We start from the raw sequence: 917,966 nt of genomic DNA on the forward strand, positions 1-917,966 counted from the left end.
CGGCGCGGCCTTTCACCTGCCAGGCATCGATGCTTTCCAGGCTGTAGACGCTGGCCGCCCAGGTCATGTCGCCCCGGTTGGCCTGCCACGATGCACCCAGCCGGTACAGCGGTGCCAGCGTGGTGCCGGCATTGCCGCGTTCCAGGAAGCTGCCGTAATTGGAACCGGTGCGGTCATCCAGCGAGTAGTACTGCTTGAACTGGCCCACGGTCAGGCGCCCGGCATCGCCGAAGCTGCGGCTGATGTAGACGTCCTTGGCCTCGGGGTGGTCGCCGGAAAAATCGGCTTCCAGTTTGTAATCGACCGCGAAGAATTTGCCCGACACATCCAGCCAGGCGCGGCGGATCTCGGTGTCGTCCTTGTTGGGCTTGCCACGGCCGTCGTTGTCGAAGCTGGCGAAATCCAGATGCAGGCGGCCGCCGATGGTGGCGGTGACGGGGCCTTCGTCGTCAGCGGCCAGTACCGGTGCGCTCAGGCACAGCAAGACGGTGGCAGCCATGCTGCGTCGTTGGAAAACGCTCAATTCCACAAACCCTCCCAGGTGCGCGACGGGCGCGCGGAAAACGTGGGCACCGGCTGGTGCGTGGGCGCAGTCTGGAGGGGACTAGCTGTCATCCGCCTGTCAGTGATTTGTGCGCCGCAATAACTTGGGCTGGCACTGCGTCCTGGCGGCATCCGCGTTAGCATTCGCGCCTTCCCGCCACATTCCCCCGCGATGCGCCTGCTGTTGGTTGAAGACAATGCGGACCTGGCCGACGCCATCATTCGTCGCATGCGCCGCAACGGCCATGCGGTGGACTGGCAGGCCGACGGCATGGGCGCGGCCAGCGTGCTGCGTTACCAGAGCTTTGATCTGGTGGTGCTGGACATTGGTCTGCCCAAGCTCGATGGCCTGCGCGTATTGGCCGGCATGCGCGAGCGCGGTGACAGCACGCCGGTGCTTATGCTGACCGCGCGCGATGGCATCGAAGACCGCGTGCAGGCGCTGGATGTCGGTGCGGACGACTATCTCGGCAAGCCCTTCGATTTCCGCGAGTTCGAGGCGCGCTGCCGGGTGCTGTTGCGGCGGGGGCGTGGCCAGGCCAGCGAAGTGATGCAGATCGGCGGCTTCCAGTTCGACAACGCCGCGCACCGTGTCAGCCTGGATGGCGAGGTGATCGAGCTGCCGAATCGCGAATTCCGGCTGCTGGAAATCCTGGTGGGCCGGTTGGGCCAGGTGGTCGGCAAGGATGAGATCGGCAAAGGCTTGTTTGGCTTCGACGACGAAGCCGGCCCCAACGCCATCGAGCTGTACATCGGGCGCCTGCGCAGGAAGCTTGCGGCGGCACCGTTGCGCATCACCACCGTGCGAGGCGTGGGCTACATGCTGGAGGCCTGCGAGGGCGGCACCGATGGCGACGGCTGAGGTCCGCACCTCCGGTTCGTTGCGGCGCACGCTGATGCTGTACCTGGGCACCTTGCTGGCCGTGTTCGCGGTGGCCCTGCTGTTTGCCGCGCGTGATTACGGGCAACGTGCAGCCAACCGTTCCTATGACCATCTACTGGTGTCGTCGGCCTTGTCCATCGCCGATTCGGTGGCCTTGGTTGATGGCCAATGGCAGGTGGACCTGCCGTACGCCGCGCTGGACCTGCTGTCGATGGCGGAGGAGGACCGGGTGTTCTACCGCGTGGCCGACAGCCGTGGCAGCACCATCACCGGCTATGACGACCTGCCGCCCGCGCCACGCAGGCAAGGCCGTTCGCCGCAGTTGTTCGATGCCACCTACAGCGGCGAGACGGTCCGCTTCGTGGCGGTGCGCCGCAGTTTTGCCGCCGCCTCGGCGCAGGGCGAAGTGCAGGTGCAGGTAGGCCAGACCCGCCGCGCCCGCGCCGCCCTGGCGCAGGAAATGGTCAACCGTGCCCTGATCGCCATTGGAGTGCTGTCGGCGCTGTTGCTGGCCTTGGTGGCATTCGGCGTGCACCGCGCATTCCGTCCTCTGGTGCGGCTGGAGCGTGAGTTGTCGCGGCGCGAGCCCTCGGATCTGAAGCCACTGGACTCGCGCGTGCCGCGCGAGATGAACCAGATGGTCGCTGCCTTGAATCGTTTCATGGAGCGCCTGTCCAGCAGCAATGAAACTCTGCGCGCCTTCATGGCCGAAGCAGCGCACCAGATGCGCACGCCACTGGCTGCGCTGCGCGCGCAGGCGCAGCTGGCACTGGATGAAGAAGAACCCGAGGACATGCAGCGCAGCCTGCGCGCGATCGAGCGCAATGCCACGCATATGAGCCGCTTGTTGAACCAGTTGCTCAGCGACGCCAGCATCATCCATCGTTCCAACCTGCAGCGCTTCGCCCCGCTGGACCTGGCCGAAACCGTGCACCAGGCCCTGCACGACGCACTGCCGCAGGCCGGCCCCGCGCCGCGCGTGCAGCTGGCAATCACCACCGGCGTGGTGCAGGTCAATGGCGATGCGCTGCTGCTGCGCGAGGCGATCAAGAACCTGATCGACAACGCCCTGAAGTACGGCGGCGATGGCCCGCTGCAGATCGCCCTGACCGTGCAGGACGCACAGGTCGTGTTGACCATCGCCGACCATGGCCCCGGCATCAGCGCCGCCGACGCGGAGCGCGTGTTCGAACGCTTTGGCCGTGGCGAAAACGCACCGGCCGGCGGTGCCGGGCTGGGCCTGGCCATCGTCAAGCGGGTGGTCGAAAGCCATGGCGGCAGCATCGACCTGAGCAACCGTCCGCAGGGCGGCCTGGTCGCCACCATCCACCTGCCGAGGCACGCCGCATGAGCCGTTTGATGATTCTGTTGTGCGGCGTGCTGCTGGCGTTGCCGGCATTCGCCGCCCCGGGCGATGTACAGCGCTTCCCGGCCAAGGGAGCAGCGAGCGCACAGCTGCGCATCCACGGCACCACCGATATCGAAGTGTTCGCGGTGGTGATCGCCGATTACCAGCGGCTGCATCCGGGCACCGAAGTCGTCTACGAAGACATCATCACCCAGGACCTGTACGCACGTTTCCTGCGCGAGCGCAGCACCGCCGCTGCGCCGGACCTGCTGATTTCCAGTGGCATGGACCTGCAGACCAAACTGGTCAACGACGGCTACGCCTTGCCGCATCGGTCGCCGCAGACCGAGGCGGTGCCGGCCTGGGCGAAGTGGCGCAATGAAGCATTTGGCATCAGCTACGAGCCGGTGGCGATGGTCTACAACACCCGTGCCCTGGCGCCCGGCAAGGTGCCGCACACGCGCCGCCAGTTGCTGGATCTGCTGCGCGCCGGCGATGCGCCACTGCACGGCAGGGTAGGCACCTATGACATCGAGCGCAGCAGCGTGGGCTATCTGCTGGCCACGCAGGACGCGCAGCGCGGCAGCATCGCCGGTGCCTTGCTAGGCGCACTCGGTGACAACGGCGTGGTGCGCGAAGAACGTACCGGTGTGTTGTTGGACCAGGTCAGCAGCGGCAGGTTGTCGCTGGTCTACAACGTGTTGGGGTCGTATGCACAGGCGCGCATCGATGCAGGCGCGCCCTTGGGCATCGTCGAGCCGGAGGATTACACCCTGGTGGTGCTGCGCACGGCGGTGATCCCGCGTAGCAGCCCGCATCCGACGGAAGCCAAGCGCTTCCTCGATTACCTGCTCTCCGCGCGCGGCCAGCAGGTGTTGTCGCGCGAGGCACGGCTGATGCCGATCATCCGCAGCGGCGGCGGTGACGATCCGGGACGGAACCGTCGCCCCATCCAGCTTGGCCCGGGGTTGCTGGTGTATCTGGATGCGCTCAAGCGCCGCCAGTTCCTTGATGCCTGGCGCAGCAGCGTCGAGGCCAAGCCGCGCTGAACAGGCTTCAACGCGCCGGCGCGGCGTTGTCGGTCATCGGCTGGCGCAGGGGATTGGACGTGCCGGCGGCCGCGCACTTGCCCTGCACGCAGCTGCAGCCCTGGATTTCGGGGAAGCCGCAGACGCTCATCATGCCCTTGGCATGGCAGCTGGCCTGCACGCCGGCCGGATCGGTGGCGCTGTTGACGTTGACGCAGGCCGGGTAATAACCGCAGCAGTTACCGACGTTCTTTACTGTGCAATCGGCGTCGACCTTGCAGCTGCTGTCGACCACGACGGGCGTGGCAGCAGGTTTGGCAGGCGTTGTCTGCTCGGCGACCGGGCTGGGCGCTGCAGGTTGCGAAGTTACCGGCGCAGTGGCGGCGGGAGCCGTACAGGCGGTGAGGGCGAGCAGCAGGCTGAGCAGCAGTGACAGACGGAGCATGGGTCAATCCTGATCTGGGCACGCGGCCATGGTAGCCGCGTTGCCCGTGAGCAGGAGGTTATCGGGCTGTCAGCCGATAACCCCGCCCGTCCTGATCAGGCCGACCAGGTATCGCGCAGCGTCACGCTGCGGTTGAACACCGGCTTGGCCGGGGTGTGGTCGCGGCGGTCGGCGACGAAGTAGCCGGTGCGCTCGAACTGGTAGCTCTGTTCCGGTGCGGCAGCAGCGGCAGCCGGTTCGACATAGCCGGTGACGACCTTGCGCGATTCCGGGTTCAGGTAATCGCGGTAGGTCTTGCCTTCGGATTCGTCGTCCGGGTCGGCCACCGAGAACAGGCGGTCGTACAGGCGCACTTCGGCTTCCACCGCGTGCTGGGCGCTGACCCAATGGATGGTGCCCTTGATCTTGCGGTTGGCGCCTTCCATGCCCGGGCGCGATTCCGGGTCCAGCCAGCCACGCAGCTCAACCACTTCGCCGGCATCGTTCTTGATCACTTCATCGACGCGGGCAATGCCAGCACCGCGCAGGCGCACTTCGCCGCCCGGCACCAGGCGCTTCCAGCCCTTGGGCGGTACTTCGGCAAAGTCGTCGCGCTCGATCCACAGCTCACGTGCGAACGGCACTTCGCGGGTGCCGAAGCTCTCGTCCTTCGGGTGGTTGCTGAAGGTGAGGGTTTCTTCGTGGCCTTCGGGCAGGTTGCTCAGCACCAGCTTGATCGGGTCGATCACCGCCATGCGGCGGGCAGCGGCGCTGTCCAGGTCTTCGCGCAGCGCGCCTTCCAGTACGCTGAAATCGATCTGCGAGTTCTGCTTGGAAATACCCACGCGCTCGGCGAACAGGCGCATGGCAGCCGGCGTGTAGCCACGGCGGCGCAGGCCCTGCAGGGTCGGCATGCGCGGGTCTTCCCAGCCATCGACCAGGTTCTCGGTGACCAGCGCCATCAACTTGCGCTTGCTCATCACCGTGTAGTTGATGTTCAAGCGCGAGAACTCGATCTGGCGCGGCTTGGCGGCTTCACGCGGCAGGCCCTTGTCGACCAGCGGCTGGGTCAGCGCGTTGTCGTGGGCGAAATCGACGTTGTCCACGCACCAGTCGTACAGCGGGCGGTGGTCTTCGAATTCCAGCGTGCACAACGAATGGGTGATGCCTTCCAGCGAATCGCCCAGCGCATGCGCAAAGTCGTACATCGGGTAGATCGGCCAGGCGTTGCCGGTGTTCTGGTGCTCGACGTGCTTGATGCGGTACAGCGCCGGATCGCGCAGGTTGATGTTGCCGCTGGCCATGTCGATCTTGGCGCGCACGGTGCGGGCGCCGTCGGCGAATTCGCCGGCGCGCATGCGTGCGAACAGGTCCAGGTTCTCCTCGACGCTGCGCTCGCGGTACGGCGACGGGCGGCCCGGCTCGGTCAGGCTGCCGCGGTAGGCGCGCACTTCCTCGGCCGACAGGTCGCAGACATAGGCCTTGCCGTCGCGGATCAGCTTCTGTGCGGCCAGGTAATAGGCATCAAAGTAGTCCGAGGCGTGGCGCAGCTCGTTCCACTCGAAGCCCAGCCAGCGCACGTCGTCCTGGATGGCGTTGACGTACTCGGGGTCTTCCTTGGCCGGGTTGGTGTCGTCGAAGCGCAGGTTGCAGACACCGCCGAACTCGCCGGCGATGCCGAAGTTCAGGCAGATCGACTTGGCGTGGCCGATATGCAGGTAGCCGTTGGGCTCGGGCGGGAAGCGGGTCTTGATGGCCGTGTGCTTGCCGCTGGCCAGGTCCTCACGGACGATCTGACGGATGAAGTCGCGCTTCTCAGGGGCGTTTTCCGGCGTGGCAGCGGCGGCAGGCGTGTTCTCGGACATGGGGGACGCAGCGTATTGAAGTAAACCGCAAGTTTAGCCGAGCCGGGCCGAGGTTGCCGGGGCGGCGCTATGCTGGAGGTCTTCCGCCCCGTGGATCGTGCCGATGGACCGCCCCGTTCTGGTGATAGGCAACAAGAATTACTCCTCCTGGTCGCTGCGCCCATGGCTGCTGCTGCGCCATTTCGGGGTGGCGTTCGACGAAGTGCGGCTGGCCCTGGACACGCCGGACTTTGCCAGCCAGGTGCGTCAGCATTCGCCCACCGGCAAGGTCCCGGCCCTGCGCGACGGGGCCTTGCAGCTGTGGGATTCGCTGGCCATCTGCGAATACGCCAACGAGCGCTGGCTGGGCGGGCGCGGTTGGCCGGCTGATCTGGGCCAGCGGGCGCTGGCCCGGGCCGCGGCGGCGGAGATGCATTCAGGTTTCACCGCGCTGCGCACTCAGCTGCCGATGAACAGCCGTCGCCAGCCCGATGGCTACCGCTGGGATGTAGCGGCCGACGCCGATATCGCGCGGATCGCTGTCTTGTGGAGCACGCTGCGCAGCGACCATGGCACCGGCGGGGACTTCCTGTTCGGGCAGTTCGGCATCGTTGATGCGATGTTTGCGCCGGTAGCGATACGTTTTGATGGCTACGGCGTGGCGGTGGAAGGCGAAGCCGCGCGCTATATGCAGGCGTTGTTGGCGCTGCCCGCTGTGCGGGAGTGGCGCCAGGCCGGAGCGGAGGAAAGCGAGCAGCTTGCCGCCACCGATGCGCTGCGCAAGCCGCTGTGAATGGAGAACCTTGATGCAGCTGATCTACCAGACCAACAACCTGTTCGACGCGCACCTGGTCAAGCATGCGCTGGAGGCCGCCGACATACCGGCCTTCGTGTTCGGCGAATCCCTGCTGGGTGCGGGCGGCGAACTGCCGCTGTTCGGCCTGCTGCGGGTCTGCGTGCCGGATTCGGCCAAGGCAGAGGCCGAAGACATCGTGGCTGCGTTGGGCTTGGACGATGGCGGCGACGCCCCCATCTTGGATGACGATGAAGCGCCGGGATTCCTCCCGGCCTGAGGAACTGACCATGTTGGGAATCGGCCAAGGTATTTTGGGTATCGGTGCATTCAAGCAGCGCCTGCCGCGCCCGGAAGAAGCACTGCCGGGGCGGGACACGCCGCTGCCGCTGCACAACGTGCATTTCGTCAACGGCCAGCCCTTGCAGGGCGACTTCGCCGGCCTGCAGGTGCTGGACGTGGGCCTGGGCTGTTTCTGGGGCGCCGAGCGCAAGTTCTGGCAGCTGCCGGGCGTGGTGACCACGGCGGTCGGCTACCAGGGCGGCGTCACCCCGAACCCGACCTACGAAGAGGCCTGTTCCGGGCTGACCGGCCATGCCGAAGTGGTGCGGGTGGTGTTTGATCCGGCACAGGTGACGCTGGACACCGTGCTGCGCACCTTCTGGGAAAACCACGACCCCACCCAGGGCATGCGCCAGGGCAACGACACCGGCACCCAGTACCGCTCCGCGCTCTATTGCCATACGCAGGAACAGTACGACGCGGCCATCGCCAGTCGTGCTGCTTACCAGCAGCAGCTGTCAGCGGCGGGCTATGGCGAGATCACCACCGAGATCGTTTTCCCGGCGCCGCCGTTCTATTACGCCGAGGATTACCACCAGCAATACCTGGCCAAGAATCCGAATGGCTATTGCGGCATCGGCGGTACCGGCGTGAGCTGCCCGATCGGCCTGGATGTCTGAGCGATGAGTGCCGCACCGCGCCGTCTGCTGGTGGTGTGGCACAGCTTTACCGGCGCCACTGAGGCGATGGTGGGCGCCTTGCTGCAGGGCGCGCATGCGGCAGCCGGTGATGCGGTGCAGGTAAGCGCAGTGCGCGCTGCCGATGCAGTTGCCGACGATGTGTTGATGGCCGATGCGGTGGTGTTTGCCACGCCGGAAACCCTGGCCTCGATGAGCGGGGCGATGAAGGATTTCTTCGATCGCAGTTATTACCCCTTGCTGGGGCGCTGCGAGGGCAAGCCGTATGCGCTGCTGGTGTGTGCGGGCTCGGATGGTCAGCCGACCATCGCGCAGCTGCGGCGGGTGGCCTTGGGCCTGCGCTTGAAAGAGGTGGCCGAGCCGGTGCTGGTGTGTACGCAGGCGCAGACGGCGGAGGCGATTCTGGCGGCGAAAGCAGTGCCGGAGGCTGAGCTGGCAAGAGGCCGGGAGCTGGGTGCGCTGCTGGCAGCAGGGTTGGAGCTGGGCGTGTTCTAGCGCTTGCGTTTGCTTCAGCTTAAGCCCCTCTCCCGCATGCGGGAGAGGGGTTGGGGTGAGGGCGCTCTGAAAGCACGTGGAGCAAAAGCTTTAAAAGCCTCCCCTCATCCGCCCCTTCGGGGCACCTTCTCCCGCGCGCGGGAGAAGGGAGGTGACATACGCTATGCAGTCGGTTGGTACAGCCTCAGCCGCCCAACTCATCCGCAATCCGCTGACGCAGGGTCTGCAGATCCTTGGCAAACGCTTCAATACCGGTAGCCAGCTTTTCCGTAGCCATCGGATCGACCGCCATATCGGCATCAAACTTCGCTTCATCAATCGCCGCCACGTTCACTGCTTCGGCAGCACCGGCCACCAGCTTGCGTGGCAGCTCGCCGAAATCAGCGTCCAGCTTCTCCAGCAGGTCCGGCGAAATCGTCAGACGGTCACAGCCGGCCAGCGCTTCAATCTGCGCGGTGGAACGGAACGAGGCGCCCATCACCACCGTGCTGGAACCACGACGCTTGAACTCGGCAAACACACCGCGCACGAACTGCACGCCCGGGTCTTCGTCGATGCTTGCCGGGGTCTGGCCGTTGGCGACGTACCAGTCCAGGATCCGGCCGACGAACGGCGAAATCAGGAAGGCACCGGCTTCCGAGCAGGCCAGGGCCTGGGTCGGGTTGAAGATCAGGGTCAGGTTGCAGTCGATGCCCTCGGCCTGCAGCACGCGGGCGGCTTCCACGCCGGCCCAGGTGGCGGCAATCTTGATCAGCACCTTGTCGCGCGGCACGCCGGCCGCTTCGTACATGGCGATGAACTCGCGTGCCTTGGCGATCGTCGCCTCGGTGTTGTGGGCCTGGTCGGCGTCCACTTCGGTGGAGACGCGGCCCGGCACCAGTTCGGCCAGCATCGTGCCGACGCCGACAGTCAGGCGATCAACAACGGCGTTGGCAACAGCCTGCTTGTCACCGGACTGAGCCCGGCCCCACTGCAGCTCGCGCTCGATCAGGCCGGCGTAGACCGGCAGGTCGAGGGCTTTCTTCACCAACGTCGGGTTGGTGGTGCAGTCGACCGGGCGCAGGCGTTTGATGGCGTCGTAATCACCGGTGTCGGCGACGACGACGGACAGTTCACGCAACTGGGCGAGCTTGGAGTGGGCCTGGGTCATTACGGTTTCCTGTTGCAGTGGCAGCGCGATGCGCTCAGCGGTGGAAATCACCAGCCGCTTCAGGCTGGTAGTGGACGGCGGTGACGCGCAGGCGCAGCTGGCGGCCGCCGGGTGCGGTCCAATCGATGGTCTGGCCAACCGACAAGCCCAACAGGGCACTGCCAACCGGCGCCAGGATCGACACGCGGCCCTTGTCGAAATCCGCTTCGTGCGGATAGACCAGGGTCAGGGAATGTTTTTCGTTGTGCAGTTCGTCTTCGCAGTCCACACGGGAGTGCATGGTGACGATGCCTTCGGGAATTTCTTCCGGCGGCAGCACCTGCGCGCGCTCAAGTTCCTGCGCAAGGGCAACGGCGGCCGGGTGCCGGCTCAGCGCCGGGGAGTCAAGCAGGGCTTCAAGACGGGCCATGTCACGGGTGGAAACAACGATGGATGGCGGCAGACCGCTGTGGCTGGTCATGGGAATTCCTTATCTGTATGAAGAGCAAGCAAAAGGCGACGCTTGGTCGGCGCCGCCCGGGTTTCTATTGTGCTGGTGAAGCGGGCCGCAGGCGACCCTGTGAAGATCATGGGGCCGCTCAGGCCCGGATGCAATGTAGGGCAGGGGCATGTTCAGCTTTTGGGGTGCAAACAGTTGCGCCTCCCCTGCGCTGCGGCGCCAGGGCCATTGCCCCCTCCCTTGCGCCGCAGGCGCAGGGGAGGGCTGGGGAGGGGTAGAGACTTTAGCCCTGAACCCGCGTCGGCTCCACCGGCACCGGCGCCTCCAACAAGCCCGCCGGTAACTGTTTGAACAATTGGGCGAACTGTTCCAGGAACGCGCCCATCGCCGAGCTGCGGCGCCAGATCATGCCAATGCGCCGGTTCGGCTGTGGGTTGCCCGAAAACGGGATCAATCTGACGTTCTCCGAGCGCGCCACCGGCGGCTTCACCGCCAGCATCGGCAGCAGGGTGACGCCAACATTGGCCGCCACCATCTGCCGCAGGGTCTCCAGGCTGGTGGCCTGGAATTCGGACTTCTCCAGCGCACCGGCCATATGGCAGACATCCAGCGCCTGGTCGCGCAGGCAGTGACCGTCCTGCAACAGCAGCAGGCGCTGGTCGGACAGGTCGTCCAGAGTCAAGGAGGCGTGCCTGGTCAGTGGGTGACCTTCCGGCGCTGCCAGCACGAAGGGCTCTTCGAACAGGAACTCGGTGTGCAACTGTTCGTCGGCCACCGGCAACGCCAGCAGTGCGGCGTCGAGCTGGCCATTGCGCAGTTGCGCCAGCAGCACGTCGCTTTTCTCCTCGACCAGCAGCATTTCAAGTTGCGGGAAGCGCTGGCGGATTGCCGGCACCACATGTGGCAGCAGATACGGGCCCAGTGTTGGGAAAATGCCCAGGCGCACGGTACCGGCTTCCGGATCGCGCGCGCGGCGCGCGGCCTCCTTCATCTGTTCCACTTCGGCCACGATGCTGCGCGCACGCGCTGCGGCTTCGCGGCCGGCCGGGGTCAGCATCACCTTGCGTGGCGCGCGTTCGACCAGCGGCACGCCCAGCTCTTCTTCCAGCTTCTTGATCTGGGTGGACAGCGTGGGCTGGCTGACAAAGCTGGCTGCCGCCGCACGGCCGAAGTGCTTGTGCTCGGCCAGCGCCACCAGGTATTTCAGATCGCGAAGATTCATGTTTGGCCTTTGAAGCTGGGAACGTAGAGCTCAGGAACCAGAAACGCAGAGCTGAGTTGGCCAACATCCGCGTTGGCCCTTACTGGTTTCTGGTTCCTCACCACTGTTGCTACGGCGGTAAGTGCGGTCAAATCAAAGCCCCGCAATGCGGGGCTTTGAGGGCTTCAGGCGGTTTCTTCCACTGCCGTCGCAGGCTGCAGCACCGGTGTACGGATCAGATGATCGAAGGCACTGAGTGCGGCGGTAGAACCGGCGCCCATGGCGATGACGATCTGCTTGTACGGCACCGTGGTGCAGTCACCGGCGGCAAACACGCCCGGCACATTGGTCTGGCCGCGGTCATCGATGATGATCTCACCGCGATCGCTGAGCTCCACCGTGCCACGCAGCCACTCGGTGTTCGGCAGCAGGCCGATCTGCACGAAGATGCCTTCCAGCTCGACGCGGTGCGAATCGCCACCGACGCGGTCGGTATAGACCAGGCCATTGACCCTCTGGCCGTCGCCCAGCACTTCGGTGGTCTGTGCGTTGAGCACCACCTTCACGTTGGGCAGGCTGTTGAGCTTGGCCTGCAGCACCTGGTCGGCACGCAGCTTGCTGTCGAACTCGAACACGGTGACGTGGCTGACAATGCCGGCCAGGTCGATGGCCGCTTCGACGCCGGAGTTGCCGCCGCCGATCACCGCCACGCGCTTGCCCTTGAACAGCGGGCCGTCGCAGTGCGGGCAGTAGGCCACGCCCTTGTTGCGGTACTCGTTCTCGCCCGGCACGTTCATCTGCCGCCAGCGTGCGCCGGTGGACAGGATCACCGTCTTGGACTTCAGCGAGGCACCGTTTTCCAGCTGCACTTCGACCAGGCCATCGGCACCGGCCGGCACCAGCTTGGTGGCGCGCTGCAGGTTCATGATGTCCACCTCGTACTCGCGTACGTGGGCTTCCAGCGCGGCGGCCAGCTTCGGGCCTTCGGTGTGCTGCACCGAGATGAAGTTCTCGATCCCCATGGTGTCCAGCACCTGGCCACCGAAACGCTCGGCAGCAACACCGGTGCGGATGCCCTTGCGCGCGGCATAGATCGCCGCCGCGGCACCGGCTGGGCCACCGCCCACCACCAGCACGTCGAAAGCATCCTTGGCCTTGATCTTTTCGGCATCACGCGCGGCGGCACCGGTATCCAGCTTGGCGACGATCTGCTCCAGGCTCATGCGGCCCTGGTCGAACACTTCGCCGTTGAGATAGACGGTCGGCACCGACATCACCTGGCGCTGCTCGACCTCGTCCTGGAACAGGGCGCCGTCGATGGCGACATGGGTGATGTTGGGGTTCAGCGCTGCGGCCAGGTTCAGCGCCTGCACCACGTCCGGGCAGTTCTGGCAGGACAGCGAGAAATAGGTTTCAAAGCGGTACTCGCCCTTCAGGTCGCGGATCTGCTCCAGCAGCTCGGCCGATTCCTTGGACGGATGGCCGCCGACCTGCAGCAGGGCCAGCACGAAGGAGGTGAATTCGTGGCCCATCGGCAGGCCGGCGAAGGTCAGGCCGATGTTCTGGCCCGGGCTGTCGAGGTCGAACGAAGGCACGCGGCCCTGGCCGTCACGGCGCACGTCCAGCGTGATCTTGTCCGACAGGGTGACCAGCGTGTTGAGCAGCTCCATCATCTCCTGCGACTTTTCGCCGTCATCGGCGTGCGCGGTGATGTGGATCGGGCGGGTAACCCGTTCCAGGTAGGTCTTGAGCTGGGTCTGCAGGTTGGCATCCAACATGGACAATCTCCTATCGAGGCAAAACGTCGAGGCAATACTGGGGAGTGACGTCACTGCGTGGGGGCAGGCCGCCTTGAAAAGTAGGGGTGAACCGCAGCCTGCTTGCTCGGCTGGCTGGCGCCGTGCTGGCTGGCGTCAAACAGTCTGCGGTTCACCCCCACACCCGCCGCGAAGCGGGGTGGGGAATGAAGCCAATCACCAACAACCAGTCCCTATAAACCAGCACGTGAATACTGGTTCCAGGTTCCTGACTGGTGGTTCCTGGCAGTTAGATCTTGCCGACCAGGTCCAGCGACGGGGTCAGGGTCTTTTCGCCTTCCTTCCACTTGGCCGGGCACACTTCGTTCGGGTGTGCGGCGGTGAACTGGGCAGCCTTCAGCTTGCGCAGGGTCTCGGACACGTCACGGGCGATCTCGTTGGAATGCACTTCCATGGTCTTGATCACGCCTTCCGGGTTGATCACGAAGGTGCCGCGCAGGGCCAGGCCTTCTTCCGGAATGTGCACGCCGAAGGCGTTGGTCAGCTGGTGGGTCGGGTCGCCGACCAGCGGGAACTTGGCCTTGCCCACGGCCGGCGAGGTTTCGTGCCACACCTTGTGCGAGAAGTGGGTATCGGTGGTCACGATGTAGACCTCGGCACCGGCCTTCTGGAACTCGGCATAGTTTTCAGCGGCGTCTTCAATCTCGGTCGGACAGTTAAAGGTGAAGGCTGCCGGCATGAAGATCAGGACCGACCACTTGCCCTTCAGCGACTCTTCGGTGACTTCAATGAACTTGCCGTTGTGGAAAGCATTGACCTTGAACGGCTGGACCTGGGTATTGATAAGGGACATGGAGATTCCTCTTGGGTGGTAGGGCGGGGTGAATCGATGGAGCAAGACTAATAGGCAGAAACTAATAAAACAAATGAATTGGATGCATCGTATCAATAGGCAATGGCTATCAATCGACGCCATAAGCCTGCCTCAAAGCCTGATATCGGGTGCTTTGGCGGCTTTCCAAGCGCTCAGAAGCCTGGCTGAACGGCCCGACATAGACACGATTAATCTCTCGGCAAGCATGCTGGCGGGTAGGCAGGGGCGGGCGCGCTGACTATCCTCGCCGTCCTGAAACTTGCAGTGAAGAGGTAGCGAAGTGTCCACCCTGAAGGTTGCCGAGCTGTTGCGCGAGGCCGCTGCGCGCCTGCCGGGCGCAGATGCCCGCCACGAGGCCGAGCAGCTGCTGATCCACGTACTGGGCGTGGAAAGGGCGTGGTTGTTCGCCCATGCCAGCGACGAGGTGGATGCGGACACCCGCGGGCGCTTCGAGGTACTGCTGGCGCGGCGTGCCGAAGGCCACCCGCTGGCTTATCTGACCGGCCGTCGCGGTTTCTGGACCCTGGATCTGCAGGTCAATACCGCCACCCTGATCCCGCGCCCGGAGACCGAGCTGCTGGTCGAGCAGGTACTGGCCCGGCTGCCGGCCGACGAGATGTTGCGGGTGGCCGACATGGGTACCGGCAGCGGCGCGGTTGCCCTGTCCATCGCCAGCGAGCGGCCATTGGCCACGGTGATGGCCACCGACGTACTGGGCCCGGCGCTGGCGGTGGCGGTGAAGAACGCACAGGCGCATGGACTGGAAAATGTCTGGTTCCGGCGCGGGCACTGGTATGCGGCGCTGGGAGCGGACCGCTTCGACATGATCGTCAGCAACCCGCCGTACATCGCTGCAGGTGACCCGCACCTGGTGCAGGGCGACCTGCGCTTCGAGCCGCCACCGGCACTGGCCTCCGGTGCGGATGGGCTGGATGCGATCCGCGAGATTGTCGCCGGCGCGCACGATCATCTGGTGCCGGGCGGTTGGTTGTTGCTGGAGCACGGCTGGGACCAGGGGCCGGCGATCCGCGCCTTGCTTGAGCAGGCAGGTTTCGTGGAAGCACAGACCGTGCAGGATCTGGAGCAGCGTGACCGGGTGACCTTGGGGCGCTGGCCTGGTTGAGGTTGGCACGCCCGTTGCTGTGGAATGTCTGCCGCTGGTTCGTGGATATTCCGCGTTGGCGGGAAGGTCCGGCGTGATGGCCCGTGCCACCGCAGGACGAAGGTCAAGATGAAAGCCAGGACAGAGCCAGAAGCCCGCATTGCAGGCGGTTGGCGCGGACATATTCTGTCCGTAGCAGGCAGCGCAGAACCTCCCGTAGCATCGCCGTTTTGATGCCGGGGAAGACGATGAGCCGCAGCGCGTTCACTGCCGTATTGCTGTTCACGTCGCTGGCGTGCCTGCCGGCATCGGCGTCCAGCAGGCAAGCTCCGCTCCATCCGCTGCGGGAGAGTGCGCCGATACAGGACGACTATGCCGATCTGGCACCGTTGGGTGAGGCAATCGGCGACAAGCGCATCGTCATGCTCGACGAGCTGACCCACGGCGAGGGCAACATCTACGAAAGCAAGGTGCGCACCGTGCGTTACCTGCACGAGCGCAAGGGCTTCGACCTGCTGGTGCTGGAAAGCGGCTTGTTCGATGTCACCCGCCTGTGGCAGTCGCGCTTGCCGCTGCGTGCCAACGCGCCAGGCACCATCTTCTACATGTACGCCAACAGCGCCGAATTGTGGCCGCTGTACGACTACCTGGACGCACAGCGGGATACGCCGGCGGCGATGCAGCTGGCCGGCTTCGACGGCCGCCTGAGCGGCAGCCTGTCACGCACGCAGCTGGTACCACAGCTGCGTGAGCGGTTGTCGAAACAGGCACTGGATGCTTCACAGCAGCAACGCGCGCAGCGCTATCTGCTGCAGGTACAGCGGCTGTTGGATGGCCAGCTGGCGGCGGCCGATGCAGGCGAACGCGAGCAGTTCCTGGCGGACGGCCAATGGCTGCCGCAGCTGTTGCCGGCGGCAGACGATGAGCACGGTGATGATGTTTTCGACAGCGATGGCTTCTGGCGGCGCATCAATGCCAGCGTGCAGCGCATGGCCGAGGTGGTTTGGCAGCTGCGGCCATTCGATGAACACGACCCGATCATGGCTGGCAATCTGGAGTGGCTGCTGGCGCAGGCCTATCCCGGGCGCAAGGCTGTCGTCTGGGGGCACTACGCGCATCTGAACCGGCTCGGCGGCTACCGTGACGGCCACCCGCGCGGGTTTCCGCCGGTCGACAACGTGACCCGCGCGCTGCCGGCCGCGTTGCAGGTGCAGACCTATGTGCTGCACTACGCCGGTGCGCAGGGTCGTTACCGCGACTACATCGACCAGCAGCTGCGGGTGGTAGCGGCGGGGCCGCATCAGCTGGAATCACGGCTTACCGCAAAGGGCGCGGTGTTCGTGGACCTGCACGCGGGTAGCCTGCCCGGCGAGCAGGATGCGCGCGGCCGGTTATGGAGCATGGATTACGCCGATGGCCTGGGCCTGCCCGAGGCGCGGCAGCGCTTCGACGGGATGTGGCTGCAGCCGTCGATAACGCCGTCCGATTTCCGCTCGCGCTGATGCGCCGGGCCGCAGCGACAAGACCGAAACATCGCTGCGTTAAACTGTGCATCCAGTTCACAACGAGGCTGCCATGCGCACGCTCTATCCCGCCATCGAGCCCTACGATACCGGCACGCTCAAGGTCGACGATCGCCACACGCTGTACTTCGAACAATGCGGCAACCCCAACGGCAAGCCGGTGGTGATGCTGCACGGCGGCCCCGGTGGCGGCTGCAGCGACAAGATGCGCCAGTTCCACGACCCGGCCAAGTACCGCATCATCCTGTTCGATCAGCGTGGCTCGGGACGTTCTACCCCGCATGCCGATCTGGTGGACAACACCACCTGGGACCTGGTCGCCGACATCGAAAAGCTGCGTGAGAAGCTCGGCGTCGACAAGTGGCAGGTGTTCGGCGGCAGCTGGGGTTCCACGCTGGCGCTGGCCTATGCCGAAACCCACCCGCAGCGCGTCACCGAACTGGTGCTGCGCGGCATCTTCATGCTGCGCCGTTGGGAGCTGGAGTGGTTCTACCAGGAAGGCGCCAACCGCCTGTTTCCCGATGCCTGGGAGCACTACCTCAAGCCGATCCCGCAGGTTGAACGCCACGATCTGATTTCGGCCTTCCATCGCCGCCTGACCAGTGACGACGAAGCCACCCGTCTGGCCGCCGCCAAGGCCTGGAGCGTATGGGAAGGCGCAACCAGCTTCCTGCACGTGGACGACGACTTCATCAACAGCCACGAAGACCCGCAGTTCGCGCTGGCATTCGCCCGCATCGAGAACCATTACTTCGTCAACGGCGGCTTCTTCGAAGAAGAAAACCAGCTGCTGCGCGACGCGCACAAGATCGCTGATATCCCCGGCGTAATCGTGCACGGCCGTTACGACGTGGTGTGCCCGCTGGCCAATGCCTGGGAGCTTCACAAGGCCTGGCCGAAGGCACAGCTGCAGATCAGCCCGGCCTCGGGCCACTCGGCGTTCGAAGCCGAGAACGTGGACGCACTGGTACGCGCCACCGACAGCTTCGCCGGTTGATAAGTCAGCCCCTGTAGAGCGGAGCGATGCTCCGCTGGGACGTTGCTGATAAACCGCTCCTGTAGGAGCGGCGTAAGCCGCGAAGCCGGTAGATGATCAGACCGCAGCAATGCGTGTCTGTTCGTTGGAGCCAGCTTTATGGCTGGTGAGCCAAGGCCACCCAGCGTCGTTACCGTAGTTGTTGGTTTGCTGGTGAAGCCCTTGCCGAGCATGGCTCGGCACTACATGGGCTTTGCTTGATCAAAAAATGACCAGTGGCTGTAAAGGCCCGTCGCACAAAGGGTGCGCAACCTTATCCACAGCTTGTGTAGCCATCAGGGCACAGCCTGTGTGGACAACGCAATGCCTGCGGTAGTGCCGAGCCATGCTCGGCAGGGGCTTCATAAGCGCTACATCGGATGGCGCACAAGCTTCGCGGCTCCCACAAAAAGAATCGGCCACTGTAGTGCCGAGCCATGCTCGGCAGGGGCTTCACAAGCGCTACATCGGATGGCACACCAGCTTCGCGGCTGACGCCGCTCCTACAAGCGTCTTGCCTACACGCCGCTTCGCGCTTGCTGCATGGCAAGCAGTTCCGGCTGCAAACCGCGGAAAATCCGCTCCAGGCGTTCTGCCCAGGCTTGTTGGCCTGCGGCATCGGCAATCAGGTCCTGGCGGATTTCCAGCTCCACGTGCACCAGCCCACGGCCTTCGCCGTGCACTGGTACCGCGTAGTCGCTACTGCTGTTGACCGAATACGGCTGGTTGTCGCCCACTTCCAGGTCGCCTTCCGCACGCAATGCCTGCAGTAGTGCATGCGCGAAGCGGGTGTCCTGGTGGTAGAGCACGCCGGCGTGCCACGGCCGCTGCACACCGTTCATGGCTGGGGTGAAGCTGTGCATCATCACCAGCAGGGTCGGCACGCCGGCGTCGCGGCGGCGGTCCAGCTCGCTATCGATACGGGCGTGGTACGGCGCATGGATGGCGTCGATGCGCTGCTGCCGTTGCTGCGGGCCCAGGCCGAGATTGGCCGGCACCGGCGTGCCATCGCTGGTTTCCGGAATCAGTGTTGGCGACACCAGCGGCCGGTTGCAGTCGATCAGCAGGCGTGAATAGGTCTGCTCGATGGCCCAGGCGTCCAAGCGCTGCGAAAGCGCGCGGGTGGTGCCGGCAATGCCGATGTCCCAGCCGATATGGCGGTCCAGTTCTGCCTGCGGCAGGCCCAGCATGTCCAGCGATTGCGGCACACGCTGGCCAGCATGGTCGGCCAGCAGCAGGAACGGCGAGCGGCCCTGCGGGTTGTGGATGGTGAACACCGCTGGATCATCCGCGCCAAGCAGCGGCGGCAATTGTTGAATGCCTGAATCAGCCACGTGGGCGCCCATCCAGATGGTGTTCGATCATCCACAAGCCGGCCCACAACTTTGCGTCCAGCTCGTAGCCTTCGCCCATCTTCTCTACCAGCCAGGCAGCGGCGCGCGCACGCGGAATGCTGTGCACGGTGATGTCCTCGCTGGCATCGCCGCCGCCGGCGCCGACCTTGCGCAGGCCGGTGGCGCGGACGAAGGCGATCTTCTCGTTGCTGGCGCCGGATGAGGTGGGGCCGATCATCAACACTTCGGCGTGATCGGCGGTCCAGCCGGTTTCTTCTTCCAGCTCGCGGATGGCCGAAACCTCGATGGATTCGCCGGCATCGACGTCGCCGACCAGCCCGGCCGGCATTTCAATGGTGCGGGCCTGCAGTGGCACGCGGAACTGCTCGACGAACAGCACCTCGTCGTCCGGGGTGACTGCGATGATGATCGCGGCCAGGCCACCGGCGTGGGTACGCTCGCTGTATTCCCAGGTGCCGCGCACCAGCATGCGCTGGTATTTGCCTTCGTAGACGACGCGCGGTTCAGCGGTGTTGTTGCTCATGCGAACTCGTTGGCAGGAGTGGAAGGGGATTGCAGCCCGGCAGCGGTCATCAGCCGGCGCCGGGTCATCGGGCCGAAGCGCAGCGCCTCGCACAGCCCGCCGAGCATGTCGCCGTCGCCGCTGTTGCGCAGGAAGCCGCCGGCGGCATTGTGCAGTGGCGCGTTCAAGGCCACGGTGGTGAGCTGGCGGAATAGCAACGCCTGTTCGCGCTGCTCGCGCAGCCGCACCGCAAGGGTGGCTGCGCCGCGCAGGCGCAGGAAGGGCACCTCGTCGATGCGTTCGAGCAGGGCGTCCATCGTGCCGAAATGCGCCAGCAGCACCGCCGCCGACTTGGCGCCAATGCCGGAAACGCCGGGAATGTTGTCCACCGCATCGCCGCTCAAGGCCAGATAGTCGGCCACCTGATGGGCGTGCACACCTTGCCGCGCTTTGACGCCGTCGGCACCCCAGCGCTGGTTGCGCGCGTAGTCCCACTGCTCGTCATGTTCCAGCAGCAGTTGCGACAGATCCTTGTCGGCCGAGACGATGACGCCGCGCAGGCGGCCGCGGCTGGCATGCAGGGCACTGCCGATCAGGTCGTCGGCTTCATAGTCGCGGTCGGCCAGCACTTCCAGGCCCAGGGCGGCGCATAGCGCCTTGCAGTGGGCGAACTGGCGGCGCAGTGCCTCCGGGGCCGGATCGCGGTTGGCCTTGTAGGCCGGGTAAATCGCGTGCCGGAAGCAGCTGTCCAGCGCCTCGTCGAAGGCCACGGCGATGTGCTGGGGACGTTCGCGTTCAAGCAGGTCCAGCAGGAAGCGGGCAAAACCGTGAACTGCGTTTACCGGCCACCCCTGCGCATCCTGGAATTCATCCGGAATCGAGTGCCAGGCGCGGAACACGTACAGACTGGCATCGATCAGATACAGCGGCTGCAACGGGGCGCTGCCGGCACTCACGGCTGCCAGTCCTGCAGCAGGCTGGCCGGGTCGGGCCGGTCGCGGTCGGGGACGGCAATCTTGGGCGTGCCGATATGGATGAAGCCGACGATCCGTTCGTTGTCCGCCAGGCCCAGGTGACGGGCGACTTCCGGGTCGGTGGCCATCCATGCGGTCAGCCATTGCGCACCAAAACCACAGCCCTGGGCGGCCTGCAGCAGTGCGAAACAGACGCAGCCGGCGGTGAACAGCTGTTCCTGGGCCGGCACTTTGGGGTTGTCCTGCAGCCGCGCGATCACGGTGATGATCAGCGGCGCATTGGAAAAGCGCTGGCGGTCCTTCTCTACCGCCGCTTCGGACGCATTGGGGTCGCGCTGGCGGCTGCGCTGGGCCAGAAACTCGCCCAGCGCGTGACGCGCCTGGCCCTGCAGGCGTAGAAAGCGGAACGGCACCAGCTTGCCGTGATCGGGCACGCGCACGGCCGATTGCAGCATGCGCAGCTGGGTGGCGGGGTCCGGTGCGGGCTCGCCCAATTGCAGGGAGGGCACCGAATGGCGCTGGTCCAGCGCTTGCAGGAAGCAGTTGTCGGACATGGTTCACAGGGAGCTGAGGCGGCCACTGATTATAGACGCCGCCCATGTACCGGCCGTTTAGCGCGGGCCCGGGTCAGTTTTGTGCGCTGTGTTGGCTGCCATCCACGAGGTATGGGTCGCTAATAATCGCCGACACGCTTAGCATTGCTGGAATTGCGGGAAGAAATCATGAGGTAGGAAGTGCGGACTGCATCACTGACCCTGTTCATCTTCTCCGCCTACCATGCGCGTGCGGTTTCGGGGGCCGTGTCTGCATTTCCTAATTCGTTTATCAGAAGATCAGCGCCTGTAAGGGTGTGGAGCCTTTGCGCATGATGTCCAATCCGCATCCCGCCGGTCAGCCCGGTCGTAACCAGAATCTGCTCGGCATGGCCCGCGAGGCCTCCTTGCCGGTGCTTTCGCAGGCCTTTGCCAAGGTGCTGGCGGGGTTTGATGATGTGCTGTTCGACCGGGCGGAAACCGCCGGTTCCTCCCAATTGGCCTTCCTTGACGGCATGCGTGAGCTGCGCCGTCGCCGCGATGAGATCTCGCGCCGGTTTGACGCTCACCTGCAGCAGGCCTGGGCCGCGCTGGACGCGGGCACCCCGCAGTCGGCTGAAGCGGTGCTGGCCGGGCAGAACGAGGGCGGCCTGAGCCTGGTGCCCGAACACATTCTGGAATCGCGGCTGGCGGTGCGCAATTTTGCGACCGTGCTGCTGCGTGACTGGAAGCAGGTGCTGCTGCGCATCGATCACCGCTTGGCCTGGGTGGCCGGGGTGGCGGCACTGGATGCCGATACCAACCCGATCGGCCCAGAGCACATCGGTGTGGCCGTGCACGAGGCGTTCTATACCTGTGACCTGACCGCTGAAGTGCGGCTGGTGCTGTTCAAACTTTGCGAGCGCGAGTTCGCCGCCGGCGTGGGCAAGCTGTACGAAGCGGTGGACGCACGCCTGGCCCAGGCCGGCGCCGCGCCCGAGATCGCCACGCCGCGCCGGCCCACGCCGCAGCGCGCACCTGCCGAGCAGATGGCCCAGGCCGCGCAGGAAGAAGAAGGTTTCGATGCGGGCCATGCGCCGATGTGGGCGCGGCGCTTCTCCGAGCGTTGGACGCAGCAACGCGGCAGCATCGCCGGCCACGAGGCCGCACAGGCCGCCGCCGGGTTCGAAGCCGAACAGGCCTATGGCAATCCACAGAACATGGTGCTCGAGGCGCTGCACGAGCTGCTGGCGCAAAGCCGGCAGACCCGCGAAGGGGCGTCCGCGCCGGATGCGGCGCAGACCGGCGCAGGCCTGCACCGTTCCTTGAACCAGCGCGAGATGATGTCGGTGCTGTCGCTGCTGCAGGCTACGCCCAGCGCAACCCTGCGCGCGGCGGTGGGCGAGGATGGCGAATCGCTGGCGCAGCGCCTGAAGAGTGAAGTGTTGTCCGGTGCCACGCGGCTTGGGGTTGACCCCGAGCAGGCGCGCCTGGACCCGCAGGACGAAGACGCGATCGACCTGGTCGGCATGCTGTTTGACGTGATGCTCGACGAGCGCGATCTGGAAGGCCGTTCGCGCGAGCTGATCGGCCGCCTGGTGGTGCCCTTCGTCAAGGTCGCCATGCTCGACCGCCGCATGTTCGTGCAGAAGACCCACCCGGCGCGCAAGCTGCTCAACTCGCTGGCCGAGGCCTGCGAAGGCAATGCCGGTGAAAGCCAGGCCGAGCGCGCGCTGATGGGCAAGGTCGAGGAAATCATTGAAAGGTTGACCGCCGAGTTCAACGAGAACCTGGCGATCTTCCTCACCCTGGAGGAAGAGTTCCGCGACTTCCTGGCCCAGCACCGCCGCCGCATCGAAATCACCGAGCGCCGTGCGGCCGAAACCCAGCGTGGCCAGGAAAAGCTGGAAGTCGCCCGCAACCGCGCCAGCGCCGAGCTGGACAAGCGCGTTGCCGGTGTGGCCCTGCCCAAGGCCATCGAAGACTTCCTGCGCCAGCCCTGGAACCACCACCTCACGCTCACCCTGCTGCGCGAAGGCGATGACGGAGAAGGTGTGACCGAGGCCCTGAAGCTGGCCGACGACGTGCTGGAAGAAGTAGCCGAGGCGCGCCGCCATATCGTCGGCAAGCTGTGGTTGCAGTCCAGCCAGCCGGGCCTGCGCAAGGTGTTTGCCAGCGTTGGCCTGCATGGCGAAGGCGGCACCACTGCCATTGACGCGCTGCACGACACCCTGCAGTCCATCGCCGAGCTGCGTCCCGAGCTTGAGCGTGCATTGCCCGAGTTGCCGCAGATTGCCCTGCCCACACCGCCCGCACCGGAAACCCCCGCCATCGAATTCGGCAGTGCGACCAAGGCCGAAGATTTCGATGACGGTGATGCCGAGCGCTTCCGCAGGATGGAAATTGGCACCTGGCTGGACTTCATCGACAAGGACGGCAAGATGCAGGCCGGCAAGCTGTCCTGGGTGAGCCCGATTTCCTCGCGCCTGCTGTTCGTCAACCGACGCGGCATCCGTTTCTGCGTGGCCTCGCCGGAGGAACTGGCAGTGATGGTGCGGCTGGAACGCCTGCGTCCGCACGTGGACGACGGCGCCTTCGACAGCGCCATGCAGGGCGTGATCGACCGCCTCGAGCCGCAGGGCGTTGCCCACTGATTGCCGCCAGGCAGGCAAGGGCCTGCCGCAGCGGCCACCGGCTTTGCTACGATCCGACGGTTCATCCGTTGCGCATCGAGGACTGGAATGGCCGTTGATGTCTGGGTATTGAAGGAAACTGCCGAGGGCGAGCGGCGCGTTGCCGCCACGCCGGAAACAGTCAAGAAACTGGTGTCGGCCGGCGCGCAGGTACACCTGCAGGCTGGCGCAGGGACGGCCGCTGGCTTCCCCGATCAGGCCTATGTGGATGCAGGGGCACAGCTGGGTGATGCGCTGGAAAGCGCGGACCTGCTGCTGTGCGTGCAGGCGCCATCGTTACCGACCATCGGCCGGCTCAAGGCCGGCGCGGTACTGGTCGGCGGCGTGCAGCCCGAAGCCGATCCCGCGCGCGCGGCGGGCTTGCAGGCGCGGCAGCTGCAGACATTCCCGTTGGAACGATTGCCGCGCACCACCCGCGCGCAGGCGATGGACGTGCTCAGTTCACAGGCTGGCATGGCCGGCTACAAGGCGACCTTGATCGCCGCCCAGCTGGCCCCGCGCTTCTTTCCAATGCTGACCACCGCTGCCGGCACCATCCGCCCGTCGAAGGTGTTGATTGTCGGTGCCGGCGTTGCCGGCCTTCAGGCGGTGGCCACCGCCAAGCGCCTGGGCGCAGCGGTGGAAGGCTTCGATGTGCGTCCGGAAACCCGCGAACAGATCGAATCGCTGGGCGGCAAGTTCCTGGACCTGGGCGTCAGCGCAGCCGGCGAAGGCGGCTATGCCCGGCAGCTGACCGAGGAAGAGCGTGCCGAGCAGCAGCGACGTCTGGCCGAGCATCTGAAGGGTGTGGATGTCGTCATCTGCACCGCAGCTGTGCCGGGACGGCCGGCACCGAAGATCGTTACCGCGGCGATGGTGGCGGGCATGCGCCCGGGCAGCGTGATCGTCGACCTGGCCGCCGAAACCGGCGGCAACTGCGAAGCCACCCAGCCGGGGCAGACCATCGAGGTAGGCGGCGTGACGGTTGCCGGCCCACTGAATCTGGCCAGCATGGGCGCGGTACACGCCAGTGAGATGTTCGCGCGTAATGTGTACAACTTCGTTGCGTTGTTCCTGAAGGACGGCAGGCTGACGTTTGACTGGAATGACGAACTGCTGGCCAAGACCGTGTGGCCGCAACGCCCTGCGGGCGGTGAGATTCCGCCGGTGTGAGCGGTCAAGCTGGAGCGGGGCCGTGCTCCGCTGAAGCTTTCCTGCTGGACCTTGTGGGAGCGGCGTAAGCCGCGAAGCGGATGGCCCATCGGGATGCGGCCATGTCCGCAACTTCATTGAGCTCAGCTTCGCGGCTTATGCCGCTCCCACAAAGATGTTGGCATTGCTGGGCAAGCCGTTGTCGAGCATGGCTTGGCACTACATGCGCGGCACCACGCTCCCTCCCTTTGGCCGTAGGCCAAGGGGAGGGTTTGGGGAGGGGTTGGTTTTTAGGCCGTTCAATTGTCGCCAGCTTCGCGGCTGACGCCGCTCCTACAACGGCGCTGGCGTTGCTGGGCAAGCCTCTGCCGAGCATGGCTCGGCACTACATTCGCTATTCGCCTGCGCGGCGCATCGCCCCTCCCTTTGGCCGAAGGCCAAGGGGAGGGTTGGGTTGTCAGTGCGGGGAGCGTGGCGCCGGTGGGTTGGCTTCCACCCATTGCCGGCGCTGTTCCGGGCTCATCTTGTTCCACTGCTCGCGCAGCTGCTGGCGCTGGTCCTTGTCCATGCCGCGCATCTTGTCGAACAAGGCCTGCGCGTCGCGGCGCTGGCCGGGCGACATGTTTTCGAAACGGTGCATGCCGCGACGCGCCTGTTCGCGTTGTTCCGGGGTCATCTGCTGCCAGCTGCGGGCGTGGTCATAGCTGCGCTGTCGGCGCTCGGGCGATGCATTCCAGCGATCGCGCAGCGGCGCGATCAGGGTTTCGCGCTGGGCCGGGGTGAGCTGGTCCCATTCGGGCAGCTGTTGCTGGGCGGCGGCCGGGGCACTGGCGCAGATCAACAACAGCGGCAGCAACAGGCCAGAGAGTGTGGTCTTCATCAGCTTCATTCCATCGCCAGATTGTCGGAGCCCAGCCACAGGTAAAGCTCGGGGCTTTCCTCCAGCAGCAGGGTGTCATCGCCTTCAACGCCGTTTTGGCTGGCAATCACGGGCGCAGCCGGTGGCGTGTGGGTGTTGAACTGCAGTGCCACGGGTACGGCAAGCAGCACCGAGCACGCGGTGGCCAGCCACCAGCGATGACGGCGCCACAGCGAAGGCGTCGCTGCCGTGCCGGCCTGCTGGCGTGCCTGCCGCAGCCGCGCCAACGTGGCGGGCGACAGCGCTGCGTTGGCGTGCTCCTGCAGCTGCCGGGCGCTGTGATCGAAATCTTGGTGGGTATCGGGCATGCGGTTCACCGCGTGGCCTCCAGTTGTTTCTGCAATGCGTCGCGCGCGCGCGACAGGTGGGTTTTTACCGAGCCTTCCGAACAGCCCATGGCCTTGGCGGTGGTGGCCACATCCAACTCCTGCAGCACGCGCAGGCTGAATGCCTCGCGCTGGCGGGCAGGCAACTGGCGCAGTGCCCTTACCAGCTGGGCATAATCATGCTGCTGTTCATGGGTCTGTGCCGGGCCCGGGGTTTCGTCGGCCCAGTCGATGGCACTGTCCTGGTCATGATCTTCCTGGGGGGCCCAGAACTTCAGCCGGAAGCTGCGGCGCCGCTGCAGGTCGATGATGCGCCGGCGCAGGATGCTCCAGAACAGCGGCGTCCATTCCTCCGCGGGCCGCTCGCGGTAGCCCAGCATCCGCTCCATGGCGTCCTGGACCGCGTCCAGGGCGTCATCGCGCTGGCGCAGGCCGGCCTCGGCGAAACGAAACGCACGCGGGCCGATGCCGGCCAGAAAGGCGTCCAGCGAGGCAGGTACAGCAGCAGGCGGCATCAGGGGTGGGCTGGTCACCAGCACAGGGTAGCGTCCCGGTCGTAGCGTGTCTGGGAGTGATAACGCACGGGCGCCGGATCGGTTGACAACGCAACGGTCGCGCCGGCTTCTGCCACATGGTTATGATGCCGGACAGGCGCATCCAGCCTCGGAGAGACCAAGCAATGAGCGACGGGTTCGTAGCGTTGTACATCTTCATGCTGGCAGCGATTGCCGGCCATGTGATCATTTCGCGGGTGCCGGTGATCCTGCACACGCCCTTGATGTCCGGTTCCAACTTCATTCACGGCATCGTGCTGATCGGCGCGATGGTGGTACTCGGCCACGCCGACACCACGCTGGAGAAGATCATCGGCTTCATCGCGGTGGCACTGGGCGCCGGCAATGCGGCCGGTGGTTACGTGGTGACCGAGCGCATGCTGGACATGTTCAAAAGCTCGAAGAAGCCTGAAGGGAAGGGCAAGTGAGTGCTTCCCCGGCGGCTGCAGGCGGCGCCTCGACAGATGCCCGGCAGTTCTTCCAGTGGCTCAGCTATCTGCAGTACCCGGCCTTGCTGGTGGCCTTCGCCTATGCGGCGCGGCCCTTGTTCACCGGCATGGAGGGCATGCTCGACGCCTACAACAATGCCTTGCTGTACGCCGGCGTGGGCGTGGGCATGTCCTCGCTGCAGGATCCGGCCAAAACCCAGAACAAGATGTCGAAGAAGGTTTGGCAGGACCCGCGTAAGGGCCGGTTGCTGCTGTGGCTGATCAGCGCGCAGGCGCTGCTGCCGATCGTGCTGGGGCTGGTAGGCGCGGCGTTGGCAACGAATACCGCGCTGTCGCAGTTGGCATTGGGTCTGGTGGCATTTGGCCTGGGCATGATCGGTCTGTTGAAAACCGCCATCGAAATGCGCGAACACCATCGTCTCGACAAGCAGTCTCCTCGCCCCATCGACACGGCTCTGGAGGCCGGTGCATGAGCATATCGATCCTGGTCAATACGAGTTATCTGGTTGCCGCGACGCTGTTCCTGCTGGGCCTGCAGCGCATGGCCTCGCCCAAGACCGCACGCAGCGGTATCCAATGGGCCGGCGCGGGTATGTTGATCGCTACCGCGGCCACGTTCCTGCTGCCGGGCTTGCACAACCTCGCGCTGATCGCGGTGGCGCTGGTGCTGGGCACCGGCCTGGCCTGGGTGTCGGCCAAGAAGGTGGCCATCACCGACATGCCGCAGATGGTGGCGCTGTACAACGGCATGGGCGGCGGCTCGGCGGCGGCGATTGGCGCGGTGGAACTGCTGCGTTTCTCCGAGCTGGCCAACCGCGACACCAGCCATTGGAGCGCGCAGGCCATTGCCGACCTGTCGGCACGCTTGCCCTCGACTACCGTGCTGGCTTTGGCGGTGATTGGCTCGGCGATTGGTGTGGTGTCCTTGTCCGGTTCGATCATCGCCTGGGCCAAGCTCGATGGGCGCCTGGACAAGCGCGTCACTTTCCCTGGGCAGCAGGTGTTCAATCTGCTGGTCGCCGTCGCTATGGTGGTGCTCGGTGTGTGGGCTGCCGTCAGCCTGCAGCCACTGGCGATCATCAGCTTCTTCGTGGTGGCGCTGGCTTTGGGCGTGTTGATGACGCTGCCGATCGGTGGCGCCGACATGCCGGTGGTGATTTCGCTTTACAACGCATTCACTGGCTTGGCAGTGGCGTTTGAAGGCTATGTGCTCGGCAACGAGGCCTTGATCATCGCCGGCATGATGGTCGGCGCTGCCGGCATCCTGCTGACGCGCCTGATGGCCAAGGCGATGAACCGGCCGATCAGTGGCGTGCTGTTCTCCAACTTCGGCGGTGGCGGGCAGGGTGCTGAAATCAGCGGCACGCAGAAGCCGATCGAAGCGGCCGATGTCGCGGCGATGATGGCCTTCGCCGAGCGCGTGGTGATCGTGCCCGGCTACGGCATGGCGGTCGCCCAGGCCCAGCACAAGATCTGGGAACTGGCGCAGCGTCTGATCGAGCGCGGGGTCAAGGTTAAATTCGCGATCCACCCGGTGGCCGGGCGCATGCCCGGGCATATGAACGTGCTGCTGGCCGAAGCCGGCGTGCCGTACGACCTGATCGCCGACATGGACGACATAAACCCGGAGTTCGCCACTACCGATGTGTCACTGGTGATCGGCGCCAATGACGTGGTCAACCCGGTTGCCAAGACCGACCCGACCAGCCCGATCTACGGCATGCCGATTCTGGATGTGGTCAATTCGAAGAACACCATCGTCATCAAGCGCGGCAAGGGCACCGGTTTTGCGGGCATCGAGAATGCGCTGTTCTACGCTGACAACACGCGCATGCTGTACGGCGATGGGGCCGAGGCGGCCAGCGCCCTGGTCAGTGAACTCAAGGCGCTGGACGGCGGGCACTGAGGGCGGTGCGGGGCGGTCAGGAAGCTACCGCCCATTCCATCGCAGATGCGGCAATAAGCCGGGTGCTGCTGGCTGGCGCAGGGCCGGGGGCAAGCAACGCGCTGTGCTGTACCTGTTGGCCACGCCGTGCAGCGGTGGTGGTACAGCCGAAGGCGTGCTTGAACGCGCGGCAGAACGCGCTTTCGCTTTCAAAGCCCAGTGACTCGGCGATCTCGCAGACCGACAGCTCGGTGTTGCAGACCATGTCCAATGCGCGCTTGTTGCGCAGCCGCACCGCGTACTCGCTCGGGGTTTCACCAAAGACATCGCGATAGATGCGGATGAGATGGGTGGGCGAGTAATTGGCCACCGCAGCCAGACTGACCAGATCCAGCCGGGTGTCGATGGTGCAGCGGATCAGGTGCTGCACGCGCAGCAGCCGCAGCAGGGTCTGATGGCGGCGCAGCACGGTGCGGCCGCTGCAGCGTTCAAGCTGCAGTTGCTGGGCCTGCTGGCGTTCGATCAGGGCGTCACGCAACAGCCCCAACTTATAGGTGGGGTCGGGTGAATCGATGCCCTGCTGGAACCAGCGGGGCCGGCAGAGGTGCACCAGTGCGCGCGCCAGTTTGCTGTCGCAACCCTGCTCACGTGGGATCAGGCAGTTGATGATGGAGGCGGTGCTCTTCGGTGGCTTCTGCCAAAGCGCGGCAGGGGCGGCGATGCACAGCCACCATGCCTGCTCGCGGCAGTTCAGGCGCACGCTGCCATCTACCCAGAGCTGCAGTTGGCGGGTACCGAGCATCCACGGCAGATCGCCACTGCTCAACTCCAGGCTGCCCTCCAGCACCAGGGTGGTGCTGATCCAGCCGGCGGGAATAAACAGGCGGCCACCTTTGCCGCGGCCACTGATGGCATGGATGCAGTCCGGCCGTTGCATGGAAAGCTCCAGCGATTGCGAACCTTGGATCGAATGATGTCTGATGCCCACTGCGTGTTCCCCCGATTGCCTGCGTGAACGGGCGACGGGCGCCAAGCCGCACTGGTCGGCTGTACGCGCTGTAGCCGGAACCTCTTCCGGCCGTCGTGAGAGCTTTTTTTGTGAAGCTCTACTCAGTTCAGACGCAGGCGGCGGCCAAATACCTCACCTGTACGCATGGGTAGGGTGCTCAGGTGGGCTGCAAGCTTGCTGAATTGGGGATACGAAAATGGCTGTTGATGTACATCCTCGGTCTGGCGTGGGCCAACACCCCGCGCGCGCCAGCAGCACCCGGCTGGGTTGAACCGGTCGCTATCTGCCCTTCGGCTTGCGCTGCGGCGGGTTGGGCAGTGGACGGCAGGGCCTCGGCTGGGACCATTGCCCAATCACGCGGCTGCCGGTGTTGGCGCCCTCCGGGATATCGTTCGAGAAGGAGCGGCGCGAAGATCAGGTCGCGTCGAGGCAGGACCTGCAGGCGCGGCGTTGTAGCAAGCAGGTGGCCCAGGCACCGGGTTCCTTCAGTTGTGGCGACTCACGTCGGCACACGTCCCTGCATCGCGCGCCCGCTGGCGCTCGAGCACCATTTCATTGGGTCGCAAGTTCAGCCTGCAGGTCGTGCATTGGCGCTGACCGTGATACCCCGGTCGCTGTGGTGTTGGTTGCACGGCTTCGACGCGCTTGGCTTGCGGTACAGGCGAAGGATTGCTTGAAGGAGCGGCAGAACGCGCTTTCTGTTTCGAAACCCAACGCGCCGGCGATTTCGCAGATGGAAAGATCGGTGGTGCACACCAGTTCCCACGCGCGCTGCAGGCGCAGGCGGTGGGCATATTCGAACGGTGTTTCGTCGAAGACTTCGCGATAGATGCGGATGAGGTGCGGGGGCGAGTAGTTCGCAATGGCAGCCAGGCGGTTGAGGTCCAGCCGCCCGTCACTGTTGCACCGGATCAGGTGTTGCACGCGCAGCAGCCGCAGCAGGGTCTGGTGGCGCCGCAGCGCGGTGCGGCCGCTGCAGCGGCTGAGCTGGCCATGCAAGGCCTGCTGCCGCTCCACCAGGGTGTCCCGCAGTACCTGCATCCCGTCCTGGACTGCGGTCGTATCGCTGCTGTTGTTGAAACAACGCTTGCGCGCCAGGTGCAGCACGGCACTTGCGAGCTCGCGGTCGCAGCGCAGTTCGCGTGGGATCAGATGGTTGTTGAGCGACGTGCTGCAGGGCAGCCGCTCCCACAGCGCCGCCGGTGCGGCGATGCACAGCCACCAGGCATGACCGCGGCTGATAAGGCGCAGTTCGCCCTCCAGCCATAACTGCAGGTGATGTGCGGCCAATTGCCAGGGCGCATCGCCGCCGCTGATCTCAAGCAATCCGGTCAGCACCAAGGTGACGCTGATCCAGCCGGCAGGGATCAGCACGCGGGTACCGCGCCCGTGGCAGGCGGTGGCGTGCACGGTTGCCGCAGGCTGCCGGGACAGATCCAGCGCCTGGGAACCGTGTATGCAGTGGTGCAGGATCTTCACTTCGTCTTCACTGCCCGATCAGTCGATGAAAGGAAGTCGAAAATGTTGCGGACAAGGCTGTACCCGCAGCTATGAAAAACATCGCATGGCCATGGGCCTCTGGCAACGAGAATGAAAATTTCAGAATGGTCGCAAGGCGTCTGATCCCCGCCAAAAAAGAACCCGGCATGTGCCGGGTAGGTTCGGGGCCGACCATCGTGCCCATTGCAGTTGGGCTGAGTAGGATCTGGCTTGTGCAGAGAGAAGAGTGACTTACCAAGCCCCCGAACACGTCCTATGCTGCGTGCTGCCGTACTGCCGGTACATGCGCGCATTCGCGCTTGGATTACCCGAAATGAAGATTTCAGCGTGGGCGTGATGGATTCTCTTGTAACCATCGGGGGCGTGGATGCAGGTTGAGCTCGAAAAGGCAGTGGCGGATCTGCACCAGGGCAGGCCGGATGTGGCTGAAGACGCCATGCGCCGATTGCTTGAGCAGGCACCCGGTTCCGCGCCGGCAATGGAAGTGCTGGGCATGGCCTTGGCCGGGCAGGCGAGAGTGCAGGAGGCACGTGATTGGTTCTCCCGGGCGGCCGCGCTGCAGCCCGATTCACTGAGCACCTGGATGAACCTCGGCAATGCTTGCCTTGAAAGCGCAGATGCCAGCGCCGCCGGTGTCGCCTTTGAACGCGCCCGTGCGTTGGGGGCCGACGATGTCGCCTGGTTGCTGGGCTATGGTTTGGCGCTGCTGGGGCAGGCGCGGTTTGCAGATGCCAACCGGTACCTGGGCGCCGCGCTGTCGCGTGAGCCCGACGCGATCGATGTGCGCCTCGCCTACGCCCAAAGCCTTGCAGAACTGGAGCGGTTTGAGGAACTCGCGCTCTGTCTTGAGGCTGTGCATGCCGATTCGTTGCACCTTGACGAACGCCAGGCTCTGGCCTGGTTGTTGGCGCAGGCGGGCAGCGATGATGCCGCGCAGCAGCTCTACCGGCAGGTGATTGCCGGGGCGCCGGAGTCCGGCGAGTCGCGGGTTCAATTCGCGCTGTTGCTGGAGCGGCTGAACCGGGTGGCGGAAGCGGATCAGCAACTGCGCGCCGTGCCTGCCGAGTACGCGCGTAGCAGCGGCGGAATGTTCGAATTGGCGGCTGCGCGGGTATTGCGTAGGCAGCAAGAGCAGCCGCAGGCAGTCCTGCGGCTGGCCGATGGATTGCAACGGGACCTTGCGCCGGCGATGCAGGCGCAGCTGCAGTTCGAATTGGCCCGCAACCATGATCAGCTGGGCCAGGCCGACCCGGCGATGCAGGCATTGGCAGCCGCCCACGACGCAGCAGGCAGGGCGTTCCAACAACGCGTGTCCGGAGCCGCCGCGCCGCCGGTGCTGGAGTGGTTGCAGCAGCGGCTGCTGCGGCCTGCGTCGCAGACCTGGGCGCAGGTGCAGGCCGATCCTGCGCTGCCGCGCGATCCGATCTTCCTGGTTGGCTTTCCGCGCTCCGGAACGACGTTGCTGGAGCGGATCCTGGACGCGCACGTGGATCTGGATGTCCTGGATGAGCGGCCTGCACTTGAAGTGGCGATAGCGCAGCTGCGGGCTTTGCCGGGGTGGCAGGACGACGATCTGGATGTGGCGCTCGATGCACTCACGCCGGGCGCCTTGGCTGCGGCGAAGCAGCGCTATTGGGATGAGGTTCGTCGTTACCTGCTGCCGCACGGGCGCCTGGTCGACAAATATCCCCTGACGATGACGCGCTTGCCTTATGTGGCGCGCCTGTTCCCGCAGGCGCAGTGGTTGCTGCTGCTACGGCATCCCTGCGACTGCGTGCTCAGCTGCCATATGCAGGCATTCGGCAGCAATGGTGGGGCGATGGCTTTCACTTCGCTGGAGTCCAGCGCACGTACCTACGTGGCCATCATGGAATGGTGGGAGCAGCAGCGCAGGTTGGTGCCGGCACATGTGCATGTGTTGCGCTACGAGGACATGGTTGCCGATCTGCCCGGGCAGCTGTCCGCACTGATGGCGTTCCTGGCGCAGCCGATGCAGCCGCAGCAGCTTGCCTTCGCCGAGCACGCCAGCAGCCGAAGCCGTCGCATCAACACCCCCAGTTACTCGCAGGTCGTGCAGCCATTGAACGCCGGTGCGGTGGGCAGGTGGCGCAATTACCGCGCGCATTTCAGCGCGCAGACGCTGGCGCTCCTTGCGCCGTGGGTGCAGCGTTATGGCTATGCGCTGGATTGACGCTGGGGGAATCTGAGGTAGGTGGAGAGGATGTACTTGTCCTGCTCCGGGGAGGGCTTTCCCTGGTGCGCATACATCCAGTACGGCGGAAACATGAGCAGCCTTCCGGTGCGCGGCGTTACCCCTGTCTGCAGGCCGGGGAACCAGGTTTCACCGCCGGTCTGCACGTCATTGAGGTACCACAGGAACACCAGGTAGCGGTCGCAGACTTCGTTGATCGAATCGAAGTGGGTCTGGAACTTTTCATCGCTGCCGGCACGGTAGCGCTTCAGGATCAGCGGGCTGAGCAGCGGGCTATCGGGGATGGCCACCGGCACGCCGACATCGGCGTTGTAGCGCTGCAGCGCGGTGCTCACCAGCTGCCGGAAGAATGCGATGAACCCGGCATCGGAAAGCCGGCTTATGTCCATCTCGGTCCATGCACTGTCGTCCAGCCCCGGGCGTACACCGCGGCCGTTGGCTTGCTGGAAACGTGAGAGCGCGTTGAATGACTCGATCAGCTTGCCGCACATTTCTGGCGGCAAACTGTGGTCATAGCTGCGAATGTAGTGGCGCAGATCATTGCCATGAAGCTCCGCCGCGGCACTGGCCGCGGCGGAGTCCAAGCGTGCTGCCGGCTCAGAAGCGGGCAGTCCAGCGCATCCAGTAGAAACGGCCGATTGCATCGTAGGTCCGCATGTCCGTCGAGGCGTTGAAGCCAGAATAGATCAACGGCGGCTGGCGGTCAGTAAGGTTGCGCACGCCGATCTGGATGGAGCTGTTCTTCAGGTCTTCGAAGCGGTAACCGATCTGCAGGTCGGTCTGGGTGTAGGACGGCACCCGCCGCTTGGCGACGTAGCCTGGATCCTTGACGTCGGCCACGTCCGGCGCTTCGTAGACATGATGCACGTAGCGCGTGGTCAGGCTGGCGCTGAGGTTGCCGCGTGACCAGGTCAGGTCGTTCAGGGCGCGCCAGCGGGCCATGTTGCCGAAGCCCGAGGACGCGTTGTCGACGAAGGTGCCGGCCAGGCCGGTGCTGCCCGGGATACCCGGAAACGCGCCGACATCACTGGTCGGGTCGCCTGCCACCAGCTGCACGTCGTACTGCGCCAGGTAGGTGGTATCCAGGTTCCACACCAGCTTGCCCCACGCACCTTCCGGTACCTGATAGCGGAAGCCGATGTCCATGCCGGAGGTCTTCATGGAGCCGTAGTTGCCGATCAGGTTGGTCATCTGTGCAACGTCGCCATCGGCGTCGCGGATGAAGGTGTCGCAGAAGCGGCCGAAGTTGAAGCACTGGTTGAGCAGCATGTTTTCCGGCAGGTTGACGATGAAGTCGTTCAACTTCACCCGCCAGTAGTCGGCGGTGACACTGAAGCCCTCAAGCCAGCTCGGGCTATAGACGAAACCGTAGGTCAACACGTCGCCCTGTTCCGGCTGCAGGTTCGGGTCCGAGACCTGGAACGAGGTCACCTGGTTGCCGCTCTGCTGGAAGGAGCCGTCGGTCGGTACGCCGGCGCAGGCCGCTGGGTTGCCGCCTCCTTCATAGCCATTGCAGGGATCGGCATAGGTGTTGGCGCTGGGGAACGTGGGCGAATAAAGGTCGCCGATGGTCGGCGCGCGGAACACATCGGCATAGGTGGCACGGATCAGCAGGTCGGAGAACGGCTTCCACTCCACGCCGATCTTGGAATTGGTGGTGCCGCCAAAGTTGGAGTAATCCGAATAGCGGGTGCCCAGCGACACGTTGAGCTTCTCAGCGAACGGCATGTCAGACAACAGCGGGATCAGGGCTTCGGCATAGATTTCGTTGACATCGAACTTGCCGTCGATGTCGCCGCCGGTACAGGCTTCCTGGGTGATGCGGCACACCGTCTTGCCTGGCGGGATGATGGTCAGGAAATCGGCGCTGGAGCTGGCCGACTCGACGCGGCGCTCCACGCCGACGGCCAGCGAGACCGCACCTGCAGGCAGGGTGAACAGGTCGCCGGTGACGTTGGCATTGAAGACCTTCAGGTCGTTTTCGCTGGTGCTGTGGATGGTCGGATTGATCAGCTCCAATGCGGCCAGCTGTGCTTGGCCCGTGGGGGTGTTCGGATCCGGCGCCGGGCCCATGAAATTGACCGGGATGCAATCGTTGATGGCGGTGGCCGCATTGCCGGGCGTGCGCACGCAGATCGGGTTGCCGGTGGCCGGGTCGATCATCGACGGGCCCAGTGCATCGGTAAGGCCCTGGCCGATCAGATAGCCGCGCACGGTGGAAGACTGCGGTGTACGCCCGTAACCAAAGGACGTATCCCAGCTCCAGGTGCTGTCACCGAACACGCCGCGCAGGCCGCCGGTGATCTGGTAGGTCTCGGTTTCGAAACGGGTGGTGCGGGTGGGGATGAAATCACGCAGGCGCAGGCGCGCATCGGTGATGTCCACGCCGAACGGGTTGTAGATGCTGTCCTTGCTGATCGGCACGTCATCCACGTCGGCACGGCCGTCGAACGGCAGCGGTGCGATGAAGAACGACGACTCGGTGCGCAGCCACGAGCCGAGCATGAAAGCCTCGATGTGGTCGGTGAGCTGGTAGTTACCACTCATGAACAACGAGGTGCGTTCCTGCGGGGTCAGGTTGAGATTGCCATCCGACTGGAAGTTGTACGTGTCGGTATTGCCGTTGAAGCAGCGGAAGTCCGATCCGGAAGTACCCGGTCGCCCGTCGATGCGGGTAAGCACGACTCGGGGGTTTGGATTGCTCGCGCTGGGTTGGGCGCAGTTCGCATCCAGCGCAGTGCCGCGTGCAATGGCGACGTCGCGTGGCAACACATAGCGGCCGGTCAGGATGCGGCTGGTGCCGCCAATCCCCTTTTCACCGGCATACAGCTGGTAGGGCTGGCTGGAATAGGTGCGATCGGCAGCGCTGACCGAGTCTTCCTTGTCATAGCTGGCGCCCAGCATCAGGTGGCCCTTTTCGCCAGTCAGGCCAAAGGTGGCATCGAACCGCTGGGTTGCGGCGTCACCGCGCGAGGAGATGCCGTAGAAGGCGCTGGCTTCCACGCCTTCGAAATCCTTGCGCAGGATGAAGTTGACCACGCCACCGATGGCATCGGAGCCATAGATGGCCGAGGCGCCGTCCTTCAGCACCTCCACGCGCTCGATCAGCCCCATCGGGATCGAGTTCACGTCCACCGCGCCATTGGCGTTGGAGATGGTGCCGATCCAGCGCTTGCCGTCCACCAGCACCAGCGAGCGGTTCACGCCCAGTCCGCGCAGGTCGACCGTTGCCGCGCCCGCGCCGCCACCGTTGTTGACCTGGGGATTGGTTGCGGCACCGGCGATCGCCGGAGTGCGCTGCAGGAATTCGCCCACCGTGGCTGCGCCGGAGCTTTCGATGCTCTGGCGGTCGATGGTGAAGACCGGGCTGGAGGTTTCAAGGTCGGCGCGCTTGATGCGTGAGCCGGTGACCTCGATGCGGTCCAGGTTGGTGGCGTCCGACTTGGGAGCGGCGTCCTGGGCGAGGGCGCTGCCCGCTGCTCCCAGAGCAAGGGCAGCCGTTGAAATGGGTAGCAGTGCGAGGCGAACAGCTTGGCTCAGTGGCTGAATACTCACGTATGACTCTCCGCAGAGTGGTGCGAGGGAGTCACGAAATTACAAATTTTTAACCGGCGGCATTGTGCGGATCAGGTAGCAGACAATGTCCAAAAACAGACACTTTGGTTTCACATGCCAACAAAACTCTCGGCAATCCTGTGAGCAACCGGGATTCAGCGCGCCGAACGCCAGCCCACCACCAGTGCGATGCCCAACCAGATCAGCTCGCCCAGGCCGTTGGCCAGCGACAGCAGTGTCCAGGCGAAATGGGGGCCCATGCGCAGCGCGGATTCCCATGGAGTCAGGCCCATCGGGGCGCCTACATAGGCCGCGGCGATGCCCCAGTTGGCGGCCACGGCGATCAGCACGGTGGTCAGCAGGGTCAGGGCAATGCGCGCCGGGCCCGGGCGGAAGGTGCCCAGGCGCAGCATCCAGGCGGCTTCCAGCGCGGCGAAGATCGCCATCCAGCCGGCCTGGGTGCCGGTGCTCAAGGCGACCAGCAGCCAGGCGATGGTGAGGGTGAGGCTTCCCAGCAACAACAAAATGGGCCAGAGCCAGTGGCGGCTACGGCTGGCCGAGGTGGAAACAGGCGACATGGGCATTCCCGAACAGATTCCGCAGCATAGCGTTTCATCGCCGAGTGCGCCCAGTCGGATAAAATGGCGGTCTTGCGGGTAGCCACCGCGTCCCCATATCGATCTACATGTATTCCCGTAGCAGCGAACCAGTCCATTTTGAGCGTGATTGCCCGGCCGTGATGGTGCCGCAGGGTGACAGCGTGACCTTGCCGGCCGGCAGTTATGGCTATATCACCCAGGCACTGGGTGGCAGCTATACGGTGTTTGTCGAAGGCAATCTCTTCCGTATCGCCGGCAAGGACGGCGATGCCATCGGCAAGGAGCCGCCGCCGGGGCTGGAACTGCCCGACGATGCCGGCGACGAGGATGTGGAAAAGCTGGTCTGGCAACAGCTCCGCACCTGCTTCGACCCGGAAATCCCATTCAATATCGTCGATCTTGGGCTTATCTACGAAGTGGATATCAAGCACCTGGACGGCGGCCAGCGCGAGGTGGACGTCAAGATGACCTTGACCGCGCCGGGCTGCGGCATGGGCGAGATACTGGTCGATGACGTGCGCAGCAAGCTGGAAATGATTCCGACCGTGGCCCAGGCCGACGTCGATCTGGTGTTCGATCCGCCGTGGGGGCGTCACATGATGTCCGAGGCGGCGCGCCTGGAAACTGGCATGCTGTGAGCCCGTGCCGGCACTGCCGGTGACGGTTTGTGCTGCACCCCCGGCGCCGCAGTGGTGCCGGGGCTGTCCCATCCCGCAATCTGGAAGGAATTATCCGGTGTCCCAGTCTTCGTTGAGCTTCGATGTCACCCGTTCGGATCATCCGCGTAGCGCCGAGGAGCGCGCCAAAATCCTGGAAAAGCCGGGGTTCGGCCTGCACTTCACCGACCACATGGTGGCCGTACGCTGGGACAAGGATGCGGGTTGGCACGATGCGGCGGTAACGCCGTATGGCCCGATTTCGCTGGATCCTGCCGCCGCCGTGCTGCACTACGGCCAGGAAATCTTCGAAGGCATCAAGGCCTACCGTCACGCCGACGGTTCGGTGTGGACCTTCCGTCCGCAGGCCAATGCGGCTCGCCTGCAGCGTTCGGCACGCCGTCTGGTGCTGCCTGAACTGCCGGCTGACATCTTCGTCGAGTCGCTCAAGCAGCTGGTGGCGCTGGACAAGGACTGGGTTTCCGATGCCGACGAAGCCAGCCTGTATTTCCGCCCGTTCATGATTGGCGATGAAGCCTTCCTCGGCGTGCGCGGCGCGCACAAGGCCACCTATTACGTGATCGCCAGCCCGGCCGGCCCGTACTTCGCAAAGGGTGTGGCGCCGGTGGCGATCTGGTTGTCCACCGATTACGCACGCGCTGCCAAGGGCGGCACCGGTGCGGCCAAGTGCGGCGGCAACTACGCCGCTTCGCTGCTGCCGCAGCAGCAGGCGCAGGCGCAGGGGTGTTCGCAGGTGCTGTTCCTCGACCCGGTCGAGGGCAAGTACCTGGAAGAACTGGGCGGCATGAACGTGTTCCTGGTCTACGGCAAGGAAAACAAGCTGGTTACCCCGGCGCTGTCGGGCAGCATCCTGGAAGGCATCACCCGCGAGTCGCTGCTGCAGCTGGCCCGCGACCGTGGCATGAACGTGGAAGAGCGCCAGGTCACCATCGATGAGTGGAAGCAGGGCGTGACCTCGGGCGAAATCACCGAGGTGTTTGCCTGCGGCACTGCGGCGGTGATCACGCCGATCGGCCAGCTCAAGGGCGAGGATTTCTCGGTGGGCGACATCAATGCGCCGGCCGGTGAAATCACCATGTCGCTGCGCAAGGAACTGACCGACATCCAGTACGGCCGTCAGCCTGACCGCCACGGCTGGTTGGTGCGCCTGGACGCCTGAGCGCCCGGTTCGCATCGCTGAGTAACCCGCTGTGGCGTTCGCCGCAGCGGGTTTTTCTTTGTCCGGACACCTGGTGCTGCAGCCCTGCAGTACCAAGGGAATCGCAAATATTCTTTACGAATCAGTCACGTGCGTAAACGTGATGGAAAGACGGTTTCTGTTGTAACCCTCTTGTCACTGGTTCAGCCGCCATTTACTGTCCGCCCACGGATCGGTAACAGGGGACTGGTTCGGGTAGTTCTACCCGGGCAGCAACAACCGCCATTGGAATCGCCACAGGCCCGGGTAGGACGACGCCGCATTTGCGGCATCCTCCAATGCAGAAGGGCTCAACAATGTCATCCAGATCACACCGTGCGTTTGCTCGTGGGTTGGTAGTCGTTGGCACTGCTTCGCTGTCTTCCCTGCTTCTGTGTGCGCCGGCCTGGGCCGGTGAGGTGCACCTGGCCGGACTGGATTCGGCGCCGACGCACCAGCGCTTCATCGTCAAATACCGTCAGGACAGCCGCCAGGCAGCCGGCGACGCCGCCCTGCAGAAAACCCTGGCCTCGGCCGCCCGCGCGCTGCCGGCACGCGCCGGCAAGACCATCGGCGTGCAGCATATGCGCCGGCTTGCGGTGGGCGCGGATGTAGTGCGTGCCGATGCCAAGCTTGACCGTGCCGATGCTGAAACGCTGATGCGCAAACTGGCGGCCGATCCCAACGTCGAGTACGTCGAAGTCGATCGCCTCAACACCATCAGCCTCACCCCCAACGACACCCGCTACAGCGAACAATGGGGCTATTCGGGCACCTACGGCATCAAGGCCAACCAAGCCTGGGATGTGACCAACGGCGCCGGTTCGGTGGTGGCGGTGCTGGATACCGGCATCACCAGCCACAGCGACCTGGCCGCCAACCTGCTGCCCGGCTATGACTTCATCAACGACACCACCGTCTCCAATGATGGCAATGGCCGCGACAACGACCCCAGCGACCCGGGTGACTGGATCACCGCCAATCAATGCGGCGGCATCCATGCCGCGCAGAACTCCAGCTGGCATGGCACGCATGTAGCCGGCACCATCGCCGCGGTCACCAACAACGCCAAGGGTGTTGCTGGCGTGGCTTATGGCGCCAAGATCGTGCCGGTGCGCGTGCTCGGCACCTGCGGTGGTTACGACTCGGATATCGCCGATGCCATTGTCTGGGCCTCCGGCGGCAGCGTGTCCGGCGTGCCGGCCAATGCCAATCCGGCCGAGGTGATCAATCTCAGTCTCGGTGGCTCAGGTGCCTGCGGCAGCACCACGCAGACGGCGATCAACGGCGCGGTCAGCCGTGGCACCACCCTGGTGATCGCGGCCGGCAACGACAACACCAATGTCTCCAACGCCTCGCCGGCCAACTGCAACAACGTGATCGCGGTGGCCTCGATCACCAGCACCGGCGCACGTTCGAGCTTCTCCAACTACGGTGCGTTGATCGATATCGCCGCGCCGGGTTCCAACATCCTGTCCACCCTCAACAGCGGCACCACCACGCCGGGCGCGGAGAGCTACGCCGCCTACAACGGCACCTCGATGGCGACGCCGCACGTGGCTGGCGTTGTCGCATTGCTGCAGGCGGTGTCAACCACACCGAAGACGCCGGCGCAGGTGGAGGCCTTGATCAAGGCCAATGTCACGCCGTTCCCGTCAACGCCGTCGCAGAGCATCGGCCCGGGCATTCTCAATGCCAAGGCGGTGGTGGATGCGGCCAACGGCGGCGGCAACCCGAACCCGGGCGGCACGGTGCTGAACAACGGCGTGGCGATCACCGGGCTTGCCGGCGCGGCCGGCAGCAGCCAGTACTTCACCGTGCAGGTACCGGCCGGCGCCACCAACCTGGTGATTGCCAGCTCCGGCGGCAGTGGCGACGCGGACATGTATGTGCGCGCAGGCAGCCAGCCGACCACCGCCACCTACGATTGCCGCCCCTACAAGACCGGCAACGCCGAGAGCTGCAGCTTCGCCACGCCGGTGGCGGGGACCTACCACGTGATGCTGTCCGCGTACTCGGCGTTCTCGGGCGTGAGCCTGCAGGCCAGCTGGGGCAGCGGTGGCACGGGCGGCGCGCAGACCTACAGCAATGCAAGCGCAGTCACCATCGTCGACAACGCCACGGTTGAAAGCGCGATTGCGGTATCCGGCCGCACGGGCAATGCACCGGCGTCCACACCGGTGGCGGTGGATATCAGCCACACCTGGAAGGGCGACCTCAAGGTGGATCTGGTGGCGCCCGATGGCAGCGTCTATGTGCTGAGCAATTATGCCGGTGGCAGCGCGGATGACATCAAGCAGACCTTCAACGTGAACCTGTCCAGCGAAGCCCTCAACGGCAGCTGGAAGCTGCGCGTCAACGACAAGGCCAGTGGCGATACCGGCCGCGTCAACAGCTGGTCGATCACGTTCTGATCGACCAGGCAGTGCTGCGCTGAAGCCAGCGCACCGCTGCCACCTGATGTGCGGTGCACGAGCAGGGCCCCGGTGACTCCACCGGGGCCCTTTCCTTGTCATCCATTGTCAGCCGCAGCTTGAGCCAACCTCAGCCGCGACGCAGTGCCTCAAGTGCGGCTGGAAGGTGCTGATCGATGGAGGGTCGAACTTCAGATGCCCGCCGTAACAGTGCGTCGCGGGTTGCCGCGAGGCGCCCGCAAGACGCGCTGCGAATTCTGGACGTTTTCCTACCGCGCTGACAGGGGCTTCCAACGTTGGTGCGTACAGCGGTTTCAGTAGTCCTCCGATGGGAGCGGCCACGATGCATGCCTAGTGTCTGCATACGGGCCGACAACAGGGGATGGCCCGGGCAGTTTCCTCCGGGCGGACGTTGCGTTGCACACCGCAACGACTGTTTGGCATCGGTGCCGCCCGGCGGCATCCTCCTCTGCAGAAGGGCCGAACCATGTCTTCGATATCGCACCGCATGCTTGGTCGAGGGTCAGTCGCGGTTGGCAGCGTCTTGCTGTCCTGTATGTGGCTGCAGCCGTCGGCGCTTGCCGCAGACGTACAACTGGCGGGCTTGGATGCAGCGCCGGTGCATCAGCAACTCATCGTCAAACTTCGCCAGGACAGCCGCCGTTCTGCCGACCCAGACGCGCTGCGGAAGGTTCTCGGCGATGCATCCACCGTGTTGCCGCTGCTGCGCGATGGGAGGCCCGTTGGGCTGCAGCAGCTGCGCCGCCTGGCTACCGGCGCGCAGGTAGTACGGGCCGAGGCGCCATTGGATCGCATCCAGACCGAAGCGCTGGTGCGTCGGCTGGCGTTGGATCGCAACGTCGAGTACATCGAGATCGACCGCCGCTTCAGTATCACTGCATCGCCGGATGATCCGCGTTTCGGTGAGCAGTGGGGGTTGGCCGATGGCTATGGCATCAACGCGGTGCCGGCATGGCAGAGCGCGACCGGCGCGGGCGTGGTGGTGGCGGTATTGGATACCGGCATCGCTGATCACAGTGACCTGATTGCCAATGTACTGCCCGGCTACGATTTCATCAGCGATCCGGCGATGGCCAACGACGGTGATGGCCGTGATGCGGATGCGCATGACCCCGGTGACTGGGTGGAAGCCAATCAATGTGGCGGCAACCACGGTGCCTGGAATTCCAGTTGGCACGGCACCCATGTGGCCGGCACGATTGCGGCGGTTACCCATAATGGCAAGGGCGTAGCGGGTGTCGCAGCGGACGCCCGCATCCTCCCGGTACGCGTGCTGGGCAGCTGCGGCGGTTATACGTCCGATATCGCCGATGCGATTGTGTGGGCTTCGGGCGGGGAGGTGACCGGTGTGCCAAGCAATGCAAACCCGGCCGAGGTGATAAACCTGAGCCTGGGTGGCGGCGGCGCGTGCGGCACCACGTTCCAGACAGCCATCAATACCGCGGTGGCCAACGGCGCAACCCTGGTCATCGCCGCGGGCAACGACAACACCAATGCCAGCAATTCGGCACCGGCCAATTGCGCCAATGTCATCGCAGTAGGTGCCAGCGACAGTGACGGCAAACGCTCGATCTGGAGCAGTACGCTGCAATCCAATTTCGGCCCACTGGTGGATGTGGCCGCGCCAGGCAGCGGCATTGTTTCCACGTTCAACAGCGGCAGCAGAACGCCCTCGCTTGAAAGCTACGGTTACAGCGGCGGCACGTCGATGGCGGCACCGCATGTGGCCGGGGTGGTGGCCCTGGTGCAACAGGTATCGGACCCCGCCAGGACCCCGGCGCAACTTGAAGCCCTTATCAAGGCCAGCGCCACGCCGTTCCCGCGAACCCCGGACAGGGAGATCGGCACCGGCATCGTCAATGCGCAGGCGGCGGTGGCAGCGGCATTGAGCGGCACCTTGCCGCCTGGGCCCGAACCTGAGCCTGGCATCGCGCTGGACAATGGAATCGCGGTGACCGGTTTGAGCGGCAGCAAGGGCAGCAACCGCTATTTCACGGTGGAGCTGCCTGCGGCGGCTTCCAATCTGCTGATCAGCATTGGCGGCGGTGCGGGCGATGCCGATCTTTATGTAAAGGCCGGCAGCAGGCCGAACAGCTCGGTGTTCGATTGCCGCCCGTTTCGCGGCGGGAACGGCGAGAGCTGCAGTTTCCCCAACCCCGTTGCCGGCATCCATCACGTGATGGTGACTGGCTACCGCACTTACTCGGACGTCAGCCTGAAGGCGAGTTGGGGCCTGGTTCCTTCCCAGACCTATCGCAGTGACCAGGCCGTGGATATCCTGGACAACCACACAGTGGAGAGTGGCATCAGCGTTGCCGGGCGCAGTGCCAATGCACCGGCTGCCACGCCGGTGCAGGTGGATATCAGCCACAGCTGGCGGGGCGATCTGAAAGTGGAGCTGATCGCGCCCGACGGTAGCGCCTATCTGCTCAGCAACTATGAAGGGGGCAGCGCCGATGACATCAAGCAGACTTTCGAGGTCGATCTTTCAACGGAGGCATTGAACGGCACGTGGGCGCTGCGCGTGAATGACAAGGCAAGCGGTGATACAGGGCGCTTGAATGGCTGGTCGATCACGTTCTAGCTGCAAGCCGACGCCGACGCCGACGCCGGTCAGGGCATTACCGTGATGTCGTCGCCACGACCAGTAGCGGGGCGAGCGCTCAGTCTTCGCAGATATCCGCGTAGTCGGCCTGCAGGGCACGCAAGGCATCGGCTGGCGCGATATCCAGCAAGAGGCCGCGCTGGCCGGCATTGATGTACAGCATCTGATACTGCTGCGCGCTGGCGGCAAACACCACCTTGGCCGGCCGCTGCTGGGCAAAGGGGCTGATGCCACCAACCTTGTAACCACTGCGCTTTTCGGCCTCGGGTACTTCCATCATCTGCGCGTGCTTGCCGCCACAATGGGCGGCAAGCTTTTTCAATGACAGGCGCTGGTCGGAGGGAATCACCGCGATCAGCGGCTGCTTGTCCACCCACGCCATCAAGGTCTTGAACATCCGCGCCGGGGCGATGCCCAGCGCCTGCGCCGCCGCCAGGCCTTTGCTGTCGACATCGGCCGAGTAGTCATAGGCATGCACGCCATGGGCGATGCCGGCCTTTTCCAACGCGGCGGTGGCGCGGGTGCTCTTGGCCACTTACAACGATTCGAAGCGGTTGGCGTCCACGTTCTTGCGGACCTGCTCCGGGTTCCAGATGCGGCCGTTCATCGCAATGTAGACACCTTCCGGCAGCGATTGCACTGCGCCGATCGCGCAGCCGATATTGAACTCGGCATCCGAACCGCGGAAGCGCGCCGGGCTCAGTGCGCCGGTCATTACGATGGTCTTGCCGGGGATGGTGGCCAGTACCTTGCCGGTGGCGACCATCGAGTCGGTGCCGTGGGTGACAAGCACGTGGCGGGTTGGTTGCGCGGCGATGGTGGCGCGGATCAGTTCGCGGTCGTCGTCGCTGATGTGCAGCGAATCCTTGCGCAGGATCGGGATGACGTTGAAACGGAAGGTGACGCCCAATTCGCGCAGGATCATGCCGATCTGCGGGTCACCGATCTGGTAATCGGACTTGTCGTCGAAGTAGATCTTGTCGATCGTGCCACCGGTGGTGACGATCAGGAGTTCTTCCATCATTGCGGTAAATCCTTGCGGTGACTGCCAGCGGCACGGGCCGCGATGCTGCGCATGATAATGCCGCAGGCTGCGCCGGGCCATGTCACCGCGTAGCGACACGCTGCGGCGTCATTGGTCATTGGTAGAGCCGAACCATGCTCGGCGGGGGCCTTACCGCAGTGAGGCCTTGCCACAGAGCCACCTGTAGGAGCGGCATAAGCCGCGAAGCCGGTATTGCAGAAACCGAAGGCCGGCCCGGAACCTGCAGGATCAGGGGTTTCGTGGCTGATGCTGTTGCCACAGAGGCTAGTGACACATCACCGGGCAAGCCCCCGCCGAGCATGGCTCGGCTCTACAGGGGAGGGTTGCCGGGAAGGCCTCAGCCGAGCATGGCTCGGCTCTACAGGGGCATGGCCGGGAAAGCTTCGGCCGAGCATGGCTCGGCTCTACATGGGGTTTAGCCGGCCTTCTTGGCGGCAAAGCGGGCGCGCATGCCGGGGACGCTGACCAGGCCTACGATCAGCAGCGCCAGGGCGATTTCGATCCAGGCGTAGAGGGCGGTGTCGCGGTGGCTCCAGGCGCTCATCACGCCGTGGCTGAACCAGAACAAGGCCAATACGCCCGCCCAGAAGCGGGCTGCCGCGCGCTGCGCCAGAACGCCCAGCAGCAACAGTACCGGCGGCGCTACGAACACCAGTGCCACCGCCAGCAGATGGCGGTCTGCGCGGAACCACCACGCATACAGCCCAGCCAGCAGTGCCAGCGAGGCGGCCAGGACCAGATCGCGCGTGCGGCCGTTCATCGGGCCAGACGCCGGGCGATATCGGCCACCCGATGTCCCAGCGCCCGCGCCAGCTGGGCCTCGTCATCGGTGAGCTGGGCGTCGGCCTGGGTGCCGGCCACGTGGCTGGCGCCATAGGGGGTGCCGCCGCTGGTGGTGTGGCTCAACGCCGGCTCGGTGAACGGGATGCCGACGATCAGGCAGCCGTGGTGCAGCAGGGGCAGGTGCATCGACAGCAGGGTTGATTCCTGGCCGCCATGCATCGAGGCGGTGGAGGTGAACACCGCCGCCGGCTTGCCAGCCAGGGTGCCATTGACCCATTCCGCGCCCAGTCCATCGAGGAAATGCTTGACCGGCGCTGCCATGTTGCCGAAGCGGGTAGGGCTGCCCAGCACGATGCCATCGCATTCGGCCAAGTCGGCTATTTCCACATACGGCGCACCGTCTTCAGGTACGGGCGGGGCACTGGTCTGGGTGACTGCGGCCACCGGCGGCACCGTACGCAGGCGGGCGCTCATGCCCGGCACCTCGCCGATACCACGGGCGATCTGCCGCGCCAGCCGCGCCACCGAGCCGCCACGGCTGTAGTAAAGCACCAGAATTTCCGCCATCGCACCGTTCACTCACTCTTGCAGGAGCCGGCAGTATCAACGATGCGGGCCGCGCTTTGCATCGGGTACCCTTGCCGGATGGAACCTCTGGATTCACTCAATCTCTGGATGGAGCGCCTGCGTGACCGCGCGCGCAACGTCAGCTTCGGTCATTTCCTGTGGAAGCGCTTCATCGATGACCGCCTGTTCCAGGCCGCCGGCTCGCTGGCCTACACCACGGTATTCGCGCTGGTGCCGCTGGCGATCGTGGTATTCGGTGTGCTGTCGGCGTTCCCGATGTTCGACCGCTGGAGCGAGGCGCTCAGCGATTACGTGTTCTCCAACTTCGTGCCATCGGCGGCGCGGGCGGCCGAGGGGTATCTGCGGCAGTTCTCGGCCAGTGCCGGGCAGTTGACCGCCGCCGGCTTCCTGGCCCTGGTGGTGTCGCTGCTGATCACCCTCAACAGCGTCGAGCAGACCTTCAACCGGATCTGGCGCGTGGCCTCGGCGCGGCCGCAGCTGACCCGCTTCCTGGTTTATTGGACGGTGCTGACGTTGGGCGCGCTGCTGGCTGCCGCGTCCCTGGCGGTATCGGCCAAGGTGCTGTCGCTGCCCTTGTTCGGCACCACCGAAGGCCGCTGGCTGGCCGATCTTGGCCTGCGCCTGGCGCCGGTGCTGATCGAATTCGTCTGCGTGGTGCTGATCTACCGGGTGGTGCCGCACCACACCGTGAAATGGCGGCACGCCATTCCCGGCGCGCTGCTGGCGGTGTTGATGCTGGAGCTGGTGAAGTGGGGCATGGGCCTGTATCTGGGCAGTTTCCAGTCCTACCAGAAGCTCTATGGCACGGTGGCGTTCGTGCCGATCCTGTTGTTGTGGATCTACCTGAGCTGGGTGTCGGTGTTGCTCGGTGCCTCGCTGGCCTCGTCGGTGGCGGCCTTCCGCTACCAACCGGCAGCATTGCGGCTACCGCAGGGCTGCGAGCTGTACGGCCTGCTGCGTCTGCTGGGGCGTTTCCGCGAGGCGCGGCAGCAAGGGCAGGGGTTGGACGAAGACCGGATTCTGCTGCTGGAGCCGATGTTCACCGACTCGCTGCTGCAGCAGCTGCTGGAGCAGATGGAGCGCATTGGTGTGCTGCGCCGTGACGAGCAGGGCGAGTGGCTGCTGGCGCGCGACCTGGACAGCATCAGCCTGCACGACCTGTATGAAAGTTCGCAGCTGCGTATTCCGGTTGCCGAGGAATATCTGCCGATGCGCGAGGACAGCCTCGGGCAGGCGGCCTGCAGTGCCCTGGATCAATTACGTCTGCCGCTGCGCGATCTGCTCAAGCGCCGTGTGGACGACATCTATGTAGAGCATGGAGATAACCGATGACCTTCAAATACCTTCCGTGCGCGCTGCTGGTGCTGGCGTTGAGCGCCTGCAAGCCGGACCCGACGCCAGTTGCCGCAGCGCCGTCGCCCGCACCTGCGGCCCCCGCTGCGCCGGCACCGGCGCCCGGTGTGGTCCAGCAGACCGCTGAAATACCGCAGCTGCAGGTGCCAACGGTGGATGGCAAAACCTATGATCTGGCCAGTCACCGTGGGCAATGGGTGGTGGTCAATTTCTGGGCCACCTGGTGTGCGCCGTGCCTGCAGGAAATGCCGGAGTTGTCGGCTTTGCACGCGATGCGCAGCAACGTCGAAGTGGTGGGGCTGGCGTATGAGGACATCGAGCTGGACGAGATGCAGGCCTTCCTGAAGGAGCATCCGGTGGCCTATCCGATCGCCATCATCGATACCTTCAGCCCGCCGAAGGATTTCGCCACCCCGCGCGGCTTGCCGATGACGTATCTGATCGGACCGGATGGCAAGGTCGCCAGGCAGTTCCTGGGGCCGGTGAACGCGCGCGAGGTGGAAGAGGCCATCACTGCTGCGGGTGGCAAGGCGGTTTGAGCCAGCGTTGAAGCAGGGTGGCGTTGGAGCAGACGCGGAAGCATCCCTCCCCAACCCTCCCCTTCGCTACGCGAAAGGGAGGGGGCAAAAGCGGCGTCGCTGCCATCTGACAGTTCGTAGAGAACAGCCCCCTCCCTTTCGCGCAGCGAAGGGGAGGGTTGGGGAGGGGTAAGTTTTGGATCTTCCCGCGCTGCCAGTTTCGCGGCTTACGCCGCTCCTACAGCGGCCGCAGGATGGTCGGTAATGCTCCTGCCGAGCATGGCTCGGCACTACGCTGTCATTTGACCGTAGGCAGAGAACAGCCCCCTCCCTTTCGCGTAGCGAAGGGGAGGGTTGGGGAGGGGTAAGCCTTGGGTCTTCCCGTGTTGCCAGTTTCGCGGCTTACGCCGCTCCTACAGCGGCTGCAGGATGGGTGGTAATGCTCCTGCCGAGCATGGCTCGGCACTACCGGTCCTGCAGGGGTGGTCGGTAATGCGCCTGCCGCGCATGGCTCGGCACTACCGGCGCCTACAAAGAATTCGCGGTGCGCTTTGGCTTGGCTACGTCCTCATCCAGCACGAATGCCGGGATCGGCTTCACTACGCCGTACTTCTCTTTTTTTGGCTTGCCTGGCAAGGGCGGCAGCTCGATCAGTGGCTCGTCGATGTGGGTGTCGGGCAGGTGGTCGAGCAGGTCGCGTATCAGGGTCAGGCGGCCGCGCTTCTGGTCATTGAAATCCACCAGCGTCCACGGTGCATGGCCGCTGTGGGTGGCTTCCAGCATGGCTTCGCGGGCTTGGGTGTAGGCGGCGTATTCCTGACGTGATTTCAGATCGATCGGCGACAGCTTCCAGCCCTTGAGCGGGTCGTCGCGGCGTTCGGCAAAGCGCTTTTCCTGCTGCTCCTGGTCCACGCACAGCCAGTACTTGAACAGCAGGATGCCGTCGTCCACCAGCAGTTTTTCAAATGCGGGGGTCTGCTTGAGGAAGGCTTTGTACTGCGCATCGGTGCAGTACCCCATCACTTTTTCAACACCGGCGCGGTTGTACCAGCTGCGGTCCATCAACACGATTTCGCCGGCGGCGGGCAGGTGCGCGATGTGGCGCTGGAAATACCATTGGCTGTCTTCGCGCTCGCTGGGCTTGGGCAGTGCCACCACCCGGCATTGGCGCGGATTCACATGCTTGGCGATGTCCTGGATGACGCCGCCCTTGCCGGCGGTATCGCGGCCTTCGAACAGCACCAGGACGCGCTGCCCGCAGTGCTGGGCCCAGCGCGCCATGTTGGCCAGCTCCAGTTGCATCGGTTCCAGCAACGCTTCGTACTCTTTGCGCTTGAGCTTGCCCATGGTCACTCCTTGTGGATGTGCCGAGCCTACCCCAATCGCATGTCAGCCAATGTCGGCACCGCGCCAGCCATGCGCGGTGGCCAGCTGTTGCAGCAACTGGGCCAGGTCAGCGGCAAAGCCGGCCATGTCGAACAGGCTGCTGCGCTCGCGGGCCGCGGCCAGCTGTTGCCGCGACGCCTGCAGGGCATTGGCATCGTTGCCCAACGCAACCGCCTTCGCGACGAAGGCTGCGTCATCGGCGACGTTCATGTCGTCCAGGCCCAAGTGATGGTTGAGGCTGCCGGCCACCCGTGCGGCGAAGGTGCTGCCGGGCGCGGTCAATACCGGGCAACCGGCCCACAAGGCATCGGAGGCCGTGGTGTGCGCGTTGTAGGGATGTGTATCCAGGAACAGGTCGGCGTGCTGGTAGCGGGCCAGATAATGCATATGCGGTTGTTTGGCCATGAAGATCAGCCGTGCCGGATCCACGCCGCGCTGCTGTGCGACATCGCGCAGGCGCTGGTCGGCCTTGCCCGGCCCTGACAACAGCCACAGCACGCTGCCGGGAACGCCAAGCAGTACCTGTAACAGCCGCTCGACGCTGCGTGGATTGAGTTTGTAGCTGTTGTTGAAGCAGCAGAACACCACGCCGTTTTCCGGCAGGCCACAGTCGCTGCGCGAAGGGGCCGCCTGCAGCGTGCGGGTGTTGTCCGAGGGCTGGAAGGCGCGTGGCAGGCGCAGCACTTTTTCACTGAAAGCCGGCTCCAGCGCGGGCGGCAGCACGAATGCGTCCGCCACGATGTAATCGATCCACGGCGCGCCGGAGGTGCCGGGGTAGGCCAGCCAGTTCAGCTGCAGCGGGGCAGGGCGCATGGCCAGTACTTCCGGAGTGCCGCCGCCGCCCCAGCCGCGCAGATCGAACAGCACATCGATGCCGGCGTTGCGGATGCGCTGGGCAATCGCAGCGTGGGGCTGGTCGCTGACATCGTGCAGTTGCCCTGCAGCGGCCTGCAGGCGCCGACGGATGGCGCTGCCGTCATCGCTGTTGAGGGCAAACAGATGGATCTGCAGTTGCGGGTATGCGCGCAATTGCTCGAACAGTGCCACCGTCAACAGGCCGGTCGGGTGCGCACCGAAACCATTGGAAAGAAAACCGACGTGCAGCGCACCGTGGGTACGCAGCTGGGCGGCCGGCAGCCGCGGAATCGACTGGGCCAGGACGCCGGCGCGCTGCCGTGCACAGGCCAGCTGTTCGGCGGCGCTGCCGTCTTCGCTGAGAAAGGCGAACGGCTCCACCGCCGGATTGCCCTGCGCGACGGCGCGGCGCACCTGCTGCGAGAGGGCGTCCAGATCGCGCCAGTCACACAGCCGGCGCTGCCAGTTCAGGCGCTGCGCGGCCATATAGGCTTCGTCCGGCGCCAGCGCGTGGGCGCGACGATACGCCTCGGCAGCGGCTTCGGGTTGGTTGGCGTCTTCCAGCACGTGGCCCAGCCACAGCGCCATGCCCGGGTGTTGTGGGGCCAGTTGGCAGGCGCGCTGCAGCAGGGCGGCGGCGGCGTCGTGCCGGCTCTGCATCCAGCGGGCGCGGCCGAGGCGGGCGAGGGCCTCCGGGTGTTCCGGTCGCAGCCTCAATGCTGTTGAGGCGGCGGCTTCGCCTGCAGCCACATCGCCCGCGCCGAGCTCGGCGTCGGCCAGCATCACCCATGCGATGAAGTCCCCGGGTTGGCGGCTGACGGCATGGCGGAGCTGGTCGCGTTCGTTGGTCATTGGGCTGGCTTTGCTTTGTTGCTCTGCTCCCTCCCTTGCGCGGCAGCGTAGGAGAGGGCTGGGGAGGGTTGCCGTTGATTTTGCTCTGCGCAGGAGGCAACAGCCAAATTCAAGGCCAGGTCCAGAGCTACCCCTCCCCAACCCGCCCCTGCGCTGCGCTGCGCGCGGGAGGGAGCTGAAGCTGCGTTGCGCATAGGGGTCGGAGGAGGGGGCTTACGTCCCTTCAGCCAACCGCGCCAGCTCATCCACCTGGTGCTCGTGCTGCAGGCGCGCGATCAGATCGTCCAGGCCGCCTTCGATGATGTTCGGCAGGTCATACAGGGTCAGGCCCTCGACACGATGGTCGGTGATGCGGCCCTGCGGGAAGCTGTAGGTGCGGATGCGCTGGCTGCGGTCGCCACTGCCAACCTGCAGGCGGCGCGACTCGGCTTGGGCTGCGGCCTGCTTGCTGCGCTCGGCATCCAGCAGCTGTGCCTTCAGGCGCTTCATCGCCTTGTCGCGGTTGGCATGCTGGCTGCGCTCGGTCTGGCATTCCACCACCACGCCGCTGGGGATATGGGTGATGCGGATCGCCGATTCGGTCTTGTTGACGTGCTGGCCTCCGGCGCCGGAGGAGCGATAGGTGTCCACCCGCAGGTCGGCCGGGTTGATCACCACGTCTTCAACATCATCGGCTTCGGGAATGATTGCCACCGTCGCCGCCGAGGTGTGGATGCGGCCCTGTGATTCGGTGGCCGGCACGCGCTGCACGCGATGCGTGCCCGATTCGAACTTCAGCTTGGAATAGGCGCCACGGCCAACCACGCGCGCCACGATTTCCTTGTAGCCACCGTGTTCACCGGGATTGTCGGATTCGACCTCGACCTTCCAGCCTTGGCGCTCGGCGTAGCGGGCGTACATGCGGAACAGGTCGCCGGCAAAGATTGCCGCCTCGTCGCCACCGGTGCCGGCGCGCACTTCCAGGAACAGGTTGCCTTCATCGCGCGGGTCGCGTGGCACCAGCAGCAGTGCCAGCTCCTCGTCCAGGGCCTGCAACCGTGCCTGTGCGGCGCTGATTTCTTCCTCGGCCAGCTCGCGCAGCTCCGGGTCGTTGCGCATGGCCTCGGCCGAGGCCAGATCTTCCAGCGCACGGGTTTCGTTCGCCAATGCGGTGGCGATGGGTTCCAGTTGCGAGAACTCGCGGGAAAAATTGCGGAAGCGCTCGTTGTCGGCGACCACATCCGGGTCGGAAAGCAGGCGTTCCAGTTCTTCACGGCGCTCGGCCAGTGCCAGCAGCTTACGGCGCAGGGTCGGCGTCATCATTCCTCGCTACGGGGTGTTGATACCCGGGCGTCGCCGGGAACAGGCGCTCGGCGGCGCGGGTGAGATCGGTATCGCCATCCAGCGCGGCTTGGCGCAGGGCAGCGGTAGGCGGGTGCAGCAGGCGGTTGGTCAGGCCGTGCGCCAGCTGTTCGAGTACTTCGTCCGGCAGTTTGCCATGGGCCAGTTGCTGCCGGGCCTTGGCCAGCAGCTCGGCGCGGGTGGTCTCGCCGAATGCCCGCAGCTGCCGGATCGGCGCCTGCAGGCGGGTGGCGCGCAGGTTTTCCAGGTAGCGGGTGACCTGCAGGTCGATGATGGATTCGGCCTCGGCGGCGGCCTCACGGCGGCCCCGGCGGTTTTCTTCCACCGCCCGTTCCATGTCGTCCACGGTGTACAGGTAGGCGTCGGCCAGCGTGCCGACCTCGGCCTCGATATCGCGCGGCACCGCCAGGTCGAACAGCAGCATCGGCTTGTGCCGGCGCGAACGCAGCGCGGTGGCGATCTGCCGGTGCAGGATCACCGGCTCGCGGGCGGCGGTGGCCGAGAACACCACATCGGCCTCGCCCATATGCCGTTCCAGTTCGCTCAGCGGCAACGCCACGCCGCCGTGGCGGCTGGCCAGGTCCTGGGCATTGGCCAGCGTGCGGTTGGCGATCAGCAGGCGTTTCACCTTCGCATCGCTCAGGTGCTTGGCGACCAGCTCCATGGTTTCACCGGCGCCGACCAGCAGCACCGTGGATTCATCCATGCGCGCGAACGAGTCCTGCGCCAGCCGCACCGCTGTGGACGCCACCGAAATTGGATTTGCGCCGACGCGGGTGTCGGTACGGGCGCGCTTGGCCACCGAGAAGGTCTGCTGGAACAACCGGTCCAATTGTTGCCCGATGGCGCCGCTGTCGTGGGCCAGCGCCCAGGCATCCTTGACCTGTCCCAGAATCTGCGGCTCGCCCAGCACCATCGAATCCAGCCCGGTGGCGACCCGGAACAGGTGGCGCACGGCGTCGCCGTCACTGTGCTGGTACAGATAGCCCTGCAGGCTGCCGGCGTGGTGCTCCAGCCAATGGCTCAGCGCCTTGCTGTCGTCGGCAACCGCGTACAGCTCGGTGCGGTTGCAGGTGGACAGCAGCACGGCCTCGGCCAGCTGCGGCGTCTGCCGCAATGAATCCATCGCGCGCGGCAGGGCGTCTCCGCCAAAGGCAGCGCGTTCGCGCAGTTCTACCGGCGCAGTCTGGTGGTTCAGTCCGAGCACCCACAGGGTCATCTGTTCAGTTGCTTGCGATAAGCTGCTGGCTGTTGAAGGCCGCCATTTTACGGCCCGGTTGCGTCAGATGCCCGTATTCAATCGCATATGCACCGTTCTGTTGCTTTCCCTGCCGGTTTTCCCGGTGCTGGCGGCCCCTGCCGCGCGTGTCCAGGTGCCGGTGGCGGCTGACGCCCTGCCGCTGACCCCGGTGCTGGCTGGCGAATTCTCGCTGCAGGCCGGCAAGCTCCCCGACGCTGCGCGCTGGTACCTGCAGGCCGCCCAGGAAGCCAAGGGCGACGTGGGCCTGGCCGAGCGCGCTACCCGCATTGCCATGCTGGCCGATGATGCCGACCGAGCCGAGCAGGCGTTGGCCCTGTGGGCCCAGCGTGACCCCGGTTCGGTCGCGGTGCGCGGTACACGCGGGGCGCTGGCCATGCGCAATGGCGATGCCAAGCTGGCCCGCAAGGAATTGCTGGCGGTGTTGCGCTCCCCCGAGCCGCGCGCTTGGCGCTACGCCCTGCTGGCGTTGGCCACCGGCGGCCGTGACCCGGCGGTACCGGCCGACGTGCTAGGCCAGCTGGTCGATGCCAATGCGATACCCGATGACCTGGAGGCCTGGCAGGAGTTTGGCCGGCTGGCGCTGCGGATGGAGCGGCCGGAGCTGTCGCGGCGCATGGTGGCCGAAGTGGTCAAGCGCTTCCCCGACGAGCCGCGCGTGACCCTGCTGCACGCTTCGCAGCTCAATCAGGCCGGCAAGAAGGATGAGGCGCTGGTCCTGCTCAAGGGCATCGAGCCGAAGGCGGAAAAGGATGACGAACTGCGCGCAGCGCTGGCCATCGCCTATGACATGCTGGGCGACACCGCCGCTGCCGAGCATGTGCTGTCGGTAGGCGAGCAGAACCTGCAGAGCTGGGGCATGCGTGCCTCGCTGTTGGCCAAGCAGAAGGACGACGCGGCCCTGCTGGCGCTGTACCAGGACATTTCGGCCAAGGCCAGCAAGCCGGATCCGGACCAGCGCCTGCTGCTGGGCAAGATCGCCGAATACCTGAAGCGTTATCAGGAAGCGGTGGACTGGTACCACGGCGTGCCCGGTGGCGAGCACCGCGGCGAAGCGCAGCTGCGCGCCGTCAATGCGTTGTATCTGCTGGGCGACAAGGCCGAGGCCGCCAAGGAAGTGCAGTCGGTGCAGACCGATGCGTCCCTGGACGACGACGTGCGCCGCGACGCCTACCTGCTCCAATCCGAGTTGCAGCTGCGTGACGGCAACGCCCAGGCCGAGCTTGATGTGCTGGGCCGTGGCCTGGCGGCCTTCCCGGACGACAGTGCGCTGCTGTATGCCCGCGCGCTGGCATGGGAGCGCAGTGATGACGTGCCGCGTGCCGAAGCCGACCTGCGCAAGGTGCTGGTTGCCGAGCCGGAGAATGTCGCCGCGCTCAACGCCCTGGGCTACACCCTGGCCGACCGCACCCATCGCTACCAGGAGGCCTTGGAGCTGATCGACCGCGCGCGCGTAGCCGAGCCGGACAATGCGGCTATCGTCGACAGCTATGGCTGGGTGCTGTACCGACTGGGCCGCAACGAGGAAGCGCTGGTGCACCTGCGTCGCGCCTGGACCTTGAACAAGGACCCGGAAATCGCCGCCCACGTTGCCGAAGTGCTGTGGGTGCTGGGGCAGAAAGAAGAAGCACGGCGCTTTTTCGAGGAAGCCCGCAAGCTGGATCCGGACAACCGCGCGCTGCAGCGTGCGATCGAAAAGTTGGGTGTATGAACGTGATGATGTGGCGGGCGCCGTTGGCGCTTGTGATGGTGGGGGCGCTTGCGGCCTGTGGCTCGGTGCCCAAGCGGCAAGCCGCGCCGGTGGCGGCCGAGGTGGCGCAGATTTCGGCAGCAGCACAGGCGGCAGAACAGGCGCGGCAGGCCGCATTGATGGCGCAGCCGGACTGGTCCTTCCAGGGCCGGGTGGCGATCAGCAAGGGCCGTAACGGCGGCAATGGCCGGATTGACTGGCTGCAGCAGGGTCCGGTGTACCAAGTAAGCCTTGCGGCGCCGGTCACCCGCCAGAGCTGGCAGCTCAGCGGCGGCGAACCCGGCCAGCCGGTGCGTCTGGACGGCCTGGAGGGCGGCCCGCGCAGCGCCGATGACGCCGCGCAGCTGTTGTTGCAAGCCACCGGCTGGGAAATCCCGGTCGCGCAGCTGGCGCAATGGGTACGCGGCCTGCCGACCTCTGCCGGCATGGCACCGGAGCATCTAGGCTTCGATGCCGACGGACGGCCACGAGTGCTGCGCCAGCAGGGCTGGCAGGTCGACTATCTGGACTGGTACCCGGCCGAGGCCGGGCGCCCTTCGCTGCCGCGGCGGATCGAGGCGGTCAATGGCGATGCCAAGGTCCGTCTGATCGTGGATGAATGGGGCGCGGGCGCACCATGACCGTGCAGGCTGACGCCGCGAGCTGGTCGTACTGGCCGGCCCCGGCCAAATTGAATCTGTTCCTGCAGATCACCGGCCGTCGCGACGATGGTTACCACCTGCTGCAGACCGTTTTCCGCCTGCTGGATTGGGGTGACCGCATCGGGCTGCGCCTGCGTGAGGACGGGCAGATACGCCGTCACGGGCCTTCGGTGGCAGGTGTCGCCGAGGCCGATGATCTGGTGGTTCGTGCGGCTATCGCGCTGAGAAATGCCTCAAAATGCACTAAAGGTGTCGATATCCGGGTTGAAAAGCGGATTCCGGCCGGTGGCGGTTTCGGCGGCGGGTCCTCCGATGCGGCCACCGTGCTGGTGGCGCTCAATGCGCTGTGGGGCACTGGTCTGGATGAAGACGCCTTGGCCGCCCTTGGCCTGCACCTGGGCGCCGATGTGCCCGTATTTGTGCGCGGCCGCAGTGCCTGGGCTGAAGGCGTGGGTGAAATACTGACGCCGATCGAACTGCCGGAAGCATGGTATTTGCTGGTTGATCCTGGCGTTCATGTGCCCACGGCTGAACTTTTTCGTTCGCAGCATTTGACGCGGGATGCCAAGCCCGTGAAAATAGCGGACTTCGCTTCCGGGACCGTCCTCGGAAATGCGTTCGAGCCGGTACTACGGCGTCGGGAACCTGCCATCGAGGCAACGTTCCAGGCCCTGTCAGGTAGTGGTCGGGCACGGCTCACGGGGTCGGGAAGCGGTTGTTTCGTCGAATTTGCCACGCGCGATGCTGCAGAGCAGGCGTTGGCGGAGTTGCCGGAGCAACTGCGGGCATGGGTGGCTGCGGGCGTTGATCGCTCGCCACTGCTTGATGCGCTGGAGACGACGGGAATTGTTTGATGCAGGGGCGTCGCCAAGAGGCCCAAGGCACCAGGTTTTGATCCTGGCATTCGTAGGTTCGAATCCTACCGCCCCTGCCACACGTTCCCTCCGGCTGTAAGCGCTACGGATGTGCGCGCCAACCCAATACGCGCCATCTCTGCAGCACTCCTGTTCCTTTGCTACTCGCCCCCGCCCGAGAGAGCTGTCATGCAAGAATCCCCGAATCTGCTGGTTTTTTCCGGCAATGCCAACAAACACCTTGCGCAGAGCATCTGCAAGGAACTCGGGGTAAGACCGGGTAAGGCGCTGGTTTCCAAGTTCTCCGACGGCGAAGTGCAGGTCGAGATCCAGGAAAACGTGCGTAAGCAGGATGTATTCGTGGTCCAGTCCACCGGCGCCCCGAGTGCGGAAAACCTGATGGAGCTGCTGGTGATCATCGACGCGCTCAAGCGCGCGAGCGCCGCCTCCGTCACCGCGGTGGTGCCGTACTTCGGCTACGCCCGCCAGGATCGCCGCATGCGCTCCTCGCGCGTGCCGATCACCGCCAAGGTTGCTGCAAAGATGTTTTCGGCCGTGCACACCGACCAGATCCTCACGGTCGACCTGCACGCCGACCAGATCCAGGGTTTCTTCGACATGCCGGTCGACAATGTCTATGCCTCGCCGCTGTTGCTGGCAGACATCTGGCGCGTCTATGGCACCGACAACCTGATCGTGGTCAGCCCGGACGTAGGCGGCGTGGTACGCGCCCGCGCCGTGGCAAAGCGCCTGGATGATGCCGACCTGGCCATCATCGACAAGCGCCGCCCGCGTGCCAACGTCGCCACCGTGATGAACATCATCGGTGACGTTGAAGGCAAGACCTGCGTGATGGTCGACGACATCGTCGACACCGCCGGCACCCTGTGTGCTGCCGCTGCTGCCCTCAAGGCGCGCGGTGCACTGAAGGTTGCCGCGTACTGCACCCACGCCGTGCTCTCGGGCCCGGCGGTGGATAACCTGAATAATTCCCAGCTCGACGAGCTGGTGGTGACCGACACGATCCCGCTTTCCGAAGTGGCCCGCGTCTGTCCCAAGATCCGCCAGATCAGCGTGGCCGAAATGCTGGCCGAGACGATGCGCCGCATCGCCTTCGGTGAGTCGGTCAGCTCGATGTACGTGGATTGATGGATCCGGTCCCCGGCGTGTCCGGGGATCACAACAGACTCTTCTGGTCGCGGAAGAGTCTTTACGCAGCGCCGCGAGGCGGTGCAACAACCTAGAGTAGTCAACATGGCAAAGTCCCACGAAATCAAAGTCGCCCGTCGTGACGTGCAAGGTCAGGGTGCGAGCCGCCGCCTGCGTCATGCCGGTGTGGTCCCGGGTATCGTTTACGGCGGTAACAAGGAGCCGGTGAAGGTCGAGTTCAACCACAACGAGATCTGGCTGGCCCAGTTCAACGATTGGTTCTACTCCTCGATCATCGACCTGAACCTCGACGGCACCCTCCACAAGGTGCTGCTGCGTGACATGCAGCGTCACCCGTACAAGCAGCTGGTCATGCACCTGGATTTCCAGCGCGTGAACGAAAACGAAGTGCTGCACGCTTCGGTGCCGCTGACCTTCATCAACGAAGACACCTCGCCGGCTGGCAAGGCTGCCGACGTGCTGGTCACCCACGAACTGAAGGAAGTGGCGATTGCCTGCTTGCCGAAGGACCTGCCGGAGTCGATCGAAGTCGACCTGGGCGAGCTGAAGGCTGGCGACATCATCTACCTGTCGGGCCTGAAGCTGCCGGCTGGCGTGGAAATCCCGGCGCTGAAGCTGGGCAAGAACCACGACGACGCCGTGGTCATCGCCAAGACCGCCGCTGCAGAAGAAGCAGCAGCCGAGTAATCGGCACTGTTGCGCCCGCTCTTCGGAGCGGGCGCAGCAGATGCATCTGACAGATGACTGGCTTGCGATTGATTGTTGGTCTCGGCAACCCCGGACCCGAACACGCCCGAACCCGGCATAACGCTGGGTTTCATTTCGTTGAGGCCCTGGCAGAGCGGCAGGGTGCGCGCTGGGCGCTGGAAAGCAAATTGTTTGGCGAAGTCGCCAAGGTCGAAATTGCCGGGCAACCGGTATGGCTGTTGAAGCCGGCCACCTACATGAACCTGTCTGGCAAATCGGTCACCGCCGCGCAGCGGTTCTGGAAGATCGAGCCGGAAGAAACCCTGCTTGCACACGACGAACTGGACATGCCGCCCGGCGTGGCCCGGCTCAAGTTCGACGGTGGTCATGGTGGCCAGAACGGCCTGCGTGACACCATCCGCCTGCTCGGTCATGGCAAGTTCCACCGTCTGCGTCTCGGCATCGGCCATCCCGGTCACAAGGACCGCGTGGTGAGCTGGGTGTTGGGGCGTCCGTCACCGGATGACTCGGTGCTGATGGCACAGGCCATCGATGCGGCCATCGACGTGTTGCCGTTGGCGGTTGCCGGGGATTACAACGAAGCCATGAAGCGGCTGCACACCACCAAGTGAGCAGGAAATGGGGAATGGGGAATGGAACGGCAGCAGCCCTTCCACTCCCCATTCCCGATTTTCCATTCACGGGAGTTCAAGCATGGGTATCAAATGCGGCATCGTCGGTCTGCCCAATGTCGGCAAGTCGACCCTGTTCAATGCGCTGACCAAGGCGGGTATCGCTGCGGCCAACTTCCCGTTCTGCACGATCGAGCCGAACACCGGCGTCGTGCCGGTGCCGGACCCGCGCCTTGATGCGCTGGCGGCAATCGTCAAGCCGGAGCGGGTGATCCCGACCACGATGGAGTTCGTCGACATCGCCGGCCTGGTTGCCGGTGCGTCCAAGGGTGAAGGCCTGGGCAACAAGTTCCTGGCCCACATCCGCGAGACCGATGCCATCGCCCACGTCGTGCGCTGCTTCGAAGACAGCAACGTCATCCACGTTTCCAACAAGGTCGACCCCATCGCCGATATCGAGACCATCGATACCGAGCTGGCGCTGGCCGACCTGGAATCGGTGTTGAAGGCACTGGACCGCGCTACCCGTGCGGCCAAGGCCAACGACAAGGAAGCACTGGCCCGCAAGCCGGTGCTGGAGAAGCTGGCTTCGGCGCTGGACCAGGGCAAGTCGGCGCGCTCGGCTGGCCTCGATGCTGACGAGAAGGCGTTGATCCGTGACATGTTCCTGATCACGCTCAAGCCGCTGATGTACATCGCCAACGTGGCCGAAGACGGTTTCGAGAACAATCCGCTGCTGGACGTCGTGCGCGCGCGCGCCGAAGCCGAGGGTGCCGAAGTGGTGCCGGTGTGTGCGGCGATCGAAGAAGAAATGGCGCAGCTGGACGACGCTGACCGTGACGAGTTCCTCAAGGATCTTGGCCTGGAAGAGCCCGGCCTGAACCGCGTGATCCGCGCCGGCTACAAGCTGCTGGGCCTGCAGACCTACTTCACCGCTGGTGTGAAGGAAGTCCGCGCATGGCAGCTGCGCGCCGGCTCCACCGCGCCGCAGGCTGCCGGTGTGATCCATACCGATTTCGAGCGCGGCTTCATCCGCGCCGAAACCATCAGCTACGAGGACTTCATCAACCTCAAGGGCGAGCAGGGCGCCAAGGAAGCCGGCCGCCTGCGTCTGGAAGGCAAGGATTACATCGTCAAGGAAGGCGACGTGCTGCATTTCCGCTTCAACGTCTGATCCAACGCACGTTGCAGTACCGACAAGGCCCCGCACTGCGGGGCCTTGTCGTATCCGCAACTCGTGGTGTGGTCAAAAAATCATCACGATTTCGAAACCCTTGCAGCGCAAGGGCTGCGCGCGCTTGTCCACAGCCTTCTCCAGTCATTGCACACAGCCGCTGTGGAGAAACGGGTGCGCCATGTAATCCGCAGACGCATGCCGTCTTGCTTGTGGGAGCGGCGTCAGCCGCGAAGCTGGCGATGCTGAAGCACCCGGCAGCTGTGTCATCTGATAATGCATTTGCTTGGCGGCTGACGCCGCTCCCACAAGGTGGTTCAGCACTCAGGCTTGTAGGAGCGGCGTCAGCCGCGAAGCTGACCATGCCGAAACACCAGGCAGCTGTGCCATCCGAAGATGTATCTGCTTCGCGGCTGACGCCGCTCCCACAAATTGGCTCAGCACCCAGGCTTGTAGGAGCGGCGTAAGCCGCGAAGCCGACCATGCCGAAGCACCAGGCAGCTATGCCATCTGATGACGCATCTGCTTCGCGGCTCACGCCGCTCCCACAAGATGGCTCAGCACTCAGGCTTGTGGGAGCGGCGTAAGCCGCGAAGCTGACCATGCCGAAACACCAGGCAGCTATGCCATCTGTTGGTCCATCTGCTTCGCGGCTTACGCCGCTCCTACAGAAGCGCCGCTTTGCATCGCGACAGGCTGGTGAAATATTCACCGCAGTTTCGAAAGCATTGCAGCACAGGGCCTGCGCACAGTTGTCCACAGCCTTCTCCATCCATTGCACACAACCGCTGTGGAGAAACAGGGGCGCCATGTAATCCGCAGACGCATGCCGTATAGCTTGTGGGAGCGGCATAAGCCGCGAAGCTGGCGATGCCCGAGCACCAGGCATCTTTGCCATCTGATGGTGCATCTGCTTCGCGGCTGACGGCGCTCCCACAAGGTGGTGGCAGGCAGGCTTGTAGGAGCGGCGTAAGCCGCGAAGCCGGTGATGCCGAAGCACGAGGCAGCTATGCCATCTGATGATGTATCTGCTTCGCGGCTTACACCGCTCCTACAAAAACGCCGACTGGCGGCGAGATAGGCTGGTTAAATATTGGCCATCGTTTCGAAAGCATTGCAGCGCAAGGCCTGCCGACACTTGTCCACAAGCTTCTCCAGCCATTGCACACAGCAGTTGTGGAGAAGCTCGATCGCCACAGTTTGCACCCATCGGTGGCCGCTGTAGCCCGGGTAAGCGCAGCGCACCCGGGGCCGGTTTGCGCCAAGAGCGTACGGGCTAGCCGCAGCACGCCGATGCACCGCGCTTGCCCGGGCTGCGCGCACTGCAGTCGCCACATCGCACAGACAACAAGGCCCGCCAATGGCGGGCCCTGTTGTTGATGCGCACGGCTGGGCGGGATTACAGCGCGGCGCCGCCGAACTTGTGCGTGTACTGCAGGTTGATCTGACGGCCGACGCTGTCGAACCAGGAGATGTCGTAATACGGATACGACGTATAGGTCGGATCCTTCGGCGGCATCTTGTTGAACAGGTTCACCACCGACAAGGTCAGGCGCGAGTGGTCATCGAATCGATACTGCAGCGTAGCGTTGTAGCGATAGGTAGCACGGATGTACGGACCCGGATCACCGTCTTCCCACACCTGGTCATAAGACCAGCCATTGGGTAGCTTCCCCAGGCGCTGGCCATAGATGGTGGCGGCCCAGGCATCCTTCTCCCAGCTGATGCTGGCACTGGTCTTGGTGCGCGGGATGTCGAAGCCGCTGTTGACCGCGAACTGATCCTTGGTCACATCACCGGCGTATTGCTGGAAGTCGTGCTTCTTCACCCAGGTATGGGCGCCGCTGAAGGTGAATTGACCGATGCCGGTCTGCAGGCGGTAGCGCACGCCGACATCGACGCCTTCGGTGGACTCCTTGGCAACGTTGATCGGATTGACGTAGATGCCGTAGAGCGAGCCGTTGGAATTGCGGGTCACGCGCGAGACGGCGTCCATGCAGGTGGGCGAGCTCATGTCCTTGTCGCCGAGCCGGCAGGCCGCCTCGTCACGCAGGATCTGGTCCACGCTCATGTCCTGGACCTGGTCGCGCATGTCGATGTTGAACCAGTCCGCCGAGATATCCAGGCCATTGATGGGCGACCAGACAAAGCCGGCAGTCCACGAGGTGCTGGTCTCCGGATCGAGGTTGCGATTGCCCTCGCGGGTGCGGATCAGGCCTTCGCTGTAGTCCTCCGGGTCATCGCCATTGTCCAGCGCATAGTTGTACCAATCGACGCCGCTGGTCTCGTCGTTGCCGATGCCGGCATAGACATAGTGCAGATCCGGCGCGCGGAAGGCGGTGCCGTAGGAGCCACGAACCAGCAATGAGTCGATCGGACGCCATTCCAGACCGGTGCTCCAGGTTGCCTTGCCGATGCTGTTGCCGGAATAACGGTATTGGTCGTAACGACCGGCCACGCTCCAGTTCAGGGTTTCGTGCAGTGGCATGCGCAGCTCGGCGGCACCCGCCCAGCGATTGCGGCTGCCCTTGCCGTCGGAGTCCTTCCAGCTGTAGTAGTAGTACTGGGTAGCCAGCGGATCGGGGTTCAACGAGTACGACTGGCGGCCGAGCTCCACGGTGCCTGCGAAGCCGGCGTCACCGCCGGGCAGGGTGAACAGGTCACCCTTGCTGACCGTCAACGACAAGGTGCCGGTTTCGGACTTCGGCGTGTACACCGAACGTGCGGCGATGGAGTCGTACTCACTGCGGGTGAGCGGGCGGTACAGGCGTTCCGGGTCGGCGTTGTAGATCGGGAAGCCATCGTCGTCCTCGCCCAGCTGCGGGCCAAGGAACAGTTCGTTGGCCTTGGCCGCCACGATCTGCGGCCAGCTGATCTTGGCGCGGTACTGCGAATAGCTCAGTGCTGCTTCGTAGTCCCAGCTGTCGGCCCAGGTGCCCTTGAAGCCGGTGGTCACGCCAAAGGTTTTTTGCGTGGTCTCGATCATGTTGCGGCTGAGCCCGCCGATTTCTTCCGGCGTGAACTGGCGCTGCCAGAATTCCACCTGGTCGCTGGCCTGGTTGTAGAAATAACCTTCCTCGTTGCCGTCGGCGGCCATGTGGCTCCACGCGGTCACGTCGCGGAACATCGATACATCGTGGTAGCCCATCTGCACGTCGGCAAACCATTGGCTGCCATTGTCGAAGGCATAGCTCATCGACGCATACGCGTTCACGCCGCGACGCTTGCTGATGATGGTGCCGTAGCCGATGGCCTCATCGCTGCCGCAGTAGTAGCCGTATTTGGGGCGATAGCCGTAGTACGTGGTGCCGCCATTCTGGCCGGACAATGCATCGCAGGTTGCCTGGCCCGGGTCGATGTAGTCGTCATTCCAATCGGTGCGCAGGAAGCCGCGGCGCGGCGCCTGTGCGGCGGCAGTGGGGCCATCCTTTGTGGAGTCCTGGATGTCACGTTCATACGCCCATAGTGGCGTCTGCGATTGCAGCTCCACGCTGTAGATGCCGCTGAAGCGGCCCTTCTCGAAGCCGCTGACGAGGCTGATGTCGAATGACTCGCCGCCGCCTTCGCTGGTGATGCCCATGCGCGCATCGACGGTGGTGCCGTCAGCGTGCTTCTTGAGGATGAAGTTGACCACGCCCGAGATCGCATCGGAGCCATAAATGGCCGATGCACTGCCGGTCAGCACTTCTATCCGCTCGATCATGCCGAGCGGGATGTTTGAGATGTCGGTGAAGTTGCTACGGCCCTTGAACGGCATCGGGAAGTCGGCGATGCGGCGGCCGTTGACTAGCACCAATGTGTGGTTCGGGCCCAGCCCGCGCAGGTCGACCTGCTGTGCGCCGGGCGAGAAATCCGCGCCGCTGGAGGACTGCTGGCTCTGCGTCTCGCCGCCGTTCTGGGTCATGGCGCGCAGTACATCCGGCACGCTGGTGAAGCCGGCGGATTTGATCTCTTCGGCGGTCACCACCGTGACCGGTGCCGGCCCCTCCACCTGCGCACGCGGAATGCGTGAGCCGGTCACCTGCACCGTATCCAGTTGTTGGGGTTGGTCCTGGGCGGTCTGCGCCAGGGCGGGGGCGGCCATCGACAACAGGGCCAGTTGGATTGAACACACCATTGCGTGTTTACGCATGAATCAGCTCTCTGATGAAAAGTGTTCTGGAGTTGTCCTTCCGGCATGTGGGGAAATGCCGGCCGCCCCTGTCTGAAATGTGCAGAGGGTCACCGCATCTAACACCTTTTTTACACGGTTGACCACTGTGGGAAAGTCTGGCATTACGGCGATGAGCCTTCGACTGGAGTGGGCATTAACGTGCTGAAACGTAAGAGTTCCTGGCGGCAACGACTGGTGCTTGCCGTAGTGGCGCTGGTGGTTGCAGGTGTTACCAATGCGGCTTCCGCAGCAACCGTCGGCGAGACGGGCTACAAGTACTACGAAATAGGCGATCTCAAGGCGCCTCGTCCCGGGGCCACCCAGGCGGCGATGCTGTTGATGGGCGGCGGTGACTGGGTGCCCGAGGCCTTTCACTGGTGGGTGGAACGTGCAGGGCATGGCCGCGTGCTGATCCTGCGGGCCTCCGGCGACGACAACATGCAGAAGGAGCTCTACAACGACATCGGTGGAGTCACCGCAGTGCAGACGCTGGTGTTCCATGACCGCAAAGCGGCCGACGATCCGCAGGTGCTGCAGATGGTGCGCGATGCGGATGCGATCTTCCTTGCGGGCGGTGACCAGGCGCGATACGTGCGCTTCTGGAAGGGTACCCAGCTCAACGCGCTGTTGGACGATCACGTGCGCGCGGGCAAGCCGATTGGTGGAACCAGTGCCGGCTTGGCCGTGCTCGGCCACCATGCTTATGGCGCACTGGATGGGGGCAGCGTTGATTCCGCCACCGCGCTTGCGGATCCGATGGGCAGTGCCGTCACCATGGATCATGGCTTCCTTGCCATGCCGTTTCTGTCCAACGTTGTCACCGACACGCACTTTGCCAGGCGCAATCGGCTGGGGCGGCTGATCGTGTTCGTGGCGCGTGCGGCGCAGACCGCAGGCAGCAACAACATCATTGGCCTGGGCGTGGATGAAGATGCGGCCCTGTGCGTGGAAGCAGACGGGAGAGGGCGGGTCTACGCGTTGGGCGACGGCTATGCCTGGCTGGTGCAGCCACGTCATTCCCCGCAGCGTCTGGCCGCCGGCCAGGCACTGGATTTCAAGGGCGTACCGGTAACGGCAGCGGGCAAGAACAGCGTGCTGCACCTGGATACCTTCAAGGTGGACAACCCTGCATTCACCGCTGTCGCCAATGTGGTTGATGGCCGTCTGCAACTGCTGCCAAGGTAAGGTCTTGCGCAGGAAGGGCTGTGGCTTTTCCTCCGCGCTATCGTCAGGTACGGCAGCTGTGCTGGTCAGTCGGCCGGGGCGGTGCCTAGAATCAAGAATCCATTCCGGAGTAAAGAAACATGAAGCTGACTTCCGCGGTACTGCTTGGCCTGGCGTCGCTGTCCTCGGGAGCTGCCGCTGCAGCCGAGGTTTCTCCCTTGCTGGTGATCCACGGCGGGGCCGGCGTCGAGCGCAAGGACTTCAGTGCTGCAGAGGAACGTGCGGCGCGCGCGGCATTGACCGAAGCGCTGCGCCAGGGGCACCAGGCGCTGGCCGCCGGCAAGCCCGCGCTGGATGCGGTGACCGCCGCGATCACCGTGCTGGAAAACGACCCGACCTTCAATGCCGGGCGCGGCGCGGTATTCACCCATGATGGCAAGAACGAGCTGGATTCCTCGTTGATGGATGGCGCCACGCTGCGCGCCGGTGCGGTGGCTGGCGTGCATACGGTGAAGAACCCGATCCTGCTCGCACGCGCGGTGATGGAGCACTCCCCGCACGTGATGATGGTGGGGCAGGGTGCGGAGATGTTCGCCGCCGAGCAGAAGATCGAACTGGTCGATCCGTCCTACTTCCGTACCGAGAAGCGCTGGGAGCAGTTGCAGCGTGCATTGAAGGAAGAGGCTGCCGGCCAGGCCCATGTGGATCTGGAAACGGCCAAGCACTTCGGCACGGTAGGCGCGGTTGCACTCGACAGCCAAGGCAAATTGGCCGCAGGCACCTCCACCGGCGGCATGACCAACAAGCGCTACGGGCGTGTCGGTGATTCGCCGATCATCGGCGCAGGTACCTATGCCACCGGCAATTGCGCGGTATCCGGCACCGGCTGGGGTGAGTTCTACATCCGCCTGGCGGCGGCGCATGAAATATGCGCGCGCATGCAGTACCTGAAGGAAACGCCTGCACAGGCTGGCGAGGAGGTCATCGTCAAGCGCCTGCCGGCCCTGGGTGGCGATGGCGGTGCGATCGTATTGGCGGCTGACGGCACGGCGGCAACGCCGTTCAATACCGAAGGCATGTACCGCGGTTGGATTGGTGCCGATGGGGTCCCGCACGTGGCGATTTTTGCCGACGAAAAGCTTAAAATGCCCGGCGAGTAACACGCTGTTGAGGGTGACGGCGGCGCTGCAAAAAAATTTTCACCGAATGTGAAGATTTCTGTTGACAGCATCGGCGCTCATAACCAAAATAGCGAGCTCACCCACCCCTGACCGGCAAGGCCGCCGGTCCTAGACAAGGGAGTGGAATGGAGGGATACCCAAGCGGCCAACGGGGGCAGACTGTAAATCTGCTGGCTTACGCCTTCGGTGGTTCGAATCCACCTCCCTCCACCAGTTTTATGTTGTGACGTGTTTTCCCGGTGCGGGAGTAGTTCAACGGTAGAACCTTAGCCTTCCAAGCTAATGGTGCGGGTTCGATTCCCGTCTCCCGCTCCATTGAACGAAACGAAAAAACACGGCATAATAGACAACTCGCTCACGTAGCTCAGTCGGTAGAGCACCTCCTTGGTAAGGAGGAGGTCGAAGGTTCGATTCCTTTCGTGAGCACCATCTTGCCGATAGTGCATAACCAACCTGTTACCGAGAAGAAGCAGCCATGTCCAAGGGTAAGTTCGAGCGTACCAAGCCGCACGTCAACGTCGGCACCATCGGCCACGTCGATCATGGCAAGACCACGCTGACCGCCGCACTGACCAAGATCGGTGCAGAGCGCTTCGGTGGCGAGTTCAAGGATTACTCCTCGATCGACGCCGCGCCGGAAGAAAAGGCACGTGGTATCACCATCTCGACCGCGCACGTTGAGTACGAATCGGCCAGCCGTCACTACGCCCACGTGGATTGCCCGGGCCATGCTGACTACGTCAAGAACATGATCACCGGTGCTGCCCAGATGGACGGCGCGATCCTGGTCTGTTCGGCTGCTGACGGCCCGATGCCGCAGACCCGCGAGCACATCCTGCTGTCGCGTCAGGTCGGCGTGCCGTACATCGTCGTGTTCCTGAACAAGGCCGACATGGTTGACGACGCCGAGCTGCTCGAGCTGGTCGAAATGGAAGTTCGTGAGCTGCTGAGCAAGTACGACTTCCCGGGCGACGACACCCCGATCGTTCACGGTTCGGCCCGTATGGCGCTGGAAGGTGACCAGAGCGAAATCGGCGTGCCGGCCATCCTGAAGCTGGTCGATGCACTGGACAGCTGGATCCCGACCCCGGAGCGTGACGTCGACAAGCCGTTCCTGATGCCGGTGGAAGACGTGTTCTCGATCTCGGGCCGCGGCACCGTGGTGACCGGTCGTATCGAGCGCGGCGTGATCAAGGTCGGCGAAGAAATCGAAATCGTCGGTATCCGTCCGGTCCAGAAGACCACCGTCACCGGTGTGGAAATGTTCCGCAAGCTGCTCGACCAGGGTCAGGCAGGCGACAACGCCGGTCTGCTGCTGCGCGGCACCAAGCGTGACGACGTGGAGCGCGGCCAGGTTCTGGCCAAGCCGGGTTCGATCAAGCCGCACACCCAGTTCGAAGCTGAGGTGTACGTGCTGTCGAAGGACGAAGGCGGCCGTCACACGCCGTTCTTCAAGGGCTACCGTCCGCAGTTCTACTTCCGTACCACCGACATCACTGGCGCTTGCGAGCTGCCGGAAGGCGTCGAAATGGTGATGCCGGGTGACAACGTCAAGATGACCGTCACCCTGATCAACCCGGTGGCAATGGACGAAGGCCTGCGCTTCGCAATCCGCGAGGGTGGCCGTACCGTCGGCGCCGGCGTGGTCGCAAAGATCATCGCGTAATAGCCTGTAGCGCCAGCAGTAAACGCTGTTGGTGGCGCGGATGGCGGGCCGGGTAACTCGGTCCGCCTTCGCCGTCTAAGGTGATGTGTAACAGTCAAGTCATACGCCAGTAGCTCAATTGGCAGAGCAGCGGTCTCCAAAACCGCAGGTTGGGGGTTCGAGTCCCTCCTGGCGTGCCACTTGCAACTCTCTATCCAGTGACCTTGGTCGCACCAGCAACAAGAGTCGGATGAACAGCAAGATCGAACATTCCAAGTCCGCCGCCTCCGGTGGCGATATCGTCAAGTACGTCGGCGCTGCGCTGTTGGTGCTGGCGGGTCTGTTTGTCTGGTTCTGGTTCGCCGATCAGCCGCGCACTGCCCAGTTGGGCGCGTGGGCAGGTCAGTGGCGGGCGCTGGCAGTGGTTGTGGGTCTGGTGGCCGGTGGTGCAGTATTCATGCTCACTGCCAAGGGTCGTCAGACAATCGAATTCCTTTCTGAATCCCGTTTCGAGCTGCGCAAGGTTGTGTGGCCGACCCGCCAGGAAGCCATCCGCATGACGTGGGTGGTGGTTGTGGTGGTGATCGTGTTGAGCCTGCTGTTGGGTGGCTTCGATTTCGTGATCCAGAAGCTGACCCAGTGGTTCTTGGGTCGTTAAGGAGATATCTGTGAAGCGTTGGTACGTCGTTCACGCCTATTCAGGTTTTGAGAAGTCGGTTGCGCAGGCGTTGCGTGATCGCATCGTGCGTGACGAGATGCAGGAGCTTTTTGGTGATGTGCTGGTCCCCACGGAAGAAGTGGTGGAAATGCGCGCAGGCCAGAAGCGCCGCTCCGAGCGCAAGTTCTTCCCGGGTTACGTGCTGGTACAGATCGAAACCCATGAAGAAGCAGGCATCCCGCGTATCGACAACGAAAGCTGGCACTTGGTCAAGGAAACCCCGAAGGTCATGGGTTTCATTGGCGGCACGGCTGATCGCCCGCTGCCGATCCAGGACAGCGAAGCTGCTGCCATCCTGAACCGCGTTCAGGAAGGTGTTGAGAAGCCGCGTCCGAAGGTGCTGTTCGAGCCGGGCCAGATGGTCCGCGTCACCGATGGCCCATTCAATGACTTCAACGGCGTGGTCGAAGAAGTCAATTATGAAAAGAGCCGCGTGCGCGTTTCGGTGTTGATCTTTGGTCGCGCCACCCCGGTCGAGCTCGAGTTTGGCCAGGTAGAAAAGGCCATCTGACGCCGTTTGCGTCACCTGTTCAGGTGGCGTCAAAAAAAGCTGTTACAATTTTTGGCTCCCCAACGAGGGAGCAAATCAAGGGCTGCCGCAAGGTGGCCTTTGGTGCGATTTCACAACGCGATGCCGGGACGCGTGATTCCCGGTCCGATGGGGAGCCTGTTGTCGCAAGGCGCTAGCACCCGGAGAGCACTCTAATGGCAAAGAAAGTTGTCGGTTATATCAAGCTGCAGGTGAAGGCTGGTCAGGCCAACCCCTCGCCGCCGGTCGGTCCTGCGCTGGGTCAGCGCGGTCTGAACATCATGGAATTCTGCAAGGCGTTCAACGCTGCCACGCAGAAGCTGGAACCGGGTCTGCCGGTGCCGGTGATCATCACGGCCTATTCGGACCGTACGTTCACCTTCATCACCAAGAGCACACCGGCGACCACGCTGCTGAAGAAGGCCGCTGGCATTTCTTCGGGCTCGAAGAAGCCGAACACCGACAAGGTGGGCAAGGTGACGCGCGCGCAGCTGGAAGAAATCTGCAAGGCAAAGGAGCCGGATCTGACGGCCGCCAGCCTTGACGCCGCCGTGCGTACGATCGCGGGCTCCGCCCGTTCCATGGGCCTGGTGGTAGAGGGTTAATCTGATGGCACAGACCAAGCGTGAGAAGGCCATCGCGGCCGCCGTTGTCCCGGGTAAGGCATATGCCTTCGAGGACGCAATCAACATCCTGAAGACCGCTGCCAAGGCCAAGTTCGTCGAGTCGATCGACGTTGCTGTGCGCCTGGGCGTGGACGCCAAGAAGTCCGACCAGCAGGTGCGCGGTTCCACCGTGCTGCCGGCCGGTACCGGCAAGTCGGTCCGCGTGGCCGTGTTTGCTCCGGCTGGTGCCAAGGCTGACGAAGCCCTGGCCGCTGGCGCCGAAGCTGTCGGCATGGACGACCTGGCCGAGAAGATGCAGGCCGGCGATCTGAACTATGACGTCGTCATCGCTACCCCGGACGCCATGCGCGTTGTCGGTAAGCTGGGTACGCTGCTGGGCCCGCGCGGCCTGATGCCGAACCCGAAGGTCGGCACCGTTTCGGCCAACCCGGGCGAAGCCGTCAAGAATGCCAAGTCGGGTCAGGTGCGTTACCGCACCGACAAGGCCGGCATCATCCACTGCACCATCGGCAAGGCCAGCTTCGAAAACGGCGCGCTGCAGTCGAACCTGCAGGCACTGCTGCTGGACCTGATCAAGGCCAAGCCGGCTACCTCGAAGGGCCTGTACCTGCAGAAGGTATCGGTCAGTTCGACGATGGGCCCGGGCGTGACGGTTGATCAGTCCTCGCTGACCCTGAAGTAATTGTTTCAAGCGGCTTCGGTACCTTTGGTGCCGGAGCCGTCATTTTGAAGGCGTCGCGCAGGTTTGCCTGCGTGGAGCCGTCAAAGACCGCAGGCGCGGTCAGCGCATACCGGCGACGGGCATGGAAGCTCGATTTGGCAAGGAGTCGCCGCCGGCACAGCGAGAGCGCTTAATCGATCCGTTCTCGGATCACCCTGCGTAGATGGTGCCGCCTTTCTGGATTTTTCTGGTTCACGTACGTCTGGGTTTGCCCAGGTTTGCACTCCAGCTCTAGAACGGCCACCACCGGAACATCACCCGATGTTCCCGGCGTCCAGGAGGGATGCCGCCCAGGACCGCACACGGCTAGGAGCCGTAAGCGGAATATGTTTGAAGCAGGGTTTTGTGGTTCGGCCCGGGAAGCTTGCAGCAGCGGCAACGCCGCTCTTGCCAATCCGGTTTCCCGATCCCCGTTCCCCGCTTAAACGGAGGAGTGCAATGGCTCTCAATCTGTCCCAGAAGCAAGAAGTAGTCGCCGAGCTGGCAGACATCGCCGCCAAGGCCCACTCCTTGATCGCAGCCGAATACGCTGGCACCACGGTCGCTCAGATGACCGCGATGCGTAAGCAGGCCCGCGAAACCGGTGTTTTCTTGAAAGTTGTCAAGAACACGCTGGCCTCGCGCGCCGTTGAAGGCACCGATTTCGCAGTTGCAAAAGACCAGATGGTTGGTCCGCTGCTGTATGCGTTTTCGCTTGAGGAGCCCGGCGCAGCCGGTCGCCTGATCAAGGATGCAGCCAAGGGTAACGACAAGCTGAAGGCGAAGGTCGTGGCAATCGGCGGGGAAATCTTCCCGGCCAGCCACGTCGACGTGCTGGCATCGTTGCCGACCCGTGATCAGGCACTGGCCATGTTGGCCCGCGTCCTGACCGAGCCGGTCACCATGTTCGCCCGCGCCGTCAAGGCTATCGGTGAAAAGCAGGAAGGTGGCGCAGCGGAAGCTGCAGCGCCGGCCGCTGAAGCCGAAGCTGTCTAAGTTCGACGTCCACGTGGTTCCGCACGGAACCTCAATCCAGAATATTTTCAAAAGGTAATCAAAATGTCCCTTACCAACGATCAGATCGTCGACGCGATCGCCGAAAAGTCCCTGATGGAAGTGATGGAGCTGGTCAAGGCCATCGAAGAGAAGTTCGGCGTTTCGGCTGCTGCCCCGGTTGCAGTTGCTGCTGCTGGCCCGGCTGCTGTTGTTGAAGAGCAGACCGAATTCAACGTCATCCTGAAGGATGCCGGCGCGAAGAAGGTCGAAGTGATTAAGGCTGTCCGCGCCATCACCGGCCTGGGCCTGAAGGAAGCGAAGGACCTGGCAGAAGCCGGCGGCGTCGTGAAGGAAGGCGCGTCGAAGGACGAGGCCGAGAAGTTCAAGAAGGACCTGGAAGCCGCCGGCGCGACCGTCGAGCTGAAGTAATCAGTTCCTTGCATCGTCATCGATTCGCGGCGATGCAGCTGAGGCTGGGGGCGTAAAGCCCCCGGCCTTTGGTCGTTTCAAACCGTTGTTACGTTGAGCAAGCCCGGTCTGGTACCGAGCCATGCTCGGCAGGCTTCAACTGGCGGGCCAGAAGCCCGGCAGGCAGTAGAAAGACCAACGTGGCAAGTGTCAGGCGCTGCGCTCCAGACGATGGAGTGACCCGCAGCCGATACAAGCGAGTTGGCAGTTGGAAGTAGCGGGAGAAGGCGTGCTGGTGCCGGCAATACCAGCGACTTCCAACTGACAATTTCAAGTTTCCTTACGGGTTGTGGACGCACGGCCCGCACAACAAGGTGGAAGACCTCATGACGTCCTATTCGTACACCGAAAAAAAGCGCATCCGCAAAGATTTCGGCAAGCAGCGCTCGATCCTCGAGGTGCCGTTCCTGCTCGCGATCCAGGTTGATTCGTACCGCGAATTTCTGCAGGAAAACATCGACCCGGCCAAGCGCTCCGACCACGGCCTGCATGCTGCGCTGAAGTCGGTGTTCCCGATTTCCAGCTACAGCGGCAACGCTGCCCTGGAATACGTCGGTTACAAGCTGGGCGACCCGGTGTTTGACGAGCGCGAGTGCCGCCAGCGTGGCATGAGCTACGGCGCGCCGCTGCGCGTCACCGTGCGTCTGGTCATCTACGACCGCGAATCGTCCACCAAGGCGATCAAGTACGTGAAGGAGCAGGAGGTCTATCTGGGCGAAATCCCGTTGATGACCGACAACGGCACCTTCATCGTCAACGGTACCGAGCGCGTCATCGTGTCGCAGCTGCACCGTTCGCCGGGCGTGTTCTTCGACCACGACCGTGGCAAGACCCACAGCTCGGGCAAGCTGCTGTACAGCGCCCGCATCATCCCGTACCGCGGCTCCTGGCTGGACTTCGAGTTCGACCCGAAGGACGCGCTGTTCACCCGTATCGATCGCCGCCGCAAGCTGCCGGTGTCGGTGCTGCTGCGTGCGCTGGGCTACAACAACGAAGAGATGCTGGCCGAGTTCTTCGAGGTCAACACCTTCCACATCAACCCGGACGAAGGCGTGCAGCTGGAGCTGGTGCCGGAGCGTCTGCGTGGTGAAACGCTGAACTTCGACCTGGCCGACGGCGACAAGGTCATCGTGGAAGCCGGCAAGCGCATCACCGCGCGCCACATCAAGCAGCTGCAGGCGTCGGGCATTGCCGCCCTGGCCGTGCCGGACGATTACATCGTCGGCCGCATCCTGTCGCACGACGTGGTGGACGCCAATACCGGTGAACTGCTGGCCCAGGCCAACGACGAAATCAGCGACGATCAGCTGCAGGCATTCCGCAAGGCCGGTGTCGATGCGGTTGGCACGCTGTGGGTGAACGATCTGGATCGTGGTCCGTACCTGTCCAACACCCTGCGCATCGATGGCACCAAGACCCAGCTCGAAGCGCTGGTCGAAATCTATCGCATGATGCGTCCGGGCGAGCCGCCGACCAAGGACGCCGCGCAGAACCTGTTCCACAACCTGTTCTTCACCTTCGAGCGCTACGACCTGTCCACGGTTGGCCGCATGAAGTTCAACCGTCGTGTCGGCCGCAAGGAAGTCACCGGTGAGTCGGTGCTGTACGACCGCAAGTACTTCGGCGAGCGCAACGACGAGGAATCCAAGCGCCTGGTCGCCGCGCACGGCGAAGGTTCGGACATCCTTGACGTGATCAAGGTGCTGACCGAGATCCGCAACGGTCGCGGCGTGGTCGATGACATCGATCACCTGGGCAACCGTCGCGTGCGTTCGGTCGGTGAAATGGCCGAGAACGTGTTCCGCGTGGGCCTGGTCCGCGTCGAGCGCGCGGTCAAGGAGCGCCTGTCGATGGCCGAGTCGGAAGGCTTGACCCCGCAGGAGCTGATCAACGCCAAGCCGGTGGCTGCGGCGATCAAGGAATTCTTCGGCTCCTCGCAGCTGTCGCAGTTCATGGATCAGAACAACCCGCTGTCGGAAGTGACGCACAAGCGTCGCGTCTCGGCGCTGGGCCCGGGCGGCCTGACCCGCGAACGCGCCGGCTTCGAAGTGCGCGACGTGCACCCGACCCATTACGGCCGCGTCTGCACCATCGAAACGCCGGAAGGCCCGAACATCGGCCTGATCAACTCGCTGGCCGTGTTCGCACGCACCAACAAGTACGGCTTCCTGGAAACCCCGTACCGCAAGGTGCATGACGGCAAGGTCTCCGACGAGATCGAGTTCCTGTCGGCCATCGAAGAAAACGAGTACGTCATCGCCCAGGCAAACGCCCTGACCGATGCCAAGAACATGCTCACCGAGCAGTTCGTACCGTGCCGCTTCCAGGGTGAGTCGCTGCTCAAGCCGCCGGCAGAAGTCCACTTCATGGACGTCTCGCCGATGCAGACCGTGTCGGTTGCTGCGGCACTGGTTCCGTTCCTGGAGCACGATGACGCAAACCGCGCACTGATGGGCGCCAACATGCAGCGTCAGGCCGTGCCGACCCTGCGTGCGCAGAAGCCGCTGGTGGGCACCGGTATCGAACGCGCCGTGGCCCGTGACTCCGGTGTGACCGTGAACGCCCTGCGTGGCGGCGAGATCGTGCAGATCGACGCCGGCCGCATCGTGGTCAAGGCCAACGAGAACGAGATCACCGATCCGGCCGATGCCGGCGTCGATATCTACAACCTGATCAAGTACACCCGTTCGAACCAGAACACCTGCATCAACCAGCGTCCGCTGGTGAACGTGGGTGACGTGATCGCGCGCGGCGACGTGCTGGCCGATGGCCCGTCCACCGATATCGGTGAACTGGCGCTGGGTCAGAACATGCTGATCGCCTTCATGCCGTGGAACGGCTACAACTTCGAAGACTCCATCCTGCTGTCCGAGCGTGTGGTCGAAGAGGATCGTTACACCACGATCCACATCGAAGAACTGACCTGCGTTGCACGTGACACCAAGTTGGGGCCGGAGGAAATTTCCGCCGACATCCCGAACGTGTCCGAGCAGGCGCTGAACCGTCTGGACGAATCCGGCGTGGTGTACATCGGTGCGGAAGTGCGCGCCGGCGACATCATGGTTGGCAAGGTGACGCCGAAGGGCGAGAGCCAGCTGACCCCGGAAGAGAAGCTGCTGCGCGCGATCTTCGGCGAGAAGGCTTCGGACGTTAAGGACAGCTCGCTGCGCGTTCCGCCGGGCATGGACGGCACCGTCATCGACGTGCAGGTCTTCACCCGCGACGGCATCGAGAAGGACAAGCGCGCACGCCAGATCGAAGAAAACGAGATCAAGCGCGTCAAGAAGGACTTCGACGACCAGTTCCGCATCCTCGAAGGCGCCATCTACGCACGTCTGCGCTCGCAGATCGTGGGTAAGGTTGCCAACGGCGGCGCCAACCTGAAGAAGGGTGACGTGGTCTCCGATGCGCTGCTGGACGGCCTGAAGAAGTCCGACTGGTTCACCCTGCGCATGAAGGACGATGACGCGTCCGAAGCCATCGAACGTGCCCAGATGCAGATCCAGGCACACGAGAAGGAATTCGAGCGCCGCTTTGCCGACAAGCGCGGCAAGATCACTCAGGGCGACGATCTGGCACCGGGCGTGCTGAAGATGGTCAAGGTGTTCCTGGCCGTGAAGCGTCGCATCCAGCCGGGTGACAAGATGGCAGGCCGTCACGGCAACAAGGGTGTGGTCTCCAACGTGGTGCCGGTCGAAGACATGCCGTACATGGCTGACGGCAACACCGTGGACATCTGCTTGAACCCGCTGGGCGTGCCGTCGCGTATGAACATCGGCCAGATTCTGGAAGTGCACTTGGGCTGGGCCGCAAAGGGCCTGGGCAAGCGCATCCAGGGCATGCTGGAACAGCAGCGTGCGGTCAGTGAACTGCGTGAGTTCCTGGGCAAGATCTACAACCATGATTCGGCCGTGTCCGAACAGCGCGTTGATCTGTCCCAGTTCAGCGACGACGAGCTGATCAACCTGGCCAAGAACCTGACCGACGGCGTGCCGATGGCAACCCCGGTGTTCGACGGCGCGGCCGAAGACGAGATCCGCGAAATGCTGAATCTCGCCTACCCGGACGGTGCCCCGGAAACCGAGCGTCTGGGCTTCAACACCAGCAAGACGCAGATGCAGCTGTATGACGGCCGCACCGGCGAAGCCTTCGACCGCAAGACCACGGTCGGCTACATGCATTACCTGAAGTTGAACCACTTGGTCGACGACAAGATGCATGCCCGTTCGACCGGTCCGTACTCGCTCGTTACCCAGCAGCCGCTGGGCGGCAAGGCGCAGTTCGGTGGTCAGCGCTTCGGTGAAATGGAAGTCTGGGCACTGGAAGCCTACGGCGCGGCCTACACCCTGCAGGAAATGCTGACGGTGAAGTCCGATGACGTACAGGGCCGTAACCAGATGTACAAGAACATCGTCGACGGTGAGCACGAGATGGTTGCGGGCATGCCGGAATCCTTCAACGTTTTGGTGAAGGAAATCCGCTCGCTGGCCATCAACATGGAACTGGAAGGCGGTTGATTGCGCAGGCGCTGCTGCAGTGATGCAGCAGCGCCGCCAGCACTGACTGACAGCCCATCGACAAAGATTTCCTCCTTTCGGAGAACACCATGAAAGACCTGCTCAACCTCTTCAACCAGCAGCGCCAGACGCTGGACTTCGACGCGATCAAGATCGCGCTGGCCTCGCCGGACCTGATCCGTTCGTGGTCCTTCGGCGAAGTGAAGAAGCCGGAAACCATCAACTACCGTACCTTCAAGCCGGAACGTGACGGCCTGTTCTGCGCCGCCATCTTCGGACCGGTCAAGGACTACGAGTGCCTGTGCGGCAAGTACAAGCGCATGAAGCACCGCGGCGTCGTCTGCGAAAAGTGCGGCACCGAAGTAACCTTGGCCAAGGTGCGTCGCGAGCGCATGGGCCACATCGACCTGGCATCGCCGGTCGCGCACATCTGGTTCCTCAAGTCGCTGCCGTCGCGCATCGGCCTGATGCTGGACATGACCCTGCGTGACATCGAGCGCGTGCTGTACTTCGAAGCCTACGTGGTGACCGAGCCGGGCCTGACCGCCCTGGAGCGCCGCCAGCTGCTGACCGAAGAACAGTACCTGCAGGCACGCCAGGAACATGGCGATGACTTCGACGCCGCAATGGGCGCCGAGGCTGTCTACGAACTGCTGCGCACCATCGACCTGCAGGCCGAAATGGTCCGCCTGCGCGAGGAAATCGCCTCGACCGGTTCGGAAACCAAGCTCAAGCGTCTGACCAAGCGCATCAAGCTGGTCGAAGCCTTCCTCGAGTCGGGCAACCGCCCGGAGTGGATGGTGATGACCGTGCTGCCGGTGCTGCCGCCGGACCTGCGTCCGCTGGTTCCGCTGGACGGTGGCCGCTTCGCGACCTCGGATCTGAACGATCTGTACCGCCGCGTCATCAACCGCAACAACCGTCTGCGCCGCCTGCTGGAGCTCAACGCTCCGGACATCATCGTGCGCAACGAAAAGCGCATGCTGCAGGAATCGGTTGACGCCCTGTTGGACAACGGCCGTCGCGGCCGCGCCATCACCGGCACCAACAAGCGCCCGCTCAAGTCGCTGGCCGACATGATCAAGGGTAAGCAGGGTCGCTTCCGTCAGAACCTGCTGGGCAAGCGCGTCGATTACTCGGGCCGTTCGGTGATCACCGTGGGTCCGTACCTGAAGCTGCACCAGTGCGGCCTGCCGAAGAAGATGGCGCTTGAGCTGTTCAAGCCGTTCGTGTTCGCCAAGCTGCAGCGTCGTGGCCTGGCCACCACCATCAAGGCCGCCAAGAAGCTGGTTGAGCGCGAAGAAGGCGAAGTCTGGGACGTCCTGGAAGAAGTCATCCGCGAACATCCGGTGCTGCTGAACCGTGCGCCGACCCTGCACCGTCTGGGCATCCAGGCGTTCGAACCGCTGTTGATCGAAGGCAAGGCCATCCAGCTGCATCCGCTGGTCTGTACCGCATTCAACGCCGACTTCGACGGTGACCAGATGGCCGTCCACGTGCCGCTCTCGCTGGAAGCCCAGCTGGAAGCGCGTGCGCTGATGATGTCCACCAACAACATCCTGTCGCCGGCCAACGGCGAGCCGATCATCGTGCCGTCGCAGGACGTGGTGTTGGGCCTGTACTACATGGCCCGTTCGCTGGTGAACAAGAAGGGCGAGGGCATGGTCTTCGCCAACACCGACGAAGTGAAGCGTGCCTACGACAACCGCCTGGTTGAACTGCATGCGCGCGTCAAGGTACGCATCGTGCAGGTCGAGCGTGATGAAGACGGCAACAAGGTCAAGAAGACCTCGATCGTCGACACCACCATCGGCCGTGCGCTGCTGAGCGAGATCATGCCGGAAGGCCTGCCGTTCGAGCTGTGCAACACCGAGATGACCAAGAAGAACATCTCGCGCCTGATCAACCAGAGCTACCGTCTGCTGGGTCTGAAGGACACTGTGGTGTTCGCCGACAAGCTGATGTACACCGGCTATGCCTACGCAACCCGCGCTGGCGTGTCGATCGGCATCGACGACATGCTGATCCCGGATGAGAAGAAGGGCATCCTGGGCGAAGCCGAGCAGGAAGTGCTGGAAATCCAGGAGCAGTACCAGTCGGGTCTGGTCACCGCCGGCGAGCGCTACAACAAGGTGGTCGACATCTGGTCGCGCACCAATGAGCGCATCGCCAAGGCGATGATGGAAACCATTGGTACCGAGAAGGTCATCGGCAGCGATGGCGAGCTGGTCGACCAGAAGTCGATGAACTCGCTGTACATCATGGCCGACTCCGGTGCCCGTGGTAGCCAGGCGCAGATCCGTCAGCTGGCCGGTATGCGCGGCCTGATGGCGCGTCCGGATGGCTCGATCATCGAGACGCCCATCAAGGCGAACTTCCGTGAAGGCCTGAACGTGCAGGAGTACTTCAACTCCACCCACGGTGCCCGTAAGGGTCTGGCTGATACCGCGTTGAAGACGGCGAACTCGGGTTACCTGACCCGTCGTCTGGTCGACGTGGCACAGGACGTGGTGATCACCGAGGTGGATTGCGGTACCTCCGAAGGCCTGACCATGACCCCGATCGTGGAAGGCGGCGACGTGGTTGAGCCGTTGAAGGATCGCGTGCTGGGCCGCGTTGTGGCCGAGGACGTGTTCCTGCCGGGCAATGACGAAGATCCGATCGTGACCCGCAACACGCTGCTCGACGAGCAGTGGGTGAACAAGCTGGAAGAAGCCGGCGTGCAGACCATCAAGGTCCGCTCGACGATCACCTGTGAGTCCTCGTTCGGCGTCTGCGGTCGCTGCTACGGCCGCGATCTGGCCCGTGGCCACATCGTCAACATCGGTGAAGCGGTTGGCGTCATCGCCGCACAGTCGATCGGTGAGCCGGGTACCCAGCTGACCATGCGTACGTTCCACATCGGTGGTGCGGCATCGCGTGCGGCTGCGGTCGACAACATCACCGTCAAGACCACCGGTTCGGTGAAGTTCTCCAACCTGAAGCACGTCGAACAGGCCAGCGGTTCGCTGGTTGCCGTCTCGCGTTCGGGTGAAATCTCCGTGCTCGATCCGCATGGCCGTGAGCGTGAGCGCTACAAGCTGCCGTACGGTGCCAGCATCGGCGTCAAGGACGGTGCGGAAATCAAGGCTGGCCAGACCGTGGCCAACTGGGATCCGCATAACCACCCGATCGTCTCGGAAGTGGCTGGTTTCGTGCGCTTCATCGATTTCATCGATGGCGTGACCGTGATCGAGAAGACCGACGAACTGACCGGCCTGGCCTCGCGCGAGATCACCGATCCGAAGCGTCGTGGCTCGCAGGCAAAGGATCTGCGTCCGCTGGTCCGCATCATCGATGGCAAGGGCAATGACCTGACCATCCCGGGTACCGACCTGCCGGCACAGTACCTGCTGCCGCCGCGCTCGATCGTCAACCTGCAGGATGGCGCGCCGGTAGGCGTGGGCGACGTGGTTGCCAAGATCCCGCAGGAAGCCTCGAAGACCCGCGACATCACCGGTGGTCTGCCGCGCGTTGCCGACTTGTTCGAAGCCCGCAAGCCGAAGGATCCGGCGATCCTGGCCGAGCGTTCGGGCATCATCAGCTTCGGCAAGGACACCAAGGGCAAGCAGCGCCTGATCATCAAGGACACCGATGGTTCGGAGCACGAAGAGCTGATTCCGAAGTACCGCCAGATCATCGTGTTCGAAGGTGAACACGTGACCCGCGGTGAAACCGTGGTGGACGGCGAGCCGAGCCCGCAGGACATCCTGCGCCTGAAGGGCGTGGAAGAGCTGGCCCGCTACCTGGTCAAGGAAATCCAGGACGTGTACCGCCTGCAGGGCGTGAAGATCAACGACAAGCACATTGAAGTGATCTCGCGTCAGATGCTGCGCAAGGTGGAAATCGTCGACCAGGGCAGCAGCAAGTTCCTCAATGGCGAGCAGGCCGAGCGCCAGCGCGTGATCGAAGAGAACGTGAAGCTGGCCGCCCGCAACGAGCTGCCGGCCCGTTTCGAGCCGGTGCTGCTGGGTATCACCAAGGCATCGCTGGCAACCGAATCGTTCATTTCGGCTGCCTCGTTCCAGGAAACCACCCGCGTGCTGACCGAGGCTGCCGTGCGCGGTACTTCCGACGGCCTGCGTGGCCTGAAGGAAAACGTGATCGTCGGCCGCCTGATTCCGGCCGGTACCGGTCTTGCGTATCATGCCCAGCGCCGCCGCAATGCGTCGGGCCTGACCGATTCGGAAATCGCAACCCTGGCCGCTCCGGTCGCGGTCGCGGAACCCGAAGTTGCAGCACCGGAAGCTGAACAGGCTGCTGGTGAAGAGTAAGTAGTTAGATCGGCCGGGCCGCTCGCGGTCCGGCCGTTCGACCTGAACGGGGAATAGGGAGATACCCCTGTAACAGCTCTGGATCAGGGCTGGCTTGGCATGGGCTCGTTTGACTGGGCTCTTGACAAGTTGCTACAATCGTCTGTCTCAGCAGGCCAAAATTTTGGCCTGCTTTACAATTTCCGCATCCTGGCCGTTTTTACGGCCCCAATCAGAAGAACCTACTGATGGCGACGATCAACCAGCTGGTACGCAAGCCGCGCCAAGCTACCACCTACAAGAGTGCCTCGCCGGCACTCGACAAGTGCCCGCAGCGCCGTGGCGTCTGCACGCGCGTGTACACCACCACTCCGAAGAAGCCGAACTCGGCTCTGCGTAAGGTTGCAAAGGTTCGCCTGACCAACCAGGAAGAAGTCATTTCCTACATCGGTGGTGAAGGCCATAACCTGCAGGAGCACTCCGTGGTCCTGATCCGCGGCGGCCGTGTAAAGGATCTGCCGGGTGTGCGTTACCACACCGTCCGTGGCTCACTCGACGCCGCCGGCGTTGCCAAGCGTCGCCAGGCGCGTTCCAAGTACGGCGCCAAGCGTCCGAAGGCCTGAGGAGTAAGACATGTCACGTAAAGGTAATACCCCCCAGCGTTCGGTCCTGCCGGATCCGAAGCACAAGAGCGAAACCATTGCCCGCTTCATCAACATGGTCATGTTGAGCGGCAAGAAGTCCGTTGCTGAAAAGATCGTCTATGGCGCCATGGACGTGATCAGCGAAAAGAACCCGAACGCAATCGAGCTGGTGCAGAAGGCACTGGACAACGTTGCTCCGGGCGTTGAAGTGAAGTCGCGTCGCGTCGGTGGTGCCACCTATCAGGTGCCGGTCGAAGTGCGTGCTTCGCGCAAGATGGCCCTGGCCATGCGTTGGCTGATCGACTCCGCGCGTAAGCGTGGCGAGAACACCATGCCGCGCAAGCTGGCTGCTGAACTGCTGGACGCTTCGGAAAACCGCGGCGGCGCCATCAAGAAGCGTGAAGAAACCCACCGTATGGCGGAAGCGAACAAGGCCTTCGCTCACTACCGCTGGTGAGTTGAAGGGGCCTTGGAAACAGGGCCCCTGGCACCCATATGGTGCTGCTTGTAGCGCTCTTAGCGCTGCTTCAATCCGAAGGCCGCCGCAAGGCGGCGTTCGGCCATCCGAATTCCAAGAAATTGAGAGGCTCCCGTGGCCCGCACCACTCCTATCGAGCGTTACCGTAACTTCGGCATCATGGCTCACATCGATGCCGGCAAGACCACCACGTCCGAGCGCATCCTGTTCTACACCGGTAAGAGCCACAAGCTCGGTGAAGTGCATGACGGCGCCGCCACCATGGACTGGATGGAGCAGGAGCAGGAGCGTGGCATCACGATCCAGTCCGCTGCTACCACCGCGTTCTGGAAGGGCATGGACAAGTCCCTGCCGGAGCACCGCTTCAACATCATCGATACCCCCGGGCACGTTGACTTCACCATCGAAGTCGAACGCTCCCTGCGCGTGCTCGACGGTGCGGTGTTCGTGCTGTGTGCCGTTGGTGGCGTGCAGCCGCAGTCCGAGACCGTGTGGCGTCAGGCCAACCGTTACCAGGTGCCGCGCATCGCGTTCGTCAACAAGATGGACCGTACCGGTGCCAACTTCCTGAAGGTCCGTGACCAGCTGAAGGCCAAGCTCGGCGCCGTTGCCGTGCCGATGCAGCTGCCGATCGGCGCTGAAGAAGGCTTCAAGGGCGTGGTCGATCTGCTCAAGATGAAGGCCATCCATTGGGATGACGCTTCGCAGGGCATGAAGTTCGAGTACGGCGAAATCCCGGCCGACATGCAGGCAGCGGCTGAAGAAGCCCGCACCTTCATGATCGAAACCGCGGCGGAAGCCAACGAAGAGCTGATGGAAAAGTACCTGGGCGGCGAAGAGCTGGACGAGGCCGAGATCATCCAGGCCCTGCGTACCCGTACGCTGGCCGTTGAGATCGTGCCGATGTTCTGCGGTTCGGCGTTCAAGAACAAGGGCGTGCAGGCCATGCTTGACGGCGTGATCCAGCTGCTGCCGTCGCCGATCGACGTGCCGGACGTGAAGGGCACCGACGTTGACGACGACACCATCGAGATGACCCGCAAGTCGGACGACAAGGCTCCGTTCTCGTCGCTGGCGTTCAAGATCATCACCGATCCGTTCGTTGGCGCGCTGACCTTCTTCCGTGTCTACTCGGGTACCCTGAACGGTGGCGACACCGTGCTGAACTCTGTGAAGAACAAGAAGGAGCGCATCGGCCGCATCCTGCAGATGCACTCGAACAACCGCGAGGAAATCAAGGAAGTTCTGGCTGGTGACATCGCTGCTGCCGTGGGCCTGAAGGACACCACCACCGGTGACACGCTGTGCTCGCTCGAAGCGCCGATCGTGCTCGAGCGCATGGTGTTCCCGGAGCCGGTGATCTCGATGGCTGTCGAGCCGAAGACCAAGTCGGACCAGGAAAAGATGGGTCTGGCACTGGGCCGTCTGGCACAGGAAGATCCGTCGTTCCGCGTCAAGACCGACGAAGAATCCGGCCAGACCATCATCTCCGGCATGGGCGAGCTGCACCTGGACATCATCGTTGACCGCATGAAGCGCGAGTTCAACGTTGAAGCCAACGTCGGCAAGCCGCAGGTGGCCTACCGCGAAACCATCCAGCTGGCTGACGTCAAGTCGGATTACAAGCACGCCAAGCAGTCCGGTGGTAAGGGTCAGTACGGTCACGTCGTGATCGAACTGTCGCCGATCACCGAAGCAGATCGTGCCGATCCGAAGCTGGCCAGCGCCATCAAGGATGATTTCCTGTTCATCAACGACATCACCGGCGGCGTGATCCCGAAGGAATTCATTCCTTCCGTGGAAAAGGGCCTGCGCGAAACCATCACCAGCGGTCCGCTGGCTGGCTTCCCGGTGGTGGATGTCAAGGTCAAGCTGGTGTTCGGCTCGTACCATGACGTTGACTCCTCGGAAATGGCGTTCAAGCTCGCCTCGTCGATGGCCTTCAAGCAGGGCTTCGCCAAGGCAAAGCCGGTTCTGCTGGAGCCGATCATGAAGGTCGAGATCGTGACCCCGGAGGAATACCAGGGTGACGTGATGGGCGACGTCAGCCGTCGTCGTGGCGTTCTGCAGGGTTCGGGCACCACCGGTGACGGCTCGGCCAGCATCATCAATGCGATGATCCCGCTGGGCGAAATGTTCGGTTACGCCACCGCGCTGCGTTCGCAGACCCAGGGTCGCGCAACCTTCACGATGGAATTCGACCATTACGAGCCGGCGCCGAACAACATCGCCGAAACCGTCATCAAGAAGGGCTGAGTCTCAGACTCAGCCTCTCCCTCCAAGTTTTAGCTAATCAAGGAATTACATATGTCCAAGGGTAAGTTCGAACGTACCAAGCCGCACGTCAACGTCGGCACCATCGGCCACGTCGATCATGGCAAGACCACGCTGACCGCTGCACTGACCAAGATCGGTGCAGAGCGCTTCGGTGGCGAGTTCAAGGATTACTCCTCGATCGACGCCGCGCCGGAAGAAAAGGCACGTGGTATCACGATCTCGACCGCACACGTTGAGTACGAATCCGCAACCCGTCACTACGCCCACGTCGATTGCCCGGGCCATGCTGACTACGTCAAGAACATGATCACCGGTGCTGCCCAGATGGACGGCGCGATCCTGGTCTGTTCGGCTGCTGACGGCCCGATGCCGCAGACCCGCGAGCACATCCTGCTGTCGCGTCAGGTTGGCGTGCCGTACATCGTCGTGTTCCTGAACAAGGCCGACATGGTTGACGACGCCGAGCTGCTCGAGCTGGTCGAAATGGAAGTCCGTGAGCTGCTGAGCAAGTACGACTTCCCGGGCGACGACACCCCGATCGTTCACGGTTCGGCCCGTATGGCGCTGGAAGGTGACCAGAGCGAAATCGGCGTGCCGGCCATCCTGAAGCTGGTCGATGCACTGGACAGCTGGATCCCGACCCCGGAGCGTGACGTCGACAAGCCGTTCCTGATGCCGGTGGAAGACGTGTTCTCGATCTCGGGCCGCGGCACCGTGGTGACCGGTCGTATCGAGCGCGGCGTGATCAAGGTCGGCGAAGAAATCGAAATCGTCGGTATCCGTCCGGTCCAGAAGACCACCGTCACCGGTGTGGAAATGTTCCGCAAGCTGCTCGACCAGGGTCAGGCAGGCGACAACGCCGGTCTGCTGCTGCGCGGCACCAAGCGTGACGACGTGGAGCGCGGCCAGGTTCTGGCCAAGCCGGGTTCGATCAAGCCGCACACCCAGTTCGAAGCTGAGGTGTACGTGCTGTCGAAGGACGAAGGTGGCCGTCACACGCCGTTCTTCAAGGGCTACCGTCCGCAGTTTTACTTCCGTACCACCGACATCACCGGCGCTTGCGAGCTGCCGGAAGGCGTCGAAATGGTGATGCCGGGTGACAACGTCAAGATGACCGTCACCCTGATCAACCCGGTGGCAATGGACGAAGGTCTGCGCTTCGCAATCCGCGAAGGTGGCCGTACCGTCGGCGCCGGCGTGGTCGCAAAGATCGTTGCCTAATAGCGCTGCGCTTCCTCGCGAAGCAAGGTGTTGAAGAAGGGCGGCCTCCGGGCCGCCCTTTTTTTGTCTGTTTTTTGCCGGGGCGGGGGGCGATGGCTGTGAGGGCTGGGGTTTGTTCTGTGGTCTGGGTTATGGAGGTTGGGCGTTTGTGGGGCTGGGGCTTCCGGGCTACCTGGGGATGAGGTGGATGTTGCCAGTCCAAGGCTTTGGTATCCGCTGGTTCGGGAAGTCTTGGGTTTCGACGGTCGCGTGCTGAAAAGGCCGAAGGCTCAACGGCCAGGAGCTTGCCCTCACCCCAACCCCTCTCCCGCATGCGGGAGAGGGGCTAGTGCGCTGCAATCTGCGGGTATTCGGGCAAGTGGCAGGCATCGGGGCAAGCTGCGGGTATCCGAGCAAGCAGCGGGTATGCGAGCAGGCAGAACAGGTATCCGAGCAAGCAGCAGGGGGCTGAGCAAGCTGCAGGGGCTGGGCATGGCAAGGATCCGGGCAGTCAGCAGAGATCCGGGCGATCCACAGGGATGCGGGCCGCTGGTGCAGGGATCCGGGCAGGTTGCAGGGATCCGAGCCCCTCTCCCGCCTGCGGGGGGAGAGGGGCAGCTTGCGAACCACTGGTTCGCTGCCCATCGACCGACCTTGCGCTGGCGCAAGGGCCGGGGCGCGGAGCGGGGGGTTGGGGTGAGGGCAGCTCTTCGCAACAAGGCTGAACAGGGCCGATTTGTGCGACAGCCCAGGTCGCATGGATAATGCGCCTCTCATTGCATGCGCCCGGCTTGTTGCTGGATGCGCCCGCTGTTTCACCCGTCTCGCCGCTCGATTTCAGGGCAGGGCAGGGCGGCGGAGGGATGTTGATCGGCGGTTTTTCGCAGCCCGCGCCGGTTTTGCCGAAACGGGGTATTGGGCTGGCGCCTGCGCAATGGATCGCAGTTTGCGCAAATGCGCCACCCGGATGCCCGGGCTGGAAACAGGCCATCTGCGCCAAAACCCCATAAATCCTGCTGTTGGCTGAAGCACCCCATACCTCGGCAGAGGGGTGAGTTGCAATAGGCAAAAAATACTGACAGAATGCACGACCACTCGCGGAAGGCTCGTTTACGAGGTTTCCGCAACCAGCGAAAGGAGGGGCAGGACGCACCTCGTATTCGCCAGACAAGGACAGGTCGCGTGGCTCACTCCGGTTAACCGGGGTGATACCGCGCGTTTGAACATGTCTGGGGCGGCCGGGAAACCGGGCCGCCCTGCTGTTTTGAAAGGATTCGCGCGACGGGCAGTGCTTCGGCGCTAAACGTCGTTTTCATGGGGTTCGGCACACTCAGGGGCCGAACCTGTCGCTCTTTAGACCTATAGGAACACCGTCATGGCGGACCAAAAGATCCGAATTCGGTTGAAGGCGTTTGATCATCGTTTGATCGACCGTTCGGCCAGCGAGATCGTTGAAACGGCAAAGCGGACCGGCGCGCAAGTGCGTGGCCCGATCCCTCTGCCCACCAAGATCGAGCGTTACACCATCCTCGTCTCCCCGCACGTCGACAAAGACGCGCGTGACCAGTACGAGACCCGCACGCACAAGCGCGTGCTCGATATCGTCGACCCCAACGACAAGACCGTGGACGCGCTGATGAAGCTCGAACTGGCTGCCGGCGTCGACGTTCAGATCAAGCTGACCTGAGGACTACGACCATGACGAAGAAATATTCGTTGGGCTTCGTGGGCCGCAAGGCTGGCATGAGCCGCGTTTTCACCGAAGATGGCCAGTCCATCCCGGTGACCCTGATTGAAGCCACCCCGAACCGCATCGCGCAGATCAAGACCGTTGAAGTTGACGGCTACAGCGCAGTGCAGGTGACTGTCGGCGCGCGTCGCGCTGCACTGGTCAACAAGCCGGAAGCCGGTCACTTCGCCAAGGCGAAGGTTGAAGCCGGTCGCGGCCTGTGGGAATTCCGCGTTGAAGACGCCCAGATCGGCGATTTCGCCGTCGGTGGCGAAATCAAGGCTGACATCTTTGAAGTCGGCCAGACGGTTGACGTCCAGGGCGTCACCAAGGGTAAGGGCTTCCAGGGCACCATCAAGCGCTACAACTTCCGTATGGGCGATGCAACCCACGGTAACTCGCTGTCGCATCGCGCGCCGGGTTCCTTGGGCCAGCGCCAGACCCCGGGTCGCGTTTTCCCGGGCAAGAAGATGTCCGGCCACATGGGTTCGGTGCAGCAGAGCACGCAGAACCTGGAAGTGGTCAAGGTCGATGTCGAGCGTGGTCTGATTGCCATCCGCGGCGCCGTGCCTGGCGCAGCCGGTGGTGACGTGATCGTGCGTCCGGCTAGCAAGGCATAAGGAGAGATGACGATGGAACTCGTTATCACGGGTAGCAACAACAAGGTCTCGGTCTCCGACGCCGTGTTCGGTCGCGATTTCAGCGAAGATCTGGTTCACCAGGTCGTCGTTGCTTACCGCAACGCCGCACGTTCGGGCACCAAGGCACAGAAGACGCGTTCTGAAGTGGCTGGTACCACCAAGAAGTCGAAGAAGCAGAAGGGTGGTGGCGCTCGTCACGGTGCCCTGACCGCTCCGATCTTCGTCGGCGGTGGTGTCACCTTCGCGGCCAAGCCGCGTAGCTTCGAACAGAAGGTCAATCGTAAGCAGTATCGCGCCGCCATGTGCGCCATCCTGTCCGAGCTGAACCGCCAGGGCCGCCTGACCATCGTTGAGTCGTTCGATGTCGACGCGACCAGCACCAAGGCTCTGATCACCAAGCTGGCTGGCCTGGAAGTGGGCAAGCGCCCGCTGATCGTCACCGAAGAAGCCACCGAGCACCTGTACCTGTCCGCTCGCAATCTGCCGTATGTGCAGGTGCGTGACGTGCAGGGCCTGGACCCGGTTGCGCTGGTCGGTGCCGACACGGTCGTCATCACCGCTGACGCGGTCAAGAAGGTCGAGGAGTGGCTGGCATGAGCGCCAACGAAAAAATCTTCAGCGTGCTGCGTGCACCGCGAGTCTCTGAAAAGACCGCGCGCCTGCAGGAAATCTCCAATCAATACGTCTTCGAAGTTTCGAACGAAGCCACCAAGGCCGATGTAAAGGCCGCGGTTGAGCAGCTGTTCGACGTCAAGGTCGAGTCGGTCAATGTGCTGAACGTGAAGGGCAAGAACAAGTCCTTCCGTAACCGTGCAGGCCGCCGCGGCGATTGGCGCAAGGCGTATGTGCGTCTCGCCGATGGCCAGTCCATCGATGTAACGGCCAAGGCCTGAGGTACATCCCATGCCATTGATGAAATTCAAACCCACTTCTCCCGGCCGTCGTTCGGCCGTGCGCGTGGTCACTCCTGATCTGCACAAAGGCGCGCCGCATGCTGCGTTGCTGGAGCCGCAGAGCAAGTCCGGCGGTCGTAACCACCACGGCCGCATCACCACCCGTCATGTGGGTGGTGGTCACAAGCAGCACTACCGTCTGATTGACTTCAAGCGCAACAAGGAAGGCATCCCGGCACGCGTGGAACGTATCGAATACGATCCGAACCGCACTGCCCATATCGCCCTGCTGTGCTATGTCGACGGTGAGCGTCGCTACATCATCGCCCCGAAGGGCCTGAAGGCTGGTGACCAGGTCATCTCGGGTGCTCACGCCCCGATCAAGACCGGCAACACCCTGCCGCTGCGCAACATCCCGGTCGGTACCACCGTCCACGGGATCGAGCTGAAGCCGGGCAAGGGCGCTCAGATCGCTCGTGCTGCTGGTGCAGGCGTGCAGCTGGTCGCTCGTGAAGGCATCTACGCCACCCTGCGCCTGCGCTCGGGTGAAATGCGTAAGGTGCCGGTCGAATGCCGCGCCACCATCGGTGAAGTCGGTAACGATGAGCACAACCTGGAAAAGCTGGGCAAAGCTGGTGCCAAGCGCTGGCGCGGCGTCAAGCCGACCGTCCGCGGTGCGGCCATGAACCCGGTGGATCACCCGCACGGTGGTGGTGAAGCCAAGGCCGGCCAGGGTAATCCGCATCCGGTCACCCCGTGGGGTGTCCCGACCAAGGGTTACAAGACGCGCCATAACAAGCGCACTCAGCAGTTCATCGTCCGCGATCGTAGGGGCTAATCGACCATGGCACGTTCACTCAAGAAGGGCCCGTTCGTCGATCACCACCTCGTCAAGAAGGTGGAGGCCGCTGCGGGCAGCAAGAAGCCGATCAAAACCTGGTCGCGCCGTTCCATGATCCTGCCGGAAATGGTAGGGGTCACCATCGCCGTTCATAACGGTAAGAACCACGTTCCAGTGCTCGTCAACGAGAACATGGTCGGCCACAAGCTCGGCGAATTTGCCGTCACCCGGACCTTCAAGGGTCACGGTGGCGACAAGAAGTCGGGCAAGTAAGGAGAGATGACAATGGAAGCGAAAGCAATCCTGCGCTCCGCGCGCATCTCTGCGCAGAAAGCCCGTCTGGTCGCTGACCAGGTGCGCGGTCTGCCGGCCGAGCGTGCGGTCAACCTGCTGAAGTTTTCGGATAAGAAGGCTGCTCACCTGATCAAGAAGGTGGTGGAGTCGGCTATCGCAAATGCCGAAAACAACCAGGGCGCTGACGTCGACGAGCTGAAGGTCAAGACCATCATGGTAGATGAAGGTCCGACCCTGAAGCGTTTCATGGCGCGGGCGAAAGGCCGCGGTACCCGCATCCTCAAGCGCACCAGCCACATCACTGTGGTTGTGGGCGCCGGCAAGTAAGCGGAAAGGATAAAGACCATGGGTCATAAAGTTCATCCGGTTGGTATCCGCCTCGGTATTTCCAAGGACTGGAATTCCAAGTGGTACGCCAACAAGGCCGAGTTTGCTGGTTACCTGGCAGCCGACCTGAAAGTACGTGAGATGCTGCGCAAGAAGCTTGCTCAGGCTGGCATCTCCAAGATCCTCATCGAGCGTCCGGCAAAGACGGCTCGCGTGACGATTCACACCGCCCGTCCGGGCGTGGTGATCGGCAAGCGCGGTGAGGACATCGAAAAGCTGCGTAAGGAAGTGAGCGAAATGATGGGCGTCCCGGCGCACATCAACGTCACCGAAGTGCGCAAGCCGGAGTTGGACGCACAGCTGGTTGCCGAGTCGATCGCGCAGCAGCTGGAGCGCCGCATCATGTTCCGCCGTGCAATGAAGCGCTCGGTCGGCAACGCGATGCGCCTGGGTGCCCTGGGCATCAAGGTCAACGTCGGCGGCCGCTTGAACGGCGCTGAAATCGCTCGTTCGGAGTGGTACCGCGAAGGCCGCGTGCCGTTGCACACCCTGCGTGCGGATATCGACTACGGTTTCGCTGAAGCCAGCACCACCTACGGCATCATCGGCATCAAGGTTTGGATCTACAAGGGTGAAGTCTTTGATTTCTCCCAGGTTGGCCAGGAAAAGCAGGACGACAGCCCGCGCAACGATCGTAACGATCGCGGCGACCGCGGTGACCGTCCGTCGCGCCCGGCTCGTGAAGCGAGGTAACGGCAATGTTGCAACCCAAGCGAACCAAATACCGCAAGATGTTCAAGGGCCGCAATGACGGCCTGAGCTGGAGCGCAAATGCTGTCAGCTTCGGCGAGTACGGTCTGAAGGCTACTGCCCACGGTCAGCTGACCGCGCGTCAGATCGAAGCGGCTCGCCGCTCGATCAGCCGCTACGTCAAGCGCGGTGGCAAGATGTGGATCCGCGTGTTCCCCGACAAGCCCATCACCAAGAAGCCCATCGAAGTCCGAATGGGTGCTGGTAAGGGTGGCGTGGAATACTGGGTCGCTCAGATCCAGCCGGGCCGCATGATTTATGAAGTCGAGGGCGTGACTGAGGAAGTGGCACGCGAGGCATTCCGCCTGGCCGCTGCCAAGCTCTCGGTGACCACCACTTTCGTAACCCGGACGGTGCGCTGATGGACATCAAACAACTCCGCGAGAAGTCGGCTGACGATCTCAAGGCCCACCTGACCGACCTGCGTAAGGAGCAGTTCTCGCTCCGTATGCAGCAGGTCACCGGCCAGCTGCCGAAGACCCACGAAACCCGCCGGGTGCGCCGCGAGATTGCTCGCGTCAAGCACCTGATCGGCAGCACGAAGTAAGGATGGCTGCTATGAGCGAAAATACTGAAAGCAAGACGCTGCGCACGGTCGAAGGCCGTGTCGTCAGCAACAAGATGGACAAGACGGTCACCGTGTTGGTGGAGCGCCAGGTCAAGCACCCGTTGTACGGCAAGTACATCAAGCGCTCGTCCAAGCTGCACGCACACGACGCCGACAACACCTGTAAAGAAGGTGATGTCGTTCGTGTGACCGAGATTGCTCCGATGTCCAAGACCAAGAACTGGCGCGTGGTGGAAGTCATCACGCGTGCGGCTGAATAAGGAGATCTGACTCATGATTCAGATGCAGAGCTACCTTGATGCTGCGGACAACTCCGGTGCCAAGGAACTGATGTGCATCAAGGTGCTTGGTGGTTCCAAGCGCCGTTATGCCCACATCGGCGACATCATCAAGGTCACCGTGAAGGACGCAATTCCGCGCGGCAAAGTCAAGAAGGGTGAAGTGTATGACGCCGTCGTGGTGCGTACCCGCAAGGGTGTGCGTCGCGCCGATGGCTCGCTGATCCGTTTCGACGGCAACGCTGCGGTCCTGCTCAACAACAAGCAAGAGCCGATCGGCACCCGCATCTTCGGACCGGTGACCCGTGAACTTCGTTCCGAGAAGTTCATGAAGATCGTCTCGCTCGCTCCCGAAGTTCTGTGAGCGCCAGGAGATAATCATGGCTAACCGTATCAAGAAGGGCGACCAGGTCGTCGTCAACACCGGCAAGGACAAGGGCAAGCAGGGCGAAGTCGTCCGCGTCGACGGCGATCGTGTGATCGTCGCCAACGTGAACATCGTCAAGCGCCACACCAAGCCGAACCCGCAGGCAGGCGTTGCCGGCGGCGTGGTCGAGCGTGAAGCGTCGATCCATATCTCCAACGTGAATGTGCTGAACCCGGCTTCGGGCAAGGGCGAGCGCGTTGGCTTCAAGGTGCTGGAGGATGGACGCAAACTGCGTGTGTTCCGCTCCAGCGGTGAGGCGCTCGACGCCTAAGGACTGACCGATGAATTCACGTCTCGAAAAGTTTTACAAGGAAGAAGTGGTGCCGGCGCTGACCAAGCAGTTCGGCTACACCAATCCGATGGAAGTGCCGCGCCTGGTCAAGGTCACCCTGAACATGGGTGTGGGCGAAGCTGCGACCAACAAGAAGGTTCTTGAAAACGCCGTTGCCGACATGACCAAGATCACCGGTCAGAAGCCGGTGGTCACCAAGTCGCGCGTCTCGGTGGCTTCGTTCAAGATCCGTGACGGTTGGCCGATCGGCTGCAAGGTCACGCTGCGTCGTGACACCATGTTTGAGTTCCTGGATCGCCTGATCAACATCTCGCTGCCGCGCGTGCGTGACTTCCGCGGCGTGTCGGGTCGTTCGTTCGACGGTCGTGGCAACTACAACATGGGTGTGAAGGAACAGATCATCTTCCCGGAAATCGACTTCGACGCCGTCGACGCGATCCGCGGTATGGATATCGCCATCACCACCACTGCCAAGACCGATGCGGAAGCAAAGGCGCTGCTCGCAGCGTTCAAGTTCCCGTTCCGTAACTGATTCGTCGAGGATACCGAAATGGCAAAGACCTCAATGGTCAACCGCGACATCAAGCGGAAGAAGCTGGCCCTGAAGTACGCCGACAAGCGTGCGGCTCTGAAGAAGATCGTGTCCTCGGTGGACGCGAGCTACGAAGAGAAGGCCGAAGCCGTGATCAAGTTGTCGAAGCTGCCGCGCGATTCGTCGCCGAGCCGCCATCGCAACCGTTGCGAGCTGTCGGGCCGCCCGCGTGGCGTGTACAGCAAGTTCGGCCTCGGCCGTAACAAGCTGCGCGAAGCCACCATGCGTGGTGACGTGCCGGGCCTGCGCAAGGCAAGCTGGTAAGCAACAACCCGGCCGGGCCGCAAGGCCCGGTCAGGTCGCCGGCAGGGCAACCTGAAGGTAAAGCAAAAAGTCCGACGCAAGTCGGGCTTTTTGTCGTATAATCCCGCTCCTTGCCTGCCCGAAACAGGCGGCAGGTGCGTCAAGGGCCCTGGCCCATCCCAGGAAAACACGAGATTTTCGCGAAAGCGGATATCGGTGCACTCAAAGGTATCTACATGAGCATGACTGATCCCATCGCCGACCTGCTGGTACGCATTCGAAATGCGGCCGCGGTTGGCAAGCAGACGGTGAAAGCCCCGTCGTCCAAGGTCAAGGTGGCAATTGCCCAGGTCCTGAAGGACGAGGGTTACATCACTGACCTGCGCGTCAACAACATCGAAAACAACAAGGCCGAGATCGAAATCGTCCTGAAGTATTTCGAAGGCAAGCCGGTCATCGCGACCCTGAAGCGCTTCTCGCGTTCGGGTCTGCGCCAGTACCGTGGCAAGTCCGATCTGCCGAAGGTCATGAACGGCCTGGGTATCGCCATTATTTCCACCTCCAAGGGCATCATGACTGATGCGCAGGCGCGCCAGTTGGGCGTCGGCGGCGAAGTCCTGTGCTTCGTGGCCTAAGGGAAGGAGTCCACTATGTCCCGCGTAGCCAAGAAGCCGATCAACCTGCCCAAGGGCGTTGAACTGACCATCCAGCCGGAAGTTGTGAGCGTGAAGGGCCCGAAGGGCACCCTTTCGCTGAACAAGGCCGCTGGCGTTGAAATCACTCTCGACAATGGCGTTGCCACGCTGAGCCCGAAGGACATCACCTTCGACGCACTGGCCGGCACCGTTCGTTCGATCCTGGCCAACATGGTGCAGGGCGTGTCCGAAGGCTTCGAGCGCAAGCTTGAGCTGGTTGGCGTGGGTTACCGCGCTGCCATGCAGGGCAAGGACCTGAACCTGTCGCTGGGCTTCTCCCACCCTGTCGTGTTCGTGGCGCCGGAAGGCATCACCCTGTCGACCCCGACGCAGACGGAAATCGTCGTGCAGGGCGTGGACAAGCAGGTTGTCGGTGAAGTCGCCGCCAAGATCCGCGGTTACCGTCCGCCGGAGCCCTACAAGGGCAAGGGTGTGAAGTACGCCGGTGAAGTCATCATTCGCAAGGAAGCCAAGAAGGCCTAATTCTTAGGTTTTCAGCTTTCGAGGATAAAGAACATGAACAAGAACATCGCCCGTCTGCGTCGCGCCAAGTCGACCCGTTCGCACATCCGTACTTTGGGCGTGGCTCGTCTGTCGGTGCTGCGCACCGGCCAGCACCTGTACGCGCAGGTCTTCACCGCCGACGGCTCCAAGGTGCTGGCTGCTGCCAACACCGCCCAGGCTGAAGTGAAGGAAGGCCTGAAGAGCGGCAAGAACATCGACGCTGCCACCAAGGTCGGCAAGCTGATTGCAGAGCGCGCCAAGGCTGCCGGTATCGAGAAGGTCGCTTTCGACCGCTCGGGCTACCGCTACCACGGTCGCATCAAGGCTCTGGCTGACGCTGCCCGCGAAGGCGGCCTGCAGTTCTAAGCAATAAAGGGAAGGGGCCTATGGCCCCTTTCCGCCTACCTGCCGGTACGGGTTGGTACCGGGCGCCTTTCGTTCTTATGCAGCGATTGGCGAGTCATTGCTTCACTACACAACCATAAGCGGCCCCGAGCCGTACATACCCAATCAATCAAGGAATCGAAATGGCAGAAGAGCGTCAGCAGCGGGGTCGCGATCGCGACCGCAACCGCGAAGAAAAAGTCGATGACGGCATGATCGAAAAGCTGGTCGCGGTCAACCGCGTCAGCAAGACCGTCAAGGGTGGCCGTCAGTTCACCTTCACCGCCCTGACCGTGGTCGGCGATGGCGAAGGCAAGGTTGGCTTTGGTTATGGCAAGGCACGCGAAGTGCCGGTCGCCATCCAGAAGTCGATGGAACAGGCCCGCAAGAACATGATCAGCGTTGACCTGAACAACGGTACGTTGTGGCACACCGTCAAGGACGGCCACGGCGCAGCTCGCGTGTTCATGCAGCCGGCTTCGGAAGGTACTGGCGTCATCGCCGGTGGTGCCATGCGCGCCGTGCTGGAAGCCGTTGGCGTGAAGAACGTGCTGGCCAAGGCTGTGGGTTCGCGTAACCCGATCAACCTGGTCCGTGCCACCCTGAAGGGTCTGGCCGGTGCGCAGTCCCCGGCCCGTATTGCTGCCAAGCGCGGCAAGAAGGTGGAGGATCTGAACCATGGCTAATGAAACCGTCAAGACCGTGAAGGTGCGCCTGGTGCGTGGCCTGCGTGGCACCCAGTCGCGTCACCGCCTGTCGGTGCGTGCTCTGGGCCTGAACAAGCTCAATGATGTGCGTGAACTGAAGGACAGCCCGCAGGTTCGCGGCCTGATCAACAAGGTTCAGTACCTCGTCCAGGTTGAGGAGTAATCGACCATGACTATGCGTCTCAATGAACTGAGCCCGGCACCGGGCGCCCGCACCGAGCGTACCCGCGTCGGTCGTGGTATCGGCTCCGGCCTGGGCAAGACCTGCGGCCGCGGCCACAAGGGTTCGTTCGCTCGCAAGGGCGGCGGCAAGATCAAGGCTGGCTTCGAAGGCGGCCAGACCCCGATGCAGCGTCGTCTGCCGAAGATCGGCTTCTTCTCGCACAAGGCCAAGGACACTGCAGAAGTGCTGTCCTACCACCTTGATCGCCTGGAAGCCGGTGAGATCGACGTGGCCGCACTGCGTGCAGCCAAGCTGATCCCGTCGACCGCAAAGAAGGCCAAGATCGTCCTCAAGGGCGAGCTGAGCAAGGCGTTCACCCTGAAGGGTGTTGCTGCCACTGCCGGCGCCAAGGCCGCGATTGAAGCTGCCGGTGGCAGCGTACAGGAGTAACTGGAACATGGCGCAAGCTGGCATCGGTAACCTCGCGGCAGGGGCAGGCAAGTTCACGGAACTTCGCCAGCGCCTCCTGTTCGTACTTGGGGCATTGCTCGTCTATCGCATCGGCTGTTATGTGCCGGTGCCGGGCGTCAATCCCGATGCCATGCTTGCGCTGATGCAGGCGCAGGGCGGCGGTATCGTGGACATGTTCAACATGTTCTCGGGCGGCGCCCTGCACCGTTTCAGCATCTTCGCGTTGAACGTGATGCCGTACATCTCGGCATCCATCGTGATGCAGCTGGCGGTCCACATCTTCCCGGCTCTGAAGGCCATGCAGAAGGAAGGTGAGTCGGGTCGTCGCAAGATCACCCAGTATTCGCGCATCGGCGCGGTGCTCCTGGCAGTAGTGCAGGGCGGCAGTATCGCGCTGGCACTGCAGAACCAGGTGTCGCCGGGCGGTGCTCCGGTGGTTTACGCCCCGGGCATGGGCTTCGTGTTGACCGCCATCGTGGCGTTGACCGCAGGCACCATCTTCCTGATGTGGGTCGGTGAGCAGGTGACGGAGCGGGGCATCGGCAACGGTGTATCGCTGATCATCTTCGCCGGCATCGTCGCCGGCCTGCCGGCCGCGGTCATCCACACCGTGGAAGCCTACCGTGACGGCAACATGAGCTTCATTTCGCTGCTCATCATCGTCCTCGTCGTGCTGGCTTTCACCTATTTCGTGGTGTTCGTCGAGCGTGGCCAGCGCCGTATCACGGTCAATTACGCCCGCCGTCAGGGTGGCCGTAATGCCTACATGAACCAGACCTCGTTCCTGCCGCTGAAGCTGAACATGGCGGGCGTGATCCCGGCCATCTTCGCCTCCAGCATCCTGGCCTTCCCGGCAACGCTGGCGATGTGGTCCGGCCAGGCCAGCTCGGCCACGTGGCTGCAGAAGGTGGCCAACGCGCTGGGTCCGGGCGAGCCGCTGCACATGATCGTGTTCGCGGGTCTGATCACCGGTTTTGCGTTCTTCTACACTGCACTGGTGTTCAATTCGCAGGAGACCGCTGACAACCTGAAGAAGTCGGGCGCGCTGATTCCGGGCATCCGTCCGGGCAAGGCCACCGCGGACTACATCGATGCCGTGCTGACCCGTCTGACGGCTGCCGGTTCGCTGTACCTGGTGATCGTCTGCCTGCTGCCGGAAATCATGCGCACCCAGCTCAACGCCTCCTTCTACTTCGGTGGCACTTCGCTGCTGATCGTGGTGGTGGTGGTGATGGACTTCATCGCGCAGGTTCAGGCACATCTGATGTCGCACCAGTACGAAAGCCTGTTGAAGAAGGCCAACCTGAAGGGCGGCAACCGCGGCGGTTTTGCACGCGGCTGATTCACCGGTTATACTTGCGGCTTAATTACGCGAAACCCGCCCTGGTCAACCGGGCGGCTTTCCAAACAGAAGGGCGGCCCCTGCAGCGGTTTCGGGTGGGGGTGTGATGTGGTTGTTCCGCGCGGGAGTAGCGCGGGCGGCTCGGAGATGACTCTCCTTGCCAGGCACATCCGGCGCCGGAGCATGGGCACACTCCCCACGCCGGGTCTGTGGAACGTTACGTTCCACGGCTTCCAAGCAAACCGAAGCCTTGTTAGTATCGCTAGTTCACTTTTTTGATCCATCCTGCCGGATTGGCGCGCCTTGTGGTGCGCAGTCGGCCATCACTCAGCTGGAGAACCGCGTCATGGCGCGTATTGCAGGCGTCAACCTGCCAGCCCAGAAGCACGTCTGGGTCGGGTTGCAAAGCATTTACGGCATCGGCCGTACCCGTTCGAAGAAGGTCTGCGAAGTCGCAGGCGTTGCTTCGACCACCAAGATCCGCGATCTGTCGGAACCGGAAATCGATCGTCTGCGCCTGGAAGTGGGCAAGTACATCGTTGAAGGCGACCTGCGTCGCGAAATCGGCATTGCCATCAAGCGCCTGATGGACCTGGGCTGCTATCGCGGCCTGCGTCACCGTCGTGGTCTCCCGCTGCGTGGTCAGCGCACCAAGACCAATGCACGTACCCGTAAGGGTCCGCGCAAGGCTCTGAAGAAGTAAGGGACCTAGATAATGGCTAAGCCCGCAGCAGCAAAAACCAAGAAGAAGATCAAGCGCGTCATCACTGATGGCGTTGCCCACGTCCACGCTTCTTTCAACAACACCATCGTGACCATCACCGACCGTCAGGGCAATGCACTGTCCTGGGCGACCTCCGGTGGCGCTGGCTTCCGTGGTTCGCGTAAGTCGACTCCGTTCGCCGCTCAGGTTGCCGCCGAAAAGGCTGGCAAGGCTGCGCTGGATTACGGCCTGAAGTCGCTGGAAGTCCGCATCAAGGGTCCGGGTCCGGGCCGTGAGTCGGCCGTACGTTCGTTGAACAACGTCGGCTACAAGATCACCAACATCATCGACGTGACGCCAATCCCGCACAACGGGTGCCGTCCGCCGAAGAAGCGTCGCGTCTAAAGGAGCGATAAGAAATGGCTCGTTATATCGGTCCTACCTGTAAGCTCGCCCGCCGCGAAGGCGCCGACCTCTCTCTGAAGAGCCCGGCCCGCGCGTTGGATTCCAAGTGCAAGCTGGAGCAAAAGCCCGGCCAGCACGGCGCCACTGCCCGTAAGGGCAAGCTGTCCGACTATGCCACCCAGCTGCGTGAAAAGCAGAAGGTCAAGCGTATTTACGGTCTGCTGGAGCGTCAGTTCCGCAACTACTACAAGAAGGCCTCGACCAAGAAGGGCAACACCGGCGAGAACCTGCTGCAGTTGTTGGAAACCCGTCTGGACAACGTCGTCTACCGCATGGGCTTCGCAGTGACCCGTCCGGCTGCTCGTCAGCTGGTCTCGCACCGCGGTGTCACGGTCAATGGCAAGTCGGTCAACCTGGCTTCGTACCAGATCAAGGCCGGCGACGCGATTGCGCTGTCCGAGAAGGCTGCCAAGCAGCTGCGCGTCCAGGAAGCCCTGGTCGTTGCCGAGCAGCACGACCTCAGCCCGTCGTGGGTCGAAGTCGATTCGAAGAAGTTCAGCGGCGTCTTCAAGGCCGTTCCGGATCGTGCGGACCTGCCTGCGGATATCAACGAAGCGCTGATCGTCGAGTTGTATTCGAAGTAATTCACAATGGAGAACCTCCGGGTTGCACCGGAGGTTCGCAGGAGAACCCGCAACATGACGGTTACCGCAAACCAGGTTCTGCGTCCTCGCGGTCCGCAGATCGAACGCCTTACCGAGACCCGCGCCAAGGTCGTGATCGAACCCTTGGAGCGTGGTTACGGGCATACGCTGGGCAACGCCCTGCGTCGCGTGCTGCTGTCGTCCATCCCGGGCTTCGCCATTACCGAAGTCGAGATCGACGGCGTGCTGCACGAGTACACCACCCTTGAAGGCCTGCAGGAAGACGTGCTTGACGTCCTGCTCAACCTGAAAGACGTGGCTATCCGTATGCACACCGGCGACAGCGCCACCGTTTCCCTGTCCAAGCAGGGTCCGGGCGTTGTCACCGCTGCCGACATCAAGGTTGACCACAACGTCGAAGTGATCAACGGCGACCATGTGATCTGCAACCTGACCAAGGACACTGCGATCAACATGCGTCTGAAGGTCGAGCGCGGCTTCGGCTACCAGCCGGCCGCTGCGCGTCGTCGTCCGGACGAAGAATCGCGTGCGATTGGTCGTCTGGTGCTGGATGCCTCGTTCTCGCCGGTCCGCCGCGTCGCTTATGCGGTGGAAGCCGCTCGCGTCGAGCAGCGTACCGACCTGGACAAGCTGGTCATCGATATCGAAACCAACGGCACGATCGATGCCGAGGAAGCTGTCCGCACTGCGGCCGACATCCTCAGCGATCAGCTGTCGGTGTTCGGCGATTTCACCCACCGCGACCGCGGTGCGGCCAAGCCGGCCAACAACGGCGTGGATCCGGTGCTGCTGCGCCCGATCGACGACCTGGAACTGACCGTGCGTTCGGCCAACTGCCTGAAGGCCGAGAGCATCTACTACATCGGTGATCTGATCCAGAAGACCGAAGTGGAACTGCTCAAGACCCCGAACCTCGGCAAGAAGTCGTTGACCGAGATCAAGGAAGTGCTGGCCCAGCGTGGCCTGTCGCTTGGCATGAAGCTGGAGAACTGGCCGCCGGCCGGTGTCGCCGCTCACGGCATGCTTGGTTGATAGCAATACCTGTTCCCCCGCATGGGCGACCATGCGGGGGAATATTGTTTCAGCAGTACCCCGCATTGACGGTTGAACAACGCCGCGATGCAGGTCGTCCAGGACGGGCGACCAGGACCATCCGCAGTCCACTTACAACGCCAGGATGGCGACAACGAAGTCCAACGTTCCATCATTAATCAAGGAATACACCCATGCGTCATATGAAGTCGGGCCGCAAGTTCAACCGCACCAGCGCCCACCGCGAAGCAATGTTCAAGAACATGGCTGCGTCGCTGTTCAAGCACCAGCTGATCAAGACCACCCTGCCGAAGGCCAAGGAACTGCGCCGCGTTGCCGAGCCGCTGATCACCCTGGCCAAGGTTGATTCGGTTGCCAACCGTCGTCTGGCGTTCGCCCGCCTGCGTGACCAGGAAGCCGTCGGCGTCCTGTTCACCATCCTAGGCCCGCGCTACGCCAACCGTCCGGGCGGCTACCTGCGTCTGCTGAAGTGCGGCTTCCGCGCTGGCGACAACGCACCGATGGCCTATGTCGAACTGGTTGACCGTCCGGTCGCCGTGGCGGAAGAAGTCGGCGAGTAATCGCGCACTTCCATCCATCGACGGATGCAACAGAAGCCCGGCCAATGCCGGGCTTTCTGTTTGATGAAGTTGCAGCTGGCATTACTGCTGATCGCACGCGGATGGCCTGCTACTCTTGCCGCATTGTCTACTCCGGAATGATGCGATGAACCCCTTGCGTTGGAGCTTCCGTGCGCAGTGCCTGCTGGGCTTTGCCGCCTGTGCCGGGCTGCTGGCATTTGCGATCTACATGCAGATCCAGATGGGGCTGGAGCCGTGCCCGCTGTGCATCTACCAGCGCATCGCCTTCGCCGCTGTAGGCATCCTGTTCCTGTTCGGTGCGTTGCACGGCCCCTCCAGCCGCGGCGGCCGCGCCGGCTATGGCGTGCTGACGGCGCTGGCCGCGCTGGTGGGCATCGGCATTGCCGGGCGCCACGTCTACGTGCAGCTGTTGCCGAAGGACTTGGGTAGCAGCTGCGGCCCGCCGCTGAGCTTCCTGGCTGAGACCATGGGTCCGTTCGAGGTGTTCCGCACGGTGCTGACCGGTACCGGTGACTGCGGCAACATCGACTGGACCTTCCTCGGACTGAGCATGCCGATGTGGAGCCTGGTGTGGTTCGTGCTGCTCGCCGGCTGGGCGCTGTACACCGGTCTGTGTGCCCGCAAAAAACGTCTGTTCTGATTCTTCCACTTCTTCCATTGGTATCTGCATGAACGCTTCCCTGTCCCCCTCATCCGTCGCCAACGCCAGCAGCTGGGCGCCGGATAGCTGGCGTGGCAAGCCTGCGCTGCAGATGCCCACCTATCCCGATGCGCAGGCGCTGGACGCCGCGCTGGCCGAGCTGCGGCAGCTGCCGCCGTTGGTGACCTCGTGGGAGATCTTCGCGCTCAAGCAGCAGCTGGCCGAGGCCCAGGAGGGCAAGCGCTTCCTGTTGCAGGGCGGTGATTGCGCGGAGAACTTCGCCGACTGCGAATCGGGCACGATTTCCAACCGGCTCAAGGTGCTGCTGCAGATGAGCCTGGTGCTGGTGCACGGCCTGCGCACGCCGGTGATCCGGGTCGGTCGCTTTGCCGGCCAGTACGCCAAGCCGCGCTCGGCCGATACCGAAACCCGTGACGGCGTGACTCTGCCAAGCTACCGCGGTGACGTGATCAACGCGCCGGCGTTCACCGAGGCCGCGCGCGTGCCGGACCCGCAGCGGATGATCACCGCGCATTCGCGCTCGGCGCTGACGATGAATTTCGTGCGGGCGCTGATCGATGGCGGCTTTGCCGACCTGCATCACCCCGAATACTGGAACCTGGCCTGGATGCGCTGCTCGCCGCTGGCCGAGGAGTACCAGAAGATGGTGGCCTCGATCGGCGACTCCGTGCATTTCATGGAGACGCTGTCCGGTTCGCAGGTGCACAACCTCAACCGGGTGGATTTCTACACCTCACATGAAGCGCTGTTGCTGCCCTACGAACAGGCGTTGACTAGGCAAGTGCCGCGCCAGAACGGCTGGTTCAACCTGAGCACGCATTACCCGTGGATCGGCATGCGCACCGCCGCGCTGGATGGCGCGCACGTGGAATACCTGCGTGGTGTGCGCAACCCGATCGCGATCAAGGTGGGGCCATCGGTGCAGCCGGATCAACTGCTGCGGCTGATGGATGTGCTGAACCCGGACGACGAGCCGGGCCGCCTGAGCTTCATCCACCGCATGGGTGCGGCACAGATTGCCGACAAGCTGCCGCCGCTGCTGGATGCGATCAAGCGCGACGGCCGCCGCGTGCTGTGGGTCTGCGACGCGATGCATGGCAATACCGAAAGCACCAGCAACGGCTACAAGACACGCCGCTTCGACAATATCCGCAGCGAAGTGGAGCTGTCCTTCGACCTGCACGCAGCGGCCGGTACGCGCCTGGGAGGCGTGCACCTGGAGCTGACTGGCGAGGATGTCACCGAATGCACCGGCGGCGCGCGTGAGCTCACCGAGCGCGATCTGGAGCGGGCCTACCGTTCCAGCGTCGACCCGCGGCTGAATTACGAGCAGTCGCTGGAAATCGCCATGGCCATCGTCCGCAAGCAAGGCTGAAGGTAGCGCCGGGCTAAGCTCGGCAGGGCCTTACCGGGGTAATGCCGCACCTGTAGTGCCGAGCCATGCTCGGCAGAAGCGTTACCAGTAATGCCGCATCCGTAGTGCCGAGCCACGCTCGGCAGGGGCGTTACCGGTAATGCCACATCTGTAGTGCCGAGCCATGCTCGGCATTGGGCGTTACCGGTAATGCCACATCTGTAGTGCCGAGCCATGCTCGGCAGGGGTGTTACCGGTAAAGCCCAATGCCGAGCATGGCTCGGCACTACAGGGGCAGCCTTGAATGCCTGACGGACCTTTTAGATCGCCGGCCTCAGGCTGCAGCGATGTCCAGTCCAAAACTGCGCCTCGGACGCGTATCGCTGCCCAATCACATCTATTCAATCACCACGGTGACCGCTGGGCGGATACCGCTGTTTGCTACACCGGAAAACGCGGAACAGGTGATCGAAGCTCTCAGGGATTGCGAGCTATCGGGCATCAGTCACAGCGTTGCCTGGGTGGTGATGCCAGACCATCTACATTGGCTGCTGCAGCTTCAGTCCGGTTCGCTGGGCGCGTGCTTGCAACGGTTGAAGTCACGCTCAGCAAGGTCCATTGGTGACGCGGGTTCGATCTGGCAGGCCGGCTATCACGATCATGCAATCAGGCACGATGAATCATTGCGGGGCGTAGCCAACTACCTGCTGCACAATCCAGTCAGGGCAGGGCTGTGCGAACAGCCGCAGGACTACCGCTATGCCTGGTGCAGATGGGGCTGCCAGCTTTGATGTAGTGCCGAGCCATGCTCGGCAGGGGCATTACAGGTAAAGCCCAATGCCGAGCATGGCTCGGCACTACAGGTGGGCTTTTTGCATTGTGGGGAAAGCCCAATGCCGAGCACGGCTCGGCACTACAGTTTGGCCTTAGCGCTTGTGGCGCTTGCCCAGGTCGCGGGCCAGTACCCAGACGACCAACAGGTTGACCGCCAGCAGCAGCCAGGAGGCCCAGCCGGGGTGCTTGACGATGGCGTAGAAGTCCAGTGGCAGGTACAACGCGGCCGAGATGCAGCCCAGCCAGGAGGCCCATGCCTTGGCACGCCACAGGCCCCAGGCCTCGAGCGCACGCAGCAGCCCGTAGCCGACCAGTACGGCCGCGCCCAGGTGAACAGTGTCGGGGGTGATCATGCCCAGCAGCGACGAGAACGCGCCGTTCTCGGGGTCACCACCTACACGGTGGATCAGGGCGTTGATGATGTTGCGAAGCGGAGCTGGCCCGGAAATCTCCAGGCCAGCCGCAGCGAGAAAGGCCAGTACGGCCTTTCCCGCTTCGAGCAGCGCGATGGCTGCCAATCCCGGATGCGCATGCGGATCCGGGTTGTAGGGCTTGTTGTCAGTCAAGACAATCAGCCGCCGCGCGATGCCTTCTTGCGATCGCTTTCGGTCAGCGCCTTCTTGCGCAGGCGGATTTCCTTCGGGGTGACTTCAACCAGCTCGTCGTCCTCGATGAAGTCCAGTGCCTGCTCCAGCGAGTACTTGATGGCCGGGGTCAGCTTGATCGCGTCATCCTTGCCCGAAGCGCGCATGTTGGTCAGCGGCTTGGTCTTGATGGCGTTGACGGTCAGATCGTTGTCCTTGGAGTGGATACCGATCAGCTGGCCTTCGTACACGTTGTCGCCTTCGGCAGCGAACAGCTTGCCGCGCTCTTCCAACGGGCCCAGTGCATAGGCCGGGGTGGCACCCGGAGCATTGGCGATCATCACGCCGTTCTGGCGCTTGGCGATGGCGCCCTGTTCCTTCGGGCCGTAATGGTCGAACACGTGGAACAGCAGGCCAGAACCCTGGGTCAGGGTCTTGAACTCGTTCTGGAAGCCGATCAGGCCACGCGCCGGAATCATGTAGTCAAGGCGCACGCGGCCCTTGCCATCGGATTCCATGTTCTTCAGCAGACCCTTGCGGATGCCCAGCTTTTCCATCACGCCGCCCTGGTGCTGCTCTTCGATGTCGACGACCAACTGCTCGATTGGCTCCATCATCTGACCATCGATTTCCTTGATGATCACTTCCGGGCGCGATACGGCCAGCTCGTAGCCTTCACGACGCATGGTTTCGATCAGCACCGACAGGTGCAGCTCGCCACGGCCGGAGACCAGGAACTTGTCGGCGTCTTCCAACTGCTCGACCTTCAGTGCCACGTTGTGCACGGTCTCGCGGTCCAGGCGTTCCTTCAGCTGGCGGCTGGTCAGGAACTTGCCGCCGGACAGGTCCTTGTTGCCTGCGAACGGCGAGTTGTTGACCTGGAAGGTCATCGAGATGGTCGGCTCGTCGACGGTCAGGGCCGGCAGGGCTTCCGGTGCATCCGGGTGGCAGATGGTGTCGGAGATGGTCAGTTCCTGGATGCCGGAGATGGCGACGATGTCGCCGGCTTCGGCTTCGTCCACTTCCACGCGCTCCAGGCCCATGAAGCCGAGCACCTGCAGCACCTTGCCGTTGCGCTTCTTGCCTTCACGGTCGATCACGGTGACCTGCATGTTCTTCTTCAACTTGCCGCGCTGGATGCGGCCGATGCCGATCACGCCCACGAAGTTGTTGTAGTCCAGCTGGCTGATGCGCATCTGGAACGGACCTTCCGGGTCCACTTCCGGTGCCGGCACGTGCTTCATGATCGCTTCGTACAGCGGGGTCATGTCGCCGTCACGGACGGTGTCTTCCAGGCCGGCGTAGCCATTCAGGCCCGAGGCGTAGACGATCGGGAAGTCCAGCTGCTCGTTGGTGGCGCCGAGCTTGTCGAACAGGTCGAACACCTGGTCGATCACCCAATCCGGGCGCGCGCTCGGACGGTCAACCTTGTTGACCACGACGATCGGCTTGAAGCCCATCGCGAAGGCCTTCTGGGTGACGAAGCGGGTCTGCGGCATCGGGCCGTCCATGGCATCAACCAGGATCAGCACTGAGTCAACCATCGACAGCACGCGCTCCACTTCGCCGCCGAAGTCGGCGTGTCCGGGGGTGTCGACGATGTTGATGCGGTTGCCATTCCAGGTAATGGCCGTGTTCTTGGCCAGAATGGTGATGCCGCGCTCTTTTTCCTGGTCGTTGCTGTCCATGACGCGCTCGGCAAGCACCGTGCGCTCGGACAGGGTGCCGGACTGCTTGAGCAGCTGGTCGACGAGGGTGGTTTTGCCATGGTCGACGTGGGCGACGATGGCGATGTTGCGAAGATTTTCGATGGACATGCGAAAGACGGCCAGCCGGTGCCGTGAATGGGGAAAATGAGTTCGCCATTATACCGGTATGTGGCCCTTGTGCGAAAACTACTGTTCAGACTCGTCTGATGGCCTATTCAGCTTGCCTCGTCCAGGCTGTGGCCAGAGGGCAGCAGCACGGGCGGAGCCGGGTGTAAACTATCCGGCTATTGAGAGACGTCTTCTTTACTAAGGATTTCCATGTCCCTGATCGCCAATTTCGACACTTCCCGCGGCCCGATCAAGGTCGAGCTGTATGCCGACAAGGCACCGCTGACCGTGGCCAACTTCGTCAACCTGGTCAAGCATGGCTTCTATGACGGCCTGGCGTTCCACCGCGTGATCGCCGACTTCATGGTCCAGGGCGGCTGCCCGGAAGGCTCCGGCCGTGGTGGCCCGGGCTACCGTTTTGAAGATGAAACCAAGAATGGCGTGCGCCACGAGCGCGGCGTGCTGTCCATGGCCAATGCCGGCCCGAACACCAACGGCAGCCAGTTCTTCATCACCCACATCAAGACCGATTGGCTCGATGGCAAGCACACCGTGTTTGGCAAGGTGCTCGAAGGCCTGGACGTGGTTGATGCCATCCAGCAGGGCGATGCGATCAACAAGATCACCCTGGAAGGCGATACCGACGCCGTGCTGGCCGCCAAGGCCGACCGCGTCGCCGAGTGGAACAAGATCCTCGCCGCCTGATTGACGCCGACGGCCACCTGCTCAGGTGGCCGTTTCTGATTGCGGCCTTGCCGATGCGCCCGCGTCTGCTTGGCCTTACCCCCACAAACGCTTCTTAGCAGAGGAAACCCCCATGAAAGCACCCGTTCGTGTTGCCGTAACCGGCGCTGCCGGCAATATCGGTTATGCACTGCTGTTCCGCATTGCTTCCGGTGAAATGCTGGGCAAGGACCAGCCGGTCATCCTGCAGCTGCTCGAAATCGACAACGAAAAGGCCCAGGCCGCCCTGCAGGGTGTGGTCATGGAACTGGAAGACTGCGCCTTCCCGCTGCTGGCCGGCGTGGTGACCACCGCTGACCCGCTGGTGGCCTTCAAGGACGTCGACGTGGCCCTGCTGGTTGGCGCGCGTCCGCGCGGCCCGGGCATGGAGCGCAAGGACCTGCTGCTGGAAAACGCCAAGATCTTCACCGTGCAGGGCAAGGCCCTGAACGCCGTCGCCAAGCGTGACGTGAAGGTGCTGGTGGTCGGCAACCCGGCCAACACCAATGCCTACATCGCGATGAAGTCGGCGCCGGACCTGAACCCGAAGAACTTCACCGCCATGCTGCGCCTGGACCACAACCGCGCCCTGAGCCAGCTGGCTGCCAAGACCGGCAAGACGGTCGAGAGCTTCGAGCACTTCACCGTGTGGGGCAACCACAGCCCAACCATGTACCCGGACTACCGCTTCGCCACCACCGGCGGCGCCAAGGTCGGCGACCTGATCAACGATCAGGAATGGAATGCCAACACCTTCATCCCGACCGTCGGCAAGCGTGGTGCGGCCATCATCGCCGCCCGTGGCCTGTCCTCGGCCGCGTCGGCTGCCAATGCCGCCATCGACCACGTGCATGACTGGGTGCTGGGCAGCAACGGCAAGTGGGTGACCATGGGCGTGCCGTCCGACGGTTCCTACGGCATTCCGGAAGGCGTTGTGTTCGGCTTCCCGGTCACCACCGAGAATGGCCAGTACACCATCGTCAAGGATCTGCCGATCGACGACTTCTCCAAGAAGTACATCGACATCACCCTGGGCGAGCTGGAAGAAGAGCGCGCTGGCGTGGCCGACCTGCTGTAACAGCGGGCAGTTGACGTAGTGCAAGCAACGGGGAAGCTTCGGCTTCCCCGTTTTTGTTTGTTGTTCGTTGTTCGTTGTTCGTTGATTGTCGTAGAGCGCAGCCATGCTGCGCTGAGGCGTTACCGTTAAATCTCCTTGTAGTGCCGAGCCATGCTCAGCAGAGGCTCTACTGGTGAAGCCCCTGCCGAGCATGGCTCGGCACTACACCGACGCTTTATCGGCAAGGCCCCTGCCGAGCATGGCTCGGCACTACGCTCCCTCCCTTTCGCGAAGCGAAGGGGAGGGTTGGGGAGGGGGAGCTCCTCGCTGGCTGAAACACGCATGATCGGAAGCGGTGAGTGCCGCTTCCACATGCGTGGCAAGACCCCTGCCGAGCATGGCTCGGCACTACATTCTGCTTTTGGACATGACTGACAAGATCGCGCTGCATTACATAGACGAGGCATTGCTGGTGGCGGAAAAGCCGGCCGGTCTGTTGTCCGTGCCCGGGCGGCTGGCGGAAAACCAGGACTGCGTTGTCTCGCGTCTGCAGCTGGACCATCCGGACGCATTGACCGTGCATCGGCTGGACCAGGTGACCTCAGGCTTGATGCTGTACGCGCGTGGCAAGCCGATGCAGATCGCCTTGTCCAAGCAGTTTGAACAGCGCCAGGTCAGCAAGCGCTATGAAGCGCTGGTGCAAGGCCTGATCGAGGGCGAATCCGGGCAGATCGATCTGCCACTGATCTGCGACTGGCCGAACCGGCCCAAGCAGATGGTGAGCTTTGAATTGGGCAAGCCTTCGTTGACACGTTGGCGGGTGCTGGCGCGCGACGTGTTGGCGCAGACCACGCGGCTTGAGCTGGAGCCGGTGACCGGGCGCAGTCATCAACTGCGCTTGCACCTGGCCAGCATCGGGCATCCGATCGTGGGCGACGTGATGTACGACGCGCAGCCTGCGGCGCGGGTATGCCTGCATGCGCGACGTTTGGAGTTTGTGCATCCGCTGAGTGGGGAGGCGTTGGCGTTTGTTTCGGAGTGTCCTTTCTGAAAGCAAAAGCTTGCCCTCACCCCAACCCCCGCTTCGCGCCCCGGCCCTTGCGCTGGCGCAAGGTCGTTCAATGAGCAGCGAACCGGTGGTTCGCAAGCTGCTCCTTTCACCCCGCGCGCGGGAGAGGGGATGGGGTGAGGGCAGGCTCCTGGCTCGTAGTCCGAGGCCCGTTAGCCCCGGACTTGGCCTCCGAGCCTTTGGTCTTAAGACCATCGTCGCAGGGAGCCCAGGCCACTGTCCGGACTATGCTCGGCACACAACAGGCAGGTGTCGGAGGAAGTCGTGCAGTACGATCAGGTCTACCGCCGTTCCATTGAAGAGCCCGAGGCGTTCTGGGCCGAAGAAGCCAAGGCCATCCATTGGCACCGCCCGCCGCAGCAGATCCTGGACTACAGCAATCCACCATTCCGCCGCTGGTTCGTGGGTGGTGAAACCAACCTCTGCTACAACGCAGTGGACCGGCATCTTGCCGAACGCGGCGACCAGCTTGCGCTGGTTGCCATCTCCACCGAAACCAATGTCACCCGCGAACTGACCTATCGCGATCTGTATCGCGAAGTGAATGCCTTCGCCGCGGTGCTGCTCAAGCTCGACGTTGGCCGCGGTGATCGCGTTGTCATCTACATGCCGAACATGGCCGAAGCGGTATTCGCGATGCTGGCCTGCGCGCGTATCGGTGCAGTGCACTCGGTGGTGTTCGGCGGTTTTGCCGCGCACAACCTGGCACTGCGCATCGACGATGCCGCGCCGAAGCTGCTGATTGCCGCCGATGCCGGCATGCGCGGGGGCAAGATCATTCCGTACAAGGCGATGGTGGATGCGGCCTGTGCAGAAGCGCGCACGCCGCCGCCGAAAGTACTTATCGTTTCGCGCGGGCTGGATGCGGCCGAGCCGCGTATCGCCGGCCGCGACGAAGACTATGCCGCGCTGCGCGCACAGGCCGGTGATGTCGAGGTGCCGGTGCAATGGCTGGAGTCCAACGAGCCGAGCTATCTGCTGTATACCTCCGGCACCACCGGCAAGCCCAAGGGTGTGCAGCGTGATGTCGGCGGTTATGCGGTGGCGATGGCGCAGTCGATGCGTACCGTGTTTGATTGCGGGCCGGGCCAGGTGATGTTTTCCACCTCCGATGTCGGCTGGGCAGTGGGCCATTCCTACAATGTCTATGGCCCGCTGATCGGCGGCTGCACGTCCTTGTTGTACGAAGGCCTGCCGATCAATCCGGATGCGGGCATCTGGTGGGCGCTGTGCGAGCAGTACGGCGTGCGCACGATGTTTTCCTCGCCAACTGCCATCCGCGTGCTGAAAAAACATGATGTGGACTTCATCAACCGGCATGACCTGTCGGAGCTGAAATACCTGTTCCTGGCCGGCGAGCCGCTGGATGAGCCCACCGCGCAGTGGATCAGCGGCGCCTTGCGCAAGCCGGTGATCGACAACTACTGGCAGACCGAGACCGGCTGGCCGGCCTTGACCTTGTTGCCGGGGCTGGAGATGAAGCCGGTGAAGTTTGGCTCGCCGGGTTTCCCCAATCTTGGCTACAAGATGAAGGTGATCGACGAGCAGAGTGGCGCCGAAGTCGCGCCCGGGCAGAAGGGCGTGCTGGTGATCCAGCCGCCGTTGCCGCCGGGCTGCATGAGCACGGTGTGGAACGACGACGAGCGCTTCCTCAAAAGCTATTTCAGCCACTTCAAGGAACTGCTGTACAGCTCGCTTGACTGGGCCATCCGCGACGAGGAGGGCTATACCTTCATCCTCGGCCGCACCGATGACGTGATCAACGTGGCCGGGCACCGGCTGGGCACGCGTGAGATCGAGGAGGCCATCTCTGCCCATCCGCGCGTGGCCGAGGCCGCGGTGATCGGCGTGCATGACGAGCTGAAGGGGCAGGTGCCGCTGGTGTTCGTCACCTTGAAGCAGACCCGGCCGGATGACGATCCCGGTCAGCTGGCGGCGGAAATGGTGCAGCAGGTCATCGGTTCGTTGGGTGCGGTGGCGCGCCCGGCCCATGTCCATATCGTCAATGCACTTCCCAAGACCCGTTCGGGTAAGCTGCTGAGGCGTTCACTGCAGGCATTGGCCGAACAGCGCGACCCCGGTGATCTGTCGACACTCGACGACCCGGGCGCACTGGAAGAAATCCGTCGCGCGCTGGGGAAATAGCGCGTCGCCAGGCCTTCGGGCCACGGTGCGGCGGTGATCGCAAGGGGGCGGTAGGTGTGCAGCTGCAATGCAGATTCCGGGGCGGGGGCTCCGGGAGCATGCGCACGGACCGTATTGCGACGCACAAAAGTGGGAGGGGGAATGGCATTCATCTATGCCAAGACGGCCGCTGGCCGCCTGGAAATTGAGAACCGTGGCTTGAAGCTGGCACCGGCGTTGCGCTCGGTGCTGTTGCTGGTGGACGGGCAGCGTGATGAGCGCGAACTGCAGCAGATGGCGCAGGGCCTGCGCGCGCCGGATGACGTATTGCAGCAATTGGCTGCCTTGCAGCTGATCGACGCGGTGGCCGGCAGTGCCGAGAAAGCACCGGTATTGCTGGTGACCACGCAGTGGGGCGACGACCCGCTGCGTTACCAGCAGCTACGCGACTGGATGGCCGAGTCGGTGCGCAAGCACCTGGGCCTGAAGGGCTATCTGATCCAGTTGAAGATCGAGCGCAGCAAGACCGCTGTCAGCCTGGAACAGCTGTGGCCGGAGCTGTCCACCGCGCTGGGCAAGGCCAAGAGCCCGGCGTTCGCAAGCCGTTGGTTGGAAGAAACGCACGCACTGGTCGTGGGCTGATGCTGATGGGACCACCGCCCGCAAGGGCGGTGGTCAACGTCGCGCGCAAGCTGCCGCACTGCATGGGCACTATCATATGGGCTTGTCCCTCATTGGAGTGCCTGCATGGCGCAGCAAGACAGCGGTCAGATCAGCACCGCAGGCTGGGATGCGATCAACGCGGCCATGGCGGCGCTGTATCCGGGGCAGACGCCCCGGCATTTCGGCACCGTGCTGTCGCATACCCTGGGTGGCAACGATCCCCTTGATGGCGTCAGCGTGTACTGGAGCGATGCACCCCGTCCGCACTGGCATTACGTCAGCTACGGCTTTTCCGAGCTGTACGACAAGCAGAGCGAGGATCCGCAGGAGAGCGGCTTCGGTTTTGAATTGACCTTCCGGCTGGCCGCTGCGCCTGGTGAAAACCAGCACGGCGAGCCGCCGGTCTGGCCGATGAACCTGCTGCAGAATCTTGCGCGCTATGTGTTCAGCAGCGGCAACGTGTTCGAAGCAGGGCATCATCTCGATGCCAATGGCCCGATCGCGCTGGATACCGACACCCAGCTGCGGCATCTGGCATTCGTCGCCGATCCGCAGCTGCCGGCAATCGACACCGCCAACGGGCGTCTGAATTTCCTGCAGCTGGTGGGGCTGAGTGATGACGAGATGGCGGCGATCAAGCGCTGGTCCACGCTCGGTGTGTTGACGGTGATGGCACCGGCAATGCCGTTGTGGATCACCGAGCTGGGCCGCGATTCACTGCTGCGTGATCCGGCGCTGGCTGCGCAGCTTGAGGCGGGCAGTCAGCGGGAAGGCTCCAGCACCGGCATGTTGCTGGTGGAAACCTTGGACTGGCGCGTTGATGGCGGCATCACCACGCTGGTGCTGGGCGCCGGTCAGGTGGACAGCGTGCTGGAGCTGTTGCCACTGCGCCTGCATCACGACCGACCGTTGGTGGTGCTTGGCCAGCAGCGCCAGTGGCGGTTCGAGCCCGGGCTGATGGACGACGTGCAGAGTGATGGCGACAGTGCACGCTGCGTGCTGTCGGACAGCAGCCTGCGGGCGATGTTGGACAGCGTGCGTGCCGAACGCGGCGTCTATCCATTGCCCGGTGGCAAGTTGCAGGTCGAAGTGCGGCCGACGCTGCTGCGCGATGGACAGGGCAGTGTCATCCGCGAAATAGGCTGATCCACAGGCGCCGCACGGCAGCGGCTACGCGCGCTGCCGTACCAGCGGCAATGAGAACTCGAACACCGCACCTTCGTCGCTTTCCAGCAGGCGGATCTGGCAGTGGTGCAGCTGCAGGATGCGGTGCACGATCAACAACCCGAGGCCGCCGCTGTCAGGGCGTTGGCTGCCCAGTGCGGGCGGCGTGTTGAACAGCTGGTCGCGCCGTTCCACTGGAATGCCAGGGCCGGTATCGGCAACGCGGACCATCACCTCGTCATCCAGCGCCCGCAGCGACACGCGGATGCGGCCACCTGCCGGGGTGTGGCGGATCGCGTTGTCCAGCAGGTTGGTCAGCACCCGCTCGATCAGTCCAAGGTCGGCCTCCACCGGCGGCAGCCCTGCGGGAATCTCCGCGTCCAGATGTTGCTGCCGCGACTGCGCGGCCAGTTCGAATTTCTGCAGCACGTCCTGCACCAGGTCCGGCAGCGAGAATGCCTGCAGTTCCAGCACCACGCCGCCATGCTCCAGCCGCGCCAGTTCGAACAAGGCCTGTGCAAGCCGGCCAACCTTGTGGCTCTGCGACAGGGCGATGGCGAGATAGCGCTGGCGTTCGTCGGCGCTGAGGCTGGCATCCTTCAGCGCCAGTGTTTCCAGATAGCCGTGCAGCGAGGACAGCGGCGTGCGCAGGTCATGCGACAGGTTGGCGACCAGCTCGCGGCGTTGCAGATCCTGCTGCCGCAGCTGCTGCCATTGTTCGCTGATGCGCTGGCCCAGGTGCGCGAAGCTGTGCTGCAGGATGCTCAGTTCATCGCGCTCACCGGCACGCAGCGGCGCCGGTGGCAGCGGCGGACGCGGGTCGCCGCTGTCCACGTCGAAGGACTGGATGCGACGGGTCAGCTGGCGCAGTGGCCGCGTCACCCAGCGGAACGCGATCACCGCCGCCAGCAAGCCGAACACGGCCACGATCGCCAGCGACCACAGCGTGGTGCGCAGCGTGGCATTGGCGGCGATATCGGCGGCCAACGCCTCGCGTTGCTCACCCACCAGCACCACGTAGATGTAGCCGACCTGGCGGCCCTGCACGCACAGCGGCGCTGCGTTGAATACCTTGCGACCGCTGCTGCTGCGTGGGTCGTCACCGAAGATCGGCAGCGGCTCGCCGGCCAGCAGGGCGCGCACCGGCGCCAGGTCGACGCGGTCACGCTTGAGGTGACCTTCCGGCGCGTCGTGGCCGAGGATGCGGCCGGCATCGTCGAGCAGATAGACCTCGACGCTGGGGTTGACCGACATCAGCTTGCCGAACAGCGCGCGTACCTCGCCATCACGGATGCCACGCGCATCCATAAGTTCACCGCTGCGCGCGATATGTTCGGCCAGCCCGCGTGACAGGCGCTGCACGGTTTCCTGCTCGTGCATGCGGCTGCTGCGCATCTGCATCCACGCCAGCGCGCCGCAGCAGATCAGCAGCAATGCGCAGAACACCAGCGACAGGCGCTGTGAGAGGGTGAGCCGGATCATGCCGGGCTCCCGCCATCGGTGGCCAGCTTGTAGCCGCGGCCCCACACGGTAAGGATGCGTGTGGGCGCTGCCGGATCCTGCTCGATCTTGTTGCGCAGGCGGTTGATGTGGGTGTTGACGGTGTGTTCGTAGCCATCGTGTTGATGGCCCCAGACCTGATCCAGCAGCTGCATGCGCGAATACACCTGGTCGGGGTGGCGGGCGAAGAAGTACAGCAGGTCGAATTCGCGCGGGGTGAGTTCGAGCGGACGTGCATCAACCTGCGCGGTGCGCGCGACCGGATCGATGCGCAGGCCGGCCACGTCTATCGTGCCGGCATCGATGCGCGCGTTCTGCGCCATCGCCTCCACGCGCCGCAGCAGCGCTTTTACCCGCGCCACCAGTTCCAGCATCGAGAACGGCTTGGCCAGGTAGTCGTCGGCGCCCAGTTCCAGGCCCAGGATGCGGTGCAGCTCACTGGCACGCGCGCTGGTGATGATGATTGGCGTATAGCGGGTCATCGCGCGTGCGCGCCGGCAGATTTCCAGCCCATCCACGCCGGGCAGCATCAGGTCCAGCACCAACGCATCCCAGTGCCCGGCTTCGAGCAGGCGCACGCCTTCGTCGCCGCTGGCGGCATGGCTGACCTCGTAGCCTTCATCCCGCAGGTGCATGCGCAGCAGGTTGGCGATATGCACATCGTCTTCGACGATCAGGATGCGTTTTGTGCTGCTCATCGATGCCTGCGGCCGGCTCGGGTGGATGGCTGGCATTGTCCTTGGAAGCGCGCGTGGATGTGTCACGAAGAATTTAACTCTGCGTGAGGATTCGTTGACCCGGGCAGGCGCAGCATGGCCGCATCGTCCCTGGCTGGAGACCGCTCATGAGCCTCACCCGTCGCAGGTTGCTTGGCATTGGTGGCATGGCTGCCGCAGCCGGAGTGCTGGGCCTGACTGCCTGCAATGGCCCGGCCCCGGCCGCACCGGCACGTTCGCCGGTGTTCGAAGTGATGCGCAGCGACGCACAGTGGCGGCAGCAGCTCAGCCCGGCGCAGTACGCGGTGCTGCGCCAGCAGGGCACCGAGCGGGCCTTCAGCAGCCCGCTCAATGCCGAACACCGGCGCGGCACCTTCCACTGTGCAGGCTGCGCGCTGCCGCTGTTCTCCTCGGCGACCAAGTTCGACAGCGGTACCGGCTGGCCCAGCTTCTGGGCGCCGCTGCACGACGCAGTGGGCGAGGACCGCGACAGCAGCCTGGGAATGGTGCGGGTGGCGGTGCACTGCCGGCGCTGTGGTGGCCATCTGGGCCATGTATTCGAAGACGGCCCACGCCCGACCGGACTGCGTTACTGCATGAACGGCGTCGCCCTGCAGTTCGTCGCGGCCTGACCTGCGTTTCATTCTTTCCTGAAGGATTCCTCCATGTTCCTGTTGGTATTGGCCTACCTCGGCGGCGTACTCACCCTGCTCAGCCCCTGCATCCTGCCGGTGCTGCCGTTCGTGTTCGCGCGCGCCGACCGACCGTTCCTGCGCAGCGGGCTGCCTTTGCTGGTCGGCATGGCGTTTATGTTCGCGGTGGTCGCCAGCCTGGCGGCGGTGGGCAGCCAGTGGGTTGCGCAGGCCAACCAGATCGGGCGCTGGATCGCGCTGGTGGTGATGGCGCTGTTCGCGTTGGCACTGCTGTGGCCGGCCTTGGCCGATCGCCTGCTGGCGCCGCTGCAGCGCGCGGGTGCGCGGCTGGGCGCCGCGGCCGACGCGGGGCAGGGCGGCGTGCTGAGTTCGCTGCTGATCGGCGTAGCCACCGGCCTGCTGTGGGCGCCGTGCGCGGGGCCGATCCTGGGCCTGATCCTGACTGGCGCTGCCCTGCAGGGCGCCAATGTGGGCACCACCGGTTTGCTGCTGGCTTATGCGCTGGGTGCGGCGACCTCGCTGGCGCTGGCGGTGTGGATAGGCGGGCGCGTGTTCACCGCCTTGAAGCAGCGGCTGGGGGTGGGCGAGTGGATCCGGCGCGGCCTGGGTATCGCGGCCTTGTTGGCGGTGGTGGCCATTGCGATGGGTTGGGATACCGGCCTGCTGACGCGGCTGTCGACGGTCAGCACGGCAAGGCTGGAACAGCGGTTGCTGGACGTGCTGCCCACGCAGCAGCCGGCGGCAGGCGCGGCGATGATGATGTCCGCCGGCGATGCCGGTAGCGGAGCGCTGCCGGTAGAAGGGCAGATGCCCTCGCTGGCCGGCGCCACCGGCTGGCTCAACAGTCCGCCGCTGGATGCGGGGCAACTGCGCGGCAAGGTGGTGCTGGTCGATTTCTGGACCTACTCCTGCATCAACTGCCTGCGCGCCATGCCCTATGTGCGCGACTGGGCCGAACGCTACAAGGATCATGGGCTGGTGGTGATCGGCGTGCATGCGCCGGAATTCGCCTTCGAGCGCGGCCTTGGCAATGTGCAGCGCGCGGTCGCTGATCTGAAGGTCACTTATCCGGTCGCCATCGACAATGATTTTGCGATCTGGCGCGGCTTCAACAACCAGTATTGGCCGGCGCATTACTTCATCGATGCGCAGGGCCGCATCCGCGCCCATCACTTCGGCGAAGGCAACTACGCGCAGTCCGAACAGATCATCCGCCAGTTGCTGCGCGAGGCCGGCAACAGTCTGCCGGGTGACGCGGCACCGGCAACGCGCATGGCCGACAGGGGCGTTGAGCGCCAGGCCGACATGGACAGCCTGAAATCACCGGAAACCTATATCGGCCATGCCCGCGCCGAGCACTTCACTTCGCCCGGCGGCATCCAGCCGGGGCGCACCGCCGAGTACAGCCTGCCGAGCCGGTTGCAGCTGAACCAATGGGCGCTGGCCGGGCATTGGACGGTGGGGGCCGAGGATGCGCAGCTGGAGCAGGGCGGTGGCCGCATTGCCTTCCGCTTTCATGCCCGTGACCTGCACCTGGTACTGGCGCCGCAGGATCCGGCGCGGCCGGTGCGCTTCCGCGTGCGCATCGATGGCCAGCCACCGCAGGCCGCAGCGGGCAGTGATGTGTCGGCGCAGGGCGAAGGCGTGGTGGATCAGAACCGCCTGTACCAGTTGATCCGTCAGGACGGCGAGGTGCGCGAACGGACGTTCGAGATCGAGTTCCTCGATCCGGGTGTGCGCGCCTATGCCTTCACGTTTGGTTGAACACAGGAGAGCCGAGATGAAGATCGCCATGGACAAACTTGTTGCCGGCAGCATCGCGGTGCTGATTGCCGGGGCGCTGCTGGTCGCCGGATTCGGCATGGACCGTAGCGCGCAGGCGGCACCGGTGGCGCTGCACGTGCCGGCCCCGACCGGTGCGGCCGATCTGCAGCAGGCCGGCGTCAAACAGGCGCGGGTGGTGTTTGCCGGCGGCTGCTTCTGGGGTGTGCAGGGCGTGTTCCAGCACATCAAGGGCGTGGACAACGCGGTGTCCGGCTATATCGGTGGCAGTGCAGCCGATGCCAGCTATGCGCGCGTCAGTGGCGGCGGTACCGGCCATGCCGAGGCGGTGCAGGTGTCCTACGATCCCTCGCAGGTCAGTTACGGGCAGTTGCTGCAGGTGTTCTTCTCGGTGGTGCATGACCCCACCCAGCTCAACCGCCAGGGCCCGGACCATGGCAGCCAATACCGTTCGGCCATCTATGCCGATGACGCTGCGCAGCGCGATGCCGCCCGCGCCTATATCGCCCAGCTGCAGCGCAGTGCGGTGTTCGCGGCGCCGCTGGTCACCCGGGTTGACGGCGGCAAGGCCTTCCATGCGGCCGAGGGTTACCACCAGAACTACCTGACGCTGCACCCCGAGTCGGCCTATATCCGGATCAATGACCTGCCCAAGGTGGCTGCCTTGAAGCAGCAGTACCCGGCCTTGTACCGCGAGCAGCCGCGTCTGGTCATGACCTTGTCGGCGCGCTAGTTGCGGTGCCGCCAAAACGCAACGGGCCGCCGGTCATGCAACCGGCGGCCCGTTCGTTTCAGGCGTAAAGCAGGGGGATCAGCTCAGCCCTTCGGCCTTCATGGCCGCCTGCACGGCCGGGTCGGCCTGCATGCGCTGCTCGAAGCGGTCCAGTGCGTCCATGTCGGCAAGATCGAGCTTCAGGCCGCGCGCCCAGCGCAGGGTCACGAAGGTGTAGGCATCGGCAATGGAAGCGCGCGGGGTGCCGCCCAGCCAGTCCACCAGGGCCAGGCGATCGTTGATGCGCTGGTACAGCGTCTTCAGCTTCTGGCGCGAGTGTTCCTGGGTACGGGCGATGACCGCTTCGTCTTCCAGGTACTTGGTCGCGCCGAAGATCGGGAAGTAGGTGGGGTGCAGGTCGGCGTTGACGAAGGACAACCAGCGGTTGACCTCGGCGCGGGTGCGCGGGTCGCTGCCGCCGTCCAGCCCGGAGGCCGGTGCCTTGTCGCAGATGTAATGCAGGATGGCGGCGTTCTGGGTCAGCACCCAGCCATCGTCTTCCAGCACAGGTACGGCGCCGGCCGGGTTCATCTTCAGGTACTCGGGCGACTTCATCGTGGCGTGGTCCACGATCTGCACATCGAACTTCAGGCCCGACCAGATCAGGGCGATATGGTCGGCCAGCGAACAGGCGCCGGGCTTGCTGTAGAGCTTCATCGGAGGGCCCCCTCGGGGTGTTGAGACCCCGACATTATCGCCACAAGCGTGTTGCTCAGTGTGCAGGCAGGTAGCAGACAGCTGGCGTGCCGCTGCGGCAGGCCTTCAGCCGGCTCAGGAAGCGCGCGGCTTCAGCGACTGCACCTTATAGAAGGTATGCCCGCCGATTGTGGCCACCTGGTAGGCATTGCGCCAGCTCGGGCTGGCGATGGCGTGGGCGGCGAAGTGGCTGGCGCCGGGCACGATCTCCTTGCGCTGGCCATTGGGCAGGGCCCAGTTGCGCTCGGCGGCAAAGGCTACGTCGACGGCTTCGGCCCAGGCATCGTTGTTGCGCAGCTGGGTGCCGGGGGCGACCAGGGTCGGGGCGAACTGCTTGCGGGCGGTGACCACCTGACACATCGAGTCGCCCCACAGGCCACTGTCCAGCCGCCGCAGGGCGACTTCGGCCACGGCCTGCTGGCCGCGCAGGGTCTGGTCGCGGGCTTCCAGGTATACGGTCGTGCTCAGGCACAACGAATCGGCTGCAGGTTGCGGCAACATCTGCGACAACCAAAGAATCCAAGCCAGTTTCATAAATCTCCTTGCTCCGTGTGGGCCGCAGCCGCCCTGCCTCCCTCAAGGGAGCCGGACAACACTGCGACTTGGCGTTATGGGGAGGCGGCCGTGGCATCGGGGCCGCCCCGTGGGCAGCCCCAATAGATTGTGGGAGGGCTGCGCCTTGCTCACCAGAACTGGTGGGTGAGCGGAAGTTGGCGCAAGGTAGGGGGCGAACCCAAAACTCATCCTGAACAGTGATTGTTGACATTCAGGTTTGTTGCCCGGGTCTTTTTTGGCTCGGGTACGCGCATTCAGGTTTTTGAGGGCACACCGTCGAGCCGATTCGAGGCCGCGTTGATCACGTCCTGATGGCTGGAATAGTGGGATCTGCATCCCGTTTTTTTGCGAATTGCATCCGCGTCGAGCGCATTGAAGCCGGCCGCATCACGTTTCATTTCCTCGGCCGCCATGCCGGCAAAGTTTTGCCGAGCACCGGTAGCCCGGGTAAGCGCAGCGCACCCGGGATTGCATGCTGGTCTTTCAGTCGGACACGTTGGCCGATCATCCCGGGTGCGCTGCGCTTACCCGCTTCTGCTGCCTTGTTTAAAGAGCTGCAGCGACCCGGCTGCCCTGATCGATCGCGCGCTTGGCATCCAGCTCGGCGGCGACATCCGCGCCGCCGATGATGTGCACGCTGCGGCCGGCGGCCTGCAATGCATCGGCCAGTTCACGGCGCGGAGTCTGGCCGGCGCACACCACCACTGTGCCGACATCCAGCAACTGCTCCTGGCCGTCGACACGGATGCGCAGGCCGGCGTCATCCACACCCAGGTATTCCACGCCGCCGAGCATCTTCACGCCCTTGGCCTTGAGCGTGGCGCGGTGGATCCAGCCGGTGGTCTTGCCCAGCTTGGCGCCCGGTTTGCCAGGGCTGCGTTGCAGCAGCCAGACCTTGCGGGCAGGCGCTTCGGGCTGCGGCTTGGCCAGCGCGCCACGGCTTTCAAAGCTGGCATCCACGCCCCATTCGGCCATCCAGCGGGCGGGATCCAGCGCAGGCGAGGGGCCTTCATGCACCAGAAACTCGCCGACATCGAAGCCAATGCCACCGGCGCCGATGATGGCCACCTTGTCGGCGGCCTGTACCCGTCCCAGCAACACGTCGAGGTAGCTGACCACCATCGGATGGTCTGCACCGGCGAAGCTGACCTTGCGCGGGCTGATGCCGGTGGCCACCACGACCTCGTCGAAATCGGCCAGCGCGTTCACATCCGCTGGCGTGTCCAGCCGCACGCTGACCCCGGTTTCGGCCAGCTTGTGGCGGAAATAGCGCAGGGTTTCGTGGAACTCCTCCTTGCCGGGGATGCGCTTGGCCACGTTGAACTGGCCGCCGATTTCCGCAGCCGCATCAAACAGGGTGACCTGGTGGCCGCGTTCGGCCGCCACCGTGGCGCAGGCCAGGCCGGCTGGGCCGGCACCCACCACGGCCACGCGCTTGGCGGCGGTGGTCGGCAAATAGACCAGCTCGGTCTCGTGTGCGGCGCGTGGGTTGACCAGGCAGCTGGCGCGCTTCTGCTGGAACACATGGTCCAGGCAAGCCTGGTTGCAGGCGATGCAGGTATTGATCGCCTCGGGCTTGCCGGCCTTGGCCTTGGCCGGCCACTGCGGGTCGGCCAGCAGCGGGCGGGCCAGCGACACCATGTCGGCGCCGCCGCCGGCGAGGATGCCTTCGGCCACGTCCGGCATGTTGATGCGGTTGGTGGCGATCAGTGGAATGCCGACATGCGGCTTGAGCTTGGCGGTGACGCCGGCAAAGGCGGCGCGCGGCACCGAGGTGGCGATGGTGGGGATGCGCGCCTCGTGCCAGCCGATACCGGAGTTGATCAGGGTTGCGCCGGCCGCTTCGATGGCCTGCGCCTGCTGCACGATCTCCTGCCAGTTGCTGCCGTCCTCGACCAGGTCCACCAGCGACAGCCGGTAGATGATGATGAAGTCCGGGCCGCAGGCCTCGCGGATGCGGCGTACGATCTCCACCGCGAAGCGCATGCGCTTGGCCGCGTCGCCGCCCCAGGCATCGCTGCGGCCATTGGTGCGCGGGGCGATGAATTCGTTGATCAGATAGCCTTCCGAGCCCATCACCTCGACGCCGTCGTAGCCGGCATCACGCGCGTATTTCGCTGCGCGGGCGTAATCGGCAATATGCCGCTCGACGCCGCCGGCCGACAACGCGCGCGGGGTGAAGGGGTTGATCGGTGCCTTGCGCTTGGACGGGGCCACCTGCAGCGGGTGGTAGCCGTAGCGGCCGGCATGCAGCAGCTGCAGGCAGATCTTGGCGCCGTGCGAATGCACGGCAGCGGTCACCTGGCGGTGGCGGCTGACTTCCCAGGGCCAGGACAGTTTGCTGCCGAACGGGGTCAGCCAACCCACCACGTTGGGCGCGAAGCCGCCGGTGACCAGCAGGGCCGCGCCACCGGCCGCACGCTCACCGAAGTAGGCGGCCAGCTTGGGGAAGTCGCGGGCGTGGTCTTCCAGCCCGGTGTGCATCGAGCCCATCAGGATGCGGTTGCGCAGCTGGGTGTAGCCCAGATCCAGCGGGGCGAACAGGTGCGGGTAGGCGGTGTCGGTGGCTGGCGTCATGCTGGATACGCTTGCGTATGGAATGGCCCATTCTGACTGGCAATCGCGTTGGCCTCAATGCTTGCCCTCGCACTGACGTGTCCGTGATGAGGCAAATGGATTGCAGCGTCATTACAATGCGCCACCGCCGCCTGGCAACGGACTGTCTGTCGTGGAATTCCCATGTCTGTAACAACCTCGCATGTTCTTCGCGCCACCGGCGCAGACCGCGCAACGCGCCTGTTGCCCCAGTTGTGGTTGCTGGTGGCGGGCATGGTCGTGCTCGGCGGACTGGCCCGCATCTTCCTGTGGTGGGATTACGCCGGCAGCGACCGCGGTCTGGAGCTGTTGTGGCCGGCGCTGGCGCGCGGGCTGCGTTATGACCTGGTAGCCGGGGCTATCGCCGCCAGCCTGGTCGGTTTGTCGATGATGCCGGTCTGGCTCAGCGGCCGGCGTGAAACGGCGGTGCGGCTGGCGCAATGGCTGTCGCTGGCGCTGCTGATGGTGTTCGCCGTGCTTTCGGTGTGCGAACACTTCTATTACGGGTTCTACAAGACGCGGTTCGATCCCATCGTGTTCGGCATGTTCGAGGACGACACCGGCGCGATCCTGGAGACAGTGTGGGATGACTACCCGGTGGTCTGGGGCGTGCTCGGCCTGTTGCTGGTCACCGCGCTGCTGCGCTGGGCCCTGCCGCGCGCCGGTGGCTGGCTGGCGCTGCGTTGGCCGCGTGGTTCGGGCACCTGGGGGAGGGTGTTGTTGCTGCTGCTGCAATGCGTGCTGCTGCTTCTGCTGGCGCGTGGCAGTGTCGGCAGCTTCCCGCTGATACGGCGTGACGTCACGGTCTCGGCCGACCCGTTCGTCAATGCGCTGGTACTCAACGCGCCGCTGACGCTGTACCGCGCGGCGCGCACCCGCGCCAATGAAACCGAGATTGGCGATGACCCGCTGGTCGGCCTGAAGCAGCTCGGGTTCAAGGATCTCGCCGAAGCTGCCAGCGCGGCCGGCCTGGGCGCTGCCGGTCCGCAACAGGTAGAGGCGGCGTTGTTCGCGCAGGCACCGGGGCAGCCGCGCGCGCTGGCCCAGTCGCCGCACGTGGTGCTGGGCCTGATGGAGTCGTTCGGGCAGGACCTGCTGTACACCGACGGCCCCGAAAACGACATGCTCGGCCGTCTGCGTGGCGAGCTGCCCACCGGGCAGCGTTTCGAAAACTTCATCGCCGGCCAGAACGGCACGCATCCGACCCTGGAAAACCTGCTGCTGGGCACCCCGATCACGCCGCTCACGCGTGGTCGCAACGCACGGCTGGCGTTCGATACCGCCGCGGCCTTGCCGTTCCAGCGGGCCGGCTACCGCACCGTCTTCATCTACGGAGGCGGCAGCGACTGGCGTGATATCGGCACCGCACTTAGCCACCAGGGGTTTGACCGGGTCTATGACGCGCGCGACATCAAACAGCGGTTTGGCCAGGCCCGTGGCACCGAGTGGGGGTTGTACGACGGCTGGCTGTTCCGCTTTGCCGAACAACTGCTGAGCGAGGCTGACGCCCGTGGTGAACGCCTGTTCCTGGTGATGCTGACCACCAGCAACCACCCGCCACACACGCTGGATACGCCACGCCAGACGTACCCGTTGGATCCCGCCGCGCTGGGGCCGCGCGCGGAGACCGACCAGGTGCAGCTGCGGCGCATGTTGGCCACCTATCAATACCAGGCCGATGAGCTGGGCGGTTTCCTGCAGCAGCTGCGCCAGCAGCCGCTGGGCGAACGCACCATCGTGGCTGTGTCCGGCGACCACAACCTGCGCTCGCATTACCGCTACGACCTGCCGGCCGAGCAGGTGGACGTGGACCGCGTGTTCGCGTGGATGCGGGTGCCAGCGGCCTATGTGCCCAGCGCCAGCGCTCCGGATGCCACGGCCTTCGCCGGTCATGCGGATCTGGTGCCGACACTGGTGGAGCTGGCCCTGCCGGGACAGCGTTATTTCAGAACCGGGCGCAACCTGTGGCAGGCCGCGCCCGATGGCGGCCAGGCCCTGGCCCAGTACGAACGCATGTATACGCGCGCTGGCTTGCTGGTTCCCCTGCACAAACCGCAACTGCACCGCTGGCGCGACTCCCGCCATCTGGAGGTGCAGGGTGTTGCGCCGGATGCGGCCAGCGCGGCGCAGGCGCGGCAGGCCGCAGCGTGGGTTGCATTGCGTGACTGGCATATCCGCCAGCAGGTACTGCGCAGCCGCCGCTGACGGCGTCTGGGCCGCCGCCCGGCCAGCTCAACGGCCAGAGGCGGCCATCACCGGCCGGCGCTGGCGATCAAACAAGGGCAGGGTGATGCCGCACAGCGGCCCGATCAGCAGGGCGAAGGCCAGCGTGCCCCAGCCGACATTGCCGCCCAGGGCCCAGCCCACTGCCAGCGCGCAGGCTTCGATCAGGCTGCGTACCTTCCAGATCGCCCAGCCGGTGCGGGCGTGCAGGCCGGTCATCAGCCCGTCGCGCGGGCCGGGGCCAAAGCGCGCGCCGATGTAGAGCCCGGTGGCGACGGCCAGCAACCCCAGGCCGGCCGCGAACAGCAGCAGTTGTGAAGGCAGCCCATGCGCGGCTGGCAGCAGATTCAGCCCCAGCTGGGCGCTGGGGCCGATCAGCAGCACGTTGAGTACCGTACCCACGCCGGGTTTCTGCCGCAGCGGCAGCCACATCAGCAGCACGCAGACACCCACGATGTTGGTGACCAGGCCGAAGCTCCAGCCGCTGCGCAGGGCCACGCCTTGGCTCAGCACATCCCAGGGCGCGATGCCGATGCCGGCGCGGATCATCAGCGACGCGGCAATGCCATACAGGAACAGGCCCAGCAGCAGCTGCAGCAGGCGTGAGACGAGATTCAAGGACGGCATGTTGGTCTGATCGAAGCGGCGGGGCATGGCAACCGGAAACTGCGCCGTGGCCACAAGGCGCGACGGCGCAGGCAGGGCGGGTGTGGCCTCAGTCCCAGCCTTCCAGGGCCAGTTTGCCGATGCTGCGCCCGGCTTCCAGCTGGCGATGGGCCTGGCGCAGATTGGCGGCATTGATGGTGCCCAGGCGCTGGCTCAGGGTGGTGCGCAGTTCGCCGGCGTCGATCAGGCTGGCCGCGCGGGTCAGGATGCGGTGCTGCTCGATCATGTCGGCGGTACGGAAGCGGGCACGGGTGAACATGAATTCCCAATGGATGCCGATGCATTTGGCCTTGTAAGGGTCACCGATGTGCAGCGGGGCGGCGGGCTCCACGATCAGGCCGACATGGCCCTGCGGTGCCAGCAGTTCGCCCAGCTGTTGCCAGTACAGGTCGGTATTGGCCAGGTTGAGCGCCGCATCCACGGCATGGATGTCCAGCGCCTGCAGCTGGGGCGCCAGCGGCTGGCGGTGATCGATGACGTGGCTGGCGCCCATCTGCAGGCACCACTGCGCGCTCTCCGGGCGCGAGGCGGTGGCCACCACGGTGAAGCCGGCATGTTGCCCAAGCTGGATGGCCATCGAGCCGACGCCGCCGGCGCCGCCAATCACGAGCAGGGTTTTGCCTACATTGCGGCGGCCATCCAACTGATACGGCATGCGCTGGAACAGCAGTTCCCATGCGGTGAGCGTGGTCAGCGGCAATGCGGCGGCTTCGGCAAAATCCAGTGTGGCCGGCTTGCGCCCGACCAGCCGTTCGTCCACCAGCTGCAGCTGCGCGTTGCAGCCCGGGCGGGTGACATCGCCGGCGTAATACACCTCATCGCCGATTTCGAAAGCGGTGACCTGCGGGCCGACCGCAACCACGGTGCCGGCGGCATCAAACCCCAGTACCCGCGGCGGATTCTCTTCGCCGGGTTTCGGGCCGCGCAGTTTGGTGTCCACCGGGTTGATGGAAACAGCGTGCACCTGAACAAGCAGATCCTGTGCTTGCGGCGGCGCCGGCGCGGGCATTTCCAGATCCAGCAGCGCGTCGCTGTCGTCAATGGGAAGGTAGCGGGTCAGGCCGATTGCTTTCATGCGGAAAAGTTCCGTAGCGGGGGAGCAAAATCATCATACCCAGCAAACGGTTCAGCTGGCGGTAACCGGCGGTGCAAGCCCCCATTTATTAAGGGTTTGTCATATTAAAACCAACCGCGCTGCAGCAAATCCCCGGAAGCCTTGCCATAGCTGGCTCTTGCGTCATTTGATCAAGCTGTATACGTTGCGCCGAGCCGGACACGTAGAGGTCTGGTGGTCGCTTCATTTGTTAGAAGGCTGTTAACATCGTCTTCACGGCCGAGCGCATAATGTGCACCGCGATGGCGTGAGGAAACGGCCGTCTTTGAACGCGACGAAGATAATCGCTGTGCTGGACCATGCCTCTACCGGTTTCATACCCCCGAAACAAGGAGCTGTATTTCATGAACAAGAAGATCCTCACTGCCGCGCTGCTCGGTGGTCTGGCTTTCGCCCAGGCCGCTTCGGCTCAGGAATTTGACGACCGCTGGTACCTGACCGGTTCGGCCGGCTTCAACTTCCAGGACGGCGACCGTGGCACCAACGATGCTCCGTTCGCCACGCTGGGTCTGGGCAAGTTCATCAGCCCGAACTGGTCGCTGGACGGTGAACTGAACTATCAGAACCCGAACTTCGACGACAACCAGGACCAGAACTGGTCGCAGTACGGCGTTTCGCTGGACCTGCGTCGCCATTTCATCCAGGAAGGCCGTGGCTGGAACCCGTACCTGCTCGCAGGCCTGGGCTACCAGAAGTCGGAAGAGGAATACCACCTGACCAACGGTCAGCTGGCTGACCGCAAGGACGGCAACCTGGCCGCCAAGGTCGGCGTCGGTCTGCAGACCACGTTCGAAAAGCGCGTCGCCGTGCGTGCCGAACTGGCCTACCGCGCTGATTTCGACGACCAGTCGATCCGTGAGTACAGCAACGACTCCAAGAACCAGGATTGGTTCGGCGACGTGCTGGCTTCGGTCGGTGTCGTGATTCCGCTGGGCCCGGCTCCGATGGCTGCTGTTGCTCCGGCACCGGCTCCGGTTGCTCCGAGCTGCGCAGACCTGGATGACGACGGCGACGGCGTCAACAACTGCGACGACAAGTGCCCGACCTCGCAGCCTGGCCAGACCATTGGTCCGGACGGTTGCCCGGTTCCGGTCTCGATCGATCTGAAGGGTGTCAACTTCGATTTCGACAAGGCTACCCTGCGTCCGGATGCTGTCTCGATCCTGAGCGAAGCCACCGAGATCCTGAAGCGTTACCCGGATCTGCGCGTTGAAGTTGCCGGTCACACCGACTCGAAGGGTACCGACGCTTACAACCAGAAGCTGTCCGAGCGCCGCGCCAAGGCTGTGTACGACTACCTGACCACCAATGGTGTGTCGGCGTCGCGCCTGCAGGGCCCGATCGGCTACGGCGAGAGCCGTCCGATTGCTCCGAACACCAACCCGGACGGTTCGGACAACCCGGAAGGTCGTGCAAAGAACCGTCGTACCGAGCTGAACGTCCAGAACTAATCTGACGTTTCGGTTTCAGTACTTCGCTTCATGACAAGGCCCGGCATCTGCCGGGCCTTGTTTTTTTTGTGCCTGGCGCTTTTCCAGTGCCGGATTTATGTGACGTCGGCGCGCAATCGCAGCTTGCGCGCATATAACGGTTGAAAGCATTGCGGGCGCTGCCTACACTCGCCGCGTTATCTTGCCGAATGGAAATCCAATGCTGCGTATCGCTCTGGCTGGTCTTGTCGCCCTGGCATCTGTGCCCGCCGCCCATGCAGCCGTGGATTGTTCGGCCAGCGCCGTGACGCCTGCACCGCTGACGACCTCACTGATCGCCCCGGTGGCCTCGGAGCTGTATGTGCGTCCGGGCCAGCTGGGCATGCCGTCCGGTGTGTTGAGCTCGGCCGGCACCGATGAGCAGTCGCTGGACCGCGTGCTGATGCGCCTGCGCGTGGAAAGCTGCAACAACGTGGCCAATGCCATGCCAGCGCGCCCGGCAGTCAATGCCAACGACCCGGCCGCCTACAAGCCGCAGACCGAATTCGACAACACGCCGTGGCGCTTTGACATGAGCCAGAACGGCAAGCGCATGACCGCCGAGGAATTCGATGCCTGGATGAAGGCGCGTGGCGTGCGCGTGGTCAAGGCGCGTCCGGTGGCGGCCGATCCGGCTGCCGCACCGGCCGCCGCGCAGCCGGCGACCGAGGTCAAGTAAGGCGGCACTGGCCGCTCTGAATCGCAATGGCGTCGTCCAAGCCTCCGCGTCACCCGCACGCCCGCCGCGCAACGCCCGGCGGGCGTTTGCTTTCGCGTGCGCCCACCACCGCTGCGCGCGCTGCCAAGCCGGCCCCGGCCGCAGCCCGGCACGGGTTGGCGCGGGTACTGTCCAAGGCAGGGGTGTGTTCGCGCACCGAGGCCGCGCGGCGCGTACTTGATGGTCGCGTCAGTGTGGATGGCAAGGTGGTGCGCGACCCGGAATTTCCGGTGGTTGCCGGTCGCCAGCAGGTGTTGCTGGACGGCTTGCCACTGGCGCCGCCGCAGCGCCTGTACCTGGCTTTGAACAAGCCGCGCGGCCTGGTGACCACGGTGCAGGACGAGCAGGGCCGTGACACCGTCTACCAGTGTTTTGAAGGCGCCGGGCTGCCGTGGATGGCACCGGTAGGGCGGCTGGACAAGGCCAGCGAAGGCCTGCTGTTTTTCAGCAATGACCCGGAATGGGCGGCACGGCTCACCGAGCCCAGTACCGGCCCATTGAAGACCTACCGGGTGCAGGTGGACGCGGTGCCGGATGCGGCGCTGCTGGAACGCATGCATGCCGGCATTGAGGATGAAGGCGAGCACCTGGCCGCGCACGCGGTGCAGCTGCTGCGCCACGGCGAGCGCACCGCCTGGTTGGAAGTGGTGCTGGACGAAGGCCGCAACCGCCATATCCGGCGCCTGCTCAAGGCCTTGGGCCTGGATGTGCTGCGGCTGATGCGGGTGGCGATTGGGCCGGTGGCGCTGGGCGAACTGGGCAAGGGCCAGTGGCGCGAATTGAGCGCGGCCGAGCTGAATGCGCTGCAGGTTGCCAGCAAAAATCCGCAGGCTACTTAACGTGACTAATTTCAATTAATTCAGGCAAATAGCTGGACTTGCTGAGGTCATGGATTAGACTGCGACTCTAATTCCTTGAGGTCATTGCCATGCAAGCTCTTTCCCGCGTCTCTGGCATCGTTCTTGTGGCGGCATCGGTTGCGGTATTGGCGGGCTGCGCTTCCTCGGGCAAAAAGACGGCGAGCAACGATGACAAGCCGATCGAAGTACGGGTGGAAACGCCGGTTGCCGACAAGGATGCGCTGGGCAATTACCGTTTCATGATGCAGCAGGGCGATCAGAAGATGAGCGCCGATCAGTTCGATGCCTGGATGAAGGCCAACGGCATCCGCGTCGCCAAGGGCGCCGCCGCGCCGGCGCCGGCCAAGAAGAACTGAGAACAGCGCGTTGTTGTAGGAGCGGCGTAAGCCGCGAAGCAAACGAACGATCCGATTGCAGGCATACCCGTCATTTCGAGATTTCGAGATTTCGAGATTGCCAGCTTCGCGGCTTACGCCGCTCCTACACGATGCGATCTACCGGCAATGCACCGGTCGGTCGTACAAAATAAAACAGGCGCCTTTCGGCGCCTGTTTTCATTTCAATCCAGGGCCAACCCTCAGCCCTTGATCACGCCCAGCTCAAGACCAATGCGGGTGAAGGCATCGATTGCACGGTCCAGGTGGGCGCGGCTGTGGGCGGCGCTGATCTGGGTGCGGATGCGGGCCTGGCCCTTGGGTACCACCGGGAAGAAGAAGCCGATCGCGTAGATGCCTTCTTCCAGCAGGCGCTGGGCGAACTTCTGCGCCAGCGGTGCGTCATACAGCATCACCGGGCTGATCGGATGCACGCCCGGCTTCACGTCGAAACCGGCGGCAGTCATCTTCTCGCGGAAATAGGCGGTGTTCTCGCGCAGCGTTTCACGCAGGTCATCGGCCGCAGCCAGCATCTCGAACGCCTTGATGCCGGCAGCCACCACGTGCGGTGGCAGCGAGTTGGAGAACAGGTAGGGGCGCGAGCGCTGGCGCAGCAGTTCCACCACCTCGGCGCTGGCGCAGGTGAAGCCGCCCAGGGCGCCGCCCATGGCCTTGCCCAGGGTGCCGGTGATGATGTCGATCCTGTCCAGCACGCCCTTCACTTCGGCCGAGCCGCGACCGGTCGCGCCGAGGAAGCCGGTGGCATGGCATTCGTCGATATGCACCAGCGCGCCGTACTTCCTGGCCAGCGCGGTGATTTCATCGAGCGGGGCGATGAAGCCGTCCATCGAGAACACGCCGTCGGTGGTGATCAGCTTGGTCTTGCAGCCGGCGGCATCGGCCGCCTGCAGCTGTGCTTCCAGATCGGCCATGTCGCAGTTGGCGTAGCGGAAGCGCTTGGCCTTGCACAGGCGGACGCCATCGATGATGGAGGCATGGTTCAGCGCATCGGAAATGATGGCGTCGTTCTCGCCCAGCAGCGGCTCGAACAGGCCGCCGTTGGCATCGAAGCAGGCCGCATACAGAATGGTGTCGTCCTTGCCGAAGAAGTCGGCAATCTGCTTTTCCAGCTGCTTGTGCAGGTCCTGGGTGCCGCAGATGAAGCGTACCGAGGCCATGCCGAAGCCATGGCTGTCCAGCGCGTCCTTGGCTGCCTGGATCAGGTCCGGGTGGTCGGCCAAGCCCAGGTAGTTGTTGGCGCAGAAGTTCAGCACCGTGCGGCCGTCGTCCAGGGTGATCTCGGCCGACTGCGGGCTGGTGATGATGCGTTCGGATTTGAACAACCCCTGCGCGCGGATGGCGTCCAGTTCCTCGGCGTAGTGCCGGGTCAGCGGGGAAGTGTTCGCGGTATCGGTCATGGCAGGGTCTTGCGGTGAAGAGGAATGCCGATTTTAGCCTTCCGCGTGTCCTGGCGCTGGCGTCATGCGCAAAGGCTATAAGGGCGGCGGCCTAAGTCATTTCTCGGTAATGGGTGTGCACCCGCAGCATCGACTGCACACCCACCCGCCAGGAGACGCTGATGACCCTTACACGCCCCCCATTCACCCTGCCGACCAGGAAGCTGTTGTCCCTCAGCCTGGCCCTGGCAGCGTGCGGGGCCGGGTCATCGGCGCAGGCGCAGCAGCTCACTGTTGAACAGCTGCAGCAACGCCTGCAGCGGCTGGAACGGCTTGCCGGCGTCAGCGATGGCGCAACCGACGGCGTTGGCCTGGCCGATCTGGACCAGCGCCTGCGCATCCTCGAACGCCGTCTGGAGCTGCAGGAAGACGAACGCGTGGCTGCGGCCAAGACGGCACCCAAGATCACCGTTGACCAGAAGGGCGCTTCGTTCAAATCCGGCGATGGCAACTACGAGCTGAAGCTGCGCGGCCTGCTGCAGGGCGATGCACGTGTGTTCATCGGTGGCGATGCCAACCAGAACGACACCTTCCTGCTGCGTACTGCACGGCCGACCCTGGAAGGCTCGCTGGGCAAGCTGGTGGCGTACCGCTTCACCCCGGAATTTGCCGGGGACAGTGCCAGCATCGTCGATGCCTACGCCGATCTGCGCTTCGATCCGGCCTATACGGTGCGGGTGGGCAAGTTCACCTCGCCGGTCGGTCTGGAACGCCTGCAGTCGTCATCGGCCTTGGTTGATGTGGAGCGCGCGCTGGTCAGCGAACTGGCGCCCAACCGCGACCTCGGCGTTCAGCTGCAGGGCGACGTGGCCAAGGGCAAGTTCAGTTATGCACTGGGCGTGTTCAACGGCACCGTCGATGGCCGTGATGCGGTGACCAGCAACCCGGACGATGATTTCGAATATGCAGGCCGCGTGTTCTTCGAGCCGCTCAAGGGCAGCGACAGTGCGTGGGCAGGGCTGGGCTTCGGCCTGGGCGCCAGCACCGGCGAAAAACATGGTAGCGGCAACAATTTCCTGCCGCGTTACCGCACCCCGGGCCAGGCCACCTTCTTCGCTTATAGAAGTACGGTGGCAGCCGATGGCGAACATCGCCGCTGGTCACCGCAGGGCTGGTTCTACCGCAATGGCCTGGGCCTGCAGGCCGAGTACATCGCCTCGCAGCAGGAAGTGGCACGCAATGGTGTCCGCAAGCAGCTGGACAACCGTGCCTGGCAGGCCACCGCCAGCTACGTGCTGACCGGTGAGGACGCGAGCTACCGCGGTGTCACGCCGTCGCATCCGTTCGGACTCAACGGCGGGCACGGCGCGGTGGAACTGACCGCGCGTTACGGCGAACTGGAGATCGACGATGCCGCGTTCCCGTTCTATGCCGATCCCACGGTGTCGGCGTCCAGAGCGCGCTCCTGGACGCTGGGTGCCAACTGGTACCTGACCGCCAACCTGAAGCTGGCGACCAACTACCTGCAAACCCGTTTTGATGCGGCCTCCGCTGGCGCGAAGTTGCCCGATGAAAAAGCTGTTTTCTCGCGCCTGCAAGTTTCCTTCTGACGGAGAGCCTTCATGAAGCAATCACTTATTTCCCGTATCGCCATCGCCGCACTGGCCTTTGGCCTGACCGTCACCGCCGGCGCCGCGTTCGCCCGCGACGTGCAGCTGCTCAATGTGTCCTACGATCCTACGCGTGAGCTGTACCGCGATTTCAACGCCGCGTTCGCCAAACACTGGAAGGAGACCAAGGGCGACAACGTCAGCATCGAGACCTCGCACGGCGGCTCCGGCAAGCAGGCCCGCGCGGTGATCGATGGCATCGAGGCCGACGTGGCGACGCTGGCCCTGGCCTATGACGTGGACGCCATCGCCGAGAAAGCCAAGCTGCTGCCGGCCAACTGGGAAAGCCGTCTGCCCGACAACAGTGCGCCGTATACCTCGACCATCGTGTTCCTGGTGCGCAAGGGCAACCCCAAGGGCATCCGCGACTGGCCGGACCTGCTGCGCAGCGGTGTATCGGTGGTGACCCCGAACCCGAAAACCTCGGGTGGCGCGCGCTGGAACTATCTGGCCGCCTGGGCGTACGCAGATCACATCTTCAAGGGTGACCGCGACAAGATCCTGAATTACATGCGCGCGCTGTTCCGCAATGTGCCGGTGCTCGATACCGGTGCCCGCGGCGCCACCACCACCTTCGTCCAGCGTGGCATCGGCGATGTGCTGTTGGCCTGGGAAAACGAGGCCTTCCTCGCCCAGGAAGAACTGGGCCCGGACAAGTTCGAGATCGTGGTGCCGAAGCTGTCGATCCTGGCCGAACCGTCGGTGGCGCTGCTGGACCGCAACGTCGACCGCCACGGCACCCGCGATGTCGCTCAGGCCTATCTGCAGTACCTGTACTCGCCGGAAGGCCAGCGCATTGCCGCGCGCCATTACTACCGCCCGCGTTCCCCGCAATACGCCGCGCCGGCCGACGTGGCGCGCTTCCCGCAGGTTGAGCTGGTCACCATTCGCAGTGCCTTTGGCTCGTGGGCACGCGCGCAGTCCGAGCATTTCGCTGACGGCGGTGTCTTCGATCAGATCCAGGCGAGCAAGTAGGCCGTGTCAGCAAGCGCACAAACACTGCAACCGCGTGTGCGGGGCCAACGCCGGGTACTCCCCGGCTTTGGCCTTGGCATGGGCATCACCTTGTTCTGGCTGGGGCTGATCGTGCTGATCCCGCTGGCCGGCGTATTCCTGAAAGCGGCCGGTCTTGGCCTGGGCGGCATCTGGCAGATATGGACCGAACCGCGGGTGCTGGCCGCATTGCGCCTGAGCTTCGGCACCGCGTTGGCGGCGGCTGCGTTCAACACGGTGATGGGCACCTGGGTGGCGTGGGTGTTCGTGCGCTACAGCTTTCCCGGGCGGCGTGTATTCGACGCGATGATCGACCTGCCGTTTGCCTTGCCCACCGCGGTGGCCGGCATCGCCTTGACCGCGTTGTACGGCGGCCAGGGCTGGGTTGGCCAATGGCTGGAACCGCTGGGCATCAAGGTGGCCTATACGCCGCTGGGTATCGTGGTGGCGCTGGTGTTTGTCGGCCTGCCGTTCGTGGTGCGGATCGTGCAGCCGGTGCTGGCCGAGGCCGAGCGCGAGTTCGAAGAAGCCTCGGCCACGCTCGGTGCGACGCGCCTGCAGACCATCGTGCGGGTGGTGATGCCGACGCTGTGGCCGGCGATGCTGACCGGCTTTGCCTTGGCCTTCGCGCGTGGGGTGGGTGAGTACGGCTCGGTGATCTTCATTGCCGGCAACATGCCCAGCGTCACCGAGATCGCACCCTTGCTGATCACCATCCGCCTGGAGGAATTCGACTACGCCGGTGCCACCGCCATTGCCGGGGCAATGCTGTTGTTGTCGTTCGGCGTGCTGCTGCTGGTCAACAGCCTGCAGGCGTGGCTGCAACGCAGGGGAACACGATGAGCGAGCTGTTGTCGGAGTTGCCGGTGGCCATTGATCGCAATGAACGCGCTGCCCGCCTGCAGCAGGTGACCAGCGAGCCGCGCTGGGTGCAGGTGTTGTTGATCCTCGGCGCCTTGGGTTTTCTGCTGGCGTTCCTGTTGTTGCCGTTGCTGCTGGTGTTCGCCGAAGCCCTGCGCGGCGGCGTGCATGCGTTCTGGGTGGCGATCAGCGACCCGGATGCCCTGTCCGCGATCCGCCTGACCCTGCTGGTGACGGCGGTGGTTGTTCCGTTGAATCTGATCTTCGGCGTGGCCGCCGCCTGGGTGGTCAGCAAGCACAGCTTCCCCGGCAAGCGTTGGCTGGTGACGCTGATCGACCTGCCGTTCTCGGTATCGCCGGTGGTGGCCGGCCTGGTCTTCATTCTGTTGTTCGGTCGCGATGGCTGGTTCTGGCCGTTGATCGAAGACGGGCTGCGCCTGCACCTGCCGGTGCTGGGCGAAACCCTGTTGCAGCTGCCACGCATCGTGTTCGCCATTCCGGGCATCGTGTTGGCCACGGTGTTCGTGACGTTCCCGTTCATCGCGCGTGAGCTGATGCCGCTGATGGAGCAGCAGGGCAGTGATGAAGAACTCGCCGCGCTGACCCTGGGCGCGAATGCGTGGCAGATGTTCTGGAAGGTGACCCTGCCCAATATCCGCTGGGGCCTGTTGTACGGCGTGCTGTTGTGCAGCGCGCGCGCGATGGGCGAGTTCGGCGCGGTGTCGGTGGTGTCCGGGCATATCCGCGGGCGCACCAATACGCTGCCGCTGCACGTTGAGATTCTCTACAACGAATATGCCTATAGCGCCGCGTTTGCCTGCGCCTCGCTGCTGGCGCTCACCGCCTTGCTGACGCTGGTGGTGAAATCTTTCCTGGAGTGGCGCCACGGTCAGTCGCTGGCCGCCGCGCATCGCCATTGAGGTCGAAATGAACATCCGCATACACAACCTGGGTAAACAGTACGGCGCCTTCCCGGCATTGGATGGCGTCAGCCTGGATGTGCGCAGTGGCGAGCTGCTTGCGCTGCTGGGCCCGTCGGGGTCTGGCAAGACCACCTTGCTGCGCGCCATCGCCGGCCTGGAGCATCCCGAGCGTGGGCAGATCCTGTTCGATGGCGAGGATGCCACCGGCTTGAGCGTGCAGGCACGCCGCGCAGGTTTCGTGTTCCAGCATTACGCGCTGTTCAAGCACCTGGACGTTCGCCGCAATATCGCCTTTGGGCTGGAAGTGCGGCGCGGTGCCGAACGCTGGCCGCGCGCGCGCATCGATGCCAAGGTCGATGAGCTGCTGGCGCTGGTGCAACTCGATGGGTTGGGCGAGCGCTACCCTGCGCAGCTGTCCGGCGGCCAGCGGCAGCGGGTGGCGCTTGCGCGCGCACTCGCCATCGAGCCTCGCGTGCTGCTGCTGGACGAGCCGTTCGGTGCGCTGGATGCGCAGGTGCGGCGCGACCTGCGCCGTTGGCTGCGCGAGCTGCACGACAGGACCGGCCTGACCACGGTGTTCGTCACCCACGATCAGGAAGAAGCGCTGGAGCTGGCCGACCGGGTGGCCATTCTCAATCGTGGCCGCATCGAGCAGGTGGGCACCCCGGGCGAGGTCTATGACCAGCCCGCCTCGCCGTTCGTGTACGGCTTCGTCGGCGAGGCCAACCGGCTGCCGGCGCGGGCACAGGGACAGGTGCTGGAGGTGGCCGGGGCACAGTGGCCGCGCGCCGCATCGGTGCCGGAAGGCCAGGCCCTGGAAGTCTTCGTGCGGCCGGAGGATCTGGTGGTCGAGGCCGAAGGCGATTGGCAGGCCACGGTTGGGCTTGTACAGCGCAGTGGGCCACGCCAGCGGCTGCGCGCCAGGCTCGCCGGCGCAGCCAGCGACCTGGAAGTGGAATTGCCCGCAGGGGCACCGGCCTATTCGCCGGGCCAGTCGATACGGCTCGGCGCCCGCCGTTACGGGGTGTTTCCGGCTGCGGCGGGGTAAGGGGGCAGGGCAGCGGGTGGCGATGATTGTTGCATCGCAATATCATTCCAGTTAAGAATTTGTTATCGGCCCCCCACACAGGTGTCGGTCACCCCCCACTATCTGGAGAGATCTGCATGATGCACACCAAGCGTCTTGTCGCCGTGGCCTGCGCCGCCCTGTTGTCCGTTTCCTTCACCGCCAATGCCCAGGACAGTGAGGAATCCACCTCGCCGTTCAGCGCCAGCTACGGCGCGACCACCGATTACGTGTTCCGCGGCGTCTCGCAGACCGACGGTGGTCCGGCATTCCAGGCCGGTGCCAGCTACACCGCGCCGTTCGGCCTGTACGTCGGCGTGTGGGGTTCCAATGTCGATTTCGGCGACGGCGGCCCGAACTTCGAAGTCGATTACAACATCGGCTGGAGCAAGGACCTGACCGACAGCTGGAACCTGGACCTGGGTGTGAACCGTTACACCTACGAAGGTGCTTCCAGCGGTTACGGCGACATCGACTACAACGAATACCTGGCCAAGGTGACCTGGACCGGCCCGCTGACCGTCAGCGGCCTGCTGGGTTATGCCGACGACTACAGCAACACCGGTGCCAAGCAGACCTACAGCGCGCTGGAAGCCAGCTACGACATCGGCGATACCGGTTTCTCGATCGGTGCATCGGCCGGTTACACCACCATCAAGGAAAAGGCCAACGAATGGCCGCGCCGCGCGGACTATTACGACGGCTCGGTGTCGGTGTCCAAGGCCTTCGGCCCGGCAACAGCCACCCTGGGCTACTACGACACCTTCGGTTCGGATGCAGCGGACCTGCGCCGCGAGTCGGACAACTACAAGCCGGGCGTGGTGTTCACCGTGTCGGTGGACGTGCCCTGATCCAAGCGTGATGGATGAAGGAAAAGGCGCCTTTCGGCGCCTTTTCTTTGCCGGTGACTTTGTGGGAGCGGCGTAAGCCGCGAAGCTGATGGTCTGCCAGATGGTCAGCATCACCGCCACTTCATTGCAGCCAGCTTCGCGGCTTACGCCGCTCCCACAAGATCTAAAGCGCTATCGCTTCCAGATACACGAAAGGCGCCTTATGGCGCCTTTCGTTTGTCACCCGACGGTGATCAGTTCCAGCTCAGCACGACCTTGCCGGCCTTGCCCTGTTCCATCAGGTCGAAACCTTCCTGGAAGCGATCCACCGGCAGCTGGTGGGTCATCACCTTGCCCAGCGGGAAACCGCCCAGCACCAGCTGGGTCATCTTGTACCAGGTCTCGTACATCTTGCGGCCGTAGATGCCCTGCACGGTCAGGCCCTTGAAGATGATCTTGTCCCAGTCGCAGCCAGCGCCGCGCGGCATGATGCCGAGCATGGCGATCTTGCCGCCGTGGTACATGCAGTCGAGCATGTCGTTGAAGGCGCGCGGGTTGCCGCTCATCTCCAGGCCCACGTCGAAGCCCTCCATGTGCAGCTCGGCCATCACGTCCTTCAGCGACTGGTTGGCGACGTTGACCACGCGGGTGGCGCCCATGTCGGCGGCCAGCTTCAGGCGGAAATCATTGACGTCGGTGACCACCACGTTGCGTGCACCGATGTGCTTGCAGATGCCGGCGGCAATGATGCCGATCGGGCCGGCGCCGGTGATCAGCACGTCCTCGCCGATCACGTCGAACTCCAGCGCGCAATGCGCGGCGTTGCCGTACGGGTCGAAGAACGCGGCCAGCTCGGACGGTATCTGGTCCGGGATCGGCCACAGGTTGGTGGCCGGCATCACCATGTATTCGGCGAAGGCACCGTTGACGTTGACGCCGATGCCGACGGTGTTCGGGCACAGGTGCGGACGGCCGCCACGGCAGTTGCGGCAATGACCGCAGACGATGTGGCCTTCGGCCGATACGCGCTGGCCGATTTCATAACCGGTCACGCCCGGGCCGATCTCGGCGATGCGGCCGACAAACTCGTGGCCGATGGTCAGGCCCGGCTTGATGGTGCGCTGGCTCCATTCGTCCCACAGGTAGATGTGCAGGTCGGTGCCACAGATGGCGGTCTTTTCCAGCTTGATCAGCACTTGGTTCGGGCCGGGCGTCGGTACCGGCACCTCTTCCATCCAGATGCCCTTGGTCGCTTCGCGCTTCACCAGCGCCTTCATCGTCTGTGCCATTGCAGGGGACCGCAGTGTGAGGAAAGCGCTGATTATAAGCTTTCAGCCGTAACCGCCCGGTACTGACCGATGACAGGGGCGGGAGACAGTTACAGTCGCTACAATCGGCCGTTCCAAACTTTCGGAATTGCCTGATGCGCTTGAATTTACTTGCGTTTTCCATCGTTGCCGGTTTGGGCCTGGCGCAGACCGCGCAGGCCGCCGAGGGCATGTGGGTGCCGCAGCAGCTGCCCGAGATTGCCGGCCCGCTGAAGCAGGCCGGCCTGAAGCTGGACCCGCAACAGTTGGCCAACCTGACCGGCGACCCGATGGGCGCGGTGGTGGCGCTGGGCGGTTGCACCGCCAGCTTCGTGTCGCCGCAGGGCCTGGTGGTGACCAACCACCACTGCGCCTACGGCTCGATCCAGCTCAATTCCACCGCCGAGAAGAACCTGATCAAGGACGGCTTCAACGCGCCGACCCTGAAAGACGAGCTGAGCGCCGGCCCGAACGCCCGCATCTACGTGCTGGACGACATCACCGACGTCACCGCCCAGGCCAAGGCGGCAATTGCCGGTGCCGGCAACGACCCGCTCAAGCGCACCCAGGCGCTGGAAGCCTTCGAGAAGCAGGCCATTGCCGCCTGCGAAGCCGATGACGCCTATAGCTGCACCCTGTACAGCTTCTCCGGCGGCAACACCTACCGCCTGTTCAAGAACATGGAAATCAAGGACGTGCGCCTGGCCTATGCGCCGCCGGGCAGCGTCGGCAAGTTCGGCGGCGACGTCGACAACTGGATGTGGCCGCGCCACACCGGCGATTTCTCGTTCTACCGCGCCTACGTCGGCAAGGACGGCAAGCCGGCCGCCTTCGCCGCCGACAACGTGCCGTACCAGCCCAAGCATTGGCTGAAGCTGGCCAACCAGCCGCTGGGCGAGGGTGATTTCGTGATGGTGGCCGGTTACCCGGGCCGCACCGACCGCTACGCGCTGGTCAGCGAGTTCGAGAACACCGCTACCTGGACCTACCCGTCCATCGCCAAGGCCTACAAGGACCAGATCGCGATGGTGGAAGCGGCCAGCAAGACCAACCCGGACATCGCGGTGAAGTACGCGTCCAACATGGCCAGCTGGAACAACACCAGCAAGAACTACGACGGCCAGCTGGACGGCTTCAGGCGCAACAACGTGCTGGGCCACAAGCAGGCTGAAGAAACCGCGGTGCTGGAATGGTTGCGTGGCCAGGGCGATGCCGGCAAGCCGGCGCTGGATGCATTTGCTCAGCTGCAGACGCTGGGCCAGCAGTCGCGCATGAACCAGGCGCGTGACCTGAACCTGGCGATGCTCAACCGCACCGGCACCCTGGGTACCGCCGTGCGCCTCTACCGCCTGGCCATTGAAAAGGCCAAGCCGGACGCGCAGCGCGAAGAGGGTTACCAGGAACGCGATCTGCCGACCATCGAAGGCGGCCTGAAACAGATGGACCGCCGTTACGTGCCGGCGATGGACCGTCAGTTCCAGCAGTACTGGCTGCAGCAGTACGTGCAGCTGTCGGCTGGCCAGCACCTGTCGGCGTTCGACAAGTGGATCGGCGGCGTCGATGCCAAGGCAGTTGATGCGACCGTCGCACGTCTGGACGGCTCCAAGCTGGGCAACCTGGATGAGCGCCTGAAGTGGTTCGGTGCCGACAAGGCCGCGTTCGAAGCCAGCAATGACCCGGCCATCCAGTACGCGGTGGCGGTGATGCCGGCACTGCTGGAGCTGGAGCACCAGCGCAAGATCCGCACCGGCGAGGAGCTGGTGGCGCGCCCGCTGTTCCTGCAGGCCATTGCTGACTACAAGAAGACCAAGGGTGAGTTCGTCTACCCGGACGCCAACCTGTCGCTGCGCATCACCTTCGGCAACGTGAAGGGTTACACCGGCCTGGACGGCAAGGTGCAGCCGGCCTTCACCGACCTGGAAGGCATCGTCGCCAAGGAAACCGGCAAGGACCCGTTCGACTCGCCGCAGGCGCTGATTGATGCGGTCAAGGCCACGCGTTACGGCGGCTTCGAAGACAAGCGTATCGGCAGCGTGCCGGTGAACTTCCTGTCCGACCTGGACATCACCGGCGGCAACTCCGGCTCGCCGGTGCTGGACGCACACGGTCGCCTGGTCGGCCTGGCGTTTGACGGCATCTGGGAATCGGTCGCCAGCAACTGGGTGTTCGATCCGGTGATGACCCGCATGATCTCGGTCGACGAGCGTTACATGCGCTGGATCATGCAGGAAGTGGCGCCGGCGCCGCAGCTGCTGAAGGAAATGGACGCCGCCTCGAAGTAAGTTCGGACTGCGTTGTTTGAATGAAAGCCCGGGCAGGAAACTGCCCGGGCTTTTTTTGTCGTGCAACCCGCAGATTTGTAGGAGCGGCGTCAGCCGCGAAGCCGGCAGTGTTGAAAGCACTGCATGCCCGCAATCGGATGGATCAGTGGCTTCGCGGCTGACGCCGCTCCCACGTTCGTGGCCTGGCAACTTTAATGCCGAGCCATGCTCGGCTGAGGCCATGCCGGGAAGGCCACTGCCGAGCATGGCTCGGCACTACCGCTTTGGCCCCTCCCTTTCGCATAGCGAAGGGGAGGGTTGGGGAGGGGTAAGCCCTTCGCTGGTCGATGCAGCCGTGGCTTCGCAGCGAGCGCCGCGCCGTTGTAGTGCCGAGCCATGCTCGGCTGAAGCCTTACCGGTGAATCCCCATGCCGAGCATGGCTCGGCACTACACCTTTGCCGCAGGCTCGGGAGGGGCAAGTTTCCGCCTCAGCGGTACGGCCCGGGCCCGCGCCACAGCAGTTCGCCGTAACGGTAGACGTACATCACGATGACGAACTGGCGCGCGTCGCCGATGTCCTGCAATTCCGGTGAACCAGCCTGCAGCATGCGGCACTTGCTGGAACCGCGGCGCAGGGCGACTTCGGCCGGGCAGACCATCAGGTAGGTGGTGCCGGGCAGTGGGATCGACAGTTCCTTCTTGCCATCGACTTCCTTGGCGCCGTCCATCCAAGCGCGCAGTTTTTCTTCGCTCAGCAGGTCATAGATGATCTGGTAGCCGCCCACTTCCATGGCCGGCTCACCCGCGCTGCGGTCGATGCGACGGCCGCTGTCCTCGCCTTGTCCGGCCGAACGCCCGTTGTTGTCCTGCGCGGTGGTCCTGTCGAGGGAACCCGGCGGGCGGCCGGTCCAGGTCTGCGGACGGCGCGGCACGGTTTCCGATGGGCTGGCTGCCGCCGGTGGTGTGGGCGGGGCCTGCTCCTGCGCCTGGGTGGGCGTCTGTTCCTGCTCCGGTTCGCTGGGCGGCTCGATGTAGCGCGCCTCCGGTACCGGCTTGCGCATCTCGCTGCGCCGCTGCGTGGTGGGTTTGGGCTGCGCGCGGCTGGGCTTGTTGGGCTTGTCCTGTGGCGGCTGCTTGCTCGGCTGCTTGGACGGCGGCGCCTCGCCGAGGAAATCGACCTTGACCCGGCCGCCGCCCGAGGATCCCTGCGGCGAGGAAACCACCGGCGGGTTGGAGTGCAGCAGGAGCAGCAGCATCAACAAATGCAGCAGCACGGTGATCAGCGCCGCGGCCCAGCGGTCGCGACGTTCATGCCAGAGCTTGAGAGTGAACCGCGTCGGGGAAGTGGAGGTGCTGGTCATGCCGCGTCTGGGGACTGGAAGTTGCTGCCCTCGTGCGGACGTCACGCCGAACCACCGGTAGGGAACCGGCATGGTAACGCCTGCGCCGGGCACACAACCGTGCCATCGGTGCTGCGGCCGATGGCCCGCTGCGGTTGAATGGGTCGGCCAATGGTGACAAACCGTGGGCACAGTTCTGCCATCGGGCTGCGACATCTGTATCGAAGGTAACCGTGGGCGGCGCCGGCCTGCCGCCGGGCTATGATGCGCCTCCCGTCGGATTCATCAGGCGGGCCCCACACAACAATGGAAACAGCTGCATGCGCATCCTGCTTGCCCGCCACGGCGAAACGCCGTGGAACGCCGAAGGCCGCTACCAGGGCCAGATCGACATTCCCCTCTCGCCGGTAGGCGAGGCCCAGGCCAAGGCCTTGGGTGAGCGGCTGGCCGATGTGCAGATCACCCGTGCCGTGGCCTCGCCGCTGAGCCGCGCGCAGGCCACTGCGAAGGCGGCGCTGGGCAGTGCCCGCGAGGGCATGCTGCTGACCGAGCCTGACCTTCAGGAAATCGCCCACGGCGAATGGGAAGGCTTGCTTGCGAGCGAGATCGACGAAAAAGACCCGGCGCGGCTGCGCGCCTGGCGCGAGGAACCCGATACCGTGCTGATGCCCGGCGGCGAATCGCTGCGGCAGGTGCTGGACCGCAGCTGGCGTGGCCTGACCGCCGCTGCCGAAGGGCTGGGCGAGGATGACACCCTGCTGGTGGTCGCGCATGACGCGGTCAACCGGGTGATCCTGTGCAGGGTGCTTGGCCTGCCGATCTCCAAGCTGTGGAGCTTCCGCCAGGCCCCGACCACGCTGAACCTGCTCGAAGGCCCGGACGTCGAGCATCTGGAAGTAGTGCGACTGAACGATTGCGCCCACCACACCCCGTTCTTCGGCGAAGCCAAGCACCGCGCGCTGTAAAGCAGGGCACGTAGACCTGTAGAGCCGAGCCACGCTCGGCTGGAGCATTACCGGTAAAGCCTCTGCCGAGCATGGCTCGGCACTACCGCTTCGCTCCCTCCCTTTGGCGAGGCCAAGGGGAGGGGGGCGCCCTTGGCAGCTTGATGCAGGTTCCCCACCTGTAGAGCCGAGCCACGCTCGGCTGGAGCATTACCAGCAAAGCCTCTGCCGAGCATGGCTCGGCACTACGCATATCCCGGCATGACATGCCGGCAAGCTTGGCGGCCGCACGCAGTGGCCGCTGTATCATGGGCACCCCGCGCGCAACGCGCAGTCGGCCCTCAGCGCCGGCCCATGATCCAGAGAGTCTTCACGCATGTCTTCCGCCCGTCCCGCCACGCTTGAACAGTGGCTTGCCCATATCGAACAGCAGCACCCGCAATCCATCGCGATGGGGCTGGAGCGCGTGCGCGAAGTCGCCGAGCGCATGCAGCTGGGGCAGCCGGCCGCGCACTGCATCGTGGTCGGCGGAACCAATGGCAAGGGCTCGACCGTGGCCTTCATCGAAGCCATCGCCCGTGCCGCGGAGTGGAAGGTGGGTGCGTACACCTCGCCGCATCTGCTGCGCTACAACGAACGCGTGCGCATCGATGGCCAGGACGTGGACGATGCCAGCCTGGTCGCCGGCTTCAACGCAGTCGAAGACGCACGTGGCGATACCCCGCTGACCTATTTCGAGTACGGCACGCTGTGCGCGCTGTGGCTGTTCCAGCAGGCCGGTTTGGATCTGGCGGTGCTGGAAGTCGGCCTCGGTGGCCGCCTGGACGCGGTCAACATCATCGATGCCGATGTGGCGGTGATCACCACCGTCGATATCGACCACGCCGATTGGCTGGGCAATGACCGCGAGGCCATCGGTGAGGAGAAGGCCGGCATCATCCGTGGCTGGAAGCCGGTGATCCTGGGCGAGATCGATCCCCCCTCCAGCGTACTGCGGCGCGCCTACGTGCTCGGTGCCAATGCGATCCGCTTCGGCAGCGATTTCTTTGCCGAGGACATCGATTCGGAACTGTGGCGCTGGCGCGATGTTTCCTTCCGTCTGGAGCTGCCGCAGCCGGCCTTGTGGGCGCCGATCCAGCGCAACAACGCCGCCACCGCGGTGGCCGCCTTGCGCGCGCTGGACAAGCCGGTGCCGCGCGCGGCGTGGGCACAGGGCGTCGCCGACGCGCGAGTGGTCGGGCGGCTGCAGCGTTTCCAGCGCAACGGCGTTGACGTATTGCTGGATGTAGGCCACAACCCGCAAGCTGCCGCTGCGCTGGCTGCGGCACTCAAGGCCGAGCCGGCGGCTGGCCGCACCCTGGCGGTTTATGCCGCGCTGGCCGACAAGGACGCGGCCGGGGTGGTCGATGCGCTGCAGGGCCAGGTTGATGGCTGGTTCCTGGCCGGGCTGGAAGGCGCCCGCGGGCAGACCGCCGCGCAGCTGCGCGAACGCCTGGCAGGGACTGGCGCCAGTACTGCAGATTTGTCTGCAAGTGTCGCCCAGGCGCTGCAAGCCGCACTGGGTCAGGCCCGGCAGGGCGACCGGGTGCTGCTGTTCGGCTCCTTCCATACGGTGGCCGAAGCACTGCCACTTCTCCGTTCAGCTGACTAAGACGCTGCCGCGCGTGCCCCGCATATAATCACCGGGGCACTCCGCCGCGCCGCGCATACGCCAATTGTGGATACTCCTCTGAAACAGCGACTGATTGGTGCCATCGTTCTGGTGGCTCTTGCCGTGATCTTCCTGCCGATGCTGGTCAAAGGCCCCGCGCCCGATAGTGGCGTACAGGACGTGCCACTGAGTGCGCCTGCGGCCCCTGGTGAGGCCCAGTTCGAAACCCGTGAACTTCCTCTGGTCGCACCCGGCGCACCCGCAGGTGGTGCCTTGGGCATGCCTGCAGCGCAGCCGGAAACCGGCGTCGCCGCAGCAGCACCGGATCCGTCGGCCAGCGCCTTGCCGCCGTCGGCGGCTGCCGGCAACTACGCGGTCAACTTTGGTGCCTATGCCAGCGAGGCCGATGCCGACGCGGTGATCGCGCATCTGAAGAAATCCAATCTGCCCGGTTTCCGCCAGGCCGACACCATCAACGGCCGCCAGGCTTGGCGTGTGCGCATCGGCCCGTATGCCGATCGTGCCCAGGCCGAGTTGGTGCGGCTGGAGGCCGGCAAGGTCCGCAACGATGTGAATGCGCAGGTGGTGGTGCTCAATGCCGCTGCCGAAACTGCGGCTCCGGCAGCAGCTCCAGCAGCGACGCCTGCTGCCGCACCGGCCAGCACCGCCACCGCTGCGGCCGCCACCGCCCCGGTGCGTACCGAGGCCTTGCCGCCGGAGCCGGCCAAGCCGGTCGCGGCAGCGCCCAAGCCCGAACCCAAGCCTGCTGCCAAACCGGAAGCGCCGAAGCCCGAGCCGGCACGTCCGGTCGCGGCAACGCCGGCGCCGGCGCCGGCCAAGCCGGCGGTCGCCACCCCGGCCGCGCCGGCCGCCAGCAATGTCGGTTTTGCCGTGCAGCTGGGTGCGTTTGGCCAGGCCGCCGACGCCAACGCGCTGCGTGACCGCGCGCGTGCGGCGGGCTTCAGCGCCTTTGTCGAACAGGTGCGCACCGACAACGGCGTGCTCAACCGCGTCCGTATCGGCCCGGTCGCCAGCCGCGAGCAGGCTGAACAGCTCAAGGCACAGGTCGCGGCCAAGGTCGGCATTGCCGGCATGGTCCGCCCGCATCCTTGATGGGTTGTCCGCCGCTGGCCGAGCACGCGAGCGCGCGCTGCCTGCACGGGGCACGCGGTGATTGATCTGGCGCTGTTGGCGCTGATCGGCGTATCGGCCCTGTTCGGGCTGATGCGCGGCCTCTTGGCTACCGTACTGGGTGTGCTGAACTGGCTGTTGGCAGGCGCGGCAGCCTTCTACTACGGCGAGCGCGCGGCCTTGCTGCTGGCCGGCCAGGCCCAGCCCAGTGCCGGCGATTATGCCGGCGGTTACCTGCTGGTGTTCATCGGTGTGCTGCTGGCGGCCAGCCTGGTGGGGCGCCTGCTGCGCGGGGTGGTGGATGCCACGGTGCTGCTGAAATGGCCGGATCGCCTGCTGGGGCTGGCCCTGGGCCTGCTGCGTGGGGTCTTGTTCGCGGTGCTGGCGGTATTGCTGTTGGGCTTCACCTCGATGCGCGAGGAGGCCGGTTGGCGCCAGTCCAGCGTGCTGCCCTGGCTGCAGCCGATGGCCGACAAGCTGCGCGAGAAACTGCCGCAGCCACCTGAATCGCCGGCAATGGCGCTGATGGACTTGGGGAAGTCGGTGTTGGCAGGCGATAATGGCGGACCGAACGAAGCAGATGCGGGCAGTGGCTTGCTACCGGCGCCGTTGGAGGGGACAGCTTTTGATCCCCACCAGCGCAGCGGACAGCACGACCGAGCTGACCCGGCGGGGGCGTTGCCCTCCAACATCGATCCGGCGCAGGTGCGTCCGGGTCAACTCAAGCCGATACGGGTTGAGCCTCAGGGCCAGGCACGGCCACCTTCACGTTAACGGGCATCGCCCAGCGGAGATCGCGCAACATGTGTGGCATCGTCGGAATCGTCGGCAACCAGAACGTCGCCGGGCAGCTTTATGACGGCCTGACCGTCCTCCAACACCGTGGCCAGGATGCGGCGGGCATCGCCACCGCCGACGGCACCCGCCTGCGCGTGGAAAAGGCCAATGGCCTGGTCCGCGATGTGTTCGACGAGCGGCGCATGGCGCTGCTGCAGGGCCGCATCGGCATCGCCCACGTGCGCTACCCTACCGCCGGTTCGGAAGGCACCGATGAGGCGCAGCCGTTCTACGTCAACTCGCCTTACGGCATCGCGCTGGCGCACAACGGCAACCTGATCAATACCGAGGCGCTGCGTCGCCAGGTGTTCGAGGCCGACCGCCGCAACATCAATACCGATTCGGACAGCGAAGTGCTGCTGAACGTGTTCGCCTACGAGCTGGACGCGCAGCGCATGCTGACCCCGGAAGCGGCCATCCGTGCCGTGGCCGGCGTGCACCGCCGCTGCAAGGGCGGCTATGCAGTGGTCAGCGTTGTGCTGGGCCTGGGCCTGGTGGCCTTCCGCGACCCGCATGGCATCCGCCCGCTGGTACTGGGCAAGCGCGAGCATGCCGAAGGCATCGAGTACGCCGTGGCCTCCGAATCGGTGGCGCTGGATGTGCTCGGCTTCGAGCGCATGCGTGATGTCGCGCCGGGCGAAGCGGTGGTCATCACCGAGCGCGGCGAGCTGTTCACCGAAATCTGCGCCACCAACACCCAGCAGACACCGTGCATCTTCGAGTACGTGTACTTCGCACGTCCGGACTCGATGATGGACAACGTGTCGGTGCACAAAGCGCGCATGCGCATGGGCCAGAAACTGGGCGAGAAGATCCTGCGCCTGCGTCCGGACCACGACATCGACACCATCATCCCGATCCCGGACACCTCGCGCGATGCCGCGCTGGAGATGTCCAACGTGCTCGGCGTGAAGTACCGCGAAGGCTTCGTCAAGAACCGCTACGTCGGCCGTACCTTCATCATGCCGGGCCAGGGCGAACGCGTTAAGTCGGTGCGGCGCAAGCTCAACCCGATCCACCTGGAGTTCCGCAACCGCGTGGTGCTGCTGGTGGACGATTCCATCGTGCGCGGCACTACCAGCCAGCAGATCGTGCAGATGGCGCGCGATGCCGGCGCACGCAAGGTCTACCTGGCCAGCGCCGCGCCGCCGGTGCGTTACCCGAACATCTACGGCATCGACATGCCGGCCGCCGAGGAATTGGTAGCCCACAACCGCAGCGTCGAGGAAATCGAAAAGCACCTGGGCTGCGATTGGCTGGTCTACCAGGACCTGGAAGACCTGGAAGTCGCCGTACGCGAAGGCAACCCGGAGCTGAAGGAATTCGATTCTTCCTGCTTCAACGGCGAATACGTCACCGGTATCGAACCCGGTTACTTCGAGCGCATCCAGCAGCTGCGTTCGGACGAAGCCAAGACCCAGCGCCGCGCATAAGAAGCTGGAGGGCTCAAAGCCCTTCTGCCGCACGCAGCGCTCAAAGCCCCTCTACCGCCTGCGGGAGAGGGGTTGGGGTGAGGGCAGAACGAAGCGGCAACCCGTGAGCAGCCATGAACCCGCAACAAGCACAGCCTGTGACCGCTGCATTCGTAGCACCCGCCGAAGCAGCAGACTTCTCCCTGCTGGATGCCGCCTGCATCTGCATGGCCGCCGCCGACCCGCTTGAGAAAGTCGCGCTCACCCAGCATTACGCCGCTCGTTACCGCGCTGGCATATTGAAGCTGCCAGCAGAAGCGCCAGACCCGGATCCGATCCGCGCGCCGGGCCGCCCTCCGCAACTGGTGCTTGTGCACCCGCGCGATCTGCCGCGGCGTGGCCTGGGTTCGGTCGATGGCCGTGCCGCCTTCATTCATGCCATCGCCCACATCGAACTCAATGCCATCGACCTGGCCTGGGACGCGGTGTATCGCTTCCGCGGCTTGCCGGCCAGTTTCTACGCCGATTGGGTCAGCTGCGCGGACGACGAATCACGCCATTTCGTGCTGCTGCGTGAGCGCTTGCTGGCGCATGGCCATGACTACGCCGATTTCCCCGCCCACAATGGCCTGTGGGAAATGTGCGAGAAGACCGCGCATGACGGTCTGGCGCGCATGGCGCTGGTGCCGCGCGTGCTGGAAGCGCGCGGGCTGGATGTGACCCCGGCGATGATCGGCAAGCTGCGCTCGCTCGGCGATGCAACTACCGCCGATGTGCTGGAAGTGATCCTGCGCGAGGAGGTTGCCCACGTGGCTGCCGGCACGCGCTGGTATCACTGGTATTGCGCACGCGCTGGCGTCGAGCCGAAGGCACGCTTCAAGGCGTTGCTCGGCGAATACGCCGGCGGCTACCTGCGCGGCCCGTTCAATCTCGAAGCCCGCCTGCTGGCCGGGTTCGACGAGGATGAGCTGGCCCATCTGGTCGAACAGGCCGGCTGATTGCGGCGGGGGGCATCGAACAGATGCCGTGCCCGCTTTGTTGCCTGATGTTGATCGCGTCTGCCGTTGCTAGTTGCGGCAACGATGAACGCCGCCCCGAACTCGGGCCGTGTCTGATTGACTGCCAGCGTGCCAGACATCCACCATCAGTCATGGTGGATGTCTGGCTGCTGTATGCCGTCTCTATCACGAGGTGATGCAACGGCATGCACCATCATCCGATCGTGGCGCACCTCAGCGTGGCCGCGGCCGGCAATGACGCAATCAAGGAGAACGTAATGAAGCAGATGTTGATCGCAGGTGCGGTGTTGTTGGCATTGGCTGCGTGTACCGGGCAGAAGCCTGCCAGCACCGATGCCGGCACTGCGGCGCCAGCACCGGCTCCGGGCGCAAGCGCTGAAGCGGGCGCCAAGGACGCGTTCCCGGTGATCCTGCAGGCCGCGGGCAATGAGCCGTTCTGGGCGGTGCGCGTGGACGGCGCCAAGCTGGACTACAGCACCCCGGAAACCCAGGCCAGCCCACGCCATTTTGAAGGCGCACGTGCCGTGCAGGACGGTCTGCTGGTGGTGCAGGGTGGCGAAGGTGCCGATGGTTTCCGGCTGACGCTGCAACGCGCCGAGTGCTCGGACGGCATGTCCGACCTGAAGCATCCGTTCACCGCCGAATTCGTGCTGGGCAAGGACACCTTCAAGGGCTGCGCCCGCGACCCGTCGGTGCCGGTGGAAGCCCCCTGAGCAAGCTGCGGGTAGGAGCGGCGTAAGCCGCGAAACCAGCAAAGCAAAGCCCGTCAGACAGGTCTGCAATTGCAGCCACTCTGGCGGGCTTTCTTGTATCAGCTTCGCGGCTTATGCCGCTCCTACAAAATCAGGGGCAGCGGCGTGAACTGTAGGAGCGGCGTAAGCCGCGAAGCCACAAATGCAAAGCCCGCCGGAAGGTCTGCAATTGCAGCCACTCTGACGGGCTTTCTTGTATCAGCTTCGCGGCTGATGCCGCTCCCACAAAACCGGGGCAGCACCGTGAACTGTAGGAGCGGCGTGAGCCGCGAAACCAATAATGCAAAACCCGCCAGGCAGTTCTGCAATTGCAGCCACCTCTGACGGGCTCTTTTGCACCAGCTTCGCGGCTTACGCCGCTCCTACAACAAGCACGATCAGGGTCAGCTCAGCGCTTCCAGGCGGAAGCCGTCGGCGTCAACGCGCAGTACCGAGCCCTGTTCGTACCAGTCGCCCAGCACGATGCGGGTGCAGCTGCCGTCGCCGGCAGTCACGCTGTGGATGGCAGGGCGATGGGTATGGCCGTGGATCATGGTGTCCACGCCGTAACGCTGGAACGTAGCCAGCACTTCGGCCGGGGCCACGTCGGTGACGGTTTCAAACGTGGCGTTGTCGTCCTGCTTCATTTCCGACTGGCGCGCCTGGCTGGCCGCACGTGCCTTCTGCGCGAAGGCGATGCGCGCTTCCAGCGGCTGTGCCAGGAACTGCGCGATGAAGGCCGGGTCGCGGCTCTGCGTGCGGAAGGCTTGGTAGGCGACATCGTCGGTGCACAGCAGATCGCCGTGCTGCAGCAGCACCGGCCGGCCGTACAGCGTGATCACTGATGGGTCCGGCAGGATGCGCATGCCGGCGCGTGCGGCATAGTCGTTGCCAACCAGGAAGTCACGGTTGCCACGGATGAAGTACACCGGTACGCCGGCATCGCTGACCTCGTGCAGGGCCAGCGCGACCGCGTCGGCGGCAGTGGACGGCGTGTCATCGCCGATCCACGCTTCAAACAGGTCGCCAAGGATGTACAGCGCCTCGGCCTGCCGCGCTTCGCCGCGCAGGAAGTCGAGGAACAGCTCGGTGATGGCTGGACGGCTGGGGTCCAGATGCAGGTCGGAGATGAACAGCGTTGTCATGCCCGCATTGTAGGGCCTGATCAGCCGGCGAGCAGCGGCAAAAGCTGCAACGAGCCGGCCCCCAGCAGTACGCCGATGACGGTGGCGGCCAGCACATCGCTGGGGTAATGCAGTCCCAGCACCACCCGCGACAGGGCCACGCCGAGCGTGAAGGGCAGCAGCAGCGGCGCCAGCCACGGGTAATAGGCCAGTGCCACCACGGTGAAGGACACTGCATGCAGGGTGTGGCCGGATGGGAAGCTGTATTCATCCAGCGGTGCGACCCAGGCGCGGATGCGCATATCGGCGGCGAACGGACGCGGGCGGCGGGTCCAGCGTTTGAGCAGCTTGTACAGGGTCAGCGCCAGCACGCCGGTGGCTGCCATGTGTGCGGAGGCCTGCAGGCCGTCCAGGCCATCGGCCAGTACCAAGGCGCCCATCAGCATGTACCAGAACACGCCGTCACCGAGGCGGCTGAGCACCGAGAACAGACGGCGGATTCCACGGCGACGGCCATAGCGGTTTGCTCGGCGGCACCAGCGTGCCTCGCGTGCGGCGATGCCTTCAGGCGGCAGCAATGGCATGGCAACGTCTCCGGCTGGCCAGTTCGCTGAGCAGGGCTTCGAACTCGGCTACCACGTGCTCTGGATGCAGGCGTTGCATCGCGCGGCTGGCGTTGGCGCCGAGCAGGCTGCGCATCTCGTCATCGCCGGCCAGCTGCACGGCGGCGGCGATGAAGTTCTCATCGCTGTCCACGGCAACCCCGCTATAGCCGTTCTGCAGGTGCTCGCGGGCGGCGCCATAGTTGAAGGCGACGGTGGCCACGCCGCTGGCCATGGCTTCCAGGGTGACATTGCCGAAGGTTTCGCTGCGGCTGGCGAACAGGAACAGGTCGCCGCTGGCGAAGTGCCGGGCGAGCGCCTCGCCACGCTGCACGCCGCAGAAAATGAAGTCCGGATTCTGCTCGGCCAGCTTCTCGCGCATCGGTCCATCGCCCACCCAGACGAAGCGGGCTTTCGGGCGCTGCTGCTGGATGCGGCGGAAGGCCTTGATCGTCAGTGCGAGGTTTTTTTCGGCGGCAATGCGGCCGACGTAGATCACCGCAAAGCCTTCGCCCTCGATGCCCCATTCGGCACGCAGCGCGTCGTCGCGTTTATTGGGATCGAACTGGCTGCCGTCCACCGCGCGTGCCAGCAAGCGTGCACGTGAAAAACCGTTGTCCAGAAGGAATTGCTGCAGTTCGCGGGTGGGGACCAAGGTGGCTTCTGCCTGGTTGTGGAAACGCCGCATCCAACGCAATGCGGTGGCCTGCAACCAGGCGGCGCCGTAGTCGGGCAGGTATTCATCAAAACGGGTGTGCAGCCCCGAGGCAACCGGGATGCCCAGCCGGCGCGCGGTGCGCATTGCCGACCAGCCTAGCGGGCCTTCCGTGGCCACGTAAATCGCGTCCGGGCGTTGTTGTTGCCATTGCCGGGCCAGCCGCAAGGGGGCGGGCAGGCCAAAACGCAGGCCGGGGTAGCGCGGCAGGCCGGCACCGCGAACCAGCACTTCATGGGCGGCGCCGGTGCTGTCCTGTTGCTGCCGCGGCCGCACCACATCAACGTCGTGGCCGCGGTTGCGTAGCCCGTGTTCCAGGCCCTGCACGGTCAGGGCAACGCCATTGACCTCCGGTGGATAGGTCTCGGTGACGATCGCAAAGCGCATGGCTGGCTCCCGGTTTTCCGCGAGGATGCGCGTAGCCGATGAAGCACCTGTTACTGTGATCTGACCGCTTTATGACGGCCATGAATGCAGAAAACCACGGCCCTCGGGCCGTGGTTTCGGTGTGCGCGTTTGCAGCAGAACGCCGCCGTCAAGGCTGCAGTTGTTGCCGCGTAGATACGCTGGCTCAGGCCACGAAGGGCCTGAAGCTGATCCCCAGCCCGGTCATGCCTTCTGCCTCGCCGACCAGATCGGCACGCAGCAGCGGGCGTGCGTCGATGAAATCCTTGGCAAGGATCAGCGACAAGGTGTTGCCGTCTACCGACAGTTCCAGCGTCGGGATCGGGTCGGGCTCGTGCGCGCGGTGCAGCAGCACCGCAAGGCGCAGCAGCGCTGCCGTGCGCTTGGCCGGCAGCAGCAGGCGCTCGGGCAGGGCGTCGAAGGCGGTCTTGGGAATGCCGCGGCGATGGGTGCGGATCAGCGCCGCCAGCATCTGCTGCTCCTGGCGCGAAAAGCCGGCGATATCCGAATGCTCCAGCACGTAGCTGCCGTGGATGTGGTAACCGCTGTGCGCGATCATCAACCCCAACTCGTGCAGGCGCGCGGCCCAGCCCAGCATGCGCGCATCATCCACGTCGAGCTTCCAGGCCTCGGCCACCTGCTCGAACAGCCGCTGCGCGGTGGCTTCCACGCGCCGTGCCTGGGTTTCATCGATGGCGTAACGCAGGGTCAGCGCGGCCACCGATTCGTCGCGCGGATCGTTGTCATTGGCGCGGCCCATGATGTCGTAGAGGATGCCTTCGCGCATCGCCGCCTTGCTGACCAGCAGCTTCTGCAGGCCCAGGGCCTGGAAGGCCGCCTCCAGCACCAGCACGCCGCCGGCGATGATCGGCCGGCGCTCGTTCGACAGCGTTGGCAGCTGGATTTCATTGATGTTCTTGGCGCGCAGCAGCTCTTCGCGCAACTGCGGCAGCGCTTCGGCGGTGATCGCGCCCTTGCTCAGCTTCATCGCCGCGCAGATCTCGCTGATCGCCTTGTGCGTGCCGGAAGAACCCAAGGCCTCCTGCCAGCCCAACGCCTTGTACTTGTTGGCGAAGGGCTGGAATTCGGCGCCGATCTCGGTGAGCGCGTCCTTCCAGCGTTTCTTGCTAAGCTTGCCGCCGGGGAAAAAGCGCCTTGTGCTGGCGATGCAGCCGGCCTGCAGGCTTTCGCGTTCCAGCGTCTGCATGCCCTGGCCGATGATGAACTCGGTGGAGCCGCCGCCGATGTCGATGACCAGGCGGTGCTGGTCGGGTTTGGGCGGCTGCGCATGGGCAACCCCGAGGTAGATCAGACGCGCTTCCTCGCGGCCGCTGACCACTTCGATGGCGTGGCCCAGCGCGGTCTCGGCCGGCATCAGGAACGACAGCGGCGAGCGCAGCTGGCGCACGGTGTTGGTGGCCAGGGCGCGCACGCGGTAGGGCGGAATGTTGCGGATGCGCTGGCCGAAACGCGCCAGGCATTCCAGCGCGCGCTGGCGGGCTTCGGGGGACAGGCCGCCCTTGCCATCCAGGCCATCGGCCATGCGCACGGTTTCGCGCAGGCGGTCCACCACCCGCAGCTGCCCGAGCAGGTAGCGCGCGATGACCATATGGAAACTGTTGGAACCCAGGTCGATGGCGGCAAGCAGGTCGCCGTCCTGCAGGGGCGGTGGGGTCATTGAGGACTGGGGCATGGCGGAATGGTAGCGGATGAAAGAGCCAGGAACGTAGTGGACAGGAAACAGGAACCAGAGTTGGTGTCGGACAGGGTGTTGGCTCTGACGCTAACGGGCCAAAACGTAGGAACCAGTGAAAGCCGGCAGCTTGCCGTAATCCCCACTGGTTCCTGTTTCCTATCCTCTAGTTTCTGCCTCAAAGCCCTTCCATCAGCGCCTGCTGCGCCGAATGCGGTGGCTGGCCCGGGGCCGGCACGCATTTGCTGTAGCGGCCGTCTTCCTGCAGCTCCCAGGCGTTGAGGTTGTCGTCCAGGTAGTTCTGCAGCACCTCGCGGTAGATACGCCGGGCCAGCCCACTGTCCAGGATCGGGAAGCAGGTTTCCACGCGGCGCAGCAGGTTGCGTTCCAGCCAATCGGCGCTGGCGCAATACAGCTCGGGCGCGCCATTGTTGCCGAACCAGTACACGCGGCTGTGTTCAAGGAAGCGCCCGACGATAGAGCGGACGCGGATGTTCTCCGATACGCCCTCCACACCCGGGCGCAGGGTGCAGGCGCCACGCACGATCAGGTCGATCTGCACGCCGGCCTGCGAGGCCGCGTACAGGGCGCGGATCACCTGCGCCTCGTTGAGGGCGTTCATCTTGGCGATGATGCGTGCCGGCTTGCCTTCCAGGGCAAGCGCGGTCTCGCGCTCGATGCGCTTGATCAGCCCGGCATGCAGGGTGAACGGCGATTGCAGCAGGCACTTGAGCTTCATTTTCGGGGCAAGCCCGGACAGCTGCTGGAACAGCAGGTGCACATCGTTGCCGATATCCGGATCGGCGGTGATCAGGCTCAGGTCGGTGTAGGCACGGGCGGTGCCGCTGTGGTAATTGCCGGTGCCCAGGTGCACGTAGCGGCGCAGTTTGCGGCCTTCGCGGCGCACGACCAGCAGCATCTTGGCGTGGGTCTTGAAACCGACCACGCCGTACACCACCTGCACGCCGGCATCCTGCAGGCGATCGGCCAGGCCGAGGTTGGCTTCCTCGTCGAAGCGCGCACGCAGCTCGACCACCACGGTCACGTCCTTGCCGTTGCGCGCGGCCAGGATCAGCGCTTCAACAATGCCCGAGTCCTTGCCGGTGCGGTACAGGGTCTGCTTGATCGCCAGCACGTTGGGGTCGATGGCCGCTTCGCGGATCATCTCCAGCACGGTGCTGAAGGAATCAAACGGGTGGTGCAGCAGCACATCGCCCTGCGCCGCCGTCACGAAAATACCCTCGGGCGACTTGAACACGCGCGGGGTCATCGGCGGGTACTTCAGGTCCGCGCGCTGCAGCAGGTCATAGACCTGGATCACGCGGTTGAGGTTGACCGGGCCATCGATGCGGTAGGCGGCGTTTTCGGACAGGCCGAAATTCTGCAGCAGGGTCTGCATGATCGGCTTGGGGCAGTCGTGCGCGATCTCCAGTCGCACTGCCGGCCGGTAGCCGCGGTCGACCAGTTCATCGCGCAGTGCCAGCGCCAGGTTCTCCACTTCTTCCTCGTCCACCACCAGCTCGGAATTGCGGGTGACGCGGAACTGGTAGGCGCCCTGCACATCCATGCCCGGGAACAGTTCATCAACGAACGCCGACAACACTGCCGACAGCAGCACGAAGTTCTGTGGGCCGCCCAGCGATTCGGGCAGCTGGATGATGCGTGGCAACGAGCGCGGTGCGCGCACCAGCGCAAGGTGACCGGCCCGGCCGAAGGCGTCGGTGCCCTTGAGCACAACGACGATGTTCAAGGATTTGTTGAGGATCTTCGGGAACGGATGCGAGGGATCCAGGCCCAGTGGCGACAGCACCGGCATGATCTCGTTGCGGAAGTAGGCGCGCAGCCAGCGGCGCTGGCGCGCGGTCCAGCTCTTGTGCGCGAGGATGCCGACCCCGGCTTCACCCAAGGCCGGCCGCAGCACCTGGTTCCAGCAGCGGTACTGCTGGTCCACCAGCTCGGCGGCGCGGTCGTGGATGGCGTTGAGGATGGCCTGCGGGCTCATCCCGTCCGGCGCCGGTGGCAGCCCGAACTCCTGCGCATGCCGCACCGCCGCCGCCCGGATCTCGAAGAACTCGTCCAGGTTGGTGCAGGAGATGCACAGGAAGCGCAGTCGCTCCAGCAGCGGCACCTGCTCGTCCATCGCCTGTGCCAACACGCGGAAATTGAAATCCAGCTGTGACAGTTCCCGGTTGATGTACAGCGAGGGATCGCGCAGGGGATCGCTGCTGACGGCGGACGGGGCGAGGGGCGGGGGAGGAGGGGTCATGCCGGAAAGTCTTCCATGGACAAAGGCGAGGGGGAGGCATTGCGCGGGCGCACGTGCTCGGCGTCGAAGTGGCAGGCGAAGGTGCTGCCCTGGCCTACTTCACTGCGGATTTCCAGGCGTGCCTGGTGCAGGCCAAGAATGTGTTTGACGATGGACAGGCCCAGCCCGGTGCCGCCGCTTTCGCGCGAACGGCTGCTGGAAACGCGATAGAAGCGCTCGGTCAGGCGCGGCAGGTGATTGGCCGGGATGCCGTAGCCGGTGTCGGTGACGGCCAGCACCGCGCCGTTGCCTTCGCGGCTGAAGGTCAGGGTGATGCGGCCGCCGGCCGGCGTATAGCGCACGGCATTGGTCAGCAGGTTGGAGAACGCGCTGTGCAGTTCCTTGTTGGAGCCGGCCAGGTCCACCCCGGCCAGGTCCTCGACCGTGATCGTGTGCCGGCCCTGGCTGTGCGCCTCGGCTTCGCGCCGCAGCGAGGCCAGCATCGAGGTCATGTTCACAGTTTCCAGTTCGGCATGTTGCTGCGATTCCAGCCGCGACAGGGTCAGCAGGTCTTCGACCAGCTGCGCCATGCGCTGTGACTGCTTGCGCATCTCCGACAGCATCGGCCCGGTATCGGGGAAGTCTTCCGGGTCCATCATGTCCAGGTAGCCGTGCACCACGGTCAGCGGTGTACGCAGCTCATGCGAGACATTGGCGACGAAATCACGCCGCACCTGTTCCAGGTGCAGCAGCTTGGTGACATCGCGCGCCACCAGCAGCCAGTGATGGTCCGAATAGGGGATCAGGCGCAGGTGCAGGCGGATTGCCGGGTCCACCGGCGAATTGGCATCCAGTATGGGTTCGGCGTTGCGGCCGCCTGCCAGCCAATGGGCCAGCGGCAGCGGCTGCAGGCGCGGCACCAGCGCCGCTTCCATGTCGGCCGGGTGCTGCAGGCCGAGCAAGGTGGTGGCCGCTTCGTTGAACCACTGCACGCGCTGGGTATTGCGATCCACCACCACCACCGCGTCGGGCAGGGCGGCGGCCGCGGCGCGGTAGCTGCGCAGCATTTCGATCAGACGGCGCTTGCGCGCACGCATTTCCTGCTGGTTGCGTGACAGCAGCCGGTCCAGCTCGTTCCACACGCCCACGCCTTGCGGCGAATCCCAGCGCTGCCGTGCGGTCAGCCGCAGCAACAGCTGGCGCAGGCGCCAGTAATGCCAGGTCAGCATCGCCAATGCGGTGATCGCCACGGTCAGCGCGGGGTGGCCCAGCAACGCACCCAGCCCCCATGCCAGCAACAACAGCGCGGCCACGGTGGCCAGCGTCTTCAACCAGGCAGATCGGAATTGGCGGGGCATTGCACTCTCGGTGGTACTGGTGGATCCGTCGGCGTTACCGCGGTTATAGCACCGCTTGCGGCCGGCTGGCCGCAAGGGTTCAGGTGGCAGCGGAAAAACGGTAGCCGGCACCGCGCACGGTCTGCACCATGTTCTCGGCGCCGAACGGCTCCAGCGTCTTGCGCAGGCGGCGGATATGCACGTCGATGGTGCGCTCTTCCACATACACGCTGCCGCCCCAGACATGGTCCAGCAGCTGCGAGCGGGTGTAGACGCGCTCGGGGTGGGTCATGAAGAAGTGCAGCAGGCGGTATTCGGTGGGGCCGATCGGCACCGGCGTGTCGTCGGCGAAGACACGGTGGGCGGCGCCGTCGATACGGATGTTGCCAACGCTGACGCTGCCGTCTTCGTCATCATCGCGGGTGCGGCGCATCACCGCACGGATGCGCGCCAACAGTTCGCGTGCCGAGAACGGCTTGACCACGTAGTCGTCGACGCCGGCTTCCAGGCCGCCAACACGGTCATTCTCTTCGCCGCGCGCGGTGAGCATGATGATCGGTACGTCGCGGGTGAGTACTTCCTTGCGCCAGCGCCGGGCCAGTTCCAGGCCACTGGTGCCGGGCAGCATCCAGTCCAGCAGGATCATGTCCGGTACCCGGTCGGCAATGGCGGTCTGCGCTTCGAGTGCATCGCCGGCATGGACCGGGTCGTACTCGCCCTTGCGCAGGGCAAAAGCGACCATGTCACGGATCGCGGGTTCGTCATCGACAATCAGAATGCGTTTCTGCACGTGGCGCCTACCGGAATGCCCGTCAAGAGGGGGTGTGCCCAGTAGACTACGGTTTGATGACGGGTTTGTGACACCGCTCCCGGGGTGAATCGTCGATCCACGCCGGGCGGGTTCAGTTCCGTGACATTTCCGGGTCGTGGACACCCAGCCGGCGCATTTCCAGCACGGTCGGCATGATCGATTCGATGCGCGCATCCACCCGCGCGCGGCTCACGTAATCCAGCCCGGGTTGCTTGAGCAGGGCCTGGAACTGGATGAGCGCCTGTTCCGGCCGTCCATTCAGATAAGCCGCTTCGGCATAGGCTTCGCTGGCACGGCGGCTGTCGCCGGCCAACTCGCTGGCGCGGGCAAAGGTTCCCTGGAACACCGGATCGTCGCCGGCGCGTGCCAACAACGGCCGCAGCATGGCCTGGGCGCGCTGGCCGGCGGCCTCGCCGCCCTGCTCATTGAGGATGCGCGCATAGGTCAAGGCAACCGGCCGGCTCTGCGGCAAGCGCTTGAGCAGGGCATCGAAGCGCTTGTTGGCGTCGTCGTGGCGACCGCTGCGCGACTCCGCCTCGCCGACAGCCAGGTTGACCCACAGGTTGTCCGGGTACTGCTGCAGCAGCTGCTGCAGCTCGGGCAGGGCCTGTGCAACGCCGCCGGCGCCGCCGTCGCGCAGGCGGGCGATGGCCACGCCATAGCGTTGCGGGTCGGTCAGGCCGTTCTTCTGGCTGCGCTTGAGGTTCTCGTATTCGAGGACCAGCTCCGATGGGGTGGGGGCACTGAGCACGCGCAGGCGCTCGCGCGCCCATTCGAACTGGCCGGTGGGGCCGCGCGGCAGGCTGTTGCCGGGCAGCGACAGCTGCAGGCCGGCGGGCAGCAGCGGGTTGCCGCCGTTCAACGGATCACGGCTGACATCGGGGGTGGACGGATCGACGCGCTCCTGCAGTACCCCGGTAGGGGTCTGCGTGGTCAGCAGCACCGTGTCCTTCTTCATCTGCTCGGCGCGGGCCTTGGCCTCGCTGATGCGGGTGATGTTGACCGGGTGGGTGCGAAGGAAATCCGGCGTCGAATAGCCGCCTTCGTTGCCGCGCATGGCCGCCGACATGCGTTCGAAGAAACCGGCCATCGCGTCCACGTCATAGCCGCTGCGCGCCAGCGTGCGGATGCCGAGACGGTCGGCTTCGGATTCGTTGGAACGGGTGAAGTTGATCTGGCGCTGCTGCATCAGCCCCATGCCGGAGGTGATCGCGGCCATGGTCGCATCGCCGGACGAGTTGCCGCCGGCCTGCTGGGCGGCGATCACCGCCGCCAGCATGCCCAGCAGGATAGGGATCTGGTCGCGCTGGGCACGTTCCACCCCGCGCAGCACATGCTGCTGGGTGACGTGCGAGATTTCATGCGACAGCACCGCCGCCACCTCATCCTCGCGCTCGGCGGTGAGGACCAGGCCGGCGTTCATGCCGATATAGCCGCCCAGCGTGGCAAATGCGTTGATCTGGCGGTCCTTCATCATGAAGAACGTGTACTTCTGCTGCGGCTGGGCGCTGTTGGAGCCCAGTCGTGTACCCATGGTGCCGAGCCAGTCATCCACCAGCGGGTCGTCCAGCAGGTAGCCGTAGTTGCGCAGCTCGCGCAGCATCATGCCGCCGTACTCCGCCTGGCGTGCCGGGGTCAGCAGCTCGCCCGCCGACGAACCGATGTCGGGCAGCTTGCTGTCGTCGGCATGGGACAGCGGGGTGGCCAGGGCCAGGGTGACGGCGGTGGCAAGCAGCAGGTTGCGCAAGCGGTGACTCCGGGTAGGGGCAGGGCGGAGGATGACGGGGAAGCGGGGCGCCGGTGTGAAGCGCAGGTTAACCCGCTGTGTTCTGCCGGTGGCGTCGAAAAACCACGCGGCCGGTACCATATACAGACAATGTTTCCACTCAGGAGTTTCGTTGTGACAACTTCAACCAGCGCCGGCGTGCCGGAGATCACCATCTACTCCACCGCCGTCTGCCCGTACTGCGTAGCAGCCAAGAATTTCCTGAAGAGCAAGAACCAGTCGTGGACCGAGGTCCGGATCGACCTGGACCCGGCCGCGCGCGAAAAGATGATGGCGCTGACCAAGCGCACCAGCGTGCCGCAGATCTTCGTCGGGGAGGTACATGTGGGCGGCTACGACGACATGATCGCGTTGCACCGCGCCGGCAAGCTGGAGCCGCTGCTGGCCGGGCAGGGCGCATGAGCGCGGACAGCGAAAAGGACCGTCTGGCCGAATTCACCGAATTCCGCCAGCGCATGAACCAGCGCATCCTGGCCGAGCCCAACCAGGTGGTGCGGCGCTTTTTCGCGCTGGACACCCAGACCTACCAGGCCGGCGCGCTGGACGTGAAGACCAAGGAGCTGCTGGGCCTGGTGGCCTCGATGGTGCTGCGCTGCGATGACTGCATCAGCTACCACGTGGCCCAGTGCAAGGACGCCGGGGTCAGCCGGGAGGAGTTCTTCGAGACCTTCTCGGTGGGCCTGGTGGTGGGCGGCTCCATCGTCATTCCGCACCTGCGGCGGGCGGTGGATTTCCTCGACCAGCTGGAAAACGGGGCGGCCACCGCGCCGGCCGGGCACGAGCACAGCTGAACCCCAGACCATCGTCCAGTTGGGGCTGGCGCGGCTGATCAGGCATAATTGACAGTTGAAACCTTTTCAATCGCGCCGGGTTCCGGGCAGCCGGATGGCGCATTTCCTCCTCCCTGTTCGGAATACCTAGAAATGACGCAGACAATCACCGTCATCCGCGGCGATGGCATCGGCCCGGAAATCATGGACGCCACCCTGTTCGTACTGGACAAGCTGGGTGCTGGCCTGACCTATGAATTTGCCGATGCTGGCCTGGTCGCGCTGGAAAAGCACGGTGAGCTGATCCCGGCTTCCACGCTGGAATCGATCAAGAAGAACAAGGTCGCCCTGAAGAGCCCGCTGACCACCCCGGTCGGTGGCGGTTTCAGCTCGATCAACGTCGCCCTGCGTCGCCAGTTCGACCTGTACGCCAACGTGCGTCCGGCCATCTCGTTCCCGAACACCAAGTCGCGCTACGAGAACATCAACATGATCACGGTGCGTGAGAACACCGAAGGCGCCTACCTGGCCGAAGGCCAGGAAGTGTCGGCCGACGGCGAGACCGCGTTCTCCGGCACCCGCATCACCCGCAAGGGCTCCGAGCGCATTGTGCGTTACGCCTTCGAGCTGGCCAAGAGCACCGGCCGCAAGAAGGTCACCGCCGTGCACAAGGCCAACATCATCAAGTCGACCTCGGGCCTGTTCCTGGACGTGGCGCGCGAAGTCGCCGCCAAGTACCCGGAAATCGAGTTCCAGGAAATGATCGTGGACAACGCCTGCATGCAGCTGGTGATGCGTCCGGAGCAGTTCGACATCCTGGTCACCACCAACCTGTTCGGCGACATCATCTCCGACCTGTGTGCCGGTCTGGTCGGCGGCCTGGGCCTGGCCCCGGGCGCCAACATCGGCGCTGACGCGGCCATCTTCGAAGCCGTGCATGGCACCGCACCGGACATCGCCGGTCAGGGCAAGGCCAATCCGGTCGCGCTGCTGCTGGGTGCTGCGCAGATGCTGGACCACGTCGGCCAGCCGGAAAACGCCGAGCGCCTGCGCAAGGCCATCGTTGCCACGATGGAAGCCAAGGATTCGCTGACCGGCGACCTGGGCGGCAACGGCACCACCATGGGCTTTGCCCAGGCCATCGCCAGCCGCATCTGATTGCAGCTGCGGTAGTTGCTGGAAAAAAAACGGAGCGCGAAAGCGCTCCGTTTTTGTTGACGTAGTGCCGAGCCATGCTCGGCAGAAGCCTTCCAGGACCAGATGTAGTGCCGAGCCATGCTCGGCAGAAGCCTTCCAGGACCAGATGTAGTGCCGAGCCATGCTCGGCAGAAGCCTTCCCAAGACCAGCTGTAGTGCCGAGTCGGCTCGGCAGGGGGCCTTATCGGTAAAGCCACAGCCGAGCATGGCTCGGCACTACAAAACAAAGGGCGCCTAACGGCGCCCTTCGCAAACAAGCTGCAGCAATCTCAGTTACGCGACTGCAGCTTCGACAGCAGGCGCAGGAACTCGATGTACAGCCACACCAGGGTCACCATCAGCCCGAACGCGCCGTACCACTCCATGTACTTCGGTGCGCCGGCTTCGACGCCGCTTTCGATGAAGTCGAAATCCAGCACCAGGTTCAGTGCCGCCACCACCACCACGAACAGGCTGAAACCGATACCGATCAGGCCCGAGCCGTGGATGTAGGGGATCTGGATGTTAAACAGGCCCAGTACGATGGTGGCCAGGTACACCAGCGCGATGCCGCCGGTGGCCGCGACCACGCCCAGCTTGAAGTTCTCGGTGGCCTTGATCAGGCCGCTGCGGTAGGCAAACAGCAGTGCGAACAGGGTGCCGAAGGTGAGCAGCACCGCCTGGAACACGATGCCGTTGAAGCGTGCTTCGAAGATTGCCGAAATCGAGCCCAGGAACAGGCCTTCCGCCAATGCATACAGCGGCGCGCTGACCGGTGCCCAGGTCTTCTTGAAGATGGTCACCAGCGACAGGATGAAGCCGACGATCATGCCGCCCCACAGGTAGAACTTGGCTGCCGGCAGCAGCTCGCCGCTGTCGCTGAGCGTGCCGTTCCATGCAAACGCCGCGGTCAGTACCGCAAGCAGCAACAGGAAGCCGGTCTTGTTGACGGTGCCGTTGATGGTCATCGCATCGGCGCCGCGTGAGACCACGCTGCCGGTGCCAAGGTCGAGGAAGGTGGAATCGGAAAGGGCAGGGTTGCCGCTGCGCATGCAAAGCTCCGTTGCTGTGAAGTGTGCGGAAAGGCGTCCAGCATACCCGCATCAAATAAAGTGAAATTTACCGTTGACAGATACCGCGTTAATTACCACAATAGCCGACCTTTCCGGGGCATCGGAAGGATTCACCGCCGGGGTATAGCGCAGTCTGGTAGCGCGCCTGCTTTGGGAGCAGGATGTCGGGGGTTCGAATCCCTCTACCCCGACCATCCAATGCACCAAGCGCGTGTTGGAGTGCGACAATCCGGTCAGAGCGCCCGTAGCTCAACTGGATAGAGCACCGGCCTTCTAAGCCGGCGGTTACAGGTTCGATTCCTGTCGGGCGCACCATCAGGTGCAAGCGGTAGGTTAAGTAAGGTTTCAGTGGTGGCTGTAGCTCAGTTGGTTAGAGTACCGGATTGTGATTCCGGTGGTCGGGGGTTCGAATCCCCTCAGCCACCCCACTGTTTCAAGGCTTCGGAGTAAAATCCGGGCTTGCAAAAAAGGTCAGGTTGGTGCAATATATGCCTCCTGATTTTCGGGGCTGTTAGCTCAGTTGGTAGAGCAGTTGACTCTTAATCAATAGGTCCAAGGTTCGAATCCTTGACAGCCCACCAAATCAAGAAAGCCGTTGGAGCAATCCAGCGGCTTTCTCTTTTTATGTAAGCCCGGTGTTTTGGGCGGGTGCGAAATACACGCTTGTAGTGTAGGATTCACCTCGAAGTTTCAGGGCTGTTAGCTCAGTTGGTAGAGCAGTTGACTCTTAATCAATAGGTCCAAGGTTCGAATCCTTGACAGCCCACCAAATCAAGAAGCCGCTGGAGAAATCTGGCGGCTTTTTTCTTAGCCGAAGCGGCATGTCCGCCGGTCTTTGTTGAAGATGCGCGCAGGCGGGGCTGGCTTCCGCTTTGCTGGCGCTCCTGCAACAATGGCGTGCTGAGTCAGTATTGCGAAAGTGGCGGAATTGGTAGACGCCCTGGATTTAGGTTCCAGTGCCGCAAGGCGTGGGGGTTCGAGTCCCCCCTTTCGCACCAGTCAGTGGTGTTTTTGCCCGCTCTGGCGTATTTCAATGAACCTGTATGGGTCCGCCCGCTGGCGGCCACGGGCGATATCGGCCAAACTAAAGGGCTGCGGTGCATAACCGCGCCCTACAACCGTTTCATCCATCACATCGAACCGGGGCGGTTGCCGCCGGTGGCAGGAGTCAACATGCAAGCTTCGATCGAATCCACCGGCAATCTGGAACGCCGCCTGAGCTTCTCGCTGCCGGAAGAACGCCTGCAGGGGCACATCAGCGGCCGTCTGGGCGAAATCGCGCGCACCGCGCGCATCAAGGGTTTCCGCCCGGGCAAGGTGCCGGCCAAGGTGATCGAGCAGCGTTTTGGCCCGCAGGTGCGTGCCGAGGCGATGGACGGCCTGCTGCGTGAAACCTTCGATGCCGCGCTGCGCCAGCACGAGCTGCGCATTGCCGGCAACCCGCGCATCGACAAGGCCGGCGAAGGCGAATTCGACTTCGTCGCCACCGTCGAGCTGATCCCGGACTTCGGCGATGTCGACGTCACCAAGCTGAACATCGTGCGCCACACTGCCGAGATCAGCGATGCCGACATCGACCAGATGATCGAAAACCTGCGCGTCCAGCGCCGCACTTGGAAGCCGGTTGCACGCGGTGCCCAGGAAGGCGACCTGGTTGGCCTGGAAACCTGGTCGCAGGCCGGCGATGAGCGTCTGCCGGCGGAAGGCGTCGAGAAGGGCACCATCATCATCGGCCAGGGCATGATGTTCGAGCAGATCGAAAAGGGTCTGGTCGGGCTGGCCAAGGGCGAGGAAAAGACCCTGGACGTCGAGTTCCCGGCTGACTGGCGCGTGCCGGCACTGGCGGGCAAGACCGTGCAGGTCACCGTCAAGATCACCGAAGTGTCCGAGCAGGACATGCCGGAAGTGGACACCGCCTTCATCAAGAGCTTCGGCGTGAAGAACGGCGACGTGGAACAGTTCCGCGCCGACATCCGTTCCAACCTGGAGCGCGAGCTCAAGGGCGCGCTGATGAACCGTCTGCGCCGCGAAGTGGGCGAGCAGCTGATTGCCGCCTATTCCTCGGTCGAACTGCCGCCGCGCCTGGTCGAGGGCGAAGCCCGTTCGATGCTGGCCCAGCAGGTGGACGCCATCCGCCGCCAGGGCGGCAACCCGGGCGAAGTGCCGGCTGATGCCCATGAAGGCTTCAAGGACGCCGCCTCCAAGCGCGTGCTGGTCGGCCTGCTGGTCGGCGAAGTGGCCCGCAAGAACGAGCTGCGCCTGGACCCGAAGCGCCTGAACGAAACCATGCGCCTGATCGCTTCGACCTACGAAGAGCCGGAGCAGGTCATTGAGATGTACCGCAATGATCCCCAGCTTATGGCTGGCCTGCAGAACCGTGTGATGGAAGAGCAGGTCATCGACTGGATCGCCGAGCGTGCCCAGCACACCGAGCAGGCCTTGACGTTCCAGGAAGCCATCCGCCAGTAATCTGGTGGTGTTCCATCCCCGCGCCATGGCGCGGGGAGTTCCCTCCCAAAATAGGTGCCTCACGTAATGGACAACCGAACCAAAGCTCTGAACATGGTTCCGATGGTGGTCGAACAGACCAGCCGCGGCGAGCGCGCCTACGATATCTACTCGCGCCTGCTCAAAGAGCGCCTGATTTTCCTGGTCGGTCCGATCGACGACCACATGGCGAACGTTGTGGTGGCGCAGCTGCTGTTCCTTGAATCGGAAAACCCGGAGAAGGAAATCAGCATCTACATCAACTCGCCCGGCGGCGTGGTCACTGCTGGCATGGCGATCTACGACACCATGCAGTACATCAAGCCGGACGTGAGCACCACCTGCATCGGCCAGGCCGCCTCGATGGGCGCCCTGCTGCTGGCTGCCGGTGCCGCGGGCAAGCGTTTCGCGCTGCCGAATTCGCGCGTCATGATCCACCAGCCGCTCGGCGGCTATCAGGGTCAGGCCTCGGACATCGACATCCACGCACGTGAAATCCTCACCCTGCGTTCGCGCCTGAACGAGGTGCTGGCCAAGCACACCGGCCAGGATCTGGAGACCATCGCGCGCGATACCGAGCGTGACAACTTCAAGAGCGCGGCCGAAGCTGCGGCCTACGGGCTGGTGGACCAGGTGCTGGAGCGCCGTCCGGAAGAGAGCATCCAGGCCTCCTGATGCGTTGAACGGCCAGTAAAAGCGGCCTATTTTGCAGGGTCGGAACCGGACTGATGTCCCTCCGGCCCTGTGCTATTCTCGAATTTGAACCCCCTGTTCAGAGGGGGACGCAACTGGGTAAGCGAAGCATGAGCGAAGACCGGCAAGGTCGTACCGGGGACAGCAGTGGCAAGATTCTGTACTGCTCGTTCTGCGGCAAGAGTCAGCACGAAGTTCGTAAGCTGATCGCGGGCCCGAGCGTGTTCATCTGTGATGAATGCGTGGAGCTGTGCAACGACATCATCCGCGAGGAGCTTGAGGAAAAGGCGCAGTCGGCGCGCAGTTCGCTGCCCAAGCCGCGCGAGATCCTCGAGGTGCTCGACCAGTACGTGATTGGCCAGAACCGCGCCAAGCGCACGCTGGCGGTGGCGGTGTACAACCACTACAAGCGTATCGAAAGCCGTCAGAAGAGCGACGACGTCGAGCTGTCCAAGTCCAACATCCTGCTGGTCGGCCCGACCGGTTCGGGCAAGACGCTGCTGGCCGAAACGCTGGCGCGCCTGCTCAACGTGCCGTTCACCATGGCTGACGCGACCACCCTGACCGAGGCCGGTTACGTGGGCGAGGATGTGGAAAACATCATCCAGAAGCTGCTGCAGAAGTGCGACTACGACGTCGAGAAAGCGCAGCAGGGCATCGTCTATATCGATGAAATCGACAAGATCTCGCGCAAGAGCGAGAACCCGTCGATCACCCGTGACGTGTCCGGCGAAGGCGTGCAGCAGGCACTGCTGAAGCTGATCGAAGGCACGGTTGCCAGCGTTCCGCCGCAGGGCGGCCGCAAGCACCCGCAGCAGGAATTCCTGCAGGTCGACACCAAGAACATCCTGTTCATCTGCGGCGGCGCGTTTGCCGGCCTGGACAAGGTGATCCAGCAGCGTTCCTCCGATACCAGCAGCATTGGTTTCGGCGCCAAGGTCAAGAGTGCCGAGCGCAAGCAGGAAGTGGGCAAGGTGCTGGCCGAAGTGGAGCCGGAAGACCTGATCAAGTTCGGCCTGATTCCGGAATTCGTTGGCCGCCTGCCGGTGGTCGCGACCCTGGAAGAACTGGACGAGCCGGCCCTGATCCAGATCCTGACCGAGCCCAAGAACGCCATCACCAAGCAGTTCAAGAAGCTGTTCGAGATGGAAGGCGTGGAGCTGGAGTTCCGCCCCGACGCGCTGTCGGCCATCGCCAAGAAGGCGCTCAAGCGCAAGACCGGCGCCCGTGGCCTGCGCACCATCGTCGAGTCGGTGCTGCTGGACACCATGTACGAACTTCCCTCGCAGGAAAACGTCAGCAAGGTGGTGGTGGACGAGTCGGTCATCGAGAACAAGTCCGAGCCGTACATCGTGTACCAGACGCCGCCGGAACCGGCCAAGGCTGCCTCCGGCGACTGAACCCGGGCAAAGCGACGTGAATAGGCGCTTTGCCATTCACGTTCAGCTTTCAGAAGCTCTTGCAACACCTCGCCGATGGCCCCATAACGGGGCCATCGGCTTTTTTTATTTAGCCTCCACCGAATCTCGGAGCCCCCATGGCCCAGTCCCAACTCGAAGTTCTCGACCTGCCGGTCCTGCCGCTGCGCGACGTGGTGGTGTTCCCGCACATGGTCATCCCCCTGTTCGTGGGCCGCGACAAGTCCATGCAGGCGCTGGAGCGCGCGATGGAGGCCGACAAGCGCATCCTGCTGCTGGCCCAGAAGTCCGCTGAAACCGACGACCCGGCGGCCGCCGACCTGTACACGGTCGGCACCCTGGCGCAGGTGCTGCAACTGCTGAAACTGCCCGACGGCACCATCAAGGTCCTGGTCGAAGGCCTGTCACGCGTTGCCGTGGACAAGGTCTACGAGCAGGACGGCTCGCTGCAGGGTCACGGCGTTGAAATTGAATCGGACGAATCGCGCGAGCCGCGTGAGATCGAGGCGATCGCCCGTTCGCTGATGTCCCTGTTCGAGCAGTACGTAAAGACCAACCGCAAGCTGCCGCCGGAGCTGTTGCAGACCCTGGCTGGCATCGAGGAACCCACGCGCCTGGCCGATACCATCGCCGCGCACATCGGCGTGCGCCTGGCCGACAAGCAGAAGCTGCTGGAAACGCTGCAGGTCGGTGACCGGCTGGAAATGCTGGTCGGCCTGGTCGATGGCGAGATCGACGTGCAGCAACTGGAAAAGCGCATCCGCGGCCGGGTCAAGTCGCAGATGGAGAAGAGCCAGCGCGAGTACTACCTCAACGAGCAGATGAAGGCCATCCAGAAAGAACTGGGTGACCTGGATGAAGCGCCCGGTGAGATGGAAGAACTGGCGCGCAAGATCGCCGAGGCCGGCATGCCCAAGGCGGTCGAGGCCAAGGCCAAGAACGAACTCAACAAGCTCAAGCAGATGTCGCCGATGTCGGCGGAAGCCGCGGTGGTGCGCAACTACCTGGAATGGCTGCTGGGCGTGCCGTGGAAGAAGCGCACCAAGGTCCGCAAGGACCTGAAGGTCGCCCAGGACACGCTGGACGCCGACCATTACGGCCTGGACAAGGTCAAGGATCGCATCCTTGAATACCTTGCCGTGCAGTCGCGGGTGAAGCAGATGAAGGGCCCGATCCTGTGCCTGGTTGGTCCGCCGGGCGTGGGCAAGACCTCCCTGGGTCAGTCCATCGCCAAGGCCACCAACCGCAAGTTCGTGCGCATGTCGCTTGGCGGCGTGCGCGACGAGGCCGAGATCCGTGGCCATCGCCGTACCTATGTCGGTTCCATGCCGGGCCGCATCGTGCAGAACCTCAACAAGGTCGGCAGCAAGAACCCGCTGTTCGTGCTGGATGAAATCGACAAGATGTCGATGGATTTCCGTGGCGATCCGTCCTCGGCGCTGCTCGAGGTGCTGGACCCGGAGCAGAACAACGCCTTCAACGATCACTACCTCGAGGTCGATCTGGACCTGAGCGAAGTGATGTTCGTGGCCACCTCCAATTCGCTGAACATCCCGGGTCCGTTGCTGGACCGCATGGAAGTGATCCGCATCCCGGGTTACACCGAGGATGAGAAGCTCAACATCGCCATGCGTTATCTGTTGAGCAAGCAGCTAAAGGCCAATGGCTTGAAGCCCGAAGAGCTGGCGATCGAGGAAGATGCCATCCGCGGCATCGTGCGTTATTACACGCGCGAATCCGGCGTGCGTAACCTCGAGCGCGAAATCGCCAAGATCTGCCGCAAGGTGGTGAAGGAAATCGCCCTGGCCGGCCCGCAGCCGGCGAAGAAGGCGGCTGCCAAGAAATCTGCCAGGAAGCCGAAGGCGCTGGTGGTGGTGGATTCGAAGAACCTGGACAAGTACCTGGGTGTGCAGCGCTTCGACTTCGGCCGCGCCGAGGAAGAAAACGAGATCGGTCTGGTCACCGGCCTGGCCTGGACGGAAGTCGGCGGCGAACTGCTGCAGGTCGAGTCGACGCTGATTCCGGGCAAGGGTGCCGTCACCCTGACCGGCCAGCTCGGCAACGTGATGAAGGAGTCTGCGACGGCCGCGTTGTCGGTGGTGCGTGCACGCGCCGAAACCCTGGGCATCGATGTCGACTTCCTGCAGAAGCACGACGTGCATCTGCACGTACCCGATGGCGCCACCCCGAAGGACGGCCCCAGTGCCGGTATCGCTATGGTGACGTCGCTGGTGTCGACCTTGACCAAGGTGCCGGTGAAGGCCGAAGTGGCGATGACCGGCGAAATCACCCTGCGTGGTCGCGTTACCGCCATTGGTGGCCTGAAGGAGAAGCTGCTGGCCGCGCTGCGCGGCGGCATCCGTACCGTGGTCATTCCCGAAGAGAACCGCAAGGACCTGGTGGATATCCCGGCCAACGTCACCCGCGACCTGACCATCGTGCCGGTGAAGTGGATCGACGAAGTGCTGGATATCGCACTGGCGACGCCGCTGGCACCGAAGAAAGCAGGTAAAAATGCGCAGCGTGTCGCAGTTCGCGGCAAGTCGAAGGCAGCTCCAACCGCCCGCGTCAAGCACTGAAGTGTGAACGTAAAACCCCCTGAAACCCGCGTCATTAAAGGCTTTTCAGCTTGCGCGGGTAGGGGGGCGCTGGTATAAAAGTGCGACTCACGCAGCAGCAGGTTTTTGCTGGCGTGTTTGCAGGTTCTTCGGCAGTCGTGCGTCTTGGGGACGTACGGGTGCCACTCAATAATTCCGCGGATTACCGCAAAGGGAGTTTTACAGAATGAACAAGACCGAATTGATTGATGGCGTTGCCGGTGCTGCTGACCTGTCCAAGGCTGAAGCTGGCCGTGCGGTTGATGCCGTCATCGCCGAGATCACCAAGGCCCTGAAGAAGGGTGAGGCCGTGACTCTGGTGGGCTTCGGTACGTTCCAGGTTCGCGAGCGCGCTGCACGCACCGGTCGCAACCCGAAGACCGGCGAAGAGATCAAAATCGCTGCTGCAAAAAATCCTGCCTTCAAGGCTGGTAAAGCTCTGAAAGACGCTGTAAACTAAGCGGCTCAGCTGGGGTGCTTAGCTCAGCGGTAGAGCGTCTCCCTTACACGGAGAGGGTCGGGGGTTCGAAACCCTCAGCACCCACCAAGTTAAGCATCGCGGTAACAGTTTGAAAGTGTGGAGCGGTAGTTCAGTTGGTTAGAATGCTGGCCTGTCACGCCGGAGGTCGCGGGTTCGAGTCCCGTCCGCTCCGCCAGTTTCAAATTGGCCCCTGAGCAATCGGGGGCCTTGTTTTCTCAAACTCCTCAAGAGGGAGAGGAAACTAAAAAATTAAATGTGGAGCGGTAGTTCAGTTGGTTAGAATGCTGGCCTGTCACGCCGGAGGTCGCGGGTTCGAGTCCCGTCCGCTCCGCCATTTAATCAAGTCGCTTTTCGGAGCGCGCGCCCCGGGTAACCGGTGGTGGTCGAGTCAAATGTGGAGCGGTAGTTCAGTTGGTTAGAATGCTGGCCTGTCACGCCGGAGGTCGCGGGTTCGAGTCCCGTCCGCTCCGCCAGTTGTCTCAAAGCCCTCGGCGCAAGCCGGGGGCTTTTTTTTGGTTCATTGTTGGCAGCGGCTGAGTTGGGCGCGGGGCAGGAAGCGGGTTAAACTGCCCGGCTCGCCACTCAGGCCTCGATTTTCCCATGCTGCAGAAACTTCGCGACAAGACCTCAGGCTGGATCGTTACGGTGATCATGGGCCTGTTGATGATCCCGTTCCTGTTTGTGATCGACAACAGCTACCTCGGTGGCGTCGGCGCACAGAACGTTGCCAAGGTGTCGGCACCGCCGTCGTGGTGGACCTCGGCACCGTCGTGGTGGCCGATGTCCTTCCTGTGGAAGCACCACGAGGTCAGCGTCGAGGACTTCCGTGCGCGCTTCGAGCAGGCACGCCTGCAAGCGCGCGAGCAGCAGGGCGACAACTTCGACCCGCGCGAATTTGAAACCGCCGAGAACAAGCGCGCCGTGCTCGATCAGCTGATCGACGAGCAGGTTGTGCGCCTGGCTGCGGAAGACGCGCATATCGTCATCGGCGACAAGGCCGTGCGCGATTACATCGCCGCGATCCCGGCATTCCAGAAGGATGGCAAGTTCGATCCGGACCAGTACCGCCTGGCGCTGGCGCAGAGCATGCCGCCGCGCACGCCGGCCATGTTCGAGCAGCTGGTGCGCAGCAGCCTGCAGCAGTCGATCATTCCGTCCGCACTGGCCGAGTCGGGCTTCGTGACCAAGGGTGAAAGCGAGCGTCTGCTGAAGCTGCTGGGCGAAACCCGCGACGTTGAATTCGCGCTGTTGCCGGCGGTTGCCGCCGACACCGCAGCGGTCAGCGATGCCGAGATCGACCAGTGGTACAAGGCGCACCCGAAGGATTTCCGCCAGCCGGAAAGCGCCACAATTGAATACGTCGAAATCAACGCCGCCAACATGCCGGCGGTGGCTGCGGCCGACGAGGCCACCCTGCGCCAGCGCTACGAAGACGAGAAGATGCGTTTTGTCAGCGCCGACCAACGCCTGGCCTCGCACATTTTGATTCCCACCGGCAGCGACGAAAAAGCCGCCGAGGCCAAGGCCAACAAGCTGGCGGCCGAAGCCAAGCAGCCGGGCGCGGATTTCGCCGCATTGGCCAAGGCCAACTCGGAAGATCCCGGTTCCAAGGATGCCGGTGGCGACCTGGGTTGGGTTGAGCGCGGCGTGATGGTCAAGCCGTTCGAAGATGCGCTGTTCGCGATGAAGGCAGGTGAGGTGGTTGGCCCGGTCAAGACCGAGTTCGGCTACCACGTGCTGAAGCTGCGCGAGATCAAGGGTGGCGAAGGCCGTCCGTTCGAGGAAGTACGTGACCAGCTGGCCGCCGAGCAGTTGCAGGCCGACAGCGAAAAAGCGTTCAACGAGCTGAGCGGCCGTCTGGTTGACCTGGTCTACAAGAACCCGACCGAGCTGGGTTCGGCCGCCAAGGAAGTGGGCCTGCCGGTGCAGACCCTGGGTCCGTTCAACCGTGGCACTGCCAGCGGTATCGCGGCCAACCCGGCGGTGCTGAAGGCCGTGTTCTCCGATGCACTGAAGGAAGACGGCACGGTCAGCGACCCGATCGAGCTGGGCACGAACCACAACGTGATGATCCGCGTCACCGAGCACACTCCGGAGCAGGCGATCCCGCTGGCACAGGCGCGTGAGCAGGTGATTGCCGCGGTGCGCGCACACCGTACCGAAGAGGCCTCGAAGAAGGCCGCCGATGCGTTGCTGGCCAAGCTGGCCGCTGGCCAGACGCTGCGGGCCCTGGCTGCGTCCGAGCAGCTGCAGTTGCTGCCGATGCCGGGCCTGCCGCGCAACGCACCGATGCCGACCGCTGAAGCGAACCGTGTGGTGTTCACCGCGGCCGCCCCGGCAGGCGACAAGCCCAGCTATGGCAAGGTCGAGATGGAGCCGGGCCGTTATGCGGTGTTCGCGGTGACCAAGGTGACCCCGGGCAACCCGGCTGAAGTACCGGAGCAGCAGCAGACCATGCTGAAGCAGCAGCTGAGCCAGATTGACGGTGCAGCGGCTGCCAAGGCCTACGTCGATGGCATGCGCAAGCGCTACAAGGTGCAGGTCGAAGAATCGCAGCTCTGATCAACGCGCTGCAGTAAACGCAAAAAGCCCGGCATCGCCGGGCTTTTTGTTTGTTGTAGTGCCGAGCCATGCTCGGCAGGGGCGTTCCCGGCGCGCTCGACCGATAGCTGTGGGAGCGCCGTGAGCCGCGAAGCTCAAGATCCACCCGATTGCGGGCATGCAGGCAATTTCACTACTCCCAGCTTCGCGGCTCACACCGCTCCCACAAACGCAGCCCTGTAGTGCCGAGCCATGCTCGGCAGGGGCATTCCCGGTGCGCTCGACCGATAGCTGTGGGAGCGGCGTGAGCCGCGAGGCTCAAGATCCACCCTATTGCGGACATGCCAGCAATTTCATTACTCCCAGCTTCGCGGCTGACGCCACTCCTACAAGCACAGCCTGTAGTGCCGAGCCATGCTCGGCAGGGGCATTCCCGGTGCGCTCGACCGATAGGTGTGGGAGCGGCGTGAGCCGCGAAGCTAACGATCCATCCGACTGCGGGCATTCCGCCAGTTTCATTGCCGCCAGCTTCGCGGCTTACGCCGCTCCTACAAACGCGTGCCGGGCCATGGCTCGGCAGGGGCCGTACCGGTGCACCCAACCGATAGCTGTGGGAGCGGCGTAAGCCGCGAAGCTCAAGTTCCACCCGATAGCGGACATGCCAGCAATTTCATTACTCCCAGCTTCGCGGCTGATACCGCTCCCACAAACGCGTGTCGGGCCATGCTCGGCACTACATGACAGGCTCGGCACTACATGAAACGCAGAAGCCCGGCCAATGGCCGGGCTTCTGGTTTGCATGCGGTAACGGTATTGGCTGGGAAATCATCCATCTGATTGCGCAGATTGCGGCAATTCGATTGCCCCCAGCTTCGCGGCTTACGCCGCTCCTACAGTCGCTTCCGGGCTCAGCGCACTTCCTCGTAACGCAGCACCATGCCGGGCTTCAGCACGGCGCTGGCATCGAGGTTGTTGGATGACAGCAGGGTCTTGACCGAAATGCCGTAGCGGCGGGCGATGGTCCAGGCCGATTCGCCGCTGCGCACGGTATGGCGGCGGCCATTGCTGCTGGCCGATGCCACGCTGCGTGCAGCCGCTGTCGGGCGACTGCTGGCCGAGGCCACTGTGGCTGCCGGAGCCGCTGCAGGCGCGGCGTCGCGGGTGGCCACCAGCACGCTGTCGCGGTTGTCTGTCTCAACGCTGCCAATGGCGGCGGCCGGTGCCAGTACGCGGGTGCCGGAGCGCGAACTGGTCAGGGCCGGATTGAGCCGGGCGATGCGAGCCGGGTCCAAGGCGTTCTGTGCCGACCAGGCGGCCAGCGTGGTGTTGGCCGGCAGCGTATGGCCCTTCAGGATCGGCACCTGCCGGTCCAGCGAGGCCATCAGGTCAGGCTCGTGCTCGGCCTGCTCAAGCACGCAGGCCAGTGCATGCAGCTTCTCGACATAGGCGTAGGTGATCGGCGACAGCCCCGGCAGCTCGGCAGCGTTGGCGTTCTGGGCATTCATGCCACCACGACGCAGTGACTGCAGGATGCGGTACTCACCGGCGTTGTAAGCCATCACCGCCAGTTGCCAGTCGCCGGCAAACATGCCGTGCAGGGTTTTCAGGTAGCGCACTGCCGCGCGGGTGGAATCCACCGCCGACAGGCGGCCGTCATAGCCCTTTTCCATCGGTACGCGGTGGTTGCGCGCGGTGGTGGCGATGAACTGCCACAGCCCGGCCGGGCCGCTGGCGTTGCGGGCGCCGGGGCGGTAGCCGCTTTCGACGAACGGGATCAGCGCGAATTCGGTTGGCAGGTTGGCCGCGCGCAGTTCATCGACCACATAGCCGAACAGCGGCAGCGCATCATCCTCGACATTGCCCAGCCGTGACGGGGCGTGCGAGAACTGCTTGCGCCAGCGTGCGCTGGTGGCTTCGGCGTCGCACTGTGGTGCAGCCAGGCCCTCACGGAAGTTGGCGAAGATCTCGCGTCCGTTACGGGTGGTCGGGGCCGGCAGCAATGCCGGGTCCAGCGGTAGTGCGGTGAGCGCGGCGACGTTCTGGGTCATGCCGGCGCTGACCGGGAGGGCTTGGGCGGTGGTGTTTCCGACCGCGCTCAGCAACATCCCCAGCGCCAACGGCAGACAGAGCCGCCTCATGCGGTAAAACCGTCTTTCCACCGCCGCAATTCGGCGAAAACTTCCACTTCATCAGTGGGCGCGCGACCAAGCCGCGCCGCGATCGCTGCGATGATGGCGGTATCGGTGGTACGCAGAAAGGGATTGCATTGGAGTTCACCGGCCAATACGGCGGGAACGGTAGGACGAGAACTGCTGCGCATGTCCGAGGCTTCCTGTTGGCGGCGTTGCAATGCCGCGTTGGTGGGGTCGACATGCCGCGCAAACACGGCATTGGCCAGCGTGTATTCGTGCCCGCAGCAGACCAGTGTCTGTGGGGGCAGGGCGGCCATTCGCCGTAGCGAGGCCAACATCTGGGCCGGCGTACCTTCAAACATGCGTCCACAGCCCAAGCTGAACAACATGTCGCCACAGAACAAATGGTCGTGGCCGTAGTAGGCAATGTGGCTTCGGGTGTGACCGGGGACTTCCATCACGGTGAAACCGAAGCCGGACAATTCTACCCTGTCGCCCTCGCTGACTCGTTCACAATCCAAGGCGATGCGTTCATCTTTCGGCGCGATCACCCGCAGCCGCGGCCAGCGCTGGCGCAGCTCCGCCACCCCGCCGATATGGTCGTCGTGGTGGTGGGTGAGCAGGACGGCAGCGGGCTGCATGCCTTGCGCGGCGGCTTCCAATACCGGCCCGGCCTGGCCTGGGTCGACGAAAATCGTGCGCTCATCGGGCGTTTGCAACGCCCAGATGTAGTTGTCCTGGAATGCGGGCAGGGCGATCAGTCGCATAGAATTGGAAAATGCCTGCCGCCCCGCCCCCCCGTCAAGCTGCAGTCTCGCCCTGGTTTGAGAAAGCCGGGGCGCAGGCGATGCGGGAATGGGAGCAACGGCTGCTGTCTGAACAGATGCGCGGATTTCCCGCGCCGCCGTGGCTGTGGCTGGCCCCCAGCGTTGCCTGGCTGCCGGAGCAGTTGCCGCAGGGGCGTGGCCTGCGCCTGCACCGCAACCCGCAGGCACCCGGCTGGGCAGGGGATATGCGCTGTGCCTTGCCGTTGCCGCTGCCCAGCGAGTCGGTCAAGGCCATCGTCATTGAACATGCCGCAGCTGAGGAACTGGAGCCCTTGTTGTCCGAATGCGCGCGGGTGTTGATGCCCGGCGGGCGGATCTGGATGACCGTACTCAACCGCTGCAGTCCGTACCGCGCGCATTGGCAATGGCAGGGCGCGCGGCCACCAGCGGTGGGGCGATGCAGGGCACTTTTGCAGCGGCAAGGCATACGATGTCGCTCGCTGCGGCACTATGGCCCGCTGTGGACGCAGTCGGGCAACACTCCGGGCACGGCTCTGCCGGCCCTGCGCGCGTTGTGCGTGCTGGAAGCTGAAAAACGCACCGAGGCTTTCATCGGCCCGATCAAGGCCAGTCGCGTCAGTTGGCGCGGCCCGGTGGCGACCTGAATTCAACGGAACACTATGAAGTCAATTGAAGTACATACCGATGGCGCCTGCCTCGGCAATCCCGGGCCTGGCGGCTGGGGCGCCTTGCTGCGCTACAAAGGCCATGAGCGCGAACTGTCCGGCGGCGAAGGCCATACCACCAACAACCGGATGGAGTTGATGGCCGCGATCATGGGCCTGGAAACGCTGAGCGAGCCCTGCAACATCATCCTGTTCACCGATTCGCAGTACGTGCGCCAGGGCATCACCGAGTGGATGCCGGGCTGGGTGCGGCGCAACTGGAAAACCGCCGGCGGCGACCCGGTCAAGAACCGCGACCTGTGGGAGCGCCTGCACGAGGCCACCCAGCGGCACCAGATCGACTGGCGCTGGGTCAAGGGCCACTCCGGTGACCCGGACAACGAACGCGTGGACCAGCTGGCCCGCGATGCTGCAATCCGCGTGCGCGCTGGCGCCGCGAGCAACTGAGGTAAGCGATGCGCCAGATTGTCCTTGATACCGAAACCACCGGCCTGGAATGGAAGAAGGGTAACCGCGTGGTCGAAATCGGCTGCGTGGAGCTGCTTGAGCGGCGCCCCAGCGGCAACAACTTCCACCGTTACCTGAAGCCGGATTGCGACTTTGAATCCGGCGCGGCGGAAGTCACCGGCTTGTCGCTGGATTTCCTTGCCGACAAGCCGCGCTTCGAGGAAGTGGTGGATGAGTTCCTGGCCTATGTGGATGGTGCGGAGCTGATCATCCACAACGCCTCGTTCGACATGGGCTTCCTCGAAAACGAGATGAGCCTGGCCGGCAAGGGCCGCCTGGCCAGCCGGGTGACGGTGACCGATACCCTGGCCATGGCGCGCGAGCGTTACCCGGGGCAGCGCAATTCGCTGGATGCGCTGTGCCGGCGCCTGGGCGTGGACAACGCCCACCGCACCCTGCATGGCGGCCTGCTCGATGCGCAGATCCTGGCCGACGTCTACATCGCGCTGACCTCGGGCCAGGAAGAGATCGGCTTTGGTCAGCCGGAAGCCGAGTCGGGCAATGCAGGCGGCGTCGCCCAGGCATTCGATGCCTCGGTGCTGCTGCCACGGCCGCGCGTGCTGGTTACCGCGTCCGAGCATGAAGCACATGAGGCGCGCCTGGCCCGGCTGCGCAAGAAGGCCGGCCACGCCTGGTGGGATGGCGAGCCGGTACCGGCAGCCAGCGAAACGGCTTGAATCACGCCGGTCTACGCGGGCCTGCCTGAAAGCCGGGCCGGCCCGTCGCCTTAGTGGCAGCGGACCAGGATGGCGGTGACGTTGTCCGAGCCGCCGCCATCCAGCGCGGCGGCGATCAGTGCGTCCACGCATTCCTGCGCGCTGCAGTCGCCGTGGGCCAACGCCTGGCTGAGGCCGGCATCGTCCACTTCCTCGGTGAGGCCGTCACTGCAGATCAGCAGCTGCATGCCCGGGCGCAGTTCGCCGGTCATGGTGGCGACGTTGAGGTGGGCCGGGTCGGTCACGCCCAGCGCCTGGGTCACCACATTGCGGTGCGGGTGGGCGCGGGCCTGCTCGGCGGTTAGCGTGCCCTGCGCGATCAGCTCCTGCACATAGCTGTGGTCCTGGCTGAGCTGGGCCAGCTTGCCGTCGCGCCACAGATAGGCACGGCTGTCGCCCACCCAAGCCACTTCAAAACGGTTGCCCTGCACGCGCGCGGCCACCACGGTGGTGCCCATGGGCAGGCTGTCAATGCGACGGCGCGAGGTGCGGATGATTTCTTCGTCGGCAGTGCGGATGGCTTGAACCAGGGCAGCACCGCTGCGGACTTCGCGGACGATGGTTTCGCGCGCCAACGCGCTGGCAACCTCGCCGCAGGCGTGGCCGCCCATGCCATCGGCTATCAGCCACAGCCCCAGCTCGCCGTCACCGTAGTAGGTGTCTTCATTGAGCTGGCGGCGCAGGCCGACATGGCTGAGGTGTCCAAATTCGATCATGAGTGCCCGAGCGGGCTATGTTTCAACGATGAAGGTCGCTGCATCATCGCGTTCATGGAGGTGTACGGCAAGCGCTCGCGGACGCCGGTTTATCGTGCCGAATGCAGCGGGTGGATGGCGCGCGGTGATTTTTTGTTAAAAACCGCTTGTCCGCGCAGCCGATGCCCTTTATTATTCGCAGCCCGGTTCGCCGGGGACCATCTGGAGAGGTGGCAGAGCGGTTGAATGTACCTGACTCGAAATCAGGCAGGCGTTAATAGCGCCTCGGGGGTTCGAATCCCCCCCTCTCCGCCAGATAATTGAACTAAGCCCTTGAATTTCAAGGGCTTTTTTCATTTTCGGCTTGGCTGGTATGCCATCTGGTATGCCACGGAAGATTGGCTGCTGCTGGACCATTCTGGACATCGTGGCGCCTGCAAGTGGCGCGCATCGGCTTTGCTGGTCGGGCTGCAGGCAGGGGCTGCTATGTGTTCCCGTCGATACGGAGTGGCCGTGATCCGATGAGCGAGAACACGGTGAACGCCGCGCTTCGGCGCCTTGGCTATGGCACGGACGATATGACCGGTCATGGCTTCCGAAGTATGGCTTCCACCCTGCTGCATGAGATGGGCTGGACCTCTGATGCCATCGAGCGGCAGTTGGCACACTCCGAGAGGAATCCCATCAAAGCGGCATACAACCGTGCAGAGCACCTGCCAGAGCGTCGGAAGATGATGCAGGCATGGGCTGATTACCTGGACCGCTTGCGTGAAAAACAGCCCAGAGCTACCCAGCTCTGCGCTAAGCGCGCCTGACCCCCTCCTGCCGCTACTCACTTGAGTAGCGGCAGGAGGGGGTGGGGGTGATCGCATCAATCGAGTTGATGCAAAAAAGCTTGCATTGGCGTTGATGTCGTGCGAGAGTTTGCATCATGAACATTGATGCAGAAAATTTCATGGTTGGAGAGTTGGTCTCCATTCAAGCGGGCTACCCCTTTCGCGGCTCCATTGAGGAGTCGGCCGATGGTGAAGTTCTGGCGGTGCAGATGAGGGATGTTGACCTTGACCATGGGGTCAAATGGTCTGACGTCACGCGCACCACGCTTGCAGGCCGCAAACCACCTGACTGGCTCAAGGCTGGGGACATACTGTTCGTCGCTAAAGGTGCTCGGTTCTATGCCGTATGCATTGATGAGCCGCCGAGCCCTGCTGTGTGCAGCCCTCACTTCTTTCTGCTCCGAGTGGCCTCCCAAGGTCTATTGCTGCCTGCTTTCCTGGCGTGGCAAATAAACCAACCGCCATTTCAGCGTCAGCTTCAGCAAGCCGCTGAAGGCAGCAGCCAGTTGAGTATCCGCCGCCCCGTACTGGAATCGCTCACGCTGTGCGTGCCCTCGCTGGCGGACCAGCAACGCATCGTTGCCCTGGCTGACCTTGCCCGTCAGGAGCGCCACACGCTCAATCAACTCATTCAAAACCGCGAGCAGCAACTTCAAGCGCTCGCAGAGAGTCTTGCGCATGCTGCGCAGGCCGGTCACTGAACAACGCAGGAGCTCAAACATCATGAACAGTACAAACACCAAAATCGTCTCTGTAAGCCAGGACGAGATCAACGCCGCCGTCTGGGCCGCCTGCGACACCTTCCGCGGCACCGTGGACCCGAGCATCTACAAGGACTTCGTCCTGACCATGCTGTTCCTCAAGTACGTGTCGGATGTCTGGCAGGACCACTACGACGCCTACAAGAAGCAGTACGGTGATCATCCTGAGCTGATTAAGGAAATGCTCAAAAACGAGCGTTTCGTGCTGCCCGCCAGTGCCAGCTTCTATGCCTTGCACGCCCTACGGCACAGCCCCGGCAACGGCGAGCGCATCGACAAGGCGCTGCACGCCATCGAAGAGGCCAACATCACCAAGCTGCGCGATGTGTTCCAGGACATCAGCTTCAACTCAAACAAGCTGGGCGACGAGCAGCAGAAGAACGACATCCTGCGCCACCTGCTGGAAGACTTCGCCAAGCCCGAGCTGGACTTGCGCCCCAGCCGTGTCGGCCAGCTCGATGTGATCGGCAATGCCTACGAATTCCTCATCAAGAACTTTGCCTCCACCAGCGGCAAAAAGGCGGGCGAGTTCTATACCCCGCCCGAAGTCTCCGCTCTCATGGCTCGCCTGATGGCGCCGCAAGAGGGAGACGAAATCTGTGACCCCACCTGCGGTTCCGGGTCGCTGTTGATGAAGTGCGGCCGCCTGATTCGTGAGAACACCGGCTCTCGCAAGTACGCGCTCTATGGGCAGGAAGCCATCGGCAGCACCTGGGCGCTGGCCAAGATGAACATGTTCCTGCATGGCGAGGACAACCACCGCATCGAATGGGGTGACACCATCCGCAACCCCAAGCTGCTGGATGGAGACGCTGCCCTCAAACACTTCGACATCGTGGTGGCCAACCCGCCGTTCAGCCTTGAAAAGTGGGGGCATGAGGGTGCCGATGCCGACAAGTTCAGCCGCTTCCGGCGGGGCGTGCCGCCACGTACTAAGGGTGATTACGCCTTCATCCTGCACATGATCGAGACCATGAAGCCAGGCACCGGCCGGATGGCGGTGGTTGTTCCGCATGGCGTGCTGTTCCGTGGCGCTGCCGAGGGGCGCATTCGCCAGAAGTTGATCGAAGAGAACCTGCTCGACGTGGTGATTGGCCTGCCCGAAAAACTGTTCTACGGCACCGGCATCCCCGCCGCGGTGCTGGTGTTCCGCAAGAACAAGGCCGACGACAAGGTGTTGTTCATCGACGCTAGCCGTGACTTCGAGGCCGGCAAGAACCAGAACCTGCTGCGCGAAGCTGACCTGCAGCGCATCCTGGATACCGTCGCCACACGGCAAAGCGTGGACAAGTACGCCTACCTCGCCACGCCTGCCGAGATTGCCGAGAACGACTTCAACCTCAACATCCCGCGCTATGTGGACACCTTTGAGGAAGAAGCCGAAATCGACCTGGTGGCCGTGCGCAAGGAGCGCGAGCAGCTCAAGGCCGAGCTGGCCAGCCTGGAAGCTCAGATGGCCGTCTACCTGAAGGAGCTGGGCTATGAGTAAAACACCAAAACCCAGCAAGCCGACCAAGGCGATGGCTGCATCGGTGGAGTTGCAGGCATCAGCCAGCGCCGAAAGCCAGGGCGAATTCGTTCTCTACACCACTGACGACGGCCTCACCCGTGTTGAAATGCGGGCCGATGGCGGCTCGCTTTGGCTCAGCCAGGCAGAAATTGCCACGCTGTTCCAGACCACGCCACAGAACGTCACCCAGCATGTGAAAGCCATTTACGCCGAGGGGGAGGCAGACCCCGAGGCAACTTGTAAGTCCAGCTTACAAGTTCGCCAGGAGGGTGGCCGGCTCGTCCGCCGCAATGTGCGCTTCTATAGCCTGGAGGTCATCTTGGCCGTGGGCTACCGGGCGCGCTCGGCACGCGGCACTCAGTTCCGCCAATGGGCCACGGCCAACTTGAGCGAATACCTCCTCAAGGGCTTCGTGCTCGACGACGTGCGCCTGAAGAACCCGCCTGTGGGTGACTCTGTACTACCAGACCGCTTCGGCGAGTTGTTGGAGCGCATCCGCGACATCCGCGCCAGCGAGCGTCGCATGTACCTGAGGGTGCGCGAAATCTTCGCCCTGGCGGCTGATTACGCACCCACGCTGCCCGAGACCACCGCCTTTTTCCGCATCATCCAGAACAAGCTGCACTACGCCGTATCGGGCCAGACCGCCGCCGAGATCATCCGCACCCGCGCCGACCACACCCAGCCCAACATGGGCCTGACCACCACCCGCAAGGCCCACGTGCAGAAGGCCGACGTGGGAGTGGCCAAGAACTACCTGAACGAGCAGGAAATCACCGAGCTGAACCGCATCGTCACCATGTGGCTGGACTTTGCTGAAGACCAAGCCACGCGCCGCAAAGAGGTGTTCCTGAAAGATTGGGCCGAAAAGCTCGATGCCTTCCTCAGCTTCAATGACCGCCAGGTGCTGGTGGGTGCCGGCAAGGTGTCGCACAAGCAGGCGGTGGCTCATGCGCAGAGTGAGTACGAGCAGTTTGCAGAGCAGCGACGTGTGGCGCTGGAGGCTGAGGGGGAAACATTTGCTGTTCGCATGCTGGGTGCGGCATCGGCAGATGATGGCGCCTTGGAGGAGTTGGGCAAGGTCGCAAAGCGGCTGACAAAAAAGAAGGGAAGCCGTGATGCTGCCTAAGTCATGGCGCCGTTCAACGCTGGGCGAAATTGCCCGTGTCACTTCGGGCGGAACCCCTGATCGAAGCCGACCTGACTACTGGGGCGGCGATGTGCCCTGGGTCACGACCGGCGAGATTCAATTCAACACAATCACTGACACCGTCGAAAAGATCACCGCAGCGGGTTTGCAGAATTCCTCAGCCAAGCTCTTTCCACCGGGCACGCTGTTGATGGCCATGTATGGGCAGGGTAAGACGCGGGGGCAGGTTGCGAAACTGAGCATTGACGCCGCGACTAATCAAGCTTGTGCAGCGATCCAACTACGGGACAAGCACGACGTTGACTTCTACTTTCAGTACCTGACCTCTCAATACGAGGAGCTGCGCGAACTGGGCAATGCCGGGACACAAAAAAACCTGAACGGAGGAATCATCAAGGGTTTGGGTGTTCCAGTGCCCCCTTACTGCGAGCAGCGCCGCATCGCCGAAATCCTTTCGACCTGGGATCAAGCCATCGCCACTGCGGAGCGGCTGCTGGCGAACAGCCAGCGGTGCACCCGTGACCTGATGGTGTCGATGTTGTCAGGCCGCCGCCGTTTTCCTGGGTTCACGGGTAAGTGGCGTTACGTGGATTTCGATGCCGTCTTTGAAAGGGTTACGCGCAAAAACAACACGCAGAACACCAATGTGTTGACGATCTCGGCGGAGCATGGGCTCATCAGTCAACGCGACTACTTCAACAAGTCCGTCGCCAGTGCCAACCTCAGTGGCTACACGCTGCTGTATCGGTATGACTTCGCTTACAACAAGAGCTATTCGACAGGCTACCCGATGGGGGCCATCAAGCCACTTCTGGACTATGACGCGGGTGTTGTGTCGAGCCTGTACCTCTGCTTCAAATTGCGCGACGACGTGGACGCCGACTTCGACTTCTTCCGTCATTACTTTGAAGCGGGCCTGCTGAATCAGGAGATTGAAGGCGTCGCACAAGAAGGTGCGCGAAACCACGGCCTGCTGAACGTGAGCGTGACAGACTTCTTCAAACTGCAGCTCCACATTCCCAACGCGCCAGAGCAGCGGCGCATTGCCGAGGTCATCAATGTCGCCAGGGCTGAGGAGGCGCGGCTGCAGGCTCAAGTGCAGGCCTTGCGACAAGAAAAATCCGCCCTGATGTCCCAGCTCCTGACTGGCAAACGCCGCGTCAAGCTGCCCGAAGCCGAAACCGAGGCGCAGGCATGAACACCACGCCCAACTCCCGAGAGCAGTACAGCGCCCACCTGCCCGCGCTGCACCTGCTGTGCAACCTGGGCTGGAACTTTCTGACCACGGCGCAGGCGCTGACTCTGCGCGGCAGCACGCGCGAGGTGCTGTTCAAGCCCCGGCTGATCGAGGTGCTGCAAACCCGGCGCTACGAATACAAGGGCCAGTGGTACCCGTTGTCGCCCAGCGGCATCGACCAGATCGTGCGGGAGTTGTCGGCGCTCAGTCTGGCTGAAGGGCTGATGCCCGCCAATGAGCGGCTGTATGGCAAGCTGGCGCTGGGCATCACGGTGACGGAGTTCATGCCCGATGGCAAAAAGCACCAGCCGACCATAGCGGTCATCGATTGGACTGACGCCACGGCCAACCTTTGGGATGTGACCGAAGAGCTGGAGGTGCTGGCCGCGCAGGGCACGCACCACCGAACGCCCGATGTGGTGGCGTACGTGAACGGCATCCCGCTGGTCGTCATTGAGGCCAAGCGGCCGGAGTCGGGCGGCGGCAGCCACCCCGCCAAGGCGATGGTGACGGAGGGCATCAGCCAGCACCTGCGCAACCAGCGGCCTGATGAGATTCCCAACCTATTTGCCTATGCACAGCTGCTGCTGTCCATCAGCCAGACCGAGGGGCGCTACGGCACCACCCACACGGCGGCCAAGTTCTGGGCCAAGTGGCGTGAAGAGGAGTTTGACGAGGCCCACCTGCAGGCGCTCAAAAACCAGGCGTTGAAGCCGGATGTGCGCACTGCGCTGTTCGACGGCAAGCCTGCCGAGCTGGCCGCGTACTTCGACACGCTGTGGAGCGCCGCCATGCAGGCTACCGAGCAGGACCGCTTGCTGGTGAGCTTGTTGAACCCGGCACGGCTGCTCGAATTCCTGCGCGGCTATGTCCTGTTCGACCGCAAGGTGGGCAAGATCGTGGCCCGCTACCAGCAGTTCTTTGGCATCCGTGCGCTGCTGGCACGCATCAGCCAGAAGAAGCCCGAATCACAAGGCGGTGGCCGCGAGGGTGGCGTGGTGTGGCACACCACGGGGTCGGGCAAAAGCTTCACTATGGTGTTCCTGACCAAGGCGCTACTGCTGGTGGATGCCTTGAAGGAATGCCGCATAGTGGTGGTGACCGACCGCATTGACCTGGAAACCCAGCTTGCCCGTAACTTCATGACCGGTGGCGCCTTTGGCTCCAGTATCGCCACGCAAAAAGAGGGTGAAAAAAGCCGCATTCTTTCTGGGCGCGACTTGGCTAAGCGTATTGGTACTGGCACGGAGCGCATCACCTTCACGCTGGTACACAAGTTCAATTCGGCATCCAAACTGCCGGAGTGCCGCAACGACTCGGCCGACATGATTGTGCTGGTGGACGAAGGCCACCGCAGCCATGGCGGTGAAACGCATGAGCGCATGAAGAAGGCGCTGCCCAAGGCGGCCTACATCGCCTTCACCGGCACCCCGTTGCTCAAGGACGAAAAGACGGCCAACAAGTTCGGCCCCATCGTGCATGCCTACACCATGCAGCGCGCGGTGGAGGACGAAACCGTGGCCCCGCTGCTGTACGAAGAGCGTGTACCCGAGTTGGACATCAACGAAGAGGCGGTGAACCGCTGGTTCGAGAAGATCACCAGCAACCTCAGCGATGCCCAGCGCACCGACCTGAAAAAGAAGTTCGCCAAGAAGGGCGCCATCTACGGTGCAGCCAACCGCATTGAGTTGATTGCCTGGGACATCGCCACCCACTTCAACGAGAACATCAAAAAGCTGGGTCTTGGCCTGAAGGGACAGGTTGCCACCGACAGCAAGCTCGACGCCATTCGCTACAAGAAGGCGCTGGACGACACCGGCTTGGTGACCAGTGCGGTGGTGATCTCGGCCCCGGACACGCGTGAAGGCAATTCCGATGTGGACGAGGACACGCTGCCCGAGGTGCAAAAGTGGTGGAAGCAAGCCATGGCCACCTGCGGCAACGATGCCGAGACCTATGAGAAGCAGGTGGTCAGTGACTTTGGTACGGACGGTGCCCCTGACTTGCTGATCGTTGTAGACAAGCTGCTGACGGGCTTTGATGAGCCCCGCAACACGGTGCTGTACATCGACAAGCCCCTGAAAGGACACAATCTGATTCAGGCCGTGGCACGCGTCAACCGCCTGCATGACGCCAAGCGTTACGGCGTACTGGTGGACTATCGAGGGATCTTGAAGGAACTCGACACTGCCATCCGCTCCTACCAGGACTTGGAAGCTCGCACGCAAGGCGGCTTTGACATCAGCGACCTGGAGGGCCTGTGCCGACAGTTCAACACGGAGTACAAGCGCCTGCCTGCTTTGCACGATGCACTGTGGTCGTTCTTCAAGTCGGTAACCAACAAGCTCGACAGCGAGCAGTACCGGCAGGTACTGGCACCGAAATTTGTGAAGGGTAGCGATGGCGAGGAGTATGACGAGCGGCAGAAGCTGCGAGACGACTTCTACGAGGCACTGACAGCATTTGGCCTGTGCTTGCAGACAGCGCTTTCATCCCGCAGCTTCTTCGAGGACAAGAGCTTTTCTGAAGCGCAGATCGCCCGGTACAAGGCTGATCTCCGCTTCTTCACCGAGCTGCGCCAGACCGCTCGTCGTGATGCGATGGAGACGGTGGATTACAGCGTCTTTGAAGAGCAAATCCGAAAGCTGGTGGACAAACAGGTCATCGGAACGGAAGTGCGAGACCCTGATGGCGTCTATCTGGTGCACCAATTGGGGCAGGCGGAAGACCCGAAGGACTGGTCGGAAGAGAAAACGCGCAACGAGACGGACATGATCCGTACCCGGCTGCGCAAAACCATCGAGCAGGAGCTGGCGGCCGACCCCTATGCACAGAAAGTGTTTGGCGAGCTGCTGCGTCAGGCCATCGCTGAAGCGGAGGCCATGTTCGACCATCCATTGAAGCAGTACGCCCTGTTCAAGTCCTTTGAAGAAAAGCTGGACGCCCGTTCCGCCCCGGATCTGCCGGATGCTTTGGCAGACAAGCCAAATGCCAAGGTCTACTTTGGCGCAATGCGTCTCGTGCTGGGGGACGAGACCTTTGCAGGGTTGAATGGGGATTTGAAGGACAAGCTGGTGCAACAAGCGATTGCCATGGACACCGTGGTGCGCGACGCAGTGGCAGAGAACTCACTTAACCCACAGAACATTGAGGCTGCCATTCGCAAGGGTCTGTTGCCCCTGTTGTTTGGCACGCTGGGCTTGGACAACGCCAAGTTGGTGGTCGAGCAAGTGATCCAGATCACGCGTATCGGTTTGATCAGGTCTTGAGCATGCCGATGTGTGAACAACTATCCCAGCACCGCATCGCTTATGGCGATGAAGTCATTGCGTTTCATCTGCGCCGTCAGCCATCACGGTCAGTGACGCGTGTCGCCATTCATGTGGAGCCGGACGCACGCGTGCTGGTGGATGCCTCCGATACGGCACCATTGGCAGAGGTTTTGGCTGCGGTGAAAAAACGTGCGCGTTGGATCAGTCAGCATGTCAGTGCTGCCAAGGTGCGATTGGCCCATGTGCTGCCTAGAGAGTACGTGAGTGGTGAATCATTGCACTACCTGGGCCGGCGTTATCGCCTGAAGGTTGTTATCGACGCAGGATCAAAGGCCCAAGCTAGGATGCGGGGTGCTTTCATCGTCGTGACGACACCAGAGCAAGCGCCAGCCAAGATCAAAAAAGCGTTGGATGTCTGGTATCGCCAGCGAGCGCGGGAGGTGTTTGCTGACCGGCTTGCGGTAGTTTCAGTTCCCCTCCGGTGGATCAAGCAGCTTCCATCAACACGCCTGCAGTTCATGACTGTGCAATGGGGAAGTTGCTCACCCTTGGGCCGCATCACACTGAACCCGTTGCTGGTGAAGGCCCCACGTGAGTGCATCGACTACGTGCTGCTTCATGAGTTGTGTCACCTTCTTCACCACAATCACAGTCCAAAGTTCTATCGGACACTTGATCGACACATGCCTAACTGGAGAGCTGTCAAGGAGAAGCTCGACAATATGGCTGAGGAAGTATTTCGAATCTAGTGTGATGGTAGCTGGGGTTTCAGTTATTCAAAATAATTTCAAACACATATTACCTAGTTGATGCCGGTGGTTGCTGGCTTCGCGTGTCGATGCTCCGCAATGAAGCATCTTCCTTGGGTATGGCTGTATGAAAGAAAGATCCGATTGTCTGTACTGTGTTTTGGTTGTCGCAGCCTCCATCATCGCTGCGGTTGCTCGGTGTGCTCTGTCTTCGGGCAGTGAAGACATCGAACCCTTTAATTGATACTGCATTGGCATACGCACAAGGCCCGGCATCGTCCGGGCCTTGTGCGTTTGTGCCATAAGAAGCGAGGAAAATACGATGCATCTGGTTGAAACGATGGCTTATGCGGGTGCTAAGCCGTGGCATGGTCTGGGCAATAAGCTTGAACAGCACCAGCCCATTGAGGTCTGGAAGCGTCAGGCAGGCATGGATTGGCAGATCGAGGACTCCGAGGTCCGCTTCATCACCGGTAGCAATGCCATCGGTGCCATCCACTCCTTCCCGGAGCAGAAGGTGCTCTATCGCTCCGATACCAGGGAGCCGCTGGCTGTCGTCTCCAAGCGGTTCAAGGTTGTCCAGCCGGGAGAGATCCTGGAGTTCTACCGTGACCTGACGCATCACAGTGGCTTTGAACTGGAGACGGCGGGGGTGCTCAAGGGTGGCAAGAAGTTCTGGGCCATGGCTCGGACGGGCCAGAGCACTTCGCTGAAGGGGCGTGACCGGGTGGATGGCTATCTTTTGCTTGCTACTGCCTGTGACGGTACGTTGGCCACGACGGCGCAGTTCACCTCGGTGCGCGTGGTGTGCAACAACACCCTGCAGATCGCTCTGGGAGACAGCAGCGGAGCCATCAAGGTCCCGCATCGTAGTCAATTCGATCCGGATGCTGTGAAGCGCCAGTTGGGGATCACCGTCTCGACCTGGGACAACTTCGTGTCTCGCATGAAAGCCCTCTGTGACCGTCCAGTTGACCCCGATACGGTCGATGGTCTGTTGCGACGGGTGCTTACCTACCAAGGCCAGGGCACCACCGCTGAAGTCGTCAACGAACAGGCGCTGGCCAGTGTCCGTGCCCTGTTTGAGGGCGGCGGTCGTGGCGCGTTGTTGCCTTCCAGCCGTGCAACGGCCTGGGGCGTACTCAACAGCGTCACGGAGTACGTTGACCACCACCGACGAGCTCGTAGCGATGATCACCGCCGTGATGCGGCATGGTTCGGTGCTGGAGCTCAGCTCAAGCAGCGCGCGTGGGATGAAGTGATGAAGTTGGTGGCCTGATGGAAGCGCAGGCCTATCACATGACCACATTAGGGGCCGGATCCAATGAGGAGGAGAGCAGGATCCGGGTACGTGAGGACAGGACGATTGCGAGGGCGCTGCAGATCCTGCAGAAACGGGCATCGTTGCCAGGGGAGGTGCTGGGAGGAGCAACCCAGGGTGCATTGTTCTTCCGGCTACGTCTGGGAGGCGAAGACCGCGAGCATTTCGAGGTTGCCTTTCTCAACACGCAGTTCCAGCTCATCGCAGTTGAGCGGTTTTTCTCAGGGACGATTGATGCAGCCGAGGTCCATCCTCGGATCGTGGTTCAGAGGGCACTTGCCCACAATGCATCGGCGGTACTCATGGCTCACAACCATCCAAGCGGTAGCCTGCAGCCCTCTGCGTCAGATCGGGCAGTCACGGCGCGGCTGAAGGCTGCCTTGGACACCGTGGACGTGAGGTTGTTGGACCATTTCGTTGTCACCAGCCATGAGGTGGTTTCGATGGCCTCTCAAGGCATGGTCTGACAGACCTGCAGCGAGCAGTGCTGTCGGTTTGCCCATCCATCTTGCTCACATCGATAGCTTGAAATGAAAGACCTGACCAAGGCCGCCCATCAAGGCGGCCTTTTCTATTCCGGAGATTGCCAATGAGCAAGCACACCGCGTTGCGTTTGGTTGATACGCGTTCACTGGATCGCCAGCAGTGGCTGGAGGTCCGCAATGGCGGCATCGGTAGTTCGGATGCCGCCACCGCCGTCGGGTTGAACCCCTACAAGAGCCAGCTGGAGCTGTGGCAGGAGAAGACGGGGCGCAAGCCGATGGAAGAGATCCCCCCTGGACAAGACGATCCCCGCTACTGGGGAACCCTGCTCGAACCCATGGTGGCCACGGCTTACCAGGAGCGCACGGGCAACCGGGTACGCCGGGTCAATGCCGTTCTGCAGCACCCGACCTTCCCGCACATGCTGGCCAATCTCGATCGTGAGGTGGTCGGTTCGCCAGAGGTCCAGATTCTCGAGTGTAAGACGGCAGGGGAATTCGGCTCCCGGCTCTGGAAGGACGGGGTGCCTGAGTACGTACAACTGCAGGTACAGCACCAGTTGGCAGTGACGGGGAAGCAGGCAGCAGATGTGGCGGTGCTGTTGTGCGGTCAGGCTCTGCAGATCCACCGCATTGAACGAGACGAAGAGGTCATCAGTCGCTTGGTGGTACTGGAAGCCCGGTTCTGGGATCACGTTATCAACGACATCGAGCCACCAGCTGATGGTTCGGAGTCGGCGGCCAGAGCGCTTCGGAGCCTGTATCCGGGCAAAGACACGGTTGTCGACTTCAGCCAGGACGAGGTGCTGGTCGAGACGTTCTCTAACCTGGTGTCTCTCAACGAGGCAGTAGCAGAGCAAGAACAGCAGGCAGAGCTGCTGAAACAAACGCTGCAGCAAGCCATGGGCGATGCATCCGTTGCCAGGTTTGGCTCGTTGGGAGAGGTGATCTACCGCCGTAGCAAGGATGGCACGTCACTGGATACCAAGCGGCTCGCAGCCGAGCACCCGGAGATCGCCGCGGCCTACACGGTAGTCCGTCCGGGGTCGCGGCGATTCCGAATCAACACCACGATCAAAGAGGTCACATCATGCTGAAGGGACTGGCCATAACGCCGCCCGTGATTGGGCGTATTTCAATCGGCCGGGTAGTAGAGCGCAATGGCAAGCGGCTGCCAGAAAAGGACGATCAGTTCACCCTCACTAGCCAGGTACAGAACCGTGAGGGCTGGGTGCTGCACCCGCTGGATGAAGAGCTGCGTAAGGCATCGGAGGGTAACAAGCTGCGATCCATCCCGGTGCGCCTGCTCTTCGACGATCCAACCCTGAACCTCCGGGCTGACTACTCGCTGTTCAATCGCGAGAACGGAAGACCGCTGTGTGTAGGCAATGGAGACACCTGCCGGCGAGCTGGCCCTGAAGGCATGGTGAATCGCCCAGGATTTCGTAGACACCTCGCAGCCATAAACTATGGCTTAGGCGGAGGTGGTTATGAGCACGAAGCGTTACACGGATGAGTTCAAGATCGAGGCGGTTCGACAGATTGTCGAGTACGGCCGACCGGTAGCTGAGGTGGCTGAGCGACTAGGTGTGTCGGTCCATAGCTTGTATGGGTGGAGACGTCAGCACGGCCAGGGAGAGGTGGGGCGTCGCGTTGAGCAGGACCAGAACGCTGAGGTTCGTCGACTTAAGGCTGAGTTGCGTCGCGTCACTGAAGAGCGAGACATCCTAAAAAAAGCCGCCGCGTACTTTGCCAAGGGGTAAGAGCAAAGTACGCCTTCATGAAGTGCCATGTGGATCAGTTCGGGTTGGCAGCCATGTGCCGGGTACTGAGTGTCCATCGCAGCGGTTACTACGCCTGGCTTCGAGGCCCGATAAGCCCCCGCGAACGGGATGACCAACGACTGCTTGGACTGATCAAGCACAGCTGGCTTGAGAGTGGCTCGGTCTACGGACATCGCAAGATCACTTCGGATCTTCGCGAGCTAGGGGAGACGTGTAGCAGGCATCGCGTAGCGCGATTGATGAAGAACGAAGGGCTTCGGGCGATGGTTGGCTATGGCCGTAGACCGCGCCCATTGAGTGGGCCCGTGGGCTCAGTGGCAAAGAACGTCTTGGCGCGCGGTTTCAAAGTAAGTGAACCGAATCGCGCATGGGTAACGGACATCACCTACATCCGAACCTACGACGGCTTCATGTACTTAGCCGTTGTGCTCGATCTGTTCTCACGCCAGGTGGTGGGTTGGGCGACGCGCCCCACGCAGCACACCGACTTGGTTCTGCAAGCGCTGCTCGCTGCGGTTTGGAGGCGCAAACCCGCTCCAGGTTTGCTTCTGCACTCTGACCAAGGAACGCAGTTCACCAGCGAAGACTGGCAGTGCTTCCTGCGTAAGCACGACATCGTATGCAGCATGAGCCGACGAGGAAATTGCCACGACAACGCAGCAATGGAGAGCTTCTTCCAGCTGTTGAAACGCGAACGGATTAAGCGGCGGATCTACAGCAATCACGACGAGGCACGCGCCGATGTCTTCCAGTACATCGAGATGTTTTACAACCCGACACGGCGACACGGTTCCAATGGCGGCCTGTCCCCGATAGAGTTTGAACGGCAGTACGCACTAAACGGCTGAAGAGTGTCTACAAAAGCCTGGGCGATTCAGTTGGTACTACGGCCGCTTCGCAGGCGCGCTGTACCAGCGCATCTATTGCCTCCTCATCTGCTTGCTCACAGCAAGCAAATGCTCGGGCTGCAGCTTGACGTACGGCCTCGAGTTTGCTGACGCGGTCGCCAGTCGAGAGGTCTTGCACTTCATTTTCCATGGAGTGGACGAGCTCTTCCAGGAGCTGGAAATGAGGGGAGGAGGCCATCGGCGGTACAGGTATGAAAGACGGTATTTGAAACCTCCGGCCGCCGTCCCGCAAGAGGGGCATGCGACCGGGCGGCTGGCCATGCTTGGCAGAGGGGAGGCGAAAGGCATTTTGCCCCTACTAGAATCGGGGGTCGCTCTTCGACCAGGTGCGGAAGGTGGCCCGCATTTCATTGAGCACGATCTGGCAGCTGCAACGCCGCCGAGTAGCAGCCTGTTCCATAACGTCCTCAAAGGCCATCCAGAACCCATCGCCCGAACCGTAGCGCTCGAGGGCTTGGCGCAGCGCGGTCAGCTCATCGTCCGATAGGCATCCGTCGTTGGAACGGTCTGGCAGGCGCTGATCAGGGGGACGGAACGGCCGGCGCTTCTGGCCGATCAGAGGAACTGAGGGTCCTCCCTAGCCCACTTCCGGAAAGCGTTCCGCATTTCTTCGTTCACGATATTTCGGTCGCACCCAAGCCTGTTGGTGGCTGCATCAAGGATGTCGGTATAAGCGAGCCAGAACCCATCCCCGGTCCCGTAGCGCTCAAACGCGAGCCGCAGCTGGGCAAGCTCGGACAGAGTTAAGCACTGAGTTGAAGTGTGCTCGTTCATGAAAGGTGCCAGGCGGTCGGACCGGAAAATCCTATCACCGGGTCTGGCGCTGTTGCCAGAGGTGAGCGGGCAGCTGAGGCGAAGGTGTCGAGGTAAGTTCTAGACTACCCGCCCCCGCTCTTTGGGCAAAGAATTCCAGCGTAGTCGGGTTGAGATCGATGGTAGGAAAAACCCATGACTGTTTGGACGATGGGGTACTCAACGGGCACGTGGGGCGCTTTTATCGATGTTCTGCAAGCCAACCAAATCGACTCAGTTCCGGGTGTCAGACGGTTTCCTGGCTTCCGAAAGTTTCCTTGGTTCGGCAGCGACGCGATGAGTGCGCAATTGCCTCGGGAAGGCATTGGCTATCATTGGGTTCCCGGCTAGGGGGCGGCGAACAGTGCAGTCAAGGTCGGCGAACGGCGGGTGGAGGAACTCATCGTTTCAGGGCTACGCAGACCACATGGCCAGCGCAGGGTTTGCTGATGGGCTTGAACAAGCCTTGGCTGCTGCCGCGAGAAGTCGGACGGCATTGATGTGTGCAGAGCTACTGTGGTGGCGCTGCCATCGGCGGTTGATTTCGGACCTTCTAGTGCACCGGGGTCACCAAGTGCTGCATATCCAGACCGAACGAGCACCGGACCCGCACAGACTCAATCCCATGGCGCAGCGGGCGGGTGAGGGCCTTATATATCCCCCATTTGCAGCTCGGCTTGCTTTAAGAGCAACCCAGCCGAGCTCCTGGCCGAGGGCGCAGAAATGGTTGACTGAACTGAGGGCGGGGGCCATGATCCGAGGCATCTACTGGGGAGTAGCACCGTGAGCCCGGTACGCCGGGCTCTTTTTCTCTACTGTTATTCAAAAAGCTTCATCGAACGCGCTGTCTGTTCGAGCCAACTCTTTAAACGCACTCTTGACCATGTCTGTCACTTCCTTCCCGGAACAATCGCTTCGTTGAGTAACCGCTTCTGTGATGATATTGAAAGTAATCCAGAAACCGTCACTTGCCCCATAGAGCTTGTAGGCACTCTGGATCATTTCCAACTCGGTTTCTGTGAGGCACGGTTTCATCGTTCTTGGCTTGCTTCGATAACACACTGATAGGCAGGGAGCCATGAAGGATTGTGGTCGAGTGGGGAAGTTGCGTGTGTGAATACCTCACGCTTCACCCTCTGCATTACTCGTTGAATGCTTATGAGGATGGCCGCTTCTTCCCGATGACCTTGGACTCCGTCTGCAATTTTCGCTGCTAAATCAGCCAAGCCCTCGAGCAACGCCTGACGCTCGTTAGACGCCAATGCTGTGCAGGTGGCGACGAGATGGTGGGCTGAACGATCAAAGTCTGATCGAAGAGCAAAGTAGTTAAAAGAACGCGTAACCATGATTTGGCCCCACAAGCGCTCCCCCCCAGCATGGACCAGCGAGGGCGGGGATGCAACTTTGGGTGCTGTAATTTCGCGTAGGGGCTCCCGCAAGACCAGTACCACGTGCCAAAGTTCCAACCCTGCTGGTCACAGGCCGAGGCCTTCATCGGCCAGAAGGGCAGCGCGCTCGCGACGCTGGAACGCGAGGTCTACAGCTTCCTCAAGGAGCGACTCCCCAATCTGAAGCACAAGGGTGCGATCGCCTTCGAGAATGTCCCCGTCGTCCTCAGCAAAGGCTACGTAAAGGCCTTCGGTTCATCGCCTTCCGTCGGCGCCTATGCGCTGGACTTCTGACGCACGGAGACGGGCCTCGATGCTGGTGCTGCCGGTGCAATTTTCTACGTGCTGGTGGCCGACCTCGATGGCGAGGCCGATGCGCGGGAAACCGTAGAGCGGGCCATCGAACACACGAAACGACCCGAGGACAGGCCCACGCTGGAACAGATCGCTCGGGTCGAACCCTTCCTCGCGGACTGCGCCTTCCCGCCAACGCTGGCGGGCGTGCTCGCCTGGGTACGCTTGGTCGAAGGGCGCTCGCTGGCGAGCATCGGGCTGACCGGTCCGGTACGGCTGAAAACCGTCCTGCGCGGACTTGCCGTTGGATTCGGCACAGTCGCGCTGGTCGTAGTCACGATCTGGATGGCAGGCGGCATGCAGGCCGCAGGCTTGGGGCAAGCATGGCGCTCGCCCGTGAGTCTGCTGCTAGTAAGTTTCATGTTCCAAGCGACCGTGGAGGAAGTCATCTTCCGCGGTTGGATGCTGTCGGTGGTGCCGCGCAAGACTAATGTCGCCGTGACAGTGCTGCTTGTGTCGCTCGTTTTCTGCTTCCTGCATTTCAGTCCGCACCAGCCGCCCCTGATCATCCTCAGCACGTCCCTGTTCTCGCTGTTCGCCTGCGCCTGGGCACTGTGGACTGGCAGTATCTGGGGCGTGATGGGCTGGCACGCGGGGTGGAACTGGTTGCTCGCAACCGGCTTCGAACTGCCCGTCGCCGGTATGCATGCGCATTTGCCGGCACTCCTGGTGGCGCTGCGCCCGCAAGGCCTCGACACCTTCACCGGTGGCGCACAAGGGCCGGAAGGCAGTTACCTGTGCAGCGTTTTCTTCGTCGCCGCGATCGCGTGGATCCAGTGGCGAAGGACGCGTGGAGCTCACAATTTCTCGCCGACCAGCAGGTAACGCCACTACTGGGGCGGCATCTCCCCGTCCCGGCTCTTGCCGATCGGATGCTGGTTCGCGCCGTACCGGCGACGACCAAGCGATTGAGCGTCTGCTAGCGGTCGTCGGGCCGATCTCATGGGGCTTGAGCAAACCTCCGGGTTTTCGGCAGCGCGCAGGACATAAGTGCAGGCTCATCCGGAAGCAGCGGGTGCTCGCTCTGCAATCTGCTGCTTGTACGGATTCCGCTCGAGGTATTTAGCGATCTAGAGGCAGCTTAGGTTCGTGATGCCAGTCCCAGTACCGACTGGAACCGAGACTGCCTTTGCTGAAGTGTCAACGGAGAGTGATGTGGCTTCCTCGATAGAGTTCGACCAGGCCACCTTCGGTTTACGTCTCGCAACGAGTGCATCGGGCCGCAGGGCGTGCGACCCGAAGCGGACAGCGACAACTTAGGCAATCCCTGCGAGCACGCAGGTCACAAGTCCCGGAGCCACGCCCTGTGGAATCGCGTTGGGCGAAGTCCCGCTCCACAGGACGCTGGAATCGTCGAGGCCTCTGGCGTCGGCCTTGGCCCTCGGCGAAGCCAACGATTGAGAGGCTAGGGAAATGCAGGAGGCATCGTAGACATCGGACGCGGGTCGCGCATAAGTCGATACACAAGCCCGTGTGCGGTGCGACCGTCTAAGAGACCAGTGATTTCCGAGGCACGGCTTGGTTGCTGCAGAGCCGTGGGATGGATTTCGAACGTAGGGACGGGGAGGGCATGGCAATGACTTGGTTGGGCAAACAACGAAGCCGCCCGAAGGCGTCTCCGAGTGGCGGCTTGCCCCACTTGCCTAGCTGGGTAGCTTTGCCGCGAGCACGTCGACTTTCTCGATGGTCGGCGGCTCGGAGAACATTTCCCCGGCCTTGGCCATCAAGGCCGCTGCAACCTTGCCGGCGAGATGGGCCTCCCGGCCCGCATCGTCGGGAAAGGCATCGAAAATGCCGAAGGTTGTTGGCCCGAGGCGAATTCCGAACCAGACGGTCGTGGCGGGCTCGTCCATAACTAGTGGCAGACCACTCAGGAGAAAGCTTTCAACTTCTTTCTCCTTGCCGATTTTCGCTTCGAAGCGAACGAATAGCGCAACCTTGACCATGAGCTGTCTCCTGTTGGTCTGACGGAGTAACGACGTCCCCTCCCTTACTTGGAAGCCTAGGACTTGTTTGAGCCAAGAAATCAACGGATCGGCGCGCCTAGCCAGTTGGACGCTATTGCCTGACAAACTAGTCGCTTCCGTGGAGCGATGTGTTGCGACGGTGTGAGGATGGCTCGACGCCCCCTTCACGCGGACGGCGAGCGCAGATTTACCATAGTCACGAATCTGCAGGAGTGCGAACCCATGCCACACCAGTCCCCGTCGCCGGTCGGGTTCGACGCCTTCGTGCACGTGCGAGGCGCGCGTGAGCACAACCTCAAGGATGTCGATGTCGACCTCCCGAGGGATGCAATCGTCGTGTTCTCCGGCATCTCGGGATCGGGCAAATCTTCGCTGGCGTTTGGCACGCTCTATGCCGAGGCGCAGCGGCGCTACCTGGAATCGCTGTCGCCCTATGCGCGGCGCCTGATCGACCAGGTTGGCGTCCCCGACATTGACGCCATCGACGGTATGCCGCCGGCAGTCGCGCTGCAGCAGCAGCGCGGTACGCCGAACGTCCGCTCCACTGTGGGCAGCATCACCACGCTGTCGAGCCTGCTACGCATTCTGTATTCGCGCGCCGGCGCCTATCCGCCCCGGCAACCCATGCTGTATGCGGAAGATTTCTCGCCCAACACGCCGCAGGGTGCTTGCCCTACCTGCCACGGGCTGGGCTACGTTTACACAGTCAAGGACGAGGCCATGGTTCCCGACCCGTCGCTGTCGATCCGCGACCGGGCGATCGCAGCGTGGCCACCGGCGTGGCATGGGCAAAACCTGCGCGACATCCTGGTGACGTTGGGGTATGACATCGACAAACCCTGGCGCGAGCTCCCGAAGAAGGACCGCGACTGGATCCTGCACACCGACGAGCAGCCAGTGGTTCCGGTGTACGCGGGTTTCACACCTGCTGAAACGCGCGCGGCGCTGCGCCGCAAAACCGAGCCCAGCTACATGGGCACCTTTACCGGCGCGCGCCGCTACGTGCTAGACACCTTCGCCAACACGCAGAGCGCGCTGATGAAGAAGCGTGTCGCGCGCTTCATGTCCGGTACCACGTGCGCGACGTGCGACGGTCGCCGCCTCAAGCGCGAAGCGCTGTCGGTCACATTCGCCGGGTTGGATATCGGCACCTTGTCGCGTTTGCCGCTCGCTGATATCGCCGAACTCCTGGCGCCCGCGGCGAAGCACCGGTTCGACACACCAGTTGCCACCGCCACGCGCAGCCGCGCCGCTGGACGCAAGGACATCGCCCGTCGCGTGGCCGCCGGCGGATCGCCGCATACCGGCGGCACGGACGTGCGGCGCACCGCGAACCTGTCCGAGGAGAAGCGGATCGCAGCACAACGCATCACTCGCGACCTGATCGAGCGGATTGAGGCGTTGCAGGGGCTGGGTCTCGGTTACCTCGCGCTGGACCGTTCTACGCCCACGCTCTCCTCGGGCGAGCTACAGCGGCTGCGCCTGGCGACGCAGGCGCGCTCCAATTTGTTCGGCGTGGTCTACGTGCTGGACGAGCCGTCGGCAGGGCTGCATCCCGCCGATGCGGAAGCCCTGCACGCGGTGCTGGGCCAGCTCAAGGCGGCCGGCAACACCCTGTTCGTCGTCGAGCACGACCTGGATACGCTGCGCCGCGCCGACTGGCTTGTCGATGTCGGGCCGGATGCAGGCCAGCATGGTGGCCGCGTGCTCTACAGCGGGCCGCCGTTGGGGTTGCGCGACATCGAGGCGTCGCACACGCGGCGCTATCTGTTCGACTCCGTGCCCACGCGTCGGCGCACGCCTCGGCGCCCGTCAGGCTGGCTCGAGCTCCTCGGCATCCAACGCAACAACCTGCATGGTCTCGATGTGCGGATCCCACTGGGGGTCTTCACTGCGGTCACTGGCGTGTCCGGTTCGGGCAAGTCTAGCCTGGTCAGCCAGGCGCTGGTGGAACTCGTGAGCGAGCACCTCGGCCACGAGCCGGCGGTGGAGGAAAGCAGCGACGACATGCCGCTGCCCGACGCAATAACGCGTACTGCGGGCCGGCTGGGTGCGGGCGTGGGTGCCATCCGCCGCCTGGTCAACGTCGACCAGAAGCCCATCGGCCGCACGCCGCGGTCCAACCTGGCGACCTACACCGGCCTGTTCGACCATGTGCGCAAGCTGTTCGCAGCCACGCGCGCTGCGAAGGCGCGCCGCTATGGCGTGGGTCGCTTCTCCTTCAACGTGGCGCAGGGACGTTGCCCCACTTGCGAGGGCGAAGGCTTCGTCAGCATCGAACTGCTCTTCATGCCGAGCGTCTACGCGCCATGCCCTACCTGCCACGGCAAGCGTTACAACGAAAAGACCCTCGAAATCGAGTGGAACGGGCGCAACATCGCCCAAGTGCTGGGGATGACGGTGGACGAGGCGCTGTCGTTCTTTGCCGACGAAGTGCCCGTGCACCGTGCACTGGCATTGCTCCACGGCATTGGCTTGGGTTACCTGCGGCTCGGGCAGCCTGCGACGGAACTGTCCGGCGGCGAGGCCCAGCGCATCAAGCTGGCCACCGAGCTGCAGCGCAGTCAGCATGGCGACTCGCTATACGTGCTCGACGAGCCGACCACTGGACTGCACCCTTTCGACGTGGACAAGCTGATGGTGCAATTGCACGAACTGGTTGACGCAGGCAACACCGTGGTCGTCGTCGAACATGACATGCGGGTCGTCGCCGACAGCGACTGGATGATCGACGTAGGCCCGGGCGCCGGGGAGAAGGGGGGTCGTATCGTCGCCGAGGGCGTGCCGCAGGACGTAGCGAGCCGGGGCGTCGGAGCCACAGCGCCTTACCTGCAGCGCGCGCTGTACTCACGCTGACCGAGGCGCTGCTCGATTTCCCTCTGGCAAACGCGTTTTCCCAGCCTTACGTCCGCTCTTGGCCGAGGCTGTGTAAAAACCCTTTGCGGATGATCTTTCGGGGAGAGCGCATACGACTCACGCAGTTTGGTCAAAACAATCATCCGGAGTTCTCAAGCCGCGATCGCTCTCAGCATGCCTTGCATTCCGAGATCAGCCTGGCGGTTCTGGCTTACAACATGCTTTATCGCTCTGATACCAAGCGACCGTTGGCCGTGGTGTCCAAGCGCTATCAAGTAGTCCAGCCGCGGGAGACCGAACGGGCACGGTTGCAGATCGAGCAGCGCGAGTCCTGACGGTTCTGCACTACAAATGGATCGGCCGCCTAAGCAACGCTGCGCTGGCGGGACACAAGCTCGCAGCCTGCCGCGTCGCCAGCACAGAAGTCGGTGCGCTTGTGCGTTCCACCGGCTTGAAGCCCCCGCGCTCGAAGAACGGCGCCGCCGTCGTGGTCAGTAGCCAGGCGTCACGTCCGCCTTGATCGAAGGCGCGTCGCAGTAGTAACGCCAGCATGGCGCCGCCAATGCCGCGCTGGCGCGCGTGCGGCAGCACCACCAGGGAGCGCACCAGCACATCCCGGCCCATATGCTCGAAGCCACCGTAGCCCACGCGCTCGTCTGTCACCGTGGCATAGGCGAAGAAGCTGCGCCCCGGTTCGGTCAGATCATCCGTGGGAAGTCCGGCCTCCTGCAAAGCCGTGGTGAGGCCCGTGTCGCTTTCCGCGATCGGCGTGTCCACCAGCAGCGGTGTGCCGTCTTCCTTGCGAATCTCGCCCGCCGGTCGCTGCGGCAGCAGCTCAATCACCGTGTCCGAGGGGCGGCACAGGCGCACGCCCAGGGACGAAACCACGATGGGCCGATTGATGAGGATCGGGTGCGCCAGCATTTGGTCGATCAATTCGTCATCGCTCCAATGGGCGGCATCCAGCCCGAGTTCCTTGTACGGCGTGCCCCTGACGCGCAGCACGTCCCGCACGCACATGCCCATCTGTGCGATCAGCGCCTGCAAGGTTTCGCGGTCAGGTGGCGTCTTCAGGTACTCGATGACCGTGGGCGCGATGCCGCTGGCGCGGATCAGCGCCAGCGTGTTGCGCGACGTGCCGCAGTCCGGGTTGTGGTAGATCGTGACAAGGCTCATGCCGGATGCCTTCCTGCGTTGCGCGGAGCCTGTTCGTACCAGCCACGCGAGCGGTTGACCACGCGCACGACCAGCAGCATCACCGGTACCTCGATCAGCACGCCGACCACGGTGGCCAGCGCGGCGCCGGAGTGGAAGCCGAACAGGCTGATGGCTGCCGCCACGGCCAGCTCGAAGAAGTTGCTCGCGCCGATCAGCGCCGAGGGGCCGGCGATGCTGTGCTTCTCGCCTACCTTGCGGTTGAGCCAGTAGGCCAAGCCGGAATTGAAGAACACCTGGATCAAGATCGGCACCGCCAGCATGGCGATCACCAGCGGCTGGCGGATGATGGCCTGGCCCTGGAAGGCGAACAGCAGCACCAGCGTCAGCAGCAGCGCGGCGATCGACAGCGGGCCGATGCGCGCCAGCGCGCGGTCAAACGTCGCCTGGCCCTGGCGCAGCAGCCCGCGGCGCCACACCTGCGCGATGATGACCGGGATGACGATGTAGAGCACCACCGAGGTCAGCAGCGTGTCCCACGGTACGGTGATGGCCGACAACCCGAGCAGCAGGCCGACGAGGGGCGCGAAGGCGAACACCATGATGGTGTCGTTCAAGGCCACTTGCGACAGCGTGAACACCGGATCGCCGCCCGTCAGCCGGCTCCAGACGAACACCATCGCCGTGCAGGGCGCGGCGGCCAGCAGGATCAGGCCGGCCACGTAGCTGTCGAGTTGGTCGGCCGGCAGCCACTCGGCGAAGACCTGGCGAATGAAGATCCACGCCAGCAGCGCCATCGAGAACGGCTTGACCGCCCAATTGACGAACAGCGTGACGCCGATGCCGCGCCAATGCTGTCTGATCTGGCCGAGCGCACCGAAGTCCACCTTGAGCAGCATGGGGATCACCATGATCCAGATCAGCAGGCCCACTGGCAGATTGACCTGGGCCACTTCCATGCGGCCGATGGCCTGGAACACGCCGGGCGCAAGCTGGCCCAAGGCGATGCCCGCGACGATGCACAGCAGCACCCACACGGTCAGGTAACGCTCGAAGAAGCTCATGGCGGGCGCCGCCGGCGCGCGGCCGGCGGTATCGGCTCCTGCGGTCATCGCGCTGGCCTCACTGGCGGCCAATGTCGCGCAGCTCGCGCTGCAAGGACATGGTATCGAGACTTTTCAGGGGCAGCGACAGGAACAGCTCGATGCGCCGGCGCAGCGTGATCGCGGCGTCCGTGAACGCTTTGCGCTGCTGTTCCTCCGTGCCTTCGACGGCCGCTGGGTCGGGCACGCCCCAATGGGCCGATACCGGCTTGCCCGGCCACAGCGGGCACGCCTCACCGGCGGCGTTGTCGCAGACGGTGAAGATGAAATCGAACACCGGCGCATCCGGCGCCACGAACTCGTCCCAGCTCTTGCTGCGGTAGCCGGTCGCCGGCAGATGCAGGCGCTCCAGCGTGGCGAGCGCCAGCGGATGGACTTCGCCCTTGGGATGGCTGCCCGCCGACCAGGCGTGAAACCGGCCCTTGCCCAGCTCGTTGAGGATGCCTTCGGCGAGGATCGAACGCGCCGAATTGCCCGTGCAGATGAACAGCGCGTTGTAGGTGACTTCAGTCGTCATGCGTGCCTCGCGTCAGCAGCAAGATGCAGCGGGCTTCGCGGCGCGGCCATCGCTTGGCGCACAGCACGCCGCAGCGGCGCCGCTTGCGGGCTGGGATGCTTCGTTGAAGACGGGGATGTTGCCCAGCGTGTGGAAATGCTCCCAGGCCACACCTTGCGGGTCGGTGATCCAGTGCTTCTCGCTGCGCGCGTAGCAGCAGGTCGTGGTGCCTTCGTCGAGCAGTGCCATGTCGGCGGCCTGCGCGCGGGCCTTCAGGCCAGCCAGTTCCTCGGCATCGTCGGTCTGGATGCCCAGGTGGTCGATACCCGGCTTGCTGCCGCGCGTCGAGATGGCGAAGTTGACCGGCGGGTCTTCGAGCATCCACTTCGCGTAGTCGCTCTCGGTGCGCGCGGGCTGCGCGGCGAACAGTTGGGAATAGAAGCCGATGCTGCGGTTCAGATCATCGACGTGCAGGTGGACGTGGAAGCGTTTCATGAGAAGTCCTTTCAGCAGGTGGTGCAGATGGCGGAAGACGGGCTGACCTCGCACACGCCGCCCTGGCAGCAGTGCTCGGTCAGGTAGCCGATCAGGCCGTTCATGTGGCTGTACTCGGCGCGGTAGATCAGGTTGCGGCCCTGCTGCTCGATGGTGACGAGGCCGGCGTGCGCCAGCTCCTTCAGATGGAAGGACAGGGTGTTGCGGGCCACGTCGAGCTGGTCGGCCAGGATGCTGGGCGTCAAACCCTCGGGGCCAGCGACGACCAGGGCGCGGAACACGCGCAGGCGCTGGGCATGGGCCAAGGCACTCAGCGCGGAAACAGCTTGGGTCTCGTTCATGATTCGATAATACAACATTTATTGAATCATTGTGCAAGTCATCAGCAGGCAGAACTGCATGGCGTCCCGGCGTCCCGGCGTACCGCCGTCGGGCTCGCGGGCTGCGCCCCGCGCTTCGTGCCGAATCGCGGCCATCCGGCTTTGATCCCTGACGCCTCCGGCCCTTGAGGGCCTGCGCGCTCCGCTTGCCAAAAGCCGACTGTGTGCAGTGGGCGGGGTGTGGGCGGTCTTGCTGTTCCCTTCACCGTACCACGGCGTTCTCGCCGTCAAGGGCGGCGCGCGCCATGCGCGCTTGCGTCCTGGCGGCCGTCTGCGCCCTGCGCACCTACACGCGGCACCTCATGGGCCGCATGGAAGCCGACCTGGGCACAGGCCTCGATTGGGTGGCCGTCAACCACTGGAACACCGACAACCCGCACACGCACATCGTCGTGCGCGGGCGCGACGACACCGGCAAAGACCTCATCATCGCGGGCGACTACATCGCCGATGGCTTCCGCCATCGGGCCGCCGAACTGGCGACCGAATGGCTGGGGCTGCACACCGAACTGGAGATCCAGCAGACCTTGCAGCGCGAGGTGGAACAAGAACGGTGGATGAGCCTCGACCGCACCCTCCAACGCGAGGCCGACGAGGATGGCCGGGTACAGATCGAACGCTTCAACGAACCCCGGCTGCAACGCCAGCGCCTGCTGCTGATGGGTCGCCTGCAAGCCTTGCAGCGCCTGGGCCTGACCGACGAGGTGCAGCCCGGCACCTGGGCCGCCCATGCCGACGCGGAAAAGACGCTGCGTGCCCTGGGCGAGCGTGGCGACATCATCCGAACGATGCAGCGGGCCATGCGCGGCCAGCCGCGCGAGCTGGCGGTGTTCGAGCCGGGCGACGACGGCCGCACCATCGTCGGCCGCGCGTCTGCCAAGGGGCTGGCCGACGAACTGCATGACCGCGGCTATCTGGTCAACGACGGCGTGGACGGCAAGGCCCACTACGTCGCGTTGAACGCCCGCGACAAGCTGGCGAACTATCCCACTGGCGCGGTGGTGGAGGTGCGCGGTTCCGCCGAGGTGCGGGCGGCCGACAAGAACATCGCCGCGCTGGCGAGCGATGGCCTGTACCGCACCGATCATCACCTGGTGATCGAGCAGGGCCGGGCCAAGCCCGGCCGCGACCCGCAGGAAGTCGTCGCGGCCCACGTCCGCCGGCTGGAAGCCCTGCGCCGTGCCGGCATCGTGGAGCGCGTGGCCGAAGGGCTATGGAAGGTGCCGGACGGCCTGCCCGAGCAGGGCCGCCGCTACGACGCGCAGCGCCTGAGCGGTGTGGCCGTGGAGCTGAAATCGCACCTGCCCATCGAGCGGCAGGCCCGCGTCATCGGTGCCACCTGGCTGGACCAGCAGTTGATCGGCGGCGGCTCGGGCCTGGGCGACCTATGCTTTGGTGCTGAGGTCAAACAGGCGATGCAGCAGCGCGCCGACTTTCTGGCCGAACAGGGGCTGGCCGAGCGGCGCGGCCAGCGCGTGATCCTGGCGCGCAATCTATTGGGCACGCTACGCAACCGGGAGCTGGCGCAGGCTACGAAGGACATTGCGGCGAAAACCGGACTGGAGCATCGCCCGGTGGCCGATGGGCAGCGCGTGGCCGGCATCTACCGGCGCTCCGTCATGCTGGCCAGCGGGCGCTACGCGATGCTCGATGACGGCATGGGGTTCAGCCTGGTGCCGTGGAAACCGGTGATCGAGCAGCGAATGGGGCAGCAGCTTGCCGCGACGGTGCGCGGCGGCGCGGTGTCATGGGAGATTGGGCGGCGTCGGGGGTCAACCATTTCTTGAGTCAAGGTAATGCCACAAGCCGGTGGGAAAAATTAGATCCTATTATTGATGGTTGATCAATCCAAAGCATTACCAAAGGTTGGGATGCCAGAATTAAAATTTTCTGTAATTTCGGATACATGGTCACATTCAAAGGCACGCTATCGCGTTTCTGGATTGATGGTTTCAGACCAGCACCGCATGCGCCTTCCGCAGAATGTGGGGAAAATCCACGATGAAGAGAATAATTTGGACGTTCTGGTTTTTTGCGCTGGCATTGAGCGCTCTATGGCTTTTTACCGATACGCTCTGGCCTGCGCAGTCCAACTACTTCGCCCTGCGAACGGTATGGATTCAATACAGCGGCGTACTGGCCATCGGCGCGATGTCCGTGGCGATGGTGCTGGCCACGCGCCCTGCGTGGTTGGAGCCCAGCTTGAACGGACTGGACAAGATGTACCGCCTGCATAAGTGGCTCGGCATCGCCGCTCTGGCCGCTGCGACAGTACACTGGCTGTGGGCGCAGGGTACCAAGTGGGCCGTAGGCTGGGGCTGGCTGACGCGCCCGGCGCGCAAGCCCCGCGCAGCGGCTGATTCAATGGGCTCCATTGAATCGGCGCTGCGTGGCTGGCGCGGACTAGCCGAGGACTTGGGCGAATGGGCCTTCTACGCCGTCGCGGTGCTACTGGTGCTGGCTTTGGTTAAGCGCTTCCCCTACCGGCCGTTCGCCAAGACACACCACTGGATGGCAGCGATCTACCTGGTGCTGGCCTTCCACACCTTGGTGCTTGTGCAGTTCTCCTATTGGGCGCAGCCCGTGGGCTGGGCTTTGGCTATGCTGCTGGCGAGCGGCACGGTATCGGCGGCGTGGGTACTGCTGGGCCGGGTCGGTGCGCAGCGCACCGCGCACGGTGTCATCGAATCGCTGCAGACCTACCCTGCGCTGAACGTGCTGGAAACTACCCTGCGGATGGACCCGGGCTGGCCCGGCCACCGGCCCGGGCAGTTTGCCTTCGCCATGTCCAACCCGAAAGAAGGCCCGCATCCCTACACGCTGGCCTCAGCCTGGGTGCCGGAAAACCGGCGCATCACCTTCATCACCAAGGCGCTGGGCGACCACACCCGCCGGCTACCGGAACGCCTACAAGTTGGCGACCGGGTGACGGTCGAGGGGCCTTACGGCTGCTTCACTTTCGACGACGGACGTGCCCGCCAGATCTGGATCGGCGCCGGCATCGGCATCACCCCATTCATTGCGCGCATGAAGTATCTGGCGCAGCACAAAGGCCAAGACGCACGCCCCGTCGATTTGTTCCATCCGACGAGCGACGCTGATCCGCAGGCCATCGAGAAGCTTCGCGCCGACAGCCAGGCGGCCGGCGTGGCGCTACACCTGTTCATCGACAAGAAAGACGGTCGCCTGACGGGTGAGCGCCTGCGTGCTATGGTGCCAAGTTGGAAAGACGCCAGCGTCTGGTTCTGCGGCCCCACGGCCTTCGGCCGCGCGTTGCGCGCCGACCTGCTGGCCCAGGGGTTGGAGCCGGAAGCGTTCCACCAAGAGCTTTTCGAGATGCGCTGAATGGAAGAAAGCACATGCGCATATTGATCGTGGAAGACTCGCAAACGCTGGCCGAAGCCCTGAGCCAGAGCCTTCAGTCGGAAGGCTATGCCTGCGATACAGCAGCCGATGGCGTGTCCGCGCTGAAGTTTCTTGCCAGCTACCGGTACGACGCCATCATTCTGGACTTGATGCTGCCCCGGCTGGACGGCTTTGGCGTGTTGCGCACATTGAGCCGGGAGGCCCATGCCGCACCGGTGTTGGTGCTCTCCGCGCGCGAACTGCTCGACGACCGGGTGCGGGCCTTGGATGCGGGTGCCGATGACTACCTGACAAAACCCTTCGAGCTGGCCGAGCTGCTGGCTCGCCTGCGGGCGCTGGTGCGGCGTCCGCCGCAACGGGACGTTCCAGTTCTGCGCCACGGCGATCTGGAGGTCGATCCGCGCTCGCGCACCGCGAGATTCAAGTGCATGGATCTTGGGCTCACGCCGAAGGAATATGGACTGCTCGACTTGCTGCTGCGTCGGCGCGGCGCCACGTTATCTCGCCCGCAGATTTTTGAACATTTGTACGACAGCCGCAGCGATGCATCGGACAAGGTGGTGGAGGTGATCGTCAGCACCCTGCGAACCAAGCTCGCCCAGTGCGGCCTGGATGAACTGATCGTGACACGACGTGGCTTCGGCTACATCCTGCCCTGAACGATGGTACGCCCCGATTCCGAAGCCCTTTCTGATGCGAGTCAAGGCGGATCCTGGTCCTTGCAGCGGCGGCTGGCTGCCAGCCTGGTGATCTGCATTGGAGGAACCTTCGCGATCCTGTTTCCCGTTCTCGACTACTGGATCGACCACGAAATCTACCGACGGATGGACACCACCCTGATGCAACGATCGGCGGCGGTGGGGCGCGTGCTGCAGGAGTTGGATGCGAGACAGCTCGAAAGCCTCATGCCGGAATACGAGCCTAGCGGGCATACCGAGTTCTTCACGGTCTTTGATTCGCAGACCCACCGGACCTTGCTGCGTTCGCCCAGCAGTGCTGGGGCCGAGCTTGCACTTGGGCCACTGGAGCAAGGCACCCCGCGCTATTACGACGTGACACTCCCGGATGGCCACGCGGGTCGCGCGCTGGCGACGCGCATATCCGTAGCTGGCGAAAAGTCCCGGCTGCTGGTCGTGGCGACTGAACGCAGGGATTGGGATCAAACCGAGCGGCGCATCCACTTCGCGCTCCTGGGCGGTATCGTCCTGGCGACGCTCTTGGCCACGGGCCTAGCGCTGCTCATGGTTCGGCGCATCGTGGTCATGCTGGAGCGCGTCGGCGTGCAACTGGCCGACCTGCGTACGGATCGGCCGATTGCGCGGATCGGAGCGGACTTTCCCCGCGAACTGCGGCCGTTTGCCGAAGCCTTCAATCAGGGCTTGCATCACCTGTATGCGGCCATTGTCCGCGAGCGCCGCTTCTCCCGCGACGTGGCCCACGAGTTGCGCACGCCCCTGGCGGAAATCCGCATCAGCGCAGAAAGCGCTTTGATCGATGCCGACCCGGCCCGAATCCAGCGCGCCCTGAATGCAACGATCCAGGCCAGTTCACGCATGCAGCGCAGTGTGGACACTCTGCTGTTGTTGGCGCGGCTTGAGTCCGGTCAACACACACTGGTGCTGGATCCTCTGGATCTAACAGCTTTGCTGCAAGAGTTACTGGCGGGACTCAACGTCCAGCAAATGGCACCTAAGTCACCCATCCGCGTGACTTTGCCTGAATCGGCATGGGTGCAAAGCGATCAGGGCGTGATCGAACGCATCGTCTCCAACCTCTTGCGCAATGCCATCGAATACGCGCCCGAAGGCGACGACATTCAATGTCGGCTGGAGCGCGCGGCTTCCGGCTGGATGTTGACCATCGTCAACACAGCTCCCAATTTGCAGGCATCCGATCTGGATCAATTCGGCCTTCGCTTCTGGCGCAAGGATTCCGAAGGTGGCACGGCGCACCACGCCGGGCTGGGACTTGCACTGGCTCTGGCGCTCGCGCATGCCATAGACCTGCCGCTGGCGTTCTCACTGGACAACGGTCGGCTGTCCGCGCGGCTTGGCCCTTGGCCACCGCTGCTCTGACATTGACACAGATCTACACCGCAGTGCCGAACATGGCTCCCACGCCCGCTGTCACCGCCATGGCAAATGTGCCCCAGAACGCGACGCGCAGCGCACTTTTGAAGAGCGGCGTACCACCCACGGCAGCAGCCGCAGCGCCGAGCAGGGCCAGGAAGACAATCGCCGTCGCGACGGTCCAATAGAGCAGGCTCTGCTCCGGCGCCAACAGAACCACGGCCAGCGGCATGGCTGCACCCACGGCGAAGCTTCCAGCGGACGCCATGGCGGCTTGCAGCGGGCGAGCGCTCAAGGTTTCAGAAATGCCCAATTCATCGCGCGCGTGCGCGCCCAGCGCATCATGCGCCATCAATTGCGTGGCGACCTGATCCGCGAGTCGATGATCCAGGCCACGCCGGACATAGATGGCCGTTAGTTCCCGATGCTCTGCTTCCGGACTGTTTTCCAGTTCATCACGTTCCCGCGCTAAATCCGCCTTCTCCGTATCAGCTTGTGAATAGACCGACACGAACTTGCCTGCAGCCATGGACATGGCACCGGCTACCAACCCCGCGATGGCCGTGGTCATGATGCTGGCATGGCTTGCATGGGCAGCAGCCACGCCTGCAACTAGGCTGGCCGTGGAAATGATGCCGTCATTGGCACCCAGAACAGCGGCGCGCAGCCATCCGATATGTTCAGTGCGGTGACTTTCAGGGTGGGCGCGGTGGTGAAATTTTGTCATTGGAAAATCAAATCCATGTGAAGCAGCCCAAGGCCAGCAGTTCAGGGACGATGACCGGGGAGCATGCGAACCAGGGTGGTGTCACGCATGACGTAGTGGTGCAACAGCGCCGCCATCGCATGCAATCCGATCAAGACATAGCCCAATGTCGCCAGCGCCTCATGGACATCCTTGAGTTGGCGCGACAAAGCAACGTCGGTGCCGATCAGAGACGGACTGGGCAAGCCAAACAGAACAATCGGCTTGCCCGCCGCACTCAAGGTGAGCCATCCGAGCAGCGGCATGGCGAGCATGAAGCTGTAGAGCGCATAGTGCATGACATCGGCGAGCGTGGCCTGCCAGCGTGGCATGGGTGGTTGGATCGCGGGCATCGCGCCCGCCTGGCTGCGCACCCAGACACGAATAAGGACGATCACCAGAACGCTGAGGCCCAGCAGGTAGTGCAAGGACTTCATGGCGTCTGTCAAGGCGCCCTTGGGTGCCAGTCCGCGCAGCTCCATGCTCGCATAGACCGCGATGATGAGAAGCACGGTCAGCCAATGCAGTCCTATGACCAAAGGACTGAAACGGTATTCGGAATTCCTGAAATTCATGGTGTATGGATGCGATGTTTGAGGTAGCAAAGGCGCACCGCTGGCATATCAGAGCAAGTTACTGATAAATCAGTTTATCGATTGCTTGCTGCTCAAAGCAGGCGTTTCGCCGAAATACATCGTACTGAGCAAATTTCGCTTTCTCCAAAGCCTTCTCAAAGCTTCATCGAAGAACATGAGCCGATCTTTTACAAGAGATCGACCGCATGTTTCGCCTCATTAACCTCGCGCACCGCTCCATATGCGACGGATTTTCAATCCCCGCTGTGTGCTTTCTACTCTGCTCTACGTCGTTTGGGGCGGCACAAGCATGAGCTTCCCGACCTTGAAAACGGCGGGCACAGCCAGCCGAACTAAGACCTTGGCCTTGTCTGTCGTCAGTGTGGCAGTTCTGGCTGCCGTAGGGTACGGCTGGTGGGCTCGGACAACGCAGCAGACAACCGTAGCCGATAAAGACGCGAGCGAGGCTGTCGCCCAACCGAACGCTGGCGGCGTTCACCTCAACGCCGCTCAGCTTCGCGCGCAGGGTGTAGAAACCGCACTCGTCAAGGATGCCGCAGTGATACCGCTGGATGGCTTACCCGCGCAGACGGTGGCACCACTCTCGGCCAGCGCGCAGGTCGTGGCGCCATATGGCGGTGTGGTGACGCGCGTTCTGGTCGATGAGGGCGCCGCAGTGCGCCAAGGACAGGCGCTGGCGCGCATCCAGAGCAAGGACGTTCTGGCGTCGCAGGCTGATCTGGCGCGTGCCCGAACCGAAGCGGCGGTGGCCGCGGCGCAGGCCCGGCGCGATGCCACGCTCCTGGCCGAGGGCATCATCCCAGCCACGCGCAACGAGCAAACCCAAGCGCGCGCGGCGGCTGCGCAAAGTACGTTGCAAGAGGCCAATGGCGCCCTCGCACGGCTTCGACCCGTTAGCGGCGGGCAGGCCGGCGAGTATGAATTGCTGGCGCCTTTGTCCGGGCGGGTGATGCGCCGTCACCTGAGCCTCGGGCAGGCGGTCGCGCCGCTCGACATCGCCTTTACAGTGGCTCAGCCTGGCCCTCTGGATGTCAGCGTCGCGGTTCCGCTGCGCTGGCGCTCAGATCTCCACCCAGGCTTGGAAGTGCGTCTTCCCGATGGCACGATCGCTCGCGTGACGGCTGTTGGTGGCGACACTGACCTCAGTAGTCAGAGCCTGCGGGTACGTGCCCGCGTCGATGCAGATCAGGCAGGGGCAGACCGCTATGCGGCCGGGCAGCAGATCAGTGTCGCGCTGTTGCTGCCAGCACCGCAGGGCACCTTGAGCGTGCCATCGGCCGCACTGCTGCCAGCGGGCAGCGCCCACGTGCTCTACGTTGCTGAGCCGTCATCGCAAGACAAGCAAGGCGACCTACGCGTCCGCGCTGTTCCGGTGCAACTGCTGGGGCAAGACGAATCAGAGGCGTCAAGCGCCGTGCGTGCCGTTTCGCCAGACACTGCGCCGCTTGCGGCAAGCATGCAGGTCGTTGTGCGCGGTACGGCACTGCTCAAATCCATGATTCCATTGCAATGAGGGGCGACCACGCATGTTGTCCCGTCTGATTGAATTCTCCCTGCGCCAACGTGCGCTGGTACTGCTTGGCGTGCTGGCTTTGGCGGGTGCGGGCCTGGCGGCCTTCCTGCAACTGCCGATCGACGCCTATCCAGATATTTCCCCCACGCAGGTCAAGCTGATTATCAAGGCCCCTGGCATGACGCCCGAGGAGGTGGAGTCGCGCGTGATCACGCCGCTGGAGATGGAGTTGCTCGGCGTGCCGCGGGGCGTGATGCTGCGCTCCACGGCCAAGTACGCCATCGCCGACATCACGCTGGACTTTGCCGAAGGCAGCGACATCTACTGGGCGCGTCAGCAGGTGGCTGAACGCTATGCCGGCGTTTCGGGCAGCCTCCCCGAAGGCGTCAGCGGCGGGCTGGCGCCGATTTCGACACCGCTGTCGGACGTGTTCATGTTCACCATCGAAGGCGGTGGCCTCACGTTGAGCGAGCGCCGCGCCCTGCTGGACTGGACGCTGCGCCCGGCTCTGCGCACGCTGCCCGGTGTTGCTGATGTCAACGTGCTGGGTGGAGAAGCCAAGAGCTTTGCTGTGGTGCCGGATCGCGCACGGCTTTCCGCTGCGGGCCTCAGCTTCTCTGATGTCATCACGGCGATCGGCCGCAACAACCGCAATGACGGTGCGGGCCGCCTGGATGCAGGCGAAGACACGCTGATCGTGCGCGCCGAAGGCGCGATCCACACTTTGGACGATTTATCCCGTCTGATCCTGCGCGCGGGGGCCAATGGTACGGCCCCAGTTCGACTGGGCGACGTGGCCCAGGTGCGCATCGAAGGCGTGACGCGATATGGCGCCGTCACCCGGGACGGCGCGGGCGAAGCGGTGGAAGGCATCGTGGTGGCGCTGCGCGGGGCCGATGCCTCGGCGCTGGTCAAAGCCATTCGAGCCCGGCTGGACGAGGTGACTCCCAGCCTGCCGCCCGGCGTCAAGGTGGTGCCGTTCTATGACCGCAGCACGCTGATCGAGCGCGCCGTGGGCACGGTGGAAAGCGCCTTGCTGGAAGCGACGGTACTGGTCGTTATCCTGCTGCTTCTGTTCCTCGGCGAGCTTCGCGCCGCGCTGGTTGTGGCGGTGATGGTGCCTTTGGCGGCACTGGGCACCTTCTTGCTGATGCGTCTGGTCGGCATGAGCGCTAACCTGATGAGCTTGGGGGGCCTCGCGATCGCCATCGGCATGCTGGTGGACGCTGCCGTAGTGGTGGTGGAAAACGCCGTCAGTCGGCTCGACCCGCACGCGCCCAGTGCGCACCAGCCGCGCCTGCACCGCATATTCGCGGCGGCGCGCGAGGTCGCCGTGCCCGTGGCCTCCGGCATCCTCATCATCTGCCTTACCTTCATGCCCCTGCTCACGCTGCAAGGGTTGGAAGGCAAGCTGTTCGTGCCGGTGGCGCTGACCATCGTGTTCGCCCTGGGCGTCTCGCTGCTGCTGTCGTTCACGCTGGTGCCTGTGCTGGCCTCGCTGCTGCTCAAGGAACACGCGCACACCGAGCCGTGGGTGATGCGCTGGGCTACGCGCCTGTACCAACCGCTGCTGGAGGCTGCGCTTCACCACCCGCTACGCGCATCGGCAGTCGCCATCGCGGCCCTGGCATTGGGTGTGGTGGCCTACCTCGGCACGGGCAAGGCGTTCATGCCGACGATGGACGAAGGCGATATCTTGCTGCAACTGCAAAAACCGCCGTCCATTGGGCTGCAGCGCTCGCTGGAGATTGACTTGGCCGTGCAGAAGGCCATCAGTGCGGCAGTGCCCGAGGTGCGGCACAGCATCGGGCGGGTGGGCTCGGACGAGCTGGGGCTCGACCCGATGGGCCTGAACGAAACCGACCTGTTCATGCAGCTCGCACCGCGCAAGGATTGGCATGCAGCCGACAAGGAGGCCTTGAGTGCCGAGATACGCAAGGTGATGGATGCCTTCCCCGGCCTGGAATTCGGCTTTACCCAGCCCATCGAGATGCGCATCTCAGAAATGCTCACCGGCAGCCGGGGCGACGTGGCCGTCAAGCTGTTCGGCCCTGATCTGCAAACACTGGGCGATCTGGCGCAGCGCATGGCCGCTCGCATCGAGAAAGTGCCCGGTGCGCGCGACGTGCTCACCCAGGCCAGCGACAGCGTGGAATACCTGCAGGTGAAGGTGGATGCGCAGGCGGCGGGGCGCGCCGGGCTGGCCGTAACACAGGTTCAGGACGAGTTGCGCGCGCAACTCGAAGGCGTTCCGGCCGGGCTGGTGATCGAGCCGGACAGGCGCACGCCCATCGTGGTGCGCGGGGATGCCCGGCTGCGCGGATCGGCCGAGCGGTTCAAGGACTTGCAGCTCGCCCGTGGCGATCAGGGCGAAATCCCCCTGGCCTCGCTGGCGCGCATCGCCACCACCGATGGCCCCGTGCTGGTGCGGCGCGAGAACGGCTCGCGCTTCGCACTGATCCAGTCCAGCGTGAGCGGGCGCGATCTGGTCGGCTTCGTGGATGAAGCGCGCGCAGCCGTGGCGCGCGACGTGCCGCTGCCGCCCGGCTATCGCGTCGAATGGGGCGGGCAGTTTGAGAACCAGCAACGTGCAGCGGCCCGCCTTGGCATGGTGGTGCCGGTGGCCCTGGGGCTGATTTTCTTCGTGCTGTTCATGACCTTCGGCTCGGTGCGGCAGGCCGCGCTCATCCTCGGCAACGTGCCGTTTGCCATGGTCGGCGGCGTGGCGGCGCTGTGGCTATCGGGGCAGTACCTGTCGGTGCCTGCTTCGGTCGGCTTCATCGCGCTGCTGGGCATCGCCGTGCTCAACGGATTGGTGCTGGTGACGCACTTCAACCACCTGCACGCGCTGGGCCTGCCCCTGGAACAGGTGGTGCGTGAAGGTTCTCTGCGACGGCTGCGCCCCGTGCTGATGACGGCTTCCATCACCGCTTTTGGTCTGGTGCCCCTGCTGCTGGCCAGTGGCCCTGGCTCTGAGATCCAGCGCCCACTCGCCATCGTGGTGATTGGCGGGCTGGTCAGCTCCACGGCGCTGACCCTGGTCCTGCTGCCGGTGCTGTACCGGCGATTCGGCCAGGCCATCTCCTCACAACAAGGAGTCCATGCATGAACGGATTGAAAGAAGCGCAACTGGTGCGCCTGAATCTGGTATTTCCACCCACGCTCGAAGACGCCGTCACCGATGCCCTGATGGCCGACCCGGTGCTGCCAGGGTTCACCCTGTTGCACGCCGAAGGGCATACCGGCGACTTCGCGCGCGCGTCCATTCGCGAGAAAGTTCGCGGCCGTGTGGATCGGCGCGTCATCTGGGTGTTGATCGAACCCGAACGGCTGGAACAGGTTCTGGCGCATCTGCGCCAGCGCATCGCATCGAGCGATGTGCGCTGGTGGGTGGAGCCGGTGTTGGCAAGTGGAAGACTGGTATGACGAATAAAAACAAAGGATGCAGCCTGGTGCTGCCGACTGGTTCCGTCATGGTGGCTATCGCGGCTTTGACATTTCATCCCGCGCAAGCGCACGCCGATGATCTCTCTTGGCTGCCTCCGCAGGTGCAAGTCGAAGCGGCGATGAAAACCCAGCCGGTCGTGAATGCAGCAGCCGCTCGCTTGGACGCGGCTGCTGCCACGCAAAGCGCCCTTGAAGCCGGTAGCCACGAGTTTGAACTCAGTAGCGGCCTACAACGTCGAAACGTGACCAACGAAGCGCGTCGCTACAACGAATGGGAAATCCAGCTCAGCCGTGCTGTTCGCTTGCCAAACAAGGCACGTATAGATCGGGACATCGGTAGCCGCACCCGCAGAGTGGCCGATATGCGCCTTGAAGATGCCGAGCACCAAATGGCAAGGCGACTGTTGGAAGTCTGGGCCGGATGGCTGCGCAGTTTCGTCGTAGCCGACGAGATGCAAGCGCAGGAAAAGTTGCTTATACGTGAGCAGGAAGCAATGGCCCGCCGCGTGACCCTGGGCGATGCCGCGCAGCGGGACAGCGACGTTCTGCAAGCCGAACGCGCAATGCTTGCTGCCCAGGTTAGCGCTGCGCGCGACGCAGAACGGGCAGCACGACAAACGGTAGTGATCGAGTTCCCCGGCATTGAGATTCCCGCACGGCCATCCACGCTGCCAGATCCCGATCCCTTGCAGGGCGGGGTACAGGAGTGGCTGGCGCGAATTGTGCGACAAAGCGTCGAAATCGGCATTGCCGATGGAGAGGCAGCTCGCCTTGCCAAGGTGGCCGAGCGAGCTCGCGCCAACCGCACGCCCGACCCCACAGTCGGGGTACGCATGATGTCTGAACGCGGCGGGGCGGAACGTGTCATTGGCGTTGTCCTGACGGTGCCATTTGGCACAGACTATCGCAGTGCAATGGCTGCCACGGAAAGCGCCAATGCGGCGGCCGCAGAGGCGGAGGCGCTCGGCGTGCGGCGCGCGGTGGAGCAAAGTGCGTGGGTCGCCGTGCAGGCTGCCGACAGCAAGCGCACACAGTGGCAGTCATTCGCGCAGGCGCTGGCCGCGCAGACCACGGCCAGCAACCGCACGCGGCGGGCTTGGGAATTGGGAGAGGCCTCCTTGGCCGAATACCTCTTGACGTTGCGCAACCTGCGCCAGACACGACTCGCCGAGGCACAGGTTCGCGTCGATGCGTTGCAAGCATCAGCACTGGTGCGTATCGACGCGCATGCGCTGTGGCATTCGAAGGAGGCACATGCCGATGCCCCCCAATGAATTCCGACTACTGGGCAACGCCCCACTATCCAACGCACCATTCGCACCTCGATTCTTAATCACTCATTTAGCGCTACCAGCGGGTGCGGCGCTGATCATCAGCAGTCTATTGATGGATGGCGGTGGGGACTTCTGGGTCGCCGATCATCTCTATCGCTTGCAGGGCAGCCGATGGGCTTTGCGGGATGCCTGGCTAACCAACAACCTGCTGCATCGGGGTTCCTCGTACTTCACCTTGGCCAGCGGCGGATACATCATCAGAATCAAGCCGATCGCGATCGGAATGTTGGTCGACCCTATCGAAAGGCTGTTCAACGCGTTGGGCACGCCCTCGAACAACGCGCCCAGGCCGACGCCGAGCGCCATGGCGGCGAAGATCCAGAGCGTGAGATACCGGTCCAGGAAGGACAGGCGGGAGGTTTCAGTAGTCATGGGAGTTTCCGGGAGGACGGTCAGTTGATCTGCGCAATCTGATCGAGCTGTGCCTTGAGAGCTTTACGGTCATCCCATGCCCCGTCAGGAATCTCCAGGAAGGCCTTCAGGCGGGCCTTGATGATCTGATGTGCCCGATCGAATGCTTCAGCCTTCTGTGCATCCGAGCCTTCTACGCCGGCCGGATCGGACAAGCCCCAGTGCACGCGCACGAAATCGCCAAACACGACCGGGCACGCTTCGGCAGCCGCGCTGTCGCACACGGTGACTATCAGGTCCATGGCAGCAGCATCCGCTTCGGCAAATTCTTCCCAGGACTTGCTACGCAGGCCCTCCACCGGGAAGCCCTCGCGCTGCAACTGAGCAATGGCGAACGGATTGACCCGACCGGCCGGCTGGCTGCCTGCACTGAAGGACCGATAGCGGCCTTCGCCCCACTTTGTCAGGGTCGATTCGGCCAACACGCTGCGCGCGTAATTGCCGGTACAAAGAAAGAGAACACGACGGGTCATTTTGGCGAACTCTGGGATATGGGGTCAGCATCCTGCGGGGCGTTCACAGGCCTGTTCCTCTGCACAGCAGTTTTCAGTCAGGTAGGCCACCAGCTCGTTCATCGCCACGAACTCGGCTCGGTAGCAGATGGTCCGGCCACGTTGCTCGGCGCTGATCAGTCCCGCAGCAAGCAGTTCCTTCAGGTGGAAAGAGAGTGTGGCGCCAGGCAAAGAGAGCGCATGCGCAATATCGCCAGCCAGCTTGCCGACGCTCCCCGCCTGAACCAGGAGGCGGAAGATCGACAGGCGGGTGGCATGACCCAGGGCAGCCAAGGCGTGGGTTGCTTTTTTGTGTTCCATGATTCTAGAATAATCAAATTAAAATGACAGGACAACCCCCTTGCAGCAGATCCCTAACGTGGTCTCGGGTGCCTTGGACATCCCCACGGCCGCCAAGCTCAGCGATCCGGTCGCCCAGCCACACCGACCACGCATCCTGATCCTGTATGGGTCGCTGCGCCCGCAGTCGTTCAGCCGCAAGCTGGCGCTTGAGTCGCAGCGGCTGCTGGAGCAGCTTGGGGCGGAAACCCGCCTCTTTGATCCACATGAGCTACCGATGCTTGACTCGGTGCCGGCCACTCACTCGAAGGTGCAGGAGCTGCGTAGGGCCTCGCTGTGGTCAGAAGGACACGTGTGGATCAGCCCGGAACGCCACGGCACCCTTACTGCAGTATTCAAGAATCAGATCGACTGGCTGCCACTAGAAGAGGGCAGCGTGCGACCCACTCAGGGCCGGACGCTGGCTGTGATGCAGGTCTGCGGCGGTTCTCAGTCGTTCAACGTGGTCAACGCGCTGCGCGTGCTCGGCCGTTGGATGCGCATGGTCACGATCCCGAACCAATCCTCGGTGGCCAAGGCCTGGCAGGAGTTCGATGACGACGGTCGAATGAAGCCTTCGGCGTACTACGATCGCGTCGTGGACGTGATGGAGGAACTGATCAAGTTCACCCTTCTGGTGCGCGGGCGTAGCGACTACCTGGTGGACCGATACAGCGAGCGCAAGGGGGCCGTTGAGGCGACGGCGCTGGCCGCTGCCGCAGGCGTGGTGGAGACCGTTTTGAACAAAGAGGAAAGTGCGTGAACGCTGTCATCTATCACAACCCCAACTGCGGCACTTCGCGCAATACTTTGGCACTGATTCGCTTCGTCGGCATCGAGCCGGAAGTGATCGACTACCTGGCCAACCCACCCAGCCGTGCGCGCCTAGTCGAGCTCATTACGGCGGCGGGGTTGAGCATGCGCGATGCCATCCGGCAGAAGGGGACGCCGTATGAAGCGCTCGGGCTAGGCGACGCAGGACTGAGCGACGACGCGCTGCTTGATGCGATGCTGGCGCACCCGATACTCATCAATCGTCCTCTCGTACAAACCGATAGGGGTACTCGTCTGTGCCGGCCTTCGGAAGTGGTGCTGGAGATCCTGTCGCCGCTGCCCGGGCCGTTCCGAAAGGAAGATGGAGAGCTGGTGACCGGGCACGCCGGAAGCTCCACGCCGTGATCCCAGTGCCTGGCTGGGCTTGCCGCCGCTGAGAACCACAGGAGGTCATGGTCCATGTCGGCGCTCGATCCCACAACAAGCGACAGCGCGTGGCGCGTCTTCCTGGTATTCCTGCGGCTGGGGCTGACGTCGTTCGGCGGTCCGATCGCCCATCTGGGCTACTTCCGCCTCGAGTTCGTCGAACGCCGCCGTTGGCTGACGGACCGTAGCTACTCTGATTTGGTGGCCCTGTGCCAGTTACTGCCAGGCCCGGCCAGCAGCCAGGTTGGGATGGCGTTGGGCTTGCGCCGCGCTGGCTGGTCTGGCCTGTTGGCTGCTTGGGCTGGCTTTACGCTGCCTTCGGCCGTGCTGATGATCCTGTTCGCTTTGGGGGTTGCCAAATACCAGGGCATCGTTGAATCCGGCTGGCTGCATGGCCTGAAGATCGTGGCAGTTGCTGTGGTGGCTCAAGCAGTATGGGGAATGGCCCGATCCCTGTGCCCGGACCGTCTGAGGGCAGGGATGGCGCTTTTTGCCGCTGTGTTGACTTTGTCCATACCCTCGGTCGTCGGCCAGATCGTGGTGATCATCTTCAGCGGACTGCTCGGTCGCTGGATGCTGAAGATCGAACCTGCTTCCGGCCAATCAGACGGCGGCTATCCCGTCTCGCGAAGAACCGGCACAGTGGCACTGGTGCTACTGGTGCTGCCGCTTGTTCTGCTGCCCGTGTGGGCGGTGGTTAGCGGCTCCCCCTTGGCCGTGCTGTTGGAGGGTGTGTACCGCGCTGGCGCCCTGGTCTTCGGCGGCGGCCATGTCGTGCTGCCGTTGCTGCAGACCGCGGTCGTCCAGAGCGGCACCGTGAGCACGGCGGATCTCCTCGCCGGGTACGGTGCGGCGCAGGCGGTGCCGGGCCCTCTCTTCTCCTTTGCAGCGTATCTGGGGGCTATGGCCGAGGGGCCGCTGGGTGGCTGGGCAGGCGGCCTTGCACTGCTGGTGGTCATTTTCCTGCCAGCCCTTCTTGTGCTCGTGGGGGTGCTGCCGTTCTGGGAGTCCCTGCGCCACCGCAAGGATCTCCAAGCTTCGATTGCAGGCGTCAATGCCGGGATAGTCGGCATCCTGCTGGCGGCGTTGTATGACCCGGTGTGGACGAGCGCGATCCATGACCGATGGGATGTCGCGATGGCACTGGTCGCATTCGGGCTACTGGTCGTTGCACGTGCTCCGCCGGTCCTGGTCGTGTTACTGGCTGCCATGGCGGGTTGGGCGATGACGTGGTAACGCCGCCAGTTCGGTGAGGCGCGTTTTGGCAGCGCAACCTAACGTCTGCTTCTGGCCGGGAGTTGCCGTTCGGCGTGTCGAGCTTGAATGTTGTGCCTCATCGAGATGCTGTCTTTGATTGAAACTTATTTCAGACCCTTAGTACCACAGTGAAGCAGGATCCCCCTGCTTTGCGTGTGCGCCGCGCATTGGCGTATCGCTTCGAGTACTAAGCATGAAAGATAAATCCGAGTTCCTCTACTGCGTCTTCATTGTGGCTGCGGCCATCTTGTCGGCCGTAGCCCGTTGTTCGTTCACCCGCCCCGACCAGTTCGGCCGCGATTCCTACGACTAAACCAACCATCCAGATAGACGCACAGGGCCCGGCATTGTTCGGGCCTTGTGCGTTATGCCGTCTATGAAAGGAGACCGAGATGCATCACGTTGAAACGATGGCTTATGCCGGCCAGGTTCCTTGGCATGGCATCGGAAGCCAGTTGGGTCCTGGCCAGTCCGTTGAAGTATGGCGCGAACGCGCCGGCATGGACTGGTCCTTGGAGGAAGCCGAAGTGCGATTCGCCGCCGAGGCTGAAGGTCAGTATCCGGTGCGGGCATTTCCCGGGCAAAAGGTGCTTTATCGCTCTGACACTAAGCGACCTTTGGCGGTGGTGTCCAAGCGCTATCAAGTAGTCCAGCCGCGGGAGATCCTTGAGTTCTACCGCGACCTGACGCGCTACAGCGGTTTCGAGCTGGAAACCGCCGGTGTCCTGCGTGGCGGGCGTAAGTTCTGGGCATTGGCCCGTACTGGGCAGGGTGTGGCTCTGAAGGGTCAAGATCAGGTCAATGGCTACCTTCTTCTGGCTACGGCCTGTGACGGAACGCTGGCTACCACCGCCCAGTTCACCTCAGTTCGCGTGGTGTGTAACAACACCCTGCAGATCGCTGTTGGGGATCGAACCGGAGCCATCAAGGTCCCGCACCGCAGTGCTTTCGATGCTGACAGGGTCAAGAGCCAGTTGGGTATTGCGGTTGAGGGCTGGCAAGGCTTCGTGGAGCGGATGCAAATTCTCTGTGAGACACCTGTAAACCCTGATTCGGTCGATGGGGTGCTGCGGAATTTGCTCACTTATCCGGCTGCTCAGAATGGGAAGGCAGTCGTGAACGAGCAGGCTGTAGCCAAGGTGCGGGCGTTGTACGACGGGCAGGGAAGAGGTTCGGGCCTAAGGACCAGTAAAGGCACGGCCTTTGGCTTGCTCAACAGCATCACCGAGTTCGTGGACCATCATCGGCGGGCACAGAGTACGGAGAACCGCTTGGATGCGGCTTGGTTCGGTCAGGGGGCACTGCTCAAGCAGAAGGCGTGGAAGGAACTGCTAGGGGAAGCCGCATGAACGCCTCGCTGCAGAAGCAACGCTTGGAAGAGCTACCTGGCGGTTTGAACGAACGTGACAGCTCCGTCCTCTCCAAAGCATTGGAAATCCTAGAGAGCAGAGCAATGGTCAGTGGCCTCCTATTGGGACATCCGGATGTTGCCGGCAGGTTCTTCCGCCTGCGTCTAGGGCATGAGATCCGCGAGCACTTCGAGGTGGCGTTCCTCGATGCCCGTAACCGCCTGATCGCCGTAGAACGGCTGTTTTCGGGCTCTATCGATGGCGCTGAGATCCATCCGCGGATAGTTGTCCAACGTGCCTTGGCCCTGAACGCGGCGGCGGTCCTACTGGCTCACAATCACCCTAGCGGGCATTGCGAGCCGTCAGCAGCGGATCGAGCCATCACCAAGCGGTTGAAGGAAGTATTGGCGATGGTGGAGGTGAGGGTCGTCGACCACCTTGTGGTGTCGGCAAGCCAAGGGACCTCGATGGCTCAGCTCGGGCAGATCTAAGGCCCGGATACTAGGAGAACAGCATGAAGGAAACGGAGACGTCCTGGTCATCGGCCAGGGCGGCAATAGCTCGTGCCAAAGCAGCTGATTTAGACCGGCAGGCCCGCGAGGTAGAGCGCTCAGCTACCGACGGAAACTGGCGCATGAAGGCTCGGGCTAGAGAGGCCGCCACCGGGCTTAGATTGCGAGCTGGGAGGTACTTGGTGGAGGCTCAAAGTCACGAAGAGCAGGATCTCCCACTCTTCCCCTAGCCCGCAGGAGGGGACTTGCCTTCTGCGTAGCCCTTGATCAAGTTCAGAACGGCTTGTTGTCTTGATGCTGGAAGACGTGCGACCAGAAGGATGACTTCTGCCAAGACGTCGGATGTGGCGTGGAAGTAAGCAACAGGAACGCCGAGCGCCTTGGCCAATGCTTCAGCGGTCTCGGGATCAGGATCTCGTAACCCCAACTCGTAGCGCGAGATACGTGGTGCGGCGCTATTGGAATCTTCCAAGCCCAAGACGGCCCCCAAGTCAGCTTGACTCAACCCAGCTTCCAGTCGGGCCGCGCGCAGGCGACGACCAAAGACGGATTTTGGAATGGACGGAGCAGGCATGGAAACGGCACGAAGCAAGCGGTGTCCAAGTCTGCCTGTTTCATCATCGCATCACATTTGCCATTATGGCAAATGCTGGGGCGGTGGTCTTGTCCAGCTGATCCCGTAGCAACCAATCAGACCTTTCAAGAGGCGCGTGCGCCTAAGGATTGACAGATATCCAAATGTCACAAGAGGACCACTACGAAGTCCTCGGGGTTCGCCCCGAGGCACCCCTCTGGGAAATTGAGCTGGCCTACAAGGGCCGGCGGAGCCAGTACCACCCTGACCGCTACGCTGCAGGTGACGAGGCGTCCGTCGCATGGGCGACCGCCAAGATGCAGGCCGTCAACAAGGCCTATGCAGTCCTCAAGGACCCGGACCAACGCGAGCGCTTCGACCGTACCCAAGCGTCGGCGAGGCCGGCTGATCCAGGCCCCCGGACGGAGCGGGCCAAGGCCGCAGAGCCTCCACCGCTCCGCTCACTCCGAGAAGCACTAGAAGGGCTGGAGTTCAGTAACGAGCCCTTCGAGCGCGTGTTCGTGGCTCCGCACATCCCAAGGAAAAAGCTCCTGGGCGCTCTGGACAGCTACGGGGAGCGGCTGCGGGCCCAGGACGTTGTCGTGCTCATCGACGACACCGTGTTCGGTGGTGCCAGGGAGGGCGTTCTCATCACCGAAACCCAGATTCGGTGCAAGGCCAAGTTCGAGCAGGCTGAGATCCGGTTACTGGGTTGTCTGACGGAGATTACCGCCCACGGTGCGCACATCCGGATCCAGGGCGAGCCCTTCATCAGCTTGAGCATTCCTAACCCGGATGACCTGCGACGACTGTTCAGAGCCGTCAGCCACTACTTGCAAGAAACCAACTGATCTCAACCAACAGGGGAATGACATGAAGTACCTGATAGGCCTATACGGCGTGACCGTGCTGATCGCGGCCATATGTTTCGATATCTGGGGGCGCTATGCCTACAAGGGGTTCTTCTACAACCTCGGGCAGGGCCTGGTCTGGCCCGTAGTGGTCTTTCCGTCATTCGGAAAGCTGATCGGCGGTGTGGTCTGGATCGTGGTGATCTTCGCCCTGCTTGTCCTGGTGAAGAGGCGATAAACATGACTCTTCGGAAACGAGCACTTCTCCCAATGGTGATCGTCGTGCTGGCACTCAGTGCCTGCAGCAGCGAGTTGGACAAGGTCCGAGGCCAGTTCGTAGACAACTGCATGAGCAGCGGCGCACCGAAGTCCAACTGCAAATGCGCCATCGACAAGCTGCAGGATCACTACGGCGAGCAGGGCCTGGTGGCCATCAACAGACAGGGTTACCCACCGTCCGACTTCGCCGAGCAGCTGTTCGTTGCTGCGGGCCAGTGTCGGAACCCGTGATAGCGCCTGACGTCCTGCCCGCGAAGTAGGCCGTCGACAGTATCGCTCGTTACCTCTGGCGACCGAATGCCGGCCGCCCGAACATACAGACAAGGAATTCCATGAAAAGTATCAACTACGTTGCAGCCATGCTGGCTGCGCTTCTTCTTGGGGGTTGCAGCAAGCCAGTCCTGGACTGGCGCAACGCAGAGCTGAGTAACGGCAAAATCTACGAAGCCGGCTCCAATGAACCCTTTGATGGACGGGTTACCGGTGTGCCGCACAAGCAGCTCGAACCGCTCCTGGGCTCTCTGAGAACCATCCTTCAGAATCTCAACACCAATCAGACCACCAGCATGACCGCACTGCTGGGCAACTTGGACTATGTCTGCGATGTGGAGGTGGAAGAAGGGTTGGTAGGTGGCCAGTACACCTGCCGCTATCCGCAGTCACAGGTCGTCGCCTACGAAGGCAAGCGGACTGACGGCGGTCTGGATGGGGAGACCGTGTTCCATACGAAGACGGGCAGTCCTGGCGTCATCCTGACGATGCAGAACGGTCGTGTGGAAGGGCCAATCAAGATCTACTTCGCCGAGAAACCCGGGCAGCTCTCTTACCAAGCCACGGCTGTGAACAACGGTCTGGAGGGAGAGGCGATCAGCTACTACCTGAATGGTCAGGTCAAAGTAAAAGCCAACTTCAAAGGCAGCGTGCCTGTAGGGCTGTGGGAAGCCTACTGGGAAGAGAATGGAGCAGTCTCGGAGCGGGGCCTGTATGAGGGCGGAAAGCTGGTCTCACAGACCCATTATCTGCAAGACGGCACGGAATACCTGACGGAACCGGAGATGTGGGCGCTCCACCGTTCGATTTCGGGAAGTGATGATTTCACTCTGACGCCCAAGCAGGAAGTTCTGCTTACAGAGGCGGAGAAACGATACAACGAAGTACGCCTGCTGACGCCGGCCCAGCGCGAAGCGAAGTACCAGGCGGAGCAGGAGAGCATCCGAGCCGACAAGATAGCTCGCGGACTGGATCCGGACTGCTGGGTATGTGACGGATCGGACAAAAGGAACTGACGCGGTAAAGAGGATGGATAGCGGGCGTGCCGATGCACGCCCGCTGCGTGCGCGTGCTTTGATTTTTGCCAAAGAATCTCAGGAGAGACGATGAAGAAGGTAGGTATGTTGGTAGGCGTCATGTGGGCCGTACTAGCCCTGGTGGGCTGCGAGAAGGAAGCGACCCTTACCCAGGCAGGTGACATCAATCTTGCTGGATGCGAAGTGCCGGCGGGTTTGACACCCGTGCAGGCAGAAGCGGTTAGCTGCGCACCTGCGCAAGCAGAGTCGCAGACCACTGCAGGGACGTCTACAGCCGCTTCGGATGAGAGCGTCATCAATGAAGCCCTGGCTCGAGATGCTTTCATCTTCAATCAGTCAGAAGAAGTCGTAGAAGCTAGGCGCTTCGCCGAGGGTGACCTCAATGGCGACGGTGTCAGTGACAAGGCCGTGCTGTTCGTACTGCAGGCCACTGATGGTGGTAACGGTTATGCCACGCACCTGGCGGTCTTCCTCAAAGAAGGTAGTGGTTTGACGTATGCAGACTCACTGCCTGTGTCGGGTTATGGGGAGGGAGTTCAGGAGTTCGCAGTGCAGGGCGGGATGGTTGTCATGAAGATACTGGTACAAGGACCGGGTGATGCTACCTGCTGTCCCTCGGTGGAGAAAAATGTGAGCTACGTTCTTCATAACGGGAAGTTGACTGAGGTAGCTGGCAAACACGAATGAGGAGAGCACGTGCGCGATTCAGTCAGCCGTCGCTAGTGTCTGCTGGCTGAACGCGCCCAGTGCCCTGTCGCCTGGGTGAGATGCCGTCTATCTCAGCGCGACAGCAACGGCTTCCAACGATCCGAAGCCATCGGACCTATCCAATGCAATAAGCTGCTCTTCGCTCTTCAGCCCATAGGGCCCATCTACCCCAAACAGGTAGTGATCGCCTTGAAGTGCACCACATGTCTGGCAATGATTGGCCCAGTATGCAAAATCCGCCGTGCGGCTTCTTGTCAAGCGAAGCCAAGGCGCCCGGGCTTGAATGAAGATCTGGGTCTGTAAGTCCAAGGCTTCCACCGACTTCAGTAGTGCCGGCTCGTCAGAGGTCACTACCTCTCCATCTTGTAGGTCAATCTCCTGAAAGGATGGAACCCACAGGGCTGCCGTGGGGGTGGCGTCACGGCAGTAATAGCAAGTTGTTTGGGATAGCAGGAGCGCGTAGCTGGGGGCGAGTAAGGTGGCGATCATCAAACGTGCGTCAGAAAACGGGACATCGCAGCTAAGCATAGCTTCCCAACACACTTTAAAAGCGCAGCGATCAACTGTCGGACGAGGATTGGTACGACAAGAGGCCACCATCGCTTCCAGGCATTGGCGATCCTTGCATGCAAGCGCTTCCATTTGGTCTTTGGCGCTGCTGGGACAGCTGGCACCATGCCAAACCGGCGTTCCAAGTAGCGTGCCAGTATCACCTCTTCATTGAACGGTTCATGTGACATCGCGGAATTCCTTTAGAGGAGCCCCAATGCTGCGTCAGCGGATTAGGTGGGTCAGCCAGGACTTTCCCATTCTTGAAGGACTGGCCCTGCTGCAAAATTTCGGTCCCATTGACACCAAATATGACAGGGTGCAATATCGGTCTCAATAAGACCGTTTTGGGGGGTGTGTGATGGAAGCGACCGTCACAACATCCGTTGCCGCGAAGATTGTGGGCATCGGTTACGAAGGACTTCGCAGCTACTTGAAGCGCGGCTTGCTAGGAAGAAGCGGCATCATGATCCCGCTTGTGGGAAAGGGTGCCTCTGCTCCAAACGTCAGTTCTGTACGGGCGACGTGGAAGCGCTTTGGCTTTACTGACCTCTGCCTTATGCATCTGGCGAAGCAGCTGATCGAGATGGGTCTAACCTTCGATCAAGCCAACTCCATCGTTTCCAGGGAAGACTTGCGCCCGCTGTTCCGTGGAGGAATTCAGCACTTGGATGCACTGGTCATGACTTGGCCACCCTATCAGGACTACATTTTATTTAGGGGCGAAGATCGACGTCATTTATCGGATCGGCTAGCCGAAGCTAACGGAACTGCCATTCTGATTGATCTGCGGTCAATCGCCGAGAACGTCACGTTCAAGTTGCAGGATAAGCATTCTTGTCCTGTCTCTGAATGATGCATCTCTTGGATGCTTCGCTACCCAACGTAAATGCTTTGGATGGGAAATGTACGCGAGCGTCTGTACAGGTAACACTTCATACTAGGCAGAGATCGGTTCAGATGAATGTATAGTGTCGCTGGATTCTCATGGGAGGATCGAGTGAGAAAGTCAGGACGACTTTGCCGGAACCCCGCCGGTCGTAGCGAGCTTGCTCGATCCTTCCTCCTTTCGAATTAGGGTGTTCCCAGTAGGTCTTAGTCGGGGTGTTTTCTGCTTCGTCGTTTGTAGAGATGGTAATCCCCCCGCAGATTAGCTGACGCCAAAAGTGGAATTTTCTCGTACCCTTTTCCGAGGAGAGGTTCCATGAAGACATCCCGTTTCACCGATAGCCAGATCATCACGGTACTCAAGCAGGCCGAGGCCGGCACGCCCGTGCCGGAGCTGTGTCGCGAGCACGGAATCAGTTCTGCGACGTTCTACAAGTGGCGCAGCAAGTTCGGCGGCATGGACGCATCGCTGATGTCCCAGCTCAAAGAGCTGCAGGAGGAGAACCGGCGCCTGAAGAAGATGTATGCCGAATCGCAGATGACCGCCGAAGTACTCCGCGAGGCGATGGCAAAAAAATGGTGAGGCCATCTCAACGCCGGGAGATGGCCAGGTGGGCAGTGGCGAACAGGGCGCTGAGCATCCGGCACGCCTGCCAAGCGTTTGGGGTCAGCCAGACCTGCTACCGCTATCAAGCCAAAGCGAGCGAAGAAAACGTGCGGATTGCCGATTGGCTTGTCCGGCTGACCACGGCCTATCGCGACTGGGGATTTGGCCTGTGCTTCCTGCACCTGCGCAACGTGAAGGGCTTTGGCTGGAACCACAAGCGGGTGTATCGCATCTATCGGGAGCTGGAGTTGAACCTACGGATCAAACCGAAGAAGCGGTTGGTGCGCGAGCGGCCGGAGCCTTTGGAGGTGCCGGAGACGATCAACCAGGTCTGGTCGATGGACTTCATGCACGACCAGCTGGCTGATGGCCGCAGCTTCCGGCTATTCAACGTGCTCGATGACTTCAACCGCGAGGGACTCGGGATTGAGGTCGATCTGTCGCTGCCATCGGCCCGGGTCATCCGGTCACTGGAGCAGATCATCCAATGGCGCGGCAAGCCAAAGGTCATTCGCTGCGACAACGGCCCCGAATACCTCAGTGGTGCGCTACTGACCTGGGCCGAACGCGAAGGCATCCGGATCGAGCACATCCAGCCGGGCAAGCCACAGCAGAATGCTTACGTCGAACGCTACAACCGCACCGTCCGCTATGCCTGGCTGGCCACGACCTTGTTCGACACCATCGAGCAGGTGCAGAACAAGGCCACGCGCTGGCTATGGACGTACAACCACGAGCGCCCCAACATGGCGCTCGGCGGCATCACGCCAGCAATGAAACTGGCGATGGCCGCATAGCTCCACTTTTGGCAGCCGCTAAAAGCGGGGGGATTACCAGATTAGCTGGAAAACGGGTCTGGATCGACCCGCTTTCGTTGCCACATGTAAGTGCGATGAGAAACGCGCCGTAGTCGGGTTTCGCCGTCATTATTGAATTCTTCCACTTCTTTCGTGCTTTTCAGCCATTCCAGCGCAGCGTCAAACTTACTTCTCGGCATGTCGGCTAGCAGAAAAACGTCTTCCAATGAGGCGGTACGATGTATTCGATCCCGGGTTGAGGCGGTATCCAGGCACGTTAATATAAAATCGGAATTTTGCCAGGTTGTCCGCCTTTTAATAGGTTTAGATTTTCTTGTGGTCCAGTCTCTTGCGCGCTTTTTGGCGGCTGCCTCTGCTTTTGCGATTGCCTTATCAGAGTACTTCGCGGGCGCGTCCACAAACACCCAGCGATACTGCGAAAGTGACCATTCCATGATCGCCCAGGCGCGTTTCACCATGTCAAGCGTGACTGGTCCCGGGCGGTCACAAAACACCTGAAGTACTACAGCAATACGCAGCGTGTTCTCCCAGGCCCTGCCAGCGGCCCCGTCGATGTCACGATACTCGGTCCTTTTCCATTCCTTCAGGTAGTGGCCCAAGGCCCCCATATAGGTTAGAGCATTGATATCCAGCCCAATGGGCGTTCGGGTGAAGTCTCCCGAGTCATAACGGGCATTGATCTGAGAGGCCAGCACCGCCATCCGGGCATGATAGTCGTCGGGGCTATAGTGCCCGGAAGGAGTTTGGTAGGACTCATTCTCTGGGAATCTCTCGGGGTCGTAGCAGCCCACAACGGAGCGCGGCCACCAACCCACGGCACATTCTCGGCGGCCGTGCCGAGCCAAATGGTCGTATATCAGGTCTGGCTGGATTCGAAATCCAATGCTCCAACGTGCGTCAGCGGCGACCAAATTGACCCTGTGTACCTGAAGATCCAGCGGCGGATCACCGCTCCATAGCTGCGTCAGAGCGCTGAGGTGCTTCTTGAACAGATCGGTAGCCAAGAGAGTCGCACTGTCTTCGCACTGGAGGGTCATGTTCATGCCGTCTCCATCCAGAACTTCCATTAGCCGACGAAAGCTGATGGTCTGGCTCACCAATGTTTCTACGCGAGGAGTGGGCGGCGTCGTTGAAGCTTCCCCAGTCACTCGCTTTCCCCGGCCCTGACGTGTCAGGGCCTTGTGAGCCCTGATGAAGTGCTTGAAAAACTCACGGTAGGAGCGTCCTTTGCCACACGTGGTTGGCGCGAGCGCGCACGTGTTGATCGTCGCAGGCAGCACCTCCCCGTCCGGTGCTTGGCAATCAAAGCCGCAATGAACGATGGCTCCGGCAGCACCCAAGGCATCGGTCAAGGCCACTGCTGCGGGCACGTCCTTCTTGGTGATGACATACAGCGCGGCAGAGAGCAGAGGTTCTGGCAGTTGATCGATCGGACAGATCGGCTGGTGACGCGGATAGGGGAGAGGTGTCTCAAACAAAGGTGACTCCGTCGGCGGAAATAGCGGACCTCTACAGGCTAGACGTTCAGGCGTAGATGGCAATAGGTCCGCGTTTTGGCCGGATGCGCCGCTGGCGTAATGCATGGTGTTTTGGACGATATTGGATAAGCCGAGTTAACCCCGTAGACGAAAAGCTGAGAAGGCGTCCCGATGCGAAGCTCGGTGGCGACGTGAGTGGCGTCAAGATGTCCCAGGAGATCGATTTTGCGCGGAATGGTCGGAGCGGCAAGGCGCGGGGCACCGCGGGGCAGTGTCCCTTTGCAGGGTGCCGGGAACGGGACGTGCAAATTCTTTGATAAAAGTCCCATGGCAGCAGTTCGATGCACCTGGTTTACTGCACCCGCACCCGGCCGACACCACAGCGCCGGGTGAACATCATGGTCCACTACAGCGAGGTAGCTATGAAAAGTAATGTGTCAGCCCGATATCCGACGCGTCGCCGCAAGGCTGTGTGTGAACACAGTGGCCTGGGTGACAATTCCGAAGCTTGTTCGGAGTATGAGGTAGAAGAGGGTCCCGAGGCGGCGCGCGTAGCGGACGCCGCCTCGGGCGAGCACCATTGTGTGGCGTTGGTTGATCAGCCGAAGGACCCGGTGATGCCTGCCTTCATTGCCCCTGCACCCGATAGCTTTTTGCGCGAGAAACAGGTGCTGGTAACTGTCGGTTTGGGCCGTTCGTCGATCTGGTCCTTTTCCAATCCGCGCTCGCGTTACTATGACCCTTCTTTCCCGAAGCCGGTGAAGCTTGGTGCGCGCGCAGTAGCATGGCGAGCGAGTGAGATCTTTGCCTGGGTCGCCTCGCGTCGTGCTTTCAAGTGAGCGATTCGCTAACTCGGCAGCGTTGAGGTATTGGCCTGAAGCAGGAATTGCGTGTGCCTGGCGGGATTCAGTACGGGAATTTCCAAGGAATTCCCGTGGACTGAATTTCGGATATATAGATTATCTATCTAATCTATCTAATCTATCTAATCTATATATCTGGGTAGTTAATCTGTCTTCGAGGTAATCAAGCTGATCTGTATTTCTGTGTAATCCATCCGTGCAGCTATTAGTCCGTGTAGATATATCCGCAATTAGTTTGCGATCTACTTGTTAGTTACTGTTTCAAGTTTATAAAATTGACCTGCGGTTACTTCATGACTGGCATCGCTGGCAAGGCTTTTTGCCGAGCTGCTGTCAGCGTGAGGTCATTCATTGCGTCAATCTCTTTTACGCTCCCTGTCAACGCTTTCGAGTGACTGCGCCTAATTGCCGCAGGAGCAGGGCGGGGTGCTCCATTCCGGAAATAACATGAAAAATCGTAAGCAGAAGGGAGCCCCGGATTCAGCGTGGGCGATTAAGGTCAAAAAGATTCTTAAGGCAGAAGCGGTTCGCGAACGCCTGGTTGAGACCTGCGTTCGTGTGGTGAGTCAGAACGGTCTGGTGCGAGTCCCTGGTACCGAGCAGTACTACTGCACCGACCAGGAAGCTGTCTGGTTCACGGGTACCGATGACACGGCGTTCAAGGACTTCACCTCGATAACGTTGGCTGAGCTGTACGAGGCTCTCCGGTGCGAGGGGGAGCCCGGCACGCTGGCTTCGCGCCGAAAGGCATTGGATCCGTTGCCCGCTTATATGCTGACCAAGGTGGGGAAGCTGATCGTGAGTGCGTGTGCGCTGTATCGCCAAGAGTGGGCGATAACATACATCAACCACGTGTTCAACCCTGAAACCACTGTCCTGATGCGTGCGATGAAGCGCTACGCACGGTCCATCCGCCACTCCAAGATGGGAGAGGGGCTGCAGTCAGAGGATCTGGCGCTCTTGCTGGATCGGTTCTGCCGGTTTGTGCGTCGTGCGTGCGGCACGTGGCGCTTCATCAACGCAGTACGTGAACAGAACAAGCAAGCGCAGGCGAACTTCAACAGCGCTCGTGAGTACATCTGCTACTTGGCGCAGCGCCACTCAAAGCTGCTGATCATGCGCATTGATCTGTACCACAGTCCGTACTACGACGCGCCAGGCGCATACAAGCACATTGACCGCTTCCTGAACTGGCTGCGCGACAGTGCATGGTGCAGGCGTCACCTGCCGGACTACTTGGGTTTCATCATCAAGTGCGAGAACGGGGTAGTGCGCGGCATGCACTGGCACCTGATGGTGATCTGTGAGGGCAACGAGCAGCAGAATGGCGGTTGGCTGTCTCAGCAGCTCGGTGAGGCGTGGATGGCTCGTGTCGGGGCGACGGCAGGCAGTTACCATAACTGTTGGGGCGATCGAAAGAACTATGAGTATGACGGACTGGGTGTACTCACCCTCAAGGACAGGGAGAAAATGATCGGACTGCGTGCCGCGCTGCACTATCTGACCAAGCAGGACTGCGTGCTCAAGCTGACCAATGATAAGACCCGCAACTTCTGGCGGTCGACGATGAGTAGCAAAGAGCCGAGCAAGCGCGGCCGACCGCGAACGGAGGAGAACAGCGTGCAACTGCTCAAGGAGATGTTGGGCGGGCGTCGTAGCAAGTATCCGCCTGACGTTCGCTGACTGAGGGTGTGATTGCAGCATCTTGTTCGCTGCTGGTTATCTTCGTTACTGCCGAGAACCCGCGGCCCCGAAGGGTGCCGGATTCCACGCAAGGTATTGGTTTGCGATCAGTTCCGCCAAGGAATCGCAGTAGTCGTTTAGGTTCCGGACTGCACCGTCAATGGAGTCAATTGAAGGTGTCCCAAGGCATCTGGCATATGCTTCCAATCGTGCCAGACGGAATCGGTGCCAAGCTTCGTGCTCGTCCAATCTGCCAAGGATGGCTGCATGGATCGCGCAGAACCGGTTGTAAATCACTTGTAACGTGCCATGCGGAATGTAGTCCTCGATGTGGAGCTCTTCAATACTTCGACTTTCATCCAGTTGGCCTAGGATGTAGCTACTGATTTCATCAGAGGTTTGGCCTATCCATGATGGCGTGTACGAGATTTTCTCGGACCGGGTACGTAGTTGGCGAACTGTGCATAGTGCTGCGACGCAGTCGGAGGCCGATAGCCAGATATCGCTGAGTCGCGCTCTGCCACCTTGATGAAAAATGTAGGAGTACAGAGTTTTGGAAGAAGCGCTCTGCTTCTCCAGCAGTTGTGCTGGTTTGGTTGGTATGCCTGTCGCCTTTGCAACAAGTAGCGCGAGCTCGGATCGGTTTTCGCTTGTGAACGCAGGGAATGCTTCCACCGACATAAAGGGCGTTCGAGGTGTTATGGGTACTCCGATGCTCTTCGATAGATTGCTGCAGAACCGCGCAAGGTCTGCGGTGATCGGCGGCATTGCCCTAGAAAGTTTTGCTATTTGGAGGATGTTTCTACGCTCTGCTGCAAAGTGTAGAAAAGGCAGCTTGAGAATGTGTGTGTAAAGCGCTTCGTTTAGGGGCGTGGATGCGTGCCGGTACGAAGGCGGACGATGAAGGTTGATGGCGCTTGCTAAGCTACTAATTCCATGCTGAACGAGCAGGGGCGACAGCTCGGCTTTGGCTTTGAAGGGGTGGGTTATTCTCTCTTCTTCGCGGGTGATGGTGCTTAGCAGGTTACTTAGAGAGGGTAGGGATGTTTGGATATGGTCTAGGCGTTCTTGGGAAATTTCCAAGGAGAGCTTGGGTAGAATTGTGGAGAAGGCTTTTGAGGCAATTTGGTTGCGCGACTTAACGCCGGTGAGTGGGACCTCCAAAGTGGCTCTTTCGCCTTGTTGAGGTGATCGAAGGTGGCGGAAAAGTTGCGTACCCAAGCCTTTGTTCACTTGGTATAGAAGTTTGATCGTCTTGAGGGTACGTAGGGGCAGTGGTTCTGAAAGGCTTGCGTAGACCCGGCCGGTGAAAAGGCCGACGAATTCCAAATTTGCTTCCAGACTATCGAGGTTGACCTCGCATGAGCCAGGCTCCTGTTCTGAATCTATCTCGTCCAGAAGCTCCCGAAGTGTCGCTGTTTCGTTACCGATACCGATCGCATCTTCACTGAACTCGAAGCGCTTGGTGTTCTGGGCTTCGTTGGGCTTTTTCATGGATGAGATTGCTCTCTTAGCATTGAAGCAGTTAGGCGATGCAGCATGACGGAAGAACCCTGGATGTATTGATTGGCAGCGCGGGGCTCGTGGGCAGGGCTGAGCCGATACAGTGCAAGGCAGGTTTCTGGGGTGCATTGGTGCGTGGCAAACCGCTGATGGATGGGAAGTGGCCGGCGAGGGTGAATCGCCCAGGATTTCGTAGACACCTCGCAGCCATAAACTATGGCTTAGGCGGAGGTGGTTATGAGCACGAAGCGTTACACGGATGAGTTCAAGATCGAGGCGGTTCGACAGATTGTCGAGTACGGCCGACCGGTAGCTGAGGTGGCTGAGCGACTAGGTGTGTCGGTCCATAGCTTGTATGGGTGGAGACGTCAGCACGGCCAGGGAGAGGTGGGGCGTCGCGTTGAGCAGGACCAGAACGCTGAGGTTCGTCGACTTAAGGCTGAGTTGCGTCGCGTCACTGAAGAGCGAGACATCCTAAAAAAAGCCGCCGCGTACTTTGCCAAGGGGTAAGAGCAAAGTACGCCTTCATGAAGTGCCATGTGGATCAGTTCGGGTTGGCAGCCATGTGCCGGGTACTGAGTGTCCATCGCAGCGGTTACTACGCCTGGCTTCGAGGCCCGATAAGCCCCCGCGAACGGGATGACCAACGACTGCTTGGACTGATCAAGCACAGCTGGCTTGAGAGTGGCTCGGTCTACGGACATCGCAAGATCACTTCGGATCTTCGCGAGCTAGGGGAGACGTGTAGCAGGCATCGCGTAGCGCGATTGATGAAGAACGAAGGGCTTCGGGCGATGGTTGGCTATGGCCGTAGACCGCGCCCATTGAGTGGGCCCGTGGGCTCAGTGGCAAAGAACGTCTTGGCGCGCGGTTTCAAAGTAAGTGAACCGAATCGCGCATGGGTAACGGACATCACCTACATCCGAACCTACGACGGCTTCATGTACTTAGCCGTTGTGCTCGATCTGTTCTCACGCCAGGTGGTGGGTTGGGCGACGCGCCCCACGCAGCACACCGACTTGGTTCTGCAAGCGCTGCTCGCTGCGGTTTGGAGGCGCAAACCCGCTCCAGGTTTGCTTCTGCACTCTGACCAAGGAACGCAGTTCACCAGCGAAGACTGGCAGTGCTTCCTGCGTAAGCACGACATCGTATGCAGCATGAGCCGACGAGGAAATTGCCACGACAACGCAGCAATGGAGAGCTTCTTCCAGCTGTTGAAACGCGAACGGATTAAGCGGCGGATCTACAGCAATCACGACGAGGCACGCGCCGATGTCTTCCAGTACATCGAGATGTTTTACAACCCGACACGGCGACACGGTTCCAATGGCGGCCTGTCCCCGATAGAGTTTGAACGGCAGTACGCACTAAACGGCTGAAGAGTGTCTACAAAAGCCTGGGCGATTCATATCCATGTTTTCAGTTTTGGCGATTGTCTTGCCGATTTTTGCTCTAGTCTTCGCCGGTTGGCTAGCTCGCCGGACGGGGGCGCTCGGTCCGCACTCCACGAGCGAGCTCAATCGCTTCGTCGTGTACTTGGCATTGCCGGCCCTCCTGTTTGATGTGGTGGCCAATGCGCACTGGCGTGAGCTTTGGCACCCCGGGTTTGTCCTGAGTTTCGGCGGTGGCACGGCGGCGGTGTTTGTCGCAACGGTGCTTCTGCGCAGGTGCAGCGGTCACGCTTTGGCCGACGCCAGCATCGACGGGCTCAATGCCTCGTATGCGAACACCGGGTTCATTGGTTTCCCCTTGGCGGCAGCCGTGCTGGGCTCAAGGCGGCGTGTGTTCCGGTTGTAGCCCTTCGCAGCATTGGCTGAACGGATCATCGAAAGATCTAGCACTCAACGTGTGCTGGTGGGTCATCGGCGCATCCTGGTGGCCCGTTGACGATGAACCACCGCTACTGTGTAGGCGCCTTAGTTGGCTATTCCTAGAGCGACCCGCAAGAATGCCAAGAAGGTGTCTTCTCGCGGGGCGGCTGTCGGAATCTGCTGGAGGATGAGTCCAAACCAGAGCGCGTAGAGCCCTTCAGCGGCTTGATTCACAGGGATGGGCGTGTTCAGGTGTTGTGAGTCAACAATGCTTCGAATGAGTTCTGAGAACGCTGTGTGGTAGCCAAACTTGGCCGAAGTGTAGGACAGGGCAAACGCCGAATCCCGATGGGCGTGAAGCTGCAACTCCATTGCAAGCAGCGACCAGTGCGTTTGGCTGGCCAAGTTGCTCAAGTGGATGGCAAGTCGAGATATCAGCGCCTCATGCCCGGCGTGAGCCATCGATCGGATGATTTCGCAGAGGGCGTTTATCTCTACGTGGATGTGGTCAGCCATTACTGCTAACAGCAGTTCGTCGCGGCTAGAGAAGTTCGAGTAGAAAGCCCCTTGGGAGTAGCCGGCCTTCTCGCAAATTGCACGCAGCGACAGCGCCCCAATGCCTCCCTTGGCGATGAATTCTGCGGCGGCAGCCATCAGCTTTTCGCGGGTCTCGAGTTGGTTCTGTTCACGTGTCTTGCGCATGGCATCGGCGTTCATATGGAAAGTAAAAAGGGGAGGGGCTCTGGCCGCCTCCCCTTGCTAGGCCCGGCTTGCTATCAGGCGCCCGGCTTCAGTTTATCCCGAACATGATGGATCCAATCAGACACCGCTCCAAGTGCCGCCGCCGCAGTGTGGTTGGCCTTCATACGCGAGCTTGCCGCTTGATCGCTGGATCCACCGTCTCCTGCTGGCAGCGGCGGGAGGATGTGGGCGAAGTAGGTGTTGTCGAGCAGTCGATGGAGCAGCCGCTCGCCCATGAACGGCTCGTTGTTGTTCAGGGCACGAGCACCCTTGATCAGATTTCGGACGTCGTATTGCGTGGGGCTGATATCGGCGACCTGCTTTCGTAGCCCCAGAAGCGTGTACACGCCAATCCGCGCAGTCCTGACGGAACTCTCCATGGTGAAGATGATGTCATTAGACGTCTCCACGAATTGGCCCAGCAGAGCGAGATTGGTGCACCCGGCTGGAACAACACGCGGTCGATCTCCAGCAGCTCGTGGCATAAATTGAGCCGTGATGAATGGCATCAGGGCAAGGCGAACCTTGGTCTGTCTGGCCACTTCATCCACCTGATCCACAATGCCGAGGTGGTAGCAAAGCTCAGCAAGAATTTCGCGGCCCGTACACTCAGGCATTGGTTTTAGTACATGGTTGCCTTTGCTGTCCATGACCAAGGCATAGACCCAAAGCACCAGTACGTCGTCTGGTTGTGTGGGGAAATGCGGTTGACGATTGCAGGTGAAGCTGAGAACCCAGTTCGAGTCGGTAAAGGTGATGATTCCACCGGTCACCGTTTTTCCCGAATAAGGGTCATTGATTGAGAGATCTTTGAGGCGCTCGGTCAACGGCGAAGGCTTGCACGTCAGGGTGGCAGACTCCCACATCGAGCGACTGGGTTGCCCGCAGAACTTTTCAGGCTTACCAAAGACGTGGGACTTCTTGGCCAGGTTCTGCCACAACGCCCAATCGCTTGAGTCGCCAGGGGGCGTGGTGGCTCGAGTGAGGTCGGGAGCAGTATCCAGATCGCCGTAGGCTGTACCCTCCGTCATCGATCCAGTCAGGGCAAAAACCACGTCCTTCGCGCCGATGTCAATCTTCTGATCCCGCCCGTCTACCTTCGCAAGAATGGAGGTCACGGTACGCTCGCCGTTGTTGTCCGTCATGTCCAGGTCGTAGACGCGCGTGCCGAATTCTACGTTGACGCCTTGGCCCTTGAGGTAGTTGACCAGGGGGACGACGAAGCTGTCGTACTGGTTGTATTTTGGGAACACGAGCGCTGACATATCCGTCAAGCCGTCGATTGCATCCAAAAAGCGATGCATGTACAACTTCACTTCCAGCAGACTTTGCCAGTTCTGGAACGCAAACATCGAGCGCCAGAGGTACCAGAAGTTGGTCTCCAGAAAGCTATCGCTGAAGTACTGTTCGATGGTGATGTCATCGAGGTCCTCCTTGCGCTTCAGGAGAAGCTTGATCAATTCCCATTGGTGGGCGGAAGAAAGCCCCAAGGTGCTGAAATCCCGAATTTGGCCTTGCTTGTGCATCAATCGGGACTTGGACCAATTAGGATCATTGTCGTTCACCGCCCGATACTCATCCAAGACCGAGTAAGGGGACGGGTACTCCAGCGCGGGAATGTCCTGGAAGAGATCCCAAAAGTGATCGTAGTTCCAGTTCATCTCGCGCCCGCCTCGGATCAGGTAGCCATCTTCGGCGTTCCCTGAGCCGTCCAGTGATCCGCCTGGAGTGCCCACGGCATCGAGGATGGTTATGTCCTGCCCCTTCATCCGCCCGTCGCGGATCAAGTAAAAGGCAGAGGCCAGACCCGCGATTCCACTTCCGATGATCCATGCTTTCCTGCCTTCCACTTGATCCACAGGCAGGGGGCGGTTGCGCATATAGGGTCCAACAGTGTCCGGAGGCGGCAGCGTATCCGAGGGCCCCTTTCGCCAGTGCCCATCCCCTACGTTCGCTTCAATGCTCGGTCCAGCTTTGGGATAACTCACTTCTTCCATGGTCGTTCCTTGTTGATGAGACGCCTCCTCAGTCTATTTGGAATATCGAGTGAAAGCCAGATTTCAAGTGGAATCCATCTCAGCCTTGAATGCCTAGTCGGAGGTCCCAGAGCTGCTTGCGTGCATGCGCCTGCGGGGATGCTCCAGGCGAAGTTGGGGATTTGGGTTGCGGAGGGAGAGTCGAAAGCTCCTGCGTTCAGGGCGCGGTGTTCGGACACGCTGACCGTGCAAGGCCTGCAACCTGTTCTGTCGCATCAAGCGTGCAGCAGAGTGCTTGATGCATGTCTCTCCTACCTTTCGCAGGCCAAGGAACACCCTCGGTGAAGTAGGGGCCGTGCTAGCGAAGCGACGCGCGGATCAGCCGAAACAACCGCATCATCCTGAGCTTGATCGGAAAAAGATGTTCCCGTCATGAGTTGTCGTCTGCTCGAGCAACCCCGAGCAGACGGCACGTCATCTGGATGCTGAACTCACCTCGGAGAGAATCGATGAGGTTATAAGCTCGCTGGGTCTTGCTGATGACTTGGCCTTTGCAGACATGGCCGCCTCCCGAGGTTATTCCGGCGGAGCCTAGCTCTGTCCGGAATGTATTGGGAGCGCCAAACTGACCAGGCCGCGCATTTCATTGATAAAAGCCATTGGCGATCCAGTTGACTCGCTCGCAGCCGCTTTGGGCCGTTCCCAAAACCATGTCGCGAGCTGTCCCTTGCGTGTGAGACGGCGCAGCTCGGATTGTCCGGATTCTTTGATGTACCGGCACTCTTAGCTGTGGACGCTAATCGCGCCCAAGCGGATATTCGCCCCGTCTACATATAACTGCTACGTGGTGAATCGCACAGATTCTCAATGGCGGACATTCCCCAATAGAGTTTTAGCTGCAATTCGTGAAAGCCTTGGCCAGTCTTTCAGCTTTATTGCTCTGGCTGAATGTAGTCAGCCCACGCTTGCATCATCGGTCGTCGCTGATCCAGTAAGTCGGTTCGATGATATGCCGCCTCAACCTGATTTTTAACGGTGTGAGCTAGAGCGCGCTCAGCCAAGTCCCTGGCGTATCCTTTTTCGCTGCACCAGTCGCGAAAGCTAGAGCGGAATCCATGTGCTGTGGCTACTCGGCTCTCTGAATCGCTGGGGGCCGAGAGTCTACGTAATAGGGCAGTCAGAGTCATATCTGACAGTACCTTTCGGGCTTGAATGGATGGGAATACGAGTTCGTCGTCATGGCCGACTTGCTGTTGGAGCAAGGCCACTGCCTGCTTGGAGAGTGGAACTCTGTGAACTTGTCTAGCCTTCATTCGGTCTGCTGGAACTATCCATAGCCCGTTACGTAGATTCACCTCACTCCAAGTCATGGCTCGGACCTCGCCGGAGCGGGCGCCCGTCAGGATCAGAAAAAGCAACGCGCGGCGGGTCACGTCGAATTCACCCGCGGTTGCCAACTCCGCTCCGACAAATGTGGGGACGTCCTGCCAAGGCATTGCGGGCTGGTGTTCTTGGCGGATCGTCTTGCTGGGTTGCTGAGGGAGCAAGTGGTTGACCACATCCACGGGGTTAGCTTGGTTGAAACCGTGCGCCCAGCCCCAAGCCATTACGGCATGAATACGCTGTTTAACGCGTGAGGCAGTTTCGGCCTTTTCAAGCCAGATGGGGCGTAGGACTTCGGCGATGTGCCGAGGCTGTAGCTGGTCGATCGGCAGGCTCCCAATTTTTGGGAAGACATACTCGACCAGTGTGTTGATCCACTGCTGGGCATGTTTGTCATTCCGCCAGCCAGGCCTCATCTCGGTGTGGACCTGTGTCGCAGCCTCCTTAAAGGTCGGTATCTGGAGCTTGGTGGCTTCCAGGGCTTTCACTGTTAAGGGGTCCTGTCCCGTCGCGATCAGGTCTCGCATCTCTCGAGCCAGCTTCCCTGCTGCGGCAATAGTGACTTGTGGATAGCCGCCTAACCCAGCGTTCCTACGTTTCCCAGTCGAGGGGCTGACGTATCGAAATACCCATTTTCCTTGGCCCTTCAGGGTCGATGAGGGGAGGAGGCTCAGGCCAGTGACGGCTCCATGAGGTACTGCGCGACTTCCGGGAAGGATGCTTCGTGCTTTGACATCGGTGAGAAGTGACATGAGTTCTTTGGTGTTTCCGGTATGCCATCCAGTATGCCATTTGGAGGGGGCTGTTGATGGACAGTACTGGACATGTTTGGAGTAAGGGTTTGTGTAAGGTATTGAAATTAATGCATTAAATATGAGTTTTCTGGATTGCCTTGGACCGGGCTGGACGAGTATTAGGCAGACCCCCTCTCCGCCAGATACTGGAAAAAGCCACCTTCGGGTGGCTTTTTCTTTTGCGGCAGCCTGAGCCGCTGGAAAGCGGGCGAAGGCCGCGCGGCTGCAGCGGCTACACTGTGCGCCTGATCAACCTGGTAAGCCCCATGTCAGAAATTCTCGTCCCCGTGTCCTTTGGTGAGTTGCTGGACAAGATATCCATCCTGCAGATCAAGTCCGAGCGCATGAGCGATGCGGCAAAGCTGGTCAATGTGCGCAACGAGCTGAGCGCGCTCGACAGCACCTGGGCAGCGCATCCGGCCGCAGCGCAGGACATCAGCGCCCTGCGCACGGAGCTGAAGGCGGTCAACGAGCGCCTGTGGGACATCGAAGACGACATCCGCCTGAAGGAGAAGGCCCAGGCCTTCGACGATGCCTTCGTGCAGCTGGCGCGCAGCGTCTACATCCAGAACGATGAGCGCGCGCGCATCAAGAAGGCCATCAACCTGGCGCTGGGTTCCAGCTACGTGGAAGAAAAGTCGTACCAGGACTACCGCGCCGGCTGAATCTGTTCTGCAGGAGCGGCGTAAGCCGCGAAGCTCATGGATCACCAGATCGCGAAAATTACTGGTGGGTCAGCACAGCCAGCTTCGCCGCTGACGCAGCTCCCACAAAAAAGCCTATATCCGCTTTGTAGGAGCGGCATAAGCCGCGAAGCTCGTAGATCAACAGATGGCAGAAATTCCCTGAGCTGCAGCAATGCCAGCTTCGCCGCTGACGCAGCTCCTACAACCAAGCACAAGCCTGCCTTGTAGGAGCGGCGTAAGCCGCGAAGCTCGTAGGTCAACAGATGGCAGAAATGCCCTGAGCTGCAGCAATGCCAGCTTCGCGGCTGACGCCGCTCGTGCACCGCCGGCTCTCAGCCCGTATGGTCTGCGCGATAGCGCTCGAATGCGGCAATCGCATCATCGACGGTGATCAGCGACATCACCTCGTCGAACTCGATCTTGGTGCCCCATTTCAATGCGCTGGCCGGCTTGTGCAGATAGCGACGGGCAGCGTCGTCATAGCGGTCGACGCAGTAGCGACGGTCGGAGTAGGGGCCGCTGCGCGCCGGGTTGCTGGCCGCATGCAGGCCCAGCACCTTGGTGCCCACCGCATTGGCGATATGCATCGGACCCGAATCTGGGGTGACCAGCAGCGTCGCGCGGGCCAGCAGGGCGGGCAACTGCTTGAGCGTGTCCTTGCCCACCAGGTCCAGTGCCGGGTGCTTCATCGCGGCGAGGATGGCATCGCTGGTGCTGCGTTCCAGCTCGCTGCGGCCCCCGCACAGCACCACCCGCCAGCCCTGGCTCGCCGCATGGTCGGCCAGCGCGGCGTGCCGCTCGGGATACCAGTTGCGGCGCTGGTGGCTGGAGCAGGGCGAGATCATCAGTACCGGGCGGCCATCCTCGTCCCACTGCGCACGTGCCCACTCATGCGCTTCCGCTGGCGTTGCCAGGTCCCAGCTGACCTCGGTCTGCTTCAAGCCCAACGGCTCGCAGAAGCTGCCAATGGCGTCGAGCACGTGGATGCCCGGGCGGTCGGGGATGCGCTCATTGATGAAGAGCCCATGCAGGTCCTTGGAGCGCGACCTGTCATAGCCGATGCGGCGCTTGGCCGGAATGAAGGCCGACAGCAGGTTGGCGCGTGCGGCCACCTGCATCTGCAGCAGCGCGGCGAAGCGTCCCGGCGGAAATTCGCGACGCAGCGCACGCATTCCCGCCAATCCGCTGTTCTTGTCGTAGATATGGAAGCTGACCCCGGGCAGGCCATCGAGTAGCTTGTGGCCGGCCTTGTCGATCACCCAATGCAGCGGCGTGCCTGGAAAACCCTGCTGCAGCGTGCGTACCAGCGGAACCACATGGGTCACATCGCCCAATGCCGAGAGGCGTAAAAGACACAGTGGGGAGGACGATGCAGGCATGTGTTGTTAGACTCGCTGATGATGGTCGCATTTGACGCCACTGAAGCGCTGACGCCCTGCCGCGATGGTCGCGGCTATGGCGCCATTCTGTTCGACCGCGAACGCCTGCGGCAAGCCGATCCCGGCTTGTTCGCGCCTGCGCAATGGGGCAGCAAGGCGCATCCGGTAGGCGAGGGCGGCCGTGGCGGGGCATGGTTCATCGACGCACCGTTCGGCCGCAGCGTGTTGCGGCAGTACCTGCGCGGTGGCGTCGCCGCCAAATTCAGCCGCAGCAGCTACCTGTGGCGCGGTGCCAACCGCACGCGCAGTTTTGCCGAATTCCGGCTGATGCGGGAGTTGATCGCGCAGAAGCTGCCGGTGCCGCGCCCGTATGCGGCGTTCTACATGCGCCAGGGCCTGCGCTATGAGGCGGCAATCCTGATGGAGCGGCTGGAAGACGTGCGCTCGCTGGCCGATCACGCGCAGGTCACCGGCCGTGCCGCGCCCTGGGAAGAAGCCGGGCGGATGATTGCCCGTTTCCACCGGGCCGGCCTGGACCATGCCGATCTGAACGCCCACAACATTCTGTTTGACGATGCCGGCCGTGGCTGGCTGATCGATTTCGACCGCGGCGTGTTGCGCATTCCGGCCACCCGCTGGCGCGAGCGCAACCTCAAGCGCCTGCTGCGTTCGCTGCTGAAGCTGCGCGGTGCGCGCAGCCGCGAGGACGTTGAGCAGGACTATGCGCGGCTGCGCCGTGCCTATGATCTGGCCTGGAACCGGGGCGTGTGAGATGAGTTGGGCGTTGCGTTTTCTGGGTGTCGGCAATGCGTCGGCAGTGGAGCTGGGTTCGCCGATGTCGGTGATCGAGCATGGCGGCCAGCCGTGGCTGACCATCGATTGCGGCGGCGAAGGCCTGACCGCCTATCGCAGGCATTACGGCGCCATGCCCGATGCCTTGTTCATCACCCATATCCATCTGGACCACGTGGCCGGTTTCGAGCGCCTGTTCGTGGATGCGTTCTTCAACCCGCAGCGACGCGGCAAGGTGCGGCTGTATGTGCCGGCACCGCTGGTCCCGCTGCTGCACAAGCGGGTAGGGGACTACCCGAACGTGCTCGCCGAAGGTGGCGCCAACTTCTGGGATGCCTTCCAGCTGATCGTGGTGGGCGATGCGTTCTGGCATGAAGGCGTGCGCCTGGAGGTATTCCCGGTACGCCACCATTGGCCGGAGACCGCCTACGGCCTGCGCCTGCAGGGCGCGCTGGTATGGAGCGGCGACACCCGCCCGATCCCGGAGATGCTGGCGTGCTTTGCCGGCGACAACGAACTGATCGCCCACGACTGCGGCCTGCACGGCAACCCGTCGCACACCGGCGTGGACGACCTGGAGCGCGAATACGACGCCGCCACGCAGGCGCGGATGATGCTCTACCACTACGCCAGCAGTGCCGACGGCGAAGCACTGCGCGCCCGCGGCCACCGCGTGGCCATGCCGGGCGAGTGCGTGGTACTGGCGGAGCCGACGGCGCCGCGTGCGGAGCTGTTTGAGGGGTGAGGCGCAAGTTGCAGCTGTCGCGGCTGTAGAAGCAGCGCAATTGCACGAAGCATCAGTCGCTCAATAGAAACGATATCCGAGCCCCTCTCCCGCCCGCGGGAGAGGGGTTGGGGTGAGGGCAAGCAGGAGCCGTATTAAATAAGCCCGCAGGTACCGCCCCGAAGCTCCAAAGCCCCGGGTGCACTGTGCTTACCCGGGCTACAAGGCCACAACGCGTACATGCAGCACCACCGCTTCATCAGCGGCGGAACTTTCCAAGGCCCAAAAAGGTGGCGACCCCGCCGGCTTACCTCGGCGCCCGCGTCGATCGATACCGTTGCTGCCTTCCGGCCCTGGCGGGATTTTCGACCTAGCGTCGCGAGGGGCCGACGGGGCCACCATAGAGACGATCAGGCCGCGCGATGCGCGGCCATTCACGATACGAGAGGCCGGGGCGATGAGATCATCAGCCGCCGATGCTTCATGGACCGGACACAAACTGGAGCAGGTCCTGATCGTGTGTGGCGATTGTAGCGTATGCATGCACCAGCCGACCAGACTTCCGGCTTGAACCCCGTGTAACCCGCTGCCGCCGTTTGACGGCCCACAAGGTCCGGCTTGGATAGAATGCCCGCCCAACGGAGGACGACCTCCGCCCATCACGGGACTTCACCCAGGACGGCCTGGCTTCTCTAGGAGGCTGTATGGCTTGGATCTATCTCGTGATCGCCGGTGTGCTGGAAATCGTCTGGGCGCTGGCAATGAAGCAATCCCACGGTTTCACCAAGCTGGTACCCAGCATCGTCACCCTGGTTGGCATGATTGCCAGCTTCTGGTTGCTGGCCCTGGCCATGCGCACCTTGCCGCTGGGTACCGCCTATACGATCTGGACCGGTATTGGCGCGGTGGGCGCGTTCATCATCGGCATCGTCTTTCTCGGCGAACAGATCAGCGCGATGCGTATCGGCGCGGCCGTGCTGATCGTCAGCGGCCTGGTGCTGATGAAGCTGTCCAGCAGCTGATAGCGGCTTCAGCCCTCGCGCAGCAGCAGCGTCATTTCGACCGCATCCAGACCCGGGCCGTGGCCATCCACCACGACCCGGGTCACGCCGAAGCCGAGCTGCGCATAGAAAGCCTGCGTGTGCTGGCTGGTGCTCAGCTCCACACGCTTCACGTTCGGGTTCTGTCTGGCCTGTTGTAAACGCGCAAGGCTCAATTGCCTGCCCAAACCCTGCCGCTGCAGGCTGCGCTCGACCATGCCCCAGCAGAAACCGGCCACACCATCTGGTCGGATCGATAACCCGCCGCAGGCGATAACGCGGCCATCTTGTTCGATCAGCTGATAGGCGCAGTCCTGCGCATCGCGCTGTAGAAAACTCTCGAAATCGGCGCGCTCCGAAGGTGCGAAGTAGCCCGGCACATTGCTGTCGAACAACCACATGCAGGCTTCGGCATCAGTGGATTGATAGGGACGGATCAGCATGTGGCAATGAGTTTTGGCTTGGGCCTTAGCCCCTCTCCCCTTGCGGGAGAGGGGTTGGGGAGAGGGGAGCGCGAAGCGTGCTTTTACCGCCGAGTACCGCGATAAAAATCAAACATCCAAATCACCGCGACATCGAATAAGGCAACTTGGCCGCATCAGCAGCCCAAGACTTGTCCGGCTCAGCCTGCATCACAAACCGCAGCTCCCCACCCGCAACAATCTCCTGGTGCGTCACATACGCCCGATCCAACGGCCTGCCATTGAGGCTCACCGAACCAACATACGTATGCGCAGCATCCAGCCCAGTAGCAACGATGCTGAAGCGCTTGCCATCAGGCAGATTCAAGGTTGCCTGCGGCAGGAACGGCCGGCCGATGATGTACTGGTTGCTGCCCGGCGTAACCGGATAGAAACCCAGTGCGGTAAACACATACCAGGCCGACATCTGTCCGAGATCATCATTGCCGGCCAAGCCATCGGGGCGTGCGGCGTACTGCGTATCCATGATCTGCTTCAGCCGCGCCTGCGTACGCCACGGCTGCCCGGCATGCGCATACAGATAGGCGACGTGATGGCTGGGTTCGTTGCCATGCGCATACCAGCCAATCAGGCCAGTGATGTCTTCCATGTGCGCGAAGATGGACGGGTCAACCTTGGCCTCAAACACATCGTCCAGGCGCTGCAGCAGCTTGTCGCTGCCGCCATGCGCCGCCGCCAGACCGGCAACATCCTGAGGCACATACCACGAGTACTGCCAGGCATTGCCTTCGGTGAAGTCGGTGCCATAACCGCTGGCACTGGGATCAAACGGCTCGCGGAAACTGCCATCGCGCTTGCGCGCCCGCATGAAGCCGGTGCCCGGGTCGAAGGCATGCTTCCAGTTTGCCGCACGCTTGTTGAACTCGCTCGCCACTTCGGTCTTGCCCATGTCCTTGGCCACCTGCGCGATGGTCCAGTCGTCATAGGCATATTCCAGCGTCTTGCTGGCCGCTTCGCCTTCCTCGTCGATAGGCACATAGCCGAGCTCGCGGTACTGCGCGATGCCGTCATACGGGCCGTAATTGGCGCTGGCGACCATCGCCTGCAAGGCCTCTTCGGTATCGTAGCCACGGATGCCTTTCATATAGGCATCAGCGATCACCGGCACCGCGTGGTAGCCGATCATGCACCAGGTCTCCAGACCGTGGAACGACCACACCGGCAGCACCCCGTAAGGGCTTTCGCGACGTGAGGCCAACAACGAATTGACGAAGTCATTGGTGCGCTGTGGCGGCTGCACGAGTGTGGCTAACGGGTGCAGGGCGCGGTAGGTGTCCCACAGCGAGAAGGTCGAATAATTGGTCCAGCCCTTGGCTTGGTGCACCGCGTTGTCCGGCCCGCGATAACGGCCATCGCTGTCCATGAACAAGGTCGGCCCGAGCAGCGTGTGATACAGCGCGGTGTAGAAGCGGGTGCGTTCGTCTGCGCTGCCCTGCGCCTCGACCGCGCCCAAGGCCTCGCTCCACTGCTGTTTCGCCGCCGCGCGCATGCCGTCGAAATCCCAACCCGGGGCTTCCGCATCGAGGTTGGCAATCGCGCCTTCCTCGCTGACCGGCGAAATCGCTACCTTTACCAGCAAGGGCTTGCCAGCCTCCGGCGCGACATCAAAGGCAGCAACCAATTGCCGGCCCTCGATCTGCGCGCGCTGCGCCGGGTCTTTCTCGCCCGGCGGCGGGAAACCTTTGTAGGCGACATCCTGCTCGGTGTCGTGCAGTTGATGGCCGCTGAGCGGCTGCGAAAAACGCATGGCGAAATACAGCTGCCGGCCCGGCGCCCAACCGCGCGTCTCGCGGAAGCCGGTGATCGTGCCATTCGGCCGCACCCGTACACGCGACCACAGGATCTTGCCCGGGTAGTCATACATGCTGGTACGCAGATCCAGCACGACATGCGCCGGTTTGCCGGCCGGGAAGCTGTAGCGGTGCATGCCCACGCGCGCGCTGGCGGTGAGCTCGGCGCGCACTTTGTAGTCGTCCAAGGTCACCGCGTAATAGCCCGGCTGCGCGGTCTCGCTGGCATGGCTGAAACGTGAGGTATAGCCGCTCAAGGGTTGATCCGGATTGCCGCGCTCCAGCTTCAACGCGCCGGTAGTCGGCATCAGCAGCAGGTCACCCAGATCCGAGTGGCCGGTGCCGGAGAAGTGCGTATGCGAGAAGCCGACTATCGTGCTGTCGTCATAGCGATAGCCGGCCGCCCAGCCATAACCGTCCTTGCGCGACTGGATGCGGGTATCGGGCGAAAGCTGGACCATGCCGTACGGAACGGCCGCACCCGGATAGGTATGGCCTTCGCCGCCGGTACCGATGAAGGGGTTCACGGCGGCGTAGGCGGCTTCGTTGGCGGCGGGTGAGGCCGCCATTGCCGAAGACGGCGCCAGGGATGAGGTTGCTACGGTTGCTGCAAGTACCAACAGGGTCGCGCCAAACTGCTTCATCCCGCACCTTTTGGATCGGTCTAATATTGAGAAATTAGCATGTCGATGGAGGATTTGGCGGGCCATCGGCTCTGTCGAGCCCAATTCACTGCTTTGCCCGCCCGGCCGCGGCACGGTGTTTTCCGATGGCGATGTGCTGGCTGAACCTGACGCTCTTGCGGGTTTGTCGCGTGGAAAGTGTGGATATACAATGTATCTACATTTCTGGAGGCAGCATGCACGCCAAAATTCAGCGTTGGGGCAATAGCGCAGCCGTGCGCCTGCCTGCGTCCATTCTCAAAGCCATGGATCTGGGCAGTGGTGACACGCTCGAGATTGGCGTCGAAGACGGCACGTTGATCCTGACGCCGGTCAAGGTGCGGCCCCGCTATCAGTTGTCGGAGTTGCTGGCGCAGTGTGATTTGAGCGCCCCGCAGGACGAAGAGCTGTCTGCCTGGAACAGCAGCAAGCCGGTAGGGAACGAAGCGTGGTGAGTCGCCCGCGATTTGATCGCGGCGACATCATCCGGGTTCAGCTCAACCCCAGCGCAGGCCAGGAAATGCAGGGCGACATGCGTCCGGCGCTTGTCCTGAGTCCGGCGCCATTCAACGGCACGGGCTTGGCGATCGTTGCCCCGATCACACAGGGCGGAATGGTGGGGCGAAATGCGGGGTTCGCGGTTTCGCTGTCAGCGACGGGCACCGAGACGCAGGGCGTGGTCCTGGTCAACCACCTGCGAAGCATGGATTTGAGCGCGCGCGGTGCACGAAAGGTGGAGCGAGCGCCTGCCAGTGTTGTGGATGAGGCGTTGGCGAAGGTGGCTACGTTTCTTGGGGAATCGGTGGAGTGAACTTGAAGATGCTGCGGGTATTGAGGTTGCCGGCGGCTCAAGAAACGAGCGGCGCAATCCCATCGAAAGTGATTCTGTCGATTCTCTGAACTTGGCCATGGAAATTGTTTCGCTGGCTAACAGTTAGCAGGGAAAAGCAAAGGCCACCCGATGGGTGGCCTTTGCTTTTTTATCTGGTGGAGAGAGGGGGAGTCGACAGGGCGAGCAGTTCTGCGACGTGAACGGGAAGCTGCAAGGCGTCATCCTCGCCGAACGCAAAGCCCTCGCGGCCAACAACGAATTCATCCGGGGCAAGGGCGACGCCCTCGTGAACCTATCCAATACGCTGGCCGAGCGCGCGCTTGCCGTCGCCTCCGGCGAAGACGACGACCAGGAGGATGCGGCATGAAAAACTCCATGATGCCCGGGGCCGTTCCGAACGTCCGCAAGGCGAAGGCCGTCCACGAAACGAAGCAGGCCGCGCGCAACGCGACGGCCAACAAGATGAAGACGCGCGCGGCGACGACTCGCCGCGGCGGCTGACCGGATCGGGGCCGTCCGGTGGTGGAGCGTGCCGCCGCCCTCTCCCTGCCGGATGGCCCTGACCAATCAGCAACCCACGGTACGGACGGTGACGGGGCGAACGCACCGGGGGAAGCTGTCTCTAAACAGGCGACGGTGAACCGCGCCGCGATAGCCCGCCTACGGGCTAATCTCGACTACCGCGCGCGTATGTCCGCGCAGATGAAGGCGCGCTGGGTGGACCCCGCCTACCGGGAGCGCCCGGGGCTTCCACCGCGACGAACGCACCTACCGCTGGCAGCACGTCGCGTCCGGGCGGGGCGTCTCCGGACCAAGCTCGAAATGCGGGAGGAGGAGGGCCTGCGGCCCGATTCTCTGGATAACCTCGTGTCTGGGCGCATTCAGACCTCACGGGGCTGGCGGCTCGCGCCGCGGCGCGTGCTGGGCGAGAGTCCGGGTTGGATCTTTCCGTAGCTTCGCTAGGTCGAACGCTCCCTACTATGGGTATGCGGTGCGGAGTGCTTCTTTGTGTTCTTCGCTCATTCGACTCTCAATCTCATCTAACCACGCATGGAATTCATCGAGATTCGACAAGCTAAAGACTTTGACCCCAAACCTCGCCTCTAAGTCAATCCGCGGATCACTCATCATTCCGGCCATTGGCCTATCCATCGCTATCGCGTCGCAGTACGGCGCATAGTGGGCGATATGGTCTAAGTCATAGAAAAATCCACCGACCGCCTCGGTGGCCCGGTCACTATTCGCGTAGGCTCCATTTTTGACATTGTGTTTGAGAAGCGCGCAAGCCCGCGAATGGATGTACTGATACGGTAATGCAGCAAAGTTTGGAGTGGTGAAGAATTCAGCGCACTTCCTAAACTGCTCGATAACGTCCATGTTTTCTGGCAGGTAGTGGCGCATTCTCTCTATGACCATCGAGAATATCGGTGCGGTGAACATGGCCTCGATGTCTCCGCTACCGACCCGAGCTACATAGTTTGCATAGGAGTCCCGATATATCTTGGCGATAGACGCCAACTCCGCGGCTACGTCGTGTTCAAACGTGGATTGCGATTGGCGCCAATCATCAAATAAGGCAACCAAAGCGCGGGTTGACTGTTCCTTCTTTTCCCGCAGTTCGTTGCCGTCCCCGAGTGAGCGGCGAATGTCCACAAACAGGTAGTTGTCCCAGTTGTGGACTCCTGCAGTCAACGCTTCCTTTTGTTGGGGAACATAGTCCGGTCCCGCACCTTCCAGCCATGCCTTAAAACCCTGCATTATTTGGGTTTGCTCTACTTCGTAGCCCGTGTTGAATTTGTGGCCCCTGCTCGTTCGCTTTATGAATTCGACCAATTCCGCGCCTCGCGCCCACTGAACGGCCTCGGCCTCGTGCGCAAATGATCTTGGCGAGGTAAGGACCTGATAGGCGGAAAGCCTTTGGATCTTTGCTGCCAACTCGACAAAGCGTGGATCACCGCCGCGGAAAGCTCCACTGAAAAATGGTTGATCTAGGTATACGACCCGCTTCCGAGTCGCGGGGAGCGGAACGCGAACCGAGTAGTCACACCGACCACACCCGCGGAGGACGAAGTCTGGGAGTACCATCACGTTTCCGAAGCGTTCGTATCCGCACCCCGGGCAGTTGCCGAGCACATGGGTAACTATCAATTTGTCCCCTACGATTATCCCCTAATCGATTCGCAAGGTATCGCAGTCGAATAGACAGCGATACCCCGCGTACCGGTGACAGGCAGGTGCACAAGGAATAGGCCACCCTTACGGGGCAGCTTGCTATGCTGCCCGCGTGACTATCACTCCCTGCTCTACCTTCGACCTTTCCTTGCTCCAAGCTATAAGCGATTGGCAGCGCGGCGACGAAAACCGTGAGCGTGGTGGACTACTTGGGCGAGCATTGAAGGCAGCTTGCGTGAGTCTTTCCCCACGGTTTAAGGCGTGCGACGCCCTGTGCTCTCGCCGCATAAAGCTCGACGTACCCGGTCAGTGGAAATTACTTGCCGAGGATGAGCTTGGTGAGAAGATTTCATCATGGACGATTGGCCTTGATGTGGCCCAAGGAATGAAAGACGGGATTCCTGACGAAGGGAACACCGAATCAATGCGCGCAACGATTTTCCAGATCGTTCCGCCACCTGGTAGCGTCATCGTGAATTTGGCAGCGTTGTACGCCGACAGGCAATTTTGCGAGGCCATGCAAAGCCGCTTCGCTGAAATTCCCAGTTTCGATGATGGTGCTGGAAGTTATTGGGACATTGAGCAAGAAGTGGTGCTTGAAATCGACACTGTGGAGCAAGCCGACATCTACTCGATGGGTGGCGAATCCTCTGACTTCGATACGCTGATGCTGGTCACTGCGTTCCTCGCATTTGGTCCTGACATGACAAAGGCGCAATGGGACGAATTCCGCAACCGGGCGGAATCGTTACGACACGAGGCCGGAAAGCGATGGCTTGACCCCGACGCATTCCGGCGCTCCCTCGCTCGGGTGCAACAACACGTCCCGCGCTTGCTGGAAAAGAAACGCGCCCAAGACGCGGCGAAAGCAACGCAGCGCGTAGATTGAAACAGCGAAAAAGGCATACCTTTTCGGCACGGCCTCCTGCGTTAGAACTCCGGCAGGTTTTCGAGGTTGTCCCGCGCCTGTCCGTTGTCCACGGTCCTGATGTATTCGACCCCGTTGACCTTGATGATGTAGACCAGCTGACCTTTCTGCCAATTGCCGCCGCTCGAAATGATGGTGACGAAGGTGTGTCCGTCCTTGATCGCTTTGACGATGGTCGCCCGCTCATACTCGGCCGCAGCACCAATCGTGTCTCCGTTATCCGGATGCGCCCGTACGCGGTCGATGTGCGTATGTGCTGCGTTGTACCGGACGGCCGAAATGCCGTAATCCGCCCACTTAGCCATGTTGCCTCCTACGTTGGTTGGTAGGCATGTTGTAGAGGGATGGCGTCTCACCGGCTGCGACAGGAAACAAAAAGGCCACCCTTTCGGGTGGCCTTCTCGCCTACATACCCCAGCACATCAAGCGTAGTAGGTCTTTTAGTAGGGTAGTTCCGGAACTGCTTGGCCGAAGCCACTACCTACTGGATAACTGGCGGAGAGAGGGGGATTGATTCGGTGCTGCGCACCTTCACCCTTCGGGCGGCTGCGCCGTCCCACCGGCTGCGCCGGCGGTCGAACCCGTTGGAGTTCTCATCGCCCATGCTTTCCGTCCAATAACTGAAAAAGCCGCCCACAAGGGGCGGCTTTTTCAGTTATCTGGCGGAGAGAGGGGGATTCGAACCCCCGAAGCGCGGTTTAGACGCTTACACACTTTCCAGGCGTGCTCCTTCAACCACTCGGACACCTCTCCGGATCCTGCCGCGCTAATGCCTCGGCAGGGGCGTGGATTCTATAGGGACTGGCGGCCGTTCACAAGCACCCCCTGAACAGGGTGCTGGTGGGCAGGCCGGCCATGGCACAATGGGGCTTCAGATGAAGACGGTTGCCTGATGTCCTATCTCGTCCTTGCCCGCAAGTGGCGTCCGAAGCGTTTTGCCGAGTTGGTGGGCCAGGAACACGTGGTCCGCGCGCTCAGCAATGCGCTCGACAGTGGCCGCGTCCACCACGCCTTTCTGTTCACCGGCACCCGGGGTGTCGGCAAGACCACCATTGCCCGCATCTTCGCCAAATCGCTGAACTGCGAGAACGGCACCAGCGCTGACCCCTGCGGTCAGTGCCGGGCCTGCCTGGATATCGATGCCGGCCGCTACATCGACCTGCTGGAAATCGATGCCGCGTCCAATACCGGCGTGGATGACGTGCGCGAGGTGATCGAGAACGCCCAGTACATGCCCTCGCGCGGGCAGTACAAGGTCTACCTGATCGACGAAGTGCACATGCTCTCCAAGGCGGCGTTCAATGCGCTGCTGAAGACGCTGGAAGAGCCGCCGGAACACGTGAAGTTCCTGCTGGCCACCACCGATCCGCAGAAGCTGCCGGTCACCGTGCTCAGCCGCTGCCTGCAGTTCAACCTGAAGCGGCTGGACGAGGAGCAGATCCGTGGGCAGATGACCCGGATCATGACCGCCGAGCAGATCGAATTCGACGACAGCGCCATCGTGCAGCTGGCGCGGGCGGCCGATGGCTCATTGCGCGACGGTTTGTCGCTGCTGGACCAGTCCATCGCCTATGCCGGTGGCGCGCTGCGCGACGACGTGGTGCGCACCATGCTGGGCACGGTGGACCGCACCCAGGTTGCGGCGATGCTTGATGCCCTGGCCGATGGCGAAGGCGCGCGCCTGCTGCAGGTGGTTGCTGGGCTGGCGGAGTTCTCGCCGGACTGGAGTGGTGTGCTGGATGCGCTGGCCGAAGGCCTGCATCGCATCCAGGTGCAGCAGCTGGTGCCGGGCGCGTCGGTGCCGGGCGAAGGCATCGATGGCGTGGCCTTTGCACAACGCCTGCGCCCGGAAGTGGTGCAGCTCTGGTATCAGATGGCCCTGGGTGGCCGTCGCGATCTGCATCTGGCGCCGAGTCCGCGTGCGGGCTTTGAAATGGCCGTGCTGCGCATGCTGGCGTTCCGCCCGGCGGGCGCGGTACCGGCAATGCCGGAAGGTGGCGCGCCGGGTGCCGGCGCAGGTATGGGCGGCAGCAGCCAGGCCACGCCGGCCGCGGCGGGTTCACAAGCGCAGGCAGCCAAGCCAGTCGAAGCGCAGGCCGTACCGGCTGTAGCAGCGCCGTTGCAGGCAGCGCCTGTGCAGCCTGCAACGGAACCCAAACCCGAACCGATGCCCGCAGCGGTGCCAGTCGCGCCGCCGCAAGCCGCGCCTGAACCAGTGGTGGAAGTCGCCACGGTCACGTCCGAGCCTGTGCAGGCGCAGGTAGCCGCACAGGTCCCGGTTCAAGCCACCAAGCCCGTAGCCGCCGACGAAGATCTGCCGCCATGGGCGGTCGAGGCCGCGGAAGCGAATGCACGTGACGAGGCGATGGCCGCTGAAATGGCGATGCCGGAGCCGTCGTCGCCAGCGCCGGAAATGCCCAAACCCGCGCCGGTAGCCGCAGCGCAACCGGTTCAGCCGGCCGCGCCGGCACGTCCCAGTGGTATCGCCATCGAACCGGCGGCACCCGCATCGGGCGGTCGCCCGCTCAACGATGCCGAGCAGTGGTTGGATCTGGTCGCCGACAGCAGCTTGACCGGTCCTTCGCGCGAACTGGCAGCCAATGCGGCCTTCGTCAGTTTCCAGCAGGGCGTGCTGCGGCTGGCCTTGTTGCCGGGCTTTGAGTACCTGCAGTCTGAGCGCGCCTTGAACGCCTTGGCGCAGGCCCTGTCGCAGGCCTTGGGCAGCACGCCTAAGATCCTCATTGAAACCGGCAACGTCCAGGCCGAAACCTTGCACGAACGCGCTGATCGCCAGCGCGGTGAACGGCAATCCGCCGCCGAAGCCGTGTTCATGGCCGACCCCCAGGTGCAACAGCTGATACAGCAGGGTGCACGGGTCGTGGCCGATTCCATCCGTCCCTTCAAAGAGTAAACAGCATGCGCGGCAATATCGCCCAAATGATGCAGCAGGCCCAGAAAATGCAGGAAAATCTGCAGAAGGCCCAGGAAGAAATCGCCAAGTTGGAAGTCACCGGCAGCGCCGGCGGCGGCATGGTCAGCGTGACCCTGAGTGGCACCAAGGAGTGCCGCAAGGTGCGTATTGATCCGTCGGTACTGACCGATCCGGAGATGGCTGAAGATCTGATCGCTGCCGCCTTCAACGATGCATCCAACAAGATCGATGCCGAATCGCAGAGCCGCATGGGTTCGGCCACGGCCGGCATGAAGCTGCCGCCGGGCATGAAGATGCCGTTCTGATGTGGCCGGCGCCGGCTTACCCGGCGCATGCACGTCCCCGCGCCGCGAAGCCTCCGGGCTTCGCGCGCTTGTTTTAGCGATACGCCTGCTGTGATGAGACCGTTGCGATGAGCCTGCCGCTGCTGGAACAACTGATCGAAGCCTTCCGGGTGCTGCCCGGTGTTGGCCAGAAGACGGCCCAGCGCATGGCCTACCACGTGCTTGAACGCGCCCGCGATGGCGGCCAGCGCCTGTCGGAAGTGCTGGCCGAGGCCATCGAGAAGATTGGCCATTGCAAGCAATGCCGCGATTTCAGCGAAACCGAGCTGTGCCCGGTCTGCGCCAGCAGCAGCCGCGAGCGGCAGATGCTGTGTGTGATCGAATCGCCGGCCGATCGTTTGGCGATTGAACATGCCACCAGCTATCGCGGTGTGTACTACGTGCTGCAGGGGCGCTTGTCGCCGCTGGATGGCATCGGCCCGCGCGAACTGGGCCTGGATCAGCTTGAAGCGCGCTTGGCGCAGGGCGAAGTCACTGAGCTGATCATCGCCACCAACTCCACCGTCGAAGGTGAGGCCACCGCGCATTACCTGGCGCAGCTGGCACGTCGCAACAAGGTGCGCCCCAGCCGTCTGGCGCAGGGCCTGCCGCTGGGTGGCGAGCTGGAATATGTGGACCGCGGCACCTTGTCGCATGCCTTCGGCAGCCGTAGCGAAGTCGGCGAATAAGCCCCGCCGGGGTTGTAAGCTGTAGGCCATTTACTGCAGCGAGCCTTTCCATGAGCGACACCATTTTCGGCAAGATCATCCGCCGCGAAATTCCCGCCGCCATCGTCTACGAAGACGAGGACGTGCTGGGCTTCAAGGACATCGCCCCGCAGGCGCCGGTGCATGTGCTTTTCATTCCGAAGAACGAGGTCATCCCGACCCTGGATGATCTGCAGCCGACGCAGGCGCATCTGATCGGCAAGCTGGCCTTGGCGGCGGCCGCCTATGCGCGCCAGGAAGGGTTTGCCGAAAATGGCTACCGCATCGTCATGAACTGCCGCGAAGATGCCGGCCAGACCGTATTCCACATCCATCTGCATCTGCTGGCCGGCGCGCCACTGGGGCATTTTGGCGCGTGATTTGATGCCGTTATGTTGATTGTGGGAGCGGCGTAAGCCGCGAAGCTGACAGCAACAAAACAACGGCCAAACCCATTTGCGATCCAGCACCTGTTGATTGCAATGCACAGCTTGCGGCGGATGGATATCCAGCTTCGCGGCTTACGCCGCTCCCACAAAAAAGGAGCGTAGCGGGCTGCGCTCCCTCCCTTTGTCGCAGGCAAGGGGAGGGTTGGGGAGGGGGAGCTCTGCTGTATTTGATGGATCTGTGGCTTCGCGGCTTACGCCGCTCCCACAAAAAGGGAGCGTGGCGGGCTGCGCTCCCTCCCTTTGCCGTAGGCAAGGGGAGGGTTGGGGAGGGGTGAGCTCTGCTGTGTTTGATGGATCTGTAGCTTCGCGGCTTACGCCGCTCCCACAACCATCGTTCCAGGTTTCAATCAAACAAAAACGCCGCCCCTTGGGGCGGCGTTTTCAGTTTGTTACCACCAACCGCGGTAACCCCAGCCCCAGGGGCCCCAACCCGGGCCCCAGGGGCCATACGGGTAGGCGGGTACCACTTCAACTTCGCGCTGCACCGGCCACAGGTACACCACGTCGGCGGCAACCTTGGGCAGCGGGTAATCGTATTCGCCGATCTTGGTGGTCTGGTAACCATCGATGCGGCCGATGAAGGTCACGTCGCGGCCCGGCTCGAACACCGCCGGATCATAAAAGCCGGCGCGGCAGGCCAGGAAGCGGCCGTCGCTGGCATCGGATGACGTGGTGCTCGGACGGCCGCTGCCATTGAGTGGGCGGGCGATCATCTGGAAGCAGGTTTCGCCCTGGCCGGGAATGGTTTCAATGATGCGGCCACCCCAGCGCACCGGCGCGCCGGTCTGCTTCTGGGATACCGCGTCACGCGGCGATACCGGGGTGAACTGTCCCTGCAGCGGCTTGGGGGCCGTGGCACAGGCAGCCAGCACCAGGCTGGCGGCGGCAACGAGGAGGATGCGGGTCTTCATGTTCGTACTCCGGGTTTCGGGCGGTGCCTGTGCAGGTCCGCCAATAATGAAACGACATCCGATCGGACGCCAGCGTAACGCGCTTGAGTGAAACGCTGGCTGAGTGCCAACAGGTCGCTGCCGGGGCGGGCGCGATCAACCCGTGCAGCCCAATCGCTGGCGGTTTCCGACGGCTCGCGGCCCAGGCCGAGGCGCTGGTAACGCCGGTCCAGCTGGTGCCAGGCGCGCAGCAGGGGGTCGCGCTGGCGTTCGCCGCGCGCCAGCAGCCAGGCCATCAGGGCCAGCGCCAGTACGGCGAAACCTGCAAACAAGGCAACCAGCTGCGAGGGGTTCAACTGCTTGATGCCGATGGCACTGAGCAGGTGCTGCTGACGCTCGGCGTTGAAGGACAGCACGGCGGTGTTCCAGCCACGGCGCAGGTAGTCGCCGTACTGCAGCAGGCTGCTCCAGCGCCCGGCCAGGCCCATTCCATCGGCGCCGGCATCGTTGTCGCCGACGCGATCTTCCAGCGTGTCGTAGATGCGCTCCGGGGCGACGGCGGCGGTGGGGTCCACCCGCACCCAGCCGCGCTGCGGCAGCCAGACTTCCGCCCACGCGTGCGCATCCAGGCGCCGCACCACCCAGTAGTTGCCGAAGCGGTTGCGCACGCCGCCGGCATAGCCGGTGACCACGCGTGCGGGAATGCCCGCACCGCGCATCAGCACCACGAACGCCGCGCTGAAGTGCTCGCAATAACCGGCCTTCTGGTCGAACAGGAATTCGTCCACCGAATGGCGGCCGGCCAGCGGCGTGGCCAGGGTGTAGGCGAAGTCGCGATGGATCCATTCCAGGCTGCGCTGCACCAATGCCGCCGGGTCGTTGCCGGCTTCGCTGCGCCATTGCCGGGACAGTGCGAGGGTGCGCGGATTGAAGCCCTCCGGCAGCTGCAGGGCTTGTTGGCGCAGGCGTTGCGGCAGCTCGGCCTGGAAGGCTTCCGCGGCACTTGATTGCATGCGCCAACGGCTCAGCGTGGTCAGCGATTGCGGCGCGCTGAGGCTGTAGTCGGCATCCAGATAACTGCCGCTGGGGGCTTGCAGGGGCAAGTCCAGCGCGACCAGTTCGCGGCGGTCGGTGGGCTCGTACTCGATCTGGTAATCCCAGCGCTGGGCGGCCGAACGCACGGCCGGCGGTTGCCCGTATTGCTGGCTTTCCAGGCGGGTCCAGCGGCGGCCGTCAAAACGGGTCAGCACCGGGCCGCGCCAGTAGCGTTGGTTCTGTGCCGGCACCGGGCCGAAGAACTCCACGCGCAGCGCCGGGCTGTCATCGGCCATCAGGTCGATCCAGCCGCCGGGCTGCATGCTGCCGGACAGCCCCGGGCGTGCGGCAGCCCGTTCTGGCGTGCCCCACAGTGGCGAGGGCAGGCGCGGCACCAGCCAGAACGCCGACAACGCCAGCGGCAAGGCAAGCAGCATCAGCCGGCCGACGGTGCGCAGCTGCGCGCGCGCCGGCAGGTGGGCGATGCCGACTTCTTCATCGGCCAGCCGCTGCAGGGCCAGCAGGGCGGCGACCACGGCGGCCGCGGACATCAGCAAGGTGCTCGGGCCCTGGTCGAGCAGGAAGGCGGCGAACGGGGCAAACAGGCCGAAACCGATCAGGCTGCGTGCGTCACGCAGGTTGCGCAGTTCGCTGGATTTGATCGCCAGCATTGCAGCGAGCAGGGCGCAGCCGGTGTCGCGGCCGGGGCGGGCGCCCATCTGCCAATAGATGCTGGCCAGCATGATGCCAACCAGCAGCAGGCGCAGCGGCAGCGGCATGGCATGGCGCCATGACCACAGCGCCACCAGCAGCGTGGTGACGGCGAACACCACCGCCAGCGTGGCGGGCAACTGCAGCAACAACGGCAGCAGGCACAGCACGGTGACCAGGTTGATCCAGACGCGGGTGCCTGCGCTCAGGGCGGGAGAGGGGATCTTCATGCGGCAGGAAGCAGCGCCAGTGCGCGTAGGCAGAGGTGGCGGTGGGCGTCACCGCTGGCCGGCCCCAGCGGCGGCATGCCGGGCAGGCGCAGTTGATAGCTGCGGCCCTCGCGTTCGGCCTCGTCGACCCAGCGGGCCAGGCGCGAGATGCGGCGCTCATGCGGCAGGGCACGCAACTGCTGCCAGTCCAGCACCAGCTCGGCGCCGTAGGGGCGCTCGTATTCGCGTACCAGCAGTTCGTCGCGGCGCGCCGAATGCTTCCAGGCGATGCTGCGGCGCGAGTCGCCGCTGCGGTACGAACGCATCTGCTGCAGTTCCTCGCCCTGCGGATGCACGCGGGTGCGGGTGGATGCGCTGCCGGCGTCCGGCAGCGGTGGCGCGTTGGGCTCGGGGCTGGGATAGACCAGCAAGGCGGTATCCGGCCAGAACCAGGCCCAGGCGCGGACCAGACCCAGTGGCTGGGTGGTGGCCACGCGGATGCGCGACAGATCCAGCCAGCCGCGTTGTTGGGTAGGCAGCCACAGATCGGCCTCGGCCTGGCTGTCCTGCTCCAGGTTGAAGTGGGTGCGGGCCTGCGCGCAGTCCAGTTGCAGGGCGCGGCGCGGGCGGCGGTCGCTGCGTGCAAGTGCCAGCCGCAGGCGGATGGGATTGCCGGCGGCGACCGGATCGGCCGACAGGGCCTGCAGGCGCAGGCCGGATAGCTGCAGATGGGCCTGCAGCGTGCTGGCCAGTGCGGTGGCTGCCAGCACCAGGGCGAGCAGCAGGGCCGGGTTGTTGTTGTAGTTCAGCGCGCCGAGCAGCATCACTGCAAGCAGGGCGGCCAGGAACAGGCCAAACCCGGTAGGCAGCACGTAGATGCGGCGCCGGTCCAGTTGCACCGGCAGGTCTTCCGGCTGCCGTGGCCGTGCCAGCAACTGCAGTGCCTGCAGGCGCTGCCGCAACGCTGCACGCACCTCAATCCACCTGCACGCTGTGCAGGATGGCGCGTGCCAAGGCCGGGCCTGAAGAGGCCTCCGCCTCGCCGACCAGGCGATGTCCGGCTACGGCGATGAACAAGGCCTGCACGTCTTCGGGTACCACATGGCGGCGGCCAAGCAGCAGCGCATGCGCCTTGGCCGCGCGCAGCAGGGCGATGCCGGCACGCGGTGACAGGCCAACACGCACGCCGGGGTGTTGGCGGCTGCGGGTGATCAAGGCCTGCACGTAATCAATCAGTGCATCGCTGGCATGCACCTGGCCCACCGCTTCGCGCAGGCTGCGCAGGTCCTGCTCGGAGAGGCAGGGGGTGACGCGGGCGATGAGGTTGCGACGGTCTTCGCCAGCCAGCAGGGCGCGCTCGGCTTCGGCGTTGGGATAGCCCAGGGTCAGGCGCAGCAGGAAGCGGTCCAGCTGCGAGTCCGGCAGCGGGAAGGTGCCGGACATGTCCACCGGGTTCTGGGTGGCAATCACAAAAAACGGGTCTGGCAGGCTGTGGGTGACGCCATCCAGGGTCACCTGCTGCTCGGCCATGGCTTCGAGCAGCGCGCTCTGCGTGCGTGGCGGCGCGCGGTTGATCTCGTCGGCCAGCAGCAGGTTGCAGAACACCGGCCCGGGATGGAACTGGAAGCTGCGGCTGTGCGCTTCGTAAACCGAGATGCCGAGCACATCGGCGGGCAGCAGATCCGAGGTGAACTGCACGCGCTGGAACTGCAGGCCGAGGCTGGACGCCATGGCATGGGCCAGGGTGGTCTTGCCCAGGCCGGGCAGGTCTTCGATCAGCAGATGTCCGCTGGACAGCAGCGCGACAAAGGCCAGCCTTACTTCCTGCGCTTTGCCCAGAAGTAGGGAATTGACCTGCTGTTGCGCCGTCGATAGGGACTGTAGTGTTACTTCGGTTAGCATTCCGGGCGGCGCCACGGTCATGGTCGTCTCGTTATTTGGGCTGAAGGAAGTGTACGTGGCAATCAGGGGTGAACAACGCGCATACGTGACCTTCCTCGTGTTGTGGGTGCTGGTCACCACGGCCAAGGTGCTGCTGGCATCGCAGCTTCCGCTGTTCGTGGACGAGGCGTTCTATTGGCAGGAAGGTCAGCATCTGGCCATGGCCTATTCGGACCTGCCCGGGCTCACCGCGTGGCTCACGCGGCTGGGTGTGGAGGTTGCCGGCGACAATCGGCTGGGCGTGCGTTTGCCCTTCCTGTTGATGGGCGCGGCGTTGCCGTGGATGGTTGCCAGCATCTGCACGCGCTGGTTTGGCGCGCGCATGGGCTGGCGCGCCGGTTCGCTTGCCTTGTTGATGCCGCTGTCGGCAACGCTGGGCATCCTGGCGGTGCCGGATGTGCCCATGGCGATTGCGGCCTTGCTGTGCCTGGATGCGGGGGCGCGCCTGCTGCGCGGCGTCGGTGCAGGCGGTGCGTTGCTGTTGGCCTGCGGCCTGCTGCTGGGCGCGCTGAGCCACTACCGCTTCATCGGGGTGATCGCGGTGGGCTTCATCGCGCTGCTGGCGTTGCCCGAAGGCCGCAAGATGCTGCGTGATCCGCGCGTGTGGATCGCCTTGTCGGTTGGCGTTGCCGCCTGGGTGCCGTTGCTGGCCTGGAACCTGGACAACCAGGATGCCGGGCTCAAGTTCCAGCTGGTCGAGCGTCACCCCTGGGCTTTTCAGTGGCAGGGGGTGTTGTTCCTGGTGATCCAGCCGTTGCTGGTGACGCCACTGTTGTTTGCGGCGATGGCGGTGGTTGCCGGCAAAGGCGTGCGGCATGCGCAGGGCGGCTTCCATCATCTGCAGTGGCGTTACTTCGCGCTGGTCGGTGCGACTTCGACCTTGCTGATCTTCCTGCTCGGCTTCTTCACCGATGTGGAGCGGGTCAGCTTCCATTGGCCGCTGCCGGGTTACCTGGCATTGCTGGTCTGCGTGCCGGCGTTGCTCAGCCACTGGTCGCGTCGCTGGCGGCGCACGTTGTGGGCGGTGACCTCGCTGGGGCTGCTGCTGGCCATGGGCTATTACCTGTTTGCGGCCTCGCCCGCGCTGCGCGAACACCTTGCCGGCAGCAAGTATTACCCGCGGAATTTCGCAGGCTGGCAGCAGTTGGCAGAGGGCGTGCGTGACGAGCTCTCGGAGATGCCGGAAGACACCCAATTGCTGGCTGGCAGTTTCAAGGTGGGCGCGGAGCTGGGCTTCCGCCTCAATGATCCGAACATCAAGGTGCTGCCGCACGCGCTCAATGACCGGCACGGGCGCACCGCACAGTTGGCGCTGTGGAAGCTGATCAGCGATGGCAGCCGCTCCACGCCGGTTTTGTTGGTGCTGGCGCCCGGAGACCAGCGCTACCGCGATCTATTGGCGCATTACCACGACGTCTGCGAGCTGGTGGGTCCGCTGCCGCCGCCACGCATGGTTTCGCTCGATCATGGCTTCCAGCGCTTCCTGCTGTTCCGGCTACCGGCAGAAAAACAGCCTGGTGCCTGCGTGACGCCGGCCATGGCGTGGGTGGAAACGCCGTTGGCAGGTCAGGCAGTGGATGCTGCGCTGGAAGTCAGCGGCTGGGCCTTCAAGGACGGCGTAGGTTTGTTACGGGTTGAGCTGCTGCTGGACGGCCGTAGCGCAGGTGACGCCCGCTACGGACGCGCCTTCGACGTGCGCCCGTTCTGGAAGATTTCCAATGACCCGCAGCATCCCAATACCGGCTTTGATGCACGCCTAGATACATCCGGCCTGAAGCCTGGCACCCATTGGCTGGGGCTGCGTCTGCATGGCAATGACGGCAGCGTGGAAACCTGGGCAGAGCAACCGTTCGAGATCAAATAAGGCTGGTCCGCGCCCGCGTGTTGATGTGCGGGCGTGGGTTTCCGGCATAGCCGTGGGCTACGGTGCTGGCCGCAGGCTAGGGCAACTGATAGCTGGCCTGTCGCAGCAGCTGTGAGGTCTTTATCAGCGGCAGGTCGATCAGGGCAGTAGGGTCGCTGTTCTCGATGGCCTCGAACAAGGTGATGCCCAGGACTTCGCATTTGAAGCTGCCAGCGCAGCACCGTAGCCCGGGTAAGCGCAGCGCACCCGGGGCTGTTGGCGGGAAACCTGAGTGAACAGGTAGATCTTGGGTCCCGGGTGCGCTGCGCTTACCCGGCTACGGCAGCTGATAGCCGGCCAATCTCAACAGGCGCGCGGTCTGGATCAGTGGCAGGCCGATCAGGGCGGTAGGGTCGCTGTTCTCGATGGCCTCGAACAAGGTGATGCCCAGTCCTTCGCATTTGAAGCTGCCGGCGCAGTCCAGTGGCAGCTCGGTATCGATATAACGCTCGATCTCGGCCGTCTGCAGGGCCCTGAAGCGCACGCGGGTCAGGTCGCTGGCCTGGTGGCGCGTAGTACCGTCGCTCACGCAGACGGCGGTGTGGAACAGCACTTCGTGGCCGGACATCGCTGCCAGCTGCGCGCAAGCGGCTTCGCGGCTGCCGGGTTTACCCAGCGACTGCCCGTTCAGCTCGGCAACTTGGTCCGAGCCGATGGCCCAGCTGCCGGGGAACTGGCGGGCGACGGTTTCGGCCTTGGCGCCCGCCAAACGCTGTGCCAGCACGGCTGGCGACTCGCCGGGCAGCGGCGATTCATCGACGTCCGGAGCCGCCGAACTGAACGAAAGCCTGAGCCGGTTCAGCAATTCAGCGCGATATCGTGACGTGGAGGCGAGAATCAGGGGCTTCATGTGTAAAAATACGCGGCTCGGGACGGCCAGTCTGCTGCGCCGCCACCGGTCTGACAATGTTTCCGTCGCTTTGGGTTTGACAGCGGCGGGGCTACTCCTTAACATTCTGCAGCTTATGTCCGCGAACGTGCCCGAATTGCTGGATGCTTGGCGGATGGTCGTAGCGCGTAGGCGCTTTGACGGCCAGGTGCCTTTGTCCGAATTGACCCGCCTGCAGGGTCTGGTTGCCGATACCGAAGGCCAGTGCACCTATGCGCTGGAATTCGATCGAGACAACATCTTGCAGGTGGCTTATGTCGATCTGACCATCGATACCGAGTTGCCCCTGATCTGTCAGCGCACCATGCAGCGTTTCCTGCTGCCGGTGTCGATCAGGCAGCGCTTGGGCTTGATCAAGGACGAAGACGAGGAATCCGCGCTTCCAGAGGAATACGAAGCGCTGCTGGTGCCCGAAGACGGCAACCTGCGGCCGCTGGATCTTGTGGAAGACGAGTTGGTGTTGGCGGTGCCAGTGGTAGCGCTGGCGCCAGGAAGCGAGGCAGTCGAACAGGACTTCACCGCGACCGAAGAAGAATTGAGCAAGGCCAATCCCTTTGCGGCATTGGCGGCGCTGAAGAAATAATTGCGGCCGGTAATCGTCGGCGGCTGCGGCGAAAGCGAGTAGTGCTGGACGCTGGCGTCCTGTGCAATTAAACGACGAAGCAAACGAAACCGAGTTTGGAGCAATCCCATGGCTGTGCAGAAATCCCGTGTTACCCCGTCCCGCCGCGGCATGCGTCGTGCCCACGACGCCCTGAGCGCAAAGCAGCTGTCCACCGATCCGACCACCGGTGAAGTGCATCTGCGTCACCACATCACTGCTGACGGTTTCTACCGTGGCAAGAAGGTGATCACGACCAAGTCGACCCTGGTCGCTGAAGAAGATTGATTTGTGACGGCTGCCGCCACCTGAGTGTGGCGGTTGTTGCACCGATTCTTCCGGGGCCGCCTGCGGGCGGCTTCGCGCAATAGGAAACAGCATGAGCAAGCGGATCTACTCGAGGATCGCGGGCACTGGTAGTTACTTGCCCGAGAAAGTGTTGACCAATGACGATCTGACCAAGATTGTCGACACGACCAACGAGTGGATCGAGTCGCGCACGGGCATCCGTGAGCGGCACATCGCTGCCGAAGGCGAAACCACCAGTGATCTGGGCTACCACGCCGCCATGCGCGCGCTGGAAGCGGCAGGCATTGAGGCGTCGCAGCTGGACATGATCATCGTGGGTACCACCACGCCGGATCTGATTTTCCCGTCTACCGCTTGCTTGATCCAGGCCCGTCTCGGTGCAGCTGGTTCGGCGGCGTTTGACGTCAATGCGGCATGTTCGGGCTTTCTTTTCGCCCTGAGCGTGGCTGACAAATTCATTCGCAGCGGTGATGCCAAGCATGTCTTGGTGATCGGTGCGGAAACCCTGACCCGTATCGTCGACTGGACTGACCGCACCACCTGCGTGTTGTTCGGCGATGGCGCGGGCGCCGTCGTGCTCAAGGCCGACGAAGACACCGGCATTCTCAGTACCCATCTGCATGCCGACGGCAGCAAGAAGGAGCTGCTGTGGGATCCGGTTGGTGTGTCGGTCGGCTTCGACAAGCCGGGCAACATCATCATGAAGGGCAACGACGTGTTCAAGTACGCCGTCAAGGCGCTGGACTCGGTGGTTGATGAGACCCTGCAAGCCAATGGTCTGGACAAGTCCGACCTGGATTGGCTGATTCCGCACCAGGCCAACCTGCGCATCATCGAGGCCACGGCCAAGCGCCTGGACATGCCGATGGACCGCGTGGTGGTGACGGTGGACAAGCACGGCAATACCTCGTCCGGCTCGGTGCCGCTGGCACTGGACGCAGCGATCCGTTCGGGTCGTGTCGAGCGCGGCCAGCTGTTGCTGCTGGAAGCCTTCGGCGGCGGTTTCACCTGGGGTTCGGCGCTGCTGCGCTACTAAGCGTCTCGCTGATTCAGATTAAAAAAACGGGCAGCCAATGGCTGCCCGTTTTGTTTGGGGTACCTGTAGTGCCGAGCCATGCTCGGCAGAGGCCTTCACCAACCAACCCATCAGCCCCAAGCTTCTCGTAGGAGCGGCGTAAGCCGCGAAGCCAAAACTGCACGACGCAGCCAAAGCCAACCCCTCCCCAACCCTCCCCTTCGCTACGCGAAAGGGAGGGGGCAATGTAGTGCCGAGCCATGCTCGGCAGGGGCGTTCCCGGTAAATCCCCTTGCCGAGCATAGCTCGGCACTACAGGGTTCCCTGCGGTAAGGCCTCTTGTCGAGCATGGCTCGGCACTACGGGCTCTCTGCGGTAAGACCCCTTGCCGAGCATGGCTCGGCACTACCTGCTGCATGTCGTGCATACGCGCCAGTACAGACGAGTGGGCGCTTTCGCGCTTATTATTCCCCGCTTCGATTGATGCAGCAGAAGACCGCGTGACTGACTCCCGACTCGCTTTCGTATTTCCCGGCCAGGGTTCGCAATCCATTGGGATGTTGGCCGAACTGGCTGAACTGCACCCGCAGGTCCGTGACACCTTTGCCGAGGCCTCCGAAGGCGCGGGCGTCGACTTGTGGGCGTTGTCGCAAGGCGGCCCTGAAGAACAGCTCAATCGCACCGAATTCACCCAGCCGGCGCTGCTGGCCGCCAGCATCGCGGTGTGGCGCCTGTGGAACGCGCAGGGCGGTGCACAGCCGGCCGTACTGGCCGGGCACAGCCTGGGCGAGTACACCGCATTGGTTGCTGCGGGCGCGCTGACGCTGCACGACGGTGCGCACCTGGTGCGCCTGCGTGGCCAGCTGATGCAGGACGCGGCCCCCACCGGCGTTGGCGCGATGGCCGCCGTGCTCGGCGCCGAAGACGCGCTGGTGCTGGAAGTCTGCGCCGAGGCTGCAGGCAGCCAGGTGGTGGTGCCGGCCAATTTCAATTCGCCCGGCCAGATCGTGATCGGCGGTGACGCTGCCGCAGTGGACCGCGCCTTGGCGCTGTTGGCTGAAAAGGGCGTGCGCAAGGCGGTGAAGCTGGCCGTCAGCGTGCCGTCGCACACGCCGCTGATGCGCGAAGCCGCCAATCGTCTGGCTGCGGTGATGCAAGGCCTGGCGTGGCAGCAGCCGTCGTTGCCGGTGATCCAGAATGTGGATGCACAGGTGCATGACGGCGTGGATGCCATCCGTCAGGCGCTGGTGCAGCAGCTGTACCAGCCGGTGCAGTGGACCGGTTGCGTGCAGGCATTGGCCGCACGTGGTGTCACCCGCGTGGCCGAATGCGGCCCGGGCAAGGTGCTGACCGGCCTGGTCAAGCGCATCGACAAGAACATCGAAGGGCGTCCGCTCGCCACCCCGGCAGACTTTGCCGGCGCGCTGGAAGAGTGGGCAAACTGAGTAACCGATTGCGGCGTGGGCGCAGCCTGCGCCCGGTCATGATGGGCGCTGCGCGTGCGCGGTGCCATGCATACAAGGAACAGGAATGAGCAAGCCATTGCAGGGTGAAATCGCGCTGGTCACCGGCGCCAGCCGGGGTATCGGTGCCGCCATTGCCGATGAACTGGCCGCGCTGGGCGCGACTGTCATCGGTACCGCCACCACCGACAACGGGGCAGCTGCCATCGGTACGCGGCTGGCTGCACAGGGCGGCCACGGCCGTGCGCTGAACGTGACCGAGCCGGGCGCGGTGGACGCGCTGATCGACGCGGTGAGCAAGGAATTCGGTGCCATCAGCATCCTGGTCAACAACGCCGGCATCACCCGCGACAACCTGCTGATGCGCATGAAGGACGAGGACTGGCAGGCCATCCTCGACACCAACCTGACCAGCGTTTACCGCACCTCCAAGGCGGTGATGCGCGGCATGATGAAGGCGCGCAAGGGCCGCATCATCAATATCGCCTCGGTCATCGGCGTCACCGGCAATGCCGGCCAGGCCAACTATGCCGCTGCCAAGGCTGGCATCATTGCGTTCTCCAAGTCGCTGGCCAAGGAAATCGGCAGCCGCGGCGTGACCGTCAACGTGGTCGCACCGGGCTTCATCGACACGGATATGACCAAGGATCTGCCCGAGGACGCCAAGGCGGCGATGCTCGGCCAGATCGCGCTGGGCCGCCTCGGCCAGCCCGCAGACATCGCCAAGGCGGTGGCGTTCCTGGCCGGTCCGTCGGCCAGTTACATCACCGGCGAAACCCTTCACGTGAACGGCGGTTTGTACATGCCGTAAGCGTGGTGTGCAGGGACTGCACCCAAGTGGTTGATCGTTGTGGCTTTTTTGTTGAAAAACACCGCCGCGACGGTTTCCACTACACTATCCCACGGCCAGCCCTGGGGGCTGGCGTCTTTTGAACCACTACTCCATCTGGAGCGATATCCAATGAGCACCATCGAAGAACGCGTCAAGAAGATTGTTGTTGAGCAGCTTGGCGTCAAGGAAGAAGAAGTCACCACCAGCGCATCGTTTGTCGATGACCTGGGTGCAGACTCGCTTGACACCGTTGAGCTGGTGATGGCGCTGGAAGAAGAGTTCGAGTGCGAAATCCCGGACGAGGAAGCCGAGAAGATCGGTACCGTCCAGGCCGCCATCGACTACGTCAAGGCACACGTCAAGGCCTGATCCAGGTCTGACAAGGCGCGGTCGGCAAGCATGTCAGCCGCGTTGCAAATCCATGGGGCCGCTGATGCGGCCCTGTGCTTTTAAGTTTCAATCCCCCCGCGTGCGGGGCCAGGAGAATCCGCAATGAGTCGTCGCGTCGTCGTTACCGGCATGGGCATGGTGTCGCCCCTAGGCAATGATCTGGCCAGCAGCTGGGAAGGCATCATCAATGGCCGCTCGGGCATTGGCCCGCTGACGAATGTCATGGACAGCTACCTGGAGCGTTTCACCACCAAGATTGCAGGTGAGGTCAGGGATTTCGACATCACCGCCGACAACCCCTTGTTCGGCAAGTATCGGGTCAGCGGCAAGGATGCCAAGAAGATGGATCCGTTCATCCATTACGGCCTGGGTGCCGCCTTCATGGCGTTGCACGACTCGGGCCTGGAAATCACCGAGGCCAATGCTGAGCGCATTGGCGCCATCGTCGGCGCCGGCATCGGCGGCCTGCTCGGCATCGAAGAGCAGACCATCGAGTTCCACGAAGGCAAGAAGATCTCGCCCTTCTACGTGCCCAAGACCATCATCAACATGCTGCCGGGCCAGCTGAGCATCATCGCCGGGCTGAAGGGCCCGTCGTTCTCGGCGGTGTCGGCCTGTGCCACGTCCAACCATTCCATCGGTACGGCGATGCGCATGATCCAGTACGGCGATGCCGACGTGATGGTCGCCGGTGGCGCCGAGCGTGGTTCCTCGCCGACCGCACTGGGCGGCTTCTGCGCGATGAAGGCCATGTCCACCCGCAACGACGAGCCGACCAAGGCCTCGCGTCCGTGGGACCAGGGCCGTGACGGCTTCGTGCTGGGCGACGGTGCCGGCATCCTGATCCTGGAAGAGTACGAGCACGCCAAGGCGCGCGGCGCCAAGATCTACTGCGAGCTGGCCGGTTTCGGCGCAAGCTCCGACGCGTACCACATGACCGCACCGAGCGAGAACGGCGAAGGCGCCGCCCGCTGCATGGTTGCGGCAATGAAGGACGCAGGCGTCACCCCGGAACAGGTGGGCTACCTCAACGCACACGGCACCTCCACGCCGCTGGGCGACTTGGGCGAGACCATGGCGATGAAGACCGCCTTCGGCGCGCATGCCTACAAGATGCTGGTCAGCTCGACCAAGTCGATGACCGGCCACCTGTTGGGTGCAGCGGGCGGCGTGGAAGCGATCTTCTCGGTGATGGCGCTGAACACCGGCATCATCCCGCCGACCATCAACCTGGAAAACCCCAGCGAAGGCTGCGACCTGGACTACGTACCGAACGTGGCCCGCAAGGCCGACGTGGACGTGGTGATGTCGAACGGCTTCGGCTTCGGCGGCACCAACGGCACGCTGGTGTTCAAGCGGATTTAAAGGCTCAGCGCTTTTGCTTGAGCCCCTCTCCCGCAAGCGGGAGAGGGGTTGGGGTGAGGGCAGAGCGAAGCGGAGCTGTTGAACAGCCTGGTTACTGAAGGCACTCATCGCTTCATTTTTTTGCCTTAAAAGCTCCCCTCATCCGCCCTTCGGGCACCTTCTCCCGCAAGCGGGAGAAGGGAGCCGCCAGCTTCCTCGACTCTTTGGCCCACGATGCACATCCTCCCCCTGCGCGCCGATATCGACCTGCTGGCGCTGCATCGGCTTGCACCGCATCGCTATCCGGTCCTGCTCGAATCCACTGCCGCCGGCAAGCAAGGCCAGTGGGACATGCTGTTGATCGCCGATGGCGGCCAGCTCCTGCTCAACGCTGACGGCAGCGTGCAGCGCGAAGACGGCAGCCCGGTGGAAGGGACGTTCCTCGCCGCGCTCGACCGCGACTGGCAGGCCCTGCAGCAGCCACGTAACCCGATGGAAGCGGACATCCCGTTCCGCGGCGGCTGGGCCTTGCTGCTCGATTACGAGCTTGCCCAGCAGGTTGAACCGATCCTGCAGTTGCCACGGCGCACGGATTGCCTGCCAACTGCCGTCGCATTGCGCTGCCCAGCAGCGGTACTGCGCGAACGCGACAGCGGCCGCTGCATCGCCATCGCCGAAGACGCCGCCGCCGACCTGCTCAGCCAGCTCCAGCACGATCAAACAGAAGCCGCATTGCTGCCGCCCTTGCCGCATTGGCATGGCCCCAGCGCCATCAGCGAAGACGCCGGCGAACGCTTCACCGACGGCGTGCACAAGATCATCGATTACCTGCATGCCGGCGACGTGTTCCAGGTGAACCTGTCGCGCCGCTGGCAGGCGCAGTTCGATACGCCGCTGGCAGCGGAAGCGCTGTACGCGCGGCTGCGCACCGCCAACCCCGCACCGTTCGCCGGCCTGTTCACCGCTGCCGGACGCGCCGTGGTCAGCTCCTCGCCGGAACGGCTGGTTTCCGTCAACGGTGATGTGGTGCAGACCCGCCCGATCGCCGGCACCCGCCCGCGCTTCGAAGGCGACGACGATGCCGCACGCATCCAGGAGCTGGTTGGTCATCCCAAGGAGCGCGCCGAGCACGTCATGCTGATCGACCTGGAGCGCAACGACCTGGGTCGCATTGCCGCGCCCGGCAGCGTCGAGGTCGATGAGCTGATGACCGTGGAGAGCTACGCCCACGTGCACCACATCGTCAGCAACGTGCGCGCGCGGCTGCGCGCCGATGTGACCCCGGGCGAAGTGATTGCGGCCACCTTCCCGGGCGGCACCATCACCGGCTGTCCCAAGGTGCGCTGCATGGAGATCATCGCCGAGCTGGAGCAGACCGCGCGCGGTGCCTACACCGGCGCCTTCGGCTGGCTGAACCGTGACGGCGACATGGACCTGAACATCCTCATCCGCACCGCCGAAGTGCAGGGCACTATCGCCAGTTTCCGTACGGGAGCCGGCATCGTGGTGGATTCGGTGGCCGACAAGGAACTGGATGAAACCCGGGCCAAGGCGCGCGGGCTGTTGCGGGCGCTGGACCCGCAATGATGAACACCGCTTTGGCCGGCGTTGCCGCCAGCGCGGTATCCTGCGCATCGGTTCTTTGAAGACGGGGTGACCATGGCGGGTGCCAAGCGCGGATGTCTGCTGGTGCTGGCGGTGTTGGTACTGCTGGTGGCATTGGCTGGCGCAGGTGCGGCCTGGTTGTGGCAGCGGCAGGGCAGTTTTGCCGATACGCCGCTGACGCCGTCGGCGGCAAGCATCACCATCGCTTCCGGTGACTCCCTCACCAGCGTGCTGCGCAAGCTGCGAGCGGCCGGTGTGGATGAAGGCGACGATCTGCAATGGCAGCTGCTGGCGCGCCAGCTCGATGCCGCCGGCAAGCTCAAGGTAGGCGAGTACGCGCTGGAGCCGGCACCCACGCCGCGCCAGCTGCTGCAGAACATGCGCCAGGGCAAGGTGCTGCAATACCGCGTCACCATCGTTGAAGGCTGGAACATCCGCCAACTGCGCGCGGCCTTGGCCCGTGCACAGCCGCTGCTGCACGAAACCACCGATCTGGCCGACACCGAGCTGATGGCCAAGCTGGGCTTCCCCGACCAGCACCCGGAAGGCCGCTTCCTGCCGGAAACCTATATCTACCAGCGCGGTGACAGCGACGTGGACGTGCTCAAGCGCGCCCATGCCGCGATGGAAAAGGAACTGGCCGCCGCCTGGGCCGGGCGCAGTGACGACCTGCCGCTGAAGTCGCCCTACGAACTGCTGATCCTGGCCTCCATCATCGAGAAGGAAACCGGCTTGGCCAGCGAGCGCCCGCAGATTGCCGGCGTGTTCGTCCGTCGCCTGAAGATGGGCATGCGCCTGCAGACCGACCCAACCGTGATCTACGGCATCGGCAGCGCCTACGACGGCAATATCCGCAAGATCCACCTGACCACCGATACGCCGTACAACACCTATACTCGCGCCGGCCTGACGCCGACGCCGATCGCCATGCCCGGCCGCGACGCGCTGCATGCCGCCGCCAACCCGGCGCCAGGCGATGCGCTGTACTTCGTCGCCGTGGGCGATGGCAGTGGCGCGCATGTGTTCTCCGCGTCCTATACCGATCACAACACCGCCGTGGCCGAATACCTGCAACGTCTGCGTGCCAAGCGCAGCGAGGCAGCGGCGCAATGAGCGGCATGACCCGAATGATGTACAGGATGTCCCGATGAGCGAAGCACTGGCCCCTTGGCAGCAGCGCGCCTATGACCAGACGGTGGCCGCGCTCGACGCGGGCCGGCTCGGCCATGGTCTGCTGCTGTGCGGCCCGGCCGGCATGGGCAAGCGCGCGGTGGCGATGCGGCTGGCCGCGCACGTACTCAACCACGGCGCAGATGCGGCAGCACGCCAGCGCAACGCCCAGTTGATTGCGGCCGGTACCCATCCGGACCTGCAGTTCACCAGCTTCATCCCCAATAAAACCGGCGACAAGCTGCGCACCGAGATCGTCATCGACCAGGTGCGTGAGATCTCGCAGAAGCTGGCGCTCACCCCGCAGTACGGCGTGGCCCAGGTGGTGATTGTTGACCCGGCCGACGCCATCAACCGCTCCGCCTGCAATGCCTTGCTGAAGACGCTGGAAGAACCGTCGCCCGGCCGCTACCTGTGGCTGCTGAGCGCCGACCCGGCGCGGCTGCCGCAGACCATCCGCAGCCGCTGCCAGCGCCTGGAGTTCCGTATGCCGCCGCGCGAGGAAGCCATGGCCTGGCTGCAGGCACGCGGCTATACCGAGGGCGTGGCGCGTGAAGCGCTGGACGCCGCCCGCGGCCACCCGGCAATGGCCGACCAATGGCTGCAAGGCGAGGGCATGGCCCTGCGCCGGCAGGTGGCCAGCGAGTTGGACCAGCTGCTGGCCGGCAAAGTGGGTAGCGTCGAACTGGCCCAGCGCTGGACCGGCGACGACAACGCCGACCTGCGCCTGCGCCATGCCGCCGACCTGGCACTGAAGAAAGCAGCCGACGGCTTGACCGATCCGGCCCGATTGAACAAGCTGGCCGCCTGGTTTGATGCCGCCAATCGCACCCGCGATCTGCTGCGCACCACCATCCGTGCCGACCTGGCCGTGGTGGAGCTGCTGCTGGCATGGGGCGCGGCCAACCAAGTGCAATCCAAGGGGACAATTCGATGAGTGCGATGAACGCCCGCCAGGGCATCCTTTCACTGGCGGTCAAGGACAAGGCGGCGCTGTATGGCGCCTACATGCCGTTCGTGAAGAACGGTGGCGTCTTCGTACCCACGCCCAAGCGCTATTTCCTCGGTGACGAGGTGTTCCTGCTGCTGACCCTGCCAGACTCCAGCGAGCGCTTGCCGGTGGCCGGCAAGGTGGTCTGGGTCACCCCGTTGGGCGCGCAGGGCAACCGCCAGGCCGGCATCGGCGTGCAGCTTGCCGAAGGCACCGACGGCGAGGCCATCCGCAACAAGATCGAGACCCTGCTGGCCGGCACATCGACCTCGGACAAGCCGACCCAGACGATGTAAATCGATGTGAAGAAAGATGTTGACGTGTTCGCTCAGCCCCCTATAATGAGCGGCTCGCAACACGGGCGGTTAGCTCAGCGGTAGAGCATTGCCTTCACACGGCAAGGGTCACAGGTTCGATCCCTGTACCGCCCACCATCAAAATTTGAGTGTTGCAGAAAAACCGGCGGAAGCCGGTTTTTTCGTAAGTGCAGGGTAAGTGCAAATCACCTCTTTCAAAGGAATTGAAGATGGCAAATGACACCCGCTATTTGGTTTACTCAGACGATCCGGATGCTTTTGACGTAGCAGCTCGGGCCCATGGCTTCGAAAAAGTCGGGCACGGTGAATACATCGTTGTAGGAGATAAAGCCTTGTCCGCAGCCGCCGGGCTTGCCCGTGGTTTTGGCGCAAAGGCGTATGCGCGCGACTTGGCAACCAATAAAGTTATTGAGTTGTAAGATCACCAGTATTCAGAGCTATGGAGGCCCCGCACCAGCCGGTAGCGGGGCTTTTTATTGGCTCTGCCCCTCGAAGGTGACTTGTCGACGCAGGTACCAGGCATCACCTGTTACTCGGTTCATCCGGCTCGTTTCAGGTACAGCGCCTTGGCTGCACCTCAATGGCTAAAGCGTCCGAAGTAGTCCAATCGTAAGGATGCTTATACCAACTAGTGCGAGAAACGCGGAGAGCAGCGTTATCGGTATCCCGAAGCGTTGTGCATTCTCACTGCTGCGGGTGGTGATCGCAGTCTGTATTCGCCCCGCCCAGCCATCGGACGGTTCGGCTGCTATCGACTTGATGACGAAGTTCATTGCCATCAGGCTAAACATGTGCCACGCGACAAAGACGATAGCCGAGGCCAGCAAGAACAAACAGCTCCAAATGCGAGCGTCAATCACTAGATCTTCTCGTGCAATTGCCCACACACCAAAGAAGGTCCCGTATCCAGCAGTGATGAAGAATCCATTCACTTGGATGACTTTCTCCAACAGGTCGTGAATATGCTTCATTCGAGCATCTATCTCGTACTGGCTTGGGTCAGACATTCCTCTCTCTCCTAATTGGCGGTGTTTGTAGCAATTCGTGCCAATTGGCACGTTATAAAAAGCGTAAGATCGCGCCGACGTCTGTTTGAGGGCCGGGGCGAATAGTTGGCTGACAAGAAAACTATTTCGCTAGTTTATGAGCAGAGCAAACCAGTGGTTTCTCTTCCATGCCTTGGTTATCGCTTGGGCGGACTCGAGATGCCGGACAATTCGATCCAGATGCCTCACGGCCGCCGCTAATGACGAATGCAAAGTCTCGCCGTGGCGCAGCAAGTCAACCGAGCTCCATTGCTGGAGAATTTGACTTCCAGCGTGCGCCACATGGCCAAGCAAAGGAACCATTTCGGTGGGTGTGGATGGGTTCTGTAAGTACATCTCACAGGCCCCTATCGCTGTTTTGAAATCAACCGGTACTTGCCCAATTGGCTGTTCAAGCTGCGGCAAAACTTGAACATATCGTTCGGATACTTCTCTTACTCGAACGATGCTCGAGAGGATCGCAATTCGCCTATCAAGCTCCTCTATTCGACGCATCCTAACCGGCACATAAATAGCAAGGAACAAGGCAGTAAGGGAGCCAAAGACTTGAATCCATGTCGCCCATTCGGCTTGGTTAAGGCACGGCCAATTGAGAACCCAGGTGCAATATTGCGCGTCCATATGCATTCCTTGAATTTGGGGTATCAGCATGATGTGCTAGCACTTCACCGGCAATCCCGGCGTAGTTCTGCACCGCAAAAGCCTCTCGGTGCTTATGCTTACAGTACCGGCTAGAACTATCGGTGTTGTTGCTGACACCATCGGGTGTCCTGCGCCTTACTCGTCTCCCATCACGCCGTCGATGAGGGTGAAGGCCTTGGGATATGCGGATGCCACGTCCTGGCGGATGAGGCAGATGAGGCCCACTTCGCCGGTCTCGGCATACGGCTCTTTCAACAGTTGGATTGAAACCAATTCGCGCATGTAAATGGTGAAGAGCGGGAAGCCACTAGCGTAGATGGCGGCCGCTTTGTCGGCGGTGCCCACCGTCTAGTTGGTTGGGATCTGATTGGTGGTGCGAAACTTCCTGCCGCTCAGGGCTTCCGGACGGCGCAGCGGCTGGCCGAATCGAGCAGCACAAGGATTTCCGTGATTTCAGCTTCAAGGCTTTCGGCAGCGAACAAAGCAGGTACAACCAGTTGGCTGCTTCGGTTGTGGCGTTGCTGCCGCAAGTTGAGGCTTGGTTGGAGAGCGGAATCAAAGGGCCGAACATTCATTGAAGTTCGATGCCGCCTTGGTGTTTTAGGGGCTGTCCGTACTTCAAGATTTGTGGGCTATTAAACGAAATCTGCTTTCCAGAAAACCTATGCTGGGCCGCCTGAATGATCAGGCCAACAAGGAAAGTGGCATGAAGAAGTGGATCAAGCGCGTTGCCGCCTGTGGCTTTCTTTCTATGGCTGTCTTTGGTGGTACGGCCTCGGCGTCCTGGTGCGGTACGCCGTGTGTGAATTCATACAACGCCTGCATCGCGCGGGGTACTGCGCCTGATAGGTGCGAGGCGATTCTAGAAGCATGTCTGGAAGGCCTGTGTCCCAACGGTTGAGCCGAGTCGGCGATTTTCCGCTGACGAAGGGTGCGGCGTGACTGCATGCCCTTTGCTCATGTAAAAAAAAGCCGGCCCTGGGCCGGCTTTTTTGGTTCCGATGCCAATCAGCGCCCGAATCAGAGCAGCGGCGTAGCACGGGTAAGCGCGGCGCATCCCGGAGATTGAGGTCTGGTGGTCTTCAAGGCTGTGCGCGTAAGGCCCCCGGGTGCGCTGCGCTTACCCTAGCTTCCGTAAATATCTGGCGGATTGCGGGGCTGATTTACTTGAATGAGTGGCAGCGCAGCTCCGGCGGCTGTTCGATGCTTTCCTGTCTGCAAGCCCTGCGATACGCGGCCTTGGCTGCTGGCATCTGCGAACCCTTCCAACCGCTACGCAGTGGGCGACCACCAAACCATGGTGGCCGCCCGGCGCCTGCTCAGAGATTTACCGAGCCGGTGTCGCTGAGCGCTTCGTGATTGCCGGTGGTGGCGACCGTGGCAAAGAACACCAGTTTGGTCAGCAGGTTTCCGGGGCCGTCCCAATAGTCGGCGTGCTGCGCGTCGATACGGATGAGGCAGACGCGCGGGTCGTCCTTGCCGCCTTTGAAGAAGGCGTTCATTGGTGCGGACCATAGACGGGCAATCTGGGCGCGATCCTGACTGATACTGCCGCGCCCGGCCACGGAAATGAAGTTGTTGTCGCCTTCGTGCATGAAGCCCACGTTCGCCTCGGGATTGGCCTGCAGGTCGATCACGGCGGCGTTGTCGATTTCCGTGGCGAACCAGAAGCCACCGTCGAACTCGTCGCCCAGTGGCGTCATCGGCCGTGAATGCATGCTGCCGTCGGCGCCGCGGGTGGTGAGCATTGCGGTGCCGAACTTCTTGATCAGCTTGACCAGTTTTTCCTGTTGTTCAGTCTGGTTTTCGTTGTGCATGAGCTGTCCTCCGTGGTGTGGGACCAGCCTGTAAGCCGCTGCGTATAAAGGGCGAGAAGGTATGTGCATGCCGCCATTACATCCGACGCTGGTGCGACTCAGGCACTGAGCTGCGGCGTGGTCAGGGAGGGTGATGAAACGTCCACCGGGATGCGCAGTCATCGAGCTGAAGCCGGCAGACGGGGATCATGTTTGCCGCCGCGTAGCGTCTGTGTCACGTGTGCCCAACAAGCGGTGTGACAGCCTGATTTAACTTCCCCCAAGCGGAGCGTGACATGACAACACGTGCCGAAATATTGGAACTTGAGCGTGCGTTCTGGCAGGCCATGGTCGACCAGCAACCGACCAAGGCGGCCGCGCTGCTGCCCGAAAAGGCGTCAATGGTCTCGATGTACGGCGTCCATCATTTCAGTCCGGCCGAGTACGTGGCGATGGCCGAGCAGGGAACTGCGCGGGTCACGGGGTTTTCGTTCTCCGATGAGGAGGTGTTTTTCCCCATCGATGACGTCGCCATCCTGACGTACAAGGTCAGGCAGAACTTTGAAGTTGATGGCAAGCCGCAGGAAATGATCTGTTTTGACAGCACCACCTGGGCAAAGAGGGACGGCAAGTGGCTGGCAGCGGCGCATACCGAGACGCCGGCGCAGCAAGGCAAGCCTGCCTAGTTGCAGATGCGGGCCGGCTTGATCAGGTGCCCGGGTCGCCGTTCAGCGGCGTGCCTGTAGGAGCGGCGTCAGCCGCGAAACTGATGCAGGGTCAGATGGCGCAACGGGCAGAGGTTTCAGCACCGCCAGCTTCGCGGCTTACGCCGCTCCTACAAGCTGCCGATGTGTTTGCCGCTTAGGTGAATCGGGCTGTGGCGTAGCCCGGGTAAGCGAAGCGCACCCGGGGCAGTTCGCGCCAAGCAGAAAGGTTCATTGGATTCCCTCTTCCCGGGTGCGCTGCGCTTACCCGGGCTACCGGTTGGCTAGTTGCTTGTGGGAGCGGCGTCAGCCGCGAAGCTGATATCGCGTCAGATGGCACAAGGGCCAACGGTTTCAGCAACTTTAGCTTCGCGGCTGACGCCGCTCCTACAAACTGCCGGTGCGCTTATCGTCAAGGGAGACCGGATAGACGCCCGCGCACCCGGGAGGATGGGAGCTGGCGGTCTTTCAGCTCATTTGCCGACGGCCCCGGGTGCGCTGCGCTTACCCGGGCTACTGTGTTTCCCTCGTTGATCGGGTGGCTGGCCTACCTGCATGTGAACAGGGGGGCGGGTCGGGGAGGTTTTTTGTTGTTTCACTCCGCTTTCCACGTCCGGCAGGCTATCTTTGCCGCGGGTCGCTGGCGACCCATTCATTTTGGGCGGCTGGTGCCGGCTGGGCGCGCTGCGCGCTACCGGGGCCGTTGGGTCTTTCAGGAGAGTGAAGTGGTGAATGTAGGGAAGCGGCGTCTGTGCAGTGTGGTGCGTGGCGTCGGTCGGGTCCTGTTGGCGTTCTTGTGCCTTTGCATCGGCCTCTGGGGTGGTTTTGCGCTGTGGTACCAGTTCCCCGGCAACGTGGTGGCCAAGGTGGTCGCCATCCTGGTGTGGTGCGTGCCCAGCATCTGGGCGATCCGCGCCGGCTTCGGGCCGGTGCGGCGCTGGCATTCACTGGCGGTGTTCGGCGTACTGTTCGCGGTGATGTTGATCTGGTGGGCGACGATCACCCCGCAGCAGGACCGGGCCTGGGCCGACGACGTTGCGCAGCCGCTGCATGCGCGCATCGAGGGCGACCGCCTGATCATCGACAACGTGCGCAACTTCCACTGGCGCAGTGAAACCGACTACGACGTGCGCTGGGAAAAGCGCGAATACGATCTGTCGCAGGTACAGTCGGTGGACATGATCCTGTCCTACTGGATGGGCCCGGCCATTGCCCACACGCTGGTCTCGTTCGGCTTTGCCGATGGCCGCCAGCTGGTGTTCTCGCTGGAAATCCGCAAGGAGCAGGGCGAATCGTTCTCGGCGCTGGGCGGTTTCTTCCGCAAGTTCGAGGCGGTGCTGGTGGCCTCGGACGAGCGCGACATCGTGCTGACGCGCAGCAATGTGCGCGGCGAGGATGTCTATCTGTACCGCCTGCATGGGCTGAGCCCGGACAAGATGCGTGAACTACTGCGTTTCTATGTGGACCGCGCGCAGCAGCTGGAGCAGGCCCCGCGTTTCTACAATACGTTGACCAGCAACTGCACCACGGTGGTGTTCGAGCTGATGCGCCGCATCCAGCCCAACCTGCCGCTGGATTACCGGCTGCTGGCTTCGGGCTACCTGGCCGAATATGCCGAGGATGTTGGCGGCCTGACCCCCGGCGTGCCGTTGGCGCGTCTGCAACAATTGGGGCGTATCACGCTGCGGGCCCGTGAAGCGGGCGATGTGGCAGATTTCTCTTCCCGCATACGCGCAGGCGTACCGGGCATTCCCGCCTCAGGAACGACCAGCCAATGAACCCCAACCCGCAGACATGGATACGCCGGCTGCTGCCGGTGGTCGCGGTAATGGCGCTGCTGCTGTCCAGCGGCTGCGCCATGGTGAAGATGAAAGCGGTGAGCAACACCGACTATGTGATGCTCAAGCGCGGCGACATTCTCAGCACCGGCAAGCTCAGTGCCTTGTCGCAGGAATCGCTGTCGGTGATCGGCCTGACCGAAAGCGACTGCAGCAAGGACATGCCGGCCTGCCGGCAGACGGTGGCGGACAATGATGGCCTGCAGTCCGAACAGCGGTTGTCCACGCTGGCCGAGTTGTGGATGCAGCAGGCACTGGCGCTTACTCCCAAGCCCAAGGGCAACGAGCCCATCGAGTTGCCGCCGGCCGCATTGAATGCCTGGCTGGAAACCGCGCGTTATTCGTACCTCTACCTGTTCTTCAGCGGCCGCAGCCCGGCGCAGCGTGCCTTGGAAGACCGGCTTACCCAGGTGCGGGATTACTACAACTACGCTACCGAGCAGGCCGCATCGGTGGTCTTCCAGCGCACCCGTGCACGGGCATTGGAGGGCGAGGACATCAACCGGCCGGTGCAGGTGGACGATTGGACCATCCGCGCCAAGTTTGACGATCTCAAGCTGCAGGGCGTGCCCAAGCAGCTGGTGGCTGCATCGTCGGTGAGTTTCGCCGGCCTGCGCAGCTCCTACCGCCGCGATGGCTTCGGTGCCGAGCTGGTGGCAATGATGGAAGCGCCAGCGCTGGCACAGGCGGTGGAAGTGGAAGAACGCAAGCAGGATCTTCCGCTGTACAGCGAGATGCCGGCCATCAACGTGACTGCCGTGCTGAACTTCAGCGGCAATACGCTGGAAGAAGTGCTGGCAACCCGCGACGTGCAGCTGGAAGCCTATTCGCCGGACCAGTCCAGCATCCAGATGCGTGGCCAGGAAGTTCCGCTGGCCGCCAACTTCACCGCTGCCTATGGGCTGTGGCTTGCCCAATCGGGTTTTGCCACCGAGTCACTGCGCACCTTGTTTGGCCGTGGCGAAGGCATCCGCGAGCCGCATATCTACCTGATGCAGCCCTACGATCCGAACAAGCGCATCATCTTCATGCTGCACGGCCTGGCCAGCAGCCCGGAGGCCTGGGTGAACCTGGCCAACGAAATCATGGGCGATGAGGAAATGCGCGAGCACTACCAGGTGTGGTCGGTCTATTACCCGACCAACGCGCCGATCGCCTTGAACCGCTACACCATCAGCAAGGCCTTCAACGGCACGCTGCGCCACTTCGACCCGACCGGAACCGCGCCGGCCTCGCACGACATGGTCTTCATCGGCCACAGCATGGGCGGCGTGATCGCCCGGCTGATGCTCAGTGACTCGGGTGACGTGCTCTGGGAAAACACCCGCAAGCGCTACAACCTGCAGGGCGAGCGGTTGGCGCGGGTGGAGGCCAAGCTCGGGCCGGTGCTGCATTTCACCCCGCAGCCCAACGTGGAGCGGGCGATTTTCCTGGCCTCGCCGCACAAGGGCACCGATGCCGCCGGCAACCGCGTAGGGCGCTTGATCGGCAAGCTGGTGCGCTTGCCGCTGACCATCCTCGGCGCCTTCGGTGATGCCTTCATGGCCTTGCAGGATCCCGGCGAAACCGATGGCAAGAAGCCCAAGGAGCCGGTCATCACCAACAGCATTGAAAACCTCAAGGCCAGTGATCCCTTCATCGAGGCGTCCTCGGCCTTGCCGATCAAGCCGGGCCTGAAGTACCACTCCATCATCGCCAAGCGCAAGGCTGACGTGCCCACCCCTGAGTCCGACGATGGGCTGGTGCCGTACTGGAGTGCGCATCTTGATGGCGCGCTGTCGGAGAAAGTGATCGTGTCCGGCCACAGCGTGCAGGAAACACCGGAAGCGGTGCTGGAAGTGCGCCGCATTCTGCGCCAGGACCTGCTGGAAGTGGAAGGCGTGGATAGCGCGCACTGAGCCAGTGCCGGGCTGCAATGTGCAGCCCTTCCCGTGAGTGGCTGGATCGCGCAATTGCGCGGCCCAGCCACTCAGCCGATGCGGCGGCTGACCTGGGTTGCCAGCGCTGCCAGTAGCAGCGTCACCATGAAGCACAGCAGGTAGCCGGTGGTTTCATTGCCGCCCACCAGGGCAGCGAACAGTGAGCCGGAGATCGCCAGCGTCGCGGCGACTGCAACGCCTTCGCTCAGCTGCAGGGCGGAACTGTTGTTGCCCTGTTCGTGTGGCGCCGACAACGACAGCGTCAACACCGACAGGCTGGGATAGATCAGGCCCATGCCCAGCCCGGTCAACGACCAGCCCGCCAATGCCATCGCCAACGGCACGCTGGGGTAGAGGGTAAGCACGCTGATCAGCAGACCGGCCAGCATCAACCAGGTGCCGGTCTGCAGCATGCGCAGGCGGCTCCAGCCGAAGTGCTGGTGGCCTTGCAGCCATGAGCCGGAGAACCAGCCCAGTGCGCCCAGGCTGAGTGCGGCGCCGGCCCATAGCGGCGACAGGCCACGCTCACGTTGCAGCAGCAGCGGCAGGAAGGCTTCACAGCTGAAGAATGCCGAGGCGGCGATGCCGCGCAGCGCGATGACGCTGGGCAAACCGGGGCGCAACAGCAAGGTGCCGCGCGGCAGCAGATGACGGCTGCACAGCACCAGCGCAGCCAGCGCGGCGGCCATGGTCAACAAGGCCGGCGCGCCATGTAGCTGTCCGCCCACATACAGCAGCAATGCCGCCAACGCGGTGCCGATTGCCCAGCGCACCACCGGCACCTGCGCGACATCGCGGCGGATGCTGGTGTGGGTGCTGCGCAGTGCCGGCAACAGCAGCCAGGCAGCGGGCAGGGCCAGGATCGGTACGCTGAGGAAGACCCAGCGCCAGCTGGCGTGCTGCACGATCCAGCCGCTCAGGCCCGGGCCGATCAGCGAGGGCACCACCCAACCGGCGGAGAACGCCGCGAATACCTTGGGCCGCAACACCTCCGGGTAGGTGCGCGCCACCAGCACGTACAGCGATACCGAGATGGCGCCGATGCCGATACCCTGCAGCAGGCGGCCGACGATCAGCACATCCATGCGTGGCGCCAGCCCGGCCAGCACCAGCCCGATCAGGAAGCTGCCCATGCCCAGCCACAAGGGTTTTGCCGGGCCTTGCTGGTCGCACAGGCGGCCGGCGAGGGTCATGCCGATCACGCTGGTGGCCAGGGCGCCGCCAAATGCCAATGCGTACAGGCGCAATCCGTCCAATGCCTGCGCCACGCTGGGCATGGCCGCAGCCACGGCCAGGGCTTCGAAGGCGATCAGCGAGATCAAGGCGACCATGCCGATGGTGGTGGCGCGGTACTGCGGGGCGAGGATCGAGGTGGCGGGTGGAGGTGCCGAGGTGCTGCTGGGTGAACTCATGATGCGGACTGACTGCTTGAGTTGCGGATGGGAGGCATGCAGCATCACACCTCAACCATGGTTGAGGTCAACGGATGTCCACGCGGGAACTGAGTGTAGGGGAAGTGGCACGACGCAGCGGGATCGCCATATCGGCACTGCACTTCTATGAGCGCAAGGGGCTGATCCAGAGCCAGCGCACGGCGGGCAACCAGCGCCGCTTCCAGAGTGACGTGCTGCGGCGATTGGCGGTGATCCAGGCGGCACAGCGGGTTGGCATGCCGTTGCAGGCGGTGGCGCGGCGGCTGGGCGAACTGCCGGCAGGGCGCGCGCCGAGCAAGGCGGAGTGGGCCAGGATGTCCGCGCGTTGGCGCAAGGAGCTGGATGCGCACATCCAGGTGCTGCAGTTCATGCGTGACCAGCTCACGGATTGCATCGGTTGTGGCTGCCTGTCACTCAAACGCTGCGGCCTGCTTAATCCGCAGGATGTGCTGGGTGAGCAGGGCGAGGGCCCGCAATTGGTGGGCTAGGCCAGGCAATAACGCCGCTGCTTCAAGCTGCTCTTGGCTGCCGGAACGTCCAACCGATTGCCAGCGCGGCACTGGAAGCAGCGAACGGCAGCTTGCCTTGCGTCGCAACTCGGAAGTTCAGCTCAGAAGTTCCGCTCGAAACGCAGCTTGCCGTTGCCGGCAGCAGCGCTTATCTGCAGATCCACGCGCAGTTGATCGCGCGGATGCGCATCGAGCACGCCGATCAGATCCGTATACGGACCGGTGCGCACCGCCCGCAGTTCAATCTGCTGGCGCTTGCCGGACAGATCGGTGGCGGTGGCCTGCACTTTGCCTTCGGCCGGCAGCTCTTCGCCCTGTGCCAGTTGCCGCAGGGCGACCACCAGCAGCGCACGGTCGGCTTCGCGCTGCACCTGGTAGCTGCGTGCCACCGCTTCATTCATCGCCAGCGTGGGCAGCAGGTTGTAATGCACGCGCAGGCTGCCGAGGTCGGCGTGGCTGGGTTGTGATTGCTGGATCACCGCAGCCTGCGGGGCTTGTTGTGCGGAACAGGCGCTGAGCGTGAGCAGGAGGGTGGAGGACAGCGTTAGGGCGAGCCGGTGCATGGTGATGGTGTCCTTGGGCTGTGTTGGTTGCGGCGTTCCAAGTGCATAAGAGCTGCAAGGCTGCGCCTTGTTCCTCTCCCCAACCCCCGCTCCGCGCCCTGGCCCTTGCGCCGGCGCAAGGGCGTTCGATGGGCAACGAACCGGTGGTTCGTAAGCTGCCCCTCTCACACCGCAAGGGGAGGGGTTGTTTAAAGCAGATCTCTACGAGTGCACGCACATGCATTGGTGAAAGTAATGCAGATCAATCGTTCGCAGCGGACAGTTCCTTACCGCGTTTGGCTGCGGCATCGATGGCGCGCGCGGTCAGTGCTTCAAAGCCGCCGGCCTGGAAGGTTTCGATGGCGGCCTGGGTGGTGCCGCCAGGCGAGGTCACGCGGCGGCGCAGTTCGGCCGGTGCTTCGCCGGCTTCGGTCAGCATGCGGGCGGCGCCGAGGATGGTGTCCAGCACCAGCGTGCGTGCCGCATCCGCTGGCAGGCCTTGTTCCAGCGCTGCCGCTTCCATGGCTTCGGCCAGCAGGAATACATAGGCCGGGCCACTGCCGGAGACCGCGGTTACCGCATCCATCTGGGTTTCGCTTTCGATCCATACGGTGCGGCCGGCGCTGGCCAGTACCTGCTCGGTCTGCGCGCGCTGCGCAGCGGACACGCGTGGGTTGGCAAACAGGCCGGTGACGCCGGCACCGAGCAGGGCAGGAGTGTTGGGCATGGCGCGGACGATGGCCTGGTTGCCGCCGAGCCAGCGCTCCAACTGTGCAGCGGTGATGCCGGCGGCGATCGAGGCGACCACCGGCTGCCTGCTGGCAGCAATGCTGGCCAGTGCCTCGCAGACGGTCCGCATCACCTGCGGTTTGACCGCCATCAGCCACAGCCCGGCATGCCCGGCGGCGGCTTCCGCCGTGTCATGGGTGTGGACGCCGAAGTCCTGCGCCAGCGCCTGGCGCAGGGAGGCGACCGGTTCGGCCACATGGATGCGGCCGGCGGCCATGCCGCGCCGCAGCAGGCCGGCGATCAGGCTGCGGGCCATGTTGCCGCCGCCGATGAAGGCGACATCAGTGTCGGGGAGCTGGGTGTCGGGAAGGTCTGCGTGCTGGGGGCTGGTCATCAATCCAATCTCGGGACGATCAAGGGGAGGGGCGCTGGCCGAACAGCGCGGTGCCGACTCTGACCATGGTCGAGCCAGCGGCGATGGCCTCGGCGAAATCACTGCTCATGCCCATCGAAAGTGTATCGACCTGCGGGGAGTGCGCGGCCAGGCCGGCAAACAGGTCCTGCATCCGCGTGAAGGCGGCCTGGCGCTTGGCCGCTTCCGGGAACGGTGCCGGGATCGCCATCAGCCCGCGCAGGCACAGCCGTGGTTCGTTGGCGATGGCCTCGGCCAGCCCGGCAATCTGCTCGGGCGCGCAGCCGTGCTTGCTGTCCTCGTCATCGATGTTGACCTGGATCAGCACGTTGAGGGGGGGCAAAGCGGCCGGGCGGTAGCGGGCCAGGGCGCTGACCAGCTTGGGCCGGTCCACCGTCTGCACCCAGTCGAAGACCTGCGCGGCCAGCTCGGCCTTGTTGGACTGCAGGTGGCCGATCAGGTGCCATTCCAAGCCCAGTACGCGCAGTTCGGCGATCTTGGCCGCCGCTTCCTGCACATAGTTTTCCCCGAAGGCGCGCTGCCCCTGGGCGGCCAGCGCGGCCACCGCGGCGGCGGGCTGCAGCTTGGAAACGGCCAGCAGCCGGACCGGCTGTGAAGGCCTGGAAGCCGCCTCGATCTGCTGCCCAAGGGTGGCCAAAGATACGGTTTGCAATGCATCAACCTCTTACGTGGGAAGGCTATACTGCCCGCCAGGGGAAACACCTTACAGATACTCGCAACGCAGGGGACAGAGCGCGTATGGATATCGCTGAACTATTGGCGTTCTCGGTCAAGAACAAGGCCTCGGACTTACACCTTTCCGCCGGCTTGCCGCCGATGATCCGCGTGGACGGTGACGTCCGTCGCATCAATATCCCGGCGCTGGACCACAAACAAGTGCACGCGCTGGTGTACGACATCATGTCGGACAAGCAGCGGCGCGATTACGAAGAGTTCCTCGAGGTCGATTTCTCGTTCGAGATTCCCTCGCTGGCGCGCTTCCGTGTCAACGCGTTCAACCAGAACCGTGGTGCCGGTGCGGTGTTCCGTACCATTCCCTCGGAAGTGCTGACGCTGGAAGACTTGGCGTGTCCGCCGATCTTCCGCGAGCTGATCGAGCAGCCGCAGGGGCTGATCCTGGTTACCGGCCCGACCGGTTCGGGCAAGTCGACCACGCTGGCAGCGATGATCGACCACATCAACAAGAACGAATACGGTCATATCCTCACCGTCGAGGACCCGATCGAATTCGTGCACACCTCGCAGAAGTGCCTGATCAACCAGCGCGAAGTGCACCGCGATACGCACGGCTTCAACGAAGCACTGCGCTCGGCACTGCGTGAAGACCCGGACATCATCCTGGTCGGCGAATTGCGTGACCTGGAAACCATCCGCCTGGCGCTGACCGCGGCCGAAACCGGCCATCTGGTGTTTGGCACGCTGCACACCAGCTCGGCCGCCAAGACCATCGACCGTATCGTCGACGTGTTCCCGGCCGGTGAAAAGCCGATGGTGCGCTCGATGTTGTCCGAGTCGCTGCGCGCGGTCATCTCGCAGGCACTGCTCAAGCGCGTGGGTGGCGGCCGTATTGCCTCGCACGAAATCATGGTGGCCACCCCGGCCATCCGTAACCTGATCCGCGAAGACAAGGTGGCGCAGATGTACTCGGCCATCCAGACCGGCCAGCAGGTAGGCATGCAGACCCTGGATCAGAATCTGCAGGATCTGGTCAAGCGCAGCCTGATCACGCGCAACCAGGCCAAGGAATACGCCAAGGACAAGCGTCTGTTCGAGTAATGCCGGCCATGCCGGTACAGCTTATTCGAGATTGGATATTGGCCAAGGCGGGATGCCGGCAGGGGCCGGGCGCAAGCCCTGTTTCTGAGCGTCGCATCCCGGCTCCTACAGGGAACTTCCCATGAGTACTATCGACTTCACCTCCTTCCTCAAACTGATGGCGCACCAGAAGGCGTCCGACCTTTTCATCACCGCCGGCATGCCGCCGTCGATGAAGGTCAACGGCAAGCTGTCGCCGATCACCCAGACACCACTGACGGCACAGCAGAGCCGCGACATGGTGCTCAACGTGATGACGCCGGCGCAGCGCGAGGAATTCGAGAAAACCCACGAATGCAACTTCGCCATTGGCGTATCCGGCGTGGGCCGCTTCCGTGTGAGCTGCTTCTACCAGCGCAACCAGGTGGGCATGGTGCTGCGTCGCATCGAGACGCGCATTCCCACCGTCGAAGAGCTGAGCCTGCCGCCGGTGATCAAGACGCTGGCCATGACCAAGCGCGGCATCATCCTGTTTGTGGGTGCCACCGGTACCGGCAAGTCGACCTCGCTGGCGGCGATGATCGGCTACCGCAACCAGAACTCCACCGGCCACATCATCACCATCGAAGACCCGATCGAATTCGTGCACAAGCACGAAGGCTGCATCGTCACCCAGCGTGAAGTGGGCATCGATACCGACAGCTGGGAAGCGGCGCTGAAGAACACCCTGCGCCAGGCGCCGGACGTGATCATGATCGGCGAAATCCGTACCCGCGAGGGCATGGACCACGCCGTCGCATTCGCCGAAACGGGCCACCTGGTGCTGGCAACGCTGCACGCCAACAACGCCAACCAGGCGATGGACCGCATCATCAACTTCTTCCCGGAAGACCGCCGCAACCAGTTGCTGATGGATTTGTCGCTGAACCTGAAGGGCGTGGTCGCGCAGCAGCTGGTGCCCAGCCCGGATGGCAAGAGCCGCCGCGTGGCGATGGAAATCCTGCTGGGCACGCCGCTGGTGCAGGATTACATCCGCGACGGCGAAGTGCACAAGCTCAAGGAAGTGATGAAGGACTCGGTGCAGCTGGGCATGAAGACCTTCGACCAGAGCCTGTTCGAGCTGTACCAGGCTGGCGAGATCAGCTACGACGACGCCTTGCGTTACGCCGATTCGCAGAACGAAGTGCGCCTGCGTATCAAGCTGTCGCAGGGCGGCGACGCCAAGACCCTGTCGCAGGGTTTGGATGGTGTGGAGATTGCCGAGGTTCGCTGATTCTGGCGGACGGGCCGGTTTGAAGAGCCGCTCCTTTGGGGGCGGCTTTTTTGTTTGGGGCTGTAGGGAAGATCAAGATCAAGATCAACGGCCCCCTCCCGAACCCTCCCCTTCGCTACGCGAAAGGGAGGGGCCAGAGCAAAGCAAAGCAAAGCAGAGCAAAGCCAAAGCCGGAGCAGAAGCAGAAGCAGAAGCAGAAGCGGCAGCCGCTCTTCCCCCTCCCTTTCGCGCAGCGAAGGGGAGGGCCGGGGAGGGGTGCTTTGGCTCCGGCTTTCAATGCCGTAGCCCGGGTAAGCGCAGCGCACCCGGGGCTGTTGGCGGGGAGCCTGAAAGACCTGCGAGATCCTTGCTCCCGGGTGCGCTGCGCTTACCCGGGCTACAAAACGGAGGTCGCGGAAGTATCTTGCTGGTCAGGTGAGCTTCCGCTCCGGCTCCTGAGCTTCCAAAAACCCCAAAACCCCTACCGCCCCATCCAGGCCGGCCCAATCGCCGCGATCTTTACCATCACCGGGCAGTCCTCCCGGTGCGCGCCCGGCAGATAGCCCAGGCTCATCAGGAATTCCCCAGTGATCTCGCCACCGGTGAAGCGAAAGGTCTTCTTGAACAACTTCACCCACTCCGCCTTGGTCAGCGGGTGGTGCGCATCCAGCCACTCGGCAAAGCCGCCATGGGAAGCACGCAGGCCTTGGATCACCTGCGCGTTGTGGATCGCGGCCAGCACCTTGAGCCGGTTGCGGATGATGGCGGCGTCGGCCATCAGCCTGGCGATATCGGCGTCGCCATAGGCGGCCACCGCATCCACGTCAAAGCCGCTGTACGCGCTGCGGAAACCTTCACGCTTGCGCAGGATGGTTTCCCAGCTCAGGCCGGCCTGGTTGATCTCCAGCAGCAGGCGCTCGAACAACTCGGCCTCCGCGCGCTGCGGGAAGCCGTATTCGTTGTCGTGGTAAGGACCGTGAACCGGGTGGTCGGGCGCGGAATCACAATAGCTGGACATGAAGGCCACCGAAGCAGGAGCTGGCCCTGGATTATCGCTGGCGCGAGCCCTTGGCGGCGTCAGCGGCTAGAATGTGCACATGTCTGCGCTGTCGCCCTCTCTCGCCAATCACCTGCTGGTGGCCCTGCCGTCGCTGCTCGACCCCCCGTTTGCTCGCAGTGTGGCCCTGATCTGCCAGCACGACGACAACGGCGCGATGGGCGTGGTGGTCAACCAGGCGTCCGAATACACATTGGGCGATGTATTCGCCCAGATGGATATCAACACCGATGATGGCGACCTGCGTGCGGTGCCGGTACTCAATGGCGGCCCGGTGCATCCTGAACGCGGCTTCGTGATTCATGACGATGCGCGCGGCTGGGATTCAACCATGGCGGTTACCGATGGGCTCTACCTGACCACATCGCGCGACATCCTCGAAGCCATGGCGCAGGGGCAGGGGCCGCGCAACGCGCTGGTCACGCTGGGCTGCGCCGGCTGGAGCAGTGGTCAGCTCGAACGCGAGCTCACCGAGGACAGCTGGTTGACCGTACCTGCCGACGCGCCGTTGCTGTTCGCCACGCCGCTGGACGAGCGCTGGCAACTGGCCGCCTCGCGCATTGGCGTGGATCTGTTCCGGCTGGCCGGATACAGCGGTCATGTCTGAGCCGGCCCTGCTTTCCACCCAAAGCACGGTGCTGGGTTTCGATGTGGGTTCGCGGCGCATCGGTGTTGCCATCGGTAGTTCGCTGGGCGTGGGCGCACGCGCCCTTGCCGTGATCGATGTACATGGCAATGGCCCGGACTGGACCGCGCTGGATAAGCTGCACAAGGAATGGCGGCCGCAGGGCTTGATCGTCGGCGACCCGCTCACCCTGGAAGGCGAAGACCAGCCCAACCGCAAGCGCGCGCATGCCTTTGCCCGGCAGCTGCAGCAGCGCTACAAGGTGCCGGTATTGCTGGTGGACGAGCGTTCCAGCTCAGTCGAGGCCGCGCAGCGGTTTGCGATGGAGCGTGCCGAAGGCCGCAAGCGCCGCCGCGATGCCGCCAATCTCGATGCCGAGGCTGCGGCCGTCATCATCGAGCGCTGGCTGTCCGCGCCGCACGAAGCCACCCCTATTTCCTGACTGTCGAAGACCCCGCCATGACTGCTTCGCAACTTGATGCCCAAGGACGCCTGCGCCACCTGCTGACCCTGGATGGGTTGCCCCGCGAAACCCTGTTGCAGCTGCTGGACCGCGCCGGTCAGATCCGCGATGCCGCCGTTGGCCGCATCAACAACAAGCGCGCGGTGCTGGCGGGCACGGCGGTATGCACGCTGTTCTTCGAACCCTCCACCCGCACCCGCAGCTCGTTCCAGCTGGCAGCACAACGGCTGGGCGCGGATGTACTGAATTTCGATGCATCCACCTCATCCGCGCGCAAGGGCGAAACCGCCTGCGATACGCTGAAGAACCTTGAAGCGATGGGCGTGCGTGGTTTCATCGTGCGCCACCCGGACGACGGCGCCGTGGCCGAACTGGCCGGCGTCGCTGGCGAGGGCACCGCGCTGATCAATGCCGGCGATGGCCGCAGCGCACATCCCACCCAGGGCCTGCTCGACATGCTGACCCTGCGCCAGGCCAAGGGCAGCGATTTCTCCAAGCTTAAAGTGGTGATTGTCGGCGACGTGAAGCACTCGCGTGTGGCCCGTACCGATCTGCAGGCGATGCGCACGCTCGGCGTGGGCGAGATCCGCGTATGCGGCCCGCAATCGCTGCTGCCGGACGACGAAACCCTGAAGGGCTGCGTGGTCGGCCAGGATTTCGACGCCATGCTGGAAGGAGTTGATGCGCTGATGATGCTGCGACTGCAGCGCGAGCGCATGGAAGAAGGCCTGGTGCCGTCGCTGGAGCAGTACCACGCCCAGTACGGCCTCAATGGTGAGCGTCTGCAGCGTGCGGCCAAGGATGCGGCGGTACTGCACCCGGGCCCGATCAACCGCGGCGTGGAAGTCACCGACGACGTGGCCGACGGCCCACAGTCCTGGGTACTGCGTCAGGTCGCCAACGGCGTCGCCGTGCGCATGGCCGTGCTGGAAACCCTGCTGGGTTGAATTACGGCGAAAGCCTAGTCCGGCCTTCCTTTGGAGGGCCGTTAGGATTGCACGCAACATTCAGGAGCAACGCGTATGGAAACGAACTTGAGGGCCCGCGCGGCGAGGTCGGATCTGCTGGCAATGGCAGTTCTGCTGCTCTCGGCTGCGGTGATCTGGCTGCCCGCGGTATGGACCCCGTTCTGGGGCGATGACTACGTGTTTCTGCACGCGGCGCGGCTGTCCAACCTGGCGAACCAGCCATGGTCGGAGACCTTCTGGCCAGTGCAGCCGGAACTTTTCTGGCGGCCACTGTCGCAGACCGCCTGGTGGCGCGTGGTTGAAGGCGAGATGGGCGGCAACGTGCTTACTGCCCATGCGGTCTTGCTTGCGCTGCACGGGCTTGCCGCAGTGGGTGTGGGGGGATTGGGATTGACCATTGCGCGCGTCGCTGGCTGGCCCGCCCGTTGCGCGGTTGCCGGCCTGAGCGCGGCCTTTTATGGCGTGCTCGCGGTCAGCCTGCTGCCGGTGCATTGGGTGGCGGCGGCAAACAGCCCGCTGCTGGTGCTGTTCACCACTGTATTGCTGGCCTTGTGGTTGGCTGCCTCCACCGCACAAGGTGCTGCGCGGATGCTGTTGCTGGCGGTGGTGCCCGGTCTGCTTGCGGTTGCCTTGTTGAGCAAGGAATCGGCAATTCTGATGCCGGTGCTGATGCTGATGATCAGCTTGTTTGTCGGCGCGCGGTTGCGCCGCGGCGAATGGTTGGTGCTTGCGGTCAGCGCGCTCATCTGTGTGGTGTGGCTGTGGCTGCGCGGCAAGGCGACGGTTCCGCCGGCGCCGCAGTACGCATATGCGTTTGGTGGCAACCTAGTCAGGAATGGGGCGTCGTTCGTGGCCTGGATGCTCAATGTGCCGCGCGAGGCACTGCGCATGATTGCCACGGACGGACTACTCAAGGGCGCGCTCTGGGCGATGCTGGCGGCGCTGCCGGTCCTGCTCAGCTGGGGCTTGGCGGCGTCCAAGGGCGGCTGGCGGCGATTGCAGGCCCGTCAGTGGGGCTTGGTGCTGGCGGTTGCGGTGGTGGCGTACACGCCTTACTTCCCGCTGATCTGGAACAGCTACGCGTACTATGCGGCGATCTCGGCGATCCTGCCGGCCATCGTATTGGCGCGGCTGCTGCAGGGACGTCGGATTGCGGTGATCGTGGCCGTGCTGATGGGGGTGTCGGGCTGGCTGGCGGTCGCAGGGACGCGTCTGCTGGACCATCCCGGGCTCATCGGCCGCGCGCGTTGGGCGGAAACGTCGTTGCAGCAGCTTGCCGGGCAGCAATTGAAGACTCCGCTGTGGGTACGGGTGGAAGACGATCAGCGCTTCGCGGCAATGGGGGTGCATGGTCTGGCTTGGCGGCTGTATGTGCCGCTGGAGCAGGTCCACCAAGTGGATGCTTGCCCGCAGGGCACTGAAGCCGGAACCTGTTTGGAAATGGACGCGGAAGGGGACTGGAGTCACCGTCCAGTGGCTCCTTGAACCAGGTATGTTCAATGCTGTGCCGGGGTTGACGCGCTAGCGAAGTGCCTTGCTCCCTCTCCTGCAGACTTGGGCGAGGGGGCTGTTGAGACCCTTGCGGTAATGCCAGCTTCGCGGCTTACGCCGCTCCCACAAAACTGTTGGTATCACTGTCAGAGCTGCCTGCCGGGCCTCGCGCGGCGCTACGGTTTGCCGGCCTGGCGTTTGCGTTGCTGCTGGATGTAGGTCATTTCGTTCTCGGCGACCTTGTTGCCGGGTTCCAGTGCCAATGACTCTTCGTACGCTGTCTGGGCTGCGTCCAAGTCACCCAGCTCAATCAAGGCATAGCCGGTTCCGCGTAGTGCCAGCGCCTCGGCGTACGCTGCTTCAGGATGGCTGCGGGTCAATGCCAGCGCCTGCTGGTAACTGCTCAGCGCTGCCGACCAGTCTTTGCTCATGTTCAGCGCCGCGCCGCGTTCGGTCAGCGCTTCCGGCTCATAGGGCGCGGTTGCGTGGGCCTTGTCCAGCCATCGTATTGCCTGTGCCGCATCGCGCAGTTCCACGGCGATGTAGCCCAGCTGGATGTAAACGTTGGCACAGGCGCTGTCCAGCCAGTCGATGGGCTCGCCGTCGCCGTGGTCGCGCAGGTAAAGCTCGTATTGCCGTTGCGTGCGGAAGCTCAGCGAACGCCGTCCAGGCGCTGCACGGTAAGCGTCACATTGTCGCGCGGCGTCGAGCAGCAGAGCTTTGGCCTGGGCATGCTCGCCTTTCACATTCAGGGCGCCGGCCTCCTGCACGGAGGCACGCAACTCCTTGCCCAACGCTGGCTCACCGGGCTGCGAATAGATCTGTGTGGTGCTGAGCGTGACCGGATCGACGGGCTCGTCGGCGAGTGCGTTGGCGCACGCCAACGCCAGAGCAATACACAGCAGATAACGCATACGTCCCCCGCGTAGCGATGTGGACGTCAGCGTAGCCGGAGCCGCGGCGAATAGGTAGGGGGCGCCAGTGCAGGCGCTCAGCCGCGCGGTGCCATTGCCAGGATTGCCAGCTGCTGCTGGGCTTCTTCGTTGCCGGCTGCGGCAGCGGCCTGCATCTGGGCGAGATCGGGGTGCTGTACGACCAGCAGCGGGTACTCGCATTCGGGGCAGGCGTATTCGGTCTGCTCGTCGTGCAGCTCCATTTCCATCTGCCGGGAGTTGCCCTTCCATTCGCAGGCGGGGCAGTTGTGCACCTCCTCGCGCCAGCCGGTCTGGTAGTAATCGTTGACGGTGATGGTCATGGGGCAGCCTGAAACAAGGGCGTTGAAGTGTAGCCCGGGTAAGCGCAGCGCACCCGGGGCTTTCCGCGAAGAACTCCCGGGTGCGCTGACGCTTACCCGGGCTACGGTTCTACCGGCGGCGATCAGTGCAGCAGCACCAGCGTGGCCAGACCGAGGAAGGTGAAAAAGCCCATCGAGTCGGTCACGGCGGTCAGGAAGATGCCGCTGGCCAGGGCCGGGTCGAAGCCCAGCCGCTTCAGCGTCAATGGCACCAGTACGCCGGCCGATGCGGCGAACAATAGATTGAAGGTCAGCGCGACGCCGATCACCAGCGACAGCCCGGGCATGTGGAACCATGCCAGCACGATCAGGCCCAGGACCGTGCCCAGCACCACGCCGTTGAGCAGGGCTACGCGTAGCTCTTTCCACAACAAGGTGCGGGCATTGGAGGCGCCCACCTGGCCCAGTGCCAGGCCGCGGATCATCAGTGCCAGCACCTGGGTGCCGGCGTTGCCGCCGAGGCCGGCGACGATCGGCATCAGCACCGCCAGCGCCACCAGCTTGTCGATGGTGCCTTCGAAATGGCCAACCACACTGGAGGCGAGGAAGGCGGTACACAGATTGACCGACAGCCACATCAGGCGCCGGCGCATGGCACGCCAGACCGGGCTGAACAGATCCTCGTCCTCGTCCAGGCCGGCTGCGCCCAAGGCCTGGTGCTCGGCCTGGCCCCGGATGATGTCGACCACGTCATCGATGGTGATGCGGCCGATCAGGATGTTGTTGTCGTCCACCACCGGTGCCGAGACCCAGTCATGATCGGAGAATTGGCGGGCCACTTCGTCGGCGCTTTCGCCCACGTCGATGGCCGGCTGTTCGTCGTCGATCAGGCGGTTGATCGGGGTGGTGTCTTCGTGGGTGACCAGCGAGGCCAGCGACAGCCGGCCCAGGTACTGGTGGCGGCGGCTGACCACGAACAGGTGATCGGTGTGGTCGGGCAGCTCGCCGCGCAGGCGCAGGTAGCGCAGCACCACATCGACATTGACGTCGGCGCGCACGGTGACCACGTCCGGGTTCATCAAGCGGCCGGCGGTGTCTTCCGGGTAGGACAGCACCTGCTCCAGCCGCTCGCGGTTCTCGCGGTCCATCGACTTGAGTACTTCGTCGATGACGGTGTCGGGCAGATCCTCGACCAGATCGGCGAGATCGTCGATGTCCAGGTCTTCGACTGCGGCGATGATCTCGTCCGCGTCCATGTCCGCCAGCAGGCTTTCGCGCACGTCTTCACCGACATGCACCAGCACCTCACCGTCGTCCTCGGCATCCACCAGCCCCCACACCACTTCACGCTTGCCCGGCGGTAACGACTCCAGCAGGTTGCCGATCTCGGCCGGCGAGAGCGTGTTGACCAGACGGCGCACCGGCCCCAGACGGCCGCTGTCCAATGCATCGGAAAGCAGGCGCAGCTGGCGTGCGGTCTTGTCGTGGCGTACGGCTTCAGCCATGCGCAGCTCCCGGTATGGTGATGGCCGCAGTCCGTGGCGGGTGAGCGCCATCGGCGGTGTTTAGCCCGCCATTATCACGTGCGGCGCGCGGGCTTGCATATAACCGGCGCTGCCGGATTCTGTTGCCGGACTCAACTACCGGCGTTGGTGGTGATCCAGCGTTCAATGCCGCGGCGGTCGCGTGCCGCCAACAACTGCGGTGCCTGCAGGCGTAGCGCCGCAAGATCCACTTCGCGGATGGCGCGGCGGACTTCCAGCAAGGTGGCCGGGTGCAGGCTGAACTCGGTCAGCCCCAAGGCTAGCAGCAGGGCTGTCATGCGCGCGTCACCGGCCATTTCACCGCAGACCGCCACCGGTGTGTCGTGCCGTTGGGCGGTTTCGATCACCTGCCGCAACAGCCACAGCACCGCTGGATGCAGCGGCGAATACAGCTCGGCCACCGCGTCGTTGTTGCGGTCGGCCGCCAGCAGGTACTGGACCAGGTCATTGGTGCCGATCGACAGGAAGTCGACCTGGTCGATGAAGGTTCCCAGTGCGATGGCGGCGGCTGGCACTTCGATCATCGCCCCGACCGGAATGTTCTCGGCCACTTCATGGCCGTCGTTGCGCAACAGTGCGGCCAGCCGTGACAGGCGCCGGCGCACGCTCATGATTTCCTCGCGGGTGGTCAGCATCGGGATCAGGATGCGCAGCGGACCATAGCCGGAGGCACGCAGGATGGCGCGCAACTGGGTATCGGACACCTTCGGCCGGGCCAGCGACAGGCGTACCCCGCGCAGGCCCAGTGCCGGGTTTTCCTCGCTGCTCAGCACCAGCCCGGTGCGGTCGGCCTTGTCCGCGCCCAGGTCCAGGGTGCGGATGGTGACCGGCCGCCCGCTCATGCCCAGTACGGTGTCGCGGTAAACGCGGAACTGTTCTTCTTCATCAGGCAGCTGGTTGCGCTGCATGAACAGGAATTCGGTGCGGTACAGGCCCAGCCCACGGGCGCCCAGCGCATGTGCCTGGGCGACGTCGTCATGGGATTCGGCATTGGCCAGCAGGGTGATCTCCGCGCCATCGAGGGTGCGGGTCGGCTTGGCCCGCAGGCGCCCGAGTTCGCGCTGCTCACGCGCCAGTTCGCGTTGGCGCAGGCGGTACTGGCGCAGGTCGTCGGGGCCGGGATCGACCACGATCTCGCCACTGCCGCCGTCCAGGATCAGTACGTCGCCGTCGCTGACCTTCTGCAGTACCGCGTTGGCGGCCACCACCAGCGGCATGTGCAGGCTGCGCGCGAGGATGGCGCTGTGCGAAAGCACGCTGCCGGCGCTGCTGACGATGCCGACCACGCCCTGCGACTGCAGCTGCGCCAGCTCCGAGGGCGCGACGTTCTCGCAGACCAGGATTTCGCCGGCCAGGCCTTTCATGGTGGTGGTGCGTTTGTGCAGGAAGGACTGGATACGGCCGATCACATGATCCAGATCGTCCATCCGGCTTTTCAGGTAGGCGTCTTCCATGCCCTCGAACACCTGCGCCAGGCGGTCGCGCTGGATGCGCAGGGCGTGGCTGGCGCTGTAGCGCTTGCTGCGCACCAGTTCATCCAAGGCGGTCAGCAGCTCCGGGTCATCCAGCAGCATGGCGTGCAGCTCGAGGAACTCGCCCACTTCCGCCGGCAACGCGCCCTGCAGGCGGGTACGCAGCTCACGCATTTCCTGGCGTGCGGCATCGGTGGCGCGGTGCAGGCGCTCGAGTTCGTGTTCCACCGCGGCGGCGGCAACGCGCTTTTCGCCGATATCCTGCACATGCGGCAGGCGCACCCGGGCACGGCCCAGCGCCGAGCCACGGGAAGCGGGCAGGCCAAGTAGACGGTTCACCGTTGCCGGCTCCGTACCTTGGCTGCCCCCGCGTGCGCGGCATTGCGCATCAGTTGTCCTCGTCGAAACGACGCTCGAACAGGGCGGCTACCGCCTCCAGTGCGGCGGCCTCGTCCTCGCCGTCGACCCGCACCGTGACCGGTGTGCCCTGGGCGGCGGCCAGCAACATCACGCCCATGATGCTTTTGGCGTTGACCTCGCGGCCCTTGGCCACCAGCGTGGCATTGGCGCGGAAGCCGGACAGTACCTGCACCAGCTTGGCGGTGGCACGGGCATGCAGGCCCAGCCGGTTGGAAACCATGAGTTCTTGTTCAAGCATCGTCGGTGATGACTCCATTGCGAGCGCCCGCCGCCGCAGTGGCGGGCAGTTGGTCCAATCCCTGTTCCGGATAGTTCATTACCCGCAGCAACATCGCCAGACTCAAACCCGATACACGCCGCGTGGGAGTGCCCAGGCGGGCCAGCTGACCGGCAAGATTGCTGGGGCTGGCGCCGTACAGATCGGTCAGTATCAACACGCCACCGTCGCCTTCCACCCGGCGCATCGCTGCCGAAGCGGCGGGCAGCAGGGCTTCCAGGTCGGCGTCGAAAGGGACTTCGAACGCTTCGGTTTTCAGCGGCAGTTGCCGCAACAGGGTGGTCGCCACTTCCAGCAGGGAAGTGCCGATACCGGTGTGAGTTACAAGGAGAATGCCGCAGGTCATCCCTGAACGTTAACAGGTCAGGCCAAGTCCGCGATAGCGTCTAAAACTGTCTTCTGTGTGCCATTCAGGGCTTGCCGACCGTCTGTTCGCGCGCGCTTTCAATCCTGCTCGCGGTGAAAGGTGGCCACGTCCTGCCAGCCGCGTTCGCGGGCATGCCGGGCCAGCCGTTCGGCCAGGTAGACCGAGCGGTGTTTGCCGCCGGTGCAGCCGAACGCCACGGTGACATAGCTGCGGGTCTCGCTGCCCAGTTTGGGCAGCCAGGTATCGAGCAGGTCCTGCAGTTGGGTGACGTAGCGCACCACGTCGGGCTGCGCGTCCAGGTACTCGCGCACCTCACGGTCACGGCCGGTCAGCGAGCGCAGTTCCGGGTCCCAGTGCGGATTGGGCAATACCCGCGCATCGAACACGAAATCCGCTTCGGCCGGCACGCCGCGCTTGTAGGCGAAGGATTCGAACAGCAGTGAGAGCTTGCTCTCGTGGCTGAGCGCGAAATCGGTGATGACCCGGCGCCGCAGCTGGTGGACGTTGAGGCGCGTGGTGTCGATGACGGCGTCGGCTTCGCGGCGTAGTGGCGCGGTCAGCTCGCGCTCGCGACTGATGGCTTCCGGCAGGGACAGGCCCAGGTGGCTGAGCGGATGGCGGCGGCGGGTATCGGCGTAGCGGGCCAGCAAGGTGTCATCGTCGGCCTCGAAGAACAGCAGGCGCGCTTCAATGCCGTAATCCAGCGCGGTCTTGCGCCAGCTCGCCAATTGGCTCAGGTCGCTGCGGCCACGCACGTCGATGCCCACCACCAGCCGCCGCGGGCTGGTTTCCTCGCGTTCGCCGAGCACACCACGGACGAATTCCGGCAGCAGGCTGACCGGGATGTTGTCCGAACAGTAGTAATCCAGGTCCTCAAAGGTCTTCAACGCGACCGATTTGCCCGATCCGGACAGGCCGCTGACGATGATCAGCACCGATGCGGGGTGTGCGCTCATTGACTACGTTGCTCCAGCAGATTGCTATGGCGGGCGATGAACATCGCCGCCGGGTCGATGCCCTTGGTGCGCAGGATGTGCAGGCGGGTGGCGGCCTCGGTGAGCACCGCCAGGTTGCGGCCGGGCATCACCGGCAGGGTGATCAGCGGCACGTCCAGGTCCAGCACATGGCGCTTGCCCGAATCGCCGGTGAGGCGCTCGTAGCCGTAGCTGCTGGGTTCGGTCATGGGCTTGGTCAGGTGCACGATCAGCCGAAGGTACTTGTTCTTCTTTACAGATGTGTCACCAAACATCTGTCGCACGTTCAGTACACCCAGGCCGCGCACTTCCAGCAGGTCCTGCAGCAGCTCCGGGCAGGTGCCGTCGAGCACGTCAGGGGCGATCTGGGTGAATTCGGGGGCGTCGTCGGCAACCAGCCGGTGCCCGCGCGAGAGCAGCTCCAGGGCCAGCTCGCTCTTGCCCGAGCCGGCTTCGCCGGTGATCAGCACGCCAATGGAATAGATCTCCATGAATACGCCATGCAGGATGACCCGCGGCGCCAGCGTACGGGCCAGGTGGTAGCTGAGGTGGTTGAGCAGTTCGTGGCCGCGCCGCGGGGAGACCCATAGCGGGGTCTGCGATTCGTCGGCGGCCGAGCGCAGGTCTTCCGGGCAGCCATGGCTTTTGGTGATGACCAGCGCCAGCGGCCGCGCCTGGATGATGCGTTCGATCACTTCCCAGCGCTGCCGCGCATCCAGCGAATCGAGCCAGGTCAGTTCCTCGGTGCCGAGGATCTGCACTTTGTTGGGATAGATGGTGTTGAGGTAGCCGGCCAGCGAGGGCCGCCGCGAGACCGTATTGCCCGCCTCCAGTTCGCGTTGCGAGCCGGCATGGCCGGCGACCCAGCGCAGATCGAGCTTTTCGCGCTGCTGGTCGAACAGTTCCTGGGCGGTGATGCTGGTATTCATCCGCTGCGCGCCTGTTGCGGGTGGGTGATGATGTGTTTGAGCGCCTGCGCGTCGGGGGCAACGCGCAGGGCCTGGCGGATGTCGGCGTCGGAGAAGATCTCCGCCAGCTCGGACAGCAGCATCAGGTGCTGGTGGGTGTAATGCGCCGGTACGGCCATCGCAAACACCAGATCCACCGGCTCGTCGCCGCCGAAATCCACGGGCTGCTGCAGCCTCAGCAGGGCACCACGCGGCGCCTGCAGGGTGTCCGAACGGCCATGGGGAATGGCGATACCGTGGCCAATGGCCGTGCTGCCGACGTTTTCACGGTCGCGCAGGCTGAGAAAGAGACTGTCCGCGCCGGCCTCACGGCAGGCAAGCAGGCGGGAGGCAGCAATCAGGGTGCTGTCACGATCAGCGACCGCGAGTACCTGGGTACTCACGGCCGCCATCAGGTCGGTCAACGGCATGTTGGCTTACGGCTGGGGGTGAAGATCAGCCATTGTCGCGCAGAGCATGCGATGCGTGGGGAAGATGCTTTTCCTTGTGCTTTATGACCAGCCGGTCGAGCTTGTCGGCCAATACGTCGATGGCTGCATACATGGTGGTGGCAGCCGCATCGGCGTGCAGGGTGCGCCCGGGTAGATTCACCGTGGCGACGACGAGGTAGTCAGGCTTGCGGGTGGACAACTGGACGCGGACTTCGCAGTGCTGGTCGAAGTGCCGACCCAGCCGTTCCAGCTTTGTTTCCACGTATTCCTTCAGGGCAGGCGTGACTTCAACTTGCTGGCCATACGTCTCGATACGCATCGGATTCCTCCTGTGGTTCGGGGTTGCCTTGATGAACCCTGCGCTGCTCGACGAATGCTTCAGGCGATGCGGACGCGTTCGTGAGAGGCACAGATGTTCATGGCCTCACGATACTTCGCAACGGTGCGCCGCGCCACCGGTATGCCACTGGTTTTGAGCATCTCAGCCAGCTTGGCGTCAGAAAGCGGTTTGCGCGGGTTTTCCGCATCGATCAGATTGCGGATCATCGACTGGATCGCAGTGCTGGAAGCCTCACCGCCGCCTTCGGTATCAATACCCGAGGCGAAAAAGGCGCGCAGCGGCAGGGTGCCGCGCGGGGTGCGTACGTATTTGCGGGCGATGGCGCGCGAAATGGTGGATTCGTGCAGTTCCAGTTCGCCGGCGATTTCACGCAGCGTTAGCGGACGCAGGGCCTGCTCGCCGAATTCCAGAAAACCGGCCTGGTGATGCAGCAGGCTGCTGACCACCCGCAGCAGGGTTTCGCCACGCGCCTGCAGGCTCTTCAGCAGCCAGCGCGCTTCCTGCAGCTGCGCGCGCAGATAGCTGGCATCGGCATCGCCGCAGCGGCGGATCAGTTGTTCGTAGCCATGATTGATCACTACGCGCGGACCGGCATGGCCGGCCAGCGCACAGCGCCAGATGCCGCGCTGTCGCCAGATCACACAGTCGGGCACGACATAGGTGTCCGAACTCATCTGGCCCAGCTGCTTGCCCGGGCGTGGATCGAGCGAGCGCAGCAGCTGCACGGCTTCTTCCACGTCGGCAACGGATTGCTTGAGTTCCTGCGCGATGCCGCTGATGCCGGCGCGCGGAAGCCGTTCCAGCGGGCCGTCGGCAATGCGCCTGGCCAGCGTCAGTGCGGGTGTATCGGTGGGCAGCGTATCCAGTTGCAGCGCAAGGCATTCGCCAAGAGTGCGCGCGCCCACACCGGCCGGGTCGAAGCGCTGGATCTGGCGCAGCACTGCCAGGATCTCGTCTTCGTCGGCATGGATTTCAGGCAGCAGCGTCTGCGCGATGGCAGACAGCGGCTCGCGCAGGTAGCCGTCTTCGTCCAGGGCATCAATCAGGGCCACACCGATGGCGCGATCACAGCGGCCCAGATGCGTAAGGTGCAGCTGCCACAGCAGGTGATCGGCGAGCGTGTCGCCGTCTTCGGCCTGCTCGCGTTCGCTGCTGTCGCCGTCGTCGTCGAACGAACTGGAGCGCGCGCTGCTCCAGTCGTCATCGCCGCCATCCCAGTCTTCGCCGTCGGCGTTGATGTCACCCTGTGCGGGATCAATTGGGGTTTCGTCGCTGGAACTGCTGGACGGGCTGTCGTCGCCGTCACTGCCGTCGGTGTTCTCGGCCCATTCCAGCAGCGGGTTGGTTTCCACCGCTTCGGTCAGTTCCAGCTCCAGCTCGGTACTGGACATCTGCAGCAGCCGGATGGCCTGACGCAACTGCGGCGTCATCACCAGGCTCTGTCCCATCGATGTCTGCAGCCGAGCTTTCATGCCTGATCCGTCCGGGAAGGGGCCCGACGTGGCGCTGCGACTCAGAGGGTGAAAGCGTCCCCGAGGTAAACACGGCGCACGTCGGTATTTGCCAGCAGATCTTCTGGTGCCCCCTGCGCCAGTACGCTGCCCTCAGCGAGGATATACGCACGGTCGCAGATTCCCAAGGTCTCGCGCACATTATGGTCGGTGATCAACACACCGATGCCGCGTTGCTTGAGGTGGGTCACGATGCGCTGGATCTCGCCGACCGAAATCGGGTCGACGCCGGCAAACGGTTCGTCGAGCAGGATCAGCCGCGGCCGTGCCGCCAGGGCGCGGGCAATTTCGCAGCGGCGGCGTTCACCGCCGGACAGGCTGGCACCGGCCTGGTCGGCAACGTGGCTGATCTGCAGTTCTTCCAGCAGCGAGGACAGCTCGCGTTCGCGGCTGGCATTGTCCAGGTCTTCGCGCAGTTCCAGCACCAGACGGATGTTGTCGGCCACGCTGAGCTTGCGGAACACCGACGGTTCCTGCGGCAGGTAGCCGACGCCGAGCTTGGCGCGCTCGTACATCGGCTCGTTGGTGAGGTCCTTGCCGTCGAGCATGATGCTGCCGGCATCGGCGGCCACCAGGCCGACGATCATGTAGAAGCAGGTGGTCTTGCCGGCACCGTTGGGACCGAGCACGCCCACCACTTCACCGGCATCCAGGGTCAGCCCGAAGTCCTTGACGACTTCGCGGTTCTTGTAGCGCTTGCGCAGGCCTTGGGCAACGAGCATTACTTGGAATCTCCCGACGCCGCCGGCGCCTTGGTCTTGGGCTGGATGACGGTGCGCACGCGGGTGCCGTCGCCACCGCTCTGCATCGCGCCGCTGCGGGTGTTGTAGACCATGCGCTGGCCGGCGTTGGTGCCGCGCTCGGACTCGACCTTGTAGTTGCCGGTCAGGATGATCACTTCGCTGTTGATGTTGTAGTCCATGTTGTCGGCACGGGCATTCATCCAGGTGTTGTCATCCATCTGCTGCTTCAGCGTGGCCTGTTTGCCGGTCAGCACGACGCGCTCGGTTTCACCGTTCTTGCGGATCACATCGGCGGTATCGGCATGGATCTCCATCGTGCCCTGGGTGATCACCACGTTGCCGCTGAACTGGCATTTGCCGTTGTCGCTGAAGTTGCAGTCGTTGTTGTTGGAGTCGATGGTCATCGGCTGGTTGCGGTCCGATGCCTTGGACCACGCCAGACCGGGTGCGAGCAGGGCGGCGAGCAGCGTGATCGACGCGAGCTTAGCGGGCAGCATTGGGTTCATAGCGGGTCTTGACCTGGGAAAGGAGTGAATACTGCTGGGATTTGAGGTTGGCGCGGAAACCGACGCCGGTCTGCGACAGGCCCGGGCGGGTAAGCGTCACCTGGCCGTCGGTGCGCGCCAGGTTCTGCTCGGGCAGCACATCCAGCGCGGCGGTGCGGAAGGTGGTGGGTGGGGTCTTGCCATCCTTGGGACTGTCGCCGGCGACGTTGCCGCGCAGGCGCAGTTCTTCGCCCTTGGGGCTGACCCAGCCGCTATCGGCACGCAGTTCCCAATGCTGTCCGGCCGCATCGGGTAACAGGAACAGCGGCTTGCTGATGGTCGAGGTCTGATCGGCACGGCTGCGCGCCATCGATGGCGCGCGCAGGGTGACCGATTCGTGGCCTTCCTTGTCCAGGGTGACGATCTCGAAGTCGGTCAGGGTGAAGTCGGTACTGCCTTCCTCGACCGCCGTGGGCGCGGTATTGGCGCGGTTGCGCCATGCCGACCAGCCGCTGAGCAGCGCCGCCAGCAGCAGGCCGAGACCCAGAATGGAACGCCAACTCATCAGGAAAACCTCGCCAGAACCGCGTCCAGTTTGCCTTGCGCGGCCAACAATACGTCACACAGTTCGCGCGCTGCGCCGCGGCCGCCTTTGGCACGGGTCTGCCAATGCACGCGCTCGGCGATCCACGGATGGGCATCGGCCGGCGCCACGGCCAGGCCCACCGCGCCCAGCGGGGCCAGGTCGGGCAGGTCATCGCCCATGAAGGCGACCTGCTCCAGGCCGATGCCGTGCTGCGCGCACAGGGCGCGCACGCTGGCCAGCTTGTCGCCCACCGCAATCTGCGTATCGATGCCCAGATCAGCACCGCGGCGCTGCGCCGACAGGCTGTTGCGGGCGGTGATCAGAACCGGGTGGATGCCGTGCTGCTGCAGCAGTTTCAGGCCCAATCCGTCCTGCACGTAGTAAGCCTTGCTCTCGTTGCCGGCATGGTCATAGAACAGCCGGCCGTCGGTCAGGGTGCCGTCCACGTCGAAACAGGCCAGGCGGATGGCGCTGGCGGTGGCGCGCAGGTTGGCGGGGAAAAGCGTGAGCGGCGAGTAGGGCATTGGCAGGCAGTATCCGTTGCGGCAGGTCGGGCTTTGGCCCGAGACCGTTGATTGTGCGGGGTTTAAACCACTTTTGCCCGCAACAGGTCATGAATGTTCAGGGCGCCGACGGGGTGATTGTCGCCATCGACCACGATCAAACCATTGATCTTGTGGGTTTCCAGCAGGCGCGCGGCCTCGGCGGCGAGCTGGTCGGCGCCGATGGTGCGCGGGTTGCGGGTCATCACCTGGGCGATGCTGGCGGTGCGGACGTCCAGATCGGTGTCCAGGGCACGGCGCAGGTCGCCGTCGGTGAACAGCCCCACCAATCTGCCCTGGGCGTCGACCACGGCGGTCATGCCCAGCCGCTTGCGGCTCATTTCCATCAAAGCGGCGCTGAGGCTGGCATCTTCGCTGACGCTGGGCAGTTCTTCGCCCGAATGCATCACATCGGTGATGTGCAGCAGCAGGCGCCGGCCGAGGCTGCCGGCCGGGTGCGAGCGGGCAAAATCATCGGCGGTGAAGCCGCGTGCATCCAGCAGGGCCACCGCCAGCGCGTCGCCCATCGCCAGCGAGGCGGTGGTGCTGGAGGTCGGGGCCAGTGCCAGCGGGCAGGCTTCATGGTCCACATTCACGTCCAGATGGACGTCGGCGGCCGTCGCCAGGCTTGATTGCGGCCTGCCGGTCATGGAAATCAGCGGGTTGCCCTGGCGCTTGAACACCGGCAGCAGGGTCAGCACCTCGTCCGATTCGCCGGAATAGGACAGCGCCAATACCACGTCATCTTCGGTGATCATGCCCAGATCGCCGTGGCCGGCTTCGCCGGGGTGCACATAGAACGACGGCGTGCCGGTGGAGGCCAGGGTCGCAGCGATCTTGCGCGCGATATGCCCGGATTTGCCCATGCCGGTGGTCACCACGCGGCCGCGCGAGGCCAGTACCAGCCGGCAGGCGGCGGCGAATTCGGCGCCGATTCGGCCGCCCACCCGGTCCAGCTCGTCGCGCTCGATCTCGAACACGCGGTGACCACTGGCCACCAGATCGGCGTCGCGCAATGTATCCAGGGAAAGCGGGGAAGCAGCCATACGGATGCCACTCGGATAGTAGAATGGGGGTCCATTTTATTAGGAAAGCGCTTTGGACGCCGAGACCATCCGAAATCTGATCGAAGCCGGCTTGCCGGGCGCCCGCGCCGACGTGCAGGGCGACGACGGGGTGCACTTCGAGGCCACGGTGGTCTGTGAGGCATTTGCCGGCAAGCTGCCGTTGGCGCGTCACCGCATGGTGTATGCGACGCTGGGCGACCTGATGGGCGGTGCGATCCATGCGCTGGCGCTGAAAACCATCACTCCGGGTGAAGCCGGCTGAGCCGGCGCACTCTCTTTATCCTTTTACCGGCCTTACATACATGGCGAAAATCGTAGTCACCGGCGGCAACGTGCTGAACGGTGAGGTTCATATCTCCGGCGCCAAGAACGCCGTCCTGCCGATCCTGTGCGCCACCCTGCTGGCCGATGCGCCGGTGGAAATCACCAACGTGCCACATCTGCACGACGTGATCACCACCGTGAAGCTGCTCGGCGAGCTGGGCGCCAAGGTCACCATCGACCAGGGAACGCTGTCGCGCGGCAGCGCGGTGGTGGTGGACCCGCGCAGCGTCGATCAGCATGTCGCGCCGTACGAGCTGGTCAAGACCATGCGCGCCTCGATCCTGGTGCTGGGTCCGTTGCTGGCCAAGTTCGGCAAGGCCGAAGTGTCGCTGCCGGGCGGTTGCGCCATCGGTTCGCGTCCGGTCGACCAGCACATCAAGGGCCTGCAGGCGCTGGGTGCTGAAATCAGCGTCGAGAACGGCTTCATCAAGGCCCACGTCGATGGGCGTCTGAAGGGCGGCCGCTATACCTTCGACATGGTCAGCGTCACCGGTACCGAAAACGTGCTGATGGCCGCTGTGCTGGCCGAAGGCACCACGGTGCTGGAAAACGCCGCGATGGAACCGGAAGTTGCCGATCTGGCACATTGCCTGATCGCGCTGGGCGCGAAGATTGAAGGCGTGGGCAGTGCGCGTCTGGTCATCGAAGGCGTCGAGCGCCTGCACGGTGGCCGCCACGCAGTGCTGCCGGATCGCATCGAAACCGGCACGTTCCTGGTGGCGGCGGCGATGAGCGGCGGTCGCGTCACGGTGCGCAATGCGCGCCCGGACACGATGGACGCGGTGCTGCACAAGCTGACCGAAGCCGGCGCTGAGATCAGCACCACCGAGGACAGCATCACCCTGGACATGCACGGCAAGCGGCCCAAGGCGGTGAACATCACCACCGCGCCGCACCCGGCATTCCCGACCGACATGCAGGCCCAGTTCATGGCCATGAACTGCGTGGCCGATGGCGTGGGCGTGATCAAGGAAACCATCTTCGAGAACCGCTTCATGCACGTCAACGAGCTGCTGCGGCTGGGTGCGGACATCCAGATCGAAGGCCACACCGCGATCATCCGCGGCGTGGAGAAGCTCAGTGGCGCGCCGGTAATGGCGACCGACCTGCGCGCATCGGCCTGCTTGATCCTGGCCGGCCTGGTGGCGGCTGACGAGACCAGCATCGACCGCATTTACCATCTCGACCGTGGCTACGAAAACATTGAGGAAAAACTCAGTGGGCTCGGCGCCAACGTACGGCGGACCGCATGATCCTCAAGGGCCGCTTCACCCCACGCCGCAAGGCCCTGTTGGGCCTGGTGCTGCTTGCCCTGGCCTGGCTGGGCTGGGGCTGGTACAGCGGTGTGGCCATCACCCAGGGCGTGGAAAAGGAACAGATGGACTGGAATGGCGATGGCCAGGTCAGTCGTGACGAGTTCCTGCAGGCGTTCTATGCGGTGCAGGTGAAGGACAGCGAAGAAGGCGAGCGCCAATGCCGCAGTTTCATCTGGCGCAGCAGCGGCGAAGAATTCCGCCGCGACTGCCGCACGGTATTCAAGAAGCCGGCGGCAGAGTAAGCGTAGCGTCTGTGGGTAGTGCCGAGCCCTGCTCGGCAGAGGCATTACCGGTAGAGCCCATTGCTGAGCATGGCTCGGTACGATCTGCTCCCTCCCTTTCGCGTAGCGAAGGGGAGGGTTGGGGAGGGGTAAGCACTTCGCGCGCTGACGCAGCGTCAGCTTCGCGGCTTATGCCGCTCCCACAAGGCGCGTCTTCTGTAGTGCCGAGCCATGCTCGGCAGAGGCATCACCGGTAGAGCCCGCTGCCGAGCATGGCTCGGCACGATCTGCTCCCTCCCTTTCGCGTAGCGAAGGGGAGGGTTGGGGAGGGGTAAGCACTTCGCGCGCTGATGCAGCTTCAGCTTCGCGGCTTACGCCGCTCCCACAATGCGCGCCTTCTGTAGTGCCGAGCCATGCTCGGCAGAGGCGTCACCGGTAGAGCCCATTGCCGAGCATGGCTCGGCACTACAGGTGCTTACTGGATCGACTTGATGGTCAGGTCCAGTGCGTCCTGGCCGTTCTCACGCTGCAGCAGGCGTGCCGGCACCGGCATGCCGGGCACGATCCAGGCGATCTGTTCCTTGTTGCCATCCACGCGCGACACCTTGGTGGCTTCCTGCTGCTTGCCGGCGATGGTCATGGTTTCCTTGCCGATCACCCGGTAGGTCATCGGCTTGATGCGGCCATCGTCGACCATGCGGTAGTTCAAGGGCTTGCCATCGGTGACGTCGCGGGCGATGGCCAGGTTGATCAGCAATGCATCCATGTCGCCATTCTGCAGACGAATCGGGCCGGCGCGTTCCGGCTTCACATCGCCGGTCCAGGTGGCCTGGTTGCTGCTCCAGTCATAGCGAGCATCCACCTGCTTGCGCTTGATCAGCACCACCGAGCGATCGTGGCTGCTGAGCGGGCGCAGCTTGCCGCCGTGCTCGTCGAACACGGTTGCCTGGCTCAGGTCGGCCATCGGGTTCTTGATCTGCAGGCTGTAACGCCATTGGTTGTTGCCGGCAGGAGCGACCGTCATCACGCCGTTGGCCTGCATGCCCATGTAGCTGGCCTGGTAATTGGCGGTAAACGGCTCGATGGCCAATGCCGGCAGGCTGGCCGCAGCCAAGGCGGCGGCCGCGAGGAAACGCAGGGGGCTACGGGAATGCTTCATGCTCAGGCTCCTTGATATTCGATCAGGCGCAGGTCGATCTCGTCCTGCCCATCTTTGCGTTGCAGGATGCGCACCGGCGTGGGTACGCCGTTGGCAATCCAAAGGATGGTTTCATCATTGCCGCCATTGGTGCGGTAGACCCGCAGGGCGTCATAGCTGAGATCACCCACCTGTACGTTTTCGGTAGTGTCGGCAGCGCGGTACTCGTACTGACGCACCCGGCCAACATCGACATAGCGGTACTGCAGGGCCTGGCCCGGGCGCGCATCGCGCATCAACGACAGGTTCAACAGCAACGCACTCTGGTCGCCGCGCTGCAGCGGAATGGGACGTTGCCGCTCCTCCTTCAGATCACCCTGCCACTGCGCGGTACCTGCCTGCCAGTTATAGACGCCGGTGACTTTCTTGCCCATGAACAGGGCTTTTTTGACTGTGCTCTGGCTCAGCGGGGTATAGACGCTGCCTTCGTTGTTGAACACCGTGCTCTGCTCGATGTTCAGCCCGAGGATGCTGGCAAAGCCGCGTTTGCCGCGCACGGCCATGTCCACCCGCCACTGTGCCTCGCTGCTGTGGACCACGCGCAAGGTGGCATCGCCGGCTTCCTTGCCCTTGTACAGGGCCTGGTAGGTGGCGACGAACGGTTCCAATGCGGGCGGGGTCCACTCCAGTGCCGGCAAGGCCGGTGCTGCTGGCGGTGGCGCCGGTGCAGGTGCAGGCGTTTCCTGGGCATGGCTGAGGGCCGATACCAGCAGAGCGGTCAAAACCAGGGGTTTGAAAAGCGCTATGGCCATGCGGGCAAGTGGGCACGAGAGAAGGGGGGAGATCATGCCAAACCACACATCAGCAGCATGTGCGGATCAGCGGTGGAGAGTTCCGGCGGAATCTAGGCGCAGTGGGCTAAACAGGGACTGACCGTCGAATTGAACCACGCCGCCCTGTTCAGCAAGGCGCCCGGCCGCCAGCAGCTGCACGCTGGCCAGCAGCAGCGGGTGCTCGACCGCCAGCACGCGCTTGGCCAGCGTTTCGGCACTGTCGCCCGGCAGCACTGGTACGCGGGCCTGGGCGATCACCGCGCCGGCATCCAGTTCAGGCACTACGAAATGCACGCTCGCCCCGTGTTCGGCATGGCCACCGGCGATTGCCTGCGCATGGGTGTGCAAGCCCTTGTGCAGCGGCAGCAGCGAGGGGTGGATGTTGATCAGCCGGCCGCTGAAGCGCTGCACGAAGGCGGCGCCGAGGATGCGCATGTAGCCGGCGCAGATGATCCAGTCCGGCTGGCTGGCGGCCAGCGCATCGGCCAAGGCGCTGTCAAAGGCCTCGCGGTCGGCAAAATCCCTGGGCGAGCGGGCCCAGCGCTGCTCCGGAGCCACCTTGTCCAGTGCGGCAGCACCAGGTTTGTCGGAGAACACACCCACAACCTGTGCTGCCAGCTGGCCGGCGGCAATCGCATCAAGCAGGCATTGCAGGTTGCTGCCACGCCCGGAGGCAAGCACGGCGAGGCGGGGCAGGCTGCTCATGCGCGGGATTTCCGCAGCAGCGGCCACAGCGCCAGGCTGCCGAGGGTGGCCAGCAGCATGTCGGCATGCGCATCCCAGATGTCGCCCTGCTGGCCGTTGTAGGCCTCGGCCGCTTCCGGTGACAGGGCCAGGGCAATGCCCCATTCCAGCCATTCGTAGGCCAGGCTGCTGCACATGATGGTCATCACCGCCAGCGTGAACGCCTGGCCCAGGCGCAGCGCCGGCCAGGCGCGGCGCGTCAGCTCGGTCAGCGCCGGAGTGAAGCAGATGCCGTACAGCAGATGGATCAGCCGGTCGAAGTGATTGCGTTCCCAGCCGAAGGCGGCGTTCGGCGACCAGCCAAACAGCGCCTGCGCCCATTGGTCATAGGGAATATTGGAATACAGCCAGCGCGCGCCAATGCAATGCAGCAGGATGAAGCCGCAGATGGCGATGAAGGCGCCATTGCCCAGCGGCCAGCGGCGGTCAACCCACCACAGCGCGAGCAGGCCGAGCACGGTCAGCGAGCTGTGCAGGGCCTGTTCCACAGGCCATAGCGGTTTGATCCAGGTAAGCGCGAATACAACAAGCACGCCGATGAAGGCGGCCTTCTTGGCGGCTGTCATGGAGGCGTTGGCTCAGCCGATGTGGACGCGTTCAGCGCCGTTTTCAGCCACCACTTCACCAATCTGCCAGTGCGCCAGGCCCAGCGTATCCAGCGTGCCGTTGATGGCGGCGACCTGGTCGGCCGGCACCAGCAGCACGAAGCCGATGCCGCAGTTGAAGGTGCGCCACATCTCGCTGTCGGCCACATTGCCTTCGCGCTGCAGCCACTGGAACACCGGCGGCAGCGTCCAGCTGCTGGCGTCGATGTTCAGGCCCAGGCCTTCGGGTACCACGCGGATGATGTTCTCGGTCAGGCCGCCGCCGGTGACGTGGGCCATGCCATGCACGGCCGCGCCGTGGGTCTTGAGCAGCGACAGGATCGGCTTGACGTACAGGCGGGTCGGCGCCATCAGCGCATCGACCAGCTTGACGCCGTCTTCCAGCACCAGCTCGGCCGGGCTGCCGGCGCGTTCATAGATGCGGCGCACCAGCGAATACCCGTTGGAGTGCGGGCCGGAGGAGGCAATGCCGATCAGCACGTCGCCCATGGCAACGGCCGAGCCGTCCTTCAGCTCGCTCTTTTCCACACCGGCGACGGTGAAGCCGGCCAGGTCGTATTCGCCCGGGGCGTACATGTCGGGCATTTCAGCGGTTTCGCCGCCGATCAGCGCGCAACCGGCCTCGGTGCAGCCATTGGCGATGCCGCCGACCACGGCCGCAGCGGTGTCGATGTCCAGCTTGCCGGTGGCGAAATAATCCAGGAAGAACAGCGGCTCGGCGCCCTGCACCAGCACGTCGTTGACGCACATGGCGACCAGATCGATGCCGATCGTGTCATGCCGGCCCAGCTGTTGTGCCAGCTTCAGCTTGGTGCCGACGCCGTCGGTGCCGGACACCAGGACCGGCTCGCGGTACTTGTTGGAGAGGTCGAACAAGGCGCCGAAGCCGCCGAGTCCGCCCATCACCTCCGGGCGGAAGCTGCGCTTTACCAGCGGCTTGATGCGCTCGACCAGTTCGTTGCCCGCGTCGATGTCGACACCGGCGTCACGGTAGGTCAGGGGAGAGTTCGCAGAGGTCGAGGGGCTGGTCACGGGCGGCTGCACTGGCGGGGTGAACGGGCGATTTTAACAGGCCACGTTGGCGTGAAGGCCCCATTCGGGCAACAATTCCCTCCGGAATCGTCGAGCAATGGAAATTTCAATGCGCCGCAGCCTGGTCACAATCCTGTTTCTGGCGCTCTGTCTGCCCATTTCATTGGTGCAGGCACAGTCGTCCGGCATGCGTACCGAAGGGGACGTCGCCGGCGCCCGTAGTGCCTATGAGGCCGAAGTGCCGGTCAACAGCCAAAGCGAGGCCGACCGCAGCGGCGGGCTGGCGCGCGCGCTGGGCGCGGTGCTGGCCAAGCTGTCGGGCGACCGCAGCGCCCTGGCCCGCCCGGGCGTCGCGCAGGCCCTGCGCAGCGCCAAGGACATGGTCGAGAGCTACGACTACCGCCAGGACCAGAGCGTCAGTGCCAGCGGCGCACCCAGCTTCCGTACCATGCTGGTGGCGCGTTTCCGCCAGGACGACGTGGATGGGCTGGTAGCCGCGTTGGGCTTGCCGGTGTGGCCGCAGCCGCGTCCCAAGCCGGTGGTGTGGATGGCCATCGACGATGGCAGTGGCCCGCGCCTGGTCGGCGTGCCGCAATCCAATGCGGCGCGGCCCTTGCTGGACCGCGCGGTTGAACGCGGCTTCAAGCTGGGCCTGCCCGCCGGCGGCGCGGCCGAACAGGCCCTGGTGGGCGCGATCTGGCGCCAGGACACGGCAGCCATCGCCCGGGCCTCGGCACGTTATTCGCCGCCGATGCAGCTGATGGGTAAGCTGTACCGCGGCAAAGGCGGCGGTTGGGTTGCCGATTGGGTGTTTGTCGACAACGGCCGTGAGCTGTCGCGCTGGACCACCAACGATGGCGATGCGCGGCGGGCGATGGCGGGCGGTGCCGACGGTGCCGCAGATGCGCTGGTGAAGCGCTATGCCAAGGCGCCGGCGGCGGGCGCGGCCGGTGTCTACCGGATCGTGGTCAGCGGCATCCGCAGCGCGGACGACTATCTGCGCCTGGCAGCCACCTTGCAGAGCGTGGCGGTGGTCAAGTCGATCATGCCGATCCAGGCCTCGGGCGACCGTCTGGAGCTGGATGTGGAATTGATGAGCGGCCTGCCTGGCTTCAACCGCATGCTCGGCCGCGATGCCGCCCTGCAGCCGGTGGGTGCGGTGGATGCGGAGGATGCCGATGCATCGACCGATCAGAACAGCGGCAACCGCCGCGCGGAGTACCGCATTCGATGAGTACCGATACAGCGGAAATGGAAATCGCGCTGTTTCTACGCCGCCTCAAGTGGGTCGTGCTGACCGCGTTCGGGCTGTGGGTGACCTGGCTGCTGGCACCGGTGCTGACCCCGTTCGTGGTCGCCTTGATGCTGGCCTGGCTGGGCGATCCACTGGTGGACCGGCTGGAAGCCAGCGGGCGCTCGCGCAACACCGCAGTGGTGCTGGTGTTCGTGCTGATGATCCTGCTGGTGGCCTTGGCACTGCTGATCCTGGTGCCGCTGATCCAGCGCCAGATCATCACCCTGGTCGCGGCCCTGCCGCAGGGGCAGCAATGGTTGATGGATACCGCGATCCCGTGGATCGAGCAGAAGACCGGCCTGGAAATCATGGCCTGGCTGGACCCCGGCCGCCTGTTTGACTGGGTGCGCAGCCATTGGCAGCAGGCCGGCGGCGTTGCCACCACCTTCTTCGGCTACGTGTCGCGCTCGGGCTTTGCGATGGTGGCCTGGGTGGTCAACCTGGCCCTGTTGCCGATCCTGGCGTATTACTTCCTGCGCGACTGGGACAAGCTGGTCGAGCGGGTTGCATCCCTGATTCCGCGCAACCATATCGAAGTGGTGTCGCGGCTGGCGCGTGAATCCAACGATGTGCTGGGCGCCTTCATCCGCGGCCAGATCGTGGTGATGATCGCGCTGGGCGTGGTGTATGCGGCCGGCTTGAGCCTGGTGGGCTTGAATCTGGGGTTGTTGATCGGCTTGATTGCCGGCTTGATCAGCTTCATTCCCTACCTGGGCGCAACCACCGGGGTAGTGCTGGCGGTGCTCGCGGCGCTGGTGCAGTCGCAGGGTTTTGACCTGCAGTTGCTGCTGTTGGTGGGCATTGTGTTCACCGTCGGCCAGTTGCTGGAAAGCTATGTGCTGACGCCGCGCATCGTCGGTGACAAAATTGGCCTGCACCCGGTTGCGGTGATTTTTGCGGTAATGGCAGGTGGCCAGTTGTTTGGCTTCCTGGGAATGCTGCTGGCGCTGCCGGCAGCGGCGGTGATCAACGTCCTGCTGCGCTATGCGCACCAGCGTTATCGCCAAAGTGAGTTGTATGCAGGCCACGGGCCGACGATAGTCCTGGACCCGCGCAGCATTGAAGTGCCCGCGGACCTGAGCATCGTGTCGAAGGATGTAGAACCTAAGTGAGTGTGCCGCAGTTACCGCTGGCCTTGCGTTACCCGCCAGACCAGCGCTTTGAAACGTTCATCGGTGCACCGGAAGGCGCGCTGCCGCAGTTGCGCGCCGTCGCCAATGGCAGCAGCAAGGACTGGATCTATCTGGTTGGCGCGGGCGCCACCGGCAAGACGCATCTTGCCTTGGCCACCTGCGCGGCCGCGTTGCAGGCCGGCCGGCGTCCGGCCTATCTGCCCCTGCAGGCCGCAGGCACCCGCCTGCAGGACGCGCTGGAAGCACTGGAAGGGCACGATGTGCTGGCGCTGGACGGACTGGAATATGTCGCCGGCCGCCGCGAGCAGGAAGTCACCCTGTTCGAATTCCATAACCGCGCCCGCGCCGCCGATGTGACCGTTATCTACACCTCGCGGCTGCCGCCCGATGGCCTGGGCCTGGTGCTGCCCGACCTGCGTTCGCGGCTGTCGCAATGCAGCCGCATCACCCTGGAACCGCTCGATGCCGAAGGCCGTGGCGCGGTGCTGCGTGAGCGCTCGGTGCGCCGTGGGCTGGTGATGGACGAGGCCACCCTGGACTGGCTGCTGACCCGCACTGGTCGCGACCTGAGCGGGCTGGTGACCTTGCTGGAAAGGCTGGACCGCGAATCACTCGCAGCCAAGCGCCGGATCACCGTGCCGTTCCTGAAGCGCGTGCTGGAGAACGGGCCGGGTTGAGGGCTGGATCAGCGGGCGTTTTTTTTGTGGGAACAGCGAAAGCCGCGAAGCTGGCGATGCAACAACAGCCAGATATACCCGCGATTGCACATAGCGCTGCTTTTGATCCTTCAGTGGCTTCGCGGTTTACACCGCTCCCACAAAGGGATGCGCACGCTGTTGTAGGAGCGGCGTCAGCCGCGAAGCTGGCGATGCGAAAACAGCCAGGCTTAGCTGCGATTGCACACAGCGCAGTTTCTGATCCTGCAGCAGCTTCGCGGTTTACACCGCTCCCACAAGCTGCTTGTCCAGCTGCTGCAGGCGTTCGGGCGTGCCTACGTCGGTCCAGCGGCCTTGGTGATGCTGGCCGCTGACTGCATGGTTGGCCATCGCTGCACGCAGCAGCGGCGCCAGCTTGAAACGCGGCGGCGTTTCTGCGCTGCCATCCGCATCGCCAATCACCGCCTGCCAATCCTGCAGCAACTGCGGCCGGTACACGCCGATGCCGGCAAAGGTCAGACGTGGCACATCGCCATTGTCGTGCAGCTGGCCGTCGGCGCTCAGGATGAAATCACCGCGCGGGTGATGGTCCGGGTTGTCGACCATCAGCAGATGCGCCTTGCCCTTCGGTTCGCGCGGCAGCGCCGCGAAATCAAAATCGCTCCAGATATCACCGTTGACCGCCAGGAAGGGCGCATCGCCAAGCAAGGGCAGGGCATTGTGCATACCGCCGCCGGTTTCCAACGGCACCGGGCCTTCGTACAGATAGTGCAGGCGCAGGTTCCAGCGGCTGCCGTCACCCAGCGTCTGCGGGAACTGCGCGGCCAACCAACTGGTATTGACCACCGCGTCGCGGATGCCGAGCGCAGCCAGGCGCTGCAGATGCCATTCGATCAATGGCGTGCCTGCCACGCGCAGCAGCGGCTTTGGGGTGTGGTCGGTAAGCGGGCGCATGCGCTCGCCCAGTCCGGCGGCGAAGATCAAGGCCTTCATGCGGCGGCCTTGGCAGCCATCGCCGGCTTGAAGCGGCGCTCGAACAATTCCTGCAATGGCGCCAGCTCCGGGTAGCGCGGCAGCACTTCATCCAGGTAACGGATGAAGCGCGGTGCGTCCTGGAAGTAATGGCTCTTGCCGTCACGGTCACGCAGCCGCACGAAGATGCCGAGGATCTTCAGATGGCGCTGCACGCCCATCCAGTCGGCATCGCGCAGGAACAGCGGCCATGGCCGCAGCGGCAGGCCCGCAGCGGTGGCTTTGGCGTGGTAGCGGGCAAGCCAGGTGTCGACTTTTTCCAGCGGCCAACTCAGGAAGGCATCCTTGAACAGACTGGCGGGGTCGTAGGCAATCGGGCCGCTGACCAGGTCCTGGAAATCCAGCACCGCCGGACCGCCGTCGACCGGCATCAGGTTGCGCGGCATGAAATCGCGATGGGTCAGTACCTGCGGTTGGTTCAATGCGTTATCCATCAAGCGCCGCTGCACGAGTTGCAGCTGCTCGCTTTCGCCGCAATCCAGCTGCAGGCCGAGGTGACGTTGCACGAACCATTCTTCAAACAGGCCGGCGTCGCGTTGCAGCAGCGCTTCCCCGAACGAACCCATACCCTCGGGCACGGGAATCGATTGCAGCCGGATCAGCTGCGCGAAGCTGGCCTCGAACCACGCATCGGCCGTGTCATCGCTGATGAAGCGGGCGAGGGTGGGGCCGCCCAGGTCTTCCAGTAGCAGGAAGCCATTGTCGACTTCGCGCGCCAATACCTGCGGCACACGTACGCTGTGGGTTTCGAGCAGGTCGTGCATGCGCAGCCACGGGCGCACATCCTCCAGGCCCGGCGGCGAATCCATCACGATATGGCTGCCGCGCGTGCTGGTGGTTCGCCAGTAGCTGCGGAAGCCGGCATCGACCGATGCACGTTCCAGGGAGGTGGTGGGGTCGCCGAGCGCAGCGGCGGCCCACTGCCGGCGTTGTTCGGTGCGCAGTGGATCGGAAGCGGGATCGTTCATGGACACTACAAAGTTGCGGCGCCCGCAGGCGCCGTTGGATGGAAATCAGCGCTTCTTGCCGCCGCTGATCAAGCGCAGCAACGCCAGCAGCACTATCGCGCCGATGATGGCGCCGACGAAGCCGGCCGGCTGCCCTGCCGAATACCAGCCCATCTCACGCCCGAACCAGCCGGCGAATACCGCACCGGCGATACCGAGCACGATGGTCAACAGGCAGCCCAAGCGGTTGTTGCCGGGCATGAAGAAGCGCCCCAGCAGGCCGACGAAGAAACCGATCAGGATGATGTACAGCCAGCTGTCGCTGCCAAACAATCCGCTCATGTTCTGGTCCTTGGCAAATAAAAACGCAGCCTAGCAAGGCCAGGCTGCGTTCGTCATCCAACCGTCAAACTGCAGACGATCAGCAGCAGCCGTGGCCGCCGTGGCGGGTGCCGCTGTCGTCAGCAACCGGCGAACCGCTGGTCTCGCCGCGCAGGCTGGCGGCGTGGTGGTCGAACAGCACCTTGGACACGCACGAGGTCACGCGCTTGCCCATCGGGATGTGCAGGAACTCGTTCGGACCATGCGCATTGGAATGCGGGCCCAGCACGCCGGTGATCATGAACTGCGCACCCGGGAACTTCTCGCCCAGCATGCCCATGAACGGGATCGATCCGCCTTCGCCCATGTACATGGCCGGCTTGCCGAAGAACGCCTGGCTGGCGTCGTCGATGGACTTTTCCAGCCACGAGGCCATCGCCGGTGCATTCCAGCCGGTGGACGCCTTTTCCAGATCCAGGCTGACGTGGGCGCCGTTCGGCGGGTCACGCAGCAGGGCTTCCTTCAGCAGCTCGCCGCAGGCCTTGCCGTTGGCGGTCGGCGGCAGGCGCAGCGACAGCTTCACCGAGGTTTCCGGGCGCAGCACGTTGCCGGCCGATTCCAGCGGCGGCATGCCGCCGATGCCGGTGACCGACAGGGCCGGGCGCCAGGTGCGGTTGAGCACAAGCTCGGTCAGGTCCTCGCTCATCGGCTTGAGGCCGTCGACCAGCGGGAACTTGTCGAAGATGGCGGTATCAACCACGTCGGCGGCACGCTTAGCCTGTTCCAGGCGTTCGGCCGGGACGTCCACATGCAGGCCGTCGAGCAGGATGCGGCCGGTCTTCTCGTCCTCGATGCGCGACAGCAGCTGGCGCAGCAGGCGGAAGCTGGACGGCACCACGCCGGAGGCATCACCGGAGTGCACGCCCTCGTTGAGTACCTTGACGGTGAAGTTGCCGCCGGTCAGGCCGCGCAGCGAGGTGGTGCACCACAGCTGGTCGTAATTGGCGCAGCCCGAATCCAGGCAGACCACCAACGACGGCTGGCCGATGCGCTCGGCCAGATGGTCGACGTAAGCGGGCAGGTCGTAGGAGCCGGATTCTTCGCAGGCTTCGATCAGGATCACGCAGCGCGCATGCGGCAGGCCCTGCTCCTGCAGTGCCAATACCGCTGCCAGCGAGCCGAAGATGGCGTAGCCATCGTCCGCGCCGCCGCGGCCGTACAGCTTGTCATCGCGCAGCACCGGCTTCCACGGGCCCAGGTCCTCGTCCCAGCCGGTCATTTCCGGCTGTTTGTCCAGGTGACCATAGAGCAGCACGGTGTCTTCACCGGTTTCCGGGCCGGTGGCCGGAATTTCCAGGAAGATCAACGGCGTGCGGCCTTCCAGACGGAGCACTTCGACCTGCAGGCCGGGGATGTTCTGCGCCTTGGCCCAGCTTTCCATCAGGTTGACGGCCTGATCCATGTAGCCGTTGGCGACCCAGTTGGCGTCGAACATCGGCGACTTGTTGGGGATGCGGATGTAATCGACCAGTTGCGGGACGATGTCGTTGTCCCACTTGTCGCTGAGAAATTGGCCGATCTTGGCGCTGTCCATCTGGATCTCCGGTAGAAATGTCAGGTGTAACCATTCTACGCCGCTCCCTTGTTTAGCGGGCTTGCGACGGTTTCATCAGTGGATTTTGTAGGACTTTTCCTACAAGGGCCCGGGGAGTTGGCTGGCTGTCTGCGCGGCGTGGTCCGGATATTCTAGGTTCATGTGGCGCGGGACACTGATTCGGACGGCGGGATAGCCAGCCAATCAACCACCAAGCCACAAGGAGTACAGCGATGAAGCTTTTTACCGTGACGCTGCAGTCTCTGATTTTCGCATTGTTGCTGACCCTTACGGCGCACGCCAAGGACAAGGTCGACATCAATACCGCCTCCGCGGCGGAGCTGAATCAGGCCCTGGTGAACGTTGGCCCTTCAAAGGCGCAGGCGATCATCGAGCACAGACAAGCCAACGGCCCCTTCAGAAGTGTCGAGGAACTGGCACTGGTGAAAGGAATCGGATTGAAGACGGTCGAAAGGAATCGTGACCTGATCGAAGCAAGGGCCGGAGTTGCCCCTGCCAAGAAAGCTGCCGGGACGGCAGTTGCGCAGCCGGTTGAGAGGCGCTGAGCGGAAGGAATCGGATAGTGACCCGCCAGGAAGGCGGATCACCGGGAACCCAAAAAGGGCAGGACGCTGGGGGCTGGCAGGATGCCAACAAGGATGTGAGGTCGTCCGGTGTTGCACAGTGACGTGCAGCCGGGCGATTTTTCTGTCTGTACTCTTTGGAAACGGCAAGGCCCGGGGAAACCTGGGCCTTGCTGGTTTTTGGGCGTTGAGCCGGAAATCAGGATTGGAAATTCCGGGTCGGTAAAAGCCGGGATTCGGGTTTTTCGGCTCCGCTGCCCGGCTGCTGCCGGGGCTGCGGTTGTTTGTGGGAGCGGCGTGAGCCGCGAAGCTGGTGGTGCCGAGGCGATTGGCAGTTGGGCGATCTGATTTTGTATCTGCTTCGCGGCTGACGCCGCTCCTACAAATAGTCGCGTAGCCCGGGTAAGCGCAGCGCACCCGGGGCCTTTGCAGGCATCGGTTCGTGAGCAACTCGCGGGCGTGCTTTGTCTAGCCGGGCAGGCTGACAACACCCTCGGCATGGAAACTCCGCCAGTGAGGTAGCCCGGGTAAGCGCAGCGCACCCGGGGCCCTTCGCAAAGCCCCCGGGTGCGCTGCGCTTACCCGGGCTACCAAGGCTTTCATTTGTCTGGCTATGAGGCTCGAGTTACAGGCATCACCGCCCAGAAATTGTTTGATCAATAGCGCGAAAAGCTCATGGCTGCGGCGGTTAGCCAGCTGCAGTGATGTAGCCCGGGTAAGCAAAGCGCACCCGGGGCCCTTCGCAAAGCGCCGGGTGCGCTGCGCTTACCCGAGCTACCGGGGCTTTCACTTGGAGTGGGGGGCGTAGGAACGGATCAGACCAGGCCGGTGGCGTAGTACACGCCAATGATCGCGAACACCGCCAGGGTCTTGATGATGGTGATGGCGAAGATGTCCTTGTAGGACTGGCGGTGGGTGAGGCCGGTTACCGCAAGCACGGTTATCACCGCGCCGTTATGCGGCAGCGTGTCCATGCCGCCGGAGGCCATCGCGGCGACGCGATGCAGCACTTCCATCGGAATCCCCGCCGCCTGCGCATTGGCGATGAAGCTGTCGGCCATGGCGGCCAGCGCGATGCTCATGCCACCGGAGGCCGAGCCGGTGATGCCGGCCATGGCGGTGACCGAAACCGCTTCGTTGACCAGCGGGTTGGGGATGGAACCCAGTGCGTTGGCTACCACCAGGAAGCCGGGCAGGGCGGCAATCACCGCGCCGAAACCATATTCGGAAGCGGTGTTCATCGAGGCCAGCATGGCGCCGCCGATGGCCGATTTGGTGCCCTCGGCGAACGAGGCGACCACCGGCTTCCAGGCGAAGGCGATGACACTGAGGATGCCCAGCAGCAACGCGCCCTGTACGGCCCAGATGGCTGCCATCTTGGATACTTCCTGCACCACCGGTGCCGGGTTGCCGATCACCGCCGGCACGAAGGATTGGGTTTCACCATAGAAGCCGGGGATCCAGCGGGTGAGCAGGAAGTTGGCCACGCCCACCAGGATCAACGGCGCGATCGCCACCAGCGGATGCGCCAGGTTCTGGCCCTGGAAGGGTTCTGGTTCGTTGCGCAGTTCCTCGTTGGCACCGGCATAGCCTTCGCCATTGCGCATGGCCGCACGGCGGCGCCATTCCAGGTAGCTCATGCCCAGGATCAGGATCACCACCGTGCCGATCACACCCAGCCAGGGTGCAGCCCAGCTGTTGGTGCCGAAGAATGCCGAGGGAATGATGTTCTGGATCTGCGGGGTGCCCGGCAGCGCGTCCATGGTGAAGGTGAAGGCGCCCAGCGCGATGGTGCCCGGGATCAGGCGCTTGGGAATGTTGCTCTGGCGGAACAGCTCGGCGGCGAACGGATAGACCGCAAACACCACCACGAACAGCGATACGCCGCCGTAAGTGAGCAGGGCGCAGACCAGCACGATCGACAGCATCGCGCGCTTGGCGCCCACCAGCTTGATGGTGGCGCTGACGATGGACTTGGAAAAGCCCGACACCTCGATCAGCTTGCCGAAGACGGCGCCCAGCACGAAGACCGGGAAGTACAACTTCAGGAAGCCGACCATCTTGTCCATGAACAAGCCGGTGAACATCGGCTGCACCAGCGTGGGGTCGGTCAGCAGCACCGCGCCCAGCGCCGCCACCGGTGCGAACAGGATCACGCTGTAGCCGCGGTAGGCGACAAACATCAGGAAGCACAGGGCCGCCAATACGATCAGAAACGACATTCAGGGCTCCCGGCCAATACACAGTGCCGGCGAGTATCAGCACCGCAGGCGGTCCGGCCCACTGTACGAAGGGACTATACGCGGCTGGCTAACGCTCCTTTAACGTGCGCTCCATGGCGGCACTCGTATGCCGCTACGTCATACCCGGGAGGAGGGAGACCAATGAAGCGCAAGTATCTGAGTATCGCCATCGGTGGCATTCTGTTGGCACCGGCTGCATTCGTGCAGGCGCAGGAGCAGCAGGCAGTGCCGGCAGGCACCCAGGCCACGCAGCTGGACGAAGTAACCGTAACCGCACGCCGCCGCACCGAGTCCATCCAGGACGTGCCGGTGGCGGTCAGCGCCTTCGGCGAGGAGCAGATCAAGGATCTGCAGGCCTCGACCGTGGAAGGCCTGCAGGGCGCCGTGCCCAATATGAACATCGCCCAGGGCCGTGGTTCGGCCAACAGCGTCAACGTCTTCATCCGCGGCATCGGCCAGCCGGACGCGCTGCAGACCTTCGACCCGGGCGTGGGCATGTATGTCGATGACGTGTACTACTCGCGCATCAATGGCGCGCTCTTCTCGCTGTTCGACATCCAGCAGCTGGAAGTGCTGCGCGGCCCGCAGGGCACGCTGTACGGCAAGAATTCCACCGGCGGCGCGATCAAGCTGACCACCAAGAACCCCTTCGACAATGAAGGCGGCGCGGTGGAAGTGACGGCCGGTGACTACGGTCGCCTGGAAGGCCGCTTCTATGTTTCGGGCAAGCTCAGCGACACGCTGGCCGGCAGCATTGCCGGTGCCAAGATCACCAATGACGGCTACGTCAAGGATGCGGTCACCGGCAAGCGCTACAACGACGACGACACCGAAGCCCTGCGCATGAAGCTGGCCTACAAGCCGACTGATAATTTCAGTGCGGTGTTGTCGCTGGATACCACCAAGCAGGACGCTGCGCTGACCCTGGGCCGGCCGATGGCGCCGCTGCTGCAGACCAGCCTGGCACCTGCTGGCGTGATCGTGTTGCAGCCGGGTGAAACCGGCAAGTGGAACCGCCGCGCGCAGACCTCGTTCAAGGACGGCGAAGGCCAGTACCTGAAGCATTCCGGCGCCTCGCTGGCGATGGAATGGGAGATCAACGAGCAGTTCATGCTCAAGAGCATCAGCTCCTATCGCAAGCTCAAGACCAAGTCGTATATCGACATCGACGCTTCCGAATACGAGCTGGGCGATGTGCTGGTGGCACTGGACCAGAACCAGAAGAGCCAGGAATTCCAGCTGCATTACGACAATGGCTCCAACCTGCACGCCACTTTTGGTGCGTACTACATGAAGGAGAACGTGCCGTCGTACCAGGAAGCCTATGCCGACGATCTGTTCTCGTTCATGGGCGCTGGCGTGCCGTTCCTGCGCACCATCGGTGACGACCTGACCACCACTTCGGTTGCTGCGTTCGCCCACGTCAACTGGGAATTCGTGCCGACCTGGACCGTGGCGGCCGGTGTGCGCTGGACCAAGGACAAGAAGGACTACGACCGCACCACCAGCACGTTCTGGGGCGCACCGTTCACTGCTTTGAACGGCACGGTTGCCTTCGATGCGAAGGCCTCATGGACCGCGGTGACGCCGTCGATCAGCCTGCAGAAGGAGTTCAGCGACAACCTGATGGGCTATGTGTCGGCCAATCGTGGCTTCAAGTCCGGTGGCTTCAACGGCCGTGCCAATACGGTGTATGACACCGAGCACGCCAAGTTCGACCCGGAACACGTGTGGACCTACGAGCTGGGCCTGAAGGGCAGCTCGGCCGACCACCGCATGCGCGGTACCGCCACTGCGTTCTACAGCAACTACAGCGATTTCCAGGCACGTGTTTCGCAGGACGTGGGCACTTTCCCGGTGTTGAACGCAGCCAAGCTCAACATCAAGGGCATCGAGCTGGAAGGCAGTGCACTGCTGGGCGAAGCCACCACGCTGAGCGCGCAGTTGGGCTGGATGGATGCCAAGTACGACAGTTTCGAGGACTTCCGCCTTGATCCGTCCTACGCCGGCTACGACCCGAGCGTGAACCACGACCACGTGCCGTTCTCGCCGGATTGGACGGCCCGCGTGGCCTTGCAGCATGTGTTCTCGCTGGGTGACAACGGCAGCCTGACCTTTGGCGGCGACGTGTCCTATCGCGGCGACACTTGGCTGTCGGTGGACAACCGCAAGGTGCTGAGCCAGGACGCTTACACCCTGGTGGGCGCATACGGCGTGTGGGATTCGTCGCAGCTGACCTGGCAGGTCCGCGCAGGCGTGCGCAACCTGACCGACAAGCAGTACAAGACCGAAGGCCAGGAGTTCGCCAGCGTCGGCAACATCCAGACCGCGTATTACGGTCTGCCGCGCAACTGGTATGTGTCGGTGCGTTACAACTTCTGATCATGGGGGCCGGTGACGGCTAGCTGACAGGAACGCAAGGCAGCCCTTTCCCGCGTAGCGGGGAAGGGCTTTTTTGTTTGTGGCTGCTGCGCTGGTTGTAGCTGCGGCTGTAGTGAAGGTCGTGGCGATTGCTGGTGTTGTTGCTGTGGTAGTTGATTTGGCTTTGGTTTTGGCTGCTGCTGTGGCTGATGCTTTGGCTTTGGCTTTGGCTTTGGCTGTGGCTGTGGCTGTGGCTTTGGCTGTTGTTGGTGTTGGTGTTGGTGCTTGAAGCCCCTCTCTCGCCTGCGGGAGAGGGGTTGGGGTGAGGGGAGCTTTTGCTGTTGGCTTTCGAGCTCTGGCTTTTGATGAAAAAGCTAAAAAGCAAACTCCTGGCGACCCGCACCCTCACCCCAACCCCTCTCCCGGGGGGAGAGGGGCTTCAAGCAAAGGCCTCAAGCAAAGGCCTCAAGCCATGCACTGCTTCATCCTTCCCTCTTAACTCCGTATCCTGCCAAACAGCTTCCGGGAAACGCTTTCCATGTTGAGTCTGGTAACAGTGGCCTTGGCGGGTCTGGCCTGGTTGGCCTTGATGTTCGGCGTGGCGCTGTACGGCGAACGCCGGCCTACGGCATTCGCGCGGCACTGGCGGCATATCTACACCTTGTCGCTGGCGGTGCACTGCACCTCGTGGACGTTCTATGGCACCGTCACCCAGGCTGCGCGGCACGGTTGGCCGCTGCCGCCAACTTTCGTCGGCGCAATTCTTTTCTATGCGCTCGCCATCGGCGTGATGATGCGGCTGGTGCGGCTGGCGCGCGAAACCAATGCCACCTCGCTGGCCGATCTGATTGCCGCGCGGCTGGGACGTGATGCCTGGTTGGCGGCGACGGTGACGCTGGTGACCGTGCTGGGCCTGATTCCCTATATCGCGCTGCAGCTCAAGGCGGTGGCTATGAGCTTCGGCATGATCACCTCGCGCGCGGTAGACGCCGGCCAGACCGGTTCCATCTGGCACGACAGCGCCTTGTATGTGGCGTTGGCGATGGCCTTGTTCGCGATGTTGTTCGGTGCACGCCGCGCCGATGCCTCCGAGCACAACCGTGGCTTGGTGCTGGCGATGGCTGCCGAGTCGGTGTTCAAGCTGGGCGCGATGCTGGCGCTGGGAGTATTTGTCTGGTTTGGCCTGAAAGGAGTTCCTGCCACGCTGCCAGCGCCGGTCAATCCACAGGAAGGCGGGTTCATTCCGCTGGTGATCCTTGGCGGGCTGGCAATGTTTCTGCTGCCGCATCAGTTCCACGTCGGCGTGGTGGAGTGCCGCGATCCGGCTGATGTGCGCACTGCGCGCTGGCTGTTTCCGTTGTACCTGTTGCTGATCGCGTTGCCGATCCTGCCCTTGGCGCGCGCCGGCACGCTGCTGCTCGGCAACAGCGTGCCCTCGGACATGTATACCCTGGCGCTGCCGTTCGCTGCGGGCCATGAAGGCGTCGCCTTGTTCGCTTTCCTCGGTGGGTTGAGTGCGGCCACCGGCATGGTGGTGGTGAGCACGCTGACCTTGAGTCTGATGATCGGCAACCACTGGTTTGCACCCGGCCTGTTGCGCAGCGCCTGGGCACGTGCCGGCGGCGGCGACCATCGTCGCGAGCTGGTGTGGCTGCGGCGCGCGGGCATCTGCGTGATCATGCTGCTGGCCTGGGGCTATAGCCGGCTGATTGGCGGCGGCAACGTGCTGGCCGACATCGGCGCGGTGTCGTTCTCGGCGATGGCCACCTTGGTGCCGGTGCTGGCCTTTGCGATCTGGCGGCCGCAGACGCCGCCGCGCGCGGCCATTGCGGGTGTGCTGGCCGGTTTCGCCACCTGGGCCTGGGTGCTGCTGTTGCCGTCATTGCTGGAGAGCGGCGGGCGCGCGCCGGCGTGGCTGCTGCAGGGCCCGTTCGGTTGGCAGTGGCTCGCGCCGCAGGGCTTGTTCGGCTTGACCGGCTGGACGCCGCTGGGCCGTGCGGTGGGTGCCAGCCTGTTTGTCGGCACGGCGGTGACGCTGCTGTCGATGGCCTGGCGGCGTGATACGCCGGACCGCATCAGTCGCAATCTCGACGCCGAAACCCTGCGCGATGCCGGCCGTCGTTTCCTGCCGTATGAGCGCGTGCAGCGCCTGCTGGCCGATGCGCCGCGCACTGGCGCCGTTCCTGCAGCCATCGAGGCCAGTGTTGAACGGGAATTGTCAGCGGTGCTGGGTGCGGCCTCCGCACGCTTGTTGCTGGACGCGGCACGACGCGAGGGACGTGAGCTGGCGACGGTAGCGGCCATCGTCAGCGAAGCCTCCCAGGATCTGCGCTTCAGTCAGCAGGTGTTGCAGGCGGCGTTGCAGAACATGAGCCAGGGCATCAGCGTGATCGACCGCGAGCAGCGGCTGGTGGCGTGGAACCGGCCATATGCGCGCATGTTTGGATTCCCCGATGAACTGCTGCAGGTGGGCCGCCCAATTGTTGATCTGACCCGCTGGGCATTGCAGGCAATGCCTGCGCGCGGTGGCGACGAGCGTGCGGTGGACCGGCGGCTGGCCTTCATGCGCGCTGGCACGCCGCATTTGACCGAGCGGGTGTTTCCGGATGGCAAGATTGTCGAGATCCGCGGCAACCCGATGCCGGGCGGCGGTTTTGTGGCCACCTTCACCGATGTCACCGCGTTTCGCCGCAGCGAGCGCGAGCTCAAGCGCAGCAACGAAACGCTGGAACAACGCGTGGGCGAACGCACCGCCTTGCTGGAGTCGGCCAAGCGCGAGGCTGAGCGCGCCAACGATGCCAAGAGCCGCTTCCTGGCCGCGGTGGGGCACGACCTGCTGCAGCCGCTGCATGCCGCCCATCTGTTCACCGATACGCTGGCGCAGCAGGTGGAATCCAGCCAGCAGCAACAGACGGTGATGCAGATCCGCGGTGCGCTGGATTCAACCACCGATCTGCTGACCGGTTTGTTCGACATGTCGCGGCTGGAAGCCGGTGGGCTGGTGCCGCAGGCGCGTGATCTGCCCTTGGCCGAAGTGCTGGATCCGCTGGTCTCCGAGTTCCGTGCGCTGGCCACCGCGCGCGGTCTTGATTTCCACTATGTGCCCACCCGCGCCTGGGTCAACAGCGACCCGCAACTGCTGCGCCGGGTGCTGCAGAACTTCCTCGCCAACGCGGTGCGCTACACCAGTGCGGGTGGCGTGTTGCTGGGGGTGCGCCGCGAGGGCCAGCAGCTGCGCGTTGAGGTACATGACACCGGGCCGGGCATCGCCAAGCAGGAACAGCAGCGGATTTTCGAGGAGTTCCGGCGTGGCGAGGACAGCAGCGGGCAAGGGCTCGGTCTGGGCCTGGCCATTGCTGATCGCATTGCCGGCCTGCTGCATGCGCCGCTGCGTCTACGCAGTGAAAAAGGGCGAGGTACGGTGTTCTCGGTATCGCTGCAACATGTGGCTTCGCCACAAATGGCCGCTACGCCGCACCTGCGCAACGCGGCGACTTCGGGTGGCGTATCGGTGCTGTTGGTCGACAACGATCCGGCGGCCTTGCAGGGCCTGGCCGGTCTGTTGCGTGGCTGGGGCTACAACGTGGCCGAGGCCGCCGGCGAAACACAGGCGGTGGCAGCATTGCAGGCATTGCCCGCCAGTTTGTGGTTGTTCGACTACAACCTGGATGACGGCGATACCGGTACCGCCCTGCAGCTGCGGTTGGGCGAACGCTTTGGCGCGCGCCCAACCCTGATCCTCAGTGCCGACGACAGCCTGGGCACGCGCCGCGAAGTTTTGGAGCAGGGACTGACGCTGCTGCACAAGCCGGTGCGTCCGCTTGCGCTGAAATCGATTCTTGATCGGCTGTTGGCGGCCGATGCGCTGAGACCAGATGCGGGGCGGCGCGAGTCTTAGGTACGCGCATTTTTTAGGTAGCCCGGGTAAGCGCAGCGCACCCGGGAGAACCTTGCGATACCCCCGGGTGCGCTGCGCTTACCCGGGCTACGGGCCCCGCGTGCATTGTCGAATGCTTGAAGCTTAGCCGCTGGCTTTCCCGCAATAGGCTGCATGCAAGGCCTGCATCACGCCCATTGCCGGGCTGTCGGCCAGCGCATAGAAAATGCTCTGCGCTTCACGGCGCGTGCTGACCAGCTGCGCATCGCGCATCACCGCCAGGTGCTGCGACAGCGCCGACATCGACAGACCAACGCCGGCCTGCAATTCGCCCACCGAGGCCTCACCTTCCACCAGCCGGCACAGCACCCGCAGCCGGGCCGGGTGGGCCAGCGATTTGAGCAGCTGCGCGGCCTGTTCGGCATGCACCTGCATCTGTTCCATATCCATGTCTGAAGCGGGCATCAAGGGCGTGCGGCTCGTGCTTGAACTTTGTGGATGACTAGTTTAGTTTAGAAAAAGCTAAATTAAAAGCGAGGCCTCAAAATGAGCCAGACGCAGATCTCATCCCCCTTGGTCGAACCGTTCTACGACAAGGACACGGGTACCTTCAGTTATGTGGTTTACGACCAGACCGGCGGCATGGCGGTCATCATCGATCCGGTGCTGGATTACGAGCCGGCAGGCGCGCGCACCAGCACGGCATCAGCTGATGTGCTGCTGGCGTTCGTGCGCAGCAAGCTGCTGACCGTTGCATGGATCCTGGAAACCCATGCGCATGCCGACCATCTCAGTGCGGCGGGCTATCTGGCGGATCAACTGCAGGCGCCGGTCGCGATCGGGCGCGGCATCGTGCAGGTGCAGCAGCACTTCAAGGCGCTGTTCGGCCTGGGCGATGAATTCATTGCCGACGGGCACCAGTTCGACCGGCTGTTCGACGACGGCGACACCTTCAACGTCGGCGCATTGAATGCGCGGGTGATTGCCACGCCGGGGCATACCGATGACGGCCTGACCTACGTGATCGGTGATGCCGCATTTGTCGGCGATACAGTGTTTGCCGCCGACACCGGCACCGCCCGCTGTGATTTCCCCGGCGGTGACGCGCAACGCCTGTATGCATCGATACAGCGGATCCTGTCGCTGCCCGGCGATACCCGCATCTTCCTGTGCCATGACTATCCGGGCACGCGCCGGGAGGCCCATGCACTGACCAGCATCGACGAGCAGAAGCAGCACAATCTGCATCTCAAGGACGGCACCGACGCGCCCACCTTCGTGCAGATGCGCGAGCAGCGTGATGCCACCTTGCCGGTGCCGAAGCTGATCCTGCCTGCCTTGCAGGTGAATATCCGCGGTGGGCGCTTGCCCGAGCCGGATGCCAATGGCGTGCGCTACCTGCGCTTGCCCCTGGACCAGATCGGGCACACGTCATGAGTACCTGGATGACCGCGCTGGCCGGTGGCGTATTGATCGGCCTGGCCGCCACCTTGCTGCTATGGCTGACCGGCCGTATCGCCGGTATCAGCGGCATCGTCGGCGGTGTGCTGATGCCGCGCAGCGGCGACGTGGCCTGGCGGGCCGCATTCCTGATCGGGCTGATCGGTGCCGGCGCCGCGTACCTGTGGCTGGTACCCGGCGCCTATACGCCGCGCCAGGGTTTCCCGCCGTTGCTGCTGGTAACAGCCGGCTTGCTGGTTGGGTTTGGCACCCGCATGGGCAATGGCTGTACCAGCGGCCACGGTGTCTGTGGTTTGGGGCGCTTGTCCGTGCGTTCGTTCGCTGCCGTGCTGACCTTCATGGCGACGGCGATTTTGACCACCTACATCGTCAGGCATGTGGCATGAGTACCTCGCGTATCACCTTGGCGGCACTGGTTTCCGGCGCGTTGTTCGGCGTGGGCCTGGCGCTGTCAGGCATGACCGATCCGCTGCGCATCCTCGGTTTCCTCGATGTGTTAGGCGATTTCGATCCGGCCCTGCTGTTCGTGCTGGGCGGTGCTGTCGGCACCACGATGCTGCTGTTCCGTTTCGTGCTGCGGCGGCCGGCGCCGGTATTGGCTGAGCGTTTCCAGATCTCGGATCTGCGCCATATCGACCGGCCATTGCTGATCGGTGCGGCCTTGTTCGGCATTGGCTGGGGACTGGCCGGCTACTGCCCGGGGCCTGCGCTGGTGGGCCTGGGCGTGTTGTCACCGGAGGCGCTGTGGTTTGTGCCGGCAATGCTGGCTGGCATGCTGCTGCACAAGGCAACAACTCGGAGCACGGGCTCGTAGGAGCGGCATCAGCCGCGAAGCTGACAACGGCGCCGTTGTAGTGACGTGCGATCAGGAATGCGTGTGATCGATCCTGCTGCGGCGGTCTGTGCGTCAGCTTCGCGGTTTACACCGCTCCCACACGAATCAACAGCGGTGGTTACACCGCCTGGCGCGCTGGATCGCTCAGTTCCAGTTCGCGCAGCACCACGCTGGCCTGGGTGCGGTTGCGCACTCCAAGCCGCTCGAAGATGGCCGACAGGTGGGCCTTGACCGTGCGTTCCTGCACATCCAGGCGGTCGGCGATCTGCTTGTTGAGCAGGCCTTCGGCAACCAGCGCCAATACCCGGAACTGTTGCGGTGACAGACTGGCCAGGCGTGCGGCCAGTTCGCTGTCATGGCTGGACGACTGCGCACGCGATACCGCCGCGCGCAGCGAAGCCGGCAGCCATTGCTCGCAGGCCATGACGCTGCGGATTGCTTCGCGCAGCTCATTCAAACCCGAGCTCTTGGGCAGATAGCCGGCGGCACCGTGGTCAAGCGCGCGCCGCACCACTCGCGGGTCATCATTGGCCGAGACTACGATCACCGCCACCCCAGGGTGTTGTGCGCGGATAGCGGCCAGCCCGGCCAGCCCGTGATTGCCGGGCATATGCAGGTCGAGCAGGATCAGGTCGGTGTCCGGCGCCGCATCCAGGGCCGCCAGCACACCTTCCAGTGATTCGGCCTCGCGCACCTGCAGCTCGCTGACGGCCTCGCTGGCCGCCTGCCGCAGGGCAGCGCGGAACAAGGGGTGATCGTCGGCAATCAACAAGCTGGGCATAAGGCTGGGAACGAGTGGCGAGGAAACAGGAACCAGTAGATGCGCACTCGAAGTCAAAATCAATCTCTCAACGTAAAGGTCAGGAACCAGCGGGTAGGAACCAGGTAATAGAGAGAAGGCAAAGGCACGCAACAGATGTTGCGTTGCTCTGCTGTTACTGGTTCCTGGTTCCTGATTCCTGACAACTAGTTCCTGGCTTACTGCGCTGTCCAACCGCCGTCCATCGGCATTGCTGCGCCGGTGAGATTGTGCGACTCGCGGCGGCACAGCCACACCACCATCGCGCCGATGTCTTCCGGCAGCGACATGCGCAGGCTGGGCTGCTTTTCTTCGAGCAGGGCACGCACGCCGTCGTCGCGGCTGCCGCCATTGCGGTGGGCCTGGATCTGCGGTTCGATCAACGGCGTTTCCACCCAACCCGGGCAGACGCAATTGACGGTGACGCCACCGCTTTCACGGTTGCCGGCAGCGGCATATTCCAGCGCGGCCACCTTGCTCAGGCCGACGATGCCGAACTTGCTGGCCACATACGGTGCCTTGTTCTTCGAGGCAACCAGGCCGTGCACCGAGGCGATATTGACCACCCGGCCGTAGCCGCGTTCGGCCATGCCCGGCAGCGCATGCTGCATGGTGTGGAAGGCAGCGCTGAGATTGATGGCGATGATGTCGTCCCACTTCTGCGGCGGCTGTTCGGCCAGCGGTGCGGCGTGCTGGATACCGGCGCAGTTGACCAGGATGTCGATGTTGCCCCAGGCCTGCACGGCTTCGAGCATGTGGGCGATCTGGTCGGGTTTGCGCAGGTCGGCATCGAAGTGCCGCGCCTCGCTGCCGGCGTCGGTGACGCTGGCCAACGCCGTATCGATCTGCTCGGGCGTGCCCAGCCCGTTGATGGCCACGCGGGCGCCAGCATTGGCAAGTGCCTGGGCGATGGCCAGGCCGATGCCGGAGGTGCTGCCGGTCACCAATGCGGTGCGGTCTTGCAGGAAGCGGTCCATGGGGGACTCCGATGCTATAGGGGATGGTGGAAACGTAGCAGCCGCCGCGCTAAAAGCGTGTGGTACTTAAGTACGATGAGCCGGCCGTGGTTGCTCTGCTAGGGTGCGTCCATGAGCCAATCCCTATTGCGCGCCGCCTGCGGCCTATTTGTCGGACTGAGCCTGGCCTCCTGTGCCAGCGGCCCAGCGTCCAAGCCCGTGGAGTCTTCCATGTTCAGCAACGAACTCCGCAGCGAACATCGCGGCAGCGATGACCTGCTTACCGCCGGGCTGGGCCTGGCCGGCCTGCGCAGCATGGCGCCGCCGGCCTTTGCCGATGCCAGCGCACCGACCGTGGATGAGCTGCGCCGCCGCGCGATGTGGGGCAGCTGGCGCGGCATTGCCGACCTCGCCCCGGGCGGTGGTTACGGCGAACTGTTCGGCAGCCTGCAGAACGTGCCGGGCCGCGAGTATGCGGCGTTCGCACGCCTGCCCGGTGCCAGCCAGCCGCATCGCGTGCTGGCGCAGATTCCGGACAACTTTGATACCGCCAAACGCTGTGTGCTGGTCGCACCGGCATCGGGCTCGCGTGGCATCTATGGCGCGGTCTCGGTCGCCGCTGCCTGGGGCCTGCCCAAGGGCTGTACGGTGGTCTATACCGACAAGGGCGCCGGCAGTGACTACTACGATCTGAACGCGCAGATGGGTGTACGTGCCAACGGCACCATCGGTGCCCTGGGTGAAGTCAGCGACCTTGCGTTCGTGCCGGATGCGCCGATCAATGCAGCGGGTGTCGCCTTCAAGCATGCGCATTCCAAGGACAACCCGGAAGCCGACTGGGGGCGCCACGTAAAACAGGCGGCCGAGTTCGCGCTGTTGGCGTTGGCACAGGCCTATCCGCAGGCAGCGCCCTTCACTTTCGAGAACACCCGCATCATTGCCGTGGGCATCTCCAACGGCGGCGGCGCGGTGCTGCGTGCGGCCGAGCTGGAAGGTGACTGGCTGGATGCGGTGGTGGCCGGTGAACCCAGCGTCTATTCCAGCGGCACCGGTGCACGTGCGCTCTACGATTACAGCACCGAGGCGGCGTTGTTGATGCCGTGCGCGCAGCTGCACATGAGCAACCTGCCGCAGCCGCCGATGACCGCCGCACTGCAGGCCGGCGCCGCCGTGCGCTGTGCGAGCCTGGCAGCCGAGGGTGTGATCAGCGGTGCGACACCGGCAGCGCAGGCCAGGTCGGCCTACGAGCTGATGCTGAGCAAGGGCTGGACCGACGAATCGCTGCGTGCTGGCGCCTTGTCCACCGGCTTTGATCTGTGGCGCGCGATCTCGGCGACGTATGCCTCGGCCTATGGCCGCTATGGCGTTGGCGAGCATCCCTGCGGATTCAACTTTGCCGCACAGAACCCGGATTTCTCGCCGCGCGCGGCAACCGCCATTGAGCGCGCTGCGTGGGTCTCCGACGGCAGCGGCATTCCGCCGGGTGCCGGCGTGGGACTGCTCGACAGCAAGGTGGCCTTGCCGGACCTGACCTATGCCGGCCTGAAGTGCCTGCGTGCTCTGTGGGACGGGCAGGGTGAAGACGCCAAGCGTGTGCAGGCTGGTATCCAGGCCACGCATGCGGGTCTGCCGCGCAAGGGCCTGCCGGTGATGGTGGTACACGGTGCCGACGATGGCCTGATTCCGCCGGCTTTCAGCAGCGCACCGTATGCGGCGGCAGCCAAGGCGGCCGGGCGCGAGGTGAGCTACTGGAAGGTGCAGCATGTGCAGCACTTCGATGGTTTCCTCGGACTGCCGGATTATGGCTCGCGTTATCTGCCGCTGCTGCCGTATGTGTATGAGGCCCTGGATCGGGTGCAGGCACGCCTGGACAAGGGCACGGCTTTGCCAGCCGATGCAGTGATCGCCACCACCCCACGTGCGGGCAAGCCGCTGATGGCCGAAAATCTGGCGATGCCGAAGTAAGGGCTTGAGCCCCTCCCTTGCGCGAAGCGCAGGGGGCGCTTGAGCCCCCTCCCTTTGCCGAAGGCAAGGGGAGGGTTGGGGAGGGGTTGGCTTTGCTCTGCGCTGTTGGATTTGTGGCTTCGCGGCTTACGCCGCTCCTACACATCTGCCGCTCCTACAGATCCGCGCTGATGGCATCATTGGCCGATGCATACATTGAACTCTCCTACCCGCGTTATCCCTGCCGCGCTCTACCAGCGCGAGCGCTGGCGCAATGGCCTGGGTTGGACGCGCGAGATCCTGCGTCTGCCGGAGCAGGGCGACTGGCAGCTGCGCCTGTCCATCGCCGAGATCGAACAGGACGCGGCGTTCTCTGCTTTCCCCGGCGTCGAGCGTGAGCTGGTGTTGCTGCAGGGCGAAGGTCTGCGCTTGCGCTTCGCCGATGGGCGTTGCGAAACCCTGCTGCCGCCCTATCAACGCCTGCGTTTTGCCGGCGAAGAAGACATTGTCGGCGAGCTGGTCGACGGTGTGACCCAGGATTTCAATCTGATGTGGCGGCGTGATGCCCTGCAGGCCGAACTGCTGCATCGGCCGCTGGTGGGCAACATGTTGTTCTTCACCGAGCCACAGGCCGCGTGGGCCATCCACCTGTTGGCCGGCCAAGCCGTATTCGAGGGTAATGAATTGCCGGCGCTGTCGGCCGGTGATACCGCGTGGCTGGGGTCCGGCGAACGGCAGCGTTACACCTTAAGTGGCGGTGGCGAGCTGTTGGCGATACGGCTGACGCCGGTTGTGTAGGAGCGGCGTAAGCCGCGAAGCCAAAGAACCAACAGCGCAAGGCTTAACCTGTAGTGCCGAGCTATGCTCGGCATGGGCATTACCGGGAAAGCTTCTGCCGAGCATGGCTCGGCACTACGGGTGGGATTGCTTGTAAGGCTTCTGCCGAGCATGGCTCGGCACTACGGGGCTGCTTTGCCGAGCATGGCTCGGCGCTACATTCAGTAGACGTCGCGGCGGTAGCGGCCGGCAATGCGCAGGGCCTGATGTGCTTCGGCGCCAATCGTGTCGATGATGACCTTGTCCACCGCCGGGGCCATGCCCTGCAGGCTGCCGCAGACCAGCAGGGTGGCGCCGTCCTCCAGCCATTGCTGCAGCACAGTGCTGTGCGCGGCCAGCGCGTCCTGCACATAGTGGAACTGACCGGGATCGCGGCTGAAAACCGCATCCAGACGCTCGATTCCACCCTCACGCTGCCATTGCCGCAGCTCGTCGCCGAAGTGGAAGTCATGCGCCGCGTTGCGTTCGCCGAACAGCAGCCAGTTGCGGCGTGCGCCTGCATCGATGCGGGCGCGAAGATGCGCACGCAGGCCGGCGATGCCGGTGCCGTTGCCGATCAGGATCAGTGGCGCATCGTTGCGGGGCGGATGGAAGTTGCTGTTGCTGCGCAGGCGCAGATCAATGCTGTCGCCGATAGCCGTGTAGTCGCAGAGCCAGCCGCTGGCCAGGCCAGGGGTGCCATCCGGGCGCAGCTGCCGCCGCAGCATCAGCTGCAGGCTGCCGTCGCTTGGCATCGATGCGATCGAATACTCACGATGCGGCAGCGGCGTGAGGTTGGCAGCCAGTGCGTCGGCATCGCGGGTGTCGCAGCTGTCGGGCAGATGCGACACGGCAAGGGCGTCACGCAGCAGGCGGCCATCGGCAAGTACCGCGGCCGCATCGAAGCCATGCGTCTGCAGCCAGTGCGTCACCGCAGGCGCGGATTGGCGCGGGCCGATTTCGGCGATGTCGCCGGCCTGCCAGGTGGGCAGCTTGCCGTCCGCCGGTTGCAGTTGCAGGTGGAACACCTTGCCACCGATGCTGCCGGGATTGAGCATCTCGCGCCTGCGCAGCAACCAGGATTGGTAGGCCGGCGCACTCCAGTCAGTGGCGTCGGCGGTCGAGCCGCCGAGCTGGCCCAGCAGCTGCTGCCAATGGCGCAGCGCTTCTGCATCGGCGTTGTCGACCTCCACGGTGTCAAACAGCGGCTGTGCACCCTGCGCACGCAACCAGTCATCGAGTTGATGGCCGAACGCGCAGTACTGGTCGTAGGTTTTGTCGCCCAATGCCAGTACCGCGTACTGCAGCTGTGCCAGCTTCAGCGGCTGTGGCATCACCCGGCTCAGGAAGGCGAGGGCGTGATCGGGCGGATCGCCTTCGCCGGTGGTGCTGGCGACGAACAAGGCCTGGCGGCTGCTGTCCAGCAGCGCTGCGTCCACCTGGTCGATCGCGCGCAGGCGGATCTTGTGGCCGGCAGCACGCAGCTGTGCCGCCGTGCGCTGGGCCAGTTGCTGCGCGAACCCGGTCTGGCTGGCCCATACCACCAGGATCGGCGGTTCGCTGCTGTCGCCAGCATCGTCGTCGCGTTGACGGGTGCGCCACCACAGCGCGAAGCAGGCAACTGCGTAGACCAACAGCGCGGCCAGCGCTGCCCACCATTGCGGCATCAGTGGCGGCGCGTTCCACCAGCTTTCGCTAAGATGCAGGCGCAGCAGGAACAGGGCGATCAACAGCAGGACCAGACCAACACCGAGGTTGCCAAGCAGGGCGCGCATGGAGCGATTGGGGTTCATTGCGCGCTGGCGTCCAGATAGCGCTGGAAGGCGGGGCTCATGGTTTCGATCAGGCCGGTGCTGGTGCGGGTGATGAAGCGTGCAGCCAGATCATGGTGATTGGCAAAGGCCAGGCCTTCATCGGCGCCCATCACGGTCAGTGCGGTGGCCCAGGCATCGGCGTGCATCGCATCGCGCGCAATTACGCTGACCGCAGCTGCGGCGCGGCTGACCGGTGCATGGCTGCGCGGATCCAGGGTGTGGCTGTAGGACACGCCATCGCGTTCAAAGTGGTGCCAGCGGTCGCCTGAAGTGGCGACCGCAAGGTCGTCCAGTGCCAGTACGCGCGGCGGATAGTCGGCACCAGCATCTTCTTCCGGAGCGGATTCAACCAGCACGCGCCAGGGCTGACCGTCGGGTTTCAGGCCGTAGCCGTGTAGTTCGCCGCCTACTTCGACCAGTGCTGCGGCGACACCGGCGCGCTGCAGCCAGCGGCTGACCAGATCCACGCCATAACCCTTGGCGATGGCCGACAGGTCCAGCTGCAGGCCGCCGGGTTGCAGGGCACTTTGTGTTTGTGGATCCAGTTGCAGCTTCTGCCATTGGCAGCGTGCAGCAACTTCGGCCAGCTGCGCGGAATCGGGTACGGCCTGCGCAGCGGCATCCGCACCGAAACCCCACAGCGCGACCAAGGGGCCGATAGTGGGATCGAAGGCACCGTTGCTGCGCTCGGCGATATCGCGTGCGGTGCTGAGTACGTTCCAGAAATCATCGGGCAGCGCATGCCAGGTGCCAGCGGCGGCGCGGTTGTAGCGGTTGATGTCAGAGTCGGCTTCCCAGGTGCTCATCTGCGCGACGACTCGGTCCAGTTCGGCCTGGATGCCGGCATGCAGCGGATGCAGGTCACGGCTGCGCGCGGCGACCAGCTTGACGCTCCAGCTGGTGCCCATGGTGTGGCCGCCAAGGGCGGCGATGTCGGAGTTGGAGGACATCGGAAATGATCGGCTAGGCGGTGTCCCTTCTCCCGTTTACGGGAGAAGGTGCCCCGAAGGGGCGGATGAGGGGAAGCGTTTGCTCTTTTTCGACCGATTGCAGGCTTCAGGAACTCGGCTCCGGCCTTGCCCTCACCCCAACCCCTCTCCCGGCGGGCGAGGGGCTTTGAGCGGTGCATTACTGCGGCAGCACTTCCAGCGTGGCGACGTAGCTCAGGCGGCGCACGTTGGCCTGCGGGATCGAGGTCTTGTTGTCCTCGGTGCCGGTTTCCAGCCAGTACATGCCAGCCTGCGGCCAGGTCACCGAGAACTCGCCATTGGCGTCGGTGGTCACCTTGATCTCTTCCTGGGCGTTGCGGTAACGGGTACCACCGCGGGTGATTTCCACTTCCAGGCCTGCGTGCGGCTTGCCGTCGACCAGCAGCTTGAACTTGGCCTGCTCGCCGGCGAACAGATCGTTCGGATGGCCCACAGCGACCAGCTCCATGCCCTTGCCGGTCGGCTTGAGCGCGGTGTCGTTCGGCTTGCCGTTGGTGACGAAGGTTTCAACGCGACCGGCGGTCTCGGAGACCTTCAGTTCCTTGGCATCCTTCGGCACTTCGGTGGCGAACGTTGCAGCGTTGCCGCGCCAGCGCTTGGGCTTGCCGTCTTCCTGCCAGTTGGCCATCAGGCCGGCGTTGACGTTGGCCAGGCGGTAGGTGCCCTGCTGGGTCAGTTCCACGTCGAACACGCTGCGGTACTTGCCGGTGGCCACGTTCTGCGGCTGCACGGTGCTGCCGTCCGGTGCGGTGATCACCAGGTTGTCCAGGCGCAGCGGCACATGGTTGAAGTAGAACAGGTCGTTGGATACAGCCGCATCCACGGTGATCCACGGGTTGGTGCCGGCAATCACGGTCTGCGATGGCTGCAGCCAGGCCTTGTGCGCGGCGGCGGAGAAGGGCAGCGCGGCGGCGAGGATGGCAGCAAGCAGGAGGGAACGCTTCATCGGTTGGCTCCGTTGGAAAGGGGGATCAGGGCTTGACGGCGAGGGTGACGGCACCGAGTTCGGTGCTGCCCTGGGCGCTGCCGTTCTGGACAGCGCGGGCCGGCCAGCTGAAGGGAATCTTGACCAGCTCGCGGCCGCCGACTTCGCGCGCCGCTTCCACCACCAGCGTGTACTGGCCGGCGGGCAGGGCGCGCAGCTGCGGCTGGCGGTCGCTGAAGCTGAGCTGGTGCTTGCCGACCGGACGGGTCGGGCCGGTCACGCCATCCACCGGCACCTGCAGGGTGCGGCCGCTCTTGCGCCACCACTGGCGCAGGTCCGGCAGCCACTTGGTGCCATGGCCTTCGGCGGTGTCCTTGAGCTGGTACCAGACCGACAGGTTGGCGGCGACCTGCTGGTCGGCACCTTCGATCCACACCGCGACATACGGGCGGTGGTACTCGGCCACGTTGAGCTTGGGCACTTCGACGTTGACGTCGAGGCTGGCGGCGTAGGCGGCAGGAGCGGTGGCGATCAGGCCGCTCAGGGCGATGGTCAGGGTGACGCGCATGGTGCGACTCCGGGAAGGACGACGGTCAATGGATGAGGAGCAGGGCGATCAGAAGCGGGATCAGCAAACCCAGGCCGACCAGCGGCCAGGTCATGCGCCGCTGCCGCGCATGCAGATGCAGCAGGAACAGGCCGGTGATGCAGAACACCAGGCAGGCCACCGCGAACACGTCAAGGAACCAGCCCCAGCCCGGTCCGGCATTGCGGCCCTTGTGCAGATCGTTGAAATACGAGATCCAGCCTCGGCGGGTTTTCTCGAATTCCACCGCACCGGTTTCGCGGTCGATGCTCAACCAGGCATCACTGCCGGGGCCGGGCATGGACAGATAGATTTCTTCCGGCGACCACTCGGCTTCACGGCTGCCGATGGAGACCTCGAGACGGTTGGACAACCAATCGGCCACCCGTGCCGGCAGCGGCGCGTTGCCTTCTTCGCGCTCGCCCAGAGCCTTGAGTACGGGCGCAGGCAATTCCAGCTGCAGGTTCTGCACCTGCGGCTTGGCTTCGATCTTGGACGCGTGGTTCAAGGTGATGCCGGTCAGGGAGAACAGCAGCATGCCGATCAGGCAGACCGCCGAGCTGATCCAGTGCCACTGATGCAAGGTGCGCAACCAGAATCCACGACTGGCTTGTTGTTGCACGGTAGTGGCGGCGCTGCGGTCTGCGGACACGGGTATCAGGGGTGTTGAAGGACGACGATTAAAGCACTAATGAGAATGATTCGCAATTTGTGCCGTGCTACGCCCCCTCCCTATGCCGGAGGCAAGGGGAGGGTTGGGGAGGGGTAGCCTTTGATCTGGCTGTTGTTCTGGTTCTTCGCGTAAAGCCAAGAAGCCAAGTCAAAAGCTACCCCTCCCCAACCCTCCCCTTCACTGCGTGAAAGGGAGGGAGCGGTGTTGCCTGTGCTGGAAACGTTTGTGGGGCTGCGGCGTTGACAGGCGGGTGGGCAAGCGCTCAGCGCTACCCGTGCCAGCTGCACCCATCAGAACTTCGCGTTGAGCGACAGCCAGTAGCTGCGGCGCTGTTCCTTCACCGCATAGTCGTCGACGCAGCTGTACTCGCTGGGCGAGCTCAGGATGCAGGACTGCGAGACGAAGTCCTTGTCGAACAGGTTGTTGACGCGCGCGTTGACCGTCAGCCAGTCGTTGAGCTTCCAGCTGCCGCCCAGGTGGAAGGTGGTGTAGTCCTCGTAGTAACGAACAGTCGAGCTGCTGACGCCGCCGACGTTGGATACCAGCGTGTCGCGGTAACGGTCGTAACGGCCTTCGCCGATCAAGCTCAGGCTGATGGCGTCGTTGAGCTGCCAGTTGAGGCTGGCATTGGCCATGTGCTTGGCCGGGTTGCCGGCGATCGGCTGGCCTTTGGTGGCGCCGCTGGTCTGCTCGCTCTTGGTGTAGGTGTAGTTACCGCGCAGCTGCAGGTTGTCCAGCAGGTCCACATGGCTGGCCAGCTCAACGCCGCGGGTTTCGGCCTTGTCCAGGTTCACACTCTGGCTGAAAACGCTGTAACCCAACGCTGCCCAGCCCGGGCCCACGTCCACGCAGTAGCCGCTGTTGGCCGGTGCCACTTCGCAGTTGGCGAAGCTGCCGCCGCTGGCGATCTTGTCGTCGAAGCGGTTGAGGAAGGCGGTGGCGTTGAAGCCCCAGCGGCCGCCGTCGTAATAGGTGGCGATTTCGTAGTTGGTGCTGGTCTCCGGCTTCAGGTTGGGCGAGCCCACCATCGGGATCACACCCTGGCCGCCGAAACCGGTCACGCCGGGAAACAGCTGATCCGGACGCGGGGTCTTGTAGCCGGTGCTGACGCCGCCCTTGACGGTCCACGCATCGCTGGCATTCCACACCAGGTAGGCGCGCGGGCTGACATGGCTGCCGAAGATGTTGTGGTGGTCATAGCGCAGGCCGAAGGTGGCGGTGAGCGCGTCGGTCAGCGACCAGTTGTCCTCGGCAAACACCGACCAGGTGCGGTGCTTCTGCTTGACGTTGTCGCGGTAGCCGCCACCGTCCATGCCGAATACGCCGTCGGTCATGTCGGTGTTGTTGTACTGGCCACCGACGGTGACTTTGTGCGCATCGAAACCCAGTTCGAGCATGGTGTCCAGCACCATTGCATCCAGTTCCATGGTGCGCAACGGGCGCGGCAGGAAGGCCTGCAGGCGGGCGCGTTCGGCATCATTGAGCACCGACAGGTTGCCGCTGGCCATGTTGCAGTTGGCGGCCTGGCCGCGGCGCTGGCAGACATCGTTCCACAGGTTCTGCAGGTCGGCGCGCTCGGCCAGGGTCAGCGGCAGCGAGCGGCCCAGGTTGTTGCTCTGGGTACGCGACAGGCTGGTCTGCCAGGTGCCGAAGTCGTAGCGGCCCTGGTGGGTCAGCGCCAGCTGGTCCAGCTCATAGCGCTGGTAGGCGGTATAGCCAACGCGCGGCTGCACCACGCGGCGGGTGGTGGTGCCACCGTTGCCATTGGGAATGGTCGCCACACCGCTGCGCCACAGGCTTTCGGCGCTGTCCAGGGTGCCGGTCTGGCCCTTGCTGTTGTCGTACTTCTGGCGCGAGACGTCGTAGTCCAGCCACAGGTCGTGGTTTTCGCTGGCCTTGAAGTTCAGGCGGATGCCGCTGTTCCAGTTGGTATTGGCCACGGCCTTGCCGCCGCCGCCAAAGCCGAGCGCACGTTCCCACTGGCTGCCATCGGGCAGCGGCAGCGAATCCCATTCCGGACGCGATTCGTCGATGTCGTACCAGCTGCCGCGCACGGTCATGCCCAGACGGTCCTGGATCAGCGGGCCGCTCAGGTACAGGTCGGTGGTGCGGGCGTCGCCGAACGCGTCTTCCTGCTGCACGGTGAGACCCTGCGTCACCGAGCCGTGCCATTCGCTCTGGTTGCGGCGGGTGATGATGTTGATAACCCCGCCCATGGCATCTGCGCCGTACAGGGTCGACATCGGGCCGCGCACTACTTCGATGCGTTCCACTGCATCCAACGGCGGCATGTAGGCGAACTGGCCGCCACCGAAGTTGTTCGGGTACAGATTGCCGACGTTGCTCTGGCGGCGGCCATCGATCAGCACTAGCGTGTATTCGGACGGCATGCCGCGCATGGAAATGGTGGCGCGGCCGTTCTTGTCGGTGGTTTCCATGCCGACGTCGATGCCTTCCACGTCGCGCAGCGCATCGACCAGGCTGGTGTAGGGACGCAGTGCCAGTTCTTCGCGGCTGACCACGCTGATGCTGGCCGGCGCGTCGGTGATCTTCTGCTCGAAGCCGCTGGCGGTGACGACCACCTTGTCCAGCGTGGTAGGTGCGCCGCTACCGCTGGCATGCGCGCTGGCGCTGAGGGCGCCGAGCACGGCGAGGCTGAGCAGTTGGCGGGAAACGGACACACGGTGGCGCTGGCGCAGGGCCATGGGAATACCTCGAACAAGGAAATGCAGGCTGCAGTCGTCAACACCGCAAGCGCGGGCGCATGCAGAGACGGGCTGAAAAGAGAGGGGGTGAAGCGCGGGCGCCTAGGCGCGGAGCATCAGCTCAACGGGGGCGCTTGCCCACGTTGTTGGCGCGGGCTGGCCAGGGCATGGCCCATGACCGGCTCGGATACCGGGATGGCCACCCGTAACGGGCTGGGGCCGGTGGCTGCAAGCAGCAGCGGCTTGACACTGGGCAGGGGCGGGATGGCAATTGCCGCGCGCAGCTGGCTTGCCTTGCGAAGTTTGGCCGGGCTTTGTTCTTCCAACTGGCGTTCGCCGCCCTGACGCTCTTCGGCAGGGGCCGATGCAGTGCTGTTTTCCGCAACACCAAGCCGGGCCAGCTGGCTGCCGCTTTGGCACAGCGATGCCAGCAGCGACAACAGCATCAGCAGGCACAAAACCAACGGACGCAGGCTGACAACGCCGGATGCGGCGGTGCTGTATGCGTGCTGGCGTTGTGGTTGCGGCATGCGAATCCCCGATGTGCGGGCGCGCTGACGAGGGCCGTCCTGCGCGCTGCAGCATTTTAGATGCGATCCGTTAGCTTTTGCAAATGAGAATTGATAGCAACATGGCGATTATCAGTTTGCTGGCGTTGGCTGATCCACGCGCCGCGCTGTCAGTGACGTTGATTCGTTGGAGCTGTCCGGTGCGCGTGGCAGAAGCAGACCGCGGCTTTTGTAGCCCGGGTAAGCGCAGCGCACCCGAGAGCAGGGAGCGGCGGGGTTCTTGGACTCTCAGCGAACAGCCCCGGGTGCGCTGCGCTTCCCCGGGCTACGGTGCTACGGAGCTGCTGCGTTGAGGAGGGGCCGGCAACGCTCAGGTCTGCGCCCATTGCCGCAGCAGGTTGTGATAAATCCCGGTCAGGCTGACCAGCGAGGGGTGCTGCGGGCAGTCTTGGGTGAGTTGCTGGATGGACGTATCCATTTCCCACAGCAGGCGCCGATGGGCGTCGTCGCGCACCATGCTCTGCACCCAGAAGAACGAGGCCAGGCGCGCGCCACGGGTCACCGGTTGCACTTTGTGCAGGCTGCTGGACGGATACACCACCAGGTCGCCGGCCGGCAGCTTCACTTCGTGCTCGCCATAGGTGTCGCTGATGATCAGTTCGCCGCCTTCGTATTCGTCCGGTTCGCACAGGAACAGCGTGCAGGACACGTCCGAGCGCAGCTGCTCGCCCTGGCCCAGGTTCATCACCGCGCCATCCACATGGAAGCCGTAGTTGCCGCCACCGCTGTAACGGTTGAAACGCGGCGGCAGGTACTTCAGCGGCAGCGCGGCGCTGAAGAAGGAAGGGTTGCTGGCCAGTGCCAGCAACACGGTTTCGCCCAGCTCGCGGCGCAGCGGCGAGTTTTCCGGCAGCTGCTGGTTGCGCTTGGCATGGGTGCCGAGATGGCCGACGGTTTCGCGGCCATCGGTCCAGTCAGCCGCATCCAGTTTCTGGCGGAACAGGGCGACCTGTTCGGGGCTGAGTACGTTGGGGATATGCAGCAGCATGGGAGTTCCTCGGGGACTGGCTCAGGCTACCAGTGCACGGATCTGCGGATGGGGGGAGGCCGCCAGTTCGGGCACGATATGCGCCATGAACGCAGGGCTGCCGTTGGCCAATGCCAAGCGCAACCACTGCGCGGCGGCCTCGATCTGGCCTTGTTGCAGCAGGATGGAGGCGAGGTTGGCCTGGCCGCGGAAATCACCGGCCTCGGCCGAGCGTTGATACCAGGCCAGGGCGGCCTGCGGATCGCGTTCGATCTCCAGCCCGTCTTCCAGGTGGCGTGCCAGCAGATTCATCGATTTGGCGTGGCCCAGCTGCGCGGCCTGTGTGTACAGCGCCAGCGCCCTGGGACGGTCCTGCGCCACGCCGCGGCCTGTGGCAAGCAGGTTGGCATGGTTGTACATGCCCCAGTCCAGCCCGGCTTCGGCGGCACTGCGGTACCAGACCGCGGCCAGCGCGGCATCCGGCGTGCAGCCCTGGCCAAGCTCATGGCAGCGGCCGAGCATGTTCATCGCCAGTGCGCTGCCGTTGTTGGCGGCGGTTTCGTACCAGAGCAGGGCGGCCTGCTCGTCGCGGTCCACGCCCTTGCCTTCGATGTACAGCTGGGCCAGCAGCAGTTGCGCCTGGGCCTGGCCGCCGAGCGCGGCGTCGCGGATGCGCGCGAAGGTGCCCTGCGGATCATTGAGCAGCTGCTGCGCCAGAGCAGCGGCATCGATTGGAAGGGCATTGGACATCGTCTCGCCTGTGAGCAGGTTTGCACCGGTAGCTGCTGCCGATGGTAGCCAGTGCGGATGATCGCCGTCGCCTGCGGCGGCGCTAAGGTAGAAAGCAGAACGGCGGCAGGCTTGGGCCTGCCGCCGTTGTTGCTCTTGCGGACATCAGAACTTGACGTTCAGTGCCAGCGTCGCCGCACGGCCCGGGGCGATGCTGGCGTAATGGGAGGCATAGGCCTTGGTGAAATAGGTCTTGTCGGTCAGGTTCTGCACGTTCAACTGCAGGCTGATGTTGTCCTGGATGGCGTAGCCGATCATCGCGTCCCAACGGGTGTAGCTTGGGATCCACTTGGTGTTGGCGGCGTCGCCGTACTGCTTGTCGACATAGCTTGCACCGCCACCGACAGTCAGGCCGAACGGGAACACATAGGTGGTCCACAGCGTGGCGGCATGCTTGGGCGTGTTCGGGAACATGTTGCCGTTGTTCGGCGAGACGATGTACTGGCCTGCCGGGCAGGGCTGGCCGCGCGGCACGGTGACGCCGCAGACAAAGCCGTTGTCCTTCAGCTCCGAATCCATGTATGTATAGCCGCCAGCGACATTCCAGTTGTCGGTGATCTGGCCATTGATGCCGATCTCGACGCCGTTGATCGCCTTCTTGCCGGCGTTCTGGGTAGTGCCGGTGTCGATGACGACGCGGGCATTGTTCATTTCGGTGTGGAAGATGGCTGCGGTCAGGTTCAGGCGCTTTTCGAACAGGTCCCACTTGGTGCCCAGCTCGTAGTTTTTGGTTTCCTGCGGCTTGAGGTTCTCGATGGCGGCGCTGATCGCGTCGTTGCCTTCACCGCTGTCCATGCCCGGCGGCGTGGACGAGGTGCCGTAGGACAGGTAGATGCTGCCATTTTCGGTCGGCTTGAACACCACGCCGGCCTGGTAGTTCAGGAAGCCGTCGCTGTTTTTCAGCACGGTCGGGGCCTTGTTCAGGACCGGGGTGACCTGCTTGGTGTCGTAGTCGTCCCAGCGCAGGCCGAGGTTGACCAGCCACTTTTCGCTCAGCTCGATGGTATCGAAGGCGTAGACCGACTTGGTCTTGGTGGTCTGGTCGATATCCAGCACCTTGTCGCTGCGGGTCACCGGGTGGGTGGCCGACCACGGATCATTCGGGTTCGGGTTGTAGAAATCGGTGCAGTTGTAGCCGGTCGCCGCGCCGGTGGTCTTGCACACCTGGTTGTTGCCGATCGGGTTGTTGGTGCCGGCGCCGCCGATCACATAGCTGCCCTTGCTGCTCTTCTCTTCGCTGTATTCAACGCCGGCACTGTAGCTGTGCTTCAGGCCACCGGTCTGGAATGCCCCGGTCAGGCTCAGCTGGTCGGCGAAGGTCTTGGTGTCGATCGCGCGGTTGTTGGTACGGCGCCACAAGGTGCCGTACAGCAGCGGGTTGTTCTTGCTGTCGTCCGGCTGGGTCCACAGGTAGTCATTGCTGGTGTTGCCCAGGCGCGCGATGTTGCGCAGCTTGTGCTCGCCGAACGAGTAGCTGGCGTCCAGGGTGCTGATATCGGCACGGGTACGCTGGAAGTCGCGGTCCTTCAGGCCGTAATAGTTGTTGCGGTCCGGCACCAGCGGCTTGCCGGTGGTGGTGCCGGTTGCCGGATCGGCATAGGGAAAACCGCCGGCATCGGGCAGGTCATCGGTTTCCAGGTGGTAATGGCTGGCGATCAGCTGCAGCGGGCCGTTCAGGCCGAAAGCGATGGACGGTGCGATACCCCAACGGCTGACGTTGGCGGCGTCGCGGCCGGCGATGTCGGATTCGTGCTTGAGCAGGTTCAAACGGGCGGCAATGCCATCGCCCAGCACGTAGTTGGCATCAACGGTGCCGCGCGCATAGCTGTCGGTGCCGATGCCCATGCTGGCGCTGGTTTCGTTCTTCAGCTTCGGGGTCTTGCTGACCAGGTTGATGCTGCCACCGCCGGAATCACGGCCGCCGTAGGCCGAGCTTGGGCCCTTGACCACTTCCAGCTGCTCCAGGTCGAACACCTCGCGGGTCTGCGAGCCGACGTCGCGCAGGCCGTCGACGAACATGTTGCTCTGGCCGTCGAAGCCGCGCAGGAACGGACGGTCACCGGTGGAGTTGCCACCTTCGCCGGCACCAAAGGTGATGCCTGGCACCATGCGCAGGGCATCGACCAGATTGGTGGCACCGATTTCCTGGATGGTCTTCTCGGTGACCACGGACACCGACTTCGGGGTGTCCAGCAGTTCGGCGGTGAACTTGGGCGAGGACGGCGCAAACCAGCTGCCGCGTACCTGTACCTGATCCAGATCGGTGGCCTTGTTCCTGGCCGAGTCGGCGTCTGCGTCGGCGGCCAGTGCGGTCAGCGGCGAGAAGCCGGCGGCCAGCGTGGCAGTGGCGAGCATGGTGGCGCGCGGTGCGTACTTGCGGGTCTTGATGTGGGTCATGGACGGGTATATCCGGAAGAAAAGGACGAGTTGGCCTGACGGGCCGGTTGGCGCCGTGGGCGGAAGAAGGAAACGCAGGTATCGAAGGCGGCGGGCGCTGAAGGCGCGGACCAGCCCGATGCGGCTCAGGCAGCGCAGCGATGCGGTGGGGCGTGGCCGGGGTTGAGCAACAGACAGGGCGCCAGCGGATAACGCTGGGCGCGCTCGACCGCGTGCTGCAGCAGCGTATCGCTGGCGGCGGTCATGAAGACGTGCTGGGAGGTGAGCGGGGCAAGCTGGACCGGTGCAGAGAGCACGGGAGCGGGGCGTTGCCGGTTGGGACGTGAGGTTTCGCTGCCGGCTTCGCTGATTGCCGCCATCTGCAACGGCGGCTGCGGGTGGCCCGGTTCAGGCGAGGCCTGCACCTGATCGTGGGACACGATCGCCAACGGCATTGCAGCCATCGCCTTGGCCTGCAACGCGACCGCGCAGACCAGCAGCAGGCCGAACAACAGCGGCAGCCAATGCAGCCGTTGCCGCAAGGCGGCGACAGTCAGCGGTACAGACTTGGCGGGCGAGGTGGGCATGCGGAGGCGGTACGGACCGTTGGGGTCGGGGAATCGCGACAGATGCGCATCTTATTGAGAATTGTTTGCGTTTGCAATACCGGGAGTCAAGGGTCAGTGCCCCTTTTCATGGGTACAGCGGGACAGTTGAACGGATGCCCGAGAGGCGCGCCGTGGCCTGTGAGGGGCTGTTTTATCGAGCGGCGGGGAAGGAGCTTCCCCGCCGTTTTTTCCGTGGAGCTGGCCGCTCAGTCGCGGTCGTCGCGCGACCAGATACCGCCGTGTTCGCGCTTGACCGGGAACTTGGGTACCGCCGTGTAGGCCGGGGCGCACAGGGCGCGGCCGTCGCGGACATCGAAACGGGCACCGTGCAGGATGCACTCGATGCTGCCTTCGGCCGCGTCGAGCTCACCGGAGGACAGTTCGAACTCCTCGTGCGTGCACTGGTCTTCCAGCGCGTACAGCTCGCCGTCCAGGTTGAACACGACGATGGGGGCACCGGTCACTTCATCGAAGCCGGTCTTCATTTCGCCCGGCAACAGTTCTTCGCTGGCACAGATGAAGGTCCAGGTCTCGCTCATGCGATGGCCCCAAGCGGCTTTTCAAGGATTTCGAACTGCAGGTCGTCGCGCTTGGGGATGCCAAAGCGCTCGTCCCCGTACGGGAACGGCTTCTTGATGCCGGTGCGCACATAGCCACGGCGTTCGTAGAAGGCGATGAGTTCATCGCGGCAGTCGATCACCGTCATCTGCATGGTCGGCAGCTGCCATTGCTCGGCGGCGTGCTGTTCGGCGCGCTGCATCAACTGTTTGCCGATGCCGCCGCCCTGGGCGTTGGGGCTGACCGAGAACATGCCGAAATAGCCGTGGCCGTTTTCGTCGGCAACATGGCAGCAGGCCTGCAACAGGCCATCCTGCTCGGCGAGCAGGATCACGCTGCGCGGGCGGTCGAGATCGCCCTGGATACCGGCGGCGTCGATACGCTGGCCGTCGAGGATGTCGGCTTCGGTGGTCCAGCCCACGCGCGAGGCGTCGCCGCGGTAGGCGGAGGTGACCAGTTCGATCAGGGCCGGGATATCGGCGGCGGTGGCGTTGCGGAAAGTCAGCTCGTTCATGGGCTGCATTCTAGCGCTGGCGCGCCATGCAGGGTCGATGAGAAGTGTCTGGGGAGGGGCCTTAGCTCCCTCCCTTTCGCGTAGTGAAGGGGAGGGCTGGGGAGGGGTTGAGCTTTGCGCTGTTGGATTTTCAGCTTCGCGGCTTACGCCGCTCCCACAAGCGGAATGGAGGGGGCTAGATCTTCGCAGGCTGATGCAGCCGTGGCCTGGCGTCTGTAGGGCCGAGCCATGCTCGGCTGAGGCTCTACCGGTGAAGCCCTGCCGAGCATGGCTCGGCACTACGCTCCCTCCCTTTGCCGCAGGCAAGGGGAGGGTTGGGGAGGGGTTGAGCTTTGCGCTGTTGGATTTTCAGCTTCGCGGCTTACGCCGCTCCCACAACTGCAGCGTGGCTATCAGCCCAGCAACGTGCGCACTTTCTTCAACGCGGCCATGAAGGACTCGATTTCTTCATGCGTGTTGTAGAACGCCAGTGAAGCGCGGCAGGTGGCGGCGACGCCGTAGTACTGCAGCAGCGGGTGCGCGCAGTGTTGGCCCGAACGTACGGCCACGCCCTGCAGGTCGAGCAGGGTGGCCAAGTCGTGGGCATGTGCGCCTTCGATCTGGAACGACACCACCGCCGCCTTGTGCGGGGCCGTGCCGAAGATGCGCACGCCTTCGGCACGCTGCAGCTCTTCGGTGAAGTGGGCCAGCAGCTCCTGCTCGCGCGCCTCGATATGCTCGCGGCCGAGTTCTTCCACATAATCCACGGCCACGCCCAGGCCGATGAAACCGGCGATGTTCGGGGTGCCGGCTTCAAATTTGTGCGGGGCATCGTTGAACACGGTGCCGTCGAAGCTGACTTCCTTGATCATCTCGCCACCGCCAAGGAAGGGCGGCATGTCCTGCAGATGCTCGCGACGTGCCCACAGCGCGCCTGTGCCGGTGGGGCCGCACATCTTGTGGCCGGTCACCGCATAGAAGTCGCAGCCGATGGCGGCGACGTCGATGAGCAGGTGCGGCGCCGCCTGCGAGCCGTCGATCACGGTGATGATGCCGCGCTTGCGCGCTTCGCGGCAGATATCGCGGACCGGGTTGATGGTGCCCAGCACGTTGGAGACATGGGTGAGCGCGAGCAGCTTCACGTCCGGCGTCATCGCTGCATGCAGCGCGTCCAGATCAAGGCTGCCGTCCGGGCTGATCTCGGCCACGCGGATGGTCGCGCCGGTGCGCTGGGCGACCAGCTGCCACGGCACGATGTTGGCATGGTGCTCCATGCGCGAAACCAGGATCACGTCGCCGGCCTTCAGTCGCGGCAAGGCCCACGAATAGGCCACCAGGTTGATGGCGAAGGTGGTGCCGCTGCACAGCACCAGCTCATCGGCGCGCACGTTGAGGAAGCGCGCCAGCTTGTTGCGCGCGCCCTCGTAGGCTTCGGTGGCTTCGGTGCCGAGCGCATGCACGGCGCGGCTGACATTGGCGTTGTAGCGGCGATAGAACTCGTCCACCGCGCCGATCACCGACAGCGGCTTCTGCGCGGTGTTGGCATTGTCGAAATACACCAGCGGCTTGCCATTCACTTCACGCATCAGCAGCGGGAAATCGGCGCGCACGCGCTCCCAGTCGGGGGCGCTGGTCGGGTGCTGGATCGGACGCGGGGAACTCAGGTTCATGCCATGCCTGCCTGTTGCAGTGCCAGGTCCAGATGACGGGCCAGCTTTTCGGTGAGAACGCCTTCCACGGCGGCCAGCGGCTCGTGGCAGAAGGCGGCGCTGAGCATGGCGCGGGCCTGTTCGGCCGGCACGCCACGCGAGCGCAGGTAGAACAGCGCATTGGCATCGAGCTGGCCAACAGTGGCGCCGTGCGCCGCCTTGACCTCGTCGGCATCGATCACCAGCGTTGGCTGGGTATCGATCTCTGCGTCGGCTGACAACAGCAGGTTCTTGTTGGACAGGTTGGCATCGGTGCCATCAGCGCCTTCGCGGATGCCGATGCCGCCATGGAACACCACGCGGCTGCGGTTGGCGGCCACGCCACGCCAGACCAGTTCGGCGCTGGTGTCCTTGGCGATGTGCTCGATGCCCAGGCGGGTATCGATATGGCGGCGGCCGGTACCCAGCAGCACGCCATTGGCGGTGAGCTTGGCGTTGTCGCCTTCCAGACGCACGTTGAGCTCGTGACGGCTCAGCGCAGCGCCCAGTTCCAGATCGATGCGACGGTACTGCGCATCGCGGGCCAGCACCGCATCGGTGCGCAGCAGCGAGGTGGCACGCGCGCTGTCGGCCTGTACACGTGCATGCGACAGCACCGCGTCCTGGGCGATGTGGACATGCGCCAGGGTGTTGTCCAGATGCGCGCTGTCGCCGGCCTGCAGGTGATGCTCGACCAGGCCAAGCACGGCGCCACGGCGCAGTTCGATCAGGTGGCGGTGATGCCAGGCGTGGTCGCTGCTGTCTGCCGCGCTGACGAATACCAGATGCAGCGGCGTTTCGCTGACGATGCCTTCGGCAACCTGCACCAGCACGCCTTCATCGGCAAGTGCGGCGTTGAGCTGGGCGAACACTTCTTCGGCGCGCTCGAAGCGACGGCCGAGGAAGCGCAATGCCTCCGGCTCGTCTTTCTGCACCGCAGAAAGGGTACGCACCTGCACACCCACGTCCAAGGCCGACAGATCGCTCAAGTCGGCGCTGTGACGACCATTGACGAACACCAGACGCGGCGACGGAATGTCGGCCAGCAGTGCGGCATCGATGTCGGGTGCCTGCAGCGGCGCGGCAGTAAACGAGCGGCGTTCGAGCTGGCGCAGCGAGGTGTACTTCCAGGCCTCGTTGCGGGCGGCGGGCAGGCCGGTCTTGAGCGCAGCTTCAAGCAGCTCGGCGCGCTCCTTGCTGCCGCAGAAGGTGCCGGCCAGCGAATCTAGCAGGGCAGTCATTACTTGGCCGCCTCGCGGACCACGCGGTCCTTCAGGAAGTCATACCCGTGCGCTTCCAGCTCCAGCGCCAGTTCCGGACCACCGGTCTTGACGATGCGGCCGTCGGCCAGCACATGCACCACGTCCGGCTTGATGTAATCGAGCAGACGCTGGTAATGGGTGATGACCAGGAACGAACGTTCCGGGGAACGCAGGGCATTGACGCCATCGGCCACGCTCTTGAGCGCATCGATATCCAGGCCGGAGTCGGTTTCGTCCAGGATCGCCAGCTTCGGCTCGAGCACGGCCAGCTGGAAGATCTCGTTGCGCTTCTTCTCGCCACCGGAGAAGCCTTCGTTGACGCCACGGTGCAGCAGCTCGTCCTTCAGGTGCAGCACGGCCAGCTTCTGCCGGACCAGCTTGAGGAACTGCATCGAATCCAGTTCTTCCTCGCCGCGCGCCTTGCGCTGCGCATTGAGCGCGGCACGCAGGAAGTAGGTGTTGTTGACGCCGGGGATTTCCACCGGGTACTGGAAAGCGAGGAACAGGCCGGCGGCGGCGCGCGCTTCCGGTTCCAGCTCCAGCAGATCGTTGTCTTCAAACAGCACGGTGCCGGCGGTCACGTCATAGCCGTCGCGGCCGGACAACACATTGCCCAGGGTGGACTTGCCGGCGCCGTTCGGGCCCATGAGGGCGTGCACTTCGCCCGGTTTCACGTCCAGCGACAGGCCCTTGAGGATTTCCTTGTCGCCGATGCTTGCGTGGAGGTTTTCGATCTTCAGCATGAGGGTGCGTTCTTCAATATGTAGGGTGCGGGGCGATCAGAGCTCGCCTTCGGCGCGATCGAGGAAGGTGGCGCGCAGCCACTGGGTGCGCTGCCGGGTCAATGCGGCCTTGTTGCTGGAATACAGCATCGGATACATCGAGCCGTACAGGACGCGCGGGTTCTCGTCCTTGCCCACCGGGTAGCGTGCTTCGATGTCGGCATCGCGCAGCGGGATCCACAGGCGCTGGGCAGCGCGCAGTTTTTCAATGGCGACCGGCTGGCCCTGCAGTTTCTGCATCACCTGCCGGTACACAGCGTTGAGCTCGGCATCGGCGGCGGTGGCGTCGGCCGCCGCGCACGTGTTGATGTCCAGCTGGGTACGGGCGTCATCGCAGGCCTTGCCCGTGGACGCAGCGGAGGCGGCGAACGGCAGCAGTGCCAGCAGGAGCAGCGGCAGGCGGCTCATCCGACCGATCCTTCCAGCGACACTTCCAGCAGCTTTTTGGCTTCCACCGCGAACTCCATCGGCAGTTCCTTGAACACCTGCTTGCAGAAGCCATCGACGATCATCGACACCGCGTTTTCCTGGTCGATGCCGCGCGCGCGGCAATAGAACAGCTGGTCGTCGGAGATCTTGGAGGTGGTGGCCTCGTGTTCGACAGTGGCGCTGGGGTTCTTCACCTCGATATAGGGGAAGGTGTGGGCGCCGCACTTCTTGCCGATCAGCAACGAGTCGCACTGGGTGTAGTTGCGTGCGCCTTCGGCGCCACGGTCCATGCGGACCAGGCCGCGATAGGTGTTCTGGCCGTGGCCGGCGCTGATGCCCTTGGAGATGATCTTGCTCTTGGTGCGCTTGCCGACATGGATCATCTTGGTGCCGGTATCGGCCTGCTGGCGGTGATGGGTGAGCGCCACCGAGTGGAATTCACCCACCGAGTCGTCGCCCAGCAGCACGCAGGAAGGGTACTTCCAGGTGATGGCCGAGCCGGTTTCCACCTGGGTCCAGGTCACCTTGGAGCGCGCGCCACGGCATTCGGCACGCTTGGTGACGAAGTTGTAGATGCCGCCGACGCCGTTCTCGTCGCCCGGGTACCAGTTCTGCACGGTCGAATACTTGATCTCGGCATCTTCCAGCGCCACCAGCTCGACCACGGCGGCGTGCAGCTGGTTCTCATCGCGCATGGGCGCGGTGCAGCCTTCCAGGTAGGAGACGTAGGCCTTGTCCTCGCAGATGATCAAGGTGCGCTCGAACTGCCCGGTGTTGCTGGCGTTGATGCGGAAATAGGTGCTCAGCTCCATCGGGCTGCGCACGCCGGCCGGCACGAATACGAAGCTGCCGTCGGAGAACACCGCCGAATTGAGCGCGGCGAAATAGTTGTCGCCCACCGGCACCACCGAGCCCAGGTACTTGCGTACCAGCTCCGGGTATTCGCGGATGGCTTCGGAGATGGAGCAGAAGATCACGCCCTTGTCGGCCAGTTCCTTGCGGAAGGTGGTGCCAACCGAAACCGAGTCGAACACCGCATCCACGGCGACGCCGGCCAGCTTGGCGCGTTCGTGCAATGGAACGCCGAGCTTTTCGTAGGTGTCCAGCAGTTCCTTGGGCACTTCGTCCAGCGACTGGTACTTCGGGCCCTTCGGCGCGGAGAAATAGCTCAAGGCCTGCAGGTCGATCGGGCCGATCTGCAGCTTGGCCCAGTCCGGCTGGCGCATGGTCAGGAAGTGGCGGTAGGCGTCCAGCCGCCATTGCGTCATCCACTCGGGCTCTTCCTTCTTGGCCGAAAGCGCGCGGATGACATCTTCATCCAGGCCGGGCGGGAAGGATTCGGATTCGATCAGGGTGACGAAGCCGGCATCGTATTTGCGACCCAGCTGTTCGTGGATTTCACGGTTCGGGCTGTCGGTGGTGCCGACGTTTTCGAGGATCTCGGTGGCCATCAGGGCTGCCTACGGTTGTTCAGGAGACGACGTCGGCGCTGATGCGGCGACGGTCGGCAAGCGGTAAGGGGTGCAGCATCTGCGCGAGGGTGACGCCGCGCAGGGCATCGGAAACCACGTCATTGATAAGCCGCCAGTTGGAGCGCACGCCGCACTGCCCGGCAAGGCCGCACTGGCTTTGCTCCTGGCTGCATTCGGTGATGGCCAGCGGGCCTTCCATCGCCTCCAGGATCTCGATCAGGGTGATCTCGGAGGCGGGACGGGTGAGCCGGTAGCCGCCATGGACACCGCGCAGGCCTTCGACCAGACCGGCCTGGGCCAGCGGCTTGAGCAGCTTGCTGACGGTGGGGGGCTCCAATCCGGCCGCTTCAGCCAGATCGGTCGCGCTCAGCACTTCGGCTGGCCGTGCGGCAAGCACGGTCAGGACGACGGTGGCGTAATCGGTAAGCTTGGTGACGCGGAGCATCGCGGTAAGGACTTCGTCAATGTGGACCAAAATTGTACGCTTTCTGGCGAGCGGGTCCAAGTTCCAGTGTTCAGGTGGCAGAAGGGGCGGAGCAGAAGCCGCTGTTTCCTCTCCCCTCGCGGGAGAGGATGCCGAAGGCAGGAGAGGGGGCGGCGTAGCCGCTTGCCATTTCATCAAGGTGAAGAAGCGGGAGAGCAAACGCATCCCCTCTCCCCAGCCCTCTCCCGCAAGGGGAGAGGGGGCCAAAAGCGGTATTGCGTGAATCTGATGCCTTCCTTTCCTTCGCGGAGAGATTGCCGAAGGCAAGAAAAGGAGCGGCGCAGCCGCTTGCAGTTTCCTCTCCCCTTGCGGGAGAGGATGCCGGAGGCAGGAGAGGGGAGCGGCGCAGCCGTGTGCTCTTTCCTCTCCCCTTGCGGGAGAGGATGCCGAAGGCAGGAGAGGGGAGCGGCGCAGCCGCTTGCTGTTTCCTCAGGGTAGAAGAGATAGGGAGCAAACGCGTCCCCTCTCCCCAGCCCTCTTCCGCAAGGGGAGAGGGTGTCAGAGCCCACATTCCTTGCCGCGGTGCCCCGTCTTCCCTGCATTGATTGCCGCACTCCCCTTGGGTTGTGCTGCCTGATGGGTGAGAATCACCGCCTCACTCAAGTCCCGGCCATGTACATGCCCAAGAAGATCCAGGCGCGCAAATCCTCCATCCACGGCAACGGCGTCTTCGCTGTGGCGGATATCAAGAAGGGCGAGCGCGTCATTGAATACAAGGGCAAGCGCCGTACCCATGCCGAAGTGGATGCGGACGACGCGGGCGATGTGGAAACCGGCCACACCTTCCTGTTCACCTTGAACGACGACTACGTCATCGACGCCAATTACAAGGGCAACGACGCACGCTGGATCAACCACAGCTGCGATCCGAACTGCGAAGCGATGATCGAAGAAGCCGAAGGCGACGACCGTACCGCCGACAAGGTTTTCATCGAAGCCATCCGCGAGATCAAGCCGGGCGAAGAGTTGACCTACAACTACGGCATCACCCTGGCCGAGCGTCACACCCCGCGCCTGAAGAAGATCTGGGAATGCCGCTGCGGTTCGCCCAAGTGCACCGGCACCATGCTGCAGCCCAAGCGCTGAGTCCTCGGCGGCACGGCCTGGTTTTGTTGTAGGAGCGGCGTAAGCCGCGAAGCTACTGCCAGCTCAGATGCTGCCAATAAGCGAGGAAGTGGTTCTGTTGAGGGAAGGGCCGGCTTTGAAGTTGATACACCTTCAGCTTCGCGGCTTACGCCGCTCCCACAAGTAGATCAAAATGAAAGAGGCCGCGATCGCGGCCTCTTTCCGTTCCAGCAGCAAGGCCGCTCAGTTCCCCAGCAAACCCTGCGGCACGAAGCTGCCCAGGTTCTGGTTGAAGTCCACCGCGATACGGCCGTTCTGGATGCCGACCGATTTCACCTGCAGCACCCCCATCACCTTGGCGATGGCCGGATCGATCTTGTAGATCGGCTCGCGGCGGGCATAGTCGGCCAGCCAGCTGTTGAGCAGACTGCGGGTACTGGAATCCAGTTCACCGCCGCCCGCCGTGCTGGGGCGGAAGCCATCCACCGTGGGCTGGTCCAGATGGAAGCCCTGGGTCTGTGCGTCGTAGCGCAGACCGCTGCTGATCTGCACATCACCCACCGGCATCGACGAGCCGCCGGCAGCCATTGCCAGGTTGAAGCCAAGGTCCAGGCGACTGCCTTGCGGCAGGGTCAGGCGCGGCTGGCTGACCGTCAGTGCCAGCAGCCCGCCCAGCGCCTTCTGCGTGCGCGGGAAGCTGCCATCCAGGTATTGCTGCACATCGGCGGCACCGACGGTCAATTGCTTGCCGTTGATCTGCGGGGCGGCGTGGGCGCTGCCAGCGAGCGCGATCAGGGCGATGCTGGGGAGGAGCAGGGAACGCAGGTTCATCGGGCGCACTCGGTAGTTGCAGCAGGGTGGAATAGGAAGATAACCGCATCGGGTGAACGGCCAATTAGCGCGCTCAGTTCAATTCCGGTTGCAGCGAGGCCGAGGTTATTTCCCAGCCATCGCCGTCAATGCGTGGCCGTACCCGGTACCAGCCCCCGACAAGGGACAGCGCGCATTGGGCGGCTCCTGGACGTTGGCGCCAGTCTACGTGGCCAGCCTTCAGCGCTGCCAGCGGCTTACTCGGCCGGGGTCTGCAGCTGTTGCAGCTTGTGCAGCAACTGGTCCAGTTCCGGCTGCAGTACGCTCAACAGGTTGCCGGGCTTTGCCGCCGATTCGGCCAGTGTCTCCAGCAGGCCGGTGACGACCACGACGCCTGCATCCTCGTTGCACGAGAGCCTGCGTTGGCCTTGCGCCGATTCCAGCTGGTGCATCCAGTTGTACTGGCTGCGCTGTTCGAACTCGATCGAGCAACGGCCGCTGCACTGCTGGCCGTCGGTCTCGATCGGAGTGACGGAGATGCGGTAGCGATGCTTGCTGATGGACATGGTGGACAATGAAGGGAAGCGGGGGAGTGGCCACCATAGGCCGCTGCTGACGCAGGTACGAGGGTTTGGACCATGACGCTGTGTTCCAGCGTTTTTCCCATGCCACCGGCGGAACGCTGCGGACCATGGGAACGGTTTCCGCGTTGCGACGAGCCAAAAAAAACGGGACGGCTGAGCCGTCCCGTTTCTTCGCCAAGGGGCGCGCTGATTACAGCGCAGCGTCCTTGAGCTTCTTGAGCGGACGCACCTTGAGCTTGGTGGTGGCCGGCTTGGCGGCGAACCACTGCTCTTCCTTGGTGAACGGGTTGATGCCCTTGCGCTTCGGCTTGGCCGCAACGCTCACGGTGGAGATCTTCAGCAGGCCCGGCAGGGTGAAGGAGCCAGCGCCCTTCTTGTTGACCGAGGCAGCGACGGCGCCTTCCAGGGCGGCGAACACAGCGCGCACGTCCTTGGCAGCAACCGAGGTGGCTTCAGCGATGTGGGCAACCAGACCGGACTTGGTCAGTGCTTCCTTGATCGGCTTCGGTGCGGCCGGCTTGGCGGCAGTCTTGGTTGCAGCCTTCGTTGCTACTTTCTTCACTGCCTTCTTCGGGGCAGCCTTTTTAGCGGTCTTTGCCATGATTTCCTGTTCCGTGAACGGTTGGTTGTTGGTCGTGCCGACCCCGTCGGCAAGCGAAATGTAGGGCATGAATTGCGTGACGCCAATAGGTAATCGAAGAAAAAGCCCATAAAAATTGCTTCCGGGCGTATTTGGACAACAAATCGGTGCCGGAAGTGCTGCAAAAGCCGGCCTGCGCAGCAAGCGCCGGCGCTGTCGCCCCGCGACGACGGGCACGCTCCACGCGTGGCCGGCGGTGCCGCACAAGGCGCTAACGCGCTGTGGTTTAGGCTGCCGGTGTCATCCACCAACAGGAGTTCGACCATGGGTATTTCGCGTCACGCCACCGCACATTGGGAAGGCGATCTGAAGACCGGCCAGGGCCGTTTGAGCACCCCGCAGAGCGGTTTGATGGAGAACACCCGCTACGCCTTCAACAGCCGCTTCGGCGATGAGAAGGGCACCAACCCCGAAGAACTCATCGCCGCCGCACATGCTGGCTGCTTCACCATGGCGCTGTCGGCCAAGCTGAGTGAAGCGGGGTTCCCGCCGACCACGTTGGACACGCGTGCCGATGTGGATCTGTCGATGGAAGGCGGCCCGCAGCTGTCGCAGATCCGGCTCAAGGTAAAGGCAGTGGTGCCAGGCCTGGATGAGACGCGGTTCCGCGCAATCGCCGATGACGCCAAGCAGAACTGCCCGGTGTCCAAGGCCCTGAGCGCGGTGCCGATCAGCCTGGATACCGAGTTTTCCGCCTGATTGGATGTCGGCCCGGCCGGCGCACAACGCTGGCCGGGCCGATTCAGGGTTGTTTCACCCGGCGCAGCTGAGCATCTGTCATCCCAATCCGGTGGTTACTGCCATGTGTCGATCCCTAGCTGTTGCCGCTGTCCTGCTTGCCGGTGGCCTGGGTGCATTCAATGCATCCGCGCAGCGCTATGACGATGGCCAGTACCGTCCCGACGCCTCTTACGATGATGGCCAGTACCGCAGCGAACGCTATGACGACGGTCAATACCGCCCGGGCCAGGCCAATGGCGGTAGCCCGGTCTATGACTATGCGCGGGTGGTGCGGGTGGATCCGGTGATCGTCGGTGGCGGCCAAGGCAGCAACCAGCGCTGCTACGAGCGCAACGATGGCGGTTATATCAACGGAAACAATGGCTATCAGGCCGGTGGCTATGGCAACAACGGCTACCGTAATGATGGCTACGACGACCGTGGCCAGGACAACGGCCAGTACCGGCAGGGCAATGAGACCGGCCGCCAGCTGGCAACAGTGATAGGCGGACTGGCCGGCGCGGTACTGGGCAGTCGCATCGGCGGTGGCGATGGCCGCTACCTGGGCACGGCGGTTGGCACCATTGCCGGCGGCGCTGCCGGCCGCGCCATCTACGAGGCCAGCAACCGGCCCACTTACCAGCGCGGCGACGTGCGCGTCTGCGAACCGACCGGGTATGGCAGCGAAAGCGAGCGTGTCGATGGCTACGATGTCACCTATGAGTACGCTGGCCGCCAGTACCACACCCACCGCGACTATCACCCTGGCGAGCAGATCCGGGTACGGGTCGACGTAAGCGCCGACTGAGTGCAGCGGGCGATTCTGCCGGCATGAGGTGCAGCGCACGGTTTGTCAGGCTCCGCTGTTGACGGCATAGTCCACGCATTCCTTCTGGAGGGTGCGTGATGCGTCGTATCGCCTGTGTAGCCCTGTTGCTCCCCTGTCTGCATGCGCTCCCGGCCCAGGCCGAGGTCAAGGTGCTGGTAGCCGATACCATCCGCACCGGCGATGCCGCCCAGCCGGTGGCCGGCGCAATGGCCTGGGACAGCGACACTGGCCGCGTGTTGCAGGTGGGTAGCGCCGAGGCGCTGCGCAAGGCCTATCCGAAGGCGGCAGCGCTGGAACTGGGTGATGCCACCGTGGTGCCGGGCCTGATCGATGCGCATGCGCACATCATGGGCCTGGGGAATACCTTGATGCAGGCCGACCTGAGCGGCGCACGTAACCGCGGCGAGGTAGTGGAGCGCCTAAAGGCGTTCGAGAAGACGCTCGCGCCCGGTGAGTGGTTGCTGGGCCGTGGCTGGGACCAGAACCGCTGGGACAACACCGATTTCCCGACCGCCGCCGATCTGGATGCGGCCTTCCCGCAGCGGCCGCTGTATCTGGAACGTATCGACGGCCATGCCGGCTGGGTCAACACGGCGGCCATCCGCGTTGCCGAAAAGGCTGGCAAATCCCTGTCCGGTGACTGGCAGCCGGAAGGCGGGCGCATCCTGCGCAACGCCGATGGCAGCCCCAGCGGCGTGCTGGTCGATGGCGCGGCGGCGCTGGTCTATGGCCAGATCCCGGCGCTGGATGATGCCTCTCGCGAAAAGCGCCTGCAGGCGGCACTGCAGGCAGCGGTCAGCAATGGCCTGACCGGCGTGCACGACATGGGCGTATCGCGCGAAGACCTGGCGTTGATGAAGCGGCTGGCCGACCAGGGCAAGCTGCCGCTGCGCATCGATGCCTATGCCGACGGCAACCACGCCGCACTGGAAGATCTGTGCAAGAGCGGCCTGTACGCCCATCCGGGTGGTCGGCTGCAGATGCGCGGGGTCAAACTGTACATGGACGGCGCCCTGGGCAGCCGCGGTGCGGCCCTGCTCACCGCCTACAGCGATGACCCGCACAACCATGGCCTGCTGATGACCTCGCCGGAAGAGTTCGAGACGGCGGTGCGCAAGGCGGACGGCTGCAAGGTGCAGGTCGCCACCCACGCCATCGGCGATCGCGGCAACCGGATCGTGCTGGATACCTACGAGAAAGTCCTGGGCGCACACAAGGGGGATGACCATCGCTGGCGCGTGGAGCATTCACAGGTGGTAGCGCTGGACGACATCCCGCGCTTCGCCAAGCTGGGTGTGATCGCCTCGATGCAGCCTACCCATGCAACTTCGGACATGGGCTGGGCCGAACAGCGGGTGGGGCCGGAACGCATTCTGGGCGCCTATGCCTGGCAGCGCTTCCTGCACAGCGGCGCGCGGCTCGCACTGGGTTCGGATTTCCCGGTGGAGCAGGTTGACCCTCGCCTGGGGCTGTATGCGGCGGTGACCCGCCAGGACCGTGATGGCAAGCCGCCGGGCGGTTGGCAGCCGGATCAGCGTCTGAGTGCCGCCGAAGCCCTGCGCGGCTTCACCAGTGACGCGGCCTGGGCGGGCCATGACGAAGCGCAGGTCGGCAAATTGCAGCGCGGCCTGCGTGCCGACTTCGTGGTGTTGGATCGAGATCCGCTGAAGGTCGCCGCCGACCAGCTCGATGACCTGAAGGTGCTGTCGACCTGGGTGGACGGTGAGCCGGTTTACAAGGCCGACGAAACATCGGGTAGCTGAGCCTGTTACCGCCATGGGTCCTGTGCCCATGGCGATGTAACCCATTTGCCATCTTGGCTGTTGATCATCTGCGCGCTTCCTTAATGCGTCATCGGCGCTGTCTGGCCGAACGGATTCACCACCTGCCAATGAAGGGCATCTCCATGCAGTTTCACCCCGCCGCATCCGCTTTCCTTCGTACTGCCCGTCGTTCCCCGCGCCGCTCGCTGTTGGCCCAGGCTTGCGCATTGCTGGTCCTGCCGTTGGCTGCGCAGTCGGCGCTGGCTCAGGATGCTGCGCCTGCCACTACGCGCCCCAGTGCAACCGCGCTGGATGCGGTAACAGTCACCGCCGAGCGCCGCGAGCAGAACCTGCAGGATGTGCCGGTCTCGGTAGGTGTGGTGCAGGGTGAAGCCTTGCGGGCCTATACCGAAGGCGCGGATGACACCTTGCTGTCACTGTCCGGCCGTGTCCCCAGCTTCTACGCCGAGACCACCACCGGGCGCATCTTCCCGCGCTTCTATATCCGCGGCCTGGGCAATATCGACTTCTACCTGGGTGCCTCGCAGCCGGTGTCCATCATCCAGGACGACGTGGTACTGGAGCATGTGGTGCTCAAGTCCAACCCGGTCTATGACGTGGACCAGGTGGAAGTACTGCGCGGCCCGCAGGGCTCGCTGTTCGGACGCAACACCACCGCCGGCATCGTCAAGTTCGATACCGCCAAGCCCAGCCAGGACCCGAGTGGCCGGGTCAACGTGAGCTACGGCAGCTACAACACCGTGTCCATCGATGGCGGCATGGGCGGGGCGATCAATGACGTGCTGTCCTACCGTGTCTCCACGCTGTACCAGCACCGCGACGACTGGGTGGACAACACCTACCGTGGCCCGAGTGCCGACGGCACGGTCTCGCCGAAGAACGACACGATGGGCGGTTACAACGACCGCAACCTGCGCTTGCAACTGCTGTACAAGCCCAACGAACAGTTCTCGTTGCTGGCCTCGGCGCATACCCGCGACTACGAGGGTACCTCCACTCTGTTCCTGCGCAATGCGCTGGTGAAGGGCAGCAACCGCGTCGATGTGGCGCGCGACAAGGTGGCGTTCGACGAAGCCGACAATAATCCGCAGGCCTACAAGACCCACGGCGGCTCGCTGAAGGCGACCTATGATTTCGGCAATACCACGCTGACCTCGATCAGCGCCTACGAGACTACCTCCGGCTACAGCCGTGGTGATACCGACGGTGGCGCGGCGGCGGATTACCCGGTCAACGGTCTGCCCAACGGCTACGGTCAGTCGATGGGCCAGGTACAGGACCTGGACCAGTTCACCCAGGAGTTGCGGTTGGCCTCCAACGCCACCGATCCGTGGTCGTGGCAGATGGGTGCGTTCTACTTTGACGGCCGCGATACCACCGATTTCTACCAGCGCGCCTGGTTTCTGGATACCGCCGCGCACAATCCCAACAACTGGGTGCGCCTGCGCAACATCAATACGTCCTGGGCGGGCTTTGGCCAGGTGAGCTGGAAGGCCACCGATGCGTTGACCCTGACCGCGGGCGTGCGCGCCACCAAGGACGAGAAGCACACGCGCCTGTTGAAGACCGCCGACACCGCCGCTGGCGTAGTGACCTACAAGGGCCGCCATGATGTGCAGATGTCCGATACCCAGCCCAGCTGGGACCTGAGCGCGATGTATGAAATCAGCCCGGAGCTGAGCCTGTATGCGCGTGTGGCGCGTGGCTTCCGTGGCCCCACCATCCAGGGCCGCTCGGCGGTGTTCAATGCCGATTTCACCACCGCCGATTCGGAGACCATCCTGTCGTGGGAAGCCGGCATCAAGAGCAGCCTGCTGGACAACCGCCTGCGCCTGAACGTCAGCGGCTTCACCTATACCGTCAATGACATCCAGCTCAACGGCAACGATTCCAACGGCAATGGTGTGCTGTTCAATGCCGACAAGGCGCGTGCCTACGGCCTGGAAGCAGACCTGGATTGGCGGCCGATTCCCAACCTGTCGTTGACGGCCGGCCTGAGCCTGCTGCACAGCGAAATCCAGGACAAGCGCGTCTATGCGCAGGTCTGTGCGCTCAATGGCGTGGTGGTGTGCACGGTCAACGACCCGACCATCAAGATCGGCAGCAATGTCTACGCTCAGATCGACGGCAACCCGTTGCCGAACGCGCCCAAGTACAACCTCAATCTCGCCGCACGCTACGACATCCCGGTGGGCGATGACGGCGCGGTGTTCTTCGCCACCGATTGGAACAAGCAGGGCGAGACCCAGTTCGTGCTGTATGACAGCAAGGAGTTCTATTCCAAGGGCAACTTCGAAGGTGGCCTGCGCGTGGGTTACAGCGGTGGCTACGGCGCCTGGGAAGTGGCGGCATTCGCCCGCAACATCACCAACGAGAAGAACCTCAAGGGCGTGATCGAGAACTACATGGCTGCCGTCTACAACGACCCGCGCATCATCGGCGTGTCGTTCAATTACAACTGGCGCTGAGCCCGCGTTTGTAGTGCCGAGCCATGCTCGGCAGGGGCTTTACAGCAAAATCCAAAGCTCCCCTCATCCCCCCCTCCGGGGCACCTTCTCCCGCAAGCGGGAGAAGGGACGAAGCCAGGCATTGCTTTTGTAGTGCCGAGCCATGCTCGGCAGGAGCTTTACCGCAAAGTCCAAAGCTTCCCCTCATCCGCCCCTTCGGGGCACCTTCTCCCGTGAACGGGAGAAGGGAAAAAAGCCAAAGCCAAAGCCAAAGCCAAAGCCAAAGCCAAAGCCAAAGCCAAAGCCAAAGCCAAAGCCAAAGCCAAAGCCAAAGCCAAAGCCAAAGCCAAAGCCAAAGCCAAAGCCAAAGCCAAAGCCAAAGCCAAAGCCAAAGCCAAAGCCAAAGCCAAAGCCAAAGCCAAAGCCAAAGCCAAAGCCAGGATCATTCTGCTTGCTGGTCTGCCCGCTACAAGAAAGCCAAGTCGTGTGGGAGCGGCGTAAGCCGCGAAGCTGGCGAATCCAACCGTTATCGAGGTCGCGGGTGAACTGGAACCGCCGCGAGCGTCGCAACTCACGCCGCTTCCGCAGCCCCCGTAGGTTGCGACAATACCTGCCCGAAGCACAGCAGATTGCCGGAAGCGTCAATCAGCTGAAATCTCGCATGCCATTGGGTAACTCATGTGGGAGCGGCGTAAGCCGCGAAGCTGGCGAATCCAACCGTTATCGAGGTCGCGGGTGAACTTGAACCGCCGCGAGCGTCGCAGTTCACGCCGCTTACGCAGCACCCTTAGGCTGGGGCAATGGCTGCCCGAAGCACAGCACGTTGCCGGACGGATCAGTCACGCTGAAATCGCGCATACCATAGGGCCGGTCAGCAATGGCAACGGTGATGGCTACGCCCGCTGACTGCAGCTGGGCGTGGTAGCTGTCGATGCCATCGATGTGCAGGTATAACCGGCTGATGCCGCCGGGCTTGGCATCGGCGCGGCTGGCGAGCGTCAGCTCCACGGTGTCGCGGCAAACCGCAGCCAACTCCGTGGGTTCACCCCACTCCCATGCCAGCGCAAAGTCGAGCTTGTCGAGATAGAACGCCAGGGTGGCCGGCAGGTCTTCTGCAGCCAGGAAGGGGGAAACCGAGTGAAACTGAACGTGCGCCATGACGTTGCTCCCAAGGCGAGGCTTAAGCGATAGTCGCATGCGCGGCAGTGGGAAGGGGCCCAGCGCCGGCTCGGCGATACGGAAGTACAACGACCAAGGAGATGCGTCGATGTCTTTTCCTGTGATTCTTGCAAGAGCCTGCCTGCTGCTGTACCTGGTCCTGCTCTGCGCCTGCGCTTCGATCCCGCTGTCCACCGCATTGCGGCTTTCTTCATTGGATGAGCGTGCGCTGGTGCAACTGGAACCAGCAGCTATCCGGATCAAGGTGGCGCTTCCTCGCGGAAACACGCTGAATCCGGAGGAAACCCGGCTGGTATTGCGGCTGCAGCCCGATGGCGAGGCTGCGCAGGTTGCAACGATGCCGCTGAGATTGGTGGGCTCCAGCCAAGGTGAACGCAGCTCCGGATTTTTCAGCCCGGCCGTTGCCGTTACAACCAACGATCTGGCGCTGAGCACGGAAGGTGCCGCTCAATTGCGCGAGCTGCAGCGTGAAGTGATGCGCTTGCGCAGCGAGTCGGGAAAAGTGGAAATCAGCGTGAACACGTCGTTCTCAAAAATAGCCGAAGGGACGAAGGAGATGCGTTTTTGGGTGGACATCAAGCTTCGCTCGAATGACGCCTACATGACCTTGTTTGATGGTGCCGAAATTAAATTCAAAATGGCCGAGGGCTGAGCCGGGCTCTATCGCGTCGGTCGCTGCTTTACAGGGTGGAGTGCCGTCCTTGGGATTACTCGCGTTCGCTCAGCTCTTGGGCGGAATCAGGGTCTTGGCGTAGCTGTCGCGGTCGATATCCACAATCTGCACGCTGATCTGCAGCTCCAGTTCGTCGGCAACGATGACAGCTTCAAGTGCGGCCAGGAGTTTGTTGGCAATATCGCGCTTGGTATCTGCATCGCGGCCACTGAGTAGTTCCAATCGCGCAGCCACAAAGCCGCGCGGACTTCCATTGATTCCGACCGCAAAGCAGTCAAATGCGATGGCCCGCGACTTGATGTCGATTTCCTGGAGTTGTCCGGTGCCGAGCAGCGCCTGATTGGCTGTTCGCAACAATGCCGGGGTAATGGCGGTGCCGAGATTGCTGCTGTATTCAATGGTCAGGTGCGGCATGGGGAGCTCGTTGTCAGGGCGGCGTGGTTCGCAGTATCGCGTTGATGCGTTGGACCATCCCATCCGGGTAGTTGATATGGGTGGGTGTATCGGCGAGCGGTGCGGGGGCGTTGGCATCGCGCAAGCCCGCATCGAGCCCACTTTTAGGTAGATAGATCGGTGCCGTCACTGAGAAACCGTGCTCGGGCAGCCGGCCGTGGACGGCGCGATAAAGCAGGATGGCGTCAAGCAGGGTGAGCGCCGGGCCAGGATGCATGCCGTCCGCGTCGTACCAGGGTAAGTCGGACGCAGCGGCCGAGGCGGTACGCAGGGCTTCGGAGATTGCCACATAGGGAATGCCGGCCTGTTCGGCAGCAGCGGCTTCCTTGGCAATCAGACGGGCCGATGCCGCCGCTTGTGACTGGTAGCTGCCGAGCAGCAGTACGCGGGCACCGGCATCGCTGCCTGTCTTCGCCAACGCCGTTATCGCCACCTGCGATTTTGTACAGGCCGATGCGTCCGGCCAGCACAGCAGCGTGCCGCCTTGTTCCTGCAGGATCAGCAGCTCGGGCGGATGTTCGCGCAGTGCGCGTCGTACCGATCCATCGGCAACCCGTTGGTGGAGGAGGGTGCCGCCTTTGACGATCATCTGGCTGTGCAGCGGGTGGCCGTTGGCCGTGCTCAGTGCTGCGTACGTGGCTGGCAGATTGCCCACGTAGATCAAGCTGTTGCCGACGAACAACGCCCTTGCCGGTTGACGCGAGGGGTCACCGGCGCAGGCGTTGCATGTGAACAACAGCGCGAAAAGAAAGATCCATCTACGCATTTCCAGCTCCGTGGTTCGCCGCGCTATTGGTCAGCGTCTGACCCGCTTACCAATCAATGGTTCCGCGGATCACGGTCTGCACCTGCCCGCCCGACCAGACATCGCCGCGCGCGTCGATGCGCAGCTCCAGTAGCGCGTCATGGCCGACTTCGCGGCCCTGGCTGGCGGTATAGCGCTTGTTGCTGCCGGGCAGGGCATCGCGCTCGTCCAGCCATGCGGCCAGCACTGCATTGGCGGCACCGGAGGCGGCATCTTCAAAGCGGCGGCCATTGCCGACGAAAGCTCGCACTACCAATTGGTAGCCGTCGCCTGCGGCGCTTGCGTAGGCGAATACGCCCATCGCGCCTGTGGACTCGGCCAGGGTGGCGATGGCGTCCCAGTCGGGGCTGAGCGCGCGCAGTGCGGCTTCGTCCGCGACTTCGACCACCCACCAGCGGCGGCCACCATCCATCAGTGCGGGTGGCAGGTTGCCCAGCGGCCAGCCGACGATGGCTGGCTGCAGGCGCGGATCGCTGGCGGTGACGATCTCGGCCACCGACGCGCGAGGCGTACGGATGGCGATGGTGCGGATGCCGTCGTGCTCGCTGATCTGCAGCGGCAGCTGGCCGGCAATGCCGTCCTGAACCAGTTGGCCATCGATGGCTGCGGCCACGCCGCTTTCAAGCACGGCATGCGCGCTGCCAACGCTGGGGTGGCCGGCAAATGGCACCTCTTTCTGCGGGGCAAACATGCGGATGCCGTAGCTGCTGCCGGGCGTGGTCGGGGCAAAGATGAAGGTGGTCTCCGGCAGACGGGTCCAGCGGGCGATGGCCTGCATGGCGGCATCATCCAGGCCATCTGCGTCGAGCACCACGGCCAGCGGATTGCCGGTGCCGGGGCGGGGGGCGAAGACATCGAGTTGCAGGAAGCGGCGGGTGGTCATGGTGGGGTCCGAATTCGATTGCTGTTGTTGTCGTTGCCGTTGCTGTTGCCGTTGTCGTTGCTGTTGCTTCGGCTGTTGCTGTTGCTGTTGCTGTTGCTTTGGCTTTGGCTTTGGCTTTGGCTGCGGCTTTGGCTTTGGCTTTGGCTTTGGCTCCGGCTCTGGCTCTGGCTTTGGCTCTGGCTTAAGCCCCTCTCCCGCCTGCGGGAGAGGGGTTGGGGTGAGGGGAGGCGGACGAAGTCCGCTTGCTCTGTTTTTCTGACGGAAGGCCCAAGGCCAAAGCAGACGTGCTTTGCACGTCCCCCTCTCCCGCCCCTTCGGGGCACCCTCTCCCGCGAGGGGAGAGGGAGGTGGGTTGCTGCGATCTGTGGCTTCTTGCTCTCACCACTCAATCTGCCCAGAAATAACCTGCTGCACTTCGCCGCCAATCCAGATGTTGGACTCCGCATCCACTTCCACCCGCACCTCGCCGTTGCGGCCGAGCTCACGGCCCTGGCTGGCAAGGTATTGCTGGAATGGCTTGATCCGGCCCTGTTGCAGCAGCTGCGCGGCTACCAGCGCATTGGCGCTGCCGGTGACCGGGTCTTCGTTGATGCCAACGCCCGGGGCGAAGGCGCGCACGGCGTATTGGTAACCGACGTCCGGGCGATCAGCGGCGGCATAGACCGCCAGTTTGCCGCGGCCGGGCAGGGCAGCGATGGCGGCGAGCTCGGGCTTGTAGCGGCGCAGGGCGGCTTCGCTGCCGGCTTCCAGCAGCCACCAGTCCGGGCCGTTGTTCCATAGTTCCGGGCGGTGGCCGGGCTTGGCCAGGGCCGCCAGGCCGTCGGGCAGCTTGTCGATGACGGTATCGCGACGTTCGGCCTGCGGGCTGCGCACATGGATCTGGCGGAACCAGCGGCCGCCCTGTACCCGTACCGGCAGCAGTCCGGCCGCGCATTGCTGGATCAGCTGGCCGTTGTCATCGGGCGTGGCCAGGCCCAGCTCCACTGCGGCCCAGGCGGCGCCCACGCTCGGGTGGCCGGCGAAGGGCAGCTCACCCTTGGGCGTGAAAATGCGGATGTGGTAACTGGCGCCCTCTTCCGGCGGCAGGAAGAAAATGGTCTCGGACAGGTTCAGCCAGGCGGCAATGGCCTGCAGGGCCATATCGTCCAGGCCTTCGCTATCGACGATGACACCCAGCGGGTTGCCGGTGCCCGGGCGGGCGGCGAACACATCCAACTGCAGATAGCGGCGAGCGGACATTGCGAACAGGTTCCAGACGGCGGCCCGGCAGCTTACCAGTGCACCTGTGCATCGATAACCGGTTGTACCTGGCCGCCAATCCAGACAGCGCCGTGTGCATCGATTGCCACCTGCACGCGGCCATCGCGTCCGACCTCGCGGCCTTGGCTGGCGACATAGCTGCCATCACTGCCCGGCAATTGCCCGCGTTGCTGCAACCACGCCGCGATCAGCGCATTGGCACTGCCGGTGACCGGATCCTCGGGCACGCTCGCCGAGTCGGCCGGGCAGAAGACGCGCACCACCAGGGCGTGATCTGTGCCGGCTTCGGGTGCGAACACAGCCACGCCGGTGGCCTCCGTGGCGTTGCTCCAGTCGCGAATGGCGGGCATGTCCGGAACCAGGTTGCGCACGCTGGTTGCATCGCGCGCCGGCAACAACCACCAGCGTGGACCGTTGTCCCAGAGTTCGGGCACATGGCCGGGCGCGATCGAGGCCAGCAACTGTTCCGGTACAGCGCCCGGCGCCGTCCGCTGCTGCCGGGCAACAGGGCTGGCCAACAGTATGGTGAGGTCATCGGCAGGTCCGGCCAGCTGTACCGGCAGCAGGCCCGCTGCGCACTGCTGTATCAGCCTGCCGTCATCTGCCTGTGCCAGCCCGCAGGTGACGGCCGCCCACGCCGCGCCGACGCTGGGGTGGCCGGCGAACGGCAGCTCGCTGCTGGGGGTGAAAATGCGGATGCGATAGCTGGCGCCGTCCTCCGGTGGCAGGAAGAAAATGGTCTCGGACAGGTTCAGCCAGGCGGCGAGGGCCTGCATGGCGTTGCTGTCCAGGCCGTCGCTGTCGAGGATGACGCCCAGCGGATTGCCGCTGCCGGCGCGGGCAGCGAAGACGTCCAGTTGCAGATAGCGGCGTAGGTGCATGGGTGTCGGTGTGGAGCGGAGGCCGTGGCAGCTTAGGCGGGTTGCCGAAAAGTGCCAGGGGTGGGATGCCGTTCGGGAAGCATTGCGGCAGAAAACGCAGCGGCATGGTCGCGCAGACACGCTTCACTCGGTGAAGGGTGCCTGCGTTCAGGCCAGGGTCCAAGGGCAGGCCGGGCTTGGCCAGGATCGGCTGGAAATTGCGCCTGTACATGAATTCCCGCCTTGAAAACGGCTAGCAGAGGCTGGCCTTCAGCGGCTCCGCACCGGCCCCATTCACTCAAAGATGACCCGGATCGTTGCAAGTGCTACTTTCTTGGCCCCGGGAGGGGAGGCCGGGCGGCGATGGTATCGCTGGTAACTCAGCCGTCCTGCCTCAACGGCCTTGGCATAGAATCGGGAGTTCCGCCCGCGTTGCCGGGTCTTTCTCCCACCTGTGAACCCTCAAAGCCAATGTCTGCTTCCCCAATTGCTGATCGCTGGATCGTCCTCAAGTTCGGTGGCACCTCGGTGTCGCGTCGTCATCGCTGGAACACGATCGGTCAGTTGGCGAAAAAACGGGCAGACGAGACCGGCGGCAGGGTGCTGGTGGTGGTGTCGGCCTTGTCCGGCGTCACCAATGAGCTGACCGCCATTGCCGATGGCGCCGCCGACAGCCGTGCCCGTGTGGAGGCGCTGGTGGCCCGCCACAACGACTTCCTGGCCGAACTGGAACTGGGCACCGAGGTGCTGGCCGACCGTCTGGCCGCCCTTCAGGCGCTGCTGGATGACCCGCGTGCGGCCAGCCGTCCGCTGGACTGGCAGGCTGAAGTGCTGGGCCAGGGCGAACTGCTGTCCTCCAGCGTCGGTGCCGCCTATCTGCGCAGCACCGGCCTGGATTTCGGCTGGATGGACGCGCGCGAATGGCTCAATGCACTGCAGCCGGCGCCCAACCAGACTGAATGGTCGCAGCGCCTGTCGGTGAACTGCCAGTGGCAGGGCGGCGGCGACTTCAAACAACGTTTTTCGGCCCAGCCGACGCGCATGCTGATCACCCAGGGCTTCATCGCCCGCCACGGTGACGGCGGTACCGCCATCCTCGGCCGCGGCGGTTCGGATACCTCGGCTGCGTACTTCGGTGCACTGCTCGGCGCCAGCCGCGTCGAGATCTGGACCGACGTGCCGGGCATGTTCAGTGCCAACCCCAAGGACGTACCGGACGCGCGACTGCTGACCCGCCTGGATTATTACGAAGCACAGGAAATCGCCACCACCGGCGCCAAGGTGCTGCACCCGCGCTCGATCAAGCCCTGCCGCGATGCCGGCGTACCGATGGCCATCCTCGATACCGAGCGCCCGCACATGCCGGGCACCAGCATCGATGGCGCGGCCGAGCCGGTGCCGGGGGTGAAGGCGATCAGCCGCCGCAACGGCATCGTGCTGATCTCGATGGAAGGCATCGGCATGTGGCAGCAGGTCGGCTTCCTGTCCGACGTATTCAACCTGTTCAAGAAGCACGGCTTGTCGGTGGACCTGATCGGTTCGGCCGAGACCAACGTCACCGTGTCGCTGGACCCGTCTGAAAACCTGGTCAACACCGATGTGCTGGCCGCGTTGTCGGCCGACCTGTCGCAGATCTGCAAGGTCAAGGTGATCGTGCCGTGCGCGGCCATCACCCTGGTTGGCCGCGGCATGCGCTCGCTGCTGTACAAGCTCTCGGACGTTTGGGCCACGTTCGGCAAGGAGCGCGTGCACATGATTTCGCAGTCCTCCAACGACTTGAACCTGACCTTCGTCATCGACGAAGCCGACGCCGACGGCCTGTTGCCGATCCTGCACGCCGAGCTGATCGACAGCGGCGCCATGCCGGTGTACGAAGAACAGGTGTTCGGCCCGCGCTGGCGCGAGATCATCGGCAGCATCCGCCCGCGGCAGACGTCGTGGTGGCAGGCACCGGCACGGCAGCAGCAGCTGCTGGAACTGGCCGCGCAGGGCACGCCGGCCTACGTCTACGACCTTGAAAAGGTGCGCGAACGCGCCCGCCAGTTGAAGGCGATCAGCGCCATCGATCGACGCTTCTACGCGATCAAGGCCAACTCGCATCCGCAGATCCTGCGCACGCTGGCTGCCGAAGGTTTCGGCTTGGAATGCGTTTCGCAGGGCGAGGTGGAGCTGGTGTTCGCCTCGGTGCCGGATATCAGCCCCGAGCGCGTGCTGTTCACCCCGAGCTTTGCCCCGATCACCGAATACCAGGCGGTGCTGGCGCGTGGCGTCAACGTCACCGTCGACAATGTCGAGCTGCTGCAGAACTGGCCGGAAGTCTTCCGTGGCCGCAAGCTGTGGCTGCGTATCGATCTGGGCCACGGCGACGGCCACCACAAGAAGGTCAACACCGGCGGCAAAGATGCCAAGTTCGGCCTGTCCGCGCTGCGTGTGGATGAGTTCATCGCCGCTGCACGCGCGCTGGATATCCGCATCACCGGTGTGCATGCACACCTGGGCAGCGGCATCGAGAACAGCGGCCACTGGAAGCAGATGGTCGATGAAATGGCCGGTTTCGCTCGTCGCATCGGCAGCGTCGAGATCCTCGACATCGGCGGTGGCTTGCCGGTGCCGTACAGCGACGACGACGAGCCCTTCGATCTGGAAGCCTGGGCAGTTGGCCTGGCCGAAATCAAGGCCGTGCACCCGGCGTTCCAGCTGGCGATCGAGCCGGGCCGTTTCATGGTCGCCGAATGTGGCGTGCTGCTCACCCACGCCACGCAGGTGGTGGAGAAGGACGGCGTGCGCCGTGTTGGCCTGGATGCCGGCATGAATGCCTTGCTGCGCCCGGCGCTGTACGACGCCTGGCACGACATCGCCAACCTCAGCCGCCTGGGCGATGCCCGCGACGTTGATTTCAGCGTGGTCGGCCCGATCTGTGAGTCCAGCGACGTGTTCGCGCAGCGGGTGAAGCTGCCGGCGGCCACCGCACATGGCGATGTGATGCTGATCGCCGATGCCGGTGCCTACGGCTTCAGCATGGCCAGTACCTACAACCAGCGCGCTCTGCCGCGCGAGGACATCATCGATGCATGATGCTGTTCGTTCCCTGCACACCTCTTTGTCGTCCCGCCCCGCCACCGCGCGAAAACGGTTCGTTTGATTCGGATACGCCATGACAGCTTTTGATAAAGACCAGGTTTCCCGCTTCCGCTTCGTCCGCTGCGATTTCGCCGCGGACACCGGCGTTGCGCAGCTGGTATACGCCTTCGACGACGGCCCGGAGATGACCGAGACCGTCACCGTGCCGGGTGCACCGTTCCAGCTGGACGGCGACCGCGCCGCAGCGGTGCAACGCGCGCTGCAGCTGCTGCATCTGATTGCAGGTGTGAGCTACTACAAGGCAGCGGTGCCGGCGCAGGTGAGCATCGACAGCTACGCCATCGACGCGGCTACCGCCGCGCTGGTGGAAACGGTGTACTTCAACGGCCTGGGCGAGTTCGCCTACCGCAACGGCCTGAACCTGCGCGACAGGTTCAAGCTGCCGGTGACTGAGTCCCTCTCCCCCCGGGAGAGGGGTTGGGGTGAGGGTGCTTCTGCGCCCAATCTCAACCTGACCCACCACGCCCTCGTAGCCATCGGCGGCGGCAAGGACTCGCTGGTCAGCATCGAAGCCCTGCGCAATGCCGGCGTGGCCGAAACCGTCACCTGGATCGGCGGCTCGCAGCTGATCCGTGCCTGTGCCGAGCGCACCGGCCTGCCCACGCTCAACATCGGCCGCACGTTAGCGCCGGAACTGTTCGAGCTCAACCGCCAGGGCGCGTGGAACGGCCATATCCCGGTCACCGCGGTGAACTCGGCGATCATGGTGCTGGCAGCGGTGGTGCAGGGCATGGACCAGGTGGTGTTCTCCAACGAACGCTCGGCCAGCTATGGCAGCCAGATCGCCGGCACCGGCGAGGTCAACCACCAGTGGTCCAAGGGCTGGGCGTTCGAGAAGGCGTTCGGCGAATACGTGCAGCAGTACATCGCCGCCGACCTGAACTACTACTCGCTGCTGCGCCCCTTGTCGGAGTTGGCGGTGGCCCGCCAGTTCGCCAAGACCGATTTCTACGACGCGCATTTTTCCAGCTGCAACCGCAACTTCCACATCCTCGGCGAGCGCCCGGTGAACCGCTGGTGCGGCGTCTGCCCGAAGTGCCACTTCGTGTTCCTGGCGCTGGCACCGTTCATGCCGAAGATGCGTCTGGTGCGCATCTTTGGCCGCAACCTGCTGGACGACAGCGAGCAGGCCGGTGGCTACGACGCGTTGCTGGAGTTCCAGGACCACAAACCGTTCGAATGCGTGGGCGAGGGCAAGGAGTCGCGTGCGGCGGTGGCCACCTTGGCATCGCGCCCGGAATGGAAGGAAGACGTGCTGGTCAAGCGCTTCGCCACCCTGATCCAGCCGACCCTGTCGGCCGATGAACTGCAGATCGAACCGCTGCTGGTCATCGACGGTGAACACCGCATCCCGGCAGCACTGTGGGAGCGTCTGCGTGCGAATTTCGCAGCTTGAAGGCAAGCGCGTCGCGCTGTGGGGCTGGGGCCGTGAGGGCCGTGCCGCGTTCCAGGTATTGCAGGCGCGGCTGCCAACACTCGCGCTGACTCTGTTCTGTCCGGCTGCCGAAGCGGACGCAGCACGCGCCGAAAGCGCGGGCGTCTTGCAGGTGGAAACCGATGTAAGCGGCGAGGCGCTGGCGCGCTTCGACGTGGTGATCAAGTCGCCCGGCATCAGTCCTTACAAGGCCGAGGCGCAGTACGCGTTGGGGCAGGGCACGCAGTTCATAGGCGGTACCTCGCTGTGGTTCAGCGAGCACGCCGATGCGAGCGGTGCGCTGCCCAATACGGTCTGTGTGACCGGTACCAAGGGCAAGAGCACCACCACCTCGTTGCTGGCGCACCTGCTGCGTGCTGCCGGCCATAGCACCGGCCTGATCGGCAATATCGGCCTGCCGCTGCTTGAGGTGCTGGACCCGCAGCCGGCGCCGGAATACTGGGCAGTTGAACTGTCCAGCTACCAGACCGGCGAAGTGGCGCGCAGTGGCGTGCGTCCGGACGTGGCCATCGTTCTGAACATCTTCCCGGAGCATCTGGACTGGCACGGCAGTGAGCAGCGCTACATCGACGACAAGCTGTCGTTGGTGACCGGCGGGCATCCGCGCGTTGCCGTGCTCAATGCGGCCGACGAGCACCTGCGCGTACTGCAGCTACCGCACAGCCAGATCATCTGGTTCAACCAGCCCGAAGGCTGGCATATGGTGGGCGAAGTCGTGCATCGCGGCACGCAGCCGGTATTCGATACCTCGAACACGCCGCTGCCGGGCCGGCATAACCGCGGCAACCTGTGCGCTGTACTGGCCGCGCTGGAAGCGCTGGGGCTGGATGCGGTTGCGCTGGCGCCGGCTGTGCAGAGTTTCCGGCCTTTGCCGAACAGGTTGCAGTTGCTCGGTGAGCGCGATGGTCTGCAGTGGGTCAATGACTCGATCAGCACCACGCCGCATGCCTCGCTTGCCGCGCTGGATTGTTTTGCTGGCCAGCGCATTGCGCTGTTGGTGGGCGGGCACGACCGTGGCCTGGAATGGCACGATTTTGCCGAGCACATGCGCGTTGGCGCGCCGGTCGAGATCGTGACCATGGGCGCTAACGGGCCACGTATCAATGCGCTGCTCGCGCCCTTGGCCGAGGCCGGTGGATTTGGCCTGCACGCTGCGACTGATCTGCCGCACGCAGTGGAGTTGGCGCGTGCAGCGTTGGGCGAGCAGGGTGGGGTAGTGCTGCTGTCACCCGGCGCGCCCAGCTTTGGTGCCTACAAGGACTATGTGTCGCGCGGACGGCACTTCGCCGAGCTGGCTGGGTTTGATCCGGACAGCATCAGCGCGATTCCGGGGTTGGGGGTTGGTTGAGCTTGATGTGCGGGCTGATGGCTCGTGCGAGAAGCTTGCCCTCACCCCAACCCCTCTCCCGCAGGAGAGGGGCTCGGTTTCTGTCAGCTGCTAGTGCGTTAGCCCCTCTCCTGCGGGAGAGGGGTTGGGGTGAGGGCAAGCTTTTGCTCTAAGAACACCCAGCGCCTAGACTCGCCACACACCCCAGACCGGAGCAGTCCCATGCGCGCAGCACGGAAAATGCAGTTGGCGGTATTGGCCTTGTGTGTCACCGCATCCATCCCAGCGTTCGCGAAAATGCAGCACCGCCCGGTCGAATGGCAGCTGCGGGGAACCACCTATAGCGGCGTGCTGGTTTACGACGATGAAGGCGATGCCCGCCGCCCCGGTGTGGTGATGGTGCCCAATTGGCGCGGGGTCAACGACTCGGCGGTGGCCAAGGCCGAGCAGATTGCCGGCGACGACTATGTCGTGCTGGTCGCCGATGTCTACGGCAAGAACGTGCGGCCCAAGGACAACGATGCCTCCGCAGCAGCCTCCAAGCCGTTGCGCGAGGATCGCGCTTTGTTGCGCAGCCGTGCGGCGGCGGCACTGGATGCCTTGAAGGCACAGGCAGGCAAGGCCCCCTTGGATGCAAACCATATTGCCGCCGTGGGCTTCTGCTTCGGCGGCACCACCGTGCTGGAGATGGCCCGCGCCGGCATGCCGCTGGCCGGGGTAGTGAGCCTGCATGGCGGGCTGTCCACGCCTGCGCCGGCCGCGGCAGGTAGCGGCAAGGTGCCGATGCTGGTGCTCAATGGCGCGGCGGATCGTGGCGTTACCGCCGAGGACATTGCCAACTTCGGTACGGAAATGGATGTGGCCAAGGCCGATTGGCAGTTCGTCAATTTCAGCGGCGCCGTGCATTGCTTCGCCGAATCCGACGCCAACAGCCCGCCGGGCTGCCTCTACGACCCGCGCGCAGCAAAACGCGCGTGGAGGATGATGGACAACTTCCTCGAAGAACGCTTGGGCGACTAAGGCTTCGGGTAGTGCCGAGCCATGCTCGGCAGGGGCCTCACCAGCAATCCATCAGCTTGTAGGAGCGGCGTAAGCCGCGAAGCTGACTATCCGTGATCGCGCGGAGAACCCCGGATGCGCTGCGCTTACCCGGGCTACAAATGCTGTCCACACGGGTCGCGGTGATGGTGGTTCGTGCCAAGCGGCGCCGGGAAGAGCTGTGGCTTCGCGGCTTACGCCGCTCCTACAAAGGCGCTCGGCTCTGCGCCGCCGCTATCGCGCCACTGATCGCCGCCCGCGCCTGCGGGCTGTTGCGCCAGCAGCTGCTGCCCAACATCGCCGATGCCTGGCTGACGACATCGCCGGTGTCGGCTTCGGCCAGCTGCGCCAGCGAATGAAATCCCAGCTGCTCCAAACGCGAAACCACCGTGGCCCCTACGCCTTTGACCGCCAACAACACGGCGCGCTCGTCATCCGGGAACTGCTGCAGGCCCGCCATTGCGATCAGTGACTCCGCTCGATGGCGTAACGGGCCAGGCCACGCAGGGCGGCAATCGCCTCGGTTTCCGGCAGGCCATCCAGGGCCAGTTCGGCGGCGTTGGCATATTCCACGGCGCGCTTGCGGCTGTATTCCAGGCCGCCGGTGGCATGGATGGCGGCCAGCACTTCCGGCATTGCGCTGGCATCGCCGTCCTGCACGATCTCGCGCAGGCGCTGGCGAACCGCTTCATCCGAATGCGCCATGGCATGGATCAGCGGCAAGGTAGCCTTGCCTTCGGCCAGATCGTCGCCCAGGTTCTTGCCCAGCTCGTCGGCATTGGCCGAATAGTCCAGCACGTCGTCGGCAATCTGGAAGGCGTAACCCAGGTGCATGCCGTAGTCGTAGAGCTGCTGCTGCACGGCTTCGTCGGCACCGCTGGCCAGCGCGCCAAGGCGGGTGCCGGCGGCGAACAGCACCGCGGTCTTGCGCTCGATCACGCGCAGGTAGGCCGCCTCGTCGGTGTCGGGGTTATGCACGTGCAGCAGCTGCAGCACCTCGCCTTCGGCGATGCGGTTGGTGGTGTCGGCCAGGATCTGCATCACCGCCATACGCTCCAGTTCCACCATCAGCTGGAAGCTGCGCGAGTACAGGAAGTCACCGACCAGCACGCTGGGGGCATTACCCCACAGGGCGTTGGCGGTGCTACGGCCACGGCGCAGGTCCGATTCGTCCACCACGTCGTCGTGCAGCAGGGTGGAGGTGTGGATGAACTCGATGATCGCGGCCAGCTGGTGGTGTTCTGGGCCGGCACCGCCGACCGCATGGCCGGCCAGCATCACCAGCATCGGCCGCAGGCGTTTGCCGCCAGCGGAGACGATGTGGTCGGCGATCTGGTTGATCAGTACCACGTCCGAGGACAGGCGGCGACGGATCAGGGCATCTACGGCAGCCATGTCCGCTGCGGCGAGGGTCTGGATGGCAGGCAGGCCCAGCGCGGGGCGGATATGTTCAGCGATGCTCATAGGAAGACTTCGGGGGGTACCGGGGGATTATAGGCGGTGTGGGCGAAAGGAACCCGTCAGGGCCGGATCAGGGCTTGGCAGCAGTGAATACGTATGCAAGCAACACCGCCGGCAAAGCACCAACGCTAAGCTGGCCGGCATACATTTCGCGGCCCCTTTGCAGGGGCAATGCAGCCCGTAGGGGGGCGTTCGATGTCCAAGACTCCGTGGTGGCGCGGTGCCGTCATCTACCAGATTTACCCGCGCAGCTACCTGGACACCAATGGCGACGGCGTCGGCGACCTGCCGGGCATCATCGAGCGCCTGGACTATGTGGCCTCGCTGGGCGTGGACGCGATCTGGGTGTCGCCGTTCTTCAAGTCGCCGATGGCCGACTTTGGTTACGACATTGCCGACTACCGCGATGTGGACCCCTTGTTCGGCAACCTGGCCGACTTCGATCGCTTGCTGGCGAAAGCGCATGCGCTGGGCCTGAAGGTGATGATCGACCAGGTGTTCAGCCATACCTCGGTAGAGCATGCCTGGTTCAAGGAAAGCCGCGAGAGCCGCGACAATCCCAAGGCCGACTGGTACGTGTGGGCCGATGCGCGTGCTGATGGCAGCCCGCCGAACAACTGGCTGTCGATCTTTGGCGGTGTGGCCTGGCAATGGGAGCCGCGTCGCCGGCAGTACTTCCTGCACAACTTCCTGGCCTCGCAGCCGGACCTGGATTTCCATAATCCGGCCGTGCAGCAGGCAACGCTGGACTATGTGAAGTTCTGGCTGGATCGCGGCGTGGATGGCTTCCGTCTGGATTCGATCAACTTCTGCTTCCACGACGCGCAGCTGCGCGACAACCCGCCCAAGCCGGAAAGCGAGCGCGTGGGCCGTGGTTTCAGCCCGGACAATCCGTACGCCTTCCAGTACCACTATTACAACAACACCCGGCCCGAGAACATTGGCTTCCTCGAGCGCCTGCGTGGCTTGCTGGATCAGTACCCGGAAGCGGTAACGCTGGGCGAAATCTCATCGGAGGATTCGCTGGCCACCACCGCCGAGTACACCGCGCCGGGCCGGCTGCACATGGGCTACAGCTTCGAGCTGCTGGTGGACGATTACAGCGCGGCTTATATCCGTGGCACGGTCGAGCGGCTGGAAGCGGCGATGGGCGAGGCCTGGCCGTGCTGGGCGGTGTCCAATCACGACGTGCAGCGTGCGGTGACCCGTTGGGGCGGGCATCCGGCCCAGCCGTCGCTGGCCAAGATGCTGGCTGCACTGGTGTGCTCGCTGCGCGGTTCGGTGTGCATCTATCAGGGTGAAGAGCTGGGTCTGGGTGAAGCGGATGTGCCGTTTGAGGCGCTGCAGGATCCCTACGGCATCACCTTCTGGCCGAACTTCAAGGGGCGCGATGGGTGTCGCACGCCGATGCCGTGGACCGATGGGGCGCTGGCGGGTTTCACCACCGGCAAGCCATGGCTGCCGATTCCGGCCGAGCATCAGGCGCTGTCGGTGCAGGCGCAGGAAGTGGATGCTGATTCGGTGTTGCACGCGTTCCGCGGCTTCATGCGCTGGCGCAAGGCGCATCCGGCGTTGGTGGGCGGTTCCATTCGTTTCCTGGACAGCGCCGAGCCGGTGTTGTTGTTCGAACGTCAGGCCGGGGATGAAACCTTGCTGTTGGCCTTCAACCTGTCGGGTGACACCGTGCGGCATGGTTTGCCAGCCGGTGAATGGCGGGCGCTGGACGTGCCGGGCCCGGTGGCGGGGGCGGTGGAGTCTGGCGAATTGGTATTGCCTGGGCACGCGGTGTATTGCGCGCGTCGCAGCTGAGTTTTTGTTGTTCTCTCTTTTGTGCGGGCGGAGATAGCATCTCCGCCTTTTTTTTGCTTTTGATTTTGATTTTGATTTTGATTTTGCTCTTGATCTTGATCTTGATCTAAGCCCCTCTCCCGCCTGCGGGAGAGGGGTTGGGGTGAGGGCGCTTTTAAAAGCAAGCCAAACCCAAAGCTCCCCCCATCCGCCCTACGGGCACCTTCCCCCGCAAGCGGGAGAAGGGAATGCTCAAAGCCAGAGCCAGAGCCAAAGCCAGAGCCAAAGCCAGAGCCAAAGCCAGAGCCAAAGCCAGAGCCAGAGCCAGAGCCAGAGCCAGAGCCAAAGCCAGAGCCAGAGCCAAAGCCAGAGCCAAAGCCAGAGCCAGAGCCAAAGCCAGAGCCAATGCCCGAAGTCCGGCGCCTGGTGCTAGATAAATTTCCGCCTGCTCGGGCAATGACTGAGGAGCTTTCTGCATCCCGGTGGTAGTCGCACCAGCTGTAGCACCATCGCTCTCACAGCATTCGCAACAGCAGCGAAAGGGCAGCTTACGCTTCAGTTGCAAAAGATCTCGCAAGCTCAGCGCGAGCCCAAACCAAAACCAAAACCAAAACCAAAACCAAAACCAAACCAGAGCCCAAGCCCTGGCCGCAAAAATTCCCGCACGAAATCCCACCAAGCAGGACCTCGCTCATCTGGCGAACAAACAAAAAGCCCGCTGCTCAAGCAGCGGGCCTTCAACACACGTCAAACCAGTACGGATCAGAACTTGTAGTTCACACCCACCTGGTAGGTGCGGCCCCATTCCACGGTTTCCAGCGGACGGTCCTTGGTGCCGGCATAGGTTTCGTACTTGGAGTTGGTCAGGTTACTGGCCTGCAGGAACAGGCTCAGGCCGCTGAGCGCGGTGCCGTCGGCGAAGCTGTAGCCCACCTGCGCATCCAGCACGTTCTCGCCCTTCACATAACGCAGGGTGCGGGCGCCGTTGAAGTTGCCGATCTCACCGATGAAGTCCGAACGCTTGCGCTGGTTCAAACGCACTTCAAAGCCGCTGTTCTCGTAGTAGGCGGTGAAGTTGTAAACGCGCTTGGACAGGCCCGGCAGCATGATCGGATCGCTGCCAACGCTGGAGGTGGTGCCCGGATCCGGCTTGATCTTGATGTCGCTGTCGTTGAAGCTGGCGCTGGCCACCACGCCGAAGCCGCGCAGGGCATCGGAGAACAGATCCAGCGGCAGCGATGCGGTCAACTCGGCGCCGCGCAGGCTGCCACCGGTGCCGTTGAACGGTGCGGTGTAGTAGCCGGTCATCTGCGCAGGCGCCTGCAGTTGGGCTTCATTGGTGTCAACCTTCAGCCACTCCGCCACCTGGTCGGTGAAATCGTAGCCGTCACGCTTCTCGGTGTAGATGTAGCTCTTCAGGTCCTTGTAGAACACGGCAGCAGCCACATAGGCCTTGTTGCCGAAGTACTTTTCCCAGGACAGGTCGACGGCGTTGGCAACCCAGGGGCGCAGATGCGGATTACCGCCGCTGGCGCCGGGCTTGCCCTGCGCGGTGTCCATACCGAATTCCATCGAGGCGCGCAGTTCATCCACGCGCGGGCGCGCAACCTGGCGGGCCAGGGCAAAACGCAGGGTGTTCTCGGCCGGCAGCTCGAATGCCAGGTTCAGGCTGGGCAGGAAGTCCAGGTACTTCTCGCCCTCATTGATCGGAACGACTTCATTGCCCACGCCCTGCGAGCTGTCCCAGTAGTTGGAGTGCGAGGACTGGTCGGCGTACTGGGCTTGGATGCCGACGTTGCCGCGCACCGGGATCGAGCCGATCTGGGTGCTGATGTTGGCGCGCAGGAAGGTGGTGGTGATCTTCTCATCCACCGTCCACTGCTTCGGAATCAGGTAGCTTTCGGTGGTGGTCGGGTTGAACAGCATGTAGCGGCCAACCGCTGCCGGTACGTTCCAGGCGGGGATGTAGCCCGCGCCGGCAAAGCCCAGGTTGACCGGCTTGTACTGCAGGTCGGCACCGATGCTGGTGATGCCCTGGGCACCGAGGTTGATGTTGCCTTCGGCCTGGGTCTTGTTCTTGCTGCGGTCGGCGTAGTTGACGCCAACGTCGAAGTCGGAGAACCAGGTGAAGCCTTCCGGTACCGGGAAGGTGGCCGCCAGCTTGAAGCCCTTCAGCTCATCATCAACATGCGGGGTCTTGCCGTAACCCGAACCGTAAATCGTGTTGGTCAGGTAGAGCTTGCTGTAGTCCGAATAATCAAAGCCGGGCGTGAACTGCGGGAAGCTGCCGCCTGCGAAATTCAGCTTGACCGAATCCAGCATCGGCGCCGGCAGCAGCTGCAGGTTGTTTTCCAGGTTCAGCTCGTCACGTTCGGCCTTGGACCAGCTGACGTCGGCCACCACGCGCACTTCGCCGAAGGTGAATTCGTTGTTCCAGCCAACCGCCTTGATGGTGTCCTCGCGGTTGTTGTACATGCCGCGCACCAGCGGATACACGTTGTGTGCCACGCCGCTGACGAAGCTGCCATTGCCGTTGACCACCACGTCGGTGACGTCCAGACGGATCTTGTTCGGATCGTTGGTGCCGTTGAAATCGCCCAGATGGATTTCCATCTGGTTGGCGGTGTCGTATTCCTTGGCCTTGGTGTAGAAGGTGTCCAGCGTGCTGGTCCAGCTGTTGTTGGGCCGGAACTGCAGCGTTGCCATCACGCCGTCGCGCTTGGAATGGCCGGTGCGGCGCAGGGCCTTGATGCCGTCGGAGTAATAGGTGCCTTCCGCCACGCCGGGGCGCCAGTTGTCACCGACTGCCTGCCATGGCTCGTACAGGCCGACCTGGTTTTCCTGCTTGGACATCTCCGAGTGGGAAATGCCCACGGCCAGGCCGATGGTGTTGTCGGCGAACTTGTCGACGTAGCTGAAATTGAGGCGGTTGCCGTACGGGTCTTCGCCGGCGGCTTCGCCCAGCGAGTTCTTCTGGTAGCGGCCGCTGACGGCGATGACGCGCTCGTTGTAGCTGAGCGGGCGCACGGTCTGCAGGTCCAGCGTGCCGGACAGGCCCTGGCCAACCAGCCCGGCGTCGGGGGTCTTGTACACGGTGACGCCGCTGATCAGTTCGGACGGGTACTGGTCGAACTCCACCGAGCGGTTGTCGCCGGTGCTGACCATTTCGCGGCCGTTGAGCAGGGTGGTGGCGAAGTCGGGGGACAGGCCGCGCACGCTGATCACCTGGGCGCGGCCAGCGACGCGCTGGGCAGCCAGGCCGGGCAGGCGGGCGATGGATTCGGCGATGCTGACGTCGGGCAACTTGCCGATGTCTTCGGCCGAGATGGCTTCCACGATCGAGGTCGAGTCGCGCTTGACCGAAATGGCGCTCTCGATGCCGCGGCGGATGCCGGTAACGGTGACGGTATCCAGGTCGGTGGCCTGGGCCTTTGCTTTTGCGGTGGTTTCGTCGTCCACGCTCTGTGCGTGTGCGGCGGTAGCGCCCAGCGTGATGGCCGAAGCCAGTGCCACGCTCAGCAGGTTGCGCTTGGTGTTCAACATACTCCCCTCTCCCAGGTGATGTCGGTTGGTTGTTTTTCTGCTCCCGCGCATGGGTGCGTGGGATGCGTCGCGGTTGTTTTTTTCGCTGCTTGCGACTGTCTCGCATGGTAATCAGCGCGCAAGCCCGTGGCGCCGGCCTGCATACGTATTCAATGGCGTGCAGGCGCGGCAGATAGCTCTGAAAACGCTTTCCGCGACGGTTTTGGATGTCTGTGCAGAGGAAGGGCAGCGGGCACCTGCGCCGCTGCCCCCGCGCCATCACCTCCGCCCCGCGGACAACGACGGCAGGAAGCAAAGCCCGAAACGCCTTGCTTCAACGTGGCAATGGCTTAATCCAGCGGTACAAACCGCACTGCAGCACCGCCACCGGCGCCCATCTGCAACTTGATCCGGTCGTTACTGCCCACGTCGCGCGTCTCGCGGACGAAGGCAAACGGTGCGGTTTGCCAGCTGGCGCCGTCGCCGTCGCGGTAGATCTCCGCGCGGTAGCGCTTGCCCGCGTCGAGGAAACTCAACGGCACGTCCAGCGCCTGCGGCGTCTCGCTGCCGACGCTGCCGACGAACCATTCCTGGCTGCCACGCGCCTTGCGTGCGAAGGTCACGTACTGGCCGACTTCGCCATTCAGTACATGGCTTTCCTCCCAGTCCACCGCCACATCCTTGATGAACTGGAAGGCGTCAGGGTGCTGCGCGTAGTGCTCGGGCAGGTCAGCCACCATCTGCACCGGGCTGTACAGCACCACGTACAAGGCAAGCTGCTTGGCCAGGGTGCTGCGCAGGGCCAGGCCGTTGCGGCCCTTCAGGCTGACGATGCCAGGCGTGTAATCCATCGGCCCGCCCAGCATGCGCGTGAACACCAGCGTGGCCTCATGGCCCGGCGGGTTGGGCGGGTTGCCCCAGGCATTGAATTCCATGCCGCGCGCGCCTTCGCGCGATACCCAGTTGGGGTAGGTGCGGCGCAGGCCGGTGTCCTTGATCGGCTCGTGCGAGTTGATCGCGATGTGCTTGGCGGCGGCCTGCTGCAGCACGCGCAGGTTGTGGTTGCTCATCCACTGGCCTTCGTGCCATTCGCGGGTGATCGGGCCATCGGCCTGATCCTGGCGGTGGATGTCGCCGGCGTCACAGACATAGCCGGTCTTGACCACGTCCACGCCGTTGCGCGCGTACACATCCAGCGCTGCCGGCAGTTGGCGTTCGTAGTGGCTGACAGCGCACGCGGTTTCGTGGTGGCCGATCAGGTGCACGCCCTTGCCGGCGGCATAGCTGGCAAGCCCGGGCAGGTCGAAATCCGGCGTGGCGCGGGTGAAGTCGAAGGCCTCGCCATTGGCGAACCAGTCGCCGTCCCAGCCAACGTTCCAGCCTTCCACCAATACGCCGCGAAAACCATTCTCGGCTGCAAAATCGATGTAGCGGCGGGTATTGGCAGTGGTGGCGCCATGCTTGGGGCCGGTGGCCCAGGTTTCAGTTTCCAGGTGCAGCGACCACCACACACCCGCATATTTGGCCGGCTTGAACCAGCTTACATCGCCAATCGCGTTGGGCTCGTTGAGGTTGAGGATCAGGCTGGATTCGGCCAGATCACCGGCCTTCTCGCCGATGGTGATGGTGCGCCACGGGGTATTGAAGGGCAGGGCGCGCACCACCGGTGCACCGCTGCTGGACGGGGTCAGCGTGGCGTGCAGGATGTCGCCATCACCGCGAGCCAGGTTCATGCCGGCATAGTCGACCAGCGCGGCTTCATGGATGGAGATATGCAGGCCGTTGTCGCTGCGCAGGGTCAGCGGGGTCTGGGCGGTGCCGACTTCCTTCAGCGGGGTCTGGTGGTACAGGTATTCCTCGCGGTTCCACTCGAAGGCGGGGATCCACCACGCGGTCGCCGGGCGGGCCAGAGCGAACTCGGTCAGTTCGGCGTGGATCTGCGCCTGCTTCATGCCTGCCTGCTGCGGGAACTCGTAGCGGAAGCCGATGCCATCGTCGTAGACGCGGAACACCACATCAAAGCGGCGCTCGTAGTTGCGGCCAGCGCCCGGCTTCTCGGTGAAGCTGGCACGCAGCTCGTTGTAGTGGTTGCGGGTGAGTCGGCGCTCGCCCCAGGGCTGCTCCCAGGTTTCATCGAAGCTGCGCTGCGACTGGCCGGTCAACGCGACATTGCGCTCCAGGCGGCCATCGCCCAGCAACATGCCCAGCCGCGACGGCGCAATCACCGCCTCACCGTTGCGTTCCACGCGGTACGAGGGGCGGCCTTCGTGCTGCGATTCGACGATCACCACCAGGTGCTTGTCGGGCGAGGTGACGCGCGCCAGGTCGGCGGCGTGGGCCGGCAGGCAGCTGATCAGCAGCAGCGCGAAGGCGGCTTTCAGCGACAGGCGGGCAGGGGTGGGACGTGTATCGGCCATGCGGGTCTCAACTCCGGGTTCTGGTCGGCGCGCCGGCCCTGCAGGGCGGCACGTGGCGCCACTATTCCCCGGCGCAGGCCGCCGTGGGCGCAATGCCGCATTGAATACGTATGCAACGGCGGTGCAGATCACAGGTGCGCCCTCTACCATGGCCGCAGCGCATCCGCGCCCAACCATCGCATCCGTGATTCCCGGAGGGGGGAAGCGCTTGATGAATAGCAAACCGCAGCTGTCGTTCTGGCAGATCTGGAACATGTGTTTCGGCTTTCTGGGTATCCAGTTCGGCTTCGCGCTGCAGAACGCCAATGCCAGCCGCATCTTCGAAACGTTGGGCGCGCCGATGGATGCGGTGCCGGGGCTGTGGATCGCCGCACCACTGACCGGCCTGCTGGTGCAGCCGGTGATCGGCTACCTGTCCGATCGCACCTGGACGCGCTGGGGCCGCCGCCGGCCTTACTTCATGATCGGCGCGGTGCTGACCACGCTGGCCCTGCTGGTCATGCCGAACTCGCCGACGCTGTGGATTGCGGCCGGCACGCTCTGGGTGCTGGATGCCTCGATCAATATCTCGATGGAGCCGTTCCGCGCTTTCGTCGGTGACCAGCTTTCACCCAGGCAGCGCCCGGCCGGGTTCTCGATGCAGAGCTTCTTCATCGGCGTAGGCGCGGTGGTGGCCAGCTTCCTGCCCTTCATCCTTGCCCACTTCGGCGTGGCCAATACCGCCGGCCCGGGTGAAGTGCCCGATACCGTGCGCTATGCGTTCTATTTCGGTGCGGCGGTGCTGCTGCTGGCGATGAGCTGGACCGTGTTCAGCACGCGCGAGTACTCACCGGCCGAGCTGGCCAGCTTCGATGACGCCGAGCCGTCGCCGTTGCACGCCGCACAGCGTGTGGGTGGTCCGCCGCAGTGGCGCCAGATCGGTCTATGGCTGGGCCTTGGCGTGGTGCTGGCGGTCCTGATCGCGTGGCGGCAAGGCGACCGCATGCTCTACGTGCTGGCTGGCCTGTGTGCCAACTACGGTCTATTGCTGGCAGTGGCGCGGGTGCTGCCCGGCACGCATATGCTGGCCACCATCGTCGACGACCTGCGCAGCATGCCGGGCACGATGCGGCGCCTGGCCTGGGTGCAGTTCTTTTCCTGGTTCGCGCTGTTTGCGATGTGGATCTACACCACCGCAGCGGTAGCCGGTACCCATTTCGGCTCTACCGATACGCAGACCGCGGCCTACAACGAAGGCGCAAACTGGGTCGGTGTGCTGTTTGGCGCCTACAACGGTTTCGCCGCGGTGGCCGCGCTGATCATTCCACTGATGGTGCGTGCCATCGGCCTGCGCTGGAGCCACCTGGTCAATCTGTGGCTGGGTGGGTTGGGGCTGATCTCGCTGATGCTGATCAAGGATCCGCATTGGCTGCTGCTGTCGATGGTGGGCGTGGGTTTCGCCTGGGCATCGATCCTGTCCTTGCCCTATGCCCTGCTGTCGGACAGCGTGCCGGCGGCCAAGATGGGCGTGTACATGGGTATCTTCAATTTCTTCATCGTGATACCGCAGTTGGTCGCGGCCAGCGCGCTGGGCTTCGCCCTGCGCAACTGGCTGGGCGGTGACCCCATCCACGTGCTGGTGCTGGGTGGTTGCAGCCTGTTCGTGGCCGGGCTGTGTGTATTGCGGGTTCCGTCGCAACAGGAGGTGGTGTGATGCGTAGTCGTTTGGCAACAGCGGTGGGTCTGGCCTTGGTGGCGGGTACGGCTTTGGCCGGAAACCGGCCGGAGTACATCGGCACCACCGAGCCGTTTGCCAGTGACGCGGTGTACTTCGTGGTCACCGACCGTTTCGTCAATGGCGACGTCAGCAATGATCACCGCGATCAGGGCGGCGAGCATCCAACCTTCGATATTCCGGTGCCATGCCCGGACAAGGTCGACGGCAACATCGGCTACCTCGGCGGTGACTTCAAGGGCGTGCTGGACAACGCCGACTACATCCGCAATCTCGGCTTTGGTGCGGTGTGGATCACGCCCATCATCGACAACCCCGACCAGGCCTTCACCGGCAGCAAGCCGATCAGCTGCACCAGCACACTGACCGACCGTGGCAAGACCGGCTACCACGGCTACTGGGGCATCAACTTCTACAAGCTGGACGAGCACCTGCCCAGCGTTGATCTGGATTTCGCCGGGCTGACCAAGGGCCTGCACGACGCCAAGCTGAAGGTGGTGCTGGATATCGTCGGCAACCACGGCTCGCCGGCTTGGACCATGCCCAAGCGCCAGCCGCAGTTCGGGCAGATCTTCGACAAGGACGGCAAGCTGATCGCCGACCACCAGAACCTGGCGCCGGACAAGCTCGACCCGAAGCACAACCCGCTGCACGCGTTCTACAACAACATCGGCCCGGTCGATGGCAGCAAGGGCTCGATCTTTGACGGCAACCTGGCCGAGCTGTCGGATTTCAACGAGCACAACCCGGCAGTGATGAACTATCTGGTTGGCGCCTACCTGCAATGGACGGCACAGGGTGTGGACGCCCTGCGCATCGACACCATCGGTTGGCTGCCGCACCCGTGGTGGCATGAATTCGTGCAGCGCATCCGTGCCGAGCACCCGGGCATGTTCATGTTCGGCGAAGCCTTCGACTATGACGCGGCCAAGATTGCCGAGCACACCTGGCCGTCGAACGCGAATGTCAGCGTGCTTGATTTCCCACTGCGTGGCGCCTTGTCATCGGTGTTCGGCAAGGAGCAGAAGGGCTTTGAAGCCCTGGCCGAACCGCTGCATCTGAGTGGTGGCCCGTATGCGAATCCATACGCATTGATGAGCTTCTACGACAACCACGACATGGCGCGCCTGGACGCCAGCGATGCCGGCTTCATCGATGCGCACAACTGGCTGTTCACCGCACGCGGTATTCCGGTGCTTTATTACGGCTCGGAAACTGGCTTCATGCGCGGCCGTGCCGAGCATGCCGGCAACCGTGCCTATTTCGGCCAGCAGCGTGTGGATGCTGCAGGGCAGAGTCCGATCTTCGCGCCCCTGCAGCGCATCGCCAAACTGCGCGAAGCAACGCCCGCATTGCAGCGCGGCCTGCAGGTCAACGAGCGTTTGCAGGGCGACGAGGCGGTGTTCTACCGCGTGCTGCAGCTGGGCGATACCGCGCAGACGGTGTTGGTGTTGTTGAACAAGGGCGATGCGGCGCACACGTTCGAAGTGAGCCGTTACCTGCAGGGCGGGCAGTGGCGTGATGCATTGGATGGCGGCAGCGTAAAGGTGAAGCGCATGCTGAAGGCCGAGGTGCCGGCACACGGCGTCAAGGTGTTCGTGCTCGATGCGCAGGTGAATCAGAGCGAGTTGCAGGCGCAGCTGGATGCGGCGATGGCGGATCAGATCGCGCGGGATAAACGATTGGCGCAATAACGCCCGCTTGAGCCCCTCTCCCGCCTGCGGGAGAGGGGTTGGGGTGAGGGCAGCTTCAGCTTCGCGCCAAAAGCCACCCCTCCCCAACCCTCCCCTTTGCTACGCAAAAGGGAGGGGGCTGATTGCGGCGAGCGTTCGGCTTTGCTGGTCTCCCTTCGCGGCGAGCCGCAGGTTTTGCTTGTCTCCCTCCCTTTGCCGCAGGCAAGGGGAGGGTCGGGGAGGGGGAGCTCTTGCTTCTGCCTCCCGCTCCCGCCTTTGCGACGCCACCAGCCCCACCCGCTACAATCCGCCCCTAGGCATTCCCGGCGGCATCGCATGAACCAGCTTCCCCCACAGACCCCCATCGAAACCCTGTTGCAGACCGCAATGGACGGCAAACTGCCGATCCGCGCCTTCATGCAGGCCTTCGTGGCGTCCGAGGTGGTGCTGCTGACCGGTAGCCTGGTCACGCCTGACGGCAGCGGTTTTGATCCACTGCTGTTCGACAAACAGGGCGTGCTGCATGTGGCGGTGTTCACCGATATGGCGCGGGTTGGTTTCCACCAGCAACAGGCCCCGCACAACATCCGCATGCTGATGCTGGAGGTGTTGCGGCGGGTGCCCGGCGGCTACGGCGTGGTGATCAACCCCGGCACGCCGCTGGGGTTTGAAATCTCGCCATCGGGCGTGGGCGAGATCCTCAAGGATTTCACCTGATAGAACCGCGGTCCCGGCTACGCGAACACCTGTAGCCCGGGTAAGCGCAGCACACCCGGGGCCTGTGCCTGATTGCGCGCGTGGTTGCCGGTTTCAATTGGATCGTCCTGCTTTCCCCGGGTGCGCTGCGCTTACCCGGGCTACGGGGCGAGCCGCACTTCGCTGTGGCTCAGCCGCGACGCGAAGACTCGCGCACCACCAGCTTCACCGGAATGGTCAGCCCTTCCACGGCTTCACCGGCAATCAGGCCCAGCAGCTTGTCGACCAGCAGCTGGCCGGCCTGCTTGGTGTCCTGCTGCACCGTGGTCAGCGCCGGCGATACCGAGGCTGCCAGCGGAATATCATCAAACCCGGTCACCGCGATGTCCTGCGGCACCTGCAAGCCACGTTCGCGCAGGGCGCGCAAGGCACCAATGGCGATCAGGTCGCTGGCCGCGCAGATCGCATCAAACGCCATGCCTTGATCCAACAGCGCCAGGCAGGCGGCATGACCGGATTCCTCGGTGGTGATGGCATCGTGCTGCAGGCGCGCATCCGGCGTCAGCCCGCGGTCGCGCAGTGCCTGCACGTGGCCACGGTAGCGCTCTTCGAATTCCGGGTAGTGGCTGGAAGCATGGCCCAGGAAAGCGATGCGCCGGCAGCCCTGCTCAAGCAGGTGCGCGGTGATGTCGTAGCCGCCCTGGAAATTGTCGCTGCCCACCGACACCCCCGGCTGGCCGGGCAGGGCGGCGCCCCAACGTACGAAATGAGTGCCTTGCTCGACCAGCCGCTGCAGGCGCTCCACCGACTCGTGGTAGTCGCCATAACCCAGCAGGATGATGCCGTCGGCCTTGTTGCTGTCCTCGAAATCGGCGTGCCAGTCGCTGGAAAGCTGCTGGAAGGACACCAGCAGGTCGCGCCCATGCAGGGCGCAGGCGCGGGTGATCGAGCCCAGCATCGAGTGGAAGAACGGGTTGATCAGCGAATCGTCCGGGGTCGGGTCCTCGAAGAACAGCAGGGCCAGCGTGCCGGATTGCTGGCAGCGCAGGCTGGAGGCGTTCTTGTCGACCTTGTAGTTCAGCTGCCGGGCGATATCCAGGATGCGCTGGCGGGTCTCGGCGTTGACCATCGGGCTGCCGCGCAGCGCTCGCGACACGGTGGGCTGCGAAACGCCCGCCATGTGTGCGATATCCAATGAGGTGGCTTTGCCCTTGATGACCATCATGCCTGGCATTGTGAAGACGTCGGGCATGATGCCATGCGCCACCCGGGACGGGGGATGGACGCGGCTCCGCGAGCCCGGCCAGGGCGCGGGCGGGCGCTGCCGCAGGGCTGCTCCAGGCGATTCAGGATCAGCGCAAGCCTTACGTGCCAAGGCATTCGCGGATTGACTGATATCTGTCGCGGGAACGATATAATGCGTGGGCTATTGCCCGCATCCGGCGGGTGGACCCCAACGGAAGAGTAGGAACCTATGGCCCGCGGCATCAATAAAGTCATCCTCGTCGGCAATCTCGGCAACGACCCGGACACCAAGTACACCCAGGCCGGCATGGCGATCACCCGTATCAGCCTGGCCACCACCAGCGTGCGCAAGGACAAGGACGGCAACCAGCAGGAGCGTACCGAATGGCACCGCGTGGTGTTCTTCGGCAAGCTCGGCGAGATCGCCGGTGAATACCTGCGCAAGGGCAGCTCGGTCTATGTCGAAGGCGAACTGCGCTACGACAAGTACACCGGCCAGGACGGTGTGGAGAAGTACACCACCGACATCGTCGCCAACGAAATGCAGATGCTCGGCGGCCGTGGTGAAGGCGGCGGCGGTGGCGGCGGCATGGGCGGCGATCGTCCGCAGCGCCAGCAGGCCCCGCGTCAGCAGCAGGGCGGCGGCCAGGGCGGTTACGGCAACCAGGACCAGGGCGGCGGCGGTGGCTACGGCGGCGGTCAGCGCCAGCAGCAGCGCCAGGCCCCCCCGCAGCAGCAGTCGGCTCCGCCGATGGACGACTTCGCGGACGACGATATCCCGTTCTAAGACACCCATCGGTGTTGGTGAAGTGGATTAACGAAAAGCCCCGTTTTACGGGGCTTTTTTTTTGTCCCGATGATTCTTCCATTCAACGTGCCATTGCTTTGCAGGACGCGCAGGCCGCATCGAGTGCGACAACAGCGCGGTCGCGCTCCAGGCGCTTGTCCATGGTCTTCCGCAGCTCGTTGAATTCAAAGGTCCAGCCGGCGGCCCAGCCGCCGCGCAGATAGCGCGCTGCCATCTTCTTGCGGCATTCCATCAACGACACGCAGCAGCGGGCGCGGCAGACGTTGTGCCGCGCAGCATGGTTTCTTCGTGCACCGCGTCTTGCAAAAAATTGATTCCCTCCTTTATGGTGCAATCGATTGCATTGCTGCGAATCGTCAGCGTTTGTTACCGGCTGGGAGGCCGGAAGGTGGATGTCCATCCATTCGATCGAACCCGCACCGGCCCCGGTGCTCACGCGGCGCGATGCGCTGCGCATTGCTGTCGCCGGTAGCCTTGGCCTGGGTGTGGCGGGTGTGCTGCCTGCGTTTGCCGCCACCGCGCCGCTCAAAGGCAACCTCAAGCATTCCGTTGCCCGCTGGACGTTCCCGCAGCAGTCGGTTGCCCAGCTCTGCAGGACGGTGAGGGACATCGGTTTTGCCGCCATCGACCTGGTGGGCCCGGAGGATTGGCCCACGCTGAAGGCCAATGGCGTGTACAGCTCGATGTGCAACGGGGCGGAGATGGGCCTGGACAAGGGCTTCGCCGGCAGCCAGTTCCACGACCAACTGGTGCAGCGCTACACGCGGCACATCGATCTGGTGGCCGATGCCGGCTACCGCAACCTGATCTGCTTTTCCGGCAATCGCAACGGCATGGACCCGCAGGAAGGCATGGCCAATGCCGAAGCGGGACTCAAGCGCATCCTCGGGCATGCGGAGAAGCGCGGCGTGGTGTTGGTGATGGAGTTGTTGAACTCCAAGGTCGATCACCGCGATTACCTGTGCGACAACTCCGCATGGGGCGTGGAGCTGTGCCGGCGGCTCGGGTCGGACAATTTTGGCCTGCTATACGACATCTATCACATGCAGATCATGGAGGGCGACATCATCGCCACCATCGGCAAGCATCATGCCTGCTTCAAGCACTACCACACCGCGGGCGTGCCTGGCCGGCACGAGATCGGTGACCAGCAGGAACTGCACTATCCCGCCATCTGTCGCGCGATCCGCGACACCGGTTTCGAAGGGTATCTGGCGCAGGAATTCATGCCTGCCGCACCAGATCCCATCAACTCGCTGCGCGAGGCCATCCGCCTCTGCGACGTCTGAAACGCTATCCACCCAGGTGAAATACCCATGGCAGACAATCATTACGACGCCATCGTCGTTGGCTCGGGAATCAGTGGCGGTTGGGCAGCGAAGGAGCTGACCGAGAAGGGCCTCAAGGTGCTGATGCTGGAACGCGGACGCAACATCGAGCACATCAAGGACTACGTCAATGCGATGAAGGAGCCGTGGGATTTCCCGCATCGCAACCGGCCAACCCGGGCGATGAAGGCCGACCATCCGGTACTGATGCGTGACTACGGCCTGGCGGAGAACCTGGAAGGAATGTGGGCCGATGAAAAGGAATCGCCCTATACCGAGACCAAGCGTTTCGATTGGTTCCGTGGCTATCACGTAGGTGGTCGCTCGCTGATGTGGGGGCGGCAGAGTTATCGCCTGTCCGACCTGGATTTCCAGGCGAACCTGAAGGACGGCATCGCCACCGATTGGCCGATCCGTTACGCCGACATCGCGCCCTGGTACGACCACGTGGAGAAGTTCGCCGGCATCGCCGGCACGCGCGAGGGACTGGACGTATTGCCGGACGGTGAGTTCCTGCCGCCGATCCCGTTGAACATCGTCGAGAAGGACGTGGCGGCGCGCATCAAGAAGGCCTTTGGTGGGACGCGCCATATGATCCACTCGCGTACCGCCAACATCACCCAGCCCATGCCGGAGCATGGGCGTGTGAACTGCCAGTACCGCAACAAGTGCATCCTGGGCTGCCCCTTTGGTGCGTACTTCTCGACCCAGTCGGCGACGCTGCCAGCGGCGATGAAGACCGGCAACCTGACCTTGCGGCCATTCTCGATCGTCAAGGAAGTGCTGTATGACAAGGACCGCAAGCGTGCGCGGGGCGTGGAGGTCATCGATGCCGAGACCGGGAAGACCTACCAGTACACGGCCAAGGTCATCTTCCTCAACGCCTCCTCGTTCAACTCGACCTGGCTGCTGATGAACTCGGCCACCGATGTCTGGGACGGCGGGCTGGGCTCTTCGTCCGGCGAGCTGGGGCACAACGTGATGGACCATCATTTCGGTGCCGGCGCGTCGGGCCGTGTCGAGGGTTATGAGGACAAGTACTACTTCGGTCGTCGCCCCTGCGGCTTCTACATTCCCCGTTTTCGCAACGTCGCCGCCGACAAGCGTGGCTATCTGCGTGGGTTTGGCTACCAGGGCGGCGCCAGCCGCACCGGCTGGTCGCGCGAGATCGCCGAACTGAACATCGGTGCCGACCTGAAGGATGCGTTGACCGTGCCAGGCGACTGGCGCATCGGCATGACCGGGTTCGGCGAAATGCTGCCGCACCACGACAATACGATCCGCCTGGACCCGGACCGCAAGGACAAGTGGGGGTTGCCGGTGTTGGCCATGGACGTTGCGATGCGCGCCAATGAGCTGGCCATGCGCAAGGACATGGCCGCCGATGCCGCCGAGATGCTGGAGGCCGCAGGCGTCAAGGACGTTAAGTCGCACGACAACGACTACGCCCCAGGCAAGGGCATCCACGAAATGGGGACCGCGCGCATGGGGCGTGATCGCAGCAATTCCGTACTGAACCAGCACAACCAGGTCTGGGATGCGCCCAACGTCTACGTCACCGACGGTGCCTGCATGACTTCCAGCGCCTGCGTGAATCCGTCGCTGACTTACATGGCGCTGACGGCACGGGCCGCCGACCATGCCGTACGCGAACTGAAAACGGGGAACCTGTGATGGACCGCCGCGAATTGCTGAAAATGATTGTCGCCGCCACCGGCGCGGCAATTATCGGCCTGCCCGCGCTCGGCCAGTCACAGTCAACGGACGCGGGGGTGAAAACCCTCTTCTCAGCTGCTGATGCAGGCATGCTGGACGAGATTGCCGATACCATCCTGCCGCGGACCAAGACGCCGGGGGCAAAGGACGCCGGTGCCGGGCTTTTCATGGTGCAGTTTGTCAGCGACTGCTACACCTCCCGGCAACAGGAGGCGTTCCGCGCCGGCCTGGTCGATATCGACAAGCGCGCCGGTGGCCGTTTTGTATCGCTCACGCCGCAGGCCCGCACCGAACTTCTGCGCGCGCTGGATGCCGAAGCAAAAGCACACGCGGTCAAGGTGAACGAGACCGGCACCGCCCCGGAAGGCGGCGTGATGCCGCATTACTTCACGATGATCAAGCAACTGGCGATTTTCGGTTTCTTCACCTCCAAGGTCGGCGCGACCGAAGTGCTGCAGTACGTTGCCGTGCCCGGCCGCTACGACGGTGACCTGGCGTATGTTCCCGGCACGCCCGCGTGGGGGACCAGCTGATGGACCGCAACGATTGGATGATCGGCCCCGTGCGGATGGCGGCCTGCCTGTTGGCCGCAGCGCCCGCGTTCGCGCAGGCCGCCGGCGACCCCGCGCGCGACCCGAAGACGACCGAAGTGTGGACGCCCGTGCCTGCGATCGTGACCACGCCGGTGGGCGGTGCACCGTCCGACGCGATCGTGCTGTTCGATGGCAGGGATGTTTCCGCGTGGGAATCGGAGCAGGGCGGGCGCGTGCCATGGTCCGTCGCTGATGGCGCGCTCACCGTGGTTCCGGGCAGCAAGGGCATCCGCACCCGGCAGTCCTTCTGCGACATCCAGCTGCATGTGGAGTGGCGTACGCCTGTCGAAACCAAGGGTTTCGAGGGGCAGAACCGTGGCAATAGCGGCATCTTTCTGCAGTCACTGTACGAACTGCAGGTGCTCGACAGTTACAACAACGCCACCTATGCCAACGGCCAGGCCGGCTCGATCTACAAGCAGGCGATGCCGCTGGTGAATGCCTCGCGTGCGCCGGGGCAATGGCAGAGCTACGACATCATCTGGAAGGCACCGCGTTTTTCGCAGGGCGGTGGGCTTATCTCGCCAGCGCGCATAACCGTGCTGCACAACGGCGTACTGGTACAGGATGACACCGTGCTGGCGGGCAAGACCGAGTACATTGGTGCGCCTTCGTACGCGCCACATGCATGCGCACCGCTGTACCTGCAGGAGCATGATTCCAAGGTTAGCTACCGCAACATCTGGGTGCGCGAACTGTAGGCCTTGCTCCTACTTCGCCAGAAAGCTGGCGATGTCATCGATTTCCTGTTGCGACAGCTGGACAAAGGGCGGCATCAGTCCGCCGCCCTGCCTGATCCTGTCCTTGATCTGCGCCGGTTGCAGTCGCTTGGCTACGTCCGTAAGCGCGGGAAACGTCGGTGGAATACCTGCCCGGGTTGCGCCATGGCAGGCCACGCAATGCGTTGCATAGAGCCGCGCACCGGCTACTGCAGGGTCGTCCTTGGTCCACGCAGTCTTCGCAAACGTGGCGCCGGATAGAACCAGCGCCACGGTGAGAATCGGTTTCAAGCCGGTGTGCAAGCGCGTTCGCAAGCGGGAATCCGTCACGCGTCAGCGCCGTGCATCGGCGCTGGCGGAGACAGTGGAGCTGAGGTGTTCACGCAGATAGTCCGCGCCGGTCTGGATGACCTTGGCCGGCTCGCGTGGCTTGTCGTGCTCGATGATGTACCACTGCACGCCGGCCGCTGCGGCGGCAGGCAGGATCGCGTTCCAGTCCAGCACGCCTTGGCCGACTGCAGCGAAACCGCCTTCGTCTTCCGCCTGGCCTTTCGCTGCATTGTCCTTGGCATGTACCGCGAACACATGGCCGCGGAATTTGCCCAGCATCACCGCCGGGTCCAGGCCGGCACGCGCCACCCAGGCCAGGTCCAGTTCGGTCTGCAGATCCGGGCCGGCCGCTGCGAACAGCAGTTCCAGCCCCGTCCTGCCATTGAAGTCGACCAGTTCGAAGTTGTGGTTGTGGTAGGCCAGGCGCATGCCCTTGGCCCGCACCTGTTTCGCTATCTGGCCCAGTTCCTGGCCCAGTGCTGTCCAGCCCGCGGCATCGGTTGGGCGATCCTTCTCGACCAGGTAGGGCACCACCAGCGTCGTGTTGCCGATCGACCGGTTGAAGTCCACCACGCCATCCAGGCCTGTGCGCAGCTCGCCCAGTTGAACGTGCGAGGAAATGGCCTTGATCGAATAGCGGTCCAGCAGCTGCTTGAGTTCGGCAGCGCTGACGTTCTGCGTGCCAACGGTTTCCACCGCGCGCACGCCCGCGTCGTGGACGATCTTCAACTGCTGGTCGAGCGAGCCGGCGTTGCGCAGGGTGTACATCTGCACCGCGATCGGCGGTTGCGGGCCGGTGCTTTCTCGTGCGAAGGCGGGCAGGGCAACGAGGAGGAGCAGGGCGAGGGTTGCGGTTCTGCAAGCAGGGATTTTCATCAAGAGATCCTCCGGGAATTCAAACGATGGCGGTCCAAGCGCGGGTCCTGGCCGATGCAATGACGTGGTCGATGATGCGTGCCGAGCGCAGCCCGTCCTCGAAGGTAGGCAGGCCTTGCGGCTGCTCGCCATCGATGGCGCGGTAGGTGTCGGCGACAAACGCCTCGAAGCACTGGGCGTAGCCCTGCGCGTGACCGGCCGGCAATACCGACAGCCGGCGTTGTTCGGCACTGCCGGCCCCTGGCCCGCGCACGAACACTTCCTCGCGCTGGTCGGGCAGGCCAATCCACAGCCGCTCGGCGTCCTCCTGATTGAATGCCACGCTGGCCTTGGCCCCGTCGATCTCGAACCACAGGCGGTTGCGGCGGCCCGCCGATACCTGGCTGACCGTCAACGAGGCCAGCGTACCGGCGCCGGTGCGGAACATTGCCGCGGCCACGTCCTCGCTGGCGACCGCCTGCATCGCGCCGCCCGCCGCTGGTGTGGTGAAGCTCTGGCCGGTGACGGCGCCGCGTTCGGCGATCACCGTATCGAACGCCGCGCTGACCTCAACGAAGCGCTCGCCGCTGACCCATTCCACCAGGTCGCACCAGTGCGAGCCGATGTCGGCGAACACGCGCGACGCGCCGCCCAGCGTCGGGTCCACGCGCCAATTGTTGCTGGCAGGGTCCAGCAGCCAATCCTGCAGGTAGCTGCCGTGGATCAGGTGCAACGGGCCCAGTTCGCCTTGTTCGATGCGTGCGCGCGCCTCGCGGACAACAGGGTGGTAGCGGTAGACGAAGGGCACGGTGGCGACCAGCCCAGTCGAAGCCGCCAAGGCGGCCAGCGCCTGGGCGTCTTCCAGCGTGGTGGCCAGCGGCTTCTCGCAGACCACGTGCTTGCCCGCTTGCAGCGCGGCCTGCGCGATGGGGCGGTGCAGATGGTTGGGCGTGCAGACGTGCACGACCTGTACCTGTGGATCGGCAAGCAGGTCTTCGATGTCGTGGTAGCCGCGCGGAACTCCCCACAACTGCGCCACCTCGGCTGCGCGCTGCGGGGAAGACGCGGCTACGCCACGCACCTCGGCACCGGCCAGCAATGCCGCGCGGCGATGTACGGCAGCGATCATACCGGTGCCGACGATGGCGATTCCAAGCTTTGGCATCGGTGGGGCTCCTCAGGGCGTGGAAGGTGCGGCCGCGACCAGCGGGCGGTCGCGGAACAGCAACAGGAAGGCGATCAGCACCACCAACGCCACGCCGGCCGGGAACAACCAGATCTGCTGCCAGTCCGGCCCTGCGGCGGTGGTGAAGTGTTCCACCACCGCGCCAGACAGGAAGGTGCCGATCAACATGCCCACGCCATACGTGGCCAGGGTGATGAAGCCCTGTGCGCTGCTGCGGGCGGTGGGGCCGGCATGTGCATCGGTGTAGATCTGGCCGGTGACGAAGAAGAAGTCGTAGCAGATGCCGTGCAGCACGATGCCGATCAGCAGCAGCGAGAAGCCGCCGCCCGCATCGCCAAAGGCAAACAGGGTGTAGCGCACCACCCAGGCCGCCATGCCCACGGCCAGCATCGTTTTCACCCCAAGCCGCACGAACAGGAACGGCATGGCCAGCATCAGCAGGACTTCGGAGACCTGGCCCAGCGACTGCAGGCCCGCTGCGCCGCGCACGCCCAGATCGTTGAGATACGGGTTGGTGAAGTTGTAATAGAACGCCAGCGGAATGCAGATGGCGATGGAAGCGAGGAAGAACACCAGATAGGAGCGCGACTTCAGCAGCCGCAGCGAATCCAGCCCGAGGATCTGCCCGAGCCCGGCATCGCGCTGCTGCGCCAGCGGCGGCGTGTGCGGCAGGGTGAATGCATACAGGCCCAGCACCAGCGACGCCATCGCCGCCATCCGGAACGTCAGCTCCAGCCGGTGTGCCTGTTCCCAGCCCAGCCAGCCGATCAGCACGCCCGCCACGATCCAGCCGACGCTGCCGGCCACCCGCACCAGCGGGAATTGTTTCTCTGGCGACTGCATGTGCCGCATCGCCACGCTGTTGGCCAATGCCAGCGTCGGCATGAACAGCAGCATGTAGCCCATGACGCAGGCGGAGAACGTGCTGAAACTGGTTGCCGTGGACGCCAGCCACATGAGCAGCGCGCCGGCAAGGTGCAGTACTCCGAGAATGCGCTGCGCGGCGAAGTAGCGGTCCGCGATCAGGCCGACCAGGAAGGGCGCGACGATGGCACCGATCGATTGGCTGAGGAAGGCGGTTGCCACCTGGCTCGCGCTGGCCTGAAGCGGGCCCTGCACAAGGTAGGTGCCCAGGGTTACAAACCACGCGCCCCAGATGAAGAACTGCAGAAACATCATCGCGCCCAAGCGCGACATCGCGTGCGTCATGGCTTGCCCTCCCGGGCGGTTGATGGCTCAGATACCCAGCATGCGGTGCAGTGATCCAGGATCGGTGCCGCTGTCGGCAAAGTCGTCGAAGGCGCGCTCGGTTACGCGGATGATGTGGTCGCGGATGAACGTGGCGCCCTCGCGTGCGCCGTCCTCCGGATGCTTCAGGCAGCACTCCCACTCCAGCACCGCCCAGCCTGGGAAGTCGTACTGGGCGAATTTCGAGAAGATCGCCTTGAAGTCGATCTGGCCGTCGCCGAGCGAACGGAACCGCCCCGGCCGATCAATCCAGTCCTGGTAACCGCCATACACGCCACTGCGGGCGCTGGCGTGATACTCCGCGTCCTTGACGTGGAAGATGCCGATGCGTTCGTGATAGCGGTCGATGAAGCCCAGGTAGTCCATCTGCTGCAGCAGCAGGTGGCTGGGGTCGTACAGGATTTTCGCGCGGGGGTGGTGGTCCACCACCTCGAGGAAGCGTTCGAAAGTCGCGCCGTCATGCAGGTCCTCGCCCGGATGGATCTCGAAACACAGGTCCACGCCGCAGGCATCGAAGGCATCCAGAATGGGGCGCCAGCGGCGGCCGAGTTCGGCGAAGGCTTCTTCCACCAGCCCCTGCGGGCGCTGCGGCCAGGGATAGAAATAAGGCCAGGCCAGCGCGCCTGAGAACGTGGCATGCGCGGTCAGCCCCAGCCGCTGGCTGGCCTTGGCGGCCAGCAGCAGTTGCTCCACCGCCCAGGCCTGGCGGGCGGCCGGATCGCCGCGCTTGTCCGGCGGTGCGAAGCCGTCGAACAGGCTGTCATAGGCAGGGTGGACGGCGACCAGCTGCCCCTGCAGGTGAGTGGACAGTTCGGTGATCTGCAGGCCATGCCCGGCCAGCATGCCGGCCACGTCGTCGCAGTAGGCCTGGCTGCGCGCGGCCTCGGCCAGATCAAACAGTTGGGGAGCGCTGGAGGGTACTTGTAGGCCAGAATAGCCCAAGCTCGCGGCCCACTTGGCCAGCGTGTCGAGCCGATCAAAGGGAGGTGTGTCGCCGATGAACTGTGCCAGGAACAGCGCTGGACCCTTGAGCGTCTTCAAGCTGATTCACCTCGATGCAATCGATTGCATTACCCTAGCATGGGCCTCCTGCAGTTTTGTTGTGCACTGCACAGCGGCAAGAACGTAACGCCATGGCAACCATTTACGACATCGCAAAGCACGTCGGCGTTTCCGCCGGAACGGTGTCGCGTGCACTCTCCCGGCCGGACAAAGTCCTGCCGGCCACGCGCACGCGCATCGAGCAGGCCGCCGCCGCGCTGGGCTACATCCCCAACACGGTTGCCAGAACGCTCAAGACCCAGCGCAGCGGTAAGATCCTGGTCACCGTTCCGGACATCGCCAATCCGTTCTTCGCGCAGATCCTGCAGGGTGCGGAGGACGCTGCGCAGGCGGTCGGCTACGCCGTGCTGCTGGGCGATACCCAGCATCAACCAGACCGCGAGGAGCGCTATGCGCAGATGCTCCGGCGCAACGAGGCCGATGGTCTTATCGTGCTGGGGCATCGCCTGCCGCCGACGGCGCGCGACATCGTCCAACAGTTGGGCGATGCGGCACCGGTGGTCAATGGCTGCGAGTTCGACCCGGCGCTGGGCATTCCCAGCGTCCACATCGACAACGCGGCCGCCGCACGCGCGGTGATGGAGCACCTTTACGGACTGGGGCACGAGCGCATCGCCGTGGTTGGCGGGCCGCCCGACAACCCCTTGCACCAGCAACGGCTGGAAGGGGTTCGGGCCGCTGGCAAGGCGCGTGGCCGCCTGCGCCACCTGAGCATCGTGCCGGGCGACTTCTCGGTGGAATCCGGGCATGCCGCCGCGCTGGCGCTGTTGGTCCTCGCGCCCGCACCGACCGCGATCTTCTGCTTCAGCGACCAGATGGCGCTGGGGACTCTGGCGGCCTGCCGGGATCTGGGCATCCGCGTGCCGGATGACGTGTCCATTGTGGGCTTCGACGACCTGGCATCCTCCCGTTACCTCACCCCTCCGCTGACCACCATCCGGCAGCCCATGCGGGAGATCGGCGAGCGTGCGGTCAACCTGCTGCTCGCCATCATCGAACATGTGGATGTGCCGCTTCAGCAGACGCTGGATTTCAACTTGATGCTGCGGGGTTCCACGGGCGCGCCAAAGGAAAAATGACGGCCAGGGCGGGGCAGGGTGCTGCCTTTGCGTGGCTCCCAATCCAGGGAGCGGCTCCGATCGACCTGTTTTTGACTGATCTCCTGGCCTCGATCGGTATCCCCGCCATCGGCGATTTACCTCGCCCGCGGCGGCAGGCCATTCAATCATTGCGGGCCACGCCTTTACTACATGGGCACAACCGTTGTGATCGCTGCTTGATGTGTGTGGTCCCGAAGGCCCTGCGCTGCATGGCTTTGTTATTTGTGCAATGTCCGAACAAGATGTCGGTGGTGACCGACGGCTATGACCACATGTCAATTGGGTCTAGTCCGAAAAATACATTTCGTTATTCGTGAAGGAATCGAATCTGCAGGTTTGCTAAAATGCCCAGCAGATTTTTGCTCACAGGGGGCGGGCGCAATCAGGGCGGACGGGAGGTATCCGGTTCTGGTTGTGCAGCCGATGTTTTTCGGAATGGTGCGCAGGCCCCAATCATTCCGCGCAGCCGATGGCTGCAATTGCTCAAGGACGGTTGGTTCATATGCAAGGCAAAGGAATGCGGGTACGTGACGCGTTGATGACGCGTGCGCGGGTATTGGCGGTTGCGTGTGCGGCCGTGCTGGGAACCGGCGCCGCACAGGCGCAGACAGCAGACGTAAACGCGCAGGAACTGCTGCGGCAACAAGAGCGCGAGCGCGTCTTGCGTGAGCAGCAGGAAGCACAGCCGGATGCGCGCCTGCAAGCTACCCCGGAAGAAGCGGTGGGGCGGCTGCCTGTGGACGAAGCGCCCTGTTTCGTCATCAACCCCATCACCCTGGACGGCGAAGAGGCTGAGCGCTTCCGCTGGGCCTTGAAGGCCGCCGATCCCAAGGACGATCCCGCTACCGGCCGCTGCCTGGGTACGGCCGGCGTCGATATCGTGATGAAGCGCGTGCAGAACGCGATCATCGCCCGCGGCTACGTCACCACCCGTATCCTCGCCGCGCCGCAGGACCTGAAAAGCGGGACCTTGCAGCTGACCGTGGTGCCAGGCCGGATCCACGCAATTCGTTTTGTCGACAGCGCGCAGTCGCATCCTGCAGTGTGGAATGCGATGCCGGCTGCGGCGGGCGATCTGTTGAACCTGCGCGACATCGAACAGGCCTTGGAGAACTTCCAGCGCGTGCCAACCGCATCCGTGGACATCCAGATTGCGCCGCCGGCCGAAGGGGCCGAGGCCAAGCCGGGTGAAAGCGATCTGCTGATCAGCTGGAAGCAGCGCTCCAAGGTCCGCGCAAACCTGACCCTGGACGATTCCGGCAGCCAGTCCACCGGCAAGCTGCAGGCCGGCGCCACGGTGTCACTGGACAACCTGGCCGGCCTGAATGATCTGTTCTATCTCAACGCGGGCAAGTCGGTGTTCAACGGCAGTGGCCGCGACACCGACAGCTGGGCCGCGCACTACAGCGTGCCGGTCGGCAAATGGCTGCTGGGCGTCAACGCCAGCAAGTACGACTACAGCCAGTCGGTTGCCGGTGCCTACGAAACCTATGTGTACAGCGGCGCCAGCCGCAACGCGGAAGTGCGCCTGACCCGCATGCTGTTCCGCAACGCCAGCTTCAAGACCAGCGGCTATGCACGGGCTTGGTACCGTGACTCGAACAACTTCATCGACGACACCGAGATCGAAGTACAGCGCCGGCGCATGGCGGGCTGGGAGCTGGGGCTGGCGCACAAGCACTTCTTCGGCAACAACACGCTGGATGCCGGGCTCGCCTATCGGCGCGGTACTGCGGCATTCGGCGCCTTGCCTGCACCGGAGGAAGCCTTCGGCGAAGGCACCGCGCGTGGCCGCATCATCACCGCCGATGCGCAGCTGATGCTGCCTTTCAAACTCGGCAAGCAGCCCGTGCGTTACACCGGCAGCTGGCGTGCGCAGTGGAATCGTTCCCTGCTGGTGCCGCAGGACCGGTTCTCCATTGGCGGCCGCTACACCGTGCGCGGTTTTGACGGCGAAATGTCGCTGAGTGGCGAGCGCGGCTGGGTGCTGCGCAACGAACTGGGCTTCGCGCTCGGAGGCGGCCAGGAAGCCTATCTGGGCGCGGACTACGGCCATGTCGGTGGCCCGGCCACGCGCTGGCAGATGGGCGACTACCTGGCGGGCGCGGCCATCGGCCTGCGCGGCGGCGTTGCCCACGCGCAATGGGACCTCTTTGTCGGTAGCCCGCTGCACAAGCCGGTGGGCTTCCCAACCGCATACACGACGTTCGGCTTCAGCCTGAGCGCCTCGTTCTGATATCCGGTGGTCACTTCGGCCGCCTACAAATGGAATCTGCTGCCTTCATCCGTACCGGAAAGGCAGCAGGTCAAAAATCCAAGCATCGAAAGGAAGCAATGCCATGAATCGTGTTTACCGTCTGGTCTATAACCGTACCCTGGGTGTGTGGCAGGTGGCGTCGGAACTGGTGAAGGCAGCGAAGGGCGGCCGCAGCAGCGGCACCGGCCTGTCCACGGCGGCATTGCATCCGATGAGCTTTGGCCTGTGGCTATTGATGGGCTGGGTGGGGCTGGTACAGCCGGTGACGGCACAGCAGGCACCCACCGCCCAGGCCGGCCGCATCGTTGCCGACCCCAGCGCGCCGGAACGGCAGCGCCCGACGGTGGTGACCTCGGCCAATGGCACGCCGCAGGTCAACATCACCACGCCCAGTGCGGCCGGTGTGTCGCGCAATACCTATAGCCAGTTCGATGTAGGCAGCGACGGCGCCATCCTCAACAATTCGCGCGGCAACGTGCAGACCCAGCTTGGCGGCTGGGTGCAGGGCAATCCGTGGTTGGCCAAGGGCACCGCGCGGGTCATCCTCAATGAGGTCAACAGTGCCAACCCCAGCCAGTTGCGGGGCTATGTGGAAGTGGCCGGTGACCGCGCCCAGGTGGTGATTGCCAACCCTGCCGGTATTTCGGTCGATGGCGGCGGCTTCCTCAATGCCAGCCGCGTCACCCTGACCACCGGCACGGCCATCGTCAATGCAGGCGTTCTGGACGGTTATCGCGTCGATGGCGGCGCAGTGCGGATCAGCGGCGCGGGCCTGGATGCGAGCGACAGCGACTACACCGACATCATCAGCCGCTCGCTGGAAGTGAACGCCGGCATCTGGGCCCAGCAGTTGCAGGCAAGCCTCGGCAACAACGTGGTCAGCGCCGATCACAGCCAGGTGAGCGCACAGGCCCGCAACGGTAGCGCCCCGGTGTTCGCATTGGACGTGGGTGCACTGGGCGGCATGTACGCCAACAAGATCTGGTTGGTCGGCAACGAGCACGGCGTTGGCATGCGCAATGCCGGCAAGATCGGCGCACAGGCCGGCGAGCTGGTGGTTACTGCCGAGGGCAGGCTGGAGAACAGCGGCACGCTGCATGCGCAGGACAACGCACGTATCACCACCAGCGTCGGTATCAGCAACAGCGGCACCATCAGCGCGGCAAATGAAGCCAAGGTCAGCGCTGCGGCGGACCTGGACAACAGCGACGGCACCATCAACGCCCGTCGTGTGGACGTGAACGCACAGTCGCTGCGCAATCACGATGGCAGCATCGAACAGACCGGTTCGCAATCATTGCTGATTGCCGCAGGCACGCTCAGTAATCGTGCGGATGGACAGATCGGCAGCGTCGAGATTGCGGAAGCCGGCAACGGAGGCGGCAACGGAAGCGGGGCGGGTGGCAATAACGGCGGCGGCAATGGCAGTGGCGGCCCAGAGGGCGGTGGCAGCACGGGTGGTAATGGCGGCGGCACCGTTGGTGGAGTCACGCCGCTAGCCGCTGGCGCGCTCAACATCTCGCAGTCGCTGGACAACGATGCGGGGCAGATCAATGCGCTGGGTTCGTTGCAGCTGGCGGTAAGTTCTGGCCTGGACAACAGCGGCGGCAAGCTCGGCGTCGATGGCCTGCAGGTCAGCGGTGGTGATCTGCGCAATGTGGCCGGCACCTTGCGTGTGCAGGGCAAGGCTGCGGTGGATGTAGCCAACATCGACAACAGCAAGGGCGTGTGGAGCGTCTCGGATACGTTCCTTCTGAACGCCCAGTCCCTGCTGAACAACGGCGGCAACATCGAGCAGGCAGCGACACAGGCGGCAACCTGGACAGTACGCGGCTTGGTAGACAACAGCGGCGGTACTTTCCACAGCAACGCACAGTCACTGAGCTTGGTGTTCGGCAACGTGGTGAACAAGGACGGCACGATCAGCCACGCTGGCAGCCAAGGCTTGAACCTGCGCACCGGCGCATTCGACGGCCAAGCTGGCGTCATCACCACGGCCGGCGGGTTGAACCTGAGCGCTACGCGCGTAGATCATCGCAACGCCGTGCTGCAAGCACAGCAGTTGAACGTGGATGCCGGCGATTTCGACAACCGTGGCGGCACCGTGGTGGCGACCGGCCAGCAGGCCAACCGTATCACCGTGCAGGGAACACTGGACAACGGCAGCGCCGGCACCATCGCCAGCAATGGCGATCTGTCGCTGCGGGCGGCGACGCTGGGTAATGCCGGCGGCACCGTGCAACATGCGGGTACCGGCACACTCAGCATCGATGCTGACACCTTGAACGGTCAGGGCGGCACCGTGCTGGGCAATGGCACATTGGCGATTACCGGTCAGAACACCGATCTGAGCGGCGGCAGCACCTCGGCGCAACAGATCAGCATCACCACCCAGAACCTGAGTACCGCAGGCGGCCAGCTATCGGCTACCGGCAATGAAGCTTTGCGTTTGAACATTGGCAAGCGCCTGGACAACAGCGGCGGCAGCATTGGCAGCAATGGCGCCATCGATCTGACCGCAGGCACGCTGCTGAACAACCAGGGCAAGCTGATTGCGGTGGGTAGTGCGGCAAGCACGCTGCAGGTCAGCGGCCAGCTGGACAATAGCGGTGGTGCCATTTCCAGCAATGGCAATCTGCATGTGCAGGCGGGGCAGGTAAGCAACAGCGGCGGCACGTTGCTGGCTGCCGAAGATACCGACCTGCTGTTGACGGTGGATGGCACGCTGGACAACAGCGAAGGCGGCCGCATTGCAGCCGGTGGTGAGTTGAGCCTGCAGGCAGGTGTGCTCGACAACCAAGGCGGTACGGTCGAGCACGCAGGTGAGGGCACGCTGGATATCGCCGTCGATACGCTGCTCGGTGCCGGCGGCAAGATCATCGGCAACGGCGACCTCGCACTGCAAGGCGAAGCACTCGACCTGCAAGGTGCAACCACCCAGGCCAAACGCCTGCAGGTGACCGCAGGCAGTCTGAGCACCGCTGGCGGCATGTTGGTTGCCACCGGCAAGGATGCCCTGCAGCTGAAAGTGCGTGATGCGCTGAACAATGATCGCGGCACCATTGCTGCCAACGGCGCATTGGTGCTGGATGCGGGTGCAGTGTCCAACCGCGGCGGTACGCTCAGCGCGGCGGGCACTGATGACAGTTACCTGCAGGTGGGTGGCGCGTTGGACAACAGCCAAGGCACCATCGCCAGCAACGCGGCAAGCTTGTCACTGGCCTCGGCCAGCCTAGTCAACGAGGACGGCACCATCAGCCATGCCGGTGACGATGCGCTGATTCTGCAAACCGGCCAGCTCGACGGCCAGCGTGGCACGATTGCCAGCTCCTCCGCGTTGACGCTGAACGCAGGCAAGGTAGATCACCGTGATGCCACGCTCAGTGCGGAGCAGCTCACCCTGGATGCGCAGGATTTCGACAACCGTGGCGGTACCGTGGTTGCAACCGGACAACTGGCCAGCACGCTTGCTGTGCAGGGTACGTTGGACAACGGCAATGCCGGCACCATCGCCAGCAACGGCGACCTTTCGCTGAAGGCGGCCACACTCGGCAATGCCGGCGGCACCATTCAACATGCGGGTAACGGCACGCTCAGCATTGATGCCAACACACTGAACGGCCAAGGCGGCACCGTGCTTGGCAACGGTAGTTTGAAACTCAGTAGCCAGCAGGCCGATCTGAGCAAGGGCACCACCTCGGCGCAACGCATCAGCATCACCGCTACGGACCTGAGCAACGCTGGCGGCCAGCTTTCCGCCACGGGCACCGATGCGTTGCACCTGCAGGTCGGCAACCGCCTGGATAACAGCGGCGGCAGCATTGGCAGCAATGGCAGCATTGACCTGAGCGCCGGGCAATTCATCAACCGGCAGGGCCAGCTGGTAGCCGCAGGCGACGCTGCAAGCACGCTGAAGGTCAGCCAGCAACTCGATAACAGTGGCGGCGCGCTGTCCAGCAATGGCGACCTGAGCATTGTGACCGGTGCGTTGAACAACGCAGGCGGCACGGTGTTGACCGCCGATAACGCCAGTCTGCAATTGAGTGTGGACGGCCTGTTGGACAATAGCGCCGGCGGGCGCGTTGCTGCGGGCGGCGACCTGAGCGTGGCCGCGGCCGTGCTGGATAATCGGGCGGGTACGGTCGAGCACGCAGGTGACGGCACACTCGATATCACCGTAAACACGCTGCACGGCGCTGACGGCAAGATCATCGGCAACGGTGATCTGGCGCTGCATGGCGAAACCCTCGATCTGCAGGGCGCAACTACCCAGGCCAAGCGCCTGCAGGTGAAGGCGGGCAGCCTGACCACGGCGGACGGTGTGTTGGTTTCCACCGGCAGCGATGCCCTGCAACTGCAGGTACGAGATGCCCTGAACAATGACCGCGGCACCATTGCAGCCAATGGTGCGTTGGCGCTGGACGCCGGCCGCGTATCGAATCGTGGCGGAACGATCAGTGCGGCGGGTGTCGATGACAGCTATCTGCAGGTAGATGGTGAGCTGGACAACAGCGACGGCACCATCGCCAGCAACGCGGAGTCGCTGACGTTGGCATCGGGCACGCTGGTCAACGAAAACGGCACTATCAGCCATGCCGGTGAAGGGGCGTTGGTGCTGCAGACCGGCCAACTTGATGGCCAGCGCGGCACCATCTCCAGTGCCGGCGCGTTGCAGTTGACGGCAGGGCAGGTGGATCACCGCGACGCTACGCTCAATGCCAAGCAGCTCACCGTGAATGCGGCCGGCTTCGACAATCGCGGCGGCACGGTGCTTGGCACTGGCCAGCAGGCCAACAGCATCACCGTGCAGGGCACGCTGGACAACGGCAACGGCGGCACCATCGCCGGCAACGGCGACCTGTCGCTGAAGGCCACCACGCTGGGCAATGCCGGCGGCACCATTCAGCACGCAGGCAGCGGCACGCTCAGCATCGATGCCACAACCTTGAATGGCCAAGGTGGCACCTTGCTCGGCAACGGCGCTTTGAACATCACCGGCCAGCATACCGACCTGAGCAAGGGCACCACCTCGGCTCAGCGCATCAGCATCACCACCACCGATTTGAACAACGCCGGTGGCCAGCTCTCAGCTACCGGCACTGAGGCGCTGCGGTTGCAGGTAGGCAACCGCCTGGACAACAGCGGCGGTAGCATCGGCAGCAATGGCACGTTTGACGTGAGTGCTGCTGCTTTCATCAACAACAAGGGCAATCTGCAGGCGGCTGGTGGCGGTAATAATCGGCTTGATGTAAGCGGTTCGCTGGACAATCGCGAGGGCAATATCCTTGCCGCCGGCAACACCCGCATCGACGCAGGCAGCATCGACAACCGCGCCGGAACCCTGCATGCGGCAGGTGATTCACAGCTGGTCCTCAGCGTTGATGGCCTGCTCGACAACAGTGGCAAGGGCACCATCTCGAGTGGTGGCGATGCCAATGTCAGCGCAGCGGCGCTGAACAACGCTGGCGGCAGCATCGCCAGCGGCGATGCACTTACCCTGGTCACCAACAACGCCATCGACAATAGCGCCGGCCTGATACAGGCTGGTGCAGCTCTGCAGCTGACCAGCAATGGACTGGTCAATGGCGCCGGCACCGTGCTGGGGAATAGTGTCAGCATCGACACCCGCGGCAACGCGCTGGACAACCGTGACGGTACGCTTGCCAGCCTGGCCGGTGCATTGGATATCCGCAGTGGCGCGCTGGACAACAGTGCCGGTCTGATCCAATCCGCAGCAGCGCTGCACATCGACACTGCAGGGCAGCAACTCAGCAACCGTAACTCCGGCAGCGCGGGCGGCATTGTCAGCGCAGGCACGCTCAACATCGACAGCGGCAACCTGGACAACCGTGCCGGTGTGGTGTTCTCGCAGGGCTCGGCCGAGCTGCACGCAGGTGATATCGACAACAGTGATGGCGGCTCACTGGTAAGTGCGTCCAACCTGCTCATCCAGGGCCAGGCACTGGCCAACAACGGTGGCGAGGTGAAGTCGGGCGGCGATGCGACCCTTGCACTGCAGGGTGCGCTGAACAACAACGTCGGTCTGGTCGCGGCCAGCGGCAGCTTGCAGGTGACGGCGACCACGGTGGACAACCGCAATACCGGGTCCGCTTCCACATTGGGCTTGCAGGCCGGCAATCTGCGGCTCACCGCGCAGAGCCTGGATAACAGCCTGGGTCAGTTGATCGCCGATCACGATGCACGGTTGCAACTTGGCGGTCAGCTGAACAACAGCGCCGGCCAGGTATCCACGGGGGGCGACCTCGTAGTTGCAGCCGATAGCGTCCTCAATACCGGCGGCACGCTGGTGTCTGGCAATGATCTGCAGCTGGATGCGCGTTACCTGTCCGGTGACGGCAAGGTGCTGTCACAAGGCGATGCCAGCTTGAACCTGGTGGAAGGCTTCACCAATACCGGCGAGGTGGCCGCCAACGGTAAGCTGACGCTCACTACCCAAGGCGCGTTGGACAATCAAAGCAAGCTCCAGGGCGGCGGCGTTGAAGTGCGCGCCAACAGCATCAACAATGCGGCCAACGGCGAGATCAGCAGTGCCGGTATCACCCATCTGGTTGCCGATGGTGCCCTGGTCAACCGCGGGTTGTTGGACGGCGTGGTGAATCACCTGCAGGCCGGGCAGCTGGACAACGTAGGCAGCGGCCGCATCTATGGCGACCATGTCGCCATCAACGCAGGCAGCGTGAACAATCGCGCCGAGTCGCTCAACGGCATCACCACCGCAGCTACCATCGCTGCGCGCGAGCGCTTGGATCTGGGTGTGCAGGGTGTGCTCAGCAATACCGGGCAGAGCCTGATTTTCAGTGATGGCGATGCTGCCATCGGCGGCGCGCTGGACGCCAACCGGCTTGCTACCGGTGCTGCGCAGACGATCGACAACCTGGGCTCCACCATCGAGGTCTCCGGCAACCTGGACATCGCCGCACTGGCGGTCAACAACATCCGTGAGAATGTTGTTGTCACCCAGAAAGTCAGCTCCAGTAGCGCTCGCCTGGACCAACCCGATTGGTGGAACAACGGCAGCAACAACACCAACAACATCCGCAATTCGTCCAATTACGAAGCGCATGAAATCTACTACCTGAGCCCGGATGACATTCTGGAGGACACGCCCTACATAACGCCGGATGGGCACGTCGTACAGAAGGCGGTGATTCGGGTAAATGCGCAGACCACGGCTTATTTCTTTGGTCGTGGCGCGCTGTACGGAGCCAAGGGCGAGCGTTCACGCATAGATCTGGCCACCGGCACCATGACCATCTATTACTCGCGCCGCCAGGACAACCAAAGCAATCCGGACCAGGTCAGCAGCGGTGCAGATGATCCGTTTGTCGAGCTGAGCGGCGTGGGGCCGGGTTCACCCGCTTTCAGTTATGTCAGTGACACCCTGACCTACAGCAATGCTTATGGCACCTGCACAACCAACTGCGTGCAGCTGACGGTATGGCATGCGTACAACGACCCGGACGGCATACTGATGTATCCGAAACGGTATTCCACCCAGAATCTCAGCGGCAACGAGCAGTACCGGCTTGCGACCCATACGATAGTGGAGGATGTGGTGCAGTCGGCTGGCCCGGACGCCATCATCCATGCCGGCGGCAACATGCGTATCGACACCGATGCGCTGACTAACAAGTACGCGCGTATCGCCGCGGGTGGCAACCTGGCTATCGTCGGTTTGAACAAGGCCGAGTCCAGCGTCGACAACATCGGCCTGAAGCTGTACCGGACGCATTCGTTCCAGAATGTGTCGGTCACCTTCGGTGGCGCCCGTCACAGCTGGACCAATCCGGACATCTCCGAGCTGACCGGTCAGCTCGGCGGGCAGATCACCGCTGGCGGCACCTTGACCGTGGATGTGGGCGACCTAAGCAACCTCAACGACGGCCGCAACCCGCCCAACGTGCAGGACGGCCTCAGCTTTGGCAACGTCAACACTGGCGGGCCGGCAGGCGGCAACGTCGGCCCGGGTGCCGGGCAGGTTCAAGGGCCCGGCGCAAGCAGTGGCCAGAGTGCTGGCACTGCTGCCGGCACCGGCCCGCAAACAGTGGCAAACAACGGTGGTGGTGGTGGCACCGGCACCGGCCGTCTGCAAGACCTGCTCGGCAAGATCGCCGCGCAAGCAAGTGCAGATGCACCAGACAGTACCCAGCAAAGCGGGCAGAGTGGCGCAAGCGTTGGTGGCGGGGCATCTTCCGTAACCGGTGCCACGGCGGTAAAGGCCAATGGCGACGATCCCGCAATGATTGTTGCCGGTAAATTGGACAACACCGCGCCCAGCACCAGCCTGTTCAAAGTGGATGCCAACCGCGGCCAGCACCTGGTGGAAACAGATCCGCGTTTTGCGGACTACCGCAATTGGCTGAGTTCGGATCACCTGCTGGCGCAGATGGGCTTCGACCCGGTTACCACACAGAAGCGTCTGGGTGACGGTTTCTACGAACAGAAGCTAGTGCGCGAGCAGATTGGTGAGCTCACCGGTCGTCGCTTTCTCGATGGCTATGCCAGCGATGAGGATCAATACCGCGCCCTGCTGGAAGCCGGCGCTACCGTCGCCAGCGGCTGGGGCCTGCGCCCGGGCATCGCCCTGACTGCGGAGCAGATGGCGCAGCTGACCAGCGACATAGTGTGGCTGGTTGAACAGACCATCACCCTTGCCGATGGCTCCACCACCACCGCGCTGGTGCCGCAGGTTTACCTGCGCGTGCAGCCGGGTGACCTGGCCGACAACGGTGCGTTGCTGGCCGGGGCCAATGTTGACCTGAAGCTGCGCGGCGACTTCGTCAATGAAGGCGACGTGGCGGGGCGCAAGCTGGTGTCCATCGACGCCGGCAACATCCGCAATCTTGCCGGCGCCAACATCAGCGGCCAGCAGGTAGGGCTGCAGGCCAAGCAGGACATCGACATCATCGGCAGCACGGTGACCGCAACCGATGCGCTCAGCGTAAAGGCGGGCGGCAACATCACCGTTGCCAGCACCACACGCAGTTGGGAGAACAGCGGCTCGCATGCACAAAGCAGCACCAGCATCGATCGCGTAGCGGGCCTGTACGTAACCAGCCCCAGCGGTATCGGCGCACTCACCGTCAATGCCGGCGGCGACGTGACGTTGACCGGCGCGCAGGTAATCAATGCCGGTGTGAACGGCGCAACCGTGCTGGCAGCCGGTGGCAACCTCAACCTGGACACCATCGCCCAGAAGCAAAGCCTCGACCTCACCACCGACAACCGCAACTACGTCCGCAACAGCCAGACCACGCATGTCGGCAGCACGGTGAGCGGCGCCGGAAACGTCGTGTTGCAGGCAGGCAATGACGTCAATCTGACGGCTGCCAATGTCAACGCCGGCAACGCAATCGCCGTGCAGGCCGGGCGCGATATCAACAGCAGTGTTGCGGTGGATGTCAGCACGGTTGAGACCAGCTATGCGGGAAAGAAGGCCTCTGGCGCGGTATCAGCCAGTGACGAAACCGTGCGCGGTACGCAGATCACCGCTGGCGGTGACATTGCGATGCAGGCCGGGCGCGACGTTACTCTGCAGGCAACCACCGTTGCCAGCGACGAAGGCGGCATCGGTGTCTCTGCAGGCCGCGACGTCAATCTGACGGCTGCGCAGGAACAGCACGACCTGACCATCGACGAGCAGCGCAAGAAGAAGGGTTTCCTCAAGACCAAGACCACTACCACCCACGACGAATGGCATGACAGCATTGCAGTCACCACCACGTTGAGCGGCGAGACCGTCACCGTGGCAGCCGGCCGTGACCTGACCTCGCAGGGGGCGCAGATTGCGGGGACGGGGGATGTGGTACTTGCAGCAGGGCGAGACCTTACACTCGGTACGGCAGAAAGCACCTCGACCGAGGTGCACGACAAGACCGTGACCAAGTCTGGTCTGTTTGGTAGTGGCGGCATCGGTTTCACTGTAGGTAAGCAGCGTACCGATACCGAGGCTGATACCACCGGGGTAAGCCACACAGGCAGCACGGTAGGCAGCCTGAGCGGCGATGTGACTCTGTTGGCAGGTAATGCACTGAAGATTGAAGGCAGCGATGTGATCGCCCTGCAGGGGGATGTCACCGGCAAGGCCAAGTCCATCTCCATCACCGAGGTGCACGACACCACTACGGCGGAGCAACAGACCCGATTCAAGCAGGCGGGTTTGACGGTTGCAGTCAGCGCGCCAGCACTGAGCTTGCTGCAAACGGCCAATGACCTGAACAAAGCCGCAAAGCAATCCGGCGGTGACGGCCGCATGCAGGCGCTGGCAGCAGGGACAGCGGCGCTCAACGCTTACAACTCGGCCGGTGCGATGGGGCAGCTTGCCGATGGTCTTGCCAGCGGCAACCCGGCAGACATGGCCAAGGGGGCGAACGCCAGCATCTCGGCCACCATTGGCGCCAGCAAGAGCTCGAGCCAGAGCACACAGAGCAGTAGCCAAGCCAAGGGCTCCAGCCTGCAGGCAGGCGGTGACGTCAGCCTTATCGCAACCGGCGGTGGTGAAGACAGCAATATCCTGATTCGCGGGAGCGACATTACCGCCGGCAAGGATGTGCTGCTTGCTGCTGACAACAACATCACGCTTGAAGCAGCTCAGAACACCGCCGAACAACACAGCAGCAGCAAGAGCAGCAGCTGGGCGCTGGGCGTGGCTGCCAGCTATGGCAGTGATGGCGGCGCCATAGGCGTAACCGCAAGTGCCAGTGCATCGCGAGGCAATGCCGATGGTAAGGATGTCACCCAGCGCAACACGCATGTAACCGCTGGCAATACCGCCACTGTTATCAGTGGCGGTGACACCACGTTGAAGGGCGCACAGCTGTCGGCAGATAAAGTGGTGGCCAATATTGGCGGTGATCTGAACATCGAGAGCCTGCAGGACACCAGTACCTATGACAGCAAGAACAAGAGCATGGGCGCCAGCGTTACCGTCGGTGCAGGGTTCAGCGGCAGTGCCAGCTATAGCAGCAGCAAAGTCGATGGCGACTACGCCAGCGTTACCGAGCAGAGCGGCATCCAGGCCGGTGCAGGCGGTTTCGATATCACTGTTGCGGGCAATACCGATTTGAAGGGTGCGGTGATTGCCAGTTCGCAGGAGGCAATCGACGCGGGTTTGAATCGGCTGCAGACAGGCACGCTGACGTCTTCGGATATCGAGAACCACAGCCAGTACAACGCCAAGAGCGTCAGCCTTTCAGGCGGCTACAGCGTCGCTGGCGAAGGTGGTGGAACCGAGGGCAGCCCGAGTACTACCAACAACGGCAGCAACTGGTCGTGGCAGAACTACAACACTGGCGCGCAAGGCGCAGCCGCCGGCTACGGCAGTGAGAAAGGAAAGGAGAGCTCGACTACAGCCAGTGGTATCAGTGGCGGGACGGTAGTCATCACAGATCAGGCGGGCCAGCAGGCACTGACCGGCAAGACCGCGGAAGAAGCGCTTGCCGCGTTGAACCGTGAAGTGCTCACCGGTGATGGCGCCAACGGTCTAGCCAAGGCCTGGGACGGTCAGAAGCTGCAGCAGCAGGTGGAAGCGCAGGCGCAGATCACGGCGATGTTCGGGCAGCAGGCTGGTAAGGCGGTTGGCGACTATGCAAGCAGTAAAGCCCGAGAGCTTCGTCTGCAAGGGGATGAGGAGGAAGCCGCCAAGTGGGATGAGGGGGGGGCATATCGCGTTGCTGCACATACGCTGATGGGCGCGCTTGGCGGAGGTGTTGATGGAGCGCTGGGTTCGGGCTCCACTGCATTGGCCGCCCCCTATATCACGAATTTGACCAGCAATCTGCCAGAAGGAGTGAAGGCTGCTGTTGGGGTGGGGCTTGCAGCAGGGCTAGGTTCTTTGTTGGCAGGCAGCACGGGTGCTGCTATGGGTGTTAATCAAGATGTGAATAATCGTCAGTTGCACCCTGATGAACTGAATTTTCTGGCCGATAAGGCGAAGGAATTTGCAGATATTATCTATGGTTGCGGGGAGCAATGCTCTTCCAACCAAATTAAGGATGCGCGTGGGCGGTTGATTCGAGAGGCCTACTCTCGCGTGGACAGCATTGGTAGCTCGCCGGACGCGTACGATGAAGTTGCCGAAGCTTTTATAAATAATAATCCTGTCGATTTTGCGTGGGGAAAGGGGTTTTATGCGACCAGAGATCAGTACATCGACACCAGCTATTTCAAAGATTTTCTTGCGTCGGACGTCAAGGCCTTTGATTACTTGACGGGCGCTTTGGCTGACGGTGGCGCAACCCGCGAGTACCTGCAGGCAGCATATCGAAATGTGCTGTCTGATTTGGCGGATGCTTCGCGAGGTAGGGACGGGGTTGAAATTTTAGAGACATTCTCTGGCGATATTGGAATGGCTCTTGGCATTGTCAGGAAATTGGCAACTGGCGATTCGGAAGGAGCGGCTATCGATGCCGTTATTGCCGCGGTGCCATGGAAAATAGGTAAGTTGTTCAGGCCATTGGCTGTTGCTACAGACGGTACGTACTGGCTTAACGGCCGAGTGATTGATGCTGCTTGGGTGAACTCGAAGAATGAGTTGACTTGGGTCAATCCGCTTACAGGTTTGAAGGAAGTGTTTCCTGATGCCGCGAAGGTTGATGTTGATCACATTCTGCCAAAGAAGTTCTTTTCGGAGATCGAAGGGTTTAGTGCATTGCCTAAAGCTACGCGTGACGAGTTAATGGATATGGTGGAAAATTTGCAACCAATGGCAAAGGGGGCAAATTGCTCCAAGAATTGTTTGGTTGAATTTGTTGATGGCGGATGGGAGACTTGGGGAGGGCAGAAAGTATCAGAAAATTATAAGAAATATTTGTTGGAGCGGCAGAATTCTGTTCGAGAGAAAGTTGAGGAAGTAATTGAGTCAATGAGAGCTGGCAGACGAGAGTAAGCTTATGAAGGTTGAACTGAAGTACTACGACGGTGGAGTCTATTCTTCGACGGCCGATATGCCGGAGCATGTTCGCTCCGGTGTGTTGATGGGCAAGCGCGGGCAGGCCTGTGAATCGATCCTTTCTCGCGGTAAGTCTTGGCTTGTTGAGCCATTCTGTACTTATCAGCCAGAATCATTTCGAGCTATTTGCCGTGAGGGCGGTGAGTTGCTTTTGGGTGTCAGTACCTTTAATGATCCTGTGAGAGAGGCGCGTGGGACGGTGATGTTGCCGGACCTTATTATGTGTTTCCCTTCCTGCCTGGTAATGATTGAGCCCGGCAGTTTGGGCGGTAACTTCGAAGATGGTTGGGATTCGTTCGGCTCGTTGCTCGCTCTGCCCGAAAGCATTTCGAGGTCGTGGTTGTGGAGGACGGGCGGGTGGAAGATACCTGCGGAGTTGCCATCGAGCCCGCTGATCAACCGAGGATTGGTCGCACATCCAAGTTCGTCTTGGGTGCCCGTGAACAGAGTTCTAGAGTCGTTTGATCGGAAGAGCGCGGGGGCTAGGATGTCGATGCTTGTCGAGAGATTACCAGGCGCGGTTGACACCCGGTTCGATATGGATGGTGAGGCTTATCAGTGGACCTCCATGCGTTGCTTTCTAGATACGAGGCCTAGCAACGAAAGTGGGCCGCAAGGAGATCAGTTTTTTGTTATCGACTCATGCAAGGATGGGGTTGTTTATCATATTCATGCAGGGAATGTGGATTCTATTCGAGTACTGGAGAAGCCCGGTGAAGCAATAGATTTTTATTCCTCTCATGTGTTAACTGGAAATGGTGGACAGTTCGACTTCATGCCGTGGAGCCGTCCATTGTAAAAAATGTGGTGAGAGATCGAACACTGTTGCAGCTACCTCTTCGACCAAAGCAATAAGGTGGAAGGGTGTAGCAAACGGCAGTTGGCTGGATGGCGCGATGTGGTCCTTGATGTCGCTCAGAACACCCATGCCGAAGTGCATGACAAGACCGTCACCAAGTCCGGATTGTTCTTCAGCGGTGGTGTTGGATTCACCATCGGCAGGCGACAGACGACCGGAATCTCGGCAGAATTGCTATGACAGGTGATGGGTGCCGGTGGGAATGTTTATAGGTATAATCCGAGCTCCGGTGGATTTTCAAAATATTGATAGCCAATGAAGCCATACATACAGATGTCAATCAGAACAAAGATTGAGACGGCTGATTGGGCGATCGGTAAAAAATTGATTGAGTCCTTAGGGTTGAGTGGGGAGCGTTTGCTTCCGAAGCAGATCTCGCACAATGCGGATAAATTCTCTAGCAACTTGATTGATTTAGGCTCTATTGAAGATTGTTGGGCCTCCAAGGAAATTGTTGACATAAATGGTGTGCAGTCAGTCTTTCGTCGCGATTTTGCTTGGAGGAGGGGCGGCCTATTAAGTCAATAGGTAGTGTGGTTCATACATTCAAGAATATGAGAGGTCAGATTGTTCCTGGTTCGGTCTCTCTGAGGGCGGATTATTCTGATGAAGTCAATTGGGTGCCTATTTTCCGGAGATGGTGCGAGATATTTAAGCCTCAGCTTGGCATGCTTCATCTATTTACTGCACCTGAGCTTGGTCCTAGTGACATAAATGGTAGCTTCCAGATTGGATCATTCAATTCTGCGCTAAATCCGGAAATTCCGGATATTGGCTGGTCCATGTTCTACGGGGATGAGTTTTGCCGGGAGGTTGATCAGGGAAGGATTAATTCGGCGGGATTTTCTGTCGAGAGTTTTGGTGAAGGATACTTGCTGACGGTAACGGATGAAATTAGTGATGTAATGAATGATTTTCCGCTATTTTACCGGCGTCGTGCTGAGCTCGGGCATCTGTTTCGGAATGACTTGTTTTTGGCGGGGGAGCAGGGTTAGGTTTAGTTCTCGGCGCTCCTTTATGATTCGTTGATGAAAGTGTTTGCGGTTTTGGAAGTGCTCATTTCTATTGGTCTCCGCGATTGTTGGTCGAGCGGAATGATTCGGTGATCTTGAATCTCATATGGCCGCTGCTATCGCCGTATTCAGTGGTTTTGGTCGAGGTCTTGATGTTTTAACAAGGAAGTATTGGACGATCGAATGAAAGGTAACCTTCAGAGCGTTTGCTGGCCGCGGTTGTTGCGCCAAGTTGTCCGGCTGCTTCATCAAGGAAGTAGTAAAAAGTGAGCTTCCGTCATACGACGAGCCCAAGCAAGAAGATGTGGGCTACCTCAGGGTCTCGGGCTCACGCAACGTAAAGGTGTATCCGAACAGTACTTGCGTAAGTACTGACGTGCCGGGTAGCGGCTAGCGGCCGCGCACATTGACGCTTGCCGTCTTGCCTTGGCGCTGCAGTTTCCAGCGTGCGTCACCGGGTTCCTCGCCGAGATAGATGCAGTCGTGCTCACGCAGGTCCTGCGGCTGCGCGGGGGTTCCGCGTGTGGCCAGGTAATGCGGTGATGCACACAACAGGTGATCGATGCTGATCAGCGGGCGGCCCATCAGCCCCGGCGCGGGATGGTCGGAAATGCGTATGGCCAGATCGATCTCGTCATCGATCAGATCCAGCTGGCGGTCTTCGAAGCGCAGCAACAGATCAACCTTGGGATAGCGCGTCAGGAAATCGGCCACGTGCGGGTGGATCAAGGCCCGTCCCACCGCCTTGGGCACGCTCACACGCACCAGCCCCTGCGGCTCGGGACTGAGTTGGTGCGAGATCGCCATCACCGACTGGGCGGCACTGGAGACGTCGCTGCAGCGTTGGAAGACCTCCTGGCCAAGATCACTCAGGCGCAGCTTGCGTGTGGAACGCTGCAGCAGGCGGATGCCCAGCGCCTTTTCCAGGCGTGCCACCGAGCGGCTGGTTGCCGAGGGCGTGGCACCGAGCTGGCGCGCGGCTTCGGAGAAGCTGCCGGTTTCCACCACCTTGACGAAGGTGACCATGTCGGCCATCAAGGCGACGGTTGTATTTGTGCTCATGGCGCAAAAATAATTTGGTTTTTCGGGTGATTCCCCCGAGTCTGATCTGGGGAATAGACTTTTTCCAGCGGGAAGCGCTCCGGCTGCCGCCGCAACGTGTAACCGCCTGCTCTCCGCGCCCGATCAGGCGCGGGACAATGCCAGGCACGCAGCGGCTGGCATGCAACCGGGCGCGCGTTTCACTGTGGTGAAGCGCACGGATCCGGTGTGCAGGCGCGGCCGCACAACGCAAACACCGGCCCCTTCCGCTGCAACCGCCAATACATTTGGAACCCTGTCGTGACTGCCTACTACCCGGAATTCTTTTCCCTGGCACTGATCCACCTGTTGGCGGTCATCGCGCCCGGGCCGGACTTCGCCGTCACCGTGCAGCAAAGCTTGCGCAAGGGGCGGCTGGCCGGCATCTGGGTGGCCATCGGTATTGGCGCCGGCATCTCGGTCCATGTGCTGTACACCTTGCTGGGCGTTGGCGCGCTGTTGCATGCCCATCCGTCGTTGATGGCGTTGGCCAAGATTGCGGGCGCGGCATATCTGCTCTACCTGGTGTTTTCTTTCCTGCGCAGCGCCAAGCGGGAAACGCCGGTTGTGGAGATGGAGCTGGGCGCAATGACCGATGGCAGCGCCTGGCGGTCGTTTGCGCTGGGCTTCATGACCAATGCCACCAATCCGAAGGCGACGCTGTTCTTCCTGGCGATCTTCACCACGGTGGTCAGTGCGACCACGCCGCTGAAAATCCAGGTGCTTTACGGCGCGTGGATGTGCTTCGTCAATGCCGCCTGGTTCGTGCTGGTCAGCCTGGTCTTCGCCCAGCCCGGCGTGCGGCAGAAGTTCCTGCGCATGGGCGGGCGGCTGGAAGCATTCATGGCGCTGGTGTTCCTGGGCTTCGCGCTGCGGCTGTTGTGGGATGTCGGCAGAACCTGGCTGGGTGCTGCTTCCGGTTGAGCTGGGGCCTTTCTGAGCTGCGCTGGCAGCAGGAAATTTGGCGTGGGCTCACGCCTCGAAACAACGAGCAGGGCGGTAGGGCACAGCCATATTCCGCTGCGGCATTGCCGGTGACGCCGTTGCCGTGCATGCCCCGGCACTACAGGGCAGCGGCGGGGTTATGGCGGTGCGCGACGTCAACGCACGCCGTGCATCATCCGTTTCAGCAGCGGCGAGGCGATCAGCGCCACTACCGCGCAGCCCAGGCCGATCCACATCAGCAGCCAGAACAGGTGTTCGTAGCGGCCGGCGGCTTCGGCGATGTTCATCACTTCGCCTTCCGGCACGTCGATGGCGGCCAGCTTGCCGAACAATGCCGCCAGGGTTTCGGAAAACGCAGTCGCCAGGAACCAGGTGCCCATCATCAGGCTGACCACGCGCGGTGCGGCGAGCTGGGTGACCGCCGACAGGCCAACCGGTGACAGGCACATCTCGCCGATCTCCAGGATCAGGTAAGCCAATACCAGCCACCAGACGCTGGCCATCTGCCCGGTTGCGCCTACCTGTTGCGCAGCCAGTGCCAAGGGCACGAAGGAGAGGGCGCCGAATACCAGGCCGAACGAAGACTTCAATGGCTTGGACGGATCGAGCCGGCGCTTGTCCAGCCAGGCCCACAGCGCGGCAAACAGTGGAGCGAGCAGTACCAGGAACAGCGCGCCCAGATAGGTCAGCGAACCGGCGGTCTGCGGCAATACGAGGCAATCGCGCACCAGCATCACCAGCATGGCAATCACGATAAGCGCAAACAGCAGGCGCGGTGCCTTGGACGCAGGATCGCGGTCGGACAGGCGTGCCGCCACCACGAAGCCCAACGGCGCCAGCAGCAGCGAGACGATGGACCACGGCAACGGCGTGCCTTCGCGGATGACCAATGCCGGCACCAGATCCTTGGTCAACAGGCGGTCGGTGAAGGTGACCCAGGAGCCGTAGGTCTGCTCGTACAAGGTGAAGAAGACCAGGGCCATGAAGATCAGCACCATCAGCGCGATCATCTGTTGGCGCTGGATGGGCGTGCATTGGCTGCCGGTGAACCAGGCAAACCACAGCAGCACACCGCCGAGCACGACGATCATCAGCATCAGTGCCAGGCTGATCTCACCGCCCAGGGCGAAGGCGCCGTTGGCGGCAGCCCACATCAGTGCGGCCACCGGAACCACGCCGACAATGGCGACCGCATAGATCAACCATTCGCGCGGCAGGCCAAGCACGCGCTCACGCAGGCTGGCAGGTTGCGCCGGCTCGGCGTGGCCTTGCAGGTACTTCTGGCCCCACAGGAACATCGCCAAGCCGACCAGCATGCCGATGCCGGCCGCGCCGAAGCCATATTTCCAGCCATAGGCTTCACCGAGGAAGCCGCAGACCAGCGAGGCGAACAGGGCGCCGAGGTTGATGCCGGCATAGAACAGGGAGAAACCGGAGTCGCGGCGCGGGTCGTTTTCCGGGTACAGCTTGCCGACGATGGTGGAGATATTGGGCTTGAGAAAGCCCACGCCCATGATGATCAGCGCCAGCGACAGGTAGGTGATAGATAGCGCGGCCTCGTCGCGGACCACTTCACCTGCCACCCGCTGCGCGGCATGGCCTTCAAACGCCATGCCGGCGTGGCCGAGCACCAGCAGGATGCCGCCGAACACCACCGCCTTGCGCATGCCCAGCCAACGGTCGGCCAGCAGTCCGCCAAACACCGGTATGCAGTAGACCAGCCCGCCGTAGGCGCCAAGCAGGTCCAGCCCGGCCTTGTCGCCGAACAGGTGGTACTTGGTGAGGTAGAGCAGCAGCAGGGCCTTCATGCCATAGAAGGAGAAGCGCTCCCACATCTCGGTGAAGAAGCAGACGTAGACGCCCTTGGGGTGGCCGAGGAAGTCGTCGGTGCCGGTGGCTGGCAGGATGGATGTGGACATGGGCAGCGTTTGGATCGACGCCGGCGAGTATAGGTGGCCGCTTGGGTCGGCATGGCCCGCGCTGCAGCATCGGCTCAAACCCTCGCCCGGCTGTGCCAAATTGGAGTGTTGGCTGTGCCGCATGCGGGGCCGTGCGGCGTCGCGGCTGGACTTGCTGTTAAGCGGGCGTTAGCGTGGCGAAGGTTTTTTTGCCATTCAAGGGCTTTCCATGAACAACGCTGCGCCTGCGCAGCTCACATTCCGCGCGGTGGTTCTTGCCATCGTGCTGGCTGTGGTGCTGTCTGCCGCCAATGCTTACCTGGGCCTGTTCGCAGGCTTGACCATCGCAACCGCCATCCCGGCGGCCGTCGTCTCGATGGGCGTGCTGCGCCTGCTCGGTGGCGGCACCATTCTTGAAAACAACATCGTCCAGACTGGCGCCTCGGCCGGTTCGTCGATTGCCGCCGGCGTGATCTTCACGATCCCGGCGCTGGTGATCATGGGCTACTGGCCGGACTTCAAGTACTGGTGGGTGCTGGGTATCGCCGGCCTGGGTGGCCTGCTGGGCGTGCTGTTCTCGGTGCCGCTGCGGCGCTCGATGATCGTCGAAGATCCGCTGCCCTTCCCGGAAGGCAAGGCCGCGGCCGAAGTGCTCAAGGCCGGTGAAAACCCCGGCCCGGGCATGAAGATCCTGGGTATTTCTGCGGCCATTGGTGGCCTGGTCAAGCTGGCGGCGGCCTCGGGCCTGCGCATCTTCCCGGATGCCTGGGCGCAGTCGGCCTATGTCGGCAGCTCCAAGATCACCGCCTTCATCGGCACCAACCTGTCGCCGGCGCTGCTGGGCGTGGGTTATATCGTCGGCCTGAACGTCGGAATCGTGGTGGTGTCCGGCTCGATCCTGTCCTGGCACATCGCTATTCCTCTCTACCAGGCGTTCTTCCTGGGCGGCAACCCGGACCTGGCGGCCTCCATCGCCAATGCCGGCTCGGCTGAAGCGGCGTTCGCCATCTGGGGCTCGCAGATCCGCTACCTCGGTGTTGGCGCCATGCTGATCGGCGGCGTCTGGACCCTGTTCTCGCTGCGCAAGTCGCTGTTCAACGGCGTCAAGAGCGGTTTTGCCGCCGCCCGCAAGAGCAGTGGCCCGGCCCTGGCCGAGACCGAGCGCGACCTGCCGATGAAGTGGATGCTGATCGCCCTGATCGCCTTCACCCTGCCGTTGCTGGGCCTGTACCAGGCCATCGTCGGCCAGTGGCACGTGTCGATCCCGATGACCATCATCATGATCGTCGCCGGCTTCCTGTTCGTGTCGGTATCGGCGTACCTGGCCGGTTTGATTGGCTCGTCCAACAACCCGGTCTCGGGCATCACCATTTCCACCATCCTGTTCGCCTCGGTGGTGCTGGTGCTGCTGCTGGGCAAGGACGGCCTGATTCCGGTTGGCGTGGGCGGTGCCCCGCTGGGTGCGGTGGCTGCGATCATGATCGGCGCGGTGGTCTGCTGTGCCGCCGCTGTCGGCGGTGACAACCTGCAGGACCTCAAGGCCGGTTACCTGGTCGGCGCAACCCCGTGGAAGCAGCAGCTGATGCTGGGCATTGGTGCGTTCTCCTGCGCCCTGATCATGGCGCCGGTGCTGAACCTGCTGGCCCATGCCTACGGCATCGGCGCGCCGACCGCGGAACACCCGAACTCGCTGGCTGCACCGCAGGCCAACCTGATGGCGTCGGTGGCGCGTGGTCTGTTCGGCGGCCAGCTGCCGTGGACCATGATTGCTTTGGGTGCTGGCGTCGGCGCGGTGATCATCGCCATTGACGAGTGGTTGAAGAAGACCGGCAAGCGCTTCCGCGTGCCGGTGCTGGCTGCTGCCATCGGTATCTACCTGCCGCTGGAGCTGATGGTGCCGATCTTCCTGGGCGGCCTGCTGGCCCACCTGGTCGAGCGTTTCCACAAGCTGCGTGCCGATGACGAAGAAGGCCGTGATCGCGTGCACCGCCCGGGCGTGCTGTTTGCAGCGGGCCTGATCACCGGTGAAGCGCTGATGGGCATCGCCATTGCGGTGCCGATCGTGGTCAGCGGCAAGGGCGACGTGCTGGCCCTGCCGCTGGGCGGTTTCGCTGACACTTGGGCAAGCCTGTCGGCCTGGGTTGGCCTGTTCGTGCTGTTCCTGGTTGGCCTGCTGATGTACCGCATCGGCAAGAAGGGCGAGCCGGCAGCGAAGGCTTGATTTTCCCTTCTCCCCTTGTGGGAGAAGGTGCCAGCAGGGCGGAAGAGGGGAGCTTTTGGTTTTGAGTTGGCTGGGGCTTGGAGCATTGAGCCAAAGCCAAAGCCAAAGCCAAAGCACCCTCCCCAACCCTCCCCTTGGCCTGCGGCCAAAGGGAGGGGGCTCAAGCCAAAGCCAACACAAAGCCGTCCTTGGGCGGCTTTGCTGTTTTCGGCGGTTGCCTGGCCATGACTTCAAGCCTTTGCAGCCGGATGGCCTGGCCGCCTACCATCGGGGTTTGCCTTTGCCTGGGAGTTGCCCATGAAGCTTCGTCACGCCCTGTTGCCGCTATGCCTGCTGGCCGCCTTGCCGTCGCTGGCCAGTGCGCGCGGTTTTGAAGTCCGCGACATGGTCAAGCTGGACCGCGCGTCCGCGCCCCTGCTCACCGCCAACGGCGCGCAGGTGGTATTTGCCAAGCGCATTGTCGATGCCGACCTCAAGGCCAGCAGCAGCCTGTGGATCCGCGACCTGCGTACCCGCGACATGGCGCCGCCGAAGCAGCTGACCCCGGCTGGCTGGAACGTCAATTCGGCCTCGATCGAAGGCCAGAACGTCTATTTCCTCAGCGCCAAGAACGGCAGCCAGCAGCTGTACGTGATGCCGCTGGCAGGTGGCGAGCCGCGCCAGCTGACCGATTTCGCGCTGGATGTGGACAGCTACCGCATCTCGCCGCAGGGCGACCGCGTGCTGTTCAGCGCCGGCGTGTTCCAGGACTGCGGCTCGGACCTGGCCTGCACCAGCCAGCGTCTGGACAAGGACAAGGCCGACAAGAGCAGCGGGCAAGTGTTCGACAGCATGTTCGTCCGCCATTGGGATACCTGGGCGGACGGACGTCGCAACACCTTGTTCGTGGCTCCGCTGCCGGCTGCCGGCGCGGCTGCGGTGAAGGGCGCATCGGCGATCAGCGCCACGCTGGCTGGCGACGCCCCGTCCAAGCCGTTTGGCGGCAATGAAGACTTCGCCTGGGCACCGGATGGCAAGACCGTCGTGGCCAGCATCCGCGTGCAGGGCAGCAAGGAGCCGTGGTCGACCAACTTCGATCTGTACAAGCTCGATGCTGCCGGCAAGCAGGCACCGGTCAACCTGACTGCGGCCAACCCCGCCTGGGACGCCGGCCCGGTGTTCAGCTCCGACGGCAAGACCCTGTTCTACCGTGCGATGAAGCGCCCGGGCTTTGAGGCTGACCGCTTCGGCCTGATGGCGATGGACCTGGCCAGTGGCAAGGTCAAGGAAATCGCCGCGCAGTGGGACCGCTCGGCAGACGGCATCACCTTGTCGGCCGATGGCCAGACCATCTACACCACTGCCCAGGATATGGGCGAGCACCCGCTGTTCTCGGTGGCCATCGCCGATGGCACGCCGACCAAGCTGGTGGGCGAGGGCAGCATCTCCTCCTTCGATGTCGCCGGTGACGCGCTTGCTTTCACCCGCAATTCGCTGAAGAGTGGCGATCAGGTGTTCACCAGCAGCACCGCTGCCGGCGCACCGCAGCGCGCCATCACCCAGAGCGCCGGCGAAATGCTGGACGGGGTGAACTTCGGTGACTTCGAGCAGTTCTCGTTCAAGGGCTGGAACGACGAGACCGTGCACGGTTACGTGGTCAAGCCGCACAACTACCAGGAAGGCAAGAAGTACCCGGTGGCGTTCCTCATCCACGGCGGCCCGCAGGGCAGCTTCGGCAATGGCTGGAGCTACCGCTGGAACCCGCAGACCTATGCCGGCCAGGGCTACGCGGTGGTGATGATCGATTTCCACGGTTCCACCGGTTACGGCCAGGCCTTCACCGATGCAATCAGCCAGCATTGGGGCGACCGCCCGCTGGAAGACCTGCAGAAGGGCTGGGCCGCAGCGCAGCAGAAGTACAGCTTCCTCAATGGCGACAAGGCCTGCGCACTGGGCGCCAGCTATGGCGGCTTCATGGTCAACTGGAGCGCCGGCAACTGGAACGAGCCGTGGAAGTGCCTGGTGAACCACGATGGTGTGTTCGACCAGCGCGCCATGGGCTATGCCACCGAAGAACTGTGGTTCACCGAGTGGGAGCAGGGCGGTACCCCGTACGACGTGCCGCAGAACTACGAGAAGTTCAACCCGGTCAACCACGTCGCCAACTGGAAGAAGCCGATGCTGGTGGTGCAGGGCCAACTGGATTACCGCATCCCGGTGGAGCAGGGCCTGGCCACGTTCACCGCGCTGCAGCGCCAGGGTATCGAGTCCAAGTTCCTGTACTTCCCGGACGAGAACCATTGGGTGCTCAAGCCGCACAACAGCGTGCAGTGGCATGACACGGTCAATGGCTGGTTGAAGCAGCACATCGGCCAGTAAGTGGATGAAAGGGGCGTGCCGGTGGCGCGCCCCTTTTTTTCAGGCGGCGGCGCCGTTCGCGGAGGCCATCACCGCGGCAGTCGCGAAGGAGAGGGTGCGATGGGAATGTTCAGCATCTGGCATTGGTTGATTCTGCTGTTTGTGTTCGCACTTGCGGCCAGCGTGGTCGGCCTGATTGTCTGGCTGCTCGTGCGTGCCTCGCGTGTTCCCGGCAACCCGGTGGCCACCGCGCAACAACGCCTGCAGCAGCTGGAACAACTCAGGGCCCAGGGCCTGATCACCGATGAGGAATACGCGCGGCAACGTGCGGCGGTGGTGACACGGCTTTGAATTCCGCCGGCAATTGAAGGTGTGTCAAACCAGGTCTGGATGACCGGGAAAAGGCGAGGGACGCGCCATCGTATCCAGTCCTGCGCAATTGCTGTCTCCCTTACGGTGCGGTGCGGCTGCAGGTTTCATCCATGGGCGAGGGGGCTTGCCCGCATACGCACAACAAGGGGATAGACGATGACGGCAGCCGCAACAGGCGCACTCATCAGCAATGACATCATCGTATTCGGCCTGATCGCCGCCACGCTTGGCGTTATTTTCTGGACATCGGGCAGCAGCAACCGGCTGCTGAAGAAGTTCTACAGCTTCGTGCCCGCGCTGCTGCTGTGTTACTTCATTCCCGGTGTGTACAACACCTTCGGCCTGATCGACGGTGAGACCACCAAGCTCTACAACCCGATCGCGCGCGATGTGTTCCTGCCGGCCGCCCTGGTGCTGCTGACGCTTTCCATCGACCTGAAAGGCATTCTTGGCCTGGGCTGGAAGATGCTGGCCATGTACGTGGCGGCGGTGCTGAGCATCATGCTCGGGGCGGTGGTCGCGTTCCAGTTGATGGCCTGGCTGCATCCGGAAACCGTTGCCGGTGCGACCTGGGGCGGGATGGCGGCACTGGCCGGCAGCTGGATCGGTGGCGGCGCCAACATGCTGGCGATGAAGGAGATCTTCGAAGTCGACGCCACCACCTTCGGCCAGTTCGCGGTGGTGGATGTCGGCGTGGGTTACGTATGGATGGCGGTGCTGATCTTCTTCGCCTCACGTGCGCCGGCCATGGACAAGCGCAGCGGCGCCGATACGCGCGCGCTGGATGACCTGCGTGATCGCGTGGCCAGCTACCAGGCCCAGCACGCGCGCATCTCGGCGCTGGGCGACATGATGGTGATGGCCGGCGTGGCGTTTGGTGCGGTGGCTTTGTCGCATGGTCTGGCCGCACCGTTGGCGGATTGGTTTGCGGCCCATGTCAGCTGGTCCAGCGCGGTAAGCATGGACAAACCCTTTGTCTGGGTGGTGCTGCTGGCGACCTTCATCGGCCTGGGCCTGAGTTTCACCCGTGCGCGTGAGCTGGAAGGCGTGGGCGCATCGAAGTGGGGTTCGATGTTCCTGTACTTCCTGATCGCCTGCATCGGCATGCAGATGGACCTGCTGGCGCTGCTGGAAAAGCCCTGGCTGTTCGCGTTGGGGGTGATCTGGATCGGCGTGCACATCGTGCTGCTGTGGCTGGCTGGGCGCCTGCTGCGCGTTCCGTTCTTCTATTTCGCCATTGCCTCGCAGAGCAATATCGGCGGCCCAGCCTCGGCGCCGGTGTTGGCTACTGCATTCCATCCTGCGCTGGCGCCGGTAGGCGTGTTGCTGGGCACTCTGGGTTATGCGGTGGGTACCGGTGCGGCGTATGTGGTTGGGATCACGTTGCGGGCGATGGCTGGGGCGGGGTGAGTTCTGGTGCGCGCTGCGCGCGCTCCTCTCCCCAACCCCCCGCACCGCGCCCCAGCCCTTGCGCTGACGCAAGGCGTTCAATGAGCAGCGAACCTGTGGCTCGCAAGCTGCTCCTTTCACCCCGCAAGGGAGAGGGGCTCAGCGTGCTCCGAACGCCAGCAACATATGCAACTGCAGCTTCAAAGCCCCTCTCCCTTTACGGGAGAGGGGTTGGGGAGAGGGAAAGGCGCAAAGCGCCGCTTTCCCCAGACAAACCCCGCACACAACACCACCATGCTAGGCTCCACCCTCCCACGCCACGTCACCAACGTGGCGTTTTTATTTCCCTTCGATCGACAGGAACAGGCCTTATGCCGACCGAACCCAGTACCGCCCTCATCACCAATGACATCGTCGGCCTCGGCCTGATTGCTGCCACATTGGCCCTGATCTTCTGGCTGGCCAGTGGCCCGACCCCATTCTGGAAGAAGGTCTTCAGCTGGGTGCCCGCACTGTTGCTGTGCTATTTCATCCCCGCCATCTACAACACCACCGGCCTGATCGATGGCCACAGCACCAAGCTCTACAACCCGATCGCACGCGATGTACTGCTGCCGGCCGCCTTGGTCCTGCTCACGCTGTCCATCGACCTGAAGGGCATCGCCAAGCTGGGCCCCAAACTGCTGATCATGTTCGTCACCGGCACTGTCGGCATCGTGCTGGGCGCAGCGGTGTCGTTCCAGGTGATGAAGTTCATCCACCCGGAAACCGTGGCCGGTGACACCTGGGCCGGCATGGCCGCCCTGGCGGGCAGCTGGATCGGCGGTGGCGCCAATATGGCCGCCATGCGCGAGACCTTCAACGTCGATGCAACCACCTTTGGTCAGATCGCGGTGGTCGACGTGGCCTGCGCCAGTCTGTGGATGGCGGTGCTGCTTTGGCTGGCTGGGCGCTCGCAGGCGATTGATACCAAGAGCGGTGCTGATACCTCGGCCATTGACGACATGAAACGCCGCATCGCCGAATACGAAGCCAAGAGCGCGCGCAACCCCAGCCTGACCGACCTGATGGTGATCGTGGGTGTGGGCCTGGGCATCGTCGGTCTTGCCCATGCTTTGGCCACGCCGCTGGCCGGCTGGTTCGGGCAGAACGTGAGCTGGGCCAGCAAGGCGTCACTGGATTCTTCGTTTGTGTGGGTGGTGATGCTGTCCACGCTTGCCGGCCTGCTGTTGAGCTTCACCCGCGCGCGCAACCTGGAAGCTGCCGGTGCATCGAAGATCGGCACCTTGTTCCTGTACTTCCTGATTGCCTGCATCGGCATGCAGATGGATCTGCAGTCCTTGGCCGACCGCCCGTGGCTGTTCCTGCTGGGCGTGATCTGGATGGGCGTGCACATCGGCTTGCTGTACATCGTGGGTCGGTTGCTGCGTGCGCCGTTGTTCTTCTTTGCCATTGGCTCGCAGGGCAATATCGGCGCCGCCGCATCGGCACCGGTGGTGGCGGCGGCCTTCCATCCCACGCTTGCGCCGGTGGGTGTGCTGCTCGGCACGGTGGGTTATGCCACCGGCACGGTGATCGCCTATATGACCGGCTTGATGCTGAAGTGGATGGCTGGCGCCTGAGGCTTCAGCCGCCCTGCCTGCCGCCTCTTGTAGGAGCGGCGTGAGCCGCGAAGCCGGCGAGCATTGTAGTGCCGAGCCATGCTCGGCAGGGCGTTACCGGTAAGGCCTCTGCCGAGCATGGCTCGGCACTACATGAAGCGAATGCCGAGCATGGCTCGGCACTACAGGTAGCAAAAAGGCGGCGCCCATGGCGCCGCCTTTTTGTTTGTCTTCCCGTTGCTTCAGCAGCAGCGGAAGCCGCTCCTGCCGCCGAAGCGGGCTTCCTGGCGTTCGCGGAAGAAGGTTTTGTAATCCATGACCTCGCGGTCAGGGTGCTTCTCGCGCATGTGCCGGACATAGTTGTCGTAGTCCGGCACGCCGCAGCAAAGCCGCGCGGTCTGCACCAGACGCCGCCAGGTGCGGCGGAACGTCTGGTACTGGCCGACGGGGACCAGCTCGGTGCCCATTACAGGTCAACCTCGTGCGGCTTCAATGCCACGTAAGGCGTTTCCTTGTCGGTGCGGGTCGGCGAACGACGTGCCGCGGCAATGGTCTTGATCGAATACACCAGCACCGCGAACACCACGAACAGGAACAGCGCGGTCAGGCCGGTGTTGATGTAGTTGTTGACCATCACCTGGTGCATCTGGTCGAAGTTCTTCGACGGTGCCAGCAGCTCCTGGGCGGCAATGGCATCACGGTACTTGTGTGCCTGGGCCAGGAAGCCCACTGCCGGGATGTCGGAGAAGATCTTGATGAAGCCGGCTGCGGTGGTGCAGATCAGCAGCCAGATGGCCGGAATCAACGGCACCCAGGCGTACTTGTCCTTCTTCATCTTGAACAGCACCACGGTGCACAGCAGCAGCGCCACGCCGGCCAGCATCTGGTTGGCGATGCCGAACAGCGGCCACAACATGTTGATGCCGCCCAGCGGATCGGTCACGCCCTGGTACAGGAAGTACCCCCACAGCGCCACGCAGCCGCCGGTGGCGATGAAGCTTGCCACCCACGAATCGGTGCGGCGCAGGGCCGGCACGAAGTTGCCCAGCAGGTCCTGCAGCATGAAGCGGCCCGAACGGGTGCCGGCGTCCACCGCGGTCAGAATGAACAGTGCTTCGAACAGGATGGCGAAGTGGTACCAGAAGGCCATCATGCCTTCACCCGGCAGCACCGCATGCAGGATCTGCGCGATACCCACGGCCAGGGTGGGCGCGCCACCGGCACGCGAGAGGATGGTGGTTTCACCAATCTCCGCGGCGGTTGCGGTCAGCTGCTCCGGGGTGATGGCAAAGCCCCAGTTGCTGACCACCTGCGCAGCATGCACCACGTCGGTGCCAATGATGGCGGCCGGGCTGTTCATGGCGAAGTAGATGCCCGGCTCGATGATCGAAGCGGCCACCATGGCCATGATTGCCACAAACGATTCCATCAGCATGCCGCCGTAACCGATGTAGGCGGCATGGCCTTCATTGGCCAGCAGTTTGGGCGTGGTGCCCGAGCTGATCAGTGCATGGAAGCCCGAAACTGCACCGCAGGCAATGGTGATGAACAGGAACGGGAACATGCTGCCCTTCCACACCGGGCCCGTGCCATCGGCAAACTGGGTCAGCGCGGGCATCTTCAGTTCCGGCATCACGATCAGGATGCCGATCGCCAGGCCGACAATCGTGCCGATCTTGAGGAAGGTGGACAGGTAGTCGCGTGGGGCCAGCAGCAGCCACACCGGCAGCACCGCGGCGACGAAGCCGTAGCCGATCAGCATCCAGGTGATCTGGATACCGGTGAAGGTGAACATCGGGCCCATCACCGGGTCAGCGGCAACCTTGCCGCCGTACCAGATGGCAGCCAGCAGCAGGATCAGGCCAACGACTGAAATCTCGCCGATCTTGCCCGGCCGGATGTAGCGCATGTACACGCCCATCAGGATGGCGATCGGCATGGTCGCGATCACCGTGAACATGCCCCAGGGACTGCCCTCCAGTGCCTTGACCACGATCATCGCCAGCACCGCGAGGATGATGATCATGATCATGAAGACGCCGAACAGGGCGATGGTGCCGGGCACCTGGCCCATCTCCTCGCGCACCAGGTCACCCAGCGAGCGGCCGTTGCGACGGGTCGAGATGAACAGGATCATGAAATCCTGCACCGCGCCGGCCAGCACCACGCCGGCAATCAGCCACAGCGTGCCGGGCAGATAGCCCATCTGGGCAGCAAGCACCGGGCCCACCAGCGGGCCGGCACCAGCAATCGCGGCGAAGTGATGGCCGAACAGTACGTGCTTGTTGGTGGGCACATAGTCCAGGCCATCGTTGTTGAGCACTGCCGGCGTGGCGCGGGTGGGATCAACCCCCAGCACCTTGTTTGCGATGAACAGGCCGTAGTAGCGGAAGGCCACCAGATACAGCGATACCGCTGCCACCACGATCCACAGGGCATTGATGTGTTCGCCGCGCCGTAGCGCCACGACGCCTAGACAGAATGCGCCGATCAGGGACAGCAGCGCCCATCCGGCTTTTGAAAAACCTTTCATCGAGTTGCCTCGCAGGGGAATATGCCCAAGGTTCTACCCATGCTGGTCGGGGGTCAATGTGCATGGCGGCTGAAGCGGATGCGACTTTGGTCTTAGGGCGATGTCTTATCGAACATGACTGCGGGGGTGTATTGGCTTTAAGTGGCAGGCTGGAACAAATGGTTGCAGTGATGACGATTGGTTTGGGTACTGGCGGCAGTCATTGTCTGCTGCATGTTCAAGGAGATTCCTCATGAGTAACCAGGATTCCGCCCGGGTGGTTCGCAGCATCCGTGGCATGCCTACTTCCGATGGTGCGGGGGTGCGGTTGACCCGTGTCATCGGCACGCCATCATTGCCGGAGCTTGATCCGTTCCTGATGCTGGACGAGTTCGGCACCGACAGGGCAGAGGACTACATCGCCGGCTTCCCCGAACATCCGCACCGTGGCTTCGAGACGGTGACCTATATGCTCGATGGCCGTATGCGACACAAGGACAACCACGGCAACGAGGGATTGCTGACGCCTGGCAGCGTTCAATGGATGACAGCCGGGCGAGGGCTTGTGCACTCGGAGATGCCCGAGCAGGAATCAGGCCGCATGCGTGGCTTCCAGCTGTGGGTGAACCTGCCGGCGCGCGACAAGATGACCGATCCGCGCTACCAGGAGTTCGCTGCCGAACGCATTCCGCAGCTGGCAGCGGCCGAGGGTGTCAGCGTGAAGGTGATCGCCGGTACGGTGGATTCGGTCAGCGGGCCGATCCAGCAGCCGGCTACCGAGCCGTTGTATCTGGATGTAAGCCTGAGCCCGGGCAGCGCCTGGACCTGCCCGCTGCCGGCCGGGCACAACGCGTTCGCCTATGTCTTCGAAGGCGATGCATCGCTGGGTGAAGGTGAGGATGCGCGTGCGGTGGAACTGCAGCAGCTGGCCGTGCTGGGTGGTGGCAGCAGATTGCAGATGCGCGCCGGTGCGCAGGGCGCACGATTGATTGTGGTGGCGGGGCGTCCGTTACGCGAGCCAATAGCGCGGCATGGGCCGTTCGTGATGAACACCCGCGAGGAGTTGATGCAGGCCTTCGTTGATTACCAGGAAGGCCGCTTCTGAGCGATGACCGGTCCCGCGCGTTCTGCGCCGGGACCGGCATCAATACCGGCTCAGTTGCTACCGGCCAGCGCGGATGGATTGAGGTTCAAGGTCTGCGTCAGGTTCTGCAGCGTGCCCAGCTCGGTGGTGTCGGCCGCGTCGATCCAGATCTGCGCGTAGCGGTTCTTGTCCAGCTTGACCACGCTGATGCGGCGCGATTCCAGCCCGGGGACATCGCGGCCACCCATGTCGAGTTTGTACCAGTACATCGCTTCGCCGCCGAACTCGCCTTTCTCAGCGCGCAGCGGGCGGTTCAGGGCCAGGCCGGGATCGCGCCCGCTCAGCATCATGTTCAATACCGTGCGGCCATCTTCGGTGGTGGCCTTGCAGACGATGAAATCACTTTGCGTCTGTTGATCCCAGTGCAGCCCGCTATTGGCGGGCAACGACGGGCATTGCACGGCCTGCTGGGCGAACGCGTTGGCGCAGGCGCCTAGCGCGAGTACGGCAGAAAAAAAACGGACAGTCTTCACTTCGCATTCCCCCATGGAACATCGGCCAACGGCGCGACGAAGTCGTGTGGATGGTTCTGAAGTCACGGCACGGCATGGCTGGTGGGTGGTATCCGTCCCCCTCTGTACGTGCATCCCCATGCGCGCCAGCCAAGTGGCGACGGTATTACAAAATCCCCATCACTTGCAAAATGTCTTTGCGTTCAACGGAAACGGCCCCGCATGGGGGCCGTTTCGTTTATTGATAACAGTTGAAACCAATGGCTGGCTTACTTGTCGCTGCCGATCCACTTATAGGCCAGGCCGCCGATGGCCGCGCCCAGGATGGGTGCCACCCAGAACAGCCACAGCTGGCTGAGCGCACCGGCGCCGGCAAACAGGGCGACCGCCGTGGAGCGGGCCGGGTTCACCGAGGTGTTGGTGACCGGGATGCTGATCAGGTGGATCAGGGTCAGGGCCAGGCCAATGGCGATCGGCGCGAAACCGGCCGGGGCGCGGCCATGGGTAGCCCCCATGATCACGACCAGGAACACGGCGGTCAGCACCACTTCGCACAGGAAGGCCGCCGCCACGGTATAGCCGCCCGGCGACAGTGCGCCGTAGCCATTGCTGGCGAAGGCGCCGGGCGAACTGCCATCAATCAGGAAGCTGGCATTGCCTTGGGCGATCTGCAGCAGGATGAAGGCAGCAACGATACCGCCCAGCACCTGGGCCACGATGTAGGGCAGCAGGTCCTTGGCCGGGAAGCGGCCGCCGGCCCACAGGCCGATGCTCACGGCTGGGTTGAAGTGGGCACCGGAGATGTGGCCGAACGCATAGGCGCCGGTCAGTACGGTCAGGCCGAAGGCAAGCGCAACACCGACAAAGCCAATACCCAGCGGATTACCGTCACCGCCGAATTTCGCAGCCAATACCGCGCTGCCACAACCTCCCAATACCAGCCAGAAGGTACCGAGAAACTCGGCAGCCAGACGCTTTCCCATGCTCATGATCATGTTCCCTTTGATATTCCCCGGTTCGGGTGTGGGGAAAATAACGGAGAAGAGGGGAGGATGAGTAGCGAAATCGTTAACTGTTTCTCGCTATTGCCTGTAGGTAATTAGGGCTATGCGTGACTTGCGGGTTGCCGGCGACAGCGGCGCAGGGTCGCGTCGCCGGGTTCCGCCCCTGCAAGGGTTTGCCGAAGGCACTCAGCCCGGCAGCGGGATGAACTCCTTGTCGTCGCCCGGGATGCTGCCGAAACGGCCTTCACGCCAGTCGTCCTTGGCCTGCTCGATGCGCTCCTTGGAGCTGGAGACGAAGTTCCACCACAGGTGGCGCGGGCCATCCAGCGGCTCGCCGCCCATCAGCATCGCTTTGACCGGAGTTTTGGCGCGCAGGCGGCCGCGCGCGCCGGGTTCGGGGATGACCAGGTGCTGGCTGGGAACGTCGGTCCCGTCCAACTGCGCGTCGCCTTCCAGGATGTAGAGCGCGCGCTCCACGTGCGAGGTGTCCAGGTCGATCTCGGCGCCGGGTTCCAGGTCGATGGCGACGTTCAAGGTGTCGGCGAACACCTTCACCGGCGATTCCTCGCCATAGGCGCGGCCGGCGATCACCCGCAGCCAGGCGCCGTCACGGTGTTGCTGCGGCAACTGGTCGGCGCCGAAATGGAAGAAGGCCGGATCGGTTTCCTCGTGGCTCTTGGGCAGGGCAACCCAGGTCTGCATGCCATGCACGGCCTGCTCATGCTCACGCACGGCGGCGGGGGTGCGTTCGGAGTGCGCAATGCCACGGCCGGCGGTCATCCAGTTGACGTCGCCCGGGCGGATGACCTGTTCCGATCCCAGGGTGTCGCGGTGCCCGATCTGGCCGGCCCACAGGAAGGTGACCGTAGCCAGGCCGATGTGCGGATGTGGGCGTACATCAATGCCCTGGCCGGGGCTGAAGATGGCCGGGCCCATATGGTCCACGAACACGAACGAACCAACGCTGCGCGCCTGCAGCGTAGGCACCGCACGACGGACCTGAAAGCCGCCAAGGTCGTGGACGCGCGGGCTGATGATGGTGGTCATGGCGGGCTGGCTCCGGATTGCTTGAATGTGCGCGCAGGATGGCATGGCAGAAGCGAAGAGGGAGTCGTCGTGCGGGGAATGGATTGTTGTTTGGGTGGGTTGATGGGGCTGGGGAGGGGGGAGCTCCTGCTATTGCGCATCCACCAAAACAACCGGACAAGCAGAGAAAACCAGTCTCCCCTGCAACTACACGGCTGCCCTACCCAAGCCCCCAAACAAGGACCGGAGAGCAACGTGAAGGGCTACAATCGCCATCTTCCTTCCCCATCCCGGAGACCTCCGCAGTGACCCGCAAACTCGTGCTGTTGCGCCATGGCCAGAGCCAGTGGAACCTCGACAACCGCTTCACCGGCTGGGTGGACGTGGACCTCACCGAGCAGGGCCGCCAGGAGGCTGCTACCGCTGGCCGGCTGATGAAGGAAGAAGGCCTGCAGTTCGATGTGGCCCACACCTCGGTGCTCAAGCGCGCCATCCACACCCTGCAGGGTGCCTTGGCCGAGCTGGGCCAGGATTGGCTGCCGGTCAACAAGTCCTGGCGCCTGAACGAGCGTCACTACGGCGGCCTGCAGGGCCTGGACAAGGCCGAGACCGCCGCCAAGCACGGCGAGGAGCAGGTCAAGGTGTGGCGTCGTTCCTACGACATCCCGCCGCCGCCGATGGACCTGGCCGATCCGGGCCACCCGATCCACGACCGCCGCTACGCCGGCCTGGACCGCAATGCGCTGCCGGCCACCGAATCCCTGGCGACCACGCTGGAGCGTGTGCTGCCGTACTGGCATGACGCCATCGCCCCGCAGTTGAAGGACGGCAAGACCGTGCTGGTCACCGCCCACGGCAACTCGCTGCGCGCGCTGTACAAATACCTCAACAACGTGAGCAAGGAGCAGATCCTTGAGCTCAACATCCCGACCGGCATTCCGTTGCTGTTTGAATTGAACGACGACCTCACCGTCAAGTCGTTCCGCTACCTGGGCGATCCGGAAGCGGCCAAGAAGGCCGCCGAGGCCGTGGCCAACCAGGGCAAGGCCAAGTAAGCGACCCGCTGAAAGCAGCGTCGCTGTTGCCTGCTTAGGCAGTGAATCACCCAAAGACCGATGTCAGCTTGCTGGCATCGGTCTTTGCGTTTGTGTGGAAGTGGCGTCAGCCGCGAAGCTGGCATTGCTGAGCTTGCAAGCGTCGACTGCACCTGATGGCGTCTCTGCTTCGCGGCTTACGCCGCTCCCACAAATTCAGTTCCGCAGCTCCGTAGCCCGGGTAAGCGCAGCGCACCCGGGGCTGTGCATTGAAAGGTCAGCGCCGGAACCGGCGTTATTGTTGTAGGAGCGGCGTAAGCCGCGAAGCTGGCATTGCTGAGCTCGCAAGCGTCGACTGCATCTGACGATGTCTCTGCTTCGCGGCTTACGCCGCTCCCACAAAACTCAATTCCACTGCTCCTTAGCCCGAGCAAGCGCAGCGTACCCGGGGCTGTGCATTGAAAGGTCAGCGCCGGAACCGGCGTTATTGTTGTAGGAGCGGCGTAAGCCGCGAAGCTGACACTGCGGAGGTCGCAAGCGACAGATGGCGTCTGACGATGTCTGTGCTTCGCGGCTAACGCCGCTCCTACAAACTCAGCTCCGCAGCTCGGGCTGTACCCTCAACGTTGGCACTGGGTGGGGCTGGCATCACAACGTGCGTTGTCACGCAGGGCAAGATCCTTGCCGATGTTGTAGCCGCCATACAGCAGTGCTGTCAGCAGCAAGGCCAGACCAACCATCAGGTTCTCGGTGCGGGTGCCAGCAGGCTTGGTGCCACGGTGATGGTATGTGGGTTGCTGACAAGTTGGATGAGCAGCAGATCCACCGCCGCAACCTCCAGCGCCGCCGCAACCGCCATCCGCGACTCAAGCGAGGCACTGCCCTCGGCTTCCAGCCGTTGCACGGTGCGCGCGCTCAAACCGCAGAGGCTGGCCAGGTGCTCCTGCGACCAGCCGCGGGCCTCCCTCAGCTGTTTGATCCGCTGTCCGTCGATCTTCATTGTTCCATCTTCCATGGCGCGTTCCTGACGATGTTAGCCGAGCGCGCAGGCTGCCGGATGCGCGCGGTCGACAACACGACAGCAAGCCGACAGCAGCGTGTCGGCTCAATTGAATCAATGGCTTGCAACTTTTCCTGGCGGTAGTCGCGCGGTGTCGCAGCGCGCATTTCAATGGCTGTAGCGGTCTTTTGGGGAAGGCATGTGCCATGCCATCATCGGCCACTGATCACGATGACTGGAGTGTCTGCTTGAGCAAATGGATGATGTCGGTAGTGGCAATGGTGGCGCTGAGCGCCTGTAGTGGTGATCCCGAAGCTGCACCCAACGCCACACCTGAAGCGGCCGCTGCGAAGCCCGCAGCAGCAAGCACTCAGCGCGGCGAAGGGGCGGCCTACGAAGTGCTGGGCAGTCAAGTCTGGGACGTGCCCGACCCGGTCAGTGGCCGTGGCTACCAGGTATTCGTGGCCTTGCCTGCCGGCTATGCGGACAACGCCGACAAGCGCTACCCGGTGCTGTACGTCACCGATGCCGACTATGCGTTTCCATTGGTCTGGCAGATGGCGCGGCGCCTGAATGTCGAAGGCCGCAAGATCAACGACTTCATCCTGGTTGGCCTGTCCTACGCGAAGGGCGAGGGTGGAATGCAGAGTCGCCGGCGCGACTACACGCCCACCGCCAATGGCCCAAGCGGTTCGCCAGCCGATGCCGTGCACGGTGGCGCCGGCGCCTACATCACCTATCTGCAAACCCAGGCGCTGCCCTTCGTGGCCAAGCGTTACCGCACGGACGAAAACCGGCGCATGTTCCTGGGGCATTCCTATGGCGCCCTGCTTGGCACGCAGGTGCTGCTGGAGCGGCCGCAGCTGTTCAATGGCTACATCCTCGGCAGCCCGTCGTACTGGTTCGACAAGCACGAGATGGAGCGGCGGCTGGCCCAGGCTGGCAAGGCGCCCGAGCTGCCGGTACGGGCCTACATGTACGTGGGCGAGTACGAATCGGTGCAGCATGGCGGCGACGCCGACATGGTGGTCGATGCGCAGCGCATGATCGGTCTGCTGGGCGCCCGTGGTGGCAAGGCACTGGAGCTGAAACTGGACGTGCTCAATGACGAGGACCATCTCAGCGTTGCCCCGCGTGGCTTCATGCATGGGCTGAAGTACCTGCTGGCTGCGCCGCAGGGCTGAGCCACGCCTGGTACAGGGCCGGGCGCTGATAGCGTCCGGCCGGGGTACGCGGCAGCACGACCAACGGCAGGTGCGCTGGCGCGCGATGTGTCTAGACTTTGGTCAACGCCTTGCCTGCGCCAAGACATGCCCTTGCCGCCAACCAGATATCGCAGCGACACAACACAGGCGTCCGTCCGGCGCCGGGTGTTCGAGGGTGAGCGCCTGGCCGTTCGGGTAAGTTGGTACGCGCCTGACGAGCATATGCAACGGCATGCGCATGACTGCCATCAGCTTTCATTGCTCCTGCTGGGCACCTTGCAGGAGCAGACCTCGCGCGGCGAGGAGCGCCTCGCCGTGCCGGCATTGGGGGTGAAGCAGGCCGGGGTGATGCATGCCAATGACTATGGTCCGGCCGGTGCATTGATGCTGGGTATCGATCTACCGGCCACGTTCGACCTGCAGGAGAAACTCGGCATAGGCCAGGCGTGGCAATGGCGTGGCGGTGACCTGCAGCCGGCGCTGCAAAGTGGGCGAAGCCTGCTGTCGGCCTTGTTTGCCGGCGAGCTGAGCCATAGCGATATCGACAGCCGGCTGTGGGAGCTGCTGGCCAGCATGGCCGCCACCGGCGAGCGCCCGGCTGGCGCGCCGCCGCGGTGGCTTGCAAGCAGTTGCCTACGCCTGCAGGAGCAGACGCTGCCCTTGGCCGAGCTGGCCAGCGAGGTCGGTGTGCATCCGGTGTACTTCGCCCGCGCGTTCGCGCGCTGGATGGGTTGCGCACCGTCGGTGTTCCGTGCGCGCGCGCAGTTGCAGCGCGCCTTGCCTTTGTTGGCCAAGGGCCACGCGCTGGCCGATGTGGCACAGCGCGCCGGCTTTGCCGATCAATCCCATCTCAGCCGCATCGCGCGGGCGCATAGCGGCTTGACCCCGGCCCGGTTGCGCGCGCTGCTGCGGGCATGAGCAGGTTCAATCCGTTCAAGATTTGCCGGGCAGCGAGCAGGCATCGTGCTTGCGGTCAGTCACGGAGTCAGCCCATGTATCTGCGCAACATCCTGTCGCTGCTCTTGCTGCCCGCCTGCCTGGGCGCTGCGGCAACGGCATCAGCCGCGACTCGGGAACAGGCTGCGCGCCAGCTCGCCACGTTCCTGGACGGCATTCCGCAGCTGAGCCCCGGCTATGCGGTGGTGGTGGTCGATCATGATCGGCAACTGCTGGGCTATGCACGCGGGCAGCGCAATGCCGGCACGGCAGCGCCGTTGACGATGCACACGCCGATGTACATCGCCTCACAGACCAAGTCGTATATGGGGCTGCTGGCGCAGTTGCTGGACCAGCAGGACGTGCTGCGCCTGGACAGTACCCTGGCCGATCACTGGCCGCAGCTGCACCTGCCTGACGGCGTCGATCCTGCTGCCTGGACCTTGGCCGATCTGCTCAATCATCGCGTTCCCTTGAGTGCCGATGCCATCACCATGCTGGAGGCCTACATCGGCAGCCCTGATCCGGCGCTGTATCCGCAGCTGCTGCAGCAGTTCGCCAGCAAACGCGCCGATGGCTTCGACTACGACAATCTCGGCTACAACATCTACGCGGCCATCCTGCAGCAAAGCACCGGCCGCTCGTGGCAGGATTGGTTGCAGCAACAGCTGTTCACGCCGCTGCAATTGCATGAAACCGCAACCCGCACCTCGTCCTTGGATCCGACGCAGCTGGCCTTCAATCACCAGTGGATGGGCGCAGGGCAGGGCTGGCGGCTGGTGCCACCCAAGGCCGATGCGCTCATGCATTCGGCTGGCGGCATGATGACCTCACCGCGCGACATGGGCCGCTGGTTGCGCTTGCAGCTGGGCGCGGGCTTGTCGCCACAACTGGATGCCCCTGCGCTGCAGGCTGCACATCGTATCGGGGCGCAGGTGGACCCGAAGGCGCGCAATGCCTACGAGTTGCCCTGCAACGGTTATGCCTACGGCTGGAACGTGTGCGACTTCGAAGGGCATACGCTCTACATCCATGGCGGCAGCTACACCGGCGCGCGCAGCATGATGGCGTTCTCGCCGGATCTGGGCGTGGGCATCGGCGTGTTCTCCAACTCGGACAACGCCACGGGCTGGCTGACTTCGCGCACGGTTGTGCAGTTTTTCCAGTATCTGATTGAGCATCCGGAGGCTGATTCCTGGGCGCGGATCCGTCAGCAGGCTTACCCGCAACGTGTTGCCGAGCAGTTGGCTGGCACACAGGCACGGCAGCGCAAGGCGCACGAGGATCCGCGTTGGCAGGGTTGGCAATGGCAACCCGTTACAACCGCTGTTTACGCCGGCGACTATCAGGCGGCGCAGTTGCCGGTGACGGCAGAAGTTATTGCGTCCGATGAAGGGCTACAGCTCCAACTAGGTGCGCTCAAGCGCACACTGACGCCCGCTGCGCCGGATCTGTTTGCTGCCCAGGATGGGCCCTTGTCGATACCGGAGCCCTTGCAGTTCCTGCGGGACGGGCAGGGTGGGCTGCTTGGCTTTGAATTCGATGGGCAGCGTTATCTGCGTGCCTCGCCCAAGTAACTGCAAGCGGCGGCCTCAGTTTGTGGGAGCGGCGTAAGCCGCGAAGCTGGGCACGCCGAGATTTCCTCGGAGTTTGCGGTCTGAGCATCTACGTGCTTCGCGGCTTGCGCCGCTCCCACAAAAGAGGTGTGCATTGGCTTGCCGTACAACGCAGAAGCCCGGCATCGGCCGGGCTTCTGGTCAACACGTTCGGTGCGGACTTACTTGAAATCCAGGGTCTTCTCGAACGACTTCAGTTCGTGTCGCGCCATCGCCAGGTTGGCGTGGGTGCGATCAAGCATGACGTACAGGAACAGGTCCTTGTTGCCGTCAAGCGGGCGGATCAGGTGGTACTGCTTGGACAGGGTCAGCAGGATGTCTTCCACCACATCGGTCAGGCCGAGTGCGTTTGCGACGCGACGCTTGGCACGGACCACGTCGGCGTTGCCGGCGGCGGCAACTTCCATGTTGATGGCGCCGCCGCCCAGGGTGCCCAGGGTCATGCCACTGTCGCCGTCCACCAGTGCCGCGCCGATGAAGCCGGCGATTTCGCTCAATGCGTCAAGTCTTACGTTTGCAGCCATTTCCCATCCAATGAAGTAAATATTTCTACAAATGCAAAGCCCGCGCAGGTGGATCCCGGGCGAGCGGCGGCGAAGCATAGCGAAAACCACGCAATAGCTGCCAGCCGTGATGCATACATGCAACTTCCTGCGGGCCTGCGTGGCACAGGAGGCCGCGCAGGCTCGCTGCGCAGCCTGCCGAGCAGGCCTGGGCACTCAACGGAAGAACTGGCTGGGTGTCAGCCCGAAGCGGCGCTTGAACATGGTGGCGAATGCGCTGGGGCTTTCGTATCCGAGCGCCAGGGCCACGTCGATGACCTTCTCGCCTACCGCCAGCCGCTCCAACGCACGCAGCAGACGCGCCTGCTGGCGCCATTGGCCGAAGGTCATGCCGAGCTCGCGGGCACACAGGCGCTGAATGGTTTTCACGTCCACCTGCAGGCGTGCGGCCCAGTCCTGCAAGGTGGACGCGTCGTCCGGATGTCGCTCCAGCTGCCTGCCGATCCTGCGCAATCGCGGATCGCTGGGTTCGGGCAGATGCAACGGCAGCACCGGCAAGGTCTGCACCTCATCCAGGATCAAGCGCATCAGGCGGCCGTCGCGGGAGTGCTCGTGATAGGGCTGTGCCACGCTGGCGGCGGCGTGAATCAGGGCCGCCAGCAGTGGCGTGATGGAGACCGCCGATGGCGTGGCCGGTGCCTGCGGCATGTGACTGGGGGCGATGTACAGGCTGCGCATGCGTACCGCACCGATGCAGTGCACCTGGTGGCCGATACCGGCGGGCATCCAGATCGCGCGGGTGCTGGGCACCACCCAGCGGCCCATGCCGGCGCGCACCACCAGCACGCCGGTTTCGGCGTAGATCAGCTGGTGCCGGTCGGGGTGGTGGTGCAGGGGAATCGGCGTGGTGGCGTCGTAGTCGCGTGCCTTGCAGTACACGGCGGTATCGGGCCCCACCGGCAGCGGCATGCGCCGGCCTTTGCGGGAAGCTATGTCCTTTTCGAGAAGATGCATGACCATATCGCGCAGGATGGGCGTGGTGCTTGAATCTACCATGCGATCCGCCTCCCCAACTGCAGTCATGCCATGTCATCCATTGCTCCATCGGTTGCAGTCCCTGCTCCACAACGTCGTCCCGTCGCTGTCGGGGTGCTGGCTGCGATCAGCAGCTCGCACTTGGTCAACGACATGATGCAGTCGCTGATCCTGGCGCTGTATCCGATCTTCAAGGGCCAGTTCCATCTGAGCTTTGCCCAGGTGGGCCTGATCACGCTGACCTATCAGCTCACCGCCTCGGTATTCCAGCCGCTGATCGGCCTGTGTACCGACAAGCGCCCGGCGCCGTACTCCTTGCCGATGGGCATGACCTCGACGCTGTGCGGCCTGTTGCTGCTGGCGTATGCGCCCAACTTCGGCACGGTGCTGGCGGCGGCGATGTTGATTGGCGTGGGCTCGGCGATCTTTCACCCGGAATCATCGCGCATCGCGCGCCTGGCCTCCGGCGGCCGCCACGGGCTGTCGCAATCGGTGTTCCAGCTCGGTGGCAACGCCGGCACTGCCGTCGGCCCGTTGCTGGCGGCGCTGGTGATCGTGCCGAACGGACAGAGCAGCGTGGCATGGTTCGCCGGTGCGGCGCTGCTCGGCATCGGCCTGCTGAGCTATGTGAGCCGCTGGTACCAGCAGCACCTGGTTGCCAGTGCGGCCAGCCCCAGGCCGGCGCAGACCAACGCCTTGCCGCAGCTGCCGCCGCGCACGGTGGCGTGGGTGATCGCGATCCTGCTGGTGCTGATTTTCAGCAAGTACTTCTATATCGCCGGCCTGAGCAGCTATTACACGCTGTACCTGATCCAGAAGTTCGATGTATCGGTGCAGAGTGCGCAGCTGCATCTGTTCGGCTTCCTGGCGGCATCGGCGGCAGGTACGTTGCTGGGTGGGCCGCTGGGTGACCGGATTGGCCGCAAGCCGGTGATCTGGGCATCGATCCTGGGCGTGGCGCCGTTCGCGTTGATGCTGCCGTATGCCAACCTGCAATGGACCATGATCCTGTCGATGATCATCGGCTTCGTGTTGTCCTCGGCGTTCTCGGCGATCCTGGTGTATGCGCAGGAGCTGATGCCCACCCGCATCGGCACCGTGTCCGGGCTGTTCTTCGGCTTTGCCTTCGGCATGGGCGGCTTGGGCGCGGCAGTGCTCGGCGTGCTGGCCGACCACACCAGCATCATCTGGGTCTACAAGGTGATCTCGTTCCTGCCGCTGCTCGGTATCGTCGCCGCATTCCTGCCAAGCCGCCGTGCAGTGGGCCACTGATGCGGGGAAAGTGGGCCGGCGCTTGGCGTTCGCGCACGTGACGCATAGGCTGTGGCCTGGATTGTTTGCACCACATCGCACTGATGCCTGATTCGACGACGTTACCGGCTCGCCAGCAATTTTCCACGCGCGCGGCTTTTTTCATTCCCGGCTTTGCCATTGCCTGCTGGGCGCCGCTGGTGCCCTTCGCCAAGGCCCGCGCGGGGCTGGATGATGCCATGTTGGGCGTGCTGCTGCTCTGCCTGGGCCTGGGTTCGCTGTTGTCGATGCCGCTTGCCGGGGTGCTGGCCGCGCGTCGCGGTTGCCGCCAGGTGATGTTGCTGACCGTGTTGATGATGGTGCTTACCTTGCCGCTGCTGGCGACGGCGTCCACGCCGTTGGCGATCGGTGTAAGTCTGTTGGTGTTCGGTGCCGGCATCGGTGCGATGGACTGCGTGATGAACATCCAGGCGGTGGTGGTGGAGCGTGAGTCCGGCCGCGCGATGATGTCCGGCTTCCACGCGTTCTACAGCATCGGTGCATTGATCGGCGCGGCATTGGTATCACTGTTGCTGTCGGCAGGGGCCAGCGCCTTGGCGGCGTCGCTGGTGGTTGCCGCTGGGGTGGTGGTGATCACCGCCGGCTCGGCGCGTTGGTGGCGCACCGAACGCGCGCCGCACGGTGCGTCCAGTTTTGCCTTGCCACGTGGCGTGGTCGTGGTCATTGGTGCGGTCTGCTTCATCAGCTTTCTTGCGGAAGGCTCGATGCTGGATTGGAGCGCGGTGTTCCTGCACGAGGTGCGCGGAGTGGCTGTGGCGCATGCCGGCTGGGGTTTTGTAGCGTTCAATATCGCCATGACCGCCGCGCGCCTGCTGGGTGACAGCGTGGTGAACCGTCTGGGCCCGCGTATCGCCGTGCTGGCCGGTGGCATGGTGGCGTGTGCGGGGTTCGTTCTGGCTACGCTGGTGCCCGGTTTTGCGATGGCGATGGTTGGCTATGCATTGGTGGGCATCGGCTGCGCCAATATCGTGCCGGTGATGTTCAGCCTGGCCGGGCGGCAGACGCGGATGCCGGAAAGCGTCGCCATTCCGGCCGTCACAACGATGGGCTATGCCGGCGTGTTGTTGGGGCCGGCGGCGATTGGTTTCATCGCCCAGCAGTGGTCGCTGCAGACCGCATTTCTTGTTGCCGCTGCGGCATTGGCCTGCGTAGCGGTGATTGGTTCGCTGCTGCGGGTGCGCTGACGGCACCCGCAACACAACGTTGGCTGGTCAGTAGGGGCTGGCGGTCGGGCGGATGATGATCTCGCTGGTGTCGACGTCGGCCGGCTGACAGAGGGCGAAATGGATGGCGCGGGCAATTGCGTCCGCACTGATCGCGACCTTGCGGAAGGCCTTCATTTCCTCGCGGCCCTGGGCATCGGTGATGCTTTCAGCCAGTTCCGATTCGGTCACCCCTGGGCAGATGGTGGTGACGCGCAGGTCGGTGTTCTCTTGGCGCAATCCTTCGGAAATGGCCCATACCGCGTATTTGGTGGCGCAATAAACCGCCGAGGTCGGCGATACCGCATGTGCGCCGATGGACGCGATGTTCACCACATGGCCGCTGGCCCGGGCTTTCATGATGGGCAGCACGGCGGCAATGCCATGCAGCACACCGCGGATGTTCACATCGATCATCCGGTTCCATTCATCGACCTTGAGCGAGGCCAGTGGTGACAGTGGCATCACCCCGGCGTTGTTGATGATCACATCGATGCGGCCATGGCGGGCAATAGCCTGATCGGCGAAGGCCTGGACATCCTCACGGCGGGTCACGTCCAGCCTGCAGGCATGGGCAATGCCACCTTGGGCGACGATCTCGGCGGCCAGTACGTCAAGCCGTTCGCTGCGGCGTGCGCCCAGCATCACGCTGGCGCCGGCCTTGGCCAGCAGGCGGGCGCAGGCTTCACCTATGCCGCTGCTGGCGCCGGTGATGAGGATGACCTTGTTGTCGAGCTTGTGCATTGGACTGGCTCCAGTGGAAAAGGGTTCATTGGGAGGCGATGGGGGCGGGCACGCGGATCAGCTGCATGCCGGCGTGGTGCAGCACGCCATCGATGAAGTCGCCATCGGCGCTGAAGCCGGTGTCATCGAGATAGGTGATGTGGGTGCTGTCGATGCTGTAGCTGCCGCGGTAGGCGCTTTCGCGCCGGCCGCGTGCTTCGTCATAACGCCCGTCGGGCTGCAGGTGATGGTGGGCGTGGCCGTCGCCGGTGATCCACAGGCCGAGATAGGGATGTGTCTGCAAGCGGGTTTCCTTGAGCAATATTGGGCAGGGGGCGTACCGGGGAGTGCGCACTGGACCGGTGCGGCAACGATAGGTTCGCGGGATTGTTCAGGGAATTCCCTTGGCGCTGGACGCTGCGGTTACCATTGCTAACCAATGGATGCCGACCTCAATCTTCTGCGTGTATTCCTGGCCGTTGCCGAAGCGCGCAATTTCCGCTTGGCCGCGGACCGGCTGGGCGTGACGCGCTCGGCGGTCAGCCAGGGCATGCGACGGCTGGAGGACAGCCTGGGCATCGGTCTTGTGCACCGGACCACGCGCAATGTGTCGCTCACCGAGGCCGGTGAGCGCCTCTACCGCAGCATTGCCGAACCGCTGGACGCGGTAGCCACGGCCTTGGGTGAAGCGGTGGTGGCGGGGCCGCCGCGCGGTCTGTTGCGGGTGGCGGTGACGTCGATCGCCGAACCGTTTCTGTCCGGGCCGCTCATTGCGTCCTTTGCCGAGGCCTACCCGGGCATCACCCTGGACGTGACCGTCACCGACGACGAATCGGACATCGTTGCCGCCGGTTTCGATGCCGGGGTGCGGTTGGGGGAAGTCATCGAACAGGACATGATTGCGGTGCCACTTGGCGGGCCGCAGCGGCAGGTTGTTGTGGCGTCGCCGGCCTATCTCGCTCGCCATGGCGCTCCTACGCATCCGCGTGAACTGGCGGCGCATCGCTGCATCGGTTGGCGGCGCGCGCCCGGGGTAGCGCCGTATCGCTGGGAATTCGGCAATGACTCGGGTGACTTCGAGGTGGCCGTGTCGCCGCAGATAACCACCAACGACATGCAGTTGATGGTGCGTACGGCACTGGCCGGCGGCGGCATCACCATCGGCATGGAGGACAGCTTCCGCGCGCACCTTGCGGCTGGTGCGCTGGTGTCCCTGCTGCAGGATTACCTGCCGTCGTTTGCCGGCTTCTATCTGTATTTTCCAAGCCGCCACAACCAGGCCCCGAAGCTGCGCGCGCTGATAGCGCACGTGCGTGCTTTCCATTCGGTAGTGGATGGGGGAACTGCATCCGAACGGTGATGCCTGGTTGCGGCCACTGATGGCGTGGCTTCGGATAGGCACGTGCCAGTGGGCGACGATGCCGGTCTGTCTGCGGGCAATCACGGCACAGGCGCCGCAGCATGCCGAGTGCCGGCATGCTGCAGGCCATTGCCCGCCGCGGCGGGTGACCAGCGTCGGCCGTTCATGTGTGGCGATGAACTGATGCGTGACCTTCGGCGGGTCCCTCGACAGCTGCCGATCCTTTACCCTCGGAGGTTGCGCCGCGCTGTCTTGCGCGGGCCTTTCCTGTTTGGCCGGAGATATCCATGTCGTTTTCCAAGCTCGTCCCGTTGTCCCTGACGGTTGCAATCGCCGCCTCGCTGGCCGCCTGCGGCAAGACCGATACGGCGCCCGCCCCGGCGGCCGAAGCCAAGGCCGCGTTCGACCAGTCGCAGCTCAAGACCTCGCTGATCTCGCTCAATGCCGCCGATCTGGACCCCAACATCCAGGCCTGTGCCGACCTGAACGGCTTCGTCAACAGCAAGTGGCTCAAGGCCAACCCGGTGCCGGGCGACCAGACCACCTGGGGCAGCTTCGAGATCCTGCGTGAGCGTTCGCTGGAAGTGCAGCACGCGTTGGTTGAGCAGGCAGCTTCCGGCAAGGCCGCTGCCGGTTCCAACGAAGCCAAGATCGGCGACATCTGGAAGACCGGTTCGGACGAAGCCACCATCGAGGCGGCCGGCATCAAGCCGCTGCAGCCGGAACTGGACAAGATCGCCGCACTGGGCGACACCGCCGCCATCACCGGCTACCTGCGTGAGGCCTATGCGCAGGGCAATGGCTTCCTGTTCTCGCTGTATGCCAGCCCGGACTTCAAGGATTCGTCCAACGTCATCGCCTATGTCGGCCAGAGCGGTCTGGGTCTGCCGGAGAAGGGCTATTACTTCGATGCCTCGCAGGCCAAGATCCGCGATGCCTACGTTGCCTACATCGAGCAGCTGCTGACGCTGTCCGGCGTCGACGCCGCGCAGGCCAAGGAGCAGGCCAAGGCGGTGATGGATTTCGAGACCCGTCTGGCCAAGGCCTCGTTGTCGCGCATCGAACTGCGTGACCCGGCCAAGCGCTACAACCCGGTCAGCGCCGCCGATGCCGACAAGCAGACCCCGAATTTCAGCTGGACCGCACTGTTCGACACGCTGCAGATTCCGGCCAAGGACAAGTTCTCGCTGGCCCAGCCGGGCTTCTTCAACGAACTGAACACCATGCTGTCCGACGTGCCGGCCTCCACCTGGCAGGCCTACCTGCGCTTCCACACGGTGGACAACGCCGCGCCTTACCTGAGCAAGAACTTCGAGCAGGCCAACTTCGATTTCTTCAGCAAGACCCTGCGTGGCCAGCAGGAAATGCAGCCGCGCTGGAAGCGCGTGCTGGACTCTGTGAATGGGTCGATGGGCGAAGCGCTCGGCCAGCTGTACGTGGACGCGGTGTTCCCGGCCGAATCCAAGGTGGCGATGGAGCACCTGGTGCAGAACCTGTCGGTCGCGCTGAAGGCGCGCTTGGAAGGCCTGCCGTGGATGGGCGAGGACACCAAGAAGAAGGCGCTGGAGAAGTGGGCCAGCTTCACCCCGAAGATCGGCTACCCGGACAAGTGGCGTGACTGGTCTGGCCTGACCACCAGCAGCGACAGCTATCTGGGCAACGTGCAGGCCGCGCAGGCCTTCAACTACCGCTACATGCTGGGCAAAATCGGCAAGCCGGTGGACAAGACCGAGTGGGGCATGACCCCGCAGACGGTGAATGCCTATTACAACGCCACCAAGAACGAAATCGTGTTCCCGGCCGCCATCCTGCAACCGCCGTTCTTCGACGCCAAGGCCGATCCGGCGCTGAACTACGGTGGCATTGGCGCGGTGATCGGCCACGAGATGATGCACGGTTACGATGACTCGGGCAGCCAGTTCGCCGCCAACGGTAACTTCGACAACTGGTGGACCGATGCCGACCGCAGCGCGTTCAACGGCCGCACCGATCAGCTGGTGGCACAGTTCGACGGCTACGAATCGCTGCCGGGCGTCAACGTCAAGGGCAAGCTGACCCTGGGCGAGAACATCGGTGACCTCGGTGGTCTGACCGTGGCCTATGACGCGCTGCAGATGGCGCTGAAAGAAGACCCCAAGGTCAACGTACCGGTTGATGGCTACAGCCAGGACCAGCGCTTCTTCATGAACTGGGCCACCGTGTGGCGTCGCAACTTCACCGATGGCGAGCTGCGTGTGCGCCTGAACACCGATCCGCATGCACCGGCCAACTTCCGCGCCAATGGTGCGCCGTCGAACATGCCGTCGTATGCCGCTGCGTTCCAGTGCAAGGCCGGTGATGCGATGGTGCGTGCCGACGACAAGCGTGTGGTGATCTGGTGATCACCACGGTACATCGTGCGTAACGTTTGAACGAAGAAGGCCCGGCATTGCCGGGCCTTCTTTTTGGCAGGGTTACATCGGCGCGCGGGCCGACTGGCTTTTGTGGGAGCGGCGTAAGCCGCGAAGCAGATACACCATCAGGTCGCACGTTTGCCAACAGCTTCCGCAACATCAGCCTTCGCGGCTTACGCCGCTCCCACAATGACTGTAACCAGGCTGGGTTCGCTGAGTTTTGTAGGAGCGGCGTAAGCCGCGAAGCAGATAAGCCATCAGATGGCCTATCTGCCAAGAGCTGCGGCGATGCCAGCTTCGCGGCTTACGCCGCTCCTACATGGTTGCGTCCTATACGAGCGCGCCGAGCAGTTTCGCCGCGAACGCGCGTTCTTCCTCGCGCAGCGTCAACACCCTTACGCCGGTCTCCGTCACCTCGACGGTGTGCTCGCATTGCGCCGACAATTTTCCATCGCGCGTGGTCACGGTCCAGCCATCGTCGTGGTTGTCGATTGCCGCGCGGCCCTGATTGATCATCGGTTCGATGGTGAAGGTCATGCCGGGCTGCAGTTCCAGCCCGGCGCCGCGATGGCCGTAGTGCAGTACCTGTGGTTCCTCGTGCATTTCGCGGCCGATGCCGTGGCCGCAGTACTCCTTCACCACCGAATAGCCGGCGGCCTTGGCATGGCGCTGGATGGCGTAGCCGATGTCGCCCAGCGTCGCGCCGGGGCGTACCGCGGCAATGCCCTTCCACATCGCCTCGTTGGTGATGCGTACCAGCCGCTGTGCCGGGTGGCTGACGTCGCCGATCAGGAACATGCGGCTGGAATCGGCGATGTAGCCGTTCTTCTCCAGGGTGATGTCCAGGTTGACGATGCTGCCGCTGCGCAGGATGTCCTTCGACGACGGCACGCCGTGGCAGACAACCGTATCGATGGAGCTGTTGAGCACATAGGCGAAGCCATACTGGCCCTTGCTGGCAGGGCGCGCCTGCAACTGCTCTACGATGAAGCGCTCCACCCAGTCATTGACCTGCAGGGTGGTCATGCCCTCCAGCGGCAGCTTCAGCAGTGCCTCGAACACGGAAGCGAGCAGACGGCCGGATTCGGCCATCAATGCCAGTTCATGTGGCTGCTTGATCATGCTTCTGCTACCCGCATGCTTGCCGGGCTTACCCCGGCCGCCGCAAGTTCTCGGGCGACCAATTCCTGGAAGCTCAGCTGCGGATTGAGTTCGCACAGCATGCCGATCTTGATCCAGAACCCGGCCTGCGCGTTGATGGAGCGCCCCGAGACCGAGCTGGCCCTGCGCAGGTTGTCATGCAGTTCGTCGTCGATGTTCACGATGCCCACGAGGCGCTCCGGCTAAAAGAATGCACGGATCATATACGAATCGTATATATCAGCACTGAATCCATCTTCGCCAGAGAGCTCGGGCAGGGCGTTGCAGCCACCGACGTTGACGTCGGGGCAGGGGAGTTTGGAAGGTATTCAGCGTTGGGCCAGCGGGCAGGCTTGGAATGGCCCGGCACCGCCGCTATAATCGCCGGCTTACCGCGCCATCCTGGCGACTGGGCAACATAGGAAAACACCACCATGGTCAAGATTCGACTGACCCGCGGCGGCGCCAAGAAGCGTCCGTTCTACCACATCATCGTCACCGACGTCCGTAGCGCCCGCGACGGCCGCAACATCGAGCGCGTCGGTTACTACAACCCGGTTGCCCAGGGTGCCGAGCAGCGCGTTGTGCTGGATATCGCCGCTGTCGACAAGTGGGTTGCCAACGGCGCTCAGCTGACCGACAAGGTTCGCAACCTGTACAAGGAAGCGACCAAGGCCCAGGCCGCTGCGGCCTGATCCTGGCGGGCCGCGCGCAAGCGCGGCCCGACTGCTATATGAAGAAAGATATCGAGCGCCGGATCCTGCTGGGCAGGGTTGCCGGCGTTTTTGGTGTGCGCGGCGAACTGAAGCTTGAGTCCTGGACCGAGCCACGTTCCGCCATTTTCAAATACCAGCCTTGGATTCTGCGTACCCCCGCGGGGCAGGAGTCCGAGCTGACCGGTGTGCGTGGCCGCGATTCGGGCAAGACCCTGGTGGCGACCTTCCCGGGCGTGACCGACCGCGACGTGGCCGAGTCCATGATCGGGACCGAGATCTACGTCGCGCGCAGCGCCTTGCCGCCGCCGAGCGCGGATGAGTACTACTGGGTGGATCTGGAAGGCCTGGACGTGCAGACCGTCGAAGGCGTCAAGCTGGGCATTGCCTCGCACCTGTTCAGCACCGGCTCCAACGACGTATTGGTAACGCGTGGCGACCGTGAGCGGATGATTCCGTTCGTGATGGGCGACTTCGTCAAATCGGTGGATTTCGAGGCCAACCTGATCGTGGTTGATTGGGATCCGGAGTTCTAAAGCCCGTGCGTGTAGATGTCATCAGTCTGTTCCCGGAATTCCTCGCCCAATCGGCCGCGCTTGGCGTGGTCGGTCGTGCGCAGGAGCGGGGCTTGCTGGAGCTGCATGGCTGGAACCCGCGCGACTATGCCCAGGGCAATTACCGGCGGGTGGACGACCGTCCGTTCGGTGGCGGCCCGGGCATGGTGATGCTGATCGAACCGCTGCGCGCGGCCCTGGCAGCGGCGCGTGCCGCTGATCCCGCCCCGGCACCGTTGATCTATCTCAGCCCGCAGGGCCGGCCGTTGGACCAGGCCAAGGTCCGCGAGTTGGCTGCGCTGCCGCGGATGATCCTGCTGTGTGGCCGCTATGAAGGCGTGGACGAGCGTTTCCTGGCGAGCGAGGTGGACGAGGAGATCTCCATCGGCGATTACGTGCTGTCCGGCGGTGAGCTGGGTGCGGCGGTGATCATCGATGCGGTCACCCGCCTGCAGGAGGGCGCCTTGAACGATGCCGAATCGGCCGTCCAGGACAGTTTTGAAGGTGACGGCCTGCTGGATTGCCCGCATTACAGCCATCCGGCCAGCCATGCACTGGGCGATGTGCCGGACGTGCTGCGCTCCGGCAACCACGCCGCCATCGCTGCCTGGCGCCGCCAGCAATCGCTGCTGCGGACCGCCCTGCGGCGCCCTGATCTATTGGACGAGGCCAGCCTGAACAAGGCTGACCGCAAGCTGCTGGCCGACGCCCGGCAGCGGCTTGCAGATTCGTTCAAGCAAGCTACTGGCGCCGGTGGCGATCAGTAGGTTAGAATTGCGAGTTCCCGTTGGCTGAATGGCCTTGCGTGGAATCAGAACAATAACGTGCAGCGCAATCCGGCGACTGTATGAGCCCAAGCTGTCGATCCGACACGCCCACCCCGAACAATCGGTGTAACCCAATGAGCAAGCTGAACAAGTCCATCGTCGCGGAATTCGAATCCGCCCAGATCACCCGCGAACTGCCGAAGTTCAGCCAGGGCGACACCGTCGTGGTGAACGTGAAGGTTAAGGAAGGCAACCGTGAGCGCGTGCAGGCATACGAAGGCGTCGTCATCGGCACCAAGAATGCTGGCCTGAACTCCGCTTTCACCGTGCGCAAGATCTCGCACGGCTACGGCGTCGAGCGCGTTTTCCAGACCCACAGCGCCATCATCGACTCGGTCGAAGTGAAGCGCCGCGGTAAGGTTCGCGCCGGTAAGCTGTACTACCTGCGTGGTCTGGAAGGCAAGGCTGCCCGCATCAAGGAAGACTTGGCTGCTGCCCAGCAGGCCAAGGCTGCCCGCCTGGCTGCCAAGGCTTCTGCCGAGTAATCCCGCCAACAGGCCCAGCCTGTTTGCAGCAACGGCCACCTTCGGGTGGCCGTTTGCGTTTGTGGGGTTGGGGGCTGGGAAGCTTGGGAACGCTGGAAGCGGGAAGCGGGAAGCGGGAAGCGGGAAGCCCCCTCATCCGCCCTCCGGGGCACCTTCTCCCGCAGGCGGGAGAAGGGAAGGCTGGCATTGCTGTGTGCTGAGGTATTGCGTGCGCTCCGGCTTGCGCTCCGGCCTGTGCTCTAGCCTTTCGCTCTCCGGCTTGCGCTCCGGCCTGTGCTCTAGCTTTTCGCTCTAGCTTTCGCTCTGGCTTGTGCCTTGGCCTGTGCTTTGGCTTTGGCTGGTGCTCTGCGCGGCCAACTATCAAGCAGCAGAAAAACCTGGCTATCCCTTCTCCCGCTTGCGGGAGAAGGTGCCCGGAGGGCGGATGAGGGCGCTGTTGCCCTGTGCTTGCTTATGCCGTTGCCGCTGCAGTTGCCGCTACCGCTAAATCAGGTCTCAGCGGAAATGCGCCTCGATCTGCTCCAGCGTCTTGCCCTTGGTCTCCGGCAGCCAGAACGCGGCAATCAGGAAGAACGCGAACGTACACGCGGCCCAGAACAGGAACATGCTGGCATAGCCGTAATGCCCCACCGTCGGCAGGAACACCGCCGCGATCGTGGTCGACACAAACTGGTTGATCAGCAGCGCAATGCTCATGCCATTCGACCGAATGCGGTTTGGCATCAACTCCGACAAGGCCAACCACACACATACACCCGGGCCCACCGCGAAAAACGCCACGAATACCAGGATGCAGGCTGCCACCGCCCAGCCATGCGACGCCGGCGGCACCGGGCCTATCCAGGCCTGCTCGATGCGCAGCGGTGCATTGGCGGCGGTGCTCGGATCCGGGAACGGATTCAGATGCAGGCCACGGAAGAAATGGCCAATCACACTGTCGCCGCGCACGGTGGTCGCGCGTTCGATCAGCAACTGCTGGTCGCTGGGGTTGTCACTGCGCAGCGAACGCACGTCGCTGAAACCGCCGTAGCTCCATGACACGGTCAGCTGCGAGGGTTGCCCGTCGCGATTGCGGGTGCCGGCCAGCTGATGCCATTGCGCCGGATCCAGCTGCAACTGCAGGCCATCGCCCTGCACCGCGTGCTGCAACGCCGGCTGCACATCAGCGCGGCCCTGTTCGGCCTTGAAGAACAGCATCGCAGCGGCCAGCAGAGCAAGACAGATGCCGCCGCTACCAATCATCAACAGGAACTTGCGGCCCTTGCGATCGACCAGGAACAAGGCCACCAGGGTCATGATCACGTTGAGCAGCTTGATCGCCACATCCGCGCCATTGGCTGCGGCACCGGGCAAGCCGGCCTGGTTGAGGATGTTGACCGCGTAGGCGAGGATCGAGTTGATGCCGGTGGCCTGGGTGAAGGCCAGTACCAGGCAGGCCAGCACGAACGGCACCATGTAGCGGCGGCTGAAAAGCCGGTCGCGCTCGCCATCGGCCTTGGCCGTCACCGGATTCTGGATCTGCGCCAGCGTGGCTTCCACCTGTGATGCCGGCAGCGTGGCCTGCAGGCCGCGGCGTGCGGCATCAATGCGGCCACGGCGCACCAGCCAGCGTGGTGATTCATTGAGCCAGAACAGGCCGATGCAGAACACCACGCCCGGCAGCAGGCAGGTCCAGAAGATGGTGCGCCAGGCCTGGTCCTTGACCGCGAACAGATGCTGCGCCTGCTGGACCAGGGGCAGATTGCGCACGGCCTCGGCCGCGGCATCCACCGAATGTGCCTGGTACAGGCCGATCAAAGCCGCCAGCACCAGCCCCACCGTCAGCAACAACTGGAACATCGCCGCGCCGCGGCCGCGACGCTCTGGTCCCAGTACTTCGGCCAGATACAGCGGCACCACCACGCCGATCAAACCACCGCTGATGCCTTGCAGCAGGCGTCCCAGCAGCAGCGGCGTGTAGCCCGAAGCCAGCGCCATGATCGGGATGCTGGCGGTGAACAAGATGCCGGCCAGCAGCATTGCGCCACGTCGGCCGATCAGGTCGGCGATCATGCCGGCGAACAATGAGGACAACACGCTGCCCAGCAGCACCGCAGCCACCACGAAGCCCATCTGCTGGCTGCTCAGTTGCCAGGCATGGCTGGCGGTGGCTTCCAGGTAGGGCAGGGCGCCGGCGATGATGCCGATATCAATGCCGTACAACAGTCCTCCCAGGCCGGCGATGAACAGCAGATAGCGCACGGGCCAGCGTGGCGCGGCGTCGCTGGCGGGCACGGCAAAAGAGGTGTCGGTCATCAACGCGTTCCTGGGGCAAGATTTTGTAGTGCCGAGCCATGCTCGGCTGTACTTTGCTCCGGCGTTTGCGCTGCCGGACCGCGCCGCGCATCCGCGCGGTATGCCGAGCGCGGCTCGGCACTACATGTAGCGGATCAGTTCGGGTCGACCCGGTGGCCGGCTATCCATACCTGTTGCAGTTGCAGTTGCGGGTCCAGCACCACCATGTCGGCGCGAAGGCCGGGGGCGATGCGGCCGCGGTCTTCCAGGCCCAGGTAATCGGCCTGGATGGTGGAAACACGCTGCGAGGCGTCGGCCAGTTCCAGCCCGACATCGACCAGGTTGCGCAGCGCCTGGTCCATGGTCAGTGCGCTGCCGGCCAACGAACCGGTCGACAGCCGCACGCAGCCCATGCACTTGTGCACGCGCTGTTCGCCCAAGGCGTACTCACCATCGGGCATGCCGGTGGCGGCGGTGGCATCGGTGACCGCATACAGGCGCGGGATCGCGCGCACGGCCATGCGGATGGCGCCGCGATGCACGTGCTGCAGATCGGGAATCAGTTCGGCGTACTCGGCATGCGCCAAGGCCGCAGCGGCGATGCCGGGCTTGTAGTGATCAACACCGGTCATGCCGTTGAACAGATGGGTGAAGCCGCTGGCACCGGCCTGCAGTGCGGCCACTGCGTCTTCATAGGTGCCGGCACTGTGGCCGATCTGTACGCGGATGCCCATCGCCGCCAAGGCGGGGATCAGGGCTGTGTGCTGGCCGATCTCCGGTGCGATGGTCAGTACCTTGATCGGTGCCAGTGCGTGCAGGTGCTGCACTGATTCCAGCGTGGCTTCGAGCGTGCGCGGCGGTTGCGCGCCCAGCCGCTGCGGGCTGATGAAAGGGCCTTCCAGATGCACGCCGATGATCTGCGCGGCATCCGCATCCGGCGTTGCCATCACCTGCGCCACACCGCGCAGGGCGTTTTCGATCTCGCCGTACTCGGCGGTCATGGTGGTGCCGAGCAGGGTGGTGGTGCCATAGCGGGCGTGGGTGTGGGCGATGCGACGGGCGACATCGCCGCCCTGCATCAGGTCCACGCCGGCAGCGCCATGCACGTGCAGGTCGATGAAGCCGGGCAGGATGATCAGCAGCTCGCCGCCATCACCGGCGTGATCGTCCACCTCCAGCGTGCGCAGCTGCTGGTCGAAATGGACGTGGCCGCGGCGCCAGCCCAGCGGGGTGAGAATGCGGCCGTACAGGCTGCGGGTATCGGTCATAGCGGTGGCTCGGCGGTGATCACTTCGATGCCCTGCCGCTGCAGCCCTTCGCGGGTTGCCTCGTCGATGCCGGGGTCGGTGATGATGGCGTGGATCTGGTCGAGACGGGCAATGCGGTGCAGGCTGACGCGGCCGAATTTGGAGGCGTCGGTCAGTACCACGATGCGGCGTGCGCGTTCGACCATGCGGTGATTGAGGCGGGCTTCGGCTTCGTCATGAGTGGTCAGGCCGAACTGCAGGTCCAGGCCATCGACGCCAAGGAACAAGGTGTCGAAGCTGTACGAGGTGAGGCTGGCTTCGGCCTGGCTGCCCTGCAGCGACAGTGACTGCTTGCGCAGCAGTCCGCCGGTCAGCAGGACATTCACCGCCGGCGCATTGGCCAGCTCCCAGGCGATGTTCAAACCATTGGTCATCACCGTGACGTCGCGGTGATCGCGCAGGTGCCGGGCCAGGGTCATGGTGGTGGAGCCGGAGTCGATGATGATGTTGTCGCCCGGCTGCACCAGCTGCGCGGCGCGCATGCCGATGGATTCCTTCAACGACAGGTTCAGCGCATCCTTCTCGTGGATGTCCTGTTCCTGCGGCGGCATCCGTACCAGGGTGGCGCCGCCGTGGGTGCGCGTGGCCAGGCCCTGCGCCTCGAAGTGGCCCAGGTCGGTACGGATGGTCACCGCCGACACGCCGAACTGTTCAACCAGTTCGGCAACCTGCACCGTGCCTTGGTCGATCAGGCGCTGCAGGATCTGCTGTCGGCGGGGACGGGTATTGCGCATGGTTGGTTCTCTTGTGCGTTTGAAAGCGGAGATTAACCGTTCGCAAGGTTCGCGGCATGCGAACTTTCGCTTTGCTTGCGAGTACCTGCCTCATTGGCACTACAGGCGCGCGCGTATTCGTCCAGGCACTGGCCGATGCGATGCTGCACCAGCGCTGCCGGCGTGGCGGCCAGCTGTCCTTCGCGAACGGCCAGATACTGGCCCGGCAGGTATTGGCTGAGCAGCACCAGCGGCGGGGTGTGTTGTTCAAGGTTGGCGAACAAGGTCTGCACGGCCTGCAGCAGTTCCGGCTCGCCCCAGTAGTAGCGGCAGCGGTCGCTGAAGGCGTAGGCGCGCAGCAGACGCAGGGTGGCTTCATCGCCGTGGTAATGCGCCTGCCAGTTCTTCGGCTTGGCCAGCATCACCTGTTCCAGTACCTGCGGCAGCTTGGAGCACTGCGCTGCGGGCAACAGTTCGCTTTCAATCGCGGCCAGCGCGAACAAGGCTTCGCGGTAGGCGAACGTCGCGGCCGGGCCAACCTTGAGGATGGCGAAGTGATCGCGCACCAGTGCGTGCAGGCCGGATTCGCGCTGGTAATCGGTGGAATGCGCTTCAAACACGATGCGCGGCTGCTGTTCCAGGAAATCAGCCAGTTCAGCGGCGGCAGCGGCGTCGTACTCGTGCACGCTGCTGTGGTCGAAATCCACGCCCGGTTGCACCACCATCGCAATCACGCGCTGCCAGGCATCGCGCAGTTCTGGCGTATCAAACGCCTGCTGGTGGATGGCAAGGGTCTGCGCGGCGGCCGCGGGTGTGGTCACGGCCAGCCCGCCTGCCAGCGAGGCCTCGCCACCGGGAATCGGCACTTCGGTGCCAATCACGTAGACCGGCGGCGGCAGGCCCATGGCCTTGGCGGTGGTCTCGGCGATGACCGCCAGCTCGGCCGAACGGGCGGCGACGGTGGCGTCGGGCAGCGGTGTCGGGTCGTCGGCGCAGGACATGCTGCAATCCAGGTGGATCTTGTGGAAGCCGGCAGCGACATAGGCGTCGATCAGCACGCGCGCGTTGGCCATGGCTTTGGCGGCGGGCTGCTTCTGCCAGGCATTCGGGCCGAGGTGGTCGCCGCCCAGGATCAAACGCGCATGCGGGAAACCTTCTTCATCGGCCAGTGCTTCCACGTAGGCGCGGTACTGCGGCGGGGTCATGCCGGTGTAACCGCCGAACTGGTCAACCTGGTTGGAGGTGGCTTCGATCAGTAGCACGGTGCCGTGGCGCGCGGCCACGTGCATTGCCGCGCGCAACACCTGTTCGTTGCTGCAGCAGACGCTGTACAGGCCGACGTTGTGGCCTTGGCGATGAGAGGCAAGCAGGGATTGCAGCGGTGACATGGTCAGGCTCCGGGAATCAGGTAAGCGGGTTGGCAGGCAAGCAGGGCGGCACCACGTGCGCCGCCGGCATCGCCGAAGCGTGGCGGCACGATGGGGGGCACTTCCACGCCATTGAACAGATGTGCGGCAATGGCCGCGGGGAGTTGCTGGTACAGCGGCGCGTACTGCGACAGGCCGCCGCCCAGCACGATCACGTGCGGGTCCAGCGCCAGAATCAGCGCGGCGAAACTGTGCCCAAGCAGATCACGGTGGATGTCCAGCGCGTTGCTGGCGCGGCTGTCGCCAGCCTCGGCCAGGGCGATGACCTCGCTGGCGTTGGCGGCGGTGCCGCCGAGGTGGCGTTCGATCATCGCCACGCCGCTGCCGGAGACGTAGCGCTCAACGCAGCCCTGCAGGCCGCAGCCGCATGCCAGCAGAGGCAGGCCATGGCGTTGCAGCAGGTTGGCCGGCACGCTCCAGTGGCCCCATTCACCGGCCAGGCCGTTGAAGCCACCCACCAGCTTGCCATGCAGGCAATAACCGCCACCGGCGCCGGTGCCGAGGATGGCGCCGAACATGCTGGCGTAGCCATCGGCCGCGCCGCCATGTGCTTCTGACAAGGCAAAGCACTGCAGGTCGTTGCCGAAGTGCAGCGGCCGTTGCAGGCGCGCCTGCAGATCGGCAGCGACGCACTGGCCGGTCAGTGCCGGTACGTTGGCGCTGAGCTGGCGGCCGCTGCGGCGTTCGCGCACGCCCGGCAGGGCGATGCCGATGGCCTGCGCGCGCTGGCCGAGTTCTGCATCGGCGTCGCCCACCAGCATTTCTACCGCCTGCAGGAAGCCGCTGTAATCGCCCTGCGGGGTGGCGATGCGTTTGCGCCACGCAACCTGCAGGGCGGCATCGCAGGCCACCAGTTCTATCTTGGTACCGCCGATGTCGATGCCGTAACAGGCTGGTGCGCGGGTATCAGCCATGGTGGATGGTGACGCCCTTGACCACGCGGTTGACGGTGCCGTCGGGGAACGGATTGTCCGGCGTCAGCCCAAGTGCGGCCGAGCGCTGCAGGGCATACAACTGCGCGAACGGCAGCCATACCGGCGCCAGCCAGCTGTCGGGCAGTCCGGCTACCGGCAAGGAATAATCGTCGTGGATGCCCAGATCCGAATGCGGGCCGATCGACAACACCTTGCCGGCGACGCCATCAGCGCGCAGTTCTTCCAGCAGGTCCTGTTCGTAGCGGCGTGACAGCGGCTCGGCACTGCGCAGTACAACCACCAAGGTCTCATCGTTGAGCGTGGACTTGGGGCCGTGGCGGAAACCCAACGGCGTATTGGCCAGCGCCAGCACGCGGCCGGCGGTGAGTTCCAGCACCTTCAATGCGGCCTCGCGGGCGAGGGCTTCCAGCGGGCCACTGGCCAGGTAGATCACCCGGTTGTACGGCTGCGTGGCCAAGGCGGCGACCGGCGCATCCCAGTTGCGCAGGCCCTGGCGCGCAAGCGCGGCAACCTGCTGCAGGTGATGTACGCGTTCGGCCCACGGTGCACTGTCGAACACGCTCAGTGCGGCCAGCAGCATGCAGCTCAGGCTGCTGGTCATGGCGAAGGCGCGGTCGCAGCTGGCGGCCGGCATCAGCAACGTGCAGGTGTCGTCCCGGTCGGCGCCACGGCGGGCCAGTTCGCCGTCGGCGTTGCAGGTGATGTCGAGGAAGCGCGCGTCGTCCACGTCGGCGCGCACGCGATCGACGGCGGCCACGCTTTCCGGGCTGGAACCGCTGCGGCCGAACGACACCAGCAGGGTCGGGCGGTCGCGCTGCAGATACAGCGCCGGGTGGGTGAGCAGGCTGGTGGTGTGCACGGCGCGTACTTCAGCCGGCCACTGCGCGTTGATGCTGTCGGCCACCATCTCGGCGATGAAGCCGGAGCTGCCGGCACCGGTGAAGATCACCCGTTGGCGCGGGTCGGACAGGCGCTGGCCGAGGAAATCCTGCAGGCGCGTGCTGGCCTGCTGCAGATCAACTGCAAGGGTTTCCCACAGCGCGGGCTGCTGGGCGATTTCGCGGGCGGTATCGGCTCCGCCCAGGCGCTGCCAGGCGGTCAGATCGTGAAGCAGGGTGGCATCCATGTGTGATTCCTGTTTGGCCAGCGCACGATCTTTCTTTTCTTTCGAAATGTCAAATAGCGAAAGTAAAGCGAAAGAAAATAATTCAGCGGGTTTGCCCGCTTGAGAATCGTCCCAAGCGAAAGGTTTCTCGCGAAACGCTTTCGCAGCAATGAATACAGTCAGCTGGATGATATGAAAGGTGTTGCTCTGCACCATCTTTCGTATGGAAGAAATCTTACTTATCTTTGGCTTTCATTTTGTTGACATCTTTCGATTTACTGCCCTAGAGTCGGCGCACTCGGTTTCGAAACGCCCGTTGAACGGGTTGGAGGCAAGGTGGAACACTGCGTTCGTCAATCGCCGCTGTTGCTGGCCCTGCTTTCGGCCCTGTTGTTGACGGCAGTGACCGCACAGGCCGAGCCCATCGGCAACCTGCGCTCGGTCGCTGCCAGTGATGGCCGCGACGGCGTACGCGCCTGGGACGTGCGCAATGACAACGGCAGCACCCTGCGCATCGAGGTGTTGGCCAACGACATCGTGCACGTGCAGGCCGGCCGCAACGGCAAGTTGAGCGGAGCCGGTGACAAGGCGGCCCCCATCGTGTTGCCGCAGCCAGTACAGCCGGTGCAGGCACAGCTGGAGGAAGACGCGCAGGAAATCCGCGTGCGTACCCCGGCGCTGGTCCTGCATGTGCAGCGACAGCCCTTGCAGCTGCGCCTGGAGCGGCTGGACGGCGGCAAGCCGGTACCGCTGTGGCAGGAACAGCAGCCGCTGGACCTGGCTGCCGAACAAACCGTGCAGGTGCTGTCCTCGCAGGCCGATGAAGCCTTCTACGGAGGCGGTCAGCAGAACGGCCGTTTCCAGTTCAAGGGCCGCGAGCTTGAAGTTTCCTATTCCGGTGGCTGGGAAGAGGGTGACCGCCCGAGCCCGGCACCGATGCTGCTCAGTTCGCGCGGTTGGGGCATGTTGCGCAACACCTGGAGCGATGGCAGCTACGACCTGCGCCAGCCCGATCAGGCCACGCTGCTGCACCGCGAAGACCGCTTCGACGCGTATTACTTCGTCGGCAATGATCTGCAACGGCTGCTGGAGCGCTATACGCAGTTGACCGGGCGGCCGAACATGGTCGCGCGCTGGGCGTTGTCCTACGGCGATGCCGATTGCTACAACGACGGCGACAACATCAAGAAGCCTGGCAGCGTGCCCGAAGGCTGGAGCGACGGCCCCACCGGCACCACCATCGATGTGGTCAACAGCGTTGCCGCCAAGTACCGCGAATACGATATGCCCGGTGGCTGGATCCTGCCGAACGATGGTTACGGCTGCGGCTACAAGCAGTTGCCGGAAACCGCGCAGGGGCTAGCCAAGTACGGCTTCAAAACCGGTCTGTGGACCGAGAACGGCGTCGACAAGATCGCCTGGGAAGTAAGCAAGGCCGGCAGCCGCGTGCAGAAGCTGGACGTGGCCTGGACCGGTCAGGGCTATCAGTTCGCGATGGATGCCAACCGCCAGGCCTTCGACGGCATCCTCAACAATTCCGACTCGCGCCCGTTCCTGTGGACGGTGATGGGTTGGGCTGGCATCCAGCGCTACGCGGTGGCGTGGACCGGCGACCAGAGCAGCAGCTGGGACTACATCCGCTGGCACGTGCCGACCCTGGTGGGTTCCGGTTTGTCCGGCATGGCCTACGCCAGCGGCGATGTCGATGCGATCTTCGGCGGCAGCGCCGAAACCTTCACCCGCGACCTGCAGTGGAAGACCTTTACGCCGGTGCTGATGGGCATGTCCGGCTGGTCGGCGAACGCGCGCAAGCACCCGTGGTGGTTCGACGAACCCTATCGTTCGATCAACCGCGATTACCTCAAGCTGAAAATGCGGCTGACCCCGTATATGTACGGACTGGTGCACGAGGCTGCACAGACTGGCGCGCCGCCGGTACGCGGGCTGATGTGGGACAACCCGCAGGACCCGCATGCGCAGGATGAAACCTACAAGTACCAGTTCCTGCTCGGCCGCGATCTGCTGGTTGCGCCGGTCTACCGCAGCCAGGCGGCAAGCCGTGGCTGGCGCCGCGACATCCATCTGCCTGCCGGCGGTTGGTACGACTATTGGGATGGCCGCCATCTGCAGGCCGGTGCCGCAGGCCGGCAGCTGGATCGCCCGGTCGAGCTGGCGACGCTGCCGGTATTCGTGCGTGCCGGTGCGATCCTGCCGATGTACCCGGAGATGCTGTTCGACGGCGAAAAGCCGTTGGATGAAGTGAGTTTTGATCTGTATCCGCAGGGCGAGTCCAGCTACACGCTGTACGAAGATGATGGCAGCACCCGCCGTTACCAGAAGGGCGAATCCAGCACGCAGCAGATCCGCGTGCAGGCACCGGCGCAGGGCAGTGGCCCGGTGCAGGTCGAGATCGCACCGGTGCAGGGCGAGTACCAGGGCCAGCTGGCGCAGCGACGCTATGGTCTGCGCGTGCTCAACCGCAGCGCGCCCAAGGCGGTGCAGCAGGATGGTCGCGCGCTGCCGCAGCTGGCCGATGCCGCTGCGCTGCAGGCCGCAGCAGAAGGTTGGTACTTCGATGCCGGTGAGCGCAAAGGCACCTTGCATGTGCGCACTGCCAGCCAGGACATCCGTGCGCCACTGAAACTGCAGCTGGATTTCCCGATAGCTGCCGCACTGGCCGACGATGCTTTCCCGAACGCGCCGGAACTCGGCCGCGCGCTGCCCTCCGACAGCCTGTTGGTGGTCAACCGCCCGGCCGAAGAGCCCGGCCATCCGCTGGAAAACGCATTCGACGACGATCCGGCGACGTGGTTCCGCAGCGTGCGCAACCAGGCCATCCGCACGGGTGCCCACGAATGGGTGGTGGGCTTTGGCGAGCGCAAGCTGATCGACGGCATCGAGCTGGCCCCGCGAAACGACAAGAACTGGAAGCACGGTCAGGTACGCGACTACGAAATCTACATGGGCGACAGCAATGGCGAATGGGGCCAGCCCATCGCACGCGGGCACCTGCAGTTGAAGGAAGGCGTGCAACGCATCGACTTCCCGGCCCATGCCGGCCGGCTGCTGCGCTTCCGCGTACTCAGCGTGCAGAACCCGGAAGGCGACGGCGCCGGCGCAGCCGATCCGATGGTGACCGCAGCACAGGGCAATGCCGCACGTGCGGTGGATGCACTGCAGCCACGCGATGTTGGGCCGATTGCACTGTCCACCTTCCATATCCTCGAGCAGCAAACGGCCGAGCGGCCGGCGCGGCAGCTATACCTCTCCCAGCTGCCGCTGCCGGCCGTGTTGGCCGCCCAGGTGCATGCCGACCGCTCGTTCGCCGCTGAAGTGCCAATGCGCATGAATGACCTGCAGTTTCGTCGCGGTCTTGGCGTCGGTGCACAAAGCCGCATCGACATGAAGTTGAAGGGCCAGTGGAAGACACTGCGCGCCGACCTGGGTGTTGATGACCAATGCCGTCAGGCCGGTGGCCTGCAGTTCCAGGTATGGGGCGATGATCGCCTGCTCTATGACAGCGGCTTTGTGAAAGCACCGGGTGTGGTCAAGCCCGAGCTCGACATCCGCGGTCTGTCCAGACTCAGCCTGCGCACCTTGGGCGCGCAGGGCAGCCAACCGTCCCAGGTGTGCGCCAACTGGGCCAATGCCGTACTGATCGGCGAGGAGGGCGATTCCGCCGACATCCTCGCGCCATGACCCACCCGTAACACCGCTCCCCACCGGATTACCCCGGCTACGGCCCAAGAACCGTGGCATGGGATCGCTTTGCCCGCCATCTGCTGTTTTTTTGCGTGCCCTTGCCAGGAGAGAACCCGATGTTGCCAGCCAATCGCAGTGCCAAACGCTGTTTGCCAGCCCCGCTATCGTTGGCTGTCGCCAGCGTGTTGTTCGCCGTCGCCGCACCTGCGTTCGCGCAGAGCAGCGCCGAGAAGGAAAAGGAAAAGGACAAGACCACCGAGCTGTCGCGCATCGAGGTCACCGGTTCCAACATCCGCCGTACCGATGTGGAAACCGCATCGCCGGTGCAGGTGATCAGCAAGCAGGACATCGTCAACATGGGCGCGCGCACCTTGCTGCAGGTGCTCGACAACCTGCCGGCAGCACGTCCGGGGCAGGTCGATTCCAAATCATTGTTCTCCGGCTCCGACGGCGCCTCGCAGGCCAATCTGCGTGGCCTGGGTGCACAGGGCACGCTGGTGCTGCTCAACGGTCGCCGCCTGTCGTACTACGGCGCACCGGCGGGCTTCCAGACCCAGTTCGTCAACATCGACTCCATCCCCGCTGCGGTCATCGAGCGCATGGAAGTGCTGACCGACGGCGCCTCGGCGGTGTACGGCACCGACGCGGTAGCTGGCGTCATCAACGTCATCACCAAGCGCAGCTACCAGGGGCTGGAAGTCAGCGGCACCTGGGACACCGCGCCGCGTTTTGAGTCCTTTGATGAAAAGCAGGCCAGCGTGACCGGCGGCTTCGGCGACATGGATGAGGACGGTTACAACGTCTACGGCAGCGTCAATCTTTACGAGCGTGCCGGCATCCCCAATCGCGAGTGGTACCTGAAGCATCCGAAGCAGTACTACGTAAATAACCCGGACTACATCAAGAACCTGCGGCTGGACACCGGCAGCGCACCGGGCGTGTTCAATCCCGGCTATTACTACGCCATTGATCCGGTCACCAAGGCGCGCGTGGACGAAGCCGCCCCGGGTTGCGAGAACGTGCTGCAGGTTGCCACCGGCACCCGCTGCATCTGGCAGGACTGGATGACCAGCCAGATCAATGGCGGCGCCGATTCAAAGCGCATGACGGCCTACCTCAACGGCCATTTCCGGGTCAACGATGCGACCGAGGCATTCGCCGAACTGACGTACACCGACATCGACCTGCGCGCCAACGGTGGCACGCCGCGCGCCTATGGCACCACCACTGGCAATCCGCAGAGCTGGTTCTCGCGCAACACCGGCAATACCGTCAACCAGTTCCTGACGCCCTGGTTGGGGCCGAACAACGAGTACAACCACGCCAGTCCTGAACTGAAAGCCTTGATGGGTGGCGTGGTTGGCCTGGGCTATCTGCTGCAGGATGTGGGCGGCAACCATTTCGGTCAGCGCAACACCGACAAGAGCTACCGCGCGGTCACCGGCCTGCGTGGCAATGTGGGTGATTGGAACTGGGAGACCGCGTTCGCTACTGCTGGCTCGCATTCGGTGACCTACCAGACCACCAACGTGAACCTGAAAGGCTTCGAGAAGGCCTTTGGCCCGTATACCGTCGATCCGGGCAGCGGCCGCGTCATCATCTCCGATCATCCCGCGTACAAGTTCGGTGAGATCAGCCAGGCCAATGCAGCGCTGATCCGTGAAGCCTTCCCGACGTTTGATATCGAGTCGTGGACGCGCCTGCATACCTTGGACGGCAAGATCGAAGGCCCGCTGTTCAACCTGCCGGCCGGTGAAGTGCGTGCGGCGTTCGGCTTCAATGCCACCCGCGAGACCTTCTACACGCCGGGCAACCCGGACGCTGCCAATGGCCTGATCACCCAGCAGGGTGGCTCGTGGTTCGACGGCAAGCGCAATACCTATGCGATCTTCGGCGAAGCCGTGGCACCGCTCACCGACAAGCTCGAGATGGACCTGGCACTGCGCCTGGACAAGTACCCCGGCTTCAGCACCAATGCCGCGCCCAAGATCGGCCTGAAGTACCAGGCGCTGCCGCAGCTGATGCTGCGTGGTACCTATTCGGAAGGTTTCCGCGCACCCAGCCTGGCCGAAGCCGGCAGCGGCGGCGTGTATGCGCAGATTGGTGGCTACCGCGACGAAACGCGATGTGCCGAAACCAATGCCATCGCCGGGCTGCTGCGCCAGTCCAACCGTGGCGTGGACAAGGACCTGGGCAACACCCTCTGGAACAGCGACTGTGCCCGCAACGTCGCGCGCATGACCCAACCCAACCAGGACCTGAAGCCGGAGAAGGCCAAGATCGCGACCCTGGGCTTCGTGCTGGAACCGACCGATTGGCTGTCGGTGTCGGCTGACTACTGGTTTGTCTATCGTCGTGACGAGATCGTCGCACCGGACTACAGCAAGGAAGAAGAGATCAGTGCGCAGACGCGCTTCCCGATCACCGAGACCGACCTTGCCAACCTGGCCGCGCTGGCCAGCATGTGCAGCGATCCGGCCAGCGGCGTCAGCTGTCCGTCGACCCTGCCGGGCTACAGTACCGGCAATGTGGCCAGCGTGATCGGCCAGTACCGCAACCGTGGCCGCACGCTGATCGATGGTTTCGATGTCGATGCGCGTGCGCGTTTTGACCTGGGTGAGTGGGGCCGCCTGACCACCGGCGTTGCCGCGACCATTGCCAACCGCAACATGTACAACTCCGACAACGGTGATGGCTGGTACTACGGCAACACCGTCGGCTACTACAACAACCCGCGCGTGCGTGCGACCTTCAACGCCAACTGGAACTACGGCAACTGGGATACCGGCTTCTACATCAACTATGTCGGCAAGACCAAGTGGGCCTACGACCGCATTGACCAGGAGGACAACAACGCTGAAACCTGTACCGGCAGCTACGTCAACGCCGGGCCGAAACAGTGCCACGGAGCGCCATCCTGGTGGACGGCAAACCTGAGTGTGAACTGGCAGGCGAACGAGCACCTCAGCGTGGGCGCAACGGTGAAGAACGTATTCAACCGCCTGCCGTTCTACGACCCGAACGACTGGATGAACTTCTCCGGCTATGCCAACAACTTCGGCCGCATCTACAGCGTCACCGCGACCTACAAGTTCTGAGCAGTACGCAGCATCGCTTCCCCCTCATGCATTGCATGAGGGGGAAGACAGTGACAACGTCAGCAAGGTCGTGGCATGCACGCCATCACCGGCAAGATCCATGAAAGAGGAAACACAATGAAGCGTAGGGAATTCATCATGGCCAGCGCGGCCCTCGCCGCCACCAGTCTGCTGCCGGAAACCCCGGCCTGGGCACGCGGCCGCACGATGCGGCTGGGCGTGATCGGCACCGGCATGCGTGGCCAGGTGCTGTTGAAGGAACTGGTACGCCGTGACGACGTGGAAGTGGTTGCCCTGTGCGACATCGAACCGATCATGCTCGGCCGTGCGATGGAGATGGTGGCCAAGGCCGGCAAGAAGGCGCCGCAGGCCTACGGTGCCGACCGCGACCAGAATGCCTGGAAGCGCCTGCTGGAGCAGCGTGGCTTGGACGGCGTGATCATCGCCACACCATGGGAGCTGCACGCACCGATGGCGATTGCCGCGATGCAGGCCAAGGTGGCGGTGGGCTGCGAAGTGGTCGCTGGCATCACCCTGCAGGACCACTGGGATGTACTCAATACCCAGCTCAGCACCGGTACCCCGTACATGCTGCTGGAGAATGTCTGCTATCGCCGCGACGTGATGGCGGCACTGCAGATGGTGCGGCAAGGCCTGTTCGGCGAATTGGTGCATCTGCAGGGCGGCTACCAGCACGACCTGCGCGGGGTGAAATTCAATTCCGGCGATCCGTCGCAGCCCTATGACAGCGGCGTGGAGTTTGGTGCCAAGGGTTGGTCGGAGGCGCGCTGGCGCACCGAGCATTCCGTGCAGCGCAATGGCGAGTTGTATCCCAGCCACGGCATCGGCCCGTGCGCGATGTATACCGGCATCAACCGCGGCAACCGCTTCACCCATATCAATGCGTTCGCCAGCAAGGCGCGCGGCCTGCACGACTACACCGTGGCCAAGAGCGGTGGCACCAGCCATCCGAGCACCAAGGTGAATTTCAAGCTGGGTGACATCGTCACCACCACGCTGGCCTGTGAGAACGGCGAAACCATCCTGCTGCAGCACGACACCTCGCTGCCGCGCCCGTACTCGATGGGCTTCCGCGTGCAGGGCACCAAGGGCCTGTGGATGGACGTCAACCACGGCATCCACATCGAAGGCCGTAGCCCGCCGCACCAGTGGGAAGAGTTCAAGACCTACCAGGACCAGTACGAGCACCCGCTGTGGAAGCAGCATGCTGATACCGCAGCAAGCGCCGGCCACGGTGGCATGGACTGGTTCGTGATCCATGCCTTCATTGAAGCCTTGAAGGCCAAGGCGTCAATGCCGATCGACATCTACGACGCCGTGACCTGGAGCGCGATCACTCCGCTGTCCGAGCAGTCGATTGCCAACAGCTTCCAGACCCTGGAGTTCCCGGACTTCACCAAGGGCCTGTGGCAGCAGCGCAAGCCGATCTTCGCCTTCGACGGCAGCTACTGATAAGAAGCACCTGTGCTGCCGAACCATGCTCGGCACTACAGATCCCGCTTTTGCTCAAAGCCCATCTCCCGTTCACGGGAGAGGGGTTGGGGTGAGGGCAGCTTCAGGGGCTTCACCGGCAATGCCCCTGCCGAGCATGGCTCGGCACTACAGATCCCGCTTTTGCTCAAAGCCCCTCTCCCGTTTACGGGAGAGGGGTTGGGGTGAGGGCAGCTTCTGGAGCTTCACTGGCAATGCCCCTGGCGAGCATGGCTCGGCACTAGAGATCCCGCTTTTGCTTAAAGCCCCTCTCCCGTTCACGAGAGAGGGGGTGGGGTGAGGGCAGCTTCAGGGGCTTCGCCAGCAATGCCTCTGTCGAGCATGGCTCGGCACTACACCCCCTCCCTTGCGCCGTAGGCGGAGGGGAGGGCTGGGGAGGGGTGGCTTTCAGGCCTTTCGCACAATGCCAGCTTCGCGGCTTACGCCGCTCCTACAACACCGGCAGCGCTCTCAGCGCCACGCTTTAGCGGTAAAGCCCACGCGCTACGCGCGATCAGCTGCCTCGCTTCGTTCCAGTTCCAGTTCCAGTTCCGGATCCGGATCGGCCACTGGCGAAGGTGGCGTGGCGGGCACTTCCGCCGGCGTGGCGTGCGCCTGCTTGCCGAGGATGCTGGCCTTGCGCCAGTTGCCCCAGCGGTAATAGCTCATGATCATCAGCATCGAGCAGAACGCGCTGACCGGGAAACTCCACCAGATCGCATCGGCACCAAACCGCGGCTGCAGCCACAGTGCGAATGGCACCCGGATGCCCCACATCGCCACCGCCAGGATCAGCAGTGGCGGCACCACCGCGCCGGTGGACCGGACCACGCCGGACACCACGAAGTTGACGCCAAAGAACAGGAACGACCATACCGCGATGTGATTCAGATGGCGGCCGATCTCCAGCGCTTCGCTGGCCGCCGGCAGGAACAGCGCCAGGGTGCTGCGATCAAACAGAATGATCGGTGCGATCAGCGCGCCGGTCAGCAGGAAGTTGAACAGCACGCCGGTGCGCGCGGTGGCATCTACCCGCTCCCAGCGGCCGGCACCGACGTTCTGGGCGGCCATCGTCGAACATGCCGCACCAATGGCCATCGCCGGCATCTGCACATACGTCCACAGCTGCATTGCCGCGCCGTAGGCCGATGCGGTTTCCACGCCGTAGCCATTGACCATGCTGATCATCATGATCATCGCCAGGGAGATCAGGATCATCTGCAGGCCCATCGGCACGCCCTTGATCACCAGCGCCTTGAGGATGACGGTGTCGATTTTCAGCAGGCCGATATCCTTGCGGCCCAGCCACAGCATGTGCCGCTTGTTGCGCAGGTAGAGCATCAGCCCGGCCAGCGCCAGCGCCTGCGAGAAGAACGTGGCCCAGGCCGCACCGGCGATACCCAGCTTCGGGAACGGCCCCAGGCCGAAGATCAGTACCGGATTGAACGCGATATCCAGCAATACCGACAGCAACAGGAAGCGGAACGGCGTGCGTGCATCGCCGGCACCACGCAGGGCGGCGGTGATGAAGGCGAATGCGTACAGCAGCGGCATCGCCAGGAAGATCACTTTCAGGTAGGCATCGGCCATCGGCAATGATTCGGCCGGTGTACCCATCGCAAGCAGCAAGCGGTGCGACAGGAACCAGCCCAGGACTGCAATCACCACCGACAGGCCGATGAAGAAGGTAGCACTGGTGCCCATCACCCGCCGCGCCTGCGGCAGGGCCTTGGCGCCGATCGACTGGCCGATCAGGATGGTGGCGGCCATGCCGATGCCGAACACCGAGCCGATCAGGAAAAACATGATGTTGTTAGCGTTGGCGGTGGCAGTCAGCGCTGCCTCGCCGAGGAACTTGCCGACCCAGACGGCATTGACCGAGCCGTTCAGCGACTGTGCGATGTTGCCCGCCAGAATAGGCAGGGCGAACATCAGCAGGCTGCGCCCGATCGGGCCTTCGGTGAGCGAGCGGGTTTGCTTGGCTTTCGACATGGACAACGTTGTCGGGATCTGGGCTGGCACACTAGCATTTTGCGGGTGAGGGCGGCGGTGGCAGGTATCACCGCCTGGATGGCAACCATGGAGTCAAGGCAACGCAATGAGTGGTGACGTCGTACCAGTGGCAAGCATCCGTCTTGATGTCTGGCTGTGGGCTGCGCGCTTTTTCAAGACCCGCAGCCTGGCCAAGCAGGCCGTCGACACCGGCAAGGTCGATGTGGAAGGGCAGCGCCCCAAATCCTCCCGTGCCATCCGCGTCGGTGACGCGCTGCGGGTGCAGCGTGGTGATGAGATTTTCGAGATCGCGGTAAGGGGGCTGAGTGACACCCGTGGCTCGGCGCCGGTGGCGCAGGCCTTGTATGAGGAAACCGCTGCGTCCAAACAGGCACGCGACGAGTTGCGCCTGCGCCGTGCCGCCGAACGCACCGGCTACCAGGCCCCGGAGCACCGCCCCGACAAGCGCGCCCGGCGCCTGATCCGCGCCCTGGGTGATCTGGACGCGCTCTGAGGACGCTCGGCAAGGGGCGGCACCAGGTAGTGCCGAGCCATGCTCGGCAGGAGCATTGCCGGTGAAGCCCGAGAAGCCGCCCTCACCCCAACCCCTCTCCCGTGAACGGGAGAGGGGCTTTAAGCAAAAGCGGGATCTGTAGTGCCGAGCCATGCTCGGCAGGGGCATTGCCGGTGAAGCCCCAGAAGCCGCCCTCACCCCAACCCCTCTCCCGTGAACGGGAGAGGGGCTTTAAGCAAAAGCGGGATCTGTAATGCCGAGCCATGCTTGGCAGGGGCATTGCCGGTGAAGCACCAGAAGCCGTCCTCACCCCGACCCCTCTCCCGTGAACGGGAGAGGGGCTTTAAGCAAAAGCGCGATCTGTAGTGCCGAAAGCAAAAGCGGGATATGTAGTGCCGAGCCATGCTCGGCAGGAGCATTACCGGTAAAGCCTCTGCCGAGCATGGCTCGGCACTACATATACAAAAACGCCACCTTGCGGTGGCGTTTTCATTCAAGCTTCCGCTGCTCAGCGCTTGCCGCTGCCCAGCAGGCCACTGCCCAGTTTGATCAGGTCGCTGACGCCGAACTGGCCGTCGCCGTCCTGGTCCAGCACGCTGCCCAGCAGGCCGCCGCCGATGCCGCCGGCCTGCGCAACCTGCTGCTTCTCCTGGCCCAGGACCTGCGCCAGGCCGTCCGGGTTGGCCGCTGCGCCGCCGCTGCTCATGCGCTGGGCGATATAGGCCATCACGATCGGGGCGAGGATCTTCAGCAACTGGCTGGAGGTGCTCGGGCTCAGACCGGTGGCCTGGGCCAGGCCGGTTTCGGCGCGGTCCTGGTTGCCACCGAAGATGTGGCCGAGGATGCCGGCGCCATTGGCAGCCGGGCTGTTGCCGCCGCCCATCACCGCACCCAGCACGCTGCCGATGTCCAGGCCGCTGTGGTTGTTCTGCAAGGCGCCGAACAGGGCTTCAGCGCCCTGCGGTTTGGCCGCGTTGTTGCCCAATGCGCCCATCAGCAGCGGCAGCGCGGCGCTGATCGCGGTCGAGGCCTGCTGGCTGTCGATGCCCAGCTGCTGCGAAACCTGCTGCAGCGGTGCGCCCTGCAGTTGGGAGAGAAGGTCGTCGGTCAGGCTCATCGGGTGGATCCTTGAAGGGTGGGTTGCCGACCGGCATGGTAACTCCCGCAAGGGGGCGTAAGTGAAGAGGCCAGTGGCGTGTTGGCTTGTGGGCGGAAACAACACCGCCCGCGCGTGGCGGGCGGTGCGTTATCAGCGTGGCGTCATCGGGCCGGGCTTACAGCTCGATGTCCTCGGCGCCCGGGGTGCCGGTCGGGAAGTCGCTGCCCGGATGCGGCGGCGGTGCGAACGGATCGGCGGGCGGGGCTGCGTCCGCCAGCTTCTTCAGCGCGGCGGCAATGCCGGCGCCATAGGCCGGGTCGGCCTTGTTGCAGTTGTCGATATGACGCTGCTTGATGAAGTCCGGCGCATCGCCCAAGGCACGGGCGGTGTTCTCGAACAAGCGCTGCTTCTGCTCGGCGTTATAGCTGCGGAACAGCGCACCGGGTTGGCTGAAGTAGTCATTGTCGTCTTCGCGGAAGTTCCAGAAGTCGGCATCGCCACGGATCTTCAAGGCCGGTTCGCGGTATTGCGGCTGCTCCTGCCATTGGCCATAGCTGTTGGGCTCGTAGTGCGGCAGGCCGCCGTAGTTGCCGTCCACGCGCATGGCGCCGTCGCGGTGGTTGCTGAAGACCGGGCAGCGGGCGGCGTTGACCGGAATCTGGTGGTGATTCACGCCCAGCCGGTAGCGCTGCGCGTCGGTATAGGCGAACAGGCGCGCCTGCAGCATCTTGTCCGGCGAGGGGCCGATGCCTGGCACCAGGTTGCTCGGTGCGAAGGCCGACTGCTCCACGTCCATGTACCAGTTGTCCGGATTGCGGTTGAGCTCGAATTCGCCCACCTCGATCAGCGGGTAATCGCTCTTGGGCCATACCTTGGTCAGGTCGAACGGATGGATACGGTAGGTTTCCGCTTCAAGCTCCGGCATCACCTGCACGAACAGCTTCCACTTCGGGAACTCGCCGCGCTCGATCGCCTGGAACAGATCGCGGCCATTGCTTTCGCGGTCCTTGCCAACCAGTACCTCGGCCTGTGCATCGGTCAGTGCCTGCACGCCCTGCTGGGTGACGAAATGGAACTTGACCCAGAAGCGCTCGCCGCCTTCATTGGTGAAGCTGTAGGTATGCGAGCCGAAGCCATTCATGTGACGGAAGCTGCGCGGAATGCCGCGGTCGCTCATCACCACGGTGACCTGCATCAGCGCTTCCGGCAGCAGGGTCCAGAAGTCCCAGTTGTTGCGAGCACTGCGCAGGTTGGTGTGCGGGTCGCGCTTGACCGCCTTGTTGAGGTCGCCGAACTTGCGCGGGTCACGCAGGAAGAACACCGGCGTGTTGTTGCCCACCAGGTCCCAGTTGCCTTCTTCGGTATAGAACTTCAGCGCGAAGCCGCGGATGTCGCGTTCGGCATCGGCCGCGCCGCGCTCACCGGCCACGGTGGTGAAGCGGGCGAACATCTCGGTCTGCTTGCCCACTGCCGAAAATATCTTGGCGCGGGTGTACTTGCTGATGTCATGGGTGACGGTAAAAGTGCCGAACGCGCCGGAGCCCTTGGCGTGCATGCGGCGTTCGGGAATGATCTCGCGGTTGAGGTTGGCCAGCTTCTCCAGCAGCCAGACGTCCTCCATCAGCAGCGGGCCACGCGGGCCGGCGGTCTTGCTGTTCTGGTTGTCCACCACCGGCGCACCGAAGGCGGTGGTCATTGGCGTCACCGGTGCGTCGCCATGCTTCTGCTTGGGTGTGGTGCTGGTGTCACGCTGGGATTGCGCAGCCTGCTCGGGCGAGGGGGCACTGTGGTACGGACAGGTCGGCTTGGTGTCGTTGCTCATGGCTGGCTCCTGCTGGCGTTGGGGAAGATCTCGTACCGACTTTAACCACCGGACCGTTAAATGAGTAATCAAATGATCCGCTCGTTGCCATAGGGCTTGTCTATCAGTCAGGATGCTTGGATCAGTTCTGCCTGTTTGTAGCGCGATGCCGGGTACGCTTTCCGACCGCATCGCTGCTGTACCCGCTTTCACCGGACCGTTCCATGAGCCAGCGCGCCACCCGTTTGCTACATCTGCTTGATCAATTGCGGCGCCGCCGCACGCCGGTGCGCGGTGCCGAACTGGCGCAACGGCTGGAGGTGAGCCTGCGCACGCTGTACCGGGACATCGATGCGCTGCGCGGGCAGGGCGCGGAGATCGTCGGCGACCCCGGCGTTGGCTTCCAGCTGCGGCCGGGCTTCCTGCTGCCGCCGATGATGTTCTCGGCCGAGGAGTTGGAAGCCCTGCTGCTGGGGGCGCGCTGGGTGGTATCGCATGCCGATCCGGAACTGGCGGCTGCGGCCGGCACGGCGCTGGACCGGCTCACCGGCGTATTGCCCGGGCCGCTGCGGCTGCAGGTGGAGACCAGCGGCTTGTTCGCCCCGCAATGGAAGCGCAGCGAACCCGAACCGTGGTTGCCAGCACTGCGGCGTGCGATCCGTGAAGGCAATGCGGTGCGCATCCAGTACTGCGACGCCGAAGGGCAGGCCAGCGAACGGGTGATCTGGCCGTTTGCGATGGCGTTCATGGCCGACATGCGGTTCCTCGCCGCTTGGTGCGAGATGCGTGGTGATTTCCGCCACTTCCGCGCTGACCGCATGCAGTCGCTGGAGGACACCGGCCGCCGCTATCCCGATCAGCGCCACAGCCTGCTCAAGCGCTGGAAGGCACTGCAGCTGCAGCACCGCAAGGCGTGACTGCTGACAGCCGCTGTCAGCAGACCCTGCGCACACTGCAGGCTCTTCCAACAAGGTGCCTGCCATGAGCAACACGCTGACGTTCTATACCCATCCTTACTCCCGCGCCCGTATCGCCCGCTGGATGCTGGAAGAAACCGGCCTGCCTTACGACGAAGTGGTGCTGGAGTACGGCAAGAGCATGAAGTCGCCCGAATACCTGGCGATCAATCCGATGGGCAAGGTGCCGGCACTGCGCCAAGGCGATGTGGTGCTGACCGAGAACGCGGCCATCTGCCTGCACCTGGCCGACCTCGTGCCGGACAAGGGCTTGCTGCCGCCGGTGGGCAGCGCCGAGCGCGGCCTGTGCTACCGCTGGATGTTCTTCGCCGCAGGGCCGGTGGAATCGTTCATCACCGCACGCCGCCACGGCGCACTGGCGCCGGCGATGGAAGCGGGCTACGGCAGCGAGGCCGACCTGATGCGCACCCTGATAGGTGCCGTGGAAGGCAGGAAGTATCTGGTCGGTGACAGCTTCACCGTGGCCGACCTGTACATGGTGGCCTTCCTCAGCTACTACATGCGGGTTGGCGAGCTGGAACCGCTGGCGGCGTTCGAGAACTACGTCGCGGCGCATCTGCAGCGCCCGGCGGCGGTACGCGGCAATGCCAAGGACGATGCGTTGATCCCGCAGGTAGGAGCGGCGTAAGCCGCGAAGCTGGGGGCAACCGAGCCGCGGAGAAAGTCGATTTCCAGTGCTCTTTCCGGCGTTTCCGGAAAGCAGCAAGCAACGCAAGTGTGGGAGCGGCGTAAGCCGCGAAGCTGGGAAGAAAGAAGCCGCCGAGGAAATCCCCTCTGACAATCTTTCCGGCATTTCCGGACAACAGCGTGCTTCGTGGAAGCGCTTCGACGGCCTTACATTGCTACTCCGTCGCCCTCTCCCCAACCCCCGCTACGCGCCCCGGCCCTTGCGCTGGCGCAAGGGCGTTCAACAGGGGCACGAACCGGTGGTTCGTAAACTCCCCTCTTTCACCCCGCAAGGGGAGAGGGGCTTAAGCAGGATCGTCAGCGCCCGACTAGATCAACGACTTCACCCGATACAACGCCTCCAAGGCCTGCTTCGGCGTCAACTCGTCCGGATCAATCGCCTGCAGCGCATCCAGCGCCGCCGAATTCGGCGAGGCGAACAAACCAAACTGCTGCGGAGCATCCAGCGCCTGCGGCGCCATGGCCGCGCTCTGGGTTTCACCACCACGCTGTTCCAGCTCGGCCAGACGGCGCCGTGCCTGGGCAACGGTGGATTTGGGCAGGCCGGCCAGCGCGGCCACCTGCAGGCCGAAGCTGCGGTTGGCCGGGCCATCCTTCACCGCATGCATGAACACCAGCGTGTCGCCGTGTTCCACCGCATCCAGATGCACATTGGCGATGCCGCTGGCGCCGCCTTCATGGCTTTCGTCGGCCAGCGCGGTCAGCTCGAAATAGTGGGTGGCGAACAGCGTGTAGCAGCGGTTCTGGTAGGCCAGGTGGCGTGCCACCGCGTCGGCCAGGGCAAGGCCGTCATAGGTCGAGGTGCCGCGGCCGATCTCGTCCATCAACACCAGCGAGTGGGCGGTGGCGTGGTGCAGGATGTAGCTGGTTTCGGCCATCTCCACCATGAAGGTGGATTGGCCCTTGGCCAGGTCATCGCCAGCGCCGATGCGGGTCAGGATGCGGTCGATCGGGCCGATCACCGCGCGGCTGGCCGGCACGAAGCTGCCGATATGGGCCAGCAGCACGATCAGCGCGTTCTGCCGCATATAGGTCGACTTACCGCCCATGTTCGGGCCGGTAATGACCAGCATGCGGCGGTCCGGATGCAGGTCCAGATCGTTGGGCTCGAATGGCGTGTCGCGCACGGCTTCGACCACCGGGTGACGGCCGCGTTCAATACGCAGGCAGGCGTCTTCCTGCAGTTCCGGCTGCGCCCAGTCCAGTGCCTGCGCGCGCTCGGCGAATGCGGCCAGCACGTCCAGCTCGCTCAATGCACCGGCGCAGCGCTTCAGCGGCTCCAGGTGCTCAGCGACGATATCGAGCAGGCCTTCGTACAACAGCTTCTCGCGGCTGAGCGAGCGCTCGCGGGCGGACAGCACCTTGTCCTCGAAGTTTTTCAACTCCTCGGTGATGTAGCGCTCGGCATTGGTCAGGGTCTGGCGGCGGGTGTAATGCACCGGTGCCTTGTCGGCCTGGCCCTTGCTGATTTCGATGTAATAGCCGTGCACACGGTTGTAGCCCACCTTCAAGGTGGCGATGCCGCTGGCCTGGCGCTCGCGCGCTTCCAGATCAATCAGGAACTGGTCGGCATGGGTGGACAGGCGGCGCAGTTCATCGAGCTCGGCGTCGTAGCCCTCGGCGATCACACCGCCATCGGACAGCTTCAACGGCGGCTGCTCGGCGATGGCGCTGGCCAGCAGCTGCGCGCTTTCATCGTGCGAGCCGAGTTCGGCGCGAAGCTGTTGCAGGCGCGGTGAATCCAGCGCATCCAACTGCGCGGTGATGGCTGGCAACAGACCCAGGCCATCGCGCAGGGTGGAAAAATCGCGCGGCCGCGCCGAGCGCAACGCCATGCGGGTGAGGATGCGTTCAATGTCGCCGAGCGCGCGGAAGCTGTCGCGCAGGTCGGCGTCGGTGCCGCGATCAATCAGCGTGGCAACCGCATGGTGGCGCTGCTGCAGCACGTTACGCAGGCGCAGCGGGCGGTGCAGCCAGCGCCGCAGCAGGCGCCCGCCCATCGGCGAGACGGTGCTGTCGAGCACGCCGAGCAAGGTGTTGCGGGTGTCGCCATCGACACGCGTATCCAGCTCCAGATGACGGCGGGTGGCCGCATTCATCGCGATTGCTTCGCCGGCGTTCTCCATCGAGATGGAGGTCAGGTGCGGCAGCCGCTGCTTCTGGGTTTCCTCGACGTAGCCCAGCAGGGCGCCGGCAGCGCCAGTGGCGCGCGGCTTGTCATCAATGCCGAAACCGCTGAGGTCATGCAGCTTGAAGAAGTTCAGCAGGTGGCGGCGGCCGCTGTCGGCATCGAACAGCCACGGTGCGCGACGGCGCACGCCATTGCGGTGGCGCAGGAACTCGGGCCAGTTCTCCTCGTCGGGGACCAGCAGCTCGGCTGGTTCAAGCCGGGCAAGTTCAGCTTCCAGGGCGTCGTCGCTATCGACTTCGTTGACCAGGAAGCGGCCGCCAGCCAGATCGGCCCAGGCCAGACCGTAACCGGCCTTGCCGCGCGACAGTGCCATCAGCAAGGTATCGCGGCGCTCGTCCAGCAGCGCCTCGTCGGTGACCGTACCGGGGGTTACCACGCGTACCACCTTGCGCTCGACCAGGCCCTTTGCCAGCGCCGGGTCGCCGATCTGCTCGCAGATCGCCACCGATTCACCGACCGCCACCAGCCGTGCCAGATAGCCCTCGAAGGCATGCACCGGCACACCGGCCATCGGAATCGGTGCGCCGCCGGAGCTGCCGCGCTGGGTCAGGGTGATGTCCAGCAGGCGCGCGGCCTTGCGTGCATCGTCATAGAACAGTTCGTAGAAATCGCCCATCCGGAAGAACAGCAGCAGGTCCGGGTACTCGGACTTGGCTGCGAAGAACTGCTTCATCAACGGGGTGTGTTCGGGCTTCTTCTCGATCACGCGCTGTCCACTTGGTCGGTTGGGCAGGGAACTGCCGCAAAGGCGACTATTGTAGGCGGTGTGCGGTGATAGGACGAACCCCGGGGATGTTGACCTGCTGCTGCCCGGGGCATGTGCAGCTCCGCTGCTGCACGCCTGCCGCAAAGAGGACGGAATCGCTCCGGGATGGGCGGCACGACAACCAGGCGATCAGGGCGGGCCGGCAGCCACGCCAGGGGGGCTTTCCCAGTCGAAAAGAGCAGGCCGTGGCGGTGATGGAGGCCCGCATCACAACGAAGGCGCATTGGTGGCGTGACCGCCGCCAACGAGAGGAGTGGCGCCTGCATTGCGATTTGGCCCCGCACGGGGTCAGGCTAGAAATTCAGGTTCAGCGTCACGCCCACGGTGCGGAAACTATCGGGTGACAGGTACTGCATGATCCCGCCGTCATTGATCACGCCGAGTGCGTAGAAGCTCCGGTAGTGCTTGTCGAAGAGATTTCGCGCATACACCGTCACGTCCCAGCGCCCATCCTCGGCGCCGATGCCAACGGAAAGATTGGCCAGACCATAACCCTTGCTCCTGGTTTTTGCCTGTGCAACGGCGTTGTAGAACCCACTTCTGTAGCTCCAGCCACCGCTCGCATTGAAGGCCAGGCCGTTGCTCAAAGAGTGATAGTAGACGCCGCTGAGCGAATAACTGTATTTGGACACAAACGTGGGTTCAAACCCGGACAGGTCACCCTGCAGGACGCCATCGACGATCTGGCACTTTGCCTCGCTGTCCCGGTTGCAGCGGCCGAAATAGTCAAGAAATTCCGCATCGGTGATCGCGCCATTGGCGATGAGGGTGAAGTCAGCGCTGGGCCGCCAATTGACCTCCATCTCCATGCCCTGCGTGCGCATCTTTCCGGCGTTTGCCATGGCAAAACCGTTGGTTTCCGCCACATACACCTGCGCCTGGAAATCTTTGAAGTCAGACCGGTAAAGGCTGGCATTCACGGTCAGGCTACGGTCAAGGAACTGCGACTTCATACCGAGTTCGTAGGCAGTGGATTTCTCCGGTTGGATCCGATACGACCCGGTGTTGGTCGGATCGATCGTCGGGCCCTTGTAACCGGTGGCCGCATTTGCGTACCACATCAGTGTAGGTGTCTGCTGGAACTGCACCGCGACTTTTCCAGAGACGTTTTCCCTGCTTATCTGCCCTGAAGAGGCGAGGACCGTGTTCAAGGGAAGAACCGGCTTGCCATCGATGAAAGGCACGCTGATCGGCGTCATGCCCGCAACCACCTTGTCGTGCGTGTAGCGCATGCCTGCACTGCCCGACCAGCGATCGCTCAGCGGATAACTTGCATTGGCGTAGAAGGCGTAGCTCTTGGTATCCGCGTCGACATGTTGCTTCGGGCCATTCAGGGAGAAATAGTTTCTCGGCTCACGCAATGCATAGTTGAACGCGCCGTAGGCGAAATATTCATACGTGCTTGCGACATTCACGTAGTACGCACCCAGCACGTAGTCCAGCCGCTCGTTGGCCGCATTGCCGGCAAGGCGGAACTCCTGGCTGATCTGATGGGCGCGGATGGTGGTCAGGTTGTTGTTCAGATAGTTGGCCGGCGTCTGGTCCACATCGTGGACCTGGTTCACCGTCGAGCCACGGTAGGCGGTTATCGATGTGAGCTGGGCGCCATTGGGAAGTTTGAGATCGGCCTTTCCGGAAAAGCCTGTAACCCCTTGGAACGCCTTTGCATCGGCATCGCCGTGGCTCACGAAATTGTCGCCTCCCACGTTGTCGAATCCAGCCAGTGCGGAGTTGTAGCCGGTGGTGAAACCCAGCGTATAGGGTACGGCTACCGCACGGGTGAGCAGTGTCTGGCGTTCGGCTGTCAGCAGCAGGTCCAGCGCTTCGCTTGCTGACCACAGCCACTTGCCGCGTATGCCGCCAGCGGTCTGGTCGCCGATGTTCCAGCGATGGAAAGAACTGGGTATCGCACCGTCCTGGTCCTTGTAGTAAGCCGAAAGACGTACGGCGGATGCATCGGTGAGCCCGAGGTTGGTGGAGATGCGCGCCACACGCTCGTTGCGCTCGCCCAGCGACAACGACAGTGAAGAACGGTTGTTGCCGATCTCGGGGTTGCGCGTGCTGATGTTGACCACACCGGCGGATGCGTTCTTGCCGAACAGGGTTCCCTGGGGACCACGCAGCACTTCGATATGCTCGATATCGCTGAAGCCGGCCACGCCGGGATCGCGGGGGATGCCGATGACGACATCATCTACCACGGTGCCAACGGTTTGTTCGGAGGCGACGCTGAACGCCTGGGTGCCTATGCCGCGCACCTGGAAGCCGCCGCCATTGGCGGTGCCCGCCGTGGCGGAAAAGGAAACGCCTGGTGCCAGATACTGCAGGTCGGAGATGCTGCTCATGTTGGTGCGATCAAGCTGCTCGGCGGTAACCACACTGATCGAGATGGGAGTGCGCTGCAGCGGCTTTACCTGGTGCGTGGACCTGACCATCACCGCATCCAGATTCTTGGTGGCTGGTGCTGCTTCGGTTGCCGGCTGCTGTGCCATTGCCGGCTGCACAGCGGCAATCGCTGAAAGCAGGGCCAATGACAGGCGACTGATACCGGTGATGGCTGCTGCATGCCGTTTGGTCGGGGCGAACGTTTCTTTCATGCACTTCTCTCCAGTCGTGATGGAACGGAACCGGCGTTGCCGGGGCTTTGTACGGCTGCTTTTCAGGCGTGCTGCCACGCGCTGGCAGTGCTGCTGGCGGCGCGCGCCGGCCTCGCGCGGTTTCATCCAGGCACGGCGTTGCCGGTTCGCGTTCCGCTCCGCGCGGAAGCAACCGTATTGATGGAAGAGAAGGCGGCGAACGAGCGTCGCTACATCAGCGCGCAGCTCAGCAGGCGATCAGGTGCCAATAGGCGCCGCTCAATGCCTGTTGCGACTGATCGATTGGAATGAGGCCGGTCGAAGCAACGGCCTCACTACCAGCGGGTGATGGAATCCTCGTTGCCGATGAGGCGGTGGCCGCCCCAACCAGTTGCGTGCCGCGTTGCAGCGGTCTGGCGCGGGGAAGGGAGCCGGGGAGAGCAGCCGATTACAGGCGATGGTGTTGCCAGAAAGTATTATCGGTTGCTGAGCACTGTCGCGTGCAGCGAATGGCATCCTCGCTGCCCGCAGAGCCTGGCCGGCTGATAGTTGTATTTGCGATGCCACGCTACCTTCCATTGCTGGCTCAGCTCCACGGGTTTGACGATGAGTGTCGCTATCTGCGGGAACGAAGATGTTCAAGAGGTGATGCGGGTGTCAACACGTTGGCGTGAGTTGTGTGAATTGGAACATTGCAGCAAGCGCACGCAGCCGCGCTGCGGTCGGCTAGATATCTGATTTTCATAAAGACGGGTGTTGGAGATATGCAAGGATTGCGATGTCGTGCCACGGTGATGTGCGTGTGCCTTGACCGCGGACATATGCACTTTGCGCAGTTGTGCACGAAGTGCGGCGTTCAATCTGACACCGGCCATGTACAGAACCAGCGAAGATCATCGCGATGGTTCGGGGGCTGGTTCTGGAATCACTTCAGTGCGCTGCTGTACGGCGGCGTCGTTGCTGCCCGGCAAGTTGTTCCGCCCGACGTATTGGCGATTCTGTCGAATTCCGGTGCTGGACAGTGTCGGTCGTGATGCACGGTGCCGAGTTGCTGCATGACGGTCTGCGTTGTCGCCGCTGGCACTGCAATGCGCGTTCTGACGTGTGCGGAAAATGCGTCGGTACAGCAGCGGTGATGTTTTCAAACGATACCGTTTGAATTGGACGTGTTGAATTGGACTCGTCAGCAATGATGTGGGAAAGAATCCTGCAGATGCCTGACGTTGAGCAGCCGCACATCCGAGCGCCGTCCTCGACACAAAGGCGGGAACACCACGCAGCGGTTGCCAGGCGATTGCTGGCGCAGTGACCTAGTCGCTACGCGATGGCTTCCCGGTCTTGCCAGTCTCCAGCATCCGCTGGCGGAAGAACGGATACAGCGCTGCGCTGAACAGGATGGCCACGGTGGCATAGGCCAGCAATCGGGCGTCCGCGCCGAGCAGGGCGTACAGGCAGTAAGTGACCGCCACCGCAGCGGTCAGCAGGCAGGCAGCGCGCATCCATCCCTGTTCACCACGTTCCAGCGTGGTGGCGAGCAACGCGCCGGCTGAGAACAGGTAGGGCACGATGGTCAGCAGCACCGCGATGTTGGTCAGCTGGTCGAATTGCCGGGCAAGCGTGGGCGAGGAGGTCACCAGCAGCAACGCACTCATCAGCGCTGCCACGATCATCAGGCCGGTGCCCGGCATGCCATGCCTGTTGAGCTTGCAGAACACCCGAGGGAACAGGCCGTCTTCGGCAGCGGCTTTGGCCGATTGCCCGACCAGCAGCATCCAGCCGCCCAGCGCGCCAACCGATTTGAAGATCGCACACAGGGCGATGATCAGCATGCCCCAAGGGCCGACCATCAATTGTGCGGCATCGGCAAACGGGGCTGAAGAATCGCGCAGCTGCGCCATCGGCACCATGCCCATGATCACCAGCGAGCAGCTGATGTAGATCACCGCCGCCAACGCCAGCCCGAGCAGGGTGGCGAGCGGGATGTTGCGTTTCGGGTTGTCGATCACATCGGCCGATACCGCCGCGCTCTCCACACCCATGAATGCCCACAGGGCAATGGACGCACTGCGTGAGATGGCATCGCTGTCGGGCATGCCGCTGACGTTCCAGCCGGCGTTGAACAGTGCCAGGTCGAACCACCACCAGCCGGCGATGGCGATGCCCAGTATCGGGATCAGCGCCAACAGCAGGGTGCCGGTTTCCAGCGCACCCACCCAGCGGGCGCCGCGGGCGTTGGCCAGGCTCAACAGCCAGATCACCGCCAAGGTGAAGCCTAGCCGCGGATACACGTCCTGCAACCAGGGCCACAGGTGGCTCAGGTAGCCGGTGACCACCAGCGCGATGGCGACATTGCCGATCCAGTTGCCAAACCAATAGGCGTAGTTGCTGACAAAACCGATGTAGTTGCCAAACGTGTCGCGCGCATAGGCGTAAGGTCCGCCGGGTTGCGGATCGAGCTGCGACAACCGGGCGAACACCAGCCCAAGTGCGATCGCCCCGGCGGTGGCGATCAGCCAGCCGAACGAGGAGATGCTGCCGACCGTGGCCAGGTTGGCCGGCAGCAGGAACACGCCGGTGCCGATCATGTTGCCCGCAACCAGCATGGTCGCCATGGTCAGGCCCATTTTGCGTGGGGTTGCCGTGCTCATGTCCAGGCCGGGTCGGAGGTGAAATCGATGGTCAGCCAGAAGCGGCCGGAGCGGGCGTCGAGCTGTTCGGCGATTTCATCACGCAGGCGGTCGACATCGCCGATGCTGCCCAGTTGCGCATCGGGCCGGGTGAGTACGTGGATCTCGACAAACCGCATGCGGCCGATCTTTGCGACATGGCTGGTGAAGCCTTCAAACCCGTGTTTGGCGACGAACTGCTGCATCACCTGCTGCACCTGCTGGTCCAGCTCGTCCGGCGCGACCTGCAGCACTTCACGGGCGGCCTTCCATGCGCCACGCAGCGGCACCGGCAGTGTGGCCAGGCTGATGCAGGCGAGAACCAGCGGGTCCAGGTAGGGGATCCAGTGTTCATGCGCACCACCGCGCAAGGCCAGCGCAAGGACGAAGGACAGCACCACCGCCAGGCTCATCATGCCGGTCAGCAGCCAAGCGCGCGCATCCAGGGTCAGCAGGCCCGATTGCAGGCGGCGTGCGTGGCGGCCGATCCACAGCGCCATTGCCAGGTCCACCACCACCAGCAGCGCGGCCCAGAGCAGGCCGGGGCCAAGCCGCGTCTCGTGGCCACCATCGCTGAGGCCGATGACCGCGTTGGCCAGGGCGTAGATGCAGGCGAGGCTGAGGATGGCGCCGCCCAGCGCCTCGACCATGGGCTCCAGGTGCCAGAAGCCATATTGAAAGCGAGGGCTCTGTTCCTTGGCCATCAGCCGCAGCACCGCCAGTGCCACCAGCGTCAATGCCAGGTCCACCATGCTGTAGATGCCATCGAACAGGATCGCCTGCGAGCGGGCGAGCATGCCGCCAAAGAAGCCGATCGCCGCAACCAGCACGGTTGCGGCGATCGAACGTTGCAATACCTGTTGTTCCTTGCGTGTGCTGGTCATTTAGCTCTGCGAAGAAGGCGGTTCGGGATGTAAGGGGCGCCAGGCTTGAAAAGCCCCTCTCCCGTTTACGGGAGAGGGGTTGGGGTGAGGGCGCTTTGAAAGCACGTGGAGCAGATTTTGAGTGGAGCGGAGCATTAGCAAAAGCCAGACTGCGAGAAGCCAAAAGCCAAAAGCCAAAAGCCAAAAGCCAAAAGTCAAAAGTCAAAAGTCAAAAGTCAAAAGTCAAAAGCCAAAAGCCAAAAGCCAAAAGCTCCCCTCATCCGCCCCTGCGGGGCACCTTCTCCCGCAAGCGGGAGAAGGGACAGCCAACGCACGGCCAACGCACAGCCGTCTCCGTTGGCTTAGATCTTCAAAACCTCCACGCGATAACTCGGCCTATCGCCGCTGTTGTCGATAATCAAACCATGCACATCCGACTCAAATCCCGGGAAACGTGCGTTCTGTTCGCGGGCGATGCGCAGCGACTGGATGATGGGCTCGTCGCTGGCGCCGAAGCGCTCGCCCGGCATGATGGTCGGAATGCCCGGCGGATAAGGCACCAGCATGGTGCCGGCGACACGGCCGCTGAGCTGGTCGATGTCCACCCGTTCAATCTCGCCACGTACCAGGTGGTTGTAGGCTTCGGCCGGACTGATCACCGGTTCCGGCAGCTCCACGTACATCTCGCGCATTACCTCGGCCACGCGGAACTCGCGGTTGAAGGCGTGCAGCGCCTCGCACAGGTCGCGCAGGCCCCAGCCGGCATAGGCGATGGCGCCGCCTTCGAGCAGGCTGGGCAGCGATTGGGTCAGCGGGGCGTTGGCGTCGTACAGGTCTTTGAAGGCCATCAGCTCGGTGACCAAGGTGCTCCACTTGCCCTTGGTGATGCCCATCGAGAACAGGAACAGCACCGAGTACAGGTTGGTCTTCTCCACGGTGATGCCGCGTGACCACAGGAACTTGCTGAGCACCGCCGCCGGGATGCCGAGCTTGCCCATCTCGCCGTCCATCGACAGGCCGGGGGTCAACAGCGTGACCTTGACCGGGTCGATCAGCACATAGTCGTCGGCCAGGTTGTCGAAACCGTGCCAGTGCGCCTTGGGCCGCAGATACCAGTCCGGCCGCGAGGCCACCATGGGTTTGTTGCTGTCGCCCTTGGCCAGGCTGCGCTCCACGCCATCGGGTTGCCAGACCTTGAACCACCAGTCATCGCGGCCCAGATCTTCGCTGACATGCAGCATCGCGCGGCGGAAAGCGATGGCCTCATCCTGCATTTCCTGCACCAGCGATTTCCCGGCCTCGCCTTCCATCATCTTCGAGGCGACATCGCAGGAGGCGATGATGCCGTAATGCGGGCTGGTGGAGGTGTGCATCATGAACGATTCGTTGAAGCGCTCGGCATCCAGCTCGCGCGTGGCGGCATTGCGCACATGGATCATCGATGCCTGCGAGAACGCGGCCAGCAGCTTGTGGGTGGACTGCGTGGTGAAGATGATGGCCTCCTGCTCGCGCGGCTTGCCCTTGGCCATGCCGTAATGGTTCTCGTAGAACGGATGGAAGGCTGCGTAGCCGTACCAGGCTTCATCGAAGTGCAGGAAATCCACTGCCGTGCCGAGGTTGTCGGCGATCTTTTCGGCGTTGTAGCACAGCCCGTCATAGGTGGAGTTGGTGACCACCGCAATGCGTGGCTTTGCACCGGGCTTGGCGGTCTTGCTGGCCAGTGGGTTCGCCTGGATCATCTTCTGCATCGCTTCGGCGGAGAACTGGTCCAGGCTGATCGGGCCGATGATGCCGTGGGCGTTGCGGCTGGGGGTGAAGTAGACCGGAATGCCGCCGGTCATGATCAGCGAATGCAGCAGCGATTTATGGCAGTTGCGGTCGACGAACACGATGTCGCCGCGCCCGACCGTGCCATGCCAGACGATCTTGTTGGCGGTGGATGTGCCATTGGTGACGAAGAAGGTATGGTCCGCACCAAAGTTGCGGGCGGCTTCGGCCTCGGCCTCCCGGATCGGGCCGGTGTGGTCGAGCAACGAGCCCAGCTCCGGCACAGAGATCGACAGATCGCTGCGCAAGGTGTTTTCGCCATAGAACTGATGCAGGGCGCGGCCGACCGGCGACTTGGTGAAGGCGACGCCACCCGCGTGCCCCGGCGTGTGCCAGGAATAGTTGGACTCGGCCGAATGGTGGATCAGGGCCTTGAAGAACGGCGGCAGCAGCTTGGCCATGTAGGCCTCGGCCGCACGCATCACCTGGCGGGCGATGAAACTCTTGGTGTCCTCGAACAGGAAGATGTAGCCGTGCACGAACTTGAGCAGCTTGCTCGGTATTTTCTCGATGGTGCGGCGTTCGCCGTACAGGAATACCGGCAGGTCGGCGCGGCGCTGGCTCTGTTCACGCAGAAAGGCAAGCAGGCGCTGGAACTGATCGTCATCGTCCTCGGTGCCGTCGATGGAGATCAGTACCGCCGAGGCGGCCACGTAAGTGCGGGCGCCGGCACGGGCGTCGTCCAGGTTCAGGCCGGAGAGCACGCGCTGGTCGTTCCTGCGCAGCTCATCGGCAAGTGCGCGGATGAGGATGCCGTTGATGCGCGGTGACTCGTAGTCGGCATCGATGATGACGATGGGGTAGTCCAGTGATTTGAAGTACATGGCGTTGTTCCTATCTACCGAGCGGGGGATCAGTTCGAATTGGCACGCGCGGCGCCGGTCGGAGTGAATTTGGCCAGGCGCTGCTTGCGGCGCTCATCGCTGAAGAACGGATAGAACACGGTGATGAACAGTACGAACAGGAACGCGTACTGCACGATGCTGCCGGACGACCCATAGATCGCCCACAGGCAGTAGACGACGGTGATGCTGGTCAGTACCCAGAACGCGCCGGTGTGGGCCAGGGTATGCGAGCGTTCGACCACGAAGTAGCAGGCCACGCAGGAGTAGATGTAAGGCAACAGGGTCAGAACCACCGCTGCGGAGGTGATCACATCGAACTGCGCCGATGCGGTTTCCGAGGTGGAGGTGATCAACACCGCCAGGGTCATCAGCAGCGCAACGATCAGCACGCCCTTGACCGGTACTTCGTCCTTGTTGATCTTGCTGAAAACACTGGGAAACAGGCCATCGTCCGAGGCCGCCTTGGCGCTCTGCGCGGTCAGCAGGATCCAGCCGCCCAGTGAACCGGCCGCGCCGATGAAGGCGCACAGGCTGACCAGTGCGCCGCCCCAACCGCCGACCGCGTTGGCTGCAGCCAGCGCAAATGGCGCATCCGATACCTGCAGATCGGCATTGGGGACCATGCCCATGATCACCGACGAGCTGGCGATGTACGCAATTGCCGCCAGGAACACGCCGGCCAGGGTTGCACGGGCCACGTTCTTTTCGGGATTCTCCACCACGCCGGCGGTCACCGATGCCGACTCCACGCCGATGAAGGCCCACAACGTCAACGCTGCAGCGCTGGAGACCGCGCCGAAATTGGATTGCCCGGACACGTTGTAGGCGCCCTTGAAGATGGTGGGGTCGAAGTAGAACCAGCCGAACACGGCAATGCCCAGGATCGGCACCAGCGCGAAGCTGGTGGTCACCGTCTGCACGCGGCTGACAAAGGAAGGCCCGATCACATTAGCGAAACTCAAGGCCCACACCAGCAGCAGCACCGCGATGCAGCGGGGCAGGGGTTCGGACAGGATGGGGAAGAAATAGCTGAAGTAGCCCACCGCCGCGATCGGGATGGCGACATTGCCGATCCAGTTGGCGAACCAGTAGATGGTGTTGGTCTGGAAGCCCATGTACGGGCCGAACCAGTCACGTGCATAGGCGTAGGGGCCACCGGCTTTGGGCGCCAGCTTGCCGAGCTTTGCGAATACGAAGGCCAGCAGCAACGCACCGGCCGTGGTTACCAGCCAACCCCAGATCGAGGCGGTGCCGATTTTGGCCAGGCTCGATGGCAGCAGGAAGACGCCTGAGCCCATCATGTTGCCTGCCACCAGGAAGGTCGCGCCAACGACCCCGATTTTCTTCTGACCTGCCATGACTATCTCCTTTCACCGGCATTGCCGGTTCATTCGATGGGAAGGACATTGCGTGAATCGTTGGGTGGCGAGCTGCACGTGGTGCGTGCAGGCATCGGCTGCCTGTTACTTGATGAAGTTGTATTGAAGGCTGCCCTGCAGGCGCAGCGTGTCCGCATCACGGCGGTCCTGCAGTTGTTGCTGGCCGTACAGCAGCTCCATGCCCATGGTCCACGACGGTGCCGGGCTCCAGAGCAGGTTCAGTGCGGCATAGCGGCTGCGGCGGAACGCATCGCTGGCCAGCGCGTCGGCGCTGTCGATCTGCAGTTGCCCGTAGATGAGGTTGGACCGCCACAGCTCCGACCAGTAATGGGTGTAGCCGAAGAAGCCGCCGCGCAGCGGCAGCGCCTTGAGCCGGCCGTCGCCATCGATGGCGGCATCCAGGTTGGATCCGGTGAGGTCGGCGGTATAGCGGCTGATGCCCTTGCCGCCGACCAGCCCGAACAGCAACAGGTCACGCTCGGCCACGGCATAGGACCCGCTCAACTGCAGGCCGCCGCCAAACGTGCGGTCGCTGCGGCCGTCGCCGTCATAGCCCAGGCTGCGCAGCACCGCGCCCAGCTGCAGATGGCCCCAATCGCGCTCCATGCGCGCGATCAGGCTGACATCGGGAAGGTGCTCCACACTGCTGTCGTTCTGGCCGATGTTGGCCAGCTGTGAATCCGGATCTTCGGCGGCCACGGTCAAGGTATTGCCCTTGCCCAGCGCGAAGCTGTGGTGGATGCCGGCAACCAGCAGGTAGCCGGCCGCACCGGGCCCGGCAAAGTCCAGGGTATCCGGCAGCGAGTCGGCATCCATGAAGGTGGAATAGCCGTAGCCGGCATAGGTGTTGCCCAGCTGCCCGTAGGCATGGCGCAGGCGGAACTCATAGCTGTCGCTGCTGCCGAAGAAGTCGTTCTCCAGGTAGAAGCGCAGGTTCCCATGCGTGGTTGGCCGGCGCGCTTCGAAGCTGAAACGGGTCTGCTTGGCATGCATGCCGAAATGCGAGACATCGCGGTTCGGCCCGGTCACCGGCATCGACGAAGGGATGAACTGCTCGGTGTCGCCGGCAGCGCGGCTGTCGGCAATTGCATCCAGCTTGGCGTAGCCGCCAAGGCGGATCAGGGTATCGGTGCCGGGGATGGCGATGAACCCCTTGAGCTCGGGGTCGTTGGGGGAGGGCGCATTGTCCGGGCGGGAGGCGGCGGTGGCCGGATCGGCAACCGAATCACGCGCAGGCAGGATGGTGGACGGCAGTGTCTGCGGGCCGGGGCCAGCACTCGCCGGGGTTGGCGATATTGCCGTCACCGGCGTGGTCGCAATCACAGGAACGGGTGCAGGAGCGGCTGCAGGACTACTAGCGGGTTGATCCTTTTCCAGTGCATCCAGCCGCGCGGTGAGCGACTGCAGATGCTGCTGCGCCTGGGCGATTTCCTGGCGCAGCGCGGCCACCGAATCCTGCGCACTGGCGGTGGCCGGCAGCAACATGAGGGGCAGCAATGTGGCTAGCGTCCGTGATTTCATTGCCGGTTCCGTGAAGAAAGCAACGCCACTCACGGGCGGCAGAACGCCAGCCGTGATTTCACCAATCACCTACCTGGCTGCACGCTCGCTGCCCCTGTCATGCCAGCGTGAAACCAGGATTTACCATCTTCGACGTAGGGTTATGACCACGTGAATATCAGATGAATCCTATTGTCATAAACCGATGAATAATTCGTTTGGTGGGAATTACGCAACTCAGTTCTCGCTTTCGATCTGCCCGACCTGCAGCGGCGCCCGGCTGCCGTCCAGCAATCCACGGCTGAGCGTGCCGTTCTCGATGAACAGCAGTTCGCCGTTCTCGCCGTTCTTGATGCTGCTGTCGATGGCGATGATGCGTTCGTCATGGAAGCTGCTGACGTGCGACATCGAGGTATGTCCCACCACGATCCGCTTCAGCCCGAGCTGGTCCAGCACGCGCTGCACCCCGGCCGCATCCAGCCGCCCGTCGAAATAGCCGCGGTACCAGATGGGGCTGGTCTTGCCGTCGTACAGCGGCGCGGTCGCCGGGTCGGCCTTGACCTCGGCCTTGGGACGGCCCAGCGAGGCCTGGTAGGCGGCATTGGTGGCGGCCGCATCCAATGCCAGCGGCAACGCCTCGGGCGACACACCGCCGTGCAGGAACAGGGTATCGCCAATGCGCAGCAGCACCGGGCGGGTGCGCAGCCATTGCCCGATCACCGAATCAGGGCCATACAACTGCGGGTAGCTGCGGCCCAGCAGTTGTGCGCTGCGCAGGTACTTGGGATTGACGTAGCGCAGGTCGTCGTACAGCACCATGGTTTCGTGGTTGCCGAGTACGAAGTGCACCGCGCCGCCTGCGTCCGCAGCCTGCTGCTGCAGGCTGTACAGCAGCCAGAACGCCTCGGTGACCTGCGGGCCACGGTCGAACACATCGCCGGCGATCACCAGCGTGTCCTGCCCCAGCGCCCAGTTGTCGTCCTTGTCGATCACGTTGTGGGCGCGCAGCAACTGCACCAGCAAGCCGTACTGGCCGTGGATGTCGGACACCGCGACGATGCGTGGCACCGCAGGCAAGATGGCTGCGCCAGGCTCGGCCAGCGGCGCGATCCGCAGGCGCTGAGAGTAGCCGCATTCGGGCGCTATGCTGCGGACGCCATCGCGGCTTCGTCTGTATTTCCGCGTAATCACCTGGTCATCGCATATCCATTGCGCCTGCAGCCGCTTGCCCTCGCCGAATACGTAAGGGCCGTCGGCCTGCACATGGCCGGCGGGTGCAGGCACCTCGCGGGCGTTGGCTGCCAAGGCGGGCAAGGTGCTGCACAGCAGTGCGATGAGCAAGGCGCGGGTTGCAACGGGCATGGCGGGGTTCCGGCGTCGGGTGACCTGGTGCACCCTCATCGAGCCTAGGCCGTCGCGCTCGGCATGGCATGTGCTATCGGTTGGTGGCGCGCGCCACTCAGTCGCGATGCAGCGCGCTGCGGCCCGGCGCGGCGGGCAGGGCCTCGCTGCCCAGCACCACCCGGTTGCGCCCCTGTTTCTTGGCCTGGTACATGGCGGCATCGGCGCGCGCCATCACCCGTTCGTAATCCGGGTGGCCGTCATACACGGCCACGCCGATGCTGGCGCTGATGTCCAGCAGTTGGCCGTCGGCCAGGGTTACCGGCGTTTCGGCCATGCGCCGGCACAGGCCCTCGGCAATCAGCATGGCCTGGGCGGCTTCAACAGCGACCAGCACGACAACGAATTCCTCGCCGCCATAGCGGAATACATAGTCACTGCCGCGCGTGTACTGGCTGAGGATGCCGGCCACATGCTGCAATGCGCGGTCGCCGGCCTCATGGCCGTGTGTGTCGTTGATGGCCTTGAAGTGATCCAGGTCCAGCAACAGCACGCCGAAGCTGCCTGCGGATTTTTCGGCCAGCTCGATCTCGCGGCGCAGCACGGTGGGCAGGAAACGCCGGTTGAGCAGGTTGGTCAGCGCATCGCAGCCGGCGTCCAGCTCACCGATGCGTTCGAACAGCATGCCCAACAGGCTGCGCACCTGGCTGACCTTGGAGCGGACGACCTGCAGCTGCGCACTGCGCGCGACGGGGCCGCCGTGCTGCTGCAGTGCGTGCTGCAGCAACTGGTCAACCTCGTCGACCAGGCCGCTGATCTGCCGTGTTTCCGAACTTTCGCCAAAACTCGGAATGCCCTTGTGGGTGAACCACAGGCCAAACTCCGAGCGTGCCAATGTCTGGAAGCCGCCCATGTCGCCCTGCGCGGCAAGTGCGTAAAGCAAGGTGTTCTCCCAGTCCAGCAGCAAGGCGCGTTGGCGCTCGCGCTCGGTGCTGACGTTCTGCACCAGCGAGAACAGGCGGTACGCGGCATCGGTGCGCGAGGAACGTTCCCGTGCATTGGAATAGGCAAGTGTCATACCCTCCAGCGCGATATCGAACGAGGCGGTGAGGCTGGCGATGGCAGAATGTGCGGTTTCACCGTGCCCGGCGTGTTCGCCGATCAACTGGAACAGGCGCTGTTTCAGCACGCGCGTGCCGCGCGTGACCAGGTCCACCGGAATGCCCACCCGTGCATGTACGTCGCCGATGACGCGCTGGTTGGCGATCAGCCGCTCCACGTCGGCTGCGTTGGCCCGCAGCAGATCGCTGACCCACCGCTGCATGGCCGGTTGCAGACGCAGCTTCACCTGGTCGTGTGACATCGAGCGTGAGGCGCGCACGTCATTCATCATGACGCTGTAAAAATGCGCGGCCAGTTCGGCGGCATGCCCCTCTGCCAAACCTGCCAACAGGCAGCCTGCTTCGCAACCGGCAGCGTGGAGGCTGTGTTTCCAGGCATCGGCCAGCGCGCTGCTGTCGGTGTCGGTGCTGGAAGGAGAGGAGGGGGCGATATTCATGCGTCTGATCGGTAGAGTGCCAAGCGGCAGCCGATCATTTATCGGCAGCAACTATCGGATTTTAAGGACTTTTTGTTGATGGCTGTGTTCACTGCTTGTTCAAGTGCGGTTGTGATGGATAAACGCGGATTGCGGCGATGATCAGTGCCGGGCCGTTTCCGTTGATGGCCTTGGTGGCGTTGCTGGCCTTGGCGATCGCCTGGTTTTTCGCGCGTGCATTGACGCCATCGGCCGAAGGCTTGCGCAGCCGCGCCGGTGCCGTGGTGCTGGACGCCTTCCTGCTGGGCCTGCTCGGCGCGCGCGTTGCGCATGTACTGCTGCATGCCGGCGATTACCTGTCACAACCGCTGTCCATCATCCGCCTGGGCGATGGAGGTTTCTCGCTCTGGGCCGGCGTGCTGGTTGCTGCGGCCTATGCGTTGTGGAAAACGCGCCAGCGCATCCTGCGCAAGCCGGTGTTGCTGGGCCTGGCGGCAGGTGCCGCGTTCTGGGCAATCGGTGGCATGGCCTTGTTCGCGCTGCAGCGTTCATCGATACCTCTGCCGGATGCCGTGTTGGTTGACCTGCAGGGCCAGCCTGCGCCGCTGGCTGCATTCGCCGGCAAGCCTACCGTGATCAATCTGTGGGCCAGCTGGTGCGGGCCCTGCCGTCGCGAGATGCCGGTGTTGGCGCAGGCGCAGCAGGCCCATCCGCAGGTGCAGTTCGTGTTCGCCAACCAGGGCGAAACCCATGAAGAAGTGAGCGACTACCTGAGCGCTGAAAACATGCAGCTCGACAACGTGCTGCTGGATGCCGACTCGCGGGTAATGCAGCAGACCGGTGCCCGCGCACTGCCCACCACCCTGTTCTTCGGTGCCGATGGCCGCCTGCACGATGTGCATATGGGCGAGTTGTCGCGCGCCACGTTGGAAGCGCGTCTGCGCGAAATGCAATAACCCCTTTACTGGAAGAGATACACGATGATGCGATCCCGTTCGATGTTGCTGTTGTTGTCCTTCATTGCGTTGGCGCCTGTGGCCTGTGCGCAGACCACCAGCGCCCCGGCCCCGGTCAGCAGCGCGGCCAAGCCGGCGGCGGCCAACGAGCCGGCCGTGGTTGCCACGCTGCGCTCGCAGGGCGTGGAATTCATGGGCACCTTTGAAACCCCGGTTGGCCTGACCGGCTACGCCGGTGTCGCCGGCCAGCGGCCGCTGGGTGTGTACGTCTCCAAGGATGGCCAGTACGCCGTGGTCGGCACCCTGGTCAATGCCAAGGGTGAAGATGTCAGCGCGGCCAAGCTCAAGGAGCTGGTGTCCGGGCCGATGGGCCAGCAGGCCTGGGCGAAGGTGGAAGCCAGCCACTGGGTACGCGATGGCAAGGCCGATGCGCCGCGCGTCATCTATTCCTTCAGCGACCCCAACTGCCCCTACTGCAATCGCTTCTGGGAAGCGGCGCAGCCGTGGGTGGCGTCGGGCAAGGTGCAGATCCGGCAGATCCTGGTCGGCGTGATCCGCGAGGACAGCGCCAACAAGGCGGCGGCCATCCTCGGTGCAGCCTCGCCGGAGCAGGCCTTGGTGCAGAACGAGCGTGATTTCGCCAAGGGTGGCATCAAGCCGCTGGCCACGGTACCGGCAGCGGTGCAGACCAAGCTGCGCGCCAACGAAGCGCTGATGCTGGAGCTGGGCTTCCAGGGCACGCCGGGGATCCTGTTCAAGGATGCCGACGGCACCGTGCAGATGCGTTCGGGCATGCCGCAGGGCGATGACATGCAGACGGTGCTTGGCCCACGCTGACCGCTGAATCGGTGGCGGCGATGTAATAGTCTCCGCCACCGCAGGCTGACTAAGCTGGCCCCGCTAAAAGGAGCCAGTCATGAGCCACGACCACAACCACCTGCCCAGCGAAATCCGCCACGAGAAGCCGCTGTGGTGGGCGCTGGGTCTGACCACCGTCTACCTGGTGGTGGAAGTCATTGGCGCGTTCTGGACCAACAGCCTGGCGCTGCTGTCCGATGCGGCGCATATGGCCACCGACGCGCTCGGGTTGATGATCGCCTTGACCGCGGTACGCCTGAGCCGGCGCCCGCCGGATGCCCGGCGCACCTACGGTTATGCACGCCTGGAAGCCCTGGGCGCAGTGGTCAATGGCCTGTTGCTGTTCGGCGTGGGCATCTACATTCTGTGGGAGGCCGCGCAGCGCTTCCAGCAGCCACAGGCCATCGCCTCCACCGGCATGATGTGGGTGGCGGCGTTTGGGCTGGTGGTGAACCTGATCGCGATGCGCCTGCTCAGCGCGGGCAGCGGCGAAAGCCTGAACGTCAAGGGCGCCTACCTGGAAGTATGGAGCGACATGCTCGGTTCGGTGGCGGTGATCATCGGCGGTGTGATCATCCACTTCACCGGTTGGACCCTGGTCGATCCGATTCTGGCGGTGCTGATCGGCTTGTGGGTGCTGCCGCGTACCTGGGTGCTGCTGCGTGATGCCATCAATGTATTGCTGGAGGGCGTGCCCAAGGGCGTGGTGCTGGCCGATATCGAGCAGGCACTGCGCGCGTTTCCCGGTGTGGCCGGCATCCATGACCTGCATGTGTGGGCGCTGGCATCAAGTACCCCGGCCTTGACCGTGCATGTGGTGATGGGAGACGGGCAGGTGCCGGATGTATTGCGCCGCCAACTGGCGGATCTGTTGCACGAACGGTTTGATATCGATCATGTGACGGTGCAGGTGGAGATCGATCACTGTGGGGATGATTGTGCCGAGGTGAAGACCAAGCTGGATGCTGACGGCGATGGGCACGATCACGATCACGAAGGTCATGCGCATGGGCCGGATCATCAAGGGCATCACGGGCATGTGCACCGCTGAGTAGCGCGCTTTGCGCGCATCCCCCTCTCCCCAACCCCTCTCCCGCAGGGGGAGAGGGGCTTGCATCTCAGCGAGTTGAAGCAATGCTCGTAACTGCAGCTTTAAAGCCCCTCTCCCCTTGCGGGAGAGGGGTTGGGGAGAGGGGAGGGCGCAAAGCGCCCAGCCATGAAGCAAAAACGGAGCCTTTCGGCTCCGTTCTGCATTCCTTCAACGACTCACAAGCTCAAGCAACCGGCTCACGCAGCACCGGCATGTCCCAGCCCGGGCGCGGTGCGAAACGGTCGCCGTGCCGTGCCTGCAGGGTCTTCAGCTTCTCGACCAGTACATCAACGCCGGTGGCGCGGATATGCTGGATCGGGCCGCCGCGGAACGGGGCAAAGCCGGTGCCGAAGATCACGCCGGCATCGAGCAGGTCGGCATCGGCTACTACACCATCGTGCAGGCAGGCCACCGCCTCGTTGAGCAGGGGCAGGATCAGGCGGTCTTCCAGGTCCGACGGCGCCTGGTAGTCCTTGGCCACTTCCGGCTTCACCGCGCGGCCGTTCTCCCACTTGTAGATGCCCTGGCCGTCCTTCTTGCCGCGCTTGTTCGGCTCCACCGTCGCCAATGCCGCCGGGATCTGCAGGCCGAGGAACGGTGCCAGCTCCTTGCCGACGCCAGCGGCCACGTCCAGGCCGACCGTATCCAGCAGCTCGATCGGGCCCATCGGCATGCCGAACTTGACCGCGGCCTTGTCGATCACCGGGCCGGGGATGCCTTCGGCGTAGGCGGTCGCGGCCTCCAGCATGTACGGGAACAGGACGCGGTTGACCAGGAAGCCCGGGGTGCCGGCAACCGGCACCGGGAACTTGCCCAGCGCCTTGCAGAATGCGGCCAGGCGCTTCTCGGTTTCTGCCGCCATGCCGTCGTGGTGGATGATTTCCACCAGCGGCATCTGTGCCACCGGGTTGAAGTAGTGCAGGCCGGCAAACTGCGCCGGGCGCTGGATGTGGTCACGCAGCTCGACCAGCGGGATCGACGAGGTGTTGGTGGTCAGCAGCGCGTCTGCCTTCATCTTCGGCTCCAGCGACTGGTACAGCTCGCGCTTGGCTTCCGGGTTCTCGATGATGGCCTCGATCACCAGATCGGCCTGGGCCACGCCGTCGCCGGCCAGGTCGGCCTTCAGCCGTGCGGCCACTTCCGGGCGCTTGCTCTCGTCACGGACCTTCTTGTCGAACAAAGCCTGGGCGCGGGTCATGGCCGGGTCGATGAAGCGTTGCTCGCGGTCCTGCAGGGTCACGTTGAAGCCCTTGTAGGCGGCCCAGGCGGCGATATCGCCACCCATCACGCCGGCGCCCACCACGTGCACGTGCTTGATACCCGAGTCCTTGCCGCCCAGGCCCTTGAGCCGCTCGGTCAGGAAGAAGATGCGGATCAGATTGCGTGCGGTCGGGCTGCTGGCCAGCTTGACCACGGCGCGGCGCTCGGCGTCCAGGCGCTTCTGGATCGGGCTGCCGCCGGTACGCTCCCAGGTGCCGATCAGTGCGTACGGCGCCGGGTACTGGTCTTTCTTGGCCTTGCGCGCGACCTGCTTGGCCATCTGTGGGGCCAGGATCTTGCGCGCAAGGAAGGTGTTGGTGGCCCAGGCGGTGGCGCGCTGCTTGAACGGGCGGGTTACGCCGGTCTGCAGCACCGATACCGCGGCATCGACCAGCACTGCCGGGGCGGCAACCTTGTCGACCAGGCCGATCGCACGTGCGGCCGACGCCGACAGGGTGCGGCCGGTCAGCATCATGTCCATTGCCGCCGGGGCGCCCACCAGCTGGGGCAGGCGCGAGCTGCCGCCCCAGCCCGGGAAGATGCCCAATTGGGTCTCCGGCAGGCCGATGCGGGTGGATGGGTCGTTGGAAGCCACGCGGTAACGGCAGGCCAGGGCCAGCTCGGTGCCGCCACCCAGGCAGTGGCCGTGGATCGCGGCCACGGTCGGACAGGGCAGCTCGGCCAGCTTCTGGTAGACGCTCTGGCCGCGGCGGATGGCGTCGTTGACGGTGCCGCGGCGGTCGAATTCCTGGAATTCCTTAAGATCGGCGCCGGCAATGAAGCCGGCGGCCTTGGTTGAGCGCACCACCACGCCCTTGGGTGGATCGATGGCCAGGCGCTCGATGATGTCGCCCAGTTCCAGCAGCACGTCCTGCGACATGGCATTGACCGGGCTGTCTTTGCGGTCGAGGCTGAGCACAGCCACGCCGTCTTCGCGCAGTTCGGTATGCCAATGATTGAAGCGGAGCCCGTCGAAGCCTGAGAGCATGGGACGTTCCATCCGGTTGTGTATGGAGAAGACCGCTATGATCCAGAGGTTGTTTCCCCGCCGTCAAATCCCAATGTCAGGAAGTGTGTTGGGCTTATCTGGTCAGCGCCCCCGCAGGCTAACCGAACGGGAGTTAAAAGCTGGTGCGGTACCGCTGCGACAGGGTGCTGAACTTTTGCCGCGAACAGCGGTCTTATTGCCCGACGTCGGTTGGGCTGACAGGAGTGCGGCCCGTTATGGCCGAGGTTGAAACACCGCAGGAGCTGGACCTGGAACTGGTCCGGCGTGTGCAGCGCGGCGAAAGCGCGGCGTTCGATGTCCTGGTACGCAAGTACCAGCATCGGATCATCGCGTTGATCGGGCGCTACATCGCCGACTGGAGTGAATGTCAGGACGTGGCCCAGGACACTTTCGTCCGCGCTTACCGCGCGATCGGGAATTTCCGTGGCGACGCCCAGTTCTATACCTGGTTGCATCGGATCGCAGTGAATACCGCAAAAAACTACCTAGCAGCACACAACCGGCGCCCGCCCACCGACGACATCGAGATCGGTGACGCAGAGCAGTTCGACAGCGGGGTCCGGCTGCGTGACAACGACACGCCCGAGCGTGAGTTGATGCGCCAGGAACTGGAACAGACCGTGATGAAGGCGGTCGATGCGTTGCCCGAAGAGCTGCGCTCGGCCATTACGTTGCGAGAGGTGGAAGGCATGAGTTACGAGGATATCGCGCAAAAAATGGGATGCCCTATCGGTACGGTGCGGTCGCGGATCTTCCGTGCCCGTGAGGCCATTGATGCACAGCTGCGTCCCTTGCTGGATACCCCCAGCGCTACCCGTGAACGGAGTCGCGTATGAGCACGCAAGACCGTAACCCGGCCGGTGTTGCGCCGGATAAATTCGAATTGCATTACCGCCAGCAGCTGTCGGCGCTGGTGGATGGCGAGCTGGCGGCCGATGAGGCGCGCTTCATGCTGCGCCGGCTGGAACACGACAGCGAGCTTTCCGCCTGCCAGGAGCGCTGGCAGGTGCTGGGCGATGTGATGCGCGGCCAGGCCTGCGCACCGGCGCCCTTGGATTTCAGTGCGCGCGTGCGCCAGGCGATGGACGCCGATGCCCAGCAGAACGGGCCGGTGTTTGTCGCGCCCGCTGCGCCGGGCAAGTCCCGCAGTGGTTGGCGGCGTTGGGGCGGCGGTGCCGCGCTGGCGGCATCGGTAGCGGCGGTGGCCTTGTTCATGGCCCGCGAGCAGCTGCCGGAAACCAATGCGCCCACGCCGGTGATCGCCACCACTGCCGAAGTCGCTCCCGCGCCTGTGCAGCCGGCTGCGCCGACCTCGGCGGATGCGGCCAATGTCGCTGGGCTGGTTGCGGCCGCCCCCGCAGTTGCCGCGGCGGTAAGCCGTCGTCAGGACGCCACGGCCCGCCGTGGCAGCGCGACCCGCACCCAGCAGGCGGCACGCGCCGGCACTGCGCGCATGGCCGAGCCGCAGCGGGCGATTGCCGCCGCGCCGGTACTGCCGGCAACGCCGGTCTTGCGTCAGGACCCGTTTGCCACCGGCAACGGCGTGCTGCATGCCCGGCCGTGGCCGCGCTCGTCGGTTGCGCCGTCGCTGTCGCAGGGGGCGCTTAACGCAAGTTTTCCGGCGCAGGAGCAGGGTGGGGCGACGTTCTACCCGTTTGAACCGCGCATGCCGGCACAAAGCGCCGACGATGCCGAGTCGCGCCGGCTGTTGCCGCGTCAGTAAGTGTTGCTTGCCGGTCGTCCAGCTCTGGGCGACCGGTTTTCCCCCGGATTCCAGGTTTGTGCGCTGTGGTTGGGCGTACCGGGCTTGGCTGTTCTTTCCCGCTTTGACTGAATTGGAGGCTCGAGCTGATGACCCCACTTATCCAAAACAAGGTGTTTGGCCTGTTGGCGATGACCCTGCCGTTGGTGGCCTGTGCGCAGAGCCCGGCGCCGAATGCGCCGACCGAACAGGTGGCCGCTACCCGCGCCGCGCCCGCACCGCAGTTGGTGCAGGGCCTGCCTGACTTCACCCAGCTGGTCGACCAGGTTGGCCCGGGCGTGGTCAAGGTTGATACCGTGATCGGCGCCCGCCGCAATCCGCGCACTGCCCAGCAGGGCCCGGACATGGACCAGATGCCGGAGTTCTTCCGCCGCTTCTTCGGTCCGGATTTCCAGATGCCGGGGCCGGGACAGCAAGGGCCGGACAGCGGCCCGCGCGGGCGCAGCATGGGCTCGGGCTTCATCATTTCCAATGACGGCTATGTGCTGACCAACCACCATGTCATCGACGGCGCCGAGTCGGTCAAGATCACCCTGAGCGATCGCCGCGAGTTCACCGCCAAGGTGGTCGGCAGCGACGCCCAGTACGACGTGGCCTTGCTGAAGGTCGAGGCCAAGAACCTGCCGACCGTGCGGGTGGGTGATTCCAACTCGCTCAAGCCCGGCCAGTGGGTGGTCGCGATCGGCTCGCCGTTCGGCCTGGACCATTCGGTCACCGCCGGCATCGTCAGTGCGCTGGGCCGCAATACCGGTGGCAACGAGCAGCGCTATGTGCCGTTCATCCAGACCGACGTGGCGATCAACCAGGGCAACTCCGGTGGTCCGCTGCTGAATACGCGTGGTGAGGTGGTTGGCATCAATTCGCAGATCTTCTCCGCGTCCGGCGGCTATATGGGCATCAGCTTCGCGATCCCGATCGATCTGGCGATGAGTGCGGTAGAGCAGATCAAGAAGACCGGCAAGGTGAGCCGTGGCCAGCTGGGCGTGATGGTCGGCGAGGTCACCAGCGATATCGCCCAGGGCTTCAAGCTGCCCGACAGTCGTGGCGCGCTGGTCAACCAGATGGTGCCCGACAGCGCGGCCGCCAAGGCCGGGATCGAGGTGGGTGACGTGATCCGCGCGGTCAACGGCACTGAGATCAACACCTCCAGCGAACTGCCGCCGATGATTGGCGCGATGGCGCCGGGCAGCAAGGTGCGGATGAGCATCCTGCGTGACGGCAAGCCGCGTGAGATCACCGTGACCCTGAACGAGCTGGCCGAAGATGCCGCCCGGCCGGGCAACGCTGCCGCCGGTGCCGATGAGGGCAAGCCGCAGGTTGGCGCCAACGCCTTGCTGGGCCTGGAAGTGGCCGATTTGACCGCTGCCGAGCGCCGCCAGTTGGGCTTGGAGTCGGGCGAGGGCGTACGCATCACCGGTGTGAACAGCCAGTCCGGTCGCGAGGCGCGTCTGGCTCCGGGGATGGTGGTGCTGCAGGTCGGGCGGGTCCCGGTGGGCAGTGTCGCCGCGCTGAACCGCGAGCTGGCTGGCTACAAGAAGGGTGACGTGGTGATGTTGCTGGTCCGCGCCGGCGCCAACAGCGCCTTTGTCCCGATCCGGGCCGGCGAATAAGCCGCGCAGGCCTTGTTGCAGCTACAGGAGCCGCCTTCGGGCGGCTCCTTTCGTTCATCTGCCGGCCAAACCCTGTGCGGGGCTTGGCTCGGCCGTGCGATAATGCCCCGTTATCCTGACGACGCAGCGCCGCCGCCGCCACCTATGTCACACGATTCAATGCGGATGATCCGCAACTTCTCCATCATCGCCCACGTCGACCACGGCAAGTCCACCCTGGCCGACCGCATCATCCAGTTGTGTGGCGGCTTGACCGCGCGCGAAATGGAAGCGCAGGTCCTGGACAACAACCCGATCGAACGCGAACGTGGCATCACCATCAAGTCGCAGTCGGTGTCGGTGCCGTATACGGCCCGCAACGGCCAGACCTACTTCCTGAACTTCATCGACACCCCCGGCCACGTCGACTTCTCCTATGAAGTCAGCCGCTCGCTGGCCGCCTGCGAAGGCGCGCTTCTGGTGGTCGATGCGGCCCAGGGCGTGGAAGCGCAGTCGGTGGCCAACTGCTACACGGCCATTGAGCAGGGCCTGGAAGTGGTGCCGGTGCTGAACAAGATCGACCTGCCCACCGCCGATATCGACCGTGCCAAGGCCGAGATCGAGGCGGTGATCGGCATCGACGCTTCCGACGCGGTCGCCGTCAGCGCCAAGACCGGCCTGAACATGGAGGAGGTGCTGGAAGCCATTGTGCACCGCATCCCGCCGCCGGTTGACCGTGGCAGCGACAAGCTGCAGGCGCTGATCATCGACTCCTGGTTCGACAACTACCTGGGCGTGGTCTCGCTGGTGCGTGTGATGCAGGGCCAAATCAAGGCCGGCGACAAGATCCAGGTCATGTCCACCGGCCGTTGGCATCTGGTCGACAAGGTCGGCGTCTTCACCCCCAAGCGCAAGGAAACGCCTGCGCTGCGTGCCGGTGAAGTGGGCTGGATCAATGCCAGCATCAAGGACGTGCACGGTGCGCCGGTCGGCGACACCCTGACCCTGCTGGCCGACCCGGCGTCCGAGCCCTTGCCCGGCTTCCAGGAAATGCAGCCGCGCGTGTTCGCCGGCCTGTTCCCGGTCGACGCCGAGGACTACCCGGACCTGCGCGAAGCCCTCGACAAGCTGCGCCTGAACGACGCCGCGCTGCGCTTCGAGCCGGAAAGCTCCGAGGCGATGGGCTTCGGCTTCCGCTGCGGCTTCCTCGGCATGCTGCACATGGAGATCGTGCAGGAGCGGCTGGAGCGCGAGTACAACCTCGATCTGATCAGCACCGCACCGACGGTGGTCTATGAGGTGCTCAAGACCGATGGCAGCATCCTGATGATGGACAACCCGGCCAAGCTGCCGGGCGGCAATTCCGTTGCCGAAATCCGCGAGCCGATCATCCGCGCCAACATCCTCACCCCCGAGGAGTACATCGGCAGCATCATCAAGCTGTGTGAAGAAAAGCGCGGCAGCCAGATCGGCATCAACTACATGGGCAGCCAGGTGCAGATCAGCTACGAGCTGCCGATGGCCGAAGTGGTGTTGGACTTCTTCGACAAGCTCAAGTCGGTCAGCCGTGGGTATGCCTCGCTGGAATACCACTTCGTGCGTTTCGAGGCTGGCCCGTTCGCGCGCTTGGACGTGCTGATCAACGGTGACAAGGTCGACGCCCTGTCCTTGATCGTGCACCGCAGCCATGCCGATCGACGCGGCCGCGAGCTGTGCGAAAAGATGAAGGATCTGATTCCCCGGCAGATGTTCGACGTGGCCATCCAGGCTGCGGTCGGCGCGCAGATCATCGCCCGTACCACGGTCAAGGCGATGCGCAAGAACGTTTTGGCCAAGTGCTATGGTGGCGACGTTTCGCGCAAGAAGAAGCTGTTGGAGAAGCAGAAGGAAGGCAAGAAGCGCATGAAGCAGGTGGGCCGTGTGGAGATCCCGCAGGAAGCCTTCCTCGCTGTGCTGCAGATGGACAAGTAACAGTGATCGGGGGTTTGGGATTCGGGATTGGAGAGAGCGGCATCCGCTCCCGCTGTTGCGAATCTCCCGCCGCCCGTCACCAGCCCCATTCCGAAGGAACACCGAATGAAATGGTTTGAAATCATCCTGGTCGTGCTGACCCTGGGCTCCGGCCTGGTGGTGCTGCTGGACAAGCTGTACCTGCGCAAGCGCCGTGCCGAGAAAGCCAGCCTGCTGGACAGCGAAGAGCCGGCGGTTGTGGACTACTCGCGCGCGTTCTTCCCGGTGCTGGCGGTGGTGCTGATCCTGCGCAGCTTCGTGGCCGAGCCGTACAAGATCCCGTCCAGCTCGATGATGCCCAACCTGCTGATCGGTGATTTCATCCTGGTCAACAAGTTCTCCTACGGTTTCCGCCTGCCCATCACCAACACCAAGATCATCCCGGTGTCCGAGCCCAAGCGCGGCGACGTGGTGGTGTTCAAGCCGCCGCATGCACCCGACCAGAACTGGATCAAGCGGGTGATCGGCCTGCCGGGCGACCGCATCGGCTTTCATGGCGACACCTTGTCCATCAATGGCGTGCCGATGGTCTACGAAGACCGCGGTGAGTACGTTGGCAAGGGCCGTGGCGCGGAAATGACCGGGGCCTCGCTGCTCAGCGAACAGCTGCCGGGCCGCACCCATACCATCCTGGAACTGCTGGGCCGCGCCGACCCGCGCGGGCAGGGTGACTGGGTGGTGCCGCAAGGCCAGTACTTCGTGATGGGTGACAATCGCGACAACAGCGAGGACAGTCGCTTCTGGCAGCAGACCCATTTCCTGCCGGAAGAGAATCTGCGCGGCAAGGCCTTCCTGATCTGGCTGAACTGTGAAGGCTGGTTCTGCAAGGGCAGTTTCGAACCGTCGCGTATCGGGACGGGTATTCAATGAGTGGACAACGCGTTTCTGGGGAGATCGCAATGAAGCACAAGCAAGCAGGTATGACGCTGACCTCGTTCCTGATGGTGTTGGCGGTAGTGGGTTTCGGCCTGTACGTGGCGATGAAGCTGTTCCCGATGTACCAGGAGTTCTACGCGGTCAAGACTTCGATGAAGTCGCTGGCCAATGAGCCGGGTAGTTCGGATCCGAACAAGGCGCTGGAGCTGTTTTTCAAGCGCATGGACATCAACAGTTCCGAGTCGGTGACCCGTGACAACATCAAGTTCGAGCGCATCGATGGTGGTGTCCGCATGAACGTCAAGTACGAAGTACGCCGTCCGTTGGTGGGTAACCTGGACATCGTCGGCAACTTCGAGAATTCGCAGGAATTGACTGGAAGCAGTGTTGACTAGAACGTTCCAACGGGGTGACCTGATCGGTCACCCATTCAAGGATCAGGGTTTGCTGAAGCAGGCCCTGACCCATCGCAGTGCCGGTGCGCCGCATAACGAGCGCCTGGAATTCCTTGGCGACAGCATCGTCAACATGTTGATCGCCGAAGCGCTGTTCACGCGCTGGCCGAAGGCTGACGAAGGCGCGCTCACCCGTGCCCGCGCCTCGCTGGTCTGTGAAAGCGCCCTGGCGGTGATCGCCCGCACCCTGGAACTGGGCGAGCGGCTGACGCTGGGCCCGGGCGAGATGAAGTCGGGCGGCCATCGCCGCGACTCCATCCTCGCCGACACGGTGGAAGCGGTGGTTGCCGCCATTTACCTGGACGCCGGTTTCGAAGCCTGCCGCGCGCGGATAATGCCGTGGTTCGAGGCCTCGCTGTCGGCGGTGCCGGTGGGCAAGCCCGAGAAAGACCCCAAGACACGCCTGCAGGAATGGCTGCAGGCCCGGCAGAAGCCTCTGCCGGTATACGAGCTGGTATCGGAGACCGGCGACGACCACGCCAAGCACTTCCATGTGCGCTGTTGCGTGGCTGACCCTGCCGTGAGTACCGAAGGCGAAGGCACTTCGCGACGGCTGGCCGAACAACAGGCGGCAGCCGCCGCAATAGAGCAATTGGATTCCAAGTGAACGACACCTCCTCTCATCGCTGTGGCAGCGTCGCCGTCATCGGCCGCCCCAACGTCGGTAAATCGACCCTGACCAATGCCCTGGTGGGCGCCAAGGTCAGCATCGTCTCCAACCGCCCGCAGACCACCCGCCACCGCCTTCTCGGCATCGCCACCTACCCGGAAGGGCAGCTGGTGCTGGTCGACACGCCCGGATTGCATCGCCAGCAGAAGCGCGCGATGAACCGGGTGATGAACCGTGCCGCCCGCGCCTCGCTGGAAGGCGTGGACGCAGGCCTGCTGGTCATCGAAGCCGGCCGCTGGGACGAAGAAGACACCCTGGCCTTCAACGTGCTGCGCGACGCCGGCATCCCGGTGGTGCTGGTGGTCAACAAGGTTGACCGGATGAAGGACAAGGGTGCACTGCTGCCGTTCCTGCAGGAGATCACCGTTGGACGCGACTTCGCCGCCGTGCACCCGATTTCGGCACTCAAGCGCAACGGCCTGGAGTCGCTGGTACGCGACCTGATTGGTCTGGTGCCGGAAGCCCCGCCGATGTATGGCGAAGACGAAATCACCGACCGCAGCCAGCGTTTCCTGGCTGGCGAGCTGGTCCGTGAGCAGCTGATGCGCCAGCTTGGCGAAGAACTGCCGTACGCCACCACGGTGGAGATCGAACGTTTCGCCGAAGACGGTGCGCTGCTGCGCATCGGCGCGGTGATCTGGGTCGAGCGCGAAGGCCAGAAGGCGATTGTGATTGGCAAGGGCGGCACCCGCCTGAAGGAAATCGGCGCCAAGGCCCGCCTGCAGATGGAACGTCTGTTCGGTGCGAAAGTGTTCCTGGAAACCTGGGTCCGCGTGCGTGAAGGCTGGTCGGACGACGAAGCCGCGCTCAAGGCCTTCGGCTACGGCGAGCAGTAATTCCCGGCGGGCAATCGCGATCCGGAAGGGGCGGCAACCATGGCGACCGCCCGCGACTGGGACAGGGCCGGCCACGACAAGCCGGGTTGCTTCGGCTTCTCGCCTGCGCCCTGGGCCCGGCCGCTAAGATGTTGGATGAAGCCTGCGCCGCTACGGATGCAGGCTGTTGCCTATCCCGAGCCACGGCTTCCCCGCAATGCGCATTGAAGACCAGCCCGCTTACGTGCTGCATGCCCGGCCCTGGCGCGAGACCAGTCTGCTGGTCGAGGTACTGAGCCTGGAGCATGGGCGACTGGGTCTGCTTGCGCGCGGCGTGCAGGGGCCGAAGAAGCAGGCGCTGCGTGCGGCCCTGCAGCCCCTGCAGGCAATCCGTTTCGATGCGCAGCAAACTGGCGAGTTGGCGCAGCTGCGCCGTGCCGAAAGCCAGGACGTCGCCCCGCGCCTGCACGGCAACGCGATGTTGGCCGGTTTCTATATCAATGAGCTGGTGATGCGCCTGACGCCACGTCAGGACCCGATGCCCGAGCTGTATGAAGCCTACGGCCAGCTGCGTGCGCAGCTGGACCAGCCGGCTACGCTGGCCTGGTCACTGCGGCGCTTCGAACGCGACCTGCTGGACGCGCTGGGCGTGGGCTTCGACTGGAGCAGCGCCGCCGATGGCGAGCCGATCGATCCGGCCGCCCGCTATCGGCTGGACCCGTTGCAAGGCCCGCTGCGCCTGCTCAGTGAGCGCAACAACGAACGCCGCACGCTGGCCACCGGCGCTGCCTTGCTGGCGTTGGCCACCGACCAGCCGCCCGGCAACAGCGACCTGGCCAGCCTGCGCCTGCAGATGCGCGCGGTATTGCTGCATCACCTCGGTGGGCGCGGCTTGAAATCCTGGGAAATGCTGGGCGAGCTGCCGCGTCCGCAACCGTAGCGCCAAGCCACGCTCGGCAGGGGATCTATGCAAAATCCAACCCTGTAGTGCCGAGCCATGCTCGGCAGGGCCCTATGCAAAATCCAACCCATGTAATGCCGAGCCACGCTCGGCAAGGGGCTTTACCAGGAACCCCCCTGCCGAGCATGGCTCGGCACTACATCGGGATATTCCGGGGTGATCAGCGCAGCAGTGCGCTGACGGCGCTGCCGAATTGTTGCCGGGCCTGCATCGACGCCGGATCGTGGTTCAACTGGCGCACCGCATAGGCAAGCCGCGACGCACCCACAAAGCCACAACTGGCCTGCAGCTTGTGCAGCTGCGCGTGCAGGGTCTTGTCGTCGTGCTCTTCCAGTGCATGGCTGACCGCATCGCGGGTGCCCGGCAACTCGGACAGAAACAGTTCGCGCAATGCACGCACATGTGCCTGCTGCCCATTGAGCGCGTTCATCGCGGCCGATTCATCCCAATCAAGCGCGGCTTCGGCCACCTCGCCGTCGGCCTTCACCGCGGACTTGGCCAGGCTGCGGCGCACGCTTCTGAGCAGGGCATCGCGACTGATCGGCTTGACCAGCGTTTCCTGGAAACCGGCCTGTTGCAGGGTGCGTTGCATCTGCTGGCTGGTGTCGGCGGTATGTGCGAGGGCGACGGTATGCGGGTGCTGCTCACGTAGGATGCGCAACAGGTTGGCGCCGTTGCCGTCGGGCAGGTTCACGTCGAGCAGCCACAGGTCGTAGCGTCCTTCCTGTGCCAGGCGCAACGCGCTGGCGCAGGAGTCGGCGATATCAACCTTTGCCGGCAGCGATTCCAGCACAAACTGGAAGAAGCCCTGGCTGGTCATATCGTCCTCGACCAGCAACAGGCGCGGTAGGTTTCCTTGTTGATGCGTATTCATCTGCTGCCTCCATGTCAGCTACAACCCGCATATTAGCGATGGCTCCGCGATCTGCAAGCCGTCAGGGGTGTTGCTGGTCTGCATCTGCGACAATGTGCGCCCTTTTGCCCGCAGCCGTTTGCCACGTGGCCCGATCCAGATCCCCCCGCATAGACAAAACCCCGTTCCAGACCGACATCCTCGACCTCAGCCACGATGGCCGTGGCGTTGCGCGCCGCGATGGCGAGGGTGGCAAGGTCACCTTCATCAGCGGTGCGCTGCCGGGTGAAACGGTGATGGCCGAACAGACCGGCAAAAGCCGGCATTTCGATGAAGCCAAGACGGTGGAAGTGCTCAAGGCCTCGCCGAACCGCGTGCAGCCGCGCTGCCCGCATTTCGGCGTGTGTTCCGGCTGCGTGCTGCAGCATCTGGAGGAGTCGCAGCAGATCGTGGCCAAGCAGCATGTGCTGACCGAGAACCTGACCCGCATCGGTCATGTCAGCCCGGGCAGCGTGTTGCCGCCGCTGGTGGGTGACAGTTGGGGCTATCGCCGCAAGGGCCGGTTCTCGGTGCGCCGGGTCGAGAAGAAGGACAAGACGCTGGTCGGCTTCCGCGAACTGGACCCGCGTTTCGTTGCGGATCTGTCGCAGTGCCTGACGGTGATCCCGGAGATCGGCGGCAAGGTTGCGGCGCTGTCCGAATTCATTGAATCGCTGGACGGCAAGCGCGACATCCCGCAGATCGAGTTCATCGCCGGCGATGCCGCCATCGCGCTGACCGTGCGCCACCTGCAGCCGCTCAGCGATGCCGATCGCCAGGCCTGGATTGCCTTCGGCCAGACCCATGGCTTTGCGATCTACCTGCAATCCGGTGGCCTGCATACGGTTGCCCCGTTGTGGCCGGCCGAGGGCGTTGCGTTGTCGTTCGCGTTGCCGCAGTGGGATGTTGAACTGGCCTTCCAGCCGCTGGACTTCATCCAGGTCAACGCCAAGCTCAACCAGCAGATGATCGCGCATGCGCTGACCCTGCTGGATGCACAGCCGGACGAGCGCGTGCTTGACCTGTTCTGCGGGTTGGGCAACTTCACCTTGCCGCTGGCGCGCACCGTGCGCCAAGTGGTGGGCGTGGAAGGCGAGGCCGGTCTGGTCGCACGCGCCAAGGAAAACGCGCAGCGCAACGGCCTGGACAACGCCGAATTCCATGCCGCCGATTTGACCCTGGATCAGAGCAGCGCGCCGTGGATGCAGCAGGGCTTCGACAAGCTGCTGCTGGACCCGCCGCGTTCGGGCGCGATCGACGTGCTCAAGCAGTTGCCGCTGGATCAGTTCAAACGCATTGTCTATGTCAGCTGCCACCCGGGTTCGCTGGCACGCGATGCCGGTTACCTGGTCAACGAGCGGGGTTTCACCCTGGTGTCGGCCGGTGCGATGGACATGTTCCCGCATACCGCGCACGTGGAAAGCATTGCCGTGTTCGAGAAGCACTGAGCCATGGGTATCGAGATCGAACGCAAGTTCCTTGTCACCGATGACAGCTGGCGCGCCGCTGCGCATGCGGTGATTCCGATGGCGCAGGGCTATATCAACGATATGGCGGCGATGGACAGTGGTGCGCAGAAGGCCTCGGTGCGGGTGCGCATCCAGGGCGACGAGGCGTACTTGAACATCAAGTCGCGCGAACTCGGCCATACCCGCCAGGAGTTCGATTACCCGGTGCCGGTAAACGAGGCGCGCGAGCTGCTGGCCTTGTGCGTAGGCGGCCTGATCGACAAGCGCCGGCACCTGGTCCAGCACGATGGCCTGCTGTGGGAAGTGGACGAATTTCTTGGCGACAACGCCGGGCTGGTGGTAGCCGAGGTGGAACTGGAAAGCGCCGATCAGGTGTTCGCCAAACCTGACTGGGCCGGCGCCGAAGTGACCGACGAATTGCGGTATTACAATCTGGCCCTGGCGTCGAAACCCTATAGCCAGTGGTAAAACGCTGTTTGTAGGAGCGGCGTCAGCCGCGAAGCCGATAGCCACCGGGTAACCCGGTTTGTTGCGATTGCAGATATGTGTCCATCGGATGTGCCACCGGCTTGGCGGCTGATGCCGCTCCCACGGCATTGCGGGTAAGGCCCCTGCCGAGCATGGCTCGGCACTACATTTCAATGAGAGCAGGAACATTCATGCGCATCGATATCTGGTCCGACGTTGTCTGCCCCTGGTGCTGGATCGGCAAGCACCGCTTCCAGCGCGGCTTGGCGCTGCTGGGCGAGGACGCGTCGCAGCTGGACGTGCACTGGCATCCGTTCCTGCTTGATCCGGACGCGGGCACCACGCCGGTGCCCCTGCGCGAGGCCTACGTGGCCAAGTTCGGAGGTATCGAACGGACCAACCAGCTGCTGTCGCAGACCCAGAACACCGCCCAGGCCGAAGGCCTGCCGATGGATTTCAACCAGGGCCAGGTCAAGGTCAGCACCTTGCCTGCACACCGGCTGCTGTGGCTGGCGGGTCAGTTCGGGGTGCAGGAACAGGTCGGTGAGGCGCTGTTCCGCGCGCATTTCGCCGAAGGCCGCAACCTGGCCGATCCGCAGGTATTGATCGCCGCCGCTGCGGCCGGTGATATCCCGGCCGAGCGGGTGCAGGCCATGCTGGATTCGGACGAGGGGATGGCCGAGGTCCAGGCCGGGATCGATCAGGCGCAGGCGCTGGGCATCCAGTCGGTGCCGACCTTCGTCATCAACGGCCAGTACGCGGTGCAGGGCGGGCAGCCGCCGGAAGTGTTTGCCCAGGTGCTGCGCAAGATCGCCGCCGAACAGGCACCCGCGCCGGCTGCCAGCCAGGATGAACAGGCCTGTGGCCCGGATGGCTGTAGTGTCTGAACGCAGGCTCTGACGCGGCGGGCGCCATCTGCGACAATGGCCCGCTAGGCCGCAGTCCGCGGTGGATTGGAGTCCTTGCATGCTTTTGATCGGCGTTGCCGGCACTGAACTGAGCGCCCAGGAGCGAGGCTGGCTGCAGCATGATGCCGTGGCCGGGGTGGTGCTGTTCAAGCGCAACTTTGCCTCGCGCGAGCAGGTCACCGAGCTGACCGCGGCGATCCGCGCCACCACTGCACGTCCGCTGCTGATCACCGTCGACCAGGAAGGCGGGCGCGTGCAGCGCTTCCGCGAAGGCTATGCCGAGCTGCCGCCGCTTGAAGGCTTCGGCAAGCTGTACGCAAGCGACCCGGACGCAGCCTTGGCGTTGGCCGAACAACACGCCTGGTTGATGGCCAGCGAAATCCGCGCCACCGGCCTGGACCTGAGCTTTGCCCCGGTGGTGGATGTGGGCCATGCCAACCTGGCCATCGGCAACCGCGCATTCGGCGAGGATCCGCAGGTGGTTGCCGCACTGACCGCAGCCTATGTGCGCGGCATGCACTCCGTCGGCATGGCCGCCACGCTCAAGCATTTCCCCGGCCACGGCACGGTGCGCGAAGACACCCATGTGGACACCGCCGTTGACCCGCGTCCGCTCGCCGAAATTGAAGCGCACGACCTGATCCCGTTCCGTGCCGGCATCGCTGCCGGCGCCGATGCGGTGATGATGGCCCACGTCATCTACCCGCAGGTGGCACCCGAGCCGGCAGGCTATTCGCCGCGCTGGATCAATCAGATCCTGCGCGAGCAGATGGGCTTCCGCGGCGTGGTGTTCTCCGACGACATCGGCATGGCGGCCTCGTTCGCTGCCGGTGGGGTCAAGGCCCGGGTCGATGCGCACCTGGATGCCGGCTGTGACGTGGTGCTGGTGTGCCACCCGGAGCTGGTCGAAGAATCGCTGCAGGCCGTGTCCGGCCGCAGCTTGAACACCGCCGCGCTGTTGAGCCTGATCGGCCGCGGCGCGATGGGCTGGGGCGGCCTGCTGGCCGACGCCCGCCATACTGATACCCGTAATCATCTGTCTGAAAACCTTGGAAGAACCGTCTGATGTCCAGCAAACTCACTCTTGAACAAGCCGTGGCCCAGGCCGACCTGCTGGTCGACCGCCCCACCATCGACACCGCCATCGCCGGCATCGCCGACGCCATCGCGCGCGACTACAAGGGCGAAGTGCCGGTGTTCATCTCGATCATGAATGGCGCGCTGCCGTTCGCTGGCCAGCTGGCGCTGGAGCTGGGCGCACGTGGTCAGGACGCGCAGTTCGACTACATGCAGGCCTCGCGTTACCACGGCGAGAGCGGCGGCGATCTGGTCTGGAAGCACCGCCCGGTGTCGGCCCTGTTCGGCCGCCGGGTGATCCTGGTCGACGACATCCTGGACGAGGGCTTCACCCTGCAGGGCGTGCGCGAATGGTGCCTGGAGCAGGGCGCCACCGACGTGCGCATCGCCGTGCTGACGGTGAAGAAGCACGACCGCTGCCTGCCGGGCGTCAAGGCCGACTACTCGGGCATCGAGCTGCCGGACCGCTTCGTGTTCGGCTTCGGCATGGACGTCAACGAATCGCTGCGCTCGCTGCCGGCCATCTACGCAATGAAGCAGTAATACCGGCAGGCCGATGCTTCTTGGCATCGGCGACCGGTTTGATCGCACACAGGCCACGCCATGCGTGTGGCCTGCGCGTGCCCAACGGGAACATCTGGAATGAGCATGGAACCTATTGCCCTGGCCGTGATCGGCGGCACCGGCGTTTACAAGTTGGCGGCGCTGGACGATGTCCAGACCCATGAAGGGGAAACCGCCTACGGCGCCCCCTCCGGCCCGGTGCGGGTGGGCATGTTGAACGGCCAGCGGGTGGCGTTCCTGGCCCGCCACGGCGAAGGCCACTCGATCCCGCCGCACAAGATCAACTACCGCGCCAATCTGGCCGCGCTCAAGCAGCTTGGTGCTACTCGGGTGCTGGCCCTGAACACGGTCGGCGGCATCGGTGACAACTTCGGTCCGCGCGTGCTGGCCTGCCCGGACCAGTTGATCGACTACACCTGGGGCCGTATTTCCACGCTCAGCGAGGAGCCCGGCAGCGAGGTGCTGCACGTGGACTTCGGCCACCCCTATACCCCCGCGTTCCGCGCCCAGGTGCTGGCGGCGGCAAAGGCCAAGGGCGTGGTGATGCAGGACGGTGGCTGTTACGGCGCCACCCAGGGGCCGCGGCTGGAAACCAATGCGGAAATCGCGCGGATGCGCCGTGATGGCTGCGATCTGGTCGGCATGACCGGCATGCCCGAGGCCGGGCTGGCGCGCGAACTGGGGCTGGAGTACGCCTGCCTGGCGATTGTCGCCAACTGGGCGGCGGGATGCGGTGACGCGACGGAGATCACCATGGCCGAGGTGCTGGCCAATGTGGAGGCGGCTTCGTCTGGTTTGCCGACTTTGGTGGGTGAATTGGCCCGGGGGTGATTGTCATCCCGGCTTAAGCTTTGCATACTCCGCCAGTGCGCTTCATTCAGCGTACATCAATCCATTCATCGAAGAAGGTCTCGCATCACCATGCCGAACGGTACCGTCAAGTGGTTCAACGACGCCAAGGGATTTGGCTTCATCTCACCGGAGGACGGCAGCGCCGATGTCTTCGCGCACTTCTCCGCGATCAATTCCAAGGGCTTCCGCAGCCTGCAGGAAGGCCAGCGCGTCAGCTATGACGTGACCCAGGGCCCGAAGGGCGCCCAGGCTTCGAACATCACGCCGGCCGAGTAATCCACCCGGTTGTGCGGAAAAACCCCGCTTCGGCGGGGTTTTTTTTTAGCAAAGGCAGGCGCCCGGGGAGGGACTGCAATGAACAAGACACTGGATATCGCCATCGTTGGCTACGGCACTGCCGGCCAAGCGCTGGCGGTACTGCTCACGCGCGACGGGCACCGGGTGCAGGTGTTCGAGCAGGCGGCCACGCCGGGACCCGTTGGGGCAGGCTTCCTGCTGCAACCCAGTGGCCTGCAGGCGCTGTGGCAGATGCAGCTGATGCCGCAGGTGCTCGAACATGGCGCGGTGGTGCGCCGCCTGTATGGCGAAACCCCGTGCGGGCGTGCGGTGATGGACATGACCTACGCCGGGCTGGACGCACGCCTGTGCGGCATCGGCATGCAGCGTGGGGCCTTGTTTTCGCTGCTGGATGCCGCCTGGGATGGCCGCCAGGCGCTGCACGTGGACAGCCGCATCAGCGCCATCGACGACAGCCTGCAACGCGTACAGGACCAGCACGGTCGCTGGCACGGGCCATTTGATCTGGTGATCGCCACCGACGGCTCCGCCTCGGGGCTGCGCGCGCAGGTGCAGGGCACGCGGCTGGACCGGGTCTATCCCTGGGGCGCGCTGTGGTGCCTGCTGCCGCGCGGCGACTGGCAGCACGGCGACGAACTGCGCCAGCGCTATGTGGCGGCGCGCAAGATGATCGGGCTGTTGCCGGTGGGCAGCCGCCCGGGCGACAGCGAGCAACGCCTGAGCTTCTTCTGGAGCCTGCCGCGCGACGGTTTCCAGGCCTGGGAACGCGACGGCCTGGAGCCGTGGCTGGATGAGATCGCCACGTTGTGGCCGCAGGCGCGCGAGCGCCTGGCCGGGGTGAGCCTGCAGACGCAGCTGGCCCGCGCCAGCTACCGCGATGCGGTGATGGACCGCTGGTACCGCGGCCGGCTGGTGCTGGCCGGCGACGCCGCCCATTCGATGAGCCCGCAGCTGGGGCAGGGCGTGAACATGGCGCTGATGGATGCCATGGCCTTGCGCGACGCGCTGCGCGCGCAGTCGGACATCGACGCGGCGTTGGCGCAGTACCAGCAGCTGCGCAAGGCGCATGTATGGCTGTACCAGTTCTGGAGCCGCTGGCTGACGCCGATCTTCCAGTCCGATCGCGACTGGGTCGCCAATGGCCGTGACCTGCTGTTCAAGCCGATGGGCCGCATGCCCGGCGGGCGCGGGCACATGTTGCGGGTGTTGAGCGGCACCCAGCACGGCCTGTTCGGCAAGCTGGCGCTGCAGGATGACTTCATCGCCGCATTGGCCCCGTTCGCCGCCAACCGCTGAGCGGCGCGCGGGCGGCAGGCGCTTGCGGCAGAATCAGGGGCGGTCCTCCACGAGTCGCCGCCATGCTGCCGCAGCCGCCACCGTTTGAAACCCATGTCGTCGACAACCAGCCGCCGCCGTTCGGCGACCGTGATCTTTGGCAGGACGACCTGGCCCTGCGGCAGAGCGTGCAGCGTGAGGGCGCGCAGGGCTTTATCGGCGCATTGCAGCCGTACGGCGCGCTGGCCGGTGGCGAGCTGTACCGGATCGGTTTTGATGCCAACCGGCAGCGGCCGCTGCTGCGTACCCACGATGCGCAGGGCAACCGGATCGACAGCGTCGAGTTTCACCCTGCCTACCACCGCCTGATGGCGACGGCGAAAACCGCGGGCGTTGCCGGTCTGTCCTGGCAGTCGGCGCAGCCGTGCGCACACGTGGCGCGCGCCGCGCTGAGCTACCTGCACCACCAGGCAGAGGCGGGCACCAGCTGCCCGCTGACCATGACCCATGCCGCGGTGCCGGTATTGCGGCAGGAGCCGGCGTTGGCCGAATGGGCCAGCAAGGCGGCAGCGCCGTTCTATGACGCACGCGATCTGCCCATCGGCGATAAGCCTGGCATCACCGTCGGCATGGGCATGACCGAAAAACAGGGCGGTTCGGACGTGCGCAGCAATACGACTCTCGCCACGCCGTTGGCAGGCGAGGGAGAGTACAGCCTGGTCGGGCATAAATGGTTTTTCTCCGCGCCGATGTCCGACGGCTGGCTGGTGCTGGCGCAGGCACCGGGCGGCTTGAGCTGCTTCCTGATGCCGCGTCGCCTGGCCTGTGGCCGGCGTAATAATTTTCATCTGATGCGGCTCAAGGACAAGCTTGGCGATTGGGCCAACGCATCCAGTGAAGTGGAGTTCTGCGGCGCCTGGGCGCGGCGTGTGGGTGAAGAAGGGCGGGGCGTCGCGACCATCATCGAGATGGTCATGCTGACCCGGCTCGACTGCATGTTGGGCTCGGCCGCGCAGATGCGCATGGCCTTGGCGCAGGCATTGCACCATGCGCGGCACCGGCGCAGCTTCGGCAAGCGTTTGGTCGAGCATCCATTGATGGCCAATGTGTTGAGTGACTTGGCCATCGAATCAGAGGCGGCCACCACATTGGCGATGCGCGTGGCCGGCGCGGTGGATGCGGCAGGCCATGATCCAGGCGAAGCGGCGTTTGCACGGATCGCCACCGCCATTGGCAAGTTCTGGGTATGCAAGCGGGCACCGGCCTTCGTCAACGAAGCACAGGAATGCCTGGGCGGCGCCGGTTACGTGGAAGAGTCGATGCTGCCGCGCCTCTACCGGCAGGCGCCGCTGAATTCGATCTGGGAGGGCAGCGGCAACGTGCAGTGCCTGGACGTGCTGCGAGCACTGCAGCGCGAGCCGGAAACCCGCGTTGCGCTGCAGGCCGAGCTGCAGCAGGCGGCCGGCAACGATGCCGGCTACGATCGTGCGCTGGAGGCCGCATTGGGTCAGCTGCAGGGCGGTGAGCTGGATCAGGCCGATGCGCGCAGCCTGGTCAGCGCGATTGCGGTGCTGCTGCAGGCGGCGGCCTTGCTGCGTGCGCGCAGCCCGTTGGCGGCCGGGTTCGTACAGTCGCGGCTGCCGCGTGCCGCCGGCGTATACGGTGGCCTGCCGTCACGCACCGCGTTCGACGAAATACTCGAACGGGCCCTGCCGGTCGGCTGATCAGCCGGCGCCGTCCACGCTGGCGTCAAACGGCACCACGCGGTTGCGGCCGCTGCGCTTGGCCCGGTACAACGCGGCATCGGCCTTGCGCAGCAAGGTGAGGCCGGCCACGCCGTCGATGGGGTAGGTCGCCACACCGAGCGAGGCGGTGACGGGCGGCAGCGTCTTGCCGGAGAACGGCACGCTCATCTGCGACAGCGCAAGGCGCAGTTCGTCGGCCTGGCGCAGCGCGTTGCTGCTGTCCGATTCGGGCAGGATCACGGTGAACTCCTCACCGCCATAGCGGCAGGCGATGTCTTCGCCGCGCAGGCGCGAACTCAGCATCTGCCCGATGGCGGCCAGCAAGGCATCGCCACCGCCGTGCCCGTGGGTGTCGTTGAACTGCTTGAAGTGATCCACGTCCAGCATGATCACCGACAGCGGCAGGTCGCGGCGGCCGCAGCGGGCGATTTCCCGGCTCAGCGATTCTTCCAGATAGCGACGGTTGTACAGGCCGGTCAGCGGATCGCGGATCGACTGCAGGCGCAGCGATTCACGCAGACGCAGATTGCTCAGTGCCAGAGACAGCTGTTCCACCGCGGAGATGGCGATGTTCAGCCGCGGCAGCGGGCCCGGGCCTGCGCCGCACAGGAACAGGAAGCCGATCTGCGCGCCTTGTGCGGACATCGGAATGCAGGCGGTGGCCACGCTGGTGCCGGCTTCGGGCCGGCTGATGTGCGGGCAGCTGGCATCATGCAGCAGATCATCGATGACGTGCGGTTGGCCGCGGCGGATGGCCCAGCAGTCGCTCGGCACCAGGAACGCGCTGGTTTCGATCAGCGGCTTGCCCCAGCTGACGATGCTCTCGAGCCGGTCATTGGATGCGCGCAGCAGATAGACCGAGCCGGCGACATCGGGCATCAAGGCTTCCAGTGTGCGTGCGCTGATCTCCAGTGCTTCTTCCGGGTTGGCACAACTCTGCAGCAGCCCGGTGTAGCGGCCCAGGGTCTGCAAGTCGGCGCTGGAGCGTTCGATCTGCTCCAGGTTGCCCGCCAGCTGCTGGCTGGCACTGGCCGCGCGTTTTTCGGCACGGGTGCGGCGCCGCAGTTCGGACAGCAGGATGCCGTACACCGAGGCGACGATTGCCAGACCGAAGGGAATGCCGGCAAGTGCCAGGCCCAGCAGCAGATCGGCGCTGCGGCGCGAGCTGGCGGCGCGCTCTACCAGCAGGCCGTGTTCCTCCTCGACCATCGTGTGCACCTGTTCGCGGATGCTGCTGGTGGTGAGAAAGGCGGTCTGGGTGATTGCCGCGCGTGCACTGTCCAGGCCTTGCGCGTCGTATATGTCGACCACGTGCTGGATCTGCTTCAGGCGCTGGTTCACCAACGCCTTGAGGGCGATCGCGTTGTGTACCTGATCGGGGTTGTCGCCTACCGATTTGATCAGCGCAGTCAGCTGCAGGGGCAGCCGCTCCAGGCTCATCTGGTAATCGAGCAGATAGGCCTGGCTGCCGGTCAGCAGATAGCCGCGCTCGGCCGACTCGGCGTCCAGCACCATCGACTGGATCTCATCGACGCGGCTGATGACTTCATGGGTATGCGCAACCAGCCGCGCATCGGCAATGAAACGTTGCGCGCCGACAAAAACACCGACGCCGATGGCGACAAAAACAAGCGCCGAGAATATCAGCGCGAATTTACTGCTAGTGCGTTTTTGCATCGCGCCCTTGACCGCATGATCGAGGTGATGCGCATGTTGCTGCCAGCGCGCCAGCTCACCTTTCAACTCGGATGGATGTATCCGGCCCCCAGTGGCATCCCGCCTCCCGCGCGAACACCACGCAGCCGAGTTCCGGCTGCGTGGTGAAGTCTATCAATGCTTGGCTGCGTCTGCGTTCTCACGCGCATGCTTGGCGGCGTCGTGAGCTTCATCGGCCACCTTCTGCGCGGCATTGGCGGTAGCGGCGCTAGCGTTGGCGGCGGCGTCCTTGGCAGCGACCGACGCATCATCGGCAGCCTTGCTCGTAGCCACTGCGGCCTTGTCCAACGCCTGCTGCGATTCGGCGGCGGCGTTGCGGGTTGCGGCGGCAGCCGAGTCGGCGGCATCGCGGGTGGCGTCAGCGGCAGAAGCAGCGGCATTCTTTGCTGCGTCACCGGCATGGTCGGCGGCGGCGGCGGCGTCTTTCTTGGCCTGTTCGGCGTTGGGATCGTTGCAGCCAGCCAATGCCAGAACCAGGCTTGCAGCGAGCACGGGGACAAATTTCTTCATGTCACTCTCTCCGGTGTGTGATTGATGACCACAGCCTAGGTGCTGGCGTATTCAGATCGCGTCAAGGCGAGTCGCGATGGAGGGAATTGGTTAAGCAAGCCGCTGGCGGGCGCGCAGTGTGTGGGGGCGGTCAATCCGGCACGGTTGCATGGGCGATCGGGCCGGCGCGTCGCCTGCAGTGGAACCTGGCTGTTTCCGGCACAGCACTGGGCGTTGGCAAACGAGGCAAGGCAGGTTGAGCCTCTTTTCCGTGTCGTCCATCGAATGCAGGTGCGGGTGAAGGCGTGGCCCTGGCCGCTTGCCTGTGCCTGCCTCGACACCGATCCACCGGCTACTGCCGGTCGCTTGCGAGCCTGGTGTGTTGATGCGCGACCCAGCGAGCGGCGCTGCGCTGTGGTAAACGGCCGGGCATAAAAAAAGCCGCTGGCGAACCAGCGGCTTTTCTGGAACAGCTTGGAAGCAGAAGTTATTACTTCTTGGCTTCTTCAGCAGCGTCCTTGGCCTGACCAGCAACGTCTTCAGCAGCCTTGGCAGCGTCAGCAGCGGCGCCAGCAGCAGCGTCGGTGGTGGCGGCAGCAGCGGCGCCAGCAGCTTCGCCAGCGGCGTCAGCAGCGGTAGCGGCGGTGTCAGCAGCAGCCTGGGCAGCGTCGGCGGTAGCAGCGCCGGCGGTAGCGGCCTGGTCAGCAGCGACCTGGGCTTCCGAAGCAGCCTGGTTGGCGTCAGCGGCAGCGTCAGCAGCCTGTTCCTGCTTCGAGCAGGCGGTCAGGGCCAGACCCAGGGTCATCGCGATCAGCAGCTTGTTGATGCTCATTTGTGAATCCTCGTCGTGAAATTAGGCAACGCGCCATTGCGCGCCGGGAACATGATGACAAGCCCATTTCGACTGTCAAGCAGTCCCGCATTCAGGTTTGCAAAGATCTGAAATTTTTCAATCAAATCAATTCAATGGCGATAGCGGTTGCTTCGCCACCACCGATGCAAAGCGATGCAATGCCACGCTTGAGGCCACGTGTGCGCAATGCATTTACCAGCGTAACCACCAAGCGGGCACCCGAAGCACCGATCGGATGACCCAATGCGCAGGCCCCTCCATTGACGTTGATCTTGGCATGCGGGATGCCCAGTTCGCGGATCGGTGCCATGGCTACCACGGCGAAGGCTTCGTTGATTTCGAACAGGTCAACGTCGGCGATGTTCCAGCCGGCTTTTTCCAGGACCTTGGTGATCGCGCCGATCGGGGCGGTAGTGAACCACTCCGGTTCCTGCGAGAAGGTGGCGTGTGCGGCGATGCGCGCCAGCGGCTGCACGCCGCGCTTGGCGGCATCGTCGGCAGACAGCAACACCAGCGCGGCAGCACCGTCGGAAATGCTCGAAGAGCTGGCGGCGGTGACGCTGCCGTCCTTCTTGAAGGCCGGGCGTAGCGTAGGAATTTTACTGATGTCCGACTTGCCCGGCTGCTCGTCCTGGGCGAACTCCACCTCGCCCTTGCGGGTGGCAACCTTGACCGCAACGATTTCGTCGGCGAACGCACCATTGGCCACGGCGGCCTGGGCACGGGTGACCGACTCGATGGCGTAGGCATCCTGCTCTTCGCGGGTGAAGCCGAACTTGGCCACGGTAGCCTCGGCAAACACGCCCATGGCCTGGCCGTCGTACGGGTTGGTCAGGCCGTCCCACGCCATGTGGTCCACCGCCTGGAAATTGCCGTAGCGGTTGCCGGTGCGCGAGTTGGGCAGCATGTGCGGGGCGTTGGACATGGACTCCATGCCGCCGGCGACCACGATGCTGGCCGAGCCGGCCTTGATCAGGTCGTGGCCCAGCATGATGGCTTTCATGCCCGAGCCGCAGACCTTGTTGAGGGTGGTGGCGCCGGTGTTGGTCGGCAGGCCGGCGGCCAGTGCGGCCTGGCGGGCCGGTGCCTGGCCGAGGTTGGCGGGCAGCACGCAGCCCATGATCACTTCGGACACGTCGCTGGCAGCAATGCCGGACTGCTGCATGGCCGCGCTGATCGCAGCTGCACCGAGGGTCGGGGTGGGGACGCCGTTGAACTGGCCAAGGAAGGAGCCAATGGCGGTACGCTTGGCGGCGGCGATGACGATGTCAGACATGAGCAATCTCGGTTATACCTTGCGGCAATTATCGAACGTCCGCGGGGCCGGGCACATTGGACCAACGGCACATCCCCACAGACAGGGGATTGTCGTTGCAGTATAGAAGGTAGCCGGAGTGCTACCGGGGTCAGGTAATACCTGAATTGGGAAATCATCCACAGGACGGAGGAGACGCAATGAGCAGTGCAATGGTGGGCAGCAACGTGGCGCGCAACGTATTGGCCGGTTCATTGGCGCTGGCCCTGGCGGCTTGCGGCAGTGGCAGCGGGCCAAAATCCGATCCGCCACCGGTGACACCGCCGGTCAACCCGCCGCCGACCACCAAACCGCCCGTCGTCACCCCACCAGTGACCCCGCAGCCGGCGTTTGACGCCCATCTGGCCCTGACCAATACCAAGGCCGCGCATGCGATGGGCCTGACCGGTGCCGGCTACCCCATCGGCGTGATCGATTCGGGGGTGATGCGCAACCACCCGACGCTGGCGGGGCGGGTGCTGTCCAACCGCAACTACATCAGTTCAACCCAGAACAATCTGTCGGTGGATGACGTGGTCGGCCACGGCACCACGGTAGCGCAGCTGGCGGCCGGCGCACCCGCCGGGCAATGGCCGGGCGGTATCGCGTCGGGGGCGCAGATCCTGTCGGCACGCATCATTGCGGACAAGGCGCCTACCGACGACGGTTCCGGTAATGGCAATGAGGTGACCGGCGCGCTGGGCCTGGCGCCTATCCATGCCGACCTGATCCGCGACGGCATGCGCATCATGAACAACTCCTGGGGCGGCCTGTACTGGACCCGGCCAACAGTAACGGCCGAGATTGCCAACGAGTACCGCCCCTTTATCAGGGACAATGACGGCTTGGTGGTGTTTGCCACCGGCAATGAGTCCAAGGCCAATCCGTCGGACATGGCGGCGCTGCCGAGCAAGGTGGGTGGCAGTGGCACCTACCCGGCGGCGGATCTTGAACGCGGCTGGCTGGCAGTGGCAGCGTTGGATACAGCCAATCCGACTGCATTGGCGTATTACTCCAACGCCTGCGGCGTGGCCAAGAATTACTGTCTGGTGGCGCCGGGCACATCGATGTTCATCGGCCATGACAGCACCGCCAACAATCTGGCCTATTTCTACGGCAGCGGTACCTCGTATGCGGCGCCGCTGGTGTCGGGCGCGGCGGCACTGGTGTGGCAGGCCTTCCCCTACTTCAACAACGACCTGGTCCGGCAGACTCTGCTGGGTACGGCCACCGACCTGGGTGAGGTCGGCCCGGATGCGGTGTTCGGTTATGGCCTGCTCAATGTGGGCAAGGCGGTGAAGGGGCCGGGCAAGGCGGACTGGGGCGATATCAAGGTTGATGTGAACCGGCTTGGGCTCAACTCTGTCTGGAGCAATCCAATCAGTGGTGCCGGCGGTCTGGTGAAAACCGGCAGCGGTTCCTTGGGTTTGTCGGCCGCCAACACCTATGCCGGCGCTACCCGCATCCAGCGGGGCACGCTGGCCTTGCAGGACGGCGGCTCGATCCGTTCCAACGTCACTATCGACGCGCAATCCAACCCCAGCGCTGCCGCATTGCAGTTCATGGGCGGCACCGCACGGGTGGTGGGCAATGTGGACAATGGCGCCAGCGTGATAGTGCTCAGCAATGTGGGCTCGGCAACCATCGAGGGCAACTACCTGCAGCGCTCCGGCGCGCAGCTGATGGTGGCCTTGGGCTCCAATGCTCTGCAGGTGACCGGTACCGCCAGCCTGGACGGCGGGGTGACGGTCAGTGGTGCGGTCAATGGCTATGTGCCGCAGAACGGTCGTCGCCAGGACCTGCTGCATGCCGGCGGTGGGGTTATTGGACAATTTGCTACGCCAGCAACCGGCGCGACCGGCGTGACGCTGTTGGATGCCAAATATGGCTATGACGCCAACAACGCCTGGCTGCAGTTGGACCAGGTGAGCGTCACCGCGATGGCGAGCAGTGCCGGCGTTGGGTTGCGCGCGATGTCGGCGGCGCAGCGGGTAGAACAGGCATTCGAAGTACTGGATGCCGATGCGGGCCTGCAGACCACGGCATTCGGTTCGGCGGCGGCGTCGGTGCAGGGTGTTGGCGGTGGGTTTTCCGGCCTTGCACAAAGCTTGGAAAGCCTGAGCGGGCAAGCCCATGCCACGGCCACGGCAATGACCTTCGATAGCATCGACATGAGCCGCCGCGCGCTGTCCAGCCAGTTTGCCGAAGGCGGCACGCGCACGGCGGCCAGTGGTGTGTGGATGCGCAACCTGGGCGGTGGCGGCCAGGGTGGCTATCTGGGCAGCGACTACAGTGTTGCCGGCTGGATGATGGGCGGCGAAGCTGCGCTGTCCGGCAATGCCGTGCTGGGCTTTGCGTTTGGCGAAACCCGGGCCAATGGCAACGGCGGTATCGCTCAGGATCGCGGCCGCGACCGCCAGACCCAGTCGCAGTTGTATGCCGGCTGGCAGCGCGGCGATGTCTATGTGCTGGGGCAGGCCGGGTTCGGGCAATACGAGCGTGAGCTGGACCGTGGCCTGTTGCTGGGTGCCGAACGTGCCGGCGTGCATGCCCGTTACAGCGGCAATTTCCTGTCCAGCAGTGTGGAGGCGGGCTATCGGCTGGGGCGTGGTTCGGCCGAGCTGACTCCGTATCTGGGCGCCGATTACACGCGTATCGACGGTGGTGCCTTCAATGAACAGGGCGGCTACGGTTTTGGCCTGCGCGCCGATGACTGGAGGAGCAGCCGTGTGCAGGCCTTGGCGGGCCTGCGTGGCCAATACCTGTGGAAGCGGGTGGCGTTCAACGGCTATGCCGAATGGCAGCAGGCGCTGGGTGGCAATGGCCTGAGCCTGGATGCCAGTTTCGTCGGCGTGGATGCGTGGGCGCCGATTGCTGGCCTGCAGCCGGCCCGTGCTGGCGGCCTGTTCGGGCTGTCGGTGGAGTCGTGGCTGGCCCGCAATACGCGGTTGTCGCTGGGCTATGACCAGCGCTTCGGCCCGCGTGGTGACAACCGGCAGGTGTCGCTGCGGCTGCAGCAGGCGTTCTGATCGGCGCGGCCGTAGCAGTCCAATAAAACAGAAGGCGGGCGAGATGATCGCCCGCCTTCTGTGTTTGTGCGTTGCTGCTTACTCGCCGCGCAGGCGGTTCATGCGCGGCACCGAGCGGCCCATCGGCATCTTCAGTTTGCCGATGGCTTCCAGGCGGTTTTCGGCGATGCGGTCGGCCGCGCGCTGCGGCGAAATCCCATCCCGCTCGGACTGGTCGAAGACTTTGCCGAGGTTGTGGTAGATGCTGCGGATCAGGCGCATCGCACGCTCGCGGTTGTAGCCGTCGATCTCCAGTGACACGTTCATTACGCCGCCGGCGTTGACCGCATAGTCCGGGGCCCACAGCACGCCGCGCTTGTACAGCTCATCGCCGACGGCATGGCTGGCCAACTGGTTGTTGGCGGTCCCGCAGATGACCTTGACCTTGAGCCGCTCCAGGGTGGCCATGTCGATGGCGCCTTCCATCGCGCAGGGCGCGAACACATCGGCGGCCACGTCATAGATGGCATCGGGCTTGACCGCCTCGCATCCGTATTCAGCGACGGCTTTCTGCACCAGTACCGGGTCCAGATCGGTGACATAGAGCTTGGCGCCGCGCTCGCGCAGCAGCTTCACCAGTTCCATGCCGATATGGCCCAGGCCCTGCACCGCAATGCTGAGCTTGCCGATCTCCTCATGGCCGAACTTGCGCTTGACCGAGGCCATCAGCGCCTGCAAGGCGCCGTAGGCGGTAAACGGCGCCGGATCGCCGGAGCCGCCATGGACCTGGTGTACGCCGGTAACGAAGCCGGTTTCCAGGTAGATGTTTTCCATGTCGTTGACGTCGGTGCCCACGTCTTCGGCGGTGATGTAACGGCCGGCCAGCGCCTCGACCTGGCGGCCGAAGGCGCGGAACAGCACTTCGCTCTTGGCGGTCTTGGGGTCGCCGATGATGACCGCCTTGCCGCCACCCACATTCAGCCCGGCCAGGGCGTTCTTGTAGGTCATGGTGCGGCTCAGGCGCAGCACGTCGCGCAGCGCATCGTCGGTGTTGGCGTAGGGGCGCATGCGCACGCCGCCCAGGGCCGGGCCCAGGGTGGTGTTGTGGATGGCGATGATTGCCTTCAGGCCGGCATCGCGGTTCTGGCAGAACAGAACCTGCTCATGGCCGGAGGTCTCGAGGGTTTCGAACAACATGCGGGCTCCGATGGCGTGCTTGCCACAACGTCAGTGATCGTGTGGCCAAAATGGCTGGCCGAAAACAAAAAATGCGACTTCGTCAGTGTGGGGACGGGGGTCGCGGGCCGCCATTCTAATCCATTCCCGGTAGGGGAATGTTCAGCCGGGCATACCGCTCGCGGTGCCTGGCTTTGCCGGGACGGGCGCCGCAGCAGCGGGTGATAGCGCAAACCCGCAAAAGGTCACGCTGCGCTGCAACCTGACCTGCAGGGCCTGCGGTTCTATGATCGGTTGCAATAGAAACCGGATGTTGCACGGCCCATGAGTACCCCCGCCTCCCAGCTCCCGCAGGCGCAGCCTGAAACCACCCCGCTGCGCTTTGTCACCGCCGCCAGCCTGTTCGATGGCCACGATGCGGCCATCAACATCATGCGCCGCCTGATCCAGGCGCAGGGCGCGGAGGTCATCCACCTCGGCCACAACCGCAGTGTGGAAGACGTGGTGCGTGCCGCGCTGCAGGAAGACGCCGATGCCATCGCGCTGTCGTCCTACCAGGGCGGCCACGTGGAGTACTTCAAGTACATGGTCGACATGCTGCGGGAGAAGGGCGCCGGCCATATCAAGGTATTCGGTGGCGGTGGTGGCACCATCACCCCGGAAGAAATCCGCGAGCTGCAGGCCTACGGTGTGGAGCGCATCTACCACCCCAACGACGGCATGAAGATGGGGCTGGTGGAGATGATCGAGGATGTGGTGGCGCGCGCCGGCAAGGCACGCGAAGCCGCTGCACGCCACGATGACATCGAAACGCCGTCGATCGAGGACGAGATTGGAATCGGCCGAGTGTTGTCGGAGCTGGAAGACGGCAGTCATTCCGAAGCGGAGCTGACTCATCTGCGTAAGCAGTGGCAGTTGGCCGCAGGTGCCACGCCGGTGATCGGCATCACCGGCACCGGTGGTGCGGGTAAGTCCTCGGTAACCGACGAACTGCTCAATCGCTTTCTCGCCAGCTTCCCGCAGATGCGTATTGCAGTGATCTCGGTGGACCCGACCCGCCGCCGCACCGGTGGCGCGCTGCTGGGTGACCGCATCCGCATGAATTCGTTGCGTTCCAAGCGCGTTTACATGCGTTCGATGGCAACCCGACGCCAGCATGCGGCGATCAATACGGTGTTGCGCGATTGCATTGGTTTCCTCAAGTCGCTGCACTTCGATCTGGTGATCGTCGAGACCGCCGGTATTGGCCAATCCGATTCGGAGATCGTCGACCTGGTCGACTTCCCGATGTACGTGATGACCAGCGATTTCGGCGCGCCCAGCCAGCTGGAAAAGATCGACATGCTCGATTACGCCGAGCTGGTGGTGCTGAACAAGTTCGACAAGCGCGGTGCCGAAGACGCGCTGCGCGACGTGCGCAAGCAGTGGAAGCGCAATCGCGTCGCCTTCACCATGAAGGACGAGGATGTACCGGTCTATCCGACCATCGCCAGCCAGTTCAATGATCCGGGCATCAGCTGGATGTTCGCCAACCTCTGCCGCCTGCTGAGCGCCAAGACCAAGGCCGAACTGGCGCCGCAGATCGATACAACGCTGAAGGAGCCGCGCGCCACGGTATTGATACCGGGCAGCCGCGTGCGCTACCTGGCCGAAATCGCCGAGCAGGGCAGGGGCATCAACGCCCGCATTGAATCGCAGGCCGAAGTGGCCGAGCGCGCGCAGGGGCTGTGGCAGGCCTTGAAGGAGCTGGACGATGCAGCGTTGCCGAATGCATTGGATCTGTATGCCGGCGATGCCTTGCTCCACTCTCAGGCCGGGGGAGAGGGTAAGGCTGCCGACAATGCCGATGCGTCGCACCCTCACCCCAACCCCTCTCCCGCCGGGAGAGGGGCTCAGGCTGTGGATCGCTCACTGCTGATCCTGCGTCAGCGCTACAACGATGCCGTGCAGTCGCTGGATTCCGAAGCCCTGCGCCTGCTGCGCGAGTGGCCTGCGCGTTTGAAGTCGATCACCGATCCGGTCAACGAGTACCAGGTGCGCGGCAAGACCATCCGCGTCGAGAACTACCGCGAGTCGCTCAGCCACCAGCAGATCCCCAAGATCGCGGCGCCCACTTACCGCAGCTGGGGCGAGTTGCTGGTGTTCCTGCAGAAGGAGAACCTGCCGGGCTCCTACCCGTACACCGGCGGCGTCTACCCGTACCGCCGCAGCGGCGAAGACCCGATTCGCATGTTTGCCGGAGAGGGCACGCCCGAGCGAACCAACCGCCGCTTCCATTACCTGAGCGTTGGCCAGCCGGCCGCGCGCCTGTCCACCGCGTTCGACAGCGTCACCCTGTATGGCGAAGACCCGGCGCCGCGCCCGGACATCTACGGCAAGATCGGCAATTCCGGCGTCAACATTCCCACGCTGGACGACATGAAGAAGCTGTATTCCGGCTTCGACCTGTGCGCGCCAACCACCTCGGTGTCGATGACCATCAATGGCCCGGCGCCGATGATCCTGGCGATGTTCATGAACACCGCCGTCGACCAGCAGATCGAGAAATACCTGCAGGAAGACCCCGCGCGCTGGGCCGAGGCGGAAGCGAAGATCGCCAAGCTCTTTGAAGGCCGCAGCCGCCCGCAGTACCACGGCGAACTGCCGCCGACCAACAATGGGCTGGGCCTGGCCCTGCTCGGCGTCACCGGCGACCAGCTGGTGGATGCCGATACCTATGCGCGGATCAAGGCTGAGACGCTGTCCACCGTGCGCGGCACGGTGCAGGCCGACATCCTCAAGGAAGACCAGGCGCAGAACACCTGCATCTTCTCCACCGAGTTCGCGCTGCGGATGATGGGCGACATCCAGCAGTACTTCGTTGACCACAAGGTCCGCAATTTCTATTCGGTGTCGATCTCCGGGTATCACATTGCCGAGGCGGGTGCGAATCCGATCAGCCAGTTGGCCTTCACCCTGTCCAATGGCTTCACCATCGTCGAGTACTACCTGGCGCGTGGCATGAAGATCGATGACTTCGCGCCCAACCTGTCGTTCTTCTTCTCCAACGGCATGGACCCGGAGTACACGGTGATCGGCCGCGTTGCCCGCCGCATCTGGGCGCGTGCGATGCGCGAGCGCTACGGCGCCAACGAGCGCAGCCAGATGATGAAGTACCACATCCAGACCTCGGGCCGTTCGCTGCACGCGCAGGAGATCCAGTTCAACGACATCCGCACCACGCTGCAGGCGCTGTATGCCTTGTTCGACAACTGCAACAGCCTGCATACCAATGCTTACGACGAGGCGATCACCACGCCGACCGAGGAGAGCGTGCGTCGCGCGGTGGCGATCCAGATGATCATCAACAAGGAGTTGGGGCTGAACTTCTGCGAGAACCCGTGGCAGGGCAGCTTCATCGTCGACAAGCTCACCGACATTGTCGAAGAAGCCGTCTACAAGGAGTTCGAGGCGATCAGCGAGCGCGGTGGCGTGCTTGGCGCGATGGACACGATGTACCAGCGCGGCAAGATCCAGGAAGAATCGCTGTACTACGAGCACAAGAAGCACGATGGCAGCCTGCCGCTGGTCGGCGTCAACATGTTCCTGCCCAAGGAGCATGCCGGTGAAGTGGCGACCGAGATCGAACTGATCCGCTCGACCGAGGAAGAGAAGGGCCAGCAGATCGAGAACGTGCACACCTGGCAGCGCAACCGCAATACGCTGGCGCCCGCCGGCGAAACCTCGCATTCGCACGAGGTTGAAGGCCTGGACGCGAACGAGGAAGCTCACGATGGCCACGGCCTGGCCTACCTGCAGAAGACCGCACGCGACCGCCGCAACGTGTTCGAGGCCCTGATCGAAGCAGTGAAGACCCACAGCCTCGGCCAGATCAGCCACGCCCTGTACGACGTAGGCGGCGAGTACCGCCGCAATATGTAAGCGCGCGCCCCGTAGTGCCGAGCCATGCTCGGCAGAGGCCTTCCCAGTAGAGCCCAGCCGAGCATGGCTCGGCTCTACCCAGATGCCATGCAGCACTCACCCGTAGTGCCGAGCCATGCTCGGCAAGGGCCTTCCCGCTAAAGCCCCAGCCGAGCATGGCTCGGCTCTACCAAGAAGCCATACAGCACTCCCTGTAGTGCCGAGCCATGCTCGGCAGAGGCCTTCCCAGTAGAGCCCAGCCGAGCATGGCTCGGCTCTACCCAGATGCCATGCAGCGCTCACCCGTAGTGCCGAGCCATGCTCGGCAAGGGCCTTCCCAGTAGAGCCCCAGCCGAGCACGGCTCGGCTCTACCGCTGGGCGCTGTTACTCTTGGGCCAACATCCCGGGCACAGGCAACAACATGGATAGACGGCGTTTCATCGGTGGGGCTGCGGCCGCTGCCGCATTGCCTCTGATCGGCATGCAGGGCGCAATCGCCGCTACCCACAAACAACTGCTTGCCGCCGGGCTCAACAAGGGCGATACGGTTGGCCTGGTCAGTCCGTCCTCGGCCAGCAGCGAGCGCCTCAGCCTGCAGCTGGCACGCGAGGCGATGGAAGCGCTGGGCTTCGTGGTCAAGACCGGTGCCCACTACGACGCCCGCCATGGTCATCTGGCCGGCACCGATGCCGAACGCGCCGGTGACTTGAATGCCATGTTCGGTGACAAGCAGGTCAAGGCCATCATCTGTGTGCGCGGCGGTTCCGGCGCGGCGCGCCTGCTGCCGCTGCTCGATTACGACCGCATCCGCGCCAATCCCAAGGTGCTGCTGGGTTACTCCGATATCACCGCCCTGCATTGCGCCATCCAGGCCAAGACCGGGCTGGTTACCTTCCATGGGCAGATCGGTGCGGGCAGCTGGAACCGCTTCAACGTCGATCAGTTTGATCGGCTGTTCTTCAAACGCGAACTGATGCAATACCAGAATCGCAGCGAGCCGGATGGTGAGCTGGTACCCCGAGAAAACCGCACCCTGACCCTGCGCGGCGGCAAGGCTCGCGGGGAATTGATCGGCGGCAACCTGACCGTGCTCACTGCATTGGCGGGCTCGCCATACCTGCCGGACTTCAACGGCAAGATCCTGTTCCTGGAAGATGTGTCCGAGGCGCCTTACCGCATCGACCGCATGTTCAGCACCTTGAAACTGATGGGCGCGCTGGACAAGATCGCCGGTTTCATTTTCGGCGAGTGCACCGACTGCTCGCCGGGCGATGGTTATGGGTCCTTGACCCTGGACCAGATCTTCGACGACTACATCCTGCCGTTGAAGATCGCGGCGTATCGCGGCGCGATGATCGGCCACATCAAGGAGCAGTTCATCGTACCGGTCGGCGGCAAGGTGGAGATGGACGCCGACGCGGGAACGTTCCGTCTGCTGGAACCGGTACTCAGCGGCGCCTGACGCCGGTAGCGGCGCGACGGGCTGCCGTCACGTCGCTATTGCCGAGGTCTCATTCTTCCTCGTCGCTGGGCGCATCGTCATCCTCGCCTGCATCGTCCGGCGACAGCCACCAGGCGTGGCCATCTTCACGCGCCGGTGCTGCGCATTCGCGCGTTTCAATTGCGTCCAGCTGCCGGCCGGGGTGGCCGGCAACCCAGTCTTTCAACAGCTTTTCGACCGACAGATGGCTCTGCGCGGCAATGCCGAGGTTGCGCTCGGGCTGCCACTGCGGGTTTTCCTTCTGCACCTGGGCATGTGTGTGCGGCGCGCCGTAACTGCAACGCAGGCAATAGTGGCGGATGCTCCGGGTCCAGTCCTCGGCATAGCCGATGCCGGACGCACTCGCCTGCAGTAGTGCGTCGATATCCTCGCGGCTGGGCGCGCGTACGAACACCACGAAGGTCTGGAACTCAGACGGCTGCAAGCGTTCCAGCTCGTTGAACACATGCACCTCGCGTTCGCCATCGAAGCGCGCGCCGGTGGCGGCGCCGTCGTGCAGCACGATGTCACCGAAACGGTGGCCGCTTTCCGGCAGTGGCACATTGAGGATGCGTGCGCGCACCGGATCGATGCGGCGCATGAATACTGTCTCGCCCGTGCTCCAGGGATTCAAGCGCACAACGGCGACACCGAAGTCGCCATCGATAGCGCCGTCACCTTCTGGAAGTGTGATGTTGCAGGCGGCCCACAGCTTGCGAACCGTCGCCCATTCGCCGAGCCCGGTGGCGGCAATGGCCGCGTTCCAATGCTGGGCCTGGCTGAACTCGTCGGACAGTTCGATGGCGCGCAGGTTGTCCCGCAGCGACCCGGCCCAGTCCATCTGATACTTCAAGGCCAGCCCGCGCATGTAGTGATAGAACGGGTTGTCCGGGTGGTGTTGCAGTAGTACGTCGAAAGCGCGCGTGGCATCGTTGAGTTGGCCATCGTCCACTGCCGCGTAGGCGCGATTGTGAATACTTTCCAGATCTGGATGTTCGGAGGTCATGGCCGGCGGCGGTATTTGGGTGGCGCGATGATCGCATGGGAGCTGTGCCGGTGGCACTGCGGATACAGCAGCGTTGTATTGAGCCACATCCTCGTTTCGTAGTGTCGGTCCGGTGCAGTACGCCAGTCGTCTGCTTGCTGACATAGCAATAACGCTGCTCTTGCAAGCATCGACAGCAATCTCCGGTCCGCCATGGCAGGGGGACGCGGCACGAGCGGCGCATGTTTGTCATCGACGGTTTGACGGAGTGGCGCAATGGACAGAAGAAATGCGAGTCAGATGGTGTCGGCAGGTGTTCTGGCGCTGGCGGCAGCATTGACAGGGTGTGGAAGGCAGGCCTCGGCGGATGGCAGCGAAGCGTCAGCTCCTTCGACGACGGTGACTCCCACCGCAGGTGCAGCTGAAAGTGTGCAGCAGCCCCTGCAGGTGGCTGTATTCAACCCCGGCCAGAGCGGCATTTTCGCGGTGTCCTCCGAGTTGCTGACTGGTGCGCACGATGCCGTTCTGGTCGATGCGCAGTTCTCCACTGCCGATGCGGCCAAGCTGGTGGAGATGATCAAGGCCTCCGGCAAGAAGCTGACCACGATCTACATCAGCCATGGCGATCCGGATTTCTATTTTGGGCTGGAGACGTTGCACGCGGCGTTCCCCGATGCACAGATTCTGGCTACGCCGCAGACCATCGCGCATATCCAGGCCAGCAAGGATGACAAACTCAAAATCTGGGGGCCGCAGCTGGGCGCCAATGCGCCCAGGGAGCTGCTGGTGCCGTCGCCGCTGCAGGGCGACACACTGCAACTGGAAGGGCAGGCGCTGAAGGTCATCGGTCTGAGCGGTGCCAGCCCCGAACGTACCGCGCTGTGGGTACCCTCGATCAGGACGGTGATGGGCGGGGTGCTGGTGGACGCCGGCTCGCATGTGTTCATGGCCGATACGCAGACGCCGCAATCGCATCAGGCCTGGCTGGCGGCCCTGCAGCAGATCAAGGATCTTGCTCCGGCGCGGGTGATTCCCGGCCATTACGCCGATGGCGCGGCGCAGGATCTGGACGCGGTGGATTTCACCGCCGGTTACATCCGCGCCTTCGATGAGGAAAGCGCCAAAGCCAAGGATTCGACGGCCTTGATCGCCGCCATGCAGCAGCGCTACCCGGGTTTGCAAGGGGAGGCGTCATTACAGCTCAGTGCGAAGGTGGCCAAGGGCGAAATGCCCTGGAAGTAGCAGCGTGAAGCACCGAGGCTGGCACTGGCTGCCGCTGCCGAGCGGCAGCCACTGGTGCTAAAGCGCGGCATCCAGGAACGGATCGGAAGGCCTGTCGCCCAGGCGCTTCTTTGCCTTGGCGGCATACATGGCGATGTCGGCGTGGCGCAGCAGGGCGTCGGCATCGGTGCCGTCCGTCGGGAAACACGCGACACCGACACTGGCATCGATGCGCGGCGTGTCGCCGCCCAGGCTTTCCAGCAGAGCCAGCCGCGCACGCAGCGACGAGGCGATGACCAGCGCATCGCTGTGACAGGCGCAGGCCGGCAGCACGGCGACAAATTCGTCACCGCCGACGCGGGCGATCAGGTCGTTCTGGCGCAGACCATCGCGGAGTTGCCGGGCTGCATCGCACAGCAGGCGGTCGCCGGCCTCATGCCCGTGGCGGTCATTGGCGGCCTTGAAACCGTCCAGGTCGATGTAGAGCAGTGCCAGGCTCTCGTCGTTGCGCGCGGCGCGTTCCAGTGCGGCGTCCAGCTCGCGCAGCAGGTGATAGCGGTTGGGCAGGCCGGTAAGCGCGTCGTGACTGGCCAGGTGCTCGAGTTGGCGCTCGATGCCACGCAGTGCGGTGACCTCGTGGCCTACGCCAATGCGGATGCCGTACTCGGGCAGCCATTTGGCCGACCACTGGATGTCGACGACGCTGCCATCCTTGCGGATGTAGCGGTTGCGGAAATTTGAACGTGGCTTGCCTTGCATCGCATCCTGCGCCGACTGTTCGGTGGCGGCGCGATCATCCGGATGCACCAAATCCATGATCTGCCTGCCGATGGCCTCGGCGGGGCTGTAGCCGAAGATGGTCTCGAACGCGGCGTTGACCATCAGCAGCTCGCCGTCGGGCGCAACCATGCATACCGCGTCGGGCAGCAGATCCAGTACCTCACCCAGCGGTGGCAACGTGAAGGGCATGACCGAGCGGGCCGAAAGCGTGGGCGGTAATTATGCAGCGTCCAGATTACAGTGCGCTTCCCGGCAGGGGCGGGCGCACGCTGGGGGCGCGGGGCGGGGTAGTGCTGGCAGGACTGGCGGCGGAGTCGCAATGCACCGGCCTACCCGTGGCGCGGCGCCAGGTCCGCAAGCGCCACGGGTGGCAGGCGCCGGTACGCGGGCGACGGCTGCGACTAGACGTGCTGCATGGTGGCGATTGCGGCTGCCCGGGCCTTGTTCCATGCTCCGCGCATGGACCTGAACAGCTTTTTCCAGTCGGCGCTTTCGACCAACGGCATGGTGGGCCACGCCAGCTATCTGCTGTTGATCCTGTCGATGCTGATGACCCGCATGATGTGGCTGCGCAGCCTGGCGGTGGCATCCGGGCTGCTCAGCATCACCTACTCGCTGATTATCTCCGACTTCGTCAGCGCCACTTGGGAAGTGATCTTCGTGGCGGTGAACGTGGGCCAGTTGTCGCTGCAGGCCTACCGCAACCGCATTACCCATTTTTCCGTCGAGGAGCGGCGCTTCCGCGAGGCGGTGTTGCCGCTGGTCGAGCCGGCGCAGGCGCGGCGCGTGCTCGATCTGGGCCAATGGTGCGAGGCCGACGCAGGCGAGGTGTTGATCCGCCACGGTGAGCAGGCCAGCCACATGCTCTTCATCGCCAGCGGTGAAGTAGCGGTGGTGGTGGACGAGGCGGTGGTGGGGTGGTGTGGCGCCGGCGCGCTGTCCGGCGAGATCAGCGTGCTGACCGACATGCCGGCCACCGCGACGATCGTCACCGCCAAGCCGACACGCTATCTGGCGCTGGAACGTCACGCGCTGCGCGCTTTGATGGCGCGCGAACCGGAGATCGAGCATGCCATCGACCAGTGCTTCCGCAAGGACATGCGGCTGAAGCTGGCGGCCGCCAACCAGGCCATGGCCGATGCCGGCATCCGGGTTGAGGTCGTCCAGACCAGCCTGCAATAGCGGGCTGCCGGCGGGCAGGGGCCGGCAGCCACGCCGTCGGGTGCTGACCAGGCGGGCCGCTAGCGGCGCGTGACAGCTGCGCGATGGCTGTTGTCGAGGGTTTTCACGGCCGCAGGGATGCAACCTGCAGCGTTGCTTTTGCTACCCTGTGCTTCTTTGGGTTCTGGGGTCGTTCCCCGCGGTTATTTCCATGGTGTGGTTGCGTGTAGCTCTGATTCTCCCGTTGATCGTGATCAACACGCTGGCGCACTGCCTGCCGTTGTTCGTGGTGGCGCTGTTCAAGGCGGCATTGCCATTCCAGGCGGTACGAAGGGCCTGCAATCCGTTGCTGACCGGGCTGGCCGAGAGCTGGATCGCGGTCAACAGCGCCATGATCCATGCCTTCACCGCTACCCGTTTCACCGTCAGTGGCACCGAGGGTCTGGAGCGCGACGGGCATTACCTGGTGCTGGCCAACCACCAGAGCTGGGTGGACATCCTGGTGCTGCAGAAAGTGTTCAACCGCCGTATCCCGCTGCTGCGGTTCTTCCTGAAGCGCTCCCTGTTCTGGGTGCCGGTGCTGGGCTTGGCCTGGTGGGCGCTGGATTTCCCGTTCATGGGCCGCTATACCCGCAAGCAGATCGCCAAGAACCCCGAGCTGGGGCGGCGTGACATGGAAGTGACACGCAAGGCCTGCGAGAAATTCGCCAGCATTCCGGTGGCGGTGATGAACTTCGTCGAGGGCACTCGCTTCACCGCTGAGAAGCATGCCGGCCAGGCGTCGCCGTTCAAGCACCTGCTCAAGCCCAAGTCCGGCGGCGTTGCGTTCGTGCTGGACGCGATGGGCAAGGGCCTGAATGCCTTGCTGGATGTGACCATCGTCTATCCCAAGGGCATTCCCTCGATGATGGACCTGATGGCCAACCGGCTTCCGGAAGTAAAGGTACTGGTACGCAAGCTGCCGATCCCCACCGAGTTCATCGGCCGCAATTACCAGGAAGACCGCAACTTCCGCGCGCAGTTCCAGCAGTGGATGAACGGCTTGTGGCTGCAGAAGGATGAAGACATCAGCCGCCTGCTCGAAAACAAGGCCTGATCGCCCGCCGCAGGAACAACAAAGGCCCCGTCAGGGGCCTTTGTCATTTGTATCCGTATGAACTCAGCGGTACTCGCGCTCGCAGCGGGTTTCGACCGCGCGTTGCCCGTTGCGCTCCTGGTTGCGGCCCTGCACATTGCGGCCGACCAGGCCGCCAGCGACGGCGCCACCCACGGTGGCGAGTTTGCGGCCATTGCCCTTGCCGATCTGGTTGCCCAACAGGCCACCGACCACCGCACCGGTGGCCGTGCCGGCAATGCGGTTCTGGTCGCGTGCGTTGTTGGCCACCTCGACCTTGTGGCAAACCACGCGGCTACCGTCATTGAAGCGGCGGCCTTCATCGTTCGGCCCGTAGGTCTGTGCCTGGGCGCCGGCAGACAGCGCGAGTGCGGTGGCGGCGATGGCGGAGGCGAGAGTGAGGCGAAGCTTGCCCATGGCGGACTCCTTTTGCTGGCGGCGCACTGTTGCGCCAAAGTGAGGCCAGCCTGCACCGGCGTGCCGCAATTCCAAGTGAAGTACACGTGGCGCGGTTGAGCCCACGTTCATGCTTTGCTCCGCGCCGCCTGAAGACCTTGCCGCTTGGGTGTAAAGTGCGCGCCATCATCCGTATTGAGGAGCCCCGCGCATGAGTACTGTTGCCGCTTTCTATCCCGTAGGCACCGCAGGCCAGCCGTGGGGCGCGCCTGAGCGTGCACAGTGGTTGGGGCTGCAGCAGGTGCAGCGCAGCTACGCCGAGGAAGTGGTCAGCAAGATTGATGCCCTTCGCACGCGTTTCGATGTGAGCCAGTACGGCGAGCTGGACTATCCCTCGGGCCGCTACCCGTTGTTCGCCATCCGCAGCCGCAACTGGGACGATGCACTGCCGGTGATGTTGGTTACCGGTGGTGTGCATGGCTACGAAACCAGCGGCGTGCAGGGCGCGCTGCAGTTTGTCGACCAGCACGCAGAGCGTTATGCCGGTCGCTGCAACCTGCTGGTGGCGCCGTGCGTGAGCCCGTGGGGCTACGAGCGCATCCAGCGCTGGAATGCGCTTGCGCTGGACCCGAACCGTTCGTTCGTGGACAACAGCCCGGCACAGGAGTCGGCGGCATTGATGGCGCTGGTGGCGCCGCTGCAGGGGCGCGTGCTGATGCATATCGATCTGCATGAAACCACCGATACCGACGAAACCGAGTTCCGCCCGGCGCTGGCCGCACGCGACGGCAAACCGTTCGAGCCGGGCGAGATTCCGGACGGGTTCTATCTGGTGGATGACACCGAGAACCGCCAGCCGCAGTTCCAGCAGGCGGTCAACGCCGAGGTTGCCAAGGTGACCCACCTGGCGCCTGCAGACGAACGCGGCGAGATCATCGGTTCCCCGGTGGTTGCCGAAGGCGTCATCGAGTATCCGTTGAAGGCGCTGGGCCTGTGCGCCGGCGTCAGCGGTGCGCGTTACACCACCACCACCGAAGTGTATCCGGACAGCCCCAAGGCAACCCCGCAGCAGTGCAACGACGCGCAGGTAGCCGCCGTGATCGGCGCGCTGGATTACGCGCTGACCCACAACTGAGATCGCCGGCACCATAGGCACCGTAGCCCGGGTAAGCGAAGCGCACCCGGGGAAGCCCATAGCGCTGCCTGCACCCATCCGTCGAGCGAACGCCGCCAGGCCGGCGATCACCCCGCGATGCGCACCATGTTCACGCGTTCAAGCACAGCGGCTGTGGACCATGGCAGCCATGAACCTCCCGATCCCGCTGTTTGTCGCACTTGCGCTCGCCGCCCCCTACACCCATGCCGAAGACGCGCCCGAATTCGATCGCCCCGGCATTGGTTTTGCCACCAGCACGGTCGGCAAGCAACATTGGGCGTGGGAACAGGGCCTGCCCGATGCCAGCCGTGACCGCAGCGGCGGCGTGACCATCACCCAGTGGAGTGCAGACACGCTGTTGCGTTATGGCGCGGCCGATACGCTGGAATTGCAGCTGGGCGCCGACAGCTGGGCCGGCCTGCGTGTACGTGGAGCGGGTCTGCATGTGGACGAGAACGGCGGTGGCGATGGCAATGTGGCGCTGAAATGGGCGCCAGCGCTGGCCAGTGATCAGCTCACCTTGGCGCTCAAGGCCGGCGCCACGCTGCCCTGGGGCCGGGCGCCATTGGGCGACGGCGGGCACGATTACGATCTGGGTGTCAGCGTCGCCTGGGCATTGCCGGGCGATAGCAGTTTTGCCCTGTATGCCGATCGCCAATGGGGTGACAGCGGCCAGAGCTGGTTGTTTTCACCCAGCTACAGCTTCACGCTGGCCGACGATGTTTCGGCCTATGTCGAAGCCGGTTACGGCACCGGCGCGCGGTACATGCGTGCGGCCGGTGCCGGTGTCAGTTGGATGCTGCGCCCGCGTCTGCAGCTGGATGCTTCGGTGCTGCGTGGATTGGACGCAGACACCACCGACTGGCAGGGCGGGCTGGGCGTGTCGATCTACTTCGACTGAACAAGCTGCTCAGCGGTTCACCGCGGGCCCGTAAACGCCGCTGTAGCCCGCAGCGCAGTCGCTGCTGCAGTCACTGCCAAGCATGTTGCGGACGATCAGGCCGGCGTTGTTCTTGGAGCGGAAGTGACCGACGCCGCTGCTGGTATCGCCACCACCGAAGTTGTACGGGCTGCCATCGCTCCAATCCCAGTCAAAGCTGTAGGCACTGCTGCCGGCACCGACATCGACCTGCGCGTAGACATTGGTGCTGCTGTTGAACAGTGCGCCATCGGCACAGCCAGCGCTGTAGCTGGTGGTGAAGCAATGCACCTGGTCACGCGCGCCGGCGGTGATGGTGTAGAAGCGGATGCCGCTGTAGCTGGCGGGGAAGGTGCGCAGGCTGCCGCTGCCACTGCCGGTCCAGCGGTTGTAGCCGTAGTAGGTGACGCCGGTGCTCGGGTACAGGCCAAAGGTGTAATACGTGTAAGGGTAGACGTAGGCCTCGGCATTGCAGGTGGGCGCCAGGGTGGATTGATAGCCGGTGCTGCGGCAGGTCTGCAGGCCGCGCAGGCCGCCGGCAATATTGATGAAGCGCCGCACGCTGGCCTGGTTGCCGGAGTACTTGATCATCGCCAGCGCCATGGTTGAACCCAACGAATGGCTGACGATGTCGACCTGGCTCTTGCCGGTATAGGCCTTGACCTTGTCGATGAAGGTCTTGAGCACCTGATAGGTAGCCGGCGAGTGGTAGTTGTACTGCGGCGCGGCGCGCTCGCTTGCGCTGAGGTAGGTGATGCCGAACAGTTCGCAGTCGTTGTAGCCGGCTGCCTTGAGCTCGGCATACATGGAACGAGGCGGGGTGGTGTAGCCGCTCACCGCGCCGGCGGGCATGTCGAAGCTGATTGCGCTGTCGCCATTGCCGGGGATGAATACCACCGGGGTCTTGCTTGCGGTGCAGCTGCCGCCGCCGAAACCGCCCTGACCGACGCCGGGGTTGAAGCCGCCAGCATATTGATTGGCCGTACCGCTGCAGGTGTAGCCATTGTTGCTGCCACAGTCCAGCGCCTCGGCGCGGGCCGGCATCAGCATCAGCATGGCACCGGCCAGTGGCGCGGCCAGCGCACCGAGCAGCCAGCAGGAAATGACGGGGACAGACCGGGTGATCGACATCTGGCAGCTCCTGACGGGTGGGCGTTGCAATCAGCCCAGCTTCCGCCGCTCAGGCAGGTACAGACAGTGTCCTTTAGGGAAACTTGCAACGCAGCATGTGCCCGCGCCGGACGCTCATTTGCGTTTGCGTACCAGCGAGGTCGAGGCCTGCAGGATGGCGCGGGTCAGCAGCGCCATGGTCTTGACCTCGCCCTTCCAGTGCTGCCAGTACAGCGGCACGTCTTCCCAGGCACGCGCCTTGACGTAGACCAGGCGGCCGCTGTCCAGGTGCCTGCGCACCAGTGGCAGTGGGTTCATGGTCCAGCCCAGCCCGCCGAGATTGGCGTGGACGAAGGCGCGGGTGGACGGAATCCACCAGGTGGGCGCGTTGTGTGGCTGTTCCACCCCGGCCAGACGCCGCGCATAGCGCGCCTGCATGTCGTCCTTGCGGTTGAACACCAGCACCGGCGCCTGTGCCAAGGCCTGTGCGGTGACGCCCTTGGCAAAGTGGCGGGCATGGAACTCGGGGGTGCAGGTGGCGGCGTAGCGGATGCTGCCCAGCGCATGGATCTGGCAGCCCTGTACCGGCTCGGACAAGGTGGTGACCGCGCCCATCACCGCGCCCTGGCGCAGCAGGGCGACGGTATGGTCCTGGTCCTCGGTATGCAGGTCCAGGGTGGTGGAGGTGCTCTGCGAGAAGCTCTGCACCGCCTCCGGGAACCAGGTTTCCATGCTGTCGTGGTTGACCGCCACTGGAATGCTGGCGCGCGGCAGCTCGGCATCGCTGAGGCCGATCCGCTCGAACGCATCACGTTCGAGCAGTGCGGTCTGCTCGGCCAGCTGTACCAACACCTGGCCCTCCGGCGTCGCCTCGGTGGGAATGGTGCGCTTGATCAGCAGTTTGCCGACTCTGTCCTCCAGCGCCTTGATCCGCTGCGATACCGCCGAAGCGGTGACATTCAAGGACAAGGCGGCGCGTTCGAAGCTGCCTTCGCGGATCACTGCGGCCAGGGCCCGCAGTTGGGCGTGGTCGATGCGCATATTAAGTTCTGCTAAAGACGGTTAACTAAGTTTAGCTCTACTTTTTGATGCTGCATTGCGACAATTGCCGCGTCCGGACGTACCGGTGGGGTTTTCCCGCTGCGTCCATCCCCCCAGCAACAAGGTCGTTTCCCATGTTTTCGGTCATTTCCGCCCAAGCCGCAGGCAGTGCCTGGCTCAGTGGTGCCGGTATCGGTATTGGTCTGTTCGCCATCGTCGGCGCGCAGAGTGCGTTCATCCTGCGCCAGGGCATCATGCGCCAGCACGTGATTCCAATCATCGCCACCTGTTTTGCGATCGATGCGGTGTTCATCCTGGCCAGCGTGGCTGGACTGCGCCAGCTGACGGATCAGCTGCCGTGGCTGACCACCGTGCTGCTCTGGGGCGGCGTGGCCTTCCTTACCTGGTACGCGCTGCAGTCGGCGCGGCGCGCGGTGGTGGGCGGTGGTGGCATGAAGCTGGACGACAACGGCGAGCAGTCGCTGCGCACGGCACTGATGGCGGCGGCTGGTTTCTCCATCATCAACCCGCACTTCTGGCTGGACATGATGGTGATCGGTTCCATCGCCGACAATTTCGGCGAATCACGCATGGCCTTCGCTGCCGGTGTGGTCACCGCCAGCGGCGTGTGGCTGACCGTGCAGGGGCTGGGTGCGCGGATGTTGGCACCGTTGTTCACCAAGCCGTCCACCTGGCGCATTCTCGATGGCACCATCGCGGTGATCTTGAGCGTGCTCGCCTTGACCCTTGCGATTCGCGGGGTCAACTAAGACCGCAGTTGCCGGCACCGCACTCGCTGTGCCGGCAGCAGAGGCAGTTGCAGCGGCTCAGCAGTCGCTGTTCCAGTGCAGGGGCCAGTCGCGGATGAAGTCATCCACCTGCGCCAGCGGCATCGGTCGCCCGAAGACATAGCCCTGGCCTTCGGCGCAGTGCTCTTCCTTGAGTTGCGCCAGCTGCGCCTGCGTTTCCACGCCTTCGATGGTGGAGGTGATGCCGAGCTTGGCGCACAGGTGCGATACCGCACCGATGATGGCGCTGCCTTGGTTCTGTTCGCCCAGGTCGCGGATGAAGGACTTGTCGATCTTGACCTTGTCGAACGGGAACGCGCGCAGGTAGCCCAGCGATGAATAGCCGGTGCCGAAATCGTCCATCACGATTGCCACGCCGGCCATCTTCAGCCGCAGCAGATGTGCCGATGCCGCCTGTATATTGGCGATCAATGCGTTCTCGGTGATTTCCAGTTCCAGCCGCGAGGGTGCCAGGCCGGTTGCGGCCAATGCCTGTTCCACCACCTCGGCCAGATTGGGCTGGGCCAGCTGCGAGACCGACAGGTTCACCGCGACCTTCATCTGCTCCGGCCATTGGCAGGCGTCGTGCGCGGCCTGGCGCAGCACCCAGTCGCCCAGCGGCACCATGATGCCGATGTCCTCGGCAAGCGAAAGAAACTGGGCAGGTTCGAGCAGGCCACGCTGCGGGTGGTTCCACCGCAACAGCGCTTCGAAGCCACTGACGCGGCGCTGCCGCAACTCCACCAGTGGTTGGTAATGCAGTTCAAACTGCTGCTGTTGCAGCGCGGTGCGCAGCTCGGTCTCCAGCTGGCGACGGCGCTGCATGCGAGTGTCCATCTCCGCCTCGAAGAAGCGGTAGCAGCCACGGCCCTCATCCTTGGCGCGGTACAGGGCCAGGTCGGCGTTGCGCATCAGGGTATCGGCGGCTGTGGCCTGGTTGTCGATCAGCACGATGCCGATGCTGGTGCTGACCGCGAAGTGATGGCCCTCCAGCTCGACGCTGCGGCCCAGCTCCTCCACCAGACGTGCGGCCAATGACGAGGCCGCTTCGGGCGCACGGGTCTCCGGTGCCATCACGATTGCGAACTCGTCGCCGCCGAGACGGCCCACCACGTCGTTGCCGCGCACACAGCCGAGGATGCGTTGCGCCACTTCCTGCAGCAGGCGGTCGCCGGTCGGATGGCCGAGGCTGTCGTTGACTTCCTTGAAGCGGTCCAGGTCCAGCAACAGCAGGGCGCCTTGCTGGCCGCGCCGGGCAGCGGCCAGGGCATGTTCGAGGCGGTCGAACAACATGGCCCGGTTGGGCAGGGCGGTCAGTGAATCATGCTGGGCCAGGTAGGCGATGCGTGCCTGCGCCTGACGGCGTGCATCCACATCTTCCAGCACCCCGGCCCAGCTGCTGTGGCGGTGCTCGATGCGCGCGCCGCGTGCGCGCAGCCAGCGCCATTTCCCGTACAGGTCCAGCACGCGGAATTCCACGTCCAGCGGTGTCGACGTGCCGGTGGTGAAGCTCTGTTCCAGCGCGATCTCGATCTGGGCCAGGTCGTCCTCGTTGACCCTGCGCAGCCATCCCTTGCCGAGCGCATGATCATCGGGCTGGCCGGTCAATTCGCGCCAACCGGTGGCCGACAGCACCCGGCCGTTGCGGTCTGATTGCCAAAGTACCAGCGCACCGGCTTCGGCAACCGCGCGGTAACGCTGCTCGCTGGCCTTGAGGTCACGGGCAAGATCGCGTGCCTCATCGGCGCTTTTCTTCAGGGCATCCACGGTGCCGTTGAGGCTGCGCTGCAGGCTGCGCACTTCGCGGATGCTGGATGGCTGCGGATCGGGCGGGCCGGGCATGTTGGCCACAACGCTGTGGCTGCGCTGGGCCAGCGAGCGGATTGGCAGCAGGATGCTGCGGGCAATGGCATGGGCGAACAGCAGGGCGATCAGTGCCGCGACGATGCCGCCGAAAATGATCCCGAGCAGCGGCTGTTGCCAGCGTGCCTGGAAGCTCTGTTGTGGTTCACCCACCACCAGCGCCCAGCCGGGCGCGGCCTGCAGCATGTGGAAGGCCAGGATGATCGGTGTGCCTTCCTTGCTGTTGGCATCGATCAGGCCCTGCTGGCCGCCGCGACGTTGCAGGATGTCCCAGTCGGGCACGGGTTTGCCGATGTAACGCTCCGGCGACAACGAGCGCGCGGCAATGACGCCTTTGCTGTCGACCACGGCAGCGAGCAGGTGTTGATCACTGCCGGCGCCCATGATGCTGGCGATCAAGCGGTTGGAAGGCTGTACCAGGGTCAGTACGCGGGTGCCGCCGTCATCCTCGAAGGGCAGCGCGATGGCCACTTCCGGGGTCTTGCTGGCGGCGTTGGTGAACAGGTCCGAGACCTGCACCTTGCCTTCGCGGCGTGCGTCATACAGCAAGTCGGAGGGAAGGATGCGCGCGTCTTCGCTGTCGTCCTGGATCAGCCGGATATCCGGATTCTGGCGTGCCCATGCTGCAAGTTCAGGGGCGGTTTCCTGCAGCTGCGGTGCCAGCAGCGACAGCAGGCGCAGCTGGTTGATGTTGTCCTGGATGCCCTGGTCAACGCCACGGGCGAGGGTGGTGGCGGTTTCCTGCAGGCGCTGCTCGGAACTCAGCCGGTAGTCGCTTGCCGCATTCCAGACGGCGAACGCACCGATCACCAGCAGTGGCAAAAGGGTGGCAAGGATCAGCAGGTGCAGCCGCGAATAGAGACCACGGGTACGCGGCAACGGGTCCAGCGTTGCCGATGCGGTAGTTGCCAAGCCTGAGTCTCCGGTTTCCGTTGCAGCGTAGCGCGTTGCACCGCTGTCCCTGCAGGATCAGGGCCGTGGCGTGGCGCTGTTATGGCACGAACCGTGCTTGTTTGTGAAGGGCGGGCAGCGGGCGGTGCGCTATCTGCAACTGTCCGGTCCGCGCCGTGCAGGGGTGGTGTAGGTGGTGGGCCGGATGCGTGATTGCGGTCACGCTATCGCGCATTGGCTGGCAACGTTGATCGCTGCGCCGGGTACCGCGATCTGCCGGTGTCGGTGAGCCGCGCGCCACGAGCGGCTGCGGCGGGGGAAACAGTCATTGCCGTTGCTGGCTGAACATCCATTGCCACAGCGCAGGGTTGCGGTAGGTCGGGTCCCAGGCGTTGTGCTGCACATCGGGGTACTCGGTGTAACGCCAGTCGACACCGTTTTTTCGGCTGGCGGCGGCGATGGCACGGTCATCGGTGGTGGGCACCAGCGCATCCAGCGCGCCATGGAAAATCCAGGTGGGTACATGGCGCAGGCGGGCAACCGTGGCCTGATAGGGATCTTCCGCATCGGCCACCTGATCGACCATCAGACCGGGGCGGTCGGCACGGGGGGCGCGCAGTGCGCCGCAGATCGGCACCAGTGCGGCGAACTGATCGGGCCGGGTCAGGGCCAGTTCCCAACTGCCATAACCGCCCATCGATATGCCGGTGAGATAGATGCGGCGCGGATCGGCATTGAACTCGGCGCTGGCCGCGTCCAGCACGGCAAGCGCCATGCGTGCGTTGCGGCCACGCCATTCTTCGCCTTCGGGCACCTGCGGGAACACCACCAAAGCTGGGAAGGTGTCCGGGTTCTGGCCAAGCCAAGGGCCGATGCCGGCCAGGGTGGGTTTGAGCCCGTCGTCGCCGCGTTCGCCCGAGCCGTGCAGGAACAACACCAGTGGCCGCGCGCCGGGTGGCGTTGCCGCTGCAGCCGGCACGAAGACCTGGTAGCGGAATTGCCGGCCTTCAAACTCCAGCTGCCGCGCCACCAGCTTCCCGGATGCCGGGGCGTCGCCCGAGACGGCGGGCGTACTCCGGCAGCCCAGCAGCAGGCCCAGCAGGCAAAGCGATAAAACGATGCGACCCATGGCGACGGACTCCGTTGTGGACTGCACCAGCCTAGCCTGATTGGTGCTGTGCCAGAATAATTGCTGCGACACCGCTGCGGCGGACGGGTTCTACGGGAGTGATGCATGAAAAAATTGCTGATCGTCGTGCTGGCGGCGCTGCTGGTTGCGTGCAGCCAAGGCTTGAGCGGTACCTGGAGTGACAGCATGGGCATGGTGAGCTACACCTTTGCCTCCGATGGCAAGGTGACGGTCGAAATGCTGGGCAAGTCGCAGCAGACTCACTACACCCGCGATGGCGACACGTTGAAGGTGCAGGTGCCTGACAGCAATGGTGAAGCGCTGGAATTCACCGTCAACCAGGACGGCTCGCTGCAGGGCCCCATGGGCGTTCGCCTGCAGAAGCAGGAAAAATAAGCTCATACGGCTACCACGCCGTGATGATCCGCGTAGCGCACACGACCCAGGCGTGCGGGGCGGCGAAGCGAAGCCGGCGCTGCATTGCGGCGCGCTTGGCTCCACTAGCGCCATGCATACGGATGGCGGGTAACTGCCCGGTTGGCAGCGGCGCGGTTTCTTGCCGCAGCCGACGCGCAGCTAGGCGGCGTGCAGGAACTTTTCGATTTCACGCGCGGCTTTCTGCACCTGTGTGCTCAGCGAATTCTTCAGGTCTGCGGGCAGGACCGAGCGCGGAACCATGACGCTGATCGACGCCACCACGTTGCCGTCGCGGTCCCGCAGTGGGTAGGCCACCGCGGATACGCCGGGCTGGTAGAACGACTCGCTGATGGCATGGCCGCGCCGGTAGTCGCTGCCGAGCAGTTCGATCAGCTCCTGCGGCGTCTTCGGGCCCTGCTCGGTGGTGAAGGAGAAGCTGGGTTCGGGGAACAGCTGGCTGAGGTCCTGCTGTGGCAGGGCCATCAGCAATACCCGGCCAATGGCGGTGCAATGCGCAGGCAGGCGGGTACCCACGCCCACTGCGGCCGCTGCTTCGCCAACCGCACTGGCCCGTGCGACGTAGACGATGTCACGCCCATCCAGCACGCACAGTTGAGCCGAATAGCTGGTGGTGTCGCGCAGGCGCTGTAGCACCGGCCGCCCGATCTGCACGATGTCCATCGATGACAGATAGTCAAAGCCCAGGCGCAGTACGCTGATGCCCAGGCTGTAACCGCCACTGGTGCTATTGCGGGTAAGGAAGCGCATCTGCTCCAGCGTCTGCACCGTGCGGTACACCGATGCTTTGGGCAGGCCGGTGCGCTGGCAGACCTGGGTGAAGCTCAGCTCGCCATTCTGTCCAAACAGCTGCAACATGTTCAGGCCTTTCTCCAGCGCAGGCACCATGTAGCGGGTCTGTTCTTTCAGGGGTGTTGCTTGGGGCGATGACATTACCGTCTTCCCTTTAGTTGAAGACAAGGCTGCCATTGACGGGCAGGGGCTGGGCGCTGACGAAACCCGCCAGGCCGGGCAGTGGGCACGACAAGGTGTCATCGATGTCGGCCGGGTATCGCCGGCGTTGCAGGCAGCGGCTGCTGGGGATGTCGGCCACCGTTCCATGCAGCGCGCAGTTGCCCTGGTTCTCCTCAAAGAAGCCGCCTCGTTGCACGGCATGGCCAAACGGTCGGAGCCCCTCGATGGCATAACCACCATCGAACAGGAAACTGCCGGGCTGCTTGCCTTTCATCGTGTGGGCAAAGCGGTGCCCGCCGCGCACCCGCGTTGTGTTGCAGCCGGTTTTACAGCGCATATGGTTCTGCCCGTGCGTGACTATCGAGGGGTGGTTTTATATTTGAAACTAAATCTAAATGCAGAAACTTCAATAGACGATAACAATGATTGGAGTAACTGCAATCGGGGAAGCTGCCGTTTGCGTGTGCTGTTATTCACAGATCCGATATCTGGTGTGTGTTGTTTGCCTGGTTTCGGTATGGCCTTCTTCTTGGCCGTGACGGCACAGGGTAATTATGGTTTAACGGGTGAAACCAAGTTTTGATACGAGTCCTTGAATGACGTGCGTCTGGCGTTGAATCTGCTGCGGGCACTTCGTTGATATTGATTTGACGGAGTGTTGATTTGCAAGGCTATTTGTTGAGGAAAAAGTGAGGGTTGTTGGCCCGATGTACTGGGTTTCCGTGATGCTCAATTGCGGCGATTATTGATTGAAATCATTATCTCCGTGTCGGAATTTACAATATAGGGTTGCGCATTTCCGGTTACTTTGAGAATTGTCTTAAAAGCGGGCTCGGCGACGACGTCCGCACCATTGCAGGTGATGTTTCATTCGCGTGTGCAGTAGTCCGGCGGGGCGGCTAAAGAAGGGTGGGGGCGGGCCGATATAGCAGGCAGCTTTCCGCGCGGGCGTTTTCTGTTCCTCATGGTGATTATTTCGGCAGTGCTTGCAGCAGTAGTGGTCGGAGGCCTGGTCTGGCTCTGGCTGCGAGGCCGTGACGACGCGCCGCAACCGCGGCGGCGCGTGTATGTGGCCCCGGCTGTGGCGGCGCCCGCAACCGGAACGCCGGGCCCGGCAATCTGCGCCGACGACCTGCAACGGCGCTTTCTGCTGAGCGCGCTCGGCGCGGCGGAAACGCCGGCCGATGCCTTGCGCGTGCAGCGGGCGGTGGTGGACGACGTGGTGGCCGCACTGAGCCGCGCGGACCTGTCCTCGCGCTACACGCCGCGACGGCCCAACCTGCTGCCGCAGCTGATCCAGAGCGTCAATGACAGCACCGCCTCCTCGCGTTCGATCGCACGCATCATCGGCAGCGATGCGGTGCTGGCCGCAACCCTGCTGCGCATCGCCAACAGTTCGTTGTACCGGCTGCAGCAACAGGACGTGCAGAGCATCGAGCGTGCGGTGACCCTGATCGGCAACGATGGCATCCGCCAGATCATTTCCGCCGCGCTGGTGCAGCCGGTGATGGAATCGGCCAGCGGTGTGGATGCCGCGTTCGCGCGCCTGCTGTGGGATTACACGTTACGGGTGTCACTGGCGGCGGCCGATCACGCCCGCAGCGTGGAGCGCGAGGATGGTTTCGCTGCACAGCTGGCGGGCCTGCTGTTGGGCCTGAGCGCGGCCATGGCGATGCAGGCGGCCGCCGATGTGCTGGTGAAACCACCCCTGCGGACGCGTGAGCCCGGTACCTTGCTGGCGATATTGGAGCGCTGCACCGCACCTACCGCAGTGCGTATCGCCGAGCACTGGAAACTGTCGGCGGCGATCGTGCAGGCGCTCAAACAGGTGGACGCGGAGGCAGCTACCGGTCTGGCGCGTTCGTTGCAGATAGGCCAGCTTGCCGCCAGCGCGGCGATGCTGCACGCCCAGGGCCTGCTGAGCGAGGCGGATGCCTGCAGCGCGCTTGCCAGCAAGCTGCCCGAACACGTGGCGACCTGGTTGTGGAAGCGGATGCACCAGACCGAAGACGCGCCGCAATAGACCGTGCGTCCCGTTTGCCGGGTGTGGAGAGCCGCCGGTCAGTCGAACCTGCTGCAACGGCACGCCAATCAAGGCCTACAGCTGCGACTCCAACGGCAACCAGCTGATCACGCGGGTGCTGGCGCGCAGCATGAAGCTGGTGTCTGGTTCGGTACGCAGGCTGATTGGCGGGGTTTGCGCACGGTCCAGCCAGCGCAGTTCGTGATCCTTGTTGAGATATACCCAGTAACTCTGCTCCGGGCTGGACAGACGCAGGTACTCCTGGTGCAGGCGGGTGGCCAACACCGGGTCGTCGAACAGGGCGCCCATTTCGGTATTGAGGTAGGCCGAGCGCGGGTCGAGGTTGAACGAGCCGACGAAGCCGCGGCGGTCGTCTACCAGGAAGGCCTTGGTATGCAGGCTGGCGCCGCTGCTGCCGAACGGCGATGCCTTGCTGGTATGTCCGCGAGATTTCAGCTCGTAAAGCTGCACGCCGCCGGCCAGTAGCGGACGCCGGTAATGCATGTAGCCGCTGTGTACGGCCGCCACGTCGTTGGCGGCCAGCGAGTTGGTGATGATGCCGACCTGTACGCCATCGTGCACCTGCCCGATCAGGGCCTTGGTGCCGGTCGCGCCGGGGACGAAGTAGGGCGATATCAACAGTGATTTGTGCTCGGCGCTGCCCAGTACATCGACCAGGCGGGTGACGAGCCATTGGCTGCTGTCGCCACCTCTGGGCTTTCGCGGCGGATCGGAACGGATGCGGACGCCCTTGGTCCAATACAGGTCCAATTGTTTGCTGAGATAGGCATCGCTGAGCCGTGCGCGCACGCGCTGCAGATAGGGCGCGGCCTCCTGCTGGCGTGCGTCCAGTTCGGCCTGGCTGACGAAGTTGGCCATCTGCTGGTCGGTGCTGTAGTGCAGGGCGGCGATCGGCACCACGGCATCGCTGTTCCAGAACTCATCGAAGATGCTGCTCGCATCGCTGGCAACCGGGCCGGCCAGCAGTAGATCGAGGTCGCGGAAGTTCACGTCCGGGCGCGCGTCGAAATATTCGGCACCGATATTGCGACCACCGACGATGGCAACGCGCCCGTCGGCGATCCATGCCTTGTTGTGCATGCGGTGGTTGATGCTGAAAGCCCGTTGCACCATTTCCACCAGTCGCCACAGACCGTCGCGGTTGCGGAATGGGTTGTACAGGCGGATCTCGATGTTGGGATGCTGGTCCAGCGCCAGCATCTGCGGGTCCAGCCCGGCGGCGTTCATGTCGTCCAGCAGCAGGCGCACGCGTACACCGCGCTCGGCGGCCTGGTAGACATCGTGGGCAAGCAGGTGGCCGAGCAGGTCGTCGTGCCACATGTAGTACTGCAGGTCCAGGCTGCGCCCGGCCTGACGGGTGATGATGGAGCGTGCCGCGTAGGCGTCGAGCCCGTCGGAGAGGTACACCGCGCCGCTTTTGCCCGGGTTCTCCGCCAGCAGTGGCTGCAGCTGGCGGTCGATCAGGGTTTGCCGTGGCTGCACCGGCAGGGCCTGCGAGGGCAGGCCAACAGCCTTGGGCGTCAGGTGATCGCCCAGCAGCAAGCCGCTGACCACCAGCAACAGCAGCACGCCGAACAGACCGGCCAGGAACCGCAGCAGGCGATGGGAACGAGAGGGCGTATCCATCCACGCATCCTAGCGGGGTTCGCGTGCAGGCGGCAGTTTGTCCTGCAGCCATGACGTTCCGGGGGTGCGGTGGGTGCCCCTGCTGGGCGAGAATCGGGGTTTGCGTTTGCCGCGAGCCCCGTAATGACCGAACGTTCTTCCTCTTTCCGAGCGCCCAGTCTGGTGCTGCAGATTGTCATCGGCCTGATCGCCGGTATCGTGCTGGCGATGGCCTGGCCGGCCGGGGCAACCGCGGTTGGCCTGCTCGGCACGGTGTTCATTTCCGCGTTGAAGGCGGTGGCGCCGGTCCTGGTGCTGGTGCTGGTGACGGCTTCCATCGCCAACCACCAGCACGGCCAGAAGACCCATATCCGGATGATTCTGCTGCTGTATGTGATCGGCACCCTGGCCGCAGCATTGGTTGGCGTTGCAGCCAGCTTCCTGTTCCCGAGCAAGCTGGCGCTGAAGGCTGCCGAGGCTGGCATGAGTGCGCCGGGCGGCATTGGCGAGGTGCTGAAGACCTTGTTGATGCAGATCGTCGACAACCCGGTGCATGCGCTGCTCAATGCCAACTACATCGGCCTGCTCGCCTGGGCGGTGGGCCTGGGCCTGGCCTTGCGTCACGCCAGCCAGACCACGCGCACGTTGGTCAGCGATCTGTCCGATGCCATCACCTGGGTGGTGCGGCTGGTGATCAAGCTGGCCCCGCTGGGTGTGTTCGGTATTGTCGCCTCGCTGCTGGCCGAGTCCGGGCTGGGCGCGCTGAAGCAATACGCGCATCTGTTGGCGGTGCTGGTTGGCGCGATGCTGTTCATGGCCTTTATTGGCAATCCGCTGATCGTGGCGGTGGTGACGCGGCGCAATCCGTATCCGCTGGTGCTGCGTTGCCTGCGCGAGAGCGGCATCACAGCGTTCTTCACCCGCTCATCGGCTGCCAACATCCCGGTCAACATGGAGCTGTGCCGCAAGCTTGGCCTGCATGAGGAAACCTATTCGGTGGCCATTCCGCTGGGGGCCACCATCAACATGGCCGGTGCGGCGATCACGATTTCGGTGCTGACCCTGGCTGCGGTCAATACCCTGGGCTATCCGGTCGATCTGCCGACTGCCTTGCTGCTCAGCGTGCTGGCAGCGGTGGGTGCCTGCGGCGCGTCCGGTGTGCCGGGCGGCTCCTTGCTGCTGATTCCGCTGGCCTGTGGGCTGTTTGGCATTCCAAACGACATAGCGATGCAGGTCGTAGCGGTGGGCTTCATCGTCGGCGTGGTCCAGGACTCGGCTGAAACCGCCTTGAACTCGTCCACCGACGTGGTGTTTGTGGCCGCGGCCGAACAAGCGCGCGGACGCGGCTGATGGCCAGCGCCGGGCGCATCACGCAGGCGGTGCGCATCGGCGTTTCGATAGCGATAGCGACCGGCCTGTACGGCATCTCGTTTGGTGCGCTGGCGGTGGCATCGGGTTTCAGCGTGGCACAGACCGCTGCGCTGAGCCTGTTGATGTTCACCGGCGGCTCGCAGTTTGCCTTCATCGGTGTGATCGGCGCCGGTGGTGCGGGTGCGGCGGCGTTTGGTGCGGCCACCTTGCTGGGTATCCGCAACGCGGTCTATGGCGCGCAGATCAACCGCATGCTGCGCCCGCGTGGCTGGCTCAAGCCGGTGGCGGCACAGGTCACCATCGACGAATCGGCGGCAACCGCTGCCAGCCAGAGCGATCCGCAGGAGCAGCGGCGCGGTTTCTGGGTAGCCGGGTTAGGCGTGTACCTGTGCTGGAACCTGTTCACCCTGTTGGGTGCGCTGCTCGGTGATGCCCTGGGCGACCCGCGCGAATGGGGATTGGATGGCGCGGCGGTAGCCGCTTTTCTTGGGTTGCTGTGGCCGCGGCTGCGTTCGCGCGAGCCGGTGGCCATTGCGGCGGTCTGCGCACTGGTGACGGTGCTGGCGCTGCCGTGGCTGCCGGCCGGTGTGCCGATTCTATTGGCCGCTGCAGTTGCGGCGGTGTGGGGCTGGTTCGGGCACGGCCCAGCCGATGAAGGGCTGGAGCCGGATGTCGCGCCAACGACCGGGCCGGAGCTGGAGCGATGAGACTGTGGGCGTGGATCGTGCTGGGTTGTGTTGCCGCATGGTCGATCAAGTTTGCCGGTTACCTGGTGCCGGTGCATTGGCTGCAGTCACCGCGCATGAACCGTGTGGCCGGCTGCCTGACGATAGGTCTGCTGGCCTCGTTGACGGCGATGAATACCGTTTCGGCCGGGCAAGGGCTGGCCTTCGACGCGCGCATCGGCGCGGTGTTGGCGGCAGCGGTTGCGTTGATGCTGCGGCTGCCGTTTCTGCTGGTGGTGATTGTGGGTGCGGCGGCAGCGGCGCTGATTCGCCTGCTGTGATTGCGGCGGTTGTGGCTGGTGTAGGAGCGGCGTGAGCCGCGAAGCCGGTGCTTCGTCCGCGCGCTGATCGCCTGTCACTGCAGATCGTGTGATCGCGTTTTGTTTCGTGACCGGGGACATCGCCAGCTTCGCGGCTTACGCCGCTCCCACAAAGCTGCGGCTCCTGCAGACGTAGAGACCTTGCCCTGGAACTTGAGCCGCGAAGCCGGTGCTTCGTCCGCGCGCTGATCGCTTGCGACCGCAGATTGTGCGATGGCGTTTTGTTTCGTGACCGGGGAGATGGCCAGCTTCGCGGCTTACGCCGCTCCTACAAAACGACGGCTCCCGCAATGCGGCGGCTCCTGCGGGGATGGAGGGGCCTTGGCCTAGAACTTCTGATTGGCTGCCAGGTAACGCCACTGGCCTTCGGGCATCTTGCTCAGGCCGACACGGCCGATGCGCAGGCGGCGGATCTGCTCGGCCTTCAGGCCGACCTGGCTGCACATGTTCTGCAGCTGCCCCAGGCGCACATCCTTGATCGCGAAGCGCAGGCGCTGCTCGCTCTGCCAGCTGATCTTGGCCTGCGGCAGGCCGCGACCTTCATAGATCAGGCCGTGGGTAAGTTTGGGCATGGCCCAAGGACTGGGCTCGCCGCTGACTTCGACCACGTATTCCTGCTCCAGGCTGGAACCGGAGTCCTGCAGGTGGCGGCGCACGCGCCAGTCCTGGGTCAGTACCACCAGGCCGCTGGCGGCATCGTCCAGTGGCATCAGATAGTCCAGACGCTGGAAATGACGGCTCAGTGGACGGATGCCGGAAGCGTCGTCGGCAAAGCGGTTGTCGTCGCTCAGCAGGGCGACCAGCTGGTCGGCGCTGCAGCCGGCGGGCTTGTTGATCAGAAAGGTGGCAGCTTCGGCGGCCTCGGTGCTGCCCTCACTGCCCAGGGTGATGACTTCTTCGGTCACCATGGTCTGTGGGGTTTCCACCACCACGCCGTCGACGCTGATCCAGCCGCCTTCGATGTACTGCTGGGCCTGCGAGCGCGAGCACTGCAGCTGCGCGGCAACGCGCTTGTCGAGACGGATCGGGGTGGTCATGGCGTCACTGGGTTCTACGAAGGGCGGGGAGTGTAGCGCTGTGGCGGGAGCGCGGCGATGGGCGGCTCAGCCGGGTTCATGTTTCAAGGCGGTCAGGTACAGGCGCAGATCGAACTCCAGCTGGTGGTAATCCGGCTCCATATGCAGGCACAACTGGTAGAAGGCCTTGTTGTGGTCGGCCTCCTTGATGTGTGCCAGCTCGTGCACCACGATCATCCGCAGGAACCCGGCCGGGGCCTCGCGGAACACGCTGGCAATGCGGATCTCGCGGCTGGCCTTGAGCTTGCCGCCATGGTTGCGGGAAATGGCGGTGTGCGTGCCCAGCGCGTGCTTGACTACCTGCAGCTTGCCGTCATACAGCACCTTGCCCAGCGGCACCGACTGGCGCAGGTGGCGCTCCTTGATGGCCTGTACGTAGTCGTAGAGCTGGCGGTCGTTGCGCACCGCGTGCGGCTCGGCATAGCGCTTGCGCACGGCTTCACCCAGCTTGCCCGCGTCCAGCAGCTCGCGGGCGCGCTGCTGCAGGTGTTCGGGATAGCCATTCAGGTATTTCAGCGCAAGCATCGGGATTTGGGCAGAACGGGACGGGCCGCTATCATGGCAGCCTCGGCAACAAAACCATGAACAACGACGATGGCAAAGGGTAATCCGCTGCAGGAACAGCTGCTCAAGGCTGGTCTGGTGAAGAAATCGCAGGTCTCGCAGGTGGCGCGTGAGCAGGTCAAGGCCCGCCACGGCAAAGGCCCGGCGACGGCGACCGACAGCCAACGCGAAGCAGAGCGTGCGCGTGCCGAAAAGGCCGAGAAGGACCGCCTGCTGGCCGCCGAGCGCAATGCCCAGCGCCGCGCCGATGAACTGCGCGCGCAGGCCCGGCAGATCATCGGCGACCGCAAGCTGCCGCGCGCTGGCGAGCTGGAATACCGCTTCAACGACGGCACCCTGATCCGCACGATGCTGGTCACCGAAGCGCTGCGTACCCAGTTGGCCAATGGCGCGCTGGTGATCGCGCGCGATGGCGACAGCTTCGTGCTGCTGCCGCGTGTTGCCGCCGAAAAAGTGCGAGAGCGGGATGCCAGCCTGATCGTGCTCGACCACGGCCAGAGCGCGGACACGCCGGCTACCACCGGCAATGCCGACGACGATGCCTACTACGCGCAGTTCCAGGTGCCCGACGACCTGATGTGGTGAGGGGCCGGCCTGTGGCGTGTCGCAGATAGCTGAACGGCGCGCACGCAGGCCTTGAATTGTGGCCACGCAGGCGGCAGCTTGAACCTGTTGCTGTACGTGGAGACAGGACATGGCTACCGGTTGGGCGGGCGATACCGCCGTTCAGGATCAGATTGATGCCACCGTCGAGGACGCCATCAAGCGTGCGCGCAGCCGCATGCCCAGCGGCCCGGGGCTGGAACACTGCGAAGAATGTGATGCGCCCATTCCCGAGGCGCGGCGCAAGGCCGTGCCCGGTGTGAGGCTGTGCGTGGCTTGCCAGCAGGCGCAGGACGAAGACGAGGTATTTGCCGGCTACAACCGGCGCGGCAGCAAGGACAGCCAGCTGCGCTGACGGGCGCTGCGACCGTGCTCGTGCCTCCCGACCGCCATTCCCGCGCAGGCGGGAATGTGCATGTGCAGGCAAGAAGCGGAAACCCTCAGCTTTTCCCCGGCAGCGACAGCACATCGTTCAGGTACTGCTTCTGCACCACACGCTGCACCAGCCGCGGCCGTTCCATCAGCACGAAGCGCACGCCCTTCACTGTCTGCGGCGCGGCCTTGCTGATGAAGCCGAACCGCTCATACACCGGCACCGCGACTTCGGACGAGTTGACCGTGTATTCGCGGCGCCCGTGCACGCGCAGCGCGTGCTCCCACAGCAAACGCGCAATGCCGCGGCGACGGCTGCTGCGGCTGACAAACAGATGATGGATGTGGCTGTCGCCACGCATCGCGATCATGCCGGCGAGTGCGCCACCATCATCAACCACGTAGTGGGCGAATTCCTTATTGCCCAAGCGCTCGGCGAAGCTGTCCGCGGTCAGCGAAGCGAGGAAGGCGTGCGCGCTGGCAGCGCTGTCGGCATCCAGCAGGTGCCGTGCCAGCGGCGTGACCAGCGCGCTCAGCGCGTCGGCGTCGGCGACGCTTGCGTCGCGCACAGTGATGTCCTGATCCACTTGCTCCCCCAATCAGCACCCCCGGAAGCAGGGGCGTGGACGAGAGCATACCTGCAGCGGGCGCACGGTAAACGTGTGCGCCGCCGCAGCTCAGCGGTTTACCCCGCCAAGGCGGAAACTGCCGCTCCAGCGCAGCATCGCGTAGACGCACCACAGCCAGCCGGCGGTGGCGATCAGGCCGCCAACCAGGCCGATATGCTGCATGCCCAGCTGCAGGCTGACCTGGCTGCCGATCAGCGCGCCGGCGCCAATGCCGATGTTGAAGATGCCGGAGAACAGCGCCATCGCCACGTCGGTGGCATCGGAGGCCAGGTTCAACACCTTGGACTGCATCGACAACGCAAAGCTGATCATCGCCACGCCCCATACCGACACCAGCGCATACAGCAGCCATGCGCTGTGCAGGCCGGTGTGCAGCAACAACAGGCTGGCGGCCAAGGTGCCGATGGCACCGAGCAGGAAGCCGCGCGGCCAGCGCTGGCCGTAGCGCGAGAACAGCACGCTGCCGAGGAAACCCATGCCGCCGAACAACAGCAGCACCAGGGTGGTGACATGCGCATCGAAGCCACCGATCTTCTGCACGAACGGTTCGATGTAGCTGTAGCCGGTGAACTGTGCCGACACCACCACCATCACCAGCAGGTACAAGGCCATCAGCGCCGGGCGGCGCAGCAGTAGCGGGATGCTGCTGGCCGAGCCGCTGTTGTGGCTGGGCAGCGCCGGCAGCAGCCGGGCCAGTACCAGCATCACCAGCAGGGCCACGCCGCCGATGGCGATGAAGGTGATGCGCCAGCCCAGCAGTTCGCCGACGATGCGGCCCAGTGGGATGCCCAGCACCATCGCCACCGACGTACCGGTAGCCAACAGGCCCAGCGCCTGCGGACGCTTGTCCTGCGGCGCCACGCGGACCGCCAGCGAGGCGGTGATCGACCAGAACACCGCATGCGCCAGGGCAATGCCGACACGGCTGGCCATCAACACCGGGTAGCTCCAGGCGACGGCGGACAGCACATGACTGAGGATGAACACCGCGAACACGCCGAGCAGCAGCTTGCGGCGGTCGAAATTGCGGGTCAGCAGCATGCACGGCAGCGAGGTCAGCGCCACGACCCAGGCGTAGATGGTCAGCATCAGGCCGACCTGTTCGATCGGTTTGCCGAAGTCGCCACCGATATCGCTGAGCAGGCCCACCGGGACGAACTCGCTGGTGTTGAAGACGAAGGCCGCCAGGGCCAGCGCAATCACGCTGAGCCAGCGTTGGCGGTCGGAGCGGGGAGCCTGGAGGTCGGCAACGGCAAAAGCGTCGCCTGCCTGCGGGGCAGGGCATGAAGAATTGGGAGAGGCGGACATTGCGTGCGGGGCTTGCGACCGGGCCGGTCGCTCAATGTCGGCAATTTTCGCACGGGCTGCGTGGATGGGAGCGGAACGCTGTGGACCGCAGCAGCAGCGTGGCCGCCCCGTTCAGCCGGGGGGGGCAGAGGCGAGTGCGCCTGCAGCGGTTCCCGCCGTGGCGGGAATGCCGCGTCCAGTCGAGGGGCGCGCGCGCTGGCCTGCGCAACTCAGCCGTCACCCTGCAGGCTGGTCGGCAGCGCGTCGCCGCCACGCCAGCGGCGCAGGCCGCGCTGGAAAAACAGGCTGTTGGGAATCTGCATCAGCGTGCCTTCGCTCGGCCCGCCGACTTCGTGCAGGGTGGTGTAGATCAGGTTGATGTCGGTCACCACGCCCTTCAGGCCGGGTTTCTCGCCGTTCTCCAGCAGCTCGATCTGGTCACCCAGGCGGAACGGACGGGTGGTGAAGATCAGGAAGGTGCAGAAGATGTTGGACAGCACGCTCCAGGCCGCGAAGAACGCCACCGCACCCACCGCGGCGAAGCCGGTGAAGGCGGTCCACAGCACGCTGGCCTGCACGTTCAGCGCCTGCAGGATGGCAACCAGCGCCACCGCGCCGATGATGAAGTTCGACAGGCGGCGGATCGCCATCTCGATCTGCGCCGGCAGGGTGTAGTGGCGGCCCACCCGCGCCAGCAGGCGCCGGGTGAGCAGGCGCAGCAGCCAGGCCACGACCAGGATCAACAGGATGCTCAGGCCGGTATTGATCGGGTCAATCCATTGCTGCATCGAGACGGGGAGGTAGTGCTTCATGCGGGTTCCTTGCGGGTGCGTCAGTGCTTCAGGGCAGCATCGGTATGGTGCGGATTGCCGTCGTTGCGGGCCGGGGTGATGTTCAGCAGGCGGGCCAGTAGCGGATAGATGTCGACATTGTCGATGGGCGCGATGGTCACGCCCTGGGCGAAGGCCGGGCCATGGGCGATGAACGGTGAATACATGTCCGGCAAGGTGTTGTCATAACCGTGCTCGCCCAGCAGTTCATGGCCCTTGCGCTTCTCGGCCTGGCGAGTGGTGACCTGCCAGCCCAGCTCGGCGGTACAGATATAGGCCGGTACCCGCCGGTGATGGCCGTATTCGAAGCGGGCCGGGATCTGCTCGCGGGTGATGCAGTTGATATGCGGATAGGTGCCGGCCAACAACTGCCGCGTGGCGGCCTCACCGCCGGGCAGGGCGTTGAACGAGGCGTAGGCGCCGGTCCAGCCGAAGTCCAGCTTGCTGACGTCGATCAGGTCATCGAGATAGATCTGTCTGTCGGGTTGGGTGGCGGTCATGCCGTGGTCGGAGGTGACCACGATGTTGATCTTCTGCTGCAGGCCCTGGGTGCGGATGCCGGCCAACAGCTTGCCGATCGCGCTGTCCACCTCGCCCAGCGCGGCGTTCAGTTCGGCCGAGTCCGGCCCGTAGCGGTGGCCGATGGTGTCGACCTTGTCGAAGTACAGTGTGATGAAGTGCGGGCGTTCGGTGGCGGGCAGTGCCAGCCATTGCAATACCTGCTGCACGCGCTGCTGCGAGGTCACCTTGATGTCGAACGGCTGCCAGAACTCTGGCCGAGCGCCGTGCACCGGCGCCTCCGAGCCCACCCAGAACATGGCCGCGGCGCGTCCGCCCTGTTCGCGCACGCTGGTCCACAGCGGCTTGCCGCCGTCCCACCAGCGCTCGTCGCCGACCGTGGCCGGGTCGAACATGCTGAAGCGCACGCCGGGAATATCCGGATCGGTCATGAAGTTGGCGATCACACCGTGATGATCGGGGCGCAGCCCGGTGATCAGCGTGTAGTGGTTGGGAAAGGTGATCGACGGGTATGACGGGCGCATGTACTCGGCGCGGGCACCGCCGGCGGCCATCGCGGCCAGCGTCGGGGTCAGGCCGCGGTCCAGGTAATCATTGCGGAAGCCGTCGATGGAAATCAGCAGCACCGGTGCCTGCGCTTCCTGCGGCATGCTGGCCTGGGGGGCCGGCGCGTTGCTGGTGGCAGGGGCAGTGGCGCAACCGGCCAGGGCAAGGGTGGCGCAGAGCAGCAGGGCGGAGGTACGCAGCATGTGGCGGCAAGGCTTGGGGGAACCGGGATTGTCGGCCAGTGCGGCATTTGCTGCCAGTCGCGGGCGCGCTGCCGGCTGCTTCCGCAAAACGTTCAATCGCGTTTAAACCTTTTTGCTGCTTGCCGCATCCAATGGATATGCTCGACACCCTCGTGACCGCCACCGCTCCCTCACCGCCCGTCGTTGACGACGCCGCGCTGGCCCGTGCCGCCGCGGAAGGGGATACCCGCGCCTTCGAGCGTATCTACCGGCGTCATTCGCCGCGCCTGTACGCCTTGTTGTGGCGGCTGTGTGGCGGCAACGCCGCGCGCGCCGAGGATGTGCTGCAGGAGACCTTCATCCAGGCCTGGCGGAAGCTGCCGCAGTTCCGCTTCGAGAGCGCACTGGCCACCTGGCTGCATCGGCTGGCGGTGAATACGGCACTGATGGAGCTGCGCGCAGCAACGTTCGAGTCGCTGGACATCGGTGAATCGGGGATGGACGTACTGGCCGAAATGGCCGAAACCCCTCGCTGCCATGCCACCGGCATGGATCTGGAACGCGCGCTGTTGACGCTGCCACCGCGTGCACGCGCGGTGCTGGTATTGCACGACATCGAAGGCTGGAAACACCAGGAAATCGCCGTGGAACTGCAGATGGCTGTCGGCAGTTCCAAGGCACAGCTGCATCGTGCGCGCAGCTTGTTGCGCACGCGGCTTGGAGACGCATGATGAATCACCACGACAACGATCACGATGATGTACTGGCCCAGCGACTGCGCGGCCTGCCGTCCGAACGGGTGCCACCAGCGGCGGTGTGGCAGCACATTGCCGCGCAGCTGGAGCACACGCCACGGCCGCAGTTGCCTGCGACAGCGGTTTCTGCGCGTAGTGCCGTGCCAGCCCGGCGCGCACGCCGGCAGTGGCCGCGCTATGCCGCTGCGGCGGTCGTGGTGGCATTGGTTGGCTTTGCCGGCATGAGCTTGTTGCCAACGCAGCCGGCACCGTCGGTGGCGGTGGAGGAGTCGATGCTGCAGCACCAGGCCAACACCATCACCTATCAGTACCGGCAGGCGATGGCGACGCTTCCCCAGGACAAGCTGCCAGCCGAGCTGCAACCGGCATTGCGCGAGCTGGATGAAAGCGCGGGCAGCATCCGCAGCGCCATCGCGCAAAGCCCCGATGCCGCTTTTCTACTTGGACAGTTGCAGCGCACCTACGCGCTGCGGCTTGAACTCACCCGCAAGGGCGTCAACCCGAACGGCGTTTCAACTTGAAGGAGTTTCTAATGAATGTTTCTCTGCACCGTCTTCTGGCAGCGGCGCTCCTGCTTGCGCCGTTGGGCAGCGCCTTGGCGCAGACCGCCGTCAACCGCAGCCTGCCGCTCTCCAGCGGCGGCCGGGTGGAATTGGGCAATATTGCCGGCCATGTCACCGTGCGCGGCTGGGACCGCAACGAAGTGCAGCTGACCGGCTCGCTGGGCGAAGGCCAGCGGCTGGACGTGGAAAGCAGTGCCAACCGCGTGGCAATGAAGGTGGTCTACCCGCAGAACCGCAGCAACAGCCGCGGCGCGGTGCTGGAGTTGCGGGTGCCGCGCGCGGCGCAGTTGCACACCAGCACCGTCAGTGCCGGGGTGGATGTGAGCGAGGTGGATCTGCGCCGGCTGCAGGTCACCACGGTCAGCGGCAGCCTGACTGCCAACGGGCGCGCCGGCGAGGCGGACCTGACCACGGTCAGCGGTCAGATCCGTTCACAGCTGCGCACCTCGCGGCTGGATACCACCACGGTCAGCGGTGGAATCAATGTTTCCGGTGGCAGCGGCGGCGAAGTATCTGCCAACACGGTCAGCGGTGGGATCACCCTGGATCTGGCCAGCGTGCAGCGGCTCAATGCGGAGTCGGTATCTGGCAGTCTGGGCGTGCGCAGTGCAGGCCTGCAGCCCGGCGGCCGGATCAACCTGGAAACGGTCAGCGGCTCGGTGTCGCTGAGCCTGCCGGCCAGTACCTCGGCGCAGCTGAAGGTGAGCAGCTTCAGTGGCAGCATCCGCTCCGATGTCGGCCAGGTGCAGACCCCGCGTTATGGGCCGGGCAAGAATCTGGATGCACGCATCGGTGGCGGTGACGGCGATATTTCGATCCAGTCGCATTCGGGCAGCGTGCGGGTGAGCCTGGATCGTTGATGTATCCGCTCCCTTCTCTCTGCCACAGGCAAGGGGAGGATTGGGGAAGCTTCAAACTCCCTCCCTTTGCTACCGGCAAGGGGAGGGTTGGGGAGGGTTAGCTTTAAGCTCCCTCCCTTCGCCGCAGGCAAGGGGAGGGATGGGGAGAGGTAGCTCTTTGCTTTTGAGAGCTTCAGCTTCGCGGCTTACGCCGCTCCCACATCTGCGGTGTTTGCTGCTGCAGCCAGTGCAAGACCCTGCACAACGCCGAACGAGGGGTCGCCGTGCACCAGCCGGGCATTCGGGAACGCCGCCGCAGCCGCCCGCTGGATGTAACCAGCGCGTGACATGCCGCCGGTCAGGAACACCGCGGCCGGATCGTGGCCGATATCGGCACGCACCTGCTGCAGCAGTGTCTCCAGCTCGGACAGATAGCCCCCGGCCGCCGCCGTCAGATGCGGGGCGTCGATCTTGACCGACAGGCCCGGCTCGATGAAGTCCAGCGCGCTGCCGTGGCTGGGCTGGCTGCTCAGGGCGATCTTGCAGTGTTCCACCGCGCGGTACAGGCGCGCGGTGTTGCCGGTATCCTGCAGTGCCTGCAGGCGCGGGCCGTAGGGCAGTTCCACCGCATCGTAGTTGTGCTGGCGGAAATCGCGCTGGCGGGTCATGTCCTGCACCATCGCCGCTTCCACGTAGTGGTGCGCCGGCACGCGGGTGATGCCGCGACCGAACAGCGGCATGTAGCCAGCCAGGCTCAAGGCCAGGTCGATATCGGTACCGCCACGGGCGATACCCCAGGCGCGGTGGATCTGTGGCGCCGCACTGCCGCCCACGCTGGCGTGGGCGATGTCGGTGGTACCGCCGCCCACATCGACGATCACCGCTTCATGCCGCTCGCTGCTGACCGCGTGGTAGTGCATTGCAGCGGCCGCGGGTTCTTCAAGAAAATCCACTTCGTCAAAGCCGGCCGCCATTGCCGCGCTGCGCAGGATGTCCAGCGCCTGGTCGTTGCCGGCTGCGCCAATCGAGCTGCGGAACTGCACCGGACGGCCAAGCAGCGCACTGCGCACGTTGCGCTGCAGCTGACGCGAGGCGGTCAGACGGATGTGTTCGAGGATGTGGGTAGCGATGCCGGTGATGGTCTGCTTGGCGCGTGGATGCAGGTTGTAGCCCAGCATCGATTTCGGGCTCTGCACCAGATTGCCTTCGTTCTCCTCGAAGTAGGCTTCCAGTGCGTCATCGCCATACACCGCGTTCTGCAGCAGCGCGGTGGAGCTGCGCGGCTCGCGGATGCGCTCTTCCATCCATTGCCGGCGGACCACGCGGATGGCGTCGCTGCGCAGTTGCTCATGGCTGCGGGTGGTGCCGGCGGCGCGCGCGCTGCGGCGGCCGGATTCGATCAGGTCGTCGACCTGCTGTTCCAGCGCCGGGGTCAGCTCGAAGTCGTTGGGGTCGCGCATCACCTCGGGGAAGTAAACCGTGGTGCGGAACTGCTGGGCGTCACCAAAACTGACCGGTACCACCTTGCCGTCGATATGGGCGGCGGCGGCGGAGTTGCTGGTGCCAAAGTCGATGCCGAGTTTCATGATGCCTGCACGTCTTGCTGCTGAATCGGCCGCGCACTTTACTACGCGGCCGCGCCGCTGGCTTCACATGCCGTTGGCCGGTTCCGGTTTCGATCCGGGTTCCAGCGCATCCAGCCGGGCCTGCCAGGCCTGGGGCGTCTCCGGCTTGACGAACAGCGCGACGATCTCCGGGTGGTGCAGGCGCGCGGCCTGCTCGATGCGAGCCACGCAGGCTTCTATCTGCTGGGTGGTGCAGCGGTCGTCAAAGGCCGCGCTGAGCGTGGCCAGCACCTGGTTCGGGCCGACCTGGATGGTCAGCACGCCGTTCGCGCTTTCAATGTCGGGGTCGGCATTGGCCCGCTCCAGCAAGGCCTGGCCCAGTTCAGGATGGGCGGGCTCACCGATCAGCAGGCCCTTGGTTTCGCGCGCCAGCAGGAAGGCCGCCACCGCCAGCACCGCCGCGATGCCGATTGACGCCAGCGCATCGAGTTCAGGAATGCCCAGCCACTGCGCGCCCAGCAGACCGGCCAGCGCGATCAGCAAACCGAGCATCGCCGCGCTGTCTTCCAGCAGCACGGTGAAGGTGCTGGGGTCCTTGCTGCGGCGGAAGGCCTCGAAGTAGCCATAGCGACCCTTGCTGGCGCGGAACTCGCGCAGCGCCACCCACCACGAAGTGCCTTCGAACAGCAGCGACACCGCCAGTACGATGTAGGCGATGGTGGGGTTGGCGACCGGCTCGGGGTCACGCAGGTGCACGATGCCCTGGTACAGCGAGATACCCGCGCCCATCGCGAATACCAGCACCGCCACGATGAAGCTCCAGAAGTACAACTCGCGGCCACGCCCGAACGGATGGGCCCGGTCCGGTGGCTGGCTGGCACGGTTGAGTCCGTGCAGCAACAACACTTCATTGGTGGTGTCCACCAGCGAATGTACGCCTTCACTGAACATGGCCGAGCTGCCGGAAACCGCTGCGGCAATGAACTTGGCCACGGCAATGCCGAGATTGCCGGCCAGGGCCACGTAGATGACGAATCGCGAGCCGCTTTTTTTTGCCACGTGTTGTCCTGCCAACGCGGCGCAGGCTGCCGCGCGGCCACTTTCCCGCCCCCTGCGTGGCGACGGTGTGAGCGACTGTGACCCCAGCGGCTAGAATAGGCGGCTATTCAATGTCCGGGAGTCCCCCATGTCTGTTACTTCCTGCCCGCAATGTTCGCTGGAAAACGTCTACGCCGATGGCGCGTTGTGGATCTGCGCCGACTGCGGCCACGAGTGGACCGCAGGTGAAGCAAGCGAATCTGCACTGGTGGTGCGCGACAGCAACGGCAATGTGCTGGTGGCCGGCGACACCGTCACCGTGATCAAGGACCTGAAGGTCAAGGGCTCGTCGATCCCGCTCAAGCAGGGCACGGTGATCCGCAACATCCGTCTGGTCGAGGACGATGCCGAACACATCGAAGGCAACTCGGAAAAGATCAAGGGACTGGTGCTGAAGACCTGCTTCCTGCGCAAGGCCTGAGCCAGCTTTACGCGGCGCAGACAGGCTGCGCCGCGTAGTGGCCTGCGGTCAGCGCGCCGCGTGGCGCGCTTCCAGCCGGCGGATGCCATCGAGCTTGCTCTGGTACACCGCCCGCAGCGGATCGCCGCCGAGATCGCGAGCGCGTTTCATTTCGCGCTCGGCCAAGCGGTTGTTGCCGCTGAGGAAGTAAGCCCGCGCCAAACCAAAATGAAACTGATGGGCATGGTCGTACAGCCTCACGGCCTGCCGATAGTAGTGCGTCGCCAATGCATAGTCGCCGTCGCGTTCGGCGCTGTTGCCCTGCATGAACTGATAGAACGGATCGCGCTTGCGCACCTGTTCCAGCCGCGCCTGCAGCTGGGTGACGCGGCGGGTATTGCCCATACGCTGGTAGAGCTTGGTGGCGTTGTGCAGGGCCGGGGCATGCGAGGGGCTGATCGCCAGCGCGGTTTCAAGATCCTTGGATGCGGCATCCAGATCGTTCTCGCGCGATTCCAGCACGCCCAGGTTGCTCCATGCCGGCACGAAGCGTGCGTCCATCCGCAAGGCCGCCGCAAAGTAGGCGCGGGCGCCGGCGTAATCATGCACGGCCAGCTGCTCTGCGCCGCGGTTGTTGTAGAAGTGGGCCAGGGCGCGGCTGTCATTGATCGGCTGCGGGCCGCGGCGGTCGTACAGCACGTTGCTGTCCAGGTCCAAGGTGGCGCTGCGGCCGTCCACGCGCATGCCGACATTGACGTGGCCGGCGTTGAAGATCAGGCCTTGGTCCTGGTACCACGACACCACCTGCCCGACCTCCTGCATGCGTGCCTCCAGCCCGATCTCGCGGGCCAGGGCGACAAACAGCAGGGTGAAGGACAGGCAGTTGGCGCGGTGCTGCTGCCAGGTCTCGGCCACGGTCAAGGTGGCTTCGGTGTCGTATTCCAGGCCCATGCCCTCCGGGCGGAACACCAGTTCCACCAGCAGATGCAGGCGCTGTTCGGGAGAATTGGCAACCTTGAGCACCCGCTCCTGCAGCTGCGCTCGGACTTCCGGCGGTATCGCCATCACCTGTTGCGGGGTGGGCACCTGTGCCGGCGCAGGCACGGCGGCGGCGGGGGAGGCGGCCGGTGCAGGCGCGGCCAAGGCCACGCTGCTGGCGGCAAGCAGGACTAACGCATTCCAACCGATCATGGCGATCACCCGGAGAGTGCTGCGGCATCCCCAGTGTAGGCCTGTTGCAGGGGCATGGGAGGTGTTGGGTACAAATCCACAGCGGGTGTGGACCAGCCCGCTGCAAACATGTGGATAACCATCGGCAGCCCTTGCAGCACGTGGCTCGGCAATGGGTGGTGAAATTTTGGCCATGGCCGGGCCGCGGCCGGCGCTGTCTGCTAGTATCCGCGGCCCCAGACAGTATTGGCCGCCGCGACGGAGCGGGTACGGCGGCCGGCTTTCGATAGCAGACCATGACGAAGCAGCTTTCCTCCACCGAGGCCCAGATGACGCTGGGCCTGGGCAGCGACATTCCAACCGAGCGCCTGTTCTTTGCCGTGATGCCGGACCCGATGACGGCCGAGCGCGTGGCGGAGCTGGCCGATGGCTTGCGCGAGGAACATGGCCTGCTCGGGCACCCGCTGGCGCCCGAACGCCTGCACGTGACCCTGCAGCACCTGGGCGACTACGCCGGCCTGCCGCCGAGCCTGCTGCCCAAGGTCAGGCAGGCTGCGGCGCGGGTGCGCATGCCCGAGTTCGAGGTCTGCTTTGACCAGGTGGGCAGCTTTGCCGGCAGCGTGAAGAACCCGTTCGTGCTGCGCAGTGAATACGGCGCCGAGTTATTGAATGGCCTGCACGAAGAACTGGCACGCTGCCTGCACGGCGTGGGCGGCAAACTGGACCCGCGCTTCACTCCGCATATGACCCTGCTGTACGACCGGCGGCGCCTGCCGATCCAGCCGGTGCAGCCATTCCGCTGGTTCGTGCGCGAATTCATCCTGGTGCGCAGTTTCCTCGGCCAGGGGCGTTATCAGATCGAAGGCCGCTGGCAGCTGGGGTAAGCGCAGGCGGGTGATGGATATCCGCAGCATCCGAGCCGCCCGGCGCGCCGCGATCGTGTGCGCTCCGCGGCGATGGCTTCGTGCCAAGATGCCAGCATGGACGACTTGCTGCAGACCTTGCCCCCGCCGCTGCTGGCCGAGCTGAAAACCGCTTACGCGCAGCCACCACGTGCGTATCACAACTTCGGCCATGTGCAGGCCTTGCTGCAGCACTACCGCGATGTCGCCGCCGGCCCCGGTTGGCAGCAGCCGTTGGAAGTGTTGCTGGCGGTGCTGTACCACGATGCGATCTATGAAGCCGGGCGTGGCGACAACGAGGCGCGCTCGGCGCAGTTGGCCGCCGCCGGAATCAACCGTTGGTTGCCGGACACCGCCGTGGATGCGGCGCGGGTGAGTGCGCTGATCGAGCTCACCGCTCGCCACGGCAGCCTGGACGGGAGCTCGCTGGATGCCGATGCCGCGCTGTTCCTGGACAGCGACATGGCCATCCTCGGTGCCCCGGATGCGATCTTCGACGCCTATGACCGTGGCATCGCCGAGGAATACCAGGGCAAGGTGCCGGGCTTCCTGTTCCGCCTCAACCGGCGCCGCTTCCTGCGCAAGGTCTTGGCGCAACCGCGGATATTCTTCAGCCAGTTCTTCCATGAACGTTACGATGCCCAGGCGCGCGCCAACCTGCGCCGGGTTGCGGGCTGAGCGCGGCCGTTGGCTAAACTAGCGTCCGTCCCACCGTTGATAGGGCCGCACCGGCCGCTGTGATGAACGAACTGCCCGTACCCGCCGTCACCGGCCCGGATCCCGATCCGCGCCCGCAACCTCCCGAAGCACCGGGCCCGAACGAATGCTGCGAAAGTGGCTGCCCCATCTGCGTGATGGACCTCTATGCCGACGAACTGGCCGCCTACCGGCAGCGCCTGGCCGAGTGGAAAGTGCGGCATCCCGAAGCACAGGCCTGAGCCAATGGTTTCGACATCTTTCTGCCAACAGCAGGCGTAGGCTAGGCCGGATCGAAACCGGGACCGATGGATGGCGCGTGTGATCTGGGGAAGAAGTGTGCTGGCGCTGGGCCTGCTGGTGGCACCCGTGGTGGCGGCATTGGCGGCCGAACAGGTCAGTCATGGCCGGTTTGAACATGTACCGGTGTTGTTGCCCAGCACGCCTGCACAGCGGGTAGTGCTGTGGTTTGGCGATGGCCACGCGCCGGCGGCGCAGCATCAGGCGCGGTTACAGGCGCTGCGCGATGACGGTGCCATGGTGGTCGATATCGACACCCGCCATCTGTACCAGGTACTGGCCAAGGAAGGCGGCAGTTGCGGCTTTTCTGCCGGCGACGTGGAGAACTTCTCGCGCTATGTGCAGGCCTACTACCGTGTGCCGACCTACCGGCTGCCGATTCTCGGCGGTGGTGGCGCCGGCGCGGCCTTGGCCTATGCGGTGGCCACCCAGGCGGATGCCGACGTGTTTGCCGGCTTGCTGACCGAGGATTTCTGCCCGCAGTTGGACAACGCGACGATGACCTGCGGTGATGCCATCAAGGGCCGCAGCCTGCAGCCGCAACCGCTGCGCTTCCCGTGGCTGAACGCCGTTGCCGGCAGGGTGCAGGCGTGCCCGGCGTCGGCGGTGGCAGCCTTCATCAGCGCGGTGCCGTGGGCGCGCCAGTTCGCGCGTACGCGTGTGGGCAGCGCCTTGCCCGGCGAGCTCGCCGCAGCGCGGGTGCTGGGCGCGCAACGCGGCGTCAGCCTGCCCGCGGTGCCGCAGGACCTGGATGGCTTGCCGCTGGTGGAAGTGCCGGCCAGCGGAAAGGGCGACACCTTCGCGGTGTTCGTGTCTGGCGATGGTGGCTGGGCGGGGCTGGACAAAGAGGTGGCCGGGGCCTTGGCGCAGGCCGGTATTCCGGTGGTGGGCGTGGATTCGCTGCGCTACTTCTGGAGCGAGCGCACGCCGGCCGGGTTTGCCACTGATCTGGATCGCATCGCGCGCTACTACGCCAATCATTGGCAGCGGCCGAAATTGCTGCTGGTCGGTTTCTCGCAGGGCGCCGACGTATTGCCTGCGGCCATCAACAAGCTGCCGCCGGCCAGCGCGCAGATGCTGAGCATGACTGCGCTGATGTCGGTGGGCGAACGTGCGGATTACGAGTTTCACGTAAGTAACTGGATTTCCAGCGGCGGCGATGACGGCCTGCCGATCGCCCCGGAAATGCGCAAGCTGGCCGCTGACCGCACCTTGTGCATCTATGGCGAAGAGGACGACGACGCGCTGTGCCCGAAGCTGCCGGCCGGCAGCGCGCAGCTGGTCAAGCTCCCTGGCGACCATCATTTTGAAGGCGACTACGCCGGCCTGGCCAAAGTGATCCTGCAGCACGTGCAGGGCCGGTGATGCCTGGCCGCTGTAGGAGCGGCGTAAGCCGCGAAGCGGGCAATCCAAAACGACACCTGTAGGAGCGGCGTAAGCCGCGAAGCCGACATCGTTTCAGTTCACCGGCTTCGCGGCTTACGCCGCTCCTACAAATGCAAACGGCTACTTTCTGCTCGGATCCAGCGAAATCAGCCGGGTCACATCCAGCAGCGCGCTCCTGCAGCGTCGGCATGCGTGTGGGAGCGGCGTCAGCCGCGAAGCCGACATCGTTTCAGTTCACCGGCTTCGCGGCTGATGCCGCTCCTACAAATGCAAACGCTTACTTTCTGCTCGGATCCAGCGAAATCAGCCGGGTCACATCCAGCAGCGCGGCCGGCAGATGCACACCTCCAGGCGCGGCCAGATAGCGCGGCCGCCATTCCGGCGCGAACTTTGATTTGAAACGGCGCAAGCCGCTGAAGCCGTAGAAGCGCTCGCCATGCCGCGCGACCAGGTTGGCGAAGCGGTTCCAGCGGCCGGCCAGGCGGTGCTCGGCCAGGCCGGTCAGCGGTGCCATGCCCAGCGAGAAACGGGCATAGCCATTGGCCGCACCCCACAGGAACAGCTCGATGAACAGGAAATCCATCGTGCCCTTGGGCGCATCCGGTCGGTGCCGCATCAGGTCGACGGAGAGTTCTTTCCCGGCCGGCGCTTGCCAGATGTTGGCGAAGGCGACGATGCGTCCTTCGGCCTCCACCAGCGCCACCGGGAAGCGGCTCAGGTAGGCGGGCTCAAAGCTGCCGAGCGAGAAGCCTTTCTCTTCGCCGGCTTTTTCATCCAGCCAGGCATCGGAGATCTCTGCCAATTCGCCCAGCAAGGCGGGTACCTCGCTGGCCGCTGCCAGCCTGAAGCTCAAGCCCGCGCGTTTGCCCTTGTTCCATGCCTGGCGCAGGTCGGCGCGATCGCTGCCGGCAAGGCTGAAATCGGTGAGCGGCACCATCGCTTCCTCCCCCAGTTTCACCAGGGTCAGGCCCAGATCCAGGTAGTTCTGCCAGTACCTGCCGCTGGTCTGGTAGAACACCGGGCGCAGGCCGAGGCGGTCGGCTTCTTCGCGGAATTTCCAGATCAGCGCGGTGGCAACCGGCGCTGGCCCGACCGGGTCGCCCATCGCCACCAATGAGCCGCCATAGCGCTGCAGCATCACGAAGCCATCGCCGGCTTCGCTGCGCAGGATGGCCTTGTCGCCGGTCAGCGCCACGCAGGCCTGGGTGTCCTCGGCCTGCGCCAGGATCGGCCGCAGTTGTTCCAGGGTGGCGTCGTCGGGCAACGGCAGCGGGCTGCGGGTGCTGTGCAACAGCCGCGCCAGGCCGAAGATGACCACGGCGATGCAGACCAGCAGCAAGGCACGCAATGCACGCGGGGCGTTGCCGGAGGTGGCGAACTGCCACCACAACTCGTGCTGGTATTCGACGTGGCTGTAGACGAAGAACAACAACCACACCGTGGCCACCAGTACCAGCGCCACATTGCGCAGCCATGGCCAGGACCAGGCTTCATCCAGCAGCGCGCCCTCGCGGTAGAACTCGCGCCGCGCCGCCCACAGCGCAATTGCCACCAGTGGCAGGGTCAGCGCCACGGTGACATGGCCACCGCGCAACCAGGCCGGCAGCGGCAGTGCGACGCACAGCGCGAACGCCAGCATCCACGCCGCATGGCTGCGCCGCTGCAGGCCCTGGCCGATCAACAACAGCAGCACGCCACCGAGGCTGCCCAGCAGATGCGAGGTTTCCACGATCGGCAGCGGCGCTGGCAGCACCCGATGATGCGGTACCGGCAAGGTGCCATCGATCAGCAGCAGCGCGCCGGCGGCAAATACCGCCAGCGCTATCAGCTGCGGCAGCCAGGGCCGCAGCACCGTCCAGGCGGTGCCGGCGCCAGTGCGCAGCGGCCGGCGCACGCTGGCCAGTGCCGCCAGCAACGCCGACAGAAACAGGGGCAGCAGGTAATAGGTGACCCGGTAGGCCACGGCGGCAGCAAGCAGGGCGGCCGGCGCGACATGCGGCAGCAGCTTGAGCAGGCTCCACTCGAACACACCCAGCCCGGCCGGCACGGTGGAGACCAGTCCGGCCACCACCGCCACCAGATACAGGCCAACGAAGCCGATAAAACCGACATCGCCCTGCGCCGGCAGCAGCACATAGAACGCCGCCGATGCCAGGCACAACTCGACCACGCTTAAAGCGGTGACTTCCAGTACCGTGCGTCGGTCCGGGATCCACATGCGGTGTTGGTCGCAGCCGATGCTGCGGCCATGGCGCCCGACCAGCAGCAGCATCGCGGCGAAGCCAATCAGCATGGCAATGCCCAGCCCATGCACCGCCATTGCCGGGATCGGCAGTGCCAACGCGGCTGCGCCCGGTTCCAGCAGCAAGGCAACGCCCAGCAACAGCCACGCACCGAACACGAAACCCAGCGTGCTCATCAGTACCACCTGGCCGATCTCGGCCAGGCTGAGCCCGGCGCGGCCATAGCTGCGCACGCGGATGGCGCCGCCGGTCAATGCCGCAAACCCCAGCGTCTGCCCGGCGGCGTGGGCGAGGAAGGCAGTGATGCCTACGCGGGCAGCCGGCAAGGGGTGTTTGGCGCGGCGCAGGCCGATGGCGTCAAAGCCGATCAGGCAGACGTAGCTGGCCATGCCCAGCAGGGTGGCCAAGCCAAGCTGCGACCATGACAGCCCGCGCACCGCCGCGCGGATCTGGTGATAGCCATGGTCGCTGAACTCCCCGGCCAGGGCATGCAGCGCCATTGCCATGATGCCCAGGGTGACCAGGATGGCAGCAATGCGCTTCCACCCCGGTGCGGTTGGTTGCGAAGGCGTGGAAGGCGCGGTCATGCAGGTTTGGGGACGCTGGGCGCTGGGGCAGCGCGGACGTATAAGACTAGCGGTAGCGCGGGGCGAACGCTGCATGTCGGTGCTGCCGCGTTTCCATCGCCTTCAGTCGGCGCGGCGGCAGTTGGCGCACTAGACTTGGCAGCTCGGAGCACGGGGAGTGGGCATGGGCGAAAGTTCGCAACGGGCGGTGTTGCCACGGCCGGCAGCGGCATTGGCGGTGGTGCTGGCCTTGTTTGGGTTCTTGCTGAGCGCCATCGCGCTTCAGTTTGCCCGCGATGACCTGGACTGGGCACGGGCCACCCTCAGTCTGTATCTGCATGGCCCTTACGGCGTGCTGCTGCGCGTGGCCTATTGCCTGCTGGCAGCGGCGATCGCCGCACTCGGGGTGATGTTGTACCGGCAGGCACGCGGGCGCGCGCGGCGCGGCTTGCCGGCCGTGCTGTTCGTGGTGGCGGGGGTGGGATTGGCTGCGGTGGCGATCGGTGACAGCTGGCTGCCGCAACATGCGCCGCTGCTGGCGCCCTTGCTGCACGGGCTCGCAGCGCAGACTGCCTTCCTGAGTGTGACCGTGGCAATGCTGCTGCAGGCCTGGTGCTTCGGCCATGATCGGGCATGGCAGCGGCTGCATCGTCTGGCCTGGTGGTGGGCGTGGCTTGCGTTTGCCGGGCTGTGGTTGCACGTGCTGTGGCGCGACAGTCCACGCGGGCTCGGCCAGAAGCTGGTGATCGTCACGGTAGTCGCCTGGCTGCTGATGGTTGCGCTGGCGTCATGGCGGCGTTCACGCAAAGAAACGCCTGAAACTTCCACTTGCGGTCACAATGATGGGTACATTCACCACAGGGAGTCAGTCATGATCCAACGCTTCGATACCGGCCCGCGCATGTCGGAAATGACCATCCACCATGGCGTGGCCTATCTGGCCGGGCAGGTGCCGGAAGATACCAGCGCCGATATCGTTGGCCAGACCGAGCAGGTATTGCAGGCCATCGACGATCTGCTGCGGCTGGCGCCGACCGACAAGAACAACATCCTGCGTGCGGAGATCTTTCTTGCCGACATGGCCGATTTCCCGGGCATGAACGAAGCCTGGGACAAGTGGGTGCCGCAGGGTGCAACGCCGGCGCGCGCCACCGTGCAGGCCAAGCTGGCCAACCCGGCGTGGAAGATCGAAATCGTGATCACCGCCGCGGTGCCGTAAGCAGCTGCTGCGATAGCGGTAGCGATTGCTTGCCTGTCCTGGAGGCTACGGTGTCCGGGGCAGGCAGCCGTTTGATCTGGTTGGGTTCTTTGCAGGGAGGCAGGGATGGAAATGATGCGTTACCTGTTGTTCGCAGCCGTGGCAGCCAGCGGCGCGCTGCATGCGGCGGCACCGGCGCAAGCCGCGTTGACCAAACTGATCTACAAGCAGGCGCCGTTGCAGCGCATCGAGCCGCTGGACTACCCGCAGTTCAAGCTGATCGAAGCGGAACTGCGCAACACCGTGCGGCGCCATGGCGATCGCAGCGTGCCCAATCGATTCTGTGCGGTGGGGTACCAGTTGGGGAGTGGCCAGCTGGAGACGGTTCTGCTCTGGGACAACGCACAGTGGTTGATCCGTTGGTGGGGCGGTGATGCGCTGGCCACGTCGGAGGAACGGTATGCGGTATCGGCCTCGTTCTCACCGGTCACCGACCTGCGTACGGATCTGGTCGAGGATGATCGCTACCCACTGGGCACGCGGGCAATAGTGCGCGCGGATGCGGAAGCTCTGATGGCAGATTGCCACGCGCATGGCCGCCAGTACACGGTGCCACCATTACCGCCAAAGGCGGAAGACGACGAATACTGAGCAGGCGTGCTGCTTTACCGCTCTGCTGTTTTGTAGGAGCGGCGTAAGCCGCGAAGCCGACTACAACTGGATTGCAGTGTTCAACATGATATGAGGCAGCCAATGCTGGGAAGTTTGGCTGCGATTGGTATCTGTGTCAGCTGGATTTTCACCAGCTTCGCGGCTTACGCCGCTCCTACATTCACTCACTGACGGAGTCGGCTTCCGCAACTTTGTAGGGGCGGCATAAGCCGCGAAGCCGATAGCGATTGGATTGCAGTGTTCAACATGGTCCTGGGCAGCCAAGGCAGCGGCAGATGCATGCCTGCGATTGGTATCTACTTCAGCTGAATTTTTGTCAGCTTCGCGGCTTACGCCGCTCCTACACGAGCGGCTGCTGGCTTGCTACCAGCTCGATGCAATCCACCGGGCACGGCGGGATGCATAGTTCGCAGCCGGTGCACAGGTCGGCCAGGACGGTGTGCATGTATTTGGCGCCGCCGACGATGGCGTCAACCGGGCAGGCCTGGATGCACTTGGTGCAGCCGATGCAGTCCGCTTCGATGATGAAGGCAACCTGCGCCGGCTTGTGCTCGCCACGACTGCGGTCGTAGGGCAGGGCGGGAACACCCAGGATGTGCGCCAGCGCACGTGCGCCGGCGTCGCCACCGGGCGGGCAGTGATCAATGCCCGCGCTACCGGCCGCCATCGCCTCGGCATACGGGCGGCAGCCGTCATAGCCGCACTGCCCGCACTGGGTCTGCGGCAGCACCCGGTCCAGGCGTTCGACCAGCGCAACGGTGCCTTCGCCGTCCGCAAGACGGTGGTGCGCAGCGTCGGTTGAGGGTTGGGTAATCATTGGAGAGTCCTGCCGTTCGCCCTCACCCCAATCCCTGTCCCGGAGGGAAAGGGGCTCAGGTCAGGCATTTGCCGCGATACCAGCGTTCATGCGCCAGTGCCAGCATGGGTTTGTCTTCGCTGCTGTCGCCATAGGCGTGAATGCGCGGGTAGGTGCCCAGATCAAAATGCTTGCGGATCAAGGCCACCTTGCGGGGGCCGCAGTCGCCTTCGGCGTAGCGGCCGGTCAGGCGATTGTCCTGCACCTCGAGCCGGTTGCAGATCACCTGCAGGCCAAGCGTGTCACACCATTGCTGCAGATACAGATCGATCGATGCTGAAACCACGGCGACAGTATGGCCCTGCGCCTTGTGCCACAGGATCTGCTCCAGCATTTCCGGGCGCACCATTTCAGGCAGGTGCTCGCGCGCATAGTCGCGCGCCATCTGGCTGATTTCACCGGCATGGCGGCCGGTGAATACCTGCGAGGTGACGCGGCGCCGGATGCGCTCGGCCGAGATCAGTTTCAGCCGGTAGGCCAGCAACCACGGCCCCACCCGCCACCACGCCTGCGCGCGCTGCTCCGGCGTGGCCACACGACGCAGGAACCGGCTGTAGGTGTCACAGACGGTGATGGTGTGGTCGAAGTCGAACAGGGCTAGATGCATGGGCTCAAGGCAGGATTGGCGTTTTGGTTCGCACCGGTAACGTGGTGCAAGGTATGTGGCGCGGTGCCGATCCCTGCGTTGCGGGCCATCGGGAATCAAAGGTTGCAGCAACCCCCGATTCCCGCCTGCGCGCATCAGCGAACCGGCATGCCGGGCAATGCCGCCGCGTCGGCGTCCAGCAGTGCCAGCGCGCCGCCGTCGAAGCCGGCCGACAGGATCATGCCTTCGCTCAGGCCGAAGCGCATCTTGCGCGGGGCCAGGTTGGCGATGAACACCACCTTGCGACCAACCAGCGCTTCCGGCTCGGCATAGCTGGCGCGGATGCCGGAGAAGATCTGCCGCTGGCCCAGGTCGCCGGCGTCCAGCAGGAAGCGCAGCAGCTTGTCCGAGCCTTCAACGAAACCACACTCCAGCACCTTGCCGATGCGCAGGTCGAGCTTGGCGAAATCATCGATGCCGATGTAGGCGGAAGCTTCACCTTCTGCCTTGGCCTCGGTCTTCGCTTCGACCTTGGCGGGCTTTTCAGCCTTGGCCGGCTTGGCGTCGGTGGCGGGCTGGGCGGAGAGGGTGTCCTTGGAGGCGTCGGTCATTGCGTCAATCATCTTCGGGTCGATACGGGTGAACAGCGCCACATAGGCGGCGATGGTGTGGGCGGTAAGCGGCTTGGTGATGTCGTCCCAGCCCTGCACCGGGGCATTGAGGAAGCTCTCGGCCTGCAGCGCGGTGGCCGGCAACACCGGCTTCAGTGCGGTGACCAGCACGCGGAACAGGTTCAGGCCCTGCGTGCAGACTGCCTGCAGTTCGGCGTCGGCACCCTCTTGCTTGGCGATGACCCAGGGCTTGGTGTCGTCGATGTACTTGTTGGCTTCGTCGGCCAGCGCCATGGTCAGGCGGATGGCGGCGGCTGCATCGTTGCGCTCATAGGCCTCGCGCACGGCGGCCAGTGCGGCGACGAAACGGTCGTACTGGGCCGGGTCCGGCAGCACGTCGGCGAGCTTGCCGTCGAAGCGCTTGGCGATGAAGCCGGCGCAGCGGCTGGCCAGATTGACGAACTTGCCTACCAGATCGGCATTCACGCGGGCGGTGAAGTCGCTCAGGTTGAGGTCGAGGTCGTCGACACCGCCGGAGGACTTGGCAGCGAAGTAATAGCGCAGCGCTTCCGGTGCCAGGCCGGCATCCAGGTAGGTGCGGGCCATGATGAAGGTGCCGCGCGACTTGCTCATCTTGGCGCCGTCCACGGTCAGGTAGCCGTTGACGTGCAGCTTGGTCGGGGTGCGCAGGCCGCTGCCCTTCAGCACCGCCGGCCAGAACAGGCCGTGGAAATTGACGATGTCCTTGCCGATGAAATGGTGCAGCTCGGTGCTGCTGTCGGCGGCCAGCACGGCGTCGAAGTCGTCACCGGTCTTGGCGCACAGGTTCTTGAAGCTGGACAGGTAGCCGATCGGCGCGTCCAGCCACACGTAGAAATACTTGCCCGGCGCACCCGGGATCTCGAAACCGAAGTAGGGCGCATCACGCGAGATGTCCCACGCGCGCAGGCCGCCTTCGGCGTCCAGCCATTCGGCCAGTTTGGCCTTGACGCCGGGCAGGGCCACATCGCCAGCCAGCCATTCGCGCAGGAAATCCTGGAAGCGGCCGACTTCGAAGAAGTAATGCTCCGAGTCGCGCATTTCCGGGGTGGCACCGGAAACCACCGATTTGGGATCGATCAGGTCGGTAGGGCCATAGGTGGCACCGCAGACCTCGCAGTTGTCGCCGTACTGGTCGGGCGACTTGCAGTTGGGGCAGGTGCCTTTGATGTAGCGGTCAGGCAGGAACATGCCCTTGGCCGGATCGTAGAACTGCGCCACCGAGCGACGGCCGATATGGCCGGCAGCGTCGAGCTTGGCGTACAGGGCTTCGGTCAGCTCGCGGTTGGCGGCCGAGTTGGTCGAGTCATAGTGGTCGAAATCCACGCCGAAGGCCGCGAAATCACGTTCGTGGCTGGCCTGGATGTTGGCGATGAAGGTTTCGGGGGTAACCCCGGCCTTCTCGGCGGCCAACATGATCGGCGTGCCGTGGGTGTCATCGGCGCAGACGTACCAGACCTTTTCGCCCATCATTCGCCGCGCACGCACCCAGATGTCAGCTTGGATGTAACCCACCAGGTGGCCGAGATGCAGCGGGCCGTTGGCGTAGGGCAGGGCGTTGGTGACTAGGGCGTTGCGGGTCATGGCCATCATTTGCAGCGGGGGAACGCCGGATTATCGCATGGCTGAAAAGCGACAGCCCCGGGGAGGCCGGGGCTGGGGCATTGGGTTTGGCTTTGGCTTTGGCTGGAGCTTGCCAGGGGAAACAGCAGCGCCAGAGCTCCTCCCTTCTCCCGTTTACGGGAGAAGGTGCCCCGAAGGGGCGGATGAGGGGGAGCTTTTGACTTTGTTTAGCTAGAAGCTGCCCTCACCCCACCCCCTCTCCCGTGAACGGGAGAGGGGCTTTGAGCAGAGCATCAAGCCGGCTTACTGGTCGCGCAGCCAGGTCTGGGTGCGGCAGATGAAGGCGATGCAGCCGGACACGTCCAGTTTGCGGCCGTTGTCCACCAGCGCCACCTTGGAGCTGTAGGTCTTGCCCTTGGCCGGATCCAGGATGGTGCCGTTGGCCCACTTGTTGGCGCCGTCCGGACGTACGTTCCAGAGAATGGTCATGCCCTCGATCGGCTTGCCCTTGTTGGCCCCTTCACACTTGTTGCAGAGCGGGTGCGGGCCGTGCTCGGACTGCAGCACCTGCAGGACCTTGCCACTGAGGGTGCCGTTGGCGGCCTGGCTGATCTCGACGATGGACTTCACCCGGCCGGTTTCGTCATCGATGGTGCGCCAGCGGCCGGCAGCGCTGTCGCTGGCGCTGGCGGAGAAGCCGGCGGCCAGCAGCGGCAGGGCCAGCAACAGGGTCTTGAAAGTGGTGCGCATGTTTCCCCTCCCAGGGTGGGTTTGATCAGCCGCCGACGGCGCTGTTACGGGGCGAATGTAACCGCATTCGGTCCCGTACGGAATCCGCAGTGCAGCAGATTTTCGGTGAACGGGAGAGCGGGTGTAGTGCCGAGCCATGCTCGGCAGGGGCTTTACCGGTAATGCCCCAGAAGCAGCCCTCACCCCAACCCCTCTCCCGTGAACGGGAGAGGGGCTTTGAGCAAGAGCGGGGGCTGCAGTGCCGAGCCATGCTTGGCAGGGGCTTTGCCGGTAAGGCCCCAGAAGCTGCCCTCACCTCAACCCCTCTCCCGCAGGCGGGAGAGAGGCTTTGAGCAGAAGCGGGGTTTTGTAGTGCCGAGCCATGCTCGGCAGGGGCTTTCCCGGCAATGCTCCAGAAGCTGCCCTCACCCCAACCCCTCTCCCGCAGGCGGAAGAGGGGCTTTGAGCGAAAGCGGGGCACATACCGCGCGCTGCCTTGCTCTGCTTATTACTGCAACGTCACCCGCTTGCGGTTGTCGGCCGATACCCGATCGATCAGTTTGTTGTACGGGTCGAAGCCAGCTTCGTCGGGCTTCTGGTCGACGGTGACGGTGATGCTGGGGGCGGCAGCGGTGATGTGGTGGCGCTGCAGGTACAGCACCTTCTCATCGCGCTCCTTGCCGGAGGCGCCCTTGGCGAACACGCCTACTTCGATCCAGTCATCCAGCGTGCCCGGCGTTTCCTTGCCAACGCCGTCTGCGTAGCGCTTGTCCGCATGCATCTGCAAGGTCACGTCGTAGCGGCCATCTGCGCGCTTCTTCGCATTGGCCTCGACCACGCGGTTGTCATAGAAGCTGATCTTCTCGAACAGGTCGGTGATCAGGGCCTGCTGCTCGGGCTTGGCTTCGGCACGGATGAACTGCAGCAGCTCGGCCGAGGTGGTGTAGGGCGGCTGCTGGAAGGCCTTGGCCTGGATGAAGCGGGAAAGTGCACGGTTCAGGGCTTCGTCGCCCATTTCCTCGCGCAGGCGGTAGAACACCACCGAACCCTTGCGGTAATGGATGTATTGCTGGTTCTCCACCCGATACAGCGGCAGCTCTTCGACGTCTTCGCCACCGCGACCCGACAGGTAGTTGTCCAGCTCGTCCTTCAGGAACTGACGCATATGGCCGCGTCCGTATTCCTTTTCCATCACCATCAGCGCCGAGTACTGCGACAGAGACTCGGACAGCACAGTCGCGCCCTGCACATTGGCGCCGATGACCTGGTGCGCCCACCACTGGTGCGCCACTTCGTGCGCGGTCACATAGAACACGTAGTCGACATCATCCTTGTCGCGCAGGTCGGCGATGAAGCCGATCGACTCCGAGTACGGAATGGTGTTGGCAAAGCTCTGTGCGAAGGACTGATAGCCGGGGAATTCGATGATGCGTACCTGCTTGTGCTGGTACGGGCTGAAGTTGGCTTCGTAATAGGCCAGGGACTTCTGTACGCCTTCAATCATCCGATCCACGTTGTAAGGATGTTTGGCGTCGTAATAGATCTCGATCGGGATGTCCTTGTACGTCGCCTTTTTCACCATCCAGCGTGCCGACAGATAGGCATAGAAATTCAGCATCGGCCGGTCCATGGCATAGCTGAAGCAGCGGCGGCCATTGCGTTCGAACTCCTTCTGCAGGTAGCCCGGGGCCAGTGCGATCTGGTCCGGTGCGGTGCAGATGGTGCTGCGGAAATCCAGCCAGTCGGCATCGTTGGAGATGTAGGTGTTGGCACGTGCGGCCTCATCTTCCAGCTTCGGCATGCGCGTCGGTTCGCCCAAGTCACGCTTGCGGCGTTCGTTGCGGTCGCTTATCTCGGCACCGGTGTCGTAGCCGAAGGCCGGTAGCACGCGGCTGTTGAAGAAGCTGCCGTTGTCGACGATCTGGCTCTGCGCTTGGTCGGCGGTGATGCCGTTGGGATGGATGTCCACGGTGAAGCGGATATCACGTTCCTCGCCCGGCGCCATCGGCGTATCCAGATGATAGATGCGGTAGCCCAGTTCCTCGTCATGGGTGGCCAGCTTGGCGCCGCCCATCTCGATGTTGGCCAGCGTGCTGTCATCGCCCATCGCGACATGAATGTCGGGAATGGCCGACGAATGCGTATTGCGCACGCGGTAGACGCCATCAATGCGTACCGACTGCGTCTCCGGATGCAGGTCGACCATGTTGTCGATGGCGACGATGCGCGGCTGCGGCAGGTCCTTGTACTTGCGGTATTCGCGCTCATAGCGGGCCTGGCGGTCCAGCATTTGGTCTGGCGAGACGAACTCGTTGCGGATATTGGTGCTCCAGTACAGCCAACCGCCGCAGGCAATGAAGGCCAGCGTGGCTGCGGCCAGCCCGGCGCCCAACGGCCCGCGCAGGCGCTGTTTGGCCAGACGCAGGCGCTGCCGCCAGCCCGAATCCACACCGCGCACCCACAAGGCGGCACACAGCAACAGCAAGGCCAGCAGGAACAGCGCCCAGTAGCCCTGGAAGGCCAACTGCCCGCTCAGGAAATGGCCGTAGCCATTCATGTCCGAATACGGTGCAATCGGCCAACTGCCGAAGTTGTACAGGTTCTGGGTGTAGTCCAGCATGCCCAGCACCGACTGCCCGATCAGCAACAGGATCAGCAGGGCATAGCCCATGAACTTGTTGTTGCTCAATACCTGCAGCACCAGCGCCATGCCGCCCATCAGGATGTAGACCACCGAATCCAGCGCCAATGTCTTGAGGTACAGCAGCGGCTCGATATGGGTATACCCCTTGCTGAGCTGGATGGCGATGGCGGTCAGCCCACCGATGGCCTGGAATGCGAATACCACCGCAACCAGGGTGAGGAACTTGCCCAGCAGCGGCACCCAGTTCGGCACCGGCATGGCATCGCTGATGCCGGCGATGCGCGCGCCGCGCTCACGCCAGACCAGTTCGCCGGCGTAGAACAGCACGATGATGATCAGCAGGAAACTGAAACTGCCCTGCAGTGCTTCCAACATCTGCGAGGTCACCGGCCAGCTGGGCGTGCCGTACATGGTGCGGCGGTGCAGGGCAGTGGGGATGAAGTTGGCCATGCCCAGCACCAGCAACACCAGGAATGGCGCACTGCGGAACACGCCGAGCGCGTCGAAACCCACCTGGCGCAGCAGCTGCCGCCAACCGGTTGCGGCGTTGAAAACCGGCGTGACCTTGGGCGCAACCACATTGCTGCGCTTGCCATCGGTGGTGGCAACGCTGACGGCCTTCTTGCCGCGCTTGCGGCCGGTGCCGCTACGTTCGGTACGGAACAAGGCGAAGGTCGCAGCGAACAGCGCAGCGGTCACCGCCAGCCATAGCAGCCGGTTTTCCAGCAGATAGCCGGTGAAGGCGGGCAGGCCGGTGTTGCGTTCTTCGGCTGACCAGTAGCGCATGGCCTGGCTCATCGCACGCATGCCGAGCGGATCGAGCAGCGAGGAGATCCGCATATTGTCGACATCGGCCAACAGGACACGGCTGACGCCATACAGTACGAAGAACACGATCACGCCGATGTAGACCCACAGGATGTTGCGGGTGGTCACCGCCAGCAGCGACAGCAAGGCGGTGGTGAACAATACATTCGGCACCACCATGAACGCGAACGCCCACAGATACGGCTTCAGCGTTACCGGTCCGAGCCGGGCGGCATCTATCCATGGCATGAACTGGGCGGTGAACAAGCCCACGGCGATGATCACGCACATCAACAGGCTGGCCAGCAGCGCGGCACCGAGGCGGCCGAGCAGGTAATCGCGGCGTTTGATCGGGCTGGAGAACACCAGCTCGGCGGTGCCCAGCTCGAAATCGCGCAGCAATGCGTTGCTGACGAACAGAGTGACCACCAATAGCCCGAGCAGGGTGAAGGAGGTCATGAGGGTGGTGATCACCGACGGTGCATTGCGATGCACATTGCCGATGCCGCCACCGATCTGGATGGCGTCGCTGGCACCGGCGCCGAACGCGATCAGCGCGAACAGCACCGCAAGCAGCCATAGCAAAGGGGAACGCAGCTGCTCACGCAGCTCGAAGCGCAGGAAGGCGAGGGTCATGGTCGTCTCCGTCAGGCGGCCTGCGCCTGCAGGCGCAGGCGCTGGAAGTAGACGTCCTCGAGCCCGGGCGCGACCGGCTCGAAGCCCGCCTCCGGGCAGCTTTCGGCAAACACATGGATCACCGGATGACCGCCGACCAGGCGCGTCGACAACACGGTGAAGCGGCTTTCGTAGTCCGGCAGCGCGGCCTTGGCCACCTGCTTGCGCCACACCTGAGCCTGTAACGCATTGATCGCGTCGGCCGGGCGCCCGGTCAGCAGCACCTGTCCCTTGTTCATGATGGCCATGGTCGGGCACAGGTCGGTGACGTCCTCGACGATGTGGGTGGACAGGATCACCGCCACGTTCTCGCCGATCTCAGCCAGCAGATTGAGGAAGCGGTTGCGCTCCTCAGGGTCAAGGCCCGCGGTGGGCTCATCGACGATTACCAGCTGCGGGTTGCCGAGCAGGGCTTGGGCAATACCGAAACGCTGGCGCATGCCGCCGGAATAGGTACCGAGCTTGCGCTTGCGCGCGTCCCACAGGTTGACCTGCTGCAGCAGGGCCTCCACCACTTCCTTGCGCTGCTTGCGCGCGGTCAGGCCCTTGAGCACGGCGAAATGATCGAGCAGGTCCAGCGCGCTGACCTTGGGGTAGACGCCGAAATCCTGCGGCAGGTAGCCGAGCTTGCGGCGCAGCGCGTCCTTGTCGCGGAGGATGTCGATGCTGGCGCCATCGGCGGTGGTCAGGATGGCGCTGCCCGCATCGGCCTCCTGCAGGGTGGCCAGGGTACGCATCAGGGAGGATTTGCCGGCGCCATTGGGGCCGAGCAGGCCGAACATGCCCCGCGGAATGTCGAGATCGACGTTTTTCAGTGCATGGACGCCATTGGCGTAGGTTTTCGACAAACCTCGGATCTGCAGCATTGGACCGGACCTCTCCCTGGATGAATGACCGCAACAGTGTGCTTCGGCCGGGCTTTCGGCAATGCGCCGGAAGTCACTGGGTACAGGGGCTGCGATAGCGCCGGAACGTGACCGCTGGGCGCAGTTGTGGGAGCGGCGTCAGCCGCGAAGCTGGCGATGTTGGGCAAAAGGGGGTGGTGCAATCTGCTGGTGCGGGAGCTTCGCGGCTGACGCCGCTCCTACAAGAGCAAGGCACGGCGATGGCCTTTGCCCCCTCCCTTTTGCGCAGCAAAGGGGAGGGTTTGGGAGGGGTTGGCTTTGCGCTGTTGGATGTGGGGTTGCGCGGCTTGCTCTGTTACTCGCTGATGTTTTGCTGGGAATGCCTCTGCCGAGCATGGCTCGGCACTACGGTGCAGGCGTTGTCCAGGGACGAAGGTAGTGCCGGAACGTGCCCGGTCGGCGCAATTGTGGGAGCGGCGTCAGCCGCGAAGCCGGCGATGTTGGGCAAGAGGGCTTGGCGCAATCTGCAGGTGCGGGAGCTTCGCGGCTGACGCCGCTCCTACAAGAGCAAGGCAAGGCAATGGCCTTTGCCCCCTCCCTTTTGCGCAGCAAAGGGGAGGGGTGGGGAGGGGTTGGCTTTGCGTCGTTGGCTTCGCGGCTTGCGTCGCTCTTACGGCCAGTTGGCGCTGATGTGTTGCTGGGGATGCTTCTGCCGAGCATGGCTCGGCACTACGGTTACGGTGCAGGCGTTTCGTAGAGTTCCAGCGGCAGATCGTCCGGATCGGCGAAGAAGGTGAAGCGGCGGCCGGTGAATTCGTCCACGCGGATCGGCTCGCAGTCCACGCCTTCGCGCTGCAAGTGCGCGACCACCTCGTCCAGCTGTGCGACCCGGAAGGCCAGATGGCGCAGGCCGCAGGCTTCCGGCCGGCTGGGGCGCGCCGGTGGATCGGGAAAGGAAAACAATTCGAGCTGGCTGCCATCGGCCAGGCGCAGGTCCAGCTTCCACGAATCACGCGCAGTGCGGTGGTTCTCGGCAATCACCTCAAGTCCAAGAATGCGCACATAGAAATCGCGCGAACGCGCATAGTCCGATGCAATCACTGCCACATGGTGGATGCCGCCGAGCAGGTTCATCGCGCCGCATCCAGCCAGCGGCGGGCGATATCGATGGCCAGCGCATAAGGCTCGGGTTCGTTGCGGTTGCTCAGCACGATCACGGTCAACTTCTGCTTTGGGTAGCGCACGATGACATTGCGGAAGCCGATGCTCTCACCGCTATGCCAGAGCGCATCGCCGTTGATGCGCCAGCCAAAGCCATAGAACGGCACATCGGGTTCAGGGGTGCGGTTGGCCGGGCTGAAGGCAAGCTGCAGCGAGCGGGCTTTCAACAGGCGCTCGTCGTACAGCGCCGCGTCCCACTTGGCCAGATCATCAATCGAGGAATAGATGCCGCCATCACCCAGCACCGCGCTGGTGGTGCTTTGGTCGGTGCGCTGCCAGCGGCCGTCAACCTGGCTGTAGCCGTATACGCGGTTGGGCACCTCATCCACGCCATCCTGATGGGCGTAGGTGTTGCTCATGCCCAGCGGCAGGAAGATGCGTTGGCGCAGGAAGCTGGCAAAGTCGGTGCCCGATGCCTTGCCGACGATCAGCGCGAGCAAGGCATAACCGCCATTGCTGTAGCGGTAGCCGTTGCCCGGCGTGAAATAGGTGCGGTTCTCTTTCTCGAGCAGCCGCAGCACGTCATCGTCATGCACCTGGCGGCTGTCGGCCGGGTCCATCAGGTCTTCGTAATCGATCAGGCCGCTGCTGTGGCTGAGCAGCTGGCGCAGCGTCATGGTGTCCGCCACGGCCGGCAGGGTGGGCAGCCATTTCTTCAGCGGATCGTCGATGCCCAGCTTTCCGTCCTCGGCGAGCAGCAGGATGGCTGCGGCGGTGAACTGCTTGCTGACCGAAGCCAGGCGGAAATTGCTGGCCGGGGTGACGGCGGTGCCGTCTTCCAGCACCGCCAACCCATAGCTGCGGCGGAACGCGGGCTGGCCGTCCTTCAACACCAATACCGAGGCGCCAGGCACCTGGCCGTCATAACGCTGCATCAGTGCATCGATGCCGGGATCGGGCGGTGCCAGTGGCACCGCGACAGTCAGGCTGGAGTACACCAGGCTGGAGCACGCGAACAGGCACAGCAGGGCAAGTCGGGGTTTCCAGCGACGCATGGTGGCTCCTTGGCGGGGTGATCAGGCTTTCTTGCTGGCGATCCAACGGTCGATCTTGGCTTCCAGGATGTCCAGTGGCATGGAACCATCCTTGAGCACTTCATGATGGAACTCGCGCGGATCGAAACGCTCGCCGAGTTCGGCCTTGGCCTTTTCGCGCAGCAGCCGGATCTTGATCTCGCCGACGCGGTAGGCCAAGGCCTGGCCCGGCAAGGCCATGAAGCGTTCCACTTCCGAAGCGGCGTCGGCGGCCGGGATGTCGGCGTTCTTGACCATGTAATCGATGGCCTGCTGGCGGCTCCAGCCGGCGGCATTGAGGCCGGTGTCGGCGACCAGCCGCACGGTGCGCAGCAAGGTGGTCTGCAGGTAGCCGAGCTGGTCGTACGGGTCGCTGTACAGGCCCAGTTCCTGGCCCAGCGATTCGGCGTACAGTCCCCAGCCTTCGACGTAGGCGACATCGCCGCCAAGGCGGCGGAAGCGCGGCAGCGCGGTCAATTCCTGCTGCGCGCCCAACTGGTAATGGTGGCCGGGAATGGCTTCATGCAGGTACTGCATGGTCACTGCCCAGCGTTTGCGCGAGGGCAGGTCGCCGGTGTTGACGTACAGCACGCCCGGCTGCTGGCCATCGGCGCTGCCTGGCTGGTAGCTGGCGGCGCTGGAGGTGGCGGCGCGCTCGCCTTCCACCGGCTTGATCTCAAGGCGGGCCTTGGGCTGCTCGTTGAACAATGCCGGCACCGCTGCATTCACCCGCCGCCCGGCATCGGCGTAACTGGCCAGCAGCGCATTGGCGTCACGGAACACGAACTGGCGGTCGTTGCGCATCGCGTTGAAGGCTTTCTGCTGCGAACCACGGATCCTGGCCTGCTTCATCACCGCATCGATGCGGGCCTGCAGGTCCTTGACCTCCTGCTCGCCCAGGGCATGGATCTCGGCCGGCGAGCGTGCCGGCGAGGTAGTGCTGGCAACATTGTGGGCGTACCAGGCGCGGCCATTGGGCAGTGCGGCCATGCCGTCGGTGCTGCGTGCGGCGGCCATGTATTCGGTGGCGATGAAACCGCGCAGCGAGCGGTAGGCCGGCATGATCCGGTTCTCGATCATGCGCTTGTACTCGGCAGTGAGCCTGGCCTTGTCCTCGGCGGAAAAATCCGCTGGCAGGTTGCGGATCGGGCCCCAGAACAGGCTTTCCTCAGCGCTGGGTTTGATCACCGCATCAAGCTGCGGCAGCACTTTTTCCATCAGTGCCCGCGGCTGCACCACGCCAGCGGCCTTGCCCTCGCGCATGTTGGCGATGGCCTGCTCGAACAGCGGTGGAATGCCCAACGAGCGCTTGGACCAGTTTTCATAGTCCTTGATGGTGCGGAATGGCTGCGCGCCGGCACCTGAGCCAAGCACGGCGATGATGCTGGACAGGTTGTAGTACTGGTTGATCGGCAGCATCCAGGTCGGGTACTGCTCGCCGGCCAGCGAGACATGCGCATCGCGCACGAAGATCTCGTAGCTGAGCAGGTCCTGGCCCTGCAGGCCGGCGGGGCCGACGGCTTCGACCTTGCCCAGCCACTCGACCATGAAGTCATGTGATTGCTGGCGCGAAGCCGCCGACAGGAAGTTGGGCAGCTGGTCGTTGTAGCGCGGGTCGCCCTGGAAGGTGGCCTGCAGCGGGTTCAGCCGCATCGAGGCATCCCAGTACTCGTCATAGATGCGGTTGAGCTTGGCGGCGTTGTCCTGCTTGATCGGCAGCGGTGCCGGCGCGGGCCGGCGTGGCGCGGCGCGCGGCGTGCTGCGCGGCTTGGCGGCACGGCTCTGCGCGGTGGACTGGCGCTGGGTTTTCTTCTTGGCGGCCTCGGCAGGCGCTGCAACGGACAGCGTCATGATCGAGGCAATGGCGAGCGCAAGCAGGCGCAACGGGCTGGAAGACATCAGGTGTTCCACAAATACATCGACCCGGGAGCTTGCCCGATATCGGCGGTGACGACCAGCCGTGGCACGGATGAACAGGTGGTGCTGATACAGCTACGGTTACGTCCCATGCCCTGCGGCGCGGCCTGCAGGGCATGGGCGGGGTTCAGCGGTCCCCTGCGCGGGTGAATGGCACGCTGTCCGGGGCGACTGCGCCGCCGGAAATGATGAAGCTCATGGCCTGGTCCACGGTCCAGTCGGTGGGCGTGAGCAGTTCCACTGGCACGATTTCCAGGTAGCCCGAGGTCGGGTTGGGGGTGGTGGGCACGTACACGGCGGCCAGTTCGCGGCCGGTGCCCTGCTCGGTAATGACGCGGGTGACCAGGCCGATGGACTTCATGTCACGGTGCGGGAAGTCGATCAGCACCACCCGCTGGGTGCTGCCGGGCTTGGTCTGCAGAATGTCCAGCAGCTTCTTGGCGCTGTCGTAGATGATGCTGGCCAGCGGGATGCGGCGGATGACCGCGCCAAACCAGCGCAGCAGCTGTTGGCCTATGACCCGGCGGCTGAGGATGCCCACCAGCAGGATCACCAGCAGCGTGGCCAGCAGGGCAATGATGTCCTGCATCCATTCGGCCTTGATCCAGCCCAGGTAATCCGGGAACGAGGCGGCGATCCGCGCCGACAGCGGCACCACCAGCGGGCTGCTGATGCCCGAGAGCAGAACGAAAACGAACTTGACGACCACCCAGGTCAACCAGATCGGCAGCAGGGTCAGCAGGCCGGTGAGGAAAAGACGTTGCAGGGAGGGGCGGGGGGCGGGGGAAACGGCTTCGGGCGACATCCGCGAATTGTAGCGGTCGGGTGCGGCCTGCATGCGTGCAGCCAACACCTGGAAGAGGCGCGTTCAGAGAAAGCTGTGTTGCTGGCTTGGCTCAGTCCGCCTTGCGGGCATCCGGTTTGAGCCGCACGTAGACCTGCTTGCGCACCCGCGCCACCACTTCCCCCTGGGCGTCGAGCACGTCGTTCTGGAACCAGTGCAGATATTTCTCGCCATTGGCAGTGGCCGCCCGCACCTCGTCCAGGGTGGCGTCATCCAGGCGGAATTCGGTCCACACCACGCCACGGCCGGGCCTGAGGAACTCGATGGTGCCGGCCTTGTCCCAGACGAAATAGCGGCTGCCCATGTTCTGCAGCAGGCACAGCATCCAGAACGGATCGGTCATCGCGAACAGGCTGCCGCCAAAATGGGTGCGCACATAGTTCACGTTCCAGGGCCGCTGGCGCAGCTCGACCCGCACATGGCGGTAGTCCGCGCTGATGTCGGTGACATGGATGCCGGCAAACAGAAATGGCGGCCATAGGTTGATGCCGTGGCGGAACAGGCTGGCTTTCATTGTGAAGGCGGATGCGCGGGGGAGCCGGAGTCTAACATCCGCAGGCGTATGGAAAGGCTAGTTCGGCCACGGCGGGGCGATGTGGTAACCGTCGCGGCCAGCCTGTTTGGCCTGGTACAGCGCGCCATCGGCGGCTTCGAAGAGCCGCGCCGGGCCGTCGTCCAGGCCCGGCAAGACCGTGCACAGGCCGATGGTGACGGTGGTCTTCACCTTGATGTGGTGGGCCTTGTCGACCGGGATGTTGAGCTGGCGGACCTGGCTGAGCAGCGACTGCACCAGCTGCTCGGCGCCTGCCGGCGGAGTGTCGGGCAGGATCAGTGCGAACTCGTCACCGCCGAAGCGCGCAGCCAGATCACGCGGGCGCCGGGCGACTTCCTCGATGGTGCGGCCCAGGTGGCGCAGCAGGCGGTCGCCGACCTGGTGGCCATAGGTGTCGTTGCAGGCCTTGAAGTGGTCCACGTCGATCAGCAGCAGGGTGAGCGGACGCCCGCTGCGGCGTGCGGCATCGTTCTCGCGGCGCAGGGTTTCCTCGAAGCGCATGCGGTTGGCCAGCCCGGTCAGCGTGTCGCGGTTGGCCTGCCGGCGCCAGTAGCGCATCTGCCACAGCGTCCACACCAGCAGCATGGTGGCAACACCAATCGTCGCCGCTGCCGGTGCAAACCACAGGTTGGCGCCGCGCAGCAGGGCCATGCTCAGCAACAACGGTACCGGCAGCGCCAGTGCGCCCAGCAGCCAGCGCCAACGGAAGCGGGAGGTGATGCCCAGTGCGGCAAGTACCACCAGCAAGGCGCTGATCAGGACCTGGGCACTGCCTGTCAGGGTGCCGATGGCATTGCCGGCCAGCAGCATGGAGGCGACATTGGCCTGGTATTCGCTCCCGCTCATCCAGGCGTCGCGCGAGGTAGGGGTGAGCAGGCGCGGGGCGATGCCATTGGCGGTCATGCCGACTATCACCAGCCGCCCCTGCAGCAGCTGGGCCGGAACCCGGCCTTCCAGCACATCCACGTAGGACAGCTGCGGAAAGCTGCCCGGCGGCCCGGCATAACGCAGCCGCACGTAATGGTCGCGATGCCACTGGTAGGGGCTGTTGGCAAGCGGGGCCGGATCGATCAAGCCGGGCAGGGGTTCGCGCACGCCGGCCAGGGCCGCGCCCAAGGCCAGCCAATGCGGGGAACCGATGCCGGCCTTCAGGTACAGGCCACGGGCGACGCCGTCGGCATCGACTTCGATATCGGTATGCGCCAACGCGGCGGCGGCCTTGGCAATGGCGGGCAAGGGCAGCAACTCTTCAGGCACTGCTTCATCGCTGGGCGGGGCTGCCAGCACCGGCAGCACCACCCGTCCATTGCGGCTGATCGCCGCTGCCAGCGCGTTGTCCTGGCTGGCGTCGTTGCGGTCGGCTTCGGGCAGCATCAGGTCCAGCGCCACGCGTTCAGCGCCGGCCTGGTGCAAGCGGTCGAGCAGGCGCGCATGGATGCTGCGCGGCCACGGCCATTGGCCAAGCTGCTGCAGGCTGCGGTCGTCGATGGCGATGATCAGCAGGCGCGGGTCGGGCGGATACTCCCAGTCGCCGGCCAGCGCGTCATAGCTGGCCACGTCCTGCTGCCAGAACACCCGGCCATGGCTGGCCCAGGCCACCAGCAGGCCGCAGCCCAGCACGAACAGCAGGCGGTAATACCAGCGCGGCCGCAGGGGTCTCACAGGGCAAGCAACAACAAGGCACCAGCGCCGACGCCGTAACAAAGCCGACAGGACAGCTGGATCTGTTGCGGGGCCGAGAACATCCCGGCATAGCCATCGTCGGCGATGCTCTTCACCCGTACATGCAGGGTGCCGCCGCGCCACGGCCGCTTGAACGAGACCTCGGGGACATCCAGCTCGCGGTCCAACAGCAGATGTGAAAATTCCCCATCGCGGGCGATCTGCACGCGGTAGTGCCGGGCGGCGCTGTCGGCGGGCCAGCGCAAGGTCAGCAGACCTTTGTGGTCCTTGTCCGACTGCAATGGCGTTGCCACCGGCGTGTCGCTGAGCTGCAGTGGCAAGGCCTGGCCGTAGCGGCCGGGCGCGCCCTGTGCATCCAGCGAGGCCACGCGCCAGAAATAATCACCCGCCGCCAGCGGGCGGGTGATGCGCAACTGCTGGCCGCGGCTGGTCTGCTCGACCAGCGGCTGCACGAAGTTGGGATTGTCGGCCACCTGCAGCACGCTGCCGGTGGCCCCGGCAACCTTGGCCCACTCGAAGCGTGGTTGCAGCTGGTGCAGGGTCTGTCCGTGCGTTGGTGCCAGCGTCAGCGGCGCGGGCAGGCCTTCGGGAACCGAAAAATCGCGCGCGGCGTCCAGACCCTCGACGCCATCGGCATCGACGGCGCGCACCAGCAGCCGCAGCTGGCCGGGCGGCAGGGTGTCGATCTGGATCTGCGGCGTGCTGACCTCACGGGCAAACAACTGCACGTCCGGCGCTGCCGCAAGCACGACTTCCACCCGGTAACGGATGGCGGCTGTGAGCGGCTGCCATGTGGCCAGCAAAGGCAGCGGCTGCAGGCGCAGCTGTGAATCCAGCAGTGCCGGTGCCGGCAGCAGTGGCTGCGGTGTGGTCGGCGCAGCGTCCGCTGTGCGCACCAGGGTGGCATGGCCGGCGTCGATCACCCGCCTGCCGCGTTGATTGCCGACCTGCACATGACCTTCAACGACTTCGGTGCTTGCCGGGCTGTCCTGGTCGCCAGCGTTCACCCGGAACAAGGTGCCACGCACGCTGCTGGTCGCGGTGGGGGCGGTGATGATGTAGCGCGATGCAGGCCCGCGTGCAGGTGTCACCTGGCTGCTGCTGCGCCCGCGCTGCAGGCGGACGCGGGTATCGACCATGCCGGTAGCGCCGTAGCTGCTCAGCTGATCCAGCTGCAGCTGCGAGTTCTCGCGCAGTTGCAGGCGCGAGTCATCGGCAAAGCCGAGCGTGACGCTGGCGTCGTCGCCGGTCTGCACCTGGCTGCCGATCGTCAGCAGCATGTCCGCCTGCAATGGGCGGGTGCCATGGATCGGGTCGCTTACCTGCACATGGCCACGCAGCGCCAGCACCCGTGCCGGGGCGGGTTGCACGCGCAGCCAGGGGACAGGGAAGCGCAGGGTCTGGCCGGGTGCAAGCCGATAGGGGTCGCCTATCCGGTTGTGTGCCTGCAGCTGCTGCCACTGCACGTCGGCCTTGAGGTAGCGTGCGCCCAGGTCCCACAGGGTGTCGCCGGGGCGTGCGCGGTACGTCCAGTCCTGGGCGCTGGCGATGCCAGCCCAGCAGAGCAGCAAGCCGGCCACCAGCAGCTGCAACAACGTGGGGCGAACAGCAGTATTTCTCACGGCGACGTTGGTTCCGAAAGCGCGTGTCCGTTACGCTGGCATCGTGCAGGCTGCAGACTCATGCGTGTCCGATCCGGGTAACCGTGGCGAGCGCCACGGCGGGATCATCCTTGTATGAGTCGTCCATTTCCGTGCGATTGACACACAAATTGAGCTGTCTGGTGTCAAGTCAGAACAGCAGCGAGGACATCTTGCGGCGGTAACGACCCACCAGGTCTTCGTCCTCGATCACCCGGAACGCGTCTATCAATGATTTCTTCGGCAGGTTGTCGCGGAAGCTGCGGTCGATACGCAGCATTTCGATGAACTGTTCCAGCGCGGCCTCGTCTTCGCCCGCCAACAGGTGCTGGATGCCCACCAGATGGCGTGCTTCCAGATCATTGCCGTCGGCCTGTACGCGTGCGGCCAGGACGTCGGCGGCTGGTGCATCCTGCAAGGCGGCGGCGAAATCCAGGCGCGCGCGGGCACGGATGGCGCGGTCGTCGGTGGCGAGGTTGGCCGGCAGGCCGTCAAGCAGCGGCCCGGCTTCGCCGGTGGCGCCGATCTTGAGCAGCGCCAGGGCAAGGTCGAGCTTGAGTTCGGCCTTGTCCGGCTCGGCGCTGATCGCCTCACGCAGGGCGGCAACTTCGGCCTGCGGATCCAACGGCAGGGCCTGGACTTCTTCTTCGACGGCCGCAGCCTCGGCAGGTACCACGCCGTGCTGGGTGAGGAATTCGCGCAGCTGGCCCTCGGGCATCGCGCCGGGGAAGCCATCAACGATCTGCCCGTCCTTGATCAGAAAGACGGTGGGCACCGAGCGGATCTGGAAGGCGGCAGCAATCTGCTGTTCCTTGTCCACATCGACCTTGGCCAGCTTGAAGGCACCGTTGTATTCGCCGGCAAGCTTTTCCAGGATCGGCCCCAGGCTCTTGCAAGGCCCGCACCAGGTGGCCCAGAAATCGACCAGCACGGGGGTCTGCGAGGATTTCTGCAGGACCTCGGCTTCGAAGGTTTCGGTGGTGGCCTCGAAAACGTGGGGAAGATCGCTCATGGCTGACTACATTACTGGCAGGAAGTCCCTTTATGGCGACGTTGGGGCCGATTCTCAACCGCCAGAGGTACTGCATGGGTGTTTTGGGGGTGAGGTTTGCCGGGAGAGGTCGGCGCTACCGCTTCTGCTCCCTCCCTTTGGCCGGAGGCCAAGGGGAGGGTTGGGGAGGGGTAGGTTTTGCGCTTGCTGATGGGGTTTGGGCTTCGCGGCTTATGCCGCTCTACGTTGTTGCCAGGCGGGGAGATTGCTGGGAAGGCCTCTGCCGAGCATGGCTCGGCACTACAATGAAAAACGCCGCTTCTTTGGAGAGAAGCGGCGTTCGGGTGGCTGCAGCGCTGGCCCATTGCCTGCGGCTCAGGGGTGACTGGCCGGTTCCTGTGCCGGTGCCAGCGGGATCGGGGTGGTGGCCGGGGCCACGCTGGGGGCGGCGGGCAGGCTCAGTTCGGGGTTGACCTGCTGCGCCTGCAACGCCTTGATCTGCTGGTTCAGGGCTTCCAGCTGCGAGTTGGTTGCACGCAGATCCGTGCTCAGGGCCACCGCCTGCTGCTTGCGTTCCTGCAGGGCATTGCTGACCTGCAGAGACTGCTGGCGCTGCTGTTCCACTTCCTGCTGCAGGCCGCGCAGCCGGCGCTCGTTCATGGCAACCAGCTTTTCGCTGTAGGCCTTGCCGGCCTGCAGGCGCACGGTGTCCAGGTAGACCTGGGCCAGCTGCTTGGTCTGGTCGGCAAAGGTGAGGTAGAGGCTCTCGGCGTTGTCCACCGACTCGGTGCGGATCACCCGCCAGAACTCCTTCTCGTGGAACAGCGCGACGTAGTAGTTCAGGGAATCGGCATGGAACAGCAGGCTGGCACCGTAGTTGCCGTTGTAGGTGGTGCGCAGCTCGGTGAGCGCGTTGTTGCCCATCAGCCGTTGCAGCTCGGCCACGGTATTGCCCACCGCGCTGTCTTCACTGTTGGCGGGAGCGGCTGGCACCTCGGCTTCACCGCGCTGCCAGCGCCCAGCCATTGCAGCAGGGGCTGCAAGCAGGCCGACAACAAGCAACAGCGCGCAGCCAAGCCGGCTCGGAAGCATCTCGATCCTTCTCATAAGTCCTCGTAATTCCCCCGAACTGCGATGGTCGTCGCATTTAATGAATGCGCCGGTTTCGGACCCGAGCATAGCACGCGATTTGGCGCCGAAAAGGCCGGTGCCGTGGGCGTTTGCCCTGTTTGGGAGAGCGCTCATTCGACCAGCTGGCTGCGGCCGCATTGGATCGACTGCATATGCACATCGGTACGGCCCAACTGCAGCCCCAGAACCTCGGACAGCAGTTCCGACAACAACTTGCCGACGCCGTTGAGCAGCGGCCGCAGCAGGTTGTCCACCACCGGCTTGAGCAGCAGGCACAGTACGCTGCTGCAGGTGCCGCTGCCGGTCACCGGGTTGTAGCTGCCGTTGCCACTGAGCCCGCCGGGTTTGGTCTGCAGGTATTTGGCCAGCGAATTGCTGACGCAGTCATTGAAGCCCAGCCCGGCGATCAGGCCTTGGCACGAGGTCAGCCCGAGCACGTCGAGCAGGCCGCCGATCAGGTTGGGTTTGCTGAGTGTGGTTTCGTAGAGGAAGCCCTGCCAGACCTCGCCCTGCACCTTTTTCGGCGTGCAGCCCAGCACCCAGCTTTCGCAGGTGGGGATTTCGGTGATCCAGCTACCCAGCGCCGGCAGATTGGCGGCGGTGTTGCCATTCTGCAGGGCCTGCACCACGGCGGCGGGCTGGTAGATGCCGTTCTTCTGGGTGGCTTCCAGGTACTGCACGGCCAAGTCCTTGGCGGCGGTGCTGCTGTTGCCCTGTGGGGTGAACAGCGATTGCACCGTGCCGAGCAGGACATCCACCAGGTCTGAGACCAGCTTGCCCACTTTCAGGTCGTTGGGCTTGACGGTGCCGGTCTGCCCTTCGCTCAGCACCAACTGGTCGCGTTGTGACAGCGCCTCCAGGACGATCTTCTTGTTGAGCACGTCGCGGCCCAGCAGGCTGACCAGCGATTCATTGCCGAGCCCGGTGCGGCACAGCTCGCGGGTCGAATCCCATGGCGTGGTGGCCTTGCCGATGCAGACGTTGGCGATGGCGCTGGTGACATCGACGGTGGCCGTCGCTGGCTGGCGGGAGCAGTCGATCGCGGTGAGCTGGCCGTAGCCGTCGATCACGTCGATATAGGTGGGCAGCTTGATGCGCGTGCCCAGCCAGTTCAACACCGCGCCGAGTGCGGGAATGCGTTGCGAGTCGATATCCAGGAACAGTCGCACCTGGCTGTTGTAGGCGGTGCTGCCGACCGGACCGATCGCGATGGAAGCCGGTTCGACAATGCTGGCCTTGGCCTTGAGCAGGCCCAGCAGATCGAGCTGCGGCACTTCCACGGCATGCCGGGCATTGGCGATGGAAATGCTGGTGCCGAGCAGGTCGAGTGCGTTCAGATCCACATCCAACGCGCCACTGGCCGCTTCGCTGCCGCCGGCCACCTTGGCGAACAGACCGCTGCTGCCGCCATTGGAACCCAGTTGCACGAGCACATCGCTGATGCCTGCACCCAGCAGTTTCTGCTGCAGCAGGCGCAGATCAACGCCTGCGACGCCCTGCTGGGTGGCCAGCGAGGCCATCACCTCCAGCAGCTTGCCCACCGACACCTGCTTGGCGGCCAGCAGGTTGTTCAAGTCGCCGACGTTGATGTCGGTGGCGACCGGGATGCCCAGCGCCTGCAGCAGCCCGCGGGGGGTGATCTTGACGTTGCCCAGGCCTTGGTAGCTGGCGATCTGGGTCTGGGTCAGGTCCACCCCGACCAGCCGCAGGATTCCCTGCAGGGGCGCACTGCTGTTGGTGTTGAGCAGGCGCGAGCCCACGCTGAAGGCGGCCTGTGGTGGCATGCGCCGGGCTACGGCGGTTGCGCGGATGCGCGGCAACGACATCAGCTGGCCCAGCATCGGCACTGATTGCCGCGAAGCGGTGACCTGCACCGCGTTCAAGGGCCGGCTGCTGGCAACGCCGACAAAGCGCGCACCCGGCGTCAGCTCGGCACCCCAGTAGCCGCAGCTGATCGCCAGTTGGCCGGCAAACCGGTTGTCGACCAGGGCATTGCTGCGCGCGGCCAGGTTGTCCTTGTAATCGGTAGTGCACTGCTCCAGCCGCTGTGCGCCCGCCAGTGCGGCGAGGTCGGCGGTCTTCTGCACATCGCGCTTGCTCCAGTACAGATAGCCCACCTCGACCAGCCCGAGTATCACTACCAGCCCGAGCAGCAACAGCAGCATCGGCAGACCCGCGCCGCCACGTTGACGCGCGCTGTACGGGAGATCGCGGAGCGCGCGTGACAGGGAGAGTGAGGACGGGCGCGGGCTGTGCATGGTGGGCCTCAGCGGCTGCCGCCGCCTTGCTTGGAATTGGGGAGCGCGGCTTCGAAATACTCGGGAATGGGGTGGTCGAAACTGTTGAGGTAGCGCTGGTAGCTGCGGCTGGCGGCTTCGCCAAGCATCGGCAGCGCATTGCCGGCATGGCTGCCATCGGCCTGCATGCGCAGCAGGGCGCGGGTGGTGTCGCCGATCTGCGAACGTGGCAGGTCGGCAACGGTGCTGCTTGCAGCCGTGGCAGGCGCAGCGCTGGCGTTGTTGTCGCTGGCAGTTGCGTTGGGCGCAGCGCCGTCGGACATGCGTTCGATCAGCGGCGCGTGCTGTGCCGCGGCAGGCGCCGTGCTGAATGCTGCGATCAGCACGGCGGCGGCAAGGGATGTTGCTCGGGTCATGGGGTTGCCTCCTGCGCGGTCGGCGTTGATGGGCTGAAGCGGTCCAGCATCGAGCCTGGCGGGCGTGAGATGGTGGCGGTACCCGAGCGTTGCTGCGCGGCCACGGTGGTGCTGGTGGCCAATGGCGCCGAGGTGGCGTTGGCCGCCGCCACGGGCGGCCGCAGCGTCTGCGCCAAACGGTAGATTTCCGCCCGCGTTGGCGGCGGCAGGTTGGCGCGCTGGATCATGCTTTCCGCCGTTGCCGGCTGCCCGGACAGCATTGCCCACAAGGCAAGATTGGAAATGGCGCGGATGTTGTCCGGGCCAAGTTCCGCAGCCTTGGCCAGCGGCGCGCGGGCCTGCTCTATCTGCCCAGCCTGCAGCAGTGCGAAACCCAGATCGCCTAGATAGGCGACATTGAGCGGGTCGGCGCGTACCGCATTGTCCAGTGCCAGTCGTGCGCCATCGAGATCGCCGCTGGAGGCTGCGACCAGTCCCAGTCCGTGCCAGGCCGGTGCCGCCTGCGTGCCCTTGGTCAGGCCGCGGTAGATCGCGCTGGCTTGACTGGCGTCGCCGGTTTCGCGCAGGGCGTTGGCCTGCAGGATGCGCAGTTCCGGGCTGTCGCCGAAGCGCTGGCGGAAGGCGTCGATATGCGCCAGCGAGGCATAGTGGGCGCCTTGCGCCTGCATCTGCTTGAGCAGCCCCAGGTACATGCCGCGATCATCCTGTGCGGCTTCCACCAGCGATGGTTCAATCTGCGGTTGCCGGTACGCATTGCGGTTGCCGGCACAGCCGGCCAGCGAGGCGGCGATCATCACGCTCAACAGCGCGGTCTTCGTGTTCATTACATCCCCTTGATCGCGGCGGCCAGCGAAATGATCGCCGGCCCGGCCAGTACCAACATCAGCGCCGGCAGCAGGGTGATCATCATCACCACGGTCATCTTCACCGAGAGCTTGCCGACCTTCTCTTTCATCTTCATGCGCCGTTGTTCGCGCAGGCGCATGCCAAATTGCTTGAGCGGCTCCTGTACCGCGCCACCGTGCTGGTGTACCTGCAGCACCATCTGCATCAAGCTGCGCAGGTCGTCGTTGTCGAACGACTCGGACAACCTTCGCAGCGACTGTGCGCGGCTGCGGCCACGGCTGTAGCCGGCATTGGCCAGCTGCAGCTCCTTGCCCAGCACCGGGATGGCGATATGCAGTTTTTCGCCGACCATCTGCAGGCTCTGGTCGATGCTGAAGCCCACGCCCTGTAGCAGCCGCAGCAGGTCGATCAGCAAGGGCAGCTCGTCATCCACCTTGCGCCGCAGGCGTGCGGCCCAGCTGCGCAGCAGCAGCTTCGGCAGCAGGATGCCCAAGGCAAATCCGACCAGCACGATGATCAGGGTGTCGCCGCCGTGCGGGCGCATCAACAGCATGGCCACGAACGGCAACAACAGCGCCAGCAGCACGCGCGTGGCCAGGAACGCGGCGGTGCCGCTTTGCTGGTTCCAGCCCACCTGTTCCAGCAGCAGCCTGTCTTCCGGCGCCAGCAATGCTTTCTGCACGCGGCTGCCATCGAAGTGCTGGCCGATGGCGGCCAGGTCGGCCAGCCGTCGGCGCCACCACACCGCCTTGCTTGCCTTGTCCTGTTCAAGATGCTGGGCGCTGTCCAGCGCGCTCTGCAGCGCTGCGCCAGCCTGCTGGCTGCGCCGCCCGCGGTACAGCAGGCCACCGGCGGCCAGCAGCAGCGCCAGCACCACCAGTACGGTGGCAAGGGTGTAGAGCAGGTTCATGGCGCGCTCCGTCGCGACGATGCGATGCAGGTGTTCATAACGATTTGGCCAGCCGGTACAACAGGAATCCGCCAAACAGTTCCAGCAGCACCGCGATCAGCAGGATCTTCTTGCCCAGCGGGTCGTGGAACATGGGCTGGAAGAAATCCGGGCTCATCAGTGCCATCGACAAGGCCGCGCCCACCGGCAGCAACGCCAGTACCCAGGCCGACATGCGGGTTTCGGAGGTTGTGGCCTGCAGCTCGCGCTGCACTTCTTCCAGGTCGCGCATGAAGTCGCTCATGCGTTGCAGGATCTGGTCGCTGCGGCCGCCGATGCGGATGCTGGTGCCCAGGATCACCGCCAGCATTTCCAGCGGGCGCAGCCGGTAGGCCTGCGCGGCATGTTGCAGGGCGCGGTCCAGATCCATGCCGGCGCGGGTATAGGTCAAGGCATTGTCGAGGATGGGCCGCAGCGGCGGATCGACATTCTGGGTGGCGCTCTGGAAGGCCATCGACAAGCTGTTGCCGATGCCAGCCATGCGCACCATGTTCTCGAGGAAATCCGGCATCTGCGCCACCAGCCGTTGCTGGATCTTGTCGATGCGGCGGTACAGCCACAGCGCCACGCCCAGCAGATAGAGCAGCAGCACGAATGCGCCAAACCAGGCGCTGCCAAGCCGCAGGCCCGCGCCGATGGTGATGGCGATGCCGGGCAGGGCGATCAGCAGCAGGGTGCGCGCTGAGTCCTTCAGTCCAGCGCGGCGTAGTAGCTCGGCCCAGCGCTGGCTCGGCGGCCGTTGGTTGCGGGCTTCTTCGGCGGCGCGCTGCGGATCGGGGCGTGACAGCCGGGTGTCGGCATGGCTGGCGGCGGCACGCTGCTGCACGCGGGTGGCCAGCCCCCACCACAGGCCCATGGCTACCGCTACCAGCAGCACGGCAAGGCTCCCGAGCAGCAGCGGCATCATCATGAGGGGAAGCTCCCCATGTTGGCCTCGCGCAGTTCCTGCCGGAACGGTTCGAGCTTGTAGCAGTGCGGGTGGAAGCCCAGGCCGACCCAGCGGTCGCGCTCACGGCTTTCCTGGTCGACCCAGACCTCGTGCTTGAACAGCTCCTGGCTGGTGATGACGTTGTCGCTGACGCCGGTGATCTCGGTGATGGAGGTGATGACGCGGCGGCCACTGCCCAGCCTTGAGATCTGCACGATGAAGTCGATGGCGCTGGCAATCTGCCGGCGCAGGCTGTCTTCACTGCCCTGGAAGCCGGCAAAACCGGCCAGCATCTCCAGCCGGTACAGGCAGTCACGCGCGTTGTTGGCATGCACGGTGGCCATCGAGCCGTCATGGCCGGTGTTCATCGCCTGCAGCATTTCCAGCACTTCCGCGCCGCGTACCTCGCCGACCACGATGCGGTCCGGACGCATGCGCAGGCTGTTGCGGACCAGGTCGCGGATGCTGACCGCACCGCTGCCATCGAAGCCGCCCATGCGTGATTCCAGGCGCACCACATGTGGATGATTAAGCGCCAGCTCGGCGGTGTCCTCGACGGTGATGACGCGCTCGTTGTGCGGGATGAAGGTAGCCAGCGCGTTCAACAGCGAGGTCTTGCCCGAGCTGGTGCCGCCGGAAATAAGGATGTTGCAGCGCCCGCGCACCATCGCGTTGAGCAGCGCATACATGGGCTTGTCGAAGGCGCCACGGCCGAGCAGTTCATCGGGCGTGAACGGGTCCTTGCGAAACTTGCGGATCGACACCATCGGCCCGTCGACGGCCAAGGGCGAGATGATGGCGTTGAGACGGCCGCCATTGGGCAGGCGCGCATCGACCATGGGGTTGGAATCGTCCAGGCGCCGGCCGAGCGGGGCGATGATCCGGCGCAGGATGCGCAGCAGGTGGCGGTCGTCGCTGAAGCGCTGGGTCGAACGGCGCAGCATGCCGCCGGCCGAGACATGCACGTCCTTGTAGCCGTTGATCAGGATGTCTTCGATCTCCGGATCGCGCAGCAGGTCGTCCAGCGGACCGAAGCCGGTGAGTTCCTTCTGCAACGCGCTGGCGACGGCTTCCATCTCCTGCGCGTTGACCGGAATCTTCCACTCCTTGACGAAGGCCGCAGTCTGCGCGTGCACGTACTTGCCGATGGTTTCCGGGGACCACGAGTCGATGTCCACACGCTGGTCTTCGACATGATTCAGCAGGTATTCGTGGGCGGCGGAAAGCACGCTCTGGAATTGTTCGGTCTGTTCGAAGGGAACGCTGGATGCCGCTTCAACCGACAGCGCTGCCACGGCCAGACGTGGTGACAAGGGAGTGACTTTGTCTTCCATGGTTATCTACCCAGCAAAGTGGCGAGGCGTGCCAGCGGTGAGGCCGGTGCGGTGGATGGTGGTGCAGTGGCGCGGCGGCGATCCAGGCGTTGCTGCAGCGGCAGCAATGCCTTGAGATAGGCATCGCGCGGTGCGGCATCGGTGAGCAGGCGGCCAAGCCCGGCGTTGGAACGCAGCACCCGTGCGCGGTCGGGCAGGGTGGCGAGCAAGGGCAGGTTGAAGCGCTGGGCGATCTGCGTGTCCGCCAGGCCGCCGTTGGCATCGAAGCGGTTGACCACCAGCTGCAGCCGTTCATCGCGCAGGCCACGGCTTTCCAGTTCACGCATGGTCTGGTCCAGCGACACCAGCGAAGCTATCGCTTGGTCGGTCACCAGCCAGATTTCCGAAGCGCTCTTGAGCAGAGAGGTGGGCAGCAGCTGCACCGGCAGCCCCCCGACATCGCACAGGCTCAGCGGGAACACGCTGCGCAGGCGGTCGAGCAGCGCGATCGGCTCATGTTTCTTCATCAGCGTGCCGCTGCTGATGCCCAGCAATGCCAGTCCGCTGGGGTGGTGGGCAAAGGCGGTGCCGGCAAAGGTGCGATCCATGCGCTCCACATTGCGCAGCGCTTCCTCATAACCGAAATGGCTCTCCATGCCCAAGTACAGCGCGGCATCGGCCGCCGGCTGGCCGAGGTCGATCAGCAGCAGCCAGCCCTGCAGGCCGGCGATGTCGGGGGAGGTGGGATTCTGTTCGGCCAGGCTCACGCCCAGGTGGGTTGCCAAGGTGCTGGTGCCCACGCCGGGGCGCACGCCAAGCAGCAGGATCAGGCGGCCATCGGCACGCACCTCCTGCAGCACCGCCGCCCGTGCCGGGCCGGGCGCAGCGGCGACGCGCTCGAAGACTTCCAGCATCTGTGCCGGGCTGTTGTCGATGTCGATGAAATCGCAGACACCAGCGCGCATCGCCGCCAGCAGGTGCGCAGCCTGTTCTGGACCGGTGCTGCCCAGCCCGATCAGCGCCGGGCACCCTGGCAAGGCGTGCAGCTGGCGCGCCACATCAGTGGAGTAGGCGGCGTTGCCGCCGCAGTAATCAAGCAGTACGAATGCCGGTCCGTTCGCGCCATCCAGCAGTTGCCGGGGCGCGGTTTCGCGGCTGTCGACCCAGCGCAGGCTTGCGTGCCCGGCCAGTGCCGCGCCCAGGCGCGCCATGTGGCGGTTGTCCGGCGCGTACAGCAGCAGGTTCAATTCGGGATGGCTCTGGGTCTGGGGCAACGGCATCACCGGGGGCATGGCGGCGCTTCAGCGTGAAAAGCCGGGGAGTTGATCGGGACTGGCCGGATGCAGCAGCCATGCACCCCAAACCGGCAGCTTGGGTTGCACTTCGCGTTGGCCAGGCAGCGGTATCTCGGTGCCGCGCGCCAATGGTTGGACCAGCCGTGGCGTCACCACGATCACCAGTTCCTTGTCCTCGCGCTTGTAACTGAGGTTGCGGAAAAACGAGCCGAGTACCGGGATGTCACCCAGCAAGGGAATCTTGTTGACGTTGGACGACAACTGGCTGCTGACCAGCCCGCCGATCACGAAGCTCTCGCCATCGCCCAATTCAACGGTGGTGTCGGCGCGGCGGGTGGAGATGGCCGGTATCTGGGTGCCATCCAGGGTGATGCCACGGCTGTAGTCCAGGTCGCTGGCTTCCGGTGCCACCTTCAGGGCGATGCGTCCGGCCGACAGAACCGTGGGGGTCACGGTCAGGCCGATACCGAAGGGTTTGAAGCTGACCGTGGTGGTGCCCAGGCCTTGCGGCTCCAGGATGGGTAGCTCGCCGCCGGCCAGGAAGCTGGCACTTTGCCCGGACAGCGCAACCAGGGTCGGTTCGGCCAGCACGCGGGCCATGCCGTTGGCCTGCAGCAGGTCGATGTTGGCGCTCCACGCGCCGGGGATTGAACTTGCCACCAGCTTGAATGCCGAGGACAGCGCACCGCCGCTGTCATTGCTGCCACTGGGCGAGCTGATGCCGTAGCTGAAGCCGCCATTGATGTTCTTGAAGCTGATGCCGACCTGGCGCAGCACGCTGCGGTTGAACTCCACCACCTTGACTTCAACCTGCACCACGCCGCCATTGGCAATGGTGGCCGCATCGCTGATCACGCCCTTGTCGCCAATGGCGGAAGCCGCCGCCTTGCGGCTGGCCTCGTGCTCGAGCAGCGAGCTGGCACTGCCCGACAGCAGCGCCTGGCCCCCTTGCACGGTGAGTTGGCTGCCGCCGCCATCCAGCAGGCCACCCTGTACCGCGTTGCGGACCTCAACCCAGATCCGCGACGGCGCGGCCTGCTTCTGCAGCCACAACAGCAAGGTGGTGCTGCCGGCGGATTTGCCGACCAGCAAGGCCTCGCTGTTGCGGCCGATACGGGTGATATCGGCGATGGAGGGGTCGGCGATGGCAATGCGTTCCACCCCCGCCGGCAGATTCCACGGACGCTGCTCGTTGAGTTCGAGCACCACGGTGTTGTCCAGCGTTTGCGCCTGCGCGGCCTGCGTCAGCGGCGGCACAAAACCGGCCAGGCCCAGCAGCGTCAAGGTGAGCAACGCGGAAGCGGTGATGGAAGAGCGCTGGTGCAAGAGGGAGGCTCCGGTCATGGCGAAGACAGGGGGTTGGGAGGGGTCGTGCCGCGGATGATCTCGATACCTGGGCGACTGGCTGGGCGCGCGTTGCGGCGGCGTGGCGGCGCGGCGCTGGTTGCCGTTGCAGCGGGCGTGCGGGCGTTGTTGTGGCCGGCCAAGGCATTCAGATCAATGCCGGCATAGGCGCGGTTTTCCGGGCGTGCGGCGGCTTCGGCAGCACCTTCCAGGTTGCCGCGCACGGCCAGCACCGGTGCCGGCGTGGCGAAGATGGACTCGTCCGCCAGACCGGTGTCGCCGGGGTTGCGCAGCGCCAGGAACAGCTTGCCGCTGTGGGCGGCCAGCAACAGCCGACCTGCATCCTGCACCGGCACTGCCAGGATCGCGCTGCGTGCCTGCGCTGCCTCACTGTTGCTGCCGCCGGCGTTGCGGTTGTCGCGGGCGGCGATGGTCTCGGCGCGGCTGCCGGGCTCCGGTGCCGGCGCGCCGACCGCATCGCCCTGTTCGCTGCTGCCAGCACGCACCTGGCCCACATCGGCGTTGCCATAGCCCAGCACCTGCAGCCGTGAGAGCAACAGGCGCGCCTGTGGATTGGCCTGGCCACCGCCGCTGGCGGCCGGATTCTGCAGGCTCATGAAAACGTCCACGTAGTCGCCGGGGCTGACCCGGTTGCTGACCCCGGCCAGTTCGTCGACCGGCACCGCCACCGCGCGTTCGCCGGGCTTGATGCCGATGGCAATGCCCTGCAACAGCTGATCGGCCGTGATCAATGCACCGGCAGCGATGTTCACCGCCGGGGTGCGCCCGTCCACATCGGCGATGGCGCTGTAGCCGTTGGTGGGCGGCAAGGCCATTTCCGCGATGTACAGGTCCGCGGCGGTAATCGGGTGGCCGGCGGGCAGGTCCTTGCTGGCCACCACCAGCATGCGCTTGGGCACACCGGCCGCTGGCGACGTGTGGGCCATGCCTTCGGGCGCGGGCGTGGCGCGGCGGCCCATCCCGAATGCCAGCACCATCAACAGCGCTGCAAAGACCAGCAGCAGGATTGCAGCTATGCGTATTGCCTTTGGCATCGTGAAGCTCCTTCCCCTTGGAGTCCCTGGTCAGCGGTCGCCTAGATCCAGTTGAACAACAGCGGTACTGCTCAGTGATTTGCCCATGCTCCAGCCCATCAGCGCACCGGTGCCCGGCATGAAGGGGTGGGCGTCATGGTCGTAGGATGTGATCACCCTGATGCACTTGACCGAGCTATCGGCGGCGCACGCATAAGGTTGAGAGACGATGATCGGAGCGGCACTGGCACTGGCGCAGCCTGCCGCCGTGCCGGAGTAGTTCAGCAGCCACTGCATGGAGCGTGCCGCGGCTTGGCAGGCGTTGCTGCGGCGTTCGGCGGTGGTGCCATAGCGCAGCGATGCACGTGCCCCTTCGCCGGCCGCCAGGGCCAGCGATTGCTGCGCGGCGAAGATCATCACCCCGGTGAAGGTGATCAGCAGCAAGGGCAGCACACCGAACAACATCATCAGTGCGAACTCGATGGTCACCACCCCGCGTGCGCGCTGCCTGCTTCTTCGTCCGTGACTAGACATGGGCAGCTCCCTGCACCACGGTGCCGATCATCGCCATGCCCATGTACGCCGCATAGGGAATGCCCCGGCGGCCGCGCCGCGCCGCACGCAGATCCATCTGCCAGTCCATCACCCGGTCTGAACCCTGCAGCGACTGCACCATCCGCTGCAGGGGCAGGGGTGCGCAACGCGCCGCCGGTGCCCAGGTGAGAACCACCAGCGCATGCGCGCCGGCGGCCAGGCTGGCAATCACCCAGATCGGCAGCAGTGCACTGCCGCCCAGCAGGAAGCCGATGACCGAAAACAGCTTCACGTCTCCGGCTCCCATCCAGCCGATGGCATAGAACGGCAGCAGCGCGGCCAGCCCGATGAGGCCGCCCAGCAGGCAGCTGGCCAGTGCGGGCGGGCTGCCCACCTGCAGCAGTTGCATCACCAGCACGCCTGCCAGCACCGCCAGCAGCACCCGGTTGGACACACGCCTGGCCAGCAGGTCGCTGATGGCGACCTGGATGCCCAGCAGCAGGGCTGTCAGATGGATCAGGGTCATGGCGGGACCGTGCCTCAGCCGGTCGGGGTGCCGCCGCCCTCGCCAACCAGGGCAGTGAGTTTGTCCAGTACGGTCTGGAACACGGTCCTCAGCCCGTCGCGTGCGAAAAAGATGATCAAACCAGCCACAACTGCGGCCAGCAGCCCGTATTCAAGTGCGGTGACACCGTCTTCTTCCCGGAAAAACCTGCGCATCTGTGCGTTCATGATGTTCTCCCTGATGACCCGGTGTCGGAGTTGCACCGACAGCTGCCGGGCGCTGGGCATTGCTGCCCGATTGAGGTCATTGGGATACGCATGACACCGGCAAGAGTGTGCCGACGGTCGCGCGGGCTGCTGGCCGTGCCAGCAGTTTCCTACCCGTGCTGCCGTTGTCCCCTGTCGGCATGCAGCGCATGCCCGGAAGCATCATTGCAATCGCCCCGTCGACCGCATGCGCATATTCGGCAAGATTGAATTGTTTTTCATATATGTGACGCATTTGGCTAATCGGGATGGCGGAGCCGGCGTGAAGACTGTTTTTCTTTGTCAGTATCCTTGGCGAGGACGGTAGCCCAGGGTGTCCAGGGGCGCGGCTTCGGATTGCAGGTTTCAGGCTGTGCGACAGGGGACTGCAGGCTGTTTTTGTGAATGGCCTGCAACGGATGGTCGGCTTCTGAAGCGCGTTCCTGTCGAGGGCGCGCAAAGGCTTTCACATGGATGCGGTTGTCGGCGGAAATGGTTTGAAGTCTTTTGATCTGGCGTCACTGAGTGGCACATTGCGCGTGTGCCATGTTGAGCTCGTGCTGCTTGATGACCAGCCGCCCTCGGCTTCAATCACGTCCTTTGTCCACGATCAGGCCCTGCTGTGCACCTTCGAAATCGGCGCACGCACCCGCGGCCGCTTCATGCTGCCGCTGGACTGGTGCCTGCTGGGCTGGCTGCAGTCGGTTGACCCACAGAGCAGCTGGTGCCACGGCGTGCCATTGCAGTCCGGCAACATCGTGTCGGTGATGCCGGAAGGCGTTACCGAATTCGCGCTCGGCGCGTGCAGCCGCGTCACCTTCGTGCTGGTGCCATTGAAGCGTTTTCAGGAGCGTGCGGCGGCGCAGCGGCTGGGTGGATTGGGCGATGAGTCGCTGGCTGTGCCGCTGTTGAGCCCGCGACCGCATGTGCCGCTGCAGGATTACTACCAGGGTCTGCATGAGCGCATCCGCCAGGGGCAGGTGGGTGCCGACGAAATAAACGCAATGCTCGATGCGCATGTCAAAGAGGTTGTCACCAGCGGACCACCCGAGCGCGGTGGTTGCAACCGAAGCCGCTGCGCCCGGTATCTCATCTTCCGCCGCGCCGAAGACATGATGTACGCCAACCTGCGCCGGCATATCTATATGCATGAACTGTGCGATGCCGCCGGTGTCAGCGAGCGCGCGCTGCGCTATGCCTTCGAGGAGCTTGTTGGTATTTCGCCGGTGCGCTATCTGTCGATGTTGCGTCTGTGTGAAGCCTGCCGCAGCCTGTCCAGTGCCGATGCGGGCCGCAAATCGGTCAAGTCGATCGCGCTGAGTTGTGGCCTGTGGGATCTGTCGCGCTTTGCCGACAACTACCGCAAGGTATTTGGCGAGCTGCCCAGCGAAACGCTGATGCGTGGCACCTACAGCTCCGCCTGATGGCGGCAGAGTGTGATGGGCATCAAGGCCGCACACACGATTGCCGATTACGTGCATCGGCGTGCCGTTAACGGGCAACGGTTTGCCAAATCGACGTAGTGCTGTGCCGGATGCGGGTAAGTGGCGGGGCGCGGCGGCGCTGTACTGGCCTCACAGAGAGAACCCCTCCACGCCTGGTGGGGTTGAGCTGGAGGCCCCAAATGAACCGCATCTATCGGCTGGTATGGAACCGCACCCTGAATGCATTTGTGGTGGGGTCGGAGTTGGCCAGTGCGCAAGGCAAGCGCTCAGGTCCGCAGAAGCTTTCGCCACTGGGGTCCTGGACCCTGGCCGCGCTGGGCAGCGCCATTGCGCTGGCCATGGCCGGGCCCGCAGCGGCAACCGACGCCAAGCTGGCCGACCTGCAGGATCTGGTCGCCAAGTACAGCAATACCGACGCGCAGCAGATCATCGCCACCACGCTGCCCGCCGTGAATGCCGGCGCCTCGCTCAATGCCTCGGTCACGCTTCCGTCCTTGCTGCAGTTGGATGGCTCGGCGGCAGTCACGCTCAAGCCGCCGGTCGCCTCAGCACCGGCTGCCGCACGCGCGCAGCTCGGCGTACGCGCGGCATTGCCGGCGCTGCGTCCACACGCCCCGGCGAGCACGCCGGCAGCGGCGTTGGCCGTGGTTGCCGATGCCGCGTTGGCGGTAAAACCGCTGGCCGCATCGGCCAATGCAACGGTGACCGCGACCGTAGGGCCGCTCTCCGGCCCCGGCGCAGGCCTGCAAGGCCTTGCCGCGGTACTGCTGCCGGGCAAGGAGGAGGGCGGTAGTCCCCTGCACGGCACCTTGGTTTCAACGGCCAGCGCGGTCAAGGAATTGACCGGCGAAGTACTGACCGGCCAGCCGCTGGCGGCGGTGCACACGCTGGGCGGGCATGCCGGTGCGACCGTAGGATCGCTCACCGAGCACGTGGGTGGCAGTGTTGCCGGCCTGGCTGGTGCGTTGTTGCCGGGCAGCCAGGAGGGCGGCAATCCCCTGCATGGCACCCTGGTTTCAACTGTCGGCGCGGTCAAGGAGTTGACCGGTGAAGTGCTCACCGGCCAGCCGCTGGCGGCGGTGCACACGCTGGGCGGGCATGCCGATGCGACCGTAGGATCGCTCACCGAACATGTGGGTGGCAGTGTTGCCGGCCTGGCCGGTGCGTTGTTGCCGGGCAGCCAGGAAGGCGGCAATCCCCTGCATGGCACCCTGGTTTCAACCGTCGGCGCGGTCAAGGAGTTGACCGGCGAAGTGCTCACCGGCCAGCCGCTGGCGGCGGTGCACACGCTGGGCGGGCATGCCGGTGCGACCGTCGGATCGCTCACCGAACACGTGGGTGGCAGTGTCGCCGGTCTGACAGGTGCGTTGTTGCCGGGCAGCCAGGAGGGCGGCAGTCCCCTGCAGAGCACCTTGGTGTCAACGGCGGGCGCGGTCAAAGAGTTGAGTGGCGAAGTGCTGGCTGGGCAACCGGTAGCTGCGGTGCAGACGCTCACCTCGCATGCCGGTACGACCGTGACATCGCTTACCCAGCAGGTGGGTGGCGGTGTGGCCGGCCTGACCGGCGCGTTGTTGCCGGGCGGCCAGGCAGGTAGCAATCCGGTACGCGGTGTCGTGACCGGCGCGGTGGGTGCGGTCGAAGACCTGACCGGTGGGGTTGTCAAAGGAACCGGCCTGGGTGGAGTGGTGAATGGCCTGGCCAACGGTGTGGCGCCGGTGCTGGATGGTGTTGGTGGCCTGCTGGGTGCCGTGGTCGGCGGCGTGACCGGATCGAGCACCTTGGGTACCGGCGTCACCGGCACGGTGGGCGCGCTGACCGGTGGGCTGAAGGACACCAACGGTGCGCTGGCCGATGGCGACGTCACAGGCACCGTGCAGAACCTGCTGGGTACGGTAGATACCACCGCCTCGACGCTGCTCGGCGCTACCGGCAATACGCTCGGTGGCATCACCGGGTCCGGTTCAGGAGTGACTGGCGTGACCGGTACCCTGAGCGGTGTCATCGGTGGTGTGACCGGCGGGCTGTCGAACGTGGTGGGTGGCTTGACCGGCAACCCGGTCATACCCAGTGCGGCGCCGCCCGCCGCGCCCGGCCCGTCAGGTTTGATCGTCGGCAACGGTGGGCTGGTGGGCTCGGTGGACCAGCTGGTAGGCCCTTCGGTGGCCACGCTGCTCGGGGCCAGGCCCTATATCCAGAACGGCAGCCTGAAGGTCAACAGCGTCAATGTGATGCAGACCTATTCGGAAGTGCAGCTGGTGGGGCTGCCGGTGGTGAATCTCAGTCCGGTGGGCTCTGTGTTGGATGGGCTGGGTGGCTTGGCCACCGGCAGTGACTCGCATCTGACCCTGATTGGTGGTGTCACCTCCGACAGCTACATCACCAACATCAACAACGGCGACCCGGGCGGCCTGCTGGGTCTGGTGCTGCCGGACGGCGCGCCCGCTTGGGCTTCGGAGTGCCTCAACGTGCTGGGTGCGGTGACCGCCAAGTGCTGGGCTGTTCCTGCGGCGCAGGATTACCAGGTGTTGATCGGCGATGGCGCCTTCGCCAATGGTTCAAAGGAAGTCGTGATCGGCAGCAATGCCGAGCATCGGCTGGCCGCGCAGACCGCCGACCAGGTATTCGTCGACGCCGCGGGCGGCAAGACCGGCGTTCCCACTGCCGATTACGACGCGCGCCAAGGTCACTCGGTGGTGGTGGGCGACAGCGCCAAGGGCACCGCCAATGCGCAGACCCTGCTCGGTGCCGGGGCAACCTCGGACAAGGCCAATAGCGTGGCGCTGGGCTACAAATCCGATGCCGCGCGCGGTGGCCAGGACAACTACACCGCCTTCGGCCTGACCGCCGCACAGACCTCAATCGGCGAAGTGGCGGTGGGTTCGACCGGACGCGAGCGCCAGATCACCCATGTCGCCGCCGGCAGCCTGGACACCGACGCGGTGAACGTCAAACAGCTGCGCGGTGCGTTGGACCAGATCGATGACCTGGGGCTGGCCGCGGTGGTCTATGACGAAGACGCCAATGGCGTCGTCAACTACAGCAAGGTAACCCTAGGCGGTGGCCAGGCCGCCAACGGCACGCTGCTGGCGAATGTGGCGGGCGGTGCGGTTGCCGCAGGCAGCATGGAGGCGGTCAATGGGGGCCAGCTGTTTGGACTGGGCAGCTCGATGGCGACCACTCTGGGGGGCGGCGCAACGTTCAATGGTGGCGTGCTCGGTGTTCCCAGTTACCAGATCAACAGCATCGGTGTGCTTGGCACCGCCTCGCTGCAGCCGTACGCGAACATCGGCAACGCCTTCAGTTCGATCAGCGATTCGCTGCTCAACCTGAGCAACCTGCTGCCGCGCAGCGTCCCCGGTGGCAGTGATCCGCTGGCGGTGCGTTACACCGCAGATGGTGCGGGCAACCCCACCAACCAGGTCCGCCTGAACGGTGATGGCAGCGGTGCGGCGGTGGCCTTGGGCAATGTCGCCAATGGCAGTGTGGTCAGCGGCAGCCTGGATGCGATCAACGGCGGCCAGCTGGCCACCACCAACGCCGCGCTGGCCTCCACCATCGGCGGCACTCTGCAATACAACAGCAGCACCGGGCAGTGGAGTGCAGCCAGCTTCAACATCACCTCGATCAACAGCGGCGGTGCTGCCACCCAGCAGACGTTCGGCAATGTCACCGATGCATTTGCGGCAATGGACAACTCCATCGTCAACGTCAACAACCGCATCGACAACATCCAGAACGGTGGCGCCGGCAACGCCTACTTCGCGGTCAACTCGACCAAGCCGGCGGCCTCGGCTACCGGCCAGGACAGCGTGGCCGCAGGCCCGCAGGCAACCGCCAGTGGCAACCAGGCCGTGGCCATCGGTGATGGCGCCAACGCATCGGCAGCCGGCAGCGTAGCGCTGGGCGCCGGCTCGGTGGCCGACCGTGCCAATGCCGTGTCGGTGGGGGCGGCCGGTGCCGAGCGCCAGATCACCAATGTGGGCGACGGCAGCCAGGCCACCGATGCGGTGAACCTGCGCCAGCTGCAGGCATCGCAGCAGGGCACGGTGCGCTATGACCAGAACACCGATGGCAGCACCAACTACAGCAGCGTGACGATGGGGCGCCCGGGCACCAGCACGGTGATCCACAACGTGGGCACCGGCGTGGCGCCGACCGACGCGGTCAACGTGGCGCAGCTCAACAAGGGCATGGGGGAGGTCATGGATTGGTCAAAGAACTACACCGATCAACGTTTCAACGATGTCAGCCGCGACATGAAGCGGATCGACGACCGCGCCTCGGCCGGTGTCGCATCGGCGATGGCGATGGCCGGTCTGCCGCAGCCGACCGAGGCAGGTCGACGCATGGCCTCGATGGCGGCCAGCACCTTCCACGGCGAATCGAGCATGGCCGTGGGTGTGTCCGGCGTGACCGACGGTGGTCGCTGGATCTACAAGCTCAGCGGCTCGGCCAATACCCGCGGTGATGGCGGGGTGACCGTGGGTGCCGGCTTCCAGTGGTGATTGGCGGCTGCACTTCGCAGGCAGGCAACCATGGCAACGCATCGAGGACGCTATGAACACCAAATGGACCGTGCTGGCTTTGCTGGCAACCCTGGCCGCCTGTGGCAAAGCGCAGGCGCGCGATGAATTCCCGGACCCGGCGCGTGCCTACCCGGCCGGCGGCACCTACGTGAACCTGGACAACCTGCGGCAGTACGCGCCGGGCATGAACAAACGCCAGATCCAGTCGTTGTTGGGTACACCGCAGTTCAATGAAGGTTTGTGGGGGGTGCGGGAGTGGAACTACGTATTCAATTTTCGGCGTTCTGTTGGGGCCGCGCCGATCCAATGCCAGTTCCAGGTCCGGTTCGATGCGGAAGGCGTTGCCAACGGCCAGGCGTGGCAACCAGCAAGCTGCGCCGCATTGCTGGAGCCGGCTCCCGCACCACCCGCACCAACGCCGCCTCCGCCGCCACCGCCCCCGGAGGTGGTGGCGCCGCTGCGCATCTCGGCCGACGCACTGTTCGCCTTCGACAGCGCGGATCTGTCAGCTGTGGGCCGCCAGCGCCTGGACGCGCTTTTGCAGCAGCTCAGGGACGGCGCCGCGCAGGCCTCGCTCACCATCATCGGCTACACCGACCGCATCGGCGCCGACGCCTACAACCTGGAGCTGTCCAGGCGGCGCGCCAATAGCGTGCGTGACTATCTGGTCGGGCAGGGCATACCGGCAGCCGCCTTGCACGCGGAAGGCCGCGGCAACAGCGCGCCGCTGGTGGGCTGCGAACAGGTCAGCGGAGCGGCGCTGGTGGATTGCCTGGCGCCCAACCGCCGCGTGGAGATTGCCGGTATCGGCGCATAGGGCAGCTCTGCAGCCGGCGAACGGTGCGATTGTCGCGCGCAGCGTTCACAATGGCCGCCGGTAGTCGTGGCAGCTGTGCCCCGGCCAGAGCGGGGCAAGGTGTGCGGTGGTGAAGCAGAAAAGGTGGGTGGCATGGACCGGGCCGGTAGCGGCGGTGGTTTTCATCGTGGCGGTGGGCGTATTTGGTGCGCAGCTGCCGGGCTATGACCAGTTGCTGCATCCGGTGTCGTTGCTGGGCGCGCGCGGAATTCCCAATGGCATGGTCTTCAGCGTGCTGGGCTTCGTGGTGCCGGGCCTGCTGGCGGCCGTCGCCGCGCTGGAACTGATCCTGCGCATGCCGGCAAGCGCGCCGCGGCCGTTGCGGGTCGGTGGGCAGATGCTGCTGCTGGCCGCCCTGGCGTTTGCCGCGATGGGCCTGTTTCCGTTGGACGTGGACGATATCGAGAACCGCGCCAGCCAGTTCCACGCCAGCGCCTGGTTGCTGTGGCTGCTGGCGTTCAGTGCGGCGGCCGTCGCGTTGCGGTTTGGCGCTGCCAAGGCCAGTGGCTGGCGTGCGCTGTCGACCCTGACCGTGGTCTGTGCGCTGTGGGTTGTCTGCAGTGCATTCCTGTTCGAGATCGCGATGCCGGTGGCCATGGCGCAACGCCTGGCATTCCTGGGCTGGCTGCTGTGGTTGCTGGTAGCACCACGGCTGGCGCCAGCGCGCAGCTGAGCGGGTTGTTATGCCGGCAGAACAGGGGGCTGCCGGCACCGGCGCCGCGCAAGCCCCGCGCAGATGCAGTTTCTGCGGAAAGTCGGCTTTTTTAAAAGCTCTATATTTCAATGACCTGCGGGTTTTCGATGGCGCAGGTAGGGGCTTGATTGGAGTGCAATGATGCACTGCGGTACCCTTTGCCGCTTTGCCGTTGCCCAGCGTTGACATGTCCAGCGTCGAACCGAATATCTACGATCCCCAGCAGGTTGAAGCCGCCGCCCAGAAATTCTGGGAGGCCGAGAAGGCATTCGAGGTGAACGAAACCTCGGACAAGCCCAAGTACTACTGCCTGTCGATGCTTCCGTACCCGTCCGGTGCGCTGCACATGGGCCATGTGCGCAACTACACCATTGGCGACGTCATCAGCCGCTACAAGCGCATGACCGGCCACAATGTGCTGCAGCCGATGGGCTGGGATGCGTTCGGCCTGCCTGCCGAAAACGCCGCGATCAAGAACAAGACCGCGCCGGCCAAGTGGACCTACGCCAACATCGACCACATGCGCAGCCAGCTCAAGTCGCTGGGCTATGCGATCGACTGGTCGCGCGAATTCGCCACCTGCACGCCGGACTACTACGTCCACGAGCAGCGCATGTTCACCCGCCTGATGCGCAAGGGCCTGGCCTACCGCCGCAACTCGGTGGTGAACTGGGACCCGGTCGACAACACCGTGCTGGCCAACGAGCAGGTCATCGACGGCCGCGGCTGGCGTTCCGGCGCACTGGTCGAGAAGCGCGAGATCCCGCAGTGGTTCCTGCGCATCACCGACTACGCCCAGGAACTGCTGGACGGCCTGGATGAACTGCCGGGCTGGCCGGATTCGGTCAAGACCATGCAGCGCAACTGGATCGGGCGCTCCGAAGGCCTGGAAATCCAGTTCGACGTGCGTGACCTGGACGGTGCCGCACTGGATCCGCTGCGCGTGTTCACCACCCGCCCGGACACGGTGATGGGCGTGAGCTTCGTTTCCATTGCCGGCGAACATCCGCTGGCCGTGCACGCCGCCAAGAACAATCCGCAGCTGGCCGCCATGCTGGCCGAGCTGAAGCAGGGTGGTGTCTCCGAGGCGGAACTGGAAACCCAGGAAAAGCGCGGCATGGATACCGGCCTGAAGGCCATCCATCCGGTCAGCGGTGAGCAGGTGCCGATCTGGGTCGCCAACTTCGTGCTGATGGGCTACGGCACCGGCGCGGTGATGGCCGTTCCGGGCCACGACCAGCGTGATTTCGAATTCGCCACCAAGTACAAGCTGCCCAAGAAGCAGGTCATCGCGCTGAAGTCGCCGAAGAACGACGATGAACGCAATTACGACGACACGCGCTGGCAGGACTGGTACGGCGACAAGAGCCGCGAAACCGAACTGGTCAATTCGGCCGAGTTCGACGGCCTGGATTTCCAGGGCGCGTTCGAGGCACTGGCCGAGCGTTTCGAGCGCAAGGCGCAGGGCCAGCGCCGGGTCAACTATCGCCTGCGCGACTGGGGCGTCAGCCGCCAGCGCTACTGGGGCTGCCCGATTCCGGTGATCTACTGCGACAAGTGTGGCGCGGTGCCGGTGCCGGAAGATCAACTGCCGGTGATCCTGCCGGAGGACGTGGAACTCAACGGTACCGGTTCGCCGATCAAGGCCGACCTGGAATGGCGCAAGACCACCTGCCCGGAGTGCGGCGGTGCGGCCGAGCGCGAGACCGACACCTTCGACACCTTCATGGAGTCGAGCTGGTACTACGCCCGTTACACCTCGCCCGGCGCTCGTGAGGCGGTGGACAAGCGAGGCAACTATTGGCTGCCGGTGGACCAGTACATCGGTGGCATCGAGCACGCCATCCTGCACCTGATGTACTTCCGTTTCTTCCACAAGCTGCTGCGTGATGCACGCATGGTGGACAGCAACGAGCCGGCGCAGAACCTGCTGTGCCAGGGCATGGTGATCGCAGAGACCTTCTACCGCCAGAACAGCGACGGTTCCAAGGACTGGTTCAACCCGGCCGACGTGGACACGGTGCGCGACGAGCGTGGCCGCATCACCGGCGCCACCCTGCGCACGGATGGCCAGCCGGTGGTGATCGGCGGCACCGAGAAGATGTCCAAGTCCAAGAACAACGGCGTCGACCCGCAGACCATGGTGGCCAAGTACGGCGCCGATACGGTGCGCCTGTTCTCGATGTTCGCCGCCCCGCCGGAACAGTCGCTGGAGTGGAACGAGGCCGGCGTCGACGGCATGGCGCGCTTCCTGCGCCGGCTGTGGGCGATGGTGCAGAAGCACGCCGCCGACGGTGTTGCACCGGCGCTGGAAGTTGCCGCGCTGAGCGCCGAGCAGAAGGCGATGCGCCGCAAGACCCACGAAACCATCAGCAAGGTCAGTGACGACTACGGCCGCCGCCATGCCTTCAACACCGCCATTGCCGCGGTGATGGAACTGCTCAACGCACTGGCCAAGTTCGACGATGCCAGCGCGCAGGGCCGTGCGGTCCGGCAGGAAGCTCTGCAGGCGGCCGTGCTGCTGCTGAACCCGATCACTCCGCATGCCTGCCATGCGATGTGGCAGCTGCTGGGTCACGAGCAGACCTTGCTCGAAGACCAGCCGTTCCCGCAGGTGGACGCGGCGGCACTGGTCAAGGATTCGCTGACCCTGGCCGTGCAGGTCAACGGCAAGCTGCGTGGCACCATCGACGTAGCCGCCGACACCTCGCGCGAGCAGATCGAAGTCCTTGCCAGGGAAGAGCCGAATACGGCCAAGTTCCTTGATGGCCTGACCATCCGCAAGGTCATCATCGTGCCGGGCAAGATCGTCAATATCGTTGCGGCGTAAGCCGCAGCGGGTATCTCAAGCGCTGTTCACGCGGCATCAGGCAGGCTTGCTGCCTGTTGCCGCCCCCGGCCGGCTCCTCCAGACTGTGTGCATGACTCGATACCTGACTGCCCTGATCCTTGCCGCCAGCCTCACCGGTTGCGGCTTCCATCTGCGTAACAAGCTCGCGCTGCCTGCCGATATGCCGGCGGTGCAGGTGGATTCGACGGTGCGTTACAGCGAACTGATAAAGCTGCTCAACCGTGGCCTGCGCGCTTCCGGCGCAACGGTGCTCGAAGACGGCGACACGCTGGCGGCCGCCGGCAAGCCGTCCGGGGCAGCGCGCCTGCAGATCCGTTCCGAGCGCTGGGGTGACCTGCCCATCGCCATCGACGCCCAGGGCCGTGCCCAGGAATACAGCCTGCGCTACGCGGTGGTGTTCATGTTCACCCGCCCCGATGGCAGCGTGATCGTGCCGGAGCAGGCGGTGGAACTGTCGCGTGACTACGTGTCGCCGCCGCAGGACGCCACCGGTACCACCACCGAGCGCGAAATCCTCGCCGACGAACTGCGTCGCGAGATGTCGGCCTCGATCCTGCGCCGCATCGACAGCGTGGTCCGCGCCGATCTGAACAAGGCCCTGCACGCACCCAAGCCGGCCGAAGGTGCTGCCGCGCCGGTGCCTGCGCAGGATGCCGGTGGGCTGCGCTGAGTTGGCGCCGCTGCGCGCTGCACGGCCACGGCAGGCCTGAGCGATGGAGTTGCGACCGGAACAGCTGGCCAGCCAGATAAGCGCCCAGCCTTTGGCGCCGGTGTACCTGATTGCCGGCCCCGAACTGTTGCGGGTGATTGAAGCTGCCGATGCGGTGCGCGCCAGGGCGCGTGCCGATGGCATCGGCGAGCGCGAAGTATTCGATGCCGATGGCCGCGATTTCGACTGGGGGCAACTGTCCTCCAGCTTCAACGCGCCCAGCCTGTTCAGTGCTCGCCGACTGGTCGAGGTGCGCCTGCCCAATGGCAAGCCGGGCAAGGAGGGCGCCGAGGTGATCAGCGACTTCTGTGCGCGGCCCGCGCCGGACGTGGTGCTGCTGATCACCGCCGGCGAATGGAGCAAGGCACACCAGGGCAAGTGGGCCGAAGCGGTCAACAAGGCTGGCGTACTGTCGGTGGCCTGGGCAATCAAGCCGCACGAGCTGGCGGACTGGATCGAGCGGCGCCTGCGCAGCAAGGGCTTGCGCGCCGATCCGGCTGCCGTGCAGCGGTTGAGCGAGCGGGTCGAAGGCAATCTGCTGGCCGCCGCGCAGGAAATCGACAAGCTGGCGCTGCTGGCCGACGGCCAGCCGCTGGATGTCGCCAGGATGGAATCGCTGGTGGCCGATGCCGCCCGATACGATGTTTTCAGGCTCAGCGATGCCGCGTTCTCCGGGCAGGCGCAGGCCGTGCTGCGGATGCTGGCGGGCCTGCGCGCCGAAGGCGAGGCTGTGGCAGCGTTGATGCCGATCCTGATCCGCGAGCTGCTGATCACCGCCGGTCTGGCACGGCTACAGGCCAGTGGCGGCAATCTGGCCGCGGAAATGAAATCCAAGGGCATCTGGGAATCACGCCAGGCGCCCTTCAAGCGGGCACTGCAGCGCCACCCCGATCCGCGCCGCTGGGAGCGCTTCCTCGCTGAAGCCTCGCAGGTGGATCGCATGGCCAAGGGGCGTGCCGAGGGCGATCCCTGGGTGGCCCTGGAACGCCTGCTGGTTGCGCTGGCCGAGGCCCGTGCGGTGCGTCTGCTTGTCCGTGGCGTGCGCTGACGTGGCTGGGCCGCCAGCGGCGGCCGCTGCCGGGCAACCGGGCCTGTGGCTGCTGTACGGGGGCACCTTCGACCCGGTCCACAACGGCCATCTGGCCATCGCCCGCTGTGCCGCCGCCGAATTGCAGGTGCCGGTGCATCTGATGCCGGCCGCTGATCCGCCCCATCGTGCGCCGCCCGGTGCCAATGCCGCACAACGCGCGCACATGCTGGAGCTGGCGATCGCAGGCGAGCCGGTGCTGCGTGTGGATACTCGGGAATTGCAACGCGCCGCCCGCCAGCCGGGTGTGCCGTCCTGGACAGTGGACACCCTGCGCGAGATCCGCGCCCAGATCGGCCCGCAGCGCCCGTTGGCCATGCTGATGGGGGCCGACAGCCTGCTCAGCCTGCCGAGCTGGCATGAATGGGAACACCTGCTCGAACTTGCGCATATCGTGGTGGCTGAACGCCCCGGCAGCGGTCTGGATGGCCCCTTGCCGGAAGCACTGGCGCAGCGCCTGCAGGGCGCCTGGGCCAAATCGGTGCAGGCCCTGGCCGAGACCCCGGCAGGGCGGGTCTGGCGGCTGCGGCAGCCGCTGCACGGCGAGTCGGCGACCGCATTGCGGGCATTGATCGCCGAAGGCGGCCAATGGCGTGATTTATTGCCTTCGGCGGTGGCGGAGTACATCCTTGCCCAAGGCCTGTATGGCAGTGCCGCGTCACTGTGAATGCCGGCGGCGGCCAGGTTCTCTATAATCGTTCCCCTTAATTCATCGAGTTCTGCTGCTTTGACCACCGAAGCCCAAGTCATCAAGACCCAAATGCCCAACCCGGCACCCTCCGTACCGGCCCTGTTGGCGTCCGTCCACTCCGCCCTTGAAGAGATCAAGGCCCGGGATGCCGTCGAGCTCGATGTCCGTGGCAAGTCCAGCGTCGCTGATTACATGGTTGTGGTTTCCGGCACCTCCACCCGCCACGTCAAGTCGATCGGCGAGGAAGTCGTGCGCTTTGCCAAGAACCTGGGCGTGATGCCGCTGGGTGTGGAAGGCGAGCGCGAAGCCGAGTGGGTGCTGGTGGACCTGGGCGACGTCATCGTCCACGTCATGCTGCCGCGCGTGCGCGAGCTGTATGCGCTGGAGCGTCTGTGGACCGTTGGCGACCAGCCGCGCTCCGCCTATGACGACGAAGACGAGCAGGATGCGGGCTGAGCCCCACCGTTCCTGATTCTGTGACGGCGCCGCAGGGCGCCGTCTTCGTTTGTGCCGGCTGACACAGGAGGCCACGCATGAAAGCCAGATTGATCGCCACCGGCGAACGCGCACCGGCCTGGGTGGCGCAGGGCTTTGTCGAATACCAGAAGCGTCTGTCGCACTGGTTGCCGCTGGAACTGGTGGAAATCGAACCGGGCCTGCGCGGCAAGGGCCGCGACCCCAGGCGCGCTATTGAGGACGAAGGCAAGCGGGTGTTGGCCGCGCTGCCCAAGAATCCCTATGTGGTGGCGCTGGACGTGCCGGGCCGGCAGCTCAGTTCCGAACAGTTGGCGCAACGGCTGGAACATTGGCGCACGCAGGGGCGTGACCTGGCGTTCCTGATTGGTGGCCCGGAAGGGCATGCCGCCGAAGTGTCCGCAGCGGCCGATGAGAAGTGGTCGATAGGCCCGCTGACCTTGCCGCATATGCTGGTTCGGCTGGTGGTTGCCGAGCAGTTGTATCGCGCAGCAGCGATGTTGGCCAATCACCCCTACCATCGCGCGTAATTAACGTATAGAATGCGCCTCCCCGCCCGAATAGCTCAGCCGGTTAGAGCACTTGACTGTTAATCAGGGGGTCGTTGGTTCGAGTCCAACTTCGGGCGCCAAGTTTTGATTGAAGACCCGCATCGCGAGATGCGGGTCTTTTTTTGTCCGCTGCTCAAGCAACCCCGGCGCCTTGCGCGCCGGGGTCGGGTTCATCAATTGAACGTGTACTTGGCACCCAGGGTGAAGTAACGGCCAACCGCGCCGCTGTAGTGCAGCGGGTTGTAGTTGACTGCGCCGTAGGTCAGCGGATCCAACGGTGCGATGCGGTCGGTGACGTTCTGCACCGAACCGAAGATCTCGAACGCATCGGTTGCACGCCAGCGGCCGGACAGGTCGATGGTGTAGAACGAACGCAGCTCGCAACCACGTGGTGCATCGGAACCATCGGTGTAGTGATTGGCGCAGCTGTCACCTTCAAAGGCGACGTTGTCCATGCTGCCGATATAGTTGCCGATGGCGCTGATGCTGAAACGGTCCATGTCCCAGGTCAGGCCAAGATTGAGGCGATCCTTCGGCGTACCGATACAGTTGGTGACGTCGCAGTTGCCATGGGTGCCGGCGTACTGGTACACGGTGCCGGTGCCATCGTCGCGCTCGAACGAATTGATGCGGGTCCACTGCAGGTCCATCAGCAGTTTGCCGTAATTGCCCAGTTCCACCCGCTGGCGGATGTCGAAGTCAAATCCGCGGATGGTGGTGGAAGCGGAGTTGATGTAGTCAACACTGACCGCAAGCAGGCTGCCGCTGTTGGGAATGCCGGGCAGGTCATTGTCCGAACGGATGCCGCGTCCCGCAGCCAGGGCCAGGTCGGTGTCGCCCTGGTTGATCTCGTTGGTGCGTTTGATCTGCCAGGCGTCGAAGGTCATCGTCGTGCTGGAGGTCGGGTCCAACACCAGGCCAACGGTATAGCTCTTGGACTTTTCCGGTTTCAGGTCGGGGTTGGCCGAGGTGATGATGGCCAGGTTGACCGCACAGTCCGCAGCGGTTGCGCCCGGGGCCGGGGTGCCGCCCGGGCAGCGGACTGGATCGCGGGCGGTACTGAAGGCGGCCAGCCCACCGTCACCGGCTTCTGCCGGGCCAGGTGCGCGGAAGCCTTCGGCGTAGGTCGCACGCAAGGCGATCCACTCGGCCGGGGTCCACTTCAGGCCGACTTTTGGCGTGGTTGCGGTGTCACCGTCCTTGTACTTGTCAACGCGCAGAGCGCCGGACAACTCCAGCGATTCCAGTACCGGTGCGACCATTTCCGTATAGAGCACGCCCACTTCCTGTGTGCCCTTGTAGGCCGAGTAGCCCAGGCCGATGATGTCGCCCAGGTCGGTATAGCTCTGCGGGTCGAGATTGGCTTTCTGGCGACGGTACTCGGCGCCGATTGCAAAGCCCAACGGGCCGCCAGCAAGATCGGCCAGGCTGCGCGAGGCTTTGAAGTCGATCATGTCCAGCGTGGTCGAGGCGTTGGCATGGATGGTCGGCGAGATGTAGTCGTACAACGCCTGCGAGTTCTGCCCGGCGTTGGCGCCAATACGCCACCAGCCCACCGGGCTGTTGGGATCGGTCAGCGCGGTGCGTACATGGCTGTAGCGCAGGAAGCCGGTGCGCTCGTTGACCAGTTGGGTCGCCGAATGCAAATAGGCGGTGTCGATATCCCAATCGCCAGCCGTGCCCTTCACGCCAACCAGGAAGCGGGTGAACTCGTTGGTGTTGGTGGTGACGCGCGGGCCGACGTCAAACGCGGCATAACGCAGGCGTGCATCCACGCCCAGCGGATTGTCCGGATGGTCGGCGCCCAGCACTGTAGCGCCTGGTCCGCTGCTGGCGTTGACCGGGCCACCCGGGTAACCCCATGAGCCAGAGACGCCGTTGGGGGTGTTGTAGAACACGTTCTTTTTCTTCGAGTAGCCGAATTCGCCATACATCTCGAAGTTGTCCGACAGCACGAACGTACCGCGTGCGAACAGGTTGCCGAACTCTTCGCTGGGGCTCAGGCTGCGGAAATCCTGGGTCTGCCACAGGCAGCCGCCGCCGGCATCGACGGGGCTGATGTTGGAGAACTGCGAACAGCCAGGCAGCGATTGATACAACCCGGTTGCCGGGTCGCGGATACTGCCGACCGGCGAGTTTCCGGCGACAGTGCCGTTGGCGGTGATAGCGCCATTGAGCGGGAAGAACTGGCCGCCCGAAACGCGATCAAAGCCATATCTGCCAAGGTCGCCATTGCCTATCCACTTGCGGTCGCGGCGATCGGAAATGCGGATGTCGTCGGTTTTGCTGACGTCGATGCTGACGAAGGCATTGAAACCATCCTTGTCCAGGTCGCCCACGCCCGCGGTCAACGAGGCCTTGCGTGCATTGCCGTCGCTGTCACCGGAGGTGCCGTAGGACGCCTTCAGCATGGCGCCGGTGAAGTCGCGGCGCAGGATGATGTTGACCACGCCGGCGATTGCGTCGGAGCCGTAGATGGCCGATGCGCCGTCCTTCAGCACTTCGACGCGCTCGACCGCATCCATCGGGATGACGCTCAGGTCGGTGAACACCTTCTGCCCGTCATCGGCCAGGCCATACGGGGCCATGCGGCGGCCGTTTAGCAGGACCAGGGTCGATGCCGCACCCAGGCCACGCAGCGAGATGCCGGAGCCGCCGCCGGCAAAGCCGGTGCCGAAACTCTTGGGAATGGAGCCGGCGCCATCGCTGGTCAGTGTCTGCAGGTATTCGGCGATGGTGGCCTTGCCGGTACGGTCGATTTCCTGCCGGGTGATGACCTGCACCGGCGAGGCGGTTTCAGTGGTAGCGCGCGGGATGTTGGAGCCGGTAACGGTGATCCGGTCCAGGTTGGTGGCTTTCTCGTCCTGCGCCATGGCCAGCGGGGCGGTCGCTGCCAGGGTCAAGGGGACGAGGAGCAGGCGGGTGAGGTTGCCGGTGATGGCGTCGCTAAGACGGTTGCTGCGCGGGTAAGTCGGATGTTTCACGGTCTCTCTCCAAGGAACAGCGGCAAGAAGGCCGCAGGGATGCGGCCAAGAACATCGACGGCCGCGAATCTAGGTTTCCCATGGGTGACGACGTAGTGAAATAATCATTAATGGCCACAGACAGCTTGGCGCTTCTTATGGCAGCGTTTAGTTAGCGCTGCCATAAGTTGCAATCAGCCCAATTCAGCCAAGTTTGAAGTCGACCGGGATCAGACCGTAGGCCTGTACCGGGCGGCCACCATCGGTGGCGGGTTGGAACTTCCAGCGACGCAGTACCTGGTTGCGTGCGGCGGTGTCCAGGCTGCGATTGCCGCTGCTGTGCTCGACGCTCACTTCCAGTGGCGTGCCATCCACGTCCACCAATACCCGCAGGGTCACCGTGCCTTGCGCACCGGCGAGCAGAGCATCACGCGGATAGCCCGGCGGCGGTGCCTTGAGGTAGCGCAACTGCACACCCTGCAGCGGTGTGGAAACGCCGGTCGATTCAATCGCCGGAAGGTTGTCGATTGCGGGGGCCACATCCACTGGCGCGGTGACCACTGCTTCGGTGGCGAAGACCGGCAGCACGGCAGTGTCGACCGGCGCGGCCAGTGCGGGTTGCCGCGGCGGCGACGGCGTGCGGGTCACCGGTACTTCCTTGGGCGGCGTTGGCGGGTTGGGGACGATGGGTTTGGCATCAGGTACCTGCCAGCGTTCGCGCACCGCATCGCTGTGGATGGGTACCTGCGACAGCGGGATCAGCAACAGCCCCAGGGCAAACGCGTGCAGGGCCAGGGCGGTGCTGTAGGCCAGGATGCGCGAGGGTTCTACGTGCAGGGACGGACTGCGGTGTTGTTGCGTGCGGACCATGTACCACCTCCATGCGTGGGCGTGTGACAGAGAACAACGCGCGATGACACGGGACGGGGTTGCCGACTGCGGTCCCGTAGCTGCAGTGCGCCTGTTATCTGCGCGCTCGACAAGCGGGGGAATTGTTTCCGGTCAGCTGGCGGACAGCTTGAGGGTGCCGGGGTGGCGGGCGGGTAGGCCTTGTGGGAGCGGCGTCAGCCGCGAAGCAGGTGTGAGCTCAGTTTGCACGGCTGCCAGCAGCTTCAGCGATATCCAGCTTCGCGGCTGACGCCGCTCCCACAAATCTGCGGGGTGTTGCTGTTGTGCGCGGACAGCCCCGGGTGCGCTGCGCTTACCCGGGCTACGGACTACGGGCGGGTAGGTAGGCAGGGCCTTGTGGGAGCGGCGTCAGCCGCGAAGCAAGTGCGGGATCAGAGCTGCTACTGCTGCCAGCGTTGTCAGCTTCGCGGCTGACGCCGCTGCTCCCACAAGCAAGCGCAGGCGGCACTGCTGCAGTAAAAACGGCGCCCGAGGGCGCCGTTTTGGTTGCGACTGCAGGCTGGCTCAGCGGCCCAGTTCAAACACCACGTCCAGATTGACCGACACGGTGGTTTCGCCCGGCGACACGGCGGTGTCCATTTCGGCCTTGGCGCTGCGGCCGGCGGACATGGCCATCATCGGCATCGGCCGGAAGCCACCCTGGTTGCCCTCGGAAATGCTGACAATGCGGCGCACGCGCAGGCCCAGTGCCTTGGCATAGGTCTCGGCACGGGCCTGGGCCTTCTTCAGTGCGGCCAGGCGGGCTTCGTCATAGACCGGCTCGGGCTGGTCGATTTCAAAACTGGGGCCATTGATCTGGTTGGCGCCCTGCGCGGCCAGGCTGTCCAGCACCTTGCCCAGCTTGGTGATGTCGCGCACTTTCAGGCTGACGGTGTTGCTGGCCTGGTAGCCGGTGATCTTCGGCGGCTCGTTCTCGGTGTAGCGGTACTGCGGGCTGAGGTTGATGCCGCTGGTCTGAATATCGCGCTCGGCGATGCCGGCAGCCTTGATCGCGGCCATCACCTTGTCCATCTGCACAGCGTTCTCGCGCATGGCGGTATTGCCATCGACGGCCTGGGTGACCACACCCGCCGACAACGTGGCGATGTCCGGCACCCGGTGGGCTTCTGCCTGGGCCGACACATTCAGCAGGGTGGCGTCACTGGCGACGGCCGTGGGCACAGTTTGGGCGTGGGCGGTCATCGCGGCTCCCAGGGCAAGTGACAGGGACAACAACAGTGGAGCAAGGGCGGTACGGCGCATGAAGATCCTCCTTGGATGGATCGTGAAAGTGACTACAGGGCGATGAACGGGTGGTGAGCCGGCTCGGGGTTGCGGTGACTTTGACGCCTTTGCCGATCATTCAGCCAGCCGCCGCAGGTTATGCTTCCGCGATGCTTTATCTTGCCTCCCGTTCCCCCCGCCGCAACGAACTCCTTTCCCGCCTCGACGTGCCATTCCGGACGTTGGATCTGGATGTGCCCGAAGTACGGGCGGAAGGTGAACCTGCTGAAGCCTACGTGTGCCGGGTGGCCTTGGACAAGGCGCAGGCCGGCCTGGCACTGGTCGCCGCCGACCCGCAGGCGGTAGTGCTGGGCTCGGATACCGAGGTGGTGCTGGGCGACCGGGTCTACGGCAAGCCGGCCGACGCCGCCGATGCGGCGGCCATGCTGGCCTCCCTGGCCGGGCGCACGCATCGGGTGATCACCGTGGTGGCCTTGGCCGCCGCCGGGCGCCACGCGCTGGAAACGGTGGTCTCGGAAGTGACATTCGCGCCGATGAGCGCGGCGCAGATCCAGGCCTATGTCGCCACCGGTGAGCCGATGGGCAAGGCTGGCGGCTATGCCATCCAGGGCGGCGCGGAGCGTTTCATCAGTCATTTGGCAGGCAGCTACTCAGGGGTGATGGGGCTGCCGTTGCAACAGACCGCTGTGCTGCTGGCGGCGTTTGCCGCCGGCGCCGCCGACGATTCCATGGACAAGGGGGAGTGAAGGACGTGTCCGAAGAAATTCTGGTCAATGTCACCCCGCGCGAAACCCGCGTGGCTGTGATTGAAAACGGCATGTTGCAGGAGCTGCACATCGAGCGCGGTTGGCGCCGGGGTGTGGTCGGCAACATCTACAAGGGCAAGGTGCAGCGGGTGATGCCCGGCATGCAGGCGGCCTTCGTCGAGGTGGGCTTGGACCGCGCTGCCTTCCTGCACGCCAACGACGTGGTGCGGCCGGCGCCGGTCGCCGCCGACACCGACGAAACCGCGCCCAGCCTGCCGCTGCCGTCCTCGGTGCCGATCGTGGAGCTGCTGCGCGACGGCCAGGACGTGGTGGTGCAGGTGGTCAAGGACCCGATCAGCACCAAGGGCGCGCGCCTGACTACCCAGATCAGCATCCCGTCGCGCTACCTGGTGCTGCTGCCGCAGTCCAAGATGGTTGGTGTTTCCGCACGGATCGAGGACGAGGCCGAACGTGCCCGGCTGAAGTCGCTGGTGACCGAAATTTCGGCCCAGCACGGCGGCTACGGCTACATCGTGCGCACCAATGCCGAAGGCCAGCCGGCCGAGGCCCTGGCTGAAGACATTTCCTATCTGTCGCGGGTGTGGGCAGTGGTGGAACGGCGCGGCCGCGAAGCACCGCCGTGCAGCATCATCTATGAAGACCTGAGCCTGCCACTGCGTTCGGTGCGCGACCTGATCCGCAAGGACGTGGACAAGGTCAAGGTCGACTCCAAGGAAACCTTTGGCCAGCTGCAGGCTTTCGTGGCCAAGTACATGCCGGTGCTGGGCGAGAAGCTGGAGCTGTATACCGGCGACCGCCCGATCTTCGACATGTTCGGGGTCGAGGACGAGATCGTCCGCGCCTTGAACAAGCAGGTGCCGCTCAAATCCGGCGGCTACCTGGTCATCGACCAGACCGAGGCGATGACCACCATCGACGTCAACACCGGTTCCTTCGTTGGCCAGCGCAACCTCGAAGAAACCGTGTTCCGCACCAATCTGGAGGCGGCGCAGACGGTTGCCCGGCAGCTGCGGCTGCGCAACCTGGGCGGCATCATCATCATCGACTTCATCGACATGGATGATGCCGAGCACCGTCGCCAGGTACTGCGCACGCTGGAAAAGGCACTGGCCCGCGACCACGCCAAAACCACGGTGTACGACTTCTCGCCGCTGGGCCTGGTCGAAATGACCCGCAAGCGTACGGTCGAGAGCCTGGAACGGCAGCTGTCCGAAACCTGCCCGCAATGCAGTGGCCGCGGCAGCATCAAGACCGCCGAAACCGTCACCTACGAGATCTTCCGGGAGATCACCCGCGCCGTGCGCCAGTTCGAGGCCGCGCGCCTGCTGGTGATCGCCTCCAGCAAAGTGGTCGCCCGCATCACCGACGAAGAGTCGGCGGCGGTCGCCGAGCTGGAAGAGTTCCTTGGCAAGAGCATCCGCTTCCAGGCCGATGATCAATACCTGCAGGAGCAGTTCGATGTCGTGCTGCTCTGAGCACGCTCACTTCGCGGCACGGAAGCACGAAGTGAGCTGATGACCACGCTGTTGCGCCACCGCCTGCGCCGCTTCCGTCGCTATGCCTTGATGGCATTGGCGATCGCGTTGGTGTGCGTGGCCCTGCTGGTGGGCACGGTCAGTCAGCTGCTGCCGATGGTGGAAGCGCATCCGGACAAGGTGGCGGCGTGGCTTAGTGCGCGCGCTGGCCAGCCGGTGGCGTTCGATCGCCTGGACACGCGCTGGACCCGTCGCGGCCCACTGCTGCAGCTCGATGGGCTGCGCGTGGGTCAGGGCGAGGGCGTACGCATCGGCCAGGCCGAAGTGCTGGTTGCGGTGTATTCGGGCCTGCTGCCCGGCGCACCGCTCACCGAACTGCGCCTACGCGGGCTGGCCTTGACCCTGCAGCGTGCCGACGACGGCCGCTGGTCGGTGCGCGGCCTGCCCGATTCCAGAACGGGTGGCGATCCGCTGGACACCCTGCGCAGGCTCGGCGAGCTGCAGGTGATCGGCGGCCAGCTGCAGGTGCAGGCGCCATCGATCGGTCTGCAGACCCGGATCCCGCGGGTCGACCTGCGCCTGCGTGTGGACGGCGAACGCGTGCGGGTGGGCGCCAAGGGCTGGATCGACACCGGCGCCGCGCCGGTCACCGCAGTGCTGGATTTCCAGCGTCAGCGTGGTGATGGGCAGGCCTGGTTTTCGGCCGATCCCGCCGAGCTGGGTGCATGGTCGTCGTTGCTGAAATTTGCAGGGCTGCAGATACGCCAGGGAAAGGGTGAGGCGCAGGGCTGGGTGCAGCTGCGCGACAACCGCGTGGTGGCGGTCACGGCCGAAGGCGAGCTGCAGGACGTGCAGTTGGCGGGCGCGCCGGTGCAGGCCGGTGATGCCGTGCCGACGCTGGCCTTCAACGCGCTGCAGTTGCGCGCGCGCTGGCACGCCATCGAAGGTGGCTGGCGCCTGGATGCGCCGCGTCTGCGCATTGCCGCCAACGGTGCCACCCAGTCCCTGGACGGCTTGCTGTTGGCAGGTGGAAAGAATTTCGCGGTGCAGGGCAAGCAACTCGATGCCGGCCCGCTGTTGCAGGTGGCAGCGCTCAGTGACCGGCTTGAACCCAGCCTGCGGCGCTGGCTGCAGCGCTCGCAACCGTCACTGCGTTTTGCCGACATCAACCTGCTGGGGAATGCCGATGGCGTGGTCCGCGGCAGCGGCCAGTTGCTCGATGCCAGTTTTGCGCCAGTTGGTGGCAGCCCCGGCATCAGTGGCCTGCGCGGCCATTTTGAAGGCGATGCGCAGGCGTTTTCGCTGTCTCTGAAGCCCGACCATGTGGTGCGTTTCGATTGGCCGACCGGCTTTGGCGTACTGCATGAGCTGCAGCTCTCCGGTGACCTGGTCGGTTGGCGCGAGGGTGCCGGCTGGCAGATAGGGACGCCCGCGCTGCGCATGCAGGGCCGCAATTATGCCGCCGACATACGCGGCGGGCTGTGGTTCCAGGGCGACGGCACGCGGCCATGGATCAACCTGGCGGCCAAGATCGACGACGTGCCGATGACGGCCGCCAAGCAGTTCTGGGTGCGCTCCAACATGAGCAAGGCGGCAGTCGAGTGGCTGGATGCGGCGCTGGTGGATGGCACCCTGCGCGGCGGTACCGGCCTGGCCGTGGGCGATCTGGACGACTGGCCGTTCACCGGCAACAACGGCCGTTTCGAAGCCGGCGGCCACATCGACGACGGCGCTATCCGGTTCCAGCAGGACTGGCCGCTGATGCAGCACGTCAACGCCGATATCGGCTTCATCGGCGATGGTTTCGATCTGAGCGGGCGCGGCGATCTGGCCGGGGTCAAGGTGGATCAGCTGCGCGCGGGCATCGCCAGTTTCCGTGAATCCAGGTTGCGGGTGCAGGCCAGCACCGTGGATGAAAGCGCGCGCCTGCTGACGATGCTGCGGCAGAGTCCGCTGCAGGCCAGCTACGGCGACACCTTGGACAACCTGGCAGTCAGCGGCCCGGCGGCGGTCAATTTCGATCTGTTGCTGCCGCTGCACCACGATGGTGGCGGCCATCTGCAGGGCGATATCGATCTGCGTGGCGTGCGCATGGCCGACAAGCGTTGGGACCTGCAGTTCGAAGGCGTGCGTGGCAAGGCGCAGTACAGCAGCGAAGGCTTCGATGCGCCGGCGTTGCAGGTGCGGCACCAGGAGAATGATGGCGTGCTGGCGCTGCGCGCCGGCAAGCCGGTCAAGGACCCAGCGCAGGCGTTCGAGGCCGAACTGAGCGCGGACCTGGATGCAGGCAAGCTGTTGGACCGCGCGCCGGAGTTGGCGTGGCTCAAGCCCTATGTGCATGGCACCTCGGCATGGACGGTCGGGGTCAGCCTGCCCAAGGTTGCGGCAGGTGCACGCAACAGCCCGCCGACCCAGCTGACCCTGCGTTCGGACCTGCAGGGCACCCGCCTGCAGTTGCCGGCGCCTTTGAACAAGCCCGCCGCCGATGCGCTGGCCACCACGGTGCAGGCTGCTCTGCCGATGGGCGCCGGGCGCATTGATGTGTCCTTCGGCAAGCTGATGGCGCTGGCTGCGCGCAGCCAGAACGGCAAGACCGGCGTGCAGGTCACCATGGGCAGTGACCGCGTGGATCAAGAGCCTCCGGCTGATGGTCTGGTGGTCAATGGCCGCACCCCGTCGCTGGATGCCTTGGAATGGATCAGCCTGGCGCGCGGCGGCGACAGCAACGGCAGCGACGGCGGGCTGGCGCTGAAACACGTTGACGTATTGGCCGACCAGCTGGTGATGGTCGGCGGGCGGTTCGCGCAGACCCGCCTGCAGCTGCGTCCGGGTGCCGATGCAGTTGCAGTACAACTCGACGGCCCGGCACTTGCCGGCAACCTGCGCGTGCCAACCGCCGATGGCGGCACGGTCAGTGGGCAGCTGGCGCGCGTGCATTGGCAGGCGGCCAAGGCGGCCGCCACCGAGTCCAGCGATACCCCGGCAGAACCCCTCAATCCGGCCAATATTCCGCCACTGGCGCTGGATATCGATGACCTGCAGTTCGCCGCGATCAAGCTGGGCCAGACCCGGCTGCGCACGCGTCCGACCGGCGACGGCCTGCAGGTACAGGAATTGGCGATACGCGCGCCCAAGCAGGTGATCGACGTACACGGGCAATGGCGTGGCCTGGGCGCGCAGGCGCGCACCCAGGCGACCGCCAATGTGCAGAGCGAGGACCTGGGCGACCTGCTGCAGCGGCTGGGTTACGCCGGGCAGCTGCGTGGCGGGCAGGGCAAGGCGCAGCTGCAGGCCGGCTGGCAGGGCGGGCCGATGGCCTTCAACCTGGCCAGCCTGGAAGGCGGTCTGGATATGGACCTGCGCAACGGCCAGCTGCTGGAAGTGGAGCCGGGTGCCGGCCGCGTGCTGGGCCTGTTGAGCGTGGCGCAGCTGCCGCGACGCCTGCTGTTTGATTTCCGCGACCTGTTTTCCAAGGGCCTGGCGTTCAACCATGTGGAAGGCGCGATGCGCTTCGGCAATGGCCAGGCCAGCACCGACAAGATCGCCATCGAGGCACCGGCGGCGGAAATCACCATCCGTGGCCAGGCCGACCTGGTGGCCCAGCAGTTCAACCAGACCATCGATGTGAACCCGCGCTCGGGCAATCTGCTGACCGTGGTTGGCGCGGTAGCCGGCGGCCCGGTGGGCGCGGCGGTAGGCGCTGCCGCCAACGCGGTGCTGGGCAAGCCACTGGGTGAAATCGGCTCCAAGACCTACAAGGTGACCGGGCCGTGGAAAGATCCCAAGGTCGAAGTACTGGACCGTGATGCGGCCCGCATGCCGCCCCCGGCGGTGACGCCGGGGGCCGCGGGCAGCCCCTGAACCCTTGCAGGCTTGCATGAGGCGGGTCTGCCCCCATCTGGAATGTCATGACCGACAACGCTCTCACGCTTGCTGAAACCCGCCTGCTGCTGCCTTCAGGGCTGGATGCCAATCGCCTGGAACGCACCTTTGGCACCTTGCTGGGGCCGGGTATCGATTTTGGCGACCTGTATTTCCAGCATTCGCGCCGGGAAAGCTGGAGCGTGGAGGACGGCATCGTCAAGGACGGTGCGCATTCGATCGAACAAGGCGTGGGAGTGCGCGCGATTGCCGGTGAAAAGACCGGCTTTGCGTATTCGGACGACATCCAGCCGGCGGCGCTGCTGGCTGCGGCGCAGTCGGCGCGGGCGATCTCCCGCGAGGGCGGCGAGCAGAACGTGCGCTCGCTGGTGCGCGGCAGCGGTCGCGCGCTGTACCCGGCGCTGGACCCGGTGGACAGCATCGGCAACGAGACCAAGGTGGAAGTGCTCAAGCGGCTGGACCGTTACCTGCGCGCGGCGGACACGCGCGTGCAGCAGGTGATGGTGAGCCTGTCCGGCGGTGTCGATACGGTGCTGATCGCGCGCAGCGACGGCGTGCTGGCAGCGGACGTACGCCCGCTGGTGCGGCTCAATGTGCAGGTCATCGTCGAACAGAATGGTCGTCGCGAGTCCGGTTATGCCGGCGGCGGTGGCCGCTATAGCTACGAAGAACTGTTTGCCGGCGACCGCCCGGAAGCCTTCGCCCGCGAAGCACTGCGCCAGGCGCTGGTGAACCTGGAAGCCATTCCGGCCCCGGCCGGGGTGATGCCGGTGGTGCTCGGCCCGGGCTGGCCCGGCGTACTGCTGCACGAAGCGGTCGGTCACGGTCTGGAAGGTGACTTCAACCGCAAGGGCACCAGTGTCTACGCGGGCCGGATCGGCGAGCGGGTGGCCTCACCGGGCGTGACCATCGTCGATGACGGCACCCTGGACGGGCGTCGTGGTTCCTTGAACATCGATGACGAAGGCACGCCGACCCAGTGCACCACCCTGATCGAGGACGGCATCCTGGTCGGCTACATGCAGGACACGCTCAACGCGCGTTTGATGGGCGTTGCGCCGACCGGCAATGGCCGCCGCGAATCCTTCGCGCACATGACCATGCCGCGCATGACCAATACCTATATGCGCGCCGGCAACCATGACCCGCAGGAGATGATCCGTTCGGTGAAGAAGGGCCTGTACGCGGTCAATTTCGGCGGCGGCCAGGTCGACATCACCAGCGGCAAGTACGTGTTCTCGGCGACCGAGGCCTACCTGATCGAAGACGGCAAGATCACCGCGCCGGTGAAGGGCGCGACCCTGATCGGCAACGGTCCGGAGACCATGCAGAAGGTGCGCATGATCGGTAACGATCTGGCATTGGATGAAGGCGTGGGCATCTGCGGCAAGGACGGGCAGAGCGTGCCGGTCGGTGTCGGCCAGCCGTCGTTGCTGATTGATGGGCTGACGGTGGGTGGTACGCAGGCTTGAGGGTGCTTTAAGAGCTTTCCCTCATTCGCCCTCCGGGCACCTTCTCCCGCTTGCGGGAGAAGGGAATGCTGGCATTTGGAATTTTGCGGAGTCAGCTCGAACTGCAGCTTTGCAATCCCTTCTCCCGTTTACGGGAGAAGGTGCCCCGAAGGGGCGGATGAGGGCAGCTTTTCGTTAAAGAACAAACCAACAGCAACCCAGCTCAATCCTGCGCGTCGTCGCCATCCACATCATCCGCATCGTCATCGCCGCCAACTTCCGCAGCGGCACTCAGTACCGGCACCAGCATCAGCTCGCGCAGTACCTGGTAGATCTCGCGGTAGGCGCGCGGCGGCTTGTTCTTGGCTTTCTCGGCCAGGGCATTGCGGACCAGGGTACGCAGCCCCTGGCGGTCGGCTTCCGGATGTTCGTCCAGCAGCTCGCCCAGGGCAACGTCGCCCTCGGTCATCAAACGCTCACGCCAGCGCTCCATGCGGTGCATGATGGCCACTTCGCGGCGTGAGGTCTCGCTGTTGGCGTCCAAGGCGTTGCGGATCGCGTCCAGGGTTTCGTCTTCCTCGCGGCGCATCTGCTTGGCCAGGAATGCCAGCTGGCGCTTGCGGGCACCGTGCGAGGTGATGCGCTTGGTGTACTCGATGTGTTCCAGCATGCCTTCCGGAATAGGCAGGCGTGCCAGCTGGGCCGGGGTCAGCTCCACCAGGGTTTCGCCCAGCGCCAGCACTTCCAGCGCTTCGCGCCGGTTCTGGCTACGGCTTTCGCCCAAAAATTCACCGGTTTCTTGATCGCGTCCGCGCATCGCACTGCTACCTACTAAACTTCATGACAGGAAAGCCGGGCGCTCGCCGGGCTTCACGAGGGATCCCGTCACACCGCCGCCAGTCAGGCAAGACCGGGCAGATGTGAAGGGATTCGGCCACCAAGGATAAAGCATTGAACGTCATTAGCACCCAAAACCCTGCCGTCGACGACAGCCTGCAGCGCCTGGAGCGCTTGGCCGGCATCTCCCAGCGGCTGCTGGAGCGGGCCCGCGCAATGGGTGCCAGCCAGGCCGAGGTCAGCTGCAGCGAGGACCGCGGGCTGGATGTGAACGTGCGCCTGGGCGAGGTGGAGACCGTCGAGGCCACCCATGACCGTGGCATCGCGGTGACCGTGTATTTCGGCCAACGCAAGGGCAGTGCCAGCACCGCCGACCTGCAGGAGTCCAGCCTGGAGGCTACCGTGGCCCAGGCCTGCGCCATCGCCCGCCATACCGAGGACGATCCGGCCGCCGGTCTTGCCGACCCGGCGCTGATGGCCACCGAATTCCCGGACCTGGACAGCTGGCACCCGTGGGAGCTCAGCGCCGAACAGGCGCTGGACCTGGCCCTGGCCTGCGAATCGGCCGGCCGCCAGAGCGACAGCCGCATCAGCAATTCCGACGGCGCATCGGCCTCCACCGCGCAGAGCGTGTCGGTCTACGCCAACTCGCATGGCTTCATCGGCCGTGACCGCAGCAGCCACCATTCCATCGGCTGCGCGCTGATCGCAGGGCAGGGTGACGGCATGCAGCGTGATGGCTGGTATACCAGTGCCATCGCCCGCGAAGACCTGGACGATCCCGCGGCGGTGGGCCTGCGCGCGGCCGAGCGTACCGTCGCCCGGCTGCAGCCGCGTTCGCTGCCGACCGGCGAGGTGCAGGTGCTGTTCGCTGCGGAAATGGCGCGTTCGCTGATCGGCCATCTGCTCAGCGCCGTTTCCGGCGGCGCGTTGTACCGGCGTGCCAGCTTCCTGCTCGACAGCGTGGATACACAGCTGTTTCCGCAGTGGTTCGGCATTGATGAACTGCCGCTGCTGCGTCGCGGTCTGCGTTCAAGTTCCTACGACGGCGAAGGTGTGGCTACCCGCAATTCGGCCTTGATCACCGATGGTGTATTGCAGCGTTACATCCTGGGCAGTTACTCGGCGCGCAAGCTGGGCCTGCAGACCACAGCCAATGCCGGCGGCGTGCACAACCTGAAAGTGAAGGCCAATGCGGGCGATCGCGCGACCATGCTGTCGGGTATGGGGACCGGCCTGCTGGTAACCGAACTGATGGGGCAGGGCGTGAATGGCATTACCGGTGATTACTCGCGTGGTGCCGGTGGTTTCTGGGTGGAGAACGGACAGATCGCCTACCCGGTGGACGGCATCACCATCGCCGGCAATCTCAAACAGATGTTTGCCGGTATTGAAGCGGTGGGCAGCGACGTGGATACCCGGTCGCATGTTTCGGTCGGTTCGATATTGGTCGGAAAGATGACAGTGGCAGGTAATGATTGACGCAGTCTTGGTAAACAGCGGACTATTCTTATGTGGGAGCTAGCGCGCTCCCTATAGCTGTCAGCCAGTATTGATAAACCCTTTACAAGGATCTTGGGGAACAATGAGCGATTACCAGAATACTCCGCCGCCGCCGCCGACCAGCGCCGGTGCTTCCGACGACAACAGCATCGCAATGCTGGTGCACCTGTCGGGCATTTTCTTCAGCTTCATCGTGCCGCTGATCGTGTGGCTGGTGAACAAGGACAAACCGGAAAAGGCGTTCTTGAATGCCAACTCGAAGGAAGCCCTGAACTTCCAGCTCACGCTGCTGGGTGCTTACTTCATCAGCGGTATTCTGATGGTCGTGCTGATCGGCTTCCTGACCTATGCCGTGGCATGGATCGGTGGCCTGGTATTCGCGATTCTTGCGGGCCTGGCAGCCAACAAGGGCGAGACCTACCGCTACCCGCTGACCATTCGCCTGATCAAGTAATCCGCGCGATGGTTGTTTGATAAAAGCCCGGCGCAAGCCGGGCTTTTTGTTTGCATGCAGTTTGCGAGCAGTACGGTGTTGCAGCTTTGCCCCCTCCCTTTGCCGAAGGCAAGGGGAGGGCTGGGGAGGGGTTGGCCGTTCGCGGCCGCGCAGGCTTTGTCAGCTTCGCGGCGTACGCCGCTCCCACAAGCCTGCAATCAATGCGAACGACGTACCGTCAGTTCGGCCAATGCCGCCAATGCCGCCGCACGCTGACCGAACGGAATCAGTGCAGCCTGCATCGCCGCAGCCAGTTCGGCCAACGTCGCCTTGGCGCCGTCCATACCCAGCAACGAGGGGAAGGTCGACTTGTCCTGCGCCTGATCCTTGCCGGCGGTCTTGCCCAGCTGCTCCGAGCTGGCTTCGACATCGAGGATGTCGTCGCGGACCTGGAAGGCCAGGCCCAGGGTGTCGGCGAAGCTGTCCAGCTGTGCAAGCTGGGCATCGCTGGCTTCGCCGCACAACGCGCCCATCCGCACCGCGGCGCGGATCAGTGCGCCGGTCTTCAGGCCATGCATGTGCTTGAGATCAGCCAGGGCCTGCTGCTGACCGGTAGCGTCGATGTCCAGCGCCTGCCCGCCGCACATGCCGGCAGCACCGGAGGCGCTGGCCAGGGTCTGCACGCAGTTCAGGGCCAGCGAGGCCGGCATCCACGCGCTGGCCAGGATCTCGAAGGCGCGGGTCTGCAGGGCATCACCGGCGAGGATCGCGGTAGCTTCGTCAAAGGCGATATGGGTGGTCGGGCGGCCGCGACGCAGATCATCATCGTCCATCGCCGGCAGGTCATCGTGTACCAGCGAGTAGGCGTGGATCAGTTCGACCGCTACCGCAGCGGCATCCATGCGTGCTTCTTCGGCCGCGAACAGGTAACCAGTCGCATAGACCAGCATCGGCCGCATGCGCTTGCCGCCGCCAAGGGCTGCGTAGCGCATGGCTTGGTGGAGGCGCTGCGGGGCAAGTTCCGGGTCGGGCAAGGCGTCCTGCAGCTGTTCTTCGGTGCGCTCCAGCCAGCGGGTGAGCAGGGCGTCAGTCTTCATTGCCACTGCTTTCAAAGGGTTCGGACTTCTCCGGCTGGGCCGGGTCGGTGAGCAGGCGCACGCGCAGCTGGGCCTGTTCCAGCGCCTGCTGGCACTGGCGATACAGGCCAACGCCACGTTCGTATGCGGTCAGCGACTGTTCCAGACTCAGGTCGCCGGCTTCCATCTTCTCGACCAGCTGTTCCAGTTCTTCAAGCGATTGCTCGAAGTGGGCCACCGGTGAGGTTTCATTGGGGGACTTCTTTGCCATGACGCAAGTGTGAGCGGGCGGCGGGAAAGGGTCAATTCACCCGATCTGGCGGTTGCCACTCCAGATGGGCGCCGCGCGCCAGCAGCCACGCCTGCAGCGGTGCTGAAATGACCCGGTCAGCGGCCGCCAGCACGGTGTCGCCATCGCACAGCAGCGGCAGCTGTGCGCGCAGCCATGGCGGCACATCCGCATGTTGCAGGCGGTGTTTGAGCTGGTGGCTGTGGCTGCGCCCGGCCAGTTGGATACGCTCGCCGCCTTGGCGCTGGCGCAGCAACAACGGGGTGTCGAAGGTATCTGCGCCGTGCAGCAGTAGCCTGCCGCCATCGGGAAGCTCCGCCGGTTCGCTGCCGCTCCAGGCCTGACGCCAGCCCCTGGGCCACGGCGGCAGCAGCCGCAGCGCATGCAGCTGGTCGCGCCAGCGCACGATGCGCACCTGCTGCCAGCGGAACTCGGCCTGCTGGTCGTTTTCGGCCGACTGCAGCTGCTGTTGCACGGCCAGCACGCCCTGGGTGGGCAGCGGCGGCAACTGCTGTTGTTGCACCCACAGGCGCAGCACGCGGGCCTGCTGCGCTGAATCCAACTGGCCGAAAGGGGCCAACAGCAGTGTTTGTTCGCTGCCCAGGCAGTGCTGCAGCAGGGCTGCGTCGTTGTCGCCCAGCAACTGCGCGGCCTGCGCTGCCAGTTCCGCGCTGCGCGCCAATGCCGCCGCGGCATGGGGCCAGCGCTCCCGCAGCAGCGGCAGGACCTGCAGGCGGAGGAAGTTGCGGTCGAAGTCCGTGCTGTCGTTGCTGGGATCGTCGATCCATTGCAGCCGCTGCTGGTGTGCATAGGCCTCAAGCGCCGCACGCGGCAGCCCCAGCAATGGACGCCACAGCGTGCCGCGTCCGAACGCTCGCTGCGGGCGCATCGCCGCCAGTCCATCGACACCGGCACCGCGCAGCGCGCGCAGCAGGAAGGTTTCCGCCTGATCATCCTGATGGTGGGCCAGGGCCAGCCATTCGCCGTGCTGCAGATGGGCGGTGAAGGCGGCATGGCGGGCGTCGCGGGCGGCTGCTTCCAAACCGTGGCCACTGTCACGCGGAACCTCAACGTGGACGACCTGTAGCGGAATGTTCCATTGCGCACACAGGGCGCTGCAATGCTGTTGCCAGTGATCGGCAACGGCCTGCAGGCCATGGTGTACATGCACGGCGCGCAGGTTGCCGGGCCTGCGTCCGGGCGCGTTGGCGAGCAGATGCAGCAGCACGGTGGAATCCAGGCCGCCGCTGAAACCGACCATCACCGGGATGTCGGTTGCGTCCTGCAGGAGAGTGGAAGAAAGCGCGGTCATGGCCGCGCCGAGTATCGGCGGCAGCGGCGATGGCTGCAATGTTGATGCACCGGGATGGAGGTTGTGGGAGCGGCGTCAGCCGCGAAGCAGATGGTCCGTCAGGTTGCGGAGTGGCCGGCAGTTTCATTGGCGCAAGCTTCGCGGCTGACGCCGCTCCCACAACACCCACAAATCACACAAGCCCTAGCTAGGGTTGTGGTGTGCCAAGACGGGCGAAGCGGCAGTACCCGCGCTGGTAGAGCGGAGCCATGCTCCGCTGAGGCATTGCCGGTGGAGCCCCTGCCGAGCATGGCTCGGCACTACGCTGCAGCGCCGCCAGTGGTTTTGTAGGAGGGCGTCAGCCGCGAAGCAGGTGGTCTGTCAGGTTGCGGGGTGGCCGGCAGATTCATTGGCGCAAGCTTCGCGGCTAACGCCGCTCCCACAACACCCACAACACCCGCAAGCTCGAGCTAGGGCTGTGGTGTGCCAAGACGGGCGAAGCGGTGGTACCCGCGCTGGTAGAGCGGAGCCATGCTCCGCTGAGGCATTGCCGGTGGAGCCCCTGCCGAGCATGGCTCGGCACTATGCTGCAGCGCCGCCGATGGTTTTGTGGGAGCGGCGTTAGCCGCGAGGCAGATGGTCTGTCAGGTTGCGGGGTGGCCGGCAGTTTCATTGGCGCAAGCTTCGCGGCTAACGCCGCTCCCACAACACCCACAACACCCACAACAGCCACAACACCCACAACACCCGCATAGAACCCGCTCAGGGCAGGATTTTGCCTTGGCGATCGATGCGGTAATGCTTGCCGCCTTCGATCGCGGTGTGGCCGTCGGCGTCGGGTTTGCCGGGTGCACAGCCTTGGCAGACTTCGGCAATTCCTTCCTTGAACGGCCAGCCCCAATCGAAGCGGGCCGCGAAGGCCGGCTGCAGTTGGCGGTCGTAGTAGCCTATCTGGCCGTCGACGCTGGCCCGGGTAAGGCCTTCCTCGAAATAGTCCGGGCCGCTGTCGTAGGTGATCACCGCCAGATGGCGGCCATCGCGACGCAGGTAGTAATGCTGCTTGCCGGCAATCACCGCAGCCAGCCCATCGGCGTCGTATTCAAGCTGCGCCAGCGCCGTTTCGGCGACGATCAGCGTGCCATCGCTGGCCCGCTTGCAGCCCTCCAGAATCTTGAACGTGTCGGTGTCCATCCGGTAGCAAGGGTGGTCGACCAGCGCGATCGCTGGCGCCGTGACCAGTGACAGCAATGCTGCCACTGGCCATGCGGCCGCGTGCCAGATCCGGCTCACTGCGCCTTGCGTTCGAACTTGGCCGGCTGCGGCAGTTCCACCGGCACGCCGTGGGTGTCGCAGGTGCCCAGTGCGCACAGGCGCTCGCGCAGGCGCGGGGTGGACTGCACGATCAGGTGGTAGATGGTGTTCTGCTCCATCGTGCCGCGTACCGCCTTGCTGCCCGGGCCGCGCGCCCAGATGCCGACGTCTTCGCCGCCGTGCGATTCGCTCTTGGACGGCACCAATGCTTCCTGCATGTAATCCGGGTGCTCGGTGTCGACGTGGGTCAGGTCGGGGCGACCATTGGCGGCCTCGAAGCTGCTGGGCGCATGCGGGAAGCGCTTGGGGCCGGCCGGTTGCTGGTTGCTGGCGCCGGTGTAGCCCGGGCCGTTGGCGTAGCTGAGCGTTGTGTAGGGCATGCCCATGCCGTCGCGGGCCAGGTCCAGGGTGCCCATGCCGTCTTCGCCGCCCTTGTCCTTGACCTTGCCGAGGATGGCATTGCCGCGCGCCGGGTAGCCGACGAAGTTCAAGGTGTGCGAGTGGTCGGCGGTGACGATGATCAGGGTGTCGTCGGCCGAGGTGGCATCCACCGCCGCCTTGACCGCATCGGACATGGCGATGGTGTCGCCCAGTGCACGGGCGGCGTTGCCGCTGTGGTTGGCGTGATCGATGCGCGCGCCCTCGACCATCAGCACGAAGCCTTCCTGGTGCCTGGACAGGTTGGCAATGGCAGCACGGGTCAGTTCGGCCAGTGACGGCTCACCGGCGCGGTCCTTCGGACGGTCCTGCTCGTACTGCATGTGGTCCGGCTCGAACAGGCCCAGCAGCGCCGGCGCGTTGGCGGCAGCCTTGAGCTGGTTGGCGTTCCACACGTAGGCGCCCTGTGGGTGCTTGGCCTGCCATTCGGCGACCAGGTTGCGGCCATCCAGGCGCATGCCGACCTTGTCGGCGTATTCCGGGTCCTGCTCGTTGACGGTGGTGAACTGGCCACGGCCGCCGCCCAGTGCGACCAATGGGCCCTGGCCGTAGCGGGCGGTGGAAATCAGCTGCTGGGCGATATCCACGCAACCAGCGGCCTTGGCGGCTTCCGGCAGGTCGGTGTCGTTTTCCCAGTTGCGCTCAGGGGAGTGCGCATAGGTGGCCGCCGGGGTGGCGTGGGTCAGGCGCGCGGTGGAGACGATGCCGGTGGCCATGCCGGCGCTGTCGGCCAGCTGCAGCCAGGTCAACAGGCCCTTGGGCAGGCTGTCGGCGCAGTTGTTGCGGCTGCCGGCGCTGACCCCGATGGCGCCCATATGGCTCTTCACGCCGGTGGTGATGGCGGTCATGGTGCCGGCCGAATCGGGGGTCTGCGAGTCGGTGTTGTAGGTTTTGCTGAATGCGGTGGCCGGGAAGCGCTCCCAGGACAACAGGTTTTCTTCGCCCGGCTGGCCCTTGCGCTGGCCTTCCAGGATGCGTGCGGCCGCCACGGTGGTCAGGCTCATGCCGTCACCCAGGAACAGGATCACGTTCTTGGCCTTGCCGGCCATGGCGCCATTACCGGCGGCCCGGGCGGCGCCATCGCGGTACCACCACTGCGGTGTTTCCCCGTCCGGGCGGGTGATCTGGGGGACGTCAACACTGACTGCGCTGGCCGCGCCGGACTGCGGGGCCGTGCTGGCGCAGGCGCCGAGCAGCAGGGTGGACAGGGCGGCGGACAGGAAACTGGCTTTGTGCATCGGGGTTGTTACCGCTGGATGAAGGCAGACCGCCATTATGGTCAACCGTGGAAGGCATGCATATGACACGCAGCTTTTCTTTGCGGGCATCGTTCTGGCCCAGGCCTTGCGCTATCGTGACAACCTTCGATTTGCTTTCCGGATTGACGATATGAATGTGGTTTCTGCCTGGCTGCGGATCCCCTTCTGGCAGCGGGTGGTGGGCGGCTTCGTGCTGGGCGCGCTGGCCGGCTGGGCGATGGGCCCGGCTGCCGAGACCTTTTTTGGCCCGCTGGGCGAGCTCTACGTCACCTTGATCAAGATGATCGCGGTGCCGCTGGTGTTCTTCGCGGTGATCAATGCGATCGGCTCGCTGCATGGGCAGAAATCTGTTGCGGCGCTGAGCGGCCGCACCTTCCTGTGGTTTGTCATCACCGCCGCGTTTGCGGTGGGCATTGGCCTGCTGGTCGGCACGGTGATGCAGCCGGGTACCGGCGGGCTCAAGCTGGCGGTGGATTCGGCCTATACCCCGCGTGACGTGCCATCCATCGCCAAGGTGCTGATGGATGTGGTGCCGTCCAATGTGTTCTATGCGCTGGCTGGCATCGGCACCAAGGCCAATGCGGCCGGTGAGCAGGTGCTGGCCGCTGGCCGCGGCTCGATCCTGCCGGTGATCTTCTTCGCCGGCCTGCTGGGCTTTGCGATGGTAAAGCTGGGCGAGAAGGTCAACGAGGCGCGCAAGCTGGTTGGCCAGATGAGCGAGATCATGATCCAGGTGACCCGCTTCGTGCTGGAGATGACGCCGCTGGGTACCTTCGGCCTGATCGCCGGGCTGGTGGGCAGCTATGGTTTCGAGAAGCTGCTGCCGCTGGGCAATTTCGTGCTGGCGCTGTATGTGGCCTGCGCGCTGCATATCGTGGTGGTCTACAGCGGCTTGTTGCTGGTGCATGGGCTCAACCCGTGGAAGTTCTTCCGCGGTGCGGCGCCGGGCATGCAGGTGGCATTTGTGGCCTCGTCGAGCTTCGCCGCGATGCCGGTGGCGATGCGTTCGATCAGTGACAACCTTGGCGTGAACAAGGACTACGCATCGTTCGCGGTGCCCTTGGGCGCCAGCATCAAGATGGACGGCTGCGGCGCGATCTATCCGGCGCTGTGTGCGGTGTTCATCGCGCAATACACCGGTGTGCCGTTGACGCCCGAGCAGTATGTGATCGTGTTGATCGCCTCGGTGCTGGGCAGCTTTGGTACCGCTGGCGTGCCAGGCACGGCGGTGGTGATGGCCACGGTGGTGTTGAGCGCGGCCAATCTGCCGTTGGAGGCGATTGGCTACCTGTACGCGATCGACCGCATCCTCGACATGATGCGCACCATGACCAACGTCACCGGGCAGATGGTGGTGCCGGTGATCGTGGCCAAGGAAACAGGGCTGCTCGACCAGCAGGTTTACGACGCAGCCGGCACCCCGGCGATGGGCGGTGGAGCCAGTGGCCGCCATCTGGAGTGAGCCGCAGTTGGCTGCGGCATCCGGGTGAAAGGCCAGTAGTGCGTTGATGTTGATCCCTTGAATACTCGAGCTGTGCGAAATCCGGTGCCAGGACTCTGGCATCGGATTTTTTTGCCTATCCCTTCGCGCCTCCTTTGCCTGCGGCAGCTGTGTAGGAGCGGCGTCAGCCGCGAAGCTGGTGCATCGTCAGATGACATGCATGCAAGGGTTGCAGCGCTGTCGGCTTCGCGGCTGACGCCGCTCCTACAGGGGCTGCCTCGCGCCACTCCTTGGTTCCCACAGGCGAATGCCCGTGCGGCTGTAGCAGGTGTAACAACTGTCTGTAACAGCGCTGATACACCGGCGTGAAAGCCGCGTCCGGCTTGGGTCCTGGGAGTTTCAGCAGGCGGCCATACGTCGTATTTGAAATCCGACCGGCTGTGACAGGGATACACCTGTAACCCTTGTTGCAGAACACAACCTACTGTTTCCACAGGAAAATAACGCTTGGCACGGTTGCTGCTCCTTCACTCGCGTTGTTACGAGTGGACGACGCAATGGACAGCTGCAACCTACATCGTTATGCCGCCCTGATCGGCGTGTTGCTGATCGGCGCCGCCGCCAGCCAGGGCGCCTTGGCCTCTGGCGCGCGTCAGGGCGTAAAGGCGCAGCCGGGCGAGATCGTATTGCTGCGCGACGTCTCTACCCGTCCGGCCTATCGTCCGGCACCGCCGGGCATGGCCTTGATTGCGGATCCGTCGCCGCGCAAGGAGCTGGGCACGGCGTTGGGTGCCGGCGGCATGAGTGAACTCAGCGACGACGACTACGCGTCGATGGGCTCGGGTATGGCAGACGGCCTGGCAAGCGGTCACGGCCAGACCACGGTGGAGCGGGTGACCAGCGGTGTGGTCGGCGGCACCCTGGGACGGGTTGTGGGTGACGGCGGCATGCTGTCCGGCAACCAGATGTCACGCGCCATCGGCGGCCCGATGGGCGCCGTGGGCGGGGCCACACGCGGTATCGGTGATCAGGTGCGTGGCGCATTGGCGCAGTTCCCGCTGGGCCAGCCAGCCGGGCCGGGTGGCAAGTGAACACCGCCTTCCTCCGTCTGTCGGGCGCAGTGCTGGCACTGCTGCTGGTCGGCGCGGCGCAGGCGCAATCGCGCCCCGACAGTTACATCGGCATGTTGTCTTACCTGTCTGCGGACAGCCGCATCGACGGCAATGCGCTGGCTGGCGCCGATGGCTCGATCAAGGTCAACCAGGCCGCCGGTGAGCTCAATCTGCAGGCCAACCTGCACAGCATGGCCAATGGCAACCAGGCAGCGTCAAGCGTACGCAGCCTGCAGCAGCGGCAAGCCAATCTCTACAACACACCGATGCAGGCTTCGGCCGTGGTCGGTGGCAATGCGCTGGCCGGGGCCAGCGGCATCGCTTCAATCAATCAGGCCAGTGGCGGCGGCAATGCGGAGCTGAACTCCGTCAACGCGACGCTGGCTGCACAGGGCATACGCGAGGCAAGTGATGAAGCAATGACTTCATCCGAAGTGCTCGCGTCGGCGGGGGGGCAGTCCATCGTCACCGACCCGCGTGCTACCCGACGGGTAGGCGTGGAGGAATCCGCGTTGCGCGGATTTGACGGCGTACTGCAACTCAATCAGATCGCGGGATCAGGCAATGCAACGGAGAACAGATTCAGCATCTCCGTGCAGGGCACCCCGTGAGCACAGCTCCATCCACCCGATGCATCAGAAAACCTGAAGAGGGCACCATGAAAGCGATCAAATGGAATGTACTCGCCATGGCGGTTACCGCATTCACCATGAGTGCGGCGGCCAGTGCGGCGGACGATCAGAACGCGAGCGCGACCATCAATCACCTGCACAATGTGGTTGAGACGCGCACGAACACCAACACAAATACGAACACCAATACCAACGTAAATACCGATGTAAACACCGCGATCGATACCGACATCGATCTGAAGTTGGATGCCGCTGCCAGACTGCGCTACAACGATACGCGCAACAACACTGACACCCGCACCAATACCGAAACCACCAGCAATACCGACACCCGCAGCAACACCGAGACGACCAACACCTGGTCCAACGATGTCACCGAGAACGTACAGAAGACCTCGAACATCTCCGCCGACGAACGCAAGGAAAAGAACAACCACGGCGTTGATGTGAACATCGAGAAGGACATCCGTCTGAGCTCGGACGTGAACTTCTCCGGCGACCCGACCATCACCGGCAACATCGATCTGGATTCGGCCGCGATTGCCATCATTGACAACCGCCAGTCGATCTCCGGCAACCATGCCCGCAACGGGTTGCTGGAAAACACCGCTTCGATCGGCGATGACGTTGCCTCCGATGCCTCGGGCAACCTGGGCTTCAACGTGGCTGCCGGTGACAACAACGCACAGGACAATGCCGCTGCGCTGTCCGCTGCCGATGCGTCCTTCAGCTTTGGCATGGCTGACGCCGAAGTGTTCGTGAACCAGGCTGGCACCAACAACATGACCTGGAACCATGGCGTGACCAACGATGCTGGCATCAGCGGCAACGCGTTCTCCGGTGCAGCCGGCAACATCGGCGTCAACGTGACCTCGGGTAACAACAACGAGCAGAAGAACGCTCTAGCTGCCTCGGTTGCCACCAGCGCCTATGCCACCTCGACCATCAGCTCGAACCAGACCTCGAGCGGCAACCGCGTCGAGAACAACGGCTACTACGACCGCATGGTCAGCACCGTCAACGTGAACCTGAGCGGCAAGGTGACGGGTACCACCAGCGGCTCGGGCACCGGCGAGTACACCGGCACCGGCAATTCCTATCAGAAGTCCAATTTCTACGTGGACAACTGGTCGGGCGATACGCATCCGGCGGGCGACCAGACCGGTCACTCGGATTGGGACAACCAGACCCAGGGTGCCGTGGCCAACCCGAACAGGCCGGGTGTGGGTGGCATGGCATGGGATACCGATGAGAAGGGCACCAGCAAGTTCAGCGAGATGGGAACTGCTGATCTGACGGCCAGCCTGAGTGGCCAGGTGAGCACCGTCAACTGGGTGGCGGTCAATGCGACCAATACCGCCAGTCTGTCGGGCTCGGCGTTCTCCAATGCCTCCGGCAACATCGGTGTGAACGTGTCCTCCGGTACCGGCAACCTGCAGGCCAACAGCCTTGCGCTGGCGGTTGCGCAGCCCTCGACCGGCGGTGGCACTCCGCCGGGCAACCCGGGTGGTGAATAACCGGAAGCGTCATCCAATCGGATGACGCACCGGCTTCGCGCAACAAGCCCGGCCATCCGCCAATGGCCGGGTTCCGGGAGCCCCCATTCCTTTCCCCCGGGAGGGGGGCTCCCACCTTCCTATACGCTGGAGGCGCCGTGTTTATGTTCCGTTGCTTGCTGCTGACCTGTGCGTTGTCGGTGTCCCCTGGCCTGCTGCATGCGGGCGAGGTGGCATTCAACGGCGTGCTGCCCAATGGGGCCCTGTACAGCGGCAAGATCGAGAGCATGAAAGAACGGCGTTTCCGCAACCTGGTGCGGCAGCAGACCGATTACAGCTGCGGCGCCGCGGCCTTGGCCACGATCCTCAAGCATGCCTACCACTTGAATACCGATGAGGCGACGGTGATCGAGGGAATGATGGGGGTGGCCGATCCGGAGTTGGTGAAACAACGCGGATTCTCATTGCTGGACATCAAGCGTTACGTGGAATCGCTGGGCATGCGCGGGCGCGGCTACCGGATTGATGAAGACCGCTTGGCGAACCTTCGGGTCCCCGGCCTGGTGTTGATGGATGTGCGTGGGTTCCGCCACTTCGTCGTGCTCAAGCAGGTGCGTGATGGCGTGGCCGAGATTGCCGACCCCATCCTCGGCAACCGCGTGGTGCCGATGGCCGAGTTCCTGCAGTCCTGGCCCTCGCGCGCGGTGTTCGTGGTGATAGGCAGCGATTTCGACCGCAATACCGTGCTGCTGCAACCTGCTGAAAGACCGAGTGCGCGCGCGCTGTATGCACGTCAAGGGCGCGGCCCCATTACCGATGCGGAGCTGGTCGATTTCGGTTTTACCCATGCCGACCTGTTCTGAAGGAGTGTTGTGATGAACATGATCAAGTTCGCCCTGCTGGCTTTGGCGCTGAGTGCCGCGCTGCCAGTGCACGGTGCGGAAAATCCAAGCAAGCCTGGCAAGGGCCTGCATGAAATACCCGATCCGGAATTGAACCTTATGCGCGGCCGTTACACCGTAGGGGGTAACGCAGTGGCATGGTTCGGAGTAACCATGGTGTCGACCTGGCAGACCGGCACCGGCCAGAACCTGCAGGGCACCATGACCCTGGGCATGGATTTCACCAAGGGCAACACGCCCAAGGTCAGCTTCACCCCCAGCGTCAACATCACCGCCGCCAATGCGCCGCTACCGGATGTGACAGGGCGCAGTATTGATGGCAGCGGCTTGAACAATGTGAGTGGTGTCAGCCAGAGCGTGCAGGTCGCCGGCGACAGCAACCGCGCCAGCAACGTGATGCATTTGAACGTACGCAACGACGGCGTGGTGCCGACCGGCACCGGTACGGTTGCCGGCGATGCCAGCGCGCAGTCCGGCAATGCCAGTGCGGTGGCCAGCTTCGACGGCAATGCCGCGCGGCTGCAGTTGAACATCGAAGGTCAGGGCGCGGTGCAGCAATGGCTGCGCAGCGGCAGCGTTGGCCAGAGCATCCAGCTGACCAGCGATGGGCAGGTGGTGAACAACCGGTTGCAGATTGATCTGGTGCGGCAGTCGCTGGGGGGCAATCTGCCGCTTGCACAGAACGTGGCACAGGCCATCACGCTCAATCGGGGGATTGGCGGGGTCGGCGGGCAGTGAGCCCCGTGCCTGGCACGGGATTTTGCAGGTACAACGTAGAGGACGGCAGCAATGAAACGACTGGCGATGGCGGCGCTGGTGAGTCTGACTGTGGCTTCACCCAAGGTGTTGGCACAGGAGGCGACAACCGGCAGTAGCGATGAGGCGGATGTACGGGCATTGGTTTCGCAGCTGGAGGCGTTGAAGGCCAGCTATGCACAGGAGGTGCGGCGTTTGCGCGAACTGGACATGCAGGTGCAGGCGATCCAGGCGCGGGTAAGCGGCAAGACTGCGCAGATGCCTGCCGCGCAGCCGCCCACGGCAATGGCTGCAGGACCTCAAGCGCCCGCAGTACCGGCCGCAGCTACGGCTGCCGCCGCGACGCCGCCGGCCGAAGGTTATGCCAGCAGCGCGACCGAGGCGCAGCAGGCCAAGGAAGCGGCGCGACGTAGTGTGGATGACGTCAAGCAACAGCAGTCGGCCTTGTTCAACCAGCGCCTGACGCTGGAAAACAGCGTCACCTACGCACGCTACGACCGCAAACAACTCACCCTCAATGGTTTCCTGGCGCTGGATGCGATCTTCCTGGGCAACATCGCCATCGAGAACGTCGAGTCCGATTCGCTCACCTACAACTTTGCCGCGCGCTGGGGCCTCAATCCGCGTTTGACCTTGAACCTGGACGTGCCTTACATCGCCCGCAAGACCATCTATCAGAAAGGCGGTGCTGGCGGCTCGGCGGCGGCGATCGCGCAGGAGGAGACCCATGGCACCGGCATCGGCGATGTGACCGTCAGCGCCAACTACAAGCTGTTCGGCGAACGCGGCTGGCGCCCGGAAACAGTGCTGACCGGTGCGGTGACCGCACCGACCGGGCGTGAACCCTATGGCCTGGACTGGAAGGTGATCGAACGCGATGACGATGACTTCATCCGCTTCGCGGTGCCGGCCAAGCAGCCCACCGGCAATGGTTTGTGGCAGGCCAATATCGGTCTGTCGGCGGTCAAGAGCGCCGATCCCGCGATCCTGTTCGGCAACATCGGCTACGTGCGTTCGTTCAAGCGCAGCTTCAACGACATCGATGCCAACCCTGACACGGTCAATCCGGGCGAAGTGGTGCTGGGCGATTCGTATTACTTCGGCGCCGGCATTGCGTTTGCTTTCAACGAACGCACCAGCCTGAGCATTTCCTTCAGTGACCGCATGAGCGCACGTGCTTCCACCCGCTACAAGAACGGCAAATGGATGAAGGTCATCGGCAGCGATGGCAACGCCGGCACGCTCAATCTGGGTGTGACCTATGCACTGACCTCCAAGGCCACCTTCGTCAGCATGCTGGGAATCGGGCTGACACCGGATGCGCCGGATTTCAGCCTGGCGTTCAAGGTGCCTTACATGCTCTGAGCGTGCCGGCCAAGGCGGAACAACGCCGAAGCGCTGCGTCGAGCAATCAACGCAGCGCCTCCAGTTCCAGCTGGTGTTTGCGGCACATGCGGTAGATGGTGACCCGCGACACCTTCATCAGGCGCGCGCAGGCGCTGATGTTGTACTGGCTTTGCTGCAGGCAGGACAGCAGGGTTTCGCGTTCGGCATGACTGCGTGCCTTGCTCAACTGCGCGCCATCGCTGGGCAGGTTGAGTTCCAGATCGGTGCTGCTGATCAACTCGCCTTCGGCGGTGATGGCGGCGCGCTGCACCCGGTTGAGCAGTTCGCGCACATTGCCCGGCCACGGAAAGCGTTCCATCGCCTGGCGCGCCTCGAGCGTGTAACCGCGTGCGCGGGTGGGGTGGCGCATGCGGAAGTTGCGCAGGAATTGCCGCGAAAGCAGTTCGATATCGCCATCACGCTTGCGCAGCGGTGGCATTGCCAGGCGCAGGACGTTCAACCGGTAATAAAGGTCGCGGCGGAACCGGCCTTCTTCCACCGCCCGCTCCAGGTCGACGTGGGTGGCGGCAAGGATGCGCACGTCCACCGCAACCGGCTGGTTGCTGCCGACCCGCTCGATGGTGCCTTCCTGCAGCACCCGCAGCAGGCTGGTCTGCGCGTCCAGCGGCAGGTCGCCAATCTCATCAAGGAACACGCTGCCGGTGTGTGCGGTTTCAAACAGGCCCAGCCGGCGGCTGGTGGCGCCGGTGAACGCGCCGCGCTCATGGCCGAACAGTTCGGACTGGATCAGGGTCGAAGGAATGGCGCCGCAGTTGATGGCCTGGAAAGGTTTGCCGCTGCGCGCCGACAGCCGGTGCAGGGCATGCGCCGCGACCTCCTTGCCGGTACCGGTTTCGCCGGTGATCAGGACCGGTAGATCGACCGGTGCGTACTTGCGCAGTGTTGCCCGCATCACCAGCATCACCTCGCTCTCGCCGAGCAGGGTGTCCAGTACGTCTTCGCTGGCCGCGCGTGGTACCTCGTTGCTGAGCCCGTGCAGGCCGCGCAGCAGTTCCTTCAGGTCCAGCGGGTGGGCAAAGTGTTGGCTGCAGGCGGCCAGCAACGGATGCCGTGACGTCGTTTCGCTGCTGCTGGCGGCCGGGGTGATCGCAAACAACGGCATGTGCTGGTGCGCGGCGGTCAGCTCGCCGATGCGCTCCAGTTCGCTGTCCGAGCTGGTGCGGAAATCGATCAGGCCAACCACCATGTCGCCGCCGCGCATGCCGATGTCGGCCGGTTGTTGGGGCAGCACCGTACGTACCTGCCAGCCGTCCGCGGCCAGCATCACCTTCTCTCTTGCCCCGGGATTTCCAAACCAGATCACACAATGCGTACTTGACATTTGTGCCGCCGCCATGGCTGGTTGCCTTCTGATCCGCGGCCAACGATATACCTGTGATTCACGCGTGCGCAATCGTATTCGGCACTTTAATTGGGCGCGGTCACCGGGGTTCGCATTAATGTTTGTGCAGGAAAAGTTACGCCCGGGCTTGGCTGTGGCAGTAAGCGGCGGGCAATAAAAAAGCCGCGACCCGAAGGTCGCGGCTCAGCAGGTAGGTGCCAGCAGGGCGCTTACAGCGCCATGCGACGGGCCTGCATGAACTTGTCACCCCAATAGCCGGTCATCAGGGAGTCGGTGCGGACATCCTTGCCGGTGCTGGGTGCGTGCAGGAAGCGGCCTTCGCCGACATAGATGCCGACGTGGTCGACGCGGCCCTTGCGGCCGAAGAACACCAGATCGCCGGCGGCCAGCGCCGAGCGGTCGTTGATCAGTTCGGCATTGGCCTGGCTGGCCATTTCGCGCGAAACGCGCGGCAGCTCGACGCCCAGGGCAGTACGGAACACGTAACCAACCAGGCCGCTGCAGTCAAAGCCGGCATCCGGCGAGGTGCCGCCCCAGCGGTACGGGGTGCCCAGCAGGGTCATGGCGCGGCGCAGGATGGACTGCACCTTGCCGTCGGAATCGTTGGCCAATGCCGCTTCGGTGGCGGCCGAGATGCCCTTGGAGGCGTCGTAGGCGGAAATCAGCCGGCTCAGGTCGCCAGCAAACATCGCCGAACGGTCCATCAGCGGAATGGTGTCGCTGGCTGCAAGGTGCGGCAGCAATGCAGCGAGTGTGGCGGTGGCAGCGCTGTCGGCCTTGCTGCGGGGAGCTTCAGTCTTGGCCGCAGCGGGCTTGGCAGCTGCGGTGGTGTCGGCGCTCTGAGCGAAGGCGGGCAGGCTGGCCAGAGCCAGTGCCGCGGCGCAGATCAGGCGGCGGAGGGTGAGCGGGGAAATCTTCGGCTGGCTCGGATGGGACGTGTTGTCAGTCGTCACGCGGCAGTCACTAGAAAAAGTCGATGGGGGATGATGCCCTGCGAAACGTGTTGATAAGTACAATTTTCGTTAAGAAATTGTTATTTTTCGTGACCAATGGCTCGTTTTAGCGCAGTACGCGCTTCGCTCCGGTGTAATGATCGCGCCAATAGGCGGCATCCAGATGGTCCAGACGGACCGTGCCGCCGGTGCTGGGTGCATGCACAAAGCGGCCTTCGCCGACGTAGATGCCAACGTGCCAGACGTTGCCTTTGTCGCCGAAGAACACCAGGTCACCGGCGGTCAGGCGGTCCGGGGCGATCTTCGGGCCCTGGATTGCGGCCAGCTCGCGCGAGGTGCGGGGCAGGTTCAGCGCCAGCATGTCGCGGTAGACGTAAGTCACCAACCCGCTGCAGTCGAATCCCGATTCCGGCGTATTGCCCCCATAGCGGTAAGGCGTGCCGACCAGCCCCAGCGCCCGCATCAACACCGACGCTGCCGCAGCGGGGTCGGCCGGTGCCACCGGCGAGTAATTACGGGCCGGCGCGGGTGCGGCCGCCCGCTTGGGCGGGGTGTGGCCGCAGGCGGCAAGCAGGGCGGCGGACAGCAGCGTGACCGGCAGGCGCCACGAGCGGAAGCGGAAAACTGGCGTGATGTGCATGGAGCCCGGATAATGCGCCACCTAAGAAGGCCGTCATCATGGCGGCGTCCCCGGCGGCCGACAAGCCGTCCCAACGTCTGCCAGCGGGCAGCCATTTATCAGAGTTGCGCATGAAGATCGAAAAAGACCGCGTCGTCCGTTTCCATTACACCGTCTCCGAAGCTGGCCAGGAGCCGATCGAAAGCTCCAAGGACCGTGATCCGTTGGCCATCCTGATCGGCCACGGCAACATCATCCCGGGCCTGGAAGCGGCGATGATGGACAAGGAAGCCGGCGAGAGCTTCGGCGTGGACGTGAAGTCGACCGACGCCTACGGTGAGCGTCGCGAGGGCATGACCCAGCGCGTGCCGAAGAAGCACTTCGGCAAGACCCCGCTGATCCCGGGCACCCAGGTGATCCTGCAGACCAACTTCGGCCCGCGTGCGGTTACCGTGGAGAAGGTCGGCATGACCGTGGTCGACGTCGACCTGAACCACCCGATGGCCGGCAAGGATCTGCATTTCGACGTGGAAATCATCGAAGTGCGCGAAGCCAGCGAAGAAGAAGTGCAGCACGGCCACGTGCACGGCGACGGCGGTCACCAGCACTAAGCGCGTGCCGCAAGGCAGTGCCCAAGAACGGCCCGCCAACGCGGGCCGTTCTGCGTTGCAGGGCAAGGCGAAGCGGCGCAGCCTCCTGTAGTGCCGAGCCATGCTCGGCACTACCGCTTCGCTCCCTCCCTCCCTTTCGCGCAGCGAAGGGGAGGGTTGGGGAGGGGTGAGCGCTTGGAAGCGTTGAGGCAGTCAGAGCGTCGCGTCTTGGGGACAGCTGTGCAGCGTTGCCGGTGGCGGCATGAGGAAAGCCTCTGCCGAGCATGGCTCGGCACTACACAGGTCCGCATGCTCTAATCGCGCACCTGTCGTTGAAGGAAGTCGCCGTTGTCCTCTACCGCTTTCCAGCCCGTGGCAGCCAATGAGCGCATTGTCACCTTGGATGTGCTGCGCGGCTTTGCCCTGTTCGGCATCCTGCTGATGAACATGGAGGCCTTCAGCGGGCCCTTGGACACGTCCTTCACCGGCATCGATCCGCATTGGCAGGGCGTTGATTACTGGGCCGATGCCTTCGTCTACGTGTTCGTGCAGGGCAAGTTCTTCACGTTGTTCTCGCTGCTGTTCGGTGCCGGTTTTGCGGTGATGGCGCAGCGCGCCAGCAGTGCCGGGCGCGACTTCACCCGCTTCTATCTGCGCCGTAGTCTGGGCCTGTTGATCATCGGTGTGCTGCATGCGGTGCTGTTGTGGTCCGGCGATATCCTGGTGGCGTATGCCTTGCTGTCGTTTGCCTTGCTGGCCTTCCGCGAGGCGCCACGCAGCTGGTTGCCGGTATTGGGTACGGCGGCCTATGTCGGCGCGGCTGTTCTGATGCTGCTGCTCGGTGCATTGATGCAGTTCGCACCGGCCGATGCCGGCACTACCCAGCAGGCTGCCGCAGTTGCTGCAATCGAAGCGCAGCGCCAGGCTTACGGGCATGGCAGTTATCTGCAGGCGCTCGCGCAGCGTCTGCGCGACCTGGGCGCGTCGTTGGGCGCCTTGCTGGTGGTCGGGCCGCAGATACTGGGCATGTTCCTGATCGGGGCTTGGTTCGCGCGCAGCGGCGCCATCGCCGCGCCCGACCGCCATCAACGGTTATGGGCAGCACTGCGCTGGCTGTTGCCGGTTGGGTTGGCGGTGATGTGTTCCAGTGTCTATCTGCAGTCGTACAACCCGCCGGGTCGTTTCGATATGCGCGGTGCAAGCGCCTATGCGCTCACTGCCGTGGCCGGACTGTTGATGTGCCTGGGCTATCTGGCCTGGGGCGTGCGCTGGAGCCGCTATCTGCGGTTCCTGGCGCCCGCCGGGCGCATGGCGTTGAGCAACTACCTCGGCCAATCGCTGGTCTGCACATGGGTGTTCTATGCCTATGGCCTGGGCTGGTTCGAGCAGATGGGGCGAGCGCCGCAGCTGCTGTTTGCGGCAGGCCTGTTCGCCGCGCAGGTGGCGCTGAGCCATCTCTGGCTGCAGCGGTTCCGGTTCGGCCCGGTGGAGTGGGCATGGCGCGCGTTCACTTATATGCAATTGCCACCCCTGCGGCGTTGATCCGCGCACGCCATTGAAACGTACGGATGGAACCGCGCCGATCTGACGACGGTGCGGGCGCTGTCCGGAGCTGGGCGCCAGCGGTGGTTGATTGCGCTATCCGCGGCAGCGCTTGAGCGGCGCCGTTCATCAGCGCGGGTACGGTTGGCGCCGCTGACCAGGCATGGCATGGCAGCCGGGGCCTCGCGTTGCGAGCTCACAGATGGCTGGCGGCCGGTCATGGCATGCTGGGTGTAGGCATGAGCAGTGGAGCGGACAATTGATGGCTGATTTGATGAGCGGGCAGGCCTCTGCAATGGACCCTGCGCCGTACTGCGCGGAGCGCTTCCGATGAGTGCGCGCAATTACGACGTGGTGGTACTGGGCGGCGGTTCCGGTGGGCTGGCGGCGGCGTTCCGCGCAGCGTCCTATGGTGCCAAGGTGGCAATGCTCGAGCCTGCGCCATTGGGTGGCACCTGCGTCAATGTGGGCTGCGTGCCGAAGAAGGCGATGTGGCTGGCGGCGGACCTGGCCGAACGCATCGGTCTAGCAAGGCAGATGGGCTTCGATGTGCCTGCCGAACCGGCGCTGTCCTGGACAACCCTGCTGGAACGACGCCAGCATTACATCAGCAATATCCATGGCAGTTACCAGAGGCGGCTGGATGAAACCGGTGTGGTGCGCATCAGCAGCCGTGGGCATCTGATAGACGCGCATACCGTGCAGTGCGATGACGGCACCCAGTTCCGTGCCGAGCACCTGGTCATCGCCACCGGTGCCCATCCGCTCAAACCGGAATTGCCAGGTGCCGAGCTGGGGGGTGTCTCGGACGACTTTTTCGCGTTGCAGTCGCGGCCCGAGCGGGTTGCCCTGATTGGTGGCGGCTATATCGCGGTGGAGTTGTCCGGGGTGCTGCGGGCACTCGGCAGTGAGGTGGCCTTGCTCGTGCGTGGGCAGCGGTTGCTGGATCATTTCGATGCGGAGCTGTCCGACCAGTTGGCCGAAAACCTGCGCCTGCAGGGTGTTGAACTGCACTTTGGCTGCAAGGTGGAAGCCCTGCAGCAACAGCAGGGCCGGATCAGCGCGCAACTGCACAATGGCCCGGAGCAGGCGTTGTTCGACACTGTGTTGTTCGCCACCGGGCGCGGACCCAATACACGTGGGCTTGGCCTGGAGCAGGCGGGCGTGAAGCTGGGCGAGAAAGGCCAGATCGAGGTGGATGATTACCAGAACACTTCGGTGCCGGGTATTTATGCCGTCGGCGACGTGACCGGCCGTGTGACCTTGACCCCGGTGGCGATTGCCGCCGCGCGCAAGCTGATGGATCGCGTGCTGGGCGGTCAGCCGCAGGCACGGCTTGATTACGAGAACATTCCCAGTGTTGTGTTTGCGCATCCGCCGTTGGGCAGCGTGGGCTTGAGCGAAGAAGAGGCGAACAAACGGTTCGCCACCGTAAGCACGTACTACAGCCGGTTCCGGCCGATGCTGCAGGCCCTGGGACAAGGGGAGGTGCGCAGCCTGTTCAAGATGGTGTGCGCTGGCGAGGAGGAAAAGGTGGTTGGAATTCACCTGCTGGGTGACGCTGCGGACGAGATCCTGCAGGGGTTTGCGGTGGCCGTTAAGGCCGGCGTGACGCGCAGGCAGCTGGAGGAGACGGTGGCGATCCATCCGACTTCGGCCGAGGAAGTTGTGCTGACGCGTTGAGGGTTGCTGGTAGCAGCAACAGCAATAACAGAAGCAGAAGCACCCCTCCTCAATCCTCCCCTGCGCTGCGCGCAAGGGAGGAGGCTGATCCTGCAGTTGCGGACAATGCTTCTGCTGCCTCCCTTTGCCGAAGGCATGGGGGAGCGGAGTACTTTTGTTTTTGTTTTTTGCTTCTGCTTCTGCTTCTGCTTCTGCTTGGTCCTACCCGTCAGCCACGCCTCAACCCCGCAGCGCCCATAATGGAAGGCCATCTCTCCCGGATGCCGTAGCACCGTGACTGCTCCAACCCCGCGCGAGGCTACCGTGGCCGCGCCAACGTTACCCACCAGCTCCCGTCGCTTGTTGATCAGCGGGCTGTTGCTGGCGGGCACCGGCGCCATTGCCGCCTCCGGCAAGGCGGTGATCGTAAAGCTGGCCTACCGGCATGGCGCCGATGCCACGGCCTTGCTGGCGTTGCGGATGATGATCGCGTTTCCGTTCTTCATTGCCATGGGCATGTGGGCGGCACGCCGCGCACAGCCTTTGTCGGCGGGCGACCGCTGGCGGGTGGTGCTGCTGGGTTTCAGCGGCTACTACCTGTCCAGCTATCTTGATTTCCTCGGCCTGCAGTACATCAGCGCCACGCTGGAACGACTGATTCTCTATCTCAGCCCGACGCTGGTGGTGCTGATCGCGCTGGTAGTGCTCAAGCAGCGGCCGACCCGCACCCAAGTGGCAGCCTTGCTGGTCAGCTACCTGGGTGTTTTGCTCGCGTTCGGCCATGACATCCAGCTCGACGGCCAGCGTACGCTGATTGGTTCTGCGCTGGTGTTCGCCAGTGCGCTCAGCTACGCGGTGTATCTGTTCGGCAGTGGCCAGGCGGTGGCACGGATCGGCGCGGTACGCCTGACCGCTTATGCCAGCATGGTCGCCTGTGTGCTGTGCATCGGTCAGTACCTGCTGTTTCAGCCCTGGGACGCGCTGTGGAACTACGCGTCGCCGGTGTACTGGCTGTCGCTGCTCAATGGCACGGTATGCACGGTGCTGCCGGTGCTGGCGATCATGATCGGGGTCAAGCGCATCGGCTCCTCGTTGGCCGCGCAGGTGAGTATGCTGGGGCCGGTTTCCACGATTGTGCTCAGCGTATGGTTGCTCGACGAACCCATGGGGATTTGGCAAAGCGCCGGGACGGTGCTGGTGCTGCTCGGCGTGCTGCTGGTGGGCCGGGGCGTGGCGAAGCAGCGTTGACGCCAGAGGCCACGGCCGCTGCGGGACACACCCGCATTCTCGAGACGATCCGCGCCATCCCGCGCGGGCAGGTGCTGGGTTATGGCGAAGTGGCAGCCAAGGCCGGCCTGCCGGGCCGGGCGCGGTTGGTGGCACGCCTGCTGGGCAACAATGACGATCCCGCGCTGCCCTGGCACCGGGTGCTGCGCTCGGATGGCCGCATCGCCATGCCCGAAGGTTCGCGCGGCTGGCGCGAACAGAGCCAGCGGCTGCGGGCGGAGGGCGTGGTGGTGGAGAATGGCCGGGTGAAGCGGCCCAAACCGCCGCGCAGCCTGGACGAGGCGATCTGGGGCCCAGCCTAGCTGCTGCGGCTATCATGTAGCCAGTTCCCCCGGATGCCACCATGTTCCCGCGCCTTCCCAAAATCACCCAGACGCTGCTGATCGCCAACGTCGTGTTGTTCCTGCTGCAGCAGCTGCCGCAGACGGCGGGCATCTTCACCCAGTTGATGTTGTGGCCGCTGGGGTCGCAGCAGGTCTTCAGCGATTCACCGGGTTTCGGGCCGTGGCAGCTGTTGAGCTACGGCTTCCTGCATGGTGGCTTCGGCCATCTGTTCTTCAACATGCTTGCGCTCTTCATGTTCGGCGCGCCGCTGGAAATGACCTGGGGTGAAAAGCGCTTCCTCACCTATTACATGGTCTGCGTGGTCGGTGCCGGCCTGTGCCAGCTGCTGGTCGCGGCCCTGGCCGGTGAGTACAACCCGGTATTGGGTGCCTCGGGTGGCGTGTTCGGCCTGCTGTTGGCTTACGGCATGTTGTTCCCGAACCAGCGGGTGATGTTGTTGTTCCCGCCGATTCCGATGAAGGCACGCACGTTCGTGATTGTGTTCGGTGCGATTGAGCTGCTGCTTGGTTTCACCGGCTGGCAGCCGGGCGTGGCCCATTTCGCCCATCTGGGCGGCATGTTGTTCGGCTGGTTGCTGATCCGCTACTGGCGCGGCCAACCGCCGTTCAACAAGCGCGGCCCGCATCTGCGCCGCGTCAAATAACAAACAACGGTAGGGCCGAGCCGTGCTCGGCACTACAACAAAAAAACAAAAAGGCGCGGAATCCGCGCCTTTTTGCTTCCTTCAATACCGCCGCATCAACGCCAGATCTTGATCTGCTCGGCGTCGGTGCGCTGCATCGGCTGGCCCGGCTTGCAGCTGAAGCTGGCGCCGAATTCCGGCAGGTTGGACAGCGGTGCATTGCTGCGCCAGCGGCCCGGCGCACGCACGTCAGTGCGCAGCCGCTGCACGGCTTCGTTCGGCGACAACTGCTGTGCCCACAGGCCGGCCCAACCCTTGAAGAAGTCCTGCTTGTCGGCGGGCTTGGCATCGGCCTGGGCGGTGCTGAAGGCCTCGAAGGCGATCTCCATGCCCGACAGGTCGGCCATGTTTTCATCGCGGGTCAGCTCGCCGTTGACCTTGGCGTCCTTGACCCCGGGGAACGGATAGCTGCTGTACTGCGCGGCAATGCGGTTGCCCAGCAGGGTCCAGGCACTCTTGTCGGCCGGCGTCCACCAGCTGCGCAGTTCGCCCTTGGCATCGATCATGGCCCCCTTGACGTCGATGGCACGGCTGACTTCGTGCGCAACCAAGCCACCGAAGGCACCGAACTTCTCGGCGCTGCTGGCGTTGGCGGCAAAGATCGGGCCCTGCAGTGCAGCGGCAGTCACGATCAGGCGGTTCTGGGCGATGTCATAGGCGATGGACGGCTGCTGCGGCAGCACGTCCCAGCGGCGGTCGGCGTTGCCCTTGCCAATGCGCTTCATTTCCTGGGCGTGGCGCCAGGTGGAGGCGATCAGCATGTTGCCGCCAAAGCTGCCACGGCCCATCGGCTGCACGGTGTAGTCGAGGTCGCGCAGTGGCGTGCCGATCTCGATCTTCATGGCTGCCAGCTTGGCTTCGGCCTCGGTCTTGGCCTCGGCGCTGAGCCAGCTGCTGCGCTTGACCAAGGCGATCTGCGCTTCGCGGATCTGGTCGACCATGATGCCGGCCTGGCGGCGGGTGTCACGGTTGAGATAGGTGGCAGCGTACTCATGGCCCAGCATCGGGCCTGCGGCCACGTTGATGGCGTCGAGCACGGCTTCCGGGCGCGACGGTGCGATGGTCTGGCCACGCAGCAGGCGGCCGCGGAATTCAAATTCGGCGTCGCGGTAGGCCTTGGACAGGTACGGCGCCATCGAGTCGCCCACGCGCCAGCGCAGGTAGGCCTTCCACTGGTTGGCCGGCAGGCGGGTGACCATGCCGTTGAGTTGCTGGAACAGGGCCGGGTCGGCCAGCGACACCAGGTCGTCGTTCACGCCCTGGGCCTTGAGGAAGGCGTCCAGCTGCAGGTTGCGGTAACGGCTGTTCAGGTCCTTGGTGGAGACCGGCGCGTAGTTGTTGAACGGGTTGTTGATGTCGGCAACCGAGTGGGCGCTGCGCGCCAGTTCGGTTTCCAGCTGGATCACCAGGGCCGATTCGGCATCAAGCTGGGCGGCCGGGGTGCCGGTCAGCGCCAGGATCTGCTTCACGTAGGCGCGGTAGCGGCCCATCAGCGCGACGGTATCGGCATCGGTGCGGGTGTAGAAGGCCGGGTCGGTCAGGCCGGTGCCGCCCTGCATGAAGTAGCCGATGTGGCGGTCCAGTGCCTTCAGGTCCACGTCCGGGGCGAAGTTGAACGCCACCGGGATGCCGACCTGGTGCAGGGCCGCGATCGAGGCCGGGATGTCCTTGGCCTTCTTGATGGCGTTGATACGGGTCAGCAGCGGCGCGATCGGCTTGGAGCCATCGGCTTCAACCGCGGCTTCGTCCAGGCCGCTGGCCCAGAAATCGCCCAGCAGCTTCTGCACATTGCCCTGCGGCGCGGTCATCGCGCGATCAAGCAGCTGGCGCTGCTGGGTGCGGGCATTGTCGGCCAGGGTGCCCAGGGCACTGACAGCGCCGGTCTGCGGCACCGGGTTGGCCTTGAGCCAGTTGCCGTTGGTGGTTTCGTAGAAATCCGTACAGGCCGCGCTCACTGCCGGTGCCCGGGCCGCAGGTTTTTTGCGGGCGGCCTGTGCATCGTTGGTGGACAGTACCGTCACCAGAGAGAAGGCCAGGGCCAGGGTAAGTGGGCGAACGTTTGGCATGTGGTGCATATCCGCAGAAGGACAAAGTGGGCGGAGTTTAACAAGCTGGCAGCGGATTGGTGCCGGGGCAGGGCACGGATTTGGGTATTGCATCAAAACCTGCGGTTGTAGGAGCGGCGTAAGCCGCGAAGCCACTTCAAATGAAGCGGTCGGCGCCGTTGGGATTGCGTTGATTTCCGGCGCTTTGGGTCTGGTCAGCTTCGCGGCGTACGCCGCTCCTACAAAAACGCGGACAAAAACAAGGCCCGGCAATGCCGGGCCTTGTTCGGGTCTCACTGCGGGGCAGTGATTACCAGATGACCACCTGCTTGTCGCCAGCACGGACCATCGGCGCACCAGCCTTGCACTGGAACGCAGCGGCGAAAGTCGGCAGGTTCGACGGCGCACCCATCGCGCGGAACTGCGCTGGGGCGTGCGGATCGGTTGCCAGGCGGACCTTGGCGTTTTCAGCGGTGTACTTGGTGCGCCACACGGTGGCCCAGTTGAAGAAGAAGCGCTGGTCGCGGGTGAAACCGTCAACCTTTGCATCTTCCTTGCCGGCCGACGCCTTCTGCAGCGCGTCGTACGCCGTTGCCAGGCCGCCCAGGTCGGCGATGTTCTCGCCCAGGGTCAGCGAGCCGTTGACCTTCTGGTCGCCCACCTTGTACTCGTTGAACTGGTTGACCAGCTTACCGGTCAGGCCAGCAAAGCCCTTGGAATCGGCCGGGGTCCACCAGTTCTCGAAGTTGCCGGTCGGGCCGAAGCGACTGCCCTGGTCGTCGTAACCGTGGGTCATTTCGTGGCCGATGACGGCACCGATGCCGCCGTAGTTCAGCGCGTCGTCGGCGTTCGGATCGAAGAACGGCGGCTGCAGGATGGCGGCCGGGAACACGATCTCGTTCTGCAGCGGGTTGTAATAGGCATTGACCGTCTGCGGGGTCATGCCCCACTCGGTCTTGTCTACCGGCTGGCCGATCTTGGACAGGGCCCACTTGTAGTTGAAGGCATTGGCGGCGCGCACATTGCCCAGGTAGTCGTCATGGCTGGTGCTCAGGCCCGACCAGTCACGCCACTTGTCCGGGTAGCCGATCTTCGGGGTGAAGGTTTCCCACTTGGCGATGGCCTTGGCCTTGGTCTCATCGCTCATCCAGGCCAGGTTCTGGATGCGGTCCTTGAGGGCGGCAGCCAGGTTCTTGACCAGCTCTTCCATCTTGGCCTTGGACTCCGGCGAGAACGCGACCTTGACGTACATCTGGCCGAAGGCATCGCCGGCATCGCTTTCAATCGTGCCCAGCACCTGCTTCCAGCGAGGCTTGATTTCCTTCTGGCCGTTCAGTTCCTTGCCGTAGAACGCGTAGTTCTCCTGCACGAACTCATTGCTCAGGTACGGTGCGGCGCCGTCCACGGTGTGGAAGCGCAGGTAGGCGCGCCATGCAGCCGGGTCGGTATCGGCCAGCATCTTGCTCACTTCCTGGTGGAAGGCGGGCATGGCCAGCGAGAACTTCTCCGGCGCGGCAACACCCTGCGCCTGGAAGAACGCCGCCCAGCTGAAGTTCGGGGTCAGCTTGTCGGCATCGGCCACGGTGACCGGGTTGTAGTACAGCGAGACGTCACGCGACAGCTCGACGCTGGACTTGGAAGCCTTGGCCAGGCGGGTTTCGAACTTGATCACGTCCTCGGCCTGCTTGGCGGCGTCGGCTGCGGGCACGCCGCTCAGTTCCAGCACCTTGGCCACGTGGGCCTTGTAGGCGTTGAGCTTGTCGGCCTTGCTGGCGTCGGTGTAATACGTGGTGTCCGGCAGGCCCAAGCCGCCCTGGCTGGCGTAGGCCATGTTCATGGCCGAATTCTTGAAGTCCGCTTCCGGCCCGAAACCGAACAGGAAGTTCTCGCCCTTGGCAGCGGTGGTGCGCAGGTAATCGGCCAGCGCGGCCGTGTTCTGCAGGCCGTCGATGGCAGCCAGATCCGCCTTCAACGGGGTGATGCCCAGCGAGTTGATCTTGGCTTCGTCCATGCCGGCAGCCCAGAAGTCGCCGACGATCTTCTCGATGCCGGTGGCGTTCTTCATCGCCGCGGCCTGCTCGGCCAGCTGGTGCTGCACGGCAACCGAGCGCTCGTCGAGGATGGTGAAGGCGCCCCAGCTGGTACGGTCGGCCGGAATTTCGTTGGCATTGAGCCACTTTTCATTCACGTAACCGTTGAAATCGGTGCACGCGTCCTTGCTGGTGTCCAGGTCGGCAGCGGTGAAGGCGTTGTAGGCCGGCAGCTTGGACTCGTCCAGCTTCAGCTCATTGGCAGCGGGCGCGGCCGGGGCAGCAGCGGTGGCGGCCGGCGGGGACTGCTCTTCCTGCTTGGGGCAGCCGGTCAGCACGGCGGCGACGGCCAGCGACAGCAGGAGAATCTGGGGTTTGCGAACGATCACGGGAAAGGCCTCCGGGCCGGTTTCGAAGCATGAGTGAGGCCTCGGGAACCGGGGCCGAAGCAGGAAGATACGCCTGAAACCGATGCGACAGGGGTGTAGAAGGTAATGGGTGGCTGCCGGTGTAATCCTATGGGCGGCGATGGCTGGCCGATGCTATACAGCGGAAATGACCAAGACATCGACCAAGCAGTGGGACGCGATCCTGATCGGCGGCGGCCATAACGGGCTGGTATGTGCGGCCTATCTGGCCAAGGCCGGCAAACGGGTACTGGTGCTGGAGCGCCGTGCGGTAGTGGGCGGCGCGGCGGTGACCGAGGAATTCCACCCCGGTTTCCGGAATTCGGTGGCCTCTTATACGGTGTCACTGCTGCAGCCCAAGGTGATCGCCGAGCTCGAATTGGAGCGGCACGGCCTGCGGGTGGTGTCGCGCAAACTCAACAACTTCCTGCCATTGGGCAATGGCGAGTACCTGCTGGCAGGCGCCGGCCGCACGGCCGAGCAGGTCGCGCGTTTTTCGGCGCGCGACGCCGCCCGCCTGCCGGAGTACGAGCAGCGGCTGGAGATATTTGCCGATGTCCTGCGTGCGCAGGCTTTGCAAGCGCCCCCCAACATCAGCGGCACGAGCTGGTTGCGCGCATTGCCCGAGCTGTGGAAAGCAGGGCAGTTGGGACGGCAGCTGCAACGCCTGGATGCGGCGCTTCAACAGGAGTTGATGGACCTGTTCACCATCTCCGCCGCCGAGTACCTGGACCGCTGGTTTGAAAGCGCGCCGATCAAGGCCTTGTTCGGCTTCGATGGCATTGTTGGCAACTACGCCAGCCCGTATGCGCCCGGCACCGCCTATGTGTTGCTGCACCACGTGTTTGGCGAAAGCAACGGTGTCAAAGGCGCCTGGGGCCACGCCATCGGCGGCATGGGCGCCATCACCCAGGCGATGGCACGTGCGGCGGTTGAAGCCGGTGTTGAAATTCGCACCGATGCAGCAGTAAGCAAGGTGTTGGTGGAGCAGGGTCGGGCTGTAGGCGTCGCATTGGCGGATGGCGAGGTAGTGCGAGGCGCCGCCATCGTCGCCAACGTCAATCCGAAGCTGCTCTACGAACGACTGTTCGACCCGGCCGATGTACCGGCAGCCACGCTGGATCGCATGGCCAACTGGCGTTGTGGCTCGGGGACGTTTCGCATGAACGTGGCCTTGTCGAAGTTGCCGGAATTCACCGTGTTGCCGGGGCAGGGCGACCACCTGACAGCCGGCATCATCATCGCGCCCAGCCTGGACTACATGGACCGCGCCTATCTGGATGCCCGCCAATACGGGTGGTCACGCGAACCGGTGGTCGAGATGCTGATACCCAGCACGCTGGATGATTCACTTGCACCGCCGGGACAACACGTCGCCAGCCTGTTCTGCCAGCATGTCGCCCCGCAACTGCCGGACGGCCGCAGTTGGGACGATCACCGCGAAGAAGTGGCAGATCTGATGATCGCCACGGTCGACAAGCAAGCGCCGGGCTTTGCCGCATCGGTACTGGGCCGGCAGATCATGAGCCCGCTCGACCTTGAGCGTACCTTTGGCCTGATAGGCGGCGATATCTTCCACGGCGCGTTGAGCTTGAATCAGTTGTTCAGTGCTCGGCCGATGCTGGGACAGGCCGGCTACAAGGGAGCATTGCCCGGGCTCTATCTATGCGGCTCGGGCACGCACCCGGGCGGTGGGGTTACCGGGGCGCCTGGCCATAACGCCGCGCGGGCAATTATTGAGGGCCTTGGCAGCTAAAGCGGTCAAGGCCCCGTTATCTCAGATCAAGGATTGTTGCCGCTGTCCCCAACTTGGGGCATCTCATCACCGGCGTCGGGTTCAGGTACATCCCAAAGGGGTGTGACGGCCGGTATGCGCGTAGATTGCGGGTTTCCCGAAGCCTGCTCGACGGCGCCAACGTTTACTGTCGCAATGCGGGGATTCATCCACACCGAATCCTGCCATGCTTGGTATTTGGCCGGGTCCCAGTAGCGTTCGTCATAGAACTTCGATCCATCGATCTCGGTGCTGCCGGTGGCGGTGGGGATGATGATGCGCACGTTGCCTGTAAAGCCGGCTCTACTGCCGGTCAAACTCCTACGCTCCCTTCTGAGCTTGCTGGCAATACGCGGCAGAGCTGCGGCATCGCCGTATCTAGCATAGACCTCCTGGCCTATGGTGAGCGCGCGCGCTCGGTCCTCCTCCGAAAGCTCTGCCCAGTACTGCTCTCGCAGGCCGGCGAAACCCTCGTAGCCGCGTTCAGCTGCGAGGTCCATCCATGCATATGCCAGTGCGCGGTCGGGAGGAGTGCCCGTGCCCGTCCACAGCATTTCGGCGACCATACCTTGTGATGGCTTGTCACCATAAAAGGCAGCGTTCTGGAAGAAGCGGAATGCTTTCTCCAGGTCTCCTGCCTTGTGCTTCTCAAGTCCGAGCAGGCGGAAACGAAGATCGGGATGTCCGTTGAGAAACCCCGCTGTGATCATCAGTTGATCCTTTGTTGGATCGTCTGGCTGCGTGCCCACTGCTTGGCTGGCTGCAATCACGGGACAGCTGCTGGAGAGCGCAAGCAAAAGCAAGGTCTGGGCGAAAGTATGTTGGCGCATCATGTGTGTCCTTGTGCCATCCATGCCATGGCAACATGATCAACGGAGGAGGGTTTGCCTTGGAATGGTCGAAAGTCATTGGCATAGCAACGGGGGAAATCCCCCGTTGCTCCCTTTCACAGACGAACCTCGGATGAGGAAGTGACTTCGAGGTTACTTTGCGCTGGTAGGCTCGCCGACGTTGACCTTCCCGTCGCCGATATGGCGTTGGAAGAAGCCAAGCATCTCCGTATAGAGATTCACGCGGGCATCCTCGCCGTAGAAACCATGCATTTCACCCGACTGGATGATCATGCCTTCGGGCTTGTTGCCCGCCGCGATCAGTGCCCTGTTCATCAACTCTGTCTGTTCCGGAGGAGTACGCACATCGCGTGCACCGGCAGCGAGATAGACGGGGATTTTGACCTCGTCTGCCCGACGAGCAGGCGAGCTTTCGGCCCAAACCTTCGAGTCAGTACCATGCGTGCGGCGCAGGAAGCGCTGACCGGATTCACGCTCCGGTATGTCGCCCTTCTTGAACATCATATCGATGTCGTAGACGCCCACGTAGCCGAACGTGCACTTGAAGAGGCCCGGTTCCCTTATCGGCGCCATCAGTGATGAATAGCCGCCGAAACTACCGCCATAGATGCAGATGCGGTCCTTGTTGGCGTATCCGTTGTTGATGACCCAGTGGGTCGCGTCGAGGATGTCGTTTTGGATTCCCTGGCTCCATTGCTGGTGGCCTGCGTCCTGAAATGCCTTGCCGTAACCACCAGAGCCGCGGTAGTTGATCTGCAAGGTGGCGTACCCGCGGCTGGCAAACAGCTGCGCTTCCGGATTGAACCCCCAATTGTCGCGTGGCCCGATGGGGCCACCATGCGGATTGACGATCAGCGGCAGGTTTTTCCCGTCGCTGCCATGCGGGAGCGTCAGGTACGCATGGATGAGCTTTCCGTCGCGTGAGGTGAACGAGAATGGCTTGACCGAGGCAAGCTGGGCAGACGCCAGCTGTGGTCGTTGTTTCATGAGAAAGCGAGCTTTACCCGAATCGCGATCGAATAGGTAGAGCTCTGAGGGATTCGTGTCGCTGTAGACGTTGACGATGATCTTCTTGCCATCGGCGGTGGCATTGGAAAAATCCACCATCTGCCCTTCGAAAGCATTCGCGAGAGATGCGTAAAGTTCGGCATCCGGGTGATCCTCATTTAGGAGGGAGACCTTTGGTACACCAGCCTCGGTCACCACGCCGATGAGTGTCGTGTCGTCCGTAGACCAGATCATGTCGGAGACTTCCGCAATCGGATCCTGATGAAGGACTGTGAAGTCTCCCGTTGTAGGGTTCAGCGTTCCCACAGCAGCGGGTAAACTCCCATCATCCCGGCTCGCATAGATTGTGCCGTCCGGGGTGGAACGCAGGATGTCCAGGTGATTGCCATCCGACTTGGATGCATTGATCAGGGTCCAGTTGCCTGCATCGCGGCGGTAGAGCTCCGTGCGCTCGTCGTACTCGCCGTCTTCGCCCTTACTGGTGGAACAGATTGCGAACTGCGGCTCTTTGACAGCATCCAGCGTGATGTTGCAGTTCTCTTTCGGTGCGCGCGCCAGGCTGGTGCGGCGCCCGCTCAGTGTGTCCATTCGCACGACTTCGGTGCCTACGCCTTCTGAGGAACGCGGGCTTGTCACCTGCATGATAACGTTCTGGTCATCATTCTTCAGCGTGTCAAGCAGGCTGAAACGCTCCGAACCAACCGTCTTTCCGCGCTGCGTGGCATCACGGGTGCCGTAGAAGATAAGTGGCCTGGGCTGCGAGCCGTCTGCATTCACGGCGAACCATTCTCCGGTTGAGAAGGGTGCAGCGTAACCGCCCATTTTCTTGACGGCGTTGAACATCAGGCGTTCGGGACTGGTCCAATAGAAACTGCCAACGCTTTTCTGGTCGGGGAGCTGATTGACCTTCACGATCTTGAGGTCGGAAGTTCTTAGTACGGTGAGCACGTCCTGCTCACCACGATCCACGGTTATGGCGATGTAGCGGCCATCTGGCGATATCTTGGCCGCACCGTACGCGGAGTGCGAGACGAAGTCGCGGATGGACGGGACGACGGCCGTTGGTGCCGCGGATGCTGCCGGAATGGAAAGCGCAAGCAGAATGGCTGCTGCCAGGCATGATTTCATTGGGGATTTCCTTGTCAGATATCGGACGCTGGGTCATCAACAGAATGGCCCGGGCGTGCCCGGGCCATTCTGTTTGGATCACATGCTCAATCAACGGAACCGGTACTGGAACTCAACTGCGATCTCGCGTCCCACTGCGTCATAGGCGCGCCAGAAGTACGGATAGGTGTTGAAGCCGTCGTCCTTCGGGTGGTGGTTGTCAAAGATGTTGTTGACGTAAAGGTTGACCTGCGCCTTCTCGGTGATCTTCTTGCCAATGCTGCCGTTCCAGATGAAGTAGGGAGCGACGCGGCCGGTTTCCTGCCAGTTCGGCAGGCTGCCGTAGCGGACCATGAACAGCGCGGCCTGCCAGTCGTCCCGCTGCCACGTACCGGTTGCGCGGATGCGGCTGCGGAAGTCGAAGTTGCCCAGGTCGTCGCGGTAGTCTAGTACCGGATCGTTCTTGAACTGAGCGGATGTCTGGCCGAGGGTATGCGACCACCCAAGCTGAACTCGGAAGTCGCCCATTCGGTCGGTATCCAGTCGGTAGTCCAAGGTAGCGTCGATGCCCTTTGTGCCGAGGACCGCGCGGTTGATCGGGCCACGACGGATCTCTGTGATCTGGCCGTCATTCGGGGTGCCCGGGGCGCTGAGGCGCGATACGCGCGATAGCATGTCGTTGCAGAACGCCGAGCCCGGCGCGCCCAGCGTGAACGGCTGGCCGTTGCGGGTCTTGCCGGTGATGCACCCGGCTTCGCCTTCCAGGATGTACGCAGACGTAATGTCTGAGACCACGTCTTCTAGTTCGATGTGGTAGTAGTCAGCGCTGACAGAAAGGCCGTCGATGATGTCCCACACAAAACCAGCCGTCCAGGATTTGCCCGTTTCTTCCTTCAGGTCCTTGGTACCTTGGCGTACGCCGAAGGCGGTGTAGTTGGTTGCCGTGTCCGTGCTCGTGCACTGCGCTGCGACTCGCCCGCTTTCAAGGCAGCGGCGCACGTCAAGAACGGGGCTGTACGAGCCGCTGCGCTCGGCGAACACATAGTGCATGTCAGGGGCGCGGAAGCTGGTGGCGTAGGAGCCGCGCAAGAGCAGATTCGAGAACGGACGCCATTCCAGGCCGGCGTTCCAAGTACGGGCGTCATCCACTGCGGTGACGTCGTCGTACTTGTCGAGACGGCCTGCGAGGCTGGCCTTGAGACTGTCGAAGATCGGGATGGACAGTTCGACACCCGTCGCATAACGGTCGCGCTTGCCACCGCCACCGGTGCCGGTGCGGTTGTAGGGGCGGTCGACGCCAGTGTAGTCCGGCAAAATGCGAGGATCTTCGTTAAGCTTGTACTCCTGCTGGGATGCTTCCACGATGGCCGCGAAGCCAAGGGGTCCGGCCGGTAGCTCAAACAGGTCGCCCGATACCACGAAGTTACCTTGGTTTACATATGACTTGGCGTCGGTTTTCAGGGTCGTGCTCATTGACGCGAACTGCTCTGGCGTCAACGCGCTGTAATAATGCGCTTCATTCAGATCGTAGACCGCGTAGCCGCTGCGCGTGCCAAGGCGTGGGCCGAGGAACCAGTCGTTGATCTTCGACGCGACCAATCGCGGGGATTCTACCTTGATGCGGTACTCGGCGCGGGATACGGTTGCATCCCAATCGAAGCGTTCGCCAAAGTTGCCCTTGAAGCCAACTGCAAGATCGTAAGACTTTTCGTCATTCTTGCTCATCAGGTTGTTCAGGCCGCCGGCTTCCATCGGCGTGAAAATGCGCTGCGCGTCGACGATCGTGCCAAGACCCTGGTCGTACCAGAGACCGCCGACGGTTGGGCCGCCCCAGAACTGGGTGCCGCCGGTGTACTTGGCGCGCGACCAATAGGTCTGGAGGCTTGCCCAGGCCTGCACGCCGCTGTCGAAGTCGAACGTGCCGTACAGGTACGCCGAGATGTCGTTGTTGCCGTTGCTGATCGTCTGGTACCCAACATCCTTGTAGGTGCCGCAAGCTTGGCCAAGGTTGGTGATCGTGCCGGCTGCATTGGCAGAGCGATAGTTATGGCGCACCCACTCATCGCCCATCTGCTCGCAGGCGCCAGGCGGCGGTGCGATGTAGCTGTTCGCGCTCTTTGTGCGGTCACGGACGCGCATGGTCCCACTGGGCTGGATGCCGACGAAGTCCGGCGGCAAAGGGTTGTCCAGCAGCGAGTCCATGAAGTCACGCTGGTACGCGTGCAGCGGCTCGGAATTGAAATATTCAACTGCGTAGGTGAGGCTCCACTTGTCGCCGGTTTTGCCGCCGATCCATTGCAAGTCGGCACGATCACGGCCGCCGTCGGTGGTTGTGGAACCCTTAATCTTGATCAGATCGCCTTCGAAATTGGTCTTCAGGACGATATTGACCACGCCTGCGACAGCGTCGGAACCATAGATGGCAGACGCGCCACCGGCCAGTAGTTCGATGCGCTCGACAGCTGCAGCGGGGATGTTGCCGAAATTGGCGAAATTGCTCTGGCCGTTGTACGGCAGCGGGTAGTCAGCAGCACGACGACCATTGATCAGCAGCAAGGTGCGGCCCGGGCCGAGGCCACGGAGATTGATGACGCTGGCGTTCGGGGTGAAGCCACCCTGGAAGATTTCGTTCTGTGTGGAGCCGCTAGCCTGGGTCAAGGTGTTCAAGGCGTCGAAAACGGTGGTGAAGCCTTCGCGCTCGATCTGAGCGGAGGTAATGACCGTTACCGGTGCCGGGCCCTCGACTTCAGCGCGCTTGATGCGCGAACCCGTGACGGTGACCTTGTCCAGGTTGGTCGCGCTCTTGTTGGTCACCTCGTGACCAGGCTGAGGCTCGGCTTCCTGAGCATGAGCCTGCGCGTTAATGGTCAGTGCCATCGCGGACACCAGTGCGAAGCTCAACGGATGACGGATGAGCGGACTACGAATCGCCATGCATTTCCCCTAAAACGAATGAGGTATCCCTTTCACAACCATGCTGACGAAAGGGCTATTTGTTCCGGTACTGAAAGGTTTCATTTGCCGGTAACTTAAAGTTAACACAAGGTTAACCTTAAAGGTCAAGTGTTCAGCCTGTGCTCATGAGTGCATAAGTCGGCAAAGCTGGTTGTTGCAGTCGGCAAACGTAGGGTAGATGGTGGCTCTGCGCATCGCGCTATAGTTCGCGCCGAACCATTGAAGTAGAGGCTGTAGTGATCCGGTCGATTCCGTTGGGCGGTGCCCACAAAGTGCAGAAGGGGCTATCCCCCCATTCACGTATCCGCAATGTCATTGCGGTGGGCTCGGGCAAGGGCGGGGTGGGCAAGTCCACCACGGCCGTAAACCTGGCCCTGGCGCTGAAGGCGTTGGGTGCCCGGGTGGGCGTGCTGGATGCCGATATCTACGGGCCCAGCGTGCCGGCCATGCTTGGTTTGAGCGGGCGGCCGGAGAGCCCGGACAACAAGTCCATCGAGCCGCTGCGGGCATTCGGGGTCGAGGCGATGTCGATCGGTTTCCTGATCGAGCCGGACTCACCGATGATCTGGCGTGGGCCGATGGCCACCTCGGCGCTGACCCAGCTGTTCAACGACACGCTGTGGGATGACCTGGATTTCCTGTTGATCGATCTGCCGCCGGGTACCGGCGACATCCAGCTGACGCTGTCGCAGAAGATCCCGGTCGCCGGTGCGGTGATCGTCACCACGCCGCAGGACATCGCCACGCTGGATGCGCGCAAGGCTTTGAATATGTTCGAGAAGGTTGAGGTGCCGGTGTTGGGCATCATCGAGAACATGGCCGTGCATACCTGCAGCAACTGTGGCCATGTCGAGCATCTGTTCGGCGAAGGCGGCGGTCAGCGGATGGCCGAGCAGTACGGTGTGCCCTTGTTGGGCTCGTTGCCGCTGGATATAGCCATCCGCGAGCAGGGGGATGTCGGTGCGCCGATCGTCGTCGCGCAGCCGGAGTCGGCAGCGGCAAAAGCCTATCTGGCGGCGGCGCAGCGGATGACAGAGGAATTGGCCAAGCGCCCACGTGCCAGCATTCCGATTCTGTCCACGTTGACTTGAGTCTGCCCGCCGGTAAAAGCCGTGATGGGGCCCGCGTCTGCGGGCCCTTCTCATAAAAAGGTGTGGGCGGCGATGATTGGCTACGGCCGGGCGCTGGCTCTAGGCTAGAATCGACCACCCCCGGCCGCAGGCATGCTGCGGCACAACGTGAACAGGATCACTGAATGAGCATCAAGAGCGACCGTTGGATCCGCCAAATGTCCGAACAGCAGGGCATGATCTCGCCCTACGAAGCCGGCCAGGTCAAGCAGGTGGACGGCCAGCGTATCGTCAGTTACGGCACTTCCAGCTATGGCTACGACGTGCGTTGCTCGCGTGAATTCAAGGTGTTCACCAACATCAACTCGACCATTGTCGACCCCAAGCACTTCGACCCGAAGAGCTTTGTCGATATCGAGGCCGATGAGTGCATCATCCCGCCGAACTCGTTCGCGCTGGCACGCACGGTGGAGTTCTTCCGCATCCCGCGCGACACCCTGGTGGTGTGCCTGGGCAAGAGCACCTACGCGCGCTGCGGCATCATCGTCAACGTCACCCCGCTGGAGCCGGAGTGGGAAGGCCATGTGACGCTGGAGTTCTCCAACACGACGCCGCTGCCGGCCCGCATCTACGCCAACGAAGGTGTGGCGCAGATGCTGTTTTTCCAGGCCGACAAGGATGATGTCTGCGAAACCTCGTACAAGGATCGCGGCGGCAAGTACCAGGGCCAGACCGGCGTTACCTTGCCGCGTACCTGAAGCCAGCGGGAAGCCGGGAACATAGAGGCCAGGAACGAGTAACGCGGTGAAGGCGGAAGTTGCTTCCGCCCTGGCGACGCTACGGGTTCCTGCGCGCCAGGCTCCTGCTCAAAACCTTGCTGTGAACTTGCAAGCCAGAAACGTAGAGCTTAGGGACGTGCGATGCAGTAAAAGCCGAGCGGCATCCCGCACGCTCTCTGCTTTAGCGGTTCCTACGCCCTACGTTCCTGTTTCACTCACTTGCCGCGCCCGAACAACATGCCGATACCGACGGCGACCAGGATGGCCGGCCACCAGGTGGCGAGCATGGTGCCGATGTTGCCGTTGATCCAGCCAAGGTTCTTGGCCAGGAAGAACAGGCCAACGATGATCAGGATCAGGGCGGCGATCAGATTGGAGCGCATCGGCTTGCGGGGTCCGTAAGGGGGAAGGTGCTTATCGTAGCCGCTGGCGCCAGATTTCGACACGCTCGGCCAGCACCTCCGGATCAAAGCGTTGTGCCTTGCCGTTGCCCCACACCGGCCCCGGCCAGGCCGCATCATTCTCGTTGCGGCCGATCAGGTGCACATGCAGCTGGCGCACGATGTTGCCCAGCGCACCGATATTGATCTTGCTGACATTGGGTTTGTGCTTCAGGTGCTGCGAGATCTGGTTGATCTCGGCCAGCAGCAGCCGCTGTTGGGCGCCGTCCAGATCGATCCACTCGCTGGCATCAGGCACGCGTGGCACCAGTACGACCCACGGGAAGCGGTCGTCATTCATCAGGCGGATCTGGGAGAGCGGGCCATCGGCAATCAACACACTGTCGGCGGCAAGGCGGGTATCAAGTACGAAATCGGACGTCACAGCTTCGGTCATCGCAGGTTCTCGCTGAAGAAGGCCAAGGTGCGTTCGCGCGCCAGGTCGGCGCTGGGTGCGTGGTAGTGCATGCCGACCTCGCGGTTGAAGGCGTGGTCGGCCGGATACACATATACAGGCAAGTCGGGTTGCTTTTCACGGTGCGCTGCAACGGCGGAGGCCGGGATCGAGGCGTCCTTGTCACCGAAATGGAAGATTGCCGGTGCCTTGAACGGTGTATCCAGGAACGGCACATTGCGTGCGCCGTAGTAGCTGGCCGAGGGCAGGCCCAGGCGCTGCGCGGCCAGCATGGCAATGGTGCCGCCCCAGCAGTAGCCGACGGTGCCGACCTTGCCGTATTGCGCCAGAACCCCAGCGGCGGCTTCGACGACGGTTACCGCGCGGTCCACGCCCAGTTCGTTCACCAGCGCTTTGCCGCGGGTAGCACCTGCGGTGTCGTAGTCCAGCTGCAGGTCCGGCTCGATCAGGTCGAAGAATGAAGGCGCAAGCACCGCATAGCCCTCGGCGGCGTACTGTTCGGCGACATGGCGGATATGTGCGTTGGCGCCGAAGATTTCCTGTATCACCACCAGGCCGGCGCGAGGGGTACCAGCAGGCAGGGCCTGCCAGGCGCGGACGGGACCGAGTGGGGTGGGGAGGGTGATCCAAGTGGGCATGGCGGGGGACTCCGGATTGAGGGGGCAGGGGAGGCGATGTGCCTTCTCCCGCTTGCGGGAGAAGGTGCCCGAAAGGGCGGATGAGGGGAGCTTTTAACGCCGTGGGTCTGCTTGCAAGGGGCTTCCCCTCACCCCAACCCCCGCTTCGCGCCCCGGCCCTTGCACTGGCGCAAGGGCGTTCAACAGGGGCACGAACCGGTGGTTCGTAAACGCCCCAGTTTCACCCCGCAAGCGGGAGAGGGGCTAAAGCAGGGCATTGCTGCGGTCTGATCGATTAATCAACCCCAGCGCCTATTAAGCCAGCCTGCAGGGCGTCGCCGCGCAGGCCCGGTATACTGACCGGCTTTCCGGCCCTGCTGCCATTCCGGCCCGGCCCCAGGATTTCCAGATCATGTCCCAGCTGAACCCCAAAGTCGGCTTCGTCAGCCTTGGCTGCCCGAAAGCCCTTGTCGATTCCGAGCGCATCCTCACCCAGCTGCGGGTGGAGGGCTACGACATCGTGCCGTCCTACGACTCGGCCGACGTGGTGGTGGTCAATACCTGCGGCTTCATCGACTCGGCCGTGGCCGAATCGCTGGATGCCATCGGCGAGGCGATGAACGAGAACGGCAAGGTCATCGTCACCGGCTGCCTGGGCAAGAAGGGCGACATGATCCGCGAGCACTACCCGGACGTGCTCTCGGTGTCCGGGCCGCAGGACTACACCACGGTGATGGAAGCGGTGCATGCGGCGCTGCCGCCCAAGCACAATCCGTTCGTGGACCTGGTGCCGGACTACGGCATCAAGCTGACCCCGCGCCACTACGCCTATCTGAAGATTTCCGAAGGCTGCAACCACCGTTGCAGCTTCTGCATCATTCCCTCGATGCGTGGCGACCTGGTGTCGCGCCCGGTTGATGAAGTGCTGCGCGAGGCCGAGCGTCTGGTGAAGGGCGGTGTGCGCGAGTTGCTGGTGGTGTCGCAGGACACCTCGGCCTATGGCGTGGACCGCAAGTACGCGCCGGGCACCTGGCGCGGCAAGGAATACGCAACGCGCATGAAGGCGCTATGCGAGGGGCTGTCCGAGCTCGATGCCTGGACCCGCCTGCATTACGTTTATCCGTACCCGCATGTCGACGACGTGGTGCCGTTGATGGCCGAGGGCAAGATCCTGCCGTACCTGGACATCCCGTTCCAGCACGCCAGCCCGCGCATCCTCAAGCTGATGAAGCGCCCGGGCGCGGTCGACAAGACCCTGGAGCGGGTGCTGCGCTGGCGCGAGATCGCGCCGGACATCACCGTGCGCTCCACCTTCATCGTCGGCTTCCCGGGCGAGACCGATGCCGAGTTCGAGCAGCTGCTCGACTTCCTGGATACGGCACAGCTCGACCGCGTGGGCGCCTTCGCTTATTCGCCGGTGGACGGTGCCACCGCCAACCAGCTGCCGGACCCGGTGCCGGAAGAAGTGAAGCAGGAACGTCTGGCCCGTTTCATGGAAAAGCAGGCGGCCATTTCCGCGGCCAAGCTCGAAGCCAAGATCGGCAGCGTGCAGCAGTGCCTGATCGACGGCATCGAAGACGGTATCGCGGTGGCGCGCTCCAAGGCCGATGCACCGGAAATCGATGGGCTGGTGCATATCCAGAACGCCGACGAGGCCAAGCTGCGGGTTGGCCAGTTCGTCGACGTCGAAATCACCGACAGCGATGAGCACGATCTGTTTGGCGATGCCATCGTCAATGCCAAGGCGGCCGCGCCGTTTGATATCAAGGTGCTGTGACCTGCGCACCTGCCGCTGATGACGCCGGCGCAGGCCGGCGTCGTTTTTTGGCGCCACCGCGCGAGCGGGTGACGCATCAGTGTTTTGAGCAGCCCATATTTGGCGGCTTTGCCGTCTACGCCGAGCTGTTGCAAGGCGTCGATTGGCCGGATATTGCTGCGCTCAACGCGCAGCTGGCCGTGCAGGGCAAGCAATTCGTCATCCAGGATGAGGCCTTGCTTGGCGACGGTCTGCACTACGAACAACGCATCGCCCAAGGGCGCATCGCCACCCGTGCGCAGAACTGGCATGACCTGTTCAATGCGCTGGTCTGGGCGCGCCATCCGGCGATCAAGCGCGCGCTCAACGCGCAGCAATGCCTGCATATCGCGGCGATGGGAACAACGCAGCGCAATCATGCGCAGGCCGCGCTGACCCAGTTCGACGAAACCGGAGTCATCGTGCGTGTCCGCAATGCGGCCTTGTTGTCGGCGTGGGATCGGCACGACTGGGCGACGCTGTTCGATCCGCGCGCATGGCAGCAAGGCGATATCGCCCTCTGCGCGCTCATCGGCCATGCCTTGCTGGAGCAGGCCTTGTTACCCGGGCGCCTGCTGGTGGGCAAAAGCATCGTGGTGCTTGGCGAGGATGATGCGGCCTGCGTTGCCCGCATTGCTGCGGCAATCGCTGAAGGAGAGGTGCTGGCTGCGCCATCCGAGCTGCGGCCTTTGCCGCTGGCTGGCATTCCTGGCTGGCACGCGTCACAGGACGCGGCATTCTATCAGTCGCGCGATTACTTCCGGCCGCTGCGCGAGGGCAGGGTGTATCCGTCGGCGCTCAGCCTTCGTAGTTGACGTCGAGGATGGCGAAGCGGGTCAGGCCGCTGGGCAGCTCCACCGCGAACTCATCGTCGATGCGCTTCTTCAACAGCGCCCGCGCCAACGGCGAATCAATGCTGATCCAGCCGGCCGGTGCGTCGGTTTCATCGGGGCCAACAATCCGGTAGACAACGGTTTGCCCTGAATCAACGTTTTCCAGTTCCACCGTCGCGCCAAAGAACACGGCCTCCGGGTCGCTGGGCGTGGTGTCGACCACGCGCAAGGCTTCCAGGCGTTTGCTCAGGTAACGCACGCGGCGGTCGATCTCGCCCAGCTGCTTCTTGCGGTAGGTGTACTCGGCGTTCTCCGAGCGGTCGCCCTCGGCGGCTGCTGCGGCCAGTGCCTTGACCACTTCCGGCCGCCACTGCCGCCACAGCTCGTCCAGCTCGGCCTTGAGCCGGGCGTGGCCCTGCGCGGTGATCAGGGCGGTGCTTTTTTCTGCAGGGGGACGCCAGCGGCTCATTGCGGTCATGCATTGCGTGGATGCGGCATGGTAGCCGGGCTTGCTTGCGCAAGGCCAATCAATGGCTGAAGCTTCGCGCTCACCGACAAGGATGTTTGGCCGATGTTGATACTGCCGCTGCACAAGCCGCTCAACCTGAGCACCTTGCCGCTGGTGACGATGCTGCTGGTGCTGGCCAATGTCTACGTGTTCTTCGGCTGGCAGGCCGGCGACGAGCAGAAGGTGCAGGCGACGCAGGTCTGGTATCAGCACTCGGGCCTGGCCGGCTACGAGCTGCCAGCCTACGAAAAACACCTGCGATTGACCGCGCAGCGCGATGCGCTGGCCGAGCTGGAAGCGGTGCCGGCGCAGGAGCGCGGCAGCTATGTGGGCATGGCGACCTTGAGCGATGTCAGCTTCCACAAGGCACTGCAGCAGGGCGGCTTGTTCGAGTCGGAACAACAACAGGCAGCGTGGGTGCCATTGCGGCGTGACTACCAGGCGCAGCTTGACCAGGTATTCACCCTGCGGCACATCCTGCGCAGCTCGGAATGGTCGCCGTGGCGGCTGCTGTCGGCGGCCTTCCTGCACGGCAGCGTGATGCACCTGCTGGGCAATATGGTGTTTCTGGTGGTGCTGGGTCTGCTGTTGGAAGGCGCGCTGGGCGGTTGGCGCTTCCTGGGGCTGTACCTGTTGGGGGCGGTGGGTTCCAGCGCTGCCAGCGTGTTGTGGCGCTGGGGCGAGGCCGGCGGTGGTCTGGGCGCCTCCGGCGCGATCGCAGCGGTGATGGGCGCGTTCTGCGTGGTGTGGGGAATGCGCCCGGTGCGGTTTTTCTACTGGTTCGGGGTGATCTTCGACTATGTACGCGCGCCGGCGATCTGCCTGCTGCCGCTGTGGCTGGGCTGGGAGGTATTCAACCTGCTGAGCAATGATGAAGCCGGCATCGGGTTTGATGCACATGCCGGTGGCCTCATCTGCGGCGCCGTGCTGGGTGGGCTGCTGGTGCTTACCCGGCAGACCCGCGACGACTATATGGTCGATGAGACAGAGATCGCAGCCGGCGACCAGCGTTGGGAGCAGGCGCGGCAATACATGGGCCGGCTGGACAACGCGGCCGCCGAGCGCGTGCTGGCGGAGCTGGCGGTCGAGCAACCGCAGCGTCTGGATGTGGCGCTGGCGCGTTATCGGGTTGCAGCCAATGCCGGCCGCACCGCCAACATGCGGGCGCGGGCTGCCGATGTGCTGCGATTGGAGGCGGGCGATGCTGCCGGGCTCGCCGCGCAGCAGGCCATCATCAAACAGCTGCTGGCGGAGGGCGGAATCGCCGAGCTGGCGCCTGCTGCGTTTGAGCGCTGCCTCAAAGCCGGCTGGCTGCAGGAAGCCGAGGCGGTCTGGGAACAGGCCATTCAATTGCCGGGTGAGATGCAGGCACAGGGCTGGCTTCGTCTGGCCTTGCGGCATGGCGAGGCGCATGCCCATGCGCAGCGTCGGCGTCTGCTCGAATTGCTGCAGCAGCGGTTTGCGGCGACCCCGCAGGCCGGCAAGGCGCGGTTCCTGTTGGAGAACGACTGAGGGTTTTGCCTTGATGGAGCTCCGTTTGTGACTGCGGCATCGCCTGCCTGCAGCCCTGAATTTGTGTCTCCGCGCTTCAACCGTAGCCCGGGTAAGCGCAGCGCACCCGGGAAGCAGGGATCTACGGGAAACCTCAGGTGTCCGCCAACAGCCCCAGGTGCGCTGCGTTTACCCGGGCTACGTTGGCGATATGGCTCCGCTCAGCCGAGCCGGATTTCTCAGGCAGGGCTGACCTGCAGCGCGCTCCTGGCGGCTTCGAGCTTGCGGCGCTGCTCTTCGTCCTCGCAACGCTGCAGCGCCGTGTCGATCAGTTGCAGTGCCTCGGCGTCGCGGTTGTAGCGTTCGCCCAGCAGCAGGGCGGCCTGCAGTGCCCACTGCGGTGCCTGTGGGTCGCGCGGCCAGGCCTTGAACATCGCCCGCAGCGTGTCCATCTGCAACTGCAGTTGGCCGCTCAGACGTGCGCGCTCGGCAAGCTGCGCAGCCTGCTGCGGTTCGGAGGGAGTGAAGTCCGCATCCACCTCCAGCATGTCGCGCAGCACGTTCATCGCTTCGCGTTCCTGCTTTTCGATCAGCAGGCGGTTGATGTACTGACGGGCATGCTCACGCAGCGCATCCGATGCACCCTTGCGGCGAAGCAGGCGCTGGTACAGCTCATGCACCGGCAGGCTCACCGCGCGCGAACGTACCGAGCCGCGCAGGGCATCGAGCGCTGCATCGAGCTGGCCTTCGCGGACGAAATGCTCGGCCTCATCGAGCAGCTTCTGGTCCGGGTCATGGCGTGACAGCGCGTCGTAGGCGCCCTCCGGCTCGAAGCCCAATGCCTCGTGGTACTGGTAGACCAGATAGCCCAGCAGATGGAAGGCGCTGAACAGGCCCCAGATGCTGAAGAAATTGAGCACCAGCTCGCCCACCACCGGCGGCATGAAGGTGTGCAACCACTGGCCCGCGGTCAAGGCGCTGGCCTGGATCACGAACAGCAGCAGGAAGGCGGCCAGGTAGGGCCAGCCAATTCGCAGCGCGATGGTGATCGAGGTGGCCGGGTTGGCGGCGTGGCGCAGGCTGCCATCCATCGCCAGCGAGATCACGCAGCCGGGCTGCAGCAGGACCACCGCGCCGAGCGTGAGCAGGCCAATTATCGGGCCGAGGAAGATCGCCACCGTCACCACGAAGATGCCCAGCAGGATCATCAGGCCGAGCAGGCGGATAACGGTGCCGTCGCTGCTGCTGAGAGTGTTCTCGGGCGAGGCCATGCGGCCGTTGGCGGTTTCGCGCAGGATCTCGAACGAATAGCGGTAGATCGCTCCCCAGGTGACGATCCCGAGCAGCCAGCCGATGGCCGGCAACCAGGTCAGCAGCGTGCACAGGGTGAGCGCGATCAGCGAATACAGCGCCGAGCCACGCACCGGATAGAGCGTGATGGCAGGCAGTCGTTGCCAGAACGGTTGTGGGCGTTGCGCGTTCGCGCCGCGCTTGCGGTCTTCCATGACATTCCCCCGAGAGTCAGGGGCCGATTGTGACGCCTGCGATAGAGGGCCGGCAATGGGCCGGCCCTGGCTTGGCAGTCAGCGCTTGCCGCCGAAAATGCTGCCCAGGATGCCGCGCACGATCTGGTTGCCCAGCTTGGTGCCCATGGTGCGGGTGGTCTGCTTGGCCATGGTTTCGATCATGCCCTGGCGGCGCTTGGTGCCGAAGATCGCGTCCTTGATGCTCTGGCTGAAGCCGCCTTCCTGTGCCTCGTCCTGCTGGCGGGTGCGGGCCGCCGGCGCCTGCGCCTGCTCGGCGGCCTTCTCCGCCCGCTGGGCCAGCAGTTCGGCAGCCGATTCGCGGTTGACTGCGGTGTCATAGCGGGTGCCGACCGGGCTGCCGGCGCGCACCTGGGCGCGTTCGGCATCGGTGATCGAGCCCATCCGGCAGCGCGGCGGGGCGATCAGGGTCTTCTGCACCGGTGAGGGAATGCCCTTGTCCTGCAGCGTGGACACCAGCGCCTCGCCGGTACCCAGCTGCGACAAGGTGGCGACCACGTCGAGCTTGGGGTTCTGCACGAAGGTCTCTGCCGCGGTCTTGACCGCTTTCTGGTCGCGCGGGGTGAAGGCACGCAGGGCGTGCTGCACGCGGTTGCCGAGCTGGCCAAGGATGTTGCCGGGCACGTCATCCGGGAACTGCGAACAGAAGTACACGCCCACGCCCTTGGAGCGGATCAGCCGCACCACCTGCTCGATGCGCTGCACAAGCGCCGGCGGCGCATCGTCGAACAATAAATGAGCTTCATCGAAAATGAAGACCAGCTTGGGTTTTTCCAGGTCGCCTACTTCCGGCAGCTGCTCGAACAGCTCGGACAGCAGCCACAGCAGGAAGGTGGAATACAGGCGCGGCTTGAGGATCAGCTGGGCGGCAGCAAGAATGCCGATCACGCCGCGGCCGTCGTGGTTGACCCGCATGATGTCGGCAAGTTCCAGCGCCGGCTCGCCGAAGAAGGCTTCGCCGCCGTCCTGTGACAGGCGCAGCAGCGAACGCTGGATCGCCGCCACCGACTGCGCGCTGACCAGACCATATTCGGTGGAGATGTCCTTGCGTTCTTCGGCCACCAGGCCGAGCAGGGCGCGCAGATCGTCCAGGTCGAGCAGCAGCAGGCCACGGTCGTCGGCCAGCTTGAACACGATGTCGAGCACGCCGGACTGGGTGCCATTGAGCTCCAGGATGCGCGCGAGCAGGGTGGGGCCCATCTCACTGACGGTAGTGCGCACCGGGTGGCCGAGCTTGCCATACAGGTCCCAGAACACCACCGGGCTGGCCGCCGGCGCAAAACCGTCGACGCCGATCTCGGCCGCGCGCTGGGCCAGCTTCTCGCCGCCCTCACCAGCAACCGCCAGGCCGGCCACGTCGCCCTTCACATCGGCCATGAATACCGGCACGCCCAGCCGCGAGAAGCCCTCGGCCAGCGTCATCAGGGTCACCGTCTTGCCGGTACCGGTAGCGCCGGCCACCAGGCCATGGCGGTTGCCGAAACGCGGGAGCAGGGTGACGGCGATGTCGTCGGTGACGCCTTTGCCGAGCAGGATCGGGTCCATGGAGGCACTCATTGATGAATGAAGGAAGGATTCTAACGGCCGACTGTATCGCTGCGGGGGCCATGTTGCCCCCGGGTCTGTCTGCCAGCTACCCTGCCTCACCTTTGTCATGCAGTGCTGCTGATGCCCGTATCCCTGTTATCCGCTCCTCGTTGGTCATTGTTGCTGGCGACCTCGTTGTTGACCGTGGTCCCGGCCGCTCATGCAATCTCGGCCCGCGACAAGGTCAAGGTGGATGCCATCGAGGCGCGCATGACCGCAGCGGAAAAGCGTTACAGCGATGCGCTGGTGCTGGTTGCCAATGCCGACCCCAAGGGCGCCAGTGAGGGCGATGCCGCGTTGGAGGACATGGAAGACGTCATCAGCGCCTGTATCGCCCAGAAGGGCTGCCAGGTCAGCAACCTGCTGGCCACCTACAAGCGCCTGCTCAAGCAGCGCGCTGATGCCAATGGCAGCGCCGAGGGCGATGATGGTGGTCCGCTGGAAGCCGATCCCGACCATATCGCGCCACTGGTCGCCGATGTGCCTGAAGCCGCGCGCGCGGCTGCCCTACTCAATGATCACCGCCACGCCTTCGATGAGATGGTCGAGTACAACCCGGCCATCCAGGCCGGCATCCGCCGTTGGCTTACCGACATGCGCCCGTCGCTGCTGACCAGCTACGAGAACTACATGAACCTGCGCGCGGTGATGTGGCCGGAGTGGGAAAAGGACGCGCTGCCTGAGGCTTTGTTGTTCGGCATCATGGCCAAGGAATCCAATGGCCGCGTGCATGCCTCCTCGCGGGTGGGTGCGGCGGGCCTGATGCAGTTCATGCCGGCCACCGGCCGTCGCTTCGGGCTGGGTCCCGACGGTACCGGCTTCGACACGCGCTTTGATCCGCGCAGTGCCGCCAGCGCCAGCGCCGATTACATGAACGAGCGCATGCGCGGGCTCAACAGGAATATCGAGTACGCCCTGGCTGCCTACAACGGTGGCGAAGGCCGCGCCGCGCGCATCTACCGCGAGACCGGCGGGCAGAGCTTCTGGACCGATACCTCGTACAACCAGTTCCCGGGCGAGACCAAGGACTACGTGCCGATGGTGATCGCCGCGGCGTGGATCTTCCTGCACCCGCAGCAGTACGGCGTGGAGTTCCCGAAGATCAACGCGCAGCCGGCGACCATTCGTCTGGCCAAATCCACCACCATCTATGAGCTGACCATCTGCCTGGGCAGCACCGGTACCCGTGACGGTTATATGCGCGCACTGCGCAACCTCAATCCGCGTTATGAAGCAGACGGCTGGATCCCGGCCGGCACCACCATCAATGCCACTACCCGCATTGCCGGCCTTTACAACCGTTATTGCGTGAGCGGCCCGCGTGCGGATCTGGCGCGTGCGTTGATCACCGCCGATCTGAATGCCGCGATCAAGCGGCCCTCGGCGGCAACCTTCACCGGCAGCGTGGCGGTGGGTGACGTGCAGGCGATGCAGGCTGCGCAGGCCATCGCGCCAGTTGCAGCCCCGGTAGCTGCGCCGCGACCAGCCGCACCCGCGCGGCGCCCGGCGGCGCGCAGTTACAAGGTTGCCCGGGGCGACACCCTCGGCGGCATCGCCAGCCGCTTCCAATGCGAAGTACCGGCGTTGGCGCGTGCCAATGGCCTGCGTGCACCGGCTTATGCGCTAAAGCCCGGGCAAAGCCTGAAGCTGGAAGGCTGCGGTCGTTGAAACAGAAAGGGCGCCGCAAGGCGCCCTTCTTGTTTGTGCTGGATGCTTTTTGTAGGAGCGGCGTAAGCCGCGAGGCAGATGGATCATCAGATCTCAGCGCAGTCGCTAGCGGAAGAAACGCCAGCTTCGCGACTGACGTCGCTCCCACAAAAATCGGGTTGCCTCTAGGAGCGGCGTGAGCCGCGAAGCAGGTGAATCATCAGATTGCAGAAGCACGGGATGCTGGTGCTATCAGGGCTTCGCGGCTTACGCCGCTCCTACAAGATGACGCCGCTCCCGCAATTGCTGGGCCGTAGCTGTCAGCGCAGCTTTGCCAGCGGCTGGCCCAGCTGCACCGGGCTTTCGGCCTTCAATGACGGATCCAAATCGGCAACGCCCGGCGGCAGCAGCACGATCACCGTCGAGCCATAGTTGAATCGCGCCATCTCGGCAAAGCGTTCAAGGGTAATGCCCTTGCCGCGCCAGTCCTTGCGGGTGATGCGGTCGCCATACGCCGGGATTTCCTCGCCACTCCATACCGTCTCCACGCCGCTGACCAGCAGCGCGCCGACCATCACCTGCACCATCGGCCCGAAATCCGTGTCGAAATGGCAGACCAGACGTTCATTGCGGGCGAACAGGCGCGGCACGTTGGCGACCGCGTCGGTGCCTACACTGAACAGACGGCCGGGCACATGCACTGTTTCGCGCAGGGTGCCGGTCCAGGCCATGTGCACGCGGTGATAGTCGCGCGGCGACAGGTATACGGTTGCGAACAGGCCATTGTTGAACGGCAGCGCGTCGGCGGCATCGCCGAGCAGCTCGGCGGCGGTGAAGGACTGGCCCTTGGCCTGGAAGATGCGGCCATCTTCGATCGGCCCCAACTGGCTGATACGGCCGTCGGCCGGCATGGTCAGGGTGCGCGGATCGGCGGCCGGCACGCGCGCGCCCGGCTTCAAGGCGCGGGTGAAGAAGGCATTGAAGCTGGGGTAGCTGCGCGGGTCCGGGTTGGCTGCTTCGCCAAGGTTGACGTTGAACTTGCGCGACACGGTGTCGATCAGCCAACGCGAGATGCGCGGGTTCTGCGAATAGGCCAGCGAGCGGGCCATTGACGACAGCAGGCGGTGCGGCAATACGTAGGTGAGGCGTGTAACCAGACTCATGGTGCGGATTTCTCGGTGAGCTTGATCAGGTCGCTGGCAATTGCCTGCGGGTTGAACGGGGGACGCATCAGGCCGGCCAGGCGTCCCTGCGGGTCGAGCACGGCGATGCTGGCGGAGTGGTCCATGCTGTAGTCGTCGGGGTTCTGCTCGAAGTGCTTGCCCGGGGCTTTCTGGAACACCATGCCCAGCGAGGTGGCAAAACGCTCCAGCGACGGCACATCGGCGGTGGCGGCGATGGTGTCCTTGTGGAAGGCATGGGCGTACTCGCCCAGCCGCGCCGGGGTGTCACGCTCGGGGTCCACCGACACCAGCACCACGCGCGGGCGCAGGCTGTCGGGGATGGCCTCCCACTGCTTCTGGGCCTGGGCCAGCTCGGTCAGGGTGGTGGGGCAGACGTCCGGGCAGGAGGTGAAACCCAGGAATACCAGGGTCCAATGGCCGCGCAGCTCGCCGGGGATCAGGCGGGTGCCGTCGGATTGGGCCAGGTCGAACTCCGGCAGGGTGCGCGGGGTGCCGTAGAACAGGATGCTGCTGGTCCCCTGGCTGCCCTTGTTGGACGGGCCGAAGACCTTCTGCGCCAACAGCAGGCCCAGGCCGGCGGCCAGGGCGATGGCCAGGATGATGCCGGTATTTCGATTGAACATGCGCGCGGGCTTCCGTTCGGGTACTGCGGCTGGACGGCGGGGCGCCAGCCGTGGGCGGATACGGGAGTGTAGGGGATTGCAGGCGTACACCCCGGCAACTGGCCGGTATTTGGCTGCCGTTTGCGGGCCATTGCCGAAGTTTCGGCTGCAACTGGACAATCAATATACCGGTCAGGTGCCTATAATCGCAGACCTTTCAAGTATTTCCGTATTGCCATGACTGCCGAAGCGGCCGCTGAACTCCATACGATCGTCGATTTGATCCGCTACGGCGCAAGCCGTTTCAATGCTGCAGGCCTGACCTTTGGCCACAGCTATGACAACGCCCTGGACGAGGCGACCCAGCTGACCCTGCACAGCCTGCACCTGCCACCGGACCTCGGCCCGGCCTATGGCACGGCGCGCGTGCTGCTGGAAGAACGGCAGCAGGTGCTGGCGCTGTTCCAGCGCCGCATCGATGAGCGTCAGCCGGCGGCCTACCTGACCGGCGAGGCCTGGTTCGCAGGTTTGAGCTTCAAGAGCGACGCGCGTGCGCTGGTGCCGCGTTCGCCGATCGCCGAGCTGATCCTCAATGGCTTCGAGCCCTGGCTGGCAGGTCGCGAGGTCAACCGCGCGCTGGACCTGTGCACCGGCTCGGGCTGCATCGCCATCGCCATGGGCCACTATTACCCGAACTGGCAGGTGGATGGCAGCGACGTCAATGACGCCGCGCTGTCGCTGGCGGTGGAGAACAAGGAGCGTCTGCTCGCCCACAATGTCGAGCTGGTCAAGAGCGACCTGTTCGCCGGGCTGCAGGGCCGGGTCTACGACTTGATCGTCACCAACCCGCCCTACGTCACCAACGACGAGACCGACGCGCTGCCGAAGGAATACCAGCACGAGCCAGACCTGGCTCTGCGTGCCGGCGACGACGGCCTGGACCTGGTGTTGAAGATCCTGCGTGACGCGCCGGACCACCTGAGCGAAGACGGCCTGCTGATCTGCGAAGTAGGCGATTCCGAACAGCACCTGATCAAGCTGCTGCCGGAGGTCTACATGTCCTGGGTCGAGTTCAAGGTCGGGCAGATGGGTATTTTCGCCGTCGAAGCGGCCGAGCTGCGTGCCCACCATGCGCGCATCGCCGAGCTGGCAGCAGCACGCCCCTGAGTCATCCTTGTGCCGTCACTCCGCCCTGGTGGAATGACGGCAACGGCCAGCGCAACCGCAAGAGCACAACGGCATTGAATACATTCGGACAACTCCTTCGCGTCACCACCTTCGGTGAATCCCACGGGCCGGCGATCGGCTGCGTGATCGATGGGTGTCCGCCTGGCCTGGAAATCGCGCCCGAAGAATTCGCGCACGACCTGCAGCGCCGCGCCACCGGCAAGAGCCGCCATACCTCGGCCCGCCGCGAGGCCGACGAGGTCGAGATCCTGTCCGGGGTGTACGAAGGCCGTACCACCGGCACGCCGATCGCGCTGCTGATCCGCAACACCGATCAGCGCAGCAAGGATTACAGCAACATCGCCCAGCAGTTCCGCCCGGGCCATGCCGACTACAGCTACTGGCAGAAGTACGGCATCCGCGATCCGCGCGGCGGTGGCCGTTCCTCGGCGCGCGAAACCACGATGCGTGTGGCTGCTGGCGTCGTCGCCAAGAAGTGGCTGCAGCAGCGTTACGGCGTGACCGTTCGCGGTTACCTGTCGCAGCTGGGCGAAATCACCCCGGCCGGTTTTGACTGGGGCGCGGTCGAAGAGAATCCGTTCTTCTGGCCCGATGCCAGCCAGGTGCCGGCGTTGGAAACGTATATGGATGCGCTGCGCAAGTCCGGTGATTCGGTCGGTGCGCGCGTGACCGTGGTGGCCGATGGCGTGCCGCCGGGTTGGGGCGAGCCGATCTACGGCAAGCTCGATGGCGATATCGCCGTTGCGCTGATGAGCATCAATGCGGTCAAGGGCGTGGAAATCGGCGACGGGTTTGCCAGCGCCGCGCAGAAGGGCACCGAGCACCGTGACCTGATCACCCCGCAGGGTTTCCAGTCCAACCACGCAGGCGGCATCCTCGGTGGTATCTCCACCGGTCAGCAGATCGTTGCAGCCATGGTGCTCAAGCCCACCTCCAGCCTGCGCCTGCCCGGTGCCACGGTGGATACCGCCGGCAACGCGGTGGATGTGATCACCACCGGTCGTCACGATCCCTGTGTCGGCATCCGCGCCACCCCCATCGCCGAGGCGATGCTGGCCCTGGTGCTGATGGACCAGGCCATGCGCCATCGCGGCCAGTGCGGCGATGTTGGCGAAATGAGCCCGCGTATTCCCGGTCAGCTCGATGGCTGATCGGCGGCCCCGCGTCTGGGTATCGCAGCCCCTGTTCGACGATACCGTCGCGCAGTTGGCGGCGTACTGCGACGTGGTTGCCACCGAAAAGGTCAGCGCCCACAGCGCGGCCGAGCTTGCCGCGCAGCTGGCCGATGTCGATGGCGCGCTGGTCACCCTCAACGACCGTATCGGCGCGGCGGAAATCGCCAACGCGCCGGCCTTGAAGATGATCGCCAATGTCGGCGTCGGCTATAACAACCTGGATATCGGCGCGCTCAGTGCGGCCGGCATTCTTGCCAGCAACACTCCGGACGTACTCACCGAAACCACCGCTGACCTCGGCTTCTCGTTGTTGATGGCGGCCGCACGCCGCATTGTTGAATCCGATCGTTGGCTGCGCGATGGCAACTGGGGGCAGTGGTCATTCACCACCATGCTCGGTGCCGATCTGCATGGCAGCACCCTGGGCATCCTGGGCATGGGCCGCATCGGCCAAGCCATCGCCCGCCGTGGTCACCATGGCTTCGGCATGAGGGTGCTGTACCACAACCGTTCACAGCTGCCCGCCGAGCAGGAGCAGGCGGTCGGTGCCCGTTATGTCGGCTTCGACGAACTGCTGGCCAACGTCGATCACCTGGTGCTGGTATTGCCGTATACCGCGCAGAACCACCACATCATCAACGCCGCCGCACTGGCGCAGATGAAGCCGAGCGCGACGCTGGTGAACATCGCCCGTGGCGGCATCGTCGATGAGCTGGCGCTGGCCGACGCGCTGGCCAATGGCCGGCTGGCATCGGCGGCACTGGACGTGTACGAGAACGAGCCGAACGTGCGCCCGGAGCTGCTGGCCCTGCGCAACATCGTGCTGACCCCGCATATCGGCAGCGCCTCGCTGGCCACGCGCCGGGCGATGGTGCAGGTGGCGGTGGACAACCTGCTGGCCGGCCTGGGCATCGGCCCGGATGCTGGCAAGCCGGCCAATGCCATCAATGCCGAGCTGCTCGGCAATGGCACCGCGCGCATTGCCGCGGATGGCAAGAAAATCGGCGACAAAAAACGATAGGGAGCCTCCCAGGCCGTGTGCTGGAGGTTCCCCGAACCTGGCTCGATGTGTGTCTCCTCCCTCTTATTCTTTCGAGTATCCCCATGAGCAATGAAGCCCGTCGTTTCCATGTAGCCGTTGTTGGCGCCACCGGCGCTGTCGGCCAGACCATGCTGTCCATCCTGGCTGAGCGCAAGTTCCCGATCAGCAAGCTGACCCTGCTTGCCTCCGAGCGTTCGGCCGGCCAGCAGGTCGACTTTGAAGGCCAGAAGATCACCATCCAGGACCTGGCCACGTTTGACCCGGCCGGTGTCGAGATCGCGCTTTTCTCGGCAGGCGGCGGCATTTCGAAGGAGTTCGCACCCAAGTTCGCCGCTGCCGGCGCGGTGGTGATCGATAACTCGTCCACCTTCCGTTACGACGACGACGTGCCGCTGGTGGTGTCCGAGGTCAACCCGGAGGCGGCGAAGAACCGCCCGCGCGGCATCATCGCCAACCCGAACTGCTCGACCATGCAGCTGATGCCGGTGCTGGCACCGATCCACCGCGAGTACGGCATCGAGCGCATCAACATCGCCACCTACCAGTCGGTGTCCGGCGCGGGCCAGACCGGCATGGAAGAGCTGGGCAAGCAGACCGCGCAGCTGCTGGGCTTCCAGGAGATCGAGCCGAGCAAGTTCCCGGTGCAGATCGCCTTCAACCTGATCCCGCACATCGATGAGTTCCTCGACAACGGCTTCACCAAGGAAGAAATGAAGCTGGTCTGGGAAACCCGCAAGATCCTCGGCGACGACAGCATCCTGGTGAACCCCACCGCGGTGCGTGTGCCGGTGTTCTACGGCCACTCCGAGGCGGTCAACATCGAGACGAAGAAGAAGATCACCACCGAGCAGGCCCGCGAGCTGCTGGCCGCAGCGCCGGGCGTGAAGGTGGTGGACGAGCGCAAGGCCGGTGGCTATCCGACCCCGGTTACCCATGCCTCGGGCACCGATCCGGTCTACGTCGGCCGCATCCGCGAGGACATCTCGCACCCGCGCGGCCTGAACATGTGGGTGGTGGCTGACAACATCCGCAAGGGCGCCGCACTGAACGCCGTGCAGGTCGCCGAACTGGTCGCCAACGGCGGCTGAGGCACACAACGACGCCGGCTTGATGCCGGCGTCGTCGCAACTGGGCGGTACAGCGGTATTCGAAAGCCGGGCCAGCCGTTATATTGGCCGCCATGAAACTATGGGGCAGGGGCGCGATGCGCTCATTACAAGGCGTGCTGGTCCTCGGCCTGGCGTTGTTCAGTAGCGCTGCGATGGCATTGGGATTGGGTAATATCCGCGTCCTGTCCAAGCCGGGGCAGCCGTTGGTGGCCGAAATCCCGGTCATCACCAGTGATCCGGGCGAGTTGGACAACGCCAAGGCCGGCCTGGCCTCGGCGGCTACTTTCGAGCGCGTGGGGCTGGCGGCGCCAACCGGCCTGGTTGGCGAGCTGCAGTTCCAGTTCGTGCAGGACCGCGATGGCCGGGCAGTGATCCGCGTCACCAGCGCCCAGCCGGTGCAGGTGGCATCGGTAGGCTTCCTGATCGAAGTGGATTGGGGCCAGGGCCGCCTGGTCCGCGAATATTCGGCCCTGGTGGCCGCGCCGGAAGCCGCAACCGTGGTCGCCGAGCCGATGATCGAAGCGCCGGCAGCGGCACAATCCAATCTGATCGTGCGCGAGCCGCAACAGCAGCCCGAACAACTTCCTGAAGCGCCGCCGGCGGCTGCGATCCGTGCAGCGCCCGCAGCGGCACAACCGGCAGCGGTGGCTTCGGCGCCGCGGTCCGCGCCGGTGATGCAGGCTGACGGCCAGCTGGCGCCGGTACAGCGTGGGCAGAGCCTTTCGCAGATTGCCCGTGAGCTGTCGCATGACAGCGGTGCTTCGTTGAACCAGACCATGGTCGCGCTGATGCGCGCCAACCCCGAGGCTTTCATCCGCGGCAACATCAACCTGCTCAAGCAGGGCGCGGTGCTGCGGACGCCGGCGCAGGAAGAACTGGCACGGGTGGATGCCGCCGAGGCGCGCGCCATCGTGCGTGACCAGACCGCACAGTGGCGGCAGGCACGCGCGCCGATTCCACAGCCGGCGGTGGCGGATGCGGCAGCAGCTGCGCCTGCCGCGGCCGCACGCCCGGCCGCAACTGCAGCCGGCGCAGGTGGCGCACGCTTGGAAATCGCCCCGGCCGTAGCCGGCGCACAACAGACCGCAGGAATGACGACCGGCCTCGATGCCGGTGGCGAGGGTGAAATGTTGGCCAACGAACAGCTGCAGCAAGCCAAGGAAGAACTGGCGACGCGTGACGCGGAACTGCAGGAGCTGCGCGATCGCGTTGGCGAACTGGAAAAGCTGCAGAAGCAGCAGCAGACGCTGATTGCAATGAAGGATTCGGATCTGGCCGCTGCCCAGCAGCGTCTGGGCGAGGCGGCCAAGCGCGATGGCGCAGGCTCGTTCGGCTGGGTGTGGTTGGGCTTGGCGCTGGTGCTGTTGGGCGCGTTTGGCTGGTGGCTGAGCCGCCGCCGCAAGCCGTTGCCGCCGGCACCGCGCAGCGATTCGGTGGCGGAAAATCTGGCCGCGACGATGCCGGTGATGGGCGCCGCAGCCGTGCAGACGCCGTGGGAGACCGAGGCCGCTGAGGACGCTGCCGAGCTGGTCGAACCACATGCCCTGGCTGAAGACACCGCGCCAGCGCCGCAGCCGCAAGCCTATGAAGAACCGATGCCGGCCTGGCTCAAGGCCAGCCCGCCGGCACGTGCCGAACCGGTGGTCCCGGTTGTCGCCCCCAAGGTCGAGCACAAGCCGGTGCTGTTGTTCGAAGCTTCGCGTCTGAACACTGTTGTGCCCGAGCCAGCTGCGGTACGGCCTGAGCCGGCGGCAGCGGACGAGGCCAGCTGGTTGGCCGGTGACATGGCCGCGATCACGCCTTTGAATCCGACGCCCGCCGGTCGCGAGCGGCTGGAACTGGCCATTGCCTATCTGGATCTGGGTGATGCCGAAACCGCACGCACCCTGCTCAATGAAGTTGCCGCCAGCACCGATCCGCAGGCGCGCGGCGAAGCGTTGGAACTGCTTGGTCGCATGCCCTGATGGAGAAGCCTGAGATGAAACGCGAGCGTCGGATCGATTACGTGGAGTTCGCCTCGCGCGATCCGGCGGCCAGCCGCGGGTTTTTCGAGCAGGTGTTTGGATGGCAGTTTGAAGACTACGGTCCCGACTACACCGCATTTGATGATGGTCAGCTGCAGGGCGGGTTTTTCCGCGGCACGCCGCTGACCGCCAGCGCCGGCGCCCCGTTGGTCGTGCTGTATGCCGAGCAGCTGGCACCGTTGCTTGCGGTGGTTGCCGCGCACGGCGGCGAGCTGGTCAAGCCGATCTTCAGCTTCCCGGGTGGTCGCCGCTTCCAGTTCATCGAGCCCGGTGGCAACGAACTGGCCGTGTGGTCCGAGCGCGACCACGACTGAGTGGTCGACGGACTCAGCGGCACCCACAAACCAAGAGGTTCAACCATGCGTTACGCGCTGGGCGTGGAATACGACGGCAGCGAATTCAAGGGCTGGCAGCAGCTCGGCGAGAGCGGCTGCGCCAGCGTGCAGGCCACCTTGCAGGACGCGCTGTCCTCGGTAGCCGACGCCCCGATCAGCGTGGTCTGTGCCGGGCGTACCGATGCCGGCGTGCATGGCGAATGCCAGGTGGTGCACTTTGACAGCGATGTTGAGCGCAGCCCGCGCGGCTGGGTGCTGGGCACCACCACGCGGCTGCCGCCTTCGGTGTGCGTGCGCTGGTGCGTGCCGGCGGTTGACGATTTCCATGCTCGGTTCTCGGCCAAGGCACGGCGCTATCGTTATCGCATTCTCAACCGCCAGGTGCGGCCGGCCCTGTACCGGCAGATCCTGAGCTGGGAGCGTCGCCCGCTGGACGCCGATGCCATGCACCGGGCCGCGCAGGCGCTGCTGGGCGAAAACGACTTCGGCGCCTTCCGCAGTGCGCAGTGCCAGGCCCTGCATGCCCGCCGCGAGCTGCAGTCGATTGCTGTCCGTCGCCAGGGCGAAGTGGTGGAGGTGGAGGTCCAGGCCAACGCCTTCCTGCATCACATGGTGCGCAATATCGTGGGCTCGTTGCTGATGGTGGGAGCCGGAGAGAAGCCTGAAGGCTGGGTCGGGGAATTGCTGGCAGGGCGAGATCGCAATCTGGCCGGTCCAACTGCGCCACCGCAGGGCCTGGTGTTCGTCGGGCCGCTGTATGCTGAAAGCTGGAAGCTGCCGGACGAGGTGACACTGTGAGCCGTACGCTGTTTCGCACCCGCATCAAGTTCTGCGGCATGACCCGTGCCGGTGACATCCGTCTTGCCAGTGAACTGGGCGTGGATGCCATCGGTTTCATCTTTGCCAAGGGCAGTGCGCGCCGCGTGGCGCCCTCCGAGGCACGCGCGATGCGCCAGGCAATTCCGCCGATGGTCGAAGTTGTGGCCCTGTTCCAGCAGAACAATCGCGAGGAAGTGCGCGAGGTGTTGCGTGCGGTACGGCCAACCCTGCTGCAGTTCCATGGCGATGAGGACGATGCGTTCTGCCGCAGTTTCAACATGCCATACCTCAAGGCGATCGCGATGGGGGGGCGCAGCGAGGTCACCGCGCGTGGCCTGCAGCAGATGTATCCGCATGCGGCCGGTTTTCTGTTCGACAGCCACGTGGTTGGCGGCAGCGGCGGTACCGGCGTTGCGTTCGACTGGTCGCAGATTCCGCCCGGCGTACACCGCCCGTACCTGTTGGCAGGCGGTATCAGGCCGGAAAACGTGCATGACGCCATTGTCGCCACCCAGCCTTGGGGCGTGGATGTGTCCAGTGGCATCGAGGCCGCGCCGGGGCTAAAGGACGGCTACAAGATGCGCCAGTTCGTGGAAGAAGTGCGTCGCGCCGATACCCGGCCCGAGGAGCAGGACTGAATACGCCGGTGGCCCATCTGCGCAACGGCGGCCGTTGTCAGTGGGAGGTGTCGCACGATTTGGGACATTGCCGGCAGGCCATGCCCGGGCTGATTCCCTTATGATGGTTGCCTCGGCGACAAGCACGGATGCCTGCGGGTCGGGGATGAAACCGCACTGGCGTGAAGGCCGGAACGGATCCCGCAAAGGCAGCTGGGCGCCACAAGGAAGGTGTGCATGGCGGAATTTCTGCAAGTAGCGCTGTCGTTTCCGACGTTGCCTTACAGCGTCGTGCTTTGCTTTGCGGTCATCTATTGGATGCTTGCCGCCACCGGCATTGTCGATGACGGCGGGATCGGCAGCGGCGACGGGGCCGATTTTCATTCCCATGGCGGCGAGCACGGTGCCAGCGGTATCTCCGCGATGTTTGCCCGGCTCGGCCTGGGCGGTGCGCCGACCATGCTGGTGGTGCTGCTGCTGGCCTTTTTCGGCTGGACCATCACCTATCTGGTACAGCTCTTTTTCCTGCAATCGCTGCCGACCGTGCTGCGTTGGGGCATCGGCAGTGCGGTGGCTGTGGCGGCGCTGATTCCCGGCGCGGTCGTTTCGGCCTGGGTACTGCGGCCGATCCGCCGCCTGTTGCTCAAGCTGCGGCCGGTGGCACAGGAATCCATTCTCGGCCGGGTGGCGCAGATCACCTCGCCGGAAGTCACCGCCGAGCAGGGCTATGCAAGCTTTGATGACGGCGGTGCCGGCCTGATCCTGCATGTGCGCATGCGTGACGGCAGCCGGCTTGCGCGCGGTCAACGGGTAAGGCTGGTGGAATACCTGCACGACAAGAATCACTACCTGGTGGTCGCCGACAGCGACCTGCCGGGTCTGGACGTTTTTCCCTCTGATGTATCAGGCGACAAGGAGATCCACTGATGAGTACTGCTGCGCTGGCCCCTTTCATTATCGGGGTAGCTGCCCTGCTGGTTTTTTTCCTTGGCCTGGCCGGTTTGTTCAAGGCGTTCTATAAAAAGGTCGATCAGGGCACCGCACTGATCGTCAACGACATGAGTGCACAGCCCAAGGTTCACTTCACCGGTGCGCTGATCATCCCGGTGCTGTACCGCGCCGAGCATATGAAAATCAGCCTGATCACCCTGCAGGTGGATCGCCGTGGCAAGGAAGGCCTGATCTGCCGCGACAACATGCGTGCGGACATCACCGTGGCGTTCTATCTGCGTGTCAATGAAACCCAGGCCGACGTGCTGCGCGTGGCCAAGGCCATCGGCGCCGACCGTGCCTCCGACAAGAATGCGGTGGACGACCTGTTCAATGCCAAGTTCTCCGAAGCGCTGAAGACCGTTGGCAAGAAGTTCGACTTCACCCAGTTGTTCGAAAAGCGCCAGGAATTCCGCGACGAGATCATCGCGGTGATCGGCAATGACCTCAATGGTTATGCGCTGGAAGACGTGGCCATCGATTACCTGGAGCAGACCCCCAAATCGCTGCTGGACCCGAGCAACATCCTCGACGCCGAAGGCATACGCAAGATCACCGAGCTGACCGCCGCGCAGAACGTGATCACCAACGAACTGGCGCAGAACGAGCGCCTGGCCATCACCAAGAAGAACGTTGAAGCCAAGGAAGCCACGCTGGCGCTGGAGCGCCAGCAGGCCGAAGCCGAGGCACGCCAGCGCCGCGAGGTGGATACCATCCGCGCCCGCGAACAGGCTGAAACCCTGAAGGTACAGGAAGAACAGCGCCAGCTGTCCGAGAACGCCCGCATCGAAGCGCAGCAGCTGATCGACATCCGCGACCAGAACCGCCTGCGTGAAGTGGAGGTGGCCGAACAGAACCGCCAGCGCGCCGTCGCCATCGAGGTCGAGCGGGTCACACGTGCGCGCCAGCTGGAGCAGGTCACCACCGATCGCGAAGTGCAGCTGCAGGGCGTGGAGCGTGACAAGGTGGTCGAGCAGGGCCGGATGGATGTGGCCAACATCACCCGCGAGCGCATTTCCATCGACAAGACCGTGGCGCAGGAAGAAGAGCGGATCAAGGAAGTACGGCAGGTGTCCGAGGCCGACCGCTTGAAGCAGGTTGCCATTCTGGAAGCCGAGGCCGAAGCGCAGGAAGCCATGCTCAAGCAGGTCAAGGAAGCCGAGGCCAGTGAAGCGGCGGCCAAGCACAAGGCGGTGGAGATCACCACGCTGGCTCAAGCCGAGTTCGATGCGGCGGGCAAGCAGGCCGAAGCCAAGAAGGCCCTGGCCGAAGGTCTGCGTGCCGAGCGCGCCGCGCCCGGCCTGGCCGATGCACAGGTCAAGGAAGCTGGCGCACTGGCCATCGAAAAGGTCGGTATTGCCGAAGCCCGCGTGGTCGATGCAATGGCCGATGCCAACCTGAAGCAGGGCACCGCCGAAGCCAAGGTGCTGGCCGAGCAGCTGGCTGCGCGTGCGCAGGGCGAGGAGCAGATGGGCCGCGCCAAGGCCGCTGCGACCGAAACGCTGGGCGTGGCCGAAGCCACCGTCATCGAGAAGAAGCTGTTTGCCGAAGCCGACGGTTTGACCCGCAAGTTCCAGGCCATTGATTCGCTGGGTGACACCGCCCGTGGCCACGAGGAGTTCCGCATGACCCTGGAAACCGGCCTGCGCCAGGCCTTGGCCACCATTGATGCCGGCAAGGAAGTGACCAAGGAAAACGCCGAGGTCATCGCCAGCGCGCTGCGCAACGCCAAGATCGACATGGTTGGCGGCGACGGCGGCATGTTCGAGAACCTGATCAAGGCGGTGTCGCTGGGCAAGTCGATTGAAGGCCTGACCGACAAGAGCCCGATCGTGCAGGACCTGATGCAGCGCTATCTGGGCGTGGACATGTCCGCGCGTGGCCTGCCGTCGCGTCGCGGCGCCGATGCGCCGGCGGTGCAGTCGGACGCAGGCTGAGCGATGGCGCGCCCTGTGCGGTAGCACTGCGCAGGGTGTTGGCGCGCCGCTCGGCCCGGGGCCGGCGGTACACGTGGATGAAGGCGTCGGCGGCATCGTCCTGAGGGCGATGCCTGCCGGTGCCGGAGCAGGGAACAAGCAATGGCCGATACAAACCAGGACGCAGCTGCGAGCGCGCAGGCCGGCACTCTTGCCGACCAGGCAGTAGCACAGGGCGGCGCCTACGAGGTGCTGCGCAAGCGGCTGAGCGATCAGGGCATACGCCTGCGGCAGGTGGTGGACGCACTGAACCAGCGGCGTCTGCAGGAGTTCGGCGACAGCCGGATGGAAGTGATCGGGCGTTTCCGCATCCGCAGTGAGAACAACTGCGTCGGCCGCGATGTGGTGCAGGTGGGTGATGACCTACTGCTGTTCGGTTACAACGTCTTCATCGGCCTGAAAACGCAGACCCGGGTGGAGGATGTGTTCGGGCTGTACCGGCTGGTGGAAGGTGCCGAGGGCTATGACGTCAACCCGGTCGACCTGAAGACCAGCTTCCTCGCCCAGCCCGGCTTCGTCCATGATTTCGGCGAGCTGTACGCCTATTACAAGAATGCGCGCCTGCTGCAGCTGATCGTGCGCGACGGCAAGTTGCTGGCCGCGTTCCAGATCGGTGAGCGCAGCAGCGACGTACGCGTGTTCCGCTGGGCGATGGCGCCAAGTGGCGAGCTGACCTATATCGATGCGCGCGGTGAACGCGATATCGCGCTGCCGCCGCCGTTCGACTTCGAATGGACCCGTGCCAGTCGCGACATGATGATCAGCGGGCGTTTCCCGCACTTGAACATTCTCGACACGATCTTCGTCGAGACCACCGGTGGCGACCTGACCATCAAGGTGGAGAACAACACCGAGACCGGCCAGGGCGTGTACAGCGAGCCGGTCGAGGACAGTACCCAGTCGGTGGACGATGCCACCATCGATTTCGCCAAGGTGGGCTCGCTGATCCTGCTGAAGATTCTCCCGTATCAGGAGAGCACCTGGCGTGGCCTGATCTACAACACGCTGACCGGCAAGGTGGTGCGCAACGACGCCATCGTCCAGGCCTGCGTGCAGCTGCCCGATGACCACGGCGTCATCTTCCCCGGCGGCTATTACCTGCAGAATGGCGAGCACAAGGCCTTCGACGCCTCGATGCAGGGCATGCGCTACAAACGCTCGATCCGCTCGCCCAACGGCGAAGACATGCTGTACATCTTCTACGAGCGCGAGGCCGGTAAGTCGGCACTTTTTGTCTACAACAGCATCCAGCGCGTGCTGCAGAATCCGGTGTTCGGCCTGGGCTATGCCTTCATGCGCGATGGCCGCATGGTGCTGTTCAATGCCGAGAACGAAGAGCCGACCCGCGTCCATCCGATGCAGGTCTGGCAGACGCCGTTCAGCAGCGACGAATTCGCCGCACACACGCCCACCGGCACCAGTTTCATGGCCCGTATCGGCAATGCCGAGCTGGTGCGTGGAATCTCCAACCTGCTTGATCTTGGTCGCGAAATCGACAGCCGTGAGGTCTCGCTGCTGCGCTACGAGTTGCTGACCCACAACGCGCGCCGGCTGTTCGATACACACCACTGGTTGGACGATGCCAACTGTGATGGTGCCGCCACGCTGCTGCGCGAGATCAGCGCGACGGGCGAGTCGATGCTCGACGAATATGAGAAAGTGGAGGGCATCCGCAAGCAGTCGGCGCAGGCGATGGCTGATGTCACCAGCGCGCACAAGCTGCTGTTGGGGCGCCTGCAACCGCAGAACTGGTCAAAGATTGGTGAGTTCGTCGAATCACTCGGTGATATCGGCAAGCTGCGTGGCCGCCTGCTGACCGTGCGCGACTTCCGCTACGTGGACGTTGCCGCCATTGATGCAATGAACGTATCGCTGCAGGAGGCGCACGACCGCGTCGGTGCGGCGGCGGGCGAGTTCCTTGGCAGCGATAAATCGCTGCAACCCTTTGCCGAACGTCTGCAGGAGCTGGACGCCGCCGCCCAGGTTGCGCAGACCGCCAAGCAGCTGTCCGAGCAGATCGCGCAGATGCAGGTGATGTCAGGTGACCTGGACATGCTGTCCGAGCTGATGGCCAGCCTCAAGGTCGACGATGCCGCGCAGCGCACGCGCGTGGTGGAAGCCATTTCCGCCATCTACGCCAAGCTCAACCAGGCACGCGCACGCGCCGACCAGCGTCGCCGTTCGCTGGGCTCGGCTGAGGCCGTGGCGCAGTTTGGTGCGCAGTTTTCCTTGTTCAGCCAGGCCATCACCAGCGCCCTGGGCCTGGCTACCGATCCGGAGCGGGCCGACGAGCAGCTGTCGCGGCTGATGGTGCAGCTGGAGGAGCTGGAGAGCCAGTTCGGCGAACACGAACAGTTTCTCGGCGACATCCTCAACAAGCGCGAGGAGCTGCTCGATACCTTCGAGTCGCACAAGCAGACCCTGCTCGATGCCCGTCAGCGCAAGGCGCAGTCGGTGCTGGATGCGGCCAACCGCATTCTTGATGGTCTGGCCAAACGTACCGAGCGCTTCACCACTGTCGACGAACTCAATGCGTTCTTCGCCGGGGACCCGCTGATCCTGAAACTGCGTGAGCTGGCCGATCGTCTGCGTGACTACAAGGACAGCGTCAAGGCCGATGACGTGGAAGCGCGGCTCAAGGGCGTGCGTGATCAGGCGGTGCGGGCGCTGCGCGACCGCAATGACTTGTTCGAGGGCGGTGGCAACATCATCCGCCTGGGCCGCCACCGTTTCAGCGTCAACACCCAGCCGCTGGACCTGACCATCCTGCCGCGCGGCGATGGCCTGGCGGTGCATCTGACCGGCACCGACTACTACGAGTCCATCGTCGACCCGGAGCTGGAGGAACTGCGCGACTACTGGCCGATGACGCTGGATTCGGAAGCGCCGGCACTGTATCGCGGCGAATACCTGGCAGGCCTGATCCTGGACGCGGCGATCAACGGGCGCGACGGGCTGAGCGTGGAGCTGCTGCTGCGCGATGCCGCACAGGCCGAGGTACTGGGCAAGCGGGTAAGCGACTTTGCTGCCCCGCGTTATCGCGAAGGCTATGAAAAGGGCATCCACGATCACGACGCCAGCCTGATCCTGCAGGCGCTGTTGCCGCTGTACCAGGCCGGCGGCTCGCTGGTGCATGGCGCAGGCGCGCGCGCGTTGGCGCTGCTGTTCTGGGCACGTGAGGGCAAGCGCGAGGAAGTGAGCCAGTGGATCGAGCGCGCTGCCGGCGCGTTTGCCATCGCCCGGCTGTTCAATGTGCGCGATGGTCTTGAAGCCTTGCGCGCTGAAATCGCGCTCACCTTGGCGGAATTCCAACAGGAGCAGAAGCTGCCGTTCGACACCGGCTTGCCGGCGTTGGCGGCTGAATACCTGTTGGCCGAGCTTGCCAACGGCGAACCGACCTTCGCCTTCAGTGGTTACGCGCGGCAGTTGCTGACAGGCCTGCGCGAACAACTGCAGGCGGCCGGCCAGACCGATGCCTTCGACCGCAGCATGCAGCGCTTGAACACGCGCCTGGCCCTGCAATGGGCGCAGGCCGTGCAATGGCTGCAGGCCATGTGTGGGCAGCCGAAGTTCGCTGCCATGTGCGGCTACGTGCCCGAAGCGGCGGCAATGTTGCTGGGCGAACGTGCGCTGCGCAGCCAGGTGCGCGAGGTGACTTTGATTGCCGACATTGGCGGCCTGCTCGGTGAACATCCGCGCATCTCCCAGGGCCACCTGCAGCTGGCGGTGGATGATTTCCTGCAGCGCTGGCAGTCGCATCGTCGCCAGTTCCAGCCCGGATTCGAGCGCTACCAAGCCTTGCGCCACCGCATCAGTGCACGCGAACGCGATGCCCTGCGCTTGAGTGAATTCCAGGCGCGTCCGCTCAGTTCGTTCGTTCGCAACAAGCTGATCAACGATGTCTACCTGCCCATCATCGGCGACAACCTCGCCAAGCAGATGGGTACGGTAGGCGAGAACAAGCGCAGCGACCTCATGGGCCTGCTGATGATGATCAGCCCGCCCGGTTACGGCAAGACCACTTTGATGGAATACGTGGCCAACCGCCTGGGCCTGGTCTTCATGAAGATCAACGGTCCGGCGCTGGGGCACGAAGTTCGCTCGCTGGACCCGGAGCAGGCGCCGGACGCCACCTCGCGGCAGGAGCTGCACAAGCTCAACCTGGCGCTGGAGATGGGCAACAACACCATGCTGTATGTCGATGACATCCAGCACACCCATCCGGAGTTCCTGCAGAAGTTCATCTCGCTGTGCGATGGCACCCGTCGCATCGAAGGTGTCTGGAAGGGGCGCACCAAGACCTACGACCTGCGCGGCAAGAAGTTCTGCGTGGTGATGGCGGGCAACCCGTACACCGAGTCCGGGGAAGTGTTCAAGGTGCCGGACATGCTGGCCAACCGTGCCGACATCTACAACCTGGGCGACGTGCTGGGTGGCATGGATGAGGCCTTCAAGCTCAGCTACATCGAGAACAGCCTGACTTCCAGCCAGGTGCTGGCGCCGATGGCGACCCGCGACCTGGCCGATCTCTACCTGCTGGTCGACAAGGCCGCGGGCAAGGAGGTGTCCACCAATGCACTCAGCCATGCTTACAGTGGCGCGGAGATCAACGAGATCGTCGCCACCCTGCAGCGCTTGATGCAGGTCCGCGACGTGGTCTACCGGGTCAACCAGCAGTACATCGCCAGTGCCGCGCAGGCCGACAAATACCGCGTCGAACCGCCGTTCCGGTTGCAGGGCAGCTACCGCAACATGAACAAGCTGTCGGAGAAGATTTCGCCGGTGATGAATGCCGCCGAGTTGCAGCAGCTGGTGTCCGATCACTACCTGGGCGAGTCGCAGCTGCTGACCAGCGGTTCGGAGGAAAACCTGCTCAAGCTCGGTGAGCTGCGTGAGGTGCTGGATGCAGCGCAGTTGGCGCGCTGGGAGCAGATCAAACGCGATTTCATGCGCGACAAGGCCATGGGCGGCGACGACGCCGACACCGGCGCGCGGGTGGTGGCGCAGCTGGCCGATATTGCCAGCGGGCTGCAGGGGCTGCGCGTTGATGAGCCGGTCGCGGTCGCGCCGGTGGTCGAACAGGCTGAGGCGCCTTGGGAGCAGATTATTGCCTTGCTGCAGGCGCTGGCCGACCGCCCTGCCGCGGTGATGACGCCGCCTGCGGCGCCGGTCGCCGCGCCCGCAGCGGCAGCGCCGGCACAGGACCTGACGCCGTTGTTGCAGGCCTTGGCCGCAGGGCATCAGCGCGAAGGGCAGATTGGTGACGCACTGGCCGGTTTGGCTGCGCAGTTGCAGGAGTGGCTGTCCAAGGACGGTGGCAGCAGCAAGCCGGCGCCACGCGTACGGCGCGCCCGCACGCCCGAAGAGAAGGCGCTGGATGAAGCCTTGATGCGCCATTTCTACGGCGGCAATGTGGTGGTGCCTGGGCAGCAGGGTAGTCGTGGCAATGAAGCGACCGACGATGCCTGATTTTTTGCCGCTTTTGCCAGTGCCACCGCAGCCAGCGCTGCAGACCGATGATGCGCTGGCCGTGGCCAGCTATGGCACGGAACTGCTGGCTGCGATCGAGCAACTGTTGGGTGCGCCGCAGGCCGGTATCGCCGCAGCGCGGCTGGTTGCGGAAATGGACAATATCCGTCAGGCGATGACGGCAGCTGATGGTCGCCAGATCCGGCGTTCGGTTGGCTTTCTTGGCCGGCTGTTGGGGCGCGATGTCGAGGCGCAGGCGCAGGCTGAGCAATTCGCGGGGCAGTTGGATGTCTGCCTGCTGCGTGCCGATGCCTGCGTACAGGCGTTGCTGCAGGAGTTGGAGCAAAATCTGCAGCAGATGGCCCGGATGCAGGCGGCGGTGGCAGCTATCGAGGATTGGGTGGCTGCCGGCGAGGCGATTCCGGCGCCGGCTGACGCCCTGGCACAGGCTGCGCTGCAGCGTCGTCTGCAGCACCTGCGCGGGCTCGCCTGGCTGCGCTATACCGAAGCCGGACAATTGCGCTTGCTGCACGCTCAGGATGTGGAGCTGATCAAACGCTATCAGCGCATTCGCGATGTGTTGTTGCCACTGTGGCGTCAGCAAAGCTTGGCTGCGCGTGCCGCTGACAAGCATACCCAGCTGGCACAGGCTGCCGACGCCCAGGCGCGGATCCTCGACGAGGTGACGGCCATGCAGGCTAGACTGCGCTGAGAACCACCCCGCATATGATTGCTCGCGCGCCCAGTCGCGCCTCTTGCTCAAGGAGAACTGCTGATGACCCAGGACACGTTGCCGCTGCCGGCCGGCCCTTCTGCCGATGTTGATGGCACCACCCTGGTCGCGCTGGGGTTGAGTGAAGCGGACCGCCCGCAGATCGCGCAGATCGTGCGCACGCTGGACGACATCAGCCCGGGCAATCTGCATGTGTTTGGCCGTGAGGCCGCGGGCAAGAGCGCTGCGTTCTCCAGCCAGCTGCTGGACCATGTGCGCAACCGCGACCTGGACGCCTCCGGCGAAAAACTCGGCGAAGTGGTGCGCATCGCCCGTTCACTGAAGCTCGATGGTTTGAACGAACGCTCCAAGGTACCGGTGATCGGTGGGCTCATCGATCGCATGCGTGCCTCCAAGGGCGAGCTGGTGCAGAAGTTCAGCGACACCAACCAGCAGATCGAACAGTTGCTGCGCGATGTCGGTGCCCAGCAGGCACAGATGGGTCAGCGAGTGGGCGAGTTCGATCGCATGCATGCCATCGTCCGCGACGAGCGCCAGAGCCTGGGCCTGCACATCGCCGCCGGCAAGCAACGCCTGGCTGAGCTCAACAACGAACTTCATGCGCTGGTCGGCCTGGAAGATCCACAATCGCGTATTCGCCGTGGCGAGATCGACAATGCGATACGTCTACTCGACAAGCGCGTGGGTGACCTGACGGTAATGCAGCACGCAGCCGACCAGTCGCTGCCGATGATCCGCCTGATCCAGGCCAATGCGATCCAGTTGATCGAGAAATTCAATGCGGTGCGCGACATCACCATCCCGTCGTGGAAGCGCCAGTTCGCCATCCAGCTGTCGCTGGGTGAGCAGAAGAATGCGGTGGATCTGTCCAATGCCATCGACGACGCCACCAATGAACTGATGCGCCGCAACGCCGACCTGATGCGCCAGACCTCGGTGGAAACCGCCAAGGCCAACCAGCGTGCGGTGATCGACGTGGCCACGCTGCGGCATGTGCACGAGCAGTTGATCGCCACCGTAGAAGAAGTGCGCAGCATCCATCGCGAGGGCATGCAGCAGCGCCAGCAGGCCGAGGTCGAGTTGGCCCGCCTTCGCGAAGACGTGCAGCAGCGCCTGGCGCAGCCGACGCAGGGCAGTGCAGCATAAGACCGGCGCAGTTGTAGGGGCGGCGTGAGCCGCGAAGCTGCAGATGCAGCAGGGTCCAGCGCTGTAGCTCCCTCCCTTTGCCGAAGGCAAGGGGAGGGTTGGGGAGGGGTAGGTTCTTGGGCCTTTCAAGCTTTATGAGCTTCGCGGCTTACGCCGCTCCTACAAAAAAGCCGACAAAAAGCCCCTACAAAAGCTGCTTGCGCAGCCAGTCCGCCAATGCCGCCACACGCGGATCCTGCTGATCACCCGCGGTGCACAGCGCCCAGCAGCCGTCGGTTTCGACAAAACCCCACGGTGCGATCAGTCGGCCGTTGACCAGGTCATCGGCGACCAGCGGTTCCGGCGCAATCGCAATGCCCAAGCCGGCAACTGCGGCTTCCAGCATGTAATACAGGTGTTCCAGGCCGGTGCCGTAAGTCAGCGCACCGGCATCGATGCCATTGCGCGCGGCCCAGGCTGGCCACGCCTGTGGGCGTGAGCGGGTATGCAGCAGTGCATGTCCAAGCATGGCATCGATCGGTTGATGGGCCAATACGTGCGCGCCATGCATCGAAGGGCTGAACACCGGGCCGATCCGCTCTGCAGCCAGCGTGTGTACCTGCCAACCGGCCGGCCAAGGTGCCTGGCCCAGCATCAGTGCCGCATCCATGCCATCCAAGCGTGGGGCGAAATCGCCATCCTGTGCGGCCAGGTGCAGGGTCAGGCCGGGCAGATCGCGCTGCAGATCCTGCAGGCGCGGGATCATCCAGCGGGCCAGCAGGCTGCCCGGGCAGCCCAGCACGAAGGCGTCATCGCGCTGCGGGCGGCGCAGGGAAGCGATGCAATCGCGCAGCTGCGAGAACGCGCCGGACGTGGCTTCAAGCAGGCGATGGCCGGCGGCGTTAGGGCGGATGCCGCGTCCTTCGCGTTCGAACAAGGCCAGCCCCAGCTCCTCCTCCAGTGCACGCAGCTGCCGGCTCACCGCGCCATGGGTGACGTGCAGCTCCGCCGCGGCCTGGCTGACGCTGCGCAGGCGCGCGGCAGCTTCAAACGCCCGCAAGGCGTTGAGCGAGGGCAGAGGCGGGCTGGTTTTCATGTGAGTTTTTCTAACATGTTGCCGCTGAATTATCCATTTTTAAGTCGTCAGCCCTGCGTTAGAGTGTTGGCCTGTTTCTTGTGGCTGTTACCCCCATGACTGACCCGTCGATTTCCGATTTCCATGCCTATCCCGATGCACGCGGCCACTTTGGACGTTTTGGTGGCAGCTTTGTCGCTGAAACCCTGGTCGGGCCCTTGCAGGAACTGGCAGCTGCCTACGATCAGGCGCGCATCGATCCGTCCTTCATCGCCGCCTATGACAAGGACCTGAAACACTACGTCGGCCGCCCCAGCCCGATCTACCACGCCGAGCGCCTGAGCAAGGACGTGGGCGGTGCGCAGATCCTGCTCAAGCGCGAAGACCTGAACCACACCGGCGCGCACAAGGTGAACAACACCATTGGCCAGGCCTTGCTGGCCGCGCGGATGGGCAAGACCCGCATCATCGCCGAGACCGGTGCCGGCCAGCACGGCGTGGCCTCGGCCACGGTGGCGGCGCGCTTGGGCCTGGAGTGCGTGGTGTACATGGGCGCCACCGACATCGAGCGGCAGAAAATCAACGTCTACCGGATGAAGTTGCTTGGCGCCACCGTGGTGCCGGTGACCAGCGGTTCGGCCACGCTCAAGGACGCGCTCAACGAGGCGATGCGCGACTGGGTCACCAATGTGCGCGACACCTTCTACATTATCGGCACGGTCGCCGGCCCGGACCCGTATCCGCGCATGGTGCGTGACTTCAACGCCATCGTCGGCCGCGAGGCGCGTGCACAGATGCTGGAGGACTACGGCCGGCTGCCGGATGCGATCACCGCCTGCGTTGGCGGCGGCTCCAATGCGATCGGCTTGTTCCATGCCTTCCTCAACGACCGCCAGGTCAAGATCTATGGTGCCGAGGCTGCAGGCGAGGGCATCCATACCGGCCGCCACGCCGCCTCGATCTCGGCCGGTCGCCCGGGCGTGCTGCACGGCAACCGGACCTATGTGTTGTGCGATGACGATGGCCAGATCACCGAAACCCATTCCATTTCCGCCGGCCTGGACTACCCCGGCGTCGGCCCGGAGCATTCCTTCTTGTCCGATAGCGGTCGCGCCCAGTACGTGGGCATCACCGATGAAGAAGCCTTGGCGGCCTTCCATCGGCTGACCCGCATCGAGGGCATCCTGCCGGCACTGGAATCCAGCCACGCAGTTGCCCATGCGATCAAGCTGGCGCGCGAGTTGCCCAAGGACGCGCTGGTGCTATGCAATCTGTCCGGTCGCGGTGACAAGGACGTGCACACCATCGCCGCGCGTGAAGGGCTGGTGCTGTAATGACCGGCAGGTTGCGTACCCCTGTTCTGCTGGGTCTGGTGGCGGCGTTGTCGGCATGTACGCCGTCTGCGCCGGCACCGGAAACGACGCCTGCCGCCGTCGCCGCCCCGCCGGCGGCACCGGCATCGACGGCTGTTGCGTCAGCCGCAACGCCTGCAGCTGCTGTCGTTACCGGCACCGACCTGAGCCAGGTCGGCACGCTGCGCATCGGCGCGCCATTCGGCAAGGCGCCGGGCGACGAGGCCTTCGTCTCGGCCGGCATGCGCGAGGCGATGGAGGGCGATTGCGAGTATTACGACAAGGGCAGCCTGCCCGATGGCATGGCGATGATGGTGATCGCGGATCGTATTGCCCGCTTCGAGGTGGATGCCACCGACGATCCCGGTGTTCGCGTCACTGCGCCGCCGGCCGGTGCTGCGGCATTGCCATATGGCCTGTGGGTGGGCATGACGGTCGCCGAGGCCAAGCAACGGCTGCCGGACGGCGTGGTCACCAGCCCGCATGCCTACAACTCGCCCAATGGTGAGTACCTGACCTGGACCGACAAGGCGGCCAAACTGGCCTTGCGCCTGGAAACACTCGACGGCCTGATCACCTCCATTTACTGGGGCCAGCCCGATGCAGTCGAACTGATTGAAGGATGTGCCTGAGATGGCTGTTGCCCGAATTGACGAATGTTTTGCACGCCTGCGCGCCACCGGCCGCAAGGCGCTGATTCCTTTCATCACCGCTGGCGATCCATCGCTGGAGGCGACCGTGCCGGTGATGCGTGCACTGGTCCAGGCCGGCGCGGATGTGATCGAGCTTGGTGTGCCGTTCTCCGACCCGATGGCGGATGGCCCGACCATCCAGCGCAGTTCCGAGCGGGCCCTGGCACGCGGGGCGGGGCGCCAATACGTGCTCGATACCGTGGCGCGCTTCCGCCAGACCGATGCCACCACGGCGGTGGTGCTGATGGGCTATCTGAATCCGGTCGAGATCCGTGGCTATGCGCGCTTTGCCGAAGAGGCCGTGGCGGCAGGTGTGGACGGGGTGCTGTTGGTCGATCTGCCACCGGAAGAGGCCGACGAGCCGCGCGCGGCGTTTGCCGCGGCCGGGCTGGCCCTGATCCTGCTGGCCTCGCCGACCAGCAGTGATGCCCGCCTGGACAGCCTGTGCCAAGCGGCGCAGGGCTATCTGTATTACGTCAGCTTCGCCGGTGTGACGGGTGCGTCCGAGCGCTTGGACAGCAGCGCTGCTGGCGAACGCCTGCGACTGCTGCGCAGTCGCTCCAGTGCGCCGGTGGTGGCTGGGTTCGGCATCAAGGACGCGGCCAGCGCAGCGGCAATGGCGGTGGATGCCGATGGCGTGGTGGTGGGAAGTGCGCTGGTCTCGGCGATGGCTGAGACGGCAAATCCAGCGGCTGCAGCCACGGCATTTCTCAAGCCGCTGCGCGAAGCCCTGGATCGCTGAACAGGCTCCAATGTAGTGCCGAGCCATGCTCGGCAAGGGGCGTCGCCGACCAAGGCCGCCCTCACCCCAACCCCTCTCCCGCAAGTGGGAGAGGGGCAAAAACGGTAGTGCCGAGCCATGCTCGGCAAGGGGCATTACCGGCAAGGCCTCTGCCGAGCATGGCTCGGCACTACAGGGCCTCGGCATTGCGTCGCCAAACATACGCGGCAGTAGGGATTCCGCCAAATACAGTGCTGCGCCTTGGTTGCAGTGGTGAGCTAGACTGTGGCCCCTGTCGTGGCCGCAAGGCCGCCCTGAACGGAATTGTCATCCCGCATGAGTTGGCTCAGCAAGTTGATGCCGTCCGGCATCCGTACCGACAACACGCCCTCCAAAAAACGCAGCGTCCCCGAGGGGCTGTGGGAAAAATGCTCAAGTTGCGGCGCGGCCCTGTACCGCCCGGAGCTGGAAGAAAACCTTGAGGTCTGCCCGAAGTGTGGGCACCACATGGCCATCCGTGCACGTGCGCGCTTGGCCGCGTTGTTTGATGCCGACAGCACCAGCGAGATCGCCGCCCGCCTCGGGCCGACCGACGTGCTCAAGTTCAAGGACCAGAAGAAATACGTCGAGCGCATCAAGGCCAGCCAGAAGAACACCGGCGAGTACGACGCGCTGGTAGCCATGCGCGGCCTGCTGAAGGGCCGCCCGCTGGTGGCGTCCTCGTTCGATTTCGCCTTCATGGGCGGCTCGATGGGTTCGGTGGTAGGTGAGCGCTTCGCGCTGGCCGCGGAAACCGCACTGGAAATCGGGGCGCCTTACGTCTGCTTCTCCGCCTCCGGCGGCGCACGCATGCAGGAAGGCCTGTTCTCGCTGATGCAGATGGCCAAGACCTCGGCCGCGCTCGGCAAGCTGCGTGAGGCCGGCCTGCCGTACATCTCGGTGCTCACCCATCCGACCACCGGCGGCGTATCGGCTTCGTTCGCGATGTTGGGCGACATCAACATCGCCGAGCCGCAGGCGCTGATCGGCTTTGCCGGCCCGCGCGTGATCGAGCAGACCGTGCGTGAAAAGCTGCCCGAAGGCTTCCAGCGCTCGGAGTTCCTGCTCGAGCACGGCGCCATCGACCAGATCTGCGATCGCCGCGAAATGCGTGATCGCCTGGCCGACCTGCTGGCCATGCTGGGGCGCCAGCCGCAGCACAAGGACGTGGCTGCCTGATGGGTACGCGCAAGTATTTCGGTACCGACGGCATTCGTGGCCGGGTCGGCAAGGGTGTCATTTCCGCTGATTTTGTGCTGCGTGTAGGTAATGCGCTGGGCCGCGTGCTGGTTGCGCGCAGCGGCGGCGCGCAGCCGACCGTGGTGATCGGCAAGGACACACGCATCTCCGGCTATATGTTCGAGGCGGCCCTGGAAGCGGGTCTGGTGGCTGCCGGCGCCAATGTGCAGTTGATCGGGCCGATGCCGACCCCGGCGGTGGCCTTCCTGGCGCATACGCTGGGTGCCGATGCCGGCATCGTGATCAGTGCCTCGCACAACCCGCATTACGACAACGGCATCAAGTTCTTCTCCGCTGAAGGCGAGAAGCTCGATGACGCCACCGAGCTGGCGCTGGAAGCCGCAATGGACGAGCCGTTCTCGACCGTGGAATCCGAGCAGCTGGGCAAGGCAGTGCGCGCGCGTGATGCGGTGGGTCGCTACATCGAGTTCTGCAAGGCCAGCGTGCCGCGTGATTTCTATCTGCGCGGGCTCAAGGTCGTGCTGGATTGCGCACACGGGGCTACTTATCACGTGGCGCCGCTGCTGTTCCGCGAGCTGGGTGCGGATGTGGTCGCAATCGGTGCCGAGCCCAATGGCATCAATATCAACGATGGCGTCGGCTCGATGCATATCGCAAGCCTGGCGCGCAAGGTGGTCGAGGTTGGCGCCGATATCGGCATTGCCTTCGATGGCGATGGCGACCGTGTGCTGATGGTCGATGACACCGGTGCGGCCGTCGATGGCGATGGCCTGCTGTACGTGCTGGCCAAGGCATGGCAGGCCAGTGGTCGCCTGCGTGGTCCGGTGGTCGGTACGCTGATGACCAATTACGGCATGGAACAGGCGCTGGAGCGCCTGGGCATCCCATTCGTCCGCGCCAATGTCGGTGACCGCTACGTGCACCAGGCCCTGGTCGAGGGCAATGGCGTGCTCGGTGGCGAAGCCTCCGGCCACATCCTGTGCCTGGACCGCGCGACCACCGGTGATGCCATCGTCAGTGCCTTGCAGGTGCTGGAGGTTCTGGGCGGTGCCGGCGTGAACCTGCGCCAGGCGCTGCAGGGGCTGGTGATGGTGCCGCAGAAAACCATCAATGTGCGTCTTGAAACGGGCGCGCGCGAGGTGGTTGCCAGTGCGCCGGTACAGGCCGCGTTGGCGGCCGCACAGGCAGCGGTGGCCGGGCGGGGCAGGGCATTCCTGCGGCCGTCGGGTACCGAGCCGGTGGTGCGGGTCACGGTCGAGGCCGATGAGGCCGGGCTGATGGCTTCCACCCTTGAAGCGCTGGCTGATGCGGTCCGTTCGGCTGCCGCACAGGTTTGAGCTGGATCATAGTGTTGTCGCCGGGATGTCGGTTCAATGGCCGGCATCCCGTTTCCTTCCTTGGAGTAGTTGAATGAGTTCCCGTATTCCCACCCTCGACATCACCCGTTTCGATAGCGACCGCGAGGCCTTTGTGGCCGAGCTGGGCGCCGCCTATCGCGAGTGGGGTTTTGCGGGTATTCGCAACCACGGCATTCCGCAGGCCGACATCGACGCCGCGTATGACGTGTTCAAGGCGTTCTTCGCGCTGCCGGAAGATGTGAAGAAGCAGTACCACATCGCAGGTGGCGGTGGTGCGCGCGGCTATACCCAGTTCGGTGTGGAAACGGCCAAGGGCTCCAAGCATTTCGACCTGAAGGAGTTCTGGCATATCGGTCGCGAGATCGGCGACGACTCCAAGTACCGCGACGTGATGCCGCCGAATCTGTGGCCGAGCGAAGTGCCGGGCTTCAAGGAACACGGTTACGGCCTGTACCAGAAGCTCGACCAGCTCGGTTCGCGCGTGCTGTCGGCGCTGGCGCTGCATATCGGCCTGCCGGAAGACTATTTCGCCGACAAGACCAACAACGGCAACTCGATCCTCCGGCCGATCCATTACCCGCCGATCACCACCGATGACATCCCCAATGTGCGCGCCGGCGCCCATGGCGACATCAACTTCATCACCTTGCTGGTCGGTGCCAGTGCCGCCGGCCTGGAAGTGCAGTCGCACGAGGGTGAGTGGGTGCCGTTCACCTCCGACGCCGACACCATCGTGGTCAATATCGGCGACATGCTGCAGCGCCTGACCAACCATGTGTACCCGTCCACCATCCACCGCGTGGTCAATCCCCCGGGTGAGCTGGCGCGCAAGCCGCGTTATTCGGTGCCGTTCTTCCTGCACCCGAACCCGGATTTCCTGATCGACGTGCTGCCCTCCTGTGTCAGTGCGGAGAATCCGAGCCGCTACCCGGAGCCGATCACCGCCCATGGGTTCCTGGAAGAGCGCCTGCGCGAGATCAAGCTGAAGTAATCGTCCGCCCGCTTCAAGCTGTGGCTGTCGCATCGACGCCGCCGTGCCTCCTGGCCCGGCGGCGTTTTTGCGTCTTGTCCCGGCTTGTCTGCAGCTTGTCCTGGCGATGTCCGCATATCGGCTATCCTTTGCCGATACTTTTTACCGGGGAGTTATGCCTGAATGCGCCAAAAAATCGTTGCAGGTAACTGGAAGCTGCATGGCAGCCGTCAATTCGCCACCGATCTGGTGGGGCAGGTGGCCGATGGTCTGCCGCTGCCGGGCGTGAGCGTGGTGATCATGCCGCCGCTGCCGTATCTGGGTGACCTGGTCGAGGATTTCGAGGAGACGGCGCTGGCCTTTGGCGCGCAGGACGTCAGCAGCAACGAGAAAGGTGCCTACACCGGCGAGGTGTCGGCCAGCATGCTGGTGGATGTGGGCGCCACCCACGGCCTGGTTGGGCATTCGGAGCGGCGCCAATACCATAATGAAAGCAGTGAGCTGGTGGCGCGCAAGTTCGTCGCTGCCATCAACGCGGGCCTGATCCCGGTCTTATGTGTCGGTGAGACGCTGGAGCAGCGTCAGGCCGGGCAGACCGAGGCGGTGATTGCCTCACAGCTGGGTCCAGTGCTCGATCTGGCCGGGGTACAGGCCTTTGCCAAGGCCGTTGTGGCCTACGAGCCGGTCTGGGCAATTGGCACCGGCCTGACCGCCACGCCGGACCAGGCGCAGGCCGTACATGCGTTCATTCGTGGCGTAGTCGCCGGGCGCGATGCTAGAATCGCCGATTCGTTGTCGATCCTTTATGGCGGCAGCGTCAAGCCCGACAACGCAGCAGAGCTGTTCTCACAGCCTGACGTCGATGGCGGGCTGGTAGGTGGCGCTTCGTTGGTGGCGGCTGATTTTCTGGCCATCGCGAAAGCAGCGTCCAGTCGCTAACGGGTAATTGTCCGGGACGGATTTCAAATGCTGATGTTGATCCTCAATGTGGTCTATGTGCTGGTGGCGCTCGCGATGATCGCGCTGATCCTGATGCAGCGTGGCTCAGGTGCTGCCGCTGGTTCGGGTTTTGGTGCCGGTGCGTCGGGTACGGTGTTCGGTGCGCGTGGTGCGTCCAACTTCCTGTCCAAGAGCACCAAATGGCTGGCCGTGGTGTTTTTCGGCATCAGCTTGTTCATGGCCTGGTATGCCAGCCATGGTGCGCGTCCGGCGGACCAGGGCGTGGGCCTGATGGGTGCGGTCGAAGCGGCAGCTCCGGCGGCAACTCCGGCAGCGCCGGCGGGTGAGTTGCAGGCCCTGCCGGCAGCTCCGGCGGCTGCAGCCGTGGGTGAAGTGCCGCAGGCGACGGCTCCGGCGGAAAATATTCCTGCCAAGAGCGAAGAAAAGCCCGCTCAACCCGCACAGAAAGACTGAAGACGGTTACAATACGCGGCGCACTGCGAAGCAGCAGCGCTGACGTAAGCCCAGGTGGCGGAATTGGTAGACGCACTACCTTGAGGTGGTAGCGACGAGAGTCGTAGGGGTTCGAGTCCCCTCTTGGGCACCATTGTTTCATGCGGGTACACGGGTCGCAGCAGCGGCCTGTCGTGGCAAGTCCCGTCAATCCCCCATGCCTTGGCGCCCGCAGGTGTCCAGGGCAGAGGCAAGAGAGAATCGCTGTGCTGGCCGAATATTTGCCGTCTCTGCTGTTTCTGATCGTCGCCACCGGCATCGGCGTGACGCTGATGTTGATCGGTCGGTTCCTCGCTCCGCGTTCGCCGGACAACGAGAAGCTCTCCGCCTATGAGTGTGGCTTCGAGGCGTTCGAAAACGCGCGCATGAAGTTCGACGTGCGTTACTACTTGATCGCCATCCAGTTCATCGTCTTTGGCCTGGAAATCATCTTTATTGTGCCCTGGACCCAGGTGTTCATGGAGCTCGGCGCGCGTTCGCTGGTCACCATGGGCCTGTTCGTGGGCATGCTGTTCCTCGGCTTTATCTACGTGTGGAAGAAGGGAGCGCTGGAATGGGAGTGATCCAAACTCTCGACGGCCTGATGAACAACCCCGTCCCGGAAGGGCGGGTTGATGACATTCTGCGGCCTGAAGGCGATAACCCGCTGCTCGAGAAGGGCTATGTGACCACCAGCGTCGACGCGCTGCTGAACTGGGCACGTACCGGCTCGATGTGGCCCATGACCTTTGGTCTGGCCTGCTGTGCGGTCGAAATGATGCACGCTGGTGCGGCGCGTCTGGACCTTGATCGCTACGGTGTGGTGTTCCGCCCGTCGCCGCGTCAGTCCGACGTGATGATCGTGGCCGGTACCCTGGTCAACAAGATGGCCCCGGCGCTGCGCAAGGTCTACGACCAGATGCCGGACCCGAAGTGGGTCATCTCGATGGGCAGCTGCGCCAACGGCGGCGGTTATTACCATTACTCCTATGCAGTGGTGCGCGGTTGTGACCGTGTGGTGCCGGTGGACGTCTACGTCCCGGGTTGCCCGCCGACGGCCGAGGCGCTGGTGTACGGCATTTTGCAGCTGCAGAAGAAGATCTGGCGTACCCAGACCATCGCGCGCTGACCCCCTTTCAAATCAAGAGCACGCCAGCCCCCATGGCCCAGCAAGCACCTTCTCTCATCGATCGACTTCGCACCCGTTTTGCCGGTGCGCAGGTCGTGGTGGTCGAACCGCGCGGCGAAGTGACGCTGGAAGTGGCTGTTGCCGATTGGCACGCAACCGCTCTGGCGTTGCGTGACGAGCTCGGCTTCGAACACGCCACCGACCTGTGCGGTGTCGACTACCTTGGCTACGGCAGCGACGAGTGGGATACCTCGGACGTTACCTCGCACGGCTTCAGCCGCGGCGTTGAAGGCCAGGGCGCCGGTCGTTTTGCCTGGGGTGAGTTCCCCAGCCACGAAACCGCCGCCGGCGAACAGCCTGACGCATTGCCGAAGCAGCGTTTTGCTGTTGTCGTGCAGCTGCGTTCTTACCAGCACAACCAGATGCTGCGCATCCGTTGCTACGCGCCCAGCGAATCGCTGCCGGTGGTGGCCTCGCTGGCCGACATCTATCCGGGGCTGAACTGGTTCGAGCGTGAAGCGTTCGACCTGTACGGCGTGATCTTCGAAGGTCACCCGGATCTGCGCCGCATCCTGACCGACTACGGTTTCGTGGGCCATCCGTTCCGCAAGGATTTCCCGCTGATCGGCAACGTCGAAGTGCGTTACGACGAAGAAAAGAAGCGTGTGGTCTACGAGCCGGTGACTTCGGTCGAGCCGCGCGTAGGCGTGCCGCGTGTTATCCGCGACGATGCCCGTTTCCAGACCGCTGAAGGCGAGCGCGCGCAGACGGAGGCAAGCAAGTGAGTGCGGACGTAAAGAAGGAATTCCACCAGGCTTCGCAGGCCTTTGCGAGCAATCCGGCCGAAGCACGGCAGGAGATCCGCAACTACACCATGAACTTCGGCCCGCAGCATCCGGCCGCGCACGGTGTGCTGCGCCTGATCCTGGAAATGGACGGCGAAACTATCATGCGTGCCGATCCGCATATCGGTCTGCTGCACCGCGCGACCGAGAAGCTGGCCGAGTCCAAGCCGTTCAACCAGTCGATCGGCTACATGGATCGCCTGGATTACTGCTCGATGATGTGCAACGAGCACGCCTATGTCCGCGCCATCGAAACCCTGGTGGGTATCGAGGTGCCGGAGCGTGCGCAGTACATCCGTACCCTGTTTGACGAAGTCACCCGTATCCTCAACCACTTGATGTGGCTGGGCTCCAACGCGCTCGATCTGGGCGCGATGGCGGTGATGCTGTACGCCTTCCGCGAGCGCGAAGAGCTGATGGACTGCTATGAAGCAGTTTCCGGCGCCCGCATGCACGCGGCGTACTACCGTCCGGGCGGCGTGTACCGCGACCTGCCCAGCACGATGCCGAAGTACAAGGAATCGCGCTGGCACAAGGGCAACGCGCTGAAGCGCCTGAACGCCTCGCGCGAAGGTTCGCTGCTCGACTTCCTGGAGAACTTCACCAATGAGTTCCCCGGGCGTGTGGACGAATACGAAACCCTGCTGACCGACAACCGCATCTGGAAGCAGCGTACCGTTGGCATCGGCGTGATCACCCCGGAACATGCGCTGGCCTGGGGCATGACCGGCGTGATGCTGCGTGGTTCGGGCATTGCCTGGGATCTGCGCAAGAAGCAGCCGTACGCCAAGTACGATGCGGTCGATTTCGATCTGCCGCTGGGCACCAAGGGCGACTGCTACGACCGTTACCTGGTACGTATTGCCGAGATGCGCGAATCCAACCGCATCATCAAGCAGTGCGTGCAGTGGCTCAAGGCCAACCCGGGCCCGGTGATGGTCAAGAACTTCAAGGTCGCTCCGCCGGCTCGCGCCGAGATGAAGGACGACATGGAAGCGCTGATCCATCACTTCAAGCTATTCAGTGAAGGCTACTGCGTGCCGGCCGGTGAGACCTACGCGGCGGTTGAAGCGCCCAAGGGCGAGTTCGGCTGCTACCTGGTCTCCGACGGTGCCAACAAGCCGTTCCGTGCCCATCTGCGCGCCCCCGGTTTCGCCCACCTTTCCTCGATCGATTCGGTCGTGCGCGGCCACATGCTGGCCGACGTGGTGGCGATGATCGGTACCTACGATCTCGTGTTCGGCGAGGTTGACCGGTAATGCCTTCGGATCACACATCGTCCGTTGCCTGCGCGGTTCTGCCGCCGCAGGCGTCGGTTTTTCAGCATTTGGTATTCGTTGAGGTCGGCCAATGAAGGCGACGGGTAATTTCGAGGCGGCGCGCAACGTCGACCCGATGGTGGTGTTGAGCGACAAGACGCGTGCTCACATCGATCACTGGCTGTCCAAGTTCCCGCCCGAGCGCAAGCGTTCGGCGGTGCTGCAGGGCCTGCATGCCGCACAGGAGCAGAACCAGGGTTGGCTGAGCGACGAGTTGATCGCCGCAGTTGCCAAGTACCTGGATCTGCCGTTCGTGTGGGCGTACGAAGTTGCCACCTTCTACTCGATGTTCGAGACCGAGAAGGTGGGCCGCAACAACGTCGCCATCTGCACCAACGTCAGCTGCTGGCTCAACGGTGCCGATGACATCGTCCGCCATTGCGAGAAGAAGCTGGGCATCAAGCATGGTGAATCCACCGCTGACGGCCGCGTCTACCTCAAGAAAGAGGAAGAGTGCCTGGCTGGCTGCGCGGGCGCACCGATGATGGTCATCAACGGTCATTACCACGAGCGCCTGACGCTGGACCAGGTCGACGCGCTGCTGGACGGGCTGGAGTAAGGCATGGCACATCACGAATCCAAGGGCCCGGTCGGACCGGCGCCGCTTCCGCACAACGTGGTCTACACCACGCTGCACTACGACACCCCGTGGTCGTACGAGAACTACCTGAAGACCGGTGGCTACGCCGCGCTGCGCAAGATCCTCGAAGAGAAGATCGCGCCGGCCGATGTCATCGAGATGGTCAAGCAGTCCGGCCTGCGCGGCCGTGGCGGTGCGGGCTTCCCGACCGGCCTGAAGTGGTCCTTTATGCCCAAGGGCGATGTGCAGAAGTACATCCTGTGCAATTCGGATGAATCCGAGCCGGGCACCTGCAAGGACCGCGACATCCTGCGTTACAACCCGCATTCGGTGGTGGAGGGCATGGCCATCGCCTGCTACGCCACCGGTTCGACCGCGGCTTACAACTACCTGCGCGGTGAGTTCCACCACGAGCCGTTCGAGCATTTCGAGCAGGCCTTGGCTGATGCCTACAAGCACGGCTGGCTGGGCAAGAACGTGCTGGGCAGTGGTTGCGATATCGATATCTATGGTGCGCTCGGCGCCGGTGCCTACATCTGCGGCGAAGAAACCGCATTGATGGAATCGCTGGAAGGCAAGAAGGGCCAGCCGCGCTTCAAGCCGCCGTTCCCGGCCAATTTCGGCCTGTACGGCAAGCCGACCACGATCAACAACACCGAGACCTATGCCTCGGTGCCGGCGATCATCCGCAACGGTGCGGAGTGGTTCAAGAATCTGAGCCTGACCAACAACGGTGGCCCGAAGTGTTTCTCGGTCTCCGGTTGCGTGGCCAAGGGCGGCAACTTCGAAGTGCCGCTGGGCACCACCTTTGACGATCTGCTGGAGATGGCCGGTGGCCTGCGTCCGGGCCGTACGTTGAAGGGCGCGATCCCGGGCGGCGTGTCGATGCCGGTGCTGACCGCTGCAGAACTCAAGGGCCTGCCGATGGATTACGACACCATCCGTGCACTGGGCTCGGGCCTGGGTTCCGGTGCCATCGTGGTGCTGGACGACAGCGTCTGCTGCGTCAAGTTCGCCTGCCGCATCAGCCAGTTCTTCCACAAGGAATCCTGTGGCCAGTGCACCCCGTGCCGCGAAGGTACCGGCTGGATGCACCGTGTGCTGGAGCGCATTGTCGCCGGCCAGGCCACGATGGAAGACCTGCACCAGCTGAAGACGGTTGCCGGTCAGATTGAAGGCCACACCATCTGTGCGTTCGGTGAGGCGGCAGCGTGGCCGATCCAAGGCTTCCTGCGCCAGTTCTGGAACGAATTCGAGTACTACATCGTCAACGGTCATTCGATGGTTGACGGCAAGAAGGTGGAGACTGCTGCCGCATGAGCGCGCAACCGGTAAATCCCAACGTACCGCCGGATCATGTGACCATCGATATCGATGGTCAGACGCTGGTCGTACCCAAGGGTTCGATGATCATCCAGGCCGCCGACAAGGCTGGCATTCCGATTCCGCGCTTCTGCTACCACGAGAAGCTGCCGATCGCCGCAAACTGCCGCATGTGCCTGGTCGACGTTGAAAAGTCACCCAAGCCGTCGCCGGCCTGCGCAACCCCGGTCATGGATGGCATGAAGATCCAGACCCGCAACGAGAAGGCGCTCAAGTACCAGCGTTCGGTGATGGAGTTCCTGCTCATCAACCATCCGCTGGACTGCCCGATCTGCGACCAGGGTGGCGAGTGCGAGCTGCAGGACGTATCGCTGGGCTACGGCCGTTCGGTCAGCCGCTTCAACGAGCGCAAGCGCGTTGTGGTTGACGAGGACATGGGGCCGCTGGTCGCCACCGAGATGACCCGCTGCATCCAGTGCACCCGTTGCGTGCGCTTCACCGCAGAAGTGGCTGGCACCTATGAACTGGGTGGCATGTCGCGCGGTGAAAACCTGCAGATCGGCACCTACGACGGCAAGCCGCTGACCACCGAGCTGTCGGGCAACGTCATCGACGTGTGCCCGGTCGGCGCGCTGACGAACAAGGTGTTCCAGTTCAAGGCACGCCCGTGGGAACTGACCGCACGCGAGTCGCTGGGTTACCACGACGCGATGGGCTCGAACCTGTTCCTGCACGTGCGCCGCGGCGAAGTGCTGCGCGCCGTGCCGCGTGACAACGAGCTGGTCAACGAGTGCTGGCTGTCCGACCGCGATCGTTATTCGCACCAAGGCCTGTATTCGGCCGACCGCGCGGTCAAGCCGCTGCAGAAGGTCAATGGTGAGTGGAAGGAAGTGAGCTGGGCCGAAGGTCTGGCCGCTGCCCGCGAAATCTTCGAAGCCAACCGTGGCGACGAGCTTGGCGTGCTGGTGCACCCGGCAACGTCGAACGAGGAGGGCGCCTTGCTGGCCCGCCTGGCCGTTGGCCTGGGTTCGAACAACATCGACCACCGCATCAACAACCGTGACTTCTCCGATGCGCCGGTTGCCGAAGTCTTCGGCATGTCGCTGGCCGAGATTGAACACGCTGATCAGATCGTCGTGCTGGGTAGCAATATCCGCCACGAACTGCCGCTGCTGCACGCTCGCCTGCGCAAGGCGCAGACCACCAACGGTGCCAAGATCCATTCGATCAACCCGGTGGACTTCGACTTCGCGTTCAAGCTGGCCGGCAAGCAGATCGTTGCACCGTCGCGCTTCGTTGAAGCTTTGGGCAACGCGCAGCTGGTCGACGCGGTGAAGGCCGGCAACAACACCGTGATCATCGTCGGTGCGATTGCTGAAAATCATCCGCAGGCTGCTGCGATCCGTTCGGCCGCCAGCGCATTCGCTGCGGCTACCGGCGCCAAACTGTGCCGTATCCCGCAGGGTGCCAACGCACTGGGCCTGGCCCGCGCCGGCGTACTGCCGGCCGGCAAGGACGTCAATGCGATGCTGGCGCAGCCGCGCAAGGCCTATGCCCTGTACGGCATCGAGCCGGGCCTGGACTTCGCCGATACCGCCGCCGCTCGCAAGGCGCTGGCCGCTGCCAAGGTTGTCGCGTTCAGCCAGTTCGCCTGCACCTCGACCCGTGATGTGGCCGATGTGATCCTGCCGATTGGCGCGCTGCCGGAAATCGACGGCACGCTGACCAATCTGGACGGTCGCGACCAGGTCGCCCGCGCCGGTGGCAAGCTGCAGGGCGAGGCCCGTGAGGGCTGGCGCGTGCTGCGTGCGCTGGGTGGTGACATGCAGTTGGCAGGTTTCGGCTTCACCGATCTGGCAGGCCTGCGTGCCGGCCTGCAGCCGGTGTCGGTCAAGGTTGCCGCTTCGGCACAGCCGCAGGTCTCAGGCGAGGGCTTTGAAGTGGCCTCGACCCCGGCGATCTACCGCACCGACGCCGTCGTGCGTCGTGCGCAGGCGCTGCAGTCGCATCCGCTCAACAATGAGCCGCGCATCGTGCTCAATGCCGATGACGCCGCGCGTCTGCAGCTGACCGAAGGCCAGATGGCCAAGGTCGGCACCGACGCCGGTCGTGCAACCCTGTCGGTGGTGGTCGACGCACGCGTCGCAGCCGGCACGGTGTGGATTGAATCGGGCCACGGCGCAACCGCGCCGCTGGGTGCCGCTCGGGTAACGGTGGTGGCTGCATGAACGAGTTGCTGTTGAACGCGATCGACCCGCTGTACCAGTGGTTCATGGCCCTGGGTGACATCGGCATCGTGCTGTGGACGGTGATCAAGATCCTGTTGATCGCCATGCCGGTGATCATTTCGGTTGCCTTCTACGTGTTGTGGGAGCGCAAGCTGATCGGTTGGATGCACGTGCGCCACGGGCCGATGTATGTCGGTCTGGGCGGCCTGCTGCAGGCCTTCGCCGACGTCACCAAGCTGCTGTTCAAGGAAATCATCGCTCCGGCCAGCGCACACAAGGCGATGTACATCATCGCGCCGTTGATCGTGCTGGCGCCGTCGTTCGCGGCGTGGGCGGTGGTTCCGTTCGACTACAAGCTGGTGCTGTCCAACGCCAACGTTGGTCTGCTGTACCTGCTGGCGATGACCTCGCTGGGTGTGTACGGCGTGATCCTGGCCGGTTGGGCGTCCAACTCCAAGTACGCCTTCCTCGGTGCGATGCGTTCGGCCGCGCAGGTGGTCAGCTACGAAATCGCGATGGGCTTCGCGCTGGTCGGCGTGATGATCGCCGCCGGCAGCCTGAACCTGACCGACATCGTGCTGGCGCAGAAGGGCAACTCGGGTCTGTTCGACTGGTTCCTGCTGCCGCTGTTCCCGCTGTTCGTCGTGTACTGGGTGTCCGGCGTTGCCGAAACCAACCGCGCGCCGTTCGACGTGGTTGAAGGCGAGTCGGAAATCGTTGCCGGCCACATGGTGGAGTACTCCGGCGGTGCGTTCGCACTGTTCTTCCTGGCCGAGTACGCCAACATGATCCTGGTCAGCTTCCTGATCTCGATCTTCTTCCTCGGTGGCTGGCTGAGCCCGCTCCAGGGCTGGATCACGGCCGATATCTCGCCGTGGATCAACTGGATCTGGACCGGCGGTTGGCCGTGGCTGCTGCTCAAGGTGCTGTTCTTCGCCAGTGCGTACATCTGGTTCCGTGCCAGCTTCCCGCGCTTCCGTTATGACCAGATCATGCGTCTGGGCTGGAAGGTGTTCATCCCGCTGACCATTTTCTGGATCGCGGTGACGGCACTGATGGTGTTCTACGGCGTGATCCAGAAGGGCGTTTGATTCATGAATAAGATCACCCATTATTTCAAAAGCCTGCTGCTCCTCGAGTTGCTCGGCGGCCTGTGGCTGACGTTGAAATATACGTTCAAGCCCAAGTACACCGTGATGTACCCGATGGAGAAGTTCCCGCAGTCGCCGCGCTTCCGTGGCCTGCATGCCCTGCGCCGTTACCCCAACGGTGAAGAGCGCTGCATCGCCTGCAAGCTGTGCGAAGCAGTGTGCCCGGCACTGGCCATCACCATCGACTCGGCCAAGCGCGAAGACGGCACCCGCCGTACCACGCGTTACGAAATCGATCTGTTCAAGTGCATCTTCTGCGGCTTCTGCGAAGAAAGCTGCCCGGTGGACTCGATCGTCGAGACCCACATTCTCGAGTACCACTTCGAGAAGCGTGGCGAGAACATCATCACCAAGCCGCAGCTGCTGGCACTTGGCGACCGGCTTGAAGCCGAAATCGCCGAGCGCCGCGCCGCCGACGCCGCCTTCCGCTGAGGTCTTGAGATGGATTGGGTAAATATTGCTTTCTGGTTCTTCTCCATCATTGCCGGCATTTCCGCGGCAGCGGTGATCAGCGTGCGCAACCCGGTGTATGCCGTGTTGTGCTTGATCCTTACGTTCTTCTCCATCGCCTGCGTATGGCTGCTGGTGGGGGCGGAGTTCCTCGGCGTCACCCTGGTGCTGGTCTACGTCGGCGCGGTGATGGTGCTGTTCCTGTTCGTGGTGATGATGCTGGACATCGACACCACCAATCTGCGCGAAGGCTGGGTGCGTTACCTGCCGGTCGGCCTGGTGGTCGCGGTGGTGATGCTGGTGCAGATGCTGACCCTGATCGGCATCAAGGCGCGCACCGCACCGTTCCCGGTGGACAACGCCGCTGCGGTTGCAGCAGATACGTCCAACATCACCTGGCTGGCACGCAGCCTGTTCACCGAATACCTGCTCCCGTTCGAGTTCGCCGCCGTGATCCTGACCGTGGCCGTGGTCGCAGCAGTGATGCTGACCCTGCGCCGTCGTGAAGGCCTGAAGACGCAGAACCCGACCGAGCAGACCATGACCAAGGCAAAAGACCGCCTGCGCATGGTCAAGATGGCCGCCGAAAAGCCGGTGGTGCAGGTCGATACGCAACATGACGGTGGCGAGGAGGCCAAGCCATGATTTCTCTGGGCCATATGCTCGCGTTGGGCGCGGTGATGTTCTGCATCTCCGTTGCCGGCATCTTCCTCAACCGGAAGAACATCATCGTGCTGTTGATGTCGATCGAACTGATGCTGCTGTCGGTGAACATCAACTTCATTGCCTTCTCGCGTGAGCTGGGCGACACCGCCGGTCAGCTGTTCGTGTTCTTCATCCTGACCGTGGCCGCAGCCGAAGCTGCAATCGGCCTCGCGATCCTGGTGACCTTGTTCCGTACTCGCCACACCATCAACGTGGGCGAAGTCGATTCGCTGAAGGGCTGATCCGAAGATGGAAATCACTCTCTCCAAGAGTCTGTTGATTGCAGTGGTGCTGGCACCGCTGTTCGGCAGCATCATCGCCGGCCTGTTCGGTCGTCAGGTGGGGCGCAAGGGCGCCCAATACATCACCATTCTGGGCGTGGCGGTCAGCTTCGGCCTGTCGGCTTACATCTTCTCCCAGCTGTTGTGGGGTGGGGCGCAGCCGTTCAACCAGAACATCTACACCTTCTTTGAAGTGGGCCAGTACGCGGCGCATGTCGGCTTCATGGTCGATCGCCTGACCGCGATGATGATGGTGGTGGTGACCTTCGTGTCGCTGCTGGTCCACATCTACTCGATCGGCTACATGTCCGAAGACGACGGCTACCAGCGTTTCTTCAGCTACATCTCGCTGTTCACCTTCTCGATGCTCACCCTGGTGATGAGCAACAACTTCCTGCAGCTGTTCTTCGGCTGGGAAGCGGTGGGCCTGGTGTCGTACCTGCTGATCGGCTTCTACTTCAAGCGCCCGACCGCGATCTTCGCCAACATGAAGGCGTTCCTGGTCAACCGCGTCGGTGACTTCGGCTTTCTGCTCGGCATCGCAGGCATCCTGTGGGCCTTCGGCTCGCTGGACTACGCCACCGTGTTCGCCAATGCGGGCACCGTGCTGGGCACCGATATCACCGGCCACGCAATGGTGCAGCTGATCGGCGACCACCAGTGGAGCGTTGCCACCATCATCTGCATCTGTCTGTTCATCGGTGCGATGGGCAAGTCGGCGCAGGTCCCGCTGCACGTGTGGCTGCCGGACTCGATGGAAGGCCCGACCCCGATCTCGGCACTGATCCACGCCGCGACCATGGTCACCGCCGGTATCTTCATGGTCACCCGCATGTCGCCGCTGTTCGAGCTGTCGCAGACCGCGCTGGACTTCATCCTGTTCATCGGTGCCACCACGGCCTTCTTCACCGGCCTGATCGGTATCGTGCAGACTGACATCAAGCGCGTGGTTGCCTATTCCACCTTGTCGCAGCTGGGCTACATGACGGTTGCACTCGGTGTGTCGGCCTACTCCGGCGCCGTGTTCCACCTGATGACCCACGCCTTCTTCAAGGCGCTGCTGTTCCTCGGTGCCGGTTCGGTGATCATGGGCATGCACCATGAGCAGAACATGATGAAGATGGGCGGCCTGCGCAAATACATGCCGATTACCCACATCACCATGTGGATCGGTACGCTGGCCCTGGTGGGTACGCCGTTCTTCTCGGGTTTCTACTCCAAGGACACCATCATCGAAGCGGCCGCGATGCACGCGCACGCTGCCGAGGCTGGCTGGGTTGCCCTGTATGGTTACTGGGCGGTGCTCGGTGGCGTGATCGTCACCAGCTTCTACAGCTTCCGCCTGCTGTTCCTGACTTTCTTCGGCAAGGAGCGCTTCCGCGACGCGCATGATGACCACCACGGTGATCATGCCCATGGCCACGATGACCACCATGGTCATGGTGCGCACGAGCCGCACGAATCGCCGCTGGTGGTGACGGTGCCGCTGGTGCTGCTGGCAATCCCGTCCATCCTGATCGGCTTCTTCACCATCGGGCCGATGCTGTTCGGTACCGGCTGGGACGGTCACCATGCCGCTGCCGGCATTCCGGGCCAGACCATGTCGTTCTTCACCGGCATCGTCGATTTCTACAACCCGGCGCGCGATACCATTGCCGAAGTTGGCAAGGAGTTCTGGCACGGTTCGGTGGCCTATGCGGTACACGGCATGCAGATGCCGGCGTTCTGGCTGACGGTTGCAGGTTTCGCGCTGGCCTGGGTGTTCTACATCTGGAAGCCGGAACTGGCAGGACAAGCTCGCAAGACCCTGGCACCGGTGGTTTCGGTGCTGGAAAACAAGTACGGCTTCGACAAGCTCTGGATCGACGGCTTTGCCGGCGGTGGTGTGCAGCTCGGCAAGGCCGCCCGTGCCGTTGATAGCACGGTCGTTGATGGGGTGATGGTCAATGGTTCGGCGCGTCTGGTCGACTTGGCTGCCAACCTGTTGCGCCGCACCCAATCCGGTTTCCTCTACCACTACGCGTTCGCGATGATCATCGGCCTGATTGCCCTGTTGGGCGTGCTGATGCATTTCTGGCGTTGACCTGTACGGAATAGAAGACGTGTCGAACTGGCCTCTACTTAGTATTCTCATCTGGCTGCCGATCATCGGCGGTGCGTTGATCCTCGCTGTGCGCAACGCCCAGGCTGCCCGTTGGGCATCCCTGGCGGTGGCACTGCTCACCTTCCTGCTCAGCCTCGGCTTGCTCAGCGGTTACGACCGCGGCGCCGCCGAGGTAATGCAGTTCGTCGAACAGCATCCTTGGATCCCGGCGTTCAACATCGGCTACAACCTGGCCGTTGACGGTATCGCCATCGCCCTGATCCTGCTGACCACGCTGATCGGGGTGCTGGCACTGATCGGCGCTTGGGGCGTGGTCGACAAGCGCGTCAATCAGTACGTGGCCGCCTTCCTGGTACTGGAAGGCGTGACGGTCGGCATTTTTGCCGCGACCGACGCGATGCTGTTCTACGTGTTCTTCGAGGCCATGCTGATCCCGATGTTCCTGATCATCGGTGTCTGGGGCGGTCCGCGTCGTATCTACGCGGCGATGAAGTTCTTCCTTTACACCTTCCTCGGCTCGGTGCTGATGCTGGTGGCGCTGATCTACCTGTACCTGAAGGGCGGCAGCTTCCAGCTGGTTGACCTGTATCAGCTGCAGCTGTCGGCCAAGGAGCAGACCTGGATATTCTTCGCGTTCCTGGTCGCCTTCGCGGTCAAGGTGCCGATGTTTCCGGTACATACCTGGCTGCCGGATGCGCACGTTGAAGCGCCGACCGCCGGTTCGGTGATCCTGGCGGCGATCGCACTGAAGATTGGTGGCTACGGCTTCCTGCGCTTCAACCTGCCGATCGTGCCCGATGCCAGCCACGAGTGGGCATGGCTGGTGATCGCGCTGTCGCTGGTGGCGGTGATCTACGTCGGCCTGGTGGCCTTGGTGCAGGACGACATGAAGAAGCTCATCGCTTATTCGTCGATCGCACACATGGGCTTCGTGACCCTGGGTACCTTCACCGCGCTGTGGCTGGTACGTGATGCCGGCAACCCCGATGCGGCCCGCCTGGGCCTGCAGGGTGCGATGGTGCAGATGGTCTCGCACGGTTTCGTGTCCGGCGCGATGTTCTCCTGCGTGGGCGTGCTGTATGACCGCATGCACAGCCGCCGCATCGCCGATTACGGCGGCGTGGTCAATGTGATGCCGTGGTTCTCCGCGTTTGCACTGCTGTTCTTCATGGCCAACTCCGGCCTGCCGGGCACCAGTGGCTTCGTCGGCGAGTTCATGGTCGTGTTGGCTGCGTTCCAGTGGAACCCGCTGGTTGCGCTGGGTGCTGCCTCCACCTTGATCATCGGCGCGGCGTATTCGTTGTGGCTGTACAAGCGTGTGTTCTTCGGTGAGGTGGGCAATGCCCACGTCGCCGAGCTGAAGGATATGAACGGTCGCGAATGGCTGGTAATGGGCGTGTTTGCTGTCGGCACCTTGGTGCTGGGCTTCTACCCGCTGCCGCTGACCGAGCTGATGGAGCCGTCCATCGCCAAGCTGGCGATGCAGATCGCATCGAGCAAGCTGCTGTAAGCGGCCCGTCGAGAGTATTGATTCCAGGATTTGATGATGACCACGCCGACGCCTCTGCCGTTGACCATGACCGACCTTCTGCCGTTGCTGCCCGAACTGGTGGTGATTGGCGGTGCCTTTGCCCTGTTGATGATTGATCTGTTCATCAGCACCAAGCACAAGGTCTGGACCCACTTTCTGTCGGTAGCGATCCTCGCTGTCGCCTTCGTGCTGCTGTTGAGCGGCGTGGGCGGGCAGGGTGAGGTGTTCCACGGCATGTTTGTCCGTGACAATGCCGCCGATGTCATGAAGACGGTGATCGTGCTGGTCAGTGGCTTGAGCCTGATCTACGGCTGGAGCTACCTGCGCGAGCGCAACCTGTACCAGGGCGAGATCCCGGTGCTGATCCTGTTCGCCACCGCCGGCATGATGATCCTGGTCTCGGCCGGCAGCCTGCTGATGGTCTACCTGGGCCTGGAACTGCTGGCGCTGTGTTCCTACGCGCTGGTTGCCAGCAACCGTGAGAACAAGCTCGCCGCCGAAGCCGGCATGAAGTACATCGTGCTCGGTTCGCTGGCCTCGGGTCTGCTGCTGTACGGCATGTCGCTGATCTATGGCGCCACCGGCTCGCTGCACCTGGACGTGATCCATGCGTCCATCGCCCATTCGGACGAGCGTCTGCTGCTGTTGACCGGTGCGGTGTTCATGGTCGCCGGTGTTGCCTTCAAGCTGGGCGCTGCACCGTTCCACATGTGGCTGCCGGACGTGTACCAGGGTGCCCCGGCGCCGATCGCGCTGTTCATCAGCTCGGCACCGAAGCTGGCTGCCTTCGGTATGGCTTACCGCCTGCTGGAAATGGGCGTTGGCCCGCTGTCGACCGAGCTGCAGTACGTGTTGGCCGGCTTGGCCGCACTGTCGCTGGTCGTCGGTAACCTGATGGCGATCGCCCAGAGCAATCTGAAGCGCATGCTGGCCTATTCGACCGTCTCGCACATCGGCTTCCTGCTGATGGCGGTGGCCGGTGGTGGCAAGGAAGGCTATTCGGCGGCGATGTTCTACGCCATTGCCTACGCCATCATGTCGACCGCCTCGTTCGGCGCGATCATCGCGCTGTCGCGTGCCGGCTTCGAAGCCGAGAACATCGAGGACTTCAAGGGCCTGAATGCCCGTAGCCCGTGGATGGCAGGCCTGGTCCTGTGCATCATGGCGTCGCTGGCCGGTATTCCGCCGTTCCTTGGCTTCTGGAGCAAGCTGGCGGTGCTGAGCGCCGCAGTCAATGGCGGTCTGCTGTGGCTGGCGATGGTCGGTGTGCTGTGCGCGGTGATCGGTTGCTTCTATTACCTGCGTGTCATCAAGGTCATGTACTTCGATGAGCCGGTGGGTGAGGCGCTGCCGCGCAACAACGACCGCATCCTGGGTATCGTGTTGGGCGTGAATTCCGTGCTGTTGCTGGTCCTGCCGTTGGGCCTGGGCCCGATTCTGGAATGGATGCGCAATTCTTTTGCACATTTGTCATAAAAAACGATACAAATCTGCGCGAAGTGTGTATTATTCATCTCCTGAGTTGACGACCTCACCGCCTAGCGGAAAGGTCGGAACCACCTGATAAGTGGTTCAACCGGAAGGGTTTTTCCGGGTTTCTCTAGCGGTTAGAGAGAAACGCGAAGTAAATAAGTCTTGCATTATCGACTTGGTTACTTCATAATTCCGCTTCTGATGCGGGGTGGAGCAGTCTGGCAGCTCGTCGGGCTCATAACCCGAAGGTCGCAGGTTCAAATCCTGCCCCCGCTACCAGCTTCGGTCTTTGGCAACACGCAGTGTTGATAGAGGCAAAAGTTGGGCTCGCAAGAACGGCTGCTTCCGTTCTTGCAACCGGGATCCGGCCAACGGATCCAAACGGACAAAGGGCCCACGTGGGCCCTTTGCTGTTTCTGCAATACGCAAAACCTGGTTGGGTTACAACCGTTCTCTAACTTACGAATCAAGGCTGGCTGTGAGCGACAAGGCTACTGAAATCGCGAATCTGCTGAGCCCCACCGTGCAGGCGTTGGGGCTCGAGCTGCTTGGCGTCGAATATCTGCCGGCCCCGGGCGGCGCAACGTTGCGCCTGTATATCGATGTGCCGCTGGTTGAACAGCCTGCGCGCATGGTCAACGTCGAAGACTGCGAGCGGGTGAGCCGCGAGGTTTCCGCGCAGCTGGACGTGGAAGATCCGATCAGCGGCAATTACACGCTGGAAGTATCTTCGCCGGGTGTCGATCGCCCGTTGTTCACGCTGGCACAGTTCGAGCTCGCCATTGGCGAGTCCGCCAAGGTCGGCCTGAAGCTGCCGCAGGAAAACCGCCGTCGCCTGCAGGGCGAGATTGCCGCGGTGGATGTGGCGCAGGGCACGGTCACGTTCATCGTCGACAACAAGCCGTTCGTGGCGTCGTTCGACAATATCGACAAGGCACGCATCATTCCGGACTGGGCCGCATTGGGCCTGGCACCGACCAAACCGACGGGTCCTGCCCCCAAGCAGGGCAAGCCCAAGAATAATTCCAATAACGAAACGGCGGCCAAAAAGCCGCGCGCGGAGTGAGCCGATGAGCAAGGAACTTTTGCTGGTAGTTGACGCAGTCGCCAACGAGAAGGGCGTGCCGCGCGAAGTTATTTTTGACGCGATCGAGGCCGCATTGGCCTCGGCAGCGAAGAAGCGTTACCCCGACCAGGAAGTCCTGGCGCGCGTGTCGATCAACCACAAGGACGGTACCTACGAAACCTTCCGTCGTTGGGAAGTGGTCGCCGATGATGTGGTGATGGAATCGCCGGACCGCCAGATCCGCATGATGGACGCGGTGGATGAAGCCGACGACGTCGAGATCGGCGATTACATCGAAGAACAGATTGAAAACCCGGATTTCGGCCGTATCGCAGCGCAGGCTGCCAAGCAGGTCATCGTCCAGCGTGTGCGCGAAGCCGAGCGCCAGCAGGTGGTGGATGCATGGAAGGACCGCGTTGGCGAGCTGGTCACTGGTGTGGTCAAGCGTGCAGAACGCGGCAATATCTATGTCGATCTGGGCGGCAATGCCGAAGCCTTCATCCCGAAGGACAAGGGCATTCCGCGCGACGTGCTGCGTGCCGGTGACCGCGTGCGCGGCTACCTGGCCGAAGTGCGCTCGGAGCCGCGTGGCCCGCAGCTGTTCATCAGCCGCGCCGCCCCGGAATTCATGATCGAGCTGTTCAAGCTGGAAGTGCCGGAAGTCGGCCAGGGCCTGGTTGAGATCAAGGCCTGTGCACGCGACCCGGGCGACCGCGCCAAGATCGCCGTGCTGGCCCATGACAGCCGCACCGATCCTATCGGTGCCTGCATCGGCATGCGCGGTTCGCGCGTCCAGGCCGTGTCCAACGAGCTCAATGGCGAGCGCGTGGATATCGTGTTGTGGAACGACAACCCGGCCAATTTCGTCATCAACGCGATGGCCCCGGCTGAAGTGCAGTCGATCATCGTTGACGAAGAAAAGCATTCGATGGACCTGGCTGTGGCAGAAGACCGCCTGGCCCAGGCAATCGGCAAGGGCGGCCAGAACGTGCGTCTGGCCAGCCGCCTGACCGGTTGGCAGCTGAATGTGATGACCCAGGACCAGGTGACCGCCAAGTCGGAAGCCGAGCAGGGCGTCGCCCGTCAGCTGTTCATGGACAAGCTGGAAGTGGACGAAGAAATCGCCGGCATCCTGGTGTCCGAAGGGTTTGGTACGGTGGAAGAAATCGCCTACGTACCGGTTGGTGAGTTGCTGGCAGTGGAAGGCTTCGACGAAGATATCGTTGAAGAACTCCGTGCCCGCGCCCGCGATGCGCTGCTCAACGAAGCGCTGGCGGTGGAAGAGGGGGCTGACGGCGGTGTGCCGGCAGCCGATCTGCTGGCACTGAAGGGCATGGATGAGGCTACCGCGTACGCGCTGGCTGGCCACGGCGTGCGCACAAGTGAGGATCTGTCGGACCTGGCTGCCGACGAGGTTCTGGAGTTCGGCATCGAGGGCATGGATCTGGAGCGCGCCGCGGCGCTGGTCCTGGCAGCCCGCGCCGAGGAGATCGCCCGCTTGGAGCGCGGCGAATGAGCCAGCGATGAACAGTGCCCTGAGCCGCTCAGGGCGTAGACTCCGCGCTGCCTTCGTTCGTGACGAGGGGGCGCAAACAAGATCATAGGATCCGAATGTCGCAGCAAACCACCATCCGCAAGCTCGCCGAACTGGTCAACACGCCGGTCGAGAAACTGCTTGAACAGCTGTCCCAGGCCGGGATGAAGTTCAGCGGTCCCGACCAGGTCGTGACCAGTACCGAGAAAGTGAAGCTGCTTGGCTTCCTCCGCCGTTCGCACGGCAAGGAAGAGCAGCCGGTCGAAGAGGCTGATGCCGCATCGAAGAAGATCACCCTGAACCGCCGCAAGCATCAGGAAGTGACCGTCAGTGCTGGCCGTAGCAAGACCACCGTCAATGTGGAAGTGCGCCAGAAGCGCACCTACACCAAGCCGGAAGGTGGCAAGCCTGCGATGACGCCGGACGAAGAGCGCGCCGATATCCTGCGCAAGCTCGAGGAATCGCGTCAGCGCAATCTCGACGAGCAGCGCATGCTGGCCGAGAAGGACCGCGCCCGCGACGAGAACATCGCAGCTAAGAAGGCCGCTGAAGAGGCCGAGCGCGCCCGCGTCGAAGCCGAGAAGCTGGCCGCTGAAGAGGCCGCCAAGGCTGCTGCTGCAAAGCCGGCACCGGCCGCTGTGGAAGCCGAAGCTCCGGCCCGTACCGCGCGTCACGCCCCGGCAGCTGCTGCCCCGGCACGCGCACCGGTGCGCGAGGATCGCGGCAACAACAACACCAATGCCAACGCCAAGCCCGGCAAGCGCAACGAAGGTGGTGATGGCAACCGTTTCGGTGGCCAGCTGCACCTGTCGGCGTCTGATCGTGCCCGTCGTGGCAACAGCAACAACAATAATTCGCGCGGTCGTCCGGGTGCACGTGCACCGCAGGGCCGTCGTGGCAATGACGCATCGCGCAGCGGTGGCGGCAGCCATGCCTTCGAACGTCCGACCGCACCGGTGGTGCGTGAAGTCGCCGTCGGTGACACCATCACCGTGGCCGATCTGGCCCAGAAGCTTGCCCTGAAGGGCGGCGAGGTGGTCAAGGCGCTGTTCAAGATGGGCGTGATGGCCACCATCACCCAGTCCATCGATCACGACACCGCCGCACTGGTTGTCGAAGAGCTCGGCCACAAGGTTGTGCGCGCCAATGCCAACGATGCCGAAGACGCACTGCTGGCCATCAGCGATGGTGACGAGCGCGTGGCCGTGCCGCGTGCGCCGGTGGTGACCATCATGGGTCACGTCGACCACGGCAAGACCTCGCTGCTGGATTACATCCGCCGCACCAAGGTTGCCAATGGCGAAGCCGGCGGCATCACCCAGCACATCGGTGCTTACCACGTGACCACGCCGAAGGGCGTGATCAGCTTCCTCGACACCCCGGGCCACGCCGCGTTCACCTCGATGCGTGCCCGCGGTGCGCAGCTGACAGATATCGTAGTGGTGGTGGTTGCCGCCGACGATGGCGTGATGCCGCAGACCAAGGAAGCCATCCAGCACGCCCGTGCTGCCAATGCGCCGATCGTGGTCGCCATCAACAAGATCGACAAGGCCTCGGCCGACCCGATGCGCGTCAAGAACGAACTGCTCGCCGAGCAGGTTGTTGCCGAAGACTTCGGTGGTGACGTGCAGATGGTGGAGATCTCGGCCAAGACCGGCCTGGGCATCGACGACCTGCTGGATGCGATTTCTCTGCAGGCCGAAGTGCTCGAGCTCAAGGCCGTGGCCGAAGGCCGCGCCAGCGGCGTGGTCATCGAATCCTCGCTGGACAAGGGCCGTGGCCCGGTCGCGACGGTGCTGGTGCAGCAGGGCGTCCTGAAGAAGGGCGACTACCTGGTGTGCGGCATCCAGTACGGTCGCGTGCGTGCGCTGTTCGACGAAACCGGCAGCCAGGTGGCTGAAGCGGGTCCGTCGATTCCGGTGCAGGTACTGGGTCTGTCCGGCGTGCCGGAAGCCGGCGACGACTTCGTCGTGGTGGAAGACGAGCGCCTGGCCAAGGACGTCGCGCAGACGCGTGAAACCAAGCGTCGTGAGTCGCGTCTGGTCGCCACTGCGGGCAGCCGCATGGAAGACATCATGGCGCAGCTGGGCAAGGGCGAAGGCCAGCAGGTGCTGAACCTGCTGATCAAGGCCGATGTGCAGGGTTCGGTGCAGGCACTGAGCCAGGCGCTGGTCGCGCTGTCCAACGACGACATCCGCATCAACGTGATCCACTCCGGCGTGGGCGGCATCACCGAGTCCGACGCCAACTCGGCCGTGGCCTCCAAGGCCACCGTCATCGGCTTCAACGTGCGTGCGGATGCTTCGGCCCGCCGCATCATTGAATCCAACGGCGTTGACCTGCGTTACTTCTCGATCATCTATGACGTGATCGACCAGGTGAAGCAGGTGGCTTCCGGTCTGCTCGGCGTGGAAATCCGCGAAGAGATCATCGGTATCGCCCAGGTCCGCGACGTGTTCCGCAGCTCGAAGTTCGGTGCGGTTGCAGGCTGCATGGTCATCGAAGGCGTGGTGAAGCGGAACAAGCCGATCCGCGTGCTGCGCGACAGCGTGGTGGTGTTCGAAGGCGAGCTGGAATCGCTGCGTCGCTTCAAGGAGAACGTCGAGGAAGTTCGCAACGGTACCGAGTGCGGTATCGGCGTGAAGGCTTACAACGACATCAAGCCGGGCGACCAGATCGAGTGCTTCGAGCGTATCGAAGTGCCGCGCACGCTGTAACTGCTGGCAGCGGGTGTTGGTCAGGGTGCGCTGAAGCGCGTCCCGGCGGACGCCCCTCCGCTGGCGGGGTTGGGGAACCGGGAGTTGTGGCCGTGCATTCGGCCCTGCGAACGGTTCCCTTCCGGTTTCATTGATATTCACTCCTTAATGTTGATACTTGCCTGATGCCTAAGACTTTCCATCGTACCGACCGTGTTTCCGCACAGATCCGCCGTGATCTGGGCACGCTGGTGCATGCCGCCGTGCGTGAATTCGGGCTGCCCTCGGTCAGCGTGTCGGACGTGGAAGTCACCCGCGACATGGCCCACGCCAAGATCTACGTGACCGCGTTGATGCCGGAACGTTCGGCCGAGGCCATGAAGGGGCTGCGTGAATTGGCCGTTGAGCTGCGCATGTCGCTGGCCAAGGCAATGAAGCTGCGGCACGTGCCGGAACTGCATTTCCACTACGACGATTCGGTCGACCGTGGTGAGCGTATCGACAATCTGCTGCGCGACCTGGTGCCGCCGCCGGAACCCGAGTCCGACGCCGACAAGGACGCCGACAAAGCCTGATCGCAACAGCCCGAAAGGGCTGTTGTCATGTCTGGCCTGCGCACGATGGCGCAGGTGCTTTCCCTGTTTTCCCGCCGCCGCGCCGAAGGTGCGCCGGCTCGCCCATGGTGTTGCATGCGTCCTCGAATCCAATTCCGCCGTCTGGACGGCATCGTTCTGCTCGACAAGCCGGCTGGCATGAGCTCCAACACGGCCTTGCAGGTTGCGCGTCGTCTGTTCCGCGCCGAAAAGGGTGGGCATACCGGCAGCCTGGACCCGCTGGCCACAGGCCTGCTGCCGCTGTGCTTCGGTGAAGCCACCAAGATCGCCGGCCTGTTGCTGGGCTCGGCCAAGGCCTACGACGCCGAAATCCGGCTGGGCAGCACCACCGATACCGACGATGCCGACGGCGTTGTGCTGCGCGAGCGGCCGGTGCCGGCGTTCAGTGATGAACAGCTGCAGGCGGCCTTGGCCAGCCTGACTGGCACTATCCGGCAACGTGCGCCGATCTATTCGGCCCTGAAGCAGGGCGGTGAGCCGCTGTACGCCAAGGCGCGCCGCGGCGAGGCCATCGAGGCGCCCGAGCGCGAGGTGCTGGTGCAGTCGATCGAGGTGCTGGTGCGTGAAGACGCGCGTCTGTCGCTGCGCGTAACCTGCGGTTCGGGCACCTACATCCGCAGCATCGCCCGTGACCTGGGCGAGCTGCTGGGCTGTGGCGCGCATGTCACCGCGCTGCGCCGGCTGTGGGTTGAACCGTTCATGGCGCCGAAGATGATTGGCCTGGATGCGCTGCGCGCGGTGGCCGAATCCGGTGACGAGGCGACGCTGATGGGCTGGTTGCTGCCGATCGAGCAGGGCTTGACCCAGTTTGCCCGGGTCGACCTGGATGCTGCGCAGGCGGCGCGGTTCTGCCTTGGCCAGCGGTTGCGTGACCCGGCCTGGCCGGTCGGCCTGGTGGTGGTTCATGGTGAACATGGCCAGCCGCTGGGCCTGGGCCAGGTTGAAGAAGGCGGGCGATTGGGCCCGCAACGCATCTTCAATCTCTGAACGGGCAGGGGCGGACCGTACCTTCGCGGTCACGTTCACCTTGTCCCGGATGGTTGTGACCGTTACAATTTTGCGGCCCTATAAAGGGCAACTGCCCGCCTCCGGTGGGCAGCCTATTAATCGGCGAGCTGAGTGGTGCGTCCAGAGACGTTCCTGCCGGCCCCGCATCTGAAGAGAAAATCATGTCGATCGACACCCAGAAAGTCATTGAAGAAAACAAGCGCGGCGCTGCCGACACCGGTTCCCCGGAAGTGCAGGTCGCCCTGCTGACCGCTCGCATTGAACTGCTGACCGGCCACTTCAAGGAACACAAGAAGGATCACCACAGCCGCCGTGGTCTGCTGCAGATGGTCAACCGCCGCCGTAGCCTGCTCGACTACCTGAAGAACAAGGATGTCGCACGTTACAAAGCATTGATCGAAAAGCTCGGCCTGCGCCGCTAATCGATATCCGCCGCGGCGCAGCGATGCGCCGCGGCTTTGTTTTAAGCGCTTCAAAATCGTAGTAGACCGGCCGGAACCGCCCGGCCAGCCGCTGCCGACATGGGTTGGCACCGGACCAATCGAAGAAAGCATTTCAAGGATCCCCCGTGGCAAAAATCACCAAAACCTTCCAGTACGGCAAACACACCGTCACGCTTGAAACCGGCGAAGTCGCCCGCCAGGCCGGCGGCGCTGTCATCGTCAAGATGGATGACACCGTGTTGCTGGTCACTGCCGTCGCCGCCAAGAGCGCGCGCGAAGGGCAGGACTTCTTCCCGCTGACTGTTGATTACCAGGAAAAGTTCTACGCCGGTGGCCGTATCCCGGGTGGCTTCTTCAAGCGTGAAGGCCGTGCGACCGAGAAGGAGACGCTGATTTCGCGTCTGATCGATCGCCCGATCCGCCCGCTGTTCCCGGAAGACTACAAGAACGAAGTGCAGATCATCGCCACGGTGATGTCGCTGAACCCGGAAGTGGACGGCGACATCGCTGCCCTGATCGGTGCCTCGGCTGCACTGTCGCTGGCCGGCACCCCGTTCAAGGGCCCGATCGGCGCTGCCAAGGTCGGTTACAAGGACGGCCAGTACATCCTCAACCCGACCGTGTCGGAGCTGAAGGAATCGCAGCTGGAGCTGGTGGTCGCGGGTACCGCCAATGCCGTGCTGATGGTGGAATCCGAAGCCGCGCTGCTGTCCGAAGACGTGATGCTGGGCGCCGTGACCTTCGGTCACCGCGAAATGCAGAAGGTCATCAACGCGATCAACGAACTGACCGTTGAAGCCGGCACCAAGCCGAGCGACTGGGTTGCCCCGGCCAAGAACAACGTGCTGATCAGCGCCCTGCAGGAAGCCGTCGGCAGCAAGCTCGGCGAAGCCTTCCAGGTGCGTGACAAGCTGCAGCGTCGCGACGCCATCTCGGCGATCAAGAAGGACGTGGTGGAAGCCCTGGCTGGCCGCGTTGCCGCTGAAGGCTGGAACCCGGCTGAAGTATCGAAGGAATTCGGCGAGCTGGAATACAGCACCATGCGCAACTCGGTGCTGGACACCAAGGTCCGCATCGACGGCCGCGCCCTGGACACCGTCCGCCCGATCGCGGTCAAGACCAGCGTGCTGCCGCGTACCCACGGCTCGGCCCTGTTCACCCGCGGCGAGACCCAGGCCATCGTGACGATCACGCTGGGCACCGCACGCGACGGCCAGATCATTGACGCCGTTGCCGGTGAGTACAAGGAAAACTTCCTGTTCCATTACAACTTCCCGCCCTACTCGGTCGGTGAGTGCGGTCGTTTCGGTGCGCCGAAGCGTCGTGAAATCGGCCACGGCCGTCTGGCCAAGCGCGGTGTGCTGGCTGTGATGCCGTCGCTGGAAGCCTTCCCGTACACGATTCGCGTTGTGTCGGAAATCACTGAATCCAACGGCTCCTCGTCGATGGCTTCGGTCTGCGGTTCCTCGCTGGCCCTGATGGACGCCGGCGTGCCGGTCAAGTCGCCGGTGGCAGGTATCGCCATGGGTCTGGTCAAGGAAGGCGAGCGCTTCGTCGTCCTGTCCGACATCCTGGGTGACGAAGATCACCTGGGCGACATGGACTTCAAGGTCGCTGGTACCGCCGAGGGCATCTCCGCCCTGCAGATGGATATCAAGATCGAAGGCATCACCGAAGAGATCATGAAGCAGGCACTGCAGCAGGCCAAGGCTGGCCGTCTGCACATCCTGGGCGAAATGGCCCATGGCCTGACCTCGCCGCGCGCCGAACTGTCGGATTACGCGCCGCGTCTGCTGACGATCAAGATCCACCCGGACAAGATCCGCGAAGTGATCGGCAAGGGTGGCTCGACCATCCAGGCCATCACCAAGGAAACCGGCACCCAGATCGACATCCAGGACGATGGCACCATCACCATCGCTTCGGTGAACAACGCCGCTGCCCAGGCCGCCAAAGCCCGCATCGAGCAGATCACCTCGGACGTCGAGCCGGGCCGCATCTACGAAGGGAAGGTCGCCAAGATCATGGACTTCGGTGCGTTCGTCACCATCCTGCCGGGCAAGGACGGTCTGGTCCACGTATCGCAGATCTCCAGCGACCGCGTCGAGAAGGTCGGCGACGTGCTGAAGGAAGGCGATGTGGTCAAGGTCAAGGTGCTGGAAGTCGACAAGCAGGGCCGTATCCGCCTGTCGATGAAGGCCGTGGAAGAAGGCGAGGGCACCCCGGCCGAATAAGGCTGCGGTGTTGTATCGCTGAGAAGAAAAGCGGGCCTGGTGCCCGCTTTTCTTTTGCCTGAAAAACGGCGGAGCCTGCCAACCAATGCGTAGCGCACAAGCGAGGCAGCGTGCACATGTAGTACCGAGCCATGCTCGGCACAGGCCATCCAAGCAAACCCGCAGCCGCGTTTGTAGGAGCGGCGTAAGCCGCGAAGCCAGTGGAATCGAAACGCCCCAAATCCCTGCAATCTGATCGGCCACCAGCTTCGCGGCTGACGCCGCTCCCACAAGAGCATTCCCCGCAAACCCCAACACCGCGGTAGTGCCGAGCCATGCTCGGCAGGAGCCATCCAAGCAAACCTTCGACCGTTTGTGGGAGCGGCGTAAGCCGCGAAGCCAGTGGAATCGAAGCGCCCGAAATCCCTGCAATCTGATCGGCCACCAGCTTCGCGGCTGACGCCGCTCCCACAAGCATGTTCCCGGCAAGCCCCAGCGCATGCAGTGCCGAGCCATGCTCGGCAGAGGCGGTCCAAGCAAACCCGCAGCGCTTTGTAGGAGCGGCGTCAGCCGCGAAACCAGCAGCGCAGAAGTACCTGCCACTTCTGCAATCTGATCGACCACCAGCCTCGCGGCTGACGCCGCTCCCACAAACAGATTCCTGCAAACAGATTCCCGCAAGCGGGTTTTCGGCAAAAACCGCCGCAACTCGACGACGTCCAGCAACCGACAACCCTGATCTTCCACCGCCGGTTTCTGCCGATGGAATTCCAGGCCATGCCTGCCAGCATTTCCACGGGGTAAACGGAGGTGCATATGGCTCGGTCAGGCGGGGGCGTGGGGCCGGGTCATGCACCGGTGGCCTTCGCAGGAAAGGCCGTCGCCATCTGTTTTCTGGCCGGGATCTGCATGGCAATCCTCGCGCCTGGTCTGCCGCCGGCCGGCCTGCGCTGGATGGTGTTGGTGGTGGGCATGTTTCTGTGGCTGGCCAGCCCGCGTTGGCGCTGGCTGGGTGCGTTGCTGGCCGGAATGGGGCGTGCCTGCACGCGGGCTGGAGCCTGGATCAACAGCTTCCGCTTGGCTGGGAGGGGCAGGAAGCTTCCGTGATTGGCGTCGTGACCAGCCTTCCGCAGCATGAAACCCGACGCACCCGTTTCCAGTTGCGGTTAGACAATGATCCAGCCCAATCGGCAGAACTGCGAGGGCGCACCGTGCAGGTGTCCTGGTACGACGACTTCGGCGCAACCGAACCTGGTCCACGCATCCACGTACGGGCTGGCGAGCGTTGGCGGCTCGGTCTGCGCCTGCGCGCACCGCGCGGGCTGGTCAATCCCGGCGGCTTTGACGCCGAGCGCCATGCCTTGGCGCAGGGCGTGTCCGCCAGTGCCATCGTGCGGCAGTCGCCAATGCCGCAGCGCTTGTCGTCAGCTACGGGCCTTGGTGCCTGGCGCGAGCAGATGGCAGCGCGGATCAAGGCGCAGGTGCCTGCCGGATCTTCCCGCTACGTGCAGGCGTTGGCGCTGGGTGACACGCGTGCGCTGGGGGAGACTGACTGGCAGGTGCTGCGCGCTACGGGGCTGACCCATCTGATTGCCATCTCCGGTTTCCACGTCGGCATGGTCGCGCTGTTTGCCGCATGGCTGGTGGCCGGCGTCTGGCGGCTGTTGCCGTGGTGTGGGCGCTACTGCCCGCGGCCACAGGCGGTGGCCATCGGTGCGCTGGCCGGTGCCACGCTGTACGCCGCGGTGGCCGGTTTTGGCCTGCCCACGGTGCGAACGGTCTTGATGGTGGCGGTGGTGGTGATGGCGCGGCTCGGTCGCCGGCCGGTGGACGTGGCTGCGGCGCTCGCGCTGGCCGCGCTGGCGGTGCTGTGTATGGCACCGTTGTCGGTGTTGACGGCCGGGTTCTGGCTCAGTTTCGCCGGCGTGGCGTGGCTGTTGTGGTGCCTGCCCGAACGCGGGCATTGGCTGCGTAGTTTTCTTTCGGCGCAGCGGGTGGCGACCCTGGGTCTGCTGCCGCTGACGGTGCTGCTGTTCGGCCAGGCCTCGGCGATTGGTCCGCTGGCCAATCTGCTGGCGATCCCGTGGTGGAGCCTGGTGGTTGTGCCGTTGGCGTTGATCGGGACAGCGCTGGAGGCCGCTTGCAGTGGCGCGGGCGGTTTTGCCTGGCGTGCATCGGCGTGGTGCTTCGATCTGAGCTGGCCGCTGTTCCAGGTGTTGGGTGATGGCCGCTACTCGCTGTGGTGGTTGCCCGAACCGGCCTGGTTCGCGCTGCCCTTGGCCTTGGCGGCAGCGATCTGGTTGCTGCTGCCTGCGGGCCTGCCGGGCAAATACCTGGCGATGCTGCTATGGCTGCCGCTGTGTATGCCATGGCGTGACAGGGCGAATGCCGGTGAGTTTGAGCTGATCGCCTTGGATGTGGGCCAGGGCTTGGCGGTGGTGGTGCGCACCGGTCATCACGCCTTGTTGTTCGATGCAGGGCCTGCGGTGGCCGACGGCTTCGATGCCGGGGAGCGGGTGGTGGTGCCGGCGTTGCGGGCCTTGGGCGTGTGGCAGCTGGACAAGGTGGTGGTCAGCCATGGTGATCACGACCACGCTGGTGGCGTGGCCGCAGTGCAGGCGGTGGTGCCGTCGCACAGTATCTCGGCACCGCCCGGCTTGGTATTGCCACAGCCGACGGGGGCTGCCTGTGAGGCGGGGCAGGTATGGCACTGGGACGGAGTGCGCTTCGAGTTTCTGCATCCCACGCCCGGCTTCCCCTATCTGGGCAACGAGTCCAGTTGCGTGCTACGGGTTCAGGGAGCCTACGGCACGGCCCTGTTGACCGGAGATATCGGTGAGGTGATCGAGCAACGCCTGCTCAAGCAAGCACCGGCAATGCTGCGCGCCGAAGTCGTGCTGGTGGCGCACCATGGCAGCGGCGGTTCTTCCAGCCCCGCTTTTGTGGCAGCAACCGCCGCGCGCCTAGCCTTGATCTCCAGCGGGCATGGCAACCGTTTCGGTCATCCGCGACATGACGTGGTTCGTCGATGGCAGCGCAATGGTGCCGAGGTGCTGACCACGGCCGGCAGTGGTGCGCTGCAGGTCTGGTTCGGTGAGGCGGGGCTACAGGTACGGGAGCGCAGAATCTGGCGTTCAAGACTGTGGGATGCCGCTGAGCGGGCGCGGGCGGCTGCTATCCTATCTGACATCGAAAACGCGGCCACGGCGCCGGAGGGTTGAAACGTGTGGGAATTGGTCAAAGCCGGCGGATGGCCGATGGTGCCGTTGCTGCTGTTGGGCGTGCTGGCATTGGCCATCGTTCTGGAGCGTTTCTGGAGCCTGCGGCGTAACGAGGTGCTGCCGCCGGGTCTGGGGCAGGAAGTCCGCAACTGGGCCGCACGCGGCAAGCTGGACGCCACCCACATCGATTCCCTGCGTGCCAACTCGCCGCTGGGCGCGTTGCTGGCCGCCGCACTCGAGGCACGCAACCGTCCGCGCGACCAGATCCGCGAACGCATTGAAGATACCGGGCGCCATCTGGTGCACCGGATGGGCCGCTTCCTCAACGCGCTGGGCACCATCGCCTCGGCTGGCCCGTTGCTGGGCCTGCTGGGTACGGTGGTCGGCATGATCCAGATGTTCCTGGGCATTCTTGACCACGGCGTCGGCGATGTGGGCCAGTTGGCCGGCGGCATCGGCAAGGCGCTGGTGTGTACCGCGACCGGCATGATGGTCGCGATTCCGGCCTTGATGTTCCATCGCTATTTCCGTGGCCTGATTGATGGCTACGTGATCGAGATGGAACAGGAAGCAGCCGCGCTGCTGGATGCACTTGATGGCCGGCCCGCGGTGATGGCCGCCAGCAAGGCTGCGGCGCCGCGCCCGGCGGCGACTGAAAAGGCCTGAGCCCATGCGTATTGCCAGCAATCGCACGCAGGATGAGCCGCATATCGATCTGGTGCCGTTGATCGACGTGATCCTGGTGCTGATCATTTTCTTCGTGGTCACCACCACCTTCGATGCGCGCTCGACGCTGCAGGTGCAACTGCCCACCGCCAGCGACCAGAAAACCTCCGCGCCGCAGAGTTCGTTGAGCGTGCTCGTCAATGCCGATGGCCGTTACTTCGTCAATGATCAGGAAGTGTTGCGCACCGACATCGAATCGCTGAAGCAGATTGTCGCGCAGCTGGCCGGTGCTGATCGCGAACAGACGGTGCTGCTGCGCGCCGATGCGCGTACGCCATACCAGGCCGTGGTGACCGCGCAGGATGCACTGGGCCAGCTCGGCTTTCGTCGTATTGCCATTGCTACCGCACCGGAAGCAAAGCAATGAACGACAACGCGTCGGCCTGGAAGGTCTACAAACGCTTGCTGGGCTTTGCCAAGCCCTATAGGCCGCTGTTGTTGATCGCCGGTGTGGGTATGCTGGTCGAAGCGGGCGCAGGCATGGGCTTTTTGGCGTTGATGAGCCCGATCACCAACAACCTGGTGAATCCGGAGGACATCAATCCCTGGATGCCGCTGGCCGTCATTGGATTGTTTCTGGTCCGTGGCGCTGCGGGCTACCTGACTGACATGGGCATGGGTAAGGCTGCACGCAGCATCGCCCGTGATTTCCGCGTACGCGTGCTTGGCAAATATCTGCGCCTGCCCGGTCAGCGCTTCGATGGCGAGCCGGTGCCGTCGATGTTGGTTCGGCTTGGCTCTGACAGCGATCAGGTGGCGCAGGCTGCGATTGATGCAATGAAGGTGGTATTGCAGCAATCGCTGCAGGCGCTTGGCTCGCTGATAATGATGTTCTATTACAGCTGGCAGGTGACACTGGCCATCTTCGTGCTGGCACCACCGTTGGCGTGGGTGATGAACAAGGTGGCAAAGCGCTACCGTCGCATCAGCCATCGTATCCAGGAGAGCGGGGCAGAGCTCCTGCAGGCAGCAGATCAGGCGCTGTCCAGCCATCAGGAAGTAAAAATTTACGGTGCACAGCCCAGTGAAATGGGCCGCTATTCGGCGCTGGCCAACAACAATCTTCGCTTGGCGATGAAGGTGGAAGGCACTCGCAGTATTTCCTCCGGCATGGTGCAGTTGATCGGTGCCATCGGGCTGGCCGCGTTGCTGTTCATTGCGGGCCATGAGGCTGCAGCCGGTCGCTTGACCGTGGGTGACTTCGTCTCGCTACTGATGGCGATGCTGACCATCATTCCCGCGCTCAAGCAGCTCACCAACGTGCAGAACATGACCCAGCGCGGCATCGCCTCGGCGCAGCGCCTGTTCCATGTTCTTGATGCCGAAGATGAGGCTGACGTGGGCAGTCTGCCGTTGCAGCGCGCCACTGGCCTGCTTGAGTTCCGCCACGTCACCGCCCGCTACGCGGGGCAGGACAAGCCGGCGCTGCAGGACATCAGTTTCGTTGCCCGCCCTGGAACAGTGACCGCGATTGTGGGCCGTTCGGGCAGCGGCAAATCCACCCTGATCAAGCTGATTCCGCGCTTCTATGAGATCGAGGCCGGGGAAATCCTGCTCGATGGTCACCCCCTGCAGGCCTACCGGCTGGCCGACCTTCGTCGGCAGATCGCCCTGGTTGGCCAGCAGGTCACCTTGTTTAACGGCAGCATCGCCGAGAACGTGGCCTATGGCGAGTTGCAGGAGCGCAGCGAGGCGGAGTTGCAGCACGCCATCGAGGGCGCAAACGCCAGCGAGTTCGTCGAGCAGCTGCCGCAGGGCGTGGATGCACCAGTGGGAGCGAAGGGCAGCCGTCTGTCCGGCGGCCAGCGGCAACGTCTGGCCATTGCGCGCGCAATGCTGAAAGATGCGCCCATCCTGATCCTGGACGAAGCCACCGCCGCTCTGGACAACGAATCCGAGCGGCTGGTACAGGACGCGCTGCAGAAGCTGATGCCCGACCGCACCACCCTTGTCATCGCCCATCGTCTGTCCACCATCGAGCATGCGGACCAGGTGCTGGTGATGGACCAGGGCCGTATCGTTGAACGTGGCACCCACGCCGAGTTGCTGGCAATGGGCGGCTTGTACGAACACCTGCATAGCATGCAGTTCCGCGACAGGCAGGACTGATGGCCAAGCAAGGACCGCAAACGCCGGCCTACTGGTATGGCGACGCGCCGGTGCCGTTGTTCGCACGGCTGCTGGCACCGCTGTATGGCGCGCTTTCCGGCCTGCGCCGCAACCTCTACCGGCGCGGCTGGCTGCGTGCCCGGCAGGTGCCGCTGCCGGTCATCGTGGTGGGCAACATCACCGCCGGTGGCACCGGCAAGACGCCGTTGACCATCGCGCTGGTCAACCGCCTGCGCGAAGCTGGCTGGAAGCCGGGTGTGGCCAGCCGTGGCTATGGCCGTGATGAGGCCGATACCGCGCGTTGGGTCACCGCCGATATGGATGTGCGTCTGGGCGGCGACGAGCCGGTGCTTATCGCCTGGAAAACCGGGGTGCCGGTACGGGTGGACAAGGACCGGGTCGCGGCGGCCAAGGCGCTGCTGGAGGCTGGTTGCGACGTGGTGGTCTGTGACGACGGCCTGCAGCATTACCGGCTGGCGCGTGATATCGAAATCGAAGTGATCGATGCGGTGCGTCGCTATGGCAACGGGCGGCTGTTGCCGGCCGGGCCGCTGCGTGAGCCGGTGGCGCGGGCTGCACATTGCGACTTCCGTGTGGTCAACCTGGGCCAGGCCAGCGATGCGCCGGATCAGGTGGCGGAATGCGGCTTTGGCGAGTGGGCCATGCGCTTGTCGATCGAGGCGGCGCGGCCCTTGAAGGGCGGTCGCGACAAACCGTTGAAGGCGTTCGCGGGGCTGCGGGTACATGCAGTGGCCGGTATCGCCAACCCGCAGCGGTTTTTCCAGATGCTGCGCAGCCGCGATATCGGTGTGGTGCCGCATGCCTTTGCCGACCATCACCGCTATACGCCGCAGGACCTGTCGTTCGGCAGCGAACTGCCGGTGTTGATGACCGAAAAGGACGCCGTCAAATGCCAGGCCTTTGCCACGGCGTGGCATTACGCGGTGCCGTTGCAGGCCGAGTTGCCGGCGGCATTCTGCATCGCCTTGCTGGATCGTCTGGGTAAGCTGGCCCGCGCCTGATACGGGTGGGCCGCGCGTTGGAAGGAGTTGAGATGAGCGTTGTTGCTGAATTTGTGGTGGCCATTCCGGCCCGCTATGCCTCCACCCGCCTGCCCGGCAAGCCCCTGGCGCTGATCGCCGGCGAGCCGATGGTGCTGCACGTGGCGCGCCGCGCCCTGGCTGCCGGCGCCCGCGAGGTCTGGGTGGCGACCGACGATGCGCGCATCGCGCAGGCGGTGGCGGGCTTGCCCGGCATTCATGTGGCGATGACCGACCCGGCGCACGCCTCCGGTACTGATCGGCTGGCCGAATGCGCCCGCCAGGCAGGCTGGGCGGACGATGTCATCGTGGTGAACCTGCAAGGGGATGAGCCGTTCGCGCCGGCAGCCGGCATCCGTGCGGTGGCGGACATCCTCGCTGACAGCGGCGCGCCCATGTCCACCCTGGCCACGCTGGTCGAGGATGCGCCCACCTTGTTCGATCCGAATGTGGTCAAGCTGGTGCGCAGCACGCAGGGGGATGCGTTGTATTTCAGCCGCGCACCAATTCCCTGGCACCGCGATGGCTTTGCCCGCAGCCGTGACAGCCTGCCGCCGGCGCAGTGGCTGCGGCATATCGGCATCTATGGCTACCGCGCCGGCTTCCTGCAGACGTTCGCAGCCATGCCGCCCGGCAATCTTGAACAGATCGAGTCGCTGGAGCAGCTGCGGGTACTGGAGGCGGGCTACCGGATTGCCGTGGGAATGTCGCCCGCGCCATTTCCGCCGGGTATCGATACCCCGGAAGACCTGCTGCGCGCCGACGTGCAGATGCGGGCAGCGCCTTGAAATTGCTGGTGGTCTGCCTGGGCAACATCTGCCGCTCGCCGATGGGAGAGGGTGCCTTGCGGGCACGGATCGCCGAGGCAGGGCTGGATGGCTGGGTGCAGGTCGACTCGGCTGGCACCTCCGGTCATTGGCACGCCGGGCGCGGCCCCGACCCTCGAGCTGTTGCCTGCGCGCACGGCCATGGCGCGGATATTTCCGGCCAGCGCGCGCGCCAGCTGCTGGCCGAGGATTTCGAGGAATACGATCTGATTCTGTGTGCGGACGGCGCGAACCTGCGTGACGCCCAGGCATTGGCGCCTGCGGGCTTGGCCACGCGGGCGGTGCTGTGGCTGCCGTGGGCTGGCATCACCGGCAGTGACGTGATTCCGGACCCCTATTACGGTGATGTGAAAGATTTCGAGCACAGCTGGGCACTGATCGATGCTGCGGCCCAGGTCACGGTGCGGCGCCTGTCGCGACGCGAGGACTCCGGCATAATCCCAGCATGAACGAAACCCGCGTATTGGAACTGCCCACTTCCGCCATCTGGCTCAACGCAGCGCCGGTGAGCCTGCAGGATTTGCGTGGGCGTCCGCTGGTACTGGCCTTCGTCAACGGTGCATCGGTGTGGTGCATGCAGCGCCTGGCCGATGTCAGGCGCTGGCAGGCACGCAACCCGGGCCGGGTACAGTTGCTGGTGGTGCAGGTGCCGCGATTCGAGTTCGAGCGCGAGCCGCAGCATGCCTTGAAGCTGTTGCGTCGGCAGGGCGTAAGTGCGCCCATCGTGCTGGATGCGCAGTGGGATGCATGGCGGCGGTTTGACGTGCAGTCCTGGCCGACCTTGGTGATGCTGGATGGTTACGGCCAGGAGCGCGAGCGGCTGGTAGGCGCGTCCGGTGACCTGGAGCGCGCCTTGAACAGCCTTAGCGAAGGCGTGTCGCGGCCGCTGGATGACGACGGCGACGGTATCCGCGAAATCAATGCCGAACCGCGCCTGCCGTTGCTGTTTCCGGCCGGGCTGGTAGCCACCGCCGACCGCTTGTACGTGGCCGACACCGGCCATCATCGAATTCTGGAATGCACCCATGCCGGCCGCGTGCTGCGCCAGTTCGGTCTGGGCAGTGCCGACCTGATCAATGGCGGGCTTGGCGAGGCCGCCTTCAATCGCCCGCAGGGCCTGACCTTGGTGCGCGAGATCCTGTATGTGGCCGATACCGGCAACCATGCCCTGCGCAGCATCAACCTGATCAGCGGGCAGGTGGATACCTTGTGCGGTAACGGCCGCGCGGGCGACCCGCGCGCCGGGGTGCTGGCGCAGCCGTGGGACAGCCCACTCAATCATCCGGCCGCGGTGGCGGTGGCTGACAATCAGATCCATATCGCCATGGCCGGCGACAACCATATTTGGAGCTACGACCTGGGCAGCCGCGAGCTGCGTTGGCGGGCGGGCGCCGGCGCGGTGGAAGTGCGTGATGGCAGTGGCCATCTGGCGGCATTCGCGCAGCCCAGCAGCCTGGTTGCCGTCCAGCAGACCCTGTATGTCTGCGATTCGCTTGGCTCTGCAATCCGCTCGGTGCAGTTGCGCGGTGATCTCGTGCAGACGCTGGTCGGGCAGGGCCCGTGGGAATCGGGCAATGTCGACGGGCCGCGCCTGCGTGCGCGCCTGCAATATCCCCTGGCATTGGCGATGGGGCCGGATTCGCCGCTGCTGTGGATCGCAGATGCGGGTAACGGCTCGCTGCGTACCTTGCGCCTGGGCGGCGGCGATCTGTCTACCGTCAATCTGCCGCGTCGCCTGCATGGCCCGGCCGCATTGGCAGTGGCGGCGGGTGCCATCTGGATCGCCGAGGCCGACGCGCATGCCGTGCTGCGGTTTGATCCGCTCAGTGGCGAATTGAGTGAAGTGCCGATAGAAGGATGACCGACGTAGTCGCCAATGAGTTCGATGGCAAGGCGTTTGCCGCGGCGTTGAGTACTGCGCCCGGTGTGTACCGGATGTACGCCGCTGACGATACCTTGCTGTATGTGGGCAAGGCCGGTGCGCTGCGCAAGCGCGTCGGCAGTTATTTCAACGGCTCGCCGAAGAGCCGGCGCATCATGATGATGCTGTCGCAGGTGGCGCGGATGGACGCCACGGTTACCCGTACCGAGGCCGAAGCGCTGCTGCTGGAAAACCAGCTGATCAAGTCGCTGAACCCGCGCTACAACGTGTCGCTGCGCGACGACAAAACCTATCCGCAGGTGTTGCTGACCCGTGAGCAATGGCCGCGCATCGCCCTGCATCGGGGGCCGCGTGCAGTGCCTGGGCGGTACTACGGGCCGTATCCCGGTGTCGGCGCGGTACGCGAAACGCTGAACCTGATGCACAAGCTGTTCAAGCTGCGCAGCTGCGAAGACAGCGTGTTTCGCAACCGCTCGCGGCCCTGTCTGCAATATCAGATCGGCCGTTGCAGCGGCCCCTGCGTGGAGCTGGTGCCGCAGGCCGAGTACGACGAGTCGGTGCGGCGTGCGGCGATGTTCCTGGAAGGCAAGAGTGACCAGCTTGCCGCTGAACTGATGCAGGCCATGCAGCAGGCCAGCGACACACTGGACTTCGAGCGTGCCGCGCGGCTGCGCGATCTGGTGGCCTCGCTGCGCAGCATGCAGAACCGCCAGTATGTGGACGGGCGCGCCGCCGATCTGGACGTGCTGGCCTGCGCGTCCCAGGGCGCCAGCGCCTGCGTGATGTTGCTGGCGTTCCGTGACGGCCGCAATCTGGGTACGCGCGCGTTCTTCCCGCGTACCAATGGCGAAGACAGCGCCGAGGAAGTTCTGGCCGCGTTTGTCTCGCAGTACTACGTCGAGCATGAGCCGCCGGCTGAAGTGCTGCTGGATCGGCAGATTCCGGATGCGGAGATGATCGAGGCCGCACTCAGTGCCTCGGCCGAGCGCAAGGTGGCGTTGAAATGGAACGTGCGCGGCGAACGCGCGGGTTATGTGGAACTGGCCAGCCGCAACGCGCAGATCACCCTCGTGGCCGAGATGGACAGCGTTGGCGCGCAGCACGCGCGCAGCGAAGCGGTGCGCGAGCTGCTGGGCCTGGCCGAGCCGGTCAAGCGCGTGGAGTGCTTCGATATCAGCCACACCATGGGCGAAGCCACGGTGGCCTCGTGCGTGGTGTTTGATGCGGCCGGCCCGGTACGCGCGCAGTACCGGCGCTACAACATCAGTGGCATTGAGCCGGGCGACGATTACGCCGCCATGCGCCAGGCCATCGACCGGCGCTTCCGCCGTGCGGTGGAGGAGGGCGGGGTGCTGCCGGACGTGCTGCTGATCGACGGCGGTGCCGGGCAGCTTGCACAGGCCCAGGCGGCGCTGGCGGACCTGGGCGTGGAAGGCGTGACCCTGGTCGGCGTTGCCAAGGGGGTGGAGCGTCGCGCCGGTCACGAGGCGCTGGTGCTGCCCGATGGCCGCGAACTGCGTCCCGGCGCGGCCTCGCCGGCGTTGCAGTTCATTCAGCAGGTGCGGGACGAGGCCCACCGCTTTGCCATCACCGGCCACCGTGGGCGCCGTCAGAAGGCGCGCATGACCAGCAAACTGGAAGATATTCCCGGTATCGGGCCCCGCCGGCGCGCGAGCCTGCTCAAGCATTTCGGCGGAATTGCCGGCCTCAAGGCGGCAGGTGAGGCGGAAATCGCCCGCGTGGAAGGCATCAATGCCGCCCTCGCCGCACGTATCTACGCTAACCTTCATGGTCTGTCGGTGCCTGATCCGGCGGCGGAGTAATGTTGTAATGAAATTGACCATCCCCACCTGGCTGACGCTGCTGCGGATCATGATGATCCCGGTGCTGGTGCTGGTGTTCTACCTGCCCTACGCCTGGACGAACTTCGCCTCGGCGGCCATTTTTGGCCTGGCGGCAATCACCGACTGGCTGGATGGCTGGGTGGCGCGGCGGTACGAGCTGCATTCGGCGTTCGGTGCGTTCCTGGATCCGGTGGCGGACAAGCTGATGGTGGCGGTGGCCTTGTTTCTGATCGTGCAGGGGCATCCAACACCCTGGATGGCGTTCTGGGCAGCGGTGATTGTTGGCCGCGAAATCGCGGTGTCGGCGCTGCGCGAATGGATGGCCGAAATCGGCCAGCGTGCCAAGGTGCGGGTGGCGATGATCGGCAAGGTCAAGACCACCGCGCAGATGGTGGCGCTGCTGTGCCTGTTGTACTCGGTGTCACCCAACACCTCGTTCAAAACCATCTGGATGGGTGAGCCTGTTTTCCATATAGGTGACTGGATGCTGGCCATCGCCGCCTTGCTGACGCTGGTGTCTGCGCTGCAGTATCTGCGCGCGGCCTGGCCGAGCTTGCGCGAGGACGAAAAAGCCGCCCGGAACGGTGCAGTCAAAAAGTGAACAGGCTGTTGACACTGCTGCCAATGCATGTAGAATTTCGCCTCCCAAGCGGGAATAGCTCAGTTGGTAGAGCGCAACCTTGCCAAGGTTGAGGTCGCGAGTTCGAGTCTCGTTTCCCGCTCCAGTTTCAAGCGTCAGTCCATGTTTTTTGTGGGTTGGTGAGTAAATAGATGTAGCAAGCCTGCGGGAATAGCTCAGTTGGTAGAGCGCAACCTTGCCAAGGTTGAGGTCGCGAGTTCGAGTCTCGTTTCCCGCTCCAGTCTTGCAACACATCTTCGAATGCTGGTTGTCCGCTTGGCGGCTGTCACATTCAATCCGCGGGAATAGCTCAGTTGGTAGAGCGCAACCTTGCCAAGGTTGAGGTCGCGAGTTCGAGTCTCGTTTCCCGCTCCAGATAATGACCTGCAGATTCCATGTGATATCTGCAGGTAGACAAAGGCCCCTTACGGGGCCTTTTTGTTGCCCGTGGTTTTTGTCTTCAGCCAGCTGCTGCCGATGCCGGCAGCAGTGGCAGTGCGTAGCGCCGCTCAGCGCGCGCCGTGCGCCGCGGGCTCCGCTGCGGAGCTGTTGGCCGCTGCACTCCATGCGCGCAGCCCGACCACGGCCAGGCCGAGGAAGAACACATACAGCGCGGCCGTCACATGCAGTGACTTGAACATGTACGCACCCACGTACACCACGTCGACCACGATCCACAGCCACCAGGTGGCGGTGTGGCGGCGTGCCTGCCACCACTGCGCGACCAGACTCAGGCCGGTCAGCATCGCGTCCAGCCATGGCAGTGAGGCATCGGTGAAACGGTGCATGCCGGCGCCCAGGGCGACACCAACGAGCAGGCCGATACCGAGGTCACGCAGCATCTTGCTGCGCGACAGGGGCACGATGCGCACGCTGCCTTCATCGGCGGCGTGCCGGCGCCAGTTGATCCAGCCATACACCAGGAAGCCGGCGAAGGCGGCCTGCAGCAAGCTGTCCGAGTAGAGCTTGGCCTCGATGAACACCAGCGCGTACAGCACCACCGACACCAGGCCGACTGGCCACGCAATCATGCGCCGCTGTGCCATCAGCCACACGCCGAGAATGCTGCACAGCGCGGCCGACCATTCGAGCATGGCGCTGCTCACAGCGCGAAGCTCACCGATACGCGGGCCTGCCGTGGTGCGCCGGGGAACAGGTAGTAGTCGCCCAGGCTGCTGCCGGTGTCACGCCAGTAGAAACGGTTGAAGACGTTGTCCACCGACAGGTTCCAGTTCACTGCGTGGCCCTGCAGCTGGTGCTGGAAGCGCAGGCCGGCATCGAACACGCTGTAGCTGGGCGCACGCACGGCGCCATCAGCACGCGCGGTATTGGCTGAGGCGTAACGCCAGCCGCCGGTCAGGTCCAGACCTTCGATGAAGGGCAGGGCATAGCTCAGGTGCACGCTGCCGCGCAGCTTGGGTACGTTGACCAGCTGGTGGCCCTGGTAGCTGGGCGTGCCGGTATCGCGTGCGCGCGCCTGCAGCACGCTGGCACTGGCAATGATCTGCAATGCATCGGTGAGCTGGCCGTTGGCAGTCAGTTCCAGGCCGATGTGGGCCTGCTTGCCCTCTTCAACGAAGGTGTAGCCGACATCGCTGCTGTCCGGCTTTGCGTACTGATAGGGCTGGGTGGTGCGGAACAATGCCGCGCCCAGGCTCAGCTGTTCGCTGCTGGCGTACTTGACGCCGACTTCGAGCTGGCGCGATTGCACTGCAGGCAGGAAGGTGTCGGCATTCGACGTCCAGAACGGCGCCTCCTGGCCCAGGGAGATGCCTTCGACATAGCTGGCGTAGGCATTGAGACTGTCGCTGGCTTTCCACAGCACGGCGGTCTGCGGCAGGAAGCGCGACAGGCGGCTGCGGCGCTGCGGGTTGCCGCGCTTGTCGTAGGCGCGTTCGTCCAGGCGCACGTAACGGCCGCCGGCCAGCCACTGCCAGTCTTCATTGAGCTGGATGCGGTCCAGTGCGAAAACCGCAGTCTGGCGGCTGTCCAGGCGGCGTGCCGATGCACCGGGCTGCAGTGGCGAGGGCTCGAATACCGGCAATTGTTGGTCGTGGATATTGACCGTGCCGACGTATTCGTTGACGTTGCGGCGCTTGTCCACGGTGCGGCGGAACTGGTCTGCACCCACGGTCAGCTGATGGCCGAGGCTGCCGGTGTCAAAGCTGCCGCGCAGTTCGGCGAGCAGTTCCTGGTTGCGGCGGGTATCGTCCGGGCTGCGGTAGTCGTAGATGTCGTAGTCGCCATTGGGTGCGAAGTAGTTGCCTGGCACGCTGCCATCGGCGCATTGCGCAGCGTAGTAGCAGCCGTAGGCGAAGGCGACGTTGTCGTCGATTACCGTGCGGCTGTGGCTGAGCGCAACGCGTGATTGCCAGTTGGCATTGAAATCGTAGGTGTGCAACGCGGTGATGTTGGTGCTGGCGATGCCTACCGGCTGCTGCCACGGCTGGTAGCCGAGCATGTGCTCGCGGTCCACGCCGGTCGGCAACGTACTGCCCCCTAGCAGTTGGTAGCCGGATGCCGAGCGCTGCGCGCTGGTCTGATAGTTGGCGTCCACTTCAAGTTTGGCGCGTTCGCTGATCAGCCAATCAGTCGCCAGTGCATAGAAGTTGCGGCGGCCATCGGCATGTTCGATGTAGGACGTGCTGTCATCCCAGGCCGCGTTGAAGCGCAGGCCGAAGCGCGGCGTCAGCCAGTGGCCGACGTCGATGGCCGCGTAGCGCGAACCTTCGGCATCGCTGCCGAGGGTGAGGGTGCGCACTTCCGCCGGTCGCTTGCCGACGTAGTTGATGATGCCACCCGGCGCCATCACGCCGGCGGCGAGGCCGGCCTCACCCTTGAGGATTTCCACCGACTGCAGGTTTTCCAATGCCAGGCGCTGTTCGCCGGCAATGGACATGCCGTTGAAGCGGTAGCCGGTGGCGGTATCCAGCGCGAAGCCGCGGATGGCGATGTTCTGGTAGTAACCCACCGGCGCGTAGGCATCGCCGAGCGAGGCATCGTTGCTGGCCAGCTCGGACAATGAGCGGATCTGCTGGTGGTCGAGCAGGTCGCGGTCCAGCACGTTCATCGAGGCTGGCGTGCTTTTCCAGTCGCCGCTGCCGAAGCTGTTGACGCGGGAGGTGTCCGCTTCCGGCTGGCGAGCCTGCACGCGTACGGCGGCCAGTTCGGTCGGGGAGTGTTCGACGGGCGCATCAAGGCCGGTGTCGCTGGCATACAGCGGCAGGGCGGTGCTCAGGGCGAGGGACAACAGCGTGGGGCGCAGGCAGCGGTTCATTCGATTCGTCTTCAGACACCAAGGGAGACGAAGCGAAGGCGCGCATGCGCAGCGCCAATGACGGCGCTACGACTGCTGCTCAAAGCTCCCTACGCCGGTGCAAACCGGATCAGGTTCCAAGGGACTCTCTCAGCCTGGCATTCCAGGCACCCCCGCTTCAGGAGGGCATTTCACTACAAATGCGAATGATTTGCGAGCCGGCTTGCTTCAGGCTGCGTCGTGCAGGGCATGCAGCAGGGCCTGGCCGGGGGTACTGCCGAACCATTGCGGGTGGCCGAGCATGAACGGTTGCCAGGCGACATCGGCGTTGGCGGTCGAGCCGGTGATGCCTTCGAAATACTCCACTTCGGACAGTGCGAAGTCGAAATGCACCATAGGGAGCAGGTCGGCCAGCAGGTGCACGCGCTCGGCTGATAACGGCAATACCTCGCGGTAACCTTCAAGCAGGGCCAGTGCGATATCGATGCGCACCGCGTCGTTGCCACGCTCCAGTTCCAGCCAGGCAACTGCGTTGCGTTCGATGGCAGTGGCTAGGTCGAACAGGGCGCTGGTGGGCGAGGCCAGGCCGAAATCCAGTACCGTGCTGACGCCGCTGACGCCGCTGACGGCGTGGTCGGAGCTCCACAGCAGGTTGGAGACATGCCAGTCGTTATGGGCCCACAGCCGCGGCTCGGTGCGCAAACGCTCGGCCAAACCTGTATGCCACGGCATGACGCTGCGCTGCAATTGCTGTTCCCACGGGATGCGGGCGAGATAACGCGCCAGCCCGGGGCGGGTGTGCAGGTCGGCCTTGAGGGCGGCGATCGGATCTTCGGCACGGATCAGATCGTCACGGGCGACCAATAGATGAGTACTGCGTTGCGGTGCGTGGTAACCGGCCGAGGCGCGGTGCAGGGTGGCCAGCATGCGGCCGGCCGCGCGCGCGCGTTCGATATCGGTCAACAAGGTCCACGACGGGGCATCGCGGTAAAGGTCCAATCCCTCGCCGATGGCGTGCAGCTCGTACGTCCAGTCGCCGTGCTCGATGGCGCTGCGGCCATCCTGCGCGTGCAGCAGGGCGACAACCGGCACGCCGTGGGCGGCCAGGTGCTGGATGAAGCGGTGTTCCTCCTGCAGGGAGGCGGCGCTGCGCACCCGCCGATGGTGGCGTTTGATGAACAGCTTGTTGCCGGCGCTCTGCACGATGGCCGCCGCCGACATCGGCCGCGGGCTGTGCCAGAGCAGCTGGGTGCCCGCGTGTAGCTGCGGGTAGTGACCCTGCAGCCAGGCGAGCTCGGCCAAGCCGATGGCGGGCCAGTCAGCGGCCACTTCATCGTTGTTCAGGCCTTGCACGCGATGCGGTTGCTGGGTCATCAGGACAGGCTGGGGCAGGGGATGCGAGGGAGGCGCGATGGTACGTCAGTTGCAGCGGCCAGCAAAAAGCCAGTCCCCTCACCGCAACGCAAAAGAGAGTCAGCACCAATGTAGTGCCGAGCCATGCTCGGCAAGGGCCTTACCCGTACAGCGCCCAATCCACCCAGCCCCTTCAGCCCAGCAGCCTCCGCATCCAGCACTCTTCACCCACAATGTGAAAGAAATTGTTAAAAGCGCTGGCGCATACCCGCTGAAGTCTGTAATATGCGCGGCACACCACGCGGGAATAGCTCAGTTGGTAGAGCGCAACCTTGCCAAGGTTGAGGTCGCGAGTTCGAGTCTCGTTTCCCGCTCCAAATCTGAAAGGGCCCCCGCAGCGGGGTCTTTTCATGTCGAGGTGGTGTATCGCTTCGACGATGCAAGTTGTTTGGCCTGGTAGCAGAGTGGTTATGCAGCGGATTGCAAATCCGCGTACGCCGGTTCGATTCCGACCCAGGCCTCCATGAGGTACGCACTAAAGCCCTGAGAAATCAGGGCTTTTTTGTTTCCTGCGATTTCTCACAGGTCGAAGGGAACCCGCGGTTTAAGGCTGGAATATTCCTTCTGCCACGCGTTTGCGGGTGGCAGGGCCTGATGCGGGGTGCGTGGTGCAGGATGCTGGGCGGCTGTGAGCAGGCAAAGCCTGCTGTCAGTTGCCGGTGCGCGCGCTGATCTCATCTTCAAGGTGCGCGAATGCGCGCCACTCGATTGCCTGCAGCTGCGCGCGCTGTGCGGGCGGCAATCCGCTGCTCAACATCGCTGCGCCGAAGTCGCTCAATATGGCCTCGCCGTTGGCCGGGTTCCAAAGGACGTTGTGGGCGTACAGGTCGCCATGCAGGACGCCGTGTGCATGCAGGTGGGTGAGTGCCTCGCGGATGCAGCCCAGCAGGCGTTCGGCGATGGTGCGCGTGAAACGGGTATCCGTTGCGTAGACATCGCGCGTGCAGCTGGCAAGGCTGGGTGGTCCGGCCAGGTTGACGTAGGTTGCTGGCAGCAGCGGCATCGCCACTGCCAGACGACCTTGCGGGTGCCCTTCAACCACGGCCAGTGGCGTCAAGAGGTTCGGGTGCCCGGCGGCCGCGAGGCCGGCGGCCAGTTCTGATTGCGGCGTGCCATCACTGGTGAATGCCGCCTTGAAGACCTTGACGGCAATCAGCTCACCGCTGCGTTTGCGTGTGGCGCGATGGATGTGGCCGCTTGCGCCTTCGCCGAGCAGCGCACCGATCTCCAGGTCGTCATAGTTGATGGCGTGGTGATGCGCATCCGCCAGCGCAATTTGCTCAGCATCGGCGGTGAGTGGATTGCCGGCCAACGCCGGCCATGCCAGCTTCGGCAGCGCAAGCAGCGGTGCTGGAATTGCACTGAACTGGTTGCTGGCAATGCGCAGCAGCTCCAGTGCCTTGCAACCGTTCAGATCGGGCAGGCCAGTGAGTTGGTTGCAGGAAAGCATCAGCTTCTGCAGGCGCGGGCGCTGGCCAAGAGCAGTTGGGAGCTCGCTGAGCTGGTTGTCGGTGAGGATCAGCCAGCGCAGCTGCGGCGGGAGGCTGTGCTCGGGGACATGGCTAATCGCGCAGGCCTTGAAGCCGATCATTTCCAGCTGCGCGCACTTGCCAAGCGCGGCAGGCAATTGCGTAAACGGATTGTTGGAGCAGAACAGGATGCGCAGCTTGTGCAACCGCTGCAGGTCATCGGGCAAATGGGTGAGCTGGTTGCCGGAGAGGTCCAGCACTTCCAACGTCTCGGCCAGGGCAAACAGTGACTGCGGGAACTCGGTCAGGCCCTGGTTGACCAGGCGGATGGTTTGGGCGCCGGCCAGCGAGCCGTCTTTCAGATCTTCAAGGGTATGCATGCATCGCCAGTGTAATGGCTCCTGCACAGGACTTTTGCAAGAGCGGGGAAGCAAGCAGTCCGTCAGCGCAGGGCTTTTGTGGGAGCGGCGTAAGCCGCGAAGCGGGCTCATGAGCAGATTGCATGGACGCCAAGGGTTCCAGCAATGCCAGCCTCGCCGCTTATGCCGCTCCTGCAAGGCTGGCAGCGGTGAATGCCGCCAGCGCGATGCACAGCAGCGCGATGCCGGCGAACGCCAGTGGCTTGATGTGTATTCCGGATCTGGCGACATCGCCATCGTTTGCCGGGCGGGCGCGGCGGATCAGGTCCAGTGGGTAATGGTTGGCGGCCATCGCGTCGTCGCAGGCATCCATGCAGTTGCCGCATTCGATGCAGCTGCTGGAGCGGCCATTGCGGATATCCAGACCGATCGGGCACGCCGCAACACAGGCGCCGCAATCGACGCAGTCGCCCAGATGCGCCGCGCTGAACTTGGGCATGGCGCCGGCAATGGCCGGGTGGGCGGCGCGGAAGACGTAGTCCGCCGCGGTGGTGGCGTCCAGCAGGCCGCGCGAGCGGTGCAATACGCTGGCATTGTCAGCGGGGCGTGGCCCGCGGGGTTCACCGCGCGGGGCGTTGTACTGGATTGCGGGAGTGCGTGTGTCGCTGATCAAGCCCTGTACGCGGCTGTAAGGGCACAGGTAGCTGCAGACCTGCTCGTGCAGATAGACCACGTTTGCCCAGGTTGCCAGGCCGTAGAAGCTGATCCAGAACCACTCCCAGCCACTGAGCGAGAGCGTGAGCATCCCGTTGACCAAGTCCGCGATGGGGGTGAAATAGCCAACGAAGCTGATCCCGGTCCATAACGCGATGCCCGCCCACAACGCATGCCTGAGCGGCGGCCCCAGCGGTGTCAGCCGGCCGTTGAACGTGGTCAGGGCGGTCAATTTGCGGAACAGCCGGGTCAGCACCGTTTGTGGGCAGGCGTAGGTGCACCACAGGCGGCCGTACAGGCTGGTTACCAAGGCCAGCAGGGCCAGTGCCGCCAACGCCAGCCACAACAGTGGCAGCGATCGTTCCGGCTGCATCGACACGCCGGCAAACTGGAACTGGCGGGCGTCGATATCGAACAGCAGCCAGGGTTTGCCGTTCCAATGCAGCCAGGGCAGCCCGTAGAACGCGCCCAGCATGGCGGTGGTGGTGAGCTGGCGGATGCTGTCGCGGCTGCGGACCGGGCTGGCGCTGGCCTCGCCGATGCTGCGCACCGGCCTCATTCGAAGCATTCCTCCGGCTCGCGCGCCGGGCGCAGCAGAAGCGCCGTCACCCCGCAGGCGCACAGGGTGCCTGCCCAGAACATGAAAAAGCCCAGCGAATAACCCAGTTCTCGGCTGATGGCATGCGCCGGAAAGCTGATCTGCTGCAGCTGGAGCGGGTCGATGAAGGCGAAGAACACCGCCGACATCACCGCTGCGGTGAAGAAGCTGGGCCACGCCACGGCGCCCAGCAGTTGGATCATTGGTAGTACGCGGCGGCTGTCTTGTATCGCGGGGTCGGTCATCGTGGATTCCCGGAGGCCTCATGGCGGAGGAATAGAATTGGGCCGGCAGCGGTGCGCTTGTTCGGCACAGCTGGCAACCCGGTGTGCAAGGCTAGGGGTTGCACGGAGCGGCGTCGTTGATCCTGATCAAGCAGGGCAGGGCGGCGTGATTGGTTCGAGATTGGTTTACGGAAGGCGGCGGAGGTGTGTGGTGCGGGCAGGACCGGATGTATGCAGCGAGCAGGAAGTGGAGCTTCTCGTGCGGCGTTTCTATGCGCGGGTGCGCGAGGATGCGCTGCTCGGGCCGATCTTCGAGGTGCGTGTGCACGATTGGGAGGAGCACCTGCGCCAGCTGGTGGATTTCTGGTCCGCGCTGCTGCGCGGCACCTCTCGTTTCAAGGGCGCGCCGATGCCCAAGCACCTGGCCATTCCGGGGCTGGAATGGCCGCTGTTCGAGCGTTGGCTGGCGCTGTTCAGCCAGGCCACGGCGGAGTTGGGCAACCCGCCGATGCAGGCCCTGGCCGATGAGGCGGCTGCACGGGTGGCCGGCGCTATCTGGCGGCGCTATCACACGCCGTCGTTCCCGATTCTGTAACCGCTCGGGCACCGGCAGCGCTCCCGGTCCGGCGCACGAATCGTCTGAATTGATCCAACGCAAGGCGGCTGCGGGGCGCTGCGGGCAAGCTGGTGCCATGAACATGCCGCTGCCGACGACCTCCAACGCCCTGGGCTGGACCTTCGATGCCGACCTGCTGCGCCGGCATGATCGGCCGGGGCCGCGCTATACCTCCTATCCCACGGCGCCGCACTTCCACGATGGCTATGGGCAGGCGCAGTTCTGCGCGGCGGTGGCGCGCAGCAACGCGGTTGGCCGGCCGTTGTCGCTGTACGTGCATGTGCCCTATTGCAGCAGCCCGTGCTTCTATTGCGGCTGCAACCGGGTGATCAGCCGTGATCGCAGCAAGGGCGAACGCTATGTTGATCAATTGCTGGTCGAAGCCGACTGGCTGGCACCGCTGTTCGCCCGCGAGCGCGAGGTGGTGCAGCTGCACCTGGGTGGTGGCACCCCGAATTTCCTGTCTCCCGAGCAACTGCGCCGGCTGATGGATGGCCTGCAGCGGCTGTTCAATTTCAGCCAGGGCAGCGCGCGTGATTTTTCCATCGAACTCGATCCGCGCTCGGTCAGCGTTGACGATATCGCGGTGCTGGCCGAGCTGGGCTTCAATCGTGCCAGCCTGGGTGTGCAGGATTTCGACCCGGCCGTGCAGCAGGCGATCAATCGCGTGCAGGCGGTGGACGAGACGATGGCCATCATCCAGGCCTGCCGCGACAACGGCATGCGTTCGGTCAACGTGGATCTGATCTACGGCTTGCCGTTGCAGACGCTGAGCGGCTTCGGCCGCACGCTGGATACGGTAATCGACGCGCGCCCTGACCGTCTGGCCATCTATGGCTATGCGCACCTGCCGCACATGTTCAAGGCACAACGGCAGATCCAGGACCGTGATCTGCCTGATCCGGAGCAGAAACTGGCATTGCTGGGGCTGGCGGTGGAGCGGCTGTCGGCTGCCGGCTATCAGTACATCGGCATGGATCACTTCGCGCTGCCGGAAGAGGATTTGTCGCAGGCGCAACGCGCCGGCAGCCTGCATCGTAATTTCATGGGCTATACCACCCACGCAGACAGCGATCTGCTGGGGCTGGGGGTCAGTGCCATCAGTCATATCGACAGCAGCTACAGCCAGAATCCGCGCGATCTCAAAGAATGGGAGGCCAGGATCGCCGAAGGCGGCGTGCCGGTCTGGCGTGGCTTGGAACTGGACTGCGATGACATGTTGCGCGCCGAGCTCATCCAGCAGCTGATGTGCCACGGCAGGGTGGATGGTCATGCCCTGGCGCGCCGCCATGGGGTGGATTTCGACCTCTATTTCGCCGAGGAGCTGGTCGCGCTGCGGCACCTGCAGGACGATGGCCTGGCCAGTTACAACGAAGGCGTGGTCGCCGCGACCGAGCAGGGGCGGCCCTTGCTGCGGCTTATAGCGATGTGTTTTGACCGTTATCTGAAGGCCGCGCAGCAGCCTGCACGCTACTCGCGGGCGATTGGCTGAGATCGGAATGGCGGCTGGCTCGGAGCCGTCGCCCATCTTCGCGGTTCACAATTGGGCCGCAATCAGGCACGCTATCGCGATGCCCGGATGGCGAAACTGGTAGACGCATCGGACTTAAAATCCGCCGGCCGCAAGGCCTTGCCGGTTCGATTCCGGCTCCGGGCACCATCGCAGCACAAGGGTTTCAGCCAGAAGGCAGTCACTGCCGAAGACTTGCTGCTTCCCAGAATTTGACGAGATCTTGGAGGATTTCTGGTGCCCCCGTATGCGGGCCCTGCAGAAGGAAGTTGGCTTCTCTATGCCACTGCCCAGTGCTGTACTTCTGCAGGATGCTCCCTTCGATCTTGGTGCAACCCATGTGCCACTGGGTAAAGAACGTCATCTCTATGTTTTCATCGAACAGTTCTTCCAACTGCACATGCATGCGCGACGCTTGGATACGGGCGTAGATGCGTGCCACGCCTTGATCAGGCCCCTCGAAGTATTGGAAGAACCTACTGCCATCGTAGAGGAGTACCCCGGTTACGCCCGCCAGCTGGTTGTGAGCGCGAGCGTCAACAAGAAGTCTGTCGATGTCCTCGGTGTGGAGGCCTCCGGCAGCGGTGCTTACATAGGCGATAGCGCGGTACGGCATGGAGGGCTGATTGTGCTGAAGGCGTCATCCAGATTCTCATGGCCGGCGCGGGCTGTATACGATTCGTTTGCAGCGGTGGCTGCTTGACGAACTGCGCGCCATCTCGTCGACTATCGACGCCTCGCAGACGGTCCGGGGAGATGATGATGCTCCAGGCCGTTGTTCGCGGATTCCGGTCGGCCGCAGAGACACCGGTGCCGCGCTCGCTAGCTGTGCAGCTTTTGTGCAGTCGATGTGGGAAAATGGCCCGGTTTAGTCGACTTGCGTCCCAATTGGATCAATCAGTTAGGGTTGCCTGTGTGACTTGAAATCCGCCGGCCGCTTCGATTCCGGCGCCAGGCACCAGTTTGCAACCTCAAGGGATGGCATGAGCGCCGAGATCACCGCAGCGGCTGCGCCGCAGATCGCCATTATCGGCCTGGGCTATGTTGGCCTGCCCTTGGCTGTCGAGTTCGGCAAGACGCTCGATACCCTGGGTTATGACATTGATACCGCCCGCGTTGCCGAACTCCAGGCCGGGCACGACCATACGCTGGAACTGGACGATGCCGAACTGCGCGCGGCGGTGCATGTGCGCTATACCTCGGCTGCGGCTGAACTGGCCGCGCGCAATGTTTTCATCGTCACCGTGCCGACCCCGATCGATGCTTATGAGCAGCCGGATCTGGCACCGCTGCGCAGCGCGACGGCGTTGATTGCCAGCGTGCTCAAGCGCGGTGACCTGGTGATCTACGAATCCACCGTGTATCCGGGCACGACCGAAGAGGTCTGCGTGCCGTTGCTGGAACAGGGCTCGGGGCTGCGCTTCAACCATGATTTCTACTGCGGCTACAGCCCGGAGCGGATCAATCCGGGCGACCGCCAGCGGCGCCTTCCGGATATCAAGAAGATCACCTCCGGCTCCACCCCCGAGGCGGCGGCGCTGGTGGATGGCCTGTATCGGCGCATCATTACCGCCGGTACCTGGCCGGCGTCATCGCTGCGTGTGGCCGAGGCTGCCAAGGTGGTGGAGAACATCCAGCGCGACGTGAACATCGCCTTGGTCAACGAGCTGGCGCTGATCTTCGACAAACTCGGCATCGATACCCTGGATGTGCTGGAAGCGGCGGGTACCAAGTGGAATTTTCTGCCGTTCCGGCCCGGGATGGTGGGCGGCCATTGCATTGGCGTTGACCCGTATTACCTGCTGCACAAATCCGAAAGCGTGGGTTACCACCCGGATCTGATCCATACCGCGCGGCAAGTGAACAACCGGGTGGTGGCGCATGTTGTCACCCGCGTGCGCGGCCTGCTTGAGGATAAAAACAAATCACTGCAGAACGCGCGTGTTCTGGTGCTGGGCGTGACGTTCAAGGAGGATTGCCCGGACCTGCGCAACAGCCGTGGCCTGGACCTTGTACAGATGCTGGCCGCGGCCGGTGCCAAGGTCGACGCCTATGACCCCTGGGCCGATCCGCGCAATGCGCACGACTTGGGCGGCGTGTCGCTGGTCGACGCGCCGCAGCAGGGTAGTTACGACGCAGTGGTGCTGGCCGTGGCGCACCAGCAGTTCCGGGCTCTCAATGCCGCGCAGATCCGTGCCCTGGGTGTGCCGGACATGGTGGTCTATGACGTGAAATCGGCCTGGCCGAGGCAAGTGGTGGACGACCGGTTGTAGAATCCGGCATCCGTGTAGGTCGAGGACGGTAATGCATCGTTATCTGGTTTATGTGCTGGCACTGATCCTGCTGCCAGTATCGCTGGCACTGGCTACCCATTGGCCTGCGTGGTACTGGGGCGTGGGCCTGTTCGGACTGATGGCCTTGCTCGGCACCTGGGACGTGCTGCAGCGGCGCAGTGTATTGCGACGCAACTATCCGGTGCTGGCGCATTTCCGCTACGGCTTCGAATCGATCGGCCCGGAGATCCGCCAGTACTTCGTGCAGAGCGATCTTGAAGACGTGCCGTTCTCGCGCCAGCAGCGGCAGCTGATCTATCAGCGTTCGCGCAACGAAATGGACGTGGTGCCGTTCGGCACGCTGCGCAGTGCCTATGCGGTGGACTACGAATGGATCAATCATTCGCTGGCACCCACCACCATTGCGCACCACGATTTCCGTGTGGTGATTGGTGCCGAATGCGCAAAGCCCTATTCGGCCAGCGTGTTCAACATCTCGGCGATGAGCTTTGGTTCCCTGTCGGCCAATGCGATCCGCGCGCTGAACAAGGGCGCGAAGCTGGGCGGCTTCTGCCACGACACCGGCGAAGGCTCGATCTCGCCGTATCACCGCGAAAATGGCGGTGATCTGGTCTGGGAAATCGGCTCGGGCTATTTCGGCTGCCGCGATGACAACGGCCGTTTCAGTGAAGAGCGCTTCGTCGCGAACGCCAGTTCCGATCAGGTCAAGATGATCGAGATCAAGCTCTCGCAGGGTGCCAAGCCCGGCCACGGCGGCGTATTGCCGGCGGCCAAGGTCAGCGCCGAAATCTCCGCAACCCGTGGCGTGCCGATGGGCGTGGATTGCGTCTCGCCGTCCAAGCATTCGGCCTTCTCCACGCCGATTGAACTGCTGCAGTTCGTTGTGCGCCTGCGTGAGCTGTCCGGTGGCAAGCCGGTCGGCTTCAAGCTGGCCATCGGCCATCCGTGGGAATGGTTCGGTATCGCCAAGGCGATGCTGGAAACCGGGATGATGCCGGACTACATCGTGGTCGACGGTGCCGAAGGTGGCACCGGCGCTGCGCCCGCCGAGTTCATCGATCACGTAGGCGTGCCGATGAATGAAGCGTTGATCCTGGTGCACAACACGCTGGTTGGACTTGGGCTGCGTGACCGCATCCGCCTGGGTGCGGCCGGCAAGGTGACCACGGCGTTTGATATCGCCCGCACCATCGCCCTGGGCGCTGACTGGTGCAATGCCGGGCGTGGCTACATGTTCGCGCTGGGCTGCATCCAGTCGCTCAGCTGCCACAACGACAAATGCCCGACCGGTATCGCCACCCAGGACCCGAGCCGCTGGCGCCATCTGGAACCGGTGGACAAGGGCCAGCGCGTGTTCAATTACCACCAGAACACCATGCGCGCGCTGCGCGATCTGCTCGGCGCAGCCGGCCTGCACGATACGTCCGAGCTGGGCCCAGAGCACATCCTGCGGCGTGTATCGCCGGTGGAGATCCGTTCGCTGGCCAGCCTGTATCGCTATCTGGCACCGGGCGAGCTGTTGAAGAAGGTGCCCGAGCACACCGTGTTCCGCGAATACTGGGCCGAAGCACGCAGTGATTCGTTCACGCCGCCGGCGCGTATCGCGGCGCTGCGCACCAGCAAGATGTGCTGATCACAGCCGTTGTGGGAGCGGCGTAAGCCGCGAAGCCGGGAATAATGAGGGACCGGCTTTTCCGCAATCTGATTGATTGCCAGTGTCGCGGCGTACGACCATGGGTCGGCACTACCGGAGCCAGCGCTCCACGCCTTCGGCGGCGCGCTGGCCGCTGGCATAGCAGGCGGTCAGCAGGTAGCCGCCGGTAGGGGCTTCCCAGTCCAGCATTTCGCCGGCGCAGAACACGCCCGGTTGCGCCTTGAGCATCAGGCCATCGTCCAGCGCTTCCAGGCGAACACCGCCAGCGGTGCTGATGGTTTCGGCCATGGGGCGCGGGCGCAACAGCGACAGCGGAAGGCGCTTGAGTGTACGTGCCACCGCGGCAAGGTCGCTGCCGGCATCCTTGCCCAGCACTTCAAACAGCAAGCCGGCCTTGGCTGCGTCCAGGCCGGCGGCCCGGCGCAGATGCTCGCCGAAGCTGCGGCCCTTGCGGTCGCGCCCAAGGTCGGCGAGCAGGCGCGCTTCATCGCGGCCCGGTACCAGATCCAGTCCTAGGGTCACCGCACCATCGCGATTCAGGGTCTCGCGCAGGTCGGCGGCCAGCGCATAGATCAGGCTGCCTTCAATGCCGTACTGGCTCACCACACATTCGCCCTGCAGCGCTTGTGCCTGCCCCTGCAGGTCGGTCCAGTGCGCGATGACCGGTTTGAGTGGTGCACCGGCATGGCGGCTGCTGAAGTGCGGTGTCCAATCGATATCGAAGCCGCAGTTGGCGGGCTGTAACGGCGCGGTATCAACGCCGCGTTGTTGCAGCACGGGCATCCAGCTGCCATCGGAGCCCAGTTCCGGCCAGCTGCCGCCGCCCACGGCCAGCACCGTGGCATCGGCGTGCACGCTGATCTCGCCTTCGGCGGTGGCCATGCGCAGGCCGCCGTCTTCGCTCCAGCCCAGCCAACGGTGCTGCACGTGGAAGCGCACACCCTGTTCCTTCAAACGGCGTACCCATCCGCGCAGCAGCGGTGCGGCCTTGCGGTCCACCGGGAATACCCGGCCGGAACTGCCGACATAGGTTTCCACGCCCAGCTCCGCTGCCCAGCGGCGCAGGGCGTCGGCATCAAAGCCATCCAGCCATGTGGCGACCTCGGCCTGGCGTTCCCGGTAACGGCTGTCGAACAGCGGCCGCGGATCGGAATGGGTGAGGTTGAGCCCACCTTTGCCCGCGATCAGGAACTTGCGCCCGGGCGAGCCCTTGGCCTCGTACAGGTTGACCTTCAGCCCGCTCGCGCGCAGGCGTTCGGCGGCGAACAGGCCGGCCGGGCCGCCGCCGATGACGGCAACGGTTTTATCAGCGAGCTTTGACATCGAGCAGTTCTACATCGAAGACCAGCGAGGAGCCGGCCGGGATCGGGCCGACGCCGCGATTGCCATAGCCGTATTCGGCGGGAATCATCAGCGTGCGCTTGCCGCCAACCTTCATGCCAGCCACACCTTCGTCCCAGCCGCGGATGACCTGCTTGTCACCAAGGTTGAAGCTGAACGGTTCGCCGCGATCCACCGAGCTGTCGAACTTCTCGCCGTGCTTGTCGGCGCTGCGCTCGTCGTAGATCCAGCCGGTGTAATGCACCGTCACCTTGCTGCCGGGCACGGCTTCGGCGCCAGTGCCGGGCTGGGTATCGATGTGTTCGAACTTGGCAATCGTGCCGCCCGGCGGCGGGCCAGGCGGGGTGCAGCCGGCGGCCAGCAGGGACAGCAGCAGCGGGATGAACAGACGACGCATGGCGCGCTCCGTTGAAATGGGCGTGCAGGGTAGCGCATCGTCGCCGGGTATCATGGCGGCATGGCCAAACTGCTGCTCAATCTACGTAATGTCGGCGACGACGAAAGCTTCGAGGTCGGGCAGCTGCTCGACCGCAATGGCATCGCCTGGTACCGCACCGAAGCCAGCCCCTGGGGTATTTCCAGTGGCGGCATCTGGCTGCGCGACAACGACGACCAACCCCGCGCGAAGGCCTTGATGGCGACCTATCAGGCTGAACGTGGGCAGCGTGTGCGCGATGAGCGGCAGGCAGCATTGCGCGATGGCACGGCTGAAACCTTTGGCTCGATGCTGCGGCAGCGCCCGGGCTTCGTGATCGCGGTATTGCTGGGCATGCTGGTGGCTGCGGCGCTGGTATTGCTGCCGTTTTTCCTGCTGCGAGGCTGACAGGGCGGCAGCGAAGCTGCTTTGCGCCCAGCCTTTGCCGAAGACGTTGCTCCCTCCCTTGCGCCGCAGGCGGAGGGGAGGGCTGGGGAGGGGTAAGCGGTTGCTCCCTCCCTTTGCCGAAGGCAAGGGGAGGGTTGGGGAGGGGTAAGTTTTTGTCGCCTTTCACGCGCTACCAGCTTCGCGGCTTACGCCGCTCCCACAGCTCCTACAGTCGCTAGTCCCTTTGCAGCACAACGCTGCGCGGGCCGTCGTTTAAACTATGCGCATGATCGTCAATACCGCTGCCTATCTTTTCGTTCCGCTCGCCGATGCCGAAGCGTTGACTGCCACCCTGCATGAGCGCGCCAAGGCGCTGGAGTTGCGGGGCACCATCCTGATCGCCGAAGAAGGCATCAACCTGTTCCTGGCCGGCAGTGCCGAGGGCATCGAGGATTTCTACCGCCAGCTCAAGGCCGATGCGCGTTTCGCAGACATGCGCATTAAGTACAGCCACAGCCAGATGCAGCCGTTCGCGCGGCTCAAGGCCAAGTTCAAGTCCGAGATCATCAGCTTCCGCCGTGATGACGGCCAGCCGCTGGATTACCCGCGCGCGCCCAGCGTGGCCCCGGCCACCGTGCAGCGCTGGTTGCGGCAGGGCCATGATGACGAGGGCAAGCGGGTGGTGATGCTGGACACCCGCAACTGGCAGGAATTCGCGCACGGTACGTTCGCAGGTGCCTTGACCCTGCCAATCGCCAAGTTCACCGACCTGCCGGCCGCGCTGGAGCCGCACCGCGAGGCGCTGGCCGATGCGACCGTGGTCAGCTTCTGCACCGGCGGCATCCGCTGTGAAAAGGCCGCGCTGTGGATGCAGAACGATGGCATGCACAACGTGCTGCAGCTGGAAGGCGGCATCCTCGGCTACTTCGAGGAAGTGGGCGGCGAGGGCTATGACGGCCGCTGCTTCGTGTTCGATGAACGGGTGGCGCTGGACGCGCAGCTGCAGCCGCTGGTGGACCGCCAGGACGAGCTGCCGGGCTGAATCCGGGAGGCCGCAGGGTCTGGAAAACAGTGTCCCGGCAGAAACCGCGCTGACTGGATGGAGAATGCGGGGACAAGCCCCATGTCATTTGCATCGTCCATGGAGACCGCAGAATGATCCCCCTTTCCATCCTTGACCTGGCCCCGGTCTGCGAGGGTTCGACCCCGCGGCAGGCATTCGCCAACATGCTGGAGCTGGCCCAGCACGCAGACCGTTGGGGCTATCACCGGTATTGGCTGGCCGAGCACCACAACATGCCCGGCATCGCCAGCGCCGCCACCGCGGTGCTGATCGGGCATGTGGCTGGGGCGACGTCGCGCATCCGTGTGGGGTCAGGCGGGGTGATGCTGCCGAATCATTCGCCGCTGCAGGTGGCCGAGCAGTTCGGCACGCTGGCCTCGCTGTATCCGGATCGCATCGACCTGGGCCTGGGCCGCGCACCTGGCACCGACCAGCCGACCGCGCGTGCGCTGCGCCGCTATTTCGACAGCGCCGACCAGTTCCCGCAGGACGTCGCCGAACTGCTGCATTACTTCGCACCGGTGCAGCCGGGGCAGACGGTGCAGGCAGTGCCCGGCGGCGGCATTCCGGTGCCGGTATGGCTGTTGGGCTCAAGCCTGTTCAGTGCGCGTCTGGCAGCCCAGATGGGCCTGCCGTTTGCGTTTGCCTCGCACTTCGCCCCGGACGCGATGGATGAGGCGCTGGCCTTGTATCGCCGCGACTTCCGTCCTTCCGAGCATCTGCAGCAGCCATACGCGATTCTCGCTTTGAACGTGGTGGCCAGTGATTCTGAGGCTGAATCCAAGCGGCTGTTCACCAGCCAGCAGCAGGCATTCGTCAATCTGCGGCGCGGCACGCCGGGGCTGATTCCTGCGCCGGTGGATGACATCGAAGCGTTCTGGGCCCCGCATGAGAAGGCGGGCGTCGAGCGTGCGCTGGCGTGCAGCATCGTCGGTGACGCGGAGCAGGTGGCCGAGGGCCTGGTTGCCTTTGCCGAACGGCATCGCCCGGATGAAATGATGCTGGCCGCCAATATCCATGATCCCGCCGCGCGGCTGCAGTCGTTCGATCTGGCGATGCAGGCCTGGCAGCGCGTGGGCGCGGCCTAAGCTGCGGGGCTGGCAAGGCCTTGGTAGAGCGCAGCCATGCTGCGCTGGGGCGTTACCGGTAAGGCCTGTTTGTAGGAGCGGCGTCAGCCGCGAAGCCGATGGCATTGAAACCACCCGTGGCGATGCAATCTGATTGACCATCTGCTTCGCGGCTGAGGCCGCTCCCACGCTACTGATGCGTTGCCGGTAAGGCCTCTGCCGGGCATGGCTCGGCACTACATGTGGGGGGCTGCTGGTAAAGCCTCTGCCGAGTGTGGCTCGGCACTACGGTCAGTTCATCCAGCGCTGGGCGAGGGCGATGCTCTCGCTGATCAGCTGGCCGGAGCCCAGCCCGAAGAACAGCCCGGCGGTGATCGCCGCGATCCAGTTGAACAGCATCAACGCGCCATCACGTTCGAGCAGCGCCAGTGAGAACAACAGCAGCTGGAAGCCGAACAGATAGTTGGTGAACGGGATCGGCAGCGACAGCAACAGCCCAACCAGCAACAGCAGCACGCCAGTGAGCATGCGTGCCGGCAGTGGCACGATCAGCGCCTGCAGGCGGGGCTTGAGCATGCGGTCAAGGCGCCGCAGAGGGCGGCTGATCTTGCCCAGAAACCTGTGCACCGTGCTGCGCTTGGGGCCACGCCGGGCGATGAAACCCGGCAGCCACGGCCGCGACATGCCGAACAACAGCTGGATGCCGATCAGGAACACCAGCGGGCTGCTGACCGCACCGCCTATGCCCGGGATCGGGATGAAGGCGGGCAGGATGGCGATGAACAGGAATACGCCAAACGCACTTTGTTCCAGCCCCTGCAGCACCTTGCCCAATGGCAGGTGTTCGTCCGGGTCGCCCTGTTCAAACATCGCCAGCAGGGTGCGGATACCTTCGTTGCGGTAACCGCCGCCCGCCGTCCTGGCGCTGTCCGGCGCGGTGCCGCCCGGGTCAGCCGGTGATGTCATCGGTGTCTTCTTCCGGCAGCCTGCACAGCAGCAGTTTGTCGATGCGGGCACCGTCCAGGTCGACGATCTCAATGCGCCAGCCGGCCCAGTCGAAGTACTCGCCTGCGTGCGGGATGCGGCCGAAGTAGTGCATGCACATGCCGGCCAGCGTGTAGTAGTCGCCTTCTTCGGCATCCGGCAGCTCTGCGCCGTTCATCAGCTCCTGCAGGTCATCCACCGGCAGTGAGCCGTCGACCAGCAGCGAGCCGTCTTCGCGGGTGATCACCAGCGCGTCATCGTCGGTGTTCTCGGTGGCCTGCAGGCGGCCGACCACGGCGCCCATCAGGTCGGAAATGGTCACCAGGCCCTGGATTTCGCCGTATTCGTCCACCACCAACGCCATCGACTGGTGTTCCTCGCGGAAGATTTCCAGCAGCTTCATCGCGTGGGTGGATTCGGAGACGTACAGGGTCTCGCGCAGGTTCTCGAACAGGTTGTGGCTGCCGCCGCTGATGCGGGTGACCAGGCTTTTGACCTCGAGAATGCCGGCGATGTCCTGGTCATTGCCGCGGTAAACCGGGTAGCGGGAGAAGGCGTGGTCGCGCATTGCCTGCAGGTTCTTTTCCGGATCAGCGTTGGTGTCCAGCCAGGCAATGCGGTTGCGCGGCGTCATCAGGCTGTCGGCGGTGCGGTCACCCAGGCGCATGACGCGGTTCATCATGTCGCGCTCGTGGCTGTCGATCACGCCCTGCTCGTGGCTTTCGGCTACCAGCATGCGGATTTCTTCTTCACTGACCGACGCCGATTCGGTCTTGCCCAGGCCGAGCATGCGCAGCACCAGGCGGGTGGAGTGCGACAGCAGCCAGACGCCGGGGGCGGCGATGCGGGCCAGCCAGCTCATCGGCACGGCGACGATGCCGGCAATGTCCTCCGAGCGGGTTAGGGCGACGCGCTTGGGCACCAGTTCGCCGAAAATCAGCGTCAGGTAGGTGATCAGCGCCACGGCCAGGGTCTTGCCGAGGAAGTCCGACCAGGGCTGGACCGCGCCGAACAGCGAGAAATTGGCGGACAGGGCCGGGAAGATGGCCTGCAGCTGCTGGGCGATGGCGCCACCGATGGCGTCGCCACCGTAGACACCGGTCAGGATGCCGATCAGGGTGATGCCGATCTGCACCGTGGACAGGAAGTTTTCGGGCTTTTCGGACAGGGCCAGGGCGCGCGCGGCGCGCTTGCTTGAGCCGGCCAGCTGTTTCAGGCGGCTTTTGCGCGAGGTCATGACCGACATCTCGGACATGGCAAAGAAGCCGTTGAGCAGAATCAAGGCCAATACGATGAAAAATTCAAACACGGGTCTCTCCCCGGGTTGGTGACAGGGAGGGCGGGTGTTTGCGGTGGCGGCGGCCGCTCAGTGGCGGGATCCGGCGCTTTGGCGGGGGATAAGGGTCGTCGTCCATAGGGTGCGCCGCGAGGGCGCTGGGGGATATTAGCAAACCGCCGGCCCCCGGGTACGGCCGGCTGTTCACATTTCAGGGCTAAAAAAGACGCCGGGAATACCCTGAATGCCATCTAGCCGTCATAATTCGCCCCTGATGCCGTCCCTCCCGCGACGGCGAATAGGCTCCCCATGTTTTCGTTGCAGACCATCTTTGGCTCCGGCAAGCAGTTCTATACCTACCTCGACGAGGCCGCGCAGGCCGCCTATGACGGTGCCAAGGCACTGCACAGCATGATGCGTGAGGCCGATCGTCAGCCGGCGCTGGATGCGTTCAAGCTCGCCCGCCTGCGCGAGCGCGCCGCCTCTGACAAGATCAGCCAAGCGCTGGTCGACAGCTTCATGACCCCCATCGAGCGCGAGGACATCGAAGCGCTGGGTTCGGCGCTGTACAAGATTCCGAAGCAGATCGAGAAGTTTGCCGACCGCTACTCGCTGGCCGTGCAGCACCTTGATCAGATCGATTTCGCCCCGCGCGCAGCGATGCTGGAGCAGGCCGCCGGTGTGGTGGTGGAAATGGTCAACGACCTGCGCCACATGAACCTGGACCGGATGACCGCGCTCAACGAAAAGCTGCGTTCGCTGGAGAACGAGGCTGACCGTCTGATGCTCGAGCTGTACCGCGACATCTACTCCGGTCGCTTGGACAATCTGCAGATGTTCCTGCTCAAGGAATTCTTCGAGATCCTGGAAAAGGCCATCGACCGTTGCCGCGAAGCCGGTGTGGTGGCCTACCAGATCGTGCTCAAGAACAGCTGACGGGGACGCTCAATGCTCACCCTCGTCCTGGTGGTGATTTTCGCCGCGCTCGTCTTCGAGTTCATCAACGGCTTTCACGACACCGCCAACTCAATCGCCACGGTAGTGGCAACCAAGGTTCTGTCGCCTGGCTGGGCAGTGATGCTCGCTGCGGGCATGAACCTGATCGGCGCGCTGACCGGCACCGCCGTCGCGCTGACCATCGCCAATGGCCTGCTCAACACCGACGTGGTCGCCGTGACCCCGCAGGTGATTCTGTGTGCGCTGCTCGGTGGCATCGTCTGGAACCTGATCACCTGGTGGAAGGGGCTGCCGTCCTCGTCCTCGCACGCCCTGATCGGTGGCCTGTGCGGTGCCGGCCTGGCCGCTGCGCACAACAACTGGGATGCGCTGATCTGGTCGCAGAACGTCGGCAACTGGGCGCAGAACAAGGGCCTGTTGTGGAAGGTGTTCGTGCCGATGATCACCTCGCCGATCGCCGGCTTCCTGCTCGGTATCGTGGTGATGTGCCTGTTGTGGGCAATCATCGCGGGCATGGCGCGTGTCGGCGGCGTGCTCGGTCGTCTGGCCCGTCCGCGCTGGGTCAATGCCTTCTTCGGCAAGGCGCAGATCGTGTCGGCGGCGTACATGGGTTTTGCCCATGGCCATAACGATGCGCAGAAGACCATGGGCATCATCGCCATGACGCTGATCGGCGCCGAGGCATCCGGTGCATTGAACGACCTGCCGTCCTGGCTGGCCTTCATGCATCCCGATGCCAACACCGGCGGCGGCATCGCCATGTGGATCGTGCTGACCTGTGCGGTTGTGATGGCAGCTGGTACCGCTTCGGGCGGCTGGAAGATCATCAAGACCCTGGGTCACAAGATGGTCAAGCTGCACCCGATCCACGGCTTTGCCGCGGAAACCAGCTCGGCCACCATCCTGACCCTGGCTGCACACTTCGGCATGCCGGTCTCGACCACCCACAGCATCTCCACCGCGATCATGGGCGTTGGCTTCGCCAAGAATCCCAAGTCGCTGCGCCTGGGCGTGATCGAGCGGATCCTGTGGGCCTGGATCCTGACCATCCCGGCGGCAGGTGGCTGTGCGTATCTGATCCTGCGTCTGTTCGAAATGGCGGGTTGGAACTGAGTCATCCGGTTCGCAACCCGTAAACCGAAAACCCGCCAGCAATGGCGGGTTTTTTGTTGGGTGGGTGTTGTAGGAGCGGCGTGAGCCGCGAAGCTCGCACACCAACAGCTGACAGAGGTTGCCTGTTTGCCAGTGCGGTCAGCTTCGCGGCTTACGCCGCTCCCACAAGGGCAATGCCGGCGCGCTGACAACAAAAAAACCCGCCGGGTAAAGGCGGGCTTTCGTTGCGATGCAGCCGCGGGAAATCAGACCTCCAGCGAGGCCAGGTCGCCCTTGCTTTCCAGCCAGCCCTTGCGGTCCGATGCGCGCTTCTTGGCCAGCAGCATGTCCATCAGCGCCGAGGTCTGCTCGCTGTCGTCTACGGTCAGCTGCACCAGGCGGCGGGTGTCCGGGTGGATGGTGGATTCGCGCAGCTGCGAGGGATTCATCTCGCCCAGGCCCTTGAAGCGGGTGACGCTGACCTGGCCGCGGATCTTCTCGCGCTCGATCTTGTCCAGCATCGACCGCTTTTCTTCCTCGTCCAGCGCATAGAACACCTGCTTGCCCACGTCGACACGGAACAGCGGCGGCATTGCCACGAACACATGCCCTGCATCCACCAGCGACGGGAAATGGCGCAGGAACAGCGCCGCCAGCAGGGTGGCGATGTGCAGGCCGTCAGAGTCGGCGTCGGCCAGGATCACCACCTTGCCGTAACGCAGGCCGGACAGGTCGTCCTTGCCCGGGTCGCAGCCGATCGCGATAGCCAGGTTGTGTACTTCTTCCGAAGCCAGCACGCTGCCCGAGGCGACTTCCCAGGTGTTCAGGATCTTGCCGCGCAGCGGCAGGATGGCCTGGAAATCCTTGTCGCGGGCCTGCTTGGCGCTGCCGCCTGCCGAGTCACCCTCGACCAGGAACAGCTCGGTGCGCGACAGGTCCTGGCTGATGCAGTCGGCCAGCTTGCCGGGCAGGGCCGGGCCCTGGGTGACCTTCTTGCGGGTGACCAGCTTCTCGGTCTTCAGGCGCGCGCTGGCACGCTCGATGGCGATCTGCGCGATCTTCTCGCCCAGCTCCACGTTCTGGTTCAGCAGCAGGCTGAAGGCATCGTGGGCGGCGCCCTCGACAAAGCCGGCAGCCTGGCGCGAGGACAGGCGTTCCTTGGTCTGGCCGCTGAACTGCGGGTCGGTCATCTTCAGCGACAGCACGAATGAAACCCGGTCCCAGACATCTTCCGGGGCCAGCTTGACGCCGCGCGGCAGCAGGTTGCGGAAGTCGCAGAACTCGCGCAGCGCCTCGGTCAGGCCGGTGCGCAGGCCATTGGCGTGGGTACCGTGCTGGGCGGTGGGGATCAGGTTGACGTAGCTTTCCTGCACCAGCTCGCCTTCCGGCAGCCAGGCCACGGCCCAGTCGACGATCTCGGTTTCCTTCTTCAGCGAACCGTAGAACAGGTCGGCCGGCAGCATCTCGCGCTCGCCCAGCTCGGCCTTCAGGTAGTCGCGCAGGCCGTCTTCGTAATACCAGGTGTCGACTTCGCCGGTGGCTTCGTCGGTCAGCTTGACGGTCAGGCCCGGGCACAGCACGGCCTTGGCGCGCAGCAGGTGGCGCAGCGCACGTACATTGAACTTGGGCGTATCGAAATACTTGGGGTCGGCCCAGAAGCGCAGGCGGGTGCCGGTGTTCTTCTTGCCGACGCTGCCAACCACTTCCAGCGGGCTGGCGCGGTCGCCGTTGCGGAAGGTGATGCGGTGCTCGCTGCCGTCACGGCGGATGTGGATCTCCACCAGCGTGGACAGCGCGTTGACCACCGACACGCCCACGCCGTGCAGGCCGCCGGAGAAGGTGTAGTTGCGGTTGTTGAACTTGCCGCCGGCATGCAGCCGGGTCAGGATCAGTTCGACACCCGGGATTTTTTCCTCCGGATGGATGTCCACCGGCATGCCGCGGCCGTCATCGCTGACTTCGCAGCTGCCATCCTTGAACAGGGTGACCTCCACGGTCTTGGCGTGGCCGGCCAGGGCCTCATCGACCGAGTTGTCGATCACTTCCTGCGCCAGATGGTTCGGGCGGGCAGTGTCGGTATACATGCCAGGACGGCGTTTGACCGGGTCCAGGCCGGAGAGGACTTCGATGTCAGCGGCGTTGTAACGGGCGTTCATGGATCTCGGTAGGGCGCAAATCGACGTGCGAGTTTGCGGTCTGGCGGCGTTTTTTGCACGCGGGGCATTCAGGGCCGGGGCAGCTGCGGCGCGGTATCCTATGCCCGGATCCCAAACAGGCCCGCCATTCCTGGCGGGGCAAGCAAGGAGATTTTGGATGAAAACGACAAAATTGCTGGCTCTGGGTGTTGCTGTTGCAGCGGTGGCTGCCATTCCCTTCGTGATGGCGCAGAGCGCCGACAAGGGCAAGGCCGACGAGACCGCGCAGGCTGCGCCGGTCGACAAGGCGCAGAGCGAGGCCGAGCAGAAGGCCAAGCGCCGCGCGGCCGCGGCTGCCCAGGACAAGGCCAAGGCTGACCAGCCGGCGCCGCGTGAAGAAGAGGAAGAAGAAGCCCGTCGCCGTCGCTGACGCGGTTTTTTCCGAGTTTCAAGGACGCCCCGGCGCAGGCCGGGGCGTCTTTTTTTTGATCCCGCCGCATCCAGTGCTTGGGTGTTTTGGCGACAACCTTTAAACTAGGGCTTTCCGGGAGGCAGTGAGCCGTGACCCCCCTTATTTTTGTTACCGGTGGTGTGGTGTCCTCGCTTGGCAAGGGCATCGCAGCCGCGTCTTTGGCCTCGATTCTCGAGGCGCGTGGCCTGAAGGTCACCATGATGAAGCTGGATCCGTACATCAACGTCGATCCAGGCACGATGAGTCCCTTCCAGCATGGCGAGGTCTATGTCACCGACGACGGTGCCGAGACCGACCTGGATCTGGGCCATTACGAGCGTTTCATTCATAACCGCCTGAGCCGCAAGAATTCGGTGACCACCGGGCGTATCTACGAAAACGTGATCCGCAAGGAGCGCCGGGGCGATTACCTTGGCGCCACCGTGCAGGTCATCCCGCATATCACCGACGAAATCCGCCGCTGCATCGACGAGGCCACCGAAGGCTTCGACGTGGCGCTGGTGGAAATCGGCGGCACCGTGGGCGATATCGAGTCGCTGCCGTTCCTGGAGGCGATCCGCCAGGTGCGCACCGAGCGCGGCCCGGAAAAGGCGCTGTTCATGCACCTCACCCTGGTGCCGTACATCGCCGCCGCCGGTGAGCTGAAGACCAAGCCGACCCAGCACTCGGTCAAGGAGCTGCGTTCGATCGGCATCCAGCCGGACGTGCTGCTGTGCCGTTCCGAGCAGGCCATTCCGGACTCGGAGCGCCGCAAGATTTCGCTGTTCACCAACGTTTCCGAGCGCGCCGTGATCAGCGTGCCGGACGTTGAGGTGCTGTACCGCGTGCCGATGGGCCTGCATGCGCAGGGCCTGGACGAGATCGTGGTCAACCAGCTCAAGCTGGGTGACAAGGCCGGTCCGGCCGATCTGTCCGAGTGGGAAGCCGTGCTGGATGCAGCGCTGCACCCGCTGGACGAAGTGACCATCGCCGTGGTCGGCAAGTACGTCGACCACCAGGATGCGTACAAGTCGGTGGGCGAGGCGCTCAAGCACGGCGGCCTGCGCCAGCGCACCAAGGTCAACCTGAAGTGGCTCGAAGCGCAGGAACTGGAGGAATCCGGTCTGGCAGCGCTGGAAGGCGTGGACGGTATCCTGGTGCCGGGCGGCTTTGGCGACCGTGGTTTCGAAGGCAAGGTGCTGACCTCGCAGTTCGCCCGTGAGCACAACGTGCCGTACTTCGGCATCTGTTATGGCATGCAGGCGGCGGTGGTGGATTTCGCCCGCAATGTGGCCGGCCTGGAAGGCGCCAACAGCACCGAGAACGACCGCCAGTCGCCGAATCCGGTGATCGGCCTGATCACTGAATGGCGTACCGCCACCGGTGAAGTTGAAAAGCGTGACGAGAAGTCCGACCTGGGCGGCACCATGCGTCTGGGCCTGCAGGAGCAGCGCCTGAAGCCGGGCACCCTGGCCCGCGAGCTGTACGGAAAGGACGTGGTGGCCGAGCGTCACCGCCATCGTTACGAGTTCAACAACCGCTACCGCACCCAGCTGGAAGACGCTGGCCTGGTGATTGCCGGCAAGTCGATGGATGACACGCTGGTCGAGGTGATCGAGCTGCCGCGTGAACAGCACCCGTGGTTCCTGGCCTGCCAGGCACACCCGGAGTTCCTGTCCACGCCGCGCGGCGGCCACCCGCTGTTCATCGGCTTCATCCGCGCCGCGCGCGAGAAGAAGGCCGGCGGCAAGCTGCTGCAGGAAGCCCGCGCGTAAGCACGGGCGGTAGTGCCGAGCCATGCTCGGCAGAGGCTTTCCCCGCAGAAATGGGCATGTAGTGCCGAGCCATGCTCGGCAAGGGGCTTTGCCCGTGGCGTATGAGTGGAGGCGAGCTTCGCTCTCCTTACCCTCATCCGCCCTTCGGGCACCTTCTCCCGCAGGGAGAAGGGCAAGGCGCTTCCCAAACAAGGCCCGCCCCGTGCGGGCCTTGTGCGTTTCGGCGCTCCGGGCCGCTTTCAGGCGAAAGCAACGGCCGCGCCGGGCCGCGCTTCGTTTAAACTGCCCGCCGGTATTTTGCGTTTCCCGTCGATAACAGACTCACCCAAACGAGCCTAGCCCCCAGACATGACCAACATCGCCAAGATCCACGCCCGTGAAATCCTCGACAGCCGTGGCAACCCCACGCTGGAAGCCGAAGTCACCCTGGCCGACGGCTCGTTCGGCCGCGCTGCCGTTCCGTCCGGCGCTTCGACCGGCACCAAGGAGGCTGTGGAACTGCGCGATGGCGACAAGACCCGTTACCTGGGCAAGGGCGTGCGCAACGCCGTGAACAACGTCAACGGCGCCATCGCCACCGCGCTGGCCGGCTTCAATGCCGAGGACCAGCAGGGCCTGGACCGCCGCCTGATCGATCTGGACGGTACCGAGAACAAGGGTCGCCTGGGCGCCAATGCGCTGCTCGGCGTCTCGATGGCCGCTGCCCACGCGGTCGCCGCTTCCAGGAAGCAGGCGCTGTGGCAGTACCTGGCCGCCAAGACCGGCGCTGTGCCGTCGCTGCCGGTGCCGATGATGAACATCATCAACGGTGGCGCGCATGCCGACAACAACGTCGATTTCCAGGAATTCATGGTGTTGCCGGTCGGCTTCAGCTCGTTCAGCGAATCGCTGCGCGCCGGCACCGAGATCTTCCACGCCCTCAAGTCGGTGCTGAAGAGCCACGGCCTGAGCACGGCGGTGGGCGACGAAGGCGGCTTCGCGCCGGACTTCCGCAGCAACGTCGAGGCGCTGGACACCATTCTGGAAGCCATCGGCAAGGCCGGTTACAACGCCGGTGAAGACGTTCTGTTGGGCCTGGACGTGGCGTCCAGCGAGTTCTACGAGAACGGCAAGTACAACCTGGTCGGCGAGAACAAGCGCCTGACCTCCGACCAGTTCGTCGACTTCCTGGCCGACTGGGCCGCGCAGTACCCGATCATCAGCATCGAAGACGGCCTGGCCGAGAACGACTGGGCGGGTTGGAAGCTGCTCACCCAGCGCATCGGCAACAAGGTGCAGCTGGTGGGCGACGACCTGTTCGTCACCAACCCGAAGATCTTTGCCGAGGGCATCGAGTCGGGCACCGCCAACGCCATCCTGATCAAGGTCAACCAGATCGGCACCCTGACCGAAACCCTGGAAGCCATCGCCATGGCCGACAAGGCCGGCTATGCGGCCGTGGTCTCGCACCGTTCGGGCGAAACCGAAGACACCACCATCGCCGACATCGCCGTGGCCACCACCGCCACCCAGATCAAGACCGGCTCGCTCTGCCGCAGCGATCGCGTGGCCAAGTACAACCAGCTGCTGCGCATCGAGGAAGCCCTCGGCAGCGGTGCACGCTATGCCGGCCGTGATGCGTTTGTCTCGCTCAAGCGCTGATCGTCATGCGTAATTGGCGCTGGCTGCTGCTGGTGCTGGCGGTACTGCTGGCGTTGCTGCAGTACCGCTTCTGGTTTGGCCAGGGCAACTCGGGCGAAGTGATGATGCTCGAGGCGCAGGTGGCCAACCAGAAGCGTGACAACGACGGTCTGCAGCAGCGCAATGATTCCCTGGCCGCCGAAGTCCAGGATCTCAAGGATGGCGAGGCTGCCATCGAAGAGCGTGCGCGCAGCGAACTGGGCATGATCAAGCCGGGTGAGAAGTTCTACCGGGTGGTCGAGAACGCTCCGGTAGCTGCACCGGTGGTACCGGCGCCTGCCGTGCAGACACCGGCCGGGCAGGGCAATCAACAGTCACCTCCGGAGAACGTGCCGTGATCGTACCCACCTGGGCCGTGGTTCCCGCGGCCGGGCGCGGTGCGCGCTTCGGCGGGCCGCTCCCCAAGCAATACCTGCTGGCCGATGGCGAGCCGCTGCTTGCCCATGCCTTGCAGTCACTGCTGGCCCACCCTGGCGTAGCCGGAGTAATGGTCGCCATCGCAGAGAACGATGCCGATTGGCCGGGCTGGACCTCGTTTGCCGACAAGCCTGTGTTGACCTGCGTGGGCGGGCAGACCCGCGCCGCGTCGGTGTTGGCGGGCCTGCAGGCATTGCCGGACAGCGTGCGCGCCGACGATTTCGTGCTGGTCCACGATGCGGCGCGCCCGAACCTGGCCGCGGTGGATCTGAGCCGCCTGCTGGAAGTGGGGCGTGCCGATCCGGTGGGGGCCATTCTCGCCGCGCCGGTCCGCGATACGCTCAAGCGTGCCGGCGACGACGGCGGCATCGATCGCACCGAGCCGCGTGAGCACCTGTGGCGTGCGCTGACCCCGCAGCTGTTCCGCCGTCATCAGTTGACGCGTGCCTTGCTTGACGCGGCCGCGGCCGGTGTCGATGTCACCGATGATGCGATGGCGATGGAGCGGCAGGGCGTGCGCCCGCTGCTGGTCGAAGGTGCGGAAAGCAATTTCAAGGTCACCACGCCGGCCGATCTGGCCCGTTTCGAATTCGAGCTGTCGCAGCGCGGCAGCTGATCCCCTGCCGGCGCGTTGGCGCCGGCTCTGCCAAGAAGTACCTGCCATGAACTCTTCTGTTTGCTTCCCTCCCATCCGTATCGGCCAAGGCTATGACGTGCATGCCTTCGGGGAGGGTGACCACATCATGCTGGCCGGCGTGCGCGTGCCGCACAGCCGGGGCGTGCTTGCCCACAGCGATGGTGATGTGGCCCTGCATGCGCTGTGCGATGCCCTGCTGGGCGCGCTGGCGCTGGGCGATATCGGCGTGCATTTCCCGCCGTCCGATGCGCGCTGGAAGGGCGCGGACAGTAGCCGCTTTGTCACTCATTGCAATGAACTGCTGCGCGAGCGTGGCTGGCAAGTTGGCAATGTCGACATCACCGTGATCTGCGAGCGGCCCAAGGTTGGCCCGCATGCGCTGGCGATGCGTCAGAAGGTGGCGCAACTGCTGGAAATCGATCTGGACCGGGTCAGCATCAAGGCCACCACCACCGAAAAACTGGGCTTCACCGGCCGCGAAGAAGGCATAGCCGCGCAGGCTGTGGCCTTGTTGGTGGCCGCATGAACGCGCTGCCGTTGGCGTTTGGTGCGCCGCTGCTGACCGCTGCGATCCGCAGCGTGCCGGAAGATTTCCAGGTGGATGAAATTCCGGCCTTCGAGGCGACCGGCGAGGGCGAGCATCTGCTGCTGGACATCCGCAAGCGCAATGCCAATACCGTGGCCATCGCCAAGCAGTTGGCGCAATGGGCCGGCGTGCCGGAAATGGGCGTCAGCTATGCCGGGCAGAAAGATCGCCATGCGGTGACCACGCAGCGCTTCAGTGTGCACCTGCCCAAGCGCGTGGCGCCGGACCTGGCCTTGCTGGAATCGGACGAACTGCATGTGCTGGCGTCGACCTGGCACAACCGCAAGCTGCAGCGCGGCGCGTTGGCCGGCAACCGCTTCAAGCTGGTGCTGCGCGGCGTGCAGGGTGACAAGGCGGCAATCGAAGAACGCCTGCAGATTGTTGCAGCACGCGGCCTGCCTAACTGGTTCGGTGAGCAGCGCTTTGGTCGCGACGGCGGTAACGTGCCGGCTGCGCTGCAGATGTTTGCCGGCCGCCGGGTGCGCAAGGATCAGCGCTCGATGCTGCTGTCGGCGGCCCGGTCGGCGCTGTTCAATCGCGTGCTGGCCGCGCGCGTGGAGCAGGGTAGCTGGGACTCGGCGTTGGACGGCGAGGTGTGGATGCTGGACGGCAGCCGTTCGGTATTCGGGCCGGAACCGATGAACGACGTGCTGGCCGAGCGGCTGGGGCGCTTTGATATTCATCCGAGTGCGCCGTTGTGGGGTGTTGGTGAACTGCGCGCGACCGGCGGCGCCCTCGCGCTCGAAGAGCAGGCACTGGCTGATGAGCAGGCCATGGCCCTGCGCGCGGGGCTGGAGCAGGCCGGGCTCAAGCAGGAGCGCCGCTCGCTGCGATTGAAGCCCTCGCTGATGCAGCATCAATGGCTGGCTGACGATGTACTGGAAGTAGCGTTCGCCCTGCCACCGGGCTGCTATGCCACGGCGGTGCTGCACGAATTGGGCGAAGTGAGCGACGCAAGCCGCAATGAAATTGCGGGTAGCGCGCCAGTTGAAGCCGAAGCGCCCAGCGCAGAAGACGCCGCCGACTAAGTGCTTGGCCAAGCCGTAGCCCGGGTAAGCGCAAGCGCACCCGGGAAGCTGGCAGCCGGTGTCACTTCAACACGTCGCGCGAACAGCCCCGCGTGCGCTGTGCTTACCCGGGCTACAGAGACTTCAAGACACCACGCGAACGGCCCCGGGTGCGCGGGCTACCGCGATGGGAAGGTTGCCCCGGTTCAAGTGAACGGTAGTGGCTGAGTGCGCTGGCAGCTCAGCGGTTAGCCAGCAACACCAGCACCGCGCCGGTGCCGCCTTGCGTGGGCGGTGCCGAATGAAAGGCCAGCACGTCGTTGCGCTGGCGCAGCATGCGGTCGACCAGGTTCTTCAGCACCGGTGCGCCGCCATCCGATTGCAGGCCCTTGCCATGGATGATGCGCACGCAGCCATGTTCATGCGCGCGGGCTTCGAGCAGAAACTGGCGCAGCAGGTTCTCTGCCTGCGCGGCGCTGGCGCCGTGCAGATCCAACTCGTCCTGCACTGAATACTGACCACGCTTGAGCCGCTGGAACATGCGCGGCGGCAGATTGTCGCGGCGGTAGCTGACGCTGTCGCCGGCCTCCAGTGGTGTATTGGAGCGCAGCAGGCGGGCAAATTCGCCCAACGCCTCGGATTCATCCCGTTCGGCCATGCGCGCGCGCGGCTTGGGCTTGGGTTTGCCGGTAACCGCAGGCTCCACCGGGCGTATCGGCGTCACTTCGCCGATGGCCGAGCGGAACAGTGCGGCGTCATCTTCATCATCTGGGTACGACATTTGCACAGCGTAACGTGCGCGCAGTCGCAGGCAAGCCCTGCGGGGGTGGAAAGTGCCACGGTGCATTCCGGTATCATGGCCGCTCAGGTCGGTCCGTCCCGGTGATGTACTAACCGGGGGTTCCGGCGATTGCGGCGATGAGTGGGAGCGCCGCGTGTTGATCCAGTAACCCAGGCCTTTAATGCGCGTACTTGTATCAAATGACGATGGTGTGGACGCCCCCGGCATCAAGATGTTGGCCGAGGAGCTTCGCAACGCCGGACATGAAGTCACCGTGGTGGCGCCGGACCGTGATCGTTCTGGTGCCTCCAACTCACTCACGCTCGATCAGCCGGTGCGTCTGCGCCGCATTGACCACTACACCTGTTCGGTTGCGGGTACACCCACCGACTGCGTGCATCTGGCGCTGACCGGCATGCTCGAATACGAGCCCGATATCGTGGTCTCCGGGATCAACAACGCCGCCAACCTGGGCGATGACGTGATCTATTCCGGCACGGTCTCGGCGGCAATGGAAGGGCGCTTCCTCGGCCTGCCATCAGTGGCGGTGTCGCTGGTTACGCACAAGCACGAAGCCAAGCATTTCCGCACCGCGGCCCGCGCCGCGGTGGAGATCGTGTCGCGGCTGATCGCCGATCCATTGCCGGCCGACACCATCCTCAACGTCAATGTGCCGGACCTGGCGTGGGAAGACATCCGTGGTTTCGAGGTTACCCGGCTGGGCAACCGTCACCGCGCCGAAGCCTGTATTCCGGCAACCGATCCGCGCGGAAATACCGTGTACTGGATCGGCCCGGCCGGCAGTGAGCAGGACGCCGGCCCCGGCACCGATTTCCATGCCGTGCGTACCGGGCATATCTCGATCACCCCGATCCAGGTGGATCTGACCCGCTATTCGGCATTGGAAAAAGTCGCCAGCTGGGTAGGCGGGCTGACCGACACCCTGGGGAAGCCGGAATGACGGCGCGCATGCGCCTGCAGCCGGAGGCTGTGGGTATCGGCATGACCTCGCAGCGGGTACGCGACCGCCTGGTGGATCGCCTGCGCGAAGTGGGTATCGCCGACGAAGCCACGCTCAACGCAGTGCGCGTGGTGCCGCGGCATCTGTTCATCGATGAGGCCTTGGCCTCGCGCGCCTACGAAGACACCGCCTTGCCGATTGGCCATGGCCAGACCATCTCCCAGCCCTGGGTGGTGGCGCGGATGACCGAAGTGGTGCTCGCCGTTGCACCGAAGAAGGTGCTGGAAGTAGGCACCGGTTCGGGTTACCAGGCCGCCATTCTTGGCGCGCTGGGGCTGGAGGTGTTCACGGTCGAACGCATCGGCGACCTGCTGCGGCAGGCACGCAAGCGCTTCCGCCACCTGGGCATGAACATCCGCACCAAACACGACGACGGCCGCGTCGGCTGGGCCGAACATGGCCCCTATGACGCCATCGTGGTGACTGCGGCGGCGCCGGCGCTGGTCGATGCCTTGATCGATCAGCTGGCCGTGGGCGGCCGACTGGTTGCGCCCGTCGGCGGGCCCGGTGGACAGGTGCTGTTGCAACTGACCCGTCAGGCAGATGGCACCATTGCCCAGGAAGAGCTGGCACCGGTGAGCTTCGTGCCGCTGTTGCCCGGCATGCTGGACTGAGAATAGGATTACTCACTGAATGAAGATTTTCGGGCCGTTATACGACCGCGCCATGGTCTGGGCCGCCAACGAGCGCGCACCCACCTATTTGACCGTGCTCAGTTTCATCGAGGCCATCATCTTCCCGGTGATGCCGGAGGTGATGCTGATGCCGATGTGCGTGGCACAGCCGCGCAAGGGCTGGCGGTTTGCAACGCTGAGCCTGGCCGGTTCCATGGCCGGTGCGATGGTCGGCTATGCGCTGGGCCATTACGCCTTCGAGGCCTTGAAGCCGGTATTCGAGGCCCTGGGCATGCTGCCGGCCATCGAGAGCGGCATCGCTACCCTGCAGGCGAAGATGGCGGAGTCGCCGTGGGCGGTGTTCACCTTCCTGGTGCTGGGCGGCTTCATGCCCATTCCGATGAAGGTCTTCACATGGGCCTCGGGTATCGTCGGCGTGCCACTGCCGCAGTATGTGTTGAGCATGCTGGTCGGGCGCGGCAAGCGGGTTTATTTGTTGGCGGCGGTGATCCGCTTCGGCGGCGCAAAAGCGGCCGAACGGTTACGACGCTGGATTGAGCCGTTGGGCTGGATCGCCACCGCATTGGTGGTGGGCCTGGTGGCTTGGCTGGTTTGGAGGGCTAAATTCGCATGAATGCAATGATGGTTGGCAAGGGATTGGGCAGGGCGCTGGCAGTGATGGCGGTGGTGTCGCTGGCGGCGTGCGGGACGGCCACGGTGGTGAAGCCTTCCGGCGGCAGTTCTGGCACTTCGGCCTCGACCACGCCGCGGACCTCGGTGGCCAAGCCTGGCCAGACCGCGGTTGTCCGTCGCGGCGATACCCTGTTCGGTATTGCGCGGATCAACAACATCACCCCGCGTGATCTTGCCGCGTGGAATGGCTTGTCCGAGCCGTACACCATCTACCCCGGCCAAGCGCTGCGGCTGTATCCGGGCGGTGCTACCGCCAGTCGGCCGGCGACAGGTGGCTCAGCGACGACCACGCGCCCGGCCACGACCCCGCCGGTTGCCACGCCTACCCCGGTCAACAGCGGTATCGCCTGGCGCTGGCCGGCCGAAGGTGCGCTGGTCGGCCGTTTCGTCGCCGGTGAGGCGACCAAGCAGGGCGTGGATATCGCCGGCAGCAGCGGCCAGGCGGTGCGTGCCGCGGGCCCGGGTGTGGTGGTGTATTCGGGCGCCGGCCTGGTCGGCTACGGTGAGTTGATCATCATCAAGCACAACGATCAGTGGCTGTCGGCCTATGGCCACAACCGCAAGCGCCTGGTCAACGAAGGGCAGAGCGTGAAGGCTGGCGACCAGATCGCCGAAATGGGCCGCACCGGCACCTCGCGCGACATGCTGCATTTCGAGATCCGCTACAACGGCAAGCCGGTCGATCCGCTGGTCTACCTGCCGAACAGGTAAGCACGCGCTGCCGGGGCAAACCCGGCAGCCCGCATCTGGGTAGCGCCGAGCCATGCTCGGCAAGGGCGGGGCCAGCGATATACCAGCATCTGCAGGGAGCGGCATGTAGGAGCGGCGTAAGCCGCGAAGCCGGCATCGCTGGATTACCCACAAGTCTGCCGTCTGCTTGCTCGGGTGCTTCGCGGCTTACGCCGCTCCTACAGAACGTGTCGCAGCTAAGCACGCGCTGCCGGGGCAAACCCGGCAGCACGCAAGGGGCGGGGCCAGCGATACGCCAGCACCTGCAGGAAACGGCTTGTAGGAGCGGCGTAAGCCGCGAAGCCGGCATCGCTGGATTACCCACATGTCTGCCGCCTGATTGCTCAGGTGTTTCGCGGCTTACGCCGCTCCTACAGAACCTGTTGCCGATATTGCTGCCGTTTTACGGCGCGTTTTCGAGAATAATGGCCATCACCACACGGCGGTTCTCGCCGGCCAGCACATTGAACGTGCGCGCGGCAGAGGCGTTGTTCATTACCTCGATGCCGATGCCGCGGGTCAGGCAGGCGGCCATGACCGCGGCTGGCGGGAAGATCTGCCTTTCACCCGTGCCCAGGATGACCAGGGCCGGGTTCTGCTCCAGCGCTGGCGCCAAGTGCTCGGCGCTCAGCTCGGCCACCGAGGTGACCGGCCAGTCTTCGATCAGCGTGTTGGGCGACAGGATGAAACTGCGGCCCAGTACGCGGTCATTCACCTTCGCCTGGCGGCCATCGGCCTGGCGCAGGGAGTAGATGTAATCGGGTAGTTCGCGACTGAGCTGCATGCTGCTTCCTCGCTGATCAGCCGCGCGGCAGTACGATCTGGCGCTTTTCCTTGGCCGGGCGGTAGAGCACGGCGACGTGGCCGATGCGCTGCACCAGGGCCGAACCGCTGGCCTGGATCATTTCGTCGATCAGGGCATCGCGGGCTTCACGGTCTTCGGCGGCAACCTTGACCTTGACCAGCTCGTGGCGCTCCAGCACCTCGTCCAGCTCGGCCAAAAAGGCCGGGGTGACCCCTTTGCCACCGATTTGCAGCAGTGCTTTCAGGTCATGCGCGATGCCGCGCAGGAATCGGTTCTGGGCCGAGGTCAGGACGATAGACATGCAGGACTACAGGTAATCAAGGGGGTTCAGGGTATCATGACCACCCCTGTGAGCCCCATTGCCAATGCCTTCCCGTAGCAAAAGTAGCCAGCGCTGGCTGAAAGAACACTTCTCCGATCCTTTTGTGAAAAAGGCCCAGAAGGAGGGCATGCGCTCACGCGCGGCCTACAAGCTGGAGGAGCTGCTGGAGCGTGACCGCTTGCTCAAGCCGCACATGGTGGTGGTCGATCTGGGCGCCGCGCCCGGTGGCTGGTCGCAGCAGGTGCGCAGGCAGATGGGTGATACCGGCCGGGTATTGGCGCTGGATATCCTGGAAATGCCGCCGCTGGCTGGCGTGGAGTTCCTTCACGGTGACTTCAGGGAACAAGACGTTCTATCGGCATTTGAAGCCATGCTCGGGAATCAGCCGGTGGACCTTGTGCTGTCGGATATGGCCCCCAATAAGAGTGGTATGGATGCGGTTGACCAACCGCGGATGATGCACCTGGCGGAGTTGGCGTTGGATTTTGCCGACAACCATCTCAAGCCGGGTGGGGCGTTCCTGATCAAGTTGTTCCAGGGCGTCGGCTTTGATGACTATGTGCGCGAAATGCGCCGCCGTTATGAAAAGGTCGCCATTCGCAAGCCGGACGCTTCACGCAAGCGTTCATCCGAGGTTTATGCCTTGGGGCAGGGCAAGCGCAGCCAGATAAAGTAAGCTCAACCATACGACGTATCAGAAATTAGTATCTAGAGGGACACCGGAGCCGATGAGGATGAACGACCTGACCAAGAACCTCCTGTTGTGGGTGGTTGTCGCCGTCGTGCTGATGGTGGTGTTCCAGAGCTTTGCCCCGCGCAGCGGTGCAGCGGCTGCTGGCGATGCCCGCAATTACACGCAGTTCCTGCAGGAAGTGGATGCGGGCCGGATCAAGTCGGTCGAATACACCGACAAGACCACGCTGACCACCAACCATCTGCGCTTCAAGCGTGCTGACGGTTCCGACGGTGCGCTGTATGCACCGGCCGATCCCAAGCTGCTGGATCAGCTGTATTCGAAGAATGTTGAAGTTGCCCGTCAGGAGCCGGCTGGCCCGAGTTTCTGGGGCATCGTGTTGCAGTTCCTGCCGGTACTGCTGCTGATCGGTTTCTGGATCTTCATGATGCGGCAGATGCAGGGCGGTGGCGGCGGTGCCAAGGGCGCGATGTCCTTCGGCAAATCCCGCGCCAAGCTGCAGGGCGAGGACCAGATCAAGGTCACCTTCGCCGACGTTGCCGGTTGCGACGAGGCCAAGGAAGAAGTCGGCGAGCTGGTCGAGTTCCTGCGTGACCCCTCCAAGTTCACCAAGCTGGGCGGCAAGATTCCGCGCGGCGTGTTGATGGTGGGCCCGCCGGGTACCGGTAAGACCCTGTTGGCCCGCGCCATTGCCGGCGAAGCCAAGGTGCCGTTCTTCGCCATTTCCGGTTCGGACTTCGTCGAGATGTTTGTCGGCGTCGGTGCCAGCCGCGTGCGCGACATGTTCGAGCAGGCCAAGAAGCACGCGCCGTGCATCATCTTCATCGACGAAATCGATGCCGTGGGCCGTCATCGCGGCTCGGGGATGGGCGGTGGCCATGACGAGCGCGAGCAGACCCTGAACCAGATGCTGGTCGAGATGGACGGCTTCGAGGGCGGTGAAGGCGTGATCGTGATCGCCGCCACCAACCGTCCCGACGTGCTGGACAAGGCGCTGCTGCGTCCGGGCCGTTTCGACCGTCAGGTGATGGTCGGCCTGCCGGACATCAAGGGCCGCGAGCAGATCCTGCGTGTGCACCTGCGCAAGGTGCCGGCCGCCGATGACGTGCGTCCGGAAGTGCTGGCACGCGGCACCCCGGGTTTCTCTGGTGCCGATCTGGCCAACCTGATCAATGAAGGCGCCCTGTTTGCGGCTCGTCGCAACAAGCAGGAAGTCGACATGAAGGACTTCGAGGACGCCAAGGACAAGATCTACATGGGTCCTGAGCGTCGCAGCATGGTCATGCGCGAGGATGAGCGTCGCAACACCGCTTACCACGAGTCCGGCCACGCCGTTGTCGCCATGTCGCTGCCCAAGGCCGACCCGGTGCACAAGGTCACCATCATGCCGCGCGGCTGGGCATTGGGCGTGACCTGGCAGTTGCCCGAGCACGACCACATCAGCAAGTACCGCGACCGCATGCTGGAAGAACTGGCAATCCTGTTCGGCGGCCGTATCGCCGAGGAGATCTTCGTAGGCGAGATGTCGACCGGTGCCTCCAATGACTTCGAGCGTGCCACCAAGCTTGCGCGTGGCATGGTCACCAAGTACGGCATGTCCGATGTGATGGGCACCATGGTCTACGCCGACGAAGAAGCCGGCTATGGCATGCACAGCAAGACCATTTCCGAGGCCACCCAGCAGAAGGTGGACGCGGAGATCCGTCGCATCCTCGACGAGCAGTACCAGGTTGCCTACAAGATCCTGGAAGAGAAGCGCGACATCGTCGAAGCGATGACCGCCGCGCTGCTGGACTGGGAAACCATCGATGCCGAGCAGGTCAAGGCGATCATGGAAGGCCGCAAGCCTTCGCCGCCGGCCGGTTGGGTGGACAAGGGTGGCAGCAACGACCGTGCAGACGGCGGCAAGGGTGGCGACGCCCCGCAGCCGGTAGCACCGATAACCGACCCTGCCGGCCAGCATTGAGCCAGCGGCGTTGAATCGACGAACAACGGGCCGGTTTTCCGGCCCGTTTTTTTTATGCGTCGGCCGCCATGCTGGGCGAGAATGGCCACATTCTGTTCTTCCCTGGCCATGCCCCATGAATGCTTCCCCGCCGCCCAAGGCGCCCTCGGCCAATGTGCCGGAAATGATCATCGCCACCGTCGCCGGCGTCGGCTTCGGGGTGAAGACCGATAATTTCCTGGCCGGCATCTTCATCGGCGTGGTGCTGGGGGTGATCCTGAGCCTGATCGGCAGCCGCATCCGCGCCCGCAACAAGCAGTAAGGCAGGCGTTGTCACTTGTCCCGGCGTGGCTGCAACGGAGCCGGTGGCGGCATGTGAGCGCGGCCTGTGGCGGCTTAAACTAGCTGCTGTTGCCGTTGGCAGGAGTGCCCATGTTTGATGTTGTCCCCACCCTGGAATGCGGCGGCCTGACGCTGCGGCTGGATCGGCCGCAGGTAATGGGCATCGTCAATGTCACTCCGGATTCGTTTTCCGATGGCGGCCAACATGCCGATACCGCAACCGCCGTTGCGTATGCTCTGGCGCTGGTGGAGCAGGGCGCCGACCTGCTCGACATCGGCGGCGAATCCACCCGTCCCGGCGCAAGCCCGGTGTCGGTGCAGGAAGAAATCGATCGGGTTGTGCCGGTGATTGAAGCCCTGGCTGCGCGGGTGCCGGTGCCGCTGAGTGTGGACACCTTCAAGCCGGAGGTGATGCGCGCCGCGCTTGCCGCCGGTGCGCACATGATCAACGACGTGCAGGCCCTGCAGCAGCCCGGCGCGCTGGAAGCGGTTGCTGCCTCCAAGGCGGCGGTGGTGCTGATGCACGCGGTTGGCGGGCCGTACGACGCCGGCGTTGCGCAGGACTATGTCGATATCGCCGGGGATGTGCAGCGGTTCCTCGCCGAGCGCATTTTCGCCGCTGAGATGGCCGGCATCGGGCGCAAGCGGTTGCTGCTAGACCCCGGCTATGGCTTCAACAAGGACACCGCGCAGAATTTCGCCTTGCTGGCGGCGCAGGCGCGTTTGAACAGTCTGGGTGTGCCGCTGCTGGCGGGCTTTTCGCGCAAGCGCTGCATCGGCGATGTCACCGGCCGTGCGCTGGCTGCCGAACGCGTGGCCGGCTCGCTGGCGGCACATCTGCTGGCGGTGCAGAACGGCGCGATGATGGTACGCGTGCATGACGTGGCCGCAACCGTGGATGCGCTGAAAGTGCTCGCAGCGGTGGCTGCGGTACCCGCGCCGCGCGCCGACAGGCCTGCCGTGCCACGCTGGCCGGACGAGGAGTGATGGGCGTCGATCAACGGCCATTGGCCATCGCCCTGATGGGGCCTACCGCCTCGGGCAAGACCGCAGCGGCCATTGCCTTGGCCAAGGCCTATGACGGTGAGATCGTCAGCGTCGATTCGGCGCTGGTCTACCGTGGCCTGGAGATAGGTGCGGCCAAGCCTGACGCCGCCGAACAGGATGGCATTCCCCACCATCTGCTGGACCTGCGTGATCCCTGGCAGACCTATTCGGCCGCCGAGTTTTCGGCCGATGCAACGGCGGCGGTGCGTGACATCGTCGCGCGCGGCAAATTGCCGATACTGGCTGGTGGTACCGGCCTGTATTTCCGCGCCTTGCTGCAGGGGCTGTCACCGATGCCAGAGGCGGACCCGGCCACGCGCGCAGCGATTGCCGCCGAGGCCGAGGCCTGCGGCTGGCCGGCCCTGCATGCCCAGTTGACGCAGCTGGACCCGGTGGCCGCCGCGCGCATCCATGCCACCGATCCGCAGCGCATCCAGCGGGCGTTGGAGGTGTACCGCCTGACCGGCAAGCCGATCAGCTATTGGCAGGCATTGCCGGGTATCGCCCGGCTGCCGGCGCGCGTGCTGAAACTGGTGCTGGCCCCGGCCGAGCGTGCGGTGCTGCACCAGCGCATCGAACGCCGCTTCGACCTGATGCTGGAGCGCGGCTTTCTGGACGAGGTACGGGCGTTGCGGGCACTGCCACAGATGGCGGCGGTGGCAGCGCCACTGGACCTGCCGGCGGTACGCGCGGTGGGTTACCGGCAGGCCTGGCAGTTCCTGGATGGCCAGGGCAGCGCGGCTGAATTCCGCGACAAGGGCGTGTTTGCCACCCGCCAGCTGGCCAAACGGCAGCTCACCTGGCTGCGTGGGGAGCTGGATGCGCGCTGGTTCGACCCGATTCGGGACATGTCCGGTGTGCGGAAGGCGGTTTCCCGCTTTCTGGAAGGCTGAGCGAGCGCGCGGCGGTGTACCATCAGGGTTCCGGGCGGGCAGGGGACGCCGCCATCAGTCCGGTTCATAAAAACAATAACGAGGAGTAGACGATGTCCAAGGGGCAGTCTTTGCAGGATCCGTTTCTGAATGCCTTGCGCCGCGAGCGCGTGCCGGTTTCGGTCTACCTGGTCAATGGCATCAAACTGCAGGGCACGATCGAATCGTTCGATCAGTTCGTGGTGCTGCTGCGTAATACCGTCAGCCAGATGGTCTACAAGCACGCCATTTCCACGGTGGTGCCGGCGCGCAATGTGCGCGTGGGTCCGGGTGGTGGTTACGTGCAATCGGGTGATGGAAGCCAAGCAGCTGATGACGAAATTGACAACGACAACGAATAAGCAGGTGGTGGCGCATGTTTGACCGCTCGAAAAAGGGCGAACATGCGCTGTTGATCCAGCCGCATGTTGGCCGGCTGGAAGAAGATGTGCTGGAGGAATTCACCGATCTGGCGCGTTCGGCCGGGGCAACCATCGCCGCGACGATAAGTGCGCGCATGGACCGGCCCAATCCTTCGACCCTGATCGGCAGCGGCAAGCTGGAAGAGGTGAAGGCTGCGGCCGATGCCACCGGTGCCGACCTGGTGCTGGTCAATCACCAACTCAGCCCGGTGCAGGAGCGCAACCTTGAGCGCTACCTGGAGCGGCGCGTGATCGATCGCACCGGCCTGATTCTGGACATCTTCGCCCAGCGGGCGCACAGCCACGAGGGCAAGCTGCAGGTCGAACTGGCGCAGTTGCGGCATATGTCCACGCGGCTGGTGCGCGGTTGGACCCATCTTGAGCGTCAGCGCGGTGGTTCCATCGGTTTGCGTGGCCCGGGTGAAACCCAGCTGGAAACCGACCGCCGCCTGTTGCAGAAGCGGGTGGAACAGCTGCAGAAGCGGCTGGAAAAGGTTGAAGTGCAGCGCACCCAGATGCGCCGTGCACGGGTCCGCAGCGAAATGCCGCGTATCGCTCTGGTTGGCTATACCAATGCCGGCAAGTCCACCCTGTTCAATGCGCTGACCGGTGCCGAGGCCTACGCCGCCGATCAGTTGTTTGCCACCCTGGACCCGACCGTGCGGCGGATCACGCTGCCTGGCGGCAATGCGATGCTGGCCGATACCGTCGGCTTCGTACGCAACCTGCCGCATGACCTGGTCGCCGCATTCCGGTCGACCCTGTCCGAAGCACGCGAAGCGGATTTCCTGCTGCATCTGGTCGATGCCGCCGACCCGTTGCGCGAGGAGCGCATCGCCCAGGTCGATGAGGTATTGGAAGCGGTAGGTGCGGGCGATCTGCCGCAGCTGCTGGTATTCAACAAGATCGACCGTATCGAAGGTGCCGAAGTGCGCCACGACGCGCAGGACGGTGTGCCGGACGAGTCGCGCCGCGAACGGGTATGGGTTTCCGCCCGTGACGGCCGCGGACTGGAGCTGTTGCAGTCGGTGCTGGGCAAGCGCCTGGGCCTGCAGCATGTCACCGGCAGTGTGCGCCTGCCGCCTAGTGCCGGCCGCCTGCGTGCACGCCTGCACCAGTTGGAAGTCATCCGCAGCGAGCAGGCCGATGACGACGGTTGGCTGGTCGAGGTGGATGTTCCGATCGCCGAGGCCGAGAAGTTGGCCTCGAGCGAGGACGGCGCGGTGATCAAGCCGTTGTTGCCGGAAAAGCTGCCCGAGTGGTGAGACCGGGGCTTGCCGGTTGAGCTGATGAGGGAACGACAGCCGGCCATTGGCCGGCTGTCTTGTTGCAGGCCGGACCGAACCCGCAGATAGTGCCGCCGCATGACCCGCTTGTTGTTTGTGGGTGCGGCATAAGCCGCGAAGCTGGCAAAGTGTCAGGCGGCAAACTGCTGGCGATTCCCGCACTCTCAGCTTCGCGGCTGACGCCGCTCCCACAGCTCCCCCAGCTATGTGAACCCGGAACGACGTTGCCAGTGCGCAGCCCTCTTTTTGTAGGAGCGGCGTAAGCCGCGAAGCCGACACATTGTCAGCCCGCAAAACGGCGTATGGCCCAACTACATCAGCTACGCGGCGAATCCCGCCAGCACGCAATGCTGGCCCACGCGCAGGACAGGCCAACGGCTGTGCCCTGACAGCCAAGCCTGATCTGCGGTAAAACGTATTAGTCCCCCGCGAACCCCGCTGCCGCAATGTCCAATCCAACCGATGCCGACCTCAATGCCCAGGCCGCCGCGCTTGGCGAGCGCCTGCAGCAAGCCTCGCTGCAACTGGTAACCGCGGAAAGCTGCAGTGGCGGCTGGATCGCCAAGAGCATGACCGACATTGCCGGCTCCTCGGCATTCTTCGATTGCGGCATGGTGGTCTACAGCTACGAGGCCAAACAGCGCCTGCTCGGCGTGCGCGCGCAGACGTTGGAGCAATACGGCGCGGTGAGCCGCGAAACCGTGCTGGAAATGGTGGCCGGTGCCCTGATCAATTCCGGCGCGGGCATCGCGGTGGCGGTCACCGGTATTGCCGGTCCCGGCGGTGGCAGCCCGGACAAACCGGTGGGCAGCGTCTGGATAGGCTGGAAGCGGCGCGGCGGCTATGCCCGCGCGCAGTTGTTCCAGTTCGACGGCGACCGTGATGCCGTCCGCAGGCAAACCGTGGGCGCGGCACTGTACGGCATCGCCGAACAACTGTGACATGCTGGCCCTGCCACCAAGTGGGGTAATCATCGATGTGGGAAACACTGGGCACCGTCCGTGATCTGGGCCGGCTGCAGGAAATTGCCGGCGTTCTGATCCGTTATGGTTTTGGCGACGTGGTGCGCCGCATCGGGCTTGCCTCGGTGCTCGAGCGCGCCGGTCGTCTGGTGCGTTGGAACGACAGCCAGCAGATGTTGCGGATGACTGCGCCGGTGCGTGTGCGCAGCGCGATGCAGGAGCTCGGGCCGACCTTCGTCAAGCTTGGCCAGGTGCTGGCCACCCGCGTGGATCTGTTGCCGCCGGAGTGGATCGCCGAACTGTCCGAGCTGCAGAACGCGGTGCCGGCACTGCCGTACGCGGCCATCCGCGAGCAGTTGGAGGCCGATCTCGGCGCGCCGCCCGCGCAGGTGTTCGCCTTCCTTGATGAGATGCCGATGGCTGCCGCCTCACTGGCGCAGGCCCATCGCGCGCGCCTCCACGACGGGCGCGAAGTCGTGTTGAAAATACGCCGCCCCGGCATCCGCGATGTGGTCGAGGCGGACCTGCGCCTGTTGGCGCGGCTGTCGGAGATCGTCGAAGCGCGGCTGCCGGACCTGCGCCGCTATCGCCCGGCCGAAGTGGTGCAGCAGTTCACAACGTCACTGCGCAGTGAGATGGATTTCGCCGCTGAATGCCGCAACGCCGAGCGCATCGCGCGCAATTTCGAAGGCCGCGACGACATCCTGATTCCCAGCGTGCATTGGCAGTGGACCTGCGAAAGCCTCAACGTGCAGGACTTCGTCGATGGCATTCCGGGTCGCAGGTTGGAGGCGGTTGACGCCGCCGGCCTGGACCGTGCGGCGTTGGCTCGGCGCGGTGCCGATATCGTGCTGAAAATGGTGCTGGAAGACGGCTATTTCCACGCCGATCCACATCCGGGCAACATCTTCTACATGCGCGACGGCCGCATCGGCGTGATCGATTTCGGCATGGTCGGCGCACTGTCCGAAGCGCGCCGCTTCCAGGTTGCACAGCTGCTGCATGGGCTGGTGGAGCAGGAGCCGCAGGCGGTGGCTGATGTGCTGCTGGACTGGGCGGGCGGTGTGGAAGTGGATGAAGCGCGGCTGCAGCAGGACATCAGCCAGTTCGTCGACCAGTACCGTGGCGTGCCACTGAAGGATCTGCGCATCGGCCTGATGCTGGGCGATATCACCCAACTGCTGCGCAGCTACAGCCTGACCTTGCCGGCCGACCTGGCGTTGATGATCAAGGCCTTCCTTACCCTGGAAGGCATGGGCCGGCAGCTGGATCCGCAGTTCGACATGGCCAGTGCCGCGCGGCCGTTCCTGGAGCGGGTGGTGATGCAGCGCTACGCGCCCAAGGCGCTGTTCAAACGCGGCCGGCGCAGTTTGCTGGGAATGCTGGATTTCGCGGGTGAACTGCCGCGCGACCTGCGCCGGCTGGTGCAGGCCGCGCGCCGCGGCCAGCTCAAATTGAAGGTGGAAACCAATGCGCTGCAGGGCTTCGGCGACCAGGTCAACCGCGCCGCCAACCGCTTGGTGGTGGGGGTGATCACCGCTGCCCTGATCATCGGCTCCTCGATCGTGATGCACAGCGTGGGCGGGCTCTCCAGCCGTTGGTTCCTGGCGCTGGGACTGGGCGGGTTCGTGGGCGCCGGCATCTGCGGGGTGTGGATCCTGTTCTCGATACTGCGCAGCGGACGACACGACTGATTCGCAGAAGGGGGCTTGCAGTTCTTTTTGTTAGTAGTAATACTACTAACCATGAACCTGACCGACACCCAGCAGGCCATCCTTGACTTGATCGCCGAGCGCATCGAGGCCGAGGGCATGCCGCCATCGCAGACCGAAATCGCCCGCGCCTTTGGTTTCAAGGGCGTACGTTCGGCCCAATACCACTTGGATGCCCTGGAAGCCGCGGGCGCCATCGAGCGTGTCCCAGGGCGTGCGCGTGGCATTCGCCTGGTGCGCCAGGAAGGCGAGAGTGCGCCGGACCCGCACACGCCTGTGCAGGCCGCCAACGATGATGTGCTGCGCCTGCCCATCCTCGGCCGGGTCGCCGCTGGCCTGCCGATCGGCGCGGATATCGGGTCGGACGACTACGTGGTGCTGGACAAGGTGTTTTTCTCGCCGGCGCCGGATTACCTGCTCAAGGTGCAGGGCGATTCGATGATCGACGAGGGGATTTTCAACGGCGACCTGATCGGCGTGCACCGCACCCGCGACGCGCTGTCCGGGCAGATCGTGGTGGCGCGTATCGATGACGAGATCACCGTTAAGCTGCTGAAGATCGCCAAGGACCGCATCCGCCTGTTGCCCCGCAATCCCGACTACGCACCGATCGAAGTCCTGCCCGACCAGGATTTCTCCATCGAGGGGCTGTACTGCGGCCTGCTGCGGCCCAACCGCTGAAACGGGCGGATTTGAAGCTTGAGGCTTTGAATCCGCGCATTTCGCAGCCGTAACTGTCTGTTTCTCTTACGTGGGGCGGGTGTTTGGGCTGCTGTCGGTATCCTTGTCGGCCCAATAATTTTGTCGTCTCGGCAGCAGTCTCAGCCTGTGCGATACGACTCCCCTACAGTGGACCCCATGACGAAATCAACGAAATCAACCCCGAGGACGAACACGATGGACGAGAACAAGAAGCGCGCGCTCACTGCCGCACTGAGTCAGATCGAAAAGCAGTTCGGCAAAGGCTCGGTGATGCGTATGGGTGACCGTGTTGTCGAGCCCGTCGAGATCATCCCAACGGGCTCGTTGATGCTGGATATCGCACTGGGCATTGGTGGCTTGCCGAAGGGTCGCGTGGTTGAAATCTATGGCCCGGAATCCTCGGGCAAGACCACCCTGACCCTGCAGGCGATTGCCGAGTGCCAGAAGCTGGGCGGCACCGCGGCCTTCATCGACGCCGAGCACGCCCTGGACCCGATTTACGCCGCCAAGCTGGGCGTCAACGTCGACGACCTGCTGCTGTCGCAGCCGGACACCGGCGAGCAGGCCTTGGAAATTGCCGACATGCTGGTGCGTTCCGGCTCGGTCGACATCGTGGTGGTCGACTCTGTCGCCGCGCTGACCCCGCGTGCTGAAATCGAAGGCGAAATGGGTGACCAGCTGCCGGGCCTGCAGGCACGTCTGATGAGTCAGGCGCTGCGCAAGCTGACCGGCAACATCAAGCGCTCCAATACGCTGGTGATCTTCATCAACCAGCTGCGCATGAAGATCGGCGTGATGATGCCGGGCCAGAGCCCGGAAGTGACCACCGGCGGCAACGCATTGAAGTTCTACGCCTCGGTGCGCCTGGACATCCGCCGTATCGGTGCGATCAAGAAGGGTGACGAGATCATCGGCAACCAGACCAAGATCAAGGTGGTCAAGAACAAGCTGGCACCGCCGTTCAAGCAGGTCATCACCGAAATCCTCTACGGCGAAGGCATTTCCCGTGAGGGCGAGCTGATCGACATGGGTGTGGATGCCAAGCTGGTTGAGAAGGCTGGCGCCTGGTACAGCTACGGCGAGGAGCGCATTGGTCAGGGCAAGGACAACGCCCGCGGCTACCTGCGCGACAACCCACAGGTTGCGGTTCGCCTGGAAGCCGAGCTGCGTGAGAAGTTCCAACCTACCGAAGCGGCGCGCGAAGAAGGCGACGACGAGGACGGCGAGGAGTGATTTTCCCGTGGGAGCGGGCGGCGCATCGTCAGTGACGTCGCCCGCTTCTGCGGCATTTTGTCCGGAGACCCCGCGGCAGGGATGGCGCGGGGTTGGGCCTTACCGGGGTAGGGTGTGGTGTGATGACCGAGATGGATGACCAGCCTGCGCGCAAATCCAAGCGTGGCCGTGAGCAGACGCCGTTGCAGCGGGCCTTGGGTCTGCTGGTCAGGCGCGAGCATTCACGCAAGGAGCTCGGGCGCAAGTTGAAGGCACGTGGTGTTGACCCGGAAGCGGTCGACGCGGCAGTTGCCCGCCTTGCTGAAGAAGGCTGGCAGGACGACACGCGTTTTGCCCAATCCGTGGTGCGAAACCGCGCCGGTAGCGGCTATGGGCCGCTGCATATCCGCGCGGAGCTGGGCACCCATGGGCTGGACAGCGAGCAGATCGAGGCTGCGATGGCCTCGTTTGAAGGCGATTGGACTGAAAACGCACGTGAGCTGGTATGCCGCCGTTTTGGTGCCAATGGCCCGGAAGACCTTGCACAGCGGCGCAAAGCCGCGGATCTATTGGCCAGGCGTGGGTTTGATGGCAACTGTATCCGCCAGGCCAGCCGTTACGACCCAGAGGACTGAGTGAGGACTGGGCGGGCTGGGCCTGCTACCCTTTCAGGGTTTCGGTTGTCCCGAATTCCCGCGCCTGTACAGGCTGCCGGGACCCGTCTGCCAGCTTATCGCCAGTCCCCATGAATACACCTGCCAAATTTACGACCTCCCAGATCCGCGCTGATTTCCTCGAATTCTTCAAGGGCAAAGGCCACACCATCGTGCCGTCCGCGCCCCTGGTGCCGGGCAATGACCCGACCCTGCTGTTCACCAACTCGGGCATGGTCCAGTTCAAGGACGTGTTCCTGGGCGCGGAAAAGCGCAGCTACGTGCGCGCTGCCGACGTCCAGCGCTGCCTGCGCGCCGGTGGCAAGCACAACGACCTGGACCAGGTCGGCTACACCGCCCGCCACCACACCTTCTTCGAAATGCTGGGCAACTGGTCCTTCGGTGATTACTTCAAGAAGGACGCCATTGCCTGGGCTTGGGAGCTGCTGACCCAGGTCTGGAAGCTGCCGGCCGAGCGCCTGCTGGTCACCGTGTACCAGACCGATGACGAGGCCTACGCACTGTGGCGCGACATGGTCGGCATCCCGGAAGACCGCATCGTGCGCATCGGCGACAACAAGGGTGCGCCGTTCGCTTCGGACAACTTCTGGCAGATGGCCGACACCGGCCCCTGCGGCCCCTGCACCGAGATCTTCTTCGACCATGGCGATCACATCGCCGGTGGCCCGCCGGGTTCGCCGGATGAGGATGGCGACCGCTTCATCGAAATCTGGAACCTGGTGTTCATGCAGTTCGATCGCCAGCCCGATGGCTCGCTGCAGCCGCTGCCGGCGCCGTGCGTGGATACCGGCATGGGCCTGGAGCGCTTGGCGGCGATCCTGCAGCACGTGCACACCAACTACGAGATCGACCTGTTCCAGGCGCTGATCCGCAAGGCTTCCGAGCTGACCGGCATGGCTGACCTGGAAAACAAGTCGCTGCGCGTGATCGCCGATCACATCCGCGCCTGTTCGTTCCTGATCGTCGACGGCGTGCTGCCGTCCAATGAAGGCCGCGGCTACGTCCTGCGCCGCATCATCCGCCGCGCCCTGCGCCATGGCTGGATGCTGGGCGTGCGCCAGCCGTTCTTCAGCAAGCTGGTTCCAACCCTGATCGAGCAGATGGGCGAGGCCTACCCGGAATTGCCGGCACAGGCCGACACCGTGGTGCGTGCATTGCTGGCCGAAGAAGAGCGTTTCGCTGAAACCCTCGATTCGGGCATGAAGATCTTCGACGACGTCGCGGCCAAGGTCAGTGATGGTGTCATCCCCGGCGTGGACGCATTCCGTCTGTACGACACCTATGGCTTCCCGGTCGACCTGACCGCCGATATCGCCCGCGAGCGCGGGATGACGGTGGACATGGCTGGCTTTGATGCCTCGATGGAACACCAGCGCGAAACCGCGCGTGCTGCCGGCAAGTTCGGCGGTGGCGTGACCTTGCCGGCCGAACTGGTCGCCACGCTGTCGCCGACCGTGTTCCTGGGCTACGACGCGCTGCAGGCCGATGGCCTGAAGGTCGTCGCGCTGATCAAGGATGGCCGCCCGGTGGACGCCGTGCAGGCTGGCGACGAGGTCATCGTGTTCACCGCGCAGACCCCGTTCTACGCCGAGTCCGGTGGCCAGGTGGGTGATACCGGCGTGCTGTCGGCTGCCGGTGTGAAACTGGCGGTCAGCGACACGCAGAAGTTCGCTGGCCAGTTCCACGGCCATGTCGGCAAGCTGGAACAGGGTGCGCTGAAGCTCGGTGACGTGCTGGCCGGTGCGGTGGATGCGTCGCGTCGCAGCGCCACCATCCTCAATCACTCGGCTACCCACCTGTTGCACGCCGCCTTGCGCGAAGTGCTGGGCACCCACGTGCAGCAGAAGGGCTCGCTGGTGGCGCCGGATCGCCTGCGCTTCGATTTCTCGCATTTCCAGCCGATCAGCGCCGAAGAACTGGCGGTCATCGAGCGCAAGGTCAATGAGCAGGTGCGCGCCAACAACGCCGCCGAAGTGCACAACATGGGCATGCAGGAAGCGCTGGACTTCGGTGCCATGGCGCTGTTTGGCGAGAAGTACGGTGAAAACGTGCGCGTGCTGAAGATGGGCGACTACTCCACCGAGCTGTGCGGCGGCACCCACGTGTCACGCACCGGTGATATCGGCCTGTTCAAGATCACCTCCGAGGGCGGTGTGTCTTCGGGCGTGCGTCGTATTGAAGCGGTGACCGGGCAGGGCGCGCTGGATTACGTCGCCGACGAGGAAGCGCGACTGCATGAGGCCGCACAGCTGCTCGGCGGCAGCGCCGGTGATGTGGTCGACAAGATCCGCCAGCTGGCCGAACGGCAGAAGAAGCTGGAACGCGAGCTGGAGTCCCTCAAGGCCAAGGTTGCCTCTGGCGCGACCGCCGACCTGGGCGGCTCGGCGGTAGATGTGGCCGGGGTCAAGGTGCTGGCCGTGCGCCTGGAAGGCTTTGATGCCAAGGCGCTGCGCGACGCGGTGGACCGCCTGAAGCAGCAGCTGGGTGACGCTGTGATCGTGCTGGCGGGCGTGCAGGACGGCAAGGCGGCGCTGGTTGCGGGTGTCAACGGCGCGGCGGCGGGCAAGGTCAAGGCGGGCGAGCTGTTGGCGCACGTGGCTGCCCAGATCGGTGGCAAGGGCGGTGGTCGTCCCGACATGGCTCAGGGTGGCGGTGAGGATGGTCCCAAGCTGGTGACGGCCCTTGAGGGCGTCCTGGCATGGGTCAAGCCACATCTGGCCTGAATGTGACAAGCCTGGCACCTTGTAGGTGTTTGCGCCCTGACGTTAACATTGGGAGTCTTTTCCCTTTGTCGTGGGGCGCATAGCTAGAAGCGCGCCAATGCCGGCGGGAAACCCTGCCGGTTCCATGGAGATTTGCAAAATGTTGATCCTGACTCGCCGAGTAGGCGAAACCTTGATGATCGGCGACTCGGTCAGCGTGACCGTGCTCGGCGTCAAGGGCAACCAGGTACGTATCGGTATCACCGCTCCGAAGGATGTGGCGGTGCACCGTGAGGAGATTTTCCAGCGTATCCAGCGTGGCGATGAGCCCGCAGCCCCCGGAAGTGAAGAAACTTCCGAATAAGGGTTTACCTTTCACCTCGTTTAACGTTATTCTTCGCGCCCCGCTTCGGAATACACGCGGCGGGGCAAAAGAAACGGAGTGATGCCCGAGTGGCTGAAGGGGCTCCCCTGCTAAGGGAGTATAGGGTTAAAAGCTCTATCGAGGGTTCGAATCCCTCTCACTCCGCCAGTTTCAAAAAAGCCCCTGAAAAGGGGCTTTTTTGTGTCTGTTGGTTTTGTCGCTGTGCCTGCTGTTGGTGAGTTCTGTTTCGATGTGCTGGTGCGCCGCGCGCTTTTGTAGGAGCGGCATCAGCCGCGAAGCTCACGGACGATCAGATTGCTGGGCCTTGAGTTCAATAGGGCCGGTGTAGCGGCATATGTGGCCCTCTGCGGGATCGGTGTTGTCCCCGGGTGTTGCGGTGAGTGGCGATGCGCTGTGGCGACGCTTGTAAGGCCTCTGCCGAGCATGGCTCGGCACTACAGAGCTGTGTGCTGCGCTGGGGTGCCTGCGTGCTTCTGTGGGAGCGGCGTAAGCCGCGAAGCTCGCGGGCGATCAGATTGCGGGGCCTTGGTGAGCTTAATAGCACCGCTGTCGCGGCTTATGTGGCTCTCTGCTGGGCTGGGCGCGTGGTGACAGGCCGTGCGTTGCGGCGTTGCTCTTAAGGCCTCTGCCGAGCATGGCTCGGCACTACAGGGCTGCGTGCTGCGCTGAGGTGTCTGCGTGCTTCTGTAGGAGCGGCATAAGTCGCGAAGCTCGTAGGTGCTCAGGTGGCGTGCGGGTGGCTTCGGTATGGCCAGCTTCGCGGGATCGGCATTGCCGGGAGGGCCTCTGCCGAGCATGGCTCGGCATTACAGTCGACGTTGGTTATGCGGGGCGCTGGTGCTCGCGTCAGGCGCTGTTTTGTCCGGCCTGATTATCCATCCGCAAAACGCACATAAAAAAACAGCAGGCAATGCCTGCTGTTTTTGGTATTGGTGCGCTCGGAGAGATTCGAACTCCCGACCACCTGGTTCGTAGCCAGGTACTCTATCCAACTGAGCTACGAGCGCTCAACATTGCTGTTGTAGTTTGAAGCGGTGCGGATTATATCCGCGTTCTGACATGGTGCGCTCGGAGAGATTCGAACTCCCGACCACCTGGTTCGTAGCCAGGTACTCTATCCAACTGAGCTACGAGCGCGTCGTTGCCAGGAGCGAGATTATGCGGATATGAGCCGTTTGCGTCAACGCTTTTTGTGAAAATTTCTTAATCTTCGGTATGAATCAGTGCCTGGGCCACCTTCTGTGGAGATTTCATCCAATGGAAGTGATCGGCAGGCACGCCCAGGTCCGCGGATGACAGTATCTGCAGCTGGTGTGCAGACGCCGGAAGCTTGGCCAACAGATGCTGCATCGAACTGACCGGCGCCAGCCAATCGCTGTCCATCACCACGGCGCGCGTCGGCGCGGTGATGGTGCGCATGCAGGCTTCCAGGTCGATCGGCAGGTTGTGGGCGGCGTAATGATTGCTCAGGCCGACGCGGGCCCAGTCGCGTATCAATCCGCGCGCCTCGGTGCCGCCGAAGCCGACGCGACGTCCGGGCAGGGTGCCGTTGCGTTGTGCCAGCCAGGGCAGGAAGCGATACGCCAAGGGCAGCAACCAACCGCGCGGCGGCGGGAAGCTTCGCCACCATGGCGTGCCGCTGGCAACCAGCCATAGTGCGTCCAGCTCGGCGTCACGCAGGCCTGCATAACAACAGCTGAGCTGGCCGCCGAGGCTATGGCCGCCCAGCTGCAACGGGAGCCCGGGCAGAGTGCTGTGCACGGCGGCTTCGGCGGCGGGCAGGTCGAGCTGCAGCAGTTCCTTGTAACCCCAGTCGTGGCTGCGATCAGGGCGCAGGCTGCTGCTGCCGTTGCCGCGCCATTCGTGCAGGAAGACGGCAATGTCGTACTCGGCCAGGGCTTGCGCGAACGCCTGGTAATGGCGTGCAGCAACGCCCAGTGCCGGCAGCCATAGCAGGCAGGCGCGCGGCTGGGCGGGGAGGTAGGCCAATAGTTCGAAGCTGTGGCCATCGGCGCTGCTGACGGGCAACGCGGTGGGTTGGCGGGGCGTCGTTTCCATGTTCATGCCGGTCGCGCCGCGCCGAAGTGATCCAGCACCATTACTTCGCTGTGGCCGGGGCGGTAGCCGCCCTGCAGGGCGCGTGCGACATAGTCGATGGCTGCTTCGCAGGCGTTGGCCAGCGACAGTCCGCAGCACAGTTGCGCGGCAATCGCCGAGGCCAGCGTGCAGCCGGTACCGTGTGCATCCACCGGCAGCCGTACATGGCTGAATTCCTCGCGGCTGACGCCGTCGAAGTAACGATCGATGACGCGACTGCCTTCCAGCAGGTGCCCGCCCTTGAGCAGGACCGCGCCGGCGCCCATGTCGAGCAGGGCGGTGGCGGCATCTTCTGCGTCGTCGGCATTGAGGATGCGGCGGCCAAGCAACAACTCTGCTTCCGGCGTATTCGGAGTCAGCAACGTTGCCAGCGGCAGCAGCCGCTCGCGCATTGCGCGCAGGGCGCTGTCTTCGAGCAGCTTGGCGCCACTGGTGGCGACCATGACCGGGTCGATCACGATCTGCGGTGGCCGCCGTTGTTCCAGTACATCGGCGACCAGGTGGATCACCTCGGCATTGGCAAGCATGCCCAGTTTGACCGCGTGGATATCAAAGTCATCGAAGCAGGCATCGATCTGCGCGCGCAGGAACTCCAGCGGCGGCACATGCACGGCGGTGACGCCACGGGTGTGCTGTGCGGTGAGTGCGGTGATTGCCGACAGGCCATGCACGCGATGGGCGGCAAAGGCTTTGAGGTCGGCTTGAATGCCTGCGCCGCCACCGGAATCGGAGCCGGCAATGGTCAGGGCGGAAACGGGGGTGGAAGGGCTCATTGGCCGATTGTGCAGTGTTTGCCGAAGGCCTGCCTCACCGCTGCCGGCGCATCAGCCATTGCCGGTACAGCACGTATCCCATGCCGCTCAGTCCGGTCAGCAGGGCCGGTACCAGCAGGGCGTCGTACTGCCAGCGCGCGAACAGCCATGCGCCGAGTACACCGCCGGCCAGAAAGCCGCTGATGATCAGACCACTCAGGGTCAACCGGTGCATCGGCACCGGCAGTCCGCGCAGCAGGTGGCCCAGGCCGATGCCGAGATCGGTGAACATGCCGCTCAGGTGGGTGGTACGGACGACTGCGCCGCTGAAAGTGGTGGCCAGCGCGTTCTGCAGCCCGCAGGCCATGGCCGCAGCCAGTGCGCCCCAGACCTGGTGCTGCTTGAACAGAGGAATGGCCAGCAGCAACAGGGCAGATTCCAGTGCCAGCGCAACCCCATAGCGGCGCCCGAGTTGCAGGGTGCTGTCCTGGATGATCAGGCCGCTGAGGATCGCGCCCAGCGCAAAGGCGATCAGCAGGCCCCACAGATGGCCGACCGAGCGCCAGTCGGCATGCGCCAGGGCAATGCCGAGCTGGCTGGTGCTGCCTGTGACATGGCTGACGGCCTGGTGTTCAAAACCCAGAAACCCGACCGCATTGACCATGCCGGCCACGCACGACAGTGCAATCGCACCGATCCAGACCCAGGTGGGCAGGCGGACCTTCATTGCGCCGCCCGGTCAGGGCGACGACTTCGCGCCGTTGCGTTCGATGCTGCTGAAGGTACCGGTTTGCGGGTCGTAGACCGCGCCCCAGAACCGCGCGCCGCCATCGCAGACCCGGATCGCTTCGCGGCCCGGGTCCATTTCGCTGTGGTCGGGCAGGGTGAAGGCATTGATGTAGATCAGCCGTTTGCCTGCGGACTCGAAGCCCACGTACTGGCGGCCGGACTGGGCCGGCTCGGCAATGCTGGGCTGCAGCTGCGCCAGTCGGCTTTCCAGTGCGTCGATGTCGGCGCGGCTGGGCGCCCAGTAGCCGGTGACTTCACCGGCGTGTCTGGCGGGGCTGTCGCGCGAGCAGGTGTCCAGCACCTGCGCGGCGACCATGGGGCGGGTGACCACCCAGGACTGTCCCGTCTTTACCGCCGTCGGCACGCTGCCCGGACGGGTGTTGGTCGGCGTGCAGGCGGCGACGGCCAGTGTGGCGGCGGCCAACAGGGACAGGGTTTGCAGCTGTTTCACAGAACCTCCGAAGCGTAATCGGCCAGGCGCGAACGTTCGCCCCGACGCAGTGTGATGTGTGCACTGTGCGGCCAATTCTTGAAACGGTCCACCGCATAGGTGAGGCCTGAGGTGGTTTCGGTGAGGTAGGGCGTGTCGATCTGCTCGACGTTGCCCAGGCAGACGATCTTGGTGCCGGGGCCGGCGCGGGTGATCAGCGTCTTCATCTGCTTCGGGGTGAGGTTCTGCGCCTCGTCCAGGATCAGGTAACGCGACAGGAAGGTGCGGCCGCGCATGAAGTTCATCGAGCGGATCTTGATGCGGCTGGCCAGCAGGTCATTGGTGGCCGCGCGGCCCCAGGCGCCGCCGTCCTGGTTGTGGGTCAGCACTTCCAGGTTGTCGGTGAGTGCGCCCATCCACGGCGTCATCTTTTCTTCCTCGGTGCCGGGCAGGAAGCCGATGTCCTCGCCGACGCTGACCGTGGCGCGGGTCATGATGATCTCGCGGTAACGCTGCGTGTCCATGGTCTGCGCCAGGCCGGCGGCCAGCGCCAGCAGCGTTTTGCCGGTGCCGGCGGTGCCGAGCAGGGTGACGAAGTCGATCTCCGGGTCCATCAATGCGTTGAGGGCGAAGTTCTGCTCGCGGTTGCGCGCGGTGATGCCCCAGACCGAATGCGAGCCGTGGCGGAAGTCGTTGACCAGCGACAAGGTGACGCGGCCATCGCCTTCGACCTTGGCCACCTTCAGCTCGACTTCGTCGTCGCCGGGCAGGTAGGCGTACTGGTTGGGATGCCAGTCCTCGTCGTCGGCGGCCATGATCTCGTAACTGGTGCGGCCCTTGTCGCTCCAGCTGCGCAGGCTTTCGCTGTGCTTCTTCCAGAAATCCTCCGGCAGCTGGGTGGCGCCGGTGTAGAGCAGGCTGAAATCGTCCAGCGCGCGGTCGTTCTCGTAATCCTCCGAATCAATGCCGGCAATGGCAGCCTTGATGCGCAGGTTGATGTCCTTGGAGATGAACACCACCGGGGTTTCCGGGTGCTGTTCCTTCAATGCCAGGATCGCGCCGAGGATGGCGTTGTCCGGGATAACCTTGCCGAAACTCTTGCCAGCCTCGAAATGGCTGGTCTGGAAGTAGAGGTTGCCGGCGCTGTGCGCGCCGCGCAGTTGCAGGCCCTTGGGTTGCGCCAGCGGCACGCCGTTCTGCACGCTGCCGATGCCGGATGCTTCGATCAGCTCATTGAGGAAACGGCTCACCTGGCGGGCGTTGCGGCTCGCCTCGGTAGTGCCCTTCTTGCCGTTGTCCAGCTCCTCGATCACCTGCATGGGCAGGTAGACATCGTGTTCCTCGAATTTGAACAGCGCGGTCGGATCGTGCATCAGCACGTTGGTATCCAGTACGTAGATGCGCTTGCCTCGGGTCATCGTCGATTCCTGGTGGCGGGACAGGGTCACGCCATCGCACCTGCAGGGCAGGGCGATGACATGGGTTGGAACGGGAGGTGGGTCACTTGGTTTGAGCGGCCTTCAGTGCTTCCAGCACGGCATCGGCATGGCCGGCGACTTTGACCTTGCGCCATTCCTGCACGAGCTGGCTGTCAGGAGAGATCAGAAAGGTACTGCGTTCGATGCCGCGTACCTGCTTGCCGTACATGTTCTTCATCTTGATCACGTCGAAGGCGGTGCACAGCGCTTCATCCGTGTCGCTGATCAAGGGGAACTTGAAGCCCTGCTTGGCGCAGAAGTTGTCGTGCGACTTCAGCGAGTCGCGGGAGATGCCGAACACCTGTGCCCCGGCGCGCTTGAACTTTGGCAGCAGGGCGTTGAAGTCCAGGCCTTCGGTGGTGCAGCCGGGGGTGCTGTCCTTCGGGTAGAAGTACAACACCAGCCATTGGCCGGCGAGGTCGCCGAGGCTTGTGGTGGTGCCGCCGGACAGTGCCAGCGGCAGCTCGAGGGTGTTTCGGTCCAGGGTATCGCCGATGTTCATCAGATCCTTTCCGGAGCCTGGGGTAATTCGATTGCAGTTACATGAAACGCCGCGCGCCTGTGACGGGCGCGCGAAACATCAGAACTTCATCGGGTCCATGATCGCGTCCAGGTTGAGGTGGTCGCAGAATTCGAGGAAATCGTCGCGCAGCGCGGCGATGTGCATGTTGGAGGGAACACCAATGGTGATCTGCGCGGAGAACATCTCCGCGCCGGTCTGCATGGCCTGGTAACGCGTGCTCTGCAGGTTCTCGATGGTGATGCCCTGGCGGTCGAAAAAGTCGGCCAGCTGGAACAGGATGCCCGGCTTGTCGGCGGCAACGACCTCGACGATATAGGGCAGCAGGTTGGACTGGGCCTGCTTTGCGGCGGTGCGGTACCACACCAGCTTCAGGTTCTCCTCGCGCTCAAGCCGGGTCAACATCGCCTCGAGCTTGGCCACCGCATCCCAGGAGCCGGTGGCCAGGGTGGTGACGGACACGTCGCGGCCCACGGTGGCAAGGCGGGCATCAACCAGGTTGCAGCCGCTGTCGGCGATTCGACGGGTGACGGACAGCAGAGGGGACTCCGGATGCGTCGTATAGGCGTTGATCAGGAGGTGGTTTTCGGTCGGCAGCGGCCGCGGCGTGGTGTCGGTCAAGGTGGTTCCGGGAGCTAGAGAGTCTGAACAACACCGTTGAAGGGCTGTTCGTTGGTGTCCAGCATACTTGCCCGTGCTTTCGACCGGCAAGTAACATGCCTTCGGTCACGAACCCGCCGACCGGCGGGCTTCTTTACCCCCACGAAGAGCGACTGACCCTTTGTCCATATCTGGTCTCATCACCGCGCTGGCGACGCCTTTCCAGGCCGACGGCGCACTCGATCCTGAGGGCTGGCAGCGCCTGCTGGCCCAGCAGCTCAAGGGCGGCGTCCAGGGTGTAGTCGTGGCTGGCTCCACCGGCGAAGCCTCCACCCTGTCCGACGATGAATACGATGGCCTGCTGCGCAGCGCCGTGGCGGCCTTCGCCGGCAAGGTGCCGGTGCTGGCCGGTACCGGCCTGTCCGGCACCGCCCGGACCATTGCCCTGACCAAACGGGCGGCCGCCCAAGGCGCTACCCATGCGCTGGTGGTCACCCCGCCTTATGTACGCCCCACCCAGGAAGGCCTGCGCCAGCATTATCTGGCGGTGGCCGAGCAGGGCGGCTTGCCGGTGGTGCTGTACAACGTGCCCGGGCGCACCGGCTGCGATCTGCTGCCGGAGACCGTTGCCGCGCTGGCCGCGCACCCGAACATCGTCGGCATCAAGGAAGCGGTCGGCGATACCTCGCGGCTGAAGGCTCTGCTGGAGCTGCGCAGCAGCAGCTTCGCCATCCTCAGTGGTGACGACGGCACGGCCGCCCGTTCCATGCTGTCCGGTGCCGATGGCCTGATTTCGGTGGGCTCCAATGTGCTGCCAGGGGCTTACCGGACGCTGTGCGATCTTGCCCGCGCCGGCCAGCATGAGCCGGCCGAGGCCTGGGATGCCCGCCTGCAGCCGTACCACGATTTTTGCGGTGTCGAGTCCAATCCCATTCCGGTCAAGGCGCTGTTGCAGCGCATTGGTATCGGTCAGGGCCTGCGCTTGCCGCTGCTTCCGCTTTCTGCGCCGCACCACGCACATGCCGATCATCTGGCCGCTGACGTGGACGCGTTGGAAGAACTATCCAGCCGCTGATTCGGCGGCCTGAACTCTGGAGATTCACCCATGCGTCAAACCTCTACCGTTCGCGTGTTCTCGCTGGTGCTGCTGGGCGTTGTCACCGCCGTGGCGACTTCCGGCTGCTTCTTCAAGCGCGGTGCCCGTGGCGACTACGCGCTGGCCCCAGAAGCGCGCCCGCTGGAAGTGCCGCCGGACCTGAACCTGCCCAGCACTGCTGGCTCGGCGCCGATCCCGGCACTGGCCTCGGCCGCCAAGCCCGCCGCTGCTTCGGCAGCCACCGTGGCCTCGTCGCAGAGCGGCTTCACCGTCAGCGGCAGCCGTGACGAGGTCTTCGGCAAGGTCGGTGAGGCACTTGCCGGCGTCGAAGGCGTGACCATCGCCAGCCGCGCGCAGCTGCTCGGTTCCTATGATGTGGCCTATGAAGGCAGCAACTTCCTGGTGCGCGTGGTCGCTGTTGATGCCGGTGCCTATGTGTCGGCGGTGGACCCGCGCGGCATGCCGGCCACCGATGCGGCCGCAACCAAGCTGATTGCGGCGTTGAAGGCCAAGCTGGCCGGCTGATGCCGGTGGCTTGGGGATGAAAAAAGGGCGCCGCGTAAGCTGGCGCCCTTTCTGTTTGGCTGGCTGCAGTGGCTGGCGGTTGCGGCGCTCAGCGTTCCAGCAGCTTGAGCTTGTCCGGCTTGCCGTCCCATTCGGCGGCATCGGTCGGTGGTTCCTTGCGCACGGTGAGCACCGGCCAGGCCTTGGCCAGCTCGGCATTGAGCGCGACAAAGCCTTCCTGGCCGGCCGGCACATCGTCCTCTGGGAAGATGGCGTTGACCGGGCACTCGGGCTCGCACAGGGTGCAATCAATGCATTCGTCAGGGTCGATCACCAGGAAGTTGGGGCCTTCGTGGAAGCAATCCACGGGGCAGACTTCGACGCAATCGGTGTGTTTGCACTTGATGCAGTTTTCGGTAACGACAAAAGGCATGGTGGGGTCCGGCGTTGAGCCCTGCAATTCTAGATCAGGATGCAGGCGATGGGCGTGGGTATTCTCATTGGCCGGGCTTGCTGGCGCAGCGAGGGGTACCGGAGCCAGGGCAAGGGGCACTGGCGGGGTGTACAAAGCAAAAAACCCCGCAGGGCGGGGCTTTTTGTTTCGCAGACGGAGCTGGCGCTCCCTAGGGGACTCGAACCCCTGTTTTAGCCTTGAGAGGGCCACGTCCTAACCACTAGACGAAGGGAGCGTTTTGTTCGCGTCTGGCTAGCGCGCTAGTATATGCATCTGGTTGCCGCTCGGCAATCCCGTAAACCCAACTGGAAGCGCCAACATCAATTCCATAGTTACAACGCCGTTCACCGTCCGCGTGATTCCGCGCGACCAGCACAGCATCTCGCGCCGGGACATCAGCCCCAATGCGCTCAGGGTGCTCTACCGTCTGCGCGAATCCGGCTTCGGCGCCTATCTTGTCGGTGGCGCCGTGCGTGACCTTCTAGTAGGTGGACGCCCCAAGGATTTCGACGTTGCCACCGACGCAACGCCGGAGCAGGTCAAACAGCTGTTCCGCAATTGCCGCCTGATCGGGCGCCGCTTCCGCCTTGCGCATGTGGTGTTCGGCCGCGAGATCATCGAGGTGGCGACGTTCCGCGCCAATGTTGATGACGGCAGCGGCGACCGCGAGGTCGAGAACGGCATGCTGGTCCGCGACAACGTCTACGGCACCATCGAAGACGATGCGGTCCGTCGCGACTTCACCTGCAACGCACTGTATTACGCGATCGAGGACTTCTCGGTGCGCGATTACACCGGTGGCTTCGAAGACGTGATGGCCCGCCGGATGAAGCTGATCGGCGACCCCGAGCAGCGCTATCGTGAAGACCCGGTGCGCATGCTGCGGGCGGTGCGGCTGGCAGCCAAGCTGAACTTCGAGATCGAGGCGGCCACGGCCGAACCCATCCCGCGTCTGGCCAACCTGCTGAGCGAGGCTGCGCCGGCTCGCCTGTTCGAGGAAGTGCTGAAGCTGTTCCTGTCCGGGCATGGCGTGGCCAGCTTCGAAGGATTGGAGCGCTATGGCCTGCTGGCGGTGCTGTTCCCGGAAAGCGCCGCAGCGCTGAAGAGCAATCGCAGTGGTGCTCTGCGCCGCATTTTGATCGATGGCCTGCGCAATACCGACGAGCGTGTCGCCAACGAGGAGCCGGTGTCGCCGGCCTTCCTGTTCGCGCTGCTGCTGTGGCCGGCCTTCTGTCGCGCGCTGATTGGCCTGCAGAAGCAGGGCCTGGCGCCGGAAGAGGCGCAGCGCCGTGCTGCCGACCGGGTCACCCTGCACCAGCTCAGCACCATTGCGCTGCCGCGCCGCTTCTCGCTGCCGATGCAGGAGATCTGGCTGCTGCAGTCGCGTTTCAGCTCGCGCCAGCGCAAGCGCGTGATGCGTACCTTGAGCCACCCGCGCTTCCGTGCAGCGTTCGATTTCCTGGCCCTGCGCCAAGCCGCGTCCAGCGAGCACCAGGAAGACATCACGTTCTGGCGCGAGGCACAGGCACAGGCTGGCCACGAGCTGGGTGTGGAACTGGATTCAGTCCATACCGACGGGGAGGTCGAAGAGGGCGCGCCGCGTCGTCGTCGACGTCGTCGTCCCCGCGGTAGCGCAGCTGCGGGCGAGTAGGCGGGCATGGTCGTAGCCTGTATCGGACTGGGCGCCAACCTCGGTGACGCGCCCGCCACCCTGCGCGCGGCGATCCAGGTGCTGGCAGGCCTGCCGGGCACGGAGCTGCTGGCCAGCTCGCGGCTGTACCGCAGCCCGGCCTGGGGCAACGAGGCGCAGCCGGACTTCGTCAATGCAGCCGTGGCGCTGCAGACCGAGCTGCCGGCGCCGCAGCTGCTGGAGCAGCTGCTGGCAATCGAGCAGCAGTTCGGGCGGGTGCGCGAGCCGGGCCAGCACTGGGGCCCACGGCTGCTGGATCTGGATCTGCTCCTGTATGCCGAGCAGGTGATCGACCTGCCGCAGCTAAAGGTGCCGCATCCCTTCCTGCACCAGCGCGGCTTCGCTTTGCTGCCTTTGGCCGATGTCGCGCCGCAGGCCGTCATTCCGGGCCATGGAACAGTGCGGGACGTATTGGTTGGTATCAATACCAGCGGTATCGATCCGATAGGGGGATAATGGGCGGCTCATAAGCCACCGTTATGACCACATGAGCACACACGCAGATAGCAAGCCCTGGACCGTACCCGCCCTGGCCGAGGCCAAGCGCAACGGCCAGAAGCTGGTGATGTTGACCGCCTACGATGCCGGCTTCGCCCGTGCTTTCGACGCCAATGGCGTGGACCTGATCCTGGTCGGCGATTCGCTGGGCATGGTGGTGCAGGGGCACGACTCGACGCTGCCGGTCAGCGTTGACGATGTGGTCTATCACACCCGCGCCGTCGCCGGCGTGCTGGAACGTGCGCTGCTGGTATCGGACCTGCCGTTTGGCGCCGATGCCACCGCCGAACGCGCGCTGGACGCCTCGCTCAAGCTGCTGCAGGCCGGCGCCGAGATGGTCAAGATTGAAGGTGCCGGCTTCAAGCTGGACATCATCCGCCACCTGGTGGAGCGCGAAATCCCGGTCTGTTCGCACCTGGGCCTGACCCCGCAGTCGGTATTGCGGCTGGGCGGCTACCGCGTGCAGGGCCGTGGCGATGCCGGCAAGCAGCTGCTCGACGATGCCAAGGCCGTAGCCGAGGCCGGCGCCAGCCTGCTGGTGCTGGAGTGCGTGCCCACCCCGATTGCCGGGCGCGTCACCGCCGGCGTAACCATTCCCACCATCGGTATTGGTGCCGGCCCCGATTGCGACGGGCAGGTGCTGGTGCTGCATGACTTCCTCGGTCTGGACAGCGGTCACCGACGTCCCAAGTTCGTCAAGGATTTCCTTGCCGAAGGCGGTTCGGTGGCCGGTGCGGTCCGTGCCTATGCCGACGCCGTGCGCGCCGGCATCTTCCCCGACGCAGAGCACGCCTACGCATCATGATCGAAACCGTTACCGAACTTTCCCGGCTGCGCGCCGTTGTCAGCGGCTGGAAGCGCGAGGGCCTGCGCGTGGCGTTGGTGCCGACCATGGGCAACCTGCATGCCGGCCACTATTCGCTGGTCAAGCTGGCCCGTGAGCACGCCGACAAGGTGGTTTCCAGCGTGTTCGTCAATCCGACCCAGTTCGGTCCGAACGAGGATTTCACCCGCTACCCGCGCACGCCGGAGGCCGACACCAGTGGCCTGGAACAGGCCGGCTGCGACGTGCTGTGGCTGCCCACGGTCGAATCGATGTATCCGTTCGGGGTGGAACTGGCTGCCAACGTGCATGTGCCTGGCGTCAGTTCGCTGCTGGAAGGGGCACATCGCCCGGGGCACTTTGACGGTGTCTGTACGGTGGTCAGCCGCCTGTTCAACCAGGTACAGCCCGACGTGGCCGCGTTTGGGCGCAAGGACTACCAGCAGCTGGCGGTGATCCAGCAGATGGTGGCCGACCTGGCGTTCCCGATCCAGATCCTGGGCGGCGAGATCGTGCGCGAGGCCGACGGCCTGGCGATGAGCTCGCGCAACCAGTATCTCACCGCCGACGTGCGGCCGCAGGCCACGGTGATCCGCAAGGTACTGCTGGCCGCGCGCGATGCCTACCTGGGCGGCGCCGAGCGGGTGGCGGTGGAGCAGGAAGCGGCTGCACGGCTGCAGGCGGCGGGCTACGCGGTGGATTACGCGGTGGTGCGCATGCCCGACCTGAGCGAGCCGGGCCAGAGCCACGAAGGTGCCCGCGTGGCGCTGGTGGCGGCCAAACTGGGCAACACCCGCCTGATCGACAACATCGAGTTCTGAACAGGGCAGCGGGCGGACTTCTACTGTCCGACAACCACTGTTCGCGTGACCTTCAATGGCGCCCCTGTGGCGCCATTGTTGTCTGTGTGGAACGCCGCCGGATAGGTCATGTTGCAGTGCGGGCAGGGCCCCGCAGCGGTGCTAGACTGCGCTCTTTCTCACGCAGTTTCGGCATTGTCATGCAACTCTCCCTGCTCAAGACCAAGATCCACCGCGCCACCGTCACCCATTCGGAGCTGAACTACGAAGGCTCCATCGCGATCGACGACAACCTGCTGCAGGCGACCGGCATCCGCGAGTTTGAACAGGTGCATATCTGGGACGTGACCAACGGTGCCCGTTTCACCACCTACGCATTGCGGGCAGAAGCCGGCAGTGGCGTCATCTCGCTCAACGGCGGCGCCGCGCGCCACGTGCAGGTGGGCGACATCATCATCATCGCGGCCTTCGCCAGCATGAGCGAAGCCGAGGCGGACAGCTTCAAGCCCAAGCTCGTCTATGTTGACGGCGACAACCGCATTTCCCACACCAACGACAGCATCCCCACACAGGCCGCATGATCACCAACAACGGATTCGACGTTTTGCACGCCCACGCCCAGCGTTTGCAGGGCAGAGGCATTCCCTCGCTGATGGCCGCAGAGCCTGACCGGGTGCAGCGCATGGCGCTGAAAGTCGGTCCGTTGTATGTGAACTTCGCGCGGCAGAAATACGACCGCGCGGCCCTGGATGCCTTGCTGGAACTGGCCGCCGCGCGCGATGTCGCCGGCGGTTTCCAGCGCTTGTTCGCCGGCCAGAAAATCAACCTCACCGAAGATCGCTCGGTGCTGCATAGTGCGCTGCGCGGCAATGCCAGCGACGCTCCGGTTGCGCTGGCGGCGCACGCCGAAGCAACGGTGGTGCAGGCGCAGATGGGCGGCTTGATCAAGGCGCTGGAAACCAGCAATGTCACCGATATCGTCAGTGTCGGCATTGGTGGTTCGGACCTTGGTCCGCGTCTGGTCGCAGACGCCCTGCGCCCGGCGGCAGGTGCGCGTTTCCGCGTGCATTTCGTTTCCAATGTCGACGGCGCAGCCATGCAGCGCACCTTGGCGACGCTGGACCCGGCAACCACTGCCGGCATCCTGATCTCCAAGACCTTCGGTACCCAGGAAACCCTGCTCAATGGCCGCATCCTCTGCGATTGGCTGGGCGGCAGCGAGCGTCTGTACGCAGTCAGTGCCAACCCCGAGCGCGCCGCCAAGGCTTTCGACATCGCCGCCGAGCGCGTGCTGCCGATGTGGGATTGGGTAGGTGGCCGTTACTCGCTGTGGTCGGCGGTAGGCTTCCCGATCGCCTTGGCGATTGGCTTTGAGCGCTTTGGCCAGTTGCTGGAAGGTGCCGCGCAGATGGACGCGCATGCGGCCAGTGCTCCCTTGGCGGAGAACCTGCCGGTGCTGCATGCACTGACCGACATCTGGAACCGCAATGTGCTCGGCTATGCCACGCATGCGGTGATGACCTATGACCAGCGCATGGCCTTGTTGCCGGCGTACCTGCAGCAGCTGGTGATGGAGAGCCTGGGCAAGCGGGTCAAATGCGACGGCAGCCCGGTCGATGGCGACACGGTCTCGGTGTGGTGGGGCGGCGCGGGCACGGACGTGCAGCACAGCTTCTTCCAGGCACTGCACCAGGGCACCAGTATCGTGCCGGCCGATTTCATCGGCTGCGTGCGCAACGACGACCCCTACGAAATCAATCACCAGGCCTTGCTGGCCAATCTGCTGGCGCAGACCGAAGCCTTGGCCAACGGCCAGGACAGCGAGGATCCGCACCGCCAGTACCCGGGTGGCCGCCCCAGTACGATGATTCTGCTGGACGCGCTGACCCCGCAGTCGCTGGGCGCCTTGATCGCGATGTACGAGCACGCGGTGTATGTGCAGTCGCTGATCTGGGATATCAACGCCTTCGATCAGTTCGGCGTCGAGCTGGGCAAGCAGTTGGCGAGCCAGTTGCTGCCGGCCCTGCAGGGTGAGGCGGTGGAGATTGCCGACCCGATGACGCTCGAGCTGCTGGCACGGCTGCGCTGAGAGCCGATAGTGTGTTCGTGTTGAAGAGAAAAGCCGCGCAGAGATGCGCGGCTTTTTTTGCCACCTCCCTTTTGCGCAGCAAAGGGGAGGGTTGGGGAGGGGTAGGCTTTGAGGCCTTGCAGGCATCGCCAGCTTCGCGGCTTACGCCGCTCCCACAAAACCTGGTTCACCAAGCTGCGGAAACTGGGCTGAGTTGGCCGGAGAATGTGGGAGCGGCGTAAGCCGCGAAGCTGTACGGCTGAAACGCCGGGCATCTTTGCTCATCGGCGATGCGGGTTAAGGCCCCTGCCGAGCATGGCTCGGCACTACAGAAAGTCGGCCTACCTGTTCGGGTCGCGCTCCGGGCTGGGTCGCTTGGTCAGCTTGCGCTGCAGTGAACGCCGGTGCATGCCGAGCAGGCGCGCGGCGGCCGATACATTGCCGCCGGTCTCATGCAGTGCCTGCTGGATATGCTCCCACTGCAGTCGGCTGATCGGGGTCATCGCGTCCGGAGGCTCGATTTCTTCGGGTTCCTCGCCGGCCTCGTCTTCCTCGCCGAGCGCGCGCAGGATCATCTGTACCGTCGCCGGCTTCGGCAGGTAGTCATCGGCGCCCAGCTTGATCGCTTCCACCGCCGTGGCAATGGAGGCATAGCCGGTGACCAGCAGGATGCGCATGTCCTGGCGCAGTTCGCGCAGCGGCTGGATCAGGGTCAGGCCGGATTCGCTGCCCAGCTTGAGGTCGATCAGCGCGAATGCCGGCGGCTGCTGCGTGGCCAGCTGCAAGGCACTGCCAGTATCGGTGGCGGTGATCGCTTCGATGCCACGGCGGGCCAGCGTGCGCTGCAGGGTACGCAGATAAAGCGGGTCGTCGTCGACCAGCAGGCCGTGGGTGGCGGGAGCATTCATGGACTTACCTCGATGTTGTTCAACGGCAGACGGAAGCCGACACGTGCTCCCTGGCCTTCGGCCGGACGCATCCACAGTTCGCCCTGCAGGCGCTCAATGGTGGCATGCGACAGTGCCAGGCCGACACCCATGCCGTTGCTTTTGCCGCTGTTGAACAAGGTGCCTGGCAAGGCGGCGTCATTGGCATTGAATCCCGGCCCGTAGTCGCGCACTTCGCCGTACAACTGGCCTTCGTGGATGCGCAGGTCCAGATCGATCTGCGCGCGGCCGGCGTGTTCGCCGGCGTCGGCGGCGTTGTTCAGCAATACCTGCAGCAGGTGGCCGATGCCGGGGTCGAGTTTGAGCTGCAGCGGGGCATCCGGGTTGCGTCGCAATTGGATGGTCGGGCGCACCAGCCGCCATTGTTCGAGCACGCTGGCGATGGATACCGGTGCACGGCTGCCGGCGCCTTCGGCCGGTGCGGCCAGGGCCAGCACCTTTTCGCGGCATTGGACCAGCAGCTCGCGCAGGGTTTCCAGGTCGTCGCGCATTTCCGGGGTGGCGGCGCCCTGTTCGACGATGTCGTCGGTGAGCAGGGTCATGGTCGCCAGCGGGGTGTTGAGCTCGTGGGCAACCGAGGCCGCATGCGTGGCCAGGGCGACAATACCTTCGTTGCGGACGAAGCGCTCGCGCAGCATCGCCAGCTGGTTCTCGCGCTCGCGCAGGGCGCCGGCCAGGCGGGTGGAGAACACCAGCACCACCACGCTGGACAACAGGAAGTTGGCCGCCGCCCCCCACAGGTGCAGGCTCATCGTGTCGAAGTAGCCGCCCTTGAGCGGCAGCCCGAACACCGCGCTCAATGCATAGCCGCCCACGCAGGCCGCCGCCACCGCGTGGGTCCAGCGCAACGGCAAGGCCAGCGCGGCCAGCGCGATCAGGATCAGGAACAGCGAGCCAAACGGATTGGCGATACCACCGCTCCAGCCCACCATCCAGGTCAGCACGGTGACATCGACCAGGATGTGGCCGAAGGCGGTCACCGGCGCCGGGTCGCTGTCGTGCACGCGCAGCTGCACGTAGAGGTTGAACAGAGCCAGGACTGCCACGCCGGCCCACAAGGGTTCCTGCGGCAGGTCCAGGCCCAGCAGCCAGGTGGCGACCAGGATGGTGGTGGCCTGGCCGGCGGTGGCCAGCCAGCGCAGGCTGCACAACGTGCGCAGAAAAGAGGTATCTCGGGTTTCCATGGCGCAATCGTATGCTGTCGTGATGGCTACAACGCAATCCAAGGTTCATGCCTTGGAGCGGTTGGCGCGCTAAAATGGGCCATGCATGACGCCGTGACCCGCCCAACACCGCCCTCCGACGCTACCGCGTGGCCCCGCCGCATCACCCAGTCCGTCGCCATCGGCGGCGTCAAGGTGGGCGGAGGAAACCCCGTGGTCGTGCAGTCGATGACCAATACCGATACCGCCGATGTGGCTGCCAGCGTCAAGCAGGTGGCCGAACTGTGGCGCGCGGGTTCGGAAATGGTGCGGCTGACCGTCAACAATCCCGAGTCGGCCGCGGCCATTCCGCGCATCGTCGACAAGCTGGCGATGATGGGCATCGAGGTGCCGCTGATCGGCGACTTCCATTACAACGGCCATCAGTTGCTGACCGGCGAACCGGCCTGTGCCGAAGCCTTGGCCAAGTACCGCATCAATCCGGGCAATGTCGGCTTCGGCAAGAAGAAGGACACCCAGTTCGCGCAGCTGATCGAGTTCGCCATCAAGTACAACAAGCCGGTGCGCATTGGCGCCAACTGGGGCTCGTTGGACCAGGCGCTGGCGGCCAGGCTGATGGATGAGAACAGCCAGCGTGCACAGCCCTGGGATGCTGGCCGGGTATTGCGCGAAGCCCTGATCCGCTCGGCGCTGGATTCGGCGCAGACCGCGGTCGAGCTGGGCCTGCCGCGTGATCGCATCGTGCTGTCGGCCAAGGTCAGCGGCGTGCAGGAACTGATTGCCGTCTACCGCGATCTGGCGCAGCGTTCGGACTTCGCCCTGCACCTGGGCCTGACCGAAGCCGGTATCGGCAGCAAGGGCATCGTCGCCTCGTCGGCGGCCTTGGCCGTGCTGTTGCAGGAAGGTATTGGCGACACCATCCGCATTTCGCTAACGCCCGAGCCGGGGCAGTCGCGTACGCAGGAAGTCATCGTCGCCCAGGAGTTGCTGCAGACCACCGGTCAGCGTGCCTTTACGCCGATGGTCACCGCCTGCCCGGGTTGTGGCCGTACCACCTCCGAGTTCTTCCAGGAGCTGGCCAAGGTGGTGCAGAACCACGTGCGCGAAAAGATGCCGGTGTGGCGCATCAGCCACCCCGGTGCGGAGAACATGACCTTGGCGGTGATGGGCTGCATCGTCAACGGCCCGGGCGAGTCGCGCCACGCCAATATCGGTATTTCCCTGCCGGGTACCGGCGAAACGCCGGCTGCACCGGTCTTCGTCGATGGCGAGAAGAAAGTCACCCTGCGCGGCGAGAACATCGCGCACGAGTTTGTCGCGCTGATCGATGATTATGTTGAGACCCGGTATGCACGAAACTCCGGTTGATTCCCGGAGCGAAGCTGCCGGATTGCGTCGCTGGCTTGCCCACAACGCGTGGCGGCTGGTTGTGTTGTTCATCGGCGTGCTATTGCCGCTGGCCGGCTTTGTCGCCCTAGCCGACGAAATACATGAAGCCGAAGCGCTTCATTTCGACGCCGCGCTGCTGATGCGCATGCATGCGATCGCCACCCCAGGCTTGAACGCGTTCTTCGTGCTGATGTCCAAGCTCGGTTACCAATGGGGCGTCATTCCACTGGACGTGGTGATCGTGGCGGCGCTGCTGCTGCGCCGGCGCTGGCGCAAGGCCGCATTCGCCGCGACCGCGTTCGTTGGTTCGGCGCTGTTGAATCTGGGCAGCAAGCAGATATTCCAGCGTGAGCGCCCCAGCCTGTGGGAATCGATTGCGCCGGAAAGCACCTTCAGCTTTCCCAGCGGCCATGCCATGGGCTCGATGACGCTGGCGCTGACCCTGGTTTTTTTGACCTGGCGCACACGCTGGCGTTGGCCGGTGGTGGCGTTGGTCAGTGGTTTTGTCGTTTCGGTGGGGCTGTCGCGGGTCTACCTGGGGGTGCATTACCCCTCGGATATCCTGGGCGGCTGGTGTGCCGCAATGATCTGGGTGACAGGGGTGTACATGCTGATGTTCCGCCGGCGCTGGTCTTTACCCGCGCCCTGAAACGCATTGCAATGGGGATTGTCCAAAAGGTAAGAGAAGTCCTAAGTCATTGGACGAATTGACCTGATGGATACAGTATGGGTTGCGACGGCATAGTGAACTCGCCAGCCGCAGGCGCATAAACCGCATCATCCTGATGCCTAAAACTACAGACACATTTCCTGCGAGTGGGTGTCCGATAGAGCCCAGTTGGGCCACTTCTGCTTGATAATACGCATGGCCTTGCCATGAGGGGACGGGGAGGGCCGTCGCCTCGCATGCTCGGATTTTGCCGCGCCCAAGGCTTCAACTGTCACCTCGCCGCGAGGAATCCTTCATGACCATCAGTGTTTTTCTTATCGATGACCACGCGCTAGTTCGCACGGGCATTCGGATGATTCTTTCGGGGCAAACCGGGATTGAAGTCATCGGCGAAGCGGATAGCGGCGACATCGCGCTGCCGCAGATCCGGCGCCTGAAGCCGGACGTCGTCCTCTGCGATCTGCACCTGCCCGGCCTGAGCGGGCTGGAGATCACCGAACGCATCGTCAAGGGGGATCACGGTACCCGGGTGATCATTGTGTCCGTGCTGGAAGATGGGCCGATGCCCAAGCGTCTGCTGGAGGCAGGTGCGTCGGGTTATGTGGGCAAAGGCGGCGACTCCAAGGAGCTGATCCGCGCCATCCATGACGTTGCCATTGGCAAGCGCTACCTGGCGACCAGCATTGCGCAGAATCTTGCGCTGTCCAATCTTGAAGGCGGTGCATCGCCGTTCGACCTGCTTTCGCCGCGTGAGTTGGAAGTGGCATTGCTGCTGATCCAGGGGCATCGACAGGAAGAGATCGCGCGCCGCTTGAGCCTCAGCGCCAAGACGGTCAATACGCACAAGGCGCGGTTGTTCCAGAAGTTGAGCGTGCAGGACAACATCGCCCTGGCCCGGCTTGCCGCGCAGTACGGCGTCGGTGATCCGACTCGGGCCATCTGAACCAGCCGCCTGCAATGGCTGTGCTGTGCAGGATGAGGATGTCTGGTTGGTAAGCCGCTGCGTTGGAGCAGCGCACCATGAAGAGCGCAACGGCAACGTTGCGCTCTTTTTGTTGGCTCAACGGCCATGTAGGAGCGGCATCCATGTAGGAGCGGCGTCAGCCGCGAAGCTGATGGATTGTCAGGTGCAGGAGTGGCATCAGCCGAGCGGCTACCTAGTCAGACCGCAGTGACAGCAAGAGTTTGAGTGGTGACAGCTTCGCGGCTGACGCCGCTCCCACAGGCAAGTGCGCGGAAACCTGAGCCGAAGCCAGAGCACTGATGGTGGCCGCTCCTACAGGCAGTGCAAAGGTACCCGCATCGGAAGCCAGAGCGCCGATGGTGCCCGCTTTTGTGGGAGCGGCATCAGCCGCGAAGCTGATGGATTTTCAGAGGCAGGAGTGGCATCAGCCGAGCAGTTACATCATCAGATGGCAGCGACAGCAAGAGTTTGATTGGTGTCAGCTTCGCGGCTGACGCCGCTCCTACAGCAAGTGCACGGGGACCCGCATCCGAAGCCAGAGCGCTGATGATGGACGCTCTTGTAGGAGCGGCACCAGCCGCGAAGCTGATGGACTGTCAGATGTAGGGGCGACACCAGCCCAGCGGGCACATCGTCAGATGGCAGTGACAGTAAGCGTTTAATTGTCGTCAGCTTCGCGGCTGACGCCGCTCCCACAGAAAGCAAAAAGCAAAAAGCAAAAAGAAAAAAGCAAAAAGAAAAAAGCAAAAAGCAAAAAGCAAAAAGCAGAAAGCAGAAAGCAAAAAGCAGAAAGCAGAAAGCGGCCCGAAGGCCGCTTTCTGTGGTCACGCAGGGAAGGGCTGATCAGACGTTGTGCGGCTGATCGTCCTGCTTCTTCTCTGCTTCTGCTTCCGCCTCTACTGCGGCGACGGTTGACTCGCTCTTGGCGGGCTCGGCCAGTGCAGCGACAGGTGCCGGTACAACCGCTTCGGCAACGGCCTTCTCGGTGCGTTCCTCAGCCACGGCGGCCTGGGCGAACAGCTGCCCATTCTGCGGTGCTGCCGGAGCGGCGGTTTCCGGCTTCGGTGCGCTGACCACAGCCGGAGCCACGCTGACCGGCGCGATGGCGACAGGTGCAGCGATTACGGGCGCACCAGCTGCCGGCGCACTGGCAATCGCTGGAGCGACGACCGTTTCCTTGGCGACGGCTTCGGTAGCTGCAGCCGGGGCATCGGCAACGGGCTCAGCGGCGGCTTGCGCCGGTGCTGCTGCCTGCTCGGCCTTGACCGCCACCTGCTCGACAGGAGCGGCCACCTGTGCCGGTGCCTCGGCGACTACGGCCGGGGTGCTTGCCACTACTGCTGCGGCAGTCGGGGCCGGTACGGTTGCAGCCGGCTTGGTTTCCACCGCGGGAGTGACGGACGGCTTGGTCTCGGCCTGCTTGAATTCAGCCGGCTTCATCTCAGCAGTCTTGGCCTCGACAGGCGCGGAGGGCTTGCTGTCCGCGACGGCAGCCGACGTTGCGGCTGGTGCTGGTTCGTCATCGAACTCGAACTCGGGCTGGCTGCTGGTGGCCTTGGTCGGAGCTTCGGCGACTTCACCATCGGCATCGTCGATGCCGTCGATACCGTCCTCATCACCGCCCAGGTTGTCGCTGCCTGCCGCGCCTTCGCCATTGCCACGACGACGACGACGACCGCCGCGACGACCGCGACGACGACGACCACCGGCTTCGCCGGCAGCCTCTTCGCCTGCGACCGGAACGCCGTTCTCATCGACCACCACGGCCATGGCCGGCTGATCTTCGGCAACGATCACCGGCTTGGCGATCTCGGCGGCCAGGCTGGTTTCCTTGACCACGGCTTCGGTGTTGGCAACGACTTCGTTGGCAACAACGGTGGCTGCGGCGGCTACCGGTGCCACTGCGCGGACGGCTTCCTGCTGCGGCTGCGGCTGACGTGCGGGCTTTTCGGCCTGTGCGTTCTGCTGCGGGGCCTGCTTGTCGGCGTCCTGCTGCGGCTTGGGCTGCTTCGGCTGCTTGGGCTGCTTGGGCTGCTGCTGTTGCTCGTTGTTGCGCTGCTGCTTGGGCTGCTGGGCCTGCTCGCCGCGCTGTTCATTGCGCTGCTGCTTGGGCTGCTGCTGGGCGCCGTTCTGCGCCTGCGGCTGGGCCTGCTGCTGCGGCTTGTCGGTGCCCTGGCGGCGCTCGTCACGACGCTGCTCGTCGCGGCGGTTGCCGTTGGCATTGCCGCCATTGCCACCCTTGCCGCCACGCGCCTGCTGGCCATTACGGCCGTCGCGGCGCTGGTTGCGGTCGTTGCGGCCGCTGTCCTGACGCTGCGGTTGTGCCGGTGCGGCAGTGCTTGCCGGCTCGCCGCCAAAGACGCGCTTGAGCCAGCCCATCACGCCGCCAGCGGCGGGTGCGACAGGTGCGGCAACCGGTGCCGGTGCCGGAGCGACGTCGGCGATCTCGCGTACCGGTGCCGGCTGGCTGTGCTTGACGTGGGTCACGGCCGGTGCCGGCGGAATGTTCAGCTGTGCCTTGGTCAGTGCATGCACCGGCAACTTGCGCGGGGTGCCGCGCTGGTAGCTGGGCTTGTTCGACTCTTCACCCAGCTCGTTGTCGCGCAGGCGCGTGACTTCGTAGTGCGGGGTGTGCAGCTGCTCATCGGCAACGATGACGATCGGGGCGTCGTGGCGCTGCTCGATTTCACGCAGTGCGCTGCGCTTCTCGTTGAGCAGGTAGTTGGCGATCTCGACCGGTGCCTGCACCAGTACCTGTCCGGTGTTTTCCTTCATCGCATGCTCTTCGGCAACGCGGATGATGGACAGCGACAGCGACTCGATGCTGCGCATGCGGCCCTGGCCGTCACAACGCGGGCAGACGATCTGGCTGGATTCGCCCAGGCTCGGACGCAGGCGCTGGCGGCTCATTTCCATCAGGCCAAAGCGCGAGATGCGGCCCAGCTGAACGCGGGCGCGGTCGTACTTCAGCGCATTCTGCAGGCGGTTTTCGACTTCGCGCTGGTGCTTGCTGGAGGACATGTCGATGAAATCGATGACCACCAGGCCGCCCAGGTCGCGCAGACGCAGCTGGCGGGCCACTTCTTCGGCGGCCTCCAGGTTGGTCTGGAACGCGGTGTCCTCGATGTCGCTGCCCTTGGTGGAGCGGGCCGAGTTGACGTCGACGGCAGTCAGCGCCTCGGTCTGGTCAACCACGATCGAGCCGCCGGACGGCAGGCGCACATTACGCTCGTAGATCGCCTCGATCTGCGATTCGATCTGGAAGCGGTTGAACAGCGGGATGTCATCTTTGTAATGCTTGAGCTTGCGCAGGGTCTGCGGCATCACCTGCTGCATGAAGTCGCGTGCAGTCTCGTACAGCTCTTCGGTGTCGACCAGGATCTCGCCGACGTCCGAGCGCAGGTAGTCGCGCAGGGCGCGCACGATCAGGCGCGATTCCTGGTAGATCAGGAACGGGGCCGGCTTGGTCAGTGCGGCTTCGGCGATCGAGCGCCATACCTGCAGCAGGTAGTCCAGATCCCACTGCAGCTCTTCGGCATCGCGGCCGACGCCAGCGGTGCGGATGATCACGCCCATGTCGTCGGGGATGTTGAGCTTGTCCAGCGCTTCCTTCAGGGCGGCGCGGTCTTCACCTTCGATGCGACGGGAAACGCCGCCGGCAGAAGGGGAGTTGGGCATCAGCACCATGTAGCGGCCGGCCAGGGAGATGAAGGTGGTCAGGGCGGCGCCCTTGTTGCCACGTTCTTCCTTGTCGACCTGCACGACGATTTCCTGGCCTTCGCGCAGGAGTTCCTTGATGGTGGCCTTGTTATGGTCCACGCCCGCCTGGAAGTAATCGCGGGAGATTTCCTTCAGCGGCAGAAAGCCGTGGCGGTCCCCGCCGTACTCGACAAAGGCGGCCTCGAGCGACGGCTCCAGGCGGGTGATGCGGCCCTTGTAGATGTTGGACTTCTTCTGTTCCTTCGACGGCTGTTCGATGTCGATGTCGTACAGGTTCTGCCCGTCGACGATGGCCACGCGCAGTTCTTCAGCCTGCGTGGCATTGATCAGCATTCGCTTCATTGTGCGTTCCTCGCGCGCTGCTACCGCGCGGAACGCCATGGGGTTTCGCCTCTGGACACGGTTCGCCGCCCATTCGCGCAGGCGCGGGCAGGGCGGCTTGGGTTTCCAGCGCTACGACACCACGGCAGGCCGCGGGAGCGCTTCTTTCTTGTTTTAGGTGTTTCAGGGCCGGCGGCCGCCCGCGGCCGGAGCCGATGGCGTCGCGCGGGACATGGGTTTCGTCCAGCTCAGATGCTTTTTGAGCATCCGGCGATGGCCGGGGACGCCGACGAGCCGCTAACATGGCCGCCCCGGGGGCGGTGGCCGCGCACTGTGCCGGATTCGTGGGGAGCGGGGCTTCTGGCCCTGACCAACTTCCAACGAAATCAATCCCTTATATCGCCCCCCGAGTGTAGCAGAATAAATAGGCCGATGACTGATTCCGACAAGCCCCAAGCACCGCCTGCCGCCAAGAGCAGCGTGCGCATGATCAAAGTACCCGAAGACAGGGCAGGACAACGGCTGGACAACTTTTTGTTGGGCCAATTGAAGGGTGCGCCACGCAGCCTGGTATACAAACTGGTGCGCAGCGGGCAGGTCCGTGTGAACGGTGGCCGTGCCAAGGCTGACCGCAAGCTGGACGGTGGGGAGGAGGTCCGTATTCCGCCGGTCAATCTCAATGAGATTGGAGACAAGGCGCCGCCTCCGGCAAGTTTCCTGCAGCGCATGGAGGAGGCCATCGTTTTCGAGGATGCCAAGCTGCTGGTGATCAACAAGCCGACCGGTGTGGCCAGCCATGGCGGCAGCGGTATCAGCCACGGTGCGATTGAAACGATGCGCGCGCTGCGGCCGAACATGAACCTGGAGCTGGTGCACCGGCTGGACCGGGATACCTCCGGCCTGCTGATCATCGCCAAGAAGCGTTCGGCCCTGGTCGAGCTGCAGGCCTTGCTGCGTGAAGACCATGGCGGCATCCAGAAGCGTTACCTGACCCTGCTGGCCGGGCGCATGCCCGATGGTGTGATGAGCGTAGATGCACCGTTGCATGTGGGGCTCCGCCAGGGCGGCGAGCGCCATGTGCAGGTGAATGCGATCGGCAAGCCGTCGCTGAGCCATTTCAAGGTGCTGGAGCGCCGCGGCGGCCAGTCCTACTGCGAAGTCCGGATCGAAACCGGCCGCACCCACCAGATCCGCGTGCATGCTCAGCATATTGGTCACCCGGTGGCGGGTGACGACAAATACGGCGATCCTGCAGTCAACAAGCGCTTTCGTGAGCAGATCGGGCTCAAACGCCTGTTCCTGCACGCGGCCTCGCTGGAGTTCGCGCTGGATGGTGGCAAGACACCTTATGTATTGAATGCACCGCTGCCGCCGGATCTGGTGGATGCGATGAACAAGCTTTGAGGGTGTGAAGCAGGGAGTGGGGGATCGCCAGAACGGCGCTTCCCCATTGCCGGGCGGAGTTCTGTAGGAGCGGCGTAAGCCGCGAAGCCACAGATCAGTCAGGACTCGAACATGCTGGTGATTTCAGCGATGTTGGCTTCGCGGCTTACGCCGCTCCTACAAAAAATCCGATTCCGGTGGCCAACCGGGCTCAGCCTGCTACCACTTGAACAGCACCAGGCTGACCGCGATCGTGGCCATGCCGATCACCAGCCCGTAAACGGTCTCATGGCCTTGGGCGTAGCGCTTGGCCGCTGGCAATAGTTCGTCCAGGGCCAGGAACACCATGATGCCGGCGATAAGGCCGAACACCGCGCCGAAGGTGGCCGGGGACAGGGCGTCCGCCAGCAGGAAGTAACCGATGGCGGCGCCGACCGGCTCGGCCAGGCCGGACAGCAGGCTGGCGCCGAAGGCATAGGATTTGCGCCCAGTGGCCAGATACACCGGCACGGCGATGGCGATGCCTTCCGGGATGTTGTGGATGGCGATGGCAAAGGCCAGCGGCAAGCCGACTGAAGGACTTTCCAAGGTGGCGAAGAAGGTCGCCAGGCCTTCCGGGAAATTATGCGCGGTGATGGCGACGGCGCTGAGCATGCCGACCCGGCGGATCTGGGTGTGGCTGTGGTCGTGGAAGGCCGGATCCTGTTTGTCCAGGCTGTCGTGCGGGTTGGGCACCAGGTGGTCGATCAACACCACCAGCAGCACGCCGCCGAGGAACCACAAGGTGCCGTAGGTATAGCCGAGGCGGTCGCCATAGGCCTGGGCGAAGGAGCTGATCGACTTGTTCAGGATCTCCGACAGCGAGACGTAGACCATCGCGCCGCCGGCAAAGGCCAGCCCGAACGCCAGCAGGCGTGGGTTCGGGCGTTTGGAGAACAACACCAGCAGGCTGCCGACGGCGGTGGCCAGGCCGGCAGCAAAGGTCAGGGTGAACGCCAGCCAGAGATTGTCACTGGAGATAGCGTGCATGCGCGCGGGCCGGTGCCGGCTCAGCCGCCGCGGCGCGCGCGCTCTTCAATGGCGAAGCATTCGTTGGGCTTGGGGTCGGGCGGGTTGAAGCTCACCGGCACCTGGATGGTGGTGGGCACCGGCTGGCCGTTGCGGGTGGCCGGGTTGAATTTCCACTCGCGCACGCGGCGTGCGGCCGAGTCGTCCAACTGGCTGTTGCCGCTGCTGGTCACCAGCGATACCTCGGTCGGCGTGCCCTGCGGGCCAACCACCACGCGCAGCACGCTCTTGCCGCCGACGCCGGTGCAGGCCAGTTCGGCCGGGTAATCCGGCGGCGGGGTCTGTACGGCGGCTACTTCGGTCGGGGCGATGGCCGGCGCCGCCGGTTGATCGGCGCCGTTGCAGGCGCTCAACACGGCAGTGGTGCCCAGTGCGGCCAACAGCAGAGGCAGTTTCATGTCATTGCTCCGTTAGTGCGGATGCCTTGGCGGCACAGATGAAGTCGTTTTCGCTCAGACCACCCACGTCATGGGTGGAGAAGCGCACGACAGCACGGTCGTAATGCACGCCCAGGTCAGGATGATGGTCTTCACGATGGGCGATCCAGGCCAGCGCGTTCACGAACGCCATGGTGCCGTGGTAGTTGTCAAAGCGGAATGTACGGGTAAGTGCCTGGCCATTCTCGGCCAGCTCCCAGCCCGGGACCTGCGGCAGCAGTTCGGCCAGCCGGGCCTGGCTGAGGCGGTATTCGCTGCCCCGGCGCGGGCTGCAACGCGCTTGTTGCAGGGGAATCAGATCAGGGGCCATGCAAACCTCCATCAAACAGGTGACTGAACAGTGCCGCCGTTGGAATCACTGTGCCATCGGTGGCGACCAAGACACGGCTAGAATACCCGCATGATCCAGATATCAGATACCGCCCAACGCCATTTCCGCAAGTTGATCGAACGCGAGGCCGTGCCCGGTATGGGCGTGCGTCTGAGCGCGATGGACCCGGGAACCCCGAGCGCCGATGCGCGCCTTGAATTTGCCGACCCGTCCGAGCTGCTGGGCGATGAATGGGCCGTGGATTGCGATGGTTTCACCTTGTATGTGGCTGCTACCAGCGTGGCCTGGCTGGACGGTGCGGAGATCGACTATGTCACCCAGGCTGCAGGTACCCAGCAGCTGACCATCAAGGCACCCAAGATCAAGGGCGAAGCGCCCGGTGACGCAGCGTCCATCGTCGAGCGTGTGCGTTGGGTGATTGAAAACGAAATCAATCCGCAGCTGGCGTCCCATGGTGGTCGCGTCGCGGTGCAGGAAGTGTCGGCTGATGGCGTGGTGTTGTTGCGTTTCGGCGGCGGCTGCCACGGTTGTGGCATGGCCGATGTGACCTTGAAACAGGGGATCGAAAAAACCTTGATGGGCCGGGTGCCGGGCATTACCGCCGTGCGTGACGCCACCGACCACGAAACCGGTCAGGCGCCGTATATTCCGCGCGACAGCGCGGGCTGAGCCGCTGACACGGATGTCGGTGACATCGGTTACCGAGCTGATCAATCTGCTGGCCTCGCGCCGGCAGACCAGCATTCTGCATGATCGCCGCACCGGCATGCCGTACAGCTGGAGCAACTGGCTGCGCACGCGCATGTCCAAGGGCTTGTCGGCATTTGTAGATGGTGATGTGGGCGACGCAATTGCAGCGCGCCCGCCGCGTCCGCGTGCCGCGCCTGCGGCCGCACGGCCACTGTGGTGGATCATCGTGTCGCTGTTCTGGAACGGCGGCGAGCCGCCGCCGCGCGATCAGCGTGGTCTGCGTTGGTTTGCCGGTTTCTTCAGTGCCGGCCTGCATGTCCTGTTTGCGCTGTTGCTGCTGTGGGTTGCGCTGGTGCGCAGCAATGTGCCCGAACAGAACGCCGAAGAAGGCGAACGCGTGCAGGTGGAATTCCTGGGTGACGGTACCGCGCAGGAGGAAGGTGGCGGAGCGCCTGCTGCCGGTGGCGCCGCCGATACTGCAGACGCAACGCAGGCTGCTGCCGCCGCGCAATCCGCAGCTGCACCTTCCGCCGCCGCTGCGCAGGCCGCCCCGGCCGAACAGCCTGCGGAACAGCAGGCTGCGGCCGCCGCCCCGGCAGATGTCGCCGCGGCACCGCCGCCGCTGGAGTCGCCGACCCCGCAGCCCGCGCCGCCGGTCGAGCAGCCCTTGCAGGTGACCGAGACAAACCGGCCCACCACCGATTTCGTGGTGCCGCCGGTGGCGGTGGTAACGCCGACGCTGCGTGGCAAAGAGCCGCAGGTGCGTGAGCGTACGGTTGAAACCGCGGTTGATCGTCCGCAGCCGACGCAAGCGCTGCGCCCAGCTGCCGAGGTCGCGGTCCAGCTGCGCCAGCCGCAGGTGCAGGTGCGTGAGCGGCAGATCGAAATCGCCGAGCAGCAGCCGGTCACGCTTGCGCAGCCGCGTGTCCGAGAGGCGCAGGTGCAGCTGCGTACGCCGCAGATGGGTGTGCGTGAGCGTCCGATTGAAACCGCACCGCAGGAATCGGTTGCGATGCCCACCTTGCCAACCCGTACCGCCGAGGTGCAGGTGAAGACGCCGGCCATGTCGGTGCGCGAGCGCGCGGTGCCGGGCGTGGCGGACAAGCCCGCTTCGGCGCCGAACGCGGCCGCAGCGGCAGGCGCGCAGGCGCCCGCCAGCAAGCCGCAGCCCAGTGCTTCTGCAACTGCGGCGGCCAGCCCATCAGGCAATGCCGGGCAGGCGGCAACCGCCAATCCCAGCCCGCGTGCAGGAACCAGCGCGGGCGCCGGCCCCAAGCCGCAGGATCGCAGTGGTGGCTGGGCAGCGCCGACGCGCGGCGATGACTGGGGCGCATCGCAGCGACAGGTAGCGGGCAGTGCAGGTGGGCAGGCCGACAAGGGAACCGGCCTGTTCAATGCCGATGGCAGCGTGCGATTGGGCGGCAACGAAGGGCAGGGGCAGGACACCGCCAAGCGTGGTGCACCGGGCGGTGATGCCGATACCTGGAGCAAGGAGCGCATCGCCGAGTCCGGCACCTGGCTGAAGCGGCCGCCGTACGACTACACGCCAACTTCGTTCGACAAATACTGGGCGCCCAACGAATCGCTGCTGGCCGAATGGGTGCGCAAGGGCATCAAGAGCGTGGAGATTCCCATCCCCGGCTCCAGCAGCAAGATTTCCTGCGTGGTGTCGATGTTGCAGTTCGGCGGCGGCTGCGGCCTGACCAACCCGAACATGCAGGAACAGCCGGCAGAGGCGCGACCACCGCCGGATATCCCGTTCAAGAAAGAGCTGCAGGAAGACAACGGCAGCCGTTGACTGGTTTGCAGTGCGCCGGTTGTTGCGTTGCCTCTTGTAGGAGCGGCGTAAGCCGCGAAGCAGGTGCCGGATCAGGTGCTACATATGCTTGAGTTTCGGCAATATAAGCTTCGCGGCTGACGCCGCTCCCACAAACAATGGGGGGCCGCCGCACCGCCTGGTAGCTGATCAATCAAAACAAAGCCGCCCAAGGGCGGCTTTGTTGGTTCAAGCGCGGTGCTGCGGCAACTACGGTCAGTCGACGCCGTGCAGATCGCGCAGCTGGCTGGGACGCGAACCGAAGTAGGCGGCCAGGTCGGCGATGTCCTGGTCGCTGAGCTTCTGCGCCTGTGGGGTCATCAGCATGTGATCGCGGTTGCTGGCGCGGTAGGCCTGCAGTGCATGGGCAAGATAGTCGCCGTATTGGCCGCCGAGCTTGGGGTAGGTCGGGTCGATCGGGTTGTTGCCATCGGCGCCGTGGCAGTCGATGCAGCTTTGCCCGGTGGCCTTGCCCTTGGCAGCGGCCAGCTGCTCGCCGGCAGCGACGCGGCCGGCGGGAAGGCCGGCGGACGAGCTGGATCCGTGCTCACCGCTGGCGTGGCCCGGGTCGGCAGCGGATTTGTCGCTGGACTCCACCTCCGACTGGGTGCAGGCCGCCAGACCCAAGGCGCCGAGCAGGGCGATGGACAAACGCAGGGTGTGCGTGGCTTTCGTCATGGTCGGCGCTTATTTGAGGGTGGACAGATAGGCGGAGAGATCAGCGATGTCCTGCTGGCTGAAACTCATCGATTGCGCCTGCATCGTTGGATGCTTGCGCTTGCCTTCGCGGTATTCGGTCAGCGCCTGGGTCAGGTACTGCGCCGACTGCCCGCCGATCTTCGGCACGCGATAGCTGGGGTAGGCGTTCTTGTAGCCGGTGATGCCGTGGCAGCCCTGGCAGGTATACGCCAGGGTCCGGCCGGTGGTGGCATTGCCGCTGCTCGGGGTTGCCGGAGTGGCAGCCGGGGCAGGGGCGGGGGCGACGGCGGGTGCAGCAGACTGCGGATCAGCTTGGGCGGCCCCGAAAGTCAGGGCAAAAGCCAGAGCGAAACAAGCGGCAAGCGGTTGCGGGCGCATGGTTTCCTTGTCCGGTGAGCGGGTCTGGGGTTCCGCCGTGGGATACGGAACGGCCCGAGTATAGCCCGCGTATTTACCTGTTCGGAACAGAAAACTGGATGCTGCAATGCGGTAGATGCTGTCGGTTACAGGTACCCATGACTTTCGGGGCATGGTGTAGGCGTGGGGTGGTGCAATACTTTGCTACAACACCTGCCTACGCATCCCCTAGGGACAAGACGATGTCGCGACTTTTCACTCTGCACGCCCGCACCGGAAGCTGCGCTGCTGCACTTCTGATCACCACTTCGCTGTTGCTGGGCGGCTGCAAGGCCGGCGGCGAAGAGGCCAAGGCCAAGACCCCGGAGGAGCAGAAAGCCAGTGACGCGGTGCCGGTGGAAGTGGCCAAGGCCGAACGCCGTGGCATCGCCGCCAGTTACGCAGGCACTGCCGCATTGGAGCCCCGGGCCGAGTCGCAGGTGGTTGCCAAGACCTCCGGTGTGGCCCTGGCCGTGCTGGTCGAGGAAGGCCAGTTCGTGCGTGCCGGGCAGCCGCTGGTGCGTTTGGACCCGGACCGCGCCCGGCTGAACGTTGCGCAGAGCGAGGCGCAGATGCGCAAGCTGGAAAACAGCTACCACCGTGCCGAGAAACTGGTGCAGCAGCAGCTGGTCAGCGCCGCCGATGTGGATCAGCTGCGCTACGACCTGGAGAACGCGCGGGCGATGTACCGCATGGCGACGCTGGAGTTGTCCTACACCACAGTGGTTGCACCGATCTCCGGCGTGATCGCCTCGCGTGACATCAAGCCGGGCAACTTCGTGCAGATCAACTCGCCGATCATCCGCATCGTCGACAGCGGCCAGCTCGAGGCCACGCTCAATGTGCCCGAGCGCGAAATCGCCAAGCTCAAGCCGGGCCAGGCGGTGTCGCTGCAGGTCGATGCGCTGCCGGGCAAGCCCTTCACCGGCACCGTGGACCGCGTTGCACCGGTGGTGGACAACGGTACCGGCACCTTCCGCGTGGTGACTACCTTTACCGGCGAAGACGCGTTGCAGGCCGGCATGTTCGGCCGCCTGAGCATCAATTACGACCAGCGCGCCGACGCGCTGGTGGTGCCGCGCAGCGCGTTGCTGGAAGACGGCGGCAAGCCGGCGGTGTATGTGGTGCGCGATGGCAAGGCGATGCGCACCGAACTGGCCTTGGGTTACGACGATGCCGGCTGGATCGAAGTACGCAATGGCCTGCAGCAGGGCGATGAAGTGGTGATTGCCGGCAAGGCCGCGCTGCGCGAAGGCAGTGCCGTGCAGGTGATCGGCAAGGACAAGGACAAGGCGGTGGCAGCGAAGGCACCGGCAGCTGCACAGGCGTCCAAGCAATGAGTGGCCACGGACCGTCGGCTTCCGGCGGTGGCTTCGACCTGATCGAATTTGCCACCCGCCGCCGCGTCACCATCGCGATGATGACGCTGACCCTGGTGTTGTTCGGCCTGATCTCGCTGTCTAGCTTGAAGGTCGAACTGCTGCCGGACCTGAGCTATCCCACCTTGACCGTGCGCACCGATTACGAAGGTGCTGCGCCGGCCGAGGTGGAAACCCTCATTTCGCAGCCGGCCGAAGAAGCGCTGGGCATCGTCAAGGGCCTGCGCAAGCTGAAGTCGATCTCGCGCACCGGGCAGAGCGACGTGGTGCTGGAGTTCGCCTGGGGCACCGACATGCAGCAGGCCGGGCTGGACGTGCGCGACAAGATGGAAACCCTGCAGCTGCCACTGGAGGCCAAGCCGCCAGTGCTGCTGCGCTTCAATCCGTCGACGCAGCCGATCATGCGGCTGGCGCTGTCATCCAAGCAGGAAGCCGGCAATGAAGCTGACGCGGTGCGGCGCCTGATGGAGCTGCGCCGTTATGCCGACGAAGACCTCAAGCGCAAGCTCGAGCCGGTCACCGGCGTGGCTGCGGTCAAGGTCGGCGGTGGTCTGGAAGATGAAATCCAGGTCGATATCGACCAGCGCAAGCTGGCCGCGCTGGGGCTGTCGCTGGACACGGTGATCCAGCGCCTGCAGCAGGAAAACGTGAACCTGTCGGGCGGGCGTCTGGAAGAAGGGTCGCAGCGCTACCTGGTGCGCACCGTCAACCAGTTCGCCACCGTTGAACAGATGCGCGAGATGCTGCTGACCACGGTCAGCGGTTCCAGTACCGCCAGCTCGGCGGGTGAAAACCGGCAGCTGATGTCGGCCATCCTCGGCAGCAGCGATCCGAACGTGATCGCGGCGATGCGCAGCGATGGCAGCAGCAGTGCGCCCAGCGTGCGGCTGAAGGATGTGGCCGAAGTCCGCCAGGGCTACAAGGAACGTGAAGCGGTGATCCGCAGCGGCGGCCATGAAGCCGTCGAGCTCGCCGTCTACAAGGAAGGCGATGCCAATACCGTTTCCACCGCCGATGCGCTGGAAGCAAAGCTGGAGCAGATCCGCAAGGAAATGCCCAAGGACATCGAGATGACGATGGTGGAAGACCAGTCGGTCTTCATCCGCCACGCCATCAAGGACGTCAAGGTTGATGCGGTGATCGGCGGCCTGCTGTCGATCCTGATCATCTTCCTGTTCCTGCGCGATGGCTGGAGCACCTTCGTGATCTCGCTGTCGCTGCCCATCTCGATCATCGCCACGTTCTTCTTCATGGGCCAGCTGGGCCTGAGCTTGAACGTGATGTCGCTGGGCGGCCTGGCCTTGGCCACCGGCCTGGTGGTGGATGACTCGATTGTGGTGCTGGAATCCATTGCCAAGGCGCGTGAGCGCGGCATGGGCATTTTGGAAGCGGCGATCAAGGGCACCCGCGAAGTGTTCATGGCGGTGGTTGCGTCCACCTTGACCACGATCGCGGTGTTTTTGCCGCTGGTCTTCGTCGATGGTATCGCCGGCCAGTTGTTCCGTGACCAGGCGCTGACCGTGTCGATCGCGATTGCAGTGTCGCTGGTGGTGTCGATGACGCTGATCCCGATGCTGAGCGCCTTGAAGGGCCGCCCGCCGTTGGAATTCCCGGCCGAGGACCCGCGCCAGCCGTGGCGTCCCGAGAGCCGCTGGAAGAAGCCGGCCGCCTATGCTGGCCGTGGCATCGGCGCGATGTTCCGCTATGGCTTCTACTTCCTTGCGTGGACAGTGGTGCGGATCTTCCGTGGCATTGCCGCGGTGGTCGGCCCGGTGATGCGCAAGGCCAGTGACCTGGCGATGGCACCGTATGGCCGCGCCGAAGCCAGCTATCTGCGCGCGCTGCCGGCTGCGTTGAAGCGCCCCTGGCCGGTGCTCGGTTTCGCAACGCTGGCGTTTGCATTGACCCTGGCCGCGTTGCCGTTGCTCGGCGTGGACCTGCTGCCGCAGCTGGCCCAGGACCGCTTCGAGATGACCGCCAAGCTGCCGCCGGGTACGCCGTTGGCGCAGACCGATGCACTGGTGCGTGAAGTGCAGCGCAAGCATGCCAATGAAGACGGCGTGCGCCTGCTGTACGGCGTGTCCGGTACCGGTACGCGGCTGGATGCCAGCCCGACCGAGAGCGGCGAGAACATCGGCAAGCTGTCGGTGGTGATGAATGACACCAAGCGCGAGCCGGAACTGACCGAGAAGCTGCGCGAGACCATGAAGGCCTGGCCGTCGGCACAGGTGGACTTCGCCCGCCCGGAACTGTTCGCACTGTCGCCGCCGCTGGAAATCGAGATCGAGGGCAACAACCTCGACGATATCCGCGTCGCCGGCAATCGCCTGGCCGGCATGCTGCGCGAAAGCCCGCACTATGCCGACGTCAAGTCGACGGTGGAGCAGGGCTTCCCGGAAATCCAGGTGGTGTTCGACCAGGACCGCGCTGCGGCGCTGGGCCTGACCACGCGGCAGATCGCCGATGCGGTGGTCAACAAGGTCAAGGGTAATGTAGCCACGCGTTACAGCTTCCGTGATCGCAAGATCGACGTGCTGGTGCGGGTGCAGGAATCGGAGCGTTCCTCGGTGGACGATATCCGCCGCCTGATCGTCAACCCGACCGGTGCCAAGGCGATCGAACTGGCTTCGGTGGCCGATGTCATCGCCACTACCGGCCCGAGCGAAATCCATCGCGCCGATCAGCGCCGTGTGGCCATCGTCTCGGCCAACCTGCGCGACATCGACCTGGGCAAGGCCATCACCGAAGTGCAGGACATGGTTGCCAAGAACCCGTTGGGCACCGACGTCGGTATGCATATCGGTGGCCAGGGCCAGGAGCTGGGCGAGTCGATCCGCTCGCTGCTGTTCGCCTTTGCGCTGGCGGTATTCCTGGTCTACCTGGTGATGGCATCGCAGTTCGAATCGCTGCTGCACCCCTTCGTCATCCTGTTCACCATTCCGCTGGCGCTGGTGGGCGCGGTGGCGGCCCTGCTGCTGGCCCGTTCGCCGGTATCGGTGGTGGTGTTCATCGGTCTGATTCTATTGGTCGGGTTGGTGGTGAAGAACGCCATCATCCTGATCGACAAGGTCAACCAGCTGCGCGAGGAAGGTGTGCCCAAGCGCGAGGCGCTGGTGGAAGGTGCGCGTTCGCGTCTGCGCCCAATCATGATGACCACTTTGTGCGCGGTGTTCGGCTTCCTGCCGCTGGCCCTGGCGTTCGGCGAAGGTGCCGAAGTGCGCTCGCCGATGGCGATCACCGTGATCGGTGGCCTGCTGGTGTCGACCATGCTGACCCTGCTGGTGATCCCGGTGGTGTACGACCTGCTGGACCGCAAGCCTGACGAGTACTACGCCGAGCGTGGCCGCCGTGCCCGCCAGGCGATGGCCCAGGCCGAGCAGGTGTTGAGTCATGAGCAGGACCCCATCGGCGGCATCAAGGACTGATCGGATGAATATCACCGAACTCTCCATTCGCCGCCCCGTCACCACCATCATGCTGTTTGTATCGATGGTGGTGATCGGCCTGATCGCCGCGTTCAAGCTGCCGCTGGAGGCGGAACCGGAAGCATCCATCCCGTTCTTCTTCATCGCCTTGCCGTATCCGGGTTCCACCCCGGAGGAAGTGGAACGCAACCTGCTGCGACCGGTGGAAGAAGCCATCGCCACGATGCCCGGCATCAAGACGATGAACTCGCGCGCCAATGCCGAAGGCGGCCAGATCCAGGTCGAATTCAGTGATTGGGACCGCGATATCGCGATGGCCGCGTCCGAAGCGCGCGAGCGTATCGATGCGGTGCGTGACGAGCTGCCCGACGACTTCCGCCGCTATTTCGTGCAGCGCTGGAGTACCAGTGACCAGGAAGCGATCAGCCTGCGCCTGAACAGCCAGGAAGATCTGACCGCGCGCGCTGACATGATCGAGCGCACCATCAAGCAGCGGCTGGAACGGCTGCCGGGTGTGGCCCGCGTGGAAGTGGAAGGTGTGGCCAAGCAGGAAGTGCTGATCGCCCTGGACAAGGACCGCATCAGTGCCCATGGCGTGGCGCTCAACGAGCTGGTGCAGAAACTGCAGGCGGCGAACTTTGCGGTGTCGGCGGGGCAGATCACCGAGGATGGCCGACGCCTGCGGGTGCAGCCCAAGGGCGAGTTGCTGGAAGTGCAGGAGTTGCGCGACCTTCCGGTCAACAACCGCGGCACGCGCTTGTCGGATATCGCCGAGGTCAGCCTGCAGCCGCAGCGCATGAGTTATGTGCGCAAGATGGAAGGCAAGCCCAGCGTCGGCGTGGATATCTACAAGGAACGCTCGGCCAACCTGGTTGATCTTTCGCACGCGGTAGGCGATGAGGTGGCACTGCTGGCCGCCGATCCGGCCATGCGCGGCATCGACATCGAAGTGGCCTACGACTCCGGTGCGGCGGTGACCAGCTCGTTGCTGGCGTTGGCCGAAGCCGGTGCGATCGGCCTGCTGCTGTCGGTGATCGTGCTGTACGCTTTTCTGCGGCATTGGCCGTCGACACTGATGGTGTCGATGGCGATCCCGATCTGTTTCATCATGACCTTGGGCTTCATGTACTTCACCGGCATCAGCCTGAACATCATTTCGATGATGGGCTTGTTGCTGGCGGTCGGCATGCTGGTGGACAACGCCGTGGTGGTGGTGGAGAGCATCTACCAGGAGCGCGAGAAGTACCCCGGCCAGCCGGAGATGGCATCCATCATCGGTACCCGCCATGTGGCGATCGCGCTGTCTGCCGGTACCTTGTGCCACTGCGTGGTGTTCCTGCCGATGATGTTCGGCGAGAAGAACATCATCACCATCTACCTGACCCAGCTGGCGCTGACCATTTCGTTCTCCTTGCTGGCCTCCTGGCTGGTGGCGGTGAGCCTGATCCCGATGCTGTCAGCACGGATGAAGACCCCGCCGGCCTTGAAGTCACCGTTGATCAGCCGTTTGCAGGAGCGCTACGCGCGGATCCTGCGCTGGACCCTGCAGCACCGTGGCTGGAGCGTGGCCGGCATCGTGCTGGTGTCGGTGCTCAGCCTGTGGCCGATGACCCACACCACCGGCGGCGGTGATGACAACGACCCGGATGAGATCAACATCTTCTACCAGTGGAAAGGCTCCTATTCCAAGGAAGAGATGGGCAAGGAAGTGCAGCGGGTGGAGGATTTCGTCAACGCCCACCGCGATGAGTTCAAGATCAAGCGCGTCTACAGCCGCTTCGCCGAGCAGGGCTGGGCGCAGACCCGCCTGTACCTGAGCATCGACGACCGCGAGCAGAGCAAGAAGATCGAGGAGGAGGTGCGCAAAGGCTTGCCGCAGTCAGCGCGCGCGAAGATCGGCATTGGCTGGCCCGGAGGCATGGGCAGTGACGGGCAGGGCCTGCGTTTCAGCCTGGTCGGCGATTCCAGCCAGACCCTGCGTGAGCTGGCCGACGACATCGTGCCCATTCTTGCCCGTGACCCCAAGCTGCGTGATGTGCGCGTGGACGTGGGCGATGCCAACGCCGAGCTGGCGGTGCGGGTGAACCGTGAGCGTGCTGCGTCCTACGGTTTCAGCGCCCAGCAGGTGGCCCAGTTCGTGGGCATGGCCCTGCGCGGTTCCTCGCTACGTGATTTCCACCGCGATGACGTGGAGATTCCGGTCAACGTGCGTTTTGCCGGCTCGGAAAACTACGGTATCGAGGACCTGTCGTCCTTCATGGTGCGCAATGCCAGCGGCAAGGAAATCCCGCTGCTGGCGATGGTTGATGTCAACGTCAATCCGGCGGCCAACTCGATCCAGCGCCTGAACCGTCAGACCATGCTGCGTATCGAAGCCGGCCTGGCCAAGGATGTGCCGATGGACCAGGCGCGCAAATCGGTGGAGGAGACGCTGGATAGGGTCCAGTTCCCGCCGGGCTATGGCTATACCTTCAACGGCGCCGGTTTCAACATCAACTTCGATGGCATGGATCAGATGAAGAACGCGATTCTGATCGCGCTGATCCTGATGATCGTGATCATGGCCGCGGTGTTTGAATCGCTGTTGTTCCCGGCCGCGATCATGTCCTGCGTGCTGTTCTCCATCTACGGCGTGTACTGGCTGTTCTGGCTGACCGGCACCGAGATGAACATCATGGCGGTGATCGGCATCCTGGTGCTGATGGGCGTGGTGGTGAACAACGGCATTGTGATGATCGAGCACATCAACAACCTGCGCCGACGCGGGGTATCGCGCACGGAGGCCTTGATCGAGGGCAGCCGTGAGCGTCTGCGACCGATCATGATGACGATGGGCACGGCGATTCTGGCGATGGTGCCGATTGCCCTGAACACGACCACGGCCGATGGCATGCCGCCGTACTACCCGATGGCACGCGCGATTGCCGGTGGCCTGGCGTTCTCGACGGTGGTCAGCCTGCTGTTCCTGCCGACCATCTATGCGCTGCTGGACGATCTGCGTACCGGTACCGCGCGGTTGACGCGGCGTGCCCGTGGCCTGCCGCCGGTGGAGCAGGGGGTTGCTGCGGAAGGCTGATGGGTAGGCTGATGCAGCTGCGATAGGGAAGCAACTGCATCAGCCAAAGCAAAAGCAAAAGCAAAAGCTCCCCTCACCCCTACCCCTCTCCCGCACGCGGGAGAGGGGACAGCCGAAGCAAAAGCCAAAGCAAAAGCCGAAGCAAAAGCCGAAGCAAAAGCCGAAGCAAAAGCCTGTTTTTTTGCGGAGGTAAGCCGAGGTGCCGCTGCAGACGCAGAAGAGTGAAAGCTAAAGCTGGGAAGGCCAAGCACACGGCCAAGCACAAGCCTGGAGTCTTTTTGCGGCCGTAAGCCGAGGTGGCGCAGTAGACGCAGAGGAGTGAGAGCTAATCCCCTCTCCCGCGTGCGGGAGAGGGGTAGGGGTGAGGGCAGCTTTTAAGCCTCTAAAGCTTCCAAAGCCTCAAATCCGTCACCCAGCCAACTTCCCATAAACGCTGAAGCCGGTGAGCCAAAGCCCCAGCATGCTGCCCAGGTTGGTCAGCATGAAAGTCAGCACGATGCGCGTGACGCGGTTGCGATACCAGCCCTTCGCGCTCTGCGCATCATCACGCAGCTGCAGGAAATCCTGGTAGGTCGGCTTGCGCAGGCGGGTTTCCACCAAAGCAGCAAACGCGCCAGTAGGAATGCTCAAGCGGAACGGCTTGAACGGCGCGACAACAATCGCGGTCAGGATGCTCAGCGGATGGCTGGCGGCCAGCAAGGCACCCAAACCCGCCAGGCCGCCGGTATACATCGCCCAGGTCAGCAGCATGTCGGCGCCCATGCCCATGCCGCCTTTCCAAAAGCCGAAGCCAATGCCGCCCAGCACGATGGCCAGGATGCCCAGCGTGATCCACGGGATGTTGCGCTTCTTCGGCACCGCTTCCAGCTGCTCGCGCAGCGGGCCTGGCGCTTCGGTATCGGTTTCCAGATAGCGCGCCAGGCCGGCCAGATGGCCTGCGCCCACTACCGCCAGCACATTGCGCTGTTCGCTGTTGTGTTCTTCGCGCAGGCGCGTAGCCATGTAGCGGTCGCGCTCGCCGATGATGGCCTGGTACAGCGCGGGGCTTTCATTGGCGAACTCGCCAAAACTCGATTCCAGCATGTCGCCTTGCTTGAGCTTCTCGATCTCGTCCTCGCCGACATCCTCGGAGGAAAACAGCCCGGCACCCAGACCCATCACCAGCTTGATCTTGCCGAAGAAGCCCAGGCTCTGCGAGGCGCGGCGGAAGGTCAGGCCGACGTCGCGGTCGATCAGGTGCACCGGCAGATTGCTGGCGTTGGCCAGCTCCACCGCGCGCTTGAGCTCGGCACCTGGCTCGATGCCGAGCTGCTCGGCCAGACGCCGTTGGTACGCTGCCAATGCGAGGTTGGCTGCAAACAGCGCCACCCGCCCTTTGCGGATTACATCAACCAGATCCAGCTGCGCCAGTGCGTTGGGATTGGTCAGCGCCTGCAGGCGCTGCGGGTCCAGCTCCACCGCAACGGCGTCGTATTGGCCGCTGGCGATGGCCTGTTCCACCGCCTGCACGCTGGCGGCGGAGACGTGGGCGGTGCCCAGCAGGGTGTAACGCACGCCGTCGCGTTCAACCACGCGCACAGGCTGGCCAGCCAGCAGTTCGCCGGCGGATTCAACAGAGGAGTCAGTCATTGCTTCATTCATTGGAAGGGGCGCTGTCGGCACCGTCGCCGAGTGCGCGTTGCATCTGCACCGTATCCAGCCAGCGTCCGTGCTTGCGGCCAAGGCCGCGGAAGATGCCGATCAGCTCGAAGCCGAAGCGTTCGTGCAGCTTGATCGATGCGGTATTGGTGGGCTCGCCGATCACCGCGATCATCTGCCGGTAGCCGCGTGCGGTGCACTCGTCGATCAGGGCCTGCATCAAGGCGCGGCCAACGCCTTGGCCCTGGAAACGGCCATCCACATAGACCGAGTTCTCCACGGTCCACTGGTAGGCGATGCGCGCACGATAGCTGTTGGCGTAGGCATAGCCGGCTACCTCGCCGTCAACGGTGGCGACGAGGTAGGGAAAGCCGCGCGTGGTGATGTCCTGCATGCGCTGCGCCATTTCCGCTTCGCCGGGCACCTCGTACTCGTAGGTGTTGACCAGTTCGCGGACTTCCACCGCGTAGATCGCGGTGATGGCGGGGATGTCGGCCGGTGTTGCGGGGCGCAGTTGCAGGCTCATCGCAGGTCCAGTCAGTCGATGTAACGCTTGAGCAGATCGCCGTAGGCATCGATGCGGCGATCACGCAGGAACGGCCAGATGCGGCGCACGTGCTCGCTGCGCTGCAGATCGATCTCGCAGACCAGCAGGGTCGGGTCGGTGCCGGCTTCGGCGATGAATTCACCCTGCGGGCCCAGCACATGGCTGTTACCCCAGAAGTTGATGCCCGATGCGCCCAGCGGCGAGGCTTCGTGGCCGACGCGGTTGCAGCTCAGCACCGGCACGCCGTTGGCCACGGCGTGGCCGCGATGGCTCAGCACCCAGGCATCGCGCTGGCGGTTCTTCTCGTCCTGCATGTCGTCCGGGTCCCAGCCGATGGCGGTGGGGTAGAGCAGCAGTTCGGCGCCGGCCAGCGCCATCAGGCGAGCGGCTTCCGGATACCACTGGTCCCAGCAGACCAGCACGCCAAGGCGACCGACCGAGGTGTCGATCGGCTTGAAGCCGATGTCGCCCGGGGTGAAGTAGAACTTCTCGTAAAACCCCGGGTCGTCCGGGATATGCATCTTGCGGTACTTGCCCAGCAAGGTGCCGTCCTTCTCGAAGACCACGGCGGTGTTGTGGTACAGGCCGGCGGCGCGGCGCTCGAACAGCGAGCCGACGATCACCACGCCATGTTTTTTGGCCAGTGCGCCCAGGTGCTCGGTGCTTGGGCCGGGGATCGGTTCGGCCAGGTCGAACTCATCCACCGACTCGTGCTGGCAGAAGTACGGGCCGTTGTGCAGTTCCTGCAGCAGCACCAGTTTGGCGCCCTGCGCAGCAGCCTCGGCCACACGTGCGTCGATCACCGCCAGATTGGCGGCGGCATCACCGTGGTTACGCTCCTGGACCAGAGCGACGGTAAGGGGGCTGCGCGAGTTCATGCTGCGATCCTGCGGGGGAAAACGCGCATGTTAGCGCGGATGTGCGTCTGCGTTGCGGCTGCGGCTGAACAGAGGGCGATGCAGGGCGCGTAGGCGCTTCGTGCCGTCTTGAGGTAGAGCCGAGCCATGCTCGGCTGAACATGCACGCGACGGATCCGGTTTGCATGCAGCTGGATCGAAATGCAGCTGGGCGGGACTTGGCGTTGTGGCTTGACCCCCTCTTCTGCTGGCGGAAGAGGGGTTGCAGTGCCGGCGGTAGTTTTCGCCGGTAAAGCCTCTGCCGAGCATGGCTCGGCACTACCGTTGCCGTTGCTTAGTTTTTCAGCAGACCGGCGGGGAGCTGCATGGTGATGCAGTGCAGGCTGCCGTTCTGCCAGATCAGCGAGCGGCAGGGCACCTGCACGATCTCGCGGTCGGGGAAGGCCAAGGCCAGCACGTCGCGCGCTGCGTCGTCTGCAACGTCGCCGTAGGCCGGCATCAGCACCGCGCCGTTGATGATCAGGAAGTTTGCGTAGGACGCGGCCAGGCGGCGGCCTTCGTCCAGCACCGGTTCTGCCCATGGCAGGGGGAACAGGCGGTAAGGCTTGCCGTCGCTGGTGCGCAGCGCGGCCAGTTCGGCGCCCATCGCCTGCAGCTCGGCGTAGTGCGAGTCCTGCGGGTCATCGCAGTTCTGGTAGACGATGCTGTCGACCGAGGCGAAGCGGGCGAGGGTGTCGATGTGGGCGTCGGTGTCGTCGCCTTCCAGGTAGCCATGGTCCAGCCACAACACGCGGTCCTGGTGCATCCACGCCGCCATGTCGGCGCTCAGCGAGGCGCGGTCACGGTCCGGGTGGCGTTCGTGCAGGCACTTCCAGGTGGTCAGCAAGGTGCCGGCGCCGTCGGTATCGATGGCACCGCCTTCCAATGCGAACGGAATGCTGTGCACCTGCGCGTTGTTGAACACCTTCGCCTGGTCCAGTACGCCGACCAGCTGATCGTCGAGGCTGGCTTCGAACTTGCCGCCCCAGCCGGTGAAACGGAAGTCCAGCAGCTGGAAGCTGCCGTCGTCACGCTTGAGGGTTATCGGGCCGGAGTCGCGCAGCCAGGTGTCGTCGTAGGGCGCGGTGACGAAACGCACGCGATCCATGTCCACGCGGTTCGAACGCAGGCGCATTTCCGCGTAGGTCTCGATATCGTCATCGGCCACGCAGATCAGCACTGGCTGGAAACGGGTGATGGCGCTGACCAGCGCGATGTAGGTTTCCTCGACCTCGGCCAGGCGCTCGGCCCAGTCGGTGTCGGCGTTCGGCCAGGCGATCAGTACGCCGGACTGGGTTTCCCATTCGGCTGGAAAGCGGAGCGTTTCGTTCATTCTTCTCGGTACGGTCGGCCCTGATGGGCGTTGGGGCAGCAGGCCGGAGCCCGCTGCCGGGAAAGGGTTCAGCGGATCGGGGGCTTTGGCCCGACTTCATCGGGACTGGCCTGACGGGCCACCACGTCAATCACGCGCTGTTTCTCGAAATACACGGTGAATGCCGGGTAGACCCAGCGGTTGATGGTCGGCCATTGACGCTTCTGGCCGCCGCGTGGATCCAGGCGCTCGCTCGGTGCGCCGAAACGGGCTTCCACCTGGGCCATGCTCTGGCCGCGGGTCGGGATCGCTTCAGCCGGCTTTTCCTGCGCGCGCTCGATCAACAGGGTATCGGCCATGGCCGCCGGTGCGGTGGCCAGTACCGCGATCAGGCCCAGAATCTTCATCATTTGCTTCATTGGTCACATCTCCCCAGAGGACAGGCTGCGATTACAGCAAAAAACGGCGCCTAAAGTACGGGTTCATATCGTTTTTAGTGAGCTCGCTCAGCATTGCGTCAGTGCTGCGTTCGGCCCGCTACGCAAAAAGCCGCCCAAGGGCGGCTTTTTGACGTTGCCCAACCCTTGCGGATCAGGCGCTGGCTTGCGCCAGTTGGCTCAGCGCTGGCGAGCCTTGAAGCGCGGGTTCGACTTGCAGATCACGAAGATCTTGCCGCGACGGCGCACAACCTTGCAATCACGGTGACGGGTCTTCGCCGACTTCAGGGAGGACAGAACTTTCATGACATACCTCGGCGGATAACTAGTAAGGAGATCTTAGGAGCGTGGCCGCGGATATGCAGGATAACGCCCGTTCAAGCCCGCCATTCTACCGGGTATTTCCACGCCTGTTCAAGTGCTTGCGTGCAACTGCGTGCAAGGATGGCGGTGCGGGGCGCTAGAATAGCCCGATTCTCGCTGCAAACAGGCCTTTAGATGAGCCAGCTGCCCCCCGTTCTTACCATTGATGGCCCGTCCGGGGCTGGCAAGGGTACCGTCAGTCGCATCGTTGCCCGCCAGCTGGGTTGGCATTACCTGGATTCCGGCGCCTTGTACCGCGCGGTGGGTGTGGCGGCCAGCTGGGCGGATATCGATACGTCGGATGCGTCGGCGCTGGTGCGCTGTACCTTTGATACCAAGGTTCAGTTCGTGGAGCAGGGCGAAAGCCTGCGGGTGCTGGTCAACGGTACCGACGCGACCGATGAGCTGCGGCTGGAAACCACCGGCGCGCTGGCCTCGGCCATTGCCGCCATTCCCGAGGTCCGGGCAGCGCTGAAAGAACGTCAGCGCGCATTCAGGGTTTTGCCGGGGTTGGTGGCCGACGGTCGTGACATGGGGACCGTCATCTTTCCTGACGCCCCATTCAAGGTTTTCCTGACCGCCAGCGCCGAGGAGCGGGCTGAAAGGCGGCATAAACAGTTGAAAGAAAAAGGGGTTTCGGTTAACTTTGAAGACCTCCTGCGTGAGATCATGGCCCGCGACGCCCGTGATGCACAGCGCGCAGTGGCGCCCCTGAGGCCGGCTGAAGACGCCATCCTCATCGACACCAGCGGTATTGGCATCGACGACGTCGTTGCCAAGGTGCTGGGTCTGGTTTCCAAGGAAGCCTGACTCTGGCTGCGTTGAGTGCGATCAGTTGATCGATCGCGGTCGCACCAAAGATGTTGCAACAACCCGCTGCGCAATGGTGCGTGGTGGGCTTTTTCATTCACATGCGGCTGCTGTCACGGGGTCGTCCAACAGGCTGGACAGTACGGGTTTTCGCAACAGATCCGCTGTCCATATGTTCAACTGAGTAAATCTAATGACCGAATCATTTGCAGAACTGTTTGAAGCCAGTCAGGCCAATCTGGCCAAGCTGAAGCCCGGTGCCATCGTTATCGGTACCGTCGTTGATGTCCGCGGCGACGTGGTCATCATCAACGCCGGCCTGAAGTCCGAAGGCATCGTGCCGATCGAACAGTTCCGTAACGACGCTGGTGAGATCGACGTGGGCGTAGGCGACCAGGTCAAGGTTGCCCTCGACTCGATCGAGAACGGCTTCGGCGAAACCGTCCTGTCGCGCGAGAAAGCAAAGCGCGCCATGGTGTGGGACGAGCTGGAAGAAGCGTTGGAAAAGAACGAAACCATCACCGGCCGCATCAGCGGCAAGGTCAAGGGTGGTTTCACCGTGGACATCAAGGATGTCCGCGCATTCCTGCCCGGTTCGCTGGTCGATGTGCGCCCGGTGCGCGACCCGGCCTACCTGGAAGGCAAGGAGCTGGAATTCAAGCTCATCAAGCTGGACCGCAAGCGTAACAACGTGGTCGTGTCGCGTCGTGCAGTTGTCGAGAGCGAGCACTCGGAAGAGCGCGAGCAGCTGATGGACAAGCTGCAGGAAGGCGCCATCCTGAAGGGTGTCGTCAAGAACCTGACCGACTACGGCGCATTCGTGGACCTGGGCGGTATCGACGGCCTGCTGCACATCACCGACATGGCATGGAAGCGCGTGCGCCATCCGTCCGAAGTCGTGAACGTCGGCGACGAGCTGGACGTGCGCGTGCTGAAGTTCGACCGCGAGCGCAACCGCGTTTCGCTGGGCCTGAAGCAGCTGGGCGAAGATCCGTGGGACAACATCGCACGTCGTTACCCGGCCAACAGCCGCGTGTTCGGCAAGGTCTCCAACGTGACCGATTACGGCGCGTTCGTTGAGATCGAGCCGGGCGTGGAAGGCCTGGTGCACGTGTCCGAGATGGATTGGACCAACAAGAACGTCAACCCGTCCAAGGTTGTCCAGGTTGGTGATGAAGTCGAAGTGATGGTGCTGGACGTTGATGAAGAGCGCCGTCGCATCTCGCTGGGCATGAAGCAGGTTGCTGCCAATCCGTGGGAAACCTTTGCCGCCATCTTCAAGAAGGGCGACAAGGTTTCGGGTCAGATCAAGTCGATCACCGATTTCGGTATCTTCATCGGTCTGGACGGCGGCATCGACGGCCTGGTTCACCTGTCGGACATCAGCTGGAACACCACCGGCGAAGACGTGGTTCGCAACTTCAAGAAGGGCGACACCTTGGACGCAGTGGTCCTGGCCGTCGATCCGGAGCGCGAGCGCATCTCGCTGGGCGTCAAGCAGCTTGAGCAGGACCCGTTCGGCCAGTACATGGCTGCCAACCCGAAGGGTTCGAAGGTCGAAGGCGTCGTGAAGGAAGTTGACGCCAAGGGCGCAACCATCGAGCTGGCTGACGGCATCGAGGGTTATGTCTCGGCACGTGACGTCGCCAACGAGCGCGTCGACGATGCGACCCAGTTCCTGAAGGTCGGCGACAAGGTCGAAGCCAAGTTCGTGGGCATGGACCGCAAGGGCCGTACCCTGCAGCTGTCGATCAAGGCCAAGGACGATGCCGAAATGCGCGAAGTGCTGGAGGAATACCAGTCCTCTTCGGCATCCAGCGGCACCACCCAGCTGGGCGCACTGCTGCGCGCACAGCTGAACGGCAACAAGTCCGAGTAATCGGCCTGCTGTAAGTAGTTGTGACCTGAGCGGCCCGGACATCAGTCCGGGCCGCTTCAGGGTAAGACCCTGCCATTGACGAGTACGCAATGACCAAATCCGAATTGATCGAAATCCTCGCGCGCCACCAGGCGCACCTGAAGGCCGATGATGTCGATCTGGCGGTCAAGTCCTTGCTGGAAATGATGGGTGGGGCGTTGTCCTCCGGGGATCGCATCGAGATCCGCGGTTTCGGTAGTTTCTCCCTGCATTACCGCCCGCCGCGCCTGGGCCGCAACCCGAAGACGGGTGAGTCGGTCGCGTTGCCGGGCAAGCATGTGCCGCATTTCAAGCCGGGCAAGGAACTGCGCGAGCGCGTCAGTTCGGTAGTGCCGCTGGAAAGCGACCCTGCCTGAGTCGTCCTGCAAGGGCAGGCCGCCGCAGATTGAATGCTGCGAATTCATCCGCTGAACGGTAAGCTACGGGCTCTTGTTACAGGAGTAGGCCGGCGCATGAAGATCGTTCGATTAGTGATTCTGCTGGCGGTGTTGATAGGTGGGCTGGTGATCGGCTCGCTCAACTCCCAGGCCATCGAAATCAGCCTTGCGTTCTGGGTGCTCAAGACCACCTCCGGTATCGCGATCATCGCCTCGCTGCTGCTGGGTGCACTGGTGGGCGGCGGCATGGTGATGGCCGGCCTGGTCGTGCCCCTGTACGCCAAACTGCGCCGTGCCAACAAGGCTGCTGCCACGGTAGCGCCCGAGCCTGCAACACCGGTTGCGCAGGCGCCTTCCCCCTTTGACGGACGCTGAGCAACGATGGCCTTCATCAGTGAATGGTTCTGGTTTTTCCTGTTTCTGCCGATCGCCGCACTGGGCGGCTGGGTAATTGGGCGCCGCGGCGGCCAACGCCACAGCGAGAACCAGGTCAGCCGTCTTTCCAGTACGTATTTCCGTGGCTTGAACTATCTGCTCAACGAGCAGCCGGACAAGGCCATCGAGTTGTTCCTGCATATTGCCGAGCTGGACAAGGAAACCTTCGAAACCCAGGTTGCCCTCGGCCATCTGTTCCGCCGTCGCGGCGAAGTGGATCGTGCCATCCGCCTGCACCAGGGGCTGGTCAACCGCAACGACCTGAGCGATGCGCAGCGGGTACAGGCCTTGCTGGCGCTGGGCGAGGACTACATGAAATCCGGCCTGCTGGATCGCGCCGAAACCGTGTTCACCGAGCTTGCGCAGCTGGACCAGCGCGCGCCGCAGGCTTTGAAACACCTGATCAGCATTTACCAGGCCGAGCGTGACTGGGAAAAAGCCATCGAGAACGCGACCCGCTATGAAGCGGTGACCGACGAGCCGATGGGCAAGCTGATCGGGCAGTTCGAATGCGAACTGGCCGAGCGTTACCGCGCGGCCGGGCGCCTGGATGACGCGCGTGCGGCCATCAACCGGGCCAATGTGGCCGACGCGATGAGCGTGCGCGCAGGCATCATCGAAGGCCGCCTGGAAAGTGATTTCGGCAATGACGAAGCCGCCGTGCGTGCCTTCGAACGGGCCGCGCGCAACGACCCGGACTATCTGCCGGAAATCCTGCCGCAGTTGATGAAGAACTACCGCAATGTGGGTGACCTGGCCGGCGCGCGTGCGTTTCTGGCGGAGATGACCGAGCACTACCGCGGCATCGCGCCGGTGTTGGCGCTCACTCATTTGATGGAACAGCAGGAGGGGACGGCGCCGGCGCGGGCCTATCTGGGGCGCCAGCTCAAGGACCGGCCGTCGGTACGCGGTGAGTCGGCGCTGATCGACCTGACCCTGGCCGAGGGCGCGGATCCGGTGGCGACGCTGCAGGATCTGAAACACATCACCGACCAGTTGCTGGTGCGCAACCCGGCGTACCGCTGCACGCGCTGCGGGTTTGGCGCGCGCACCCATCATTGGCAGTGCCCGAGCTGCAAGGAGTGGGGTACGGTCAAGCCGCTGTTGAATTACGCGGTGCTCTGAGTGCCGGGACCGCATCACTGGCTGTTGCTGCTGGTACTGGTCACCGCGGCGGCAGTGACCTGGATGGCGATCCGATACGCGCATTGGCGGCGCTTGATCGACCAGCCTGGCGAACGCCGCAGCCATCAGGTGTCGACGCCACGCGGCGGCGGTATCGGCATCGTGGTATCGCAGTTGCTGGCCTGCGGGCTTGGCGCGGCGTTACTGCCTGCTTATTCGGCCGCGCTGCTGGTGTTCGCCCTGGGGCTGTTGCTGGTTGCCGGCATTGGCTGGTGGGATGACCATCGCCCGCTGCCGGCCGTGCCTCGTCTGTGCGTACACCTGCTGGCGGGCCTGATGCTGGGTGGAATCGTCTGGTTTGGGACTGGAAGCCTGCTGAAGGCCGTGGCCTGCTTTGGCCTGGCGGTGTCGTTGGTGAACATCTGGAATTTCATGGATGGGATCAACGGCCTGGCGACCACCCAGGCGATTCTGGTCGGGGTCGGGGCTGGGTTGCTGCTGCCCGGGGGCTACGCCTTGGCCGGCTGGGCGTTGGCAGCGGGTTGCGCAGGTTTTCTGCCGTTCAACTTTCCCCGGGCCCGCATTTTCATGGGCGATGTGGGCAGTGGCGCGCTGGGTTACCTGGTCGCCGGCCTGCTGGCGCTGGGCCTGAGTGTCACCGATACAGTGCCGGCACTGTGGCTGATGTTGCCGGCGGCATTTCTTGCGGACGCCGGCTTCACCCTGCTGTCACGCATGCTCAGGGGGGAGCGCTGGATGCAACCGCATACCCAGCATCTCTATCAAGCTTTCGTGAAGCGTGAATACAGTCACACGGTTGTTACATTGGGTTATGCCTTCTTCACCTTGGTGGGGCTTACACTTGCGACGCAATTTTCAAGGCTTCCCCTAGGTTGGGGGTGGGCAGGGGGCGTTACCTGGCTGGCTGTCACGGCAGCGGCGTGGATGTTCCTGCGTGCCACGGCACATAAATAAGGACAAAGTTTTCTATGGCATCTTGGCACGAGCGCTTTGCAGGTGGTGGCCCCCGCTACGCGGTGATGCTGCACGACCTGGTCATGGTGTGGCTGTGTTGGCAGCTGCTGCTGATGGCGCGCTTTGCACTGGTGGAAGGTGGACCGGTGCATCCGTGGTTCACGCTGGACGCAATGATCGTCGTCGGCATACAGGCGGTGGCGTTCTGGAAGGTTGGGCTGTATCGCGGCCTGTGGCGGTTCGCCTCCGTCGCCGATCTGATCAACATCTTCAAGGCTTCCTTCATCGGCCTGCTGGCGATCGTGGTGGTGTTCTCCTACCGCCGCCTGGAAGGCATCCCGATCTCGGTGTTGGTGGTTTATCCGTTTGCACTGTCCGCTTTGCTGGGCGGGCCACGTCTGTTGTACCGCGCCTGGAAGGACTATCAGGCCATGCATTCGGACGCCAGCGCGCGGCGCGTGCTGGTGCTTGGCGCGGGCCGGGCAGCTGAATCACTGATCAAGGATCTGCGCCGGTCCGGTGACTATGAGCCGGTAGGTTTGCTGGACGATTCGCCGCACCTGCAAGGTGCCTGGGTCCATGGCGCCGCGATCCTGGGAACCTTGGACGAGGTTGCGATGGTCGCCAAGGAGACCAGCGCCAAGTTGCTGGTGATCGCGATCCCGACACTGGATGCTGCCGGCATGCAGCGCGTCGTGGGCCTGTGCGAGAGCACCGGCCTGCCGTTCCGCACCGTACCCCGGCTGACCGATGTGCTCGAAGGCAGCTCGCTGCCTGGCCAGCTCAAGGAAGTGGCCATCGAAGACCTGCTCGGCCGCAAGCCGATCCTGCCCGATTGGGAGCTGCTGCGCAGCTGGTTGCGCGGGCGCACGGTACTGGTCACCGGCGGTGGCGGTTCCATCGGTTCGGAGTTGTGCAGGCAGTGCGCGCGTCATGGTATATCCCGGATCGTGGTGCTGGAGATCAGCGAGCTGCTGATGATCAACATCCAGGCGGAACTGCGCAGGAGTTTCCCGGACCTGGAAGTGCACGGTGTGCTGGGCGACTGCGGTGATCCGGCCGTCATCCGTCATGCCTTGCGCAGCTATAAGCCCGATACGGTGTTCCATGCGGCGGCCTACAAGCAGGTGCCCCTGCTGGAGGCGCAGCTGCGTGAGGCGGTGCGCAACAACACCTTGTCTACCGAATGCGTTGCCACGGCCTGCATTGAAGCCGGTGTCGAGAATTTTGTGTTCATCTCCACCGACAAGGCCGTCGATCCGGCCAATGCGCTTGGTGCGACCAAGCGTTATGCCGAGATGATCTGCCAGAGTTTGAACAAGCGTGCCCCGCATACCCGCTTTGTCACGGTGCGCTTCGGCAATGTGCTTGGGTCGGTAGGCAGTGTGGTGCCGATGTTCCGTGAGCAGATCCGCAAGGGTGGCCCGATCACCGTTACCCATCCGGACGTAAGCCGCTACTTCATGACGATCCCCGAGGCCTGCCTGTTGATTCTGCAGGCCGCAGCATCGTCTTCGCGCGGGGCCATCTATATGCTGGACATGGGCGAGCCGGTGTTCATTCGACATCTTGCCGAGCAGATGATCCGCCTGGCCGGCAAGCAGCCGGGGGTCGATATTCCGATCATCTATACCGGCTTGCGGCCCGGTGAGAAGCTGCACGAAAGCCTGTTCTATGAAGATGAGAACTGTCAGCCCACTGCACATCCCAAGGTAATGGCGGCAGGGGTGCGCGAGTTTTCCCCCGAGCTGGTATTGAGCAATGTAACCGCACTGCGAAAGGCGGTTGCCGCCTACGATATTGAAGCGATGCGGCATATCCTGGGCAGCACGATCCCCGAGTTCATGCCCGCCAACGATGTAGCCGCGCAGGCAGGCACTGCCAACATAGTGCCGTTCCCCACCTCCAAAGAAGTCGGAAGAAGCCACTGATGCAGGGTCGTATTAGAAAAGCAGTGTTTCCCGTCGCCGGGCTTGGAACCCGGTTCCTGCCCGCAACCAAGACCGTACCGAAGGAAATGTTGCCGATCATCGACCGGCCGCTTATCCAGTACGCGGTCGACGAGGCTATCGAGGCCGGTTGCGACACCTTGATTTTCATCACCAACCGCTACAAGCATGCGGTCGCGGACTACTTCGACAAGGCTTACGAGCTGGAGCAGAAGCTGGAGCGCGCTGGCAAGCAGGAGCAGTTGGAGCTGATCCGGCATGTGCTGCCCAAGGGTGTACGCGCGGTGTTCGTGACCCAGGCCGAGGCGCTGGGCCTGGGCCATGCCGTGCTCTGTGCCAAGGCCATTGTGGGCGACGAGCCGTTTGCGGTTCTGCTGCCAGATGACCTTATCTGGAATCGTGGCGAAGGCGCCTTGAAGCAGATGGCCGACCTCAACGAGGCCAGTGGGGCCAGCGTCATCGCGGTGGAAGACGTGCCGCACGACAAGACCGGCAGCTACGGCATCGTGGCCACCGACAAGTTTGATGGTCGCAAGGGGCATATCACCCAGATCGTCGAGAAGCCCAAGCCGGAAGATGCCCCAAGCGACCTGGCGGTTGTTGGCCGCTACGTGCTCAGCCCGAAGATCTTCGATCTGCTGGAGGCGACCGGCACTGGCGCCGGTGGCGAGATCCAGTTGACCGACGCGATCGCGCAGCTGCTGAAGAGTGAGCCGGTGGACGCCTATCGTTTTGAAGGCAAGCGTTTTGACTGCGGTACGCATCTGGGCTTGGTCGAGGCGACCGTCCGCTTCGCGCTGGAGAACGAGAAGCTGGCTGGGCCGGCGCGCGCGATGATGCAGAAGATGCTGGCGGAGTAAGCACCGGGAAGCATTCTGGACGCTGATGTCGTCCGTCGGTTTGGTGGAGTGGAAAGGCAGCCGCAAGGCTGCCTTTCTGTTTCTGGGGTAAGGCTGCTGCAAACTCCGCGCTAAGAGCTCCCCTCTCCCCAACCCCTCTCCCGCAAGGGGAGAGGGACTAATGCACCGCGAGCGCAAGCATCCTGTGCAACTGCAACTGCAACTGCAACTGCAGCTGTAGCCCCTCTCCCCTTGCGGGAGAGGGGTTGGGGAGAGGGGGGGCTCTTCGCAGTAAACGTGGCAGAAAAAAAAAGGCGGCCTTGCGGCCGCCTTCCTCAATCAATCTTGCAACAAACCGCTTACAGCGATTCAAAAATACCCGCAGCGCCCATGCCGGTACCAATACACATGGTCACCATGCCGTACTTCTGCTGGCGACGGCGCAGGCCGTGCAGCAGGGTGGCGGTACGGATCGCGCCGGTGGCACCCAGCGGGTGGCCCAGGGCAATGGCGCCGCCCAGCGGGTTGACCTTTGACGGGTCCAGGCCGCAGTCACGGATGACTGCCAGTGACTGTGCGGCAAAGGCTTCGTTGAGTTCGATCCAGTCCAGCTGGTCCTGGCTCAGGCCAGCCTGCTTCAAGGCCTTGGGGATAGCGGCGATCGGGCCGATGCCCATCACTTCCGCACGCACGCCGGCGACCGAGAAGCTGACGAATCGGGCCAACGGGGTCAGGCCGTAATCCTTGATCGCCTGTTCCGATGCCAGCAACACCGCACCGGCACCGTCGCTCATCTGCGAGGAGTTGCCGGCGGTGACCGAACCGCCGAACTGGCCGTTGCGGAACACCGGGCGCAGCTTGGCCAGGCCTTCTGCCGAAGAGTCCAGGCGCGGGCCTTCGTCGGTATCGGCCAGCTTGTTGCGGGTGATGATGCGCTTGCCATCGGCCAGGTCAGGCAGGTGCGAAACAATCTCGTAGGGGCTGATCTCGTCCTTGAACTCGCCGTTCTGGATCGCAGCGATGGCCTTCTGGTGCGAGGCCAGGGCGAACGCATCCTGTTCTTCGCGCGAGACCTTCCATTCTTCGGCGACCTTCTCGGCGGTGATGCCCATGCCGTAAGCAATGGCGACGTGGTCGTTGTCGAACACGCTCGGTGCCATCGCGATCTTGTTGCCCATCATCGGCACCATCGACATCGACTCGGTGCCGCCGGCCAGCATCAGGTCGCTGTTGCCCAGGCGGATCTGGTCGGCGGCCATGGCCACGGCCTGCAGGCCGGACGAGCAGAAGCGGTTCACCGTCTGCGCGGCGATGGTGTTGGGCAGGCCAGCCAGCAGCACGCCGATGCGCGCCACGTTCATGCCTTGCTCGGCTTCAGGCATGGCGCAGCCGATGATGGCGTCGTCGATGCGGTTGACGTCCACGCCCGGGGCCTGGGCGACCACGGAGCGAAGCACGTGGGCGAGCATGTCGTCCGGACGGGTGTTGCGGAACATGCCCTTGGGCGCCTTGCCAACCGGGGTGCGGGTGGCGGCGACGATGTAGGCGTCCTGGATTTGCTTGGTCATTGCAGTGATCTCTTCAATAGGTGTGAGCGTGAGGGCGGGCGAGGGGGGCACTGGCAGCGCCACCCCGAGGCACGCTCACTCAGTTCCGCAGCGGCTTGCCGGTGGTCAGCATGTGCGCGATGCGGGCCTGGGTCTTTTCCTGCTGGGCCAGTTCAACAAAGTGCTTGCGCTCCAGGGTCAGCAGCCACTCTTCGTCGACCAGCGTGTTGCGATCGACCTTGCCGCCGCACAGTACGGTGGCGATGCGCTCGGCGATCTCGTAGTCGTAGGGGCTGATGAAGCGGCCTTCGAGCATGTTGACCAGCATCATCTTGAAGGTGGCGATGCCGACGTCACCGGCCACGCGGATGCGGCGTGCCGGCAGCGGCGGACGGTAGCCGCCTTCGGCCAATGCGGTGACTTCGGCCTTGGCGATGTGCAGCAGCTCGAAGCTGTTGAACACGACCTTGTCGGTACCGCGCATCAGGCCCAGTTCCTTGGCGTTGACCGCAGAGTTGGAGACCTTGGCCATGGCCACGGTTTCAAAGGTCTTCTTCAGCTCGGCGAACACATCGCCGTCCGCACCAGCGGCCTGCGAGGCACGCACGGCGATTTCCTTCAGGCCACCACCGGCCGGCAGCAGGCCGACGCCGGCTTCGACCAGACCGATATAGCTTTCCAGCGCTGCAACCGACTTGGCCGCATGCATCTGGAATTCACAGCCGCCGCCCAAAGCCAGGCCGCGAACCGCGGTGACAACCGGCACAGTGGCGTACTTGATGCGCTGGCTGGTGCGCTGGAAGTTGGCAACCATCGCTTCAAACTCGGCGAACTTGCCGGCCTTCAAGGCGCCAAGCGCGCCGGACAGGTCAGCACCGGCAGAGAAGGGCTCCTTGTTCTGCCAGATCACCACGCCCTTGAACTGCTTCTCCGACAGGCCGATGGCATGCTGGATGCCGTCCAATACTTGGTCGGAGACGGTGTTCATCTTGGTCTTGAAGCTGATGACGCCGATGCCGTCACCGTCGGTCCACAGGCGGATGCCGTCGTTCTCGAATACGGTCTCGCCCTGGGCGAACTTCTCGCCCAGCAGTGCATCCGGGAAGCGCTGGCGCTGGTAGACCGGCAGCGACGAACGCGGCACCAGTGCATTCTGCGTCGGGCTGTAGCTGCCTTCGGCGGCATGCACGCCGTCACGGCCGTCCAGCACCCAGGCCGGCAGCGGCGCATTGCTCATGCTCTTGCCAGCGGCGATGTCGTCGGCGATCCATTGCGCAACCTGCTTCCAGCCGGCAGCCTGCCAGGTCTCGAACGGGCCCAGCGACCAGCCGTAGCCCCAGCGGATAGCCAGGTCCACGTCGCGTGCGGTTTCGGCGATATCGGCCAGGTGGTAGGCGCTGTAATGGAACAGGTCGCGGAAGGTCGCCCACAGGAACTGCGCGTGCGGGTGCTGGCTTTCGCGCAGCTTGGCGAACTTCTCGGCCGGGTTTTTGATCTTCAGGATCTCGACCACTTCCGGCGCGGCAGCGCGGTCGGCTGGACGGTAGTCCTGCTTCTCGATGTCGAGAACCATGATGTCCTTGCCGACCTTGCGGAAGATGCCAGCGCCGGTCTTCTGGCCCAGTGCACCCTTGCTGATCAGCGCGCCCAGCCATGCCGGCGCGTTGAAGTACTTGTGCCACGGGTCGTCAGGCAGGGTGTCGCCCATGGTCTTGATGACGTGGGCCATGGTGTCCAGGCCAACCACGTCGGAGGTGCGGTAGGTCGCCGACTTTGGGCGCCCGACCAGCGGGCCGGTCAGGCCGTCCACTTCATCAAAGCCCAGGCCGAACTGCTGGGTGTGGTGGATGGTGGACAGGATCGAGAACACGCCGATGCGGTTGCCGATGAAGTTCGGGGTGTCCTTGGCGTAGACCACGCCCTTGCCCAGGTTGGTGGTCAGGAAGGTTTCCAGACCTTCCAGCACCGCCTTGTCTGTGGCCTTGGCCGGGATCAGCTCGGCCAGGTGCATGTAGCGCGGCGGGTTGAAGAAATGCACGCCGGTCAAGCGGTGGCGCAGCTCTTCCGGCAGCACGTCGGCCAGCTTGTTGATGCCCAGGCCCGAGGTGTTGGAAGCCAGCACCGCGTGTTCGTTCACGAACGGCGCGATCTTCTTGTACAGGTCCTGCTTCCAATCCATGCGTTCAGCGATGGCTTCGATGATCAGGTCGCAGTCGCGCAGCTGCTCCAGGCCGGAGTCGTAGTTGGCCGGGGTGATGGCTTCGGCCAGCGCCTTGCTGGCCAACGGTGCCGGGCTCAGCTTGCCCAGGTTGGCAATGGCCTTGAGCACGATGCCGTCGGCAGGACCTTCCTTGGCGGCCAGGTCGAACAACACCGTGTCGACGCCGGCATTGGTCAGGTGGGCGGCGATCTGCGCACCCATGACGCCTGCGCCAAGGACGGCGGCGCGGCGGACAAGCAGGGAATTGGACATATCGATAAACCTTTGGTCTGCGATGACGGTTGGATCAGGAAACGGCGGGGGAGGCCGGGCTGCGCACGCTGGCGCGGAAACCGGCTTCGGCGAAATGGATCAGTTCCTGCGCGGCCTTGCTGCGGTGCTCGGCCTCGCTGATGTTGGCTGGGCGTTTGATCAGCCCGAAATCGGCCATGGCGTAGGTCAGCGAACCGGCCAGGAAGTCCAGGCGCCAGTACAGCTCTTCCTTGCTCAGGCCCGGCACGCAGGCGCCGATGGCCTTGCCGAACTCGCGCAATACATGGCCGTAGTGATCGGACAGGAACTTGCGCAGGTTGTCGTTCTTCTCGGCATAGGCGCGGGCGATGACGCGGACGAACGCGCCGCCGCTCTGGCGGTCCTGGGCCAAGGCCAGGGCCGGCTCGACGAAGGCGGCCAGCACCGCGCGCAGCTCGCCCGGGTGGGCGCTGCGGGCCTGTTCCAGCTGGCCCAGGCGGGCGGCGGTCATCTCGTCCATGCGGCGGCGGAACACTTCATTGACCAGGTTGTCCTTGGACCCGAAGTGGTAGTTGACCGCAGCGATGTTTACATCGGCGTGACTGGTCACCTGGCGCAGCGAGGTGCCGGCAAAGCCGTACTGGGCGAACAGTTCCTCGGCCGCGCCGAGAATGCGGTCCTTGGTGGAGAAGCTGGCGGGTTTGCCCATGGCTGGCTCAATCAATCAAACGATTGTTTGGATCCTACGCCCGCCGGCTCGTTCAGGTCATGCTGCGTTGCAACATCATTTATCTGCCGCTGTGCAAAGGCCCGGGTCACCCGGTAGAATTAGCCACCGCAATTCAGGCTAAGCCCGCGTCCGCACGCGGGTTTTTTTTAATGTACCCTCGGGCCGACCGGCCCAATAACGGAGAATTCCCATGGCGCTGGAGCGCACTCTTTCCATCATCAAGCCCGACGCCGTTGCCAAGAACGTGATCGGCGAAATCTACGCCCGCTTCGAAAAGGCCGGCCTGAAGGTTGTGGCTGCCAAGTACAAGCAGCTGTCGCGCCGTGAAGCCGAAGGCTTCTATGCGGTGCACCGCGAGCGTCCGTTCTTCAACGCGCTGGTCGAGTTCATGATCTCCGGCCCGGTGATGATCCAGGCCCTGGAAGGCGAGAACGCCGTGCTGGCCCACCGCGACCTGCTGGGTGCCACCAACCCGAAGGATGCTGCTCCGGGTACCATCCGCGCCGATTTCGCTGATTCGATCGACGCCAATGCCGCCCACGGTTCGGATTCGGTCGAGAACGCAGCCAACGAAGTGGCTTACTTCTTTGCTGCCACCGAAGTGGTTTCGCGTTAATTAGAGGTTGAAGTCGTGAACGAGGTCGTACAGACACCCGCCATCCAGCCGCTGCCGAAAACGGCAGCGACCGCTGGCAAGCAGAACCTGCTCGACCTTGATCGCGCGGGCCTGGAGCATTTCTTCGTCGATATTCTTGGCGAAAAGAAGTTCCGTGCCCATCAGGTGATGAAGTGGATCCATCATCGCTACGTCACCGATTTCGATCAGATGACCGACCTCGGCAAGTCGCTGCGCGCCAAGCTGCAGCAGCATGCCGAGGTCGTCGTCCCGAATATCGTGTTCGACAAGCCCTCGACCGATGGCACCCATAAGTGGTTGCTGGCGATGGGCGTGGATGGCAAGAACGCCATCGAAACCGTCTATATCCCCGACAAGACCCGCGGCACGCTGTGCGTGTCTTCGCAAGTTGGTTGTGCATTGAACTGCACGTTCTGCTCAACCGCTACCCAGGGTTTCAACCGCAACCTCAGCACCGCCGAGATCATCGGCCAGGTGTGGATCGCTGCGCGTCACCTGGGCAATGTGCCGCACCAGATGCGCCGCCTCACCAACGTGGTGATGATGGGCATGGGCGAGCCGTTGATGAATTTCGACAACGTCATCCGCGCGATGAGCATCATGCGCGATGACCTGGGTTATGGACTGGCCAACAAGCGCGTGACCTTGTCCACCTCGGGCCTGGTGCCGCAGATCGATCGCCTGTCGGTCGAGAGCGATGTGTCGCTGGCGGTGTCGCTGCATGCGCCCAACGACGAGCTGCGCGAGACGCTGGTGCCGCTCAACAAGAAATACCCGATCGCCGAGCTGATGGCTTCCTGCGCGCGTTACCTGCGCGGCAACAAGAAGCGTGACTCGGTGACCTTTGAATACACCTTGATGAAGGGCATCAACGACCAGCCCGAGCATGCCCGACAGCTGGCCCGCTTGATGCGCCAGTTCGACAACGCGGTGCAGGCCAAGGATTCGGGCAAGGTCAACCTGATTCCGTTCAATCCGTTTCCGGGTACCCGCTATGAGCGCTCGGACGAAGAACAGATCCGTGCCTTCCAGAAGATCCTGCTCGATTCGCAGGTGCTGACCATGGTGCGCCGTACCCGTGGCGATGACATCGATGCTGCCTGTGGCCAGCTCAAGGGGCAGGTGATGGATCGCACGCGCCGCCAGGCCGAGTTCAACCGTCTGCTGCAGGAACAGGAAGGCGGGGATGCGGTCGCCTGATCGCTGGGTATTGTTGCTGGTTCTGGTCGCGCTCACCGCAGCGTGCGGGCGCGGTGACCTCAAGCTGGGCCGGCCGCAGATCGTGGCGCCGGACTACAGCGTCAAACAGGACAAGACCGCGCACAAGCGCATGCGCTACCAAGAGTTCCTGCGCCTGTCCGGCGATCGCTTTGGCCGTGGCCAGCTCGACGAGGCGCTGCAGTTCGCGCGCTCGGCACAGAAGCTGGAGCCCGCCTCGCCTGATGCCTACACCATGCAGGCGGTGATCGAAGGGCATAGGGGCCAAGCCGAGGCGGCCGGGGCGCTTTATCGCAAGGCCGCCGAACTGGCGCCGCAGCAGGGTGATGTACTCAATAATTATGGCGCCTGGCTGTGCAGCAACGGCCATCCGGCCGAGGCGCTGGTCTGGTTTGACCGCGCCCTGGCTGACCCGAATTACGGTGGCCGTGCCGATGCCCTGGCCAATGCCGGCGGCTGTGCACTGGAAGCCGGCCAGCGCGAGCGCGCCGAAGAGAATCTTCGCCAGGCCCTGGCCCTGGCGCCGGCCAACGCCTATGCGTTGGAGTCGATGACCCGCAATGAAGTGCTCAACGGTCGCTATTTTGAGGCCCGGGCCTTCTACCAGCGGCGTTTGGCGGCTGCGCCGGCCACGGTTTCCGTGTTACAACTTGCCATTCAGATTGAAGAGCGACTCGGCGACAGGATGGCGGCCGGTCGGTTCCAACAGCGGTTGCGCGAAGAGTTTCCTTCAGCGGCAACCTCGAATCCCCAAGGCTGATGCATTGTGATCAATGATCCGGGTGTAAATGCTTTAGAAGGTGTAATGGGTTGCGGCGAGCAGCTGCGCAAGGCGCGCGAGGCTGCCGGGTTGTCGTTGGACCAGGTTGCCGGGCAGTTGCGCATGCCGGTGCAGGTGGTCGGCGCGCTGGAGGCGGAGCAGTGGGATCGCCTGGGTGCGCCGGTTTTCGTGCGCGGCCAGCTGCGCAGTTATGCGCGCCTGCTGAAGGTCGACCTCGGCGGGCTGCTGGAGCAGGCGCGGCTCGCGCCGGTCGAGCCGCCGAAGCTGGTCAGCCACACCCACACCCCGCGGCTGCGGCGTGCGGCCGAGAACATCGGCCGGCGTGCGGTCTACGTGGTGATCACCGCCGTGCTGGCAGTGCCTGTCTGGTACGTTATCAGCGGCAATTCCAATAGTTCGCCGCCCAGTACCGCCTCGTTGGACGTGGTTCCGGCGCCGGACGCCGCTGGCCAGCCGGCCGCACCGGTTCAGGCGCCCGCTGCGGCACCAGCCCCCGACAATGGCCCCTATATCGCCTCGATGGCGCCGCTGGCGCGGCCCGCAGCGGCGGCACCGTCGGCGCTGACGCTGACCTTCAAGGGCGACAGCTGGGTGGATATTTCCGCCCCGGACGGCGCCACGGTTGAAAAGGCGATGGTGCGGGCCGGTGAACGGCGCAGCTTTGCTGCCGGCCAGGTGGGCCGCATGGTGCTGGGCAATGCGGCCGAGGTCGAGGTTCAGCAGGCGGCGGGTAACGTCGACCTGGCTCCGTACAAGCGCGGTAATGTGGCCCGCTTTACGGTATCCTCTGACGGCTCCGTGGCGCCGGTTTCACACTGAAACCAGGCGTCGAACAAAACAACAAGGCTCCCCTCCGGGGTGAGCGAGAGTACGCATGGCGATTGACGACCTGCTCGACGAGCACGAACAAAGCGAACGTGTCCGCACGTGGCTGCGCAAGAATGGCGCCGGGATTATCGGCGGGGTAGTTCTCGGTATTGGCGCTATTGCCGGTTGGCAGTGGTGGCAGAAAGAGCAGGTCGGCAAGTTGGCTGATGCCAACGTCCGTTATGAAGCGGTGGCGCGCAGCCTGCAGTCCAAGAACCTGGACGAGGCGGCCAAAGAGGTTGCGGCGCTCGGCGGCGGCAAGGCAGGCATCTATGCCGACTTGGCTTCGCTGGAACTGGCCAAGGCCCAGGTCGAGGCGGGCAAGAGCGAGGACGCGATCAAGACGCTGCGCGCGCTCAAGGTCGAGGGGGAGTTCAAGACCCTGATCGACCAGCGCATCGCGCGGCTGCTGATTGAAACCGGCAAGCCCCAGGACGCTGCGACCTTGCTGGGCGCGGCCGACGACAGTTCCGGTCTGGAAATCCGTGGTGATGCCTTGATCGCGCAGGGCAAGCGTGATGAAGCGCGTGAGCTGTATACCCAAGCGCTGGCCAAGCTGGACGTGGCTGCACCGCAGCGCCGCTTGCTGGAAACCAAATTGATGGACGCCGGCGGCACCGTGGCTGATCCTGCAGCGGAGAAGAATTGATGAAGTTCAAGCATGTTGCAGGCATTGCCTTGATGGCAGTGGCCTTGACCGGTTGTTCCACGGTGAAGGGTTGGTTTGCTGGTAAGGATGCTGCGGCCAAGAAGGCGCTGGAGCCGGCCGAGCTGACCAAGTTCGAGCCGACCGCGCGGGTCAACAAGATCTGGTCGGCCAACGTCGGCAAGGGCGAGGGCCGAATCGGCCTGCGTCAGGGTCCGGTGGTTGCCGATGGTCGCGTCTACGCGGCAGCGGTGCAGGGCGGCGTGCATGCGCTGGACCTGCAGACCGGCAAGGAAATCTGGGAATACAGCCCGGCCAAGGAAAAGAAGAAGCCCAAGCTGCGTCTTTCCGGTGGTCCGGGTGCCGGCGATGGGCTGGTGGTGATCGGCACGCTGGACGGGCAGGTGATCGCACTGGACGCCGCCAACGGCAGCGAAAAGTGGAAGTCCAAGGTGACCGGCGAAGTGATTGCCGCCCCCGCCGTGGCGCAGGGCCTGGTGTTCGTGCGCAGCAATGATGGCCGCACCACCGCGCTGGATGCCGCCACCGGCGAACAGCGCTGGTTCAATGCGCAGGAACTGCCTTCGCTGACTGTGCGTGGCAACGCGCCGGTGGTGACCGGCCCGGGCGTGCTGTTCATCGGCAACGACGACGGTACTGTCGCGGCGCTATCCATGCAGGATGGTCGCCCGCTGTGGGAACAGATGGTGGGTACGCCGGAAGGCCGTACCGAGCTGGAGCGCATGGCGGATATCGACGGCGCCCCGGTGCTGGAAGGCAACACGCTGTACGTGACCAGCTTCAAGAACCAGACCATGGCCATCGAAGGCCCGACCGGTCGCCCGATGTGGTCGCGTGACCATGGCGGTGGCGGCGGTGTTGCGGTGTCTTCCGGCAATGTCGTGGTTACCGACGGCAAGGGTTCTGTATACGGGCTGGACAAGAATTCCGGCTCGGCAATGTGGTCACAGCAGGCGCTGGCGCGCCGCTCGCTGACCGGTGCCGCCATCCAGGGTGACTATGCCGTGGTGGGGGATTACAAGGGATATCTGCATTGGCTGCGGTTGAGCGATGGTGAATTGGCTGCGCGTGAGAAGAGCGGTGGTGATGCTCTGCTGGCGCAGCCGGTCGTTGCCGACGGCATCCTGCTGGTGCAGAACGTTGATGGAAAGCTGACCGCATTCCGGTTGGCCCAATAAGGAGTTATAGCGATGCTGCCTTTGGTCGCCCTGGTTGGACGGCCGAACGTCGGTAAGTCCACTATTTTCAATCTGTTGACCCGTACGCGTGATGCGCTGGTCCATGACCAGCCGGGTGTTACCCGCGATCGCAATTACGGTGTCTGCCGTCTTGATGAGGACAATCCCTTCCTGATCGTCGATACCGGTGGTATCGCCGGTGAAGAGGAAGGGCTGGCTGGCGCCACTGCGCGCCAAGCCCGAGCCGCCGCCGGTGAGGCGGATCTGATCGTATTTGTTGTTGACGCGCGTGATGGCACGTCGGCCCTGGATGACGAGATCCTGTCTTGGCTGCGCAAACTTGCGCGGCCTACGTTGCTGTTGATCAACAAGATCGACGGCACGGACGAACATGGCGTTCGTTCGGAGTTTTCCCGTTATGGCTTCAGCGAGATGCTGACTGTCTCTGCCGCACACCGGCAGGGCATCGACGATCTGGTTGAGGAAATTGTCGAGCGCATGCCCGAAGAAGGCACGGCCGAGACCCTGGACAACGATCCGGATCGCATCCGCATTGCCTTCGTTGGCCGCCCCAATGTGGGCAAGTCGACGCTGGTGAACCGCATCCTCGGCGAGGAGCGGATGATTGCGTCCGAGGTGCCCGGCACCACCCGCGATTCGATTGCGGTGGACCTGGAGCGCGAGGGCCAGCTGTACCGCTTGATCGACACCGCCGGTCTGCGTCGCAAGGCGCGGGTCGAGGAAGTGGTCGAAAAGTTCAGCGTGGTCAAGACGCTGCGCTCGATCGAGCAGTGTCAGGTGGCGGTGCTGATGCTGGATGCCCACGAGGGCGTGACCGATCAGGATGCCAGCGTGCTGGGCGCGGTGCTGGATGCCGGTCGTGCGCTGGTCATTGCGATCAACAAGTGGGACGGCCTGAGCGAGTATGACAAGCAGCAGGCTGAAACCCTGTTGTCGCTGAAGCTCGGCTTCGTGCCGTGGGCCGAGAACGTGCGGATTTCCGCGCTGCACGGTTCTGGCCTGCGCGAGTTGTTCAAGGCGATTCACCGGGCGCATGCCTCGGCGACGCACGAGTTCAGCACGGCCGAGGTCAACAAGGCGCTGGAAGTGGCGTACGAAGCCAATCCGCCGCCGAGCATCCGTGGCCATGTTTCCAAGCTGCGTTACGTGCACCCGGGTGGCAGCAATCCGCCGACCTTCATCGTGCATGGTACGCGGCTGAAGGAACTGCCGGATTCGTACAAGCGCTACCTGGAGAACTTCTTCCGCAAGCGCTTCAAGCTGGTGGGTACGCCGGTGACCTTCCTGTTCCGTGAGGGTGCCAACCCGTACGAGGGCAAGAAGAATGTACTGACCGACCGCCAGGTCAAGGCCAAGCGGCGCTTGATGAAGCACGTCAAGGGCAGGAAGTGATTCCAGCACTGCAAGCGATATAGACAGAAGCGGCCGCAGGGCCGCTTTTGTTTTGCGTCCATCACATGCACTGCAGGCCTTTCCACTGGCCGCGCCGGTTTGACCGATAATCCCCGCATGAGCATCCCCGAACTGACACCTGAACAGGCCCGGGCACGTCATGCCTGTGGCGCCTTGCTGATCGACGTGCGTGAAGCGCACGAGCGGGCGGGCGGCATGGCCGAAGGCGCCATCGGCATTGCAAAGGCGGAATTGCTTGCCGGCCCCGCGCAGCACCTGCCGGCCGCCGGGCGCGAGATCCTGCTGATCTGCCAGAGCGGCAAGCGCTCAGCCGACGCTGCACAGGCCTTGCAGGCAGCGGGCTACAGCAATGTGTTTTCGGTAAGCGGCGGCACCGTTGCCTGGCGTGCGAACGGTTTGCCGCTGGTGCAGCCGGTGCTGGGGGACGCGGAGCGCGACTTCTACGACCGCTATTCCCGCCATCTGCTGTTGCCGCAGGTGGGCGAGGCCGGGCAGCGACGGCTGCAGCAGGCACGCGTGCTGGTGGTTGGTGCAGGTGGCCTCGGTGCCCCGGCGGCGTTCTATCTGGCCGCCGCCGGCGTAGGCACGCTGCGTGTCGTCGATGACGACGTGGTCGAACGCAGCAACCTGCAGCGTCAGATCATCCACGCCGAAGCCGCCGTAGGCACGGCGAAGGTGGATTCGGCACGGCAACGGTTGCTGGCGTTGAACCCGCACATCAATGTCGAAGCCATTGCCGCGCGCGTTACCTCGATCAATGTGGATGCGCTGTTGCAGGACGTGGACGTGGTGCTGGATGGCTCGGATAATTTTCCGCTGCGCTACCTGCTCAACGATGGCTGCATCAAGCACGCCAAGCCGCTGGTCTATGCGGCGATCGAGCGCTTTGATGGGCAGGTGAGCGTGTTCGATGCCGGCCGCCGACGCGGTGTCGCGCCGTGTTACCGCTGTCTGTTCCCGGAGCCGCCGCCGCCCGAGTTCGCGCCCAATTGTTCCGAGGCCGGCGTGCTTGGTGTGCTGCCGGGGCTGGCCGGGGTCATCCAGGCCACCGAAGTACTCAAACTGCTGCTGGATATCGGCGAGCCCCTGACCGGCCGCCTGCTGCGTTTTGATGCCTTGCAGATGCGCTTCCGCGAAACCCGTGTCCCTGCCGATCCGGCCTGCCCACTATGCGCGCCGGGTGTGCCATTCCCGGGTTATATCGACTACGCCGCGTTCTGCTCGCACCGCCCCTGAGCTGATGCAGGCGCAGGTGATGGGCAGATCTGCAGCGTTTTTGCTCTATCGTGCGCTTGGACGATTACAAGGTGGTGTGACATGGCGGCAGAGTCTTCGGCGGAACTGGTAAGCGTGGTGGCATTGTTGGGAGCGGCCGTGGTGGTCGTCCCCATCTTCCGGCGGCTCGGGCTGGGCTCGGTGCTGGGCTACTTCGTTGCGGGGCTGGCCATCGGACCGTTCGGCCTTGGCTGGTTCTCCGATCCGCAGGCGATCCTGCACGTGGCCGAACTGGGCGTGGTGATGTTCCTGTTCGTGATCGGCCTGGAGATGCGGCCGTCGCATCTGTGGAGCCTGCGCGGCGAGATATTCGGTCTGGGCACCGCGCAGATAGCCACCTGCACGATCGTGCTCACCAGTGTGGCGATGCTGTTCGGCTACCGCCCGCAGATTGCCTTCATCGCCGCCGCCGGTTTCGTGCTGACCTCCACCGCAGTGGTGATGCAGTTGCTGGGGGAGCGCGGCGACCTAACCTTGCCTTCCGGGCAGAAAATCGTCTCCATCCTGTTGTTCGAGGATTTGCTGATCGTGCCGCTGCTGGCAGTGGTGGCCTGGATGGCGCCGGTGCAGACCGGTGCGCAGGAGGGTTCGCGCTGGTTGAGCATCGCCATTGGCGCAGGCGCCATCGTCGGCCTGGTACTGGTGGGCCGCTACCTGCTCAATCCGCTGTTCCGCATTCTGGCCGCGGCCAAGGCGCGCGAGGTGATGACCGCCGCCGCATTGCTGGTGGTGCTGGGTGCTGCGCTGTTGATGCAGCTGGGCGGCCTGTCGATGGCGATGGGCGCGTTCCTGGCGGGCGTGCTGTTGTCCGAGTCGACCTTCCGTCACCAGATCGAGGCGGACATCGAACCGTTCCGCGGCATTCTGCTGGGGCTGTTCTTCCTCAGCGTGGGCATGGCATTGGATCTGTCGGTGGTGGCCACCAACTGGAAGCTGATCGCGCTGCTGGTGCCGGCGATGATGCTGGCCAAGGCGCTGTGCATCTACGGCGTGGCGCGGGTGACGGGCAGCGATCACCGGCAGGCGCTGGATCGCGGTGTGCTGATGGCGCAGGGCGGTGAATTCGCCTTCGTCCTGTTCGCGGCGGCGGCCAGTACCGGCGTGATCGATGCTAGGGTCAACGCCAACCTGACCGCCGTGGTGGTGCTGTCGATGGCGCTGACGCCGCTGTGCATGCTGGTCTACCGGTTGGTGGTGAAGGAAGGGCAGGTGTCCACCGAGGGCGTGGATGCGGCCGATGGGCTCAGCGGCAGCGTGCTGGTGATCGGTTTTGGCCGCTTCGGCCAGGTGTCCAGCCAGTCGCTGCTTGCGCGCGACGTGGACGTGACCATCATCGACAACGATATCGAGATGATCCGCAGCGCGGGCCGTTTCGGCTTCAAGATCTATTACGGCGATGGCACCCGCCTGGACGTCCTGCGTGCGTCCGGTGCCGAAACCGCGCGTGCCATCGCGGTCTGCGTGGATGACCGGGTTGCCGCCGACCGCATCGTCGAGCTGGTCCGTCATGAGTTTCCGTTGGCCAAGCTGCTGGTGCGCTCGTTCGACCGCGAGCATTCGCTTTCGTTGATACATGCAGGTGTTGATTTCCAGATCCGCGAGACCTTCGAGTCGGCGGTGGAGTTTGGTCGCGTGGCGTTGATGCAACTGGGTGTGGACGAGGACGAGGCCGATGTGGTCGCGCGCGAAATCCGCCGCCGCGATGCCGAGCGCTTCGAGCTGGAAATGGCCGGTGGCGGGCTGCAGGCCGATACCGGCCTGATGTACCGCAACACCCCCGGGGCGCCGACACCGACGCCGTTTACCCCGCCGCGGCGCGAGTCGCGTCCGCTCAATCCCGACGCCATTGCCGGGGCAGAGGAGCCGGCCGCTGCCGATTCAGCCGGGGCGCAGGGGTCATGACAAGGTGTGGCGCTGGCCGTAATCAGGGACAATAGCCGCCCCCGTGTTCACCGCCATGCCCAATGACTGTCCTCGCCGACGCCTCCACGCAGACCTCCCGCATCCTTGATGGCCGCCGTATTGCCGAGGAGCTGCTCGACGATTTGAAGGTGCGCGTCGACGCCCGCTTGGCGGCCGGGGGCACCCGCCCGGGGCTGGCCGTGGTGCTGGTGGGCGGCGACCCCGCTTCGTCGGTGTACGTGCGCAACAAGCGTCGCGCCGCCGAGAAGGTTGGCATCGAAGCCTTTGATTACGACCTGCCCGAAGGCACCAGCGAGGCCCAGCTGCTGGACCTGATCGACCAGCTCAATGCCGACCCGAAGATTCACGGCATCCTGATCCAGCTGCCGTTGCCGGGCATTCCCGACGCCAACCGGCTGATCCAGCGCATCGACCCGCGCAAGGACGTGGATGGCTTCCATCCGCAGAACGTCGGCCACCTGGTGCTGCGGGAGTTCGGCCTGCGCCCGTGTACGCCGCGCGGCATCACCACGCTGCTCGGCCATACCGATCAGCCGGTGCGCGGCCGCAACGCCACCATTGTGGGGGTCAGCAATCATGTCGGCCGGCCGATGGGCCTGGAACTGCTGATCGCCGGTTGCACGGTGACCAGCTGCCATAAATTCACGCCCAAGCACGTGCTGGAGCAGGCGGTACGCAATGCCGACATCCTGGTGGTGGCGGTGGGTATCCCGCAGCTGATCCCGGGTGAATGGGTGAAGCCGGGTGCGGTGGTCATCGATGTCGGCATCAACCGGCTGGAGGATGGTCGGCTGGTCGGCGATGTCGGCTTCGAGGCCGCGGCCCAGCGCGCCAGCTGGATCACCCCGGTGCCGGGCGGGGTCGGCCCGATGACCGTGGCCACGCTGATGCAGAACACGATCGAAGCGGCCGAGGCCAGCGTTGAGGGTTTGACGTTCTGAGGCGTGTAGTGCCGAGCTACGCTCGGCAGGGGGCTTTCCCGGCACAGCATCAATGTAGTGCCGAGCCATGCTCGGCAAAGGCTTTCCCGGGAATGCTTCACCTGTAGAGCCGAGCCATGCTCGGCTGGAGCCTTACAGGGAAAGCCCCTGCCGAGCATGGCTCGGCACTACAGGGCCATTGCCGCTCGATTTCTGAATATCCCCTCGCCAGCGCGACACTGCGTCGCATCCGCCCCCTGCCATCGGCGGCCAAATCAGGGTAAAATGTCGCGCTTCCCCACATCTACCGGGCACGCCGATGCTGCGCATCCAGGCTGAAGCACTAACGTACGATGACGTTTCTCTCGTCCCCGCTCACTCCATCGTTCTGCCTAAGGACGTTGACCTCGGCACGCGGCTGACGCGCGACCTGCGGTTGAAGTTGCCGATCATCTCGGCTGCCATGGATACCGTTACCGAAGCACGCCTTGCCATTGCCATGGCCCAGATCGGCGGCATCGGCATCCTGCACAAGAACCTGAGCGTCGAGCAGCAGGCGGCCGAAGTAGCCAAGGTCAAGAAGTTCGAGTCCGGCGTGATCCGCGACCCGATCACCGTTGGTCCGGAAACCACGATCCGCGACGTGCTGGCACTGACCCAGGCGCACAACATCTCCGGCGTGCCGGTGGTAGGCAGCGATGGCCAGCTGGCCGGCATCGTCACCCATCGTGACATGCGCTTTGAAACCGAGCTGGACGATCCGGTTCGCCACATCATGACCAAGAAGGATCGCCTGATCACGGTCAAGGAAGGCGCGGCCTCCGACGAAGTGCTGCAGTTGCTGCACCGCAACCGTATCGAGAAGGTGCTGGTGGTCAATGACGCGTTCGAACTGCGCGGCCTGATCACGGTCAAGGACATCCAGAAGAAGACCGACAACCCCAACGCCGCCAAGGACGCCGCAACGCGTCTGCTGGTGGGTGCTGCGGTTGGCGTGGGTGGCGACACCGATCGTCGCGTCGAGGCGCTGGTCGCTGCCGGCGTTGACGTGCTGGTGGTGGACACCGCGCACGGCCATTCGCAGGGCGTGCTGGACCGCGTGCGCTGGGTGAAGAAGAACTTCCCGAACGTGCAGGTTGTCGGCGGCAATATCTGCACCGGCGATGCCGCACTGGCGCTGTTCGATTGCGGCGCCGATGCAGTCAAGGTCGGTATCGGCCCGGGCTCGATCTGCACCACCCGCGTGGTCGCCGGTGTCGGCGTACCGCAGATCACCGCGATCGACCTGGTGGCCGAAGCGCTGCAGGATCGCATCCCGCTGATTGCCGACGGTGGCATCCGCTATTCCGGTGACATCGGCAAGGCGCTTGCCGCCGGTGCATCGACGGTGATGATCGGCGGCCTGCTGGCCGGTACCGAGGAATCGCCGGGCGAAACCGAACTGTTCCAGGGCCGCTCCTACAAGAGCTACCGTGGCATGGGTTCGCTGGCGGCAATGGAGAAGGGGTCCAAGGACCGCTACTTCCAGGACGCGGCTACCGCCGACAAGCTGGTACCCGAAGGCATTGAAGGCCGCGTGCCGTATCGCGGCCCGGTTGGCGGCATCATCCACCAGCTCATCGGTGGCCTGCGCGCGACCATGGGTTATGTTGGTTGCGCCACCATCGAAGAAATGCGCACCAAGCCGAACTTCGTAAAGATCAGCGGCGCCGGCCAACGTGAGAGCCACGTCCACGACGTGCAGATCACCAAAGAGCCGCCGAACTACCGCGCTTGAAGCAGGAACGAGTGAAGAGGAACGAGGAACCAGTGTCCCGTTCCTCTTTCTCTATATGTTCCCGCGCGTGCACTCACTAGTTCCTAGTTCCCAACTTCTAGTTCCTGGCCCCATGACCAACATCCATAACGACAAGATCCTCATCCTCGATTTCGGCGCACAGTACACGCAGCTGATCGCGCGTCGCATCCGCGAGTTCGGCGTGTATTGCGAAATCTGGGCCTGGGACCATGATCCGGCCGAGATCGCCGCCTTTGGTGCCAAGGGCATCATCCTGTCCGGCGGCCCGGAAACCACCACGCTGCCAGGCGCACCGGCTGCACCGCAGGAGGTGTTCGACAGCGGCCTGCCGCTGCTGGGCATCTGCTACGGCCTGCAGACCATGGCCAAGCAGCTGGGCGGCGGCACCGAAGCCGCTGACCAGCGCGAGTTCGGCCATGCCGAAGTGAAGCTGCAGGGCAACGACGCGCTGTTGGGTGGTCTGTCCGACCACAACGGCGAGCCGCGCCTGGATGTGTGGATGAGCCATGGCGATCACGTCACCCACGTGCCGCCGGGTTTCGCTATTACCGCCGTGACCGATCGCATCCCGGTGGCCGCAATGGCCAACGAGGAAAAGCGTTGGTACGGCGTGCAGTTCCACCCGGAAGTGACCCACACCAAGCAGGGCTCGGCGCTGCTCAAGCGCTTTGTCACCGATATCTGCGGCTGCGCCACCTTGTGGACCGCTGCCAACATCATCGACGACCAGATCGCCCGCGTGCGCGAGCAGGTTGGCAGCGATGAGGTCATCCTCGGCCTGTCCGGTGGCGTTGATTCCTCGGTGGTTGCCGCGCTGCTGCACAAGGCCATCGGCACGCAGCTGACCTGCGTGTTCGTCGACACCGGCCTGCTGCGCTTCCAGGAAGGCGACCAGGTCATGCAGATGATGGCCGACAACATGGGCGTCAAGGTCGTGCGCGTGAATGCCGCCGACCGTTACTTCAAGGCACTGGAAGGCGTCAGCGATCCGGAAGCCAAGCGCAAGATCATCGGCAACCTGTTCGTCGAGATCTTCGATGAAGAATCGAACAAGCTAAGCAATGCCAAGTGGCTGGCACAGGGCACGATCTATCCGGACGTGATCGAGTCGGCCGGCAGCAAGACCGGCAAGGCGCACGTCATCAAGAGCCACCACAACGTGGGGGGCCTGCCGGCGGACATGAAGCTCAAGCTGGTTGAGCCGCTGCGCGAACTGTTCAAGGACGAAGTGCGTCGCCTCGGCGTCGAGCTTGGTCTGCCGCGTGCGATGGTCTATCGCCATCCGTTCCCGGGCCCGGGCCTGGGCGTGCGCATCCTCGGCGAAGTGAAGCGTGAGTATGCCGAGCTGCTGGGCAAGGCCGATGCGATCTTCATCGAAGAACTGCGTGCCGCTGACCTGTACGACAAGACCAGCCAGGCGTTCGCCGTGTTCCTGCCGGTCAAGTCGGTGGGCGTGGTGGGCGATGCGCGTGCCTATGAGTGGGTGATCGCACTGCGTGCAGTGGAGACCATCGACTTCATGACCGCGCATTGGGCGCACCTGCCGTACGATTTCCTCGGCCGCGTTTCCAACCGCATCATCAATGAGCTGCGCGGTGTTTCGCGTGTGGTCTACGACATCTCCGGCAAGCCGCCGGCGACGATCGAGTGGGAGTGAGTTCGCCGCAGGGCTACGATTCCCTGGCGCGCTGAAAACAAAAAGCCCACGTCCTGCGTGGGCTTTTTGCTTGTGCGGTGGCGCTGGGTGGACATGCAGGCCGCTCGCAATCACAGCGGCGATCAACAGGCATCACTTTAGTGCCGGGCCATGCTCGGCACAGGCTTTGCCGGTAGAACCCTGCCGAGCGTGGCTCGCCACTACCGGTAATTGTCTGTTGAACCCTCGTCCCTGCGCGGAGCGTTGGCCGCTCCTCAACGGAAAGTGACATTCACCGTAGCTGTAGCCGAGAACGGCCCCAGTGCAGGCTCCTCATCCATCCAGAACAGCGACGCCCTGAACTCCTTGCGGGTCATGCCGTGGTTCACCGTGCCCAAGGGGATGGTCTTCTTCATCGGAATGTAGCGCTCGCTGCTGGCAGGGTCGGACAACACGATGCCAAAGTTGCCGTTGCGGCGCGGCAGGATGACGGTGCCCTCATACAGCTTGTTTGCGGTGTCGAAGGTGGCCATCAGCATCTGCTGGCTGCATTGTCCGCCAGCGGTCGGGTGGGTCATGTCCACTTCGAGCCAGAACGACATCTTGTTGGTCTCGCCCATATGGATGGTGGACGTGGAGATCCTGCCGAAATCGACGGTGCTGCCGGCATTGGCCACGATCCGGATTTCCGGGTTGCAGGCGATGAAACGGATATGACCCAGTCCGCCGATGCCCGCGCGGTAATTGGAGCCCGGGCTGGTGTTCAAGCCGCCATCGCCATCGACCTGGAACAGATCGAAGCTGCGGCTGTTGTTGATCAGGCCATTGACCGGCGGGGGAAGCCCGGTTGCCTTGATGTAGATCGAGAAGGTGACACCCAGTACGTTGGACGTTGCGCAGCGTTTTGCTTTGGAATGGTTCCAATGCTTTTTGCAGTTGGGCCGGTTTGCCGGCGGCACGGTGCCTGCGCCGACCAGCAGCCGCGCCGTTCCGCCATTGATGCGATGGTCGGTATTGCCAATGGTTACCCCGACCTCGATGGAAGGATGGAGCTGCGCGATGCTGTTGTCGGGGTCCCAATAGAAAAACGCATACTCGCCATCGGGCGCGGACTGCGCGTCCAGGCAACGGAAGCTGATGCTGAACTCCTCCGAACGCCACAACAGCCTGCCGCGCACGGCGTCACCGCGGGAGATGGTGATGTCGTTGAGCAGATTGATCTGTTGATGGACGGTTTCGGAAAACGTTTCCTTGCAGGACATTGCCGCTGCTGCCTGCGGCAGAAGCAGCACGAGCAGCAGGCACAGGTTTCGAATCAGGTACGTCATGGTCGATCTCGGGGTTGCGCACCGGATTGGGTGCATTGCAGGTCCACATGGCGGTAGCCCTGGCTTTTGATGGTGCTGGCGGACAGCTGCAGCGAGGCCAGGTGCAGTTCACAGGCCTGGTAGGTTTCCTGTCCCCAGCGCACGGACAGGCTGTCGTCGGGGCGCACGCCGCTGACGAACAGGGTTCCATCGGGGCCGGCCACGCCACGCTTGTGGCCATCGTGGTCGAACACTTCCGCACCCATCGGTACTCGCTTGCCGTTGCCGAGCAGGGAGTGGACCATCAGGTTGCTGCCACGGCGTGTATCGAAATCCATGCGTACCAGAGCGCCACGGGTGGGAACCACCGTGCCGTTGATCCGGCTGGCATCGATGTCGGCACCCAGGTCATCGCTGCGCAAGGCCACGCGGTTGTTGCGGTAGGCGGCCACGCCGGAAATGACGCCATAACCGCGCCGGTCCAGGCGGACGCCCGACTGGTTTTCCAGGCCGATGCCGGCGCCGTCGGTGGCATGCACCAGCACGTTGCTTGAATGCAACGACTGCGCCAGGGTGAGGCCGTTGCCGTGCACCACCCAGGCCCCGCTGGCTCCCCAGTTCACCTGCTGGTAGTCACGCGCCCGGGTTGCACCGAAGCTCAGGCTTCCTTTGCTGCCGGTGTAGTTGGCATTGACCGCAGCGGAGCTGCCGCGATCGGAATGGCCCAGGTTCAGCCCATAGCCCAGTTTCTCGCTGCGCATGGCCGTGCCGTTGATGCCCGCCTGGTAGTTGGCACCGGAGTTGCGGGAGTGGCTGTAAGCGCTGACGGCATTGGCACGTGCCGCGGCCCTGCGGCCCAGTGGAACGGTAAGCGACACCCCCAGGTTGCGGTCCGAGCGACCACGGCGGCTGCGCGTGTCACGGAAAAAGAGGCTGTAGTTGACCGCACCAATACGACCATTGAAACCCAAGTGAAGGTTGCGCTCGCGTGCCTGTGCTGCCCAGTAATTCTGGCTGCTGTAGCTGAAGTTGAGCGAGTAGTCGTCGAGAATGCGCTGGTCAACCGCGACTTCCAGGTGGCTGCGCTTGTTTTGGTAGCGCGCGCTTGTTATCGCCTGCCGCGCCGGAGGGCGCCAGGCCGGATCGGCGGATGCGGCGCTGTCGCTGGTTTCGAAGTCCTCCTCCCAGCGTTCGTAGTGGTCGTTGCGCCACTGTTCGTGCTCATTGGCCGCGTCGCTGAAGCCGTAGTAGCCCGAGGTGGAATAGCGATGGCCGACCAAGCGGAACTCGGTGCCACGCGCGTTCAGGGACTTGGAGTAGAGGAAGCGGTAGCTCTGGCCGGTGCGACTGCCGCCGCTGGCCAGTTGGGTGCGCGCGTGGCTGATGTCGATGGAAGCCGAACCGAAACGGCCCAGGTCATGCGCCACGCCCATGGCGATGGACTGGTAGTTCTGCGCCACCAGCAGGCCGCCATAGGGGGTGGCGCTGGAGGGCAGGCCGTGGGCGAGGGTGGCCTGCACAAACCCGGGCCGGTAGCGTTCTTCGCCATTGCGCAGGATGCCTGCGCTGAGCTCGTAGTGGGTCAGACCTGGCCGGAGCATGGTTTCAACGGCGGAGAACGCCTGGCGATGGCGTTGCACGGCACCGTCTGCACCAATCACCGACACTTCCAATTCGCCACTCATGCGATTGGGAACGACGTCCTTGATCTCGAAAGGCCCCGGCGCGACGTTGATGGAGTGGACCAGGTGCCCGTCCTGCCGTACCTCGACGCGGCCGCCGGTGGGGGCCATGCCGCGTACCACCGGTGCATAGCTGCGTTGACTGAAGGCGAGCATGTCATCGTCGTTGGCCAGCTTCGCACCGCGGAAACGGACGCTGTCGAACACGCCGTAAGCGGTATAGCTGTCGCCCAGCACCAGTCTGCTGCGTTGCGAGCCCAGGTCGGTCTCGACGCGGAAACTGCGTGATCGCCAATGCGTGCGGTTGCCGGTGGCGGGGTCATTCGACGTGCGGTTGAGATTGGCGGTATGACGCAGCCGCCACATGCCCAGATTCAGTCCGCTATTGATCGAGGCATACAGATAATTGCTGTTGTCGGCGTGTTCCTGCCGGTCATGCGAGCCGTTCAAGGTGTATTCGACCAACAGCGCATTGATGCCTTGGTCACGCAACGCATGACGGATATAGCCGCGCGGCAGTGTATGCAGATGAACCTGCGGCACCTGCAGGTCGAGTCGCTGCTGATTGCCGTTATAGCTGACCTGGCTGCCTGCCAGCAGGGCCGGCAACGATTCACAGCGAGCCTGTACCTGCGGGTCGCGCTGGCCGTTGGGTAGGCGGATGCTCCAGGCCCGCAGGCGTGTACGGGTCAGGCAGGGCTGCACCTCGCCGCTGGCCAGGCGCTCGAAGCGGATATCCTCGCGGGCGATTTCATCGCCGTTGAGGTAGACGGAAAACGGATACGTGCCGGGCAACACCGAGCCTGGACTCGACAGCATGGCCACGTCGTCTTCGTTCTGCGCACCGCGCAGGAAGTCGAGGTTGAACTGGGGCGCCGCAACTGCAGTGCCGATACCCAGGGTATTGAGCGCGACGGCGAGCGGTGCCAAACGAGGGACAAACGTGTCCCTCCGCAGGGTGGCGCGGATTGTGCGAAGCATGGCTGGACTCTTTGACGAAGACGTCAGCGCGTCACGGCGACGTCTGCAAGTTCGGTGATGCCGCCGAAGTCATTTATGTAGGAAAAGCGCAGTGTGCTGCTGCCGTGCAGATCGAGCGCCGCGACGGGAATACTCATCGACTGCCCGGGTGCGATCATGTCCAGGTCGACTTTCCTGTCGGGGCCGGCTGTTGCCCGGCCTTGCACTTCGGCGAACGTGATGTGCAGAGGACTGCGATTGGTCACCTGCAGCTGGTCGCCGGCCATGCGCCACTGAAGCGCATGGGCAGCTTCCTCCAGCGTGGTGTCGAGCGCGGCCGGTCGATAGAACAGCTTGATGCGGGTGCGGATGGCCACCTGCAGGACGTTGCTGGCTTCGGAGCGCGGCGGTATTTCCTGCACATTCACCCAGAACAGTGACTCCCGGTCCTGCGGCAAACCGCTGCCCGAGTAGATCGCCCTGAGCACCGCCTGTTCGCCGGCCGACAACTGCATCAGGGGCGGGGTCAGCAGCATCGGCAAGCTTTTACCCTCGGGCATGCCGTCCCCGTCATCCAGCCAGGTCTGCACCATGTAAGGCAGCGTGCTGCGGTTGCTCAGAGTCAGCGCAGCCGATGCCGCGTGGCCGCTGTAGATCACGCGCGTGGTTTCCACGTGCACGGCGGCGGACGCGATTTGGCCGCCAATGCCGAAGACGATCAGCAGTGCCATCAGCAAGCGCAGGGCAGGCCGTTGGAAAGGGAGGGAGAGTACAGACATGGGCACAGTTGCTTGCTACCGGGAGGGACAGGGGACAGCAGTGCTGCCGGACATTGCCGGCAGCACTGTTCTTGCTTAGCGGTACTCGATCGAGAACGTCGAGTTGGCGTCCGCTGCGCCTGCAGTCACGGCTTTGGAGTAGGACTTGTAACGTGCCTTCAGGTTGACCGTGGCGGTGCCGGTGGTACCGACGGTGACGACGGCCGGGTCCTTGATGTCCTGGTTGATCGGGAACAGGTTTTCATTGTGGTCGAGGATTTCAATGCCGATGCCGGTGGCGGCGCTGACTGCCAGCAATTCCGGATGGCCGGCAGGCACAATGCCGTCGAAACGCAGGGTATAGGTGCCGGCGGCGCAGTTCTGCAGGCCGATGCTGAAGCTCTTCGGCGCCGAGACATCACCCACGTTCTTGAACAGCGTGGTGGGGAACTTGCCGATCGTGACGGTCTGGTCGATGCTGGCGGTGGTGACGTCACAGGTGGACTGCACGATTTCGCCCTTGAAGGTGATCGAGCCCGACGCAGCCTGTGCGGAGGAGCACAGCAGTGCCGTCAACGCCAGGGCGGCGGCGCCCATCTTCAGAGCCGTGGGGGTGTTGCACGTCATATGTAGTTCCTTTCAAAGTATTGATACGAAGGCACGGTGGATCCGTCGCTCCGCGGGGTGGTCAGACGGAAGTGCGCAGGCAATGCCGGCGCAACCCTGTACTGAACAAGGTGATGCGCAAGGAGGGCGCCCGGAGGCGGATGATGCAGAGGCCGCCTGGTATGCACCCGCCTACGGCGTAAACCCGTCGGGGCAGGTGCGGTGCAATGCAGTGGCGGCGAAACGATGTCCTTGCGGCGGTAATCAGGCTGTAACCAAGCAGGTGCATAGTCTAGAAACGACAGTCGGCATTGTTCAGCGGGATTGTTCGCCCTGCCTCACTGTGGTTTCACCCGTCTGATCACTCCCTTCTCATCCATTGGGATGTAGGGAAACTACCCATGGCGCGTGGCCGCGGCCTATTTGTCTGGCAACGTTGGGGCAAACGCGAAAAGCGGATGGCCCTCACGGGTTGTGGTCGCCGAACACGCAGGCAGACCCTGATGCAGCGCTGCAGTCACCGTGGCCGGAGCATTTTGGTGGGCTGTAGAAAACTAGTCCGCTGGCATGGTGTGGCCATGCTGCTCCGCCACTAGCGCCAGCCAGGCCTGCGCGGCGGCGGATAGAAAGCCGCCGCGACGCCACGCAACGGCCATCTTCCAGTCCAGCTCCGGCTCGTCCAATGCCACCAGCACCACGTCCGGGCGTTGTCGCGCCTGCGCGATCATCCGTGGCAGCATCGCCACCCCCAGCCCGGCGGCAACCAGCGCCACGATGAAATCCGGTTGCGCACTGCGGCTGACCTCGCGCGGGGTGAAGCCGCGCGCCATGCAGGCCTTGATGATGCGGCGGTTGAGCATGAAGCCTTTTTCGAACAGTACGAACGACACCTCGGCGAGGTCCTGCAGTTTCAATGTGCGTCGTGTCGCCAGCGGGTGGCCGGCTGGCAGCAGCGCGACCAGCGGTTCGGTGCGCACCGGTTGCCAGTCCAGGTCGTCGGCCACCGGCAACAGGCTGGCGGCCAGCTCAATCTCGCCGGCGCGCAGGCTTTCTTCCAGCGCCTCGCTGCCGCGCTCGAGCACCTGCAGCTCAATCTGCGGATAGCGCTGCCGGAACTGGGCAAATACCGGGGCGAACAGGATGTCGCTGCCCAGCGACGCCAGGCCCAGGTGCAGTTCGCCCCGCTGCAGGCCGCGCAGCTCCTGCAGTTCGCGCAGCATGTCCTCGCGCTCACCGAGCAGCGCCAGGGCGCGCCGGTAGACGATCTGACCGGCCGGGGTCAGCCGCACACCTTGGCGTGAGCGTTCCAGCAACACCTCGCCAAGCTCGTCCTCCAGCTGCCGGATCGCCTTGCTCAGGGTCGGCTGGGTGGCGAAGACCGCTTCGGCGGCGGCAGAAAAGCCGTTGTGGCGTACCACCTCGACCAGCATGCGGAGCTGTCGGATATCCATTCTGTATTGGAATCCATTGGATGAATTGAATTCATTTTAATTATGGATGAGGGCGGCGTACATAGGAGGCATGGAAATGCTTTTGCTGTCATTGCGTCGTTGCCGGGTAGGCGTGAAACGCTGGCTGCGCCGCAGCACCGGGCTGCAGATTGGCGCGCTGGTGGGTGTCTGGCTGCTGGCCGATGTGCTGATGCGTCAGTTTGGAGTGCCGGTACCCGGCGGCATCGTCGGCCTGTTCGTGCTGTTGCTGGCCTTCGCCCTGCAGTGGCTGTCGCCGCGTTCGTTCAGCCGCGGTGCGCAGTGGCTGTTGGCCGAGATGCTGCTGTTCTTCGTGCCGGCGGCGATGATCCTGCTCGACAACCGGCAGATGTTCGGTTGGCTGGGGATCAAGCTGCTCGCGGTGGTGGTGGGCGGCACCGTGCTGGTGATGGCGGTCACCGCACTTACCGTGGAAGGGTTGTTCCGCTGGAGTCAACGCAATGAATCTTGAAGCCGTCATCAGCCATCCGCTGCAGCTGCTCTGGCCGCTGTTCTGGGCCGTGGTCACGGTGGGTGCCTATGTGCTGGCCAAGCGCCTCTACGGGCGCATCCAGCAGGGCTGGGCATCGCCACTGATCACCGCGCCGTTGGTGTTGTTGGCGCTGGCCTTGCTGCTGCACGCCAACTACCACGACTACCTTCGCGGCACGCATTGGCTGATGGCCATGCTGGGGCCGGCCACGGTCGCCTTCGCCGTGCCGATCTACCAGCAGCGTGCGCTGATCGCGCGGCATTGGCAGGTGCTCGGTGCTGGCGTGCTGGTAGGCAGCGCCACGGCCATCATCGCGGCGTGGCTGATGGCCCGCGCGTTGCATCTGTCCCCCGAGTTGCAGCTGAGCCTGGCGCCGCGCTCGGTGACCACGCCATTCGCGATGGATGTGTCCGGCCGTATTGGTGGCATCCCCGAACTGACCGCAGTGTTCGTGATCATCACCGGCATCTGCGGCGCACTGTTTGGTCAGCTGCTGCTGAAGTTTCTGCCGGTGCGTAGCGCGATGGCGCGCGGTGCGCTGTTCGGCATGGGCGCGCACGGCATGGGCGTGGCCAAGGCGCGTGAGCTGGGCGAAAGCGAGGGGGCAATTGCCGGCTTGGTGATGGTGATGGCAGGCTTGGTGAACGTTGCCGCAGCGCCGTTGTTGGTGGCGCTGCTGTAGTTGCCGGCTTACTCGCCGGGCTTGGCGGCGGCGATCGGGGCGTGCGTTGCCGCACGGCGCGCCAGAACCGCTTCACGGTGGGCGATATAGGCATTGGAGCCAAGGATGATCAGTGCGCCGATCACGGTCCAGCGGTCCAGTGTCTCGCCAAACAGCAGCCAGCCCATCAGCACCACCAGCGGCAGCTGGGTGAAGCTGATCGGCGTGAGTGCGGAGACTTCGCCCAGCTTCAGTGCCCGCGTCCAGAACAGTTGGCCGATGGTGCCCAGCACGCCGGTGGCCACCAGCCATAGCCAGGCGATTCCGGTTGGCCAGACCCACACGAACAGCGCCGGTATCAGCGACAGTGGTACCCAGAACGCATAGGTATAGAGCACCACGGTGTCGGGCCCATCGATGCGGGTGAGCTGTTTGATCTGGATTGCGACCAGCGCGCTGAGCACGGCTGCAGCCACCGCGACCAGACTGCCGAGTTCGAAGCCATGCGCGCCCGGACGCACGATCACCAGCACGCCGATGAAGCCGACGATCACGGCTGCCCAGCGGCGGAAGCGGACCTTCTCGCCCAGCCACAGCACCGCGGCGATGGTGACGAACAGCGGCGTGGAATACGACAGCGAAATGGCCTGCGACAGCGGCAGGTGACCGATGGCCCAGAACGCACACAGCATCGATGCCAGGCCAATCGCGCTGCGCAGGAAATAGCGCGGCAGTTGCTGGGTGCGCAAGGGCGCGTGACCGGGGCGGATCAGCATGGGCAACAACGCCAGCAGGCCGAAGCTGTTGCGGAAGAACGCCACTTCCTGGGTTGGCACGTAGCGGGTAGCCAGGCGGATGGCCACCGCCATCAGGCCGAAGGCCATGGCGCTGCCGAACATCAGCAGGGCGGCGCGCATGGCGATGGAGCGGGGTGCAGCCAATGCAGTGTTCACCAGCGGGCGCCGACCAACCTGGGCTCGGGTTCGATGGGTACGCCGAACTTCTCCAGCACGGCGGCCGAGACGCGCCGTGCAAACGCCAGCAGTTCGGCGCCGCTGGCGTTGCCATGGTTGACCAGTACCAGCGCATGCGTGGGGGACACGCCGGCATCACCGTCGCGCTGGCCCTTGAAACCGGCCTTTTCAATCATCCATGCCGCCGACACCTTGCGGTTGCTGTCGTCATTGCCGGGGAAAACCGGCAACTCGGGATAGTGCTGCAGCAACACGTCGACCTGTTCGAGCGGCAGAATGGGGTTCTTGAAGAAGCTGCCAGCATTGCCCAGCACATCCGGATCGGGCAGTTTGCGGCGGCGGATGGCGATGACCGCATTGGCGACATCGGCCGATACCGGGAACTCGATTCCCATCGCCTTCAGTTCCTCGCGGATACCGGCGTAGTCCAGCTGCAGTTCGTGCAGCAGCGGCAGGCGGAACTCCACGGCGGTGATCAGGTAGCGGTCGGCTTCGTGCTTGAACAGGCTGTCGCGGTAGGCGAACTGGCAGGCGTCCTGGTCCAGGCGTACCCAGCACTGCTCCTGACGGTCCCAGGCTTCAACGGCCTGGATGAATTCGCCAACCTGGACACCATAGGCACCGATGTTCTGGATCGGCGCGGCACCAACGGTGCCGGGAATCAGGGCGAGGTTTTCCAGCCCTGACAGGCCTTCCTGCAGCGACCACATCACCAGCTCATGCCAGATAACGCCGGCACCTGCGCGGACGATGGTGTGATCGGTACGGTGTTCAAGCGCGGTGATGTCGCGGTTTTCAAATACCAGCACCACGTCTTCTGGATCGGCGGCCAGCAGCACATTGCTGCCGCTGCCCAGCACCAGCAGATCGGCATCGGCCACGGCAGCCAGCGCTTCGGGCAGCACGTTGGGGTCGGCCACGCGCAGCATGCGCGGTGCGTGTGCGTCGACATGGAAAGTGTTGAGCTGGCGCAGTGGAGCGTTTTCGGTCAGGGACCAAGCGGGGGCGGCAATCATCATAGGGGGGCGACCGCGCCTCCCGAAGGGGACTCGCGGCGGCGCCGGATAGCCTCGACGCAGTCGCTGATCAGGCCCGGGCCCTGGAAGATCAGGCCGCTATAGCACTGCACCAGCGCAGCGCCCGCTGCCATCTTTGCAACCGCATCAGCACCGGAGCTGATGCCGCCCACGCCGATCAGCGGTACCGATTCGGGCAGGCGCGCGCGCAGACGCCGCAGCACCAGGGTCGATTGGCCGAGCAACGGCGCGCCAGACAGACCGCCGATTTCCTTGGCCAGCGGATCGGCTTCCACCGTAGGCCGGCCGATGGTGGTGTTGGTGGCGATCACGCCATCCACACCCAGTTCGCCGAGCACGCGCGCGGCGGCGTCGATATCGCGGTCGCTCAGGTCCGGCGCCACCTTGACCAGCATCGGCACGCGCTTGCCATGCTTGGCGGCCAGCTGTTCCTGCGCTTCACGCAACCCGGCAACCAGGCGCCGCAACGCCTGTTCTTCCTGCAGTTCACGTAGGCCGGCGGTATTGGGCGAGGAGATATTGACGGTGATGTAGTCGGCCAGCGGGTAGACCTTTTCCATGCAGATCAGGTAATCGGACAGCGCATCCTCGTTGGGAGTGTCCTTGTTCTTGCCGATATTGATGCCGAGCGGGCCGGGGCGATGCTTGACCGCTTCCACGTTCTTCACCAGCGCATCCACGCCGAGGTTGTTGAACCCCATGCGGTTGATGATGGCGTTGTGCCGCGGCAGGCGGAACAGGCGCGGTTTGGGGCTGCCTGCCTGCGGACGCGGGGTGATGGTGCCGATTTCGACATAGCCAAAGCCCAGCGCAAACAGAGCTTCAATGTGCTCGCCGTTCTTGTCCAGGCCTGCAGCCAGGCCAACCGGGTTGGGAAAATCCAGGCCAAACACGGTGGTATGGAGCGGCTTGATGCGGCCGGCAATCAGCGGCGTGGTGCCGGTGCGCCAGGCCAGATCCAGCGCGGACAGGCCCAGGCCGTGCGCGCGCTCGGCATCAAGGGTGAACAGGAAGGGACGGGCAATGGAATACATAAGCTCAGTTCAGCGTGCCAACAAAGGCGCGGGTTTGGTACTCGAAGGCGACCTTGCCATCGACCGCATGCGCGTCGAACAGACGCTGCAGGGCCTCCAGCATAGGCGCATGGCGGGGATGACCGGCTTGCGGTGCGTAGGAGGAGGACAGCAGACGACCACGCAATCCGTCGTAGTCCAGATGCTGCACATTGGGCAGATGCACCAGGCCGCGCAGGCCGTCGCCGTACCATTCACGCATGGTCTGATCGTCCTGGTAGCGCTCGGCAACTTCGGTGTAGTCGGTGCCGTAATCCAGCAGCAGCTGCTCATAGCCGGCCAGGAACGGCGAGGCGTCGAGCAGGCGCGAGTTCCAGTACACCAGCGCCAATCCGCCCGGACGCAGAATGCGCGCCCATTCGCGACGCACGGCAGCGGTGTCGAACCAATGGAAGGCCTGCGCGGCGGCGACCAGATCGATGCTGTGCTCGGCCAGCGTGGTGGCCTCGGCGGTGCCTGCCACCAGTTGCAGTTGCGGGTAGTCCGGCTGCAACCACTGTTGCGCGGCCGTGCGCATCGCGGCATTGGGTTCCACCGCAATTACCGGGTGACCGGCGGCGAGGAACAGCTCGGTGGAAATGCCGGTGCCGGCGCCGATATCGGCGACCAGGGCGGAGCGGGGCAGGCCGATGTCCTCATGCAGCCAGCGCAGCAGCGTGGACGGGTAGCCCGGGCGGTAGCGGACGTAATCTGCCACCCGGCTGCTGAAACGTTCGGTTGAATCGGATTGCCCCATGCCGGCCTCAGGAATTCAGTGCGGCGATGCCCGCCAAGCCACCGAAGAACACGATGATGACAATGAAGAAGATGATGCCGATCAGCCACAGCGCGGTGGCCAGCCAACCCAGGACCAGCCCGGCCACGGCCAGGCCGTCGCCTTCCATCTGGCCGTTGCTGCGACGGATTTCAGCGCGTGCCATATGGCCGAAAATGATCGCGCAGATGCTGCCGATGGCGGGCAACAGGGTCCAGCCGAGGATGCCGGCCACCAGACTGATCACGGCGTAGCTGCTGGTCTGACGGGGTGCGGGAATGCTCATCGGAAACTCCGTTTCAGCTGAAGAAAGCCCCTCTCCCGCGCGCGGGAGAGGGGTTGGGGTGAGGGCAGCCTTTCAGCTCGACACTCTCCCGGTTCAATGCCCCGACCAAGGCCGGGGCAGACAACATCAAAGATCGAACTTGATGCCCTGGGCCAGCGGCAGCGAATCGGAGTAGTTGATGGTGTTGGTCTGGCGACGCATATAGACCTTCCACGCGTCCGAACCGGACTCGCGACCACCGCCGGTGTCCTTCTCGCCACCGAAGGCGCCACCAATCTCGGCACCGGAGGTACCGATGTTGATGTTGGCGATGCCACAGTCGCTGCCGGCTGCCGACAGGAACTTCTCGGCGGTCTTCAGGTTCTGGGTGAAGATCGACGAGGACAGGCCCTGCGGCACGCCGTTCTGCATGTCGATGGCTTCGTCCAGCGTGCTGTACTTCATCACGTACAGGATCGGGGCGAAGGTCTCGTGCTGGACGATCTCATCGCTGTTCTTCAGGCCGGTAACAATGGCCGGCAGCACGAAGTTGCCCGGGCGGTCGATGGCGGTGCCACCGGTCTCGACGGTGCCACCAGCGGCCTTGGCCTTGGCGATGGAAGCCAGGAACTGCTGCACGGCTTCCGGACTGTTCAGCGGGCCCATCAGGTTGGCCGCGTCGGTCGGATCGCCGATCTTGCCTTCCACCTGCTTGTAGGCCTTGATCAGCGTGGCCAGCACGTTGTCGTAGATGGATTCATGCACGATCAGGCGGCGGGTGGTGGTGCAGCGCTGGCCGGCAGTGCCGACGGCGCCGAACACGATGCCCGGCACGGCCAGCTTCTGGTCGGCGGTCTCGTCCATGATGATGGCGTTGTTGCCACCCAGTTCCAGCAGGCAGCGGCCCAGGCGCTGGGCGACCTTCTGGTTGACGGCCCGGCCGACCTGGGTGGAGCCGGTGAAGGAGATCAGCGGCACGCGGCGGTCGTCGACCATCTTCTCGGACAGGGCGGTGCCGGCGTCGTTGATCAGGAAGAACAGGTTCGGGAAGCCACCGTCCTTGAGCGCGTCATTGCAGATCTTCATCGTCGCAATGGCGGTCAGCGGGGTCTTGTTGGACGGCTTCCAGATGCAGATATCGCCACAGATGGCGGCCAGGAACGCATTCCAGCTCCACACCGCAACCGGGAAGTTGAAGGCCGAGATGATGCCGACCAGGCCCAGCGGATGGTACTGCTCATACATGCGATGGCCGGGGCGCTCCGAATGCATGGTGTAGCCGTACAGCATGCGGCTCTGGCCCAGTGCGAAGTCGGCGATGTCGATCATCTCCTGCACTTCGCCGTCGCCTTCCGGCTTGGACTTGCCCATTTCCAGTGCGACCAGCGAGCCCAATGCGTCCTTGTGCTTGCGCAGCGCTTCACCGCACAGGCGTACGGCTTCGCCACGGCGCGGGGCCGGGGTGGTGCGCCATACCTTGTAGGCTTCCTGCGCACGGGCGATGACGGTTTCGTAATCAGCCTCGGTGGTGGCCTGGACCTCGGCGATCACTTCGCCGGTGGTCGGGTTCTGCGGCTTGAGGACGCCCGCGCCGGTGGCGGCGGACCATTCCCCATTGCCCATGTAGGTGCCAGCGTTGGTGGCATCCAGAGCCAAGGCCTTGAGCAGCTCGGAAGACATTCAAACTCCTGTTTCTTAACGTGATTTTGGCGCCGTCGGAAACTGCGGGTGGGGCGACGGAGTGAGTACCACATAGTATCAGAGTGAACCGATTGACCCCGTGCGGGCTGGTCTGGGGTTTGCCGCAGGCGGCGACGGCGGCGGGCAGGGCTGATTTCGGGACGGCGGGAGCTGTCACTGGCGCCCGTTTTCAGCCATATTCGCCACCCTTGGTTGGGGCTTCCCCGGTTTGAACAGGAAAGACAGATGAACGTGAAGATTTCGGATGGGGTAGTGGTTGGCAACAACCTGCCTTTCGTGCTGTTTGGCGGCCTGAATGTGCTGGAGGACCTGGACTCCACGCTGTATGCCGCCGAGCGCTACGTGGAGGTCACCCGCAAGCTGGGTATTCCGTACGTCTTCAAGGCCTCGTTCGACAAGGCCAACCGCTCCTCGATCACCTCCTTCCGCGGCGTCGGCCTGGAAGAAGGCCTGCGCATCTTCGAGCAGGTCAAACAGCGTTTCGGCGTGCCGGTGATCACCGATGTGCATGAAGTCGCCCAGGCCGCACCGGTGGCCGAGGTGGTGGACGTGCTGCAGATTCCGGCCTTCCTGGCCCGCCAGACCGATCTGGTAACCGCCATCGCCCGTACCGGCCGTGTGGTCAACATCAAGAAGCCGCAGTTCCTCAGCCCGACCCAGATCAAGCACATCGTCAGCAAGATCCGCGAAGCCGGCAACGAGCAGATCATCCTGTGTGAGCGCGGCGCCCAGTTCGGCTACGACAACCTGGTGGTGGACATGCTCGGCTTCCGCGAGATGATCGAGGCGACCGGCGGCTTGCCGGCCATTTTCGATGTCACCCACAGCCTGCAGCGCCGCGACGCAGGCAGCGAAGCCTCCGGCGGACGTCGCCGCCAGGTGGTGGAGCTTGCCCGTGCCGGCATGGCAGTCGGCATCGCCGGCCTGTTCCTGGAAGCCCACCCGGACCCGGACAACGCGCGCTGTGATGGCCCAAGTGCGCTGCCGTTGGATGTGCTGGAGCCGTTCTTGGCGCAGATCAAGGCGCTGGATGAGCTGGTGAAGTCGTTCCCGGTGTTGGATATTGCCTGATCGGCGTCAGTGCTGTTGCCAGCCTTGCATAGGCTGGCAGTCGGTAGCTCGATCCCGGCGTGTTTGCGATCGCACGGCGGATCGATAGGCACGAGTTCTCGGATGAGGATCAAGAAGCTGCGCAGTGGGAGACGCTGACAATAGCTTCAATGTCGCAGCCCGGGTAAGCGCAGCGCACCCGGGAAGTCTCGACCCGTCTTTCAGGCCGTCCGCCAGCGGCCCTGGGTAGGCTTCGCTTACTCAGACTACGGTCAGAACGGCCGCTGTATCTCCCAGAGTTGTCGCCTGAAGCATCGCGTCAATCAGGAATGACCAAAAAGCCGCATAGCTGACATCGGCTTCAGGGGCTCCTGTCGTACTAGTTCTGGGTTGGGAACCAACTCGGTGGCGCACGGTGCCAGCGCCAAGCGCTTTCAATGATGGGAGCCAGTTCAGTCCATTGTGGCTGCCAGCCAAGCAGTTCGCGCGCTTTCTGGCTTGACGCAACCAGACTCGGCGGGTCACCCGCACGCCTCGGTGCGATCTCATAAGGAATGGCCTTGCCAACCACCGAAGCTGCGGCAGCAATTACCTCTCGTACAGAGAAACCTTGGCCATTGCCCAGATTGAAGGTATGTGCACCTTCATGCGTATCCATGAAGTCCAGCGCCAGTGCGTGCGCCTGGGCGAGGTCCTGCACATGCACATAGTCGCGCACGCAGGTGCCGTCAACGGTGGCATAGTCATCACCGAAGATCTTCAGTGGCGGGCCATCGATCAATGCCGCACGCAGCACATTGGGAATCAGATGCGTCTCGCAGGCATGCGCCTCACCGATGCCGTGCTCGGGCAAGGCGCCGGCAGCGTTGAAATAACGCAGCGCGACCGAGCGCAGACCGTAAGCATGGGCGGCATCTGCGAAGAAGCGTTCTGCCATCAATTTACTGGCGCCATACGGATTGATGGGAGCTTTCGGATGGTCCTCATCAATGATGTCGTGGATGGGGTTTCCGAACACGGCAGCCGTAGATGAGAACACCAGCTTATTAACATCATGGCAGCGCATGGCCTCAAGAAGATTGAGCGTTCCGGTGACGTTGTTGGCGTAGTACTCGTAGGGCTTGGTTACGGATTCGCCGACGAGTGAGCGCGCACAGAAATGCATGACGGCATCGAACTGCCCCGCGCTGAAGGTACGTTCGAGGGAGGCGGAGTCCAACAGATCCGCCTGCAACAGCTTTCCCCAACGTACGGAGCCGGCATGCCCGCTTGAAAGATTATCCAGGACGGTGACGCCATGGCCGTGCTCTGCAAGCCACTGGGCCATATGACTGCCGATGTAGCCGGCACCGCCGCAGATAAGAATGTTTCTTACGTCCATGTGCGCAGGTCATCGCTTGTAGAGAGTGCGGTCTTGCTGGGCATTGCAGGAGGCTTGCTGGAACTCGCGCCATTTCCGTTCGACCAAGCTGCCAAATGCGGTGCGGAAGCGTGCTGCAGAGAACGACTCGGCGTGCGCGCGGCATGCTTCTGCGGATACTGGCGGATGTCGCCGACGGAATCGCCGGGCTGCACGAACGCATCGCTGCGCAGATGTTGGCCTGGCGCCAATATGCAGCCGGGGAGTAACAACGCGAGCGCCAATGTGGCGACAAGACGCTTGCAGTTCATTTTTAGTTCCTGGCCTTTGCAGGCAATGCGCAGCCCCCACCGGTCACGAAGACCGGCGAGGGAGTACTTGCGCTTGATGTATTTCGAATTCAGTGGGTGCCGGTCGGGCCCGGGGTAACCGGTGCGCTGCCATTGCCGCCGTCATCATTGGACAGCACCGCATACAACAGCACGCCAGCGGCTACGCCTCCGCCAATGGCCAGGCGCCGGTTCAAGGTGCCGCGTGCGCTGTTGCCGGCCTGCTCGGTACCGGCCAGTTCGGTGCTGAACCCTTCTTCGGACGTGGCAAGCTCTTCGCCGGCATGTTGTTCGAAGGAGGCGGTTGCTTCTTCGGTGGCAGGCTGTTCGAAGGATGCCGTTGTTTCTTCGCTGGCAGACGAGGTCAATTCATTCTGCGGAGCCGCTTCCTGCTGTTCGCCGGGGCTCTGTTCCTGGGTCGCAACTGCGTGCTCAAGCGCAGGCTGTTCGATTGCTTGTGGCTCCTGGGCGACGACAGGCTGCTCAGTAAACTGCGCGTCCTGCGCGATGGCCGGAAGCGAAAGCGCTGCGAGGGTCAGAGCGTAAAAGGATTTCTTCATTGCTGGTTCTCATCTTCCGCTGTAAGCGGCTGCGTATATGGTTGTGCAATCCCGGCGGGCCGAAGACCGGCGCGGTAAGTGGTGCACTGCTGAAGCCTGTCGTCTTTGGCTAGCAGGAGGCTCTGAGAATTGTAGGCACCCGGCATAGGCACTTGGATTAGGGTTTGTCTGAAAAGCGTGTTGGCAGATGGCGGTGGTTTTGCCGCGCGTATTTGTAGGTATTTTCCGCAGGGCATTGGCCGGTAGTTTGTTGCTGGCAACGGGGGGCGTACTTGCGAGCGGGCTGATTGCGTCAGCGTGAGGTATGGCCTGCCGACGCCCGCTCCCGGCACTGTCGCGAATTGGCAGCAGCTTCAGCGGTAGCGGGAAAAGCTGGCTGGGCGGGGCGCTTGCCTGTAATCTTGGCATCCAACTTTTTGGCCCCGTAGCTCAGCTGGATAGAGCGGTCCCCTCCTAAGGAAGAGGGCTTTCGCCATCCTCCTGCAAGTCATTGAATTGTAAAGGCGCGAGGAGTGGGGTTGACGCTCCAATGCATCAAAGCACACCTAGAAACATCATGAAACACTGGCGCTCTGCCACAGGATTGCCACAGACATAGCGTGCACTGCTGTGGCGCCGCTCGGCTTCAAAAGCTGGCAATCTAGACCGCTTGTCGAAGAGCCGTGGTGCTATGTCAGAAGCCTCACTAAAGTGGTTGCGAGAGGGCTACCCGGGCCGCTACGGACTAAGCCCCGAAGAAGTCGCTCATGTGCTCCGTGGGCAGTCAACACGCGGGGTGGTGCAGCGAATCAGGGAAGGCATGAAGTCGGGCCGCTACCCGGGTGCCAGGAAGATCGACGGGCACTTGCAACTCCCAATTGAAGCTCTTGCCGAGATCTTGGAACCTTCGCCCAATCCGGCTCCTGTGGTTCCCACCGTTGATCATTCAAAGCCCATTGGTCGGCGGAAGTCAGCGATTGGTCCCCGAATTGCGTTCGTTCGTGCCAGTGACTTCTGGGAACAGGTTCTCCGCTCCATTGGTGAGCCAGAGTTCGCCGATGAGCTTGCCGGTGCCTCAATGCAAGCAATTGCATCCTTAGAGCGAGACTTCGCACTCAGTAAAGCGGGGCGAGAGCGAAAAGAGTTGCAGGGATCGACACTCTCCATCAAATAAACGTTGATCCAATAAAGGTGCGTTGATAGGATCAGATCGGTCTATCACTCTCCAACAAATAGAACACTATGAGCAAAGCACCGGGCACCACTCTTGAATCTATCGCTTCCGCCAAAGCCAAGCTGGCTGAAGAGCTGAAGAAGCTTGAAGAGCAAGAAGTCAAGTTGATGGAAGAAGAAGCATCGAGCGCTTTCGCAAATGTCTCGGAGCTTCTGAATCGTTTTGGTCACTTCTTCTCTGCCAAGCAGAAGTCTGAAATCGCCAATCACTTCAACGCTACTTCTTCGACTGGTAAAAAGTCGTCTGGTTCCAGGAAGGAAGTTGCGCAGAAATACTGGCTGCCGCATACCCAGGAAACGTGGAGCGGCCGTGGTCGGACTCCGCGCGCCTTCGCCGCTTGGGAAGGCTCCGCTGCTTACAAAGAATGGAAAGCAGCCCATCCGGACGAAAAGTTCCCGAAGTTCCCCGGTTAATTAACGCTCGGAAAGCCGACAGTAATGTCGGCTTTTTTATATGCCAAGAATGACAAACGAGAAAGCTGAGGCAGAAGGCTTCAAGAACGCGTTGGAGTCGCTCTTCGCAGATAAAGAGGAGCGCAAAAGGATAAAGGCGACTCAGGACTATGCATCGGTGCGCAAGAAGCTTCATGAGATGGGCGGTGATGCTTTGTTGACCCTATCCATGACTGCTTTCTTCTTGGGTATCACAAGCAGTGCATTGCGAGAAGCCCGAAAGAAATATGATGATCCTTTCTTCCTGTCCAAAAGCCACACAGCTCGCAAAGATCAGATCTTGCGATGGTGGGCAACGGTCTTAAAGAAAAAGAGCGGGGTAGAAGAGGAAATCGAAGGCAGCGCTGGACTCGATCTTCGTCCCAGCCCAAACCTCTTTATCGTCTTCAAAGACAAGATTACCGGCAGGCCGGTTGTTCTTTGCAATAGCCTGATCACCTCTGTCTCAGACGAGCTCTTGTCAGATACCTTACGGACTGGATGTCGTATCGTCGCCCTTACGCCTGAAAAGGCAATTGAGAAGCCCTGGGCGATGCATGAAGAAAAGGCTGCTTACATAGAGGCCTACCGGAAACATCTTGAAACCAAGCACCGGGAGAAGCTTCTATGGCTGGATCGAGAGCAGGCGCAAAGCAAAGCGATTGCTGATCGGGCTGAGCTTGATGCTTCAACGCCGAGAAGCTAGTTGCACCTACCCATGTCCTGCATTCGAAGCCCCTGGAAAGGGGCTTTTTTGATCTTCAAACATTGACTTTGTTGGGCTGAGCCTTTTGATAAGAACATACACTTATTCAAGGAGCTCCAATGTTTGGATGGTTTGCTAAGAAGAGCGCCAAGGCCCGGGAGTTTCCGAGCTCATACTATGACCAAAGTGGCACGATCAACGCCAATGGTCATTTGATGACAATACTCATGCCAAAGTTCAAGGCGTGGATCGCTCAATTTCCGGGCGAAGAAAAGCAGCGCGTTGCCGCATGTGAACGGTTGATCGCGGCCGGATCGCTCGAAGAGTTGAAGGTTGCACTAGAGGAAGGTGCTTTCGTTGATTGCTATACCGGCTATCATAAATTTCCCACGCCTTTGACGAACGCTGCTTGCTCTGGCGAGCTTGATCAGATCAAGCTATTTTTGAACTATGGCGCTGACATCAATGACATGAGCGGAGATGCTTTTGGCTTTGGCAGTCCTGTCGATACGGCGTATTCCCACAAGCAGTTTGGTGCAGTCGCTCTGTTGTTGAAAAGTGGAGCAAATTTTGAGGATGCCGAGTTCTTCCATCTCAAGAGCGACAATGAGCTTCATGACTTGTTGGATCTTTACCTCCACAGCGGCCCCGAGGATGAAGATCGACCATGCCTGGAATTCTTAATTGAATTCTTGCTTGATAACGGGGCATGTTTGGTTGCGCGTAGCGACGACTCTTATGATGACTTTTATTCGCTTAAAGCGACAGTAGAGGAACTTCGGACGCTCCCGCCTCCGCGTTTCGAGGAATTTTTGCATCGTGGGCACGTCGCTACTCGGCAGTGAATGTGTAACCACACGGATAACGCTTGACACCTTTGGAGTATGGCTTTTAATGGGTGTGAGGGGCTTCTCTCCTTGTCCTCTCACCCAGGGTGTGTGTGCTGGAACACACACACCCTAATCTTTTTCAGTGATTGATCGTCCATTAACCATTGCCAATTCTGGATTTTCTGTTTTGTTGGGTCTAACTCAGCAAATCAGGAGATCCAGTGCGGTATAAGCGTGATCAGAAATACCATGCCAGGGAGCGTCATCTATACGCTCTCAAATTTAGCAGTGGGGCAGTCTACATCGGTCAGACCGTTGACATGGGCCGGCGGCAAAAGGAACACGAGTCGATTGCTGGCGGTTGGTCCCGTGCATTCGACTTCCAGCATCTATCCACTATTCAAGGCACCCAGCTTGAAGCCGAGGATCACGAGAGAGCCTGGCGCTATGTTGCAGCCTCACACGGGCATCAAATCTTTGCCAAGCCACCTGGCATAGTCGTGGATTGCAGACGTCAGCAGACGCCTAATAGCTTAAAGATCGCGAAGACCCTGCGATGGCCTGGTGCAACAAAGAGCTTCTGGGCAGACGTGATAGACACTCTCGCACAGCTGCTCGGTCGCTAGATCCCGCTGTTACACAAGCAGAGGGTAGGGCGTTATCCTCGCTCTATGCTAACCGTCCTTCACCCCGAGCTATACCACCAGATTCTGAGCTATCCAGTCGGCATCATGGCTGCACCTGATCCAGATGGCGGTAACCCCTTCTTGATCGTTAAAGCGACGAAGGAATTCCTTCTAGCCGCGAAGCTTAGTGGCTTCTTCAAGGTGTATGTGTGCCCTGCGGACCTTGGCGGACGAGAGACGCTGGCATTGGTCTTCGCGTTCTTCGACGACGAAGACGAGCCCTTGAATATCCGCACGCCGCTGGTCGATGACGTCGAGAGTCGCCAGCTGTTGGCGGCACTGAAAAGTCCTTCCGTCAACGTCCATTTCTTCGATGAGCATGGACGCGAGTTCTTGGTCTACGAAGCGGAGATTGTTGTCCCAGAAGTCACAAGGGGCCGGCTCGATGGGCTGAGCCTGCTTGGATCGGACTTTGTCCAGGCTCAATACATGCTGCATGGAGTCGCTGACTGGTTCGGCCTGCGAACCCCCCAGGACGACGAAGAGGCGCTGACCGTCAAGCTGATCCACAACCCGCTTGGAGAGAGCCTCGCGATACAAGATGCTCGGTATCCGCTCCATCAACATCATGGGGCAAAGGGATACAGCATCTCCACGTTAGAGAGGGAGGAGCCTGGGAACTTCCAAGAAGAAGACATCATCAAGTGCTTGGCGATGTGCTTTCCCCAAAGCCAGATTTATCATGGCCCGTTGAAAACGACTGACAAAGAAGAAATTTGTGATGTCCTGGTGGTGACAGATGATCGACTGCTCATCATCCAAGCCAAGGACAGTCCAAACGTTGAGCGCATCGCAAAGCAGAAGCTCAGTCGGAAGCAAACCAATGCGATGACCGCTTTCAAGAAAGCCGTGGCACAGGTTCGGGGTGCACAAAGTTACATCAAAGCAGGCAACGGAACGCTTCGCTACACCCTCAACGGCGAAGAGAAGTCAATCGATATCAGCCAGAAGCAGCTCTTTGCGATCACGATCATCAAAGAAGTCTTTGAGCGAGAGAGCGAAGAATACGCGAAGATCCTCAATGTGCTGATGGTGGAGCGCAGCATCCCTTGCTACGTGATCTCATATGGCATGTTCTTTGAGCTCTGCTATCGAGTTCATGACCCTGACAAGTTCTTTCAGTTTTCAGAAGAAATGGTAGAGAGCATCAAGCATCTGCAAGACCTACCTGTGATCAACTTTCACGGCTAGTGGGTGCATCGTGTAGACCGACGACCCCACAGGCATCGTTGGTCTACGGAGCAGCTGGCATGCTGCTGCAAGTCGATCCCGTGCTCCTACCTCGTGACTATTCCGCGTCAGGCTCAGCAGCGAGACTCACTGTCCAATGCCCGCCTTCCTCCAAGTGAGGGGTGAGCAGGTCATAGGTCTTCAACATGTCTACAAGCCCAGAATGCCCATACGCACTGGGCGAAAAGGCAGAGTCGGCACGTTTCAAATACTGGCTCAGAGCGCTCACGCTAACCCTTCCATCAGGCGTGCCTGCGGCCAGGAGGGAGACGGCTTCCACGACGAACCGTGGCCTACGCTTGATCTTGGCAGACGGGGTGGGCGCAGCGTTGGGCTTGGGTTGGGCTGGGGCCCGAGGTTTGGCTTCCGGGGTCTCGGCATCAGGTGCTTGCGCAGCGGCTTGTTCAGGGCTCCATTCGAAGAACCGGTCGCACGCATTGCGCAGTGCATCTGGTGTCTTTGCTTCGCCCACAATGAAGACCGTAGCGCCGCGTTCCCTCAGCCTGCGGCTGAGATATGCGAAGTCCGAGTCGCTCGTTACTAAGCAAAAGACCTCCGCACGCTTGTCGAACAGTGCCTCTTGAGCATCAAGAGCAAGCGCAATGTCAGCAGTGTTCTTCTTGGAAGCGTATTGGTATTGAAGGCATGGGGTGAACGCCTGACGGACCAACGCTTGTTCCCAAGAATTACTGAGTGTTGCCTTGTTGCCATACCCACGGCGAAGGATCACTCGCCCGGCTTGAGCCGCCATGAGAAGTGCAAAGTCGATGATTGCTGGGGCCACGTTGTCGCAGTCGATCATGACCGCCACGGTTGCATCTTGCTGTTGCTGTGCCATGCCTGCTCTTCCTTGTATGGGTCCAGGCATCCTGCCGATGCCGCACCGGCACTATCTCACGCGGATGAGCTGCTTCCAATCAGTGGTGTAAGCGGGGGAGAGCATGTCCCGTTTTACGGACCAGGCGGGCTTCTCAAGTGTCTTACCCCTTGGACGCCAAGCCGTGGAAGCAAAGCCCACAGAGCCTCGGCCGAACTTCTGGTTGGTCCGGTCCATGACATCCATAATGGCCTTGCTGCGCTGATCGACCCCGGCGAACAGGTCTCCTTGCTGGACATCCATGTGGCTCAGATCAAGCAAGCTGACACCTGCTTTCTTGTAGCCGTAGCCATGTTTGAACATGGATTTGGCCAGCCCCTGGGCAACCATCAGAATTTCCCTGGTGTCAGCAGACGGCATCAACAATCGAAACGACTTTGATGGATTGTATTGCGGCAAATTTTGCTTGAAAGGGTTCGTCTGGATGAAGACCCATACGCCCGCTGCTTGCAGCTGCCTTGAACGAAGCTTTTCGCAGGCTCGCTGTGCGAAAGTGGCAATGGCTTGCATCAGCTCGGTCTGTGACGTGATGTCTTTGCCGAATGTCCGAGACACCATAATTTCCTTGCGTTGTGGCTCGTGCTCTTCGAGCTCTGCACACGAGATACCCTGCAATTCACGCTGCGTGCGTGCCAGCACAACACCATATCGAGAACGCAGAGTGTCTACGTCAGTGGCAGCGAGATCACCAGCCGTCAGGATGCCATCGGCACCCAGCCTTGCAGTGAGCTTCCTTCCCACGCCCCACACGTCTTCTACGGGGTAAGTGAGCAGGGCAGGGTCGTCAGGCATCGTCGTAACTACACCTTCCACGGTGGACTTGGCCCTCTTGTTGCTGAGCTTCGCCAGCGTCTTGGTCGGTCCAATTCCGACGCATGAAGGTATGCCGGTCCACTTCAAAATTCGGGCTCGCGCTTCTGCTGCGAGACGCTCGTGATCCTTTGAGGGGATGCCTGCCAGGTCAATGAAGTTTTCATCGATGCTGTATTGCTCGATTGCAGGAAAGAGGTCTAGTAAGATCGACGCAATCCTGGCGCTGATGTCACCGTAGAGCGCGAAATTTGCAGAGCGAAAAGTGATCTGCCGGCGCACGTCTGGTGGGATCTGGTGAATTGGCGCACCCATGGGCACACCGAGTTTTTTGCTCAATGCGTCCCTGGCAATGACACAGCCATCCCCGCTGCTTGCCACACACACAGGCTTACCGCGAAGCCTCGGATCGAAGCTTGCTTCAACAGAGCAGTAGAAGTTGTTCCCGTCTTGGAGAGCGATCATGCTCACAGCCTGATCTCGCTCACATCGTGCCATCGAGTGATCTCAGCCGACAGCTCATCCCACTTCGCGTGAAGAACTGCGGGGTCGCCGCTGAAAAGGGGTTGCTCGATGTGCTCAAACTGATCGAACTGGGGCCTTGGAAGGACCGAGCCAATGCCGTCATAGCAAAGGGCGCTACCTAGGATCTCTGCCGTTTGCGCAAGGTCCCTGAATGCATTTTTTGCATCCGTAAGCTGCCAGCTTTCCAACTGCCTTCCTGCCCGACTTGCTTCCGTAGCCGCATGAGCCACGTCGATGTGCGTGTGCGTAACCACACCTTCAAGCCTTGCCATACGCTGTTCCAGCGCAACAAAGAAGTCTTCTCGAATCACATCATCAGCCGTTCTGTTTTGCTCGGTCGTTCCGCTCAGCGTGTCGAACTCGAGATGCCTACGGATCGATAGTTCTTCATCGAACCTCCGGCCGGAGACGATTGTGCTAGCGGGATGAGCGCGAACGAACTCTTCGAACCGTGCACGAGTGGCTACGTAGTCATAGTTGAGGCCGGCAATCTCTTCTACAAAAACCCGTCTAGTGATGAGCTGACGAGCCGCCTTCGCATCAGCGATGAGGCCTCCAATCGAGCAGACGCCCCGTGCACCCCCAATAGGATGTTTGTCAGCCAGTTTACGGACGCCCAGGAACGCGCTGTGCCAAAAACCGTTGGCAAGCATGCTGACCATGACTCCGTTTAGCTGCTTGCCTTGAGGGCCATCTGGAGCTTGGTCGATGGCTTCCACTAGGCAGGTGAACACGGCAAGGTCCCAAGCCATTCCGGATAGCTGCTTGCAGATGCTGTTCTCGTCGGTTTGGAAGATGCTCTTCCACTGCTCAATACGCTCGCGCATCATCGCCTCAGCTGCTTTTTAAAAGACCAAGTCACCACACCCCAGACATCCAGTTCAATGTCTGGGGGCACCAGGATAGGAGGGTGGTCCGGGTGTCCCGAGTGGAGTGCCAGGCGATTCCGGCTCATGGCAAGCCGCTTGACCATGAACCCCCCTTCCCACAGCACCAGGACGATGTCCCCGTGCTTGGGTTCCAGGCTGCGGTCAACGACCAGCGTGTCGCCCTGGTCGATCCCGAGCCCAGTCATGCTGTCCCCCTCGGCGGTGGCAAAGAACGTGGCCACTGGATTGCTGATGCAGTGCTGATTGAGACAGAGCGTGTCCTCTGCCCCGAAGAAGTCCTCGGCGGGGCTTGGGAAGCCACAGCTAACGCGCATCCTGAGCACGGGTAGGGCACGGGTAGGTGCAGTAGGGCTGAAAGCGCCCAGGAGGCTTGGAGGGGCGATGGGGTGCATAGTGGGAGAGTCCGGGAAAGCTGAATCACGGGCTGAGACTGACAGGCCTCAGCATGCTGCTACGGCGCTAGCTTAGAACTGAGTTAGTGAAATTACTAACAAATTCCATAAGTCATTGATGAAGAGGGATCGGCCCGATGCCTGCGAACCTGAATACGCTAGACGCTCAGCTCGATGCGCTCGAGACCGAACATCCTGTGCTGATTCAGGCGCATGGCGGCTCGGGCGGCTTCTGGGCAGCATTCGCAGGCCTGGCAGACGTCATTGAAGACAACGCGGGAGCTCACCAGGAGTTGGTCGCTCGACGGATCAGTGCCATGCTTACCCGGCACGGCATTGCCTGCGAAGATGAGCCAGGTGCAGCGACCTAAGGAAGAGGGGCGGACGTATGGACATGGAAGAATCGAAGACTGTGGTGGTCTATCGCCTGATCACGTCCAGGCTCGTAGATACACGGCAGTCCTATGCGATAAGCAAAGAACTAAGTCGTGCACGGGGCGAAGACAGTCCCAGGCGACTGACCGACCGACTCAGCCGTTTTGAGGACGTCACGCTACCCATTCTTTGGTCATGCCAGCTCGCAACGTTCGTCGGGCTAGTGGCGGTGTTGGAAGACAGCAAGGGGAGTGCTTCGATCCCTGAGCTCGCTCGTTTGATCCGAGCGGATGGCACAGAAGTGCCGGCAGAGCTAGAAGCAGAAGCTGCGGTGATCTACGAGAAATATCGCGTCTTTCGCAACAAGCTCTTCTCTCATAATTCGACCCAACGCGAGCAGCATCGAGAGCTCTTTGACGAAGCTAAGATCAGCTGGGATCAGCTTGATGCCGACTTCGATGCAGTGACGCGGATACTCTTCCAAATTGCGGACAGGAACCAGGAGCTTTCGCTCGATCTCGCGCCGCTCATGGCGTTCAATCATGTCGAAGCGACTGAGTCGAAGATGAGAGAGCTGCTTGCAAAGATTCAAGAATGAGCAGTGTGCGCCTTGCAGGGCGTGTGATCACATTGCCAACGCCCTAGATCCAGGTCGTTGGATGTCCGAACACGTATGTGAATTGGAAACGATGATGCTCGTCGGATCAATTGACCAGTAGTCGCCATACCACGCATCAGGGGGAAGTGTGAGTTCATTGAACGAAGAATATTTTAGTTTCGTAGAGCATCTTGATGCATCGAATGCTGACCTTGAGGTGCGTCGTGTAGCGCATGTCATTCGCGTTCACCTCCAACGAATCGCTGACGCCCCAAGCGCCGGTGGCCGTAGGTCACAGAACGTTGCAGCATTGCTCCGGGGAAGCTTGCACCGAGTTGAACAGCTGCCTGAGCTCGGAGCTCGCGCTGATCAGGATGCCCTCACTTGGTCTGACTTGAAGTCACTCAAAATTGGGCCGTTTCGTGGATTCAGAAGAGAGGAGATCTTCGACCTAAGCAAGCGAGTGACCCTCTTCTACGGTCCTAACGGAAGTGGCAAAACAAGTCTCTGTGAGGCTATCGAGTATGCGCTGACTGGTGACGTCGAAGAAGCTTCACTCAAGCGAGCAGGAGCTTTGGGGAGCTATTTCGCCAACATCCATGAAGGTCGATACTTGGCACCTGTGCTCTTCTCTCAAGGTGACGATGAGGGCGTTCCGGTTGCACCTGTTCCGGGTCTGCTGCGCTTTGCAATCATCGAGAGGAACCGGATCGAGAGCTTCGCCAGGATCGCTGCACGCACGCCAGCCCAGGCTGGGGAGCTCATTGCATCGCTCTTTGGGCTTGAGGAATTTAGCGATTTCGTCAGGCAATTTCCCGCTGAAATCGATATCGGATTGTTGCTTGAAACGCCGAAGAAACTGCTCCTTGAAGGCAAGGCATCTGCCCTTGCCGCTGCTCAAGCGCGTCTCCGAGACGCAGATGTAACGTCAAAAGCGTTCGTTGACGAGCTAAGCGCACTCGCTGCGGAGCTTGAATGCAACATTGACCACGTCCGTGAACTCATCGACCCAGATGATCGCCAGAGCCGACTCCAAGGGCTCATCACCGCAGCAGATGAGATCATTCCCGCTCAGTCTGGTCTCAAAGCAAGTGGTGTTCGACCGTCCTTTCTTGCACTAAGGAGGAACCAGCGACAGCTGCATAACGTAAGAAGGCAACTAGCCGACTTGGCTGGGCAAGTCTCGTTCAAGAAGCTCTTTCAATCCATCCAGGAGCTCCGAGCTGAGGCTGGTGAAGCGTGTCCAGCCTGCTTGACGCCCCTGGCTCATGCAGTCGCCAATCCGTTTGAACGTGCAGACCATGAGCTGCGGAATCTTCAAGAATTGGCAGTGTTAGAAGATCAGGCAAGCACGCTCACAGAAGGCTGCAACGAGCTATTGCGCCAGATCCGAGCGTATCTTGCCCCAATTAAAGATCAAGCAGGATACGAAGCTCTAGCAAGCAACGCCGTAGTCCGTTGGGCCGTAAGTGGGCAAGGCGCTGACTGGAACATAGACGGCTTGAAGGCACACCATGTGCGTGACGTCTCTAAGGCGCTTGCAGCTTTGGAAGCGGGTGATTTGGAACTGAGCACGCGTGCTGAGTCTCGCCAACAGGTGATCTCGGAGAGGGACAAGCTGAGTGACATCGCTCAACGTCTGGCGGTCATTGATGCCAAGATAGTTCAGCACGAAGCTGGCTTGGTGGCTGATAAGACGCTGGTCGAAGGCTTCGATCTGGCGAACTCAGATCTCATTGAAAGCGAGCGTCTCGAGGCTGAGTCTTACGCGTTCGAAACGCGTATTCGGACGGGCTATGCGGCATTCAGAGCTGCCATCAGAGCCTATCTTGACGGTCTGCCCAGGAAGTTCTTGGCGGACCTCAATGATCTAACGCTAGACCTCTACAACGCGTTCAATGAGGATGATCACGAAAGGGACAAGTTCACCTCACTATCTCTCCCCCTCAAAGGTGGAGAGAAAATTATGGTTGCGTTCGGTGCAGATCCTACCCGGATGCATGATGCGCTTCATGTGCTCAGCGAGGGGCATCTCAGGTGCCTTGGTCTAGCCATTCTTCTTGCTAAGAACATCAAGCTGGAACTGCCGCTGCTCGTCTTTGACGATGCTGTCAACGCGATTGATTCCGACCATCGAGCCGGCATACGAAAGACGCTGTTTGGCGACGAGCGGCTCAACATCAAGCAGATCATCATCACCTGTCACGGCAATGAGTTCATCAAGGATATCCAGAATCAGCTTGGCAACGATGTCTCTAATTTGTATGTGCTGAGTCATCATGATGGCGACCATCAACCGCGTGTCCAAGGGGGCACGAGTAGGAACTACCTCCTGCGTGCACGGCAGTTCCTCGACGAAGGTGATCAAAGACAGTGCCTAGCCTTCTGTCGCCAAGCCCTCGAAAACGTGACCGCCAAGACTTGGAAGAAGATCAGCGGTAAATCCAGGGAACTCGCCCAATTGAAGCTTCCCATCGCGCCGCCAATTTTCAAGCCAGAACTCGGGGCGCTTACCCAAGCTCTAAACAAGGCTTTGACTGAGGGAATACAGCGAGGACAGCTGACGGGGCAGGCGATGGCAGAACTCAGTGCGGGATTCCAAGAAATTTTGAACGTCCCGAACAGTCAGCTGATCTGGTCATATTTCAACAAGGGCACTCACGACGAAGAGGACCGTGAGGATTTTGAGATCCAAGCCGTTCGCCAAACATATGCGGCGCTCGATAGGATAGCTAGAGCGCTACAAGAGTAGTTGGAGAGCCTTCTCAGCCTCGGAAGAAGCTGCGACCGAAGCGTGTGCGACGCTGCATTCCCGCTCTATGTTCCCTATCGCCTACTACGAGCAACCCGAGGCTCGATTTATGGTTCGGAAAATTTGAGAATTGAGTTATGAGCGTCAGATCTACCAGCTGCTACTACACTCTGTTTCGCTCCAAAGCGGAGTAGATTGTATCCACGGAGACTTGTGATGCGGTTAGGATGTCAATTGAAGCTGACTGAGGTGTGATTCGAAGAAGCCGATGTATGGGCTGTCCTGATCAAGGAAGACAAGAACATTCTGCTTCGCCCTGGTGAGGCCGGTGTAGACCATCTCAGGGCTGTCTTTTGCATTGACCAACAGGACGACATAGGGCGATTCAAATCCCTTGAAGCTGTGCGTCGATGTGAGCTTTATGACGCCGCTGTTAAGGTTGAAGGCCTTCTTCTTATTTGTGCTTATCTTTCGGTAGTGTCTGGAATATTTTGGATGGTTGGTCGCTTCCTTTGACGGGAAAGAACAAAGAGTTCTTTCGCGATGGCTCTCACCATTCCTGATGTGATAGTCAAGTTCCGCTAGTATGAAATCATTAGACGACACAATCGTGATGTCGTTGGGGTGGATTTTTGCAGCCTTCGCCAGCGAGATGATCTGCCGTGCAACATTAGCTAGGTCAAGGTTGTCGAATAGCTGGTAACCTTGGATGCCAATGTTTATCAATGAAAGCTGGAAGGACTCATCCTCGTCGAGTTCATAGGACTGGCTGAGATATCTCCTTTGAAATGCGTCAATCAAAGGCAGAATTGGCGACTGGTCGAGATACCGAAAGCTCTTCGTGAGCTTCTCCCATGCCCCAAATCCCTCTACAACCTTGGATCTACGCTCCGCATCCAGGGATCTTTTATAGATGTTCTGCTTCTCATCGCCAAATAGGATCATTTCTCCCTTTTCTTCAAGGAAATTGGCGCGGATAATTTTGATCCAGTCAGGCTTGTAGTCCTGGATTTCATCTATCAAGATCGTGTCGTATTTATATTCGATCTCCACATCGTCGAATATATTGAGGTTGGTGTAGTATTTCTTCTCCAGATATTCATCTAATTCCACAGACACGTTTCTTGCAACAGTTTTGTCTCGGCCATCGTAGTTGAGGTGGTCTGGAACGATGACCTCGATCTCTGCATTGTTGAGTGCGCTGGTAATGAATCGGTGGTAGGTGGAAATGTCGAAGGCCGACCATGGGAAGTCGCATCTTACTGCGCTAATCTTGTCGTGGATGTAGCTGCTTAGCGTGATGTTGAACGATAAGACGAGAACTCTTTCACCATGCCGCTTATGAGCATTCACCGCTCTTCCTGCAAGGACAACTGTTTTCCCGGATCCGGCAAGCCCACAGATCTTCGTTCTGTCACCTGCCTTGCTTGTGATGAGTCGCAGCTGCTTCGCCGAATAATTGAAGTCTTTCCCTTCATTGGCATAGTGCAATGGGGGATTGAGAAGCCTTCTGAACTCGCGATAGACACCGTCATCAAAAGTGGCCTCATTTCCTTTTAGTGGAAATTTTATTTTCCTAAGATTTTCCTTATGAAGACTGATTGACATGTCTCGCGAGAACTTGTCCTGGCGTTTGGCTGTTATTTCGTTTTTGGATTCATACTCAGCAAAGTCTATGGCTCTACTCTTGAAAGCGTCAGCATGAGTTCGCGACTCGGTTCTAGCATCTTCAAGATGCTGCGAAAAAAGCGAATTGATAGCTTCTTTGCTTCCCTTGTGGAAGTAGACATACGTTTTGATGATGCTATAGAAGGCTTTGTTTTTGATGCTTTTTTCGAGAAGTCCATTGATGTGGACATCGAAAAAGCTCTTTTTATAAGCATAGACTTGCTGGAACGGTGACTTGACTAGTGAGTCGTTGGCTTTGAGGTGCCATTTGTTCTTCCGGTCAATCTCGTATAGATCAAGGTTCCAGTCCTTGACTTCGATGATGATCACCCCAAGCTTGCTGGACATGAGAACAATGTCAGGCCTGTCACCATTGAAGCAAGGCTGTGCATATATCTCTACATCATCTCCGAAATTAGAAATGAGATAATTGATCAAGTGCAGCTCGCCTTCGGTAGGCTTCTGCTTTGACTTCTTGATGACTTCGATGTCTGGAAAGATCTGCGCCATTTAGATCTAGCTACTTTTGATGCTGGAAATCCATTCCTGAACATGATGCCACGAAAATATGCCTCTGGCGCAGCAGAAGCATCACAAGCTTAGTGGTTTGAACACGGAGAGGTGACGAGCCGCACCCAACTCATGATGCCTTTCCATGATCAATACGGAAGCCGCATCATTTCGCTCGCGTGCGGCTTGTATCGGCGTGTTGCCATAGTCATCGACGATGTCTTGCTTCGCCCCAAAGCGGAGTAGGGCATCGATCACGCCAAGGTCGTCAGCCAGGTGCAAGGCTGTCTGTCCTAACGCGTTGGTCGCGTTGACGTCTACATGTGAGCGGATAAGGCCCCTGGCTTCGTTCCAGCGCCCGTTCTCGACAGCGTCCAGGAGAGCGGTGCCGGGGAGCGTGTCATCCGGCTCAGACGCATAGACAAGCTGTTCTTTGTCACCCCGTATGCGGGCCAGAAGTAGTGCGTGGTTGATGAGGTGATCGAACCTCGAGCCGGCTCGGCTCGCTTCATAGATGGCCTGGGATTCGGGGCTTAGGTTGCCCAAGTCGAAGAGCTTGGGACGGGGTTCCTGCCCGGGCTGTGTGTAGCACTGCCGGCTCTCTTCCCGGTCTGAATTATGGATCTGTGGCAGCCGTTCGGTCATAGCGCTATCGCCAGTTCTTTGGCTTTGCGCCGCGCTTTCATGTCTTTGATCTGATCGTCGAGCAACTCAGGTGCAAGGGGATCGACAGGTTTCGGCCTTGCTTTACGCACCGGCCGTTCTTGACGGGGCTCTTGGCCCGTTAGCTCTTGGTCCTGCACATGGCTCTGTTGAAGTTCCAGGTAGTGCGCGATCTTCAAGAAATTGCAGATCTTCTCTGCATCCGCGCACGCGCGGAGGATCTCTTTGGGGTCATCTTTGAGGACCTTGATCCAGGATTTGATGTAGGCCGTGTGCTGACCAGGGTCATGTCCAATACCCAAGCGTTCGCCGGTCATGTAGGAGAAGATCTCGGCTCGCAGCTCTTCGATAGCATAGCTCTCACTACCAAACTTGCCCGATAAATCACGCCCCAACCGATTTTTATGGCCGGTGCTGTGGCCTAGCTCGTGAAGGGCTGTTGTATAGAAGCCGTCCTGGCTTTTAAACGCTGCTTTCGAAGGCATGAAGATCTGATCGATGTCAGGACGGTAGTAAGCCCTATCACCGCCATTAAAGTTGAACGGCACGCCCGAGTCAGTCATCAGCTGCTCGCACTTCTCATGTCGCCATTGCTCAGGAACATGTAGCTGGGCTTTCGGCTCAGGCAAGCCATCGCATTGATCGCGGTTAAAGACTGTGAAGTAGAAGACTTGCATGTGCTTCTTTGCCGCTGGGTCCTCAGCCAGTTGCTCTGCACTTGGCTCTGTCGTCTTCCAGAACTGGATCGACGTGCCTTTCTGGCCCCTACGCACTTTGCCACCGGCTTCCCCGATCTGCTTGAACGTCAACCACTCAGCAGACTGATAGCCGCGTTCGTGCTGTGTCATGAGCAAGTTCATGAAATTGCCGCCCCGGTAGCTACGATTGGTCACGCCATTGTGGGGCCCCGCTGGGACCTCGCCGGGCTTCCATGGCTTTGTCCATGGCGCTGTGTGGCTCTCCAGACTGCGGATCACGAGATCAGCAAATTGGCGCGCGTAGTCGTCTGTCTTGCTCATGCGCCAATCCAAATGCTTCGGTGTTGCATGAGAGCCAGATCGACCAGGTCGATGATCTCGAAGTCGTTAAAATGCCCTTCGACCTCTGTCTGATCAGTTGCTACGCTAAAGAGCAGCCCGTCCCCGTGCCGTTCTGCGACGAACCGCTTAAAGGGTGGATAGACGTCATCAGGTGTTACCGCCGTTTCTTCGAAATACAGATCTTCATCAGCCATAAGTGCCTCCTCTTGACCAAGCTAAGGCAACTGACTCGTTTGGCAAGGGGTTTCTAGCACAATTTATTTGGTCCAATTTGCAAATGGCTAGCGACAACGATCGGTCGCTAAACGCATTGCAAGCGCAAGCGCTCCTCCACTTTGTTCCGGCTTTCAGTGCAATGCGTTCTTGCCGCTTCCCTTGCTCTTATCGCGAGCAATTGGCTCAATTGGAGCAAGATGATGAGCACGAAATTCTTCAAAGAAGCAAACGAGCACTTCACCAACATGTTTGGCATCAGCATCGACGAAGCGGGCTTCTCAGAAGCCGAGTTCAAACAGCATTATGGCGATCTTTCAGCTCTCGAGGCCGCTCACCAAATTGGCCGCGACTACGACCTGGATCGCATCGATACCGGCTGGAACTGAGCAACAAAAAAGCCCCGAATTTCCGGGGCTTTCTTCGTCTGCATCACGGCATGCTCTACCAGAATTTCTGCAGGACAGTCTTACCTTCCAAGTCAGTTCTAACGGCCTTATGCGTGACTTTGAAGCCCTTGATTGCCATATCTTCTGTGTATTCGACCTTGCCGACGACATCGCCACGGGCGTCAAGAACAGAGTAGTTGGTGATGTCAATGTTGGCCAACGGTCCCGTTTGTCGCGAGCTGTCTACGCGAAGTGTTTCGCCGTCTTTCAGATCAAGTTGTTCAGTCAAGGACATGAAAGTTCTTCTTTAGTGTGTGTGGATCAGTCAATGGGTGGGTCAAACGAAGCGAGCTTCTGAGGGACTTTGACACCAGCTTGCGCCATGCATGCAGCGTCACATCCTTCCTTCTCACTGATCGGCGTGAGGCTCACTGCATCATAGGCCTTGAAGTAGCGGGTGGCGGGTGCCTTGTCCTCGATGACAAGCAGAGTCCTCCGAGACTCTTCCAGACAGGCTGCGCTAATGCGTCCAACGCCCAGGGGAGGGGCGATGACCTTCCGCCCGGATGTGACCTTAATCGCCATGTCGCCACCGTAGTTCCATCCCCCGACGCGGCCATCAGTTGCGTTTTGATCAACACCTGTGAATTCGACGATACCTGGTCCGCAGAAACCCTTGGCGGAGCCGTTGGACCTATCGAAGGCCAAGTTCGCAAGATCCTGGGCATGAGACGAGTGCGCAATGCTCATCAGGACAAGTCCTGCGAATACGGTGTGTGATTTCATCCTTGATCCCCTTGTTGCTCAAAGCGAGCAAGCAGATCACAACGTAGATCATTCCCGACTTCAACCCCCCTGCGCCAACGCCCCCCAGGGGGCTGGCTGTGGAACGGGCTATCGCCCATCTGGCCGAGCCAAGCGGCCCTCATAGCTCATGCGGGCGAAGCCGCAGCGCAGCTGCCACGGGGAGCGATAGCCCCGGCTTACCCGCCGCCCCCTACCAGGGGGCACAGGCGGAAGGGGTGACAAGAGATTACTGCTTTGCTTTTGGCTTTTGATTTTTCCCTGAGCGATAGCGAAAAAAGCGCGAAGCGCCCTTTAACCTTTATACCTTAAAGCCTTAAGCGAGCGCAGGCCTTATGTGCCAAGGCCTTCGGCGGCATTGGGTCCGCGTAACTGCGCATTTGGTCCGCACAAGTGCGCATTTGGTCCGAGTAAGTGCGCATTTGGTCCGCACAAGTGCGCATCGGGTCCGCGTAACTGCGCAGTGTCAATGAAGCGCTGTCTCCACTTTTTAAACCTTTCGTTATTGACAAAAATCATATTCGCCTTATTTGTGGTTGGAACAGATAGTTGGAACAGATAAGGGGATAAAAATGTTAGATAAAAAACAACTTGCACCTGTTCCGATGGGGTTAGTCAGGTCTGCACTTTTCGGGACGGCACGGTTTAATGGTGAGCGGATTGAGTCCGGAAGCATAGCCGCGCATCACGTTCTGGGAACTAAGATTGCTTACAAAGGGCCACGACTGAATCAGCTGCACGCGATTGTGTGGCAATCAATTCTGCTGCTAACGAGAGAGCAGGGCTCATGCGTCGTGAGAGTCAGCGGAGATCGTCTCATCGATATGCTTGGCATGTCTTCAAGAAGTGGCACGAATAGGGATCTTATTCTCCAGCGGCTTGAAGATCTTGTCGGAGCGACAGTCAGGTATCAAACGGACACGCACCGATATTTTGGAACGATGCTAGTTGGAGCGCTGCGTCACGAGAAGACAGGCCATTTCGAGATCGAAATCAACCCGAAGGTCATGGATCTGCTTGGCAATGAAGTCATCTGCAATGACTTGGAAAGAAAGGTCGCACTCGGAAAAAATCAGCTGGCGCTTTGGCTGCACGACTACTTGTCATCTCACAGAGTGATCTATCCCGTCTCGGTTGATGAGTTGCGGGTTCTAAGCGGCTCTGAAAAAGAGCTCAAGAAGTTTCGTTACGAGCTTAAGAAGTCTATGGCCATTGTCAGCACAGGTAACGATCCTTTGGTCAAGTCCTGGGCCATTAACGGCGACGACAAACTGACAGCTGAGAAGGGCGCGACAAAGGTAGTGTTAATTCCTAAGTCTACCGAATTGAAGCTTGCCCATGCCAGGAAGCGCAACATGATTGATCAGGCCCGGAACCAACGGGTCAACCCACTATGAAGCGCATGACTAGGAACAAGAAAGCGAAATTGGTTTCACGGCTAAAGAATGGAAAGGAGAAACATTCGGACCTGGCCCGCATGTTTGGAATAAGCAGGCAGCGTGTGCATCAGATCGCGGCGAAGTCTAATGCTTGCATGCGGAGAGAAATAATTAAGGAGACTCGTATTACGGTGGCGAGGTTTATTGCGGATCATCCGTCCATGCCCTACGCAGAGGTTCGTCGGCGGTTCTCTGTCTCTCAATCGCTTGTTGTTTCTGCACTGAATTTGAGGATCCTTCTGGAAAGAGATCTTTGAATTCCATATCTCCAATTCGGCAAGAGTAAGGCCACTCTAAGTGGCCTTTAGTTTATCTGGATCCAATTCTCGCAAGAGATGACTCAATCGTTCGAATGCTTCCGATAGCCTTCGCCGCGAAGCAGTCAAGTCCGATCATCAAGCAAGCGATAAGAACTAGCCATGTGATCAGGCGTCTCATGCGCCCGTTCCCAGGGCACTACTGATCAAGCGGCCAATTCCGGACAGCGCTGCGTAGCATCCAAGCAAGGCAAAGACCGTAAGCGTTGCCATCGAGCCTAATGAAATTAAAAGGCTTTCGTGGTTGAAAAGATATTTGAACATGATGATCTCCTTTAGATGATGGGGCTTTGAGTGCCTTTCATTGATTAAGAGGCCGATTGAACTTTTGTCAAGTATTTGGAGTAAAAACTATTGACAAAAGTTTGAACTGCCTTTTCTTCAATCTAGGGAATAACCCTAATTGGAGATCAGCATGAAAATCAAATATGACATCGACACAACGGTCAAGTTTTATCAAGTTCATTTGAACCAAAAAGAAGAGCGAGCATCGCGTTTAAAGAACCGAGCTAAAGATCGAGATAGACGAATGATGGGTCATTGGAACCGTCAGCGCGCATCACAAGTCCAAGCGGTGCTCTCATGAAGATATGCATGTTGAACGGTAAAGGGGGAGTAGGGCGCACGACTCTCACGCTCAATCTCGCTCATTGCTTGCAGTGCACCTACCCAAGTTCCAGCGTCTATGTCGCTGACTTGGACGTCCAAGGTTCATCCCTCGCCTGGTCAAGGCTGGCCGGGGAGACGGCCTTCACGGTGGGTGTCGTGAAGTCACGGGCACAGCATGACTTCCATATCTTCGACACCGCCCCAAAGCTTCCTGAGAATGGTCTCCTGCCTGACGCTGACGTCTACATCATCCCAACGCTCTTGGATGCAGTGAGCTTTGTCGTGTTCTTGAAAACAATGGAGCTCGTGCGCAAGAAAAGCTTGCCTCACATCATTGTGGCCAACCGTTTCAATCCGGACCGATCAGAGCATCGCCAGCGCTTCGCACAGCTTCCTGCTGGGGCACTGATCGTGAGGGATCGCGCCATCTTTGCTTCCTCATATGGTTACGGGGAGACGGTCTTTGATCGTGCTGGGGTGAGAGCCAGCCACGCTCAGCAGGACATCAAAGCGATTGCGCGTGCAGTGAGAGGCTTTGACAGCCAAAGCTGGGGCGATCTATGAGCAAGATGCCAGACCTCGACACTGCCCTGGATGTCATCCACAAGCCCCGACATCGCAGCAAGAAGCAGGTCAACGTCGAGCTCAGGTCTGCACCGGAGCCAGGGGATCACGAGTGCCGGCATTCCTACTTTGACCTGGCTGTCCACAGTCGGAAAAGAGCAGAACCCCAGTTGCAGTTCCATCGCACGGCCCGGCTCCGCGACTACCGGACTCCTGAGGGCGTTCGCACAAATCGTTCAATGATTACCGTGCCGCCGCGCCTCAAAGCGACGATCCAGGAGCTCCTGGAAGACCCTAGCGAGCCTTGGACCACCGGGCTGATAGCCCTTGCGGAATACGGGGCGCAAGTGCTGAGGAGCGAGCGGAAGGTCTTGAAGGTCACCAAGGCAAGATCCATGGGTGACGCGGGTGACTAGCTCAACGGAAGAACAGTTCATCGAGGCAGCAAGGACGGGTGACCTGGTTAAGTTGCATGAGCTGCTAGCCCAGGTTGACCCCAAGGTCCAGGACTCGAAAGCCTTGGCGGTCGCAGCAATGAACGCTCGACTCCAAGCCGCTCTGGTGCTCTATCCACTCTCTGACCCGGAGGCTATCGAACACTGGTGTCATCTACGGCAAGGCACAGACCCTGATCTGATCCTGCGGATGGTCGAGTGGGCAAGGGCAGGGAGAGTGGGGCCAGGTAGCCCGAGCGAATACAGCAGGGCCACAGCAATCGCTGCGGAGGAGCAGCATGGGGGCCTCATGGGGCTTCTCTATCTGCACTGCTGTCCTGGGGAAGCTGTGAGCTATTGCCAGGAGAGAGCTTGGTTCGCCGCATCTAGGCGGCTGGAAGCCTATTTCATAGAGCGGGCAACACCAATCGCAAAAGCGCAAGTTAAGGTGCGGCGGTTGTGAGGACAGTCTTTGCTCTGCTTAGCCGCCATTGGTTGAAGTTTTTATATCAATGGGTATTGACAAAAATGCGATTAGCCTTTTACTGGAGAAAAGGAGATCACTATGACAAATGATAATGATGAGAAGTTGATTATGGCAGCAGCTCAGGGCGACATCGAAACCGTTAGATGTCTCATTCCCGTTTCTGACCCTAAAGCAAGAGGGTCGAAGGCACTACGATATGCTGCGGATAGAGGGCATGGCAGAATTGTTGAAATGCTTCTGCCTTTCTCAGATCCAGAAGCAAATGACTCGGAAGCACTGATACATGCCGCACGGGGGGGGTATGAGGAAATTGTGGAAATGCTTTTGCCTGTCTCAGATCCAAAAGCAAATGACTCGGAAGCACTGATATATGCCGCAGGGGGTGGCTATGAGGAAATTGTGGAAATGCTTCTGCCTGTCTCAGACCCAAAAGCAAGTGACTCGGAAGCACTGATATATGCCGCACGGGGAGGCTATGAGGAAATTGTGGAAATGCTTCTGCCTGTCTCAGACCCAAAAGCAAGTGACTCGGAAGCACTGAGATATGCTGCATATAACGGATATAAGGAAATTGTTAAAATTCTTCTGCCGGTCTCAGATCCGAACGCAGAAGGCTCAGAGGCATTGCAAAGTGCCGCTCGCAGGGGGCATCATGAAATTGTTGAGTTGTTAATTCCCGTGTCTGATGTTGATGCGGCGTGCGAAGAGCTTGATTATTCAGAAGTATCAATGGTTAGAGCTGTCGAAGCGAAGTTAAAGATGACAGAGCTTCAAGCCTCAACTGTCCAAATCCCACAAAGCTTCAATCAATGCGTTGATCAAGCAAAGTCTGACAGCCAGGGCACGGCAGCGATTCAAAGGGCCCAGGCCAGGAGGCTCTAATGAGCCTTGCCATAATTACGCAAGAAAAATTGCGTGGCCCAAAGGATATGGTTAGTAAGAGTTCTGCGCGGCTTTCACCATATCGTACAGATCGTCAATTTTCTTGATGTCCTTATACTTGTCGGATGTTAGCAGCTCAGCGATAGCGGCTCTCGAATATTGAATTATTGTGGCATAACTCTGATCAATCTCCTTATTTCCGCCGTGAACAAGGGCGGACCTCATTCGATACACTTTTTTTAGTAGTTTGCTCATCTCAATTCTTGATTCTTTGTCCTTCGCAACGATGAAGACGAACGTTTCCGCCAAGCGATCACCAATGCTCTTTTGGAAGAGGCTCCCTTCGTCGTAAGACAATAAGATTTCCAGGGCAATACAGGTGTGGATCACTGAGTCTTTTTCTGTTTGGGTCTTAAGGGCTTCGCCAAGGGAGATTGAGCAATTCAAAATCCTAGATCCAAAATCAGAGAGTTTTTTTCCATCCTTTCTATTTTTATATAGATCCCATAGTGCACCAAAGTTCTTATTGGCTGCGAAGAATTCATTGTCTAAAGGCACTTTCTCCACAATCATGTTTTTAATTGAGGTGGATGGGAAATCAATATTCTTTTTGAGGATTTGATAGGAGCTTGTTTCAACATACATCTGTTGATGTGAGATGCTGCCATAGGAGGGGAGGCCGGTTTTGACAAACATGGAATCATCTTTCCTGCCGGCAGTGAAGAAGATTAAGTTGATAAATTCTTGAAACTCATCATGAGCAATCGAGATTGATTTTTCGTTGTCATAGCTATCCTTAATTTCCGAGCTTATGTAGTAGCCATTATCGTTTGCTATGGGGAGTTTGAGTGTGGATGAATGGCCAAGTTCAAACGGGCCGATGGATATTGGTCCTTCTGAATCAATCCTTAT

The 917,966-nt window shown here is 63.7% G+C and carries 809 protein-coding genes, 31 tRNA genes, 1 other RNA gene, 12 pseudogenes and 1 riboswitch (2 of these 854 cut by a window edge); of the genes and pseudogenes, 508 read left to right on the forward strand and 345 right to left on the reverse strand.

Features of this window, described 5'->3' with window-relative positions; genetic code table 11:
- On the reverse strand, positions 1–499 hold the start of the coding sequence (locus BCV67_RS13630; RefSeq protein ID WP_062169150.1) for an OprO/OprP family phosphate-selective porin. It extends 647 nt beyond the left edge of the window; 499 of the gene's 1,146 nt are visible here — the first part of the coding sequence; its start codon is at positions 497–499; the stop codon falls past the left edge of the window.
- 216 nt (positions 500–715) lie between these two features.
- Between BCV67_RS13630 and BCV67_RS13635 the strand changes: the two genes are divergently transcribed.
- From BCV67_RS13635 to BCV67_RS13645, 3 genes are read left to right on the forward strand one after another with little or no spacing between them, the layout of a single operon-like run.
- Positions 716–1,405, forward strand: coding sequence for a response regulator transcription factor (locus BCV67_RS13635; RefSeq protein WP_062169148.1), 690 nt, complete (start codon positions 716–718; stop codon positions 1,403–1,405).
- Positions 1,392–2,777, forward strand: coding sequence for a sensor histidine kinase (locus BCV67_RS13640; protein WP_062169146.1), 1,386 nt, complete (start codon positions 1,392–1,394; stop codon positions 2,775–2,777). The genes BCV67_RS13635 and BCV67_RS13640 overlap by 14 nt, the downstream gene beginning before the upstream one ends.
- An 8-nt stretch (positions 2,778–2,785) precedes the next feature.
- A complete protein-coding gene (locus BCV67_RS13645) occupies positions 2,786–3,823 on the forward strand; it encodes an ABC transporter substrate-binding protein (protein ID WP_156455977.1) in 1,038 nt (345 codons plus the stop codon).
- Between the two features lie 7 nt (positions 3,824–3,830).
- On the opposite strand, the gene BCV67_RS13650 is transcribed toward BCV67_RS13645, so the two are convergent.
- Both BCV67_RS13650 and BCV67_RS13655 read right to left on the reverse strand, forming a co-directional pair.
- On the reverse strand, positions 3,831–4,247 hold the full coding sequence (locus BCV67_RS13650) for a hypothetical protein (protein WP_062169143.1): 417 nt from the start codon (positions 4,245–4,247) through the stop codon (positions 3,831–3,833).
- Positions 4,248–4,342: 95 nt separating this feature from the next.
- A complete protein-coding gene (locus BCV67_RS13655) occupies positions 4,343–6,091 on the reverse strand; it encodes a glutamine--tRNA ligase/YqeY domain fusion protein (RefSeq protein WP_062169141.1) in 1,749 nt (582 codons plus the stop codon).
- Positions 6,092–6,194: 103 nt separating this feature from the next.
- On the opposite strand from BCV67_RS13655, the gene BCV67_RS13660 reads away from it, so the two are divergent.
- Genes BCV67_RS13660 through BCV67_RS13675 form a run of 4 tightly spaced genes read left to right on the forward strand, consistent with a single transcriptional unit; the run spans position 6,195 to position 8,338 of the window.
- A complete protein-coding gene (locus BCV67_RS13660) occupies positions 6,195–6,863 on the forward strand; it encodes a glutathione S-transferase family protein (protein ID WP_062169139.1) in 669 nt (222 codons plus the stop codon).
- 13 nt (positions 6,864–6,876) lie between these two features.
- Complete coding sequence (locus BCV67_RS13665) at positions 6,877–7,143, forward strand: DUF2007 domain-containing protein (protein WP_062169132.1); 267 nt, start codon at positions 6,877–6,879, stop codon at positions 7,141–7,143.
- 31 nt (positions 7,144–7,174) lie between these two features.
- Positions 7,175–7,825, forward strand: a complete 651-nt coding sequence (gene msrA / locus BCV67_RS13670) for a peptide-methionine (S)-S-oxide reductase MsrA (protein ID WP_062171737.1) — start codon at positions 7,175–7,177, stop codon at positions 7,823–7,825.
- 3 nt (positions 7,826–7,828) lie between these two features.
- Positions 7,829–8,338, forward strand: coding sequence for a flavodoxin family protein (locus BCV67_RS13675; protein ID WP_062169130.1), 510 nt, complete (start codon positions 7,829–7,831; stop codon positions 8,336–8,338).
- Positions 8,339–8,522: 184 nt separating this feature from the next.
- On the opposite strand, the gene BCV67_RS13680 is transcribed toward BCV67_RS13675, so the two are convergent.
- From BCV67_RS13680 to ahpC, 5 genes are all read right to left on the reverse strand, one after another.
- Positions 8,523–9,488 carry a transaldolase gene (locus BCV67_RS13680; protein ID WP_062171734.1) on the reverse strand — a complete coding sequence of 322 codons (966 nt, stop codon included), beginning with the start codon at positions 9,486–9,488 and terminating at the stop codon, positions 8,523–8,525.
- Between the two features lie 34 nt (positions 9,489–9,522).
- Entirely contained in the window at positions 9,523–9,948 is a 426-nt protein-coding gene (rnk, locus tag BCV67_RS13685; protein WP_057630901.1) for a nucleoside diphosphate kinase regulator, read from the reverse strand.
- Positions 9,949–10,210: 262 nt separating this feature from the next.
- The gene (locus BCV67_RS13690) at positions 10,211–11,149 is read right to left on the reverse strand and encodes a LysR substrate-binding domain-containing protein (protein ID WP_062169127.1); all 939 of its coding nucleotides are present in this window, start codon (positions 11,147–11,149) and stop codon (positions 10,211–10,213) included.
- 164 nt (positions 11,150–11,313) lie between these two features.
- Entirely contained in the window at positions 11,314–12,906 is a 1,593-nt protein-coding gene (ahpF, locus tag BCV67_RS13695; RefSeq protein ID WP_062169125.1) for an alkyl hydroperoxide reductase subunit F, read from the reverse strand.
- 268 nt (positions 12,907–13,174) lie between these two features.
- Complete coding sequence (gene ahpC / locus BCV67_RS13700) at positions 13,175–13,738, reverse strand: alkyl hydroperoxide reductase subunit C (RefSeq protein WP_062169123.1); 564 nt, start codon at positions 13,736–13,738, stop codon at positions 13,175–13,177.
- A gap of 301 nt (positions 13,739–14,039) precedes the next feature.
- On the opposite strand from ahpC, the gene prmC reads away from it, so the two are divergent.
- From prmC to pip, 3 genes are all read left to right on the forward strand, one after another.
- On the forward strand, positions 14,040–14,882 hold the full coding sequence (gene prmC / locus BCV67_RS13705) for a peptide chain release factor N(5)-glutamine methyltransferase (protein ID WP_062169121.1): 843 nt from the start codon (positions 14,040–14,042) through the stop codon (positions 14,880–14,882).
- 227 nt (positions 14,883–15,109) lie between these two features.
- Positions 15,110–16,363 (forward strand): erythromycin esterase family protein, encoded by a 1,254-nt coding sequence (locus tag BCV67_RS13710; protein ID WP_062169119.1) that lies wholly within the window; start codon positions 15,110–15,112, stop codon positions 16,361–16,363.
- A 73-nt stretch (positions 16,364–16,436) separates the two neighbouring features.
- The gene (gene pip, locus BCV67_RS13715; RefSeq protein ID WP_062169117.1) at positions 16,437–17,381 is read left to right on the forward strand and encodes a prolyl aminopeptidase; all 945 of its coding nucleotides are present in this window, start codon (positions 16,437–16,439) and stop codon (positions 17,379–17,381) included.
- A gap of 536 nt (positions 17,382–17,917) precedes the next feature.
- Here the strand turns inward: pip and BCV67_RS13720 are convergent.
- The 4 genes from BCV67_RS13720 to BCV67_RS20535 are packed head-to-tail and all read right to left on the reverse strand — an operon-like array spanning position 17,918 to position 20,784.
- Positions 17,918–18,745, reverse strand: coding sequence for an N-formylglutamate amidohydrolase (locus BCV67_RS13720; protein WP_428999479.1), 828 nt, complete (start codon positions 18,743–18,745; stop codon positions 17,918–17,920).
- Positions 18,726–19,277, reverse strand: coding sequence for an NUDIX hydrolase (locus BCV67_RS13725; RefSeq protein ID WP_062169115.1), 552 nt, complete (start codon positions 19,275–19,277; stop codon positions 18,726–18,728). Before BCV67_RS13725 ends, BCV67_RS13720 begins: the two co-directional genes overlap by 20 nt.
- Complete coding sequence (locus BCV67_RS13730; RefSeq protein ID WP_428999521.1) at positions 19,274–20,221, reverse strand: 5'-3' exonuclease; 948 nt, start codon at positions 20,219–20,221, stop codon at positions 19,274–19,276. The genes BCV67_RS13725 and BCV67_RS13730 overlap by 4 nt, the downstream gene beginning before the upstream one ends.
- Positions 20,209–20,784: a nitroreductase family protein gene (locus BCV67_RS20535; RefSeq protein ID WP_062169111.1), complete on the reverse strand. Its 576-nt coding sequence runs from the start codon at positions 20,782–20,784 to the stop codon at positions 20,209–20,211. The genes BCV67_RS13730 and BCV67_RS20535 overlap by 13 nt, the downstream gene beginning before the upstream one ends.
- A gap of 311 nt (positions 20,785–21,095) precedes the next feature.
- Here BCV67_RS20535 and BCV67_RS13740 point away from each other — a divergent pair, with 311 nt between their 5' ends.
- Together BCV67_RS13740 and BCV67_RS13745 are read left to right on the forward strand one after the other, a co-directional pair.
- A complete protein-coding gene (locus BCV67_RS13740; RefSeq protein ID WP_062169109.1) occupies positions 21,096–23,396 on the forward strand; it encodes a DUF1631 domain-containing protein in 2,301 nt (766 codons plus the stop codon).
- Between the two features lie 87 nt (positions 23,397–23,483).
- Positions 23,484–24,587 (forward strand): NAD(P) transhydrogenase subunit alpha, encoded by a 1,104-nt coding sequence (locus BCV67_RS13745; RefSeq protein ID WP_062169107.1) that lies wholly within the window; start codon positions 23,484–23,486, stop codon positions 24,585–24,587.
- A gap of 436 nt (positions 24,588–25,023) precedes the next feature.
- On the opposite strand, the gene BCV67_RS13750 is transcribed toward BCV67_RS13745, so the two are convergent.
- From BCV67_RS13750 to BCV67_RS13760, 3 genes are read right to left on the reverse strand one after another with little or no spacing between them, the layout of a single operon-like run.
- A complete protein-coding gene (locus BCV67_RS13750) occupies positions 25,024–25,446 on the reverse strand; it encodes a DUF3106 domain-containing protein (protein ID WP_156455863.1) in 423 nt (140 codons plus the stop codon).
- 5 nt (positions 25,447–25,451) lie between these two features.
- The gene (locus BCV67_RS13755; protein WP_231732389.1) at positions 25,452–25,793 is read right to left on the reverse strand and encodes a hypothetical protein; all 342 of its coding nucleotides are present in this window, start codon (positions 25,791–25,793) and stop codon (positions 25,452–25,454) included.
- 5 nt (positions 25,794–25,798) lie between these two features.
- Positions 25,799–26,350, reverse strand: a complete 552-nt coding sequence (locus BCV67_RS13760) for an RNA polymerase sigma factor (RefSeq protein ID WP_062169103.1) — start codon at positions 26,348–26,350, stop codon at positions 25,799–25,801.
- 140 nt (positions 26,351–26,490) lie between these two features.
- Here BCV67_RS13760 and BCV67_RS13765 point away from each other — a divergent pair, with 140 nt between their 5' ends.
- The 3 genes from BCV67_RS13765 to BCV67_RS13775 are packed head-to-tail and all read left to right on the forward strand — an operon-like array spanning position 26,491 to position 28,720.
- The gene (locus BCV67_RS13765; RefSeq protein WP_057628719.1) at positions 26,491–26,793 is read left to right on the forward strand and encodes an NAD(P) transhydrogenase subunit alpha; all 303 of its coding nucleotides are present in this window, start codon (positions 26,491–26,493) and stop codon (positions 26,791–26,793) included.
- Positions 26,790–27,287 carry a hypothetical protein gene (locus BCV67_RS13770; protein ID WP_062169101.1) on the forward strand — a complete coding sequence of 166 codons (498 nt, stop codon included), beginning with the start codon at positions 26,790–26,792 and terminating at the stop codon, positions 27,285–27,287. Before BCV67_RS13765 ends, BCV67_RS13770 begins: the two co-directional genes overlap by 4 nt.
- Positions 27,284–28,720, forward strand: a complete 1,437-nt coding sequence (locus BCV67_RS13775) for an NAD(P)(+) transhydrogenase (Re/Si-specific) subunit beta (RefSeq protein WP_062169099.1) — start codon at positions 27,284–27,286, stop codon at positions 28,718–28,720. The genes BCV67_RS13770 and BCV67_RS13775 overlap by 4 nt, the downstream gene beginning before the upstream one ends.
- A 16-nt stretch (positions 28,721–28,736) precedes the next feature.
- Here the strand turns inward: BCV67_RS13775 and BCV67_RS13780 are convergent, their stop codons facing one another.
- Both BCV67_RS13780 and BCV67_RS13785 read right to left on the reverse strand, forming a co-directional pair.
- Positions 28,737–29,636, reverse strand: a complete 900-nt coding sequence (locus tag BCV67_RS13780) for a helix-turn-helix domain-containing protein (protein WP_062169097.1) — start codon at positions 29,634–29,636, stop codon at positions 28,737–28,739.
- Between the two features lie 624 nt (positions 29,637–30,260).
- Positions 30,261–31,187, reverse strand: coding sequence for a helix-turn-helix domain-containing protein (locus BCV67_RS13785; protein WP_062169095.1), 927 nt, complete (start codon positions 31,185–31,187; stop codon positions 30,261–30,263).
- 388 nt (positions 31,188–31,575) lie between these two features.
- Here BCV67_RS13785 and BCV67_RS13790 point away from each other — a divergent pair, with 388 nt between their 5' ends.
- On the forward strand, positions 31,576–33,399 hold the full coding sequence (locus BCV67_RS13790) for a tetratricopeptide repeat-containing sulfotransferase family protein (RefSeq protein WP_062169093.1): 1,824 nt from the start codon (positions 31,576–31,578) through the stop codon (positions 33,397–33,399).
- On the opposite strand, the gene BCV67_RS13795 is transcribed toward BCV67_RS13790, so the two are convergent.
- From BCV67_RS13795 to BCV67_RS13805, 3 genes are all read right to left on the reverse strand, one after another.
- Positions 33,384–34,004 (reverse strand): 2OG-Fe(II) oxygenase, encoded by a 621-nt coding sequence (locus BCV67_RS13795; RefSeq protein WP_231732388.1) that lies wholly within the window; start codon positions 34,002–34,004, stop codon positions 33,384–33,386. The two genes, BCV67_RS13790 and BCV67_RS13795, sit on opposite strands and share 16 nt — an antisense overlap.
- A gap of 13 nt (positions 34,005–34,017) precedes the next feature.
- A complete protein-coding gene (locus BCV67_RS13800) occupies positions 34,018–36,975 on the reverse strand; it encodes a TonB-dependent receptor plug domain-containing protein (protein WP_062169091.1) in 2,958 nt (985 codons plus the stop codon).
- A gap of 155 nt (positions 36,976–37,130) precedes the next feature.
- Entirely contained in the window at positions 37,131–37,553 is a 423-nt protein-coding gene (locus BCV67_RS13805; RefSeq protein ID WP_062169089.1) for a hypothetical protein, read from the reverse strand.
- A gap of 107 nt (positions 37,554–37,660) precedes the next feature.
- On the opposite strand from BCV67_RS13805, the gene sufT reads away from it, so the two are divergent.
- The 5 genes and pseudogenes from sufT (at position 37,661) to BCV67_RS13825 (ending at position 44,447) form a co-directional block, all read left to right on the forward strand.
- Positions 37,661–38,212 (forward strand): putative Fe-S cluster assembly protein SufT, encoded by a 552-nt coding sequence (gene sufT, locus BCV67_RS13810; RefSeq protein ID WP_062169087.1) that lies wholly within the window; start codon positions 37,661–37,663, stop codon positions 38,210–38,212.
- A gap of 97 nt (positions 38,213–38,309) precedes the next feature.
- On the forward strand, positions 38,310–39,410 hold the full coding sequence (locus BCV67_RS13815) for a branched-chain amino acid aminotransferase (protein WP_062169085.1): 1,101 nt from the start codon (positions 38,310–38,312) through the stop codon (positions 39,408–39,410).
- 335 nt (positions 39,411–39,745) lie between these two features.
- Positions 39,746–41,479 (forward strand): annotated as a pseudogene (locus tag BCV67_RS13820) (S8 family peptidase); the annotation flags it as partial.
- 141 nt (positions 41,480–41,620) lie between these two features.
- A pseudogene (locus tag BCV67_RS20540) lies at positions 41,621–41,842 on the forward strand (proprotein convertase P-domain-containing protein); the annotation flags it as partial.
- A 619-nt stretch (positions 41,843–42,461) separates the two neighbouring features.
- Complete coding sequence (locus tag BCV67_RS13825) at positions 42,462–44,447, forward strand: S8 family serine peptidase (protein ID WP_343123798.1); 1,986 nt, start codon at positions 42,462–42,464, stop codon at positions 44,445–44,447.
- A gap of 79 nt (positions 44,448–44,526) precedes the next feature.
- Here the strand turns inward: BCV67_RS13825 and ybaK are convergent, their stop codons facing one another.
- The 4 genes from ybaK to wrbA all read right to left on the reverse strand — a co-directional run bounded on the left by ybaK (position 44,527) and on the right by wrbA (position 46,863).
- On the reverse strand, positions 44,527–45,003 hold the full coding sequence (gene ybaK, locus BCV67_RS13830) for a Cys-tRNA(Pro) deacylase (protein ID WP_062169080.1): 477 nt from the start codon (positions 45,001–45,003) through the stop codon (positions 44,527–44,529).
- Positions 45,004–45,489, reverse strand: coding sequence for an asparaginase domain-containing protein (locus BCV67_RS13835; protein ID WP_057628731.1), 486 nt, complete (start codon positions 45,487–45,489; stop codon positions 45,004–45,006).
- Between the two features lie 439 nt (positions 45,490–45,928).
- Entirely contained in the window at positions 45,929–46,273 is a 345-nt protein-coding gene (locus BCV67_RS13840; protein WP_062169078.1) for a DUF2069 domain-containing protein, read from the reverse strand.
- Positions 46,270–46,863 (reverse strand): NAD(P)H:quinone oxidoreductase, encoded by a 594-nt coding sequence (wrbA, locus tag BCV67_RS13845; protein ID WP_062169076.1) that lies wholly within the window; start codon positions 46,861–46,863, stop codon positions 46,270–46,272. Before wrbA ends, BCV67_RS13840 begins: the two co-directional genes overlap by 4 nt.
- 78 nt (positions 46,864–46,941) lie before the next feature.
- Here wrbA and BCV67_RS13850 point away from each other — a divergent pair, with 78 nt between their 5' ends.
- Both BCV67_RS13850 and BCV67_RS13855 read left to right on the forward strand, forming a co-directional pair.
- Positions 46,942–48,216 (forward strand): YihY family inner membrane protein, encoded by a 1,275-nt coding sequence (locus BCV67_RS13850; protein ID WP_062169073.1) that lies wholly within the window; start codon positions 46,942–46,944, stop codon positions 48,214–48,216.
- Positions 48,213–48,776 carry a TlpA family protein disulfide reductase gene (locus tag BCV67_RS13855; protein ID WP_062169071.1) on the forward strand — a complete coding sequence of 188 codons (564 nt, stop codon included), beginning with the start codon at positions 48,213–48,215 and terminating at the stop codon, positions 48,774–48,776. Before BCV67_RS13850 ends, BCV67_RS13855 begins: the two co-directional genes overlap by 4 nt.
- A gap of 507 nt (positions 48,777–49,283) precedes the next feature.
- Here the strand turns inward: BCV67_RS13855 and ppk2 are convergent.
- From ppk2 to hemA, 4 genes are all read right to left on the reverse strand, one after another.
- Positions 49,284–50,102 (reverse strand): polyphosphate kinase 2, encoded by an 819-nt coding sequence (gene ppk2, locus BCV67_RS13860; protein ID WP_062169069.1) that lies wholly within the window; start codon positions 50,100–50,102, stop codon positions 49,284–49,286.
- 42 nt (positions 50,103–50,144) lie between these two features.
- Positions 50,145–51,848 carry a tetratricopeptide repeat protein gene (locus BCV67_RS13865; protein WP_062169067.1) on the reverse strand — a complete coding sequence of 568 codons (1,704 nt, stop codon included), beginning with the start codon at positions 51,846–51,848 and terminating at the stop codon, positions 50,145–50,147.
- A 213-nt stretch (positions 51,849–52,061) separates the two neighbouring features.
- Complete coding sequence (gene prfA / locus BCV67_RS13870; protein ID WP_062169065.1) at positions 52,062–53,147, reverse strand: peptide chain release factor 1; 1,086 nt, start codon at positions 53,145–53,147, stop codon at positions 52,062–52,064.
- Entirely contained in the window at positions 53,125–54,408 is a 1,284-nt protein-coding gene (gene hemA / locus BCV67_RS13875; RefSeq protein ID WP_062169063.1) for a glutamyl-tRNA reductase, read from the reverse strand. Before hemA ends, prfA begins: the two co-directional genes overlap by 23 nt.
- A 67-nt stretch (positions 54,409–54,475) precedes the next feature.
- Here hemA and BCV67_RS13880 point away from each other — a divergent pair, with 67 nt between their 5' ends.
- The 8 genes from BCV67_RS13880 to ychF all read left to right on the forward strand — a co-directional run bounded on the left by BCV67_RS13880 (position 54,476) and on the right by ychF (position 61,355).
- Positions 54,476–56,158, forward strand: coding sequence for a tetratricopeptide repeat protein (locus BCV67_RS13880; protein ID WP_062169061.1), 1,683 nt, complete (start codon positions 54,476–54,478; stop codon positions 56,156–56,158).
- On the forward strand, positions 56,155–56,817 hold the full coding sequence (lolB, locus tag BCV67_RS13885) for a lipoprotein insertase outer membrane protein LolB (protein ID WP_062169059.1): 663 nt from the start codon (positions 56,155–56,157) through the stop codon (positions 56,815–56,817). Before BCV67_RS13880 ends, lolB begins: the two co-directional genes overlap by 4 nt.
- Positions 56,814–57,692, forward strand: coding sequence for a 4-(cytidine 5'-diphospho)-2-C-methyl-D-erythritol kinase (ispE, locus tag BCV67_RS13890; RefSeq protein WP_062171724.1), 879 nt, complete (start codon positions 56,814–56,816; stop codon positions 57,690–57,692). Before lolB ends, ispE begins: the two co-directional genes overlap by 4 nt.
- Before the next feature lie 3 nt (positions 57,693–57,695).
- A tRNA-Gln gene (locus BCV67_RS13895) sits at positions 57,696–57,772 on the forward strand.
- 109 nt (positions 57,773–57,881) lie between these two features.
- Positions 57,882–58,841, forward strand: coding sequence for a ribose-phosphate diphosphokinase (locus tag BCV67_RS13900; RefSeq protein ID WP_057630319.1), 960 nt, complete (start codon positions 57,882–57,884; stop codon positions 58,839–58,841).
- Between the two features lie 105 nt (positions 58,842–58,946).
- Positions 58,947–59,549, forward strand: coding sequence for a 50S ribosomal protein L25/general stress protein Ctc (locus tag BCV67_RS13905; RefSeq protein ID WP_062169057.1), 603 nt, complete (start codon positions 58,947–58,949; stop codon positions 59,547–59,549).
- Between the two features lie 53 nt (positions 59,550–59,602).
- Positions 59,603–60,181 carry an aminoacyl-tRNA hydrolase gene (gene pth, locus BCV67_RS13910; RefSeq protein ID WP_062169056.1) on the forward strand — a complete coding sequence of 193 codons (579 nt, stop codon included), beginning with the start codon at positions 59,603–59,605 and terminating at the stop codon, positions 60,179–60,181.
- An 82-nt stretch (positions 60,182–60,263) separates the two neighbouring features.
- Entirely contained in the window at positions 60,264–61,355 is a 1,092-nt protein-coding gene (ychF, locus tag BCV67_RS13915) for a redox-regulated ATPase YchF (protein ID WP_062169054.1), read from the forward strand.
- 1,399 nt (positions 61,356–62,754) lie between these two features.
- On the opposite strand, the gene BCV67_RS13920 is transcribed toward ychF, so the two are convergent.
- Complete coding sequence (locus tag BCV67_RS13920) at positions 62,755–65,487, reverse strand: TonB-dependent receptor plug domain-containing protein (protein ID WP_065868132.1); 2,733 nt, start codon at positions 65,485–65,487, stop codon at positions 62,755–62,757.
- 180 nt (positions 65,488–65,667) lie between these two features.
- On the opposite strand from BCV67_RS13920, the gene BCV67_RS13925 reads away from it, so the two are divergent.
- The 49 genes from BCV67_RS13925 to BCV67_RS19645 all read left to right on the forward strand — a co-directional run bounded on the left by BCV67_RS13925 (position 65,668) and on the right by BCV67_RS19645 (position 105,357).
- Entirely contained in the window at positions 65,668–66,693 is a 1,026-nt protein-coding gene (locus BCV67_RS13925) for a cyanophycinase (RefSeq protein ID WP_428999480.1), read from the forward strand.
- A gap of 119 nt (positions 66,694–66,812) precedes the next feature.
- Positions 66,813–67,832 carry an isoaspartyl peptidase/L-asparaginase family protein gene (locus BCV67_RS13930; RefSeq protein ID WP_062169052.1) on the forward strand — a complete coding sequence of 340 codons (1,020 nt, stop codon included), beginning with the start codon at positions 66,813–66,815 and terminating at the stop codon, positions 67,830–67,832.
- Between the two features lie 148 nt (positions 67,833–67,980).
- Positions 67,981–68,066 (forward strand) — tRNA-Tyr (locus BCV67_RS13935).
- Positions 68,067–68,094: 28 nt separating this feature from the next.
- Positions 68,095–68,168 (forward strand) — tRNA-Gly (locus BCV67_RS13940).
- 38 nt (positions 68,169–68,206) lie between these two features.
- Positions 68,207–68,282: transfer RNA gene (locus BCV67_RS13945), tRNA-Thr, on the forward strand.
- 46 nt (positions 68,283–68,328) lie between these two features.
- Positions 68,329–69,519 (forward strand): elongation factor Tu, encoded by a 1,191-nt coding sequence (gene tuf, locus BCV67_RS13950; RefSeq protein WP_062169050.1) that lies wholly within the window; start codon positions 68,329–68,331, stop codon positions 69,517–69,519.
- A gap of 103 nt (positions 69,520–69,622) precedes the next feature.
- Positions 69,623–69,698 (forward strand) — tRNA-Trp (locus BCV67_RS13955).
- Between the two features lie 50 nt (positions 69,699–69,748).
- Positions 69,749–70,156 carry a preprotein translocase subunit SecE gene (gene secE / locus BCV67_RS13960; RefSeq protein ID WP_062169049.1) on the forward strand — a complete coding sequence of 136 codons (408 nt, stop codon included), beginning with the start codon at positions 69,749–69,751 and terminating at the stop codon, positions 70,154–70,156.
- Positions 70,157–70,166: 10 nt separating this feature from the next.
- The gene (nusG, locus tag BCV67_RS13965) at positions 70,167–70,727 is read left to right on the forward strand and encodes a transcription termination/antitermination protein NusG (RefSeq protein ID WP_062169047.1); all 561 of its coding nucleotides are present in this window, start codon (positions 70,167–70,169) and stop codon (positions 70,725–70,727) included.
- A 194-nt stretch (positions 70,728–70,921) separates the two neighbouring features.
- A complete protein-coding gene (gene rplK, locus BCV67_RS13970; protein ID WP_057630030.1) occupies positions 70,922–71,350 on the forward strand; it encodes a 50S ribosomal protein L11 in 429 nt (142 codons plus the stop codon).
- Between the two features lie 4 nt (positions 71,351–71,354).
- Entirely contained in the window at positions 71,355–72,053 is a 699-nt protein-coding gene (gene rplA / locus BCV67_RS13975) for a 50S ribosomal protein L1 (protein ID WP_062169045.1), read from the forward strand.
- Positions 72,054–72,530: 477 nt separating this feature from the next.
- Positions 72,531–73,067, forward strand: coding sequence for a 50S ribosomal protein L10 (gene rplJ, locus BCV67_RS13980; protein ID WP_057630025.1), 537 nt, complete (start codon positions 72,531–72,533; stop codon positions 73,065–73,067).
- Between the two features lie 63 nt (positions 73,068–73,130).
- Complete coding sequence (gene rplL, locus BCV67_RS13985; RefSeq protein WP_057630023.1) at positions 73,131–73,496, forward strand: 50S ribosomal protein L7/L12; 366 nt, start codon at positions 73,131–73,133, stop codon at positions 73,494–73,496.
- 365 nt (positions 73,497–73,861) lie between these two features.
- Positions 73,862–78,052, forward strand: coding sequence for a DNA-directed RNA polymerase subunit beta (gene rpoB, locus BCV67_RS13990; protein WP_062171715.1), 4,191 nt, complete (start codon positions 73,862–73,864; stop codon positions 78,050–78,052).
- Between the two features lie 89 nt (positions 78,053–78,141).
- Positions 78,142–82,365, forward strand: a complete 4,224-nt coding sequence (rpoC, locus tag BCV67_RS13995) for a DNA-directed RNA polymerase subunit beta' (RefSeq protein WP_062169044.1) — start codon at positions 78,142–78,144, stop codon at positions 82,363–82,365.
- 227 nt (positions 82,366–82,592) lie between these two features.
- Positions 82,593–82,967, forward strand: a complete 375-nt coding sequence (rpsL, locus tag BCV67_RS14000) for a 30S ribosomal protein S12 (protein WP_004145320.1) — start codon at positions 82,593–82,595, stop codon at positions 82,965–82,967.
- A 10-nt stretch (positions 82,968–82,977) separates the two neighbouring features.
- Complete coding sequence (rpsG, locus tag BCV67_RS14005; protein ID WP_057630019.1) at positions 82,978–83,445, forward strand: 30S ribosomal protein S7; 468 nt, start codon at positions 82,978–82,980, stop codon at positions 83,443–83,445.
- Between the two features lie 135 nt (positions 83,446–83,580).
- Positions 83,581–85,722 (forward strand): elongation factor G, encoded by a 2,142-nt coding sequence (gene fusA, locus BCV67_RS14010; RefSeq protein ID WP_062169042.1) that lies wholly within the window; start codon positions 83,581–83,583, stop codon positions 85,720–85,722.
- A 51-nt stretch (positions 85,723–85,773) separates the two neighbouring features.
- Positions 85,774–86,964: an elongation factor Tu gene (tuf, locus tag BCV67_RS14015; protein ID WP_062169039.1), complete on the forward strand. Its 1,191-nt coding sequence runs from the start codon at positions 85,774–85,776 to the stop codon at positions 86,962–86,964.
- Between the two features lie 1,354 nt (positions 86,965–88,318).
- A complete protein-coding gene (gene rpsJ, locus BCV67_RS14020) occupies positions 88,319–88,630 on the forward strand; it encodes a 30S ribosomal protein S10 (protein ID WP_010341589.1) in 312 nt (103 codons plus the stop codon).
- Between the two features lie 11 nt (positions 88,631–88,641).
- The gene (rplC, locus tag BCV67_RS14025) at positions 88,642–89,292 is read left to right on the forward strand and encodes a 50S ribosomal protein L3 (RefSeq protein WP_062169037.1); all 651 of its coding nucleotides are present in this window, start codon (positions 88,642–88,644) and stop codon (positions 89,290–89,292) included.
- Between the two features lie 12 nt (positions 89,293–89,304).
- On the forward strand, positions 89,305–89,910 hold the full coding sequence (gene rplD, locus BCV67_RS14030) for a 50S ribosomal protein L4 (protein ID WP_062169035.1): 606 nt from the start codon (positions 89,305–89,307) through the stop codon (positions 89,908–89,910).
- Complete coding sequence (gene rplW, locus BCV67_RS14035) at positions 89,907–90,206, forward strand: 50S ribosomal protein L23 (protein WP_057629589.1); 300 nt, start codon at positions 89,907–89,909, stop codon at positions 90,204–90,206. The genes rplD and rplW overlap by 4 nt, the downstream gene beginning before the upstream one ends.
- Before the next feature lie 10 nt (positions 90,207–90,216).
- Positions 90,217–91,044, forward strand: coding sequence for a 50S ribosomal protein L2 (gene rplB / locus BCV67_RS14040; RefSeq protein ID WP_057629590.1), 828 nt, complete (start codon positions 90,217–90,219; stop codon positions 91,042–91,044).
- Positions 91,045–91,050: 6 nt separating this feature from the next.
- On the forward strand, positions 91,051–91,320 hold the full coding sequence (rpsS, locus tag BCV67_RS14045; RefSeq protein ID WP_057629591.1) for a 30S ribosomal protein S19: 270 nt from the start codon (positions 91,051–91,053) through the stop codon (positions 91,318–91,320).
- A gap of 12 nt (positions 91,321–91,332) precedes the next feature.
- A complete protein-coding gene (gene rplV / locus BCV67_RS14050) occupies positions 91,333–91,668 on the forward strand; it encodes a 50S ribosomal protein L22 (protein ID WP_054657198.1) in 336 nt (111 codons plus the stop codon).
- A gap of 18 nt (positions 91,669–91,686) precedes the next feature.
- Positions 91,687–92,421, forward strand: a complete 735-nt coding sequence (gene rpsC, locus BCV67_RS14055) for a 30S ribosomal protein S3 (protein WP_057629592.1) — start codon at positions 91,687–91,689, stop codon at positions 92,419–92,421.
- A gap of 5 nt (positions 92,422–92,426) precedes the next feature.
- A complete protein-coding gene (gene rplP / locus BCV67_RS14060) occupies positions 92,427–92,840 on the forward strand; it encodes a 50S ribosomal protein L16 (protein ID WP_057629593.1) in 414 nt (137 codons plus the stop codon).
- Complete coding sequence (gene rpmC / locus BCV67_RS14065; protein WP_057629594.1) at positions 92,840–93,025, forward strand: 50S ribosomal protein L29; 186 nt, start codon at positions 92,840–92,842, stop codon at positions 93,023–93,025. The genes rplP and rpmC overlap by 1 nt, the downstream gene beginning before the upstream one ends.
- 11 nt (positions 93,026–93,036) lie before the next feature.
- Positions 93,037–93,306 carry a 30S ribosomal protein S17 gene (gene rpsQ / locus BCV67_RS14070; RefSeq protein ID WP_057629595.1) on the forward strand — a complete coding sequence of 90 codons (270 nt, stop codon included), beginning with the start codon at positions 93,037–93,039 and terminating at the stop codon, positions 93,304–93,306.
- Between the two features lie 13 nt (positions 93,307–93,319).
- Positions 93,320–93,688: a 50S ribosomal protein L14 gene (gene rplN / locus BCV67_RS14075; RefSeq protein ID WP_019186153.1), complete on the forward strand. Its 369-nt coding sequence runs from the start codon at positions 93,320–93,322 to the stop codon at positions 93,686–93,688.
- Positions 93,689–93,704: 16 nt separating this feature from the next.
- The gene (gene rplX / locus BCV67_RS14080) at positions 93,705–94,022 is read left to right on the forward strand and encodes a 50S ribosomal protein L24 (RefSeq protein WP_017355416.1); all 318 of its coding nucleotides are present in this window, start codon (positions 93,705–93,707) and stop codon (positions 94,020–94,022) included.
- Positions 94,023–94,032: 10 nt separating this feature from the next.
- Positions 94,033–94,575 (forward strand): 50S ribosomal protein L5, encoded by a 543-nt coding sequence (rplE, locus tag BCV67_RS14085; RefSeq protein ID WP_062169033.1) that lies wholly within the window; start codon positions 94,033–94,035, stop codon positions 94,573–94,575.
- A gap of 18 nt (positions 94,576–94,593) precedes the next feature.
- Positions 94,594–94,899: a 30S ribosomal protein S14 gene (rpsN, locus tag BCV67_RS14090; protein WP_062169030.1), complete on the forward strand. Its 306-nt coding sequence runs from the start codon at positions 94,594–94,596 to the stop codon at positions 94,897–94,899.
- A 215-nt stretch (positions 94,900–95,114) separates the two neighbouring features.
- Positions 95,115–95,513, forward strand: a complete 399-nt coding sequence (gene rpsH, locus BCV67_RS14095; protein ID WP_062169028.1) for a 30S ribosomal protein S8 — start codon at positions 95,115–95,117, stop codon at positions 95,511–95,513.
- 15 nt (positions 95,514–95,528) lie between these two features.
- Positions 95,529–96,056: a 50S ribosomal protein L6 gene (gene rplF / locus BCV67_RS14100; RefSeq protein ID WP_062169026.1), complete on the forward strand. Its 528-nt coding sequence runs from the start codon at positions 95,529–95,531 to the stop codon at positions 96,054–96,056.
- 33 nt (positions 96,057–96,089) lie between these two features.
- On the forward strand, positions 96,090–96,443 hold the full coding sequence (rplR, locus tag BCV67_RS14105; protein WP_062169024.1) for a 50S ribosomal protein L18: 354 nt from the start codon (positions 96,090–96,092) through the stop codon (positions 96,441–96,443).
- Between the two features lie 161 nt (positions 96,444–96,604).
- A complete protein-coding gene (rpsE, locus tag BCV67_RS14110; protein WP_062169022.1) occupies positions 96,605–97,147 on the forward strand; it encodes a 30S ribosomal protein S5 in 543 nt (180 codons plus the stop codon).
- Positions 97,140–97,331 carry a 50S ribosomal protein L30 gene (gene rpmD / locus BCV67_RS14115; protein WP_062169020.1) on the forward strand — a complete coding sequence of 64 codons (192 nt, stop codon included), beginning with the start codon at positions 97,140–97,142 and terminating at the stop codon, positions 97,329–97,331. The genes rpsE and rpmD overlap by 8 nt, the downstream gene beginning before the upstream one ends.
- Before the next feature lie 6 nt (positions 97,332–97,337).
- Positions 97,338–97,781, forward strand: coding sequence for a 50S ribosomal protein L15 (rplO, locus tag BCV67_RS14120; protein ID WP_062169017.1), 444 nt, complete (start codon positions 97,338–97,340; stop codon positions 97,779–97,781).
- A 7-nt stretch (positions 97,782–97,788) separates the two neighbouring features.
- Complete coding sequence (gene secY, locus BCV67_RS14125) at positions 97,789–99,144, forward strand: preprotein translocase subunit SecY (protein WP_062169015.1); 1,356 nt, start codon at positions 97,789–97,791, stop codon at positions 99,142–99,144.
- A 346-nt stretch (positions 99,145–99,490) separates the two neighbouring features.
- Positions 99,491–99,847: a 30S ribosomal protein S13 gene (rpsM, locus tag BCV67_RS14130; RefSeq protein WP_057629605.1), complete on the forward strand. Its 357-nt coding sequence runs from the start codon at positions 99,491–99,493 to the stop codon at positions 99,845–99,847.
- Positions 99,848–99,859: 12 nt separating this feature from the next.
- Positions 99,860–100,252 carry a 30S ribosomal protein S11 gene (rpsK, locus tag BCV67_RS14135; RefSeq protein ID WP_057629606.1) on the forward strand — a complete coding sequence of 131 codons (393 nt, stop codon included), beginning with the start codon at positions 99,860–99,862 and terminating at the stop codon, positions 100,250–100,252.
- Between the two features lie 14 nt (positions 100,253–100,266).
- A complete protein-coding gene (gene rpsD / locus BCV67_RS14140) occupies positions 100,267–100,896 on the forward strand; it encodes a 30S ribosomal protein S4 (protein ID WP_057629607.1) in 630 nt (209 codons plus the stop codon).
- Between the two features lie 54 nt (positions 100,897–100,950).
- Complete coding sequence (locus tag BCV67_RS14145) at positions 100,951–101,949, forward strand: DNA-directed RNA polymerase subunit alpha (protein ID WP_062169013.1); 999 nt, start codon at positions 100,951–100,953, stop codon at positions 101,947–101,949.
- 194 nt (positions 101,950–102,143) lie between these two features.
- The gene (gene rplQ, locus BCV67_RS14150; RefSeq protein WP_057629609.1) at positions 102,144–102,530 is read left to right on the forward strand and encodes a 50S ribosomal protein L17; all 387 of its coding nucleotides are present in this window, start codon (positions 102,144–102,146) and stop codon (positions 102,528–102,530) included.
- Positions 102,531–102,675: 145 nt separating this feature from the next.
- A complete protein-coding gene (locus tag BCV67_RS14155) occupies positions 102,676–103,191 on the forward strand; it encodes a disulfide bond formation protein B (RefSeq protein ID WP_062169011.1) in 516 nt (171 codons plus the stop codon).
- A 28-nt stretch (positions 103,192–103,219) separates the two neighbouring features.
- Entirely contained in the window at positions 103,220–104,587 is a 1,368-nt protein-coding gene (locus BCV67_RS14160; protein WP_062169009.1) for a class II 3-deoxy-7-phosphoheptulonate synthase, read from the forward strand.
- 326 nt (positions 104,588–104,913) lie between these two features.
- On the forward strand, positions 104,914–105,357 hold the full coding sequence (locus BCV67_RS19645; RefSeq protein ID WP_082746599.1) for an REP-associated tyrosine transposase: 444 nt from the start codon (positions 104,914–104,916) through the stop codon (positions 105,355–105,357).
- 135 nt (positions 105,358–105,492) lie between these two features.
- On the opposite strand, the gene BCV67_RS14165 is transcribed toward BCV67_RS19645, so the two are convergent.
- Together BCV67_RS14165 and typA are read right to left on the reverse strand one after the other, a co-directional pair.
- On the reverse strand, positions 105,493–105,966 hold the full coding sequence (locus tag BCV67_RS14165) for a DUF2127 domain-containing protein (RefSeq protein WP_062169007.1): 474 nt from the start codon (positions 105,964–105,966) through the stop codon (positions 105,493–105,495).
- A 5-nt stretch (positions 105,967–105,971) separates the two neighbouring features.
- The gene (gene typA, locus BCV67_RS14170; RefSeq protein WP_062169005.1) at positions 105,972–107,801 is read right to left on the reverse strand and encodes a translational GTPase TypA; all 1,830 of its coding nucleotides are present in this window, start codon (positions 107,799–107,801) and stop codon (positions 105,972–105,974) included.
- Between the two features lie 210 nt (positions 107,802–108,011).
- Here typA and BCV67_RS14175 point away from each other — a divergent pair, with 210 nt between their 5' ends.
- The 6 genes from BCV67_RS14175 to BCV67_RS14200 all read left to right on the forward strand — a co-directional run bounded on the left by BCV67_RS14175 (position 108,012) and on the right by BCV67_RS14200 (position 114,583).
- A complete protein-coding gene (locus BCV67_RS14175; protein ID WP_057629615.1) occupies positions 108,012–108,506 on the forward strand; it encodes a peptidylprolyl isomerase in 495 nt (164 codons plus the stop codon).
- Between the two features lie 112 nt (positions 108,507–108,618).
- Positions 108,619–109,602 carry a malate dehydrogenase gene (locus BCV67_RS14180; protein WP_057629616.1) on the forward strand — a complete coding sequence of 328 codons (984 nt, stop codon included), beginning with the start codon at positions 108,619–108,621 and terminating at the stop codon, positions 109,600–109,602.
- Positions 109,603–110,008: 406 nt separating this feature from the next.
- A complete protein-coding gene (locus tag BCV67_RS14185; RefSeq protein WP_062171712.1) occupies positions 110,009–110,632 on the forward strand; it encodes an RluA family pseudouridine synthase in 624 nt (207 codons plus the stop codon).
- A gap of 267 nt (positions 110,633–110,899) precedes the next feature.
- Positions 110,900–112,795, forward strand: a complete 1,896-nt coding sequence (prpE, locus tag BCV67_RS14190; protein WP_082746598.1) for a propionate--CoA ligase — start codon at positions 110,900–110,902, stop codon at positions 112,793–112,795.
- Between the two features lie 141 nt (positions 112,796–112,936).
- Positions 112,937–113,416, forward strand: a complete 480-nt coding sequence (locus tag BCV67_RS14195; RefSeq protein ID WP_062169003.1) for a hypothetical protein — start codon at positions 112,937–112,939, stop codon at positions 113,414–113,416.
- Between the two features lie 105 nt (positions 113,417–113,521).
- The gene (locus BCV67_RS14200; RefSeq protein WP_062169001.1) at positions 113,522–114,583 is read left to right on the forward strand and encodes a suppressor of fused domain protein; all 1,062 of its coding nucleotides are present in this window, start codon (positions 113,522–113,524) and stop codon (positions 114,581–114,583) included.
- Positions 114,584–114,607: 24 nt separating this feature from the next.
- On the opposite strand, the gene BCV67_RS14205 is transcribed toward BCV67_RS14200, so the two are convergent.
- Positions 114,608–116,083, reverse strand: coding sequence for a sensor histidine kinase (locus BCV67_RS14205; RefSeq protein ID WP_062169000.1), 1,476 nt, complete (start codon positions 116,081–116,083; stop codon positions 114,608–114,610).
- Positions 116,080–116,799: a response regulator transcription factor gene (locus BCV67_RS14210; protein ID WP_062168998.1), complete on the reverse strand. Its 720-nt coding sequence runs from the start codon at positions 116,797–116,799 to the stop codon at positions 116,080–116,082. Before BCV67_RS14210 ends, BCV67_RS14205 begins: the two co-directional genes overlap by 4 nt.
- A 146-nt stretch (positions 116,800–116,945) precedes the next feature.
- On the opposite strand from BCV67_RS14210, the gene msrB reads away from it, so the two are divergent.
- Genes msrB through msrA (BCV67_RS14225) form a run of 3 tightly spaced genes read left to right on the forward strand, consistent with a single transcriptional unit; the run spans position 116,946 to position 119,985 of the window.
- Positions 116,946–117,449 carry a peptide-methionine (R)-S-oxide reductase MsrB gene (msrB, locus tag BCV67_RS14215; protein ID WP_062168996.1) on the forward strand — a complete coding sequence of 168 codons (504 nt, stop codon included), beginning with the start codon at positions 116,946–116,948 and terminating at the stop codon, positions 117,447–117,449.
- 33 nt (positions 117,450–117,482) lie between these two features.
- A complete protein-coding gene (locus BCV67_RS14220) occupies positions 117,483–119,234 on the forward strand; it encodes a cytochrome c biogenesis protein DipZ (RefSeq protein WP_062168994.1) in 1,752 nt (583 codons plus the stop codon).
- Positions 119,235–119,250: 16 nt separating this feature from the next.
- On the forward strand, positions 119,251–119,985 hold the full coding sequence (gene msrA, locus BCV67_RS14225) for a peptide-methionine (S)-S-oxide reductase MsrA (protein WP_062168992.1): 735 nt from the start codon (positions 119,251–119,253) through the stop codon (positions 119,983–119,985).
- A gap of 78 nt (positions 119,986–120,063) precedes the next feature.
- Here the strand turns inward: msrA (BCV67_RS14225) and BCV67_RS14230 are convergent, their stop codons facing one another.
- The 4 genes from BCV67_RS14230 to BCV67_RS14240 form a co-directional block, all read right to left on the reverse strand.
- Complete coding sequence (locus BCV67_RS14230) at positions 120,064–120,681, reverse strand: glutathione S-transferase N-terminal domain-containing protein (protein WP_062168991.1); 618 nt, start codon at positions 120,679–120,681, stop codon at positions 120,064–120,066.
- A 114-nt stretch (positions 120,682–120,795) separates the two neighbouring features.
- Positions 120,796–121,254 (reverse strand): cell wall hydrolase, encoded by a 459-nt coding sequence (locus BCV67_RS14235; RefSeq protein WP_057629626.1) that lies wholly within the window; start codon positions 121,252–121,254, stop codon positions 120,796–120,798.
- A gap of 275 nt (positions 121,255–121,529) precedes the next feature.
- Positions 121,530–121,688, reverse strand: coding sequence for a hypothetical protein (locus BCV67_RS20170; RefSeq protein WP_156455862.1), 159 nt, complete (start codon positions 121,686–121,688; stop codon positions 121,530–121,532).
- 133 nt (positions 121,689–121,821) lie between these two features.
- Complete coding sequence (locus tag BCV67_RS14240; RefSeq protein ID WP_062168990.1) at positions 121,822–123,852, reverse strand: NADPH-dependent 2,4-dienoyl-CoA reductase; 2,031 nt, start codon at positions 123,850–123,852, stop codon at positions 121,822–121,824.
- A gap of 162 nt (positions 123,853–124,014) precedes the next feature.
- On the opposite strand from BCV67_RS14240, the gene BCV67_RS14245 reads away from it, so the two are divergent.
- Positions 124,015–126,075 carry an LTA synthase family protein gene (locus BCV67_RS14245; protein ID WP_065868133.1) on the forward strand — a complete coding sequence of 687 codons (2,061 nt, stop codon included), beginning with the start codon at positions 124,015–124,017 and terminating at the stop codon, positions 126,073–126,075.
- 27 nt (positions 126,076–126,102) lie between these two features.
- Here BCV67_RS14245 and BCV67_RS14250 read toward each other — a convergent pair whose 3' ends face one another.
- Both BCV67_RS14250 and BCV67_RS14255 read right to left on the reverse strand, forming a co-directional pair.
- A complete protein-coding gene (locus tag BCV67_RS14250) occupies positions 126,103–126,720 on the reverse strand; it encodes a YczE/YyaS/YitT family protein (protein ID WP_062171708.1) in 618 nt (205 codons plus the stop codon).
- Between the two features lie 88 nt (positions 126,721–126,808).
- Complete coding sequence (locus BCV67_RS14255; protein ID WP_062168988.1) at positions 126,809–127,834, reverse strand: zinc-binding alcohol dehydrogenase family protein; 1,026 nt, start codon at positions 127,832–127,834, stop codon at positions 126,809–126,811.
- A 383-nt stretch (positions 127,835–128,217) separates the two neighbouring features.
- Between BCV67_RS14255 and BCV67_RS14260 the strand changes: the two genes are divergently transcribed.
- From BCV67_RS14260 to BCV67_RS14275, 4 genes are all read left to right on the forward strand, one after another.
- Positions 128,218–129,324: an OmpA family protein gene (locus BCV67_RS14260; protein ID WP_062168987.1), complete on the forward strand. Its 1,107-nt coding sequence runs from the start codon at positions 128,218–128,220 to the stop codon at positions 129,322–129,324.
- Positions 129,325–129,523: 199 nt separating this feature from the next.
- Positions 129,524–130,021, forward strand: a complete 498-nt coding sequence (locus tag BCV67_RS14265) for a hypothetical protein (protein WP_062168986.1) — start codon at positions 129,524–129,526, stop codon at positions 130,019–130,021.
- Between the two features lie 26 nt (positions 130,022–130,047).
- On the forward strand, positions 130,048–130,899 hold the full coding sequence (locus BCV67_RS14270; RefSeq protein ID WP_082746596.1) for a pseudouridine synthase: 852 nt from the start codon (positions 130,048–130,050) through the stop codon (positions 130,897–130,899).
- An 89-nt stretch (positions 130,900–130,988) separates the two neighbouring features.
- On the forward strand, positions 130,989–131,276 hold the full coding sequence (locus tag BCV67_RS14275; RefSeq protein WP_065868134.1) for a hypothetical protein: 288 nt from the start codon (positions 130,989–130,991) through the stop codon (positions 131,274–131,276).
- Between the two features lie 221 nt (positions 131,277–131,497).
- Here BCV67_RS14275 and kbl read toward each other — a convergent pair whose 3' ends face one another.
- The gene (gene kbl / locus BCV67_RS14280) at positions 131,498–132,712 is read right to left on the reverse strand and encodes a glycine C-acetyltransferase (RefSeq protein ID WP_062168982.1); all 1,215 of its coding nucleotides are present in this window, start codon (positions 132,710–132,712) and stop codon (positions 131,498–131,500) included.
- Between the two features lie 161 nt (positions 132,713–132,873).
- Here kbl and BCV67_RS14285 point away from each other — a divergent pair, with 161 nt between their 5' ends.
- The 6 genes from BCV67_RS14285 to BCV67_RS14310 all read left to right on the forward strand — a co-directional run bounded on the left by BCV67_RS14285 (position 132,874) and on the right by BCV67_RS14310 (position 139,055).
- On the forward strand, positions 132,874–134,301 hold the full coding sequence (locus BCV67_RS14285; RefSeq protein WP_062168980.1) for an OprO/OprP family phosphate-selective porin: 1,428 nt from the start codon (positions 132,874–132,876) through the stop codon (positions 134,299–134,301).
- Positions 134,302–134,313: 12 nt separating this feature from the next.
- On the forward strand, positions 134,314–135,336 hold the full coding sequence (locus BCV67_RS14290; protein WP_082746595.1) for a sulfate ABC transporter substrate-binding protein: 1,023 nt from the start codon (positions 134,314–134,316) through the stop codon (positions 135,334–135,336).
- A 78-nt stretch (positions 135,337–135,414) separates the two neighbouring features.
- Complete coding sequence (gene cysT, locus BCV67_RS14295) at positions 135,415–136,197, forward strand: sulfate ABC transporter permease subunit CysT (RefSeq protein WP_156455861.1); 783 nt, start codon at positions 135,415–135,417, stop codon at positions 136,195–136,197.
- Positions 136,194–137,135, forward strand: coding sequence for a sulfate ABC transporter permease subunit CysW (gene cysW, locus BCV67_RS14300; RefSeq protein WP_062168978.1), 942 nt, complete (start codon positions 136,194–136,196; stop codon positions 137,133–137,135). Before cysT ends, cysW begins: the two co-directional genes overlap by 4 nt.
- A gap of 7 nt (positions 137,136–137,142) precedes the next feature.
- Positions 137,143–138,186 carry a sulfate/molybdate ABC transporter ATP-binding protein gene (locus BCV67_RS14305; RefSeq protein WP_062168977.1) on the forward strand — a complete coding sequence of 348 codons (1,044 nt, stop codon included), beginning with the start codon at positions 137,143–137,145 and terminating at the stop codon, positions 138,184–138,186.
- 116 nt (positions 138,187–138,302) lie between these two features.
- Positions 138,303–139,055 (forward strand): TorF family putative porin, encoded by a 753-nt coding sequence (locus BCV67_RS14310; protein WP_062168976.1) that lies wholly within the window; start codon positions 138,303–138,305, stop codon positions 139,053–139,055.
- Positions 139,056–139,288: 233 nt separating this feature from the next.
- Here the strand turns inward: BCV67_RS14310 and tdh are convergent, their stop codons facing one another.
- The gene (gene tdh / locus BCV67_RS14315; protein ID WP_062168975.1) at positions 139,289–140,323 is read right to left on the reverse strand and encodes an L-threonine 3-dehydrogenase; all 1,035 of its coding nucleotides are present in this window, start codon (positions 140,321–140,323) and stop codon (positions 139,289–139,291) included.
- Positions 140,324–140,457: 134 nt separating this feature from the next.
- Here tdh and BCV67_RS14320 point away from each other — a divergent pair, with 134 nt between their 5' ends.
- Complete coding sequence (locus BCV67_RS14320; RefSeq protein WP_062168973.1) at positions 140,458–142,623, forward strand: S46 family peptidase; 2,166 nt, start codon at positions 140,458–140,460, stop codon at positions 142,621–142,623.
- 468 nt (positions 142,624–143,091) lie between these two features.
- Here BCV67_RS14320 and BCV67_RS14325 read toward each other — a convergent pair whose 3' ends face one another.
- Positions 143,092–143,964 carry a hypothetical protein gene (locus tag BCV67_RS14325; RefSeq protein ID WP_062168971.1) on the reverse strand — a complete coding sequence of 291 codons (873 nt, stop codon included), beginning with the start codon at positions 143,962–143,964 and terminating at the stop codon, positions 143,092–143,094.
- 299 nt (positions 143,965–144,263) lie between these two features.
- On the opposite strand from BCV67_RS14325, the gene BCV67_RS14330 reads away from it, so the two are divergent.
- The 7 genes from BCV67_RS14330 to BCV67_RS14360 all read left to right on the forward strand — a co-directional run bounded on the left by BCV67_RS14330 (position 144,264) and on the right by BCV67_RS14360 (position 151,650).
- On the forward strand, positions 144,264–144,908 hold the full coding sequence (locus BCV67_RS14330; RefSeq protein WP_062168969.1) for a histidine phosphatase family protein: 645 nt from the start codon (positions 144,264–144,266) through the stop codon (positions 144,906–144,908).
- Between the two features lie 355 nt (positions 144,909–145,263).
- On the forward strand, positions 145,264–146,538 hold the full coding sequence (folC, locus tag BCV67_RS14335; RefSeq protein ID WP_062168967.1) for a bifunctional tetrahydrofolate synthase/dihydrofolate synthase: 1,275 nt from the start codon (positions 145,264–145,266) through the stop codon (positions 146,536–146,538).
- A 66-nt stretch (positions 146,539–146,604) separates the two neighbouring features.
- On the forward strand, positions 146,605–147,651 hold the full coding sequence (locus BCV67_RS14340) for an SPOR domain-containing protein (protein WP_062168965.1): 1,047 nt from the start codon (positions 146,605–146,607) through the stop codon (positions 147,649–147,651).
- Between the two features lie 57 nt (positions 147,652–147,708).
- Positions 147,709–148,443, forward strand: a complete 735-nt coding sequence (locus BCV67_RS14345) for a CvpA family protein (RefSeq protein WP_062168963.1) — start codon at positions 147,709–147,711, stop codon at positions 148,441–148,443.
- Positions 148,444–148,472: 29 nt separating this feature from the next.
- Positions 148,473–149,939, forward strand: a complete 1,467-nt coding sequence (purF, locus tag BCV67_RS14350) for an amidophosphoribosyltransferase (RefSeq protein WP_062168960.1) — start codon at positions 148,473–148,475, stop codon at positions 149,937–149,939.
- Positions 149,940–150,145: 206 nt separating this feature from the next.
- Positions 150,146–150,916, forward strand: a complete 771-nt coding sequence (locus tag BCV67_RS14355) for a ferritin-like domain-containing protein (RefSeq protein ID WP_062171702.1) — start codon at positions 150,146–150,148, stop codon at positions 150,914–150,916.
- A 206-nt stretch (positions 150,917–151,122) separates the two neighbouring features.
- Positions 151,123–151,650 (forward strand): COG3650 family protein, encoded by a 528-nt coding sequence (locus BCV67_RS14360; RefSeq protein WP_062168957.1) that lies wholly within the window; start codon positions 151,123–151,125, stop codon positions 151,648–151,650.
- Between the two features lie 422 nt (positions 151,651–152,072).
- Here the strand turns inward: BCV67_RS14360 and lpxH are convergent, their stop codons facing one another.
- The 8 genes from lpxH to BCV67_RS14400 all read right to left on the reverse strand — a co-directional run bounded on the left by lpxH (position 152,073) and on the right by BCV67_RS14400 (position 162,347).
- Positions 152,073–152,813: a UDP-2,3-diacylglucosamine diphosphatase gene (lpxH, locus tag BCV67_RS14365; protein ID WP_062168955.1), complete on the reverse strand. Its 741-nt coding sequence runs from the start codon at positions 152,811–152,813 to the stop codon at positions 152,073–152,075.
- Positions 152,814–152,833: 20 nt separating this feature from the next.
- Positions 152,834–153,376, reverse strand: a complete 543-nt coding sequence (locus BCV67_RS14370; RefSeq protein ID WP_062168953.1) for a phosphatase PAP2 family protein — start codon at positions 153,374–153,376, stop codon at positions 152,834–152,836.
- Positions 153,357–154,496, reverse strand: coding sequence for a glycosyltransferase family 4 protein (locus BCV67_RS14375; protein ID WP_062168951.1), 1,140 nt, complete (start codon positions 154,494–154,496; stop codon positions 153,357–153,359). Before BCV67_RS14375 ends, BCV67_RS14370 begins: the two co-directional genes overlap by 20 nt.
- Positions 154,497–154,680: 184 nt before the next feature.
- Positions 154,681–156,207 (reverse strand): exopolyphosphatase, encoded by a 1,527-nt coding sequence (gene ppx / locus BCV67_RS14380; protein WP_062168950.1) that lies wholly within the window; start codon positions 156,205–156,207, stop codon positions 154,681–154,683.
- A 178-nt stretch (positions 156,208–156,385) separates the two neighbouring features.
- Positions 156,386–158,473, reverse strand: a complete 2,088-nt coding sequence (gene ppk1, locus BCV67_RS14385; protein ID WP_062168948.1) for a polyphosphate kinase 1 — start codon at positions 158,471–158,473, stop codon at positions 156,386–156,388.
- Positions 158,470–159,810, reverse strand: a complete 1,341-nt coding sequence (gene phoR, locus BCV67_RS14390) for a phosphate regulon sensor histidine kinase PhoR (protein WP_062168946.1) — start codon at positions 159,808–159,810, stop codon at positions 158,470–158,472. The genes ppk1 and phoR overlap by 4 nt, the downstream gene beginning before the upstream one ends.
- A 79-nt stretch (positions 159,811–159,889) precedes the next feature.
- Positions 159,890–160,579, reverse strand: a complete 690-nt coding sequence (phoB, locus tag BCV67_RS14395; RefSeq protein WP_057629324.1) for a phosphate regulon transcriptional regulator PhoB — start codon at positions 160,577–160,579, stop codon at positions 159,890–159,892.
- 112 nt (positions 160,580–160,691) lie between these two features.
- A complete protein-coding gene (locus BCV67_RS14400) occupies positions 160,692–162,347 on the reverse strand; it encodes a M48 family metalloprotease (RefSeq protein ID WP_062168943.1) in 1,656 nt (551 codons plus the stop codon).
- 129 nt (positions 162,348–162,476) lie between these two features.
- Here BCV67_RS14400 and grxC point away from each other — a divergent pair, with 129 nt between their 5' ends.
- The 3 genes from grxC to BCV67_RS14415 all read left to right on the forward strand — a co-directional run bounded on the left by grxC (position 162,477) and on the right by BCV67_RS14415 (position 164,314).
- Entirely contained in the window at positions 162,477–162,788 is a 312-nt protein-coding gene (grxC, locus tag BCV67_RS14405) for a glutaredoxin 3 (RefSeq protein WP_062168941.1), read from the forward strand.
- Complete coding sequence (locus BCV67_RS14410) at positions 162,785–163,177, forward strand: carboxymuconolactone decarboxylase family protein (RefSeq protein ID WP_057629321.1); 393 nt, start codon at positions 162,785–162,787, stop codon at positions 163,175–163,177. The genes grxC and BCV67_RS14410 overlap by 4 nt, the downstream gene beginning before the upstream one ends.
- A gap of 132 nt (positions 163,178–163,309) precedes the next feature.
- Entirely contained in the window at positions 163,310–164,314 is a 1,005-nt protein-coding gene (locus tag BCV67_RS14415) for an isocitrate dehydrogenase (RefSeq protein ID WP_062168939.1), read from the forward strand.
- Positions 164,315–164,622: 308 nt separating this feature from the next.
- Here BCV67_RS14415 and BCV67_RS14420 read toward each other — a convergent pair whose 3' ends face one another.
- Complete coding sequence (locus BCV67_RS14420) at positions 164,623–165,384, reverse strand: Bax inhibitor-1/YccA family protein (protein WP_062168937.1); 762 nt, start codon at positions 165,382–165,384, stop codon at positions 164,623–164,625.
- A 138-nt stretch (positions 165,385–165,522) separates the two neighbouring features.
- Here BCV67_RS14420 and BCV67_RS14425 point away from each other — a divergent pair.
- From BCV67_RS14425 to BCV67_RS14500, 16 genes are all read left to right on the forward strand, one after another.
- A tRNA-Pro gene (locus tag BCV67_RS14425) sits at positions 165,523–165,599 on the forward strand.
- Positions 165,600–165,643: 44 nt separating this feature from the next.
- Positions 165,644–165,720, forward strand: a tRNA-Arg gene (locus BCV67_RS14430).
- A 36-nt stretch (positions 165,721–165,756) separates the two neighbouring features.
- A tRNA-His gene (locus tag BCV67_RS14435) sits at positions 165,757–165,833 on the forward strand.
- A 77-nt stretch (positions 165,834–165,910) separates the two neighbouring features.
- Positions 165,911–165,986: transfer RNA gene (locus tag BCV67_RS14440), tRNA-Lys, on the forward strand.
- A 112-nt stretch (positions 165,987–166,098) separates the two neighbouring features.
- Positions 166,099–166,174: transfer RNA gene (locus BCV67_RS14445), tRNA-Lys, on the forward strand.
- A 144-nt stretch (positions 166,175–166,318) separates the two neighbouring features.
- A tRNA-Leu gene (locus tag BCV67_RS14450) sits at positions 166,319–166,403 on the forward strand.
- Between the two features lie 175 nt (positions 166,404–166,578).
- A complete protein-coding gene (gene tig, locus BCV67_RS14455) occupies positions 166,579–167,874 on the forward strand; it encodes a trigger factor (protein WP_062171701.1) in 1,296 nt (431 codons plus the stop codon).
- 66 nt (positions 167,875–167,940) lie between these two features.
- The gene (clpP, locus tag BCV67_RS14460; protein WP_062168936.1) at positions 167,941–168,567 is read left to right on the forward strand and encodes an ATP-dependent Clp endopeptidase proteolytic subunit ClpP; all 627 of its coding nucleotides are present in this window, start codon (positions 167,941–167,943) and stop codon (positions 168,565–168,567) included.
- Between the two features lie 128 nt (positions 168,568–168,695).
- Entirely contained in the window at positions 168,696–169,985 is a 1,290-nt protein-coding gene (gene clpX / locus BCV67_RS14465) for an ATP-dependent Clp protease ATP-binding subunit ClpX (RefSeq protein WP_062168933.1), read from the forward strand.
- 137 nt (positions 169,986–170,122) lie between these two features.
- Positions 170,123–172,582 carry an endopeptidase La gene (gene lon / locus BCV67_RS14470; RefSeq protein WP_062168931.1) on the forward strand — a complete coding sequence of 820 codons (2,460 nt, stop codon included), beginning with the start codon at positions 170,123–170,125 and terminating at the stop codon, positions 172,580–172,582.
- A 205-nt stretch (positions 172,583–172,787) separates the two neighbouring features.
- A complete protein-coding gene (locus BCV67_RS14475) occupies positions 172,788–173,060 on the forward strand; it encodes an HU family DNA-binding protein (protein ID WP_057629314.1) in 273 nt (90 codons plus the stop codon).
- 12 nt (positions 173,061–173,072) lie between these two features.
- Positions 173,073–173,147: transfer RNA gene (locus BCV67_RS14480), tRNA-Val, on the forward strand.
- A 32-nt stretch (positions 173,148–173,179) separates the two neighbouring features.
- Positions 173,180–173,256 (forward strand) — tRNA-Asp (locus tag BCV67_RS14485).
- 82 nt (positions 173,257–173,338) lie between these two features.
- A tRNA-Asp gene (locus BCV67_RS14490) sits at positions 173,339–173,415 on the forward strand.
- Between the two features lie 62 nt (positions 173,416–173,477).
- A tRNA-Asp gene (locus tag BCV67_RS14495) sits at positions 173,478–173,554 on the forward strand.
- 127 nt (positions 173,555–173,681) lie between these two features.
- Positions 173,682–175,643 (forward strand): peptidyl-prolyl cis-trans isomerase, encoded by a 1,962-nt coding sequence (locus tag BCV67_RS14500; RefSeq protein WP_062168929.1) that lies wholly within the window; start codon positions 173,682–173,684, stop codon positions 175,641–175,643.
- An 887-nt stretch (positions 175,644–176,530) separates the two neighbouring features.
- Here BCV67_RS14500 and BCV67_RS14505 read toward each other — a convergent pair.
- Both BCV67_RS14505 and gloB read right to left on the reverse strand, forming a co-directional pair.
- Positions 176,531–177,727, reverse strand: coding sequence for a transglycosylase SLT domain-containing protein (locus BCV67_RS14505; protein ID WP_428999522.1), 1,197 nt, complete (start codon positions 177,725–177,727; stop codon positions 176,531–176,533).
- A gap of 29 nt (positions 177,728–177,756) precedes the next feature.
- Positions 177,757–178,521 carry a hydroxyacylglutathione hydrolase gene (gene gloB / locus BCV67_RS14510; RefSeq protein ID WP_062168927.1) on the reverse strand — a complete coding sequence of 255 codons (765 nt, stop codon included), beginning with the start codon at positions 178,519–178,521 and terminating at the stop codon, positions 177,757–177,759.
- Between the two features lie 116 nt (positions 178,522–178,637).
- Between gloB and BCV67_RS14515 the strand changes: the two genes are divergently transcribed.
- The 3 genes from BCV67_RS14515 to dnaQ are packed head-to-tail and all read left to right on the forward strand — an operon-like array spanning position 178,638 to position 180,391.
- On the forward strand, positions 178,638–179,186 hold the full coding sequence (locus tag BCV67_RS14515) for a class I SAM-dependent methyltransferase (protein WP_231732385.1): 549 nt from the start codon (positions 178,638–178,640) through the stop codon (positions 179,184–179,186).
- 15 nt (positions 179,187–179,201) lie between these two features.
- Positions 179,202–179,654, forward strand: a complete 453-nt coding sequence (gene rnhA / locus BCV67_RS14520; protein WP_062168924.1) for a ribonuclease HI — start codon at positions 179,202–179,204, stop codon at positions 179,652–179,654.
- Between the two features lie 8 nt (positions 179,655–179,662).
- Positions 179,663–180,391, forward strand: coding sequence for a DNA polymerase III subunit epsilon (dnaQ, locus tag BCV67_RS14525; protein ID WP_062168922.1), 729 nt, complete (start codon positions 179,663–179,665; stop codon positions 180,389–180,391).
- Between the two features lie 50 nt (positions 180,392–180,441).
- On the opposite strand, the gene BCV67_RS14530 is transcribed toward dnaQ, so the two are convergent.
- A complete protein-coding gene (locus BCV67_RS14530; protein WP_062168919.1) occupies positions 180,442–181,146 on the reverse strand; it encodes a PP2C family protein-serine/threonine phosphatase in 705 nt (234 codons plus the stop codon).
- A gap of 203 nt (positions 181,147–181,349) precedes the next feature.
- Here BCV67_RS14530 and BCV67_RS14535 point away from each other — a divergent pair.
- The 14 genes and pseudogenes from BCV67_RS14535 (at position 181,350) to BCV67_RS19655 (ending at position 196,714) form a co-directional block, all read left to right on the forward strand.
- Positions 181,350–181,440, forward strand: a tRNA-Ser gene (locus BCV67_RS14535).
- 161 nt (positions 181,441–181,601) lie between these two features.
- Positions 181,602–181,940 (forward strand): annotated as a pseudogene (locus BCV67_RS14540) (tyrosine-type recombinase/integrase); the annotation flags it as partial.
- Between the two features lie 116 nt (positions 181,941–182,056).
- Positions 182,057–182,662, forward strand: a complete 606-nt coding sequence (locus tag BCV67_RS14545) for a restriction endonuclease subunit S (RefSeq protein WP_065868136.1) — start codon at positions 182,057–182,059, stop codon at positions 182,660–182,662.
- A gap of 22 nt (positions 182,663–182,684) precedes the next feature.
- Positions 182,685–184,211 (forward strand): type I restriction-modification system subunit M, encoded by a 1,527-nt coding sequence (locus BCV67_RS14550; protein WP_049440247.1) that lies wholly within the window; start codon positions 182,685–182,687, stop codon positions 184,209–184,211.
- Positions 184,204–185,361: a virulence RhuM family protein gene (locus tag BCV67_RS14555; RefSeq protein WP_062168917.1), complete on the forward strand. Its 1,158-nt coding sequence runs from the start codon at positions 184,204–184,206 to the stop codon at positions 185,359–185,361. The genes BCV67_RS14550 and BCV67_RS14555 overlap by 8 nt, the downstream gene beginning before the upstream one ends.
- A complete protein-coding gene (locus BCV67_RS14560; RefSeq protein WP_062168915.1) occupies positions 185,351–186,580 on the forward strand; it encodes a restriction endonuclease subunit S in 1,230 nt (409 codons plus the stop codon). Before BCV67_RS14555 ends, BCV67_RS14560 begins: the two co-directional genes overlap by 11 nt.
- Positions 186,577–189,888: a type I restriction endonuclease subunit R gene (locus BCV67_RS14565; RefSeq protein WP_062168913.1), complete on the forward strand. Its 3,312-nt coding sequence runs from the start codon at positions 186,577–186,579 to the stop codon at positions 189,886–189,888. Before BCV67_RS14560 ends, BCV67_RS14565 begins: the two co-directional genes overlap by 4 nt.
- Before the next feature lie 2 nt (positions 189,889–189,890).
- A complete protein-coding gene (locus BCV67_RS14570) occupies positions 189,891–190,640 on the forward strand; it encodes a M48 family metallopeptidase (protein WP_065868137.1) in 750 nt (249 codons plus the stop codon).
- 322 nt (positions 190,641–190,962) lie between these two features.
- Entirely contained in the window at positions 190,963–191,919 is a 957-nt protein-coding gene (locus tag BCV67_RS14575) for a DUF932 domain-containing protein (protein ID WP_062168911.1), read from the forward strand.
- Positions 191,919–192,428, forward strand: coding sequence for a JAB domain-containing protein (locus tag BCV67_RS14580; RefSeq protein ID WP_062168909.1), 510 nt, complete (start codon positions 191,919–191,921; stop codon positions 192,426–192,428). Before BCV67_RS14575 ends, BCV67_RS14580 begins: the two co-directional genes overlap by 1 nt.
- 122 nt (positions 192,429–192,550) lie before the next feature.
- The gene (locus BCV67_RS14585) at positions 192,551–193,540 is read left to right on the forward strand and encodes a YqaJ viral recombinase family protein (protein WP_049440237.1); all 990 of its coding nucleotides are present in this window, start codon (positions 192,551–192,553) and stop codon (positions 193,538–193,540) included.
- Entirely contained in the window at positions 193,534–193,959 is a 426-nt protein-coding gene (locus BCV67_RS19650; RefSeq protein WP_231732384.1) for a hypothetical protein, read from the forward strand. Before BCV67_RS14585 ends, BCV67_RS19650 begins: the two co-directional genes overlap by 7 nt.
- Positions 193,934–195,075, forward strand: a protein-coding gene (locus BCV67_RS14600) for an IS3 family transposase (protein ID WP_156455858.1) whose coding sequence is annotated in 2 segments (ribosomal slippage) — positions 193,934–194,171 and positions 194,171–195,075 — 1,143 coding nt in all. Because the reading frame shifts where the segments join, the coding sequence is not laid out codon by codon here. The genes BCV67_RS19650 and BCV67_RS14600 overlap by 26 nt, the downstream gene beginning before the upstream one ends.
- A 1,023-nt stretch (positions 195,076–196,098) precedes the next feature.
- Positions 196,099–196,714: pseudogene (locus BCV67_RS19655) on the forward strand (DUF488 family protein).
- 35 nt (positions 196,715–196,749) lie between these two features.
- On the opposite strand, the gene BCV67_RS14615 reads toward BCV67_RS19655, so the two are convergent.
- Entirely contained in the window at positions 196,750–196,929 is a 180-nt protein-coding gene (locus tag BCV67_RS14615; protein ID WP_156455860.1) for a hypothetical protein, read from the reverse strand.
- 449 nt (positions 196,930–197,378) lie between these two features.
- Here BCV67_RS14615 and BCV67_RS14620 point away from each other — a divergent pair, with 449 nt between their 5' ends.
- Together BCV67_RS14620 and BCV67_RS14625 are read left to right on the forward strand one after the other, a co-directional pair.
- Positions 197,379–197,609, forward strand: coding sequence for a hypothetical protein (locus BCV67_RS14620; protein ID WP_062168900.1), 231 nt, complete (start codon positions 197,379–197,381; stop codon positions 197,607–197,609).
- A gap of 48 nt (positions 197,610–197,657) precedes the next feature.
- Entirely contained in the window at positions 197,658–198,494 is an 837-nt protein-coding gene (locus tag BCV67_RS14625) for a CPBP family intramembrane glutamic endopeptidase (protein ID WP_231732383.1), read from the forward strand.
- Positions 198,495–199,312: 818 nt separating this feature from the next.
- Here the strand turns inward: BCV67_RS14625 and BCV67_RS14630 are convergent.
- Positions 199,313–199,615, reverse strand: coding sequence for a putative quinol monooxygenase (locus BCV67_RS14630; protein WP_062171693.1), 303 nt, complete (start codon positions 199,613–199,615; stop codon positions 199,313–199,315).
- 243 nt (positions 199,616–199,858) lie between these two features.
- Here BCV67_RS14630 and BCV67_RS14635 point away from each other — a divergent pair, with 243 nt between their 5' ends.
- Positions 199,859–202,492, forward strand: a complete 2,634-nt coding sequence (locus BCV67_RS14635; protein WP_062168898.1) for an excinuclease ABC subunit UvrA — start codon at positions 199,859–199,861, stop codon at positions 202,490–202,492.
- Positions 202,493–202,837: 345 nt separating this feature from the next.
- On the opposite strand, the gene arsN2 is transcribed toward BCV67_RS14635, so the two are convergent.
- The 6 genes and pseudogenes from arsN2 to BCV67_RS14660 form a co-directional block, all read right to left on the reverse strand.
- The gene (gene arsN2 / locus BCV67_RS20550; RefSeq protein ID WP_231732504.1) at positions 202,838–203,269 is read right to left on the reverse strand and encodes an arsenic resistance N-acetyltransferase ArsN2; all 432 of its coding nucleotides are present in this window, start codon (positions 203,267–203,269) and stop codon (positions 202,838–202,840) included.
- A pseudogene (gene arsC / locus BCV67_RS20555) lies at positions 203,270–203,668 on the reverse strand (arsenate reductase (glutaredoxin)); the annotation flags it as partial. It abuts the gene before it with no gap.
- Positions 203,665–204,711: an ACR3 family arsenite efflux transporter gene (arsB, locus tag BCV67_RS14645; RefSeq protein WP_428999523.1), complete on the reverse strand. Its 1,047-nt coding sequence runs from the start codon at positions 204,709–204,711 to the stop codon at positions 203,665–203,667. The pseudogene arsC (BCV67_RS20555) and the gene arsB, both read right to left, overlap by 4 nt.
- A 58-nt stretch (positions 204,712–204,769) precedes the next feature.
- Positions 204,770–205,267, reverse strand: a complete 498-nt coding sequence (locus BCV67_RS14650; protein ID WP_062168895.1) for an arsenate reductase ArsC — start codon at positions 205,265–205,267, stop codon at positions 204,770–204,772.
- A 12-nt stretch (positions 205,268–205,279) separates the two neighbouring features.
- The gene (locus BCV67_RS14655; protein WP_062168894.1) at positions 205,280–205,741 is read right to left on the reverse strand and encodes an ArsI/CadI family heavy metal resistance metalloenzyme; all 462 of its coding nucleotides are present in this window, start codon (positions 205,739–205,741) and stop codon (positions 205,280–205,282) included.
- An 11-nt stretch (positions 205,742–205,752) separates the two neighbouring features.
- Entirely contained in the window at positions 205,753–206,082 is a 330-nt protein-coding gene (locus BCV67_RS14660; RefSeq protein WP_197430008.1) for an ArsR/SmtB family transcription factor, read from the reverse strand.
- A 284-nt stretch (positions 206,083–206,366) separates the two neighbouring features.
- Here BCV67_RS14660 and BCV67_RS14665 point away from each other — a divergent pair, with 284 nt between their 5' ends.
- The 4 genes from BCV67_RS14665 to BCV67_RS14680 all read left to right on the forward strand — a co-directional run bounded on the left by BCV67_RS14665 (position 206,367) and on the right by BCV67_RS14680 (position 211,562).
- Positions 206,367–207,908: a DUF3363 domain-containing protein gene (locus tag BCV67_RS14665; protein ID WP_231732382.1), complete on the forward strand. Its 1,542-nt coding sequence runs from the start codon at positions 206,367–206,369 to the stop codon at positions 207,906–207,908.
- Between the two features lie 214 nt (positions 207,909–208,122).
- Positions 208,123–209,466 (forward strand): ferredoxin reductase family protein, encoded by a 1,344-nt coding sequence (locus BCV67_RS14670; protein WP_062168890.1) that lies wholly within the window; start codon positions 208,123–208,125, stop codon positions 209,464–209,466.
- Between the two features lie 14 nt (positions 209,467–209,480).
- Positions 209,481–210,146, forward strand: coding sequence for a response regulator transcription factor (locus tag BCV67_RS14675; RefSeq protein WP_062168888.1), 666 nt, complete (start codon positions 209,481–209,483; stop codon positions 210,144–210,146).
- 60 nt (positions 210,147–210,206) lie between these two features.
- Entirely contained in the window at positions 210,207–211,562 is a 1,356-nt protein-coding gene (locus BCV67_RS14680) for a sensor histidine kinase (RefSeq protein ID WP_231732381.1), read from the forward strand.
- A gap of 13 nt (positions 211,563–211,575) precedes the next feature.
- On the opposite strand, the gene BCV67_RS14685 is transcribed toward BCV67_RS14680, so the two are convergent.
- Positions 211,576–212,283 (reverse strand): VIT1/CCC1 transporter family protein, encoded by a 708-nt coding sequence (locus BCV67_RS14685; protein WP_062168884.1) that lies wholly within the window; start codon positions 212,281–212,283, stop codon positions 211,576–211,578.
- A 41-nt stretch (positions 212,284–212,324) separates the two neighbouring features.
- Positions 212,325–212,876 (reverse strand): cytochrome b, encoded by a 552-nt coding sequence (locus BCV67_RS14690; protein ID WP_062168882.1) that lies wholly within the window; start codon positions 212,874–212,876, stop codon positions 212,325–212,327.
- Positions 212,877–213,186: 310 nt separating this feature from the next.
- On the opposite strand from BCV67_RS14690, the gene BCV67_RS14695 reads away from it, so the two are divergent.
- Genes BCV67_RS14695 through BCV67_RS14710 form a run of 4 tightly spaced genes read left to right on the forward strand, consistent with a single transcriptional unit; the run spans position 213,187 to position 219,131 of the window.
- Entirely contained in the window at positions 213,187–214,410 is a 1,224-nt protein-coding gene (locus tag BCV67_RS14695) for an efflux RND transporter periplasmic adaptor subunit (RefSeq protein ID WP_062168880.1), read from the forward strand.
- A gap of 13 nt (positions 214,411–214,423) precedes the next feature.
- Entirely contained in the window at positions 214,424–217,519 is a 3,096-nt protein-coding gene (locus BCV67_RS14700; protein ID WP_062168878.1) for an efflux RND transporter permease subunit, read from the forward strand.
- Positions 217,516–217,836, forward strand: coding sequence for a DUF3240 family protein (locus BCV67_RS14705; RefSeq protein ID WP_062168876.1), 321 nt, complete (start codon positions 217,516–217,518; stop codon positions 217,834–217,836). Before BCV67_RS14700 ends, BCV67_RS14705 begins: the two co-directional genes overlap by 4 nt.
- The gene (locus BCV67_RS14710) at positions 217,833–219,131 is read left to right on the forward strand and encodes a TolC family protein (protein ID WP_231732380.1); all 1,299 of its coding nucleotides are present in this window, start codon (positions 217,833–217,835) and stop codon (positions 219,129–219,131) included. Before BCV67_RS14705 ends, BCV67_RS14710 begins: the two co-directional genes overlap by 4 nt.
- 219 nt (positions 219,132–219,350) lie before the next feature.
- Here BCV67_RS14710 and BCV67_RS14715 read toward each other — a convergent pair.
- The 3 genes and pseudogenes from BCV67_RS14715 to BCV67_RS14725 form a co-directional block, all read right to left on the reverse strand.
- A pseudogene (locus BCV67_RS14715) lies at positions 219,351–219,563 on the reverse strand (arsenic resistance protein); the annotation flags it as partial.
- Between the two features lie 20 nt (positions 219,564–219,583).
- The gene (locus BCV67_RS14720) at positions 219,584–220,075 is read right to left on the reverse strand and encodes an arsenate reductase ArsC (RefSeq protein WP_062168870.1); all 492 of its coding nucleotides are present in this window, start codon (positions 220,073–220,075) and stop codon (positions 219,584–219,586) included.
- 24 nt (positions 220,076–220,099) lie between these two features.
- A complete protein-coding gene (locus BCV67_RS14725; RefSeq protein ID WP_062168868.1) occupies positions 220,100–220,414 on the reverse strand; it encodes an ArsR/SmtB family transcription factor in 315 nt (104 codons plus the stop codon).
- A 40-nt stretch (positions 220,415–220,454) separates the two neighbouring features.
- On the opposite strand from BCV67_RS14725, the gene arsH reads away from it, so the two are divergent.
- The 5 genes from arsH to BCV67_RS14750 all read left to right on the forward strand — a co-directional run bounded on the left by arsH (position 220,455) and on the right by BCV67_RS14750 (position 224,729).
- Positions 220,455–221,195, forward strand: a complete 741-nt coding sequence (gene arsH, locus BCV67_RS14730) for an arsenical resistance protein ArsH (RefSeq protein WP_062168866.1) — start codon at positions 220,455–220,457, stop codon at positions 221,193–221,195.
- The gene (gene arsC / locus BCV67_RS14735) at positions 221,192–221,611 is read left to right on the forward strand and encodes an arsenate reductase (glutaredoxin) (protein WP_062168864.1); all 420 of its coding nucleotides are present in this window, start codon (positions 221,192–221,194) and stop codon (positions 221,609–221,611) included. Before arsH ends, arsC (BCV67_RS14735) begins: the two co-directional genes overlap by 4 nt.
- Before the next feature lie 54 nt (positions 221,612–221,665).
- Positions 221,666–222,868, forward strand: coding sequence for a chromate efflux transporter (chrA, locus tag BCV67_RS14740; protein ID WP_062168862.1), 1,203 nt, complete (start codon positions 221,666–221,668; stop codon positions 222,866–222,868).
- Positions 222,869–223,281: 413 nt separating this feature from the next.
- Positions 223,282–224,238 carry a DUF932 domain-containing protein gene (locus BCV67_RS14745; RefSeq protein ID WP_062168860.1) on the forward strand — a complete coding sequence of 319 codons (957 nt, stop codon included), beginning with the start codon at positions 223,282–223,284 and terminating at the stop codon, positions 224,236–224,238.
- A complete protein-coding gene (locus BCV67_RS14750) occupies positions 224,235–224,729 on the forward strand; it encodes a JAB domain-containing protein (RefSeq protein WP_062168858.1) in 495 nt (164 codons plus the stop codon). Before BCV67_RS14745 ends, BCV67_RS14750 begins: the two co-directional genes overlap by 4 nt.
- 247 nt (positions 224,730–224,976) lie before the next feature.
- Here BCV67_RS14750 and BCV67_RS19670 read toward each other — a convergent pair whose 3' ends face one another.
- Positions 224,977–225,324: a helix-turn-helix domain-containing protein gene (locus tag BCV67_RS19670; RefSeq protein WP_082746590.1), complete on the reverse strand. Its 348-nt coding sequence runs from the start codon at positions 225,322–225,324 to the stop codon at positions 224,977–224,979.
- A 164-nt stretch (positions 225,325–225,488) separates the two neighbouring features.
- Here BCV67_RS19670 and BCV67_RS14755 point away from each other — a divergent pair, with 164 nt between their 5' ends.
- From BCV67_RS14755 to BCV67_RS14795, 7 genes are all read left to right on the forward strand, one after another.
- Positions 225,489–226,175: a J domain-containing protein gene (locus BCV67_RS14755; protein WP_062168856.1), complete on the forward strand. Its 687-nt coding sequence runs from the start codon at positions 225,489–225,491 to the stop codon at positions 226,173–226,175.
- A 22-nt stretch (positions 226,176–226,197) separates the two neighbouring features.
- Positions 226,198–226,413, forward strand: coding sequence for a hypothetical protein (locus tag BCV67_RS14760; protein ID WP_062168854.1), 216 nt, complete (start codon positions 226,198–226,200; stop codon positions 226,411–226,413).
- A 32-nt stretch (positions 226,414–226,445) separates the two neighbouring features.
- On the forward strand, positions 226,446–226,685 hold the full coding sequence (locus tag BCV67_RS14765; RefSeq protein WP_231732379.1) for a hypothetical protein: 240 nt from the start codon (positions 226,446–226,448) through the stop codon (positions 226,683–226,685).
- Between the two features lie 101 nt (positions 226,686–226,786).
- Positions 226,787–227,740 carry a toxin-antitoxin system YwqK family antitoxin gene (locus BCV67_RS14770; protein ID WP_062168850.1) on the forward strand — a complete coding sequence of 318 codons (954 nt, stop codon included), beginning with the start codon at positions 226,787–226,789 and terminating at the stop codon, positions 227,738–227,740.
- 90 nt (positions 227,741–227,830) lie between these two features.
- Positions 227,831–228,448: a hypothetical protein gene (locus BCV67_RS14775; protein ID WP_062168848.1), complete on the forward strand. Its 618-nt coding sequence runs from the start codon at positions 227,831–227,833 to the stop codon at positions 228,446–228,448.
- Positions 228,449–229,379: 931 nt separating this feature from the next.
- Positions 229,380–229,874 carry a hypothetical protein gene (locus BCV67_RS14785; protein ID WP_062168843.1) on the forward strand — a complete coding sequence of 165 codons (495 nt, stop codon included), beginning with the start codon at positions 229,380–229,382 and terminating at the stop codon, positions 229,872–229,874.
- Between the two features lie 348 nt (positions 229,875–230,222).
- A protein-coding gene (locus tag BCV67_RS14795; RefSeq protein ID WP_231732378.1) for an IS3 family transposase occupies positions 230,223–231,310 on the forward strand; the annotation gives its coding sequence in 2 pieces (ribosomal slippage) (positions 230,223–230,475 and positions 230,475–231,310; 1,089 coding nt in all).
- Positions 231,311–231,351: 41 nt separating this feature from the next.
- On the opposite strand, the gene BCV67_RS14800 is transcribed toward BCV67_RS14795, so the two are convergent.
- On the reverse strand, positions 231,352–232,809 hold the full coding sequence (locus BCV67_RS14800) for a DUF3987 domain-containing protein (protein WP_172837752.1): 1,458 nt from the start codon (positions 232,807–232,809) through the stop codon (positions 231,352–231,354).
- Between the two features lie 341 nt (positions 232,810–233,150).
- Between BCV67_RS14800 and BCV67_RS20560 the strand changes: the two genes are divergently transcribed.
- Positions 233,151–233,648, forward strand: coding sequence for a helix-turn-helix transcriptional regulator (locus BCV67_RS20560; RefSeq protein WP_231732377.1), 498 nt, complete (start codon positions 233,151–233,153; stop codon positions 233,646–233,648).
- Between the two features lie 471 nt (positions 233,649–234,119).
- The gene (locus BCV67_RS14810; RefSeq protein ID WP_062168834.1) at positions 234,120–235,355 is read left to right on the forward strand and encodes an inovirus-type Gp2 protein; all 1,236 of its coding nucleotides are present in this window, start codon (positions 234,120–234,122) and stop codon (positions 235,353–235,355) included.
- A gap of 45 nt (positions 235,356–235,400) precedes the next feature.
- On the opposite strand, the gene BCV67_RS14815 is transcribed toward BCV67_RS14810, so the two are convergent.
- The gene (locus tag BCV67_RS14815) at positions 235,401–236,849 is read right to left on the reverse strand and encodes a hypothetical protein (protein ID WP_062168832.1); all 1,449 of its coding nucleotides are present in this window, start codon (positions 236,847–236,849) and stop codon (positions 235,401–235,403) included.
- A gap of 246 nt (positions 236,850–237,095) precedes the next feature.
- Here BCV67_RS14815 and BCV67_RS14825 point away from each other — a divergent pair.
- Positions 237,096–238,237, forward strand: a protein-coding gene (locus BCV67_RS14825) for an IS3 family transposase (protein ID WP_156455858.1) whose coding sequence is annotated in 2 segments (ribosomal slippage) — positions 237,096–237,333 and positions 237,333–238,237 — 1,143 coding nt in all. Because the reading frame shifts where the segments join, the coding sequence is not laid out codon by codon here.
- Between the two features lie 34 nt (positions 238,238–238,271).
- Complete coding sequence (locus tag BCV67_RS14830) at positions 238,272–238,655, forward strand: AEC family transporter (protein ID WP_062168828.1); 384 nt, start codon at positions 238,272–238,274, stop codon at positions 238,653–238,655.
- Positions 238,656–238,774: 119 nt separating this feature from the next.
- Here the strand turns inward: BCV67_RS14830 and BCV67_RS14835 are convergent, their stop codons facing one another.
- From BCV67_RS14835 to BCV67_RS14845, 3 genes are all read right to left on the reverse strand, one after another.
- The gene (locus BCV67_RS14835; protein WP_065868229.1) at positions 238,775–239,371 is read right to left on the reverse strand and encodes a TetR/AcrR family transcriptional regulator; all 597 of its coding nucleotides are present in this window, start codon (positions 239,369–239,371) and stop codon (positions 238,775–238,777) included.
- Between the two features lie 74 nt (positions 239,372–239,445).
- Positions 239,446–241,407, reverse strand: a complete 1,962-nt coding sequence (locus BCV67_RS14840; protein WP_062168826.1) for an oleate hydratase — start codon at positions 241,405–241,407, stop codon at positions 239,446–239,448.
- 911 nt (positions 241,408–242,318) lie between these two features.
- The gene (locus tag BCV67_RS14845) at positions 242,319–243,521 is read right to left on the reverse strand and encodes a tyrosine-type recombinase/integrase (RefSeq protein ID WP_062168824.1); all 1,203 of its coding nucleotides are present in this window, start codon (positions 243,519–243,521) and stop codon (positions 242,319–242,321) included.
- A 308-nt stretch (positions 243,522–243,829) separates the two neighbouring features.
- On the opposite strand from BCV67_RS14845, the gene BCV67_RS14850 reads away from it, so the two are divergent.
- Positions 243,830–244,228, forward strand: coding sequence for a DUF6165 family protein (locus BCV67_RS14850; protein WP_062171686.1), 399 nt, complete (start codon positions 243,830–243,832; stop codon positions 244,226–244,228).
- Positions 244,229–244,581: 353 nt separating this feature from the next.
- Here BCV67_RS14850 and BCV67_RS14855 read toward each other — a convergent pair whose 3' ends face one another.
- A complete protein-coding gene (locus BCV67_RS14855; protein ID WP_062168822.1) occupies positions 244,582–245,628 on the reverse strand; it encodes a glycosyltransferase family 9 protein in 1,047 nt (348 codons plus the stop codon).
- Positions 245,629–245,649: 21 nt separating this feature from the next.
- On the opposite strand from BCV67_RS14855, the gene BCV67_RS14860 reads away from it, so the two are divergent.
- Positions 245,650–246,399 carry a 3-deoxy-D-manno-octulosonic acid kinase gene (locus tag BCV67_RS14860; RefSeq protein WP_062171684.1) on the forward strand — a complete coding sequence of 250 codons (750 nt, stop codon included), beginning with the start codon at positions 245,650–245,652 and terminating at the stop codon, positions 246,397–246,399.
- A gap of 1 nt (position 246,400) precedes the next feature.
- Positions 246,401–247,165, forward strand: coding sequence for an MBL fold metallo-hydrolase (locus BCV67_RS14865; protein WP_062168819.1), 765 nt, complete (start codon positions 246,401–246,403; stop codon positions 247,163–247,165).
- 275 nt (positions 247,166–247,440) lie between these two features.
- Here the strand turns inward: BCV67_RS14865 and ffs are convergent.
- An RNA gene (gene ffs, locus BCV67_RS14870) (signal recognition particle sRNA small type) lies at positions 247,441–247,537 on the reverse strand.
- Between the two features lie 311 nt (positions 247,538–247,848).
- On the opposite strand from ffs, the gene sugE reads away from it, so the two are divergent.
- On the forward strand, positions 247,849–248,166 hold the full coding sequence (sugE, locus tag BCV67_RS14875) for a quaternary ammonium compound efflux SMR transporter SugE (protein ID WP_062168817.1): 318 nt from the start codon (positions 247,849–247,851) through the stop codon (positions 248,164–248,166).
- A gap of 8 nt (positions 248,167–248,174) precedes the next feature.
- Here the strand turns inward: sugE and BCV67_RS14880 are convergent, their stop codons facing one another.
- Both BCV67_RS14880 and BCV67_RS14885 read right to left on the reverse strand, forming a co-directional pair.
- Positions 248,175–248,627 carry a GNAT family N-acetyltransferase gene (locus BCV67_RS14880; protein WP_062168816.1) on the reverse strand — a complete coding sequence of 151 codons (453 nt, stop codon included), beginning with the start codon at positions 248,625–248,627 and terminating at the stop codon, positions 248,175–248,177.
- A gap of 121 nt (positions 248,628–248,748) precedes the next feature.
- Complete coding sequence (locus BCV67_RS14885) at positions 248,749–251,025, reverse strand: GH92 family glycosyl hydrolase (RefSeq protein WP_231732502.1); 2,277 nt, start codon at positions 251,023–251,025, stop codon at positions 248,749–248,751.
- A 290-nt stretch (positions 251,026–251,315) separates the two neighbouring features.
- Between BCV67_RS14885 and BCV67_RS14890 the strand changes: the two genes are divergently transcribed.
- The 4 genes from BCV67_RS14890 (at position 251,316) to BCV67_RS20185 (ending at position 252,451) form a co-directional block, all read left to right on the forward strand.
- On the forward strand, positions 251,316–251,573 hold the full coding sequence (locus BCV67_RS14890; protein ID WP_062168811.1) for an AbrB/MazE/SpoVT family DNA-binding domain-containing protein: 258 nt from the start codon (positions 251,316–251,318) through the stop codon (positions 251,571–251,573).
- A complete protein-coding gene (locus tag BCV67_RS14895; protein ID WP_269465312.1) occupies positions 251,570–251,929 on the forward strand; it encodes a type II toxin-antitoxin system ChpB family toxin in 360 nt (119 codons plus the stop codon). Before BCV67_RS14890 ends, BCV67_RS14895 begins: the two co-directional genes overlap by 4 nt.
- A gap of 217 nt (positions 251,930–252,146) precedes the next feature.
- Entirely contained in the window at positions 252,147–252,317 is a 171-nt protein-coding gene (locus BCV67_RS20180; protein ID WP_156455857.1) for a hypothetical protein, read from the forward strand.
- Entirely contained in the window at positions 252,314–252,451 is a 138-nt protein-coding gene (locus tag BCV67_RS20185; protein ID WP_156455856.1) for a hypothetical protein, read from the forward strand. Before BCV67_RS20180 ends, BCV67_RS20185 begins: the two co-directional genes overlap by 4 nt.
- A gap of 477 nt (positions 252,452–252,928) precedes the next feature.
- Here the strand turns inward: BCV67_RS20185 and BCV67_RS14900 are convergent, their stop codons facing one another.
- Positions 252,929–253,885, reverse strand: a complete 957-nt coding sequence (locus tag BCV67_RS14900; protein WP_062168807.1) for a hypothetical protein — start codon at positions 253,883–253,885, stop codon at positions 252,929–252,931.
- Between the two features lie 349 nt (positions 253,886–254,234).
- On the opposite strand from BCV67_RS14900, the gene BCV67_RS14905 reads away from it, so the two are divergent.
- Positions 254,235–255,011 (forward strand): hypothetical protein, encoded by a 777-nt coding sequence (locus BCV67_RS14905; protein ID WP_156455855.1) that lies wholly within the window; start codon positions 254,235–254,237, stop codon positions 255,009–255,011.
- 41 nt (positions 255,012–255,052) lie between these two features.
- Here BCV67_RS14905 and BCV67_RS14910 read toward each other — a convergent pair whose 3' ends face one another.
- Together BCV67_RS14910 and BCV67_RS14915 are read right to left on the reverse strand one after the other, a co-directional pair.
- The gene (locus BCV67_RS14910) at positions 255,053–255,355 is read right to left on the reverse strand and encodes a DUF3892 domain-containing protein (RefSeq protein WP_062168803.1); all 303 of its coding nucleotides are present in this window, start codon (positions 255,353–255,355) and stop codon (positions 255,053–255,055) included.
- 355 nt (positions 255,356–255,710) lie between these two features.
- A tRNA-Ser gene (locus BCV67_RS14915) sits at positions 255,711–255,803 on the reverse strand.
- Positions 255,804–255,942: 139 nt separating this feature from the next.
- Between BCV67_RS14915 and dnaX the strand changes: the two genes are divergently transcribed.
- The 4 genes from dnaX (at position 255,943) to BCV67_RS14935 (ending at position 259,392) form a co-directional block, all read left to right on the forward strand.
- A complete protein-coding gene (gene dnaX, locus BCV67_RS14920) occupies positions 255,943–257,961 on the forward strand; it encodes a DNA polymerase III subunit gamma/tau (protein WP_062168801.1) in 2,019 nt (672 codons plus the stop codon).
- Positions 257,962–257,966: 5 nt separating this feature from the next.
- The gene (locus BCV67_RS14925) at positions 257,967–258,287 is read left to right on the forward strand and encodes a YbaB/EbfC family nucleoid-associated protein (protein ID WP_062168799.1); all 321 of its coding nucleotides are present in this window, start codon (positions 257,967–257,969) and stop codon (positions 258,285–258,287) included.
- A 107-nt stretch (positions 258,288–258,394) separates the two neighbouring features.
- On the forward strand, positions 258,395–258,994 hold the full coding sequence (recR, locus tag BCV67_RS14930) for a recombination mediator RecR (RefSeq protein WP_062168796.1): 600 nt from the start codon (positions 258,395–258,397) through the stop codon (positions 258,992–258,994).
- Between the two features lie 50 nt (positions 258,995–259,044).
- Positions 259,045–259,392 carry a histidine triad nucleotide-binding protein gene (locus BCV67_RS14935; protein ID WP_057629294.1) on the forward strand — a complete coding sequence of 116 codons (348 nt, stop codon included), beginning with the start codon at positions 259,045–259,047 and terminating at the stop codon, positions 259,390–259,392.
- 458 nt (positions 259,393–259,850) lie between these two features.
- On the opposite strand, the gene BCV67_RS14940 is transcribed toward BCV67_RS14935, so the two are convergent.
- The 4 genes from BCV67_RS14940 to BCV67_RS14955 are packed head-to-tail and all read right to left on the reverse strand — an operon-like array spanning position 259,851 to position 264,229.
- On the reverse strand, positions 259,851–260,372 hold the full coding sequence (locus BCV67_RS14940; RefSeq protein ID WP_062168794.1) for a Slp family lipoprotein: 522 nt from the start codon (positions 260,370–260,372) through the stop codon (positions 259,851–259,853).
- Positions 260,369–262,327 carry a transglutaminase TgpA family protein gene (locus BCV67_RS14945; protein WP_062168792.1) on the reverse strand — a complete coding sequence of 653 codons (1,959 nt, stop codon included), beginning with the start codon at positions 262,325–262,327 and terminating at the stop codon, positions 260,369–260,371. Before BCV67_RS14945 ends, BCV67_RS14940 begins: the two co-directional genes overlap by 4 nt.
- Entirely contained in the window at positions 262,324–263,280 is a 957-nt protein-coding gene (locus tag BCV67_RS14950) for a DUF58 domain-containing protein (protein WP_062168790.1), read from the reverse strand. Before BCV67_RS14950 ends, BCV67_RS14945 begins: the two co-directional genes overlap by 4 nt.
- A 1-nt stretch (position 263,281) precedes the next feature.
- A complete protein-coding gene (locus BCV67_RS14955) occupies positions 263,282–264,229 on the reverse strand; it encodes an AAA family ATPase (RefSeq protein ID WP_237334376.1) in 948 nt (315 codons plus the stop codon).
- A gap of 40 nt (positions 264,230–264,269) precedes the next feature.
- Here BCV67_RS14955 and BCV67_RS14960 point away from each other — a divergent pair, with 40 nt between their 5' ends.
- Entirely contained in the window at positions 264,270–266,111 is a 1,842-nt protein-coding gene (locus BCV67_RS14960; RefSeq protein WP_062171681.1) for an ArnT family glycosyltransferase, read from the forward strand.
- Between the two features lie 76 nt (positions 266,112–266,187).
- On the opposite strand, the pseudogene BCV67_RS20565 reads toward BCV67_RS14960, so the two are convergent.
- Positions 266,188–266,328 (reverse strand): annotated as a pseudogene (locus tag BCV67_RS20565) (septum formation inhibitor Maf); the annotation flags it as partial.
- 99 nt (positions 266,329–266,427) lie between these two features.
- Positions 266,428–267,000, reverse strand: a complete 573-nt coding sequence (locus tag BCV67_RS14965) for a Maf family protein (protein ID WP_062168788.1) — start codon at positions 266,998–267,000, stop codon at positions 266,428–266,430.
- A 115-nt stretch (positions 267,001–267,115) separates the two neighbouring features.
- Between BCV67_RS14965 and BCV67_RS14970 the strand changes: the two genes are divergently transcribed.
- From BCV67_RS14970 to BCV67_RS15030, 13 genes are all read left to right on the forward strand, one after another.
- Entirely contained in the window at positions 267,116–267,622 is a 507-nt protein-coding gene (locus tag BCV67_RS14970) for a YceD family protein (protein WP_057628938.1), read from the forward strand.
- A 108-nt stretch (positions 267,623–267,730) separates the two neighbouring features.
- On the forward strand, positions 267,731–267,928 hold the full coding sequence (gene rpmF, locus BCV67_RS14975; RefSeq protein ID WP_057628937.1) for a 50S ribosomal protein L32: 198 nt from the start codon (positions 267,731–267,733) through the stop codon (positions 267,926–267,928).
- Positions 267,929–268,019: 91 nt separating this feature from the next.
- Positions 268,020–268,985 (forward strand): beta-ketoacyl-ACP synthase III, encoded by a 966-nt coding sequence (locus BCV67_RS14980; protein WP_062168786.1) that lies wholly within the window; start codon positions 268,020–268,022, stop codon positions 268,983–268,985.
- A 479-nt stretch (positions 268,986–269,464) separates the two neighbouring features.
- On the forward strand, positions 269,465–270,409 hold the full coding sequence (gene fabD, locus BCV67_RS14985; RefSeq protein ID WP_062168784.1) for an ACP S-malonyltransferase: 945 nt from the start codon (positions 269,465–269,467) through the stop codon (positions 270,407–270,409).
- Between the two features lie 85 nt (positions 270,410–270,494).
- Complete coding sequence (fabG, locus tag BCV67_RS14990; protein ID WP_062168783.1) at positions 270,495–271,238, forward strand: 3-oxoacyl-ACP reductase FabG; 744 nt, start codon at positions 270,495–270,497, stop codon at positions 271,236–271,238.
- Positions 271,239–271,388: 150 nt separating this feature from the next.
- Positions 271,389–271,628 (forward strand): acyl carrier protein, encoded by a 240-nt coding sequence (gene acpP / locus BCV67_RS14995; protein ID WP_054659808.1) that lies wholly within the window; start codon positions 271,389–271,391, stop codon positions 271,626–271,628.
- Between the two features lie 123 nt (positions 271,629–271,751).
- Positions 271,752–273,014, forward strand: a complete 1,263-nt coding sequence (fabF, locus tag BCV67_RS15000) for a beta-ketoacyl-ACP synthase II (RefSeq protein WP_062168781.1) — start codon at positions 271,752–271,754, stop codon at positions 273,012–273,014.
- Between the two features lie 213 nt (positions 273,015–273,227).
- On the forward strand, positions 273,228–274,580 hold the full coding sequence (locus tag BCV67_RS15005) for an aminodeoxychorismate synthase component I (RefSeq protein WP_062168779.1): 1,353 nt from the start codon (positions 273,228–273,230) through the stop codon (positions 274,578–274,580).
- A 72-nt stretch (positions 274,581–274,652) separates the two neighbouring features.
- Positions 274,653–275,711 (forward strand): endolytic transglycosylase MltG, encoded by a 1,059-nt coding sequence (gene mltG / locus BCV67_RS15010; RefSeq protein ID WP_062168777.1) that lies wholly within the window; start codon positions 274,653–274,655, stop codon positions 275,709–275,711.
- A 34-nt stretch (positions 275,712–275,745) separates the two neighbouring features.
- Positions 275,746–276,705: a DNA polymerase III subunit delta' gene (locus BCV67_RS15015; protein ID WP_062168775.1), complete on the forward strand. Its 960-nt coding sequence runs from the start codon at positions 275,746–275,748 to the stop codon at positions 276,703–276,705.
- Complete coding sequence (locus tag BCV67_RS15020; RefSeq protein WP_057628929.1) at positions 276,702–277,055, forward strand: PilZ domain-containing protein; 354 nt, start codon at positions 276,702–276,704, stop codon at positions 277,053–277,055. Before BCV67_RS15015 ends, BCV67_RS15020 begins: the two co-directional genes overlap by 4 nt.
- Before the next feature lie 63 nt (positions 277,056–277,118).
- Positions 277,119–277,193, forward strand: a tRNA-Val gene (locus BCV67_RS15025).
- A gap of 92 nt (positions 277,194–277,285) precedes the next feature.
- Positions 277,286–277,495, forward strand: coding sequence for a hypothetical protein (locus tag BCV67_RS15030; protein ID WP_065868142.1), 210 nt, complete (start codon positions 277,286–277,288; stop codon positions 277,493–277,495).
- Positions 277,496–277,660: 165 nt separating this feature from the next.
- Here the strand turns inward: BCV67_RS15030 and BCV67_RS15035 are convergent, their stop codons facing one another.
- The 3 genes from BCV67_RS15035 to BCV67_RS15045 all read right to left on the reverse strand — a co-directional run bounded on the left by BCV67_RS15035 (position 277,661) and on the right by BCV67_RS15045 (position 279,109).
- Positions 277,661–278,083: a hypothetical protein gene (locus tag BCV67_RS15035; protein WP_062168773.1), complete on the reverse strand. Its 423-nt coding sequence runs from the start codon at positions 278,081–278,083 to the stop codon at positions 277,661–277,663.
- Positions 278,084–278,212: 129 nt separating this feature from the next.
- On the reverse strand, positions 278,213–278,743 hold the full coding sequence (locus tag BCV67_RS15040; RefSeq protein ID WP_156455854.1) for a hypothetical protein: 531 nt from the start codon (positions 278,741–278,743) through the stop codon (positions 278,213–278,215).
- A gap of 156 nt (positions 278,744–278,899) precedes the next feature.
- Positions 278,900–279,109, reverse strand: a complete 210-nt coding sequence (locus tag BCV67_RS15045; RefSeq protein WP_062168770.1) for a hypothetical protein — start codon at positions 279,107–279,109, stop codon at positions 278,900–278,902.
- A 361-nt stretch (positions 279,110–279,470) separates the two neighbouring features.
- Between BCV67_RS15045 and BCV67_RS19675 the strand changes: the two genes are divergently transcribed.
- Positions 279,471–279,665, forward strand: a complete 195-nt coding sequence (locus BCV67_RS19675) for a hypothetical protein (RefSeq protein ID WP_082746727.1) — start codon at positions 279,471–279,473, stop codon at positions 279,663–279,665.
- Positions 279,666–280,083: 418 nt separating this feature from the next.
- Here BCV67_RS19675 and BCV67_RS15050 read toward each other — a convergent pair whose 3' ends face one another.
- Complete coding sequence (locus BCV67_RS15050) at positions 280,084–280,581, reverse strand: pyridoxamine 5'-phosphate oxidase family protein (protein ID WP_062168768.1); 498 nt, start codon at positions 280,579–280,581, stop codon at positions 280,084–280,086.
- A gap of 275 nt (positions 280,582–280,856) precedes the next feature.
- Between BCV67_RS15050 and BCV67_RS15055 the strand changes: the two genes are divergently transcribed.
- From BCV67_RS15055 to BCV67_RS15065, 3 genes are all read left to right on the forward strand, one after another.
- On the forward strand, positions 280,857–281,246 hold the full coding sequence (locus BCV67_RS15055) for a nuclear transport factor 2 family protein (RefSeq protein ID WP_062168766.1): 390 nt from the start codon (positions 280,857–280,859) through the stop codon (positions 281,244–281,246).
- 776 nt (positions 281,247–282,022) lie between these two features.
- On the forward strand, positions 282,023–283,042 hold the full coding sequence (locus BCV67_RS15060; RefSeq protein ID WP_428999524.1) for a DUF4105 domain-containing protein: 1,020 nt from the start codon (positions 282,023–282,025) through the stop codon (positions 283,040–283,042).
- Complete coding sequence (locus BCV67_RS15065; RefSeq protein WP_062168764.1) at positions 283,039–285,000, forward strand: esterase/lipase family protein; 1,962 nt, start codon at positions 283,039–283,041, stop codon at positions 284,998–285,000. Before BCV67_RS15060 ends, BCV67_RS15065 begins: the two co-directional genes overlap by 4 nt.
- Before the next feature lie 71 nt (positions 285,001–285,071).
- Here BCV67_RS15065 and BCV67_RS15070 read toward each other — a convergent pair whose 3' ends face one another.
- Complete coding sequence (locus BCV67_RS15070; RefSeq protein WP_062171677.1) at positions 285,072–286,433, reverse strand: MFS transporter; 1,362 nt, start codon at positions 286,431–286,433, stop codon at positions 285,072–285,074.
- 74 nt (positions 286,434–286,507) lie between these two features.
- Between BCV67_RS15070 and soxR the strand changes: the two genes are divergently transcribed.
- The gene (soxR, locus tag BCV67_RS15075) at positions 286,508–286,942 is read left to right on the forward strand and encodes a redox-sensitive transcriptional activator SoxR (RefSeq protein WP_062168762.1); all 435 of its coding nucleotides are present in this window, start codon (positions 286,508–286,510) and stop codon (positions 286,940–286,942) included.
- A gap of 122 nt (positions 286,943–287,064) precedes the next feature.
- Here the strand turns inward: soxR and BCV67_RS15080 are convergent, their stop codons facing one another.
- From BCV67_RS15080 to BCV67_RS15090, 3 genes and pseudogenes are all read right to left on the reverse strand, one after another.
- The gene (locus BCV67_RS15080) at positions 287,065–287,526 is read right to left on the reverse strand and encodes a DUF4426 domain-containing protein (RefSeq protein ID WP_062168760.1); all 462 of its coding nucleotides are present in this window, start codon (positions 287,524–287,526) and stop codon (positions 287,065–287,067) included.
- Between the two features lie 241 nt (positions 287,527–287,767).
- The gene (proC, locus tag BCV67_RS15085) at positions 287,768–288,628 is read right to left on the reverse strand and encodes a pyrroline-5-carboxylate reductase (RefSeq protein ID WP_062168758.1); all 861 of its coding nucleotides are present in this window, start codon (positions 288,626–288,628) and stop codon (positions 287,768–287,770) included.
- Between the two features lie 19 nt (positions 288,629–288,647).
- Positions 288,648–289,256 (reverse strand): annotated as a pseudogene (locus BCV67_RS15090) (YggS family pyridoxal phosphate-dependent enzyme); the annotation flags it as partial.
- A gap of 149 nt (positions 289,257–289,405) precedes the next feature.
- Between BCV67_RS15090 and BCV67_RS15095 the strand changes: the two are divergent.
- Positions 289,406–290,443: a type IV pilus twitching motility protein PilT gene (locus BCV67_RS15095; protein WP_057628910.1), complete on the forward strand. Its 1,038-nt coding sequence runs from the start codon at positions 289,406–289,408 to the stop codon at positions 290,441–290,443.
- Between the two features lie 121 nt (positions 290,444–290,564).
- Positions 290,565–291,695, forward strand: a complete 1,131-nt coding sequence (locus BCV67_RS15100; RefSeq protein WP_062168752.1) for a PilT/PilU family type 4a pilus ATPase — start codon at positions 290,565–290,567, stop codon at positions 291,693–291,695.
- A 460-nt stretch (positions 291,696–292,155) separates the two neighbouring features.
- Here the strand turns inward: BCV67_RS15100 and BCV67_RS15105 are convergent, their stop codons facing one another.
- Entirely contained in the window at positions 292,156–292,692 is a 537-nt protein-coding gene (locus BCV67_RS15105; protein WP_062168750.1) for a DNA-3-methyladenine glycosylase I, read from the reverse strand.
- A gap of 79 nt (positions 292,693–292,771) precedes the next feature.
- Here BCV67_RS15105 and BCV67_RS15110 point away from each other — a divergent pair, with 79 nt between their 5' ends.
- The 4 genes from BCV67_RS15110 (at position 292,772) to BCV67_RS15125 (ending at position 296,272) form a co-directional block, all read left to right on the forward strand.
- Positions 292,772–293,338, forward strand: coding sequence for a YqgE/AlgH family protein (locus BCV67_RS15110; RefSeq protein WP_062168748.1), 567 nt, complete (start codon positions 292,772–292,774; stop codon positions 293,336–293,338).
- Positions 293,331–293,798 carry a Holliday junction resolvase RuvX gene (gene ruvX / locus BCV67_RS15115; protein WP_062168746.1) on the forward strand — a complete coding sequence of 156 codons (468 nt, stop codon included), beginning with the start codon at positions 293,331–293,333 and terminating at the stop codon, positions 293,796–293,798. Before BCV67_RS15110 ends, ruvX begins: the two co-directional genes overlap by 8 nt.
- A 17-nt stretch (positions 293,799–293,815) precedes the next feature.
- Positions 293,816–294,766, forward strand: coding sequence for an aspartate carbamoyltransferase catalytic subunit (locus BCV67_RS15120; RefSeq protein ID WP_062168743.1), 951 nt, complete (start codon positions 293,816–293,818; stop codon positions 294,764–294,766).
- 123 nt (positions 294,767–294,889) lie between these two features.
- The gene (locus tag BCV67_RS15125; protein ID WP_062168741.1) at positions 294,890–296,272 is read left to right on the forward strand and encodes a hypothetical protein; all 1,383 of its coding nucleotides are present in this window, start codon (positions 294,890–294,892) and stop codon (positions 296,270–296,272) included.
- A 182-nt stretch (positions 296,273–296,454) separates the two neighbouring features.
- On the opposite strand, the gene BCV67_RS15130 is transcribed toward BCV67_RS15125, so the two are convergent.
- The 16 genes from BCV67_RS15130 to BCV67_RS15205 form a co-directional block, all read right to left on the reverse strand.
- Positions 296,455–297,192 carry a tetratricopeptide repeat protein gene (locus BCV67_RS15130; protein ID WP_062168740.1) on the reverse strand — a complete coding sequence of 246 codons (738 nt, stop codon included), beginning with the start codon at positions 297,190–297,192 and terminating at the stop codon, positions 296,455–296,457.
- 77 nt (positions 297,193–297,269) lie between these two features.
- Positions 297,270–297,533 carry a hypothetical protein gene (locus BCV67_RS15135; RefSeq protein WP_062168739.1) on the reverse strand — a complete coding sequence of 88 codons (264 nt, stop codon included), beginning with the start codon at positions 297,531–297,533 and terminating at the stop codon, positions 297,270–297,272.
- Positions 297,534–297,655: 122 nt separating this feature from the next.
- Complete coding sequence (gene mgtE, locus BCV67_RS15140; RefSeq protein WP_057628902.1) at positions 297,656–299,017, reverse strand: magnesium transporter; 1,362 nt, start codon at positions 299,015–299,017, stop codon at positions 297,656–297,658.
- Between the two features lie 131 nt (positions 299,018–299,148).
- Positions 299,149–300,867, reverse strand: coding sequence for a phosphoenolpyruvate--protein phosphotransferase (ptsP, locus tag BCV67_RS15145; RefSeq protein WP_062168738.1), 1,719 nt, complete (start codon positions 300,865–300,867; stop codon positions 299,149–299,151).
- A 49-nt stretch (positions 300,868–300,916) separates the two neighbouring features.
- Positions 300,917–301,186 carry an HPr family phosphocarrier protein gene (locus BCV67_RS15150; RefSeq protein WP_057628900.1) on the reverse strand — a complete coding sequence of 90 codons (270 nt, stop codon included), beginning with the start codon at positions 301,184–301,186 and terminating at the stop codon, positions 300,917–300,919.
- Positions 301,179–301,571 carry a PTS sugar transporter subunit IIA gene (locus BCV67_RS15155; protein ID WP_062168737.1) on the reverse strand — a complete coding sequence of 131 codons (393 nt, stop codon included), beginning with the start codon at positions 301,569–301,571 and terminating at the stop codon, positions 301,179–301,181. Before BCV67_RS15155 ends, BCV67_RS15150 begins: the two co-directional genes overlap by 8 nt.
- Positions 301,572–301,669: 98 nt before the next feature.
- Positions 301,670–302,548 (reverse strand): RNase adapter RapZ, encoded by an 879-nt coding sequence (rapZ, locus tag BCV67_RS15160; RefSeq protein WP_062168735.1) that lies wholly within the window; start codon positions 302,546–302,548, stop codon positions 301,670–301,672.
- The gene (gene hprK, locus BCV67_RS15165) at positions 302,545–303,495 is read right to left on the reverse strand and encodes an HPr(Ser) kinase/phosphatase (RefSeq protein ID WP_062168733.1); all 951 of its coding nucleotides are present in this window, start codon (positions 303,493–303,495) and stop codon (positions 302,545–302,547) included. Before hprK ends, rapZ begins: the two co-directional genes overlap by 4 nt.
- A complete protein-coding gene (locus BCV67_RS15170; protein ID WP_062168731.1) occupies positions 303,492–303,944 on the reverse strand; it encodes a PTS sugar transporter subunit IIA in 453 nt (150 codons plus the stop codon). Before BCV67_RS15170 ends, hprK begins: the two co-directional genes overlap by 4 nt.
- Positions 303,945–303,969: 25 nt before the next feature.
- Complete coding sequence (gene hpf / locus BCV67_RS15175) at positions 303,970–304,284, reverse strand: ribosome hibernation-promoting factor, HPF/YfiA family (RefSeq protein ID WP_057628895.1); 315 nt, start codon at positions 304,282–304,284, stop codon at positions 303,970–303,972.
- 59 nt (positions 304,285–304,343) lie between these two features.
- On the reverse strand, positions 304,344–305,777 hold the full coding sequence (locus BCV67_RS15180) for an RNA polymerase factor sigma-54 (protein ID WP_062168729.1): 1,434 nt from the start codon (positions 305,775–305,777) through the stop codon (positions 304,344–304,346).
- Positions 305,778–305,818: 41 nt separating this feature from the next.
- Positions 305,819–306,538 carry an LPS export ABC transporter ATP-binding protein gene (lptB, locus tag BCV67_RS15185; RefSeq protein ID WP_062168727.1) on the reverse strand — a complete coding sequence of 240 codons (720 nt, stop codon included), beginning with the start codon at positions 306,536–306,538 and terminating at the stop codon, positions 305,819–305,821.
- Positions 306,538–307,065: a lipopolysaccharide transport periplasmic protein LptA gene (lptA, locus tag BCV67_RS15190; protein WP_156455852.1), complete on the reverse strand. Its 528-nt coding sequence runs from the start codon at positions 307,063–307,065 to the stop codon at positions 306,538–306,540. The genes lptB and lptA overlap by 1 nt, the downstream gene beginning before the upstream one ends.
- Positions 307,043–307,609 carry an LPS export ABC transporter periplasmic protein LptC gene (gene lptC / locus BCV67_RS15195; protein ID WP_062168723.1) on the reverse strand — a complete coding sequence of 189 codons (567 nt, stop codon included), beginning with the start codon at positions 307,607–307,609 and terminating at the stop codon, positions 307,043–307,045. Before lptC ends, lptA begins: the two co-directional genes overlap by 23 nt.
- Positions 307,609–308,154, reverse strand: a complete 546-nt coding sequence (locus tag BCV67_RS15200; RefSeq protein WP_062168721.1) for a KdsC family phosphatase — start codon at positions 308,152–308,154, stop codon at positions 307,609–307,611. The genes lptC and BCV67_RS15200 overlap by 1 nt, the downstream gene beginning before the upstream one ends.
- A gap of 62 nt (positions 308,155–308,216) precedes the next feature.
- Positions 308,217–309,218, reverse strand: coding sequence for a KpsF/GutQ family sugar-phosphate isomerase (locus BCV67_RS15205; RefSeq protein ID WP_062168719.1), 1,002 nt, complete (start codon positions 309,216–309,218; stop codon positions 308,217–308,219).
- A gap of 52 nt (positions 309,219–309,270) precedes the next feature.
- On the opposite strand from BCV67_RS15205, the gene BCV67_RS15210 reads away from it, so the two are divergent.
- The 3 genes from BCV67_RS15210 to BCV67_RS15220 are packed head-to-tail and all read left to right on the forward strand — an operon-like array spanning position 309,271 to position 311,121.
- A complete protein-coding gene (locus BCV67_RS15210; RefSeq protein ID WP_057628888.1) occupies positions 309,271–309,501 on the forward strand; it encodes a BolA family protein in 231 nt (76 codons plus the stop codon).
- 40 nt (positions 309,502–309,541) lie between these two features.
- On the forward strand, positions 309,542–310,816 hold the full coding sequence (gene murA / locus BCV67_RS15215; RefSeq protein WP_062168718.1) for a UDP-N-acetylglucosamine 1-carboxyvinyltransferase: 1,275 nt from the start codon (positions 309,542–309,544) through the stop codon (positions 310,814–310,816).
- Positions 310,813–311,121 carry an EF-hand domain-containing protein gene (locus tag BCV67_RS15220; protein ID WP_062168716.1) on the forward strand — a complete coding sequence of 103 codons (309 nt, stop codon included), beginning with the start codon at positions 310,813–310,815 and terminating at the stop codon, positions 311,119–311,121. Before murA ends, BCV67_RS15220 begins: the two co-directional genes overlap by 4 nt.
- 454 nt (positions 311,122–311,575) lie before the next feature.
- On the opposite strand, the gene BCV67_RS15225 is transcribed toward BCV67_RS15220, so the two are convergent.
- The 5 genes from BCV67_RS15225 to purM form a co-directional block, all read right to left on the reverse strand.
- Complete coding sequence (locus tag BCV67_RS15225) at positions 311,576–312,259, reverse strand: DUF3108 domain-containing protein (RefSeq protein WP_062168714.1); 684 nt, start codon at positions 312,257–312,259, stop codon at positions 311,576–311,578.
- 2 nt (positions 312,260–312,261) lie between these two features.
- Entirely contained in the window at positions 312,262–313,050 is a 789-nt protein-coding gene (locus BCV67_RS15230) for a DUF3108 domain-containing protein (RefSeq protein ID WP_062168712.1), read from the reverse strand.
- Positions 313,051–313,116: 66 nt separating this feature from the next.
- A complete protein-coding gene (purN, locus tag BCV67_RS15235) occupies positions 313,117–313,776 on the reverse strand; it encodes a phosphoribosylglycinamide formyltransferase (RefSeq protein ID WP_062168710.1) in 660 nt (219 codons plus the stop codon).
- Positions 313,773–314,381 (reverse strand): DUF2238 domain-containing protein, encoded by a 609-nt coding sequence (locus BCV67_RS15240; RefSeq protein WP_062168706.1) that lies wholly within the window; start codon positions 314,379–314,381, stop codon positions 313,773–313,775. Before BCV67_RS15240 ends, purN begins: the two co-directional genes overlap by 4 nt.
- A 12-nt stretch (positions 314,382–314,393) precedes the next feature.
- Positions 314,394–315,452 carry a phosphoribosylformylglycinamidine cyclo-ligase gene (gene purM / locus BCV67_RS15245; RefSeq protein WP_062171675.1) on the reverse strand — a complete coding sequence of 353 codons (1,059 nt, stop codon included), beginning with the start codon at positions 315,450–315,452 and terminating at the stop codon, positions 314,394–314,396.
- A gap of 97 nt (positions 315,453–315,549) precedes the next feature.
- Here purM and BCV67_RS15250 point away from each other — a divergent pair, with 97 nt between their 5' ends.
- The 3 genes from BCV67_RS15250 to hda are packed head-to-tail and all read left to right on the forward strand — an operon-like array spanning position 315,550 to position 318,556.
- The gene (locus BCV67_RS15250) at positions 315,550–316,686 is read left to right on the forward strand and encodes a DUF2066 domain-containing protein (protein WP_082746586.1); all 1,137 of its coding nucleotides are present in this window, start codon (positions 315,550–315,552) and stop codon (positions 316,684–316,686) included.
- Entirely contained in the window at positions 316,683–317,858 is a 1,176-nt protein-coding gene (locus BCV67_RS15255) for an AI-2E family transporter (protein WP_062168702.1), read from the forward strand. Before BCV67_RS15250 ends, BCV67_RS15255 begins: the two co-directional genes overlap by 4 nt.
- Complete coding sequence (gene hda / locus BCV67_RS15260; protein WP_062168700.1) at positions 317,855–318,556, forward strand: DnaA regulatory inactivator Hda; 702 nt, start codon at positions 317,855–317,857, stop codon at positions 318,554–318,556. Before BCV67_RS15255 ends, hda begins: the two co-directional genes overlap by 4 nt.
- 261 nt (positions 318,557–318,817) lie before the next feature.
- Here hda and murU read toward each other — a convergent pair whose 3' ends face one another.
- The 4 genes from murU to BCV67_RS15280 all read right to left on the reverse strand — a co-directional run bounded on the left by murU (position 318,818) and on the right by BCV67_RS15280 (position 322,429).
- Positions 318,818–319,528: an N-acetylmuramate alpha-1-phosphate uridylyltransferase MurU gene (gene murU / locus BCV67_RS15265; RefSeq protein ID WP_062168698.1), complete on the reverse strand. Its 711-nt coding sequence runs from the start codon at positions 319,526–319,528 to the stop codon at positions 318,818–318,820.
- Complete coding sequence (locus tag BCV67_RS15270; protein WP_062168696.1) at positions 319,525–320,535, reverse strand: aminoglycoside phosphotransferase family protein; 1,011 nt, start codon at positions 320,533–320,535, stop codon at positions 319,525–319,527. Before BCV67_RS15270 ends, murU begins: the two co-directional genes overlap by 4 nt.
- A gap of 45 nt (positions 320,536–320,580) precedes the next feature.
- The gene (locus BCV67_RS15275) at positions 320,581–320,856 is read right to left on the reverse strand and encodes a GlsB/YeaQ/YmgE family stress response membrane protein (protein WP_062168694.1); all 276 of its coding nucleotides are present in this window, start codon (positions 320,854–320,856) and stop codon (positions 320,581–320,583) included.
- Between the two features lie 79 nt (positions 320,857–320,935).
- A complete protein-coding gene (locus tag BCV67_RS15280; RefSeq protein WP_062168692.1) occupies positions 320,936–322,429 on the reverse strand; it encodes a M20 family metallopeptidase in 1,494 nt (497 codons plus the stop codon).
- Positions 322,430–322,662: 233 nt separating this feature from the next.
- Between BCV67_RS15280 and BCV67_RS15285 the strand changes: the two genes are divergently transcribed.
- Entirely contained in the window at positions 322,663–322,995 is a 333-nt protein-coding gene (locus tag BCV67_RS15285) for a ComEA family DNA-binding protein (RefSeq protein ID WP_062168690.1), read from the forward strand.
- Between the two features lie 833 nt (positions 322,996–323,828).
- Here BCV67_RS15285 and BCV67_RS15290 read toward each other — a convergent pair.
- Positions 323,829–325,235 (reverse strand): GntP family permease, encoded by a 1,407-nt coding sequence (locus BCV67_RS15290; RefSeq protein WP_062168688.1) that lies wholly within the window; start codon positions 325,233–325,235, stop codon positions 323,829–323,831.
- 162 nt (positions 325,236–325,397) lie between these two features.
- Here BCV67_RS15290 and BCV67_RS15295 point away from each other — a divergent pair, with 162 nt between their 5' ends.
- The 3 genes from BCV67_RS15295 (at position 325,398) to BCV67_RS15300 (ending at position 331,515) form a co-directional block, all read left to right on the forward strand.
- Entirely contained in the window at positions 325,398–327,638 is a 2,241-nt protein-coding gene (locus tag BCV67_RS15295) for a TonB-dependent receptor (RefSeq protein WP_062168686.1), read from the forward strand.
- A 73-nt stretch (positions 327,639–327,711) separates the two neighbouring features.
- Positions 327,712–327,906 carry a hypothetical protein gene (locus BCV67_RS19680; protein WP_156455851.1) on the forward strand — a complete coding sequence of 65 codons (195 nt, stop codon included), beginning with the start codon at positions 327,712–327,714 and terminating at the stop codon, positions 327,904–327,906.
- Between the two features lie 249 nt (positions 327,907–328,155).
- Positions 328,156–331,515 (forward strand): hybrid sensor histidine kinase/response regulator, encoded by a 3,360-nt coding sequence (locus BCV67_RS15300; RefSeq protein WP_062168684.1) that lies wholly within the window; start codon positions 328,156–328,158, stop codon positions 331,513–331,515.
- 123 nt (positions 331,516–331,638) lie between these two features.
- On the opposite strand, the gene BCV67_RS15305 is transcribed toward BCV67_RS15300, so the two are convergent.
- A complete protein-coding gene (locus BCV67_RS15305) occupies positions 331,639–331,959 on the reverse strand; it encodes an ArsR/SmtB family transcription factor (RefSeq protein ID WP_062168682.1) in 321 nt (106 codons plus the stop codon).
- Positions 331,960–332,040: 81 nt separating this feature from the next.
- Between BCV67_RS15305 and BCV67_RS15310 the strand changes: the two genes are divergently transcribed.
- From BCV67_RS15310 to BCV67_RS15320, 3 genes are read left to right on the forward strand one after another with little or no spacing between them, the layout of a single operon-like run.
- A complete protein-coding gene (locus tag BCV67_RS15310; protein ID WP_062168680.1) occupies positions 332,041–332,931 on the forward strand; it encodes an MBL fold metallo-hydrolase in 891 nt (296 codons plus the stop codon).
- Positions 332,928–333,341, forward strand: a complete 414-nt coding sequence (locus tag BCV67_RS15315) for a YeeE/YedE family protein (protein WP_062168678.1) — start codon at positions 332,928–332,930, stop codon at positions 333,339–333,341. Before BCV67_RS15310 ends, BCV67_RS15315 begins: the two co-directional genes overlap by 4 nt.
- Positions 333,338–333,769: a DUF6691 family protein gene (locus BCV67_RS15320; protein ID WP_062168676.1), complete on the forward strand. Its 432-nt coding sequence runs from the start codon at positions 333,338–333,340 to the stop codon at positions 333,767–333,769. The genes BCV67_RS15315 and BCV67_RS15320 overlap by 4 nt, the downstream gene beginning before the upstream one ends.
- Before the next feature lie 139 nt (positions 333,770–333,908).
- On the opposite strand, the gene BCV67_RS15325 is transcribed toward BCV67_RS15320, so the two are convergent.
- Positions 333,909–334,571, reverse strand: a complete 663-nt coding sequence (locus BCV67_RS15325; RefSeq protein WP_062168673.1) for a response regulator transcription factor — start codon at positions 334,569–334,571, stop codon at positions 333,909–333,911.
- A gap of 197 nt (positions 334,572–334,768) precedes the next feature.
- A complete protein-coding gene (locus BCV67_RS15330; RefSeq protein ID WP_062168671.1) occupies positions 334,769–335,566 on the reverse strand; it encodes a 3-hydroxybutyrate dehydrogenase in 798 nt (265 codons plus the stop codon).
- 210 nt (positions 335,567–335,776) lie between these two features.
- Here BCV67_RS15330 and BCV67_RS15335 point away from each other — a divergent pair, with 210 nt between their 5' ends.
- Complete coding sequence (locus BCV67_RS15335) at positions 335,777–337,510, forward strand: 3-hydroxybutyrate oligomer hydrolase family protein (RefSeq protein ID WP_062168669.1); 1,734 nt, start codon at positions 335,777–335,779, stop codon at positions 337,508–337,510.
- Positions 337,511–337,696: 186 nt separating this feature from the next.
- The gene (locus BCV67_RS15340; protein WP_062168667.1) at positions 337,697–338,287 is read left to right on the forward strand and encodes a HutD/Ves family protein; all 591 of its coding nucleotides are present in this window, start codon (positions 337,697–337,699) and stop codon (positions 338,285–338,287) included.
- 200 nt (positions 338,288–338,487) lie between these two features.
- On the opposite strand, the gene BCV67_RS15345 is transcribed toward BCV67_RS15340, so the two are convergent.
- The 19 genes from BCV67_RS15345 to BCV67_RS15435 form a co-directional block, all read right to left on the reverse strand.
- On the reverse strand, positions 338,488–340,098 hold the full coding sequence (locus tag BCV67_RS15345) for a sulfite reductase subunit alpha (RefSeq protein ID WP_062168665.1): 1,611 nt from the start codon (positions 340,096–340,098) through the stop codon (positions 338,488–338,490).
- The gene (locus tag BCV67_RS15350) at positions 340,095–341,069 is read right to left on the reverse strand and encodes an FAD:protein FMN transferase (RefSeq protein ID WP_062168661.1); all 975 of its coding nucleotides are present in this window, start codon (positions 341,067–341,069) and stop codon (positions 340,095–340,097) included. Before BCV67_RS15350 ends, BCV67_RS15345 begins: the two co-directional genes overlap by 4 nt.
- 178 nt (positions 341,070–341,247) lie before the next feature.
- Positions 341,248–342,054, reverse strand: a complete 807-nt coding sequence (locus tag BCV67_RS15355; RefSeq protein ID WP_062168659.1) for a DUF4198 domain-containing protein — start codon at positions 342,052–342,054, stop codon at positions 341,248–341,250.
- Positions 342,055–342,079: 25 nt separating this feature from the next.
- The gene (locus tag BCV67_RS15360) at positions 342,080–342,601 is read right to left on the reverse strand and encodes a DUF2271 domain-containing protein (protein ID WP_062168657.1); all 522 of its coding nucleotides are present in this window, start codon (positions 342,599–342,601) and stop codon (positions 342,080–342,082) included.
- A 25-nt stretch (positions 342,602–342,626) separates the two neighbouring features.
- Positions 342,627–343,271: a PepSY-associated TM helix domain-containing protein gene (locus BCV67_RS15365; protein ID WP_231732376.1), complete on the reverse strand. Its 645-nt coding sequence runs from the start codon at positions 343,269–343,271 to the stop codon at positions 342,627–342,629.
- Positions 343,272–343,582: 311 nt separating this feature from the next.
- On the reverse strand, positions 343,583–345,997 hold the full coding sequence (locus BCV67_RS15370) for a TonB-dependent receptor domain-containing protein (protein WP_062168653.1): 2,415 nt from the start codon (positions 345,995–345,997) through the stop codon (positions 343,583–343,585).
- A 116-nt stretch (positions 345,998–346,113) separates the two neighbouring features.
- Positions 346,114–346,527 carry a hypothetical protein gene (locus BCV67_RS15375; RefSeq protein ID WP_062168651.1) on the reverse strand — a complete coding sequence of 138 codons (414 nt, stop codon included), beginning with the start codon at positions 346,525–346,527 and terminating at the stop codon, positions 346,114–346,116.
- Between the two features lie 349 nt (positions 346,528–346,876).
- Positions 346,877–347,554 (reverse strand): Fe2+-dependent dioxygenase, encoded by a 678-nt coding sequence (locus BCV67_RS15380; RefSeq protein ID WP_062168649.1) that lies wholly within the window; start codon positions 347,552–347,554, stop codon positions 346,877–346,879.
- 21 nt (positions 347,555–347,575) lie between these two features.
- Positions 347,576–348,283, reverse strand: a complete 708-nt coding sequence (locus tag BCV67_RS15385; protein WP_062168646.1) for a tetratricopeptide repeat protein — start codon at positions 348,281–348,283, stop codon at positions 347,576–347,578.
- A 144-nt stretch (positions 348,284–348,427) separates the two neighbouring features.
- Positions 348,428–350,719 carry a TonB-dependent receptor gene (locus BCV67_RS15390; protein ID WP_062168644.1) on the reverse strand — a complete coding sequence of 764 codons (2,292 nt, stop codon included), beginning with the start codon at positions 350,717–350,719 and terminating at the stop codon, positions 348,428–348,430.
- A gap of 125 nt (positions 350,720–350,844) precedes the next feature.
- Positions 350,845–351,285: a hypothetical protein gene (locus BCV67_RS15395; protein ID WP_062168643.1), complete on the reverse strand. Its 441-nt coding sequence runs from the start codon at positions 351,283–351,285 to the stop codon at positions 350,845–350,847.
- Positions 351,286–351,512: 227 nt separating this feature from the next.
- Positions 351,513–351,845: a non-heme iron oxygenase ferredoxin subunit gene (locus BCV67_RS15400; RefSeq protein WP_062168641.1), complete on the reverse strand. Its 333-nt coding sequence runs from the start codon at positions 351,843–351,845 to the stop codon at positions 351,513–351,515.
- Positions 351,842–352,378 carry a GNAT family N-acetyltransferase gene (locus BCV67_RS15405; protein ID WP_062168639.1) on the reverse strand — a complete coding sequence of 179 codons (537 nt, stop codon included), beginning with the start codon at positions 352,376–352,378 and terminating at the stop codon, positions 351,842–351,844. The genes BCV67_RS15400 and BCV67_RS15405 overlap by 4 nt, the downstream gene beginning before the upstream one ends.
- A gap of 392 nt (positions 352,379–352,770) precedes the next feature.
- A complete protein-coding gene (locus BCV67_RS15410; protein WP_062168637.1) occupies positions 352,771–354,027 on the reverse strand; it encodes a cysteine desulfurase in 1,257 nt (418 codons plus the stop codon).
- A complete protein-coding gene (gene sufD, locus BCV67_RS15415) occupies positions 354,024–355,286 on the reverse strand; it encodes a Fe-S cluster assembly protein SufD (protein WP_062168635.1) in 1,263 nt (420 codons plus the stop codon). Before sufD ends, BCV67_RS15410 begins: the two co-directional genes overlap by 4 nt.
- Entirely contained in the window at positions 355,286–356,050 is a 765-nt protein-coding gene (gene sufC, locus BCV67_RS15420; protein WP_062168633.1) for a Fe-S cluster assembly ATPase SufC, read from the reverse strand. Before sufC ends, sufD begins: the two co-directional genes overlap by 1 nt.
- 36 nt (positions 356,051–356,086) lie before the next feature.
- Positions 356,087–356,497, reverse strand: a complete 411-nt coding sequence (locus BCV67_RS15425) for a lysozyme inhibitor LprI family protein (RefSeq protein WP_062168631.1) — start codon at positions 356,495–356,497, stop codon at positions 356,087–356,089.
- Complete coding sequence (sufB, locus tag BCV67_RS15430; RefSeq protein ID WP_062168629.1) at positions 356,494–357,969, reverse strand: Fe-S cluster assembly protein SufB; 1,476 nt, start codon at positions 357,967–357,969, stop codon at positions 356,494–356,496. Before sufB ends, BCV67_RS15425 begins: the two co-directional genes overlap by 4 nt.
- Before the next feature lie 19 nt (positions 357,970–357,988).
- Positions 357,989–358,435, reverse strand: coding sequence for an SUF system Fe-S cluster assembly regulator (locus BCV67_RS15435; RefSeq protein WP_057627263.1), 447 nt, complete (start codon positions 358,433–358,435; stop codon positions 357,989–357,991).
- A 657-nt stretch (positions 358,436–359,092) separates the two neighbouring features.
- Here BCV67_RS15435 and BCV67_RS15440 point away from each other — a divergent pair.
- Entirely contained in the window at positions 359,093–359,560 is a 468-nt protein-coding gene (locus BCV67_RS15440) for an SET domain-containing protein (RefSeq protein WP_062171673.1), read from the forward strand.
- A gap of 222 nt (positions 359,561–359,782) precedes the next feature.
- Here BCV67_RS15440 and BCV67_RS15445 read toward each other — a convergent pair whose 3' ends face one another.
- The 3 genes from BCV67_RS15445 to BCV67_RS15455 form a co-directional block, all read right to left on the reverse strand.
- On the reverse strand, positions 359,783–360,370 hold the full coding sequence (locus BCV67_RS15445) for a DUF1439 domain-containing protein (protein ID WP_062168627.1): 588 nt from the start codon (positions 360,368–360,370) through the stop codon (positions 359,783–359,785).
- Between the two features lie 236 nt (positions 360,371–360,606).
- On the reverse strand, positions 360,607–360,915 hold the full coding sequence (locus BCV67_RS15450; protein WP_062168625.1) for a DUF3861 family protein: 309 nt from the start codon (positions 360,913–360,915) through the stop codon (positions 360,607–360,609).
- Between the two features lie 208 nt (positions 360,916–361,123).
- Positions 361,124–361,534 (reverse strand): HU family DNA-binding protein, encoded by a 411-nt coding sequence (locus tag BCV67_RS15455; RefSeq protein ID WP_062171671.1) that lies wholly within the window; start codon positions 361,532–361,534, stop codon positions 361,124–361,126.
- A gap of 303 nt (positions 361,535–361,837) precedes the next feature.
- Here BCV67_RS15455 and BCV67_RS15460 point away from each other — a divergent pair, with 303 nt between their 5' ends.
- The 4 genes from BCV67_RS15460 (at position 361,838) to BCV67_RS15475 (ending at position 367,374) form a co-directional block, all read left to right on the forward strand.
- Entirely contained in the window at positions 361,838–362,272 is a 435-nt protein-coding gene (locus tag BCV67_RS15460) for an OsmC family protein (protein WP_062168623.1), read from the forward strand.
- Between the two features lie 103 nt (positions 362,273–362,375).
- Positions 362,376–363,101: a glycine zipper 2TM domain-containing protein gene (locus BCV67_RS15465; protein WP_062168620.1), complete on the forward strand. Its 726-nt coding sequence runs from the start codon at positions 362,376–362,378 to the stop codon at positions 363,099–363,101.
- Positions 363,102–363,199: 98 nt separating this feature from the next.
- Positions 363,200–364,885 (forward strand): amidohydrolase, encoded by a 1,686-nt coding sequence (locus BCV67_RS15470; RefSeq protein ID WP_062168618.1) that lies wholly within the window; start codon positions 363,200–363,202, stop codon positions 364,883–364,885.
- A 143-nt stretch (positions 364,886–365,028) separates the two neighbouring features.
- The gene (locus tag BCV67_RS15475) at positions 365,029–367,374 is read left to right on the forward strand and encodes a TonB-dependent receptor (RefSeq protein ID WP_062171669.1); all 2,346 of its coding nucleotides are present in this window, start codon (positions 365,029–365,031) and stop codon (positions 367,372–367,374) included.
- 183 nt (positions 367,375–367,557) lie between these two features.
- On the opposite strand, the gene BCV67_RS20435 is transcribed toward BCV67_RS15475, so the two are convergent.
- Both BCV67_RS20435 and BCV67_RS15485 read right to left on the reverse strand, forming a co-directional pair.
- On the reverse strand, positions 367,558–367,923 hold the full coding sequence (locus BCV67_RS20435; RefSeq protein ID WP_216635684.1) for a hypothetical protein: 366 nt from the start codon (positions 367,921–367,923) through the stop codon (positions 367,558–367,560).
- A gap of 204 nt (positions 367,924–368,127) precedes the next feature.
- Positions 368,128–368,511, reverse strand: coding sequence for a bleomycin resistance protein (locus BCV67_RS15485; RefSeq protein WP_062168617.1), 384 nt, complete (start codon positions 368,509–368,511; stop codon positions 368,128–368,130).
- Positions 368,512–368,620: 109 nt separating this feature from the next.
- Between BCV67_RS15485 and BCV67_RS15490 the strand changes: the two genes are divergently transcribed.
- Positions 368,621–369,184, forward strand: a complete 564-nt coding sequence (locus tag BCV67_RS15490) for a hypothetical protein (RefSeq protein ID WP_156455849.1) — start codon at positions 368,621–368,623, stop codon at positions 369,182–369,184.
- A gap of 69 nt (positions 369,185–369,253) precedes the next feature.
- Here the strand turns inward: BCV67_RS15490 and BCV67_RS15495 are convergent, their stop codons facing one another.
- The 5 genes from BCV67_RS15495 to BCV67_RS15515 form a co-directional block, all read right to left on the reverse strand.
- Positions 369,254–369,619, reverse strand: coding sequence for a 5-carboxymethyl-2-hydroxymuconate Delta-isomerase (locus tag BCV67_RS15495; protein ID WP_062168615.1), 366 nt, complete (start codon positions 369,617–369,619; stop codon positions 369,254–369,256).
- A gap of 13 nt (positions 369,620–369,632) precedes the next feature.
- Entirely contained in the window at positions 369,633–370,424 is a 792-nt protein-coding gene (locus BCV67_RS15500) for a hypothetical protein (protein WP_156455848.1), read from the reverse strand.
- Positions 370,425–370,470: 46 nt separating this feature from the next.
- Entirely contained in the window at positions 370,471–371,346 is an 876-nt protein-coding gene (locus tag BCV67_RS15505; protein WP_062168613.1) for a PhzF family phenazine biosynthesis protein, read from the reverse strand.
- 378 nt (positions 371,347–371,724) lie between these two features.
- On the reverse strand, positions 371,725–372,585 hold the full coding sequence (locus BCV67_RS15510) for a PhzF family phenazine biosynthesis protein (RefSeq protein WP_062168605.1): 861 nt from the start codon (positions 372,583–372,585) through the stop codon (positions 371,725–371,727).
- A gap of 32 nt (positions 372,586–372,617) precedes the next feature.
- Complete coding sequence (locus BCV67_RS15515; RefSeq protein WP_062168603.1) at positions 372,618–373,487, reverse strand: PhzF family phenazine biosynthesis protein; 870 nt, start codon at positions 373,485–373,487, stop codon at positions 372,618–372,620.
- Positions 373,488–373,937: 450 nt separating this feature from the next.
- Between BCV67_RS15515 and BCV67_RS15520 the strand changes: the two genes are divergently transcribed.
- From BCV67_RS15520 to BCV67_RS15535, 4 genes are all read left to right on the forward strand, one after another.
- A complete protein-coding gene (locus tag BCV67_RS15520) occupies positions 373,938–376,541 on the forward strand; it encodes a bifunctional aspartate kinase/diaminopimelate decarboxylase (RefSeq protein WP_062168601.1) in 2,604 nt (867 codons plus the stop codon).
- A gap of 79 nt (positions 376,542–376,620) precedes the next feature.
- Complete coding sequence (gene murL / locus BCV67_RS15525) at positions 376,621–378,003, forward strand: UDP-N-acetyl-alpha-D-muramoyl-L-alanyl-L-glutamate epimerase (RefSeq protein ID WP_065868144.1); 1,383 nt, start codon at positions 376,621–376,623, stop codon at positions 378,001–378,003.
- The gene (gene murD / locus BCV67_RS15530; protein WP_062168599.1) at positions 377,984–379,390 is read left to right on the forward strand and encodes a UDP-N-acetylmuramoyl-L-alanine--D-glutamate ligase; all 1,407 of its coding nucleotides are present in this window, start codon (positions 377,984–377,986) and stop codon (positions 379,388–379,390) included. The genes murL and murD overlap by 20 nt, the downstream gene beginning before the upstream one ends.
- Before the next feature lie 201 nt (positions 379,391–379,591).
- Entirely contained in the window at positions 379,592–380,389 is a 798-nt protein-coding gene (locus tag BCV67_RS15535; RefSeq protein WP_062168597.1) for a dienelactone hydrolase family protein, read from the forward strand.
- A gap of 223 nt (positions 380,390–380,612) precedes the next feature.
- Here the strand turns inward: BCV67_RS15535 and BCV67_RS15540 are convergent, their stop codons facing one another.
- Both BCV67_RS15540 and BCV67_RS15545 read right to left on the reverse strand, forming a co-directional pair.
- Positions 380,613–380,867 carry a hypothetical protein gene (locus BCV67_RS15540; protein WP_062168595.1) on the reverse strand — a complete coding sequence of 85 codons (255 nt, stop codon included), beginning with the start codon at positions 380,865–380,867 and terminating at the stop codon, positions 380,613–380,615.
- 5 nt (positions 380,868–380,872) lie between these two features.
- Complete coding sequence (locus tag BCV67_RS15545; protein WP_062168592.1) at positions 380,873–381,871, reverse strand: polyprenyl synthetase family protein; 999 nt, start codon at positions 381,869–381,871, stop codon at positions 380,873–380,875.
- Between the two features lie 192 nt (positions 381,872–382,063).
- Here BCV67_RS15545 and BCV67_RS15550 point away from each other — a divergent pair, with 192 nt between their 5' ends.
- Complete coding sequence (locus tag BCV67_RS15550; protein WP_062168590.1) at positions 382,064–383,677, forward strand: alpha-glucosidase; 1,614 nt, start codon at positions 382,064–382,066, stop codon at positions 383,675–383,677.
- A 741-nt stretch (positions 383,678–384,418) separates the two neighbouring features.
- Here BCV67_RS15550 and BCV67_RS15560 read toward each other — a convergent pair.
- Positions 384,419–387,199, reverse strand: coding sequence for a TonB-dependent receptor (locus BCV67_RS15560; RefSeq protein ID WP_062168588.1), 2,781 nt, complete (start codon positions 387,197–387,199; stop codon positions 384,419–384,421).
- Between the two features lie 329 nt (positions 387,200–387,528).
- Entirely contained in the window at positions 387,529–389,595 is a 2,067-nt protein-coding gene (locus BCV67_RS15565; protein ID WP_062168586.1) for a glycoside hydrolase family 97 protein, read from the reverse strand.
- Positions 389,596–389,806: 211 nt separating this feature from the next.
- Between BCV67_RS15565 and BCV67_RS15570 the strand changes: the two genes are divergently transcribed.
- From BCV67_RS15570 to BCV67_RS15580, 3 genes are all read left to right on the forward strand, one after another.
- On the forward strand, positions 389,807–391,288 hold the full coding sequence (locus tag BCV67_RS15570; RefSeq protein ID WP_062168584.1) for an MFS transporter: 1,482 nt from the start codon (positions 389,807–389,809) through the stop codon (positions 391,286–391,288).
- Positions 391,288–393,003, forward strand: a complete 1,716-nt coding sequence (locus tag BCV67_RS15575) for an alpha-amylase family glycosyl hydrolase (RefSeq protein WP_062168582.1) — start codon at positions 391,288–391,290, stop codon at positions 393,001–393,003. Before BCV67_RS15570 ends, BCV67_RS15575 begins: the two co-directional genes overlap by 1 nt.
- A 315-nt stretch (positions 393,004–393,318) precedes the next feature.
- Positions 393,319–393,699 carry an SseB family protein gene (locus BCV67_RS15580; RefSeq protein WP_062168579.1) on the forward strand — a complete coding sequence of 127 codons (381 nt, stop codon included), beginning with the start codon at positions 393,319–393,321 and terminating at the stop codon, positions 393,697–393,699.
- Between the two features lie 169 nt (positions 393,700–393,868).
- On the opposite strand, the gene BCV67_RS15585 is transcribed toward BCV67_RS15580, so the two are convergent.
- Positions 393,869–394,900, reverse strand: a complete 1,032-nt coding sequence (locus BCV67_RS15585) for a LacI family DNA-binding transcriptional regulator (RefSeq protein WP_062171665.1) — start codon at positions 394,898–394,900, stop codon at positions 393,869–393,871.
- 252 nt (positions 394,901–395,152) lie between these two features.
- Between BCV67_RS15585 and ssb the strand changes: the two genes are divergently transcribed.
- Complete coding sequence (gene ssb / locus BCV67_RS15590; RefSeq protein ID WP_065868145.1) at positions 395,153–395,710, forward strand: single-stranded DNA-binding protein; 558 nt, start codon at positions 395,153–395,155, stop codon at positions 395,708–395,710.
- Between the two features lie 82 nt (positions 395,711–395,792).
- Here the strand turns inward: ssb and BCV67_RS20195 are convergent, their stop codons facing one another.
- Positions 395,793–396,131 carry a hypothetical protein gene (locus BCV67_RS20195; RefSeq protein WP_156455847.1) on the reverse strand — a complete coding sequence of 113 codons (339 nt, stop codon included), beginning with the start codon at positions 396,129–396,131 and terminating at the stop codon, positions 395,793–395,795.
- On the opposite strand from BCV67_RS20195, the gene BCV67_RS15595 reads away from it, so the two are divergent.
- From BCV67_RS15595 to BCV67_RS15610, 4 genes are read left to right on the forward strand one after another with little or no spacing between them, the layout of a single operon-like run.
- Entirely contained in the window at positions 396,124–397,020 is an 897-nt protein-coding gene (locus tag BCV67_RS15595; RefSeq protein WP_172837753.1) for a hydroxypyruvate isomerase family protein, read from the forward strand. The two genes, BCV67_RS20195 and BCV67_RS15595, sit on opposite strands and share 8 nt — an antisense overlap.
- A 27-nt stretch (positions 397,021–397,047) precedes the next feature.
- Positions 397,048–398,733 (forward strand): GMC oxidoreductase, encoded by a 1,686-nt coding sequence (locus BCV67_RS15600; protein WP_062168577.1) that lies wholly within the window; start codon positions 397,048–397,050, stop codon positions 398,731–398,733.
- Positions 398,733–399,308: a gluconate 2-dehydrogenase subunit 3 family protein gene (locus BCV67_RS15605; protein WP_062168575.1), complete on the forward strand. Its 576-nt coding sequence runs from the start codon at positions 398,733–398,735 to the stop codon at positions 399,306–399,308. The genes BCV67_RS15600 and BCV67_RS15605 overlap by 1 nt, the downstream gene beginning before the upstream one ends.
- Positions 399,308–400,069 (forward strand): 3-keto-disaccharide hydrolase, encoded by a 762-nt coding sequence (locus BCV67_RS15610; RefSeq protein ID WP_172837754.1) that lies wholly within the window; start codon positions 399,308–399,310, stop codon positions 400,067–400,069. The genes BCV67_RS15605 and BCV67_RS15610 overlap by 1 nt, the downstream gene beginning before the upstream one ends.
- A gap of 9 nt (positions 400,070–400,078) precedes the next feature.
- Here the strand turns inward: BCV67_RS15610 and BCV67_RS15615 are convergent, their stop codons facing one another.
- From BCV67_RS15615 to BCV67_RS15635, 5 genes are read right to left on the reverse strand one after another with little or no spacing between them, the layout of a single operon-like run.
- A complete protein-coding gene (locus BCV67_RS15615) occupies positions 400,079–400,378 on the reverse strand; it encodes a c-type cytochrome (protein ID WP_062171659.1) in 300 nt (99 codons plus the stop codon).
- 42 nt (positions 400,379–400,420) lie between these two features.
- Positions 400,421–401,293 (reverse strand): sugar phosphate isomerase/epimerase family protein, encoded by an 873-nt coding sequence (locus BCV67_RS15620; protein WP_062168573.1) that lies wholly within the window; start codon positions 401,291–401,293, stop codon positions 400,421–400,423.
- Between the two features lie 19 nt (positions 401,294–401,312).
- Positions 401,313–402,437 (reverse strand): Gfo/Idh/MocA family protein, encoded by a 1,125-nt coding sequence (locus tag BCV67_RS15625; RefSeq protein WP_062168571.1) that lies wholly within the window; start codon positions 402,435–402,437, stop codon positions 401,313–401,315.
- Between the two features lie 12 nt (positions 402,438–402,449).
- The gene (locus BCV67_RS15630) at positions 402,450–403,667 is read right to left on the reverse strand and encodes a nucleoside permease (protein WP_062168569.1); all 1,218 of its coding nucleotides are present in this window, start codon (positions 403,665–403,667) and stop codon (positions 402,450–402,452) included.
- A 27-nt stretch (positions 403,668–403,694) separates the two neighbouring features.
- Entirely contained in the window at positions 403,695–404,747 is a 1,053-nt protein-coding gene (locus BCV67_RS15635; protein WP_062168566.1) for a sugar phosphate isomerase/epimerase family protein, read from the reverse strand.
- Positions 404,748–404,839: 92 nt separating this feature from the next.
- On the opposite strand from BCV67_RS15635, the gene BCV67_RS15640 reads away from it, so the two are divergent.
- The 5 genes from BCV67_RS15640 (at position 404,840) to BCV67_RS20440 (ending at position 422,949) form a co-directional block, all read left to right on the forward strand.
- Positions 404,840–405,847: a LacI family DNA-binding transcriptional regulator gene (locus tag BCV67_RS15640; RefSeq protein ID WP_062168564.1), complete on the forward strand. Its 1,008-nt coding sequence runs from the start codon at positions 404,840–404,842 to the stop codon at positions 405,845–405,847.
- Positions 405,848–406,385: 538 nt separating this feature from the next.
- The gene (locus BCV67_RS15645) at positions 406,386–408,104 is read left to right on the forward strand and encodes a ShlB/FhaC/HecB family hemolysin secretion/activation protein (RefSeq protein WP_156455846.1); all 1,719 of its coding nucleotides are present in this window, start codon (positions 406,386–406,388) and stop codon (positions 408,102–408,104) included.
- A gap of 103 nt (positions 408,105–408,207) precedes the next feature.
- The gene (locus BCV67_RS20200) at positions 408,208–421,032 is read left to right on the forward strand and encodes a hemagglutinin repeat-containing protein (RefSeq protein WP_062168560.1); all 12,825 of its coding nucleotides are present in this window, start codon (positions 408,208–408,210) and stop codon (positions 421,030–421,032) included.
- A gap of 4 nt (positions 421,033–421,036) precedes the next feature.
- On the forward strand, positions 421,037–421,894 hold the full coding sequence (locus tag BCV67_RS20205; protein WP_156455845.1) for a hypothetical protein: 858 nt from the start codon (positions 421,037–421,039) through the stop codon (positions 421,892–421,894).
- Positions 421,895–422,622: 728 nt separating this feature from the next.
- Positions 422,623–422,949 carry a hypothetical protein gene (locus tag BCV67_RS20440; RefSeq protein WP_197429996.1) on the forward strand — a complete coding sequence of 109 codons (327 nt, stop codon included), beginning with the start codon at positions 422,623–422,625 and terminating at the stop codon, positions 422,947–422,949.
- A 408-nt stretch (positions 422,950–423,357) separates the two neighbouring features.
- Here the strand turns inward: BCV67_RS20440 and BCV67_RS15660 are convergent, their stop codons facing one another.
- Positions 423,358–424,029 carry a LysR family transcriptional regulator gene (locus BCV67_RS15660; RefSeq protein ID WP_082746581.1) on the reverse strand — a complete coding sequence of 224 codons (672 nt, stop codon included), beginning with the start codon at positions 424,027–424,029 and terminating at the stop codon, positions 423,358–423,360.
- Between the two features lie 279 nt (positions 424,030–424,308).
- On the opposite strand from BCV67_RS15660, the gene BCV67_RS15665 reads away from it, so the two are divergent.
- Positions 424,309–424,971: a LysE family translocator gene (locus BCV67_RS15665; protein ID WP_062171657.1), complete on the forward strand. Its 663-nt coding sequence runs from the start codon at positions 424,309–424,311 to the stop codon at positions 424,969–424,971.
- A gap of 176 nt (positions 424,972–425,147) precedes the next feature.
- Here BCV67_RS15665 and BCV67_RS15670 read toward each other — a convergent pair whose 3' ends face one another.
- Entirely contained in the window at positions 425,148–426,911 is a 1,764-nt protein-coding gene (locus BCV67_RS15670; protein WP_062168558.1) for a peptide MFS transporter, read from the reverse strand.
- Between the two features lie 208 nt (positions 426,912–427,119).
- On the opposite strand from BCV67_RS15670, the gene BCV67_RS15675 reads away from it, so the two are divergent.
- The 5 genes from BCV67_RS15675 to BCV67_RS15695 all read left to right on the forward strand — a co-directional run bounded on the left by BCV67_RS15675 (position 427,120) and on the right by BCV67_RS15695 (position 434,831).
- On the forward strand, positions 427,120–429,111 hold the full coding sequence (locus BCV67_RS15675; RefSeq protein WP_062168557.1) for an OPT family oligopeptide transporter: 1,992 nt from the start codon (positions 427,120–427,122) through the stop codon (positions 429,109–429,111).
- A gap of 297 nt (positions 429,112–429,408) precedes the next feature.
- Positions 429,409–431,469, forward strand: a complete 2,061-nt coding sequence (locus BCV67_RS15680; RefSeq protein WP_062168555.1) for an alpha/beta hydrolase family protein — start codon at positions 429,409–429,411, stop codon at positions 431,467–431,469.
- Positions 431,470–431,568: 99 nt separating this feature from the next.
- Entirely contained in the window at positions 431,569–431,799 is a 231-nt protein-coding gene (locus tag BCV67_RS15685) for an SHOCT domain-containing protein (RefSeq protein ID WP_062168553.1), read from the forward strand.
- Positions 431,800–431,976: 177 nt separating this feature from the next.
- Positions 431,977–433,230 (forward strand): DUF819 domain-containing protein, encoded by a 1,254-nt coding sequence (locus tag BCV67_RS15690; protein WP_062168551.1) that lies wholly within the window; start codon positions 431,977–431,979, stop codon positions 433,228–433,230.
- 350 nt (positions 433,231–433,580) lie between these two features.
- A complete protein-coding gene (locus BCV67_RS15695; protein WP_062168549.1) occupies positions 433,581–434,831 on the forward strand; it encodes a DUF819 domain-containing protein in 1,251 nt (416 codons plus the stop codon).
- Positions 434,832–435,052: 221 nt separating this feature from the next.
- On the opposite strand, the gene BCV67_RS15700 is transcribed toward BCV67_RS15695, so the two are convergent.
- Positions 435,053–435,277 (reverse strand): YbdD/YjiX family protein, encoded by a 225-nt coding sequence (locus BCV67_RS15700; protein ID WP_057626620.1) that lies wholly within the window; start codon positions 435,275–435,277, stop codon positions 435,053–435,055.
- Positions 435,277–437,343 (reverse strand): carbon starvation CstA family protein, encoded by a 2,067-nt coding sequence (locus tag BCV67_RS15705; protein WP_062168547.1) that lies wholly within the window; start codon positions 437,341–437,343, stop codon positions 435,277–435,279. Before BCV67_RS15705 ends, BCV67_RS15700 begins: the two co-directional genes overlap by 1 nt.
- A gap of 232 nt (positions 437,344–437,575) precedes the next feature.
- Here BCV67_RS15705 and BCV67_RS15710 point away from each other — a divergent pair, with 232 nt between their 5' ends.
- Positions 437,576–438,427 carry a pirin family protein gene (locus BCV67_RS15710; protein WP_062168544.1) on the forward strand — a complete coding sequence of 284 codons (852 nt, stop codon included), beginning with the start codon at positions 437,576–437,578 and terminating at the stop codon, positions 438,425–438,427.
- A gap of 50 nt (positions 438,428–438,477) precedes the next feature.
- On the opposite strand, the gene BCV67_RS15715 is transcribed toward BCV67_RS15710, so the two are convergent.
- From BCV67_RS15715 to BCV67_RS15725, 3 genes are all read right to left on the reverse strand, one after another.
- On the reverse strand, positions 438,478–438,939 hold the full coding sequence (locus BCV67_RS15715) for a hypothetical protein (protein ID WP_231732375.1): 462 nt from the start codon (positions 438,937–438,939) through the stop codon (positions 438,478–438,480).
- A gap of 248 nt (positions 438,940–439,187) precedes the next feature.
- Positions 439,188–439,907 carry an aquaporin Z gene (aqpZ, locus tag BCV67_RS15720; RefSeq protein WP_082746722.1) on the reverse strand — a complete coding sequence of 240 codons (720 nt, stop codon included), beginning with the start codon at positions 439,905–439,907 and terminating at the stop codon, positions 439,188–439,190.
- Positions 439,908–440,108: 201 nt separating this feature from the next.
- Positions 440,109–440,969 carry a pirin family protein gene (locus BCV67_RS15725; protein WP_062168540.1) on the reverse strand — a complete coding sequence of 287 codons (861 nt, stop codon included), beginning with the start codon at positions 440,967–440,969 and terminating at the stop codon, positions 440,109–440,111.
- A 284-nt stretch (positions 440,970–441,253) separates the two neighbouring features.
- Here BCV67_RS15725 and gpmA point away from each other — a divergent pair, with 284 nt between their 5' ends.
- Positions 441,254–442,003 (forward strand): 2,3-diphosphoglycerate-dependent phosphoglycerate mutase, encoded by a 750-nt coding sequence (gene gpmA / locus BCV67_RS15730; RefSeq protein ID WP_062168538.1) that lies wholly within the window; start codon positions 441,254–441,256, stop codon positions 442,001–442,003.
- A gap of 718 nt (positions 442,004–442,721) precedes the next feature.
- Here the strand turns inward: gpmA and BCV67_RS15735 are convergent.
- Positions 442,722–442,997, reverse strand: coding sequence for a helix-turn-helix domain-containing protein (locus BCV67_RS15735; RefSeq protein WP_082746580.1), 276 nt, complete (start codon positions 442,995–442,997; stop codon positions 442,722–442,724).
- A gap of 263 nt (positions 442,998–443,260) precedes the next feature.
- On the opposite strand from BCV67_RS15735, the gene BCV67_RS15740 reads away from it, so the two are divergent.
- The 3 genes from BCV67_RS15740 to BCV67_RS15750 all read left to right on the forward strand — a co-directional run bounded on the left by BCV67_RS15740 (position 443,261) and on the right by BCV67_RS15750 (position 446,700).
- Entirely contained in the window at positions 443,261–444,166 is a 906-nt protein-coding gene (locus BCV67_RS15740) for an alpha/beta hydrolase (protein ID WP_062171653.1), read from the forward strand.
- Between the two features lie 279 nt (positions 444,167–444,445).
- Entirely contained in the window at positions 444,446–445,105 is a 660-nt protein-coding gene (locus BCV67_RS15745; RefSeq protein WP_062168534.1) for a helix-turn-helix transcriptional regulator, read from the forward strand.
- Between the two features lie 74 nt (positions 445,106–445,179).
- A complete protein-coding gene (locus tag BCV67_RS15750) occupies positions 445,180–446,700 on the forward strand; it encodes a serine hydrolase domain-containing protein (RefSeq protein ID WP_062168532.1) in 1,521 nt (506 codons plus the stop codon).
- A 200-nt stretch (positions 446,701–446,900) separates the two neighbouring features.
- Here the strand turns inward: BCV67_RS15750 and BCV67_RS15755 are convergent, their stop codons facing one another.
- Both BCV67_RS15755 and BCV67_RS15760 read right to left on the reverse strand, forming a co-directional pair.
- Positions 446,901–447,263: a hypothetical protein gene (locus tag BCV67_RS15755; RefSeq protein WP_057626610.1), complete on the reverse strand. Its 363-nt coding sequence runs from the start codon at positions 447,261–447,263 to the stop codon at positions 446,901–446,903.
- Positions 447,264–447,458: 195 nt separating this feature from the next.
- The gene (locus BCV67_RS15760; RefSeq protein ID WP_428999525.1) at positions 447,459–448,211 is read right to left on the reverse strand and encodes an AraC family transcriptional regulator; all 753 of its coding nucleotides are present in this window, start codon (positions 448,209–448,211) and stop codon (positions 447,459–447,461) included.
- 117 nt (positions 448,212–448,328) lie between these two features.
- On the opposite strand from BCV67_RS15760, the gene BCV67_RS15765 reads away from it, so the two are divergent.
- Both BCV67_RS15765 and BCV67_RS15770 read left to right on the forward strand, forming a co-directional pair.
- Entirely contained in the window at positions 448,329–449,549 is a 1,221-nt protein-coding gene (locus BCV67_RS15765) for an MFS transporter (RefSeq protein ID WP_062168530.1), read from the forward strand.
- An 83-nt stretch (positions 449,550–449,632) separates the two neighbouring features.
- Positions 449,633–450,772 (forward strand): MFS transporter, encoded by a 1,140-nt coding sequence (locus BCV67_RS15770; protein WP_062168528.1) that lies wholly within the window; start codon positions 449,633–449,635, stop codon positions 450,770–450,772.
- Between the two features lie 27 nt (positions 450,773–450,799).
- On the opposite strand, the gene BCV67_RS15775 is transcribed toward BCV67_RS15770, so the two are convergent.
- Together BCV67_RS15775 and BCV67_RS15780 are read right to left on the reverse strand one after the other, a co-directional pair.
- Positions 450,800–451,534 (reverse strand): SDR family oxidoreductase, encoded by a 735-nt coding sequence (locus tag BCV67_RS15775; protein ID WP_062168526.1) that lies wholly within the window; start codon positions 451,532–451,534, stop codon positions 450,800–450,802.
- 25 nt (positions 451,535–451,559) lie between these two features.
- The gene (locus tag BCV67_RS15780; RefSeq protein WP_428999481.1) at positions 451,560–451,817 is read right to left on the reverse strand and encodes an Atu4866 domain-containing protein; all 258 of its coding nucleotides are present in this window, start codon (positions 451,815–451,817) and stop codon (positions 451,560–451,562) included.
- A 135-nt stretch (positions 451,818–451,952) separates the two neighbouring features.
- On the opposite strand from BCV67_RS15780, the gene BCV67_RS15785 reads away from it, so the two are divergent.
- Together BCV67_RS15785 and BCV67_RS15790 are read left to right on the forward strand one after the other, a co-directional pair.
- Entirely contained in the window at positions 451,953–452,873 is a 921-nt protein-coding gene (locus BCV67_RS15785) for a LysR family transcriptional regulator (RefSeq protein WP_062168522.1), read from the forward strand.
- Positions 452,874–453,160: 287 nt separating this feature from the next.
- Entirely contained in the window at positions 453,161–455,254 is a 2,094-nt protein-coding gene (locus tag BCV67_RS15790; RefSeq protein ID WP_062168520.1) for a M13 family metallopeptidase, read from the forward strand.
- A 342-nt stretch (positions 455,255–455,596) separates the two neighbouring features.
- Here the strand turns inward: BCV67_RS15790 and map are convergent, their stop codons facing one another.
- Positions 455,597–456,388 (reverse strand): type I methionyl aminopeptidase, encoded by a 792-nt coding sequence (map, locus tag BCV67_RS15795; RefSeq protein ID WP_062168518.1) that lies wholly within the window; start codon positions 456,386–456,388, stop codon positions 455,597–455,599.
- Positions 456,385–456,597: a ParD-like family protein gene (locus BCV67_RS15800; RefSeq protein WP_062168516.1), complete on the reverse strand. Its 213-nt coding sequence runs from the start codon at positions 456,595–456,597 to the stop codon at positions 456,385–456,387. Before BCV67_RS15800 ends, map begins: the two co-directional genes overlap by 4 nt.
- 243 nt (positions 456,598–456,840) lie before the next feature.
- Between BCV67_RS15800 and rpsP the strand changes: the two genes are divergently transcribed.
- The 4 genes from rpsP to rplS all read left to right on the forward strand — a co-directional run bounded on the left by rpsP (position 456,841) and on the right by rplS (position 458,985).
- A complete protein-coding gene (gene rpsP, locus BCV67_RS15805) occupies positions 456,841–457,101 on the forward strand; it encodes a 30S ribosomal protein S16 (RefSeq protein WP_054664242.1) in 261 nt (86 codons plus the stop codon).
- A 38-nt stretch (positions 457,102–457,139) separates the two neighbouring features.
- Positions 457,140–457,655 carry a ribosome maturation factor RimM gene (gene rimM / locus BCV67_RS15810; RefSeq protein WP_062168514.1) on the forward strand — a complete coding sequence of 172 codons (516 nt, stop codon included), beginning with the start codon at positions 457,140–457,142 and terminating at the stop codon, positions 457,653–457,655.
- A gap of 5 nt (positions 457,656–457,660) precedes the next feature.
- A complete protein-coding gene (trmD, locus tag BCV67_RS15815; RefSeq protein WP_062168512.1) occupies positions 457,661–458,440 on the forward strand; it encodes a tRNA (guanosine(37)-N1)-methyltransferase TrmD in 780 nt (259 codons plus the stop codon).
- Between the two features lie 134 nt (positions 458,441–458,574).
- Entirely contained in the window at positions 458,575–458,985 is a 411-nt protein-coding gene (gene rplS, locus BCV67_RS15820) for a 50S ribosomal protein L19 (protein WP_057626601.1), read from the forward strand.
- A 495-nt stretch (positions 458,986–459,480) separates the two neighbouring features.
- On the opposite strand, the gene BCV67_RS15825 is transcribed toward rplS, so the two are convergent.
- From BCV67_RS15825 to BCV67_RS15850, 6 genes are all read right to left on the reverse strand, one after another.
- Positions 459,481–461,280 carry an MFS transporter gene (locus tag BCV67_RS15825; RefSeq protein ID WP_062168510.1) on the reverse strand — a complete coding sequence of 600 codons (1,800 nt, stop codon included), beginning with the start codon at positions 461,278–461,280 and terminating at the stop codon, positions 459,481–459,483.
- 134 nt (positions 461,281–461,414) lie between these two features.
- Positions 461,415–462,527 (reverse strand): N-acetylglucosamine-6-phosphate deacetylase, encoded by a 1,113-nt coding sequence (gene nagA, locus BCV67_RS15830; protein WP_062168508.1) that lies wholly within the window; start codon positions 462,525–462,527, stop codon positions 461,415–461,417.
- Positions 462,524–463,333 carry a DeoR family transcriptional regulator gene (locus BCV67_RS15835; RefSeq protein ID WP_428999526.1) on the reverse strand — a complete coding sequence of 270 codons (810 nt, stop codon included), beginning with the start codon at positions 463,331–463,333 and terminating at the stop codon, positions 462,524–462,526. The genes nagA and BCV67_RS15835 overlap by 4 nt, the downstream gene beginning before the upstream one ends.
- A complete protein-coding gene (locus BCV67_RS15840; protein ID WP_062168501.1) occupies positions 463,333–464,667 on the reverse strand; it encodes a D-tagatose-bisphosphate aldolase, class II, non-catalytic subunit in 1,335 nt (444 codons plus the stop codon). Before BCV67_RS15840 ends, BCV67_RS15835 begins: the two co-directional genes overlap by 1 nt.
- A gap of 2 nt (positions 464,668–464,669) precedes the next feature.
- Positions 464,670–465,620: an ROK family protein gene (locus BCV67_RS15845; protein WP_062168499.1), complete on the reverse strand. Its 951-nt coding sequence runs from the start codon at positions 465,618–465,620 to the stop codon at positions 464,670–464,672.
- Entirely contained in the window at positions 465,613–466,767 is a 1,155-nt protein-coding gene (locus tag BCV67_RS15850; protein WP_062168497.1) for an SIS domain-containing protein, read from the reverse strand. The genes BCV67_RS15845 and BCV67_RS15850 overlap by 8 nt, the downstream gene beginning before the upstream one ends.
- Positions 466,768–467,082: 315 nt before the next feature.
- Between BCV67_RS15850 and BCV67_RS15855 the strand changes: the two genes are divergently transcribed.
- The 3 genes from BCV67_RS15855 to BCV67_RS15865 all read left to right on the forward strand — a co-directional run bounded on the left by BCV67_RS15855 (position 467,083) and on the right by BCV67_RS15865 (position 475,019).
- Positions 467,083–470,445, forward strand: coding sequence for a TIM-barrel domain-containing protein (locus BCV67_RS15855; RefSeq protein ID WP_062168495.1), 3,363 nt, complete (start codon positions 467,083–467,085; stop codon positions 470,443–470,445).
- A 119-nt stretch (positions 470,446–470,564) separates the two neighbouring features.
- A complete protein-coding gene (locus BCV67_RS15860) occupies positions 470,565–473,546 on the forward strand; it encodes a TonB-dependent receptor domain-containing protein (RefSeq protein WP_062168489.1) in 2,982 nt (993 codons plus the stop codon).
- Positions 473,547–473,663: 117 nt separating this feature from the next.
- On the forward strand, positions 473,664–475,019 hold the full coding sequence (locus tag BCV67_RS15865) for a Gfo/Idh/MocA family protein (protein WP_062168473.1): 1,356 nt from the start codon (positions 473,664–473,666) through the stop codon (positions 475,017–475,019).
- A 522-nt stretch (positions 475,020–475,541) separates the two neighbouring features.
- Here BCV67_RS15865 and BCV67_RS15870 read toward each other — a convergent pair.
- Positions 475,542–477,029: an MATE family efflux transporter gene (locus tag BCV67_RS15870; RefSeq protein ID WP_062168472.1), complete on the reverse strand. Its 1,488-nt coding sequence runs from the start codon at positions 477,027–477,029 to the stop codon at positions 475,542–475,544.
- A gap of 106 nt (positions 477,030–477,135) precedes the next feature.
- Here BCV67_RS15870 and BCV67_RS15875 point away from each other — a divergent pair, with 106 nt between their 5' ends.
- A complete protein-coding gene (locus tag BCV67_RS15875; RefSeq protein WP_062168470.1) occupies positions 477,136–477,543 on the forward strand; it encodes an RNA-binding S4 domain-containing protein in 408 nt (135 codons plus the stop codon).
- 508 nt (positions 477,544–478,051) lie between these two features.
- Here the strand turns inward: BCV67_RS15875 and BCV67_RS15880 are convergent.
- Both BCV67_RS15880 and BCV67_RS15885 read right to left on the reverse strand, forming a co-directional pair.
- Positions 478,052–478,660, reverse strand: coding sequence for a DUF937 domain-containing protein (locus BCV67_RS15880; protein WP_062168468.1), 609 nt, complete (start codon positions 478,658–478,660; stop codon positions 478,052–478,054).
- Between the two features lie 157 nt (positions 478,661–478,817).
- On the reverse strand, positions 478,818–480,464 hold the full coding sequence (locus BCV67_RS15885; protein ID WP_428999482.1) for a catalase: 1,647 nt from the start codon (positions 480,462–480,464) through the stop codon (positions 478,818–478,820).
- A gap of 203 nt (positions 480,465–480,667) precedes the next feature.
- On the opposite strand from BCV67_RS15885, the gene BCV67_RS15890 reads away from it, so the two are divergent.
- Together BCV67_RS15890 and BCV67_RS15895 are read left to right on the forward strand one after the other, a co-directional pair.
- On the forward strand, positions 480,668–481,360 hold the full coding sequence (locus BCV67_RS15890; protein ID WP_062168466.1) for a helix-turn-helix transcriptional regulator: 693 nt from the start codon (positions 480,668–480,670) through the stop codon (positions 481,358–481,360).
- A 64-nt stretch (positions 481,361–481,424) separates the two neighbouring features.
- A complete protein-coding gene (locus BCV67_RS15895) occupies positions 481,425–482,048 on the forward strand; it encodes a glutathione S-transferase family protein (RefSeq protein WP_062168464.1) in 624 nt (207 codons plus the stop codon).
- Between the two features lie 367 nt (positions 482,049–482,415).
- Here the strand turns inward: BCV67_RS15895 and mutS are convergent, their stop codons facing one another.
- From mutS to BCV67_RS15940, 9 genes are all read right to left on the reverse strand, one after another.
- On the reverse strand, positions 482,416–484,971 hold the full coding sequence (gene mutS / locus BCV67_RS15900) for a DNA mismatch repair protein MutS (RefSeq protein ID WP_062171647.1): 2,556 nt from the start codon (positions 484,969–484,971) through the stop codon (positions 482,416–482,418).
- 386 nt (positions 484,972–485,357) lie between these two features.
- Complete coding sequence (locus BCV67_RS15905; protein ID WP_062168463.1) at positions 485,358–487,661, reverse strand: TonB-dependent receptor; 2,304 nt, start codon at positions 487,659–487,661, stop codon at positions 485,358–485,360.
- 1,289 nt (positions 487,662–488,950) lie between these two features.
- On the reverse strand, positions 488,951–490,288 hold the full coding sequence (locus BCV67_RS15910) for an amino acid permease (protein WP_062168461.1): 1,338 nt from the start codon (positions 490,286–490,288) through the stop codon (positions 488,951–488,953).
- The gene (locus BCV67_RS15915) at positions 490,285–491,190 is read right to left on the reverse strand and encodes a cation diffusion facilitator family transporter (RefSeq protein WP_062168459.1); all 906 of its coding nucleotides are present in this window, start codon (positions 491,188–491,190) and stop codon (positions 490,285–490,287) included. Before BCV67_RS15915 ends, BCV67_RS15910 begins: the two co-directional genes overlap by 4 nt.
- Positions 491,191–491,531: 341 nt before the next feature.
- The gene (locus BCV67_RS15920; RefSeq protein ID WP_062168456.1) at positions 491,532–493,820 is read right to left on the reverse strand and encodes an Orn/Lys/Arg decarboxylase N-terminal domain-containing protein; all 2,289 of its coding nucleotides are present in this window, start codon (positions 493,818–493,820) and stop codon (positions 491,532–491,534) included.
- A 29-nt stretch (positions 493,821–493,849) separates the two neighbouring features.
- On the reverse strand, positions 493,850–495,199 hold the full coding sequence (gene adiC / locus BCV67_RS15925; RefSeq protein WP_062168454.1) for an arginine/agmatine antiporter: 1,350 nt from the start codon (positions 495,197–495,199) through the stop codon (positions 493,850–493,852).
- A gap of 105 nt (positions 495,200–495,304) precedes the next feature.
- Entirely contained in the window at positions 495,305–496,741 is a 1,437-nt protein-coding gene (locus tag BCV67_RS15930) for a DcaP family trimeric outer membrane transporter (protein WP_062171645.1), read from the reverse strand.
- A 216-nt stretch (positions 496,742–496,957) separates the two neighbouring features.
- Complete coding sequence (locus BCV67_RS15935) at positions 496,958–498,082, reverse strand: metallophosphoesterase (RefSeq protein WP_062168452.1); 1,125 nt, start codon at positions 498,080–498,082, stop codon at positions 496,958–496,960.
- Positions 498,083–498,179: 97 nt separating this feature from the next.
- The gene (locus BCV67_RS15940) at positions 498,180–499,619 is read right to left on the reverse strand and encodes a GGDEF domain-containing protein (protein WP_062168450.1); all 1,440 of its coding nucleotides are present in this window, start codon (positions 499,617–499,619) and stop codon (positions 498,180–498,182) included.
- A 137-nt stretch (positions 499,620–499,756) separates the two neighbouring features.
- Here BCV67_RS15940 and BCV67_RS15945 point away from each other — a divergent pair, with 137 nt between their 5' ends.
- The 3 genes from BCV67_RS15945 to BCV67_RS15955 all read left to right on the forward strand — a co-directional run bounded on the left by BCV67_RS15945 (position 499,757) and on the right by BCV67_RS15955 (position 502,463).
- The gene (locus BCV67_RS15945; RefSeq protein ID WP_062168448.1) at positions 499,757–500,554 is read left to right on the forward strand and encodes a TlpA disulfide reductase family protein; all 798 of its coding nucleotides are present in this window, start codon (positions 499,757–499,759) and stop codon (positions 500,552–500,554) included.
- 24 nt (positions 500,555–500,578) lie between these two features.
- Positions 500,579–501,391: a thiol:disulfide interchange protein DsbG gene (gene dsbG / locus BCV67_RS15950; protein WP_062168446.1), complete on the forward strand. Its 813-nt coding sequence runs from the start codon at positions 500,579–500,581 to the stop codon at positions 501,389–501,391.
- Positions 501,392–501,470: 79 nt separating this feature from the next.
- Complete coding sequence (locus BCV67_RS15955) at positions 501,471–502,463, forward strand: cation diffusion facilitator family transporter (RefSeq protein WP_062168444.1); 993 nt, start codon at positions 501,471–501,473, stop codon at positions 502,461–502,463.
- Between the two features lie 223 nt (positions 502,464–502,686).
- Here the strand turns inward: BCV67_RS15955 and BCV67_RS15960 are convergent, their stop codons facing one another.
- Entirely contained in the window at positions 502,687–504,750 is a 2,064-nt protein-coding gene (locus BCV67_RS15960) for a 3-hydroxyacyl-CoA dehydrogenase NAD-binding domain-containing protein (RefSeq protein WP_062168442.1), read from the reverse strand.
- A gap of 236 nt (positions 504,751–504,986) precedes the next feature.
- On the opposite strand from BCV67_RS15960, the gene rpoE reads away from it, so the two are divergent.
- From rpoE to recO, 9 genes are all read left to right on the forward strand, one after another.
- Positions 504,987–505,607: an RNA polymerase sigma factor RpoE gene (gene rpoE, locus BCV67_RS15965; protein ID WP_062168440.1), complete on the forward strand. Its 621-nt coding sequence runs from the start codon at positions 504,987–504,989 to the stop codon at positions 505,605–505,607.
- Positions 505,604–506,494, forward strand: coding sequence for a sigma-E factor negative regulatory protein (locus BCV67_RS15970; protein WP_062168437.1), 891 nt, complete (start codon positions 505,604–505,606; stop codon positions 506,492–506,494). The genes rpoE and BCV67_RS15970 overlap by 4 nt, the downstream gene beginning before the upstream one ends.
- Before the next feature lie 128 nt (positions 506,495–506,622).
- Positions 506,623–508,143, forward strand: a complete 1,521-nt coding sequence (locus BCV67_RS15975; RefSeq protein ID WP_062168435.1) for a DegQ family serine endoprotease — start codon at positions 506,623–506,625, stop codon at positions 508,141–508,143.
- Positions 508,144–508,302: 159 nt separating this feature from the next.
- Positions 508,303–510,093 carry a translation elongation factor 4 gene (lepA, locus tag BCV67_RS15980; RefSeq protein ID WP_062168433.1) on the forward strand — a complete coding sequence of 597 codons (1,791 nt, stop codon included), beginning with the start codon at positions 508,303–508,305 and terminating at the stop codon, positions 510,091–510,093.
- Between the two features lie 105 nt (positions 510,094–510,198).
- A complete protein-coding gene (lepB, locus tag BCV67_RS15985; RefSeq protein ID WP_062168431.1) occupies positions 510,199–511,002 on the forward strand; it encodes a signal peptidase I in 804 nt (267 codons plus the stop codon).
- A 29-nt stretch (positions 511,003–511,031) separates the two neighbouring features.
- Positions 511,032–511,403 (forward strand): DUF4845 domain-containing protein, encoded by a 372-nt coding sequence (locus BCV67_RS15990; protein ID WP_062168429.1) that lies wholly within the window; start codon positions 511,032–511,034, stop codon positions 511,401–511,403.
- A complete protein-coding gene (gene rnc, locus BCV67_RS15995; RefSeq protein ID WP_057626569.1) occupies positions 511,393–512,070 on the forward strand; it encodes a ribonuclease III in 678 nt (225 codons plus the stop codon). Before BCV67_RS15990 ends, rnc begins: the two co-directional genes overlap by 11 nt.
- The gene (gene era, locus BCV67_RS16000) at positions 512,067–512,969 is read left to right on the forward strand and encodes a GTPase Era (RefSeq protein WP_057626568.1); all 903 of its coding nucleotides are present in this window, start codon (positions 512,067–512,069) and stop codon (positions 512,967–512,969) included. The genes rnc and era overlap by 4 nt, the downstream gene beginning before the upstream one ends.
- A gap of 196 nt (positions 512,970–513,165) precedes the next feature.
- Entirely contained in the window at positions 513,166–513,888 is a 723-nt protein-coding gene (recO, locus tag BCV67_RS16005; protein WP_062168427.1) for a DNA repair protein RecO, read from the forward strand.
- Between the two features lie 181 nt (positions 513,889–514,069).
- On the opposite strand, the gene BCV67_RS16010 is transcribed toward recO, so the two are convergent.
- On the reverse strand, positions 514,070–514,783 hold the full coding sequence (locus tag BCV67_RS16010) for an Hpt domain-containing response regulator (RefSeq protein WP_062168424.1): 714 nt from the start codon (positions 514,781–514,783) through the stop codon (positions 514,070–514,072).
- Positions 514,784–514,908: 125 nt separating this feature from the next.
- Between BCV67_RS16010 and rlmD the strand changes: the two genes are divergently transcribed.
- The 9 genes from rlmD (at position 514,909) to BCV67_RS16055 (ending at position 523,435) form a co-directional block, all read left to right on the forward strand.
- Positions 514,909–516,249, forward strand: coding sequence for a 23S rRNA (uracil(1939)-C(5))-methyltransferase RlmD (rlmD, locus tag BCV67_RS16015; protein WP_062168422.1), 1,341 nt, complete (start codon positions 514,909–514,911; stop codon positions 516,247–516,249).
- 3 nt (positions 516,250–516,252) lie between these two features.
- A complete protein-coding gene (locus BCV67_RS16020; RefSeq protein WP_062168420.1) occupies positions 516,253–516,738 on the forward strand; it encodes a CYTH domain-containing protein in 486 nt (161 codons plus the stop codon).
- 191 nt (positions 516,739–516,929) lie between these two features.
- A complete protein-coding gene (locus BCV67_RS16025) occupies positions 516,930–517,625 on the forward strand; it encodes a DsbA family oxidoreductase (protein WP_062168418.1) in 696 nt (231 codons plus the stop codon).
- 79 nt (positions 517,626–517,704) lie between these two features.
- Positions 517,705–518,712 carry a beta-N-acetylhexosaminidase gene (nagZ, locus tag BCV67_RS16030; protein ID WP_062168416.1) on the forward strand — a complete coding sequence of 336 codons (1,008 nt, stop codon included), beginning with the start codon at positions 517,705–517,707 and terminating at the stop codon, positions 518,710–518,712.
- On the forward strand, positions 518,712–519,266 hold the full coding sequence (locus BCV67_RS16035; RefSeq protein ID WP_057626561.1) for a hypoxanthine-guanine phosphoribosyltransferase: 555 nt from the start codon (positions 518,712–518,714) through the stop codon (positions 519,264–519,266). Before nagZ ends, BCV67_RS16035 begins: the two co-directional genes overlap by 1 nt.
- A 99-nt stretch (positions 519,267–519,365) precedes the next feature.
- A complete protein-coding gene (locus BCV67_RS16040) occupies positions 519,366–520,118 on the forward strand; it encodes an S-methyl-5'-thioinosine phosphorylase (RefSeq protein WP_156455841.1) in 753 nt (250 codons plus the stop codon).
- Positions 520,119–520,208: 90 nt separating this feature from the next.
- Positions 520,209–520,415, forward strand: a complete 207-nt coding sequence (gene cspE, locus BCV67_RS16045) for a transcription antiterminator/RNA stability regulator CspE (protein ID WP_057506519.1) — start codon at positions 520,209–520,211, stop codon at positions 520,413–520,415.
- A 78-nt stretch (positions 520,416–520,493) separates the two neighbouring features.
- Complete coding sequence (locus tag BCV67_RS16050; RefSeq protein WP_062168412.1) at positions 520,494–521,732, forward strand: FAD-dependent oxidoreductase; 1,239 nt, start codon at positions 520,494–520,496, stop codon at positions 521,730–521,732.
- Positions 521,733–521,794: 62 nt separating this feature from the next.
- Entirely contained in the window at positions 521,795–523,435 is a 1,641-nt protein-coding gene (locus BCV67_RS16055) for an acyl-CoA dehydrogenase family protein (protein WP_062168411.1), read from the forward strand.
- Here BCV67_RS16055 and BCV67_RS16060 read toward each other — a convergent pair whose 3' ends face one another.
- From BCV67_RS16060 to BCV67_RS16075, 4 genes are all read right to left on the reverse strand, one after another.
- Positions 523,436–525,133: a diguanylate cyclase gene (locus BCV67_RS16060; RefSeq protein ID WP_062171642.1), complete on the reverse strand. Its 1,698-nt coding sequence runs from the start codon at positions 525,131–525,133 to the stop codon at positions 523,436–523,438.
- 153 nt (positions 525,134–525,286) lie between these two features.
- Complete coding sequence (locus BCV67_RS16065) at positions 525,287–525,682, reverse strand: lipoprotein (protein WP_062168409.1); 396 nt, start codon at positions 525,680–525,682, stop codon at positions 525,287–525,289.
- A 469-nt stretch (positions 525,683–526,151) separates the two neighbouring features.
- Positions 526,152–526,493: a hypothetical protein gene (locus tag BCV67_RS16070; RefSeq protein ID WP_057626557.1), complete on the reverse strand. Its 342-nt coding sequence runs from the start codon at positions 526,491–526,493 to the stop codon at positions 526,152–526,154.
- A gap of 121 nt (positions 526,494–526,614) precedes the next feature.
- A complete protein-coding gene (locus BCV67_RS16075) occupies positions 526,615–527,790 on the reverse strand; it encodes a thiolase family protein (RefSeq protein ID WP_062168407.1) in 1,176 nt (391 codons plus the stop codon).
- A gap of 191 nt (positions 527,791–527,981) precedes the next feature.
- Here BCV67_RS16075 and BCV67_RS16080 point away from each other — a divergent pair, with 191 nt between their 5' ends.
- Positions 527,982–530,837 (forward strand): autotransporter serine protease, encoded by a 2,856-nt coding sequence (locus BCV67_RS16080; protein WP_065868146.1) that lies wholly within the window; start codon positions 527,982–527,984, stop codon positions 530,835–530,837.
- Positions 530,838–530,915: 78 nt separating this feature from the next.
- Here the strand turns inward: BCV67_RS16080 and BCV67_RS16085 are convergent, their stop codons facing one another.
- Positions 530,916–532,013 (reverse strand): Glu/Leu/Phe/Val dehydrogenase dimerization domain-containing protein, encoded by a 1,098-nt coding sequence (locus tag BCV67_RS16085; protein WP_062168405.1) that lies wholly within the window; start codon positions 532,011–532,013, stop codon positions 530,916–530,918.
- A 303-nt stretch (positions 532,014–532,316) separates the two neighbouring features.
- Between BCV67_RS16085 and BCV67_RS16090 the strand changes: the two genes are divergently transcribed.
- Positions 532,317–535,913, forward strand: a complete 3,597-nt coding sequence (locus tag BCV67_RS16090) for a methylmalonyl-CoA mutase family protein (protein ID WP_062168402.1) — start codon at positions 532,317–532,319, stop codon at positions 535,911–535,913.
- Between the two features lie 401 nt (positions 535,914–536,314).
- On the forward strand, positions 536,315–537,355 hold the full coding sequence (locus BCV67_RS16095) for a S66 peptidase family protein (RefSeq protein ID WP_062168400.1): 1,041 nt from the start codon (positions 536,315–536,317) through the stop codon (positions 537,353–537,355).
- Positions 537,356–537,404: 49 nt separating this feature from the next.
- Here BCV67_RS16095 and BCV67_RS16100 read toward each other — a convergent pair whose 3' ends face one another.
- Positions 537,405–538,379, reverse strand: coding sequence for a hypothetical protein (locus BCV67_RS16100; RefSeq protein ID WP_062168398.1), 975 nt, complete (start codon positions 538,377–538,379; stop codon positions 537,405–537,407).
- A 255-nt stretch (positions 538,380–538,634) separates the two neighbouring features.
- Between BCV67_RS16100 and BCV67_RS16105 the strand changes: the two genes are divergently transcribed.
- A complete protein-coding gene (locus BCV67_RS16105; RefSeq protein ID WP_237334377.1) occupies positions 538,635–539,600 on the forward strand; it encodes an MBL fold metallo-hydrolase in 966 nt (321 codons plus the stop codon).
- Positions 539,601–539,657: 57 nt separating this feature from the next.
- On the opposite strand, the gene BCV67_RS16110 is transcribed toward BCV67_RS16105, so the two are convergent.
- Positions 539,658–540,548, reverse strand: coding sequence for a sensor domain-containing protein (locus tag BCV67_RS16110; RefSeq protein WP_062168395.1), 891 nt, complete (start codon positions 540,546–540,548; stop codon positions 539,658–539,660).
- 270 nt (positions 540,549–540,818) lie between these two features.
- Between BCV67_RS16110 and BCV67_RS16115 the strand changes: the two genes are divergently transcribed.
- Positions 540,819–541,541 (forward strand): cyclic nucleotide-binding domain-containing protein, encoded by a 723-nt coding sequence (locus BCV67_RS16115; protein WP_172837756.1) that lies wholly within the window; start codon positions 540,819–540,821, stop codon positions 541,539–541,541.
- Positions 541,542–541,731: 190 nt separating this feature from the next.
- Complete coding sequence (locus BCV67_RS16120) at positions 541,732–542,616, forward strand: acyltransferase (protein ID WP_062168391.1); 885 nt, start codon at positions 541,732–541,734, stop codon at positions 542,614–542,616.
- Positions 542,617–542,679: 63 nt separating this feature from the next.
- Here the strand turns inward: BCV67_RS16120 and BCV67_RS16125 are convergent, their stop codons facing one another.
- On the reverse strand, positions 542,680–543,051 hold the full coding sequence (locus tag BCV67_RS16125; protein WP_062168389.1) for a glycine zipper 2TM domain-containing protein: 372 nt from the start codon (positions 543,049–543,051) through the stop codon (positions 542,680–542,682).
- Between the two features lie 190 nt (positions 543,052–543,241).
- Here BCV67_RS16125 and BCV67_RS16130 point away from each other — a divergent pair, with 190 nt between their 5' ends.
- Both BCV67_RS16130 and BCV67_RS16135 read left to right on the forward strand, forming a co-directional pair.
- Positions 543,242–544,165: a M14 family metallopeptidase gene (locus BCV67_RS16130; protein ID WP_062168387.1), complete on the forward strand. Its 924-nt coding sequence runs from the start codon at positions 543,242–543,244 to the stop codon at positions 544,163–544,165.
- A 169-nt stretch (positions 544,166–544,334) separates the two neighbouring features.
- The gene (locus tag BCV67_RS16135) at positions 544,335–545,087 is read left to right on the forward strand and encodes a transporter (protein WP_231732374.1); all 753 of its coding nucleotides are present in this window, start codon (positions 544,335–544,337) and stop codon (positions 545,085–545,087) included.
- A 9-nt stretch (positions 545,088–545,096) separates the two neighbouring features.
- Here the strand turns inward: BCV67_RS16135 and phaZ7 are convergent, their stop codons facing one another.
- Positions 545,097–546,236, reverse strand: coding sequence for an extracellular native short-chain-length polyhydroxyalkanoate depolymerase PhaZ7 (gene phaZ7, locus BCV67_RS16140; RefSeq protein WP_062168382.1), 1,140 nt, complete (start codon positions 546,234–546,236; stop codon positions 545,097–545,099).
- Between the two features lie 114 nt (positions 546,237–546,350).
- On the reverse strand, positions 546,351–547,256 hold the full coding sequence (locus BCV67_RS16145; protein WP_057626543.1) for a LysR family transcriptional regulator ArgP: 906 nt from the start codon (positions 547,254–547,256) through the stop codon (positions 546,351–546,353).
- 134 nt (positions 547,257–547,390) lie between these two features.
- On the opposite strand from BCV67_RS16145, the gene BCV67_RS16150 reads away from it, so the two are divergent.
- Positions 547,391–548,026: a LysE/ArgO family amino acid transporter gene (locus BCV67_RS16150; RefSeq protein ID WP_062168380.1), complete on the forward strand. Its 636-nt coding sequence runs from the start codon at positions 547,391–547,393 to the stop codon at positions 548,024–548,026.
- Positions 548,027–548,083: 57 nt separating this feature from the next.
- On the opposite strand, the gene BCV67_RS16155 is transcribed toward BCV67_RS16150, so the two are convergent.
- A complete protein-coding gene (locus BCV67_RS16155) occupies positions 548,084–550,819 on the reverse strand; it encodes a bifunctional diguanylate cyclase/phosphodiesterase (protein ID WP_062168377.1) in 2,736 nt (911 codons plus the stop codon).
- Between the two features lie 304 nt (positions 550,820–551,123).
- Positions 551,124–551,927, reverse strand: a complete 804-nt coding sequence (locus tag BCV67_RS16160; RefSeq protein WP_062168375.1) for a prolyl oligopeptidase family serine peptidase — start codon at positions 551,925–551,927, stop codon at positions 551,124–551,126.
- 105 nt (positions 551,928–552,032) lie between these two features.
- On the opposite strand from BCV67_RS16160, the gene BCV67_RS16165 reads away from it, so the two are divergent.
- Entirely contained in the window at positions 552,033–552,323 is a 291-nt protein-coding gene (locus BCV67_RS16165; RefSeq protein ID WP_156455840.1) for a DUF5640 domain-containing protein, read from the forward strand.
- A gap of 180 nt (positions 552,324–552,503) precedes the next feature.
- On the opposite strand, the gene BCV67_RS16170 is transcribed toward BCV67_RS16165, so the two are convergent.
- Together BCV67_RS16170 and BCV67_RS20370 are read right to left on the reverse strand one after the other, a co-directional pair.
- Entirely contained in the window at positions 552,504–553,295 is a 792-nt protein-coding gene (locus tag BCV67_RS16170) for an IclR family transcriptional regulator (protein ID WP_065868148.1), read from the reverse strand.
- A 13-nt stretch (positions 553,296–553,308) separates the two neighbouring features.
- Entirely contained in the window at positions 553,309–553,455 is a 147-nt protein-coding gene (locus BCV67_RS20370) for a hypothetical protein (RefSeq protein ID WP_172837757.1), read from the reverse strand.
- A 6-nt stretch (positions 553,456–553,461) separates the two neighbouring features.
- Between BCV67_RS20370 and BCV67_RS20375 the strand changes: the two genes are divergently transcribed.
- Both BCV67_RS20375 and BCV67_RS16180 read left to right on the forward strand, forming a co-directional pair.
- The gene (locus BCV67_RS20375) at positions 553,462–553,899 is read left to right on the forward strand and encodes a hypothetical protein (protein WP_172837758.1); all 438 of its coding nucleotides are present in this window, start codon (positions 553,462–553,464) and stop codon (positions 553,897–553,899) included.
- Positions 553,900–554,280: 381 nt separating this feature from the next.
- Positions 554,281–555,339: an HDOD domain-containing protein gene (locus BCV67_RS16180; RefSeq protein WP_062168367.1), complete on the forward strand. Its 1,059-nt coding sequence runs from the start codon at positions 554,281–554,283 to the stop codon at positions 555,337–555,339.
- A gap of 75 nt (positions 555,340–555,414) precedes the next feature.
- Here the strand turns inward: BCV67_RS16180 and BCV67_RS16185 are convergent, their stop codons facing one another.
- Positions 555,415–556,986, reverse strand: a complete 1,572-nt coding sequence (locus tag BCV67_RS16185; RefSeq protein WP_062168365.1) for a phospholipase D family protein — start codon at positions 556,984–556,986, stop codon at positions 555,415–555,417.
- 123 nt (positions 556,987–557,109) lie between these two features.
- Here BCV67_RS16185 and sstT point away from each other — a divergent pair, with 123 nt between their 5' ends.
- The 3 genes from sstT to BCV67_RS16200 are packed head-to-tail and all read left to right on the forward strand — an operon-like array spanning position 557,110 to position 559,342.
- Positions 557,110–558,315, forward strand: coding sequence for a serine/threonine transporter SstT (gene sstT, locus BCV67_RS16190; protein ID WP_062168363.1), 1,206 nt, complete (start codon positions 557,110–557,112; stop codon positions 558,313–558,315).
- Positions 558,315–559,043 carry an AzlC family ABC transporter permease gene (locus BCV67_RS16195; protein WP_062168361.1) on the forward strand — a complete coding sequence of 243 codons (729 nt, stop codon included), beginning with the start codon at positions 558,315–558,317 and terminating at the stop codon, positions 559,041–559,043. Before sstT ends, BCV67_RS16195 begins: the two co-directional genes overlap by 1 nt.
- On the forward strand, positions 559,040–559,342 hold the full coding sequence (locus BCV67_RS16200) for an AzlD domain-containing protein (RefSeq protein WP_062168359.1): 303 nt from the start codon (positions 559,040–559,042) through the stop codon (positions 559,340–559,342). Before BCV67_RS16195 ends, BCV67_RS16200 begins: the two co-directional genes overlap by 4 nt.
- A gap of 365 nt (positions 559,343–559,707) precedes the next feature.
- Here BCV67_RS16200 and BCV67_RS16205 read toward each other — a convergent pair whose 3' ends face one another.
- Positions 559,708–560,418, reverse strand: coding sequence for an rRNA pseudouridine synthase (locus BCV67_RS16205; protein WP_062168357.1), 711 nt, complete (start codon positions 560,416–560,418; stop codon positions 559,708–559,710).
- Positions 560,419–560,484: 66 nt separating this feature from the next.
- Complete coding sequence (locus BCV67_RS16210; protein WP_062168355.1) at positions 560,485–560,982, reverse strand: M48 metallopeptidase family protein; 498 nt, start codon at positions 560,980–560,982, stop codon at positions 560,485–560,487.
- Positions 560,983–561,051: 69 nt separating this feature from the next.
- On the opposite strand from BCV67_RS16210, the gene BCV67_RS16215 reads away from it, so the two are divergent.
- Positions 561,052–561,606, forward strand: coding sequence for a DUF2058 domain-containing protein (locus BCV67_RS16215; RefSeq protein WP_062168353.1), 555 nt, complete (start codon positions 561,052–561,054; stop codon positions 561,604–561,606).
- Between the two features lie 109 nt (positions 561,607–561,715).
- A complete protein-coding gene (locus tag BCV67_RS16220; protein ID WP_062168351.1) occupies positions 561,716–561,979 on the forward strand; it encodes a DksA/TraR family C4-type zinc finger protein in 264 nt (87 codons plus the stop codon).
- A gap of 85 nt (positions 561,980–562,064) precedes the next feature.
- On the opposite strand, the gene BCV67_RS16225 is transcribed toward BCV67_RS16220, so the two are convergent.
- The 4 genes from BCV67_RS16225 to BCV67_RS16240 form a co-directional block, all read right to left on the reverse strand.
- Positions 562,065–562,565 carry a GNAT family N-acetyltransferase gene (locus BCV67_RS16225; RefSeq protein WP_172837759.1) on the reverse strand — a complete coding sequence of 167 codons (501 nt, stop codon included), beginning with the start codon at positions 562,563–562,565 and terminating at the stop codon, positions 562,065–562,067.
- Positions 562,566–562,673: 108 nt separating this feature from the next.
- Positions 562,674–563,933, reverse strand: coding sequence for a sugar transporter (locus tag BCV67_RS16230; RefSeq protein WP_062168346.1), 1,260 nt, complete (start codon positions 563,931–563,933; stop codon positions 562,674–562,676).
- A gap of 209 nt (positions 563,934–564,142) precedes the next feature.
- Positions 564,143–564,724, reverse strand: a complete 582-nt coding sequence (locus BCV67_RS16235; protein ID WP_062168344.1) for a mechanosensitive ion channel family protein — start codon at positions 564,722–564,724, stop codon at positions 564,143–564,145.
- 20 nt (positions 564,725–564,744) lie between these two features.
- On the reverse strand, positions 564,745–566,010 hold the full coding sequence (locus tag BCV67_RS16240; protein ID WP_062168342.1) for an ectonucleotide pyrophosphatase/phosphodiesterase: 1,266 nt from the start codon (positions 566,008–566,010) through the stop codon (positions 564,745–564,747).
- A gap of 137 nt (positions 566,011–566,147) precedes the next feature.
- Between BCV67_RS16240 and BCV67_RS16245 the strand changes: the two genes are divergently transcribed.
- From BCV67_RS16245 to BCV67_RS16255, 3 genes are read left to right on the forward strand one after another with little or no spacing between them, the layout of a single operon-like run.
- The gene (locus BCV67_RS16245; protein WP_062171640.1) at positions 566,148–566,720 is read left to right on the forward strand and encodes an RNA polymerase sigma factor; all 573 of its coding nucleotides are present in this window, start codon (positions 566,148–566,150) and stop codon (positions 566,718–566,720) included.
- Positions 566,720–567,265: a hypothetical protein gene (locus BCV67_RS16250; RefSeq protein ID WP_062168340.1), complete on the forward strand. Its 546-nt coding sequence runs from the start codon at positions 566,720–566,722 to the stop codon at positions 567,263–567,265. The genes BCV67_RS16245 and BCV67_RS16250 overlap by 1 nt, the downstream gene beginning before the upstream one ends.
- Positions 567,266–567,276: 11 nt before the next feature.
- Positions 567,277–568,167, forward strand: a complete 891-nt coding sequence (locus tag BCV67_RS16255; RefSeq protein ID WP_062168338.1) for a DUF4097 family beta strand repeat-containing protein — start codon at positions 567,277–567,279, stop codon at positions 568,165–568,167.
- A 185-nt stretch (positions 568,168–568,352) separates the two neighbouring features.
- Here the strand turns inward: BCV67_RS16255 and BCV67_RS16260 are convergent, their stop codons facing one another.
- Positions 568,353–569,732 carry an Hsp70 family protein gene (locus BCV67_RS16260; RefSeq protein WP_062168336.1) on the reverse strand — a complete coding sequence of 460 codons (1,380 nt, stop codon included), beginning with the start codon at positions 569,730–569,732 and terminating at the stop codon, positions 568,353–568,355.
- 63 nt (positions 569,733–569,795) lie between these two features.
- The gene (locus BCV67_RS16265) at positions 569,796–570,857 is read right to left on the reverse strand and encodes a cation diffusion facilitator family transporter (RefSeq protein ID WP_062168334.1); all 1,062 of its coding nucleotides are present in this window, start codon (positions 570,855–570,857) and stop codon (positions 569,796–569,798) included.
- A 40-nt stretch (positions 570,858–570,897) separates the two neighbouring features.
- Between BCV67_RS16265 and BCV67_RS16270 the strand changes: the two genes are divergently transcribed.
- Positions 570,898–571,230 (forward strand): zinc ribbon domain-containing protein YjdM, encoded by a 333-nt coding sequence (locus tag BCV67_RS16270; RefSeq protein ID WP_062168332.1) that lies wholly within the window; start codon positions 570,898–570,900, stop codon positions 571,228–571,230.
- Between the two features lie 48 nt (positions 571,231–571,278).
- Here BCV67_RS16270 and BCV67_RS16275 read toward each other — a convergent pair whose 3' ends face one another.
- Complete coding sequence (locus tag BCV67_RS16275; RefSeq protein ID WP_062171638.1) at positions 571,279–572,400, reverse strand: tetratricopeptide repeat protein; 1,122 nt, start codon at positions 572,398–572,400, stop codon at positions 571,279–571,281.
- 275 nt (positions 572,401–572,675) lie between these two features.
- Between BCV67_RS16275 and thpR the strand changes: the two genes are divergently transcribed.
- From thpR to BCV67_RS16295, 4 genes are all read left to right on the forward strand, one after another.
- Entirely contained in the window at positions 572,676–573,263 is a 588-nt protein-coding gene (gene thpR / locus BCV67_RS16280) for an RNA 2',3'-cyclic phosphodiesterase (protein WP_062168330.1), read from the forward strand.
- A 96-nt stretch (positions 573,264–573,359) separates the two neighbouring features.
- Positions 573,360–573,959: an HD domain-containing protein gene (locus BCV67_RS16285; protein WP_062168328.1), complete on the forward strand. Its 600-nt coding sequence runs from the start codon at positions 573,360–573,362 to the stop codon at positions 573,957–573,959.
- Positions 573,960–574,021: 62 nt separating this feature from the next.
- Complete coding sequence (locus BCV67_RS16290; protein ID WP_062168326.1) at positions 574,022–574,219, forward strand: oxidoreductase-like domain-containing protein; 198 nt, start codon at positions 574,022–574,024, stop codon at positions 574,217–574,219.
- 70 nt (positions 574,220–574,289) lie between these two features.
- Positions 574,290–575,642, forward strand: a complete 1,353-nt coding sequence (locus BCV67_RS16295; RefSeq protein ID WP_062168324.1) for a virulence factor family protein — start codon at positions 574,290–574,292, stop codon at positions 575,640–575,642.
- A gap of 298 nt (positions 575,643–575,940) precedes the next feature.
- Here the strand turns inward: BCV67_RS16295 and mprF are convergent, their stop codons facing one another.
- Positions 575,941–578,493: a bifunctional lysylphosphatidylglycerol flippase/synthetase MprF gene (gene mprF, locus BCV67_RS16300; protein ID WP_062168322.1), complete on the reverse strand. Its 2,553-nt coding sequence runs from the start codon at positions 578,491–578,493 to the stop codon at positions 575,941–575,943.
- 163 nt (positions 578,494–578,656) lie between these two features.
- On the opposite strand from mprF, the pseudogene BCV67_RS19750 reads away from it, so the two are divergent.
- From BCV67_RS19750 to BCV67_RS16310, 3 genes and pseudogenes are all read left to right on the forward strand, one after another.
- Positions 578,657–579,280, forward strand: a pseudogene (locus BCV67_RS19750) (DUF998 domain-containing protein); the annotation flags it as partial.
- Positions 579,281–579,343: 63 nt separating this feature from the next.
- Positions 579,344–579,691 (forward strand): RidA family protein, encoded by a 348-nt coding sequence (locus BCV67_RS19755; RefSeq protein ID WP_082746720.1) that lies wholly within the window; start codon positions 579,344–579,346, stop codon positions 579,689–579,691.
- 105 nt (positions 579,692–579,796) lie between these two features.
- On the forward strand, positions 579,797–580,321 hold the full coding sequence (locus BCV67_RS16310; RefSeq protein ID WP_062168319.1) for a hypothetical protein: 525 nt from the start codon (positions 579,797–579,799) through the stop codon (positions 580,319–580,321).
- A 361-nt stretch (positions 580,322–580,682) separates the two neighbouring features.
- Here BCV67_RS16310 and rnfB read toward each other — a convergent pair whose 3' ends face one another.
- The 27 genes from rnfB to BCV67_RS16450 form a co-directional block, all read right to left on the reverse strand.
- A complete protein-coding gene (gene rnfB, locus BCV67_RS16315) occupies positions 580,683–581,159 on the reverse strand; it encodes an Rnf electron transport complex subunit RnfB (RefSeq protein ID WP_082746572.1) in 477 nt (158 codons plus the stop codon).
- Between the two features lie 55 nt (positions 581,160–581,214).
- Positions 581,215–581,805: an HAD family hydrolase gene (locus BCV67_RS16320; protein ID WP_062168317.1), complete on the reverse strand. Its 591-nt coding sequence runs from the start codon at positions 581,803–581,805 to the stop codon at positions 581,215–581,217.
- 134 nt (positions 581,806–581,939) lie between these two features.
- Positions 581,940–584,018 carry a methionine--tRNA ligase gene (gene metG / locus BCV67_RS16325; RefSeq protein ID WP_062171636.1) on the reverse strand — a complete coding sequence of 693 codons (2,079 nt, stop codon included), beginning with the start codon at positions 584,016–584,018 and terminating at the stop codon, positions 581,940–581,942.
- 282 nt (positions 584,019–584,300) lie between these two features.
- On the reverse strand, positions 584,301–584,747 hold the full coding sequence (locus BCV67_RS16330; RefSeq protein ID WP_057627123.1) for a DUF2147 domain-containing protein: 447 nt from the start codon (positions 584,745–584,747) through the stop codon (positions 584,301–584,303).
- Between the two features lie 487 nt (positions 584,748–585,234).
- The gene (locus tag BCV67_RS16335) at positions 585,235–588,813 is read right to left on the reverse strand and encodes an ABC transporter permease/M1 family aminopeptidase (RefSeq protein ID WP_062168315.1); all 3,579 of its coding nucleotides are present in this window, start codon (positions 588,811–588,813) and stop codon (positions 585,235–585,237) included.
- A gap of 11 nt (positions 588,814–588,824) precedes the next feature.
- The gene (locus BCV67_RS16340) at positions 588,825–589,718 is read right to left on the reverse strand and encodes an ABC transporter ATP-binding protein (RefSeq protein ID WP_062168313.1); all 894 of its coding nucleotides are present in this window, start codon (positions 589,716–589,718) and stop codon (positions 588,825–588,827) included.
- Positions 589,719–590,432: 714 nt separating this feature from the next.
- Positions 590,433–590,831 (reverse strand): SMU1112c/YaeR family gloxylase I-like metalloprotein, encoded by a 399-nt coding sequence (gloA2, locus tag BCV67_RS16350; RefSeq protein ID WP_062168309.1) that lies wholly within the window; start codon positions 590,829–590,831, stop codon positions 590,433–590,435.
- Complete coding sequence (locus BCV67_RS16355) at positions 590,828–591,913, reverse strand: serine hydrolase domain-containing protein (protein WP_062168307.1); 1,086 nt, start codon at positions 591,911–591,913, stop codon at positions 590,828–590,830. The genes gloA2 and BCV67_RS16355 overlap by 4 nt, the downstream gene beginning before the upstream one ends.
- Before the next feature lie 21 nt (positions 591,914–591,934).
- Positions 591,935–593,830, reverse strand: coding sequence for a DUF885 domain-containing protein (locus tag BCV67_RS16360; protein ID WP_062168305.1), 1,896 nt, complete (start codon positions 593,828–593,830; stop codon positions 591,935–591,937).
- A gap of 145 nt (positions 593,831–593,975) precedes the next feature.
- On the reverse strand, positions 593,976–594,653 hold the full coding sequence (locus tag BCV67_RS16365) for a DUF502 domain-containing protein (protein ID WP_062171628.1): 678 nt from the start codon (positions 594,651–594,653) through the stop codon (positions 593,976–593,978).
- A 91-nt stretch (positions 594,654–594,744) separates the two neighbouring features.
- Complete coding sequence (locus tag BCV67_RS16370) at positions 594,745–595,206, reverse strand: DUF4442 domain-containing protein (protein WP_062168303.1); 462 nt, start codon at positions 595,204–595,206, stop codon at positions 594,745–594,747.
- 57 nt (positions 595,207–595,263) lie between these two features.
- The gene (locus tag BCV67_RS16375; RefSeq protein WP_062168300.1) at positions 595,264–596,907 is read right to left on the reverse strand and encodes a CHASE2 domain-containing protein; all 1,644 of its coding nucleotides are present in this window, start codon (positions 596,905–596,907) and stop codon (positions 595,264–595,266) included.
- The gene (locus BCV67_RS16380; RefSeq protein WP_156455839.1) at positions 596,904–598,550 is read right to left on the reverse strand and encodes a FecR family protein; all 1,647 of its coding nucleotides are present in this window, start codon (positions 598,548–598,550) and stop codon (positions 596,904–596,906) included. The genes BCV67_RS16375 and BCV67_RS16380 overlap by 4 nt, the downstream gene beginning before the upstream one ends.
- A gap of 169 nt (positions 598,551–598,719) precedes the next feature.
- On the reverse strand, positions 598,720–599,580 hold the full coding sequence (gene trxA / locus BCV67_RS16385) for a thioredoxin (protein WP_062168298.1): 861 nt from the start codon (positions 599,578–599,580) through the stop codon (positions 598,720–598,722).
- A gap of 354 nt (positions 599,581–599,934) precedes the next feature.
- Positions 599,935–600,585, reverse strand: a complete 651-nt coding sequence (locus tag BCV67_RS16390) for a DUF2968 domain-containing protein (RefSeq protein ID WP_231732371.1) — start codon at positions 600,583–600,585, stop codon at positions 599,935–599,937.
- A gap of 215 nt (positions 600,586–600,800) precedes the next feature.
- Positions 600,801–602,948: a pilus assembly protein TadG-related protein gene (locus tag BCV67_RS16395; RefSeq protein WP_082746571.1), complete on the reverse strand. Its 2,148-nt coding sequence runs from the start codon at positions 602,946–602,948 to the stop codon at positions 600,801–600,803.
- An 8-nt stretch (positions 602,949–602,956) separates the two neighbouring features.
- Positions 602,957–603,343 carry a DUF3613 domain-containing protein gene (locus BCV67_RS16400; protein WP_062168292.1) on the reverse strand — a complete coding sequence of 129 codons (387 nt, stop codon included), beginning with the start codon at positions 603,341–603,343 and terminating at the stop codon, positions 602,957–602,959.
- A complete protein-coding gene (locus tag BCV67_RS16405) occupies positions 603,340–604,167 on the reverse strand; it encodes a tetratricopeptide repeat protein (RefSeq protein WP_062168290.1) in 828 nt (275 codons plus the stop codon). The genes BCV67_RS16400 and BCV67_RS16405 overlap by 4 nt, the downstream gene beginning before the upstream one ends.
- The gene (locus BCV67_RS16410) at positions 604,167–605,099 is read right to left on the reverse strand and encodes a type II secretion system F family protein (RefSeq protein WP_062168288.1); all 933 of its coding nucleotides are present in this window, start codon (positions 605,097–605,099) and stop codon (positions 604,167–604,169) included. The genes BCV67_RS16405 and BCV67_RS16410 overlap by 1 nt, the downstream gene beginning before the upstream one ends.
- Positions 605,100–605,133: 34 nt before the next feature.
- Positions 605,134–606,048 carry a type II secretion system F family protein gene (locus tag BCV67_RS16415; RefSeq protein WP_062168286.1) on the reverse strand — a complete coding sequence of 305 codons (915 nt, stop codon included), beginning with the start codon at positions 606,046–606,048 and terminating at the stop codon, positions 605,134–605,136.
- Positions 606,045–607,400: a CpaF family protein gene (locus tag BCV67_RS16420; RefSeq protein ID WP_062168284.1), complete on the reverse strand. Its 1,356-nt coding sequence runs from the start codon at positions 607,398–607,400 to the stop codon at positions 606,045–606,047. The genes BCV67_RS16415 and BCV67_RS16420 overlap by 4 nt, the downstream gene beginning before the upstream one ends.
- 2 nt (positions 607,401–607,402) lie before the next feature.
- Positions 607,403–608,653, reverse strand: coding sequence for an AAA family ATPase (locus BCV67_RS16425; RefSeq protein WP_156455838.1), 1,251 nt, complete (start codon positions 608,651–608,653; stop codon positions 607,403–607,405).
- A 27-nt stretch (positions 608,654–608,680) separates the two neighbouring features.
- Complete coding sequence (locus BCV67_RS16430) at positions 608,681–609,943, reverse strand: type II and III secretion system protein family protein (protein ID WP_231732499.1); 1,263 nt, start codon at positions 609,941–609,943, stop codon at positions 608,681–608,683.
- Positions 609,944–610,014: 71 nt separating this feature from the next.
- Positions 610,015–611,073 (reverse strand): Flp pilus assembly protein CpaB, encoded by a 1,059-nt coding sequence (cpaB, locus tag BCV67_RS16435; RefSeq protein WP_062168278.1) that lies wholly within the window; start codon positions 611,071–611,073, stop codon positions 610,015–610,017.
- 30 nt (positions 611,074–611,103) lie between these two features.
- Complete coding sequence (locus BCV67_RS16440; RefSeq protein WP_062168276.1) at positions 611,104–611,586, reverse strand: pilus assembly protein TadE; 483 nt, start codon at positions 611,584–611,586, stop codon at positions 611,104–611,106.
- Positions 611,579–612,112, reverse strand: coding sequence for an A24 family peptidase (locus BCV67_RS16445; protein ID WP_062168274.1), 534 nt, complete (start codon positions 612,110–612,112; stop codon positions 611,579–611,581). Before BCV67_RS16445 ends, BCV67_RS16440 begins: the two co-directional genes overlap by 8 nt.
- Positions 612,113–612,126: 14 nt before the next feature.
- Entirely contained in the window at positions 612,127–612,318 is a 192-nt protein-coding gene (locus tag BCV67_RS16450) for a Flp family type IVb pilin (protein ID WP_062171624.1), read from the reverse strand.
- A gap of 488 nt (positions 612,319–612,806) precedes the next feature.
- On the opposite strand from BCV67_RS16450, the gene BCV67_RS16455 reads away from it, so the two are divergent.
- From BCV67_RS16455 to BCV67_RS16505, 11 genes are all read left to right on the forward strand, one after another.
- Positions 612,807–613,760, forward strand: a complete 954-nt coding sequence (locus BCV67_RS16455; RefSeq protein ID WP_062168272.1) for a helix-turn-helix domain-containing protein — start codon at positions 612,807–612,809, stop codon at positions 613,758–613,760.
- Positions 613,761–613,960: 200 nt separating this feature from the next.
- Positions 613,961–618,286, forward strand: a complete 4,326-nt coding sequence (locus BCV67_RS16460; RefSeq protein ID WP_062168270.1) for an ESPR-type extended signal peptide-containing protein — start codon at positions 613,961–613,963, stop codon at positions 618,284–618,286.
- A 52-nt stretch (positions 618,287–618,338) separates the two neighbouring features.
- Complete coding sequence (locus BCV67_RS16465) at positions 618,339–619,124, forward strand: OmpA family protein (RefSeq protein WP_062168268.1); 786 nt, start codon at positions 618,339–618,341, stop codon at positions 619,122–619,124.
- 109 nt (positions 619,125–619,233) lie between these two features.
- A complete protein-coding gene (locus BCV67_RS16470; RefSeq protein WP_231732370.1) occupies positions 619,234–619,836 on the forward strand; it encodes a DUF998 domain-containing protein in 603 nt (200 codons plus the stop codon).
- 208 nt (positions 619,837–620,044) lie between these two features.
- Positions 620,045–622,687, forward strand: a complete 2,643-nt coding sequence (gene leuS / locus BCV67_RS16475) for a leucine--tRNA ligase (RefSeq protein ID WP_062168265.1) — start codon at positions 620,045–620,047, stop codon at positions 622,685–622,687.
- A 91-nt stretch (positions 622,688–622,778) separates the two neighbouring features.
- A complete protein-coding gene (lptE, locus tag BCV67_RS16480) occupies positions 622,779–623,378 on the forward strand; it encodes an LPS assembly lipoprotein LptE (protein ID WP_062168263.1) in 600 nt (199 codons plus the stop codon).
- Positions 623,379–623,421: 43 nt separating this feature from the next.
- Positions 623,422–624,465 carry a DNA polymerase III subunit delta gene (gene holA / locus BCV67_RS16485; protein WP_062168261.1) on the forward strand — a complete coding sequence of 348 codons (1,044 nt, stop codon included), beginning with the start codon at positions 623,422–623,424 and terminating at the stop codon, positions 624,463–624,465.
- A gap of 1 nt (position 624,466) precedes the next feature.
- A complete protein-coding gene (gene nadD / locus BCV67_RS16490; RefSeq protein WP_231732369.1) occupies positions 624,467–625,171 on the forward strand; it encodes a nicotinate-nucleotide adenylyltransferase in 705 nt (234 codons plus the stop codon).
- Positions 625,172–625,231: 60 nt separating this feature from the next.
- Positions 625,232–625,651: a ribosome silencing factor gene (gene rsfS, locus BCV67_RS16495; RefSeq protein WP_057627098.1), complete on the forward strand. Its 420-nt coding sequence runs from the start codon at positions 625,232–625,234 to the stop codon at positions 625,649–625,651.
- A 77-nt stretch (positions 625,652–625,728) separates the two neighbouring features.
- On the forward strand, positions 625,729–626,199 hold the full coding sequence (rlmH, locus tag BCV67_RS16500; protein WP_062168259.1) for a 23S rRNA (pseudouridine(1915)-N(3))-methyltransferase RlmH: 471 nt from the start codon (positions 625,729–625,731) through the stop codon (positions 626,197–626,199).
- Positions 626,200–626,223: 24 nt separating this feature from the next.
- Positions 626,224–626,300 (forward strand) — tRNA-Asn (locus BCV67_RS16505).
- A 93-nt stretch (positions 626,301–626,393) separates the two neighbouring features.
- Here BCV67_RS16505 and BCV67_RS16510 read toward each other — a convergent pair.
- The 3 genes from BCV67_RS16510 to BCV67_RS16520 form a co-directional block, all read right to left on the reverse strand.
- The gene (locus BCV67_RS16510; RefSeq protein ID WP_062168257.1) at positions 626,394–629,204 is read right to left on the reverse strand and encodes a TonB-dependent receptor; all 2,811 of its coding nucleotides are present in this window, start codon (positions 629,202–629,204) and stop codon (positions 626,394–626,396) included.
- Positions 629,205–629,387: 183 nt separating this feature from the next.
- On the reverse strand, positions 629,388–630,053 hold the full coding sequence (locus BCV67_RS16515; RefSeq protein WP_062168255.1) for an energy transducer TonB: 666 nt from the start codon (positions 630,051–630,053) through the stop codon (positions 629,388–629,390).
- A gap of 543 nt (positions 630,054–630,596) precedes the next feature.
- Entirely contained in the window at positions 630,597–631,334 is a 738-nt protein-coding gene (locus BCV67_RS16520) for an SIMPL domain-containing protein (protein ID WP_065868151.1), read from the reverse strand.
- A 131-nt stretch (positions 631,335–631,465) separates the two neighbouring features.
- Between BCV67_RS16520 and BCV67_RS16525 the strand changes: the two genes are divergently transcribed.
- Genes BCV67_RS16525 through tldD form a run of 4 tightly spaced genes read left to right on the forward strand, consistent with a single transcriptional unit; the run spans position 631,466 to position 638,912 of the window.
- Positions 631,466–632,062, forward strand: coding sequence for a Maf family nucleotide pyrophosphatase (locus BCV67_RS16525; protein WP_062168252.1), 597 nt, complete (start codon positions 631,466–631,468; stop codon positions 632,060–632,062).
- 5 nt (positions 632,063–632,067) lie between these two features.
- A complete protein-coding gene (gene rng / locus BCV67_RS16530) occupies positions 632,068–633,558 on the forward strand; it encodes a ribonuclease G (RefSeq protein WP_062171620.1) in 1,491 nt (496 codons plus the stop codon).
- A 39-nt stretch (positions 633,559–633,597) separates the two neighbouring features.
- Complete coding sequence (locus tag BCV67_RS16535) at positions 633,598–637,419, forward strand: YhdP family protein (RefSeq protein WP_062168250.1); 3,822 nt, start codon at positions 633,598–633,600, stop codon at positions 637,417–637,419.
- 47 nt (positions 637,420–637,466) lie between these two features.
- On the forward strand, positions 637,467–638,912 hold the full coding sequence (tldD, locus tag BCV67_RS16540) for a metalloprotease TldD (protein ID WP_062168248.1): 1,446 nt from the start codon (positions 637,467–637,469) through the stop codon (positions 638,910–638,912).
- Positions 638,913–639,114: 202 nt separating this feature from the next.
- On the opposite strand, the gene yjgA is transcribed toward tldD, so the two are convergent.
- Entirely contained in the window at positions 639,115–639,708 is a 594-nt protein-coding gene (gene yjgA / locus BCV67_RS16545) for a ribosome biogenesis factor YjgA (protein ID WP_062168246.1), read from the reverse strand.
- A gap of 134 nt (positions 639,709–639,842) precedes the next feature.
- Here yjgA and pmbA point away from each other — a divergent pair, with 134 nt between their 5' ends.
- Entirely contained in the window at positions 639,843–641,210 is a 1,368-nt protein-coding gene (gene pmbA / locus BCV67_RS16550; protein WP_062168244.1) for a metalloprotease PmbA, read from the forward strand.
- Positions 641,211–641,313: 103 nt separating this feature from the next.
- Positions 641,314–641,685, forward strand: coding sequence for a DUF4870 domain-containing protein (locus BCV67_RS16555; RefSeq protein ID WP_062168242.1), 372 nt, complete (start codon positions 641,314–641,316; stop codon positions 641,683–641,685).
- A 197-nt stretch (positions 641,686–641,882) separates the two neighbouring features.
- Here BCV67_RS16555 and BCV67_RS16560 read toward each other — a convergent pair whose 3' ends face one another.
- The 5 genes from BCV67_RS16560 to BCV67_RS16580 all read right to left on the reverse strand — a co-directional run bounded on the left by BCV67_RS16560 (position 641,883) and on the right by BCV67_RS16580 (position 647,307).
- Positions 641,883–642,761 carry a polyprenyl synthetase family protein gene (locus BCV67_RS16560; RefSeq protein ID WP_062168240.1) on the reverse strand — a complete coding sequence of 293 codons (879 nt, stop codon included), beginning with the start codon at positions 642,759–642,761 and terminating at the stop codon, positions 641,883–641,885.
- A complete protein-coding gene (locus tag BCV67_RS16565) occupies positions 642,751–643,011 on the reverse strand; it encodes an exodeoxyribonuclease VII small subunit (protein ID WP_057627085.1) in 261 nt (86 codons plus the stop codon). The genes BCV67_RS16560 and BCV67_RS16565 overlap by 11 nt, the downstream gene beginning before the upstream one ends.
- Positions 643,012–643,042: 31 nt before the next feature.
- Positions 643,043–644,341, reverse strand: a complete 1,299-nt coding sequence (gene tilS, locus BCV67_RS16570) for a tRNA lysidine(34) synthetase TilS (protein WP_062171617.1) — start codon at positions 644,339–644,341, stop codon at positions 643,043–643,045.
- A 741-nt stretch (positions 644,342–645,082) separates the two neighbouring features.
- Entirely contained in the window at positions 645,083–645,610 is a 528-nt protein-coding gene (locus BCV67_RS16575; RefSeq protein WP_231732368.1) for a WG repeat-containing protein, read from the reverse strand.
- Positions 645,607–647,307 (reverse strand): alkaline phosphatase, encoded by a 1,701-nt coding sequence (locus BCV67_RS16580; RefSeq protein ID WP_062168238.1) that lies wholly within the window; start codon positions 647,305–647,307, stop codon positions 645,607–645,609. The genes BCV67_RS16575 and BCV67_RS16580 overlap by 4 nt, the downstream gene beginning before the upstream one ends.
- A 151-nt stretch (positions 647,308–647,458) precedes the next feature.
- Here BCV67_RS16580 and BCV67_RS16585 point away from each other — a divergent pair, with 151 nt between their 5' ends.
- The 7 genes from BCV67_RS16585 (at position 647,459) to BCV67_RS16615 (ending at position 655,032) form a co-directional block, all read left to right on the forward strand.
- Positions 647,459–648,790: a dicarboxylate/amino acid:cation symporter gene (locus tag BCV67_RS16585; protein ID WP_062171613.1), complete on the forward strand. Its 1,332-nt coding sequence runs from the start codon at positions 647,459–647,461 to the stop codon at positions 648,788–648,790.
- Between the two features lie 536 nt (positions 648,791–649,326).
- A complete protein-coding gene (locus BCV67_RS16590) occupies positions 649,327–649,860 on the forward strand; it encodes a hypothetical protein (RefSeq protein WP_062168236.1) in 534 nt (177 codons plus the stop codon).
- Positions 649,857–650,492 (forward strand): hypothetical protein, encoded by a 636-nt coding sequence (locus tag BCV67_RS16595; protein WP_237334378.1) that lies wholly within the window; start codon positions 649,857–649,859, stop codon positions 650,490–650,492. Before BCV67_RS16590 ends, BCV67_RS16595 begins: the two co-directional genes overlap by 4 nt.
- A gap of 47 nt (positions 650,493–650,539) precedes the next feature.
- Entirely contained in the window at positions 650,540–652,030 is a 1,491-nt protein-coding gene (locus BCV67_RS16600) for a hypothetical protein (RefSeq protein ID WP_062168234.1), read from the forward strand.
- Between the two features lie 143 nt (positions 652,031–652,173).
- Positions 652,174–652,872, forward strand: a complete 699-nt coding sequence (locus BCV67_RS16605; protein WP_065868152.1) for a C39 family peptidase — start codon at positions 652,174–652,176, stop codon at positions 652,870–652,872.
- 18 nt (positions 652,873–652,890) lie between these two features.
- Complete coding sequence (locus BCV67_RS16610) at positions 652,891–653,649, forward strand: hypothetical protein (protein ID WP_062171611.1); 759 nt, start codon at positions 652,891–652,893, stop codon at positions 653,647–653,649.
- A gap of 51 nt (positions 653,650–653,700) precedes the next feature.
- The gene (locus BCV67_RS16615) at positions 653,701–655,032 is read left to right on the forward strand and encodes a hypothetical protein (RefSeq protein ID WP_062168232.1); all 1,332 of its coding nucleotides are present in this window, start codon (positions 653,701–653,703) and stop codon (positions 655,030–655,032) included.
- A gap of 46 nt (positions 655,033–655,078) precedes the next feature.
- On the opposite strand, the gene BCV67_RS16620 is transcribed toward BCV67_RS16615, so the two are convergent.
- The 3 genes from BCV67_RS16620 to BCV67_RS16630 form a co-directional block, all read right to left on the reverse strand.
- Entirely contained in the window at positions 655,079–656,410 is a 1,332-nt protein-coding gene (locus BCV67_RS16620) for a sigma-54 interaction domain-containing protein (protein WP_062168230.1), read from the reverse strand.
- Positions 656,411–656,625: 215 nt separating this feature from the next.
- Positions 656,626–657,369: a C40 family peptidase gene (locus BCV67_RS16625; protein ID WP_062168227.1), complete on the reverse strand. Its 744-nt coding sequence runs from the start codon at positions 657,367–657,369 to the stop codon at positions 656,626–656,628.
- A gap of 106 nt (positions 657,370–657,475) precedes the next feature.
- Complete coding sequence (locus BCV67_RS16630) at positions 657,476–658,009, reverse strand: C40 family peptidase (RefSeq protein ID WP_062168225.1); 534 nt, start codon at positions 658,007–658,009, stop codon at positions 657,476–657,478.
- A 110-nt stretch (positions 658,010–658,119) separates the two neighbouring features.
- Between BCV67_RS16630 and BCV67_RS16635 the strand changes: the two genes are divergently transcribed.
- From BCV67_RS16635 to BCV67_RS16660, 7 genes and pseudogenes are all read left to right on the forward strand, one after another.
- Complete coding sequence (locus BCV67_RS16635) at positions 658,120–658,599, forward strand: FKBP-type peptidyl-prolyl cis-trans isomerase (protein WP_057627075.1); 480 nt, start codon at positions 658,120–658,122, stop codon at positions 658,597–658,599.
- 327 nt (positions 658,600–658,926) lie between these two features.
- On the forward strand, positions 658,927–660,120 hold the full coding sequence (locus BCV67_RS16640; RefSeq protein WP_062168223.1) for a DUF418 domain-containing protein: 1,194 nt from the start codon (positions 658,927–658,929) through the stop codon (positions 660,118–660,120).
- A 197-nt stretch (positions 660,121–660,317) separates the two neighbouring features.
- A pseudogene (locus tag BCV67_RS20580) lies at positions 660,318–660,454 on the forward strand (amino acid dehydrogenase); the annotation flags it as partial.
- On the forward strand, positions 660,451–661,803 hold the full coding sequence (gene gorA / locus BCV67_RS16645; RefSeq protein WP_062168221.1) for a glutathione-disulfide reductase: 1,353 nt from the start codon (positions 660,451–660,453) through the stop codon (positions 661,801–661,803). The pseudogene BCV67_RS20580 and the gene gorA, both read left to right, overlap by 4 nt.
- 303 nt (positions 661,804–662,106) lie before the next feature.
- Entirely contained in the window at positions 662,107–663,030 is a 924-nt protein-coding gene (locus tag BCV67_RS16650; protein ID WP_062168219.1) for a DMT family transporter, read from the forward strand.
- Positions 663,027–663,371 carry an MGMT family protein gene (locus BCV67_RS16655; protein ID WP_062168216.1) on the forward strand — a complete coding sequence of 115 codons (345 nt, stop codon included), beginning with the start codon at positions 663,027–663,029 and terminating at the stop codon, positions 663,369–663,371. Before BCV67_RS16650 ends, BCV67_RS16655 begins: the two co-directional genes overlap by 4 nt.
- Before the next feature lie 41 nt (positions 663,372–663,412).
- On the forward strand, positions 663,413–664,057 hold the full coding sequence (locus tag BCV67_RS16660) for a rhomboid family intramembrane serine protease (protein WP_062168214.1): 645 nt from the start codon (positions 663,413–663,415) through the stop codon (positions 664,055–664,057).
- 95 nt (positions 664,058–664,152) lie between these two features.
- On the opposite strand, the gene BCV67_RS16665 is transcribed toward BCV67_RS16660, so the two are convergent.
- Positions 664,153–666,162 (reverse strand): M13 family metallopeptidase, encoded by a 2,010-nt coding sequence (locus BCV67_RS16665; RefSeq protein WP_062168212.1) that lies wholly within the window; start codon positions 666,160–666,162, stop codon positions 664,153–664,155.
- Between the two features lie 289 nt (positions 666,163–666,451).
- A complete protein-coding gene (locus BCV67_RS16670; protein WP_172837789.1) occupies positions 666,452–668,557 on the reverse strand; it encodes a M13 family metallopeptidase in 2,106 nt (701 codons plus the stop codon).
- Positions 668,558–668,726: 169 nt separating this feature from the next.
- Here BCV67_RS16670 and BCV67_RS16675 point away from each other — a divergent pair, with 169 nt between their 5' ends.
- Positions 668,727–670,334, forward strand: a complete 1,608-nt coding sequence (locus BCV67_RS16675) for a phytoene desaturase family protein (protein ID WP_156455836.1) — start codon at positions 668,727–668,729, stop codon at positions 670,332–670,334.
- Positions 670,335–670,360: 26 nt separating this feature from the next.
- Here BCV67_RS16675 and BCV67_RS16680 read toward each other — a convergent pair whose 3' ends face one another.
- The 3 genes from BCV67_RS16680 to BCV67_RS16690 all read right to left on the reverse strand — a co-directional run bounded on the left by BCV67_RS16680 (position 670,361) and on the right by BCV67_RS16690 (position 676,252).
- Positions 670,361–671,185, reverse strand: coding sequence for a tetratricopeptide repeat protein (locus tag BCV67_RS16680; protein ID WP_062168207.1), 825 nt, complete (start codon positions 671,183–671,185; stop codon positions 670,361–670,363).
- A gap of 150 nt (positions 671,186–671,335) precedes the next feature.
- Entirely contained in the window at positions 671,336–673,339 is a 2,004-nt protein-coding gene (locus BCV67_RS16685) for an alpha/beta hydrolase family protein (RefSeq protein WP_062168204.1), read from the reverse strand.
- 90 nt (positions 673,340–673,429) lie between these two features.
- Positions 673,430–676,252, reverse strand: coding sequence for a TonB-dependent receptor plug domain-containing protein (locus tag BCV67_RS16690; RefSeq protein ID WP_062168202.1), 2,823 nt, complete (start codon positions 676,250–676,252; stop codon positions 673,430–673,432).
- A 260-nt stretch (positions 676,253–676,512) separates the two neighbouring features.
- Between BCV67_RS16690 and apbC the strand changes: the two genes are divergently transcribed.
- Both apbC and dcd read left to right on the forward strand, forming a co-directional pair.
- The gene (gene apbC, locus BCV67_RS16695) at positions 676,513–677,364 is read left to right on the forward strand and encodes an iron-sulfur cluster carrier protein ApbC (protein ID WP_062171609.1); all 852 of its coding nucleotides are present in this window, start codon (positions 676,513–676,515) and stop codon (positions 677,362–677,364) included.
- Between the two features lie 164 nt (positions 677,365–677,528).
- A complete protein-coding gene (gene dcd, locus BCV67_RS16700; protein WP_057627064.1) occupies positions 677,529–678,101 on the forward strand; it encodes a dCTP deaminase in 573 nt (190 codons plus the stop codon).
- Between the two features lie 236 nt (positions 678,102–678,337).
- Here the strand turns inward: dcd and BCV67_RS20380 are convergent, their stop codons facing one another.
- The 3 genes from BCV67_RS20380 to BCV67_RS16710 are packed head-to-tail and all read right to left on the reverse strand — an operon-like array spanning position 678,338 to position 679,615.
- Positions 678,338–678,505 carry a LiaI-LiaF-like domain-containing protein gene (locus BCV67_RS20380; protein WP_170183049.1) on the reverse strand — a complete coding sequence of 56 codons (168 nt, stop codon included), beginning with the start codon at positions 678,503–678,505 and terminating at the stop codon, positions 678,338–678,340.
- A gap of 31 nt (positions 678,506–678,536) precedes the next feature.
- Entirely contained in the window at positions 678,537–678,959 is a 423-nt protein-coding gene (locus BCV67_RS16705) for an HIT family protein (RefSeq protein ID WP_062168200.1), read from the reverse strand.
- Positions 678,956–679,615: a dienelactone hydrolase family protein gene (locus tag BCV67_RS16710; RefSeq protein ID WP_062168198.1), complete on the reverse strand. Its 660-nt coding sequence runs from the start codon at positions 679,613–679,615 to the stop codon at positions 678,956–678,958. Before BCV67_RS16710 ends, BCV67_RS16705 begins: the two co-directional genes overlap by 4 nt.
- A 391-nt stretch (positions 679,616–680,006) precedes the next feature.
- Here BCV67_RS16710 and rimO point away from each other — a divergent pair, with 391 nt between their 5' ends.
- Together rimO and BCV67_RS16720 are read left to right on the forward strand one after the other, a co-directional pair.
- Positions 680,007–681,371 carry a 30S ribosomal protein S12 methylthiotransferase RimO gene (gene rimO / locus BCV67_RS16715; RefSeq protein WP_062168196.1) on the forward strand — a complete coding sequence of 455 codons (1,365 nt, stop codon included), beginning with the start codon at positions 680,007–680,009 and terminating at the stop codon, positions 681,369–681,371.
- Positions 681,368–682,204 carry a DUF3025 domain-containing protein gene (locus tag BCV67_RS16720; protein ID WP_062168194.1) on the forward strand — a complete coding sequence of 279 codons (837 nt, stop codon included), beginning with the start codon at positions 681,368–681,370 and terminating at the stop codon, positions 682,202–682,204. The genes rimO and BCV67_RS16720 overlap by 4 nt, the downstream gene beginning before the upstream one ends.
- Here the strand turns inward: BCV67_RS16720 and greB are convergent.
- On the reverse strand, positions 682,188–682,691 hold the full coding sequence (gene greB, locus BCV67_RS16725; RefSeq protein ID WP_062168192.1) for a transcription elongation factor GreB: 504 nt from the start codon (positions 682,689–682,691) through the stop codon (positions 682,188–682,190). The two genes, BCV67_RS16720 and greB, sit on opposite strands and share 17 nt — an antisense overlap.
- Before the next feature lie 102 nt (positions 682,692–682,793).
- On the opposite strand from greB, the gene BCV67_RS16730 reads away from it, so the two are divergent.
- Complete coding sequence (locus BCV67_RS16730) at positions 682,794–684,242, forward strand: rhomboid family intramembrane serine protease (protein WP_062168190.1); 1,449 nt, start codon at positions 682,794–682,796, stop codon at positions 684,240–684,242.
- A 218-nt stretch (positions 684,243–684,460) separates the two neighbouring features.
- Here the strand turns inward: BCV67_RS16730 and BCV67_RS16735 are convergent, their stop codons facing one another.
- The gene (locus BCV67_RS16735) at positions 684,461–685,726 is read right to left on the reverse strand and encodes a hypothetical protein (protein WP_062168187.1); all 1,266 of its coding nucleotides are present in this window, start codon (positions 685,724–685,726) and stop codon (positions 684,461–684,463) included.
- A gap of 78 nt (positions 685,727–685,804) precedes the next feature.
- Positions 685,805–687,310: a helicase HerA-like domain-containing protein gene (locus BCV67_RS16740; protein WP_062171607.1), complete on the reverse strand. Its 1,506-nt coding sequence runs from the start codon at positions 687,308–687,310 to the stop codon at positions 685,805–685,807.
- Positions 687,311–687,433: 123 nt separating this feature from the next.
- Here BCV67_RS16740 and BCV67_RS16745 point away from each other — a divergent pair, with 123 nt between their 5' ends.
- Entirely contained in the window at positions 687,434–689,020 is a 1,587-nt protein-coding gene (locus tag BCV67_RS16745; RefSeq protein ID WP_062171605.1) for a transglycosylase SLT domain-containing protein, read from the forward strand.
- Between the two features lie 299 nt (positions 689,021–689,319).
- Here BCV67_RS16745 and asd read toward each other — a convergent pair whose 3' ends face one another.
- Entirely contained in the window at positions 689,320–690,162 is an 843-nt protein-coding gene (asd, locus tag BCV67_RS16750; RefSeq protein WP_062168185.1) for an archaetidylserine decarboxylase, read from the reverse strand.
- Entirely contained in the window at positions 690,159–690,806 is a 648-nt protein-coding gene (locus BCV67_RS16755; RefSeq protein WP_062168184.1) for an SCO family protein, read from the reverse strand. Before BCV67_RS16755 ends, asd begins: the two co-directional genes overlap by 4 nt.
- A gap of 216 nt (positions 690,807–691,022) precedes the next feature.
- Between BCV67_RS16755 and prmB the strand changes: the two genes are divergently transcribed.
- The 13 genes from prmB to BCV67_RS16820 all read left to right on the forward strand — a co-directional run bounded on the left by prmB (position 691,023) and on the right by BCV67_RS16820 (position 709,408).
- A complete protein-coding gene (gene prmB / locus BCV67_RS16760) occupies positions 691,023–691,952 on the forward strand; it encodes a 50S ribosomal protein L3 N(5)-glutamine methyltransferase (RefSeq protein WP_062168183.1) in 930 nt (309 codons plus the stop codon).
- A gap of 74 nt (positions 691,953–692,026) precedes the next feature.
- Positions 692,027–693,124 (forward strand): chorismate synthase, encoded by a 1,098-nt coding sequence (gene aroC / locus BCV67_RS16765; RefSeq protein WP_062168182.1) that lies wholly within the window; start codon positions 692,027–692,029, stop codon positions 693,122–693,124.
- Entirely contained in the window at positions 693,117–694,169 is a 1,053-nt protein-coding gene (locus BCV67_RS16770; protein WP_062168181.1) for a 2-hydroxyacid dehydrogenase, read from the forward strand. The genes aroC and BCV67_RS16770 overlap by 8 nt, the downstream gene beginning before the upstream one ends.
- Before the next feature lie 83 nt (positions 694,170–694,252).
- Positions 694,253–695,278, forward strand: a complete 1,026-nt coding sequence (locus BCV67_RS16775) for an aspartate-semialdehyde dehydrogenase (RefSeq protein ID WP_062168180.1) — start codon at positions 694,253–694,255, stop codon at positions 695,276–695,278.
- Between the two features lie 116 nt (positions 695,279–695,394).
- The gene (locus BCV67_RS16780; RefSeq protein WP_065868153.1) at positions 695,395–697,263 is read left to right on the forward strand and encodes a type IV pilus assembly protein FimV; all 1,869 of its coding nucleotides are present in this window, start codon (positions 695,395–695,397) and stop codon (positions 697,261–697,263) included.
- A 14-nt stretch (positions 697,264–697,277) separates the two neighbouring features.
- Positions 697,278–697,637: a VOC family protein gene (locus tag BCV67_RS16785; RefSeq protein WP_062171603.1), complete on the forward strand. Its 360-nt coding sequence runs from the start codon at positions 697,278–697,280 to the stop codon at positions 697,635–697,637.
- A 45-nt stretch (positions 697,638–697,682) separates the two neighbouring features.
- Positions 697,683–698,456 (forward strand): tRNA pseudouridine(38-40) synthase TruA, encoded by a 774-nt coding sequence (gene truA / locus BCV67_RS16790; protein WP_062168178.1) that lies wholly within the window; start codon positions 697,683–697,685, stop codon positions 698,454–698,456.
- Entirely contained in the window at positions 698,453–699,115 is a 663-nt protein-coding gene (locus BCV67_RS16795) for a phosphoribosylanthranilate isomerase (protein ID WP_062168177.1), read from the forward strand. The genes truA and BCV67_RS16795 overlap by 4 nt, the downstream gene beginning before the upstream one ends.
- A gap of 216 nt (positions 699,116–699,331) precedes the next feature.
- Positions 699,332–700,021, forward strand: coding sequence for a hypothetical protein (locus tag BCV67_RS16800; RefSeq protein ID WP_062168175.1), 690 nt, complete (start codon positions 699,332–699,334; stop codon positions 700,019–700,021).
- A complete protein-coding gene (locus BCV67_RS16805) occupies positions 700,021–702,021 on the forward strand; it encodes a flotillin family protein (RefSeq protein ID WP_062168174.1) in 2,001 nt (666 codons plus the stop codon). The genes BCV67_RS16800 and BCV67_RS16805 overlap by 1 nt, the downstream gene beginning before the upstream one ends.
- 141 nt (positions 702,022–702,162) lie before the next feature.
- Positions 702,163–707,529, forward strand: a complete 5,367-nt coding sequence (locus tag BCV67_RS16810; protein WP_062168172.1) for a DNA repair ATPase — start codon at positions 702,163–702,165, stop codon at positions 707,527–707,529.
- Positions 707,522–708,241, forward strand: coding sequence for a hypothetical protein (locus tag BCV67_RS16815; protein WP_062168170.1), 720 nt, complete (start codon positions 707,522–707,524; stop codon positions 708,239–708,241). Before BCV67_RS16810 ends, BCV67_RS16815 begins: the two co-directional genes overlap by 8 nt.
- A gap of 63 nt (positions 708,242–708,304) precedes the next feature.
- Positions 708,305–709,408 carry a toxic anion resistance protein gene (locus tag BCV67_RS16820; protein WP_062168167.1) on the forward strand — a complete coding sequence of 368 codons (1,104 nt, stop codon included), beginning with the start codon at positions 708,305–708,307 and terminating at the stop codon, positions 709,406–709,408.
- Between the two features lie 184 nt (positions 709,409–709,592).
- On the opposite strand, the gene BCV67_RS16825 is transcribed toward BCV67_RS16820, so the two are convergent.
- The gene (locus BCV67_RS16825; RefSeq protein WP_062168164.1) at positions 709,593–710,483 is read right to left on the reverse strand and encodes a LysR family transcriptional regulator; all 891 of its coding nucleotides are present in this window, start codon (positions 710,481–710,483) and stop codon (positions 709,593–709,595) included.
- Between the two features lie 95 nt (positions 710,484–710,578).
- Here BCV67_RS16825 and trpB point away from each other — a divergent pair, with 95 nt between their 5' ends.
- The 44 genes and pseudogenes from trpB (at position 710,579) to BCV67_RS17050 (ending at position 755,561) form a co-directional block, all read left to right on the forward strand.
- Complete coding sequence (gene trpB, locus BCV67_RS16830; RefSeq protein ID WP_057626712.1) at positions 710,579–711,796, forward strand: tryptophan synthase subunit beta; 1,218 nt, start codon at positions 710,579–710,581, stop codon at positions 711,794–711,796.
- The gene (locus BCV67_RS16835) at positions 711,796–712,446 is read left to right on the forward strand and encodes a hypothetical protein (RefSeq protein ID WP_062168162.1); all 651 of its coding nucleotides are present in this window, start codon (positions 711,796–711,798) and stop codon (positions 712,444–712,446) included. Before trpB ends, BCV67_RS16835 begins: the two co-directional genes overlap by 1 nt.
- 1 nt (position 712,447) lies before the next feature.
- Positions 712,448–713,248: a tryptophan synthase subunit alpha gene (trpA, locus tag BCV67_RS16840; RefSeq protein WP_062168160.1), complete on the forward strand. Its 801-nt coding sequence runs from the start codon at positions 712,448–712,450 to the stop codon at positions 713,246–713,248.
- Between the two features lie 315 nt (positions 713,249–713,563).
- Positions 713,564–714,445, forward strand: coding sequence for an acetyl-CoA carboxylase, carboxyltransferase subunit beta (gene accD, locus BCV67_RS16845; protein ID WP_062168158.1), 882 nt, complete (start codon positions 713,564–713,566; stop codon positions 714,443–714,445).
- Complete coding sequence (gene glmM / locus BCV67_RS16850; protein WP_062168156.1) at positions 714,445–715,803, forward strand: phosphoglucosamine mutase; 1,359 nt, start codon at positions 714,445–714,447, stop codon at positions 715,801–715,803. Before accD ends, glmM begins: the two co-directional genes overlap by 1 nt.
- Before the next feature lie 73 nt (positions 715,804–715,876).
- Positions 715,877–716,815, forward strand: a complete 939-nt coding sequence (locus BCV67_RS16855; RefSeq protein WP_062168154.1) for an isopenicillin N synthase family dioxygenase — start codon at positions 715,877–715,879, stop codon at positions 716,813–716,815.
- 162 nt (positions 716,816–716,977) lie between these two features.
- Positions 716,978–717,733: a triose-phosphate isomerase gene (tpiA, locus tag BCV67_RS16860; protein WP_062168152.1), complete on the forward strand. Its 756-nt coding sequence runs from the start codon at positions 716,978–716,980 to the stop codon at positions 717,731–717,733.
- Between the two features lie 27 nt (positions 717,734–717,760).
- The gene (gene secG / locus BCV67_RS16865) at positions 717,761–718,207 is read left to right on the forward strand and encodes a preprotein translocase subunit SecG (RefSeq protein ID WP_062168149.1); all 447 of its coding nucleotides are present in this window, start codon (positions 717,761–717,763) and stop codon (positions 718,205–718,207) included.
- Between the two features lie 48 nt (positions 718,208–718,255).
- Positions 718,256–718,340, forward strand: a tRNA-Leu gene (locus BCV67_RS16870).
- 112 nt (positions 718,341–718,452) lie between these two features.
- On the forward strand, positions 718,453–718,809 hold the full coding sequence (locus BCV67_RS16875) for an NADH-quinone oxidoreductase subunit A (protein WP_062168147.1): 357 nt from the start codon (positions 718,453–718,455) through the stop codon (positions 718,807–718,809).
- The gene (locus BCV67_RS16880) at positions 718,800–719,354 is read left to right on the forward strand and encodes a NuoB/complex I 20 kDa subunit family protein (RefSeq protein WP_017354657.1); all 555 of its coding nucleotides are present in this window, start codon (positions 718,800–718,802) and stop codon (positions 719,352–719,354) included. The genes BCV67_RS16875 and BCV67_RS16880 overlap by 10 nt, the downstream gene beginning before the upstream one ends.
- A gap of 32 nt (positions 719,355–719,386) precedes the next feature.
- On the forward strand, positions 719,387–720,139 hold the full coding sequence (locus BCV67_RS16885) for an NADH-quinone oxidoreductase subunit C (protein WP_062168146.1): 753 nt from the start codon (positions 719,387–719,389) through the stop codon (positions 720,137–720,139).
- A gap of 89 nt (positions 720,140–720,228) precedes the next feature.
- The gene (locus BCV67_RS16890) at positions 720,229–721,458 is read left to right on the forward strand and encodes an NADH-quinone oxidoreductase subunit D (protein ID WP_231732497.1); all 1,230 of its coding nucleotides are present in this window, start codon (positions 720,229–720,231) and stop codon (positions 721,456–721,458) included.
- Between the two features lie 91 nt (positions 721,459–721,549).
- Positions 721,550–722,077: an NADH-quinone oxidoreductase subunit NuoE gene (gene nuoE / locus BCV67_RS16895; protein WP_062168142.1), complete on the forward strand. Its 528-nt coding sequence runs from the start codon at positions 721,550–721,552 to the stop codon at positions 722,075–722,077.
- A 3-nt stretch (positions 722,078–722,080) separates the two neighbouring features.
- Complete coding sequence (gene nuoF / locus BCV67_RS16900) at positions 722,081–723,418, forward strand: NADH-quinone oxidoreductase subunit NuoF (protein ID WP_062168140.1); 1,338 nt, start codon at positions 722,081–722,083, stop codon at positions 723,416–723,418.
- Positions 723,415–725,649 (forward strand): NADH-quinone oxidoreductase subunit NuoG, encoded by a 2,235-nt coding sequence (nuoG, locus tag BCV67_RS16905; protein ID WP_062168138.1) that lies wholly within the window; start codon positions 723,415–723,417, stop codon positions 725,647–725,649. The genes nuoF and nuoG overlap by 4 nt, the downstream gene beginning before the upstream one ends.
- On the forward strand, positions 725,646–726,740 hold the full coding sequence (nuoH, locus tag BCV67_RS16910; RefSeq protein ID WP_062168136.1) for an NADH-quinone oxidoreductase subunit NuoH: 1,095 nt from the start codon (positions 725,646–725,648) through the stop codon (positions 726,738–726,740). The genes nuoG and nuoH overlap by 4 nt, the downstream gene beginning before the upstream one ends.
- A 3-nt stretch (positions 726,741–726,743) precedes the next feature.
- Entirely contained in the window at positions 726,744–727,232 is a 489-nt protein-coding gene (gene nuoI, locus BCV67_RS16915; protein ID WP_062168134.1) for an NADH-quinone oxidoreductase subunit NuoI, read from the forward strand.
- Between the two features lie 9 nt (positions 727,233–727,241).
- Positions 727,242–727,895 (forward strand): NADH-quinone oxidoreductase subunit J, encoded by a 654-nt coding sequence (locus BCV67_RS16920; RefSeq protein ID WP_057626696.1) that lies wholly within the window; start codon positions 727,242–727,244, stop codon positions 727,893–727,895.
- Positions 727,892–728,197: an NADH-quinone oxidoreductase subunit NuoK gene (nuoK, locus tag BCV67_RS16925; protein WP_054656949.1), complete on the forward strand. Its 306-nt coding sequence runs from the start codon at positions 727,892–727,894 to the stop codon at positions 728,195–728,197. Before BCV67_RS16920 ends, nuoK begins: the two co-directional genes overlap by 4 nt.
- Positions 728,198–728,204: 7 nt before the next feature.
- Positions 728,205–730,319, forward strand: coding sequence for an NADH-quinone oxidoreductase subunit L (gene nuoL, locus BCV67_RS16930; protein ID WP_062168132.1), 2,115 nt, complete (start codon positions 728,205–728,207; stop codon positions 730,317–730,319).
- 19 nt (positions 730,320–730,338) lie between these two features.
- The gene (locus BCV67_RS16935; RefSeq protein ID WP_057626694.1) at positions 730,339–731,850 is read left to right on the forward strand and encodes an NADH-quinone oxidoreductase subunit M; all 1,512 of its coding nucleotides are present in this window, start codon (positions 730,339–730,341) and stop codon (positions 731,848–731,850) included.
- Between the two features lie 36 nt (positions 731,851–731,886).
- Positions 731,887–733,347, forward strand: a complete 1,461-nt coding sequence (gene nuoN / locus BCV67_RS16940; protein WP_062171601.1) for an NADH-quinone oxidoreductase subunit NuoN — start codon at positions 731,887–731,889, stop codon at positions 733,345–733,347.
- A 199-nt stretch (positions 733,348–733,546) separates the two neighbouring features.
- Positions 733,547–733,623 (forward strand) — tRNA-Met (locus BCV67_RS16945).
- 199 nt (positions 733,624–733,822) lie between these two features.
- The gene (gene rimP, locus BCV67_RS16950) at positions 733,823–734,410 is read left to right on the forward strand and encodes a ribosome maturation factor RimP (protein WP_057626693.1); all 588 of its coding nucleotides are present in this window, start codon (positions 733,823–733,825) and stop codon (positions 734,408–734,410) included.
- Positions 734,411–734,414: 4 nt separating this feature from the next.
- Entirely contained in the window at positions 734,415–735,926 is a 1,512-nt protein-coding gene (nusA, locus tag BCV67_RS16955) for a transcription termination factor NusA (protein WP_057626692.1), read from the forward strand.
- A gap of 95 nt (positions 735,927–736,021) precedes the next feature.
- Positions 736,022–738,661 carry a translation initiation factor IF-2 gene (gene infB, locus BCV67_RS16960; RefSeq protein ID WP_062168130.1) on the forward strand — a complete coding sequence of 880 codons (2,640 nt, stop codon included), beginning with the start codon at positions 736,022–736,024 and terminating at the stop codon, positions 738,659–738,661.
- Between the two features lie 164 nt (positions 738,662–738,825).
- Complete coding sequence (gene rbfA / locus BCV67_RS16965) at positions 738,826–739,215, forward strand: 30S ribosome-binding factor RbfA (RefSeq protein WP_062168128.1); 390 nt, start codon at positions 738,826–738,828, stop codon at positions 739,213–739,215.
- A 114-nt stretch (positions 739,216–739,329) separates the two neighbouring features.
- Positions 739,330–740,241 (forward strand): tRNA pseudouridine(55) synthase TruB, encoded by a 912-nt coding sequence (gene truB / locus BCV67_RS16970; RefSeq protein WP_062171599.1) that lies wholly within the window; start codon positions 739,330–739,332, stop codon positions 740,239–740,241.
- Between the two features lie 182 nt (positions 740,242–740,423).
- A complete protein-coding gene (gene rpsO, locus BCV67_RS16975) occupies positions 740,424–740,684 on the forward strand; it encodes a 30S ribosomal protein S15 (protein WP_057626688.1) in 261 nt (86 codons plus the stop codon).
- A 146-nt stretch (positions 740,685–740,830) separates the two neighbouring features.
- Complete coding sequence (gene pnp, locus BCV67_RS16980) at positions 740,831–742,939, forward strand: polyribonucleotide nucleotidyltransferase (RefSeq protein WP_062168126.1); 2,109 nt, start codon at positions 740,831–740,833, stop codon at positions 742,937–742,939.
- Between the two features lie 795 nt (positions 742,940–743,734).
- Positions 743,735–746,249: pseudogene (locus BCV67_RS16990) on the forward strand (DNA internalization-related competence protein ComEC/Rec2).
- On the forward strand, positions 746,143–746,805 hold the full coding sequence (locus BCV67_RS16995; protein ID WP_062168125.1) for a MotA/TolQ/ExbB proton channel family protein: 663 nt from the start codon (positions 746,143–746,145) through the stop codon (positions 746,803–746,805). Before BCV67_RS16990 ends, BCV67_RS16995 begins: the two are co-directional and overlap by 107 nt.
- Before the next feature lie 4 nt (positions 746,806–746,809).
- A complete protein-coding gene (locus BCV67_RS17000; RefSeq protein WP_062168124.1) occupies positions 746,810–747,232 on the forward strand; it encodes an ExbD/TolR family protein in 423 nt (140 codons plus the stop codon).
- Positions 747,229–748,974, forward strand: coding sequence for a lipid A export permease/ATP-binding protein MsbA (gene msbA, locus BCV67_RS17005; protein WP_062168122.1), 1,746 nt, complete (start codon positions 747,229–747,231; stop codon positions 748,972–748,974). Before BCV67_RS17000 ends, msbA begins: the two co-directional genes overlap by 4 nt.
- Complete coding sequence (gene lpxK / locus BCV67_RS17010; RefSeq protein ID WP_062168116.1) at positions 748,974–749,996, forward strand: tetraacyldisaccharide 4'-kinase; 1,023 nt, start codon at positions 748,974–748,976, stop codon at positions 749,994–749,996. The genes msbA and lpxK overlap by 1 nt, the downstream gene beginning before the upstream one ends.
- 32 nt (positions 749,997–750,028) lie before the next feature.
- Positions 750,029–750,802: a 3-deoxy-manno-octulosonate cytidylyltransferase gene (kdsB, locus tag BCV67_RS17015; protein ID WP_062168114.1), complete on the forward strand. Its 774-nt coding sequence runs from the start codon at positions 750,029–750,031 to the stop codon at positions 750,800–750,802.
- Positions 750,799–751,290 carry a low molecular weight protein-tyrosine-phosphatase gene (locus tag BCV67_RS17020; protein WP_062168112.1) on the forward strand — a complete coding sequence of 164 codons (492 nt, stop codon included), beginning with the start codon at positions 750,799–750,801 and terminating at the stop codon, positions 751,288–751,290. Before kdsB ends, BCV67_RS17020 begins: the two co-directional genes overlap by 4 nt.
- Positions 751,287–752,702: a hypothetical protein gene (locus BCV67_RS17025; protein WP_062168110.1), complete on the forward strand. Its 1,416-nt coding sequence runs from the start codon at positions 751,287–751,289 to the stop codon at positions 752,700–752,702. The genes BCV67_RS17020 and BCV67_RS17025 overlap by 4 nt, the downstream gene beginning before the upstream one ends.
- A complete protein-coding gene (gene uvrC, locus BCV67_RS17030) occupies positions 752,699–754,546 on the forward strand; it encodes an excinuclease ABC subunit UvrC (protein ID WP_062168108.1) in 1,848 nt (615 codons plus the stop codon). The genes BCV67_RS17025 and uvrC overlap by 4 nt, the downstream gene beginning before the upstream one ends.
- A 7-nt stretch (positions 754,547–754,553) precedes the next feature.
- Complete coding sequence (gene pgsA / locus BCV67_RS17035; RefSeq protein WP_062168106.1) at positions 754,554–755,168, forward strand: CDP-diacylglycerol--glycerol-3-phosphate 3-phosphatidyltransferase; 615 nt, start codon at positions 754,554–754,556, stop codon at positions 755,166–755,168.
- Between the two features lie 48 nt (positions 755,169–755,216).
- Positions 755,217–755,292 (forward strand) — tRNA-Gly (locus BCV67_RS17040).
- 59 nt (positions 755,293–755,351) lie between these two features.
- Positions 755,352–755,427 (forward strand) — tRNA-Gly (locus BCV67_RS17045).
- A 58-nt stretch (positions 755,428–755,485) separates the two neighbouring features.
- Positions 755,486–755,561: transfer RNA gene (locus BCV67_RS17050), tRNA-Gly, on the forward strand.
- A 134-nt stretch (positions 755,562–755,695) separates the two neighbouring features.
- On the opposite strand, the gene pnuC is transcribed toward BCV67_RS17050, so the two are convergent.
- From pnuC to BCV67_RS17065, 3 genes are all read right to left on the reverse strand, one after another.
- A complete protein-coding gene (pnuC, locus tag BCV67_RS17055; RefSeq protein WP_062171597.1) occupies positions 755,696–756,280 on the reverse strand; it encodes a nicotinamide riboside transporter PnuC in 585 nt (194 codons plus the stop codon).
- 8 nt (positions 756,281–756,288) lie between these two features.
- On the reverse strand, positions 756,289–758,463 hold the full coding sequence (locus BCV67_RS17060; RefSeq protein ID WP_062168104.1) for a TonB-dependent receptor: 2,175 nt from the start codon (positions 758,461–758,463) through the stop codon (positions 756,289–756,291).
- Between the two features lie 69 nt (positions 758,464–758,532).
- A riboswitch (TPP riboswitch) is annotated at positions 758,533–758,627 on the reverse strand.
- A 43-nt stretch (positions 758,628–758,670) separates the two neighbouring features.
- The gene (locus tag BCV67_RS17065; protein ID WP_062168102.1) at positions 758,671–759,816 is read right to left on the reverse strand and encodes a phosphotransferase enzyme family protein; all 1,146 of its coding nucleotides are present in this window, start codon (positions 759,814–759,816) and stop codon (positions 758,671–758,673) included.
- 280 nt (positions 759,817–760,096) lie between these two features.
- On the opposite strand from BCV67_RS17065, the gene BCV67_RS17070 reads away from it, so the two are divergent.
- Both BCV67_RS17070 and BCV67_RS17075 read left to right on the forward strand, forming a co-directional pair.
- A tRNA-Gly gene (locus BCV67_RS17070) sits at positions 760,097–760,172 on the forward strand.
- A 73-nt stretch (positions 760,173–760,245) separates the two neighbouring features.
- Positions 760,246–760,319, forward strand: a tRNA-Cys gene (locus BCV67_RS17075).
- Between the two features lie 185 nt (positions 760,320–760,504).
- Here the strand turns inward: BCV67_RS17075 and BCV67_RS17080 are convergent.
- The 3 genes from BCV67_RS17080 to BCV67_RS17090 form a co-directional block, all read right to left on the reverse strand.
- Positions 760,505–761,704, reverse strand: a complete 1,200-nt coding sequence (locus BCV67_RS17080; protein ID WP_062168099.1) for a leucine-rich repeat-containing protein kinase family protein — start codon at positions 761,702–761,704, stop codon at positions 760,505–760,507.
- Positions 761,705–761,864: 160 nt separating this feature from the next.
- Positions 761,865–762,956, reverse strand: coding sequence for a 4Fe-4S dicluster domain-containing protein (locus BCV67_RS17085; protein WP_062168097.1), 1,092 nt, complete (start codon positions 762,954–762,956; stop codon positions 761,865–761,867).
- Complete coding sequence (locus BCV67_RS17090; RefSeq protein WP_062168095.1) at positions 762,953–763,240, reverse strand: hypothetical protein; 288 nt, start codon at positions 763,238–763,240, stop codon at positions 762,953–762,955. The genes BCV67_RS17085 and BCV67_RS17090 overlap by 4 nt, the downstream gene beginning before the upstream one ends.
- Before the next feature lie 190 nt (positions 763,241–763,430).
- Here BCV67_RS17090 and BCV67_RS17095 point away from each other — a divergent pair, with 190 nt between their 5' ends.
- The 3 genes from BCV67_RS17095 (at position 763,431) to BCV67_RS17105 (ending at position 765,495) form a co-directional block, all read left to right on the forward strand.
- Positions 763,431–763,814 (forward strand): group III truncated hemoglobin, encoded by a 384-nt coding sequence (locus BCV67_RS17095; protein WP_428999484.1) that lies wholly within the window; start codon positions 763,431–763,433, stop codon positions 763,812–763,814.
- 103 nt (positions 763,815–763,917) lie between these two features.
- Positions 763,918–765,327, forward strand: coding sequence for an oxygen-independent coproporphyrinogen III oxidase (gene hemN, locus BCV67_RS17100; protein WP_062171595.1), 1,410 nt, complete (start codon positions 763,918–763,920; stop codon positions 765,325–765,327).
- Positions 765,328–765,408: 81 nt separating this feature from the next.
- Positions 765,409–765,495: transfer RNA gene (locus BCV67_RS17105), tRNA-Leu, on the forward strand.
- A gap of 31 nt (positions 765,496–765,526) precedes the next feature.
- Here the strand turns inward: BCV67_RS17105 and BCV67_RS17110 are convergent.
- Entirely contained in the window at positions 765,527–765,961 is a 435-nt protein-coding gene (locus BCV67_RS17110; RefSeq protein WP_062168091.1) for a BLUF domain-containing protein, read from the reverse strand.
- A 367-nt stretch (positions 765,962–766,328) separates the two neighbouring features.
- On the opposite strand from BCV67_RS17110, the gene BCV67_RS17115 reads away from it, so the two are divergent.
- On the forward strand, positions 766,329–767,618 hold the full coding sequence (locus tag BCV67_RS17115) for a nucleotide sugar dehydrogenase (protein ID WP_062168089.1): 1,290 nt from the start codon (positions 766,329–766,331) through the stop codon (positions 767,616–767,618).
- A gap of 31 nt (positions 767,619–767,649) precedes the next feature.
- Positions 767,650–769,272, forward strand: a complete 1,623-nt coding sequence (locus BCV67_RS17120; RefSeq protein WP_062168087.1) for an FMN-binding glutamate synthase family protein — start codon at positions 767,650–767,652, stop codon at positions 769,270–769,272.
- A gap of 111 nt (positions 769,273–769,383) precedes the next feature.
- Here BCV67_RS17120 and BCV67_RS17125 read toward each other — a convergent pair whose 3' ends face one another.
- Both BCV67_RS17125 and BCV67_RS17130 read right to left on the reverse strand, forming a co-directional pair.
- Positions 769,384–770,616: a TIGR03862 family flavoprotein gene (locus BCV67_RS17125; protein ID WP_062168084.1), complete on the reverse strand. Its 1,233-nt coding sequence runs from the start codon at positions 770,614–770,616 to the stop codon at positions 769,384–769,386.
- On the reverse strand, positions 770,600–771,031 hold the full coding sequence (locus tag BCV67_RS17130; protein WP_062168082.1) for an FKBP-type peptidyl-prolyl cis-trans isomerase: 432 nt from the start codon (positions 771,029–771,031) through the stop codon (positions 770,600–770,602). Before BCV67_RS17130 ends, BCV67_RS17125 begins: the two co-directional genes overlap by 17 nt.
- 60 nt (positions 771,032–771,091) lie before the next feature.
- Here BCV67_RS17130 and BCV67_RS17135 point away from each other — a divergent pair, with 60 nt between their 5' ends.
- The 3 genes from BCV67_RS17135 to BCV67_RS17145 all read left to right on the forward strand — a co-directional run bounded on the left by BCV67_RS17135 (position 771,092) and on the right by BCV67_RS17145 (position 773,587).
- On the forward strand, positions 771,092–771,457 hold the full coding sequence (locus BCV67_RS17135) for a DUF6164 family protein (RefSeq protein WP_062168080.1): 366 nt from the start codon (positions 771,092–771,094) through the stop codon (positions 771,455–771,457).
- A 265-nt stretch (positions 771,458–771,722) separates the two neighbouring features.
- Positions 771,723–772,478 carry a sulfurtransferase gene (locus BCV67_RS17140; RefSeq protein ID WP_062171593.1) on the forward strand — a complete coding sequence of 252 codons (756 nt, stop codon included), beginning with the start codon at positions 771,723–771,725 and terminating at the stop codon, positions 772,476–772,478.
- A gap of 113 nt (positions 772,479–772,591) precedes the next feature.
- The gene (locus BCV67_RS17145) at positions 772,592–773,587 is read left to right on the forward strand and encodes an LLM class flavin-dependent oxidoreductase (RefSeq protein WP_062168078.1); all 996 of its coding nucleotides are present in this window, start codon (positions 772,592–772,594) and stop codon (positions 773,585–773,587) included.
- 270 nt (positions 773,588–773,857) lie between these two features.
- On the opposite strand, the gene BCV67_RS17150 is transcribed toward BCV67_RS17145, so the two are convergent.
- Both BCV67_RS17150 and BCV67_RS17155 read right to left on the reverse strand, forming a co-directional pair.
- Entirely contained in the window at positions 773,858–774,532 is a 675-nt protein-coding gene (locus BCV67_RS17150) for an exopolysaccharide biosynthesis protein (protein WP_062168076.1), read from the reverse strand.
- Positions 774,516–775,859, reverse strand: a complete 1,344-nt coding sequence (locus BCV67_RS17155) for a hemolysin family protein (RefSeq protein ID WP_062168074.1) — start codon at positions 775,857–775,859, stop codon at positions 774,516–774,518. The genes BCV67_RS17150 and BCV67_RS17155 overlap by 17 nt, the downstream gene beginning before the upstream one ends.
- Positions 775,860–776,135: 276 nt before the next feature.
- Here BCV67_RS17155 and BCV67_RS17160 point away from each other — a divergent pair, with 276 nt between their 5' ends.
- Positions 776,136–776,762, forward strand: coding sequence for a DUF47 domain-containing protein (locus tag BCV67_RS17160; protein WP_057628278.1), 627 nt, complete (start codon positions 776,136–776,138; stop codon positions 776,760–776,762).
- Positions 776,763–776,774: 12 nt separating this feature from the next.
- Positions 776,775–777,896 (forward strand): inorganic phosphate transporter, encoded by a 1,122-nt coding sequence (locus tag BCV67_RS17165; RefSeq protein WP_062168072.1) that lies wholly within the window; start codon positions 776,775–776,777, stop codon positions 777,894–777,896.
- A gap of 245 nt (positions 777,897–778,141) precedes the next feature.
- On the opposite strand, the gene parE is transcribed toward BCV67_RS17165, so the two are convergent.
- Complete coding sequence (gene parE / locus BCV67_RS17170) at positions 778,142–780,031, reverse strand: DNA topoisomerase IV subunit B (RefSeq protein ID WP_062168070.1); 1,890 nt, start codon at positions 780,029–780,031, stop codon at positions 778,142–778,144.
- Between the two features lie 157 nt (positions 780,032–780,188).
- Here parE and BCV67_RS17175 point away from each other — a divergent pair, with 157 nt between their 5' ends.
- From BCV67_RS17175 to truD, 7 genes are all read left to right on the forward strand, one after another.
- Positions 780,189–780,440: a hypothetical protein gene (locus tag BCV67_RS17175; protein WP_062168068.1), complete on the forward strand. Its 252-nt coding sequence runs from the start codon at positions 780,189–780,191 to the stop codon at positions 780,438–780,440.
- Positions 780,441–780,571: 131 nt separating this feature from the next.
- Positions 780,572–782,236, forward strand: a complete 1,665-nt coding sequence (locus tag BCV67_RS17180) for a CTP synthase (protein WP_062168065.1) — start codon at positions 780,572–780,574, stop codon at positions 782,234–782,236.
- Positions 782,237–782,584: 348 nt separating this feature from the next.
- On the forward strand, positions 782,585–783,877 hold the full coding sequence (gene eno / locus BCV67_RS17185; protein ID WP_062168063.1) for a phosphopyruvate hydratase: 1,293 nt from the start codon (positions 782,585–782,587) through the stop codon (positions 783,875–783,877).
- A 5-nt stretch (positions 783,878–783,882) separates the two neighbouring features.
- Complete coding sequence (ftsB, locus tag BCV67_RS17190; RefSeq protein WP_062168061.1) at positions 783,883–784,254, forward strand: cell division protein FtsB; 372 nt, start codon at positions 783,883–783,885, stop codon at positions 784,252–784,254.
- Positions 784,251–784,949 (forward strand): 2-C-methyl-D-erythritol 4-phosphate cytidylyltransferase, encoded by a 699-nt coding sequence (ispD, locus tag BCV67_RS17195; RefSeq protein ID WP_062168060.1) that lies wholly within the window; start codon positions 784,251–784,253, stop codon positions 784,947–784,949. The genes ftsB and ispD overlap by 4 nt, the downstream gene beginning before the upstream one ends.
- Positions 784,950–784,995: 46 nt before the next feature.
- Positions 784,996–785,496: a 2-C-methyl-D-erythritol 2,4-cyclodiphosphate synthase gene (gene ispF / locus BCV67_RS17200; RefSeq protein WP_062168058.1), complete on the forward strand. Its 501-nt coding sequence runs from the start codon at positions 784,996–784,998 to the stop codon at positions 785,494–785,496.
- Positions 785,493–786,584: a tRNA pseudouridine(13) synthase TruD gene (truD, locus tag BCV67_RS17205; protein ID WP_062168056.1), complete on the forward strand. Its 1,092-nt coding sequence runs from the start codon at positions 785,493–785,495 to the stop codon at positions 786,582–786,584. The genes ispF and truD overlap by 4 nt, the downstream gene beginning before the upstream one ends.
- A gap of 220 nt (positions 786,585–786,804) precedes the next feature.
- On the opposite strand, the gene BCV67_RS17210 is transcribed toward truD, so the two are convergent.
- Positions 786,805–787,344, reverse strand: coding sequence for a Smr/MutS family protein (locus BCV67_RS17210; RefSeq protein WP_062168054.1), 540 nt, complete (start codon positions 787,342–787,344; stop codon positions 786,805–786,807).
- Between the two features lie 181 nt (positions 787,345–787,525).
- On the opposite strand from BCV67_RS17210, the gene surE reads away from it, so the two are divergent.
- Genes surE through BCV67_RS17230 form a run of 4 tightly spaced genes read left to right on the forward strand, consistent with a single transcriptional unit; the run spans position 787,526 to position 790,383 of the window.
- On the forward strand, positions 787,526–788,305 hold the full coding sequence (gene surE, locus BCV67_RS17215) for a 5'/3'-nucleotidase SurE (protein ID WP_062168052.1): 780 nt from the start codon (positions 787,526–787,528) through the stop codon (positions 788,303–788,305).
- Positions 788,302–788,979 carry a protein-L-isoaspartate(D-aspartate) O-methyltransferase gene (locus BCV67_RS17220; RefSeq protein ID WP_062168050.1) on the forward strand — a complete coding sequence of 226 codons (678 nt, stop codon included), beginning with the start codon at positions 788,302–788,304 and terminating at the stop codon, positions 788,977–788,979. The genes surE and BCV67_RS17220 overlap by 4 nt, the downstream gene beginning before the upstream one ends.
- A gap of 19 nt (positions 788,980–788,998) precedes the next feature.
- Positions 788,999–789,613: a YqaA family protein gene (locus tag BCV67_RS17225; protein ID WP_062168048.1), complete on the forward strand. Its 615-nt coding sequence runs from the start codon at positions 788,999–789,001 to the stop codon at positions 789,611–789,613.
- Entirely contained in the window at positions 789,610–790,383 is a 774-nt protein-coding gene (locus BCV67_RS17230) for a peptidoglycan DD-metalloendopeptidase family protein (protein WP_062168046.1), read from the forward strand. Before BCV67_RS17225 ends, BCV67_RS17230 begins: the two co-directional genes overlap by 4 nt.
- Positions 790,384–790,804: 421 nt before the next feature.
- Here BCV67_RS17230 and BCV67_RS17235 read toward each other — a convergent pair whose 3' ends face one another.
- Together BCV67_RS17235 and yhbY are read right to left on the reverse strand one after the other, a co-directional pair.
- Positions 790,805–791,185, reverse strand: coding sequence for an Mth938-like domain-containing protein (locus tag BCV67_RS17235; RefSeq protein ID WP_062168044.1), 381 nt, complete (start codon positions 791,183–791,185; stop codon positions 790,805–790,807).
- 16 nt (positions 791,186–791,201) lie between these two features.
- A complete protein-coding gene (yhbY, locus tag BCV67_RS17240) occupies positions 791,202–791,507 on the reverse strand; it encodes a ribosome assembly RNA-binding protein YhbY (RefSeq protein ID WP_062168042.1) in 306 nt (101 codons plus the stop codon).
- Between the two features lie 64 nt (positions 791,508–791,571).
- Between yhbY and rlmE the strand changes: the two genes are divergently transcribed.
- The 15 genes from rlmE to BCV67_RS17315 all read left to right on the forward strand — a co-directional run bounded on the left by rlmE (position 791,572) and on the right by BCV67_RS17315 (position 806,671).
- On the forward strand, positions 791,572–792,204 hold the full coding sequence (gene rlmE, locus BCV67_RS17245) for a 23S rRNA (uridine(2552)-2'-O)-methyltransferase RlmE (RefSeq protein WP_062168040.1): 633 nt from the start codon (positions 791,572–791,574) through the stop codon (positions 792,202–792,204).
- Between the two features lie 58 nt (positions 792,205–792,262).
- Positions 792,263–794,188: an ATP-dependent zinc metalloprotease FtsH gene (ftsH, locus tag BCV67_RS17250; RefSeq protein WP_062168038.1), complete on the forward strand. Its 1,926-nt coding sequence runs from the start codon at positions 792,263–792,265 to the stop codon at positions 794,186–794,188.
- Positions 794,189–794,303: 115 nt separating this feature from the next.
- A complete protein-coding gene (locus BCV67_RS17255) occupies positions 794,304–794,489 on the forward strand; it encodes a hypothetical protein (protein ID WP_062168036.1) in 186 nt (61 codons plus the stop codon).
- A 110-nt stretch (positions 794,490–794,599) separates the two neighbouring features.
- Positions 794,600–795,496: a dihydropteroate synthase gene (folP, locus tag BCV67_RS17260; RefSeq protein ID WP_062168034.1), complete on the forward strand. Its 897-nt coding sequence runs from the start codon at positions 794,600–794,602 to the stop codon at positions 795,494–795,496.
- The gene (gene miaA, locus BCV67_RS17265; protein ID WP_062168032.1) at positions 795,496–796,449 is read left to right on the forward strand and encodes a tRNA (adenosine(37)-N6)-dimethylallyltransferase MiaA; all 954 of its coding nucleotides are present in this window, start codon (positions 795,496–795,498) and stop codon (positions 796,447–796,449) included. The genes folP and miaA overlap by 1 nt, the downstream gene beginning before the upstream one ends.
- A gap of 92 nt (positions 796,450–796,541) precedes the next feature.
- On the forward strand, positions 796,542–796,829 hold the full coding sequence (gene hfq / locus BCV67_RS17270; protein WP_057628256.1) for an RNA chaperone Hfq: 288 nt from the start codon (positions 796,542–796,544) through the stop codon (positions 796,827–796,829).
- Positions 796,830–796,843: 14 nt separating this feature from the next.
- Complete coding sequence (hflX, locus tag BCV67_RS17275; protein WP_062168030.1) at positions 796,844–798,154, forward strand: ribosome rescue GTPase HflX; 1,311 nt, start codon at positions 796,844–796,846, stop codon at positions 798,152–798,154.
- A 467-nt stretch (positions 798,155–798,621) separates the two neighbouring features.
- Complete coding sequence (locus BCV67_RS17280) at positions 798,622–799,116, forward strand: CinA family protein (RefSeq protein ID WP_062168028.1); 495 nt, start codon at positions 798,622–798,624, stop codon at positions 799,114–799,116.
- Between the two features lie 35 nt (positions 799,117–799,151).
- Positions 799,152–800,831, forward strand: coding sequence for a 2-polyprenylphenol 6-hydroxylase (gene ubiB / locus BCV67_RS17285; protein ID WP_062168025.1), 1,680 nt, complete (start codon positions 799,152–799,154; stop codon positions 800,829–800,831).
- Positions 800,832–800,882: 51 nt separating this feature from the next.
- Positions 800,883–801,530 carry a transcriptional repressor LexA gene (lexA, locus tag BCV67_RS17290; protein ID WP_062168023.1) on the forward strand — a complete coding sequence of 216 codons (648 nt, stop codon included), beginning with the start codon at positions 800,883–800,885 and terminating at the stop codon, positions 801,528–801,530.
- Positions 801,531–801,746: 216 nt separating this feature from the next.
- Positions 801,747–802,784 carry a recombinase RecA gene (gene recA, locus BCV67_RS17295; protein ID WP_062168021.1) on the forward strand — a complete coding sequence of 346 codons (1,038 nt, stop codon included), beginning with the start codon at positions 801,747–801,749 and terminating at the stop codon, positions 802,782–802,784.
- 131 nt (positions 802,785–802,915) lie between these two features.
- The gene (gene recX / locus BCV67_RS17300; protein ID WP_082746716.1) at positions 802,916–803,398 is read left to right on the forward strand and encodes a recombination regulator RecX; all 483 of its coding nucleotides are present in this window, start codon (positions 802,916–802,918) and stop codon (positions 803,396–803,398) included.
- Positions 803,399–803,508: 110 nt separating this feature from the next.
- A complete protein-coding gene (gene alaS, locus BCV67_RS17305) occupies positions 803,509–806,160 on the forward strand; it encodes an alanine--tRNA ligase (protein ID WP_062168017.1) in 2,652 nt (883 codons plus the stop codon).
- A gap of 139 nt (positions 806,161–806,299) precedes the next feature.
- Positions 806,300–806,503, forward strand: a complete 204-nt coding sequence (csrA, locus tag BCV67_RS17310; RefSeq protein ID WP_055765406.1) for a carbon storage regulator CsrA — start codon at positions 806,300–806,302, stop codon at positions 806,501–806,503.
- A gap of 75 nt (positions 806,504–806,578) precedes the next feature.
- Positions 806,579–806,671 (forward strand) — tRNA-Ser (locus BCV67_RS17315).
- 783 nt (positions 806,672–807,454) lie between these two features.
- On the opposite strand, the gene BCV67_RS17320 is transcribed toward BCV67_RS17315, so the two are convergent.
- The 9 genes from BCV67_RS17320 to BCV67_RS17360 all read right to left on the reverse strand — a co-directional run bounded on the left by BCV67_RS17320 (position 807,455) and on the right by BCV67_RS17360 (position 813,211).
- Positions 807,455–807,531 (reverse strand) — tRNA-Arg (locus BCV67_RS17320).
- A 53-nt stretch (positions 807,532–807,584) separates the two neighbouring features.
- A tRNA-Arg gene (locus tag BCV67_RS17325) sits at positions 807,585–807,661 on the reverse strand.
- Between the two features lie 66 nt (positions 807,662–807,727).
- Positions 807,728–808,582 (reverse strand): alpha/beta hydrolase family protein, encoded by an 855-nt coding sequence (locus BCV67_RS17330; protein ID WP_062168014.1) that lies wholly within the window; start codon positions 808,580–808,582, stop codon positions 807,728–807,730.
- Positions 808,583–808,584: 2 nt separating this feature from the next.
- Positions 808,585–809,394 (reverse strand): bifunctional hydroxymethylpyrimidine kinase/phosphomethylpyrimidine kinase, encoded by an 810-nt coding sequence (gene thiD / locus BCV67_RS17335; protein ID WP_062168012.1) that lies wholly within the window; start codon positions 809,392–809,394, stop codon positions 808,585–808,587.
- A gap of 34 nt (positions 809,395–809,428) precedes the next feature.
- Positions 809,429–810,100 (reverse strand): YoaK family protein, encoded by a 672-nt coding sequence (locus tag BCV67_RS17340; protein ID WP_062168010.1) that lies wholly within the window; start codon positions 810,098–810,100, stop codon positions 809,429–809,431.
- Positions 810,101–810,112: 12 nt separating this feature from the next.
- Positions 810,113–810,604: a hypothetical protein gene (locus BCV67_RS17345; protein ID WP_428999527.1), complete on the reverse strand. Its 492-nt coding sequence runs from the start codon at positions 810,602–810,604 to the stop codon at positions 810,113–810,115.
- A gap of 5 nt (positions 810,605–810,609) precedes the next feature.
- A complete protein-coding gene (locus BCV67_RS17350; RefSeq protein ID WP_062168007.1) occupies positions 810,610–812,010 on the reverse strand; it encodes a PhoH family protein in 1,401 nt (466 codons plus the stop codon).
- Positions 812,011–812,092: 82 nt separating this feature from the next.
- Positions 812,093–812,572, reverse strand: coding sequence for a peroxiredoxin (locus BCV67_RS17355; RefSeq protein WP_062168005.1), 480 nt, complete (start codon positions 812,570–812,572; stop codon positions 812,093–812,095).
- A gap of 78 nt (positions 812,573–812,650) precedes the next feature.
- Positions 812,651–813,211 carry a glycine cleavage system protein R gene (locus BCV67_RS17360; protein ID WP_057628242.1) on the reverse strand — a complete coding sequence of 187 codons (561 nt, stop codon included), beginning with the start codon at positions 813,209–813,211 and terminating at the stop codon, positions 812,651–812,653.
- A gap of 160 nt (positions 813,212–813,371) precedes the next feature.
- On the opposite strand from BCV67_RS17360, the gene dapA reads away from it, so the two are divergent.
- Positions 813,372–814,265 carry a 4-hydroxy-tetrahydrodipicolinate synthase gene (dapA, locus tag BCV67_RS17365; RefSeq protein WP_062168002.1) on the forward strand — a complete coding sequence of 298 codons (894 nt, stop codon included), beginning with the start codon at positions 813,372–813,374 and terminating at the stop codon, positions 814,263–814,265.
- 30 nt (positions 814,266–814,295) lie between these two features.
- Entirely contained in the window at positions 814,296–814,811 is a 516-nt protein-coding gene (locus BCV67_RS17370) for a hypothetical protein (protein ID WP_062168000.1), read from the forward strand.
- An 88-nt stretch (positions 814,812–814,899) separates the two neighbouring features.
- Here BCV67_RS17370 and fdxA read toward each other — a convergent pair whose 3' ends face one another.
- Together fdxA and BCV67_RS17380 are read right to left on the reverse strand one after the other, a co-directional pair.
- Complete coding sequence (fdxA, locus tag BCV67_RS17375; RefSeq protein ID WP_062167998.1) at positions 814,900–815,223, reverse strand: ferredoxin FdxA; 324 nt, start codon at positions 815,221–815,223, stop codon at positions 814,900–814,902.
- 181 nt (positions 815,224–815,404) lie between these two features.
- Positions 815,405–815,479, reverse strand: a tRNA-Glu gene (locus BCV67_RS17380).
- A gap of 42 nt (positions 815,480–815,521) precedes the next feature.
- On the opposite strand from BCV67_RS17380, the gene pcnB reads away from it, so the two are divergent.
- The 6 genes from pcnB (at position 815,522) to pgi (ending at position 821,144) form a co-directional block, all read left to right on the forward strand.
- Positions 815,522–816,895: a polynucleotide adenylyltransferase PcnB gene (gene pcnB, locus BCV67_RS17385; protein WP_062167996.1), complete on the forward strand. Its 1,374-nt coding sequence runs from the start codon at positions 815,522–815,524 to the stop codon at positions 816,893–816,895.
- A gap of 6 nt (positions 816,896–816,901) precedes the next feature.
- Entirely contained in the window at positions 816,902–817,390 is a 489-nt protein-coding gene (gene folK, locus BCV67_RS17390; RefSeq protein ID WP_062167994.1) for a 2-amino-4-hydroxy-6-hydroxymethyldihydropteridine diphosphokinase, read from the forward strand.
- 31 nt (positions 817,391–817,421) lie between these two features.
- Entirely contained in the window at positions 817,422–818,237 is an 816-nt protein-coding gene (panB, locus tag BCV67_RS17395; protein WP_062167992.1) for a 3-methyl-2-oxobutanoate hydroxymethyltransferase, read from the forward strand.
- Positions 818,234–819,076, forward strand: coding sequence for a pantoate--beta-alanine ligase (gene panC, locus BCV67_RS17400; protein ID WP_062167990.1), 843 nt, complete (start codon positions 818,234–818,236; stop codon positions 819,074–819,076). The genes panB and panC overlap by 4 nt, the downstream gene beginning before the upstream one ends.
- A gap of 179 nt (positions 819,077–819,255) precedes the next feature.
- The gene (gene panD, locus BCV67_RS17405; RefSeq protein WP_057628235.1) at positions 819,256–819,636 is read left to right on the forward strand and encodes an aspartate 1-decarboxylase; all 381 of its coding nucleotides are present in this window, start codon (positions 819,256–819,258) and stop codon (positions 819,634–819,636) included.
- Positions 819,633–821,144, forward strand: coding sequence for a glucose-6-phosphate isomerase (pgi, locus tag BCV67_RS17410; protein ID WP_062167988.1), 1,512 nt, complete (start codon positions 819,633–819,635; stop codon positions 821,142–821,144). The genes panD and pgi overlap by 4 nt, the downstream gene beginning before the upstream one ends.
- 320 nt (positions 821,145–821,464) lie before the next feature.
- Here pgi and BCV67_RS17415 read toward each other — a convergent pair whose 3' ends face one another.
- Positions 821,465–822,031 carry a response regulator transcription factor gene (locus tag BCV67_RS17415; protein ID WP_062167985.1) on the reverse strand — a complete coding sequence of 189 codons (567 nt, stop codon included), beginning with the start codon at positions 822,029–822,031 and terminating at the stop codon, positions 821,465–821,467.
- Positions 822,028–823,254 carry an ATP-binding protein gene (locus BCV67_RS17420; RefSeq protein WP_062167983.1) on the reverse strand — a complete coding sequence of 409 codons (1,227 nt, stop codon included), beginning with the start codon at positions 823,252–823,254 and terminating at the stop codon, positions 822,028–822,030. Before BCV67_RS17420 ends, BCV67_RS17415 begins: the two co-directional genes overlap by 4 nt.
- Before the next feature lie 81 nt (positions 823,255–823,335).
- Between BCV67_RS17420 and ispG the strand changes: the two genes are divergently transcribed.
- The 3 genes from ispG (at position 823,336) to BCV67_RS17435 (ending at position 826,235) form a co-directional block, all read left to right on the forward strand.
- Entirely contained in the window at positions 823,336–824,601 is a 1,266-nt protein-coding gene (ispG, locus tag BCV67_RS17425; protein WP_062167981.1) for a flavodoxin-dependent (E)-4-hydroxy-3-methylbut-2-enyl-diphosphate synthase, read from the forward strand.
- Positions 824,582–825,271: a phosphatase PAP2 family protein gene (locus tag BCV67_RS17430; RefSeq protein ID WP_062167979.1), complete on the forward strand. Its 690-nt coding sequence runs from the start codon at positions 824,582–824,584 to the stop codon at positions 825,269–825,271. Before ispG ends, BCV67_RS17430 begins: the two co-directional genes overlap by 20 nt.
- Positions 825,272–825,587: 316 nt before the next feature.
- Entirely contained in the window at positions 825,588–826,235 is a 648-nt protein-coding gene (locus tag BCV67_RS17435) for a response regulator (protein WP_062167977.1), read from the forward strand.
- Positions 826,236–827,099: 864 nt separating this feature from the next.
- On the opposite strand, the gene BCV67_RS17440 is transcribed toward BCV67_RS17435, so the two are convergent.
- Positions 827,100–830,318 (reverse strand): Rne/Rng family ribonuclease, encoded by a 3,219-nt coding sequence (locus BCV67_RS17440; protein WP_062171592.1) that lies wholly within the window; start codon positions 830,316–830,318, stop codon positions 827,100–827,102.
- Positions 830,319–830,729: 411 nt separating this feature from the next.
- On the opposite strand from BCV67_RS17440, the gene BCV67_RS17445 reads away from it, so the two are divergent.
- Positions 830,730–831,701: an RluA family pseudouridine synthase gene (locus BCV67_RS17445; RefSeq protein WP_062167975.1), complete on the forward strand. Its 972-nt coding sequence runs from the start codon at positions 830,730–830,732 to the stop codon at positions 831,699–831,701.
- A 198-nt stretch (positions 831,702–831,899) separates the two neighbouring features.
- Here BCV67_RS17445 and zupT read toward each other — a convergent pair whose 3' ends face one another.
- From zupT to BCV67_RS17460, 3 genes are read right to left on the reverse strand one after another with little or no spacing between them, the layout of a single operon-like run.
- The gene (gene zupT / locus BCV67_RS17450) at positions 831,900–832,709 is read right to left on the reverse strand and encodes a zinc transporter ZupT (protein ID WP_062167974.1); all 810 of its coding nucleotides are present in this window, start codon (positions 832,707–832,709) and stop codon (positions 831,900–831,902) included.
- A 20-nt stretch (positions 832,710–832,729) separates the two neighbouring features.
- Positions 832,730–833,146 (reverse strand): energy transducer TonB, encoded by a 417-nt coding sequence (locus BCV67_RS17455; RefSeq protein ID WP_062167972.1) that lies wholly within the window; start codon positions 833,144–833,146, stop codon positions 832,730–832,732.
- 1 nt (position 833,147) lies between these two features.
- The gene (locus tag BCV67_RS17460) at positions 833,148–833,495 is read right to left on the reverse strand and encodes a 4a-hydroxytetrahydrobiopterin dehydratase (protein ID WP_062171590.1); all 348 of its coding nucleotides are present in this window, start codon (positions 833,493–833,495) and stop codon (positions 833,148–833,150) included.
- Between the two features lie 90 nt (positions 833,496–833,585).
- Between BCV67_RS17460 and BCV67_RS17465 the strand changes: the two genes are divergently transcribed.
- A complete protein-coding gene (locus tag BCV67_RS17465) occupies positions 833,586–834,185 on the forward strand; it encodes an NfuA family Fe-S biogenesis protein (protein WP_062167969.1) in 600 nt (199 codons plus the stop codon).
- A 13-nt stretch (positions 834,186–834,198) separates the two neighbouring features.
- Positions 834,199–836,004 (forward strand): hypothetical protein, encoded by a 1,806-nt coding sequence (locus BCV67_RS17470; RefSeq protein ID WP_062167968.1) that lies wholly within the window; start codon positions 834,199–834,201, stop codon positions 836,002–836,004.
- Between the two features lie 234 nt (positions 836,005–836,238).
- Here the strand turns inward: BCV67_RS17470 and BCV67_RS17475 are convergent, their stop codons facing one another.
- Positions 836,239–836,700 carry a c-type cytochrome gene (locus tag BCV67_RS17475; RefSeq protein ID WP_062167965.1) on the reverse strand — a complete coding sequence of 154 codons (462 nt, stop codon included), beginning with the start codon at positions 836,698–836,700 and terminating at the stop codon, positions 836,239–836,241.
- Between the two features lie 9 nt (positions 836,701–836,709).
- Complete coding sequence (locus BCV67_RS17480) at positions 836,710–837,099, reverse strand: c-type cytochrome (RefSeq protein WP_062167963.1); 390 nt, start codon at positions 837,097–837,099, stop codon at positions 836,710–836,712.
- A gap of 221 nt (positions 837,100–837,320) precedes the next feature.
- Here BCV67_RS17480 and BCV67_RS17485 point away from each other — a divergent pair, with 221 nt between their 5' ends.
- The 3 genes from BCV67_RS17485 to BCV67_RS17495 are packed head-to-tail and all read left to right on the forward strand — an operon-like array spanning position 837,321 to position 844,997.
- The gene (locus tag BCV67_RS17485; protein WP_062167962.1) at positions 837,321–838,457 is read left to right on the forward strand and encodes an efflux RND transporter periplasmic adaptor subunit; all 1,137 of its coding nucleotides are present in this window, start codon (positions 837,321–837,323) and stop codon (positions 838,455–838,457) included.
- Positions 838,454–841,921 carry an efflux RND transporter permease subunit gene (locus BCV67_RS17490; RefSeq protein ID WP_062167960.1) on the forward strand — a complete coding sequence of 1,156 codons (3,468 nt, stop codon included), beginning with the start codon at positions 838,454–838,456 and terminating at the stop codon, positions 841,919–841,921. Before BCV67_RS17485 ends, BCV67_RS17490 begins: the two co-directional genes overlap by 4 nt.
- A gap of 4 nt (positions 841,922–841,925) precedes the next feature.
- Positions 841,926–844,997 carry an efflux RND transporter permease subunit gene (locus BCV67_RS17495; RefSeq protein WP_062167958.1) on the forward strand — a complete coding sequence of 1,024 codons (3,072 nt, stop codon included), beginning with the start codon at positions 841,926–841,928 and terminating at the stop codon, positions 844,995–844,997.
- A gap of 408 nt (positions 844,998–845,405) precedes the next feature.
- On the opposite strand, the gene BCV67_RS17500 is transcribed toward BCV67_RS17495, so the two are convergent.
- The 6 genes from BCV67_RS17500 to ykgO form a co-directional block, all read right to left on the reverse strand.
- Positions 845,406–846,638, reverse strand: coding sequence for a TraB/GumN family protein (locus tag BCV67_RS17500; RefSeq protein WP_062167956.1), 1,233 nt, complete (start codon positions 846,636–846,638; stop codon positions 845,406–845,408).
- On the reverse strand, positions 846,631–847,161 hold the full coding sequence (locus BCV67_RS17505; RefSeq protein WP_062167955.1) for a GNAT family N-acetyltransferase: 531 nt from the start codon (positions 847,159–847,161) through the stop codon (positions 846,631–846,633). Before BCV67_RS17505 ends, BCV67_RS17500 begins: the two co-directional genes overlap by 8 nt.
- 11 nt (positions 847,162–847,172) lie before the next feature.
- Entirely contained in the window at positions 847,173–848,060 is an 888-nt protein-coding gene (locus BCV67_RS17510; RefSeq protein WP_062167953.1) for a carbon-nitrogen hydrolase, read from the reverse strand.
- 313 nt (positions 848,061–848,373) lie between these two features.
- Positions 848,374–849,411 (reverse strand): agmatine deiminase family protein, encoded by a 1,038-nt coding sequence (locus BCV67_RS17515; RefSeq protein WP_062167951.1) that lies wholly within the window; start codon positions 849,409–849,411, stop codon positions 848,374–848,376.
- Positions 849,412–849,479: 68 nt separating this feature from the next.
- Positions 849,480–849,809: a hypothetical protein gene (locus BCV67_RS17520; protein ID WP_062167949.1), complete on the reverse strand. Its 330-nt coding sequence runs from the start codon at positions 849,807–849,809 to the stop codon at positions 849,480–849,482.
- Between the two features lie 198 nt (positions 849,810–850,007).
- Positions 850,008–850,133 (reverse strand): type B 50S ribosomal protein L36, encoded by a 126-nt coding sequence (ykgO, locus tag BCV67_RS17525; protein ID WP_057628212.1) that lies wholly within the window; start codon positions 850,131–850,133, stop codon positions 850,008–850,010.
- A 192-nt stretch (positions 850,134–850,325) separates the two neighbouring features.
- Between ykgO and cmk the strand changes: the two genes are divergently transcribed.
- The 8 genes and pseudogenes from cmk to galU all read left to right on the forward strand — a co-directional run bounded on the left by cmk (position 850,326) and on the right by galU (position 858,639).
- Positions 850,326–851,000 (forward strand): (d)CMP kinase, encoded by a 675-nt coding sequence (gene cmk, locus BCV67_RS17530; RefSeq protein WP_062167947.1) that lies wholly within the window; start codon positions 850,326–850,328, stop codon positions 850,998–851,000.
- Between the two features lie 193 nt (positions 851,001–851,193).
- Positions 851,194–852,879 (forward strand): 30S ribosomal protein S1, encoded by a 1,686-nt coding sequence (gene rpsA, locus BCV67_RS17535; protein ID WP_062167945.1) that lies wholly within the window; start codon positions 851,194–851,196, stop codon positions 852,877–852,879.
- 89 nt (positions 852,880–852,968) lie between these two features.
- Entirely contained in the window at positions 852,969–853,274 is a 306-nt protein-coding gene (locus BCV67_RS17540; protein WP_057628209.1) for an integration host factor subunit beta, read from the forward strand.
- 96 nt (positions 853,275–853,370) lie between these two features.
- Positions 853,371–853,670 carry a lipopolysaccharide assembly protein LapA domain-containing protein gene (locus tag BCV67_RS17545; protein WP_062167943.1) on the forward strand — a complete coding sequence of 100 codons (300 nt, stop codon included), beginning with the start codon at positions 853,371–853,373 and terminating at the stop codon, positions 853,668–853,670.
- Positions 853,671–853,676: 6 nt separating this feature from the next.
- Positions 853,677–854,855 (forward strand): lipopolysaccharide assembly protein LapB, encoded by a 1,179-nt coding sequence (lapB, locus tag BCV67_RS17550; RefSeq protein ID WP_062167941.1) that lies wholly within the window; start codon positions 853,677–853,679, stop codon positions 854,853–854,855.
- 63 nt (positions 854,856–854,918) lie between these two features.
- Complete coding sequence (locus BCV67_RS17555) at positions 854,919–855,830, forward strand: lipopolysaccharide biosynthesis protein (RefSeq protein ID WP_065868234.1); 912 nt, start codon at positions 854,919–854,921, stop codon at positions 855,828–855,830.
- 197 nt (positions 855,831–856,027) lie between these two features.
- Positions 856,028–857,761, forward strand: a pseudogene (locus BCV67_RS17560) (polysaccharide biosynthesis protein); the annotation flags it as partial.
- On the forward strand, positions 857,761–858,639 hold the full coding sequence (gene galU, locus BCV67_RS17565) for a UTP--glucose-1-phosphate uridylyltransferase GalU (protein WP_062167937.1): 879 nt from the start codon (positions 857,761–857,763) through the stop codon (positions 858,637–858,639). The pseudogene BCV67_RS17560 and the gene galU, both read left to right, overlap by 1 nt.
- A gap of 338 nt (positions 858,640–858,977) precedes the next feature.
- Here the strand turns inward: galU and BCV67_RS17570 are convergent, their stop codons facing one another.
- The 3 genes from BCV67_RS17570 to BCV67_RS17580 all read right to left on the reverse strand — a co-directional run bounded on the left by BCV67_RS17570 (position 858,978) and on the right by BCV67_RS17580 (position 863,326).
- Positions 858,978–860,186 carry an acetyl-CoA C-acyltransferase gene (locus BCV67_RS17570; RefSeq protein ID WP_062167935.1) on the reverse strand — a complete coding sequence of 403 codons (1,209 nt, stop codon included), beginning with the start codon at positions 860,184–860,186 and terminating at the stop codon, positions 858,978–858,980.
- A 79-nt stretch (positions 860,187–860,265) separates the two neighbouring features.
- Positions 860,266–862,638 (reverse strand): 3-hydroxyacyl-CoA dehydrogenase/enoyl-CoA hydratase family protein, encoded by a 2,373-nt coding sequence (locus BCV67_RS17575; protein WP_062167933.1) that lies wholly within the window; start codon positions 862,636–862,638, stop codon positions 860,266–860,268.
- 34 nt (positions 862,639–862,672) lie between these two features.
- The gene (locus tag BCV67_RS17580; RefSeq protein WP_062167931.1) at positions 862,673–863,326 is read right to left on the reverse strand and encodes a TetR/AcrR family transcriptional regulator; all 654 of its coding nucleotides are present in this window, start codon (positions 863,324–863,326) and stop codon (positions 862,673–862,675) included.
- Positions 863,327–863,537: 211 nt separating this feature from the next.
- On the opposite strand from BCV67_RS17580, the gene ndk reads away from it, so the two are divergent.
- From ndk to guaA, 12 genes are all read left to right on the forward strand, one after another.
- Entirely contained in the window at positions 863,538–863,963 is a 426-nt protein-coding gene (gene ndk / locus BCV67_RS17585; RefSeq protein ID WP_057628193.1) for a nucleoside-diphosphate kinase, read from the forward strand.
- A 15-nt stretch (positions 863,964–863,978) separates the two neighbouring features.
- Positions 863,979–865,184: a 23S rRNA (adenine(2503)-C(2))-methyltransferase RlmN gene (rlmN, locus tag BCV67_RS17590; RefSeq protein WP_062167929.1), complete on the forward strand. Its 1,206-nt coding sequence runs from the start codon at positions 863,979–863,981 to the stop codon at positions 865,182–865,184.
- A 10-nt stretch (positions 865,185–865,194) separates the two neighbouring features.
- Positions 865,195–865,962 carry a type IV pilus biogenesis/stability protein PilW gene (pilW, locus tag BCV67_RS17595; RefSeq protein ID WP_428999529.1) on the forward strand — a complete coding sequence of 256 codons (768 nt, stop codon included), beginning with the start codon at positions 865,195–865,197 and terminating at the stop codon, positions 865,960–865,962.
- A 6-nt stretch (positions 865,963–865,968) separates the two neighbouring features.
- A complete protein-coding gene (locus BCV67_RS17600; RefSeq protein ID WP_062167925.1) occupies positions 865,969–866,802 on the forward strand; it encodes a helix-turn-helix domain-containing protein in 834 nt (277 codons plus the stop codon).
- A gap of 55 nt (positions 866,803–866,857) precedes the next feature.
- A complete protein-coding gene (locus tag BCV67_RS17605) occupies positions 866,858–867,499 on the forward strand; it encodes a YfgM family protein (protein ID WP_062167923.1) in 642 nt (213 codons plus the stop codon).
- A complete protein-coding gene (gene bamB, locus BCV67_RS17610; protein WP_062167921.1) occupies positions 867,499–868,695 on the forward strand; it encodes an outer membrane protein assembly factor BamB in 1,197 nt (398 codons plus the stop codon). The genes BCV67_RS17605 and bamB overlap by 1 nt, the downstream gene beginning before the upstream one ends.
- A gap of 12 nt (positions 868,696–868,707) precedes the next feature.
- Positions 868,708–870,108 carry a ribosome biogenesis GTPase Der gene (der, locus tag BCV67_RS17615; protein ID WP_062167919.1) on the forward strand — a complete coding sequence of 467 codons (1,401 nt, stop codon included), beginning with the start codon at positions 868,708–868,710 and terminating at the stop codon, positions 870,106–870,108.
- A 117-nt stretch (positions 870,109–870,225) separates the two neighbouring features.
- Positions 870,226–871,365 carry a molybdopterin-synthase adenylyltransferase MoeB gene (gene moeB / locus BCV67_RS17620; protein ID WP_062167917.1) on the forward strand — a complete coding sequence of 380 codons (1,140 nt, stop codon included), beginning with the start codon at positions 870,226–870,228 and terminating at the stop codon, positions 871,363–871,365.
- An 81-nt stretch (positions 871,366–871,446) separates the two neighbouring features.
- The gene (locus tag BCV67_RS17625; protein ID WP_062167915.1) at positions 871,447–873,306 is read left to right on the forward strand and encodes a monovalent cation:proton antiporter-2 (CPA2) family protein; all 1,860 of its coding nucleotides are present in this window, start codon (positions 871,447–871,449) and stop codon (positions 873,304–873,306) included.
- A gap of 62 nt (positions 873,307–873,368) precedes the next feature.
- Entirely contained in the window at positions 873,369–874,268 is a 900-nt protein-coding gene (gene folD / locus BCV67_RS17630; RefSeq protein ID WP_062167913.1) for a bifunctional methylenetetrahydrofolate dehydrogenase/methenyltetrahydrofolate cyclohydrolase FolD, read from the forward strand.
- A 298-nt stretch (positions 874,269–874,566) separates the two neighbouring features.
- Positions 874,567–876,024, forward strand: coding sequence for an IMP dehydrogenase (guaB, locus tag BCV67_RS17635; RefSeq protein WP_062167911.1), 1,458 nt, complete (start codon positions 874,567–874,569; stop codon positions 876,022–876,024).
- A 112-nt stretch (positions 876,025–876,136) separates the two neighbouring features.
- A complete protein-coding gene (guaA, locus tag BCV67_RS17640; RefSeq protein WP_062167909.1) occupies positions 876,137–877,702 on the forward strand; it encodes a glutamine-hydrolyzing GMP synthase in 1,566 nt (521 codons plus the stop codon).
- A gap of 254 nt (positions 877,703–877,956) precedes the next feature.
- Here guaA and BCV67_RS17645 read toward each other — a convergent pair whose 3' ends face one another.
- The 5 genes from BCV67_RS17645 to BCV67_RS17665 all read right to left on the reverse strand — a co-directional run bounded on the left by BCV67_RS17645 (position 877,957) and on the right by BCV67_RS17665 (position 884,445).
- On the reverse strand, positions 877,957–879,009 hold the full coding sequence (locus tag BCV67_RS17645) for a fimbrial protein (protein ID WP_062167907.1): 1,053 nt from the start codon (positions 879,007–879,009) through the stop codon (positions 877,957–877,959).
- Positions 879,006–881,651: a fimbria/pilus outer membrane usher protein gene (locus tag BCV67_RS17650; protein ID WP_082746564.1), complete on the reverse strand. Its 2,646-nt coding sequence runs from the start codon at positions 881,649–881,651 to the stop codon at positions 879,006–879,008. The genes BCV67_RS17645 and BCV67_RS17650 overlap by 4 nt, the downstream gene beginning before the upstream one ends.
- A 23-nt stretch (positions 881,652–881,674) precedes the next feature.
- Positions 881,675–882,361 carry a fimbrial biogenesis chaperone gene (locus tag BCV67_RS17655; RefSeq protein WP_197429995.1) on the reverse strand — a complete coding sequence of 229 codons (687 nt, stop codon included), beginning with the start codon at positions 882,359–882,361 and terminating at the stop codon, positions 881,675–881,677.
- A gap of 123 nt (positions 882,362–882,484) precedes the next feature.
- On the reverse strand, positions 882,485–883,015 hold the full coding sequence (locus BCV67_RS17660; protein ID WP_216635685.1) for a fimbrial protein: 531 nt from the start codon (positions 883,013–883,015) through the stop codon (positions 882,485–882,487).
- A gap of 533 nt (positions 883,016–883,548) precedes the next feature.
- Positions 883,549–884,445, reverse strand: coding sequence for a LysR family transcriptional regulator (locus tag BCV67_RS17665; RefSeq protein WP_062167901.1), 897 nt, complete (start codon positions 884,443–884,445; stop codon positions 883,549–883,551).
- 70 nt (positions 884,446–884,515) lie between these two features.
- Between BCV67_RS17665 and BCV67_RS17670 the strand changes: the two genes are divergently transcribed.
- On the forward strand, positions 884,516–884,935 hold the full coding sequence (locus tag BCV67_RS17670; RefSeq protein ID WP_065868157.1) for a CidA/LrgA family protein: 420 nt from the start codon (positions 884,516–884,518) through the stop codon (positions 884,933–884,935).
- Positions 884,925–885,638 carry an LrgB family protein gene (locus BCV67_RS17675; protein WP_062167899.1) on the forward strand — a complete coding sequence of 238 codons (714 nt, stop codon included), beginning with the start codon at positions 884,925–884,927 and terminating at the stop codon, positions 885,636–885,638. The genes BCV67_RS17670 and BCV67_RS17675 overlap by 11 nt, the downstream gene beginning before the upstream one ends.
- 8 nt (positions 885,639–885,646) lie before the next feature.
- Here BCV67_RS17675 and BCV67_RS17680 read toward each other — a convergent pair whose 3' ends face one another.
- The 6 genes from BCV67_RS17680 to amaB all read right to left on the reverse strand — a co-directional run bounded on the left by BCV67_RS17680 (position 885,647) and on the right by amaB (position 891,400).
- Positions 885,647–886,534, reverse strand: coding sequence for a DMT family transporter (locus BCV67_RS17680; protein WP_062167897.1), 888 nt, complete (start codon positions 886,532–886,534; stop codon positions 885,647–885,649).
- A 32-nt stretch (positions 886,535–886,566) separates the two neighbouring features.
- On the reverse strand, positions 886,567–887,610 hold the full coding sequence (gene murB, locus BCV67_RS17685) for a UDP-N-acetylmuramate dehydrogenase (RefSeq protein ID WP_156455833.1): 1,044 nt from the start codon (positions 887,608–887,610) through the stop codon (positions 886,567–886,569).
- A complete protein-coding gene (locus BCV67_RS17690; RefSeq protein WP_062167895.1) occupies positions 887,607–888,662 on the reverse strand; it encodes a quinone-dependent dihydroorotate dehydrogenase in 1,056 nt (351 codons plus the stop codon). The genes murB and BCV67_RS17690 overlap by 4 nt, the downstream gene beginning before the upstream one ends.
- Before the next feature lie 4 nt (positions 888,663–888,666).
- On the reverse strand, positions 888,667–889,437 hold the full coding sequence (locus BCV67_RS17695; RefSeq protein ID WP_062167893.1) for a class I SAM-dependent methyltransferase: 771 nt from the start codon (positions 889,435–889,437) through the stop codon (positions 888,667–888,669).
- A 7-nt stretch (positions 889,438–889,444) separates the two neighbouring features.
- Positions 889,445–889,741, reverse strand: a complete 297-nt coding sequence (locus BCV67_RS17700) for a DUF4190 domain-containing protein (RefSeq protein ID WP_062167891.1) — start codon at positions 889,739–889,741, stop codon at positions 889,445–889,447.
- Positions 889,742–889,867: 126 nt separating this feature from the next.
- On the reverse strand, positions 889,868–891,400 hold the full coding sequence (gene amaB / locus BCV67_RS17705) for an L-piperidine-6-carboxylate dehydrogenase (protein WP_062167889.1): 1,533 nt from the start codon (positions 891,398–891,400) through the stop codon (positions 889,868–889,870).
- A 246-nt stretch (positions 891,401–891,646) separates the two neighbouring features.
- On the opposite strand from amaB, the gene kdsA reads away from it, so the two are divergent.
- A complete protein-coding gene (kdsA, locus tag BCV67_RS17710; protein ID WP_057630641.1) occupies positions 891,647–892,492 on the forward strand; it encodes a 3-deoxy-8-phosphooctulonate synthase in 846 nt (281 codons plus the stop codon).
- A 358-nt stretch (positions 892,493–892,850) separates the two neighbouring features.
- On the opposite strand, the gene galE is transcribed toward kdsA, so the two are convergent.
- The 3 genes from galE to BCV67_RS17720 form a co-directional block, all read right to left on the reverse strand.
- Positions 892,851–893,852, reverse strand: a complete 1,002-nt coding sequence (gene galE, locus BCV67_RS17715) for a UDP-glucose 4-epimerase GalE (RefSeq protein WP_062167887.1) — start codon at positions 893,850–893,852, stop codon at positions 892,851–892,853.
- Positions 893,843–894,142, reverse strand: coding sequence for a hypothetical protein (locus BCV67_RS20210; RefSeq protein ID WP_156455832.1), 300 nt, complete (start codon positions 894,140–894,142; stop codon positions 893,843–893,845). The genes galE and BCV67_RS20210 overlap by 10 nt, the downstream gene beginning before the upstream one ends.
- An 89-nt stretch (positions 894,143–894,231) precedes the next feature.
- Positions 894,232–894,720 carry a hypothetical protein gene (locus tag BCV67_RS17720; protein ID WP_062167886.1) on the reverse strand — a complete coding sequence of 163 codons (489 nt, stop codon included), beginning with the start codon at positions 894,718–894,720 and terminating at the stop codon, positions 894,232–894,234.
- Positions 894,721–895,941: 1,221 nt separating this feature from the next.
- On the opposite strand from BCV67_RS17720, the gene BCV67_RS17730 reads away from it, so the two are divergent.
- The 4 genes from BCV67_RS17730 (at position 895,942) to BCV67_RS17750 (ending at position 899,777) form a co-directional block, all read left to right on the forward strand.
- A complete protein-coding gene (locus BCV67_RS17730; protein ID WP_062167882.1) occupies positions 895,942–896,346 on the forward strand; it encodes an H-NS family nucleoid-associated regulatory protein in 405 nt (134 codons plus the stop codon).
- A 49-nt stretch (positions 896,347–896,395) separates the two neighbouring features.
- Positions 896,396–897,070: a hypothetical protein gene (locus tag BCV67_RS17735; protein ID WP_062167880.1), complete on the forward strand. Its 675-nt coding sequence runs from the start codon at positions 896,396–896,398 to the stop codon at positions 897,068–897,070.
- A 119-nt stretch (positions 897,071–897,189) separates the two neighbouring features.
- Positions 897,190–897,915 carry an ankyrin repeat domain-containing protein gene (locus BCV67_RS17740; RefSeq protein ID WP_062167878.1) on the forward strand — a complete coding sequence of 242 codons (726 nt, stop codon included), beginning with the start codon at positions 897,190–897,192 and terminating at the stop codon, positions 897,913–897,915.
- Between the two features lie 716 nt (positions 897,916–898,631).
- Entirely contained in the window at positions 898,632–899,777 is a 1,146-nt protein-coding gene (locus tag BCV67_RS17750) for a hypothetical protein (protein WP_156455831.1), read from the forward strand.
- Positions 899,778–899,874: 97 nt separating this feature from the next.
- Here BCV67_RS17750 and BCV67_RS17755 read toward each other — a convergent pair whose 3' ends face one another.
- Genes BCV67_RS17755 through BCV67_RS17770 form a run of 4 tightly spaced genes read right to left on the reverse strand, consistent with a single transcriptional unit; the run spans position 899,875 to position 903,232 of the window.
- Positions 899,875–900,654, reverse strand: coding sequence for an NYN domain-containing protein (locus BCV67_RS17755; RefSeq protein WP_062167874.1), 780 nt, complete (start codon positions 900,652–900,654; stop codon positions 899,875–899,877).
- A gap of 51 nt (positions 900,655–900,705) precedes the next feature.
- Positions 900,706–901,968 (reverse strand): Y-family DNA polymerase, encoded by a 1,263-nt coding sequence (locus BCV67_RS17760; protein WP_062167872.1) that lies wholly within the window; start codon positions 901,966–901,968, stop codon positions 900,706–900,708.
- Between the two features lie 2 nt (positions 901,969–901,970).
- Positions 901,971–902,858 (reverse strand): hypothetical protein, encoded by an 888-nt coding sequence (locus tag BCV67_RS17765; RefSeq protein ID WP_062167870.1) that lies wholly within the window; start codon positions 902,856–902,858, stop codon positions 901,971–901,973.
- Entirely contained in the window at positions 902,855–903,232 is a 378-nt protein-coding gene (locus BCV67_RS17770; protein WP_062171583.1) for a LexA family protein, read from the reverse strand. Before BCV67_RS17770 ends, BCV67_RS17765 begins: the two co-directional genes overlap by 4 nt.
- A 215-nt stretch (positions 903,233–903,447) precedes the next feature.
- Between BCV67_RS17770 and BCV67_RS17775 the strand changes: the two genes are divergently transcribed.
- The 3 genes from BCV67_RS17775 (at position 903,448) to BCV67_RS17785 (ending at position 907,035) form a co-directional block, all read left to right on the forward strand.
- Positions 903,448–903,681: a hypothetical protein gene (locus BCV67_RS17775; RefSeq protein WP_062167868.1), complete on the forward strand. Its 234-nt coding sequence runs from the start codon at positions 903,448–903,450 to the stop codon at positions 903,679–903,681.
- 23 nt (positions 903,682–903,704) lie between these two features.
- Positions 903,705–904,283, forward strand: coding sequence for a hypothetical protein (locus BCV67_RS17780; protein WP_156455830.1), 579 nt, complete (start codon positions 903,705–903,707; stop codon positions 904,281–904,283).
- A gap of 157 nt (positions 904,284–904,440) precedes the next feature.
- Positions 904,441–907,035 (forward strand): AAA family ATPase, encoded by a 2,595-nt coding sequence (locus BCV67_RS17785; RefSeq protein ID WP_172837760.1) that lies wholly within the window; start codon positions 904,441–904,443, stop codon positions 907,033–907,035.
- Between the two features lie 222 nt (positions 907,036–907,257).
- On the opposite strand, the gene BCV67_RS17790 is transcribed toward BCV67_RS17785, so the two are convergent.
- From BCV67_RS17790 to BCV67_RS20215, 4 genes are all read right to left on the reverse strand, one after another.
- Positions 907,258–909,213, reverse strand: a complete 1,956-nt coding sequence (locus tag BCV67_RS17790; RefSeq protein ID WP_062167863.1) for a nuclease-related domain-containing DEAD/DEAH box helicase — start codon at positions 909,211–909,213, stop codon at positions 907,258–907,260.
- An 81-nt stretch (positions 909,214–909,294) separates the two neighbouring features.
- Positions 909,295–909,858, reverse strand: coding sequence for an ankyrin repeat domain-containing protein (locus tag BCV67_RS17795; protein WP_062167861.1), 564 nt, complete (start codon positions 909,856–909,858; stop codon positions 909,295–909,297).
- Entirely contained in the window at positions 909,855–910,895 is a 1,041-nt protein-coding gene (locus BCV67_RS17800) for an ArdC family protein (protein ID WP_062167859.1), read from the reverse strand. The genes BCV67_RS17795 and BCV67_RS17800 overlap by 4 nt, the downstream gene beginning before the upstream one ends.
- Positions 910,892–911,110 (reverse strand): hypothetical protein, encoded by a 219-nt coding sequence (locus BCV67_RS20215; protein ID WP_156455829.1) that lies wholly within the window; start codon positions 911,108–911,110, stop codon positions 910,892–910,894. The genes BCV67_RS17800 and BCV67_RS20215 overlap by 4 nt, the downstream gene beginning before the upstream one ends.
- Positions 911,111–911,332: 222 nt before the next feature.
- Between BCV67_RS20215 and BCV67_RS17810 the strand changes: the two genes are divergently transcribed.
- Positions 911,333–911,518 carry a hypothetical protein gene (locus tag BCV67_RS17810; RefSeq protein WP_065868160.1) on the forward strand — a complete coding sequence of 62 codons (186 nt, stop codon included), beginning with the start codon at positions 911,333–911,335 and terminating at the stop codon, positions 911,516–911,518.
- Positions 911,519–911,573: 55 nt separating this feature from the next.
- On the opposite strand, the gene BCV67_RS17815 is transcribed toward BCV67_RS17810, so the two are convergent.
- Together BCV67_RS17815 and BCV67_RS17820 are read right to left on the reverse strand one after the other, a co-directional pair.
- Positions 911,574–911,813, reverse strand: a complete 240-nt coding sequence (locus tag BCV67_RS17815; RefSeq protein WP_062167852.1) for a hypothetical protein — start codon at positions 911,811–911,813, stop codon at positions 911,574–911,576.
- A gap of 26 nt (positions 911,814–911,839) precedes the next feature.
- Entirely contained in the window at positions 911,840–912,304 is a 465-nt protein-coding gene (locus BCV67_RS17820; RefSeq protein ID WP_065868161.1) for a hypothetical protein, read from the reverse strand.
- 590 nt (positions 912,305–912,894) lie between these two features.
- On the opposite strand from BCV67_RS17820, the gene BCV67_RS17825 reads away from it, so the two are divergent.
- Positions 912,895–913,719 carry a hypothetical protein gene (locus BCV67_RS17825; protein ID WP_156455828.1) on the forward strand — a complete coding sequence of 275 codons (825 nt, stop codon included), beginning with the start codon at positions 912,895–912,897 and terminating at the stop codon, positions 913,717–913,719.
- Between the two features lie 476 nt (positions 913,720–914,195).
- Here BCV67_RS17825 and BCV67_RS20220 read toward each other — a convergent pair whose 3' ends face one another.
- On the reverse strand, positions 914,196–914,342 hold the full coding sequence (locus BCV67_RS20220; protein WP_156455827.1) for a hypothetical protein: 147 nt from the start codon (positions 914,340–914,342) through the stop codon (positions 914,196–914,198).
- Between the two features lie 151 nt (positions 914,343–914,493).
- On the opposite strand from BCV67_RS20220, the gene BCV67_RS20225 reads away from it, so the two are divergent.
- From BCV67_RS20225 to BCV67_RS19775, 4 genes are all read left to right on the forward strand, one after another.
- Complete coding sequence (locus tag BCV67_RS20225; RefSeq protein ID WP_156455826.1) at positions 914,494–914,664, forward strand: hypothetical protein; 171 nt, start codon at positions 914,494–914,496, stop codon at positions 914,662–914,664.
- Between the two features lie 8 nt (positions 914,665–914,672).
- Positions 914,673–915,251, forward strand: a complete 579-nt coding sequence (locus BCV67_RS17830; RefSeq protein ID WP_231732366.1) for a ParA family protein — start codon at positions 914,673–914,675, stop codon at positions 915,249–915,251.
- The gene (locus BCV67_RS17835; protein WP_062167844.1) at positions 915,248–915,667 is read left to right on the forward strand and encodes a hypothetical protein; all 420 of its coding nucleotides are present in this window, start codon (positions 915,248–915,250) and stop codon (positions 915,665–915,667) included. Before BCV67_RS17830 ends, BCV67_RS17835 begins: the two co-directional genes overlap by 4 nt.
- 583 nt (positions 915,668–916,250) lie before the next feature.
- Entirely contained in the window at positions 916,251–917,054 is an 804-nt protein-coding gene (locus BCV67_RS19775; protein ID WP_084743385.1) for an ankyrin repeat domain-containing protein, read from the forward strand.
- 51 nt (positions 917,055–917,105) lie between these two features.
- Here the strand turns inward: BCV67_RS19775 and BCV67_RS17845 are convergent, their stop codons facing one another.
- On the reverse strand, positions 917,106–917,966 hold the 3' portion of the coding sequence (locus BCV67_RS17845; RefSeq protein ID WP_062167840.1) for a HEPN domain-containing protein. The gene runs 375 nt beyond the window's last position; the window shows 861 of its 1,236 coding nt (coding positions 376–1,236); its start codon lies beyond the right edge, outside the window; its stop codon occupies positions 917,106–917,108.

This window comes from Stenotrophomonas nitritireducens (genome assembly GCF_001700965.1).
In the GTDB taxonomy this organism is placed as follows: domain Bacteria; phylum Pseudomonadota; class Gammaproteobacteria; order Xanthomonadales; family Xanthomonadaceae; genus Stenotrophomonas; species Stenotrophomonas nitritireducens_A.

Coding starts and splice junctions, on each gene's coding strand:
- BCV67_RS13635 (WP_062169148.1), top strand. CDS start 716: ATGCGCCTGCTGTTGGTTGAAGACAATGCGGACCTGGCCGACGCCATC.
- BCV67_RS13640 (WP_062169146.1), top strand. CDS start 1,392: ATGGCGACGGCTGAGGTCCGCACCTCCGGTTCGTTGCGGCGCACGCTG.
- BCV67_RS13645 (WP_156455977.1), top strand. CDS start 2,786: ATGATTCTGTTGTGCGGCGTGCTGCTGGCGTTGCCGGCATTCGCCGCC.
- BCV67_RS13650 (WP_062169143.1), bottom strand. CDS start 4,247: ATGCTCCGTCTGTCACTGCTGCTCAGCCTGCTGCTCGCCCTCACCGCC.
- BCV67_RS13655 (WP_062169141.1), bottom strand. CDS start 6,091: ATGTCCGAGAACACGCCTGCCGCCGCTGCCACGCCGGAAAACGCCCCT.
- BCV67_RS13660 (WP_062169139.1), top strand. CDS start 6,195: ATGGACCGCCCCGTTCTGGTGATAGGCAACAAGAATTACTCCTCCTGG.
- BCV67_RS13665 (WP_062169132.1), top strand. CDS start 6,877: ATGCAGCTGATCTACCAGACCAACAACCTGTTCGACGCGCACCTGGTC.
- BCV67_RS13675 (WP_062169130.1), top strand. CDS start 7,829: ATGAGTGCCGCACCGCGCCGTCTGCTGGTGGTGTGGCACAGCTTTACC.
- BCV67_RS13680 (WP_062171734.1), bottom strand. CDS start 9,488: ATGACCCAGGCCCACTCCAAGCTCGCCCAGTTGCGTGAACTGTCCGTC.
- rnk (WP_057630901.1), bottom strand. CDS start 9,948: ATGACCAGCCACAGCGGTCTGCCGCCATCCATCGTTGTTTCCACCCGT.
- BCV67_RS13690 (WP_062169127.1), bottom strand. CDS start 11,149: ATGAATCTTCGCGATCTGAAATACCTGGTGGCGCTGGCCGAGCACAAG.
- ahpF (WP_062169125.1), bottom strand. CDS start 12,906: ATGTTGGATGCCAACCTGCAGACCCAGCTCAAGACCTACCTGGAACGG.
- ahpC (WP_062169123.1), bottom strand. CDS start 13,738: ATGTCCCTTATCAATACCCAGGTCCAGCCGTTCAAGGTCAATGCTTTC.
- BCV67_RS13710 (WP_062169119.1), top strand. CDS start 15,110: ATGAGCCGCAGCGCGTTCACTGCCGTATTGCTGTTCACGTCGCTGGCG.
- pip (WP_062169117.1), top strand. CDS start 16,437: ATGCGCACGCTCTATCCCGCCATCGAGCCCTACGATACCGGCACGCTC.
- BCV67_RS13720 (WP_428999479.1), bottom strand. CDS start 18,745: ATGGGCGCCCACGTGGCTGATTCAGGCATTCAACAATTGCCGCCGCTG.
- BCV67_RS13725 (WP_062169115.1), bottom strand. CDS start 19,277: ATGAGCAACAACACCGCTGAACCGCGCGTCGTCTACGAAGGCAAATAC.
- BCV67_RS20535 (WP_062169111.1), bottom strand. CDS start 20,784: ATGTCCGACAACTGCTTCCTGCAAGCGCTGGACCAGCGCCATTCGGTG.
- BCV67_RS13740 (WP_062169109.1), top strand. CDS start 21,096: ATGATGTCCAATCCGCATCCCGCCGGTCAGCCCGGTCGTAACCAGAAT.
- BCV67_RS13745 (WP_062169107.1), top strand. CDS start 23,484: ATGGCCGTTGATGTCTGGGTATTGAAGGAAACTGCCGAGGGCGAGCGG.
- BCV67_RS13750 (WP_156455863.1), bottom strand. CDS start 25,446: ATGAAGACCACACTCTCTGGCCTGTTGCTGCCGCTGTTGTTGATCTGC.
- BCV67_RS13755 (WP_231732389.1), bottom strand. CDS start 25,793: ATGCCCGATACCCACCAAGATTTCGATCACAGCGCCCGGCAGCTGCAG.
- BCV67_RS13765 (WP_057628719.1), top strand. CDS start 26,491: ATGAGCGACGGGTTCGTAGCGTTGTACATCTTCATGCTGGCAGCGATT.
- BCV67_RS13775 (WP_062169099.1), top strand. CDS start 27,284: ATGAGCATATCGATCCTGGTCAATACGAGTTATCTGGTTGCCGCGACG.
- BCV67_RS13780 (WP_062169097.1), bottom strand. CDS start 29,636: ATGCAACGGCCGGACTGCATCCATGCCATCAGTGGCCGCGGCAAAGGT.
- BCV67_RS13790 (WP_062169093.1), top strand. CDS start 31,576: ATGCAGGTTGAGCTCGAAAAGGCAGTGGCGGATCTGCACCAGGGCAGG.
- BCV67_RS13805 (WP_062169089.1), bottom strand. CDS start 37,553: ATGTCGCCTGTTTCCACCTCGGCCAGCCGTAGCCGCCACTGGCTCTGG.
- sufT (WP_062169087.1), top strand. CDS start 37,661: ATGTATTCCCGTAGCAGCGAACCAGTCCATTTTGAGCGTGATTGCCCG.
- BCV67_RS13835 (WP_057628731.1), bottom strand. CDS start 45,489: ATGGAAGAACTCCTGATCGTCACCACCGGTGGCACGATCGACAAGATC.
- BCV67_RS13840 (WP_062169078.1), bottom strand. CDS start 46,273: ATGAACGGCCGCACGCGCGATCTGGTCCTGGCCGCCTCGCTGGCACTG.
- wrbA (WP_062169076.1), bottom strand. CDS start 46,863: ATGGCGGAAATTCTGGTGCTTTACTACAGCCGTGGCGGCTCGGTGGCG.
- BCV67_RS13850 (WP_062169073.1), top strand. CDS start 46,942: ATGGAACCTCTGGATTCACTCAATCTCTGGATGGAGCGCCTGCGTGAC.
- BCV67_RS13855 (WP_062169071.1), top strand. CDS start 48,213: ATGACCTTCAAATACCTTCCGTGCGCGCTGCTGGTGCTGGCGTTGAGC.
- ppk2 (WP_062169069.1), bottom strand. CDS start 50,102: ATGGGCAAGCTCAAGCGCAAAGAGTACGAAGCGTTGCTGGAACCGATG.
- BCV67_RS13865 (WP_062169067.1), bottom strand. CDS start 51,848: ATGACCAACGAACGCGACCAGCTCCGCCATGCCGTCAGCCGCCAACCC.
- prfA (WP_062169065.1), bottom strand. CDS start 53,147: ATGACGCCGACCCTGCGCCGTAAGCTGCTGGCACTGGCCGAGCGCCGT.
- hemA (WP_062169063.1), bottom strand. CDS start 54,408: ATGACCCTGTGGGTGCTCGGACTGAACCACCAGACTGCGCCGGTAGAA.
- BCV67_RS13880 (WP_062169061.1), top strand. CDS start 54,476: ATGCCCGTATTCAATCGCATATGCACCGTTCTGTTGCTTTCCCTGCCG.
- lolB (WP_062169059.1), top strand. CDS start 56,155: ATGAACGTGATGATGTGGCGGGCGCCGTTGGCGCTTGTGATGGTGGGG.
- ispE (WP_062171724.1), top strand. CDS start 56,814: ATGACCGTGCAGGCTGACGCCGCGAGCTGGTCGTACTGGCCGGCCCCG.
- BCV67_RS13900 (WP_057630319.1), top strand. CDS start 57,882: ATGCAAGAATCCCCGAATCTGCTGGTTTTTTCCGGCAATGCCAACAAA.
- BCV67_RS13905 (WP_062169057.1), top strand. CDS start 58,947: ATGGCAAAGTCCCACGAAATCAAAGTCGCCCGTCGTGACGTGCAAGGT.
- pth (WP_062169056.1), top strand. CDS start 59,603: ATGACTGGCTTGCGATTGATTGTTGGTCTCGGCAACCCCGGACCCGAA.
- ychF (WP_062169054.1), top strand. CDS start 60,264: ATGGGTATCAAATGCGGCATCGTCGGTCTGCCCAATGTCGGCAAGTCG.
- BCV67_RS13920 (WP_065868132.1), bottom strand. CDS start 65,487: ATGCGTAAACACGCAATGGTGTGTTCAATCCAACTGGCCCTGTTGTCG.
- BCV67_RS13930 (WP_062169052.1), top strand. CDS start 66,813: ATGAAGCTGACTTCCGCGGTACTGCTTGGCCTGGCGTCGCTGTCCTCG.
- tuf (WP_062169050.1), top strand. CDS start 68,329: ATGTCCAAGGGTAAGTTCGAGCGTACCAAGCCGCACGTCAACGTCGGC.
- secE (WP_062169049.1), top strand. CDS start 69,749: ATGAACAGCAAGATCGAACATTCCAAGTCCGCCGCCTCCGGTGGCGAT.
- rplK (WP_057630030.1), top strand. CDS start 70,922: ATGGCAAAGAAAGTTGTCGGTTATATCAAGCTGCAGGTGAAGGCTGGT.
- rplA (WP_062169045.1), top strand. CDS start 71,355: ATGGCACAGACCAAGCGTGAGAAGGCCATCGCGGCCGCCGTTGTCCCG.
- rplJ (WP_057630025.1), top strand. CDS start 72,531: ATGGCTCTCAATCTGTCCCAGAAGCAAGAAGTAGTCGCCGAGCTGGCA.
- rplL (WP_057630023.1), top strand. CDS start 73,131: ATGTCCCTTACCAACGATCAGATCGTCGACGCGATCGCCGAAAAGTCC.
- rpoB (WP_062171715.1), top strand. CDS start 73,862: ATGACGTCCTATTCGTACACCGAAAAAAAGCGCATCCGCAAAGATTTC.
- rpoC (WP_062169044.1), top strand. CDS start 78,142: ATGAAAGACCTGCTCAACCTCTTCAACCAGCAGCGCCAGACGCTGGAC.
- rpsL (WP_004145320.1), top strand. CDS start 82,593: ATGGCGACGATCAACCAGCTGGTACGCAAGCCGCGCCAAGCTACCACC.
- rpsG (WP_057630019.1), top strand. CDS start 82,978: ATGTCACGTAAAGGTAATACCCCCCAGCGTTCGGTCCTGCCGGATCCG.
- tuf (WP_062169039.1), top strand. CDS start 85,774: ATGTCCAAGGGTAAGTTCGAACGTACCAAGCCGCACGTCAACGTCGGC.
- rpsJ (WP_010341589.1), top strand. CDS start 88,319: ATGGCGGACCAAAAGATCCGAATTCGGTTGAAGGCGTTTGATCATCGT.
- rplC (WP_062169037.1), top strand. CDS start 88,642: ATGACGAAGAAATATTCGTTGGGCTTCGTGGGCCGCAAGGCTGGCATG.
- rplD (WP_062169035.1), top strand. CDS start 89,305: ATGGAACTCGTTATCACGGGTAGCAACAACAAGGTCTCGGTCTCCGAC.
- rplW (WP_057629589.1), top strand. CDS start 89,907: ATGAGCGCCAACGAAAAAATCTTCAGCGTGCTGCGTGCACCGCGAGTC.
- rplB (WP_057629590.1), top strand. CDS start 90,217: ATGCCATTGATGAAATTCAAACCCACTTCTCCCGGCCGTCGTTCGGCC.
- rpsS (WP_057629591.1), top strand. CDS start 91,051: ATGGCACGTTCACTCAAGAAGGGCCCGTTCGTCGATCACCACCTCGTC.
- rplV (WP_054657198.1), top strand. CDS start 91,333: ATGGAAGCGAAAGCAATCCTGCGCTCCGCGCGCATCTCTGCGCAGAAA.
- rpsC (WP_057629592.1), top strand. CDS start 91,687: ATGGGTCATAAAGTTCATCCGGTTGGTATCCGCCTCGGTATTTCCAAG.
- rplP (WP_057629593.1), top strand. CDS start 92,427: ATGTTGCAACCCAAGCGAACCAAATACCGCAAGATGTTCAAGGGCCGC.
- rpmC (WP_057629594.1), top strand. CDS start 92,840: ATGGACATCAAACAACTCCGCGAGAAGTCGGCTGACGATCTCAAGGCC.
- rpsQ (WP_057629595.1), top strand. CDS start 93,037: ATGAGCGAAAATACTGAAAGCAAGACGCTGCGCACGGTCGAAGGCCGT.
- rplN (WP_019186153.1), top strand. CDS start 93,320: ATGATTCAGATGCAGAGCTACCTTGATGCTGCGGACAACTCCGGTGCC.
- rplX (WP_017355416.1), top strand. CDS start 93,705: ATGGCTAACCGTATCAAGAAGGGCGACCAGGTCGTCGTCAACACCGGC.
- rplE (WP_062169033.1), top strand. CDS start 94,033: ATGAATTCACGTCTCGAAAAGTTTTACAAGGAAGAAGTGGTGCCGGCG.
- rpsN (WP_062169030.1), top strand. CDS start 94,594: ATGGCAAAGACCTCAATGGTCAACCGCGACATCAAGCGGAAGAAGCTG.
- rpsH (WP_062169028.1), top strand. CDS start 95,115: ATGAGCATGACTGATCCCATCGCCGACCTGCTGGTACGCATTCGAAAT.
- rplF (WP_062169026.1), top strand. CDS start 95,529: ATGTCCCGCGTAGCCAAGAAGCCGATCAACCTGCCCAAGGGCGTTGAA.
- rplR (WP_062169024.1), top strand. CDS start 96,090: ATGAACAAGAACATCGCCCGTCTGCGTCGCGCCAAGTCGACCCGTTCG.
- rpsE (WP_062169022.1), top strand. CDS start 96,605: ATGGCAGAAGAGCGTCAGCAGCGGGGTCGCGATCGCGACCGCAACCGC.
- rpmD (WP_062169020.1), top strand. CDS start 97,140: ATGGCTAATGAAACCGTCAAGACCGTGAAGGTGCGCCTGGTGCGTGGC.
- rplO (WP_062169017.1), top strand. CDS start 97,338: ATGACTATGCGTCTCAATGAACTGAGCCCGGCACCGGGCGCCCGCACC.
- secY (WP_062169015.1), top strand. CDS start 97,789: ATGGCGCAAGCTGGCATCGGTAACCTCGCGGCAGGGGCAGGCAAGTTC.
- rpsM (WP_057629605.1), top strand. CDS start 99,491: ATGGCGCGTATTGCAGGCGTCAACCTGCCAGCCCAGAAGCACGTCTGG.
- rpsK (WP_057629606.1), top strand. CDS start 99,860: ATGGCTAAGCCCGCAGCAGCAAAAACCAAGAAGAAGATCAAGCGCGTC.
- rpsD (WP_057629607.1), top strand. CDS start 100,267: ATGGCTCGTTATATCGGTCCTACCTGTAAGCTCGCCCGCCGCGAAGGC.
- BCV67_RS14145 (WP_062169013.1), top strand. CDS start 100,951: ATGACGGTTACCGCAAACCAGGTTCTGCGTCCTCGCGGTCCGCAGATC.
- rplQ (WP_057629609.1), top strand. CDS start 102,144: ATGCGTCATATGAAGTCGGGCCGCAAGTTCAACCGCACCAGCGCCCAC.
- BCV67_RS14155 (WP_062169011.1), top strand. CDS start 102,676: ATGAACCCCTTGCGTTGGAGCTTCCGTGCGCAGTGCCTGCTGGGCTTT.
- BCV67_RS14160 (WP_062169009.1), top strand. CDS start 103,220: ATGAACGCTTCCCTGTCCCCCTCATCCGTCGCCAACGCCAGCAGCTGG.
- BCV67_RS19645 (WP_082746599.1), top strand. CDS start 104,914: ATGTCCAGTCCAAAACTGCGCCTCGGACGCGTATCGCTGCCCAATCAC.
- typA (WP_062169005.1), bottom strand. CDS start 107,801: ATGTCCATCGAAAATCTTCGCAACATCGCCATCGTCGCCCACGTCGAC.
- BCV67_RS14175 (WP_057629615.1), top strand. CDS start 108,012: ATGTCCCTGATCGCCAATTTCGACACTTCCCGCGGCCCGATCAAGGTC.
- BCV67_RS14180 (WP_057629616.1), top strand. CDS start 108,619: ATGAAAGCACCCGTTCGTGTTGCCGTAACCGGCGCTGCCGGCAATATC.
- BCV67_RS14185 (WP_062171712.1), top strand. CDS start 110,009: ATGACTGACAAGATCGCGCTGCATTACATAGACGAGGCATTGCTGGTG.
- BCV67_RS14195 (WP_062169003.1), top strand. CDS start 112,937: ATGGCATTCATCTATGCCAAGACGGCCGCTGGCCGCCTGGAAATTGAG.
- BCV67_RS14200 (WP_062169001.1), top strand. CDS start 113,522: ATGGCGCAGCAAGACAGCGGTCAGATCAGCACCGCAGGCTGGGATGCG.
- BCV67_RS14205 (WP_062169000.1), bottom strand. CDS start 116,083: ATGATCCGGCTCACCCTCTCACAGCGCCTGTCGCTGGTGTTCTGCGCA.
- BCV67_RS14210 (WP_062168998.1), bottom strand. CDS start 116,799: ATGAGCAGCACAAAACGCATCCTGATCGTCGAAGACGATGTGCATATC.
- msrB (WP_062168996.1), top strand. CDS start 116,946: ATGAGCCTCACCCGTCGCAGGTTGCTTGGCATTGGTGGCATGGCTGCC.
- BCV67_RS14220 (WP_062168994.1), top strand. CDS start 117,483: ATGTTCCTGTTGGTATTGGCCTACCTCGGCGGCGTACTCACCCTGCTC.
- msrA (WP_062168992.1), top strand. CDS start 119,251: ATGAAGATCGCCATGGACAAACTTGTTGCCGGCAGCATCGCGGTGCTG.
- BCV67_RS14230 (WP_062168991.1), bottom strand. CDS start 120,681: ATGAAGCTCTACAGCAAGCCCGGCGCCTGTTCGCTGGCCGACCATATC.
- BCV67_RS14235 (WP_057629626.1), bottom strand. CDS start 121,254: ATGAAACTGGCTTGGATTCTTTGGTTGTCGCAGATGTTGCCGCAACCT.
- BCV67_RS20170 (WP_156455862.1), bottom strand. CDS start 121,688: ATGGCGGCCGAGGAAATGAAACGTGATGCGGCCGGCTTCAATGCGCTC.
- BCV67_RS14240 (WP_062168990.1), bottom strand. CDS start 123,852: ATGACGCCAGCCACCGACACCGCCTACCCGCACCTGTTCGCCCCGCTG.
- BCV67_RS14245 (WP_065868133.1), top strand. CDS start 124,015: ATGTCTGTAACAACCTCGCATGTTCTTCGCGCCACCGGCGCAGACCGC.
- BCV67_RS14250 (WP_062171708.1), bottom strand. CDS start 126,720: ATGCCGTCCTTGAATCTCGTCTCACGCCTGCTGCAGCTGCTGCTGGGC.
- BCV67_RS14255 (WP_062168988.1), bottom strand. CDS start 127,834: ATGAAAGCAATCGGCCTGACCCGCTACCTTCCCATTGACGACAGCGAC.
- BCV67_RS14260 (WP_062168987.1), top strand. CDS start 128,218: ATGAACAAGAAGATCCTCACTGCCGCGCTGCTCGGTGGTCTGGCTTTC.
- BCV67_RS14265 (WP_062168986.1), top strand. CDS start 129,524: ATGCTGCGTATCGCTCTGGCTGGTCTTGTCGCCCTGGCATCTGTGCCC.
- BCV67_RS14270 (WP_082746596.1), top strand. CDS start 130,048: ATGGCGTCGTCCAAGCCTCCGCGTCACCCGCACGCCCGCCGCGCAACG.
- BCV67_RS14275 (WP_065868134.1), top strand. CDS start 130,989: ATGCAAGCTCTTTCCCGCGTCTCTGGCATCGTTCTTGTGGCGGCATCG.
- kbl (WP_062168982.1), bottom strand. CDS start 132,712: ATGACCGATACCGCGAACACTTCCCCGCTGACCCGGCACTACGCCGAG.
- BCV67_RS14285 (WP_062168980.1), top strand. CDS start 132,874: ATGACCCTTACACGCCCCCCATTCACCCTGCCGACCAGGAAGCTGTTG.
- BCV67_RS14290 (WP_082746595.1), top strand. CDS start 134,314: ATGAAGCAATCACTTATTTCCCGTATCGCCATCGCCGCACTGGCCTTT.
- cysT (WP_156455861.1), top strand. CDS start 135,415: ATGGGCATCACCTTGTTCTGGCTGGGGCTGATCGTGCTGATCCCGCTG.
- cysW (WP_062168978.1), top strand. CDS start 136,194: ATGAGCGAGCTGTTGTCGGAGTTGCCGGTGGCCATTGATCGCAATGAA.
- BCV67_RS14305 (WP_062168977.1), top strand. CDS start 137,143: ATGAACATCCGCATACACAACCTGGGTAAACAGTACGGCGCCTTCCCG.
- BCV67_RS14310 (WP_062168976.1), top strand. CDS start 138,303: ATGATGCACACCAAGCGTCTTGTCGCCGTGGCCTGCGCCGCCCTGTTG.
- tdh (WP_062168975.1), bottom strand. CDS start 140,323: ATGGCACAGACGATGAAGGCGCTGGTGAAGCGCGAAGCGACCAAGGGC.
- BCV67_RS14320 (WP_062168973.1), top strand. CDS start 140,458: ATGCGCTTGAATTTACTTGCGTTTTCCATCGTTGCCGGTTTGGGCCTG.
- BCV67_RS14325 (WP_062168971.1), bottom strand. CDS start 143,964: ATGACCAGCACCTCCACTTCCCCGACGCGGTTCACTCTCAAGCTCTGG.
- BCV67_RS14330 (WP_062168969.1), top strand. CDS start 144,264: ATGCGCATCCTGCTTGCCCGCCACGGCGAAACGCCGTGGAACGCCGAA.
- folC (WP_062168967.1), top strand. CDS start 145,264: ATGTCTTCCGCCCGTCCCGCCACGCTTGAACAGTGGCTTGCCCATATC.
- purF (WP_062168960.1), top strand. CDS start 148,473: ATGTGTGGCATCGTCGGAATCGTCGGCAACCAGAACGTCGCCGGGCAG.
- BCV67_RS14355 (WP_062171702.1), top strand. CDS start 150,146: ATGGCCGCCGCCGACCCGCTTGAGAAAGTCGCGCTCACCCAGCATTAC.
- BCV67_RS14360 (WP_062168957.1), top strand. CDS start 151,123: ATGCACCATCATCCGATCGTGGCGCACCTCAGCGTGGCCGCGGCCGGC.
- lpxH (WP_062168955.1), bottom strand. CDS start 152,813: ATGACAACGCTGTTCATCTCCGACCTGCATCTGGACCCCAGCCGTCCA.
- BCV67_RS14370 (WP_062168953.1), bottom strand. CDS start 153,376: ATGCCATTGCTGCCGCCTGAAGGCATCGCCGCACGCGAGGCACGCTGG.
- BCV67_RS14375 (WP_062168951.1), bottom strand. CDS start 154,496: ATGCGCTTTGCGATCGTCACCGAGACCTATCCACCGGAGGTCAATGGC.
- ppx (WP_062168950.1), bottom strand. CDS start 156,207: ATGCCCCAGTCCTCAATGACCCCACCGCCCCTGCAGGACGGCGACCTG.
- ppk1 (WP_062168948.1), bottom strand. CDS start 158,473: ATGACCCCTCCTCCCCCGCCCCTCGCCCCGTCCGCCGTCAGCAGCGAT.
- phoR (WP_062168946.1), bottom strand. CDS start 159,810: ATGCCCCGCCAATTCCGATCTGCCTGGTTGAAGACGCTGGCCACCGTG.
- grxC (WP_062168941.1), top strand. CDS start 162,477: ATGTTTCCACTCAGGAGTTTCGTTGTGACAACTTCAACCAGCGCCGGC.
- BCV67_RS14410 (WP_057629321.1), top strand. CDS start 162,785: ATGAGCGCGGACAGCGAAAAGGACCGTCTGGCCGAATTCACCGAATTC.
- BCV67_RS14415 (WP_062168939.1), top strand. CDS start 163,310: ATGACGCAGACAATCACCGTCATCCGCGGCGATGGCATCGGCCCGGAA.
- BCV67_RS14420 (WP_062168937.1), bottom strand. CDS start 165,384: ATGCGCAGCGGCAACCCTGCCCTTTCCGATTCCACCTTCCTCGACCTT.
- tig (WP_062171701.1), top strand. CDS start 166,579: ATGCAAGCTTCGATCGAATCCACCGGCAATCTGGAACGCCGCCTGAGC.
- clpP (WP_062168936.1), top strand. CDS start 167,941: ATGGACAACCGAACCAAAGCTCTGAACATGGTTCCGATGGTGGTCGAA.
- clpX (WP_062168933.1), top strand. CDS start 168,696: ATGAGCGAAGACCGGCAAGGTCGTACCGGGGACAGCAGTGGCAAGATT.
- lon (WP_062168931.1), top strand. CDS start 170,123: ATGGCCCAGTCCCAACTCGAAGTTCTCGACCTGCCGGTCCTGCCGCTG.
- BCV67_RS14475 (WP_057629314.1), top strand. CDS start 172,788: ATGAACAAGACCGAATTGATTGATGGCGTTGCCGGTGCTGCTGACCTG.
- BCV67_RS14500 (WP_062168929.1), top strand. CDS start 173,682: ATGCTGCAGAAACTTCGCGACAAGACCTCAGGCTGGATCGTTACGGTG.
- BCV67_RS14505 (WP_428999522.1), bottom strand. CDS start 177,727: ATGTTGCTGAGCGCGGTCGGAAACACCACCGCCCAAGCCCTCCCGGTC.
- gloB (WP_062168927.1), bottom strand. CDS start 178,521: ATGCGACTGATCGCCCTGCCCGCATTCCAGGACAACTACATCTGGGCG.
- BCV67_RS14515 (WP_231732385.1), top strand. CDS start 178,638: ATGCGCGGATTTCCCGCGCCGCCGTGGCTGTGGCTGGCCCCCAGCGTT.
- rnhA (WP_062168924.1), top strand. CDS start 179,202: ATGAAGTCAATTGAAGTACATACCGATGGCGCCTGCCTCGGCAATCCC.
- dnaQ (WP_062168922.1), top strand. CDS start 179,663: ATGCGCCAGATTGTCCTTGATACCGAAACCACCGGCCTGGAATGGAAG.
- BCV67_RS14530 (WP_062168919.1), bottom strand. CDS start 181,146: ATGATCGAATTTGGACACCTCAGCCATGTCGGCCTGCGCCGCCAGCTC.
- BCV67_RS14545 (WP_065868136.1), top strand. CDS start 182,057: ATGAACATTGATGCAGAAAATTTCATGGTTGGAGAGTTGGTCTCCATT.
- BCV67_RS14550 (WP_049440247.1), top strand. CDS start 182,685: ATGAACAGTACAAACACCAAAATCGTCTCTGTAAGCCAGGACGAGATC.
- BCV67_RS14555 (WP_062168917.1), top strand. CDS start 184,204: ATGAGTAAAACACCAAAACCCAGCAAGCCGACCAAGGCGATGGCTGCA.
- BCV67_RS14560 (WP_062168915.1), top strand. CDS start 185,351: ATGCTGCCTAAGTCATGGCGCCGTTCAACGCTGGGCGAAATTGCCCGT.
- BCV67_RS14565 (WP_062168913.1), top strand. CDS start 186,577: ATGAACACCACGCCCAACTCCCGAGAGCAGTACAGCGCCCACCTGCCC.
- BCV67_RS14570 (WP_065868137.1), top strand. CDS start 189,891: ATGCCGATGTGTGAACAACTATCCCAGCACCGCATCGCTTATGGCGAT.
- BCV67_RS14575 (WP_062168911.1), top strand. CDS start 190,963: ATGCATCTGGTTGAAACGATGGCTTATGCGGGTGCTAAGCCGTGGCAT.
- BCV67_RS14580 (WP_062168909.1), top strand. CDS start 191,919: ATGGAAGCGCAGGCCTATCACATGACCACATTAGGGGCCGGATCCAAT.
- BCV67_RS14585 (WP_049440237.1), top strand. CDS start 192,551: ATGAGCAAGCACACCGCGTTGCGTTTGGTTGATACGCGTTCACTGGAT.
- BCV67_RS19650 (WP_231732384.1), top strand. CDS start 193,534: ATGCTGAAGGGACTGGCCATAACGCCGCCCGTGATTGGGCGTATTTCA.
- BCV67_RS14615 (WP_156455860.1), bottom strand. CDS start 196,929: ATGATCCAGAGTGCCTACAAGCTCTATGGGGCAAGTGACGGTTTCTGG.
- BCV67_RS14630 (WP_062171693.1), bottom strand. CDS start 199,615: ATGGTCAAGGTTGCGCTATTCGTTCGCTTCGAAGCGAAAATCGGCAAG.
- BCV67_RS14635 (WP_062168898.1), top strand. CDS start 199,859: ATGCCACACCAGTCCCCGTCGCCGGTCGGGTTCGACGCCTTCGTGCAC.
- arsB (WP_428999523.1), bottom strand. CDS start 204,711: ATGAGCTTCTTCGAGCGTTACCTGACCGTGTGGGTGCTGCTGTGCATC.
- BCV67_RS14650 (WP_062168895.1), bottom strand. CDS start 205,267: ATGACGACTGAAGTCACCTACAACGCGCTGTTCATCTGCACGGGCAAT.
- BCV67_RS14655 (WP_062168894.1), bottom strand. CDS start 205,741: ATGAAACGCTTCCACGTCCACCTGCACGTCGATGATCTGAACCGCAGC.
- BCV67_RS14660 (WP_197430008.1), bottom strand. CDS start 206,082: ATGAACGAGACCCAAGCTGTTTCCGCGCTGAGTGCCTTGGCCCATGCC.
- BCV67_RS14665 (WP_231732382.1), top strand. CDS start 206,367: ATGCGCGCTTGCGTCCTGGCGGCCGTCTGCGCCCTGCGCACCTACACG.
- BCV67_RS14670 (WP_062168890.1), top strand. CDS start 208,123: ATGAAGAGAATAATTTGGACGTTCTGGTTTTTTGCGCTGGCATTGAGC.
- BCV67_RS14675 (WP_062168888.1), top strand. CDS start 209,481: ATGCGCATATTGATCGTGGAAGACTCGCAAACGCTGGCCGAAGCCCTG.
- BCV67_RS14685 (WP_062168884.1), bottom strand. CDS start 212,283: ATGACAAAATTTCACCACCGCGCCCACCCTGAAAGTCACCGCACTGAA.
- BCV67_RS14690 (WP_062168882.1), bottom strand. CDS start 212,876: ATGAATTTCAGGAATTCCGAATACCGTTTCAGTCCTTTGGTCATAGGA.
- BCV67_RS14695 (WP_062168880.1), top strand. CDS start 213,187: ATGAGCTTCCCGACCTTGAAAACGGCGGGCACAGCCAGCCGAACTAAG.
- BCV67_RS14700 (WP_062168878.1), top strand. CDS start 214,424: ATGTTGTCCCGTCTGATTGAATTCTCCCTGCGCCAACGTGCGCTGGTA.
- BCV67_RS14705 (WP_062168876.1), top strand. CDS start 217,516: ATGAACGGATTGAAAGAAGCGCAACTGGTGCGCCTGAATCTGGTATTT.
- BCV67_RS14710 (WP_231732380.1), top strand. CDS start 217,833: ATGACGAATAAAAACAAAGGATGCAGCCTGGTGCTGCCGACTGGTTCC.
- BCV67_RS14720 (WP_062168870.1), bottom strand. CDS start 220,075: ATGACCCGTCGTGTTCTCTTTCTTTGTACCGGCAATTACGCGCGCAGC.
- BCV67_RS14725 (WP_062168868.1), bottom strand. CDS start 220,414: ATGGAACACAAAAAAGCAACCCACGCCTTGGCTGCCCTGGGTCATGCC.
- chrA (WP_062168862.1), top strand. CDS start 221,666: ATGTCGGCGCTCGATCCCACAACAAGCGACAGCGCGTGGCGCGTCTTC.
- BCV67_RS14745 (WP_062168860.1), top strand. CDS start 223,282: ATGCATCACGTTGAAACGATGGCTTATGCCGGCCAGGTTCCTTGGCAT.
- BCV67_RS14750 (WP_062168858.1), top strand. CDS start 224,235: ATGAACGCCTCGCTGCAGAAGCAACGCTTGGAAGAGCTACCTGGCGGT.
- BCV67_RS19670 (WP_082746590.1), bottom strand. CDS start 225,324: ATGCCTGCTCCGTCCATTCCAAAATCCGTCTTTGGTCGTCGCCTGCGC.
- BCV67_RS14755 (WP_062168856.1), top strand. CDS start 225,489: ATGTCACAAGAGGACCACTACGAAGTCCTCGGGGTTCGCCCCGAGGCA.
- BCV67_RS14760 (WP_062168854.1), top strand. CDS start 226,198: ATGAAGTACCTGATAGGCCTATACGGCGTGACCGTGCTGATCGCGGCC.
- BCV67_RS14765 (WP_231732379.1), top strand. CDS start 226,446: ATGGTGATCGTCGTGCTGGCACTCAGTGCCTGCAGCAGCGAGTTGGAC.
- BCV67_RS14770 (WP_062168850.1), top strand. CDS start 226,787: ATGAAAAGTATCAACTACGTTGCAGCCATGCTGGCTGCGCTTCTTCTT.
- BCV67_RS14775 (WP_062168848.1), top strand. CDS start 227,831: ATGAAGAAGGTAGGTATGTTGGTAGGCGTCATGTGGGCCGTACTAGCC.
- BCV67_RS14785 (WP_062168843.1), top strand. CDS start 229,380: ATGGAAGCGACCGTCACAACATCCGTTGCCGCGAAGATTGTGGGCATC.
- BCV67_RS20560 (WP_231732377.1), top strand. CDS start 233,151: ATGCACCTGGTTTACTGCACCCGCACCCGGCCGACACCACAGCGCCGG.
- BCV67_RS14810 (WP_062168834.1), top strand. CDS start 234,120: ATGAAAAATCGTAAGCAGAAGGGAGCCCCGGATTCAGCGTGGGCGATT.
- BCV67_RS14815 (WP_062168832.1), bottom strand. CDS start 236,849: ATGAAAAAGCCCAACGAAGCCCAGAACACCAAGCGCTTCGAGTTCAGT.
- BCV67_RS14830 (WP_062168828.1), top strand. CDS start 238,272: ATGTTTTCAGTTTTGGCGATTGTCTTGCCGATTTTTGCTCTAGTCTTC.
- BCV67_RS14835 (WP_065868229.1), bottom strand. CDS start 239,371: ATGCGCAAGACACGTGAACAGAACCAACTCGAGACCCGCGAAAAGCTG.
- BCV67_RS14840 (WP_062168826.1), bottom strand. CDS start 241,407: ATGGAAGAAGTGAGTTATCCCAAAGCTGGACCGAGCATTGAAGCGAAC.
- BCV67_RS14845 (WP_062168824.1), bottom strand. CDS start 243,521: ATGTCACTTCTCACCGATGTCAAAGCACGAAGCATCCTTCCCGGAAGT.
- BCV67_RS14850 (WP_062171686.1), top strand. CDS start 243,830: ATGTCAGAAATTCTCGTCCCCGTGTCCTTTGGTGAGTTGCTGGACAAG.
- BCV67_RS14855 (WP_062168822.1), bottom strand. CDS start 245,628: ATGCCTGCATCGTCCTCCCCACTGTGTCTTTTACGCCTCTCGGCATTG.
- BCV67_RS14860 (WP_062171684.1), top strand. CDS start 245,650: ATGGTCGCATTTGACGCCACTGAAGCGCTGACGCCCTGCCGCGATGGT.
- BCV67_RS14865 (WP_062168819.1), top strand. CDS start 246,401: ATGAGTTGGGCGTTGCGTTTTCTGGGTGTCGGCAATGCGTCGGCAGTG.
- sugE (WP_062168817.1), top strand. CDS start 247,849: ATGGCTTGGATCTATCTCGTGATCGCCGGTGTGCTGGAAATCGTCTGG.
- BCV67_RS14880 (WP_062168816.1), bottom strand. CDS start 248,627: ATGCTGATCCGTCCCTATCAATCCACTGATGCCGAAGCCTGCATGTGG.
- BCV67_RS14885 (WP_231732502.1), bottom strand. CDS start 251,025: ATGGCGGCCTCACCCGCCGCCAACGAAGCCGCCTACGCCGCCGTGAAC.
- BCV67_RS14890 (WP_062168811.1), top strand. CDS start 251,316: ATGCACGCCAAAATTCAGCGTTGGGGCAATAGCGCAGCCGTGCGCCTG.
- BCV67_RS20185 (WP_156455856.1), top strand. CDS start 252,314: ATGAAAAACTCCATGATGCCCGGGGCCGTTCCGAACGTCCGCAAGGCG.
- BCV67_RS14910 (WP_062168803.1), bottom strand. CDS start 255,355: ATGGCTAAGTGGGCGGATTACGGCATTTCGGCCGTCCGGTACAACGCA.
- dnaX (WP_062168801.1), top strand. CDS start 255,943: ATGTCCTATCTCGTCCTTGCCCGCAAGTGGCGTCCGAAGCGTTTTGCC.
- BCV67_RS14925 (WP_062168799.1), top strand. CDS start 257,967: ATGCGCGGCAATATCGCCCAAATGATGCAGCAGGCCCAGAAAATGCAG.
- recR (WP_062168796.1), top strand. CDS start 258,395: ATGAGCCTGCCGCTGCTGGAACAACTGATCGAAGCCTTCCGGGTGCTG.
- BCV67_RS14935 (WP_057629294.1), top strand. CDS start 259,045: ATGAGCGACACCATTTTCGGCAAGATCATCCGCCGCGAAATTCCCGCC.
- BCV67_RS14940 (WP_062168794.1), bottom strand. CDS start 260,372: ATGAAGACCCGCATCCTCCTCGTTGCCGCCGCCAGCCTGGTGCTGGCT.
- BCV67_RS14945 (WP_062168792.1), bottom strand. CDS start 262,327: ATGAAGATCCCCTCTCCCGCCCTGAGCGCAGGCACCCGCGTCTGGATC.
- BCV67_RS14955 (WP_237334376.1), bottom strand. CDS start 264,229: ATGACCGTGGCGCCGCCCGGAATGCTAACCGAAGTAACACTACAGTCC.
- BCV67_RS14965 (WP_062168788.1), bottom strand. CDS start 267,000: ATGAAGCCCCTGATTCTCGCCTCCACGTCACGATATCGCGCTGAATTG.
- BCV67_RS14970 (WP_057628938.1), top strand. CDS start 267,116: ATGTCCGCGAACGTGCCCGAATTGCTGGATGCTTGGCGGATGGTCGTA.
- rpmF (WP_057628937.1), top strand. CDS start 267,731: ATGGCTGTGCAGAAATCCCGTGTTACCCCGTCCCGCCGCGGCATGCGT.
- BCV67_RS14980 (WP_062168786.1), top strand. CDS start 268,020: ATGAGCAAGCGGATCTACTCGAGGATCGCGGGCACTGGTAGTTACTTG.
- fabG (WP_062168783.1), top strand. CDS start 270,495: ATGAGCAAGCCATTGCAGGGTGAAATCGCGCTGGTCACCGGCGCCAGC.
- acpP (WP_054659808.1), top strand. CDS start 271,389: ATGAGCACCATCGAAGAACGCGTCAAGAAGATTGTTGTTGAGCAGCTT.
- fabF (WP_062168781.1), top strand. CDS start 271,752: ATGAGTCGTCGCGTCGTCGTTACCGGCATGGGCATGGTGTCGCCCCTA.
- BCV67_RS15005 (WP_062168779.1), top strand. CDS start 273,228: ATGCACATCCTCCCCCTGCGCGCCGATATCGACCTGCTGGCGCTGCAT.
- mltG (WP_062168777.1), top strand. CDS start 274,653: ATGGCGGGTGCCAAGCGCGGATGTCTGCTGGTGCTGGCGGTGTTGGTA.
- BCV67_RS15015 (WP_062168775.1), top strand. CDS start 275,746: ATGAGCGAAGCACTGGCCCCTTGGCAGCAGCGCGCCTATGACCAGACG.
- BCV67_RS15020 (WP_057628929.1), top strand. CDS start 276,702: ATGAGTGCGATGAACGCCCGCCAGGGCATCCTTTCACTGGCGGTCAAG.
- BCV67_RS15030 (WP_065868142.1), top strand. CDS start 277,286: ATGGCAAATGACACCCGCTATTTGGTTTACTCAGACGATCCGGATGCT.
- BCV67_RS15035 (WP_062168773.1), bottom strand. CDS start 278,083: ATGTCTGACCCAAGCCAGTACGAGATAGATGCTCGAATGAAGCATATT.
- BCV67_RS15040 (WP_156455854.1), bottom strand. CDS start 278,743: ATGGACGCGCAATATTGCACCTGGGTTCTCAATTGGCCGTGCCTTAAC.
- BCV67_RS19675 (WP_082746727.1), top strand. CDS start 279,471: ATGAAGAAGTGGATCAAGCGCGTTGCCGCCTGTGGCTTTCTTTCTATG.
- BCV67_RS15050 (WP_062168768.1), bottom strand. CDS start 280,581: ATGCACAACGAAAACCAGACTGAACAACAGGAAAAACTGGTCAAGCTG.
- BCV67_RS15055 (WP_062168766.1), top strand. CDS start 280,857: ATGACAACACGTGCCGAAATATTGGAACTTGAGCGTGCGTTCTGGCAG.
- BCV67_RS15065 (WP_062168764.1), top strand. CDS start 283,039: ATGAACCCCAACCCGCAGACATGGATACGCCGGCTGCTGCCGGTGGTC.
- BCV67_RS15070 (WP_062171677.1), bottom strand. CDS start 286,433: ATGAGTTCACCCAGCAGCACCTCGGCACCTCCACCCGCCACCTCGATC.
- soxR (WP_062168762.1), top strand. CDS start 286,508: ATGTCCACGCGGGAACTGAGTGTAGGGGAAGTGGCACGACGCAGCGGG.
- BCV67_RS15080 (WP_062168760.1), bottom strand. CDS start 287,526: ATGCACCGGCTCGCCCTAACGCTGTCCTCCACCCTCCTGCTCACGCTC.
- proC (WP_062168758.1), bottom strand. CDS start 288,628: ATGACCAGCCCCCAGCACGCAGACCTTCCCGACACCCAGCTCCCCGAC.
- BCV67_RS15095 (WP_057628910.1), top strand. CDS start 289,406: ATGGATATCGCTGAACTATTGGCGTTCTCGGTCAAGAACAAGGCCTCG.
- BCV67_RS15100 (WP_062168752.1), top strand. CDS start 290,565: ATGAGTACTATCGACTTCACCTCCTTCCTCAAACTGATGGCGCACCAG.
- BCV67_RS15105 (WP_062168750.1), bottom strand. CDS start 292,692: ATGTCCAGCTATTGTGATTCCGCGCCCGACCACCCGGTTCACGGTCCT.
- BCV67_RS15110 (WP_062168748.1), top strand. CDS start 292,772: ATGTCTGCGCTGTCGCCCTCTCTCGCCAATCACCTGCTGGTGGCCCTG.
- ruvX (WP_062168746.1), top strand. CDS start 293,331: ATGTCTGAGCCGGCCCTGCTTTCCACCCAAAGCACGGTGCTGGGTTTC.
- BCV67_RS15120 (WP_062168743.1), top strand. CDS start 293,816: ATGACTGCTTCGCAACTTGATGCCCAAGGACGCCTGCGCCACCTGCTG.
- BCV67_RS15125 (WP_062168741.1), top strand. CDS start 294,890: ATGGCAGTTCTGCTGCTCTCGGCTGCGGTGATCTGGCTGCCCGCGGTA.
- BCV67_RS15130 (WP_062168740.1), bottom strand. CDS start 297,192: ATGCGTTATCTGCTGTGTATTGCTCTGGCGTTGGCGTGCGCCAACGCA.
- BCV67_RS15135 (WP_062168739.1), bottom strand. CDS start 297,533: ATGACCATCACCGTCAACGATTACTACCAGACCGGCTGGCGCGAGGAG.
- mgtE (WP_057628902.1), bottom strand. CDS start 299,017: ATGGCTGAAGCCGTACGCCACGACAAGACCGCACGCCAGCTGCGCCTG.
- BCV67_RS15150 (WP_057628900.1), bottom strand. CDS start 301,186: ATGCTTGAACAAGAACTCATGGTTTCCAACCGGCTGGGCCTGCATGCC.
- BCV67_RS15155 (WP_062168737.1), bottom strand. CDS start 301,571: ATGACCTGCGGCATTCTCCTTGTAACTCACACCGGTATCGGCACTTCC.
- rapZ (WP_062168735.1), bottom strand. CDS start 302,548: ATGAGCGCACACCCCGCATCGGTGCTGATCATCGTCAGCGGCCTGTCC.
- hprK (WP_062168733.1), bottom strand. CDS start 303,495: ATGAATACCAGCATCACCGCCCAGGAACTGTTCGACCAGCAGCGCGAA.
- BCV67_RS15170 (WP_062168731.1), bottom strand. CDS start 303,944: ATGCCGTTGACCGACCTGATGGCGGCCGTGAGTACCCAGGTACTCGCG.
- hpf (WP_057628895.1), bottom strand. CDS start 304,284: ATGCGTATCGAGACGTATGGCCAGCAAGTTGAAGTCACGCCTGCCCTG.
- BCV67_RS15180 (WP_062168729.1), bottom strand. CDS start 305,777: ATGAAAGCTCGGCTGCAGACATCGATGGGACAGAGCCTGGTGATGACG.
- lptB (WP_062168727.1), bottom strand. CDS start 306,538: ATGCTCGTTGCCCAAGGCCTGCGCAAGCGCTACAAGAACCGCGAAGTC.
- lptA (WP_156455852.1), bottom strand. CDS start 307,065: ATGAACCCAATGCTGCCCGCTAAGCTCGCGTCGATCACGCTGCTCGCC.
- lptC (WP_062168723.1), bottom strand. CDS start 307,609: ATGAGTTGGCGTTCCATTCTGGGTCTCGGCCTGCTGCTGGCGGCGCTG.
- BCV67_RS15200 (WP_062168721.1), bottom strand. CDS start 308,154: ATGCCCTACTCGCCGCTCACGCTTTTCCCCGCCAACCTGCGCGCCACC.
- BCV67_RS15205 (WP_062168719.1), bottom strand. CDS start 309,218: ATGGCTGCTTCCCCGCTTTCCCTGGATACATTGCGCGACGCCGATCTG.
- murA (WP_062168718.1), top strand. CDS start 309,542: ATGGCGAAAATCGTAGTCACCGGCGGCAACGTGCTGAACGGTGAGGTT.
- BCV67_RS15220 (WP_062168716.1), top strand. CDS start 310,813: ATGATCCTCAAGGGCCGCTTCACCCCACGCCGCAAGGCCCTGTTGGGC.
- BCV67_RS15225 (WP_062168714.1), bottom strand. CDS start 312,259: ATGAAGCATTCCCGTAGCCCCCTGCGTTTCCTCGCGGCCGCCGCCTTG.
- BCV67_RS15230 (WP_062168712.1), bottom strand. CDS start 313,050: ATGGCCATAGCGCTTTTCAAACCCCTGGTTTTGACCGCTCTGCTGGTA.
- purN (WP_062168710.1), bottom strand. CDS start 313,776: ATGAGCAGCCTGCCCCGCCTCGCCGTGCTTGCCTCCGGGCGTGGCAGC.
- BCV67_RS15240 (WP_062168706.1), bottom strand. CDS start 314,381: ATGACAGCCGCCAAGAAGGCCGCCTTCATCGGCGTGCTTGTTGTATTC.
- BCV67_RS15250 (WP_082746586.1), top strand. CDS start 315,550: ATGGAAATTTCAATGCGCCGCAGCCTGGTCACAATCCTGTTTCTGGCG.
- BCV67_RS15255 (WP_062168702.1), top strand. CDS start 316,683: ATGAGTACCGATACAGCGGAAATGGAAATCGCGCTGTTTCTACGCCGC.
- murU (WP_062168698.1), bottom strand. CDS start 319,528: ATGAAGGCCTTGATCTTCGCCGCCGGACTGGGCGAGCGCATGCGCCCG.
- BCV67_RS15270 (WP_062168696.1), bottom strand. CDS start 320,535: ATGAACGATCCCGCTTCCGATCCACTGCGCACCGAACAACGCCGGCAG.
- BCV67_RS15275 (WP_062168694.1), bottom strand. CDS start 320,856: ATGAGCGGATTGTTTGGCAGCGACAGCTGGCTGTACATCATCCTGATC.
- BCV67_RS15280 (WP_062168692.1), bottom strand. CDS start 322,429: ATGGACAGCGCCAAGATCGGCCAATTTCTCAGCGACAAGTGGGACAAC.
- BCV67_RS15285 (WP_062168690.1), top strand. CDS start 322,663: ATGAAGCTTTTTACCGTGACGCTGCAGTCTCTGATTTTCGCATTGTTG.
- BCV67_RS15290 (WP_062168688.1), bottom strand. CDS start 325,235: ATGTCGTTTCTGATCGTATTGGCGGCCCTGTGCTTCCTGATGTTTGTC.
- BCV67_RS15295 (WP_062168686.1), top strand. CDS start 325,398: ATGAAGCGCAAGTATCTGAGTATCGCCATCGGTGGCATTCTGTTGGCA.
- BCV67_RS15300 (WP_062168684.1), top strand. CDS start 328,156: ATGTTGAGTCTGGTAACAGTGGCCTTGGCGGGTCTGGCCTGGTTGGCC.
- BCV67_RS15305 (WP_062168682.1), bottom strand. CDS start 331,959: ATGCCCGCTTCAGACATGGATATGGAACAGATGCAGGTGCATGCCGAA.
- BCV67_RS15310 (WP_062168680.1), top strand. CDS start 332,041: ATGAGCCAGACGCAGATCTCATCCCCCTTGGTCGAACCGTTCTACGAC.
- BCV67_RS15315 (WP_062168678.1), top strand. CDS start 332,928: ATGAGTACCTGGATGACCGCGCTGGCCGGTGGCGTATTGATCGGCCTG.
- BCV67_RS15320 (WP_062168676.1), top strand. CDS start 333,338: ATGAGTACCTCGCGTATCACCTTGGCGGCACTGGTTTCCGGCGCGTTG.
- BCV67_RS15325 (WP_062168673.1), bottom strand. CDS start 334,571: ATGCCCAGCTTGTTGATTGCCGACGATCACCCCTTGTTCCGCGCTGCC.
- BCV67_RS15330 (WP_062168671.1), bottom strand. CDS start 335,566: ATGGACCGCTTCCTGCAAGACCGCACCGCATTGGTGACCGGCAGCACC.
- BCV67_RS15335 (WP_062168669.1), top strand. CDS start 335,777: ATGTTCAGCAACGAACTCCGCAGCGAACATCGCGGCAGCGATGACCTG.
- BCV67_RS15340 (WP_062168667.1), top strand. CDS start 337,697: ATGCATACATTGAACTCTCCTACCCGCGTTATCCCTGCCGCGCTCTAC.
- BCV67_RS15345 (WP_062168665.1), bottom strand. CDS start 340,098: ATGAACCCCAATCGCTCCATGCGCGCCCTGCTTGGCAACCTCGGTGTT.
- BCV67_RS15350 (WP_062168661.1), bottom strand. CDS start 341,069: ATGTCCTCCAACTCCGACATCGCCGCCCTTGGCGGCCACACCATGGGC.
- BCV67_RS15355 (WP_062168659.1), bottom strand. CDS start 342,054: ATGAAGCGTTCCCTCCTGCTTGCTGCCATCCTCGCCGCCGCGCTGCCC.
- BCV67_RS15360 (WP_062168657.1), bottom strand. CDS start 342,601: ATGCGCGTCACCCTGACCATCGCCCTGAGCGGCCTGATCGCCACCGCT.
- BCV67_RS15370 (WP_062168653.1), bottom strand. CDS start 345,997: ATGGCCCTGCGCCAGCGCCACCGTGTGTCCGTTTCCCGCCAACTGCTC.
- BCV67_RS15375 (WP_062168651.1), bottom strand. CDS start 346,527: ATGCCGCAACCACAACGCCAGCACGCATACAGCACCGCCGCATCCGGC.
- BCV67_RS15380 (WP_062168649.1), bottom strand. CDS start 347,554: ATGCTGCTGCATATCCCCAACGTACTCAGCCCCGAACAGGTCGCCCTG.
- BCV67_RS15385 (WP_062168646.1), bottom strand. CDS start 348,283: ATGTCCAATGCCCTTCCAATCGATGCCGCTGCTCTGGCGCAGCAGCTG.
- BCV67_RS15390 (WP_062168644.1), bottom strand. CDS start 350,719: ATGACCCACATCAAGACCCGCAAGTACGCACCGCGCGCCACCATGCTC.
- BCV67_RS15395 (WP_062168643.1), bottom strand. CDS start 351,285: ATGCCCACCTCGCCCGCCAAGTCTGTACCGCTGACTGTCGCCGCCTTG.
- BCV67_RS15400 (WP_062168641.1), bottom strand. CDS start 351,845: ATGAGCGAGACCTGGACCTTCATCTGTGCCAGCGAAGAACTGTTGCCG.
- BCV67_RS15405 (WP_062168639.1), bottom strand. CDS start 352,378: ATGAACGAGCTGACTTTCCGCAACGCCACCGCCGCCGATATCCCGGCC.
- BCV67_RS15410 (WP_062168637.1), bottom strand. CDS start 354,027: ATGAACCTGAGTTCCCCGCGTCCGATCCAGCACCCGACCAGCGCCCCC.
- sufD (WP_062168635.1), bottom strand. CDS start 355,286: ATGACTGCCCTGCTAGATTCGCTGGCCGGCACCTTCTGCGGCAGCAAG.
- sufC (WP_062168633.1), bottom strand. CDS start 356,050: ATGCTGAAGATCGAAAACCTCCACGCAAGCATCGGCGACAAGGAAATC.
- BCV67_RS15425 (WP_062168631.1), bottom strand. CDS start 356,497: ATGAGCCGCCTGCCGCTGCTCCTGCTGGCACTGCTGCCGTTCGCCGCC.
- sufB (WP_062168629.1), bottom strand. CDS start 357,969: ATGGCCACCGAGATCCTCGAAAACGTCGGCACCACCGACAGCCCGAAC.
- BCV67_RS15435 (WP_057627263.1), bottom strand. CDS start 358,435: ATGCTCCGCGTCACCAAGCTTACCGATTACGCCACCGTCGTCCTGACC.
- BCV67_RS15440 (WP_062171673.1), top strand. CDS start 359,093: ATGCCCAAGAAGATCCAGGCGCGCAAATCCTCCATCCACGGCAACGGC.
- BCV67_RS15445 (WP_062168627.1), bottom strand. CDS start 360,370: ATGAACCTGCGTTCCCTGCTCCTCCCCAGCATCGCCCTGATCGCGCTC.
- BCV67_RS15450 (WP_062168625.1), bottom strand. CDS start 360,915: ATGTCCATCAGCAAGCATCGCTACCGCATCTCCGTCACTCCGATCGAG.
- BCV67_RS15455 (WP_062171671.1), bottom strand. CDS start 361,534: ATGGCAAAGACCGCTAAAAAGGCTGCCCCGAAGAAGGCAGTGAAGAAA.
- BCV67_RS15460 (WP_062168623.1), top strand. CDS start 361,838: ATGGGTATTTCGCGTCACGCCACCGCACATTGGGAAGGCGATCTGAAG.
- BCV67_RS15465 (WP_062168620.1), top strand. CDS start 362,376: ATGTGTCGATCCCTAGCTGTTGCCGCTGTCCTGCTTGCCGGTGGCCTG.
- BCV67_RS15470 (WP_062168618.1), top strand. CDS start 363,200: ATGCGTCGTATCGCCTGTGTAGCCCTGTTGCTCCCCTGTCTGCATGCG.
- BCV67_RS15475 (WP_062171669.1), top strand. CDS start 365,029: ATGCAGTTTCACCCCGCCGCATCCGCTTTCCTTCGTACTGCCCGTCGT.
- BCV67_RS15485 (WP_062168617.1), bottom strand. CDS start 368,511: ATGGCGCACGTTCAGTTTCACTCGGTTTCCCCCTTCCTGGCTGCAGAA.
- BCV67_RS15490 (WP_156455849.1), top strand. CDS start 368,621: ATGTCTTTTCCTGTGATTCTTGCAAGAGCCTGCCTGCTGCTGTACCTG.
- BCV67_RS15495 (WP_062168615.1), bottom strand. CDS start 369,619: ATGCCGCACCTGACCATTGAATACAGCAGCAATCTCGGCACCGCCATT.
- BCV67_RS15500 (WP_156455848.1), bottom strand. CDS start 370,424: ATGCGTAGATGGATCTTTCTTTTCGCGCTGTTGTTCACATGCAACGCC.
- BCV67_RS15505 (WP_062168613.1), bottom strand. CDS start 371,346: ATGACCACCCGCCGCTTCCTGCAACTCGATGTCTTCGCCCCCCGCCCC.
- BCV67_RS15510 (WP_062168605.1), bottom strand. CDS start 372,585: ATGTCCGCTCGCCGCTATCTGCAGTTGGATGTGTTCGCCGCCCGCCCG.
- BCV67_RS15515 (WP_062168603.1), bottom strand. CDS start 373,487: ATGCACCTACGCCGCTATCTGCAACTGGACGTCTTCGCTGCCCGCGCC.
- BCV67_RS15520 (WP_062168601.1), top strand. CDS start 373,938: ATGTCTGCTTCCCCAATTGCTGATCGCTGGATCGTCCTCAAGTTCGGT.
- murL (WP_065868144.1), top strand. CDS start 376,621: ATGACAGCTTTTGATAAAGACCAGGTTTCCCGCTTCCGCTTCGTCCGC.
- BCV67_RS15535 (WP_062168597.1), top strand. CDS start 379,592: ATGCGCGCAGCACGGAAAATGCAGTTGGCGGTATTGGCCTTGTGTGTC.
- BCV67_RS15540 (WP_062168595.1), bottom strand. CDS start 380,867: ATGGCGGGCCTGCAGCAGTTCCCGGATGACGAGCGCGCCGTGTTGTTG.
- BCV67_RS15545 (WP_062168592.1), bottom strand. CDS start 381,871: ATGAGCATCGCTGAACATATCCGCCCCGCGCTGGGCCTGCCTGCCATC.
- BCV67_RS15550 (WP_062168590.1), top strand. CDS start 382,064: ATGTCCAAGACTCCGTGGTGGCGCGGTGCCGTCATCTACCAGATTTAC.
- BCV67_RS15560 (WP_062168588.1), bottom strand. CDS start 387,199: ATGTTGAACACCAAGCGCAACCTGCTGAGCGTGGCACTGGCTTCGGCC.
- BCV67_RS15565 (WP_062168586.1), bottom strand. CDS start 389,595: ATGGCCGATACACGTCCCACCCCTGCCCGCCTGTCGCTGAAAGCCGCC.
- BCV67_RS15570 (WP_062168584.1), top strand. CDS start 389,807: ATGAATAGCAAACCGCAGCTGTCGTTCTGGCAGATCTGGAACATGTGT.
- BCV67_RS15575 (WP_062168582.1), top strand. CDS start 391,288: ATGCGTAGTCGTTTGGCAACAGCGGTGGGTCTGGCCTTGGTGGCGGGT.
- BCV67_RS15580 (WP_062168579.1), top strand. CDS start 393,319: ATGAACCAGCTTCCCCCACAGACCCCCATCGAAACCCTGTTGCAGACC.
- BCV67_RS15585 (WP_062171665.1), bottom strand. CDS start 394,900: ATGGTCATCAAGGGCAAAGCCACCTCATTGGATATCGCACACATGGCG.
- ssb (WP_065868145.1), top strand. CDS start 395,153: ATGGCCCGCGGCATCAATAAAGTCATCCTCGTCGGCAATCTCGGCAAC.
- BCV67_RS15595 (WP_172837753.1), top strand. CDS start 396,124: ATGTCCATCCATTCGATCGAACCCGCACCGGCCCCGGTGCTCACGCGG.
- BCV67_RS20195 (WP_156455847.1), bottom strand. CDS start 396,131: ATGGACATCCACCTTCCGGCCTCCCAGCCGGTAACAAACGCTGACGAT.
- BCV67_RS15600 (WP_062168577.1), top strand. CDS start 397,048: ATGGCAGACAATCATTACGACGCCATCGTCGTTGGCTCGGGAATCAGT.
- BCV67_RS15605 (WP_062168575.1), top strand. CDS start 398,733: ATGGACCGCCGCGAATTGCTGAAAATGATTGTCGCCGCCACCGGCGCG.
- BCV67_RS15610 (WP_172837754.1), top strand. CDS start 399,308: ATGGACCGCAACGATTGGATGATCGGCCCCGTGCGGATGGCGGCCTGC.
- BCV67_RS15620 (WP_062168573.1), bottom strand. CDS start 401,293: ATGAAAATCCCTGCTTGCAGAACCGCAACCCTCGCCCTGCTCCTCCTC.
- BCV67_RS15625 (WP_062168571.1), bottom strand. CDS start 402,437: ATGCCAAAGCTTGGAATCGCCATCGTCGGCACCGGTATGATCGCTGCC.
- BCV67_RS15630 (WP_062168569.1), bottom strand. CDS start 403,667: ATGACGCACGCGATGTCGCGCTTGGGCGCGATGATGTTTCTGCAGTTC.
- BCV67_RS15640 (WP_062168564.1), top strand. CDS start 404,840: ATGGCAACCATTTACGACATCGCAAAGCACGTCGGCGTTTCCGCCGGA.
- BCV67_RS15645 (WP_156455846.1), top strand. CDS start 406,386: ATGCGGGTACGTGACGCGTTGATGACGCGTGCGCGGGTATTGGCGGTT.
- BCV67_RS20200 (WP_062168560.1), top strand. CDS start 408,208: ATGAATCGTGTTTACCGTCTGGTCTATAACCGTACCCTGGGTGTGTGG.
- BCV67_RS20205 (WP_156455845.1), top strand. CDS start 421,037: ATGAAGGTTGAACTGAAGTACTACGACGGTGGAGTCTATTCTTCGACG.
- BCV67_RS20440 (WP_197429996.1), top strand. CDS start 422,623: ATGCTTCATCTATTTACTGCACCTGAGCTTGGTCCTAGTGACATAAAT.
- BCV67_RS15660 (WP_082746581.1), bottom strand. CDS start 424,029: ATGAGCACAAATACAACCGTCGCCTTGATGGCCGACATGGTCACCTTC.
- BCV67_RS15670 (WP_062168558.1), bottom strand. CDS start 426,911: ATGTCCACATCCATCCTGCCAGCCACCGGCACCGACGACTTCCTCGGC.
- BCV67_RS15675 (WP_062168557.1), top strand. CDS start 427,120: ATGAACAACGCTGCGCCTGCGCAGCTCACATTCCGCGCGGTGGTTCTT.
- BCV67_RS15680 (WP_062168555.1), top strand. CDS start 429,409: ATGAAGCTTCGTCACGCCCTGTTGCCGCTATGCCTGCTGGCCGCCTTG.
- BCV67_RS15685 (WP_062168553.1), top strand. CDS start 431,569: ATGGGAATGTTCAGCATCTGGCATTGGTTGATTCTGCTGTTTGTGTTC.
- BCV67_RS15690 (WP_062168551.1), top strand. CDS start 431,977: ATGACGGCAGCCGCAACAGGCGCACTCATCAGCAATGACATCATCGTA.
- BCV67_RS15695 (WP_062168549.1), top strand. CDS start 433,581: ATGCCGACCGAACCCAGTACCGCCCTCATCACCAATGACATCGTCGGC.
- BCV67_RS15700 (WP_057626620.1), bottom strand. CDS start 435,277: ATGGGCACCGAGCTGGTCCCCGTCGGCCAGTACCAGACGTTCCGCCGC.
- BCV67_RS15705 (WP_062168547.1), bottom strand. CDS start 437,343: ATGAAAGGTTTTTCAAAAGCCGGATGGGCGCTGCTGTCCCTGATCGGC.
- BCV67_RS15710 (WP_062168544.1), top strand. CDS start 437,576: ATGAGTAACCAGGATTCCGCCCGGGTGGTTCGCAGCATCCGTGGCATG.
- aqpZ (WP_082746722.1), bottom strand. CDS start 439,907: ATGAGCATGGGAAAGCGTCTGGCTGCCGAGTTTCTCGGTACCTTCTGG.
- BCV67_RS15725 (WP_062168540.1), bottom strand. CDS start 440,969: ATGACCACCATCATCAGCCCGCGCGTCCACGACCTTGGCGGCTTTCAG.
- BCV67_RS15735 (WP_082746580.1), bottom strand. CDS start 442,997: ATGGAAGATGGAACAATGAAGATCGACGGACAGCGGATCAAACAGCTG.
- BCV67_RS15740 (WP_062171653.1), top strand. CDS start 443,261: ATGGTGGCGCTGAGCGCCTGTAGTGGTGATCCCGAAGCTGCACCCAAC.
- BCV67_RS15750 (WP_062168532.1), top strand. CDS start 445,180: ATGTATCTGCGCAACATCCTGTCGCTGCTCTTGCTGCCCGCCTGCCTG.
- BCV67_RS15755 (WP_057626610.1), bottom strand. CDS start 447,263: ATGGCTGCAAACGTAAGACTTGACGCATTGAGCGAAATCGCCGGCTTC.
- BCV67_RS15760 (WP_428999525.1), bottom strand. CDS start 448,211: ATGCCGCTGCCGGTGGGGCCCGATACCGCCGTGTACTGCAAGGCACGC.
- BCV67_RS15765 (WP_062168530.1), top strand. CDS start 448,329: ATGTCATCCATTGCTCCATCGGTTGCAGTCCCTGCTCCACAACGTCGT.
- BCV67_RS15770 (WP_062168528.1), top strand. CDS start 449,633: ATGCCTGATTCGACGACGTTACCGGCTCGCCAGCAATTTTCCACGCGC.
- BCV67_RS15775 (WP_062168526.1), bottom strand. CDS start 451,534: ATGCACAAGCTCGACAACAAGGTCATCCTCATCACCGGCGCCAGCAGC.
- BCV67_RS15785 (WP_062168522.1), top strand. CDS start 451,953: ATGGATGCCGACCTCAATCTTCTGCGTGTATTCCTGGCCGTTGCCGAA.
- BCV67_RS15790 (WP_062168520.1), top strand. CDS start 453,161: ATGTCGTTTTCCAAGCTCGTCCCGTTGTCCCTGACGGTTGCAATCGCC.
- map (WP_062168518.1), bottom strand. CDS start 456,388: ATGATCAAGCAGCCACATGAACTGGCATTGATGGCCGAATCCGGCCGT.
- rpsP (WP_054664242.1), top strand. CDS start 456,841: ATGGTCAAGATTCGACTGACCCGCGGCGGCGCCAAGAAGCGTCCGTTC.
- rimM (WP_062168514.1), top strand. CDS start 457,140: ATGAAGAAAGATATCGAGCGCCGGATCCTGCTGGGCAGGGTTGCCGGC.
- rplS (WP_057626601.1), top strand. CDS start 458,575: ATGAGCAAGCTGAACAAGTCCATCGTCGCGGAATTCGAATCCGCCCAG.
- BCV67_RS15825 (WP_062168510.1), bottom strand. CDS start 461,280: ATGACCGACACCTCTTTTGCCGTGCCCGCCAGCGACGCCGCGCCACGC.
- nagA (WP_062168508.1), bottom strand. CDS start 462,527: ATGACCGATACCCGCAGCCTGTACGGCCGCATTCTCACCCCGCTGGGC.
- BCV67_RS15840 (WP_062168501.1), bottom strand. CDS start 464,667: ATGTCACCGCTGCAATCCCTGCTTGCCTCTCATCGCCAAGGCCACAAC.
- BCV67_RS15845 (WP_062168499.1), bottom strand. CDS start 465,620: ATGGCTGATACCCGCGCACCAGCCTGTTACGGCATCGACATCGGCGGT.
- BCV67_RS15850 (WP_062168497.1), bottom strand. CDS start 466,767: ATGGATGCCACCCTGCTTCACGATCTGACCGCCTGGCAGCGCCTGGGC.
- BCV67_RS15860 (WP_062168489.1), top strand. CDS start 470,565: ATGTTGCCAGCCAATCGCAGTGCCAAACGCTGTTTGCCAGCCCCGCTA.
- BCV67_RS15865 (WP_062168473.1), top strand. CDS start 473,664: ATGAAGCGTAGGGAATTCATCATGGCCAGCGCGGCCCTCGCCGCCACC.
- BCV67_RS15870 (WP_062168472.1), bottom strand. CDS start 477,029: ATGTCGAAAGCCAAGCAAACCCGCTCGCTCACCGAAGGCCCGATCGGG.
- BCV67_RS15875 (WP_062168470.1), top strand. CDS start 477,136: ATGAGTGGTGACGTCGTACCAGTGGCAAGCATCCGTCTTGATGTCTGG.
- BCV67_RS15880 (WP_062168468.1), bottom strand. CDS start 478,660: ATGAGCCTGACCGACGACCTTCTCTCCCAACTGCAGGGCGCACCGCTG.
- BCV67_RS15885 (WP_428999482.1), bottom strand. CDS start 480,464: ATGAGCAACGACACCAAGCCGACCTGTCCGTACCACAGTGCCCCCTCG.
- BCV67_RS15890 (WP_062168466.1), top strand. CDS start 480,668: ATGAGCCAGCGCGCCACCCGTTTGCTACATCTGCTTGATCAATTGCGG.
- BCV67_RS15895 (WP_062168464.1), top strand. CDS start 481,425: ATGAGCAACACGCTGACGTTCTATACCCATCCTTACTCCCGCGCCCGT.
- mutS (WP_062171647.1), bottom strand. CDS start 484,971: ATGAAGCAGTTCTTCGCAGCCAAGTCCGAGTACCCGGACCTGCTGCTG.
- BCV67_RS15905 (WP_062168463.1), bottom strand. CDS start 487,661: ATGAAAGAAACGTTCGCCCCGACCAAACGGCATGCAGCAGCCATCACC.
- BCV67_RS15910 (WP_062168461.1), bottom strand. CDS start 490,288: ATGAGCACGGCAACCCCACGCAAAATGGGCCTGACCATGGCGACCATG.
- BCV67_RS15915 (WP_062168459.1), bottom strand. CDS start 491,190: ATGACCAGCACACGCAAGGAACAACAGGTATTGCAACGTTCGATCGCC.
- BCV67_RS15920 (WP_062168456.1), bottom strand. CDS start 493,820: ATGTACTTCAAATCACTGGACTACCCCATCGTCATCATCGATGCCGAC.
- adiC (WP_062168454.1), bottom strand. CDS start 495,199: ATGGCAGGTCAGAAGAAAATCGGGGTCGTTGGCGCGACCTTCCTGGTG.
- BCV67_RS15930 (WP_062171645.1), bottom strand. CDS start 496,741: ATGAAATCACGGACGCTAGCCACATTGCTGCCCCTCATGTTGCTGCCG.
- BCV67_RS15935 (WP_062168452.1), bottom strand. CDS start 498,082: ATGCCCGTTGCAACCCGCGCCTTGCTCATCGCACTGCTGTGCAGCACC.
- BCV67_RS15940 (WP_062168450.1), bottom strand. CDS start 499,619: ATGAATATCGCCCCCTCCTCTCCTTCCAGCACCGACACCGACAGCAGC.
- BCV67_RS15945 (WP_062168448.1), top strand. CDS start 499,757: ATGATCAGTGCCGGGCCGTTTCCGTTGATGGCCTTGGTGGCGTTGCTG.
- dsbG (WP_062168446.1), top strand. CDS start 500,579: ATGATGCGATCCCGTTCGATGTTGCTGTTGTTGTCCTTCATTGCGTTG.
- BCV67_RS15955 (WP_062168444.1), top strand. CDS start 501,471: ATGAGCCACGACCACAACCACCTGCCCAGCGAAATCCGCCACGAGAAG.
- BCV67_RS15960 (WP_062168442.1), bottom strand. CDS start 504,750: ATGCTCTCAGGCTTCGACGGGCTCCGCTTCAATCATTGGCATACCGAA.
- rpoE (WP_062168440.1), top strand. CDS start 504,987: ATGGCCGAGGTTGAAACACCGCAGGAGCTGGACCTGGAACTGGTCCGG.
- BCV67_RS15970 (WP_062168437.1), top strand. CDS start 505,604: ATGAGCACGCAAGACCGTAACCCGGCCGGTGTTGCGCCGGATAAATTC.
- BCV67_RS15975 (WP_062168435.1), top strand. CDS start 506,623: ATGACCCCACTTATCCAAAACAAGGTGTTTGGCCTGTTGGCGATGACC.
- lepA (WP_062168433.1), top strand. CDS start 508,303: ATGCGGATGATCCGCAACTTCTCCATCATCGCCCACGTCGACCACGGC.
- lepB (WP_062168431.1), top strand. CDS start 510,199: ATGAAATGGTTTGAAATCATCCTGGTCGTGCTGACCCTGGGCTCCGGC.
- BCV67_RS15990 (WP_062168429.1), top strand. CDS start 511,032: ATGAAGCACAAGCAAGCAGGTATGACGCTGACCTCGTTCCTGATGGTG.
- recO (WP_062168427.1), top strand. CDS start 513,166: ATGCGCATTGAAGACCAGCCCGCTTACGTGCTGCATGCCCGGCCCTGG.
- BCV67_RS16010 (WP_062168424.1), bottom strand. CDS start 514,783: ATGAATACGCATCAACAAGGAAACCTACCGCGCCTGTTGCTGGTCGAG.
- BCV67_RS16020 (WP_062168420.1), top strand. CDS start 516,253: ATGGGTATCGAGATCGAACGCAAGTTCCTTGTCACCGATGACAGCTGG.
- BCV67_RS16025 (WP_062168418.1), top strand. CDS start 516,930: ATGCGCATCGATATCTGGTCCGACGTTGTCTGCCCCTGGTGCTGGATC.
- nagZ (WP_062168416.1), top strand. CDS start 517,705: ATGCTTTTGATCGGCGTTGCCGGCACTGAACTGAGCGCCCAGGAGCGA.
- BCV67_RS16035 (WP_057626561.1), top strand. CDS start 518,712: ATGTCCAGCAAACTCACTCTTGAACAAGCCGTGGCCCAGGCCGACCTG.
- BCV67_RS16040 (WP_156455841.1), top strand. CDS start 519,366: ATGAGCATGGAACCTATTGCCCTGGCCGTGATCGGCGGCACCGGCGTT.
- cspE (WP_057506519.1), top strand. CDS start 520,209: ATGCCGAACGGTACCGTCAAGTGGTTCAACGACGCCAAGGGATTTGGC.
- BCV67_RS16050 (WP_062168412.1), top strand. CDS start 520,494: ATGAACAAGACACTGGATATCGCCATCGTTGGCTACGGCACTGCCGGC.
- BCV67_RS16055 (WP_062168411.1), top strand. CDS start 521,795: ATGCTGCCGCAGCCGCCACCGTTTGAAACCCATGTCGTCGACAACCAG.
- BCV67_RS16060 (WP_062171642.1), bottom strand. CDS start 525,133: ATGCAAAAACGCACTAGCAGTAAATTCGCGCTGATATTCTCGGCGCTT.
- BCV67_RS16065 (WP_062168409.1), bottom strand. CDS start 525,682: ATGAAGAAATTTGTCCCCGTGCTCGCTGCAAGCCTGGTTCTGGCATTG.
- BCV67_RS16070 (WP_057626557.1), bottom strand. CDS start 526,493: ATGAGCATCAACAAGCTGCTGATCGCGATGACCCTGGGTCTGGCCCTG.
- BCV67_RS16075 (WP_062168407.1), bottom strand. CDS start 527,790: ATGTCTGACATCGTCATCGCCGCCGCCAAGCGTACCGCCATTGGCTCC.
- BCV67_RS16080 (WP_065868146.1), top strand. CDS start 527,982: ATGGTGGGCAGCAACGTGGCGCGCAACGTATTGGCCGGTTCATTGGCG.
- BCV67_RS16085 (WP_062168405.1), bottom strand. CDS start 532,013: ATGTTGTTCGAAACCCTCGAGACCTCCGGCCATGAGCAGGTTCTGTTC.
- BCV67_RS16090 (WP_062168402.1), top strand. CDS start 532,317: ATGAGTACCCCCGCCTCCCAGCTCCCGCAGGCGCAGCCTGAAACCACC.
- BCV67_RS16095 (WP_062168400.1), top strand. CDS start 536,315: ATGGATAGACGGCGTTTCATCGGTGGGGCTGCGGCCGCTGCCGCATTG.
- BCV67_RS16100 (WP_062168398.1), bottom strand. CDS start 538,379: ATGACCTCCGAACATCCAGATCTGGAAAGTATTCACAATCGCGCCTAC.
- BCV67_RS16105 (WP_237334377.1), top strand. CDS start 538,635: ATGGACAGAAGAAATGCGAGTCAGATGGTGTCGGCAGGTGTTCTGGCG.
- BCV67_RS16110 (WP_062168395.1), bottom strand. CDS start 540,548: ATGCCCTTCACGTTGCCACCGCTGGGTGAGGTACTGGATCTGCTGCCC.
- BCV67_RS16115 (WP_172837756.1), top strand. CDS start 540,819: ATGGACCTGAACAGCTTTTTCCAGTCGGCGCTTTCGACCAACGGCATG.
- BCV67_RS16120 (WP_062168391.1), top strand. CDS start 541,732: ATGGTGTGGTTGCGTGTAGCTCTGATTCTCCCGTTGATCGTGATCAAC.
- BCV67_RS16125 (WP_062168389.1), bottom strand. CDS start 543,051: ATGGGCAAGCTTCGCCTCACTCTCGCCTCCGCCATCGCCGCCACCGCA.
- BCV67_RS16130 (WP_062168387.1), top strand. CDS start 543,242: ATGAGTACTGTTGCCGCTTTCTATCCCGTAGGCACCGCAGGCCAGCCG.
- BCV67_RS16135 (WP_231732374.1), top strand. CDS start 544,335: ATGAACCTCCCGATCCCGCTGTTTGTCGCACTTGCGCTCGCCGCCCCC.
- phaZ7 (WP_062168382.1), bottom strand. CDS start 546,236: ATGTCGATCACCCGGTCTGTCCCCGTCATTTCCTGCTGGCTGCTCGGT.
- BCV67_RS16145 (WP_057626543.1), bottom strand. CDS start 547,256: ATGCGCATCGACCACGCCCAACTGCGGGCCCTGGCCGCAGTGATCCGC.
- BCV67_RS16150 (WP_062168380.1), top strand. CDS start 547,391: ATGTTTTCGGTCATTTCCGCCCAAGCCGCAGGCAGTGCCTGGCTCAGT.
- BCV67_RS16160 (WP_062168375.1), bottom strand. CDS start 551,927: ATGGGTCGCATCGTTTTATCGCTTTGCCTGCTGGGCCTGCTGCTGGGC.
- BCV67_RS16165 (WP_156455840.1), top strand. CDS start 552,033: ATGAAAAAATTGCTGATCGTCGTGCTGGCGGCGCTGCTGGTTGCGTGC.
- BCV67_RS16170 (WP_065868148.1), bottom strand. CDS start 553,295: ATGTCATCGCCCCAAGCAACACCCCTGAAAGAACAGACCCGCTACATG.
- BCV67_RS20375 (WP_172837758.1), top strand. CDS start 553,462: ATGCAGCGCGCAGTTGCCCTGGTTCTCCTCAAAGAAGCCGCCTCGTTG.
- BCV67_RS16180 (WP_062168367.1), top strand. CDS start 554,281: ATGGTGATTATTTCGGCAGTGCTTGCAGCAGTAGTGGTCGGAGGCCTG.
- BCV67_RS16185 (WP_062168365.1), bottom strand. CDS start 556,986: ATGGATACGCCCTCTCGTTCCCATCGCCTGCTGCGGTTCCTGGCCGGT.
- sstT (WP_062168363.1), top strand. CDS start 557,110: ATGACCGAACGTTCTTCCTCTTTCCGAGCGCCCAGTCTGGTGCTGCAG.
- BCV67_RS16195 (WP_062168361.1), top strand. CDS start 558,315: ATGGCCAGCGCCGGGCGCATCACGCAGGCGGTGCGCATCGGCGTTTCG.
- BCV67_RS16200 (WP_062168359.1), top strand. CDS start 559,040: ATGAGACTGTGGGCGTGGATCGTGCTGGGTTGTGTTGCCGCATGGTCG.
- BCV67_RS16205 (WP_062168357.1), bottom strand. CDS start 560,418: ATGACCACCCCGATCCGTCTCGACAAGCGCGTTGCCGCGCAGCTGCAG.
- BCV67_RS16210 (WP_062168355.1), bottom strand. CDS start 560,982: ATGCTTGCGCTGAAATACCTGAATGGCTATCCCGAACACCTGCAGCAG.
- BCV67_RS16215 (WP_062168353.1), top strand. CDS start 561,052: ATGGCAAAGGGTAATCCGCTGCAGGAACAGCTGCTCAAGGCTGGTCTG.
- BCV67_RS16220 (WP_062168351.1), top strand. CDS start 561,716: ATGGCTACCGGTTGGGCGGGCGATACCGCCGTTCAGGATCAGATTGAT.
- BCV67_RS16230 (WP_062168346.1), bottom strand. CDS start 563,933: ATGTCCGCCTCTCCCAATTCTTCATGCCCTGCCCCGCAGGCAGGCGAC.
- BCV67_RS16235 (WP_062168344.1), bottom strand. CDS start 564,724: ATGAAGCACTACCTCCCCGTCTCGATGCAGCAATGGATTGACCCGATC.
- BCV67_RS16240 (WP_062168342.1), bottom strand. CDS start 566,010: ATGCTGCGTACCTCCGCCCTGCTGCTCTGCGCCACCCTTGCCCTGGCC.
- BCV67_RS16245 (WP_062171640.1), top strand. CDS start 566,148: ATGCTCGACACCCTCGTGACCGCCACCGCTCCCTCACCGCCCGTCGTT.
- BCV67_RS16250 (WP_062168340.1), top strand. CDS start 566,720: ATGAATCACCACGACAACGATCACGATGATGTACTGGCCCAGCGACTG.
- BCV67_RS16255 (WP_062168338.1), top strand. CDS start 567,277: ATGAATGTTTCTCTGCACCGTCTTCTGGCAGCGGCGCTCCTGCTTGCG.
- BCV67_RS16260 (WP_062168336.1), bottom strand. CDS start 569,732: ATGAAACTCGGCATCGACTTTGGCACCAGCAACTCCGCCGCCGCCGCC.
- BCV67_RS16270 (WP_062168332.1), top strand. CDS start 570,898: ATGTCTGTTACTTCCTGCCCGCAATGTTCGCTGGAAAACGTCTACGCC.
- BCV67_RS16275 (WP_062171638.1), bottom strand. CDS start 572,400: ATGATCGGTTGGAATGCGTTAGTCCTGCTTGCCGCCAGCAGCGTGGCC.
- thpR (WP_062168330.1), top strand. CDS start 572,676: ATGACGAAGCAGCTTTCCTCCACCGAGGCCCAGATGACGCTGGGCCTG.
- BCV67_RS16285 (WP_062168328.1), top strand. CDS start 573,360: ATGGACGACTTGCTGCAGACCTTGCCCCCGCCGCTGCTGGCCGAGCTG.
- BCV67_RS16290 (WP_062168326.1), top strand. CDS start 574,022: ATGAACGAACTGCCCGTACCCGCCGTCACCGGCCCGGATCCCGATCCG.
- BCV67_RS16295 (WP_062168324.1), top strand. CDS start 574,290: ATGGCGCGTGTGATCTGGGGAAGAAGTGTGCTGGCGCTGGGCCTGCTG.
- mprF (WP_062168322.1), bottom strand. CDS start 578,493: ATGACCGCGCCTTCCACGCCTTCGCAACCAACCGCACCGGGGTGGAAG.
- BCV67_RS19755 (WP_082746720.1), top strand. CDS start 579,344: ATGATCCAACGCTTCGATACCGGCCCGCGCATGTCGGAAATGACCATC.
- BCV67_RS16310 (WP_062168319.1), top strand. CDS start 579,797: ATGGAAATGATGCGTTACCTGTTGTTCGCAGCCGTGGCAGCCAGCGGC.
- rnfB (WP_082746572.1), bottom strand. CDS start 581,159: ATGATTACCCAACCCTCAACCGACGCTGCGCACCACCGTCTTGCGGAC.
- BCV67_RS16320 (WP_062168317.1), bottom strand. CDS start 581,805: ATGCATCTAGCCCTGTTCGACTTCGACCACACCATCACCGTCTGTGAC.
- metG (WP_062171636.1), bottom strand. CDS start 584,018: ATGACCCGCAACGCCCTAGTCACCAACGCCCTGCCCTACGCCAACGGC.
- BCV67_RS16330 (WP_057627123.1), bottom strand. CDS start 584,747: ATGCGCACCACTTTCAAGACCCTGTTGCTGGCCCTGCCGCTGCTGGCC.
- BCV67_RS16335 (WP_062168315.1), bottom strand. CDS start 588,813: ATGACCCTCGCCTTCCTGCGCTTCGAGCTGCGTGAGCAGCTGCGTTCC.
- BCV67_RS16340 (WP_062168313.1), bottom strand. CDS start 589,718: ATGCTGCAGATCCGAGGTTTGTCGAAAACCTACGCCAATGGCGTCCAT.
- gloA2 (WP_062168309.1), bottom strand. CDS start 590,831: ATGAACCTGCTCGGCGGCATCCACCATGTGGCAGTGATTGCATCGGAC.
- BCV67_RS16355 (WP_062168307.1), bottom strand. CDS start 591,913: ATGCGTCGCTGGAAACCCCGACTTGCCCTGCTGTGCCTGTTCGCGTGC.
- BCV67_RS16360 (WP_062168305.1), bottom strand. CDS start 593,830: ATGTCTTCCAGCCCGTTGCGCCTGCTTGCGCTCGCCATTGCCTCGATC.
- BCV67_RS16365 (WP_062171628.1), bottom strand. CDS start 594,653: ATGTCGCCCGAAGCCGTTTCCCCCGCCCCCCGCCCCTCCCTGCAACGT.
- BCV67_RS16370 (WP_062168303.1), bottom strand. CDS start 595,206: ATGAAAGCCAGCCTGTTCCGCCACGGCATCAACCTATGGCCGCCATTT.
- trxA (WP_062168298.1), bottom strand. CDS start 599,580: ATGAGCGATCTTCCCCACGTTTTCGAGGCCACCACCGAAACCTTCGAA.
- BCV67_RS16390 (WP_231732371.1), bottom strand. CDS start 600,585: ATGGCTGGGCGCTGGCAGCGCGGTGAAGCCGAGGTGCCAGCCGCTCCC.
- BCV67_RS16395 (WP_082746571.1), bottom strand. CDS start 602,948: ATGCACAGCCCGCGCCCGTCCTCACTCTCCCTGTCACGCGCGCTCCGC.
- BCV67_RS16400 (WP_062168292.1), bottom strand. CDS start 603,343: ATGACCCGAGCAACATCCCTTGCCGCCGCCGTGCTGATCGCAGCATTC.
- BCV67_RS16405 (WP_062168290.1), bottom strand. CDS start 604,167: ATGAACACGAAGACCGCGCTGTTGAGCGTGATGATCGCCGCCTCGCTG.
- BCV67_RS16410 (WP_062168288.1), bottom strand. CDS start 605,099: ATGAACCTGCTCTACACCCTTGCCACCGTACTGGTGGTGCTGGCGCTG.
- BCV67_RS16415 (WP_062168286.1), bottom strand. CDS start 606,048: ATGATGATGCCGCTGCTGCTCGGGAGCCTTGCCGTGCTGCTGGTAGCG.
- BCV67_RS16420 (WP_062168284.1), bottom strand. CDS start 607,400: ATGGAAGACAAAGTCACTCCCTTGTCACCACGTCTGGCCGTGGCAGCG.
- cpaB (WP_062168278.1), bottom strand. CDS start 611,073: ATGCCAAAGGCAATACGCATAGCTGCAATCCTGCTGCTGGTCTTTGCA.
- BCV67_RS16440 (WP_062168276.1), bottom strand. CDS start 611,586: ATGTCTAGTCACGGACGAAGAAGCAGGCAGCGCGCACGCGGGGTGGTG.
- BCV67_RS16445 (WP_062168274.1), bottom strand. CDS start 612,112: ATGACCCTGATCCATCTGACAGCCCTGCTGCTGGGCATCCAGGTCGCC.
- BCV67_RS16450 (WP_062171624.1), bottom strand. CDS start 612,318: ATGAACGCACAGATGCGCAGGTTTTTCCGGGAAGAAGACGGTGTCACC.
- BCV67_RS16455 (WP_062168272.1), top strand. CDS start 612,807: ATGGATGCGGTTGTCGGCGGAAATGGTTTGAAGTCTTTTGATCTGGCG.
- BCV67_RS16460 (WP_062168270.1), top strand. CDS start 613,961: ATGAACCGCATCTATCGGCTGGTATGGAACCGCACCCTGAATGCATTT.
- BCV67_RS16465 (WP_062168268.1), top strand. CDS start 618,339: ATGAACACCAAATGGACCGTGCTGGCTTTGCTGGCAACCCTGGCCGCC.
- leuS (WP_062168265.1), top strand. CDS start 620,045: ATGTCCAGCGTCGAACCGAATATCTACGATCCCCAGCAGGTTGAAGCC.
- lptE (WP_062168263.1), top strand. CDS start 622,779: ATGACTCGATACCTGACTGCCCTGATCCTTGCCGCCAGCCTCACCGGT.
- holA (WP_062168261.1), top strand. CDS start 623,422: ATGGAGTTGCGACCGGAACAGCTGGCCAGCCAGATAAGCGCCCAGCCT.
- rlmH (WP_062168259.1), top strand. CDS start 625,729: ATGAAAGCCAGATTGATCGCCACCGGCGAACGCGCACCGGCCTGGGTG.
- BCV67_RS16515 (WP_062168255.1), bottom strand. CDS start 630,053: ATGGTCCGCACGCAACAACACCGCAGTCCGTCCCTGCACGTAGAACCC.
- BCV67_RS16520 (WP_065868151.1), bottom strand. CDS start 631,334: ATGCGCCGTACCGCCCTTGCTCCACTGTTGTTGTCCCTGTCACTTGCC.
- BCV67_RS16525 (WP_062168252.1), top strand. CDS start 631,466: ATGCTTTATCTTGCCTCCCGTTCCCCCCGCCGCAACGAACTCCTTTCC.
- BCV67_RS16535 (WP_062168250.1), top strand. CDS start 633,598: ATGACCACGCTGTTGCGCCACCGCCTGCGCCGCTTCCGTCGCTATGCC.
- tldD (WP_062168248.1), top strand. CDS start 637,467: ATGACCGACAACGCTCTCACGCTTGCTGAAACCCGCCTGCTGCTGCCT.
- yjgA (WP_062168246.1), bottom strand. CDS start 639,708: ATGCGCGGACGCGATCAAGAAACCGGTGAATTTTTGGGCGAAAGCCGT.
- BCV67_RS16555 (WP_062168242.1), top strand. CDS start 641,314: ATGAGCGATTACCAGAATACTCCGCCGCCGCCGCCGACCAGCGCCGGT.
- BCV67_RS16560 (WP_062168240.1), bottom strand. CDS start 642,761: ATGAAGACTGACGCCCTGCTCACCCGCTGGCTGGAGCGCACCGAAGAA.
- BCV67_RS16565 (WP_057627085.1), bottom strand. CDS start 643,011: ATGGCAAAGAAGTCCCCCAATGAAACCTCACCGGTGGCCCACTTCGAG.
- tilS (WP_062171617.1), bottom strand. CDS start 644,341: ATGACCGCGCTTTCTTCCACTCTCCTGCAGGACGCAACCGACATCCCG.
- BCV67_RS16580 (WP_062168238.1), bottom strand. CDS start 647,307: ATGCACAAAGCCAGTTTCCTGTCCGCCGCCCTGTCCACCCTGCTGCTC.
- BCV67_RS16585 (WP_062171613.1), top strand. CDS start 647,459: ATGAATGTGGTTTCTGCCTGGCTGCGGATCCCCTTCTGGCAGCGGGTG.
- BCV67_RS16590 (WP_062168236.1), top strand. CDS start 649,327: ATGGACAGCTGCAACCTACATCGTTATGCCGCCCTGATCGGCGTGTTG.
- BCV67_RS16600 (WP_062168234.1), top strand. CDS start 650,540: ATGAAAGCGATCAAATGGAATGTACTCGCCATGGCGGTTACCGCATTC.
- BCV67_RS16605 (WP_065868152.1), top strand. CDS start 652,174: ATGTTCCGTTGCTTGCTGCTGACCTGTGCGTTGTCGGTGTCCCCTGGC.
- BCV67_RS16610 (WP_062171611.1), top strand. CDS start 652,891: ATGATCAAGTTCGCCCTGCTGGCTTTGGCGCTGAGTGCCGCGCTGCCA.
- BCV67_RS16615 (WP_062168232.1), top strand. CDS start 653,701: ATGAAACGACTGGCGATGGCGGCGCTGGTGAGTCTGACTGTGGCTTCA.
- BCV67_RS16620 (WP_062168230.1), bottom strand. CDS start 656,410: ATGGCGGCGGCACAAATGTCAAGTACGCATTGTGTGATCTGGTTTGGA.
- BCV67_RS16630 (WP_062168225.1), bottom strand. CDS start 658,009: ATGCACATCACGCCAGTTTTCCGCTTCCGCTCGTGGCGCCTGCCGGTC.
- BCV67_RS16635 (WP_057627075.1), top strand. CDS start 658,120: ATGAAGATCGAAAAAGACCGCGTCGTCCGTTTCCATTACACCGTCTCC.
- gorA (WP_062168221.1), top strand. CDS start 660,451: ATGAGTGCGCGCAATTACGACGTGGTGGTACTGGGCGGCGGTTCCGGT.
- BCV67_RS16660 (WP_062168214.1), top strand. CDS start 663,413: ATGTTCCCGCGCCTTCCCAAAATCACCCAGACGCTGCTGATCGCCAAC.
- BCV67_RS16665 (WP_062168212.1), bottom strand. CDS start 666,162: ATGCCAAACGTTCGCCCACTTACCCTGGCCCTGGCCTTCTCTCTGGTG.
- BCV67_RS16675 (WP_156455836.1), top strand. CDS start 668,727: ATGACCAAGACATCGACCAAGCAGTGGGACGCGATCCTGATCGGCGGC.
- BCV67_RS16680 (WP_062168207.1), bottom strand. CDS start 671,185: ATGATGCGCCAACATACTTTCGCCCAGACCTTGCTTTTGCTTGCGCTC.
- BCV67_RS16685 (WP_062168204.1), bottom strand. CDS start 673,339: ATGAAATCATGCCTGGCAGCAGCCATTCTGCTTGCGCTTTCCATTCCG.
- BCV67_RS16690 (WP_062168202.1), bottom strand. CDS start 676,252: ATGGCGATTCGTAGTCCGCTCATCCGTCATCCGTTGAGCTTCGCACTG.
- dcd (WP_057627064.1), top strand. CDS start 677,529: ATGAGCATCAAGAGCGACCGTTGGATCCGCCAAATGTCCGAACAGCAG.
- BCV67_RS20380 (WP_170183049.1), bottom strand. CDS start 678,505: ATGCGCTCCAATCTGATCGCCGCCCTGATCCTGATCATCGTTGGCCTG.
- BCV67_RS16705 (WP_062168200.1), bottom strand. CDS start 678,959: ATGACCGAAGCTGTGACGTCCGATTTCGTACTTGATACCCGCCTTGCC.
- BCV67_RS16710 (WP_062168198.1), bottom strand. CDS start 679,615: ATGCCCACTTGGATCACCCTCCCCACCCCACTCGGTCCCGTCCGCGCC.
- rimO (WP_062168196.1), top strand. CDS start 680,007: ATGTCCCAGCTGAACCCCAAAGTCGGCTTCGTCAGCCTTGGCTGCCCG.
- greB (WP_062168192.1), bottom strand. CDS start 682,691: ATGAGCCGCTGGCGTCCCCCTGCAGAAAAAAGCACCGCCCTGATCACC.
- BCV67_RS16730 (WP_062168190.1), top strand. CDS start 682,794: ATGTTGATACTGCCGCTGCACAAGCCGCTCAACCTGAGCACCTTGCCG.
- BCV67_RS16735 (WP_062168187.1), bottom strand. CDS start 685,726: ATGGAAGACCGCAAGCGCGGCGCGAACGCGCAACGCCCACAACCGTTC.
- BCV67_RS16740 (WP_062171607.1), bottom strand. CDS start 687,310: ATGGACCCGATCCTGCTCGGCAAAGGCGTCACCGACGACATCGCCGTC.
- BCV67_RS16745 (WP_062171605.1), top strand. CDS start 687,434: ATGCCCGTATCCCTGTTATCCGCTCCTCGTTGGTCATTGTTGCTGGCG.
- asd (WP_062168185.1), bottom strand. CDS start 690,162: ATGAGTCTGGTTACACGCCTCACCTACGTATTGCCGCACCGCCTGCTG.
- BCV67_RS16755 (WP_062168184.1), bottom strand. CDS start 690,806: ATGTTCAATCGAAATACCGGCATCATCCTGGCCATCGCCCTGGCCGCC.
- prmB (WP_062168183.1), top strand. CDS start 691,023: ATGACTGCCGAAGCGGCCGCTGAACTCCATACGATCGTCGATTTGATC.
- BCV67_RS16770 (WP_062168181.1), top strand. CDS start 693,117: ATGGCTGATCGGCGGCCCCGCGTCTGGGTATCGCAGCCCCTGTTCGAC.
- BCV67_RS16775 (WP_062168180.1), top strand. CDS start 694,253: ATGAGCAATGAAGCCCGTCGTTTCCATGTAGCCGTTGTTGGCGCCACC.
- BCV67_RS16780 (WP_065868153.1), top strand. CDS start 695,395: ATGCGCTCATTACAAGGCGTGCTGGTCCTCGGCCTGGCGTTGTTCAGT.
- BCV67_RS16785 (WP_062171603.1), top strand. CDS start 697,278: ATGAAACGCGAGCGTCGGATCGATTACGTGGAGTTCGCCTCGCGCGAT.
- truA (WP_062168178.1), top strand. CDS start 697,683: ATGCGTTACGCGCTGGGCGTGGAATACGACGGCAGCGAATTCAAGGGC.
- BCV67_RS16800 (WP_062168175.1), top strand. CDS start 699,332: ATGGCGGAATTTCTGCAAGTAGCGCTGTCGTTTCCGACGTTGCCTTAC.
- BCV67_RS16805 (WP_062168174.1), top strand. CDS start 700,021: ATGAGTACTGCTGCGCTGGCCCCTTTCATTATCGGGGTAGCTGCCCTG.
- BCV67_RS16810 (WP_062168172.1), top strand. CDS start 702,163: ATGGCCGATACAAACCAGGACGCAGCTGCGAGCGCGCAGGCCGGCACT.
- BCV67_RS16815 (WP_062168170.1), top strand. CDS start 707,522: ATGCCTGATTTTTTGCCGCTTTTGCCAGTGCCACCGCAGCCAGCGCTG.
- BCV67_RS16820 (WP_062168167.1), top strand. CDS start 708,305: ATGACCCAGGACACGTTGCCGCTGCCGGCCGGCCCTTCTGCCGATGTT.
- BCV67_RS16825 (WP_062168164.1), bottom strand. CDS start 710,483: ATGAAAACCAGCCCGCCTCTGCCCTCGCTCAACGCCTTGCGGGCGTTT.
- trpB (WP_057626712.1), top strand. CDS start 710,579: ATGACTGACCCGTCGATTTCCGATTTCCATGCCTATCCCGATGCACGC.
- BCV67_RS16835 (WP_062168162.1), top strand. CDS start 711,796: ATGACCGGCAGGTTGCGTACCCCTGTTCTGCTGGGTCTGGTGGCGGCG.
- trpA (WP_062168160.1), top strand. CDS start 712,448: ATGGCTGTTGCCCGAATTGACGAATGTTTTGCACGCCTGCGCGCCACC.
- accD (WP_062168158.1), top strand. CDS start 713,564: ATGAGTTGGCTCAGCAAGTTGATGCCGTCCGGCATCCGTACCGACAAC.
- glmM (WP_062168156.1), top strand. CDS start 714,445: ATGGGTACGCGCAAGTATTTCGGTACCGACGGCATTCGTGGCCGGGTC.
- BCV67_RS16855 (WP_062168154.1), top strand. CDS start 715,877: ATGAGTTCCCGTATTCCCACCCTCGACATCACCCGTTTCGATAGCGAC.
- tpiA (WP_062168152.1), top strand. CDS start 716,978: ATGCGCCAAAAAATCGTTGCAGGTAACTGGAAGCTGCATGGCAGCCGT.
- secG (WP_062168149.1), top strand. CDS start 717,761: ATGCTGATGTTGATCCTCAATGTGGTCTATGTGCTGGTGGCGCTCGCG.
- BCV67_RS16880 (WP_017354657.1), top strand. CDS start 718,800: ATGGGAGTGATCCAAACTCTCGACGGCCTGATGAACAACCCCGTCCCG.
- BCV67_RS16885 (WP_062168146.1), top strand. CDS start 719,387: ATGGCCCAGCAAGCACCTTCTCTCATCGATCGACTTCGCACCCGTTTT.
- BCV67_RS16890 (WP_231732497.1), top strand. CDS start 720,229: ATGAACTTCGGCCCGCAGCATCCGGCCGCGCACGGTGTGCTGCGCCTG.
- nuoE (WP_062168142.1), top strand. CDS start 721,550: ATGAAGGCGACGGGTAATTTCGAGGCGGCGCGCAACGTCGACCCGATG.
- nuoF (WP_062168140.1), top strand. CDS start 722,081: ATGGCACATCACGAATCCAAGGGCCCGGTCGGACCGGCGCCGCTTCCG.
- nuoG (WP_062168138.1), top strand. CDS start 723,415: ATGAGCGCGCAACCGGTAAATCCCAACGTACCGCCGGATCATGTGACC.
- nuoH (WP_062168136.1), top strand. CDS start 725,646: ATGAACGAGTTGCTGTTGAACGCGATCGACCCGCTGTACCAGTGGTTC.
- nuoI (WP_062168134.1), top strand. CDS start 726,744: ATGAATAAGATCACCCATTATTTCAAAAGCCTGCTGCTCCTCGAGTTG.
- BCV67_RS16920 (WP_057626696.1), top strand. CDS start 727,242: ATGGATTGGGTAAATATTGCTTTCTGGTTCTTCTCCATCATTGCCGGC.
- nuoK (WP_054656949.1), top strand. CDS start 727,892: ATGATTTCTCTGGGCCATATGCTCGCGTTGGGCGCGGTGATGTTCTGC.
- nuoL (WP_062168132.1), top strand. CDS start 728,205: ATGGAAATCACTCTCTCCAAGAGTCTGTTGATTGCAGTGGTGCTGGCA.
- nuoN (WP_062171601.1), top strand. CDS start 731,887: ATGACCACGCCGACGCCTCTGCCGTTGACCATGACCGACCTTCTGCCG.
- nusA (WP_057626692.1), top strand. CDS start 734,415: ATGAGCAAGGAACTTTTGCTGGTAGTTGACGCAGTCGCCAACGAGAAG.
- infB (WP_062168130.1), top strand. CDS start 736,022: ATGTCGCAGCAAACCACCATCCGCAAGCTCGCCGAACTGGTCAACACG.
- rbfA (WP_062168128.1), top strand. CDS start 738,826: ATGCCTAAGACTTTCCATCGTACCGACCGTGTTTCCGCACAGATCCGC.
- truB (WP_062171599.1), top strand. CDS start 739,330: ATGCGTCCTCGAATCCAATTCCGCCGTCTGGACGGCATCGTTCTGCTC.
- rpsO (WP_057626688.1), top strand. CDS start 740,424: ATGTCGATCGACACCCAGAAAGTCATTGAAGAAAACAAGCGCGGCGCT.
- BCV67_RS17000 (WP_062168124.1), top strand. CDS start 746,810: ATGCGTATTGCCAGCAATCGCACGCAGGATGAGCCGCATATCGATCTG.
- msbA (WP_062168122.1), top strand. CDS start 747,229: ATGAACGACAACGCGTCGGCCTGGAAGGTCTACAAACGCTTGCTGGGC.
- lpxK (WP_062168116.1), top strand. CDS start 748,974: ATGGCCAAGCAAGGACCGCAAACGCCGGCCTACTGGTATGGCGACGCG.
- kdsB (WP_062168114.1), top strand. CDS start 750,029: ATGAGCGTTGTTGCTGAATTTGTGGTGGCCATTCCGGCCCGCTATGCC.
- BCV67_RS17025 (WP_062168110.1), top strand. CDS start 751,287: ATGAACGAAACCCGCGTATTGGAACTGCCCACTTCCGCCATCTGGCTC.
- uvrC (WP_062168108.1), top strand. CDS start 752,699: ATGACCGACGTAGTCGCCAATGAGTTCGATGGCAAGGCGTTTGCCGCG.
- pgsA (WP_062168106.1), top strand. CDS start 754,554: ATGAAATTGACCATCCCCACCTGGCTGACGCTGCTGCGGATCATGATG.
- pnuC (WP_062171597.1), bottom strand. CDS start 756,280: ATGCTCGAATGGTCGGCCGCGCTGTGCAGCATTCTCGGCGTGTGGCTG.
- BCV67_RS17060 (WP_062168104.1), bottom strand. CDS start 758,463: ATGAACCGCTGCCTGCGCCCCACGCTGTTGTCCCTCGCCCTGAGCACC.
- BCV67_RS17065 (WP_062168102.1), bottom strand. CDS start 759,816: ATGACCCAGCAACCGCATCGCGTGCAAGGCCTGAACAACGATGAAGTG.
- BCV67_RS17080 (WP_062168099.1), bottom strand. CDS start 761,704: ATGCATACCCTTGAAGATCTGAAAGACGGCTCGCTGGCCGGCGCCCAA.
- BCV67_RS17085 (WP_062168097.1), bottom strand. CDS start 762,956: ATGAGGCCGGTGCGCAGCATCGGCGAGGCCAGCGCCAGCCCGGTCCGC.
- BCV67_RS17090 (WP_062168095.1), bottom strand. CDS start 763,240: ATGACCGACCCCGCGATACAAGACAGCCGCCGCGTACTACCAATGATC.
- hemN (WP_062171595.1), top strand. CDS start 763,918: ATGCCGCTGCCGACGACCTCCAACGCCCTGGGCTGGACCTTCGATGCC.
- BCV67_RS17110 (WP_062168091.1), bottom strand. CDS start 765,961: ATGCCGTACCGCGCTATCGCCTATGTAAGCACCGCTGCCGGAGGCCTC.
- BCV67_RS17115 (WP_062168089.1), top strand. CDS start 766,329: ATGAGCGCCGAGATCACCGCAGCGGCTGCGCCGCAGATCGCCATTATC.
- BCV67_RS17120 (WP_062168087.1), top strand. CDS start 767,650: ATGCATCGTTATCTGGTTTATGTGCTGGCACTGATCCTGCTGCCAGTA.
- BCV67_RS17125 (WP_062168084.1), bottom strand. CDS start 770,616: ATGTCAAAGCTCGCTGATAAAACCGTTGCCGTCATCGGCGGCGGCCCG.
- BCV67_RS17130 (WP_062168082.1), bottom strand. CDS start 771,031: ATGCGTCGTCTGTTCATCCCGCTGCTGCTGTCCCTGCTGGCCGCCGGC.
- BCV67_RS17135 (WP_062168080.1), top strand. CDS start 771,092: ATGGCCAAACTGCTGCTCAATCTACGTAATGTCGGCGACGACGAAAGC.
- BCV67_RS17140 (WP_062171593.1), top strand. CDS start 771,723: ATGATCGTCAATACCGCTGCCTATCTTTTCGTTCCGCTCGCCGATGCC.
- BCV67_RS17145 (WP_062168078.1), top strand. CDS start 772,592: ATGATCCCCCTTTCCATCCTTGACCTGGCCCCGGTCTGCGAGGGTTCG.
- BCV67_RS17150 (WP_062168076.1), bottom strand. CDS start 774,532: ATGACATCACCGGCTGACCCGGGCGGCACCGCGCCGGACAGCGCCAGG.
- BCV67_RS17160 (WP_057628278.1), top strand. CDS start 776,136: ATGTTTTCGTTGCAGACCATCTTTGGCTCCGGCAAGCAGTTCTATACC.
- BCV67_RS17165 (WP_062168072.1), top strand. CDS start 776,775: ATGCTCACCCTCGTCCTGGTGGTGATTTTCGCCGCGCTCGTCTTCGAG.
- parE (WP_062168070.1), bottom strand. CDS start 780,031: ATGAACGCCCGTTACAACGCCGCTGACATCGAAGTCCTCTCCGGCCTG.
- BCV67_RS17175 (WP_062168068.1), top strand. CDS start 780,189: ATGAAAACGACAAAATTGCTGGCTCTGGGTGTTGCTGTTGCAGCGGTG.
- eno (WP_062168063.1), top strand. CDS start 782,585: ATGACCAACATCGCCAAGATCCACGCCCGTGAAATCCTCGACAGCCGT.
- ftsB (WP_062168061.1), top strand. CDS start 783,883: ATGCGTAATTGGCGCTGGCTGCTGCTGGTGCTGGCGGTACTGCTGGCG.
- ispF (WP_062168058.1), top strand. CDS start 784,996: ATGAACTCTTCTGTTTGCTTCCCTCCCATCCGTATCGGCCAAGGCTAT.
- truD (WP_062168056.1), top strand. CDS start 785,493: ATGAACGCGCTGCCGTTGGCGTTTGGTGCGCCGCTGCTGACCGCTGCG.
- BCV67_RS17210 (WP_062168054.1), bottom strand. CDS start 787,344: ATGTCGTACCCAGATGATGAAGATGACGCCGCACTGTTCCGCTCGGCC.
- surE (WP_062168052.1), top strand. CDS start 787,526: ATGCGCGTACTTGTATCAAATGACGATGGTGTGGACGCCCCCGGCATC.
- BCV67_RS17220 (WP_062168050.1), top strand. CDS start 788,302: ATGACGGCGCGCATGCGCCTGCAGCCGGAGGCTGTGGGTATCGGCATG.
- BCV67_RS17225 (WP_062168048.1), top strand. CDS start 788,999: ATGAAGATTTTCGGGCCGTTATACGACCGCGCCATGGTCTGGGCCGCC.
- BCV67_RS17230 (WP_062168046.1), top strand. CDS start 789,610: ATGAATGCAATGATGGTTGGCAAGGGATTGGGCAGGGCGCTGGCAGTG.
- BCV67_RS17235 (WP_062168044.1), bottom strand. CDS start 791,185: ATGCAGCTCAGTCGCGAACTACCCGATTACATCTACTCCCTGCGCCAG.
- yhbY (WP_062168042.1), bottom strand. CDS start 791,507: ATGTCTATCGTCCTGACCTCGGCCCAGAACCGATTCCTGCGCGGCATC.
- rlmE (WP_062168040.1), top strand. CDS start 791,572: ATGCCTTCCCGTAGCAAAAGTAGCCAGCGCTGGCTGAAAGAACACTTC.
- ftsH (WP_062168038.1), top strand. CDS start 792,263: ATGAACGACCTGACCAAGAACCTCCTGTTGTGGGTGGTTGTCGCCGTC.
- BCV67_RS17255 (WP_062168036.1), top strand. CDS start 794,304: ATGAATGCTTCCCCGCCGCCCAAGGCGCCCTCGGCCAATGTGCCGGAA.
- folP (WP_062168034.1), top strand. CDS start 794,600: ATGTTTGATGTTGTCCCCACCCTGGAATGCGGCGGCCTGACGCTGCGG.
- miaA (WP_062168032.1), top strand. CDS start 795,496: ATGGGCGTCGATCAACGGCCATTGGCCATCGCCCTGATGGGGCCTACC.
- hfq (WP_057628256.1), top strand. CDS start 796,542: ATGTCCAAGGGGCAGTCTTTGCAGGATCCGTTTCTGAATGCCTTGCGC.
- hflX (WP_062168030.1), top strand. CDS start 796,844: ATGTTTGACCGCTCGAAAAAGGGCGAACATGCGCTGTTGATCCAGCCG.
- BCV67_RS17280 (WP_062168028.1), top strand. CDS start 798,622: ATGTCCAATCCAACCGATGCCGACCTCAATGCCCAGGCCGCCGCGCTT.
- ubiB (WP_062168025.1), top strand. CDS start 799,152: ATGTGGGAAACACTGGGCACCGTCCGTGATCTGGGCCGGCTGCAGGAA.
- lexA (WP_062168023.1), top strand. CDS start 800,883: ATGAACCTGACCGACACCCAGCAGGCCATCCTTGACTTGATCGCCGAG.
- recA (WP_062168021.1), top strand. CDS start 801,747: ATGGACGAGAACAAGAAGCGCGCGCTCACTGCCGCACTGAGTCAGATC.
- recX (WP_082746716.1), top strand. CDS start 802,916: ATGGATGACCAGCCTGCGCGCAAATCCAAGCGTGGCCGTGAGCAGACG.
- alaS (WP_062168017.1), top strand. CDS start 803,509: ATGAATACACCTGCCAAATTTACGACCTCCCAGATCCGCGCTGATTTC.
- csrA (WP_055765406.1), top strand. CDS start 806,300: ATGTTGATCCTGACTCGCCGAGTAGGCGAAACCTTGATGATCGGCGAC.
- BCV67_RS17330 (WP_062168014.1), bottom strand. CDS start 808,582: ATGGAAACGACGCCCCGCCAACCCACCGCGTTGCCCGTCAGCAGCGCC.
- thiD (WP_062168012.1), bottom strand. CDS start 809,394: ATGAGCCCTTCCACCCCCGTTTCCGCCCTGACCATTGCCGGCTCCGAT.
- BCV67_RS17340 (WP_062168010.1), bottom strand. CDS start 810,100: ATGAAGGTCCGCCTGCCCACCTGGGTCTGGATCGGTGCGATTGCACTG.
- BCV67_RS17350 (WP_062168007.1), bottom strand. CDS start 812,010: ATGACCCGAGGCAAGCGCATCTACGTACTGGATACCAACGTGCTGATG.
- BCV67_RS17355 (WP_062168005.1), bottom strand. CDS start 812,572: ATGAACATCGGCGATACCCTGGACCGAAACACCCTCGAGCTGCCGCTG.
- BCV67_RS17370 (WP_062168000.1), top strand. CDS start 814,296: ATGCGTCAAACCTCTACCGTTCGCGTGTTCTCGCTGGTGCTGCTGGGC.
- fdxA (WP_062167998.1), bottom strand. CDS start 815,223: ATGCCTTTTGTCGTTACCGAAAACTGCATCAAGTGCAAACACACCGAT.
- folK (WP_062167994.1), top strand. CDS start 816,902: ATGGTCGTAGCCTGTATCGGACTGGGCGCCAACCTCGGTGACGCGCCC.
- panB (WP_062167992.1), top strand. CDS start 817,422: ATGAGCACACACGCAGATAGCAAGCCCTGGACCGTACCCGCCCTGGCC.
- panC (WP_062167990.1), top strand. CDS start 818,234: ATGATCGAAACCGTTACCGAACTTTCCCGGCTGCGCGCCGTTGTCAGC.
- panD (WP_057628235.1), top strand. CDS start 819,256: ATGCAACTCTCCCTGCTCAAGACCAAGATCCACCGCGCCACCGTCACC.
- pgi (WP_062167988.1), top strand. CDS start 819,633: ATGATCACCAACAACGGATTCGACGTTTTGCACGCCCACGCCCAGCGT.
- BCV67_RS17415 (WP_062167985.1), bottom strand. CDS start 822,031: ATGAATGCTCCCGCCACCCACGGCCTGCTGGTCGACGACGACCCGCTT.
- BCV67_RS17420 (WP_062167983.1), bottom strand. CDS start 823,254: ATGGAAACCCGAGATACCTCTTTTCTGCGCACGTTGTGCAGCCTGCGC.
- ispG (WP_062167981.1), top strand. CDS start 823,336: ATGCATGACGCCGTGACCCGCCCAACACCGCCCTCCGACGCTACCGCG.
- BCV67_RS17430 (WP_062167979.1), top strand. CDS start 824,582: ATGCACGAAACTCCGGTTGATTCCCGGAGCGAAGCTGCCGGATTGCGT.
- BCV67_RS17435 (WP_062167977.1), top strand. CDS start 825,588: ATGACCATCAGTGTTTTTCTTATCGATGACCACGCGCTAGTTCGCACG.
- BCV67_RS17440 (WP_062171592.1), bottom strand. CDS start 830,318: ATGAAGCGAATGCTGATCAATGCCACGCAGGCTGAAGAACTGCGCGTG.
- BCV67_RS17445 (WP_062167975.1), top strand. CDS start 830,730: ATGACTGATTCCGACAAGCCCCAAGCACCGCCTGCCGCCAAGAGCAGC.
- zupT (WP_062167974.1), bottom strand. CDS start 832,709: ATGCACGCTATCTCCAGTGACAATCTCTGGCTGGCGTTCACCCTGACC.
- BCV67_RS17455 (WP_062167972.1), bottom strand. CDS start 833,146: ATGAAACTGCCTCTGCTGTTGGCCGCACTGGGCACCACTGCCGTGTTG.
- BCV67_RS17460 (WP_062171590.1), bottom strand. CDS start 833,495: ATGGCCCCTGATCTGATTCCCCTGCAACAAGCGCGTTGCAGCCCGCGC.
- BCV67_RS17465 (WP_062167969.1), top strand. CDS start 833,586: ATGATCCAGATATCAGATACCGCCCAACGCCATTTCCGCAAGTTGATC.
- BCV67_RS17470 (WP_062167968.1), top strand. CDS start 834,199: ATGTCGGTGACATCGGTTACCGAGCTGATCAATCTGCTGGCCTCGCGC.
- BCV67_RS17475 (WP_062167965.1), bottom strand. CDS start 836,700: ATGACGAAAGCCACGCACACCCTGCGTTTGTCCATCGCCCTGCTCGGC.
- BCV67_RS17480 (WP_062167963.1), bottom strand. CDS start 837,099: ATGCGCCCGCAACCGCTTGCCGCTTGTTTCGCTCTGGCTTTTGCCCTG.
- BCV67_RS17485 (WP_062167962.1), top strand. CDS start 837,321: ATGTCGCGACTTTTCACTCTGCACGCCCGCACCGGAAGCTGCGCTGCT.
- BCV67_RS17490 (WP_062167960.1), top strand. CDS start 838,454: ATGAGTGGCCACGGACCGTCGGCTTCCGGCGGTGGCTTCGACCTGATC.
- BCV67_RS17495 (WP_062167958.1), top strand. CDS start 841,926: ATGAATATCACCGAACTCTCCATTCGCCGCCCCGTCACCACCATCATG.
- BCV67_RS17500 (WP_062167956.1), bottom strand. CDS start 846,638: ATGAATGAAGCAATGACTGACTCCTCTGTTGAATCCGCCGGCGAACTG.
- BCV67_RS17505 (WP_062167955.1), bottom strand. CDS start 847,161: ATGAGCCTGCAACTGCGCCCCGCAACACCGGCCGACATCCCCGCCATC.
- BCV67_RS17510 (WP_062167953.1), bottom strand. CDS start 848,060: ATGAACTCGCGCAGCCCCCTTACCGTCGCTCTGGTCCAGGAGCGTAAC.
- BCV67_RS17515 (WP_062167951.1), bottom strand. CDS start 849,411: ATGAACGAAACGCTCCGCTTTCCAGCCGAATGGGAAACCCAGTCCGGC.
- BCV67_RS17520 (WP_062167949.1), bottom strand. CDS start 849,809: ATGAAGCAAATGATGAAGATTCTGGGCCTGATCGCGGTACTGGCCACC.
- ykgO (WP_057628212.1), bottom strand. CDS start 850,133: ATGAAAGTTCTGTCCTCCCTGAAGTCGGCGAAGACCCGTCACCGTGAT.
- cmk (WP_062167947.1), top strand. CDS start 850,326: ATGAGCCAGCTGCCCCCCGTTCTTACCATTGATGGCCCGTCCGGGGCT.
- rpsA (WP_062167945.1), top strand. CDS start 851,194: ATGACCGAATCATTTGCAGAACTGTTTGAAGCCAGTCAGGCCAATCTG.
- BCV67_RS17540 (WP_057628209.1), top strand. CDS start 852,969: ATGACCAAATCCGAATTGATCGAAATCCTCGCGCGCCACCAGGCGCAC.
- BCV67_RS17545 (WP_062167943.1), top strand. CDS start 853,371: ATGAAGATCGTTCGATTAGTGATTCTGCTGGCGGTGTTGATAGGTGGG.
- lapB (WP_062167941.1), top strand. CDS start 853,677: ATGGCCTTCATCAGTGAATGGTTCTGGTTTTTCCTGTTTCTGCCGATC.
- BCV67_RS17555 (WP_065868234.1), top strand. CDS start 854,919: ATGGCGATCCGATACGCGCATTGGCGGCGCTTGATCGACCAGCCTGGC.
- galU (WP_062167937.1), top strand. CDS start 857,761: ATGCAGGGTCGTATTAGAAAAGCAGTGTTTCCCGTCGCCGGGCTTGGA.
- BCV67_RS17570 (WP_062167935.1), bottom strand. CDS start 860,186: ATGACCAAGCAAATCCAGGACGCCTACATCGTCGCCGCCACCCGCACC.
- BCV67_RS17575 (WP_062167933.1), bottom strand. CDS start 862,638: ATGTCCAATTCCCTGCTTGTCCGCCGCGCCGCCGTCCTTGGCGCAGGC.
- BCV67_RS17580 (WP_062167931.1), bottom strand. CDS start 863,326: ATGGGCAAACCCGCCAGCTTCTCCACCAAGGACCGCATTCTCGGCGCG.
- ndk (WP_057628193.1), top strand. CDS start 863,538: ATGGCGCTGGAGCGCACTCTTTCCATCATCAAGCCCGACGCCGTTGCC.
- BCV67_RS17605 (WP_062167923.1), top strand. CDS start 866,858: ATGGCGATTGACGACCTGCTCGACGAGCACGAACAAAGCGAACGTGTC.
- bamB (WP_062167921.1), top strand. CDS start 867,499: ATGAAGTTCAAGCATGTTGCAGGCATTGCCTTGATGGCAGTGGCCTTG.
- der (WP_062167919.1), top strand. CDS start 868,708: ATGCTGCCTTTGGTCGCCCTGGTTGGACGGCCGAACGTCGGTAAGTCC.
- moeB (WP_062167917.1), top strand. CDS start 870,226: ATGAGCATCCCCGAACTGACACCTGAACAGGCCCGGGCACGTCATGCC.
- BCV67_RS17625 (WP_062167915.1), top strand. CDS start 871,447: ATGGCGGCAGAGTCTTCGGCGGAACTGGTAAGCGTGGTGGCATTGTTG.
- folD (WP_062167913.1), top strand. CDS start 873,369: ATGACTGTCCTCGCCGACGCCTCCACGCAGACCTCCCGCATCCTTGAT.
- guaB (WP_062167911.1), top strand. CDS start 874,567: ATGCTGCGCATCCAGGCTGAAGCACTAACGTACGATGACGTTTCTCTC.
- guaA (WP_062167909.1), top strand. CDS start 876,137: ATGACCAACATCCATAACGACAAGATCCTCATCCTCGATTTCGGCGCA.
- BCV67_RS17645 (WP_062167907.1), bottom strand. CDS start 879,009: ATGACGTACCTGATTCGAAACCTGTGCCTGCTGCTCGTGCTGCTTCTG.
- BCV67_RS17650 (WP_082746564.1), bottom strand. CDS start 881,651: ATGCTTCGCACAATCCGCGCCACCCTGCGGAGGGACACGTTTGTCCCT.
- BCV67_RS17655 (WP_197429995.1), bottom strand. CDS start 882,361: ATGGCACTGCTGATCGTCTTCGGCATTGGCGGCCAAATCGCGTCCGCC.
- BCV67_RS17660 (WP_216635685.1), bottom strand. CDS start 883,015: ATGACGTGCAACACCCCCACGGCTCTGAAGATGGGCGCCGCCGCCCTG.
- BCV67_RS17665 (WP_062167901.1), bottom strand. CDS start 884,445: ATGGATATCCGACAGCTCCGCATGCTGGTCGAGGTGGTACGCCACAAC.
- BCV67_RS17670 (WP_065868157.1), top strand. CDS start 884,516: ATGGAAATGCTTTTGCTGTCATTGCGTCGTTGCCGGGTAGGCGTGAAA.
- BCV67_RS17675 (WP_062167899.1), top strand. CDS start 884,925: ATGAATCTTGAAGCCGTCATCAGCCATCCGCTGCAGCTGCTCTGGCCG.
- BCV67_RS17680 (WP_062167897.1), bottom strand. CDS start 886,534: ATGCGCGCCGCCCTGCTGATGTTCGGCAGCGCCATGGCCTTCGGCCTG.
- murB (WP_156455833.1), bottom strand. CDS start 887,610: ATGATGATTGCCGCCCCCGCTTGGTCCCTGACCGAAAACGCTCCACTG.
- BCV67_RS17690 (WP_062167895.1), bottom strand. CDS start 888,662: ATGTATTCCATTGCCCGTCCCTTCCTGTTCACCCTTGATGCCGAGCGC.
- BCV67_RS17695 (WP_062167893.1), bottom strand. CDS start 889,437: ATGGGGCAATCCGATTCAACCGAACGTTTCAGCAGCCGGGTGGCAGAT.
- BCV67_RS17700 (WP_062167891.1), bottom strand. CDS start 889,741: ATGAGCATTCCCGCACCCCGTCAGACCAGCAGCTACGCCGTGATCAGT.
- amaB (WP_062167889.1), bottom strand. CDS start 891,400: ATGTCTTCCGAGCTGCTCAAGGCCTTGGCTCTGGATGCCACCAACGCT.
- kdsA (WP_057630641.1), top strand. CDS start 891,647: ATGAACGTGAAGATTTCGGATGGGGTAGTGGTTGGCAACAACCTGCCT.
- galE (WP_062167887.1), bottom strand. CDS start 893,852: ATGGACGTAAGAAACATTCTTATCTGCGGCGGTGCCGGCTACATCGGC.
- BCV67_RS20210 (WP_156455832.1), bottom strand. CDS start 894,142: ATGAACTGCAAGCGTCTTGTCGCCACATTGGCGCTCGCGTTGTTACTC.
- BCV67_RS17720 (WP_062167886.1), bottom strand. CDS start 894,720: ATGAAGAAATCCTTTTACGCTCTGACCCTCGCAGCGCTTTCGCTTCCG.
- BCV67_RS17730 (WP_062167882.1), top strand. CDS start 895,942: ATGAGCAAAGCACCGGGCACCACTCTTGAATCTATCGCTTCCGCCAAA.
- BCV67_RS17735 (WP_062167880.1), top strand. CDS start 896,396: ATGACAAACGAGAAAGCTGAGGCAGAAGGCTTCAAGAACGCGTTGGAG.
- BCV67_RS17740 (WP_062167878.1), top strand. CDS start 897,190: ATGTTTGGATGGTTTGCTAAGAAGAGCGCCAAGGCCCGGGAGTTTCCG.
- BCV67_RS17750 (WP_156455831.1), top strand. CDS start 898,632: ATGGCTGCACCTGATCCAGATGGCGGTAACCCCTTCTTGATCGTTAAA.
- BCV67_RS17755 (WP_062167874.1), bottom strand. CDS start 900,654: ATGGCACAGCAACAGCAAGATGCAACCGTGGCGGTCATGATCGACTGC.
- BCV67_RS17760 (WP_062167872.1), bottom strand. CDS start 901,968: ATGATCGCTCTCCAAGACGGGAACAACTTCTACTGCTCTGTTGAAGCA.
- BCV67_RS17765 (WP_062167870.1), bottom strand. CDS start 902,858: ATGATGCGCGAGCGTATTGAGCAGTGGAAGAGCATCTTCCAAACCGAC.
- BCV67_RS17770 (WP_062171583.1), bottom strand. CDS start 903,232: ATGCGCGTTAGCTGTGGCTTCCCAAGCCCCGCCGAGGACTTCTTCGGG.
- BCV67_RS17775 (WP_062167868.1), top strand. CDS start 903,448: ATGCCTGCGAACCTGAATACGCTAGACGCTCAGCTCGATGCGCTCGAG.
- BCV67_RS17780 (WP_156455830.1), top strand. CDS start 903,705: ATGGAAGAATCGAAGACTGTGGTGGTCTATCGCCTGATCACGTCCAGG.
- BCV67_RS17790 (WP_062167863.1), bottom strand. CDS start 909,213: ATGGCGCAGATCTTTCCAGACATCGAAGTCATCAAGAAGTCAAAGCAG.
- BCV67_RS17795 (WP_062167861.1), bottom strand. CDS start 909,858: ATGACCGAACGGCTGCCACAGATCCATAATTCAGACCGGGAAGAGAGC.
- BCV67_RS17800 (WP_062167859.1), bottom strand. CDS start 910,895: ATGAGCAAGACAGACGACTACGCGCGCCAATTTGCTGATCTCGTGATC.
- BCV67_RS20215 (WP_156455829.1), bottom strand. CDS start 911,110: ATGGCTGATGAAGATCTGTATTTCGAAGAAACGGCGGTAACACCTGAT.
- BCV67_RS17810 (WP_065868160.1), top strand. CDS start 911,333: ATGAGCACGAAATTCTTCAAAGAAGCAAACGAGCACTTCACCAACATG.
- BCV67_RS17815 (WP_062167852.1), bottom strand. CDS start 911,813: ATGTCCTTGACTGAACAACTTGATCTGAAAGACGGCGAAACACTTCGC.
- BCV67_RS17820 (WP_065868161.1), bottom strand. CDS start 912,304: ATGAAATCACACACCGTATTCGCAGGACTTGTCCTGATGAGCATTGCG.
- BCV67_RS17825 (WP_156455828.1), top strand. CDS start 912,895: ATGTTAGATAAAAAACAACTTGCACCTGTTCCGATGGGGTTAGTCAGG.
- BCV67_RS20220 (WP_156455827.1), bottom strand. CDS start 914,342: ATGTTCAAATATCTTTTCAACCACGAAAGCCTTTTAATTTCATTAGGC.
- BCV67_RS20225 (WP_156455826.1), top strand. CDS start 914,494: ATGAAAATCAAATATGACATCGACACAACGGTCAAGTTTTATCAAGTT.
- BCV67_RS17830 (WP_231732366.1), top strand. CDS start 914,673: ATGTTGAACGGTAAAGGGGGAGTAGGGCGCACGACTCTCACGCTCAAT.
- BCV67_RS17835 (WP_062167844.1), top strand. CDS start 915,248: ATGAGCAAGATGCCAGACCTCGACACTGCCCTGGATGTCATCCACAAG.
- BCV67_RS19775 (WP_084743385.1), top strand. CDS start 916,251: ATGACAAATGATAATGATGAGAAGTTGATTATGGCAGCAGCTCAGGGC.